At 69.8% G+C, this 900890-nt stretch carries 854 protein-coding genes, 19 tRNA genes and 6 pseudogenes (2 of these 879 running past the window's edge); 432 read left to right on the forward strand and 447 right to left on the reverse strand.

Going from position 1 to position 900890, the window contains the following annotated elements; all coding sequences use genetic code 11:
- From RC1_RS04295 to RC1_RS04320, 6 genes are all read left to right on the forward strand, one after another.
- A protein-coding gene (locus RC1_RS04295) for a vWA domain-containing protein (protein WP_012566125.1) crosses the window boundary here: on the forward strand, positions 1 to 83 show its 3' portion. 1105 nt of this gene lie to the left of the window's left edge; 83 of the gene's 1188 nt are visible here — the last part of the coding sequence; the start codon falls outside the window, past its left edge; the stop codon is at positions 81 to 83.
- Positions 84 to 212: 129 nt separating this feature from the next.
- Positions 213 to 1664 (forward strand): NADP-dependent isocitrate dehydrogenase, encoded by a 1452-nt coding sequence (locus RC1_RS04300; RefSeq protein WP_012566126.1) that lies wholly within the window; start codon positions 213 to 215, stop codon positions 1662 to 1664.
- Positions 1665 to 1918: 254 nt separating this feature from the next.
- The gene (locus RC1_RS04305; RefSeq protein ID WP_012566127.1) at positions 1919 to 2278 is read left to right on the forward strand and encodes a GcrA family cell cycle regulator; all 360 of its coding nucleotides are present in this window, start codon (positions 1919 to 1921) and stop codon (positions 2276 to 2278) included.
- 272 nt (positions 2279 to 2550) lie between these two features.
- Positions 2551 to 4278 (forward strand): PAS domain S-box protein, encoded by a 1728-nt coding sequence (locus RC1_RS19870; RefSeq protein WP_184446267.1) that lies wholly within the window; start codon positions 2551 to 2553, stop codon positions 4276 to 4278.
- A 74-nt stretch (positions 4279 to 4352) separates the two neighbouring features.
- The gene (locus RC1_RS04315) at positions 4353 to 4796 is read left to right on the forward strand and encodes an antitoxin Xre-like helix-turn-helix domain-containing protein (protein WP_012566129.1); all 444 of its coding nucleotides are present in this window, start codon (positions 4353 to 4355) and stop codon (positions 4794 to 4796) included.
- The gene (locus RC1_RS04320; RefSeq protein ID WP_012566130.1) at positions 4796 to 5482 is read left to right on the forward strand and encodes an RES family NAD+ phosphorylase; all 687 of its coding nucleotides are present in this window, start codon (positions 4796 to 4798) and stop codon (positions 5480 to 5482) included. The genes RC1_RS04315 and RC1_RS04320 overlap by 1 nt, the downstream gene beginning before the upstream one ends.
- Before the next feature lie 118 nt (positions 5483 to 5600).
- Here the strand turns inward: RC1_RS04320 and RC1_RS04325 are convergent.
- Positions 5601 to 6820: pseudogene (locus tag RC1_RS04325) on the reverse strand (NADP-dependent isocitrate dehydrogenase).
- 160 nt (positions 6821 to 6980) lie between these two features.
- A complete protein-coding gene (locus RC1_RS04330) occupies positions 6981 to 7565 on the reverse strand; it encodes an LOG family protein (RefSeq protein WP_012566131.1) in 585 nt (194 codons plus the stop codon).
- 252 nt (positions 7566 to 7817) lie between these two features.
- Here RC1_RS04330 and RC1_RS19875 point away from each other — a divergent pair, with 252 nt between their 5' ends.
- Together RC1_RS19875 and RC1_RS04340 are read left to right on the forward strand one after the other, a co-directional pair.
- The gene (locus tag RC1_RS19875) at positions 7818 to 8288 is read left to right on the forward strand and encodes a c-type cytochrome (RefSeq protein WP_012566132.1); all 471 of its coding nucleotides are present in this window, start codon (positions 7818 to 7820) and stop codon (positions 8286 to 8288) included.
- Positions 8289 to 8298: 10 nt separating this feature from the next.
- The gene (locus RC1_RS04340; protein WP_012566133.1) at positions 8299 to 8979 is read left to right on the forward strand and encodes a cytochrome b/b6 domain-containing protein; all 681 of its coding nucleotides are present in this window, start codon (positions 8299 to 8301) and stop codon (positions 8977 to 8979) included.
- A gap of 113 nt (positions 8980 to 9092) precedes the next feature.
- On the opposite strand, the gene RC1_RS04345 is transcribed toward RC1_RS04340, so the two are convergent.
- Positions 9093 to 9569 carry a hypothetical protein gene (locus tag RC1_RS04345; protein WP_012566134.1) on the reverse strand — a complete coding sequence of 159 codons (477 nt, stop codon included), beginning with the start codon at positions 9567 to 9569 and terminating at the stop codon, positions 9093 to 9095.
- Between the two features lie 239 nt (positions 9570 to 9808).
- Between RC1_RS04345 and RC1_RS04350 the strand changes: the two genes are divergently transcribed.
- Positions 9809 to 10072 (forward strand): hypothetical protein, encoded by a 264-nt coding sequence (locus RC1_RS04350; protein ID WP_012566135.1) that lies wholly within the window; start codon positions 9809 to 9811, stop codon positions 10070 to 10072.
- A gap of 47 nt (positions 10073 to 10119) precedes the next feature.
- On the opposite strand, the gene RC1_RS04355 is transcribed toward RC1_RS04350, so the two are convergent.
- Together RC1_RS04355 and RC1_RS04360 are read right to left on the reverse strand one after the other, a co-directional pair.
- Positions 10120 to 10380: a hypothetical protein gene (locus tag RC1_RS04355; protein ID WP_012566136.1), complete on the reverse strand. Its 261-nt coding sequence runs from the start codon at positions 10378 to 10380 to the stop codon at positions 10120 to 10122.
- 249 nt (positions 10381 to 10629) lie between these two features.
- On the reverse strand, positions 10630 to 10824 hold the full coding sequence (locus RC1_RS04360) for a hypothetical protein (RefSeq protein WP_041785126.1): 195 nt from the start codon (positions 10822 to 10824) through the stop codon (positions 10630 to 10632).
- Between the two features lie 298 nt (positions 10825 to 11122).
- Here RC1_RS04360 and RC1_RS04365 point away from each other — a divergent pair, with 298 nt between their 5' ends.
- Both RC1_RS04365 and RC1_RS21365 read left to right on the forward strand, forming a co-directional pair.
- Positions 11123 to 12043, forward strand: coding sequence for a thioesterase family protein (locus RC1_RS04365; RefSeq protein WP_012566138.1), 921 nt, complete (start codon positions 11123 to 11125; stop codon positions 12041 to 12043).
- 50 nt (positions 12044 to 12093) lie between these two features.
- A pseudogene (locus tag RC1_RS21365) lies at positions 12094 to 12186 on the forward strand (IS5/IS1182 family transposase); the annotation flags it as partial.
- Between the two features lie 181 nt (positions 12187 to 12367).
- Here RC1_RS21365 and RC1_RS04370 read toward each other — a convergent pair.
- A complete protein-coding gene (locus RC1_RS04370; protein ID WP_012566139.1) occupies positions 12368 to 16108 on the reverse strand; it encodes a vitamin B12-dependent ribonucleotide reductase in 3741 nt (1246 codons plus the stop codon).
- 396 nt (positions 16109 to 16504) lie between these two features.
- On the opposite strand from RC1_RS04370, the gene RC1_RS04375 reads away from it, so the two are divergent.
- From RC1_RS04375 to RC1_RS22460, 5 genes are all read left to right on the forward strand, one after another.
- Positions 16505 to 17572 (forward strand): lysylphosphatidylglycerol synthase domain-containing protein, encoded by a 1068-nt coding sequence (locus RC1_RS04375; protein WP_012566140.1) that lies wholly within the window; start codon positions 16505 to 16507, stop codon positions 17570 to 17572.
- Positions 17573 to 17711: 139 nt separating this feature from the next.
- Positions 17712 to 18107, forward strand: coding sequence for an NADH:ubiquinone oxidoreductase subunit NDUFA12 (locus RC1_RS04380; RefSeq protein WP_012566141.1), 396 nt, complete (start codon positions 17712 to 17714; stop codon positions 18105 to 18107).
- A gap of 68 nt (positions 18108 to 18175) precedes the next feature.
- Complete coding sequence (mlaD, locus tag RC1_RS04385; protein WP_012566142.1) at positions 18176 to 18697, forward strand: outer membrane lipid asymmetry maintenance protein MlaD; 522 nt, start codon at positions 18176 to 18178, stop codon at positions 18695 to 18697.
- A gap of 1 nt (position 18698) precedes the next feature.
- Positions 18699 to 19472: a class I SAM-dependent methyltransferase gene (locus tag RC1_RS04390; RefSeq protein WP_012566143.1), complete on the forward strand. Its 774-nt coding sequence runs from the start codon at positions 18699 to 18701 to the stop codon at positions 19470 to 19472.
- A gap of 169 nt (positions 19473 to 19641) precedes the next feature.
- Positions 19642 to 20463, forward strand: a complete 822-nt coding sequence (locus RC1_RS22460; RefSeq protein WP_083759248.1) for a DUF2155 domain-containing protein — start codon at positions 19642 to 19644, stop codon at positions 20461 to 20463.
- Here RC1_RS22460 and aat read toward each other — a convergent pair.
- The gene (gene aat / locus RC1_RS04400) at positions 20397 to 21047 is read right to left on the reverse strand and encodes a leucyl/phenylalanyl-tRNA--protein transferase (protein WP_012566144.1); all 651 of its coding nucleotides are present in this window, start codon (positions 21045 to 21047) and stop codon (positions 20397 to 20399) included. The genes RC1_RS22460 and aat overlap by 67 nt on opposite strands.
- Before the next feature lie 315 nt (positions 21048 to 21362).
- Between aat and RC1_RS21945 the strand changes: the two genes are divergently transcribed.
- Positions 21363 to 23339 (forward strand): methyl-accepting chemotaxis protein, encoded by a 1977-nt coding sequence (locus RC1_RS21945; protein ID WP_049766644.1) that lies wholly within the window; start codon positions 21363 to 21365, stop codon positions 23337 to 23339.
- Between the two features lie 84 nt (positions 23340 to 23423).
- Here RC1_RS21945 and accC read toward each other — a convergent pair whose 3' ends face one another.
- The 5 genes from accC to RC1_RS04430 form a co-directional block, all read right to left on the reverse strand.
- Positions 23424 to 24782 (reverse strand): acetyl-CoA carboxylase biotin carboxylase subunit, encoded by a 1359-nt coding sequence (gene accC / locus RC1_RS04410; protein ID WP_012566146.1) that lies wholly within the window; start codon positions 24780 to 24782, stop codon positions 23424 to 23426.
- A 7-nt stretch (positions 24783 to 24789) separates the two neighbouring features.
- The gene (accB, locus tag RC1_RS04415) at positions 24790 to 25248 is read right to left on the reverse strand and encodes an acetyl-CoA carboxylase biotin carboxyl carrier protein (RefSeq protein ID WP_012566147.1); all 459 of its coding nucleotides are present in this window, start codon (positions 25246 to 25248) and stop codon (positions 24790 to 24792) included.
- Positions 25249 to 25279: 31 nt separating this feature from the next.
- The gene (gene aroQ, locus RC1_RS04420) at positions 25280 to 25738 is read right to left on the reverse strand and encodes a type II 3-dehydroquinate dehydratase (protein WP_012566148.1); all 459 of its coding nucleotides are present in this window, start codon (positions 25736 to 25738) and stop codon (positions 25280 to 25282) included.
- Positions 25739 to 25831: 93 nt separating this feature from the next.
- Positions 25832 to 26590, reverse strand: coding sequence for a DsbA family protein (locus RC1_RS04425; RefSeq protein ID WP_012566149.1), 759 nt, complete (start codon positions 26588 to 26590; stop codon positions 25832 to 25834).
- Positions 26591 to 26731: 141 nt separating this feature from the next.
- A complete protein-coding gene (locus tag RC1_RS04430) occupies positions 26732 to 28099 on the reverse strand; it encodes a M48 family metalloprotease (RefSeq protein ID WP_012566150.1) in 1368 nt (455 codons plus the stop codon).
- A 139-nt stretch (positions 28100 to 28238) separates the two neighbouring features.
- On the opposite strand from RC1_RS04430, the gene RC1_RS04435 reads away from it, so the two are divergent.
- On the forward strand, positions 28239 to 29348 hold the full coding sequence (locus RC1_RS04435; protein WP_234703865.1) for a pyridoxal phosphate-dependent aminotransferase: 1110 nt from the start codon (positions 28239 to 28241) through the stop codon (positions 29346 to 29348).
- A 114-nt stretch (positions 29349 to 29462) separates the two neighbouring features.
- On the opposite strand, the gene ubiV is transcribed toward RC1_RS04435, so the two are convergent.
- From ubiV to RC1_RS04455, 4 genes are all read right to left on the reverse strand, one after another.
- On the reverse strand, positions 29463 to 30392 hold the full coding sequence (gene ubiV, locus RC1_RS04440; protein WP_012566152.1) for a ubiquinone anaerobic biosynthesis protein UbiV: 930 nt from the start codon (positions 30390 to 30392) through the stop codon (positions 29463 to 29465).
- Between the two features lie 4 nt (positions 30393 to 30396).
- Positions 30397 to 31458 (reverse strand): ubiquinone anaerobic biosynthesis protein UbiU, encoded by a 1062-nt coding sequence (gene ubiU / locus RC1_RS04445; RefSeq protein WP_012566153.1) that lies wholly within the window; start codon positions 31456 to 31458, stop codon positions 30397 to 30399.
- Entirely contained in the window at positions 31455 to 32081 is a 627-nt protein-coding gene (gene ubiT / locus RC1_RS04450) for a ubiquinone anaerobic biosynthesis accessory factor UbiT (RefSeq protein WP_012566154.1), read from the reverse strand. The genes ubiU and ubiT overlap by 4 nt, the downstream gene beginning before the upstream one ends.
- A 289-nt stretch (positions 32082 to 32370) precedes the next feature.
- Positions 32371 to 33336, reverse strand: a complete 966-nt coding sequence (locus tag RC1_RS04455) for an alpha/beta fold hydrolase (protein WP_012566155.1) — start codon at positions 33334 to 33336, stop codon at positions 32371 to 32373.
- Between the two features lie 153 nt (positions 33337 to 33489).
- Here RC1_RS04455 and mnmA point away from each other — a divergent pair, with 153 nt between their 5' ends.
- Both mnmA and RC1_RS04465 read left to right on the forward strand, forming a co-directional pair.
- Positions 33490 to 34668, forward strand: a complete 1179-nt coding sequence (gene mnmA / locus RC1_RS04460; RefSeq protein ID WP_012566156.1) for a tRNA 2-thiouridine(34) synthase MnmA — start codon at positions 33490 to 33492, stop codon at positions 34666 to 34668.
- Between the two features lie 110 nt (positions 34669 to 34778).
- Positions 34779 to 34853: transfer RNA gene (locus RC1_RS04465), tRNA-Met, on the forward strand.
- 32 nt (positions 34854 to 34885) lie between these two features.
- Here RC1_RS04465 and RC1_RS21685 read toward each other — a convergent pair.
- Positions 34886 to 35092, reverse strand: coding sequence for a hypothetical protein (locus RC1_RS21685; RefSeq protein WP_012566157.1), 207 nt, complete (start codon positions 35090 to 35092; stop codon positions 34886 to 34888).
- 17 nt (positions 35093 to 35109) lie between these two features.
- Between RC1_RS21685 and RC1_RS19885 the strand changes: the two genes are divergently transcribed.
- The 4 genes from RC1_RS19885 to RC1_RS04485 all read left to right on the forward strand — a co-directional run bounded on the left by RC1_RS19885 (position 35110) and on the right by RC1_RS04485 (position 50131).
- Entirely contained in the window at positions 35110 to 35394 is a 285-nt protein-coding gene (locus RC1_RS19885) for a winged helix-turn-helix domain-containing protein (RefSeq protein ID WP_049766645.1), read from the forward strand.
- Positions 35395 to 35696: 302 nt separating this feature from the next.
- Positions 35697 to 37397, forward strand: a complete 1701-nt coding sequence (locus RC1_RS04475) for a ShlB/FhaC/HecB family hemolysin secretion/activation protein (protein WP_012566159.1) — start codon at positions 35697 to 35699, stop codon at positions 37395 to 37397.
- A gap of 7 nt (positions 37398 to 37404) precedes the next feature.
- Positions 37405 to 48381 carry an MBG domain-containing protein gene (locus tag RC1_RS04480; protein ID WP_012566160.1) on the forward strand — a complete coding sequence of 3659 codons (10977 nt, stop codon included), beginning with the start codon at positions 37405 to 37407 and terminating at the stop codon, positions 48379 to 48381.
- Entirely contained in the window at positions 48365 to 50131 is a 1767-nt protein-coding gene (locus RC1_RS04485) for a tetratricopeptide repeat protein (RefSeq protein WP_148213380.1), read from the forward strand. The genes RC1_RS04480 and RC1_RS04485 overlap by 17 nt, the downstream gene beginning before the upstream one ends.
- Here RC1_RS04485 and RC1_RS21370 read toward each other — a convergent pair.
- Positions 50126 to 50212: pseudogene (locus RC1_RS21370) on the reverse strand (IS5/IS1182 family transposase); the annotation flags it as partial. The gene RC1_RS04485 and the pseudogene RC1_RS21370 sit on opposite strands and share 6 nt — an antisense overlap.
- 443 nt (positions 50213 to 50655) lie before the next feature.
- Between RC1_RS21370 and RC1_RS04490 the strand changes: the two are divergent.
- Entirely contained in the window at positions 50656 to 52794 is a 2139-nt protein-coding gene (locus RC1_RS04490; protein WP_012566162.1) for a TonB-dependent siderophore receptor, read from the forward strand.
- Positions 52794 to 53990, forward strand: coding sequence for a PepSY-associated TM helix domain-containing protein (locus RC1_RS04495; protein WP_012566163.1), 1197 nt, complete (start codon positions 52794 to 52796; stop codon positions 53988 to 53990). Before RC1_RS04490 ends, RC1_RS04495 begins: the two co-directional genes overlap by 1 nt.
- Before the next feature lie 31 nt (positions 53991 to 54021).
- On the opposite strand, the gene RC1_RS04500 is transcribed toward RC1_RS04495, so the two are convergent.
- Complete coding sequence (locus RC1_RS04500; RefSeq protein ID WP_012566164.1) at positions 54022 to 54930, reverse strand: alpha/beta fold hydrolase; 909 nt, start codon at positions 54928 to 54930, stop codon at positions 54022 to 54024.
- 118 nt (positions 54931 to 55048) lie between these two features.
- Entirely contained in the window at positions 55049 to 55255 is a 207-nt protein-coding gene (locus tag RC1_RS04505) for a hypothetical protein (RefSeq protein ID WP_012566165.1), read from the reverse strand.
- 143 nt (positions 55256 to 55398) lie between these two features.
- On the opposite strand from RC1_RS04505, the gene RC1_RS21690 reads away from it, so the two are divergent.
- The gene (locus RC1_RS21690; RefSeq protein ID WP_012566166.1) at positions 55399 to 56436 is read left to right on the forward strand and encodes a hypothetical protein; all 1038 of its coding nucleotides are present in this window, start codon (positions 55399 to 55401) and stop codon (positions 56434 to 56436) included.
- On the opposite strand, the gene RC1_RS04515 is transcribed toward RC1_RS21690, so the two are convergent.
- On the reverse strand, positions 56412 to 57821 hold the full coding sequence (locus tag RC1_RS04515; RefSeq protein WP_012566167.1) for a muropeptide MFS transporter: 1410 nt from the start codon (positions 57819 to 57821) through the stop codon (positions 56412 to 56414). The two genes, RC1_RS21690 and RC1_RS04515, sit on opposite strands and share 25 nt — an antisense overlap.
- A 261-nt stretch (positions 57822 to 58082) precedes the next feature.
- Here RC1_RS04515 and RC1_RS04520 point away from each other — a divergent pair, with 261 nt between their 5' ends.
- Positions 58083 to 59492, forward strand: coding sequence for a class II 3-deoxy-7-phosphoheptulonate synthase (locus RC1_RS04520; RefSeq protein ID WP_234703830.1), 1410 nt, complete (start codon positions 58083 to 58085; stop codon positions 59490 to 59492).
- A 92-nt stretch (positions 59493 to 59584) separates the two neighbouring features.
- Complete coding sequence (locus tag RC1_RS04525) at positions 59585 to 60934, forward strand: Xaa-Pro dipeptidase (protein ID WP_012566169.1); 1350 nt, start codon at positions 59585 to 59587, stop codon at positions 60932 to 60934.
- Positions 60935 to 61069: 135 nt separating this feature from the next.
- On the opposite strand, the gene RC1_RS04530 is transcribed toward RC1_RS04525, so the two are convergent.
- Together RC1_RS04530 and RC1_RS04535 are read right to left on the reverse strand one after the other, a co-directional pair.
- On the reverse strand, positions 61070 to 61903 hold the full coding sequence (locus tag RC1_RS04530) for a protein phosphatase CheZ (protein ID WP_012566170.1): 834 nt from the start codon (positions 61901 to 61903) through the stop codon (positions 61070 to 61072).
- Positions 61904 to 61911: 8 nt separating this feature from the next.
- Positions 61912 to 62298, reverse strand: coding sequence for a response regulator (locus RC1_RS04535; RefSeq protein ID WP_012566171.1), 387 nt, complete (start codon positions 62296 to 62298; stop codon positions 61912 to 61914).
- Positions 62299 to 62660: 362 nt separating this feature from the next.
- Between RC1_RS04535 and RC1_RS04540 the strand changes: the two genes are divergently transcribed.
- Complete coding sequence (locus tag RC1_RS04540; RefSeq protein WP_012566173.1) at positions 62661 to 64889, forward strand: putative bifunctional diguanylate cyclase/phosphodiesterase; 2229 nt, start codon at positions 62661 to 62663, stop codon at positions 64887 to 64889.
- Positions 64890 to 64953: 64 nt separating this feature from the next.
- Here the strand turns inward: RC1_RS04540 and RC1_RS04545 are convergent, their stop codons facing one another.
- Positions 64954 to 66633: an NAD+ synthase gene (locus RC1_RS04545; protein WP_012566174.1), complete on the reverse strand. Its 1680-nt coding sequence runs from the start codon at positions 66631 to 66633 to the stop codon at positions 64954 to 64956.
- Between the two features lie 303 nt (positions 66634 to 66936).
- On the opposite strand from RC1_RS04545, the pseudogene RC1_RS22465 reads away from it, so the two are divergent.
- The 5 genes and pseudogenes from RC1_RS22465 to RC1_RS22475 all read left to right on the forward strand — a co-directional run.
- Positions 66937 to 67374, forward strand: a pseudogene (locus tag RC1_RS22465) (NAD(P)/FAD-dependent oxidoreductase); the annotation flags it as partial.
- Entirely contained in the window at positions 67284 to 68453 is a 1170-nt protein-coding gene (locus tag RC1_RS22470) for an FAD-dependent oxidoreductase (protein ID WP_272912055.1), read from the forward strand. The pseudogene RC1_RS22465 and the gene RC1_RS22470, both read left to right, overlap by 91 nt.
- 59 nt (positions 68454 to 68512) lie before the next feature.
- Positions 68513 to 69157, forward strand: a complete 645-nt coding sequence (locus RC1_RS04555) for a hypothetical protein (protein WP_012566175.1) — start codon at positions 68513 to 68515, stop codon at positions 69155 to 69157.
- 150 nt (positions 69158 to 69307) lie between these two features.
- Entirely contained in the window at positions 69308 to 70954 is a 1647-nt protein-coding gene (locus RC1_RS04560; protein ID WP_184446273.1) for a peptide ABC transporter substrate-binding protein, read from the forward strand.
- Between the two features lie 107 nt (positions 70955 to 71061).
- Positions 71062 to 71592: an FKBP-type peptidyl-prolyl cis-trans isomerase gene (locus tag RC1_RS22475; protein WP_012566177.1), complete on the forward strand. Its 531-nt coding sequence runs from the start codon at positions 71062 to 71064 to the stop codon at positions 71590 to 71592.
- Between the two features lie 61 nt (positions 71593 to 71653).
- On the opposite strand, the gene RC1_RS04570 is transcribed toward RC1_RS22475, so the two are convergent.
- Positions 71654 to 72805: a beta/alpha barrel domain-containing protein gene (locus RC1_RS04570; protein WP_012566178.1), complete on the reverse strand. Its 1152-nt coding sequence runs from the start codon at positions 72803 to 72805 to the stop codon at positions 71654 to 71656.
- A gap of 184 nt (positions 72806 to 72989) precedes the next feature.
- Here RC1_RS04570 and RC1_RS04575 point away from each other — a divergent pair, with 184 nt between their 5' ends.
- The gene (locus tag RC1_RS04575; RefSeq protein WP_012566179.1) at positions 72990 to 73490 is read left to right on the forward strand and encodes a ferritin-like domain-containing protein; all 501 of its coding nucleotides are present in this window, start codon (positions 72990 to 72992) and stop codon (positions 73488 to 73490) included.
- A 69-nt stretch (positions 73491 to 73559) separates the two neighbouring features.
- On the opposite strand, the gene RC1_RS04580 is transcribed toward RC1_RS04575, so the two are convergent.
- From RC1_RS04580 to RC1_RS04595, 4 genes are read right to left on the reverse strand one after another with little or no spacing between them, the layout of a single operon-like run.
- Complete coding sequence (locus RC1_RS04580) at positions 73560 to 74165, reverse strand: periplasmic heavy metal sensor (RefSeq protein ID WP_012566180.1); 606 nt, start codon at positions 74163 to 74165, stop codon at positions 73560 to 73562.
- A complete protein-coding gene (locus RC1_RS04585; protein ID WP_012566181.1) occupies positions 74162 to 74626 on the reverse strand; it encodes a hypothetical protein in 465 nt (154 codons plus the stop codon). The genes RC1_RS04580 and RC1_RS04585 overlap by 4 nt, the downstream gene beginning before the upstream one ends.
- Positions 74623 to 75306 (reverse strand): RNA polymerase sigma factor, encoded by a 684-nt coding sequence (locus RC1_RS04590; protein ID WP_012566182.1) that lies wholly within the window; start codon positions 75304 to 75306, stop codon positions 74623 to 74625. Before RC1_RS04590 ends, RC1_RS04585 begins: the two co-directional genes overlap by 4 nt.
- A complete protein-coding gene (locus RC1_RS04595) occupies positions 75303 to 75776 on the reverse strand; it encodes an EF-hand domain-containing protein (protein ID WP_012566183.1) in 474 nt (157 codons plus the stop codon). Before RC1_RS04595 ends, RC1_RS04590 begins: the two co-directional genes overlap by 4 nt.
- Positions 75777 to 75972: 196 nt before the next feature.
- Between RC1_RS04595 and RC1_RS04600 the strand changes: the two genes are divergently transcribed.
- The 11 genes from RC1_RS04600 (at position 75973) to rpsD (ending at position 87779) form a co-directional block, all read left to right on the forward strand.
- Positions 75973 to 76830: a hypothetical protein gene (locus RC1_RS04600; protein ID WP_012566184.1), complete on the forward strand. Its 858-nt coding sequence runs from the start codon at positions 75973 to 75975 to the stop codon at positions 76828 to 76830.
- 85 nt (positions 76831 to 76915) lie between these two features.
- On the forward strand, positions 76916 to 77707 hold the full coding sequence (locus RC1_RS04605; protein WP_012566185.1) for an enoyl-CoA hydratase-related protein: 792 nt from the start codon (positions 76916 to 76918) through the stop codon (positions 77705 to 77707).
- 128 nt (positions 77708 to 77835) lie between these two features.
- Positions 77836 to 78666 carry a class I SAM-dependent methyltransferase gene (locus tag RC1_RS04610; protein ID WP_012566186.1) on the forward strand — a complete coding sequence of 277 codons (831 nt, stop codon included), beginning with the start codon at positions 77836 to 77838 and terminating at the stop codon, positions 78664 to 78666.
- A gap of 115 nt (positions 78667 to 78781) precedes the next feature.
- Positions 78782 to 78979, forward strand: coding sequence for a hypothetical protein (locus tag RC1_RS04615; RefSeq protein WP_012566187.1), 198 nt, complete (start codon positions 78782 to 78784; stop codon positions 78977 to 78979).
- Between the two features lie 157 nt (positions 78980 to 79136).
- Complete coding sequence (locus RC1_RS04620) at positions 79137 to 80318, forward strand: adenylate/guanylate cyclase domain-containing protein (protein WP_012566188.1); 1182 nt, start codon at positions 79137 to 79139, stop codon at positions 80316 to 80318.
- Positions 80319 to 80394: 76 nt separating this feature from the next.
- Positions 80395 to 81750, forward strand: a complete 1356-nt coding sequence (gene gltX / locus RC1_RS04625; protein ID WP_012566189.1) for a glutamate--tRNA ligase — start codon at positions 80395 to 80397, stop codon at positions 81748 to 81750.
- Positions 81751 to 81945: 195 nt separating this feature from the next.
- Positions 81946 to 83316, forward strand: coding sequence for a cysteine--tRNA ligase (gene cysS / locus RC1_RS04630; RefSeq protein WP_012566190.1), 1371 nt, complete (start codon positions 81946 to 81948; stop codon positions 83314 to 83316).
- Between the two features lie 96 nt (positions 83317 to 83412).
- On the forward strand, positions 83413 to 85056 hold the full coding sequence (gene cimA / locus RC1_RS04635; RefSeq protein ID WP_012566191.1) for a citramalate synthase: 1644 nt from the start codon (positions 83413 to 83415) through the stop codon (positions 85054 to 85056).
- Positions 85057 to 85083: 27 nt separating this feature from the next.
- Positions 85084 to 85884, forward strand: a complete 801-nt coding sequence (locus RC1_RS04640) for an RNA methyltransferase (protein ID WP_012566192.1) — start codon at positions 85084 to 85086, stop codon at positions 85882 to 85884.
- An 89-nt stretch (positions 85885 to 85973) separates the two neighbouring features.
- A complete protein-coding gene (locus tag RC1_RS04645; protein WP_012566193.1) occupies positions 85974 to 86915 on the forward strand; it encodes a hypothetical protein in 942 nt (313 codons plus the stop codon).
- Positions 86916 to 87164: 249 nt separating this feature from the next.
- On the forward strand, positions 87165 to 87779 hold the full coding sequence (gene rpsD, locus RC1_RS04650) for a 30S ribosomal protein S4 (RefSeq protein ID WP_012566194.1): 615 nt from the start codon (positions 87165 to 87167) through the stop codon (positions 87777 to 87779).
- A gap of 153 nt (positions 87780 to 87932) precedes the next feature.
- On the opposite strand, the gene RC1_RS04655 is transcribed toward rpsD, so the two are convergent.
- Positions 87933 to 89303 carry an IS1182-like element ISRce2 family transposase gene (locus tag RC1_RS04655; protein ID WP_012566799.1) on the reverse strand — a complete coding sequence of 457 codons (1371 nt, stop codon included), beginning with the start codon at positions 89301 to 89303 and terminating at the stop codon, positions 87933 to 87935.
- Between the two features lie 207 nt (positions 89304 to 89510).
- Between RC1_RS04655 and RC1_RS04660 the strand changes: the two genes are divergently transcribed.
- Positions 89511 to 90392 (forward strand): alpha/beta fold hydrolase, encoded by an 882-nt coding sequence (locus RC1_RS04660; protein WP_012566197.1) that lies wholly within the window; start codon positions 89511 to 89513, stop codon positions 90390 to 90392.
- An 84-nt stretch (positions 90393 to 90476) separates the two neighbouring features.
- Positions 90477 to 91847 (forward strand): IS1182-like element ISRce2 family transposase, encoded by a 1371-nt coding sequence (locus RC1_RS04665; protein ID WP_012566799.1) that lies wholly within the window; start codon positions 90477 to 90479, stop codon positions 91845 to 91847.
- A 175-nt stretch (positions 91848 to 92022) separates the two neighbouring features.
- On the opposite strand, the gene RC1_RS04670 is transcribed toward RC1_RS04665, so the two are convergent.
- The 13 genes from RC1_RS04670 to RC1_RS04730 all read right to left on the reverse strand — a co-directional run bounded on the left by RC1_RS04670 (position 92023) and on the right by RC1_RS04730 (position 107971).
- Positions 92023 to 93537: an AbgT family transporter gene (locus tag RC1_RS04670; RefSeq protein ID WP_012566198.1), complete on the reverse strand. Its 1515-nt coding sequence runs from the start codon at positions 93535 to 93537 to the stop codon at positions 92023 to 92025.
- 203 nt (positions 93538 to 93740) lie between these two features.
- Entirely contained in the window at positions 93741 to 94079 is a 339-nt protein-coding gene (gene grxD, locus RC1_RS04675) for a Grx4 family monothiol glutaredoxin (protein WP_012566199.1), read from the reverse strand.
- 118 nt (positions 94080 to 94197) lie between these two features.
- A complete protein-coding gene (locus tag RC1_RS04680) occupies positions 94198 to 94434 on the reverse strand; it encodes a BolA family protein (RefSeq protein ID WP_012566200.1) in 237 nt (78 codons plus the stop codon).
- Between the two features lie 49 nt (positions 94435 to 94483).
- On the reverse strand, positions 94484 to 96712 hold the full coding sequence (gene purL, locus RC1_RS04685) for a phosphoribosylformylglycinamidine synthase subunit PurL (RefSeq protein WP_012566201.1): 2229 nt from the start codon (positions 96710 to 96712) through the stop codon (positions 94484 to 94486).
- Positions 96709 to 97398, reverse strand: coding sequence for a phosphoribosylformylglycinamidine synthase subunit PurQ (gene purQ / locus RC1_RS04690; protein ID WP_012566202.1), 690 nt, complete (start codon positions 97396 to 97398; stop codon positions 96709 to 96711). The genes purL and purQ overlap by 4 nt, the downstream gene beginning before the upstream one ends.
- A gap of 171 nt (positions 97399 to 97569) precedes the next feature.
- Positions 97570 to 100305, reverse strand: a complete 2736-nt coding sequence (locus RC1_RS04695) for a sensor histidine kinase (RefSeq protein WP_012566203.1) — start codon at positions 100303 to 100305, stop codon at positions 97570 to 97572.
- Complete coding sequence (locus RC1_RS04700; protein ID WP_012566204.1) at positions 100302 to 100568, reverse strand: hypothetical protein; 267 nt, start codon at positions 100566 to 100568, stop codon at positions 100302 to 100304. The genes RC1_RS04695 and RC1_RS04700 overlap by 4 nt, the downstream gene beginning before the upstream one ends.
- On the reverse strand, positions 100568 to 102667 hold the full coding sequence (locus tag RC1_RS04705; RefSeq protein ID WP_012566205.1) for a 3'-5' exonuclease: 2100 nt from the start codon (positions 102665 to 102667) through the stop codon (positions 100568 to 100570). The genes RC1_RS04700 and RC1_RS04705 overlap by 1 nt, the downstream gene beginning before the upstream one ends.
- Positions 102664 to 103089 carry a response regulator transcription factor gene (locus RC1_RS04710; RefSeq protein ID WP_012566206.1) on the reverse strand — a complete coding sequence of 142 codons (426 nt, stop codon included), beginning with the start codon at positions 103087 to 103089 and terminating at the stop codon, positions 102664 to 102666. The genes RC1_RS04705 and RC1_RS04710 overlap by 4 nt, the downstream gene beginning before the upstream one ends.
- Before the next feature lie 135 nt (positions 103090 to 103224).
- On the reverse strand, positions 103225 to 103809 hold the full coding sequence (locus tag RC1_RS04715; protein ID WP_012566207.1) for an exopolysaccharide biosynthesis protein: 585 nt from the start codon (positions 103807 to 103809) through the stop codon (positions 103225 to 103227).
- Between the two features lie 154 nt (positions 103810 to 103963).
- Positions 103964 to 104899 (reverse strand): protein translocase subunit SecF, encoded by a 936-nt coding sequence (secF, locus tag RC1_RS04720; protein ID WP_012566208.1) that lies wholly within the window; start codon positions 104897 to 104899, stop codon positions 103964 to 103966.
- Positions 104900 to 105126: 227 nt separating this feature from the next.
- Entirely contained in the window at positions 105127 to 106344 is a 1218-nt protein-coding gene (hemA, locus tag RC1_RS04725; RefSeq protein WP_012566209.1) for a 5-aminolevulinate synthase, read from the reverse strand.
- Between the two features lie 223 nt (positions 106345 to 106567).
- Positions 106568 to 107971 (reverse strand): aspartate aminotransferase family protein, encoded by a 1404-nt coding sequence (locus RC1_RS04730; RefSeq protein WP_012566210.1) that lies wholly within the window; start codon positions 107969 to 107971, stop codon positions 106568 to 106570.
- 176 nt (positions 107972 to 108147) lie between these two features.
- Between RC1_RS04730 and RC1_RS04735 the strand changes: the two genes are divergently transcribed.
- Positions 108148 to 109305 (forward strand): ISAs1-like element ISRce1 family transposase, encoded by a 1158-nt coding sequence (locus RC1_RS04735; RefSeq protein WP_012566211.1) that lies wholly within the window; start codon positions 108148 to 108150, stop codon positions 109303 to 109305.
- Positions 109306 to 109343: 38 nt separating this feature from the next.
- Here the strand turns inward: RC1_RS04735 and pdxR are convergent, their stop codons facing one another.
- The gene (gene pdxR, locus RC1_RS04740) at positions 109344 to 110804 is read right to left on the reverse strand and encodes a MocR-like pyridoxine biosynthesis transcription factor PdxR (RefSeq protein ID WP_012566212.1); all 1461 of its coding nucleotides are present in this window, start codon (positions 110802 to 110804) and stop codon (positions 109344 to 109346) included.
- A gap of 393 nt (positions 110805 to 111197) precedes the next feature.
- On the opposite strand from pdxR, the gene RC1_RS04745 reads away from it, so the two are divergent.
- The 4 genes from RC1_RS04745 to RC1_RS19910 all read left to right on the forward strand — a co-directional run bounded on the left by RC1_RS04745 (position 111198) and on the right by RC1_RS19910 (position 115049).
- A complete protein-coding gene (locus tag RC1_RS04745) occupies positions 111198 to 111914 on the forward strand; it encodes a response regulator (RefSeq protein ID WP_012566213.1) in 717 nt (238 codons plus the stop codon).
- A gap of 17 nt (positions 111915 to 111931) precedes the next feature.
- Positions 111932 to 113224, forward strand: a complete 1293-nt coding sequence (locus RC1_RS19905; protein WP_234703831.1) for an ATP-binding protein — start codon at positions 111932 to 111934, stop codon at positions 113222 to 113224.
- 120 nt (positions 113225 to 113344) lie between these two features.
- Positions 113345 to 114541 carry a M20 aminoacylase family protein gene (locus RC1_RS04755; protein ID WP_012566215.1) on the forward strand — a complete coding sequence of 399 codons (1197 nt, stop codon included), beginning with the start codon at positions 113345 to 113347 and terminating at the stop codon, positions 114539 to 114541.
- A complete protein-coding gene (locus tag RC1_RS19910) occupies positions 114525 to 115049 on the forward strand; it encodes a protease complex subunit PrcB family protein (RefSeq protein ID WP_184446418.1) in 525 nt (174 codons plus the stop codon). Before RC1_RS04755 ends, RC1_RS19910 begins: the two co-directional genes overlap by 17 nt.
- Before the next feature lie 31 nt (positions 115050 to 115080).
- Here the strand turns inward: RC1_RS19910 and RC1_RS04765 are convergent, their stop codons facing one another.
- On the reverse strand, positions 115081 to 116901 hold the full coding sequence (locus RC1_RS04765; RefSeq protein ID WP_012566217.1) for a DUF885 domain-containing protein: 1821 nt from the start codon (positions 116899 to 116901) through the stop codon (positions 115081 to 115083).
- Between the two features lie 205 nt (positions 116902 to 117106).
- Between RC1_RS04765 and RC1_RS21960 the strand changes: the two genes are divergently transcribed.
- Entirely contained in the window at positions 117107 to 117448 is a 342-nt protein-coding gene (locus tag RC1_RS21960; protein WP_202795562.1) for a hypothetical protein, read from the forward strand.
- A gap of 68 nt (positions 117449 to 117516) precedes the next feature.
- Here RC1_RS21960 and RC1_RS04775 read toward each other — a convergent pair whose 3' ends face one another.
- The 3 genes from RC1_RS04775 to RC1_RS04785 all read right to left on the reverse strand — a co-directional run bounded on the left by RC1_RS04775 (position 117517) and on the right by RC1_RS04785 (position 120239).
- Positions 117517 to 118158 carry a DUF2076 domain-containing protein gene (locus tag RC1_RS04775; protein WP_012566219.1) on the reverse strand — a complete coding sequence of 214 codons (642 nt, stop codon included), beginning with the start codon at positions 118156 to 118158 and terminating at the stop codon, positions 117517 to 117519.
- 352 nt (positions 118159 to 118510) lie between these two features.
- Positions 118511 to 119440 carry an OmpA family protein gene (locus RC1_RS04780; RefSeq protein ID WP_012566221.1) on the reverse strand — a complete coding sequence of 310 codons (930 nt, stop codon included), beginning with the start codon at positions 119438 to 119440 and terminating at the stop codon, positions 118511 to 118513.
- Positions 119430 to 120239 carry a motility protein A gene (locus RC1_RS04785; RefSeq protein ID WP_012566222.1) on the reverse strand — a complete coding sequence of 270 codons (810 nt, stop codon included), beginning with the start codon at positions 120237 to 120239 and terminating at the stop codon, positions 119430 to 119432. Before RC1_RS04785 ends, RC1_RS04780 begins: the two co-directional genes overlap by 11 nt.
- 204 nt (positions 120240 to 120443) lie before the next feature.
- On the opposite strand from RC1_RS04785, the gene RC1_RS04790 reads away from it, so the two are divergent.
- Positions 120444 to 121034 (forward strand): YqaA family protein, encoded by a 591-nt coding sequence (locus tag RC1_RS04790; RefSeq protein ID WP_012566223.1) that lies wholly within the window; start codon positions 120444 to 120446, stop codon positions 121032 to 121034.
- Between the two features lie 77 nt (positions 121035 to 121111).
- Here RC1_RS04790 and tatA (RC1_RS04795) read toward each other — a convergent pair whose 3' ends face one another.
- The 7 genes from tatA (RC1_RS04795) to RC1_RS04825 form a co-directional block, all read right to left on the reverse strand.
- Entirely contained in the window at positions 121112 to 121294 is a 183-nt protein-coding gene (gene tatA, locus RC1_RS04795; protein WP_012566224.1) for a twin-arginine translocase TatA/TatE family subunit, read from the reverse strand.
- 191 nt (positions 121295 to 121485) lie between these two features.
- Entirely contained in the window at positions 121486 to 124029 is a 2544-nt protein-coding gene (secD, locus tag RC1_RS04800; protein ID WP_012566225.1) for a protein translocase subunit SecD, read from the reverse strand.
- 125 nt (positions 124030 to 124154) lie between these two features.
- Positions 124155 to 124577 carry a hypothetical protein gene (locus RC1_RS04805; RefSeq protein ID WP_041785135.1) on the reverse strand — a complete coding sequence of 141 codons (423 nt, stop codon included), beginning with the start codon at positions 124575 to 124577 and terminating at the stop codon, positions 124155 to 124157.
- 234 nt (positions 124578 to 124811) lie between these two features.
- Positions 124812 to 125591 carry a MerR family transcriptional regulator gene (locus tag RC1_RS04810; RefSeq protein ID WP_012566227.1) on the reverse strand — a complete coding sequence of 260 codons (780 nt, stop codon included), beginning with the start codon at positions 125589 to 125591 and terminating at the stop codon, positions 124812 to 124814.
- Between the two features lie 187 nt (positions 125592 to 125778).
- A tRNA-Ser gene (locus tag RC1_RS04815) sits at positions 125779 to 125868 on the reverse strand.
- Positions 125869 to 126045: 177 nt separating this feature from the next.
- Positions 126046 to 127314 carry a diaminopimelate decarboxylase gene (locus RC1_RS04820; RefSeq protein ID WP_012566228.1) on the reverse strand — a complete coding sequence of 423 codons (1269 nt, stop codon included), beginning with the start codon at positions 127312 to 127314 and terminating at the stop codon, positions 126046 to 126048.
- A gap of 11 nt (positions 127315 to 127325) precedes the next feature.
- Complete coding sequence (locus tag RC1_RS04825; protein ID WP_012566229.1) at positions 127326 to 127853, reverse strand: SET domain-containing protein-lysine N-methyltransferase; 528 nt, start codon at positions 127851 to 127853, stop codon at positions 127326 to 127328.
- A 287-nt stretch (positions 127854 to 128140) separates the two neighbouring features.
- Between RC1_RS04825 and RC1_RS04830 the strand changes: the two genes are divergently transcribed.
- Entirely contained in the window at positions 128141 to 129397 is a 1257-nt protein-coding gene (locus tag RC1_RS04830) for an acyl-CoA dehydrogenase (protein ID WP_012566230.1), read from the forward strand.
- A 114-nt stretch (positions 129398 to 129511) separates the two neighbouring features.
- Positions 129512 to 129754, forward strand: a complete 243-nt coding sequence (locus RC1_RS04835) for a hypothetical protein (protein ID WP_012566231.1) — start codon at positions 129512 to 129514, stop codon at positions 129752 to 129754.
- 21 nt (positions 129755 to 129775) lie between these two features.
- Here RC1_RS04835 and RC1_RS04840 read toward each other — a convergent pair whose 3' ends face one another.
- The 4 genes from RC1_RS04840 to erpA form a co-directional block, all read right to left on the reverse strand.
- On the reverse strand, positions 129776 to 130744 hold the full coding sequence (locus RC1_RS04840) for an endonuclease/exonuclease/phosphatase family protein (protein ID WP_012566232.1): 969 nt from the start codon (positions 130742 to 130744) through the stop codon (positions 129776 to 129778).
- A 64-nt stretch (positions 130745 to 130808) separates the two neighbouring features.
- Positions 130809 to 131249 carry a GFA family protein gene (locus RC1_RS04845; RefSeq protein ID WP_012566233.1) on the reverse strand — a complete coding sequence of 147 codons (441 nt, stop codon included), beginning with the start codon at positions 131247 to 131249 and terminating at the stop codon, positions 130809 to 130811.
- 67 nt (positions 131250 to 131316) lie between these two features.
- Positions 131317 to 132090: an exodeoxyribonuclease III gene (locus RC1_RS04850; RefSeq protein WP_012566234.1), complete on the reverse strand. Its 774-nt coding sequence runs from the start codon at positions 132088 to 132090 to the stop codon at positions 131317 to 131319.
- A 72-nt stretch (positions 132091 to 132162) separates the two neighbouring features.
- Positions 132163 to 132549: an iron-sulfur cluster insertion protein ErpA gene (gene erpA / locus RC1_RS04855; protein WP_012566235.1), complete on the reverse strand. Its 387-nt coding sequence runs from the start codon at positions 132547 to 132549 to the stop codon at positions 132163 to 132165.
- A 141-nt stretch (positions 132550 to 132690) separates the two neighbouring features.
- Here erpA and dgt point away from each other — a divergent pair, with 141 nt between their 5' ends.
- The 16 genes from dgt to RC1_RS04935 all read left to right on the forward strand — a co-directional run bounded on the left by dgt (position 132691) and on the right by RC1_RS04935 (position 147516).
- Positions 132691 to 134013: a dGTP triphosphohydrolase gene (gene dgt, locus RC1_RS04860; protein ID WP_012566236.1), complete on the forward strand. Its 1323-nt coding sequence runs from the start codon at positions 132691 to 132693 to the stop codon at positions 134011 to 134013.
- A gap of 133 nt (positions 134014 to 134146) precedes the next feature.
- Complete coding sequence (gene argS, locus RC1_RS04865; RefSeq protein WP_012566237.1) at positions 134147 to 135901, forward strand: arginine--tRNA ligase; 1755 nt, start codon at positions 134147 to 134149, stop codon at positions 135899 to 135901.
- A gap of 12 nt (positions 135902 to 135913) precedes the next feature.
- Entirely contained in the window at positions 135914 to 136834 is a 921-nt protein-coding gene (locus tag RC1_RS04870; protein WP_012566238.1) for an SPOR domain-containing protein, read from the forward strand.
- Positions 136809 to 137858 carry a beta-N-acetylhexosaminidase gene (nagZ, locus tag RC1_RS04875; RefSeq protein ID WP_012566239.1) on the forward strand — a complete coding sequence of 350 codons (1050 nt, stop codon included), beginning with the start codon at positions 136809 to 136811 and terminating at the stop codon, positions 137856 to 137858. Before RC1_RS04870 ends, nagZ begins: the two co-directional genes overlap by 26 nt.
- A gap of 3 nt (positions 137859 to 137861) precedes the next feature.
- A complete protein-coding gene (locus RC1_RS04880; RefSeq protein WP_012566240.1) occupies positions 137862 to 138548 on the forward strand; it encodes a site-2 protease family protein in 687 nt (228 codons plus the stop codon).
- A gap of 7 nt (positions 138549 to 138555) precedes the next feature.
- Positions 138556 to 139347 carry a segregation and condensation protein A gene (locus RC1_RS04885; protein ID WP_012566241.1) on the forward strand — a complete coding sequence of 264 codons (792 nt, stop codon included), beginning with the start codon at positions 138556 to 138558 and terminating at the stop codon, positions 139345 to 139347.
- 56 nt (positions 139348 to 139403) lie between these two features.
- Complete coding sequence (gene scpB, locus RC1_RS04890; RefSeq protein ID WP_012566242.1) at positions 139404 to 140012, forward strand: SMC-Scp complex subunit ScpB; 609 nt, start codon at positions 139404 to 139406, stop codon at positions 140010 to 140012.
- 175 nt (positions 140013 to 140187) lie between these two features.
- On the forward strand, positions 140188 to 140421 hold the full coding sequence (gene tatA / locus RC1_RS04895; RefSeq protein ID WP_012566243.1) for a twin-arginine translocase TatA/TatE family subunit: 234 nt from the start codon (positions 140188 to 140190) through the stop codon (positions 140419 to 140421).
- A 72-nt stretch (positions 140422 to 140493) separates the two neighbouring features.
- On the forward strand, positions 140494 to 141072 hold the full coding sequence (tatB, locus tag RC1_RS04900; protein ID WP_012566244.1) for a Sec-independent protein translocase protein TatB: 579 nt from the start codon (positions 140494 to 140496) through the stop codon (positions 141070 to 141072).
- Positions 141073 to 141077: 5 nt separating this feature from the next.
- Positions 141078 to 141893, forward strand: a complete 816-nt coding sequence (tatC, locus tag RC1_RS04905) for a twin-arginine translocase subunit TatC (RefSeq protein ID WP_012566245.1) — start codon at positions 141078 to 141080, stop codon at positions 141891 to 141893.
- 162 nt (positions 141894 to 142055) lie between these two features.
- Positions 142056 to 143330, forward strand: a complete 1275-nt coding sequence (serS, locus tag RC1_RS04910) for a serine--tRNA ligase (RefSeq protein ID WP_012566246.1) — start codon at positions 142056 to 142058, stop codon at positions 143328 to 143330.
- A complete protein-coding gene (surE, locus tag RC1_RS04915) occupies positions 143323 to 144099 on the forward strand; it encodes a 5'/3'-nucleotidase SurE (RefSeq protein WP_012566247.1) in 777 nt (258 codons plus the stop codon). Before serS ends, surE begins: the two co-directional genes overlap by 8 nt.
- A complete protein-coding gene (locus tag RC1_RS04920; RefSeq protein ID WP_012566248.1) occupies positions 144096 to 144761 on the forward strand; it encodes a protein-L-isoaspartate(D-aspartate) O-methyltransferase in 666 nt (221 codons plus the stop codon). The genes surE and RC1_RS04920 overlap by 4 nt, the downstream gene beginning before the upstream one ends.
- An 11-nt stretch (positions 144762 to 144772) precedes the next feature.
- Positions 144773 to 146074 carry a LysM peptidoglycan-binding domain-containing M23 family metallopeptidase gene (locus RC1_RS04925; RefSeq protein ID WP_083759417.1) on the forward strand — a complete coding sequence of 434 codons (1302 nt, stop codon included), beginning with the start codon at positions 144773 to 144775 and terminating at the stop codon, positions 146072 to 146074.
- A gap of 207 nt (positions 146075 to 146281) precedes the next feature.
- Positions 146282 to 146725: a hypothetical protein gene (locus tag RC1_RS04930; protein WP_012566250.1), complete on the forward strand. Its 444-nt coding sequence runs from the start codon at positions 146282 to 146284 to the stop codon at positions 146723 to 146725.
- On the forward strand, positions 146722 to 147516 hold the full coding sequence (locus RC1_RS04935; RefSeq protein ID WP_012566251.1) for a DUF1828 domain-containing protein: 795 nt from the start codon (positions 146722 to 146724) through the stop codon (positions 147514 to 147516). Before RC1_RS04930 ends, RC1_RS04935 begins: the two co-directional genes overlap by 4 nt.
- Before the next feature lie 75 nt (positions 147517 to 147591).
- On the opposite strand, the gene RC1_RS04940 is transcribed toward RC1_RS04935, so the two are convergent.
- Entirely contained in the window at positions 147592 to 148458 is an 867-nt protein-coding gene (locus tag RC1_RS04940; protein WP_012566252.1) for an ATP-binding protein, read from the reverse strand.
- 189 nt (positions 148459 to 148647) lie between these two features.
- Between RC1_RS04940 and yajC the strand changes: the two genes are divergently transcribed.
- The 3 genes from yajC (at position 148648) to RC1_RS04955 (ending at position 151093) form a co-directional block, all read left to right on the forward strand.
- Positions 148648 to 149025 (forward strand): preprotein translocase subunit YajC, encoded by a 378-nt coding sequence (gene yajC, locus RC1_RS04945; protein ID WP_012566253.1) that lies wholly within the window; start codon positions 148648 to 148650, stop codon positions 149023 to 149025.
- 45 nt (positions 149026 to 149070) lie between these two features.
- Complete coding sequence (gene secD / locus RC1_RS04950) at positions 149071 to 150639, forward strand: protein translocase subunit SecD (protein WP_012566254.1); 1569 nt, start codon at positions 149071 to 149073, stop codon at positions 150637 to 150639.
- Positions 150640 to 150718: 79 nt separating this feature from the next.
- Positions 150719 to 151093 carry an Mth938-like domain-containing protein gene (locus RC1_RS04955; RefSeq protein WP_041786053.1) on the forward strand — a complete coding sequence of 125 codons (375 nt, stop codon included), beginning with the start codon at positions 150719 to 150721 and terminating at the stop codon, positions 151091 to 151093.
- On the opposite strand, the gene hpnE is transcribed toward RC1_RS04955, so the two are convergent.
- The 3 genes from hpnE to RC1_RS04975 form a co-directional block, all read right to left on the reverse strand.
- The gene (gene hpnE / locus RC1_RS04960; protein ID WP_012566255.1) at positions 151036 to 152391 is read right to left on the reverse strand and encodes a hydroxysqualene dehydroxylase HpnE; all 1356 of its coding nucleotides are present in this window, start codon (positions 152389 to 152391) and stop codon (positions 151036 to 151038) included. The two genes, RC1_RS04955 and hpnE, sit on opposite strands and share 58 nt — an antisense overlap.
- Positions 152392 to 152410: 19 nt before the next feature.
- The gene (hpnD, locus tag RC1_RS20685; protein WP_012566256.1) at positions 152411 to 154147 is read right to left on the reverse strand and encodes a presqualene diphosphate synthase HpnD; all 1737 of its coding nucleotides are present in this window, start codon (positions 154145 to 154147) and stop codon (positions 152411 to 152413) included.
- Positions 154148 to 154355: 208 nt separating this feature from the next.
- Positions 154356 to 154982, reverse strand: a complete 627-nt coding sequence (locus RC1_RS04975) for a superoxide dismutase (protein WP_012566257.1) — start codon at positions 154980 to 154982, stop codon at positions 154356 to 154358.
- A 177-nt stretch (positions 154983 to 155159) separates the two neighbouring features.
- Between RC1_RS04975 and RC1_RS04980 the strand changes: the two genes are divergently transcribed.
- On the forward strand, positions 155160 to 156005 hold the full coding sequence (locus RC1_RS04980) for a phytoene/squalene synthase family protein (protein ID WP_012566258.1): 846 nt from the start codon (positions 155160 to 155162) through the stop codon (positions 156003 to 156005).
- A gap of 16 nt (positions 156006 to 156021) precedes the next feature.
- On the opposite strand, the gene trmFO is transcribed toward RC1_RS04980, so the two are convergent.
- Complete coding sequence (gene trmFO, locus RC1_RS04985) at positions 156022 to 157395, reverse strand: methylenetetrahydrofolate--tRNA-(uracil(54)-C(5))-methyltransferase (FADH(2)-oxidizing) TrmFO (protein ID WP_012566259.1); 1374 nt, start codon at positions 157393 to 157395, stop codon at positions 156022 to 156024.
- Positions 157396 to 157514: 119 nt separating this feature from the next.
- Between trmFO and RC1_RS19915 the strand changes: the two genes are divergently transcribed.
- On the forward strand, positions 157515 to 158033 hold the full coding sequence (locus tag RC1_RS19915) for a DUF1499 domain-containing protein (RefSeq protein ID WP_012566260.1): 519 nt from the start codon (positions 157515 to 157517) through the stop codon (positions 158031 to 158033).
- A 43-nt stretch (positions 158034 to 158076) separates the two neighbouring features.
- Here the strand turns inward: RC1_RS19915 and RC1_RS04995 are convergent, their stop codons facing one another.
- The 4 genes from RC1_RS04995 to RC1_RS21380 all read right to left on the reverse strand — a co-directional run bounded on the left by RC1_RS04995 (position 158077) and on the right by RC1_RS21380 (position 162128).
- On the reverse strand, positions 158077 to 159195 hold the full coding sequence (locus RC1_RS04995) for a branched-chain amino acid ABC transporter substrate-binding protein (RefSeq protein WP_012566261.1): 1119 nt from the start codon (positions 159193 to 159195) through the stop codon (positions 158077 to 158079).
- Between the two features lie 112 nt (positions 159196 to 159307).
- Positions 159308 to 160408, reverse strand: coding sequence for a branched-chain amino acid ABC transporter substrate-binding protein (locus tag RC1_RS05000; protein ID WP_012566262.1), 1101 nt, complete (start codon positions 160406 to 160408; stop codon positions 159308 to 159310).
- Between the two features lie 103 nt (positions 160409 to 160511).
- Positions 160512 to 161222: a CDP-alcohol phosphatidyltransferase family protein gene (locus RC1_RS05005; protein ID WP_012566263.1), complete on the reverse strand. Its 711-nt coding sequence runs from the start codon at positions 161220 to 161222 to the stop codon at positions 160512 to 160514.
- A 171-nt stretch (positions 161223 to 161393) separates the two neighbouring features.
- Entirely contained in the window at positions 161394 to 162128 is a 735-nt protein-coding gene (locus RC1_RS21380; RefSeq protein ID WP_148213381.1) for a hypothetical protein, read from the reverse strand.
- Positions 162129 to 162350: 222 nt separating this feature from the next.
- Between RC1_RS21380 and RC1_RS05010 the strand changes: the two genes are divergently transcribed.
- Entirely contained in the window at positions 162351 to 162698 is a 348-nt protein-coding gene (locus RC1_RS05010; protein ID WP_012566264.1) for a hypothetical protein, read from the forward strand.
- A gap of 21 nt (positions 162699 to 162719) precedes the next feature.
- On the opposite strand, the gene uvrA is transcribed toward RC1_RS05010, so the two are convergent.
- Entirely contained in the window at positions 162720 to 165575 is a 2856-nt protein-coding gene (gene uvrA / locus RC1_RS05015) for an excinuclease ABC subunit UvrA (RefSeq protein ID WP_012566265.1), read from the reverse strand.
- Positions 165576 to 166059: 484 nt separating this feature from the next.
- Here uvrA and ssb point away from each other — a divergent pair, with 484 nt between their 5' ends.
- From ssb to RC1_RS21385, 8 genes are all read left to right on the forward strand, one after another.
- Positions 166060 to 166626, forward strand: coding sequence for a single-stranded DNA-binding protein (ssb, locus tag RC1_RS05020; protein ID WP_012566267.1), 567 nt, complete (start codon positions 166060 to 166062; stop codon positions 166624 to 166626).
- Positions 166626 to 167333, forward strand: a complete 708-nt coding sequence (locus RC1_RS05025) for a chromophore lyase CpcT/CpeT (RefSeq protein WP_012566268.1) — start codon at positions 166626 to 166628, stop codon at positions 167331 to 167333. The genes ssb and RC1_RS05025 overlap by 1 nt, the downstream gene beginning before the upstream one ends.
- 412 nt (positions 167334 to 167745) lie before the next feature.
- Entirely contained in the window at positions 167746 to 169098 is a 1353-nt protein-coding gene (locus RC1_RS05030) for an MATE family efflux transporter (protein ID WP_012566270.1), read from the forward strand.
- A 210-nt stretch (positions 169099 to 169308) separates the two neighbouring features.
- Positions 169309 to 172020, forward strand: a complete 2712-nt coding sequence (gyrA, locus tag RC1_RS05035; protein WP_049766795.1) for a DNA gyrase subunit A — start codon at positions 169309 to 169311, stop codon at positions 172018 to 172020.
- A gap of 20 nt (positions 172021 to 172040) precedes the next feature.
- A complete protein-coding gene (gene coaD / locus RC1_RS05040; protein WP_012566272.1) occupies positions 172041 to 172592 on the forward strand; it encodes a pantetheine-phosphate adenylyltransferase in 552 nt (183 codons plus the stop codon).
- Between the two features lie 138 nt (positions 172593 to 172730).
- A tRNA-Lys gene (locus tag RC1_RS05045) sits at positions 172731 to 172806 on the forward strand.
- Positions 172807 to 173184: 378 nt separating this feature from the next.
- Complete coding sequence (locus RC1_RS21695; protein ID WP_012566273.1) at positions 173185 to 173355, forward strand: hypothetical protein; 171 nt, start codon at positions 173185 to 173187, stop codon at positions 173353 to 173355.
- A 144-nt stretch (positions 173356 to 173499) separates the two neighbouring features.
- Positions 173500 to 173853: a PilZ domain-containing protein gene (locus tag RC1_RS21385; protein WP_184446414.1), complete on the forward strand. Its 354-nt coding sequence runs from the start codon at positions 173500 to 173502 to the stop codon at positions 173851 to 173853.
- A 32-nt stretch (positions 173854 to 173885) separates the two neighbouring features.
- Here the strand turns inward: RC1_RS21385 and RC1_RS05055 are convergent, their stop codons facing one another.
- Together RC1_RS05055 and RC1_RS05060 are read right to left on the reverse strand one after the other, a co-directional pair.
- A complete protein-coding gene (locus RC1_RS05055) occupies positions 173886 to 174548 on the reverse strand; it encodes a peptidoglycan-binding protein (protein WP_184446412.1) in 663 nt (220 codons plus the stop codon).
- A gap of 87 nt (positions 174549 to 174635) precedes the next feature.
- The gene (locus RC1_RS05060) at positions 174636 to 175112 is read right to left on the reverse strand and encodes an RT0821/Lpp0805 family surface protein (RefSeq protein ID WP_012566276.1); all 477 of its coding nucleotides are present in this window, start codon (positions 175110 to 175112) and stop codon (positions 174636 to 174638) included.
- Positions 175113 to 175328: 216 nt separating this feature from the next.
- Here RC1_RS05060 and RC1_RS05065 point away from each other — a divergent pair, with 216 nt between their 5' ends.
- Both RC1_RS05065 and RC1_RS05070 read left to right on the forward strand, forming a co-directional pair.
- Entirely contained in the window at positions 175329 to 177113 is a 1785-nt protein-coding gene (locus tag RC1_RS05065) for an ABC transporter ATP-binding protein (protein ID WP_012566277.1), read from the forward strand.
- Positions 177114 to 177133: 20 nt separating this feature from the next.
- Complete coding sequence (locus RC1_RS05070; protein WP_012566278.1) at positions 177134 to 178003, forward strand: alpha/beta hydrolase; 870 nt, start codon at positions 177134 to 177136, stop codon at positions 178001 to 178003.
- On the opposite strand, the gene RC1_RS05075 is transcribed toward RC1_RS05070, so the two are convergent.
- The 10 genes from RC1_RS05075 to RC1_RS05120 all read right to left on the reverse strand — a co-directional run bounded on the left by RC1_RS05075 (position 177987) and on the right by RC1_RS05120 (position 189375).
- Entirely contained in the window at positions 177987 to 179627 is a 1641-nt protein-coding gene (locus RC1_RS05075) for an NTP transferase domain-containing protein (protein WP_012566279.1), read from the reverse strand. The genes RC1_RS05070 and RC1_RS05075 overlap by 17 nt on opposite strands.
- 1 nt (position 179628) lies before the next feature.
- Positions 179629 to 180345 (reverse strand): XdhC family protein, encoded by a 717-nt coding sequence (locus RC1_RS05080; protein ID WP_041785138.1) that lies wholly within the window; start codon positions 180343 to 180345, stop codon positions 179629 to 179631.
- On the reverse strand, positions 180342 to 180674 hold the full coding sequence (locus RC1_RS05085; protein ID WP_041785139.1) for an XdhC family protein: 333 nt from the start codon (positions 180672 to 180674) through the stop codon (positions 180342 to 180344). The genes RC1_RS05080 and RC1_RS05085 overlap by 4 nt, the downstream gene beginning before the upstream one ends.
- Positions 180671 to 181894: a vWA domain-containing protein gene (locus RC1_RS05090; RefSeq protein WP_012566280.1), complete on the reverse strand. Its 1224-nt coding sequence runs from the start codon at positions 181892 to 181894 to the stop codon at positions 180671 to 180673. Before RC1_RS05090 ends, RC1_RS05085 begins: the two co-directional genes overlap by 4 nt.
- Positions 181891 to 182841 (reverse strand): AAA family ATPase, encoded by a 951-nt coding sequence (locus tag RC1_RS05095; protein ID WP_041786060.1) that lies wholly within the window; start codon positions 182839 to 182841, stop codon positions 181891 to 181893. Before RC1_RS05095 ends, RC1_RS05090 begins: the two co-directional genes overlap by 4 nt.
- 11 nt (positions 182842 to 182852) lie before the next feature.
- The gene (locus RC1_RS05100; RefSeq protein WP_012566282.1) at positions 182853 to 183644 is read right to left on the reverse strand and encodes an FAD binding domain-containing protein; all 792 of its coding nucleotides are present in this window, start codon (positions 183642 to 183644) and stop codon (positions 182853 to 182855) included.
- A gap of 11 nt (positions 183645 to 183655) precedes the next feature.
- Positions 183656 to 186064 (reverse strand): xanthine dehydrogenase family protein molybdopterin-binding subunit, encoded by a 2409-nt coding sequence (locus tag RC1_RS05105; RefSeq protein ID WP_012566283.1) that lies wholly within the window; start codon positions 186062 to 186064, stop codon positions 183656 to 183658.
- Between the two features lie 155 nt (positions 186065 to 186219).
- On the reverse strand, positions 186220 to 186714 hold the full coding sequence (locus RC1_RS05110; protein WP_012566284.1) for a (2Fe-2S)-binding protein: 495 nt from the start codon (positions 186712 to 186714) through the stop codon (positions 186220 to 186222).
- 150 nt (positions 186715 to 186864) lie between these two features.
- Positions 186865 to 187764, reverse strand: a complete 900-nt coding sequence (locus tag RC1_RS20690) for an SRPBCC family protein (RefSeq protein ID WP_012566285.1) — start codon at positions 187762 to 187764, stop codon at positions 186865 to 186867.
- Between the two features lie 156 nt (positions 187765 to 187920).
- Positions 187921 to 189375 (reverse strand): sodium:proton antiporter, encoded by a 1455-nt coding sequence (locus RC1_RS05120; RefSeq protein WP_148213383.1) that lies wholly within the window; start codon positions 189373 to 189375, stop codon positions 187921 to 187923.
- A gap of 233 nt (positions 189376 to 189608) precedes the next feature.
- Here RC1_RS05120 and RC1_RS05125 point away from each other — a divergent pair, with 233 nt between their 5' ends.
- Positions 189609 to 190070 carry a DUF192 domain-containing protein gene (locus RC1_RS05125; protein WP_012566287.1) on the forward strand — a complete coding sequence of 154 codons (462 nt, stop codon included), beginning with the start codon at positions 189609 to 189611 and terminating at the stop codon, positions 190068 to 190070.
- A gap of 239 nt (positions 190071 to 190309) precedes the next feature.
- Entirely contained in the window at positions 190310 to 190732 is a 423-nt protein-coding gene (locus tag RC1_RS05130) for a hypothetical protein (protein ID WP_148213384.1), read from the forward strand.
- A gap of 15 nt (positions 190733 to 190747) precedes the next feature.
- Here the strand turns inward: RC1_RS05130 and RC1_RS05135 are convergent, their stop codons facing one another.
- Positions 190748 to 191413: an O-methyltransferase gene (locus RC1_RS05135; RefSeq protein ID WP_012566289.1), complete on the reverse strand. Its 666-nt coding sequence runs from the start codon at positions 191411 to 191413 to the stop codon at positions 190748 to 190750.
- A gap of 159 nt (positions 191414 to 191572) precedes the next feature.
- On the opposite strand from RC1_RS05135, the gene RC1_RS05140 reads away from it, so the two are divergent.
- The 4 genes from RC1_RS05140 to RC1_RS05155 all read left to right on the forward strand — a co-directional run bounded on the left by RC1_RS05140 (position 191573) and on the right by RC1_RS05155 (position 193157).
- The gene (locus RC1_RS05140; protein ID WP_041785141.1) at positions 191573 to 192502 is read left to right on the forward strand and encodes a DMT family transporter; all 930 of its coding nucleotides are present in this window, start codon (positions 191573 to 191575) and stop codon (positions 192500 to 192502) included.
- Positions 192503 to 192605: 103 nt separating this feature from the next.
- Positions 192606 to 192682 (forward strand) — tRNA-Pro (locus tag RC1_RS05145).
- Positions 192683 to 192758: 76 nt separating this feature from the next.
- Positions 192759 to 193064, forward strand: a complete 306-nt coding sequence (locus RC1_RS05150) for an ETC complex I subunit (protein ID WP_012566291.1) — start codon at positions 192759 to 192761, stop codon at positions 193062 to 193064.
- A 16-nt stretch (positions 193065 to 193080) separates the two neighbouring features.
- Positions 193081 to 193157: transfer RNA gene (locus tag RC1_RS05155), tRNA-Arg, on the forward strand.
- A gap of 386 nt (positions 193158 to 193543) precedes the next feature.
- On the opposite strand, the gene RC1_RS21390 is transcribed toward RC1_RS05155, so the two are convergent.
- Positions 193544 to 194119: a helix-turn-helix domain-containing protein gene (locus RC1_RS21390; protein ID WP_148213385.1), complete on the reverse strand. Its 576-nt coding sequence runs from the start codon at positions 194117 to 194119 to the stop codon at positions 193544 to 193546.
- A 167-nt stretch (positions 194120 to 194286) separates the two neighbouring features.
- Here RC1_RS21390 and RC1_RS05165 point away from each other — a divergent pair, with 167 nt between their 5' ends.
- Entirely contained in the window at positions 194287 to 194595 is a 309-nt protein-coding gene (locus tag RC1_RS05165; protein WP_041786063.1) for a helix-turn-helix domain-containing protein, read from the forward strand.
- Between the two features lie 113 nt (positions 194596 to 194708).
- Here the strand turns inward: RC1_RS05165 and RC1_RS05170 are convergent, their stop codons facing one another.
- Positions 194709 to 195008, reverse strand: coding sequence for a hypothetical protein (locus RC1_RS05170; protein ID WP_041785143.1), 300 nt, complete (start codon positions 195006 to 195008; stop codon positions 194709 to 194711).
- Between the two features lie 116 nt (positions 195009 to 195124).
- Between RC1_RS05170 and RC1_RS05175 the strand changes: the two genes are divergently transcribed.
- The 36 genes from RC1_RS05175 (at position 195125) to RC1_RS05350 (ending at position 218308) form a co-directional block, all read left to right on the forward strand.
- Entirely contained in the window at positions 195125 to 195601 is a 477-nt protein-coding gene (locus RC1_RS05175; RefSeq protein ID WP_012566296.1) for a hypothetical protein, read from the forward strand.
- A complete protein-coding gene (locus RC1_RS19920) occupies positions 195598 to 197730 on the forward strand; it encodes a Mu transposase C-terminal domain-containing protein (protein WP_012566297.1) in 2133 nt (710 codons plus the stop codon). Before RC1_RS05175 ends, RC1_RS19920 begins: the two co-directional genes overlap by 4 nt.
- Positions 197731 to 197783: 53 nt before the next feature.
- The gene (locus RC1_RS05185; protein ID WP_012566298.1) at positions 197784 to 198521 is read left to right on the forward strand and encodes an AAA family ATPase; all 738 of its coding nucleotides are present in this window, start codon (positions 197784 to 197786) and stop codon (positions 198519 to 198521) included.
- A 2-nt stretch (positions 198522 to 198523) separates the two neighbouring features.
- The gene (locus RC1_RS05190; RefSeq protein ID WP_012566299.1) at positions 198524 to 199141 is read left to right on the forward strand and encodes a hypothetical protein; all 618 of its coding nucleotides are present in this window, start codon (positions 198524 to 198526) and stop codon (positions 199139 to 199141) included.
- Positions 199138 to 199527 (forward strand): hypothetical protein, encoded by a 390-nt coding sequence (locus tag RC1_RS05195; protein WP_012566300.1) that lies wholly within the window; start codon positions 199138 to 199140, stop codon positions 199525 to 199527. The genes RC1_RS05190 and RC1_RS05195 overlap by 4 nt, the downstream gene beginning before the upstream one ends.
- Positions 199528 to 199529: 2 nt before the next feature.
- Positions 199530 to 199823, forward strand: a complete 294-nt coding sequence (locus RC1_RS05200; RefSeq protein WP_012566301.1) for a hypothetical protein — start codon at positions 199530 to 199532, stop codon at positions 199821 to 199823.
- The gene (locus RC1_RS05205; RefSeq protein WP_012566302.1) at positions 199820 to 200122 is read left to right on the forward strand and encodes a hypothetical protein; all 303 of its coding nucleotides are present in this window, start codon (positions 199820 to 199822) and stop codon (positions 200120 to 200122) included. Before RC1_RS05200 ends, RC1_RS05205 begins: the two co-directional genes overlap by 4 nt.
- Positions 200119 to 200442, forward strand: coding sequence for a helix-turn-helix domain-containing protein (locus tag RC1_RS05210; RefSeq protein ID WP_041785146.1), 324 nt, complete (start codon positions 200119 to 200121; stop codon positions 200440 to 200442). The genes RC1_RS05205 and RC1_RS05210 overlap by 4 nt, the downstream gene beginning before the upstream one ends.
- A complete protein-coding gene (locus RC1_RS05215) occupies positions 200439 to 200648 on the forward strand; it encodes a hypothetical protein (protein ID WP_012566303.1) in 210 nt (69 codons plus the stop codon). The genes RC1_RS05210 and RC1_RS05215 overlap by 4 nt, the downstream gene beginning before the upstream one ends.
- A 93-nt stretch (positions 200649 to 200741) precedes the next feature.
- The gene (locus tag RC1_RS05220) at positions 200742 to 201395 is read left to right on the forward strand and encodes a DUF3164 family protein (RefSeq protein ID WP_012566304.1); all 654 of its coding nucleotides are present in this window, start codon (positions 200742 to 200744) and stop codon (positions 201393 to 201395) included.
- 10 nt (positions 201396 to 201405) lie between these two features.
- Positions 201406 to 201669 carry a TFIIB-type zinc ribbon-containing protein gene (locus tag RC1_RS05225; RefSeq protein ID WP_148213386.1) on the forward strand — a complete coding sequence of 88 codons (264 nt, stop codon included), beginning with the start codon at positions 201406 to 201408 and terminating at the stop codon, positions 201667 to 201669.
- Positions 201662 to 202108: a hypothetical protein gene (locus tag RC1_RS05230; protein ID WP_012566306.1), complete on the forward strand. Its 447-nt coding sequence runs from the start codon at positions 201662 to 201664 to the stop codon at positions 202106 to 202108. The genes RC1_RS05225 and RC1_RS05230 overlap by 8 nt, the downstream gene beginning before the upstream one ends.
- Before the next feature lie 98 nt (positions 202109 to 202206).
- Positions 202207 to 203388: a hypothetical protein gene (locus RC1_RS05235; protein WP_012566307.1), complete on the forward strand. Its 1182-nt coding sequence runs from the start codon at positions 202207 to 202209 to the stop codon at positions 203386 to 203388.
- Positions 203389 to 203437: 49 nt separating this feature from the next.
- Positions 203438 to 203893 (forward strand): gp16 family protein, encoded by a 456-nt coding sequence (locus RC1_RS05240; RefSeq protein ID WP_012566308.1) that lies wholly within the window; start codon positions 203438 to 203440, stop codon positions 203891 to 203893.
- Positions 203890 to 204144 carry a hypothetical protein gene (locus tag RC1_RS05245; RefSeq protein WP_012566309.1) on the forward strand — a complete coding sequence of 85 codons (255 nt, stop codon included), beginning with the start codon at positions 203890 to 203892 and terminating at the stop codon, positions 204142 to 204144. Before RC1_RS05240 ends, RC1_RS05245 begins: the two co-directional genes overlap by 4 nt.
- 5 nt (positions 204145 to 204149) lie before the next feature.
- Positions 204150 to 204527, forward strand: coding sequence for a hypothetical protein (locus tag RC1_RS05250; protein WP_012566310.1), 378 nt, complete (start codon positions 204150 to 204152; stop codon positions 204525 to 204527).
- A 130-nt stretch (positions 204528 to 204657) separates the two neighbouring features.
- Positions 204658 to 205218: a glycoside hydrolase family 108 protein gene (locus RC1_RS05255; protein WP_012566311.1), complete on the forward strand. Its 561-nt coding sequence runs from the start codon at positions 204658 to 204660 to the stop codon at positions 205216 to 205218.
- A gap of 12 nt (positions 205219 to 205230) precedes the next feature.
- Entirely contained in the window at positions 205231 to 205821 is a 591-nt protein-coding gene (locus RC1_RS19925) for a hypothetical protein (protein ID WP_012566312.1), read from the forward strand.
- Positions 205818 to 206015, forward strand: coding sequence for a hypothetical protein (locus RC1_RS05265; RefSeq protein ID WP_012566313.1), 198 nt, complete (start codon positions 205818 to 205820; stop codon positions 206013 to 206015). Before RC1_RS19925 ends, RC1_RS05265 begins: the two co-directional genes overlap by 4 nt.
- Before the next feature lie 4 nt (positions 206016 to 206019).
- Positions 206020 to 206439, forward strand: a complete 420-nt coding sequence (locus tag RC1_RS05270) for a hypothetical protein (RefSeq protein ID WP_012566314.1) — start codon at positions 206020 to 206022, stop codon at positions 206437 to 206439.
- Positions 206436 to 206741, forward strand: a complete 306-nt coding sequence (locus tag RC1_RS05275) for a VpaChn25_0724 family phage protein (protein WP_012566315.1) — start codon at positions 206436 to 206438, stop codon at positions 206739 to 206741. The genes RC1_RS05270 and RC1_RS05275 overlap by 4 nt, the downstream gene beginning before the upstream one ends.
- Positions 206742 to 206754: 13 nt before the next feature.
- Positions 206755 to 207297: a DUF3486 family protein gene (locus tag RC1_RS19930; RefSeq protein ID WP_012566316.1), complete on the forward strand. Its 543-nt coding sequence runs from the start codon at positions 206755 to 206757 to the stop codon at positions 207295 to 207297.
- On the forward strand, positions 207294 to 208847 hold the full coding sequence (locus tag RC1_RS05285; protein WP_012566317.1) for a terminase large subunit domain-containing protein: 1554 nt from the start codon (positions 207294 to 207296) through the stop codon (positions 208845 to 208847). The genes RC1_RS19930 and RC1_RS05285 overlap by 4 nt, the downstream gene beginning before the upstream one ends.
- Positions 208847 to 210310: a DUF935 domain-containing protein gene (locus RC1_RS05290; RefSeq protein WP_012566318.1), complete on the forward strand. Its 1464-nt coding sequence runs from the start codon at positions 208847 to 208849 to the stop codon at positions 210308 to 210310. Before RC1_RS05285 ends, RC1_RS05290 begins: the two co-directional genes overlap by 1 nt.
- The gene (locus tag RC1_RS05295) at positions 210303 to 211526 is read left to right on the forward strand and encodes a phage minor head protein (RefSeq protein ID WP_012566319.1); all 1224 of its coding nucleotides are present in this window, start codon (positions 210303 to 210305) and stop codon (positions 211524 to 211526) included. The genes RC1_RS05290 and RC1_RS05295 overlap by 8 nt, the downstream gene beginning before the upstream one ends.
- A gap of 288 nt (positions 211527 to 211814) precedes the next feature.
- The gene (locus RC1_RS05300) at positions 211815 to 212906 is read left to right on the forward strand and encodes a hypothetical protein (RefSeq protein ID WP_012566320.1); all 1092 of its coding nucleotides are present in this window, start codon (positions 211815 to 211817) and stop codon (positions 212904 to 212906) included.
- Positions 212906 to 213277, forward strand: a complete 372-nt coding sequence (locus RC1_RS05305) for a capsid cement protein (protein WP_012566321.1) — start codon at positions 212906 to 212908, stop codon at positions 213275 to 213277. The genes RC1_RS05300 and RC1_RS05305 overlap by 1 nt, the downstream gene beginning before the upstream one ends.
- Before the next feature lie 12 nt (positions 213278 to 213289).
- On the forward strand, positions 213290 to 214216 hold the full coding sequence (locus tag RC1_RS05310; protein WP_012566322.1) for a hypothetical protein: 927 nt from the start codon (positions 213290 to 213292) through the stop codon (positions 214214 to 214216).
- Positions 214217 to 214227: 11 nt separating this feature from the next.
- Entirely contained in the window at positions 214228 to 214422 is a 195-nt protein-coding gene (locus tag RC1_RS05315) for a hypothetical protein (protein ID WP_012566323.1), read from the forward strand.
- 26 nt (positions 214423 to 214448) lie between these two features.
- The gene (locus tag RC1_RS19935; protein WP_012566324.1) at positions 214449 to 214862 is read left to right on the forward strand and encodes a DUF1320 domain-containing protein; all 414 of its coding nucleotides are present in this window, start codon (positions 214449 to 214451) and stop codon (positions 214860 to 214862) included.
- A complete protein-coding gene (locus tag RC1_RS05325) occupies positions 214862 to 215305 on the forward strand; it encodes a phage virion morphogenesis protein (protein ID WP_012566325.1) in 444 nt (147 codons plus the stop codon). The genes RC1_RS19935 and RC1_RS05325 overlap by 1 nt, the downstream gene beginning before the upstream one ends.
- Positions 215306 to 215308: 3 nt before the next feature.
- Entirely contained in the window at positions 215309 to 215803 is a 495-nt protein-coding gene (locus tag RC1_RS05330) for a Gp37 family protein (RefSeq protein WP_012566326.1), read from the forward strand.
- On the forward strand, positions 215800 to 216021 hold the full coding sequence (locus tag RC1_RS05335) for a hypothetical protein (RefSeq protein ID WP_012566327.1): 222 nt from the start codon (positions 215800 to 215802) through the stop codon (positions 216019 to 216021). The genes RC1_RS05330 and RC1_RS05335 overlap by 4 nt, the downstream gene beginning before the upstream one ends.
- 1 nt (position 216022) lies before the next feature.
- Entirely contained in the window at positions 216023 to 217486 is a 1464-nt protein-coding gene (locus tag RC1_RS05340) for a phage tail sheath subtilisin-like domain-containing protein (RefSeq protein ID WP_012566328.1), read from the forward strand.
- A gap of 12 nt (positions 217487 to 217498) precedes the next feature.
- Entirely contained in the window at positions 217499 to 218020 is a 522-nt protein-coding gene (locus RC1_RS05345; RefSeq protein WP_012566329.1) for a phage major tail tube protein, read from the forward strand.
- Between the two features lie 6 nt (positions 218021 to 218026).
- Positions 218027 to 218308 (forward strand): phage tail assembly protein, encoded by a 282-nt coding sequence (locus tag RC1_RS05350; RefSeq protein WP_012566330.1) that lies wholly within the window; start codon positions 218027 to 218029, stop codon positions 218306 to 218308.
- Between the two features lie 124 nt (positions 218309 to 218432).
- On the opposite strand, the gene RC1_RS05355 is transcribed toward RC1_RS05350, so the two are convergent.
- Positions 218433 to 218672 carry a hypothetical protein gene (locus RC1_RS05355; RefSeq protein ID WP_012566331.1) on the reverse strand — a complete coding sequence of 80 codons (240 nt, stop codon included), beginning with the start codon at positions 218670 to 218672 and terminating at the stop codon, positions 218433 to 218435.
- A gap of 18 nt (positions 218673 to 218690) precedes the next feature.
- Here RC1_RS05355 and RC1_RS19940 point away from each other — a divergent pair, with 18 nt between their 5' ends.
- From RC1_RS19940 to RC1_RS05430, 15 genes are all read left to right on the forward strand, one after another.
- Positions 218691 to 221381 carry a phage tail tape measure protein gene (locus RC1_RS19940; RefSeq protein ID WP_012566332.1) on the forward strand — a complete coding sequence of 897 codons (2691 nt, stop codon included), beginning with the start codon at positions 218691 to 218693 and terminating at the stop codon, positions 221379 to 221381.
- Entirely contained in the window at positions 221381 to 221812 is a 432-nt protein-coding gene (locus RC1_RS05365; protein WP_012566333.1) for a phage tail protein, read from the forward strand. Before RC1_RS19940 ends, RC1_RS05365 begins: the two co-directional genes overlap by 1 nt.
- Positions 221813 to 221820: 8 nt before the next feature.
- Positions 221821 to 222036, forward strand: coding sequence for a tail protein X (locus RC1_RS05370; RefSeq protein ID WP_012566334.1), 216 nt, complete (start codon positions 221821 to 221823; stop codon positions 222034 to 222036).
- A gap of 3 nt (positions 222037 to 222039) precedes the next feature.
- Positions 222040 to 223026, forward strand: a complete 987-nt coding sequence (locus RC1_RS05375; protein WP_012566335.1) for a phage late control D family protein — start codon at positions 222040 to 222042, stop codon at positions 223024 to 223026.
- Entirely contained in the window at positions 223016 to 223444 is a 429-nt protein-coding gene (locus RC1_RS05380) for a phage baseplate assembly protein V (RefSeq protein WP_012566336.1), read from the forward strand. The genes RC1_RS05375 and RC1_RS05380 overlap by 11 nt, the downstream gene beginning before the upstream one ends.
- Before the next feature lie 9 nt (positions 223445 to 223453).
- Positions 223454 to 223744, forward strand: coding sequence for a PAAR domain-containing protein (locus RC1_RS22620; RefSeq protein ID WP_041785148.1), 291 nt, complete (start codon positions 223454 to 223456; stop codon positions 223742 to 223744).
- A gap of 56 nt (positions 223745 to 223800) precedes the next feature.
- Positions 223801 to 224163: a GPW/gp25 family protein gene (locus RC1_RS05390; RefSeq protein ID WP_012566337.1), complete on the forward strand. Its 363-nt coding sequence runs from the start codon at positions 223801 to 223803 to the stop codon at positions 224161 to 224163.
- Positions 224160 to 225266, forward strand: a complete 1107-nt coding sequence (locus RC1_RS05395) for a baseplate assembly protein (RefSeq protein WP_012566338.1) — start codon at positions 224160 to 224162, stop codon at positions 225264 to 225266. The genes RC1_RS05390 and RC1_RS05395 overlap by 4 nt, the downstream gene beginning before the upstream one ends.
- Positions 225259 to 226305 carry a phage tail protein I gene (locus RC1_RS19950; protein ID WP_012566339.1) on the forward strand — a complete coding sequence of 349 codons (1047 nt, stop codon included), beginning with the start codon at positions 225259 to 225261 and terminating at the stop codon, positions 226303 to 226305. The genes RC1_RS05395 and RC1_RS19950 overlap by 8 nt, the downstream gene beginning before the upstream one ends.
- On the forward strand, positions 226298 to 226708 hold the full coding sequence (locus RC1_RS05405; RefSeq protein ID WP_012566340.1) for a hypothetical protein: 411 nt from the start codon (positions 226298 to 226300) through the stop codon (positions 226706 to 226708). Before RC1_RS19950 ends, RC1_RS05405 begins: the two co-directional genes overlap by 8 nt.
- 4 nt (positions 226709 to 226712) lie before the next feature.
- Complete coding sequence (locus RC1_RS05410; RefSeq protein WP_012566341.1) at positions 226713 to 227276, forward strand: hypothetical protein; 564 nt, start codon at positions 226713 to 226715, stop codon at positions 227274 to 227276.
- Positions 227277 to 227289: 13 nt separating this feature from the next.
- Entirely contained in the window at positions 227290 to 229842 is a 2553-nt protein-coding gene (locus RC1_RS05415) for a glycoside hydrolase family 78 protein (protein ID WP_012566342.1), read from the forward strand.
- A 69-nt stretch (positions 229843 to 229911) separates the two neighbouring features.
- Complete coding sequence (locus RC1_RS05420; RefSeq protein ID WP_012566343.1) at positions 229912 to 230196, forward strand: hypothetical protein; 285 nt, start codon at positions 229912 to 229914, stop codon at positions 230194 to 230196.
- A gap of 2 nt (positions 230197 to 230198) precedes the next feature.
- Positions 230199 to 230555, forward strand: a complete 357-nt coding sequence (gene avd / locus RC1_RS05425) for a diversity-generating retroelement protein Avd (RefSeq protein ID WP_202795563.1) — start codon at positions 230199 to 230201, stop codon at positions 230553 to 230555.
- Positions 230556 to 230856: 301 nt separating this feature from the next.
- Positions 230857 to 231894, forward strand: coding sequence for a reverse transcriptase/maturase family protein (locus RC1_RS05430; protein ID WP_202795564.1), 1038 nt, complete (start codon positions 230857 to 230859; stop codon positions 231892 to 231894).
- A gap of 142 nt (positions 231895 to 232036) precedes the next feature.
- Here the strand turns inward: RC1_RS05430 and RC1_RS05435 are convergent, their stop codons facing one another.
- From RC1_RS05435 to RC1_RS20700, 4 genes are read right to left on the reverse strand one after another with little or no spacing between them, the layout of a single operon-like run.
- Positions 232037 to 233800, reverse strand: a complete 1764-nt coding sequence (locus tag RC1_RS05435; protein WP_012566346.1) for an ABC-three component system protein — start codon at positions 233798 to 233800, stop codon at positions 232037 to 232039.
- A complete protein-coding gene (locus RC1_RS05440; protein WP_041785149.1) occupies positions 233797 to 234042 on the reverse strand; it encodes an ABC-three component system middle component 6 in 246 nt (81 codons plus the stop codon). The genes RC1_RS05435 and RC1_RS05440 overlap by 4 nt, the downstream gene beginning before the upstream one ends.
- Positions 234039 to 234953 carry an ABC-three component system protein gene (locus tag RC1_RS05445; protein ID WP_012566347.1) on the reverse strand — a complete coding sequence of 305 codons (915 nt, stop codon included), beginning with the start codon at positions 234951 to 234953 and terminating at the stop codon, positions 234039 to 234041. Before RC1_RS05445 ends, RC1_RS05440 begins: the two co-directional genes overlap by 4 nt.
- Positions 234946 to 235326 (reverse strand): XRE family transcriptional regulator, encoded by a 381-nt coding sequence (locus tag RC1_RS20700; protein WP_012566348.1) that lies wholly within the window; start codon positions 235324 to 235326, stop codon positions 234946 to 234948. The genes RC1_RS05445 and RC1_RS20700 overlap by 8 nt, the downstream gene beginning before the upstream one ends.
- Positions 235327 to 235663: 337 nt before the next feature.
- On the opposite strand from RC1_RS20700, the gene RC1_RS05455 reads away from it, so the two are divergent.
- Positions 235664 to 235927 (forward strand): hypothetical protein, encoded by a 264-nt coding sequence (locus tag RC1_RS05455; protein ID WP_012566349.1) that lies wholly within the window; start codon positions 235664 to 235666, stop codon positions 235925 to 235927.
- A gap of 58 nt (positions 235928 to 235985) precedes the next feature.
- Here RC1_RS05455 and RC1_RS05460 read toward each other — a convergent pair whose 3' ends face one another.
- From RC1_RS05460 to RC1_RS05490, 7 genes are all read right to left on the reverse strand, one after another.
- Entirely contained in the window at positions 235986 to 236360 is a 375-nt protein-coding gene (locus RC1_RS05460) for a hypothetical protein (RefSeq protein WP_012566350.1), read from the reverse strand.
- A 226-nt stretch (positions 236361 to 236586) separates the two neighbouring features.
- Positions 236587 to 236988, reverse strand: coding sequence for a phosphoribosyl-AMP cyclohydrolase (hisI, locus tag RC1_RS05465; RefSeq protein ID WP_012566351.1), 402 nt, complete (start codon positions 236986 to 236988; stop codon positions 236587 to 236589).
- Positions 236985 to 238190, reverse strand: a complete 1206-nt coding sequence (gene metC, locus RC1_RS05470; RefSeq protein ID WP_012566352.1) for a cystathionine beta-lyase — start codon at positions 238188 to 238190, stop codon at positions 236985 to 236987. The genes hisI and metC overlap by 4 nt, the downstream gene beginning before the upstream one ends.
- Complete coding sequence (locus RC1_RS05475) at positions 238187 to 238789, reverse strand: GNAT family N-acetyltransferase (RefSeq protein ID WP_012566353.1); 603 nt, start codon at positions 238787 to 238789, stop codon at positions 238187 to 238189. The genes metC and RC1_RS05475 overlap by 4 nt, the downstream gene beginning before the upstream one ends.
- Positions 238786 to 239652 (reverse strand): 3-mercaptopyruvate sulfurtransferase, encoded by an 867-nt coding sequence (gene sseA / locus RC1_RS05480; protein WP_012566354.1) that lies wholly within the window; start codon positions 239650 to 239652, stop codon positions 238786 to 238788. Before sseA ends, RC1_RS05475 begins: the two co-directional genes overlap by 4 nt.
- A gap of 6 nt (positions 239653 to 239658) precedes the next feature.
- Complete coding sequence (locus tag RC1_RS05485; RefSeq protein WP_012566355.1) at positions 239659 to 240393, reverse strand: alanyl-tRNA editing protein; 735 nt, start codon at positions 240391 to 240393, stop codon at positions 239659 to 239661.
- 97 nt (positions 240394 to 240490) lie between these two features.
- Entirely contained in the window at positions 240491 to 241132 is a 642-nt protein-coding gene (locus tag RC1_RS05490) for an NUDIX domain-containing protein (RefSeq protein ID WP_012566356.1), read from the reverse strand.
- Positions 241133 to 241253: 121 nt separating this feature from the next.
- Between RC1_RS05490 and RC1_RS05495 the strand changes: the two genes are divergently transcribed.
- The 3 genes from RC1_RS05495 to RC1_RS05500 all read left to right on the forward strand — a co-directional run bounded on the left by RC1_RS05495 (position 241254) and on the right by RC1_RS05500 (position 243211).
- Entirely contained in the window at positions 241254 to 242471 is a 1218-nt protein-coding gene (locus RC1_RS05495; protein ID WP_012566357.1) for a bifunctional alpha/beta hydrolase/OsmC family protein, read from the forward strand.
- A 63-nt stretch (positions 242472 to 242534) separates the two neighbouring features.
- Positions 242535 to 242708 (forward strand): hypothetical protein, encoded by a 174-nt coding sequence (locus tag RC1_RS21700; RefSeq protein WP_012566358.1) that lies wholly within the window; start codon positions 242535 to 242537, stop codon positions 242706 to 242708.
- A 278-nt stretch (positions 242709 to 242986) separates the two neighbouring features.
- On the forward strand, positions 242987 to 243211 hold the full coding sequence (locus tag RC1_RS05500) for a hypothetical protein (RefSeq protein ID WP_041785152.1): 225 nt from the start codon (positions 242987 to 242989) through the stop codon (positions 243209 to 243211).
- A gap of 127 nt (positions 243212 to 243338) precedes the next feature.
- Here the strand turns inward: RC1_RS05500 and RC1_RS05505 are convergent.
- Positions 243339 to 243414: transfer RNA gene (locus RC1_RS05505), tRNA-Asn, on the reverse strand.
- Positions 243415 to 243565: 151 nt separating this feature from the next.
- Between RC1_RS05505 and RC1_RS05510 the strand changes: the two genes are divergently transcribed.
- On the forward strand, positions 243566 to 244201 hold the full coding sequence (locus RC1_RS05510) for an NUDIX domain-containing protein (protein ID WP_012566360.1): 636 nt from the start codon (positions 243566 to 243568) through the stop codon (positions 244199 to 244201).
- A 112-nt stretch (positions 244202 to 244313) separates the two neighbouring features.
- On the opposite strand, the gene RC1_RS05515 is transcribed toward RC1_RS05510, so the two are convergent.
- A tRNA-Cys gene (locus RC1_RS05515) sits at positions 244314 to 244387 on the reverse strand.
- A 213-nt stretch (positions 244388 to 244600) separates the two neighbouring features.
- Between RC1_RS05515 and RC1_RS05520 the strand changes: the two genes are divergently transcribed.
- The 14 genes from RC1_RS05520 (at position 244601) to RC1_RS05585 (ending at position 261144) form a co-directional block, all read left to right on the forward strand.
- Positions 244601 to 245266, forward strand: coding sequence for a protein-L-isoaspartate O-methyltransferase family protein (locus RC1_RS05520; RefSeq protein ID WP_012566361.1), 666 nt, complete (start codon positions 244601 to 244603; stop codon positions 245264 to 245266).
- 32 nt (positions 245267 to 245298) lie between these two features.
- A complete protein-coding gene (locus tag RC1_RS05525) occupies positions 245299 to 245631 on the forward strand; it encodes a rhodanese-like domain-containing protein (RefSeq protein WP_012566362.1) in 333 nt (110 codons plus the stop codon).
- A 2-nt stretch (positions 245632 to 245633) separates the two neighbouring features.
- On the forward strand, positions 245634 to 247010 hold the full coding sequence (locus RC1_RS05530; RefSeq protein WP_012566363.1) for a TolC family outer membrane protein: 1377 nt from the start codon (positions 245634 to 245636) through the stop codon (positions 247008 to 247010).
- A gap of 124 nt (positions 247011 to 247134) precedes the next feature.
- A complete protein-coding gene (locus RC1_RS22480; RefSeq protein ID WP_012566364.1) occupies positions 247135 to 247743 on the forward strand; it encodes a DUF2497 domain-containing protein in 609 nt (202 codons plus the stop codon).
- Between the two features lie 115 nt (positions 247744 to 247858).
- Positions 247859 to 250555, forward strand: coding sequence for a valine--tRNA ligase (locus RC1_RS05540; RefSeq protein WP_012566365.1), 2697 nt, complete (start codon positions 247859 to 247861; stop codon positions 250553 to 250555).
- Between the two features lie 170 nt (positions 250556 to 250725).
- Positions 250726 to 252459, forward strand: coding sequence for a dihydroxy-acid dehydratase (gene ilvD, locus RC1_RS05545; RefSeq protein WP_012566366.1), 1734 nt, complete (start codon positions 250726 to 250728; stop codon positions 252457 to 252459).
- A 32-nt stretch (positions 252460 to 252491) separates the two neighbouring features.
- Positions 252492 to 253307 carry a YdcF family protein gene (locus RC1_RS05550; protein WP_012566367.1) on the forward strand — a complete coding sequence of 272 codons (816 nt, stop codon included), beginning with the start codon at positions 252492 to 252494 and terminating at the stop codon, positions 253305 to 253307.
- A 134-nt stretch (positions 253308 to 253441) separates the two neighbouring features.
- A complete protein-coding gene (locus RC1_RS05555) occupies positions 253442 to 254428 on the forward strand; it encodes a lytic murein transglycosylase (RefSeq protein ID WP_012566368.1) in 987 nt (328 codons plus the stop codon).
- A gap of 61 nt (positions 254429 to 254489) precedes the next feature.
- On the forward strand, positions 254490 to 255458 hold the full coding sequence (locus RC1_RS05560) for a septal ring lytic transglycosylase RlpA family protein (RefSeq protein WP_234703832.1): 969 nt from the start codon (positions 254490 to 254492) through the stop codon (positions 255456 to 255458).
- A 92-nt stretch (positions 255459 to 255550) separates the two neighbouring features.
- Entirely contained in the window at positions 255551 to 256762 is a 1212-nt protein-coding gene (locus tag RC1_RS05565; RefSeq protein WP_012566370.1) for a D-alanyl-D-alanine carboxypeptidase family protein, read from the forward strand.
- A 63-nt stretch (positions 256763 to 256825) separates the two neighbouring features.
- Positions 256826 to 257944: a DNA polymerase III subunit delta' gene (locus tag RC1_RS05570; RefSeq protein WP_012566371.1), complete on the forward strand. Its 1119-nt coding sequence runs from the start codon at positions 256826 to 256828 to the stop codon at positions 257942 to 257944.
- Between the two features lie 65 nt (positions 257945 to 258009).
- Positions 258010 to 259572: a methionine--tRNA ligase gene (gene metG / locus RC1_RS05575; protein ID WP_012566372.1), complete on the forward strand. Its 1563-nt coding sequence runs from the start codon at positions 258010 to 258012 to the stop codon at positions 259570 to 259572.
- Positions 259572 to 260366 carry a TatD family hydrolase gene (locus RC1_RS05580; protein WP_012566373.1) on the forward strand — a complete coding sequence of 265 codons (795 nt, stop codon included), beginning with the start codon at positions 259572 to 259574 and terminating at the stop codon, positions 260364 to 260366. Before metG ends, RC1_RS05580 begins: the two co-directional genes overlap by 1 nt.
- Positions 260367 to 260370: 4 nt before the next feature.
- On the forward strand, positions 260371 to 261144 hold the full coding sequence (locus RC1_RS05585; protein WP_012566374.1) for an MBL fold metallo-hydrolase: 774 nt from the start codon (positions 260371 to 260373) through the stop codon (positions 261142 to 261144).
- 27 nt (positions 261145 to 261171) lie between these two features.
- Here the strand turns inward: RC1_RS05585 and RC1_RS05590 are convergent, their stop codons facing one another.
- From RC1_RS05590 to RC1_RS05605, 4 genes are all read right to left on the reverse strand, one after another.
- Complete coding sequence (locus RC1_RS05590; protein ID WP_012566375.1) at positions 261172 to 262683, reverse strand: ATP-binding response regulator; 1512 nt, start codon at positions 262681 to 262683, stop codon at positions 261172 to 261174.
- A gap of 69 nt (positions 262684 to 262752) precedes the next feature.
- Positions 262753 to 264222, reverse strand: a complete 1470-nt coding sequence (locus RC1_RS05595; protein WP_012566376.1) for an ATPase domain-containing protein — start codon at positions 264220 to 264222, stop codon at positions 262753 to 262755.
- A 374-nt stretch (positions 264223 to 264596) separates the two neighbouring features.
- Positions 264597 to 266567, reverse strand: coding sequence for a TonB-dependent copper receptor (locus tag RC1_RS05600; RefSeq protein WP_012566377.1), 1971 nt, complete (start codon positions 266565 to 266567; stop codon positions 264597 to 264599).
- 94 nt (positions 266568 to 266661) lie between these two features.
- Positions 266662 to 267078: a DUF2946 family protein gene (locus RC1_RS05605; protein ID WP_148213389.1), complete on the reverse strand. Its 417-nt coding sequence runs from the start codon at positions 267076 to 267078 to the stop codon at positions 266662 to 266664.
- A 218-nt stretch (positions 267079 to 267296) separates the two neighbouring features.
- Between RC1_RS05605 and RC1_RS05610 the strand changes: the two genes are divergently transcribed.
- The gene (locus RC1_RS05610) at positions 267297 to 267566 is read left to right on the forward strand and encodes a GlsB/YeaQ/YmgE family stress response membrane protein (RefSeq protein WP_012566379.1); all 270 of its coding nucleotides are present in this window, start codon (positions 267297 to 267299) and stop codon (positions 267564 to 267566) included.
- Positions 267567 to 267605: 39 nt separating this feature from the next.
- On the opposite strand, the gene RC1_RS05615 is transcribed toward RC1_RS05610, so the two are convergent.
- Positions 267606 to 268010, reverse strand: a complete 405-nt coding sequence (locus RC1_RS05615; RefSeq protein ID WP_012566380.1) for a hypothetical protein — start codon at positions 268008 to 268010, stop codon at positions 267606 to 267608.
- A gap of 251 nt (positions 268011 to 268261) precedes the next feature.
- On the opposite strand from RC1_RS05615, the gene RC1_RS05620 reads away from it, so the two are divergent.
- Complete coding sequence (locus tag RC1_RS05620; RefSeq protein WP_012566381.1) at positions 268262 to 269227, forward strand: winged helix-turn-helix transcriptional regulator; 966 nt, start codon at positions 268262 to 268264, stop codon at positions 269225 to 269227.
- 33 nt (positions 269228 to 269260) lie between these two features.
- Here RC1_RS05620 and RC1_RS05625 read toward each other — a convergent pair whose 3' ends face one another.
- Positions 269261 to 270907, reverse strand: coding sequence for a methyl-accepting chemotaxis protein (locus RC1_RS05625; protein WP_049766653.1), 1647 nt, complete (start codon positions 270905 to 270907; stop codon positions 269261 to 269263).
- Positions 270908 to 271315: 408 nt separating this feature from the next.
- On the opposite strand from RC1_RS05625, the gene RC1_RS05630 reads away from it, so the two are divergent.
- The 6 genes from RC1_RS05630 to RC1_RS05655 all read left to right on the forward strand — a co-directional run bounded on the left by RC1_RS05630 (position 271316) and on the right by RC1_RS05655 (position 280956).
- Complete coding sequence (locus RC1_RS05630) at positions 271316 to 273070, forward strand: GGDEF domain-containing protein (protein ID WP_234703833.1); 1755 nt, start codon at positions 271316 to 271318, stop codon at positions 273068 to 273070.
- A gap of 108 nt (positions 273071 to 273178) precedes the next feature.
- Complete coding sequence (locus RC1_RS05635; RefSeq protein ID WP_012566384.1) at positions 273179 to 275413, forward strand: S9 family peptidase; 2235 nt, start codon at positions 273179 to 273181, stop codon at positions 275411 to 275413.
- A 136-nt stretch (positions 275414 to 275549) separates the two neighbouring features.
- Complete coding sequence (locus RC1_RS05640; RefSeq protein WP_012565724.1) at positions 275550 to 276671, forward strand: ISAs1 family transposase; 1122 nt, start codon at positions 275550 to 275552, stop codon at positions 276669 to 276671.
- A 73-nt stretch (positions 276672 to 276744) separates the two neighbouring features.
- A complete protein-coding gene (ubiM, locus tag RC1_RS05645) occupies positions 276745 to 277923 on the forward strand; it encodes a 5-demethoxyubiquinol-8 5-hydroxylase UbiM (protein WP_012566385.1) in 1179 nt (392 codons plus the stop codon).
- Between the two features lie 283 nt (positions 277924 to 278206).
- Entirely contained in the window at positions 278207 to 280327 is a 2121-nt protein-coding gene (locus tag RC1_RS05650) for a TonB-dependent receptor plug domain-containing protein (RefSeq protein WP_012566386.1), read from the forward strand.
- A 26-nt stretch (positions 280328 to 280353) separates the two neighbouring features.
- The gene (locus tag RC1_RS05655) at positions 280354 to 280956 is read left to right on the forward strand and encodes a hypothetical protein (RefSeq protein ID WP_012566387.1); all 603 of its coding nucleotides are present in this window, start codon (positions 280354 to 280356) and stop codon (positions 280954 to 280956) included.
- Between the two features lie 273 nt (positions 280957 to 281229).
- Here RC1_RS05655 and RC1_RS05660 read toward each other — a convergent pair whose 3' ends face one another.
- Complete coding sequence (locus tag RC1_RS05660; protein ID WP_012566388.1) at positions 281230 to 282102, reverse strand: LysR family transcriptional regulator; 873 nt, start codon at positions 282100 to 282102, stop codon at positions 281230 to 281232.
- A gap of 105 nt (positions 282103 to 282207) precedes the next feature.
- Between RC1_RS05660 and RC1_RS05665 the strand changes: the two genes are divergently transcribed.
- The 3 genes from RC1_RS05665 (at position 282208) to lexA (ending at position 287418) form a co-directional block, all read left to right on the forward strand.
- On the forward strand, positions 282208 to 283779 hold the full coding sequence (locus RC1_RS05665; protein WP_012566389.1) for a proton-conducting transporter transmembrane domain-containing protein: 1572 nt from the start codon (positions 282208 to 282210) through the stop codon (positions 283777 to 283779).
- Positions 283780 to 283804: 25 nt separating this feature from the next.
- Entirely contained in the window at positions 283805 to 286240 is a 2436-nt protein-coding gene (locus tag RC1_RS05670; RefSeq protein WP_012566390.1) for a YbcC family protein, read from the forward strand.
- 464 nt (positions 286241 to 286704) lie between these two features.
- Positions 286705 to 287418, forward strand: a complete 714-nt coding sequence (lexA, locus tag RC1_RS05675; RefSeq protein ID WP_012566391.1) for a transcriptional repressor LexA — start codon at positions 286705 to 286707, stop codon at positions 287416 to 287418.
- A gap of 19 nt (positions 287419 to 287437) precedes the next feature.
- On the opposite strand, the gene RC1_RS05680 is transcribed toward lexA, so the two are convergent.
- Positions 287438 to 289618 (reverse strand): ComEC/Rec2 family competence protein, encoded by a 2181-nt coding sequence (locus RC1_RS05680; protein ID WP_012566392.1) that lies wholly within the window; start codon positions 289616 to 289618, stop codon positions 287438 to 287440.
- 89 nt (positions 289619 to 289707) lie between these two features.
- Here RC1_RS05680 and gltX (RC1_RS05685) point away from each other — a divergent pair, with 89 nt between their 5' ends.
- Together gltX (RC1_RS05685) and gltA are read left to right on the forward strand one after the other, a co-directional pair.
- Positions 289708 to 291114 carry a glutamate--tRNA ligase gene (gene gltX / locus RC1_RS05685; RefSeq protein ID WP_012566393.1) on the forward strand — a complete coding sequence of 469 codons (1407 nt, stop codon included), beginning with the start codon at positions 289708 to 289710 and terminating at the stop codon, positions 291112 to 291114.
- A gap of 104 nt (positions 291115 to 291218) precedes the next feature.
- Complete coding sequence (gene gltA, locus RC1_RS05690) at positions 291219 to 292547, forward strand: citrate synthase (protein ID WP_012566394.1); 1329 nt, start codon at positions 291219 to 291221, stop codon at positions 292545 to 292547.
- Positions 292548 to 292878: 331 nt separating this feature from the next.
- Here gltA and RC1_RS05695 read toward each other — a convergent pair whose 3' ends face one another.
- From RC1_RS05695 to rpsB, 16 genes are all read right to left on the reverse strand, one after another.
- The gene (locus RC1_RS05695; protein WP_083759254.1) at positions 292879 to 293319 is read right to left on the reverse strand and encodes a glyoxalase superfamily protein; all 441 of its coding nucleotides are present in this window, start codon (positions 293317 to 293319) and stop codon (positions 292879 to 292881) included.
- 295 nt (positions 293320 to 293614) lie between these two features.
- A complete protein-coding gene (gene lpxB / locus RC1_RS05700; protein ID WP_012566396.1) occupies positions 293615 to 294820 on the reverse strand; it encodes a lipid-A-disaccharide synthase in 1206 nt (401 codons plus the stop codon).
- Positions 294817 to 295653: an LpxI family protein gene (locus RC1_RS05705; protein ID WP_012566397.1), complete on the reverse strand. Its 837-nt coding sequence runs from the start codon at positions 295651 to 295653 to the stop codon at positions 294817 to 294819. The genes lpxB and RC1_RS05705 overlap by 4 nt, the downstream gene beginning before the upstream one ends.
- Positions 295654 to 295658: 5 nt before the next feature.
- On the reverse strand, positions 295659 to 296447 hold the full coding sequence (gene lpxA, locus RC1_RS05710; RefSeq protein WP_012566398.1) for an acyl-ACP--UDP-N-acetylglucosamine O-acyltransferase: 789 nt from the start codon (positions 296445 to 296447) through the stop codon (positions 295659 to 295661).
- 7 nt (positions 296448 to 296454) lie between these two features.
- Positions 296455 to 296940, reverse strand: a complete 486-nt coding sequence (gene fabZ / locus RC1_RS05715) for a 3-hydroxyacyl-ACP dehydratase FabZ (RefSeq protein WP_012566399.1) — start codon at positions 296938 to 296940, stop codon at positions 296455 to 296457.
- Positions 296924 to 297967 carry a UDP-3-O-(3-hydroxymyristoyl)glucosamine N-acyltransferase gene (gene lpxD / locus RC1_RS05720; protein ID WP_012566400.1) on the reverse strand — a complete coding sequence of 348 codons (1044 nt, stop codon included), beginning with the start codon at positions 297965 to 297967 and terminating at the stop codon, positions 296924 to 296926. The genes fabZ and lpxD overlap by 17 nt, the downstream gene beginning before the upstream one ends.
- A gap of 5 nt (positions 297968 to 297972) precedes the next feature.
- Positions 297973 to 298587, reverse strand: coding sequence for an OmpH/Skp family outer membrane protein (locus RC1_RS05725; protein WP_012566401.1), 615 nt, complete (start codon positions 298585 to 298587; stop codon positions 297973 to 297975).
- Positions 298588 to 298598: 11 nt separating this feature from the next.
- Positions 298599 to 300929, reverse strand: coding sequence for an outer membrane protein assembly factor BamA (bamA, locus tag RC1_RS05730; protein WP_012566402.1), 2331 nt, complete (start codon positions 300927 to 300929; stop codon positions 298599 to 298601).
- 24 nt (positions 300930 to 300953) lie between these two features.
- A complete protein-coding gene (gene rseP / locus RC1_RS05735; protein ID WP_012566403.1) occupies positions 300954 to 302087 on the reverse strand; it encodes an RIP metalloprotease RseP in 1134 nt (377 codons plus the stop codon).
- A gap of 20 nt (positions 302088 to 302107) precedes the next feature.
- Positions 302108 to 303316, reverse strand: a complete 1209-nt coding sequence (locus RC1_RS05740) for a 1-deoxy-D-xylulose-5-phosphate reductoisomerase (protein WP_012566404.1) — start codon at positions 303314 to 303316, stop codon at positions 302108 to 302110.
- The gene (locus RC1_RS05745; RefSeq protein ID WP_012566405.1) at positions 303307 to 304203 is read right to left on the reverse strand and encodes a phosphatidate cytidylyltransferase; all 897 of its coding nucleotides are present in this window, start codon (positions 304201 to 304203) and stop codon (positions 303307 to 303309) included. The genes RC1_RS05740 and RC1_RS05745 overlap by 10 nt, the downstream gene beginning before the upstream one ends.
- Entirely contained in the window at positions 304142 to 304879 is a 738-nt protein-coding gene (locus tag RC1_RS05750; RefSeq protein WP_012566406.1) for an isoprenyl transferase, read from the reverse strand. Before RC1_RS05750 ends, RC1_RS05745 begins: the two co-directional genes overlap by 62 nt.
- A gap of 23 nt (positions 304880 to 304902) precedes the next feature.
- Positions 304903 to 305460, reverse strand: coding sequence for a ribosome recycling factor (gene frr / locus RC1_RS05755; protein ID WP_012566407.1), 558 nt, complete (start codon positions 305458 to 305460; stop codon positions 304903 to 304905).
- A 1-nt stretch (position 305461) separates the two neighbouring features.
- Positions 305462 to 306184 (reverse strand): UMP kinase, encoded by a 723-nt coding sequence (gene pyrH / locus RC1_RS05760; RefSeq protein WP_012566408.1) that lies wholly within the window; start codon positions 306182 to 306184, stop codon positions 305462 to 305464.
- A gap of 85 nt (positions 306185 to 306269) precedes the next feature.
- The gene (gene tsf / locus RC1_RS05765) at positions 306270 to 307193 is read right to left on the reverse strand and encodes a translation elongation factor Ts (protein WP_012566409.1); all 924 of its coding nucleotides are present in this window, start codon (positions 307191 to 307193) and stop codon (positions 306270 to 306272) included.
- A 97-nt stretch (positions 307194 to 307290) separates the two neighbouring features.
- On the reverse strand, positions 307291 to 308076 hold the full coding sequence (rpsB, locus tag RC1_RS05770; RefSeq protein WP_012566410.1) for a 30S ribosomal protein S2: 786 nt from the start codon (positions 308074 to 308076) through the stop codon (positions 307291 to 307293).
- Positions 308077 to 308332: 256 nt separating this feature from the next.
- Here rpsB and RC1_RS05775 point away from each other — a divergent pair, with 256 nt between their 5' ends.
- Positions 308333 to 308890: a hypothetical protein gene (locus tag RC1_RS05775; protein WP_012566411.1), complete on the forward strand. Its 558-nt coding sequence runs from the start codon at positions 308333 to 308335 to the stop codon at positions 308888 to 308890.
- Positions 308891 to 308917: 27 nt separating this feature from the next.
- Here RC1_RS05775 and dnaE read toward each other — a convergent pair whose 3' ends face one another.
- Positions 308918 to 312415, reverse strand: a complete 3498-nt coding sequence (gene dnaE, locus RC1_RS05780) for a DNA polymerase III subunit alpha (RefSeq protein ID WP_012566412.1) — start codon at positions 312413 to 312415, stop codon at positions 308918 to 308920.
- Between the two features lie 264 nt (positions 312416 to 312679).
- Between dnaE and RC1_RS05785 the strand changes: the two genes are divergently transcribed.
- Positions 312680 to 313561 (forward strand): EamA family transporter, encoded by an 882-nt coding sequence (locus RC1_RS05785; RefSeq protein WP_012566413.1) that lies wholly within the window; start codon positions 312680 to 312682, stop codon positions 313559 to 313561.
- Between the two features lie 123 nt (positions 313562 to 313684).
- On the opposite strand, the gene RC1_RS05790 is transcribed toward RC1_RS05785, so the two are convergent.
- From RC1_RS05790 to RC1_RS05820, 8 genes and pseudogenes are all read right to left on the reverse strand, one after another.
- The gene (locus RC1_RS05790; RefSeq protein WP_083759255.1) at positions 313685 to 314035 is read right to left on the reverse strand and encodes a DNA glycosylase family protein; all 351 of its coding nucleotides are present in this window, start codon (positions 314033 to 314035) and stop codon (positions 313685 to 313687) included.
- A gap of 32 nt (positions 314036 to 314067) precedes the next feature.
- On the reverse strand, positions 314068 to 314565 hold the full coding sequence (locus RC1_RS05795; protein ID WP_041785155.1) for a DNA glycosylase family protein: 498 nt from the start codon (positions 314563 to 314565) through the stop codon (positions 314068 to 314070).
- Positions 314562 to 315302, reverse strand: a complete 741-nt coding sequence (locus RC1_RS05800) for an ABC transporter ATP-binding protein (protein ID WP_012566414.1) — start codon at positions 315300 to 315302, stop codon at positions 314562 to 314564. The genes RC1_RS05795 and RC1_RS05800 overlap by 4 nt, the downstream gene beginning before the upstream one ends.
- A 7-nt stretch (positions 315303 to 315309) precedes the next feature.
- Positions 315310 to 316554, reverse strand: a complete 1245-nt coding sequence (locus tag RC1_RS05805; RefSeq protein ID WP_012566415.1) for a lipoprotein-releasing ABC transporter permease subunit — start codon at positions 316552 to 316554, stop codon at positions 315310 to 315312.
- 123 nt (positions 316555 to 316677) lie between these two features.
- A pseudogene (gene proS / locus RC1_RS05810) lies at positions 316678 to 317984 on the reverse strand (proline--tRNA ligase).
- Positions 317985 to 318130: 146 nt separating this feature from the next.
- Complete coding sequence (locus RC1_RS21705) at positions 318131 to 318298, reverse strand: hypothetical protein (protein ID WP_012566417.1); 168 nt, start codon at positions 318296 to 318298, stop codon at positions 318131 to 318133.
- Between the two features lie 54 nt (positions 318299 to 318352).
- Positions 318353 to 319021: a protein-S-isoprenylcysteine O-methyltransferase gene (locus RC1_RS05815; protein WP_202795565.1), complete on the reverse strand. Its 669-nt coding sequence runs from the start codon at positions 319019 to 319021 to the stop codon at positions 318353 to 318355.
- A 188-nt stretch (positions 319022 to 319209) separates the two neighbouring features.
- Positions 319210 to 319707, reverse strand: coding sequence for a hypothetical protein (locus tag RC1_RS05820; RefSeq protein WP_012566419.1), 498 nt, complete (start codon positions 319705 to 319707; stop codon positions 319210 to 319212).
- Here RC1_RS05820 and RC1_RS05825 point away from each other — a divergent pair.
- Positions 319706 to 321064, forward strand: a complete 1359-nt coding sequence (locus RC1_RS05825) for an NCS2 family permease (protein WP_184446406.1) — start codon at positions 319706 to 319708, stop codon at positions 321062 to 321064. The two genes, RC1_RS05820 and RC1_RS05825, sit on opposite strands and share 2 nt — an antisense overlap.
- A 382-nt stretch (positions 321065 to 321446) precedes the next feature.
- On the opposite strand, the gene RC1_RS05830 is transcribed toward RC1_RS05825, so the two are convergent.
- From RC1_RS05830 to RC1_RS06000, 35 genes are all read right to left on the reverse strand, one after another.
- Entirely contained in the window at positions 321447 to 322019 is a 573-nt protein-coding gene (locus tag RC1_RS05830; protein WP_012566421.1) for a DNA-3-methyladenine glycosylase I, read from the reverse strand.
- A gap of 6 nt (positions 322020 to 322025) precedes the next feature.
- Positions 322026 to 322283 carry a DUF1467 family protein gene (locus RC1_RS05835; RefSeq protein ID WP_012566422.1) on the reverse strand — a complete coding sequence of 86 codons (258 nt, stop codon included), beginning with the start codon at positions 322281 to 322283 and terminating at the stop codon, positions 322026 to 322028.
- Positions 322284 to 322292: 9 nt separating this feature from the next.
- Positions 322293 to 322697, reverse strand: a complete 405-nt coding sequence (gene mce / locus RC1_RS05840) for a methylmalonyl-CoA epimerase (protein WP_012566423.1) — start codon at positions 322695 to 322697, stop codon at positions 322293 to 322295.
- A 28-nt stretch (positions 322698 to 322725) separates the two neighbouring features.
- Complete coding sequence (locus RC1_RS05845; protein ID WP_012566424.1) at positions 322726 to 324408, reverse strand: ribonuclease J; 1683 nt, start codon at positions 324406 to 324408, stop codon at positions 322726 to 322728.
- A 10-nt stretch (positions 324409 to 324418) separates the two neighbouring features.
- Positions 324419 to 325204, reverse strand: a complete 786-nt coding sequence (locus RC1_RS05850; RefSeq protein ID WP_012566425.1) for a type III pantothenate kinase — start codon at positions 325202 to 325204, stop codon at positions 324419 to 324421.
- Between the two features lie 11 nt (positions 325205 to 325215).
- Complete coding sequence (locus RC1_RS05855) at positions 325216 to 325989, reverse strand: biotin--[acetyl-CoA-carboxylase] ligase (protein ID WP_012566426.1); 774 nt, start codon at positions 325987 to 325989, stop codon at positions 325216 to 325218.
- A 10-nt stretch (positions 325990 to 325999) separates the two neighbouring features.
- Positions 326000 to 327445 (reverse strand): NADH-quinone oxidoreductase subunit NuoN, encoded by a 1446-nt coding sequence (gene nuoN / locus RC1_RS05860; protein WP_012566427.1) that lies wholly within the window; start codon positions 327443 to 327445, stop codon positions 326000 to 326002.
- A gap of 3 nt (positions 327446 to 327448) precedes the next feature.
- Positions 327449 to 328999: an NADH-quinone oxidoreductase subunit M gene (locus RC1_RS05865; RefSeq protein WP_012566428.1), complete on the reverse strand. Its 1551-nt coding sequence runs from the start codon at positions 328997 to 328999 to the stop codon at positions 327449 to 327451.
- Between the two features lie 18 nt (positions 329000 to 329017).
- Positions 329018 to 330958 (reverse strand): NADH-quinone oxidoreductase subunit L, encoded by a 1941-nt coding sequence (gene nuoL, locus RC1_RS05870; protein WP_012566429.1) that lies wholly within the window; start codon positions 330956 to 330958, stop codon positions 329018 to 329020.
- A gap of 4 nt (positions 330959 to 330962) precedes the next feature.
- A complete protein-coding gene (gene nuoK, locus RC1_RS05875) occupies positions 330963 to 331271 on the reverse strand; it encodes an NADH-quinone oxidoreductase subunit NuoK (protein ID WP_012566430.1) in 309 nt (102 codons plus the stop codon).
- A gap of 1 nt (position 331272) precedes the next feature.
- On the reverse strand, positions 331273 to 331887 hold the full coding sequence (locus RC1_RS05880) for an NADH-quinone oxidoreductase subunit J (protein WP_012566431.1): 615 nt from the start codon (positions 331885 to 331887) through the stop codon (positions 331273 to 331275).
- A 121-nt stretch (positions 331888 to 332008) separates the two neighbouring features.
- Positions 332009 to 332497: an NADH-quinone oxidoreductase subunit NuoI gene (nuoI, locus tag RC1_RS05885; protein ID WP_012566432.1), complete on the reverse strand. Its 489-nt coding sequence runs from the start codon at positions 332495 to 332497 to the stop codon at positions 332009 to 332011.
- An 86-nt stretch (positions 332498 to 332583) separates the two neighbouring features.
- On the reverse strand, positions 332584 to 333594 hold the full coding sequence (nuoH, locus tag RC1_RS05890; RefSeq protein ID WP_012566433.1) for an NADH-quinone oxidoreductase subunit NuoH: 1011 nt from the start codon (positions 333592 to 333594) through the stop codon (positions 332584 to 332586).
- Positions 333595 to 333601: 7 nt separating this feature from the next.
- Complete coding sequence (gene nuoG / locus RC1_RS05895) at positions 333602 to 335668, reverse strand: NADH-quinone oxidoreductase subunit NuoG (RefSeq protein WP_012566434.1); 2067 nt, start codon at positions 335666 to 335668, stop codon at positions 333602 to 333604.
- Between the two features lie 95 nt (positions 335669 to 335763).
- Positions 335764 to 337065, reverse strand: a complete 1302-nt coding sequence (gene nuoF, locus RC1_RS05900) for an NADH-quinone oxidoreductase subunit NuoF (RefSeq protein ID WP_012566435.1) — start codon at positions 337063 to 337065, stop codon at positions 335764 to 335766.
- 13 nt (positions 337066 to 337078) lie between these two features.
- Positions 337079 to 337711, reverse strand: coding sequence for an NADH-quinone oxidoreductase subunit NuoE (gene nuoE / locus RC1_RS05905; RefSeq protein ID WP_012566436.1), 633 nt, complete (start codon positions 337709 to 337711; stop codon positions 337079 to 337081).
- Complete coding sequence (locus tag RC1_RS05910) at positions 337708 to 338904, reverse strand: NADH-quinone oxidoreductase subunit D (RefSeq protein ID WP_012566437.1); 1197 nt, start codon at positions 338902 to 338904, stop codon at positions 337708 to 337710. The genes nuoE and RC1_RS05910 overlap by 4 nt, the downstream gene beginning before the upstream one ends.
- 7 nt (positions 338905 to 338911) lie before the next feature.
- Entirely contained in the window at positions 338912 to 339622 is a 711-nt protein-coding gene (locus RC1_RS05915) for an NADH-quinone oxidoreductase subunit C (protein ID WP_012566438.1), read from the reverse strand.
- Positions 339623 to 339649: 27 nt separating this feature from the next.
- Positions 339650 to 340234: a NuoB/complex I 20 kDa subunit family protein gene (locus RC1_RS05920; protein ID WP_012566439.1), complete on the reverse strand. Its 585-nt coding sequence runs from the start codon at positions 340232 to 340234 to the stop codon at positions 339650 to 339652.
- Positions 340225 to 340593, reverse strand: a complete 369-nt coding sequence (locus tag RC1_RS05925; protein WP_012566440.1) for an NADH-quinone oxidoreductase subunit A — start codon at positions 340591 to 340593, stop codon at positions 340225 to 340227. The genes RC1_RS05920 and RC1_RS05925 overlap by 10 nt, the downstream gene beginning before the upstream one ends.
- Before the next feature lie 500 nt (positions 340594 to 341093).
- Positions 341094 to 341170: transfer RNA gene (locus tag RC1_RS05930), tRNA-Asp, on the reverse strand.
- A gap of 123 nt (positions 341171 to 341293) precedes the next feature.
- Complete coding sequence (locus RC1_RS05935; RefSeq protein ID WP_012566441.1) at positions 341294 to 341515, reverse strand: hypothetical protein; 222 nt, start codon at positions 341513 to 341515, stop codon at positions 341294 to 341296.
- 173 nt (positions 341516 to 341688) lie between these two features.
- Positions 341689 to 341763: transfer RNA gene (locus tag RC1_RS05940), tRNA-Val, on the reverse strand.
- Between the two features lie 163 nt (positions 341764 to 341926).
- On the reverse strand, positions 341927 to 342199 hold the full coding sequence (locus tag RC1_RS05945; protein ID WP_012566442.1) for an HU family DNA-binding protein: 273 nt from the start codon (positions 342197 to 342199) through the stop codon (positions 341927 to 341929).
- Between the two features lie 142 nt (positions 342200 to 342341).
- On the reverse strand, positions 342342 to 344750 hold the full coding sequence (gene lon / locus RC1_RS05950; RefSeq protein ID WP_012566443.1) for an endopeptidase La: 2409 nt from the start codon (positions 344748 to 344750) through the stop codon (positions 342342 to 342344).
- Between the two features lie 362 nt (positions 344751 to 345112).
- Positions 345113 to 346378 carry an ATP-dependent Clp protease ATP-binding subunit ClpX gene (gene clpX / locus RC1_RS05955; protein ID WP_012566445.1) on the reverse strand — a complete coding sequence of 422 codons (1266 nt, stop codon included), beginning with the start codon at positions 346376 to 346378 and terminating at the stop codon, positions 345113 to 345115.
- A gap of 254 nt (positions 346379 to 346632) precedes the next feature.
- Entirely contained in the window at positions 346633 to 347262 is a 630-nt protein-coding gene (clpP, locus tag RC1_RS05960) for an ATP-dependent Clp endopeptidase proteolytic subunit ClpP (protein WP_012566446.1), read from the reverse strand.
- Between the two features lie 72 nt (positions 347263 to 347334).
- A complete protein-coding gene (gene tig / locus RC1_RS05965) occupies positions 347335 to 348681 on the reverse strand; it encodes a trigger factor (RefSeq protein ID WP_012566447.1) in 1347 nt (448 codons plus the stop codon).
- 98 nt (positions 348682 to 348779) lie between these two features.
- Positions 348780 to 348864: transfer RNA gene (locus tag RC1_RS05970), tRNA-Leu, on the reverse strand.
- 116 nt (positions 348865 to 348980) lie between these two features.
- Positions 348981 to 351350, reverse strand: coding sequence for a transketolase-like TK C-terminal-containing protein (locus RC1_RS05975; RefSeq protein ID WP_419760919.1), 2370 nt, complete (start codon positions 351348 to 351350; stop codon positions 348981 to 348983).
- A gap of 164 nt (positions 351351 to 351514) precedes the next feature.
- Entirely contained in the window at positions 351515 to 351796 is a 282-nt protein-coding gene (locus RC1_RS05980) for a hypothetical protein (RefSeq protein ID WP_012566449.1), read from the reverse strand.
- A gap of 289 nt (positions 351797 to 352085) precedes the next feature.
- Complete coding sequence (locus RC1_RS05985; protein WP_012566450.1) at positions 352086 to 353549, reverse strand: bifunctional ADP-dependent NAD(P)H-hydrate dehydratase/NAD(P)H-hydrate epimerase; 1464 nt, start codon at positions 353547 to 353549, stop codon at positions 352086 to 352088.
- Between the two features lie 33 nt (positions 353550 to 353582).
- Positions 353583 to 353891, reverse strand: a complete 309-nt coding sequence (locus RC1_RS05990) for a P-II family nitrogen regulator (RefSeq protein WP_012566451.1) — start codon at positions 353889 to 353891, stop codon at positions 353583 to 353585.
- A 10-nt stretch (positions 353892 to 353901) separates the two neighbouring features.
- Positions 353902 to 354912 carry a sodium-dependent bicarbonate transport family permease gene (locus RC1_RS05995; protein WP_012566452.1) on the reverse strand — a complete coding sequence of 337 codons (1011 nt, stop codon included), beginning with the start codon at positions 354910 to 354912 and terminating at the stop codon, positions 353902 to 353904.
- Positions 354913 to 354999: 87 nt separating this feature from the next.
- A tRNA-His gene (locus tag RC1_RS06000) sits at positions 355000 to 355075 on the reverse strand.
- A gap of 285 nt (positions 355076 to 355360) precedes the next feature.
- Between RC1_RS06000 and RC1_RS06005 the strand changes: the two genes are divergently transcribed.
- The 3 genes from RC1_RS06005 (at position 355361) to RC1_RS06015 (ending at position 357704) form a co-directional block, all read left to right on the forward strand.
- Positions 355361 to 355699 (forward strand): P-II family nitrogen regulator, encoded by a 339-nt coding sequence (locus tag RC1_RS06005; RefSeq protein WP_012566453.1) that lies wholly within the window; start codon positions 355361 to 355363, stop codon positions 355697 to 355699.
- Between the two features lie 134 nt (positions 355700 to 355833).
- Entirely contained in the window at positions 355834 to 357243 is a 1410-nt protein-coding gene (glnA, locus tag RC1_RS06010; protein ID WP_012566454.1) for a type I glutamate--ammonia ligase, read from the forward strand.
- Between the two features lie 155 nt (positions 357244 to 357398).
- A complete protein-coding gene (locus RC1_RS06015) occupies positions 357399 to 357704 on the forward strand; it encodes a hypothetical protein (protein WP_012566455.1) in 306 nt (101 codons plus the stop codon).
- A 3-nt stretch (positions 357705 to 357707) separates the two neighbouring features.
- Here the strand turns inward: RC1_RS06015 and RC1_RS19955 are convergent, their stop codons facing one another.
- Complete coding sequence (locus RC1_RS19955; protein ID WP_148213392.1) at positions 357708 to 358151, reverse strand: hypothetical protein; 444 nt, start codon at positions 358149 to 358151, stop codon at positions 357708 to 357710.
- Between the two features lie 182 nt (positions 358152 to 358333).
- Here RC1_RS19955 and RC1_RS06025 point away from each other — a divergent pair, with 182 nt between their 5' ends.
- Positions 358334 to 359032 (forward strand): DsbA family oxidoreductase, encoded by a 699-nt coding sequence (locus RC1_RS06025; protein WP_041785161.1) that lies wholly within the window; start codon positions 358334 to 358336, stop codon positions 359030 to 359032.
- Positions 359033 to 359036: 4 nt separating this feature from the next.
- On the opposite strand, the gene mfd is transcribed toward RC1_RS06025, so the two are convergent.
- Positions 359037 to 362666, reverse strand: coding sequence for a transcription-repair coupling factor (mfd, locus tag RC1_RS06030; protein ID WP_012566458.1), 3630 nt, complete (start codon positions 362664 to 362666; stop codon positions 359037 to 359039).
- A gap of 40 nt (positions 362667 to 362706) precedes the next feature.
- Positions 362707 to 363024, reverse strand: a complete 318-nt coding sequence (locus RC1_RS06035; protein WP_012566459.1) for an FAD assembly factor SdhE — start codon at positions 363022 to 363024, stop codon at positions 362707 to 362709.
- A gap of 179 nt (positions 363025 to 363203) precedes the next feature.
- Between RC1_RS06035 and RC1_RS06040 the strand changes: the two genes are divergently transcribed.
- Both RC1_RS06040 and recG read left to right on the forward strand, forming a co-directional pair.
- Positions 363204 to 364325 (forward strand): ISAs1 family transposase, encoded by a 1122-nt coding sequence (locus tag RC1_RS06040; protein ID WP_012565724.1) that lies wholly within the window; start codon positions 363204 to 363206, stop codon positions 364323 to 364325.
- Positions 364326 to 364428: 103 nt separating this feature from the next.
- Positions 364429 to 366510: an ATP-dependent DNA helicase RecG gene (gene recG / locus RC1_RS06045; RefSeq protein WP_012566460.1), complete on the forward strand. Its 2082-nt coding sequence runs from the start codon at positions 364429 to 364431 to the stop codon at positions 366508 to 366510.
- Positions 366511 to 366527: 17 nt separating this feature from the next.
- Here the strand turns inward: recG and RC1_RS06050 are convergent, their stop codons facing one another.
- Entirely contained in the window at positions 366528 to 367283 is a 756-nt protein-coding gene (locus RC1_RS06050) for a DUF502 domain-containing protein (RefSeq protein WP_012566461.1), read from the reverse strand.
- A 200-nt stretch (positions 367284 to 367483) separates the two neighbouring features.
- Here RC1_RS06050 and RC1_RS06055 point away from each other — a divergent pair, with 200 nt between their 5' ends.
- The 3 genes from RC1_RS06055 (at position 367484) to RC1_RS06065 (ending at position 369932) form a co-directional block, all read left to right on the forward strand.
- On the forward strand, positions 367484 to 368569 hold the full coding sequence (locus RC1_RS06055) for a type III polyketide synthase (RefSeq protein WP_012566462.1): 1086 nt from the start codon (positions 367484 to 367486) through the stop codon (positions 368567 to 368569).
- 3 nt (positions 368570 to 368572) lie between these two features.
- Entirely contained in the window at positions 368573 to 369103 is a 531-nt protein-coding gene (locus tag RC1_RS06060; protein ID WP_012566463.1) for an isoprenylcysteine carboxyl methyltransferase family protein, read from the forward strand.
- Positions 369104 to 369233: 130 nt separating this feature from the next.
- Positions 369234 to 369932 carry a Crp/Fnr family transcriptional regulator gene (locus RC1_RS06065; protein WP_012566464.1) on the forward strand — a complete coding sequence of 233 codons (699 nt, stop codon included), beginning with the start codon at positions 369234 to 369236 and terminating at the stop codon, positions 369930 to 369932.
- A gap of 242 nt (positions 369933 to 370174) precedes the next feature.
- Here the strand turns inward: RC1_RS06065 and fliN are convergent, their stop codons facing one another.
- The 10 genes from fliN to ccoN form a co-directional block, all read right to left on the reverse strand.
- On the reverse strand, positions 370175 to 370486 hold the full coding sequence (gene fliN, locus RC1_RS06070) for a flagellar motor switch protein FliN (RefSeq protein ID WP_012566465.1): 312 nt from the start codon (positions 370484 to 370486) through the stop codon (positions 370175 to 370177).
- Between the two features lie 205 nt (positions 370487 to 370691).
- Positions 370692 to 370892, reverse strand: coding sequence for a hypothetical protein (locus RC1_RS06075; protein ID WP_012566466.1), 201 nt, complete (start codon positions 370890 to 370892; stop codon positions 370692 to 370694).
- 41 nt (positions 370893 to 370933) lie between these two features.
- Positions 370934 to 371122 carry a cbb3-type cytochrome oxidase assembly protein CcoS gene (ccoS, locus tag RC1_RS06080; protein ID WP_012566467.1) on the reverse strand — a complete coding sequence of 63 codons (189 nt, stop codon included), beginning with the start codon at positions 371120 to 371122 and terminating at the stop codon, positions 370934 to 370936.
- Positions 371119 to 373578 carry a heavy metal translocating P-type ATPase gene (locus RC1_RS06085; protein WP_012566468.1) on the reverse strand — a complete coding sequence of 820 codons (2460 nt, stop codon included), beginning with the start codon at positions 373576 to 373578 and terminating at the stop codon, positions 371119 to 371121. Before RC1_RS06085 ends, ccoS begins: the two co-directional genes overlap by 4 nt.
- Positions 373575 to 374075 carry a FixH family protein gene (locus tag RC1_RS06090; RefSeq protein ID WP_012566469.1) on the reverse strand — a complete coding sequence of 167 codons (501 nt, stop codon included), beginning with the start codon at positions 374073 to 374075 and terminating at the stop codon, positions 373575 to 373577. Before RC1_RS06090 ends, RC1_RS06085 begins: the two co-directional genes overlap by 4 nt.
- 25 nt (positions 374076 to 374100) lie before the next feature.
- Positions 374101 to 375612: a cytochrome c oxidase accessory protein CcoG gene (gene ccoG, locus RC1_RS06095; RefSeq protein WP_041785164.1), complete on the reverse strand. Its 1512-nt coding sequence runs from the start codon at positions 375610 to 375612 to the stop codon at positions 374101 to 374103.
- Between the two features lie 202 nt (positions 375613 to 375814).
- Positions 375815 to 376684 carry a cytochrome-c oxidase, cbb3-type subunit III gene (ccoP, locus tag RC1_RS06100; protein WP_012566471.1) on the reverse strand — a complete coding sequence of 290 codons (870 nt, stop codon included), beginning with the start codon at positions 376682 to 376684 and terminating at the stop codon, positions 375815 to 375817.
- A 7-nt stretch (positions 376685 to 376691) separates the two neighbouring features.
- The gene (locus tag RC1_RS06105) at positions 376692 to 376865 is read right to left on the reverse strand and encodes a CcoQ/FixQ family Cbb3-type cytochrome c oxidase assembly chaperone (protein ID WP_012566472.1); all 174 of its coding nucleotides are present in this window, start codon (positions 376863 to 376865) and stop codon (positions 376692 to 376694) included.
- A 9-nt stretch (positions 376866 to 376874) separates the two neighbouring features.
- Complete coding sequence (gene ccoO, locus RC1_RS06110) at positions 376875 to 377606, reverse strand: cytochrome-c oxidase, cbb3-type subunit II (protein ID WP_012566473.1); 732 nt, start codon at positions 377604 to 377606, stop codon at positions 376875 to 376877.
- A 13-nt stretch (positions 377607 to 377619) separates the two neighbouring features.
- Entirely contained in the window at positions 377620 to 379104 is a 1485-nt protein-coding gene (ccoN, locus tag RC1_RS06115) for a cytochrome-c oxidase, cbb3-type subunit I (protein ID WP_012566474.1), read from the reverse strand.
- A 236-nt stretch (positions 379105 to 379340) separates the two neighbouring features.
- On the opposite strand from ccoN, the gene RC1_RS06120 reads away from it, so the two are divergent.
- A complete protein-coding gene (locus RC1_RS06120; protein ID WP_012566475.1) occupies positions 379341 to 380123 on the forward strand; it encodes a DUF2189 domain-containing protein in 783 nt (260 codons plus the stop codon).
- Between the two features lie 30 nt (positions 380124 to 380153).
- Here the strand turns inward: RC1_RS06120 and RC1_RS06125 are convergent, their stop codons facing one another.
- Complete coding sequence (locus tag RC1_RS06125; protein ID WP_012566476.1) at positions 380154 to 380963, reverse strand: sulfite exporter TauE/SafE family protein; 810 nt, start codon at positions 380961 to 380963, stop codon at positions 380154 to 380156.
- A gap of 714 nt (positions 380964 to 381677) precedes the next feature.
- On the opposite strand from RC1_RS06125, the gene RC1_RS06130 reads away from it, so the two are divergent.
- The 14 genes from RC1_RS06130 (at position 381678) to RC1_RS06190 (ending at position 394849) form a co-directional block, all read left to right on the forward strand.
- On the forward strand, positions 381678 to 383006 hold the full coding sequence (locus RC1_RS06130; protein WP_012566477.1) for a tyrosine-type recombinase/integrase: 1329 nt from the start codon (positions 381678 to 381680) through the stop codon (positions 383004 to 383006).
- 56 nt (positions 383007 to 383062) lie between these two features.
- Positions 383063 to 383884, forward strand: coding sequence for a hypothetical protein (locus RC1_RS21400; RefSeq protein WP_148213393.1), 822 nt, complete (start codon positions 383063 to 383065; stop codon positions 383882 to 383884).
- 340 nt (positions 383885 to 384224) lie between these two features.
- Positions 384225 to 384455: a hypothetical protein gene (locus RC1_RS06135; RefSeq protein ID WP_012566478.1), complete on the forward strand. Its 231-nt coding sequence runs from the start codon at positions 384225 to 384227 to the stop codon at positions 384453 to 384455.
- Positions 384452 to 385030, forward strand: a complete 579-nt coding sequence (locus RC1_RS06140; RefSeq protein ID WP_012566479.1) for a hypothetical protein — start codon at positions 384452 to 384454, stop codon at positions 385028 to 385030. Before RC1_RS06135 ends, RC1_RS06140 begins: the two co-directional genes overlap by 4 nt.
- Positions 385030 to 386184, forward strand: a complete 1155-nt coding sequence (locus tag RC1_RS06145) for an AAA family ATPase (RefSeq protein WP_083759256.1) — start codon at positions 385030 to 385032, stop codon at positions 386182 to 386184. Before RC1_RS06140 ends, RC1_RS06145 begins: the two co-directional genes overlap by 1 nt.
- Positions 386185 to 386535: 351 nt before the next feature.
- Positions 386536 to 386829: a hypothetical protein gene (locus tag RC1_RS06150; RefSeq protein ID WP_012566480.1), complete on the forward strand. Its 294-nt coding sequence runs from the start codon at positions 386536 to 386538 to the stop codon at positions 386827 to 386829.
- Between the two features lie 371 nt (positions 386830 to 387200).
- Entirely contained in the window at positions 387201 to 387689 is a 489-nt protein-coding gene (locus RC1_RS06155) for a hypothetical protein (RefSeq protein WP_012566481.1), read from the forward strand.
- Entirely contained in the window at positions 387679 to 389598 is a 1920-nt protein-coding gene (locus RC1_RS06160) for a phage terminase large subunit family protein (protein WP_012566482.1), read from the forward strand. The genes RC1_RS06155 and RC1_RS06160 overlap by 11 nt, the downstream gene beginning before the upstream one ends.
- A gap of 61 nt (positions 389599 to 389659) precedes the next feature.
- Positions 389660 to 391144, forward strand: coding sequence for a phage portal protein (locus RC1_RS06165; protein ID WP_012566483.1), 1485 nt, complete (start codon positions 389660 to 389662; stop codon positions 391142 to 391144).
- Positions 391134 to 392936, forward strand: a complete 1803-nt coding sequence (locus RC1_RS06170; protein ID WP_012566484.1) for a prohead protease/major capsid protein fusion protein — start codon at positions 391134 to 391136, stop codon at positions 392934 to 392936. The genes RC1_RS06165 and RC1_RS06170 overlap by 11 nt, the downstream gene beginning before the upstream one ends.
- Positions 392937 to 392938: 2 nt before the next feature.
- Positions 392939 to 393169 carry a phage head-tail joining protein gene (locus RC1_RS06175; RefSeq protein ID WP_012566485.1) on the forward strand — a complete coding sequence of 77 codons (231 nt, stop codon included), beginning with the start codon at positions 392939 to 392941 and terminating at the stop codon, positions 393167 to 393169.
- 3 nt (positions 393170 to 393172) lie between these two features.
- Positions 393173 to 393517 (forward strand): DUF2190 family protein, encoded by a 345-nt coding sequence (locus RC1_RS06180; RefSeq protein WP_012566486.1) that lies wholly within the window; start codon positions 393173 to 393175, stop codon positions 393515 to 393517.
- A 170-nt stretch (positions 393518 to 393687) separates the two neighbouring features.
- Positions 393688 to 393867, forward strand: a complete 180-nt coding sequence (locus RC1_RS06185) for a hypothetical protein (RefSeq protein WP_041785169.1) — start codon at positions 393688 to 393690, stop codon at positions 393865 to 393867.
- A gap of 700 nt (positions 393868 to 394567) precedes the next feature.
- Positions 394568 to 394849, forward strand: a complete 282-nt coding sequence (locus RC1_RS06190; protein WP_012566489.1) for a hypothetical protein — start codon at positions 394568 to 394570, stop codon at positions 394847 to 394849.
- Here RC1_RS06190 and RC1_RS06195 read toward each other — a convergent pair.
- Positions 394839 to 395072, reverse strand: a complete 234-nt coding sequence (locus tag RC1_RS06195) for a hypothetical protein (RefSeq protein ID WP_012566490.1) — start codon at positions 395070 to 395072, stop codon at positions 394839 to 394841. The genes RC1_RS06190 and RC1_RS06195 overlap by 11 nt on opposite strands.
- 26 nt (positions 395073 to 395098) lie before the next feature.
- Positions 395099 to 395302: a helix-turn-helix domain-containing protein gene (locus tag RC1_RS06200; protein ID WP_041786107.1), complete on the reverse strand. Its 204-nt coding sequence runs from the start codon at positions 395300 to 395302 to the stop codon at positions 395099 to 395101.
- A gap of 161 nt (positions 395303 to 395463) precedes the next feature.
- Between RC1_RS06200 and RC1_RS06205 the strand changes: the two genes are divergently transcribed.
- Genes RC1_RS06205 through RC1_RS21710 form a run of 3 tightly spaced genes read left to right on the forward strand, consistent with a single transcriptional unit; the run spans position 395464 to position 396033 of the window.
- Positions 395464 to 395679 (forward strand): hypothetical protein, encoded by a 216-nt coding sequence (locus RC1_RS06205; protein WP_041785172.1) that lies wholly within the window; start codon positions 395464 to 395466, stop codon positions 395677 to 395679.
- A gap of 2 nt (positions 395680 to 395681) precedes the next feature.
- Entirely contained in the window at positions 395682 to 395873 is a 192-nt protein-coding gene (locus RC1_RS06210) for a hypothetical protein (protein WP_012566493.1), read from the forward strand.
- Entirely contained in the window at positions 395866 to 396033 is a 168-nt protein-coding gene (locus RC1_RS21710) for a hypothetical protein (RefSeq protein WP_012566494.1), read from the forward strand. Before RC1_RS06210 ends, RC1_RS21710 begins: the two co-directional genes overlap by 8 nt.
- Positions 396034 to 396603: 570 nt before the next feature.
- Here the strand turns inward: RC1_RS21710 and RC1_RS06215 are convergent.
- The 6 genes from RC1_RS06215 to RC1_RS06240 form a co-directional block, all read right to left on the reverse strand.
- A tRNA-Glu gene (locus RC1_RS06215) sits at positions 396604 to 396679 on the reverse strand.
- Positions 396680 to 396775: 96 nt separating this feature from the next.
- Positions 396776 to 398581 carry a single-stranded-DNA-specific exonuclease RecJ gene (gene recJ, locus RC1_RS06220; RefSeq protein ID WP_012566495.1) on the reverse strand — a complete coding sequence of 602 codons (1806 nt, stop codon included), beginning with the start codon at positions 398579 to 398581 and terminating at the stop codon, positions 396776 to 396778.
- Positions 398582 to 398651: 70 nt separating this feature from the next.
- Positions 398652 to 399626, reverse strand: a complete 975-nt coding sequence (gene glpX, locus RC1_RS06225; RefSeq protein ID WP_041786108.1) for a class II fructose-bisphosphatase — start codon at positions 399624 to 399626, stop codon at positions 398652 to 398654.
- A 118-nt stretch (positions 399627 to 399744) separates the two neighbouring features.
- Positions 399745 to 401037: a homoserine dehydrogenase gene (locus RC1_RS06230; protein WP_012566497.1), complete on the reverse strand. Its 1293-nt coding sequence runs from the start codon at positions 401035 to 401037 to the stop codon at positions 399745 to 399747.
- Between the two features lie 11 nt (positions 401038 to 401048).
- Positions 401049 to 402272, reverse strand: coding sequence for an LL-diaminopimelate aminotransferase (locus RC1_RS06235; protein ID WP_012566498.1), 1224 nt, complete (start codon positions 402270 to 402272; stop codon positions 401049 to 401051).
- A gap of 89 nt (positions 402273 to 402361) precedes the next feature.
- Positions 402362 to 402808: a hypothetical protein gene (locus RC1_RS06240; protein WP_012566499.1), complete on the reverse strand. Its 447-nt coding sequence runs from the start codon at positions 402806 to 402808 to the stop codon at positions 402362 to 402364.
- Between the two features lie 190 nt (positions 402809 to 402998).
- Between RC1_RS06240 and RC1_RS06245 the strand changes: the two genes are divergently transcribed.
- The gene (locus RC1_RS06245; RefSeq protein WP_012566500.1) at positions 402999 to 404792 is read left to right on the forward strand and encodes a PHA/PHB synthase family protein; all 1794 of its coding nucleotides are present in this window, start codon (positions 402999 to 403001) and stop codon (positions 404790 to 404792) included.
- Positions 404793 to 404841: 49 nt separating this feature from the next.
- On the opposite strand, the gene RC1_RS06250 is transcribed toward RC1_RS06245, so the two are convergent.
- From RC1_RS06250 to rplM, 6 genes are all read right to left on the reverse strand, one after another.
- Entirely contained in the window at positions 404842 to 405405 is a 564-nt protein-coding gene (locus RC1_RS06250) for a gamma carbonic anhydrase family protein (protein ID WP_012566501.1), read from the reverse strand.
- Positions 405402 to 405884: a DUF29 domain-containing protein gene (locus RC1_RS06255; protein WP_012566502.1), complete on the reverse strand. Its 483-nt coding sequence runs from the start codon at positions 405882 to 405884 to the stop codon at positions 405402 to 405404. The genes RC1_RS06250 and RC1_RS06255 overlap by 4 nt, the downstream gene beginning before the upstream one ends.
- 41 nt (positions 405885 to 405925) lie before the next feature.
- On the reverse strand, positions 405926 to 406978 hold the full coding sequence (argC, locus tag RC1_RS06260; protein WP_012566503.1) for an N-acetyl-gamma-glutamyl-phosphate reductase: 1053 nt from the start codon (positions 406976 to 406978) through the stop codon (positions 405926 to 405928).
- A 51-nt stretch (positions 406979 to 407029) separates the two neighbouring features.
- A complete protein-coding gene (locus RC1_RS06265) occupies positions 407030 to 407521 on the reverse strand; it encodes a GNAT family N-acetyltransferase (protein WP_012566504.1) in 492 nt (163 codons plus the stop codon).
- Positions 407522 to 407625: 104 nt separating this feature from the next.
- Positions 407626 to 408111, reverse strand: coding sequence for a 30S ribosomal protein S9 (rpsI, locus tag RC1_RS06270; protein ID WP_012566505.1), 486 nt, complete (start codon positions 408109 to 408111; stop codon positions 407626 to 407628).
- 4 nt (positions 408112 to 408115) lie between these two features.
- Positions 408116 to 408580, reverse strand: coding sequence for a 50S ribosomal protein L13 (gene rplM, locus RC1_RS06275; RefSeq protein ID WP_012566506.1), 465 nt, complete (start codon positions 408578 to 408580; stop codon positions 408116 to 408118).
- Between the two features lie 263 nt (positions 408581 to 408843).
- Between rplM and RC1_RS06280 the strand changes: the two genes are divergently transcribed.
- Both RC1_RS06280 and RC1_RS06285 read left to right on the forward strand, forming a co-directional pair.
- Positions 408844 to 409080, forward strand: a complete 237-nt coding sequence (locus tag RC1_RS06280) for a YMGG-like glycine zipper-containing protein (protein WP_148213394.1) — start codon at positions 408844 to 408846, stop codon at positions 409078 to 409080.
- Between the two features lie 111 nt (positions 409081 to 409191).
- Positions 409192 to 409410: a hypothetical protein gene (locus RC1_RS06285; protein ID WP_049766657.1), complete on the forward strand. Its 219-nt coding sequence runs from the start codon at positions 409192 to 409194 to the stop codon at positions 409408 to 409410.
- Positions 409411 to 409429: 19 nt separating this feature from the next.
- Here the strand turns inward: RC1_RS06285 and RC1_RS06290 are convergent, their stop codons facing one another.
- Positions 409430 to 409891 (reverse strand): PaaI family thioesterase, encoded by a 462-nt coding sequence (locus RC1_RS06290; RefSeq protein WP_012566508.1) that lies wholly within the window; start codon positions 409889 to 409891, stop codon positions 409430 to 409432.
- 232 nt (positions 409892 to 410123) lie between these two features.
- On the opposite strand from RC1_RS06290, the gene RC1_RS06295 reads away from it, so the two are divergent.
- The 3 genes from RC1_RS06295 to RC1_RS06305 are packed head-to-tail and all read left to right on the forward strand — an operon-like array spanning position 410124 to position 412769.
- Entirely contained in the window at positions 410124 to 410933 is an 810-nt protein-coding gene (locus RC1_RS06295) for an enoyl-CoA hydratase (protein ID WP_012566509.1), read from the forward strand.
- A 28-nt stretch (positions 410934 to 410961) separates the two neighbouring features.
- Complete coding sequence (locus RC1_RS06300; protein ID WP_012566510.1) at positions 410962 to 411459, forward strand: CoA-binding protein; 498 nt, start codon at positions 410962 to 410964, stop codon at positions 411457 to 411459.
- Entirely contained in the window at positions 411456 to 412769 is a 1314-nt protein-coding gene (locus tag RC1_RS06305; protein WP_012566511.1) for an O-acetylhomoserine aminocarboxypropyltransferase, read from the forward strand. The genes RC1_RS06300 and RC1_RS06305 overlap by 4 nt, the downstream gene beginning before the upstream one ends.
- 51 nt (positions 412770 to 412820) lie before the next feature.
- Here the strand turns inward: RC1_RS06305 and RC1_RS06310 are convergent, their stop codons facing one another.
- Both RC1_RS06310 and cutA read right to left on the reverse strand, forming a co-directional pair.
- Complete coding sequence (locus RC1_RS06310; protein WP_012566512.1) at positions 412821 to 414065, reverse strand: MFS transporter; 1245 nt, start codon at positions 414063 to 414065, stop codon at positions 412821 to 412823.
- Positions 414062 to 414412, reverse strand: coding sequence for a divalent-cation tolerance protein CutA (gene cutA / locus RC1_RS06315; protein ID WP_012566513.1), 351 nt, complete (start codon positions 414410 to 414412; stop codon positions 414062 to 414064). The genes RC1_RS06310 and cutA overlap by 4 nt, the downstream gene beginning before the upstream one ends.
- A gap of 130 nt (positions 414413 to 414542) precedes the next feature.
- On the opposite strand from cutA, the gene RC1_RS06320 reads away from it, so the two are divergent.
- The gene (locus tag RC1_RS06320) at positions 414543 to 414821 is read left to right on the forward strand and encodes a hypothetical protein (protein ID WP_012566514.1); all 279 of its coding nucleotides are present in this window, start codon (positions 414543 to 414545) and stop codon (positions 414819 to 414821) included.
- A gap of 132 nt (positions 414822 to 414953) precedes the next feature.
- Positions 414954 to 415030 (forward strand) — tRNA-Pro (locus tag RC1_RS06325).
- Positions 415031 to 415351: 321 nt separating this feature from the next.
- Here RC1_RS06325 and RC1_RS21405 read toward each other — a convergent pair.
- From RC1_RS21405 to RC1_RS06365, 8 genes are all read right to left on the reverse strand, one after another.
- The gene (locus tag RC1_RS21405) at positions 415352 to 415798 is read right to left on the reverse strand and encodes a PBECR3 domain-containing polyvalent protein (protein ID WP_148213395.1); all 447 of its coding nucleotides are present in this window, start codon (positions 415796 to 415798) and stop codon (positions 415352 to 415354) included.
- A gap of 63 nt (positions 415799 to 415861) precedes the next feature.
- Positions 415862 to 416458 carry a MerR family transcriptional regulator gene (locus RC1_RS06335; RefSeq protein WP_012566516.1) on the reverse strand — a complete coding sequence of 199 codons (597 nt, stop codon included), beginning with the start codon at positions 416456 to 416458 and terminating at the stop codon, positions 415862 to 415864.
- A 7-nt stretch (positions 416459 to 416465) separates the two neighbouring features.
- Complete coding sequence (locus RC1_RS06340; RefSeq protein WP_012566517.1) at positions 416466 to 416786, reverse strand: integration host factor subunit alpha; 321 nt, start codon at positions 416784 to 416786, stop codon at positions 416466 to 416468.
- A gap of 145 nt (positions 416787 to 416931) precedes the next feature.
- Entirely contained in the window at positions 416932 to 417903 is a 972-nt protein-coding gene (locus RC1_RS06345; RefSeq protein ID WP_012566518.1) for a beta-ketoacyl-ACP synthase III, read from the reverse strand.
- Positions 417903 to 418970 carry a phosphate acyltransferase PlsX gene (gene plsX, locus RC1_RS06350; RefSeq protein ID WP_012566519.1) on the reverse strand — a complete coding sequence of 356 codons (1068 nt, stop codon included), beginning with the start codon at positions 418968 to 418970 and terminating at the stop codon, positions 417903 to 417905. The genes RC1_RS06345 and plsX overlap by 1 nt, the downstream gene beginning before the upstream one ends.
- Before the next feature lie 61 nt (positions 418971 to 419031).
- The gene (gene rpmF / locus RC1_RS06355; protein ID WP_012566520.1) at positions 419032 to 419214 is read right to left on the reverse strand and encodes a 50S ribosomal protein L32; all 183 of its coding nucleotides are present in this window, start codon (positions 419212 to 419214) and stop codon (positions 419032 to 419034) included.
- Positions 419215 to 419315: 101 nt separating this feature from the next.
- Positions 419316 to 419891 carry a YceD family protein gene (locus tag RC1_RS06360; RefSeq protein WP_012566521.1) on the reverse strand — a complete coding sequence of 192 codons (576 nt, stop codon included), beginning with the start codon at positions 419889 to 419891 and terminating at the stop codon, positions 419316 to 419318.
- 5 nt (positions 419892 to 419896) lie between these two features.
- Positions 419897 to 420439: a ubiquinol-cytochrome C chaperone family protein gene (locus RC1_RS06365; RefSeq protein WP_012566522.1), complete on the reverse strand. Its 543-nt coding sequence runs from the start codon at positions 420437 to 420439 to the stop codon at positions 419897 to 419899.
- A 187-nt stretch (positions 420440 to 420626) separates the two neighbouring features.
- On the opposite strand from RC1_RS06365, the gene RC1_RS06370 reads away from it, so the two are divergent.
- Positions 420627 to 421094, forward strand: a complete 468-nt coding sequence (locus RC1_RS06370; protein ID WP_012566523.1) for an outer membrane protein assembly factor BamE — start codon at positions 420627 to 420629, stop codon at positions 421092 to 421094.
- Between the two features lie 99 nt (positions 421095 to 421193).
- Here the strand turns inward: RC1_RS06370 and RC1_RS06375 are convergent, their stop codons facing one another.
- The 11 genes from RC1_RS06375 to rpiB all read right to left on the reverse strand — a co-directional run bounded on the left by RC1_RS06375 (position 421194) and on the right by rpiB (position 431559).
- A complete protein-coding gene (locus RC1_RS06375) occupies positions 421194 to 423323 on the reverse strand; it encodes a sodium-translocating pyrophosphatase (RefSeq protein WP_012566524.1) in 2130 nt (709 codons plus the stop codon).
- A gap of 267 nt (positions 423324 to 423590) precedes the next feature.
- The gene (locus RC1_RS06380) at positions 423591 to 424043 is read right to left on the reverse strand and encodes a flagellar basal body-associated FliL family protein (protein WP_041785176.1); all 453 of its coding nucleotides are present in this window, start codon (positions 424041 to 424043) and stop codon (positions 423591 to 423593) included.
- A gap of 176 nt (positions 424044 to 424219) precedes the next feature.
- Positions 424220 to 425254: a thiamine-phosphate kinase gene (gene thiL / locus RC1_RS06385; protein WP_012566526.1), complete on the reverse strand. Its 1035-nt coding sequence runs from the start codon at positions 425252 to 425254 to the stop codon at positions 424220 to 424222.
- A 30-nt stretch (positions 425255 to 425284) separates the two neighbouring features.
- Positions 425285 to 425824: a transcription antitermination factor NusB gene (gene nusB, locus RC1_RS06390; protein ID WP_012566527.1), complete on the reverse strand. Its 540-nt coding sequence runs from the start codon at positions 425822 to 425824 to the stop codon at positions 425285 to 425287.
- A gap of 22 nt (positions 425825 to 425846) precedes the next feature.
- A complete protein-coding gene (locus tag RC1_RS06395) occupies positions 425847 to 426311 on the reverse strand; it encodes a 6,7-dimethyl-8-ribityllumazine synthase (RefSeq protein WP_012566528.1) in 465 nt (154 codons plus the stop codon).
- A gap of 29 nt (positions 426312 to 426340) precedes the next feature.
- Positions 426341 to 427489: a 3,4-dihydroxy-2-butanone-4-phosphate synthase gene (ribB, locus tag RC1_RS06400; RefSeq protein ID WP_012566529.1), complete on the reverse strand. Its 1149-nt coding sequence runs from the start codon at positions 427487 to 427489 to the stop codon at positions 426341 to 426343.
- Complete coding sequence (locus tag RC1_RS06405; protein WP_012566530.1) at positions 427486 to 428076, reverse strand: riboflavin synthase; 591 nt, start codon at positions 428074 to 428076, stop codon at positions 427486 to 427488. The genes ribB and RC1_RS06405 overlap by 4 nt, the downstream gene beginning before the upstream one ends.
- An 81-nt stretch (positions 428077 to 428157) precedes the next feature.
- Positions 428158 to 429297 (reverse strand): bifunctional diaminohydroxyphosphoribosylaminopyrimidine deaminase/5-amino-6-(5-phosphoribosylamino)uracil reductase RibD, encoded by a 1140-nt coding sequence (gene ribD, locus RC1_RS06410; RefSeq protein WP_012566531.1) that lies wholly within the window; start codon positions 429295 to 429297, stop codon positions 428158 to 428160.
- 10 nt (positions 429298 to 429307) lie between these two features.
- Positions 429308 to 429772, reverse strand: a complete 465-nt coding sequence (gene nrdR, locus RC1_RS06415) for a transcriptional regulator NrdR (protein ID WP_012566532.1) — start codon at positions 429770 to 429772, stop codon at positions 429308 to 429310.
- Between the two features lie 28 nt (positions 429773 to 429800).
- Complete coding sequence (gene glyA / locus RC1_RS06420; protein ID WP_012566533.1) at positions 429801 to 431090, reverse strand: serine hydroxymethyltransferase; 1290 nt, start codon at positions 431088 to 431090, stop codon at positions 429801 to 429803.
- A 34-nt stretch (positions 431091 to 431124) separates the two neighbouring features.
- Positions 431125 to 431559 (reverse strand): ribose 5-phosphate isomerase B, encoded by a 435-nt coding sequence (gene rpiB, locus RC1_RS06425; RefSeq protein WP_012566534.1) that lies wholly within the window; start codon positions 431557 to 431559, stop codon positions 431125 to 431127.
- 432 nt (positions 431560 to 431991) lie between these two features.
- Here rpiB and RC1_RS06430 point away from each other — a divergent pair, with 432 nt between their 5' ends.
- Complete coding sequence (locus RC1_RS06430) at positions 431992 to 432435, forward strand: Ros/MucR family transcriptional regulator (protein ID WP_012566535.1); 444 nt, start codon at positions 431992 to 431994, stop codon at positions 432433 to 432435.
- Between the two features lie 221 nt (positions 432436 to 432656).
- On the opposite strand, the gene RC1_RS20705 is transcribed toward RC1_RS06430, so the two are convergent.
- The 5 genes from RC1_RS20705 to RC1_RS06450 all read right to left on the reverse strand — a co-directional run bounded on the left by RC1_RS20705 (position 432657) and on the right by RC1_RS06450 (position 436722).
- The gene (locus RC1_RS20705; RefSeq protein ID WP_012566536.1) at positions 432657 to 432872 is read right to left on the reverse strand and encodes a DUF6898 family protein; all 216 of its coding nucleotides are present in this window, start codon (positions 432870 to 432872) and stop codon (positions 432657 to 432659) included.
- Between the two features lie 19 nt (positions 432873 to 432891).
- Positions 432892 to 433377 carry a MarR family winged helix-turn-helix transcriptional regulator gene (locus RC1_RS06435; protein WP_012566537.1) on the reverse strand — a complete coding sequence of 162 codons (486 nt, stop codon included), beginning with the start codon at positions 433375 to 433377 and terminating at the stop codon, positions 432892 to 432894.
- Positions 433378 to 433444: 67 nt separating this feature from the next.
- Positions 433445 to 434332: a 3-hydroxyisobutyrate dehydrogenase gene (gene mmsB, locus RC1_RS06440; RefSeq protein WP_041786117.1), complete on the reverse strand. Its 888-nt coding sequence runs from the start codon at positions 434330 to 434332 to the stop codon at positions 433445 to 433447.
- A gap of 70 nt (positions 434333 to 434402) precedes the next feature.
- Positions 434403 to 435497 (reverse strand): enoyl-CoA hydratase/isomerase family protein, encoded by a 1095-nt coding sequence (locus RC1_RS06445; protein WP_012566539.1) that lies wholly within the window; start codon positions 435495 to 435497, stop codon positions 434403 to 434405.
- 82 nt (positions 435498 to 435579) lie between these two features.
- Complete coding sequence (locus RC1_RS06450) at positions 435580 to 436722, reverse strand: isobutyryl-CoA dehydrogenase (RefSeq protein ID WP_012566540.1); 1143 nt, start codon at positions 436720 to 436722, stop codon at positions 435580 to 435582.
- Positions 436723 to 437024: 302 nt separating this feature from the next.
- Here RC1_RS06450 and RC1_RS06455 point away from each other — a divergent pair, with 302 nt between their 5' ends.
- The 4 genes from RC1_RS06455 to RC1_RS19960 all read left to right on the forward strand — a co-directional run bounded on the left by RC1_RS06455 (position 437025) and on the right by RC1_RS19960 (position 441179).
- Complete coding sequence (locus RC1_RS06455) at positions 437025 to 437957, forward strand: diacylglycerol/lipid kinase family protein (RefSeq protein ID WP_041785179.1); 933 nt, start codon at positions 437025 to 437027, stop codon at positions 437955 to 437957.
- A 9-nt stretch (positions 437958 to 437966) separates the two neighbouring features.
- Entirely contained in the window at positions 437967 to 438827 is an 861-nt protein-coding gene (locus RC1_RS06460; RefSeq protein ID WP_012566543.1) for a metallophosphoesterase family protein, read from the forward strand.
- A gap of 94 nt (positions 438828 to 438921) precedes the next feature.
- Positions 438922 to 439980: a porphobilinogen synthase gene (gene hemB, locus RC1_RS06465; RefSeq protein ID WP_012566544.1), complete on the forward strand. Its 1059-nt coding sequence runs from the start codon at positions 438922 to 438924 to the stop codon at positions 439978 to 439980.
- A gap of 704 nt (positions 439981 to 440684) precedes the next feature.
- Complete coding sequence (locus RC1_RS19960; RefSeq protein WP_012566545.1) at positions 440685 to 441179, forward strand: DUF6647 family protein; 495 nt, start codon at positions 440685 to 440687, stop codon at positions 441177 to 441179.
- A 7-nt stretch (positions 441180 to 441186) separates the two neighbouring features.
- On the opposite strand, the gene RC1_RS06475 is transcribed toward RC1_RS19960, so the two are convergent.
- The 3 genes from RC1_RS06475 to RC1_RS06485 all read right to left on the reverse strand — a co-directional run bounded on the left by RC1_RS06475 (position 441187) and on the right by RC1_RS06485 (position 444298).
- Complete coding sequence (locus RC1_RS06475; RefSeq protein ID WP_234703835.1) at positions 441187 to 442188, reverse strand: YheT family hydrolase; 1002 nt, start codon at positions 442186 to 442188, stop codon at positions 441187 to 441189.
- Positions 442189 to 442200: 12 nt separating this feature from the next.
- A complete protein-coding gene (locus RC1_RS06480; RefSeq protein WP_012566547.1) occupies positions 442201 to 443046 on the reverse strand; it encodes an alpha/beta fold hydrolase in 846 nt (281 codons plus the stop codon).
- Between the two features lie 64 nt (positions 443047 to 443110).
- Positions 443111 to 444298: a type III PLP-dependent enzyme gene (locus tag RC1_RS06485; protein ID WP_012566548.1), complete on the reverse strand. Its 1188-nt coding sequence runs from the start codon at positions 444296 to 444298 to the stop codon at positions 443111 to 443113.
- 352 nt (positions 444299 to 444650) lie between these two features.
- Here RC1_RS06485 and RC1_RS06490 point away from each other — a divergent pair, with 352 nt between their 5' ends.
- A complete protein-coding gene (locus RC1_RS06490; RefSeq protein WP_012566549.1) occupies positions 444651 to 446150 on the forward strand; it encodes an aldehyde dehydrogenase family protein in 1500 nt (499 codons plus the stop codon).
- Positions 446151 to 446181: 31 nt separating this feature from the next.
- Entirely contained in the window at positions 446182 to 448512 is a 2331-nt protein-coding gene (locus RC1_RS06495; protein ID WP_012566550.1) for a penicillin acylase family protein, read from the forward strand.
- Here RC1_RS06495 and RC1_RS06500 read toward each other — a convergent pair.
- Positions 448509 to 448991 (reverse strand): flavin reductase family protein, encoded by a 483-nt coding sequence (locus RC1_RS06500; protein WP_012566551.1) that lies wholly within the window; start codon positions 448989 to 448991, stop codon positions 448509 to 448511. The genes RC1_RS06495 and RC1_RS06500 overlap by 4 nt on opposite strands.
- A 143-nt stretch (positions 448992 to 449134) precedes the next feature.
- Here RC1_RS06500 and RC1_RS06505 point away from each other — a divergent pair, with 143 nt between their 5' ends.
- The 9 genes from RC1_RS06505 to RC1_RS06545 all read left to right on the forward strand — a co-directional run bounded on the left by RC1_RS06505 (position 449135) and on the right by RC1_RS06545 (position 457404).
- Positions 449135 to 450229, forward strand: a complete 1095-nt coding sequence (locus tag RC1_RS06505) for a flagellar motor protein MotB (protein WP_012566552.1) — start codon at positions 449135 to 449137, stop codon at positions 450227 to 450229.
- A gap of 199 nt (positions 450230 to 450428) precedes the next feature.
- Positions 450429 to 451994 (forward strand): circularly permuted type 2 ATP-grasp protein, encoded by a 1566-nt coding sequence (locus tag RC1_RS06510; protein ID WP_012566553.1) that lies wholly within the window; start codon positions 450429 to 450431, stop codon positions 451992 to 451994.
- Complete coding sequence (locus RC1_RS06515) at positions 451991 to 452956, forward strand: alpha-E domain-containing protein (protein ID WP_012566554.1); 966 nt, start codon at positions 451991 to 451993, stop codon at positions 452954 to 452956. Before RC1_RS06510 ends, RC1_RS06515 begins: the two co-directional genes overlap by 4 nt.
- An 84-nt stretch (positions 452957 to 453040) precedes the next feature.
- Positions 453041 to 453790, forward strand: coding sequence for an arginyltransferase (locus RC1_RS06520; protein ID WP_012566555.1), 750 nt, complete (start codon positions 453041 to 453043; stop codon positions 453788 to 453790).
- A 52-nt stretch (positions 453791 to 453842) separates the two neighbouring features.
- Positions 453843 to 454628, forward strand: coding sequence for a tat (twin-arginine translocation) pathway signalsequence domain-containing protein (locus RC1_RS06525; protein ID WP_012566556.1), 786 nt, complete (start codon positions 453843 to 453845; stop codon positions 454626 to 454628).
- Positions 454629 to 454665: 37 nt separating this feature from the next.
- On the forward strand, positions 454666 to 455790 hold the full coding sequence (locus tag RC1_RS06530; RefSeq protein WP_012566557.1) for a TRAP transporter substrate-binding protein: 1125 nt from the start codon (positions 454666 to 454668) through the stop codon (positions 455788 to 455790).
- Between the two features lie 73 nt (positions 455791 to 455863).
- On the forward strand, positions 455864 to 456214 hold the full coding sequence (locus tag RC1_RS06535) for a c-type cytochrome (protein WP_184446306.1): 351 nt from the start codon (positions 455864 to 455866) through the stop codon (positions 456212 to 456214).
- A gap of 377 nt (positions 456215 to 456591) precedes the next feature.
- Complete coding sequence (locus RC1_RS06540; protein ID WP_234703836.1) at positions 456592 to 456984, forward strand: response regulator; 393 nt, start codon at positions 456592 to 456594, stop codon at positions 456982 to 456984.
- A gap of 132 nt (positions 456985 to 457116) precedes the next feature.
- Entirely contained in the window at positions 457117 to 457404 is a 288-nt protein-coding gene (locus RC1_RS06545; protein WP_012566560.1) for a hypothetical protein, read from the forward strand.
- Between the two features lie 25 nt (positions 457405 to 457429).
- Here the strand turns inward: RC1_RS06545 and RC1_RS06550 are convergent, their stop codons facing one another.
- On the reverse strand, positions 457430 to 457822 hold the full coding sequence (locus RC1_RS06550) for an acyl-CoA thioesterase (protein ID WP_012566561.1): 393 nt from the start codon (positions 457820 to 457822) through the stop codon (positions 457430 to 457432).
- Between the two features lie 103 nt (positions 457823 to 457925).
- Between RC1_RS06550 and parE the strand changes: the two genes are divergently transcribed.
- Positions 457926 to 459917, forward strand: coding sequence for a DNA topoisomerase IV subunit B (parE, locus tag RC1_RS06555; RefSeq protein WP_012566562.1), 1992 nt, complete (start codon positions 457926 to 457928; stop codon positions 459915 to 459917).
- Positions 459918 to 459951: 34 nt separating this feature from the next.
- Positions 459952 to 460503 carry an isochorismatase family protein gene (locus RC1_RS06560; protein ID WP_012566563.1) on the forward strand — a complete coding sequence of 184 codons (552 nt, stop codon included), beginning with the start codon at positions 459952 to 459954 and terminating at the stop codon, positions 460501 to 460503.
- A 220-nt stretch (positions 460504 to 460723) separates the two neighbouring features.
- On the opposite strand, the gene RC1_RS06565 is transcribed toward RC1_RS06560, so the two are convergent.
- Positions 460724 to 461461, reverse strand: coding sequence for an alpha/beta fold hydrolase (locus RC1_RS06565; protein WP_012566565.1), 738 nt, complete (start codon positions 461459 to 461461; stop codon positions 460724 to 460726).
- Between the two features lie 231 nt (positions 461462 to 461692).
- Here RC1_RS06565 and RC1_RS06570 point away from each other — a divergent pair, with 231 nt between their 5' ends.
- From RC1_RS06570 to RC1_RS06595, 6 genes are all read left to right on the forward strand, one after another.
- Positions 461693 to 463279, forward strand: coding sequence for a DEAD/DEAH box helicase (locus RC1_RS06570; RefSeq protein WP_012566567.1), 1587 nt, complete (start codon positions 461693 to 461695; stop codon positions 463277 to 463279).
- Positions 463280 to 463283: 4 nt separating this feature from the next.
- A complete protein-coding gene (locus tag RC1_RS06575; RefSeq protein WP_012566568.1) occupies positions 463284 to 463526 on the forward strand; it encodes an Lrp/AsnC ligand binding domain-containing protein in 243 nt (80 codons plus the stop codon).
- 137 nt (positions 463527 to 463663) lie between these two features.
- Positions 463664 to 465874 carry an LPS-assembly protein LptD gene (locus RC1_RS06580; protein ID WP_234703837.1) on the forward strand — a complete coding sequence of 737 codons (2211 nt, stop codon included), beginning with the start codon at positions 463664 to 463666 and terminating at the stop codon, positions 465872 to 465874.
- 81 nt (positions 465875 to 465955) lie between these two features.
- Positions 465956 to 466501, forward strand: coding sequence for a glutathione peroxidase (locus tag RC1_RS06585; RefSeq protein ID WP_012566570.1), 546 nt, complete (start codon positions 465956 to 465958; stop codon positions 466499 to 466501).
- Between the two features lie 121 nt (positions 466502 to 466622).
- On the forward strand, positions 466623 to 467348 hold the full coding sequence (locus tag RC1_RS06590; RefSeq protein WP_012566571.1) for a hypothetical protein: 726 nt from the start codon (positions 466623 to 466625) through the stop codon (positions 467346 to 467348).
- A gap of 99 nt (positions 467349 to 467447) precedes the next feature.
- Positions 467448 to 468650, forward strand: coding sequence for an iron-containing alcohol dehydrogenase (locus RC1_RS06595; RefSeq protein ID WP_012566572.1), 1203 nt, complete (start codon positions 467448 to 467450; stop codon positions 468648 to 468650).
- A gap of 25 nt (positions 468651 to 468675) precedes the next feature.
- On the opposite strand, the gene RC1_RS06600 is transcribed toward RC1_RS06595, so the two are convergent.
- The 3 genes from RC1_RS06600 to RC1_RS19965 are packed head-to-tail and all read right to left on the reverse strand — an operon-like array spanning position 468676 to position 471850.
- Positions 468676 to 469032 carry a YdbL family probable chaperone protein gene (locus RC1_RS06600; protein ID WP_012566573.1) on the reverse strand — a complete coding sequence of 119 codons (357 nt, stop codon included), beginning with the start codon at positions 469030 to 469032 and terminating at the stop codon, positions 468676 to 468678.
- Positions 469029 to 469250, reverse strand: coding sequence for a YnbE family lipoprotein (locus RC1_RS06605; protein ID WP_012566574.1), 222 nt, complete (start codon positions 469248 to 469250; stop codon positions 469029 to 469031). Before RC1_RS06605 ends, RC1_RS06600 begins: the two co-directional genes overlap by 4 nt.
- Positions 469247 to 471850, reverse strand: coding sequence for an intermembrane phospholipid transport YdbH family protein (locus RC1_RS19965; RefSeq protein WP_012566575.1), 2604 nt, complete (start codon positions 471848 to 471850; stop codon positions 469247 to 469249). Before RC1_RS19965 ends, RC1_RS06605 begins: the two co-directional genes overlap by 4 nt.
- A gap of 189 nt (positions 471851 to 472039) precedes the next feature.
- Between RC1_RS19965 and RC1_RS06615 the strand changes: the two genes are divergently transcribed.
- The 6 genes from RC1_RS06615 (at position 472040) to flgH (ending at position 476757) form a co-directional block, all read left to right on the forward strand.
- On the forward strand, positions 472040 to 472606 hold the full coding sequence (locus tag RC1_RS06615; RefSeq protein ID WP_012566576.1) for a peptidylprolyl isomerase: 567 nt from the start codon (positions 472040 to 472042) through the stop codon (positions 472604 to 472606).
- 88 nt (positions 472607 to 472694) lie between these two features.
- Positions 472695 to 473171, forward strand: coding sequence for a peptidylprolyl isomerase (locus RC1_RS06620; RefSeq protein WP_012566577.1), 477 nt, complete (start codon positions 472695 to 472697; stop codon positions 473169 to 473171).
- 261 nt (positions 473172 to 473432) lie between these two features.
- The gene (gene flgF / locus RC1_RS06625; RefSeq protein ID WP_012566578.1) at positions 473433 to 474155 is read left to right on the forward strand and encodes a flagellar basal-body rod protein FlgF; all 723 of its coding nucleotides are present in this window, start codon (positions 473433 to 473435) and stop codon (positions 474153 to 474155) included.
- A gap of 12 nt (positions 474156 to 474167) precedes the next feature.
- Positions 474168 to 474953: a flagellar basal-body rod protein FlgG gene (gene flgG, locus RC1_RS06630; RefSeq protein ID WP_012566579.1), complete on the forward strand. Its 786-nt coding sequence runs from the start codon at positions 474168 to 474170 to the stop codon at positions 474951 to 474953.
- Between the two features lie 32 nt (positions 474954 to 474985).
- Positions 474986 to 475966: a flagellar basal body P-ring formation chaperone FlgA gene (gene flgA / locus RC1_RS19970; RefSeq protein ID WP_012566580.1), complete on the forward strand. Its 981-nt coding sequence runs from the start codon at positions 474986 to 474988 to the stop codon at positions 475964 to 475966.
- Positions 475967 to 475977: 11 nt separating this feature from the next.
- A complete protein-coding gene (gene flgH, locus RC1_RS06640; RefSeq protein WP_012566581.1) occupies positions 475978 to 476757 on the forward strand; it encodes a flagellar basal body L-ring protein FlgH in 780 nt (259 codons plus the stop codon).
- 365 nt (positions 476758 to 477122) lie between these two features.
- Here the strand turns inward: flgH and dksA are convergent, their stop codons facing one another.
- On the reverse strand, positions 477123 to 477548 hold the full coding sequence (gene dksA / locus RC1_RS06645) for an RNA polymerase-binding protein DksA (RefSeq protein ID WP_012566582.1): 426 nt from the start codon (positions 477546 to 477548) through the stop codon (positions 477123 to 477125).
- Between the two features lie 132 nt (positions 477549 to 477680).
- Positions 477681 to 478097, reverse strand: coding sequence for a flagellar assembly protein FliX (locus RC1_RS06650; protein ID WP_012566583.1), 417 nt, complete (start codon positions 478095 to 478097; stop codon positions 477681 to 477683).
- Positions 478098 to 478374: 277 nt separating this feature from the next.
- On the opposite strand from RC1_RS06650, the gene RC1_RS06655 reads away from it, so the two are divergent.
- From RC1_RS06655 to sciP, 6 genes are all read left to right on the forward strand, one after another.
- Positions 478375 to 479535, forward strand: a complete 1161-nt coding sequence (locus tag RC1_RS06655) for a flagellar basal body P-ring protein FlgI (RefSeq protein WP_049766659.1) — start codon at positions 478375 to 478377, stop codon at positions 479533 to 479535.
- An 8-nt stretch (positions 479536 to 479543) separates the two neighbouring features.
- A complete protein-coding gene (locus RC1_RS06660) occupies positions 479544 to 479888 on the forward strand; it encodes a rod-binding protein (protein ID WP_184446304.1) in 345 nt (114 codons plus the stop codon).
- Positions 479885 to 480403 carry a hypothetical protein gene (locus RC1_RS06665; protein WP_148213398.1) on the forward strand — a complete coding sequence of 173 codons (519 nt, stop codon included), beginning with the start codon at positions 479885 to 479887 and terminating at the stop codon, positions 480401 to 480403. The genes RC1_RS06660 and RC1_RS06665 overlap by 4 nt, the downstream gene beginning before the upstream one ends.
- A 269-nt stretch (positions 480404 to 480672) precedes the next feature.
- Positions 480673 to 482634 carry a flagellar hook-length control protein FliK gene (locus tag RC1_RS06670; protein WP_012566588.1) on the forward strand — a complete coding sequence of 654 codons (1962 nt, stop codon included), beginning with the start codon at positions 480673 to 480675 and terminating at the stop codon, positions 482632 to 482634.
- A 17-nt stretch (positions 482635 to 482651) separates the two neighbouring features.
- A complete protein-coding gene (locus tag RC1_RS19975; protein WP_012566589.1) occupies positions 482652 to 483581 on the forward strand; it encodes a FlgD immunoglobulin-like domain containing protein in 930 nt (309 codons plus the stop codon).
- A 121-nt stretch (positions 483582 to 483702) separates the two neighbouring features.
- Positions 483703 to 484005, forward strand: coding sequence for a CtrA inhibitor SciP (gene sciP / locus RC1_RS22100; RefSeq protein WP_012566590.1), 303 nt, complete (start codon positions 483703 to 483705; stop codon positions 484003 to 484005).
- A gap of 21 nt (positions 484006 to 484026) precedes the next feature.
- Here the strand turns inward: sciP and RC1_RS06685 are convergent, their stop codons facing one another.
- The 6 genes from RC1_RS06685 to RC1_RS19980 all read right to left on the reverse strand — a co-directional run bounded on the left by RC1_RS06685 (position 484027) and on the right by RC1_RS19980 (position 490257).
- A complete protein-coding gene (locus RC1_RS06685; RefSeq protein ID WP_012566591.1) occupies positions 484027 to 485229 on the reverse strand; it encodes a hypothetical protein in 1203 nt (400 codons plus the stop codon).
- Positions 485230 to 485303: 74 nt separating this feature from the next.
- The gene (gene der / locus RC1_RS06690) at positions 485304 to 486740 is read right to left on the reverse strand and encodes a ribosome biogenesis GTPase Der (RefSeq protein WP_012566592.1); all 1437 of its coding nucleotides are present in this window, start codon (positions 486738 to 486740) and stop codon (positions 485304 to 485306) included.
- 11 nt (positions 486741 to 486751) lie between these two features.
- Positions 486752 to 488062: a PQQ-like beta-propeller repeat protein gene (locus RC1_RS06695; RefSeq protein WP_234703839.1), complete on the reverse strand. Its 1311-nt coding sequence runs from the start codon at positions 488060 to 488062 to the stop codon at positions 486752 to 486754.
- A 53-nt stretch (positions 488063 to 488115) separates the two neighbouring features.
- Positions 488116 to 488775, reverse strand: a complete 660-nt coding sequence (locus tag RC1_RS06700; protein ID WP_012566594.1) for a tetratricopeptide repeat protein — start codon at positions 488773 to 488775, stop codon at positions 488116 to 488118.
- A 111-nt stretch (positions 488776 to 488886) separates the two neighbouring features.
- Positions 488887 to 489441 carry a thioredoxin family protein gene (locus RC1_RS06705; RefSeq protein WP_012566595.1) on the reverse strand — a complete coding sequence of 185 codons (555 nt, stop codon included), beginning with the start codon at positions 489439 to 489441 and terminating at the stop codon, positions 488887 to 488889.
- Positions 489442 to 489561: 120 nt separating this feature from the next.
- On the reverse strand, positions 489562 to 490257 hold the full coding sequence (locus RC1_RS19980) for a LuxR C-terminal-related transcriptional regulator (protein WP_012566596.1): 696 nt from the start codon (positions 490255 to 490257) through the stop codon (positions 489562 to 489564).
- Positions 490258 to 490814: 557 nt separating this feature from the next.
- On the opposite strand from RC1_RS19980, the gene RC1_RS06715 reads away from it, so the two are divergent.
- A complete protein-coding gene (locus RC1_RS06715; protein ID WP_012566597.1) occupies positions 490815 to 491477 on the forward strand; it encodes a response regulator transcription factor in 663 nt (220 codons plus the stop codon).
- A gap of 229 nt (positions 491478 to 491706) precedes the next feature.
- Here RC1_RS06715 and RC1_RS06720 read toward each other — a convergent pair whose 3' ends face one another.
- From RC1_RS06720 to RC1_RS06730, 5 genes are all read right to left on the reverse strand, one after another.
- On the reverse strand, positions 491707 to 492393 hold the full coding sequence (locus tag RC1_RS06720) for a LuxR C-terminal-related transcriptional regulator (protein ID WP_012566598.1): 687 nt from the start codon (positions 492391 to 492393) through the stop codon (positions 491707 to 491709).
- Positions 492394 to 492655: 262 nt separating this feature from the next.
- Positions 492656 to 492922: a hypothetical protein gene (locus RC1_RS21410; protein ID WP_148213399.1), complete on the reverse strand. Its 267-nt coding sequence runs from the start codon at positions 492920 to 492922 to the stop codon at positions 492656 to 492658.
- A gap of 303 nt (positions 492923 to 493225) precedes the next feature.
- Positions 493226 to 493372 carry a hypothetical protein gene (locus RC1_RS21715; RefSeq protein ID WP_012566599.1) on the reverse strand — a complete coding sequence of 49 codons (147 nt, stop codon included), beginning with the start codon at positions 493370 to 493372 and terminating at the stop codon, positions 493226 to 493228.
- A gap of 161 nt (positions 493373 to 493533) precedes the next feature.
- Entirely contained in the window at positions 493534 to 495054 is a 1521-nt protein-coding gene (locus RC1_RS06725; RefSeq protein WP_012566600.1) for an ATP-binding protein, read from the reverse strand.
- 50 nt (positions 495055 to 495104) lie between these two features.
- A complete protein-coding gene (locus RC1_RS06730; RefSeq protein ID WP_012566601.1) occupies positions 495105 to 495689 on the reverse strand; it encodes a polysaccharide biosynthesis/export family protein in 585 nt (194 codons plus the stop codon).
- Between the two features lie 218 nt (positions 495690 to 495907).
- Here RC1_RS06730 and RC1_RS06735 point away from each other — a divergent pair, with 218 nt between their 5' ends.
- Positions 495908 to 496108, forward strand: a complete 201-nt coding sequence (locus RC1_RS06735) for a hypothetical protein (protein WP_012566602.1) — start codon at positions 495908 to 495910, stop codon at positions 496106 to 496108.
- A 5-nt stretch (positions 496109 to 496113) separates the two neighbouring features.
- On the opposite strand, the gene otsB is transcribed toward RC1_RS06735, so the two are convergent.
- Positions 496114 to 496932 (reverse strand): trehalose-phosphatase, encoded by an 819-nt coding sequence (gene otsB, locus RC1_RS21720; RefSeq protein ID WP_012566603.1) that lies wholly within the window; start codon positions 496930 to 496932, stop codon positions 496114 to 496116.
- A 634-nt stretch (positions 496933 to 497566) separates the two neighbouring features.
- On the opposite strand from otsB, the gene nagA reads away from it, so the two are divergent.
- Positions 497567 to 498712, forward strand: a complete 1146-nt coding sequence (gene nagA, locus RC1_RS06745) for an N-acetylglucosamine-6-phosphate deacetylase (RefSeq protein ID WP_012566604.1) — start codon at positions 497567 to 497569, stop codon at positions 498710 to 498712.
- 173 nt (positions 498713 to 498885) lie between these two features.
- Positions 498886 to 500367 (forward strand): AAA family ATPase, encoded by a 1482-nt coding sequence (locus tag RC1_RS06750; RefSeq protein WP_012566605.1) that lies wholly within the window; start codon positions 498886 to 498888, stop codon positions 500365 to 500367.
- A 10-nt stretch (positions 500368 to 500377) separates the two neighbouring features.
- Here RC1_RS06750 and RC1_RS06755 read toward each other — a convergent pair whose 3' ends face one another.
- The 6 genes from RC1_RS06755 to hyfB are packed head-to-tail and all read right to left on the reverse strand — an operon-like array spanning position 500378 to position 507673.
- Positions 500378 to 500968, reverse strand: coding sequence for an NADH-quinone oxidoreductase subunit B family protein (locus RC1_RS06755; protein WP_012566606.1), 591 nt, complete (start codon positions 500966 to 500968; stop codon positions 500378 to 500380).
- Positions 500969 to 500978: 10 nt separating this feature from the next.
- Positions 500979 to 502505 (reverse strand): hydrogenase large subunit, encoded by a 1527-nt coding sequence (locus RC1_RS06760; RefSeq protein ID WP_041786138.1) that lies wholly within the window; start codon positions 502503 to 502505, stop codon positions 500979 to 500981.
- 5 nt (positions 502506 to 502510) lie between these two features.
- The gene (locus tag RC1_RS06765; protein ID WP_234703840.1) at positions 502511 to 503983 is read right to left on the reverse strand and encodes a hydrogenase 4 subunit F; all 1473 of its coding nucleotides are present in this window, start codon (positions 503981 to 503983) and stop codon (positions 502511 to 502513) included.
- Positions 503983 to 504651, reverse strand: coding sequence for a hydrogenase-4 component E (locus tag RC1_RS06770; RefSeq protein WP_012566609.1), 669 nt, complete (start codon positions 504649 to 504651; stop codon positions 503983 to 503985). Before RC1_RS06770 ends, RC1_RS06765 begins: the two co-directional genes overlap by 1 nt.
- 8 nt (positions 504652 to 504659) lie before the next feature.
- Complete coding sequence (locus RC1_RS06775; RefSeq protein ID WP_012566610.1) at positions 504660 to 505631, reverse strand: respiratory chain complex I subunit 1 family protein; 972 nt, start codon at positions 505629 to 505631, stop codon at positions 504660 to 504662.
- Positions 505628 to 507673 (reverse strand): hydrogenase 4 subunit B, encoded by a 2046-nt coding sequence (hyfB, locus tag RC1_RS06780; RefSeq protein ID WP_012566611.1) that lies wholly within the window; start codon positions 507671 to 507673, stop codon positions 505628 to 505630. The genes RC1_RS06775 and hyfB overlap by 4 nt, the downstream gene beginning before the upstream one ends.
- 349 nt (positions 507674 to 508022) lie before the next feature.
- On the opposite strand from hyfB, the gene RC1_RS06785 reads away from it, so the two are divergent.
- Positions 508023 to 510413 (forward strand): Tex family protein, encoded by a 2391-nt coding sequence (locus RC1_RS06785; RefSeq protein WP_012566612.1) that lies wholly within the window; start codon positions 508023 to 508025, stop codon positions 510411 to 510413.
- 72 nt (positions 510414 to 510485) lie between these two features.
- Here the strand turns inward: RC1_RS06785 and RC1_RS06790 are convergent, their stop codons facing one another.
- The 3 genes from RC1_RS06790 to RC1_RS06800 all read right to left on the reverse strand — a co-directional run bounded on the left by RC1_RS06790 (position 510486) and on the right by RC1_RS06800 (position 512884).
- Positions 510486 to 511613 (reverse strand): isoaspartyl peptidase/L-asparaginase family protein, encoded by a 1128-nt coding sequence (locus RC1_RS06790; RefSeq protein WP_234703841.1) that lies wholly within the window; start codon positions 511611 to 511613, stop codon positions 510486 to 510488.
- Between the two features lie 129 nt (positions 511614 to 511742).
- Complete coding sequence (locus RC1_RS06795) at positions 511743 to 512255, reverse strand: hypothetical protein (protein WP_012566614.1); 513 nt, start codon at positions 512253 to 512255, stop codon at positions 511743 to 511745.
- Positions 512252 to 512884: a response regulator gene (locus RC1_RS06800; protein ID WP_012566615.1), complete on the reverse strand. Its 633-nt coding sequence runs from the start codon at positions 512882 to 512884 to the stop codon at positions 512252 to 512254. Before RC1_RS06800 ends, RC1_RS06795 begins: the two co-directional genes overlap by 4 nt.
- 291 nt (positions 512885 to 513175) lie before the next feature.
- Between RC1_RS06800 and RC1_RS06805 the strand changes: the two genes are divergently transcribed.
- From RC1_RS06805 to RC1_RS06830, 6 genes are all read left to right on the forward strand, one after another.
- Positions 513176 to 513532 (forward strand): hypothetical protein, encoded by a 357-nt coding sequence (locus tag RC1_RS06805; protein WP_012566616.1) that lies wholly within the window; start codon positions 513176 to 513178, stop codon positions 513530 to 513532.
- Between the two features lie 169 nt (positions 513533 to 513701).
- Positions 513702 to 514025 carry a hypothetical protein gene (locus RC1_RS06810; RefSeq protein ID WP_012566617.1) on the forward strand — a complete coding sequence of 108 codons (324 nt, stop codon included), beginning with the start codon at positions 513702 to 513704 and terminating at the stop codon, positions 514023 to 514025.
- 94 nt (positions 514026 to 514119) lie between these two features.
- Entirely contained in the window at positions 514120 to 514878 is a 759-nt protein-coding gene (locus RC1_RS06815) for a class I SAM-dependent methyltransferase (protein ID WP_083759260.1), read from the forward strand.
- 188 nt (positions 514879 to 515066) lie between these two features.
- Positions 515067 to 515618: a PadR family transcriptional regulator gene (locus tag RC1_RS06820; protein ID WP_012566619.1), complete on the forward strand. Its 552-nt coding sequence runs from the start codon at positions 515067 to 515069 to the stop codon at positions 515616 to 515618.
- A 58-nt stretch (positions 515619 to 515676) separates the two neighbouring features.
- Positions 515677 to 516753, forward strand: a complete 1077-nt coding sequence (locus tag RC1_RS06825; RefSeq protein ID WP_012566620.1) for an efflux RND transporter periplasmic adaptor subunit — start codon at positions 515677 to 515679, stop codon at positions 516751 to 516753.
- Positions 516750 to 519962: an efflux RND transporter permease subunit gene (locus tag RC1_RS06830; protein WP_012566621.1), complete on the forward strand. Its 3213-nt coding sequence runs from the start codon at positions 516750 to 516752 to the stop codon at positions 519960 to 519962. Before RC1_RS06825 ends, RC1_RS06830 begins: the two co-directional genes overlap by 4 nt.
- A 62-nt stretch (positions 519963 to 520024) precedes the next feature.
- Here the strand turns inward: RC1_RS06830 and pssA are convergent, their stop codons facing one another.
- Both pssA and RC1_RS06840 read right to left on the reverse strand, forming a co-directional pair.
- Positions 520025 to 520915 carry a CDP-diacylglycerol--serine O-phosphatidyltransferase gene (gene pssA / locus RC1_RS06835; protein WP_012566622.1) on the reverse strand — a complete coding sequence of 297 codons (891 nt, stop codon included), beginning with the start codon at positions 520913 to 520915 and terminating at the stop codon, positions 520025 to 520027.
- A complete protein-coding gene (locus RC1_RS06840) occupies positions 520915 to 521607 on the reverse strand; it encodes a phosphatidylserine decarboxylase (RefSeq protein ID WP_012566623.1) in 693 nt (230 codons plus the stop codon). The genes pssA and RC1_RS06840 overlap by 1 nt, the downstream gene beginning before the upstream one ends.
- Before the next feature lie 204 nt (positions 521608 to 521811).
- On the opposite strand from RC1_RS06840, the gene RC1_RS06845 reads away from it, so the two are divergent.
- From RC1_RS06845 to RC1_RS06865, 5 genes are all read left to right on the forward strand, one after another.
- Entirely contained in the window at positions 521812 to 522219 is a 408-nt protein-coding gene (locus RC1_RS06845; protein WP_012566624.1) for a response regulator, read from the forward strand.
- 152 nt (positions 522220 to 522371) lie between these two features.
- Positions 522372 to 523118: a DUF6969 family protein gene (locus tag RC1_RS06850; RefSeq protein ID WP_012566625.1), complete on the forward strand. Its 747-nt coding sequence runs from the start codon at positions 522372 to 522374 to the stop codon at positions 523116 to 523118.
- 115 nt (positions 523119 to 523233) lie between these two features.
- A complete protein-coding gene (spbR, locus tag RC1_RS06855) occupies positions 523234 to 524340 on the forward strand; it encodes a SpbR family protein (protein WP_012566626.1) in 1107 nt (368 codons plus the stop codon).
- Between the two features lie 43 nt (positions 524341 to 524383).
- Positions 524384 to 525268: a DUF3618 domain-containing protein gene (locus RC1_RS19985; RefSeq protein WP_012566627.1), complete on the forward strand. Its 885-nt coding sequence runs from the start codon at positions 524384 to 524386 to the stop codon at positions 525266 to 525268.
- The gene (locus RC1_RS06865) at positions 525265 to 526248 is read left to right on the forward strand and encodes a YihY/virulence factor BrkB family protein (protein ID WP_012566628.1); all 984 of its coding nucleotides are present in this window, start codon (positions 525265 to 525267) and stop codon (positions 526246 to 526248) included. Before RC1_RS19985 ends, RC1_RS06865 begins: the two co-directional genes overlap by 4 nt.
- Before the next feature lie 36 nt (positions 526249 to 526284).
- On the opposite strand, the gene hrpB is transcribed toward RC1_RS06865, so the two are convergent.
- From hrpB to RC1_RS06895, 6 genes are all read right to left on the reverse strand, one after another.
- A complete protein-coding gene (gene hrpB, locus RC1_RS06870) occupies positions 526285 to 528792 on the reverse strand; it encodes an ATP-dependent helicase HrpB (protein WP_041786143.1) in 2508 nt (835 codons plus the stop codon).
- 100 nt (positions 528793 to 528892) lie between these two features.
- Positions 528893 to 529927 (reverse strand): TAXI family TRAP transporter solute-binding subunit, encoded by a 1035-nt coding sequence (locus tag RC1_RS06875; protein WP_012566630.1) that lies wholly within the window; start codon positions 529925 to 529927, stop codon positions 528893 to 528895.
- Positions 529928 to 529955: 28 nt separating this feature from the next.
- Positions 529956 to 530630, reverse strand: coding sequence for an ABC-type transport auxiliary lipoprotein family protein (locus tag RC1_RS06880; protein WP_012566631.1), 675 nt, complete (start codon positions 530628 to 530630; stop codon positions 529956 to 529958).
- A complete protein-coding gene (locus tag RC1_RS06885; protein ID WP_012566632.1) occupies positions 530627 to 531589 on the reverse strand; it encodes an MlaD family protein in 963 nt (320 codons plus the stop codon). The genes RC1_RS06880 and RC1_RS06885 overlap by 4 nt, the downstream gene beginning before the upstream one ends.
- Before the next feature lie 4 nt (positions 531590 to 531593).
- On the reverse strand, positions 531594 to 532409 hold the full coding sequence (locus RC1_RS06890; RefSeq protein WP_012566633.1) for an ABC transporter ATP-binding protein: 816 nt from the start codon (positions 532407 to 532409) through the stop codon (positions 531594 to 531596).
- A complete protein-coding gene (locus RC1_RS06895) occupies positions 532369 to 533523 on the reverse strand; it encodes an MlaE family lipid ABC transporter permease subunit (RefSeq protein WP_012566634.1) in 1155 nt (384 codons plus the stop codon). Before RC1_RS06895 ends, RC1_RS06890 begins: the two co-directional genes overlap by 41 nt.
- A 159-nt stretch (positions 533524 to 533682) precedes the next feature.
- Between RC1_RS06895 and RC1_RS06900 the strand changes: the two genes are divergently transcribed.
- Positions 533683 to 534198, forward strand: a complete 516-nt coding sequence (locus RC1_RS06900; protein WP_012566635.1) for an adenine phosphoribosyltransferase — start codon at positions 533683 to 533685, stop codon at positions 534196 to 534198.
- Here RC1_RS06900 and RC1_RS06905 read toward each other — a convergent pair.
- Genes RC1_RS06905 through RC1_RS06915 form a run of 3 tightly spaced genes read right to left on the reverse strand, consistent with a single transcriptional unit; the run spans position 534186 to position 536781 of the window.
- Positions 534186 to 534977, reverse strand: coding sequence for an ABC transporter permease (locus RC1_RS06905; RefSeq protein ID WP_012566636.1), 792 nt, complete (start codon positions 534975 to 534977; stop codon positions 534186 to 534188). The two genes, RC1_RS06900 and RC1_RS06905, sit on opposite strands and share 13 nt — an antisense overlap.
- On the reverse strand, positions 534974 to 535759 hold the full coding sequence (locus tag RC1_RS06910; protein WP_012566637.1) for an ABC transporter ATP-binding protein: 786 nt from the start codon (positions 535757 to 535759) through the stop codon (positions 534974 to 534976). The genes RC1_RS06905 and RC1_RS06910 overlap by 4 nt, the downstream gene beginning before the upstream one ends.
- 2 nt (positions 535760 to 535761) lie before the next feature.
- Positions 535762 to 536781, reverse strand: coding sequence for an ABC transporter substrate-binding protein (locus RC1_RS06915; protein WP_012566638.1), 1020 nt, complete (start codon positions 536779 to 536781; stop codon positions 535762 to 535764).
- 203 nt (positions 536782 to 536984) lie between these two features.
- On the opposite strand from RC1_RS06915, the gene RC1_RS06920 reads away from it, so the two are divergent.
- Positions 536985 to 537344, forward strand: a complete 360-nt coding sequence (locus RC1_RS06920; RefSeq protein ID WP_012566639.1) for a dihydroneopterin aldolase — start codon at positions 536985 to 536987, stop codon at positions 537342 to 537344.
- Positions 537337 to 538113 (forward strand): SDR family oxidoreductase, encoded by a 777-nt coding sequence (locus RC1_RS06925; RefSeq protein WP_012566640.1) that lies wholly within the window; start codon positions 537337 to 537339, stop codon positions 538111 to 538113. Before RC1_RS06920 ends, RC1_RS06925 begins: the two co-directional genes overlap by 8 nt.
- Before the next feature lie 21 nt (positions 538114 to 538134).
- Here the strand turns inward: RC1_RS06925 and RC1_RS06930 are convergent, their stop codons facing one another.
- Positions 538135 to 538941 carry a creatininase family protein gene (locus tag RC1_RS06930; RefSeq protein WP_041785192.1) on the reverse strand — a complete coding sequence of 269 codons (807 nt, stop codon included), beginning with the start codon at positions 538939 to 538941 and terminating at the stop codon, positions 538135 to 538137.
- A gap of 75 nt (positions 538942 to 539016) precedes the next feature.
- On the opposite strand from RC1_RS06930, the gene RC1_RS06935 reads away from it, so the two are divergent.
- The 4 genes from RC1_RS06935 to RC1_RS06950 all read left to right on the forward strand — a co-directional run bounded on the left by RC1_RS06935 (position 539017) and on the right by RC1_RS06950 (position 542875).
- Positions 539017 to 539814, forward strand: coding sequence for a phosphodiesterase (locus RC1_RS06935; protein WP_012566642.1), 798 nt, complete (start codon positions 539017 to 539019; stop codon positions 539812 to 539814).
- Between the two features lie 116 nt (positions 539815 to 539930).
- Positions 539931 to 541424 (forward strand): aldehyde dehydrogenase, encoded by a 1494-nt coding sequence (locus RC1_RS06940; RefSeq protein ID WP_012566643.1) that lies wholly within the window; start codon positions 539931 to 539933, stop codon positions 541422 to 541424.
- A gap of 75 nt (positions 541425 to 541499) precedes the next feature.
- Positions 541500 to 542135 carry an ATP-dependent Clp protease proteolytic subunit gene (locus RC1_RS06945; protein WP_012566644.1) on the forward strand — a complete coding sequence of 212 codons (636 nt, stop codon included), beginning with the start codon at positions 541500 to 541502 and terminating at the stop codon, positions 542133 to 542135.
- Between the two features lie 86 nt (positions 542136 to 542221).
- Positions 542222 to 542875: an MOSC domain-containing protein gene (locus RC1_RS06950; RefSeq protein ID WP_012566645.1), complete on the forward strand. Its 654-nt coding sequence runs from the start codon at positions 542222 to 542224 to the stop codon at positions 542873 to 542875.
- On the opposite strand, the gene RC1_RS06955 is transcribed toward RC1_RS06950, so the two are convergent.
- The 7 genes from RC1_RS06955 to RC1_RS06985 all read right to left on the reverse strand — a co-directional run bounded on the left by RC1_RS06955 (position 542862) and on the right by RC1_RS06985 (position 550742).
- A complete protein-coding gene (locus RC1_RS06955) occupies positions 542862 to 543272 on the reverse strand; it encodes a VOC family protein (RefSeq protein ID WP_012566646.1) in 411 nt (136 codons plus the stop codon). The two genes, RC1_RS06950 and RC1_RS06955, sit on opposite strands and share 14 nt — an antisense overlap.
- 35 nt (positions 543273 to 543307) lie before the next feature.
- Entirely contained in the window at positions 543308 to 544318 is a 1011-nt protein-coding gene (locus tag RC1_RS06960) for an agmatine deiminase family protein (RefSeq protein ID WP_041785195.1), read from the reverse strand.
- Between the two features lie 536 nt (positions 544319 to 544854).
- Complete coding sequence (locus RC1_RS06965) at positions 544855 to 545685, reverse strand: ABC transporter permease subunit (protein ID WP_012566648.1); 831 nt, start codon at positions 545683 to 545685, stop codon at positions 544855 to 544857.
- A gap of 3 nt (positions 545686 to 545688) precedes the next feature.
- Positions 545689 to 546684 carry an ABC transporter permease subunit gene (locus RC1_RS06970; RefSeq protein ID WP_012566649.1) on the reverse strand — a complete coding sequence of 332 codons (996 nt, stop codon included), beginning with the start codon at positions 546682 to 546684 and terminating at the stop codon, positions 545689 to 545691.
- A 10-nt stretch (positions 546685 to 546694) separates the two neighbouring features.
- On the reverse strand, positions 546695 to 547861 hold the full coding sequence (locus RC1_RS06975) for an ABC transporter ATP-binding protein (RefSeq protein WP_012566650.1): 1167 nt from the start codon (positions 547859 to 547861) through the stop codon (positions 546695 to 546697).
- Positions 547862 to 547962: 101 nt separating this feature from the next.
- Entirely contained in the window at positions 547963 to 549060 is a 1098-nt protein-coding gene (locus RC1_RS06980) for a polyamine ABC transporter substrate-binding protein (protein ID WP_012566651.1), read from the reverse strand.
- 299 nt (positions 549061 to 549359) lie between these two features.
- The gene (locus RC1_RS06985; protein WP_012566652.1) at positions 549360 to 550742 is read right to left on the reverse strand and encodes an aspartate aminotransferase family protein; all 1383 of its coding nucleotides are present in this window, start codon (positions 550740 to 550742) and stop codon (positions 549360 to 549362) included.
- 347 nt (positions 550743 to 551089) lie between these two features.
- Between RC1_RS06985 and RC1_RS06990 the strand changes: the two genes are divergently transcribed.
- Positions 551090 to 551890, forward strand: a complete 801-nt coding sequence (locus RC1_RS06990; protein ID WP_012566654.1) for a crotonase/enoyl-CoA hydratase family protein — start codon at positions 551090 to 551092, stop codon at positions 551888 to 551890.
- Positions 551891 to 551942: 52 nt separating this feature from the next.
- Entirely contained in the window at positions 551943 to 553718 is a 1776-nt protein-coding gene (locus tag RC1_RS06995; RefSeq protein WP_012566655.1) for a response regulator, read from the forward strand.
- Positions 553719 to 553747: 29 nt separating this feature from the next.
- Here the strand turns inward: RC1_RS06995 and RC1_RS07000 are convergent, their stop codons facing one another.
- Entirely contained in the window at positions 553748 to 555091 is a 1344-nt protein-coding gene (locus RC1_RS07000) for a glutamine synthetase family protein (protein ID WP_012566656.1), read from the reverse strand.
- 254 nt (positions 555092 to 555345) lie between these two features.
- Here RC1_RS07000 and RC1_RS07005 point away from each other — a divergent pair, with 254 nt between their 5' ends.
- The 3 genes from RC1_RS07005 to RC1_RS07015 all read left to right on the forward strand — a co-directional run bounded on the left by RC1_RS07005 (position 555346) and on the right by RC1_RS07015 (position 558633).
- Positions 555346 to 556716, forward strand: a complete 1371-nt coding sequence (locus tag RC1_RS07005) for a glutamine synthetase family protein (protein ID WP_012566657.1) — start codon at positions 555346 to 555348, stop codon at positions 556714 to 556716.
- Between the two features lie 81 nt (positions 556717 to 556797).
- Complete coding sequence (locus RC1_RS07010; protein WP_012566658.1) at positions 556798 to 557355, forward strand: hypothetical protein; 558 nt, start codon at positions 556798 to 556800, stop codon at positions 557353 to 557355.
- A gap of 3 nt (positions 557356 to 557358) precedes the next feature.
- The gene (locus RC1_RS07015; RefSeq protein ID WP_012566659.1) at positions 557359 to 558633 is read left to right on the forward strand and encodes an NAD(P)/FAD-dependent oxidoreductase; all 1275 of its coding nucleotides are present in this window, start codon (positions 557359 to 557361) and stop codon (positions 558631 to 558633) included.
- 28 nt (positions 558634 to 558661) lie between these two features.
- On the opposite strand, the gene aptA is transcribed toward RC1_RS07015, so the two are convergent.
- Both aptA and RC1_RS07025 read right to left on the reverse strand, forming a co-directional pair.
- Complete coding sequence (gene aptA / locus RC1_RS07020) at positions 558662 to 559987, reverse strand: omega-aminotransferase AptA (RefSeq protein WP_012566660.1); 1326 nt, start codon at positions 559985 to 559987, stop codon at positions 558662 to 558664.
- Between the two features lie 103 nt (positions 559988 to 560090).
- Entirely contained in the window at positions 560091 to 560969 is an 879-nt protein-coding gene (locus tag RC1_RS07025; protein WP_184446298.1) for an esterase-like activity of phytase family protein, read from the reverse strand.
- Between the two features lie 169 nt (positions 560970 to 561138).
- Here RC1_RS07025 and RC1_RS21725 point away from each other — a divergent pair, with 169 nt between their 5' ends.
- The 6 genes from RC1_RS21725 (at position 561139) to RC1_RS07055 (ending at position 567145) form a co-directional block, all read left to right on the forward strand.
- On the forward strand, positions 561139 to 561378 hold the full coding sequence (locus RC1_RS21725; RefSeq protein ID WP_012566662.1) for a hypothetical protein: 240 nt from the start codon (positions 561139 to 561141) through the stop codon (positions 561376 to 561378).
- Between the two features lie 9 nt (positions 561379 to 561387).
- Positions 561388 to 561705: a hypothetical protein gene (locus RC1_RS07035; RefSeq protein WP_012566663.1), complete on the forward strand. Its 318-nt coding sequence runs from the start codon at positions 561388 to 561390 to the stop codon at positions 561703 to 561705.
- Positions 561706 to 561856: 151 nt separating this feature from the next.
- A complete protein-coding gene (locus tag RC1_RS07040) occupies positions 561857 to 562588 on the forward strand; it encodes a sensor histidine kinase (RefSeq protein ID WP_012566664.1) in 732 nt (243 codons plus the stop codon).
- 270 nt (positions 562589 to 562858) lie between these two features.
- A complete protein-coding gene (locus RC1_RS07045) occupies positions 562859 to 564865 on the forward strand; it encodes a polysaccharide biosynthesis protein (RefSeq protein ID WP_012566665.1) in 2007 nt (668 codons plus the stop codon).
- A gap of 144 nt (positions 564866 to 565009) precedes the next feature.
- Positions 565010 to 565546, forward strand: a complete 537-nt coding sequence (locus RC1_RS07050) for a TRAP transporter small permease subunit (RefSeq protein ID WP_012566666.1) — start codon at positions 565010 to 565012, stop codon at positions 565544 to 565546.
- A gap of 12 nt (positions 565547 to 565558) precedes the next feature.
- Positions 565559 to 567145, forward strand: a complete 1587-nt coding sequence (locus RC1_RS07055) for a TRAP transporter large permease (RefSeq protein ID WP_012566667.1) — start codon at positions 565559 to 565561, stop codon at positions 567143 to 567145.
- Between the two features lie 36 nt (positions 567146 to 567181).
- On the opposite strand, the gene RC1_RS07060 is transcribed toward RC1_RS07055, so the two are convergent.
- Entirely contained in the window at positions 567182 to 567409 is a 228-nt protein-coding gene (locus RC1_RS07060; RefSeq protein WP_012566668.1) for a hypothetical protein, read from the reverse strand.
- Between the two features lie 187 nt (positions 567410 to 567596).
- Between RC1_RS07060 and RC1_RS07065 the strand changes: the two genes are divergently transcribed.
- The gene (locus RC1_RS07065; RefSeq protein ID WP_041785199.1) at positions 567597 to 569291 is read left to right on the forward strand and encodes a thiamine pyrophosphate-binding protein; all 1695 of its coding nucleotides are present in this window, start codon (positions 567597 to 567599) and stop codon (positions 569289 to 569291) included.
- A 22-nt stretch (positions 569292 to 569313) separates the two neighbouring features.
- On the opposite strand, the gene RC1_RS07070 is transcribed toward RC1_RS07065, so the two are convergent.
- The 3 genes from RC1_RS07070 to recO form a co-directional block, all read right to left on the reverse strand.
- Positions 569314 to 569946 carry a glutathione S-transferase family protein gene (locus tag RC1_RS07070; RefSeq protein WP_012566671.1) on the reverse strand — a complete coding sequence of 211 codons (633 nt, stop codon included), beginning with the start codon at positions 569944 to 569946 and terminating at the stop codon, positions 569314 to 569316.
- Positions 569947 to 570097: 151 nt separating this feature from the next.
- Positions 570098 to 572371 carry a DNA topoisomerase IV subunit A gene (gene parC / locus RC1_RS07075; RefSeq protein ID WP_012566672.1) on the reverse strand — a complete coding sequence of 758 codons (2274 nt, stop codon included), beginning with the start codon at positions 572369 to 572371 and terminating at the stop codon, positions 570098 to 570100.
- Positions 572368 to 573120, reverse strand: a complete 753-nt coding sequence (recO, locus tag RC1_RS07080; protein ID WP_012566673.1) for a DNA repair protein RecO — start codon at positions 573118 to 573120, stop codon at positions 572368 to 572370. The genes parC and recO overlap by 4 nt, the downstream gene beginning before the upstream one ends.
- A gap of 184 nt (positions 573121 to 573304) precedes the next feature.
- On the opposite strand from recO, the gene RC1_RS07085 reads away from it, so the two are divergent.
- Positions 573305 to 573979, forward strand: a complete 675-nt coding sequence (locus RC1_RS07085) for a PAS domain-containing protein (protein ID WP_012566674.1) — start codon at positions 573305 to 573307, stop codon at positions 573977 to 573979.
- Between the two features lie 297 nt (positions 573980 to 574276).
- Here RC1_RS07085 and RC1_RS21415 read toward each other — a convergent pair whose 3' ends face one another.
- Positions 574277 to 574852 carry a helix-turn-helix domain-containing protein gene (locus tag RC1_RS21415; RefSeq protein ID WP_148213385.1) on the reverse strand — a complete coding sequence of 192 codons (576 nt, stop codon included), beginning with the start codon at positions 574850 to 574852 and terminating at the stop codon, positions 574277 to 574279.
- Positions 574853 to 575019: 167 nt separating this feature from the next.
- Here RC1_RS21415 and RC1_RS20710 point away from each other — a divergent pair, with 167 nt between their 5' ends.
- On the forward strand, positions 575020 to 575415 hold the full coding sequence (locus tag RC1_RS20710) for a helix-turn-helix domain-containing protein (RefSeq protein ID WP_148213403.1): 396 nt from the start codon (positions 575020 to 575022) through the stop codon (positions 575413 to 575415).
- A gap of 221 nt (positions 575416 to 575636) precedes the next feature.
- Here the strand turns inward: RC1_RS20710 and RC1_RS07095 are convergent, their stop codons facing one another.
- Both RC1_RS07095 and RC1_RS07100 read right to left on the reverse strand, forming a co-directional pair.
- Positions 575637 to 576212 (reverse strand): DNA-binding protein, encoded by a 576-nt coding sequence (locus RC1_RS07095; protein WP_012566675.1) that lies wholly within the window; start codon positions 576210 to 576212, stop codon positions 575637 to 575639.
- Positions 576213 to 576289: 77 nt separating this feature from the next.
- Positions 576290 to 576748, reverse strand: coding sequence for a hypothetical protein (locus RC1_RS07100; RefSeq protein WP_041785201.1), 459 nt, complete (start codon positions 576746 to 576748; stop codon positions 576290 to 576292).
- A 684-nt stretch (positions 576749 to 577432) separates the two neighbouring features.
- Here RC1_RS07100 and RC1_RS07105 point away from each other — a divergent pair.
- The 7 genes from RC1_RS07105 (at position 577433) to RC1_RS07130 (ending at position 583239) form a co-directional block, all read left to right on the forward strand.
- On the forward strand, positions 577433 to 577888 hold the full coding sequence (locus tag RC1_RS07105) for a hypothetical protein (RefSeq protein WP_012566677.1): 456 nt from the start codon (positions 577433 to 577435) through the stop codon (positions 577886 to 577888).
- A 34-nt stretch (positions 577889 to 577922) separates the two neighbouring features.
- A complete protein-coding gene (locus RC1_RS07110) occupies positions 577923 to 578459 on the forward strand; it encodes a helix-turn-helix domain-containing protein (RefSeq protein ID WP_148213404.1) in 537 nt (178 codons plus the stop codon).
- Positions 578460 to 578465: 6 nt separating this feature from the next.
- Complete coding sequence (locus RC1_RS19990; protein ID WP_012566679.1) at positions 578466 to 579416, forward strand: hypothetical protein; 951 nt, start codon at positions 578466 to 578468, stop codon at positions 579414 to 579416.
- Positions 579417 to 579434: 18 nt separating this feature from the next.
- Positions 579435 to 580367 (forward strand): major capsid protein, encoded by a 933-nt coding sequence (locus RC1_RS07120; protein ID WP_012566680.1) that lies wholly within the window; start codon positions 579435 to 579437, stop codon positions 580365 to 580367.
- A gap of 65 nt (positions 580368 to 580432) precedes the next feature.
- Positions 580433 to 581068 (forward strand): hypothetical protein, encoded by a 636-nt coding sequence (locus RC1_RS07125; RefSeq protein ID WP_012566681.1) that lies wholly within the window; start codon positions 580433 to 580435, stop codon positions 581066 to 581068.
- Positions 581065 to 581304: a GcrA family cell cycle regulator gene (locus RC1_RS21420; protein ID WP_148213405.1), complete on the forward strand. Its 240-nt coding sequence runs from the start codon at positions 581065 to 581067 to the stop codon at positions 581302 to 581304. The genes RC1_RS07125 and RC1_RS21420 overlap by 4 nt, the downstream gene beginning before the upstream one ends.
- 105 nt (positions 581305 to 581409) lie before the next feature.
- On the forward strand, positions 581410 to 583239 hold the full coding sequence (locus tag RC1_RS07130) for a putative bifunctional diguanylate cyclase/phosphodiesterase (protein ID WP_012566682.1): 1830 nt from the start codon (positions 581410 to 581412) through the stop codon (positions 583237 to 583239).
- 22 nt (positions 583240 to 583261) lie between these two features.
- Here the strand turns inward: RC1_RS07130 and era are convergent, their stop codons facing one another.
- From era to folK, 9 genes are all read right to left on the reverse strand, one after another.
- The gene (gene era, locus RC1_RS07135; RefSeq protein ID WP_012566683.1) at positions 583262 to 584284 is read right to left on the reverse strand and encodes a GTPase Era; all 1023 of its coding nucleotides are present in this window, start codon (positions 584282 to 584284) and stop codon (positions 583262 to 583264) included.
- The gene (gene rnc / locus RC1_RS07140; protein WP_012566684.1) at positions 584281 to 584991 is read right to left on the reverse strand and encodes a ribonuclease III; all 711 of its coding nucleotides are present in this window, start codon (positions 584989 to 584991) and stop codon (positions 584281 to 584283) included. Before rnc ends, era begins: the two co-directional genes overlap by 4 nt.
- Positions 584988 to 585749 (reverse strand): signal peptidase I, encoded by a 762-nt coding sequence (gene lepB / locus RC1_RS07145; protein ID WP_012566685.1) that lies wholly within the window; start codon positions 585747 to 585749, stop codon positions 584988 to 584990. The genes rnc and lepB overlap by 4 nt, the downstream gene beginning before the upstream one ends.
- A gap of 161 nt (positions 585750 to 585910) precedes the next feature.
- The gene (gene acpS, locus RC1_RS07150) at positions 585911 to 586336 is read right to left on the reverse strand and encodes a holo-ACP synthase (protein ID WP_012566686.1); all 426 of its coding nucleotides are present in this window, start codon (positions 586334 to 586336) and stop codon (positions 585911 to 585913) included.
- A complete protein-coding gene (locus RC1_RS07155) occupies positions 586333 to 587082 on the reverse strand; it encodes a pyridoxine 5'-phosphate synthase (protein WP_012566687.1) in 750 nt (249 codons plus the stop codon). Before RC1_RS07155 ends, acpS begins: the two co-directional genes overlap by 4 nt.
- Positions 587079 to 587663, reverse strand: a complete 585-nt coding sequence (locus RC1_RS19995; protein WP_012566688.1) for a DUF2062 domain-containing protein — start codon at positions 587661 to 587663, stop codon at positions 587079 to 587081. Before RC1_RS19995 ends, RC1_RS07155 begins: the two co-directional genes overlap by 4 nt.
- A 35-nt stretch (positions 587664 to 587698) precedes the next feature.
- Complete coding sequence (locus RC1_RS07165; RefSeq protein ID WP_012566689.1) at positions 587699 to 589900, reverse strand: RelA/SpoT family protein; 2202 nt, start codon at positions 589898 to 589900, stop codon at positions 587699 to 587701.
- A gap of 118 nt (positions 589901 to 590018) precedes the next feature.
- On the reverse strand, positions 590019 to 590447 hold the full coding sequence (rpoZ, locus tag RC1_RS07170) for a DNA-directed RNA polymerase subunit omega (protein ID WP_012566690.1): 429 nt from the start codon (positions 590445 to 590447) through the stop codon (positions 590019 to 590021).
- An 85-nt stretch (positions 590448 to 590532) separates the two neighbouring features.
- Positions 590533 to 591072: a 2-amino-4-hydroxy-6-hydroxymethyldihydropteridine diphosphokinase gene (gene folK / locus RC1_RS07175; RefSeq protein WP_012566691.1), complete on the reverse strand. Its 540-nt coding sequence runs from the start codon at positions 591070 to 591072 to the stop codon at positions 590533 to 590535.
- A 151-nt stretch (positions 591073 to 591223) separates the two neighbouring features.
- Between folK and RC1_RS07180 the strand changes: the two genes are divergently transcribed.
- Both RC1_RS07180 and RC1_RS07185 read left to right on the forward strand, forming a co-directional pair.
- Positions 591224 to 591925: a LabA-like NYN domain-containing protein gene (locus RC1_RS07180; protein ID WP_012566692.1), complete on the forward strand. Its 702-nt coding sequence runs from the start codon at positions 591224 to 591226 to the stop codon at positions 591923 to 591925.
- Between the two features lie 5 nt (positions 591926 to 591930).
- Positions 591931 to 592590 (forward strand): uracil-DNA glycosylase, encoded by a 660-nt coding sequence (locus RC1_RS07185; RefSeq protein WP_012566693.1) that lies wholly within the window; start codon positions 591931 to 591933, stop codon positions 592588 to 592590.
- A gap of 15 nt (positions 592591 to 592605) precedes the next feature.
- Here RC1_RS07185 and RC1_RS07190 read toward each other — a convergent pair whose 3' ends face one another.
- From RC1_RS07190 to dapA, 3 genes are all read right to left on the reverse strand, one after another.
- Positions 592606 to 593073, reverse strand: coding sequence for a DUF1036 domain-containing protein (locus RC1_RS07190; RefSeq protein WP_012566694.1), 468 nt, complete (start codon positions 593071 to 593073; stop codon positions 592606 to 592608).
- Between the two features lie 92 nt (positions 593074 to 593165).
- Entirely contained in the window at positions 593166 to 593642 is a 477-nt protein-coding gene (gene smpB / locus RC1_RS07195; protein WP_012566695.1) for an SsrA-binding protein SmpB, read from the reverse strand.
- Between the two features lie 25 nt (positions 593643 to 593667).
- Positions 593668 to 594543, reverse strand: a complete 876-nt coding sequence (dapA, locus tag RC1_RS07200; protein ID WP_012566696.1) for a 4-hydroxy-tetrahydrodipicolinate synthase — start codon at positions 594541 to 594543, stop codon at positions 593668 to 593670.
- A 51-nt stretch (positions 594544 to 594594) separates the two neighbouring features.
- Here dapA and RC1_RS07205 point away from each other — a divergent pair, with 51 nt between their 5' ends.
- Together RC1_RS07205 and RC1_RS07210 are read left to right on the forward strand one after the other, a co-directional pair.
- The gene (locus tag RC1_RS07205; RefSeq protein ID WP_012566697.1) at positions 594595 to 596586 is read left to right on the forward strand and encodes a lytic transglycosylase domain-containing protein; all 1992 of its coding nucleotides are present in this window, start codon (positions 594595 to 594597) and stop codon (positions 596584 to 596586) included.
- A 303-nt stretch (positions 596587 to 596889) separates the two neighbouring features.
- Positions 596890 to 597120, forward strand: coding sequence for a hypothetical protein (locus RC1_RS07210; RefSeq protein WP_012566698.1), 231 nt, complete (start codon positions 596890 to 596892; stop codon positions 597118 to 597120).
- Positions 597121 to 597140: 20 nt separating this feature from the next.
- Here the strand turns inward: RC1_RS07210 and RC1_RS22485 are convergent, their stop codons facing one another.
- The 3 genes from RC1_RS22485 to RC1_RS07225 all read right to left on the reverse strand — a co-directional run bounded on the left by RC1_RS22485 (position 597141) and on the right by RC1_RS07225 (position 599507).
- Positions 597141 to 597641 carry a DUF2934 domain-containing protein gene (locus RC1_RS22485; protein WP_012566699.1) on the reverse strand — a complete coding sequence of 167 codons (501 nt, stop codon included), beginning with the start codon at positions 597639 to 597641 and terminating at the stop codon, positions 597141 to 597143.
- A gap of 115 nt (positions 597642 to 597756) precedes the next feature.
- Positions 597757 to 598557, reverse strand: a complete 801-nt coding sequence (locus RC1_RS07220; protein ID WP_336884704.1) for a DUF6065 family protein — start codon at positions 598555 to 598557, stop codon at positions 597757 to 597759.
- A gap of 32 nt (positions 598558 to 598589) precedes the next feature.
- Positions 598590 to 599507: a DMT family transporter gene (locus RC1_RS07225; RefSeq protein ID WP_012566701.1), complete on the reverse strand. Its 918-nt coding sequence runs from the start codon at positions 599505 to 599507 to the stop codon at positions 598590 to 598592.
- Between the two features lie 348 nt (positions 599508 to 599855).
- Here RC1_RS07225 and RC1_RS07230 point away from each other — a divergent pair, with 348 nt between their 5' ends.
- Positions 599856 to 600554: a helix-turn-helix domain-containing protein gene (locus RC1_RS07230; protein ID WP_012566702.1), complete on the forward strand. Its 699-nt coding sequence runs from the start codon at positions 599856 to 599858 to the stop codon at positions 600552 to 600554.
- A 32-nt stretch (positions 600555 to 600586) separates the two neighbouring features.
- Here the strand turns inward: RC1_RS07230 and RC1_RS07235 are convergent, their stop codons facing one another.
- From RC1_RS07235 to gatC, 5 genes are all read right to left on the reverse strand, one after another.
- The gene (locus RC1_RS07235) at positions 600587 to 601879 is read right to left on the reverse strand and encodes an amino acid permease (protein WP_234703842.1); all 1293 of its coding nucleotides are present in this window, start codon (positions 601877 to 601879) and stop codon (positions 600587 to 600589) included.
- A 57-nt stretch (positions 601880 to 601936) separates the two neighbouring features.
- Entirely contained in the window at positions 601937 to 602791 is an 855-nt protein-coding gene (locus tag RC1_RS07240; RefSeq protein ID WP_012566704.1) for an SAM-dependent methyltransferase, read from the reverse strand.
- Positions 602792 to 603221: 430 nt separating this feature from the next.
- The gene (locus tag RC1_RS07245; protein WP_012566705.1) at positions 603222 to 603401 is read right to left on the reverse strand and encodes a hypothetical protein; all 180 of its coding nucleotides are present in this window, start codon (positions 603399 to 603401) and stop codon (positions 603222 to 603224) included.
- Positions 603402 to 603581: 180 nt separating this feature from the next.
- A complete protein-coding gene (locus RC1_RS07250) occupies positions 603582 to 605147 on the reverse strand; it encodes an amidase family protein (RefSeq protein ID WP_012566706.1) in 1566 nt (521 codons plus the stop codon).
- Complete coding sequence (gene gatC / locus RC1_RS07255; RefSeq protein ID WP_012566707.1) at positions 605147 to 605434, reverse strand: Asp-tRNA(Asn)/Glu-tRNA(Gln) amidotransferase subunit GatC; 288 nt, start codon at positions 605432 to 605434, stop codon at positions 605147 to 605149. The genes RC1_RS07250 and gatC overlap by 1 nt, the downstream gene beginning before the upstream one ends.
- A gap of 81 nt (positions 605435 to 605515) precedes the next feature.
- On the opposite strand from gatC, the gene ruvX reads away from it, so the two are divergent.
- Both ruvX and RC1_RS07265 read left to right on the forward strand, forming a co-directional pair.
- Positions 605516 to 606082: a Holliday junction resolvase RuvX gene (gene ruvX / locus RC1_RS07260; protein ID WP_012566708.1), complete on the forward strand. Its 567-nt coding sequence runs from the start codon at positions 605516 to 605518 to the stop codon at positions 606080 to 606082.
- Complete coding sequence (locus tag RC1_RS07265) at positions 606079 to 606993, forward strand: AEC family transporter (protein WP_012566709.1); 915 nt, start codon at positions 606079 to 606081, stop codon at positions 606991 to 606993. The genes ruvX and RC1_RS07265 overlap by 4 nt, the downstream gene beginning before the upstream one ends.
- Positions 606994 to 607009: 16 nt before the next feature.
- Here the strand turns inward: RC1_RS07265 and RC1_RS07270 are convergent, their stop codons facing one another.
- Positions 607010 to 607336, reverse strand: a complete 327-nt coding sequence (locus tag RC1_RS07270; protein WP_012566710.1) for a hypothetical protein — start codon at positions 607334 to 607336, stop codon at positions 607010 to 607012.
- Positions 607337 to 607516: 180 nt separating this feature from the next.
- Between RC1_RS07270 and RC1_RS07275 the strand changes: the two genes are divergently transcribed.
- Together RC1_RS07275 and RC1_RS07280 are read left to right on the forward strand one after the other, a co-directional pair.
- Entirely contained in the window at positions 607517 to 608758 is a 1242-nt protein-coding gene (locus RC1_RS07275) for a CaiB/BaiF CoA transferase family protein (RefSeq protein ID WP_012566711.1), read from the forward strand.
- Between the two features lie 99 nt (positions 608759 to 608857).
- The gene (locus RC1_RS07280) at positions 608858 to 609766 is read left to right on the forward strand and encodes a dienelactone hydrolase family protein (RefSeq protein ID WP_012566712.1); all 909 of its coding nucleotides are present in this window, start codon (positions 608858 to 608860) and stop codon (positions 609764 to 609766) included.
- Positions 609767 to 609833: 67 nt separating this feature from the next.
- On the opposite strand, the gene RC1_RS07285 is transcribed toward RC1_RS07280, so the two are convergent.
- Positions 609834 to 610397 carry a DUF4142 domain-containing protein gene (locus RC1_RS07285; RefSeq protein ID WP_012566713.1) on the reverse strand — a complete coding sequence of 188 codons (564 nt, stop codon included), beginning with the start codon at positions 610395 to 610397 and terminating at the stop codon, positions 609834 to 609836.
- Positions 610398 to 610608: 211 nt separating this feature from the next.
- Here RC1_RS07285 and RC1_RS07290 point away from each other — a divergent pair, with 211 nt between their 5' ends.
- The 8 genes from RC1_RS07290 to rpmG all read left to right on the forward strand — a co-directional run bounded on the left by RC1_RS07290 (position 610609) and on the right by rpmG (position 622153).
- The gene (locus RC1_RS07290) at positions 610609 to 611565 is read left to right on the forward strand and encodes an aspartate carbamoyltransferase catalytic subunit (RefSeq protein WP_012566714.1); all 957 of its coding nucleotides are present in this window, start codon (positions 610609 to 610611) and stop codon (positions 611563 to 611565) included.
- A gap of 15 nt (positions 611566 to 611580) precedes the next feature.
- The gene (gene pyrC / locus RC1_RS07295) at positions 611581 to 612873 is read left to right on the forward strand and encodes a dihydroorotase (protein ID WP_012566715.1); all 1293 of its coding nucleotides are present in this window, start codon (positions 611581 to 611583) and stop codon (positions 612871 to 612873) included.
- A 36-nt stretch (positions 612874 to 612909) separates the two neighbouring features.
- The gene (gene plsY, locus RC1_RS07300) at positions 612910 to 613545 is read left to right on the forward strand and encodes a glycerol-3-phosphate 1-O-acyltransferase PlsY (protein ID WP_012566716.1); all 636 of its coding nucleotides are present in this window, start codon (positions 612910 to 612912) and stop codon (positions 613543 to 613545) included.
- 82 nt (positions 613546 to 613627) lie between these two features.
- Positions 613628 to 614773 carry a DNA-processing protein DprA gene (gene dprA / locus RC1_RS07305; RefSeq protein ID WP_012566717.1) on the forward strand — a complete coding sequence of 382 codons (1146 nt, stop codon included), beginning with the start codon at positions 613628 to 613630 and terminating at the stop codon, positions 614771 to 614773.
- 41 nt (positions 614774 to 614814) lie between these two features.
- A complete protein-coding gene (gene topA / locus RC1_RS07310) occupies positions 614815 to 617607 on the forward strand; it encodes a type I DNA topoisomerase (protein WP_012566718.1) in 2793 nt (930 codons plus the stop codon).
- A gap of 139 nt (positions 617608 to 617746) precedes the next feature.
- Entirely contained in the window at positions 617747 to 620026 is a 2280-nt protein-coding gene (rnr, locus tag RC1_RS07315) for a ribonuclease R (protein WP_012566719.1), read from the forward strand.
- Positions 620027 to 620175: 149 nt separating this feature from the next.
- Positions 620176 to 621795 carry a S41 family peptidase gene (locus RC1_RS07320; RefSeq protein WP_012566720.1) on the forward strand — a complete coding sequence of 540 codons (1620 nt, stop codon included), beginning with the start codon at positions 620176 to 620178 and terminating at the stop codon, positions 621793 to 621795.
- Positions 621796 to 621985: 190 nt separating this feature from the next.
- A complete protein-coding gene (rpmG, locus tag RC1_RS07325; RefSeq protein WP_012566721.1) occupies positions 621986 to 622153 on the forward strand; it encodes a 50S ribosomal protein L33 in 168 nt (55 codons plus the stop codon).
- 191 nt (positions 622154 to 622344) lie between these two features.
- Here rpmG and RC1_RS07330 read toward each other — a convergent pair whose 3' ends face one another.
- Positions 622345 to 623793 carry a PleD family two-component system response regulator gene (locus RC1_RS07330; RefSeq protein WP_012566722.1) on the reverse strand — a complete coding sequence of 483 codons (1449 nt, stop codon included), beginning with the start codon at positions 623791 to 623793 and terminating at the stop codon, positions 622345 to 622347.
- Positions 623794 to 623831: 38 nt separating this feature from the next.
- Positions 623832 to 624236 (reverse strand): response regulator, encoded by a 405-nt coding sequence (locus RC1_RS07335; protein WP_049766805.1) that lies wholly within the window; start codon positions 624234 to 624236, stop codon positions 623832 to 623834.
- A gap of 245 nt (positions 624237 to 624481) precedes the next feature.
- Here RC1_RS07335 and RC1_RS07340 point away from each other — a divergent pair, with 245 nt between their 5' ends.
- Entirely contained in the window at positions 624482 to 625768 is a 1287-nt protein-coding gene (locus RC1_RS07340) for a DNA polymerase IV (RefSeq protein WP_041785212.1), read from the forward strand.
- A gap of 42 nt (positions 625769 to 625810) precedes the next feature.
- Here RC1_RS07340 and RC1_RS07345 read toward each other — a convergent pair whose 3' ends face one another.
- Complete coding sequence (locus RC1_RS07345; protein ID WP_012566725.1) at positions 625811 to 626674, reverse strand: cell envelope integrity EipB family protein; 864 nt, start codon at positions 626672 to 626674, stop codon at positions 625811 to 625813.
- Between the two features lie 270 nt (positions 626675 to 626944).
- Between RC1_RS07345 and RC1_RS07350 the strand changes: the two genes are divergently transcribed.
- Both RC1_RS07350 and RC1_RS07355 read left to right on the forward strand, forming a co-directional pair.
- Positions 626945 to 627391 (forward strand): MarR family winged helix-turn-helix transcriptional regulator, encoded by a 447-nt coding sequence (locus RC1_RS07350; RefSeq protein ID WP_234703844.1) that lies wholly within the window; start codon positions 626945 to 626947, stop codon positions 627389 to 627391.
- A complete protein-coding gene (locus RC1_RS07355; protein ID WP_012566727.1) occupies positions 627378 to 628145 on the forward strand; it encodes a DNA alkylation repair protein in 768 nt (255 codons plus the stop codon). Before RC1_RS07350 ends, RC1_RS07355 begins: the two co-directional genes overlap by 14 nt.
- Positions 628146 to 628257: 112 nt before the next feature.
- Here the strand turns inward: RC1_RS07355 and RC1_RS07360 are convergent.
- Positions 628258 to 628347 (reverse strand) — tRNA-Ser (locus RC1_RS07360).
- 346 nt (positions 628348 to 628693) lie between these two features.
- Here RC1_RS07360 and RC1_RS07365 point away from each other — a divergent pair.
- The gene (locus RC1_RS07365) at positions 628694 to 629383 is read left to right on the forward strand and encodes a GGDEF domain-containing protein (protein ID WP_148213409.1); all 690 of its coding nucleotides are present in this window, start codon (positions 628694 to 628696) and stop codon (positions 629381 to 629383) included.
- A gap of 120 nt (positions 629384 to 629503) precedes the next feature.
- On the opposite strand, the gene aspS is transcribed toward RC1_RS07365, so the two are convergent.
- Positions 629504 to 631309, reverse strand: a complete 1806-nt coding sequence (gene aspS / locus RC1_RS07370; RefSeq protein ID WP_012566729.1) for an aspartate--tRNA ligase — start codon at positions 631307 to 631309, stop codon at positions 629504 to 629506.
- A 196-nt stretch (positions 631310 to 631505) separates the two neighbouring features.
- Here aspS and rnd point away from each other — a divergent pair, with 196 nt between their 5' ends.
- Both rnd and RC1_RS07380 read left to right on the forward strand, forming a co-directional pair.
- Positions 631506 to 632663 (forward strand): ribonuclease D, encoded by a 1158-nt coding sequence (gene rnd / locus RC1_RS07375; protein WP_012566730.1) that lies wholly within the window; start codon positions 631506 to 631508, stop codon positions 632661 to 632663.
- A gap of 116 nt (positions 632664 to 632779) precedes the next feature.
- Positions 632780 to 633673 carry an exonuclease/endonuclease/phosphatase family protein gene (locus tag RC1_RS07380; RefSeq protein WP_012566731.1) on the forward strand — a complete coding sequence of 298 codons (894 nt, stop codon included), beginning with the start codon at positions 632780 to 632782 and terminating at the stop codon, positions 633671 to 633673.
- Between the two features lie 29 nt (positions 633674 to 633702).
- Here the strand turns inward: RC1_RS07380 and RC1_RS07385 are convergent, their stop codons facing one another.
- Both RC1_RS07385 and RC1_RS07390 read right to left on the reverse strand, forming a co-directional pair.
- Entirely contained in the window at positions 633703 to 635226 is a 1524-nt protein-coding gene (locus tag RC1_RS07385) for a Ppx/GppA family phosphatase (RefSeq protein WP_012566732.1), read from the reverse strand.
- Between the two features lie 16 nt (positions 635227 to 635242).
- Positions 635243 to 637408, reverse strand: a complete 2166-nt coding sequence (locus RC1_RS07390) for an RNA degradosome polyphosphate kinase (protein ID WP_041786166.1) — start codon at positions 637406 to 637408, stop codon at positions 635243 to 635245.
- A 196-nt stretch (positions 637409 to 637604) separates the two neighbouring features.
- Between RC1_RS07390 and RC1_RS07395 the strand changes: the two genes are divergently transcribed.
- Entirely contained in the window at positions 637605 to 638141 is a 537-nt protein-coding gene (locus RC1_RS07395; protein ID WP_012566734.1) for a SixA phosphatase family protein, read from the forward strand.
- A gap of 88 nt (positions 638142 to 638229) precedes the next feature.
- Positions 638230 to 639828 carry a CYTH and CHAD domain-containing protein gene (locus RC1_RS07400; protein ID WP_012566735.1) on the forward strand — a complete coding sequence of 533 codons (1599 nt, stop codon included), beginning with the start codon at positions 638230 to 638232 and terminating at the stop codon, positions 639826 to 639828.
- Between the two features lie 8 nt (positions 639829 to 639836).
- On the opposite strand, the gene RC1_RS07405 is transcribed toward RC1_RS07400, so the two are convergent.
- Genes RC1_RS07405 through RC1_RS20000 form a run of 4 tightly spaced genes read right to left on the reverse strand, consistent with a single transcriptional unit; the run spans position 639837 to position 643755 of the window.
- Entirely contained in the window at positions 639837 to 640580 is a 744-nt protein-coding gene (locus RC1_RS07405; RefSeq protein WP_234703845.1) for an HdaA/DnaA family protein, read from the reverse strand.
- Positions 640577 to 641740, reverse strand: a complete 1164-nt coding sequence (locus tag RC1_RS07410) for an AI-2E family transporter (protein WP_012566737.1) — start codon at positions 641738 to 641740, stop codon at positions 640577 to 640579. The genes RC1_RS07405 and RC1_RS07410 overlap by 4 nt, the downstream gene beginning before the upstream one ends.
- A complete protein-coding gene (locus tag RC1_RS07415; RefSeq protein ID WP_012566738.1) occupies positions 641737 to 642306 on the reverse strand; it encodes a CDP-alcohol phosphatidyltransferase family protein in 570 nt (189 codons plus the stop codon). Before RC1_RS07415 ends, RC1_RS07410 begins: the two co-directional genes overlap by 4 nt.
- Positions 642307 to 642315: 9 nt before the next feature.
- Entirely contained in the window at positions 642316 to 643755 is a 1440-nt protein-coding gene (locus tag RC1_RS20000) for a DUF2066 domain-containing protein (RefSeq protein WP_012566739.1), read from the reverse strand.
- 126 nt (positions 643756 to 643881) lie between these two features.
- Between RC1_RS20000 and purM the strand changes: the two genes are divergently transcribed.
- The 3 genes from purM (at position 643882) to RC1_RS07435 (ending at position 645934) form a co-directional block, all read left to right on the forward strand.
- Complete coding sequence (purM, locus tag RC1_RS07425; RefSeq protein WP_041786170.1) at positions 643882 to 644943, forward strand: phosphoribosylformylglycinamidine cyclo-ligase; 1062 nt, start codon at positions 643882 to 643884, stop codon at positions 644941 to 644943.
- A complete protein-coding gene (gene purN / locus RC1_RS07430; RefSeq protein ID WP_012566741.1) occupies positions 644931 to 645581 on the forward strand; it encodes a phosphoribosylglycinamide formyltransferase in 651 nt (216 codons plus the stop codon). The genes purM and purN overlap by 13 nt, the downstream gene beginning before the upstream one ends.
- Positions 645582 to 645709: 128 nt before the next feature.
- Positions 645710 to 645934: a hypothetical protein gene (locus RC1_RS07435; RefSeq protein WP_012566742.1), complete on the forward strand. Its 225-nt coding sequence runs from the start codon at positions 645710 to 645712 to the stop codon at positions 645932 to 645934.
- 100 nt (positions 645935 to 646034) lie between these two features.
- Here RC1_RS07435 and ndk read toward each other — a convergent pair whose 3' ends face one another.
- On the reverse strand, positions 646035 to 646457 hold the full coding sequence (gene ndk, locus RC1_RS07440) for a nucleoside-diphosphate kinase (protein WP_012566743.1): 423 nt from the start codon (positions 646455 to 646457) through the stop codon (positions 646035 to 646037).
- 135 nt (positions 646458 to 646592) lie between these two features.
- On the opposite strand from ndk, the gene RC1_RS07445 reads away from it, so the two are divergent.
- Both RC1_RS07445 and RC1_RS07450 read left to right on the forward strand, forming a co-directional pair.
- Positions 646593 to 648494, forward strand: a complete 1902-nt coding sequence (locus tag RC1_RS07445; RefSeq protein ID WP_012566744.1) for an ABC-F family ATP-binding cassette domain-containing protein — start codon at positions 646593 to 646595, stop codon at positions 648492 to 648494.
- Between the two features lie 185 nt (positions 648495 to 648679).
- The gene (locus RC1_RS07450; protein ID WP_012566745.1) at positions 648680 to 649276 is read left to right on the forward strand and encodes a class I SAM-dependent methyltransferase; all 597 of its coding nucleotides are present in this window, start codon (positions 648680 to 648682) and stop codon (positions 649274 to 649276) included.
- 114 nt (positions 649277 to 649390) lie between these two features.
- On the opposite strand, the gene RC1_RS07455 is transcribed toward RC1_RS07450, so the two are convergent.
- Together RC1_RS07455 and RC1_RS07460 are read right to left on the reverse strand one after the other, a co-directional pair.
- Positions 649391 to 650152 carry an SDR family NAD(P)-dependent oxidoreductase gene (locus tag RC1_RS07455; RefSeq protein ID WP_012566746.1) on the reverse strand — a complete coding sequence of 254 codons (762 nt, stop codon included), beginning with the start codon at positions 650150 to 650152 and terminating at the stop codon, positions 649391 to 649393.
- A 79-nt stretch (positions 650153 to 650231) separates the two neighbouring features.
- The gene (locus RC1_RS07460; protein ID WP_012566211.1) at positions 650232 to 651389 is read right to left on the reverse strand and encodes an ISAs1-like element ISRce1 family transposase; all 1158 of its coding nucleotides are present in this window, start codon (positions 651387 to 651389) and stop codon (positions 650232 to 650234) included.
- A gap of 273 nt (positions 651390 to 651662) precedes the next feature.
- On the opposite strand from RC1_RS07460, the gene RC1_RS07465 reads away from it, so the two are divergent.
- Complete coding sequence (locus RC1_RS07465) at positions 651663 to 652532, forward strand: YicC/YloC family endoribonuclease (protein ID WP_041786171.1); 870 nt, start codon at positions 651663 to 651665, stop codon at positions 652530 to 652532.
- A 112-nt stretch (positions 652533 to 652644) separates the two neighbouring features.
- Entirely contained in the window at positions 652645 to 653310 is a 666-nt protein-coding gene (gmk, locus tag RC1_RS07470; protein WP_012566748.1) for a guanylate kinase, read from the forward strand.
- Between the two features lie 27 nt (positions 653311 to 653337).
- Here gmk and rsmA read toward each other — a convergent pair whose 3' ends face one another.
- The 5 genes from rsmA to lptF all read right to left on the reverse strand — a co-directional run bounded on the left by rsmA (position 653338) and on the right by lptF (position 658809).
- Positions 653338 to 654168 (reverse strand): 16S rRNA (adenine(1518)-N(6)/adenine(1519)-N(6))-dimethyltransferase RsmA, encoded by an 831-nt coding sequence (rsmA, locus tag RC1_RS07475; RefSeq protein ID WP_012566749.1) that lies wholly within the window; start codon positions 654166 to 654168, stop codon positions 653338 to 653340.
- The gene (pdxA, locus tag RC1_RS07480) at positions 654168 to 655205 is read right to left on the reverse strand and encodes a 4-hydroxythreonine-4-phosphate dehydrogenase PdxA (protein WP_012566750.1); all 1038 of its coding nucleotides are present in this window, start codon (positions 655203 to 655205) and stop codon (positions 654168 to 654170) included. Before pdxA ends, rsmA begins: the two co-directional genes overlap by 1 nt.
- The gene (locus RC1_RS07485) at positions 655202 to 656503 is read right to left on the reverse strand and encodes a peptidylprolyl isomerase (RefSeq protein WP_012566751.1); all 1302 of its coding nucleotides are present in this window, start codon (positions 656501 to 656503) and stop codon (positions 655202 to 655204) included. Before RC1_RS07485 ends, pdxA begins: the two co-directional genes overlap by 4 nt.
- A gap of 87 nt (positions 656504 to 656590) precedes the next feature.
- A complete protein-coding gene (lptG, locus tag RC1_RS07490; protein WP_012566752.1) occupies positions 656591 to 657685 on the reverse strand; it encodes an LPS export ABC transporter permease LptG in 1095 nt (364 codons plus the stop codon).
- Between the two features lie 5 nt (positions 657686 to 657690).
- Entirely contained in the window at positions 657691 to 658809 is a 1119-nt protein-coding gene (lptF, locus tag RC1_RS07495; protein ID WP_012566753.1) for an LPS export ABC transporter permease LptF, read from the reverse strand.
- Between the two features lie 291 nt (positions 658810 to 659100).
- On the opposite strand from lptF, the gene RC1_RS07500 reads away from it, so the two are divergent.
- Both RC1_RS07500 and RC1_RS07505 read left to right on the forward strand, forming a co-directional pair.
- Positions 659101 to 660597, forward strand: coding sequence for a leucyl aminopeptidase (locus tag RC1_RS07500; protein ID WP_012566754.1), 1497 nt, complete (start codon positions 659101 to 659103; stop codon positions 660595 to 660597).
- 109 nt (positions 660598 to 660706) lie between these two features.
- Positions 660707 to 661156, forward strand: coding sequence for a DNA polymerase III subunit chi (locus tag RC1_RS07505; protein ID WP_012566755.1), 450 nt, complete (start codon positions 660707 to 660709; stop codon positions 661154 to 661156).
- A gap of 46 nt (positions 661157 to 661202) precedes the next feature.
- On the opposite strand, the gene mltG is transcribed toward RC1_RS07505, so the two are convergent.
- From mltG to fabD, 5 genes are all read right to left on the reverse strand, one after another.
- The gene (gene mltG / locus RC1_RS07510; protein ID WP_012566756.1) at positions 661203 to 662255 is read right to left on the reverse strand and encodes an endolytic transglycosylase MltG; all 1053 of its coding nucleotides are present in this window, start codon (positions 662253 to 662255) and stop codon (positions 661203 to 661205) included.
- A gap of 11 nt (positions 662256 to 662266) precedes the next feature.
- Positions 662267 to 663532, reverse strand: coding sequence for a beta-ketoacyl-ACP synthase II (fabF, locus tag RC1_RS07515; RefSeq protein WP_012566757.1), 1266 nt, complete (start codon positions 663530 to 663532; stop codon positions 662267 to 662269).
- A gap of 96 nt (positions 663533 to 663628) precedes the next feature.
- The gene (locus RC1_RS07520) at positions 663629 to 663868 is read right to left on the reverse strand and encodes an acyl carrier protein (protein WP_012566758.1); all 240 of its coding nucleotides are present in this window, start codon (positions 663866 to 663868) and stop codon (positions 663629 to 663631) included.
- 173 nt (positions 663869 to 664041) lie between these two features.
- Positions 664042 to 664779, reverse strand: coding sequence for a 3-oxoacyl-[acyl-carrier-protein] reductase (gene fabG / locus RC1_RS07525; protein WP_012566759.1), 738 nt, complete (start codon positions 664777 to 664779; stop codon positions 664042 to 664044).
- Positions 664780 to 664804: 25 nt separating this feature from the next.
- On the reverse strand, positions 664805 to 665740 hold the full coding sequence (gene fabD, locus RC1_RS07530) for an ACP S-malonyltransferase (RefSeq protein ID WP_012566760.1): 936 nt from the start codon (positions 665738 to 665740) through the stop codon (positions 664805 to 664807).
- A gap of 292 nt (positions 665741 to 666032) precedes the next feature.
- On the opposite strand from fabD, the gene rpsF reads away from it, so the two are divergent.
- From rpsF to RC1_RS07575, 8 genes are all read left to right on the forward strand, one after another.
- Positions 666033 to 666524: a 30S ribosomal protein S6 gene (gene rpsF / locus RC1_RS07540; protein ID WP_012566761.1), complete on the forward strand. Its 492-nt coding sequence runs from the start codon at positions 666033 to 666035 to the stop codon at positions 666522 to 666524.
- Complete coding sequence (gene rpsR / locus RC1_RS07545) at positions 666521 to 666790, forward strand: 30S ribosomal protein S18 (protein ID WP_012566762.1); 270 nt, start codon at positions 666521 to 666523, stop codon at positions 666788 to 666790. Before rpsF ends, rpsR begins: the two co-directional genes overlap by 4 nt.
- Before the next feature lie 25 nt (positions 666791 to 666815).
- Positions 666816 to 667379, forward strand: a complete 564-nt coding sequence (rplI, locus tag RC1_RS07550; RefSeq protein WP_012566763.1) for a 50S ribosomal protein L9 — start codon at positions 666816 to 666818, stop codon at positions 667377 to 667379.
- Between the two features lie 252 nt (positions 667380 to 667631).
- Positions 667632 to 668891 carry an SAM-dependent methyltransferase gene (locus RC1_RS07555; protein ID WP_234703846.1) on the forward strand — a complete coding sequence of 420 codons (1260 nt, stop codon included), beginning with the start codon at positions 667632 to 667634 and terminating at the stop codon, positions 668889 to 668891.
- 112 nt (positions 668892 to 669003) lie between these two features.
- Entirely contained in the window at positions 669004 to 670503 is a 1500-nt protein-coding gene (locus tag RC1_RS07560; RefSeq protein ID WP_012566765.1) for a replicative DNA helicase, read from the forward strand.
- A complete protein-coding gene (alr, locus tag RC1_RS07565) occupies positions 670496 to 671650 on the forward strand; it encodes an alanine racemase (protein ID WP_012566766.1) in 1155 nt (384 codons plus the stop codon). The genes RC1_RS07560 and alr overlap by 8 nt, the downstream gene beginning before the upstream one ends.
- Before the next feature lie 131 nt (positions 671651 to 671781).
- Positions 671782 to 672552, forward strand: a complete 771-nt coding sequence (locus RC1_RS07570; RefSeq protein WP_012566767.1) for an MlaE family ABC transporter permease — start codon at positions 671782 to 671784, stop codon at positions 672550 to 672552.
- Positions 672549 to 673355, forward strand: a complete 807-nt coding sequence (locus tag RC1_RS07575; RefSeq protein WP_012566768.1) for an ABC transporter ATP-binding protein — start codon at positions 672549 to 672551, stop codon at positions 673353 to 673355. The genes RC1_RS07570 and RC1_RS07575 overlap by 4 nt, the downstream gene beginning before the upstream one ends.
- 22 nt (positions 673356 to 673377) lie before the next feature.
- On the opposite strand, the gene RC1_RS07580 is transcribed toward RC1_RS07575, so the two are convergent.
- Positions 673378 to 673800 (reverse strand): hypothetical protein, encoded by a 423-nt coding sequence (locus tag RC1_RS07580; protein WP_012566769.1) that lies wholly within the window; start codon positions 673798 to 673800, stop codon positions 673378 to 673380.
- A gap of 236 nt (positions 673801 to 674036) precedes the next feature.
- On the opposite strand from RC1_RS07580, the gene radA reads away from it, so the two are divergent.
- The 5 genes from radA (at position 674037) to RC1_RS07605 (ending at position 680500) form a co-directional block, all read left to right on the forward strand.
- Entirely contained in the window at positions 674037 to 675437 is a 1401-nt protein-coding gene (radA, locus tag RC1_RS07585; protein WP_041785218.1) for a DNA repair protein RadA, read from the forward strand.
- A 4-nt stretch (positions 675438 to 675441) separates the two neighbouring features.
- Positions 675442 to 676137 carry a CvpA family protein gene (locus RC1_RS07590; protein ID WP_012566772.1) on the forward strand — a complete coding sequence of 232 codons (696 nt, stop codon included), beginning with the start codon at positions 675442 to 675444 and terminating at the stop codon, positions 676135 to 676137.
- Between the two features lie 49 nt (positions 676138 to 676186).
- On the forward strand, positions 676187 to 677647 hold the full coding sequence (gene purF, locus RC1_RS07595; protein ID WP_012566773.1) for an amidophosphoribosyltransferase: 1461 nt from the start codon (positions 676187 to 676189) through the stop codon (positions 677645 to 677647).
- Between the two features lie 101 nt (positions 677648 to 677748).
- Positions 677749 to 678471: an SDR family NAD(P)-dependent oxidoreductase gene (locus RC1_RS07600; RefSeq protein ID WP_012566774.1), complete on the forward strand. Its 723-nt coding sequence runs from the start codon at positions 677749 to 677751 to the stop codon at positions 678469 to 678471.
- A 406-nt stretch (positions 678472 to 678877) separates the two neighbouring features.
- Positions 678878 to 680500, forward strand: coding sequence for a GMC family oxidoreductase (locus RC1_RS07605; protein WP_012566776.1), 1623 nt, complete (start codon positions 678878 to 678880; stop codon positions 680498 to 680500).
- A 37-nt stretch (positions 680501 to 680537) separates the two neighbouring features.
- Here RC1_RS07605 and gor read toward each other — a convergent pair whose 3' ends face one another.
- Positions 680538 to 681920, reverse strand: a complete 1383-nt coding sequence (gene gor, locus RC1_RS07610; RefSeq protein WP_012566777.1) for a glutathione-disulfide reductase — start codon at positions 681918 to 681920, stop codon at positions 680538 to 680540.
- 175 nt (positions 681921 to 682095) lie between these two features.
- Here gor and RC1_RS20005 point away from each other — a divergent pair, with 175 nt between their 5' ends.
- Entirely contained in the window at positions 682096 to 682632 is a 537-nt protein-coding gene (locus tag RC1_RS20005; protein ID WP_012566778.1) for a GNAT family N-acetyltransferase, read from the forward strand.
- Positions 682633 to 682641: 9 nt separating this feature from the next.
- Here RC1_RS20005 and RC1_RS07620 read toward each other — a convergent pair whose 3' ends face one another.
- From RC1_RS07620 to glmU, 4 genes are all read right to left on the reverse strand, one after another.
- Positions 682642 to 683205, reverse strand: a complete 564-nt coding sequence (locus RC1_RS07620; protein WP_148213410.1) for a DUF6491 family protein — start codon at positions 683203 to 683205, stop codon at positions 682642 to 682644.
- Positions 683206 to 683317: 112 nt separating this feature from the next.
- A complete protein-coding gene (locus RC1_RS07625; RefSeq protein ID WP_012566780.1) occupies positions 683318 to 683764 on the reverse strand; it encodes a response regulator in 447 nt (148 codons plus the stop codon).
- A 173-nt stretch (positions 683765 to 683937) separates the two neighbouring features.
- Entirely contained in the window at positions 683938 to 685464 is a 1527-nt protein-coding gene (gene gabD, locus RC1_RS07630) for an NADP-dependent succinate-semialdehyde dehydrogenase (protein WP_012566781.1), read from the reverse strand.
- A 172-nt stretch (positions 685465 to 685636) separates the two neighbouring features.
- Positions 685637 to 687016 (reverse strand): bifunctional UDP-N-acetylglucosamine diphosphorylase/glucosamine-1-phosphate N-acetyltransferase GlmU, encoded by a 1380-nt coding sequence (gene glmU, locus RC1_RS07635; protein WP_012566782.1) that lies wholly within the window; start codon positions 687014 to 687016, stop codon positions 685637 to 685639.
- A gap of 184 nt (positions 687017 to 687200) precedes the next feature.
- Here glmU and gph point away from each other — a divergent pair, with 184 nt between their 5' ends.
- Entirely contained in the window at positions 687201 to 687881 is a 681-nt protein-coding gene (gph, locus tag RC1_RS07640) for a phosphoglycolate phosphatase (RefSeq protein ID WP_012566783.1), read from the forward strand.
- 57 nt (positions 687882 to 687938) lie between these two features.
- Here gph and RC1_RS20010 read toward each other — a convergent pair whose 3' ends face one another.
- Positions 687939 to 688814 (reverse strand): DUF3108 domain-containing protein, encoded by an 876-nt coding sequence (locus RC1_RS20010; RefSeq protein WP_012566784.1) that lies wholly within the window; start codon positions 688812 to 688814, stop codon positions 687939 to 687941.
- 168 nt (positions 688815 to 688982) lie between these two features.
- Between RC1_RS20010 and RC1_RS07650 the strand changes: the two genes are divergently transcribed.
- Positions 688983 to 689057: transfer RNA gene (locus RC1_RS07650), tRNA-Val, on the forward strand.
- A 50-nt stretch (positions 689058 to 689107) separates the two neighbouring features.
- Here the strand turns inward: RC1_RS07650 and RC1_RS07655 are convergent.
- Entirely contained in the window at positions 689108 to 690610 is a 1503-nt protein-coding gene (locus tag RC1_RS07655) for a dynamin family protein (protein ID WP_012566785.1), read from the reverse strand.
- Between the two features lie 210 nt (positions 690611 to 690820).
- Here RC1_RS07655 and RC1_RS07660 point away from each other — a divergent pair, with 210 nt between their 5' ends.
- Positions 690821 to 691081 (forward strand): GlsB/YeaQ/YmgE family stress response membrane protein, encoded by a 261-nt coding sequence (locus RC1_RS07660; protein WP_012566786.1) that lies wholly within the window; start codon positions 690821 to 690823, stop codon positions 691079 to 691081.
- A gap of 31 nt (positions 691082 to 691112) precedes the next feature.
- Here the strand turns inward: RC1_RS07660 and RC1_RS07665 are convergent, their stop codons facing one another.
- Both RC1_RS07665 and RC1_RS07670 read right to left on the reverse strand, forming a co-directional pair.
- Positions 691113 to 691643: a thermonuclease family protein gene (locus RC1_RS07665; RefSeq protein ID WP_012566787.1), complete on the reverse strand. Its 531-nt coding sequence runs from the start codon at positions 691641 to 691643 to the stop codon at positions 691113 to 691115.
- Positions 691640 to 692443, reverse strand: coding sequence for an SOS response-associated peptidase (locus RC1_RS07670; RefSeq protein ID WP_012566788.1), 804 nt, complete (start codon positions 692441 to 692443; stop codon positions 691640 to 691642). Before RC1_RS07670 ends, RC1_RS07665 begins: the two co-directional genes overlap by 4 nt.
- A 172-nt stretch (positions 692444 to 692615) precedes the next feature.
- On the opposite strand from RC1_RS07670, the gene cysQ reads away from it, so the two are divergent.
- From cysQ to RC1_RS07690, 4 genes are all read left to right on the forward strand, one after another.
- Positions 692616 to 693437 carry a 3'(2'),5'-bisphosphate nucleotidase CysQ gene (gene cysQ, locus RC1_RS07675; RefSeq protein WP_012566789.1) on the forward strand — a complete coding sequence of 274 codons (822 nt, stop codon included), beginning with the start codon at positions 692616 to 692618 and terminating at the stop codon, positions 693435 to 693437.
- Between the two features lie 150 nt (positions 693438 to 693587).
- Positions 693588 to 693797 (forward strand): hypothetical protein, encoded by a 210-nt coding sequence (locus RC1_RS07680; protein WP_148213411.1) that lies wholly within the window; start codon positions 693588 to 693590, stop codon positions 693795 to 693797.
- Positions 693798 to 693877: 80 nt separating this feature from the next.
- Entirely contained in the window at positions 693878 to 694702 is an 825-nt protein-coding gene (locus tag RC1_RS07685; RefSeq protein WP_012566791.1) for a ferritin-like domain-containing protein, read from the forward strand.
- 132 nt (positions 694703 to 694834) lie between these two features.
- The gene (locus RC1_RS07690; protein WP_012566792.1) at positions 694835 to 696697 is read left to right on the forward strand and encodes a DUF885 domain-containing protein; all 1863 of its coding nucleotides are present in this window, start codon (positions 694835 to 694837) and stop codon (positions 696695 to 696697) included.
- A gap of 121 nt (positions 696698 to 696818) precedes the next feature.
- On the opposite strand, the gene prfB is transcribed toward RC1_RS07690, so the two are convergent.
- The 4 genes from prfB to RC1_RS07710 all read right to left on the reverse strand — a co-directional run bounded on the left by prfB (position 696819) and on the right by RC1_RS07710 (position 702995).
- Positions 696819 to 697941, reverse strand: a protein-coding gene (gene prfB, locus RC1_RS07695) for a peptide chain release factor 2 (protein ID WP_148213412.1) whose coding sequence is annotated in 2 segments (ribosomal slippage) — positions 696819 to 697871 and positions 697873 to 697941 — 1122 coding nt in all. Because the reading frame shifts where the segments join, the coding sequence is not laid out codon by codon here.
- Between the two features lie 165 nt (positions 697942 to 698106).
- Complete coding sequence (locus RC1_RS07700) at positions 698107 to 698760, reverse strand: OmpW/AlkL family protein (RefSeq protein WP_012566794.1); 654 nt, start codon at positions 698758 to 698760, stop codon at positions 698107 to 698109.
- A gap of 218 nt (positions 698761 to 698978) precedes the next feature.
- A complete protein-coding gene (locus tag RC1_RS07705; RefSeq protein WP_012566795.1) occupies positions 698979 to 701525 on the reverse strand; it encodes a penicillin-binding protein 1A in 2547 nt (848 codons plus the stop codon).
- Positions 701526 to 701675: 150 nt separating this feature from the next.
- Positions 701676 to 702995, reverse strand: coding sequence for an N-acetylmuramoyl-L-alanine amidase (locus RC1_RS07710; protein ID WP_049766664.1), 1320 nt, complete (start codon positions 702993 to 702995; stop codon positions 701676 to 701678).
- Between the two features lie 637 nt (positions 702996 to 703632).
- Here RC1_RS07710 and RC1_RS07715 point away from each other — a divergent pair.
- Both RC1_RS07715 and RC1_RS07720 read left to right on the forward strand, forming a co-directional pair.
- Entirely contained in the window at positions 703633 to 706740 is a 3108-nt protein-coding gene (locus RC1_RS07715) for a ribonuclease E/G (RefSeq protein ID WP_012566798.1), read from the forward strand.
- Positions 706741 to 706882: 142 nt separating this feature from the next.
- On the forward strand, positions 706883 to 708253 hold the full coding sequence (locus tag RC1_RS07720) for an IS1182-like element ISRce2 family transposase (protein WP_012566799.1): 1371 nt from the start codon (positions 706883 to 706885) through the stop codon (positions 708251 to 708253).
- Between the two features lie 186 nt (positions 708254 to 708439).
- Here the strand turns inward: RC1_RS07720 and tenA are convergent, their stop codons facing one another.
- The 6 genes from tenA to cysE all read right to left on the reverse strand — a co-directional run bounded on the left by tenA (position 708440) and on the right by cysE (position 712774).
- A complete protein-coding gene (gene tenA, locus RC1_RS07725; RefSeq protein ID WP_012566800.1) occupies positions 708440 to 709150 on the reverse strand; it encodes a thiaminase II in 711 nt (236 codons plus the stop codon).
- Between the two features lie 6 nt (positions 709151 to 709156).
- A complete protein-coding gene (locus RC1_RS07730) occupies positions 709157 to 709477 on the reverse strand; it encodes a ferredoxin family 2Fe-2S iron-sulfur cluster binding protein (protein ID WP_012566801.1) in 321 nt (106 codons plus the stop codon).
- Between the two features lie 123 nt (positions 709478 to 709600).
- Positions 709601 to 710233, reverse strand: coding sequence for a hypothetical protein (locus RC1_RS20015; RefSeq protein ID WP_012566802.1), 633 nt, complete (start codon positions 710231 to 710233; stop codon positions 709601 to 709603).
- 147 nt (positions 710234 to 710380) lie between these two features.
- Complete coding sequence (locus RC1_RS07740) at positions 710381 to 711502, reverse strand: cysteine desulfurase family protein (protein ID WP_012566804.1); 1122 nt, start codon at positions 711500 to 711502, stop codon at positions 710381 to 710383.
- 25 nt (positions 711503 to 711527) lie between these two features.
- Positions 711528 to 711998 carry an Rrf2 family transcriptional regulator gene (locus RC1_RS07745; protein ID WP_012566805.1) on the reverse strand — a complete coding sequence of 157 codons (471 nt, stop codon included), beginning with the start codon at positions 711996 to 711998 and terminating at the stop codon, positions 711528 to 711530.
- A gap of 32 nt (positions 711999 to 712030) precedes the next feature.
- Entirely contained in the window at positions 712031 to 712774 is a 744-nt protein-coding gene (cysE, locus tag RC1_RS07750) for a serine O-acetyltransferase (protein ID WP_012566806.1), read from the reverse strand.
- Between the two features lie 229 nt (positions 712775 to 713003).
- Here cysE and RC1_RS07755 point away from each other — a divergent pair, with 229 nt between their 5' ends.
- A complete protein-coding gene (locus tag RC1_RS07755; RefSeq protein ID WP_012566807.1) occupies positions 713004 to 713666 on the forward strand; it encodes an alpha/beta hydrolase in 663 nt (220 codons plus the stop codon).
- Between the two features lie 33 nt (positions 713667 to 713699).
- Here the strand turns inward: RC1_RS07755 and RC1_RS07760 are convergent, their stop codons facing one another.
- The gene (locus tag RC1_RS07760; protein ID WP_012566808.1) at positions 713700 to 714788 is read right to left on the reverse strand and encodes an anhydro-N-acetylmuramic acid kinase; all 1089 of its coding nucleotides are present in this window, start codon (positions 714786 to 714788) and stop codon (positions 713700 to 713702) included.
- Between the two features lie 103 nt (positions 714789 to 714891).
- On the opposite strand from RC1_RS07760, the gene tyrS reads away from it, so the two are divergent.
- Positions 714892 to 716154 carry a tyrosine--tRNA ligase gene (tyrS, locus tag RC1_RS07765; RefSeq protein WP_012566809.1) on the forward strand — a complete coding sequence of 421 codons (1263 nt, stop codon included), beginning with the start codon at positions 714892 to 714894 and terminating at the stop codon, positions 716152 to 716154.
- Positions 716155 to 716167: 13 nt separating this feature from the next.
- On the opposite strand, the gene RC1_RS07770 is transcribed toward tyrS, so the two are convergent.
- Positions 716168 to 719350, reverse strand: coding sequence for a YhdP family protein (locus tag RC1_RS07770; protein ID WP_012566810.1), 3183 nt, complete (start codon positions 719348 to 719350; stop codon positions 716168 to 716170).
- Positions 719351 to 719455: 105 nt separating this feature from the next.
- On the opposite strand from RC1_RS07770, the gene RC1_RS07775 reads away from it, so the two are divergent.
- Positions 719456 to 722503 carry a bifunctional [glutamine synthetase] adenylyltransferase/[glutamine synthetase]-adenylyl-L-tyrosine phosphorylase gene (locus RC1_RS07775; protein WP_012566811.1) on the forward strand — a complete coding sequence of 1016 codons (3048 nt, stop codon included), beginning with the start codon at positions 719456 to 719458 and terminating at the stop codon, positions 722501 to 722503.
- Positions 722500 to 722979 (forward strand): peroxiredoxin, encoded by a 480-nt coding sequence (locus RC1_RS07780; protein WP_012566812.1) that lies wholly within the window; start codon positions 722500 to 722502, stop codon positions 722977 to 722979. Before RC1_RS07775 ends, RC1_RS07780 begins: the two co-directional genes overlap by 4 nt.
- A gap of 40 nt (positions 722980 to 723019) precedes the next feature.
- Here the strand turns inward: RC1_RS07780 and RC1_RS20020 are convergent, their stop codons facing one another.
- The 3 genes from RC1_RS20020 to parA all read right to left on the reverse strand — a co-directional run bounded on the left by RC1_RS20020 (position 723020) and on the right by parA (position 725424).
- The gene (locus RC1_RS20020) at positions 723020 to 724240 is read right to left on the reverse strand and encodes a hypothetical protein (RefSeq protein ID WP_012566813.1); all 1221 of its coding nucleotides are present in this window, start codon (positions 724238 to 724240) and stop codon (positions 723020 to 723022) included.
- Positions 724241 to 724358: 118 nt separating this feature from the next.
- Complete coding sequence (locus tag RC1_RS07790; RefSeq protein WP_012566814.1) at positions 724359 to 724658, reverse strand: hypothetical protein; 300 nt, start codon at positions 724656 to 724658, stop codon at positions 724359 to 724361.
- Positions 724659 to 724785: 127 nt separating this feature from the next.
- Complete coding sequence (gene parA / locus RC1_RS07795; RefSeq protein ID WP_012566815.1) at positions 724786 to 725424, reverse strand: ParA family partition ATPase; 639 nt, start codon at positions 725422 to 725424, stop codon at positions 724786 to 724788.
- A gap of 208 nt (positions 725425 to 725632) precedes the next feature.
- Between parA and RC1_RS07800 the strand changes: the two genes are divergently transcribed.
- Both RC1_RS07800 and RC1_RS07805 read left to right on the forward strand, forming a co-directional pair.
- On the forward strand, positions 725633 to 726613 hold the full coding sequence (locus RC1_RS07800) for an L-threonylcarbamoyladenylate synthase (protein ID WP_012566816.1): 981 nt from the start codon (positions 725633 to 725635) through the stop codon (positions 726611 to 726613).
- 38 nt (positions 726614 to 726651) lie between these two features.
- The gene (locus RC1_RS07805; protein WP_012566817.1) at positions 726652 to 728073 is read left to right on the forward strand and encodes an FAD-binding oxidoreductase; all 1422 of its coding nucleotides are present in this window, start codon (positions 726652 to 726654) and stop codon (positions 728071 to 728073) included.
- A gap of 18 nt (positions 728074 to 728091) precedes the next feature.
- Here RC1_RS07805 and RC1_RS07810 read toward each other — a convergent pair whose 3' ends face one another.
- Positions 728092 to 729012 (reverse strand): hypothetical protein, encoded by a 921-nt coding sequence (locus RC1_RS07810; protein ID WP_012566818.1) that lies wholly within the window; start codon positions 729010 to 729012, stop codon positions 728092 to 728094.
- Positions 729013 to 729236: 224 nt separating this feature from the next.
- Between RC1_RS07810 and RC1_RS07815 the strand changes: the two genes are divergently transcribed.
- Positions 729237 to 731033 carry an acyl-CoA dehydrogenase gene (locus RC1_RS07815; protein ID WP_012566819.1) on the forward strand — a complete coding sequence of 599 codons (1797 nt, stop codon included), beginning with the start codon at positions 729237 to 729239 and terminating at the stop codon, positions 731031 to 731033.
- A gap of 136 nt (positions 731034 to 731169) precedes the next feature.
- Positions 731170 to 732888, forward strand: a complete 1719-nt coding sequence (locus RC1_RS07820; protein WP_012566820.1) for a YjbH domain-containing protein — start codon at positions 731170 to 731172, stop codon at positions 732886 to 732888.
- A gap of 16 nt (positions 732889 to 732904) precedes the next feature.
- On the opposite strand, the gene RC1_RS07825 is transcribed toward RC1_RS07820, so the two are convergent.
- On the reverse strand, positions 732905 to 733360 hold the full coding sequence (locus RC1_RS07825; protein ID WP_012566821.1) for a PepSY domain-containing protein: 456 nt from the start codon (positions 733358 to 733360) through the stop codon (positions 732905 to 732907).
- 210 nt (positions 733361 to 733570) lie between these two features.
- Here RC1_RS07825 and RC1_RS07830 point away from each other — a divergent pair, with 210 nt between their 5' ends.
- Both RC1_RS07830 and RC1_RS20720 read left to right on the forward strand, forming a co-directional pair.
- A complete protein-coding gene (locus tag RC1_RS07830) occupies positions 733571 to 733777 on the forward strand; it encodes a hypothetical protein (RefSeq protein WP_012566822.1) in 207 nt (68 codons plus the stop codon).
- A 241-nt stretch (positions 733778 to 734018) separates the two neighbouring features.
- Entirely contained in the window at positions 734019 to 734183 is a 165-nt protein-coding gene (locus RC1_RS20720; protein ID WP_012566823.1) for a DUF1328 domain-containing protein, read from the forward strand.
- Positions 734184 to 734325: 142 nt separating this feature from the next.
- On the opposite strand, the gene RC1_RS21100 is transcribed toward RC1_RS20720, so the two are convergent.
- Both RC1_RS21100 and RC1_RS07845 read right to left on the reverse strand, forming a co-directional pair.
- Entirely contained in the window at positions 734326 to 734778 is a 453-nt protein-coding gene (locus RC1_RS21100) for an anti-sigma factor family protein (RefSeq protein WP_148213413.1), read from the reverse strand.
- The gene (locus RC1_RS07845; protein ID WP_012566825.1) at positions 734759 to 735391 is read right to left on the reverse strand and encodes a sigma-70 family RNA polymerase sigma factor; all 633 of its coding nucleotides are present in this window, start codon (positions 735389 to 735391) and stop codon (positions 734759 to 734761) included. Before RC1_RS07845 ends, RC1_RS21100 begins: the two co-directional genes overlap by 20 nt.
- 422 nt (positions 735392 to 735813) lie before the next feature.
- On the opposite strand from RC1_RS07845, the gene RC1_RS07850 reads away from it, so the two are divergent.
- Positions 735814 to 736716 (forward strand): lytic transglycosylase domain-containing protein, encoded by a 903-nt coding sequence (locus tag RC1_RS07850; protein WP_012566826.1) that lies wholly within the window; start codon positions 735814 to 735816, stop codon positions 736714 to 736716.
- 27 nt (positions 736717 to 736743) lie between these two features.
- Here RC1_RS07850 and RC1_RS07855 read toward each other — a convergent pair whose 3' ends face one another.
- The 16 genes from RC1_RS07855 to RC1_RS07930 form a co-directional block, all read right to left on the reverse strand.
- The gene (locus RC1_RS07855) at positions 736744 to 737967 is read right to left on the reverse strand and encodes an ABC transporter permease (RefSeq protein ID WP_012566827.1); all 1224 of its coding nucleotides are present in this window, start codon (positions 737965 to 737967) and stop codon (positions 736744 to 736746) included.
- Positions 737964 to 738722 carry an ABC transporter ATP-binding protein gene (locus RC1_RS07860; RefSeq protein ID WP_012566828.1) on the reverse strand — a complete coding sequence of 253 codons (759 nt, stop codon included), beginning with the start codon at positions 738720 to 738722 and terminating at the stop codon, positions 737964 to 737966. Before RC1_RS07860 ends, RC1_RS07855 begins: the two co-directional genes overlap by 4 nt.
- A 2-nt stretch (positions 738723 to 738724) precedes the next feature.
- Positions 738725 to 739990 carry an efflux RND transporter periplasmic adaptor subunit gene (locus RC1_RS07865; RefSeq protein WP_012566829.1) on the reverse strand — a complete coding sequence of 422 codons (1266 nt, stop codon included), beginning with the start codon at positions 739988 to 739990 and terminating at the stop codon, positions 738725 to 738727.
- Between the two features lie 299 nt (positions 739991 to 740289).
- Positions 740290 to 740365, reverse strand: a tRNA-Phe gene (locus RC1_RS07870).
- Between the two features lie 364 nt (positions 740366 to 740729).
- A complete protein-coding gene (locus tag RC1_RS07875) occupies positions 740730 to 740951 on the reverse strand; it encodes a DNA gyrase inhibitor YacG (RefSeq protein WP_012566830.1) in 222 nt (73 codons plus the stop codon).
- 65 nt (positions 740952 to 741016) lie between these two features.
- The gene (locus RC1_RS07880) at positions 741017 to 742195 is read right to left on the reverse strand and encodes a ribonuclease E/G (RefSeq protein ID WP_012566831.1); all 1179 of its coding nucleotides are present in this window, start codon (positions 742193 to 742195) and stop codon (positions 741017 to 741019) included.
- 10 nt (positions 742196 to 742205) lie between these two features.
- Complete coding sequence (locus tag RC1_RS07885; protein ID WP_012566832.1) at positions 742206 to 742823, reverse strand: Maf family protein; 618 nt, start codon at positions 742821 to 742823, stop codon at positions 742206 to 742208.
- A gap of 15 nt (positions 742824 to 742838) precedes the next feature.
- Positions 742839 to 743057 carry a translation initiation factor IF-1 gene (infA, locus tag RC1_RS07890; protein WP_012566833.1) on the reverse strand — a complete coding sequence of 73 codons (219 nt, stop codon included), beginning with the start codon at positions 743055 to 743057 and terminating at the stop codon, positions 742839 to 742841.
- Between the two features lie 149 nt (positions 743058 to 743206).
- Complete coding sequence (locus tag RC1_RS07895) at positions 743207 to 743659, reverse strand: arsenate reductase ArsC (protein ID WP_012566834.1); 453 nt, start codon at positions 743657 to 743659, stop codon at positions 743207 to 743209.
- Between the two features lie 8 nt (positions 743660 to 743667).
- Entirely contained in the window at positions 743668 to 744150 is a 483-nt protein-coding gene (locus RC1_RS07900) for a UPF0262 family protein (RefSeq protein ID WP_012566835.1), read from the reverse strand.
- Positions 744151 to 744160: 10 nt separating this feature from the next.
- Positions 744161 to 745462 carry a histidinol dehydrogenase gene (gene hisD, locus RC1_RS07905; protein ID WP_012566836.1) on the reverse strand — a complete coding sequence of 434 codons (1302 nt, stop codon included), beginning with the start codon at positions 745460 to 745462 and terminating at the stop codon, positions 744161 to 744163.
- The gene (hisG, locus tag RC1_RS07910; RefSeq protein WP_041786189.1) at positions 745452 to 746111 is read right to left on the reverse strand and encodes an ATP phosphoribosyltransferase; all 660 of its coding nucleotides are present in this window, start codon (positions 746109 to 746111) and stop codon (positions 745452 to 745454) included. Before hisG ends, hisD begins: the two co-directional genes overlap by 11 nt.
- 189 nt (positions 746112 to 746300) lie before the next feature.
- Positions 746301 to 746807, reverse strand: coding sequence for a DUF2948 family protein (locus RC1_RS07915; protein WP_012566838.1), 507 nt, complete (start codon positions 746805 to 746807; stop codon positions 746301 to 746303).
- A 60-nt stretch (positions 746808 to 746867) separates the two neighbouring features.
- Positions 746868 to 748166, reverse strand: coding sequence for a UDP-N-acetylglucosamine 1-carboxyvinyltransferase (gene murA, locus RC1_RS07920; protein ID WP_012566839.1), 1299 nt, complete (start codon positions 748164 to 748166; stop codon positions 746868 to 746870).
- A 122-nt stretch (positions 748167 to 748288) separates the two neighbouring features.
- Positions 748289 to 748843, reverse strand: coding sequence for a dCTP deaminase (dcd, locus tag RC1_RS07925; RefSeq protein ID WP_012566840.1), 555 nt, complete (start codon positions 748841 to 748843; stop codon positions 748289 to 748291).
- Positions 748844 to 748941: 98 nt separating this feature from the next.
- The gene (locus RC1_RS07930) at positions 748942 to 749133 is read right to left on the reverse strand and encodes a hypothetical protein (protein WP_012566841.1); all 192 of its coding nucleotides are present in this window, start codon (positions 749131 to 749133) and stop codon (positions 748942 to 748944) included.
- Positions 749134 to 749365: 232 nt separating this feature from the next.
- Between RC1_RS07930 and RC1_RS07935 the strand changes: the two genes are divergently transcribed.
- A tRNA-Thr gene (locus RC1_RS07935) sits at positions 749366 to 749441 on the forward strand.
- Positions 749442 to 749467: 26 nt separating this feature from the next.
- Here RC1_RS07935 and RC1_RS07940 read toward each other — a convergent pair.
- On the reverse strand, positions 749468 to 750058 hold the full coding sequence (locus tag RC1_RS07940) for a cupin domain-containing protein (RefSeq protein ID WP_012566842.1): 591 nt from the start codon (positions 750056 to 750058) through the stop codon (positions 749468 to 749470).
- A gap of 139 nt (positions 750059 to 750197) precedes the next feature.
- Between RC1_RS07940 and RC1_RS07945 the strand changes: the two genes are divergently transcribed.
- Complete coding sequence (locus RC1_RS07945) at positions 750198 to 751169, forward strand: NAD-dependent epimerase/dehydratase family protein (protein WP_012566843.1); 972 nt, start codon at positions 750198 to 750200, stop codon at positions 751167 to 751169.
- On the opposite strand, the gene RC1_RS07950 is transcribed toward RC1_RS07945, so the two are convergent.
- Positions 751135 to 751476: a hypothetical protein gene (locus RC1_RS07950; RefSeq protein ID WP_012566844.1), complete on the reverse strand. Its 342-nt coding sequence runs from the start codon at positions 751474 to 751476 to the stop codon at positions 751135 to 751137. The two genes, RC1_RS07945 and RC1_RS07950, sit on opposite strands and share 35 nt — an antisense overlap.
- 162 nt (positions 751477 to 751638) lie before the next feature.
- Between RC1_RS07950 and RC1_RS07955 the strand changes: the two genes are divergently transcribed.
- Positions 751639 to 752592: an SPOR domain-containing protein gene (locus RC1_RS07955; protein ID WP_012566845.1), complete on the forward strand. Its 954-nt coding sequence runs from the start codon at positions 751639 to 751641 to the stop codon at positions 752590 to 752592.
- Here RC1_RS07955 and RC1_RS20025 read toward each other — a convergent pair.
- Together RC1_RS20025 and RC1_RS07965 are read right to left on the reverse strand one after the other, a co-directional pair.
- Positions 752552 to 753799: an O-antigen ligase family protein gene (locus tag RC1_RS20025; protein WP_012566846.1), complete on the reverse strand. Its 1248-nt coding sequence runs from the start codon at positions 753797 to 753799 to the stop codon at positions 752552 to 752554. The two genes, RC1_RS07955 and RC1_RS20025, sit on opposite strands and share 41 nt — an antisense overlap.
- On the reverse strand, positions 753796 to 754719 hold the full coding sequence (locus RC1_RS07965; RefSeq protein WP_012566847.1) for a glycosyltransferase family 9 protein: 924 nt from the start codon (positions 754717 to 754719) through the stop codon (positions 753796 to 753798). Before RC1_RS07965 ends, RC1_RS20025 begins: the two co-directional genes overlap by 4 nt.
- A gap of 233 nt (positions 754720 to 754952) precedes the next feature.
- Between RC1_RS07965 and ygfZ the strand changes: the two genes are divergently transcribed.
- From ygfZ to RC1_RS07980, 3 genes are all read left to right on the forward strand, one after another.
- Positions 754953 to 755849, forward strand: a complete 897-nt coding sequence (gene ygfZ, locus RC1_RS07970; RefSeq protein WP_012566848.1) for a CAF17-like 4Fe-4S cluster assembly/insertion protein YgfZ — start codon at positions 754953 to 754955, stop codon at positions 755847 to 755849.
- 85 nt (positions 755850 to 755934) lie between these two features.
- Positions 755935 to 758556, forward strand: a complete 2622-nt coding sequence (locus RC1_RS07975; protein WP_012566849.1) for a coiled-coil domain-containing protein — start codon at positions 755935 to 755937, stop codon at positions 758554 to 758556.
- A 146-nt stretch (positions 758557 to 758702) separates the two neighbouring features.
- Positions 758703 to 759323, forward strand: coding sequence for a PRC-barrel domain-containing protein (locus tag RC1_RS07980; RefSeq protein WP_012566850.1), 621 nt, complete (start codon positions 758703 to 758705; stop codon positions 759321 to 759323).
- A gap of 143 nt (positions 759324 to 759466) precedes the next feature.
- Here the strand turns inward: RC1_RS07980 and ppdK are convergent, their stop codons facing one another.
- From ppdK to RC1_RS08020, 8 genes are all read right to left on the reverse strand, one after another.
- Entirely contained in the window at positions 759467 to 762151 is a 2685-nt protein-coding gene (gene ppdK, locus RC1_RS07985; protein WP_012566851.1) for a pyruvate, phosphate dikinase, read from the reverse strand.
- A gap of 209 nt (positions 762152 to 762360) precedes the next feature.
- On the reverse strand, positions 762361 to 764505 hold the full coding sequence (gene glyS, locus RC1_RS07990; RefSeq protein ID WP_012566852.1) for a glycine--tRNA ligase subunit beta: 2145 nt from the start codon (positions 764503 to 764505) through the stop codon (positions 762361 to 762363).
- 2 nt (positions 764506 to 764507) lie between these two features.
- Positions 764508 to 765407: a glycine--tRNA ligase subunit alpha gene (locus RC1_RS07995; RefSeq protein WP_012566853.1), complete on the reverse strand. Its 900-nt coding sequence runs from the start codon at positions 765405 to 765407 to the stop codon at positions 764508 to 764510.
- 191 nt (positions 765408 to 765598) lie between these two features.
- A complete protein-coding gene (locus RC1_RS08000; protein ID WP_012566854.1) occupies positions 765599 to 765871 on the reverse strand; it encodes a hypothetical protein in 273 nt (90 codons plus the stop codon).
- 157 nt (positions 765872 to 766028) lie between these two features.
- Positions 766029 to 767501 (reverse strand): M20/M25/M40 family metallo-hydrolase, encoded by a 1473-nt coding sequence (locus tag RC1_RS08005; RefSeq protein ID WP_148213415.1) that lies wholly within the window; start codon positions 767499 to 767501, stop codon positions 766029 to 766031.
- A 183-nt stretch (positions 767502 to 767684) separates the two neighbouring features.
- Complete coding sequence (locus RC1_RS08010; RefSeq protein ID WP_012566856.1) at positions 767685 to 768560, reverse strand: S49 family peptidase; 876 nt, start codon at positions 768558 to 768560, stop codon at positions 767685 to 767687.
- Between the two features lie 15 nt (positions 768561 to 768575).
- Positions 768576 to 769340 carry a tRNA1(Val) (adenine(37)-N6)-methyltransferase gene (locus RC1_RS08015; protein WP_012566857.1) on the reverse strand — a complete coding sequence of 255 codons (765 nt, stop codon included), beginning with the start codon at positions 769338 to 769340 and terminating at the stop codon, positions 768576 to 768578.
- Positions 769337 to 769591, reverse strand: coding sequence for a putative signal transducing protein (locus RC1_RS08020; protein ID WP_012566858.1), 255 nt, complete (start codon positions 769589 to 769591; stop codon positions 769337 to 769339). Before RC1_RS08020 ends, RC1_RS08015 begins: the two co-directional genes overlap by 4 nt.
- Positions 769592 to 769917: 326 nt before the next feature.
- Here RC1_RS08020 and RC1_RS08025 point away from each other — a divergent pair, with 326 nt between their 5' ends.
- The 8 genes from RC1_RS08025 (at position 769918) to pncA (ending at position 775870) form a co-directional block, all read left to right on the forward strand.
- Positions 769918 to 770940 carry a polyprenyl synthetase family protein gene (locus tag RC1_RS08025; protein WP_012566860.1) on the forward strand — a complete coding sequence of 341 codons (1023 nt, stop codon included), beginning with the start codon at positions 769918 to 769920 and terminating at the stop codon, positions 770938 to 770940.
- A gap of 149 nt (positions 770941 to 771089) precedes the next feature.
- Positions 771090 to 771166: transfer RNA gene (locus RC1_RS08030), tRNA-Pro, on the forward strand.
- 174 nt (positions 771167 to 771340) lie between these two features.
- Complete coding sequence (locus RC1_RS08035) at positions 771341 to 771721, forward strand: hypothetical protein (protein WP_012566861.1); 381 nt, start codon at positions 771341 to 771343, stop codon at positions 771719 to 771721.
- Positions 771722 to 772103: 382 nt separating this feature from the next.
- On the forward strand, positions 772104 to 772391 hold the full coding sequence (locus tag RC1_RS22105) for a hypothetical protein (RefSeq protein ID WP_012566862.1): 288 nt from the start codon (positions 772104 to 772106) through the stop codon (positions 772389 to 772391).
- A 180-nt stretch (positions 772392 to 772571) separates the two neighbouring features.
- Positions 772572 to 773186 carry a GNAT family N-acetyltransferase gene (locus RC1_RS08045; protein WP_012566863.1) on the forward strand — a complete coding sequence of 205 codons (615 nt, stop codon included), beginning with the start codon at positions 772572 to 772574 and terminating at the stop codon, positions 773184 to 773186.
- Positions 773173 to 774426 carry a glycosyltransferase family protein gene (locus RC1_RS08050; RefSeq protein WP_012566864.1) on the forward strand — a complete coding sequence of 418 codons (1254 nt, stop codon included), beginning with the start codon at positions 773173 to 773175 and terminating at the stop codon, positions 774424 to 774426. Before RC1_RS08045 ends, RC1_RS08050 begins: the two co-directional genes overlap by 14 nt.
- Before the next feature lie 2 nt (positions 774427 to 774428).
- A complete protein-coding gene (locus tag RC1_RS08055) occupies positions 774429 to 775079 on the forward strand; it encodes a phosphoribosyltransferase (RefSeq protein ID WP_012566865.1) in 651 nt (216 codons plus the stop codon).
- Between the two features lie 149 nt (positions 775080 to 775228).
- On the forward strand, positions 775229 to 775870 hold the full coding sequence (pncA, locus tag RC1_RS08060) for a bifunctional nicotinamidase/pyrazinamidase (RefSeq protein WP_012566866.1): 642 nt from the start codon (positions 775229 to 775231) through the stop codon (positions 775868 to 775870).
- Between the two features lie 7 nt (positions 775871 to 775877).
- On the opposite strand, the gene RC1_RS08065 is transcribed toward pncA, so the two are convergent.
- Positions 775878 to 776363, reverse strand: a complete 486-nt coding sequence (locus tag RC1_RS08065) for a nucleoside deaminase (RefSeq protein WP_272912053.1) — start codon at positions 776361 to 776363, stop codon at positions 775878 to 775880.
- The gene (locus tag RC1_RS08070; protein WP_041785222.1) at positions 776360 to 776869 is read right to left on the reverse strand and encodes a hypothetical protein; all 510 of its coding nucleotides are present in this window, start codon (positions 776867 to 776869) and stop codon (positions 776360 to 776362) included. The genes RC1_RS08065 and RC1_RS08070 overlap by 4 nt, the downstream gene beginning before the upstream one ends.
- A 204-nt stretch (positions 776870 to 777073) precedes the next feature.
- On the opposite strand from RC1_RS08070, the gene RC1_RS08075 reads away from it, so the two are divergent.
- From RC1_RS08075 to RC1_RS20730, 4 genes are all read left to right on the forward strand, one after another.
- Complete coding sequence (locus RC1_RS08075) at positions 777074 to 777970, forward strand: ABC transporter ATP-binding protein (protein WP_012566869.1); 897 nt, start codon at positions 777074 to 777076, stop codon at positions 777968 to 777970.
- Between the two features lie 27 nt (positions 777971 to 777997).
- Complete coding sequence (locus RC1_RS08080; protein WP_012566870.1) at positions 777998 to 781633, forward strand: M1 family aminopeptidase; 3636 nt, start codon at positions 777998 to 778000, stop codon at positions 781631 to 781633.
- A gap of 184 nt (positions 781634 to 781817) precedes the next feature.
- Positions 781818 to 783110: a TCR/Tet family MFS transporter gene (locus RC1_RS08085; RefSeq protein WP_012566871.1), complete on the forward strand. Its 1293-nt coding sequence runs from the start codon at positions 781818 to 781820 to the stop codon at positions 783108 to 783110.
- 124 nt (positions 783111 to 783234) lie between these two features.
- A protein-coding gene (locus RC1_RS20730; protein ID WP_085978996.1) for an IS630 family transposase occupies positions 783235 to 784301 on the forward strand; the annotation gives its coding sequence in 2 pieces (ribosomal slippage) (positions 783235 to 783720 and positions 783723 to 784301; 1065 coding nt in all).
- A gap of 136 nt (positions 784302 to 784437) precedes the next feature.
- On the opposite strand, the gene clpA is transcribed toward RC1_RS20730, so the two are convergent.
- From clpA to RC1_RS08110, 3 genes are all read right to left on the reverse strand, one after another.
- Positions 784438 to 786735 (reverse strand): ATP-dependent Clp protease ATP-binding subunit ClpA, encoded by a 2298-nt coding sequence (clpA, locus tag RC1_RS08100; protein ID WP_012566874.1) that lies wholly within the window; start codon positions 786733 to 786735, stop codon positions 784438 to 784440.
- Between the two features lie 6 nt (positions 786736 to 786741).
- The gene (gene clpS / locus RC1_RS08105; protein ID WP_012566875.1) at positions 786742 to 787068 is read right to left on the reverse strand and encodes an ATP-dependent Clp protease adapter ClpS; all 327 of its coding nucleotides are present in this window, start codon (positions 787066 to 787068) and stop codon (positions 786742 to 786744) included.
- 249 nt (positions 787069 to 787317) lie between these two features.
- Positions 787318 to 787833, reverse strand: a complete 516-nt coding sequence (locus RC1_RS08110) for a phasin family protein (protein WP_012566876.1) — start codon at positions 787831 to 787833, stop codon at positions 787318 to 787320.
- A 371-nt stretch (positions 787834 to 788204) separates the two neighbouring features.
- On the opposite strand from RC1_RS08110, the gene RC1_RS08115 reads away from it, so the two are divergent.
- Complete coding sequence (locus RC1_RS08115) at positions 788205 to 788993, forward strand: proteasome-type protease (RefSeq protein WP_012566877.1); 789 nt, start codon at positions 788205 to 788207, stop codon at positions 788991 to 788993.
- Here RC1_RS08115 and RC1_RS20030 read toward each other — a convergent pair.
- Positions 788914 to 789615 (reverse strand): hypothetical protein, encoded by a 702-nt coding sequence (locus tag RC1_RS20030; protein ID WP_148213417.1) that lies wholly within the window; start codon positions 789613 to 789615, stop codon positions 788914 to 788916. The two genes, RC1_RS08115 and RC1_RS20030, sit on opposite strands and share 80 nt — an antisense overlap.
- A 214-nt stretch (positions 789616 to 789829) precedes the next feature.
- Between RC1_RS20030 and RC1_RS08125 the strand changes: the two genes are divergently transcribed.
- Complete coding sequence (locus RC1_RS08125) at positions 789830 to 791143, forward strand: D-alanyl-D-alanine carboxypeptidase (protein ID WP_234703849.1); 1314 nt, start codon at positions 789830 to 789832, stop codon at positions 791141 to 791143.
- 79 nt (positions 791144 to 791222) lie between these two features.
- Positions 791223 to 792146: a CPBP family intramembrane glutamic endopeptidase gene (locus tag RC1_RS08130; RefSeq protein WP_012566879.1), complete on the forward strand. Its 924-nt coding sequence runs from the start codon at positions 791223 to 791225 to the stop codon at positions 792144 to 792146.
- A gap of 86 nt (positions 792147 to 792232) precedes the next feature.
- Here the strand turns inward: RC1_RS08130 and pgmG are convergent, their stop codons facing one another.
- The 5 genes from pgmG to RC1_RS08155 form a co-directional block, all read right to left on the reverse strand.
- On the reverse strand, positions 792233 to 793615 hold the full coding sequence (gene pgmG, locus RC1_RS08135) for a phosphoglucomutase/phosphomannomutase PgmG (protein ID WP_012566880.1): 1383 nt from the start codon (positions 793613 to 793615) through the stop codon (positions 792233 to 792235).
- A gap of 17 nt (positions 793616 to 793632) precedes the next feature.
- Positions 793633 to 794976, reverse strand: coding sequence for a UDP-glucose dehydrogenase family protein (locus RC1_RS08140; protein WP_012566881.1), 1344 nt, complete (start codon positions 794974 to 794976; stop codon positions 793633 to 793635).
- Between the two features lie 71 nt (positions 794977 to 795047).
- Positions 795048 to 795920 (reverse strand): UTP--glucose-1-phosphate uridylyltransferase GalU, encoded by an 873-nt coding sequence (gene galU, locus RC1_RS08145; protein ID WP_012566882.1) that lies wholly within the window; start codon positions 795918 to 795920, stop codon positions 795048 to 795050.
- A gap of 148 nt (positions 795921 to 796068) precedes the next feature.
- The gene (locus RC1_RS22110; protein ID WP_012566883.1) at positions 796069 to 796818 is read right to left on the reverse strand and encodes a DnaJ domain-containing protein; all 750 of its coding nucleotides are present in this window, start codon (positions 796816 to 796818) and stop codon (positions 796069 to 796071) included.
- A 1-nt stretch (position 796819) separates the two neighbouring features.
- On the reverse strand, positions 796820 to 797545 hold the full coding sequence (locus tag RC1_RS08155) for a vWA domain-containing protein (protein WP_012566884.1): 726 nt from the start codon (positions 797543 to 797545) through the stop codon (positions 796820 to 796822).
- A 219-nt stretch (positions 797546 to 797764) separates the two neighbouring features.
- On the opposite strand from RC1_RS08155, the gene RC1_RS08160 reads away from it, so the two are divergent.
- The 3 genes from RC1_RS08160 to RC1_RS08170 all read left to right on the forward strand — a co-directional run bounded on the left by RC1_RS08160 (position 797765) and on the right by RC1_RS08170 (position 801365).
- The gene (locus RC1_RS08160; RefSeq protein ID WP_012566885.1) at positions 797765 to 799450 is read left to right on the forward strand and encodes an alpha-glucosidase; all 1686 of its coding nucleotides are present in this window, start codon (positions 797765 to 797767) and stop codon (positions 799448 to 799450) included.
- 258 nt (positions 799451 to 799708) lie between these two features.
- Positions 799709 to 800353 (forward strand): LuxR C-terminal-related transcriptional regulator, encoded by a 645-nt coding sequence (locus tag RC1_RS08165; RefSeq protein ID WP_012566886.1) that lies wholly within the window; start codon positions 799709 to 799711, stop codon positions 800351 to 800353.
- Positions 800354 to 800414: 61 nt separating this feature from the next.
- Positions 800415 to 801365 (forward strand): SAM-dependent methyltransferase, encoded by a 951-nt coding sequence (locus RC1_RS08170; RefSeq protein ID WP_012566887.1) that lies wholly within the window; start codon positions 800415 to 800417, stop codon positions 801363 to 801365.
- A gap of 40 nt (positions 801366 to 801405) precedes the next feature.
- Here RC1_RS08170 and RC1_RS08175 read toward each other — a convergent pair whose 3' ends face one another.
- Positions 801406 to 802398, reverse strand: coding sequence for a patatin-like phospholipase family protein (locus tag RC1_RS08175; protein WP_012566888.1), 993 nt, complete (start codon positions 802396 to 802398; stop codon positions 801406 to 801408).
- A 98-nt stretch (positions 802399 to 802496) separates the two neighbouring features.
- On the opposite strand from RC1_RS08175, the gene RC1_RS08180 reads away from it, so the two are divergent.
- On the forward strand, positions 802497 to 803390 hold the full coding sequence (locus RC1_RS08180) for a sterol desaturase family protein (RefSeq protein WP_012566889.1): 894 nt from the start codon (positions 802497 to 802499) through the stop codon (positions 803388 to 803390).
- Between the two features lie 46 nt (positions 803391 to 803436).
- Here RC1_RS08180 and RC1_RS08185 read toward each other — a convergent pair whose 3' ends face one another.
- From RC1_RS08185 to arfB, 4 genes are read right to left on the reverse strand one after another with little or no spacing between them, the layout of a single operon-like run.
- Complete coding sequence (locus RC1_RS08185) at positions 803437 to 804651, reverse strand: BaiN/RdsA family NAD(P)/FAD-dependent oxidoreductase (protein ID WP_012566890.1); 1215 nt, start codon at positions 804649 to 804651, stop codon at positions 803437 to 803439.
- Between the two features lie 14 nt (positions 804652 to 804665).
- The gene (locus RC1_RS08190) at positions 804666 to 805022 is read right to left on the reverse strand and encodes a helix-turn-helix domain-containing protein (RefSeq protein ID WP_041785233.1); all 357 of its coding nucleotides are present in this window, start codon (positions 805020 to 805022) and stop codon (positions 804666 to 804668) included.
- Positions 804997 to 805284 (reverse strand): BrnT family toxin, encoded by a 288-nt coding sequence (locus tag RC1_RS08195; protein ID WP_012566892.1) that lies wholly within the window; start codon positions 805282 to 805284, stop codon positions 804997 to 804999. The genes RC1_RS08190 and RC1_RS08195 overlap by 26 nt, the downstream gene beginning before the upstream one ends.
- A gap of 56 nt (positions 805285 to 805340) precedes the next feature.
- Positions 805341 to 805760, reverse strand: a complete 420-nt coding sequence (gene arfB, locus RC1_RS08200; RefSeq protein WP_012566893.1) for an alternative ribosome rescue aminoacyl-tRNA hydrolase ArfB — start codon at positions 805758 to 805760, stop codon at positions 805341 to 805343.
- Between the two features lie 125 nt (positions 805761 to 805885).
- On the opposite strand from arfB, the gene RC1_RS22490 reads away from it, so the two are divergent.
- Positions 805886 to 806020, forward strand: a complete 135-nt coding sequence (locus RC1_RS22490; RefSeq protein ID WP_012566894.1) for a hypothetical protein — start codon at positions 805886 to 805888, stop codon at positions 806018 to 806020.
- Between the two features lie 10 nt (positions 806021 to 806030).
- Here the strand turns inward: RC1_RS22490 and RC1_RS08205 are convergent, their stop codons facing one another.
- On the reverse strand, positions 806031 to 807026 hold the full coding sequence (locus RC1_RS08205) for a GNAT family N-acetyltransferase (protein ID WP_012566895.1): 996 nt from the start codon (positions 807024 to 807026) through the stop codon (positions 806031 to 806033).
- 224 nt (positions 807027 to 807250) lie between these two features.
- Between RC1_RS08205 and RC1_RS08210 the strand changes: the two genes are divergently transcribed.
- From RC1_RS08210 to RC1_RS08260, 11 genes are all read left to right on the forward strand, one after another.
- Positions 807251 to 807715, forward strand: a complete 465-nt coding sequence (locus RC1_RS08210; RefSeq protein WP_012566896.1) for a hypothetical protein — start codon at positions 807251 to 807253, stop codon at positions 807713 to 807715.
- A 93-nt stretch (positions 807716 to 807808) separates the two neighbouring features.
- Positions 807809 to 807970: a YqaE/Pmp3 family membrane protein gene (locus tag RC1_RS20735; RefSeq protein WP_012566897.1), complete on the forward strand. Its 162-nt coding sequence runs from the start codon at positions 807809 to 807811 to the stop codon at positions 807968 to 807970.
- 19 nt (positions 807971 to 807989) lie between these two features.
- Positions 807990 to 808385: a DUF4112 domain-containing protein gene (locus RC1_RS08220; RefSeq protein WP_012566898.1), complete on the forward strand. Its 396-nt coding sequence runs from the start codon at positions 807990 to 807992 to the stop codon at positions 808383 to 808385.
- A 75-nt stretch (positions 808386 to 808460) separates the two neighbouring features.
- A complete protein-coding gene (locus RC1_RS08225) occupies positions 808461 to 809474 on the forward strand; it encodes an MraY family glycosyltransferase (RefSeq protein ID WP_234703850.1) in 1014 nt (337 codons plus the stop codon).
- A 453-nt stretch (positions 809475 to 809927) separates the two neighbouring features.
- The gene (locus RC1_RS08230; protein WP_012566900.1) at positions 809928 to 811175 is read left to right on the forward strand and encodes a type III PLP-dependent enzyme; all 1248 of its coding nucleotides are present in this window, start codon (positions 809928 to 809930) and stop codon (positions 811173 to 811175) included.
- 147 nt (positions 811176 to 811322) lie between these two features.
- On the forward strand, positions 811323 to 812741 hold the full coding sequence (locus tag RC1_RS08235; RefSeq protein WP_012566901.1) for a homospermidine synthase: 1419 nt from the start codon (positions 811323 to 811325) through the stop codon (positions 812739 to 812741).
- A gap of 263 nt (positions 812742 to 813004) precedes the next feature.
- Positions 813005 to 814165: an ATP phosphoribosyltransferase regulatory subunit gene (locus RC1_RS08240; protein ID WP_012566902.1), complete on the forward strand. Its 1161-nt coding sequence runs from the start codon at positions 813005 to 813007 to the stop codon at positions 814163 to 814165.
- A gap of 75 nt (positions 814166 to 814240) precedes the next feature.
- Positions 814241 to 815533 carry an adenylosuccinate synthase gene (locus RC1_RS08245; RefSeq protein WP_012566903.1) on the forward strand — a complete coding sequence of 431 codons (1293 nt, stop codon included), beginning with the start codon at positions 814241 to 814243 and terminating at the stop codon, positions 815531 to 815533.
- A gap of 180 nt (positions 815534 to 815713) precedes the next feature.
- Positions 815714 to 817753: a protein kinase family protein gene (locus tag RC1_RS08250; protein ID WP_012566904.1), complete on the forward strand. Its 2040-nt coding sequence runs from the start codon at positions 815714 to 815716 to the stop codon at positions 817751 to 817753.
- Positions 817750 to 818292: a hypothetical protein gene (locus RC1_RS08255; RefSeq protein WP_012566905.1), complete on the forward strand. Its 543-nt coding sequence runs from the start codon at positions 817750 to 817752 to the stop codon at positions 818290 to 818292. The genes RC1_RS08250 and RC1_RS08255 overlap by 4 nt, the downstream gene beginning before the upstream one ends.
- A 49-nt stretch (positions 818293 to 818341) precedes the next feature.
- Complete coding sequence (locus RC1_RS08260; RefSeq protein WP_012566906.1) at positions 818342 to 819211, forward strand: oxidoreductase; 870 nt, start codon at positions 818342 to 818344, stop codon at positions 819209 to 819211.
- A 48-nt stretch (positions 819212 to 819259) separates the two neighbouring features.
- Here the strand turns inward: RC1_RS08260 and rpoH are convergent, their stop codons facing one another.
- Positions 819260 to 820144 (reverse strand): RNA polymerase sigma factor RpoH, encoded by an 885-nt coding sequence (gene rpoH, locus RC1_RS08265; protein WP_012566907.1) that lies wholly within the window; start codon positions 820142 to 820144, stop codon positions 819260 to 819262.
- A 114-nt stretch (positions 820145 to 820258) separates the two neighbouring features.
- Positions 820259 to 821353: an RluA family pseudouridine synthase gene (locus RC1_RS08270; protein WP_012566908.1), complete on the reverse strand. Its 1095-nt coding sequence runs from the start codon at positions 821351 to 821353 to the stop codon at positions 820259 to 820261.
- A gap of 42 nt (positions 821354 to 821395) precedes the next feature.
- On the opposite strand from RC1_RS08270, the gene RC1_RS08275 reads away from it, so the two are divergent.
- The 3 genes from RC1_RS08275 (at position 821396) to RC1_RS08285 (ending at position 822987) form a co-directional block, all read left to right on the forward strand.
- Positions 821396 to 821746, forward strand: coding sequence for a hypothetical protein (locus tag RC1_RS08275; RefSeq protein WP_148213418.1), 351 nt, complete (start codon positions 821396 to 821398; stop codon positions 821744 to 821746).
- A 55-nt stretch (positions 821747 to 821801) separates the two neighbouring features.
- A complete protein-coding gene (locus tag RC1_RS08280; protein ID WP_012566910.1) occupies positions 821802 to 822863 on the forward strand; it encodes a threonine aldolase family protein in 1062 nt (353 codons plus the stop codon).
- Positions 822864 to 822907: 44 nt separating this feature from the next.
- A tRNA-Glu gene (locus RC1_RS08285) sits at positions 822908 to 822987 on the forward strand.
- A gap of 132 nt (positions 822988 to 823119) precedes the next feature.
- On the opposite strand, the gene RC1_RS08290 is transcribed toward RC1_RS08285, so the two are convergent.
- Both RC1_RS08290 and RC1_RS20740 read right to left on the reverse strand, forming a co-directional pair.
- Complete coding sequence (locus RC1_RS08290) at positions 823120 to 823371, reverse strand: hypothetical protein (protein WP_012566911.1); 252 nt, start codon at positions 823369 to 823371, stop codon at positions 823120 to 823122.
- 15 nt (positions 823372 to 823386) lie between these two features.
- Positions 823387 to 824453 (reverse strand): IS630 family transposase gene (locus tag RC1_RS20740; RefSeq protein ID WP_085978997.1). Its coding sequence is split into 2 segments (ribosomal slippage): positions 823387 to 823965 and positions 823968 to 824453, totalling 1065 coding nucleotides; the frame shifts between segments, so codons are not numbered across the junction.
- 374 nt (positions 824454 to 824827) lie between these two features.
- On the opposite strand from RC1_RS20740, the gene RC1_RS08305 reads away from it, so the two are divergent.
- On the forward strand, positions 824828 to 828148 hold the full coding sequence (locus tag RC1_RS08305; protein WP_041785237.1) for a DEAD/DEAH box helicase: 3321 nt from the start codon (positions 824828 to 824830) through the stop codon (positions 828146 to 828148).
- A gap of 870 nt (positions 828149 to 829018) precedes the next feature.
- Positions 829019 to 829984: a hypothetical protein gene (locus RC1_RS21730; protein ID WP_012566917.1), complete on the forward strand. Its 966-nt coding sequence runs from the start codon at positions 829019 to 829021 to the stop codon at positions 829982 to 829984.
- A gap of 60 nt (positions 829985 to 830044) precedes the next feature.
- On the opposite strand, the gene RC1_RS08315 is transcribed toward RC1_RS21730, so the two are convergent.
- Positions 830045 to 831283, reverse strand: a complete 1239-nt coding sequence (locus RC1_RS08315; protein ID WP_012566918.1) for an acyl-CoA desaturase — start codon at positions 831281 to 831283, stop codon at positions 830045 to 830047.
- Positions 831284 to 831854: 571 nt separating this feature from the next.
- On the opposite strand from RC1_RS08315, the gene RC1_RS08320 reads away from it, so the two are divergent.
- From RC1_RS08320 to RC1_RS08340, 5 genes are all read left to right on the forward strand, one after another.
- Complete coding sequence (locus RC1_RS08320) at positions 831855 to 832187, forward strand: hypothetical protein (RefSeq protein ID WP_012566919.1); 333 nt, start codon at positions 831855 to 831857, stop codon at positions 832185 to 832187.
- A 144-nt stretch (positions 832188 to 832331) separates the two neighbouring features.
- Complete coding sequence (locus tag RC1_RS08325) at positions 832332 to 832625, forward strand: hypothetical protein (RefSeq protein ID WP_012566920.1); 294 nt, start codon at positions 832332 to 832334, stop codon at positions 832623 to 832625.
- A 164-nt stretch (positions 832626 to 832789) separates the two neighbouring features.
- Positions 832790 to 833959: a TRAP transporter substrate-binding protein gene (locus RC1_RS08330; RefSeq protein ID WP_012566921.1), complete on the forward strand. Its 1170-nt coding sequence runs from the start codon at positions 832790 to 832792 to the stop codon at positions 833957 to 833959.
- A gap of 136 nt (positions 833960 to 834095) precedes the next feature.
- Positions 834096 to 834716 carry a TRAP transporter small permease subunit gene (locus RC1_RS08335; protein ID WP_012566922.1) on the forward strand — a complete coding sequence of 207 codons (621 nt, stop codon included), beginning with the start codon at positions 834096 to 834098 and terminating at the stop codon, positions 834714 to 834716.
- Complete coding sequence (locus RC1_RS08340; protein WP_012566923.1) at positions 834713 to 836038, forward strand: TRAP transporter large permease; 1326 nt, start codon at positions 834713 to 834715, stop codon at positions 836036 to 836038. Before RC1_RS08335 ends, RC1_RS08340 begins: the two co-directional genes overlap by 4 nt.
- A 60-nt stretch (positions 836039 to 836098) precedes the next feature.
- On the opposite strand, the gene RC1_RS08345 is transcribed toward RC1_RS08340, so the two are convergent.
- The 4 genes from RC1_RS08345 to RC1_RS08360 form a co-directional block, all read right to left on the reverse strand.
- Positions 836099 to 836941 (reverse strand): DUF2243 domain-containing protein, encoded by an 843-nt coding sequence (locus RC1_RS08345; RefSeq protein WP_012566924.1) that lies wholly within the window; start codon positions 836939 to 836941, stop codon positions 836099 to 836101.
- A gap of 180 nt (positions 836942 to 837121) precedes the next feature.
- The gene (locus RC1_RS08350; protein ID WP_012566925.1) at positions 837122 to 839308 is read right to left on the reverse strand and encodes a 3-hydroxyacyl-CoA dehydrogenase NAD-binding domain-containing protein; all 2187 of its coding nucleotides are present in this window, start codon (positions 839306 to 839308) and stop codon (positions 837122 to 837124) included.
- 21 nt (positions 839309 to 839329) lie between these two features.
- Positions 839330 to 840538 carry an acetyl-CoA C-acetyltransferase gene (locus RC1_RS08355; RefSeq protein WP_012566926.1) on the reverse strand — a complete coding sequence of 403 codons (1209 nt, stop codon included), beginning with the start codon at positions 840536 to 840538 and terminating at the stop codon, positions 839330 to 839332.
- 277 nt (positions 840539 to 840815) lie between these two features.
- A complete protein-coding gene (locus tag RC1_RS08360; RefSeq protein WP_202795569.1) occupies positions 840816 to 841259 on the reverse strand; it encodes a YbaN family protein in 444 nt (147 codons plus the stop codon).
- A 335-nt stretch (positions 841260 to 841594) separates the two neighbouring features.
- On the opposite strand from RC1_RS08360, the gene RC1_RS08365 reads away from it, so the two are divergent.
- The 4 genes from RC1_RS08365 to RC1_RS08380 all read left to right on the forward strand — a co-directional run bounded on the left by RC1_RS08365 (position 841595) and on the right by RC1_RS08380 (position 847645).
- On the forward strand, positions 841595 to 842437 hold the full coding sequence (locus RC1_RS08365; RefSeq protein ID WP_012566928.1) for an SIS domain-containing protein: 843 nt from the start codon (positions 841595 to 841597) through the stop codon (positions 842435 to 842437).
- 16 nt (positions 842438 to 842453) lie between these two features.
- Positions 842454 to 844673 carry a 1,4-alpha-glucan branching protein GlgB gene (gene glgB / locus RC1_RS08370; RefSeq protein ID WP_012566929.1) on the forward strand — a complete coding sequence of 740 codons (2220 nt, stop codon included), beginning with the start codon at positions 842454 to 842456 and terminating at the stop codon, positions 844671 to 844673.
- Between the two features lie 160 nt (positions 844674 to 844833).
- A complete protein-coding gene (gene malQ, locus RC1_RS08375) occupies positions 844834 to 846378 on the forward strand; it encodes a 4-alpha-glucanotransferase (RefSeq protein WP_202795570.1) in 1545 nt (514 codons plus the stop codon).
- 22 nt (positions 846379 to 846400) lie between these two features.
- Positions 846401 to 847645: a DUF4032 domain-containing protein gene (locus tag RC1_RS08380; RefSeq protein WP_012566931.1), complete on the forward strand. Its 1245-nt coding sequence runs from the start codon at positions 846401 to 846403 to the stop codon at positions 847643 to 847645.
- A 38-nt stretch (positions 847646 to 847683) separates the two neighbouring features.
- Here the strand turns inward: RC1_RS08380 and RC1_RS08385 are convergent, their stop codons facing one another.
- The gene (locus tag RC1_RS08385) at positions 847684 to 848112 is read right to left on the reverse strand and encodes a flagellar export protein FliJ (protein ID WP_012566932.1); all 429 of its coding nucleotides are present in this window, start codon (positions 848110 to 848112) and stop codon (positions 847684 to 847686) included.
- 28 nt (positions 848113 to 848140) lie between these two features.
- The gene (fliI, locus tag RC1_RS08390) at positions 848141 to 849484 is read right to left on the reverse strand and encodes a flagellar protein export ATPase FliI (protein WP_012566933.1); all 1344 of its coding nucleotides are present in this window, start codon (positions 849482 to 849484) and stop codon (positions 848141 to 848143) included.
- A 261-nt stretch (positions 849485 to 849745) separates the two neighbouring features.
- Between fliI and ctrA the strand changes: the two genes are divergently transcribed.
- Together ctrA and RC1_RS08400 are read left to right on the forward strand one after the other, a co-directional pair.
- The gene (ctrA, locus tag RC1_RS08395) at positions 849746 to 850450 is read left to right on the forward strand and encodes a response regulator transcription factor CtrA (RefSeq protein ID WP_012566934.1); all 705 of its coding nucleotides are present in this window, start codon (positions 849746 to 849748) and stop codon (positions 850448 to 850450) included.
- 68 nt (positions 850451 to 850518) lie between these two features.
- Positions 850519 to 851646: an NAD(P)/FAD-dependent oxidoreductase gene (locus tag RC1_RS08400; protein WP_012566935.1), complete on the forward strand. Its 1128-nt coding sequence runs from the start codon at positions 850519 to 850521 to the stop codon at positions 851644 to 851646.
- Between the two features lie 19 nt (positions 851647 to 851665).
- On the opposite strand, the gene RC1_RS08405 is transcribed toward RC1_RS08400, so the two are convergent.
- The 6 genes from RC1_RS08405 to RC1_RS08430 all read right to left on the reverse strand — a co-directional run bounded on the left by RC1_RS08405 (position 851666) and on the right by RC1_RS08430 (position 858142).
- On the reverse strand, positions 851666 to 852499 hold the full coding sequence (locus RC1_RS08405) for a protein-glutamate O-methyltransferase (protein WP_012566936.1): 834 nt from the start codon (positions 852497 to 852499) through the stop codon (positions 851666 to 851668).
- A complete protein-coding gene (locus RC1_RS08410) occupies positions 852496 to 853680 on the reverse strand; it encodes a protein-glutamate methylesterase/protein-glutamine glutaminase (RefSeq protein WP_012566937.1) in 1185 nt (394 codons plus the stop codon). The genes RC1_RS08405 and RC1_RS08410 overlap by 4 nt, the downstream gene beginning before the upstream one ends.
- A gap of 22 nt (positions 853681 to 853702) precedes the next feature.
- On the reverse strand, positions 853703 to 854068 hold the full coding sequence (locus RC1_RS08415; protein ID WP_012566938.1) for a response regulator: 366 nt from the start codon (positions 854066 to 854068) through the stop codon (positions 853703 to 853705).
- A gap of 29 nt (positions 854069 to 854097) precedes the next feature.
- The gene (locus RC1_RS08420) at positions 854098 to 854595 is read right to left on the reverse strand and encodes a chemotaxis protein CheW (protein ID WP_012566939.1); all 498 of its coding nucleotides are present in this window, start codon (positions 854593 to 854595) and stop codon (positions 854098 to 854100) included.
- Positions 854592 to 857297, reverse strand: a complete 2706-nt coding sequence (locus RC1_RS08425) for a hybrid sensor histidine kinase/response regulator (RefSeq protein WP_012566940.1) — start codon at positions 857295 to 857297, stop codon at positions 854592 to 854594. The genes RC1_RS08420 and RC1_RS08425 overlap by 4 nt, the downstream gene beginning before the upstream one ends.
- 206 nt (positions 857298 to 857503) lie before the next feature.
- Positions 857504 to 858142 carry a histidine phosphotransferase family protein gene (locus RC1_RS08430; protein ID WP_012566941.1) on the reverse strand — a complete coding sequence of 213 codons (639 nt, stop codon included), beginning with the start codon at positions 858140 to 858142 and terminating at the stop codon, positions 857504 to 857506.
- 140 nt (positions 858143 to 858282) lie between these two features.
- On the opposite strand from RC1_RS08430, the gene RC1_RS08435 reads away from it, so the two are divergent.
- Positions 858283 to 858471 (forward strand): DUF3553 domain-containing protein, encoded by a 189-nt coding sequence (locus tag RC1_RS08435; RefSeq protein ID WP_012566942.1) that lies wholly within the window; start codon positions 858283 to 858285, stop codon positions 858469 to 858471.
- Between the two features lie 36 nt (positions 858472 to 858507).
- Here RC1_RS08435 and RC1_RS08440 read toward each other — a convergent pair whose 3' ends face one another.
- On the reverse strand, positions 858508 to 859710 hold the full coding sequence (locus tag RC1_RS08440; RefSeq protein ID WP_012566943.1) for an AsmA family protein: 1203 nt from the start codon (positions 859708 to 859710) through the stop codon (positions 858508 to 858510).
- A gap of 92 nt (positions 859711 to 859802) precedes the next feature.
- Here RC1_RS08440 and RC1_RS21735 point away from each other — a divergent pair, with 92 nt between their 5' ends.
- Positions 859803 to 860060, forward strand: coding sequence for a hypothetical protein (locus RC1_RS21735; RefSeq protein WP_041785241.1), 258 nt, complete (start codon positions 859803 to 859805; stop codon positions 860058 to 860060).
- Here RC1_RS21735 and RC1_RS22625 read toward each other — a convergent pair.
- Positions 859961 to 860572: pseudogene (locus tag RC1_RS22625) on the reverse strand (AsmA family protein); the annotation flags it as partial. The gene RC1_RS21735 and the pseudogene RC1_RS22625 sit on opposite strands and share 100 nt — an antisense overlap.
- Before the next feature lie 204 nt (positions 860573 to 860776).
- Here RC1_RS22625 and moaA point away from each other — a divergent pair.
- Together moaA and RC1_RS08455 are read left to right on the forward strand one after the other, a co-directional pair.
- Positions 860777 to 861823 carry a GTP 3',8-cyclase MoaA gene (gene moaA, locus RC1_RS08450; RefSeq protein WP_012566944.1) on the forward strand — a complete coding sequence of 349 codons (1047 nt, stop codon included), beginning with the start codon at positions 860777 to 860779 and terminating at the stop codon, positions 861821 to 861823.
- A gap of 43 nt (positions 861824 to 861866) precedes the next feature.
- Positions 861867 to 862688: an NAD kinase gene (locus RC1_RS08455; protein ID WP_012566945.1), complete on the forward strand. Its 822-nt coding sequence runs from the start codon at positions 861867 to 861869 to the stop codon at positions 862686 to 862688.
- Between the two features lie 23 nt (positions 862689 to 862711).
- Here the strand turns inward: RC1_RS08455 and RC1_RS08460 are convergent, their stop codons facing one another.
- Positions 862712 to 863578 (reverse strand): N-formylglutamate amidohydrolase, encoded by an 867-nt coding sequence (locus RC1_RS08460; protein WP_012566946.1) that lies wholly within the window; start codon positions 863576 to 863578, stop codon positions 862712 to 862714.
- 303 nt (positions 863579 to 863881) lie between these two features.
- On the opposite strand from RC1_RS08460, the gene RC1_RS08465 reads away from it, so the two are divergent.
- Complete coding sequence (locus tag RC1_RS08465; protein WP_012566947.1) at positions 863882 to 864835, forward strand: M14 family metallopeptidase; 954 nt, start codon at positions 863882 to 863884, stop codon at positions 864833 to 864835.
- Positions 864832 to 865968 carry an AbrB family transcriptional regulator gene (locus tag RC1_RS08470; RefSeq protein ID WP_012566948.1) on the forward strand — a complete coding sequence of 379 codons (1137 nt, stop codon included), beginning with the start codon at positions 864832 to 864834 and terminating at the stop codon, positions 865966 to 865968. Before RC1_RS08465 ends, RC1_RS08470 begins: the two co-directional genes overlap by 4 nt.
- On the opposite strand, the gene RC1_RS08475 is transcribed toward RC1_RS08470, so the two are convergent.
- Both RC1_RS08475 and RC1_RS08480 read right to left on the reverse strand, forming a co-directional pair.
- A complete protein-coding gene (locus RC1_RS08475) occupies positions 865961 to 867724 on the reverse strand; it encodes a hypothetical protein (RefSeq protein ID WP_012566949.1) in 1764 nt (587 codons plus the stop codon). The genes RC1_RS08470 and RC1_RS08475 overlap by 8 nt on opposite strands.
- A gap of 162 nt (positions 867725 to 867886) precedes the next feature.
- On the reverse strand, positions 867887 to 868399 hold the full coding sequence (locus tag RC1_RS08480; RefSeq protein ID WP_012566950.1) for a CreA family protein: 513 nt from the start codon (positions 868397 to 868399) through the stop codon (positions 867887 to 867889).
- 185 nt (positions 868400 to 868584) lie between these two features.
- Between RC1_RS08480 and RC1_RS08485 the strand changes: the two genes are divergently transcribed.
- From RC1_RS08485 to RC1_RS08495, 3 genes are all read left to right on the forward strand, one after another.
- The gene (locus RC1_RS08485) at positions 868585 to 869697 is read left to right on the forward strand and encodes an AI-2E family transporter (RefSeq protein ID WP_012566951.1); all 1113 of its coding nucleotides are present in this window, start codon (positions 868585 to 868587) and stop codon (positions 869695 to 869697) included.
- An 80-nt stretch (positions 869698 to 869777) separates the two neighbouring features.
- Positions 869778 to 870800, forward strand: coding sequence for an SPFH domain-containing protein (locus RC1_RS08490; protein WP_012566952.1), 1023 nt, complete (start codon positions 869778 to 869780; stop codon positions 870798 to 870800).
- Between the two features lie 12 nt (positions 870801 to 870812).
- Entirely contained in the window at positions 870813 to 871262 is a 450-nt protein-coding gene (locus tag RC1_RS08495) for an NfeD family protein (RefSeq protein ID WP_012566953.1), read from the forward strand.
- A 37-nt stretch (positions 871263 to 871299) separates the two neighbouring features.
- Here the strand turns inward: RC1_RS08495 and RC1_RS08500 are convergent, their stop codons facing one another.
- From RC1_RS08500 to RC1_RS08510, 3 genes are all read right to left on the reverse strand, one after another.
- On the reverse strand, positions 871300 to 871722 hold the full coding sequence (locus RC1_RS08500; protein ID WP_012566954.1) for an HRDC domain-containing protein: 423 nt from the start codon (positions 871720 to 871722) through the stop codon (positions 871300 to 871302).
- Positions 871723 to 871914: 192 nt separating this feature from the next.
- Positions 871915 to 872664 (reverse strand): SapC family protein, encoded by a 750-nt coding sequence (locus RC1_RS08505; protein ID WP_012566955.1) that lies wholly within the window; start codon positions 872662 to 872664, stop codon positions 871915 to 871917.
- Between the two features lie 176 nt (positions 872665 to 872840).
- Positions 872841 to 873209 carry a hypothetical protein gene (locus tag RC1_RS08510; RefSeq protein ID WP_012566956.1) on the reverse strand — a complete coding sequence of 123 codons (369 nt, stop codon included), beginning with the start codon at positions 873207 to 873209 and terminating at the stop codon, positions 872841 to 872843.
- 240 nt (positions 873210 to 873449) lie between these two features.
- Between RC1_RS08510 and RC1_RS08515 the strand changes: the two genes are divergently transcribed.
- On the forward strand, positions 873450 to 875003 hold the full coding sequence (locus RC1_RS08515) for an acetolactate synthase large subunit (RefSeq protein WP_012566957.1): 1554 nt from the start codon (positions 873450 to 873452) through the stop codon (positions 875001 to 875003).
- Between the two features lie 17 nt (positions 875004 to 875020).
- Here RC1_RS08515 and RC1_RS08520 read toward each other — a convergent pair whose 3' ends face one another.
- Both RC1_RS08520 and RC1_RS08525 read right to left on the reverse strand, forming a co-directional pair.
- Positions 875021 to 876103 (reverse strand): Glu/Leu/Phe/Val family dehydrogenase, encoded by a 1083-nt coding sequence (locus RC1_RS08520; protein WP_012566958.1) that lies wholly within the window; start codon positions 876101 to 876103, stop codon positions 875021 to 875023.
- 254 nt (positions 876104 to 876357) lie between these two features.
- Positions 876358 to 877326, reverse strand: a complete 969-nt coding sequence (locus tag RC1_RS08525) for a peptidoglycan-binding domain-containing protein (RefSeq protein ID WP_041785247.1) — start codon at positions 877324 to 877326, stop codon at positions 876358 to 876360.
- A 198-nt stretch (positions 877327 to 877524) separates the two neighbouring features.
- Here RC1_RS08525 and RC1_RS08530 point away from each other — a divergent pair, with 198 nt between their 5' ends.
- Positions 877525 to 879366, forward strand: coding sequence for a response regulator (locus RC1_RS08530; RefSeq protein ID WP_012566961.1), 1842 nt, complete (start codon positions 877525 to 877527; stop codon positions 879364 to 879366).
- A 43-nt stretch (positions 879367 to 879409) separates the two neighbouring features.
- On the opposite strand, the gene RC1_RS08535 is transcribed toward RC1_RS08530, so the two are convergent.
- Both RC1_RS08535 and putA read right to left on the reverse strand, forming a co-directional pair.
- A complete protein-coding gene (locus RC1_RS08535; RefSeq protein ID WP_234703851.1) occupies positions 879410 to 880111 on the reverse strand; it encodes a response regulator transcription factor in 702 nt (233 codons plus the stop codon).
- Positions 880112 to 880289: 178 nt separating this feature from the next.
- Positions 880290 to 883448, reverse strand: coding sequence for a bifunctional proline dehydrogenase/L-glutamate gamma-semialdehyde dehydrogenase PutA (putA, locus tag RC1_RS08540; protein ID WP_148213421.1), 3159 nt, complete (start codon positions 883446 to 883448; stop codon positions 880290 to 880292).
- A 134-nt stretch (positions 883449 to 883582) separates the two neighbouring features.
- Here putA and RC1_RS08545 point away from each other — a divergent pair, with 134 nt between their 5' ends.
- Complete coding sequence (locus RC1_RS08545; RefSeq protein WP_012566964.1) at positions 883583 to 884068, forward strand: Lrp/AsnC ligand binding domain-containing protein; 486 nt, start codon at positions 883583 to 883585, stop codon at positions 884066 to 884068.
- Between the two features lie 158 nt (positions 884069 to 884226).
- Here RC1_RS08545 and RC1_RS08550 read toward each other — a convergent pair whose 3' ends face one another.
- The 15 genes from RC1_RS08550 to ybgF all read right to left on the reverse strand — a co-directional run.
- Positions 884227 to 884487 (reverse strand): YjhX family toxin, encoded by a 261-nt coding sequence (locus RC1_RS08550; RefSeq protein ID WP_012566965.1) that lies wholly within the window; start codon positions 884485 to 884487, stop codon positions 884227 to 884229.
- Between the two features lie 160 nt (positions 884488 to 884647).
- On the reverse strand, positions 884648 to 885916 hold the full coding sequence (locus RC1_RS08555; protein ID WP_012566966.1) for a BaiN/RdsA family NAD(P)/FAD-dependent oxidoreductase: 1269 nt from the start codon (positions 885914 to 885916) through the stop codon (positions 884648 to 884650).
- Between the two features lie 85 nt (positions 885917 to 886001).
- Entirely contained in the window at positions 886002 to 886358 is a 357-nt protein-coding gene (locus RC1_RS22495; RefSeq protein ID WP_012566967.1) for a methyl-accepting chemotaxis protein, read from the reverse strand.
- Positions 886359 to 886481: 123 nt separating this feature from the next.
- A complete protein-coding gene (serA, locus tag RC1_RS08565) occupies positions 886482 to 888059 on the reverse strand; it encodes a phosphoglycerate dehydrogenase (protein ID WP_012566968.1) in 1578 nt (525 codons plus the stop codon).
- A 39-nt stretch (positions 888060 to 888098) separates the two neighbouring features.
- Positions 888099 to 888449 (reverse strand): DMT family protein, encoded by a 351-nt coding sequence (locus RC1_RS08570; protein ID WP_012566969.1) that lies wholly within the window; start codon positions 888447 to 888449, stop codon positions 888099 to 888101.
- Between the two features lie 110 nt (positions 888450 to 888559).
- The gene (locus RC1_RS08575; RefSeq protein ID WP_012566971.1) at positions 888560 to 889720 is read right to left on the reverse strand and encodes a phosphoserine transaminase; all 1161 of its coding nucleotides are present in this window, start codon (positions 889718 to 889720) and stop codon (positions 888560 to 888562) included.
- Positions 889721 to 889914: 194 nt separating this feature from the next.
- Positions 889915 to 891657 (reverse strand): hypothetical protein, encoded by a 1743-nt coding sequence (locus RC1_RS08580; protein WP_012566972.1) that lies wholly within the window; start codon positions 891655 to 891657, stop codon positions 889915 to 889917.
- Positions 891658 to 891832: 175 nt separating this feature from the next.
- Entirely contained in the window at positions 891833 to 892624 is a 792-nt protein-coding gene (locus RC1_RS08585; RefSeq protein ID WP_012566973.1) for a PhzF family phenazine biosynthesis protein, read from the reverse strand.
- 10 nt (positions 892625 to 892634) lie between these two features.
- On the reverse strand, positions 892635 to 893093 hold the full coding sequence (locus RC1_RS08590; RefSeq protein ID WP_012566974.1) for a GNAT family N-acetyltransferase: 459 nt from the start codon (positions 893091 to 893093) through the stop codon (positions 892635 to 892637).
- Positions 893090 to 893890 (reverse strand): bifunctional hydroxymethylpyrimidine kinase/phosphomethylpyrimidine kinase, encoded by an 801-nt coding sequence (gene thiD / locus RC1_RS08595; RefSeq protein WP_012566975.1) that lies wholly within the window; start codon positions 893888 to 893890, stop codon positions 893090 to 893092. The genes RC1_RS08590 and thiD overlap by 4 nt, the downstream gene beginning before the upstream one ends.
- A 104-nt stretch (positions 893891 to 893994) precedes the next feature.
- Positions 893995 to 895416 (reverse strand): phosphoglucosamine mutase, encoded by a 1422-nt coding sequence (gene glmM / locus RC1_RS08600; RefSeq protein WP_012566976.1) that lies wholly within the window; start codon positions 895414 to 895416, stop codon positions 893995 to 893997.
- Positions 895417 to 895494: 78 nt separating this feature from the next.
- On the reverse strand, positions 895495 to 896652 hold the full coding sequence (folP, locus tag RC1_RS08605; protein ID WP_012566977.1) for a dihydropteroate synthase: 1158 nt from the start codon (positions 896650 to 896652) through the stop codon (positions 895495 to 895497).
- Between the two features lie 155 nt (positions 896653 to 896807).
- A complete protein-coding gene (ftsH, locus tag RC1_RS08610) occupies positions 896808 to 898748 on the reverse strand; it encodes an ATP-dependent zinc metalloprotease FtsH (RefSeq protein ID WP_012566978.1) in 1941 nt (646 codons plus the stop codon).
- Between the two features lie 103 nt (positions 898749 to 898851).
- Entirely contained in the window at positions 898852 to 900213 is a 1362-nt protein-coding gene (gene tilS / locus RC1_RS08615) for a tRNA lysidine(34) synthetase TilS (protein WP_012566979.1), read from the reverse strand.
- Positions 900204 to 900890 carry the 3' portion of a tol-pal system protein YbgF gene (ybgF, locus tag RC1_RS08620; protein ID WP_012566980.1) on the reverse strand. 270 nt of this gene lie beyond the right edge of the window, so 687 of the gene's 957 nt are visible here — the last part of the coding sequence; the start codon falls outside the window, past its right edge; its stop codon occupies positions 900204 to 900206. Before ybgF ends, tilS begins: the two co-directional genes overlap by 10 nt.

Raw genomic sequence — 900890 nt, forward strand, 5'->3', positions numbered from 1 at the left:
TGATCCGCCAGCTCATGGACGGCCGCATGTACCCCCTGACGCTGGAGGGGCTGGACCGCGGCATGCGCGAGCTGAACCACTGATCCCGCCGTCCTTCCTGACCGTCCGCGTCCGCGCATCGGGCTAGATTGAAACGGTTCCGGCCCGCGCATAGTCTGCCCGGCGCCCGGATACCCCCGATGGATGGGGAGTGGCAGAAAAGGACGGACAGCATGAGTGACGTGACGAAGGTCACCATCGCGCGCGGCGACGGGATCGGTCCCGAGATCATGGATGCGACCCTGGAGATCCTGGAGGCGGCGGGCGCCGCGCTGGAGTACGAGGAGATCCAGATCGGCGAGAGCGTCTACCGGCGCGGCATCCTGAACGGCATGGAACCGGCGGCCTGGGACAGCCTGCGTCGCACCCGCGTCTTCCTGAAGGCACCGATCACCACGCCGCAGGGCGGCGGCTACAAGTCCCTGAACGTGACGATCCGCGGCGCGCTGGGGCTTTACGCCAACATCCGCCCCTGCGTCAGCTACCACCCGTTCGTCAACACGAAGCACCCGCAGATGGACGTGGTGATCGTGCGCGAGAACGAGGAGGACCTCTATGCCGGCATCGAGTACCGGCAGACCCAGGACGTCACCCAGGCGGTCAAGCTGATCTCCCGGCCGGGGTCGGAGAAGATCATCCGCTACGCCTTCGAGTATGCCCGCGCCAACCACCGGCGCAAGGTGACGGCCTTCGTCAAGGACAACATCATGAAGATCAGCGATGGCCTGTTCCATCGCGTCTTCGACGAGATCGCCGCCGAGTATCCGGAGATCGAGCACGAGACGATGATCATCGACATCGGCGCCGCCCGGCTGGCGGATACGCCCGAGCAGTTCGACGTCATCGTCACCCTGAACCTCTACGGCGACATCATCTCCGACATCGCGGCCCAGATCACGGGCTCGGTCGGGCTCGCCGGCTCGTCCAACATCGGCGACCAGTGCGCCATGTTCGAGGCCATCCACGGCTCGGCGCCGAACATCGCCGGCAAGGGCATCGCCAACCCCTCGGGCCTGATCCTGGCCTCGGTGATGATGCTCGTGCATGTCGGGCAGGCCGAGGCGGCGGAGCGCATCCACAATGCCTGGCTGCGCATGATCGAGGACGGCATCCACACGGTGGACATCTTCAAGCGCGGCATCTCCAAGGCCCGCGTCGGCACCCGCGACTTCGCGGCGAACCTGATCGACCGGCTGGGCGAACGGCCGGTGACGCTGACCCCGGCAAGCTACGAGGTCGGCGCCAAGGCCACCTTCGCCGGCATCCAGCTCAAGACGCGCAACGACGCGAAGAAGCGGCTGGTCGGCTGCGACATCTTCATCGACCACACCGGCGGCGACGGCGGTGCCATGGCCGCCCGCGTGCTGCCGCTGGTGCAGGACGGGCTGAAGCTGTCCGTCATCTCCAACCGCGGCCAGAAGGTCTGGCCGGACGGTGCGCCGGAAACCTTCTGCATCGACCACTGGCGCCTGCGGGTGATGGGGGAGGGCAATGCCGAGGTCAGCCAGAACGCCATCGCTGCGCTGATCGTGCGCATGGCCGATGCAGGATTCGACATTGTGCAGACGGCGCGTCTCTATACCTTCGACGGCGCGCCCGGCTTCTCCCTGGCCCAGGGCCAGTAGACCCGGTCGCCGCGGCGGCCGGCCATCATGCCCCTGCAGGGGGTGTCTGCGGAGTTTCCCACAGAAAAATCGCAGCCGCCCCCTACCCATCCGGAAGCAAATTTGGTACGGTTGGGCACTGCACGGCACAAGATATAGGTTCTTGTGTTGACAGGTTACCTATGGCAGGCAGCCGGACCTGCGGTCGCGGTCATGCCCCGGGGCGGCCGGTCCCGGGTGCCGATGCCGCGCGGGAGCTTGGGGGAGAAACCTTCATGAGTTGGACGGAAGAGCGGATCGGGAAGCTGCGCGAACTCTGGGGGCAGGGGATGAGCGCCAGTGAGATCGCCGAGCTTCTGGGCAACGTCACCCGGAACGCGGTGATCGGCAAGGCCCACCGCCTTGGCCTGTCCGGTCGTCCCTCCCCGATCAAGAAGAAGCCGACCCGCGGTGCCACCATCCTGTCGCTGACCGAGCGCATGTGCAAATGGCCGGTCGGCGACCCCAAGCACCCGGACTTCCATTTCTGCGGCAAGCCCGCCCTGCCGGGCATGCCCTACTGCGCCGAACACGCCGCCCTGGCCTATCAGCCGGCCAAGAAGCGGGAAGAGGAACGGAAGTTCTCCGTCGCCTGACGGGCGGCACCCGGCCGGTCCCGGTCCGACGGGCTGCCTCCGGGTCCTACCTCGCGCTGCCGGCGCGGCGGTGACAGCGCCCGGAACCGTGCGCGCCCGTCCTCCCCCTATGCCGTTCGTCTCAGTTTGGTCCGCCGGCATCCTCGTATAGGACTAGGGGACTTTCTGGGCGCGGACGGCAGGCGGGTTCCTTGTCCTTTGGTAAGAGCAGACGGACGCTTCCGCCGCTTCCGGCGGACAGGCCGGCCTTTCCGGCCGGGATGGACCAGGCCGTGTCCGCGGCGGGCGACGATCCTGTCGCCGCGGCGCAGGTGCGGCTCGCGCAGGCCTGCGGCGGGCTCCAGGCGTGGCAGATCGATCCCGCCACCTGGACGGCCACGGGCCATCCAGGGGTGCTGGATCTGTTCGGCCTGCCCGCTACCGCCAGCGTCCGTGACCTCCTTGAGGCCATCCATCCGCGCGACCGTCCCCGGGTACGACGGTCCTTCACCGAGGCGTGCCGCCCCGGCGGCGTCTGCCTGTGCGATTTCCGGGTGATGTTGCCGGACGGCGGGGTGCGCTGGCTGCGTCATGCGGGAGAGGGGGTGGCCCGGCCCGACGGGTCATTGCGGGTTGTCGGCTTCACGGTGGACATCACCGGCACCCGGACGGCTGCCCGGGATCTGGTGGAGAGCGAGGCGCGCTTCCGCAGCTTCATCGACCATTCCACCAGCCTGATCTTCGCCAAGGACCTCCAGGGTCGCTACATCCTGGCGAACAGCGCCTATCTCGACCTGTTCGGCTTCGCCTCGCTGGAGGCGCTGCTGGGCCTCACGGACCGGGACCGTTACGGCCACGAGGTGGACTGGACCCTGAACGACCGCCGGGTGGCGGCGACGGGCGAACCGCTGGAGGCGGAGGAGGAGGCCGACTTCGCGGACGGTCGCCGAACCTACATCTCGGCCAAGTTCCCTCTGCGCGACGCCGCTGGCCGGATCGTCGCGGTCGGCGGCATCTCCACCGACATCACCGCCCGCAAGGCGGCGGAACAGGCGCTGGCGGAGAGCGAGGCGCGCTTCCGCGTGCTCGCGGACAGCGCCCCGGTCACCATCTGGATGACCGCCCCGGACGGGTCCTGCACCTACATGAGCCGCGGCTGGCGGGAAGCGACGGGGCAGGACGAGCGCGCCGCCGCCGGCTCCGGCTGGCTTGCCGCCCTGCATCCCGACGACGCCCCGGCGGCGCGGCAGGCGCTGGCGGAAGCCATCGCCGGACAGCGGGCCTTCCGCCAGGAATACCGCCTCCGCCACCGCGACGGCCGCTACCGCTGGGCCATGAACGTGGCCGTGCCGCGGCTGTCCGGCGGGGGCGACTTCCTGGGCCTGATCGGCTCGATCATGGACATCACCGAGCGCCGCCAGCTTGAGGAGGCGCGGGCGCTGCTGATGCGCGAGGTGGACCACCGCGCCAAGAACGCGCTCGCCGTGGTGCAGGCCCTGGTCGGGCTGACCTCGGCCGACAGCGTGGCGGCGTTCAAGCAGGCGGTCACGGGGCGCGTCTCCGCCATGGCGCGGGCGCACTCGCTGTTGGCGGCCAACCGCTGGCTGGGCGGCGACCTTGCCGGGCTGGCGGGGGAGGAGCTGGAACCCTATGCGGGCCGCGTCCACATGGCCGGCCCCGCGGTCGATCTGCCGGCCGACTACGTCCAGGCGGTATCGCTGTCATTGCACGAGCTGGCGACCAATGCGGCCAAACACGGTGCCCTGTCCAGTCCGGACGGCCGGGTCGATCTGCGCTGGGAACTGGTGGGCGATGGCCGCGCCCTCCGCCTCGTCTGGGAGGAGAGCGGCGGTCCCCCGGTCGCCGGCGCCCCCCGGCACAGCGGCTTCGGCTCTTCCCTGCTGGTCCGCAGCATCCGCGGCCAGCTCGGCGGCACTCTGCGCCAGGACTGGCGCCCAGAGGGCCTCCTCTGCGAGATCGTCCTGCCGCTCACCCATGACGAGGGTGGGGAGCGGGGGTAGTCCCACCAGATGATGAAGCGAAACTCATCATCTGGTGATATGATGGTGTCCGCGGATGATAACGGAGGGCACGGATGCCGCCGCTTGCGCAGACATCGGGCGACCGCCTGCCGACCTCGCGCCCCCGGCAGCAGACCTTTGCCGATCCCTCGGACCGCGCCCGCCTGACCCCGGCCTCGCTGGCGGCCATGCGGCGTCTGGCGGAGACCTGGACCCTGTCCCGACCGGAGGCGGCCGCCCTCCTCGGGGTTTCGGAAAGCACCTGGGACAGGATCAGGACAGGTGCCTGGACCCAGACCCTCAGTCAGGACCAGCTCTACAGGGTTTCGGCCCTCGTCGGCCTCTACAAGGGCCTGCATCTTCTCTTCGCGGACGCCATGGCCGACCGCTGGCCGCGGCTGCGGAACCGGGGGCCGTTGTTCGACGGACAGACCCCCATCGACGCCATGGTCGAGGGAGGCATCCCGCTGATGCTGGAGGTGCGCCGCCATGTCGATGCCCTGCGCGGCGGGCTCTGATGGCGCTGCCCGTGCGTCGCCTCGCGCTGGAGCGGACGGTACGGCTGGTGACCAGCGCCCGGCTCCGCGATCCGGTGCTGCGGGGCCTCGTGCCCGCGGACATGGTGGACGATCTGGCCGAGATCGAAGGCGCGACCAGCGGTCGGATCATGGCGCAGGCCCGTGGGGCGGACGGTATCGGCAGCGCGGAGTTCGTCGCCGGGCTTCCCCAGGCCCTTTTCATCAACGCTGCCTTCTCCTACTGGCGTCCGCGCGACCTGAACCGCTTCAACGGGCCGGGCCGTGGGGCGTGGTACGCGGCCTTCGCGGTCGAGACCTGCCTGGCCGAGGTCATCTTCCATCTGACGCGCGAGCTGGAGCGGGTCGGGGACTTCCGTGCGGTGGTGGAGTATGCGGAACTGTTCGCCTCCTTCGCCGGGGAGTTCTGCGATCTCCGCGGCGTCGTCCCGGTCCCGGCCTGCCTCGATCCCGACCCCGCCGTGGGATACCCCGCGGGCAATGCCCTGGCGGAGACTCTGCGGACGGAGGGGCGCAACGGCATCGTCTACCCCTCCGTGCGGCATCCGGGCGGCACCTGCCTCGTCGCCCTGTTCCCCCACGCCGTCCAGTCGGTGGCCCCGGGCCGGGTGCTGCGGGTCACCTGGGCCGGCGGGCGGGCGCCCACCTGGGACGCGGTGACGGACTGAGCGGAGAACGCCCGGCGCCTCTCCGGGCGGCGCGGCCATGGAAAACCCCCGGAGGCCGGGCCTCCGGGGGGGCGGGTGATGCTCGACGGGTCGGTGGGGGCAGCGGCGCCCGCCGGGGTCAGTAGCCCATCGCCAGCTTCAGATTGTCGTCCAGCTTCGCCAGGAAGTCCTGGGTGGTCATCCAGGGCTGCTCCGGGCCGATCAGCAGGGCCAGATCCTTGGTCATGAAGCCGGCCTCCACCGTCTCCACGCAGACCCGCTCCAGCGTCTTGGCGAACAGGGTGACCTCCGGCGTCTGGTCGAACTTGCCGCGGTAGGACAGGCCCTGGGTCCAGGCGAAGATGCTGGCGATGGGGTTGGTGCTGGTCGGCTTGCCCTTCTGGTGGTCGCGGAAGTGGCGGGTGACGGTGCCGTGCGCGGCCTCCGCCTCGATGGTGCGGCCGTCCGGCGTCATCAGCACCGAGGTCATCAGGCCCAGGCTGCCGAAGCCCTGCGCCACGAGATCGGACTGCACGTCGCCGTCGTAGTTCTTCGCGGCCCAGAGGAAGTTGCCCGACCATTTCAGCGCCGACGCCACCATGTCGTCGATCAGCCGGTGCTCGTAGGTCAGGCCCTTGGCCTTGAACGCCTCGGCGAACTCGGCGTCGAACACCTCCTGGAACAGGTCCTTGAAGCGCCCGTCATACGCCTTGAGGATCGTGTTCTTGGTCGAGAGATAGACCGGGTAGTTGCGCAGCAGGCCGTAGTTGAAACAGGCGCGTGCAAAGCCACGGATCGACTCGTCCACATTGTACATGCCCATGGCGATGCCGGGGCCGTCGAAGTCGAAGACGGTGTGGCGGATGTTGCTGGTACCGTCGCGGCTGGTGAAGGTGATGGACAGCCGCCCGGCCGCCGGGATGATGAAGTCGGTGGCGCGGTACTGGTCGCCGAAGGCATGCCGGCCGATCACGATCGGCTGGGTCCAGCCCGGCACCAGCCGCGGCACGTTCCTGCAGATGATCGGCTCGCGGAAGACGGTGCCGCCCAGGATGTTGCGGATGGTCCCGTTGGGGGACTTCCACATCTCCTTCAGGTTGAATTCCTTGACCCGCGCCTCGTCCGGCGTGATGGTCGCGCACTTCACGCCCACGCCGTACTGCTTGATCGCCTCGGCCGCCTCGACCGTCACCCGGTCGTCCGTCGCGTCCCGGTTCTCGATGCCGAGATCGTAGTATTTCAGGTCCACGTCGAGATAGGGCAGGATCGCAGGCGGTCCTTGATGAACTGCCAGATGACGCGCGTCATCTCGTCGCCGTCGAGTTCGACGATCGGATTGGCGACCTTGATCTTCGGCATGGTGCGGGCCTCTCCCGGCTTCCGTTATCCAGACGCCGGATCGTTGCCGGCGTTGCGACATAAGAGCCTAACAGGACCCCCGGCGCAACCGAACCCGGCCCCGCCGCACCCTGTCCAAAGGTGCAGTTCCGCGGGGCCGTCCGGGGCGCTCCGCCTCCGCTCAGAGGCGGGCGACGCGCGCCTCCACCGTCGGGACGGGCGCCACCTCCAGGGCCGGCAGCACGTCCTCCACCCGGTCCACGAACGTGTAGAGCCGCTCGATCTCCATCCGGCCGAAGCCGGTCTCGCGGATATGCGTCAGCAGCGCGCGCAGCGGCGCCCAGTAGCCGTCCACGTCCACGATGATGATCGGCTTGTCGTGCAGGCGGAGCTGGCGCCAGGTGATGATCTCGAACGCCTCGTCCAGGGTGCCGAGTCCCCCCGGCAGAATCACGAAGGCATCGGACCGAGAAACCATCATGGCCTTGCGGGTATGCATGCTGTCCACCACATGCAGTTCCGTGAGGCCGGTGTGGTCCACCTCCAGGGCCTGGATATGCTCGGGAATGATCCCCACCACCTCGCCGCCTTCGGCAAGGGCGGCATCGGCCGTGATCCCCATCAGGCCGACGCGTCCGCCGCCGTAGACGAGGCGCAGTCCCGCTGCGCCGATGCGCCGCCCCAGATCGTGTGCCGCCTGCTTGTAGGTGTCCGCGACCTGGCCTGAAGACCCGCAGTAGACGCAGACGGACCGGATGGTGGACATTCGCCTTCCCTTGTCGATGCGGACGCCGATGCCGTCATCGGCGCGGTTGCGTCCATCGGCGGTTCTCCGGCGCGCCCGTCGCTGCAGGCCTGCCCACCCGAACGAACGGGCGGGGTCGGCTTGCGTCGCAGCGGGGGCGCGGGCACTCTTGGGCCGTCCGATGGGCCGGTCCAAGCCCGTTACACCATCGCCGACCCCTTCCACAAGGCGGAACGGCTGGCTTCCCTGACAGGATCGAGAGGAAATGAAGAAATGAAGCGTCCGATCTCCAAGCTTTTCCAGAGTGCTCTGCTGTCCGCCGGGCTGGTCGCCGTGGCGGCCGTCGGCACGGCCATGGCCCAGGACCCCGCGGACGCGGTCAAGCAGCGCCAGTCGCAGATGAAGGAGATCGGCGGGGCGATGAAGTCGATCCAGGCCTTCGTCAAGGACGGCAAGGGCACCGCGGCGGAGGTGAAGACGGCGGCCGAGACGGTCGTCACCACGGGGCCGAAGTTCGAGGGCCTGTGGCCGGAGGGCACCGCCGTCGGCTTCGGCAAGAGCGAGGCCAAGGCCGCGATCTGGACGGAGATGGAGAAGTTCGCCAAGGGCTTCCAGGCGATGGGTCAGCAGGCCGAACTGCTGGTCAAGGTCGCGGACACCGGCGACCGCGCGGCGATCGGCAAGCAGTTCGGGGCTCTCTACGAGACCTGCAAGTCCTGCCACGAAGCCTACCACGAGGACTGAGGGGCCGGTGATGGCGGAAACGGAGAAGGCGTCGCGGATGGTCACCGTCTGGGACGGAGCCACGCGGCTTTTCCACTGGGGGCTGCTCACCTGCCTGATCGGGGCCTGGTGGACGGCTGAGACCGAGGAGTTCGAACAGCATCTGCTGTTCGGCTACGGGGCGCTGGGCCTGATCCTGTTCCGCCTCGCCTGGGGGCTGGTCGGTAGCGAGACGTCGCGGTTCAGCAGCTTCATCCGCAACCCGATGGTGGCGGTGGAGCATGTCCGCAGCCTGCTGCGGCCCGGCCCGGCGGAGGTCCATGTCGGACACAACCCGCTGGGCGCCTGGGCCGTGGTGGCGCTGCTGCTGCTGGTCACGGTGCAGGTCACCACCGGCCTGTTCCTCAGCGGCGGCGACATCTTCGTGGTGGAGGCGCCGCTGAACCATCTGGTCAGCTCCCGCACCGCGGACCTGCTGGAGACCATCCACGAGGTCAACTTCACCCTGTTGCAGATCACGGTGGTCGTGCATGTCTCGGCCATCGTCTTCTATGCCGTGGTGAAGCGGCGCGACCTGATCGAGCCGATGCTCACCGGCTGGGTGGACCTGCCGGGCGACGTGCCGGCCCCGCGCATCGCCTCGCCCTGGCGGGCGCTGCTGGTCGCGGCGGCGGCGGCGGCTCTGGTCTGGGTCCTCGCCGGACTCGCCTGAGGCGGGTGCCGCAAACGCCGACGGGGGACGGCACGCCGTCCCCCGTTTCTTTTTCCGTCGTCCTCAGCGCCGGCCCTGTCGCCGGGCGGAACCGCGTATCAGAAATGCCGGGATCAGAGATACTGGCCGAACACCCGCAGATAGGGGCGTGCCTCCTGCAGGAACTGGACCGCCTCGTACATCAGGTCCGTGAGTGTCATGTGGCCGGGCAGTTCGCGCTGGCCCAGCACCAGGATCTTCTGCTTCTCGTCCACCACGAACCGCGCCTTGCGCAGGTGGCTGGTGGCGCGCAGCAGGGTGAACAGGGTCTGCCGCTTCTCCGGCGCCTCGATGGAATAGGGCAGGTAGCCGATCTCGGCCCAGATCTGGAACAGAGTCCGGTCCGCGTCCGGCGTCACGGAGACATGGAACAGCAGCCCGTCCAGATGGAAATGGTGACGCGAGGCCGGCGGCGGACGCCGGATCTCGACGATGCCGTCCGCGTTGACGCTGAGCGCCCCCGGTCCGAGCGGCAGCCCGCCCCGGGTCACCTCCAGCGCCAGCTTGGCGACCGATTCCAGCGACTGCGTCACGCCCATGGCCACGCCCATGCTCCACTCAGGGGGTCATCCGTACCTAGCCGGAGCGGCCGGCCCGGTCCAGTTCTTTCGCCGTCCGGTCAGGCCGTTCCCGGACCCGGCGGACCGTCCGGAAACGTGCGCTTAACATCAGCCGGCCTGACCCTGCCCGGCCTGACGCCACCCGGCCCATCGTCCTGTCCGCCCGCCCGCCGCGGAATGCCGTCGGGAACGGGCAGGGTCGGGGCCGTCCGATGCCTTTGGACAGAGGCATGATCCCCTATCCCGACCTCACCGATCTGCCGGCATCCCTTGCCAGGGCGGTGGTCCGCATGGTCCGGCTGGTGAACGAGATGCACCGCCGGCATCCGGACCTCGACTGTTTCGCCATTGATGCCGACGATCCGCTCGACCGTCAGGCACTCGCCATCGTGGCGCAGCATGTGGACGGACTCAACCTGTCCTTCCGGTTGTTGCCGGCCCCGCCCGGTCTTCTGGATCAGACCCGCCGCGACCCCGGCGACGGCGGCGGCTGAACCGCCGTGCGCCAGGGGGGGGCGGTCTTGCCTCAGGCCTGCTTGCCTCAGGCCTGCTCCTCCTGCGCCATCTCTTCGGCCAGTTCGCCGGCAAGGTCTGCGAACAGCCAGCCGTCCGCCGTCAGGCCCTGATTCTCGCAGATGCGCACGAAGACCCGGTAGGCATGCAGGATCGCCACGTCCAGCACGGCTTCGTCGCCCTCCTCGCTGTGGCGGTCGCGGATCTCCCGCTCCTCCAGGCTGCCCAGCACATCCATCTCGGCTGCCTGCAACACCGCTTCCATGGCACGTTTATGGAGGTTCGACATCGAGGTCTTCCTTCTTCTACTGATCGCCCGGTCTCGCCCGCGCGCCAGGCTTCCGTCCGGACAGGGACGGAGCGCCGACGCACGGGGGCAGCCCTGATATCAGGCTGCCGCCCTGCCGTGGACTGCCGATTTCCAGAGGCTGCCCTGCCGGCGCGCAGAAAAGACGTGCAGGCACCCGCCGGTCATCGCCGACCGCCGCCCGGATCAGTGTGCCGCAGAATGCGGTCTCTCGGATGGGAAAAGGAAGGGTCAGGCTTCCCTGGGGGGCGGGGACGGGGACAGCATCTCCAGGACCTGCTGCCAGTACTGGATGCGGTCGGCCTTGCGGGTCTTCTCCGCTTCCGCCAGATAGCGCCGGGCGGTGTCCGCCGCGCCCACCCCCCACAGCCGGAGCAGGGCATCGGCCTGACGCTGGACGGGATCGTGGGTGGTCTTCGGGGGCATGGGCATTCTCTGTGCCGGCGGGGCAAGTTGCCGGCGGGGTGCCGGACCGGCCCCGCAAGCAATGACGGTCGTCTACAGATGGTCATTCTCCGGGGGCTCAACAAGCAGAGCGGACCCCGCCCCTGACCTTACCCTTTTGCATTCCTGGGCAATAAAGACGGATTGCTTCGGAGGAGCGTCCCTCCTTTCCGGTGGCAGGGCCGGTCCGCAGGGCGGATGTCCCGGCGGCCGGGACGGCCGGCGCGGCGGCGCGCGGCTACACTGGCACCCGTCCATCCCGATCCGGAGACCAGCCCGCGTGACCGACAGCCCTCCCGAGAACCTTCCTGGCAGGCCCGCCCCCGACGACTCCGCCGCGCCGGAGCGTCCCTGGTTCGGCGACATCCTGGCCGCGCTGGCGCCGGGGCCGTCCGGCTGGCGGGTGCCGGTCCCGCCGAACTGGAGCCAGGGCCGCGCCGGCTTCGGCGGTCTCGTCACGGCCCTCTGCGTCGAGGCGATCCGGCGGGAGACGGGGGAGGCGGCGCCGTTGCGCTCCCTCACCATGGCCTTCATCGGCCCGGCACTGGGGGAGATCGACATCCAGATCCGGCCCCTGCGCCGGGGCCGCACGGCCAGTTTCATCGAGGCGACCGTCGTCACCGGCGGCGGGCAGGAGGTGGCGGCCAGCCTGACCGCCTGTTTCGGGCCGGAGCGCGAGTCCCGCCTGACCCTGGAGTCGCCGCCGCGCGCCCCCATGCCCGACCCCGCCGCCGGCATCCGCCTGCCGCCGCTGCGCGGCATGGGGCCGGTCTTCATCGGGCAGTTCGACGTGCGGGTGGTGCGCGGCGTGCCCTTCGGCGGCGGTGCCGAGGCGGAGATCGAGTGGTGGACCCGGCACCACGACCCCGCGGCGCGGACCAGCGAGGCCGGTCTGATCGCCGCGCTGGACGTGCTGCCGCCGGCCGCCACGGCCCGGCTGCGCGGGCTGATGCCGGTGGCGAGCCTGACCTGGTTCATCGACTTCCCCGGCGGCCTGCCGGCGGCGGGACCGGCCCCGGCCGTGCTGACCGTGGCGGACGGGACCGATCCGGCCGGCGCGGATGCCGGCCCCGGCTGGGTCCTGACCCGCAGCAGCGCCGACCATGGCGGCGGCGGCTTCAGCGGTCAGGCCATGACAAGCTGGTCCGCCGACGGCCGCCTGCTGGCGCTGCACCGGCAGTCGGTGGGGATCTTCGGGTAGGCCGGGGCCGGACCCGTCCGGTCTCCGGCGCGGGGCCGTCGGGCAGGGCAGCCTGGTTCGCCCGCTTCCACCGCATCGCTGTCCACTACGAACGACGCGCCGATATTTTCACGGCCTTCCGTCACATCGCCGCAAGCCTCTGACGTGCACCCCTGAACTGTATCCGGGCTGAGGTAGAGTCCTCCCTGAGGAGGACGGATCATGAGGATGCGTAGTGTTGCGCAGCCTGTGGATAATCCGCTTCCCTCCGGGCAGAAGAAACCCCGGGCGCGGCGGTCAGGCCGCGCCCGGGGGGAAGGCAGGACGCTCCGGCTGGCGCGGGGCTCAGCTACAGCCGGTCGTCGAGCCGCAGGTATCGCACTTGAGGCAGGTGCCGTTGCGCACCAGGGTCATGTTCCCGCACTCGGGGCAGGGATCGCCCTCGTAGCCTTTGGCACGGGCCTCCTTGACCTTCTCCAGCCGGGCGTCGCTGCTGCTTTCCCGGTGGTAGTGGACGGTCGTGGTGGTCGTCGTCGTCGTGCCGCCGCCGGCGAAGGCGGTGGCCGGACGGGCCGTCTCCGTGCCGGTGGCGGCATAGGCGACGGGGGCGGCGACGCTCTCGAACGCCTGCACCGCCTTGCCGGCGGCCCCGCCGGGCAGCACCCGCAGATTGGAGCGGACATAGCCCGTGCTGGCGACGCGCGCCACCACGTCCAGCGTCTCCTTCGTCACCCGGGCGGCGGCCTCCGGCAGCTCGGCCTGCCGCTCGCCGCGGCCCATCGTGTCGGGCAGCAGGTCCTCCGGCGTGGCGTGCGCCAGATCGTTGCGGCCGAGGTAGGAGATCGCCAGTTCGCGGAACACGTAGTCCAGGATGGAGGTCGCCATCTTGATGGCGTCGTTGCCCTGGACCATGCCCGACGGTTCGAAGCGGGTGAAGGTGAACGCCTCCACATACTCCTCCAGCGGCACGCCGTACTGGAGACCCAGCGACACGGCGATGGCGAAGTTGTTCATCATCGACCGGAAGGCGGCGCCCTCCTTGTGCATGTCGATGAAGATCTCGCCCAGCCGGCCGTCCTGGTACTCGCCGGTGCGCAGATAGACCTTGTGCCCGCCGACCATGGCCTTCTGGGTATAGCCCTTGCGCCGGTGCGGCAGCTTCTCCCGCTCGGTCTGGCGGATCACCTTCTCCACCACCCGCTCGACGATGCGCTCGGCGATCAGGGGCGCGCGCGCCGCGGCCGGGGCCTCGACGATGCGCTCGACCAGCGACTCCTCGTCGGCCGTCTCCTCCTCGTCCTCCTCCAGCACCTGTGCGTTCAGCGGCTGGCTCAGCTTCGAGCCGTCGCGGTAGAGCGCGTTCGCCTTCAGGCCCAGGCGCCAGGACAGCAGATAGGCGTCCTTGCACTCCTCCACGCCGGCGTGGTTGGGCATGTTGATGGTCTTGGAGATGGCGCCCGAGATGAAGGGCTGTGCCGCCGCCATCATGCGGATGTGGCTCTGGGCGGAGAGGTAGCGCCTGCCGACCTTGCCGCACGGGCTGGCGCAGTCGAACACCGGCAGGTGCTCGTCCTTCAGGCCCGGCGCGCCCTCCAGTGTCATCGCCCCGCAGCAGTAGACGTTGGCGGCCTCGATCTCGGCCTTGCCGAAGCCCAGGAAGGCCAGCATGTCGAAGCCGAAATCGTCCAGCGCCGCCGGCGGGATGCCCAGCGTCTCGGTGCAGAACGCCTCGCCGAAGGTCCAGCGGTTGAAGGCGAACTTGATGTCGAAGGCGGAGCCCAGCGCCGCCTCCAGCTTCTCCAGTTCGGCGTCGCCGAAGCCCTTGGCCCGCAGCTTGGCATGGTCGATGCCGGGCGCGCCCTGCAGCGTGCCGTGGCCGACCGCGTAGCGCTCGATCCGGGTGATCTCCTCGGGCGTGTAGCCCAGCCGGGACAGGGCCTCCGGCACGGCGCGGTTGATGATCTTGAAGTAGCCGCCGCCGGCCAGCTTCTTGAACTTCACCAGCGCGAAGTCGGGCTCGATGCCGGTGGTGTCGCAGTCCATCACCAGCCCGATGGTGCCGGTCGGGGCCAGCACCGTGGCCTGGGCGTTGCGGAAGCCGTGCGCCTCGCCCAGCGCCAGCGCCTTGTCCCAGGCCGCCTTGGCAGCGTCCATCAGGGCGGCGTCGGGGCAGTCGTCGGCGCGCAGCGCCACCGGCAGCACCGACAGATCCTCATAGCCCGAGCGTGCGCCGTGCGCGGCGCGGCGGTGGTTGCGGATGACCCGCAGCATCGCCTCGCGGTTCTGCGCATAGCCGGGGAAGGGGCCCAGCTCCTGTGCCATCTCGGCGGAGGTGGCATAGGCGATGCCGGTCATGATCGCCGTGATGGCGCCGCAGATGGCGCGCCCCTCGGTCGAGTCGTAGGGGATTCCCGACGCCATCAGCAGGCCGCCGATGTTGGCGAAGCCCAGGCCCAGCGTGCGGTACTCATAGGACAGCCGGGCGATCTCCCGCGAGGGGAACTGCGCCATCAGGACGCTGATCTCCAGCACCACGGTCCACAGACGGCAGGCATGCTCGAAGGCCGGGATGTCGAAGCTCCCGTCCGTCCGGCGGAACTCCATCAGGTTGATGGAGGCCAGATTGCAGGCCGTGTCGTCCAGGAACATGTACTCGGAGCAGGGGTTCGAGGCGTTGATCCGCCCCGAGGCCGGGCAGGTGTGCCACTCGTTGATGGTGGTGTCGAACTGCACCCCCGGATCGGCCGACTGCCACGCGGCATAGGCGATCTTGTCCCACAGCGCGCGGGCCTTCAGCGTCCGCGCCGGCTTGCCGTCGGTGCGGCGGATCAGCGTCCAGTCGGCATCCGTCTCGACCGCCTCCAGGAAGGCGTTCGGGATGCGCACGGAGTTGTTGGAGTTCTGGCCGGAGACGGTCAGGTAGGCTTCCGAATCCCAGTCGGTGTCGAACACCCGGACGTCGAAGTCCGTGTAGCCCTGGCCGGCGAGCTGGACGGCGCGCTGGATGTAGTTCTCCGGCACCAGCGCCTTGCGCGCGGCGATGATGGCGCGCTTCAGCGCCTTGTTCTTCTGCGGGTCCAGGCGATCCGCATCGGGGCCGAAACCCTCGGTGCAGGCGGCCATGACCATGGTCAGGTGCTTGCGCACGGTCTTGGAGCCGGTGACCAGCGCGGCCACCTTCTGCTCCTCCGCGACCTTCCAGTCGATGTAGGCCTCGATGTCCGGGTGGTCGAGGTCCACCGTCACCATCTTGGCGGCGCGGCGGGTGGTGCCGCCCGACTTGATGGCGCCCGCGGCGCGGTCGCCGATCTTCAGGAAGGACATCAGGCCGGACGACTTGCCGCCGCCGGACAGCTTCTCGCCCTCGCCGCGCAGGCGGGAGAAGTTGGTGCCGGTGCCGGAGCCGTACTTGAACAGGCGCGCCTCGCGGACCCACAGGTCCATGATGCCGCCCTCGTTCACCAGATCGTCGTCGACGGACTGGATGAAGCAGGCGTGCGGCTGCGGATGCTCATAGGCGGTCTCGGACTTCACCAGCTCGCCGGTGCGGAAGTCCACGTAGAAGTGGCCCTGGCTGGGGCCGTCGATGCCGTAGGCCCAGTGGATGCCGGTGTTGAACCACTGCGGCGAGTTCGGCGCCGCCATCTGGCGCGCCAGCATGAAGCGCATCTCGTCGTAGAAGACGCGGGCGTCCGCTTCGCCGTCGAAATAGCCGCCCTTCCAGCCCCAGTAGGCCCAGGTGCCGGCCAGCCGGTCGAACACCTGCCGGGCCGAGATCTCGCTGCCCGTGCGCTTCTCGGCCGGCAGGGCGGCCAGCGCCTCCTCGTCCGCCACATGGCGCCAGAGGAAGGAGGGGACGGTGTTCTCCTCCACCGCCTTCAGGGCGGCGGGCACCCCGGCCTTGCGGAAGTACTTCTGGGCCAGGATATCGCAGGCGACCTGGCTCCAGTCGGCCGGCACCTCGATGTCCTTGAGCTGGAAGACGACCGAGCCGTCGGGATTGCGGATCTCGCTGGTCGCGCGGCGGAAGTCGATGCCCTCGTAGGCGTCCTGTCCCTCGGTGGTGAAGCGTCGCTCAAATCGCATGGCGCCCCTTGCCTCTCTCGATCCGCGTTTCAGGAAAGGGGAACGGCCGCGCGCGACCAGCGCCTCCGGCACCGCCTCCCCAAGATGCTGTGTGTAACGGAAACGTAAGCCACGAGTTCTCGTGCGGCAACGAGATTTTGTGGCCTGAAAGGGCCGGGCACACCGCTTATAGGGTTGACAGGGACTCGGCCCGGAAAGGGCGCCGGGGTCCGGGGCCACCCGGTCGGAAGCCGCGGCAATCCTCGGCCCGTGGCGACCGGACCGGCGGCGGGCGGGGTGGTGCCGGAGTCGCGTCTGCGGCGGAACGGACGGGGGACACGCGGGGCTTTTCATCTGCAAGGAAGGATGGCAGGGTGCGGCGGCCAGGGCGGCACGCCCGTTCACCCCCATAGGATTATGGACTCCTCCTTCGACACCGCCCGCGAGGCCGCCCGGTCCGAACCGACGCCGACGGCCGGGGGCTCGGAGACGGCGCGGCCGTCCCTGTCCGCCCGGGCCAGGACATGGTCCGGCATCGCCAGCTTCGTGATCCTCGTCATCCTGGCCGTCGTGGCCGTCCGCCATGTCATGCATGAGGTGGATGTCGCGGATGTCTGGGCCTACCTCGACGCGCTGCCGCTCTGGAAGGTGCTGGAGGCCCTGGCCCTCACCGCGGCCGGCTACATGGTGCTGACCCTCTACGACGTGTCGGCGCTGCGGTACCTGAACCTCCGGGTCCGCTATCCCACGGTGGCGCTGGCCAGCTTCGCCGGCTACGCGATCTCCAACAATGTCGGCTGGGCCGTGATCAGCGGCGGCTCCGTCCGCTACCGGGTCTATTCGGCGGCGGGCCTGTCGGCGGGGACGATCGCCAAGGTCGTCGTCTTCTCCACCACCACCTTCACCCTGGGCGTCAGCTTCACCGGCTCCATCGGCATGCTGGTGGGTCCGCATCCGGTGGCATCGCTGCTCTCCCTGCCGGAATGGCTGGTGCAGGTGCTGGCCGGGGTCACGCTCGCGGGGCTGCTGGCGCTCTGCGTGCTGGCGGAGGTGACGCGCAAGCCGGTCAAGGTCTGGCGCTGGTCGTTCCAGCTTCCGTCCTCGGGGCTGATGCTGGCCCAGATCGCCATCGCCTCGCTGGAGATCCTGATCGCCGGTGCCGCGCTCTGGCTTCTGCTGCCGCAGACCCACGGTGCCAGCTTCATGGAGTTCCTGGGTATCTACTGTGCCGCCCTGGTCGTCGCCATGGTCAGCCACATCCCCGGCGGTCTGGGCGTGTTCGAGACGATCCTGCTGCTCGGCCTGTCGGCCCAGGGTTCGGCGGGCGGCGTGCTCGGCGCGCTGCTGGCCTATCGCTTCATCTACTATGTGCTGCCGCTCGTCGTGGCCGGCATGCTGCTGGCAGCATGGGAACTGAAGACGGCCTCCGGGCCGGCTGCGGCGCTGCGCGCCCTGTTCCGGCGGGTCTTCAACCGGGAACCCTGAGCCCCATCTTTCCGGTCAGGTGGCGGCCGTCCGGGGCGCACCGGAGTGGACGGGGCCGCCCCGGGGTGCCATAGTCCGCCGCGACCGGCCGGCCCCGCACGCCGCCCGACCCTACCCCGTGGATTGGACTGTCCAGGACATGGCCAAGCAGGAAAGCACCTCCCTTGTCACCCGGATGGCGAACGTCGCCATCAACGTCCTGACCTGGCGGCGCGGCCAGCTCGTGGGGACCGACAAGTTCGGCAACCGCTATTTCGAGGAGCGCAAGGCGCGCTCCGGCACCCGGCGGCGCCGCTGGGTCCTTTTCAACGGCGAGCCGGAGGCGACGAAGGTGCCGCCCGAATGGCATGGCTGGCTGCACTACACGATGGATGCGCCGCTGCCGGAGAACAGCCCCTTCCACAAGCCCTGGGTGAAGGAGCATCAGCCCAACCGCACCGGGACGCTGAACGCCTACCGGCCGCCGGGGCACATGCTCCAGGGCGGCCAGCGGGCGCGCGCCACAGGCGATTACGAACCCTGGACGCCGAGCTGACGCGCCAGCGCCCTTTCCCTGTCTTCCAGCCCTCCCCGGCGGGGGCCCGTACCGTCTGAAGAGTCCGCATGCGCAGGAACGTCATCGAAACCGTGCTGGGAGCCGTCGTGCTCGTGGTGGCCGGCTTCTTCCTCTTCTTCGCCTACCAGTCCAGCAACGTCCGGACCGTCAGCGGCTACAGGCTGGAGGCCCGCTTCTCCAGCACCGGCGGCTTGCAGCCGGGCGCGGATGTCCGCATCAGCGGCGTCCGGGTCGGCACCGTCGTCAACCAGTACCTGGACAAGCAGACCTTCCAGGCCGTGCTGGTGCTGGAGGTGGACACCTCCGTCCGGCTGCCGGAGGACACGACGGCCGTCATCGCCAGCGAGAGCCTGCTGGGCGGGCGTTTCCTCGATCTCCAGCCCGGCGGGGCGGAGGATCTGCTGAACCCCGGCGACCGCATCCAGTACACCCAGTCCGCGGTGAACCTGGAGGATCTGCTGGGCCGCTACATCTTCAGCAGCGGCCAGGGGGGCCAGCAGGGGGGCGGGCAGCAGGGCCAGCAGCCGGCGGAACCGCCGTCGGGCGGCCTGCTCGGCGGGGGTAAGTAGCGTGTCCGGCGCCCGTCCGCCGGGCCCGGCCCAGTCCTGGGATGCCGACCGCTACGCGCGGGACTTCGGCATCGTCGCGGCGCTGGGCCGCCCGGTCCTGGACCTGCTCGACCCGTGCCCGGGTGAGCGCATCCTGGACCTCGGCTGCGGTGACGGGGCGCTGACCGCGGAACTGGCCGCCCGCGGCGTGGACGTCGTGGCGGCGGACGCCGATCCCGACATGGTGCGCGCCGCTGCGGCGCGCGGCCTCGCCGCCCGGGCGGTGGACGGGCATGACCTGCCGTTCCGGGCGGAGTTCGACGCCGTCTTCTCCAATGCCGCCCTGCACTGGATGCGCGATCCCGACCGGGTGATCGCCGGCGTCGCCCGCGCTCTCAGGCCCGGTGGCCGCTTCGTGGCCGAGATGGGCGGGGCCGGCAACGTGGAGACGGTGCGGAACGCCCTGGTGGCGGCGCTGGACGCCTGCGGCCTGGACGGGGAGGCGGCCGATCCCTGGTTCTTCCCCACGGCCGAGGATTACGCCGGGCGGCTTGCCCGCGCGGGCTTCGCCGTGCGCTCCATCACCCTGATCCCGCGGCCGACCGAACTGGCGGCGGGCATGCGCGCCTGGCTGGAGACCTTCGCCGGCGCGTTCACCGCGCGGCTGCCGGCGACGGAGCGGGGCGCCTTCCTGGACCACGTCGCGGCATCGCTGGCGCCGGCGCTGCGCCGGCCCGACGGGTCCTGGTGGGCCGACTATGTCCGCCTGCGCTTCCAGGCGGTGAAGGGACCCTGACCGCCGGTCGGCGGTCAGCCTCCATGATTTCACCGGAATCGGGGTCCAGACCGGACGGACGGGCGGCAAGCTGAGGACAAGGACAGTGGCGAGCGTCAGGTTCATGGGCGTCAGGTTTACGACAGGCAGGGTCCGGGGTGGTTTCCCCGCCGGCATCGGGGCCGGAGGCATGATCGCCGCGCTGGTTCTGCTGGGGGCCGTCGCGGCCGCCGGCCCGGCGCGGGCGCAGATTTCCCTGCAGCCCCGGGTCGAGCAGCCGCCCCAGTCCCAGCCCCTGCCTCAGCCGGAGGCGGTGCCGCCGTCCTCGGCGCCGCGCCAGCTCACGCCGCCACCGGCCGCGCCCGATCCGGCGCCGCAGGTGCTCACGCCTGTCCCTCCGGCACCCGCTGCCCCGGATGCCCCGGAGCAGCCCGGTTCCGGGCAGGTCGCCCCGGCACCGGCACCCGGGGCAGTCCCGCCGGCCCTGCCGGACGCGCCCGCTCCGACCACCCCGGCTGAGGTGCCGGCGGAGACGCCTGCCGCTCCTCCGGTCCAGCCTCCGGCTGCGCCCGACGGGACCCCGGCGGGGGAGGGGCCGTCCGATGCCGGTGCCCTGACCCCCGGATCTCTCGGGCTGAACCGGCTGCCGCCGGCCCCAGCCGCGCCGCAGCGCAGCTTCGAGGACATGCCGGTCGCGCTTCTGCGCGGCCTGGACAAGATCACCGGCCGCGCCTCCTCCTTCGAAGCGAAGGTGGGGGAGGTGGCGCGCTTCGGCCAGCTTCTGGTGCATGTCCGTGCCTGCCGCAAGGCGCCGCCGATCGAACCGCCGGAGTCGGCAGCCTTCCTGGAGATCACGGAACTGCGCCCGGACGAAGGGGCGGTGGCGCTGTTCTCGGGCTGGATGTTCGCTTCAAGTCCCGCGCTCTCGGCGCTGGAGCACCCGGTCTACGATGTCTGGGTGATCGACTGCAGGAAGGCGGAGACCAGCACCCCCTCGTCCTCCTCGGACTGAAAGCGCGCCGGCCGGCGCAGCGCCTCGGTCAGCAGGGCCTTGTAGCGGGCGCGCGGGATTTCGACGGAGCCGAACTGCGCCAGATGCTCCGTGACGAACTGGGTGTCCAGCAGGGTGTAGCCGCCGGCCCTGAGCCGGGCGACCAGATGCACCAGCGCCACCTTGCTGGCGTCCGTGGCGCGGGAGAACATGCTCTCTCCGAAGAAGGCGGCGCCCAGCGCCACGCCGTACAGCCCGCCGACCAGCCGGTCGCCCGCCCAGCATTCCACGGAATGGGCGAAGCCAAGCGCGTGCAGGCGGCAGTAGGCGTCCAGGATATCCCCGTTGATCCAGGTCTGCGGCCTGCCGGGACCTGACTCCGCGCAGGCTTCCATGACACCGCGGAAAGCGCTGTCGCAGCGCACCGTGAAGGGCTGCTGCCGTATCGTCCGGCGCAGCCGCCGCGGCACATGGAAGCCATCGAGCGGCATGATCCCCCGCATCGGCGGGTCGAACCACATCAGCTCGTCCGAGGCGGCGCTCTCCGCCATCGGGAAGATCCCGGCGGCGTAGGCGCGCAGCAGCAGGTCCGGGGTCAGCATCATGTCCGTGGCTCTGGCCGGAACAACCGTGCCCGGCGCTCGGGTATGTTATCACATTCACATTTCACGAAAGTTTTGCAAGACCGAGACACGGGTGTCGTCGTCGCGGCTTTACGCTCCGGGCCTTCGTCCGGTGTCGGACGGAATGTGCGGCCCGCCCGCCGGTGCCTGAGCCCGCGGTGGCCGTAGTCCTTTCCATGATCCGGAGTTAGAGAGATGACCGACGCTGCGCTGACGGCATCCGGCGCTTTCACGTTCGGCCCCCTTTCCCGTTCCGATGCGGCTCCACGCCGCGCGATCCTAGCAAAACTTTCCCTCGTGGGTCTGCTTGCCAACGTCCAGATCGGCACGCGCATCGCGCTGCTCGTCATCATCGCCCTGCTCACGGTGCTGCTGACGGCGGGCCTCTTCGTCGTCGGCGACGCCCGGATGCAGAACGCCACCGAGCGGATGGCCGCCTTCAACGCCTTCGCCGAGGCCTCGGCGGGGCTGGAGCGCCAGGCCATGGAACTGCAACTGGTGACCCAGGGCTTTCTCCGCGCCCGCGACGCGGGCCTGGCGGAATCGTTGCGGACCACTCTCGCCCAGGTCCATGCCAGCGTCGAGCGGATGCGGGCGCTGCCCGCCGCGGGCGGCAGCCGCGAGACGCTGGATGCCATCGGCGCCCGTCTCCAGGGCGTCGGTTCGGCGTTCGAGACGGTGCTGGCGACCATGCGCAGCATCGGCTTCACCGACCAGGACGGGCTGCGCGCCCGGATGCTGGCCTCCGTCGCCCAGGCCGACCAGGAACTGCGCAAATGGCCGCCGACGCTGGCGGCGGAGCTGTTCATCTTCCTGGCGGAGATGCGCAATGCGGAGAAGTCGTTCCTGATCTCCGAGGATGAGAGCTTCCTCGGCCTGCATCGCCGCGCCTTCAACCAGTTCGACTTCCAGCTTCCCGTCTCGCAGCTCGACGAGGCGACGAAGAAGGACCTCGGCGCCCAGGTCCGCGCCTACCGCACCGACCTTGTCACGCTCGGGGAGACGGTGGCGCGGCTGAAGACCGAGGCCACCGCCCTGACCGCCGCCCTCGGGGAGCTGCGGCCGCTGTTCGACGCCCTGTTCGCCTTCACCCGCGACGGCACCGCCGCCGCCAAGGCGGCCGAACTGTCGATCCGCGAGCAGACGCGGGCGGCGACGCTGGCCGTCGGCGGCGTGCTGCTGCTGCTGTTCCTGGGCCTGTCGCTGCTGCTGCTGCGCTCCATCACCCGGCCGCTGGCGCAGATCGAGGCGGCCATGCGGACGCTGGCCAAGGGCGAGCGCCTGTCCGTCATCCCCGGTATCGGCCGGCGCGACGAGATCGGCGCCATGGCCCGCGCCATCGATGTCTTCCGCCGCAACGCCGAGGAGGTGGACCGCCTGAAGGCGGAGGACATGCGGCGCGAGCGGGTGCGCAAGCAGGCCTTCGAGACCCGCCTGTCCGATCTGGCAGCTGCCCTGGAGCAGGAGGTGGCCGCCACCGTGGAGGCCGTGCTGGCGGAGGCGGCGGACATCGCCCGGCTGGCCGAGGGCATGGAGGATGCCGCCCGGCGCACCGGCGAACAGTCGCGCGTCGTCGCCGGTGCCGCGCAGGACGCCACCGGCAACGTGCAGACCGTCGCCGCGGCCACGGAGCAGCTTGCCGCCAGCTCGCGTGAGATCGGCCGGCAGGTCGGCGCCGTCGCCGACATGGTGACGAAGGCGGTGCAGCGCGGGGCGGAGACCCAGCGCATCGTCGGCCGGCTGGCCGAGGCCGCCCGCAACATCGGTCAGGCCACCGATCTGATCTCCAGCATCGCCGGGCAGACCAACCTGCTGGCGCTGAACGCCACGATCGAGGCGGCGCGGGCCGGCGAGGCCGGCAAGGGCTTCGCCGTCGTGGCCGGGGAGGTGAAGAGTCTGGCCGGTCAGACCGGCAAGGCGACGGAGGAAATTTCGGGCCAGATCACGGCCGTGCAGTCCGCCACGGCCCAGGTGATCGAGGACATGGACAGCCTGCACGAGGTGATCCGGCGGATCGACGGCATCGCCGGCATCATCAGCGCCTCCGTCGGCGAGCAGGGCAGCGCCACGGAGTCCATCAGCGCCAGCGCCGCCAGTGCGGCGGGCGGCACGATCGAGGTGTCCGACCGCATCCAGGCGGTGGCGGAGGATGCCGGACAGACCGGCCGGCTTGCCCGCGACCTCGCGGCCCGCGCCAGCCAGGTGACGGCCCGGGTGCAGCAGCTCCGCGAGCGCCTCGCGGGCATCCTGGACGGCAGCCGGCAGGCGGTCTGAGGCACAGGGCCTCGCGCGAACGAAGAAGGGCCGCCTTCCGGTCGGGAAGGCGGCCCTCTGTCGTCGGAGCGGCAGCGGCGCGGTTCAGGCGCGGCGCTTGATCCACTCCTCCATCCACTTGATGTCGTAGTTGCCGGCGACGAAGTCCGGCTCGGAGATGATCCGCTGGTGCAGCGGGATGGAGGTGTCCACCCCGTCGATCACGAACTCTCCCAGCGCCCGGCGCAGCCGCATCAGGCATTCCGTGCGGTTGTTCCCGTGGACGATCAGCTTGGCGATCATGCTGTCGTAGTGGGGCGGCACGCGGTAGCCGTCATAGAGCGCGGAGTCCACCCGCACCCCCAGCCCGCCCGGCGCATGGTACTGCCGGATCAGTCCCGGCGAGGGGGTGAAGGTGTCCGGATGCTCGGCATTGATACGGCACTCGATGGAGTGGCCGTTGAAGCGGATGTCCGCCTGGCTGTAGCCCAGCGGCTGCCCGGCGGCCACGCGGATCTGCTCGCGCACCAGATCGACGCCGGTGACCATCTCGGTGATGGTGTGCTCGATCTGGAGGCGGGTGTTCATCTCGATGAAGTAGAACTGCCCGTTCTCGTACAGGAACTCCATCGTGCCGACGCCGCGGTAGCCCAGCGACTGGGCCGTGCGGGCCGCCAGCGCGCCGATCCACTCCCGCTGCTCGACCGTGAGCGCGGGCGAGGGGGCTTCCTCGATCACCTTCTGGTGCCGGCGCTGGACCGAGCAGTCGCGCTCGCCGAAATGCACGACGGTGCCGTAGTTGTCGCCGAGAAGCTGAATCTCGATGTGGCGGGGGTTCGCCAGATACTTCTCGATATAGACCTGATCGTTGCCGAAGGCGGCGCGCGCCTCGCCCCGGGCGAGCTGGTAGGCTTCGCGGAGCTGGTCGCGGTTCCAGGCCACCTTCATGCCCTTGCCGCCACCGCCCGCCGCGGCCTTGATCAGGATCGGATAACCGATCTGCTCGGCCACCGCCGAGGCGTCCTCGAAGTCGCGCACCGGCCCGTCGGAGCCGGGTACGCAGGGCAGGCCCAGGTCGATCACCGTCTTCTTGGCGGTGACCTTGTCGCCCATGATCCGGATATGCTCCGGCGTCGGGCCGATCCAGGTGAAGCCGTGCTCGATCACCATCTCGGCGAACTGGGCGTTCTCGGCCATGAAGCCGATGCCCGGATGGATGGCGTCGGCCCCCGTGATGGTGGCCGCCGACAGGATCGCCGGGATGTTGAGATAGCTGTCCTTGGAAGCCGCCGGCCCGATGCAGACGCTCTCGTCGGCCAGCCGGACATGCATGGCGTCAGCGTCGGCGGTGGAATGGACCGCGACCGTGCGGATGCCCATCTCCTGGCAGGCGCGGTGGATGCGAAGGGCGATCTCGCCGCGGTTGGCGATCAGGACCTTCTCGAAAAGAGCGTCGGAGGACATGTCGTGGTCACTCGATGACCAGGAGGACTTCACCGAACTCGACCGGCTGCGCGTCCTCGACCAGGATCTGGGTGACGGTGCCGGCCTTCGGCGCCTTGATCGGGTTCATCACCTTCATGGCCTCGATGATCAGCACGGTCTGGCCGGCCTTCACCGTATCGCCCTGGCGGACGAAGGGGGCGGCACCCGGTTCCGGCGCCGCGTAGGCGGTGCCGACCATGGGCGACTTCAGCGCCCCCGGATGCGCGGCCGGCGGGGCGGCGGGTGCGGGGGCCGCCGGCGTGGGCGCCGGGGCGGCGGCGGCGACCACCGGGGCCGCCTGGACCACCGTCTGCGTCGCCAGCGACTGCCGCGTCATGCGGATGCGACGGTCGCCCTCGGCATACTCGATCTCCGTAACGCCGGTTTCTTCCAGCAGGTTCGCCAGCTTGCGGACAAACTCGCTGTCCAAGTCGAAGGTGCTCATGTCGTGCAGTCCTGTCCCCCTGCGGTTCCGGTCAGGCTGCGCCGGGCGCGTCGATCAGCCGGGCAACGGCTTCAAGCGCCAGGATGTAGCCATGCGAACCGAAGCCGCAAATGACCCCGCGCGCGACCGTGGACACATGGGAATGGTGTCGGAACGGCTCGCGGCGGAAGATGTTGCTCAAATGCACCTCGACCACGGGAAGATCGACCGCCTGGAGCGCGTCGAGTATGGCGATGGAGGTGTGGCTGTATGCCCCGGCGTTGATCAGGATCGCGTCATGCTCGCCACGCGCCTCCTGGATCCAGGTGACAAGCTCGCCTTCGTGGTTGGACTGGCGGAAGTCGATGTCCAGACCCAGCCGGGCCGCGGTTTCCTGGCAGGAGACTTCGATGTCGTCGAGCGTCTCCGAGCCATAGATATGCGGCTCCCGCGTGCCGAGCAGGTTCAGGTTGGGCCCGTTCAGGACAAGCACGGAAGGCTGGATCGCCACGGAAGTCGCTTTGTTCAGATGTCGCCGGAAGCGGGCCGTTTATAGCACGGTGCGGCCCGAGGGCAATGCTCATCGGGCCGCATCGGCCCTTGGTCAGCCCTGCTTTTCCTTGGCTGCGGCCCGCGCGTTCTTGAACAGCTCCAGGAACGTGTCCTTCTCGATGGCGCCGGGGACCAGCGTGTCGCCGATCACGAAGGCCGGGGTGCCCTGGATGCCCAACTGGCGGGCCAGCGCCAGATTGGCGTCGATCTCCGCCTGCACGGATTCGCTCTCCATGTCCTTGCGGAGCTTCGCCATGTCCAGGCCGGCCTTCTCGGCGATCTGCATCACCGTCTCCTCGTCCAGCCGGCCCTGGTGCTGCATCAGGGCCTCGTGCAGGGGGGCGTAACGGTCCTGGGCGCGGGCGGCCAGCGCCGCCTTGGTGGCGACGACGGAACCGGGCCCCAGGATCGGGAACTCCTTCAGCACCAGCTTGACCTTGCCGTCCTCCTTGAGGGCGGCGTTGCGCTCCGGCTGGCTGTGCTTGCAGTAGCCGCACTGGTAGTCGAAGAACTCGACCAGCACCAGGTCACCCTTGGGATTGCCCAGCACCGGCGAGGCCTTGCTGGCCGTGAGCTGCTCCCGGTTGGACCGGATGGCTTCCACGGTGGCGGCCGCGCTCTCGTCCTGCTGCTTCTTCTCCAGCGCCTGCACGGCCTCCAGGATGATCTCCGGATTGGCCAGCAGGTACTCGCGCACGATCTGCTCCACCGCCTTGCGGTCAAGGGGCTCGGCGGCCGACGCGGGCAGGGCGGCGGTGCCGGCGAGGAAGGCGGCCAACAGGGCGGCGGCAACGGAAGAAGGGCGGACCATCGTCAACTCCTGGGGAAGGGCGCGCCACCTTGCGCGAGCCCGCATCCCCGCGCAAGGGGGGCGGGGAAGGGGACGGGATCGGACGCGATTGCGGCGGCAGCAAGGCGTGCCGCCCGGCGATGGCCCGGACCGGCCGGTCGCTCAGCCGCTGCGCGCAGTCGGGCGGCTGTCCACCATGACCCGGATGTCCTGCGCCCTGATCCATTCCGGAGAGCCGGCGGGCAGGAGCTGTTCCGCCCGGTCGGCATGGAACTTCGCGGCCCGCACGTCGCCCCGGGCCAGCGCCTCCTCGGCCATGGAGTAGGCCAGCAGGGGCTGGTTGTCGGCACGGCTGTAGGCGCTCGCCAGCAGACGCCAGATGAAGGAGGAATAGCGTTCTTTCAGCGCCGCCGCCTGGAGGTTGGCGATGGCTTCGTCCAGCAGCCGGTCGTCCTGCACCTCCAGCAGGGCGTGCGCCAGGGCCGAGCGGAGCAGGCCCGAGTCCGGCAGAAGTTCGACGGCGCGGCGGTAGGACGGCACGGCCTCGGCCGCCCGGCCGTTCTCGAACAGGATCTGGCCCCGCAACTCATGGAAGTAGGGGTTGGCCGGCTCCTGCGCCAGCAGCCCGTCCAGGATCTCCAGCGCCTTGCCGATCTCGCCCTTCTGGTAGAGCCCGATGGCGCGGCCGTAGCGGCCGGCCACGCTGCGGTCGCTCTCGGCATAGCGGCGCAGCGCCAGATCCGGGCGCAGGAAGCCGACCAGCTTGGCCTTCATGCGTGCATGCATCTCCGCGAACTCCGCCGGCAGCGGGGAGTCGGAGTGCTTCGATTCCCGCTCGACGAAGTGCTTGATCACCTCGATACGGTTGCGGGTCAGCGGGTGGGTCCGGACATATTCGACCTGCCGGCTCTCCGGCACCAGTTCCTGGCTCGCCAGCCTCTCCATGAAGGCCAGCAGCCCGCGGGAGGACCAGCCGATCTTCTCCAGGGTGGACATGGCGAATTCGTCGGCCGACCCTTCCTGCGTGCGGGAGAAGGAGAAGAAGGTCCGCCGCGCCAGTTCCTGGCCGCCGGCGATGACGCCGGTGCCCACGTCGCCGCGGCCCGATCCGATGGCCGCGGCAAGACCCAGCAGCATCGCCAGCGAGGCCACGGTGCTGGCATCCTCGATGGCGTCGCGGCTGCGTGCCAGATGGCCGCCGGCGATGTGGCCGGTCTCGTGCGCCAGCACCCCGATGACCTGCGAGGCATCGGTGCTTTCGATCAGAAGGCCGGTGTGGACGAAAATATTCTGTCCGCCCGCGACGAAGGCATTGAGCGAATCATCCTTGATGAGGCCGATCGTCACGGCCTCGGGGATGATGCCTGATGCCTTGAAAAGCGGGGTGGTATAGGCCTTCAGGATGTGCTCGATTTCCGCATCGCGGATGAAGCTGAGCTGGCGTTGCGCCATGGCGGGCTGAACCGCCAGCAGAACCGAGACAACCCAGGCCACGGCCGCGTAGGCGAGCCGCTTCGGATACGGACCCATGATGCTTTCCTCCGGCGTGACGCCGTCCCGCGATGATCAGCACGAAAAATCTGGCGAAGGAAGGGCGGATTTTCGAGGGCAGGTGCTGCACGGACCCGGTTGCTGGGACCCGTCCCGGCGCGGGCGGGTCGCTCCCTTCATGGTGATGGAGGTGCTGCGCGCCGCCAACGAGCGTCAGGCGGCGGGCGGCGACGTGCTGCATCTGGAGATCGGCCAGCCCTCCACCTCCGCTCCGCGCGGGGTGGTGGCGGCGGCGCATGCTGCCCTGGACCGGGAAGCGATCGGCTATACCGACGCCATGGGCCTGCCCGCCCTGCGCGACGGCATCGCCCGCTGGTACCGCGACCGCTACGGCGTTTCCGTCCCGGCCGAGCGCATCGCCGTCACGACGGGGTCGTCCTGCGCCTTCCTCCTGAGCTTCCTTGCCGCCTTCTCTCCCGGTGACCGGGTGGCGCTGGCCGCCCCCGGCTATCCCGCCTACCGCAACATCCTCACCTCGCTGGACCTCGTGCCGGTGGAGATCCCGGCCGGACCGGAAACCCGCTTCCAGCCGACGGTGGAGCATCTCCAGGCGCTGGACCGGCCGGTGCGCGGCCTGATCGTCGCCAGCCCCAGCAATCCCGCCGGCACCATGCTGGCCCCGGCGGAGCTGAAGCGCCTGTCCGACTGGTGTGTGGAGAACGGCGTCCGCCTGATCTCCGACGAGCTGTACCACGGCATCGACTTCGGCAGCGTGCCGCCGGCCACGGCCCTGTCCTTCGGCGACCGGGCCCTGGTGATCAACAGCTTCTCCAAGTATTTCAGCATGACCGGCTGGCGGCTGGGCTGGATGATCGTTCCGCCGGAGTTGCTGCGTGCCGTGGAATGCCTGGCGCAGAGCCTGTTCATCTCGCCGCCGGCGCTGTCCCAGTTCGCCGCCATCGCGGCCTTCGACTGCACCGAGGAGCTGGACGGCCACGTCGCCCGCTACCGGCGCAACCGCGACCGGCTGATCGAGGAACTGCACGGGGCCGGCTGGACCCGGCTGGCGCCGGCCGACGGGTCCTTCTACCTCTACGCCGACGTCTCGCACCTGACCGACGACAGCCAGATCCTCTGCCGCCGCCTGCTGGCAGAGACGGGGGTGGCGATCACGCCGGGCGTGGATTTCGACCGCGAGCGCGGCCACCGCTATGTCCGGCTGAGCTTCGCGGGCAGCGAGGCGGACGTGGTCGAGGCCGGCCGCCGCATCCGCGCCTGGACACCCTGACGGAGCCTGGAACGGCAGGCCCGTCGGGAGCGGGCCGCCGCCGGGTTCCAGAAAAGACAAAGCCGCGGCGACCGGATGGCCGCCGCGGCTTTTTTCTGTCCGCTGGTGCGGGGATCAGGCGCCCAGGTCGGACACCATCTCCGGATGGGTGAAACGGAACCCTTCCACCCCGCTGACATAGCCGTTGGAGAAGGGGGCGAAGGTGACCAGCTTCTCCAGTTCCTTGTAGGCGTCGATGGCCGGCATCCGGCCGTCCATCACGTCGCGGAACAGCGTGGCGACCGCCACCATGTCCACATCGTGCGGCCACAGGCGGAAGTGGCTGACGCCGATCTCCCGGAGCTGGGCCAGCTCCGCGATCAGGTTGCAGACCGTGTAGGAGATCGTCTCCGTGCCGTTGACGGCCAGGAACTTCTGGCCTTCCAGCGTCTCCACGGTCATGCCGTCCGGATCGTCGGCGCAGACATACTGGCAGCCGTCACGGTGCAGATCGCGGCTGCGGGCGTGGTAGCAGCGCGAGGACACGGCCAGCGGCAGCCGGCCGAACACCTGCACCTCCAGCTCCGCCTGCGGGGCGGCCTTGGCCAGCGCCGCGATGGAGGTGGCCGGCAGCTCGCAGGGCAGGGCGACGCGGACGGCCCCCTTGCCCAGCGCATAGTTCAGCGCGCCTTCGTTGTAGATGTTCACGAACGGGCCGACGATGTGCGGCTTGCCTTCCAGCATGCGCATGGTCGAGACGTCGTTCGCCTCGATCATCACCTCGGCCGACGCCGCCGTCTCGCGGAGCTGCTTCAGCTCACGGCTCGCCATGATCAGGGACAGCGTGGACAGCACGACGGTCTTGCCGCCGCGCTGAAGCTTCTCGATCAGCTCCGGGATCGCGGGCTCGAAGAAAGGCGTCCGCTTGGAGCAGATCACCTCACCGATATAGACGACATCCACGGGCGCCTCGTCGGCGATCCGCTTGTAGAAGTCGATCTTCTTCTCTGTCGGCCAGTTGAACAGGATCGGGCCGAGCGTGAGAACGGGCCGGGACACGGTCATTGCCTTACTTCCACTTCCTCTGCAGGGCGCCCGTCGTGGTCCGCGAGCCTTCGGTGTAGGCCGTCAGCACGTCCTCCGGCACCGGCTCGCCGCGCGCCACCGCGTCCACTGCCCGGCGGAACGCCTGGACGACGCTGGTGACGTAGGCGCGGCCGCGCTGGCGTCCCTCGATCTTCAGGGCCGTGACCCCCGCCTTCATCAGTTCGGGGATCATGGCGACGGCGTTGAGCGAGGCCGGGTCCTCGAACACATGGTAGGGCTTGCCGTCCACGACGAACTTGCCCTTGCACAGGGTCGGATAGCCGGCCGGCTCGTCGTCGCGGAAGGCGTTGATGGTGAACTCGCCCAGCCGCATGAAGAGCGTGTCGTTCTCCTGCTTGTAGTGGACGCACTCCGCCGGCGAGCAGACGCCGTTCATGTTCGGCGAGCGGCCGGTGGCGTAGGAGGACAGGCTGCACCGGCCCTCCGCCATGACGCAGAGGCCGCCGAAGGCGAACACCTCGGTCTCGACGCTGATCTCGGAGTTCAGCTTGGCGATCTCCTCGATCGTCAGCACGCGCGGCAGCACCACGCGCTTCACCCCGAACTGCTCCTGGTAGAACGCGATCGAATCCGCGTTGGAGGCGGACGCCTGGACCGACAGGTGCAGGCGCAGGTTCGGATGGTTGCGCGAGGCGTGGTCCAGCAGGCCGATGTCGGCCAGGATCACGGCGTCCACGCCGGCCTTCTCCGCCTCGGCCAGGGCCTTGTGCCAGGGGCCGGGATTGCCGGCCGTGGGGAAGGTGTTGATCGCCACATAGACCTGGCAGCCGCGCTGGTGCGCGTAGGCCACGCCCTGCGCCAGATCGGCCGGGGTGAAGTTCAGGCCCGGGAAGTTGCGCGCGTTCGTCTCGTCGCGGAAGCCGACATAGACGACGTCGGCGCCGGCATCGACGGCGCTGCGCAGGGCAGCGGGGGTGCCGGCCGGGCAGACCAGCTCCAGCGGGGTGAGCGCCTCCTGGCTCCGGGGCGCGGACAGGGTTCCGGCCGGCCCGGGCGCGGGCCGTGCAAGGGTCGGTGCCGTCATTTCGGGCTCCGCAGCGAATCGGGATGAAGGGAATCGGTGCTGGCGGCATACCGGCTGCCGCGGCGGCGGAGCAGCCCGCCGGCCATGTCCAGCAGGCGCAGCGCCGGGCTGCCGAGCGGCCCCAGGGCGGAGCGCACCTCCTCGATCATGTCGAGGCCGGCCCCGTCCAGCGCGTTGCGCAGCACGACCACCGCCCGCGTGTCGCCCTCGACGGAAAGGTCGCGGGAGAAGAACAGGGCGTCGCCGTCCAGCGTGCCGTCCACCAGCCCGATCAGCACCTCCAGCCGGCCGCGGATGCGGGATTTCGGTTTGATCACCGCCCACTTGGCATCCAGGCAGCGGACGCTCAGGTGGTTGTTCTCCAGGCGGACGAGGAACGCCATCGGCAGATCGATCGGGTCGATCACGACCGTGTCGGAACCGAGATCCGCCAGCGCCTCCAGGATGCCCGGATGGCGGTGGGTCAGGTGGTTGATGGCGAGGCCGATCGCCGGCTGCAGCACGGCGGCGGGCAGGACGCGCATCACCGCCGCCGCGGCGGCGATCTGGTCGGCCGTCAGGGTGCTGCTGTGCGCGCTGGCGCCGCCGGCATCCGACCAGACCGCAGGTGAAGTTCCTGTCATGGGGAGTAAAACCACTTACGGACGGACCGGCCGGGGCATCCGGCACGGTGGGTCGAACCCCGAGAAGACAGGCGCCCCGACGAATCGTCAAGGTCCCGCTGCCGGGGCTCTTTGCGGTATTATGCCGCAAAGAAGCAAGTTACGGGAAGGGCACAGTATTCTGTTCGGAGTCGCTCCCGGCGACCGCCTCCGCCGTCATGCCGTTGCTTGCCGGGGCAGGCCGCTTCTGCAAGTCACTCTCGATCTCTGCCGATCCCGAACGCCGTCCGCTGTCGGGACCCGTTCCGCGTCACAGTCCCGTCAGGAATCCGATCAGCGCCGCGTTGACCGCCTCGGGCGCTTCCTGCTGCACCCAGTGGCCGGCGCCGGGCAGGATGTGCCGGCCGCGCAGGTCCAGGCAGGTGTCGTCGAGCTGCTGCACCGCCTTGTCCAGGCCGGGCATCTTCAGCACACCGTCCTCCGCGCCGGCGATGAACAGCGCCGGCACCCGGATGCGGGCCCCGGCCCAGGCGGCCGTCAGCTCCCAGGTGCGGTGCAGGTTGCGGTACCAGTTCAGGCCGCCGCGGAAGCCGGTGCGGGCATAGGTCTCCGCATAGCGCGCCAGATCCTCCTCCTGCAGCCAGCCGGGCAGGGCATCGGGCCGGGCGCAGGCCTCCACGACCGTGCGGCCGGGCGGGATCATCGCCGGCCAGCCCGCCCCCGTGGCCGCGGCGGCACCGCTGGCGCTGTAGAGCAGGCGCAGGAAGGTTTCCCGCGGGTCGGCCTCCAGCTCCCGCTCGGCCTGTCCGGGTTCCTGGAAATACATCATGTAGAAGCGGTCCAGCCCCATCGCCCGCAGCAGCGTGACAAGGCTGACGGAGCCGCGCGGCGAATAGGGCACCGACAGGCCGGCGACGGCGCGGAAGCGGTCCGGGCGGAACAGGCCGCACTGCCAGGCCACGGGCGCCCCCCAGTCGTGTCCGACGATGACAGCCTGCTCCTCGCCCAGCGCCTCCAGCAGGCCGACCATGTCGCCCGTCGTGTGCAGCAGGGTGTAGGCCTCCACCGGCTCCGGTGCGTCGGTGTCGCCGAAGCCCCGCATGTCCGGCGCGACGACACGGAACCCGGCCGCGGCCAGGGCCGGAATCTGGTGGCGCCAGGACCAGGACAGTTCCGGCCAGCCGTGGCAGAGCAGGACCAGCGGTCCTTCGCCCATCTCCAGATAATGCATGCGGATGCCGTTCGCCTGGGCGAAGCGGCTCTTCGGCCCGTCCATGCTCTCCTCCCGTCCCGTTCTGCCGTCATTCCCGCGGCTTGGCCCCAGCATAACGGGACCTGTGGGAGATCGGGGAGGGGCCTTGCGCCGGGCGCGGGGCGGAACACGGCCGCTGTCCGTTGTCCGGGCGGCGGCGTCCCCTATATTGCCGGCATGAATTCGCTCGGTTTCGACAAGGCTCCCCAGGATACCCGCGTGGTCGTCGCCATGTCGGGCGGGGTCGATTCGTCCGTCACGGCGGCCCTGCTCAAGGAACAGGGCTACGACGTGGTCGGCATCACGCTGCAGCTCTACGATCACGGCCTGACCGTGGGCCGGAAGGGGGCCTGCTGCGCCGGGCAGGACATCTACGATGCGCGCCAGGTCGCGGACCGCATCGACATTCCGCACTACGTCCTGGATTACGAGAGCCGCTTCGGCCAGTCGGTGATCGACGATTTCGCGGACAGCTATCTGCGCGGGGAGACGCCGATCCCCTGTGTCCGCTGCAACCAGCGGGTCAAGTTCCGTGACCTGCTGGCGCAGGCGCGCGACCTCGGCGCCGACTGCCTCGCCACCGGACACTATGCCCGCCGGGTCGCGGGACCGACCGGCCCGGCGCTGCACCGCGGCGCCGATCCGGCCCGCGACCAGAGCTATTTCCTGTTCGCCACGACGCCGGCGCAGCTCGACTATCTGCGCTTCCCCATCGGTCACCTGCCCAAGAGCGAGACCCGCGCCCTGGCCGAGCGGCTGGGCCTCGCCGTGGCCGACAAGCCCGACAGCCAGGACATCTGCTTCGTGCCCGCCGGCAACTATGCCCAGGTGGTGGAGAAGCTCCGCCCCGGTGCCGTGGAGCCGGGGGAGATCGTGCATCTCGACGGCCGTGTCCTGGGCCGCCACGACGGTGTCATCCGCTACACCGTCGGTCAGCGCAGGGGCCTGGGAATCGGCGGCCGCCGGACGCCGGAGGGGGAGGAACTGGACCCGCTCTATGTCGTGCGGGTGGAGCCGGAGACGCGCCGTGTCGTCGTCGGCCCGCGCACGGCCCTGGCCCGCGACCGGGTGCTGGTGCGCGAGGTCAACTGGCTGGGCGGGACGGACACGGCGGACGTGCCGGTGACGGTGAAGCTGCGCTCGGCCCAGCCGGCGCTGCCGGCGCGGGTCAGCCTGACCGCGGACGGCGGCGCCGTCGTGACGCTGACGCAGCCGCAGTACGGCGTGGCGCCCGGTCAGGCGGCCGTCTTCTACCAGGGCGACCGGGTGCTGGGCGGCGGCTGGATCGTCCGGGCCGAGGCGTCGCCCGCGCTGGCCGATGCCCCGATCCCGGCGGGCGCCGGGACCGCCCTCTGAGCTTCCGTCCGGGCGCTTTTCGCCGTCCGTTCGGGTCGTGCTTGACAGCCCGGATCGATTTGACTACATCACGGGTCCCGCCGCCGGGGACGATCCGGCAGCGGCACTGAGGCACCGTAGCTCAGTGGTAGAGCAGGGGACTCATAAGCCCTTGGTCGGGTGTTCAAATCACCCCGGTGCTACCATCGATATCGCGCTATGCGGGGTCTGGCCCGGCTCACAGCCGGCCAGCCCCCGCATCTCGGCCAGCAGGCATGGGCGACGATGTCGGCTTTTCCGCGCTTCCCTGACGGTGTGGTCTCGATGACGGTGTGATCTCGATCCGGTCGATCAACGACCGGATCAGCGATGCCGCGCGCGCCTTCTCGACCGACTTGTCCCCGGCCAGCCACGACTCGACCTCCTCCAGCCTCTGGCGGATCATGTCCGCTGCCCCGGCCGATGGGCGGCGACCGCCACTCCCATCGGCTGGAGGCACATGCGGCAGAAATCCTGGCGCTGATCGAGGCAACGCCCGATACCACGCTGGCCGAGATGGCAGCACATCCGGAGCGGGCGCATGGGGTGCGGGCCGCCGTGAGCAGCGTCTGGCGCCTGCTGGACCGCCACGGCATGAGCGTCAAAAAAACCGCGCACGCCGCCGAGCAGCAGCGGCCTGACGTGCGGAAGCGTCGGTGGGCCTGGTTCGAGAGGACGAAGCCCGGATCGACGTCTCCAAGGGCATGATACAACTCAACGTAGCAAGTCCACTGTACCGGCCAGTTTGTCACTGAAGCGCTTCTCAAACAGGCTCTCGGCAACGGTTAATTTCCGAAATAGAAACTACGACACTGCCCGCGTGTGACGGGAGCCTCGCATGATACCTTTCAGAGGTCTTAAATATTGAAAATTAAAGGGTTTATATTCCGTTAATGGTGTTTCCATCTGCGACCTTTTAATTGCGCTACGGAAGAATGAGAGATAAAATCCAAAGATAAAGAAATCGTCCGTTCGCCCTTTGCCGCGTTCATAACCCTCCGGGTGCTGCTTTGCAGATACGAAAGATCGCCCTTGCCGCCGCCGCCATGCTGATGACGGGGGCAAGTCAGGTAGCGTTGGGCCAGGATGCGGGGCAGATTCTGCGGGATGTGGAGCGCAACATCCCCAAGGCGCCGCCACCGACGCCGTCGGTGCCCGGTCTGGCCCCGGCGATGCCCGATGACGATTTCCTGAAAGACGGGCAGACGGTGCGCGTCACCGGTTTCAGGATTCAGTCCAGCCTGATCCCGGAAAAGGAACTGGCCGCGCAACTGACCGATTATGTAGGCCGCGACTGCACCCTGGGCGACCTGAAAGAGGCGGCGGCCCGAATCAGCCGGTATTACGCCAAGCGCGATCTGCTGGCCCGCGCCGTGCTGCCGCGCCAGAGCCTGGAGGGCGGCATCGTCACCATCCAGGTGCTGGAAGCCCGCATGGGCCGGGTGAAGATCGATCCGAGCAGCAATACCCGCCTGGACCCGGCGCGGGCGGAGGCCTTTATCCATGCCCGCAACCCGGCGGGCGACGCGGTGCGCCCCGGCGCCATAGCCGCCGGTGTCACCAATCTGGGGATCATCCCCGGCATGCAGGCAGTCGGCATCCTGGATGCGGGAGAGGAAGAGGGCACCACCGATGTCATCCTGAAAATGCAGGAGCCGCCGCTGGTGACCGGGCTCCTGGTCCTTGACAATAATTCAGCCAGCGAAATCGGCCGCGCGCGTGCCCTGGGCATCGTGACGATGACCGATGCAAGCGGCTTCGGCGAGCAGGCGTCCTTGATCGCCCAGGTCACCAAATCCTCCCGCTATGGGCAGGTCTCTGCCGGTGCGCCGTTCATGGATGGCGCCTTCTGGCTGGAAGGCAGCGGCGCCGCTCTGACCTATGACATCCCCCGCAGCGTCAATACCACGCAGCCGGCGGGCAATGCCCAGACGGCGGGGCTGACGGCGCGCTGGCTGGGCCTGCAGGCCAGCGGCGAGCCGGTGAACCTGTCGGTCGGCGTCGAGCATAAATGGACCAGCGACAAGGTGGGCGGGCTGACCACGGCCAGCAACCGGCTGGCCGCCCTGACCTTTTCTGCCCGCCGGGTGATGCGCGACCAATGGCAGGGCGGCGGCGCCTTCATACTGGATGGCGCTGTCAAAATCGGCAATGTCGACCTGTCCGGCAATGCCAGCAACAAGGCGCTGGACCGCGCCACCGCCGATACCCAGGGCAATTATGCCAAGTTGACCCTCTCGGCAGCGCGCCGGCAGGCCCTGTGGCAGGGCGGCGACCTACAGATCACCCTGTCCGGCCAGCTGGCCAGCAAGAACCTGAACAGTGCCGAACAATTCTCTCTGGGCGGGCTGAACGGCACGCGCGGATACCCGGTCAATGCCGGCAGCGGCGACCAGGGCGCCATGCTGGGTGTGGAACTGGGGCACATGCTGCGCGATGACCTGCGGGGCGCCATCTTCTGGGATGGCGGCCTGATCGAGCAGCACAAGGAACGCTGGACCGGCTGGGAGGGCCTGGGCTCCCCCCACAATACCTATTTCCAGCATAATGTCGGCGCGTCGGTGCAATGGGAGCTGCTTGACAATGTGCAGTTGGAGACGACTTTGGCCAAGCGCGTCGGCCCGGATGCGGGCCGCGGGCTTGATCTTAGAGTAGCGAACGAGCGGCGCTCGGAGTTGCGCGCCTGGATACAACTGGTTCTGGCGGTTTAAGGCAGGAATGACCATGAACAACCCGCCCCGTCGCAGCAAAGCCTCTGCCTTCCGCGCCCACCTGCTGGGCTGCACCGCCGTTCTGTCCGTCGTACAGGCATTGAGCGGTGCCGCCTGGGCCCAGTCCAGCCAGACGCCGGGCACCCTGCCCACCGGCGGCCAGGTGCAATCGGGTGTGGCCAGCATCGCCACCACCGGCACCGCCATGACCGTCAACCAGACGACGGACAAGGCCATCATCTCCTGGAACCAGTTCAATATCGGGTCCGGTGCCAGCGTCACCTTCCAGCAGCCCGGCACCGGGTCGATGACCCTGAACCGCGTGCGCGGTGGCGAAAAGTCGATGATCGATGGTGCCCTGCGCGCCACCGGCACGGTGATCCTGGTCAATCCCAGCGGGGTGGTCTTCGGCGGCGGCAGCACGGTGGATGTGGGCGGGCTGATCGCCTCCACCCTGGACATCGCGGACGAGGATTTCGAGAAGGGCGCCCTGTCCTTCACCCGTGGCGCCTCGGACGGATCGATCGTCAATCTGGGCCGCATCACCGCCCGGGACGGCTCCATCGCCCTTCTGGCCCCGCAGATCACCAATCTGGGCTATATCCGGGCCGAGCTTGGCGCGGTCGTGCTGGCCGCGGGCGAGACGGTGACGCTGCGTCCCGATGGCGGCGTGCCGCTGAAGGTGGATGCCTCGCTGGTCCGGGCCGAGATCGAGGCCGGCGGCATCATCCAGTCGGGCGGCGGCTCGGTCTATCTGTCGGCCCAGGCCTTGAACCGGATCAATGCCGGCGTCATCAAGGCCACCGGCGTGATCGAGGCCGACAGCCTGACCGACAAGGGCGGGACGCTGGTGCTGGATGCCAGCGGGCCGATCACCCTGGAGGGGGCGCTGTTCAGCGCCAAGGGGGCCAAGGGCGGCGGCACGGTGCTGGCGGGCGATGCCCGGACCTCCGCCGTGACCATGGATGCCAGGAGCCGGATCGACGCCTCGGCCACCGACAGCGGCAAGGGGGGCACGGTTATCGTCAACAGCCAGGACACGGCTGTTCATGGCGTGCTGCTGGCCCGCGGCGGCAGGCTGTGGGGCGATGGCGGGTTCGTTGAAACCTCCGGCCATGAACTGGCGTTTGACGGGATCAAGGTGGATGTCGGTGCTGTTGCCGGCAAGGGCGGCAACTGGTTGCTGGACCCCTATGACCTGACGGTGAATGCCGCCTATGCCACGGCCATCCAATCAGCCTTGGCATCGGGCAATGTGACGCTGCAGACCACCGACACGGCCGTGAATGTGACCGGCGTTGCGGCAGGTGGTACGACCAATGCCAGTGGCAATGGCGATATCTTTGTCAATTCCGGCATCACCTGGACCTCCGCCAATTCCCTGACCCTGGACGCCTGGCGCGGTGTCACCGTCAATGCAGGCATTTCGGGAACAAGCCTCTCCATCCTCACCAATAATGGCGGGACGGGGGGGCGGTTTGCCGCCAATGCCGCCGTTGATCTCAGCACCGGGCTGAACATCAACGGTACCAGCTATACGATGGTTACGTCCGGCGCGCAGCTCACCAGCATGGGTGCGTCGGGGACCTATGCCCTGGGTCGCAATGTGACCTTGGGCTACAGCGATCTCGGGATGCCGTTCGCTTTCAACGGCACCCTGGAAGGGCTGGGCCATACGGTCAGCGGTCTGACCACCGATCTGATCGGGGTCAGCAATGCCGGCCTGTTCAGCACCATCGGCAGTACCGGGTCCATCGCCAATCTGGGGATCGTCGGTGCCAGGGTCACGGCCGGCGCATCGGCCAATGGAACGGCGGTCTCCGACATCGGTCTTCTGGCCGGGCAGAGCAGCGGCACCATTTTCAACAGCTATGCCACCGGCACCCTGTCCATCACCTCTGCCACGAGCAATGTCGGCGGGCTGGTGGGCGTGCAGAGCGGCGGGACCATCCTGTCCAGCTGGAGCGGTGTCACCATCGCCGGCGGCAGCGGCCTGACGCAGGTCGGCGGGCTGGCCGGCAGCCTGTCGGACGGTGGCAGCATCGGCAAGAGCCATGCGATCGGCAATGTCACGGTCGGTTCGGCTGGCGAGGCGGTTGGCGGCCTGGTCGGCTGGCTGGGCAGCGGCACCGTTTCCGGCAGCTCTGCCAGCGGCACGGTCCGTGCCGGCGATGGCAGTGTCAAGCTGGGCGGCCTCGTCGGACAGCAGATCGCCAGCGGCACCCTGATTACCCAGAGCTATGCCGACGGCGGGGTGCTGGCCGGGAATTCGGTGTCCCGTGTGGGCGGCCTTGTGGGTGAGGGCGGTGCCATCAGCGCCGCCTATGCGTTGGGCACCGTTTCCGTCGGCAATGGTGCGACCGCGGTTGGCGGGCTGGTTGGCTACAGTGGCGGCGCCATCAGTGGCGCTTACGCCACGGGGACCGTCATTTCCACGTCGGGCACGGCGATCGGGGGTTTCATCGGGGAGAATACGTCCTCAATCGCCGCCAGTTTCTATGATACGGCGACATCCGGCCTGTCGGTGGATGTCGGGACCGTCAATGGCGGCACCGACGCGGCAACCCCGATCGGAGCCAATACCACGCTTTCCGCGACCTATGCCGGCTTCGACTTCACCACGGACTGGTTCATGGTCGATGGCCGCACCCGGCCATTCCTGCGCAGCGAATATTCCACCATCATCACCAATGCCCATCAGCTGCAATTGGTGAGCATGGATGTCACGGCAGACTATCTGCTGGGCGCCAATATCGATCTCGGCCGGGTAACATTGCAGAGCGACATGTGGTCGACCGCTGGCTTCACGCCGATCGGTTTCTCCACTGTCTCGGTCAATAACAGTCCCGCCGTCTTCACCGGCTCCCTGGATGGCCGCGGGTTCACCATCTCCAATCTGACTCTGAATCCCGTCGGCTATAACAATGTCGGCCTGTTCTCCAGCATCGGCAGCACCGGGTCTGTGGCCAATCTGACGCTGAGCAACGGCCGAATGATCACCGGCTTTCCGGGAACGGTCACCAATGGCTGGGGCCTGTTGGCCGGCAAGTCCTCCGGTACTGTCTCCAATGTTACTGCCAGCGGAACGATCAACGCGACGAGAGCCTCAACCGTCGGCGGTCTGATCGGTGGCCTGGTGGGAGGCACCATTCTCAACAGCAGCACCGGGGTCAACATTACGGCCGGCACCCAGGTGACGGCCCTTGGCGGGCTGGCGGGTTTCACGACGGGGACATCCCGTATCAGTGACAGTTTTGCCACCGGCAACATCAGTGTCGGTAACCAAACTCAGCGCGTCGGCGTCCTGGTTGGCGATTCAATAAATCTGTCTCTGGTCAATTCCTATGCCACCGGCAATATCAATGGCAGTGGCAGCGGTGTGCAATATGTCGGCGGTCTGGTCGGCCTCAATAATTCCGGTACGGTCAGTGACAGCTATGCCACCGGCAACATAACGCTGGGCTCGGCCAGCCAGCGCATCGGTGGTCTGGTCGGGTACAGCACGGGCCTGATCAGCAACACCTATGCCACCGGCAATATCAGCCTCGGTGGGACCAACAACCAGTATATCGGCGGTCTGGTCGGCCTGCTGGCGCAACCGACCAGCGGGGCGACATCAGCCCGCGTTGTCGCCAGCCATGCCACCGGCAACCTCACCTTGGGCAATTCCAGTGCTGTCGGCACGGCTGGGATTTATGTCGGCGGTCTGGTCGGGTTGATGCAGAACGCTGTTGTCAGCAGCAGTTATGCCACCGGCAATGTTCTGATGGGCAGAACGTCCACCTATGTTGGTGGACTCGTCGGTTCGATAGAGGCCTTCAATCTCACCATGTCGTCGGTCCTGGGCAGCTATGCCTCCGGGACCATTTCCATCGGGTCGGTCGCCACTGACATTGGCGGTCTGGTCGGGCGCAGCAATGGCGGCCTGATTTCCGGTGCCTATGCCAACGGGACGATCACCGCCTCCTCTGCCGGGACCATCACTGGCAACGGTGTTGGCGGGCTGGTGGGGAACCACACCGTCAGCGGCAGCTTCCCGTCCACCCTTCTCCAGGCATGGTCCAGCGTTGCGATCAACGTGCCGTCAACGGTTTCAGCCGGCGGTGCCATCGGCAGGATGCTGGCTGGTACGGTGAGCAGCGCCTATTGGGATGTCGGTGTCAGCGGCCGGTCGGTGGGGTATGGCACCAGCACGGGTGGTTCCTATAGCGCGGCGGGGATCAGTGGGGCGGGTGCCTATGCCGTGGCCAGCTACGGCAATCTGGATTTCACCAATACCTGGTACATGATCGACGGCTCCACCAGGCCGTTCCTGCAGGCGGAAAACCAGAGCACGATCATCAATGCCCACCAGTTGCAGATGATCGGCTTCAACCCCGGCGGCAATTATGTGCTGGGTGCCAACATCACATTGGCAGGATTGACCGGCCCATCGAGCCTGTGGGCCAGCGGATATGTGCCCCTCGCCCTTTCGGGCACGCTGGATGGCCGGGGCCATACCATCAGTGGCCTGACCCTCAGCAGCACATCGTCGGGCAGCCTGGGCCTGTTCAGCACCATCGGCTCCACCGGTTCGGTTGCCAACCTCACCCTGACGGGCGGGTCCGTTACCGGCGGGGGAGATTTTCTGGGTCTGCTGGCCGGGCTGAACCAGGGCCGTGTCAGTGCGGTGGCGACCAACGGCGGTGTCACGGCCCTGGGCAGCGCCGGCTATGCCGGTGGTATGGTCGGCTTGAACACGGGCACCATTGACAGCTCTTATGCCACCGGCACAGTCAGCGCCGGATCAGCGGCCCAGATGGTTGGCGGGCTGTCGGGCCGTAATGATGGGATTGTCACCAATTCCTATGCCAGCGCCACAGTGCGGGCTGGCAGCGGGGCGCAGGATATCGGCGGGCTGGTCGGTCGTAATGCCGGCACGATTGCCAATGCCTATGCCTTGGGGGCGGTGTCGGTTACCGGCTCCGGCACCAATGTGGCCGGTTTTGCCGGCAACAATCTCGGCACGATTGCCAATGCCTATGCCACCGGCAGCGTGGTGGCCGGGGGCGGCTCCACCAATGTCGGCGGTCTGGCAGGTGCGAGCAGCGGCGTCATCTCCGGCGCCTATTGGGACCGCACCACTACGGGCCAGACGGTGGGGGTGGGGGCCGACAGCGGCAGCACGACGAACGTCACCGGTTTCACCAACGGCGCTGCGTACAGCAGCGCCACCTATGCCAGTTTTGATTTCAGCAGCAACTGGTACCTGCTGGAGGGCCTTACCCGGCCCATCCTACGCGCCGAACACAGCACCACCATCGGCAATGCCCACCAACTGCAACTGGTCACGCTGGATCTTTCCGGGACCTATGTGCTGGGCGGCAACATCGACATGGCGGAGTTGTCCAGCGCGTCGGGCATCTGGAAAACGGCCAGTGGCTTCGTGCCCATCGGTGCCACCTCTGCCTCGGTGAGCAGCGCCTTCACCGGCACGTTCAACGGCCAGGGTTATGCCATCAACAACCTCTCCTCTCGCATCGACACGCTGAGCAATCCTGCCGGCGGCCTGTTCGCGCAGATCGGCAGTGGCGCCGTGGTGCAGAACCTCGGCGTCTACAATGCCACCGTGACCAACATGGGCAGCGGCGGGACCGCCATCGGCGTCCTGGCCGGCATCAATGCCGGCGCCGTCAGCAATGTCTATGCGACGGGTGTGCTGACGGTCGGGGATGGCTGGGAAAATGTCGGCGGCCTGATCGGGGCCAACAGTGGCAGCATCACCAACGCCTATTCCACCGTCGCCGTCACGGTGGGCACCGGTGCCAGCCACGCCATCGGCGGGCTGGCCGGTTATAATGCGGGCTGGATTTCCGCCGTCTATGCCAGTGGTCCGGTCACGGTCGGGGCGGGCGGAACATCCGTTGGCGGGCTGGTGGGGGAGCATACTGGCGGCTCCATCCTTTCCGCCTATTGGGACAGCAACAGCAGCAGCCAGACTGTCGCCCTGGGCAGCGGCACCGCCACCACCACCGATGTCAGCGGCACGGCAGCCTATGCCAGTTCCACCTATACCGGGCTGGATCTGATCGGTCCCTGGTACATGGTCGATGGCTATACGCGGCCGTTCCTGCGGATGGAATATTCCAAGACCATCAGCAATGCCCACCAGTTGCAACTGATCAGTCTGGACCCAAGTGCCCAGTACGATATTGTCGCCAACATAACCATGAACGAGCTGACCCGGACGGGCAGCCTATGGTCCTCCATGGGTTGGGTGCCGATCGGGTTCAACACCGCCGGCAGCAACCTCTCTCCAACCGCTTTCACCGGCATAGTGAACGGCGGCGGTTATGTCGTTTCCGGCATGACCATCAGCAATGGCGCATCCAATAATCTGGGGTTGTTCTCTCTTATCGGCCCCGGTGGACAGGTCAGCAACCTGACCCTCAGCAATGCCCGCGTCACCACCTCGACCGGGGTGTCCCAGGTCGGCCTGTTCGCCGGGCAGAACCAAGGCACCGTCAACAATGTCTTTGTTTCCGGCGCCCTTGATCTGGCCGGGACGGCTGTCAGTTCCGGTGGACTGATCGGCCTGAATACTGGCCGGATCAACAACAGCGCCGCCCATGTAACGGTGCAGGTCAGTGGCAGAGGCCAGTTTATTGGCGGGCTGGTTGGTCAGAATTCCGTAGGGTCCATTTACGGTGGCTATGCCACAGGCTCCATCACCAGCGGTGACGGGTCGTTTCGGATCGGCGGGTTGGTTGGAACGCATGTTGCCGGTGGGCTCATCAACAATGCCTACAGCACCGTTGATCTGTCGATCGGAACCAGTGCCGACTCCATTGGCGGGCTTGTCGGCTTTAACACGAACAGCACCATTTCCGGGTCCTATGCCGCCAACAGCATCAGTGTAGGGGCGGGGTCGAGCGGTGTGAGCGGGCTGGTCGGATCGGGGTCCGGTACCGCCATTATCACCGACAGTTTCTGGGATGTGACCAAATCCGGCCTGACGGTGGGCTCTACCGGCATCTCGACGTCTGGCACTGTCGCCGGGCTTTCCACGGCTGAATGGTTCAGCAACGGCCCGCTGGCGCAGTCGGTGTTCAGCAGCGATGTGTGGGTGCAGGGCTATCCCTATCCGGTGCTGAAGGCGCTGCCCTATATCACCCTCACCGGGTCCGGTACCGGCACCTATGGTCAGACGGCGGCTTCCGTCAGTATCGTCAGTGCCGTAGACCAGAACGGCCACAGCATCACCAGCGGCCTGTCCACAGCGGGGCTGACCTGGGCGCCGGCTGCGGCCAGTGCCTCGGTCGGTACCGCGATCATCGGCGGCAGCGGTGCAAGCTATTCCGGTGGGCTCTATCAGTTCGCCTATAATGGCACGCTGACCATCGCCCCTGCCGCGTTGACCATCTCGGCCAGCGGTGTGACCAAAACCTATGGCAACGCGGTCAACGTCACCGGCTACACCACGTCCGGGCTGGTGACGGGGGACAGCATCGATACCGTCACATTGCTGCCCAGCGGCGGCACCAGTGCCGGGGCTGCCCCGGGGACCTATACGATCAGCGCATCGGGCGCCACGGGAACGGGGCTTTCCAACTATTCCATCACCTATGTGAACGGCGCGCTGGTGGTGGATCCTGCGGCGCTGACCATCACGGCCAGCAATGTCACCAAGACCTATGGCAATGCCGTCAGCGTCACCGGCTATACCAGCAGCGGGCTGGTGAATGGCGACACGCTGACGGGGGTGACGCTGCTGGCCAGCGGCGGCACGGGCACGGCGGCCAATGCCGGAAGCTATACGATCAGCGCATCCGGGGCCACGGGCACGGGCCTGTCGAACTACTCCATCACCTACGCCAACGGCACCCTGGTGGTGGACCCGGCGAGCCTGACCATCACGGCCAGCGGGGCCACCAAGACTTACGGCAATTCGATCAATCTGACGGGTTTCACCAGCAACGGCCTGATCAATGGCGACAGTATCAGCGCCGTGTCGCTGACCAGCACGGGGGCTGGCACCACCGCCACCGTCGGCAGCTATACGATCAGCGGGTCGGGCGCTACAGGCACGGGCCTGTCGAACTATTCCATCACCTACGCCAACGGGACCCTGGTGGTGGACCCGGCGAGCCTGACCATCACGGCCAGCGGGACCACCAAGACCTATGGCACCAGCGCCGGCCTGACCGGCTTCACCAGTTCCGGTCTGGTCAATGGCGATACGGTCACGGCCGTAAGCCTGACCAGCGGCGGGGCAGACACGGCGGCCACCGTCGGCAGCTACGACATCGTCGGCAGCAATGCCACGGGCTCGGGCCTGTCGAACTATTCCATCACCTACGCCAACGGGACCCTGGTGGTGGACCCGGCGGCCCTGACCATCACGCCCAGCGGGACCACCAAGACCTATGGCACCAGCGCCGGCCTGACCGGCTTCACCAGTTCCGGTCTGGTCAATGGCGATACGGTCACGGCCGTAACCCTGACCAGCGGCGGGGCAGACACGGCGGCCACCGTCGGCAGCTATACGATCAGCGCATCCGGGGCCACGGGCACGGGCCTGTCGAACTACTCCATCACCTACGCCAGCGGCACCCTGGTGGTGGCCCCGGCGAGCCTGACGGTGACGGCCAGCGGCGCCACCAAGACTTACGGCAATTCGATCAATCTGACGGGTTTCACCAGCAACGGCCTGATCAATGGTGACAGTATCAGCGCCGTGTCGCTGACCAGCACGGGGGCTGGCACGGCCGCCAATGCCGGCAGCTATACGATCAGCGGGTCGGGCGCTACAGGCACGGGCCTGTCGAACTATTCCATCACCTACGCCAACGGGACCCTGGTGGTAAACCCGGCGGCCCTGACCATCACGCCCAGCGGGGCCACCAAGACCTATGGCACCAGCGCCGGCCTGACCGGCTTCACCAGTTCCGGTCTGATCAATGGCGATACGGTTACGGCCGTAACCCTGACCAGCGGCGGGGCAGACACGGCGGCCAACGTCGGCAGCTACAGCATCGTCGGCAGCAATGCCACGGGCTCGGGCCTGTCGAACTATTCCATCACCTACGCCAACGGGACCCTGGTGGTAAACCCGGCGGCCCTGACCATCACGCCCAGCGGGGCCACCAAGACCTATGGCACCAGCGCCGGCCTGACCGGCTTCACCAGTTCCGGTCTGGTCAATGGCGATACGGTCACGGCCGTAACCCTGACCAGCGGCGGGGCAGACACGGCGGCCACCGTCGGCAGCTATGACATCGTCGGCAGCAATGCCACGGGCACAGGCCTGTCGAACTACTCCGTCACCTACGCCAGCGGCACCCTGGTGGTAAACCCGGCGGCCTTGATCATCACCGCCAGCGATGCCGTCAAGAGCTATGGCAGTACCATCAGTCTGACAGGCTACAGCGCCAATGGCCTGGTCAATGGCGACAGCATCAGCGCCGTGATCCTTGCCAGTGATGGCAGTCCCGCCAATGCCAGCATCGGCCATTATGCCATCCAGGCCACCGGCGCCACCGGCATCGGGCTTTCCAACTATTCCATCACCTATGCCGCCGGCACCCTGACGGTGGGCAAGGCCATCCTGACCGTGAAGGCCACGGATGTGGCCAAGATCTATGGCAGCATCGGCAGCCTGTCGGGCTTCACCATTTCCGGCCTGCTGGACGGCGACAATGTCAGCACCGTGACCCTGTCCAGCGATGGTCTGGCGGGGACGGCCGCCGTCGGCAGCTATGCCATCAATGCCAGCAATGTCTCCGGTTCGGGGCTGGACAACTATGCCATCGCCTATGTCGGCGGTACGCTGACGGTGACGCCGGCGCCCCTGACCATCACCGGCGGCAGCGGGACCAAGACCTATGGTAGTGCCGCCACCCTGACGGGGTTCAGCGTGGCCGGTCTGGTGAACGGGGACAGTGTCGGCGCCGTCACCCTGTCCAGCCTGGGCGCCGACGCCCAGGCGGCCGTCGGTTCCTATGGCGTCAGCGCCAGTGGTGCCACGGGCACGGGCCTGTCGAACTATGCCATCACCTATGTCGACGGTACGCTGGGCGTGAACCCGGCGGCGCTGACCATCACGGCCGGCAACGCGGCCAAGACCTATGGCACCGACATAGGGCTGACCGGCTTCAGCGCAGCCGGGCTGGTGAACGGGGACAGTATCGGCGGCGTGGCACTTTCCAGCGCTGGCACCGGTACGGCGGCGACGGTCGGCAGCTATGCTGTCACCGCGTCGGGTGCGACGGGCACGGGCCTGTCGAACTATGCCATCACCTATGTCGACGGTACGCTGGTGGTGAACCCGGCGGCGCTGACCATCAGCGCCGGCAATGCCAGCAAGGTGGCCGGTTCCGACCTGTCGCTGACCGCCTTCAGCGCCGCCGGGTTGGTGAATGGCGATGCCGTGTCGTCGGTAACGCTGTCCAGCCCCGGCACGCCGGCCAGCGCCGTGGCGGGCACCTATGCGATTGTCGCCAGCAATGCCGCCGGCACCGGCCTGGGCAACTACACCATCCGTTACCAGGACGGCCAGCTGACGGTCACGCCGGCCGCTTCCCCCCTGACCACCGGCGTGGTGCAGCGCATCGTGGTGGCCGCTGTGGTGACGCCCGCCGTGACGATTGCGGCAACCAGCACCCCCGCCACTGTGTCAACTGCGTCAACTGCGGGCACCCCCGCTGCCACCTCGTCCGCCAGCAGCAGCACCGCGTCGTCTACCACCGGCTCCTCCTCGTCTTCTTCCAGCGGAACCGCGACGGAAAACGGGGGGGGCAATGGAGGTGGGGCATCGGCAACAACCGCTGAAACCGGCACGGCATCCGGCACGACCGGGGGGGGAAGCGCGAATGGCGAGGCCCTGCCCATCCTTGTCGGTGGCGGTGACGGTGGCGAGGATATCTATAGCCAGATCCAGATGACGTCGAATCCCATCAAAGGCAAAGATAGCGATGGCAAAGAAAGCGATGAGCGCCAGCAATAACACCGACCTGTCCATCCCCATCGTGGAACGGAGCGGGGCGGTGTTGATGGAGATCGCTCGCCGCGTGCCCGCCTTTGCCCAGGGGCTGCACCTGCAATCGACCGGGCAGTTGGATCAGGCGCGCAGTGTCTTCCTGCAACTGGCCGAACGGCCGGAACTGACGGCGCCCGCCCTGCACCAGTTGGGCGTGATCGCCGCATTCCAGGGCGATAATGGTCGCGCCGCCGGCCTGTTCGAACATGCCATGAAGCTGGAGCCTGCCGAGCCGCTTTATTATTGCTCGCTGGGCACCGTGTTCGAACGGATGGGCGATCTGCCGCGCGCCGTGGCCACCATGGTCAATCTGGCGGTGATGCTACAGACCCAGGGCAAGCATGATGATGCCATCCCGCTCTATCGCCGCATCCTGCAGCTCTCGCCGCTGAATTACTCGGCCTGGGTCAACATGGGCACCGGCATGGCCTGGACCAACCGCTCGCGCGAAGCGGTGGTGCCGCTGATGATCGGTGTCATCCTGTTCGGCCGCTTCCTGCCCGAGGCGCGGGAACTGGGGGAACGGCTGCTGGCCGATATCGGCGACCGGCTGCCGGAACTGACCGCCGCCTTGGCCGTGCTGCCCGACGGCTTGCCGGAGGGGCGGCTGGAACGGCTGGAGGAGGTGTTGCAGACGCTGGACAAGGCGCTGCGCACGGCCGGTTTCATTGATGCCACTGCCGCCTCGCTGACCGTGGCCTTGAAACTGGCGCCCGGCAATGCGCTGGCCCGCTGGAACCATGCGCTGTCCTGTCTGGCGCGGGGCGACTATGCCCAGGGCTGGGCCGATTACGAATGGCGCTGGGTCTGGGACCAGTTCCCCGAACCGCGCCGTATGCTGGGCGCCCCGCAATGGCGGGGGGAGGAACTGACCGGCAAGCGCATCTATGTCTGGGGGGAACAGGGCTTCGGCGATATCCTGCAATTCACACCCCTGGCGCAGATCCTGGCCGACCGCTACGGCCCGGATGATGTGGTGCTGGAAGTCTCGGCCCCGCTGGTGCGGATGCTTTCTGCCGTACTGGACCGGCCGGGTCTGCGGGTGATTTCGCGTCCCGACCATCCGCACCGGTTCGGGGTGGAGGAGAGCTTTGATTACCATATCCCCCTGTTGAGCCTGCCGCATTTCCTGTCCCTGCGCGTGCCCGACCTGCCGCTGCTGCCCGGCTGGCTGCAACTGCCGGCGGAAGAGATTGCGCGCGGCGATACGCTGCTGCCGCCGGCCCAGCCCGGCAAACGACGCATCGGCGTGGTCTGGGCCGGCCGGCCGCAGCATTCCGAGGATGCCCGCCGGTCGCTGCCGCTGGCCCTGCTGGGCTCGGTAATGGATGCCATTCCCGATGCGCAGTGGATTTCGCTACAGGTGGGCGACCGGGCGGGGGATGCGCTGGCCTTCCGCGGCCGGCTGCATGACATGAGTGGGCAGTTGCAGGATTTTCTCGACACCGCCGCCGTGATTGCCAACCTGGATCATGTGGTGGCGGTGGATACCGGTGTGGCCCATCTGGCCGGTTCCATGGGCAAGCCGGTGTCGCTGCTGCTGGCCCATTCGGTGGACTGGCGGTGGGAGATCGGCACCACAGGATCACCCTGGTACCCCAACCACCGCATCCATCGCCAGTCGGCGCTGGGGGACTGGGCCAGCGTGATCAACAGCCTGCGGGCCGAACATGCTGCCCTGACTGTGCAGGCGGTCTCCTCGGGTCCGTACTCATAACCAGTAGCTGTCGATGGCGGCGATCTGGACCGCAGCGAGGAAGTTGACGGCCAGCCGGTCGTATCGGGTGGCGATGGTCCGTGACGTGGACTTAGCGCCGGCTGACGCCCAGGCGGCTCTCTGCCACCGCCATGACACCATCTCAGCCGGCACCCCTCCGCGGAGAAGGCGCAGCTGGTCGCCCTGGTCGAGATCCCGGGATCTGTTGCGGCAGCGCTACCCGACTCCGGCGCGGGAAGCCGGCCCACGGCGTTGAGGGCGGGCCCGTTCAGCACACGACCGGCACCGTTGCGCTGCATCGGCTGTTGCACCCCGGTGCTACCAATTCCCGAAGGCCCGCCGCGCACGCCGTGGCGGGCCTTTGTCGTTTCCGGCCCTGATCCGACAGCGCATCCCACCGTTGCCCTCACCGGGAGCGCCCTCCTGGGTTCCTGCACTGGTATGCAATTGATATTGACTCGCAATATTGTCTGCCGTTAGACCGCTGCGGAAGAGCAAACATAAAAGAGAGTGGGAACAGAGACATGCGTTCAGCCTTGCGGATGGCCGGCGCCGCCCTGGTGCCGGCCCTGATGCTCCTGACCCCGGCCCAGGCGCAAGAGGCCGCCGATGCCGGCCCGGTGGAAGAGATCATCATCACCGGGCGCGCCCAGCGGCTCTACCGGGTGGAGGAGACCAGCATCGGCAAGATGCCGGCCAATGTGCTGGACATTCCCCAGGCGGTGCAGGTCATCAACCAGGAGCTGATCAGCGATCTTGGCGCGCGCAACGTCATCGACCTTTACCGCAACATCTCCGGTGTCAGCTATTTCACCTATGGCGGCGTCACCTTCCGGGGCTTCCGGCAGGAGCAGAACTACTATGACGGTATGCGCGGTGACCCGTTCATCGGCTTCGCGGTGCCGCAGCTCTTCAACATCGAACGGGTGGAAGTGCTGAAGGGACCGGCCGGCATGCTCTACGGCCCGGCGGCGCCCGGCGGCACCATAAACTACGTCACCAAGGGGCCGACGGAGGACTTCCAGGGCGATGTCCGCCTGACCTTGGGCAATTTCGACCGTATCGGCGGATCGGCCCAGCTCTCCGGGCCGGCGGATGCGGAGGGTCGCTTCACCTACCGCGTCGGCGCCTTCTACGAGAAGATGGACAGTTTCCGCACCGGCGCCGGCAGCGACACCAAGGTGGGCGACGCCAGCCTGGGCATCAAGGTGACGGACGATGTGAAGCTGACCCTCCAGGCCATCCGGTTCGATCAGGCGCTGCCGGCCAACCGCCTGCGCGGTATCCCGGCCAGCGACGACGGCGTCTATCTGGGATCGATCCGGTGGAACCATAACGAACCGACGGATTTCTCCAAGCTGACCTCCAACGTGTTGCAGGCCAAGCTGGATGCCCGCCTCACCGATCGCATCCGCCTGGATGCCGGCATCCGCTGGTTCAAGTCCAAGGAGCAGCAGAACTACCATGAACCGCGCGGCACCTATGACAGCGACGGCGATGGCGTGCTGGACATGGTGCGGCGGGAATTCCGAGACCAGCGCCGGGAAGGCGATGCGCTGGCCCTGGCCGCCAATCTGATCGGCGATGCCGAGACGGGCAGCATCCGCCACAGGATTCTGTTCGGTGCCGACTGGTATCGGGAGGATTCGCTGCTGCTGAGCCGCATCGCCCCGACCCGGGCCTCCAGGGGACCCGTTCCCGATGCCAGCCTGACCAACCGCGTCTACGGCCTGACTTCGGCAGCCGATTACGCCAGCTACTTCGCCACCCGCCCCTATACCCGCACCGACACCCGCGCGGAGCGCGAGGGCGTCTATCTCCAGGACCAGATCAGCCTGACCGAGCAGTGGGACGTGGTGGCCGGCCTGCGCTATGACCACTTCACGGATACGAACCGGGTCAACGACACCGATTATGCCGACGGGGATTATTCCTGGCGGGCCGGGCTGATCTACAAGCCCGTGGAGGATGTCTCGGTCTATGCGAGCTGGTCCACCAGCTTCGAACCGCAGTCGGTGGCCAACCAGGACGGGAGCGCCGGCGGGCCGTTCGACCCGGTCACCGGCGAGCAGGTGGAAGCGGGCGTGAAGACGGCCCTGCTGGGCGGTCGCATCCAGGCCAACGCCGCCGTCTACCGCATCGTGCGGGAGAACATGCTCCAGACCGACACGACCAGACCCCCGGTCAATGGCGTCAACCCGCTCGCCCCCATCGGGGAGGTGACGTCCAAGGGCTTCGAACTGGACCTGTCCACCGACATCACCCCCGACTGGGTGTTCACCGCCAACTACGGCTACAACGACACCAGGATCACCGGCAGCGTGCCGGGTCAGAGCCTGACCAACGCGGTCGGCGACCGCTTCGCCAACGCGCCGCGCAACAAGGTCGGTTTCTGGACCCGCTATCAGGTGCAGGAGATCAACACCGCCTTCGCGTTCGGCGGTGAATACGTTTCCCGTCGGCTCAGCCTGTCGGGCCAGACGGTGAAGCCCTATACGATCTTCGATGCCTCCATCATCACCGATCTGGGGTTTGCCGAGGCCATGTTCCGGGTGAAGAACATCTTCGACAAGGAATATGCTGCCTCGGGCTTCACCGTGCATAACGGCCACTTCCCCGGTGAGCCGCGCACCTGGTTCATCGAGCTGCGCAAGCAGTTCTGATGGCAGCCAAGGGCCGATCCTTCTGGTGGTCCGTCCATGCCTGGGCGGGGTTGAAGCTCAGCCTGTTCATGGGCTTCATCCTGGCCACCGGCACGCTGGCCGTGTTCGCGCATGAGCTGGACTGGCTGGTGACGCCGTCGATGCGGGTGATGCCGCACGATGCGGCACCGGCAAGCTGGGGCCAGCTGGCCGACGGCGCCCTCCGGGCCGTGCCGGGCGCCCGGTTGGCCAGTCTCTACGCCCCGATCCATCCCGGCTTCGCCGCCGAAGCCTGGATGGACGCGGGCGGGCCGCGCATGGTGCGGGTGCATCTGGACCCCGGTACGGGGGCGGTCACCGGCACCGCCCCCTGGTACAACATCCACCGCTTCCTGCGGGAGACGCACCGGCACCTGATGCTGCCGGTGAAGATCGGCGTCCCCATCGTCTGCACCCTGGCCCTGCTGCTGGTCGCATCGCTGGTCAGCGGCATCGTCACCTACAAGAAATGGTGGCGCGGTTTCTTCAGGCGTCCGCGCGGTGGGGACGGGCGGCGGCTGGCCGGCGACCTGCACCGGCTGGCGGGGCTGTGGAGCCTGTGGTTCACCGCCCTGATCGCCGTGACCGGCCTCTGGTATCTGGTGGAATCGCTGGGCGGCGACGCGCCGGACCAGCCGCATCCCCCGGTGCTGGCCACCCCGTCTCCTGCCATCGACGGGGCGGCCCTTGACCGGCTGGTGGCGGCGGGGCTGGCAGCCTTTCCGGGGCTGGAGATCCGCGAAATCCGCTTTCCCACGCCCAAGGGCGACCGGGGGCTGGTGCTGATGGGGCAGGCCGATGCCTGGCTGGTGCGCGACCGCGCCAACGCTGTCTGGCTGGACCCGGCCGGCGGCACGGTGCGGCTGGTGACGAAGGGGGAGGACCTGTCCCTTCACCAGCGCATCTCCGAAATGGCTGACCCGCTCCATTTCGGCACGCTGGGCGGCTTCGCCACCAAGATCATCTGGTTCGTCGCCGGACTGGCCCTGACCGCGCTGTCGGTCACCGGCGTGATGATCTACAGCCTGCGCCTGCATGGTGCCCGCGGGAACCCGGCCCCGAGCGCCAAGGGCTGGGTCCGGGCCTGGCGCGGCATGGGCGTGTGGGCCTATCCGGCCCTGGGTCTGGTGCTGCTGTCCCTGGTCCTGACGCCGGGGGCGATCCTGGCGGCGGGATGACGGGCATCGGCATCCGTCGCCGGGGCCCGCGTCAGGGCGGCGGGCCCCGCCGCTCGGCGGCGATCCCCGCCAGGAAGGCGCGGTAGGCGGCGACCACCGCGGCCGGCGCTTCCACCTGCGGGTAGTGCCCGATGCGGGACAGTTCGGTGATGGGGGCGTCGGCGCGCACCAGCTCGCGGTAGCGGGCCACCATGTGGGCGCCGGACACCGGGTCGGCCGAGCCGTTGATGAGCTGCACCGGGCAGCAGGCCTCACGCAGCGCGTCCAGCCAACGCTCCCGGTGGGCGCGGCGCTCGGCCATGTAGCCGATCAGCTTGTGGAAGACGATGCGGCCGCCGTCGTGGCTGATCAGCGACCAGAAGGCGTCGATCTCCGCCGCCGACGGTTTCGTCTCCGGCCCGAACACGGCGGAGAAGCTGCGGGCGAAGGAGTCCCGGCCCAGCACGGCGGAGAGCAGCGGCCCCAGCGGGCCGGCCAGCAGCTTCTGGACCGTCCGCGCCCGGTGCGACTCCGGGAACAGTCCCCCGTTCAGGAAGCAGACGGACAGCCATTGGCGCTCCGCCGCCGGGCGGGCGTTCTGCCGGGCCAGCATCTCCTGAGCCACCGTGTCTCCGTAGTCGTGCGCCAGCACATGGAAGCGGCGCAGGCCCAGGCGGCGGACCAGATCCTCGCAGATGTCCGCCTGCTCCATCATGGAATAGGCGTGCCGGCGCGGCTTGGCGGACCAGCCGAAGCCCAGCAGGTCCGGTGCCACCAGCCGGTGGTCGCACGACAGGTCGGGCCAGATGCCCGTCCAGTCCCAGCTTGAGGTGGGAAAGCCGTGGATCAGCAGGATCGCCGGGCGGTCCGTGTCCTCCGGCGCACTGTCCACATGGAAGATGCGGTGGCCGGCGCAGTCGGCCATGCTCCCGGCGGCGCGCCAGGCGGCGACGTCCAGCATTCCGTGTCTCCTCCCCAGGGGCGCTCTCGCGCGGCGCCTCTGCGGGGTGGGAGGCTACTCTGCGGGGGCGGTCTGACCAAGCGCCCCGGCCGCGGAGCACCGTAGGGCGGTCGAGCCGCTACCGCCGCAGTTCCTGCTTCAGCCAGGCGCGGAACCGGCCCAGCCGGGTGCCGTCGTGGCCGGGCCAGCCGGCGCGCCGGGCGCTCTCCTCCGCTTCCGATTCGGTGCGGGCATAGCAGACGATGCAGGTCCGGCTGCCGTCCGGTGCCAGCCAGCGGAACTCGAAGGGGCGGACATCGGGGGGCGGGGGGGCGGTGCTGTCCATGGGATCGGGTCCGGGGCGGTGCTGGTCCGGAGGAGGGCCGGAGCGGAAAGGCGGGGCGGGCCGCGGTTTCCGTCCCTTCGGCCTTTTTCACAGCCTACCCTGCCTTCTACAGTGTCGCCGGTCCACCGACAGGGATACCCCTCATGCTCGGCCTGCTGCTCTCGCCCTTCCGCTGGGCGTTCAAGATCGTCACCTTCGTGATCGTCGCCGGGGTGCTCATGCTTCTGCTGCTGCCCGTGGCCTTCGATGTCGAGGCGGCGGCAGCCGGCTTCATCGCCCGGTTGAACCAGGTCGAGCTGAAGGACCTTCAGGTCTCGGCCACGCCGGTCTCGGCGGCGGGGTTGCCGCCCAACGTGCGGTTCCGCGACATCCGGATCGCCCGCCAGGCTCGTACTGCCCGGCCGTCCTTGGAGGCGGAGGAGGCGGTGCTGCGGGTGGATACGGCGGCCAGCCTTGCCGCCGGGCATATGGTCCTGGTGGCGGAAATCCGCGATCCCGTGATCCACGCCGACCGGCCCTTCAGTCTGGCGCAGCTCTCCGCCGCCCTGACGGGGGCGCTCGGCGTCGCCACCGGGGTGACGCTGGTCGGCGGGCAGGTCGTCGGGGGCGGCGTCGAGGTGGTGGATCTCGGCAACACCACGGTGCAGGTCCCCCCGGCGACACCGCCGGGGGCCGGCGGCGGCCAGACGGGCGGGAGCGGCTCGACCCCCGGGGCGGCGGTGCCGGTCATCGGTACGATCATCGGCTCCGTCGTCGGCCCCGTGATCGGTGGCGGGCCGGGGGCTCCGGGAGCGGTGGCGCCGGGCGGTCCGGGTCCGGGCGGTCCGGGTCCGGGGGGCGTTGTCCCGGGCGGTGGCACCGGCGGCTCCGGTGGTTCCGGCGGTGGCAGCACTGGGGGCGGGTCTCCGGGCGGTCCTGGCGGCTCCGGCGGCGGTGGCACTGGGGGCGGCGGTGGCTGGCCCGGCGGGGGCTCCCCGGGTGGCACCGGAGGCGGCAGCGGTGGCGGCGGGTCTCCGGGCGGGACGGGTGGTTCCGGTGGGGGGAACGGTGGTGGCGGCTGGCCCGGTGGCGGCTTGCCGGGGGGCGGTTCCGGTGGCGGGAGCGGACCCGGCCCGCAACCTCCCGCCACGCCGGTGCCCGGACAGCCGGGCCTGTGCTACTGCCCCTGCACCCTGCCTTGAGCCGCCTCCCGGGAGGTCTCTGACCCGGGCAGGCGGCGGCGCGTGCTCCGTTCCAGCAGGATGCAGAGCAGCAGGGCGGGGATGCCGATGGCGGCCGTTCCGGCGAAGAACAGGGCATAGGCCGTCAGCGTGTCGTGGCCGGTCTTCAGCAGCTCCACCGCCCCGCCGGAGAAGCCCTTCAGGAACTTGCCGAGCAGCGCGTAGAAGGAACTCAGCAGCGCGTACTGCGTCGCCGTGTAGCCGACGCTGGTCAGGCTGGACATGTAGGCGACCAGGGCCGTGCCGGCGAACCCGGTCGCCAGATTGTCCACCGCCATGGCAATGGCGAAGGCGGTCGGGTCCGGTCCCGTCAGCGCCAGCAGCGAGAAGGCGAGGTTCGACCCCGGTCCGACCACGGCGCCGATCAGCAGGGTGCGCCCGAAGCCCAGTTTCACCGCGCTGATGCCGCCCACGGCGACCCCGACGACCGACGCCCAGAGCCCGATCGTGGCCCGCACCGACCCGACCACCTCCTTGGTCAGGCCCAGATCGACATAGAACGGGTTCGCCATCGGCCCCATGACGAAATCGGCCAGCCGGTACAGGCTGATCGCGGCCAGCATCAGCAGCGCCAGCTCGCCATGGGTCCGGAAGAAGGCGACGAACGGGCCGACCACCGCGTCGATGAGGCCGCGCGGACTCCACAGCGGCGGCGTGGTGGTCGCCGTCGCCACTCCGGCCCGGGCCGGCTCCGTTGCTGCCAGCGTGGCGCCGATACCGACGGCCATCGCCAGTCCCATCGCCAGATAGGAACCGGGCCAGCCGATCTGCCCGGCCAGGATCAGGATCAGCGCATCCGTCAGCAGGAGCGCCCCGCGGTAGCCGAGCTGGTAGGCCGCCGTCAGCAGCCCCAGCTCCTCCTTGTCGTCGGCGGTTTCGATCCTCCAGGCGTCCACCACCACGTCCTGCGTGGCCGAGGCGAAGGCCGCCAGCAGGGCGAACCCCGCCAGCGCCGCCAGCCCGCCGCCGGGGCCGGTGGCGGCGATGCCGGCCAGACCGACGGCGACTAGGATCTGTGCCGTCAGCATCCAGCCGCGGCGCCGGCCCAGCAGCCGGCCCAGAAGGGGCGCGTCCAGTCTGTCGATCAGCGGTGCCCAGAGGAACTTGAAGGAGTAGGCGAGGCCGACCCAGGACAGGAAGCCGATGGCCGTCAGTTCGACCCCGCCCTCGCGCAGCCAGAAACCCAGCGTGTTGCCGGTCAGCATGAAGGGCAGACCGGAGGAGAAGCCCAGCAGCAGCATCACCGCCACCCGCGGCCGGCGGAGCGCGCGCAGCACGTCGCGCCAACCCGTCGCGGGCGGCCGGGGGGCGGCCGTTCCGGCCGGGGCGGGGGAGAGCGAAGCCATGGGGTACAGGGGTCTCTGGGGCTGTGCGGTACGCGGCAGGGGGGAACCGGCCGGGCCTGCGGGGCTGCCCTTGCGGGTTCTGCTGCGGCGGGCGGCGGAGTATAATGACCCCCGCCGGCAGAGGGTGAGCAAATTGCGTACCTTTGTTGCGTGCGGCACCATGGGCGGGACTGGAAACGTCCGGTGCATGCGCGTAGAAAGGCGGGCGCGATGACAGGACTGGCAGCGTCGTCCGGCGCGCGGTCCGGGAAGAGGTGTGAGATGGCGACGGAGACTGCGATGGGCACGGGTGGACGCTGGACGCCGGAGAGCTGGCGCGCGAAGCCGGCCATGCAGATGCCCACCTATCCCGATCCGGCGAAGCTTCAGGCCGCCGCGGCGCGGCTCGCCGGGTATCCGCCGCTGGTCTTCGCCGGCGAGGCGCGCAGCCTCAAGGAATGCCTGGGCCGTGCCACGCAGGGGCAGGCCTTCCTGCTCCAGGGCGGCGACTGTGCCGAGAGCTTCTCGGAGTTCCACCCGAACAACATCCGCGACACCTTCCGGGTGCTGTTGCAGATGGCGATCGTTCTGACCTTCGGCGGCGCCACGCCGGTGGTGAAGGTCGGCCGCATGGCCGGGCAGTTCGCCAAGCCCCGCTCCGCCGACATGGAGGTGGTGGACGGGGTGGAGCTGCCGGCCTACCGCGGCGACATCATCAACGGCTTCGACTTCACGCCCGAGGCGCGGGTCCCCGATCCCGACCGCATGGTGCAGGCCTACAACCAGTCGGCCGCGACCCTGAACCTGCTGCGGGCCTTCGCCCAGGGCGGCTATGCCGATCTGCACAAGGTCCACCAGTGGACCCTGGGGTTCGTGGAGAAGAGCCCGCAGGGCGAGCGTTACCGCGATCTGGCCGGCCGGCTGGACGAGGCGCTGGCCTTCATGGCCGCCTGCGGCATCACCGGCGCCACCACGCCGCAGATCCGCGAGACGGAGTTCTTCACCAGCCATGAGGCGCTGCTGCTGCCTTATGAGCAGGCGCTGACCCGGATCGACAGCACGACGGGCGACTGGTACGCCGTCTCGGCCCACATGCTCTGGGTCGGCGACCGCACCCGCCAGCCGGACGGCGCGCACATCGAATATCTGCGCGGCATCCGCAACCCGCTGGGGCTGAAGTGCGGCCCGTCGCTGGACCCGGACGAACTGATCCGGCTGATCGACCTGCTGAACCCGGCGGATGAGCCCGGCCGCCTGACCCTGATCTGCCGCATGGGGCACGACAAGGTGGAGGACAAGCTGCCCGCCCTGGTCCGCAAGGTGAAGCGGGAAGGGCGCACGGTGGTCTGGTCCTGCGATCCCATGCACGGCAATACGATCAAGTCCTCCACCGGCTTCAAGACGCGCCCCTTCGACCGCGTGCTGGCCGAGGTGCGGGGCTTCTTCGAGGTCTGCCGCACCGAGGACGTGCATCCCGGCGGCGTGCATTTCGAGATGACGGGCCAGGACGTCACCGAATGCACCGGCGGCGCCCAGGCGATCACGGAGCATTCGCTGGCCCTGCGCTATCACACGGCCTGCGACCCGCGCCTGAACGCCAGCCAGTCCCTGGAACTGGCCTTCCTGGTGGCGGAAGAACTGAAGCGGACGCGCCGGGGACTGAAACTGTCGCAGCAGGCCGCGGCCGAATAAGAAAACGAATAAGAGCGCACATCCAATAGCTTGACCTGTACCCCTCCGGATCGGAAGCTCGCTCCCGGGTCCCATCTGCGAGCGAGTCTTCCATGCCTTCCGCTTGTCCGCCCGGCAGTCCCGCCGGCCTGCTTCCGTCTGTCCTGCGCGGTCTGACCGCTGCCCTCCTTCTGACCGGGGGCGTCCTTGCCGGGGCTGCCCTGTCCGGCGCCGCGCCGGCAACGGCGGAGACCGTCTACATCACCGCCGACCGCCTGCTGGACGTGCGCTCCGGCAGCATGGTCGCCCGCCCGGCCGTGCTGGTGGAGGACGGCCGCGTCGCCAGGGTCGGCACGGTTTCGGATCTGCCGGCACCGCAGGGGGCGACACGGATCGACCTGCCGGGGCTGACCCTGCTGCCCGGCCTGATCGACATGCATGTCCACCTGACCAGCCGGCACGACCTGCACGGCTACCGGCGGCTGACCCGCAACGCGACGGATCTGGCGATCGATGGTGTCGTGAACGCCCGGACGACGCTGGAAGCGGGCTTCACGACCGTCCGCAATCTCGGTGCCGGCAGCTTCGCCGACGTGGCCGTGAAGCGGGCGGTGGAGGAGGGGCGGGTGCCCGGCCCGCGCCTGATCGTCTCCGGTCCGCCGCTCTCCGCCCTTGGCGGACATGGCGACGCCAACCTGCTGCCCTACGATCTCCAGCGCGAGGCCGAGGGCGTCGCCACCGGCCCCTGGGCCCTGGCGGAAAAGGTCCGCTACAACAGGAAGTTCGGGGCGGACGTCATCAAGATCATGGCGACCGGCGGCGTGCTGTCGAAGGGCACGGAGGTGGGCGCCCAGCAGCTCACCGAGGAGGAGATGGCCGCCATCGTCAAGGAAGCCCACATGCTGGGCATGAAGGTCGCCGCCCATGCCCACGGCAATGCCGGGATCAAGGCGGCGATCCGCGCCGGCGTGGACACGGTGGAGCACGCCAGCTTCCTGGACGCCGAGGCCATCGCGCTGGCGAAGAAGAACGGCACCGTGCTCTCGATGGATGTCTACAACACCGAGTTCATCCTGGGCGAAGGCGAGAAGGCCGGCATCCTTCCTGAGTCCCTGGCGAAGGAGCGGACGGTCGGGCAGACGCAGCGGACCAGCTTCGGCGAAGCGGTCAAGGCCGGCGTGAAGCTGACCTTCGGCAGCGATGCGGGGGTCTACCCGCACGGCTGGAACGGCAAGCAGTTCTCCCGCATGGTGAAGTTCGGCATGACGCCGCTGCAGGCGATCCAGGCGGCGACCGTCGTCGCGGCCGACGCCCTGGGCATGGCGGAGGAGGTGGGCAGCATCGCCCCCGGCCGCTATGCGGACATGGTGGCGGTCGCCGCCGATCCGCTGGCCGACATCTCGACCCTGGAGGCGATCCCGGTCGTCATCAAGGGCGGTGCGGTGGTCAAGGACGCGCGCTGAGGGGCGCTCCCTGCGTTCCTCCCGCAGCCCCCGGTCCGCCGGGGGCCTGCGGGCAGGCAGGGGCTTGGCAGGCCGGGGCTTGGCAGGCCGGGGCTTGAAAGTCCGGTCAGGACAGGTCGGGCCAGGAAAAGGCGATCAGGGGAACAGGTCGTCCACGGCCGACTGTGACAGCGGCCCGACGGTGGGCTTGCCCTCATCCGCGGGCGTCTGGGTATCCGACTTCCCGGCGTCCGGTGCCGCCGGGGCGGCAGGAGCCGCCGCTGCCGCCGCCTGCTGTCCGGAAAGCAGGGCATCGACCACGTCCTGGTTGATGCCGCCGTGCAGGGCCGGACCGTTCAGCAGATGTGCGTCGGGGCGCTTGTCGGCCGGCTCGTCCGCGGCCGGGGCATCCGACCCGTCCAGCCCGCCCCAGATCTCGATCATCGCGTTCACCCGGCGCTCGATGTAGCGCATGGTGTTGACCACCTTGGTCATGCGCTGGCCGGTGATGTCCTGGAAGGAGCAGGCGGTCATGATGCCCATGACCTCGTTGTCGAGCTGCCCGGCCAGTTCCCCGTCGGGGTCGCGCAGCCTGTCCGCAACCGCCTGGATGCGTTCCGCCCCGTTCAGGATCTCCGTCGTCGCGTGCTCGGTCGCCTGGAGGATGGCGTCAAGCTCCTCCGTCGCCAGCATGATGCGGTTCGCGGACGGATCGTCCGGCCGCAGGGCGGCGATCTCCCGCCGGGTCTGCGCGATGTGGGAGGAGAGTTCCTGAAGCTCGCGGCGCAGAATGCGGATATGCGACTGCGGATCGGCCTCAGGCGCCGTGCGCTGACCGAGCAGTCGGCGCACATCCTCTACGGCGACGACGCGGCTGCGCCGGTCCCGCATGCGCAGGAAGGCACGGCCGCGCGGGCTGGAGAGGAGATCGTCCTCGAAGCGGTCGTAGTCCGCGGCGTCCAGATCGAGGGGGCGGTCGTCGGCTGCCATCGGGTCGCTCAGCCGATCGCGCCGATGACGCTCTCGATCTTCTTCTTCAGAGTATCGGCGTTGAAGGGCTTGACGATGTAATTGTTCACACCGGCTTCCTTCGCCGCGATCACGTTCTCCGTCTTCGATTCGGCCGTGACCATGATGAAGGGCATGCTCTTCAGCCGGATGTCCGCGCGGACCTCCTTGAGGAGCTGGAGGCCGGTCATCGGCTCCATGTTCCAGTCGGAAATCACCAGCCCGAAGGTGCCGCCGCGCAGCTTCGCCAGCGCTTCCGCACCGTCGGCGGCTTCCTCGATGCGAGTGAAGCCGATCTGCGTCAGCAGGTTCCTGATGATGCGCCGCATCGTCGCGTAATCATCGACGACCAGCACCTGCAGGTTGGTGTTGGACACGCGCAGACCCCCAATACCAGACGTGTTGCCGTACGGTTCGACCGCCACCCGGTCGCCCCATCCACCGTACCGGCGGAGGGTTAAGGTCTGGTTCCCAAGAATCCAACCCTCCCTCCCGATCGGAGATGAGGCGGCACTTTGGTGCCCGCTCTCTTCCTTGTCAAGACAGGGTACTAATACGTTCGTCCAAAGGTCATCGCCCTCCCTTCGTGCAGGCGCATCCGGGGGGATGAGAGAGACACGACGCGAGCGGTTGCGGGCGGCTGTCCGTTTGTTTATCCCGGAAGATTAGAGGTAGATTGAGCAACCGTCGGCGATGAGAGGCCCCTTTGGCCATAGCGCCCCCAGGTCTGAGCGCAGGGATGCGCAGCAGCAGCCGCGCGCTCGGGCATCTGGCCCGGAGCGGGCCGTTCCTGAAGCGTGATCTCCCGGGCTGTCTGCGGGCGGTCACGGAGACGGCCGCCGCCGTCCTCGCTGTCGGGCGCGTGTCCGTCTGGTTCTTCAGTGATGACGCCCGCTCGCTGCGGGCCGGTGACATCTTCGAGACGGCGAGCGGGCGTCACGCCGCCGGCCCCCTCCTCGCCATCGGCTGCAACGAGGGCTACCGCGCGGCATTGGAAACCGAACGGCCGCTGCGGGTCGATGATGTCGGCCGCAGCGCCGTCATGGCGGATCTCCGCGACTCCCTCCTGATCCCGGAAGGGAACAGCGCGCGGCTGGACGCGCCGGTCATCCACCAGGGAAGCCTTGTCGGAGTCGTCTGCTGCGAGCATGCCGGGGGACCGCGCTCCTGGACGGACGAGGAAGCTGCCTTCGCGGCCTCGCTCGCGGACTTCGTCGCCCTTGCCCTGGCCGCAGACGAGGCACGCCGGGCGGAGGAACGGGCGCGCGAAGCCGACCGGCGCTGGCGCGACCTGTTCGAGAACGCGGTCGAGGGCGTCTTCCGGATGGACCTCGCCGGCCGTCTGCGGGCGGTGAATCCGGCGCTTGTGGACATCCTGGGCTACGGCACGGCCGATGCGCTGATGGCCGCGGTGCCGGACGGTCGTGCGCTTGTCGCCGTGCCGGCCGACCGGGCCGAACTGCGCTCCCGCCTGCGCGGGGCGGGTATCGTCCGCGGCTTCGAGACCATGGTGCAGCGCGCCGACGGCGACCTGATCTGGGTATCCCTCAACCTGCGCCGTCACCTCGGTGCCGGAGGCGAGACGTCGGGCTATGAAGGCACGCTGGAGGACATCAGCCACCGCCGCCGCATGGAGCAGGAGGCGGCCCACGTCGCCCTGCATGACGGGCTGACCGGGCTGCCGAACCGGACGCTGCTGGTGGACCGGCTGGCCCAGGCGCTGCGGCGCCGGCGGGCCGGGCAGTCGCCCGGATTCGGCGTCTTCCTCATCGACTGCGACAACTTCCGCATGGTGAACAACACGCTGGGCCATGCGCTGGGCGACCGCATGCTGGCGGAGATCGCGCGCCGGCTGTCCCGACTGCTGGGGGCGGGCGACACGCTGGCCCGGCTGGGCAGCGACGATTTCGCCGTGCTCTGCGAACAGTCCTGGACTCCGGACCTCGCCCTGCGCCGGGCCGAGGAGATGCGCCTCGCCGTCATGGCGCCGATGGAGGTGCCCGGCCACCACGACCTGTTCCCCTCCGTCAGCGTCGCCGTGGTGCTCGACCATGGCGAGCGCGAGACGCCGGACGAGGTGCTGCGCGACCTCGGCATCGCGGTGCATTATGCCAAGGCCCGCGGCCGCGCCCGCTGCATCAGCTTCGAACCGGCGATGCGGACGGCCCCCTTGCAGGCGCTGCGCCTTCAGACGGAGCTGCGCCGGGCGCTGGAGCGGGACGAGATCGGGCTGGCGCTGCAACCCGTCGTGGACCTGCCCGGTCGCCGCCTGATCGGGTTCGAGGCGCTGGCGCGCTGGGCCCATCCCGGCCGGGGCAGTGTTTCCCCGACCGAGTTCATCCCCATCGCGGAGGAGAGCGGGCTGATCGTGGCCCTGGGGGAGACGGTGCTGCGCAAGGCCTGCGCCCTCCTGCGGTCCTGGCAGCCGCGTCTGAACGGGACCCCGCTGACGGTCAGTGTCAACGTGTCTCCGGTCCAGCTCGCCCGCCCGGATCTGTTCGAACTGGTGGACGGGGTGATCGCGGCCACCGGCGTCGATGTCCGCCGGCTGAAGCTGGAGGTGACGGAGACGGCGCTGGCGCAGGATCTGGACATCGTCTCCAGCCGGCTGGACGGGCTGCGTCAGCGGGGCTTCCGTATCCTGATCGACGATTTCGGGACCGGCTACTCCTCGCTCTCCCGCCTGCACCGGCTGCCCTTCGACGGGCTGAAGGTTGACCAGAGCTTCGTCCGGCCCATGCTGCACGACGAGGACTGCCGCAACATCGTCCGCACCGTGGTCGCCCTCGGCCATGCGTTGGGCGTGGACATCGTGGCCGAGGGGGTGGAGGACCCGGAGACCGGGCGCGAACTGGCCCGGATGGGCTGCACCAGTGCCCAGGGTTACCATTTCGGCCGGCCGCTGTCGCCCGCGGACGCCGACCGTCTGGTCGGGCGCCTGTCCGGCGGGCCGCTGTTCCTGCCGTAGGAGCGGGGCCGCAGAACCAGCGAGGTGCGTCCGGATCAGGTTCCCGGGCGCAGGCCCCTCCCGGTCAGGAATTCCCGCCGTCTTCGACCAGGCTGACGAAACCGCTGGTGATCGGATAGCGGCGGTCCTTGCCGAAGCTGCGGCTGGTGACCTTCACGCCCGGGGGGGCCTGCCGGCGCTTGTATTCGGCCCGGTCCAGCATGCGCCAGACGCGGCTCACCGTTTCCCGGTCGTGGCCGCGGGCCACGATCGCGGCCAGCCCGAGGTCCTTCTCCACCAGACACTCCAGGATGTCGTCCAGTATCTCGTAGGGCGGCAGCGTGTCCTGGTCCGTCTGGTCCGGCTTCAGTTCGGCCGTGGGGGCCTTGGTGATGATCCGCTCCGGGATGACGCGGCCGGCGGGGCCGTGCGCCTGCCGAGGCAGGGTCCGGTTGCGCCAGTGCGACAGGCGGTAGACGGTCGTCTTGTAGACATCCTTCAGGACGGAATAGCCGCCGCACATGTCGCCGTAGAGCGTGGCGTAGCCCACCGACATCTCCGACTTGTTGCCGGTGGACAGCACCATTCCGCCGAACTTGTTGGACAGCGCCATCAGGGTGACGCCGCGGGCGCGGGATTGCAGGTTCTCCTCGGTGATGTCCGGCTCGCGGTCGGCGAAGGCCGGTTCCAGCATGTGCTCGAACGCCTTCATGGCCGGTTCGATGGAGATCGTGTCGATCCGGCAGCCCAGCAGCTCGGCGCACTCGGCGGCATCCTCCAGGCTCTCGCGGGAGGTGTAGGGGGACGGCATCATCACGCAATGGACCCGGTCGGCTCCCAGTGCGTCCACCGCAACGGCCGCGGACAGGGCGCTGTCGATGCCGCCGGACAGGCCCAGGATGACGCCGGGGAAGCGGTTCTTCCGCACATAGTCGCGCAGCCCCAGCACCATCGCCCGGTAGATCGCCTCCAGCCCTTCGGCGGGCGCCGTCATCTCGGTGGAGGTGCAGGTCCAGCCGCCGTCGCCGCGGGTCCAGTGGGTGATGGCGACGTGCTCCTCGAAGGAGGGAAGCTGGGCCGCCAGCCCCCGGTCGGCGTTCAGGACGAAGGAACCGCCGTCGAAGACCAGCTCGTCCTGGCCGCCGACCTGGTTGACATAGGCCAGCGGCAGCCCCGTCTCCGTCACCCGGGCGACGGCCAGGGACAGGCGGCGGTCCGCCTTGTCCGTCTCGAACGGGCTGCCGTTGGGCACGATCAGGATCTCGGCCCCCGTCTCGGCCAGCGTCTCGGCCACGTCCGGGGTCCACATGTCCTCGCAGATGACGATGCCCAGCCGCACGCCGCGGAAGCTGACCGGGCCGGGCAGCGGGCCGGGATCGAACACCCGCTTCTCGTCGAACGGGCCGTAGTTGGGCAGATCGTGCTTGAAGCGGACCGCCGCCACCCGGCCGCCGTCCAGCAGCAGGGCGGCATTGTGGGTGCGGCCGGCCTCGCGCCAGGGGGCGCCCAGCAGCAGGCCGGGGCCGCCGTCGCCGGTGTCGGCCGCCAGTTCCTCCACGGCCTGCTGCACCGTGTCCAGGAAGAAGGGCTTCAGCACCAGATCCTCCGGCGGGTAGCCGGAGACGACCAGTTCGGAGAGCACCACCAGATCGGCGCCGCGGGCCGCGGCCTCCGCCCGCGCCGTCCTGATCCTGTCGAGGTTCGCGCGCAGGGCCCCCACCGTCGGGTTGATCTGGGCGAGGGCGATGGTCAGGCTGTCGGTCATGGGGAGCGCCGGGATGCGGAAGGATGCAGCACCCTAGCAACCCGCCCGCGGCACCTCAATCACCGCACCATGCACTCTCCGCCCGGGTCCTTTCCCTCCCACGCCCGATGCCGGCCGGCCGCAACGTCCGGAGGACCGGGCTGTTGCCGGAAGACCGATCCCGACGGTGCAGACGGTGCAGGAGGCTTGGCGATGCGTGGCAGTGGCATGACGAAATCGCTCTGGATGGACACGGCGCCCTTTCCGGAGACGGACACGGCGCTGCCCCACCCGGGGCAGCCGTCCCACGAGTCCGACCTGGACATGCCGTCGGCCCTGGCCTTCGCGCCCTATACCCTGATCAACCGCGATCCGCCGGCCGACGTGGTGGTCATCGGCGCGGGCATCGCCGGGATGACCACGGCCTGTCTGCTGGCCCGCGAGGGACGGCAGGTCCTGGTGGTGGACAAGGGACCCGTCGGCGGCGGGGAGACCAGCCGGACCACGGCCCATCTCTCCAACGCCATCGACGACCGCTACAGCTTCCTGGAGCAGCAGGTCGGGGAGTCCGGCGCCCGGCTGGCGGCGGAGAGCCATACCGCCGCCATCGAGATGATCGGCCGGATCGCGGAGCAGGAGGGCATCGACTGCGACTTCCGCCGTGTGGACGGCTGGCTGTTCCTGTCGCCGGAGCACCGGCGCGACCATCTGGAGGAGGAGCTTGCCGCGGCGCATCGCGCCGGACTCGCCGATGTCGAGCTGGTCGAGGATTTCTCCCTGGGCGACTACCGCGGCCCGGCGCTGCGCTTTCCCCGTCAGGCCCAGTTCGACCCCATGAAGTATGTCCGGGGGCTGGCACCGCCCTGCGGGCGCACGGGGGCCATATCGTCACCGGCCACCGCATCGTCGAGGTCGAGGGCGGGGAGGTGGCGACCATCCATGCCGACGACGGCCGCGTCCTGCGGGCGCAGGCCTGCGTCGTCGCCACGAACACGCCCTTCCTGGACCGCGTCGCCATCCATACCAAGCAGGCGCCCTACCGCAGCTATGTCGTCGGGCTGGCCGTGCCGCGCGATGCGATCGTCCCGGCGCTGTGGTGGGACACCCGCGAGGACTACCATTATGTCCGTCTCCAGGCCGGGACCGGCGGGGACGGCCGCGACGTGCTGATCGTCGGGGGCGAGGATCACAAGACCGGCGAGGCGCATGACACGGGGCAGCGCTTCACCCGGCTGGAGCACTGGGCTCGCCGCCACTTCCCGATGGCGGGAGAGGTGGTCTACCGCTGGTCCGGCCAGGTGATGGAGCCGTTCGACGGGCTGGGCTTCATCGGGCGCAATCCGGCGGACACGGCGAACATCCTGATCGCCACGGGCGACAGCGGCATGGGCATGACCCACGGCACCATCGCCGGGATGCTGCTGACCGACATGCTCCAGGGGCGGGACAATGCCTGGGCCGGTCTCTACGACCCCGACCGCAAGCCGAAGCGGAACCTGCGGGAATACGTGAAGGAGAACCTGGACGTCGCCCGCGAGTTCGCCCGCGGGCACCTGAGTCCCGCCGAGCTGTCGAGCGAGGCGGCCATCGCGCCGGGCCAGGGAGCCGTGCTGCGGGAGGGCGTCGCCAAGGTCGCCGTCTACCGGGCCGAGGACGGCACCGTCACCCGTGTCTCGGCGATCTGCCCCCATCTGGGCTGCACGGTGCGCTGGAACGATCTGGAACGGAGCTGGGACTGTCCCTGCCATGGCAGCCGCTTCACCCCCGAGGGAGGCGTGATCGGGGGACCGGCCGTGCGGCCGCTCGCCCCGATGGGGGAGGAGCGCCAGGCGGACTTGTAGGGCGGGTATCCGAAGGCTACCGTCGGATAACCGCCCCGCAGCCTGCCGCCGGTCCCGCCATGATCCGCCGATCCCTTCTCTCCGCTGCCCGCAGCCTTGCCGCGGGCTTGCTCTGTCTGACGGCTGCCGGTGCCGCCCTCGCCGACAGCCTGCCGCCGCCGACGGCGGAGTACAGCGCCCGCCAGCGGATGACGGCCGCGGGCGACATGATCGAGGCCCGGCTCTTTCACTCCAAGGGGAGCGAACGGCGCGAGTTCGTCATCGACGGGGTGCGCAGCATCCTGATCCGGACACCGGAGCGCATCCTCCAGATCCAGCCGGAGCTGGGGATGGCCCTGGAGATGCAGCCGGGCGAGGGGCCGGAGGCCGGTCCCGATCCGGGCAACCTCAGCACCCTGGATGCCGAGGCCGAGGGACAGGAGACGGTCGCGGGCCTCGGGACGACGCGCTACCGGGTCAGGCGCGGCGAGGCGTCGGGTGGTTTCGAGGGACGGGTCTGGTCCACCCCGGACGGCATCTATGTCCGGGTCGACGGCACGGTCGAGGAGGAGGGACGGTCGGTGCCGGTGACGATGGAACTGGCGGATGTCGAGCGGGGGCCGCAGGATCCGACCTTGTTCCAGGTGCCTGCCGGGATGCGGACCATGACGTTGGGACCGCTCCAGGGACGGGTGCCGGAGGCGTTCCGGACGGACCGGAAATAGAGTTGCCCAGCCTTCGCCGCAGGAAGCGCGCGACGGCTCTTTATTTCGCCGGGACTTTTCAGCGATCATGCACGGATGATCTCTCGACCGTTCCTCGCTGCGGTTGCCGTCATCCTGGTGGCACTCCTTCCATCGTCAGCCCGCCCCCTGATGGCGACTGTCCCGACACCGGATGGAGAGGGGGGCGCTCCCGCCTCCCGGACGCTGACCATCGGTGTCAACGACTTCCCCGGGAACTTCAATCCGCTGATCGAGAGCCAGGGCATCCGCGACTACGTGGTCTGGATGGCGCAGCGGCCCCTGACTGCCTTCACGCCGGACTGGGAACTGACCTGCGTTCTCTGCACCGAGCTGCCCACCGTCCGCAACGGCCGCATCCAGGAGGAGAGACTGCCCGACGGCGATACCGGCGTCGCCGTCCGCTATACCCTGCTGCCGGATCTCAGGTGGGGGGACGGTACGCCCGTGACCACGCGCGACGTGGTCTTCACCTGGCAGGTCGGACGCCATCCCGACATCGGCAGCAATGCCTATGACGTCTTCGCCCGGGACATCCGGTCGGTCGAGGTGGTGGACGACCGAACCTTCATCGTCCATCGCCGGCACCGGAGCTGTGCCGCGGCGCAGTTGAACGAGATGGTGCTGCTGCCGGCGCACCTGGAGCGCAAGGCGTTCGAGTCGGACCCCGCCACCTACCGGATCAACAGCCGGTACGAAGCCGACGTGACCGACCCCGGCCTCTGGCTCGGCCCCTACCGGCTGGCCGCGGTCGAAACGGGCAAGACGATCCAGCTCGAACGCAATCCTCACTGGAACGGCCGGCAGCCCTATTTCGACCGTATCGTCGTGCGCACCCTGGACAGGTCCGCCGAGCTTGAACGGGCGCTGCTGGCCGGAGAGGTGGACTACGTCTCCGGCGAGCATGGCTTCAGCGTGCATCAGTCGTCGCAGTTCGAACGCCACTACGGCTTCCGCTTCGCCGTCTTCTGGATGCAGGGGCTGGGATACCGGCACCTGGATGTCAACCACGACAACCCGATCCTGGCGGATGTGCGCGTCCGCCGGGCGCTGCTGCTGGGTCTGGACCGGGACACCATGAACGAGCGGCTCTACTACGGCCGCAACGTCATCGCCGACACGGACACAAACCCGCTCGACGGCATCCGCGATCCGGACGTCCGCCGGCACGCCTACGATCCTGCCGGGGCGATGCGGCTGCTGGAAGAGGCGGGCTGGCGTCCCGGTCCGGACGGCATCCGGGTGGATGCCGCCGGGCATCCCCTTGAGGTCGATCTCTGGGCGGGCAAAGGCGACCGCACGGTCGATCTGGAACTCCAGATCATCCAGGAGAACTGGCGCCGCATCGGCGTCCGCATGGTGCCGCGGCAGACGGTGGCCCGCGTCCTCTTCGGGGAGATCCTGCCGCAGCGCCGCTTCTCCGGCCTCGCCCTGTTCAGTTGGATCACCGCGCCGCGGGAGATTCCCCGCAGCGTGCTGCATTCCAGCCAGATACCGTCGGCCGAGAACGGCTGGAGCGGGCTGAACTACGGCGGTTACCGCAACCCCGGGCTGGACCGGGTGCTGGACGATCTGGAACGGGTCTGCGAGCCGGAAGCGAACCGGGCGCTGTGGTCGCGGTTGCAGCACCTTTACGCCGATGACCTGCCCGCACTGCCGATCTTCCACATGGCGAATGCCTACTTCTTCCCCCCGTGGCTGAAGGGCGTCGTTCCCACCGGGCACCAGTTCGCCAGCTCCATGGCCGTGGAGAACTGGTACCGCGAAGACGTGCCCTGAGGGCGTCGACGCACCCGGGGACCGTCACGCCGCGTCCGCGCGCATGGTTGACGGGGACCGCGGGAGGCCGTACCGAGCGGTGACCCAAGCCTGGAGGATTGTCAGCCATGACCTTGCGCCGTTCCGTCGCCCTTCTCGCCTTCGCGGCCCTGCTGGCCGGCCCGGCGGCCGCCCAGCAGTCCGCGTCGCCGTCCGACGACACGCCGATCCGTGCCGAGAAGCCCGACCCCCAGAAGCAGTTCCTGATCGAGAACGCCAAGCGCCCGGGCTGGAAGACGACGCCCAGCGGTCTCCAGTACAAGGCGGTCAAGCCGGTCACGAACCCCGCCGCCCCGTCGCCGCTGGCGACCGATGCGGTGCTCGTGAACTACGAGGGCCGGCTGATCGACGGCACCGTCTTCGACAGCTCCTACGAGCGGGGCGAACCCATCAGCTTCCCCCTGAACCGGGTCATCGCCGGCTGGACCGAGGGCGTGCAGCTCATGAAGGTGGGCGAGACCTACGAGTTCGCCATTCCCGGCCGGCTGGCCTATGGCGCCCGTGGTGTTCCGCAGGCCGGCATCGGTCCGAACGCCACGCTGCTGTTCAAGGTCGAGCTGCTGGAGATCCTGCCGCCCGGCGCCATGCCGCCGCGCTGACGATCCCGCTTCCGCGCCCCGGCCGGCAGAGGGCCGGGGCGCTGGTCCGGACCGGGGAGGGTCAGCGGCGCAGCAGGAACTCGCGCCCGACCTTCACCCGCTTCACCCCGTCATACTCCACGATATCGGCGGTGGCGTAGGTCTCCGACCATGCCTCGGGCAGGTAGGAGCCGGTGCCGATCACGTCGATGGGGGCGGCGGCGTCCGCCATCAGCCGGCACTTGGCCGGACTGAAGCCGGAGGAGGCGACAATCTTCACCCGGTCGAACCCGGCCTCGTCCAGCCGCTCGCGCACCCAGTGGATGGCGGCGGCGGAGACGCCGGGCCCCACGAGATAGCGCAGCTCCGTCTCGTCGCGGTAGCCGCGGATCGCGTGCGGCACGCGGCGGTCCAGCACGGCGTAGGACTGCGGCGGGTCCAGCCCTTCGCAGAAGCGCCCGCCGGGCGTGTCCAGCCGGATGGCGAGCTTCCCGGCCGCGGCCAGATCGGGGAAGCGCCGGCAGACCTCCAGGCTGTCGGACACCTCACGCCCGAAATAGTCCACCAGCACCGTCATCGGCTGGTCGGGAAAGGTCTCCCGGTACATCTCCGCCGCCCGCACCGTGGAGCCGGCATAGCCGATCAGGGCGTGCGGCATGGTGCCGAGGCCGCGGTCGCGGCCGAACCAGTGCGCGGTCGCGTCCGTGGCGTTGCCGACGAAGCCGACGGCGCCGGCCTTGCGCTTCGCCCGCTCCGACCCGACGGAGGCGGCATAGGCCATGATCTCCGCCATCTCCGTTCCGGCACAGTGCCGCGCATCCATCGCCAGGAAGGCGACCCTGGGCAGGCCGGCGCACATGGTCCAGGCGTTGTAGGCCGCCACGCAGGCCGGCCCGAGCTTCATCAGGAACAGGGTCTCCAGCTCCACCAGCCCGGTGAAGGGCCCGGTGATCCAGAGCATGGGCTCGCCCGCACCGACCCACTTGCCCTCCGGGTAGTTGATCTCGACCTCGATGTCGAACCCCCGGGCCGTCGCCATGGCCCGCAGCCAGTCCAGCGCCAGCCGGTGCGCCGCCACCACCGGGCGGCGCATGAACACGGCATAGGTGACGCGCCGGTCGCCGAACCGCTCGACGACCTGCCGGGTGCGCTGGAAATAGGCGTCCGTCCAGCGCGGCACATCCTCGGCGGCCGGGGGCGTGGGGGTGGCGGTCGGTCGGTCGGGGTCGGCCATGGCTGCGGGGTTCCGGACAGTTGATCGCGCGAACATAGCGGGTGACCGCGGGAACATAGCGGCGCTTCCGACGCCGGGCGAGAGCCGATGCAACGGACAGCGCCGCGGCCTGTTCTCCCCGGGGCCGGATGGCGGGCCGTCGCGCCCGCCCCGGTGAACGAGAAGACCGAAGGAGCACGCACCCATGGCCACGAAGACCATGCAGGACCTTCTGCTGGAGGAACTGCGCGACATCTACGATGCCGAGAAGCAGGCCCTGAAGGCCTACAACAAGCTGATCAAGGCCGTCAGCCACGACAAGCTGAAGCAGGCCTTCCAGACGCACAAGGAACAGACGGAAGGCCAGATCGAGCGGCTGAAGCAGGCGTTCGAGCTGCTCGACCAGCGCCCCCGCGGCAAGCACTGCGACGCCATGGAAGGGCTGATCCAGGAGGCGCAGTCGCTTCTGGACGAGGGGCTGCCCTCCGAGCTTCTGGACGTGGCCATCATCGCCGCCGCCCAGAAGATGGAGCACTACGAGATCGCGGCCTACGGCTCCGTCCACGCCTATGCGCAGGGCCTCGGCAACGAGGAGCTGGCCTCCCTGCTGGAGGAGACGCTGAACGAGGAGAAGGAGACGGACAAGCTCCTCAACGACATCGCCGTCAAGGACGTGAACCGGCGGGCGATGCAGCAGGCCGCCTGACGGCGGCGTCTGCCGCGGACGGAAGAAGGATACGGCCCCATCCCCGGGCGGGGGTGGGGCCGTTCGCCGTCAGCGGCCGCCCTCGGGCTCCGGCCCGCCGGGGGCCGGTCTGGCGGGCCCAGGCCCGTCGGGGCCGGGTCTGTCGGGTCCAGGCCGGTCAGGGCCGGGTCTGTCCGGGCCGTGACGCTCGGGTCCTCCCCTGTCGCGGTCGGGCCGCTCCCGGCCGGAGGAGCGGCGCTCCTTCGGCGGCGGGGGCGGGGGCAGGGTGCCGCGGGCCTGTTCCTCGGCCATGGTCCGGACCACCGCCTCCTGCAGCCGCTGCTGCATCGCGGCCGTCGCCTGCCGGACGGAGGTGAAGGCCGCGTCAGCCGCCGCCGGATCGAACGGGCGGGCGGCGAGGGCCGAGCGGACCTCCTCGCGCGCCTTGCGAATCTCCGAGAAGAAATGGCCACGGTCGCCGGCACTCTCCCGCCGCAGCCGTGCCAGGACGTTGCCGGCGGTCTCCTCCGGAATCAGGGTCGCACCCGGCCCCATGAACTGGAGCACCGACGGGCCGTCCCAGCCGGGACGGTCGTCGCGGCCGACCGCGTGGCCGATGGCAATGCCGGCGATCAGCAGATTGATGCAGAGAGAGACCGCCAACAGGATGGAGAGGATCAGGGTCGTGCGGGTCATGGCCAACTGTCCAGGTCAGGAAGATCCGTCGTCAGGACCGCGACAAGCGCCGTATCGGCGGTCTGTTCGGTGTCCGGCGTGACGCCGGGAATGGCGGCATGCCCGCTGTAGCCGAGCATGAAGCCGACGAGACCGCAGGCGACGGCGCTGCCGAGCCCGGCGGTCCATTGTCTCCAGGGGACGGCGAAGGCCGAGTCCAGCCAGGCCGCGAGGCCCCGCGGGGCCACCATGCGCGGGTGCTCCAGCGGCAGCGCCAGGACCGCGCTGCGCAGCGACGGGCTCGCGTCCACCCGGGGCAGGTCCGGCAGGATGTCGGCCAGCAGTGTCGCCGCTTCCAGGTCCCGGCGCGCCGCCTCCGAGCTGTCCAGCAGGGCCAGGGCGGCGTCGCGCTCACGGTCGGGCCAGGTGTCCAGGCAGGGACCCAGCCGGTCGAGCAGGTCCGCGAATCGGCTCGGGGTCATGTCCGCCCTCCTTCAGTTCCATCCGTGCCGGCCTCTCCGCCGCCGGTCAGGCGCTCGCGCAGGGCGCGGCGGGCGCGCACGAGCAGGGCCTCGAACGCCTTCACGCCGATGCCCAGGGATGTCGCGGCCTCGGCGTTGCTGAGGCCGAGATCGTAGGTCAGGGACACCGCCGCCCGCTGGCGCTCCGGCAGGTCCCGGACGGCGCGGGCCAGGGCCTCGGCCGTCTGCCGCCGCTCAATCCGGGTGACGGCATCCTCCGCCGGGTCCGCCGGTTCGCCTGCCGCCTCCAGGTCGTCATGGACCGGACGGCGGCGGGCGTCCAGGCAGAGATTGACGGTGATCCGGTAGAACCAGGTGGAGAAGCGGGCCGCCTCCGGGCGGAAGCGGTCCGCGTTCTGCCACAGGCGCAGGAACGCTTCCTGCGCCACGTCCTCGGCGGCCGCGCGGCTGCCCAGCACACGGACGGCCACGGTCACGGTGCGGTCGAGATGGCGGGCGACCAGTTCCGCATAGGCGGTGCGGTCGCCGGCGGCGACGCGGCCCACCAGGGCCTCGTCGCTCTCCGTTTCCGTCGTGTACTCGGGCGTGCTGCTCACCTGTGCCACCGTCAGGACCGGCTGGCCCCGGTGCCGGCCGGGGTCCCCGGTGGACAGGGTACGCACGGCCGCCGGCGATTTCATCGGTCCTTCCAGCGCTCGCCGCGGTCGCCGCGGCTGGGCCGGTCGTTCTTGTCGATCTTGCCGTCGCCGTTGCGGTCCCAGCGGCCGAAGGCCTCGTCGTTGCGGGCGGCGTATTCCTCCTTGGTGACGATGCCGTCCTTGTTCGTGTCCAGGGCATCGAACAGGCGGCCGGCCATGGCCTCCCGGCGCTCCTCCCGCCGTTCCTCGCGGGCCTTCTCCATCAGATCGGGGAATTCCTCGCGGTTGATGCGGCCCGTCCCCTTCGGATCGAGCGCCTTGAACTGGGCCTCGCGGAACGCCTTGAACTCGTCCCGGTCGATCACGCCGTTCTTGTCGGCGTCGAAGGCCGTCATCGCGGGGCCGCCGAAGAACCCGTCGGGTCCGGGAGCGCCCGGGCCGGGGCCGGGCTGGGCCATCGCCGGCAGGGCGAGCAACGCGGTCAGGGAGGCCGACAGCAGCAGGGTCTTCATCTCAACACCTCGTCAGGGGTTCCGGCGGGGATCCGTCCCGCCGTCATCCCTTGTACGGACGGGGCGGCGGAACCCTGCGCGGGTCCGGAAAGAGGGGCGCGGGGGGATGCGCGATCCTGTCCGGATGTGGTAAATCCGTTTGCGGATTCGTCGTAACGGGCGGTGCCGGAGGGGGCGCCGGAGGGATCGGGGGCGGATGTCGTTCGTCGGGGGCGAGCAGAAGACGCGCGGCGTGATCTATGGCCGGAGCCTGGATCAGCGTCCGTTGCCCCCCGCTGCCGAGGTCCTGCCCAACGGCATCCGGGTGCCGGACATGGACGCCGTCTCCCTGCCGCAGAAGACATGGCGGGACCAGCTCCGCCTGTTCCTCCAGGCCAGCGGCCTGATCACCGTCCCCGGCGTGGTCCGGCTGCGCTGGCAGGCGCACGATGTCATCGACTGGCTCCAGGGATCGCTGCTGGGCAAGGGGCGGGGCCGGCGGGCCAGCATCACCCATCCGCTCCAGCTCATGCCGGCCATCGAGTTCATGATGGGCACGCCCGCGGAACTGGAGGTGGAGCGGCGGATGATGCAGGCCCTGCTGGGGCGGGGGCTGATGGAATACCGCCGGCGGCTGAGCCAGGCGCGCGAGCGGCCGCTGATCTTCGCCCGGGAGGCATCGGCCTGCTTCATGGCGGGATTCAAGGAGCAGCAGCTTGTCGGCCGCATCTCCAGTCCGGCGGAGCATTTCCAGGCGGTGCAGCGGATCTACCGCAGCTACTATTTCTTCCGGGCACACTACATCTTCTCGATCATCGCGCGCGAACCGCCGGAGTCGGGCAGCAAGCTCTTCTCCAAGTTCATGCGGGTGAGCTTCTTCCTCTCCACCATCCAGGACGACGGCACCATCGCCGCCAAACCCTCCTACCGGCTGCTGCCGCCGAAGGAGCATGTGGTCTTCCTCGCCAAGCGGGATGCGGGGCTCCAGGCCAAGCTGCGGGAGGACGAACAGCTCCGGGCGGAGTTGCAGCAGGTGCTGAAGTACTTCCGCCCCCTGCGCCAGGGTCCGCTGTGAGGATTCTGCCCAGCTTTGCGTGGCGGGACCTCTGCCCGGATGCTAGACAGCGCCCCGTTCCCGCCTGCGTTTCCGGACCGGACCGATGACGGATCACCCCGACCCGCTGCTGCTGCACCGTGACGGCGCCATCGCCCGGCTGGTGCTGAACCGCCCCGACAAGCACAACGCCATCACGCTGGAGATGTGGCGGACGCTGCCCCGTCTCGTGGCGGCGGTCGAGGCCGATCCCGACATCAAGGTCGTCATCGTCTGCGGGGCCGGCGGGCGGGCTTTCTCCGCCGGAGCCGACATCTCGGAGTTCGCGGAGGTCTACGCCACCCCGGAAAGCTCGCGCGCCTACAACGAGGCGGTGCGGGCCGGATTCCACGCTGTCGAGCGGCTGTCCCGTCCGGTCCTTGCCAGCATCGGCGGCATCTGCGTCGGCGGCGGCTGCGGTCTGGCGCTGGCCTGCGACCTGCGCTTTGCCGCCGAAGGGTCCCGCTTCGGGATCACGCCGGCGAAGCTGGGGCTGGTCTACGGCTATGCCGACACCCGCCGGCTGGTGGAGACGGTGGGACCGGCCCGGGCCAAGGACATCCTGTTTTCCGGCCGGCTGGTGGAGGCGGAGGAGGCGCTGCGCATCGGGCTGGTGGACCGCGTCGTGCCCGTGGACCGGCTGGAGGCGGAGACGCTGGCCTATGTCGCGGAGCTGTGCGAGCGCTCGCAGTACACGATCCGGGCCAGCAAGCGCATGGTGCAGGACATCATGGACGGCTTCGACACCGAGACGCCGGACTCCCGCGCCCTGTTCGCGGCCGGCTTCGAGGGGCCGGACTTCCGGGAGGGCTACGGCGCCTTCGTCGCCAAGCGCCGTCCCCGCTTCACCTGGGGTTGAGACGGTCGCGCAGTCGCCACCGTTCCGCTTGCGCCGCGGATCGCGGAGCCGCAGACTGTTCCTGCCGGAACGAGGGCGAAAGCGATGGCATCCGGGACCAGGGCGGTGGCAGCGGCGATGGAGACGGCATGAACTCCGACGTGCCCGGGACGGACGGAAGCTGGCTCTACTACGACAGTGACTATCCCGCGCCGGAGGAGATCGGTGACGACCCGGCACTGCGGGCCATGGTCGCGCGCCAGGGCGTCCTGCACGATGCCGCCTTCTACCGGGCGCTGGCCGAACGCAGCCCGGGGCCGGTGCTGGAACTGGGCTGCGGCAGCGGCCGCATCACCCGGTCGCTTGCCGCATACGCGCCCGTGACGGCGGTGGACATCGCCGCCCCCATGCTGGACCGGCTGCGCGCCCGCCTGGAGCGGGAGCCGGAGGCGGTGCGGGCGCGCGTCACGCCCGTCCGGGCCGATGCCGCCACCCTGGATCTGCCGCGCAAGGACCACACCCTGGTGGTCTGGGCCTTCAACGGCCTCAACCTCGTGCCGGATGCGGGGCGGCAACTCTCCGCCCTGGTCGCGGCGGTCCGCCATCTCGCTCCGGGGGGGCGGCTGGCGCTGGACGTCGTCAACCCGCTGGTGATGCCCCTGAACGGGCAGGCGGTGCCCGAAGTCTCCTTCACCCGCACCCGCCGCGACACCGGCAATCCCTACAGCAAGATCGCCCTGGTCGATCCGATGGATGCGGCCCAGGTGCAGCGCATCCATGGCTGGTACGATGAGGTGCTGCCCGACGCCAGCGTGCGCCGGGTCCCCTATGGCTTCGACTGGCGGCTGGTCTTCCGCTTCGAGCTGGGCCTGATGCTCTCGCTGGCCGGCCTGAGGCTGGAGCTGGTCGCGGGCGGCTTCCGGGGCGAGCCGTTCGAGCCGCACAGCCCGAAGATCGTCATGGTGGCGGTCAGAGGTTGAAGAAGCCGGGCGGCTTGCTGCCGCGCCCGGAAGATTCCCCGATCGCGCCCTGGATTCGCCGGCGCCGTCGGCTCAGCTTCGGATCGGGTCGTTTCCGTCTCACCGGAGTTCCGCCTTGAGAATCCGTGCCGCCCTGTCGCTGGCCGCCCTGGTCGTCCTGGCCGCCTGCGCCAGCCCCTGCGACCGCGTCCGCGACGACATGCGCCAGCTCAATGCCGATACCGTCCGCGATCCGGCGATGCTCACGGACGGGCGTTATCTCAAGCGCTTCCAGGACCTGACGGCCGAGGGGATCGAGCACAGTTGCTTCTGACCGGGCGCTCCCGCCGCGTGGCTTCGGCGGCGGTCGCGTCCGGACGGATGGGACCGGCCGCATCGGATGAGCATGGCCGTCCCGAACCGCAGTTGCGTCGCGCCACGGCAGCGTCAACTCTGTTAGCAGGCCCACCGCGCTGTTCCGGACCCTGCCCTTGAGCGAGCCAGCCCCCGCCTCCCGCCTGTCCTCCTTCCGGGACTGGCTGCTGCACGCCGGCACCGATCCCTGCGACCTGGATGCGCTGCTGCCCCGGATCTGCTCGCGGCTGTGCGGGCTGGGGCTGCCGCTGGACCGGGTCTCCCTGAACCTGGAGATGCTGCATCCCGAGATCGGCGGGCATGGCCGCGTCTGGCTCAGCGAGGGAGGGGGGCGGGTCAGCCTGTACCGCGCCCCGCGGGGTCTGGAGATGAGCGAGGACTATCTCGCCAGCCCTGTCCGCATCGTGGATGAGACGGACCGCCCGTTCCGGCAGCATCTGGAGACGGGGGACGCCGGCATGCCGCTGTTGCGGCGCCTGCGCAAGGAGGGCTTCACCGATTATTTCATCGCCCCCTTTCCGTTCCAGGAGAGGGAGCGGACGGCCGCCATGTCCTTCGCCACCACCCGGCCGGGCGGGTTCACCCCGGCCGATCTGGCGGACCTGGAGACGGTTGCGCGGATGCTCTGTCCCCATGTCGAGGCCCGCGTGGTGGCGGAGATCGCCCGCGACCTGATGACGACCTATCTCGGCCGTGGTCCCGGCGAGCGGGTGTTCCGCGGCCAGATCCGGCGGGGCGACTGCACCAGCATCTTTGCCGCCATCTGCTTCTGCGATCTGAGGGGATTCACCGCCTTCACCCAGGAGAACGCCTCCGACCGGGTGATCCAGCGCCTGAACTGCTGGTTCGACCTGGCCGTGGAGGCGGTGGAGGGGCAGGGCGGCGAGGTGCTGAAGTTCATGGGCGACGGGCTTCTGGCCATCTTCCCGGCGGAGGAGCTGAACCCGCGGGAAGCCTGCCATCGGGCGCTGGAGGCGGCGGACCGGCTGTCGCGCGGGGTGGACGGGTTCAACGCCGCTCCGCCCGACGGCATGCCCCCGCTCGATTACGGCCTGTCGCTGCATCTCGGCTATGTCGCCTTCGGCAACATCGGCGGCCCGCGGCGGCTGGATTTCACGGTGGTCGGGCCGGCGGTCAACCTCGCCAGCCGCCTGCTGGACGTGGCGAAGGGGGTGGAGCGCCGGGTCGTCGTCTCCGCCGAGTTCGCCGGCTGTTCCGGCCGCAACGACCTGCACGATCTGGGCAGCCACGCCCTGCGCGGGCTCGACCGGCCGGTCAGCGTGTACGGGCTGCCATGACCGCGGCGGGCCGGCGGAGTTGGCGTCGCCGCCCCTGCGTGCTATCGGTCGCCGCCCCTTCGACCCGAGCCGTCCCATGACCGTCGCCGTCCGCTTCGCCCCCAGCCCGACCGGGCTCCTGCACATCGGCAACCTGCGCGCCGCCCTGACGAACTGGCTGTTCGCGCGCAAGGCCGGGGGCAGCTTCCTCTTCCGCCTGGACGACACCGACGAGGAACGCTCCACGCCCGAATTCGCCGCCGCCATCGAAGAGGATCTGCGCTGGCTCGGCCTGGACTGGGACCGCTTCGCGCGGGAGAGCGACCGCTATGGCCGCTACGATGCGGCGGTCGCGGCCCTGAAGCGGGCGGGCCGGCTCTATCCCTGCTACGAGACGGCGGAGGAACTGGCGCTGAAGCGCGCGGCCCTGCTGTCCCAGGGGCGGCCGCCGATCTACGACCGCGCCGCCCTGAGGCTGGGCGACGCCGACCGCGCCCGGCTGGAGGCGGAGGGCCGCCGGCCGCATTGGCGCTTCCGGCTGGAGCCGGGGGAGATCGTCTGGGACGACCTGATCCAGGGGCACAAGAGCTTCCAGGCAGCCGACCTGTCCGACCCGGTGCTGATCCGGGAGGACGGCCGGCCGCTCTACACCCTGACCTCCGTCGTGGACGATCAGGACTTCGCCATCACCCACATCATCCGCGGCGAGGACCATGTCACCAACACGGCCGTGCAGGTCCAGCTCTTCCAGGCGCTGGCCGAGGCGGAAGGGCAGGGTGGCGTGCCGGTCTTTGCGCACTTCCCCCTGATCGCCGGGGCGGAAGGCGAGGGGCTGTCGAAGCGGCTGGGCTCCTTCAGCCTGCGCTCGCTGCGGGAGCAGGGGGTGGAGCCGCTGGCGCTCTGCTCCTACATGGCGAAGCTCGGCACCTCCGACGCCATCGAGGCGCGGCTCTCGCTGGCCGAGCTGGCGGCGGAATTCGACCTCGCCAGGATGGGCCGCGGCACGCCCCGCTTCGATCCGGAGGAGCTGGCCCGGCTGAACGCGCAGGTGCTGCACGCCCAGCCCTTCGCGGCGGTGCAGGAGCGGCTGCGGGCGCTGGGCCTGGACGGTGCCGACGACGCCTTCTGGCTGGCCGTGCGGCCGAACCTGACCCGGCTTGCCGATGCCCTGGACTGGTGGCAGGTGGCGCACGCGCCGCTGACCCCGGTGATCGGGGATACGGCCTTCGCCGCCGCCGCGGCGGAGCTGCTGCCGTCGGAACCGTGGGGACCGGAGACCTGGGGCGCCTGGACCGCCGCCGTCAAGGAGCGCACGGGGGCGAAGGGCAAGGCGCTGTTCCTGCCGCTGCGGCTGGCGCTGACCGCGCGCGAGCATGGACCGGAGCTGAAAACGCTGTTACCACTCATCGGCCGGGAGCGGGCGCTGAAGCGCCTGTCCGGCCGGACCGCCTGAGGGCGGTTCCTCCCGTTTTCCATCGGCAGCCGACCACGATGACCGTCTTCACGCCAGCAGATCCGGCCGCGACCCGTGCGGCCCGTTCCGGGGAGGGCCGGGGGGCCGGCCCCTGTCGCTGTCCGCACGGCTGAGCCTTTTCCCCTTCACCAGGCCCGCCTCACTCCAGGCCCGCGACGTCCGGAATTCCCTGCCATGGCGCTGACGCTCTACAACACGCTGACCCGGTCCGAGGAAGCGTTCACCCCGATCGACCCGTCGAACGTCCGCCTCTATGTCTGCGGTCCGACGGTCTACGACTATGCCCATGTCGGCAACGCCCGCACCTTCAGCGCCTTCGACCTGCTGGCCCGGCTGCTGAAGCACCTCTATCCGCGCGTCACCTACGCGCGGAACATCACCGACGTGGACGACAAGATCATCGACCGCTCGCAGCGGTCGGGCGAGCCGATCGACGGCGTCACCGCCCGGACCACGGCCCAGTTCCATGCCGACATGGACGCGCTGGGCCTGCTGCGCCCGGACATCGAGCCGCGGGCGACGACGCACATCCCGCAGATGATCGCCATGATCGGGCGGCTGGTGGAGCAGGGCTTCGCCTATGCGGCGGAAGGGCATGTGCTGTTCCATGTGCCGGCCATGCCCGACTACGGTCGGCTGTCCCGCCGCAGCCAGGACGAGCTGATCGCCGGCGCGCGGGTGGAGGTGGCGCCCTACAAGCGCAGCCCGGCGGATTTCGTGCTGTGGAAGCCGGCGAAGCCGGGCGAGCCCGGCTGGGACAGCCCCTGGGGCACCGGCCGGCCGGGCTGGCACATCGAATGCAGTGCGATGACGGCCGCGCATCTGGGCGCGGTGTTCGACATCCACGGCGGCGGGCTGGACCTGATCTTCCCGCACCATGAGAACGAGATCGCGCAGAGCCGCTGCGCCCACGGCACGGCCGTGATGGCGAATGTCTGGATGCATTCCGGCTTCCTGACCATCGCCGGCGACAAGATGTCGAAGTCGCTGGGCAACTTCTACACGGTGCGCGAGCTGTTGGACGAGTTTCCCGGTGAGGCGATCCGGCTGGCGCTGCTGTCCGCCCACTACCGTCAGCCGTTGGACTTCACCAAGGAGAAGATCGCCCAGGCGAAGCAGGCCCTGGACCGCTGGTACGGCGTGCTGCGCGGGCTGGAGGAGGTGCGGGCCGCCGAGGTGCCGTTCGACGTGCTGGCGGCGCTGGAGGACGATCTGAACACCCCCCTGGCGATCAGCCACCTGCACGAGCTGGCCACCGCCTTCCACAAGGCGGACGCGGCGGCGCGGCCTGGACTGGCGGGGCGGCTGAAGGCCGCGGCGGGGCTCCTCGGCTTCCTGCGTCAGGACCCCGACGCTTGGTTCCGCGGCACGCCCAAGGGAACCGATGGCCTGGACGAGGCGGCGATCGAGGCGGCCATCCAGGCCCGCAAGGAAGCCCGCAAGGCGAAGGACTTCGCCGAGGCCGACCGCATCCGGGCCGCGCTGCTGGAGCAGGGCATCGTGCTGGAGGACGGTCCCCAGGGCACGAGCTGGAAGCGGGCCTGACCTTCCGCGTCTCCCGGGACCGGGCGGCAGAAGCCCGTTGATCCCGGGAGACGCTTCCGGCATTCTCGCAATTCCGTTGCGCCTGGATTGCCGGTAATGAACGAAACGAACCGCGTCTATCTCTATGACACGACACTGCGCGACGGCGCGCAGACGTCCGGGGTGGATTTCGGCGTCGCGGACAAGATCGCCATCGCGCGCGAGCTGGATGCGCTGGGCATCGACTATGTGGAGGGCGGCTGGCCCGGCGCGAATCCGACGGACGACGCCTTCTTCGCCGCTCCGCCGGCGCTGGCCCGCGCCACCTTCACCGCCTTCGGCATGACCCGCCGGCCGGGCCGCAGCGCCGCCAACGACGGCGGGCTGGCGGCGCTGCTGAACAGCGGGGCGCCGGCCGTCTGCATCGTCGGCAAGAGCTGGGACTTCCATGTGGACGTGGCGCTCGGCATCTCGCGGACGGAGAACCTGGAGCTGATCCGCGACAGCGTCGCCGCCATCGTCGCCCGCGGGCGGGAGGCGCTGTTCGATGCCGAGCACTTCTTCGACGGCTACAGGCGCAATCCGGAGTTCGCGCTCTCCTGCGTCCAGGCCGCGCATGAGGCCGGGGCACGCTGGATCGTGCTGTGCGACACCAACGGCGGCACCCTGCCGCACGAGATCGAGCGCATCGTGGCGGAGGTGGCGCGCAGCATCCCCGGCGGACGGCTGGGCATCCATTGCCACAACGACACGGAGAACGCCGTCGCCAACAGTCTGGCGGCGGTGCGCGCCGGCGCGCGCATGATCCAGGGCACGCTGAACGGGCTGGGGGAACGCTGCGGCAACGCCAACCTCGTCTCCTTGCTGCCGACGCTGATGCTGAAGCTGGGCTATGAGACCGGCGTGGCGCGGGCGGACCTGAAGCGGCTGGTCCATGTCAGCCGCATGCTGGACGAGCGCATGAACCGCGCCCCCAACCGCCACGCGCCCTATGTCGGCGAATCCGCCTTCGCCCACAAGGGCGGGCTGCATGTCTCGGCCGTGGAGAAGGACCCGGCCTGCTACGAGCACATCGACCCCGACCTCGTGGGCAACCGCCGGCACATCCTCGTCTCCGATCAGGCGGGGCGGTCGAACGTGCTGGCCCGGCTGCGCGAGGTCGGGCTGGAGGTCGATCCCGGCGATGGCCGCATCGGCCAGCTTGTCGAGGCGGTGAAGCGGCGGGAGTACGAGGGCTATGCCTATGACGGGGCGGAGGCCAGCTTCGAGCTGCTGGCCCGGCGCGCGCTGGGGCAGGTGCCGGACTTTTTCCGGCTGGTCAGTTTCCGGGTACTGGACGAACGGCGCTGGAACGCGCGGAACGAGCTGGTGACGCTGTCCGAGGCGACGGTGAAGGTGGAGGTGCCGCCCTTCGCCCAGGTCGGAACCGCGCCCGGCCAGCCGGTCATGACGGTGGCCGAGGGCAACGGCCCGGTGAACGCGCTGGACCAGGCCCTGCGCAAGGCGCTGCGCGACGTCTACCCGCAGCTCGAAGGCATGCGGCTGGTGGACTACAAGGTCCGCATCCTGACCCCGAACGACGGCACCAAGGCCGTGACCCGCGTCATGATCGAGACGCAGGACCGAAGCGGCGACCGCTGGTCCACGGTCGGCGTCTCCGCCAACATCATCGACGCCTCCTTCAATGCCCTGTTCGACAGCATCACCTATTGCCTTTACCGCTCGGGCGCGGGTAGGGAGGCGCACGCCCCCGCGGCGTGAGGCTCCCACCACCGTCCCCGGAACAGAATGAGCAGCGGCACCAACCGTCCGGAACTGGCCAAATCCCAGGCCGCCCTGAATGCCCAGGGCGGCCCCGTCGTGATCCTGGTCGAGCCCCAGATGGGGGAGAACATCGGCGCCTGCGCCCGCGCCATGCTGAACTGCGGCCTGACGGAGCTGCGCCTTGTCAATCCGCGCGACGGCTGGCCGAACGAGAAGGCGGTCGCCGCCTCGGCCGGCGCGACGGAGGTGCTGGACCGCGCCCGGGTCTTCACCGGCACGCGCGAGGCCATCGCCGACCTGCACAAGGTCTATGCGACCGCGGCGCGGGTACGCGACATGGTGAAGGACATCGTCACCCCGCGCCGGGCGGCGCGCGACCTGCACGCCCATGTCGCCGCCGGGCGCCGGGTCGGCATCCTGTTCGGGCCGGAGCGCACGGGCCTCGTCAACGACGACATCGTGCTGTCGGACACGATGATTTCCGTCCCGCTGAACCCCGGCTTCTCCTCCCTCAACCTCGCCCAGGCCGTGCTGCTGGTGGCCTACGAATGGTGGATGGAGGCCGCGCAGGCGGAAGAGTTCTACACCCACACCGGCCAGAGCCCCCCGGCGACGAAGGAAGAACTGCACAACCTGTTCGACCATCTGGAGGGGGAACTGGACCAGACCGGCTTCTACACCCATCCGGACAAGAAGCCGTCCATGGTGCGCAACGTGCGCAACACGTTGCAGCGCGCGCACATGACCGAGCAGGAAGTCCGCACCTTCCACGGCATCATCGCCGCCCTGGTCGGGCGCAAGAAGCAGCGCGCGCGGACCGAGTAGATCCGCCGCAAGGAGTGCCCCGGAGTTGCCAAGGGGCGGTTCCGGTGTCACCCTGAAGGCCGGATCAGAACCGGGCGCGGGGCAAAGCCATGCGTGTGGACGCCAGAACGGCACTTCCGACCAGTACATCCCGCCCGACCGGCCCGGCCCTTGCCGGAAGCGGTAACGGGGCGGGAAGCGGAAAACAGGCCGATGCCGCGGCAGCGAGCGGAACCGCGGCCAAGGAGGACGGAGCCCGGACGGCGCTGGAGACGCTGAAGCGCATCCGCGAGGACATTCCCCGCGCGCTCAGCCAGACCAGCAGCGTCGTCAAAGAGGCGAAAGCCCGCCGGCGGAGCGTGCTGCAGTCCGAGTTGCAGCGCCTGATCGCCCAGGCGCGGTCCATGGCCTCCTTCCTGGAGCCGAAGGCCGCCGCCGCGGCGGCCGCACGCCTCGCCAAACAGATCGCTGCCGTGGCGAAGCAACTCGCCGGTCTTGCCGATACCGGCGGCGGTGCCCTGTCGTCCGCGGCCGTTGTCGCTGCCATGCCGCAGGGAACCGCTGCCGCTGCCGGGGCTGGCTCTGACGGAGAGGCGGAGACGGGCGAGGGGGGCGACGCCGAAGCCGAGGCGAAGGCCGCCGAGGCACAGGCGGCACAGGCCGAGGCCGCGGCGGCCGATGCCGAGCGTACGGCCGGTGAGGCTGCGGGCGAGGCGGATACTGCCGGCCGTGACGCCTCCACCACGGCGGACGATGCTGCGCGCGACGCTGCCGCGGAGACACCAGGCGCCCCCTCCGGCTCGACGGACCGCAACGGGACCGACGAACGGCGCGACGATGACGGTGTCCGCGACACGCTGAAGGAAGCGGTGAAGGCCCTGCGCCTGCTTCAGGCGGTGGTGCGCCGCGCGACAGTCGCGCATGGGACCGGCACCCCGCGGGAAGAGGAAGACTTCGCCCGCATGGAGGCGGAGATCGCGCGGCAGGTGCGGACGGTGGACACCCTGGCCGCCTCCCTGCCGGTCACGACGGGAGTGGACATCCGCGTCTGAGACGGCTCCGTTCGGGAGCCTGCCTCGCGTCGGAACGCAGCCCGCCGGATTTGACAGGTTCACCGGAATCCCCTATATCCGCGACCCTATTCCCGGGAAGGCGGGTGCCGAGCGGTTCGGCGCCCCGTCACCGGCTTTGCCCGTTCCGGTCCGCCTTGGCGGCCGGCAGGGGGAAAGACGGAGGAACTACCGGGACAACAAGGTGCACAGGCACCGCCTGATCAGGGCGCACGCGCCCGCGGAGTGAAGATGAGCAAGCGTCAAGAAGCCAAGTACAAGATTGACCGCCGCCTCGGTGTGAACCTCTGGGGTCGCGCCAAGTCCCCGGTGAACAAGCGCGAGTACGGTCCGGGTCAGCACGGCCAGCGCCGCAAGAAGCCGTCCGACTACGGCATGCAGCTCATGGCGAAGCAGAAGCTGAAGGGCTACTACGGCAACATCGGCGAGAAGCAGTTCCGCCGGCTGTACCAGGAGGCCGTGCGCCGCAAGGGCGACAGCGGCGAGAACCTGATCCAGCTCCTGGAGCGCCGCCTGGACGCCGTCGTCTACCGCATGAAGTTCGCGGCCACCCCGTTCGCTTCGCGCCAGCTCATCAACCACGGCCACATCCTGGTGAACGGCCGCCGCGTGAACATCCCGTCCTACACGGTGAAGGACGGTGACAGCATCGAGGTGCGCTCCAAGGCGAAGCAGTTCGCCTTCGTCATGGAGGCTGCCGCTTCCGGCGAGCGCGACATCCCCGACTACCTGTCGGTGGACTCGCAGGCGCTGAAGGGCACCTATGTCCGCGCCCCGGGGCTGGCCGACGTGCCGTACCCGGTCCAGATGGAACCGAACCTGGTCATCGAGTTCTACTCGCGCTGATCCCGGCGCGACGGATTTCGACGTGGAAGGCCACCCCTCGGGGTGGCCTCAGACCGATGACAAACCCCGTCGTTTTCGGCGGGGTTTTCATTTTTGGGGATTGCGGCTGTCGAAACTGGTTGGGTGGATCGGGCAGACAGGGAGGTTTCTGTCTCAGGCTGGCCGGAGGGCTGCCTTCGGGGCGATTGCGAGGGCGATTTTCTTGATGTTCTGGGCGGCGGCGGCGAGCAGGCACTGCCAGGTGACGCCGAGGAGGCCGCGGAAGCGTGCGTAGCGGTGCCCGAAGAGCTGTTTGGCGTCGGCAAAGGAGCGTTCGACCGTCTCTTTTCGTCGCTTGTAGATGGCCTTGCCCCAGGGGGTCTTGCGGTGGGCGTCGGTGCGCTCGCGGATGTCGGCCCAGAGGTGGCGGGTGATGGTGCGGACGGCCTTGGGGTTGCGGGTGCACGACGCGAGCAGCGGGCAGGCGAAGCAGAGGGCCGGATCGCTCCTGTAGTGGCGGTAGCCGTTGCGGTCGGTGGTGGCGTAGGCGAGGGCCTGTCCGCCGGGGCATGACCAGGTGTCGGTCCCGGGCTCGTAGGTGAAGGCGCTCTTGGGCATCATCCCCGGGGCCGGGGGTGTCGGTCGGTTGTAGCCGGTGACGCCGAGGATGGCGCGGTCCTCCAGCCCCTTTGCGATCCCGGCCGTGGCATAGCCGGCGTCCAGCCCGACGGCCTTGACGTCGAGCGCGAAGCGGGCGCGCTGGCGGTCGAGCCGGCCGAGATAGACGATGCTGTCGTGCACGTTGGCGGGGGTGGCGAAGCTGTCGGTGATGATGCCATGGCGCCCATCCACGGTGCGGTGATCAAGGTAGAAGAAGCCGGTGGGCTTGCCATCGCGCACCATGTAGCCGCTCTCCGGATCGGTGCGGCTGATCTTGGTCTCCTTCTCGGGCGGCTGCCGGTCCTTGGGCTTGAGGGGCTTCTTGCCGTGGGTGGCGCGGTCCGCCTCCACCGCCCGGTCCAGATCGTCCCAGTAATCCGCCCGCGACTTGGCGACCACCGCCTTGTCGTAGCGGTTCTTGTTGGCGTTGGCCTTGAGGTGGGTGCTGTCGGTGTAGAGCACGGTGCCGTCCACCAGCCCGTGGCCGATCGCCTGCTCCACCACATGGTCGAAGATGTCCTGCGCCACGGAGGTGTCCCGGTAACGCCGGCGCCGGTTCTGGCTCAGCGTCGAGGCGTCGAACACCGGATCGGTCAGGCGCAGACCCAGAAACCAGCGATACGCCACGTTCACCTGGATCTCGCGCACCAGCTGGCGTTCGGAGCGGATGCCGAACAGGTAGCCGATGAACAGCGCCTTGAACATGACAACCGGATCAAGGGCCGGACGGCCGTTGTCCGGACAGTAAAGCCCGGACACGCGATCATGGATGAAGGAGAAGTCGATCACCGCGTCGATCTTGCGAAGCAGGTGATCGGGCGGAACCAGACCGTCGAGCGTCACCATCTCGATTTCAGTCTGCTGCGCCGTCGGTTTCCTCAGCATGACCAATCGAATCACAAAGGCCCGGCTCACGCCAGGCCTTTGTCAGCAGTCTGAGGCCACCCCTCGGGGTGGCCTTTTGCGTTGGGGGCGGCCAGCACGGCGTTGCCGGCACCGGAGCGCGGGCAGGTCGGGACAGGGGGCTGGCCTGCGCTGGCCGTCCGGGCGACCATGGGCCATGTCCGACATTCCCGTGGAAAGGCCCGCGCGATGATCCGTCCGTTTCTCGTCCTGCTCCTGCTGCTCTTCTCGTCGGCCCTGGCACCGCCGGCCGGGGCCGCCTTCAAGAGCGACCGCATCAGCGTCAGCGTCCGCGGCAGCGGTCCCGACGTGGTGCTGATCCCGGGCCTCAGCTCCTCCCCCGAGGTCTGGGAGGGGACGGTCGAGGCCATCCCCGGCTACCGCTATCATCTGATCCAGGTCGCCGGCTTCGCCGGTGCGCCGGTGGGAGCGAACGCCGAGGGACCCGTGGTCGCCCCGGTGGCGGAGGAGATCGCCCGCTACATCACCGAGAGCGGACTGGACCGCCCGGCCCTGATCGGGCATTCGCTCGGCGGGCTCTGGGCCATGATGGTGGCGGCACGCCATCCGGAGACGGCGTCGCGGGTCATGGTCGTGGACATGCTGCCCTATCTCGGCGCGCTCTATGCGCCGCCGGGCACCCCGCCGGAGGGCGTTCAGGCCATCGCCGCCCAGATCCGCGAGGGGCTGCTGAAATCCAGCGATGCCGACCGGAAGGCCAGGATCGAGGCTACCATCGCCACCATGGTGCGGGAGGAGGGGATGCGTGCCCGGCCCGTTGCCCATTCGCTGGCGAGCGACCGGGCCGTCTCGGCCCAGGCCATGTACGAGCTGATCGTTACCGACCTGCGGCCGGAGCTGCCGGCCATCCAGGGGCCGCTGACGGTGCTCTGGGTACGGGCGCCGAACTCGCCGCTGACGGAGGAGCAACTGGCCGGCGCCTACCGGGCGCTCTACGCCACGGCACCGGCGGTGACGCTGACGCGCATCCCCGATGCCTACCACTTCATCATGTTCGACCAGCCCGGGACCTTCCAGCGTGAAGTCCGGGCCTTTCTCAAGGGCGAGTAGGAAGGGGGGACGGGGCCGGGTGACCGGCCCCCAGACTGCTGACAAAGGCCTGGCGTGAGCCGGGCCTTTGTGATTCGATTGGTCATGCTGAGGAAACCGACGGCGCAGCAGACTGAAATCGAGATGGTGACGCTCGACGGTCTGGTTCCGCCCGATCACCTGCTTCGCAAGATCGACGCGGTGATCGACTTCTCCTTCATCCATGATCGCGTGTCCGGGCTTTACTGTCCGGACAACGGCCGTCCGGCCCTTGATCCGGTTGTCATGTTCAAGGCGCTGTTCATCGGCTACCTGTTCGGCATCCGCTCCGAACGCCAGCTGGTGCGCGAGATCCAGGTGAACGTGGCGTATCGCTGGTTTCTGGGTCTGCGCCTGACCGATCCGGTGTTCGACGCCTCGACGCTGAGCCAGAACCGGCGCCGGCGTTACCGGGACACCTCCGTGGCGCAGGACATCTTCGACCATGTGGTGGAGCAGGCGATCGGCCACGGGCTGGTGGACGGCACCGTGCTCTACACCGACAGCACCCACCTCAAGGCCAACGCCAACAAGAACCGCTACGACAAGGCGGTGGTCGCCAAGTCGCGGGCGGATTACTGGGACGATCTGGACCGGGCGGTGGAGGCGGACCGCGCCACCCACGGCAAGAAGCCCCTCAAGCCCAAGGACCGGCAGCCGCCCGAGAAGGAGACCAAGATCAGCCGCACCGATCCGGAGAGCGGCTACATGGTGCGCGATGGCAAGCCCACCGGCTTCTTCTACCTTGATCACCGCACCGTGGATGGGCGCCATGGCATCATCACCGACAGCTTCGCCACCCCCGCCAACGTGCACGACAGCATCGTCTATCTCGGCCGGCTCGACCGCCAGCGCGCCCGCTTCGCGCTCGACGTCAAGGCCGTCGGGCTGGACGCCGGCTATGCCACGGCCGGGATCGCAAAGGGGCTGGAGGACCGCGCCATCCTCGGCGTCACCGGCTACAACCGACCGACACCCCCGGCCCCGGGGATGATGCCCAAGAGCGCCTTCACCTACGAGCCCGGGACCGACACCTGGTCATGCCCCGGCGGACAGGCCCTCGCCTACGCCACCACCGACCGCAACGGCTACCGCCACTACAGGAGCGATCCGGCCCTCTGCTTCGCCTGCCCGCTGCTCGCGTCGTGCACCCGCAACCCCAAGGCCGTCCGCACCATCACCCGCCACCTCTGGGCCGACATCCGCGAGCGCACCGACGCCCACCGCAAGACCCCCTGGGGCAAGGCCATCTACAAGCGACGAAAAGAGACGGTCGAACGCTCCTTTGCCGACGCCAAACAGCTCTTCGGGCACCGCTACGCACGCTTCCGCGGCCTCCTCGGCGTCACCTGGCAGTGCCTGCTCGCCGCCGCCGCCCAGAACATCAAGAAAATCGCCCTCGCAATCGCCCCGAAGGCAGCCCTCCGGCCAGCCTGAGACAGAAACCTCCCTGTCTGCCCGATCCACCCAACCAGTTTCGACAGCCGCAATCCCCAAAAATGAAAACCCCGCCGAAAACGACGGGGTTTGTCATCGGTCTGGGGGCCGGGTGACCGGCCCCGTCCGCTGCCGACACGGGCGCTCCCGATAAGGCGGTGCCTCAGGGTGGCGCTCAACCCGCCTTGTAGTGGATGCCCGTCCCGTCGGGGCCGAGCGGCAGGTCCAGGAGATACCAGCCGATGGTCAGCGCCGTGGAGCCGATGCCGAAGGCCAGCGAATAGGGCAGCATCAAGGAGATCAGGCTGCCGATGCCGAATCCCTTCATGTGGCGGCTGGCGAACACCACCACCAGCGGGAAGTAGGCCATCAGCGGGGTGATGACGTTGGTGAAGGCATCGCCCATGCGGTAGACGGCCTGACTGAACTCCGGCGACAGGCCCAGCAGCATGAAGATCGGCACGAAGGTCGGCGCCAGCAGCGCCCACTTGGCCGAAGCACTGCCGATCAGCAGGTTGATCAGGCCGGCCAGCAGGATGAAGCCGACGATCAGGGGCGAGCCGGTGATGTGCATCGCCTCAAGCCAGGCCGCCCCGTGGACCGCCAGCCAGGGGCCGAAGTTGGACCAGGAGAACAGGGTGGTGAACTGGCTCATCGCCAGGACCAGGATGATGTAATAGCCCAGATCCGCCATGCTGGCCGTGGTCATCCGCACCACGTCCTTGTCCGAGCGCACGGCGCCGACCGTGATGCCGTAGACGATGCCGCAGATCAGGAAGGTCAGCGACAGGATGGCGACCATCCCCTTCAGGAAGGGACGCAGCGAGCCCTCGGCGTCGCGCAGGATCGCCCCTTCCGGCACCGTCATCAGAACCAGTCCGATGCTGATGCCCAGGAAGGCCAGCCCGGCGTTGCGCAGGCCCCGGCGCTTCTCCTCCGTCAGGGCATGCTCGTCGGCATCGTCGCTGACGCCGCCCTGCCAGGGCCCCAGCCGCGGCTCGATGATCCGCTCGGAGACGAAGGCGCCGATGAGGGTGAACAGCGGCACCAGCGCCGCCATGATGAAGTAGTTGGAGGTGATCATCACCTCGTAGCCCGGCGCGATAAGCCGGGCCGCCTCCTGCGTCAGGCCGGCGAGCTGCGCGTCCAGCGGTGTCGGGAACAGGTTGGCGGAGAAACCGGCGGAGACACCGGCAAAGGCCGCCGTCAGGCCTGCGATCGGGTGTCGGCCGGCATTGGCGAAGACGACGGCCGCCAGCGGGATCAGCACCACGTAGCCGGCATCGACCGCCAGACTGGACATGACGCCGGCGAAGACGATGGCGACGGTCAGCAGGCGCTGCGGCATCTTCCGCACGAAGCCCGCAAGGGCCGCGCCGATCAGGCCGACCTTCTCGGCGAAGCCGACGCCGACCATGGCCAGCAGGACCGTGCCCAGGGGGGCGAAGCCGGTGAAGGTGTGCGGCATCTCCGCCAGCCAGCGGGAGATGATGGCCGGTTGCAGCAGGTTGACGATGGCGATGGGCTCGCGGGTGGTCGGATGCGGCACCGAGGCGCCGGCCAGACCGGCGGCCACCGAGGCCACCACGAGGATCAGCATCATCCAGAGGAACAGGGTGACGGCGTCCGGCAAACGGTTACCGGCGCGTTCGATGACATCAAGGAAACGGTCGGTGAAAGTCTTCGGCATGGAGCCTCCCGGCTAAGTCAGCCGAGGACGATGCCGACTCCGGAGGGCTTCGGCAACCGCCGTTACAACCGTCCGGGTTCCGTCCGCGGGGTGGTCGTGCAGACGCGCGGACGGGCGTTCCATGGGCACAGGCCGGCCCCTGAAACGCACGAAGGCCGCGCCCGGAGGCACGGCCTTCGTCACAGAGACCTTGCAGTGCAGGGTCAGACGTTCTCGGGAACCTCGACGCCCTTCTCCTTGAAGAAGGGAACCAGTTCACCCGATTCGAACATGTCGCGGACGATGTCGCAGCCACCGACGAACTCGCCCTTCACGTAGAGCTGCGGGATCGTCGGCCAGTTGGTGAACTCCTTGATGCCCTGGCGCAGGGCCGGGTCCACCAGCACGTCGATGCCCTTGAACTTGACGCCGATATGGCTCAGCACCTGAACGACGGCGGCGGAGAACCCGCACTGCGGGAAGACCGGCGTGCCCTTCATGTACAGGACGACATCGTTGTCGGTGATGTCCCGGCGGATACGCTCGTGAACGGTCTGGTCCATCTGTCTGGTTTCCTTCGTGTCCGTCGGTGTCCGGCCCTCTTCCGCCCGACCCGACCTGCGATCGTTCTGGTCCGTCCTGTTCCCGGGGGCGCAACCGATGCGGCGCCGCCCGGAACCGTCACGCCTTGGGCACGACGGTGGTCAGGGCAAGGGCGTGCAGCTCGTTCCCCATCTGGCCGCGCAAGGCGGCGTAGACCATCTGATGCTGCTGCACCCGGGTCTTGCCCGCGAAAGCGGGTGATTCGACGTAGGCGGCGTAATGGTCGCCGTCGCCGCGCAGATCGTCGATGCGGACCACCGCATCGGGGATTCCGTCGCGGATCAGCCGCTCGATCTCTCCCGCATCCATGGCCATGTTTCGTCCCGCCCTCTTGTTCTTGGTCGATTATTGCGGCCTGACCGGGTCACGCCTTGGCGTCGCCTGCCATGTAGGCCGGCAGCCAGCTCTCGTTGGCCCGCTTCAGGTCCGCGACCGATATGATCATGCCGGCGTCACCTGTCAACGCATCGCCGCCCGTGGTGCCCAGGGCGGCGACGGGCACGCCGGCCGCAGCAGCCCGTTCCCTGACCAGAGAGGCCTGCTGCGGTGCCACGGTCAGGATGTAGCGCGCCTGATCCTCGCCGAACAGGAAGCCGGCATCCAGTTCCTCAAGCCCGATCACATGGCAGCCGATGCCCGATGCCATCGCCATCTCCGCCAGGGCGATCAACAGCCCGCCATCGGAGATGTCGTGGCAGGCCGTGACCAGCCCGTCCGCGATCAGGGTGCGGACGAAATCGCCGTTGCGCCGCTCCACCTCCAGATCGACCGGCGGCGGCGGACCGTCCTCGCGGCCCAGCACCTCGCGCAGATAGAGGCTGCGGCCCAGATGGCCGGCGCCATCGCCCACCAGCAGGATGCTCTGCCCCGCAGCCTGGAAGGCCAGCGGCACTGCCGTTTCCACATCCTTCAGCAGGCCGACGCCGCCGACCGTGGGGGTCGGCAGGATAGCCTCGCCGTTGGTCTCGTTGTAGAGGCTGACATTGCCCGACACGACGGGGAAGTCCAGCAGGCGGCAGGCCTCGGCCATCCCCTCCACGCAGTCCGCGAACTGGCCCATGATCCGCGGCTTCTCGGGATTGCCGAAGTTCATGTTGTCGGTGATGGCCAGCGGCTGCGCCCCCGTGGCGGTCAGGTTGCGCCACGCCTCGGCCACCGCCTGCTTGCCGCCCTCGAAGGGATCGGCGTGGCAGTAGCGCGGCGTCACGTCGGAGGTGATCGCCAGCCCCTTGGCCGTGCCGTGGACGCGCACGACGGCCGCATCGGCCTGACCCGACATGAACTTCGTGTCGGCCATGACCTGGCTGTCGTACTGCTCCCAGATCCAGCGCTTGGAGGCGAGGTCGGGGCAGGCGACGAGCGTCAGCAGTGCGTCCTTCACCGCGGCACCACGGACCAGCGCCTCCGGCGGCAGAGCCAGCGGGGCCGGCTTCGGCGTCGGCTCGGTCGGGCGGGTATAGAGCGGCGCCTCGTCGAACAGCGGGGCCAGTTCAAGGTCGCACCACGTCCGGCCGTGCATGCGGATGACGAAGCGTCCGGTATCGGTCAGGCGGCCGATGACGGCGAAGTCCAGGTCCCACTTCTCGAAGATCCGGCGCGCCTCATCCTCGCGGCCGGGCTTCAGGACCATGAGCATGCGCTCCTGCGATTCGGAGAGCATGATCTCATAGGGGGTCATGCCCGTCTCGCGCTGGGGCACGTCGTCCAGGTCCAGCACGATGCCCAGGCCGCCCTTGCCGGCCATCTCCACCGACGAGCTGGTGAGGCCGGCGGCCCCCATGTCCTGGATGGAGACGATGGCGTCCGTCGCCATCAGCTCCAGGCACGCCTCGATCAGCAGCTTTTCCGTGAAGGGATCGCCGACCTGCACGGTCGGGCGCTTCTCCTCGGTATCCTCGCTGAACTCCGCCGACGACATGGTGGCGCCGTGGATGCCGTCGCGGCCCGTCTTGGAGCCGACATAGACCACCGGGTTCCCCACGCCCGCCGCCTTCGAATAGAAGATGCGGTCGACGGGGGCGATGCCCACGGTCATGGCGTTGACGAGGCAGTTGCCGTTGTACGCCTTGTCGAAATTGGTCTCGCCACCCACCGTCGGCACGCCGACGCAGTTACCGTAGTGGCCGATGCCGGCCACGACTCCGGCTACCAGCGAGCGGGTCTTCGCATGCCCCGGCTCCCCGAAACGCAGCGCGTTCAGGTTGGCGACGGGGCGCGCACCCATCGTGAAGACGTCGCGCAGGATGCCGCCGACGCCGGTCGCCGCCCCCTGGAACGGCTCGATGTAGGACGGGTGGTTGTGGCTCTCCATCTTGAAGATGGCGGTCAGCCCGTCGCCGATGTCGATGACGCCCGCATTCTCGCCCGGGCCGCAGATCACCCAGGGCGCCTTGGTGGGGAACTTGCGCAGCCAGACGCGCGATGACTTGTAAGAGCAGTGCTCCGACCACATCACCGAATAGATGCCCAGCTCGGTGAAGGTCGGGGTGCGGCCGAGGATGTCCAGCAGGCGCCTGTACTCGTCCGGCTTGAAGCCGTGTTCCAGGGCGAGGGCTTCGGTGACCTCGGGTTCCTTGGGAAGCGACACGGTCACGACAGGCTCTCCACCAGGCTATCGAACAGGGCGCGGCCATCGGTATTGCCGTGCAGCGGCTCGAAGGCGCGCTCCGGGTGCGGCATCATGCCGAGCACCGTGCGGGTTTCGTTGTAGATGCCGGCGATGTTGCGGGCGGCGCCGTTGGGGTTGCCCTCCGCATCGGTGGAACCGGCGACCCCGACATAGCGGAAGGCCACCAGCCCCTCTCCCTCCAGCCGGTCCAGCGTCGGGGCATCGGCGACATAGTTGCCTTCGCCATGGCCGATGGGAATCCGGATCGTCTGGCCCTCGGTGTAGCGTCCCGTGAAGGCGCTGTCCGTCCGCTCGACCCGCAGGGCGACGGTCTTGCAGACATACTTCAGGGTCCGGTTCCGGATCAGCGCACCGGGCAGCAGCCCGGCTTCGGTCAGGATCTGGAAGCCGTTGCAGACGCCGATGACGCGGACGCCCCTGGCCGCCCGCTCACGCACCACCCGCATGATGGGGGAGTGTGCCGCCATCGCCCCGCAGCGCAGATAGTCGCCGTAGGAGAAGCCGCCAGGGATGCCGATGACATCCACTTCCGGCAGTTCCGTGTCCTTGTGGAAGACGATGTGCGGCTTGCGACCGGAGGCCTTCTCGAACGCCACGGCGATGTCGCGGTCGCAGTTCGATCCGGGGAAGACGATGACGGCGGATTTCATGCCGCGGCACCACACTTTCTGAAGGGAAGCGCAGCCCGGAACGTCCGGCACACGCCGGTCCGGATTTGGCCGCGAAGCTAATGCCTGCACGGTGCGAATGCAAGGAACCCTGTCCGGTCCGCCCGCGCGTCAACGCGATGGCTGGCCCGCGCACCGACCGGCCGGGACAGGTCACGCACCGTCCGCCAGGACGGGGGCGGCGGCCTGCCGGACGGCGGCGGGAATGCGGAAGCGGAAGGTGGCGCCGGCGCCGGGCGTGCTCTCCACCCAGATGCGGCCGCCCATGCCGTCCACCAGTCGGCGGCAGATGGCAAGACCCAGCCCGGTGCCCTGGGGTTTGCCGGTCTTGGCCGAGCCGACCTGCCGGAACTTCTCGAAGACGGCCTCGTGATACTCGGGGGCGATGCCGGGGCCGTTGTCGTCCACCGCCACCTCCAGCGCGTGCGGCGCCGGTCGCAGCGAGAGACGCACACGGCCGCCCTCGGCCGGGGCGAACTTCACGGCATTCGACAAGAGGTTCACCATCACCTGGATCAGGCGGTCGCTGTCGCCGAGTGCGGGGGGCAGGTTGCCCTCCGGCAGATCAAGCTCCAGCGCCACACCCTTGTCGCGGAAGAGCTGGCGGGTCGAGTCCGCCGCCTCGCGCGCCAGCGCGGCGATGTCCAGCGAGGCGATGTGCCAGTCGATCTCCCCGGCCTCGATCTTCGCCATGTCCAGCACCTGGTTGATCAGGCGGGTCAGGCGCTCGCTCTCCTTGATGATGGTGGCGAGGAACTTCTGGCGCTGCTCCTCCGGCAGCTCGGGCGTGTCGTAGAGGATTTCCGACAGGGCGCGGACGGAGGTGAGCGGCGTGCGCAGCTCGTGCGTCACGGTGGAAAGGAAGTCGTCCTTCATCCGGTCCAGCTCCATCAGCCGGACATTGGCGGCGGACAGGGCCTCCGTCGCGCGTTCCAGCTCGGCGGACTTCTGCTCCAGCCGGCGGCTGTACTCGATGACATGGCTGGTCTCGTCCAGCATGCGCAGCAGTTCGGGCTGCCCGACTTCCGCCCGGCCGACGGCGGATGCCAGCGCCACGCGGGCGCTGGCCGCCCCGATGGCGCCGGCCAGCAGCCGCTCCGCCCGCCGGATCAGGTCGGCGTCGGCCAGCGCGCCGGCGGACAGGGGCTGCTGCCGCCCGGCTGCCATCTCCTGGAACGCCTGTTCGGACCGTTCCGGGCCGAGGAAGCGGGCCAGCAGGGTCTGGAGTTCCCCCACCGTCGCCTGTCCGCGCCAGATGCCGGCGGGCTCCTCCTGCTGGAAGACCTCGACGAAGGCCGTCGCCTGCGCCCGTTCGCCCCGGTCGGGCCGGTCCAGGACGGAGACGCCGACATAGAGCCCGATGTTCGCCACCATGCTCCAGAACAGGCTGTGCGCCAGCGGCACCATCCCCTGCAGTCCGAACAGTTCATACGGGTTCAGCCAGTCCAGCCCGAACGGCGCCTCCAGGAACTCGACCGGCAGCCAGCCGGAGCGGGCGAAGGAGGGCAGCAGCAGGGTGTAGAGCCAGACCAGCGTGCCGCCGCCCAGACCCGCCAGCGCACCGCGGCGCGTGCCCCCGGCCCAGAACAGGCCGCCGATCAGCGCCGGGGCGAACTGGGCGACGGCGGCGAAGGAGATCAGGCCGATGGAGACCAGCGCATAGGCGCTGCCGGCCGCCCGGAAGTAGAGATAGCCCAGCAGCAGCAGCACGACGATGGCGACACGCCGGACCGCCAGCATCAGCCGGCCCAGATCCTGTACGCGGGACAGCGACTGCTGCCGCCAGCGCAGCAGCAGCGGCAGCACCAGATCGTTGGAAACCATGGTGGCCAGTGCCACCGTCTCCACGATGATCATGCCGGTGGCGGCGGACAGGCCGCCGATGAAGGCCGCCATCGCCAGCACCTCCCACCCCGCGGCCAGCGGCAGGGAGAGCACCATCATGTCCGGGTCCATGCCGATCCGCGGCAGGGTCAGCAGCCCCGCCAGCGCGATCGGCACGACGAACAGGTTGATCAGCAGCAGATAGAGCGGGAAGACCCAGAGCGCGCGGGTGAGGTGCCGCTCGTCGGTGTTCTCCACCACCATGACCTGGAACTGCCGCGGCAGGCAGATGGCCGCGGCCATGGACAGCAGCATCGCCGCGATCCAGTTGCCGCCGCCGAAGGCCGGTTCGATCGTGAACAGCCGCGCCGTCTCCGGATCGGACAGGGCGCGCTCCACCATGTCGGCCGGCCCCTCGAAGACGCCCCAGACGACGGCGATACCCACGGCCACGAAGGCCAGCAGCTTCACCAGGCTTTCAAAGGCGACGGCGGTGACAAGGCCCGGATGGTGCTCCGAGGCGTCGATGGAGCGGGTCCCGAACATGATGGCGAAGGCCGCCATGATCAGCGCGACCCAGAGGCCGGTATCCGCCAGGACCGAGGGGGCCGCCTGCGCCGGCCCGCCGGTCAGGACCTGGAAGCTGACGGAGATGGCCTTGAGCTGGAGCGCGATGTAGGGGGTGATCCCCACCACCGCCACCAGCGCCACCAGCCCGCCGAGGAGCTGGCTGCGGCCGTAGCGGGCGGCGATGAAGTCGGCGATGGAGGTGGAGCGCTGCCGGTGCGCGATGCGCAGGATCTTGGTCAGAAGCACCAGTCCCAGCGTCATCACCAGGGTCGGGCCGAGATAGATCGGCAGGAAGCCGACCCCGTCCGTCGCCGTCCGTCCGACACTGCCGTAGAAGGTCCAGCTCGTGCAGAACACGGCCAGCGACAGGGCATAGACATAGGGGCCTGAGATCGGTCCCCCCGCCGCGGCCCGCCGGTCCGCGCCATAGGCGATGGCGAACAGCAACAGGATGTAGACAAGGCCGACGGCGATGACGACGGGGGCGGGGATCATCCGCGCCCCCCGGCGCCGTCGTCGGGCCGGCTGTCAGAGCCGGTGCCGGCGCTGTCGCGGTCCACCGTCAAGGCGACCAGCAGGATCAGCAGAGCCCAGGCCCCGAAGATCCAGAGCAGCAGGACGGACAGCCCGAAGACCGTCGTCGGTCTGTCGAAAGCGGTCAGCAGCGGCGGGTTGAAGGCCAGCAGGCCGAAGCCGAACAGCGCCGCCATCCGGGCCAGACGGGGCTTCTCCTCCCGCGGCGGACGCTCCCCGGCCATCAGAAGGCCCGCTCCCGGGCGACCAGCTCGACCGCCATGTTGGAGCGGCGGATCGCATCGTCCAGGGTGCGGATGCCCTGGGTCTCCAGCATGTCCATGAGGCGGAGGAAGATGGCGGCCGTCATCAGGCTGTCGCCCATGGCCGAGTGCCGGTCCACCAGTCCGATGCCCAGGCGGGCGGCCAGCCCGTCCAGGGAGTGCTCGCCGTGGTCGCCCTGGATCTGGCGGGACAGGATCATGGTGTCCAGCACCGGCCCGTCGAAACGGACGCCGGCAGCGCGCTGTTTCAGGCGCAGGAACTTGAGGTCGAAGGCGGCGTTGTGCGCGACCAGCACGGCGTCACCGACGAAGGCGCGGAACGGCGGCAGCACCGCCTCCGCCCGCGGCGCCTCCGCCACCATGGCATCGGTGATGCCGTGGATGGCGGCCGACGCCGCCGGGATCGCGCGGCCGGGGTTGATCAGGGTCTGGAAGGTCTCGCCGGTCAGGATGCGGCCGTTGACGATGCGGACCCCGGCGAGCGCGACCATCTCGTCCCCCTGGCTGGGGTTCAGGCCGGTCGTCTCCGTGTCGAACACGACGTAGGACAGGCTGCGCAGCGGCTGCCGGGCGAAGGAGCCTTCGGGCAGCGGCTGGTGCAGCAGGTCGAAGTCGAAGAACTCCGGCCGCGGCGCCGGGCCGTCGTTGCGACGTCCATGCGCCTCCTGCGGGCGGGGCAGGGGCAGCCGCAGCTTGGCGCAGCCCTCCTTGTGCCGGACGCACCAGAGGTCGCTGCGGTGCAGCTCCAGGATGTCGCCGACCGTCAGGCCGGCCAGCGCCTCCGGCAACGGATCGGCACGCCACTGGTTCAGCCGGGCGGCTCCCAGCGGCTCGCCGGTCCAGGTCAGGTCGGCGAAGACGAAGCGCCGCTCCGGATCGGCCTCCACCGACAGGTCCAACTGGCGCCGGCCCGTCGCCTCCGCCACCCGCCCGGCCAGATGGGAGAGCAGCAGGACAAGGCTGTAGCTGTCGCCATGCAACCAGTCCGGCAGGCCAGTGAGGGTCAGCTCCGGCCCGTCGTTCCCCGGGCCGCGCTCCGCCACCAGGGCGAACAGGTTGCCCGAATGGATGTCCTCCATGGGCCAGGACGCGGTGATGCCGGCGCGGTATTCGTGGGTGATCCGTTCCAGGGTCCGGTTCAGGGCCTGGGAGGATTCCGCGATGATCCGGTCGAACGGCGCCCGCTCCTCGGCGGCAAGGTCGGGATGGTCCGCCAACGCGCCCACGGCGGCGCCGAGATTGGCCAGCGGCTGGCGCACATCCTCCGTCGCCGAGCGCAGCAGGGCGTCGCGGCGGGCGAGGGAGGCCAGTTCCAGCGTGGCATCCCCGACGGTGACGACATAGCCCGTCACCTCGTCGTCCACGCCCAGGATTGCCGCCATCCGGCAATGCAGCAGGCGGCCGTCCGCCGTCGCGGCGACGAAGCCGGCCGTGCTGCCGTCGGCATGGTCGCGGTGGCGGCCGTCGCGGATACGGCGGACCAGCCGTTCCAGCGTGTGCTGGACCGGCTGCCGGCTGACGAGGTGCAGCAGCGACCGCCCGAGCCCGAGGTCGGCGGTCGCCGGCAGCATGGCCCGCACCGCCTCGTTGTAGAGCAGGATCTGGTGGCGGAGATTGCAGACCAGCACCCCTTCGTGCAGGTCGCGCAGCAGGGCGGCCAGCCGGTCCGACAGGTCCGCCGCCCGTCGGGTCGCCTCGGCCACGGCCCGCTCCCGGTCGGCCCGCACGGCTGCCAGCCGGCCGGAGAGGTCGGCGATGGCGGAGGCCAGCGGCGACAGCGCCGCGAATCCCGTTTCCGTCAGGGAGACCTCACCGCTTGCCTGCGCCAGCATCCGGACCTCTGCCTCCAGCCGGCGGGCCGGGGTGAGGAACTGGCGCTGCATCACAAGCCAGAGCAGACCCAGGAACAGGGCGGTGCCTAAGGCCGCCGCGACGCCGATGGCTGCCGCGGGCGCGTCCGTTCCTTCGTCGAGAAGCAGCAGGGGCAGGGTGAAGGCGAAGACGACGGCCGCCGCCGCGATGCCGAAGAACAGCGCGCCGGGGCCGGGGCCGCGCTTCATGCGGCCGAGCCCGTGGTGTCGGCGGCATCCAGGTGCCGCCGCACGGTTTCCACCAGTTCGCGGGTGGAGAAGGGCTTGGTCACATAGTCGCTGGCGCCCAGGGCCAGTCCCTTCTGACGCTCCACCTCGCGGCTCCGGGCCGTGAGCATGATCACCGGGATGGCGGACCAGGCGGGGTTCGAGCGGATCTCCTGGCAGACGTCATAGCCGTCGCGCTCCGGCATCATCGCGTCCAGCAGGACGAGGTCCGGCGTCTCCTCCGTCATGGCAGGAAGCACCGCCCCCCCGGTCGTGACGACGCGGACACGGAAGCCGGCCTTCTTCAGGATGAATTCGAGCGACAGCACGATGCTGGGTTCGTCGTCCGCCACCAGGATGCTGCGGACGGACGGAGCATGGCTGTCGGGCGCACGGGTCGTCATGTCTGGGCCTGTTCCTCCAGCCGCCGTCCTCTGCCGGGAATGCCGGCCCGGGTTGTTCCCGGGTGGGAAGTCGGCCTGTCACTGCCACTCTAGGCTGGGCTTCCCGTGCCGATCAATACTTCAGCGGGGGAAAGCCTAACCGAGCAGCCGCTCCAGCACCTCGGCCAGGATCAGAAGGGCGACCAGCAGGCCGGCGAAGGAAATCGCCATGGACAGGACGGCACAGACATAGCCGACCAGAAGTGCGGCTCCGTCCTGCTCCATCAGTGCCACGGCGATGACCGCGATGGCGATGGCGGGGAACAGGTTTCCCAGCGGGATCGGCAGGATCAGGATGAAGGCCAGCAGGAACACCACGAACCCGGCCGCCCGCTCCGCCCAGCCGGTGACAAGGGCGGGCAGGCGGGGGCGGGACAGGCGTTCCAGACGCCGGAGCCAGGGATCGGCGCGGCGGACGACGCCCAGCAGGTCGGCCCGGGAGAAGGAGCGGTCCCGCAGCGACCGGGGCAGCCAGGGCCTGTCACCCCCGATCAGAAGCTGTAACGCGAACAGCAGAATCGGCAGACCCGTGATGGTGCTGACCCCGGGCGGACCCGGAATGCAGTTGGGCAGCGAGCAGAGCAGGATAAGCACGCCGAAGGCGCGGTCGCCCAGGCAGTCGATAAGCTCCCCGATGCTGACACGGTCCGGGCCGCCCGACGACAGAAGCGCCGTGAGCATGTCGGAGGTGCGTTGCTGCGGTTCGATGGTATCCCCGATGCGGCCCCTGGCCGCCGACTGCCGCGATAAGGGTCGAAGATAGCGGAAGCCGGTCAGACTCCAAGGGCCGCCGCAGCCCCCTATCCGGAAGTCGCGCCCGTGGAAGGACGGCGGGTCAGGCTGCGCCGGCAGTCTGGCCCTGTTTCACCGATTCGCCGCCGCGCCGGATCGCCGGCAGGTAGAGCAGGATCGAAGCAGCGACGTAGATCGAGGAGAAGGTGCCCACCAGGATGCCCCAGAACAGGGCCAGGGTGAAGTTGTGCAGGGCGCTGCCGCCGAACAGCAGCAGCGGGAGGATCGCCAGAAGTGTCGTGCCGCTGGTCAGGATCGTGCGGCCCAGCGTCTGGTTCACCGACATGTTGATGATCGTCTTCAGGTCGGCGGACTTGTGCTTGCGCATCTGCTCGCGCATCCGGTCGAAGACGACGACGGTGTCGTTGATCGAATAGCCGGCCAGGGTCAGCAGAGCTGCCACCGCGGTGAGATCGAACTCCAGTTGCAGAACGATGAACAGGCCGAGCGTCACGAACACGTCGTGGAAGGTGGCGATCAGGGCTGACACGCCGAACTGCCATTCGAAGCGGAACGCGACATAGGCAGCGATCGCCATGATCGCCAGCACCGTGGCGATCGCTCCCTGGCGCATCAGCTCCCCACCGACGCGCGGGCCGACCAGTTCGACCCGGCGGTATTCGTAAGAGTCGCCCAGCGCGGTCCTGACTTTCTGCACCGCTTCGTTCTGGGCGGCATCGCCGCCCTCCTGCTGCTGCACGCGGATCAGAACGTCGTTCGGACCGCCGAACTGCTGAAGCTGCACCTCGCCCAGACCCAGGCTGCCGAGCTGCTGGCGCAGGGCGGCGGAATCAATGGTCTGCTGCGCCCGCGCCTCGATCAGGATGCCGCCGCGGAAGTCGATGCCCAGGTTCAGCCCCGTCGAGAACAGGCCGCCGATGGTGATGAGCACCAGGATCAGGGAGATGCCGAACCCGAAGAAACGCCATTTCACGAAATCGATGGCGGTATTGTCGGGAACCAAACGAAGCGGCTTCATGGTCTGCTGACGATCCTGGTCGCGGGAACGGGAGCGGTCGCGGCGCACTATAGCGACGCGCCACTTCCGGCGCGACGCCTTTCGCATGTCGGACCAGCGGGCGCAAGGGGGATGCGGCGGTGGGTCCAGCCGTCGCCCTTTCACGAGGCAGAACCGCACAGCGCAAACGGTCAGGGCCGCCCCGGACGGGACGGCCCTGACCTGCGAACCGGAGCGGTGCCGACGGATCAGGCGGCCCGGCGGATCTCCAGGCGGCTCCAGACGTCCAGCAGCGCGTCCACGAAGTGGTCCATCTTGGCGTCGTCGTGGAACGGCGTCGGCGTGATGCGCAGCCGCTCCGTCCCGCGGGGGACGGTCGGGTAGTTGATCGGCTGCACATAGATGCTGTGGAGCCGCAGCAGGTCGTCGCTGGCCTGCTTGCACAGGCGCGCATCGCCGACCAGCACCGGAACGATGTGGCTGACCGACGGCAGCACCGGCAGCCCGGCCTGGGAGAGCCGGCGCTTCAGGGTCGCCGCGCGCTCCTGGTGCCTCTCGCGCAGCTCGTTGTGCTCCTTCAGGAAGCGCACGCTGGCGGCGGCACCGGCGGCGAGCACCGGGGCGAGCGAGGTGGTGAAGATGAAGCTGGAGGCGAAGCTGCGGACACAGTCCACCAGGGCACTGGAGCCCGTGATGTAGCCGCCCATGACGCCGATCGCCTTGCCCAGCGTGCCTTCGATGACCGTCAGGCGATGCATCACGCCGTCACGCTCGGCCACGCCGGCACCACGCTGGCCGTACATGCCCACCGCGTGGACCTCGTCCAGGTAGGTCATGGCGCCGTGCTTTTCGGCCACATCGCAGATCTCGGCGATCGGGGCGATGTCGCCGTCCATGGAGTACACGGACTCGAACGCCACCAGCTTCGGCCGCTCTTTCGGGTAACGGGCCAGGAGCTGGTCGAGGTGCTCGGGGTCGTTGTGCCGGAAGATGTGCTTCTCGGCGCCGCTGTGCCGGATGCCCTCGATCATCGAGGCATGGTTCAGGGCGTCGGAGAAGATCACGCAGTCCGGCAGCAGGCGCGGCAGGGTGCTCAGCGTCGCCTCGTTGCTGATATAGCCCGAGGTGAAGAGCAGCGCGCTCTCCTTGCCGTGCAGGTCGGCGAGTTCCTGCTCCAGCAGCACATGGTAGTGGTTCGTGCCGGAGATATTGCGGGTGCCGCCGGCACCGGCGCCGCACTTGTGCAGCGCGTCGATCATGGACCCGATCACCACCGGGTGCTGGCCCATGCCGAGATAGTCGTTGGAGCACCAGACGGTCACGTCACGCGGAGTCGCCTCGGGCTCGGGGAAGAACGAGGCGACCGGGAATTCGCCGACACGTCGCTCAAGATCGGCGAAGACGCGGTAGCGCCCCTCCCGCTTGAGGCCGTCGATCTGGCTCTTGAAGAAGCTCTCGTAATCCATGGGCCTTGCGTCCTAATGGCCATCGATTTCCACTCCGGCCAGAGCTGCCCGTTCACGCCTGATCAGCGGCGGGCATTCCATTCGCCGGAGGTCGCGCGGCCTCGCGTCGCGCTCGATCAACATGATCCCTCGGGAAACCAGGGAGCGTTGATGTCGGTCAATTCTTTGGTCCGTCGGCGGGGCCTGCGCAAGTCCGCAATGCCCCGCCGAGCGCGGCGGTTGGTCACGCCGGACGGAAGCGGTGCTCGTGCTCCAGCCATGCGGTGGTGTCGTCGAGCGCCCGGCCGAAGCGGGCGACCAGCTCGTCCACCTCCTCCGGCGTGATGATCAGCGGCGGGGAGAAGCCCAGCGTGTCCCCGATCGGGCGCAGGATGGCGCCATGGCCCTGGGCGAACCCGGCCAGCCGCGCAGCGACGCCCAGCTTCGGGTCAAAGGGCTGCCGCGTCGCCTTGTCCGCCACCAGCTCGACACCGGCGATCAGGCCGACGCCGCGCACCTCGCCCACCAGCGGGTGGGAGCGGTAGCGGGCCAGCCCCTCCTGCAAGCGCGCGCCGACGGCGCGGGTATGGGCGACAATGTCCCGTTCCTCGTAGATCTTCAGCGTCTCCAGGGCGACGGCGCAGCTCACCGGATGGCCGGAATAGGTGTAGCCGTGGCCGAACACGCCGATCTTCTCGGACTCCGCGACGCAGGCCCGGTAGATCGGCTCGCTGACCAGCACGGCCGACAGCGGCATGTAGGCCGAGGTGAGCGCCTTCGCCATGGTCATGATGTCGGGCTTGAGGCCGAAGGTCTCGCTGCCGAACATGGCCCCGGTCCGGCCGAAGCCGCAGATCACCTCGTCCGCGATCAGCAGCACGTCGTGCTTCCGCAGGACGGCCTGGATCTTCTCGAAATAGGTGCGCGGCGGCACGATGACGCCGCCGGCCCCCATCACCGGCTCGGCGATGAAGGCCGCCACCGTCTCCGGCCCCTCGCGCTGGATCAGCGCCTCCAGGCTGGCGGCGAGGCGGCTGGCGAACGCCTCCTCGTCCTCTCCCTCCTCGTGGAAGCGGTACCAGTGCGGGCAGTCGGTGTGCAGGATGCGGTCGATCGGCAGGTCGAAGTCGCGGTGGTTGTTCGGCAGCCCGGTCAGGCTGGCCGAGGCGACGGTGACCCCGTGATAGGCCTTGATTCGGCCGATGATCTTCTTCTTCTGCGGCCGGCCCAGGGCGTTGTTGTAGTACCAGACCAGCTTGACGGCGGTGTCGTTCGCCTCTGACCCGGAGCAGGCGAAGAAGGCCTTGCTCATCGGCACCGGAGCCAGGGCGACCAGCTTCTCCGCCAGCTCGATCCCGGGTTCGTGCGACTTGTGGGCGAAGGCATGGTAGAAGGGCAGGGTGCGGAGCTGACGCACCGCCGCCTCCACCAGCCGGGGCTCGTCGAAGCCCAGCGAGGTGCACCAGAGGCCGGCCACGCCCTCGATATACTCCCGCCCGGCATCGTCCACGACGGTGACGCCGCGGCCCCCGGTGATGACCATGGGGCCGACCGACTCGTGCGCCTTCAGGTTCGTGTAGGGATGCAGCAGGGAGGCGATATCCCGGCTGGCGATGGAATTGCCGAGATGGGGGGCAGTGGAGGGCATGATGGGTTCCGTCCCGTTCAGTCGAGAGAACGGGCGGAATGGTGCGACGCCGGGTGCGCTTTGTCACGCCTCCGGAAGGGACGGCCAGGGCACTGAACTCATGTGACAGCGGGTGACAGATTGCGGAACTGCTGATTCTGTGGGCCGGTGTTATCGGACGGCACGGGATCGGCGTCATGGACGAGGACGATTGGGGTTCGAAGTCGCGGCTTCGGGTGCTTTTGGAGCATTTCAGCCGGATAGAGGACCCGCGGGATGAGCGGCGGATCCTGCATCCGCTGCCGGAGATCCTGCTTTTGGTGGTGTGCGGCACGATGGCGGACTGCGACGACTACGAGAACATCGCGGCCTGGGGTGCGGCGCACCTGCCGTTCCTGCGTCGGCATCTGCCCTACGCGCACGGCGTTCCCGGCGAGCGGTGGCTGACGATCCTGATGAACCGGATCGATCCGGCGCTGTTCTCGGCCGCCTTCACCGCGTGGGTACGTGCGACCTTTCCGGGGCGGGCCGACTTCGTCGCCATCGACGGCAAGACCTCGCGGCGTAGCCACGACCGCCGCGCCGGGACCGCGCCGATCCACCTCGTATCCGCCTTCGCGACGACCTCCCGCCTGGTGCTCGCCCAGGAGGCGGTCCCCGACAAGGCCAACGAGCTTGCGGCGATTCCGGTGCTGCTCGACCGGCTCGGCGAGAACGGCGGGTTGGCCGGCGCCCTCGTCTCCATCGACGCCATCGCCACCAACCCGACCATCGCCGCCGCGATCCGGGGCCAGGGCGCCGACTACCTCCTCGCCGTCAAGGCCAACCAGCCCACGCTGCGCGCGGAGCTCGAGGTGGCGTTCGCCGTCGGCGACGGCGCCGACCACCACCACGACCTCGACAAGGGGCACGGCCGGGTCGAAGAACGCCACGTGAGCGTGATCCGTGAGGTCGACTGGCTCTCCGGCACGCGCCGGTTTCCTGGGGAGATGCGCCTGCCCGACGTCGCCGCCATCGTCCGCGTCCACACCACAGCCCACATCGGCGACCGGACGCGGACCGACACCCGCTACTTCATCTCCTCCGCCCCGCTCACCGCCGAACGCGCCGCCGACGCCGTCCGCGGGCACTGGGGCATCGAGAACAGGCTGCACTGGGTGCTCGACGTCCTCTTCAAGGACGATCTCTCGCGCTTGCGAACCGGCCACGGTGCCAAAAACATGGCCGTCGTCCGCCACTTCGCCCTCAACCTCATCCGCGCAGCCAACGACCGAAAGTCGCTCAAGACGCGCCGAAAAATGGCAGGATGGTCGGACGACTACCTCGCCTCTCTCCTCAACCCCGCCATCCCTTAACTTGGATTCGAAGCCCTGAAGGGACGGCGGAGCTGCGGTCATCCCGCGACCGCCCGTCGTCCGGCCGAGGCGGGCAGGATCTGGCCGAGGCGGGCAACGGCGCGCTCGATCCGCTCCGGCGGCTGTGCCGCGAAGCCGAGCACCAGGCCGCCGCGTTCGGCCGGACCGGCGTAGAAGTCGGAGAGCGCCGCCAGTTCGATCCCCGCAGCGGCGGCGCGGGCCTGGAGCGCCCGGTCGCCCGCGCCCGGCCGGCCGTCCAGCCTGCCGAGCAGATGCAGGCCGGCCGGGGCCGGCGCCACCTCGATGCCGCCGGCCCAGTGCCGCCGGGCGGCGTCCAGCAGGGCCTGCTGGCGCTCCTCGGCGGCGCAGCGGGCCCGCCGCAGATGGGCGGCCAGCCGCCCCTCGGCGATGAAGTCGTGCAGCGCCATCTGCTCGGCCACCGGCACGGACAGGTCCAGCAGCGCCCGCAGCCGTGCCGCCTCCGCCGCCAGGGCGCCGGGCACGACCAGCCAGGCGACGCGCAGGGCCGGGGCGACCATGCGCTCCAGCGTGCCGAGGTGCAGCACCCGCCCGGCCTCGTCCAGCCCGGCCAGGGACAGCAGCGGCCGGCCCTCATAGCGGTAGCCGCCGTCGCTGTCGTCCTCCAGCAGCCACGCCCCGGACCGCTGCGTCCAGGCCAGCAGCGCCAGCCGGCGCCGCAGCGGCATGGTGCCGCCCAGCGGGAACTGCCAAGCCGGGGAGACGACGGCCAGCCGCGGCTCCGCCAGCAGCCGGCGGCCGCGCTCAGGATCCAGGCCGTCGGCATCCACCGGGACGGCGACCGGGCGGAGGCCGCGCCCCTCCATCACCGCCCGCAGCCTGGGGCAGCCCGGCTCCTCCAGCCAGACCGGATCGCCGGGGCGCAGCAGCAGGGCCGCGGCCAGGGTCGCGGCCGCGGTGCGGCCGGGAAGCACGAGGATCTGGTCGGCCTCGCAGCGGATGCCGCGCGAGGCCTGGAGATGCGCCGCCAGGACGCGGCGCAGCGGCAGCCAGCCGCCGGCCCCGTCGCGCTCCTGCATGGCGGCGCCGGAGGCGCGCCAGCGCTTCGCCAGCAGCTTCTGCCAGCCGTCGGCATCGAACAGGTCCCCCGGCGGCAGGCCGGGGCGGAAGGGCTGCACCGTCTCGGCCGCGGCGGCGCGCGACGCGGCGGCCCGTCCGGCCGTATCGGCCAGCCGCAGGGCGGGCGTCATCATCTCGTCGGGCAGGACGCGGGCGACATAGGTGCCGGACCCGACCCGCGCCTCCAGATAGCCCTCGGCGGCCAGCCGGTCGATGGCGGCCACCACCGTGTTGCGGGAGACGTCCAGGTCCCGGGCCAGGGTCCGCGTCGAGGGCAGGCGCTCGCCGGGCCGCAGGGCGCCCCCGACGATCGCTTCGCGCAGCCGCTCGAACAGGCGGTGCTGGAGGGGGCCTTGGCCGTCGTCGAACAGGGCGAGAAGGGGACCTTGCGAGACCTTCATGCGGGTGCGGCTCCGGGTCTTGGCGCCGGCGGGCGGGCTTCCGGAACGGAGGCCCGGGGCGGGAACCCGTCGGGGCGGGTCGATACCGGCGGGCGGCCATGCGGGAGGGGCCGCCCGCCGGATCGGGGTGAGGGGCGGCCGGCTGACCGGGGTTGGCCGCCCCCCGTCTCCGCCGGACGGGGCAGTCCGGCGGAAGCTCTGGCACGGCGGCCGCTCCCGGGTGGGGAAGGGAGGGCGGTCACCGTGACAGGGAAAGCTAAGCACCCGGGCTTTGCTGGTGTTTGTCGGGCGGTGGCGGGATTTGAAACAGTTCGTTTCCCGGACGGCCCGGCGTTACGCTGTGGTAACAACTCGTCTGTCGGCACCCCTTCGGCGCGGCGGTACTATCGGGCCATGACGGAATCCCTGCATCTTCTCATCGTGGATGACGACCGCGAGATCCGCGATCTCCTGACCCGGTATCTGGCCCGGCACGGTTACCGTGTCACCGCGGCCAAGGACGGGCAGGAGATGCGCCGGTATCTCGCGGACCGGAACATCGACCTGGTCGTGCTGGACCTGATGCTGCCGGGCGAGGACGGACTGTCGCTCTGCCGCGCCATCCGCGCCGACGGCGGTCCGCCGGTGGTCATGCTCTCCGCCATGGGGGAGGATGCGGACCGCATCCTGGGGCTGGAGATCGGCGCCGACGACTACCTGCCCAAGCCCTTCAACCCGCGCGAACTGGTGGCCCGCATCAAGGCGGTGCTGCGCCGGGTGCAGACGCCCGGCGCAACGCCCGTCAACGGCGCCGGGGCGCTGGCCTTCTGCGGCTACGTGCTGGATCAGGCGCAGCGCCGGCTGACCGACCCGCAGGGGGCGGAGGTGACGCTGACCGCCGGCGAATACGAGCTGCTGGTGGCACTGGCGACGCGGCCGCGCCGGGTGCTCTCCCGCGATGACCTGCTGGAGATCACCCGCGGGCGCTCGGCCGGACCGTTCGACCGCTCCATCGACGTGCAGATCAGCCGGCTGCGGCGGAAGATCGAGCCCGATCCCGCCGACCCGGCCATCATCAAGACCGTCCGTTCCGGCGGCTACATCTTCTCGCCCGAGGTGACCCAGCAATGAGAGCGCTGACGGATCGGATGTCCTATTCGATCTTCGCCGTGCTGGTCGGCGGCATCCTGCTGTCGCAGGCCATCGCGCTCGGCCTCTACCGCACGGACAGGGCCGAGGCCGTGGCCGACGCGGAAGGGGGGCAGCTCGCCAACTGCCTGGACGGCATGGTCGGCGCCATCGAGGAGCAGCCGCCCGAGGTGCGCTCGATGATCCTGCGCAACCTCAAGGAACGGCAGGTGACGATCCGCACCAACGCCGGTCACGAGGTGGTGCTGGACGTCTACGAGCGCAGCAGCCTGCCCAAGCGGGACATTTCCCCGGCCATCTCCGTGCCGCCGTTCGGGCTGGTCACGACCCCGCCGCCGGAGCCGAAGACGATCCAGGTCAGCCGCCAGATGAAGGACGGCACCTGGATGAAGTTCTACGCCCCGGTGACGGCGACGGACGCCCTGCGCGAACCGGGCTTCCTGGCGTCGCTGGCCGGCAGCGCCGCCGTCGCCATCCTGCTCTCGGCCTGGGTTCTGGGCTTCACGACGCGGCCGTTGCGCCGCTTCGCCGCCGCCGCCGACCGGCTGGGCGTGGACATGAATGCGCCGTCGCTGGACGAGGCCGGCCCGCGCGAGGTGCGGCTCGCCGCCAGCGCCTTCAACAAGATGCAGCGACGGCTCAAGGCCTTCGTGGAGGACCGTACGCGCATGCTGGCGGCGATCAGCCACGATCTGCGCACGCCGCTGACCCGCATGCGCCTGCGCGCCGAGTTCATCGACGACGACACGGTGCGCGAGAAGATGCTGGAGGACCTCCAGGAGATGGAGGCCATGATCGGCGCCACGCTGGCCTTCGCCCGCGAAGAGGCGAGCCAGGAGGCGATCGAGCCGCTGGATCTCGGTTCACTGGTGGCCAAGCTGGCCGAGTCCGCCCGTGAGGCCGGGCACCCCGTCGGCCTGCTCCCGCCCGCCCGCCCGGTGCGGATCATGGGCCGGCGCACCGCGCTGAAACGCGCCCTGGGCAACCTGATGGACAACGCCGTGAAGTACGGCGGTGCCGCGGAGGTCGCCCTGACCTGCACGGGGGAGAGCGTCGTCGTCACCATCGACGATCACGGTCCGGGCATTCCGGAGGCGGAGATGGAGAACGTGTTCCGTCCGTTCTACCGGCTGGAGGCGTCGCGCTCCCGCGATACCGGCGGGACCGGGCTGGGCCTGTCCGTCGCCAACGACGTGGTCCGCGCCCATGGCGGGGAGATCCGGCTGTCGAACCGGCCGGAAGGGGGGCTGCGGGTCGCCGTCGTGCTGCCGCTGGAGACGGCGGGGCGTTGAGACAGGCCGGCCGTGACAGGCCGGATTCCCTCCGGTTTTCGCCTGCTGGCGGGTAGTGTGGCGGCGTACCATCTGATAGGGTGCGCGCTTCTGTCCGCGAGGCCCCAGGAACCGATCCCGATGCCGATCCTGAACCGCATTGCCGAGTTCCATGACGAGATGACCGCGTGGCGCCGGGACTTCCACGCCCATCCGGAAATCGCCTTCGAGGAACACCGGACCTCGGCCACCGTCGCCGCGAAGCTGGAGGAATGGGGGATCGAGGTCCACCGCGGCATCGCGGGTACCGGCGTCGTCGGCGTCCTGCATGGTGCCGGCGGACCCACCGGGCGCTCGATCGGGCTGCGCGCCGACATGGATGCCCTGCCGATGGAGGAGGGCAACGGCTTCGCCCACCGCTCCACCGTGCCGGGCAAGATGCATGGCTGCGGTCACGACGGCCACACCACCATGCTGCTGGGGGCCGCAAAGTATCTGGCCGAGACGCGGCGGTTCGACGGCACCGTGCATTTCATCTTCCAGCCGGCGGAGGAAGGGGCCGGCGGCGGCAAGCGCATGGTGGAGGAGGGGCTGTTCCGGCGCTTCCCGTGCGACATGGTCTTCGGCCTGCACAACTGGCCGGAGCTGGAACCGGGACGCATGGCGGTCCGCAGCGGCCCGGTGATGGCCGGCGCCGACAAGTTCGAGATCACGGTCACGGGGCACGGCGGCCACGCCGCCCTGCCGCACCATACCGTGGACCCCGTCGTGGTCGCGGCCCAGATGGTGCTGGCGATCCAGACCCTGGTCAGCCGCAATGTCAGCCCCACGGAAGCCGGTGTCGTCTCCGTCACCCAGATCCAGGCGGGCAGCGCCTTCAACGTCATCCCGGGCGAGGTGGTGCTGCGCGGCACCGTCCGCGCCCTGACCAACGAGGTCCGCACCCTGCTGGAGTCCGGCCTGCGCCGGATCGTGGACACGCTGCCGGCCGCCTTCGGCGCCGAGGCGTCGCTGAACTACATCGCCGGCTATCCGCCCACCATCAACGCCGCCGATCCCAGCGAGCTGTCCGCCGCGGTGGCGGCGACGCTGCTGGGGACCGAGCGGGTGCTGCGCGATGTCGGACCCAGCATGGGGGCGGAGGATTTCGCCTTCATGCTGAACGAACGGCCGGGCAGCTATGCCTGGATCGGCCAGGGCGGCTCGGCGCTCGGCTGCATGCTTCACAATGCGCGCTATGACTTCAACGACGAGATCCTGCCCATCGGTGCCAGCTACTGGGCGCTCCTGGTGGAGACGGCCCTGCCGCGGGAAGATGCGCGTGCCGCTGCGGAATGAGGGCCGGCGGGCGCCGCTGCCGGCGCTCTGCCTGCTGCTGACCGGAAGCCTGACCGGGTGCGCCTCGGCCACCAACTGGCTGGCCGGCGAGCCTCCCCCGGCGGTGATGGCGGAGATGCGGGACATCGCCTCTCCCGGTCTGGTCGGCCGCGGCTCCTGGACGGGAGCCGTCAGCAACGCCCAGAGCGCCGGCTTCCTGGTCGCCCGGACGGAGGCCGAGTGGCGGGCGCTCTGGGATCTGGTCGGCCAGCCGGCCCCGGCGAAGCTGCCGGACCGGCTGATGGCATTGGCGGTCTTCCTCGGCACGCGGACGACCACGGGCTACGGGGTGGAGATCGTCGATGTCCGGCTGGAGCGCCGGCCGGGGCAGCGCGACCGCCTGCTGGTGCGCTACCGCGAGACGGAGCCGCCGCCCGGCGGCGCCCGGGCGCAGATGCTGACCTCGCCCTACACCATCGTCATGGTCGATCGCAGCGAGGCCGCGGCCCGCTATTCCCGCGTGCCGTGAGGGGCGGCGGCCCGCGCCGCCGCCCGACGGTTCACGCCTTGGTCGCGGCGATCCAGTCGTCCACGATCTCTTCCAGGATCGCCAGCGGCACCGCCCCGTTCCGCAGCACCGTGTCGTGGAAGGCGCGGATGTCGAAGCGCCCGCCCAGCGCGGTCCGGGCCTTCTCCCGCAGGTCCAGGATCTTCAGCATTCCGATCATGTAGGCGCAGGCCTGGCCGGGAATGGCGATGTAGCGGTCCACCTCGCGCGCGGCCGTCTCCCGCGCGAAGGAGGAGTTGGCGACGAAGTAGTCGGTCGCCTGCTCCCGCGTCCAGCGCCGGGCATGGATGCCGGTGTCCACGACCAGCCGGATCGCCCGCCACAGCTCGAAGGAGAGGCGGCCGAAATCGGCGTAGGGGTCCTTGTAGAAGCCCAGTTCCTTCGGCAGCCGCTCGCTGTAGAGGCCCCAGCCCTCGACATAGGCGGTGGGGGAGGCGAAGCGGCGGAAGGCCGGCAGATCGGTCAGCTCCTGCGCGATGGAGATCTGGAGGTGGTGACCCGGGATCGCCTCGTGGAAGGCCAGCACTTCGAGCTGGTAGAGGGGCATCTCCTTCATGTTGGAGAAGTTGACGTAGTAGATGCCGGGGCGCGAACCGTCCGGCGTTCCCGGCCCGTACTGGGCGATGGCACGGCTGCCTTCCAGGTACGGGTCGAAGCGCTGCACGCTCACGCGGGCCTTCGGCTTGATCCCGAACTGTCCGTCCAGCGCCGCCTCCACCTCGGTCAGCACCCGCCGCGCCTCCGCGAGATAGGCGTCGTGCCCCTCCGGCGTGCCGGGCAGGTAGAAGCGCGGGTCGTCGCGCAGGAACCGGAAGAAGTCCTGGAGGCTGCCGGTGAAGCCGGTCTGCGCCATGATGGCGTGCATGTCGCGGTGGATGCGCGCCACCTCGCGCAGGCCGGTCTCGTGCACCTCGTCCGGGGACAGGTCCAGCGTGGTGTGCCGCTTCAGGCAGGCGCGGTAGTAGGCGTCGCCCTCCGGCAGTTTCCAGACGCCGTCATTCTCGTCCGCCCGGCCGTGCAGGGCCTCCACATAGTCGGCCAGCCGGCGGTAGGCCGGGCCGAAGGACTCCGCCAGCGCCGTCCTGGCCGCCGCCAGGAGGGTGTCCTTCTCCGCCGGGGGCAGGTCCAGGGCGGCGATGTCCTTGCGGATGTCCGCCAGCAGCGACGAGTCCGTGGCGCTGCCGTCGAAGGGCGCGCCCTCCAGCGTTCCCAGGATGGCGCCCAGCGACTTCAGGACGGAGAATTTCGGCGGGATGGCGCCCAGGGCCGCCCGTGTCTCCGCCATGGCGATGGTCTGGTCCACGGCCGCGGGCAGGGCGCGCACCCGCGCCATCCAGGCGTCCACGTCGGCCCGGTTCCGGATCGGCTGGATGTCCGTCAGCATGGCCGGGAAGGACAGGTGGCGGCCGTAGAAATGCTCCAGCGGATAGTCGTGCAGCCGCCAGCGGTGGTCCTCCAGCGCCTGCCGGGCGGCATGGTCGTAGAGCCGCACGTTCAGCCGGTCGGCCGGGGACAGGTCCGCGGACCCGGCCAGCGCCCGGAGCTGCTCCAGCCGGGTCCGGACCAGGGCCGCGGATTCGTCGGCCACGGCGTCGGAGACGTCATCCCAGCGGTCGTTGCCCGCGCCGGGCCAGCGCAGATAGGTCTGGCTCTCCGGGCTGCGGGCCATCTGCTCGGCCCAGGTCTCCTCGAAGAAGGCGGCGAGCCGGGGATCGTCCGCCGCGCGCGCTCGCCCGGGCAGGCCGGTGGCGGCGGTCAGTGCGACGGCGGCGGTGCCGCGCAGGAAGCTGCGGCGGGTGAGGTCGAGAGGCATGCCCGTTGGTCCCTGGTCCGGTCGCCGGTCACGCTGCCGGCCTGCCGCCGAGGCTAGACGGGCGGAGCGCCGCCGGGCAAGGGCAGGGACGCCACAGGACCCCGGCCATGAGATGCCGGTGGTCCGGCGCCTTCCTGGTCGGAACCATCCGGAGGACCAGGCGTTCGCCGGAGGAGCCCCGACGCGGGTCCCCCGGAAGGAGAGCATGATGAGCGAGATGCCGTCCCTGATCGAACCGCTGTTCGGCGGTGCGCCGAACCTGTCGTTCGGCGAGCGGGCCCTGTACGTCGTCGGTGGCCTGGGACTGGCCGCTGCGGCGACGAAGCCCCGGCCGAACCCGCTGCTGAACGTGCTGGCGCTCGCCGGCGGCGCCTACCTGACCCTGGGCGGCTATTACGGCCGCTGCCCGGTGCGCAGCGCCCTGTCCGGCGATCCGGATGGCCGTCCCTCCCTGGGGCACCAGCGCGGCACAGACCGCGACAGCGGCGACGGCGGGGCGCGATCGTACCGGGAGTACGGCCGCTCCCCGGCCATGGCGGAGGACTGACGGGCCGGAACCCGGCGGCCGGGAACGATCCCGACCGTCGGGTGCCCGTCTCCTGCGGGAGCGGCCGGTCAGATATCGTCGAAGCCGCTGTCGTCGAAGCCGCCGTCATCCCAGCCCGCCTCGTCGGCGGCCGGTTCCTCGGGCGGGGTGTCCTCCGCCGGCGGGAGAACCTCGTTCACGGCCTCCTGCGCCATGGCCTCGCCGCCGGAGAAGGCGCTCGCCAGCGCGTTGCCCAGCAGCATGCCGCCGGCGACGCCCATGGCCGTCTGCAAGGCCCCCGCCATGAAGCCGCCGCCCGGGCGGCCCATCGCGGTGGCGCCCATGGCATTGGGGTTGGCATAGGCGGCGACGCGCGGATCGCCGTAGGAAGGCGTGGCGGGCTGGCCCCAGGGCGAGCCGGCCTGACGCTGCGGCACGGGTGCCGGCGGCGGCTTCGGCCCGCCCCCGAACAGGCCGCCGAAGATGCCGCCCGTGCTGGCGGGGCGCTCGCGGAGCTGGCGCTCCAGTTCCTCCGTGCGGGTCTGCGCCGTCGCCAGCGCCTGTTCCAGCATCACGATGGCCTGTGCCATCAGGTACGGGGCGGCCGGCTGGCGCGCGATCTGGTCGCGGATATGCGCCTCGGCTTCGGCGTCGCGGGGACCGGACTGCGCCTCGGCCTGGCGCAGCTTGGTGAACAGCTCGTCGATGATCTGGCGTTCGGTATGGTCCATGGATGTCTCCAGAGAAGGCCCGCAGAACGTCTGTCCGGGGCACACGGCGCAGGCCGGTGCCGGACGGGCGGCGGACGAAGATCAGGTCAGGGGAAGGGGCGTCCGGAGGCGGTGCCGCGAACGGCGCCGGGGCTCAGGGTCTGCGGGTGCCGGGCGGAAACGCCATCAAGTCCCTCCAGGTGCAGTCGCGCCCGTCGGCGCAAGGCAGGTGAAGGGATCCGACATCACGACCACGTCTAAGTCGCCAGAGGGGCCCGGATCCTGACAGACGGCCTAGATGGGAAGGCTCCCCGATGCCGTCAAGAAGCGATGGCGAAGAAGCCCTCGGCCCTCTGTGGGGATGTCCGCCCGATCAGGGGGTGGTGGTGTCCCCGGAAGCCGGCGCGCCGTCGATGACGATCTCCACCCGGCGGTTCATCGCCCAGCGGGCCGGGTCGGTGGTGAGCGGCCGGCTGTCGGCAAGGCCGGTGGCGCGCAGGCGCTGCGCCGGCACGCCCGCCGCGACAAGGTGGCGGACCACGGCGGCGGCGCGGGCGGCGGACAGTTCCCAGTTCGACGGGAAGCGGGTGGTGGCGATGGCGACGGGGTCGGTGTGCCCCTCCACCGTGATCGTCCCCGGCATCCGCGCCAGCATGGGCACCAGCCGGTCCAGCACCGCCGTGCCCGCCGTCTCCAGTGCGGCGGAGCCGGAGCGGAACAGCACGCGGTCGCGCAGTTCGATGGCGATCCGCCGGTCCTCCACCGTGAAGCCGACATCCGGCGGCAGCCCGGCCGCCTCCAGCGCCTGGAGCCACGCCCGGGCCGCGGGCGACAGGGGCGGCGGGGGCGGCCCGTCCGGCGTCGCCGGTGCCGCGCTCGTCTCCTCGCCCGCCGTTCCCGTCTCGGGGAAGCCGGCCATCGGCACCGTGGGCGCGGGGCCGGGCAGGCTGGGGGCCAGGGTGACCGGGGCCGGGGCGAGCGCCGCCGGGGCCGTCTGGTCGGCCAGCACGGTGCGGGCCGGCGGCGGCACGGGCTCTGCCGCCTGGGCCGCCGTCTGGGCTTCGCCCCCGGCCGTCTCCGGTCCCGGTTCGGGCGGGGCGAGGCGGCCCTGCATGCCCAGGATGGCGATCATGCCCAGGAACACGGTCATCAGCAGGGTGACCATGTCCATGTAGCTGATCACCCACTCCTCCGACTCCTCCTGCGCCGCCGGAGCCGCCGGCGGCGGGGTGGTGCGCAGGCCGCGGCCGCGGCGGTTCTCCCGCCGCGACCCGCGCCGGGGCTCGTCGGTCTCAGACGGCACGATGGACCCCGTCGCCGTCGCGGAGATAGGTGCGCAGCAGGTCCTCGATCACCAGGGGCGAGCGGCCCAGCCGGGTCAGCACCACGCCGTCCATCAGCACGTTCATCATCGCCACCCGCCGGGCGGAGCGCTGTTCCAGCTTGATGGCGATGGGCTTGAACACGAGGTTCGCCAGGATCAGCCCGTAGAGCGTGGCCAGCATGGCGACGGCCATGCTGTTGCCGATCAGGCCGATGTCGCCGGACCCGAGCTGCTTGAGCATGCCGACCATGCCGGCCAGCGTGCCCAAGAGGCCGAAGGCCGGCGCGAAGGAGGCCAGGACACGGAAGACGCGCGACTGCGCCGCGTCCAGTTCCGACTGTTTCTGGATGCGCCAGGTCAGGACATGCATCAGATCGTCCAGGTCGGTGTCGTCCACGACGAGCTGGAGGCCCAGGCGCAGGAACGGGTTGCGCACCGTGCGCACGCGCTCCTCCGCCAGCTTCACCCGCTTCTCGTGCAGCATCCGGGCGACGTCCAGCAGCTCCGCCACGTCGGCGTCGATGGAGACATGTTCCCGCACGACCGAGGCCAGGGCGCCCAGCGCGTGCCAGATCTCGTCGCCGCGGAAGGCCAGCAGCGCCACGCAGGCGACGCCGCCGACCACGATGACCAGCCCCTCCTCATTGTAGAAGAAGACGGCGCTGCCGCCGGTGCCGACCACGAACCAGAGCAGCGCCGCCGTCGCCAGCACGCCCAGCACCGTCGTCGCCAGGAATCCGCCCGTCCGTCCGCCCTTCTTCGCTGCCGCCTGGGGCACGCCGTCCTCCGCAGAAACCCCGCCCTACCCATTTCGGACGTAAGGCAACCGTCCGCCCTGCGCCGGGAATTCCCAATGATCTGGGTCAAGGGCGGCCCGGTCCGCCGGAACCGCGCGCGGCGGACGCCCCTGCGGCGCGCGATTTACCATTGTGTGGCGTGCGCCGGACAGGCAGGGTTGCGCCGCAATGCGACCTCTGGGGGCATGTTGTCCGTGATCCGCCCGCTCTATGACTGGACGATGCGTCTGGCCGCCCATCCTCATGCCCTCTGGGCCCTGGCTGCGGTCAGCTTCGCCGAAAGCTCCTTCTTCCCGATCCCGCCCGACGTGATGCTGATTCCGCTGGTACTCGCCTGCCGGGAGCGGGCGTTCCTGCTCGCCGGGGTCTGCACTCTGGCGTCCGTCGTCGGCGGCTACTTCGGCTACGCCATCGGCTATTTCCTGTTCGACGGGGTCGGCCGCCACGTCTTCGACGCCTACGGCCTGATGCCAGCCTACGAGGGCCTCAAGGGCTATTTCGACCAGTACGGCGCCTGGGTCATCATGATCAAGGGCATGACGCCGATCCCCTACAAGCTGCTGACCATCGCCAGCGGCGCCCTGCACTTCGACCTGCTGGAGTTCACCACCGCGTCCATAATCTCCCGCAGCGTCCGGTTCTTCCTGGTCGCGGCATTGCTGTGGAAGTTCGGCGAACCGATCCGGGCCTTCGTCGAGACGCGGCTGACCCTGGTCACGACCCTGTTCGTCATCCTGCTGGTGGGCGGCTTCCTGGCCGTGGCCCTGATCCGCTGACGACACCCCCGGCGGCATCCCCTGCGCGGCGCGACCGGCGGCGCGGCGATGCCCGCGCCGGTCGCGCCGGGGCGCTGTCACGCCTGGGGCGGGGTCTGGGACGGCCCCGGCAGGGTCTCGTCGTCCTTGGAGAGCTCGCGCTTGAAGGCCTTCATGCCCTTCGCAAGGTCACCCATGGCGCGCGGCAGCTTCCCGGCGCCGAAGACGACCAGGACGACGCCCAGCACCACCACCCAGTGCAGCCAACTGAAACCGCCCATCTCTCAACCTCCATGCATGGAGCGCGGAGCATACACCCGCGTGAAGTCGCGGGAAATCTCCGGCTCTCCTGTCTCTCCTAATGGTCATCCCCGGACCGGCCGCCGTCCCGGGCCGGCCTCCCGGATGAAGGACGCCCGCGGGAGCAGGGCGCTCCCGCGGGCGGTTCTTCGGTCAGGGCAAGGCGCGGGGCTCAGCCCGCCGACTTCGCCCCGTCCGCGACCTGGGTGCCGCCCGCATCCTCGGCCGGACCCCGGCGCAGCCGCTTCTCGCCGAGATACAGCAGGATCGGCGCCGCGATGAAGATGGACGACGAGGTCGCCAGCACCACGCCGAACAGCAGCACCCAGGCAAACTCCCGCAGCCCCTCGCCGGCGAACAGGGCCAGCGGAAGCGTGGCGAGGAAGATGGCGATGCTGGTCGAGATGGTGCGCCCCATCGTCTCGTTGATGCTGCGGTCGATCAGCTCGCGCAGCGGCATCTTGCGGTAGAGCCGCAGGTTCTCGCGCACACGGTCATAGACGACGACCTTGTCGTTGATCGAGTAACCCATGATCGTCAGGATCGCCGCGATGGCCGTCAGGTTGAACTGGATTCCGGTCAGCGCGAAGAAGCCGATGGTCTTGGTCACGTCCAGCATCATCGTCACGACGGCGCCGACGCCGAACTGCCATTCGAAGCGGAAGGTGATGTAGGCCAGCATGGCGATGGCCGCGAGGCCGAGCGCGATCATGCCGTTCTGGAAGAGCTCGGCGCTGACGGAGGCGCCGACCGCCTCGACGCGCCGGATCTCCAGGCCGGGGTAGATCTCGACCAGTTTCGCCTGCAGCGTCTTCACGACCTGCTGCTGCGCCTCCTCGGCGCCCTCCTGGCGCTCCAACCGGATCAGCGTGTCGCGCGGGGAGCCGAACTCCTGGATCGCGACCGACCCGGTGGCGATGCCGGACACGGCGTCGCGGAGCCGGTCGATGTCGGTCGCCTCGGGGGTGCGCACCTCGATGACGATGCCGCCCGCGAAGTCAATGCCGTAGTTGAGGCCGGGCTTCACGAACAGCGCGATCGACGCGGCGCTCAGCAGGACCGACATGGCGATGCCGATGTGGCGGCCGCGCATGAAGGAGATGTTGAGGTTGTCGGGGGCCGGACGCAGCCAGGTCCCGACTTTCAGGATCTTGGGCTTCACGCGCCGGAACCAGCGCGCCGTGATCATCCGCGCCACCACGGTGGCGGTGAACATGGAGGTGATGATGCCGAGGCTGATCGTGACGGCGAAGCCCTTCACCGTCCCGGTGCCCACGGCATAGAGGATGATCATCTTGATCAGGGTGGTCAGATTGCTGTCGGTGATGGTGGCGTAGGCCTTCGAGAAGCCGGCCTCCAGCGCCGCCAGCGGCGTCCGACCGCGCCGCGCCTCCTCGCGGACGCGCTCGTTGATCAGGATGTTCGCGTCCACCGACATGCCGAGCGTCAGCAGCAGGCCGGCGATGCCGGGCAGCGTGAGCGTCGCCTCCAGCAGCGACAGCGCGGCGATCGTGAGGAACAGGTTGAAGATGAGGGCGACGTTCGCATAGAAGCCCAGCCGCCCGTAGGCCATGGCCATGTAGCTCACGACCAGGACGAAGCCCACGAGGCAGGCGATCAGGCCGGCCCGGATGCTCTCGGCGCCCAGCTCGGGCCCGATGGAGCGTTCCTCGACCACGGTCAGCGGGGCCGGGAGCGCGCCGGCGCGCAGCAGCACGGCCAGCTCGGTCGCGGACTGGGCGGTGAAGCTGCCGCTGATCTGGCCCCGGCCGCCCAGGATCGGCTCGTTGATGCGCGGGGCGCTGATCACCCGGCCGTCCAGCACGATGGCGAAGAGACGTCCGACATTGTCCTTGGTGATGTCCCCGAAGCGGCGGGCGCCGATGGAGTCGAACCGGAAGTTGACGACCCACTGGCCGGTACGGGAATCGGCGCTCGGCTGGGCGTCCACCAGGGTGGCGCCGTCCACCTCGACGCGCTTGCGCACCAGCACGCGGCCGCCGCCGGCGCCACGGTCGGCGTTCGGCAGCCATTCGGTGCCCGGCGGCGGAGGCGATCCGGGGTTGAGGGTCGCGTCATCGACCACGAGATGGAAGGTCATCTTCGCGGTCTGGCCCAGCAGCCGCTTGATCCGGCCGGGGTCGCTGACGCCGGGGAGCTGGACCAGGATGCGGCCGCTGCCCTGGCGGGCGACGATCGGTTCGTTGACGCCCGTCTCGTCGATGCGGCGGCGCACGATCTCCAGGGACTGCTGGACCACGCGGTCCATCTTCGCCTGGAAGCCGCCTTCCGTCAGGGTCAGGCGGACGGCGCGCGGCGCCTCCGCGGCGTCGAACTCGCCGGGCTGGCCCGGACCGATCGGACCCCACAGCGGCCGCAACGCCGCGACGGCGGGGGACACCTGGGCGTCGTCGGCGAAGCTGACGGTCACCGTGTCGGCATCGGCGGTGACGCCCGTCGGGCGGATGCCGGCGTCGCGCAGCAGGGCGCGGGCCTGGTCTCCGGCGCTGGACAGGGTCTCCTTCCGCACAGTGTCGGCATCCACCTGCAGCAGCAGGTAGGAACCGCCCTGGAGGTCGAGGCCGAGATTGATGTGGCGGTAGGGCAGCCAGGCCGGGAGTGTGCCGGCCGGCAGCAGGCTCGGGAGCGAGAAGATCACGCCGAGCAGGCAGATGGCGGTCACGACCGCCGTCCGCAGGGGGGAGAAGTTGAGCATGGGTCCGTTACGCTGGCTGCCCCCGGAAGCGCTGCCTGCCGGTTCGGACGGGAGGCGGCGCAGCGCGGAGGGCGTGGAAGCGGGAGGGCCGGACCGGGGACCGGACCTCCGATGGAAAATCCGTCTCAGGCCCCGCGCGGCGGGCTGCGGGCCCGCACGCTGTCGGGCAGCGCCGGCCGGGGCTCATGGCCTTCCGGCCCGGCGCTCTCGGCCGGCCCGGAAGGACGCTCGAGCACGAGGGTGGCCGGCACGAGGAAAGGGGGTGCTGGAGGTGCCGCGGTCGCGGACTGCTTGCGCTCGACCCGCGGCCCGACGGTCGGGCTTCCCTTGTCGGGGGCGATGACGCCGGCATCGTCGCCGACCGAGCCGCCGGACGCCTTGCCGTGCGGCGCCGGCGACAGCGGTCCGGGCCCCATGGCCGGCAGTCCCAGGACGAAGCCCAGGAGCAGGGCCGCGCACCACGCACGCAGGTGTGCGAGTGCCGTCCCGGCGTCACCGGCGCTTCCGCTGGCATTGATGGCGCGTGTCACCGGACCGGAACCCGTCATGTCGACATGGGGCAGTAGTACGGTGCTCGGGCTCCGCAGACAAGTGCGCGCGCGGGGACAGGGCCTGCCGACAGTCATGCAGGCGCGCGGCACCCCGCGACCGGCCGGGGCGGTCGAGGGCGCGGGGGCTGGTCTCCCGTCCTCCGGCACGCTCCGGCGGACGGGAGCGGCGGACGGGGACGGGGGGCGCGGCGGAGCACCCGGCTGGTGCCCCGCCGCGTCCGTCGGCCGGGGCTACCGCCCGGCCGCCTCCAGCCGTTCCGTGGCGGCGCGGATGAACGCGACCTCCTCGCGCCAGGGCAGCGTCCGGGAGAGGGCGGGGTCGGCCAGCGCCTCGTCCAGGACGGCCCGCATCCGGTCGAGCTTGTCCTTGTCGCCGCCGACGAAGCGGGCGGCCCGGTCCCGCCAGCGGCGCGCCAGGTCCATGGCCTCCGCTGTGGCCGGGTCCCGGCCGAGCATGGACCGGGCCTCCATCAGCAGCGCCTCCCGTTCCGCGGCATCCGTGGTCCCGACGGACGCCGCGGGCGCGGCGCCGGCCAGCGTCTCCCGCTCCTCCGCGGTGAAGTGCCGGGCGAAGAGGAGTGCGAGGCCCTCCCGCCAGTCCGGTGTTGCAGTGGTCATGACGATCTCCCTTGTCAGTGTCACGAGATCGTCCATCGAGAGGGGGCGCCCGGCGGCCAGCCGCTCCCTGGCCCGGGCGACCAGCGCAAGCGCGGACTCCAGGGCGCCGAGGCGCTGCCGGAGGTCCTTCTCCTGCGCCTCCAGGATCGGGCCCAGGTCGTCGCCCAGCCCGGCGAGGCAGCGGCCGATCCGGGCCAGGGGAAGGCCGAGCGACCTGAGCGCCAGAACCTGGTGCAGCCGCCGCATCTGGTCGGGACCGTAGGTGCGGTACCCGGCCCCGGTGCGGACAGGCGTCACCAGCCCGTGGCGCTCGTAGACCCGCAGCGCCTTGGCGGTCACGCCCAGCAGGGCTGCGGTCTCGGCCGCGGTGCGGTACTGCGGGTCCAGCGTCAACTGCCCCTCCCGTCGATGGACCCGCCGATCACGCAGGCCGGCCCCAGGGGCCGGGTCAAGCGCGAACGAGGATCAGAATCCACCTATGTCCGCCAACAGCGGCGCCAATCCGCCGAAAAGTGTGAGGCAAACTGTGGGGGTGCTGGAGCGGATTTTGCTGTGAAATCAACATTCCAGCGCGAAAAACTGGCGGATGGGGTGGGATTCGAACCCACGGTGGGCTTGCACCCACGGCGGTTTTCAAGACCGCTGCCTTAAACCGCTCGGCCACCCATCCGGCTGGGCCAACTGGTAACCGCAGCGCGGCGGCTTCGCAAGGGTGTTTGCGCGCCGGGGGGTTCCCCGTGGCTTTCACCCGCGTCCTCTCCGGCGGTCTCTCCGTGCCTTGATCCGGGGCCGTCGGTCGCGGGGGCCGGGGAGGGGCCGCCGCGCCTAAGGGGTGCCCAGGGGGCGGTCAGAGCAGCAGGTGCTCGCTCGCCTGTGCCCGCATGCAGTGGTTCGAGCCCATGGCCGCGGCGTAGCCGCCGGCGTTCAGGAAGGCGATCACGTCGCCCTCCTCCACCGCCGGGAAGGGCAAGGCCTCGGCCCAGAGGTCCAGCGCCTCGTTGATGTTGCCGGCGATGCTGACGGGGGCCAGCGCATCCGCCGCCCAGGCGCGGGCCGGGTCCTGGTGCAGCCGGGCCGGCACCGGCTCGCAGGGCAGGCGGTAGAACACGGGCTCCACCGCCAGATTGAAGCCGCCATCCACGCCGACGAAGGTGGTGGCGCGCTTGCGCTCCACCGTGTTGGCCTGGAGCAGCAGCACGCCCGCATCCTTGACGACATAGTCGCCGGGCTCGACCCAGACCTCGATGCCGCGGCCGGCGAAGCTGTCGCGGATCACCGCGGCCCAGGCCTCCAGGTCCAGCGGCCGGTCGCCGGCCGCATGCGGCACGCCCAGGCCGCCGCCCAGATTGACGAGGCGCGCCTGCGGCACCCGGTCCAGGAACCAGAGGCATTCGCGCACCACCTCCGCCCAGGCGGGAAGCTGGGCGTTCAGATAGCCCCAGCCGACATGGAAATGGATGCCCCGGACCGTGAGCCCGTGGGATGCGGCCAGCGCCAGCGCCTCCTCGAAACGGTCGCGGTAGATGCCGAACTTGGAGGTGCGCTCGCCGCTGTAGCGGAGAAGCTGGTTCTCCCCGTACCCCACCCCCAGGGCCGGGTTGACCCGGATGCCGATCTCCCGCCCCGGGCTGACGGCGGCCAGCCGCCGGAGGGTGGAGAGGCTGTCGGCGTTGACCCAGGTCTCCGGATGCCGCGCCAGCACGGCGAGGTCGGCCTCCGAGACGGAGGTCGCGGTGTAGGACACCTCCTCCGGCCGGAAGCCGCACTGCACGGCGAAGCGCAGTTCGTTGGGGGAGCAGGCGTCGATGCCGCAGAGGCCGGACGCCTTCATCCAGGTCAGCAGCGGGCCGTGGCGGTTCGCCTTCATGGCATAGCGGATGGCGTGCGGCAGTCCGGTGGACTCCAGCGCCGCCTTCAGCCGCCGCAGATTCTCCAGCACCCGAGGGCCGGAATAGACATAGGCCGGCGTGCCGGCCTGCCGCGCCAGTTCGGCGAGGTTCCGGCCGGCGAGGTGCAGGTCGCGGCCGACATAGCGCAGGTCCGGCCGCTCCCACCAGAGCGCGGGCGCGCAAGGAAGAGCCGCGGCGGACGTCGCCGCGAGGGCATCCGGGGTCATGGCGGCTATCCTCACTCGGCCATGGCGGGGGCCTGCATCGGCTCGCGCCGGCCGGTGATCCAGCGCCGGCAGTTGGGCGCGCCGCACAGGCAGGGGAACTGCTTGAACAGCACGTCCTCGGTACTGGCGTAGTCCATGGTCAGCGGCTCACCGGGGTCGATGTCCTTGATCGCCCACAGCTCGAACCGCTGCATGTCCAGAAAGCAGTTCGGGTCGCAGGAATGCAGCAGATAGCCGGTGAAGTAGGGGTCGTAGAGATGGCTGTCCGGGCTGATCTGCAGGGTGTGCTGGCGCACCGCGTGAACGACGGTGCCGCTGATCCGGCAGATGCGGTGGCCGCGGGCGAAGGCCCGGCGGGCATAGACGCCGAGGCCCTTGCCGTCGTCCCGGCGGGAGACGGCGAATTCCTCTTCCGTGGGGTAGCCGTCGCCCAGGGCGAAGGCGGCCGGATAGAGGGAGCGGGGCTGTTGGGGGTCGAGGGTGATGACGGGGACGGGCGGAACGGACTGCGGCGCGCGGCGCGTTCGTGGGACGGTCATCGGCGGAGCGGGACTCCAGGGTTACCCCGCGAGGGGAGCCCATAATCGTTATCAGTCCCGTATCCGTCCGCAAGCAACACTTTGTGGGAAGTCGGGCCGCAGCCATGCGGTTTCCGGTGCCTGCCTTAACCCCCTCTCAAGGTCGGGTTAACCGATGGGCGGTGCGTCGCCAGGAGCCGGTGGCATGCGGGTCCGGGCCGACGCTATCCTGACCGCGGCCCGCCCGGCGGCGGGCCCAGGATTTGCCGCGGAAATGCGGCCAATGACGGTACCGGAGGAACGCTTCCATGGATTTCGAGTACTCGGACAAGACCAAGGCCCTTCAGGAAAGGCTCTCCCGCTTCATGGCGGAGCACCTCTACCCGAACGAGGCGACGCTGTTCGCCCAGGTCGGGCAGAGCGGCGACCGTTGGCAGCCCGTGCCGATGCTGGAGGAGCTGAAGGCGAAGGCCAAGGCCGAGGGGCTGTGGAACCTGTTCCTGCCGGAAAGCGAGCTGGGGGCGGGGCTGACGAACCTGGAATACGCCCCGCTCTGCGAGATCATGGGGCGGTCGCACTGGGCGCCGGAGGTCTTCAACTGCTCCGCCCCCGATACCGGCAACATGGAGGTGCTGGTCCGCTATGGCACCCCGGAGCAGAAGAAGCGCTGGCTGGAGCCGTTGCTGGACGGCTCGATCCGCTCCGGCTTCGCCATGACGGAGCCGGAGGTCGCATCCTCCGACGCGACGAACATCCGGACCGAAATCCGCCGCGACGGCGACGACTATGTCATCAACGGACGCAAGTGGTGGACCAGCGGGGCCGGCGATCCGCGCTGCAAGGTGCTGATCGTCATGGGCAAGTCCGATCCGGACAGCCCCGACCGGCACCGCCAGCAGTCCATGATCCTGGTGCCGATGGACACGCCCGGGATCGACGTGCGCCGCATGCTGCCCGTGTTCGGCTATGACGATGCCCCGCACGGCCACGCCGAGATCGTCTTCCGCGACGTCCGTGTGCCCGCGTCGAACATGCTGCTGGGCGAGGGGCGCGGCTTCGAGATCGCGCAGGGCCGCCTGGGGCCGGGCCGCATCCACCACTGCATGCGCCTGATCGGGCTGGCCGAGCGGGCGCTGGAGCGGATGTGCCGCCGCACCCTGAACCGCAACGCCTTCGGCAAGGCGCTGGCGGCGCAGACCGTCTGGCAGGAGCGCATCGCCGAATCGCGGCTGCTGATCGACCAGGCCCGGCTGCTGACGCTGAAGGCCGCCTACATGATGGACACGGTCGGCAACAAGGTTGCCAGGGCCGAGATCGCCATGATCAAGGTCGTGGCGCCCAACATGGCCTGCAAGGTGATCGACTGGGCCATCCAGTCCTTCGGCGGTGCCGGTGTGACGGAGGATCACGGCCTCGCCTACGCCTATGCCGGGGCGCGCACCCTGCGGCTGGCGGACGGCCCCGACGAGGTCCACCGCAACCAGATCGCCAAGCTGGAACTGTCCAAGTACAGCACCCAGGAAGGCAGCCATACCGGCGGCGACGCCGCGGTCAAGGTCGCCTGACGGGGGCACCGGAACGGGGCACCACGGGACGGGTATCCCCCTGTGACCGGGCGCACTGACCGGGCCAACGGGGCCGCGTAGGGTCTGCCGCATCATCAACCTGCGGCACTTCCCATGCGCGGCCCCCTTGCACGTCTTCTCACCTTCGCGGCCCTGCTGGCCCTGGCCGCCTGCGCCGGGACTCCGGCCGGTACGGCCGACCGAACGACGGCGGAGCATCCGGGCTTCGGCTCCTGCGCCCGGACCGTCCAGGCAGCCTGGCCGGGCGACGAGAACCGGGAGAAACGGGCGCATGAACTGGCAACCTGCCTGGAGCGCGGCACGGCCCTCCAGGTCGCGGTCGCGGATCGGCCCTGATCCCGGCGGACAATCCCCGCCTCACGCCTCGCTGACGGTCACCGACACGGGGAAATGGTCGGCATAGCCGTCCGGATCGTAGCTCTTCGGCTCCGACGGGCGGCCGAACTTCCGGCCGCCGCCCTTGGCGGTGCGCAGGGCCGGCAAGGCCTCGATCGCCAGCGTCTCTTCCCGCACGGTCAGCGGCGCCCCCCGGCGCAGCAGCCCGCGGGAGACCAGGATCTGGTCCAGCACGTTCGGCTCCCCGTCATAGACATAGCTGCCGGCCGAACCCAGGAAGCGCCACATCGGGTTGTAGAAGGACTGGCTCTGCGGATGCGTCGCCTTGCTGCGCGCCCGGGTCGCCAGCGCATAGTCCTGGAGCGAGCGGTTGAACGGCTCGTCGTTGAAGTCGCCCATGGCCAGGATGGCGGTGTCGCGCCCCTTTTCCTCCAGGATGCGCTGGTGGAAATAGCTCAGGCTCTCCCCGGCCATGATGCGGTAGGGCTCGCTCTCATACGCGCCGCCGCTGCGCGAGGGCCAGTGGTTCACCAGCACCACGATCGTGTTGCCGCCGGCCACCGTGGTCAGCGTCGCCTGGAGGATGTCGCGCGTGGCCGAGCGGCGGACGATGAAGCGGGAGAAGATCTCGTCCCGGTTCACCGTGAACAGGGCCCGGTCATAGAGCAGGGCCACGTCGATGCCGCGCCCGTCCTGCCCCTCCGCATGGACGACCCCGTAGTCGCGGCCGGGGCCGAGTGCTGCCGCCAGCCGGCCCAGCACATGGGCGTTCTCCACCTCTGCCACGCCCAGCACGTCCGGGCCGCGGCCGCCGCCCAGCATCGGGATGACGGCGGCGAGCTGCGCCAGCTTGCGCGACAGCACCGCTTCGTCCCAGCCCACCAGTTCCCGGGCGATGCGGGAGCGGATGCGCTCCTCCCGCCGGGGCGAATCGGCCACGTCGAACAGGTTCTCCACGTTCCAGAAGGCGAAGACATAGTCCCTGGACATGGAAAATCTCCAGCCGGTCACGTCCTGCACCAGTTTAGCGCGAAACCCGGGCCGACGCCACGGATCAGGGATCGGTCCGGTAGGGGGACCAGTCCGGCCCGTCGTCGGCGTGGCGGGGCAGGCTGTCGGCCGTCTCGAACCAGGGCAGGCGGCTGGAGGTCCAGATGTGGTAGGCGGGGACCAGGGCCGTGGGGTCGTCCAGGCTGCCCAGGGAGACATCCAGTTCCGGCTCGCCTTCCGTGTAGGCGAAGAAGAGCTGCGTCCCGCAGGCGGGGCAGAACTGGCGCAGCGCCTTCGGGGAGGAGGCATGGGCCGCCGGTACGCCCCGCGTCAGCCAGACGGAAGCGGCGGGGAAGGTGGCCCAGGCCATCACCGGCGCACCGGAGGAGCGGCGGCAGGTGCGGCAGTGGCAGTAGGCGACGCCGGTCGGCGCCATCGCGCCCGATATGCGGTAGCGCACGGCACCGCAGAGACAGCCCCCTTCAAGATCGCCCGTGTCCGCCATGCTCTCTGCCCCGTCCTGCGACTGCCGTGTCGTCCCCTGGCACGCCCCCTGAAAACCCGGCTCCGGATCAGTCGGCCAGGTCGAGCAGGACCGGCGTGTGGTCGGACGCCTTCTCCTGCCCGCGCGGGCTGCGGTCGATGGTACAGCCGGCCAGCCGGTCGGCCGCCTGCGGCGACAACAGGAAATGGTCGATCCGCAGGCCCAGGTCGCGCGGCCAGGCGCCCGCCTGGTAGTCCCAGAAGGTGTAGGCATGGCGGGCGGCGGGATGCAGCGCGCGGAACGCCTCCGTCAGGCCCAGATTCAGGATCTCGCGGAACTTCTCCCGAGTCTCCCGGCGGAACAGGGCGTCCCCGCTCCAGCCCTCCGGATCGTAGACGTCCTCCGGCGCGGGGATGACGTTGTAGTCCCCGCCCAGGACGAAGGGGACTTCCCGCGCCAGAAGCTCCCCCACATGCGCCTTGAGCCGCTCCATCCAGCGCAGCTTGTAAGGGTACTTCTCCGAGCCCACCGGGTTGCCGTTCGGCAGGTAGAGGCTGGCGATGCGCAGACCGCCGATCGTGCCCTCGACATAGCGGGCCTGAACGTCCTCGGGCTCACCGGGCAGGCGCTCGATCAGATCCTCGACCGGCAGCCGGGAGAGGATCGCCACGCCGTTGTAGCTCTTCTGCCCGACGGCGTGGACACGGTAGCCGAGCGGCTCGAACTCCAGCGCCGGGAAGGAGGCCGTCTCGCACTTGATCTCCTGCAACAGCACCACGTCGGGGGCCGCGGCGTTCAGCCAGGACAGCACGTTGGGCAGGCGGGCCTTGACGGAATTGACGTTCCAGGTGGCGATCTTCACGGCGCTTCCTTGAGGGCGCGGGGACCGGGACGGCACTGCGGCCGGCACGGGCAGAGGAAGGGGCTGAGGGGGTCAGAGCGAGAAGGAGGAGCCGCAGCCGCAGGAGGAGGAGGCGTTCGGGTTGTTGATCCGGAAGGCCGAGCCCATCAGATCCTCGACATAATCGACCTCCGCTCCGGCCAGCAGATCGAGCGAGACCTCATCCACCACGAGGCGGGAACCGTCCCGCTCGTAGACATGGTCGTCGTCGTTCGTGCTGTCGTCGAAGGAGAAGCCATACTGGAAGCCCGAACAGCCGCCGCCCGATACCGACAGGCGCAGCATCAGGGCGGGGTTGCCCTCCTGCTGCGCCAGATGCGCGATCCGCCGGGCCGCACTGGCCGTCAGCAGAACGCGCCGCCCGGACGGGGCGGCGGGCGGGGTGGGGGATGCGGGTCCGTGGGTCGCCAGGGTTGCCATGAGCCGGTTCCGTCTCGTCGCTACTGGACAAACTGTCGCTGACTATGTAAGCGCCGAATTGCGTTCCGTCAAAGCGCGGCCGGCGGATCTGGTCCGTACCCCGGTCGCGGATGAGAACCCGGCACTCCCGAGGAGGCAGCCATGATGCGCTGGAAGAGCCTGCTGTCGCGCAAGCGGCTCGCCAAGCCTGTCCGCGATCCGGAGCTGCCCTATCGCAGTGCCTTCGAGATCGACATCGACCGCATCACCTTTTCCACCAGCTTCCGCCGGCTGTCGGACAAGCAGCAGGTCCACGGCATCGGCGGTTCCGATTATGTCCGCTCCCGCCTGACCCACTCCATGGAGGCGGCCCGGGTGGGACGCTCGCTGGGCACCTGGGCGGGGCGGGAGATCGTGGAGCGCTACGGCGGGGAGGAGGTCGGGGCGACCCCCTTCGACATCGGCCATGTCGTGGCTGCGGCGGCACTGGCCCACGATCTGGGCACGCCCTGCTTCGCCCATACCGGCGAGGACATCGTCTCCGACTGGTTCCGGGGCAGTGCCGTGGGCCGCGAGATCCTGTCCGGCCTGCCGGAGCAGCAGCGCAACGAGCTGCGCCATTTCGAGGGCAACGCCCAGGGCTTCCGGGTGCTGACCCGGCTCCAGGGCTGGCGGGCCACGGGCGGGTTGCAGCTCACGGCCGCCACGCTGGCGGCCTACAGCAAGTATCCCTGGAGCGCGCCCGGTGATGACGGCCGTCCGCGGCCGCACCCGCGCAAGTACGGCTTCTTCGGCAGCGAGCGTGCGCTGTTCCGGGAGATGGCGGAGGAGGTCGGGCTGATCCCGACCGGCGACGATACCTGGTGCCGCCACCCGCTCGCCTATCTGGTGGAGGCGGCGGACGATGCCTGCTACCGCGTCGTCGATATCGAGGACGCGGTGAAGATGCGGATGCTGAGCTTCGCCGACGCCGAATCCCTGCTGGCGCCGCTGGTCGTGGTGGACCGGCAGGAATATGACGAGATCGACGACGAGGACCGCCGGCTGATCTACCTGCGCGCCCGCGCCATCGACCGGCTTGTCCATGACGCCGCGGAGATGTTCCTGGAGCGCCTGCCGGAACTGATGCAGGGCAGGCCGTGCCCGGCGCTCCTGCACATGACGGAGCGGGCGACCGCACTCCAGGCCATCGAGCAGATCAGCTACACCCGCATCTACCGCGGCCAGCAGCGCTGCGAGACGGACATCGTCGCCGCCCGCACCATCACCACGCTGCTGGACGCCTTCGGCGAGGCCCTGCTGGCGCGGGAGGATGCCGGCCCCGGGGCGGACCTGCCACGGCGTTTCGCGTCGCTGCTGGAGACGATGCCGACGATCCGGCAGATGCCCTATGACCGCCCGTCCTGGGTGCGGGGGCTGGTGGACTACATCGCCGGCATGACGGACCGCTTCGCCCTGCGTCAGGCGCAACTCATTGCCGGGTGAGGCCGGGCCGGACGGGGCGGTCACCGCAAGGCCCCTGTGCGCGTGCGAAGGGATGCGCTAGGGTGCGCAGCCTGAAGGGTGGGTGGCGGCACGCCGGCGCCTACGGAACCCAGTTCTGCGTCCGATCGGAAAAATGAACGTATTCAAAGATTTCGAGGCCAAGATCAAGGCCGCGCTTGAAGAGCTGATGGCGGACGGGTCGCTGCCGCAGGGTCTGGACCTTTCCCGCGTGACGGTCGAGCCGCCGCGCGATCCGAGCCATGGCGATGTCTCCACCAATGCCGCCATGGTGCTGGCGAAGCCGGCCGGCAAGCCGCCGCGGTCCATCGCGGAGGCGCTGGTGGCGCGGCTGCGCAGCGTGGCCGACGTGACGGCGGCGGAGGTCGCGGGGCCGGGCTTCGTCAATCTGCGCATGGCGCCGGACTACTGGTGCCGCCGGCTGAGCGACGTGCTGGTGGCCGGCGTCACCTACGGCGCCAGCACGATGGGCAACGGCAGCCGGGTCAATGTCGAATACGTCTCCGCCAACCCGACCGGGCCGCTGCATGCCGCCCATGCCCGCGGCGCCGTCGTCGGCGACGCGCTGGCGGCTCTGCTGGAGAAGGCGGGCTTCGAGGTCACGCGCGAGTACTACATCAACGACGCCGGCGCCCAGGTCGAGGTGCTGGGACGCTCCACCTACCTGCGTTACCGCGAGGCGGTGACGGGGGAGGAGGCGAGCATCCCCGCGGGCCTCTATCCGGGCGAGTATCTGAAGGAAGTCGGGCAGGCCATCGCCCGGCGCGACGGCGACCGCTGGCTCACGGCGCCGGAGGCCGAGTGGCTGCCGGTGATGCGCGACTTCGCCGTCGGGATGATCATGGGCTGGATCAAGGAGGACCTCGCCTCCATGAACATCCACCATGATGTCTTCACCTCCGAGCGGGCGCTGGTGCAGAGCGGGGCGGTGGACGCCGCGCTCCAGACCCTGCGCGATCAGGACCTGATCTATGTCGGCGTGCTGGAGCCGCCCAAGGGCAAGAAGCCGGACGACTGGGAACCGCGGCCGCAGACCCTGTTCAAGGCCACGCAGTTCGGCGACGACGTGGACCGGCCGTTGCAGAAGTCGGACGGGAGCTGGACCTACTTCGCCAACGACATCGCCTACCACTACGACAAGGCGCGCCGCGGCAGCCCCACCCTGATCGACGTCTGGGGGGCGGACCATGGCGGCTATGTCAAGCGGATGGAGGCGGCGGTGAAGGCCGTCACCGGCGGCGCTGGCGTACTGGACGTGAAGATCTGCCAGCTCGTCCACCTGCTGGAGAACGGCCAGCCGGTGAAGATGTCCAAGCGCGCCGGCACCTTCGTCACCCTGCGCGACGTGATGGAGGCGGTCGGCCGCGACGTGGTCCGCTTCATCATGCTGACCCGGCGCAACGACCAGACGCTGGAGTTCGACTACGCCAAGGTCACGGAGCAGTCGAAGGACAACCCGGTCTTCTATGTGCAGTACGCCCATGCCCGCTGCCGCTCCGTCCTGCGGCACGCGGAGGAGGCGCATCCGGACTGGGACATCACCGGCCCGGCGCTTGCCGGGGTGGATCTTGCGCGGCTGTCCGCGCCGGAGGAGATCGAGCTGATCCGCCAGATGCTGTCCTGGCCGCGCCAGATCGAGGCCGCGGCGGAGGCGCACGAACCCCACCGCGTCGCGTTCTACCTGTACGACCTCGCCTCCGCCTTCCACGCCCTCTGGAACAAGGGCAAGGACGACGCCACCCTGCGCTTCCTGATCGAGTCCGACCCCGAGCTGACCAAGGCGCGGCTGGCGCTGGTGAAGGCGGTGTCCATCGTGATCGCCTCCGGCCTCCAGGTGATGGGGGTCGTGCCGGTCGAGGAAATGCGCTGAGGACCCCGAGCCATGTCCATGCATGACGACGACCAGTATCCGCGGGACCAGTATCCGCGCGACGACTACCGGGCGGACCAGGGCTACTACCGGCGCGACAGCGCCGACGGCTACGGTTACGGCTACGAGGCCGAAACGCCCCCGCGGCGCCGGCTGACCAGCATCCTGGTCGTCGCGCTCGGCGTCGGCGCCTTCGGCGGCATCATCTGGTACGCCTACAGCCAGGGCATGCGGGCCGGCAGCGAGAGCGTCGCTCCCGTCCTGCGTGCCGACGCAGGGCCGACGAAGGTGCGCCCCGAACAGCCCGGCGGCATGCAGGTCCCGCATCAGGACAAGCTCGTCTACGACCGGCTGAACCCTTCGGCCGCACCCGAACCGGGCGTCGAGCGGCTGCTGCCGCCGCCGGAGGCCCCGCTGGACCGGCCGCGTCCGCCCGAGCCGCAACCCGACCCCGCCGCTCTGGCGGAGGGCGACCCCGGGCTTGCCGAGCCGCCGGCCTCGGCCGCCCTGACGGAGGAACCGGAGGAGGTGCCGGCGCAGGAACCCGCTCCCGCGCCGCTGCCGCCCCCTGCGGCAGCCCGCCAGCCGGTCGCCCCGCCGCCTGTCGCCACGGCCCCCGCAGCTCCCCCGCCCAAGGCAACGCCGGCTCCGGCGACCGTGGCACCTGCCGCACCGCCCGCTCCGGTCACGGGCGGCGTGCGTGTGCAGATCGCCGCCGTGGACAGCGAGGCCAAGGCGCAGTCGGAATGGAGCCGCCTGCAGAAGCGCTATGCGGCCCAGCTCGGCGGGCTGGGCGTGCGCTATGTGCGGGCCGATCTCGGCGCCAAGGGCACCTTCTACCGCATCCAGGCCGGTCCCGTTGAGGACAGCCGGGCCCGCGAGATCTGCACCCAGCTCAAGGCCCAGAATGTCGGCTGCATCATCGTCAAGTGAGCCCCCGCGTCGGCCGCTGGCGGTCGCCTTCGGCTGCGCCGGCCCCGACCTGACGGCGCAGGAGCGGGCCTTCTTCCGTGAGGCCGATCCCTTCGGGTTCATCCTGTTCCGACGCAATGCGGAGACGCCGGAGCAGGTCCGCCGCCTGACCGGCGACCTGCGCGATGCCGTGGGCCGCGACGCCCCCGTCCTGATCGACCAGGAGGGCGGGCGTGTGGCCCGGCTGCGCCCGCCGCACTGGCCGGAGTTCCCCGCAGCCCGCCGCATCGGCGATCTGGCGGAGCGCGACCCGGAGGCGGGCGCACGCGCGGCCTGGCTGGACGGCCGCCTGCTGGCGCACATGCTGGCCGATGTCGGCATCGACGTGGACTGCGCACCCGTGGCCGACCTGCCTGTGCCGGGGTCGCATGACGTGATCGGCGACCGTGCCTTCGGTGCCGATCCGGGGCTGGTCGCCCGGCTGGCGCGGGCGCAGGCGGAGGGGCTGCTGGCCGGCGGCGTCCTGCCGGTGGTGAAGCACCTGCCGGGCCACGGACGGGCCAGTGCCGACAGCCACAGGGAACTGCCGGTGGTGACGGCGGAGCGGGCGGTGCTGGAGGCGACGGATTTCGCCCCCTTCCGGGCGCTTTCCGATCTGCCCTGCGGGATGGCGGCCCATGTCGTCTACACCGCCGTCGATCCGGCCATGCCGGCCAGCACCTCGGCCGCGGTGATCAGGACCGTCATCCGGGGCTGGATCGGCTTCCAGGGGCTGCTGTTCAGCGACGACCTGTCCATGCAGGCGCTCAGCGGTGGCCCGGGCGAGCGGGCCCGGGCCGTGCTCGCCGGCGGCTGCGATGTCGCCTTGCACTGCAACGGCGTTCTTGCGGAGATGCTCGAAATCGCGGCCGCGGCTCCCCATCTGAGTGAGGCCGGTGCCGTGCGCTGGGGCCGCGCGGCGGCCCTGCGCGATGCGGTCGAACCGGCCGATGCCGGTGCCCTGCGCCGGGAGTTCGACGCCCTGCTGGCCGCGCGGATCGCCTGAGACATGCCCGATTTCGGTTCCGTCCTTTTCCAGATCTCCATCATCGCCCTGCCGGTCGTCATCGCCATCACCTTCCACGAGGCGGCGCACGGCTGGGTTGCCAGGCGGCTGGGCGACGACACCGCCTATCTCCAGGGGCGGGTGACCTTCAATCCGCTGAAGCATATTGATCCGGTCGGCACGGTGCTGCTGCCGGGACTGATGTTCCTGACCACCGGATTCCTGTTCGGCTGGGCAAAGCCGGTCCCGGTCGATTTCCGGAACCTGCGCGACCCGAGGCGCGACATGGTCTGGGTCGCCCTGGCCGGACCGGGGGTGAACATCGCGCTCGCGCTCGTCTCTGCGCTGCTGCTGCATGTCGTGCCGCTGCTGCCGCCCTTCGTCGGGGAGTGGCTTGGCAACAACCTCCAGGTCTCCATCCTGATCAACGTGATCCTGGCGGTCTTCAACATGCTGCCGCTGCCGCCGCTGGACGGTGGCCGGGTCGCCGTGGGGCTGCTGCCGGACGTGCTGGCGTTTCCGCTGGCGCGGCTGGAGCGCTACGGCATCCTGATCCTGCTGCTGGCGCTGATCCTGGTGCCCTTCGCCTCGCGCGAGTTCGGGTATCCGGTCGATCCGCTGCGCTGGATCATCGGTCCGCCGGTGGACTACATTATCGAGCTGATCGCCCGGGTGACCGGGCTCTCCTGAGGTCCCGATGGCCCGCGCCCCCGCGCCCGAGACGTTCGAAACCGCGGAACGCCCGCCGGTCGATCCGGCCGAGCAGTTCCTGCTGGACATCGACGGGTTCGAGGGGCCGATCGACCTTCTGCTGACGCTGGCGCGCGACCAGAAGGTCGATCTCACCCGCGTCTCCATCCTGCAACTGGCCGAACAGTATCTGGCCTTCGTGGCGGAGGCCCGGCGCCTGCGGCTGGAACTGGCGGCGGACTATCTGGTGATGGCGGCCTGGCTGGCCTACCTGAAGTCGCGCCTGCTGCTGCCCGAGCCGGAGGAGGAGGAACCGAGCGGCGAGGAACTGGCGGCCGCCCTGGCCTTCCAGCTTCAGCGGCTGGAGGCGATGCAGGGTGCTGCCGCCCGGCTGCTGGCGCGGCCGCAGCTCGGCCGCGACCGCTTCGCCCGCGGCGCGCCCGAGGCCATGCCCGTGCTGGAGAAGCGGGTCGTGGACGTGACGCTGTATGATCTTCTGAAGGCCTATGGCGAGCACAGGCAGCGGCAGAGCCGCAGCGACCCTCTGCAGATCCGCCCGACCGAGCTGTACTCCATCGAGGAGGCGCTGGAGCGGATGACGGAAATGCTCGGCCGCCTGCCGGACTGGACGCGCCTCGGCAGCTTCCTGCCGGCCGGCTGGCGCGGCAACCCGCTGAAGGCGCGCTCGGCGCTTGCCAGCACCTTCGTCGCCACGCTGGAACTGGCGAAGGCCGGGCAGGTGGAGTTGCGCCAGGACCGTCCCTTCGACCCGATCTATCTCCGTCGGCTGCCGGGCTGACCTGCGCCGCAGGTCCCCGGCGCCTTCGTTACCGGCAGCATACAGGCAGCATCCCCATGATCGTGCCCGATGACCATGTCCAGCGCCTGCGCCTTCTGGAGGCGGTCCTGTTCGCCTCTGCCGAGCCGGTGGAGGAAGCCGCCTTGCAGTACCGCCTGGGCGACGGGGTGGATGTGCGCGCCCTGTTGCAGGAACTGGCGGCGCTCTATGAGAACCGCGGCGTGACCCTGGTGGCCAGTGGTGGCCGCTGGGCCTTCCGCACGGCACCGGACCTGGCCGTCTTCCTGCGCACGGAGACGGAGGTGACGGCGAAGCTGTCCCGCGCCGCCATCGAGACTCTGGCCATCATCGCCTATCACCAGCCCGTCACCCGGGCGGAGATCGAGAGCATCCGCGGCGTCGCCACCAGCAAGGGCACGCTGGACATCCTGATGGAGGCGGGCTGGATCAGGCCCGGCCGCCGGCGGGAGACGCCGGGGCGGCCCGTGACCTGGGTGACCACGCCCCATTTCCTGGATCATTTCGGCCTGGAGTCCCTGCGCGACCTTCCGGGGGTGGAGGATCTGCGTGCGGCCGGGCTGCTGGATGCGCGGCCGGCCATCGCCTCCCTGCCGGGCGGGCCGGACCTGCTGACCGAGCGGGAGGAGGAACCGGCGGAGGGGTGAGCCTGCCCGGCTGCTTCCCTCTGCGGGCGCGGGCCAAGCCATTGTTCCACCGGTGATCGTGCCCACCTGTCCGGGGGCAGGAAAGGGCCGGGTGCCGTCGTTGCGGCGCCCGGGCCTTTCTGCCATTATCCCGGCCCGTCGGCCGGGGGCCCCCCGGCGCCAAGGAGTTATGGCAATGTCCATCGGTATTTGGCAGATCGTCCTCATCCTTCTGATCGTGTTGATCATCTTCGGCGCCGGCAAGCTGCCCAAGGTGATGGGGGACGTCGCCAAGGGTGTCCGGAACTTCAAGTCCGGCCTCAAGGATGACAGCGACGATCAGGGGGCCGACGAGCCCAAGGTCCTCCGCTCGGAGACGCCGGTCGGGACCGACGCCACCGTGAAGAAGGACGAGGCGGTCAAGGGCTGACGCCCTGTTCCGCCGTACACTGCTCCCGACGCGACTGTCGCCGCGCTTCCGCATCAGCCGGACGTTTGATCCATGTTCGATATCGGCTGGCCCGAACTGGCGGTCATCCTGATCGTCGCCCTGATCGTGATCGGGCCGAAAGATCTGCCGCGCGCCATGCACACCGTCGGCAAGTGGGTACGCAAGGCCCGGATGCTGGCGCGTGAGTTCCAGTCCAACATGGACGAAATGGTGCGGCAGGCGGAGCTTGAGGACCTGAAGAAGGAGGTCGAGCGCGCCCGGCAGCTCAACCTCAGGGACCAGCTTGAAAAGCACATCGACCCCAAGGGAACGCTCAAGGAGTCGCTGAGCTTCGATCCCGTCCCGCTGGACGGCGACGAGGCGGAGGAGGACGAGGGCGGACGCCCGGCACCGACACCGCTGACCCGGACGGTCCCGACGGACACCCAGGCACCGCAGCCGGCACCGGCCGGTGCCGTCCCGGCCTCCGCGGTCCCGGTCTCTACGGCCCCGGTGCCGCCCGCCCCGGTATCACCCCTTGCCGCTCCCCAGTCCGCCATACCTTCAGCGGCACCCCCGGCAGCGCCGCGGGACGTGCCTGTGGCCGCAGTCCCGGCTGCGGACCAGCCGGCAGCCGAGAAGCAGGGGTAGGCACCATGGCCGGACCGGACCGTCCTGATGAGATCGACGAGATGGATGCGGGCAAGATGCCGCTGCTCGACCATCTGCTCGAGCTGCGCAACCGCCTCATGTACAGCGCCGCGGCGCTGCTGATCGCCTTCATCGGCTGCTACTTCGTGGCGCCGCAGATCTATCAGGCGCTGATGTGGCCGCTGGTCCAGGCCTACGGCCCGGAAGCGGCGAACCGGCGGATGATCTTCACCGCCCCGCAGGAAGCCTTCTTCACCTACATGAAGGTGGCATTCTGGGCCGGCGCCCTGATCGCGTTTCCGATCATCGCCAACCAGATCTGGAAGTTCGTGGCTCCCGGCCTCTACCGGCATGAGAGGAAGGCGTTCCTGCCGTTCATCGTGGCCACTCCGGTGCTCTTCGTGATCGGCGGCTGCATGGTCTATTTCTTCATCATGCCGCTTGCGCTTACCTTCTTCGTCAGTTTCGAGACGGTGGGGGGAGAGGGAACCCTTCCCATCGTCGCAGAGACCCGGGTGGCGGAGTATCTGTCGCTGGTGATGACGCTGATCTTCGCCTTCGGCATCGCCTTCCAGCTTCCGGTGTTGCTGACGCTGCTGGCGCGGGCCGGAATCGTCACGGCCGACGGGCTTGCCTCGAAGCGGCGCTATGCGATCGTCGCCATCTTCATCGTCGCCGCCGTGCTGACTCCGCCGGATGTCATCAGCCAGATCGGGCTCGCCGTGCCGTTGCTGGCGCTCTACGAGGTGTCCGTCTTCCTGGCGCGGCGGATGGAACGCAAGCGGGACGAGACCGAAGCGGCCGAGGCGGCGGGCGACTGAAGCGCCTGACGGACGTGTCGGTCGCCCCTTGAAGGGTTTCGGCAGGGTTTACGGCGGGACGGCGGAGCCTGCGGTTTCCGCGGTCCCGGCCGCCCGGGGTCACTGGACCGGGCGGCAGGCGCGCCGTATAAGTCCACACCCCGTTCACCGTACCCGACGATCATGCACGACCTCCGCGCCATCCGCGACAACCCCGAGGCTTTCGATACCGGGCTGGCCCGTCGCGGGCTTCCGCCGGCTTCCGCCGCGATTCTCGACCTCGACCAGCGCCGCCGTGCCGCGCAGACCTCCTTCCAGGAGTGCCAGGCCCGGCGCAACGAGGCGTCCCGGCTGATCGGCGCCTACAAGAAGGACGGCAAGGACGCGCAGCCCCTGCTGGACGAGGTGGCGGCGCTGAAGGAGCGCATCCCCGCTCTGGAGGAGGAGGACAGGCGCCTGGGCGCCGAGCTGGACGCCCTGCTGGCCGCCCTGCCGAACCTGCCCGCCGCCGACGTGCCCGAGGGCAAGGACGAACACGACAACGTGGAGATCCGCCGCGTCGGCACCCCGCGCGACATCCCTGGCGCGAAGCAGCACTTCGAGCTGGGTGAGGCGCTGGGCCTGATGGATTTCGAGGGGGCCGCCCGCATGTCCGGCGCCCGCTTCACCGTTCTGAAAGGGCAGCTCGCCCGGCTTGAGCGGGCTCTCGGCGACTTCATGCTGGACCTGCACACCCGGGAGTTCGGCTACACCGAGGTGTCGCCGCCGCTGCTGGTGCGCGACGAGGCCGTGTTCGGCACCGGACAGTTGCCGAAGTTCGCCGACGACCTGTTCCGCACGACGACCGGCCACTGGCTGATCCCGACGGCGGAGGTCACCCTGACCAACCTTGCCAACGACAGCATCATCGACGCCGAGGCGCTGCCCTGGCGCCTGACGGCGCGCACGCCGTGCTTCCGGTCGGAGGCCGGCAGCGCTGGCAAGGACACCCGCGGCATGATCCGGCAGCACCAGTTCATGAAGGTGGAACTGGTCAGCATCACCCTGCCGGAGCAGTCGGAGGCCGAGCACGAGCGGATGACGAAGGCGGCGGAGACGGTTCTGGAGCGGCTGGGGCTGCCGTTCCGCACGGTCGTCCTCTGCACCGGCGACATGGGCTTCAGCGCGCGCAAGACCTACGACATCGAGGTCTGGTTGCCCGGCCAGGGCGCCTACCGCGAGATTTCGAGCTGCTCCAACTGCGGCGACTTCCAGGCCCGGCGCATGAAGGCCCGGTCCAGGCCGAAGGGCGAGAAGGGGACCCAGGTGGTGCATACGCTGAACGGCTCGGGCGTGGCCGTCGGCCGTGCCCTCATCGCCGTGATGGAGAACTACCAGCAGCCGGACGGGTCCATCCTCGTGCCCGAGGCCCTGCGGCCCTACATGGGCGGGCAGGAACGGATCACGGCCCATGGCTGAGGTGGATCTGCGCGGCGCCCGCATCCTCGTCACCAACGACGACGGCATCAACGCCCCCGGGCTACAGGTGCTGGAGCGGATCGCGCGGGGGCTCAGCGACGATGTCTGGGTGGTGGCGCCGGAACTGGAACAGTCCGGTGCCAGTCACTCCCTGACCATGCACCGGCCGCTGCGGCTGCGGCAGGTGGCGGAGCGGCGCCACAGCGTGGACGGCACGCCCACCGACTGCGTGCTGCTGGCGCTCAACCACCTGCTGGCCGACAAGCGGCCGGCGCTGGTCCTGTCCGGCGTCAACCACGGTCAGAACCTGGGCGAGGACGTCACCTATTCCGGCACCATCGCTGCGGCGATGGAGGCGACCCTGCTGGGGGTGCGGGCCATTGCCATGAGCCAGCGGATCGAGCCGGGTGAGCCCCCCTTCTGGGAGACGGCCGAGCGTTTCGGGCCGGAAGTGGTGCGCAAGGCCCTGGCGCTGGACTGGCCGCGGCATGTGCTGGTCAACGTCAACTTCCCGCACCGCCCGCCGGAACAGGTGACCGGCATCCAGGTCGTCCGCCACGGCAACCGCAAGATCGGCGACGAACTGGATGAGCGGACCGACCCGCGTGGCCGGCGCTACTTCTGGGTCGGTGCGGTGCGCAGCGAGGCGGAGGTGCCAGAGGATACCGACATCCATGTGGTGACCCATGGCGGCGTGGCGGTCACCCCGCTCTACCTCGATCTGACGCACTATGCCTGCCTGGAGGCACTGAAGGGGGCCTTCGCGTGAGCACGGCCGCCCGCAAGATCCGGCTGCTGATGCTGTTGCGCCGCAACGGTGTCAGCGATACCGGCGTTCTGCGGGCGATCGAGATGATCCCGCGTGAGGTGTTCGTGCCCCCGACCTTCCACGATCAGGCCTATGAGGATACCGCCCTGCCCATCGGCCATGGCCAGACCATCAGCCAGCCCCTGGTCGTGGGACTGATGACCCAGGTGCTGGACCTGCACGACCGCCTGCGGGTGCTGGAGATCGGCACGGGCAGCGGCTATCAGGCGGCGGTCCTGTCCCGGATCGTCCGCCGGGTCTATACGATCGAGCGCCACCGTCCCCTGCTGATGGAGGCCGAGCGGCGGTTCAACACCCTGCGCCTGCACAACATCACCGCCCGTCTGGGCGACGGGATGCGCGGCTGGCCCGAAGCGGCGCCGTTCGAGCGCATCCTGGTGACCGCCGGCGGCGGTGCCGAGCCGCCGGCGGACCTGGTGAAGCAACTGGCCGTCGGCGGGGTCATGGTGATCCCGCTGGGGCCGGACCGCCGGGAGCAGCGGGTCGTCCGTCTGCGCCGGACGGAGAGCGGGCTGGCGCGCGAGGATCTGTGGCCCGTCCGCTTCGTTCCGCTGCTGCCGGACGTGGCTCCCGAAGCGCCCCGCGCCGAGCGGGCTTCCTGACGGGGATGGCGATGCACCGCCTGACCGCCGCCCTGGTCGGCCTTCTCTTCCTTGCCGGTTGCGCCGATCCCGGAGCGCGGCCCCTGCCGGTCCGGCAGGCGCCGACGGGCACCATCTTCGTCTCCAAGGGGGAGACGGTCTACGACGTGGCCCGGCGCTACGGTGTGCCGCTGCGCGACCTGATCGAAGCCAACCGCCTGGAGCCGCCCTATACCCTGCGCGCCGGGCAGCCGCTGGTTCTGCCGGTGCCGCAGGAATACGTGGTCCGCAAGGGCGATACGATCTACGCCATCTCCCGCCAGTACCAGATCGACATGGGCGAGCTGGTCAGGCTCAACGGCATCAGTGCGCCCTACACCATCCGCGTGGGGCAGACGCTCCGTCTGCCCGGCCGACGGCCGGGACAGGGGACGACCGTCGCACAGGCGCCGGCCGCCGCCATGCCCGTGCGCAAGCCGGAGGGGCCACCCCCCACCGTCGTGCCGCCACCGTCCCGGTCGAGCCGGACCATCGAGACGGCGGAACTCCCGCCGCTGGAGGGGGCCGCGCCGGCGGCAACGGCCAGCCGCCCAGTCCCAGGCCCGGCTCCGGCGACGACATCGGCCCGGCGGGGTGTGGATGTCCAGGAACTGCCGGCGCTGGGCGATCCCGCGCCGGATTCCCCCGCAGGCAGCCCGCCGGCCCCGGCCGGGTCCGCTCCGTCAGCGGTTGGCCCGTCCACCGTCGGCCCGTCCACCGTCGGCCCGTCCACGGTTGCCCGCGATCCCGCGCCCCAGCCGCCGGCCGCATCCCCGCCGCGGCCGCAGCCGGCCCCCGCCACGTCTGCCGCAGGCGGAATCGCGGCCGCTCCGTCCGTTCCGCCGCCAGCCGCCGCACCGGCCAGACCGTCGCCCGGAAAGGCCGGCCGCTTTGCCTGGCCAGTGTCGGGACCCGTCGTGTCGGAGTTCGGGCCGAAGGAGGGCGGCCTGCACAATGACGGCATCAACATCGGTGCGCCCCGGGGGACCCCGGTCCTGGCCGCCGAGTCCGGCGTCGTGGCCTATGCCGGCAATGAGCTGCGCGGCTTCGGCAACCTGCTCCTGATCCGGCATGAGGGCGGGCTTGTCACCGCCTACGCGCATCTTGATACGCTCCAGGTGGAGCGGGGGCAGACCGTGCGGCGGGGACAGCAGATCGGCACCGTCGGGCAGACGGGAAACGTGCGCAGTCCCCAGCTCCATTTCGAGGTCCGGCGGGGCAGCCGGGTGCTCGATCCCCGCGACCATCTCGACGGCTCCGCCCCGGCGGCGCGGCAGACCAGCGAACTGCGATAGAATGGTTTCCGTCCAGTCGGCCTCACACCCTGCTGTGGTGAAGAAGTTCGCGCATCCGGCTGGAAAGAACGCGCTCGATGAGGGGGCCTCTGGCGTGCCAGAGGTGGTCGAGGGTGCGTGGCGGCTTCGCGCAGCAGGGCCTTCCCGTCGTTTGGCGAAGCAGATAACGTCGTATCCGTCCATGCGGGCGGAGACAGCAAGCACACGATGGACCGTAACGAGTTCGAGCGTCTGCGCGACCTGCCCGGAAAGCGCATCGTCGGTGACATCCGCCTGACCCAGCGCAGCGACATTTCCGCCGCATGGGAGGCGAAGGATATCGCCATCGACAACGACGACGGGGTGGACGTGCGCTTGACGGTGCAGATCGTTTCGGAAACCGGTGCGAAAACGCTGAACGTCAAGGTCACAGGCATCGGACCGATCTGTCGGCTTGAGGTGGACAGCCGCCCGCACAAACCCGCCGGGCGCAGCCACAAGCACGCGCTGCACACCCCTGATTGCCCGCGCGAGAACCTGAAGCGCAGTGTCATCGACCGTGGCGACCTGAACGGGCAATCGCTGAAAGCGGTGTTTGACGCCTTCTGCCGGATGGCCCACATAGTTCATGACGGTAAGTTGATCGTGCCTCCCGAAGCGGCCGGGGCATGAAGATCATGATGGGGATGAACGAAGCGATAGCGATCCTGAGCCATACGCCCCTGATCGAAACGGTTGATACCGTTCCGAAGGGACATTTGCGCATCGCCACGGCCTTCCGCTATCCGGATGGATCGACGGTCGATCTGTTCGTCGTCAACCGCCGCGACCTGCTCTCCGAGATTGGTCCGCTGACCTTGACCGATTTCGGCAACACCTTTCTGTGGCTGGATCAACTCGACATCCGCCCGTTGAAATCGGTGCGGCGTAAGCGGTTGACCGAAGACGTGCTGAACACCTACGGCGTCACCCACGACAAGGGCGCCTTGTCCTGCATGGTGAACGCCGACGATCTGCTTGCCGGCATCATCCGCTTGGGACAGGCGTGTATCCGCGTCGCCGATCTGACCTTCACCCAGCGCATCGCCGCACAGGGCAGCTTCACGGAAGAGGTGGAAAGCCTGATCGACGACACCGGCCTGGACTATGAACCGAACGCCAAGCTGCCGGGGCGAGGCAACGTGATCGTCCCCGTTGATTTCCTGATTCGCGCGCCGCGCCTTGACATGGCAGTGTTCACCTTGCCCGCCGAAAGCAGCTACCCCAGCGCCGCGAAAACCAGAGCCAATGAGGTGTTCGCCCGCTGTTACGACCTGCGTGACTGGCAGGGGCAGCGCATCGCAGCACTGGATGACCGGCGCGCGCTGTATCGGGAAGACGACATCGGACGTATCCGGGACGTGGCGACGGTTATTCCGATTTCGGAAGCAGGGGCGTTGCGGCAACTGCTGTCGGCGGCGTAAACGCTGATGAAAAGCCGTCCCGTGGAAATCCCTCACGATTCCCGTCCCACGGAAACGCCCTGGCCCTGGTAAGGGTCAGGCGAGCCGGTGGCCCAGTCGGCCTGCGAGATCCTGGAAGAACTGCCAGGCCACGCGGCCGGACCGCGCACCGCGCGTCACCGACCATTCAACCGCCTGGGCGCGCAGGGCCTCCGGCGCAATGTCCAGGCCGTAGGCGGCGGCATAGCCCTCCACCATGGCGAAGAAGGTCTCCTGGTCGCAGTTGTGGAAGCCGAGCCAGAGGCCGAAACGGTCCGACAGGCTGACCTTTTCCTCCACCGCCTCGGCCGGGTTGATGGCGGTCGAGCGTTCGTTCTCGATCATGTCGCGCGGCATCAGGTGGCGGCGGTTGGACGTGGCGTAGAACAGGACGTTGGCCGGGCGGCCTTCGATGCCGCCCTCCAGGACCGCCTTCAGCGACTTGTAATGGGCATCCTCCGCCGCGAAGGAGAGGTCGTCGCAGAACACGAGAAAGCGGCGCGGGGCGGCCCGCAGCAGCGTGAGCAGCCGGGGCAGGGAAGGGATGTCCTCCCGGTGGATCTCCACCAGCGCCAGGGCGCCAGGATGCTCCGCCGCCACGGCTCCATGGACGGACTTCACCAGCGAACTCTTGCCCATGCCGCGGGCGCCCCAGAGCAGGGCGTTGTTCGCCGGCAGTCCTGCGGCGAAGCGGCGCGTGTTGTCCAGCAGGGTGTCCCGCTGCCGCTCCACCCCCTTCAGCAGGCCGATCTCCACCCGGTTGACCTGGGTGACCGGCACCAGCCGGCCCCCTTCCGCCTGCCAGACATAAGCGTCGTCCCCCGTGGCATCGGTGGCGGGCGGCGGGGGCGGGGTCAGGCGGTCCAGGGCGTCCGCGATGCGGGTCAGGACCGGCAGAAGGGCTGAAATCTCGCTCTGGGTCATTTGCGGGGACCGTCGTCCGTCACCATTTGAGGCCACGACCCGACCGTAACCACAGGCCGGTGCGGCCGCAAGCGGGGTGCCTTCCCCCGCGGTCTGCGCCGATCGGACCGGGCCGGTTTCCATTGCAAGCGCGGCCGGGGCGGGTATAGTCGCGCCGTCCGCGCGAATGACATCCCCAAGGAGAGTTCCATGTTCATTTCCACGGCCTTCGCCCAGGGTGCGGGCGCACCCGCGGAGCCGAATGCACTGGTGTCGCTGCTGCCGCTGATCCTGATCTTCGTCGTCTTCTACTTCCTGCTGATCCGTCCGCAGCAGAAGAAGATGAAGGAGCACAAGGCCATGCTGGAGGCGCTGCGCCGGGGCGACCGGGTCGTCACGGGTGGCGGCATCGTCGGCACCGTCGTGAAGGTCGGGCCGGACGACGAACTCACCGTCGAGATCGCCGAGGGCGTGCGCGTGCGCGTGATCCGCGGGACCGTCTCCGCCGTGCTGGCGAAGACCGAGCCGGCGAAGGCGAAGGCCGATTCCAAGGCAGACGACGCGGCCGACGCCGCGGCCAAGAAGTAATTCCGCTCCTCCGCCTGAGCCGTTTTCCTGGGGTCGGCACGCACCATGATCTATTTTGCCAAGTGGAAGGTCGTCCTCGTCGTGGGCGTCTGCCTGCTGTCGCTGCTGTACGCGGCGCCGAACGTGCTGGGGCGCGCCAAGGTCGATTCCTGGGCGTCCAGCCTTCCAGGGTGGCTCCCGACGAAGACCGTCAACCTCGGACTTGACCTCCAGGGCGGGTCCCACCTGCTTCTGGAGGTCAAGGTCGACGTGGTCGTTCAGGAGCGGCTGAACGCCTTGCAGGACGGGGCGCGCGCTGCGCTGCGTGATGCCAGGATCGGCTATACCGACCTGGGCGTCGTCGGCAACGGCATCGCCTTCACGCTGCGCGACCCGGCGGACCTGGAGACTGCCCGCTCCGCCGTGCGCAACGTGGAGAGCGATCTTTCCATCCGGACCGATGAGGGCAACCGGATCGTCGCATCCCTGACGGATTCCACGGTCCAGGGGTTGCGCCGGGCGGCGGTGGAGCAGTCCATCGAGATCGTCCGTCGCCGTATCGACGAGACCGGCACGCGCGAGCCGACCATCCAGCGGCAGGGCGAGGACCGCATCCTTGTCCAGCTTCCGGGTGTGGACGACCCCGAGCGTGTCAAGCGCCTGCTGGGCCAGACGGCGAAGCTCACCTTCCGGCTGGTGGATGACGACATTTCTCCGGCCGATGCCCAGGCCGGCCGCATCCCGCCCGGTTCCGAACTGCTGCCCAGCCGCGACGGCGGTGTCGAGGTCGTGCGCAAGCGCGTCATGGTGGACGGTTCGACCCTGGTCGACTCGCAGCCCAGCTTCCAGGATGGCCAGCCCGTCGTCAGCTTCCGTTTCGACAGCCTGGGGGCCCGCCGTTTCGGCGAGGCGACCAGCGCCAATGTGGAGAAGCGGTTCGCCATCGTTCTGGACAACCAGGTTATCTCCGCCCCCCGCATCCAGGAGCCGATCCTGGGTGGCAGCGGCATCATCCGTGGCAGCTTCACCGTGGAGACGGCCAACGACCTGTCCCTGCTGCTGCGCGCCGGTGCCCTCCCGGCACCGCTGACGGTGCTGGAGGAGCGGACGGTCGGTCCGGGCCTGGGCGCCGATTCCATCGAAGCCGGGCGGATCGCCAGCATCGCCGGTCTGGTGATGGTCGTCGCCTTCATGGCGCTCTGCTACGGCCTGTTCGGCCTGTTCGCCAATCTGGCGCTGGTCTTCAACATCGCCCTGATCTTCGCGGCGCTGTCCATCCTTCAGGCGACGCTGACTCTCCCCGGAATCGCCGGCATCGTGCTGACCATCGGCATGGCGGTGGACGCCAACGTGCTGATCTTCGAGCGCATCCGTGAGGAGCTGCGGTTCGGGCGCACGCCCATCGCCGCCATCGACGCGGGCTACAACCGCGCCCTGACGACCATCATCGACAGCAATCTGACGACGCTCATCGCAGCACTGTTGTTGTTCATGTTCGGATCGGGGCCGGTGAAGGGATTCGCCGTGACACTGTCCATCGGCATTCTCGCCTCCATGTTCACGGCGATCATGGTGACGCGCCTGATGGTGGTGGTGTGGCTGCGGCGGACCCGGCCGAAGACCGTCCCCATCTGACCGCTCCCGGCGGAGGGGGACCCGGCTGGTCGGGTTCCCCCGTCCCTGGGAGGAAATGCGTCCCGGGGAGGAGATGCGCATGGACATCACGCCGCTGATCCCTGCCGACCGGCAGGTGATCGACACGTACGGGCCGGGCCGCTTCCGGATCAGCAACACGCTCTATGAGACGGCGGTCATCGTCTTTCCGGACCGGACCGTCCTCTGGGATATCGGCACCTTCGAGGGACTGGACGCGGCGAGCGTCCAGGCCGTGCGCACGGCGGAGCCGCCGGTCGAACTGCTGCTGCTGGGCTGCGGGCCGCGGATGCGGTTGCTGCCCTCCGCCGTGAAGCAGGATCTGCGCCGGGCCGGCATCGTCGTGGAGGCGATGGACACCCCGGCCGCCTGCCGGACCTACAACGTCCTGCTGGCCGAAGGCCGCCGCGTCGCGGCCGCGCTGCTGCCGATCTGATCCCGGAGCAGGATTGCCGCCGCCCGGTGGCCAGAGAGCACGGCCCCCTCGATGGTGGCCGGCAGGCCGGTATCGGTCCAGTCCCCCGCCAGCAGCAGGTTGTCCAGAGCCGTGCGCGGCCCTGGCCGGTCGGCCGCGATGCCCGGCGTGGCGGCGAAGGTCGCCCGCTTCTCCTTCACGATCCGATGGGCCGGCGGACAGGCGTCCGGCAGGCACAGGGCGCGGGCCACGTCGGACCAGAGCCGGACGGCAAGGGTGTCGCTGTCCTCCCCGATCAGGCGGTCGGCGGCGCTGACCGTGACCGAGAGGACGTCGCCACGCTGGAACAGCCACTCCGCCGTGCCGCCGATGAGCCCGAGCAGCGGCAATCCGCCGGGCAGGGCGACCGGCGCGGGCAACCGGAAGTGGGCGTTGAGGATGGCGCGATGTTCCGCGGGGACGCGCAGGCCGGGCAGCAGGTCCGCCGCCTGCCAGGCGGGAACCGCCAGCACGACCCGGTCTTCCGGCGCCAGGGCGACCGTCTGCCCGCCCTCGAACCGCAGGGCCGCCACGGCGCCGTTCCCGACCTCCAGGGTGCGCAGCCGGGCATGGAAACGCAGCTCCGCCCCCGTTCCGGCCAGGAAGGCGAGGGCGGGATCGACCAGCGCCTCCGACAGGCCCTCGCAGGCGATGTGCGGCCGGCACGCCGCTTCGCCCTTCAGCAGCGTCTGCGACAGCACGCTCCAGAGCAGCCGGGCCGAGGCGGCCTCCGGTTCGGTGTTGAGGATGGAGACGGCCAAGGGGCGCCAGAGCCGCCGGCCCAGGGTCGTATCGAGCGGCAGCATCGCCGCCACGGTGGCATCGGCGCCGGCCAGGGACAGACGCAGGGGCGCCAGATGCGGCAGGGCCGCGGCCCCGGCGACGCGGCGCGCCGGGTCCAGCAGCCAGAGCGGCAGCGGTCCCGCGCCGGGGCGCACGGTCCAGGTGCTGCCGTCGGCCAGATCGTGGAACGGGATCGCGGCCGGGGCGACGGGGCGGAGCCCGTCCCGCCCGCCGGTCCGGTCGAGATAGCGGAAGGTCTCCGGATTGGCGCCCAGGATCAGGTGGTTGCCGTTGTCGATCCGGCAGCCCAGACGGGCATCCCCGTAGCTGCGGCAGCGCCCGCCGGCCTGCGTCGCCGCTTCGTAGAGGGTGACCGGCCTGCCGGTCGCTGCGAGGGTCGTCGCACAGGCAAGCCCGGCCAGCCCGGCGCCGACGACATGGATGCGGGCATCGGCGCCGGCACCATGCCGGGCAGGGGATCGGGGGAAGGAAGACACGCGCGGGCCGTTCGTGCTCTCAGGTCCGGGGCGGATGCCCGATGGCACAGCGCAGTGCCGTCATGACCTTTTCCCGCCTGGTCAGGACGGGGCGGTCGGCCAGCTCGGACCAGCCGCGTGCCGTCATGCGGTCGAGCAGGCGGCGATAGAGCAGCATCATCGCCACCGCGGGCCAGAGCATCCGGCAGTCCTGGCGGGGCAGCGCCTCCTGTGCCTCCACGAAGCGGGCATCCGCCCGGGCCGCCACACTCTCGCAGACGCGGGCGACGGCGGGATCGGCCAGCACCGCGGCGGGCTCCACCTCCGTGCCGTCGCTCAGCAGACCGGCCTGGGCCAGCGCCTCCCGCGGCAGGTAGAGGCGGCCCAGGGCCGCATCCTCGGTCAGGTCGCGCAGGATGTTGGTGAGTTGCAGCGCCTCCCCGAGCGCGATGGCGAAGCGGTCATGCCGGTCGTCGGGGGAGCCGAAGACCCGTACCGCCAGCATGCCGACCGCACCTGCGACCCGGCGACAGTAGAGGGTCAGATCCTCCTGCGACGGCGCCCGGATCGGGCCTTCGAGATCCATCGCCATGCCGTCCACGATGGCGTCGAACTCGGCCCGGGGCAGCGCGTAGTGCCGGACCGCCTCGGCCAGATCGCGCAGCAGCGGATCGGCGATGCCGCCCTCATCGCCATACACCGCGTCCAGCCGGCGGCGCCAGTCGGACAGGGCGGCCCGCTTGGCTTCCAGCGGCCCCGGCTCGTCCGCGATGTCGTCAACCTGCCGGCAGAAGGCGTAGACGGCGAACATGGCGCGGCGCTTGGCGGCCGGCAGGAAACGCAGGGGCCAGTAGAAGGTGCTGGTGCGAGAACCCGCCGCGCCGCCAGTCCGCCGGCGTGCCTTCGGCCGGGCAGCGATGCCGTCGCCGACCCCGCGCAGGACGGCGCCCAGCTTGACCATGCCCTTCAGCTCGATCCGTTCGGCCAGGGGATCGCGGCGGCGCAGCTCGCGCGCCAGGGACCGGGCCAGCCGGATGATGACGGCGGTCTCCAGCCGCAGGCCGCGGTCGGCGATCTGGCGGGGCAGGGTGTCCGCCCGCAGCAGCAGGGCGTCCACCTCGTCCAGGCAGCGGTCGATGACCGCGCGGACGGCCGGGGTCGCCGCCGTCTCCACCAGTTGCTCCGGGTCGCCGCCGGCCTCACGGAACCACGTCGTGGGCAGGTAGCACCGTCCCAGATCGACCCAGTCGGTCCGGCAGTCCTGGAGGTGGTTGATGATCTGGAGCGCGCTGCACAGCGCATCCGCGGCCGGTGCGGCCGCCATCGGTTCTCCGTGCAGTTCCAGCAGATACCGGCCGACGGGATTGGCGGAATAGCGGCAGTAGAGCAGCAGGTCCGCCCACTGCTTGCAGCGGCCGCAATGGGCATCGCGCCGGAAGGCCTGGAGCATCTGCCGGGCGTGCAGGCCGGAGACGCCGGTGGCGGCCAGACTGGCCTTGAGCTGAAGGGCCGGGGCCAGCCAGGTCTGGGCGCCGATGCCGCTGACCAGCGCGCGCTCCAGCGCGTCGAGCTGGGCGATCTTCATCTCGGGATCGAGGTTCGGATCGTCGGCGATGTCGTCCGCCAAGCGGACGAAGGCATAGAACGCCATGACGTGCGGCCGCAGGTGCTTGGGCACCAGCCGCGAGGCGACCGGGAAATTCTCTTCCCCCGCGCTCTTCCGGGGAGCGGGCTCCGACTGTTCCGGAACCAGGGGGGCGGTACGGAAATCGGCCATCACGGCCCTCGGCAACGGGCTTGGTCGCCTACTCTGCCAGAACCCGGCGGCGCAATGAAGACGGGATAGCGCCTAGGACGCTCGGCCGACATTCTGCCCCAGGGTAAGCCGGATGACCGGCTCCTGCCGGCGCCCCGGGGAACCGTCTCCCCAGGGCGCGCACGGCCGGGTCAGGGATGCCCCATCGGGGGCATCAGGGGCGGGGGCGTCAGAGGACGCCGCCGTTCCGGATGGCGGACAGGCGCTCGTTGACGGCGGTCCAGTTCACCGTGTTCCACCACGCGGCCAGATAGTCGGCGCGGCGGTTCTGGTACTTCAGGTAATAGGCGTGCTCCCACACGTCGTTGCCCATCAGCACCGGCTTGCCGTCCATCAGCGGCGTGTCCTGGTTCGGACGCGCGACGATCTCCAGCTTGCCGGCGGGATCGACGGTGACGAAGACCCAGCCCGAGCCGAACTGCTTGGTGCCGGCCTCGTTGAACTTCTTCTTGAAGTCCTCGAAGGCGCCGAAGTCGCGGGCGATGGCTTCCCCGACCGCGCCGGTCGGCTCACCGCCGCCGTTCGGCCCCATGATGGTCCAGAACATGCTGTGGTTGGCGTGGCCGCCGCCATTGTTGCGCACGGCGGTGCGGATGCCCTCCGGCAGTTCGCCCAGCCGCTTCAGCAGGTCGGTCAGCGACAGGCCATGCAGCTGGCTGTGCTCGGCCAGGGCGTTGTTCAGGTTCGTGACGTAGGCCTGATGATGCTTGCCATGGTGCAGGCCCATGGTCTGCGCATCGATGTGCGGCTCCAGCGCCGTCACGTCATAGGTAAGGTCCGGGAGGGTGAAGGCCATGTTTCGGCTCCTGTGGTTGTCTCGTTAACTCCCAGGCGCAAGGCGCCGCGCGAGAGATACGTCCGGTGCCGGAGGGGGTCAAGGCAGGCAGGTCCGCTTTTCCAGCCGCCGGGACTTCCGGCCGGCTCCCGCTTTGCCATATAAGCGCGACGCCCCTTCGCAACCACCCGGCCCCTCATGGCCCCCTCCGATCTATCCTACTGCGCCGATCAGGTACGCCGGTTCGATAACGACCGCTTCCTGACGGCCCTGTTCGCGCCCGCCGACCGCCGCGAGGACCTGTTCGCGCTCTACGCCTGCAATCTTGAGGTCGCCAAGACGCGCGAGGTGGTGAGCGAGGCGACGCTGGGCCTGATCCGGCTGCAGTGGTGGCGGGATGCGCTGGAGGGGATCGGCCGGGGCGAGGTGCGGCGGCACGAGGTGGTGGAGGCACTGGCCGGCACCATCGGACGCCATGGCCTGGACTCTGCCCGTCTCGACCGGCTGATCGAGGCGCGCGAGGCCGATCTGGAGGAGGGGCCGCCGGCCAGCCTCGTTGCCCTCACCGCCTATGCCGAGGCCACCGCGGCGCCGCTGGCCCAGCTCGCGCTGGAGGTTCTGGGGGTGCGCCAGGACGCGGCGATGGAGGCGGCGCGCCATGCCGCCACGGCCTGGGCGCTCACCGGCGTGCTGCGCGCGGTCCCGTTCCATGCTTCGCATCAGCGCCTGCTGCTGCCGGCCGACCTGATGGCGTGCCATGGCGTGCCGGAGACGGCACTGTTCGCCGGGACGCCGCCGGCGGGACTCGCGGCTGTCGTCCAGGTGGTCGCGGAGGAGGCGTCTCGGCGTCAGGCGCAGGCCCGGGCGCTGCGCCGGCAGGTGCCGGCCGCGGCCCTGCCGGCCCTGCTGACGGGGCCGCTCTGCGACCTTTATCTCACCGCTCTGGCAAAGGCGGGATTCGACCCCTTCGCACCGCGGATGCAGATGCCCCACCCGCTGCGTCAGCTCCGTCTGGGCTGGGCCGCGCTGACCGGGCGCTGGTAAGACGCCCGGCGGTCGCTCAGGCCGCGGCGGCCGGGCCGCGGCCCAGCCAGGCGTCCAGATCGGCCAGGGCCCGGCCGGTATAGGCGCGCTTGCGGTCCTTGCCGTGCAGTTCCTTGCCGTTGGGCTGGCGGGCGTCCAGCGGCGGGAACAGGCCGAAATTGACGTTCATCGGCTGGAAGGTCTCCGCCTCAGCCCCGCCGGTGATGTGGTTCAGGAGCGCCCCCAGGGCCGTGGTCGCCGGCGGGATGATGGGATCGCGTCCCAGCCGCTCGGCCGCGGCGAACCGGCCTGCCAGGAGACCCACGGCCGCGCTCTCGACATAGCCCTCGCAGCCGGTGATCTGGCCGGCGAAGCGCAGCCGGGGCATCGCCTTCAGGCGCAGCACCGGGTCCAGCAGTCGCGGGCTGTTCAGGAAGGTGTTGCGGTGCATGCCGCCCAGCCGGGCGAACTCGGCGTTCTCCAGACCGGGGATCATCCGGAAGACCCTGGTCTGCTCCGCGTATTTCAGCTTGGTCTGGAAGCCGACCAGATTGTAGAGCGTGCCCAGCGCGTTGTCCTGGCGGAGCTGGACCACGGCGTAGGGGCGGCGGGCGGTGTGCGGGTCGGTCAGGCCGACCGGCTTCATCGGGCCGTAGCGCAGCGTGTCTACCCCGCGCTCCGCCATGACCTCGATGGGCAGGCAGCCCTCGAAGTAGGGCGTATCCTTCTCCCAGTCCTTGAACTCGGTCTTCGGCGCGTCCAGCAGGGCCTGGATGAAGGCCAGGTACTGCTCCTTGTCCATGGCGCAGTTGATGTAGTCCTTGCCCGTCCCGCCGGGGCCTTCCTTGTCGTAGCGGGACTGGAACCACGCCTTGGTCAGGTCGATGCTCTCGAAATAGACGATCGGCGCGATGGCGTCGAAGAAGGAGAGCTGCGCCTCCCCGGTCAGGTCCAGGATGGCGCGCGCGAGATCGGGCGAGGTCAGAGGCCCCGTCGCCACCACCACGCTGTCCCAGTCGGCCGGCGGCAGGCCGGTCAGCTCGCCCCGCTCGATCCGGATCAGCGGGTGCGCCTCCAGGGCGGCCGTCACGGCGTCCGCGAATCCGTCGCGGTCCACCGCCAGGGCACCGCCCGCCGGGACCTTGTGCGCGTCGCCGGTGGTGAGGATGAGCGAGCCGCAGCGCCGCATCTCCTCGTGCAGAAGGCCGACGGCGTTGTACTCGGCATCGTCCGAGCGGAAGGAGTTGGAGCAGACCAGCTCGGCGCAGCGGTCGGTCTGGTGCGCGTCCGTGCGGCGGACGGGGCGCATCTCGTGCAGCACGACCGGAATACCGGCCTGCGCGATCTGCCAGGCGGCCTCGCTGCCGGCGAGGCCGGCACCGACGATATGGATGGGGGCTGTGTCAGTCATGCGGACAGGTGTGGCGAGCCGCCCGCACGCCGTCAAGCCTGACGGAAACGGGAAAGGGGCTGACGGCGCGGCCGGGCCGTCTGTAAGGTGGCGCCACAATAATAAGAGGGAGGACAGAGGTGATCGCGTTCCTTGGAAAACTGCTTGTCTGGGCCATCGGCATCGTCGCCGTCCTGTTCGTCGGCTGGCAGGTCTTCATCACCGCCCGGATCGGCGCCATCGAGGAGGAGCATGGCGGCCTGATCGACTTCCAGACCCTGGAACTGGGCTGGAAGCCCAACCAGTTCCTCGTCGCGCCGCCGGGGGCGACGCCGCTCGCGCAGCCCCATGCGGCCGCCCCCGTCTTTCCGGTCCCGGCCGCAAGCCTGCGCGATGCCGTCATCGCCCTGGTGGAACAGGAGCCGCGGACCCGCATCGTCCGACGCTCCGATGACGGCATGCGCCTGACCGCGGTCCAGCAGTCCCGCGCCATGCGCTTCCCGGATTTCGTGAGCATCGAGATCCGCCCGGCGGAGGGCGGCGGCAGCACGCTGCTGGTCTACAGCCGTGCCGTGTTCGGTGTCCGCGACTTCGGGGTCAATCAGGCGCGGGTGGAGGGCTGGCTGACCCGGCTGCCGGACAGGATCGCCGCGCCGTAGAAGGCGGGGCGGGGCCCTCCCGACCGCCGCCCCGCATCCGTCCTCAGTCGGCGGCAAGCGGGGCGTAGCCGGCGCTGCCCCAGCGGTACATGACATAATCCGTGCTGGTGCGGTCGCCCTTGGCGTCGAAGGCGAGCGGCCCCACGACCGTGGCATAGTCCCCCTGGCGCAGCGTTGCCGCGACCCGGGCGCCGTCGGTGCTGCCGGCCTTCTCCGCCGCCTTGGCCCAGACCTGCACGGCGGCATAGGCGTAGAGCGTGTAGGCACCCGGCTCGCCGCCGTTGGCGCGCAGGCGGGCGATCAGGTCCTGCGCCTCCGGCTTCGCGCGGGCATCGGCGCTGAAGGTCATGGTCATGCCCTCGGCGGCCGGCCCGGCGATGGCCTGGAACTCGTCCGTGGCGAGCGTGTCACCGGAGACGAACAGGGCGGTGACTCCCGCCTCCCGCGCCTGCCGGATCAGCAGGGCGGCTTCGGTGTAGAGGCCGCCGAAATAGACGGCATCCACATTGGCGGCCTTGATCCGGGTGACCAGTGCCGTGAAGTCGCGTTCACCCAGCGTCAGGGAGGTGTAGAGCACGTCGTTCAGGCCCTTGGCTGCCATCGCGGCGCGGGTGGCGTCGGCCAGTCCCTTGCCGTAGGTGGTCTGGTCGTGGACCACGGCCACGCGCCGGCCGGCGAAATGGCGCGCCAGCCAGCCGCCGGCGACATCGCCCTGCTGGTCGTCGCGGCCGCAGGTGCGGAAGACCAGGGTGCGGTCGCCCTCCGTCACTTCGGGGCTGGTGGCGGTCGGGGTGATGGTGACGATCCCCTCGTCCTCATAGACCTGCGAGGCCGGAATCGTGGTGCCGGACTGGAGGTGGCCGACGACCAGGGCCACGCCCTCCGTCGCCAGCCGGTTGGCCACGGCCACCGCCTGCGCCGGCACGCCGCCGTCGTCCGCCGGGATCAGGCGCAGGGGCTCACCCAGGACGCCGCCGGCCGCGTTGATGTCGGCCACGGCCTGCTCGGCACCGCGGCGGAGCTGCTCGCCGACGGCGGCGAGCTGGCCGGTCAACGGGGCCGCGAGGCCGACAGCCGTTTCCGCCGCGGCCGGACCCGCCATCAGGATGGCGGTGGCCAGAACCGCCGGGACCGCCATGGCGGACAGAAAGGGGATGCGCACGGGAACTCTCCCGACCGGGTTGTTCTTCGCTCGTTGTGGATCGGACTGCAGGAGCCTCCGCGCGCCGCCCGGCGGGACCGGGCGGCGGCAGGCGGAAAGGCGGAGCGCCGGATCACTTGATCGGCGTGTAGGCGCCGTCGGACCAGCGGTAGATGATGTAGTCGGTGGAGCGGCGATCGCCCTTCTCGTCATAGGAGAGGGGGCCGATCACGGTCTGGTACTCGCCCTCGCGCAGCGCCTCGGCCACCTTCTCCGCATCCGCGCTCTTCGCCTTCTCGGCCGCGGCAGCCCAGGCCTGGACGGCGGCATAGCTGTAGAGCGTGTAGGCCTCGGGCTCGTAGCCCTGGTCGCGGAAGCGCTTCACCACGTCGGCCGCGATCGGCTCGTCGCGGTAGTCGGCACCGAAGGTCACCAGGGCGCCCTCGCCGGTCGGGCCGGTGATGTTCCAGAACTCCTGGTTCACGGTGCCGTCGCCCGACATGAAGACGGCCTTCATGCCGGCATCGGCCATCTGCCGCACGATCAGGCCGCCCTCGGTGTGCAGGCCGCCGAAATAGACGACGTTCACGCCGGCATCCCGCATGCGGGTGATCAGGGCGGACATGTCGCGCTCGCCCACCGTGACCGCCTGGTACATGACCTCCTGGAGGCCGCCCTTGTTCATCGCCGCCTTGGTCGCGTCGGCCAGTCCCTTGCCGTAGGTGGTCTGGTCGTGGATCACCGCGATGCGGTCGTTCCTGTGGTTCTTGATCAGGTAGCTGGCGGCGACGTCGCCCTGCTGGTCGTCGCGTCCGCAGGTGCGGAACACCGTCTCCAGCCCCTGCTCGGTGAGCTGCGGGTTGGTCGAGGCGGGCGTGATCAGGAGGATGCCCTCGTCCGCATAGACCTTGGCGGCGGGGATCGTCACGGCGGAATTGAAGTGCCCGACGACAAGGGCGGCACCGGCCGTCGCCATCTTGTTGGCCACGGCGACGCCCTGGCTGGGATTGGAGGCGTCGTCCTCGGCGACGAAGCGCAGCGTCTCGCCCAGCACGCCGCCCTTCGCGTTCAGGTCCTTGACCGCCATTTCGGTGCCGCGCCGCATCTGCTCGCCGAACACGGCGTTGGGGCCGGTGATCGGGGCGCCCAGCCCGACCACGATGTCGGCGCGCGCCGGCGCCGCGGCGAGGGTCGCCACCGCCGCCAGGGCGAGTAGGGACGTCTTCAACTGCATTGTGTCGCTCCCCCAGAACGAAGCCTGTTGCGCAGTTCTCTGCGCGATGTGCCCGGACCCTAGCACAGCCCTCCCGACGGAAGAATGGCGTGTGTGCGGGCCTTCAGCGCCAGGGGCCGGAGAGCGTGCGCCACAGGCTGAGCCCGACGATCCAGGCGCTGGCGGCCAGGAAGAGGACCAGGGGAAACAGGGGCCGCGCCGGGTAGGCGAGCACCAGCCAGACCGCCGCCGCGCCCCAGCCCGCCGTCAGCGCCACCGTCACGGGCCGGAAGCGGCGGACCCGGAACGGGTGCAGGAAGCGCACCGGCAGGAAGGTCAGGATACCGCAGGCCAGCACCACCGCCGCGTTCGTCCAGGGGCCGCCGTCGAGCAGGAAGAGGTACAGCACCACCACGTTCCAGACGGCCGGGAAGCCCAGGAAATGGTTGTCCGGCTCCTTCATGTCGAGCTTGGCGAAGAGATGCAGCGAGGTCAGCAGCACCCAGGCACAGCCCACCAGATCGAGGGACTGCGGCAGCATGTCGAAGCGCCAGAGGAAGGCGACCGGAACGAAGACATAGGTCAGATAATCGACGATCAGGTCCAGCGCCGCCCCGTCGAACAGCGGCACGCGCGTCCTGACCTCGAAGCGGCGGGCCAGGGGACCGTCGATCCCGTCCACCAGAAGGGCGAGGGCAAGCCAGAGGAACACCGCCGGCGCGTCGCCGTCGATCACCGCCAGCAGGGCCAGGAAGGCCCAGACGGCGCCGGTCGCGGTGAGCAGATGAATGGCCCAGGCGGACCAGGGGAACGGGCGGGCGGACGGTTCTGACATCCGCCCACTATAGGGCGTCGCCGCCGCGGCAGCCAAGCCGCGCTACCTGCCGCGGCTGGCCGCCGGCCGCGGCGGGCGCGACGCATGGGATCTGCCGGCAGCCACAGGTCCGATCAGGAACGGTACCCTTCCCAGCTCACGCGCTTCCGGCACAGGTTCAGCAGCACAGGTTCAAGAGTGCGCGGACGTCAACAACCTGGACCGGACATGGCGAATTTCAGTGAACGGTCCGGTTATTTCCGCTCGTCCATCACGAATGGATATCGAAACCAGATCGGAACCAAGACGGAACAGGCGAGGACCGGGAGGCCGGAAGAAGTGGAGGCTTTCTCCTGATTTCTGATCGTCCTTCACATATCCGTTCTTTTCTACGGATCGGAAAATTTCCCGGATGTCATCGCTGCCGATTTTTCCGACAACGAAAAGAACCGGCAAGCGCAAAAGCAATAATATCCAGATGGCAAAAAGACACCCAAGGGCTGCGTCCCAACCCCTTCCGCCACCCCTTATCAATTCTATGAGGAAATAGCAGGTGACTGGCGGAAATAACAAAATCAAAAGCTGTTCAATGTCTCTGACGGGAAAAAGAAACCGGATGGGAGAGGTGGCAAGGCGAACAGGGCTGACTTGCATGGCTTCGCTCTCCTTGGCGCCAGAAAGCTGGTGAACACCGGCCGGAGCCCTCTTTTCGGCAGCGCGGACGGCGCAGAGACAAACGATATCGGCAAGCCATTGCAAGTCAATGAAATGGTTGTGCCCCGAAGGGAAAAGCCCGCAAAGCGGGTTCTGTACCCGCGCCTCGGCGGAAGGATTGAAGTGCGGGGAGCCGACCCCGATCGCTTGAACGCAGCCGCCGGCGATCGGCCGAACGAAACCGCGCGGGACCCGAACGAGGGGGGATGCCACCTTGCGGGCCCCCGTGATCAAGTCGCCGTGACCAAGTCGCCGTGACCAAGCCGCCGCGCACGCCCCGGGAGGGTGCCGAACACAGGTGCGCGATGGTGTCACCCTATGCGAACTGCCCGTCCGGAACCAGCGCCGGTTCCGCGGGGCTGGCCGGTGGAACCGGCCATGGCGCCCGGCGCCGTCCGGCCTCATCTCCGGGCGGCGACAGGCAGGGAGGAAGGGATGCAGCCGACGGGGGGAACCACCGTCCTGTCCCGGGGACAGTGGCTGAAGCTGGTCCGCGTGCTGGGGATGCTGGGCTCCGACCATGCCGGGGAACGGGCCGCGGCGGCGCTGGCGGCGCATCGACTGGTCAGGGGATGGGGAACGGACTGGGCGGCCCTGCTGGCGCCGCGCCGCATGAGCGAGGCAGAGCGCCGCCGGCCGCGCGGGCCGTTCCACGACGCCTTCCACGACCCCGCCGCGGCGGCGCAGTCGCGGCTGCGCCAGATGGCGGCGGAGGTGGCCCGGCTGGAGGCGGAGGTGAAGCGGCTGAAGCGTCTGCTCGACGCCCGTCACCAGCGCGGCTGAACGGTGCGGGTCCGGGCGGTGTCAGGAGGCGCGTCTGCGCGGCTTCCGGGCGCTCTCCAGATAGGGTCGGAGATAGCGTCCGGTGTAGCTGCGCTCGACACCGACGACATCCTCCGGCGTACCGGCGGCCACGATCTGGCCGCCGCCGGCACCGCCCTCCGGCCCCAGGTCGATGATCCAGTCGGCGGTCTTGATGACCTCCAGATTGTGCTCGATCACCAGCACCGTGTTGCCCTGTTCGACAAGGGCATGAAGGACTTCCAGGAGTTTCCTCACATCCTCGAAATGCAGGCCCGTGGTCGGTTCGTCCAGGATGTAGAGGGTGCGGCCGGTGGCCCGGCGCGACAGTTCCTTGGCCAGCTTGACGCGCTGTGCCTCGCCGCCGGACAGGGTGGTGGCCGGCTGCCCGATCTTGATGTAGCCGAGCCCGACCCGGGCGAGCGTGTCCAGCTTGTCCCGGATCGAGGGCACGGCCCGGAAGAACTCGGCCCCTTCCTCCACCGTCATCTCAAGGACCTGCGCGATGCTCTTGTCCTTGTAGGTGATCTCCAGGGTTTCGCGGTTGTAGCGGTGGCCGTGGCAGACGTCGCAGGTGACGTAGACGTCCGGCAGGAAGTGCATTTCGATCTTGATGACGCCGTCGCCCTGGCAGGCCTCGCAGCGGCCCCCCTTGACGTTGAAGCTGAACCGGCCGGGTCCGTAGCCGCGCGCCTTGGCCTCCGGCAGGCCGGCGAACCAGTCGCGGATCGGGGTGAAGCAGCCCGTGTAAGTGGCTGGATTCGACCGCGGCGTCCGGCCGATCGGGGACTGGTCGATGTCGATCACCTTGTCCAGATGCTCGATCCCGCGCAGGGCGGCGAACTCGCCGGGATGCTCCCGCGCGCCCATCAGCTTCTTCGCCAGCGCCTTGTACAGCGTCTCGATCACCAGGGTGGACTTGCCGCCGCCCGAGACGCCGGTGACGCAGGTGAAGGTGCCCAGCGGAATGCGCGCGGTCACGTCGCGCAGGTTGTTCGAGCGGCAGCCGGCCAGTTCCAGCACCTGGTCACGGTGGCCGCTCCGGCGCAGGGCTGGCACGGGGATCGAGCGTTGGCCCGTAAGATACTGTCCTGTAACGGAATTCTGGTTGGACTTGACCTCTTCCGGCGTGCCCTGTGCGACCACCGTGCCGCCATGCACGCCGGCACCCGGCCCCATGTCGACCAGATAGTCGGCCTGGCGGATGGCATCCTCGTCATGCTCCACGACCAGCACGGTGTTGCCCAGGTCGCGCAGGCGCTTCAGCGTCTCCAGCAGGCGGTCGTTGTCGCGCTGGTGCAGGCCGATGGAGGGCTCGTCCAGCACGTAGAGCACGCCCGTCAGGCCGGACCCGATCTGCGAGGCCAGCCGGATGCGCTGGCTCTCGCCGCCCGACAGGGTTCCCGAGGCGCGGTCGAGCGCGAGATAGTCCAGCCCGACATTATTAAGGAAACCAAGGCGCTCGTTGATTTCCTTCAGAATCCGGTGCGCGATCTCGCGCTGCTTCGCCGTCAGGTGCGCGTCCAGTTCCCCGAACCAGTCGCCGGCCTCCCGGATCGACTTTGCCGACACCTGGGAGATGTTCAGGCCACGGATGCGGACGGCCAGCGCCTCCGGCTTGAGGCGGGCGCCGCCGCAGGATTCGCAGGGCTGCGAGGACTGGTACTTGCCCAGCTCCTCCTTCACCCAGGCGCTCTCCGTCTCCTTCCAGCGGCGTTCCAGGTTGGTGACCACGCCCTCGAACGGCTTGTTCGTCTCATAGGCGCGCAGGCCGTCGTCATAGCGCATGGTGATCGCCTTGCCGTCCGATCCGAACAGGATCGTCCGCCGGACCGCCTCGGGCAGGTCCTTCCAGGGCGTCTCCAGGCTGACCTTGTGGTGCCGGGCGATGCTTTCCAGCGTCTGGAGATAGTACTGGGAGGAACTGCCGGCCCAGGGGGCGATGGCGCCCTCCCGCAGGCTCAGCCGGTCGTCCGGGACGACCAGCCCCGGATCGAAGTAGAGCCGCGCGCCCAGCCCGTCGCAGGCCGGGCAGGCACCGTAGGGATTGTTGAAGGAGAACAGGCGCGGCTCGATCTCCTCGATGGTGAAGCCGCTTTCCGGGCAGGCGAACTTGGCGGAGAAGGTGGTGCGCTCGGCGGTATCCGCGTTCTCCGCGAACAGCAGCCCGTCGGACAGCTCCAGCGCCGTCTCGATACTGTCGGCCAGCCGGTTGCCCAGCCCCTCGCGCACGACGATGCGGTCCACCACCACTTCGATGTCGTGCTTCAGCTTCTTGTCCAGCGCCGGCGCGTCCTCGATCTCCATCAGCTCGCCGTTGAGCTTGATGCGCTGGAAGCCGCGCTTGCGCAGCTCCGCCAGCTCCTTCTTGAACTCGCCCTTCTTGCCGCGGGCGATGGGGGCCAGCAGGTAGAGGCGGGTGCCTTCCGGCATCGCCAGGATGCGGTCCACCATCTGGCTGACCGTCTGGCTCTCGATCGGCAGGCCGGTGACCGGCGAATAGGGCACGCCGACACGGGCATAGAGCAGCCGCATGTAGTCGTAGATCTCCGTCACCGTGCCGACGGTGGAGCGGGGATTGCGGCTGGTCGTCTTCTGCTCGATGGAGATGGCCGGGGACAGCCCCTCGATGCTGTCCACGTCCGGCTTCTGCATCAGCTCCAGGAACTGGCGCGCGTAGGCCGACAGGCTCTCCACATAGCGGCGCTGCCCCTCGGCATAGATGGTGTCGAACGCCAGGGACGACTTGCCGGACCCGGACAGCCCGGTGATCACCACCAGACTGTCGCGCGGCAGATCCACGTCGACGTTCTTGAGGTTGTGCTCGCGCGCACCGCGGACGCTGATCGTCTTGTTCATGCTGTGTTCTGTATAGCAGGCCCGGCCGCAGGGGAAGGGGCAAGCACGGCGTCAGCAATATGGATCGGAACGGTGGACGGAAAAACCCGGATGCGATGCCGGACGGGCATACCGCCCCGGCCCCTGGCGGAAGGCTCGGACGCTCCGGCGGGCGGTAACGGGGCGGGACTCGGGCGGTTGTCCCGGACTGTCCGGCGCAGGGCTCATGCTCCCTTCCGAAAGTTCCTGAAATGTTCCATATATCGACGCGACGGGAACCCGCGCGGTCTCCTGTGTCGCGGGTTTCCCGGCGACCACGACGGGACACGGATGGCGCCGTGGCGGTGGCTTCCCTGGACCCGACAGGCCGTGTAGGGTGGCCGTCCTTCTGCGCCCGGACGGTTACCGGAACGCAGCCGACGGTCAGGACCCGCCACAGGGAGCCCGGCCGGTTGGCGCTCAGGACGTTTGGCGAAAGAACGAAACGACAGCGAAAGAACGACCCATGGCAGGCAGCGTCAACAAGGTCATCCTGATCGGCAATCTGGGCAAGGACCCGGAAATCCGGAACATGCAGAACGGCGGCAAGGTCTGCAATCTGCGCATCGCCACCTCCGAGAACTGGAAGGACCGCAACACCGGGGAGCGCCAGGAGCGCACCCAGTGGCATTCCGTCGTCATCTTCAACGAGAATCTGGCCCAGATCGCCGAGCGCTATCTGCGCAAGGGCTCCAAGGTCTATATCGAGGGCCAGCTCGAAACCCGGAAATGGACCGACCAGTCCGGGCAGGAGAAGTACACGACCGAGGTCGTGCTGCGGCAGTTCCGGGGGGAGCTGACCCTGCTGGATGGCCGTGAGGGCAGTGGCGGTGGCAGCGGCGGGGGCGATTACGGCGGCGGCGGGGACTATGACCGTGGTGGCGACTACGGCGGCAGCTATGGCGGCGGGGGCGGCTATGGCGCATCGCCCCAGCGCGGCCCCCGTGGTGGCGCGGGCGGTGGTCAGGCGGGCGGACAGGGCGGCGGCCGTCCGCCGGTCAACAACGATCTCGACGACGAGATTCCGTTCTGATGCTGCTCTCCCGCGTTTCCGGCCGACCTCGCCCGATCATCGCCGCCCTGATCCTGCTCGGGGTCCTGATCGGGCCGTTGGTGCCGGCCGGAGCAGCGCGGGCGGATGAAAGCCAGACCCTGGCAGCACTGCTCACGGGCAGCTTCAGCACGGCACAGCAGGCGGCGGCCGACCCGCGGGTTCCGCCCCTGCGCCGTCAGGTCACGCCGATCTGGCCGCGCCGGCATGACGGGCCCTGGCTCTATGTGGAAGAGGCGCCGGAGGACGACCGCGACCGGCCGATCCGCCAGGCCATCATGCAGATCCGCTTCGCGCCGGAGCGGGGCGGGGTGGAACTGCGCAGCTATCGCCTGCCCGATCCCGCCGCTGCGGTCGGGGCCTGGCGCGATCCGGCGCGCCTGAAGGCGCTGATGCCCGAGCAGCTCGACCGGATCGCGGGTTGCGAGGTGGTGCTGTACCGCCGCGGTGAATGGACCTTCTCCGGCAATACCGTCGGGACGGACTGTGCCGATCCCGACGGCAGGGCCGCCTACCGCCTCATCCAGATGTCCGTGCAGTCCGCCTTCACCCGCATCTGGGAGCGCGGCTTCACCGGCGCTGGCGAGGCTGTCCAGGAGACGGCCGCGGGCGGCTTGCGCTTCGACAAGGTCGCTCCGGATACTCTGGAGACAGGGGCCGGCGACACGGCCGGACCGTCCGGCCGCTGAGCATCCGGTCAGGTCCGGGCCTTCGGGGCGCCGGGCGGGTCCGGCGCCGGGGCGGGGGCCGGCCTCTCCGGACCGGGATTGTCCGTACCCGGCGGCACCGGCGACGGATCGGTCGGTCCGGGGGCGGGGGTGTCTCCCGGCGGCGGGATCTCCGTCTGTCCCGGCGTCGGCGCGCCGGGCGGGCTTGGTGCGATGGCCATTGTCGCTGTCTCCCTTCCGTGATCGGTCCTGCGCTCTGCAGGGCAGCCGGGAGAACCGGCCGGACCTGTGCGGGTTCCCTGCCTGTCGGTCGGTAGTCCGTCCGCGAGGCGGGGTTGCGTCGCACCGGGGTTGACGGCCCGCGGTGAATTGTTGTTGATCCGTCATTGTTCCGATATCGGATGATTTTCCTGTCTGCAGCCCCCGGATCCCCATGTCCACCGCCCTGACCGAGACGCCCCCCCTTGCGGCGCAGATCCGCCGCCATGCCGCCGACCTGATCCGGCTCGCCATTCCGGTGATGGTGGCCCGCGCCGGCATGATGACCATGGTGGTGGTCGATACGCTGGTTGTCGGCCAGTACGGCTCGGAGGATCTTGCCTGGCTGGGGCTCGCCAGCGCGGCGCAGAGCACCATGTTCGCCGTGCTGGTGGGGCTGTTGCTCGGCACCGTGGTGATGACAGCCCAGGCGGTCGGTGCCGGCGACCGCGTCGCCACGGGGCGGATCTGGCGGCAGTCCCTGTCCTATGCGCTGCTGGTCGGCCTTGTCTGCACGGCCCTGAGTTTCCTGGGCGAGCCGTTCTTCCTTCTGACCGGCCAGTCGCAGGAGCTGGCGGCCGGGGGCGGGCGGCTGATGGAGGTCTATGGCTACGGCATGGTCGGCGGCGCCCTGTTCACCACGACGACCTTCTTCCTGGAGGGACTGAAGCGGCCGCTCCCCGGCATGGTCGCCATCCTTGTGGCCAATCTTGTCAATCTGGGGCTGGACTGGGCCCTGGTCTTCGGTCTGTTCGGCCTGCCGGAACTGGGGGCGGAGGGGTCGGCCTGGGCGACCACGCTGATCCGCTGGGGCATGGCAGCCGGTCTGATCGCCTATGTCTGGTGGATGCCGGACCAGGAGGCGCACGGGGTGCGGCAGCCCGGCGGCGGCTGGCGGGCCGGGGCGGAACAGCGTCGTCTGGGCTATGCCGCCGGGGCCAGCAACGGGCTGGAGGCATCGGCCTTCGCCACGCTGACCCTGTTCGCGGGCTGGATGGGACCGCTGGCGCTGGCCGCTTATACGGTGGGGCTGAACCTGATCGCGCTGCCCTTCATGAGCGCGCTGGGACTGGCCGCGGCCACCGCGGTGCGGGTCGGCAATGCGCACGGGGCCAAGGACCGGCGGGAGACGGCCCTGGCCGGCTGGACCGGGCTGGGCGTCACCACCGTGCTGCTGGGGGTGGCGGCACTGGCCTTCGCCCTGTTCCCGGCGGAGATCGCCCGCGGATTCGCGGCCGATCCGGCGCTGATCGCGATCACGGTTTCCGTCGTCAGCTTCAGCGCCTGGATTCTCATCGCCGACGGCGGCCAGGTGGTGATGGCACAGGCCCTGCGGGGCCGCGGCGATACCTGGATGCCGACGGTGCTGCATTTCTTCAGCTACTTCGCCGTGATGGTGCCGCTGTGCTGGTTCCTCGGCATCCGGGCGGAGCGGGGTGTGCTGGGCCTGTTCGAGGGCATCTTCGTCGCCAGCGTCATCTCCGTCGGTGTGCTGTCGGCCCGCTTCGCCTGGCTGTCCCGGCGCTGACGTCCCAGGAGCGGGGGCAGTTGCCGGCAGGACGCGGCGGGGCCGGGCACGTTGTTCGTGCCCGGGAATGATGATAAAAGGTCGCAAACCTCGGAGACCCCGCCGAAATGCGGCCTCCGGCATTGTTTTCCGCTGACGTCAGAGCTGTATTCGGTGACTTCCACGATCCCGACTCCGTCCGACATCTCGCCGATCACCATCGAAGAGGAGATGCGGCGGTCGTACCTCGATTACGCCATGAGCGTGATCGTGAGCCGTGCCCTGCCGGACGTCCGCGACGGGCTGAAGCCGGTCCATCGCCGCATCCTCTACGCCATGAAGGACGGCGGCTACGACAGCACCAAGCCCTACAAGAAGTCGGCCCGCATCGTCGGCGACGTGATGGGTAAGTACCACCCGCACGGCGACGGTGCGATCTACGACGCCATGGTCCGCATGGCGCAGGATTTCTCCATGCGCCTGCCGCTGATCGACGGGCAGGGCAACTACGGCTCCATGGACGGCGACCCGCCGGCGGCGATGCGCTACACCGAGGCGCGTCTGGCCAAGGCGGCGGAATTCCTGCTGGACGACATCGACAAGGAAACGGTCGATTTCCAGCCCAACTACGACGAATCGTCGTTGGAACCCACGGTTCTGCCGGCCAAGTTCCCGAACCTGCTGGTCAACGGCGCCGGCGGCATCGCCGTCGGCATGGCGACGAACATCCCGACCCATAATCTGGGCGAGGTGATCGACGCCTGCTGCGCCTATATCGACAATCCCGAGATCACGATCGACGAGCTGATCGACATCGTCCCCGGCCCGGATTTCCCCACCGGGGCGCTGATCCTGGGCCGGTCGGGCATCCGTTCCGCCTATCACACGGGCCGCGGCTCCATCGTGATGCGGGCGAAGACGGACATCGAGGAGATCCGCAAGGACCGCTGGGCCATCGTCGTCACCGAGATCCCCTATCAGGTCAACAAGGCGAAGCTCCAGGAGCGCATCGCGGAGGTCGTCCACGAGAAGCTGGTCGAGGGCATCTCCGACGTCCGCGACGAGTCCGACCGCGACGGTGTGCGCGTGGTGATCGAGCTGAAGCGTGACGCCGTGGCCGACGTGGTGCTGAACCAGCTCTTCCGCTTCACCCCGCTGCAGACCAGCTTCGGCGTGAACATGCTGGCGCTGAACGGCGGCCGGCCGGAACTGCTGGACCTGAAGTCCATCATCGCGGCCTTCGTCCGGTTCCGCGAACAGGTCATCACCCGCCGCACCGAGTTCGAGCTGGGCAAGGCGCGCGAACGGGCCCACACTCTGGTCGGCCTTGCCGTCGCCGTCGCCAACATCGACGAGATGATCGCCCTGATCCGCAACGCGCCCGATCCGGGCACGGCGCGCGAGCAGATGATGGCGCGCGAGTGGCCGGCCCTGGACGTGGCGCCCCTGATCCAGTTGATCGACGAGCCGGGCCGCGGCCTGTCGGAAGCCGGCACTTACCGGCTGTCGGAGGGGCAGGCCAAGGCCATCCTGGACCTGCGCCTGCACCGCCTGACCGGGCTGGAGCGCGACAAGATCAGCGAGGAGCTGAACCAGGTCGTGGACCAGATCCGCCACCTGCTGGCGATCCTGGCCGACCGTGGCCTGCTGTTGGACATTCTGCGCGGCGAGCTGGTGGACATGAAGGCGCGGTTCGGCAATCCGCGCCGCACCACCATCGAGGAACTGGAGTTCGAGGCCGACGTCGAGGACCTGATCCAGCGCGAGGACATGGTCGTCATCGTCACCCAGGGCGGCTACATCAAGCGCGTCCCGGTCTCCACCTACCGGGCCCAGGCGCGCGGCGGCAAGGGGCGCTCCGGTATGAGCCTGAAGGCGGAGGACACGGTTTCCGACCTGTTCGTCGCCAACACGCACACGCCCATGCTGTTCTTCACGAACCGCGGCATGGTCTACACCCTCAAGGTCTGGCGCCTGCCGCAGGGCACGCCTCAGACCCGCGGCAAGGCGCTGGTGAACCTGCTGCCGCTGGAGGAAGGGGACTTCATCACCACCGTCATGCCGATGCCGGAGGATCAGGCGAGCTGGGGCGACCTGCACGTCCTGTTCGCCACCAGCCGCGGCGGCGTGCGGCGCAACCGGCTGTCGGACTTCGCCAACATCCGCTCCAACGGCCTGATCGCCATGAAGCTTGAGGAGGAGGGCGAGCGCCTGATCGCCGCACGGCCGTGCAGCGAGGCGGACGACGTTCTTCTGTCCACGCGCCTCGGCCGCTGCATCCGCTTCCCCGTGGGCGAGATCCGCGTCTTCAGCGGTCGCACCTCGACGGGTGTGCGCGGCATCAAGCTGGTGGAGGACGGGGACGAGGTCATCGGCATGTCCATCCTTCGCCACACCGACTATTCCGCCGAGCAGCGGGCCGCCTACCTGAAGCAGGCGCGCCAGCTCCGTCAGGCGATGGGCGAGCCGACCGACGCCGACGAGGCGCCGGACGTGGAGGCGGAGCCGGTCGAGACCTCCCTCGTTCTGCCTCAGGAGCTGTTCATCGAGATGCAGGCGGCGGAGGAGATCATCCTCACCGTCTCCGAACAGGGGTTCGGCAAGCGCACCTCCGCCTACGAGTACCGGCTGACCGGCCGCGGCGGGCAGGGGATCTGGAACATGGACATGGGCGAACGCAACAAGGCGATCGCGGCCGTGTTCCCCATCTCCGAAACGGATCAGGTGATGATGATCAGCGACAACGGCCAGGTCATCCGCATGCCGGTCCACGACATCCGCCTCACCGGCCGCAAGAGCAAGGGCGTCACCCTGTTCCGGCTGGGGCCTGACGAGCGTGTGGTGTCTGTCGCCCGGCTGGCCGAGGAGGCCGCCGGCGACGGGCAGGGGATCGAGGGCAACGGAAACGGTGCGGCTGACGCGCCGGGTCCGGACGGGGCTTGAGCCGAGAGGAGAGGGCGCGGATGTCGGTACGCAAGCGCATCGGGGTCTATCCCGGCACCTTCGACCCGATCACGAACGGGCATTTCGACATCATCCAGCGTGCGACCCTGGTCGTGGACCACCTGATCGTCGGGGTGGCGCGCAATGCGGGCAAGGGGCCTCTCTTCTCCACCGACGAGCGGGTGGAGATGGTCCGCGACGAACTGCCGCACATCTCGACCCATGGAGCGACGGTCGAGGTGCGGGCCTTCGATTCGCTGCTGATGCACTTCGCCGTGGAGATGGGGGCGCAGGTCATCATCCGCGGCCTGCGCGCCGTCTCCGACTTCGAGTACGAATTCCAGATGGCGGGGATGAACCACCGGCTCAATCCGCAGGTTGAGACCCTGTTCCTGATGGCGTCGGATCGGCACCAGTTCATCTCTTCCCGCTTCGTGAAGGAGATCGGGCGTCTGGGCGGCGACATCCGGCCGTTCGTCAGCCCGCGGGTGGCGAAAAGGCTGCTCTCCCGCTTCGCGCAGGAGATGCCTCTTCCGGCGGATACGACGTTGCCGCTTCAGGCTGCCCCCTGACCCCGGCGAAGGACGATCCGGAAGAACCTGTTCCGGGGCCGCCCTGACCGTCGGGATGCTTGACGGACGGGACGTCGTCGGCCATCTCCCGCGGTGTTGACCGGACGCCATGTCCTGCCTATGGTGCGCCGCGGCAGCGATCCCGTAGCTCAGCCGGTAGAGCATCTGACTTTTAATCAGAGGGTCCTGGGTTCGAGTCCCAGCGGGATCACCAACTTTTCAAGGGGTCGACAGTTGTCCCCCAGCCCTCTGCGGAACAGGTTTTCGCGGAATAAAGTCCGAAAATAAGGATCTGGTCCTCCGGGCGTGCCCCCGAAGAGGCGATATGCCTCTCGGGATCCGTATTCGCTCTGTCCGCGCGACTCTGTTCCTGTATCCGTGCCAAGGAATTGCATACCTGTCGAAGTGAAAAGAGCGGCAGTCATATCCTTTCGTGTTGCGAATACGTCCGAATGTCATGAGGTGGCAGAGACGAACCACATTGTCCCTTGCGTGGTGGTCTGACTATCCCAAGGACTGGCTACTCCTTTTGCACACTTAGAGGAAGGGCACCTCGAAATTTAGACTGGGGTCATCAAGCCATGAGGGTGGAATGATCCAGCGTGCCGCAGTCCGGGATCCGTTCGATGCCGAAGACCTCCTGATCGAGGCTTTCCGGCTGACCGAAGTCTATTCCCTGGCCACGGACGAGGAACGGGCCGAACTGGAAGCTTTCCTCCTTGAACTGGCGGACCAGGCCCAGCCTGTGCTGCTCCGCGCCTGATCCGGAGGGCGCGTTCAGCGATACCCCTCTCCCCGGAAACCGATCTCTGCTACGCTTCCGCGCACTGTGATCGACGACCCGTCCCGGCAATCGGACGGGCGGGGTCACGGGCCAGTACACGGGCCAGTAACGGTGTCAGCGATCGTGTCCCCCAGCCCCGATGAATCCTGTCCCGGATGTCCCGACCGGCGCGAATTCGAGCGGCGCTCTGTTGGCGCCGCTGTCCGTCTCTGGCTCGATGATGTGCCGACCGTCTGCCGGATCGAGGATGTCTCTCCCGGCGGCGCCTTCCTGAGCCCGCGGCTGGATGCCGCCGATGGTGCCGTCGCTGTCCTGGAAATCCCCGAACTCCTCATCCGCGCCGAGGTGCGGATCGTCCGCAGCACGCCGGCGGGATCGGGGGTCGAGTTCCTGAAGGACGGCATCGGCGCCATCGTGGCCGGCTGGGTCCAGGGCCGGTCGTCCGCAACGGACCTCCCGTCCCCGGGCGGGGCGTGAGCGGCCCGGACCGGGCCGCCCCCCCACGCGCGTCAGCCCGCCTCCGCCGAGCGCAGTGCCCGGAGCAGATCCGCCGTCACCTCGCCATCGACCGACTGGTCGCGGTCCTTCTGGAAGCCCTCGATGGCTGACCGGGTGCTGGGTCCGTAGAGCCCGTCGGGTTTCCCGGCGGAATAGCCCAGCCGGTTCAGCTCCTGCTGGATGTTGCGCACCAGGTCCCGCCGTCCCATGGAGGCGATGTCGTCCACCGCAGCCGTCTGCGCGGGGGCGCTCCCGTCCGATGAAGCGGCGGCCGGGCTGGCCATCGCCACCTCGTCCTGTCCGCTGCCGCCCTCCGCGGAGGCTGTGAGGATTTCGTTCTGGCGGCGCAGCGAGGTGACGATGTCCCGCTGGCTCAGGCTGTCGCCGATCCGCGCCTTGGCGAAAAGTGCCTCGGTAACCCCCTGGTTCGCGGCCAGGGTCAGCCAGGTGTGGGCGAGGGACGGGTCGCGCAGAACGCCCTGTCCTTCGGCGTACATGGTGCCAAGGTAATACTGCGCCTGGGCATCGCCTTGCCGCGCCGCGGGTTCCAGCTCGGTCAGGGCCTGATCGTACTCGCCCGCCTGATAGGCGGCGATCCCCTCATCGACCCCCGCCATCGCCGGGGTTGCCGTCCAGACCAGGACGGCGATGCCGCAGGCCAGAAGCGCTCGCATACGGATGTCATTCACCATCGGACAGATCTCCACTCGCGGACCGTGCCCCCGGCCCTGTCGCCCCCTCACGCACTCCGGCGTGTTCCGTCAGCCCACCAGTCGCCAGGTTCCATCGTCCTGGCGGCAGGCGGTGCCCCGGGCCGTCTCGGCCCGGCCGTCCACATGGACGGTATGAGTATACTCCCGGCACAGGTTGCCAGCGTCGTCCGTGTAGCTGCGCGTCGGCGCGATCGTTCCGCGGTTGCCTGTGTCCGGATTGTTCCAGGTGATCTGCTCGTTGCGGGTCACGGCCTCCTCCTCCGCGGCGATGGCACGTTCCTTGTCCTTGTCGCCGAGGTTCCGGGCCAGCTCACGCCCGGCCAACGCGCCCAGAACGGCACCGACGGCCGTCGCCACCGTCCGCCCGCCACCGCCGCCGATCTGGGACCCCAGCAAGGCACCGCCGGCCGCACCGCCCAGGGTGCCCACCGTCTCCCGGTCGATCCCGCCCCCTGTGCCCTGCTGGCATCCGGTCATGAGCAGGGCGGCGGTTACGAAGGCAGCGGCTGTCCGTCGTGCAGGCATGGCACCGTCTCCCGTTCGGGGTCCCTCTGCCCCCCTAAAACCCGGTTATCCCCGACAGGTTCCATTCCTCCCCGACCGGAGGGGGCAGTGACCTGCGGCAGCGGCTGGGCGGGGGTGCGGGGCTTCCGCAGTGAAGCGCCCGTCCATCTGTGCTATTCAGACCCACGCCACCGGCGACGGTGGCCCTTCGTGCCGTTCAGTCTGCCGGTAACCGACTTGTCTTCATCCGCAAGCCAATCCTCCCGCCACACGGCGACATGGCCGCTCGTCAAGCGCCTTGCCGGCAGCTATCTGCTGCCGCACCGGGCCAGCCTTGCGCTCGCGCTCTTCATGATGACGCTCGATGCCGCCGCCACCGGCGCGCTGGCCAAGCTCATGGAGCCGATGATCGACGACATCTTCACCCAGCAGCGGGCCTCCGCCCTGTGGCCGGTGGCGGGTGCCGTCTTCGCGGCCTTCGTCGTGCGCGGGATTGCGGGATATCTGCATGCGGTGCTGCTGAACCGTGTCGGCCAGCGGATCGTCGCCAATGTGCAGTCGGCGCTCTTCGGCCATCTCATGCAGGCCGATCTTGCCTATTTCCATGCGAACCCGTCGGGGAACCTGATCTCCCGTCTGGTCAACGATGTCAGCCTGATGCGGAACGCGGTCGCGGAGTGTCTGACCGGCATCGGCAAGAGCACCCTGTCGCTGCTGATCCTTGTGGGCGTCATGTTCCATCAGGACTGGGGGCTTTCGATCATCGCCTTCACGGCTTTTCCGCTGGCGGCCTTCGCGCTGGCGCGGATCGGCCGCCGGCTGCGCCGGGTCTCCGCGCGGACCCAGCATGAACTGGGCGTCTTCGCCACCTTCCTGGGCCAGACCTTCCAAGGGGTGCGCCATGTCAAGGCCTACGGCATGGAGGGGCATGAGGTGCGCCGGGTCGACGGCATGGTGGAGAAGCTGTTCAGCCTGACGAACAAGGGATTCCGCACCTCCGCCATGCTGACCCCGATCAACGAGGTGGTCAGCGGCATCGCCATCGTCACCGTCATCGTCTATGGCGGCATGCAGGTCATCAGCGGCGCCAATTCCGCGGGCTCTCTGCTCAGCTTCATCACCGCCTTCATGCTGGCCTTCGACCCCATGAAGAAGCTCAGCAAGCTGAACGCGCAGCTCCAGGTCGGTCTGGCCGCGGCCGAGCGGGTGTTCGAGGTGCTGGACACGCAGCCCGAGATCGTGGAGCGGCCCGATGCGGCCGTGCTGCCGCGCGCCGTCCACGACGTGCGGTTCCAGGATGTCCATTTCCGCTACGATGGCGGGCGCGAGGCGTTGGACGGGCTGGACCTGGAGGTGCCCGCCGGCCGCATGGTTGCCCTGGTCGGCGCTTCGGGGGCCGGCAAATCGACGGTACTGAACCTGATCCCCCGCTTCTACGATGTCATCGGCGGCAGGGTAATGGTCGGCGGGCATGATGTGCGCGACCTGACGCTCGCCTCCCTGCGGGCCAACATCGCCATCGTCAGCCAGGAGACGGCGCTGTTCGATGAAACGGTCCGCGCCAACATCGCCTATGGCCGCGCCGATGCCAGCGAGGCGGAGATCGTGCAGGCCGCCCGCGATGCCGCGGCGCACGACTTCATCATGGAACTGCCCGACGGCTACGACACGATGGTGGGCGAACAGGGGGTGAAGCTCTCCGGCGGTCAGCGCCAGCGCATCGCCATCGCCCGCGCCATGCTGAAGAACGCCCCCGTCCTGCTGCTGGACGAGGCCACCTCGGCGCTGGACAGCGAGTCCGAGCGCGCGATCCAGGAGGCGCTTAAGCGGTTGCAGAAGGGGCGCACGACCCTGGTGATCGCCCACCGTCTCTCCACCATCATCGATGCCGACCGCATCTACGTGCTGGAGAACGGCAAGGTGGTGGAATGGGGCACCCATGCCGAACTGATCCGCCATGGCGGCCCCTACAGCCGCTACCACGCGCTCCAGGCCGGGTTCGAGCGGGCGGCTGCGGGATGACGGGAAGGGGGACCCGGACGATGCTCTGGCTGTTTGTGCTGATCGTCCTGGTCGCCGGCGGCGGTCTCGCCACCCTCTACGCCAACCAGCGCAAGCTCCAGTACTTCCCCTCGACCGCGGTCGTCGTCCCGGCGGACTGGGGCCTGCCGGACTTCAGCGTCGTCACCGTGACGACGGCCGACGGGGTGGGCATCGACGGCTGGTACGCCCCGGCCGCGGCCGGTCGGCCCACGGTCGTGCTGTTCCATGGCAATGCCGGGCACCTGGGGCTGCGGGCGGACAAGGCCCGGGTCCTGCGCGACGCCGGGTTCGGTGTTCTGCTGGCCGGCTACCGCGGCTATGGCGGCAATCCCGGACAGCCGGACGAGCCTGGCCTGATGGCGGATGCCCGCGCCCAGCTCGATTTCCTGGTGGAGCAGGGGGTGTCCGGGCAGCGGGTGGTGCTCTACGGGGAATCGCTGGGCACCGGCGTGGCCGTGCGGATGGCGACGGAGCGCCGGGTCGGCGGGCTGGTGCTGGAGGCGCCCTACACCTCCATGACCGACGTGGCCGCGGCGCATTACCCGTTCCTTCCCGTGCGTCTCCTGCTGCGCGACCGCTATGACAGCCTGTCCCGCATCGACCGGATCGCGGCCCCCCTGCTGGTCGTGGTGGCGCAGCGGGACGCGGTGGTGCCTGCCGCCCTGTCCGACACCCTGTTCCGGGCGGCGCCGGAGCCGAAATACATCGTCCGGCTGCCCGGTGCCGGGCACAACGACATGATGGAGCACGGGCTGGCGGAGGTGGTGGTGGATTTCGTCGCCACCCTCGCCAGACCGGCCGGGCGGGCCGAGCCCGTGGTGATCGAGCAGGAGCGGACGCGGGGAACGGCGATCATTCCCCGCCCATGATGGCCCCACCCGTGATGGCCCCGCCCGTAAGCGCCGCCAGCGCCTCCGGCGTGTCCACGTCCACCAGCACGCCGTCATCCGGCATCTCCACCTCGCAGACCAGGTCGGCATGGCGGTCCAGCAGGGCTTTCGCCCCGGTGTCGCCGGTCAGGTCCAGCATCTCGGCGACGAAGCGGCGGTCCCACAGCACCGGGTTGCCCCGCCGGCCGCGGCAGGTGGGGACGCAGACGGCCCGGCCCTCGGCGGGAGCATAGGCGGCGATCAGCCGGTCGATGGCCGCCGGTCCCACCCGCGGCATGTCGCCCAGAAGCACCAGCACGCCGTCCGCATCCTCCGGCAGGGCGCGCAGGCCGGCCTTCAGGGATGCGCTCAGGCCCGCGGCATGCTCCGCCGCCTCCACGGTCCGGACAGCCCGGCCGGCAAGGGCCTCGCGGACGGCATCCTGCTGGTGGCCGACGACGACGGTGACGGACCGGACCTGGGAGGCCAGCGCCGCGTCCACGGCGCGCGTCACCAGGGGGACGCCGCCGACATCGGCCAGCAGCTTGTTCCGGCCCATCCGGCGCGACAGGCCGGCCGCCAGCACCAGCGCCGCGATCCGGGGCGCCCGGGGCGGAGTGGTCGCCTGGGCACGCGGCAGCGGGCGGGTCGGGATCTCCGAGAGAAGCCCGCCGACGCCCAGGCGCATGATGTCCGGGCCTGTCACCTCCAGACCGGCGGCCAGCCGGTGCAGAACCCAGTCGAAGCCGTTCAGCCTGGGGGAGCGGGCGCAGCCGGGCAGGCCCAGCACCGGCACGCCCCCCATCCGGCCCAGCAGCAGGAGGTTGCCCGGGTCCACCGGCATGCCGAAATGCAGCACCTCGCCGCCCGCCGCCCCGATCCCGGCCGGCACCACGTCGCGGCGGTCCGTGATGGCGGAGGCGCCGGCAACCAGCAGCAGGGTGCAGCCGGCATCGTGCAGGTCCGTCAGCGCCGCGGCCACGGCGGCGGCCTCGTGCGGCACCCGCCGTTCGGCAGCCAGGATGGCGCCGACACCGGCCAGCCGGTCGCGCGTGGCGGCCTGGGTCTTCTCCAGCACGGTCGGCTTCAGCCCCGGCAGCAGGGTCTGCACAAGACCGGCCCGCAGCCCCTGCCAGGGGGCGACGTGCAGCAGGGGGGCGGGGGCCGCCAGACCCTCCGCCGCTGCGATCGCCGTTTCCGGTGCCGCAAAGGGGATCACCTTCACCGTCGCCACCATCTGCCCCGCCTCCACCGGCGTGTGGGCGGGCAGGGTGGCGAGGGTGAGGGATTCGTGCAGCAGATTCAGGCGGTCCACCTGCTCCCTGTCCACGACCGCAAGACCGGCCACCGCGGCGAACAGGTTGACCCGGCCGGTGAAGGCGGCGCTGACCGTCAGGCCCGGACCGGCCACCGCACGGGCGAGACGCGCCGCCGCCTCGTCCTCCGCCACGTCGCCCGGCTCCGGCAGGGCCGCGACCACCGTATCCAGCCCGGCCGCGGCCAGGGTGGCGACGTCTTCCCCCGACAGAACGCGGCCCTTGCGGAAGGTCACGTCCCGCAGTTTCAGGGAATGGGCCAGAACGGCCCCTGCGGCGTCGGCCAGCGGCAGGGGGCCGAAGCGCATCTCAGGCCCCGTCCGCCCGGGCCTTCGGGCCGCCGCGCAGGGCGAGCGTAACCTGGGCCAGGATGGCGACGGCGATTTCCGCCGGGGTCAGGGCACCGATGTCCAGCCCCACCGGCCCGTGGATGCGGGCGAGCCTGTCCTCCGCGACTCCCGCCTCCCGCAGCCGCGCCAGCCGGCCCGCATGCGTCTTCCGGCTGCCCAGGGCGCCGATGTAGAAGGCCGGGGATTCCAGCGCGGCGATCAGGGCGGGATCGTCCAGCTTGGGGTCGTGCGTCAGGGTCACGACGGCCGTGCGCCGGTCCGGTGCGAGCGTCCGCAGCGCATCGTCCGGCCAGTCCCCGTTCAGGCTCACGCTGGGGAAGCGGGCATCCGTGGCGAAGGCGCGGCGCGGATCGACCACCACCACCTCGTACCCCGCCAGCGCCGCCATGGGGGCCAGCGCCTGGGCGATGTGGACGGCCCCGACCAGGATCAGGCGCAGTGGCGGGTTCACGGCCTGGATGAAGTAGCGGCCTTCGTAGAACTCGATGATGCCGCTGCGGTCCTCCCGCAGGGCCTGCCGCACCATCTCCAGCAGCTCGTCCTCAAGCCCGGCGTCGCCCTCCACATGCTCCGGATGCACGAGCGTCTGCATTCCGGTGCCGAGGTCCGTCACCAGGGCGGTGGGCAGCTTCGCCGCCGTCGCGCGGCGCAGCGCGTCGAAGATGCGGCGCTTCACGTCACCGGCTCCACATAGACCTGGACCTGCCCACCGCAGGCAAGGCCGACCTCCCAGGCCCTCTCGTTGGTGACGCCGAACTGGAGCAGGCGGGGTTCGCCGTCCCGGAGCGTCGCCATGGCCTCATGGACGACGGCCCCTTCGATGCAGCCGCCGGAGACGGACCCGGCCATGGCGCCGGTGTCGTCCACGGCCATCTGGCTGCCGACCGGGCGGGGAGAGGACCCCCAGGTGGCGATCACGGTGGCAAGTGCCACGCGACGGCCGCTCTCCAGCCAGTCCGCGGCCTGCGCCAGAACCTGGGTGGTGTCGGCGGAGAGTGTGCTCATGCGGCCTCCGTTCGTGCTGTATCCCCGAGCCAGCGCTCCATCCCGGGTGCCCGCCGCGGCCCCGCGGGGGCGAGCACGGCGGCGAGTTGCGACAGGCTGCGCAGATTATGCACCGGACGGAAGTCATCGACATGGGGCAGCATCGCGCGGACACCCGACGCTTTAGGCGCGAACCCCTCCCAGCGCAGCAGCGGGTTCAGCCAGATCAGGCGGCGGCAGCTCCGGTGCAGCCGCTCCATCTCGGCCGAAAGTCCCTCGGCCGCGTCGCGGTCCAGACCGTCGGTGATCAGCAGCACCAGCGCCCCCTGGCCCAGGACGCGGCGCGACCAGACGCGGTTGAACTCGTGCAGGCACTGGCCGATCCGGGTGCCGCCTGACCAGTCCTGCACGGTCCTGCCGACCTTCTCCAGCGCCAGGTCCACGTCGCGGGTACGCAGATGGCGGGTGATGTTGCTGAGCCGCGTTCCGAACAGGAAGCAGTGCACGCGGTCGCGGTCGTTGGTGACGGCGTGCAGGAAGTGCAGCAGCATCCGGCTGTACTGACCCATCGACCCGGAGATGTCGCAGAGCACCACCAGCGGCGGGTGCCGGGTCCGCGGCCGGCGGCGGGCGATCTCCACCAGCGCCCCGCCGGTGCGCAGGCTCCGGCGCAGGGTCGCGCGCAGGTCGGCCCGCCGGCCGGCCCGCGCCGGTTCGGAGCGCCGCGTGCGCACTTCCGGGAGCGACAGCCGCATCCGGGCGATGGCCTGTTTCGCGGCGGCGACCTCCGCCGCGGTCATCTTCTCGAAGTCCAGGGTCTGCAACCGTTCCTCGGCGGAGAAGGTGAGGGTAGCGTCGATCGTCACCTCTTCCGCGGCGTCCCGCGGGCTCTCCCCCGCATCGGGGCGGCCGAAGGCGTCGGCCACCCGGCGGGAGAGGTCCGGTCCCTGGGGCTGGAGTTCGGCACGCACGGTCGGCAGCAGCAGGTCCAGCATCCGCTCCAGAATCTGCGGGTTGCGCCAGAACAGATGGAACGCCTGGTCGAACAGTTCCCGCTGGTCGCGGCGGGTGACGAAGACGGCGTGCAGGGTCCAGTAGAAGTCCCGGCGGTCGCCCAGCCCCACCGCCTCCACCGCCTCCACGGCCCGCAGAACCTGCCCGGGGCCGACCGGCAGCCCGGCGGCGCGCAGGGCCCGGCCGAAATGCACCAGATTGTCCAGCAGGCGGGAGGGAGCGGTCATGCGCCCTCCTGGCCCAGCCGCGCCGTCGCCAGTTCCGTCCGCACCTGGGTCAGGATGCGGGCGGCCTCGGACCCCTGGATGCGGGCGATGTCGTCCTGGTACTTCAACAGCGTGCCCAGCGTGTCGTTGATCGTCTCCGGGGACAGTTCCAGCTTGTCGAGCTGTACCAGCGCCTGCGCCCAGTCCAGCGTCTCCGCCACGCCGGGCAGCTTGAACAGGTCCTGCCGTCGCAGGGCCTGGACGAAACCCACCACCTCCGCCGCCAGCCGTTCGGGCGCGCCGGGCGCCTTGCGCCGGAGGATCTCCAGCTCCCGCGCCGCGCCCGGATAGTCCACCCAGGCGTAGAAGCAGCGCCGCTTCAGCGCGTCGTGGATCTCCCGCGTCCGGTTGGAGGTGAGGATCACGAGCGGCGGCTCCTCCGCCCGGATGGTGCCCAGTTCGGGCACCGTCACCTGCCAGTCGGACAGCACTTCCAGCAGGAACGCCTCGAACGGCTCGTCCGCCCGGTCCAGTTCGTCGATCAGCAGCACGGGCGGCCCCTCCGGGCGTGGCTCCAGCGCCTGGAGGACGGGCCGTTCGATCAGGAAGTCGCGGGCGAAGATGTCCTTCTCCAGCGCCGCCCGGTCGCGGTCGCCGGCCGCTTCCGCCAGCCGGATGGCGATCATCTGGCGCGGATAGTTCCATTCGTAGACGGCAGACGCGATGTCCAGCCCCTCGTAGCATTGCAGACGGAGCAGCCGGCGCCCCAGCGTGCCGGCCAGGACCTTGGCGACCTCCGTCTTGCCGACGCCCGCTTCGCCCTCCAGGAACAGCGGGCGATTCAGCTTGAGCGCCAGGAACAGGGCCGTCGCCAGGGCGCGGTCGGCGACATAGTCCCCGGCCTGCAGCAAGGCCAGGGTCTCCTCGACCGAGCCGGGAAGCGCGCGGGACAGAAGTGCGCGGGGCATGGTGCCGCTGGTCACGCGCCCGCCACCGCGCGCTGTGCCATGACCCGGACCAGATGCGCCCGGTACTCCGCGCTGGCGTGCAGGTCGCTGTTGAGGTCCGAGGCATCGACCGTCAGCCCGTCCAGCGCGGCGGGGGAGAAGTCGGCCGCCAGGGCGCGCTCGGCTTCCGTCCAGCGGAAGACGCAGGCGCCGGCCCCCGTCACGGCCACGCGCACCCCGTCCCCGCTCACGGCCACGAAGACGCCGACGACGGCGTAGCGGCTGGCCGGGTTGCGGAACTTCGTGTACTTCGCCCGCTCCGGCCGGGGGAAATGCACGGCCACGACGATCTCCCCCGGTTCCAGGGCTGTCTCGAACAGGCCGGTGAAGAAGTCGCGCGCCGCGATTTCCCGTCGGTCGGTGCGGACCGTGGCGCCCAGCGCCAGAAGGGCGGCGGGGTAGTCGGCGGCCGGGTCGCTGTTGGCGATGGAGCCGCCGAGCGTGCCGCGGTTGCGCACCTGCGGGTCACCGATCAGACCGGCCAGTTCGGCCAGCGCCGGGATCGTGGCCGTGACGGTCGGATCGAACTGGACCTCGTGATGGGTGGTGCCGGCGCCGATGCTGACACCGTCGCCTTCGGGACAGATCCCCCTGATCTCGGGGATACGGCCGAGGTCGATCAGATCCGTGGGCTGGGCCAGCCGCTGCTTCAGGGTGGGCAACAGCGTCTGCCCCCCGGCCAGCAGCTTCGCGTCCTCCCGGCCCTGGAGCAGGGCGGCCGCAGCGGCAAGGGACAGGGGCCTGTGGTACTCGAAGCTGTACATGGCGGGCTCCCTCACTCGGCCGCGGCGGGGACGGAACGGGCGGATCGGATGGCGCGCCAGACCCGTTCGGGTGTGGCCGGCATGTCGAGATGGCGGATGCCCAGGTCCGAGAGGGCATCGACCACGGCGTTCATCACGCAGGCGGCCCCGCCGATCGTGCCGGCCTCGCCACAGCCCTTCACGCCCAGCGGGTTGTGCGTGCAGGGGGCGTGCTCGTTCGTCTTCACCGTCATGAACGGCACGTCGTCCGCCCGCGGCATGCAGTAGTCCATGAAGGAGCCGGTCAGGAGCTGGCCGCTCTCCGGATCGTAGACGCAGTTCTCATAGAGCGCCTGGCCGATGCCCTGGACGACGCCGCCATGCACCTGCCCCTCGACCACCATCGGGTTGATGATGCGGCCGAAATCGTCCACCGCGATGAAGGAGACAACGCGGGTCACGCCGGTGTCGGCATCGATCTCCACCTCGCAGATCTGGGTGCCGTTGGGAAAGGTGAAGTTCTTCGGGTCGTAGAAGGCCTGCTCGTCCAAGCCGGGTTCCAGTTCATCCAGCGGGAACTTGTGCGGGACATAGGCAGACAGGGCGACGTCGGCGATGCCGATGGAGCGGTCGGTGCCGGCCACGGTGAAGCGGCCGTCCTTGAACTCGATGTCGCCTTCCGCCGCCTCCATCATGTGGGCGGCGATCCTGCGGGCCTTGGCCACCACCTTGTCCATCGCCTTGGCGATGGCCGAGCCGCCGACCGCCAGCGAGCGGGAGCCGTAGGTGCCCATGCCCATGGGCACCTTGGAGGTGTCGCCGTGGACGATCTCGACAGTCTCGATGGGCACACCCAGCCGGTCGGCGACGATCTGGGCGAAGGTCGTCTCATGGCTCTGGCCGTGGCTGTGCGATCCGGTGAAGACCGTGACGGACCCGGTCGGGTGGAAGCGGACCTCGGCACTCTCGTAAAGACCGGCACGCGCGCCCAGGGCGCCGGCCACGTTCGACGGGGCGATGCCGCACGCCTCGATGTAGGCGCAGATGCCCAGGCCGCGCAGCTTGCCCTGCCGGGCGGAGGCGGCCTTGCGGGCGGGGAAGCCGGCATGGTCGGCCAGCGCCAGCGCATCGTCCAGGTTCTTCACGAAGTCGCCGCTGTCATAGGTCAGGGCGACCGGCGTGGCATAGGGCATCGCCTCTTTCGGGATCAGGTTGCGCCGGCGCAACTCCACCCTGTCGATGCCCGTCTCCCGCGCCGCCATGTCCACCAGCCGCTCCAGCAGGTAGCACGCCTCCGGCCGACCGGCGCCGCGGTAGGCATCCACGGGTACGGTGTGGGTGAAGACGGCCTTCACCTCCGCATAGATGGCGGGCGTCCTGTACTGGCCGGCCAGCAGCGTGGCGTAGAGATAGGTCGGGATGGAGGTGGAGAAGGTGCTGAGATAGGCGCCCATGTTCGCCGTGGTCCGGACCCGCAGGCCCAGGAAATGCCCGTCCGCATCCAGGGCCAGTTGCGCGCGGGTGACATGGTCGCGGCCGTGGGCGTCGGACATGAACGCCTCGCTGCGCTCCGCCACCCACTTGACCGGCCGCCCGAGCCGGCGCGCCGCCCAGGTGACGATCGCCTCCTCGGCGTAATGGTAGATCTTGGAGCCGAAACCGCCACCGACGTCGGGCGCCACCACGCGCAGCTTGTGCTCGGGGATGCCCAGCACGAAGGCGCCCATCAGCAGGCGGATGACGTGCGGATTCTGGCTGGTGGTCCAGAGCGTCGTCTCGTCCGTCGCCCGGTCATACTCGCCGATATAGGCGCGCGGCTCCATGGCGTTGGGGACAAGGCGGTTGTTCACCAGATCCAGCGTGGTGACATGGGCCGCCTGGGCGAAGGCGGCTTCCGTCGCCTCGCGGTCCCCGATGTGCCAGTCGTAGCAGATGTTGCCCGGTGCCTGCGGATGCACCTGCGGAGCCTCGGGCGCGTCGGCCTCGGCCGTGGCGACGACGGAGGGCAGCGGCTCGTAGTCCACCAGGATCAGTTCGGCCGCATCCTTGGCCTGGTTGCGCGTCTGCGCGATGACCACCGCTACCTGGTCGCCGACATGGCGGGCGACATCCGGCACCAGCGGCGGGTGCGGCGGCTCCGCCATCGGTGTGCCGTCCTTGTTGTGGATCAGCCAGCCGCAGGGCAGGGAGCCGACCTTGTCCGCCGCCATGTCGGCCCCGGTGAAGATCGCGACCACGCCGGGCGCCTGCAGCGCGTCGGCCGTGTCGATCGACCGGATGCGGGCGTGCGCGTGCGGACTGCGCAGGATATAGGCGTGGAGCTGGCCGGGGCGGTTGATGTCGTCGGTGTAGGTGCCGCGGCCGGTCAGGAAGCGCTGGTCCTCGCGGCGGCGCACGGCGGCGCCGATGCCGGTCGGAGCGGTATCGAGGGGTGCGGTCATGCGTGTCCTCCCTGGGGGACGAAGGCCCGGAGCCTCTGTCGGGCGCCTGGGCCGGAAATCCGCTCTGTCGTCGTGTGTGCTGGCCGTCGTTTGTGCTGGTCGTCGTGTGTGCCGGTCGCGTCTGCAACCGGCTGCGGCGCCGAGGGGAGGGCGACCTACTCGGCCGCCGCCGCCGCGCCGCCGCGCATCTCTTCCGCGCAGGCCAGCACGGACCGGACGATGTTGTGGTAGCCGGTGCAGCGGCAGATGTTCCCCTCCAGCCAGCCGCGGACCTCGGTCTCGCTGGGGGATGGGGTGCGGTGCAACAGCTCGACCGCGCTCATCACCATGCCGGGGGTGCAGAAGCCGCACTGCAGCCCGTGGTTCTCGCGGAAGGCGGCCTGCATCGGGTGCAGGGCGCCGTCGGGGGCTGCCAGTCCTTCGATGGTGGTGACGCTGGTCCCGTCGGCACTGGCTGCCAGCAGGGTGCAGCTCTTCACCGAGCGGCCATCCACATGGACGACGCAGGCCCCGCACTGGCTGGTGTCGCAGCCGACATGGGTGCCGGTAAGACCCAGCTCATCACGCAGGAACTGGACAAGCAGGGTCCGCGGCTCGACCTCGCGTGAGACGGGCCGGCCGTTGACGGTCAGGGAAACGGTGATCGGCATGCGCCCTCCCGGTTCGTGGCGTTCTCACCTTCACGGACCGGTGCCGGCTTGTCCCCGCCGGATGATTCGGGCCGGAGAATCCAGGGCAGTCAGGGATTCAAGGTGAGCGTATCCCGGGGGGCGCTTGCCGGTCAAGGCAGCCGGTTCTGCTCAGACGAGCATGACCAGCACCAGAAGCACAAGCAGAAGCAGCGGCACCCAGACCGCCGGGCGCAACCCGAAGGGCGCATCCGGAGAGGCCTGCGGCGTCGGGGCGGGCTCGCGCGGTGCGGCATCGACCGCGGGTGCCGGGCTCTCCGCAACCGTCGCGGGCTCAGCTGCCACGGGCTCAGTTGCCACAGGGTCCGCTGCCGGTTCGGGGGCCGGGCCGGGTTCCTCCGTCTCGTCGTCAAGCCGGTGGTGCGGTTCGGCCAGCTCGTTCAGGACGGGCGCGGTCTCCTCGTCCACCTGGGCGACGCTGTCCGGGCGCGTCACCAGCGGCACCGAGGCCAGACCGGGGACTCCGGAGGAAGGGACTTCCGGCGCGGCTTCGACCTCTTCGGCCGTTTCGACCAGCAGTTCGGTCGCAGCTTCGTCGGCGGTTTCGGGTTGGGTCAGGGATTTCACGGGCACCCCCAGGATTTCGTGGAACTTATTGAAGAAGTCGTCCGCCATCTTGCGGGCCGTGCCCCGGATCAGGCGGGAGCCCAACTGCGCGAGCTTGCCGCCGACCTGTGCCTCGGCCGTATAGGTCAGGATGGTGATGCTGTCGCTTTCCGGTGTCAGCGCGACCCTGGCGATGCCCTTGCCGAAGCCGGCCGCACCGCCCTGACCCTCACCGGAAAGAGAATAGCCGTTCGGCGGGTCAAGGTCGGTCAGGGTGACCTTGCCGGCGAAACGGGCGCTGACGGGACCGATCTTGACCTTGGCCTTGAGGGCGAACCCGGTGTCGGAAGTCTGCTCAAGAGCTTCGCACCCCGGAATGCACTGGCGCAGCACCTCGGGATCGTTCAGCGCCAACCAGACATGCTCGCGCGGTGCGTCGATGCGGTATTCGCCGTTGATATCCATGGTGCGGCTCCCTCTGGCAAGCCGATCGGATATCCGGGACGGTAAACCCGTTACGGAGCCCCGGCAAGCGGGGCCCGGGCCGCGGTCCTGCGGGGACGCACCGGGTCGGAACCTTCCCGGACGTCCACCGCGGCCGTGCGGTTGTGCCTGCGTCGATCAGGCAGGGTGGAAGAACAGGAATGTCAGCACAATGAACAACGGTCCCAGGCAGACAAGGGACCATGCCATGTAACCGAAGAAGCTGGGCATCCGGATGCCCTGTTCCTCGCAGATCGACTTAACCATGAAGTTGGGCGCATTACCGATATAGGTATTCGCCCCCATGAAGACCGCGCCGGCGGAGATCGCGGCCAGCGTTGTTGCCAACGGTCCCATCAGAATCTCCGGATCGCCTCCGGCCAGATTGAAGAAGACCAGATAGGTCGGCGCGTTATCAAGGAAGCTCGAGAGGGCTCCCGTCAGCCAGAAGTAGGCGGCGGGGATCGGGTTGCCATCGGGGCCTGTGACGAAGTGCGCCAGACCTGCGAGCGCGCCGTCGGTCCCGGACCGCAGAATGGCGAGGGCCGGAATCATGGTGAGGAAGATGGCGAGGAAGAGAATCGCCACTTCCTGGATGGGAGTCCAGGTGAAGGCGTTCTCGACACGGATGCTCCTGCGCGTGGACTTGAGCGACATCGCCGCGATGGCGATCAGCGCCACATCGCGGACCAGGCTGTCGAGGGGGAAGCTAAGGTGCCAGATGTGCAGCGACCATTCGGGTTCCCACGGGCCGGTCGTCAGGACGACTCCGACGACACCGGCAAGGTAGAGGATGTTGTGTCCGCCCTGGATGCGGATCTGGCGGGATTCCTCCTCGGGCATGGGCAGGCCCTCGCGCCGCCAGGCGATGCTGTCGATCAGATAGAACACCGCCAGCAGGACCACCGACATCAGCATCATGGGGCCGAACATGTGCTCGACCGTCCAGCCGAAGTCCACGCCTTGCAGATAGCCGATGAAGAGCGGCGGGTCGCCCAGTGGGGTCAGCGAACCGCCGATGTTGGATACCAGGAAGATGAAGAAGACGAAGACATGGACCTTCGTCTTGCGTTCCTGGTTTGCCCGCAGCAGCGGCCGGATCAGCAGCATCGAGGCGCCGGTCGTGCCGACGAGGCTTGCGATCACCGTCCCGAAGGCCAGCAGCGACAGGTTGGTGTTCGGTGTTCCGATCAGGTTCCCTGAAACCAGGATGCCGCCAGACACGACGAACAGGGTGAAGATCAGGATCAGGAAGGGCAGGTAGTCGAGCAGCAGCGTATGCAGCAGTTCGTATCCCGCGATGTCGATGCCTTCGACGGCGGCGAAAGGGATGGCGAATGCCAGCGCCCAGAAGACGGCGACCTTGCCGAAATTATGATGCCACAGCCTGGGCAGAAGCAGAGGCATCAGAGCGATGGAAAGCAGGATGCCGACGAAGGGGATGCCCCAGAAAAGGCTGAGATCGGCCCCGTCGAGATGGGCTGTAGCCGCCTCCAGGGGTGCTGTCTGCACCGCTCCTTCGGCGGCCTGGGCCGGTAAGACGGAAACAAGAGGAAGGGCGAAGGCCAGGGTGAGCGTTTTCAGCAGGCGCAATGCAGTAGTACTCCGATCCGTGGGAGGACGGGCCGTCATTGTCGGCCAACGCTTCCAAGACCGGAGATTTCCCCAGCCGGCCTCCGGAGTATACCCATTCTCCGCCGGGAAAGGCTTGTCAAGCTGCTATGCGGCGCTGTTCCGCACATCCGTCCGCTTGCCAACGGCACAGCCGTCCGGTTCGCTCCGGGCTGCCCGTTTACTCCGGTCTCCTGCTGGAGTATCTGCAAGGGATGCAGACCTTTCTCCGCCGCCTTCTCCCGTTCCTGCTGGTTTTCGGTATCGCGCTGCCGGCGGCGGCGCGGCTGGACCGTTCCAGCGTTCTTGTCGAAACCGCCTCCGGCGGCAGCCACCGCTTCGAGGTGGAACTGGCGCTGACTCCTCAGGATCAGGCGCGCGGCCTGATGTACCGGGATCACCTTGATCCCGCGTCCGGCATGCTCTTCCTCTACGACCGGCCGCAGCCGGCCTCGTTCTGGATGCGCAATACGCTGATTCCGCTGGATATCATCTTCATCGCGGCGGACGGGCGGATCGTGAACATCGCGGCCGAGGCCCGGCCGCTGGACGAGACGCCGCTGCCATCGGACGGCCCCATCCTGGGCGTTCTGGAGATCGGCGGCGGGCTGGCGGCCAAGCTGGGAATCAGACCCGGTGACCGCGTTGTCCACAGTGCCTTCGAGAAGGGAAAGTAATTCCGGAATCCGCGGCAGATTTCTTCCGGGACATTCCCGGACATCATCAGAATTTCTGCGGGACAGACGGATCTGTCGCGGGCGATCCCGTCCTAAAGGGGTAGCGACGTCTTCCGTAAATCCGATGGACCGGAAGGCGTGACAACCTTTAAACTGTGCCCATGGTCTGGGTTCCCAACCATGTGCCGCCGCTTCAGCAACCGGCCGCCCCTGTCCGGCCGGATGTGAGGGTTGCGCCCGTGGCGGCCATCAGCGACCGCCACGACCGCCGCTCGGGCAGCGATGCGAACCGTCGCCGGCGTGCCCTTTTCGACTTCCTGATGAAGGAGGTCCACGAGATCCGGGAACTGGAGCCTGACCAGAAGGCTCTGGTGCGGGACAATCTGCGTGGATTCGTGCAGCGCCAGTCGCTGCGCTCCCCGGACCAGCCGGTTCCGCCGCCGCCCTCGCCGGAAGAGGCGGCGGACACCGCCGCCGCCGCCATGGCTCCCGCGCCGAGCCCGGAACTGCCGGCGGACGAGCGGGAGAACCGCCGCCGCCTGCGGGAGGAGGTGCGGCGCCTGCTGATGCTGCACAGCGACCGTGCCACCAAGATCGCCGCCTACATCCATGGCCTGATGGTGGCGACGCGCGAGGTGCATGTGGTCGATCTGGACGTCTGATCCGGGGGGCCGGCGTCAGCGTCGCCGCGCCAGGGTCAGGCCGTCGCCGATCGGCACCTGGCAGAGCGAGACCCTTTCGTCCCGCCCCAGCTTGGCGTTCAGCGCCCGGATCGCCTCCGTCCGGGGCGTCGTGTCCGCCGGGTCGGCGACCCGGCCGCTCCAGAGCGTGTTGTCCAGCGCCACGAGCCCGCCCGGCCGGACGAGGCGCAGCGCCTGTTCGTAGTAGGTATCGTAGTTGGGCTTGTCGGCGTCGATGAAGACCATGTCGAACGTCTCCCCCAGCCCCTCGGCCAGCAGCGCGTCGAGCGTGTCCAGCGCCGGCCCCAGCCGCAGCTCGATCCGGTCGGCGATGCCGGCTTCGGCCCAGTAGCGCCGCGCAACCGCGGTCCACTCCTCCGACACGTCGCAGCAGATCAGGCGCCCCTGCGGCGGCAGCGCCAGCGCGCAGGCGAGGGCGGAATAGCCGGTGAAGGTGCCTACCTCCAGCAGACGCACGGCGCCGGTCAGTTCCACCAGCAGCGCCAGGAACTGCCCCTGTTCGGGGGCGATCTGCATCGACGCCTGGCTGCCGAGCGCTGCGGTTTCCTCGCGCAGGCGGGCCAGGACCGCCGGTTCCCGCACCGAGGTGGCGCGGTAATAGGCATAGAGCCGGTCGTCCATCCCGATGGTTCGCGGCGACATCGGACCCTCCCGCGCCGGTGGTGCAGATCACCCATTCATAGGACGCGGCACCTGACCTGTCACCGGCGCAACAATCGGATGCTATCACCGTCCGGGCGGGACCGGGGTCCCGCCGCCGGTGCCATCTCCGCCCGGACGCCCGTCTTCCGGTCCGCCGCCATGTCCTCCAATCCGGTCCTCTACGCCGCCGCCGTGCTGATCTGGGGCTCCACCTGGTATGCCATCGAGTTCCAGCTCGGCGTCGTGGACCCCGCCGTCTCGGTGACGTACCGCTTCGCCCTGGCCGGTTCGCTGATGCTGGGCTGGCTGGCGGTGACGCGGCAGCGCCTGCTGCCGCCGCGCGCCGGCTGGCCCGCCATCCTGGTCACCGGGGTCTTCACCTTCTCGCTGAACTACCTGCTGATCTACAAGGCGACCGGGCTTCTCCCGTCGGGTCTGGTGGCGGTCGCCGGATCGACCCTCAGCCTGATGAACGTGCTGAATTCGCGGATATTCCTCGGCCAGCCGATGCGCCCGGCGGTGCTGCTCGGCGGCCTGATGGGTGTGGGGGGCGTGCTGCTGCTGTTCTCTCCGGAGATCGAGCGACACGGCTGGGTCGGTGGCACGCTGCTGGGCCTGGGGCTGGTCTTCCTGGGGAACTACTGCGCTTCGCTCGGCAACATGGCCGTGTCCAAGGCCCGCCGGGCGCAGGTGCCGCTGGTGGCGGCCACCGCCTGGGGCATGCTGGGCGGCGCCGCCCTGACGGCGCTGACCGCGGTCGTCCGTGGTGTGCCGTTCGATTTCGACCCGTCGCTGCCCTATGTGCTGTCGCTGCTGTACCTCGCCCTGTTCGGGTCGGTCGCCGCGTTCCTCAGCTATTTCACGCTGCTGGGGCGGATCGGGGCGGACCGGGCCGGCTATACGGCGGTGATGACGCCGATCCTGGCCCTGGTCATCTCCACCCTGTTCGAAGACTACCAGTGGAACCTGTCCGCGGCCCTGGGCCTGATGCTGGCGGTGGGGGGCAACATTCTGGTGATGGCGCCGGGGAGCCTGCGGCTGAAGCCCCCGATGGCGGCCGGTAAGGCGGCGGCCGGTGAGGCCGGCTGACCTGCCCCACGCCCGTCCGGACGGACAGTCCGGCCTTGATCATCCGAACGGTCGGGGCCGGTGGCCTTGCCCCGGCCGGGAGCGTGGTGTATCTCCACCATGACGGAGCGTAGCGCAGTCTGGTAGCGCGGCTGGTTTGGGTCCAGCAGGCCGGAGGTTCGAATCCTCTCGCTCCGACCAGCTTCCCGCGCCGGCCCGCTGGCGCACTTCCGGGGTCCACGGGGCCCCTCCCGAGGATGAGAGGCGGCTTGCGGTCATGAAGGTCCGGATCTACCAGCCCAGCAAGACGACGATGCAGTCGGGGCGTGCCAAGACCAGCGGCTGGCTCCTGGAATACGAGATCGAGACACCGCGCCGCGCCGAGCCGCTGATGGGCTGGATTTCCTCGGGCGACACGCTGAACCAGGTCCGCCTGCGCTTCGACAGCAAGGAGGCGGCCATCGCCTTCGCGGAGAAGAAGGGGTGGGCCTGCGACGTGGCCGAGAGCCATACGCGCCGCGTCACGCCCAAGAGCTACGCGGACAATTTCCGGTCGGACCGGCCCCGCATCGGCCGGTTCTGACAGCTCCGGACCCAGGGCGCCCTTAGCTCAGTCGGATAGAGCAACCGCCTTCTAAGCGGTAGGTCACAGGTTCGAATCCTGTAGGGCGCGCCATTTCAGGAAAGAACTCTGCCCCCCTCTGATTGAGTTCGGCTTGACCATTCGGTTCTATTAATCGGATTGCCGCAATAAGGCAGCTGTGACACGACAGATGGTCTTGGAGAGGACCGGGATATTCCGAGAATTACCGGGACGTATCGAGACACCGCAGAAACCCTGGGGTTCGGGGCGCCTTCGGTGGGGACCTGCTCCAAAACCATGTGACGCACCGAAAACGGCCTTTGCGACAGATGGTCGTGGAGGCGCCCCAGGGTCGACGCGGAGGGCGAAAGAGGCCCCGTCGAAGCGGGTGACGGTACCGCGGCGCCCGGCTACCACCAAAGATATTGCCCACCGCTCACGGTGTCGATAGGTTCCAGCCTGCCGCGCTCTGACGATCCTCAGGCCCGGCGTTTACTCTCGGCGCCGACCGGGGCTTCGCGGAGGTCGCGGCGCAGCTGGGCGAGCATGCCCTTCACGGCGACCTTGCGGTCGTTCGGGTCGTCGTAGGCGCCGACCAGGTCGGCGTGCATGCGGGCCGCCTGGCGCCCCAGGTCGCGCGGCGGAAGCCCTACGTTTTCCTCACGATAGACGGCGATGATGCCGTCGACGAGCAGGCCCATCAGGTCCTCGTCGACGGCCACCGCTCGCCCTTCAACCGCCAGCGGAGGCTCAGCCTCTACCGGCGGTGCCGACGCATGCCTGCGCTCCATCGGGACATCACCGCCGGCGAGCCATTCGAGCGAGACGCCGGCGGCTTCAGCCATGCGAGCCATTGCGAAGAATTGCGGTTTCGCCTTCCCGTCGCGCCATTTTCCAATCTGCTCGTCGGTGACGCCGACAATCGTCGAGGTCGCGCGCAGGCCGCCGATCCGTTCAATGGCCGTTGAGAGACGGCTTCCGACTTCCGGGCTGTAACCCGGAACGGCGGCGCTCTTCCCCCTATTCTCTTCCGACTTATCATAAGTGTCTGACATACCACCATTTTCCGCGATACCGACGAAGGACGGCACATCTCGCAAGTCGGAACCGATTTTTCCCGTTGACGCAGCCGTTTAACGTCGGCATTGTCAGAACAGATGTTTTGAATTGACACCGACAAAAACCGGCCCTGCCAGGCCGGCGCGAGATGGAGACGAACCCGATGGCGAAGCGACGTCCGAAGGGCTGGCACAAGGAGGACATCAAGGCGGCGATCCGCAAGCGCGGCACCACCGTGACCGACCTTGCCCTGTCCAACGGCCTGGGCTCCAGCACCTGCCGGGTCGCCCTGAACACCCCGTGCTTCACGGGTGAACAGGTGATCGCCGAGTTCCTCGGCGTTCCGGCGCAAGTGCTGTGGCCCGACCGCTACGAGCCGGACGGCACGCCCCGCCATCCGCGGGTCCGTAACCGTCTGAAGGGTATCCGCAATCAAAACGAATGTGAACGTCAAGAAGCGAGGGCGGCATGAACATCTGCCCTGTCCTTGTCGAACGGCGCCTCCTCGATCTTGTGGCGGACAACGAGCGCAAGGCGCGGGAGCGCATCACAGCGCTCCCGCCCTTCACCGTCGAGCAGATGCGGCTAGTTCTTCGATCCGCCGCCGATGCTGAACGAGTGGCGGAGGATTAGGGTCATGCGCGCAATCTGCTTCGCCGTTTCCGAGCCTTCGCCTTCCGACCGTCGCTCCAGTTCCGCCGCACCGCTCTCCATGCGCGAGACGATGGTCTCAATGGCCGCGTCCGGGAGCGATCCTGCGCGGACCAGTTCCTGCAAGGTATGCACGAGGGCGAAGTGCATGGCCTGGATCGCACCTTCCACTGCCGGTGCTGCATACGCCTGCACCTTCATCTGCAACGCCTTCTCGAATTCGTTCTCGCTCATGGTCAATCCCCTTACTCAAGGTTGTTTGGCGACACCGAGTGTAGGGGATGCGGGCGCGGCCGTCATGGGTTTGCCCATGGCGGCCCGCCCAACCCAAGACCGGGAGCAAGCCTGACATGCGTATCCGGGGGGATGATCGGACGCTCGACCTGCTGAACTGGGAGCCGCCGAAGGTGGTGCACCGCTTCGAGGTCGATCATGTGCGCGCCGCGACCCTGCGGGCGCAGATCTCCAAGGCGGTCGCCGTGGCCCTGAAGGACTGCGGCAAGAACCGCGACGAGGTCGCCCAGGAGATGACCGACTACCTGGGCGAGACCACCGGCAAGAACATGCTGGACGCCTATGCGTCGGAGGCCCGCGAGGACCACGTCATCAACGTGGTGCGCTTCATGGGGCTGGTGCACGCCACCGGCGACATCCGCCTGCTGCAGCTGCTGGCCGAGCCGTTCGGCCTGGCGGTGGTCGAGAAGAAGTACCTGCCCGCCATCGATGAGGCCATGGACGTCGACCGCCGCGAAGCGCTGGCGGCCGAGCTGGACCGCCTGGACCAGCGCATCGCCGTGCGCCGCAAGCACCGCCGGGGGACACCATGAAGGACTGGTTCACGGCGGCCGAGCTGGCCGACCTGCAGCTGCCGGCCATCGCCTCCACCGAGCGCGGCATCCGCGGGCAGGCCACCCGCGGCGGGTGGGAGAGCCGCCAGCGCGCGGCTCGCGGCGGCGGTCGGGAGTATCCCCTTTCGGCGCTGCCCGAGGAGGCCCGCCTGGAGCTCGCCCGCCGGGCGGCGGCCGAGGCCGGCGACTATGAGAAGCCGACCCCGCCGAAGCGCAAGAGCGTCGGCCCGGCGCCGCAGAACGTCAACGTCGCCACGATGCCCGAGAAGCACCTGGCGGAGATGGAGGCCAAGGCGGCCGTGGTGCGCGCCTTCCACGCCTACCGCGACACCTGCGGCCTGGGGCAGGAGAAGGCCCGGCTGGAGTTCTGCGCGCTCTACAGCGAGCGTGTCATCCCGGTGGCGCCGTGGGTCCGCGACCAGGTGCCGCAGGTCAGCAAGAACGCCCTGCGCAAGTGGGAGAAGGCGATGGCCGAGCACGGCCTGGCCGGGCTGGCGCCGCGCTACGGCAACCGCGCCGGCACCGGCATCCTGGACACCGACCAGGAGATGCAGACCTTCGTCCTCGGCCTGCTGGCCGATGCGCCGCACGTGTCATCGGCGCTGGTTTACAAGGGCTTGAAGGCCCGTTTCAGCGACCGTGAGCTGCCGTCCCTGCGGTCGGTGCAGCGCTTCATGGAGCGCTGGAAGGAGCGCAACAAGCAGCTGTTCGAGAAGGTCATGAACCCGGACGCCTGGCGCTCGAAGTACAAGGCCGCCTCGGGCTCGCGGTCGGAGGGCATCATCCGCCTCAACCAGGTGTGGGAGATGGACAGCACACCGGCCGACCTGCTGCTGGCGGACAACCAGCGCCACGCCCTGATCGGCATCATCGACGTGTACTCCCGCCGCCTGCGCCTGCTGGTGTCGCGGACGTCGTCGGCCGCCGCGATCGCCAGCGCCTTCCGCGCCTCCATCATGGCGTGGGGCGTGCCGGAGAGCGTGCGCATCGACAACGGCGCCGACTACATCAGCCGGCACATGCGCCGGGCCTATGACGCCCTGGGCGTCGAGACCGACATCTGCCCGCCGTTCACGCCCGAGAGCAAGCCGCACATCGAGCGCGCCTTCCGCACCTTCAGCCACGACCTGCTGGAGCTGCAGGCCGGCTTCATCGGTCACAACGTTGCCGAGCGCAAGGCGATCGAGGCCCGCAAGTCCTTCGCCCAGCGGCTGATGACGCGGGGCGAGACGGTCGAGATGCGCATGACGCCGGAAGAGCTGCAGAAGTTCTGCGACCAGTGGTGCCAGGACATCTACCAGCACGACCAGCACGGCGGCCTGAACAACAAGACGCCGTTCCAGATGGCGGCGGCCTGGACGGCGCCGATCAAGCGCATCGAGAACGAGCGCGCGCTGGACGTGCTGTTGTCCCCGACAGCCGGCGACGGCTGGCGCGTGGTCACCAAGAAGGGCATCCGCATCGACGGCGCCAGCTTCGACCACCAGTTCCTCGGCGGCATGGAAGGCCAGCGAGTGCAGGTCCTCTTCGACGAGGCGGACTACGGCTTCGTCTATGTCTTCGATGAGGCTGGCGAGTTCGTCTGCAAGGCCATGTGCCCGGAGCGGGTCGGCGTCAGCCGCATCGACGTCGCCGTCGCCCGCAAGGCGCGCCAGAACCAGGTCATCGCCGAGGGCATGAAGCAGCTGCGCAAGGCCAAGAAGGACGCCCGCACCGAGGACGTGGTGGGCGACATCCTGATGGCCCGCGCCGAGGAGGCCGGCAAGCTGGTCACCTTCCCGACCCGCAGCGAGGCGCACACCACGCCGGCCCTGGACCAGGCGGCCCGTGCCGGCCGCGTCCTGCCGGAGCCGCCGCCGGCCCGCACCACCGCCGACCGCGAGCGCCACCTGGCGCTGGTCGAGGAGCTGCGCACGGCGCCGCCGCCGCGTGACGAACGCGCGGAGAAGCGCGCTCGCGTGGAGCGCGCCCTGGAGATCGAACAAAGGCTTGAAGCTGGCGAGGCCGTCGATGCCGACGATCGCCGGTGGTTCGAGGGGTACCGCGATCATCCCGAGTTCCAGACGCAGAAGGAGATGATCGCGGAGTTCGGGCGGATGGTCATCTGACCGCGCCCATGCCGGCCCACTGCCATGGGCTCAACACAGAGGGGTAATACAACATGCCATTGGACCACGAAGTCAACAGCGGAACCATCGCGCCGCTGCGCAACGTGACCCTGTTCAACGAGGTGGTGAAGCGGGTGGTGAACCGCCCGCGCCACCTGCCGGGAATGGCCACCTTCCACGGCTTCTCCGGCTACGGCAAGACGTTTTCGGCAACCTACGCCGCCAACAAGTTCCGGGCCTACTACGTCGAGGTCGGCGAGAGCTGGACCAAGGCCAAGTTCTGCAAGTCGCTGATGATCGAGCTCGGCCTGCAGCCCAAGGGCACCGTCGCCGACATGGTCGACGCCATCATCAATCAGCTGGTGGTGACCGACCGGCCGGTGATCATTGACGAGTTCGACCACGTGGTGCGCCGCCGGTACCACGAGACCATCCGCGAGATCCACGACAAGTCCGGCGCGCCGATGGTGCTGATCGGCGAGGAGATGCTGCCGCAGCAGCTGGCGGCCTCGGAGCGGTTCCACAACCGCATGCTCGACTGGGTGCCGGCGGTGCCGGCCGACGTCACCGACGCCATCGCCCTGGCCGAGCTCTACGCGCCGGAGATCGCCATCGCCGACGACCTGATCGACCACATCGCCCGCCAGGCCGGCGGCCGCGTCCGCCGCATCTGCGTGAACCTGGAGAAGGTGCGGGAGACGGCCCGCTCGGAAGGGTGGGGTTCTGTCGACCTGAAGGCCTGGGGCGACCGCCCGCTGTTCTCCGGCCAGCCGCCGGCGCGTCGGGGGTGAGCATGGGTCGGCATTCGAGCGATACCATGGTCAAGCTGACCATCCGGGTCCCGCGCGGCAACCAGGGCTTCTGGGAGATCATCCGCGAGCTGCGCACCTTCACGATCACGGACATCGACGGCCGGTGCAACACGCACCGCCAGACCATCCGCGACTTCGTCAAGCGCCTGGAGAAAGGCGGGTACGTCCGCGCCGTCGGCAACGTCGAGCACGACGCCATCCAGTACGAGTTGGTGAAGGATCAGCCCGAGGCGCCGCGCCTGCGCCGCGACGGCACCGACGCCCAGGACATGGGGCGCGGTCAGGACCAGATGTGGCGGGCGATCAAGATGCTGGGCGAGTTCACCGCCCGCGACATCGCCATCCACGCCTCGACCGACCAGGTCAAGGTGCGGCTCAACTCGGCGCAGAGCTACCTGAAGCACCTGCACCGCGCCGGCTACCTGATGGTCAGCCGCCCCGCCAAGCCCGGCCATAAGCCGGGCACCGGGGAGATGGCTGCCTACCGCCTGATCCCGAACATGAACACGGGGCCGATGGCGCCGCAGGTCCAGCGCACCGAATGGGTCTTCGACCCGAACCGGCGCCAGGTCATGGGACCCGAGGGGGGAGAGCGATGAACGCCAAGACCGCAACCTTCATGGAGAAGGCCGCCGAGGCATGGGGCGATGCCATGCCGGAGTGGGTAGTTACCCTGGCGACGGCCTGCGACGCGCAGGGCCAGCGCCGGGTGGCCGACATCATCGAGCGCTCTCCGGCGCTGGTGTCCAACGTCATCCGCGGGCGCTACGGCGCCAACGGCTACGCCGGTGACCTGACGGCGGTGGAGCAGGTGGTGCGGGGCGCCCTGATGAACGCGACCCTTAACTGCCCTGTCCTGGGGGAGATCGGCCTCAACCGCTGCCAGGACGAGCGGACGCGCCCCTTCACGGCGACGTCGAGTATGCGGGCACGGCTCTATCGGGCCTGCCGCCAGTGCCCCCACAACCAGAACGCGGGAGGGTGATCATGGTGACCAACCGACTGCGCGCCCTGGCGCAGCAGATCCGCATCCAATCGCAGCAGCACCCGGTGGCGCAGGCCGTCCTAGCCGACCGCCTGGCCGCGGCGGCCGAGGAGGCCCCGGCCCCTGTCGCCGACCGGCTGCGCGAGACCGCCGCCGGCGTCCTCGCCCTGTCGAAGGCGAGGCCGTGGGACCCGATGACACAGGCCGAGCGTGAGCAGCTCGCCGACTTCCTCGACCTGGCCGCCGGCAGTGCCGAGCGGGTGGCGGTTCGCCAGGCCGCCGGAGGTGCGGCATGAGCAAGACCGTGAAGCCCGTCACCGAGTTCAAGATCGGCGATGCCAGCGCCCGCACCATCGCCGTGGTGGGTGCGCCCACTGCCCTGGTGCTGATCGCCCTGGTCGGCGACGACACCTACCACGTGGTCGACCAGCTGCTCGACGGGACGCTGCGTCACCGCCTCGGGCCGATCAGCTCGCAGACCGCGCTCGATGCCGTGCAGCGCGTGATCGCCGGGCGGGAGCGGTCGATCACCGGCGACAGCCTGGCCGCCGTCGCCGGCCTGGTGGGCATCGCCGCCCAGGGAGGTGCGCTGTGAGCCAGCCCATCGCCATCATCGCCGCCCGGACGGCGGAGGCCTTCGGGGTGCCGCTGTCCGAGATGGTCAGTGAGCGGCGGACCCGCGACGTCGTCGTCGCCCGCCACGTGGCCATGACCCTGGCGCGCAAGCTGACCCCGGCCAGCTACCCGCGCATCGCCAGGGCCTTCAAGCGCGGCGACCACTCCACGGCCATGCATGCCGAACGGGCGACCGCGGTGCGCATGGAGCGGGACCCGGAGCTCGCGCGCAAGGTCGACGAGCTGTTCGACCGCCTGAGCTACGAGCTCAACGCCGTCCACGGGAGGCCGCAGTCATGAGCCGTCTGCAGTTCGCCCACATCCCCGGCATGGGGCCGGCCGGCAAGACCTGCCGCGTGTGCCGCCACTGGAACACCGACAGCCACAAGGAGCGCGTCTGCGCCAAGGCCGCCGAGCTCTCGGGCAAGCGGCTGGAGGACCTGACGCCGGTCTCCGGCGGCACGTGCGCCTGCAAGTACTGGGAGGAGCGCAGTGAGACACCCTGAGTACCTCGTTGCCTGCCGGACGGTGACCGCCCCGCGGCCCGTTCGGGGCTACTTCAAACGCCTGTTCAACCGCCTGTTCAAGAGGGTTCAAGCATGACCGAGAGCAACCTGATCACCCTGCCCACCCCAGCCGTCGACGCGCCGGCCGGCTTCGTCATGGACGCCAAGGGCCGCCTGGTGCCCGAGACCAGCATCAAGGCTCACGAGCAGCTGGAGGACCAGATGGTCCGCAAGGTGCTGAGCTACGCCGTCGAGCTGGCCAACCAGATCCGCCGCTTCAAGGGCCACGTCTTCGCCGACGCCAACAGCTACATGAGCCTCGCCGAGGAGGAATACGGCGTCTCCAAGCGCGGCGCCAAGGGCAAGGGCAACGTCACCTTCACCACCTACGACGGCCTCATGAAGTTTCAGATCGCCGTCGCCGACCGCCTGACCTTCGGGCCGGAGCTGCAGATCGCCCGCCAGCTGTTCGAGGAGTGCATCGTCGACTGGGCAGAGGGCGCCCGGCCGGAGTTGCGCGTGCTGGTCGACGGCGCCTTCCAGACCGACAAGGAGGGCAACGTCAGCCGCGACGCCATCTTCCGTCTGCTGCGCATCGACTTCGACGATGCCCGGTGGAAGCGCGGCCAGGACGCCATCCGCGACAGCATCCGCATCATCGGCTCCAAGAGCTACGCCCGCTTCTACGTTCGCGAGAACCAGGAGGCGCAGTGGCGCTCGGTGCCGATCGACCTGGCCGCCGCGTGAGGGGGTCGCCGTGAGCATCGAATGCAGGTCGGACGTCATCTGCCCTGTGTGCGGTCATCCCGATTGGGACACCTTCGAGGCCGAGGCCGGCGAGCATGTCTGCGCCGGCTGCGGCAACCCGTTCTGGCTGACCATCGAGACCGAGCATCTGTTCGTGACCGAGACGATCGAGGACCACCTGGTCGCCATCGGCAGGAAGCAACCGCAGCCCCTGGAGCTGACGCCCTTGGAAGAGGCGATCGCCAGGGCCGAGAGAGGGTTCGCCAATGTTTGAGATCATCCCACCGAAGACCGGGCTCAAGTCCCGGCCCGTCGGCGCCGGCGAAGTGGCCATCAGCGTCCGGCGCGGACCCGCCCACCGGGGTCATGTCCTGACCTTCTCCATGGGCCAGGACCTGGCCATCGCGCTCGACTGGCGCGACGGCACCAAGGTCGTTGTCGCCTGGGGCCGCGACAAGGCGCTCGGCAAGGTCAAGATCGGCCCGGCCGTCGGTGACGGCCCGAACTGGGAGGTGCGCGGCAACAAGGCGCGCGACGTCTTCAAGGTCTACACGGGCGCCCTGCCGGAGACCTTCTCCGGCGAGCTCTACAGCGGCAAGCGCGTGGTGCACGAGGTCATCAAGACGGCCGCCACCGAGCCGGCGCCGTACCTGGTGGTGACCTTGCCCAAGGGCTTCCACGAGGACCTGGTCAGGGCGATGGCCCATGCCTGAGCGCGAGACCGAGGACGGCTTCAATCCGTGGGGCAACGGCCCGGTGCCTGTGATGCCGCGCCAGCCCGAACCGAACGACACCGAGGGGGAATGACATCATGAAGACCATCGACATCAACGTGAGCGGCCCGGTCGGCTGCGGCAAGTCCGCCATCCTGGCCATGATCGAGCGCGAGCTGCGCCGCCAGGGCTTCGCCTTCCGCTACGCCAATCCGGCCGAGGATGTGCCCGAGAAGAACCTGGCCGACGTGGTCGGCGAGCTGGCTGGCCTCGACCGCGGCGCCGTCGCCTTCGTCCTGCGCAGCGACGGCGGGGCGGCGGTGGACGGCTCGACCGCACCGCTCGGCGTCGGCTACACGCCCGGCAAGGGGTGGCGTCGCCTCGGCCTCGGCGACGGGCGCGACATCGGCGCCAACCGCCTGTTCTCCGGCATCGAGCCGCGGACGGTCGATGGTCAGGAGGTGGTGGCCATCCCCGCCTTCCACTACCGCGTCGAGAGCGACGACGCCGGCTTCCGGCTGTGGCTGTCGGCCCAGCCGCGCGACGGCTACACCCGACACCCGGCCTTCATGCTGGACGGCGCGCCCATGGACGAGATCCTGGTCGGCGCCTACGAGGCATCCGGCGGCGACGTCGCCGCATCGCAGCGCGGCGAGAAGCCGATGGTCAACGTCTCTCTGCCCGAGATGCGGAACGCCTGCGCCGCCCGTGGCGAGGGCTGGGGCCTGTGGTCCATCTACGAGCTCGCCGCCATCCAGATGCTGGCCCTGGTCGAGGTCGGCCACCCGGACCTGCAGGACGCCATCGGCCGGGGCAACGTGTCGGGCTCCGGCGCCGTTCCCGGCGGCTCCACCAGCGCCGCCTGGCGCGGGCTGCATGAGCTGTGGGGCAACGTCTTCCACTGGGTCGACGGCCTGCGCGTGTCCGCCGCCGGCGACATCGAGGCCTGGGACCTGGCCGGCCGCCGCGAGTGGGTCAACACCGAGATCCGCTCGCAGCTGGTCGAGGAGGGCGGGTGGCCGACCGCGTTCCACGCCGAGCCGGAGATCGACGCGCTCCTGCTGCCGTGCGCCGTCACCGGCGACCGCGACCAGGCGATGGTCCGCGACTATCACTTCGGTGCCTGGGAGGACGTCGAGAGCTACCCAATCCACGGCGGCAGCTGGGGCAGCGGGTCGTACGCGGGCCTCTTCAGCCTGACCCTGAACAACGCCCCGGCGAACTCGTGCACGAACATCGGTGGCCGCCTCGCGAAGCGTGTCCGGTCCTCGGCCAACTGAGTTCTGCCGGCGGCGCCGGCAGGCGCCGCCCTACCATGGGAGGGTGATCATGAGTGCAGCCAAGAAGAACCCGACCCGGCTGGCCCTGATCAAGAAGGTTCACGTCGCCGCCCGCCAGCTGGCGCTGACCGACGACTGCTACCGCTCCGTCCTGGCGCGGGCCACCGGCGGCAAGGCCTCGACCAAGGCCATGAGCATCATCGAGCTGGAGGCGGTGGTCCGCGAGTTCCGCCGCCTCGGCTGGAAGGACCAGCCGGCGCGCAAGGCCGGCACCCGGCCCCAGGCCGACACCGAGCAGGCCCGCAAGGCGCGGGCGCTGTGGCTGGCTCTGGCCAACATGGGCGTCCTGCGCGATGCCTCGGAGGCGGCGCTGGCCCTGTGGGTGAAGCGCCAGACCGGCGTCGACGCGCTCCAGTGGCTCGGGCCGGAAGAGCTCAACCAGGTGATCGAGGCGCTCAAGTCCTGGGTCGCCCGCGAACGCGCCAAGAGGGAGGCAGGCCGATGAGCAAGTTCCGCCGCAAGCACCAGCGCCGCGGCCGGTACGCCGCCAGCCAGGAGGCGGCGCCGCTGCTGGCCCACATGCCGACGGCGCAGGGTATGCACGACGCTCTGGTCGGTGGCGGCTTCGTCCTGGCCAAGAGCGTCCGCCCCTACCTGCGGACGGACGGCCTCATGTCCATCCGCTTCGTGTGGCGTCTGCGCCACCAGGGCGGCACCACCTCCGTCACCTACACCGAAGTCCTGCGGGTGGGATGATGTCCATGACGCCGATCGTGTCGATGCAGCTGGCCGAGATCGCGGAGGTCGTGGGCGTGCCCGCAGCCCTGCGGCTGGCCGATGCGTTCGGCGGTCAGGAGGGGTGCAACGTGCCGAAGACCCCGCGGCGGGATCACCCGTGGGTCGAGCCGCTGGGGTGGGAGCCCTTCGCGGCGCTGTGCGAGGCCTACGGCGGATGCCGCATCACCATCCCGCGCAACGCCTTCGCCAAGACCATCAAGTCGAAGATGGCGGAGCTGAAGCGGCAGGGCTACTCCCATCGTGCCATCGCCCGTCGCCTCAAGTGCACCGAGCGGTATGTCCGCATGGTCATGAACGGCGGCCAGGACGATCGCCAGGCCTGCCTCTTCGCGGACGATTGACGCCGGGCCGGCGAGATAGAATACTCCTCCGCAGTTCCGTCGGAGGTGGTGCCCGGAAGATCTTCCGGGCATTACTACAGGACAGTCGCAGCGATCATCCCCTCAGGTACTCAAGCCTGAGGGGTTTTTCGTGTCCGACAGCCTATTCCAGCACGCGCTCGACGTCGTGCTCGCCCACGAGGGCGGCTTCGTCAACGACCCCGTCGATCCGGGCGGCGCCACCAACTGGGGCATCTCGCTGCGCTGGCTGGCCAGCGCGGGCGAGCTCGACCTCGACGGCGACGGGTCGCCCGACGGTGACCTCGACCTGGACGGCGACATCGACGTCGACGACATCCGCGCCATGACCCGCGAGGACGCGGCCTTCTTCTACCGCGCCCACTGGTGGGACCGTCACGACTACGGCGCCCTCCACCTGACGGTCGCCACCAAGGTCTTCGACCTGGCCGTCAACATGGGGTCGCCGCAGGCGCACAAGCTCCTGCAGCGGGCCTGCCGCGCCTGCGGCAAGGAGATCGCCGACGACGGCATCATCGGCCCCGTCACCCGCGCCACCGTCGCCGGCATCCCGCCCGAGATGCTGATCCCGCCGCTCCGTGAAGCCGCCGCCGGCTTCTACCGCCAGCTCATCGCCGTGCGTCCCCAGCTCGCCAAGTACGAGCGCGGGTGGCTCAAGCGCGCCTACTACTGAGGAGGACCCAACGTGTCCGAGATCGACAGCAAGCCCTGGTATCTGTCCCGCACCATCATCGGCGTGCTGGTCACGCTGATCGCCCAGCTGCTGAGCCGGTGGGGCTACGAGCTGACGCCCGCCCTGCGCGGCGACCTGGTTGACGTCATCCTCGACCTGGTGTCGGTCGGCGGCGCCGGCCTGGCTATCTTCGGCCGGGTGAAGGCGTCCAAGCCCATCGCCAAGCCGAGCGTGGGGGCGGCCAAGATGCTTCTTGCCGCCATGCTTCTGGGTGGCCTGGCCGTCGGCGGGCCGGTCGCCTGCGCGTCATACACCGTGACACAGGCCGAGCAGGCGACGCCGGCGCAGACCGTCTATGCCATCCAGGCCGACTACAACGCCGCTCTCGCGACGGCGGCATCCTACATCGAGAGCTCGAGCGCCGACCCCGACGTGGTCGATGTAATCCGCACGCTCGATGCCGCCGCCTACGACGCCCTTCAGGAGGCGCAGGGCGCGGCCCGCTCCGGCGGCAGCGCCGCCACGGCGGCGGCCGTCTCCGCCGCCCGGTCTGCCGTCGCAGCACTTGCCGAGTATCTGGTCAGCAAGGAGATCATCCGATGAACGTGGCGCAGCTCATCCTGCTCGGCATCCAGATCGCCGAGGCCATCGCCGCTGGCGTGCCGGAGGCCATCGAAGCCAAGAAAGCCATCGACCGCATGCTGGCCGAGAACCGCGACCCGACCGACGAGGAGTGGTCGGCGCTCAACGCCGCGACGGCCGCGCTGCACCGCCGCGTCCAGGGCGAGGAGCGGTGACCACATGGCTGACTTTCTGGGTACCTGGGGGTGGCTCGCCGCCATCGTCACCAACCTGTTCATCGCCTGGGTGGGGTGGTCGCTGCGTCACCAGTTCGTGACCCGTGACGATCACGCGCAGGCCCTGCAGGCGATGACCAAGCATCACGAGGATCAGGTGGCGAGCGTGGCCGAGCGTGCCCAGAAGGCGGCCGAGGCGGCCGATCATGCCGCCCGCCGCGCCGACCAGGTGGCGGCGGAGTTGGCGACCATGCCGTCACGCGACGAGGTGCACAAGCTGCACCTCTCGGTCACCGAGCTGTCCGGCCGCATCGAGCGCTTTGGCGAGCGGCTGGACGGGTCCCGCGAGAGCATGTCGCGCTTCCAGCGCGTGCTCGACCGCGTCGAAGACTTCCTGCTGAAGAACGGGGGGCGCCCGGCATGAGCTACAAGGACTTCGTGGCGGAGGACCGCCGCCTGGTCATCCTGAAGCTGCTGGAGGAAGACCCCGGCGGCAGCCACAACCATGCGGTCCTGCAGGAGGCCCTGCGCCGCTGGGGGCACACCGTCAGCCGCGACGTCGTGAAGTCCGACCTGGCGTGGCTGGCCGAGCAGGCTCTTGTCTCCGTGCAGCTGGTGGGCGACGGCGATCCCTACCACGTGGCCACCATCACCGACCGCGGCTGTGACGTCGCTACCGGCGCCGCCACCGTGCCGGGCGTCAAGCACCCGCGCCGGCGCGCCTGAGGAGAGCCTCCGCATGGGTCGGAAGTCCACCATCGCCCGCCTGCCGGCCGAGGTCCGCGAGCTGATCGGGGCGCTGCGCAAGCAGGGCCGCACGCTCGACGAGATCATGGAGAAGCTCCAGGAGCTCGACGTCCAGGTCTCGCGTGCCGCCCTCGGCCGCCACACCAAGCAGATCGACGCCATCGCCGACCACATGCGCAAGTCGCGCGACATGGCGCGCGCCCTGACTGAGCGCTTCGGCGACGAGGGCATCGGCGACCTGGCGCGCTACAACCTCCAGGTCGCCCACGGCCTGCTGATGCGGCTGATGATCTCGGAGGAGGGCGAGCCCATCCAGCTGGATGCCAAGGAAGCCATGTTCCTCACCTCGGCCATCAAGAACGTGACGGCCGCCGCCAAGGCCGATGCCGACCGCGAGACCAAGGTCCGCGCCCAGATCGCCGCCCAGGCGGCCGAGGTGGCAGAGGAGACGGTCGCCGAGCTGAAGAAGGTGGGGATGTCGGCCGAGGGCGCCGAGGCCATCCGCGCCCGCATCCTGGGGGTCGCCGGGGCATGAGCGACCAGGCCGCGCCTTTCGTCCTACTCCCCTACCAGCAGCGCTGGATCGCCGACCGCTCGCCGGTCAAGGCGGCCGAGAAGAGCCGCCGCGTCGGCCTCACCTGGGCCGAGGCCGCCGACGACGTGCTCATCGCCGGCCTGGCGGCCGACGACGGTGGGGATGATGTCTGGTACATCGGCTACAACCAGGACATGGCGCGCGAGTTCATCGAGACCTGCGCCGACTGGGCGCGGCATTTCGCGACCGCCGCCGAGGCCATGGAAGAGGTGCTGGTCGATGACGAGGACAAGGATATCCTCGCCTTCCGCATCCGCTTCGCGTCGGGCCACAAGATCACCGCCCTGTCGTCACGGCCCTCCAACCTGCGCGGCAAGCAGGGTGTGGTGGTCATCGACGAGGCGGCCTTTCATCCCGACTTGAAGGAGCTGTTGAAGGCGGCTTTCGCGCTGCTCATCTGGGGCGGCCGGGTACGCATCATCTCGACCCACGACGGGGTGGAAAACGCCTTCAACGAGCTGTGCGAGGACATCCGCGCCGGCCGCAACAAGTACAGCCTGCACCGCATCACCTTCGACGAGGCGCTCTCCGAAGGTCTCTACCGGCGCATCTGCCTGGTGCGCGGCGTTGAGTGGTCGCCGGAGATCGAGGCCGAGTGGCGCCAGGAGATCATCGACTTCTACGGAGACGGCGCCGACGAGGAGCTCTTCTGCATCCCGAAGGCCTCGGGCGGCCGGTACATCCCGCGCGCCCTGATCGAGGCGCGGATGGACGAGGTGGTTCCCGTCCTGCGGTGGGTCCAGGCCGACGACTTCGTCGACCAGCCCGACCACATCCGCGAGGCCGACTGCCGCGAGTGGCTCGACCTCACGGTGCGGCCGCACCTGCTGCGGCTGTCCGGCACCGAGCGCACCTTCTTCGGCGAGGACTTCGGCCGGTCGGGCGACCTCACGGTCATCTGGCCGCTGGTGCTGGAGCAGAACCTGGTGCGCCGCACGCCCTTCATCATCGAGATGCGCAACATTCCGTTCCGCCAGCAGGAGCAGGTGCTCTTCTACCTGGTCGACCGCCTGCCCCGGTTCTCGGGCGGCAAGCTCGATGCACGCGGCAACGGCCAGTATCTGGCGGAGGTGGCGCGCCAGCGCTACGGGTCGCAGCTGATCGAGCAGGTGATGCTGTCGGAGGGCTGGTACCGCGACAACATGCCGCGCCTGAAGGCGGCCTTCGAGGACGGCACCATCACGCTGCCGAAGGATGCCGACGTGCTCGACGACTTCCGGGCGATCGAGGTGGTTCGGGGCGTGGCGCGCGTGCCCGACAGCGCCAGGACCAAGGGGCGCAACGGGCAGCGGCACGGCGACGCCGCCATCGCCGCCGCCCTGGCCTACGCGGCCTCCGAGGATGACGCCGGCCCGATCGACGCGACGGTCGCCGGCGACGTCCGCCACGGCTACCGGGGCTTCGCCGAGGATGGCGGCGAGGCTGGACAACCGACCGACCGCGGCTTCGGCACGCTGGGCGGGCTCAACGACTTTGAAGGGTTCATGTGATGGCGGAGCGTCCGATCTACGAAGAGATCGCCACCAGCGGCGACGGCGAGGACATCACGGCCGGCTACGTCGACGAGCTGCGCCGCCCGCGCGACGAGATCCTGCGCACCAGGGGCGGCGGGTCGCTGGCCATCTACGAGCGCCTCAAGCGCGACGACCAGGTGCAGAGCTGCTTCCAGCAGCGCGTCAACGCCGTGGTGTCCCGCGAGTGGTTCGTCGAGCCGGGCGGACCGAAGCGCCTGGACAAGAAGGCGGCCGAGTTCGTCGAGCAGCAGCTGCGGCGCATCCGCTTCGACAACGTCACCAAGAAGATGCTGAACGGGGTGTTCTACGGCTACGGCGTCGCCGAGTGCATGTGGGCGGCCGAGGGAGCCCAGATCGTGCTCGACGATGTCCGCGTCCGCCGGGCCGGCCGGTTCCGCTTCGGCAAGGACGGCACGCTGCGCCTCCTGGCCAAGGGGCATCCCGAGGGCCTGGTCATGCCTGACCGCAAGTTCTGGACCTACTCCGCCGGCGCCGACGACGACGATGATCCCTACGGCCGCGGCCTGGCCTACTGGCTCTACTGGCCCGTCTGGTTCAAGCGCAACGGCCTGAAGTTCTGGGCGATCTTCATGGAGAAGTTCGCCGCCCCGACCGCCAAGGGCACGGTGCCGAAGGGCGCCACCCAGGAGGAGCGGGAGAAGCTGCTCGCCGCCCTGCGCGCCATCACCATGGACAGCGCCCTGGTGGTGCCCGAGGGGACGCAGGCCGAGCTGCTGCAGGCGGCCAAGTCCTCGGCCGGCGACTATGCCACCTTCTACCGGCTCATGGACGCCGCCATCGCCAAGGTCGTCCTGTCGCAGACCATGACCACCGACAACGGCTCCAGCCGCGCCCAGGCCGAAGTGCACGAGGACGTCAAGCTGGAGGTCGTGAAGGCCGACGCCGACCTCATCTGCGAGAGCTTCGCCGACCAGGTGGTGCGCTGGCTGGTCGACTGGAACTTCCCCGGCGCCGCCTATCCGGCGGTGTGGCGCGACGTCACCGAGCCCGAGGACCTGAAGGCCCGCGCCGACCGCGACAAGGTGATCTACGACATGGGCTACACGCCGACGCAGGAGTACGTCGACGAGACCTATGGCGAGGGCTTTCTCCTGCGCCAGGTATCGCCGCCGGCGCCGCCGGCCGGGCAGCTACCCGCGCCCACCCCTGCCGCGCCCGCCGCCTTCGCCGAGGGCGACGATGAGCGCGACGCCGTCGACGACCTGGTCGACCAGCTCGACGAGGTGGCGGCGCCGGCCATGGGCGCCTGGATCGACGAGGTCGCCCGCGTGCTCGATACCTCGACCTCGATCCCGCAGGCCATCGAGCGCCTGGAGGCCCTGTACCCGGACCTGTCCCTCGACGCCCTGGCGGCGGCGATCGGCGACGCCATGACGGTCGCCGACCTCTCCGGCCGCGCCGAGGCAGTCGATGCCTGACGTCCTGCCGCAGGGCCTCCCGTTCGAGGAGGCGGCCGACTACTTCCGCCAGAAGGTCGACCTCCCGACGGAGGCCTGGACCGACCTGCGCGAGGACATGCACGCGCGCGCCTTCGTGGTGGCCGGCGCAAAGAAGGCCGCCCTCCTGGCCGACTTCCGCCAGGCCCTGCAGGCGGCCCTCGACGACGGCGAGACGCTGGCCGACTTCCGCAAGCGCTTCGATGACATCGTCGCCCGCCACGGCTGGAGCTACAAGGGCGGCCGCGGCTGGCGGACGCGGGTCATCTACGACACCAACCTGAGGATGGCCCAATCGGCCGGGCGCTGGCAGCAGATCATGCGTCGCGCCGCGGCGGCCGAGGCGCAGGGTCAGGTCGTCTACATCCGCTACCTGGCCATCCTCGATGGCCGCACCCGCCCCGCCCACAAGGGCTGGAACGACGTGGTGCTGCCGTCCGACCATCCCTTCTGGCGCACCCACTACCCGCCGAACGGCTGGCGGTGCCGCTGCTCCGTGCAGATCCTCACCGAGCGCCAGTTGGCGCGCTACGGCATCAAGGTCACCGAGCAGCCGCCGCCGGTCGAGATGCAGCCGCGCACCGTCAACACGCCGTCGGGCCCCGTCTCATGGCCGACGCCGGCCGGTATCGACACCGGCTTCGGCTACAATGTCGGCCGCGCCGCCTGGGGCTCGCGCATGGATGCCCAGGCCATGGCCGGATGGAAGGAGGGCGGCAAGGACGCCTTCGAGCCCCTGACGCCGCCAGGCGCGCCGCCGGCGAAGAGTCTGGCACCGGCGCCGGCGCCGGCCGCTCCGCTGCCCTCCACCCTGCCGGCCGACCGTCTGGCCACCGTCCAGGGTGTGCTGGGTGGAGCAGAGAAGATCGTCAAGGCGCCCGACGGAGCGCGCGTGTCCTTGACGGCGCAGGCCCTTGCGGACACTCTCCCGGACGAGCGGCTGCGCGTCCTGCCTCTGGTCGAGGATGTTGTCGCCGATCCGGGCGAGACCTGGTTCAGCTTCGAGCGCCACAAGGAGGCCGGCAAGGTCCGCTTGCGCCGGCGCCAGGTGAAGGCCTTCGAGCTGCCGGACGGCACCACGGTCGAGGTCGGTGTGCAGCTGGTCGACGGCCGTCTGGAGTGGGTCCTGCTGGGCGACGACGAGATCGCCGCCGCCCGCTCCGGCATCCTCCTGCAGGGGGTAAGCCGAGCGAAGTAGGAAAACGCCCTCAGGAGCTTCAGGATGAGCGTGACGCCTTCCGGGGTAGCTCGACACCACGAAAGATGCTCGCGCGCATCTAGACCCGTTTAAGCCCCCTTTAACGTCGATCCTGCGCGCGTGTTATTGGCGGGTGTCCAGATCGCCCGCTTGACCAGGTCCCCGCCGCCGCGCATGCTGGCGGCGTCGCGACCCCGCGCCCCTTGCCCGGAATAGTTTCCGGGCAGTACCCCTTCCGATGCAGACCGAGAATGCCCCACGACCTTCAATGACGTGGGGCTGCTTCCCGTGCCTAACATCGAGATCTTCCGCGCCGGCCGCCACACGGCCATGAGCGGCGAGACCCTGAGCTTCAGCGACGCCGACCTCGACGGCACCGTGTCGTCCTACGACCCGGCGGTGCACGAGGCCCCGGTGGTCATCGGCCATCCCAAGCACGACGCCCCGGCCTACGGCTGGGTCAAGGGTCTGCGCCGCGACGGCGACAGCTTGCTCGCCGGCGTCGACCAGCTGGAGCCCGGCTTCGCGGAGATGGTCCGCGACGGCCGCTTCAAGAAGGTCTCCGCCAGCTTCTACAAGCCCGACAGTCCCTCGAACCCCAAGCCGGGCAGCTACTACCTGCGGCACGTCGGCTTCCTGGGGGCGCAGCCGCCGGCCGTGAAGGGCCTGGCGCCGATCGAGCTGTCGGACGACCCCGAGCAGGCGGTGACCATCGAGTTCGGCGAGATCAGCGGCTACACGGTCGGCGACCTGTTCCGCGCCATGCGCGACTGGATGCTGACCAAGTTCGGCCAGGAGGACGCCGACCAGGCGCTTCCGGCCGGTCTCGTGACGTCCCTGCAGGAGCAGGCGGCGCAACCCGAGGGGGCGCCGTCCCCCGCCTTTAGCGAACCCACGGACGACAAGGAGACGAAGCCCGTGACGGACAAGCCGAAACAGCCGGCCGTCGACGCCGACGAGCTGGCCCGCCGGGAGGCGGACCTGCGCAGCCGCGAGGCTGCCTTCGCCGAGCGCGAGCGCGAGCAGCGCCGCGCCGAGAACGCGAGCTTCCTTGAAGGGCTCGTGAAGGAGGGCCGCCCGCTGCCCTGCGCCCAGGACACCCTGCTCGCCTTCATGGACCACCTCGGCGGCGCGACCGTCGACTTCGGCGAGAGCGAGCAGCGCGACCCGCTGACGGTCTTCAAGGACGAGGTGCTGGCCAAGCTGCCCAAGCGGGTGGACTTCGGCGAGAAGGCTCCGGCCGACGGCGCCGATGACGCGGTCGACACCGCCGAAGAGATCACCCGCCGCGCCCTGGTCTACCAGGAGGAGCAGCGCAAGTCCGGCATCCAGGTCAGCGTGACCGAGGCCGTCCGCCACGTGACGAAGGAGAAGTCGTGATGAGCAACCCCGGCCTGATCAAGGCTTTCAAGGCCGGCGCGGCCATCGCTGCCCGGCGTGTCGTGAAGTTCGAGGCCGACGGCGACGTCGTCCAGGCCGCCGCCGCCACTGATGCCGTGATCGGCGTCTCCGACCTCGGCGCCGCCGCGGCCGGCGATACCGTCGACGTGATCCTCTCCGACACCGCCGCGGTCGAGTACGGCGGGCCGGTGACCTTCGGTGCGCCGCTGACCGCCGACGCCGACGGCAAGGCCGTCGTCGCCAGCCCGGCGGCCGGCGCCAACAACTGGATCATCGGCCAGGCCATGGTCGACGGCGTCGCCGGCGACATCGGCCTGGTGCACATCGCCAAGTCCCAGATGCAGGGCTAAGGAGAGCGCCCCATGAAGCACCCGTTTCCCACTGATCCGGCGCTGACCGCGATCGCCATGGCCTACACCAACGGGGCCATGATCGCCGACCTGGTCCTGCCGCGCGTCCCCGTCGGCAAGCGCGAGTTCAAGTACTACGAGCACGACATGGCTGAGGGCTTCACCGTCCCGGACACCCGTGTCGGCCGCAAGTCGCGCCCCGGCCAGGTCGAGTTCACCGCCGTCGAGAAGACGTCGTCCTGCGACGACTACGGCCTCGACGACGCGGTGCCCCAGGACGACATCGACAATGCCCCGACCAACTACGACCCGCGGGGCCGCGCCGTCGAGGGCATCACCAACCTGATCCTGCTCGATCGCGAGGTCCGCACCGCCGACGTCGTCTTCGACGCCGCCACCTACCCGGTCGGCCACAAGGAGACCCTGGCGGGCACCGAGCAGTTCTCCGACTTCACCAGCTCGACGCCGATCAAGGTGATCAGCGAGGCGCTGGACGGCCCGATCATGCGGCCGAACGTCATGGTCATCGGCCAGCCCGCCTGGACCATCCTGCGCCAGCACCCCGACATCGTGAAGGCGACCAAGGGCAACAGCGGCGACAAGGGCATGGCGGCGCGCCAGGCCGTCGCCGAACTGTTCGAGCTCGAGGAGCTGATCGTCGGCCAGGGCTGGGTCAACACCGCCCGCCCCGGCCAGGTCACCAACTACCAGCGCGTCTGGGGCAAGCACATCGCCCTGCTGCACCGCGACCGCAACGCCGACACCCGCCAGGGCGCCACCTTCGGCCTGACCGCCCAGTTCGGCGGCCGTGTCGCCGGCTCCTGGCAGGATCGCAACATCGGCCTTCGGGGCGGTGAGTATGTTCGCGCCGGCGAGAGCGTGAAGGAGCTGATCACCGCTCCGCACCTCGGCTACTTCCTCGAAAACGCCGTCGGCTAAGGAGGCGCGTCATGCCGAAGTACGAAGTCGTGAGCGCCGTCCGTGCGGCCGGCAAGCTGCACCGCGAGGGCGAGATCGTCGAGCTGGACGAGGTGGTCGCCGACGGCCTGGTCGATCTCGGGCGCCTGGCGCCCGCGAAGGCCGCGGCCAAGCCGGCCGGCAAGGCCGGCGCCAAGAGCGACGAGGGTGAGCCCGACAAGGGCTGACCCGCTGACACCAGGAGCCGATCGACATGGCCTACGCCACCATCCAGGAGTTCAAGGACCGCATCGACGACCAGGTCGTCCTGCAGCTGACCACGCGGGACGGCCAGGCGGCCGACGATGCCGCCATCCAGCAGGCCCTGGATGATGCCGCCGCCGTGATCGACGGCTACCTGGAGCGCATCTCGACTGCCGACCGCCCGTCGGCCGCGGTCCTGCGCCCCTACGCGGTGGACATCGCCGTCTACCGCCTGGCGCGCAACCGGCCGGGCCAGGAGTTCGAGAGCATCCAGGCCGCCTACGAGGCCGCCGTGAAGTTCCTGTCGCGCGTCGCCGAGGGCCGGTTCCCTGGTGCCGGCGCCAGCGAGAGCCCGACCGGGGGCGCCGCCGTCCACTACGCGCCGCCGCGCACCTTCAGCTCCGACGCCATGGGTGACTTCTGATGCCGGTGCAGTTGAGCGTCACCTTCAACGACGGCGGTGCCGTCGCCGCCCTGGAAGGCCTGCAGGGGCGCATCGGCAACCTGCGGCCGGCCATGGACGAGGTCGGCCAGGCCCTGCAGACGTCGACACACCAGCGGTTCCTGGATGCCGAGGACCCCGACGGCCGACCGTGGCCGGAGTTGTCGGCGGTGACCAAGGCGAAGCGGGGCTCGGACGCCAAGCCGCTGCGCGACCGCGGCAACCTCTTCGACAGCATCAACTGGCGTGCCGGCGCTCATGAGGTGGCCGTCGGGTCCATCCGCAAGTACGCCCGCATCCAGCAGCTCGGCGGCCAGGCCGGCCGGGGTCGCAAGGTCACCATCCCGCCGCGGCCCTACCTCGGCGTCAACGAAGACGACCGCCAGGAAATCGCCGACATCCTGCGCGTCCACCTGGGGGATTGATCCATGTTCGTCGACGACATGGTCTCCGCGATCGTCGCCCGCCTGGCAGCCGTGCTGCCCAGCCTGAAGGCCGAGGCCTTCCCCGACGATCCGGCCAACTACCGGCTCTACCACCCGACCGGGGCGGCGCTGGTGATCTACGGCGGCAGCCGCTACGGCGAGCCCGACAGCCTGGGCGCCATCGTCCAGAAGCGCCTGGCGGAGTTCGACGTCACCCTGCTGCTGCGCAACCTGCGCGGCCCGACCGGCGCCAACACCCACGTCGACGCCATCCGCCTCGCCCTGACCGGCTTCAAGGTGGCCGGCGGCGGCTCGAAGCTGCGGCCCGTCCGCGACCGCTTCGTCGCCCACGACAGCGGCGTGTGGCGGTTCGAGATCACCTTCGTCGCCGCGATCCCGGCGATCGAACAGCTGGAGGAGGACCTTGTGCCGCTGCTCAAGCGCCTGACCTTCACCGGCGATGACGGCACCACCGAGGTCCCCAAGGAGGCCCCATGAGCACCAAGAGCCTGAAGCGCTACCGATACGACGGCCCGATGTCGGGCGTCACCCTGCGGGACGGCAAGGCCTCCCGCGAGGTCATGCTCATCCCCGGAAAGGAGACCGAGCTCCCGGCCGACAACCCGCACGTCAAGGCCCTGGCGGCGCGCGGCCACCTGACCGAGGTCGCGGCGCCCGCCGCCAAGACCAAGGCCGGCAAGCAGGAGGAGAAGTAACATGCCCGCCGCCTTCCTTCACGGCTCCGAGACCATCGAGATCAGCCGCGGCGCCCGCCCGGTCAAGCAGGTGAAGAGCGCCGTCATCGGCCTGGTCGGCACGGCGCCGATCCACCTGCTCGACGCGGCCAACCGCAAGCTCAACGAGCCCTTCCTGGTGCTCTCCGATACCGATGCCGGCAAGTACTGCGGCCCGCAGGTCGCGGGCTTCACCATCCCGCAGGCGCTGGATGCGGTCTTCGACCAGGGCCGCGGCACGGTCATCGTCATCAACGTCTTCGACCCGGCGGTGCACAAGGCTTCCGTCGCGGCCGAGGCGCTGACCTTCGCCGACAACGACAAGGCCATCCTGGCCAACGGCGCCGACAGCATCATCAGCGCCACGGTCAAGTCTGGCGACGGCGCCACGACCTACGTGGAGGGGACGGACTACACCATCGAGCGGGCGACCGGCGTCATCACCCGCCTGGAGGCCGGCTCGATCGCGGCCGGCGGCAGCGTCCAGGTGGACTACGACCACGCCGACGTGAGCCTGGTCACCCCGACCGAGATCATCGGCAGCGTCGATGTCGCCGGCAACCGCCTCGGCATGCAGGGCTTCCTCAACTGCTACAACCGCTTCGGCTTCTTCCCGAAGGTCCTGATCGCGCCGGCCTACTGCACCCAGGTCTCGGTGGCTGCCGAGCTGGAGGTGCTGGCGGCGCAGGACAAGTGCCGCGCGGTAGCCCTGGTGGACGCGCCCATCGGCACCACCCGCGACCAGGCGCTGACCGGACGCGGGCCGGATGGCGCGATCAACTTCAACTTCAGCTCCGACCGCGTGGTCCTGTGCTATCCGCACCTGAAGGTCTACGACACGACGACCGGCGCCGAGCGGCTGGAGCCGTTCTCGCAGCGCCTGGCCGGCGTGATCGCCGCGACCGACGACGCCAACGGCTACTGGTTCAGCCCGTCCAACAAGGTCATCAAGGGCATCACCGGCTCCGAGCTCGACCTGTCGGCGATGATCAACGACCCGACATCGGACGTGAACGTCCTCAACGAGGCCGGCATCGTCACCCTGTTCAACTCCTTCGGCACCGGCCTGCGCACCTGGGGCAACCGCTCCTCGGCCTTCCCGGCGTCGACGGCGCAGACCAACTTCATCCAGACGCGCCGCACGGCCGACATGATCCACGAGAGCCTGGAGTACGCGATGCTCCAGTTCATCGACCAGCCGATCAACGACGCCCTGATCGACGCCATCAGCGAGACCGCCAACGGCTTCATCCGCGTGCTGATCGGTCGCGGCGCCCTGATCCAGGGGTCGCGGGTCGAGTGGCTGAAGGAGCGCAACCCCGACGTCGAGCTCGCCGCCGGGCACCTGACCTTTAGCATCACCATGCTGCCGCCGCCGCCGGCCGAGCGCATCACGTTCGAGAGCTTCATCGACATCAGCCTGCTGTCCAACCTGCAGGCCGGCTAAGGGAGAGGCCGCATGCCCATCCAGGTCAACAAGATCTTCAACGCCAACATCTACCTCGACGGCACGAACAACCTGATCGGCCGCGCCGCCGAGGTCACGCTGCCCGAGATCAGCGTCGCCACCTCCGAGCACTCCGGCCTCGGCATGGTCGGCACGCTGGAGCTGCCGGCCGGCCTGCAGGCCATGACGCTGCAGATCAAGTGGTCCGGCTTCTATGCCGATCACATGAAGGCCGGCGCCAACCCGTTCAAGGCGCACAAGTTCCAGGTGCGTGGCTCGGTCGAGACCTACGGCGCCGAAGGGCGCGTGGCCGAGGCCCCGGTGGTCTGGCACATCACGGCGAGCTGGAAGAAGGCCGCGCTCGGCGGCGTCAAGCCGAAAGAGGCGGCCGAGTTCGAGGACGAGCTCGCGGCCACCTACGTCAAGGTCGTCCACGACGGCAAGGAGCTGCTCGAAGTCGACGTGCTCCAGAACATCTGGCGCGCCGCCGGCGAGGACGTCCTCGCCAACTACCGCAAGAACATCGGAGGCTGATAGGCCATGAGCGAGAAGAAGACCCGCGAGATCACCCTGCCGAGCGGCGCCGTCGCGTCCATCCGCGAGGGCAAGGGCCGCGACCTGCTGGCTGCCACCCGCGCCGCCGGCGGCCCCAACGACCCCATGAAGATCGCCTTCGGCCTGATCGCCGCCCTGGTGACCATCGACGGCCGCGGCCTGGTGATCGAGGACGTCGAGGACATGGATCTCGCCGACGTCTTCAAGCTGCAGGGCGAAGTCATGGGAAACGGCGTGTCCTTACCCGCCAGCACTTTGCCCAGCTGAAGGCCGAGGGGGTCATCAGCCACGGCGAGCTGATGGAGATGTCGTGGGAAGAGGTGCTGGCGGAGGTGGACGACTACGCCGACTACGTGCGGCGCAAGAATGAGGCGATGAGGCGGGAGGGGGCTTAGTCCTTCTTCGCCTTCTCGGCCTCGATCCGGGCCACCTCCTCCCGGAACATGCGGGGCGTGTCGCGCAGGGTGCGCAGGATGCCGAGCGGCCAGCCCGCCACCTCCTTCGCCACGCCCCAGGCAAGCAGGAGGAGCTCCCGCACCGTCACGCTGACGGCCGCCAGGATGGTCAGCACGGCCGCGATGCCGGCGCCGATGCCGAAGGCGATGAAGAAGGGGGCGAGAAAGCCGATCATCGGTAGAGGATAGGGCCTGTGGACAATCTCTTCAACATGGCGGTGATCATCTCGGCGATCGACCGCGCGTCCGGCCCCATCCGCCGCGTCGGCCAGTCCCTGGGCGATCTCACCGAGCGAGCCCAGCGGATGGCGGAGTTCGGCCAGCAGATGACGGTGGCCGGGGCGCTGACCCAGGGCGCCGCCAACCAGATGACCGGCGCGCTCGGCAAGGTCATCAACCCGGCCATCCAGTTCGAGAGCACGATGGCCGACGTGAAGCGGGTCGTGAACTTCGACACGCCCGAGGCCTTCGCCCAGATGGGCGACGACATCCTGGCCATGTCGACCCGCATCCCCATGGCCGCCTCGGGCCTCGGCGACATCGTGGCCGCCGCCGGTCAGGCCGGCATCGCCCGCCACGAGCTGCTGCAGTTCGCCGAGGATGCCGCCAAGATGGGTGTCGCCTTCGACATGAGCGGCGCCGAAGCCGGCGCGGCGATGACCGGCCTGCGCACCATCTTCGCGCTGACGCAGGACCAGGTCGTCAGCCTGGGTGACGGCATCAACCACCTGGCCAACAACATGGACGCGACCGCGTCCGGCCTGCTCAACATCATGAACCGCGCCGGCTCGACGGCCAAGCTGATCGGCCTGACGGGCGAGCAGACGGCGGCCCTGGGCGCTGCCTTCCTGGCCCTGAAGACGCCACCCGAGGTCGCGGCGACTGGCATGAACGCACTGTTCAACAAGCTGGCCACGGCCGACAAGCAGGGCAAGAGGTTCCAGGAGGCGCTGAGCGGCATCGGCATGAGCGCAGAGCAGTTGAAGGGCGCGCTGGCCGAGGACGCCCAGGGCGCGCTGCTCGACTTCCTCGGCGCCGTCCAGCAGTCGGACGACGTCATGGGCACCCTGACCGACCTGTTCGGCGCAGAGTATGCCGACGACATGGCCAAGCTGGTCGGTTCCCTCGACACCTACCGCGGCGCTGTCGGCCTGGTGGCGCAGGAGACCGCCTACGCCGGCTCGATGCAGGCCGAGTATCAGGCGCGCTCGGAGACCACCGAGAACGCCCTGCAGCTCATGAACAACGTCATGAACCGGCTGGGCGTGACGCTCGGCAACCTGGTGCTGCCCACCCTCAACGAGGGCCTGCTGGTGCTGCAGGATCTCGGCAACGCCATGACGGACTTCGCCAAGGCCAACCCCACCCTGTTCAAGGTGGCGCTCGGGTTCTTCGGCATCCTGGCCGTGGCCCTGGCCATCGTGGCGCCGATCCTGTCGGTGGTCGGTGGCCTGGTCATGATGGGGTCCTACGGCCTGATGGGCGTGGCCAAGCTCGGCGCCGGCCTGAAGTGGCTGCGCGGGCAGTTCCTGCGCGTCCTGCCAGCCGTGCGCGCGCTCGCCGCCAACATCTGGCGCCTGGCCGTCCAGGGCGCCGCCCGCTTCTCCGTCGGCATCGCCCGCATGGCAGCCTCACTGGTGACCGGCCTGGTGCCGGCCCTGGGGTCGGCCGTCGCCGGCGCCTGGGCGTTCACGGCCGCCCTGCTCGCCAACCCCATCACCTGGGTCGTGCTGGCGCTGGCGGCCGCGGCGGCCGTCGTCTACGCCTACTGGGAGCCCATCAAGGCCTTCTTCCAGGGGCTTTGGCAGGGCATTGAAGCCGCCTTCAAGCCGGTGCTGGCGAGCCTTGAGGGGGCCTTCGCGCCGGTCGGCGCGGCCTTCGCTGCCGCCTTTGCACCCTTCGCGCCGCTGCTCGACGTGGTCAGCGCCGCCTTCGACCGCGTGGTCGGGTGGGTGCGCGGGTTCCTGGAGCCCCTGGGGTTCGCCCAGTCGGAGCTCGACGGCGTGCGCTCGGCCGGAGCGTCGGTCGGTGAGGTCATCGGCGGTGTCCTGGCGACCAGCCTGCAGGTCGCCCTGCTGCCCCTGCGCCTGGTCATCGGCGCGGTGACCGAGCTCTTCAACGCCCTGGCCGCGGTCGGCGGCTGGCTGATGGGCCAGTGGCAGGAGGTCGTCGCGGCCTTCGACCAGGGCCTCATCCAGGGGCTCGTGACCGTCTTCGGCAAGGTCAATCCGGTGGGCTGGCTGGCCTCCGGCTTCTCCGGCCTGACCGACTACCTGCTCGGCATCGACCTGTCGTCGGCCGGCGCCAACATCGTCAACACCATCTGGGAGGGCATGAAGTCGGTGGCCTCCAAGCCGGCCGAGGCGATCAAGGAAATCGTCGGCCAGGTGCGCGAGTATCTGCCGTTCTCGCCGGCCAAGGTGGGGCCGCTCTCGGACCTCGACCGCATCAAGCTGGTGGAGACCGTGGCCGACAGCGTCCGGCCCGAGCCGCTGGTCAACGCCATGCGCACCACGGCCGCCGCCGGCATGGCCGCGCTCACCATGGCCGGGGCGCCGGCTGCCGCCACCGAGCTGCCGCCGGCGGTGCAGGAGGTCCAGCGGGTGGCCGGCCAGGTGGCCGGGCTCGGCCCCGTCGCGCAGGCGTCCTTCGCCCCGGTGGTGGCGGCGCCGCAGGTGGCCGACGTTCCGGCGCCGGCCGCGGCGGGCGGCCCGGTCAACATCTCGTTCGCCATCACGGTCGAGGGCAACGCCACGGCCGAGACGGTCGAGGCCCTGGAAGAGCGGCTGCAGCGCTGGGTGCGCGAGAACGGCCCCCTCCTGGCGCGCGCCGTCGGCCGCGAGCAGACGCGGGCAGGGCGCATGGACTTCGGGGAGGGTGGCTGATGTTTCTCATGCTGGGGGCTGTGCGCCTCGATGTCCTGACCGTGCGCGGTCTGCAGATCAGCGACGGCTGGACCTACGCCGAGCATGCCGTGGTCGAGGGCCGGCCGAAGCTCCAGTTCACCGGCGCCAAGCTGCGGGACGCCAGCATCGACTTCCGCCTGCGCCGCGACTGGGGCGATCCCGAGGTGCTGCTCGATCAGCTGCGCACCCTGGCGGAGGCCGGCGAGGCGCAACTGCTGCAGCGGGGCGACGGGCGGCTGATCGGCCTGTTCGTGATCACCGGCCTGACCGACAGCCCCAAGTGGTCGATCTCCAACGGCCGGCCGGTCGAGGTCGAGGCGTCGATGACCCTCAAGGAGTACGTGCCCGAGGACGGGCAGCGGCCGGCGCCGGTGGCGGTGGTCGGCTCGGCCATGGCCAGGCGCGGGTGAGGTGACGCATGGACTACCTGGAGCACATCACTCAGGAGGGCGAGCGCTGGGACGCCATCAGCTGGCGCTACTACGGCGACCCGCACCGCTACGAGGAGATCATCAAGGCGAACCCCGAGGTGCCGATCGCCCGCGTCCTGCCGTCAGGCCTGGTGCTGCGCATCCCCCTGATCGAGGTCGACCAGCTGGTGCCGGCCGACGACCTGCCGCCGTGGAAGAGGTAGCCGATGGCCACTCTGGTCAAGCAGCCAGCCTGGCGCCTTGTCTATGCCGGCAAGGACATCACCGGCGACATCATGGAGCAGGTCGTCTCGGTGGCCTACACCGACCACGTCCACGGCAAGTCCGACGAGATGGAGGTCACGATCGAGGACCGCACCGGCCGCTGGCGCGGTGGATGGTATCCGGCGAAGGGTGACGAGGCCGAGTTGTGGATCGGCTACGCCCGCGGCCTGATGATGCCCTGCGGCAAGTTCCGCGTCGACGAGGTCGAGTTCTCCGGCCCGCCCGACATCATCGTCCTGCGCTGCCTCGCCGCCTCGATCACTCAGGACTTGCGGACCAAGAAGAGCCGGGCCTTCGAGGCGCAGACCCTCAAGGCGATCGCCGAGACGGTCGCCGGCGAGCACGGCCTGGCGCTGGTGGGCGAGGTCGTCGACATCGCCTTCGACCGCATCAGCCAGGACGACGAGACGGACCTCGCCTTCCTCAAGCGCCTGGCCGAGGACTACGGCCACTCCTTCACGGTGCGCGGCGAGAACCTGGTCTTCGCCAAGGTCGAGGAGCTGCGCGGCGGCAAGGTCGTCGCGGCCCTGGCCAGGGGCGACCTGCAGGACTACAGCCTGCGCGACAAGGCGCGGGACGTCTACCGGGCCTGCGAGGTCAGCTACCAGGACCCGCAGACCAAGGAGTTGATCACCCATACCGTCGAGGCCGAGGGTGTGGAGTCTGGTGACACCCTGAAGCGCAAGGTGCGCGTCGAGAACGCGAGTCAGGCCGAAGCCAAGGCGAAGGCGCTGCTCGACAAGGAGAACCGCCTCCAGCTCGCCGGCAGCCTGACGGTGTCGGGCATGCCCCACCTGGTGGCCGGCGTCAACCTCGCGCTCACCGACCTCGGCCGGCTGTCCGGCGTCTATCACATCACCCGCTCGACCCACTCCGTCGAGCGCGGCCGCGGCTACACCACCGACGTGGAGATCGAGCGTGTATCGTAGGGGCATCGTCACCCAGACCGACCCGGCGACCTGCCGGGTCAAGGTCCGCTTCCCCGACCGGGACAACGTCGAGAGCTGGTGGCTCGAGGTCGGGCAGCCCAAGACCCACCACGACCAGGTCTACTGGATGCCGGACGTCGGCGAGCACGTGGCCTGCCTGATGGACGAGCACGGCGAGGCCGGCGTGGTGCTGTGCGCCATCTACTCCAGCGCCGACCGCCCGCCGGTGGCCAGCCAGGACAAGCTGCACATCGTGACCAAGGACGGGGCCGTCATCGAGCACGACCGCGCCGAGCACCGCCTGCTGATCGACCTGACCGCCAGCGCCGGCACGATCCACCTGAAGACCGGCGGGTCCGAGATCATCATGACGCCAGACGGCATTATCCTGCTCGGCACCCGCATCGACATCAACTAAGGTCCGCCCATGCCCGCCGTCACCCGCCTCGGAGACATCTGCACCGGCCACGGCTGCTGGCCGCCGCGCCCCTCGGCCTCGGCTAGCCCCGACGTCTTCGTCAACGGCATCGCCGTGCACCGCCAGGGAGACGCCTGGGCGGCCCATACCTGCCCCTCGATCCCGGAAACGCACGCGAGTGTCTTGGCGGCGGGGTCTTCTTCGGTGTACGTTAACGGTCGCCAGATCGGGCGCATCGGCGACCCCGTCGCCTGCGGGTCCTCCGTCGCCACTGGCTCCCCCAACGTCTTCGCCGGGTAGCTCCCCGGAAGTACTTCCGGGCATTTGCGGGACAGGGCCTCCCATACCCTTCCCGCATGATCCCACGTCACCAGGACATAAGGGCTGTCTACTGGCAGCCGCGCCTCGGCGCAGGAGGTCAGGTCGTCGAGGACCTGGCCGACATCGCCCAGTGCATCGCCATCATCCTGCTGACGCCCAAGGGCAGCGACCCGCACCGCCCCGAGTTCGCCTCCGACTGCTGGAAGTACATCGACTGGCCGGTCGACCAGGCCGTGCCCCACCTGGTGCGCGAGGCCGTCCTGGCCATCGAGCGGTGGGAGCCGCGGGTCATCCTGGTCGGGGTGGAGCCCGTCATCGAGAACGCCCGGATCACCCTGCGCGTGACCTGGCGCCTGGCGGCTGACGCGGCGCCGCAGGTGACGGAGGTGGCGCTGTGACCGGCCTTCCCGAGCCCGACTTCATCGCCCGCGACCCCGTCGCCGTCACGTCCGAGCTGATCGCCATCTACGAGGCGATGACCGGCCGCACCCTGCAGCCGGCGCAGGTCGAGCGGCTCATCATCGACCTCATTGCCTATTCCGAGACGCTCGTACGCATCGGCATCCAGGAGGCCGCCAAGCAGAACCTGGTCGCCTACTCGCGCGGTGCGAACCTCGACCACCACGGCGCGCTGCTCGGCGTCTCACGCCTGCCGGCCAAGGCCGCGGCAACCACACTGGAGTTCACCCTGTCGGCCGCGCAGGCCGGTGACGTGGCCATCCCCAAGGGGACGCGCGTGAAGGCCAAAGACGGCGCCGTCGTCTTCGCGACCAGCGAGCGCCTGGTCATCCCGGCGGGCACCCTGGCGGGCAGCGTCCCGGCCGCCGCCGGCGAGCTCGGCGAGACCGGCAACGGCTACCTTCCGGGCGAGGTCGCCACGCTCATGGACCCCATCGCCGGCGTCGCCGCCGCCGCCAACACCGCGACCACCTACGGCGGTGCGCCTGTCGAGGACGACGAGCGCCTGCGCCAGCGCGTCCAGGAGGCGCCGGAGCGCTTCTCGGTGGCCGGCCCCGGCGGGGCTTACCGCTGGCACGCCATGACCTCGCACCAGTCCCTGGTCGATGCCGCCGTGGTCAGCCCGACCCCCGGCGTCGTCCAGGTCTACCCGCTGGGCAAGGACGGCATCCCGGCGCCGGAGATCCTCGACGTCGTGCTCGCGGCCTTGAACGACGACAAGGTCCGGCCGCTGACCGACTTGGTCCAGGTCCTGCCGCCGACCGAGGTCGCCTACACCATCGACGCCACCCTCACGCTGCTGCGCGGCGCCGACCAGGTGAGCGTCGAGGCGGCGGCCCGCAAGGCTGCCGAGGCCTACGCCGCCGGCCGTCGCGGCGGCCTGGGACGTGACCTCATCCACAGCCAGATCATCGCCGCCCTGTCCGTTCCCGGCGTCTACAAGGTGCAGGTCAACGCCCCGGCCGAGCGGGTGGTCGACGGCTACGAGTGGGCCAACTGCACCTCGATCGCCCTGAGCTTCGGAGGCGCGGTCGATGGCTGATGAGCGCCTCCTGCCCGCCGGCATCCGTGACGAGCGTTCCCTGGCCCTGCTGTCGCTCCTGGACCGGCTCGACGGCCTCGACCTGACCCGGCTCCTGATCTACGGCATCGACGGCGTCGAGGCCTCGGCGCTGCCGCATCTCGGCTGGCAGTTCCACGTCATGGGCGCCGAGGGCTGGGAGCTGGCAGTCTCCGAGGGGCAGCGGCGCGCGCTCATCAAGCGGGCGCTGGAGCTGCACCGCTACAAGGGCACCCGGTGGGCGGTGCGCCAGGCGCTCGATGCGCTCGGCGTGTCGGCCGAAATCGTCGAGTGGTTCGAGCCTGAGGCCGCCGACCTGGCGCCCTACGAGTTCGGCCTTCTGGCCCGCATCCGCCAGCCCGTCCGCCGCGACGAACTGCTCGGCGCCGAGACATCGGACGCTGTCCGCCGCGCCGTCGCCGAGTACAAGAACGCCCGCTCGCATCTGGCCTGGATCGCCTTCGCCATCGACCTGGAGATCCCGCTCGGCCCCATCGAGCCGGTGTTGACGCGCCTGTCGGTCGACCACAGCCGCCTGAGCGTGGACTGGTTCCCGGTCTTCGACATCACGGCGGCCGACGCCGCGGCGCTCGACCCCGACCCGTTCGTCCAGCACCGCGAGGTGATCGACGTCACCCCGGCGCCGGTGCTGATGGGGCGGCCCCACCACCTCGACCGCGCCCTGCCCGAGGCCTTCGCCGATACCGGCCTGCAGATGGACCTGGCGCTGCCCTACGCCGAGGGCGCGTGGACGTCGGGCATCGAGCTCGTGCAGCGGACCGGCGTCACCGCCGCCGCCCTGCCGGCGCTGCCGGCGACGCTCGCGGCCTCGACCGTGGTGGCGCCGGCCACCGGCCTCGACTTGGCGCCGGTGGCCGTCTCGGCCGCCGTGTCGTCTGCCGCAACATCCCTTGCCCCGCGCGCCGTCCCTGCCGAGGGCCTCGACCTGATGGCCAGCTTCGACGCCGTGGCCGCTGATTTCGTACCGCTCGACATGCCTATGGAGGCCGTCCATGTCTGATCCTGTCTGGAAGCAGGCCAAGGTGCTGCAGGGGCTCTACCGCCGCATGGCGGCGTCCCTGGTCAACGCCGGCCCGTGCGTCCGCATCACCACCTTCCGCCTCGGCCACGGCTGGCTCAATGAAGGGGGCGCCGTGCCGGTCCCCGAGCAGCCGCCTTTCACCGCCACCGCCATCCCTGGCGAGTTCTTCTCCGGGGCCGTCGAAGGCACCGCCGAGGACGAAAGCGCGCTCATCAAGTGCGTCGTTCCGGCCGGGGCTGTCGATGCGCCGACCCGCGCCACGGTGATCGGTCTCTACGACCAGGCGGGCACCCTGGTCGCGGCGGTGTCCTTCCTGCCGGAGTGGATCACCCCGGACAAGCGGTACGAGCACTACCTGCACCTGAACTTCCCGACGGAGTGAAGCCATGCCCCTGACCGTGGACATCAAGTGGCGTGAGCAGTACGCCTCAAGCGCCCTCAACCGCAAGCTCGCGGGGGTTCTCGACCCTGGCATCTACTGGGGCTTCGCCGTCGCGCCCGGCGGCGGCCTCAATGTCCGCGTCTTCGAGGGCGCGGACCCGGATTACCCCGTCTCCGTCGCCGTGGTGGAGCGCGACGGCTACAGCATGACGGTGCGCCTGGACACCGACGAGACCGTGCCCATCCTGGCGCCCGGCACCTGGCATATCGTCCTGGAGGGCAGCTACATCGTCGGCCAGGACACCTCGGCCGCACTGAAGGCCGTGCCGTCGCCTGCCCCCCACCATGTGGTGCTGGCCAAGGTGGTGGTGCCCGAGGGTGCCGCCGCCATCACCACCGGGATGATCTCCGCCGTGGGCCGCTCTGAAGCGCACCCGGCCCTTCATGTGGCGCGCATGGTGACCATGGTCACCAGTCTCACCGAGAGCCTGATCGACGCCCGTGCCCGACTGACCAACCTCGAACGCTGGGCGCAAGCGGCCGGCTTCGACCCCGCCACCATGTACTGAGGAGGCCCGCTAGATGGGAACCCTGACCACTGAACTGCTGAACCAGGCCACCGCGCTCAACTCCCTGCGCGCCCGCGTCGATCTGCTGCTGGCCGCCTATGGCGAGGGCTCGCTTGACCCCGCCGAAATCCAGCGCCAAATCCAGGATGCCACCCAGGACGCCATCGACGCGGTGCTGGCGCAGCTTGATGGCCTGGATGTCTCCGAGCTGTCGCTGCGCGTTGAGTTGCAGCGCAAGCTGATCGGCCTGCAGAACGCCTACGGGCCGGAGAAGTACTTCTTCGAGTTCTTCAACCCCCTGTTTGCCGTGGCCGACACTCTGTCCGTGGCGGGCGTCTCCACCGTGGCCGGGGACGACAGCGTGGACATCTCCTCGACCTCCAAGCTGGAGGTGGGTCGCGAATATGTGATCGACAGCGTCGGCCAGTCGATCGTCATCACCGTCGCTGAAATCCTGAGTGCAACCCGCTTCAAGGCGTCTTCCAATATCCCGGCCACCGTGTCCGCTGGCACCTTGCGGCGCACCAACTGGGTGATCGGCAATGGCCAGGCGACGGCTGCCGCCGGGCAGGTCTACTATTCCAAGCGCCTGGACCTCGGGCCGGGTGATGTGGACAAGGCGGTGATCGTCCGCCGCACCGACAATGCCGCGACCATCCGCCTCTACTTCAAGGATGTCAGCCACACGACCTGGACCGAGGCTCACTGGGCCTGGAAGCGGGATGCCGACACCGGCCTGACCGATCTTGGCCTGGTGGCGGACGGCAGCGCCGACACCGGCATGATCGATGTCGAGTACCGCCTGCCGGCGCGCGGCGCCTTTGACCTGAAGATGGTGGTCGAGGGTGGCAACGTCACCGTGAAGCACGTCGTCGGCGTCGATCAGGAAACCCTGCTCGGCGGCATCCACCACGGCCCGGCGCAGCCGGTGAACTCGTCCCCGGCCAATGCCGCGACGGGCATCAACGAGACCCCGACCCTGGCCGTGGCGGGCTATTCTTCGATGGTGGGCAGCGCCATGGCGGCCACCCAGTGGCAGGTGTCCATCAGTGCCTCCGTCTGGACCGCCCCGGTCTACGACAGCGGCGAGGTGGGTCCGGGCCTGTCCCACCAGGTGCCGCCTGCTGTCCTGCAGGAGGGGCAGACCTATCACTGGCGGGCTCGCCAGAAGGACGCCAAGGGCGGCTGGTCCGAGTGGTCGGCGCCGACCTCCTTCGCCACGGCGGCCAGCTTCGAGTACGTGATCACCCCCACCATCACGAGCCCGAGCAACGGCGCCATCGACATCCCCGAGCGCCCGACGCTTCACAGCGCCGCCTTCGCGGTGCATGGCGGGTCGGATACCCATGCCGCCAGCCAGTGGCAAATCCGCACCAATGCCGGGACCTACGCGAGCCCGGCCTGGGATAGCGGGGCCGATACGGTCAACAAGACCAACGTGCAGGTGCCCGCCGGCATCCTGCTGGATGGCCAGCGGACCTACCATGCCCGCGTTCGCCACCAGGGCGCCGCCCTCGGCTGGTCCGAGTGGTCGCCCGAGGTGTCCTTCACCACCAAGGACATGTTCGCCAACATCATCGGCATCGCCCTGGTCACCTCGGGTGGCGGTGGCGGCACCTGGGCGCGGGTGGATGAGAACGGCAACAACAAGGCCGCCGACGCCAGCTTCTTCAACAACCACCCTGTCTACGGCGGCATCACCGATGTCACCGTGGATGGCCAGGCCATGGTGCGGGTGCCGAAGTTCTACTACAAGGTCGGCACCGCCCCGACGGGCAGCGACCGCGCTGGCCGGAAGTGCTGGTGGGTGTCGGACCAGCCCGTGACCGGGTTCCAGATCCATCCGGCCTTCCGCGATGCTGGGGCGGACATTCCCTACATCTATGTCGGCAAGTACGAAGCCACCAACGACGGCGGCACCAAGGCCGGGTCTGTCGCGAGTGTCGCGCCGCTGGTCAGTATCGACTTCAACGTCATGAAGACCCGCTGCGCGGCGCGCAACACCGGCGGCGTCTCGGGCTTCCGCCTGTGGTCGATCTACGAGGTGGCCGCGCTCCAGACCCTGGCTCTGATCGAGATGGGCGGGGCCGACAGCCAGGCATTGATCGGGGCGGGCAACACCAACTCCTCCGCCGCCGTCAACACCGGCACCACCAACGCCACCTGGCGCGGGGTGCGGGAACTGTGGGGCAACGTCTGGCACATGGTGGACGGCCTCAAGACCGACACCTCCAACCGCCTGCAGGTGTGGGACCGCAACGGCAACAAGACCTGGGTCAACACCAACATCACCATCGCCCCCTCGGGCTGGATGGTGTCGGCGCTGGAGAGCACGGGCACCGGCTTCGACTTCCGCGACCTGTTCGTCGCGGCGACCGTGGACGGCACCCAGGGCAACGGCACCTTCGGCGACTACCATTGGAGCGCCGCGTCGGGGACCGAGTACGTCTGCTACCACGGCGGCGACTGGAGCAGCGGGTCGTACGCGGGCCTCTTCCCGCTGAACCTGAACAGCGCCCCGTCGTACTCGCACTCGAGCCTCGGTGGCCGCCTCGCGAAGACGTAACCTGGACCCTGCCCACTGTGTTCTGACGGGTCGCGCGAGAGCGCGACCCCTACCTGGGAGAGAGAAGACATGCAGATCGGTGAACTGATTTCGTGGGGTGAGGTGCCGTCTCTGGGGCTTCCCGCGTTCGAGGACATCCTGCCCGAGAGCGGTTTCCGCCGCGAGGTGAAGATCTACAAGGTGCCGACCGAGCTGAGCGAGACCCGCTACTTCGTCTCGGTCAAGGAGGGCGCCCAGCCGGAGGAGGTGCCGCCGAGCCTGATCCGCGAGACGGACCTGCTCGTGCACTTCACCCTCGACGCCTCCGGCCAGGCCCAGCTGATCTACGGGCATCCGGCTGTTCGCGCCGCCTGACCGTGGCGCAGCACCTAGAAGGCCTGAGGATACTGGCCAAGCTGGAGGAGCTCGACGCCTACTCCCACCAGGTGGCGCTCCAGTTCCCCAAGTACGAGCGCCACGTCCTCTCGGCCGAGATCCGGTCGACCTTGAACCGCGTGCTCCATCTGACGGTGCAGGCGGCCAAGCGGTACCACAAGAAGACCACGCTCCAGGACCTCGACATCGAGGTCGAGTTCCTGCGGGCGCTGGTCAGGAAGGCAAGAAGATTGGGGTACATCACCCCGAACCGTTACGAGGTCTGGTCCCGCCATATTGATGAAATCGGCCGCATGGTCGGTGGCTGGATCAGGTCCGTATCGGGCGACAGCCGGTAACGGCGGCAACTGGAGCAACGGGTCGAACGCGGGCCTCTTCAACCTGAACCTGAACAACGCCCCGTCGAACTCGAACACGAACATCGGTGGCCGCCTCGCGAACGAACAAGGCCAGAAGTCGGTGTCCGACAGGGCACCTTCCAGTGCTGTTACTTCGGGGCTGTTGTCCGCTCCCCGATGGGGAGGAAGATCAACAGGCCGGCGCGGCTAGTAGGGCTCAGGCCCGAATGTGGCGCCGGCCTCCACTTTGAGCAGAGGAGAATGTGCAGTGCCCAAGTCGGCGGGTGGCTTATGGGACAGCGTGACGGCCTTCGAGAACCTCTACGGCGCCTACCTGGCGGCCCGCAAGGGCAAGAGGTACAGCGACGAGGTCCTGGAGTTCGGCTTCGGCCTGGAGGAGAAGCTCTTCGACCTTCAGGGCCAAATGGTCAACGGCGTGTGGCGGCCGGGCCGGCCGCGGGAGTTCATGGTGCGCGATCCGAAGCCTCGGCTGATCAGCGCGCCGCCCTTCGCCGACCGGGTGGTGCACCATGCCGTGGTCCGCGTCATCGAGCCCGTCCTTGAACGTCGCTTCATCTTCGACAGCTACGCCTGCCGCAAGGGTCGGGGCGTCCACACGGCCGTCGACCGCCTCCAGCGGCACCTGCGTGAGGCCAGCTGCGAGGGCGGCAAGGTGTGGGTCCTGAAGGCCGACATCAGCAAGTACTTCGCCAGCATCAACCACGGCCGCCTGATGGCCATCCTGGGCCGGTCGATCTCCGACAAGAAGGTGCTGTGGCTGTGCCGGACGAACCTCAAGGGCTACGGCTTCGACGAGGGTGTCGGCATCCCGGTCGGGGCACTGACCAGCCAGCTCTTCGCCAACATCTACCTCGACCAGCTGGACCACTGGATCAAGGACGAGCTCGGCATCAAGCGCTACGTCCGCTACATGGACGACTTCGTGATCGTGGGGCACTCCAAGGCCGACCTGTGGGCGCTCTACGACGCCATCGCCGACTTCCTCGCCACCAAGCTCGCCCTGCGCCTGAACCGCAAGACGACGGTCCTGCCGGCGTCTGGCGGCATCGACTTCTGCGGCTACCGGACCTGGACCACGCACCTCCTGCCGCGCAAGCGCAACGTCAAGAAAGCCCGCGCCACCTTCCGTGAGCTGGCGGCCCTCTACCGGCGCGGCGAGGTCTCCTACGACCAGATCAGACCCTTCGTGGCCAGCTTCCTCGGCTACATGAAGCACTGCAGCTCCAGGCGCACCGTGGAGGCCATTCTGGAGGACTTCGTCCTCACCCCGCCGCCGGTGCGAGCGCCCCTCCCAGAGGGGTTCCAGGTGGCGGCATAAAGGGGTGTTTAAGGGGTGGCTCGGAGGTGCTTCAAGGATGCGAAAATCGGCTCCGAGCCGCTCCACGACCATGTGTCGCGCGCTCCAGAACCATTTGGCGCGCTACAGCAGCCTATTAAGTAATAAAGCTCGCATCAATGGTTTAATCGAAGCGGAGGCCGAACAGGCCACCGGTATCCGTCGCGTCGGTCAGCTTGGTGTCGATGACATGGGCTTGTACGTCAAAGCCGTGCTGGAAACCATCCCGAGGCAGTGCGTCCGAGTTCATCGTCACGATATACTGAAAGCCAGCTGCCTCGGCCCGCTCGGCACCGAGTTGCAATGCCTTAGCGACTTGACGTTCATCCACGCCATCGAACAGATGGCTGTCATGAATAAGAAAGCCGGGGCTGCGCCCGTTCTTCAGGCTGATTTCGGTCAACATGAGATCAAAGCAGAAGATCTGCATGTTGGTGATGCCCTTGCTTCGCTGGCCGTCGATATGGACCTCGAACTGGGGACCATTTCCGGTTTCGGAAATCGTCAGGCTGCCGGCCTTCTCATAAAGGGATTCTGAGAGCGCCTCGAAGGAAAGGATAGCTTCGCGGATGATGTCGGCCCGCTCGTGGATATCATCTCGCAGCGCTTTGGTCAGGTTGGCGCGCTCGATGTCGAGTTCGGCCTTGGTGCTCTCGATCCGCTCGGCGGTGTCAAGACGCTGGCGGAGGCCCTCGGCTTCGGCTTCGGCGCGGCCGGCTTCTTCGCGCAGCGTGGTATAGTGTTCCAGCGCGCCGCCCGAGCGCAGCACGCCCATGATCTGCCGCCGGCGCCGGTCACGTTCGGCAGTGCGCTGATAGCGTTCGGCGACACGGGCCTCGGCCGAGGCGATCTCGGCGGTCAGATGCGCGCGCCGGTTCTCGATGATGCTTCGGTGGAAACGCTCGACCTCATCGAAGCGCCGCCGCACCATGTCGGGCAGGACGACACCGGCCTCGGCATAGAGCTTTGTGACATTGCCGAGATCGGGCGCATCCTCCTCGGAGAGCGAGGCACGAAGCTGTTGCAGAAGATCGCCATCGATAACGTTCTCGACGTTCATGCCGTCGATCTCGCGCGTGATCTCGTTCGCCTCGCGCTCCAGGGCCTTGTATTCCGGCACCACCTCGAAGGTTTCAAGCTGCTGACGCAGCCGCGCGGCGCGAGCCTCGGCGATAGCCAGCTTTGTCCTGAGATCGGCCGCCTTGCCAAAGAACCGGCCAAGATCGCCGCTTCGGGCGGCCTTGCGCAGTTCCTGCGCGACCTTCTCCTGCGCGCGCAGCTCTTGAAAGCGGCCGGGGATGCTCCAGTCGAGGCCGAGCAGGTAGCAAATCGAGACCTGCTGATTCCATGCCTGCTGCATTCCCGAATGCTGCATCGGCTGCTGGAAGCCGCCGCTGTTCTGACGGCGGACGAAATAGGAAAAGAGCGAGCGGAACGACGGCTGGAAACCCTCGGCTTCGTCCCCGGCCGAAATCGGCAAGCCGAACCAGAGCTGGCCGAGGTTGGCCTTCCAGTTCTCATTCGACAGCTCGAACAGCCCGGCGCGGCTGTCGAACTGTGGCGGGATCGGCCAGCTCTCGACCGGGCCGTTGACCACGATCCGGCCCGGCTTGGCACCGCTGCGCGCCGCCGAGATCGCGTTTTCCGCGATATCGACGTCGACGTCGAACGTCCAGGCCGTCAGCGCGCCGGAACGGAATATGCTGTCCTTGCGGGCGTCGGCGCCGAACAGGAAATGGACCAGTTCGATGAAGCTGGTCTTGCCGGCGCCATTTCTCGATTGGCGATCGTTCGCACCTGCGCTCTTGTCGGCCAGTAAAATGTTCAGGCCGGGCTTGAAGGTCAGGGTCTTGAAAGAAGCGAGGTCGCTACCGAAGCGGCGGATCATGGCTGAACCCTCCGCACTAGGCCACGGTCGAAATCGACCGCGCCGATTGTGAAGAGCAGATCGAGCGACAGGATGAACCATTGATAGTCGATTGGAGCGTTGGGGGCGTGGAGCGAACGGCGCCCGCGCATCTCGTCCCACAGCCGCGACATGGTCATCGGCTGCTTGAGGATGTCGAGAACCTCGGCACCGACGCCGATGAGCGCGCGATCAGGACGGACATGCTTCGTCGGGAGGATCATGACGCCTCCACAGCAATGATGATCGGGTCTTCGAAGATGTCGCAGCTATCGAAAAAATAGGCGAGTACCGCCAGCGCCGCACCTTGCCGTTTCGGCTCGCCGTTGAAGCCAGCGTAATCCTGAAGATGCTTGAAGATCGTATCGGCCGGAAGGTCGAAAGCCTTTAACTCGGCATAGCGCAGCCGAAACGCCTCGGCGATGCGCTCGCCTAAATCGGGACGCGGGCTTTTGCGAAAAAAGGTGTCTACGAGCGCAGACTTCCGACGGCCGATACGCAGGAAGAGGCCAGATTCCTCCGACAGGGCGTTCTTTTCGAGCTTTTCCGGTGACGGTGGCGTCAAAGGTGGATCAATCGGGCTGGGTTCCTGCCGCTGGAGCGCCTCGATAATCGGCACCAGATCGGACATGACGAGACGGTCCACGATCGCGATTGACGCAGCGGGACCGAAGAGCGCTTGAAGCGCCGACAGATCGAGCTTCATCGCGAGATCGAGCAGTTCCGGCTCGGACCAAGTCTCGATCTGAAGGGGCGCATGGGCTTGGCGAAGCCCGTCCAGATGCTGAACCGCGTTCGGCGGAAGGCCGCGTCCGTCATTATGAACGAACACCCACTCCTGCATGTTACCGGCCCAATGCGCGCGGGCGCCGTGGAAGTCCGCATCGACCTTGGCGATGAGGTCAGCTTCCTTCATGGCGTCCGGTGCGTAGCACTGGAACACAGAGCCCGAGCTGATCCGGCGGCCGTCGCATTTCAGATCGCCAAAGGGACCATAGGGGCGAACTTCCTCGAAATCTGGGCCGAATGCGTGGCCCGCCAGAAGCACGAACCAGTCCTGAAAGGCTGCGCCTTTCTTCGTATGAAACGCCAGAAGGAAGCGTTCGACGTAGATGGATCGCTGCAACTCATCCATGACGCCGCCTTGGCGATGGCTCGCCACTCTTCTTCCGGGCTGACACTGCGCCGACCGGAGCAAGATCGCCGAGATGATGAATCCGCAGCGCCGGCCGCTTAGGGAGCTTGACGGTCAACTCCAGCTCGCCACCGACGGCTTCCACATAGCTGCGCAGCGTCGAGATGTGCATATCGGTCTGCTTCTCGATCTTCGAGACCGATGGTTGGGTGATATTGAGGGCGGAGGCGATGTCCGCTTGCGCCTTGCCCGCGATCTGACGCAGTTCGCGCAGACCTTCGACGTGCTGCTTCAATACGTCATGGCGCGCTTCGATTGCGACCCGCTCGTCATGAGGAAGGGCGGAGATGCTGTTGTCGAGCCTACGGCCCATCCTGCGGTCCTTCCTTGCTAAGAGTTGATGGCAGCCGACCATTGCCCAAAGACCATGACCTACATGACCTACATGATGTGATTCCGTTGCAAGCGCACCCGGTACATAGCCTTGGAGCTATGTTGGGGGCAACGGCAAAGTGCAACTGGCATTGCCCTTGTCGCAACGCTGACTTCACGGACTACGTTCGAACTTCGCCAAAAGGAGGGCCGTAGCGTAGACCGAGTTTTCATCATCGCCCGGTGCGGTGCGCCAACCCGGCCGATTCCGGAACCACGGGGCGGTGGCCGCGTTGGCAGCAGGGGCCGCGCCGCCGGTGCCGCGGAAGAGGTAGCAGATGCGCTTCGTCGTCAATGTGCTGGTCGCCTGCCTCGTGGTCGGCCTGCTGCTGACCTGGCTGGGAATCGATCCCGTGGCGTTGCTGAACGGCGCCTGGGCGGCGGTCCAGGATGCGCCGCGCGCCATTGCCGATGCCGCCGGCTGGGCGGTGCCCTACATCCTGACCGGCGCCATCGTGGTGGTGCCGGTTGCCGCGGTCGCCCTGGTGCTGCGCCTGATCCGGCAGCGCCGGCGTCCCGGAGGCGGCGATCCCTATGTCTGATCCCTGTCCCTGATCCGCAGCACAGGAAGCGGTTCCGCCGATCCTGGGCGTGTGGCGGTCAGCGCCCGGACTCCGAGGCGAGGCTTCCGATCGGGCCCATGGCGACCAGACGGGCGGGGCGGTTGAAGTTCATGGTGATCATCAGGGTGGCATGCCCCTTGATGACGTAGAGCACCTTCTCCGCATCCACGGGCAGGGGAATGTTCTTCGCCATGCAATGGGTGATGAGCGCGGCCTGCACCTCCTCCTCGGCAAGGGTCAGGACCTGCTTGCCGCCGTCGAGGTCGAGGTAGGTCTTCACCCCGTCCTCCATGGCGAAGCGGATGCCCGTGATCTCCCCCTCGGGGAGCGGGTCCTTCAGGCGCCGGCGCCGGTCGATCACCGAAGCGACCACCTCGCGGTCGTTGAAGACGATGCAGCGCAGCTCCTTCATGGGACCATTCCCTGTTGAGATCGCGCCGATCCTAGCTTCTGCCTGAGCGCACGACCAGAGGTGTGCGGGCCTGCGCGCAAAAGAAAGAGCCGGCGTTTCCAACGGGAAGCGCCGGCCTGAGTGGATAGGGAGGGTTAAGAGACACCCCTTTCTAGGAAGGGGCTTTGCTTCCAACATTGATATGGATCAAGGGTACCTAATATTCCGCCCCGCTGCCGGAGCGGCGTCAGCCCTTGCCGTACAGCTCTTCCGCCGGCACCTCGACATCGGCGATGACGGCCAGCGTGCCGTCCCGCACGGCGCGGTAGAAGCAGTTCCGCCGTCCGGTGTGGCAGGCGACGCCCACCTGATCCACCAGCAGCAGCAGGGCATCGCCGTCGCAGTCGAGGCGAAGCTCCTTCAGGTGCTGGATCTGGCCCGAGGTGTCCCCCTTGCGCCAGAGCGCCCGGCGGGAGCGGGACCAGTAGACGACACGGCCGCCGGCCAGCGTCTCCTTGATCGACTCGCGGTTCATCCAGGCCAGCATCAGCACCTCGCCCGTATCGTGCTGCTGGGCGATGGCCGGGACCAGGCCGTCCGCGTCGAAGCGCAGTTCGGCGAAAAGAGCCTCCAGCACGGCGGTCGTCATCGGCGGGTCCTGCGCAGACGGTCGAAGGCACGGTCGAGATCGCGGATCAGGTCCTCGGCGTCTTCCAGACCGGCATGCAGGCGGATCAGCGTGCCCCGGCCGCGCCAGGGAACGGCGGTCCTGATCCTGTCGGGGAAGGCGGGCAGGATCAGGCTCTCGAATCCACCCCAGCTGTAACCCATGCCGAACAGGGACAGGCCGTCCAGCATGGCGGCCAGGGCATCCTGCGGAATGCGATCCAGCTCCACCGCGAACAGGCCGCAGGCGCCGGTGAAGTCGCGTTGCCAGAGGGCATGGCCGGGATCGTCGGGCAGGGCCGGATGCAGGACGCGGCGGACCTCCGGCTGCCCGGCCATCCAGCGGGCCAGCCGTATCCCCGTCTCCTGGTGCCGCGCGAGACGGACAGGCAGGGTCCGCAGGCCGCGCAGCGCCAGGAACAGGTCGTCCGCCCCGGCCGCGGCACCCAGCATCACGGCCGACTGCTTGACCGCCATCCGGCAGGCCTCCTCCCGGGCGACGATGACGCCCAGGGTGGCATCCGAATGGCCGCAGACATACTTCGTCGCCGCCTGGATCGAGACGTCCACGCCCAGGGCCAGCGGCTTGAAGAAGACGCCGGCCGCCCAGGTGTTGTCGATCAGGGTCAGGCAGCCGCGCGCCCGCGCTGCGGCGACGATGGCCGGCACGTCCTGCATCTCGAAGGTGAGGGAACCCGGCGACTCCAGCATGATCAGCCGGGTGTTCTCCCGGATCAGGCCGGCGATGCCGGCCCCGATGCCGGGATCGTAGAACTCTGTCTCCACGCCCAGCCGGGCCAGCATCTGGTCGCAGAAGTGGCGGGTCGGACCGTAGACGCTGTCCGTCACGAGGATGTGATCGCCTGCCCGCACGAAGGCGCTCAGCGCGACGGTGATGGCCTGGAGGCCGGAGCCGACGGCGACGGCGCCGCAACCGCCTTCCAGTTCGGCCATCGCCTCCTCGAAGGCGTGGCTGGACGGTGTGCCCATGCGGCCGTAGCGGACGGAACGGTATTCCGGGTCAGGGGCCAGGAAGGCCGCAAGGGTCGGGTGAAGGATGGTGGAGGCCCGGTAGGGCGGGATGTTCACGGCACCGGCATGGCTGCCAGGGGCGCGGCCGGCGTGGGCGAGGCGGGTCGAAAGATCCAGGTCGCGGGATGGAGTGCTGTCGGTATCGGCGTTCATCGTACGGGGGGTTCTGCCAAAGGGATCTGAGGGGCGGCATCGAGGGGCATCACGCCCTCCAGCCTGGGGTCGTCTTCCAGCCGTTCTTCCTGCCGGAGGGGAACGAAACCGGCGCGTTGGTACATCAGCAGCGCCTTGGGATGGTCGAAGGTGCAGGTGTTCACGGCCATCCGGGTGACGCCGGCGCCGCTCCAGCCCGCCTCGACCGCCCAGTCCAGCAGCCAGGGACCCAGTCCATGACCGATGAACTCCGGGATCAGGCCGAGATAGGCGATCTCGACCTGTCCCGGCCTGCGGCGGTCCAGTTCCACATAGCCGGCGGGCACGCCGGCGACATAGGGCACGAAGACCTCGACCTTCTCATCGTGGATGATGGCGCGCAGGGCGTCGTCGGACAGGCGGCGGCGGGTGTGCCAGAGCCAGGGCTCGCCCACCGTGGCGTAGAGGTAGCGGTAGAAGGAGACGGTGCAGCCCTCGGCCCGCAGCAGCGCCATGCGCTCGAAGGGGGGCGGTCGGTGCCGCGGCCGCGGCGCCTCCACCATCTCCAGGAAGGTCACGATCGTGCGCAGCTTGCCGGCCGGGACCGCGTCTTCCGTCATCTCGTACCTCCAGCGGGGCCGGTCTCCACCGGCAGATCGGGGCGGGCGCCCCATTCGCACCAGGAACCGTCATAGACCGGGACATCGGTGCGGCCGAGGCGATGGAGCGCCAGAGCCAGCACGCAGGCGGTGATACCGCTGCCGCAGGAGGCGACGACCGGCCGTTCCAGGTCCAGTCCCGCCGCACGGAAACGCGCCGCCAGGGCCTCGGCCGGGAGCATCGTCTTCGTGTCGGCGTCCATCAGGTCGGAGACGGGCACGTTGCGCGCGCCCGGCATGTGGCCGCTGCGCAGGCCGGGGCGCGGTTCGGGTACGCTGCCGTCGAAGCGGCCGGCCGGGCGGGCATCGACGATCTGCGCCGCGCCGGTCTCCAGTCCCGCCAGCATGTCGCCCACGTCGCGGACCAGGGACGGGTCGTGCCGCGCCCGGAAGGGCCGGGGGGCAGGCATCGGGGGCGGCGAGCCCTCCAGCGGCCGGCCCTCGGCCTGCCAGCGCGGCAGGCCGCCATCCAGCACGAAGACCTTCGCGTGGCCGAAGACCCGGAAGGTCCACCAGACCCGCGGCGCGCTGAGAATGCCGTTGCTGTCATAGACGACGATCGTGTCCGCGCTGCCGATCCCCAGCATGGACACGGCCTGAGCGAACGCCTCCGCGGCGGGAAGCATGTGCGGCAGGTCCGTGTCGGGGGCCGCGATGCCGTCGATGTCGAAGAACACGGCACCGGGGATGCGGACCGCCGCATGTTCCGCCCGCGGATCGCGCGCGACACCGGGCATGTGCCAGGACGCATCCACGACGCGCACGGACGGATCGGCCAGATGCTCGGCCAGCCACTGCGTACTGACCAGCGGATCGGAAACCATCGACTCTCACTCCTTCAAGGCGACGACGATGCGCCGGTTCTGTCTGCCCTTGTTCTCGATCTTCACGACACTGACGGGGCCGATCTCGCCGGTGCGGGCGACATGGGTGCCGCCGCAGGGCTGGAGGTCCACCGGCGCCTCGTCCGTGCCGATCAGCAGCAGCCGCAGCAGACCCCCGCCCCGCGGCGGCTGCACCGAGAGGGTCCGGACCAGATCGGGCCGGCGGTCCAGCTCCGCATCATCGACGATACGCTCGGTCACCGGATGGTCGGCTGCGATGAGGGCGTTCAGCGCACCTTCGATCTCCGCCTTGTCCAGGCTGCCCGACGGCACGTCGAAGTCCAGCCGGCTGCGATCCGCCCCGACCTGCCCGCCGGTGACGGAGCCCGGGACGACCGCGCAGAGGAGATGCAGCGTCGTGTGCATCCGCATGTGCCGGTGGCGGCGCTCCCAGTCGATCTCCAGGGTCACCGGAGTGCCGGGCGCGGGCAGGGGGGCGGCCGCGTCCTCGGGAATGTGCAGCACGTCGTCGCCCGACAGCGGTGCAGCCTCTCCGGCCTTGCGCGTGTCGGCGATCCGCAGTGTCCCGCCCTCCCAGGTCAGCGTGCCGCTGTCGCCCGGCTGCCCGCCGCCGGCCGGATAGAAGAGGGTCCGGTCGAGCCGGACACCCTCCGGCCCGGACGACAGGACCGTGGCCTCGGCAGTCCGGGCACAGGGTGACTCGCGGAACAGCAGGGTCATGGCACTTCCCCGGAAATAAAAGGAAAATTCTCAAGGCCCGGATGCTAACGGCGCATCCGTTGGCGATCAAGGAACGTGCCGGGACTCGAGGTGCGGCTCAGTCCGCCCAGCGTCGGCGCAGGGACAGGCGGTGCCGGGCCAGCCAGTGGAGCGCCACCAGGGTGACACCGTTGCGGATTTCGTTGCGGTCGGCGCGGGTGATGGCGTCGTCCGCCGGCAGGACCAGGACACGGATGTCCTCGTTCTCCTCCGCCAACCCGTGCAGCCCACCCGCCCCGGCACTGTCCACCCGGCCGCAGTAGAGGGTGATGACCTCGCTGCACCCGCCGGGGCTGGGCAGGAACTCCCCGATCAGGACCAGATCGCTGACGGTGCAGCCGGCCTCCTCCACGGATTCTCGGCGCACCACCTGCTCCGGCGTCTCCCCGGGATCGACGATCCCGGCCACCGCCTCCACCAGCCACGGCTCCTGGTCCGCAGCCAGGGCGCCGACACGGAACTGCTCCACCAGCACCACGGCGTCGCGGAGGGGATCGTAGAGCAGGATGGCGGCGGCATGGCCGCGGTCGAACAGCTCCCGGCTCATCTCGCCGCTCCAGCCGCCGGCGAACAGGCGGTGGCGCAGCCGGAAGACGTCCACGCGGAAATAGCCGCGATAGGCCTGGCGACGCTCCAGCACCTGGACGTCGTCCCGGCCGAACGGCGCCTCGGCGGGCGGGGAGGAAGGCTGGTCGGTCATGGCGGTCCGGCGGATGACGGGATCGGCTGCGACGACCGGGGCTGCCGGCCGTTCAGTCAGGGTAGACCCGGGGAACGGCACAAGGCCAGCCCGGGTCTCCGGCGACCGAAGGGGAGACGGCATGTCCCTGACCAGCACGCGGCAGTTCGATTTCATGGGAGGCTCGGGGCACCGGCTGTCCGGCCGGCTCGACCTGCCGGCGGGGGAGACGCGGGCGGCGGCGCTGTTCGCCCACTGCTTCACCTGCTCCAAGGACCACCACGCCTCCATCCGCATCAGCCGCGCCCTGGCCGAGCGGGGATTCGCGGTGCTGCGGTTCGACTTCACCGGCCTGGGCAACAGCGCCGGCGATTTCGCCAACACAGACTTCAGCAGCAATGTCGGTGACCTGGTCGCCGCCGCCCGGGCGCTGGCCGACGCGGTCGCCCCGCCTCGCCTGCTGCTCGGTCACAGCCTGGGCGGGGCCGCGGTGATCCGGGCCGCCTCTGAGCTGCCGGAGGTCGGGGCGGTCGTCACGGTGAATGCGCCCTTCGGCCCGGCGCATCTCCGCCGGCTCGTCGCCGGACGGGAGGCGGAGATCGCGGCGGAGGGGCGGGCGCGGATCGAGATCGGCGGGCGGAGCTTCCCCATCACGGCGGACTTCCTGGAGGACATCGGCGACCAGCCCATGGCTGCCACGCTGGCGACGTTGGGGCGGCCGTTGCTGGTCTTCCACGATCCGGACGACCCGGTCGTCCCGGTGGAGAATGCCGACCGGATCCTGGCCGCGGCCCGCCAGCCGAAGAGCTTCATCGCCCTGGACGGGGCGGGCCATCTGGTGGCGGACCGCGAGGACGCGGCCCATGTCGCGGAGATCGCAGCCGCCTGGGCCACGCGGGCGTTGCGACTGGCTCCGGCCGATACCGCGGCATCGCCGCGCAACGAGGTCGGCCGGGCGTCCGTCCGGGAAGCGGGGGATTCGCGGCTGGGCGTGCTGGTGACCGCCGGGGGACGGGTGTTCCGGGCCGACGAACCGCCCCCCGTCGGCGGTGGCAGCGGTCCCGATCCCTACCAGCTCCTGCTGGCGGCGCTGGGCGCCTGCACGGCGATGACGCTGCGCCTCTATGCGGAGCGCAAGGACTGGCCGCTGGCGGGAATCGCGGTCGATCTGGCGCATGGCAAGACCGACGGGGGCGACGGCCGCCGCATCGACCGGTTCGAGCGCCGGCTGATCCTCGACGGTCCGCTCGACGCCGCGCAGAAGCAGCGGCTGCTGGAGATCGCCGAACGCTGCCCCGTCCACCGGACCCTGGAGTCGGCGCCGGTCATCCGCACCGTGCTGGGCGGGACCGACGGGTGAGGGCGGGAACCGGGGGCCGGCTGCCGGGTTGCTGGCGGGACGGGGCGATGAAGGAGCCGGACCATGGCGATTCGCACACAGGAAGAGTACGAGCGCGCGGTGCAGGAGTTCCAGGGGCTGCGCGATGCACCGGCCGACAGCCAGGACGGACGCCGGCGGGCGGAGCTGGATGCCGAGATCAAGGCCTTCTACATGCAGAACGGCGACGAGATGCGACGGGGCAGGCCGACCCGGTGATTCTCCCTGCCCAGGCCGTCAGCAACGGCGCTGGCGCTGGGCGTGGCGATACCATCGATTCGCTGCGGCTGATTCTGCATCCGGCGGCCGGGTGCCGCCCCTGTGCGGGATCGGCCAGCCTCTGCTCCCCTTCCGGCGATCCCGATAGCACTGCCGGCATCGATGTCGCAGATGCCTGCGTCGCCCCTGCGGCGCTGCGTGATATAGCTCCCGGTTAGAAGATCATCTTCGACTACGGCCGTGAGCCGTGGTTCGAGGTTCAGGACCAGGAGGTCGGGGTGCGCCGAGGGGACAACTGCTATTCCTGCCGATTCTGGCTGGGGGGTGGCGTGCGGGAACGGGGGCCGAAGGGACTCTGCCGCCGCTTTCCCCCGGTGGTGACCGACCGTGCCCCGGCCGGCACCTTTCCGACCACGATGTCCACGGACTGGTGCGGGGAATGGCAGCGCCACATTCCGGCCGCAGCGGGGCAGGACACCAGCACCCTCTACGACGAGCTGTGATTACGGGGAAGGGAATGCCGGTTCCCGCCGACATCGGCGATGACGACGCATCGCGGACCGTAAACGGAGCATCGCGGACCGTAAACGGAGAACGGGCCGGGTGTTTCCACCCGACCCGCTTCCTGATTGGCTCCCAGGGAGGGACTCGAACCCCCGACCCGGTGGTTAACAGCCACCTGCTCTACCGGCTGAGCTACCTGGGATCAGTGCCGCTGTCCGGTGCGCCGTGAGGCGTCCCGTCGTGCGGTGGGCGGCTATATAGCAAAGGGTTTTTGACGATGCAAACCCCTAATCGATGGTTTTTTTCGGAATCGTGAACGTGCCGGTTTTCCTGACCACAGACGCTTGCAGATCATGACGGAACAGCGACGGACCGGCGCCAGTGCCGGCGCCAAGGCAGGGGGCGACAATCCCTGGACCACGCTGGACAGCCGGACCCGCTATGAGAATCCCTGGATCCGTGTCGTCCACGACCGGGTTCTGACGCCGGCCGGAAGCCCCGGAATCTACGGCGTGGTGCAGTTCCTGAACCGGGCGGTCGGGGTCGTTCCCGTCGATGCGGACGGCGCGACCTGGCTGGTCGGTCAGTTCCGCTATCCGCTGGGGCGCTACAGTTGGGAGATCCCCGAGGGGGGTGCGCCGGAGGGGCAGCCCCCCACGGTGGCGGCGCTGCGCGAGCTGGCGGAGGAGACGGGACTCGTGGCAGAGAATCTCCTGGAAATCGGGCGCATCGACCTGTCCAACAGCGTCACCGACGAAGTCGGGTTCGCCTATGCCGCCTGGGGACTGCGTGCCGGCGATCCGATGCCGGAAGAGACCGAACGCCTGGAGGTCCGCCGTCTGCCCCTGGGCGAGGCGCTGGCGATGGTTCTGGACGGACGGATCACCGATTCCTTGAGCCAGATCGCCCTGATGAGGCTGCGCCTCCTGGCGGATGCCGGAACCTTGCCGCCCGGTCTGGCGGCGGCGGTCGCCAAGGGATTGGCCTGACCCCGTCGGCTGCCAGGGCAGGAAGCAAGGAGATCGGGGAGGCCCTGTCAGGGGCAGCGCCGCAGGGCAACGGTCTTCAGCGACCAGTTCCTTAGCGACTGATGGGGCTCTCTGGAGGCACGGCCGGGAATCGAACCCGGGTTCACGGATTTGCAGTCCGTTGCATCACCACTCTGCCACCGCGCCGGTGAGAGCCGGCCGGGTCATGCCCGGCTGAGGCGTGGACATATAGGATGGCGTGCCGCGCGCGGTCAAGCATCCGTGCTATATCCGTCCGCTAGGGCGTCAACATGTGCCGCGCCAGATTGTGTTCGGTGGCCTGCGCGGATATATAGCCTGCTGAGAAGCGCGAGTGCTCCCGCCTCCGTCCGCCCTCCCGAAGACCCTGATAGACCCCCGATGGCTGCAACGACGGACTACTCCGATGCCCGCGTCAACATGGTCGAAGGGCAGATCCGTCCCAACAAGGTGACGGACCTCCGGCTGGTCGACGCCTTCCTGGATGTTCCGCGCGAACTCTTCGTGCCCCGCACGCTGCGCGGCATCGCCTATGTGGACGAGGGTATTCCGCTGGGCGACGGACGCTATCTCATGGAACCGATGGTGCTGGCCCGTCTTCTCCAGGAAGCCGGCATCGGCGCCCATGACATCGTTCTCGATGTCGGCTGCGGCACCGGCTACGCAGCGGCCGTGATCGGCCGGCTGGCCGCGACGGTCGTCGCCGTGGAGGGCGACGCTGCCCTGGCAGCCACCGCCGCTCGGGCCCTGCGCGAGGCCGGAGCGGACAACGTGCTGCTGATGCAGGGGCCGCCGGAGCAGGGCTGGCCGGCGCAGCAGCCCTACGATGTCATCCTGATCGACGGGGCCGTGGCCGAGGTGCCGGAGGCGCTTCTCGATCAGCTTGCCGAGGGTGGGCGTCTCGTCACCGTGGTGGCGGCGTCGGAGCGCCTTGGCGAGGCCCGTATCTACCAGAAGATTGCCGGCATCGTTTCCAGCCGGCCCCTGTTCGATGCCACCGTGCATCCGTTGCCCGGCTTCGGGACGAAGCCGGCATTCCAGTTCTGAAACCAGCCAGTTCTGAACCCAGGAGGTGGCCGATGGCCGGACCCGGACGCGCCGAGATCGAGGTCGAAGCCCTCGATGCGATGCTGAAGGGCGGTCAGCCGGTCGCCATCCTGGATGTGCGTGAACCCTGGGAAGTGGACCTTTGCTCCATCGACGGGAGCATTACCATTCCGTTGGGGCAGCTTCCGCGGCATGCGGCCGGGCTGCCGACGGACAGGCCGCTGGTGGGTGTCTGCCATCACGGCTTCCGCAGTGCCCAGGCAGTATCCTGGCTCCGCTTCCAAGGGTTCGACCGGGCCGTCAATCTTGCCGGAGGAATCGACGCTTGGGCCCGGCGGATCGACCCGACCATGAAGGTGTATTGAAGATGGACGCCAAGAGTCTGAGAAACCGTCTCCGCCGCGCCCTGTGCGGCACTCTGCCGGCACTGGCGCTGGCCGCCGGCCTTGGCGCAACGCCTGCCGCGGCACAGTCGCTCCAGGAGGCCCTGGCGCAGGCCTACCAGTCCAACCCGACCCTGGACGCCGAGCGGGCCGCTCTCCGCGCCACGGACGAGCAGGTTCCCTATGCCCGGTCGGGGTTTCTGCCCAACGTGACCGCCACCGGCGAAGCCGGCCGCGTGCGCAACGAGCAGGGGCCGGATGTGGTGGCGATCTCGCCGCGCTCCGTCGATGTGACGGTGACCCAGCCGCTCTACCGCGGCGGTCGCACGGTCGCCGCGGTCAACCGCGCCGAAAACCTGGTCCAGGCGCAGCGCGCTTCCCTGGTCGCCACCGAGCAGTCGGTGCTGCTGGACGCCGCGACGGCCTACCTGGACGTCGTGCGCGATCAGGCGGTCCTCGACCTGACCGTCAACAACGAGCAGGTGCTCCGCCGCCAGCTGGAGGCTGCACAGGACCGCTTCCGCGTCGGCGAGATCACCCGCACCGACGTCAGCCAGTCCGAATCGCGTCTGGCGCGCTCCACCTCGGACCGCATCCAGGCCGAGGGGCTGCTGAACGCCAGCCGGGCGCAGTTCGCCCGCCTGATCGGTGCCCCTCCGGCCAAGCTGGTGCAGCCCGTCGTGACGATCGCACTGCCGAAGACCCTCGAAGAGACGGTCGCGCTCGGCGAGCAGAACAACCCCAACGTCATTGCCTCCCGCTTCAACCAGCAGGCATCGCAGGACAACATCGATCTGGTCCGCGGCGAGCTGCTGCCCTCCGTCAGCGTCGCCGGCACGCTGTCGAAGAACTGGGACCAGTCCCAGCTCGTCGATGAGAGCGAGCAGGCCTCCATCGTCGCCCGCGTGACGGTGCCCATCTATGAAGGTGGCGCCACGACCGCCCGCGTGCGCGAGGCGAAGCAGATCGCCAGCCAGCGCCGCATCCAGATCGAGGAGACGTCGCGCGCCGCCCGCGAGACGGCGATCCGCGCCTGGGAGGCCCTGGTCACGGCCCGCGCCTCCATCCTGTCCCGGAAGGAACAGGTCCGCGCAGCCGACATCGCGCTGGAAGGCGTCCGCCAGGAAGCGACCGTCGGCTCCCGCACCGTGCTGGACGTGCTGGACGCCGAGCAGGAACTCCTGAACGCCCGGGTCGAGCTGGTCCGCTCCCAGCGTGACGAGCTGGTCGCCGTCTTCCAGGTCCTGGCGGCCACCGGCCAGCTCACCGCGGGCCGCCTCGGCCTGCCGGTCGCCACCTACGACTTCCAGGCGCACTACGACAAGGTCCGTGGCAAGCTCTGGGGTACGTCCATCGACTGAGCAGCATGTCGTCCGGCGGTCCCTTGTCACGACGGGGACCGCCCGGACGGCGATAAGTCCGTGGAGTTTTCGAAAGTTCTGCCCTAGTCTGCCGCCTGCGGATCAGGCAGTCGGGTTCTCTGAAATGGCCGATAACAAGACCCAACAAGAACCGTCGATGGAGGAGATCCTCGCCTCGATCCGGCGGATCATTTCCGAGGACAGTGACGCGCCGCCTGCGGCCACCGCCGCAGAACCCGAGCCTCCTCCGCCGCCGCCACCACCGGCGCCTCTTCCTCCACCACCGCCGCCGCCTCCACCGCCGCCGATGCCGGAACCGCCTCCGCCGGTGATGCTGGACGAGCCGGCCGAGGATGACGTTCTTGAACTGACCCAGATGGTGCCGGAGGAACCTGCCCCGGCACCTCTTCCCGATCCGTTCGAGATGGATGAGCCGGAACCGCCTCCGCCCCCCCGGCGGCGTCCGCCGCCCGACGACGATGACGACACCCTGATGTCGGATCTGACGGCTGCCGCAGCCAGCCGCGCCTTCTCCGGCCTTGCCGGATTCCGCCGCGGCCCGAGCCTGACCGGCGAGGGACCCGTGGGACGGGGTGACCTCACGCTTGAGCAGATCGTCTACGATCTTGTCCGGCCGCTGATCCGCGAATGGATGGACGACAACCTGCCCCAGCTCGTCGAGCGGCTGGTGAAGCGGGAGATCGAAAAGGTCGTACGGCGCGGCCTGGACTGACGCGCCCCCCATTCGCATGAGCAGATCGCGGGGCGGCGCCTTGATGGTGCCGCCCCGTCTCGTTATCACCCCATTTCCTTGACAGCCATTCCCCTGGAAGACCAAAGGCCCGGCCATGCTGGAGAAGACTTTTACCCCCGCCGAGGTTGAAGCGAAGCACTACCGGCGTTGGGAAGACGCCGGTGCCTTCGCTGCCGACGTCGAGTCCAACCAGCGGCCCTACACGATCATGATGCCGCCGCCCAACGTGACGGGCAGCCTGCACATGGGGCACGCGCTGACCTTCACCCTTCAGGACGTGCTGGTCCGCTTCCACCGGATGCGCGGCCAGGATGCCCTGTGGCAGCCCGGCCAGGACCATGCCGGCATCGCCACCCAGATGGTGGTCGAGCGCAATCTGGCGAAGGAGGGCGTGAGCCGCCTCGACCTCGGCCGCGAGAAGTTCGTGGAGAAGGTCTGGGAATGGAAGGCCGAGTCCGGCGGCACGATCACCCACCAGCTCCGCCATCTCGGCGCCAGTGCCGACTGGGCACGCGAGCGGTTCACCCTGGACGAGGGGCTGAACCGCGCCGTGCGCAAGGTGTTCGTGGACCTCTACCGGCAGGGCCTGATCTACCGCGACAAGCGGCTGGTCAACTGGGACCCGAAGCTGCACACCGCCATCTCCGACCTGGAGGTGGAGCCCAAGCCCGTGAAGGGCAACCTCTGGCACTTCCGCTATCCGATCGACGGGGAGGAGGGCCGCTTCATCACTGTCGCCACCACCCGGCCGGAGACGATGCTGGCGGACACGGCCGTGGCCGTGCATCCGGAGGACGGGCGCTACAAGGACCTGATCGGCCGGATGGTGCGGTTGCCGCTGGTGGGACGCCTCATCCCCATCGTGGCGGACGAGTATGCCGATCCGGAGACGGGCAGCGGCGCCGTCAAGATCACCCCGGCGCACGACTTCAACGACTTCGAGGTGGGGCGCCGGCACGGGCTGCCCCTGATCAACCTGCTGGACCGCGACGCGAAGCTGCTGCACCGCTTCGAAGGCTTCCGGCCGCGGGCTGGCGGCGGCATGGACCCGTTCTTCGAGGAGATGCCGGAGGCGTACCGCGGCCTCGACCGCTTCGAGGCGCGTAAGCGCATCGTCGCCGATCTGGAAGCGCTGGGTCTGCTGGAGAAGATCGAGCCGCACGCCCATACCGTGCCGCACGGCGATCGCTCCGACGTGGTGATCGAGCCCTGGCTGACCGACCAGTGGTACTGCGATGCCAAGACCCTGGCGAAGCCGGCCATCGAGGCGGTGGAGCAGGGCCGCACCGTCTTCGTCCCGCGCCAGTGGGAGAACACCTATTTCGAGTGGATGCGCAACATCCAGCCCTGGTGCATCTCGCGCCAGCTCTGGTGGGGCCACCAGATCCCCGCCTGGTACGGGCCGGAGGGCAGCATCTTCGTCGCCGAGACGGAGGAGGATGCCCGCGCCCAGGCCGTGGCCCGGTTCGGGGAGGGGGTGGAGATCACCCGCGACGCCGACGTGCTGGACACCTGGTTCAGCTCGGCGCTGTGGCCGTTCAGCACCCTCGGCTGGCCCGAGAAGACGCCGGAGCTGGACCGCTACTATCCCGGCGACGTGCTGGTGACGGGCTTCGACATCATCTTCTTCTGGGTCGCCCGGATGATGATGATGGGCCTGCACTTCATGGGCGATGTGCCCTTCCGCACCGTCTACATCCATGCCCTGGTGCGGGATGAGAAGGGGCAGAAGATGTCCAAGTCCAAGGGCAACATCATCGACCCGCTGACCGTGGTGGACAAGTACGGGGCCGACGCGCTGCGCTTCACCCTGGCCGCCATGGCGGCCCAGGGCCGCGACATCAAGCTGGCCGTCAGCCGGGTGGAGGGCTACCGCAACTTCGCCACCAAGCTCTGGAACGCTGCCCGCTACGCCCAGATGAACGAGGTGGCACCGGCGCCGGGCTTCGATCCGGCCGCGGTCACGCTGACGGTGAACAAGTGGGTGATCGGGGCGGCGCAGCAGGCAGCGGCCCGCGTCACCGATGCGCTGGAGGGCTACAAGTTCAACGAGGCGGCCGGGGCCATCTACCAGTTCGCCTGGAACACCTTCTGCGACTGGTATCTGGAGTTCACCAAGCCGATCCTGAACGGCGAGGACGAGGCCGCGAAGGCCGAGACCCGCGCCACCACGGCCTGGGTGCTGGATCACATCCTGCACCTGCTGCACCCGATCATGCCCTTCCTGACGGAGGAGCTGAACGAGAAGCTGGGCGGCAAGGACGAACTGCTGATCTCCGCCGCCTGGCCGGAGCCGCAGCCCGGTCTGGTCCATGCCGAGGCCGGGGCGGAGATGGAGTGGGTGGTCCGCCTGATCTCCACCGTCCGCACGGTGCGGGCGGAGATGAACGTGCCGCCCTCGGCCCAGATCCCGCTGCTGCTGAAGGATGCCGGCCCGCGGGCGCGCGAGCTGTCGGACCGGCACCGCGAGCTGATCCTGCGGCTGGCCCGCGTCTCCGGTATCGAGTTCGTCGCTGCGGATCTGCCGAAGGGCGCGGCGCAGGCGGTGATCGACGACGCCACCCTGGTGCTGCCGCTGGCCGACTTCATCGACGTGGAGAAGGAGAAGGCCCGGCTCCAGAAGGAGATCGGCAAGCTGGAGCAGGAGATCGGCAAGATCGACGCCAAGCTGTCGAACCCGCAGTTCGTGGAGAAGGCGGCCGAGGAGGTCATCGACGAGCAGCGCGAGCGCCGCGCCACCGCCGAGGAAGCGGCGACGAAGCTGCGCGAGGCCTTGCAGCGTCTGGGCTGAGCCGTCCTGGCGGGGACCGGAGCGCCTCCCGGTCCCCGCATGGCTCCCCCGCGTGCGGGACGATGGGGCGCGGCATCCGGGGCTAGGCAGGGCGGTGACGGCTGAGTATTCTCAGCTTCGTTTCCGAACCGCGCCTTGTGGCGCAACGATATTGCGCGAGGATGCCTGAAATGCCCACCGGCCCCGAGAAGACCTGGGACAAGTCCAAGCTGCCGAGCCGGCATGTGTCCGTCGGTCCGGAGCGTGCGCCGCACCGGTCCTACTACTATGCCATGGGCATGACGGAGCAGGAGATCGCCCGGCCCTTCGTCGGCGTGGCGACCTGCTGGAACGAGGCGGCGCCCTGCAACATCGCGTTGAACCGTCAGGCCCAGGCGGTGAAGACCGGGGTGAAGGCGGAGCAGGGCACCCCGCGCGAGTTCACCACCATCACCGTCACCGACGGCATCGCCATGGGCCACCAGGGCATGAAGGCGTCGCTGGTCAGCCGCGAGGTGATCGCCGATTCGGTCGAGCTGACCATGCGCGGCCACTGCTACGACGCGCTGGTCGGGCTTGCCGGCTGCGACAAGAGCCTGCCGGGCATGATGATGGCGATGGTCCGGCTGAACGTGCCCAGCGTCTTCATGTATGGCGGTTCCATCCTGCCGGGGAAGTTCCGCGGCAAGGACGTCACCGTACAGGACGTGTTCGAGGCGGTGGGTGCCTTCAGCGCCGGCCGGATGGACGAGAAGGACCTGCACGAGCTGGAATGCTGCGCCTGTCCGGGGTCGGGCGCCTGCGGCGGCCAGTACACGGCCAACACCATGGCCTGCGTCTCCGAGGCCATCGGGCTGGCCCTGCCGGGTTCGGCCGGTGCGCCGGCGCCGTATGAGAGCCGCGATGCCTATGCCGAGGCGTCGGGCCGGGCCGTGATGAAGCTGGTGGAGATGAACCTCCGCCCGCGCGACATCGTCACCCGCAAGGCGCTGGAGAACGCGGCCGTCGTCGTCGCGGCCAGCGGCGGCTCCACCAACGCCGCCCTGCACCTGCCGGCCATCGCGCACGAGGCCGGCATCGAGTTCGACCTGCACGATGTGGCCGCCGTGTTCCGGCGCACGCCCTACATCGCCGACCTGAAGCCGGGCGGCCGCTTCGTCGCCAAGGACCTGTTCGAGGTCGGCGGCGTGCCGGTGCTGATGAAGGCGCTGCTGGACGGCGGCTTCCTGCACGGCGACTGCATCACGGTGACCGGCCGGACCATTGCCGAGAATCTGGCCGACGTGGTCTTCCCCACGGACCAGGAAGTGATCCGGCCGACCAGCGCGCCGCTGTCACCCACGGGCGGCGTGGTCGGACTGCGCGGCAACCTCGCCCCGCAGGGCGCCATCGTGAAGGTCGCGGGCATGAAGAACCTGCGCTTCTCCGGTCCGGCCCGCTGCTTCGACCGCGAGGAGGATGCCTTCGCCGCGGTCGAGCGGCGCGAGTACAAGGAGGGGGAGGTCATCGTCATCCGCTATGAGGGGCCCCGCGGCGGCCCCGGCATGCGGGAGATGCTCGCCACCACCGCCGCCCTCTACGGCCAGGGCATGGGCGACAAGGTCGCCCTGATCACCGACGGTCGGTTCTCCGGCGCCACCCGCGGCTTCTGCATCGGCCATGTCGGGCCGGAGGCGGCCGTGGGCGGACCGATCGGGCTGCTGCGCGACGGCGACGTCATCACCATCGACGCGACCACGGGCGAGCTGTCGGTGGCCCTCTCCGACGCTGAGCTGGCCGAGCGGCGCAAGGGCTGGCAGCCGCGCCGGCACGACTTTCAGTCCGGCGCGATCTGGAAGTATGCGCAGACGGTGGGCGACGCGGAGAAGGGGGCGGTGACGCATCCGGGCGGCAAGGCGGAGACGCACTGCTTCGCCGACATCTGACCGGGACCGACGGTCGGAACCGGGGGCGGCCTTTGAGCTTCATCCTGTCCAAGCTGTTCTGGACCCTGGCCGCCCCGGGGAACGCGCTGCTGCTGATCCTGCTGGCCGGCATGGGGTTCCTGCTGGCCGGCTGGCAGCGGACGGGCCTCTGGCTGGCGGGTGGCGCCACGGTGGCGTTGGCCGCCGTGGCCACCCTGCCGGTCGGCGCCTGGATGCTCTGGTCGCTTGAAAGCCGCTTTCCGAGTCCCGCCACGCTCCCCGGGCGGGTGGACGGCATCATCGTGCTGGGCGGGGCGGTCCGCCCGATCCTGACGGCGGACCGCGGTCAGCCGGCGCTGAACGAGCATGCCGAGCGGTTGACGGAAATTCCCGCGCTGGCGCGGCGTTATCCCGATGCCCGCATCGTCTTCACAGGGGGTTCGGGGCTGGTCTTCGAGCAGGATCTGAAGGAGGCCCCCGTCGCCCGGGCTGCCTGGGAGCGGATGGGCTTCGACACGGCCCGCGTCCTGTTCGAGCAGGAAAGCCGGAATACCTGGGAAAACGCGCTTTTGAGCCGCGATCTTGCGCATCCGGTTGAGGGTGAGGCCTGGCTCCTGGTCACCTCGGCGATGCACATGCCCCGATCGGTCGGCATCTTCCGCAGAATTGGCTGGAACGTCGTCCCGTATCCTGTTGATTTCCATGTGCCGGACCGTTCTCTGTACCGGATCGGGTTCGACCTGACGGATGGGTTGAGGAGTCTCTCCTATGCCCTTCATGAATATATCGGTCTTGTCGTATATCGCGGGCTGGACCGCACCGATGCGCTGCTGCCGGGTCCTGCCGGCACTCCGGCCGATGGCGGATGAGGCGGGGCGCGTGACATCCGCAGGGGCGGCGGCAGCCGTCGTCGTCGCGGGATTGAGGTGGTCGCTCCCCTGTGGCAGAAACCGGCGGCGCGGCGAAGGCCGGACCTGACGATCCTCTGGGAGTCGGAACAAGCATGCTGATCTGGTTGCGCACGACGGCCCTGGCAGCCGCCCTGGCTGTGGCGCCGGTCATGCAGGCAGCCCCCGCCCAGGCCGCAACGGATTTCGCGGCCTGGCTGGAGGCGCTGAGACAGGACGCCGGAGCACAGGGCATTTCCGAGGCCACGCTGCGCGAGGCACTGACCGGGGTGCAGCCGATCCCGCGGGTGCTGGAACTCGACCGCCGCCAGCCGGAAGGCACCATCACCTTCGCGCGCTACATCGAACGTGTGGTCACGGCCCAGCGGGTCAGGCGCGGCCGGGGTCTCTACCGCCAGCACCGGGCGGTGCTGGAGGAGGTCGGACGGAAATACGGCGTGCAGCCGCGCTTCATCGTGGCCCTGTGGGGCATCGAGACCAGCTTCGGTTCCAACCAGGGCGGCTTCAAGGTCATCGATGCCCTGGCGACGCTCGCCTACGACGGACGGCGCAGTGCCTATTTCCGCAAGGAACTGATCAACGCCCTTCGCATCCTGGACGAAGATCATATCGGGGCCGACCGGATGCTGGGCTCCTGGGCCGGGGCCATGGGGCAGAGCCAGTTCATGCCGTCCAGCTTCCTGCGCTATGCCGTGGATTTCGACCGGGACGGCAAGCGCGACATCTGGGGCACCCTGCCGGACGTCTTCGCGTCGGCGGCGAACTACCTGTCCACCGTCGGCTGGAACCCCGACAGGACCTGGGGGCGGGAAGTCAGAATTCCAAAGCATTTCAAGGAATCCCATGCCGGCCTTCAGACCCGGAAGACGCTCCGGGACTGGCAGGCCATGGGCGTCCGGCAGGTTGATGGCGGTCCGCTGCCGGTCGTCGCCCTGGAGGCGTCGCTGGTGCTGCCCGACGGCCCGAAGGGACGCGCCTTCCTTGTCTATGACAACTACCGGACCATCATGGACTGGAACCGTTCGACCTACTTCGCTACCGCGGTCGGCCTGCTCTCCGACCGTATTGGCGGGGCGGACTGACTTGATGTAGGGTCCGTCCCACAATCCATAGAGGCAGGTTGTGATGCTCCGGACAGATGTTGTGCGGTCGACCCTGGTGGGGATGCGGCTGCCGGCCCGGTCGATGATGGCGCTGGCGGGTATCCTGCTGTTGTCGGCCTGCGCGACCCGGGCGCCGGCCCCGCCACCGGCCCAGAGCGGCCCCGCCGCCGTTCCGGGCGGCACCTACAAGGTGGGTGACCCGTACCAGATCAACGGAGTCTGGTATTATCCGGCGGTTGATTACACCTACAATCAGACCGGCGTCGCCTCCTGGTACGGCCCAGGATTCCACACCCGGGCGACCGCCAACGGCGAGAACTACAACGAGAACGAACTGACCGCCGCGCACCAGACCCTGCCGATGCCCAGTCTGGTGCGCGTGACGAACCTGGAGAACGGCCGCTCCATCGTCGTCCGCATCAACGATCGTGGCCCCTTCGTTCCGGGCCGCATCATCGACATGTCCCGCCGCGGCGCGCAGCTCCTGGGTTTCGAGCAGCAGGGCACGGCGAAGGTGCGGGTGCAGATCCTGGCCGATGAGAGCCGCGCCATCGCGGCGGCGGCCCAGTCGGGCCGCGTGCAGGTCGCCAGCGATGGCGGTCCCGTGCCCAAGGCGTCGCCCCGTCCCTCTGTCCAGGTGGAGGGGGAAGCCCTGCCGCCGCAGCAGGAGCGCCCGGCGGGCCGTCCGGCGCCGGTGCCGACCGGCGTTCCCGGCCGCACGGCGGAGGATGGCCGCTTCCTGCCGGCGCCGGTGGTCGAGCAGCGGCCGGTCTCCGGACCGCAGCGCCTCTGGGTCCAGGCCGGTGCCTTCACCATCTATGACAACGCGAACCGGCTGCGGGCGAAGCTGTCCCGCATCGGGCCGACCTTGATCTCTACCGCCATGGTCGGGAATACGGAGTTCTTCCGGGTCCGTGTCGGTCCGCTGCCGACCGTGGAGCGCGCCGACGCGGTGCTTGCCCAGGTTATCGCGGATGGCAGCAATGCGGCCCGCGTCATCGTGGAGTAGGGCAGGACGGCGCCACATTTCCGTCCCACCCTCCGATCTAGGGTGTCCCGCCGCATCGCGGCGGACCGTTTTCCGCTTTCCGGGCTGAAGAGATGGATTTCTCCCCTTCGACTCCCACCGATCAGGCCTTTTCCGGTCAGGCTCGCCATTTCCTCGGCAGCGCGGTCGATGCCGCGCGCCGTCTGGCCGCCATCGCGGTCCTGACCCTGGTCGGCACGATCCTGCCGGCCCAGGCTGCGACCATCGACACGATCGCCCGGGAGGCGATCCTGATCGACACCAGCACCGGCACGGTCCTGTTCGAGAAGAACGCCGACGAGCGGACGCCGACCTCGTCGATGAGCAAGGTCATGACCATGTACATGGTCTTCGACCGCATCCGCTCCGGCCGCCTGTCGCTGGACGACACCCTGCCCGTCAGCGAGAACGCCTGGCGGATGCAGGGCTCCAAGATGTGGGTCGAGCTGGGCAACAGTATCCGGGTCGAAGATCTGATCCGAGGCGTCATCATCCAGTCGGGCAACGACGCCTGCATCGTTCTCGCCGAAGGCCTCTCCGGCAGCGAACCCGCCTTCGCCGCCGACATGACCCGGAAGGCCCATGAGATGGGCATGACGGCCAGCAACTTCATGAACGCCTCGGGCTGGCCCGATCCCGACCATTATTCGACGGCGCGCGATCTTGCGACCCTGGCGCAGCGCCTGATCAAGGATTTCCCCGAGTTCCTGCACTACTACTCGGAAAAGGAATTCACCTATCACGGTATCAAGCAGGGCAACCGCAACCCGCTGCTCTACCGCAACATGGGCGTGGACGGGCTGAAGACCGGCCATACGGAGAGTGCCGGTTACGGCCTGATCGCCACGGGCGAGCGCGACGGCCGCCGTCTGGTGCTGGTGGTCAACGGTCTTCCCAACATGCAGGCCCGCGCCGACGAATCCGCCCGCCTGCTTGAATGGGGCTGGCGCGAGTTCACCAGCGTCGCCCTGTTCAAGGCCGGTGAGATGATCGACACCCTGCCCGTCTGGCTCGGGGCGGCGGAGACGGTGCCGGCCGTCCTGGACCAGGAACTGAAGATCACCCTGACCCGTGCGCAGCAGCGCAATCTCAAGGTCACGCTTCTGAGCGACGGGCCGGTCGCGGCTCCGGTGCCGAAGGGCACGCGCATCGGCACTCTGCGCATCGAGGCACCCGATTTCACGACCCAGGAAATCCCTGTTCTTGCCGGCGCGGATGTCGAACGCATGGGCTTCTTCGGCCGGCTGCTGGCGGCCGCCCGTCAGGTCGTCGGCGGCGGTTCCTGAGGCTGACGTCATGGCAGGCAGCAGCCCCGGCGCTCCCCCCGATCCGCCCTGCGGAGACCTGCCGTGAGCCGTCCGGAGGATGGCGGGGACGATCCCTTCGCGCCCCGCCGTAATCCCCATCTGGTGGGACATGAGCAGGCGGAACGGCTGCTGCTGGAAAGCTGGACCTCCGGCCGCATGCATCATGCCTGGCTGATCGGTGGTCCCCCCGGCATCGGCAAGGCCACGCTGGCCTTCCGCATGGCCCGGTTCGTGCTGAAGCAGGGGACGGGCGGAAACGACGCCGCCCTGTTCGGCGCACCGCCGCCGCCGGTGACCCTCGCCGTGGACACGGAGCATCCGGTCGCCCGACGGATCGCCGCCGGCGGTCATGCCGACCTGCTGACCGTGCAGCGGACCTGGGACGAGAAGCGCAAGCGGTTCAAGCGCGACCTGCCGGTGGACGAGGTCCGCCGCATCGCCCCCTTCCTGCGCCTGACGTCGGCGGAAGGGGGCTGGCGCGTCGTCGTCGTGGACGGGGCCGACCAGATGAACCTCAGCGGCCAGAACGCGCTGCTGAAGATCCTGGAGGAACCGCCGGCCCGGTCGCTGATCCTGATGGCGGCGGACAATGTCGGCAGCCTGCTGCCGACCATCCGTTCACGCTCACGCAAGCTGATGCTGGAGCCGCTGCCCGAGGCGACGGTCGTCGGCCTGCTGGGCCGCTATGCGCCGGAGCTGGACCGGGAGGCGCAGACGGCCCTTGCCCGTCTGGCCGAGGGCAGCATCGGCCGCGCGCTCGACCTGCACCATGCGGGCGGTCTGGATCTCTACCGCCAGATGCTGGGCCTGCTGGAGACGCTGCCCCGGCTGGATGTGCTGGCCGCCTACGGCTTCATCGACAAGGTGCTGCGCGGCAATGACGACGCTGCCTGGAGCGCGGTGACGGACCTGCTGGTCTGGTGGCTGGGGCGGCTGGCCCGCACGACGGCGCGGGGCCAGCTTCCGGGCGAGGTGGTGGCGGGCGAGGGGCCGCTGATCGCCCGTCTGGTGGAGCCCGCCCGTCGGGACGGCGGTCTTGATCGCTGGGTGGAGGTGTGGGAGAACACGACCCGCCTGTTCGCCCGGGCGGATTCCGCCAACCTGGACCGCCGGCAGGTCCTGCTCAACGCGCTGCTGTCGATCGAGACGGCCGCGGCCTGAGCCGCCCGCCGCACAGGGGATCGGCCGCCGGCCCGGGCTCCCGTTCCGTCCGCCGGAGAAAAGCCATGACCGGGCGCACGCCCTATTATCTCACGACGCCGATCTACTACGTGAACGACGCGCCCCACATCGGGCACGCCTACACGACGGTGGCGTGCGATGTGATGGCCCGCTTCAAGCGGCTGGACGGGTTCGACGTCAAGTTCCTGACCGGCACGGACGAGCACGGCCAGAAGGTGCAGAAGTCCGCCGAACTGGCCGGCATCACGCCGAAGCAGATGGCCGACCGCAATTCGGAGAATTTCCGTGAGCTGGCCCGGCTGCTGAACGTCAGCAACGACGACTTCATCCGCACCACCGAGCCGCGCCATGTCACGGCGGTCCAGGCCCTCTGGCAGCGCCTGCAGGAGAGCGGCGACGTCTACCTGGGCAGCTATTCCGGCTGGTACTCGGTCCGCGACGAGGCCTATTTCGGTGAGGACGAACTGGTCGAGCGCGACGGCAGGCGCTTCGCCCCGACCGGCGCCCCGGTCGAATGGGTGGAGGAGCCGAGCTACTTCTTCCGCCTGTCGGCCTGGCAGGAGCGGCTGCTGGAGCTTTACGAGTCCCGCCCCGACTTCATCCTGCCCGCCGGCAAGCGCAGCGAGGTGGTGAGCTTCGTCCGCGGCGGCCTGCGCGACCTCTCGATCAGCCGGACGACCTTCGACTGGGGCATCCCCGTTCCGGGCGACGAGAAGCATGTGATGTATGTCTGGCTGGACGCCCTGACCAACTACATCACGGCCATCGGCTATCCGGAGACGGGTGAGGGCACGCTCTACGGCCGCTTCTGGCCGGCCGATCTGCACATGGTCGGCAAGGACATCCTGCGCTTCCATGCCGTCTACTGGCCGGCCTTCCTGATGGCCGCCGGGCTGGAACCGCCGCGGCGCGTCTTCGCCCATGGCTGGTGGACGGTGGAAGGCGAGAAGATGTCCAAGTCGCTGGGCAACGTCGTGAAGCCGGAAGAGCTGATCGGCACCTACGGCCTGGACCAGACCCGCTATTTCCTGATGCGGGAGATTCCGTTCGGCAACGACGGCGACTTCTCCCGCCGGGCCATGGTGCAGCGGATCAACGGCGAGCTGGCCAACGACTACGGCAATCTGGTGCAGCGCGTGCTGTCCATGGTGCAGCGCTACTGCGAAGGCCGCCTGCCGGAGCCCGCAGCGTTCGGAGAGCCCGACAACCGCCTGCTGGATGCCGCCAAGGGGCTGCTGCCCGCCGTCCGGGCAGAGCTGGACCAGCAGGCGTTCCACAAGGCGCTGGACACCATCTGGCAGGTGGTGGGCGATGCCAACCGCTATGTCGATGAGCAGGCGCCCTGGTCGCTGCGCAAGACGGACACGGTGCGGCTGGGTACGGTGCTCTACACGCTGGCGGAGACGATCCGGCGGGTGGCGCTGCTGACGCAGCCCTTCATGCCCGAAACCTCCGCCCGCATCCTGGACCAGCTCGTCGTGGCGGCCGACGCCCGCAGCTTCGCGGATTTCGACACCGTCCTTGCGGCCGGCGTCCAGCTTCCGCCGCCGCAGCCGGCGTTCCCGCGCTATGTGGAGCCGGACGCGGCCGGGAAGGGAGCCGTCTGATGCTGGTGGACAGTCACTGTCACCTGGACTTTCCCGACTTCCAGGAGGAGCGGGACCAGGTGGTGCAGCGGGCGCGGGAGGCGGGCGTCGGGCTGATGCTGACGATCTGCACCCATGCCAGCCGGTTCGAGCAGGTCTGGGCCGTGGCCCAGGCCTACCCGACTGTCTACTGCACCCTGGGCATCCATCCGCACCATGCCCTGGACGAGGCCACCCACAGCGACGTGGCCCATCTGGTCGCGCTGGCCGGCCGGCCCAAGGTGGCCGGGATCGGCGAGACGGGGTTGGACTACTACTACGACCAGAGCCCGCGCGACGTGCAGCAGGAGAGCTTCCGGCGGCATATCCGCGTCTGTCTGGAGACGGGCCTGCCGCTGATCGTCCATACCCGGGATGCAGAAGAGGACACGATCCGAATCCTGCGGGAAGAGGGGGCGGGGAAGGGGCTGAAGGGCCTGCTGCACTGCTTCAGTTCGTCCCGCCGGCTGGCGGAAGAGGCACTGGAGTTCGGCTTCCACATCTCCTTCAGCGGCATCGTCACCTTCAAGAAGTCGGAGGATCTGCGCGAGATCGCGCGGATGGTGCCGCTGGACCGGATGCTGGTGGAAACCGACGCGCCGTACCTGGCGCCGGTGCCGCTGCGCGGCAAGCGCAACGAGCCGGCCTTCACCGTCCATACCGCCCGCCTGCTGGCGGAGGTGAAGGGCGTGTCCTACGACGCGCTGGCGACCGCCACGACGGCCAACTTCCTGAACCTGTTCGACCGCGTGCCGGCCGACGCCCTGGCGGGATGACGCCATGCAGGTGACCATCCTCGGCTGCGGGGGCTCCTCGGGCGTGCCGCTGATCGGCAATGTCTGGGGCCGGTGCGACCCGTCGAACCCGAAGAACCGCCGCCGCCGGCCGTCCATCCTGGTGGAGAGCGGCGCCACGCGGGTGCTGGTCGATACCACGCCGGACCTGCGGGAACAGTTGATCGATGCCGGCGTGCAGTACCTGGACGGCGTGCTGTTCACGCATGCCCATGCCGACCACTGCCACGGTATCGACGACCTGCGGGCCATGAACTGGCTGATGCGCCGGACCATCGATGTCTGGGGCGACGCGGACACGCTGGCGCAACTGCATGCGCGCTTCGCCTACTGCTTCCAGCCGCATCCGGAATCGGAGTTCTACGCGCGTCCGGCGCTTCGCTCGCACCGGGCGGACGGACCGTTCCGCATCGGCTCGCTGGAGATCGAGCCCTTCGTTCAGGATCACGGCCTGTCGTCCAGCCTGGGCTTCCGCTTCGGCCGCTTCGCCTATTCGACGGACGTGGTGCGGCTGGACGAGGCGGCCTTCCGGGTGCTGGAAGGGGTGGAGACCTGGATCGTGGACTGCGTGCGCATCGAGCCGCCGCATCCGGTCCATGCGCATCTGGCGGTCACGCTGTCCTGGATCGAACGGCTGAAGCCCAAGCGCGCGATCCTGACCCACATGAACCACATGATGGATTACGAGACCCTGCGCGCGATCCTGCCGCCGGGCGTCGAGCCCGGCTACGACGGCATGGTGATCGAGGTCGGACCGTAGGAATACGGGGCTGGTCCTTCCGAGGACCTACTCCCAGCGGTTCGCCAGCGCGCGCCGCAGATCGGCGGGAGACACGGGCTTGTGCAGTAGCCGCAGGTCGCGGCTGCGGGCATCGCGCAGGATATCCGGCGCGGTGTCTCCCGTCAGCAGCAGGGCGGGGATCGGATGGCCGGCCGCGCGGCGCACCCCGTCGATCGCCGCGAACCCGGTTTCGCCCCTACGCAGCCGGTAATCGGCGATAATCAGGTCGGGCAGGGTGGTGCTTCCGCGCAGCTTCTCCACCGCTTCGAGGCCGGAGCTGGCGGATAGGGTGCGCGCGCCCCAGCGTTCCAGCATGGCGACCAGCCCCATCAGGACAAGGGCATCGTCGTCGATTACCAGCACAAGGCGCCACGGCTGCGGTGCGTCCGGTTCCGGTAGGGGCGGTGCGGCCATGGCCGGCGCCGCGGCGAGCGGCACGGCGACGGCAAAGGTCGAGCCGCGTCCCAGTTCGGAGCGGACACTGACCGGGTGGGCCAGCAGCTCGGAGATGCGGCGGACGATGGCGAGGCCGAGCCCGAGCCCCTGTTCCCGGTCGCGCGCGCTGTTGTCGACCTGGACATACTCTTCGAAGATTTCGCGCTGCTTCTCAGCAGGGATGCCGATGCCCGTGTCGGTGACCTGGATCAGCAGGTGCCCGCCCCGGCGCCGACAGCCGACGAGCACGCGGCCCCGCCGGGTATAGCGCAGAGCGTTCTCAACATAGTTGCGCAGGATGCGCGCCAGCAGCGCAGCGTCCGAGTGCACCACCGCCGAGCACGACACCACCCGGAGGTCCAGTTTCTGCTGTAGGGCCCGGTCCCTGTAGCTGGCGGCGATGTCGTTCAGGAGATCGCTGACGCGGATGTCCCGTCTGCTGACCGCGACGATGCCCGCGTCGAGCTTCGAAACGTCGAGCATCGCGTCCAGGAGCACCTTCATCGCCGCCAGTGCCCGCCCGAGATTATCGACCGTCTCCCGCTCCGGCGGGCCGAGGGAGCCGGCGGCTAGTTTGCCGGTAAGCAGAAACAGGCTTTGCAGCGGCTGCCGCAGGTCGTGGCTGGCCGCCGCTAAGACGTGGGACTTGGAGCGGTTCGCCTGTTCGGCCGCCGCCTGGGCGGCGGCGGCGGCGGCGGTCGCGGCGCTCAGGGCTTCCAGGCGGGTACGCGCGTCGTATTGTCGTCGCCGGCTCCGCAGGGCCGTCTGCACGACGGCGATCAGAGTGGTCGGGTGGAAGGGACGCTCCAGGAAGGTAACGTTGCGGAGCAGGTCCATCAGGTCGAGCGCCTGCCGGCTCCGCTCCGGCCCGCCGCCCTGGCGGGTCAGCAGGATGATGGGGAAATCCGACCACGAGGGCTGCGCCTCCAGCCAAGCGGACAGCGACCGGATATCGCCACCCTTGAACACCTCCTCTGTGATCACGGCGGCACCGGCGCCACAGGCCAGTTCCAACAGCAGATCCGACAGGTCCCGGCAGGATTGTCCCAGAATCCCCGCGTCCGCGAGGATGGACTCGGCCACGTGCGCGTCCCGGCCGGCTGGCGCCAGGATCAACACCCTTTCATCCTGGGGCGCGGAGGGCATCAGCTCTCATCCGGCATCAGGCGCACTTCCGGGTCCGGTGTAGGAGGGCTCGCCCGACAGGATGTCCTGGAAGCCAGGGATCGGCTCGCCGATGCGGAAGCCGGAAGGCGTGATCCGGTACTCGCGGATGGTGTCCTCGTGCGGACCGGCGCGCTTCTTGACCACCGACAAGGCGCGACAAACACGCCCGTCGCGCTCGAAATACCGCATCAGGATCACGGTATCCGCAAGATAGGTGAGGTCCACTGACGACGCGGTTTCGGCCAGCAGGCCATGCTGGGCGACGGTCAGGAAGGTCGAGGCGCCCCGACGGTTGAGGAACGTCACGAGTTCATGCATGTGCAACAGCAGGAAGGTTTGCTCGGGCATGGCCGCCTGATAGCCGTTAAGGCTGTCCACAACCACTGTCCGGACGTTCCGGTCTTCCACGGCTTGGCGGACCTTGTGGGCGAACTCGCCGGGCGAAAGTTCCGCCGCGTCCACCGCCTCCAGCAGCAGGAAACCGTCCCGTTGCAGCCTGTCCAGGTCAATGCCCAAGCCCTGGGCGCGGGTGACCAGCAGGCCGGCTTCCTCGTCAAACACGAACATGGCACTGCGTTCACCGCGGGCGGCCGCGGCCCTGATGAACTGCAAGGCCAGCAGGGACTTGCCCGTGCCGGACGGGCCCAGCAACAGGGTGCTCGTGCCCTGCTCGATGCCGCCGCCCAGCAGCGCGTCGAGAGCCGCCTCACCGCTGCCCTGACGGTCGCGGGCGAACGCGTGGTGGTGCTCCGCCGCGATCAGGCGCGGGAACACCCGGACACCGCCGCCGACGATGGTGAAGTCATGGAAGCCGCCGCGGAAAGCCCGTCCCCGGTATTTGACGACCCTCAGGCGCCGCCGCTCCGCCCCGTACAGCGGCGTGACCCCCTCCAGGCGGATCACCCCATGGGCGACGCTGTGGACGGTCTTGTCCTGGACCTCGGCGGTCAGGTCGTCGAGCAGCAGGACGGTGCTGCCAGAAACCGTGAAATGATGCTTCAAGGCCAGGATCTGCCGGCGATAGCGAAGGGAACTCTGCGCCAGAAGTCGGATCTCCGACAGGCTGTCGAGGACGATGCGGGCAGGCCGGATACGGGCGATGGCCTCAAGGATCAACCGGGTTGTTTCGACCAGTTCCAGATCGGCAGCGTAGACCAGGCTCTGATGCGCAGCGTCCTCCAGGGCCTCGGGCGGGATCAGTTCGAAGATCGTGATCGCTTCCGGAAGGGTCCAGCCGTGCGACGCGGCGCAGTCGCGGAGTTCCTCTTCGGTCTCTGAAAGCGTGATGTAGAGGCACCTCTCGCCCCGGGCCGCCCCTTCCAACAGGAATTGCAGCGCGACAGTCGTCTTGCCCGTCCCAGGATGCCCCTCCAGCAGATAGAGGCGCTGGCGGACAAGGCCGCCGGCCAGAACGTCGTCCAGGCCGCGGATACCGAACCGGGCAATTTCTCCCATTGAAACAACCGATCTTCTGTTTCGTTGGAAGGGGCACCACATTGTAGCCTGCACCCTGTGCAGAACTCTACCAAACCCTGGGGGCTGCGCCAACGTAGCGTCGGAATCGATCGCCTCTGAATCGCGGGCGCCCTCGCGTTAAGAAGGTCTCGCCAGTACGGCCTGATTACTCGAAAGGGCTTCCACCGGACGCGTATCGTCGCAAAGACCGACCTGACTGTCCTGCGGGTGCCAGAGCCGGGTCAGAAATCATTGAGACAGGGTTGGTCCTGACTTGATTTTCCATAAGATAGATTATCAGGCTAACATCTGCAGATGCGGAGACGGCCTGCCGGGCCGTCTCCGGTGGGAACCTGTCCGCTGAAGCGGATCGGTCAGAAGGTGAAGCTGCCCTTCAGCCAGAAGCTCCGGCCGGGTTCGTTGACCCGGGTGGTCTGGACATAGCCGTCTCCGGCCAGGCTCGGCGTGCCGGCCCGGCTCAGGAATTCGGCGTAGGTCCGGTCGAACAGGTTGTCGATGCCGGCGGTCAGGGTCACCCCGTCGGTCGGCCGCCAGCCGGCGGACACGGAGACGACGGCAAAGCCCCCGGAGGGTCCGACATCAATCCCGGCGATGTTGCCCCAGCCGATGTCCACCCGGTCCTGCGATGCGACCAGCCGGGTCAGCAGACTGCCCAGGAAGGTCCCGTCGTCATAGTCCAGGGCCAGCGTCGCCTCCAGCGGCGGCATCTGGGCCAGGGCCGTGTCCTCCGTGCGGTTCTCCCCGCGCACATAGGCCAGCGTCGCTGCGGCGCGCCAGTCCCCGGTGATGGCGTAGCCCAGTTCCGCCTCCCCTCCCCAGGTCCGGGCGTCGATGTTCTTGCCGGTGCTGGCGGACAGCAGGATGTAGTCGTCGATCCGGTTGGCGAACAGCGAGACGGAACCCTCCCAGCGGCCGGCGCGGTAGAGGGCGCCGGTGTCGATCTGCGTCGTCTTCTCCGGGGCCAGCGAGAACAGCCGGGTCCGCTCCCAGTAGTCGGGCGCCCGCTCGGTATGGCCGAGACCGGCATAGAGCGTCCAGGCCGCCCCGGCCGCCTGCTCGACCCGGGCGAAGCCGGTGTGCAGCCAGTCGGTGTCCGCGGCCGCAGCGGCGCGTCCGCGCTGCTCCGCCCGGGTCCGGTTGAGGCGGTAGCCCGCCGCCAGCCGGCGGTCGGCGTCGATCTGGTAGCCGGCCTCCACGAAGCCGCCCCAGGTCTCGAAGACCAGATCGGCCAGCCGCGGCTTGTCGCGGTAATCGACGCCCGCGGCGTACTCGGCGGCACTCAGGCTGCGGACGGTGTGCCGGTCATGGTTGCCGTCCACACCCACCGAGACGGTCAGCCCCTCCGCCGGTTTCAGGTCCACCGCGGCGCGCCCGCCATAGCCCTCCCGGTCCGGATTGCTGAGCGCGGCCATCATGCCGCCCGTCCAGCGGCGCAGGCTGAACCTGTCCATGACATGGTCGATGTAGTCGTAGAAGGCGCTGGCCTCGACCCTGTCCACCAGGGGCGTCAGGCCGTCGCGGACGAAACGCAGGCGATGGGAGGTGCGGTCGAACTCGGCACCGTCCATCATCCGGTCGGCATAGGCGGCTTCGGCCCGGCTGATCTCGCTGGAGGCCTCCAGCAGGGTGTCGGCGTCCGGCGTCCAGCCGGCGACCAGCGTGCCGCTGTAGCGGTTGTAGCGGGAATGGACGTCGTTGCCCTCCCCGTCCTCGTAATCGTCGCTGTGGGCGCGGGTTCCGATGGCCCGGAGATAGCCCTCCGGCGCCCCGGCGGTGACGTCCAGCATCTGGTCGTTGCGCCCGAAGCTGCCCCCCAGCAGGCTGGCGTCGCCCCGCACGCCGGGTTCCGTGAAACGGTCCGTCGTGCGCTCGATCAGGACGGCGGCGCCGGACAGACCGCCGCCGTAGCGCACGGACTGCGGCCCCTTCAGCACCGTGATGCTGTCGAAGGACTCGGGAAAGACATAGGCGGTGGGCGGGTCCATCCGCATGTTGCAGCCGCCCAGCAGCGGCGCCCCGTCGATCAGCAGGCCCAGGCGCGAGCCGGACTGGCCGCGGAAGACCGGATCGCCCCCGGTGCCGCCCTTACGGATCATGGAGAAGCCGGGGATGGACTTCAGATAGCCGGCGCCGTCGTTCGGGGGAACCGGCAGGCGGGGCTGCTTCGGGTCGGTCTCCACCCGCAGCGGGCTGGAGGTTCCGGGCGCGGTGACGACCACCGGGCGCAGCACCAGGGTCGTCGCCTCTCCGGCCAGGGCGGGGGGAGCGGATGAGCACAGCAGAAGGCACGCGGCGACGCGCGCCGACAGGATATGGCGGGACATGATCGGGTCCGTTGTACGGGGGCATGACCCCGGGACCGCGCCGGACCGTGAAGGCCGGGCGGGACTCGGGGAATGACAAGACCTCGGGGGTCGGTCAGCCCGCCGGCGGCGCCCGCGCCTGCCAGGCAAAGGCCAGCGTGCCACGGGGGGCAAGGCCGGGCCGTTCGTAGCCGCCCTGGATTTCCGGAAGCGACGGCAATCCGGGCGGCAGCGCCACGGGCGGAACGGACAGCCCGGCGGCCAGAAGGCCCAGCGGGCAGTGGCGCTTGACGGTGCCGCCGCCCTCCGATGCGTCGATGTCCAGCGGCAGGCCCGTGCGGGCATCGACCGCCACGAGGGCCGGCCCGTCCACGGTGCAGATGGGCGTCAGGATGCCGACGCTCATGGCGGGGGCGTAGTACGCCCACACGACCATGTTCAGCAGCAGGGCCAGGGCGGCCAAGAAGGCGCTGCCCAGCGCCAGCCGGTGCAACGCTCCTGACGGTCCCTGTCTGCGTCCGTTTCCTCCCATGGGCGGGAATCTAGAAAGGAGACAGAACGGGAGCAACCGGCATCCGCCGGCCCGGACCGGTCCTATCCCGAAGGAGAGCCCGAGGTTCCGAACGGGCCACGGGAAACCTCCGCGGCCGCCGCAGGTTTTCCCTTCGCGGTTCGGATCGCGGGGCCTCGCGGTGGGGACCCGGCCACGCTCAAGAGCGCCCGGTCTTCGCCGGGGCGGGAGTAAGCACCATGTCCATCATCGTCTGGATCATCCTGGGCCTGATCGCCGGCTGGATCGCCAGCAAGATCATGCACGGCAGCGGCTCCGGCTTCGTGGTGAACCTCGTGCTGGGGATCGTCGGGGCGTTCGTCGGCGGCATCGTGTTCCGGATGATCGGGGGCGCCGGCGTCACCGGCCTGAACATCTGGAGCATCCTGGTCGCCGTCGTGGGCGCGGTCCTCGTGCTCTGGATCTACAACGCGGTCGCGGGCCGCCGTCGGGCGGCGCCACGCCTCTGACCCGGCCGCGCCCCCGGGCCGTGGTGGCGCGGGGAGCCGTCAGCGCAGGGCGTTGGCGATCAGGTAGGCGGCGTAGTCGGCCGTTTTCAGCTTGATGTCCGCCCGCTCGTCCTCCCCCGCCAGCGCCCGGGCGACGACAATGTGGTTGGTGACGTGCGTGGGCGAGACCTTGAAGACGCCCTGCGTCCCCTTCAGCCGGGGATAGTAGGTCGGATCGACCATCTTGTCCTTGCGGGAGAGGCGTTCGATCGCCGCCTCCTCCGTCAGGTCGCTGGCATCCTGCTTCCTGACGATGGTCCAGTCCGTCTCTCCCGCCCAGCCGCGGGCGGCGACCTCTGCCGGATCCTCGTCCGTGACGCCGACCTTGAAGACATGCTTGCTGAGGCCGACATCCGACGCCCAGTCGCTGAGTTTCGCGCTGCGGGCCACGTAGATCACGCCCATGGCGGCTCCCTTCCCCTCTCTTGAACGGTCTTCCGCAGATACCGCCGGCCGCGGCCGCCCGCAAGGGCGCGGACCCCGGGGCGTTGCCGCAGGAGGGAGGTGGATGCCGGTTCCGCGGGGCCGGCATGGGCAAAAAGCCGTTGGCAGCAGACGGGCGTATGAATAATAACCTCAAAGACCGTGTGATTTACGCCGGTGCCGCCAAGGCTTCCGGCACCGGAACAAGGGGTTGTGCGGGCGGTGGTCCGGATATGAACGACAAGAAGTATGTGCGGGCCTGCTCCATCACCCGTGCGCTGGACGTCATCGGCGACCACGCGGCCCTGCTGATCCTTGAGTGCGCCTTTCTGGGTGTCCGCAAGTTCGACGCCTTCCAGCGCCGGACCGGCCTGCTCCGGCCGCTGCTCAGCAACCGTCTGAAGCAGCTCGTCGAAAGCGGGCTGCTGACGAAGGTGGCCTATTGCGAGCGGCCGCTGCGCTACGAATACCGGCTGACGGAGAAGGGCCGCGGGCTCTATCCCGCCGCGCTCATGATGGTGCGCTGGGAGCGTCGCTGGGCGCCGCTGCCGCGCCGGACCGAGCTGCGCCTGGTCCATGCCCTCTGTGGCTGCGAAGCCGATCCGGTTCCCGTCTGCACCGCCTGCGGCGGGGAGATCGACGCCCGCGAGGTCGAATGGCGGGAGGGGCCGGGCGTTGGGCTGGTGCTGCCGCACTACGACCGTCGACGCCGCCAGACCCGGATGCCGGAAGGCGACGCGGCCCTGCTACTGGACACCGTGCTGCGCGTCGTCGGCGACCGCTGGTCGTCGCTGATCCTGCGGTCGGGCTTCATGGGCCTGACGCGGTATGACGAGATCCGCGAAGAGACGCAGATCGCCACGAACATCCTGGCCGACCGGCTGCGTTGGCTCTGCGCCCATGGCTTCCTGGTGAAACGGACCTACCAGGAAAGCCCCAGCCGGCACGAATACCGGCTGACGGAGAAGGCGCGCGACCTCTATCCGGTTCTCACGATGCTGTTGCAGTGGGGCGATCGCTGGTACGCCTCCCCCGAGGGGCCGCCGATCCTGCTGACGCACCGCCGCTGCGGTGCGCCGCTGGAGCCGGCGGTCGTCTGCTCCGTCTGCAAGGAGCCGCTGCACATCGACCAGGTGCGGTTCGAGATGCTGAACGAGGCCGGTTCCCTCCCGGGGATGGCGCAGGCCGCCGCCTTCTGACGGGACTGCGGCCGGGCCGGTCCTCGCGGCCGGTCAGGCGACGCGGGAGCGCAGTTCGGCGACGAACCCCTCGATCTCCTGTTCCAGCGTGCCGGCGTGGCGGACCAGCAGGTCCGCCGCCTGCTCCACCCGCTCCGCCCCGTCCAGGGTGCGGCCGGCGCGGCTGGCGACCTCCGACATGCGGTCCTGGACCTCGCCGGTACCCCGGGCCGCCTGCTCGGTGTTCAGGCTGACCTCGCGGATGGCGGCCGTCTGCTGTTCCACCGCCGTTGCGATGGCCGTGGAATTGCCCTGGACGGCGCCCATGATCCGGCCGATCCGCCCGATGGCGGCGACGGCTGCCGCGACCTCGTCCTGCAACGCTTTGATCTGGGCCGCGATCTCGCCGGTGGCCCGACCCGACTGGGTGGCGAGGTTCTTCACCTCGCCGGCGACGACGGCGAAGCCCTTGCCCGCCTCCCCTGCCCGCGCCGCCTCGATCGTGGCATTCAGCGCCAGCAGGTTCGTCTGGGCCGCGATGGCGCCGATCAGGGTGACGACTTCCCCGATCTTCTCGGCGGAGGCGGACAGGGCGTTGATGGCGCCGACCGTCCGCTCCGCCTCCGAGGCGGCCTCGTTGACGACCGTGCGGGAGCTGGCGATCTGGCGGCCGATCTCGTCTGCCGATGCGCTCAGCTCGGTCGCGGCGGCGGCCACCGTCTGCACATTGCTGCCCGTCCGGGCCGATACGGTCGCCGCGGCCGCGCTCTCCTCGCTGGTGCCGCGCGCTTCCTGCTCCATGCCGGCGGCCGTCTGGTGCAGCACGCCGATGGCCTCGACCATGGCGCCCATCACCCGCTTGACCCGCGTCTCGACCTGGGAGGACAGATCCGTCAGCTCCTGCCGGCGCTCGGCATCGGCCCGCGCCCGCTCCGCCAGCCGCTCCTGCCGCAGCCGTTCCGTCTCGATCAGGTTCCGGCGGAAGATCGCGGCGGTGCGGGCGATGTCCCCGACCTCGTCGCGCCGGTCCTGGTACGGGATATCGGTGGTCGTATCGTTCCGGGCCAGGGCGTCCAGCGCCTGCTTCAGCCGCAGCAGCGGCCGGGTCAGGCTGCGTGCGACCAGGGTGGACAGGACCAGCATGACCGCGAGGCTGACCAGGGTCGCCTGGATCACCGAGACCTTCACCGCGCTCAGGAGCTGGAAGAAGTCGCTCTGCTTCTCCCCCACGAACAGGATCCCGACGACCGTGCCGTCGGCGCCGCGGATCGGATCGTAGGCGACGAAATAGGGCTCGCCCAGGATGTCGGCGGTGCCGTGGTAGCGCTCCCCCCGGACCAGGACCGCCTCGTACACGGGCCCTTTCGCCAGGGACGTGCCGACCGCCCGGCTGCCGTCGGCCTTCTTGACGTTCGTGGTGACCCGCAGGTCACCCTGGAAGATCGTGGCGACGCCCCCGACCAGGGACTGGACCTCGTCCACGACATCATGGTTCCCGTTCAGACGGACGCCCCCGGCATAGAGGGCTCCGTCGTGGACGCTGAATGCGTCGCCGGCATCCCGGAGGGTTTCCCAGGCCACCCTGAGCTTCATCTCCTGGTCCCTGACGGCCCGCTGTCTCTGGTTCTCCGTCATCACGTTCAACGCGGTCACGGTGAGCACGATGGCCAGCAGCGTCATCGACGTGACGACCAGCAGCACGATCCGTCCCGTGATCCTGACCGCCGGCAGCCTGCCAGGCCCTGTGGCGCCCGATGCGGAGGTTGTTGACTTCATAAGTATGTTTCTTCCTGCGATACGCATGCCTGCTTCCTGGAGGAAGACGATAAGCGGATGATCATCCAAAGGATGAATCAAAAAAGCATTAACCTTGTCGAGAGGAAGGGTATCCGGCTCCACCCGTTCCGACCGGCGCCGTTCCGGGCCGGCCGCTCTACCGCTTCCCGTCGGCCCTGCCCCGCGTCCGGGTCGTGACAGCCGTCGCGGGCGCCGGATCGCTTCCGCACAACTTTCATCGGAGGTCGTAACGAAGACCTTCACGAACCGGTCATGCTTTGGTGTTAATGTGGAAAACCGCTCTACCGTGATGGTTAATCAGCGATGCCGGCCATGCCCCTTCCGAGCGTCTCCGGTTCCCCCGGGTTGAACTGGGACCAGGCGGTGGAGGGCATCTGGCACGGCTTCCAGCCCATCGTTCACATGCGCACCGGGCGCTGCCATGGCTATGAGGCCCTGGCGCGGGGCTGGGACGCGCTGGGCTTCGAGAGCCCCCAGGACTTCTTCAACGCCGCCGATGCCGACGGCGCCCTGACCGGGGTGGAGTCACGGCTGATGGACAAGGCCGCCGCCACCTTCAAGCGGCTGGTCGGCACCGCGGCGGCGAAGCTCTTCCTGAACGTCGATCCGCGGCTGGAGGGGGCCGTGCCGCTGGTCACGGCGATCGGGCAGCGCTACGGCGTCCCCATCGTGCATGAGATTTCCGAACTGGACACAACGGCCGTGGGGGAGCGGCTGGAGGCGGCGGTCGAGCAGTACCGGCGGCGCGACATCGGCATCGCGCTCGATGATTTCGGGGTCGGCTTCGGCGGCATGAAGCTGCTGTACGAGGCGCAGCCCGCCTATGTGAAGATCGACCGCTTCTTCATCGCCGGGATCGACCGCGACCTGCGCAAGCGCGCCATCGTGCGGGCGCTGGTCAGCTACGCCCAGACCCAGGGCGTGAAGACCATTGCGGAAGGGGTGGAGACGGCGGCCGAATTCTATGTCTGCCGCGATGCCGGGTGCGACTTCGCCCAGGGCTTCCTGCTCGGCCGGCCGCAGACCTATTCGGACACCCTGCCCTTCCTGAACGACGTGGTGCTCCAGCTCAACCAGCAGGACCGGCGCGCGCCCGCCATGGCGCGCCAGCGCCTGTCGGAGCTGCTGGAGCGCATCCCGCCGATCAACATCAACGCACCCCGTTCCCTGCTGCTGGAGCTGTTCGCCCACCCCTCCACCCCCTCGACCCTGCCGGTGGTGGGCAAGAGCGGGGCGCCGCGCGGCCTGATCCGCGAGCGCGATCTGAAGCCCTTCATCTATTCCCGTTACGGCACGGACCTGCTGCGTAACAAGGTGGCCGGCAGCCGTCTGGACGAGTTCGTCGTGCCCTGCGCCGTCTGCGACATCGGCACGCCCATCGACCGCGTGATCGAAGCCTTCTCCGAGGACAGCGACGCCGACGGCGTCATCATCGTGGAAGGGGGCGAATATGCGGGCTTCCTCTCCAGCCGGTCGCTCCTGAAGCTGGTGAACGAGCGCCGACTGGCGGCGGCGGCGGACCAGAACCCCCTCACCCGCCTGCCGGGCAACAACGCCATCAGCGAGGTGATCGAAGGGGCGATCGCCGACCTGACCCGGCCGCACTGCCTTGCCTACATCGACTTCGACAACTTCAAGCCGTTCAACGACCATTTCGGATTCCGCCAGGGCGACCGGGCGATCCTGATGTTCAGCGACCGGCTGAAGGTGCTGGCCTCCCGGCACGGCGGTTTCGCCGGCCATATCGGCGGCGACGATTTCGTCCTGGTCCTGACGGGCGCGGAGGAAGCCGCCGCACTGGCGGATGTGGAGACCCTGCTGTCGATGTTCCGCCTGGATGCGGAGAGCCTCTATCCCATGGACCTGCGCCACCAGGGCTGGTTCGAGGGCAAGGACCGCGACGGCCACATGCGCCGCTTTCCCTTGCTGACCGCCAGCGCCGTCGTTCTGTTCCTGCCGCCCGGCCGGAACGAGGGCATGAGCGTGGACCATGTCGTCCGTCTGGTGGCCGGCCACAAGTCCGCCGCCAAGGCGCACCCGTCCCGGATCGTCTGCGCCCGGGTCTGATCCGGCCGTCCCGATCCGCCTGGACGGCGGCGACGCGATTGCCGCTTGACCCTGCGCCCGGGTCTGCGACCCTCGCTCCCCGGAATTGCCGGAGAAACGGGGTAGCGCATGCGGCGGAGCAACGGTGTCATCGCGGTCGGGGTCCTGGGGGCGGCGCTGCTGGCCGCGGCAGCGCCGTCGGCGCGGGCGGAGACGCTGACGGTGGAACGGCTGGTGGCCAGCCCCTCCCTCTCCGGTCCGCAGCCGGGGGCGGTGCATTTCTCGCCGGACGGGCGCTGGGTCACCTATCTGAAGCCCAGCGCTGCCGACGCCTCCCGCCGTGACCTCTGGGGATACGAGCTGGCGACCGGCCGGCAGACCCTGCTGGTCGATGCCGGAGAGTTCGCTGCCGCCACGGAATCGGAGGAGGAACGCGCCCGACGCGAGCGCCAGCGCATCCGCGAGACGGGCGTCACCGAGTATGTCTGGGACGCGGCCGGCAAGGCAGTCGTGCTGCCGTCGTCGGGCGACATCTACCTGAAGGAGCTGGCGGGACCGATCCGCCGCCTGACCCGGACACCGGAGGCGGAGACGGACCCGAAGGTCTCCCCCGACGGGCGCCGCATCGCCTATGTCCGGGGCGGGAACCTCTACGTCCTCGACCTCGCGGGCGGGGCGGAGACGGCGCTGACCACGGACGGCGCCGACGGCATCCTGAACGGCATGGCCGAGTTCGTCGCCCAGGAGGAGATGGACCGCGACACCGGCTACTGGTGGTCGCCCGACGGCAGCCGCATCGCCTACGCCAGGGTGGACGAGCGCGCCGTGCCCCTGGTCAACCGCTACGACTACGGGGCCGACGGGGTGAAGGTGGTGCCGCAGCGCTATCCCTTCGCCGGCGGCCCGAACGCGGTCGTCCGCCTCTTCGTGCAGGCGGTGGCGGGCGGGCCGCCGGTGGCGGTCGATCTCGGCCCCTCCGAGGACATCTATCTGGCGCGGGTGGACTGGCGGCCCGACGGCGGGCTGGCCGTACAGCGGCTGAGCCGGGACCACAAGCGCCTGGACCTGCTGTTCGCGGACCCGGCGACGGGCGTCTCCAGGGTGGTCCTGTCCGAGACCGGGAAGACCTGGGTGGACGTCCATTCCGACCTGCGGTTCCTGCCGGACGGGCGCTTCGTCTGGTCCTCGGCCGCGGACGGTTTCCGCCACCTCTTCCTGCACGGGGCCGACGGCCGGCGGCTGAACGCCATCACCCGCGGCGACTGGGATGCCGACGCGGTGGTCGGCCTGGACACGGAAGCCGGGAGGGTCCTCTTCACCGGCTTCGCCGACGGTCCGCTGGAGCGGCATGTCTATGCCGCCGCACTGGACGGGTCGGACGCGGCGAAGCCGCGCCGGCTCAGCGGGCTTGCCGGCTGGCACGCGGCGGAACTGGCGAAGACCGGCGGGATCTGGCTGGACACGGCCTCGGCTCCCGACCAGCCGCCGCAGCTTTCCCTGCGCGACCGTCAGGGCCGGCTGATCGGCTGGCTGGAGGAGAACCGGATCGCCGAGGGGCATCCCTACCGGCCCTATGCCGATGCCCACATCGCCCCGGACTTCGGGACCCTGACGGCGGCCGACGGTTCGCTTCTCTCCTGGATGATGCTGAAGCCCCCGGCGGCGACGGCACAGAAGCCGGCGCCGGCGATCGTCGTCACCTATGGCGGGCCGGGCGTGCCCCAGCTCGCGGCCCGGCGCTGGAGCGGCACGGCCCTGCTGATGCAGGTCATGGCCCAGCAGGGCTATGTGGTCTTCGTCCTGGACAACCGCGGCACCGCCAACCGCGGCAAGGCGTTCGAGGACCAGATCTACAAGGCGTTCGGCACGGTGGAGCCGGCCGACCAGGCGGCCGGCGCCGCCTACCTCAAGTCGCTGCCCTTCGTGCGCGGCGACCGCATCGGCATCTACGGCCACAGCTATGGCGGCTACAACACGCTGATGGCCCTGTTGCAGAAGCCGGAGATGTTCGCCGCCGGCGTCGCCGGCGCGCCCGTCACCGACTGGACGCTCTACGACACCTTCTACACCGAGCGCTTCATGGGCCTGCCCTCGGAGGACGGCGGTGCCGCCTACGCCCGCGCCAGCGTGCTGGAACAGGCGGACAAGCTGGCGCGGCCGCTCCTCTTGCTGCACGGGATGGCCGACGACAACGTCTTCCTGGACAACACCGTGCGGTTGGCCGCCCGGCTCCAGAAGGCGCGGAAGCCGTTCGAGATGATGCTCTATCCCGGCGAGCGCCACGGCTTCTTCGACCGCGACATGCGGGCCCATTCGTACAGGACGATGCTCGACTTCTTCGACCGGCACCTGAAGGGTGGCTGAGATCGGACCGGGTGGCGGCGGTCCTGTTCCGCCGCCACCGTGGCACTGCCCCACGGGAATCGCATTAGGGAAAGTTTTGTAGCGCGGTGTTGGGAAATGGATTCTGTATGTCGGCCCTGATTTATGGGAGGGGTCGATGGCTGGAATTTTTCGGATTTCGTTTCAAGGTCTTCCCGATCCGCGGACAGGGAATGCGCGGCGTCACGCTCTTCTGGATGTTCTGACGATTGCGTTGACGGCGTCGATCTGCGGGGCGGAAAGCTGCGTGGACTTTGCGACCTTCGCGCGGGACCGGCGGGCCTTGTTCGAGGAGTTCCTCGAGCTTCCCGGCGGGCTGCCCAGCCACGACACGTTTTCACGGGTATTCCGGCTTCTGGACCCGGTGGCGTTTTCCCGCTGTTTCCAGCAGTTCCTTGATCATCTGGGGGAGGATGGGGCCGGGGTCCTGGCCATTGACGGCAAGACGCTACGGCGCTCCTTCGACCGGGCGGCGGGGCGTTCGGCTCTACATGTGGTGAGCGCGTTTGCGTCCGGCGCGCGGATGATCGTGGGGCAGCGGGCGGTGGCCGCGGGCGAGAACGAGATCGTGGCGGCGCGGGCGTTGCTGGAACTGTTCGATCTCAAGGGTGTGCTGGTAACCGGTGACGCTCTGCACGCGCAGGAGCGGACGGCGCAGACCATCCTGGAGCGGGGCGGCGACTGGCTTTTTCCGCTGAAAGACAACCGCCCTGCGCTACGGGCCGAGGTTGAGCGCTACTTCGCGGACCCGGCAACGGTTCTGGCCGTGCCCCATGTCACCACCGATGCCGACCACGGTCGTATCGAGGTGCGCCGCCACTGGGTAAGCCACGACGTGGCCTGGCTCGCCTCCGACCGACGTTTCCCCGACGAGGCCGTACTGCCGGGCCTGAAGATCCTGGGCCTGGTCGAACGCACGGTCACGAGCCCCGACGGCCGCACTACCGCCACCCGAACCCTCTATCTCTCCTCCGCCGCGCTGGAGCCCAAGACGCTCGCCCGCGCCGTCCGCGCCCACTGGAGCATCGAGGCCGCCGTCCATTGGGTGCTCGACACCTCCTTCGACGAAGACCGCGCCCGTAACCGCAAGGACCATGGCCCGGAAAACCTCGCCACACTCCGAAAACTCGCACTCAACGTCGTCCGCTCCGCCAACAACCAGGATTCCATCCGCCTCCGCAGAAAACGCGCCGGATGGTCCGACGACTATGCCCGAACCATCCTCGGGCAAATGCGATAGCCGTGGGCACTGCCCCCGGACGGATTGACCCAGGTCATTGCGGGTCGGGGGGCGGATCAGCACGGATCGCACCATGAACCACTGTGATATCGCCGTGATCGGCGCCGGGCCCGCGGGGCTCGCCTTCGCCCGCGGGTTGGCCGGCAGCGGCCTTTCCGTCACCCTGGTCGAGCGCAGCCCCGAGGCGGCGCTCGCCGAGCCCGCCTTCGACGGGCGCGAGATCGCGCTGACCCATCGGTCCGTGCGGACCTTGCAGGCGCTGGGTGCCTGGGAGCGCATTCCGGCGGCAGAGACCGCACCGCTGCGCGAAGCGCTGGTGCTGGACGGAAACGCCCCGGTCGTCCTGACCTTCGCGCCGGAGACGCGCGGCGCGCCGCTGGGCACCCTTGTCCCGAACCACCTGATCCGGCGCGCCCTCTGGGAGAGCGTGCAGGCGGCCGGCTGTGCGCAGGTGCTGGCGGGTGTGGCGGTCTCCACGGTCACCGCCGGGGAGGACGGGGCAGGCCTGACTCTGGCGGACGGGCGGACCGTCACCGCGCGGCTGGTGGTCGCCGCCGACACCCGCTTCTCCGAGGCCCGGCGCCAGCTCGGCATCGCGGCCACGATGCAGGATTTCGGCCGCTCCATGCTGGTGGCGCGCGTGGCGCACGAGAAGCCCCATGGCGGCATCGCCACCGAGTGGTTCGGGCACGGCCAGACCGTCGCCATGCTGCCGCTGAACGGCGATGTCTCCTCCCTCGTTCTCACCCTGCCCGCCGCCCGGATCGAGGCGCTGATGAAGGCGGACGAGGCTGCCTTCAACGCCGAGGTCACCCGGCGGACGGAGCATCGCTGGGGGGCGCTGCGGCTGGTCGGCTCGCGGCACGCCTACCCGCTCGTCGCCACCTATGCCGACCGCTTCGTGGCCCCGCGCTTCGCCCTGGTGGGCGACGCGGCGGTGGGAATGCACCCGGTCACGGCGCATGGCTTCAATTTCGGCCTGTCCGGCGCGCAGCGCCTGGGGACGGAGATCCGGGCCGCCCTGGCGCGCGGGCGGGATGCGGCCGATCCCGGCGCATTGCGCCGCTACGAGGCGGCGCACCGGGCGGCGACCTGGCCGCTCTTCACCGCCACCAACGCCATCGCCTCCCTCTATACCGACGACAGCGTGCCGGCCCGCCTGCTGCGCGGGGCGGTGATGCGGCTGGGCTCGGCCCTGGCCCCGGCACGGCGGCTGGTGACGGCACAGCTCATGCAGGCCACGACGCCCTGAGACAGCCGCCACCGGGGCGCCCGGATCCAGACCGGGCGCCCCGGCACATCCGCGGCCCATGTTCTTCCGGCACATCCTCTGAACCCGTCTGCCCCGGTCCTTGACGCGGGCCGGGACGGCGGGTCGGCTTCCTGGGACCAACGGTCGCGGGCGGGAAGAATTGCGAATTCGCAATGCAAATGCGAATCGGTATTACTTACAACGCGCTCCGGCCGTTCTCCCTGCCATGCGCCGGCGGTGAGAGCTGCGGCCAGCCGTGCCCCCGACCCGAGGAACAGGACCCATGCGCCGTCCCCCCGCCCGTTCGATCGGCCTTTCGCCGGTCCCGCTCTCCCTCGTCCTGACCCTCGGCGGCACCTGGCCGTCCCTTGCCCTCGCCGCGGAGACGGCGATCGACCTCCCGCCGGTCTATGTGACCACGGCGACCCGCACCGAACATGACATCACCACCGCCCCGGCCCCGGTCCAGTTGATCGACAGCACGGACATCCAGGCCGCCGGCGCCACCACCCTGCGCAACATCCTGGACCTGACCCCGGGCGTCCATGTCAGCCCCACCGGCACCACCTTGCAGATTCGCGGCCTCGGCGGATCGGACACGCTCTATCTGATCGACGGCCGCCGCGTCGAAGGCGAGTTCAGCAACTCCTTCGAGCTGGAGCGCATCGCCGCCTCGATGATCGACCGCATCGAGATCGTGCGCGGTCCCGCCAGCATGCTCTATGGCGCCGACGCCCTCGGGGGCGTGGTCAACATCATCACCAAGCAGCCGACGGCGGGGCTGGAGGGCAGCGTCGACCTTCAGTACGGCGCGAACAACCACGGCGACGGTGAGCGCAGCCTGCTCTCGGCGGACCTGCGCGGCGGCAGCGAGGCGCTCCTCTTCAGCCTCTACGCCAACCGGGTGAGCCGCGATCCCTATGCGGAGCGCGAGACGGCGCGGGTGACCGTGCCGCAGTCCGGAACCCAGATCGCGCCGTCCGCCCATCCCAATGCCCGGATCAGGAACGGGCTGAAGGACAGCTACGACGTGGATGTCGAATACCGCGACAAGGCCGACGTGGACACGGTCGGCGGTGCGGTCGAACTGCTTCCGACCCCGGAGCTGAAGCTCAGGCTCGACCTCAACGCCATGCAGGAGGACCGCGAGAGCACCTACATCAGCAGCCGCTACGCGACGGCCGTGCTGGCGTCGGGCCGCCCGATCCAGGCCGCGAACATCCCGGCCCGCCAGTATGACGACAATGAGCGGCTGGACACGGCCCTGGGGCTGGACTGGTCCCCCTTCAGGACGCTCGACCTGCGCTACCGGCTCCAGTACAGCCGCTATGAGAAGGACCGGGTGGCCTACGCCCTCCCCTATGCCGATCTCGGCTATGCGACCCGGGAGGCCTCGGCCAGCGCCGTCAACCGCTCGACGATGGAACAGTGGGTCAACGAGCTGACCGGCGTCTGGCGCCCGGCCGAGGGCCACTCCCTGGTCGGCGGCCTGGAGCACCGCGAGAACGACGTGGACTCGACCGCCTACGACGCCGACGGCCGCCGTTTCGATTCCGCCTTCCTTCAGCACGAATGGCAGATCCTGCCGGATCTGAGCGCCGTTTACGGTGTGCGCTATGACGACGATTCGGTCGGCGGCTCGAACGTGTCCGTCCAGGCCGGCGGGGTCTGGACCCTGTCGCCCCTCCTGCGGCTGCGGGCGAATTTCGCCCAGGGCTACAAGGCGCCGGACGGCCGCGACCTCTACGTCAACCAGGTGAATCCCCAGGGTGTCCCCATGCTGGGCGCCGAAGTCATTGATCCCGGCCAGGGCAAGACCAGCGCGCACACCGTGGATCCCGAAACCAGCGATACCATCGAACTGGGCCTCGCCGGCGGGACCAGGGTCTGGGACTACGGCCTCACGGTCTTCCACACCGACGTCACCGACCGTATCGAGATGGTGCGCGAGGGCAGCGGGCTGCTGACCTACAACACCTTCCGCAACATCGGCAAAGTCCGCATCCGGGGCATCGAGGCGGAGGGCTCGGTCGGTCTGACGACGGAGCTGCGCGCCCGTGCCTCCGTGACCCTGCTCGATGCGGAGAACCGCAGCGGCGGGGACGCCCTTCTCACCACCCCGGAGACCCTGGCGACGGCCTCGCTCGACTATGCGCCCGGCCCGGGCTGGCTGCTGCGGGCCATCGTCCGCCACACCGGGGAGCAGGACTATTCCGGGCGGGCGGGCGTGGAAAAGGCCGACGACTACACCCTGGTGCATCTGAAGGCGAGCTATGCGCCCCCGGCCCTGGAGGGGATCGAGGTCTACGGCGGCATCGACAACCTGTTCGACGGGAAGGTCGATCCCGGCCTGGGGTCTGACCCCGGACCTTACGCCTATCTCGGCGTGCGCTATCACTTCTGACCCGCCAGCCGCACCGGAACCGATCCATGTCCGACATGTCCCGCCCGGGCTTCCTGCTGCCGCTCGCCCGGCACGGAAGCCTCCTCGCCCCGGCCCTGGTGCTGCTCGGAATGCTGGTCCTGCCGGCCGGGGCCCGGGGACAGGGAGATACGCGCACGGCGGTGGTGCTGCCGCCCGACGACCGCGAGCATCTGCTGGAGGAGATGCGCGGCTTCCTCGTCTACACGACGGCAACGCTGGAGGCTGCGCTCGACAGCGACATGGCGCGGGTGCAGCAGCTCGAGCAACAGATGCGCCCGCCGCTGGCGCGGGCCCGGCAGCTCGCCTCCGACGATCCCCTGCCGACACCGGCCATGGCGGGCCGGGGAGCGGCGGTGGGCGGCGGTCCGGGGGGCGGCCCGGGCGGGGGGCAGCCCACCCGTTTCGAGCGCATGCGGCGCAACCTGCCGCAGACATTCCGTCTGCTGATGCTGCAGATGCGGGAGGATATCGCCGAGATCGGCCGTGACGCCGTATCCCGCAACGACCCGGCGCACACGCTGCGCCAGCTCCACAAGGTGCAGACCGTCTGCATCGCCTGCCACGAGGCCTACCGCCTGGAAGCGGGTATTCCCGACGCCCAGCGGTGAACCGGCTCCAGCGGATGCCGGTGCATTCTTCTCGCTCCGGGCGGAAGGATCTCCGGGAGCCGCCGGCGCGGACCCGATCCTGTTCTTGGTGTTCCCTCCCTCTTGTGTGCGGTCGGGGGGTATCCGCTGGACTGGTTCTCCCCCGGCGGACGGGAAAGAACGCGTTGAGCGGTCCTTGATCTGCCCCACAGAGACCGGGCATGGCCCTTCACGGGAAAGAAAGGGCCTTGGGTTGTTCGGGGTGCGTTGGTCGCAGCCGCCTCCGGATGTCGGTCAGGCGCGCAGCAGCAGCAGCCGGACCAGAGGATTGGGGAAGCGTCGCGCCATGGTGACCGCGTGGAAGGTCTCCACGATGTCCGGCACCTGGACGGCTTCGACCAGCACGCCCGCCGCAATCTCGTCCTTGACCACGATGGGCGGAAGAACGGCCAGCCCGATGTCCTCGCGGGCGAGAAGACGCATCATCGCCATGTCCTCGACTTCCGCGACGACCTGCGGCCGGATACCGAGACGATCCGCCAACGCATCGAAGCCCGTGCGGACGCTGCTGTCCGACGTCGGCAGGATGATGGGGTGTCTGCGCAGGTGTTCCATGAGGCCCCCGCCATGCCCCACGCGATCCGGCGTCCCCACCAGACTGACCGGACGCTCCGCAAGACGATGGGTGACGAGAGGGGTCAGTGCGTCTCCGGGCGGGGCCTGATTGAGCAAGACCACGTCAAGCTTGAGCGCCTCCAGCGCCCGCAACAGTTCGCCCGCGCTGCCCGATCGAAGAATGAGGTCGATGTCCGTCCGGCCAAGGACCGGACGGAGGAATTCCAACTGGAAGTTCCGTGACAGGGTGGCGAGCGAACCAATACGCAGGGCCTGCCGGGCGGCGCCTGTCTGCCGCAGGGTGGCCAGCATTTCGTCGCCGGTGGCGAAGATCGCGTCGGCATGGTCGAGCACGATCTGTCCAGCCTCCGTCAGATGCAGCTGCCGCCCCCGGCGTTCGAACAGCGCATGACCGAGGCGTTCCTCGAGTTTGCGGATCTGCACCGACAGGGCTGACTGCGTGAGATTCAGCCGTTCTGCGGTGCGGGTGAGGTTGCCCTCATGCGCAACCGCCCAGAAGTAGCGCAGATGGTTGTAGTTGAGCGATGTCATGACGTTCGATTTTAGCGAACGATTCGCCGCTAACAATGAATTTTTATCCGGCTCCGTCGATCGATATTCGAGGCATCCCGACCGCCATCGCTCAAGGGGATTGCCTTGTCGCTGTATCTGCTCCCGCTCTCCGCACCGTTCCTGCTGCTCGTCGCCGCCGTCGTGGGATTTCTGCGGAACGGCCGACGCCCTGCCCCGGCCCCGGTCTTCGCGGAGGCCGCAGCGCTCGGCGCGCTGCTGACCGCGGTGGCATCGCTTGCGCTTCTGGTCCTGCGCGGGGCCGGCGACAGCGGGGTGATCGGATGGGGGGACCTCGGCCTCTCTGCGCGGCTCGACGCGGTGAGCGTCACGATGCTCCTTGTCGTAGCGTTCGTCGGCTGGATCGTCGTGCGGTACTCCCGCACCTATCTCGACGGGGAGGACCGACAGGGCTGCTTCACCGGCTGGCTGTGCGCTGCGCTCGCGTCCGTCTTTCTGTTCGTCCTGGCCGGAAACCTCGTCCAACTGGTCGGGGCCTGGATCGCAACCAGTTTCGCGTTGCACCACCTGCTCCTGTTCTACCCGGAGCGCTGTGCGGCGCTCCGGGCCGCGCGCAAGAAGCGGCTCTTCTCGATGATCGGCGCCAATGCCTTGGCTGTTGCAGCCCTCCTCCTCTGGGCGAGCTTCGGCACGGCGGATATCGCCATGATCAATGCGCTGGCCCGGACCGGCGACGCGTCCTGGCCTGCGATCACGGCCGCCGCCCTGCTCGCGCTTGCCGCAGTCCTGAAATCGGCGCAGTTCCCGACCCATGGCTGGCTTACCGAAGTGATGGAAGCCCCGACGCCGGTCTCGGCGCTGCTTCACGCCGGGGTGATCAATGGCGGCGGCTTCCTGCTGATCCGTTTCGCCGACGTGATGCTGGCTGCCCCCGGCGTGCTCGCCCTGCTGGCGATGCTGGGCGGCTTCACAGCCCTGTTCGGCGCGCTCGTCATGCTGACCCAGCCGGCGGTCAAGACCTCGCTCGCCTGGTCAACGGTCGCGCAGATGGGCTTCATGATATTACAGTGCGGCCTTGCACTGTTCCCGCTGGCTCTGCTCCACATCGCCGCGCACTCGCTGTACAAGGCGCATGCGTTTCTGGCCTCCGGCGGGGCAGTGGAACAGGTGGCGGCCATTCGCCGCCCCGGCCCCGTCGCCGTCCCCGACGGATCCGCCGTAGGTCGGGCCTTTCTGGCCGCACTTGCGATCTATGCCGGGATCGGGGCGGCATTCGGCTTCGCCTTCGGATTTGAGCACAAGTCTCCCCAGGCGCTCGCGCTCGGCACCATCCTGATCTTCGGTGTCGCCTATCTGCTGGCCCAGGGGCTTGCCGATGCCGCGCCGCGTGCACTGACCCGCAGGACCGCGATCTACGCCAGCGCCACCGCCGCCGGATACTTCGCGCTCCAGACGGCAGCCGAATGGCTGACGGCAGGGATCCTGCCGGCGACGCCGGCACCTGGCCGTCTGGAATGGGTCCTGATGACCATCGCAGTGCTGAGCTTCGGACTGGTGGCCGTGGCGCAGGCCCTGTTCCCGCTCTGGGCATCGCACCCCGCCGCAGCGGGACTGCGCGTCCACCTCTCCAATGGCCTGTACGCCAACGCCATGATCGACCGCATGCTCGGCGGCTGGTCGCTCCGCAAGGCGTCGTGAAACGATGACAGCAAGGATACCGCAGATGCTGATGACTGCGACCGGATCGCCGTTCCTGACCGCTGAGACGATCATCGTGGCCGCCGACCGTGCGGCGCGCGCCATCCCCCCTCTCTGGCCGCTCGCATCGAGCGTCGCGGTCAATCCCTTCATTGGCCAGGCCGGCGATACGCTGCCGACTGCGGCAGCACGCCTGCGGCGCGCCGCCGGGATCGCGCTGACGATGCCCCGGTCCTGGTATGCCGAGCGACTGCGTTCGGGCGAGATCGCCGAGGGCGACCTGCAGGCCGCCTTCGATGCAGCGCCCGCAGAGCTACGGCCGAAGACGCTGGCCGCCCTGAAGCAGGCCGCCCACGCCCAAGGGACGAGACCGCCTGCCCTCCCGACGGTCGCTGAACTGGCACGCGATCTCGACTCGATCGACTGGCCGGGCATCGTCAATGACCGCATCGGTCACTGGGCGTCCGGGTATTTTGATCAAGGTCAGGCACTCTGGGCCACCGCGCAGGCGCAGCGCGCCTACGCGGCGTGGCGGACTGTCGCCACGCACGACCTGACGCCGGAGATCGCGGGGCTTGCCGGGTTCGCACAGAACGTGGCGGATGCGCCGGCAGACGCCGAGGCGGCGCTCGTCAGATGCGTCACCCGACTCGGGCTCTCCGGTGCTGCGCTGGAAAGCTATTTCCACCGGTTGCTGATGACTCTCGGCGGCTGGGGGCAGATCGCCCGCTATCGGCTCTGGCAAGCGGAACTGACCGGAAACACCGATGCGTCCGTGGTCGACCTGCTTGCCATCCGCTTGACCTGGGAAGCGGCCCTGCTGCGCCAATACGGGGCCGCGCTCGAACCACAGTGGCAGGCTGCCATCGCTGCCTACGCCCGGCCGGTTGCCGCGACCCTGGAGGATGGCGTTGACGCCATTCTCCAGGAGGCTGCCGAACGCGCAGCGCAGCGGCGCCTCCACTCCCTTCTTTCGGAAACACCTTCTGCTCTGGCCGCTCCGGGGCGTCCCGCCCTTCAGATGGCTTTCTGTATCGACGTGCGCTCGGAGGTCTTCCGCCGGGCGCTCGAAAGCCTTGATCCCGGAATCCGGACCCTGGGATTTGCGGGGTTCTTCGGCCTGGGAATCGGCCACCGCCGCTTCGGCTCGGATGTTGTCGAGGCTCGCCTCCCGGTGCTGCTGAGGCCGGGCGTGTTCACCTGCTCGGGAGAAGCGACGCCGGCGATTGACAAGGCCGATCTGACCGCGCGGATCACGGCACGCGCGAAGCGGGCCTGGGGCCGCTTCAAGCTGGCAGCCATTTCCTCGTTCGCCTTCGTCGAGGCTGCGGGGCCGATCTATGTCGGCAGACTCCTGCGCGACGGGCTGGCCCTGCCCCGGCCTTCCGCGCCGAACGATCCTGCCCCGCGCCCGGCCGACGATCTCGGCTTCGACACGAGACTGGGGATGGCCGCGAACGTGCTCAGGGCGATGTCGCTCACCGAGGGATTCGCACGGCTTGTCCTGCTCGCCGGGCACGGCGCCAGTGTGGTCAACAATCCGCATGCCAGTGCGCTGCACTGCGGCGCGTGCGGTGGGTATTCGGGCGAGGTGAACGCCCGGCTGCTCGCAGCGCTGCTGAACGACCGGGACGTGCGCGCCGGCCTGGCCTCTCAGGGCATCAGAATACCGGACGATACGGTGTTCCTCGGCGCCTTGCACGACACGACCACGGACGAGGTCACGGTCTATGCTGCCGACCACCCGTCCGTGGCCCATGCCGGGGATCTGGAGCGGGCACGGCGCTGGCTGACATCGGCCGGTGTGCTGGCCCGGGGGGAACGGGCGCTGCGCCTGCCGCGTGCCGCGCGCAGCCAGGACATCCCGCATCGCGCCCGTGATTGGGCCGAGCTTCGCCCCGAGTGGGCGCTCGCCGGCTGCCAGGCCTTTGTCGCGGCGCCGCGGGAGCGGACTGCCGGACGCGACCTGGAGGGACGGGCCTTTCTCCACGACTATGACTGGCGTCGTGACAAGGGCTTCGGTGTGCTGGAACTGATTCTGACGGCGCCGGTCGTGGTCGCCAGCTGGATCAGCCTTCAGTATTACGGGTCCGTTGTCGCGCCCGATGTCTTCGGCGCGGGCAACAAGCTGCTCCACAACGTCACCGGCGGGATCGGCGTGGTCGAGGGCAACGGCGGTCTGCTGCGGTCGGGACTGCCGTGGCAATCCGTTCATGACGGCGAACAGCTGGCACATGAGCCGCTGCGGCTTTCCGTGCTGATCGAAGCGCCCCGGGAGGCGATCGCCGGCATCCTGGAACGGCACCCCGGGGTCCGCACGCTGTTCGACAATCGCTGGCTGCACCTGTTCGCCCTGGACGATGAGGGTCACATGGCCTGGCGCTATACCGGCGATCTGCGTTGGGAGAACTGCAGCCGCGATGCGGCCTCTGGAAGAATACCGCTTCGAGAACTTGCGTGAGAAATCGTCAGCCCATCTTCCCCGCGTTCCGCCACGCCTGTCGAACGGGTGGCTGAGTCGGCACAGCGATAATGGTTCCCTGCCGGCTGTTGCGCCAGGGAACCTGAGCGAAACGGCTCAAACAGCAGGCAGGGGACAAGTTCGTCCAGCCGCCCCTGCAGGGCGCCAGCCTCGATCCGCCGGACGACCGGTGCCGACCGCATCGTCCACGGTGAGAGCGGCCAGGGCCGTCACCAGCCGCCGTTTCGCTGCCAGGACACGGGTATCGAGCCATGCCGCCGCCTGCTGCGCCGCAAACGAGCCGGAGGGTCCGACGACTCGCCAGAGCGATCCTCGGTCAAATGCGATAGCCGTGGCCGCGGCGGCAGGGATGCTTGACGCTCGACTGGAACCAAACTAGAACATGCGCTTGACGTTCCGGTAATGTTCCTACATGTTGTGGGCGGACAAGAACAGGGGGCGATATGCTGACGCGGAAGCAACAGGAACTGCTCCTCTTCATCCATGAGCGACTGAAGGACGGTGGCGTGTCCCCCTCCTTCGACGAGATGAAGGATGCGCTGGGCCTGAAGTCCAAGTCCGGCATCCATCGTCTGATCACGGGACTGGAGGAACGGGGCTTCATCCGCCGCCTGCCCCACCGCGCCCGCGCGCTGGAGGTGCTGCGCCTGCCCGAACAGCCCGCACCGCTGCGGGTCGCCCCGCGGACGGAGGAGCCGGTGCGGTTCCGCCCCAATGTCATCCGCGGCGATTTCCGTGGCGCCCTGCCCGGCCGGGAAGCCCGCGGCGATGCGGAGGCCGTCAGCCTGCCGCTCTACGGTCGCATCGCCGCCGGCCTGCCGATCGAGGCGCTGCGCGACACCACCGCCAGCATCGACGTGCCGACGGGGCTGATCGCCTCGGGCGAGCACTACGCCCTGGAGGTGGCCGGCGACTCCATGGTGGATGCCGGCATCCTGGACGGGGACACGGTCATCATCCAGCGCTGCGAGACGGCGGAGAACGGCACCGTCATCGTCGCCCTGGTGGACGACAACGAGGTGACGCTGAAGCGCCTGCGCCGCAAGGGCAACTCCATCGCGCTGGAGCCTGCGAACCCCGCCTATGAGACGCGGGTCTTCGGCGCCGACCGGGTGCGCATCCAGGGCCGTCTGGTCGGCCTGATCCGCCGCTACTGATCCCGCCCCCGGACCGTCTCTAGCTCCACGGCCGTGCCAGGGGGTGCGGCCGTCCCGTCCGGATCACGATACGCCCGTCCGCCCCGATGAAGACCGCGTGCGCCCCCCGCTCCCGCAGGGCACCGCTGTCGATCACCCGGGGCCCGTCGCAGCCCAGGGCGCGCAGCCGGGTGATGACCAGATCCGCGCCGGTACAGGCGGGGTCAAGTCCCTCCGGCTTCATGACGATGGCCGCCGTCACCCCGTTCAGGCGGTAGCGGCAGACCAACGGGTCGCAGGTCAGCCGCCCGTCCGCCGTGCCCGCCTTCGGCCAGCGTGGCGGTGCGTCCGTGCCGCCGTCGCGGCGCCACCAGACCTCCGCCTCGAAGCGGGCGGCCCGGCCGGTGGAGACGAGCAGCGATCCGTCGGCCGCCCGAACGCCCACCAGCTTGCCGCTGGAGGTGACCCGGAGGTCGGGCGGCGCTGCCGTTGCGGCCAGCGCGACCCCGAGCCCCATGGGCAGGAGCCCGAGCAGGCGCCAGGAGCGCCGCCACAGCGCCAGCCACAATCCGCCGATGCCGAACAGCAGCAGGGCTGCCGGCGGTGCGGCTGGAACATGCAGGACCGCCCCCGGCAGTCCGGCCACCGCGTGCGCCGTCCAGAGGATGGCCTGCACGCCCAGCCCCATGGCATCCACCGCCCAGCCCTCCAGCCCGAAGGGCATCAGGCCATAGACCACGAGCCCCCAGGGCATGACCCAGAAGGAGGTGACGGGCACCGCCAGCAGGTTGGCCAGCAGCCCGTAATTGGCTCCCTGCTGGAAATGGTAGAGCCCGAAGGGCGTCGTCGCCGTGCCCGCGACCAGGGAGGTCAGCGCCAGTCCCCCGACATAGAGCAGGCCGCGCCGGACCGGACCTGCCTGCGCATGCCAGTCGCGCAGCGTCGGCCCGGCGGCCTCATAGGCAGAGACCAGCGCGATCACGGCCCCGAACGACATCTGGAAGCTGGGACCGAGCAGCGCCTCCGGCTGCCAGAGGAGCACCACCGTGGCCGCGAAGGCCACCACCCGCAGCGAGAAGGGAGAGCGGTCGGCGAGCACGGCCAGCAGCATCAGCCCCGTCATCAAAGCCGAGCGCACCGTCGGCACCGGGGCGCCGACCAGCACCGTGTAGCCCAGCGCGCCCGCCAGCGCCGCCACGGCCGCCCATTTCTTGATCGGTCGGCGCAGCGCCAGTGGCTCGACCAGGGCCAGCAGCGCCCGCAGGGTGAAGAAGACCAGCCCGGCCACCAGCCCGATATGCAGACCGGAGATGGAGAGCAGGTGCTGGAGCCCCGACACCCGCATCGCCTCCAGATCGGACTCGGGGATGGCCGTCGGCTCGCCGTTCAGCAGCGCCGTCGCCACGGCACCCGTGGCACCGTCCAGGCGCGCCTCGACCCGCTCCGCAATGCCCTGCCGCAGCCGCTCCAGCCACGCCTGCGCGGCCGCCCATCCTTCGGGTGGCGGGGCCGGCATAGGCTCCGCTGCGGACAGGGCGAAGCCGACCGCGCCCAGGCGCAGGAAATAGGCATGCCGCCGGAAATCATAGGCTCCCGGCTCCGGCATGTCGGGCGGCGGACGCAGCACGGCCAGCAGGCCGATGCGCGTCCCCGCCGGCGGAGCCACGTCCCCCTTCTTCAGCCGGACGCGGACCCGCGCCGGAGTCTCCGCCGCCGACAGCCGCCCGACCGTCACGTCGGCGAGCGTGACCCGTAACCCCTCCTCCAGCCGGTCGATACCGACGACGCGCCCTTCCACGCGCATCGCCCGCATCTCATAGGCCAGCACCGGGGCGCCGACGCTCCAGGTCCTGAGCTGCGCCGCAGCGAAGCCCGCCACGAGGATCAGGAGCACGGTGGGCAGCAGGACTGCGCCGCTGCCGGGCCAGCGCCGGCGCGACAGCACAAGCAGAACCGCCAGCGGAAGCAGGAGGGCCGCGCCGAGCCAGAGCGGTGGCTCCGTCAGCAGGGCGAAATAGAGCAGAATGCCCGCCGACAGCCCGACCGGGAGCCAGAGCACCCAGCGGTCGCGCTCCTCCAGGAACGGCGCCCGGACGGCGGCGAGCAGGACGCGGACCCGGCCGGGCGGCGCTGCCGGCGGGTCGTACCCGTCCGTTTCCCGTCCGTCCGTGCCGGGGGCAGCCCCGTCCAGCGCATCCGCTGCATCGGTCCAGCCGGTCACGCACAGACCCCGTCGGGATGCATCTTCGTTTCCGCTGTGCTACACCACCGCCCAGCATCCTAGCACCATTCCGGAAAATTGCGTCCGTCATGACCATCGTCACGCGCTTCGCGCCCTCTCCGACCGGCTTTCTCCATATCGGCGGTGCCCGCACGGCCCTGTTCAACTGGCTGTACGCCCGCGGTCACGGCGGCAAGTTCCTGCTGCGGATCGAGGACACCGACCGCGCCCGCTCCACCCAGGCAGCCGTCGATGCCATCCTGGACGGCCTGGACTGGCTGGGCCTGGAATGGGACGGCGACCCGATCAGCCAGTTCGAGCGCAAGGACCGTCATGCCGAGGTCGCGCACGAGATGCTGCGCCGGGGCATGGCCTACCGCTGCTACGCCTCGCCGGAGGAGCTGGAGGCGATGAAGGAGGAGCAGCGGCGCCAGGGGCTGCCGATGCGCTACGACGGGCGCTGGCGCGACCGCGATCCGTCGGAGGCACCGGCGGGCGTGAACCCGGTGATCCGGCTCAAGGCCCCGCAGGAGGGCGAGACGGTGGTGCGCGACCATGTCCAGGGCGAGGTGCGGGTGCAGAACGCGCAGCTCGACGACATGATCCTGCTGCGTTCCGACGGCACGCCCACCTACCTGCTGGCCGTCGTGGTGGACGATTACGACATGGGGGTCACCCATGTGGTCCGTGGCGACGACCACCTGACCAACACCTTCCGTCAGCTCCAGATCTACGCCGCCATGGGCTGGACGCCGCCGGAATACGCGCATGTCCCGCTCATCCACGGGCCGGACGGGGCGAAGCTGTCGAAGCGGCACGGTGCCCTGGGCGTCGATGCCTACCGCGACATGGGCTACCTGCCGGAGACCATGCGCAACTACCTGCTCCGGCTCGGCTGGAGCCATGGCGACGACGAGATCATCTCGACCGACCAGGCGAAGGCCTGGTTCAATCTCGATGACATCGGCCGGTCCCCCTCGCGGCTGGACTTCGCCAAGCTGGACAATCTGAACGGCCACTACATCCGGCAGAGCGACGATGCGCGGCTGGTGAGCCTGGTCGTCCCGATGGTGGAGAAGCGGCTGGGCCGTCCGCTCACCGGGTCCGAACACGCCCGCCTGCTGGCCGCCATGCCGGGCTTCAAACCGCGGGTGAAAACTCTGGTGGAGCTGGCCGACGGCTGCCTTTTCCTGTTCGCCCTGCGCCCCTTGGCGATGGACGACAAGGCTGCTGCGCTGTTGACTCCCGAAGCGAAGGCCCAGCTCGGCGAGCTGCACGCGCTCTTCTCCGGTCTGGGCGACTGGACCGGCGGCGCGCTGGAGCAGGCGGTGCGGGACTTCGCGGAGCGTACCGGATTGAAACTCGGCAAGGTGGCCCAGCCCCTGCGCGCGGCGCTGACCGGCTCGACCGTCTCGCCCCCGATCTTCGAGGTGGCGGAAGTCCTCGGCCGGACGGAAACACTCGAACGTATAGATGACGCCCGGAAGGCCGGGTGACATGGTGTCGTCGCGTTGCCATCCATGCTGCGGAGCACTAAACTCGGGTTGTTTAGCCAGATCAACGGGGCCCGGCCCCACACGAAGATCAAGGACAAGCCGCAATGAGCCAGGCGACTAGGGCGGGAGAGGACACCAAGTCGGATACGGTCACGCTGACCGACAACAGGACCGGCAGATCATTCACATTGCCGATCCACCATGGCACGACCGGCCCCGCCGTAATCGACATCCGAAAGCTCTATGCCGAGACCGGGTGTTTCACTTACGACCCGGGTTTCACTTCGACAGGAAGCTGCGAGTCGAAGATCACCTATATCGATGGCGACAACGGGGTTTTGCTGCACCGCGGCTATCCGATCGAGGAACTGGCCGAACACAGTGATTACATGGAGGTCTGCTACCTCCTTCTGCACGGCGAGCTGCCGAACCACGAACAGAGGCAGAAGTTCGACGTCACCATCACCCGGCACACGATGGTGCATGAGCAGCTTTCGAACTTCTTCCGCGGTTTCCGCCGCGATGCACACCCGATGGCCATCATGTGCGGTGTCGTCGGTGCCCTCTCGGCCTTCTATCACGACTCCCTCGACATCGAGGACCCGCAGCAGCGGATGATCGCGTCGCACCGGCTGATCGCCAAGATGCCGACCATCGCCGCCATGGCGTACAAGTATTCCATCGGCCAGCCCTTCATCTATCCGCGGAACGATCTGGACTACGCCGAGAACTTCCTGCACATGAACTTCGCGGTTCCGTGCGAACCGTACAAGGTCGATCCCGTCATCGCCAAGGCGATGGACCGTATCTTCATCCTGCACGCCGACCACGAGCAGAACGCCTCCACCTCCACGGTGCGGCTGGCCGGTTCCTCCGGCGCCAACCCCTTCGCCTGCATCGCCGCCGGTATCGCCTCCCTCTGGGGCCCGGCCCATGGCGGGGCCAACGAGGCCGTGCTGGAGATGCTGCAGGAGATCGGCCACAAGGACCGCATCCCCGAGTTCGTCCGCCGGGCGAAGGACAAGAGCGACAGCTTCCGCCTGATGGGCTTCGGCCACCGCGTCTACAAGAACTACGACCCGCGCGCGAAGGTGATGCAGCGTACCTGCAATGAGGTGTTGCAGACCCTCGGCATCAAGGACGATCCGCTGCTGGAGATCGCCGTCGAGCTGGAGCGGATCGCCTTGCAGGACGAGTACTTCGTCGAGAAGAAGCTCTATCCGAACGTGGATTTCTATTCGGGCATCATCCTGAAGGCCATCGGCTTCCCGACCAGCATGTTCACCGTGCTGTTCGCGCTGGCGCGCACCGTCGGCTGGATCAGCCAGTGGAAAGAGATGATCGAGGACCCGGTCCAGAAGATCGGCCGCCCGCGCCAGCTCTACACCGGCGCCACGATGCGGCATTACGTGCCGCTGGACGAGCGTGGTTGAGCGGGCGAATTCCCCCCATGGCCCGGGCGGTCCCCCACGGACCGCCCGTCCGCCGTCTGCGTCCATCCTCTCCCGGCATGAGGTCCGCAGCCGGCGGGTTCTCGCGGCGAACGACAACCCCGTCCCCCTGGCGCGCCGTGTGCGGCGGGCCCTGATCGTGGCCGCCCTCCTGTCCGCCCTGTCCTGGGCGGTCTACGCGCTGAGTTAGGGTCGGGGTAAAGGTTCCGGGGAGCCTTGCGTGTCTACCCCTGCTTGCCTGTCGGCCGGATGGTCTCCGGCTGTCAGGCAAGCCGCAGTGGCCCGATGCGCAAAAAGATCCTCAGGCGTCTGGTCACGCGGGAGTCTGGTCCGAACGCCGCCACCTGCCGTCGGCACCATAGACCCAGCGTATCCCGTTCTCATCCAGCCATGGCCCGAACGGCTCATCCGTGGCGCCGGAGCCGAAGCGGAGCACATTCCCGTCCAGATCCTGGACGTGCAGTTCCCGCGCCCCCCAGGGATAATTGCTTGGCCCCTGCCGGATGACGGCTCCCTTGGGAGCGATCTCATCGCGCAGGGCATCAACGTCATTGACGCCAACATACAGCCACGCTTCCCCACGGCCCTGGTCACCGTGAGCCAGCATGATGTTGGCCTCCCCTCTGGACAGTTCTGAGAAGCCGCTGTCTCCCCAGTTCTGTCGGAAGCCAAGGACATCGGTGTAGTAGACCACCGCGCGGTTCATGTCGGAAACGCGGAGGATCGGCGTGCTTTTTCCGAAAGTCACGTGCATGGCGAGGGCTCCCGACGGATGACCGGCCAGCCTCATCTGGACGCTACACTATCACGAACCCTTGCCCTTACCAAGAAAATCCAGATGTTGAGACAGAAGGCGCAGGTCTCGGTATTTCACATCAGGGGATACATCCCTTGATACTCTGACCGCCCTGAATGGCTGCCCCACTTTTCCTTGGCCGGAAGCGATCCAGAACCGGATCGTGTTCCAGAAAGATGAAGCCGACTCAGGAATTTCTGGTTTTTTCTTGTGTTTCAAGCTGGTGGCCGGACGGAAGGCCGCGCCCCTCCGCTCAGCTGCGGGACCGTCCTGGTGTCTGTCCTTGCCGGTCCGCGATCACGCGCTTCGTGATGACGTTCAGCACCGCCTCGGCCGCGCGCCGGCTGGGCGGAACGTCCCCCTGCCCCAGCCAGCGGGCCACCTCCGTCACACCGTCGATCTGTTCCTGGCGGGCCGACGGCTCGTTCAGCAGCCGGTCCACGGCCAGCGCCAGCCGGTCAGGCGTACAGTCCTGCTGCAACAGTTCCGGCACCAGCGGCCGGTCCAGCATGATGTTGACCAGGTTGACGTAGCGGACCCGGATGAAGCGCCGGTAGAGCGCGTGGCTCACGGGGTGGATGCGGTAGGCGATGACGGCGGGCACCCGGGCCAGGGCCAGTTCCAGAGCCACCGTGCCCGATGCGGCCAGGGCCGCCGTGCTGGCCGCGAAGGCATCGTACTTGTCGGCGTCGCCCAGAAGCGTGATCGCCGGCACCGGCCAGGACTGCACCGCCTCGGCCACGGTCTCCGCGACTCCGGGCACCGTGGGTACGACGACCTGGAGGTCCGGATAGCGCGACGCCAGGATCTCCAGGGTCGCCCCGAAGTCCGGCAGCAGCTTCGTCACCTCGCTGCGCCGGCTGCCCGGCAGCACCGTCAGCACGGTGGCGTCCGGCGCGATGCCGTGGCGGCGGCGGAACCGTTCTCCGTCGCCGGCATCCGCGCCGGACTCCACCACCGGATGCCCGACGAAGGTGCAGGGCAGCCCGACCGCCTCGAAATAGGGCGGCTCGAAGGGCAGCAGCGCCAGCAGATGGTCCAGGAATTTCGCCACTTTGCGCGCCCGCCCGGGCCGCCAGGCCCAGACGGTGGGGGCGACGTAGTGGATCAGCGGCATCCGCGCCCCGGCGCGGCGCAGCCGCTGCTCCACGCGGAAGCAGAAATCGGGCGCGTCGATGGACACCACGGCGTCCGGCGTCCGTTCCAGCACCGCCTTCGTCGTCTGGTCCAGGCGCTTCAGCAGCGTGGGCAGGCGCGGCAGCAGCTCCGCCAGCCCGAACAGCGCCAGATCCTCCATCGGGAACAGGCTCTGAAGTCCCTGCTCCGCCATCCGCGGTCCGCCGACACCAGCGAACTCGACATGGCCCTCCATGGCCTCGCGCAGCGCGGCCATCAGGCGCCCGCCCAGCACGTCGCCGGACGGCTCGCCCGCGATGAGGAAGATCAACAGCGGCTTCACGGGTGCTCCTCTGCGCCGGCGGGGGTGCCGACGACGAACAGCCCGGCCGCATCGGCCGCGCGGGCGACCTGATCGCGTCCCAGAAGGATCGCGCTCCCGGCCTCCGCGGCGATGCCGGCGAAGCCGGCGCGGGCCGCCCGCGCCACGGTCTCCGTCCCGATCGTCGGCAGATCGAGGCGCCTATCCTGCTGGGGTTTGCGGACCTTGACCAGAACCGGCCCGCGCCCCTCCCGCTTCAAGTCGCCGCAGCGGTCGATCAGGGCGTCCGTCCCCTCGATCGCCTCCACCCCCAGCACGATGCCCTGCTGCACCACCACCGCCTGACCGACATCCAGGCGGCCGAGGGCCCGGGCCACGGCAACGCCGCGCCCGATATCATCCCGGCATTCTGCCGGGGCATCCAGACCGCCGACCGGCCCCTCCGGCATCAGCAGGTCCGCCATCAGATCCGGCACGCCGACGACGCGGAACCCCTCGGCCTCCAGCACACAGGCGACGGCGCGCAGCAGCCCGTCGTCGCCGAGCGCGAGGGCACCCACGCGGGCCAGGATCTGTGCCGCCTTCCAGTCGGGACGGAGTTCGCCGAGCGACGGCCGGCGGACCCGGCCCGCCAGGGCGATGTCGCCCACGCCCGCCGTGCGCAGATGGTCGAGGATGGCGCCGACAGCCCCCATGCGGAACCAGGCGGTCGGCAGGCCTGACGGCAGGCGGTCGGGTTCCGCCTGCCCCTCCAGCGCCACCAGCACCACGTCCCGCCCGGCGCTGTGGCAGGTCTCCGCAAGGCGGCCCGGCAGGTCGCCGCCGCCTGCGAGGATGGCCAGCCGGGGCGCCATGCCGGTCAGCGCGGCAGCGTCAGCGCGCGATGGGTCCGCTCGTCCAGGAAGCCCAGCATCTCGGAGACGAGACGGCTGTCCGGGAAGGAGCCGGCGACCTGCTCCCGCCGCTCCGCGAGGGTGCGCTCGCCGCTGAACAGTTGCCGGAAGGCGGTGCGCAGGGCGGCCACCTCTTCCTTCGGGAAGCCCCGGCGCTCCAGGCCCACGAGATTCAGCCCGGCCAGATGGCCGCGCTCGCCTTTGACAAGGCCGAAGGGGATCACGTCCGCCTCCACGCCGGTCATGCCGCCGATCATGGCATGCGCGCCGATGCGGACGAACTGGTGGACGGCCGACAGGCCTCCCAGAACGACGAAGTCGCCGACGACGACATGGCCGCCCAGGGTGGCATTGTTGGCGAAGATCACGCCGTCGCCGACCCGGCAGTCGTGCCCGACATGGACGCCGACCATGAACAGGCCGCCGTCCCCGACCGAGGTCAGCATACCGCCGCCCTCCGTCCCCGGGTTCATGGTGACATGCTCGCGGATGCGGTTGTTCCGGCCGATCACCAGTTCCGACGGTTCGCCCCTGTACTTCAGGTCCTGGGGCGGATGGCCCAGCGACGCGAAGGGGAAGACGACCGTCCCCTCGCCGATCCGGGTCCGCCCCTCGACCACGACATGGGAGTGCAGCGTCACCCGGTCGCCCAGTTCGACGGCCGGTCCGACGACACAGAAGGGGCCGATGGACACGTCCTCGCCCAGACGGGCGGCCGGGTCCACGAGGGCGGTCGGATGGATGGAAGTCGCCATGGGGTGATCAGTTGTCCATCACGATCATCGCGGCATAGACCGCCTCGGCGCAGAGGGTGCCGTCGACCCAGGCCTCGCCGCGGAAACGCCAGACATTGCGGCGGTTCTGCTGCTTCTGCACCTTGATCTCGATACGGTCGCCCGGAACGATCGGGCGCCGGAAACGGGCCTCGTCGATCGTCATGAAATAGACCAGACGGCCCTCGGCGGATTCGCCGAGCGAGTGCATCACCAGCACGGCCGAGGTCTGCGCCATGGCCTCCACGATCATCACGCCCGGCATCACCGGACGGGCCGGGAAATGGCCGGTGAAGAACGGCTCGTTGATCGTGACGTTCTTGATGCCCGTGCAGCTTTCGCCCGTGACGATGTCCACGACCTTGTCGATCAGGAGCATGGGATAGCGGTGCGGAATCATCTGCATGATCCGCAGGATATCCAGCTCCGTCACGGTCTGCTGCGGTGGTGTCTTGTTCTCAGCCGTTGCGTCCATTGTCCTCGTCACCCCTTCCGCGGACCAGCCGCCCCAGCACTGCCACCTGCCGCAGCCATTGGCGCATGGGAACGGCGGGCGATCCACCAACCTGCTCACCGGGCGCCACGTCGCGCATCACCCCGCTCTGGGCGGCGATCCGGGCGCCGGCGCCGATCTTCAGATGGCCCGTGATGCCCGCCTGGGCCGCCAGGATCACATGGTGGTCGAGCTTCGTGCTGCCCGAGATACCGGCCTGGGCGACGACAACGCAGCCCGGGCCGAGGTGGACGTTGTGCCCGATCTGGACCAGATTATCAATCATGCACCCCCGGCCGATGACGGTGTCCGGACCGGCGCCGCGGTCGATCGTGACGTTGGCGCCGATCTCCACGTCATCCTCCACGAGGACGCGGCCAAGCTGCGGCACGCGGACATGGCCGGCCACATCCATGGCGAAACCGAAGCCGTCCTGGCCGATGCGGACGCCGGGATAGATCACCACCCGGCTGCCGATCTCGCAGTGGCTGAGGGAGGCGCAGGCCCCGACGGTGGTGCCGTCGCCGATCCGCACATTGCGGCCGATCACCGCATTCGGGCCGATCCGGCAGCCGTTGCCGATCTCCGCCCCCGCTTCGATCACGGCACCGGGGGCGACCTCGGTCCCCTCGCCCACCCGGGCGGTCGGGTGCAGATGCGCGCCCGGAGAGACGCCGCCCTCAGCCGCCGGGGCCGGATAGAAGGCCTGGGCGCAGAGCGCGTAGGCCCGGTAGGGTTTCCGGCTCAGCAGCAGGGCCGTGCCCGCTGGCGCCCGGCCGGCCAGGTCGGGATGCACGATGCAGGCGCCGGCGCCGGTCCGCGCGAAGGCATCGGCGTATTTCCGGTTGTCCAGAAAGCTGAGCTGCTCCGGCCCCGCCGATTCCAGCGGGGCGACATCGTGCAGCAGCAACGCCGGGTCGGCGCCCGGCGCGATCTCGGCACCGGACAGGCTGGCGAGCTGGGCGAGGCTGAACGGCCCCGCCCGACGGAAGAAACGTGGATCGGCCATGATCCCTACTTCGGCAGGACGACCGTGACCTGCGGCAACCGCGCATTCAGTCGCTGCAGGACCACATCGGTCAGGTCAAGGGACGGATCGCCCCGATAAAGCACCGCTTCCCGATGCAGCACAAGGACGATGCCACGCTCCTTGGCGACATCCCGGACCACCTGGCCCAGCATGTCCAGGAGCTTCTCCTTCGCGTCGTTCAGCGCGGTGTCCAGGATGCGGGCGCGTTCCTGCGCGTGCTGACGGGACTCCGCCACCTCCTGCTCGAACTGCTTGCGGGCGCGGTCGAACTCCTCGGCGCTCTGGGTCTGACGCTGCTTCGCCAGGTCCTGTTCCAGACTGCGCAGGCGGGTGATCTGGGCGTTCATCTCCGCCTGGAAATCCTGCTGCAACGCGGTGAGCTGCTGCTGGATGCTGCGCCAGGCGCTGGACGCGGAGAGCAGGCCCTGCGCGTCCACGATGGCGATGGTCGGCTGCAGCTGCCCTTCAGCCGCCGGGCCGACCGGATGCGCTGCCGGTGGCGGCGTGACCGGCGCCTGCTCCTGTGCGCCCGCGGCGCCGGACAGGCCGACGCCGATCCAGAGCGCCGCGGCAAGGACGATCAGGCCGCGACCGTGCATCGGCCTTCCCCTCAGTTGAAGCGGGTGCCGAAGCTGAAGCGGAACTGCTCCGTCCGGTCGTAGTCCTGCTTGGCCAGCGGCATGGCCAGATCGATACGGATCGGACCGAAGGGCGACTTCCAGGAGAGACCCACGCCGATCGAGGCGCGGAGGGCATCCTCGTCACGGAAGACGTCACTCTTCGTCGGGTCGGTGGGATCGACATAAGGCTTCAGGCCGGAATCGCCCAGGGTGCCGGCGTCGGCGAAGGCATGGGCCAGCACCCCCATCTCGTCCGACCCGAGCGGAACCGTCATCTCCAGGCTGGTGCGGGCGAACCGCTTGCCACCCAGGGCATCGTCGTTGCCATTGGTCAGGTCGCGCGGGCCGACGCCGCCCGGCTCGAAACCGCGCAGCGTGTCGCCGCCCAGGAAGAAGCGGTCGTTGATCCGGATGTCCTTGCCCAGTTCCAGGATGTAGCCGACCTCGCCGGTGAGCGAGAGCACCCAGTCGGAATAGACGTTCCAGTAGTTGGCAGCGGACAGGCGGTTGCGCAGGTAGCGGACGCTGCCCCCCAGGCCGGCGAACTCGTTGGACAGCGAGATGAAGTAGCCGTCGGTCGGGCGCAGACGGCTGTTCCGGGCGTCATAGAACAGGAGCTGCTCGATCGACGAGGTCGTCGTCGTACCGGCCTGATCCCGGATGAAGCGGGAGGCGTAGATCGAGACGTTCTCGATGGAGTTCTGCGACAGGGTGTACTGGAAGCGCTGGCGCAGGCGGTCCGACAGCGGATAGCCGGCGCGCAGCACGATGCCCGTGCTCTCCAGGTCATAGGTGATGGTGTCGCGGTCGTCGCGGACGACGCGGAACAGGTCCACGCCGACCGCCAGATCGCGCTCCATGAAGTAGGGCTCGGTGAAACTGACGTCGAATTCCTGGCTCCGGGTCGACAGCATCGTCGAGAAGCGCAGATCCTGGCCGCGACCCAGCAGGTTGCGCTCGCGGATGGAGAAGTCCACCAGCGCCCCGTCGGTCGTGGAGTAGCCGGCGCCGAGCTGGATCTCGCCGGTCGGCTGTTCCGACACCTCGACGGTGATGACCGACTGGTCAGGCGTGCTGCCCTCCTTCGGCTCGACCTTCACCTCTTCAAAGAAGCCCAGGTCCTTGATGCGCTGTTCGGACCGGCGGACGCGGGTGATGCTGAACGGGTCGCCCTCGGCCAGCAGCATCTCGCGCCGGATCACGCGGTCCAGCGTCCGGACATTGCCGTTGATGTCGATACGCTCGACGAAGACACGCGGGCTCTGGTTGATCTCGAAGAGGAGGTCGATCGTGCCCTCCTCCTCGTTGCGTTGCAGCAGCGGATCGACCTCGACGAAGGCGTACTGGAGATCGCCCAGCGCGTCGCTCAGCAGGTTGATGCTGCTCTCCACGCGGTCGGCATCGTACCAGTCGCCGCTCTGGGCAAGGATGAACGGGCGCAGCAGCTCGCCGTCCAGGTCCTTGATGTCGCTCTGGATCTTGATCTCGCCGAACTTGTACCGCTTGCCTTCGTCCACGGTCATCGTGATGAAGAAGTCTTCGCGGTCGGGCGTCAGCTCGGCCACCATCGACAGCACGCGGAAGTCGGCATAACCGTTGCGCAGGTAATGCCGGCGGATCTGCTCGCGGTCGTAGTTCAGGCGATCGGGATCATAGGTATCGTTGCTGCTCAGGAACCGCCACCAGCGCGATTCCTTGGTCAGCATGATGTCGCGCAGGTCGCTGTCGTCGAAGATGTTGTTGTTGATGAAGTTGATCCGCTGCACGCCGGTCAGCGGGCCTTCATCGATCTCGAAGATCAGATCGACACGGTTCTGTTCAAGCTGGACGATCTTGGGTTCGACACGCGCGGCGAAGCGACCGCTGCGGCGATAGATTTCCAGGATGCGCTGCACGTCGTTCTGCACGCGGGTCCGGGTATAGACCACGCGGGGACGGAGCTGCACCTCGGCCACCAGGTCGTCGGTCTTCACCCGACGGTTCCCTTCGAAGGCGACCCGGTTGATGATGGGGTTCTCGACCACATTGACGACCAGGGTCCCGCCCTCACGCCGCAGCGTGACATCGGCGAACAGGCCGGTGGCAAAGAGGGATTTCAGCGATTCGTCAATGCGCTCGGCATTGAACGGATCGCCGGTCTGCACGGTCAGGTAGGACCGGACAGTCGCCGCCTCGATGCGCTGCGTCCCCTCGATCCGGATTTCCCGGACGGTGCCGCCGCTGAAGGCTTCCTGGGCGAAAGCCCCTGCCGTGAGCGCAAGGACGGAAGTTGCGGTGGTGCTGCCGATCAGCAGGCACGCGGCCGCGACCCTCGAAACCAAACCCAAGTGTTCCCCCGGTATCGGCTAGGAAAGAACGTCCACGAAGAACTGGACCACGCGTAGGTGGACGAGATCGTTCCACGTGGCGAACACCATCAGCGTTAGTACCAAAGCCAAGCCGATCCGGAAACCATATTCCTGGGCGCGTTCCCCCAGGGGGCGGCCCCGGACGGCTTCAATGCCATAGAACAACAGGTGGCCACCGTCCAGCATCGGAATCGGGAACAGGTTGATCAGTCCAAGGTTGATGGACAGGATCGCCACGAACCAGACCAGGGCCACGAAGCCGGTCTGGGCCACCTCTCCCGACATCTGGGCGATGCGCAGCGGCCCGCCCAGCTCATCCGTGCCGCGGGTGCCGCTGATCATCTGACCGACGGCCTTCAGGGTGCCGAGGGTCAGCGACAGCGTCTCCTTCCCCGCGTACCAGACGGCGGACAGCGGGTCGCGCTTCTTGAACTCGTCCGCACCGCGCAGCACGCCGATACGGCCGATCGTGTGGGTGTTGCCGAAGCGGTCCTCGACCTCCACGGTGCGCGGCGTCACCGTGACCGGCACCTCCAGGCCGTCGCGCTGCACGACCAGGGCCAGAGGCCGGCCCGGATACTGCACGACAAGCTGGGTGATGTCCTCGAACCGCTCGATCGTCTGGCCGTCGATGCTCAGCACCCGGTCGCCCGGCAGGAGCCCCGCCTCGGCGGCCGCGCCATCGGGGCTGACCTCTTCGATCACGGGGGCCGTGAAGGGCTGGCCGTAGACGGTGAAGAGGAGAGCGAGCGCCACGATGGCGAAGGCGAAGTTGGCAGCCGGCCCGGCGGCCACGATCGCTGCGCGGCTTCCCAGGCTCTGATGATAGAAGGACCGGGCCCTCTCCTCCGGCGGCAGGTCGTCCAGCCGGAAATCCGGGCGGCTCGCCGCGTCGGCATCGCCGAACATCTTGACGTATCCGCCCAGGGGGACGGCGCTGAACTTCCAGCGCGTGCCGGCCCGGTCGTTGAAACCGAACAGCTCCGGTCCGAAGCCGATCGAGAAGACCTCCACCCGGACCCCGTTGCGGCGCGCCACCCAGTAGTGGCCCAGCTCGTGGACGAAGACCAGCACGGTCAGGACGACCAGGAAGACGACCCCGTAATTCCAGACGTATCCGACCGCATCCATCGATCGTTCTCCTGCCTCAGCTACCGGCTGCCCCGCCCCGCCGCGACCATCTCGGACGCGAAGCGGCGGGCATCGGCATCGGCTGTGCGCACATCATCCAGGTCATTGAGCTCAGAATGTGGCAGCGATGCGAGCGTCGCCTCGACGACCCGCTCGATGTCCAGGAAGCCGATCCGTTCCTCCAGGAAGGCCTGGACCGCCACCTCGTTCGCGGCGTTCAGCAGGGTCGGCGCGGCACCGCCGCACTGGAGCGCGTGCCGGGCCAGCCGCAGCGCCGGGAAGCGCAGCGGATCCGGCGCCTCGAACTCCAGCCGGGAAGATTTGATCAGGTCCAGCCGGGCGCCGGGCGTGGCGATACGGTCCGGCCAGCCCAGCGCCACGGCGATGGGGGTGCGCATGTCGGGCGTGCCGAGCTGTGCCAGCACGGAGCCGTCCACATATTCGACCATGCTGTGGACGACCGACTGCGGATGCACCAGCACGTCGATCTGCCCGTCCGGCATGCCGAACAGGTGGCAGGCCTCGATGATCTCCAGGCCCTTGTTCATCATGCTGGCGCTGTCGACGGAGATCTTGGCCCCCATCGTCCAGTTCGGATGGGCGCACGCCTCCTTCGGCGTGGCAGCCGCCATGCGCTCGCGCGTCCAGGTGCGGAACGGGCCGCCCGACGCGGTGAGGATCAGCCGGCTGACCGCCGGTCGGCGCTCCGGGTCGAAGACCTGGAAGATGGCGCTGTGCTCGCTGTCCACCGGCAGCAGCGTGGCGCCGTGCCGGCGCACCTCCGCCATCAGCAGTTCACCCGCACAGACGAGGCATTCCTTGTTGGCGAAGGCGACGATGGCGCCGCGGCGGGCGGCTGCCAGGGTCGGCTCCAGCCCGGCGGCACCGACGATGGCGGCCATCACCCAGTCTGCCGGGCGCTGCGCCGCCTCGACCACGGCCGCAGGACCGGCCGCCGCGGCGATGCCGGTACCGGCAAGCGCGTCCTTCAGGTCGGCGTAGTGGGCCTCATCGGCGACGACGGCGACCTCGGGCCGCAGGCGTCGGGCCTGTCCGGCCAGGGCGGCGACGTTGCGGCGGGCCACCAGAGCCACCGTGCGGTAGCGCTCCGGATAGGCCTCGATCAGTTCGACCGTGTTGCTGCCGACCGATCCGGTCGAGCCCAGCACCGTCACGCTGCGGATTCCATCGCCCCCGGTCGAATGCCGCGGGGTCACGCTCACCACCATTGCAGAGACTCCCCGGCCAGCCCGTGGACCAGCGCGAAGACCGGCGCGGCCACGATCAACCCGTCGATACGGTCGAGCAGACCGCCATGACCGGGGATGAGGTGACCGCTGTCCTTCACGTGGCTGCGCCGCTTCATGAATGATTCGAACAGGTCGCCCGCCTGACCCGCGACGGCCAGACAGGCGGCGATGAGGGCCGCGACGAGCGGCCGGCCGGCATCGGCGAGGAAGGCGACTCCGGCCCCCACCAGGGCCGCGGCCAGCATGCCGCCGATGAGACCGGCCCAGGTCTTCTTCGGACTGATCCGGGGGGCCAGTTTCGGCCCGCCGATGCTCCGACCGGCCGCATAGGCGCCGATATCGGTCGCCCAGATGGCCAGCAGCAGGAAGAAGAAGAGACTGCGCCCGTCCTCGCCGGTGGCGTTACGCAGCCACATCAGGGCGACGCAGGCCAGCGCGATATAGGGGACGGTGAGCGCGACAAGGGCGCGCGGCCCCACCCCGGCCAGCCTGCAGGCGCCGTAGAGCGCCACCGTGGCGGCGGCGGCGACCGGCAGGGCGATGACCGTTCCCCAGGCGAGGTCGGCCGCCATCACGGCGCCCACGGCCACGAGCGACAGCAGCAAGGGCAGAGGCAGGGGCGTGGCGGCTCCGGGAACGACCAGCCGCACCCATTCCCGCACCGACAGCGCAGCCGCGACCACCACCAGCGCGTCGAACACCGGGCCGCCGAACCAGACGGCGGCCAGCACGGGCGGGGCGAGGATGATCGCGGAAAGGAAACGGGTCTTCAGATCGCTCGACCGCGCGCCCGCCGGCGCCGGCTCAGCGGCTGCCGACCGATGCCCCGAACCGGCGATCCCGCCGGTGGTACTCTTGGATGGCATCTTCGAGATCGCGTTTGGTGAAGTCTGGCCACAGGGTATCGACGAACACCAACTCCGCATAGGCCAATTGCCACAACAGGAAGTTGCTGATCCGCTTCTCCCCGCTCGTGCGGATGCACAGATCGGGATCGGGTATGCCGGCCGTCGAGAGATAGTTGGCGAACCGACCCTCATCGATGTCCGACGGCTCAAGGTGACCCGCCTTCACCTGCTCGGCGATCTGGCGGGTTGTGCTGGCGATCTCCTGGCGTCCGCCGTAGCTGAGGGCGATCACCAGGGTCAACGTCTCGTTCGAGGCCGTCAGGGATTCGGCATTGTCGATCAGCGAGATGATGTCCTTGGACAGGCGCGAGCGGTCCCCGATCACCCGGAGCCGCACGCCGTTCTTGTGCAGGGACGCGATCTCGCCGCGCAGATAGAACCGCAGGAGCTGCATGAGGTCGGAGACCTCGTCCCGCGGCCGGTTCCAGTTCTCCGAGGAGAAACTGTAGAGCGTCAGGTAGCGGATGCCCAGTTCCCGGGCCGCCTCCAGGGCACGCCGCACCGCCTCGACGCCTTTTCGGTGGCCGGCGGTGCGGGGCAGTCCGCGTGCGGTTGCCCAGCGCCCGTTGCCATCCATGATGATGGCGACGTGGACCGGTGGGGCGCCTTGCGGCAGGGGGGAGGAAACGGCCATGGCAGCGGCGCCCGGACCCTCGCTCAAACCTGCATGATTTCCTTTTCCTTGGTCGCCAGCGCCTCATCGATCTTCTTGATGTGGGCGTCGGTCAGGGCCTGGACCTTGTCGGCCCAGGTCTTCTGCTCGTCCTCGGAAATATCCCCGTCCTTCAGGAGCTTCTTCAGCATGTCCATACCATCGCGGCGCACGTTGCGGACGGCCACCCGGGCCTGTTCCGCATACTTCGCTGCGACTTTGGCCAATTCCTGGCGACGTTCCTGGTTCAGTTCCGGAATCGGCACGCGGAGGGTCTGCCCGTCGGACTGCGGGTTCAGGCCCAGGCCGGCTTCACGGATCGCCTTCTCCACGGCCTTCACCAGCGAGCGGTCCCAGACCTGCACCGTGATGAGGCGCGGCTCCGGAACGCCGACCGTGGCGACCTGGTTCAGCGGGCTGGAACTGCCGTAGGCGTCCACATACACCGGATCGAGCAGCGTGGTGGAGGCGCGGCCCGTGCGGAGGCCGCCGAATTCCTTACGCAGCGTTTCGACAGCGCCATCCATGCGGCGCTCGAAGCTCTTGATGTCGGGTTCGGCCACCTTATTCCTCTTCGGTTATTATGGTGAACTTGCCCCGCCCGGCCATCACCTCGGCAAAGGCGCCGTCGGTGTGGATCGAGAAGACCAGGATGGGAATCCTGTTCTCCCGAGCCAGGGAGATGGCGGAGGCGTCCATCACCTGCAAGTCCTGGGACAGAACCTGCAGGTAGCTTAGCCTATCATACCGCGTCGCGTCCTGATGCTTCTTGGGGTCGGCCGAATAGACGCCGTCGACCTTGGTCCCCTTGAGCAGGGCATCGCAGCCCATTTCCGAGGCGCGCAGCGCCGCGGCGGTATCGGTCGTGAAGAAGGGGTTGCCGGTGCCTGCGGCAAAAATCACCACCCGCCCTTTTTCCATATGGCGGACGGCACGGCGGCGGATGTAGGGCTCGCAGACACTGGCCATGGGAATCGCGGACTGCACCCGCGTCTGCACCCCCACCTTCTCCAGCGCATTCTGGACGGCGAGCGAGTTCATCACCGTCGCAAGCATGCCCATGTAGTCGGCGGTGGCGCGCTCCATGCCGGTGGCGGCTGCCGATATCCCGCGGAAGATGTTTCCACCGCCGATCACCAGGCAGACCTCAACGCCCATCGCGATGACGGCGCGGACCTCGTCGGCGACGCGATCAACGACCTGCGGATCGAGACCGTAGTCCCGGTCGCCCATCAGGGCCTCACCCGAGATCTTCAGCAGAACACGTCGGTAGCGGCCGTCGCTCACGGGCAGGTCCTTTCCCCGGTATCGGTAGAAAGGGCCGGAAACTCCCGGGGGAGCCTCCGGCCCACAACAACAGGTTTCCGGGCGGTCAGCCGGCCATCGAGGCGACTTCGGCGGCGAAGTCGCTCGTGGCCTTCTCGATGCCCTCGCCCAGCGCGAAGCGGACGAAGCCGGTCAGCTTCACCGGGGCGCCGACGGTCTTGCCGGCGTTCTCGACGACCTTGCGGATCTTGGTCTCACCGTCCACGACGAAGACCTGCTCCAGCAGGACCACTTCCTCGTAGTACTTGCGGACGCGACCCTCGACCATCTTCTGGACGATCTCCTCCGGCTTGCCGCTGGCGCGGGCCTGATCGGCCAGAACGTCGCGCTCACGGTTCAGCTTGGACGGATCGACGTCGGCGATGTCCAGCGCCTCCGGACGGGCGGCGGCGATGTGCATGGCGATCTGCTTGCCCAGCTCCTGGAGCTTCGCCTGATCGCCAGCCGATTCCAGAGCGACGAGCACGCCGATCTTGCCGAGATTCGGCACCAGCGAGGAGTGCATGTAGGTGGAGACGATACCCTGCGTCACCGACAGCCTGGCGGCACGGCGGATCGTCATGTTCTCGCCGATCGTGGCGACGAGGTGCGTCAGCTCCTCGGCGACGGTGCGGCCGGTGCCCGGGAAGGGCTGGGACTGCAGCTTCTCGACATCGTCGCCGGTGGTCAGCGCCAGCTCCGTCACCTTGGCGACGAAGTTCTGGAAGGTCTCGTTGCGGGCGACGAAGTCGGTCTCGGCATTGACCTCGACGCAGGCGCCGGCGGTCGGGGCGGCGACGACACCGACCAGGCCCTCGGCGGCGACGCGACCGGACTTCTTCGCGGCGGCGGCCAGACCCTTCTTGCGCAGCCAGTCGACCGCGGCTTCCATGTCACCGCTGGTTTCGGTCAGCGCCTTCTTGCAGTCCATCATCCCGGCGCCGGTCTTCTCGCGCAGCTCCTTCACGAGCGCAGCACTGATTTCCGCCATCTTCGCCTCTCTTCCGAAATCTCGGTGAACCTTGAACAAACAGCAGGGCGGCCGGCCCGTCCCCCGGAGGGAACGGACCGGCCGCCCCGGCATGGACTCACGCCTGGGCCGGCGCCTGCTCGGCACCCTCGGCCGGCAGCACCTCTTCCGGCGCCTCCTCGGCGGCGCCGAGGTCGATGCCGGCCGCGCTCATCTCTGCCTGCAGGCCGTCCAGCACGGCGCCGGCGATCAGCTCGCAGTAGGTGTCGATGGCACGCAGGGCGTCATCATTGCCCGGGACCGGGAAGGTGACGCCGTCCGGATCGCTGTTGCTGTCGACCACGGCCACGACCGGGATGCCGAGCTTGTTGGCCTCCTGGATGGCCAGCGACTCCTTGTTGGTGTCGATGATGAACAGCAGGTCGGGCAGACCGCCCATGTCACGGATGCCGCCGAGCGCGCGCTCCAGCTTCTCGCGCTCGCGCGTCATGTTCAGCAGCTCCTTCTTGGTGCGGCCGGACTGTTCGCCGACGGCGAGCTGCTCGTCCATCTCCTTCAGACGGCGGATCGACTGGGAGATGGTCTTCCAGTTGGTCAGCATGCCGCCGAGCCAGCGGTGGTTGACGTAGTACTGACCGCAGCGCTTGGCGGACTCGGCGACCTTCTCCTGAGCGGCGCGCTTGGTGCCGACGAACAGGACACGGCCACCGCCGGCCACCACGTCGCGGACCGCCTGCATGGCGCGGTACATCATCGGGACCGACTGCTCCAGGTCGATGATGTGGACGCCGTTGCGGACGCCGAACAGGTACGGCGCCATCTTCGGGTTCCAGCGCCGGGTGTGGTGACCGAAGTGAACGCCGGCTTCCAGGAGCTGGCGCATCGTGAAGGTGGGAATGGCCATGAGAAATCTTCCTTTTCCGGTTGATCCTCCGCGGGCGACGTCCGGAGACAGTGTCCGGACACCGGATCGGGGCGACGCCATGCAAGCGCACGCACCGCAAGCCCGCGTGTGGGATTGACGACGGGCGGTTAAATACCGCCGGGACCCGGCCAATGCAACCCCGCCGAGGGCCGGCTGACGCATGGCTCCCGCCGGGACTTGGCAGTCCGTGCCCGTGCGCCTATGGTCCGCCCGCATTCCCCTCTGACTGAGCACCATGTCCATCCCCTCGCACAGCTTCTTCATCGACAGCGCGGACCTCGCCATGGCCCCGTCCCTTCCCGCCGGCGCGGTGTCCGTGACCGCCGCCGACCTGCCGGAGGCCGCGCGGCCGCTGCTCGATCATGAGCGGGGCATGACCGCGACGCTGGAGGCCGCCTGGGACGAGAGGATGGCGCTGGAGGTGCTGGACGCGCACGAAGTCGGGGAATGCCTTGCGCGCACCGTGCTTCTCTATGGCGCCGACAGCGGCCGGCCGGTGGAGCTGGGCCGGATCGTCATCCACCTGCCCTCCCTGCCGGAGAGCATCCATGAGCCGGTGCGGGGTGGCATCCTGCCCTTCGGTACACTGCTGGCCCAGGCGGGAGTCGCCTTCCGCAGCCGGCCGGACGGCTTCTTCCGGATTCCGGCCTCCGCCCCCGACCTTGCAGCGCTGCCCGCGCTTGCGGGGTGCGCGGGTGAGCTGTTCGGGCGCACCGGGCGGGTGACCCGCCTGGACGGCACCCTGCTGGCCGAGGTGACGGAGATTCTGACCGCCCTTCCCGCCCGGGACTGACCGTCGCAGCGGCCGTCGCTGCCGCGCCTACAGGTCCTGCACGTCCACCACACCGGGAATCGACTTGATCGCGGCGCGGCTGCTGGCGTCGATCATGAGGGCCTGCGGCAGCAGGATCTCGACCTCCGTCATCGGGTCCACCTCGACCGCCACCTGGATGCGCCCGCGCCCGGGCCGCAGACGCTTCAGCACGGACTGAAGCGTGGACAGCGGCGTCTCGTCCTTCACCACGATGCGCATGCCCGCAGCCGTGCGCGCGACCTCCTCCTCCAACGGCAGCACCTGGCTGCCGGTCAGGCGCAGTTCCTCGCCGTTCTGCTGCACGTCCACCAGCATGAGCACGGCCCTGCCGGCCTCCAGCAGTTCGCGCGCCGGTGCCAGCGCCTCCGAGAACAGGGTCACCTCAAAGACGCCGGAGCTGTCGGACATGGAGATGAAGGCGAATCGGTTGCCGCTCTTGGCCGTCCGTTCCTGGCGCGCGACGACGATGCCCGCCATCTTGAAGCGGGTGGAGCCGCCGCGGGCGACCCGTGCCGCCAGATCGGCGAAGCGGACCACGCCCAGCCGCTCCAGCGCCTTGCCGTAGCCATCCAGAGGGTGGGCGGAGAGGTAGAATCCGATCGCCTCGAACTCGTGGCGCAGCTTCTCCAGCGGGTCCCAGTCGGCGATACGGGGCAGGTCCGGCGTCTTCAGCGCCGCCGAGGCGCCGAACAGGCTGGCCATGCCGCTTTCGCGCTGCTGCGCCTCGGACTGGGCGAAGCGCATGATCGTGTCCAGCCCGGCGAAAAGCTGGTGCCGGTGCGCGTTCAGCGCGTCGAAGGCGCCGGCGCAGACCAGCTTCTCCATCATCCGCTTGTTGATGGCGCCGGTGTCCACGCGGCGGGCGAAGTCGAAGATATCCCTGAAGGGACCGTTGGCCCGGCGTTCCGCCACGACGGCCTCCATGGCCGGCAGGCCGACCCCCTTGATCGCGGCCAGGGCATAGCGCACAGCCCGGTCACCGTTCGGCATGACCTCCACCGTGAACCGCTCGCCGGAGCGGTTGATGTCGGGCGGCAGCAGCCGGACCCGCAGCCGGTCCAGCTCCTGCTTGAACTGGTTCAGCTTGTCCGTGTTGCCCAGATCGTAGGTCATGGTGGCGGCCATGAACTCGACCGGGAAGTTGGCCTTCAGGTAGGCCGTCTGGTAGGCGACGAGCGCATAGGCGGCGGCGTGCGACTTGTTGAAGCCGTAGCCGGCGAACTTGTTCACCTGGTCGAAGATCAGGCCCGAATGTTCCTCATCGACGCCCATCTTCTCCTTGGCGCCGGCGATGAACTTCGCGCGCTCCTTCTCCATCTCCTCCTTGATCTTCTTGCCCATGGCGCGGCGCAGGAGGTCGGCGCCGCCGAGGCTGTAGCCGGCCAGAACCTGGGCGATCTGCATCACCTGCTCCTGGTAGACCATGATCCCGAAGGTCTCCTTCAGGATCGGCTCCAGCGAGGGGTGCATGTAGTCCGGGGCCTCTTCCCCGAACTTCACCTTGATGTACTTGGGGATGTTGTCCATCGGGCCGGGCCGGTAGAGCGACACCAGCGCGATGATGTCCTCGATCCGGTTCGGCTTCATGCGGCGGAGCACGTCGCGCATGCCCGAACTTTCAAGCTGGAACACGCCCGAGCTTTCCGCCCGTCCCAGCAGCCCGTAGGACTTCTCGTCCAGCATGGGCAGGTCCAGCAGGTCCAGGTCCACGTCGCGGTGCCGGACATGGTCCACGGCTGTCTTCAGCACGCTGAGCGTCTTCAGGCCCAGGAAGTCGAACTTCACCAGCCCCGCCAGCTCGACATACTTCATGTTGAACTGGGTGACCGGCATGTCGGAACGCGGATCGCGGTAGAGCGGCACCAGCTCGTCCAGCGGGCGGTCGCCGATCACGACACCTGCCGCATGGGTGGAGGCGTGGCGGTAGAGCCCCTCCAGCTTCAGCGCGATGTCCAGCAGGCGGCCGACCGTCTCGTCCGACTTCCGCATGTCCTGCAACAGCGGCTCGCCGTCGATGGCCTGTTGCAGGCCGACCGGGTTGGCCGGGTTGTTCGGGATCAGCTTGCAGATCCTGTCCACCTGCCCGTAGGGCATCTGGAGCGTGCGGCCGACGTCGCGCACCACGGCGCGGGCCTGCAGCTTACCGAAGGTGATGATCTGCGCGACCTTGTCGTAGCCGTACTTGCGCTGGACGTAGCGGATCACCTCGTCGCGGCGGTCCTGGCAGAAATCCACGTCGAAGTCCGGCATGGACACGCGCTCGGGATTGAGGAAGCGCTCGAACAGCAGGCCGTAGCGGATCGGGTCCAGGTCGGTGATGGAGAGCGACCACGCCACCAGCGAGCCGGCGCCCGAGCCGCGTCCCGGCCCGACCGGGATGCCCTGCCCCTTGGCCCACTTGATGAAGTCCGACACGATCAGGAAGTAGCCGGGAAATTTCATCTTGACGATGGTGTTCAGCTCGAAATCCAGGCGCTCGCGGTACTGCGCCTCGATTTCGGTCCGCGTCTCCGGCGTCTGGTCCGGCGTGAAGACGTACTTTTCCAGCCGCCAGGTCAGGCCCTCATGCGCCTGCCGGCGCAACTCGTCGGCCTCCAGCTCCTCCTGCGCCTCCTTGCTGTCGCCGGGCACGAAGGCGGGCAGAATCGGGTTCACCTTCTTCGGCATGTAGGCGCAGCGCCGCGCGATGACGACCGTATTGTCCACCGCCTCCGGCAGGTCGGCGAACAGCTCGCGCATCTCCGCGGCCGACTTGAAGCAGTGGTGCGGCGTGACCCGCCGCCGCTCCTCCTGCATGATGTAGGCGCCTTCAGCAATGCAGAGCAGAACGTCGTGCGCCTGGTGCATCCCCGGATCGGCGAAGTAGACGTCGTTGGTGGCGACCAGGGGCAGGTCATGGGCGTAGGCCAGATCGATCAGATCCGGCTCGATGCGGTCCTCCGCCTGTCCCATCGGCCCTTCCGGGTGGCGCATCAGCTCGACATAGAGGCGGCCGGGAAACAGCGCCGCCAACCGCAGCAGAAGTTCCTCCGCATGCGGCTTCTGCCCCTCCGCCAGAAGCCGTCCGACCCCGCCACCGGGGCCGCCGGTCAGGCAGATCAGTCCCTCGCTGTGGCCCTCCAGGTCATCCACCGACACCTGGGGCAGCAGGCCCGGCTCCGTCTCCAGATACGCCTTGGAGACGAGCTTCATCAGGTTGCGGTAGCCCTGCTGGCTCTGCACCAGGAGCACAAGCTGGTCCGCGGCCGGACCCGTCGTGCGGCCCAGGCCCCGCTTCTGCGGCCCCCAGCTCCTGATCCACATCTGGCAGCCGATGATCGGCTGGATGCCGGCATCGGCCGCGGCCATGGCGAATTCCAGGCAGCCGAACAGGTTGCCGGTATCCGTCACGGCGACGGCCGGCATGCCCTGCTTCTGGCAGAGCTTGACCAGTTCCTTGACCTTGATCGCCCCTTCGGACAGCGAGTACGCCGAATGGACGCGGAGATGGATGAAGTCGCTCACGGTCGGTCGGGCCCGGTGCAGCGGGAAGCATGACAGCGGGGCAGGCTACCCGATCCGGCGCGCTCTGGCACGGTGGAACCGCCGGCCTCGCCCTACACGCGCCTTCGCAGATGCGGGAGAGAGAATACTTTTAAGGTCGATGGTGCAAAATGTCGCAGACGGAGAAAAACGGGAATATCTTCATAAAATGACGGGTCTAACGATCCACACAGCCATGCCATGCCCGCGTATTGCGAACGGGAAGAAAGCCCCTACTTTTACCGCATGAAACCGATCCATATTTCCCTCGCGATCCTGTGCGCCGCCATCTGGGGCTTTGTCTTCGTGGTGATCGACTGGGGGTTGAGCGAAATCCCGCCGTTGCTGTTCACGGCACTGCGGTTCGCTGTGTGCGCCGCCTTCCTGCCGTTCATCGGCTTCAAGCCGCCCGTGGCCTGGCGCTATATCATCGGCGTCGGGATCTCGCTGGGGATGCTGCAGTTCGGCCTGTACATGGGGATGGCCTACGGGATGCCGGCGGGGCTTGCGAGCCTCGTCAATCAGACCCAGGCCTTCTTCACGGTCATGCTGGCGGCGCTGTGGCTCGGGGACCGGCCGTCGGTGCGGCAGCTCGCCGGCATCGCCGTGGCCTTCCTGGGCATCGCCGTCATCGCGGCCGACCTGCCCGCGGGCGGGACGCAGCTCGGCCTGATGCTCTGCGTGGTCGGCGCCATGTTCTGGGCGGTCAGCAACGTGCTGATGAAGGTCTCGAAGCCGCCGCAGGTCTTCGTGATGATGATCTGGATGAGCCTGATTCCGCCCATCCCGCTCTGCATCGCGTCCTACTACTTCGAGGGGCCGCAGGGCTTCAGCGGTCTGCTGACCATGAGCCCGACCGCCTGGTTCGCGGTGTTCTACAGCAGCGTCATTGCGACGATCCTGGGCTTCGGCCTGTGGGGCTACCTGCTCAAGCAGTACACGGCCAGCATCGTCGCCCCGTTCTCGATGCTGGTCCCCGTCTTCGGGATCGGGTTCGCCGTGACCCTGCTGGGTGAGGAGCTGTCGCCGGTCAAGCTGGGCGCCTGCGGCATCATCCTGGCCGGGCTGGCCCTGACCCTGCTGCCGTCGCGGCGCCCGCCCGTGGTCGCCGCAGCCCACGCCCGCTGATCCTCCCCTCAACCCTCTTCCACAGCCTCCCGGCGGGCCGTCCGACCCCTTGGTCGTGCCCGCCGGGTCTCATCTGAACGACACCATGCCCGACGACACCATTCCCGGCGGCGTCCGGGAAGCTCAGCCCAGGCTGGCCCAGAGATGGGCCGTCGCCAGACTGCGCCAGGGGGCATAGGGCTGCATCAGCCTCCGCTGCGCTTCGGGCGTCGGACGGTCCTCCAGGCCGTGGAAGCGTTGCAGCGCCGCGGCCAGACCGGCATCCCCCGCCGGCACGCAGTCGGGGAAGCCGCAGGCCCGCAGCAGGATGTACTGGCGCGACCAGGGGCCGAGCCCGCGCAGGGCGGCCAGCCGTGCCTCCGCCTCCTCCGGCCCGAGAGCGGGCAACGCCTCGAAATCGATGTGCCCGTCCGCTGCTGCCCGGGCGGCGCCGACCAGATACTCCGCCTTGGCGCGGGAGAAACTGGCGTGCAGTCAGATCCGCCACATCCAGCCGCGCCACCGCTTCAGGTCCCTGGATGCGCGACCATCCCCGACGGATGCGACATCCCGGCCAGATCGATCATCCGGCGCCGCAGCACGGCGGCGAAGCGGAGATTGACCTGCTGTCCGATGACGGCCCAGCACAGCCCCTCGAAGACGCTGCCGCTGAGCGGCAGACGCAGACCCGCACGATCACCGATCAGGCGCGCGACCTCCGGCTCGTCCGCCGCCCGGGCCTCCAGCCCGCCGACGTCTGTCGCCAGCCCGAGCGCCCGGCGGGCGATGCCGGTGGCGGTCTCCAGATCGTCCCCGTCCAGGGCAGGATCGCAGTCCAGCCCTACGCCGTCAGCGCCGATCTCCATGCGGAGCCGGACCGGGCGGCCGGCGACGAGCACGACCTTGGTCAGGACGTGTCCCTCCACCCGCTCCGACAGCCCCTCGGGGTCCCGGCCGTGGTACAGCAGCACCCAGTCCGGGCGGTAGCCGGCCGGGACGGTCAGCAGGATGCGGCTGGCGCTCAAACCTCCACCAGCAGGCCGTCGCGCATCTCCAGCACGCGGTCCATGCGGCGGGCCAGGTCAAGATTGTGGGTCGCCACCAGCGCGCCCACGCCCTGGCCATGGACCAGATCCGCCAGCATGGCGAAGACGCTTTCGGCCGTGTGGTGGTCCAGGTTCCCGGTGGGCTCGTCGGCGATCAGCACCTGCGGCCGGTTCGCCAGCGCGCGGGCGATGGCGACGCGCTGCTGCTCGCCGCCGGAAAGCTGCGCCGGGCGATGCCCGGCCCGCTTCTCCAGGCCGACGAGGGCCAGCAGTTCCCGCGCCCGCACCCGGGCGTCGGACCGGGCCGTGCCGGCGATCATCTGCGGCAGGACGATGTTCTCCTCCGCGCTGAACTCCGGCAGCAGGTGGTGGAACTGGTAGACGAACCCGATGGTGCGCCGCCGCAGCGCGGTCCGCGCGGCATCGTTCAGCCGGGTCGCGTCGCTGCCGCCGACGCGGATGGAGCCGCCGTCGGCATGTTCCAGCAGGCCCGCGATGTGCAGCAGGGTGGACTTGCCCGCCCCGCTGGGACCGACCAGCGCCACCAGTTCGCCGGGTCGCACGGTGCAGGAGGCGCCGCGCAGCACCTCCAGCACATCGCCGGCCTGGGTGAAGCTGCGGCGGATGTCGGTCAGGACCAGGGCACCGTCCGCCGGAGCGTCCACTGCGGCATCGGCGGCACGCGCCGTCCGGCTCCGCTCGACCGTGGCGGTCATCGTCGGCTCACTCATAGCGCAGGGCCTCCACCGGATCGAGGCGGGCCGCCCGCCAGGAGGGATAGATCGTCGCCAGGAAGGACAGGCCGATACCCATGCCCACCACCTGGGCCACCTCCCGCCAGTCGATCTTCGCCGGCAGGTGGGAGAGGAAGTAGATCTCCGCGTTGAACAGGTCCGTTCCCGTCAGGGACTGGATCGACTGCCGGATGGCCTCGATGTTGTCGCAGAACAGGATGCCGAGGGTGAAGCCGGCCACCGTTCCGATCACGCCGATGGAGGCGCCGGACAGGAAGAAGATGCGCATGACCATGCCGCGGGTCGCGCCCATGGTGCGCAGGATGGCGATGTCCCGGCCCTTGTCCTTCACCAGCATGATCATGCTGGAGATGATGTTGAACGCGGCCACCATGATGATGAGTGACAGGATCAGGAACATCACGTTGCGCTCGACCTGAAGCGCGGTGAAGAAGCTGGAATTGGTCTGCTGCCAGTCCAGCACGCGGCCCTGTCCGGCCACCGCACCGCCCAGGCTGGCGCGCAGCAGGCCGATGTCGTTGGGATCGGCGACAAAGACCTCCAGCGCCGTGATCTGGCCCGGCATCCGGTAGAAGGCCTGCGCCGTCTCCAGCGGCATGTAGACGATGTTGGAATCGTATTCCGACATGCCCACTTCGAAGATCGCGGCAATCGGGAAGCGGCCCGTGCGCGGAACGGTGCCGAAGGCCGTGGTGGCCCCGCGCGGGCTGATGAGCGTCAGCTCGTCCCCCACCCGCAGCCCGAACCGCTGTGCCAGACGGATGCCGATGGCGATACCGCCCTCGCCGAAACCGTTCCCGTCGCCCAGCACGACACTGTCACCGACCACGGGCCGGGTGCGGAAATCCTCCGGCCGGATGCCGCGGACCTGCACGCCGGTGGCGACGCCCTGGATGCTGACCAGGGCCTGCCCCTCGACATAGGGCATCACGGCGACGACACCGGGCGCCGCCTTGACCCGCTCGGCCAGCGGTCCGTAATCCTCCAGCGGCCCCATCGTCGCATAGACGTAGGCGTGGCCGTTGACGCCGAGGATGCGGCCCAGCAGCTCGGCCCGGAAGCCGTTCATCACGGACATCACGATGATGAGGGTCGCCACGCCCAGGGCGATGCCCAGGAGCGAGAAGCCCGCGATGACGGAGATGAACCCCTCCTGCCGGCGGGCCCGGAGGTAGCGCATCGCCACCATGCGTTCGAAGGCTGAGAAGATCATGGGGACTTTCCGCGCGGACGGTACGGACCCGACGGGGTATCCCCCGGCATGGCGGCGCATTTATGGCAGGAACCGGGCGGTCCGGTCCGCAGGAATGCCCCGGGACCGGACCAACGGCCTCGATCAGGCCATGACCCTGGCGAGCGCATCCTCGACGGACAGTTCGAACTTCTCGCCCGTGGCGCGGCGCTTCAGTTCGACGACACCGGCCTTCAGGCCGCGCGGCCCGACGGTGAGCTGCCAGGGCACGCCGATCAGGTCCATGTCGGCGAACTTGGCGCCCGGCCGCTCGTTGCGGTCGTCGTACAGCACCTCGACCTTCGCCCCGCTCAGGCGGGCGTAGAGATCCTCGCAGACGCGGGAGCACTCGGCGTCGTCCACCTTCAGGTTGACGATGGCCAGCTTGAAGGGCGCCACCGGCTCCGGCCAGATGATGCCCTGCTCGTCGTGGCTCGCCTCGATGATGGCGGCGACGACGCGGCTGACGCCGATGCCGTAGCTGCCCATCTCCACCGTCACCGGCTGCCCGTCGGGACCCGCGACGATCGCCTCCATCGGCTGCGAGTACTTCTTGCCGAAATAGAAGATGTGCCCGACCTCGATGCCGCGCGCCGTCACCAGATCGGCGGGCGCCTTGGCGGCGTCGTGCATCTCCTCCGTCGCGGCGTAGATGGAGGTGTAGCGGTCGAAGAATTCCTTGAGGTCGCTGTCCGGCGCCGGCGCCTCGGCCAGCACGTCAAGCTCCAGCCAGCGGCGGTCGCAGAACACCTGGCTCTCCCCCGTCTCCGCCAGGATGATGAACTCGTGGCTGAGGTCGCCGCCGATGGGACCCGTGTCCGCCCGCATCGGGATGGCCTTGATGCCCATGCGCGCGAAGGTGCGGAGATAGGCCAGGAACATCCTGCGGTAGGACAGCTTCGCGCCCTCGACATCCAGGTCGAAGGAGTAGTTGTCCTTCATCAGGAACTCACGGCCGCGCATCAGGCCGAAGCGGGGCCGGATCTCGTCCCGGAACTTCCACTGGATATGGTAGAGGTTCTTGGGCAGGTCCTTGTAGCTTTTCACGAACGTCTTGAAGATGTCGGTGATCATCTCCTCGTTCGTGGGGCCGTACAGCATCTCCCGGTCGTGCCGGTCGGTGATGCGCAGCATCTCCTTGCCATACGCCTCATAGCGGCCGGACTGCTTCCAGAGATCGGCCGACTGGATCGTCGGCATCAGCATCTCCTGCGCGCCGGCACGGTCCTGCTCCTCGCGCACGATCTGCGCGACCTTCTGGAGCACGCGCCAGCCCAGCGGCAGCCACGCATAGATGCCGGCGGAGGTCTGCCGGATCATCCCCGGCGCGCAGCATCAGCCGGTGGCTGACCACCTGCGCCTCGGCGGGGGGTTTCCTTGAGCGTGGGCAGGAAGAACTGGGACATCCGCATGGACAGGCACTCGCAGGCTTGGCGTTGGAAGCGGCCCGGACTTTAGGATGTGCCCGCATGGGAGGCAATGGGAGAGGTCCCCGTCCGGTGACCTCTCCCGGCAACGCTGATACGGCGGCAGATCAGAGGCGACGCCGGCCGGCGGGTCACTCCCCGCCCAGTGCGCCGCCGCCACGACGGGAGCCGCCGACGCGGGCAAGCGTCCGTCGCACGTCATCATCATGGACCCCGTCGCGCCGCATCAGGGCGCGCACGATCGGGTCGGAAAGCATCTCCTCCACCGTCAGTTCACGGTCGACCAGCGGATCACCCATGGACTCCTCCTGAGTGTCGGGCGTTCGCCCCGCAGGGAACATCCCGCAGCGGGATCAGGATGGCCAGATGCGCCCGGTGCGGGCGGCATAGGCCTCGTACTCGGCCCCGAAGCGGGTCCGCATCATCGCCTCTTCCTGCGGGACGCGCAGCAGCCACAATGCCGCGAACGCGGGAACGACAAGGGCGCCGGCGATCCAGTTCTGGAGAAGCAGCGGCTGCGCCAGCACCGAAATCCAGAGCGCGGCATACATCGGGTGCCGGATGCGGGCATAGACGCCACGGACCACCAGCTCATGCCCTTCCCGCACCTCCAGCCCCGGGCTCCAGTTCCGGCCCAGGTCGGCATGGCTGCGCCAGAACAGCCAGAGGAACGGCACCTGGAGCACCGCGCCCAGCACCGCCGCCCACGCCGGCAGCGTGTAGTCGGCGAAGCGGAAGGCGCCGAAGGAGAGATAGAGCAGCGGCAGCACCATCATGGTCACGAACATGGCCGCCAGCACGAACAGCTCGGACGTGCCCCGCCGTGCCTCCACGATCCGGTTGCCGCTGACCCGCATCGAGGCCGGCACCCGGATCACCCACATGGCAAGGAATGCCGCGAGCCAGAGCGACGCGGCCCAGCCGTTCTCCGGCCAGCGGACGACGGCGACGACGAGCAGCACGATGCTGAGACCGAAGGTCACCAGCGACGGCGCACTTTTCATCATCGAGGGCCGTGGCATCGAGGCATCCGGCGGGGCCGCAGGCCCCGGAACGGCGGATTGCGGCATGGTCATGGTCGCCAGCTCCTATAGGATCGGTTCGCTGCCGGGACCATCGCGCGATTGCGAATGATTCGCAAGATAAACATTCATGGCGGGTGACGCCCTGCCGCACCCCGCCAGGGACGGTCTGCCGGGCCGGCCCGATGCTAGCGGTCCCGCCGGGAACAGACCGCGACCAGATCCGCCTCCGCATCGGAGGAAAGCGGCTGGCCGTTGAACAGCACCCGGTTCCCTTCCACCGTCACGGTCCCGAGATAGGCCTCCCCCGCATAGAGCGCATCGGCGGGGATGCCGAAGCGCTGCGCCAGCGGCAGGGTGATGCCGATCTCGATCCGGTCGGGCAGCGCGATCCGTGGCGACCCCGGCAGGTCGGCCGGCGCCACGGGCCTGCCGTTGACATCCACGCCCGGCCTGTACTCCACGTCGGCATCCGGCACATGGCGCTGCAACCAGCGGCAGGCCGCGCGGTCCACGATGATGGTCGGCTGCCCGGTGCCCGGCCGCGCCTGGGGCTGTGGTGCCGTCTTCGGCGGGGCGATCCAGGCCGGTGCCTGGGCCGGCCGCTGCGCTTCGGTTCCCTGGGCCCCGGCGGTCGCCGGCAGCAGCAGCGCCAGCAACCCGGTGGCGGCGGCCACCGTTCCCATGGATACTGTCGTCCCCTTCTTCCTGAGCCGCACGGCCGACCTTCCTTTCGAGCGGGACCCGATCTTGCTGGAATCCTACTTCAAGCTGAGCACGCACGGCACCTCCGTCCGGACGGAGGTGCTGGCCGGTTTCACGATTTTTTTAACGATGGCCTACATCGTCTTCGTGAATCCACAGATCCTGGCGACCACCGGCATGGATGCCGGCGCGGTGTTCGTGGCGACCTGCGTCGCCGCCGCGGTCGGCACGCTGGTGATGGGGCTCTACGCCAACTACCCCATCGCGCTCGCCCCCGGCATGGGGCTGAACGCCTACTTCGCCTACGCCGTGGTCGGCGGCATGGGCTATTCCTGGCAGGTGGCGCTGGGGGCCGTCTTCCTGTCCGGTGTGGCCTTCATCGTGCTGAGCCTGTTGCCGGTGCGCGAGGCCATCATCAACGCCATCCCCCGCAGCCTGAAGCTCGCCATCTCGGCCGGGATCGGCCTGTTCCTGGCGCTGATCGCGCTCCAGAACGCGGGCATCGTGGCGGATCATCCGGCGACGCTGGTGACGCTGGGCGACCTGACCCGGCCGGAGGCGGTGCTCGCCTCCCTGGGCTTCCTGCTGCTGGTCGCGCTGGCGGCCCGGCGCGTCACCGGGGCGGTGATCCTGGCCATCCTGGCCGTGACCCTGGCGGGCGTGCTGCTGGGCGTGACGCCGTTCGACGGCCGCATCGTCTCCCTGCCCCCGGACCCGTCCCCGACCTTCCTCCAGATGGACGTGACCGGGGCGCTGCATGTCGGGCTGGTCGCCATCGTCTTCGCCTTCCTGTTCGTGGACCTGTTCGACACGGCCGGCACCCTGGTCGGCGTCGCCCATCGGGCCGGGCTGCTGACGCCCGACGGCCGGCTGCCGCGGCTGGGACGGGCGCTGCTGGCGGACAGCACGGCGACGGTGGCCGGCGCCATGCTGGGGACCAGCACGGTGACCAGCTACATCGAGAGTGCCGCCGGCGTGAATGTCGGCGGGCGGACCGGGCTTGCGGCCTTCGTGGTGGCGCTGCTGTTCCTGGCCTGCCTGTTCCTGGCGCCGCTGGCGGCCGCCATCCCGGCCTATGCGACCGCCCCCGCCCTGCTCTATGTCGCCTGCCTGATGACGCATGGACTTGCGGAGGTGGACTGGGACGATGTGACCGAATACGCGCCGGCCGTGGTGACGGCGGTGGCGATGCCGCTGACCTTCTCCATCGCCCACGGCATCGGTTTCGGCTTCATCGCCTATGTCGGGATCAAGCTGCTGTCGGGGCGGCTGGCTGCCCTGAATCCGGCCATCGTGATCCTGGCCGGGCTGTTCGTCGTGAAATTCGCTACCGCCTGAACTGCCGCAGATCAGGGGCTCGCGGGGTGCAGGCAAGGCGCCGACGGAGCGCCTGCCTGCAAAGGGGCAGAGCGATTGAAAAATCAGCAAAAAGAAGATGACGCGGGAAAGCGGATTTGCTTATACTCGCTTCACAAAAAAGAAAGACCGCGCTGACAGGACAGCGCGGCCTGAGTTTAGGGAGGAATCGCCACCAGGCGTCTGTCAAGAGGGAACAAACCCTCTCAACACCACCGAGTTTGATACCCAGTATCCTGCAAGGCAAGCCGATTTTACGGCTCGCCTTCTTTTTTGTGCTTTTTTCAGGCGCCTTGCCTAATTTAAGTTCATATGATCGCTCGATGTTCAGCGATCCGCCCAATCAGCAGGCACCCCTGCCCGATCAGAAACCCGCGTAGCCGTCGAAGCCCGCCGCCCGGGCCTCCCTCCAGGGCAGCGCGAGTCCGGCCAGCCGTGCCTGCACGGGGCACTCCGGCCGGTGCGCCCCCGGCAGATAGCCGATGCTCATCAGGAATTCGCCGACGATCTCGCCGCCGGTGAAGCGGAAGGTGCGCTTGAACAGCGCCACCCAGTCGCCCTTGCTGCGCGGATGATGGGCAGCCAGCCAGCCGGCGAAGCCGCCATGGCTCGCCCGCATGCCCTGGATCACCTGCGCATTGTGGATCGCGGCCGCGATCTTCAGCCGGTTGCGGATGATGCCGGGATCGGCCAGCAGCCGGTCGATGTCGGCCGGTCCATAGGCGGCCACGCGGTCCACGTCGAACCCGTCATAGGCGGCGCGGAACGCCGCCCGCTTCTTCAGGATGGTCAGCCAGGAAAGGCCGGCCTGGTTGATCTCCAGCACCAGCCGCTCGAACAGCGCCGCCTCGTCGTCCAGCGGAACGCCGTACTCGCTCTCGTGATAGGGGCCATGCCAGGGGTGGCCGGGGGCGATGTCGCAGTAGCTGAGCGTCATGCGCTCTCACGACCCTTCAGGCGGCCGCATCAGCGCCTGCCAGTCCAGCACCCCGGCGGCGAACAGCCCCCACACCGCACCGACGATCACGGCCGAGATGACGCTGGTCCAGAGGAACTTGCGGGCCAGCATGGGCCGCGCCGGTGCGCTGGCGGCCGTACCCGGCTCCGGGTCGTCGTGGGGCTTCACGCCGAAGGGCAGCACGGCGAACAGCACGATCCACCAGGCCGTGAAATAGATGGCAGCAAGGGTGAGCCAGCCCATGCCCGGGCCTCAGGCCTGTTCCAGCTCGACCAGGGTGCCGAACAGGTCCTTGGGATGCAGGAACAGCACCGGCCTGTCGTGCGCGCCGATCTTCGGCTCGCCGTCGCCCAGGACCCGCATCCCCTGCGCCTTCAGCCGGTCGCGCGCGGCGAGGATGTCCTCCACCTCGTAGCAGATGTGGTGGATGCCGCCCGAGGGGTTCTTCTCCAGGAACTTTGCGATCGGGCTGTCGGCCCCCAGCGGGTGCAGCAGCTCGATCTTCGTGTTGGGCAGTTCGACGAAGACGGTGGTGACGCCGTGGGCGGGCAGGTCCACCGGCGCGCTCACCCGTGCCCCGAGGGTGTCCCGGTAGGTGCCGCTGGCGGCGGCGAGGTCGGGGACCACGATGGCGACGTGATTGAGGCGGCCGATCATTCTGTCTGTACTCCGGATCAGGGTCCGCTCAGAGGCGGACGACATGTACTTCCGTCAGGGGCTTGCGCCCCTGGCTGGCGTTGAAGCTGCGCCGGATGGCAAGGCGCACGGCTTCGCGCACCGCCTCGTCGTCCCGCCGCGACGGCATGGGCATAGTCTCGACGGTCCGGCGGAGCAAGTCCACCAGATCGGCGACCGCCGCTTCCGTCTCTTCCGGGTCCAGCAGCCCCATGACGGAGACCCGGGGATCGGTGGCGAGGTCGCCCTTGGCCGTCAGCAGCACCGTGGCGACGGCGGCACCGTTGTTCATCATGCGGTGGCGCGAGCGCATGGCGCCGCCATGGACCGGAACGATCCGCCGCCCGTCCAGGCAGAGCCGCCCGGACGGCACATGGCCCACGATCTCCGCCGGGCCGGGTCCGATGCGGATGACGGCGCCGTCCTCGGGGATCACCGTCTCGCCCACCTGGCACTGCTGCGCGAGCTGGGCGTTCGCCGTCAGGTGCCGGCGCTCGCCATGGACGGGGATCACGGCCCGCGGCCTGACCCACTGGTAGAGGCTGGTCAGCTCGTCCCGCGCCGGATGGCCCGAGACATGGACGAAGGCGTCGTCCGCCGTCACCACCTCGATGCCGCGGCGGATCAGGGCGTTCTGGACCTTGGCGATGTCCTTCTCGTTGCCCGGAATCTCGCGGGCGGAGAAGACGACGACATCGCCCGGCACGAGGTCGATCTCCGGATGGTCGCCCCCCGCGATGCGGGACAGCGCCGCCCGGGGCTCGCCCTGGCTGCCCGTGCAGATCAGCACGCACTTGTCGCGCGGCAGGAAGCCCGCATCATGCTCGGTGACGAAGGGCGGCAGGTCGGTCAGGTAGCCGTTCGCCCGCGCCGCCGCGTCGATCCGCCAGAGCGACCGCCCGACCAGAGCGACATGGCGGTCGTTGGCCTGCGCGGCGACGGCGATGGAGTGCAGCCGGGCCACGTTGGTGGCGAAGCAGCCGACCGCGATGCGCCCGGTGTAGCGCCCGAACAGGGTGATGAGGCTGTCGCGCACGGCCGCCTCCGCCCCCGCGACGCCGGGCACGAGCGCGTTGGTGCTGTCGCAGACGAGGGCGGTCACCCCTTCCCGCCCCAGCCGCTTCAGCGCCGCCTCGTCGGCGGTGGTGCCGATCACCGGATCGGGGTCCAGCTTCCAGTCGCCGCTGTGCAGCACGGTGCCCGCCGGGGTGCGGATGACCAGGGCGTTCGGCTCCGGGATGGAGTGGGTGACGGTCACCAGCTCCAGGTCGAAGGGGCCGACCTGGAAGCGGCCGGACAGCGGCACCTCGATGATCTGCACGTCGCCGGAGAGGCCGCGCTCCTGGAGCTTCACCCGCAGCACGGAAGCCGCGAAGGGGGTGCAGTAGACCGGACAGCGCAGTTCCGGCCAGAGATAGGGCACGGCGCCGAGATGGTCCTCATGCGCGTGGGTGATGACGAGGCCGGCCAGATCCTCCCTGCGCTCCGCGATGAAGGCCGGGTCCGGCAGCAGGATCTCCACGCCGGGCGTCGTCTCGTCGCCGAAGCTGATCCCGAGATCGACCATCAGCCACCGGCCGGCGTGGCCGTAGAGATTGAGGTTCATCCCGATCTCGCCGGACCCGCCCAGCGGCACGAAGTACAGGGCCCCGGGATCGAAATCGGCGTCGCCGAGGGCAATCGCATTATCCATGGTCAATGACTTACCGGGCTGCGTTGCGTTGGTGGATGAGCCGCAGCCCCCGGAGGGTCAGGTCTGCGTCGATGGCGTCCACGAGGCTGCTGCCTTCCGCGAACAGCCGCACGAGGCCGCCGGTGCCGATGACGGTGACGGGCGGGTCGCCCGTGGGCGACAGTTCGGCCTTGATCCGCGTGAGGATGCCTTCGATCATCCCCGTATATCCCCAGAACATGCCGGACTGCATGGCGGCCACCGTGCCCTTCCCGATCACCCGGTCGGGCCGCAGGATGTCCACCTTGGGCAACTGTGCCGCCACCCGGTGCAGCGCGTCCAGGGACAGCACCGGCCCCGGGGCGATGACACCGCCGGCGAAATCTCCGTTCGCGTCCACCACGTCGAAGGTGGTGCCGGTGCCGATATCGATGACGACCAGCGGCGGCGGATAGGTAGCGACAGCGGCCACGGCGTTGACCAGACGGTCGGCCCCGGCCTCCTTCGGGTTGTCGATCCGCACCTCCAGCCCCAGCCGCACCCCGGGATCGCCCACCCGCATCGGGGTGCAGCCGAAATGCTCCTCGCACAGCGTCGTCAGGGGGCCGGTCTGCGCCGGCACGACGCTGGACAGGATGGCGGCGTGGATGTCCTTCGGCGTCAGCCCCTTCATCGCCATCAGGGCCACCAGCCAGACGGCATGTTCGTCGGCCGTGCGGCGGCCGTCGGTGGAGACGCGCCACTGCCCCCGCTTCACATCGCCTTCGAAGACGGCGAAGACGACGTTGGTGTTGCCGGCGTCGATGGCGAGCAGCATGTCCTTACCCTTCAGCCGAAGAAGACGTCGCCGGCCGTGACCCGGCGGCGCCCTTCGGTCGTCTCGACGATCAGGCCGCCATCGTCGTCCAGATCCACGAAGCGGCCGGCGAAGCTCTCCCCCGCCAGCCGGACCGTCAAGGGTCCGCCCAGCCCGTGCGCGGCGTTCAGCCAGGCCGCCCGCACGGGCGCAAAGCCCTGCGCCCGCCAGCGGTTGTACCAGGACTGGAAGTGCCCGGCATAGCGTGCCAGCACGTCCGCGGGATCGGGCGACACCGCCCCGCGGGACAGCAGCGAGCAGGACGGATAGCCCGGTGCGTCCGGATGGTGCAGGACGTTGATGCCGACGCCCACGACCAGCCAGTCCACCCGGCCGTCCGCGGCCGGTTCGGATTCCAGCAGGATGCCGGCGATCTTCGCCCCGTCCACCAGCACGTCGTTGGGCCACTTCAGCCGGGCAAGGCCGGGGACCAGATCCGAGACGGTCTGGCCCACGGCAAGCGCCGCGACGAAGGACACCTGCGCCGCCACGACCGGCGGAACGCCGGGCCGGAGCACGAGGCTGGTGTAGAGATTGCCCTCCGGCGAACTCCAGCCGCGCCCGCGGCGCCCGCGGCCGGCCTCCTGCCGCCGGGCCCGGACCAGGGTCCCCTCCGGAGCCCCGGCCTGGGCCAGGGCCTTCGCCTCGTCGTTCGTGCTGCCGCAGACCTCCAGCTGGACCAGCCGGTACCAGGGCGGGAGGTCGGGCGACCGGACCATCACCCCGGTTTCCGCCGTATCGGACATGGGGCGCCGATCACCTCAGAAACAGCGTGGACGCGGCCGCGGCGGCCCCGTTCAGGATGCCCTCGGAGAACACGTAGAAGACCGGGAAGACGAACAGGGCGGTGCCGCCGATCACCAGCGCCGAGGCGCGGGCCGGACGCTCGATCGTCTCCATCAGGTCGTCGAACCACATCACCTTCACGATCCGCAGATAGTAGAAGAGGCTGATGACACTGGTCAGCACGCCGATCACGGCCAGCACGTAGAGCTGCGCCTCGATCGCCGCCATGAAGACATAGAGCTTGCCGAAGAAGCCGGCCATCGGCGGCACGCCGCCCAGGCTGAACATGAAGAACGCCATGGCCAGCGCCATCATGGGATGGCTCCTGGACAGGCCCGACAGATCGTCGATGTTCTCCACCATGCGGCCGTTCACGCGCATGGACAGGATGACCGCGAAGGTGCCGACATTCATGGCGAGATAGATCGCCAGATAGATCAGCACGCCGCGCACCCCCTCCTCCGTGCCGGCGGCAAGGCCGACCAGCGCGTAGCCGATATGGCCGATGGAGCTGTAGGCCATCATGCGCTTGATGTTGCGCTGCTGGATCGCCGCCAGGGAGCCGAGCAGCATGCTGGCGACGGCGGAGAACCAGACCACCTGCTGCCACTGGGCCAGCAGTTCCCCGAACGGATCGACCAGCACCCGGACGAACAGGGCGAGTGCCGCCACCTTGGGGGCCACGGCGAAGAAGGCGGTGACGGAGGTCGGCGCGCCCTCATAGACGTCGGGGGTCCACATGTGGAACGGCACGGCGGAGATCTTGAAGGCCAGACCCGCGGCGACGAAGACCAGACCGACGACCACGCCGGTCGCGGCCGGCACGTCGGAGGAGAACATCACCGCCAGACGCTCGAAGTTCGTCGTGCCCGAGAAGCCGTAGATCAGGCTGGCGCCGTAGAGCAGGATGCAGGAGGAGAGCGAGCCCAGGAGGAAGTACTTGAGCCCCGCCTCCGACGACTTGGCATAGTCGCGCCGGAAGGCGGCGATCACGTAGAGCGACAGGGACTGAAGCTCCAGCCCGACATAGAGCGAGATGAGGTCGTTCGCCGATACCATCAGCATCATGCCGACGGTGGCGAGCAGCATCAGGACCGGATACTCGAAGCGGTCCATCTGCTCCCGCTCCAGGTAGTTGACCGAGAGCACCACAGTCAGGGCCGTGGCCGTCAGGATCAGCACCTTGGCGAAGACGGCGAAGTCGTCGGCGATGAACATGCCGGCGAAAGTCACCGCCCGGTCGCCCGACGCGGCCAGCACCAGCACGCCGGCGACCAGGGCCGCGCCCACGGCCAGCCACGAGACCAGCCGCGTGCTGTCCGCGCCGCGGAAGACGCCCAGCATGAGGAGCGCCATGGCCGCGCAGGCCAGGAACATCTCCGGCAGGGCCGGCAGGAAATCTGGAATGGCGACCATGGCTCAGTTTCCGCTCGTCGGGGTGCGGTCGGCGACCTGGGTGCCGGGTTCGTCGTCGATCAGGCCGGCGGCCTTCAGCGACGCCTGATGGTCGAGCAGCACCTTCTCGACCGTCGGCGCGTAGACGTCTTTGAAGCTGGCGGGGAAGACGCCCATGATCAGCACGATGGCGACCAGGGGCGCGAAATAGGCGGTATCGGTCCAGCGCAGATCCCGCATCGCCTTCACGCCGTCCTTGTCCAGCTTGCCGAAGAAGAGCCGCCGGTACAGCAGCAGCATGTAGGCGGCCCCCAGCACGAGGCCGGTGGCGGCGAACATCGCCACCCAGGTGTTGACCTGGAAGGCGCCGAGCATGGTCAGGAACTCGCCCACGAAGCCGCTGGTGCCGGGCAGGCCCACGGAGGCCAGCATGAACACCATGAAGACGAAGGCGTAGCGCGGCAGGTTCTGCGCCATGCCGCCATACTTCACGATCTCGCGGGTGTGGAGCTGGGCGTAGGCGAAGCCAATGCACAGGAACAGCGCGGCCGACACGATGGTGTGGCTCAGCATCTGGAAGATGGCGCCGTCCAGCCCCTGCTGGGTCATGGTGAAGATGCCCATGGTCACGTAGCCCATGTGCGCCACGGAGCTGTAGGCGATCATCTTCTTCATGTCGGTCTGCGCCAGCGCCACCAGCGAGGTGTAGATGATCGCCACCACCGACAGCACGAACACGAAGTCCGTGAAGAAGAAGGTCGCCTCCGGCAGCATCTGCACGTTCACCCGGATCAGACCGTAGCCGCCCATCTTCAGCATGACGCCGGCCAGCATCACCGACCCGGCGGTCGGCGCTTCGACGTGGGCGAAGGGCAGCCAGGTGTGCAGCGGCCAGATCGGCGTCTTCACGGCGAAGGCGATGAAGAAGCCGACCCAGAGCCAGAGCTGCAAGGTGGAGGCGAACGGATGGTCCACCATCACCCGCATGTCCATCGTTCCGGCGACCAGGTACATGGCCAGGATGGCCAGCAGCATCAGCACCGAGCCGATGAAGGTGTAGAGGAAGAACTTGTAGGCGGCGTAGATCCGCCCCGGCCCGCCCCAGACGCCGATGATCAGGAACATCGGCAGCAGCACGCCCTCGAAGAACAGGTAGAAGAGGACGAAGTCCAGCGCCGTGAACATGCCGACCATCATGGTCTCAAGCACCAGCAGCGCGATCATGAACTCCTTGACCCGCTTGTCGATGGTGGTCCAGGAGGCGAGCACGCAGATCGGCGTCAGGAAGGTGGAGGCGAGCACGAACCAGATGGAGATGCCGTCCACGCCCTTGATGTAGGCGATGTTGAAGGAGGGTATCCAGCGATACTCCTCCATCATCTGGAAGCCCGGGTTGGACGGGTCGAAGTTGGCCAGGATGAAGAGCGAGATCACGAAGGTGATCAGCGACGTCCAGAGCGCCACCGCCTTCGCGTTCCGGTCCACCAGCTCCTGCTCGCCGCGGATCATCAGGATGGACAATGCACCGACGAGCGGAAGGAACGTCGTGATCGTCAGGATCGGCCAGTCAGCCATTGAGAACGCCCCCTCGCCTCAGCGCACCAGGAAGAACCAACCGACCAGCACGACAAGGCCGATCACCATCACAAAGGCATAGTGGAACACGTAGCCCGTCTGCAGCCGGCTGGCGCCGGCCGCGAGCTGCCGGGTCACGGCGGCCAGCCCGTCCGGGCCGAGACCGTCGATCACCGCCTCGTCGCCACCCTTCCAGAGGCCGCGGCCCAGAGACTGCGCCGGCTTCACGAAGACGGCGTCGTACAGCTCGTCGAAGTAGTACTTGCGGAAGACGATCCCGTGCAGCAGCCGCACGGCCGCCACCGTCTTCGCCGGCAGGTCCGGCCTGACGATGTAGAACAGGTAGGCGAGCGCGATGCCCAGCACCCCCATGCCCAGCGGTGCCAGCGGCACCCATCCCGGCACATGGTGGGCCGCGTCGATGATCGTCTCGCCGTGGACGTCCGGCAGCATCAGGATGCTGCCCCCCCAGAAGTGGGCCATGTCGTGCCCGACGAACCAGGGATAGGCCACGAAACCGGCGGCGACGGCGCCGACCGCAAGCACGTAGAGCGGCACCAGCATGACCTGCGGGCTCTCATGGACGTGGGCCATCACCTTCTCGTTCGCCCGCGGCTGGCCGTGGAAGGTCAGGAACAGCAGGCGCCAGGAGTAGAAGGCCGTCATCAGCGCGGCCGCCAGCCCCAGCCAGAAGGCCAGGGTGCCGTACCAGCTATGGTCGGCATAGGCGACCTCCAGGATCATGTCCTTGGAGTAGTAGCCGGCGAACGGGATGATGCCCGCCAGCGCCAGATTGCCGATCCACATCAGGCCGTAGGTGACCGGGATCAGGCGCCAGATGCCGCCCATGTTCCGCATGTCCTGCTCGCCCGACATGGCATGGATCACCGAGCCGGCCCCCAGGAACAGCAGCGCCTTGAAGAAGGCGTGCGTCATCAGGTGGAAGATTGCCGCCGGATAGGCGCCGACGCCGATGGCGAAGAACATGTAGCCGAGCTGGCTCATGGTCGAATAGGCGATGACCCGCTTGATGTCGAACTGGGTCAGGCCGATGGTCGCCGCGATGAAGGCGGTCAGCCCGCCCACCACGGTGACGAAGGCCAGCGCGCCCGGCGCGTATTCGAACAGCGGGCTCATCCGTGCCAGCATGAAGACGCCGGCGGTCACCATGGTGGCGGCGTGGATCAGCGCGGAGACGGGCGTCGGCCCCTCCATCGCGTCCGGCAGCCAGGTGTGCAGGCCGAGCTGGGCCGACTTGCCCATGGCGCCGATGAACAGCAGCACGCAGACCGCGGTCAGGGCGTGGACCTCGAAGCCCAGGAAGTTGAAGGTCGCGTTCGCCTGCTGCGGCGCCGCCGTGAAGATCGCGTCGAACTCCACGCTGCCGAAGAGGAAGAACACCGCCATGATGCCCAGGGCGAAGCCGAAATCGCCCACACGGTTGACCAGGAACGCCTTCATCGAGGCGTCGTTGGCGCTCTTCTTCTCGTACCAGAAGTTGATCAGCAGGTAGGAGGCGAGGCCCACGCCCTCCCAGCCGAAGAACATCTGCACCAGATTGTCCGCCGTCACCAGCATGAGCATCATGAAGGTGAACAGGCTGAGGTAGGACATGAACCGCGCCTTGGACGGGTCATGGCTCATGTACCCGACCGAATAGACATGGACCATGGCGGACACGACGTTGACCACCACCAGCATGACGGCGGTCAGCGCGTCGATGCGCAGGGCCCAGTCCACCTCGAAGCTGCCACTGTCGATCCAGGTGAACAGGGTGATGGTCCGCGTCGCCTCCGGCCCGCTGAACCCCACCTCCACGAACAGGATGCAGGACAGGACGGCGGCGATCAGCATCAGGGTGCAGGTGACGATCTGCGCCCCCCTGTCCCCGATGAAGCGGCCGAAGAACCCGGCGACGAAGGCGCCGAGCAGCGGCAGGAATACGGCTGCGATCTCCATGCCCTCAGCCCTTCATCATGTTGATGTCCTCAACCGCGATGGTGCCGCGGTTTCGGAAGTAGACCACCAGGATGGCAAGGCCGATGGCTGCCTCGGCGGCGGCCACGGTCAGGATGAACAGCGTGAAGACCTGGCCCGTCAGATCGTTCAGGAACACGGAGAAGGCAACGAGGTTGATGTTGACGGCGAGGAGCATCAGCTCGATCGCCATCAGCAGGACAATCACGTTGCGGCGGTTCATCAGGATCCCGAAGGCCCCCAGGCCGAACAGGATCGCGCCCACGGTCAGGTAGTGGGTAAGGCCGATCTCCATGTCAGACGCCCCCTCGCGTCGGAACCTTGCGGACGGACAGCACCTCCTCGGGCCGGCGCCGGATCTGCTGCGCGATCACCTGACGGCGCAGCCCCCCGCGCGACCGCAGGGTCAGCACGATGGCGCCGATCATGGCGACCAGCAGGATCAGGCCGGACACCTGGAAGGCGAAGACGTAGTGGGTGTAGAGGACCTGCCCCAGCGCCTCGGTATTGTTCACCGCCGTGTCGGCGGGCGTGGGCGCGGCGAGCGAGGCCGCCGCATCCGGTGCCACCGCCCAGCTGACGGTGACGAGCGCCAGCTCGGCCATCAGGATCGTGCCGATCAGCGCGCCCAGCGGCACATACTGCCGGTAGGTCCGCCGGATCTCCTGGAAGCTGATGTCCAGCATCATCACGACGAACAGGAACAGGACCGCCACGGCGCCGACATAGACGATGATCAGGATCATCGCGATGAACTCGGCGCCGATCAGCAGGAACAGCACCGCGGCGTTGAAGAAGGCGACGATCAGGTACAGCACCGAGTGGACCGGGTTCCGCGCGGAAACCACCATCACGCCGGCGGCGAGCAGGATCGCGGCGAAGACATAGAATGCGGCTGCTGAAAGGACCATGGGTCAGGCCGCCTCCGGTGCGGGATCAGGCAGGGGCAGGGTCACGGAGGGTACTCCGGATCGGGAAGGGTCCGGCGCCCGGCATGACCCGAGGCGCCAGCGGTGCATCGGCAGGACTTTTCTAACGATACGGGGCATCCGCCGCAATGTTGGCGGCGATCAGGGCCTCCCAGCGGTCGCCGTTCGCCAGCAGCTTCTCCTTGTTGTAGAAAAGCTCCTCGCGCGTTTCCGCGGCGAACTCCAGGTTCGGCCCCTCGACGATGGCGTCCACCGGGCAGGCCTCCTGGCAGAGACCGCAGTAGATGCACTTCGTCATGTCGATGTCGTAGCGGGTGGTGCGCCGCGAGCCGTCCTCGCGCGGTTCCGCCTCGATGGTGATGGCGAGCGCCGGGCAGACCGCCTCGCAGAGCTTGCAGGCGATGCAGCGCTCCTCCCCGTTGGGATAACGGCGCAGCGCATGCTCCCCGCGGAAGCGCGGGCTCATGGGCGAGCGCTCGTAGGGGTAATTGATGGTCGCCCGCGGCCTGAACATGTAACTGAATGTCAGGGACAGGCCACGCACCAGTTCCGCCAGGAACAGGCCGCGTGCCGCACGGTCAAGCTTGACCATCTCCTCTCCTCCTTCAGCCGCGTGCCGGCCGCCTCGCATCGTCTCGCGGCGGTCGGCCGCCGGTCTCGTTCATTCGGTCGGGGGGCTCACTTCGGCAGCCAGTCGAAGGTGACCAGCACGCCGGCGGTGAGGATGACCCAGACCAGGGAAAACGGCAGAAACACCTTCCAGCCCAGACGCATGAGCTGGTCATAGCGGTAGCGCGGCACGGTGGCACGCACCCAGACGAACAGGAACAGGCAGAAGCAGATCTTCAGGATGAACCAGATCGGCCCCGGCACCCAGTTCAGCGGCGCCACGTCCAGCGGCGGCAGCCAGCCGCCCAGGAAAAGGACGCTGGTCATGGCGCTCATCAGGATCATGTTGGCGTATTCGCCCAGGAAGAAGAGGCCGAACGCCATGCCCGAATATTCGGTGTGGAAGCCGCCCACCAGCTCGGACTCGCCTTCCGGCAGGTCGAACGGGGCGCGGTTCGTCTCCGCCAGGGCGGAGATGAAGAAGATCACGAACATCGGCAGCAGCGGGATGGCGAACCACACCGTCTTCTGCGCCTCGACCACGTCCGAGAGGTTCAGCGAGCCGACGCAGAGCAGCACGGTGATGATGACGAGACCGATCGAGACCTCGTAGCTGACCATCTGCGCCGCCGAGCGCAGCCCGCCCAGGAAGGCGTATTTCGAGTTCGACGCCCAGCCGGCCATGATGATGCCGTAGACGCCCTGGGAACTGATGGCCAGCAGATAGAGGATGCCGACATTGATGTCGGAGATCACCAGCCCCTCGCCGAACGGGATCACCGCCCAGGCTGCCAGCGCCAGCATCATGGTCAGCATCGGCGCCGCCAGGAAGATGATGCGGTTGGCCCCGGCCGGAATGATCGTCTCCTTGCCGATCATCTTCAGCGCGTCGGCGAAGCTCTGCAGGATCCCCCAGGGGCCGACCATGTTCGGTCCCTGGCGCAACTGCATCAGGCCCAGCACCTTGCGCTCGGCATAGACCAGGAAGGCCACGGAGACGAGGATCGGCACCATCAGCGCCAGAATCTGCGCCACGATGATGGCGCCGGGCACGCCGTAGTCGGTCCAGATATCCGCCATGGTACGGTCACTCCGCCGCGGCGGTCACCGCCGCCGGCTTGATGAAGGTCTCGCTGCACCTGGCCATGGTGGCCGAGGCCCGGCTGATCGGGTCCGTCAGATAGTAGTCCGTCACCGGAGAGACGAAGGCATCGCGGGAGACGGCACCGGCGCTGCCGAAGGGCCCCCACGCCGCCGGGACCAGCCGGTCGATCTCCGCGAAGACCGGGTTCGCCTGCGCCATGCGCTGGCGGAGCTGGGACAGGCTGTCATAGGGCAGCACATGGCCCAGCTCGGCGGAGAGCGCGCGCAGGATCTTCCAGTCCTCCCGCGCCTCGCCCAGCGGGAACATGGCCAGCCGGGTCTGCTGCACCCTGCCCTCGGTATTCACATAGGTCGCGTTCTTCTCGGTATAGGCGGCCCCCGGCAGGATCACGTCGGCCCGGTGGGCGCCGCGGTCGCCATGGTGGCCCTGGTAGATGACGAAGGCCTTGCCCAGCCGCTCGGCCGGGATCTCGTCCGCCCCCAGCAGGTAGACCACCTCGATCGCCCCGGAGGCACAGCCCTCCAGGATGCCGGCAAGGTCACGCCCGCCCGCGCCCGGCAGGAAACCGGCATCGAGCGCCCCGACCCGGCCCGCGGCCGTGTGCAGGACGTTGAAGCCGTTCCAGCCCTCCCGCACCAGGCCGCAGGCATCGGCGAGCCGGTGCAGGGCGGCCTGCACGGCCAGCCCGTCGGCGCGGGCGAAAGCCCCCATGCCCACGATCACCATGGGCCGCTCCGCCGTCCGCAGCAGGTCGGCGAAGGGATGCCGCCCCTCCGCCAGCGCGGCCAGCGTGTCGCCACCGGCGCCGAGATGCTCGACCGGGTAGGTCAGGTCCACCTTGGGGCCGATGGCGGCGACCTTCTTCAGCCCGCCCTGGAGATAGCGCTTGCGGATGCGGGCATTGACGATCGGCGCCTCCCAGCGGGGATTGGTGCCGATCAGCAGGATCACGTCCGCCTGTTCGATCCCGGCGATGCCGCTGTTGAAGATGTAGCCCGCGCGCCGGCCGGCGTCGAAGCGGGCGCCGTCCTGGCGGCAGTCGCGGTGCGGCGAGCCCAGCCGGTCCGTCAGGTCCTTCAGCGCCAGCACCGATTCAACGTCCGCCAGATCGCCCGCGACGGCGGCGATGCAGTCGCCCGCCACCCCCTCCAGCCGCGTCCGGATGGCGGCGAATGCCTCCAGCCAGGAGGCGGGGCGCAGCTTGCCCTCTCCGTCCCGGACATAGGGACGGTCCAGCCGCTGCCGCTTCAGCCCGTCATGGGCGTAGCGGGTCTTGTCGGCGATCCACTCCTCGTTCACGTCCTCGTGCAGACGCGGCAGCACCCGCATCACCTCCGGCCCGCGGGTATCGACCCGGATGTTGGAGCCGACGGCGTCCATCACGTCGATCGTCTCGGTCCGGCGCAGCTCCCACGGGCGCGCCGTGAAGGCATAGGGCTTCGAGGTCAGGGCACCGACCGGGCAGACATCGACGAGATTGCCGGACATTTCCGAGGCGATGCCCTGCTCCAGATAGCCCGTGATCTCCGTGTGCTCGCCCCGGTTCACGGCCCCCAGCGCGGAGACGCCCGCGATCTCGTCCATGAAACGGATGCAGCGGGTGCAGTGGATGCACCGGGTCATGAAGGTCTTGATCAGCGGCCCGAGATTCTTGTCCTTCACGGCGCGCTTGGCTTCGGTGTAGCGGCCACGGTCGAAGCCGTAGGCCACGGCCTGATCCTGCAGATCGCACTCGCCGCCCTGGTCGCAGATCGGGCAGTCCAGCGGGTGGTTGATCAGCAGGAACTCCATCACGCCCTTGCGGGCCTTGTGGACCAGCTCGCTGTCCGTCTTCACCACCATGCCGTCGGCGCACGGCATGGCGCAGCTTGCCACCGGCTTCGGCGAGCGCTCGATCTCCACAAGGCACATGCGGCAGTTGGCCGGGACGGACAGCCGTTCGTGGTAGCAGAAGCGCGGGACTTCCTTCCCGATCTGCTCGCACGCCTGCAGCACCGAGGTGCCCGGTGCCACTTCGACTTCGATGCCGTCGATGGTCAGTTTCGGCATGGCGACACTTCCTTCCCCCCGTCCGCTGCCGGGACGGCAAACCAGTCTCGTTGCGCGCCCGGAGCGGCGGCCCGGCCGCCCCTGCGCCCTTCGTCCTACTCCGCCGCGGCGCGGGTGCCGCGTTCGGCCCGCGTGCGGTACTCCAGGATGCGGCGCTCCATCTCCGGCCGGAAATTCCGGATCAGGCCCTGGATCGGCCAGGCCGCCGCATCGCCCAGGGCGCAGATCGTATGGCCTTCGATCTCCTTGGAGACGTCGAGCAGCATGTCGATCTCCTCGATCCGGGCCTGACCCTTCACCATCCGTTCCATCACCCGCCACATCCAGCCGGTGCCTTCGCGGCAGGGCGTGCACTGGCCGCAGCTCTCATGCATGTAGAACTTGCTGAGCCGGGCGATCGCCTTCACCACGTCGGTGGACCTGTCCATTACGATGACAGCCGCGGTGCCGAGGCCCGAGCGGACCTCGCGCAGGCTGTCGAAATCCATCAGGACCGTATCGCAGGTCTCCCGCGGGAGCATCGGCACCGACGAGCCGCCGGGGATGATGGCGAGCAGGTTGTCCCAGCCGCCGCGCACGCCGCCGGCGTGCTTCTCCACCAGCTCCCGCAGGGGGATGCCCATCTCCTCTTCCACGTTGCAGGGCCGGTTGACGTGGCCGGAGATGCAGAAGACCTTGGTGCCGCTGTTCTTCGGCCTTCCCAGCCCGGCGAACCAAGTGGCGCCGCGGCGCAGGATGGTCGGGACCACGGCGATGGTCTCGACATTGTTCACCGTCGTCGGCCGGGCATAGAGGCCGGCCATGGCGGGGAACGGCGGCTTGTTGCGCGGCTGGCCCTTCTTCCCTTCCAGGGATTCGATCAGCGCCGTCTCCTCGCCGCAGATGTAGGCCCCGGCCCCGCGGTGGAGATAGATGTCGAAATCGTAGCCGCTGCCACAGGCGTTCCGGCCGATCAGGCCGGCGGCATAGGCCTCGTCGATCGCCTGCTGGACGTGGCTGCCCTCGTCGTAGAACTCGCCGCGGATGTAGATGTAGCAGGCCGTGGCGCCGATGGCGAAACCGGCGATCAGGCAGCCTTCGACCAGCTTGTGCGGATCGTGGCGCAGGATGTCCCGGTCCTTGCAGGTACCCGGCTCGCCCTCGTCGGCGTTCACGACCAGATAGACCGGACCGCCGTCGCTCTTCTTCGGCATGAAGGACCACTTCATGCCGGTGGAGAAGCCGGCACCGCCGCGGCCGCGCAGGCCGGACTCCTTGACCAGCTCGATGATCCTGTCGCGGCCGAGGGCAAGGATGTCCTGGGTGTTGTCCCAGTCGCCCCGGCGGCGGGCGGCCTCCAGGCGGAAGTCCTCGAAGCCGTAGAGGTTCGTGAAGATGCGGTCTTCGTCGCGCAGCATGGCCCGGTCTCCCTCAGTCCTGCCCGGCCGGCTTGACGCCGTTGCGCCGCGCCATCTCGGTCAGGGTGGTCGGCCCGCCCGACGGGCAGGAGGCGATACGGCCGTTCTGGGGACCCGGCTTCGGCGTCTCGTCGCGGGCCAGCGCGTCCAGGATCGCCTCCATCGCTTCGGGCGTCAGGTCCTCGAAGTAGCTGTCCCCGATCTGCACCATCGGCGCGTTCACGCAGGCGCCCAGACACTCGGCCTCGACCACGGTGAACTGCCCGTCCGCCGTCGTCTCCCCGGCCTTGATGCCCAGCTTCTTCTCGCAGGTGTGCAGAATATCGTCGGAGCCGCGCAGCCAGCAGGGCGTCGTCGTGCAGACCTGCACGAAGTGCTTCCCGACCGGCTTGAGGTTGTACATCGTGTAGAAGCTGGCGACCTCCATGGCGCGGATGCGCGGCATCTCCAGCATGTCCGCCACGTACTCGATGGCCGGGCGCGACAGCCAGTTGCCGTTCTGGCGCTGCGCCAGATCGAGCAGCGGCATCACCGCGCTCTGCTGCCGGCCGGGCGGGTACTTGGCGATGATGCGCCTGGCCAGCTCAAGATTCTCCTGGGTGAAGGAGAAGCTGCCGGCCTCCTGGCCCCCGTCCGTCGCACTCATCGGTCGATCTCTCCGAACACGATGTCCATGGAACCGATGATCGCCACCGTATCGGCGAGCATGTGGCCCTTGGACATGAAATCCATCGCCTGCAGGTGGGAGAACCCCGTCGGCCTGATCTTGCAGCGGTAGGGCCGGTTCGTGCCGTCCGACACGAGATACACCCCGAACTCGCCCTTGGGCGATTCCACCGCCGTATAGGTCTCCCCCGCCGGGACGTGATAGCCCTCGGTATAGAGCTTGAAGTGATGGATCAGCGATTCCATGGACCGCTTCATCTCGCCCCGCGGCGGCGGTGCTATCTTGCGGTCGTTGACCTTCACCGGACCCGGCGTCTTCGCCAGCTTCTCCAGCGCCTGCCGGATGAGGCGGTTGGACTGCCGCATCTCCTCCATGCGGACGAGATAGCGGGCGTAGCAGTCGCCGGTGCTGCCCACCGGGATGTCGAAATCGAACTCGTCATAGCGGTCATAGGGCTGCGCCTTGCGCAGGTCCCAGGGCACGCCGGAGCCGCGGATCATCGGGCCGCTGAACCCCCAGGCCAGCGCGTCGGCGCGGCTGACGACACCGATATCGACCGTCCGCTGCTTGAAGATGCGGTTCTCGGTCAGCAGGTTGTTCAGGTCGGCTACGAACTTCGGGAACCGCTCGGTATATTCCCAGATGTCGTCGGCGAGACCGGCCGGCATGTCCAGATTGACGCCGCCGGGACGGAAATAGTTGGCGTGCATCCGGGCACCGGAGACCCGCTCGTAGAACGCCATCAGCTTCTCACGCTCCTCGAAGCCCCAGAGGGACGGCGTGATGGCGCCGACATCAAGGCCGAAGGTCGTGATGTTGAGAAGATGGTTGAGGATGCGGGTGATCTCGGAGAAGAGCACGCGGATGTACTGGCCGCGCACCGGCACCGTGATGCCCAGCAGCTTCTCCGTCGCCAGCGCGAAGGCGTGCTCCTGGCTCATCGGCGAGACGTAGTCCAGGCGGTCGAAATAGGGCAGCGCCTGGATGTAGGTCTTGTACTCGATCAGCTTTTCGGTGCCGCGATGGAGCAGGCCGACATGCGGGTCGGCCCGTTGCACCACCTCACCGTCCATCTCAAGAACCAGCCGCAACACACCGTGGGCCGCCGGATGCTGCGGCCCGAAATTCATCGTGAACGGCTTGATCTGGGTTTCAGCGACGTTGTTGCCCATGTCCGCCTCAGCTCTTCACCGACCCGGCGGCCGGGTTGTTCGTGGCGACATCCCGCGCGGACGGGGTGCCGGCGATCGGACGCTGCACCGGGTTGACGGCCCCCAGCGGGATTGCCGCCTTCTCGTCGCCCGGAAGCTGGACCTCCGTCATGCCCTCCCAGGGCGACAGGAAGTCGAAGCTGCGGAAGTCCTGCGTCAGCTTCACCGGCTCGTAGACGACGCGGCGCTGATCCGGGTCGTAGCGCAGCTCGACATAGCCGGTCAGCGGGAAGTCCTTGCGCAGCGGGTGCCCCTCGAACCCGTAGTCGGTGAGGATGCGGCGCAGATCGGGATGGTCGGAGAAGAAGATGCCGTAGAGGTCCCAGGCCTCCCGCTCGAACCAGTTCGCCACCGGGAAGACCCCCGTGACGGAGGGCACAGGCGTATCCTCATCCGTGGTCACGACGACGCGGACGCGCTGGTTGTGCTTCAGGCTGAGCAGGCAGTAGACGACCTCGAACCGCTCCGACCGCTGCGGATAATCGACCCCGCACAGCTCCATCAACTGCTGGAACAGGCAGGTCGAATCATCGCGCAGGAACTGGAGCACGCGCACGATGGACCGGCGCTCGACCCGGACCACCAGTTCGCCGACCCGGTTCACCTCCGCGGACAGGGCGTCCTTGCCGAGGGCCGAGGTGATGTAATCACCAAGCTCCTGGAGGGCTTGATCGCTCATGACGGGACTTTCCTCCACGGGGAAGCATCAGGTCCGGATCAGCCTGTTGCCGTTCTTGATCTTCTTCTGGAGTTGCAGGACGCCGTAGACGAGCGCCTCCGCCGTCGGCGGGCAGCCGGGCACGTAGATGTCCACCGGCACGATCCGGTCCACCCCGCGCACCACCGAGTAGCTGTAATGGTAGTAGCCGCCGCCATTGGCGCACGAGCCCATGGAGATGACCCAGCGCGGCTCCGCCATCTGGTCGTAGACCTTGCGCAGGGCCGGGGCCATCTTGTTGCAGACGGTGCCGGCGACGATCATCACATCGGACTGGCGCGGGCTGGGTCGCGGGATCACGCCGAAGCGGTCCAGGTCGTACCGGGCCATGTAGGCGTGGATCATCTCCACGGCGCAGCAGGCCAGACCGAAGGTCATCGGCCAGAGCGAGCCGGTCCGGGCCCAGTCCATCAGGGCATCGAAGCGGGCGACCAGGTATCCCTTGTCCTGCATCTCCTGCTGGACGGCCTGGAGATAGGCGTCCTGCACGGGACCCGGCGGGATCGGTGCGCTGGAGGGGACCTGGCTGGATGGCCCCTGCACCGATGGCGGCGGGGTTGCGATCACTCCCATTCCAGGGCTCCTTTCTTCCATTCGTAGGCGAAGCCGATCAGGAGAATCCCGATGAAGACCATCATCGACCAGAAACCGAACATGCCGATGTCACCAAGAGCGACCGCCCAGGGAAAGAGAAAGGCGACCTCCAGATCGAAGATGATGAACAGGATCGAGACCAGATAGAAACGCACGTCGAACTTGCTGCGCGCATCCGCGAACGGCTCGAACCCGCACTCATACGGGGACAGCTTCTCGCTGTCGGGATTCTGCCGGCCGACAAGGTAGGCCGCCGCCATCATCGAAATGGCGACACCGGCGGCGATGCAGATGAAGATGAGGATCGGCAGGTACTCGACGATCAGCGGATTCAACATGCTAGCCCCGTTGTAACGCCTGCACGTGTAACGCCTGGACGAGTCCGGCGCCCGCCGGAGCGGGTCGCCCGCGGAGGCAGCCGGACAGGTGACGCCTGCGCGGCTGTGACGCCTGCATGATGTCGCCTGATACGGTCGCCGGCCGTGGCCTTCCACCAAGCGGCCGTGGCGCCCCGGAGGGGCAGCCGGCCCGGCTTGGCGGCCGACGCTCGGAAGGCCCCTGACGGAGCCCGCCCGAATATAGGCATCACCCTGTCGCAGGCAAAGGAAATTACGCCCATCCTTCCGAACAGCGAAAACCCTACTCCGAACCAGAGAATATGAGCAATTTCCGGCGTCTGCCGGGCTTTTCCCCCGCTTCGGTCGCAGGATGCCAAGCCTACCTAGCGGATCAATATGACCCAATGGACGGGGCGCCGACGGAGGCCACAGACGCGACATGACGTCGCCTGTCCAGGAGGTGGACATGACGGTCGGAGACTGTCGGTCTGGGAGGGGAATGGCGCGAGTGACGGGACTTGAACCCGCGGCCTCCGGCGTGACAGGCCGGCGCTCTAACCAACTGAGCTACACCCGCGCGATCCTTCGCGGGCATGCCGCGAGGTCCGCGGTGTGTAACCGAGGGACCCGCTCCTGTCAAACGGGAAAAACGGACAGGACCGCCCCCTGCCCCCGGCATGTCCACACGCCTGCACGACGGTCAGGCTGCGCAAGCGCGGTGCCGCAACGCCCCCAGCCGCTCCAGCGCCCCCTCCAGCCCGGGCGGGAGGCCGCGTTTCTCAACCGCCTCCGGCCCGCCGAAGCGGGTCAGCGACAGTTCCAGCGCGTACGCCAGCAGATCGGCGATTTCGCACTCGTTCTGGTCCAGAGCCAGATCCAGGGCGTGGAGTATCCGGTCACCCAGGCGGCGGTCGTGATCCATGGTTGGCTTCCCGTCGGATGGCACCGGACCCTGTCGGCCCGGCAGCACGCCCATCATAGAGCCCGCCGGCCGTGGTCACAGCCGCCTTTCGCCGCAGGGTCCGGCGCGCGGCGCGCGATCACGGAGCGCTGGATCGCAGAAGTATGCAGGGGACCGGAACTGTGCCGGAGAGGTGGTGGGCGGTGAGGGATTTGAACCCCCGGCCTGCGGTGTGTAAAACCGATGCTCTACCCCTGAGCTAACCGCCCGCCGACGGGGAGAGCCGTGAGCCATCCCCATCAAACAAAAGACGGGTACGCCGTCCGGCGCCCCGCCTGCAAGTGCCTTCTGTTCGCTCGCATTCCTCAGGGGGTGATCCCGGGAAAGGGGACCCGGCCGTCGGCCGGCCGGGTCCAGCAGCGTCCCGGACGCTCAGTTCAGGGCGTCCTTGAGGCCCTTTCCGGCCTTGAACTTCGGCTGCTTGCTCGCCGGGATGGAGATCTTCTCGCCGGTCCGGGGGTTGCGCCCCTCCGACGCCGCGCGCTCGGCCACGCCGAACGTACCGAACCCCACCAGCCGCACCTCGTCGCCCTTCGTCAGAGCGCTGGTGATCCCATCGAATACCGCGTCGACGGCCTTGTTGGCGTCGGCCTTGGACAGGCCCGCCGCTTCGGCGACCGCGGCAACGAGATCGTTCTTGTTCACAGAAGGCCCCCCTTCGTCAGCAAGAGATAAAACGACAGAAGTGCGCCCTCACAATGCCGGCGCGCGTCTGAACCAAGTCCCGCCGCCCCGCAATCCGAAGGGGTGCGGCGGGACCACAATTCACACGATTTCGCGCCTCACTTCAATGCCGAATCACCTCTTCCCGGCCGTCCTCGGCCGGTTTGGCGGGGGCTGCGGCGACATCGTCCGGCTCCGACCATTCGATCGCAACCGGCGCTTGCGTCAATGCATTGGCGAGAACCTCATCCACCGTGGAGACGGGTATGATGCTCATGCCCTTCTTGACGTTGTCCGGAATGTCCGCGAGGTCCTTCTCGTTCTCCTTCGGGATCAGGACGGTCTTGATTCCACCGCGCAGCGCGGCGAGCAGCTTCTCCTTCAGCCCGCCGATGGGGAGCACCCGGCCGCGCAGGGTGATCTCGCCCGTCATCGCCACGTCCTTGCGGACGGGAATGCCGGAGAGCACCGAGACGATCGAGGTGATCATGGCGACGCCGGCAGACGGGCCGTCCTTGGGCGTCGCCCCCTCGGGCACATGGACATGGATGTCCTTGCGCTCGAACAGGGTCGGCTTGATGCCGTACTGGACGGCGCGCGACTTCACGAAGCTCTCGGCCGCTTGGACAGACTCCTTCATCACGTCGCCGAGCTTGCCGGTGGTCGTGACCTTGCCCTTGCCGCGCAGCATGACGGATTCGATGGAGAGCAGCTCGCCGCCCACCTCCGTCCAGGCGAGGCCGGTGACGACGCCGACCAGATCCTCCAGCTCCGCCTCGCCGAAGCGGTAGCGCCGGACGCCCGCATACTTCTCAAGGTTCTTCCGGGTGACCTGGACCTTGGCGGTCCCCTTCATCAGGATTTCCTTGATCGCCTTGCGGGCCAGGTTGGCGATCTCCCGCTCCAGGTTCCGGACGCCGGCCTCGCGGGTGTAGTAGCGGATGAGGTCGCGCAGAGCGTCGTCGGAGATGCTGAACTCGCCCGGCTTCAGGCCGTGCGTGGACACCTGCTTGTCCATCAGGTGCCGCTTGCAGATCTCGACCTTCTCATCCTCCGTGTAGCCGGCGATGCGGATGATCTCCATGCGGTCCAGCAGCGGCTGCGGCATGCGCAGCGTGTTGGCCGTGCAGACGAACATCACGTCCGAAAGGTCGTAATCGACCTCCAGATAATGGTCGTTGAAGGTGCTGTTCTGCTCCGGGTCCAGCACCTCCAGCAGCGCCGACGACGGATCGCCGCGCCAGTCGGCACCGAGCTTGTCGATCTCGTCCAGCAGGAACAGCGGGTTCGAGGACTTGGCCTTCTTCATGCCCTGGACGACCTTGCCGGGCATGGAACCGATATAGGTGCGCCGATGCCCCCTCACCTCGGCCTCGTCGCGGACGCCGCCGAGCGACATGCGGACGAAGTTGCGGCCGGTCGCCTTGGCGATGGACTTGCCCAGCGAGGTCTTGCCGACGCCGGGCGGGCCGACGAGGCAGAGGATGGGGCCGCGCACCTTGTCCATGCGCTGCTGCACGGCGAGGTATTCGAGGATGCGCTCCTTGACCTTCTCAAGGCCGAAATGGTCCGTGTCGAGGATCTTCTCGGCCAGCCGGATGTCCTTCTTGATCTTGGTGCGCTTCTTCCACGGCAGCGACAGGATCCAGTCGAGGTAATTGCGCACCACCGTGGCCTCGGCCGACATCGGGCTCATGGTGCGGAGCTTCTTGACCTCGGCCAGCGCCTTCTCCCGCGCCTCCTTGGACAGGCGGGTCTTGTTGATCTTCTCCTCGATCTCCGCGACCTCGTCCTTGCCGTCCTCGGACTCGCCAAGCTCCTTCTGGATGGCCTTGAGCTGCTCGTTCAGATAGTACTCGCGCTGCGTCTTCTCCATCTGCCGCTTGACGCGGTTGCGGATGCGCTTCTCCACCTGGAGCACGCCGATCTCGCCTTCCATGAAGGCATAGACCCGCTCCAGCCGCTCCGAGACGGTGGCCGTCTCCAGGAGCTGCTGCTTCTCCGGAATCTTGAGCTGGAGGTGCGAGGCAATGGTGTCCGCGAGCTTGCCGGCCTCGTCGATCTGGTTGATCGAGACCAGCACCTCGGGCGGGATCTTCTTGTTGAGCTTGATGTACTGCTCGAACTGGGAGACGACGGCGCGGGACAGCGCCTCAAGCTCCTGCGGCTCGCCCTGGTTCTCGTCGATCACCTCGGCATAGGCCTGGAAGAACTCCTCGTTCTCCTCGAACTTCACGACGCTGGCGCGGCGGCCGCCTTCGACCAGCACCTTCACGGTGCCGTCGGGCAGCTTCAGGAGTTGCAGCACGGTGCCGACCGTGCCGACGCTGAAGATGTCGGCCGGGGTCGGATCGTCCTGCGAGGCGTTCTTCTGCGTCACGAGGAGGATCTGCTTGTCGTCCTTCATGACGTCCTCAAGGGCGCGGACCGACTTCTCGCGGCCCACGAACAGGGGAACGATCATGTGCGGAAAGACGACGATGTCTCTCAGCGGAAGCACCGGGTAGAGAGCACCACGGGGGATATCCAGCATAATGCAGAGCCTTCCCATCAGTCTTTGCCGTCAGCCCCCGTTGGGCCCGGTCCGCCGGGGCGCCCAATCCAGGCACGCCCCTTGCGGCGACGGCTTTGCTGGTAACGTGGCACACGCCCCACCCCCCTTCAAGGGCTTGAACCCGAAGGTGTAGGGTTGCACAGGGCTTGTCACGGTCGAGCGCCCGGCCGGAACGGGGGGGGCTCCACCCGGTTTCCCCGTCCGGGTCCAGGCGGACTCTCCCACCCCGCCCGGACGGGGAAGGCCGGAACGCGAACGGCCGGCACCCCTGGACAGGGTGCCGGCCGTTGCCGGATCAGTCGGAACCGCGATACAGCCGGGGTGCGGCGGACGCCAGGGCCTCAGGCGCCGGGAGCGACCTCGCTGCGGCGGTCGGAGTAGATGTAGAGCGGCTTGGCGCGGCCCTCCACCACCTCCTTGTTGATGACGATCTCCTCAACGCCCTGAAGGCCCGGAAGATCGAACATCGGCTCCAGCAGGATCGATTCCATGATGGAGCGCAGGCCGCGGGCGCCGGTCTTGCGCTGGATCGCCTTGACCGCGATGGAGCGCAGGGCCTCCTCATGGATGCCGAGCTTCACGTCCTCCATCTCGAAAAGGCGCTGGTACTGCTTGACGAGCGCGTTCTTCGGCTTGGTCAGAATCTCGATCAGCGCGTTCTCGTCCAGGTCGTGCAGCGTGGCGACCACGGGCAGACGGCCGACGAACTCGGGGATCAGGCCGAACTTCAGCAGATCCTCGGGCTCCACCTCGCGCAGGATGTCCCCCGTGCGCCGCTCGTCCGGGGCGCGGACATCGGCACCGAAGCCGATCGACGTGCCCTTGCCGCGGGCGGCGATGATCCGCTCCAGCCCGGCGAAGGCGCCGCCGCAGATGAACAGGATGTTGGTGGTATCGACCTGCAGGAATTCCTGCTGCGGGTGCTTGCGCCCGCCCTGCGGCGGCACCGAGGCGACGGTGCCCTCCATGATCTTCAGCAGGGCCTGCTGCACGCCCTCGCCGGAGACGTCGCGGGTTATGGACGGGTTGTCCGACTTGCGGCTGATCTTGTCGACCTCGTCGATGTAGACGATGCCGCGCTGCGCCCGTTCGACATTGTAGTCGGCGGCCTGGAGCAGCTTGAGGATGATGTTCTCCACATCCTCGCCGACATAACCCGCCTCGGTCAGCGTCGTCGCGTCCGCCATGGTGAAGGGGACATCGATGATCCGCGCCAGCGTCTGGGCCAGGAGCGTCTTGCCCGAGCCGGTCGGGCCGATCAGAAGAATGTTGGACTTCGCCAGTTCGACGTCGTTGTGTTTGGCGCCGTGGGCGAGGCGTTTGTAGTGGTTGTGGACCGCGACGGAGAGGACCCGCTTGGCATGCTCCTGGCCGATCACGTAGTCGTCCAGGACCGCACAGATGTCCCGCGGTGACGGGACCCCGTCGCGGGACTTCACCAGCGTGGTCTTGTTCTCCTCGCGGATGATGTCCATGCACAGCTCGACGCATTCATCGCAGATGAACACGGTGGGGCCGGCAATGAGCTTGCGTACCTCATGCTGGCTCTTTCCGCAGAAGGAGCAGTAGAGGGTATTCTTGGAGTCGCCGCCGGTCGACTTGGTCATATCAGCTCCGTACAGCACCGGAAGGCGATGAGGCTGCGCCGGCCCGGCTTGGCCGTCGGCCCGCGCGCCCGGACACCCCGGTGTCCATGTCTAGGGGCCCTTCTACCCCGGAACCGCGTGCCGCGCACGAGGTTCCCGGCCCCGGGAAACCGGCGAGGCAGACCGGACGCGCCGCCCTGCCCCGCTATTGAACAACACGCAAAGCGCGGCAATCAATACCTTGTTGGGGGTCCGCCTACGGACGACACCCCATGTCACGCCGCCTGACTGTTCGGAGCGCTGTTCGGACGGTTGGAGAAGACCTCGTCGATCAGCCCGAAAGCCTTCGCCTCCTCCGGGCTCATGAACTTGTCGCGCTCCACCGCCTTCTCGATCACGTCCAGATTCTGGCCGGTATGCCGCTGGAAGATCTCGTTCAGCCGCTGGCGCATGCGCAGGATCTCCTGCGCCTGGATCTCGATGTCCGCCGCCTGCCCCTGGGCACCGCCCGAAGGCTGGTGGATCATGATCCGGCTGTTCGGCAGCGAGTAGCGCCGACCGGCACCACCGCCCGCCAGCAGCAGGGCGCCCATGCTGGCCGCCTGTCCGACGCAGATCGTAGCCACCGGGCAGCGGATGTACTGCATGGTGTCGTAGATCGCCAGCCCGGAGGTGACGTAGCCGCCCGGAGAATTGATGTAGAAGGAGATCTCCTTGTTCGGATTCTCCGCCTCCAGGAACAGGAACTGGGCGCAGACGAGGCTGGCCACCGCGTCGTTGACGCCGCCCACCAGGAAGATGATGCGCTCCTTCAGGAGGCGCGAATAGATGTCGTAGGCCCGCTCGCCACGGTTGGTCTGTTCGACCACCATCGGCACCAGGGCGTTCATCTGCGGCTCGATCATGACCTTCGCTCTGCTCCTCGTCCGCGGCGGGCGGCCCCCGACCGGGGGCCGCATCTGCCCGACCGCCGCAGCTTACGCTGCCGCGGTCGGCCCCTCGTCCTCCTCCGGATCCCGCATCAGGTCCTCGACCGACACGGTCCGCTCCGTCAGCTTAACCTGTCCGAGGATGAAGTCGACGACCTTGTCCTCGAAGATCGGGGCGCGGAGCCCCTCGACGGCCTGCGGGTTGTTCCGGAAGAAGTCGAACACCTGCCGCTCCTGCCCGGGGTAACGCTGCGCCTCGGCGACCACCGCCTGGCCCAGTTCGTCCCGCGTGACAGTGATATTGTTCCGCCGACCGACTTCGGAAAGGAGCAGACCCAGACGGACGCGGCGCTCGGCGATGGCACGGTACTCCGCCTTCAGCCCCTCCTCGTCCTTCTCCTTGTCCTCGGGGTCGGCCTCGCCGTCCTTCAGCTCCTGCTGCAGGCGGCGCCAGATCTGGTCGAACTCGATGTCCACCATGCCGGTCGGCACGGGGAAGTCGTGCGTCTCGGCCAGCCGGTCGAGGAGCTGGCGCTTCGCGCGCATCCGCGACATGGAGGCGTAGTCGGCCTGCATGCGCTCGCGGATGGCATCGCGCATGCCGGCGAGGTCGTCGAAGCCGAAGGACTTGGCGAAGTCCTCGTCGATCTCCGCGGCCTTCGGCACGCGGATGTCCTTCACGTCCACCTCGAACACGGCTTCCTTACCGGACAGCTCGGCGGCGTGGTAATTCTCCGGGAAGGTGACGGTGACCGTGCGGTGCTCGCCCTTGGCGGCGCCGACGAGCTGGTCCTCGAAGCCCGGGATGAAGGAGCCGGAGCCCAGCTCCAGCTCGTGGTCCTCGCCCTTCATGCCGGGGCGCTTCTCACCGTCCACGGAGCCGTCGAAGTCGATCACGACGATGTCGCCCGACTGAGCCGGACGCTCTGCTTCCAGCGGAGCGCTGGTCTTGCGGTTGGCCGCGATGCGCTTCAGGCCGTCGTCCACCATGGCGTCGGCGACCTCGACGACCGGCTTCTCCACGGCAATGGCCGCCATGTCGGCCGGCTCGAAGTCCGGCAGCAGCTCGACGGCCATGCTGAATTCCAGGTCGGAGCCGGCCTCGAACTTCGTCACCTCGACCTTCGGCTGGAGCGCCGGGCGGAGCTTGTGCTCCTCGACCGCCTTGGCCGAGCCGTCGTTGACAGCCTGCTCCAGCACCTCGCCCATCACCGACTGGCCGTAGCGCTGCTTCAGCAGGGCCATCGGCACCTTGCCCGGGCGGAAGCCGGGGATCTTGATGGTCTTGCCGATTTCCGACAGCCGGTTCGCCACGCGGGTTTCGATCTCGTCCGCGGGAACGGTGACCTTGAATTCACGGCGAAGGCCGTCGGCGCTGGTCTCGGTGATCTGCATGGGACGGAATGCCTGTCTTCTTTCTGGCTCGCCTCAGCCGCCGAGCGCGGCCGGTGGCTCCCCGCGCGTCGGGGCGCGGTGGGTTGCGGTCTCATCTCTGGTGCGGGCGGAGGGACTTGAACCCACACGTCTTTCGACACTGGAACCTAAATCCAGCGCGTCTACCAGTTCCGCCACGCCCGCGCCGATACGGAAGGGGCGCGCGGAAACGCCCGTCCCCTTTCGGGCCGGATGGGTCTATAGCACCCGGTCCGGCCCGTAAACAGGAATTTCTCGGCGCAAGCCGCGGCCCGCGGCGACTAATCCTTCCGGTCCAGCAGCACCTGGGCCGCAGCATCCAGGATGGCATCCGCATCCAGCCCGTGTACCCGGTAGAGGTCCGGAATGTCGGCGGACTGGCCGAATCCCTCCACCCCCAGCGCCGCCACCCGGTGGCCGCGGACGGCCCCCAGCCAGGACAGTGCCGCCGGATGTCCGTCCAGCACGGTGACCAGCCCGGCCCGCCGCGGCAGCCGGGAGAGCAGCCGGTCGGCCGGGCTCTGCGCATCTGCCTCCCCCGCCTGGCGGGCGGCCCGGGCGGCGGTCCAGCCCTGGTGCAGCCGGTCGGCCGAGGTGACGGCCAGCAGGCCGGCGCCGGGCACGTCCTCCCGGATCTGCTCGAACGCCGCCAGCGCCTCCGGCATGACGACGCCGGAGCAGACGATGGCCAGGTCCGCGTCCGGCGCCGGCTCGCGCAGCCAGTAGCCGCCCTCGATCACCGCGTCGCGCAGGGGCGCGTCCAGGGTCCGCACCGGCTGGTCGAGCTGGCGGGTGGAGAGACGGAGATAGACCGAGCCGCCGTCGGGCTGCTGCATCCAGCGGAAGCCCCAGGCCAGGATGGCGGCCAGTTCGTCCACATAGGCCGGCTCGAAGCTGGCGAGCTTCGGCAGGCCCATGCCGATCAGGGGCGTGGCGATGGACTGGTGCGCCCCGCCCTCCGGCGCCAGGGAGATGCCGCTGGGCGTCGCCACCACCATGAAGCGGGCATCCTGGTAGAGCGCATAGTTGAAGGCATCCAGTCCGCGCTTCACGAACGGGTCGTAGAGCGTGCCGATCGGCAGCAGCCGCGTCCCGAACAGGTCGTGGCTGAGACCGAGCGCGCCGAGCATGAGGAAGAGGTTGTGCTCGGCGATGCCCAGCTCGATGTGCTGGCCGTCCGGGCTGCCCTGCCAGCGCTGGGCGGAGACGACCTTCTGCTCCTTGAAGATGTCCTCCCGCAGGGTGCGGTCGAACAGGCCGCGCCGGTTGACCCAGGCGCCCAGGTTGGTGGAGACGGTGACATCGGGCGAGGTGGTGACGATGCGCGCCGCCAGATCGCCCGAGTCCTTGGCGATCTCCCCCAGGATGCGGCCGAATCCCTCCTGCGTGGATTGCCGCGCCCCCTGCGGTACGGCGAAACCGTCGGGGACCGGCACCGCAGGCGCCGAGAGGCGGCGCTCCCCGCCGGAGACGAAGGGCACCTCCCGCAGGAACTCCTCCAGCTCCGCCGCGGGAACGTCGAGGCCGGCGAAGCGGTCCCACTCCTGCCCGTCCGGCACGGCGCAGCGCGCCTTGAAGGCGGCGACCTGATCCGGGTTCATCAGGCCGGAATGGTTGTCCTTGTGCCCCGCGAAGGGCAGGCCGCGGCCCTTCACCGTGTAGGCGATGAAGCAGGCCGGCCGCTCCCCCTCCACCCCGTGGAACGCCTCCAGCAGGGTCGGCAGGTCGTGGCCCGCCAGATTGGTCATGAGATCGGCCAGGGCATCGTCGTCATGCGCGTCCAGCAGCGCGCGGATGCCCGCGACCTCCCCCAGGTCACGCTTCAGCACCTCGCGCCACGCGGCCCCGCCCTTGAAGGTCAGGGCCGAATAGAGCTGGTTCGGGCAGTTGTCGATCCAGTCGCGCAGGGCATCACCACCCGGCCGCTCGAACGCGGCCTGGAGCTTCTTGCCGTACTTCAGGATCACGACGTTCCAGCCGAGCGAGCGGAACATGCCCTCGATCGGAACCCAGAGCTTGTCGGAGACGATGCTGTCCAGGCTCTGGCGGTTGTAGTCGATGATCCACCAGGTGTTCCGCAGGTCGTGCTTCCAGCCCTCCAGCATCGCCTCGAAGACGTTGCCCTCATCCAGCTCGGCATCGCCGACGATGGCGATCATGCGGCCTTCCGGCTGGCGGCTGAGTCCCTTCAGGCGGACATAGTCCTGCACCAGGGAGGCGAAGGCGGTGCCGGCGACACCCAGGCCGACCGAGCCGGTGGAGAAGTCCACGTCCGCCGTGTCCTTGGTGCGCGAGGGATAGCTCTGCGCCCCGCCGAGGGCGCGGAACGCTTCCAGCTTCTCCCGCTGCTGCCGGCCCAGCAGGTACTGGATGGCGTGGAAGACGGGGCTCGCGTGCGGCTTCACCGCCACCCGGTCCTGCGGCCGCAGCACGTCGAAATAGAGCGCGGTCAGGATGGTGGCGACCGAGGCCGAGGACGCCTGATGCCCGCCGACCTTCAGCCCGTCGCGGCTGGGGCGGAGATGGTTCGCGTTGTGGATCATCCAGGTGCTGAGCCACAGCACCTTCTTCTCCAGCGCGCGCAGCATCCGCAGGCGGCGGTCGGCGCCGGCCACGCTGCCGGCAGGGGTGAACATCGTCGTGTCAGGCATGAGGCGTCTTTCGGGCCAGGCGTCTCCGGACCCCGCGCCGGCGGGCGACCGCCGCACGGGTCCCGACTATATAGAGCGCCGGCCCTTCCTGCGGAACAGCGGTGACGGGGTGCGCATCATCCCTGAAGAGCGCGGGCGCCGGCGACACACCGGAACGGCCGGGCTCACGGGCTGGCGTCGAACTGGGCGAGGAAGCTGGAGAGGGCCATGGTGCGGATCTCATGCGCGCAGGCGTCGCCACGGCCCAGGGTCCAGACCACCACCCGCACATGCGGCCGCCCCATCGGATCGTCGGTCACCGCGACCACCTGCGCCATCTCGGATACGTCATCCCCCAGCACCCGCCGGAACAGCCGGCCTGTCAGGGCTGCCGGATCGCCCCCGGCGGTGTCCGGTGCCCTGTCCTCATCCGCATCTTCATCCGGCAGGTCGATCCCGGCCAGCATGTCGCCCCCTTCCCGCCCGTCATGCGGGTGGTCCGTGCCGCGATCCTCCCACGCCGGCGGACCCGGCGCGGGCCGCTCAGCGGTCCCGGCACGGTCACCCCCTGCCAAGAGGGTTAACCATGTCATGATCAAACCCTAGTCCAGAGTGTGGATTCGGGCAACGGGGTGCGCCAGCCCCGGACGGGCTGGCCGCGGGGAAGTCATCCACAGGATGCGCAACACTGCGCAACGGCTTCCTGCCCGTTGTTGCGTGGCCGGACGGGGCGAGGACCGGATGCCGCGGGGCCACTCAGGCGTCGGCCTTCAGCCGGCGCAGCACCGCAGGCAGCGCCTCCGGCAGATCCTCGGCGATCAGGCCGGGGCCGACGGCGCGGCCGGCTTCCCCGTGCAGCCAGGCCCCGGCACAGGCGGCGTCGAACCCGTCCATGCCCTGCGCCAGCAGCCCCACGATCAGCCCGGCCAGCACGTCGCCGCTGCCGGCCGTCGCCAGATCGGGCGGCGCGTTGGTGGTGACGGCGGCGCGGCCGTCCGGATGCGCCACCACCGTGTCCGCCCCCTTCAGCAGCACGACGGCGCCACAGGCGCGCGCGGCGGCACGGGCGCGATCCAGCCGGCTGCCCGGCAGGGGGCCGAACAGGCGGACGAATTCGCCGTCGTGCGGGGTCAGCACCCAGCGGTCGTGCAGCCGCAGGGCCAAGGGCTCCAGTCCGCCGGCGAAACTGGTGAAGACGTCCGCGTCCAGCACGCCGCTGCGGTCGCGGGCCAGCGCCGCCAGCACGCGGGTCGCCAGCGCCTCGCCCGGACCGGCCCCGGGACCGAGCAGGACGGCGTTACGCCGCGGATCGTCCAGCAGCGCCTCGAACGCCGCCCCGTCGGGGGCGGGCAGCACGATGGCCGACGGCAGGGAAAGGGCGTAGAGCGTCACCGTCTCCGGCGGGGCGGCGATGGTGACCAGCCCGGCCCCGGCCCGCAGCGCGGCCCGCGCCGCCAGCCGGGCGGCCCCGGTCATGACGGCGCCGCCCAGCACCAGGGCATGGCCGCGGCTGTACTTGTGCCCCTCCGGCCGCGGCCAGGGATAGCGTGCGCCCCAGAGCCGGGGGCCGTTCTCCCAGGTGCGCGGGGCGATCGCCTCCACCACGCCGTCGGGAATGCCGATGTCCGCCAGCACCACCTCGCCGCAGAGGAGCCGGCCGGGCAGCAGCACATGCGCCGGCTTGCGGCGGTGGAAGGTGACGGTCAGGTCCGCCCGCGGCGCACAGCCCAGCACGGCACCATCGTCGCCGCGGACCCCGCTGGGCACGTCCACCGCCAGCAGCGGCAGGGCGCGGCGCCCGATCTCCCCCACAATGTCGGCTGCGGGACCGTCCAGCGGGCGCGAGAGGCCGGCGCCGAACAGGGCGTCGATCACCAGCCCCGCCCCGTCGAGCACGCCGGTCTCCAGCCGCTCCACCGGAGCCGTCCAGCCCGACGCCGCCCATGCCGCGTCCCCCCGGAGCGCCGCGACCTCCCCCAGCAGGGCCAGCCGGACAGGCCAGCCCCGCTCCGCCAGGAGGTGGGCCGCCACGAATCCGTCACCGCCATTGTTCCCGGGACCGCAGAGAACGGCGACCGGACAGGGCGACCAGCGGGCCAGCGCAGCCGCGGCCACCGCCGCGCCCGCCCGCTCCATCAGGACGGGTCCGGGCACCCCGGCGGCCATCGCCGCCCGGTCGGCCCGGCCCATCTCCGCCACGGTCAGCAGTTCGTCCGCCATGGCAGCGCTCCTGACCTGTCCCGGACCGGACGTTCAGAAGTGGTCGGCGCGGACCACTTCCACATCCGAAAGATAGACGATGCCGGTGTAGTTCTCCAGCAGAGCGTGTATCTCTGCCAGCAGGGTGCGGGCGAGGTCCTCATGCGCGATCACCAGGATCATGACGGTGCGGTAGGTGTCGAACACCTCCCCGCCGCCCATCATCCCCCGGTGGCCCTGGCCGGACACGTCGGGGATCAGGGTATAGCCGGTCGCCCCCAGCTCGCGGATGCGACCCAGGATGGTGGGCGCCCGCGCCCGCTCGACGACGATCTCCACCCGCTTGCGCCGATGCGTTTCCATGCTGGCCTCCTCAGACGAAGCCCAGAGCGCGGGCCGCCGCGAAGTAGAGCGGAATGCCCACGACCACGTTGAAGGGGAAGGTTATCACGAGCGACAGCGTGACATAGACGGCCGGATTCGCCTGCGGCAGGGCCAGCCGCATGGCCGCCGGCACCGCGATGTAGGAGGCACTGGCCGTCAGCACCGCCAGCAGCGTGGCCCCGCCCAGCGACAGGCCCAGCAGCCAGGCCGTCCCCAGCCCCGCCGCCGCCCCCAGGAGCGGCATGTAGAGGCCGAAGGCCAGCAGCGGCGCCGACAGGGCCTTGACGCTGCGGAGCTGGCGCGCGGCCACCAGTCCCATGTCCAGCAGGAACAGGCAGAGCACGCCGTTGAAGATGTCCGCCACGAAAGGCTTCACCATGAGCATGCCGCGCTCGCCGGTGGCCCAGCCGATCAGGAATCCGCCGACCAGCACCACGACGCTGGCGTTCAGCAGGATCTCGCGCAGCAGCTCCTGCGACAGGAAAGCGTCCTTGCGGGCGGCCCCGGGCACCGTTCCGCCCTGGCGTGCCAGGGCACGGCGGGCGAGGAACAGGCCGCTGACGATGGCCGGTGTCTCCATCAACGCCATCATGGCCACGAGGTAGCCTTCGTAGCCGATTCCCTGTCCGGTGACGAACTGGCTGCCGGTGACGAAGGTGACGATGCTGATGGACCCGTAATGCGCCGCCACGGCGCCGGCATCCACCGGGCCGATGCGGGTCAGGGCGCGCAGCAGCGCGTAGGCCAGGAAGGGCAGCGCTGCGCTGAGCAGCAGGGCCGCGAGCATGGCGGCGACGACGCCCCCGCCCGCCCCGTTGGCGGCCAGGGCTGCGCCGCCTTTGAAGCCGATGGCGAACATCAGATAGATCGCCAGGGCACGCCCCACGGCCTCGGGAATGTCGAGGTCAGAGCGCGCCACCGCCGCAGCGAAACCCAGCGCGAAGCTGAGCACCATCGGCGAGATCAGATTGGTCAGTCCAAGCTGGATGAGGTCCGACATGCCAGTCCCCGGCGCAGCCTTCCCCTCCGGCGCACGGGCCCGTCCGGGGAAACCGCGGTCGTTGGAGGTTGAGGGGAAGAAGGGGGATGGGGCGATGGATGGGACTCGAACCCACGACCACTCGGACCACAACCGAGGGCTCTACCAACTGAGCTACCATCGCCGTCGGAGGCCGCTCTATGCCCCAGTCGCCCCCCCGGCGTCAAGGCCCCGGTTACGAAAAATCGCAGAGACCGCGACCAGGGCAGGATACCAGGGGGCACTGCCGTCATGGCGCCCAATTGCCCATTTTATGGGCATGCGCCTGCTTCATTTCGCGGCAGCCGAGGAAGGTTCCCGATGCCGATATGCCGTTGGGCCTGACAAGTCCGGGTGGCATGATGCATGCTAACGGATCGGACGTGCCGCATCCGCGGGGTGCCGGCCGCAAACGGAGCTTCAGGACCCGATGAAGAAGATCGAAGCCATCATAAAGCCCTTCAAGCTCGATGAGGTTAAGGAAGCCCTGCACGAGGTCGGGATCAAGGGCATCACCGTGACCGAAGCGAAGGGATTCGGCCGCCAGAAGGGCCACACGGAGCTTTATCGCGGCGCCGAATACGTCGTCGATTTCCTGCCCAAGGTGAAGATCGAGATCGTGATGGACGACGTGCTGGTGGACCGCGCCATCGAGGCGATCCAGCAGGCGGCGCACACCGGGCGCATCGGGGACGGCAAGATCTTCGTCACCCCCGTCGAGGAGGTCATCCGCATCCGCACCGGCGAACGCGGCTCCGACGCCATCTGAACCGATTCGGCGCGGCGGAGGCCTGGGCCGCCCGCGCCACGCTCCGACGGCCGGCCGCGTCGCAGTGACGCCGGACTCCGCCGGGGGAAAGCAAGCCACCGGCCAACCAACCGCAAACGAACGGAATTGAGGCTATGTCCGATCTCAGCAAAGTCTTCGACCTGATCAAGGAGCACGACGTCAAGTACGTCGACTTCCGCTTCACCGATCCGCGCGGCAAGCTGCAACACACCGCCCAGCACGTGAGCACGGTCGACGAGGACATGTTCGCCGACGGTGTGATGTTCGACGGCTCCTCGATCGCCGGCTGGAAGGCGATCAACGAGTCGGACATGACCCTGATGCCGGATGTCTCCACGGCCGTCATGGACCCGTTCTCGGCCCAGCCGCTGCTGACGGTCTTCTGCGACGTCTACGAGCCCTCAACCGGCCTGCCCTACAAGCGCGACCCGCGCTCCATCGCCAAGGCCGCCGAGCGCTACATGGCCTCGACCGGCATCGGCGATACGGCCTATTTCGGCCCGGAGGCCGAGTTCTTCGTGTTCGACGACGTCAAGTTCGACGTCTCGATGAACCGGGTGATGTACGAGTTCGACAGCGAGGAAGGCCCCTACACCTCGGGCAAGGCCTATGAGGGCGGCAACCTCGCCCACCGCCCGGCGGTGAAGGGCGGCTACTTCCCGGTGCCGCCGGTCGATGCCGGCCAGGACCTGCGCGCCGAGATGCTGAGCGTGCTCGCCGACATGGGCGTCGAGGTCGAGAAGCACCACCACGAGGTCGCGGCCTCGCAGCACGAGCTGGGCGTCAAGTTCGGCACGCTCGTGAAGATGGCCGACGGCATGCAGCTCTACAAGTACGTCGTCCACAACGTGGCGCACGCCTACGGCAAGACGGCGACCTTCATGCCGAAGCCGGTCTTCGGCGACAACGGTTCGGGCATGCACTGCCACCAGTCGATCTGGAAGGACGGCAAGCCGATGTTCGCCGGGTCGGGCTATGCCGACCTGTCCGACACCGCGCTCTACTACATCGGCGGCATCATCAAGCACGCCCGCGCCCTGAACGCCTTCACCAACCCGACGACCAACAGCTACAAGCGTCTGGTCCCGGGCTACGAGGCGCCGGTGCTGCTGGCCTACTCCTCGCGCAACCGCTCGGCCTCCTGCCGCATCCCCTACGTGACCAGCCCGAAGGGCAAGCGCGTCGAGGTCCGCTTCCCGGATCCGGCGGCCAACCCGTACCTGGCCTTCGCCGCCATGCTGATGGCCGGCCTGGACGGCATCCAGAACAAGATCCATCCGGGCGACGCGATGGACAAGAACCTCTACGACCTGCCGCCGGAGGAGCTGAAGGAGGTTCCGACCGTCTGCCGCGGCCTGCGCGAGGCGCTGGACAGCCTGGATGCCGACCGCGAGTTCCTGAAGAAGGGCGACGTCTTCACGGACGACTTCATCAACGGCTACATCGACCTGAAGATGGAGGAGACCCTGGCGTTCGAGACCTCGCCGCACCCGATCGAGTACAAGATGTACTACTCGGTGTGATGCCAAGGGCCGGGAGAACCCCCTTTCCCCGGCCTGTTGAGGGCCGCCCGGCGACGGGCGGCCCTTTTTCATGCGCCGGACGAAGGGCCGCGGCTGCGGACGCCGCCCCGCGGCTGTCGCTTGCATCGCCACGGGGCCGGCCCGACAATCGGGGCATGATGCCGATCAAGCTTTCCCCTGCCCGCTCTGCCCCTGCCCGCTCTGCCCCCGCCCGCGCCGCCCCTGCCGTGGCCGTCGTCGTCGCGGTCGCCCTGGCCGGAGCCGCCCGTCCCGCCCAGGCGCAGCAGGCCGAGGCCAAGGACGCGGCGCGCAACGCCAACTGTCCGCCGGGCAAGGTAGAGACGCTGCGGCAGGTCACCGGCCGCGCCGACGAGACGGTCTACAAGATCGCCTGTACCGGCATGAAGGACCGCTTCGTCCTGGTGCAGTGCCGCGGCCGCTCCTGCACCGTCATGCGCTGAGGATCAGCGCCGGTCGCGGAAGGCGGCCGCCAGCGCCTTCAGGGATTCGGCCTGCCGGGGATCGTCGTCCTGACCGGGGGTGTCCGCCGCGGCGGCCGGACGGCGCAGCACGTCCCGCATGCTCTGCGGTGCCGGGGCCGGCTGGCCGCCGCCCATGCGCGAAATGATGGCGTCCAGCATCTGCGGGGTGAGCGCGCGGCCGCCCTTGCCCGGGGCCGGAGCACGGCTGCCGGTGGCCGAGGGGCGCGGCGCCGGGACGGACCCGACGCGGGCCACCCGCTCGATGGCGCTGCCGGCGATGGCCTTCAGGAAGGGGCGGCAGAGACCCCGGAGCAACTGGTCGTCCTCCAGCGCCCAGGACATCAGCACGCGCTGGGCCTGGGCACGGTTGCCCTGCGCCGCCGTCAGCGCCTCACGGATCTTCAGCGTCACGTAGGTTTCGGACATCGTCCCGCCCTCCGGCCCTGCCGCCATCCTCTGCGTCCGCCGCCAAGGGTAGCGGAAACACGGAACCCGCGGAACGGAAAAGGTACTCCGGCTTCCCGCCGGGCTTCCTGCTGCCGGAGCGGCATCGGCGGGGATCTCGTCAGGCGACGGCACATCGGATAGGCTGGTCGGCGGGAGTGTCCATGCTGATCGAAATCTTCTCCGACCTGATCTGCCCCTGGTGCTATCTCGGCTGGCACCGCCTGGACCTGGCGCTGGCCCAGCGGCCGGGCCTGCGGGCCGAGACGCGCTGGCTGCCCTTCCAGCTCAATCCCGACATGCCGGCCGGCGGCATGGACCGCTTCTTCTACCTCGCCCACCGCTTCGGCAGCCTGGAGCGGGCGCGGCAGCTCTTCGCGGCGGTCGAACAGGCGGCGGCGCAGGACGGGCTGCCGCTGCATCTCGGCCGCATCCGCCGCACCCCCTCCACCCTGGAGGCGCATGCCCTGGTGCTGCTGGCCGAACGCTACGGCCGGGCGGTGCAGGTGGCGAAGGCCCTGTTCCGCGCCTACTTCGTGGACGGCATGGACATCGGCAACCGCGGCGTCCTGATCGCCGTCGCCGGGGCCTGCGGCATGGACCGCACGACCGTGGCGCGCCACCTGGAAGCGGGCGAGGACACGGCGGCCGTGTCTGCCAGCGACGCCCGGGCCCGGTCACTGGGCATCCAGGCGGTCCCCTGCTTCGTCTTCAACCGACAGTACGGGCTGGCCGGCGCGCAGGAACCGGCGGCCCTGCTGCCGCTGCTGGACCTTGCCGCCGTGGATGCCGGCCCGGCCGCCTCCAGCCCCGCGACCGGCGGAATGGCGACGGATGGCAGGACCCTGGGGCTGACGGGCTGAGGCGTCAGCGCCCCCGCGGCCGCCAGGGAGCCGTGTTCCTGCCCATCACGATGGCCTTGCGCGCCGGCGCCTTCGGCGCGGGCGGCGGCGGGGGTGGAGGCGGCGGCGGGGCCAGCGGCTCCGTCAGGGCCTCCCCCGCCGCCATCTGGGCGAGGCTGAGCATGAGCTGGCGGACGCCGGCCATGCGGCTTTCCGGGCTGTCCCAGGGGCGCAGCAGAACCAGCTTGTGATCGGGCCGCAGCTTCGCCGTGCCGGCCTGCTTCTGCATGAAATCCACCAGCCGCGCCGGATTGCGGAAGCTGTTGTTGCGGAAACCGACGACGGCGCCCTTGGGACCGGCGTCGAGGTTCGCCACGCCGGCCTCCTTGCAGAGCCGCTTGATCTCGACCAGCCGCAGGAGATTGTCCACCTCCTCCGGGAGCGGGCCGAAGCGGTCGATCAGTTCGGCCGCGAAGGCGTCGATCTCCTGCCGGTCGGTCAGGTCGGAGACGCGGCGGTAGAGCGTCAGCCGGACATTCAGGTCCGGCACATAGCTCTCCGGGATCAGCACCGGCATGCCCAGATTGATCTGCGGCGACCAGGAATCCTCCGCCGCCTGCTCGGCCCCGCGGCCGCTGCGGGCGTCGGCCACCGCCTCCTCCAGCATCTGCTGGTAGAGTTCGACGCCGACCTCGCGGATATGGCCGGACTGCTCCTCGCCCAGCAGGTTGCCGGCGCCGCGGATGTCCATGTCGTGGCTGGCGAGCTGGAAGCCGGCACCGAGGCTGTCCAGCGTCTCGATCACATGCAGGCGCTGCTGCGCCGTGGCCGACAGCACGGTCCGCGGCTGGTAGGTCAGGTAGGCGTAACCGCGCACCTTGGCCCGGCCGACGCGCCCGCGCACCTGGTAGAGCTGGGCGAGGCCGAACAGGTCGGCGCGGTGGACCACCAGCGTATTGGCCGAAGGGATGTCGAGGCCGCTCTCGATGATGTTGGTGGCCAGCAGCACGTCGTACTTGTGCTCGTCGAAGGCGGTCATCACCTCCTCAAGCTGGCTGGCCGGCATCTGGCCGTGGGCCACCACCACCTTGACCTCCGGAACCAGCTCCTCAAGCTGGAGGCGGACCCGCTCCAGATCCTCGATGCGGGGGCAGACATAGAAGCTCTGGCCGCCACGGTAGTGCTCGCGCAGGATCGCCTCGCGGATCACCACCGGGTCGTAGGGCAGCACGAAGGTCCGCACCGCGAGCCGGTCCACCGGCGGCGTGGCGATCAGCGACAGCTCGCGCACCCCGGACAGGGCGAGCTGGAGCGTGCGCGGGATCGGCGTCGCCGTCAGGGTCAGGACATGGATGTCCGCCCGCAGCTCCTTCAGCCGCTCCTTCTGCTTCACGCCGAAATGCTGCTCCTCGTCCACGATGACCATGCCCAGGCGCTTGAAGTCCACGCTCTTCGACAGCAGCGCATGGGTGCCGACGACGATGTCCACCGTGCCGTCGGCCAGCCCGGCCTTGGTCTGCGCCGTCTCCTTCGCCGTGGCGAGGCGGGAGAGCTGGCCCAGCCGCACCGGCAGCCCGGCGAAACGCTGCTCGAAGGTGCGGTAATGCTGGCGTGCCAGCAGGGTGGTCGGCACCACCACCGCCACCTGCATGCCGTTCATCACCGCCAGGAAGGCGGCGCGCAGGGCCACCTCCGTCTTGCCGAAGCCGACATCGCCGCAGACCAGCCGGTCCATCGGCCGGCCGGACGAGAGATCGCCCAGCACGTCCTCGATGGCGTGGAGCTGGTCGTCCGTCTCGGCATAGGGGAAGCGGGCGCAGAACTCGTCCCAGGCGCCGTCCGGCACGGCGACCGGCGGGGCCGTGCGCAGGGCCCGCTCGGCCGCGATGCGCAGGAGGGCGGCCGCCATGTCCTTCAGCCGCTTCTTGACCCGGGCCTTGCGCGACTGCCAGCCCGCACCGCCCAGCCGGTCGAGCTGGCCGGCCGAGTCCTCGGAGCCGTAGCGGGACAGGACCTCGATGTTCTCCACCGGGACGTAGAGCTTGTCCCCGCCCTCGTAGACCAGGCGCAGGCAGTCGTGCGGCGCACCGCCCACGTCCAGCGTCTCCAGCCCGTCATAGCGGCCGATGCCGTGGTCGATGTGGACGACGAGGTCGCCGGGGTTGAGGCCGGACGCCTCGGCGATGAAGTTCGCGGCGCGGCGCTTCTTGCGACCGCCGGCACGGACCAGCCGGTCGCCCAGGATGTCCTGTTCGGTGATGACGGCAAGACCGGGGGCGGTGAAGCCGTGATCCAGCGCCAGCACCACCAGCGCCGTGGTAGTGCGGGGCAGCCCCTCCACCTCCGCCCAGCTTTCGACCGCCTTCACCCGCTCGATGCCGTGCTCCTTCAGCACGGAGCGCAGGCGGTCGCGGGCGCCGGTGGAGTAGCCGGCGACGACGACGCGCCGCCCGTCCGCCAGCAGCGCGCCGACGTGCTCGCGCAGCACGTCGTAGACATTGACGCCGGACTGGACGCGGGCATCGGCGAAGTCGCGGCCCTTGCGGCCGCCGGCGTCCGTCAGGTCGGGATTGCTCCCGGCCTCCGCCGCGGCGAAGGGGGTGAGCTGCGCCACCGGCCGCACGGCGAGGTGGAGGTCCCAGCCTTCCGCATCGAGCACCGTCATGCCCGGCGGCACCGGCCGGTAGACCGGGTTGCCGGATTTCTTCTCCGCCTCCTGCAAGGTGCGGCGCGCCTCGAAGAAGTCGCGCACCTGTTCCAGCCGCTGGTCGCGCGCCTCCTCCACATGAGGGTCGAGGGTGACGGGCGCGTCCGGCATGTAGTCGAACAGCGTCTCCAGTCCACTGTGGAACAGCGGCAGCCAGTGCTCCATGCCGGCGTACTTGCGCCCGGCGCTGACCGCCTCATACAGCGGGTCGTCACCCGTCACCGCCCCGAACAGCTCGCGGTAGCCGGTGCGGAAGCGGGAGATCGACATCTCGTCCAGGAACACCTCCGACATCGGCTTCAGCACGAAGCCGTCGCGCTTCTCGGTGGTGAGCTGGGTCATGGGGTCGAAGGCACGGACGCCGTCGAGATCGTCGCCGAACAGGTCCAGCCGCAGCGGCTCCGCCGTGCCCGGCGGGAACAGATCGACGATGCCGCCGCGGACGGCGAACTCGCCCGGTTCGCGCACCGTCTGCGCCTTCGTGTAGCCGTTGTTGGCCAGGAAACGCTGGAGTTCGGGCAGGTTGATGCGGTCGCCCACCCTGGCCCGGAAGCTGGCGTTGCGGAAGGCCAGCCGCGGCGGGACCTTGTGCAGCGCCGCGTTCACCGTGGTGACGAGCAGCAGCGCCCGGTCCTTCGCCGCCGGTTCCAGGAGCCGGGTCAGGGCGTCGATGCGGCGGGCCACGATGTCGCCGTTCGGCGACACCCGGTCGTAGGGCAGACAGTCCCAGGCCGGGAAGAGGATCACCTCGATGCCCGGATCGAAGAAGGACACCGCCTCCGCCAGCCGGGCGGCGCGGGCATCGTCCGTCGCCACATGCAGCAGGCCCGCCGCACCGGCGGCCCGCGCCAGCCCCGCCAGAAGGCGCGCGTCGTGCCCCTCCGGCGCCCCGGCGATGAGGACGCGGCGGGGCGTTCCGGGCTTCAGATCGGGCAGGAGGACAGTCATCGCGGCACGGAACCCATGAGCGGAACGGAAGGGGAACCTATCAGACTTCCGGCCGGAAGCGGAAGGCGCGGATGCGGGCGACCAGGGCCCCGACGGGACCGGCCGGCGGCTCCGCGGCGCCGGAAATCCAGTCGTAGACCTCAAGGTCGGGCAGGTCCAGCAGGCGCTCGAAGGCGTCCAGTTCGGCAGCCGCCATGCCGTCGAGGTGGCGCTCGGCGAAGGCGCCGAACAGGATGTCCAGCTCCTTCGTGCCGCGGTGGCCGCTGCGGAACTTCAGCCGCTTGACGCGGGCCTCCCGGGTCGGGCCATCCGGGGGCAGGCCGTCCGGGGAACTGGGGGGCGTGTCGGCGCGGGTCATGGGTCCGGGTCCGTCGCTTCGGGGTCGGCCGGGAATATAGCCTCTGGCGCCGCTCATGCCAGCACCGCGAACCCGCGGCCGGCCCCCGGCCCGGCACGGGAATCGCATTAGGGAAAGTTTTGTAGCGCGGTGTTGGGAAATGGATTCTGTATGTCGGCCCTGATTTATGGGAGGGGTCGATGGCTGGAATTTTTCGGATTTCGTTTCAAGGTCTTCCCGATCCGCGGACAGGGAATGCGCGGCGTCACGCTCTTCTGGATGTTCTGACGATTGCGTTGACGGCGTCGATCTGCGGGGCGGAAAGCTGCGTGGACTTTGCGACCTTCGCGCGGGACCGGCGGGCCTTGTTCGAGGAGTTCCTCGAGCTTCCCGGCGGGCTGCCCAGCCACGACACGTTTTCACGGGTATTCCGGCTTCTGGACCCGGTGGCGTTTTCCCGCTGTTTCCAGCAGTTCCTTGATCATCTGGGGGAGGATGGGGCCGGGGTCCTGGCCATTGACGGCAAGACGCTACGGCGCTCCTTCGACCGGGCGGCGGGGCGTTCGGCTCTACATGTGGTGAGCGCGTTTGCGTCCGGCGCGCGGATGATCGTGGGGCAGCGGGCGGTGGCCGCGGGCGAGAACGAGATCGTGGCGGCGCGGGCGTTGCTGGAACTGTTCGATCTCAAGGGTGTGCTGGTAACCGGTGACGCTCTGCACGCGCAGGAGCGGACGGCGCAGACCATCCTGGAGCGGGGCGGCGACTGGCTTTTTCCGCTGAAAGACAACCGCCCTGCGCTACGGGCCGAGGTTGAGCGCTACTTCGCGGACCCGGCAACGGTTCTGGCCGTGCCCCATGTCACCACCGATGCCGACCACGGTCGTATCGAGGTGCGCCGCCACTGGGTAAGCCACGACGTGGCCTGGCTCGCCTCCGACCGACGTTTCCCCGACGAGGCCGTACTGCCGGGCCTGAAGATCCTGGGCCTGGTCGAACGCACGGTCACGAGCCCCGACGGCCGCACTACCGCCACCCGAACCCTCTATCTCTCCTCCGCCGCGCTGGAGCCCAAGACGCTCGCCCGCGCCGTCCGCGCCCACTGGAGCATCGAGGCCGCCGTCCATTGGGTGCTCGACACCTCCTTCGACGAAGACCGCGCCCGTAACCGCAAGGACCATGGCCCGGAAAACCTCGCCACACTCCGAAAACTCGCACTCAACGTCGTCCGCTCCGCCAACAACCAGGATTCCATCCGCCTCCGCAGAAAACGCGCCGGATGGTCCGACGACTATGCCCGAACCATCCTCGGGCAAATGCGATAGCCGTGCCCGGCCCGGCCGCGCGGCTTCCCGAGCGGCGGCCGATGTGGCACATAGCCCGTGATCCGCCCGACGGCTGCCCCCACCCCCTGCCCGCTGGACCCCCGTGCGCCCCGCCGTCCTCTATCCGCTGTTCGCCCCGATCACGAGCCTGCCCGGCCTGGGGCCGCGGCTGGGCAAGCTGGCCGAGCGCCTGGCGGGACCCCATGTGGTGGACCTGCTCTGGCACAAGCCGGCGGGCATCCTGGACCGTATGGCGGTGGAGAGCATCGAGGCGGCACCCGAGGGCCGGCACGTCACCCTGACCGTGCGGGTGGACGGGCACGCCCCGCCGCTGGCGGCCAACCGCCCCTACCGGGTCCGCTGCACGGACCATACGGGGCTGATGGATCTGGTCTTCTTCCACATCAAGGGGGACTGGCTGACGAAGCGCCTGCCGGTCGGACAGAAGGTCGTCGTCTCCGGCAAGGCGGAGCGGTTCAACGGGCAGCTCCAGATCGTCCACCCCGACTATTTCGGGCCGGCGGAGGATGCGCCGCCGCCGACCGCGGTGGAGCCCGTCTATCCCCTGACCGGCGGGCTGAACCCCAAGCCCCTGCGCACGGCCATCCAGGCCGCGCTGCAACGGGCGCCGGCCCTGCCGGAATGGCAGGACCCGGCCTGGCTGAAGCGGCAGGGCTGGCCGGACTGGCTGACCGCCCTGCGCACGCTGCACCACCCGGAGGGGGAGCACGACATCGCCCCGGACGGGCCGGCGCGCGCCCGGCTGGCCTATGACGAGCTGCTGGCGAACCAGCTTGCCCTCGCCCTGGTCCGCTGGCACCAGCGCCGGCTGGCCGGGCGGCCGGTGGCGGGCGACGGGCATCTGCGGGACAAGGTGCTGGCCACCCTGCCCTATGCGCTGACCGGGGCGCAGCGGCTGGCGCTGGAGGAGATCCAGGCCGACATGGCGGCGGACAGCCGGATGCTGCGGCTGCTCCAGGGCGATGTCGGCAGCGGCAAGACCATCGTGGCGCTGCTGGCGATGCTGAACGCGGTGGAGGCCGGCTGCCAGGCGGCGCTGATGGCACCGACGGAGATCCTGGCCCGCCAGCACGCGGAGAGCCTGGCCCCGCTCTGTGCCACGGCGGGCGTGGAGCTGGCCGTGCTGACCGGCCGCGACAAGGGCAAGGCGCGGCAGGCCGTGCTGGACCGGCTGGCCGACGGGCGCATCCACATCCTGGTCGGCACCCACGCCGTCTTCCAGGAAGACGTGGCGTTCCACGATCTGGCGCTGGCCGTGATCGACGAACAGCACAAGTTCGGCGTCCACCAGCGCCTGCAACTGGCGGCCAAGGGCCGCGGCGTGGACACGCTGGTGATGACGGCGACGCCGATCCCGCGCACCCTGACGCTGACGGCCTATGGCGACATGGAGGTCTCCCGCCTGACGGAGAAGCCGCCCGGCCGCCGGCCGGTGAAGACGGTGGTGCTGCCCGCCGAGCGGCTGGAGGAGGTGATCGCCTCCCTGCCCCGCGCCATCGCCGGCGGCCAGCGCATCTACTGGGTCTGCCCGCTGGTGGAGGAGTCCGAACAGGTCGATGTGGCCGCCGCCACGCTGCGCCACGCCGACCTGCGTGAGCGCTTCGGGGAGCGGGTCGGGCTGGTCCACGGCCGGATGAAGGGAGCGGAGAAGGACGCCGCCATGGCGGCCTTCGCGGAAGGACGCCTTGACGTGCTGGTCGCCACCACGGTGATCGAGGTCGGGGTCAACGTGCCCGAGGCCACCATCATGGTGATCGAGCATGCGGAACGCTTCGGCCTCGCCCAGCTCCACCAGCTCCGCGGCCGGGTCGGGCGCGGCGCCGCCGCCAGCTCCTGCCTGCTGCTGTACTATCCGCCGCTGGGGGAGACGGCACGGGAGCGGCTTTCCGTGATGAAGGAGAGCGAGGACGGCTTCCTGATCGCGGAGAAGGACCTCCAGCTCCGCGGCGCCGGCGAGGTGCTGGGCACGCGGCAGTCCGGCCTGCCGGAGTTCCGGCTGGCCGATCTGGCCGCGCACGGGGACCTGCTGACCGCCGCCCGCGACGATGCCCGGCTGATCCTGGAGCGCGACCCGGAGCTTCAGTCTCCGCGCGGAGAGGCGCTGCGCACCCTGCTCTACCTGTTCGAGCGCGATGCGGCGGTGAAGTATCTGCGCTCAGGATAGGGGACGGCAGAGGCGCCCTATTCGGCCGCCTGATCGCCCGCGGGCGCCGCGGGCGGGATCAGCTTGCGCCGCTGCTGCTCGGCCGGGCGCGGATCGGGCGGCGTGACGATGCCGCCGGAGACGACCATCTTGATCCCGTCCTCGACCCCCATGTTCAGCCGGACCAGATCGCCGCGCGGCACGAACAGCAGGAATCCCGAGGTGGGGTTGGGCGTCGTCGGCAGGAAGACGTTCACCACCTCGTCCGCCGTGAGGTTCTGGATCTCCCCCTCCGTCGTGCCGGTGATGAAGCCGATGGCCCAGATGCCGCGGCGGGGATACTCGACCAGCACGACCTCGCGGAAGGCATTGGACTGGTTCGCCAGCACCGTCTCGAAGATCTGCTTCACGGCCGAATAGACGCCGCGGATCACCGGCATGCGGGCAACGATCGATTCGCCCAGGCGCACCACCATCCGCCCGATGAAGCCCGCCGCGAACATGCCCACCAGCACCAGGAACAGCACCACCACCAGCAGCCCGATGCCGGGCACGCTGAAGGGCATGTAGGTTTCCGGGTTGTAGCGGGCGGGGATCACCCCGGTGACCATCCCGTCGATGGCGTCGATGAACAGCCAGGCGAGATAGAAGGTGATGGAGATGGGCGCCGTCACCAGGATGCCGGCGAACAGATAGGCGCGCAGGCGGGCGGCGAGGCTCATGCCGAAACGGCCGCGCTGCGGCGCTTCCGGCTGGGTCTCAGGCGTCGGCGAGGCTGCCACGGGGTCGTCCACGGATGCTCCTTTCCTGTTTCGGGTCCGTCCCGGACCCAGGCCCTTCCTAATGTAGGGCTTTTTCCGCGAAAAACGCATGACTGCCGTTCCGGCGGGACACCCGTCCGCAGGCGCACCGACGGATTACCCCGTACCGACCGCGGCACCGGCCGCACCCGGCACGGGTTGTCCCGGTGACACCCCGCACGCGACCGGACGCCATGCAGCCACACGCGAAGATCCTGGCGGTCGCAACCGCCACCCCGCCCCACCGCTTTCCCCAGGAACTGACCCGCGATACCGCGCGGGAGGTGTTCGCCGGCCGACTGCGGGATTTCGACCGGCTCTCCCCCGTTTTCACGAACGCGGGAATCGAGGCCCGCCATTCCTGCGTTCCGATCGACTGGTACAAAAAGCCGCGGGGCTGGACGGACCGCAACGCCGTGTATCTGGAAAGCGCCGTAGCCGTCCTGGAGACGGCGACGCGGACGGCGCTGGAGCGCGCCGGGCTGGACACGGGGGCGGTGGACGCCATCGTCGCCGTCTCCTCCACCGGGATCGCCACGCCCAGCCTGGACGCGCTGCTGATGCAGCGCCTGGGCCTGCGCCCGGACGTACAGCGGCTGCCCGTGTTCGGGCTGGGCTGCGCCGGCGGCGTGCTGGGGCTGGCGCGGGCGGCCAACTGGGCCGCCAGCATGCCGGACCGCACCGTGCTGTTCCTGGTGGTGGAGCTGTGCGGGCTGTCCTTCCGGCATGGCGACCTGAGCAAGGCGAACGTCGTGGCCACGGCCCTGTTCGGCGACGGCGCCGCTGCCGTACTGCTGCGTGCCGATCCGCCGGAAGCGGGCGGGCGCCCGACACGGGGCCGGAGTTCCGGCGACCTGGGCCGGGTCGTCGGCTGGGCGGAACATACCTGGCCGGACACGCTGGACATCATGGGCTGGCGGGTCGAGGACGATGGCCTGGGCGTCATCTTCTCACAGAGCATCCCCCGGCTGGTGCGGGAAAGGTTCGGCCCGGTGGTCGATTCCTTCCTGGACCGGCAGGGCCTGTCGCGCCGCCGGCTGGCCGGCAGCCTCTGCCATCCCGGCGGCGCCAAGGTGCTGGAGGCGCTGGAAGAGGTGCTGGCGCCGGCCACCGGCGGGCTGGACGATGCCCGCAGCGTGCTGCGCGATTACGGCAACATGTCGGCCGCCACCGTCCTGTTCGTGCTGGAGCGGCGGATCGCCGGCGGGGCCCGCGGGCCGCACCTGATGACGGCCCTGGGGCCGGGATTCACAGCGGCGCTGGCCCTGCTGGAGCTTTAAGGGATGACGGTGGGGCTGCCGCATCTGGTGTTCCTGCTGGTCGCCGTGCAGCGGCTGGCGGAACTGGCGCTGGCCCGGCGGAACACGCGCCGCCTCCTGGCGCGGGGCGCCGTCGAGACCGGAGCCGGGCACTATCCCCTGTTCGTGCTGCTGCACGGCGGCTGGCTGGCGGCCCTGTTCCTGACGGTACCGGCGGACGCGCCGGTGTCCTGGCCGCTGCTGGCGCTGTTCGTGCTGCTCCAGGCGGGCCGTGTCTGGGTGGTGGCGAGCCTGGGGCCGTACTGGACGACGCGGATCATCACCCTGCCCGGCGCGCCGCTGATCCGGCGGGGGCCGTTCCGCCATGTACGGCACCCGAACTACCTGGTGGTGACGGGAGAGATCGCGGTGCTGCCCCTGGCCTTCGGCGCCTGGGAGATCGCGCTCGTCTTCTCCTTCCTGAACGCCGCGCTGCTGTTCCACCGCATCCGGCAGGAAGAGCGGGCGCTGGCGCCGCGGCGCACGGTCGGAACCGGAAGCGGCCGGGCGACCTGAGCCCGAAGGCCGCAGCCGCACGGAGTCAGGGCCGCAGGGAGGCAGGCCCGCAGGGGGCCGATCCGGGAAATTTGCCCGCCTGCGCGCGGCATTGTACCTTGGCCGCCCCACCACCCGATGGCACCCACCCGTGACCGACTTCCAACCCGCCGGTCTGGACCGGATTGAGCTGCTGAAATCCCTGACGCCCGAGGAGCGGGTCGCCCTGTCGCGCCAGTGCAGCTGGCGGCACTTCCACGCCCAGGAGCAGATCGTCGACCGCTCGTCGGAGAGCCGCGATGTCTGCTTCATCGTGGAGGGCCGGGTGCGGGTGGTGAACTACTCCCTCTCCGGCCGCGAGATCACCTTCGACGACATCGAGGCCGGCGGCTATCTGGGGGAGCTGTCCGCCATCGACGGAGAGCCGCGCTCGGCCAGCATCGTGGCGCTGACGGAGACGCAGGTCGCCTTCATGTCGCCGCGGCTGTTCCTGGAGACGGCAACGCAACACCCGGCGGTGGCGCTGCTGGTGATGCGACGGCTGGCCCGGATCGTCCGTTCGGCGACCGGCCGGATCATGGATCTGAGCACCCTGGGCGCCAACAACCGGGTGCATGCGGAACTGCTGCGGCTGGCGAAGCCGGATCTGCGGCCGGACAACACGGCGGAGATCACCCCCGTCCCGATCCACAACGACATCGCCAGCCGGGTCAGCACGACGCGGGAAACGGTGGCGCGGGTGTTCAGCGACCTGGCCCGCGACGGAATCCTGGAACGTCGGGGCAACCATCTGGTCATCCTCGACTTCCGGAAGCTTGAGAACATGGTCGAAGGCGTGCGGGGGGATTAGGGCGCATACCTGCCGGTCTAACCCCGGCGGCGGTGTGATGCCCCGGACACATCTTTGACCTTTCAAACCCGGGCCGGGAGGTTTATATAGAGGACAGCTTGACCGTGACAGTTTCGCCACGGTCAAGCCTTCAACCTCCTTATGAGGCTCCCTTCATCTTCGCCGGCTGTCCGCAGCCGGCGATCTTTTTTTGACAGGAGCTTTTTTGACAGGGACCCTTTCCCGGGGAGCGTCCGCCTGTCCTATCCGCTTACACGCGCGAATTCGCGGAAAGTGACGGCGATCTTGTCTTCGACGATCGTCACCTCGCCACGGCCGACCATGCGGCCGGAGACGATGATGTCCGACAGGTCGTCGATCTTGCGGTCGAGTTCAACGATAGCGCCGCGCCCCAGCTTCAGCAGGTCGCGCACACGGATGGTCGAGGTGCCGAGGACGACGCTGACCTCCACCTCCGTGTCATAGATGGCGGAAATCTCCGGCAGCTCGGAGTCCGCCTTCTTCGGCTCCGCCTGACCGCCGAACATGGCATCGATGTCGTCCTGGTCCGCCATGATCCGTGGAGTCCCTCTGCTGTTCCGGACCGCTGCGCCAGGACCCGACATGGTCCCGGCCCGCCGGGGATAGGCTGCATCCTACCATGCAAGAGGGGCATTCAGAGGGGGAAATGATGGGGCGGAACGGGCGGACCGGGAGCGCTGCGGCCGGCGCTCCCGGTCGGGTTCTGCCCCCATCGGCACAGACCGGGCTGGCGCCGGCTCACTCGGCCGGAGCGGCCTCCGTCTCCGGCTCGGAACCCGAGCGCTCGTAACGGAGGATCAGCCACAGGTTCAGCAGAACGCCGATCCCGAAGCAGACCACGCCGGCGAGGAAGAGTTCGTTGTCGGTGGCCCCGGCGGAGAGGAAGAGGCCGAAGAGAGCGACCAGGGCCCCCGTGAGGCCGAGCATGGGAGAACGCATTTAAAACTCCGAAAGCAGGAACAAGGTGTCAGGAGGGGACGTCAGGCCACGCGGGATCCGACGGAACTGTCGGATTTCCGCGGCAACGGCTTGTCATCGTCGAAAAGTATCCGCGTCGCCGCACCGTCGAGGTCGTCGAACTGGCCGGACCGCACCGACCAGAAGAACGCCGCAAGGCCCAGAAGCCCCAGGAACAGGGCCACTGGAATCAGCAGCAACAGGCTGTTCATGATCCACCTCCTGCACGAGCCCCCGTCCGACGGCCGGACAGACGCATCGCATTACCGATGACGATCAGCGAGGACGAAGACATCGCCACCGCCGCCACCAGGGGCGTGGCATGTCCTAGCATCGCGATAGGGACGGCACACATGTTATATATCAGTGTGAAACCGAGATTTTGCCGCACCAGCCGGTCAGCCATGCGGGCAACGGCCAGCAGATCGGCCACCGGCGCCAGCCGGTCGCCCTGGAAGACAGCATCCGCCGCGGTCTGCGCGATGTCCACCGCCGAAGCCGGAGACGCGGAAACGTCGGCCGCAGCGAGCGCTGCCGCGTCGTTCAGCCCGTCCCCCACCATCAGCACGCGGCGGCCCGCAGCGCGCAGTTCGGCCAGCCGGGCGCACTTGCCCGCCGGGTCCACCCCGCCCCGCCAGTCGTCCAGCCCTGTCTCGGCCGCCAGCGCGGCCACCGCTTCCGGCCGGTCGCCGGAAAGCAGCTCGACCCGGTAGCCGGCGCGGCGCAGATCGCTCACCACCGTGGCCGCGTCGCTGCGGGCCCGGTCGGCGAAGGCGAAGCGGACGGGCGCCCGGCCCGGCTCCGCCAGCCACAGCTCGGCATCCGCAACCGCGCCTGACGGTCCCGGGGCTGCCGCAGCGGGCGCCCCCACGAAGGCGCGGCTGCCCAGGCGCACGGTGCCGTCCGCGGTGTCCAGCTCCAGGCCGCGGCCCGGCAGTTCCCGCACGCCGATGGCGACGGGTCCGGGCCCGGCGGCCCGGGCCAGGGCGCGGGACAGCGGGTGCCGGCTGTTCCGGGCCAGCGTGGCCGCCCGGTCCAGAACTGCCGCGTCGCGGCCGGCATCGGGCAGCAGCTCCGGCCGGCCCAGCGTCAGGGTGCCGGTCTTGTCGAACACCACGGTATCGACCGTCGCCAGCCGCTCCAGCGCCGTGGCGGACTTCAGCAGCGTCCCCTGGCGCAGCAGCCGGTCGCTCGCCACCACCTGCACGGCCGGAACCGCGAGCGCGAGCGCGCAGGGACAGGTGATGATGAGCACGGCCACCGCGATGAGCAGGGCCGGCTGCCAGTCCAGGCCCACCCCCAGGGTCCAGGCCAGGAAGGTGCCGAGAGCCAGGGTGTGGACGACGGGCGTGTAGTGGCGCGCCACCCGGTCGGCCAGGGCGACGAAGCGGGCACGGCCCTGCTCCGCCGCCTCCATCAGGCGCACGATCTCCGCCAGCAGCGTTCCCTCGCCGCTGGCCGTCACCGTCACCCGGAGGGGGGCGGAGAGGTTCAGCATGCCCGCGAACAGGCGTGTTCCCGGCTCGACCGGCAGCGGCCGGGTCTCCCCGGTGACGACGCTGGTGTCCACCTCGGAACGCCCCTCCGCCACGGCACCGTCCACGCCCACCCGCTCCCCCGCCGCCACCAGGACAGTGGCACCGGCAGGCACGGCGGAGGGAGCCGACAGCGCGATGCTGCCGTCCGGTTGGAGCACGGTGACCGGCGCACGGGCCAGAGCCAGCAGATGTTCCGCCGCCGACCGGGCGCGGCCACGGGCCCGGCTGTCCAGATAGCGCCCGATCAGCAGGAAGAAGAGCAGCATCACGGCGCCGTCGAAATAGGCGTGCTGCCCCTGGTTCATCGTCTCCCACAGGCTGATGCCGCTGGCCAGCGTCACGCCCAGGGAGATCGGCACGTCCATGTTGCTGCGCCCGGCCCGCAGCGCGGCGATCGCCGAGCGGAAGAAGGGCCGCCCGGCATAGAGCACCGTCGGCAGCGCGATCAGCGCCGACAGCCAGTGCATCAGGGTGCGCGTGGCATCGCCCATGCTACCGGCATGCCCCGACCAGACGGAGACGGACAGCAGCATGATGTTCATGGCGGCGAAGCCGGCCACGGCCATGCAGCGCAGCAGTTCGCGCTCGTGCCGGGCCTGAGGGTCGTTCTCCGCCGCGGTGTCGAACGGGGCGAGGCGGTAGCCGAGCCGGCGCACCGTCGCCACCAGCCCTTCCGCCCGCTCACGCGGGCCGGACCAGCGCAGGGTCAGACGGCGCGTGGTCAGATTGACCCGTACCTCCTCCACCTGCGGCTGCTTCGCCAGGGCCGTTTCGATCAGCCAGACACAGGCCCCGCAGGTCAGCCCGTCCACCCGCATCCGCAGGCAGTGCGACCCGTCCGGCCGGTCCTCCACCTGCGACAGCAAGTCGAGCTTCACCTCCTCGGTGGCCTGAAGCGGTTCCGCCGGTGCCGTCTCCCGCCGCCGGTAGTAGGCATCGAGCCCCAGTTCGTGGATCAGGGCATGGGCGCCCTCGCACCCGGCACAGCAGAAACGGTCGCCCGGACGCGGCACCGGCAGCCCGCAATGCAGGCAGCCCCCCGCGCCCGGGGCCTGTCCGGCCTCACCGGGCCGGCGGGCGGACAGCCCGTCGCCCGGAGCCGTGTCGAGGTCGAACAGGGCGAGGCTCATCGGGCGAACAACCGCTCGGACAGGACGTAGGCGTCACCACCGTTGTGCAGCGTCGCCTTGAGATCCCACTGCCCCGGCCGGGGCAGCACGGCATGGGCGACGAAGCGGCCGTCGCCCACATAGTCGAAGGCCAGGGGGACATCGGGGATCACTTCCACCGGGCGCACCAGCCGGGCTGCCGCGACGCGCAGAGCGGAGAGCGGGGCACCATCGCGCCCCGTCACCGTGAGCACGATGCGGCCGTCCAGCGGCCCGCCGATCGGCTCGAACCCGGCCTTCACCGTCCAGCCCAGCGCGTCCTGCCGCGACTGGGCCTCCAGCACCTCGTTGTAATGAATGCCGCGCTCATAGGGCTTGGGCACGACAAGCCCGGTCCATGATTTCAACGCGACCACGATCAGGATCGCGTTGACCACGACCACGATCAGCATGCCGCCGACGAACACCCAGGGAATCCAGGCGCTCTTGCGGGGAGACTCGGTCGGAACGGTCGTCACGGTCGATATCCTTCCCTGGCAGCGGTCAGTGCAGTGCGGCGGGCCGCGGCCCGACGAACACGGCATCATAACGGTCGCCGGTGCCGCCCACCGGGTCGCGCAGGATGAACTGGATGGAGGTGGAGTCGGAAGTCAGGGCACCGCGTGGCGCGGTAACGAAGACACGGAACGGCACCACCGTGTCCGGCTGTGCATGCAGCACCACCGGGCCGCCGCGATCACTTTCACCGACATCCTGCACCACCAGACGCGCGCCGTCGATACCCACGACGCTCAGTTCGTAATCCACGTCGGCCCGCCGCTTGTTCAGGATCTTCAGCGTGTAACCGTTGCGGATGTCGCCGTCCGACAGGGTGACGAACAGCGGCGCGCGGTCGCGCAGCACGTTCACCTCTACCGTCGTGCGGGTGGCGAGCGCTGCGGCCATCACGGCGCAGACCAGCAGCAGCAGCCCGGCATAGATCAGCGTGCGCGGCCGCACCGGGCGGAACTTCGTGGGCAGCCCCTTGGACCGGGCCTCCTGATTGTTCTCCGTATCGAAGGTGACAAGGTTCAGCGGCCGTCCGACCTTCGTCATGATATCGTTGCAGGCGTCGATGCAGAGGCCGCAGCCGATGCATTCGAGCTGCAGACCGTCACGGATGTCGATGCCCGTCGGACAGGCGGCGATGCACTGGCCGCAGTCGATGCAGTCGCCCAGCCCCTCCGGCGCCGGTCCGGCCTTGGAGCCGCCGCGCGGTTCGCCCCGCCACTTCTCGTAGGTCACGACCATGCTGTCACGGTCGAGCATGGCCGCCTGGAAACGGGGCCAGGGGCACATGTAGGTGCAGACCTGCTCCCGCGCCCAGCCGGCCAGCAGATAGGTGGTCGCCGTGAACAGGCCGACGAAGAAATACTGCTTGGCGGTCGCCGCGCCGGTGAAGAAGTCAACCACGAAGGTCGGCGCATTGTTGAAGTAGAGAACCCAGGCGCCGCCGGTAGCCAGCGAGATCAGCAGCCAGGCGGTATGCGTCGCCGTCTTGAGGCCGACCTTCCTGACCGACAGGGGTGACTGGTCCAGCCGCATGCGGGCGCCGCGGTCCCCCTCGATCACGCGCTCCACCCACATGAACAGATCGGTCCAGACCGTCTGCGGGCAGGTATAGCCGCACCAGACCCGGCCATAGAGGGAGGTGACGAGGAACAGACCGAAGGCACCGAGCACCAGCAGGCCTGTGATGTAGTAGACCTCCTGCGGCCAGATCTCGATCCAGAGGAAGTAGGCACGCCCCGCCGACATGTCGATCAGCACGGCCTGATCCGGCGCCCCCGGCCCACGGTCCCAGCGAATCCAGGGCACCAGATAGTAGAGGCTGAGGCAGAAGACAAGCACCGCGGTCTTGACGCGACGGTACGGTCCGGTCACGGCCTTGGGATAGACCTTGACCCGGTCGGCATAGAGGGACTGGTCGGCGGACGCGGCTTCGGTCGTCGGCTTCTGCTTGCGAGACCGGACCGCAACGGCCGGCTTCTCCATCAGATCTGTTTCGCCATCCATCGTGGCACCTTCGAATCGGGCGTCGCGGAGGGCCCGCAGGCTACCGGCTTGCCCAGAGGAAAAATTGGCCCGTGACGCTTTGTCCCGCCATGCGCTAGATCAAGAATGTCGCAGGCCCGCGGGGAACGCTTGAAAAACCAAGCGCCCGTCCGGGTGGTCCCGGACAGGCGCTCGGCTCACCCTGACACGATCGGGAGGAAGCCTACTGGCCGCCACCCAGGGCGTGGACATAGGCTGCGAGGATCTTGACCGTCGCCGGGTCAAGACGCTCGCTCCAGGCCGGCATGCTGCCGCGGCGGGCGTAGGTGATCGTCTCCACCACCGTGGCCTTGTCGCCGCCGTAGAGCCAGATGCCGTCGTTCAGACGGGGTGCCCCCATGTCGGGGATCCCCTCGCCCTTCTCACCGTGGCAGACGGAGCAGTTGTCGGCATAGAGCTGCGTGCCGCGCTCCGCCGCCGCCGGGTCGGTCGCCGCACCGCTGAGCGAGAGAACGTGCTCGGCGACATCGTCGATCTGCTGCGCGTCAAGAATCTGGTCGACGCCGAAGCGCGGCATGTCGGAGACGCGGCTCTCCGGGTTGGTGTTGCGGATACCGAACATGACGGTCTGGAGGATCTGGTCCGGCTTGCCGCCCCAGATCCAGTCATCGTCGGCCAGGGTCGGGAAACCGACCGTGCCCGCCCCGCCCGCCCCGTGGCAGGCGGCGCAGTTGTCCGCGAAGGCGACGCGGCCCGCCGCCTGCACGTAGTTCATCAGGTCGGGGCTGTTCCGGATCTCGTCGATCGGGGTCGCCTCGATCTTCGCCACGACCGGCTGCAGGCGGGATTTCTCCTCCGCCAGCCGGGCGGCCAGTTCCTCACGCTGGGTCCAGCCCAGGACGCCGCCGGTGTGACCGGACAGGGACGGCCAGGAGGGATACAGGACCGAATAGACCACCGCGAAGAGGATGCAGACATAGAAGGTGTACAGCCACCACTTCGGCAGCGGGGTGTTCAGCTCCTTGATGCCGTCCCACTCGTGGCCGGTGGTCATCCGGCCGGTTGCACTGTCTTTCTCGATCTTTGTGGGCATGACACCTTCACCCCTTGCTACGGGCCGCTGGCGGCGGGTCGTCGTCGCGCAGCGGAATGGTGGCCTGTTGCTCCAGCCCTTCGCGGCGGGTCGGCCAGTAGACCCAGACGACGACACCGACGAAGAGGACGAAGAACCAGACGATCCAGAGCTGCTTCAGGAGAACGAGGAAATCTTCCATCCCCGCCTCCTACTGCCGCAGGTCTTCAGGCGAGACCGTCGAGAAATCTACCAGGGTACCGAGCATCTGGAGGTAGGCGACAAGCGCGTCCATCTCGCTGATGACTTCGGGATTCCCGTCGAAATCCCCGACGACCGCCTTCGGATAGCGGTTCAGCAGCTCGGCCGTGTCCGCATCCGGATCGACACCCGCCTGCAGACGCACATCCTGCACCGCAGTCTGAATCTGCTCGTCCGTGTAGGGGACGCCGACAGCCCGGTTGGCCTTCAGGTGATCCGCCATGTCCTCGTACCGGAGCGGCTTGGTGTTGAGGAAGGCGTAGGGAGGCATGATCGATTCCGGCACGACCGAGCGGGGGTCGGTCAGGTGCGCCACATGCCAGGCGTTGGAGTACTTGCCGCCGACGCGGGCAAGGTCCGGGCCGGTGCGCTTGGAGCCCCACTGGAAGGGGTGGTCGTACATGCTCTCCGCGGCGAGGCTGTAGTGGCCGTAGCGCTCCACCTCGTCCCGGAAGGTGCGGATCTGCTGGCTGTGGCAGGTGTAGCACCCTTCACGGACATAGATGTTGCGGCCGGCCAGCTCCAGCGGGGTGTAGGGGCGCATGCCCTCCACCCGCTCGATGGTGGACTCCACGGTGAAAAGGGGAACGATCTGGACCAGACCGCCGATGGACACCGTGATCAGTGTCAGCACCGCGAGCAGGATGACGTTCGTTTCAATCGGTTCGTGGCTGAATTTCATGATGGCGCCCTCCTCACTCGGCCGGGGCGGCGTGCGGAGCGAGCCGCGTCTGGCCGACGGGTTCGCCGCTCTTCATGGTGCGGTACAGGTTGTAGACCATGATCAGCGCGCCGGTCAGGAAGCAGAGACCGCCGATGCCGCGGATCACGTAGTACGGATGCATGGCCTGCACCGTCTCCACGAAGGAGTACTGCAGGAAGCCGTACTCGTCGTAGGCGCGCCACATAAGGCCCTGCATGATGCCGGACACCCACATGGCGGTGATGTAGAGGACGATGCCGATGGTGGCGATCCAGTAGTGCCACTCGACCAGGCGCAGCGACCAGACGTCCTTCTTCTTCCACAGCGCCGGCACCAGATAGTAGAGCGCGCCGAAGACGATGAAGGCGACCCAGCCCAGCGCACCGGAATGCACATGGCCGACGGTCCAGTCGGTGTAGTGGCTGAGCGCGTTGACCGCCTTCACCGACATCACCGGCCCCTCGAAGGTGCTCATGCCGTAGAAGGCGACGGAGGTCACGGAGAAGCGCAGACCCGGATCGGTGCGCAGCTTGTCCCAGGCACCCGAGAGGGTCATGATGCCGTTGATCATGCCGCCCCAGGACGGCATCCACAGCATCACCGAGAACACCATGCCCAGCGTCTGCGTCCAGTCGGGCAGCGCCGTATAGTGCAGGTGGTGCGGACCGGCCCAGATGTAGAGGAAGATCAGGGCCCAGAAGTGCACGATCGACAGGCGGTAGGAATAGACCGGCCGCCCGGCGCGCTTGGGCACGAAGTAGTACATCATGCCCAGGAAGCCGGCGGTCAGGAAGAAGCCCACCGCGTTGTGGCCATACCACCACTGGATCATGGCGTCCTGCACGCCCGCATAGGCGGAGTAGCTCTTCACGCCCACGAGACTGACCGGCACCGCCATGTTGTTGACGATGTGCAGCATGGCGATCGTGATGATGAAGGCCAGCAGGAACCAGTTGGCAACATAGATGTGCGGTTCCCGACGCTTGGCGATGGTGCCGACGAAGATCACCAGATAGACGACCCAGACGACGGTCAGCCAGAGATCGGCGTACCACTCGGGCTCGGCGTATTCCTTGCTCTGGGTGATCCCCATCAGATAGCCGGTCGCGGCCATCACGATGAAGATCTGGTAGCCGATGAAGACGAACCAGGCGAGCTGGGAGCCACCGAACAAGGGGGCGCGGCAGGTCCTCTGCACGATGTAGAGGGACGAGCCGATCAGCGCGTTACCGCCGAAGGCGAAGACCGCGGCCGAGGTGTGCAGCGGTCGCACACGGCCGAACGTGGTCCATTCCAGGCCCAGATTGAGGCTCGGGAACGCGAGCTGGAAGGCGATGAAGACACCGGCCGCGAAGGCGGCGATGCCCCAGAACATGGTTGCGATGACGAAGGCGCGGATGACGTCTTCGTTGTACGCCTCCTGCACGACGGGTCCAGCCGTCGCGCGGGACGCCTCGCCGGTGAGCGCAATGCCCATAAGTACCCCCGGTCTTCTCAGGACAGTCGAAGCCAGTCGATCCTGGCCGTGTGGTCTGCCAAACGTAACTTAGTAAAATTCTACGTCGGGCAGTTCTGACGCATTGATTTGAATCAACGGAGCACCTTTCGCTGTGCTACAGTGTCGCAGTTCAGGGATCGACGCGGCCGGTTTTGACGAATGTCAATGCGCCGGGAACAAGGCGGCCGGGTGCGTCGGAAACAGGGAGACGCTCGATGACCGACCTCAACGCCACCCTTCTGTCCACCTTATCCTCCCCCGCCGTCAGGCGGATCGCACCGGACCGACCCTGGCTCTGGCTGGAACTCGGATTCCGCGACATGTCCGCGGCCTGGAGCGTCAGCCTGGGCTATGGCGCCGTCGTCGCCGGCGTGAGCTGGCTGCTCGCGCTGGGCCTGACCGGCTCCGGCCTGTTCCACCTTCTCTTGCCGATGTGCGCCGGCTTCATGCTTGTCGCCCCCCTGGCCGCCGTCGGACTCTATGAGTCGAGTCGGCGCCTTGGCCGGGGCGAACCGGTCTCATTGGGAGCGATCGTGCACGCCATGCGTGCCAAAGCCATTCCCCTTGCCTATATGGGGGTGGTGCTCCTGCTGTTCATGCTGTTCTGGATCCGGATCGCCACGCTTCTCTATGCTCTGTTCTTCAGCGACCTGAATCCGAACTTCGATAATCTTGTCGGCATCGTGTTCAACTCGTCGGTCAGCCTGCCCTTCCTGATCACCGGGACCGTTCTCGGCGGGGTGCTGGCGAGCATCGTGTTCGCCATCTCCGCCATCTCGATCCCGATGCTGATGGACCGGGATGTCTCCGTGACCACCGCCATCGTGGCCAGCGTCACGGCCGTTCAGGCCAACCCGAAGCCGATGGCGCTGTGGGCGTTCCTGATCGCCTTCTCCGCCGCCGTCGGCATGATGACCCTGTTCCTGGGCCTTATCGTCGCCCTCCCCCTGATCGGGCACGCCACCTGGCACGCCTACCGGGATCTGGTCGCCGACTGAGCGGCCGACCGGCCGGCGTGGCGGCGCGGCTCATGCCGACACCGCGTGCCACGCCATCAGACCCAGAACCCCGGCGTTGAACAGCATCAGCGCCGGGGCCAAGGCCCGCATCACCCCTCCCCATCGGAAGCCGGCCGCCGAACCGAGCACGCCCACCGCCACCAGGGCGGGGACCGTGCCGGCCGCGAAGGCCGCCATGACCAGGAAACCACCGGCGGCACTGCCGACCCCGACAGCCGAGGCGAGCGCCGCATAGAGGAAGCCGCAGGGCAGGAAGCCCAGCACCAGTCCCAGGAGATAGCCGTTGAAACCGCCCGGGCGGGCGAACAGCGGACGCAGCGGGCGCGACAGCCAGAGGCCGATATCCTGCGCCCAGCCCCCGCCGCTGCGTCCCGTCAGGCGCAGGAGCGCCGGCATCCAGGCGGACAGGCCCTTCAGGCCCTGCCCGAGGAACAGCAACGCTGCCAGAAGCATGAAGGCAGCCAGCAGCCAACGGTACTCGGTCGCCCGCACCACCAGCCCGGACAGCCCGCCGACCAGCCCGCCCAATGCGGCGTAGGTGGTCAGACGGCCTGCATGGTAGGGCAGCAGCAACCCGCCCCGCAGCCGGGCCAGCAGCGGCGACGCGGCCTCGACCGGCCCGCGCCCCGCGATCCCGCCGGCGACCTGGGCCATGACGAAGGGTCCGCACATCGTCGTGCAGTGGCCGAACCCGCCGGCGAGGCCGGTCAGGAACATGGCCGCCATCACGGGGTACAGGGTATTGCCCGTGGTGACGATGGTGTGGGCGTGGTCGTGCATGGTGATCCAGGCGGCGACTAAGGAAATTTCGGGCATCATATCGGTGCCCCCCCGTCTGCCAAGCCATGATCCGGATCAAGTGTAACGATCTATACCTCGGGATAGTCACCGGACACCCGCGACTCGGCCAGGACGGCGCCGGGTCGCTGGAATCACCGCAGGGTGGACGCCAACCCGCTGATCCGACAACGCTTCCAGGGGGACTCAGGGCGGACGGCAGAGACGCCGGAACAGCGTTCATGCGGGCGGGAGGACGGCCGCACCAGGCTCCGTCCGCCGCCCACCGGCCCGCCTGGACGGCGGCCGGGATCGTCCGGGCAGCCGTCCGCATGCCGCTCGGCACCGACGCGATGTAACGCGATTACCGACCGCGATCAGGCCGCGCCGACATGCGGGCAACAGCCTTGGCCGGCACAGGGGAAAACCGCCCGCGCAGGCGACGGACAGGTAGCAGGGATGCTGGACCGGACAGCCGGTGCTGCACACCGCCAGGCACAGAAGCGGGCGGAGGCAGGATCAGGGCTGGAAGAACCTCGCGGGCCGATGGCCGGAACCCTGGGAAGGGTGGCGTCCCCAACGGGATTCGAACCCGTGTTACCAACGTGAAAGTTTTGCATGTCCGGGTTTTCTAGACTATCATGGACGCCCATGGACAACAGCAACACATTGATTTCCTTAGATGTCGTCCGGAGCCGTCCATAGGTGTCCAAACGCGATATTGGGGAAATATTGGGGAAGAGTTGGGGGAGCCCGATGGCCCGGACAGTCGCGGACACGAACCTGAGCACCAAGGCGAAGCGCGCCAAGCTGGCGCCTCGGCCGAAACCCTACTGGCGGGAAATCGACCGCGGGCGGCATGTCGGGTACTACCGGGGTTCCGCCAGCGGTAGCTGGATCGCCCGCCGCTTCCTCGGAGGCGGGAAGTACCAGGAACGGCGGCTGGGGATGGCCGACGACATCCGGGACGCGGACGGGATCGAGGTACTGTCCTTCGAGCAGGCGCAGGCGGCGGCACGCATATGGTTCGAGGACTGCGCCCGGGCCGATCTGGAGGCGGAGCGGCGGCGGGAGGCGGAAGCGGCGGGCGAACCCGTCCACCAGGGCGGTCCCTGGACGGTGCGCGACGCCGTGGCCTCCTATCTTGCCACGCTTCAGAACGCCCGGACCCGGAAGGAGTTCGACACGGAGGCGAAGGCACATATCCTCCCGGCGCTGGGGGGTATCGACCTGTCCAAGCTGACCAGCGGCCGGATCACGAAATGGCTTGAGGGGATCGCCAACAGCCCGCCCCGGCTGCGGACGAAGACGAAAGCGGCGGAGCGGCGGACGGCGGACGTGGACATGTCGGACCCGGACGTGATCCGCCGTCGCCGCCACACTGCGAACCACCAACTGAAGATCCTGAAGGCGGCCCTGAACCACGCTTATCGGGGCAAGCGGGTGGAGACCGATTCTGCATGGGCAACCGTGCGGCCCTTCAAAGGGGTCTCGGAAGCACGGGTGCGATGGCTGGCGCAGGACGAAGCCGTGCGGCTGGTGAACGCCTCGGCGCCGGACCTTCGTGCCATGGTGCGCGGCGCGCTGCTGACTGGTTGTCGGTATGAAGAACTGGCGCGGCTGCGGGTGCAGGAGATCGACCTGTTGAACGGCTCCGTCTATGTCCGGCTGTCCAAGAGCGGGAAACCGCGGCATGTCGTGCTGACGGAGGAAGGGGTTGCGTTCTTCCGGGACCACACGGCCGGGCGGACGGCGGACGATCTGGTGTTCACCAGGGCGAACGGGGAGCCGTGGGGGAAGTCCCACCAGCACCGACCGATCAAGGACGCCTGCGCCGCGGCGAAGATCAAGCCGGCTATTTCATTCCACATCCTGCGGCACACTCACGCTTCCTGGCTGGCGCAGCGGGGCGTCTCCATGCAGGTGATCGCCGCGCAACTCGGGCACTCTGACACGCGAATCACTGAACGGCACTACGCCCACCTGTCGCCGTCTCACCATGCCGCCGCGGTGCGCGCAGCCCTGCCCAATCTCGGGCTGGCGCCGGCATCCAACGTCGCCGCGCTAAGAACGGGTCGCGGATGACAAGCGCCGCGGCTGGGGATCGGCTGTAATGTCGTGAAGGTGGAGCGGAGGACGGCATGAACAGTACGCACGACAAAGAATATATTGGCGACATTCTGAAAATGCTGGGCGATCCGCCAACCGATGACAGCCAGTTTCTGATTGAGTGTGCCATAGAGAGTCTGTCCGATACGTCGGATTTTCGCGTTGGATATATCGCAGAGCAGATTTCCCGTCTGGAAAATGCGGCAGCCGAATTGGCAAAATTGTTCTACGAGTGCGCACAATTACTTTCATCGCTGCCAAGTAACCCGAAATTCGACCCCGAGATATCTGATCTTGAGCTTCTTACCTTCGATGCCGAGCCCCACATCGTTCGCCTTTTCGCCCTATCCGGGGCGGCCGGGCGGGTCCGCGGCGCGTTCGTGAACTCCTTCGGGAGCGGTGACCCGGACAGGCCCGACCCCGGCGGGCGACATGGGATCAAGGCGCGCGCGTGGGGCGCACCACGGCAGCGGTTCGTTGAAGATCTGGCGCGCGTCTGGACCGACAACGGAAAAGAGATTTCGGGCCATTCAGAGGGCGCATTCGCAGTATTCGTGCGAACGGTTTATGGATTGGCGACGGGGGATTTTGATCCGGCAGGCATTGAGCACGACATAAAGCGAATCGCTCCCGTCGTTCGAGACGAAAGTCATGTCAGAAAACTTGTAAGCGAGCGGTATATACATCTCACGTTGCAGGCTTCCCAGCTTGAGTCTGAAGGTTGCCGCAGCGAAGCAGAATTTCTTCTCTCTCGCGTGGACCGCTTGCAGCGATGGTTCAACGATCCGAACTTCCCGGCCCGCCGGCCGTCGCCGGCCGCTCTTCCTGGAAGGGCAGATACTAGGCTCGATTGAGGCCGGGTAGTTGCCCTGACATTCAGGGCGGCCCCTTGCACCGTGGTCCCACGTCCACAGAGAGACATGGAGAACCACGGTGACAACCTCTCCGTCCGATGCTCGCGACCGTTTCGGCTGGCCTGTTAACGACTGGGCCGCCGCGGTCGGGATTTCTCGCGCTTCCGCATACAATCTGATGACCGAAGGGAAAATCCAGTCGGTCAAGTATCTCTCGAAGCGCCTCATCATCACCCATCCCCGCGAGTTCCTCGCCTCACTGGCGCGCGGCGAGGCCGCGTGATGGCCGGCCCGCGGCCTGTGCCGGGAGCGCCGGGCGGTGGACCGCCGGAGGCGCGCTATGACCGGTGACGTGATCCCTCTCCACCCGCGGCCCGCCCCGGCCCGCCGGGTTCCCGCCCCGCCGCCCGACGCTGCGCGGCGGGCGCTGGCCGCGATCATCGCCGAGGCCGCAACGGCGGCGATGGAGGCCGGCGCCCGCGGGGAGAAGCTGGCCGCGGCGGACTTCGCCGCGCTGGCCGTGGTCGCCCGGAACGGCCTGCTGACCCTGAACGACGGGGGGGCGCTATGACCGACGATCTGCGCCACCTGTTCCACGCCCTGGCCGTCAGTACGCCCTTCTCCACGGGCGAGCGGCTGGCCGCCGCCGGGGTTCGGCGCCCGAAAGCGTTCAGCTTTCCGGCGCTCTACGCCGCCGCCGACGGGCACGTTGGGCCTGAAGGACTCTTCACCCCGGCCGGCGGCCCCGGCCCCTGGATCTTGGTGCCGGCGGGCCTGCGCGGGCTGGGCGAGTACGCCGATTGGGAGCAGATCGACGATCTGGTCGCCTTCAGGCTGGAGGCGCCGGGCCGGTGGCACCCCGTCCGCCGCGACGCCCATCTGCTGGGCGAAGACGCGCTGGAGGCGGCCCGGTTCGACGGCCGGCCGCTCCATCTGCATAGCTCCCCGTTGGGGTGGCTGGCGGCGGGCGGCACGGGCGTCTGCATCGTGGACTGGTCGCTGAACCCCACCGCCGTGTTCTGTGGCGTCCCGCGCCTGACCTGCGACGCGCCGGCGCTGGAGACGCGGCTACGGCAGCGGGTCCGCGAAACGTGGCCTGCCCCCCGGATCGAGACGGCCGCGCCGTCGCGGCGCAAGGTGGCGTAATGCGGACCGCGTGGAACGAGGCGCCCGGCGGCACCACTGCCAACCCGCGCGGATACCTTGAACCCTTGCCCACCACCCCGGCATCCGCATGGGCGGGCAAGCCTATCCCGCCGCGCGAGTTCATCGCCGAGCCGTGGGTGCCCGTTGACGAAGTTACGATCCTGATGGGCAAGCCCGGCAAGGGTAAGACCACCATCGCGGAACAGCTCCTGGTCGCGGTCGCCGCCGGGCGCTCCTGGCTGGGCTCCCCGACGGTGCGGGCGCCCGTGCTGGCGGTGCTGTGCGAGGACCATCCCGAGGAAACTCAGCGCCGTCTGGCGGCGATTGCCGAGGCCGAGGGGCTGTCTCTGGCCGACCTGGATGACCTGCACCTCCTGCATCCGTTCGACGATGGAGAGGACGACACGACCTTGATGACCTTCGACCGCAATGCGGACGCGGGAGCTTCGACCCTGTTCTATGCCCGCGTCCTTCAGCGCGCGCGGCAGGTCGGAGCCCGGTTGATCGTGCTGGATTCTCTGGCCGACGTGTTCGGCGGCGACGAGAATAAGAAGCGCGACGCTATCCAGTTCATGCTGCTGCTGCGCCGCATGGCGTGCGCAATCCACGGTGCCGTGATCGTGATCGGCCACCCCAGCCGGGGCGCCCTGTCCGTCGGCTCCTACGAATCGGGTTCCGTCGCATGGTCGGGCAAGTCCCGCTCGTTCCTGGCGTTCCGCGACCCCGATCCCAGCGGCGACGGAGAACCGGACCTGGATGCCCGCGTGCTGGAGATCGTGAAAGGCAACCACGCGCCACCGGGAACGATGCTGTCGGTCCGCTGGCAGGCGGGCGTCTTCGTGCCGGATCGGCCCGGCGGAGGCGACTTCGTGGACCGGCTGGACCGGGACGCGGCGGCACGGGCGGCAGAAGAGGTTGTTCTCTCCGCGCTGGACAAGCTGACCATGCAGGGGCGGGTGGCCAGCGCCAACAAGGGGACGGCGAACTACCTCCCCAAGCTGATCCGGGACGCTCGCCTTTCCGGTGGGTTCAGTGATCGGGCGCTCTCCACCGCCATGAACGACCTGTTCAACGCCGGAAAGATCAAGATCGGCGTCGCGGGCCGCTACGCGAACCGGACGCCGCGGCAGGGGATCGTGCGGGCCGACAGGTAGCCCGCACCACCCCGGCCGGGCTGCACAACGCCCTGCATAAGCCCCTGCACAACGGGCGCACAATCGCACAATCGCTGCACAATCCTGCACAATCGACCACCGCTAAGTCATTGATTCTGCTGCACGCACAACTGCTGCACAATTGCACAATGCGCAGATGTTAAGTCATTGATTTCCCTGCACAATGGCTGCACGCTCTCGCCCCCTATATTACTACGTAATATAATCCGCCCCCGCTTGGGCGGCGGGGCCGGATACTGAATCTGTTCCTTTGCCGTTCGTGATCCTCCCCTTTCGCGTTCCCTATCCGCCTGATAGCCTCCCCCTGACGCTGAAGCCGGAGTCCGCCCCATGACCCCCGACGAGATCGCCGCCGCGCTGGCCGCCCGCACCGCCCCCGCCAACGCCACGCCGGAGCAACGGGCAGCGCTCCACCGTGAAGCCCTGCGCGCCGTCCGCGCTGCCGGCAGCCGCGCCGTGCCGGCCTGGGCGCTGGTCAGGGACCTGCCCGACGCGGAGCTGGTGGCTGCCTTCGCCGCGCAGGCCGAGGCGCTGAAGCCGCCGCCGCCCACCGAGGCGCAGAAGGAGGCGCTGCGCAATTGGGCGCGCCGGCGGAAGAGCTATTCCCCCTACCTCAAGAGGTGATGCCCCCGCCCGCGCTTCGCCCGGCGGCCCGTGGATGCATTCTCGGGTGTGGGGCCGCTACCACCCCGGCCGCCGGCGCTTCACCCCCACCACGGGCCGCCGCAGCGCCCGCAATCGGGCATGGCGTCGCACGGGTCGCGCGGTGATGGTGACGCCGCCGCCCCGGCGGGCATCAACCCCCGCCGCCGGGCGCAGGGGCCGCCGGCTGCCCCGCCCCGCGGCCTCGGGCCTACCACTTCGGGCGGGTCCTTCCGGGGAGGGTGGCGTGGGGGTGGTTCGGACCCCATGACCGCCCTAGACATGATCCCGCACAGGGGGTTCCGCTTCCTATCCGATTGCGATATAAATCCTAGATCGGATGGGATCGCGCCATGGCCACGCAACAGGAAGTCGGCAAGCATCTGGATTTAACGGACAGGTCCATCCGGGAGCTGCTGGACAAGGGCGTGCTCCCGAACGCCCGCCGCGGGGCGCTGGACCTGGACGCCTGCCGGCTCGCCTACATTCGGCACCTGCGCGAAGTCGCCGCCGGCCGCGCCCTGGGACCGGGCGGTGACGATCTGACCGCCGAAAGGGCGCGGCTGGCCCGCGAACAGGCAGACCATTATGCCTTGCGGAACGCGGCCCTGCGACTGGATTTGCTCCCCCGCGCCGACATCACCCGCGCCGTGACCGCGGCCTTTCAGATCGTGCGCGACCGCTTCACCGCCCTGCCGGCGCGGCTGTCCGGCCCGCTGGCCCGACTGACCGATCCGGCCGAGGTGCGCCGCCGGCTGGACGACGCCGTGCAGGCCGTGCTGGTGGAGCTGGCCGAGGAACGGGTGATCGCCACCGCCGAGGACAGGGCCGATGCCGCTTGATCTGCCCGTGTCCCCGCTGGTGGCCGAGGCCGCGTCCGGGTGGTTCGCGGCCCTGCGCCCGCCGCCGCGGCTGTCACTGGCCGAGTGGGCGGAGCAGCACGCCCGGCTCTACGATGGATCGGTGTTCCGGCCCTACCCGTACCAGCGGGACATTCTGGACGCGATGACCGATCCGGCGGTTCACCAGGTCACGGTGATGAAATCGGCCCGCGTCGGGTACACGCAGATGCTGTCCGCAGCGCTGGGCTACTTCATCGCGCAGCGCCCGTCCAAGATCATGGTTGTGCAGCCCACAACCGAGGATGGCGAGGACTATTCCAAGGACACAGTCGACCCGCTGCGGGACTGGCCGGTGCTGGCCGGGCTGCTGTCGGAGGCGGGGGCAAAGCAGAAGGGCGACACGATCAAGCGCAAGGCGTTCCCCGGCGGCTCGTTGAGGATCGCGGGCGCGAACAGCCCCCGCGCCTTCCGCAGGATCGATCTGGACGTGCTGCTGTTCGACGAAGTAGACGGCTATCCGCCCGCCGCCGGGCGGGAAGGCGACCAGATCGCGCTGGGCCTGAAGAGGCTGACACAATCCCTCCGCCCGCTGGCCGTGCTGGGCTCCACGCCGCTGCTGGACGGGGAGTCGAAGATCGCCGCCGCCTTCGCCGCCGGCACGATGGAGCGCTACCATGTGCCGTGCCCCCATTGCGGGGAGTTTCAGGCGCTCCGCTGGGGGGACGGGACCGGCGCCGGGATGCGCTGGTCGGACGGCGATCCCGAAACAGCGCACTATGTCTGTGCCAACGGCTGCCCCATCGACGAGAGTCACAAGCTGGACATGTTGGAGCGCGGCCGGTGGGTGGCCGAGGCGCCGTTCCGGGGGCACCGCTCCTTTCACATCTGGAGCGCCTACTGCCCGTTGCCGGGGGCGGCGTGGCCCAAGCTGGTGGCCGAGTTCCTGGCCGCCCGCAAGGATCGGGAGCGCCTTCAGGTCTTCACGAACACGGTGCTGGGCGAAACCTGGGTTGACCGGGGCGAAGCGCCGGACTGGCAGCGGCTCTATGACCGCCGGGAGGTGTGGGAGCCGGGCACGGTCCCGGCCGGCGGGCTGTTCCTGACGGCGGGTGCCGACGTGCAGCGGGATCGCATCGAGGTGTCGGTGTGGGCCTGGGGCCGCGGCCGGGAAAGTTGGCTCGTGGACCATCGCGTGCTGATGGGGGACCCGTTCGACGCCGCCGTGTGGCGCAACCTGTCCGCCCTGCTGGCGGAGACCTTCCCGCACGCGGCCGGTCCATCCCTGCCGATCACCATGGTGGCAATCGACGCGGGCGACGGCGTGACGATGGAGGCGGTCAAGGTGTGGGTCCGCACCGCCGGCCCCCGCGTCATGGCCGTGAAGGGTTCCTCGCAGGCGCTGGCGCCGATCCTCGGCCAGCCGTCCGCCAGCGACGTGAACCACCGCGGCAAGAAGATCGCCAACGGCGTCAAGCTGTGGCCCGTGGGGAGCGCCGCCGCGAAGTCGGAGTTCTACGGGTGCCTGCGCCTGCCCCGGCCGGGTGACGGGGAGCCGTGTCCTGCGGGTTATGTCCACATTCCCATGCACATAGGCGAGGAAACCTGCAAGCAGTTGGTGGCGGAACACCGCGTCACCCGCGGCGGCAAGGGCCGCGCCCGCGTCACGGCCTGGGAAAAGCTGCGCGACAGGAACGAAGCGCTGGACTGCCGAGTCTATGCCCGCGCCGCCGCCGCCCGCCAAGGGCTGGACCGGCTGGACGATGACGCTTGGTCGGAGCTGGAGAGGACCCTGGGTGTCTGCACCGCGCCGGCCCCGTCTCCCGCACCGTCCCCGCCGGGAGGCCCACCGCCACCGCCCGCCGCCCCGTTTGGCCCGATCCGCTCGCGGTACATTCACGGGCGGAACTGATCCGTTGACGGAAGGATGATAGTCGTAGAACATAGGCGCACTGACCTATGGCCGGGCGCCCATGCTCACCCTGTTTCGACGATACTTCGGTGGAACACAGCGCCGCGCGCTTGAGGCGGGCGGTGCGGGCCTGCGCTGGCCGGCGGGGGCGCGGGTCTCCAACCTGAATACCGACATCCTCGGTGCCGGACGGACGATCCGGGAGAGGGCCGCCTACGCCGCGCGGAACAACGCGACCGCCGCGGCGGCCGTGTCGGCCCTGGTCGCGAACATCGTCGGGCCGGGCATCGTGCCGTCGCCGCAGCACCCGGACCCGGCGGAGCGCGCGCGGCTGGCCGAGATGTTCGCGCGCTGGACGGATCGGGCCGACTTCGACGCCGGCACCGACTTCTACGGGTTGCAGGCGCTGGCCGTGCGGCAGTGGATCGAGACGGGCGAGAGCTTCGCCCACCTCCTGCTGGACGACGATGCCGGGGCGGACGTGCCCCTGCGCCTGCGCCTGCTGCATCCATCCCAGGTCCCGACCGACTGGCCCATGGCGCTGGTCAACAACAGGGTGCGGGGCGGGATCGAGCATGACGAGATGGGCCGCCGGCTGGCCTATCTGGCGTTGCCCTTCCGGCCCGAAGATCCCTTCACGGCCATGGCGAAGGCCGGGTGGTCGCCGGTGCGGCTCCCGGCCGAGGACGTGGTTCACCTGTTCGAGGCCTTGGAGCCGGGACAGGTTCGCGGGCTGTCCTGGTTCGCCCCGGTCCTGTTGGCGCTGTCGGAGTTGGACCAGCTTCAGGATGCGGCGCTGGTCCGGGCGAAGCTCGCCAACCTGATCTGTGCGGCCCTTGTGGACCCCAACGGCGACGCGGGCGGACTGCCCGGCACGGTGTCGAACGGCGTGCTGACCGCTGGGCTTGAGCCCGGGACCATCGTCCCGCTGCGCCCCGGAACCTCGTTGGAGTTCTTCGACCCGCGCGAGTCGCAGCACTACGGCCCGTTCGTGAAGGAGCACCTCCGCGCCATCGCCGCCGGCCTCGGCCTGCCCTACGAGGTGCTCACCGGCGACCTGTCGAGTGTGAACTATTCCAGCATCCGCGCCGGGCTGGTCGAGTTCAGGAAGCGCCTGGAACACTGGCAGCACAACGTCGTGGTCTTCAAGTTCTGCCGCCCCGTGTGGGACCGCTTCATCCGCGCCGCCGTCCTGTCCGGGCGGATCGACGCCCGCGCCTATGCCGGCGACCCGGCCGCCTACCATGATGTCGAGTGGCTGCCGCCGCGGCAGGAATGGGTTGATCCCGCCAAGGACCTTGCGGCCGAGGTCGGCGCCATCGGGGCCGGCCTGATGAGCAAGACGCAGGCGCTGGCCCGGCGCGGCGTGGACATCGCGCGAGTCCGGGCCGAGATCGCCGCCGAGCGTGCGGCCGATGCCGCCGCCGGCCTGATCTTCACAACGTCCACGCCCACCACGGCGCCCGCCGCCCCCAACGCGCCCACCGCCGCGCCCGCTGCCACCGCCGCGCCGGCGCAGGACCCGGAGTCTGAAGATGAGCCTTGATATTCTCACCCGCGCCGCCGGGCGCCCGTCCACCCTCGACCGTGCCGCCCGCACCGTGGAAGCCGTGGCGCTCTCCGGCCCGGCCCCGGCTGTCCGCCCCGGCCCCGCCCCGGACGGCAGCGCCGGACCCTGGGTGGAAGAGTTGGACGCGGCCGGCGCGGACCTGTCGGCCCTGATCGGCGGCCCGGTCCTGAAGGATCATCACAACGTCACCGATGCCGCCGTAGGCACGGTGGCCGGGGCGCGGCGGGAGGGAAGCACGATCATCGCCGGCCTGCGCTTCGACCCGTCGGAGGAAGCGGAGGCGGTGCTCGCCAAGATCGAGGCCGGTTCGATCCGGGGCGTGTCCCTCGGCTACGTGGTGACCACATGGCGCCCGGCCGGCACGCGGAACGGACGGCCGGTCTTCGTCGCCGCCGCCTGGAAACCCGTCGAGATTTCGTTGACCCCGCTCCCGGTGGATTCGGGAGCCCTGATCAGGAGTACATCCGCCATGACCGCCACCACCGAGAGCACCACCGATCCGGTGGTGAGCACCCGGACCGAGACGAACCGGACCATCCGCAGCATCGCCACCGCCGCCGGCCTGCCCGCCGGCTGGGCCGACGAGCTGATCGACCGCGACGCCGACGCCGACGAGGCCCGCCGGCTGGCCTTCGAGGCGATGGCGAAGCGCGCCCGGCCGGTGGACAATCGCGCGCCGGCCGGCAGCGTGACCGTGGGCACGTCCTACGAAGATCCCACGGTGATCCGCCGCGCCATGGCCGATGCCCTGGCCCACCGGCTCGCGCCCGCCCACGTCAAGCTGGAGGGTCAGGCCGTCCAGTATCGCGGCCACGGCCCGATGGCGCTGCTGGGCCAGCTTCTGGCGGCCCGCGGCGAGCGGGTGAACCCCTGGGACCGGGATGCGCTCCTGACCCGCGCCATCGGTGCCCATGGCACCTCCGACTTCCCCGCCCTGCTGGCCGACGCCGCGAACAAGGCGCTGGAGGCGCAGTACGAGGCCGCGGCCCCGACCTATCGCATGATTGCCGCGCCGCGGTCGTTCAACGACTTCAAGCCGCACAAGTTTCTCCGGGTGGGCGACTTCCCGACGTTCAGGAACTTGGCGGAAGGCGCCGAGGTCCAGTACGGCTCCATCTCCGAGAACCGCGAGACGGTGACGCCCGGCGAGTTCGCGACGGGCATCGCCATCGGGCGCCGGGCGCTGGTCAACGACGACCTGGGTGCGCTGGCCGACTTCTCGTCGCTGATCGCGATCCGCGCCGCGCAGTTCGAGAACGCCACCGTCTACGGGCTGCTGGCCGGCGACGGGCCGGTCCTGAGCGACGGCAAGGCGCTGTTCCACGCGGACCATGGCAACAAGGCCGCCAGCGGCTCCGCCATCGCGGACGGGATCGACGCCGCCGTGCAGGCCCTGCGCGCCATGACCGGGCTGGACGGCGCCAAGCTGAATCTGCGGCCGCGCTACCTGGTTGTCGGTCCCGCGCGGGAGGCCGCGGCCCGGCGCATCCTGGCGCAGATCAATCCGACCAAGGCGGGCGACGTGAACCCCTGGGCCGCGCAGTTCGAGCTTGTGGTGGATGCCGAGATCACGGGGAACCGCTGGTTCCTGGTGGCGGAACCGGCGCAGGCCCCGACGCTGGTCTACGGCTACGTCAACGGCGCCGCCGGGCCGCAGATTCTCACCGAAACCGACTTCGACACGCAGGCCGTGAAGGTCCGTGCCGGGCTGGACTTCGCCGCCGGGGTGATCGACTTCCGCGGCGTCTACAGCAACGCCGGAGCCTGACCGTGGCGACGCTGGACGAGCTGATGGGGTGGCGGGACGCGCTTCAGCGCGCCCGCTACTCCGGCGTCCGCTCCGTCGAGTTCAATACCGGGGGCGGTGGCGGCCGGAGCGTCACCTACCGGAGCGACGCCGAGCTGCGCGCGGCGCTGGCCGAAGTGGAACGCCAGATCGCCGCGGCGACCGGTGCCGGCCCCGTCACCATGATCCGAACCACATCCTGCAAGGGAACCTGACCCATGAAGACGTTCGTTCAATCCGGCGATCTGGTCGAGGTGACTGCTCCGGCCGGCGGTGTCGCCAGCGGTGCCGGCGTGCTGGTGGGCGCCCTGTTCGGTGTCGCTGCCGAGACCGCCCCCGCCGGTGCAGCCGTCGTGCTCGCGACGCGGGGCGTGTTCGATCTGCCCAAGGCCACCGCTGCCGTCTTCACGGCCGGCGGCCCCGTCTCCTGGGATGCGGTCAACGCCCGCTGCGCCGCGCCGGGCACGGGCCTCTATCCCGTCGGCGTCGCGGTCACCCCCGCCGGCAACGGCGCCGGCACGGTGCGGGTGCGGCTCGACGGCGTGGCGACGGCGGCGGCGTAGAGAGAGATTGCCCCCGGCTGCGGCCGGATGCTGGACCAGGACCAGGGGGCCGGGTGCCCCCGACGAAGCGGCGGGGCCGTCGCAGGAGGGGGAGGCGGGTGCGTGTCCACGGCTTCGGTCGCGGCCGGGTCCGCTTCCCCCGACGGCCGTTCAGGCACCGCCCGCCGCGCATGTGGCCCTGGGATCGCGGCTCCCACGACTACCTGTCCGCGGCGCTGATGCTGGCCCGCTGTGCCGCGGATGGCGACCCCGACCGTTTCGGGCGGTCGCTGGCGGTGGCGGACTACCCGCCCACCCTGGTGCCCCGGCCCGACGGCTTCGGGCGCGTCCCGGTTTCCCTCACCGGATGAGGCGGACGGCGCGGCGCTGACCCCGGAAATCTGGAGGCCGGGCCGCGACCCGTGGCTGGGCCGCACCGTCGTGGTGAACCCGCTCCTGGTCGCACGCCCGCGCTGGATCGCCGCGGCCATGCCGATGACCGCCGGGTTGCCCGACGACATCGCTGGGCGGATCGGGATCTTCAGGGCTGTCGTGGCGGTGGTCAGATGGGGTGGTGGGTAACCGTGATCGAGATGGTCACGGATGGTGGGGGTTGCTCGGGGCGTAGCTCCGCCTTCCGAGGGCGAAGCTACGTTCGTCACGGACGGAGCCGGGCAGACGAGACGTAGCCGTGAGATGCGACCTTGCTACAGGCGGCCGGGGTCACGCTGTCGGCCTTTATCGCTGCTCTCTGTGACGCTGGATCACCGCACCCTCTCACGGCAAGGCGGGGTCCATCCGGGGCGGGTTGTTCCGGAGCCCGGTCCTGATCCGCCGCAAGCCAACCACCAGGATGACCGACCGACGGACCTTGAGCGTCTGCCCGGCTCCGACAGAGGAAACCCTGCTCCTGCTGCGGATGTTTGCCGACCCGTTCTGCCGGGCCTATTGGGCTATGTCGCATATCGATATACTGCACCACGGCCGATGGTCAAGATGGTGTGAGAACGAGACAAGAACCCTACAAGATGCCGGGGGTGAAGACCTGAAAGCAGCAACCCCGCCGGGCGTGTGATCGCCACGGCCCGCCTGTGGGAGATCGCGGAGAACCTGCACCGCGCCGAACTGACGGTGCAGGAGCGGGCAGAGCATATCGCGGAGTGGGTCAGGCTGACGGCTGATAAGGGGGCGCAAGTTGCGCCCCCTGGCGGCAGGCAACCTCACGACAAGGGCATCAAGGCGGCCGTCCGCGAACTCGGCATTGATCGCACCGAAGCACAGCGCGCCGTCAAGATCGCCGCCATCTCCGACGAAGCGAAGCAGGCCGCACGGGACGCGGCCGTCACTTCCTGAACATCTCGGGCCGATCCAGGCCGAACCGCTGCTTCCCGTCCTTCGGAGCACGCCACGGATCGCCGTATTCCCGCCGGCCGGGCGCCGCGTCTCCATCCTGGGTGACCCGCAGCACGATCCGCGCCCGGCGCCGGGCGGCCCGGTTCTCCGCCGCCTTGAACGGCTTGTCGCTGGGGGCGGTCGTGCTCCCGCAGAACGGATTGCGGCGCCGTGATCTGGACATCGGGTTCCCCGTCTCCTGCGCGGCGCCTATGGCTTCTTCAGCCGCACGCCCGGCCCGCCGCCGTTCTCGGGGATGAGCTCGACGCCGGCCGATTCCAGGGCGGTGCGGATCGCGGCGATGGTGGACGGCTTCAACTCGTCCCCGCGTTCGAACCTCGAAATCGTCTGAGTGGACACCTTAGCCGCGACCGCCAAGTCTCGGACGCCGAGGTTCAGGGCAACGCGCGCCATGCGGCACTGGACAGGAAGCACGGTCACAACCCTGTTGTGATTTCTCTTGACGGGGAAATGTTAACAGTGTTGTGATTGCCGGGCAAGAGAAACGACCGGACAGGGTGCTGCAACACCCGGCCCGGCCTCACCACAACCCGAGCTGATAGGAGCTGCGGACCATGGCTGGTTCTCAGAATGCCACGACTTTGCCCGGCGCCACGACGAATCACGTTTCCGACAGCCACGAGGGGATCCTTGTGCTCCATGGGATCGCGTGCACGCTGACGGCGCTCGCCATCGCCACGGAGACAGGATACTCGGTGAATTACCACTCCCTGTACAACCTCGGCACTCAGATCGACGCGGTTATTGCATCTCTGACGGCGGAGGGCTGACCATGGCGAGCAGACCGAAGTTCCCCTTGGATGAAGAGCTGAACGAACTGGCCAACCGCGCCGTCAAGGAGCTTCCCAAGAGCATGCTGCGGGCGTTGCTCCTTTACATCGAAATCCTTGCCGCTCCTGACGGAGCGGCCGCGGCCGTCATCGCGGAGAAGGCTGTCGCGAAGGTGAGGGGCCGCCATGGCTGACGAGACGCCCCCGAACCCGCCCCGCCGGCCGATGTCGCCCGAAGAGGCAGAAGCAGTCGTCCAATCCGTCGCCACTGAACTGGTCAGGATCATCGCCCGGCAGGTCGCCCGCGAGCACCATGAAGCCGCGGTCAAGGCAAGGATGCGGGGCGGGGAATGACGACACGCCGGGCGATCCGCACCCCCGCGGACTGACCCGCCCATCCCTTAAGCCCCGCCCGGTCCGCCGCGGCGGGGCTTTCTACGTCTGCATGACCGCCGGGCGGAGCGGGGGGCGGGCTCGCTGCCGGATCAAACATGGGCCGCCAGTCCTGCCAGTCCTGCCCAAGATAGCGCCCGGTGGTCTCCATGCCGTTCCGGCCCGTCCAGTGGCCTCGGGATATGGTGAAGCGCGCTCCCTGCGCCTCCCCCTGATTCGCGCATCCTGGGCCGCACAGCGCGGGTGTCAGGCCATCGCCCTACGCCCGACGGATCGCCCCGCCCCTTCCTGATTGCTCCGATGCCTGCCCGTCTCGCGGCTGCCCGGCACGGGCGCTTCCTGCGCCCGCCGCCTCCACCGCCACCCGTTCGGCAGGGCATCGAGTGTGGAAGGGAACATGCGGGGTGCGGACATCTGAACGCACATGCGGAACGACCCTCCGTCCACATGCGTCTACCGCAATCCAGCCATGTATATTGGGGAAAAGTTGGGGAAGCCGGAGCTTGGAAACCGCTAACCCCTTGAAAACCTTGGCGTCCCCAACGGGATTCGAACCCGTGTTACCAACGTGAAAGGCTGGTGTCCTAGGCCTCTAGACGATGGGGACGCTGTGAGGCGGGGCAGACTGTTAGCGGCCGGCCGGGGAGAAATCAAGCCTATTCGTCGTACCCCGGCGCAGGGCCGGAATTCGCCCGCGCGCGGGTCAGGCGGAAGCGCCCGCGGGGGCCGCGTCGTCAATGAAGAGCTGCACGCCCTCCTGCCCGTTCCAGCGGTCCGCCCGCAGGGTTCCGGCCAGATGCAGGGGCATCCCGCCCGAGCGCAGCAGCGCCTCCCCCAACGCCCCGTCGAGCGCGCGGAAGGCGATTCCCTTCAGCCTCGCCCCGTCCGGCCCGGTGAGGATGCAGCGCACATGATTCGCCCCGACCACATCGGCGCGGACGATGCGGGCGTCGGTAACGGCGAAGCGCGGCTCCGGATTGCCGGTGCCGTAGGGGGCCAGCCGCTCCAGATGCTGCAACAGGTCGGTGCCGGCGCCGCGCACGGCGATGGCACCGTCCAGGCTGAGCGTCGGCACCAGCGGCCCGGCCTCCGCAAGCTGGGCGCCGATACGCTCGCGCAGGAAGGCCCGCAGATCGTCCAACCGCGCCGCCTCCACCGTGAAGCCGGCCGCCATGGCGTGGCCGCCGCCGGCCAGCAGCAGCCCCGCCTGCCGCGCCGCGATCACCGCGGCGCCGAGGTCCACGCCGCGCACCGACCGGCCCGACGCCTTGCCGAGTCCCCCTTCCAGCGCCACCACGCAGGCCGGACGGTTGAACCGTTCCTTGAGACGGGAGGCGACGATGCCGATGACGCCGGGATGCCAGCCCTCCCCCGCCGCCAGCACCAGCTCGGGCGAGTCGCCAGCGACCCCCTCGACCAGCGCCAGCGCCTCCTCCAGCACGACCGCCTCCAGCTCACGCCGCTCGGCATTCAGGTCGTGGAGCTGGCGGGCCAGCTCAAGCGCCTCCGCCGGATCGTCGGTGGAGAGGATGCGGCTGCCCAGGTCCGACCGCCCCACCCGGCCGCCGGCATTCACCCGCGGCCCGACGATGAAGCCGGCGTGATAGGTGTCAAAGCGGTCGGTGACGCCGGCCACGTCGGCCAGGGCGCGGATGCCGGGATTAGCGCGGCGGCCGGCGACCTTCAGCCCCTGGGCCACGAACACGCGGTTCAGCCCGGTCAGGGGCACCACGTCGCAGACGGTGCCCAGCGCCACCAGGTCCAGCCAGTCGAGCAGCGCCGGCTCCGCCCGGCCGCTGTAGAAGCCGTCGCGGCGCAGGGCGCGGTTCACCGCCACGACCAGCAGGAAGGTGACGCCGACGGCGGCCAGCGTGCCCAGCGGGCCTCCCGGCGGCTCGTCCAGCCGGTTCGGGTTGACCAGCGCCACCGTCCGCGGCAGCCGCGGTTCGGCCTTGTGATGGTCCACCACGACGACATCGAGCCCGGCCTCGGCCGCGCCGTCCAGCACGTCGAAGGCGGTGGTGCCGCAGTCCACGGTGACGACCAGCCGCACGCCCTGGTCGCGCAGGCGCAGCAGGGCCGGCAGGTTGGGGCCGTAGCCCTCGGCGATGCGGTCGGGGATGTGGATGCGCGGCTCCACCCCCAGGGCGCGGAGGAAGCGCGCCAGCAGGGCCGAGGAGGTAGCGCCGTCCACGTCGTAGTCACCGAACACGGCGATGCCCTCGCCCGTGCGGACGGCATGGGCGATGCGGCCGGCGGCGGCGTCCATGTCGCGCAGGACGCTGGGATCGGGAAGCTGCGTGCGCAGCGAGGGGGCGAGGAAATCGTCCACGGCGTCCAGGGTGACGCCACGGGCAGCGAGCAGGCGGCCGACGATCTCCGGCAGGCCGCGGCTCTGGGCGAAGGTCAGGGCCAGCCGCTCATCCACCGGCCGGGCGCGCCAGCGCCGACCCGTGACGGAGCTGTGGACACCCAGGAAGGCGGACTCGGGAACGCTGGCTGTCGGCATGGACCGGCCCCCGCCGCCCCGGACAGGCCGGGACGGCGGCTTTCTTCAGACGCGGACGGGAACAGAAGGCTCAGGACTTCGGTTCGGGGATCATGCTCGTCTTGGTGCGGAAATTATGGTGCGCCTCGACATAGCGCACGGTCCCGCTCTTCGACCGCATGACCACGGAATGCGTGACCGCCCCGCCCGGGAACCGGCGCACGCCGCGCAGCATGGCGCCGGTGGTGACGCCGGTGGCGGCGAACATCACGTCGCCCGAAGCGAGGTCGTGCAGGGCGTACTTGCGGCTGAGGTCGGTGATGCCCCAGCGGCGGGCGCGCTCGCGCTCGTCTTCATTGCGGAACAGCAGCCGGCCCTGGAACTGACCGCCGATGCAGCGCAGGGCCGCGGCCGCCAGCACGCCCTCCGGCGCGCCACCGGAACCCATGTAGATGTCAATGCCGGACTGCGGCTGGCTGGTGGCGATGACGCCGGAGACGTCGCCGTCGCCGATCAGCATGATGCGCGCCCCGGCCTCGCGCGCCCGCGCGATCAGCTCGGCATGACGCGGCCGGTCCAGGATGCAGACGACCAGCTCGGACACGTCCGCGCCCTTGGCCTTGGCCAGATTGCGCAGGTTGGTCTCGACCTTCTCGTCCAGGTCCACCACGCCCTCGGGCAGGCCACCGCCGACGGCGATCTTGTCCATGTAGACGTCGGGGGCGTTCAGGAAGCCGCCGGCCTCCGCCATGGCGATGACGGCCAGCGCGTTCGGGCCGCCCTTGGCGCAGATGGTCGTGCCTTCCAGCGGGTCCAGGGCGATGTCGATCTTCGGCCCCGTGCCGGTGCCGACCTTCTCGCCGATGTAGAGCATCGGCGCCTCGTCGCGCTCACCCTCGCCGATCACGACGCAGCCGTCGATGGACAGGCTGTTCAGGGCCTGGCGCATGGCATCGACGGCGGCCTGGTCGGCCGCCTTCTCGTCACCGCGCCCCATCAGCAGCGAGGCGGACAGCGCCGCCGCCTCGGTCACGCGCACGACCTCGAGCGCGAGGTTGCGGTCCATGACCAGCGAGATGTCGCCGCGAACGCTCACCGGGACGGCGTCAACGCCGCTCTTTCTCGTGTCCATAATGTCCCCCTTGGGAGTCAGGTATTCATCGGTCACGCCAGGGTCGGCGTGGTCAGAAATCCTCGATACGGATCAGCCGCGGCGGCTCCAGCACCGTGTCCAGCGCGCCGATCTGGGCCAGCGCCCGCTGCATGGCGGCCTCGTCCGTCTCATGCGTCGTCAGCACCACGGGCACCGCCTCGCCGGGCGCGCGGCCGCGTTGCAGGAACGCCTCCATGGAGACGTTGTGATCGCGCAGCAGCGCCGCCACGTCGGCGATGACGCCGGGCCGGTCCACCACCATCAGCCGCAGATAGTAGCGGCCGCGCCGGCTGTCGATCGGAGACGCCGGCAGCGGTACCAGCCGTTCCGCCGGAACGCCGAAGGTCGGGGTGCGGCGCCCCTGGGCGATGTCCAGCAGGTCCGCCACCACGGCCGAAGCGGTGGGGCCGGCGCCGGCACCGCGGCCGACCAGCACGACCTTGTCCACGAAGTCGCCGTCCGCCACCACCGCGTTGAAGACGCCGTCCGTGGCACCGATGGGCGAGCCGACGGGCACCATGCAGGGATGCACCCGCTGTTCGATCCCCCGCTCCGTCCGCCGGCCGATGGCGAGCAGGCGGATGCGGTAGCCCAGCTCGTCCGCGTACTGGATGTCGAGCGAGGAGATGTGCCGGATGCCCTCGACATGCACGGCATCGAAATCGACCTGGCAGCCGAAGGCGACGGCGGTGAGGATGGCGAGCTTGTGTGCCGCATCCACGCCGTCGATGTCGAAGCCCGGATCGGCCTCGGCGTAGCCAAGCCGCTGCGCATCCGCCAGCACGTCCGCGAAGTCGCGGCCGGTGGTGCGCATCTCCGTCAGGATGTAGTTGCAGGTGCCGTTCAGGATGCCGTGGACCTCACGCACCCGGTTGGCCGCCAGCCCCTCGCGCAGGCCCTTGATGACCGGAATGCCGCCGGCCACCGCCGCCTCGTAGGCGAGCGTCAGGCCGCGGGATTCGGCGGCGAGCGCCAGGGCCGTGCCATGCCGGGCCAGCAGCGCCTTGTTCGCCGTGACGACATGCCGCCCGTTGGCCAGCGCCGTCTCCACCAGGGCCTTGGCGACCCCGTCGGAACCGCCGATCAGTTCGCAGACGACATCGACCTCGGGATCGTGGGCCAGCGCCGCGGCATCGTCGTACCAGCGCAGCCCCGACAGATCGGCACCGCGGTCCTTGCCGCGGGAGCGGGCGCTGACGGCGGTGACGACCACCGGCCGGCCGCAGCGCGTCTCCAGCAGGTCGGCATTGCGCCGGAGGATCTGAAGGACGCCGCCGCCGACCGTGCCCAGGCCCGCAATACCGATCTTCAAGGGTTTCGCCATGCCATCCGTCCTCACGAGGTCCTGTCCGCTTTCACCGGGCCGTTCTGCCGGCGCGCCCGCTCAAGGAACAGGCGGATGTTGCGGCAGGCCTGCCGGATGCGCTGGGTGTTCTCGACCAGCCCGAAGCGCACATGCCCGTCGCCGTATTCACCGAAGCCGATGCCCGGGGACACGGCCACCTGCGCTTCCTGGAGCAGCAGCTTGGCGAATTCCAGCGAGCCCAGCTCACGGAACGGCTCGGGGATCTCGGCCCAGACGAACATGCTGGCGTTCGGCGACGGGACCTTCCAGCCCGCCTGGGCCAGCCCCTCGATCAGCACGTCGCGGCGCTGGCGGTACATCTCGCGGATTTCGGCCACACAGTCCTGCGGCCCGTTCAGCGCCGCGGTGGCCGCGACCTGGATCGGGGTGAAGGCGCCGTAATCCACGTATGATTTGAACTTGGCCAGGGCGCCGATCAGCTTCTTCGAGCCCACGCCGAAACCGACACGCCAGCCCGGCATGTTGTAGGTCTTGGACAGGCTGTTGAATTCGACCGTGATCGGCCGCGCCTCCGGGATCTGGAGAACCGACGGCGGCGGATTGCCGTTGAAATAGATCTCCGCATAGGCGATGTCGGACAGGATGTAGATGCCGTGCTTGAGGCACAGGTCCACGATCGGGCGGTAGAAGTCCAGCGTGACGGTCTGGCCCGTGGGGTTGGCCGGGAAGCTGACGATCAGGGCCGTCGGCTTCGGCACGCTGTGCCGGATCGCCCGTTCCAGGGCGGGAACGAAACCGTCCAGCCCGTCGCCCACCGGGATGTGGCGCAGGGCGGCGCCGGCCAGCATGAAGCCGAAGGGATGGATCGGGTAGCTGGGGTTCGGCACCAGGATGACGTCGCCCGGGCTGGTGATGGCCTGGGCGAGATTGGCCAAGCCCTCCTTCGACCCGATGGTGACGATCGCCTCCGTCTCCGGGTCGATGTCCACGTCGAAGCGGCGCTTGTAGTAGGCGCTGATCGCCTTGCGCAGGCCGGGGATGCCGCGGCTCTGGCTGTAGCGATGGGTCTTGGGGTTCTGCACCGCCTCCACCAGCTTCGCCACGATGTGCGGCGGCGTCGGCTGGTCGGGGTTGCCCATCCCCAGATCGATGATGTCCTCACCGGCGGCCCGGGCCCGTGCCTTCATGGCGTTCACTTCGGCGAACACGTAGGGCGGCAATCGCTTGATGCGGTGGAACTCGGCGTCGCTCATGGGATCGAGGCTGTCGCGGGTGGGAAGGACGCATATGTACCCCTGCGCCCCCGCCGAAGCGACAGGATTCTGGGCGCGGTCGGGCGGGGCTAGCGGTCGATGGGCTGCGGCACGGGCGGCGGCCCCTCGGGAACGGGCGGCGTCGCGGCAGTCCCCGCGCTGGACGCAGCCCCGCCCCCCACCGGACGCGCCCGGAGATCCGCCGCGGTGGCATCCCCGGAGTCGCGGTCAGCCTGCAGCCGGTCGAGCAGCGCCTGACGGTCGCCGGGGGTGGAGAACTCGGTCGGACGCGCCGGCACGCTGGCAAGGTTGGGGTAGCCCGTCACGGTCGGATCGGCACGCCGGACCGGGCGCTGGCCCGTGAGCACGGCCTGCGGATCGCTGCCCGCGGCAGCGGCATCCCGCGCGGGCGCTGGCCCGTCGGCGAAGACGATGCGGGGCAGGCGCACGTCGGCACAGCCGCCGAGCAACGCCAGCAGGGGAAGGGCCGCGAGAGCCCGGAAGCGGTTGAGCATGAAGGGGCCGGTGTAACGCATGGCCGGATCGTGTATTAAATCCCCCGGGGCCGCAAGGCACCCGGTTCAGCCCGTCCGCCGCCGGGCAGGTATTCCGGAACCGAGGCCGGAGCACCGGAATGCCTGGATACCGGCGCGGAAATGCCGAAGCGGGACCATTGGGGCGTGCGTTCGTTTTCCGAGGGGCAACCGTCAGCCGAGGGATCGAGACATGGCCGAAAGCCAAGGCCCGGAGTTGAAAATTCCCGACCCGGTCGAGATGTCCCGCGCCATGGCGCGGATCGCCGAGCACAGCCAGCGCATCGTCACCGAGTTTCTTTCCCGTCACGCCGAGATCTCCGGCTCTGCCGACCCGCTCAACCTGGGCGGCGCCTTCCTGGAGATGACCAGCCGCATGATGGCCGACCCGGCCAAGCTGATGCAGGCGCAGGTCTCGCTCTGGCAGGACTACATGACGCTCTGGCAGCGCACGACCCAGCGTTTCCTGGGCGGCGAGGCGGAGCCGGTGATCCAGCCGGCCAAGGAGGATCGCCGCTTCAAGGACAGCGCCTGGAACGAGAACACGCTGTTCGACTTCATCAAGCAGTCCTATCTGCTGACCGCCCGCTTCATGCAGGCGACCGTCCACGGCGTGGAGGGACTGGACGACAGGACCGCCCGGAAGCTGGACTTCTACACGCGCCAGTACGTGGACGCGATGGCGCCCAGCAACTTCGTCATGACGAACCCCGAAGTGCTGCGCACCACCCTGGAGACCGGCGGCGAGAATCTGGTCAAGGGGCTGGAGAACCTGCTCGCCGACCTGGAGCGCGGCAAGGGTCAGCTCGCCATCTCCATGACCGACTATTCGAAGTTCGAGGTCGGCCGGAACATCGCCGTGACGCCGGGCAAGGTCGTCTTCCAGAACGACCTGATGCAGCTCATCCAGTACGCGCCGACGACGGAACAGGTCCACCGGCGGCCGCTGCTGATCATCCCGCCCTGGATCAACAAGTTCTACATCCTGGACCTGCGGCCGCAGAACAGCTTCGTGAAGTGGCTGACCGACCAGGGGCACACGGTCTTCATCGTCTCCTGGGTCAATCCGGGCGAGCATCTCTCCGACAAGACCTTCGAGGACTACATGGTCGAGGGGCCGCTGGCGGCGCTCGACGCCATGGAGGCCGCGACCGGGGAGCGTGAGGCCAATGTCATCGGCTACTGCCTGGGCGGGACGCTGCTGGCGAGCACGCTGTCCTACATGACCGCGCAGGGCGACGACCGGATCAAGAGCGCCATGTACCTCGTCACCCTGACGGACTTCTCCGAGCCGGGGGAACTGTCCGTCTTCATCGACGAGGAACAGCTCGCCGCCCTGGAGGAGCGGATGCGCAGCCAGGGCTTCCTGGACGGCTCCGCCATGGCGACGACCTTCAACATGCTGCGGGCGAACGACCTGATCTGGTCGTTCGTGGTGAACAACTACCTGCTGGGCAAGGACCCCTTCCCCTTCGACCTGCTGTACTGGAACAGCGACAGCACGCGGATGCCCGCCGCGATGCACAGCTTCTACCTGCGCAACATGTACCAGCGGAACCTGCTGGTGCAGCCGGGCGGGATCACGCTGAAGGGCGTGCCCATCGACCTGCGGCGGATCACGGTGCCGACCTTCATGCTCTCCACCCGCGAGGACCACATCGCCCCCTGGAAGAGCACCTATGCCGCAACGCAGCTCTATGGCGGGCCGGTGAAGTTCGTGCTGGCCGCCTCGGGCCACATCGCCGGCGTCGTCAACCCGCCCTCGGCGGAGAAGTACAGCCATTACCTGAACACGAAGCTCCCCGCCTCCCCCGACAGCTGGTTCGAGGGGGCGAAGCAGGTGCCGGGGAGCTGGTGGCCGGAATACGGCAAGTGGGTCGCCCGGTACGGGGGCGGCAAGGTGCCGGCGCGGGTGCCCGGCGACGGCAGGCTGCCGGCACTGGAGGACGCGCCGGGCAGCTATGTGCGGGTCAAGAGCCTGGAGTAGCAGCGACCGGGCCGGCCGGGAAACCGGCCGGTCGTGACATGGGCGGCGGTCAGTCGGCCGCCGCCTGCCCCGGTGGGATGCCGTCCAGGGCCCCGCCGACCTCTCCCCTGTACTGCCGGGCGAGCGCGAGATAGTGCGGGATGGTGTGGCGGTGGACCATCAGGTCCTTCTCCGCGATCGGGCGCAGGAACTTCGCCGGGCTGCCGCCCCAGACCTCGCCCGTCTTCACTGTTTTGCCGGGGGTGACCAGGGCGCCGGCGGCCACCATGGCGCCGCCTGCCACCGTCACCTGATCCATGACGCAGGCCTTCATGCCGATGAAGGCCCCGCTCTCGATGGTGCAGCCGTGCAGCAGCGCGAGATGCCCCACCGTCACGTCGTCGCCGATGATGGTGCTGGTCAGCCCGCCGGTGCAGTGGATCACCGTGCCGTCCTGGATGTTCGTGCGCCGACCGATGCGGATCGGGTTGACGTCGCCGCGGATGGTGACACCGAACCAGATGTTGGCGTCCTCCGCGATCTCCACGTCGCCGATGATCGTCGCGTTCGCCAGGAAGGCGGACGGATGGATGCGGGGCAGGATGCCCTTGAAGGGCAGGATCGTCGGGGTCATGCGTCGGTCTGTCCCTGTCGGTACACGGGAAGGAAGCCGTCGTCGAGGATCTCGTCGAGCGTATAGGGGCAGTCGGCCGGCAGCGCGACCGTCGCCTCGCCCTGGGCGGCCAGCCCCTCCTCCGCCAGCAGGACCGCCTGCCGCCACGCCCGGTCGAGGCGGACACGGTGGATCAGGCTCGGGCTGTCCTCAAGCTCGTCGCGGGCGTGGCCGCGATGCACCCGCACGCTGGCCCGCCAGAGGCGGCGGGGGGCGCTGGCGGGCGAATAGTCCAGCTTCAGAAGATGCTCGATGATCCGGGCCAGAGCGCTCTCCAGCGCGCGGAGGCGGCCCCGTCCCATGTCCTCGATCTCCTCGGCAAGGTGCTCGAAGTCGATGCCGGGGGCGGGCCGCCCCGCGCCCGCGGCGCGCAGACGGGCGGCCTGATCCTGGGTCCAGGCGTAGAAGTCCGTCCCGTAGAGCGACAGATATCTGTCCATGGCAGCCTCCTGGCCGGGAGAAGCCTACCAGACCTCCCCCGTCACGGGAACAGGGGCACCACCTCCAGGCCCGTCCGCTCGTCCAGACCGTAGAGCAGGTTCATGTTCTGGATCGCCTGACCCGAGGCGCCCTTCACCAGATTGTCGATGGCCGAGAGCACGATGGCGCGGCCCGGCAGCCGGTCGGCGAAGGCGTTCATCAGGCACAGATTGCTGCCGCGGACATGGCGGGTCTGTGGCGCCACACCCTCCGGCAGCACCTTGGCGAAGGGCTCTCCCGCATACTGCTCCGCCAGGGCGGCGCGCAGGTCGGCCGCGGTGACGCCGGGCTTCATCCGCACATAGATGCTGGTGAGGATGCCGCGGGTCATCGGCATCAGGTGCGGAGTGAAATTGACCATCACCGTGCGGCCGGCGGCGAGGCTCAGCCCCTGCTCGATCTCCGGCGCGTGGCGGTGGGAGGCGATGCCGTAGGCGTGGATGCCCTCCGCCACCTCACCGAACAGGTTCGCCTGCTTGGCGTCGCGCCCGGCGCCGGAGACACCGGACTTGGCGTCGATGATGATGTCGTCGGTCTCCACCAGATCACGCAGCAGCAGCGGGATGAGGGGAAGCTGCGCCGCCGTCGGGTAGCAGCCGGGATTGGCCACCAGCCGGGCACCCCGGACGCCCTGGCGGTTGATCTCGCACAGGCCGTAGACGGCCTCCCGCTGAAGCTCCGGCGCCCGATGGGCATGGCCGTACCACTGCGCATAGGTCTCCACGTCCGCGAGCCGGAAGTCGGCGGACAGGTCCACCACCTTCAGCGTCGCGGGCAGGCCGGCGATCACCTCCTGCGTCGTGCCGTGCGGCAGGGCGCAGAAGACGAGGTCGATGCCGGACCAGTCCACCTCGTCGATCCGGCAGAGGCGCGGCAGATCCTCGTGCATCAGGTGCGGGAACACCTCCGCCACCGGCTTGCCGGCCTGCCGCTCGCCCGTCAGCACGCGGATCGACGTGCGCGGATGGCGGACCAGCAGGCGCATCAGCTCGGCGCCGGTATAGCCGGACGCGCCCAGGACGGCGACACGGATCGGGGTGATGTCGGGTGTCATGCGGCAACCTCTGGAAACGGACGCGCGGGCGGCCCTTCCGCCAACGGCGCGTCAGAGAATGAGTTTCATGCCCTCGTGCGACGCCTCGAAACCGAGGCGGCGGTAGAAGCGGTGCGCGTCGGTGCGGCTCTTGTGGCTGGTGAGCTGGACCAGGCCGCAGCCATGGGCGCGGGCGAGGTCGATGGCGGCACCGATCAGCAGCGCCCCCAGCCCCCGGCCGCGCAGCCGGGCCGCGACCTGGACAGACTCAACGGTGCAGCGCCGCTGCCCCTTGCGGACGAGCGACCGGCCGTAGACGAGATGGGCGGTGCCCACCACCTCCCCGTCCAGGTCGAGGACGAGCAGCTCGCTGTTCGGGTCCAGCGCCATCTCATCGAACGCCTCGACATAGGGATCGAGGTCAGAGGAATCCTCCCGGGTCCGGCCCAGCACATCGTCGGCAAGCAGCGCCACGATGGCCGGGACATCCGCCCGGCGGGCGATCCGCACCAGCACCTTCTCACACACCGACGCGCCAGCGCCAGGGCTCTCCGTCTCCGACATGACTGCCTCCCGCCTGGGCCGCCCGGGGGCGGCAAAGAAAAAGGGGCGGCCCGCACGGGGCCGCCCCTGGTCGCATACCGGAAAAGCTCCGGAGCGTCCCGTGCTCAGCGCTTGGAGAACTGGAAGCTGCGGCGCGCCTTGGCGCGGCCGTACTTCTTGCGCTCCACGACGCGCGGGTCGCGGGTCAGCAGGCCGGCGGCCTTCAGCGCAGGGCGCAGGGCCGGCTCGTAGTAGGTCAGCGCCTTCGAGATGCCATGACGCAGCGCGCCGGCCTGGCCGGACAGGCCGCCACCGGACACGGTGCACATCACGTCGTACTGATCGACGCGGGCAACGATCGAGAAGGGCTGGTTGATCATCATGCGCAGCACGGGCCGGGCGAAGTAGACCCCCAGATCGCGGCCGTTGACGATGATCTTCCCGCTGCCGGGCTTGATCCACACGCGGGCGACGGCGTCCTTGCGCTTGCCGGTGGCGTAGGCGCGGCCTTCCTTGTCCAGCTTGGGCTCCTGCGGCTCGGCCGACAGGCCTGCCGGCTCGGCACCGGGACCCTGCTTCAGATCGGCGAGGCTGGTGATGGTCTGGGCCATGGGATTACGCGCTCCGCTTATTCTTCGGGTTCATGGCGGCGACGTCCAGCACCTCGGGCTGCTGGGCCTCGTGGGGATGGGCGGTGCCGGCATAGACGCGCAGATTACCCATCTGGCGGCGGCCCAGCGGACCGCGCGGGACCATCCGCTCGACGGCCTTGATGATCACCCGCTCCGGGAACCGGCCGTCCAGGATCTGGCCCTTGGACCGACCCTTGATGCCGCCGGGATAGCCGGTGTGCCAGTAGAAGATGTCATCCTGCCGCTTGTTGCCGGTCAGCTTGACCTTCTCGGCATTGATGACGATCACGTTGTCGCCGCAGTCCATGTGCGGCGTGTAGGTCGGCTTGTGCTTGCCGCGCAGACGCATGGCGATCTGGCTGGCGAGCCGCCCGAGCACGAGGCCGTCGGCATCGATCAGAATCCACTTCTTCTCGATCTCGGACGGCTTGAGGGAGAGAGTCTTCATCGGAGCACTCACAAGACAAAGGTCCAGGCCCGGCACCTGGACCGGCACCGGAACGGAGGGCTGTGTATGATGATACCGTTACGTCGTCAAGCCGCAAAAACGGCTGCCTGACAGATATCTACAAAACGGTATTCTGATACCATTTCCGCAAACCCATTGATATGAAAGACTTTTCTGAGACTGGAACCAACGCGCGGACGCACCGTTGCCGCTCCATCGTGGAATGACAACGATGGAGCGATCGGATGTGGGGTAAAGGCGCGATGGCAATGGCCGCGGTGCTGCTGCTGGCAGGCTGCGGCAGCACGACGGAAGAGTCCGCCGCCAGCGGTGCCCTGGGCGGGGCTGCCGCGGGCGCGGTGGTGGGCGGGCCTGTGGGGGCCGTCGTCGGAGCGGCGGCCGGAGGCGGGGCCGGGACGGCCGTGGAAAAGGAACAGGACAAGGAAGCCACGCGCCGCGCGGACAGGGAAACGGCTCCGGCAACACCCCCGGCCCGGTAGCAGCCGCGACCGGCCCGACACCATCGGAACGGGAACAGCCGACCGTCTGCACCGTTGACACCCCGTCCGCAACCCCGTCCGCAACCCCGTCGAACCCCGTCGGAGGTTCCCATGGAAAAGGTTCTCGGAATCGGCCTGTGCGCAGCGACCCTGGCGCTGACAGGCTGCGGGAGCACGATGGAAGAGCGCGCAGCCACCGGCGCGCTGGGAGGTGCCGCCGTCGGCGCCGCAACGACCGGCAGTCTGGGCGGTACGGCTGCGGGGGCCGTTCTCGGCGGTGGCGCCGGTGCTGTCTACCATGAGACGCGCAAGGGCGAGCGGGGCCGCTGACGCCCCGCCTTCCCCTCTCCTATTCCTCCCCGTCCAGCACCGGCCGGCGGCCGGGGATGGCGTAGGCGCCTGTGGCATGCGCGACGGGATCGGCCTCCCCGTCCGAGTGCAGAAGAATCTCGCCATAGGCCAGCTTCTTGCCCAGGCGCAGGACCCGCGCTTCAGCGATCAGGTCCTTCAGCGCCGGCTTGCGCAGGAAGTTGATGGTCATGTGGCTGGTCACCGCCAGCGGCACCGGGCCGATCATGCTGAGCACGGCGCCGTAGAGCGCCAGATCGGCCATGGCGAACATGGTCGGCCCCGACAGCGTGCCGCCCGGCCGCACCATGTGCAGGTCCGGCGAGACCCGGACCCGGCAGCTTCCATGGTCCATGGCGTCGATCCGCATGCCCGATTTCGCCACCTGCGGCATGCTCTCGGCCAGCATGGCCTCGAACCCTTCCTTCGTCAGGGCGGGCAGCGTCCTCACCTCGTCCGGCATGTATCCTCCCGTTCTTCGTTGCGGCGCGGCCGGCGCCGGTCTGTTCCTTATAGACGAGGGAGCCGGGCAGGCTGAACCGGGGGCTTTTCACTTGTCCATTTTGTGATTTTCGTGATTACACATTCGCTATCCGCAAATTCCGCTTGCCAGCGGCCCCTCCCTGGTCTTTGCTGCCATGGCTGATAGGATGCGGGCTCCGGCCGACCGCGGCCGCGCATTCCAGGAGCCTGTCATGTCCGCCCCCGGCACCGCCGTCTCTCCCTCCCCCGACACGCTGGTCCTGCTCGACATCGACGCGGGCATCGCCACGCTGACGCTGAACCGGCCGCAGGCGCGCAACGCCCTGTCGCGGGAGATGATGCTGACGCTCCAGGCCCGGCTGGACGCCGTCGCCGCCGACCCGGAAGTGAAGGTCGTCGTGCTGGCCGCGGCCGGCCCCGTCTTCTGCGCCGGACACGACCTGAAGGAACTGCGTGCCGCCAGGGGGCACGACCACCACCTCGCCACCTTCCGGCAGTGCGCCCGGCTGATGACGACGATCGTCAAGCTGCGCCAGCCGGTGATCGCCAAGGTCCATGCCATGGCGACGGCGGCCGGCTGCCAGCTCGTGGCGAGCTGCGATCTGGCCGTGGCGGCGGAAACGGCCAGCTTCGCCACCCCGGGCGTGAACATCGGCCTGTTCTGCTCCACCCCCGGCGTGGCCGTGAGCCGGGCCGTACCGGCGAAACTGGCGATGGAGATGCTGCTGACCGGCGATGCCATCGACGCCGCGACCGCGGCAGCGGCGGGCCTGGTGAACCGCGTCGTCCCGGCGGCGGAACTGGACGCGGCCGTGGCCGGACTCGCCGCCCGGATCGCTGCCAGGTCGCCGCGTGTCCTGACCCTGGGCAAGGAGACCTTCTACCGCCAGCGGGAGATGGACCTGGAGGACGCCTACGCCTACACGGCGGAGGTGATGGCGCTGAACATGGGCCTGCACGATGCCGGAGAGGGCATCGACGCCTTCCTGGGCAAGCGCCCGCCGAGCTGGCAGGGACGCTAGGCAGGGGCGCCAGGAGGAAGGAGACGCCATGGACCACGACCGCTATCCGGACAGCCATCTCCGCGCCATCCTGGAGCGGGTCCGAACCATCGCCCTGGTCGGCGCCAGCGCCGACCCGTCCCGCCCCAGCCATGGGGTGATGGCCTATCTGGCAGGCAAGGGCTACCGGGTCATTCCGGTCAATCCCGGTCTCGCCGGCCAGCAGCTTCTGGGCGAGACGGTCCGGGCCGGCCTCGGCGACATCGAGGGGCCCGTGGACATGGTGGACATCTTCCGCAATTCCGAGGCCGCCGGCCCCATCGCGGTGGAGGCGGCGGAGCGCGGCATCCCCGTGGTCTGGATGCAGCTCGGCGTCCGCAACGACGCCGCGGCGGCGCGGGCCGAGGCGCTGGGGACCACGGTGATCATGAACCGCTGCCCGAAGATCGACCACGAGCGGCTGTTCGGGGCCGCCGGACACGGGCACGCAGGCCAGCCGCACGAAGGCCGGCCGCAGGCAGGACAGAGCAAGGGAGAGCAGCCATGAGCGACAGCCGCAGTTCCGGTTTCGAGACGAGAGCCATTCACGCCGGGGCCGCGCCGGACCCGACGACGGGTGCGCGCGCCACGCCGATCTACCAGACCACCAGCTACGTCTTCGATGACGTGGAGGATGCCGCCGCCCTGTTCAATCTGGAGAAGGTCGGCTTCATCTATTCCCGCCTGACGAACCCCACCGTGTCGGTGCTGGAGGCGCGGTTGGCGGACCTGGAGGGCGGCGCGGGCGCCACCTGCACCAGTTCCGGCCATGCGGCCCAGCTTCTGGCGCTGTTCCCGCTGCTCACCCCCGGCGACGAGATCGTCGCCTCCCGCCAGCTCTACGGCGGCACGCTGAACCAGTTCGCCAACAGCTTCCCGCGCGCCTTCGGCTGGAAGACCGTCTTCGTGGACAGCGACGATCCGGAGAACTTCCGCCGCGCCCTGACCCCGAAGACCAAGGCCATCTTCATCGAGAGCCTGGCCAATCCCGGCGGCGTGGTGCTGGACATAGAGGCGATCGCCAGGATCGCCGACGGGGCGGGCATCCCGCTGATCGTCGACAACACCCTGGCCACCCCCTATCTGTGCCGGCCGCTGGACCATGGCGCCACCCTGGTCGTGCATTCCACGACGAAGTTCCTGGGCGGGCACGGCAACTCCGTCGGCGGCGTGGTGATCGACAGCGGCCGCTTCGACTGGTCGAAGGACGGCCGGTTTCCCGCCCTGTCGGAGCCGGAGCCGGGCTATCACGGGATGCGCTTCCACGCGACCTTCGGTGCCCTGGCCTTCACCATCCACGGCCATGCCATCGGGCTGCGCGACCTGGGCCCGTCGCAGGCGCCGCTGAACGCCTTCCTGACCCTGACCGGCATCGAGACGCTGGCCCTGCGCATGGAACGCCACAGCGCCAATGCGCTGGCGGTCGCGCAGCACCTGAAGCAGCACCCGGCCGTGGCCTGGGTGAACTATGCCGGACTGCCGGACAGCCGCTACCACGCGCTGGCGCGGAAGTACCTGCCCCGCGGCGCCGGCTCGGTCTTCACCTTCGGGCTCAAGGGCGGCTACGAGGCCGGCGTGAAACTGGTGGAGAGCGTGAAACTGTTCAGCCATCTGGCGAACATCGGCGACACCCGCTCGCTCATCATCCACCCGGCTTCGACCACGCACAGCCAGCTCTCGCCGGAGGGGCTGGCCGCGGCCGGTGCCGGGCCGGACGTGGTGCGCCTGTCGGTCGGCATCGAGAGCGTCGAGGACATCATCGCCGACCTGGACCAGGCCCTGGCGACGGCCACCGGCACGGCGCGGGCGGCGGAATAGCGGCAAGCCGGGCCGCGGGCGGGGGGACTGTGCCGCCCGCGGCGTCCGGCGTCAGTCCGCCCCGCCCGCAGCAGGAGCGGCGGCGGCAACCGCCGGCCCCTCCTCCTCCTCTCCTGCCCGCGGCAGCAGCAGGGCGGCCAGCCATGCGGCCAGCGCGAGGACGGCCAGCGTAGCGTACAGCAGCGAAAAGTCCTGTGTCCGGCCGTAGGTGTAGGCCACCATCTGCACCGCCAGAGGCGCGGCCCCCAGGCTGAGCACGAACTTCGCCCCGTAGGCGAGGCCGCGGTGCCGCTCCGGTGTGTAGCGGGCCAGCAGCAGATTCTCCGCCGGGATCTGCAGACCGCTGGTGAAGACCATCGCGGTGGCCAGAAGCAGCACGAGGGGACCGCCCACGCCCCCGGCCAGCGCCAGGAACGGCACCTGCACCAGCAGGCAGAGGACATAGACCCGCTTCACCGGGAAACGGTCGGCCAGCCAGCCGCCGATGAACTGGGCGCTGCTGGTCAGCAGATAGACCAGGGTCACCAGCCCGCCGATGCCGAGCGTGGAGCCGCCGACCAGATCGCCCATCCCCGCCTCGAACCATTTCGGCAGGGCCGTCTGCGTGCCGTTGAAGATCAGTCCGGCGCACAGCATCGTCACCGACAGCACGAAGAAGGCCCGCACCACGTCCCCGCGCGACGCCCGCGGCTGCGGACGGACATCGCCGCGGCGGTCGAAGACCAGGCCCGCCGCGATCATCCCGGCCAGCACGAGCCCCAGCAGGATGGAGACCGCCCCCGGCACCAGGAAGGCCGCGTGCCAGTCCCGGACCTGCGCCAGCCCGCCGGCGATCAGGGCCGCACTGGCGATTCCCAGGCTGCCGAAGATGCCCATGACGCCCATGGCACGGCCGCGGTTGGTGGCGTTCTTCACCACCCAGGACATGCCGACCGGATGATAGATGGAGGCGCCGGTGCCGAGCACGGCCAAGGCCGCCATGAGCTGCACCGGGGTCTGCGCCAGCCCCGCCAGGACCGAGCCGGCCCCGGTCAGGATGAACATCACCACCATCATCCGCGCATCGGACCAGCGGTCGCCCAGCCAGCCGGCGAGCGGTGCTCCCAGACCGATCATCAGCGATCCCAGGGTCCAGAGCCGGATCAGCTCGTCGTAGCCCGTGCCCCAGGCATGCTCCAGCTCCAGCACGACGGTCAGGTAGAGAGCGGCCAGGATGTGCATCGCCATGTGGCCGATGCAGGAGAAGGCAATGGAGAGACGGGCGGAGCGCGCCTCCGCGACGGACAGGGCGGTCACGGCGTCGCCTCCCCTTCGGGCGCGCTCTCGCGCACCAGCCAGTCGAGATAGGGGGCGTCGCCCCGGCCGAGCGGGAGCTCCACGATGCACGGTGTGGCGTAGCTGTGCAGGGTGCGGACACGGGCGGCGAGCGCCTCGAAGCGATCGGCGCGGGTCTTGGCGATCAGCACCACCTCCGCCGCCGTCTCGACAGCACCCTGCCAGCGATAGACCGCGCGCATCCCGGACAGGATGTTGACGCAGGCGGCAAGCCGCTCCTCCACCAGGGTGCGGCCGAGTCGGTCCGCCTCCTCCGGCGAGCCGGCGGTCATGTAGACGAAGACCACGGCGCCGTCGTGCGACTCCATGCGCTTACGCTCCGATTCCGGTGATTTTCAGGCCCGGGAGACTAGCGTAGCATCGTTTCCACGTCATTCGGGCTTGCGGCAGGGCGGACCCGCGCCGAGGACCGGGGAGCGGCGAAGGGACGGCCGGGAGATGGACGGGCAACGGGCAGCCGGACAGAAGGTGGACAGGCCGACCCCGCAGCAGCTCCGCTGGCTCCGCGGCGGACTTTCCCAGCCCGGCGGCAAGCTCTCCCTCTTCGATGCGGACGGCCGCCGGATCGGTGCCGCCACCGTGCGGGCCTGTATCGAGGCGGGCTGGGCAATCCCCTGGTTCGCCAACCCGATCAAGCCCGACTGGCTGGTCTGCAGACTGACGGATGCCGGCCGAGCGCTTGCCCTGGCGTCTCCGGAAAGCGACCGGACGCTTTGAATTCCCAGGGATTTCCACGCTGATGACGGTTGCGTGCAGAAAATGCCGTCGCAGGCGTTGCATCGCCCGGACGAGGTGGCTATAGTCCGCGCCCGGGCTTGAGGGGAACCCCTCGCAGCCCGCTGGAGAGGTCGGAGCGTAGCGCAGCCTGGTAGCGCATCAGACTGGGGGTCTGGGGGTCGCTGGTTCGAATCCAGTCGCTCCGACCATTCTCTCCAAAGCAGCGGTAACGACGGCGATCCGAAGACTGACGGTAATATCAGTTTTCGTTGACAGCCGCATACTCCCCCTTCGCTCTCCTCAGGATCATTCCTGGTGAAGAAGCAGCCTCCGAGCGGGGGGCTGTGACAGCCCGGCTCGTAGCCTTCTGTGTCTTGCCACGGAAAGCGGCACGCCTTATATCAGGAAGGTCCGCTGAGGTGGGAACGGCCGCCCCACGCCCCCGTAGCGGGGAGAGTAGCCGCAAGGTGAAAGAGATTCCGGAGTGGCACCCGGACTCGGACATAGAAGGCGCCCCGTTGGGGCGCTTCCTATTTGAGCGCCAGGCGGACATGCCCCTTGGCACGTTTCCGGTCGATCTCTTCCTGCGAGACGACATAGAAAGACCTAACCCGGTAACGCCCCGCGGCATCGGTCTCCACACTGACCGCCACCAGGACACCGGAACCTCCGCCGCCCGGAATACGTCGGATCAGTTCGATGTTATCACGGTGCTTCGGGGCCTGGCCGATGAAAGTCGGATCCCTGACAGCATCGCGGAGATGGGGGAGACAAAGCGGATAATCGCCGGGGTGTTTTTCAGCGGCATGGCGATGCGCCAGTCCTGACATATGGACGGGCGCGGAGTCCAGGTCGGTCCCCAGGGTACGGTTCACGATCCCGGACGGCAGTTTTCCCAGATCAAGCGGGTCAAAGCCCATTTGCGCGTCGCTGCCCCGAACCGACGTTTCAGCCTTCCCGACACGCACCGCTGCCACAAGCAATCGTGCGCCTGAATGCGGAAGAACTAATGACCGCACCGAGCCTGCCGCGCATCGGCGCTAGGCCCGGTCCAGCATCCGGCGCAGGTCGATCAGCTCGGCAAGAATGGCTTCGAGCGCGCGGCGCTTCTCCGCGGAGAGGCCGGGAGCGGCAGGCGACGGCGGGTCGTCAGGATCGGCAGAGGCGGGTCCGGCAGTGGCGGGACCGGCAGTGGCGGGACCGGCAGTGGCGGGATCGGCGGAGATGTCGAGGACCGCGTCGGGTCCCTCCTCCTCGGCAGGATCGGGCTCAGCTACCTCCATCGCCTCATCGAACAGGCAGGTAGAGCCGGCGGCGTCCGCCGCATCGGGCGTCTTGCCGGGGGGTGGAACGACGCCGCGGCTTTCCTTGAGCAGCCGCTGCACGCCCTTGATCGTGTAGCCTTCCTTGTAGAGAAGCGACTGGATGCGGCGCAGCAGCTCCACATCGTCGGGCCGGTAGTAACGCCGGCCGCCGCCGCGTTTCAGCGGCCTGATCTGGGGAAACTTCGTCTCCCAGAAGCGCAGTACATGCTGCGGAACGTCAAGGTCCGCAGAAACTTCACTGATGGTACGGAACGCGCTGGCGGACTTGGCCGGCGCCCGGGAACGGGTCTCGGCTGCTGCCCCGTCCGCCATGGGACGCTCAGGCTCCAGCACCGTCCGAGCCATTCACGAGGCCCTCATTGATCCTGTTCTTCAGCACATGGCTGGCGCGGAAGACCAGAACACGGCGGGGCAGGATCGGCACTTCCTCCCCGGTCTTGGGATTGCGGCCGATGCGCTGGCCCTTGGCCCGCACCGAGAAACTGCCGAAGGAGGAGATCTTCACCATGTCGCCCCGGGCCAGGGCGTCGGATATCTCGTCCAGGACGCTTTCGACCAGATCGGCGGATTCATTCCGCGACAGGCCCACCTCCTGATAGACCGCTTCGCTCAACTGCGCGCGCGTTACGGTATTCGCCATGGCGCATATCCCCCCCAGACGCCCCTGTGGCAAAAACCGTACTTTGACGGCATAAATCCGTCAATTCCAAAGAGTTGGCGCGTAATGTTGAGATGTTCGCGTGACCGCGCAGCAGTCAGGGCGCGTCAGGACAGGCTGCCCGCCGTCACCAGCGGACCAGCGCGGCCCCCCAGGTGAAGCCGCCGCCCATGGCCTCCAGCAGCACGATGTCGCCGCGCTGGACGCGGCCGTCATGCACCGCCTCGCACAGCGCGAGCGGGATCGAGGCGGCCGAGGTGTTGCCGTGATGGTCCACGGTCAGCACCACCCGCGACCCGTCGAGCTTCAGCTTGCGCGCCGTGCTCTCGATGATGCGCCGGTTGGCCTGGTGCGGCACCAGCCAGGAGATGTCGGCCGGCGACAGGCCGTTGGCGGCCAGCGCTTCTTCCACCACATGGGCGAGGTTGACGACGGCGTGCTTGAAGACCTCCTGCCCCTTCATGCGCAGGTGGCCCACCGTCTGCGTCGTGGACGGACCGCCATCGACATAGAGCAGGTCGTGGTGGCGCCCGTCGGAATGCAGGTGGGTGGAGAGGATGCCGCGGTCGGCCGTACCCTCGCCCTCTTCCGCGCGCAGCACGACGGCGCCGGCGCCGTCGCCGAACAGCACGCAGGTCGTGCGGTCGGTCCAGTCCAGGATGCGGGAGAAGGTCTCCGCCCCGATCACCAGCGCCGTGCGCGCCTGACCGGCCTTGATGAAATTGTCCGCGATGGCGAGGGCGTAGACGAAGCCCGAGCACACCGCCTGCACGTCGAACGCGGCGCCGCGGGTAATGCCCAGCCGGGCCTGCACCTTCGTCGCCGTGGCCGGAAAGGTCTGATCGGGCGTAGCGGTCGCCAGCACGATCAGATCCACCTCTTCCGCCGCCACGCCGGCATGGGCCAGGGCGGCCCGCGCCGCGGCCTCGGCCAGATCGGAGGTGTTCTCCCCGTCCGCCGCGATGTGGCGCGATTTGATGCCGGTGCGTTCGACGATCCACTCGTCGGACGTCTCGACGATCCGCGTCAGATCCTCATTGGTGAGAACGCGCGCCGGCAGGTAGGCGCCACATCCCAGGATAACGGATCGCAAGGGCATCAGACGGCAGCCGCCTCGGTGGATTCGGGGGAAAGTGCAGCGGCTTCCAGCGCAGCCTGCAGGCGGGCCAGCTCGTCCCGGATCTTCTCGTTGAAGCCGTGGACGACCAGATCGCTGGCGACGCCGATGGCATTGGCGAAGCCGACGGCATCGGTGCCGCCATGGCTCTTCACGCAGACGCCGCGCAATCCAAGGAACATGGCGCCGTTATAGCGCCGCGGGTCGGTCCGCAGCCGCAGTTTCTGGAAGGCGCCATGGGCCAGCAGGTAGCCGAGCTTCGCCAGCAGCGACGACTTGAAGGTCCGCTTCAGGAACTCGGCATACAGCTTGGCCGTGCCTTCCGCCGTCTTCAGGGCGATGTTGCCGCTGAATCCGTCGGTCACGATCACGTCCACGGTGCCGGCGGCGATGTCGTTGCCTTCGACGAACCCCCGGAAGTTCTTCGCCAGAGCCGAGGCGCGCAGGGCGCTCGCGGCCTGCCGGATCGACCCGTGCCCCTTCTGCTCCTCCGACCCGACGTTCAGCAGACCGACCGTCGGCTCCAGCAGGCCCAGGACGGTGCGCGAGAACACCGTGCCCATGACCGCGAACTGGACGAGGTTGTCCGCATCGCATTCGAGGTTGGCGCCGAGGTCGAGCATCACGCTCTCCCCCCGCAGCGTGGGGAAGAACGAGGCGATCGCCGGCCGGTCGATGCCCGGCAGCGTCTTCAGCACGAACTTCGCCATCGCCATCAGGGCGCCGGTGTTCCCGGCGGAGACGACGCAGGCAGCATCCCCCGCCGCCACGGCATCGATGGCGAGCCGCATGGACGAGTTGCGGCCGGTGCGCAGCGCCACGGAGGGCTTGGCGTCACCGGCGACCGCATCGGGGGTGTGCCGGACAGTGGAGACCGCCGCCAGCGCGGGGTACTTGTCGAGCAGCGGACGGATCCGCTCCTCGTCCCCCACGAACAGGTAGTCGACGTTCGGGCACCGCTCCCGGGCGATGTCCGCTCCGGCAACGACCATGTCCGGGGCATGATCCCCGCCCATGGCGTCGAGGGCGATACAGAAGCGCTCGCTCACGGATCAGGCGGGTCCTTTGCCGCTGGCTGACAAACCGGTCAAGGGGTCTCCCCCGTCGAGGTCAGGCCGAAGCGTTCTGCACGACCTCACGGCCGTCGTAGTGGCCGCAGGAACCGCAGACATGGTGGGGGCGCTTCAGCTCACCGCAGTTCGGGCACTCGCCGTAGGCCGAGCCCTTCAGCGCGTGGTGCGACCGCCGCATGTCACGCCGCGACTTGGAGGTCTTCTTCTTAGGAACAGCCATGATCGTCAACTCGCAATTTATAAGGCGGCCACGGTGGGCCGCCTGGGTCGGAGCGCTTGGATACTGGAATTGCTCCCAGGGGGCAAGCGAGAATCCTGACTTTAGGTGGGCCGCTTCAGCCTTGCAAGCTCAGCGAAGGGATTGGGCCGGGCCGCCTCGGCCTCGGCCTCGGCCTCTTCCTCCGGCTCCACGATGTCCTCGAAGCTGGCGCCTTCCTTGCGGGGATAGGGATCGAGCGCCAGCGACAGGTGCTGCGCGGCCAGTTCCCCGATATCGATGATGCCGCGGGGCATCGCCTCGGGCACGTCGGCGTCCTCCGTCGCGGCGAAGGAGACCTCGAACGCCTCCTCCTCCGTCTCCTTGGGCAGAAGATGGTCCGGCGCGAAGAGCGCGGAGAAGCTGTCCGCGACATGGGCGGCCACCGGCTCCAGCGTAACGACGCAGGTCTGCGTCACGTCCGCTTCCAGCTCTCCCGTGACACGGATCATCTCCCCCCGCACCCGGCGCAGGCGCACCGTCGCCTTCAGGAAGGCGATGTCCTGGAGGTCGAAGCGGCGGGCCAGGGCCGCGCGTTCCCCGGGCCTCGCCTCGATCTTCTCGACCATGCCGCCGGGCGACACGGTATCGGCGATCACGGGCCGGGAGAATTCCGGCGCCGTCCTTGCAGTCTCTGTCATTTCGATCACTCCGCTCGCGGCGCCGGCCCGAACGCGACCTCGCCCGCCAGCAGACGGTCCGCCGGGAAGGTGTCCAGGAAGGCGGCCTCGCGCCTCACATAGTCGGCGACCCGGTGGACGGCCGCCCGCTCCGGCAGGGTGGAACCGAACAGGTTCCGGTCCAGCGCATCCTCCAGCGCCCCGGGTGCTGCATCCGGCGCCAGCCCCGAGTCGTAGGCGGCGACGCGCCCGTAATAGTGGGACGCCAGTTCCTTCACCTTGCGCCCGACGCTGAGATCGTAGACTCCGATTTCCCGCAGCCCGGAATCCAGCTCCGCGAACATGAAGTCGAACAGTGCCTGGTTGAAGGCGGCCGCCCTCTCCCCCTCCTTCGCCAGCCGGCGCATGACCAGCCAGGCGTGCAGCGCCACCATCTCGAAGCGCCCCTCGAAGGTGTCGGGCACGCCGCAGTCCCGGAAAAAGCCGGGCTGGCGCGCCTGGGTCACGATGCGGCCATAAAGCAGCGCCACGGTGCGCTTGGGGTTCGGACGGAACAGGCGTGTCAGCACGGGAAGCGTGTCCAGAAGAGGCACGGGGCCTGCCGACGACGGGGGCGTCGTTGACAGGCCGCGGCGGCGGATGCGAATGTCACCCGCCAAATGGGGCAAGGAGCCGGGGCAGTCAAGCAGACCTTGGAGTCCCCGCCCCCGATGCGACGCCGCGTGCGGCCCTCCGGAAACAGCGACGCCTCAGACGATGCACAAGCGATCCACCCTCCTGCTTCTGACCGCCGGCCTTGCGCTGGCCGGCTGCTCGCCGATCGTCGCCACCCGCGGGAATCTGACCGACACCCAGCGCCTGTCGGAGATCCAGCCCGGTTCGACCTCGCGCGACCAAGTGCAGTACCTGCTCGGCTATCCGACGGCGACCGGCACGGTCGATCCGAACGTCTGGTACTATATCGGCCGCCGCACGGAGCAGACCGCCTTCTTCCAGCCTGACGTGGTGGAGCAGCGGATCGTCCGCATCCGCTTCGACGGCAACGGCACCGTCGCCGCCCTGGACGAGATCGACGGCAACGCCGCCCGCGCCATCGATCCGTCCGAGGCAACGACGCCCACGGTCGGGCATGACATGAGCTTCCTCGAACAGCTCGTCGGCAACCTGAACCGGCCGACGCGGAAGAAGAAGGACGACGACAAGAAGAAGGGCGGCCGGCGATAGAGTCCGGCCGAGGCCGGATCCCGACGGACCGGCCGATACGAAAAGAAAGCCCCGGAACCTTGCGGTTCCGGGGCTTCTTCATTCCGAACGTCGGAAGCGTCAGCCGCTGTGGGCGAGGATCGCCAGCAGCAGCAGGGCCACGATGTTGGTGATCTTGATCATCGGGTTGACGGCGGGGCCCGCCGTGTCCTTGTAGGGGTCACCGACGGTATCGCCGGTCACCGCCGCCTTGTGGGCGTCGGACCCCTTGCCGCCGTGATGGCCTTCCTCGATGTACTTCTTGGCGTTGTCCCAGGCGCCGCCGCCCGAGGTCATCGAGATGGCGACGAACAGGCCGGTGACGATCACGCCCAGCAGCATGGCGCCGACGGCCGAGAAGGCGGCGCCCTTACCGGCGATGAGGAAGATCACGAAGAACAGCACCACCGGCGCCAGCACCGGCAGCAGCGAGGGGATGATCATCTCCTTGATCGCCGCACGGGTCAGCATGTCCACGGCACGGCCGTAGTCGGGCTTGCTGGTGCCGGCCATGATGCCGCTGTTCTCGCGGAACTGGCGACGCACCTCCTCCACCACGGAGCCGGCGGCGCGGCCGACGGCGGTCATGCCCATGGCACCGAACAGGTACGGCAGCAGGCCGCCGATGATCAGGCCGACGACGACGAAGGGGTTGTCGAGCCCGAAGTTGAGCTGGCCCTCAAGCCCGGCGAAGTACGGGTACTGCGCCGGGTTGGCGATGAAGTACTTGAGGTCCTCGTTGTAGGCGGCGAACAGCACCAGGGCGCCGAGACCGGCCGAGCCGATGGCGTAGCCCTTGGTCACGGCCTTCGTGGTGTTGCCCACCGCGTCCAGCGCGTCGGTGGTGACACGGACATCCTTCGGCAGATCCGCCATCTCGGCGATGCCGCCGCCGTTGTCCGTCACCGGCCCGTAGGCGTCCAGCGCCACGACCATGCCGGCCACCGCCAGCATGCTGGTCACCGCGATGGCGATGCCGAACAGGCCCGCCAGCAGGTAGGTGCCGATGATGGCGGCGCAGATCACCAGCGCCGGCAGGGCCGTCGCCTCCATGGACACCGCCAGACCCTGGATCACGTTGGTGCCATGGCCGGTGGTGGAGGACTGCGCGACGGACTTCACCGGGCGGTAGTCGGTGCCGGTGTAGTACTCCGTGATCCAGACGATCAGACCCGTCACGGCCAGACCGATCACGGCGCAGAGATACAGGCTCATGCCGGTGAAGCTCTTGCCGGCGACGCTCAGGGTCGTGGCGAAGCCCTCCGGCAGCACCCAGGCGGTCACCGCGGCGATGGCGCCGAGCGAGAGCACGCCGCAGGCGATGAAGCCCTTGTAGAGGGCGCCCATGATGTTGTTGCTGGCACCCAGCTTCACGAAGTAGGTGCCGATGATGGAGGTGATGATGCAGACGCCGCCGATCGCCAGCGGATAGACCATCATCTCCGGCAGGAACGCCTGACCCGCGAAGAAGATCGAGGCCAGCACCATGGTGGCCACGACCGTCACCGCATAGGTCTCGAACAGGTCGGCCGCCATGCCGGCGCAGTCACCCACGTTGTCGCCCACATTGTCGGCGATCACGGCCGGGTTGCGGGGATCGTCCTCGGGAATGCCCGCCTCGACCTTGCCCACCAGATCGGCGCCCACGTCGGCGCCCTTGGTGAAGATGCCGCCGCCCAGACGCGCGAAGATGGAGATCAGCGAGGCGCCGAAGCCGAGCGCGACCAGCGCGTCGATCAGGGCGCGATCGACGAACTCCATCGAAATCAGGGCGAAGTAGTAGCCCGCGACCGCCAGCAGCGCGAGACCGGCCACCAGCATGCCGGTGACCGCACCCGCGCGGAAGGCGATGGACAGGCCGCTCGCCAGCCCCTGGCGGGAAGCCTCCGCCGTCCGCACGTTGGCCCGGACCGAGACGTTCATGCCGATATAGCCGGCCGCGGCCGACAGGATCGCGCCGATCAGGAAGCCGATGCCGACATGCAGGCCGAGAAGCAGCCACACGACCACGAAGATGACGCCGCCGACGATGGCGATGGTCGAATACTGGCGGTTCAGGTAGGCGCTGGCGCCGATCTGGATCGCCTGGGCGATTTCCTGCATGCGCGCGTTGCCCGGGCTCGCCGCCAGCACCGACCGCGACGTGATCACGCCGTAGGCGATGGCGAGCAGGCCGCAGGCCAGCACGAAGAGTAGCACGGTTGTTGTCATGACGTTCCCTTAGCCCGTTGGCGGCACCGGCGGGTCGGCCTCGTTCGAGGACCCGGTCGGGCTTGGCTCGGCCGGCGCCAGAAGAGTGCCGGGAAAATGCCACGGTGGCATTTTCTTGGCAATCACATGGCAGGGCGTCAGATCGGCCGAAAGGCCGCAGGATTGCTGGGGTTTTGGCGTGTCCGGAGCCTATCCGGAAGGCGTGCGTCATTCCGCCGTCGCAGCACCGGCCGGACGGTTTCCGGGGGGCGGAACCGGGTCACTCCGTCAATAGGCGGGGCGCTGGCTGACCGTCTGGATCAGCACATCCTTGACCACGTCCGCCCCCAGCTCCTTGACGGCGGCCTCCATCAGTTTGGAGCGGACGCCGGCCACGTCGATGATCTGGCCGTCAAGGACCTGCGCCTTGCCGATGTTGCCGTAGAGGGCCGTGAGGAAGGCGGCGTTCAGGCGCGGGGAGATCTGCTTGACCTGCTCCTTCGTCGCCTCGTCCGGCACCTCGATGGCGACCGTCAGCATGACCGTCTGCTCCACCCTCTTGTCCCCGATCACGGGCAGGATCAGCGGCCCGATGGTGACGAAGGCCGGCGGCCCCACCGGCTTCGGCTTCTCCTCGGCGGCGTGGGCGCCGTCCTTGTGCTGACCGAACATGATGTAACCGCCGACACCGCCGCCGATCAGCATCAGGAGCGCGAGCGCGAACAAGACGATCTTTTTCATGGGCGGTCCCGGCGCCGGGATGGCGCGTCCGGAAGGAGTATAGCCCCGGCAGGCGGGCAAGGCGATGGGGGCCCGCCGCGGACGCTGCGGCAATCACCCGGATAAGGCCACAGCAGTCCTTTCGATTTCCTCAAGCACCATCCCCGCCGGAGGCCCCGCCGCGGCGGGAGCGGTCGTCAGAAATGCTGCCAGCCGGCGCGGTCGAGCGGCAGGGGCGCGCCTGAGGCGTCCAGCACCGTGACGGCCGGCGCCCCGGCGAGAACACGGCCGATCCCGGTCACAGGCACGCCACAGGCCCGGCCGGCGGCGAGCACCGCCGCCTCCCGCGCCGCCGGGGCGGTGAAGGCCAGTTCATAGTCGTCGCCGCCGGTCAGCACCGTCGCCAGCAGGTCCGGCGCCGCCGCAAGGAGAGTCCGCGCCGCCGCGGACAGGGGCAGCCTGTCCGCCCGGATCTCGATCGCCACGCCGGAGACGGCCGCGATATGGCCGAGGTCCGCGACCAGCCCGTCGGACACGTCCAGCCCGGCGCTGGCAAGATCGCGCAGAGCCGGGGCGAAGGCCAGACGCGGCTCAGGCCGCCGCAGCCGGGCGACCAGCGGCGCCCAGTCCGCCGCCTGCGGCAGTGCCGCCGGCTCCCGTCCGAGCACGCGCAGCAGGGCCAGGGCTGCATCGCCCACCGTTCCGGTCACGAAGACCAGATCGCCGGGACGCGCCCCCGCCCGCCGCACCATCCGCCCGGCCGGGACCAGCCCCAGGGCGCTGACCGTCAGCGTCACCGGACCGGAGGTCGAGACGGAGTCACCGCCCAGCAGGTGGATGCCGTAGCGCTGCTGATCCCCGCCCAGCCCGGCGCAGAAGCGGGCCAGCCAGTCTTCCGCGCAGTCCCGCGGCAGTGCCGTGACCAGGCTGTAGGCCAGCGGTACAGCACCCTTGGCGGCAAGATCGGAGAGGTTGACCCGCAGCAGCTTGGCGGCGATGTCCTCCGGCGGGTCATCGGGGAGGAAATGCACGCCGGCGACCATGGCATCTGTGGTGACGACCAGTTCCATGCCCGCCGGCACGGCAACGGTGCCGGCATCGTCGGTCAGTCCGAAGGCCCCGGGGTAGCCCTGGGCGAGCGGCTTCAGATAGCGGTCGATGCGGCCGAACTCACCCGCAGCCGCGGGGGCGGCGGAACCGGGCGCGGCCGGGGTCGCGCCCTGCCCGGTCACGGGACGGCCCCGGTCACGGGCGATCCCCCCTCACCGGCGCGTCTCGCGCGTCGCCATCTCCTCGGGACGGAGCTGGCGGGCGATACGGTCGAGCACGCCGTTGACCATTCCCGGCTCGCGGCCGGCGAAGAAGGCGTGACCGACGTCGATGTAGTCGTTGATGACGATGTGCGGCGCCACGCCGGTGTTGCCCAGCAGCTCCCAGGCGCCGGCGCGCAGGATGGCGCGCAGGATCGGCTCCATCCGGTCCAGCCCCCACTGCCGGTCCAGCACCCCGGTGACGAGTTGGTCCACATCGGCCTGCCGGGCCATGACCCCGCGCACGATGTCCGCGAAGAGCTGCGGGTCGGCGGAGACGTAGCGGTCGCCGTCGATCTCCTGGCCGAGACGGTGGCGCACGAACTCGCCGATCGCCGTCTCGCTGGGCGTGCCGCCCAGTTCGATCTGATAGAGCGCCTGCACGGCGGCGAGCCGGGCGGCGCTGCGCCGTGCCTTGGCCGACCCGGTCGGCTTGGGCGGAACCGGCTCGGCGGCCGGGGACGGCGGGGAAACTGTCTTCTTAGGGGGCATCTCGGTCCGGCCTTGCGGCGGGTCAGCGGGCGTAGAGCCGGAACTGGCGCTTCAGCTCGATCATATCAAGGCAGGCGCGCGCAGCACCCCCGCCCTTGTTCTTGTGGGCGACGGAGGCGCGGGCCCAGGCCTGCTCCTCATTCTCCACGGTCAGGATGCCGTACCCGATCGCAAGGGTGTGACGCAAGGCCAGGTCCTGCAGACCCCGCGCGCTCTCCACGCAGACGTAGTCGTAATGCGTGGTCTCGCCGCGGATGACGCAGCCCAGGGCGACATAGCCGTCAAAGCGGCGGCGGCCGGAATAGAAGTCCATCGAGCGGACGGCGAACTGGATCGCCGCGGGGATCTCGAAGGCGCCGGGCACGCTGAACCGCTCATAGGTGGCGCCGGCCTTGTCCAGCTCGGCGATGGCGCCCCGGACCATTTCGTCGGCGAGGTCCTCGTAGAACCGGGCCTCGACGATCATGATGTGCGGCGCGTCGGCCATGGCGGTCGTCTCCTCGGATGGGCCGGCCGTCAGGCCGGGCGGGTGGGTATGCCGCGCTGGCCGACGATGGTCAAGCCGTAGCCCTCCAGCCCCACCACCGTCTTCTTGGTGTTGGTGAGCAGTTCCATCTCGCGCACGCCGAGATCGTTCAGTATCTGGGCGCCGACACCATAGTCGCGCAGTTCCCCGGCGGGGTGCTGGGCATCGGCGTCCATGGCGCGCAACCGCTCGGGCAGGCTGAAGGGCTGTGCTTCGCGCAGGACGACGATGACGCCGCGCCCCTCCGCGGCGACCGCCTCCATCGCCGCCGGCAGCTCTCCGCCGGGCCCGCGGCGGGCGTCACCCAGCAGGTCGTGGATCACGTCCAGCGCATGCATGCGGACCAGCACGGGGCCGCCGCCGGCGATGCTGCCCTTGACCAGAGCGATATGCTCCGCCCCGCTGATGCGGTTGCGGTACACGATCATCTCGAAATGGCCGCCGTGATGGCTGGTGATCGAGGTGCGGTAGACACGCTCGATCAACGTCTCGGTGCGGCGGCGGTAGGCGATCAGGTCGGCGATGGTGCCGATCTTCAGCCCGTGGCGCTGGGCGAAACCGACCAGATCGGGCAGCCGCGCCATGGTGCCGTCGTCGTTCATGATCTCGCAGATCACGCCAGACGGCAGCAGCCCGGCCATGCGGGCGAAGTCCACCGACGCCTCGGTATGGCCGGCGCGGACGAGAACGCCGCCCTCGCGCGCCAGCAACGGGAAGACATGCCCCGGCGTCACGATGTCCGACGGCGTGCTGGCCGGGTCGATGGCGACCTGGATGGTGCGCGCCCGGTCGGCCGCGGAGATACCCGTGGTGACGCCCGTGCGCGCCTCGATGGAGACGGTGAAGGCGGTCTGGTGCCGGGTGCCGTTCTGCTGCGCCATCAGGGGCAGGTTCAGCCGCCCGATCTGCTCACCGTCCATGGCGAGGCAGACCAGCCCGCGTCCGTGCTTGGCCATGAAGTTGATGACATCCGGCGTCGCCATCTGGGCCGGGATCACCAGATCGCCCTCGTTCTCCCGGTCCTCGTCATCGACCAGGATGAACATGCGGCCGGCGCGGGCCTCCTCGATCAGCTCTTCCGTGCTGGAGAGCACCGTCCGGTCCTCGGGCGGCAGGCGGACATCGTCCATCGCGGTCATCCCAGGCTCTCCGCCAGCCGCGCCACGTACCGGGCCAGCATGTCAACCTCCATGTTCACGCGGCCGCCGGGCCGGAGCGTCCCGAAGGTCGTGTGGGCACGGGTGTGCGGAATGATGTTCACCCCGAACACGGGGCCGTCCACTTCATTGACCGTGAGCGAGACGCCGTCAAGCGCCACCGATCCCTTCGGCGCGATGAAACGGGCCAGCGCGTCCGGCACCCGGAAGCGCCAGCGCGTGCTGTCGCCTTCCGGCACGACCGAGAGCACCTCCGCCACGCCGTCGACATGGCCGGAGACGATATGGCCGCCCAGCTCGTCGCCCAGGCGCAGGGCCCGTTCCAGGTTGACCGGCGTGCCCACCTGCCAGTCCCCCAGGGTTGTCTTCGACAGGGTCTCCCCCGAGGCGTCCACGCGGAAGGCGCCGGGCAGCAGTTCGACCACGGTCAGGCAGCAGCCGTTGCAGGCGATGCTGGCGCCCAGATCAATGGCCGCCGTGTCATAGCGGGTTCCGATGGTGAAACGGGTGTCGCCCCGCCGCTCGATGGCGGCGACATGGCCGACGTCTGTGATGATGCCTGTGAACATGCAGCTAACCTAGGATGTCCCCCGCCCCCTGGCGAGCGTTTTGGATGCGCGGTCACCGCCGCGCGGTCGGAGCCGGCCTTCTCAGCCGCGGCGGCGATAGCTCTCCAGCAGGTCCTCACCGGCGGGCCGGACGGCGATGCGCTCGTAGCGGGGCGCGTCGGCCAGCCGGTCCGCGCCGAAGCCGACGGCGGCCGGCAGCGCGTCGCCGCCCAGCAGCAGGCCGGCACGGAACCATTCCAGCCGGTCGGCCAGACCGTCGCGCAGCAGCGACGCCGCCAGGCGCGCCCCGCCTTCCGCCAGCACACGGGTGATACCGCGGGCGGCCAGGGTGCGCAGGGCCTGCGGCAGGGGAATCTCCCCCCCCGGACCGGGTTCGACCGGGATCAGGTCCACGCCGCAGTCGGCGAAGGCCGCCATCCGCGCGGGCTCCGCCGCGTCCGGCCGCGTGATGAGCCAGACCGGCGTGCGGTCGGCCGTCCGCACCAGCCTGCTGGTGAGCGGCAGCCGCAGCCGGCTGTCCAGCACGATGCGGACGGGCGAGCGATCCGCCATCCCCGGCAGCCGGCAGGTCAGCTCCGGATCGTCCGCCAGCGCCGTGCCGATGCCGACCAGGATGGCGTCGTGGCTGGCGCGCAGCCCGTGCCCCCAGGCCCGCGCCACCGGGCCGGTGATCCAGCGGCTCTCCCCCGTGCGGGTGGCGATGCGGCCGTCCAGCGAAGTGGCGAGCTTCAGCGTCACCAGCGGCCGGCCCTCGCGGATGCGCAGGAAGAAACCGGCGTTAAGCTCCTGCGCCTCGGCCTCCAGCAGCCCGGACGCGACCTCCAGACCGGCCGCCCGCAGCCGCGCCAGCCCGCCGCCGGACACGCGGGGGTCCGGATCCTCGCAGGCGACGACGACGCGGGCGACGCCCGCCGCCATCAGCGCCTCGGTGCAGGGCGGTGTCCTGCCGTGATGGTTGCAGGGTTCCAGACTGACATAGGCGGTGGCGCCGCGGGCCTGCTCCCCGGCCTGGCGCAGGGCTTCCGTCTCACCGTGCGGTCGGCCGCCGGCCCCGGTGACGCCACGGCCGACGACGCGGCCCTCGCGGACCAGCACGCAGCCGACGGAGGGGTTCGGCCAGACACGGCCCAGGCCCCGGGCCGCAAGGGTAAGGGCGGCCCGCATGTGGGCGCGGTCCTGGTCGGAGAACCGGCCCGCAGCCACGGAGGGCGAAGCGGTCATGGACTGTCGCTCACCCCGCCGGCGCGTCGGTGCGCAGCGTCTCCACGAACTGGTTGAAGTCGGTGACTTCCCTGAAGTCCTTGTAGACCGAGGCGTACCGGACATAGGCGACCTTGTCCAAGGTGCCCAGGTGGACCATCACCATCTCGCCGATCTGGCTGGACGGAATCTCCGTCTCCCCGGAGGATTCGAGCTGACGCACGATGGAGTTGACGACCCGGTCGATGCGGTCGGCATCGACCGGGCGTTTGCGCAGGGCGATCCGCATGGAGCGCAGCAGCTTCTCGCGGTCGAAGGGCTCCCGCGACCCGCCGCTCTTGACCACGGTCAGTTCGCGGAGCTGCACCCGTTCGAAAGTGGTGAAGCGGGCCCCGCAGGCCGGGCAGAAGCGCCGCCGCCGGATGGCGGAATTGTCCTCTGTCGGCCGCGAGTCCTTCACCTGGGTATCGTCGTTCCCACAGAACGGGCAGCGCATGCAGTCCCCCTCCCCCGCAGTTCTCTTCTTACAGCGCCGGGTAGATCGGGAAGCGGTGGCACAGCGCGCGCACCTGCTCCCGCACCCGCGTCTCCGTCGCGGTGTTGTCGCCGTTGGAGCGGGCGAGCCCGTCCAGCACCTCCACGATCAGGTCGCCGACCTGCGCGAACTCGGCCGTGCCGAAGCCGCGGGTCGTGGCCGCCGGGCTGCCCAGGCGGACGCCGGAGGTGACCAGAGGCTTCTCCGGGTCGAACGGCACGCCGTTCTTGTTGCAGGTCATGCCGGCATGCTCCAGCGTCGCCTCGGCCGCCTTGCCGGTCAGCCGCTTCGGGCGCAGGTCCACCAGCACGATGTGGCTGTCGGTGCCGCCGGAGACGATGTCCAGGCCGCCGGCGACCAGCCGGTCCGCCAGCACCCGGGCATTGTCCACGACCGCCTGGGCATAGGCCTTGAACTCCGGCCGCAGCGCCTCGCCGAAGGCGACCGCCTTGGCGGCGATGACATGCATCAGCGGGCCGCCCTGGAGGCCGGGGAAGACGGCGGAGTTGAACTTCTTGCCCAGTTCCGGATCGTTCGAGAGGATCATGCCGCCGCGCGGGCCGCGCAGCGTCTTGTGCGTGGTGGTGGTCACCACATGCGCGTGCGGCAGCGGGCTGGGATAGACGCCCGCGGCGACAAGGCCGGCATAGTGCGCCATGTCCACCATGAGATAGGCGCCGATCTCGTCCGCGATGCGGCGGAAGCGGGCGAAGTCGATCTGGCGGGGATAGGCAGAGCCGCCGGCGATGATCAGCTTCGGCCTGTGCTCGCGGGCCTTGGCCTCGACCTCCTCATAGTCGATCAGATGGTCGTCGCGGCGCACGCCGTAGCTGACGACCTTGAACCACTTGCCCGACTGGTTGGCCGGGGCGCCGTGCGTGAGATGGCCGCCGGCCGCGAGATCCATGCCCATGAAGGTGTCGCCGGGCTGGAGCAGCGCCATGAACACGGCCTGGTTCGCCTGCGCGCCGGAATGCGGCTGCACGTTCGCGTAGGCGCAGCCGAACAGCGCCTTGGCGCGCTCGATCGCCAGCGTCTCGGCGATGTCCACGTACTCGCAGCCGCCGTAGTAGCGCCGGCCGGCATAGCCCTCGGCATACTTGTTGGTCAGCACCGAGCCCTGCGCTTCCAGCACCGCCTGCGAGACGATGTTCTCGGAGGCGATCAGCTCGATCTGATCCTGCTGCCGGGTCAGCTCGCTGCGGATGGCCTGGAACAGGTCCGGATCGCTGTCCGCGAGCCGGTCGGTGAAGAAGCGGGAACCCGTCTGCATGTCCATGTGTGGCTATCCTCAGTGCTCTCGATCCGGACCGTCAGCCGAGCTTGGCGACGCGGCGGGCATGGCGACCCCCCTCGTAGGGCGTCGCCAGGAAGGTGGCGGCGCAGTCGCGCGCGACCTCGATCCCGGTCGTCCGGGCCCCCAGGACCAGGACATTGGCGTCGTTGTGCTGTCTCGACAGACGGGCCGTCGTGATATCGTGGCAGAGTGCGGCGCGCACATGCCGGTGACGATTGGCAGCGATGCTGATGCCGATGCCCGTACCGCAGATCAGGATGCCCCGCTGCGCCCGCCCGTCCTTCAGGGCGGCGGCGATGACGTCGGCGAAATCCGGATAATCCACGGACTCACGACCGTCGGTGCCGAGATCGAGCACCGCACGCCCCTCCCCCTCCAGCATCTCCTTCAGCGAGGCCTTCAGGTCGTAGCCGGCGTGATCGGAAGCGATGGCGATGGTTTCGGCGGTCATCGGCGTCAGAATCCCAAACCTAGGGGGTCATAACCGATGCGGACCCTATCAGATGACGGACGGCCGCACCAGTTCCAGCCGGGGATGCCTCCGCAGGTCCGGATTGCCGGACGCGCGGGCCTTGGCAAAGCGAATCGCGCCCAAGGTCTGCTGAAATCCGTTCCATCTTGTCGCACTTCGCGGGTGGTATGGGGCTAAGTCGCGGAGCTTCGCCGCGCTATATCGAACCGAAAGACACTACTACAGAGGTCTAGTCCATTCAGTTTCCGGCCGCATGTCACCAGCGTTCATATGGCCAGATCACGGCGGTAACTTGTGGTTCAAAACCGCTCAAAATAACCTGGAACAGATCGGCTACCTTTTTCATTGACACCCAAGGGAGCCTATGCCAAGCGGTAATTCCACATTCAAGGAACGGTCAGGACACTAGCAATGACGGATCAGCAGGCGAATGACATTCCCGTTAGCGATCTCCTGCGCATGACGGCGGAGATTGTCTCCGCCTACGTGGGCAAGAATACGCTGCCGACCCAGCAGATCCCGGAAGTCATCAATACGGTCTACAGCTCCCTGAACGGGTTGCAGGGCGCCGGCCGGGAGACGCAGGCCGAGCCGCCGCGCCCCGCCGTGCCGATCAAGAAGTCGGTCACGCCCGAATACATCGTCTGCCTGGAAGACGGCAAGAAGCTGAAGATGCTGAAGCGGCATCTCCGCTCCACCTACAACATGACGCCGGACGAATACCGCGTGAAGTGGGGCCTGCCGCCCGACTATCCGATGGTCGCGCCCAACTATGCGGCGCAGCGCTCCGATTTTGCGAAGAAGATCGGTCTGGGCCGTTCTTCAACCCGGCAGGCGCGCCGCCGCGCGTCCTGATCCGGTGCCGGCCGGATCGCCCGATCCGGCGGGAAGTCATCGCACAGACTGGAAAGGCCGCCCCCCCGGGGCGGCCTTTTTCTCTTGCACCGATTCTGCCCGGTCGGATGCCCGGCGGCGTGGAAGGTGCGGCAGCACTCCTGCCAGTTGTCCCAGGAACAGGGAGTGCGCGGAACAGCCGATGGAGAAGGGATGGGGACGAAATCTCCGGGTGGGACGGGTCAGCGGGTGCGTGGAGATGATGCCGGGCCGCCCTGCTGCCCGCGGGCCAGGACAAAACGGAGCTTGTTCACCGCCGCCCGGCTGAGGGTTTCCTGTCCTGCTGTCGCAGGACCCTGGATCACTACCTCGGTGTTCGTGACCGGATCGATCGCCGAGACACGGACGATCGATCCGACCCGCTGGAACTCGATCAGATAGCCCCCGGAAACAGCCATGGCGGAAGGCTCCGACCGCTCATGCGGCCGATGTCATCGTGAAGTTGCTGTAGTCGAGTGAGGCGGACCAGAAGCGCTCCAGCTTGCGCATGATCTCGTTTGCCCGGGCCAGCTCTTCCGAGGAGAGCCCGCCCTTGTCCAGGGATTCGATCTGGCGCTCGAACAGGGCGCTGACCTTGTCCCGGAGCCCCAGCCCCTTCTCCGACAACCGGACGCGGACGGAGCGCCGGTCGTGCGGCGACCGCTCCTGCACCAGATAGCCGTTCTCGTACATCTTCTTGACGTTGTAGGAGACGTTCGAGCCAAGATAGTAGCCGCGGGCGGTCAGTTCGCCCACGGTCATCTCGTCGTCCCCGATGTTGTAGAGGATCAGGGCCTGGACGTTGTTGATGTCCTGGATGCCGAGCCGATCCAGCTCCACCTTGAGGACTTCCAGGAAGTGCCGGTGGAGACGTTCGATCAAGAGGATGCTGTCGTAATAGGGCTGCCGCAAGGCAATCTCCATCCTTCCCGTTCGGGCTGGTCGGACCGGATACGGTCTCGCGCATGAAAGTGCAACAGAGAGTAACCGATCAAAGCCCTTTAAGCATCTTGATAATGCCAGAAAAATCCAGATCACCGCGGCCTGATGCAGAAAAAAGTTGGTAAAGGGCCGCCGCCTGGGCCCCCAGCGGCGTGGATGCGCCAACGGCGGCGGCGGCCTGCTGCGCCAGCTTCAGGTCCTTGAGCATCATGTCGGCAGTAAATCCCGCCTGATAGTCTCGGTTCGCGGGCGACGTCGGCACCGGACCGGGCACCGGACAGTAGCTGGTCAGCGACCAGCACTGACCCGAAGATTTAGAACTGATATCGAAGAGTTTCTGGCGCTCCAGCCCGAGCTTGTCCGCGAGCGCGAACGCCTCGCCCACGGCGATCATGGAGATGCCAAGGATCATGTTGTTGCAGATCTTGGCCGCCTGCCCGGTGCCAGGGCCGCCGGCATGGACGATGGTCTTGCCCATGACCTCCAGAATCGGCCGCGCCCGGTCGAAGGCGGTGCCCGAGCCGCCGACCATGAAGGTCAGGGTGCCGGCTGTGGCCCCTCCGGTCCCGCCGGAGACGGGGGCGTCCACCATGTCATGGCCGGCCTGCCCGGCGGCGTCGGCGACGGCGCGGGCCGTCTCCACGTCGATGGTGGAACTGTCGATCAGCAGGGTTCCCGGGCGGACCCGGGCGATCACCCCGGCCTCGCCCAGATAGACGCCGCGGACATGCGGCCCGGCCGGCAGCATCGTCACCACCGCATCGGCGGTCGCCACGGCATCCGCCGAAGAAGCCGCGCGGGCGATCCCCGCTTTGCCGGCTGCGTCCAGATTGGCCTCGGACACGTCGAAGCCTGTCACGGCATGCCCGGCCTTTACCAGATTTGCCGCCATCGGCAGGCCCATGTTGCCGAGCCCGATGAACGCCACGCTCGCCATCGCCATCCTCCCTCTGTCGCCGTTCCGCGCCTGGCCCCGGTCCGGGCAAGCACCCCCGGACGGTCCCGCGTCAGTCGGTGAACACCAGTTCCCGCGTGCCGACCGGAGCGAAGTGGCGGTTCACCATCTCCTCCGTCACCTCGGCCAGGGTGGCCGGCTGCCAGCGCGGGGTGCGGTCCTTGTCCACCAGCACGGCGCGGATGCCCTCGTAGAAATCGTGCCCGGCCATGAAGGCCTGGGTCATGCGGTATTCAAGCTGCATGCAGGCGTCGAAATCGAGCCCTTCGCCGACTCGCATCTGCTTCAGCGTGACCTTCAGACTGGTCGGCGACAGCCCGGCCATGGTGCGGGCGGTCTCCTGGGACCAGCCGGTGCCGTACTGTTCCAGCGCGGCCATGATCTCCTCGACCGAAGAGAAGGCGAAGCTGTGGTCGATCTCGTGCCGGAAGGGCTCGATCAGCGCCTCCCCCGCCGGCTCGCTGGCATGCCGGTCGAGAACCGCCGACACCGCCTCCGGCGCCGCCCCCCCGCGCCCGAGAGCGGCCGCGAGATCGTCCACCAGCGTGTCGAGCCGGTCGCCGGGAACATGGTGGGTGGCAATGCCGGTGTGCAGCAGGTCCACCGCCTTCAGCCGGGCGCCGGTCAGCGCCAGATAGGTGCCGATGCGGCCGGGCAGCCGGGGCAGGAAGTAAGTGCCGCCGACATCCGGAAACAGGCCGATGCCCGTCTCCGGCATGGCGAACAGGGTCTTCTCCGTCACCACCCGGTGCGAGCCATGGACCGAGAGACCGACGCCGCCGCCCATGGTGATGCCGTCGAGCAGCGCCACGAAGGGCTTGGGAAAACGCTTGATCCGGTGGTTGAGGATGTACTCCTCGCGGAAGAAGTCGCGCGTCAGCGCACCGTCGCTCTCCCCCTTCTTCCAGGCCAGACCGTCGTCATGGACGGCGCGGACATCGCCGCCGGCGCAGAAGGCACGGTCACCGGCGCCGCGGATCAGCACCGCCGTCACCGCCGGATCCCGCGCCCAGGCCTGGAGCTGCGGGTCGAGGACCCGGATCATCCCCAGCGTCAAGGCGTTCAGCGCCTTCGGCCGGTTCAGCGTGACAAGGCCGAGCGGCCCCCTGGTTTCACACAGCACATCCTGGGTCAATGCCGTCCCCATCCCCTGTTCCACCCGCACCGATGCTCCATACCGGAGCCCCGCGGCCGGGCCACCCCCTCGGGAAATCGCCAATGCCCCGCGCTCATGCCCCGGCCAGAAGCCGGCGCGCCACGATCATCCGCATGACCTGGTTGGTGCCTTCCAGGATCTGGTGGACACGCAGGTCGCGGACGAACCGTTCCACGGGGTACTCCTTGATATAACCGTAGCCGCCGTGCAGTTGCAGCGCGTCGTTACAGACCTTGAAGCCGATGTCGGTGGCGAAGCGCTTCGCCATGGCGCAGAAGGTCGTGGCCTCCGGGTCGCCGCGGTCCAGCGCGTCGGCGGCGCGATGCACCATCAGGCGCGCCGCGTCCAGCTCCGTCGCCATGTCGGCCAGCATGAACTGCAACGCCTGGAACTCGGCGATCGGCCTGCCGAACTGCTGGCGGGCGGTCATGTGGTCGCGCGCCAATTCAAGGCAGGTGCGCGCGCCCCCCAGCGAACAGGCGGCGATGTTGATGCGGCCGCCGTCCAGCCCCTTCATGGCGAAGCGGAAGCCCTCCCCCTCCTCGCCCAGCCGGTTCTCCACCGGCACGCGGCAGTCCTCGAAGATCACCTGCGCGGTGGGCTGGCTGTTCCAGCCCATCTTGCGCTCCTTCTTGCCGAAGGAGAGGCCGGGCGTCCCCTTCTCCACCACCAGCGCGGAGATGCCCTTCGGCCCCGGCCCGCCGGTGCGGCACATCACGATGTAGAGGTCGGTCGCACCGGCGCCGGAGATGAAGGCCTTGGTGCCGTTCAGCACGTAGTGGTCGCCCACCCGCTCGGCCCGGGTCCGCAGGGAGGCGGCGTCGGAGCCGCTGCCCGGCTCCGTCAGGCAGTAGCTGCCCAGCCGGTCCATGGCGAACATCGACGGCAGCCAGCGCGCCCGCTGCGCGGGAGAGCCGAAGCTGTCGATCATCCACGACACCATGTTGTGGATGGTCAGATAGGCGGCGGTGGAGGGACAGGCGGCCGACAGTTCCTCGAACAGGATCGCCGCGTCCAGCCGCGTGAGGCCGGTACCGCCATGTTCCTCCCGGCAGTAGAGGCCGGCGAAGCCCAGCGCGGCCGCCTTGCGCAGCACGTCCACGGGGAAGATGCCCTGCTCGTCCCACGCCGCGGCGTTCGGGGCGAGATGCTCGCGCGCGAAGCCGCGGGCGAGTTCCTGGAAAGCCGTCTGGTCGGGGGAGAGGCGGAAGTCCATGGTCCTGCCGGTCTGCGGGATCGGGACCGCGATGATAGTTTGCCCCCTTCCCCTGTCAATCAAACCCCGTCGGGCAAACCCCGTCAGGCAAACCCCGTCGGGCAAACCCCGCCGGGCAAACCCCGCCGGGGAACCCCAGGGGGCCGGTCCCGTAAGGCGTGCCGGCTCGCCCCACGGAACCCGTGCCGCTGCCGGCCGTTCTCTCACCAGGCCGCCCGACGGAGGAGCGGCCGGCTGCATCCGGACGAATCCATGCGGACACCCGCCCCCCGATCCACCCCGCCCGGACAGGGCCAGACACCATGAAACTCTGCGTGATCCTCAACAGCAGTGCCGGGTCGCTGCTTGACATGCCCGTCACCGACGCCATCGCCGAGGTGGAGCATGGCTTCCGGGATGCGGGGCACGACGTGGTCTGCGTCGCCTCCCCCGGCACCGACGTGCCCGACGCGATCCGCCGCGCCCTGGACCGGCCCGGCGTGGACACCATCGTCGTCGGCGGCGGCGACGGCACCATCGTGACGGCGGCGCACCTGTTGCAGGGCACCGGCTGCACGCTGGGCGTGCTGCCGCTGGGCACGATGAACCTGCTGGCCCGCGACCTGGGCCTGCCGCTGGACCTGCCGGGCGCGGTGCAGGCCCTGGCGCATGGCCGGCCGGAGCGGATCGACATGGCCGAGGTGAACGGCCATCCCTTCCTGAACAACTCCGTGATCGGCTGGTATCCCCGCATGGTGGCCGAACGCGAGCACCAGCGCGGTGCCCACCATATCCGCAAATGGCCGGCGATGGCGCTCGCCGCCGTCAAGACCCTGGTGGACAACAGGCGCCTGTCGGTCGAGGTGGATCTGGGCCACGGGCCGCAGCGCATCCAGACGCCGATCCTGGCCGTCGCCAACAATGTCTATGACGGCGGCTTCGGCCCGATCCTGCGCCGGTCCACCCTGACGGCGGGCAAGCTGGGCGTCTACATCGCGCACTACCGCAGCCGCTTCGGCCTGCTGGCCCTGGCGACAGGGTTCGCCGTCGGGCGCTGGCAGGAGCTGCCGGGAATCGACACGCACGAGGTCCACAGCGTGACCGTCCACACCCGGCGCCGTCGGCGGATCAAGGTCGCCAATGACGGGGAGGTGCTGGAGCTGGAGACCCCGCTGCGCTACCGCATCCTGCCGGAAGCCCTGACCGTCCTGCGCCCGGCGTCGGAGGAACCGGCCAGCCTCCGCCAGACGGCCTGAGCCGGCGGCATGCGCCGGATCGCCCACATCTCGGACCTGCATTTCGGCCGCATCGACCCGGCGGTCGTCGCGGCGCTCCGGGACGATCTGGCGGCGCAGGCGCCGGATCTGATCGTCGTCAGCGGCGACCTGACCCAGCGGGCGCGGCCGTCGCAGTTCCGCGCGGCCCGCGCCTTCCTGGCCGATCTGCCCGCACCGCACATGGTGGTGCCGGGCAACCACGACCTGCCGGCCTTCAACCTGCTGGCCCGGCTGGTCGATCCGCTGCGCAACTACCGCCGCTACATCGCCGAGGATCTGGACCCCTTTCTGAACCTGGGCAACCTCGCGGTGCTGGGACTGAACACCAGCCGGTCGCTGATCCTGGACTTCGCCGAGGGTCGGGTGAACCAGCGCCAGATGGACCGCATCCTGGGGTGCCTGCGGGAGCTGGGACCGGAGGTCTTCAAGGTCGTCTTCACCCACCACCCGTTCCTGCCGCCGCCCGACCATCCCGGCCGCCGGCTGGTCGGCCGCGCGACCCGCGCCCTGCGCGCGCTGGAGGCGGCGGGCGTGGACCTGCTGCTGGCCGGCCATCTGCACCGCGCCTACAGCGGCGACGTGATGAGCCACCATGCCCATGTCGAACGCTCGATCCTGGTGGCGCAGGCGTCCACCGCGACCTCCACCCGCCTGCGCAACGAACCCAATGCCTGGAACCTGATCGAGATCGCGCCGCCGTCGCTGGTCCTGCGGCTCCGGACCTGGGAGGGCGAGCGCTTCATGCCGGGGCTGGTGACGGCCTGGGAGAAGCACGGACCCCGCTGGGAGAAGCGCGGCGAGGATACCGGGCTGGCCGAACTGGACCGCCGTCTGGCCGCACGACGGTGACGGGATGTCGCGCCGCGGCGCCTACGGGCTTTGCCGGCGCGGCGGATGGGCATAGGATCGCGCCGGTTTCTCTCCCCCCTACAGGCGTCGAGCCATGCCTCACGATCCCGCCCATCACGACGATCACCACTCCCACCCGCACGAGCCAGCACCGCCCCCCGTCGGCGCCTATCCGCGCATCCGGATGCGCCGCAACCGCGCCGACGCCTGGACCCGGCGCATGGTTTCGGAGAACCGGCTGACGGCGGATGACCTGATCTGGCCGGTCTTCATCCTGCCCGGCGAGAACCGGCGCGAACCGGTGCCCTCCATGCCCGGCGTGGAGCGGCTGTCCATCGACCTGCTGGTGCCCGCGGTGGCCGAGGCGGCCGAGCTGGGCATCCCCTGCGTCGCCCTGTTCCCGGCCAACCCGCCCGAGGTCAAGGACCCGATGGGCCGGGAATCGGCCAACCCCGACAATCTGATGTGCCGGGCGATGCGCGCCCTGAAGCGGCAGGTGCCGGACATCGGCCTGTTCGGCGACGTGGCGCTGGACCCCTATACCAGCCACGGTCATGACGGCATCCTGCGCGACGGCCGGATCGTCAACGACGAGACGGTCGAGGTCCTGGTCCGCCAGGCTCTGGTCCAGGCCGATGCCGGCTGTGACATCGTCGGCCCCAGCGACATGATGGACGGCCGTATCGGCGCCATCCGCGAGGCACTGGACGCGCACGGCCACCAGGGCGTGCGCATCTGCGCCTATTCGGCCAAGTACGCCTCGGCCTTCTACGGTCCGTTCCGCGACGCCGTGAACACCGGCGCGCTGCTGACCGGCGACAAGAAGACCTATCAGATGGACCCGGCCAATTCCGACGAAGCCCTGCGGGAGGTCCAGCTCGACCTCCAGGAGGGAGCGGACATGGTCATGGTGAAGCCGGGCCTGCCCTACCTCGACATCATCCGGCGCGTGAAGGACACCTTCCGCGTCCCGACGCTGGCCTACAATGTCAGCGGCGAGTACGCGATGCTGAAGGCCGCCGCCGCCAACGGCTGGCTGAACTACGACAAGGCGATGCTGGAGATGCTGCTGGCCTTCAAGCGGTCCGGCGCCGACGCGGTGCTGACCTACGCCGCCATCGAGGCCGCGAAGCTGCTGCGCCAGCAGGGATGACCCCAGGCATCCGGTGACAGAGACCAGGGCCCCGCGACACCGGCGGGGCCCTTCTCGTATCCGGAACAGCCCCCCGGACACCACCTTCCGGACAGGCGGCCACCCACCCGTTCGTATGCAGCGCGCCGCCGCCAGCGGGAATCGCCCGCCTTTCCGGCCCCTGACTCCCCCCTGATCCGCGGCCGTCCCGGCGACGGGGCGGCGCGCGCACAGAGACGACGGCCGCGGCGGACGGTCTCCTGCCCCCGGGCAGGCAGATCGTCGCCCACCCCACGGCGTCCCCCCGCAGTTCCTCCGAGCATCCCTCCTCGACTGTCCGCGGCCGGATACCTGGACAGCGGCAACGGTGACCTGCCCGCCGCCGGCCCGCCATACCAACGCGCGACACGAGAACCGATTCGCCCCGCCAGAATTTAATGATTACACACGCCATTACAGCGATCATAAACAAACAATACCAGAACAGAATTCAAATTTAACACCGCATTAGTAAATGCGGATTTTTTAAATCAATAGAATAGGGGCGCCAGACACACGACCTCCGTATACATTTCACAACGCCAGCAAATCTCTACATTAATCCCGGACATAGCGAGCTTCCATTATTGGGAAATCTCGCAGAACGCGACCCAGAATCGGAATCGGAGACGGCCGTCGTTCCTCGGAACGACCGGGACGGAGCCGCGTTGCCGGAAGGAGAGATGATGAGTGCAGGACGTGGCCTCGCGGCCATCCTGGGGGCGGTGCTTTGCCTGATCGCAGCCGCCCCCGCCAAGGCCGGCGTGCCGGAGGGCAGCCGGATCGCCACACCGCTGGCGGAAGGGCTGCTGACCTGGGTCGAAAAGCGTCTGGGGGCCGCCGACGTGCCGCTTCCGATCATCGTCGCCAGCCGGACGGCGCTGGAGGAGACGAACAGGATCGTGCAGCACGCCCGCCAGGGGGAGCGGATCAAGGCGCTCTATTTCCCGGGTCTGATCGTGCTGGACAACGAGACCTGGAGCGAGGCCGACGTGGTGGAGGTCAGCTACCTGCTGCACGAACTGGTCCACCATGTCCAGGCCCGCCAGGGCTACGTCCCGGCCTGCCCCGCGGCCTATGAGCGGGACACCTACAATCTTCAGAACGAATGGCTGAAGGAACAGGGGCGCCCCCCGCTCTACACCGCCGACTGGATCGCGGAGAAGTCGCGCTGCGACTGACCAGGTCTCAGCCGGCGTGCCGGCCGAAGAACGCCGTCAGGCAGCGGTCGTGCCAGACACCGCCGGGGGCATGGAACCCGACATGCCCGCCCCCGGCCGGCAGCAGCGGGTGCAGGGACGGGTTCCGCTCCCACGCGACGGCGCGGTAGCAGTCCCCCGGTATCCAGGGATCGTCCAGGGCGTGGATGACCAGGGTCGGCACCCGGATCGTCTCCAGGAAACCGGCGGCGGAATTGACCCGGTAGTACTCCTCCGCCCCGCTCCAGCCGTTCCAGGGCGCGACGAACAGGTCGTCGAAGTCCCAGACCGACCGGCTGCGCCGGATGGCGTCGATCCAGCGCGGCTCCAGCCCCGGACCGGGGGCCAGCGACTCCTCCTTCATCCGGGCCAGCAGCCAGCGATGGTAGAGGCGGTTGCGCGGCTCCAGGAAGGCGAGGCTGCTGCGGCGCAGATCGATGGGGGCGGAGATGCTGGCGGCGGCCCGCACCGGCACCGGCAGATCGCCCTCCCCCAGCAGCTTCAGCAGCGCGTTGCCGCCCAGGGAATAGCCGGCCATCACGACGCCGTCCGCGGTCAGGGCCGGCGGAAGCTGCGCCAGCACCTCGCGGATGTCCCGGGTCCGGCCGGCATGATAGCGCAGGCGGCAGAGATCACGGCTGGGACCGGCCCCGCGCAGGTTCAGGCGCAGCACCGGCCAGCCTGCGGCCAGCAGCGCCACCGCGGTCGCCTGCATGTAGCTGCCCGTCTCGCACCCCGTCAGCCCGTGGATCAGCACGGCCAGGGGACGCCCTGCCACCGGCCGGCCTGGACGGTTCAGCAGCCCCAGCAGCACGTCGCCGCTGCCGTCCGCCATGGGAAAGCGCAGCCGCTCCCCCGCCGCCAGCCGGAAACGGGGCCGGCTCAGGGTGTTGCGCACCGTCTGGAGATGGGGACCCCGCCAGGGCCAGCGCTCCCGGAAGGGCGGCAGGTTGATCGCCCCTTCCAGCATTTCCGGTATCGTCTCAGACATCGCGGCCGCCCGTCAGTCCGCCGCCAGGAAGTCGCGCACGAGGCGGATCTGCGCCGGGTCCATCAGGGCCGGCGCATGGCCGGCGCCCGGAATCTCCGCCAGCCGGGTCGGTGGCCCCTCCACCAGCATGCGCTGTGCCGTCTCCGACAGCAGCAGATCGGACTCGGCCCCGCGGATCACCAGCACCGGGCAGCGGATCGCCTTCCACACGGGCCACAGGTCCACGTCCGCGACCGGCTGCCCCTGGAAGGCGCGGGCGATGCCGGTGTCGTAGGCCAGGGTCAGCCGACCGTCCGGCAGTGTCTGCGCCCCGTGTTCGGCCAGATGCCGCCACTGCGCGTCGGAAAGCGCGCCGAAGCCGGCATAGGTGGCGCGCAGCCACGCCTCCACCGCCGCAAGGTCGGGGAAGGTCTGCGCACTGCCGACATAGGCCGCGATCCGCTCCAGCGCCGCCTTCGGCACGAAGGGGCCGACATCGTTCACCACCAGCCGGCGGATCGGACTGTTCGGCTGGGCCGCCAGCAGCATGCCGATCAGCCCGCCCATGGAGGTGCCGACCCAGTCCACCTGTTCCACGTCCAGCCGCGCGATCAGGGTCGCCATGTCGGACAGGTACTGCGGATAGCCGTAGAGGTCGGGGTTGCCGAGCCGGTCGCTGCGGCCCCGCCCCACCACGTCCGGGCAGACGACCCGGGCCGGCAGCGCCGCGGCGAGGTCGTGCGCCAGCGGGTCGAAGTCGCGGCCGTTGCGCGTCAGCCCGTGGACGCAGACGACGGTGCGGGGACCCGCGCCCCATTCGGTGTAGGCCACGCTGTGAAAGCCGGTGGCGGACAGGCCGAGGAAGGAACGCTGCTGCATCGGGGGATCGCCGCTGTCGGAGCCTCTGCGTCGATTACCACGGGCGCGGCCGGACCGGAACCGCTCATGCAGCCGCGCGCTGGTGATGATCGGGCACCCGCATCGCCGCGGTGGGCAGGAAGGCGGAATCGTCCACCCGGACGGCGCGGCCGGGGAAGAAGCCGTTGAACCAGGTGCGGGTGGCGGTCGTGTAGGCGCCACACTGGCCGATCTCGATCCAGTCGCCCTCCCGGATGTCCGCCGGCAGCATGTAGGGGCCGGGCATCTGGTCGTAGCAGTCGCAGGTGGGACCGAACAGGCCGAAGGGCACCAGCTCGTCGGAGAAGGCGTGGCCGGGCCGGACCGCCCGCATCGGCATGTGGATGCCCGGGAACTTCAGGTCGCAGAGGCTGCCGTAGAGCCCGTCGTTGAGATAGAGGTGGCGGTCGCGCCGAAGTTCGACCCGCACCACCAGCGAGGCGCCGGTCGCCACCAGCCCACGGCCGGGCTCGCACCAGACGGCGCAGCCCTCCGGCCGCCGCAGCGTCTCCAGCCCGGTGCGGATCGCGGCCATGTAATCCTCCAGCGGCGGCGGTTCATGCCCGACATAGGCGGTGGGAAAGCCGCCGCCGACGTCGATCACCGCCAGCTCGGCACCGGCAAGGTCCTGACAGGCCGCGGCCAGCCGCAGCGCCGCCGTATAGCTGCCGGGGTTCAGGCACTGCGAGCCGACATGGAAGCAGAGTCCGACCTTCAGCCCCCGCCCGGCCGCCGTCCGCAGCAGGTCCGCCCCCTGCTCCACCGTGCAGCCGAACTTGCCGCCCAGATCGTAGACGGCCGCGCCGCGCGCCGTGGCAAGACGGACGACGACGGTCACGTCGCGGGCACCGCCGGTCTCCGCCGTCACCTTCTCCAGCTCGTCCCGGTGATCGACGACAAAGGTCCGCACCCCCATCCGCTCGTAGGCGTCGCGCACGGCACCGCGCTGTTTGACCGGATGCATGAAGTAGCAGCCGCCGGCGGCGAAGTGGCCCTTCACCAGCTCGATCTCCTGCAAGGACGCCGTGTCGAAGTGGCGGATGCCGCCGGCCCAGAGCGCATCCAGCACCAGCGGCTCGGGATTGCATTTCACGGCGTAGAGGACATGCCCCGGAAAGGCCGAGACGAACTGCCGCGCGCGGGCCGTCAGCTCGTCGGGACGGTAGCAGTAGACGGGCTCTTCCGGTTCCAGGGCCGCGACCATGGCGTCGGCATCGGCGAATCTCGGCAGCATGGCGGAACTCCCGCGTCTGGTGGGCCCTGCCCGGGCTTCGTCGCGGCATCCGGAGGATGCACGCCCACCATGATGACGCTGCCACCGCGCGGTCGGAAAGCGGGGTCCGCAAAAAGAAACGCGGCCGCACCCCGCGGCCTCGCCACCCGCAGGATCGAAAGCGAATCGTTCCGTCAGCGAAAAATTCTGACCGGCGACGGAAACATGTCCGCCCCCTCCGCCGACTCGGGACCTTCGGCGGGGTTTGCCGCCCCGGGGGGCTCTGCTACAACGGCGCGGGTCCCGGAGGCTGCCCAGGGCGCACCGACGGGTCAGCAGTGAACCAGAAAAACGACCGAGGAAAGGACGCCCCATGTCGCATCCCCTGCTACAGCCGGTTCTCGATCCCCATGCGCTGGCCCGCTCGCTGTCGGGCCGGCACCTGATCGGGGGCGAGCTGGTGCCGGCGGCCTCCGGCCGGACCTTCAACGTGGTGAACCCGGCGAAGGGGGAGGTCGTGGGACAGGCCGCGTTCGGGGAGGCGGCGGACGTGGAGGCGGCGGTGGCCGCGGCCGTGAAGGCGCAGGCCGACTGGAAACAGCGCCCGGCGCGCGAGCGCGGAAAGCTGGTCGCCGAGTGCGGCCGGCTGCTGACCGCGCATGTGGAGGAGCTGGCGCGGCTGATCACGCTGGAGACCGGCAAGGCCCTGCGGACGGAGAGCCGGGTCGAAGCCGGCGTGCTGTCCGACAGCTTCGTCTTCTACGGCGGGCTGGCGCCGGAGCTGAAGGGCGAGACGGTCCCCTTCAATCCGAAGATGCTCACCCTCACCCAGCGCGAGCCGATCGGCGTCGTCGGCGCCATCATCCCGTGGAACGTGCCGCTGCTGCTGATGGCGCTGAAGATCGCCCCGGCGCTGGTGGCGGGCAACGCGGTCGTCGTGAAGTCCGCCGAGGAGGCGCCCTTCACGGTGCTGCGGGTCTGCCAGATCCTGAACCAGGTGCTGCCGCCGGGCCTGTTCAACATGCTCTCCGGCTACGGCCCCGAATGCGGCGCGCCGCTGGTGGCGCATCCGAAGGTCGGCAAGGTGACCTTCACCGGCTCGGTCGAAACGGGGCGCATCGTCTACCGCACGGCGGCGGAGAAGCTGATCCCGGTGACGCTGGAGCTGGGCGGCAAGTCGCCCATGATCGTCATGGCCGACGCCGACCTGGACAAGGCGGTGGACGGCGCCGTCATCGGCATGCGCTTCACCCGCCAGGGTCAGAGCTGCACAGCGGCCAGCCGCATCTTCGTCCACGACAGCATCCACGACGCCTTCGTCGCAAAGCTGAAGGCGAAGGTGGATGCCATGGTCATGGGCGATCCGCTGGACGAGCGCACCGACATCGGCGCCATCGTCTCCCCCGGCCAGTTCGAGAAGGTGACGGACTATATCCGCATCGGCCAGGAGACGCCCGGCGCCACGGCGCACACCTGTTCCCGCCGGCCGGACGATCCGGCGCTGGCCAAGGGCCTGTTCGTGGAGCCGGTGATCTTCACCGGCCTCACCAACGACAGCCGGCTGGCGCGGGAGGAGATCTTCGGGCCGGTCACCTGCGTGATCCGCTTCAGCGACTATGAGGACGTCATCCGGCAGGCGAACGATACCGAATACGGTCTCGCCGCCACGATCTGGACCCGCGACCTGAAGACGGCGCTGGACGCCACCCAGCGGCTGGAGGCCGGTCTGGTCCAGGTCAACCAGAACCTCGTCGTGCAGCCGAACATCTCCTACGGCGGGGTGAAGACCTCCGGCCTGGGCAAGGAGGCCAGTCTGGAGGCGATGCTGGAGCACTTCACCCACAAGAAGACGATCATTCTGAACATGGCATGACGGACCCGGCGGCGACGGACGGAGGGGCGGCATGGGACTGCTGAGGCGCGCCGGCCGGTTCCTCCTGGTCCTGCCGCTGATCGTGCTGTCCGTCGCGGGCGGTGCGCTCGCCCTGCTGTTTGGCGCCCTCTCCCTCTGGCAGCCCGGCCGCGACGGTGAGGTCGCGCTGCCCGGCCTGTCCGCGCCGGTGGAGGTGGTCCACGACGCCCATGGCGTGCCGCACCTGTTCGCCGCGACGGAGACGGACGCCTACCGCGTGCTGGGCTGGCTGCATGCCCGCGACCGGCTGGCACAGATGGAGGCGCAGCGCCGCATCGGTGCCGGACGGACGGCGGAGATCGTGGGCAGCCCCGCCCTGCCGCTCGACCGCTTCATGCGGACCCTTGGTCTCTACTCCCAGGCGGAACGGGCCTACGAGACGCTGCCGCCGCCGGTGCGGGCCGCCGTCGATGCCTATACCGAAGGGGTGAACGCCTGGCTGGAGCGGCCGACGGGGCCGCTGCCCGTGGAGTTCTGGCTTCTCTGGCACCGACCGGAGCCCTGGCGCCCGGCGGACACGCTGGTCTACGGCAAGCTGATGTCGCTGCTGGGCGGGTCCTGGCGCAACGACCTGCGCCGGGCGGCCCTGCTGGAGAAGCTGGGACCGGAGCGGCTGGCCGACCTGTTCCCCGACGATCCGCCGGACGCGCCGGCGACGCTGGCGGCAGCCGACGGCGTGGACTGGGTCCGCCTCGCCGCGGCCCTTTCCGGCCTGCTCCCGGAGGAGGGGGCGGCGAGCAACTGGTGGGCGCTGGCCGGATCGCGCACGGCCAGCGGCCGGCCGATCCTGGTCAACGATCCGCACCTGAACATCCAGGTGCCCAGCCAGTGGTATCTGGCCCGCATCGTCACCCCCGACCTGACCCTGGCCGGCGCGTTCGCGCCGGGCGTGCCGTTCCTCATCATGGGCCACAACCGGCATGTCGCCTGGGGCTTCACCACGCCTTACAGCGATACCGAGGACCTGTTCGTGCTGCCGGCGGACACGCCGGGCGTCGCCGTACGGACGGAGACGATCGGCGTCCGCTTCGGCCGCACGGTGCAGCACCGGGTGCGCGTGGCGGCGCAGGGGCCGGTACTGTCCGACATCACCGACGCCGCAGCGGAAGCCGCCGGACCGGGCCGGATGGTGGCGCTGGCCTCAGCGGCCCTGCGCGAGGCCGACCCCAACGTCGCCGCCACCTGGGCGCTGAACCACGCCCGCAGCGTGGCCGAGGCGCGGGAGGCGCTGAAGGACTACGCAGCACCACACCAGAACGTCGTCCTGGCCGATACGGAGGGGCATATCGGCTTCGTCTCCGCCGGGCTGATCCCCGTGCGGGAGGGCTTCGACGGACGCCTTCCCGTCGCAGCGGAGGCGGGCCGCTGGACCGGATTCGTGCCGTTCGAGGCGCTGCCGCAGGCGGTTGACCCGCCGGACGGACTGCTGGTCAACGCCAACAACCGCGTCGTGCCCGCCGGCCGGCCCGATCCGCTGGGCGGCGACGCGGCCGAGCCCTGGCGGGCCGCGCGCATCCTGGACCTGCTGGAGGGGCGCCGGGTGCACGACATTGCCGGACAGGAAGCCATCCTGGCCGACATCCTGTCAAAGCCGGCGCAGGCGCTGCTGCCCTACCTGACGGCGCTGCCGCCGGAGATGCCGCTGGAGGCGGACGCGCTGGCCCAGTTGCGCACCTGGGACGGGCGGATGCGGGCCGACCGGCCGGAGCCGCTGATCTTCGAGTGGTGGCTGAAGGAGGTGCATGCCGCGCTGCTGCGCGACGAGCTGGGCGACCTCTATGCTGGCGGGCTGGATGCCCGGCTGGTGCTGCACCTGCTGCGCGACCGGCCGGACTGGTGCGACGACACCGGCACGCCCGTGCGGGAGGACTGCGCCGCCATCGTCCGCCGCGCCCTGCGCAGCACCCTGGAGACGCTCAAGGAGCGTCACGGCCCGCATCTGGTCGCCTGGAACTGGGGCTGGGAACACCGGGTGGAGACGGGGCACGCGCTCCTGGCCCGTGTGCCGGTGCTGTCCTGGTGGTTCTCACGGATGCATGCGACGGACGGCGGATTCTATACCGTCAACCGGGCCGGCGGCAGCGGGACGGGGGAGCGCCGCCCCTTCCAGCATGTCCATGGGGCCGTCTTCCGCGGCCTCTACGATCTGGCCGACCTCGACCGTTCCCGCTTCGCGGTGCTGGGCGGCCCCTCCGGCGATCCGCTGTCGCCCTGGTTCGACACGCTGACACCCGTCTGGGCCGCGGGCCGGCATGTCACGCTGGCAGGCGACGCCGCAGCCCTGGCACCGGCCGCCCGGGGCCGCGAACTGTTCCGGCCCTAACCGCCCAGCCGGTCGTAGCGGCCACGGAAATAGAGCAGCGGCCGCCCCTCACCCCGGTGCGCCAGCTTCACGACGCGACCCACCATGATGACATGGTCGCCGCCGTCGTGGCGGGCATGCGTCACGCATTCCATCGCCGCCAGCCCGCCGGCCAGGACCGGGCTGCCGGTCTGCCAGGTCTCGAAATCGGCGGCACTCCAGCGATCCGGCATCGGCAGGCGGGCGAAACCGTCGGACAGGTGCTTCTCGTGCTCCGCCAGCATGGTGAGCGCGAAGCTGTCCGAGCGTTCGAAGGCGCCCAGGCTCTCGGCCGTGCGGTTGAGGCAGAACAGGACCAGCGGCGGGTCGAGCGAGACGGAGGTGAAGGAATTGACCGTGACGCCGATCAGCGTGCCGTCGCTGTCCCGCGTGGTGGCGACGCAGACCCCCGTGGCGAAACAGCCCAGGGCATCGCGGAAGGCACGCGCATCGAAGCTCATCGACGGACTCCCGGTAAGGGCTGCCGTGGGGAACTAGCCGACCGGCCGGGCATGCGCAAGGGCATCGGCGGACGGATTAACCTCTTTTGCACCGGGAGGCCGGATTGTAGACTTCCGGTCGAGGCAGAAAAGCGGGGCCTTCGGTGGCAGGCGGCGGCGGGCAGAATCTGGCCCCGATCATCATCAAGAAGATCAAGAAGGGCGGCGAAGGGCACCATGGCGGTGCCTGGAAGGTGGCCTATGCCGACTTCGTGACCGCGATGATGGCGTTCTTCCTGCTGCTCTGGCTGCTGAACGTCACCACGTCGGAGCAGAAGCAGGGCATCGCCGACTATTTCAGCCCGGCCAGCCCGTCCAAGCAGGAGAGCGGCGCCGGTGGCGTCCTGGGCGGCCAGACCATCACCGTGCCGGGCGCCAAGATCAACCAGAGTTCCCCACCCCAGCTTACCGTGCCGGTGCCGAGCATGCCGGCCTCGGCCAATTCGGAAGAGCAGGTCGAGGATTTCGACTCCAGCACCAAGGGGCGCCCCGACGGCACCCAGGACAAGGTCGGCCAGGGCGAGGCGGGCGACAGCGGCGGCCCTGGCGACAGCCGGCTGGACGCGCTGGAGAAGGCCGGCGAGATCCGGCAGGCCGACAAGAACCGCGACGGCAAGATCGACGAGAAGGAGCTGAAGGAGGCGCTGGCGAAACTGGAGCAGGAGCAGTTCCAGCGAACGGCGCAGGAGCTGCGGCAGGCGATCCAGCAGGTCCCGGAACTGCGCGAGCTGTCACAGAATCTGGTGATCGACAACACGCCCGAGGGACTGCGCATCCAGCTCGTGGACCAGGAGGGCTATTCCATGTTCCCGTCGGGCAGCGCCAACATGCTGCCGCAGACGGCCCAGCTCATGGCCCTGGTGGCGCAGGCGGTGGGCAAGCTGCCCAACCACCTGTCGGTCAGCGGCCATACCGACAGCACCCCCTTCGCCGCCGGCAGCAGCCGGAGCAACTGGGACCTGTCCACCGAGCGCGCCAACGCCAGCGTGCGCGCCCTGCTGGCCGCCGGTGTGCCGGAGAACCGCATCGATCAGGTTACCGGCCGGGCCGACCGCGACCACCTGTTCCCGGACGATCCGCGCTCCCCGCGCAACCGCCGGGTCAGCATCGTTCTGCTGCGGGAACAGGAACTGGCCGGCGGCGCGGCTCCCGCCGGTGCGGCACCGGCACAACCCGCGGGTCCCACGCCGCGGCGCTGATCCCCCGCCGCGCCGCTGACCGGTGGTGGCGCAGCACCGCCCGGATTCCCCGATCGGAAGGCACTGGCAAGCGCCAATATATCTGTTAGAGTTTTTGCGTCTGCGAACGGCCCCGGCGGCGAAACGCTCAAGCCCGGGCCCCGGACAGGGATTTCAGACGGGGTGGGACGTGAGCGGTTCTGGGGATGGCGTCGCACGGATGCTCGCATCCTATGACGCGAATGGTTTCTATGACGAGCTGTTCGGCGGACCGGGAAATCCGGCGCTCCACACCGACCCGATCCGCAGCCGGCTGGGCGATCTGGACTTCTCCGACCTGAAGCGGCGCGCCCGCGATGCGGAGCGTGAGCTGTACAACCTCGGCATCACCTTCCTGGTCTACAGCGAAGCCCGGGCGGTCGATCGCATCCTGCCCTTCGACGTCATACCCCGGATCATATCGGCCGCGGAATGGGCGCGGTTGGAGGCCGGTGTGCAGCAGCGCGTGAAAGCGCTGAACCTGTTCCTGCACGACATCTATCACGATCAGAAGATCCTGAAGGACGGCATCGTCCCGGCCGATCTGGTCCTGGGCAACCACAATTTCCGACCGCAGATGATCGGGCTGGACGTGCCGTTCGGCACCTACATCCACATCATGGGCGTGGATCTGGTGCGCGACGACGCGGGCACCTTCCGGGTGCTGGAGGACAACGGCCGGGTCCCGTCGGGCGTGTCCTACGTCGTCGAGAACCGGCACATGATGATGCGGGCCTTCCCCGATCTGATGTCCGACATCGGCATCCGTCCGGTGGACAATTACGGCGTCAAGCTGCTGGAGGCGATGTGCGAGATCGCCCCGGCCGATGCCACCGACCCGCACGTCGCCCTGCTCTCCCCCGGCCCGTACAACTCCGCCTATTTCGAACACATCTTCCTGGCGCGGGAGATGGGCGTGCCACTGGTGGAGGGGCGCGATCTGGTGGTCCAGAACGACCGGGTCTACATGCGGACCACCAACGGGCTGGAGCGGGTGGACGCGCTCTACCGCCGGGTCGGAGACGACTTCCTGGACCCGCTTGCCTTCAACCCCGACAGTTGCCTGGGCGTGCCCGGCATCTTCGAGGCCTACCGCAAGGGCAACGTGGCGCTGGCGAACGCCATCGGCACCGGCGTGGCCGACGACAAGGCCGTCTATGCCTATGTGCCGCGGATGATCCGCTACTATCTGGGGGAAGAGGCGATCATCCCCAATGTGGAGACGCACATCTGCCGCGAGCCCGAGGCGCTGAAATACACGCTCGACAACCTGGACCGGCTGGTGGTGAAGCCGGTCGGCGAGGCCGGCGGCTACGGCATCACCATCGGCCCCATGGCGAGCAAGGCGGAGCTTGAGGACTGCCGGGCCAAGCTGCTGGCCGACCCCGCCAACTACATCAGCCAGCCGATGGTGGCCCTGTCCGTCTGCCCCACCCTGGTGGACGGCGGGATCGAGCCGCGGCATGTGGATCTGCGCCCCTTCGCCATCACCGCCCGCGACACCTGGGTGCTGCCGGGCGGTCTGTCGCGCGTGGCGCTGAAGAAGGGCACCCTGATCGTGAATTCCAGCCAGGGCGGCGGCTCCAAGGACACCTGGGTGCTGGAGAGCGACGGTCCGGCGGTGGCCGCCCTGGACGACGGCCCGGCGACGGTCCCGACGCCGGTGCGGGCCCAGAACCAGACCCAGGGACCCGGGACGGGGCAGGCCATGGCGCAGCCCCAGGTGACGGGGGAGACCGCCGCATGACCAGCCTGCTGGCCCGCTACGCGGAATGCATCTTCTGGATGGCCCGCTACATGGAGCGGGCGGAGAACCTCGCCCGCATCCTGGACGTGCACGAAACCTTCGCGCGCGACAGTCACGGCGCCAAGTCCTGGCTTCCGATCGTGCAGTTGAACGCCGACCAGGACCGCTTCTTCGCCCGGCACAGCTCGGCCGGGGCGGACAACGTGATCCATTTCTATGTGCTGGACCAGGAGAACCCCACCTCCATCATCTCGGCGGTGCGGATGGCGCGGGAGAATGCGCGGCAGCTCCGCCCGCTCATCAGCACGGAGATGTGGACCCAGATCAACGTCTTCTACAACACCCTGCTGGAGCTTCCCCCGACGGAACTGACGCGCCCCAACCTGCCCCGTCTCTGCCGGATGATGAAGGAGGCGTGCCAGACCCATACGGGGATCACCGAGGGCACCTTCTTCCGCGACCAGGGCTGGTACTTCTACCAGCTTGGCAAGTACCTGGAACGAGCCGACCAGACCACCCGCCTGCTGGACATGAAGTACCACTCCCTGCTGCCACGGACGGCGGACATCGGCTCCCCCATCGACATCAGCCAGTGGAGCGCGCTGCTGCGTTCCGCCTCCGCCTACCATGCCTTCCGCCGCGTCTATCCGCGTGGAATGACCCCCGCCGCCGTAGCCGGATTTCTGCTGTTCAACGACGCTTTTCCGCGGTCTGTGGTTGTCTGCACCAACCAGATCGACCAGTTATTGTCACGGCTGACGTCGAAATACCGGCTCCGGCGTGGTAATCTCGCCATGGAACGTGTGGACGAGATCCAGGCCGCCCTGGAGACGCACACGATCGAACGGGTCATCGCGCACGGGCTGCATGAATACCTGGACTGGCTGCAACTTCGCCTTTCCGATGTCTCTCTGGAGATCGGGCGGGCTTTCTTCGGGATGGAGCAGCCGGCAGCCGCCTGACCCGCATTCCCCCTGCCGTCGCCGCGGCAGCATCCGCACAGGCGTCCTCCGCCCGCTGTCAGGCATCGGAACGGCGCCCGGCCCATGAGTGTCATCCAGCCCCCCATCCGTCCGTTGCAGCAGTTCTACCGGTCGGGGCCGATGCCCTGCCCCTATCTGCCCGGGCGGGTAGAGCGCAAGCTGTTCACCCGCCTGTCCGGACTTCAGGCAGCCGACATCAACTCCACCCTGTCCCGCGCCGGATTCCGGCGCAGCCATGACATCGTCTACCGCCCCGTCTGCCCCGGCTGCACGGCCTGCGTGCCGGTGCGCATCCCCGTGGCTGCGTTCGAACCGGACCGGACCATGCGGCGGACCCTGCGGCGCAATGCCGACCTGACGGTCACGGCCGTGCCCGCCCGCGCCACACTGGAACATTACCGGGTCTTCGCGCTCTATCAGACCTCGCGGCACGGCGACAGCGACATGAGCCGCATGCGCTTCCCCGAGTTTTCGGCCATGATCGACGAGGGCCGGGTGGACACCTGCCTGTTCGAGGTGCGGGACCGCACCGGCAGGCTGCGCGGCGTCGCCCTGGCCGACCGGCTGGAGGACGGGTACTCCGCCGTCTACAGCTTCTTCGATCCGGCGGAGCCCCGGCGCAGCCTGGGCACCTTCCTGATCCTGCAACTGGTCGCGGAAGCGCGGGCCGAGCGCATGCCTTACGTCTATCTGGGCTACTGGATCGGAAGCAGCCGCAAGATGGCCTACAAGGCCCGCTTCCGCCCCCTGGAAGTGCTGGGCCGTGACGGCTGGGGCGCCATCGATCTGCCCGCACCGGACGAACCGGCCTGACCGGCGGGACCCTGCCCCTCCCGGCAGCGTTTCTCCAGACGGGAGGATGCAGATGGATCGACGGTTGTTTCTGGTATCGGCGACGCTCCTGGGCGCCGCTGCGGCTCTCGTCGGACCCGTGCGGGCGCTGATCCACCCCGCGGTGCCTGCCGGCACCCGCCGCGTCATCGTCGGCGCGCCGGGGGCGGATGAAGGGGCTCTGGGCCTGCTCGGCGGCCTGCCCTTCGGACCGGAACCCGAGGCGGTGCAGGCCTGGCTGCGGACGGCCGAGGGCCGGGACCTGTGGCGGGACGCCTTCGGGGCGGCGGGGCTGGAGGCCCGGCCCGTGGCGCTGGAGCCCGCTCCCGGCCCTACAATGCCGCCAGGATGGCCGGACCTGCCCGCCCTTTCCGGCTGCCGCGTCACCGCCCCCTGGCCGCTGCGGACGCTGTGGCAACGCCTGGGGGCCGCCCCGGCCGGACCGGAGGCGGCGGCGGACATCGTCGATCCTGGTCCGGCCCCCGGCCCCTGGCGGGGGTTCGGGCCGCGCTGCCGCATCGTGGCGGAGGTCCGCCCGCTGGGGTCCGGCCCGGCCCTGGTGTCGAGCGGATCGCCGCCGCCCGTCACGGACGGGAGGGGCGCCACCTCCCAGCCTCTGCCGGCAGAGGTTCTGGTCGCCGCCGGCGGCGCCTGGAGCGCCCTGCGCGCGGATCTGCTGAACCATCCCGACCCGCTGCACCGGCGGCTGGCGGCAGCGCTGCTGACCCTGCCCCGACCGACGGAGGACCTGTCCGCGCTCTGGCCCTGGGAGACGGCAGCCACGCGCGCGTCGGTTGCCCGGCCCTCCCAGGCCCTCTAGTCTGGGGCGTCGCATCCGTCCAGCCACCGAGGCCCCTGTGAAGCGCCGCGCCTTCCTGACCGGCAGTGCCGCCGCCGCGGCAACCCCGGCCGTCCTTGCCTCCCTGGCTGCCGGGGGCGTTGCCGCACCCGCCATCGCCAGTGGACGGATGGAATGGCGCATGGTGACGAGCTGGCCCAAGGGACTGCCCGGCGTCGGCACCGGCGCGGAGCGGCTGGCACGGCGGATCGGCGAGATGACGGACGGGCGGCTGACGGTGAAGGTCTTCGCCGCGGGCGAACTTGTGCCCGCGCTTCAGTGCTTCGACGCGGTGGCGAACGGCACGGCGGAAATGGCCCACGACGCGGCCTACTACCACCTGTCCAAGTCCGAAGGCTGCGCGTTCTTCACCGCCTTCCCCTACGGTCTGACGGCGAATGAACTGGATGCCTGGGTCCACCATGGCGGAGCACAGGCCCTCTGGGACGAACTGTATGCGCCGTTCGGGCTGAAGCCCTTTCTGGCGGGCAATACCGGCACCCAGATGTTCGGCTGGTTCCGCAAGGAGATCCGCTCGGTGGCGGACCTGCGCGGACTGAAGATCCGCACCCCCGGCAACAACGGCCGGGTTCTGGCCCGGCTGGGCGCTACCGTCGTCAATGTGCCGGGCGGCGAAATCTACGGCAACCTGCAGTCCGGCGCCCTGGACGCCGCGGAGTGGGTCGGCCCCTTCAACGATCTCGCGCTCGGCTTCTACCAGGTGGCGCCCTATTACTATTCACCCGGCTACCAGGAACCCGGAGCCGGGTTGCAGCTCATCGTGTCCAAGGCGAAGTACGATGCCCTGCCGGCCGACCTGCGCGCCGTCATCGCCCAGGCAGCCCAGGCCGAGAACAACGACATGCTGGCGGAATACACGGCCCGCAGCGGTGCCGCACTGGCGACGCTGGTCCGGCAGCACGGGGTGAAGCTGCGGCGGCTCCCGGAGGACGTGCTGACAGCCCTGGGGGGCGCCGCCAACGAGGTGCTGAACGAGATCCATGCGGCGGGCGACCCGGTGACCCGCCGTATCATCGAAAGCTATATCCGGTTCCGCGCCGAGGTCGTCCCCTGGAGCCGGGTGGGTGAGTTCACGCTGGAGCAGGCCCGCCTGCTGGACATCCCGCACACCCTGCGGGGCTGAACCGGGGAACCAGGACCGCACGCGGGCGTTCGGGGTCCGCAGGCACGCCCGTCCCATGCCGGAGGTGAAGCTCATGACGCGCGCACGTCCGTTCCCGCTGGCCGTTCCGTTCCTGACATCCCTGCTGCTGGTCGCCCCCCTTCTGCCGGCCGCGCCGGCGGATGCCGCCGACCGACCCGCCGATGCCCGGATCGGGGGCGAACTGGCCCAGTCCCGGTGCACGGCCTGCCATGTGGTGGCAGCCACCGGCGGCGGGACCGACCAGGCGCCGGCTCTGCCGGCGGTCGCTGTCGCCCGAAGCGACGGTGAGCTGGCAGCGTTCCTGGCCCGGCCGCACGGCGCCATGCCGCCGATCAGCCTGACCCGGCAGGAGATCGCCGATCTGGTCGCTTATCTGGGGACGCTGCGCCCGCCGCCCCCCTGAACGGGGGAACGGGAGCGGCCCGGTCCGCGCCCTTTTGACGCGCCCGTCCTGACGGATACCGTCGTGCGCACGAGGACGGATATCCGCAGCAGAAGGTGACTGCCACAGGAACGGCGGGCAGAAGGCCGCGGAAACTGTGAGGGCCGGAAGACCATTCGCATTCTAACGAAAGCGATACCCGACCGGCCGGGTTGCCGCCGGCGTCTGCATACGATAGGCACCGCCATATCTGCCGGACAGGCCGAAGTCATTCCGATCGTGACCAGCGGCGGGAATGATCTATACTGAATACTCCTTGCAGGATGTGACGCGAGAGTGCCGCCGCGACGATGAACCGATCCAGAGAACTACCCAGCCATTTACCGTCTGCCCGGATCATGATTGTCGAAGACGATGCCCTCGTCGCGCTCGGCATCCGCATGACGTTGCAGGACCTGGGCTATGATGTCGTCGGAATTGCGGCGTCGGAGCCGGAAGCTGTCGATCTGGCGGCGGCAGCCCGACCATCGTTGGCTCTGATGGATATCCGTCTGCGCGGCGTGGTGGACGGGATCGATACGGCTCGTCGCCTGCGAAGCGAGTACAATATCCGCTCGATCTATCTGTCGGCGTATACGGACGAAAACACCATGACCCGTGTCGCCCAGACCTATCCGGTGGGCTTCGTGCAGAAGCCCTATTCCGCGCCGCAGCTCAAGGCCGCGCTGGAACTGGCGCTGCGACGGCTGGGCAGCGCCGGCAGTACGCCGGCGGAACCGTCGGCCGGCTGAACCCCCGTCCGGCAATCCCAGTTTTGTCACGCGCGCCGCGCCCGGCTTCGGGGAATGGCCGGCGGTCCTTCGTGTTCATCCGGGTGACGGGGGCGGCAACGGCCCTCGCTTCCGACAGAAGGAGAACCCGAGATGCGCGCCAGACTCTGGCTGGTTCCGACCGTGCTGCTGCTGGGCCTTGCGGCCTGCGGCGATGATACCGCAGGCGGCGGCAACACCACGGGAACGTCCCCGGCCCCCGCCACCTCGACCCCGCCGGAACCTTCGGGCACGACCGGCAGCCCGACCATGCCGGGCACGACGGCCCCCGGGCCGGCGCCCCCCGGAACGACGACGCCGGGTACCACGACCGGCACGAACGATACGAGCCCGGGCACCGGCAGCACCGGCTCGACCAGCGGACAGCCGGGCGGCGGCTGAGCGCCGCCCGGCCTCACGCCATCCGTCACGCAGGCGGGACCGGCCTGGGCCGCCGGTCCTCGCCGATGGCGACATAGGTGAACACACCTTCCGTCACCTTGTAGGCCTGGCTGGCGGCGCCCCGTCGGACCCAGACGTCGATCTTCACGCGGATCGAGGTCGTGCCCACCCGTTCCACCGCGCAGTAGCAGTTCACCTCGTCCCCCAGGCTCACCGGCCGGTGGAATTTCATCGCTTCGATCCCGATCGTGGCGACACGCCCCTGGGCGCGCCGGGCCGCGATGACGCCTCCGGCCACGTCCATCTGAGACAGCACCCAGCCGCCGAACACGTCCCCGTTGCCGTTCAGGTCGCGCGGCATCGCAAAGGTGCGGAGCGCCGGGGCGTCGCGGTCGAAATCCGGCATCGTCTCATCCATGGTCGGGTAGACTCCTCTCGACAACATTACAAAATCTGGTAGCGCCCCTGCATGGGGACCGCTTCACCTTGAAAGCGCTCGGCGCGGGTCCCTATAATGGGCCATGACCGACCTTTTCCAGAACACCGCCCGCAAGCAGGACACCTATTCCGCCCAGGACATCGAGGTCCTGGAGGGACTGGAGCCAGTCCGCCGGCGGCCCGGCATGTATATCGGCGGGACCGACGAGCGGGCGCTGCATCATCTCGCGGCCGAGGTGCTGGACAACGCCATGGACGAGGCGGTGGCGGGCCATGCCACCCGCATCGACATGGAACTGACGGCGGACGGCACCGTCACGGTACGGGACAACGGCCGCGGTATCCCCGTGGACGAACACCCGCGCTACCCCGGCAAGTCGGCGCTGGAGGTGATCCTCACCACCCTTCACTCCGGCGGCAAGTTCTCGGGCAAGGTCTACGCCACCTCCGGCGGCCTGCACGGCGTCGGCTCGGCGGTGGTGAACGCGCTGTCCGACAGGCTGCGGGTGGAGGTGGCGCGCGACCGCCAGCTCTGGACCCAGGAATACTGCCGCGGCGTGCCGCTGGGGCCGTTGACCAATGTCGGCCCCGTTCACAACCGCCGCGGCACGGTGGTGAGCTTCCACCCCGACCCGCTGATCTTCGGCGATGGCGCCGTCTTCAAGCCGGAGCGGCTGTACCGGATGTGCCGCTCCAAGGCCTATCTCTACCGTGGCGTGGAGATCCGCTGGAGCTGCGATCCCGCCCTGCTGCCGGCCGACGGCTCCGTCCCGGCGGCGGAGACCCAGCACTTCCCCAACGGCCTGCTGGACTACCTGACCGGCACGCTGCGCCAGCGCGCGACGGTGACGCCGCAGGCCTTCGCCGGGCAGGCGGAGTTCCCGAACGAGGCCGGCCGGGTCGAATGGGCCATCGCCTGGCCCGAGGACGACGAGGGCTTCAGCCACACCTACTGCAACACCATCCCGACGCCGCTGGGCGGCACGCACGAGCAGGGTCTGCGTGCGGCGCTGACCCGCGCACTGAAGGGCTATGGCGAGCTGGTGGGCAACAAGCGGGCCGCCGGCGTGACGGCGGACGACGTGATGGACGGCGCCATGGTGCTGCTGTCCGTCTTCGTGCGCGACCCGCAGTTCCAGGGCCAGACGAAGGAGCGGCTGGTCAGTCCCGAGGCCCAGCGCCTGACCGATGCCACCATCAAGGACCATTTCGACCACTGGCTCTCCGCCGCCCCGGACGCCGCCAAGGCCCTGCTGGAACGGCTGATCGAGAAGGCGGAGGAGCGGGCCCGCAAGCGCGCCCAGAAGGAGATGGCGCGCAAGTCGCCGACGCGGCGCCTGCGCCTGCCCGGCAAGCTGGCCGACTGCTCCCGCCAGAGTGCGGAGAACACGGAGATCTTCATCGTCGAGGGCGACAGCGCCGGCGGCTCCGCCAAGCAGGCGCGCAACCGCGAGATCCAGGCCATCCTGCCCCTGCGTGGCAAGATCCTGAACGTCGCCTCGGCCAGCGTGGACAAGCTGCGCGGCAACCAGGAGCTGGCCGATCTGGCGCAGGCGCTGGGCTGCGGCACCGGCAAGGAGTTCTCGCTCGACAAGCTGCGCTACGAGCGGGTCATCATCATGACCGACGCGGACGTGGACGGCGCCCATATCGCGTCGCTGCTGATGACCTTCTTCTACCGGGAGATGCCCGGTCTGATCCAGGCGGGACACCTGTATCTGGCCCTGCCGCCGCTCTACCGCCTGTCCGGCGGCAACACCGTGCGCTACGCCCGCGACGACGCGCACAAGGACGAGCTGATGAAGACCGTCTTCCGCACCGTCCGCGGCAAGGTGGAGATCAGCCGGTTCAAGGGCCTGGGCGAGATGCCGCCGTCCCAGCTCAAGGAGACGACGATGGACCCGGCGAAGCGGACCCTGCTCCGTGTCGTCGTGCCCGACCTGCGCGACCCCGAGCAGAAGGTGGATGCGGAGGAGACCCGCTCCCTGGTCGAGAGCCTGATGGGCCGGAAGCCGGAGCTGCGCTTCAAGTTCATCACCGAGAACGCCCGGTTCGCCCAGGACCTGGACGTCTGACCCCGCCCCTGCCCTGCGCCCGGAGAGAAGCCCCGTGCTGATCGACGCCGCCGCCTCCCGCCTTGCCGTCATCGACGTGCAGTCGCGCCTGCTGGCCGCCGTGTCCCGTGGCGACCGGGTGGCTGCCCGTTGCGCCATTCTGGCAAAGGGAGCGGCCCTGCTGGGCGTGCCGGTCTGCGCCACGGAACAGAATCCCGCCGGCATCGGGCGGACCGTGCCGGAGCTGGCCGCCCTGATCGGCACCGTCTTCCCGAAGACGACCTTCAGCGCCGGCGGCGATCCGGCCTTCGCCACCTGGGCCGAGGCCGGCGGGACCGTGGTGCTGTGCGGGACGGAGGCGCATGTCTGTGTGTTGCAGACGGCGCTGGATCTGCGCCGGCGCGGCCGGCCCGTGGCCGTGGTGGCGGACGCCGTCGGGTCCCGCGATCCCGCCGACCGCGAGGCGGCGCTGAACCGCCTGCGTGTCCACGGCGTGGACATCGTCACGACGGAGATGGTGCTGTTCGAGTGGCTGGGACGCTACGACCGGCCCGAATTCCGCGCCGTGCTGCCGCTGATCAAGGCCCTGGGGCCGGACGTGGCCTGACGCCTAGGGCGCGGGCGATTCCCGGTCAGTGGTGGTGCCCACCGTGGGAGGCGGGCTGACTGTTGCCGCCCAGCGCCTGGATGCAGAGCGCGACCACGCCGGTGAACACCAGGAACACGCCGATGCCGAGGAACCCCATGGGACCGCTCCGCCTGGAAGAACTGTGCCGACCATAACGGTCGGCGGCGGAGCCGGCAAGGAACCTGTCCCCCTTCCCCCGTCAGAGCTGGGTCAGCCAGAGGCGCATCAGCGCCGTCGTCGCCTCCGGCTGTTCCATCGGTGCCAGATGCCCGCAGCGTTCCACGACCGCAAGGCGCCCGCCGGGAATACCGTCCGCCATCTCCTGCGCCTTCTCCGGGCCGGTCAGCGAATCCTCGCGGCCGACGATGACCAGGGTGGGACAGTGGATGCCCGGCAGATCAGGCCGCGAATCCGGCCGGGTCAGGATGGCCGTCTGCTGGCGGCAGAAGGCGTCGCGGCCGGTGCGCTCGGCCATCGCCATGATGGCTTCCGTCACCTCCGTATCGGCCAGCCGGTCGGGATGCACCAGCATGGGCAGCAGCCGCGGCGTCACTCCTTTGAAGCGGCCGGTCTGTGCCAGCTTGATGAGGGCCTGACGGCGTTCCTTCTGCTCGTCCGTATCCGGCCGGGCGGTGGTGTCCACGAGGCACAGCTTCGCCACCCGCCCGGGCGCCTGGCGCAGCACCTCGAAGGCGACATAACCGCCCATGGACAGGCCGGCCAGGGCGAAGCGCTCCGGTGCCGTCGCCAGCACCCCGCGGGCCAGCTCCGTCACCGACTCGGCCCCCGTCAGGTCAGCGACCCGGATATCCGGAGCGACGTCGGCAAGGTGGCGCGTCTGGTGTGCCCAGAGAGTGGCATCGCAGAGCAGTCCGGGCAGCAGGACCAGCGGCAGCGCCCCGGTTTCCGGGGGCCGGCCGGTTTCTCCCTTCATCATCCGGTTGAAATCCTTGCTTGTCAGGGCATTCGTTGCTATCGATGCGCCCGACCCTAGCGGAAGCTCCGCAAGGCGCCAAGTCGGGCATGGCAGTCACGCATGGTCTTCCGGATGTTTTCGGTTGATCGGCGCGACGCTTGGTCCATCTATGCGTCTGTACTGCGATGCGGGCGTAGAATTCATCCGCGCCCCACCGGGCACCGCTCCAACGACTGGTCGCGAACAGGTTTTATGCAGTTCTCCGAACTTGGGCTCGGGCCCGAAGTCCTGCAAGCCATCTCCGAGGTGGGCTACACCACGCCGACACCGATTCAGGAGAAGGCCATCCCCTGGGTGCTCCAGGGACGCGACGTTCTGGGCTGCGCCCAGACCGGGACGGGCAAGACGGCCTCGTTCACCCTTCCGATGATCGAAATCCTGGCCCAGGGCCGCGCCCGGGCACGGATGCCCCGGTCGCTGATCCTGGAGCCGACGCGGGAGCTGGCGGCCCAGGTGGCCGACAATTTCGAGATCTACGGCAAGTACCACAAGCTGAACATGGCCCTGCTGATCGGCGGGGAGAGCTTCGGCGATCAGGTCAAGAAGCTCGAACGCGGGGTGGACGTTCTGATCGCCACCCCGGGCCGCATGATCGACCTGTTCGAGCGCGGCAACATCCTCCTGTCCGACATCAAGATCCTGGTGATCGACGAGGCGGACCGGATGCTCGACATGGGCTTCATCCCGGACATCGAGCGGATCGTCGGGCTGCTGCCCAAGCTGCGCCAGACCCTGTTCTTCTCGGCCACGATGCCGCCGGAGATCCGGCGCCTGGCCGACCAGTTCCTGATGAACCCGCGGGAGATCACGGTCGCCCCGCCCGCCTCCCCCGCCGCCACGGTGACCCAGGCCCTGGCGGTGGCCTATGACGAGGACAAGCGCAAGGTCCTGCGGCACCTGCTGCAGACGGAGGACGTGAAGAACGCCTTCATCTTCTGCAACCGCAAGAAGGATGTCGGCATCCTGCACCAGTCCCTCTCCAGGCACGGTTTCAACGCCGGTGCCCTGCACGGCGACATGGTGCAGTCGAAGCGGACGGAGACGCTGGAGGCGTTCAAGCAGGGCAGCATCGACCTGCTGGTCTGTTCCGACGTCGCGGCCCGCGGCATCGACATCAAGGGCGTCAGCCACGTCTTCAACTTCGATGTCCCGTTCAACGCGGAGGACTATGTCCACCGCATCGGCCGCACCGGCCGCGCCGGCCTTACCGGGCGTGCCTTCACCATCGCCGCCCCCGAAGACGGTCGTCTGGTCCAGGCGATCGAGAAGCTGATCGGCCGGGAAATCCCCCGTGTCCTGATCGACGGGCTTGAAACCCCGGAGCTGGAGTTCGAGGAGAGCGGTCGCGGCCGCCGTCGTCCCCGGCGTAAGGACGAAGGTCGGAAGGAAGAAGGCCGCAAGTCCGAACCCCGCTCCGCCCGCCCGCCCCGCTCCCGCGCGGCCGACCGGACAGAGGCCGGCGATTCTGCCGCAGCCACCCCCGTACCCGAGGAGCGGGCCGCACGCCCCGAACGCTCGGAACGGTCTGTGCGCGCCCGTCCGGAGAGGACCGACCGTCCGGTCCAGGACCGCCCCGAGCGCCCGGTCCGTGAGGACCGTCCCCGCGAGGATCGGCGGAGCCGCTTCGCCGACCGTGGTGAGGACCGCCGCCGCCGCCGGGACGAGGACGATGACCGCACGCCGGTGATCGGCTTCGGCGACGACGTTCCGGCCTTCATCCTGCGCGCGGCGCGTCCTGTGCGTCCCGCCGCCCTGCCCGACAGCGATGCCGAAGGGTGACCCCATGCAGACGATCTTCGTCCTCGTGAAGTGCGACCTCGGTCAGGCCTACGAGGTCGCCGACCGCGCGGTGCAGGAGATCGAGCAGGTATCGGAAGTCCACTCCGTCTCAGGCCAGTACGACCTGATGATGAAGTGCTACCTGGACGACGGAGCCGACATCGGTCACTTCGTCACCGGCCACTTGCAGACCCTCGCCGGGGTCAAGGAAACCTTCACCATCATCGCCTTCAAAGCCTTCACCTGAGGCGGAACCGGGGGACGCGCGCCGCGCATCCCCCGGTGCGGTCCCGCTGCGGCTCCGCCTGCGGTTGACTCGGGCCGTCCGCTTGGGAAAGGTGGAGCCTGATCTTGCCCTCTCCCGCAGACCCGGAGCCTGACGGAGTGACGTCACCTCGGCGCATTCTCGGTGCGGCCGCCCTTCTCGGGCTGCTGGCAGACCCTGCCATGGCGCAGACGGCCCAGGACGGGCAGCCGGTGCTGTTGAGCGCGGACAGCCTGGACTACAACGAAGACCTCGGCATCGTCACGGCCCGGGGCCATGTCGAACTGGCCCAGGGCAGCCGCATCCTGCTGGCTGATACGGTCAGCTACAGCGAAAAGACCAACGTCGTCACCGCCACCGGCAATGTCTCTCTGCTGGAGCCGTCGGGAGAAGTCGTGTTCGCCGACTATGTCGAGCTGACCGACGACATGCGCCAGGGCTTCGTGGACAAGGTCCGGCTGCTGATGACGGACAATTCCCGCCTTGCCGGCGCCCAGGGCGAGCGGGTTGACGGCCGCTATACCCGCATCGAGCGGGGCGTCTATTCGCCGTGCGAGCTGTGCAAGGAGGACCCGACGCAGCCCCCGATCTGGCAGATCCGGGCCGCGCGGGTGACCCACGACCAGGAAAGCCGCGACGTCTATTACCGCGACGCGGTGCTGGAGATCGCCGGCATCCCGGTCGCCTATACGCCGTTCTTCGCGCATCCCGATCCGACCGTGGAACGCCGCTCCGGCTTTCTGGCACCGGGGGGCGGATTCGGCTCCGACCTCGGCACCTTCGCGCGCCTCTACTACTTCTTCGACATCACCCCGAGCCAGGACTTCACGCTGGAGATGACGCCCAGCACGGAGGACGGGCTTCTGCTGGGCGGCGAATACCGGCAGCGCTTCACCAACGGCAGCCTCCGCCTGTCCGGCAGCGCCACCTATGCCGACCTGACCGAAGGGTTCGGGGAGGAGCAGCGCAGCGAGAAGAAGTTCCGCGGCCATCTGTTCGGCAGCGGGCGCTTCAACATCGACAACGAATGGCGCTGGGGGTTCGACGTCCAGCGCGTGACCGACAGCAGCCACCTGCGCCGCTACGACTATTCGGACGAAGACCTGCTGACCAGCCGCGGCTTCCTGGAGTGGTTCCGGGCCCGTGACTACTTCTCGGTGAACGCCTACTCCTTCCAGGATCTGCGTCCCGGCAACGAGGAGGAGGAGCCGCTGGTGATGCCGCTGGCGACCTACGGCGCGCTGGGCGAGCCGGGGGCGTTCCTCGGCGGCACATGGTCCCTGGACGGCAACCTGCTCGCCCTCTGGCGCAACGACGGCACGGACACCCGGCGCGCCTCCAGCGAGGTGGGCTGGCGCCGGGACTTCGTGGCGCCGATCGGCCTCGTCACCAGCGTGACGGGCAGCCTGCGCGGCGATGCCTACTGGATCGGAGATCTGCGGACGACGGGTGCCAACTCGGCCGATGCCGGATCGGACAGCACCGAGCTGCGGCTGTTCCCGCAGGGGCAGGTGACGATGAGCCTGCCTCTGGTCCGACAGGCTGGAACGGTGCAGCAGCTGATCGAACCGATCCTCGCCTTCACCGCCGCTCCCAAACTGGACAGTGACGACGTTCCCAACGAGGACAGCCAGGACATCGAGTTCGACCACACGAACCTGTTCCTGACCTCGCGCTTCCCCGGCGTGGACAGGCTGGAGGGCGGCCAGCGCGTCACCTACGGTCTGCGCGCCGGTTTCTACGGTTTCGGCGGGGGCAGCAGCACCCTGTTCCTGGGCCAGTCCTACCGGCTTCAGCGCGACAACGACTTCCCCGCCGGCTCCGGCCTGGAGGGACGGCAGTCGGACATCGTCGGCCGCATCGAGGTGACGCCGAGTCCCTGGCTCGATTTCTCCTACGGTTTCCGCCTCGATTCCGAGACCCTGGACCAGCGCCGGCACGATGTGTTCGGCGTCGTCGGTCCGCCGGAATTCCGGGTCAGCGGCAGCTACATCTACCTGGACAGGCTGACGCTGGAGGACGGCACGGCGACCCGGAACCGGGAAGAACTGACGCTGGGCGTGAACTCCGCCTTCTCCGAGAACTGGTCGGTGGGGGTCAGCCACCGCCGCGATCTGGCAACGGGCGGTGGAGCGGTCAGCAGCGGCATGATGCTGACCTATCAGGACGAGTGCATGACCTTCCAGCTGATCGGTGAGCGCGACTTCACCCGCCGGTCGGGCCTGGACACGGGGGACAAGGTCTATTTCCGGCTGGTGTTCAAGAATCTGGGCGAGTTCCTGAGCCCGGCGCTGTCGGGGGATGTGTTCGGCCAGGGTCAGGGAAGCTGACCCGGCCGGACGCGGTCCCCGGCTGGACGCGATCCGGCATCAGCCTACCTTGCTGCGCATCCTGTCCTCCGGAGTGACCCGATGCGCCGTCTCGCCCTGATGCTCTCCCTCCTGGTCGCCACTCTTTCGGCCGGCCCCGCAGCGGCAGCCGCCACCACGGGCGCGCACGCCTTCTCCTTCGTCTCCATCGACGGCCGGCCACTGCCGCTCTCGGACTTCGCCGGCCGCGCCGTGCTGGTGGTCAACACCGCGTCGCAGTGCGGTTTCACCCCGCAGTACGAGGGGTTGGAAGCCCTCTGGCAGCAGTACCGTGACCGTGGACTGGTGGTGCTGGGGGTACCGTCCAACGATTTCGGCGGCCAGGAGCCCGGCAGCGCCGCGGAGATCAAGACCTTCTGCGAAACGACGTTCGGGATCGACTTCCCGATGACGGAGAAGGTCGCCGTGAAGGGGGATACCGCCCATCCCTTCTACCGCTGGGCAGCAGCAGCCAAGGGCGCGCCGCGCTGGAATTTCCACAAGTACCTGATCGCCCCGGACGGGACCCTGCTGGCCGGTTTCGCGTCCGATGTCCGCCCCGAATCCGCCGACCTGCGCGCGGCGATCGAGGACGCGCTGCCACGCTGATCCCTCCCTCGCCGACAGGGGCACCTCGATACCTTGAGTTTGCCGTCCGGGCTGGTTACCGTCAGGGCCGATCCGACCACCCCGGTCGGAAAAGCCCATCGGGACCGGACCGTTCGCCACCATGCAGTACGGCCTTTACAGCTACGACCGGCGCTACCGGCGCCGCTTCTGGACACGGCTGCTCAAGGTGGTGCTGTGGCTGGCCGCGCTGCTGGTGCTGGCGACCTTCTCCTATCAGCTCGGCGTCGAGCAGCTCAAAAGCCGCCAGGTCTCGCTCCGGGAGGAGATCAGGGAGCTGAGGGACGCGAAGGAGGCGGCTGAGCGGCGCTCCGCCCAGCTCCAGCAGATCGCGCAGACGGCGGAGATCCGGGCGAACGAGCTTGAGGTCCGCTACCAGCGCGACGTTCCGACCGGCGATCTGGCGAAGCTGAGCGATCTGGTGGCGAAGAAGCTGGCGGAGGGCGTGGATATCGGCCGGCTGGCCTTCGTCATCGACCAGACCGGCAATCCACGGTCGTGCAGTCCGCCCGAGCGCCGTCGATTCGTGCTGCCGACGCCGATCTACAAGGGAGCGAACACCTCCGTCGCCTTCTCCAACGGCGCCGTCACCGTCACCGGCGAAGGCGTGTCGGCCCGCAGCGATTCCGGCCAGCCGGAGAGCTGGTTCGACCCGACGAAACCCGTGAAGCTACGCTTCGTGGAGATCGGGGGCCATACGACGGAGACGACGGGCCTGCTCCCTCTCCAGCATTCCGTGGTTGCCGGGGACAAGGAGTACCGCTTCACCATCACACCGGGCGCCCGTTCCTTCGTCGAGGTCAGTGGCGACGTCTGCCCGTTCCCCTGAGGAAGCCCGAGTCGAATCCGCGCAGAAAGGGAAACCGCGCCGGCGGGGGGATCGTGTGATGCTCGGGGCCGTTTCGCAGAGGCAGCCAGGAGCCAAGCGATGGAACCCGACGTCAATGCCCTGCGGGCGGACTGGTCCGAGCCGACGCGGATACGGTTCGGTGCCGGCCGTGTCTCGGAACTGCCGGCGGTCTGCCGGGCGCTGGGCATCACCCGGCCGCTGGTGGTGACCGATCCGGGACTGGCCGATCTCGCCATCCTGCGCAGGGCGGTGCAGAGCTGCGAGACCAGCGGGCTGCTGCCCGGTCTGTTCTCCCATCTGCGGCCGAACCCGACCCTGGACCATGCCCAGGCGGCGGCCCAGGCCTTCCGTGACGGGGGCCATGACGGCATCATCGGTTTCGGCGGCGGCACCGCGCTGGAGGTGGCCAAGGTCGCCGCCCTGATCTGCGGGGAGACCGCCCCGCCCCAGGCCTTCGCCGCCGCCCCGGGCGAGACCCCGCGCGTCCCCGGCTTCGGACTCCTGCCGCCCATCGTCGCCGTGCCGACCACAGGGGGCAGCGGGGCGGAGGCGCGCGCTTATGCCCTGATCACCGATCCGGACGGCAACCGGCGACGGCGGCGCGTCCTGCTGCATCCGGGCATGCTGCCTGCCTGCGTCATTGCCGATCCTGTGCTGACCACCGGACTGGCGCCGGCACTGACCGCCGCAACCGGCATGAACGCCCTGGCCCACAATCTGGAAGCCTACTGCGCCCTGGGATTCGACCCGGCCGCGGACGGCATGGCGGCGGAAGGCGTGCGGCTGCTGCGCCGGCATCTGGCCGACGCCGTGCGCGACGGCAACAACCTGCTGGCCCGGGGAATGGTGCTGGCCGCCGCCTCGCTGGGCGGCGCGGCGACCCGCAAGGGGCTGGGAGCCGTGCAGGCCCTGACATCGCCCCTCATCGCCGTGACGGAGGCGCACCAGGGGCTGGTGATGGCGGTCATCACGCCCTACGTGCTGGTCCATAACCGCCCGGCGGTGGAGGAGCGGATCACCCGGCTGGCGGCCTGCCTGGGGCTGGACCGGCCGGGCTTCGACAGCTTCCTCACCTGCCTGCTGACCCTGCGCGAGGAGCTGGGCATCCCGCACACCCTGCGCGATCTGGGGGTGACGGAGGAGCGGGTCGCCGACCTGGTGGAGGAGGCCGCGAACGATCCCTTCGCCCGCGGCAATCCGGTACCGTTGACGGCGGAAGCGGCGCGCTCCCTCTACGCCCGTGCCCTGGACGGCGACCTGGACGGCGCCGACCGACGCTGAGCGGCCGGCCCGTTCCACCCGCGCATCACTTCCGGGTCCAGCGCCCGGCTGCGTTCATCACGTACTGGCCCGAGGGCGTGGCGCCGACCAGCCGGTCTCCGGCGACGGCCTGGACCTGGGCCAGCGACTGGCCGGTGCTCTGGGCGACCTGGGCGTACTGCTTGCGCCGTTCGGCATTGACCCGGTCCACCATGCTGCGGACATCGGCCGGCACCTCGTCCTTGACGAAGCCGACCAGACCGTCGGGCTTCTCCCCGACCAGACCGGCCTGCTTGGCGGCGACAAGGCTCTCCTGCGCCATGACGGGCACTCCGGCGAGAAGCGGACCCGCCAGCACCAGGACGGCAAGCAGGCGGGCGGCGATGCAGAGAATGGTCTTCATTTCTTCGTGCCCTCCCCGGGCAGACCGAACAGGTCGGGGTTCTCGCGGAACACCTGATCGAGTTCACGGTCGATCCTGACCCGGACCTCCTGCTCGACCCGGATGTTCAGGTTGATCTCGATGGGTTTGTCGGGCGCCTGCACCTTCACCGTGGGGGTGCAGGCGCCGGCCAGGAGGAGCAACACGGTGGCCGCTCGCAAGGGTCTGTCGGTCGTCATTGTGCCTTTCCGTACTGCTCGATGCGGGCCTTCACGGCGTCCGGGATGCGGTAGGCCCCCAGGCCGCTGCGCAGGATCGTGTCGAGCGCACCGCTGAGATTAAGGTTCAAGGCCACGGGATAGCCACCATAGAACTCCGGGTTGGCGCCCCGGATGTTCAGCGTCACCCGCATCTCGCCGCCGACGGTGCCGTCGATGCCGATGCCGAGCTGCTGGTAATGGAAGTCCTCCAGCACCTGCATGACCAGGGCCGTGTTCTCGTTCTTCGAGGCGTCCAGGAAGTCGGGCGGCACGGCGGGATCGTAACGCAGGGTGCCCGGCGCCTCCGCCTCCAGCCGGCCGCCCTCGAAGCGGATGCGGCGGCCCGCGACGATGACGGGGATGCGGCCGTTCAGGATGCCGGAACCGGCCAACCCCTCCACCCCCGCCGTGCCCAGGACCTCGCCCAGGCGCAGGCCCCTGGCCTCCAGGGCCAGCTCATGGCGCGGGTCGGACAGGGAGACCGTCACGGGGGCGGCGCTGACCGTGCCGCCGGCCCAGGCGAAGGACGCCTGCGCCAGGGTCAGCGTCTTCCCACCGCTCACCCCGAAGCGGATCAGCCCGTCGGTCAGGGGCAGGCCCACATCCAGGAGCGCCGCGGACAGGAGCTGTTCGCCCGGCGTCGCCAGCGGGCGCAGGCTGCTGGCGGTCAGCACGCCGTTCAGCCCCTGCGCCCTGAAAGCCGGTCCGGCCAGCGTGAGATCGTCCAGCAGGAGTTCCGCGGAGCCTTTCGAGGCCTTCGGCCCCCAGCCGATTCCGGCGCGCAGGCCGATACGGCCGCGCGCCTCCTCCACCGTGCCCGACAGGAGCGGGAACAGCTCGGCGGGCGTGCGGCCGCCCTCGCGGAAGCGCAGGGGGTGCAGCACGAGCTTCGCCGAGCCCGTCCCCGACGCCACGTCGTGCGCCCCCGTGGCGTCGATCACCAGGAAGCCCTCGGCCCCCTGCCCCTCTGCCGTGAAGTCCAGCCGCCCCAGGGGATCGCCGCCGGCCGTGGCGGTGACCGACAGGGGCGCCACCCAGCCGGTCCCGGGGCCGGCCCGCAGGCTGGAGGCCGCAGCCTCGACGCGGAGCGGTGGCGTTCCCTCTCCGGGGCGGTAGTCGGCGGTCAGTGTCACCCCCGCGGCGACACCGCCGTAGGGCGGCAGCTCGATCCGTCCGCCGGACAGGGCGAGCGTCGCCCCGGCAAGGCCGCCATCGCGCAGCCGCAGGTCCAGCCGGTCGATGCCGCCACCGAGCACGGCCTGTCCGATCTCCGCCCCCAGCCCGCCGGTCAGGGAGACGGCCACACCCTCCCCGCCCTGCTCAAAGCGCAGGCGCAGCGGCTCCGACGCCGGGTCCGCTCCCGGCCGCAGGGCGAGAAACCAGGGTCCGTCCCCGCGCAGCGTCTCGGGCAGCAGGGCGGCGAGGCCGGGCGCCGGGGCCAGTTCCGCCGTCGCATCGGTCGCCGCCTCGAACAGCAGCGCCCCGCCGTCACGGCGCAATCGGCCGGCCGCCTCCACCGTCGCGGCATCGGTCACGCCGGGCCAGCCCAGCCGGTCGCCGCGCAGCGCCAGGTCCACGGGCGGCACGCTGCCGTCCAGGGGACCCGCGGCGCGCAGGCTCAGCAGCGCGCGGCCCCGCACCGGCAGGTCGAGGCCGGCCAGGGCCAGTGCCGCCGGCAGATCGGGTAGCGTGAGGTCCGCCAGGGCGCTGAAGGCCGGGGCGCCGTCCGGCCCCGGCGCAGCGTTGCCCGTGACCTGGACGGCCGTACCGCCCGGCGCCCGCAGCACGGCAGCCAGCTCCTGCCGGGGACCGGCGCCGCGCCAGTCGAGATCGAGGGAGAGGCGTTCGGGCAGCCGCACCTCCGCCCCCCGCACCTGAACCCGGGCCTGTCCCTCCGGCAGCCCGCCGGGCCGCCAGGACAGTTCGGCCGAGCCGCTCATGCTGCCCGCGGCGTCCCCAGGCGCCGGCTGGATGTCCAGTTCCCCCGCCAGCGCCCCGTCGGGCGCGAGCCGGGCGGAGAGCGTGCCGATACCGGCGGCGCCGGCCACGTCCAGCCCCAGCAGGGCATCGACCACGTAGCCGCCGGGGTCCGGCTGGTCGAGTGTGGCGCTGAGGGAAAGCACCGTCTCCCCGGCCGGGGTGGCGACGGTCAGGCTGCCGCGTTCGATCACGATGCGGTCCACCGGCAGGGCGGGAAGGCCGCCGGACGAGCCCTCGTCAGACGCCACCTCCACGGTGCGCCCCTCCAGCCGGACGCCGCCGGCGTCCGCGGCCAGCCGCAGCCGCGCACCGGCCAGGGTGACCCGGTCGATCCGGCCAGCCAGCAGCCCGGCAGGCGAGTACTCCACGCTCACACGGTCCACCCCCTGGTCGCCGGAGAGTCGCACGGCCGCCGCCGCCCCCGTCAGGCCCAGACGGTCGAGCGCCACCTCCGCCTGCTCCCAGCCGGCCGCGCGCAGGGCGGCCTGGACCTGCGATTCGGCCAGACCGGGAAGGGTCACGGCCAACAGGCTGAGCGCCGCCGTGCCCGCCAGGAGAGCGGCAAGGGTGGCACGCCGTCCTTTGCGGCGTTCTTTCACGGGGCGGGGTCCGGGAACCGACATGGCGGAAGGGGGTTGCGGAAACGATCGGTCCCATGATGCCGCGTCCGCCATGACGATGCCACGACGGCGGGATGACGCCCCTGTGGCGCCCCTGCGGCGTCGGGGTGGCGACACCGACGCCGCGACGGTAGTGTCGCCCGTTCCACGACCGACCGGGAGATGCCGATGCCCCGCCTGATCGCCATGGTCCTTCTGCTTGCCGGCCTCGTGCTGTCGGCGCCGGCCCTGGCCCGCGACCTGGAGAACACGCTCTATCTGGACCTGCCGGCCGGGCGGGTGGTGATCGAGATGCGGCCCGATCTGGCTCCCCGGCATGTCGCCCGGATCAAGGAGCTGGCCCGCCAGGGCTTCTACGACGGTATCCCCTTCCATCGGGTGATCGACGGCTTCATGGCCCAGACCGGCGACCCGACCGGCACCGGCGCGGGGGGCAGCGGGCGGACGCTGCCGCTGGAATCCTCGGAAGAGAAGCATGAGCGCGGAATCGTCTCGATGGCCCGCGGCAGCTCCCCGAACAGCGCCGACAGTCAGTTCTTCATCATGTACGGCCGTCGCCCCGGGCTGGACCGGCTCTACACCGTCTGGGGGCGCGTGGTGGAGGGGATGGAGCATGTGGACGCCCTGAAGAAGGGCGACACGGCTGCCGACGGCATGGTCGAGGCCCCGGACCGCATCGTCCGCCTGCGTGTCGCCGCGGACGTGGAGGCCGGACGGCCGGACGCGGTGCGCTGACCGGTTGCAATCCCGGCCATGCCGGGTAAGGTCCCAGCGGGGCGCAAACCGCCGCCGCACGAGACAGAGACCGAAAAGGAGACGCCCTATGGACCTTGAGAATACCCTCTACATGGATCTGCCCGGCGGGCGCGTGGTGATCGAGATGCGGCCCGACCTGGCGCCCAAGCATGTGGCCCAGATCAAGGAGCTGGCGCGCAAGGGCTTCTACGACGGCACGCCGTTCCACCGGGTGATCGACGGCTTCATGGCCCAGGGCGGCGACCCGACGGGCACCGGCACCGGCGGATCGGGCAAGAACATCCCCGCCGAGTTCTCCCGTGAGAAGCATGTCCGCGGCACCGCCTCCATGGCCCGCGCCGCGAACCCGAACAGCGCCGACAGCCAGTTCTTCATCTGCTTCGCCCCCGCCCCCTTCCTGGACGGCCAGTACACCATCTGGGGCCAGGTGACCGAGGGAATGGAGCATGTGGACGCCATCAAGAAGGGCGACTCCAACCGCAACGGCTCGGTGAAGGAGCCGGACCGGATCGTGAAGATGCAGGTCGCGGCCGACGCCGCCTGACCCGTCCAGCGCAGCACCGCCGGCAGCCGCCGCGTCCCACCCCGGGGCGCGGCGGTTTTCGTTTCCGGGGTGCGGCACAATTTGCCGGGACCGCCCTGCAAGCCCTGCCGACGGGACCGGACTGCCCGGCCCCCGCCCGCTCAGAAAGACCGTAACTATCTGATTTTCCATACGTCCCAGACTTGGCACGCCACCTGCTTATAGGGATGGCGAGGAAGCAGGCCGCTGCGGCGAGGCACCGGCCGAGAGTTCGAGGCGACGATGGAAAACGTGCTCTATATCGCGCTCTCCCGACAGGAGGCGATGCGTCGGCAGATGGACGTGGTGGCGAACAACATCGCCAACATGAACACCTCCGGCTTCAAGTCGCAGCGCCCGCTGTTCCTGGAGTATCTGGAGCGCCCGGACCGCCGGCAGGAGCGGATGTCCTTCGTCCAGGACTACGGCCTGATGCGGAATCTCCAGGCCGGCCCCGTCACCGTCACGGACAATCCGCTGGACGTGGCGCTGCGCGGCGACGGTTACTTCGCCGTCGAGACGCTGGCCGGTCCCCGCTACACCCGCGCCGGCGGCTTCCAGCTCAACACCGACCGCGAACTGGTGGACCGCAACGGCCTGCCGGTCCTGTCCGACGCCGGCGCCCGCATCGTCATCCCCGACGGCGCCAACCAGATCAGGATCAAGGGCGACGGCAGCATCGAGACCGAGCAGGGCCCGCTTGCCCGCCTCAAGGTCGTCAGCTTCGACGACGAGCAGAAGATGCAGGAACTGGGCGGCGGCCTCTACTCCACCGAGCAGGAGGAACGCCCGGTCGAGAAGCCCGAGGTCACGCAGGGCGCCCTCGAAGGCTCCAACGTGCAGCCCATCGTCGAGACCACCCAGATGATCGACGTGCTGCGGGCCTACCAGAACACCCAGCGGATGATCGACAGCGAACACGAGCGCCTGCGGACCGCGATCCGCCAGCTCGGCCGCGTGCAGTAAGGAGAGACGACCATGCGCAGCTTGAGCATCGGCGCCACGGGCATGCTGGCCCAGCAGCTCAATGTCGAAGTCATTTCGAACAACATCGCGAACATGACGACGACGGGCTTCAAGCGCCAGCGGGCCGAGTTCCAGGATCTGCTGTACCAGAACATGCGGCGCGTCGGCTCGACCTCCTCGGACGCCGGCACCGTCGTTCCCTCGGGCGTCCAGATCGGCGCCGGCGTGAAGACCGCCGCTGTCTACCGGATCAACGAGCAGGGCAACATCTCCGTCACCGGCAACGCGCTGGACCTGGCGATCAACGGCCAGGGCTACTTCCAGGTCGAACTGCCGGACGGCCAGACCGCCTACACCCGGGCCGGCTCGTTCCAGCTCAACGCCGAGGGCACCATCGTCACCGCCGACGGCTACCAGCTCCAGCCCGGCCTCGTGGTCCCGGAGAATGCGGTGGACATCACCGTGAACCCGAACGGCGAGGTGCTGGTGAAGCTGGACGGCCAGACCCAGCCTGCGAACATCGGCCAGATCCAGCTCGCCACCTTCCCGAACCCGGCGGGCCTGGAGGCGATCGGCGACAACCTGCTGCTGGAGAGCCCGGCGTCGGGCAACATCATCGCCGGCAATCCGGGCGCCCCCGGCTTCGGCCGCGTGATCCAGCAGGCGCTGGAGACGTCGAACGTCAACATCGTCTCCGAGATCACGAACCTGATCACCGCCCAGCGCGCCTACGAGATGAACAGCCGCGTCATCAGCACCTCCGACCAGATGATGCAGTCCATCTCGCAGATGCGCTGACGCCCAGGCCCCGCCGATACCGGACGACCGCCATGACCCGCCGCTCCTTCATCGCCCTCCTGCTCGCCGGCACGCTGCTCACCAGTGCGCTCGCCGGCACCGCCGACGCGGCCGAGCCGCGGCGCGAGGCCACCGTCTCCGGCGACCAGGTCCGCCTGGGCGATCTGTTCGACGGACTGCCCGCCGATCAGGCCGAACGGGTCATCGCCACGGCCCCGGCGCCGGGCCAGCGGTCCTGGTTCGACAGCCCCACCCTGGCCAGCCTCGCCGCCGCCCACGGCATCGACTGGAAGCCCGCCGGCGGCGCCGACCGCACGGTCGTGGTGCGGGCCAGCATCGAGGTCCCGCGGGAGGAGATCGTCGCGTCCCTGAAGCAGGCAGTTCTGGACGCCGGCGCTCCGGCCGGGCTGGAGCTGACCCTGGAGAACCGTTCCTTCACCCTGTTCCTGCCGGAAGGGGTGGAACCGACCGTGGCCTTCCGCAATGTCCGCTATGACGAGGTCCGCAACCGGGTGACGGCCGATCTGGTCGCCCCGGCCGAGGGGCCGGAGCTGGTGCGTCAGACCATCGGCGCCCGCGCCCAGGACATGGTCGAGGTTCCGATCCTGAACCGCCGCCTGGGCTCGGGCGAGGTGATCGGGGATCAGGACATCGCCTGGATCAAGGTCCCGCGGGAGCGGGTCAGCGCCGATGTGGTGACCGATCTGGAGAACCTGGTCGGCCTCGCCGCCCGGCGGACCCTGGCGGCCAACCAGCCGGTCCGCGGCCGCGACGTGCGCACCCCCGTGGTCGTCGCCCGCGGCGCCCTGGTCACCCTGCTGCTGCAGACGCCCGCCATGACCCTGACCGCCCAGGGCAAGGCCCTGGCCGACGGCGGCCTGGGCGAGAGCGTCCGCATCGTGAACACCACCAGCAACCGGGTCGTGGACGCCACCGTCGCCGGCCCCGATCTGGTCACCGTCCTGCCCCCGGCGGTCACCGCCGCCCGCCGCATCCATTCCGCCTCGAACTGAGGGAGAGCACCATGATCCGCCCTGTCACCACCGTCGGTACCCGCCGCTCCGGCAAGGTCCTGGTGCTCGCCGCCGCCGTGTCGCTGCTGTCCGCGTGCAGCTCCATGGACCGGCTGGCCAGCGTCGGGCAGACGCCGCCGCTGACCCCGATCCAGAACCCGGCCACCGCCCCCGGCTACCAGCCCGTCAGCCTGCCGATGCCGGCCCCGGCCCAGGGCGAGCGCGAGGCCAATTCGCTCTGGCGGGCCGGGGCGCGGGCCTTCTTCCGCGACCAGCGGGCCAACCGGGTGGGCGATATCCTGACCATCACCATCCAGATCAACGACAAGGCCCAGATCCAGAACCAGTCGCAGCGCACCCGCAACGGCAAGGAGAACATGGGGATCCCCGGCCTGTTCGGGCTGCAGCGCAACATCGCCCGCGTGCTGCCGACGCCGGACAACGACACGCTGGAGAGTCTGGTGAAGACGACCGCCGACAGCAGCTCGGTCGGCACCGGCAGCATCGGCCGCAGCGAACAGATCAACATGCAGGTGGCGGCGCTGATCACCCAGGTGCTGCCCAACGGCAATCTGGTCGTGCAGGGCAAGCAGGAGGTCCGGGTCAACTACGAGGTCCGGGAGCTTACCATCAACGGCATCATCCGGCCGGAGGACATCACCTCGCAGAACACCATCAGCTACGAGAAGATCGCCGAAGCCCGCATCTCCTACGGCGGCCGGGGCCACATCAGCGACGTGCAGCAGCCGCGCTGGGGCCAGCAGGTCTTCGACATCGTCGCCCCCTTCTGACCCGACGTCCCCGCACCCCCTGACAGGAGGATCAGACCAGCCCGTCATCACGGACCTGCCCCGGACCTGGAGACCGCCCTCGCTCGCCCCGAGGCTCCGGGTCCGACGGGAGCGCCCCCGACCGGACGGTCTCGCCCCGTCCGCCCGCTGTTTCCCCGGTCCCGCTTCCTTCCCGCCTCACGTTTCCTCAACCGACCGGGGCTTTCCCCTCCTCGCCGGCGTCCCTCGCCCGGACGCCACCCGAAGTCCCCCGAGCCTCGACCTCCTCCCGTCTCCGCCCTGGCGGAAGTTGTCCCGAACGGAAACGGGGCCGGCGAAAGCCGGCCCCGTTCCAGTTCAGGCATCGGACCCGCGGGCGAGGACGATCAGTCGTCGCGGTGGGTTCGTTCCATGCGCTCATGCCGCTCCTGGGCTTCGAGGCTCATGGTTGCGATCGGACGGGCCTCAAGACGGCGGACGCCGATCGGGTCCCCCGTCTCCTCGCAGTAGCCGTACTCGTCGTTCTCGATCCGCTCCAGCGCCGCGTCGATCTTGGAGATCAGCTTGCGCTCACGGTCGCGGGTGCGCAGTTCCAGCGCCCGGTCCGTCTCGGCCGAGGCGCGGTCAGCGATGTCCGGCTCCTGCAACCCACCGTCCTGGAGGCTCTGCAGGGTTTCCGTCGATTCCTTGAGGAGTTCCGCCCGCCAACGGAGGAGTTTCTGGCGGAAATACTCCCTCATCACCGGGTTCATGAACGGCTCGTCCTCGGACGGCCTGTAGTCCGGGGGTAACAGAGGAGACGACGACGACATTCTCACGGTCCGATCCTTCGCCGGTCGAAACGCGCGCGAGTATAGGGACAGGCCCTTCCTCCCGCAATATCGACCACGAGCCGAGCGCGCTGCAGTAACCCCTTGTAATTAAAGGAAATGGCGCAGAAGCGCTCAACCGCCTGTGGAGAGCTTGGCAATCTCGACCTGCGCGCGCAGGTCGATTTCGTCCAGAACCTGCTGGAGGCGGGGATCGTCCACCTGCGCACGCTGCTCCTGCACGGCCTGAATCAACTGCAACAGCCGCTCGCGCGGGTAGGTCCCGGACAGGAGGCCAAGGCGCAGTTCGTCGAGCTTGTCGAGGATCGTCTCCGCCCGCTGCTTCGCCTTCCGCCGGCCGGTGGTGGCATCCTCCACCTCCTGCAGGGCGAACAGGGGATTGACGGCCGCAGCCGTCTGGGCGCCGCCGACGGGGGCAGCCGATCCCTCACCCTCCTGCAACTCGCGCAGGAAGTCGGACCCGCCGCTGCCGGTGCGTCGTGCCTTGCCGACCTGACCGGGTCGGAGAGAACCGGGCCCCTCGATCTTCATGGTCGTTGCGACTACGTCTTTCGGGATGCTGCGGGTTCAGCCCCCGCGATACCAGGAGCAACCACCAGATATTGGTAACACCCGCGTCGTCGCCGCGCCTAGGGCAAATTTTACCCCCGCCGGTCCCGGCAGGGCTTTCCGCCCCGGGACGACCGGCAGCGCAGAAAGCCTGGAAATCCCAGGCGGCGCAGGGACAGAGACACTGGCACAGCTTTCGCATGGAAGGCCCTGAACCCGATGGCCGCCCCCGATGCGGTCCGCCTGGAGTCGAACCGAGATGACCCGCGACCCGATCCGTTCCCTGCTCCGAACCACGCTGCGCCGCGGCGGCAGTCTGGCGCTGGCGGTGCTGCTCGCCCTCTCCCTGGTCCTGCCCGCGGCTCCCGCCCGGGCACAGTCGCGGATCAAGGACGTGGCCGACGTGGAGGGCGTGCGCGACAACATGCTGGTCGGCTACGGCCTCGTCGTCGGCCTGAACGGCACGGGTGACAGCATCAACAACTCGCCCTTCACCGAACAGAGCCTGATCGGCATGCTGGAGCGGCTGGGCGTCAACATCCGGGGAGAGACGGTGCGGACCCGCAACGTCGCCGCCGTGATGGTGACCGCGACGCTGCCGCCCTTCTCCGCCCAGGGCACCCGGATCGACGTCAATGTCGGCACGCTCGGCGATGCCAAGAATCTCCAGGGCGGCACCTTGCTGGTGACACCGCTGCTGGGCGCCGACGGCGAGGTCTATGCCGTGGCCCAGGGCGCCGTCGCCGTCTCGGGCTTCAGCGCCCAGGGGGCTGCCGCCAGCGTCACCCGCGGCGTACCCACGGCCGGCAGGATCGCCGGCGGCGCCATCGTGGAACGGGAGATCGCGTTCGACCTGACCGACCTGCCCTATGTCCGCCTGTCGTTGCGCAATCCGGATTTCACCACGGCGAAGCGCATCTCCGAATCGATCAACGCCTCGTTCGGATCGCCCGTCGCCCATGCCACCGACCCCGCCTCGGTGCTGGTGGACGTGCCGCCCCAACGCAAGGCGGACATCGTGGGCTTCATCCGCGACATGGAGCAGCTCCGCGTCACGCCCGACCAGCCGGCCCGTGTCGTCATCGACGAGGCGTCCGGTGTCATCGTGATGGGCGAGAACGTCCGCATCAGCACCGTCGCCATCGCCCAGGGCAACCTGACCATCCGGATCACGGAGACTCCGCAGGTCTCCCAGCCCGGCCCGCTGAGCCAGGGCGGACAGACCGCCGTGGTGCCGCGCACCGACATCCAGGTGGACGAGCAGTCGGACCGCAAGCTGGCCGTGCTCCGCACCGGGGTGTCCTTGCAGGAACTGGTGCAGAGCCTGAACGCGCTGGGCGTCGGCCCGCGCGACATGATCTCCATCCTCCAGTCCATCAAGGCGGCCGGCGCGCTCCAGGCCGAAATCGAGGTGATGTGATGGACGGCATGAGCCTTTCCCCGCCGGGCCTGGACCAGAGCACCCTCACCCGCAGCGCGCCGAGGCTGAACCTCGGGCGCACCGCCACCCCGGCGCAGATCGACAGATCCGCGCAGGAGTTCGAGGGCGTCTTCATCAGCCAGATGCTGTCGCACATGTGGTCCAGCGTGGAGGTCGATCCCGTCTTCGGCGGCGGCCCCGCGGAGGAGACCTTCCGCGGCCTGATGATCGAGGAGCAGGGCAAGGCCATTGCCAAGGCCGGTGGCCTGGGCATCGCCGACCATGTGCGCCGCCAGCTCCTGCTGATCCAGGAGATGCAGCTTCAGGAGTCCGGACAGGAGCTGCCGCAATGAGCACTGCCCCCGCAGCCCCCGAGCCCCCGGCGACCGGCGTACAGACCGCGCCGTCACCGACGCCACCACCCGTTCCAGCACCGTCGCGTGCGCACGCCCTGATGGACGCCATGGCGCGGCTTTCGGAAACGCTGCGCCAGGAGACGGCGATGATCCGGGAGCGGCGGACAGACGGCCTGGACCGGCTGGTGGACAGCAAGCTGCTGCTGGTCCGGGCCTTCGACGAGGCCGGCCGGGCGCTGCGGGTGGACCGCGCCGCCCTTGCCGCCCTCGACGAATCCGGGCGCCAGCGGCTGCGCGAGCTGGCCGATGAATTCCGCGCAGCGGCGGAGGCCAACGCCTCCTCTCTCCGGGCGGCTGCCCAGGCCAGCCAGTCCGTGGTCGACACCCTGGTGGCGACCCTGAACCGCGAGCAGGCCGCCGATCAAGGCTATACCCTGCGCGGCGGCATGGCCTTGCCTGCCGGCTTCGGCCATAAGGGCGCTCGGCCCGCCACCCTGAACCAGCAGCTCTGATTCCCCGGTTCCGGGGCGTTACGGGGAGCGCGGGTCCTGCCGGCCCGCCTCCGGACCGTCGCGCGCCCGCGCCACCCGGACCATGTTCCGGCCGCCGGTCAGCGCCTTCCGGAGACGGCCCGGCAGAAACTGCCGACGCATCGGCAGGAGTTTCCCGAGCGCCCGGCCCTCCCTCCCGCTTCCCCGGAAAACCACGACCTCCCTGGCGCGGAAAGAGTTGGCAAGGCCTTTGCATATAACCGGGCGAACCAGACCAGGACGCCACCGCCATGGACATCCTTTCCGCCGCCCCCCAGAAGACCGCCGCGACCGCTCCGGCCCTGGCCCTCGCGCTGACCGGCGCTGCGCCCCAACAGACGGGTGGACAGCAGGCGGGAACGCAGCAGACGGTGGACCTGTTCCAGCAGATCCTCGGCGGCATGCTCGGGTTCACAGGCGGCGAGGCAGCGACGGACGGCACGACCGTCCAGCGCCCCCGGCCGTCACCCGGCACGATGCCCGCGGTCGCGGGCATCCCCCCGGCGGCCGAAGCCCCCCCACCTCTGCTTCCGGGAGAAGCGGACGCCGGTTCGACCGGGGCGGTCCTGCCTGCCCTCACCGTCTTTACGACGCTGACGGCGGGTGCCCTCGCGGCGGAGACACCGGCCGGTGATGCCGGGGAGGTGGCTGAGAGCGGAGCGGTCGATCCGGCGAGCCTCACGGAGCCCTCCGGCACGGTGACCGTGCCGTTGCAGGTTCCCGCGCCGGGCCTGTCGATCACCGCCCCCCAGGGGAGCCTGCCGCCTGGCGTGACGTTGCCGGTCGATACTCCGGCCGTGGCCGGTGCCGCTGATCAGGTGGCCCCTGTCCCCGGACTTGCCGGGGAGCCGTCGCCCGTGACCGCAGCCGCACAGGACCCGAATTCCCAGGGCTCCAGACGGCTGTTCGCGCCGTCCCTGCCCGCTGCCGACGCGCCCCGGACGGTTGCTCCACAGGGGATGGCAGGGCTGCAGGGCAGCACAGCCGAGACGACACAGAACCCGCTTCCGGCCGTCGGCGCCATCAGCGGACAGGCTGGAAACGCCGAAGATTCTGAAGGCAGCGAGGAAGCCGGGCCGGCACATCCCCCGGTATCGACGGGCGACGGGACGCAGACGACCGCCGGGGCGGTGCAGACAGAGGTGGCCCAGCTCGCCGCCGCGACCGGGGCTGCCAGGACACAGAATCAGACGGTGGACGCCGGAATCGATGCCGCCGCGGCTCCTGACGCCCTGGGTGACGGTGCAGGCAGGGCGGACGAAGCCGCCAGTGCGGCGGCCGCTGACGCAGCGCCGAAGCCCGGCTCCGGTGCAGCCCCGGCGTCCGGTGGCAAGCCGCCACGGGCAACCGTTCCGCCAGGGACCACCGGCAAGGGACCGGACACCGCCGCTGCCGCCTCCGGTGCCGACAGCGACCGCGCGGTTCCCGACAGCGCCCTCGGCTCGGAAGAAACGCGGGAGCGCAGCGCCCGCCGCACACCCGCGAAGCCTGCCGCCCAGGAGGCGGAGCCGATTGCCGCCGCTCCGGCCGCACCCCAGGCGCCCCGTCCGGCACAGCCCCTCGGAACCGCCGCCGCGGCGTCAGGCACCCTGGTGGAGCGGGCGGTCACGGCCAGCGGTGGCAAGGGCGAAAGCGGGTTGGACAGTTCCCTCGGCCGCTCCTCCGGGAGCGAAAGGGACATCGCCACGGAGACAGCGGCCCGGACGCTGTCCGGCGACGCCACGCGCGCCGACGGCACCGACTTCGCCTCCCATCTCGCCGCGACCCGTGGCAGCCGCACCGCGCCGCAGAGCCTGCCGGCCTTGCACCAGGTCGCCGTGACGATCCAGCGCGGCGTGCAGGAGGGACGCAACCAGCTTACCGTCCAACTCCGACCCGAGGAGCTGGGCCGGATCGACGTGCGGCTGGAGTTCGAGAGCGGCGGCCGCATCCGCGCCGCCGTGACCGCCGACAACCCCTATACCCTGGACCTGCTCCAGCGCGATTCCCGCGGCCTGGAGAAGGCTCTCCAGGATGCCGGGTTGCGCGCCGACTCCGGCAGCCTGAGCTTCAGCCTGCGCGACGAGGGCCGGCAGGCCCAGCAGCAGCAGTCCGACAGGGGCAATGGCCGGGCCGTAGCCTTCGCGGTCGAGGGCGAAACCGCCTCCGACACGCCCCCGTCCCCCCCGCCCGTGCGCGTCCTCGCGCCCGGCCGCGTCGATGTCCGTATCTGAGCGATTGAGGCCGCACCATGTCCGTCTCCGGCGTCAGCAGCAGCAGCAATAACAACAACAACACCCTCACCGGAACCACGGGCGGCAGCAGCCCGATGGCGACCCTGTCGCAGAACTACGAGACCTTCCTCCAGCTTCTGACGGCCCAGCTCAAGAACCAGGATCCCCTGCAACCGCAGGAGACCTCGGAGTTCACGAACCAGCTCGTGCAGTTCTCCCAGGTCGAACAGCAGATCTCGACGAACTCGAAGCTCGACAACCTGACCGGCGTCGTGCAGCAGGGGCAGGCGACCGTGGCGTTGCAGTACATCGGCAAGACGGTCGAGCTTGAACCCAGCGGTATCCCCCTGCTGCCCGGCGGCACCACCGTGTCCTACGACATCGACGGCGAGGTCCGCTCGGCCACGCTGGTGATCTCCGACAAGGACGGCAACATCGTGAACACCCAGTCGGTGCAGGTCCGGCCGGGCCGCAACACCGCCTTCTGGGACGGCAACGACGCCACCGGGAAGGCCATGACCCCGGGCTTCTACACGGCCAGCATCCAGTTCAGCGGCGGCAACGATTCACAGGTCGTCCTGACCAACCGTTACGTGCCCTACAGCGGCGAGGCCGTGTCGGTCATCTACGATACCGGCAAGACCGTCACCAACGCCAAGATGGTGGTGCGTAACATGGAGGGCGAGACGATCTACGAGCAGGCGGTCTCCGGCGCGTCCGGTGCGCAGCGGGTGACCTGGGACGGCAAGGACAAGAAGGGCAAGGCCGTGGCCAGCGGCTATTACGACATCAACGTGGAATCAACCGAGGCCGGTCCAGGAACGATCCGGACCAGCGTGATGAACCGCATCTCCGGTGTGGACATGTCATCCGGCGAGACCAACGTCCTGATCGGCAGTCTGCCCGTTCCCATGTCCAACGTGCGCGCCATCTACGACGCATCGTAAGAACCGGAAAGCCTGCTGAAACCGGCCGGAACCCGGCGCCTGGGCCCCGGTTCATGGAATGTTAAGGCCGCGTTCCTATCGTAAGGGTTACCCCCTGCGATGAAACGGGAGCGCGTAGGAGATGACGTCCGAAGCGGCGGGCGCTGTGGTGGAATACCGGATCGGGGCCCCGACGGCACCCGACACCGGAGACTCCGATGGCGACGGCCTGCCCCCACCCGATACCAAGCGGTGGGTGATGCGGCGCAAGGCTCAGATCGTGGACGGTGTGCGCAACGGCCAGATCTCGCTGGAGGAGGCCTGCCGGCGCTACAGCCTGACGGTCGAGGAATTCCTCTCCTGGCAGCGCCTGATCGAACGTCACGGCATGCGCGGTCTGCGCACCACCCGGTTGCAGGAATACCGCCGCAGCGAGCGCCCCTGACCCGGCGGCCGTCCTCCTGACCTACGGCTTAAGGTTCTCGGCGATGCCGTGCAGACCGGCGGCACGCAGAAGGCCCTGACGGTAGCGGACCTCCCGCGCGGCGATGGCCTTCTCCGCCGCCTCGCCCCCCAGGATCGTACCGTCGTCCCGTTGCAGCCGGCGCACCACCATCGCCAGCAGGCCCGGCTCATCCGCCGCGTTGAGCTTGTCCAGCGGCCGGTCGGCCGCCATCTCCTTGAGCAGCCGCGCCAGCAGCACCTCCCGCGTCTCCGGCAGCGTGCCGGCATCAAGCAGGGCGGCGATCCGGCCCAGCCGCGGGTCGCGGGTCCGCGCCGCGCCGTCGGGGCGAGCGTTCAGAAGATCGGCGAGATCGGCCAGGAAATGCCCGAGACTGGGCAGCGCCCCGAACAGGTCCTGCACCACCTCCCCGAACGAGAGCAGGTCGGCCACCAACCCGTCGATCAGGTGGAGCGATTCCGGATCGGCGGCGGACCCGGCGAGATCCAGCACCACCTCCAGCCGGCCGGCCAGGGAACGCTGGTCGGCCAGCCAGGCGCTGACCTGGGCGCGGAGCACATAGTCGAACCGGGCCGGATCGACGAGACCCCGGAGCCGCACGGCGAAGGCATCCAGGTCGTGGCCGTGAAAGGCCGGCAGCCGCTTGCGCTCCAGCGTGAAGTCCCGGGCCCGGGACACCGCCTCGTCCACCAGCCGATTGAGCACGTTGACCCGCTCGCGGGTCGCCTCGCCCGTCGTCTTCGCCTGGGCGGTGCCGACGCGGTGGATGGCCGCCATCAGGAGAGCGCTGGACTCCTGGAGACGGCGGACATGGCTCCAGGCATGCAGCAGTTCCGTCGGCGTCACCTGCTGCCGGGTCAGATATTCCATCAGGGTAAGGGCGATCAGCCGGCGGCTGTCGGGGCCGAAGAAATCGTCGATCGAGGCACAGACCGCCACCTCCCCCCGGGGCGAGCGGACAGCCGGCGGGCGCTCCGCCGCCGGCGGGGCCGTCTCCTCGAAGACCACGCGCTGGGTGGTGAAACCGTTGAGCATGCTGCGCGACTGCACCACCTTCGCAGCCGTCCACCGGGTATCGCCCAGCATCTCGCGGGCGCGTGCCACGGCCGCTCCCTCGGTCGGGCAGACACGGTCGAGCAGCCAGCGCCCGTCGCGCTGGCCCAGCACCTCGAAACTCAGGATGCGGTTCCTGACCCAGTCCAGCACCGGCACCTCCCGACACCCACGGCAGTATCACGCCTTCCAGGCATCAGGAGAAGGACGGAAGCCTTACCGGCCGGTTAATCCTCCGCGTAGGGGTTGGTCGATCCCTTGCGCAGCAGCAGCCGGATGGTGACTCCGGGCATCTCGAACGCCTCGCGCAGGCCGTTCACCAGATACCGCAGATAGTGTTCGGGCAGGTCCACCGGCTTGTTCACGAACACGGCGAAAGTGGGGGGGCGTGCCTTCACCTGGGTCATGTAGCGGATCTTGATGCGGCGCCCCTCCACCAGCGGCGGCGGATGCGTCTCGACCATGCCGCGGACCCAGCGGTTGAGCTGGGCCGTGGGGATGCGCTTGTTCCACAGGGCATAGGCCTTCTGCGTCACGTCCAGCAGCTCGTCCAGCCGCTGGCCGCGCAGGGCCGAGATGGTGACCGTGGGGATGCCGCGCACCTGCGGCAGGGAGGTCTCCAGCCGGTCGCGGAGCTGCTTGAGAGCCGCGCCCTTGTTCTCGACCGAATCCCACTTGTTGATGGCGATGACGAGGGCGCGTCCCTCCTCCACCACCATCCGCGCGATGGTCAGGTCCTGCTTGTCCAGGATGGCATGCGCATCCAGCACCAGCACGACGACATGCGCCATGCGGATCACGCGCAGCGTGTCGGCGACGGCCAGCTTCTCCAGCTTGCCATCGACGCGGGCACGGCGGCGCAGGCCGGCCGTATCCACCAGCCGGACGGGCTGGCCGCGCCAGTTCCACTCCACGGCGATGGCGTCGCGGGTCATGCCGGCCTCCGGGCCGGTCAGCACCCGTTCCTCCCCGACAAGAGCGTTCAGCAGCGTGGATTTGCCCACATTCGGACGGCCGACGATGGCAAGCTGGAGCGCCTTGGGCTCCTCCGGCGCCGGTTCCTCGGCCGCGCCGTCAGCGCCGGCCTCGGCCGGGTCAGGCAGCGCCTCGTCCCAGGCTTCCCAGATCTCCTCGTCCGGCTGTTCGTCCTCCGGCTTCGGCTCGTAGGGCAGCAGCGCCTCCACGAGGTCGGCCAGCCCCTCGCCATGCTCGGCGGAGAGCGGCACGGGCTCGCCCAGGCCAAGCTCGAACGCCTCCAGCAGGCCCGGCCGGCCCGCCGCGCCCTCCGCCTTGTTGGCGACCAGGATCACGGGGGTGCGCCCCTTGCGCAGCCAGCCGGCGAAGTGGTGGTCCAGCGGGGTGACGCCGGCGCGGGCGTCGATCAGGAACAGGGCGACGTCGGCGCGTTCGATGGCGCGCTCGGTCTGGCGACGCATGCGCGCCTCCAGACTGTCATCAAAGACCTCCTCCAGCCCCGCGGTATCGACCACGGTCAGCTCGATACCGGCCAAGCGCGCTTCGCCGGCGCGCCAGTCACGGGTGACACCGGGAGTATCATCAACCAACGCCAGACGCTTGCCCACCAGCCTGTTGAACAGGGTGGACTTGCCCACGTTGGGCCGACCGACGATCGCAACCGTCAGTCGGCGCTTGGCCTCGACCATGCGGGCCTCCGTCAGCGGTAGGCGATCAGGTCGCCGTCGTCCGTCAACACGAACAGCGTGTTGTTGGCCACGACCGGCGGCACCAGGACCGCGTCGGGCAGGTCCGTCCTGCGGATGACCTCCCCGGTGTCGGGCTGAACCTCGACCAGTTCGCCCAGATTGTTCGCCAGGATCAGGCGTCCGCCGGCGAGGATCGGACCGGTCCACTGGATCGGGTCTTCCCGGTCCTCGGGGTCCTCGTACTGCTCAAGCTGGGAGATCCAGCGGACCCGGCCACCGTCACGGGTCAGCGCGATGAGCTGAGCCTCGTTGCTGATGACGAAGATCCAGTCGCCGGCCAGCCAGGGGGTGTTGATGCCGCCGATGTCCTGCTCCCAGACGCGCTGACCGCTGCGCTGGTCGATGGCGACCATCCGGCCGCTGTGGCTGATGGCGAAGACCAGACCGCGGTCGGCCACGGGCAGCCCGCGGATATCGGACAGCCCGGCCAGATTCTCCCCGCGCCGCGTGGTGGCGAGCACGTCCTGCCAGGTCAGGCGGCCGTTCTCGACACGCAGGGCGAACAACTCGCCCGAGGAATAGGGCACATAGACCTGGTCACCATCCACCGCGGCGCTGGAACCGCCCAGCAGGGCCGCCGTCTCCAGGATGCCGGTATGGACCCACTGGAGCACCCGGTTCTCGGCATTCAGCACGACGAACTGGTTATCGATGGTGACGACGAAGACGCGCCCGTCCACGACCGTGGGCGCCGACCGGATCGGCCCGGCGATGCGCTGGCGCCAGACCACCTTGCCGTCGGCCGCCTCGACACAGACCACCTCGCCGAAACCGGTGGTAACATAGAGCCGCCCGCCGTGGAAGCTCACGCCGCCGCCCAGCGCGTCGCCCGTCTGGTCCTCGCGCAGCATGTTGACGGTCCAGATCGTCCGGCCCGTCGCCTCGTCGATGGAATGCAGGTCGAAATCGGTGTCCAGAACATAGACGCGCCCCTGGGCCACGACAGGTCCGCTGAGCAGACGGTTGTCGGACTCCGATCCGGCGACGCTGGTCCGCCACGCCTCTTTCAGCGTTGCGGGCAGGGCGACGTTCCCCATGACGTGGGTGGGGGTGCCCCCCGGCTGGGCCCAGTCGGTGTTGACCACCGCTTCCGGCAGGGTCACGGCCTGCTGCGCGACCGACGGGTCAGGCTCCAGTGTCTGCTGGAGCTGGAGCACCGAGATCCGGTTGCCGGGCAGGCTCGGACCGTCGTCCTCGCTGCTGAACCAGTCAGAGATGCCGCAGCCGGACAGCAGAAGCGTGCCCAGGAGCGCGGCCGACACTCTGGCGGCCAGGGGGTAGCCGCGACGGGGCGCGGCAGCGGGAGAGGACAGGGTCATTTCGGCGGCGCGTAGAAGTCGGCGAGTTCGGTGGCCCGGGCACGGACCCCGGCGGGGGTCTGCGGGTCGTCGGCAAGCTGGCTGAACAGCTCGCGGGCCCGGGCGGTGTCGCCATCGCGGGCCGAGAGCAGTCCGGCGAGTTCCCGCGCCGACCAGTTCCAAGGATTGTCGGACCCCATCAGCGGCGTCAACCGCGACAGCAACTGCTTCGGGTCACCGCTGTCCACCTGATGCAGCACGGCCAGCAACTGGGCGAGATCGCGGAAGACCGGATCGGCCTCGGTCCCGGCAAGCTGGTCGTAGAGCGCGACGGCACCCTCCCGGTCGCCCTGGCGGGCCCGGAGACCGGCTTCGTAGAATCGCGCCAGCGCGGCGTGGGCGCCGTCCGTCCTGGCCGCGGCCCCGGCCAGCAGATCGGCGGCATTCGTCGCCGGCGCGGACGCCCCGGCCGGAAGCGCCTGAGCCAGGGCGCGGCCGAGTTCGGCCGTCTGCTCCTGGTTGCGGGCGCTCTGCCAGCGCTGCCAGGCGACATAGCCGGCCGTCGCCGCCACCGTGAGCACGGCAGCCGTGATGAGAACCGGACCGAAGCGGCGCCAGAGGTTCGCGGCACGCTCTCGGCGGAGGTCCTCGTCAACTTCGCGGAAGATATCAGCCATTCGATATACCCGGCTGGACGCCGGACTCCTTCGGTCGTGCCGGGCGATAGCAGACGCTGCGCCCCCCGGTCAAGCGATCGCGCCCCGGCCGGGGCACGAGTCGGGGTGTGCTCACGCCTCCTCCCGCCACTTGATCGAGCAACCCATGCTGGGAATCTGGTGCTCCGGACCACGCCCCGTGCGGGCGACCTGGATCATGGCGTTCAGCAGTTCCGGCTCTGCATCCGCCACGGCCTGCTTGCGTGAGGCGTCCAGCCGCCCGCGGTACTGGAGTTCCAGCGCGGCGTTGAACCCGAAGAAGTCGGGCGTGCAGACGGCATCATAGGCGCGGGCGACCTCCTGGGTCGCGTCGATCACGTAGGGGAAGGTGAAGTCGTGCGCCCGGGCGAACCGCTTCATGTTCTCGAAACTGTCGTCGGGATAGCGTTCGGTGTCGTTGGACATGACGGCGATGGCGCCGATGCCGTGCGGCTTCAGCGCCGTGACGTCGCGCACCAGGCGGTCGATGACGGCCTGCACGTAAGGGCAGTGATTGCAGATGAACATGACCAGCAGCCCGTTCGGCCCTGCCACGTCCTTCAGGGAGTAGTCGCGCCCGTCGATTCCCGGCAGCCGGAAATCCACGGCCTTCCAGCCGAAGTTGCAGATCGGAGTCTCTGCGGCCATCCCGTCCTCCCCGTCTCGTCCGTTCCGTCAAGCCGTGCTCTATACAGCAATGTCAGCAAGGCTGAAATGCGGCGGCGCGGTTTTCCGGATCCGGAGCAGGAGAACCCGGACCGCCCGGCATCAGGATACCGGCCGGTCTCCTGGGTCGGGCAGTTCCATGCGCTCCGCCGCGACCATGGCCTGGGTGCGGTTGCGGACACCCAGCGCCTTGAAGACAGCCGTGATATGGATCTTCACGGTACCGATGCTGATCCCCAGGGCGTCCGCGATGTCGTTGTTGCTCCAGCGGTCACGGATCATCGCCAGCACGACACGCTGGCGCGGGGTCAGGTGTTCGGCGGCATCCTCGCGGAAGAAGCCGGCGGGAACCGGCCCGGCCGAGGTCATCAAGCGCTCGCGGCCGGCACGCAGGCCGAGCAGGGGCGGAATGTAGATACCGCCATTGCGCACCGTCTCCAGGGCCTGAGCCAGCATGTCCACGGCATCCCCCCGCCAGAGATAGCCCGAGGCGCCCTCCTTGAGCACACTGCGCAGGCGTTCGGGTTCTTCCCCGCCGACGACGAGAATCGAGAGCGCCGAGAACTGGCGGCGCAGAGTGGCGATCTCCCCCGGCGCGAAACCCGGCAGGGCCTCGGCAACGATGGCGATGTCGGGCGTCTGCGCAGCACAGAGCGGATGCAGGTCGGTCCAGGCGGCCGCCTCGGCAAACGTGAACGCGCCGCCACGTTCGCCGGCAGCGCGTTTCAGACGGAGTCTGATGGTGGGATCAGGGTCGGCAATCAGCAGGTGCATGGCGGAAAGGTAACTGGCGCTCACGGGAGACCAAGCGTTCAGGGGATGCAGATGAGGTTCTTATAACCCGCGCGGGATTTTCATACAAGTTTATGCATGCATATATCTGCTGACTGCCATGCCGGGGATTCCCAGAGGTTTCCGGCAGATCACGGCTGTTCCGCACACCCGGGCGCGCAACGCAGCGGTAGTTCCCTACCCCGACCGAACAGTCGTGGAGCATCGTTGCCGCAGGACATCCGCTCGTCAATCGCTGTTGCCGACCGACGGATTATCCCCAGATATGACACGATCACCGTTTGCTTGGCTTGAGCGATCCCTGTCCGGCGCTATCGTCAGCGTCGGAACAACGGGAGCGCAGTATCTTTTAGAAAGATCAACTTTGAAACCATATCGTTTCGAGCAGATTGCTATTCAGAAGTATTAAGCTAGTGGGTGATTTCTACCGAGCTAATGACAAAACGCTCCAGCGAAATGTTCACGGCAAGCGCGCATACTTTCAGAAGAGCGATGACATGGATGCCCAGAACGATCGGTCAGCGGACCCCGCCAGCAAGGCACGACGAGGAAAGGTCAGCACCATGCAGGTGTGTCTTGTGCCGGGGAACGAGGTCGTGGCGAGCCAGCTCCTGGCGTCCCTGGACAAGGAGAGCCGGCATCGCGTCACGGTCTGCCGCGATATCGCGGAGCTGAGTCAGGCGACAGCTACGCCGGATGTGATCCTGATCGATGTGCAGCAGTTCGCCGCACTCCGGGAGAACGAGCCGATGGTCTATCTGCGGCTGTCCCGCCGCAGCCGGATCATCGTCATCCTGAGCAGCCGGGAACTGCTGGACGCGGCCCACATCCTGGCCTTCGCGGACGCCTGGGTGTTCGAGGACATCAATCTGAACCGCGTGAACGAGCTGATCGACCTGGGTGTCGAGGGGCACTGCATCCTGCCCAGACAGTTCCTGTCGCGCATGGGTGTGGACGAGATCCGACTGACGCTGCTGCCCCGGCTGACCGAGGTGGAATTCCGCTGCCTCCAGCTTCTCGGCCAAGGCCTGAACAACCGTACCATCGCGGAAGGTCTGAACCTTTCGGAGGCCGTCATCAAGTCGATGGTGCGCAGCGTTCTGGCGAAGCTCCATTTCCGCAACAGGACGGAAGCCGGCGTGTTCGCCGCCCGGCAGCAGCATGCGCTGCATTCCGCGCGGCAGTCCGACATCCGCACCGGCACCGACGAAGCCCGCTCGGCCTGAGCGGGCAGGACAGGCGCGTCGCCGGAGGCGGACGGAAAACGGGAAGAGAACAGGAAACGGCGCAGGCCCTGGGGCACTGCGCCGTCATCCGGATTCCCGGACGCTTCCCGGGGAGAGATTCGTTGCCCGACGGGCCCCGCTGCACGGCGCCCCCCTTCAGCGTCGTCTCCTCCGGCGACTCCGGAGCCTCCGCCCGCCCGGAAAGGACAGGCAGAGGCGCCCGGGCGGATCAGCCGACCGCGGCGGCAGGGGCAGCAGCGCCGGTGAACTCTCCGCCGATACCGTTGTTGAGCGCCCAGATCGCGGCCTGTGTCCGGTTCGAGGCGTTGATCTTGCGCAGCAGGCTCTTGAGGTGGACCTTCACGGTCGCCTCGGTGATGTTCAGATGGTTGGCGATCATCTTGTTGCTGTCGCCGTTGAGCAGGCAGCGCAGGATCTGGATCTCCCGCTGTGACAGCCCCTTGCGCGAGACCGGCATCTCCAGCCCGTTGCCGTTCACCCGGCCGCTGATGAGCAGGGCTGCGAGGTGCGTGGGAAACACCTTCTCTCCCATCATCACCAGACGCAGGGACTGGGTCAGGGCATCCGAGGACAGATCCTTCATCAGATAGCCGTCGGCCCCGGCTTCCAGCGCATTGGAAAGGCGCCGGGTGCAGAGATCCGTGGTCAGGACGACCATGCGGGAATTCGGCAGCGCCTGGCGCAGGCGGCGCATCGCCTCTGCCTCCTCCTCACCACCATTGACGAGATCGAGCAGGATGAGGTCGGGCTTCAGGCCTTGATCGGCAACCGTGACCCCCTCACGCACATTGCTCGCCTCGGCGACGATCTTGAAGGGAGATTCGTCGAGAAGCCGCTTCAGCCCCTCGCGGAAAAGCTTGTTCGCATCAATGAGGAAGGCAGTCACGTTTTCCATGTTTCGCTCCCGCGCTAGTTTGGATATGGCGTTTATCGACCAGCGCCCCCTCGGGCGCCCCGTCAGGGCGTACCCCCTGCCCCTCTGTTCTTGTCGCGCTTCCGATCCCCTCTTTCGGGCGGAAGTTACGCCGGTATCGACTGGTTTGATATCTCTCGAAGGCCTTAAATCCCGAAGGCTTTAGACCTATGACATCCTTCGGCTCAGGATATCTTATGTATTCATTCAATACCCCGACCGATTTATCATGAACCGGACGAGATCATAATTCCCGTTTTATTAGATCAAGCGCATACGTCGCCAGAAAAAACGCATCAGGCGTGCCACAGCCCGCCTTGATGCCGCCGGAATGGCCCTGACGCATCATGCTATCGACGGTGGGTCGGCGCACGGATCTGCGCAGAAAATGCAGGGGGAAAGGGAAAAGAAACAATAAATGGTGGATGCGATTAAGCATCGCCTCCACATAAGGTACGTCCGGACGGTCTATATAGTGCGGACCGCCATGCCTATTCCATTCTGCCGGCATTCGCCTCCGCCATCCGCTTGGCGCCCGCGTCAGAGCCGCAGGGCATATGGCGGGACGGGATATCCGGTCGGCGGCTGCCATCCAGGGCAGCAGGTCGGCAATGCCAGGGTGATTATGCCCGTCATCACGACAAGGACAGAGCATTCCAGTCAGGAATACTCCATGGCGCCATGGACAGGGACATCATCCGTCCGCACCGATGGGCAGAGCCGTATGCCAGGGAGCCGCTCCAGCGGAAGGGGAAAGGGGCCGGCGGGACGGAACGCACGCCCTGGAGCGGGCCTGCCGTTACTGCCCCTGCCGTCACTTCACCAGGGAGATCACCCCGACCACGAGCAGGGCGATGGCGGCCCAGGGCAGCAGGGCAGCAGCGATCCAAACCGCAAGCCGATGATGGCGCGGGAGCAGTTCCAGTTCGGGAGCCGGATGGCCGGACTCCGCCTCCGGCATCCTGTCATCCGGTGCGCACCGTTCGATGTCAACCTTGACCACAGACACAGGCCAGCTCCCGAAGCGAGGCGATCAGTATGCCGCAACGCTAGCCGAACCACCCTTGCCGACAGGTTAAGCCTGACCTTTCGATCGCGCACGACCGGGGAGGACGCCGGAAATCAGACCAGCCCCCGCTGCTGCGCCTGAGCCAGCAGGATGAACTGGCGCATCATCTGGTTCCGGAAGCGCAGCCGGTGCCCGCCGGGAACGATGACCTGCTGGAGCACACCGCCCTCGCCCACCGCCAGTTCGTTCAGCACCGACAGCACGCTGGCTTCCGGCAGCCTGCGCCCGTTCCCGCCCGGACGCAGCGGGACGGCGGGAACGTCCGCCGCGCGGAAGCTGCCGAACTCGTCAAACGGCGCCTGGGCCGCCAGGTACAGGACATCCGCGACGGTTCCGTTCTCCTCCGGGCCGATGACCCGGTGATAGGCTTCGACCAGACCTCGCTCCGCCTCGGCAGCGCAGCGGCGCAGCGCATCCGCCAGATCCTCCCGCTCGACGTTGCGCGCGCCCCGGGCCACGGCACCGCGGGCGGCATGCAGGCTGAGAAGCTGGGCGTAGTAGGGCAGCCCCTTGGAGAAGGCGACGATCTTCTGCCGGACCTCGGGCGCGAAGGTCAGGCCCGCAGCCTCCGCCCCCACCAGGATGATGCGTTCGATCTCCCGGTCGGTCATGGGCGGCAGGTGGACCGCCACCAGCGAACGCTGAATGGACGGGTGCTTGCCCAGAAGCTGGTCCACGGTCTCGGCCACCCCGATGACGAAGAGGGTCACCGGACTGCCGTTGTCCGTCAGGTTCTTGATCAGCTCCGCCAGCTTGTTCTTCACGTCCTCGCTGAGAACGCGGTCATACTCGTCCAGGACGAACATGACATGTGTGCCGGCGATCTCGTCCAGCACGTCGGCAAGCTGGGTGACGCTGAACGCACCGGGCGGCAGGCGGGCATCGAAGCCGCCGCTGCTGCGGCCGGCGGCGAAGGGGCTGGTCGCGGCACCGCGCTGGAAGTTCGCCGGGACCCGCCGCAGCAGGCTGCGGAACATGTCCTCGAAGCACAGCTCCGCCGAGCAGGTCATCTTGACGGTGAGATAGCCCGCCTGTCCCGCGATGCGCTCCACCGCATTCGCCAGCGAGGTCTTGCCGCGGCCGCGGTCGCCATGCAGGACGACATGCGCCCGCTCCTCCTCGATGGCGGCGATGATCCGGCGCAGTGTGTTCAGCCGGCCGACGAACAGGCCGTTGACCTCCTGTTTCGGCCGGGTCGGGGTGAAGGCCTCGCGCAGGGCCTGGCTGACCTCCGGCGGGATGCCGGAGACGGCCTGCGCCGACGCGGCCATGCGGATGCCGTTGGCGACCGGCAGAGAGAAGCGCGGCAGCTCCTCATCCGGTGGCGGAGCCGCCGTCAGGGCACCGCCGCGCACCTCGCGCAGGGGCGGCGGACCCGGACGGAGCGGCCGGTCGGAACCCGGTCCGGGGCTGAGCGGCTCGAACGGCACCTCGACGGCTGCCGGTCCCGGCCGCCGGGAACGCAGGTCGATCCCGCCGGCATTGCCCGTCAGGCCATCGCCCGTGAAAGTGTCGCCGTGCCGGCGCTTGCGGAAGAAGTCGCGCATGGTCGTGTTCGCCGCGTTGTCGTCCATGGCCGGACAAACACCGGCCCGCTCTTGACGGATCGTGTCTTTTACGGGGCTCAGAAGAACCTTTCGGGCACGCGGATGACGTCATCCGGGAGCACAGGAGTATTGGGTGCCGCCCGCCGTTCCTGCTTCTCGCCGTCGATGGTGCGGGTGATCAGGACATAGTCCTCGCGCGCCCGGTAGGTGTAGCCGCCGGCCAGCGCCACCGCCGTGACGGCGGACATGCCGCTGGCATAGGGATACTGGCCGGGCTTGTTGACCTCCCCGATGATGTAGAAGGGGCGGAAGTTCAGCACCTCGACGCTGACCTTCGGGTCGCGCACATAGCCTTCGGCAAGGCGCTCTGCGATGCGCTTCTCAACCTGCCGGGAGGTCAGCCCCTTGGCCGCCACGCCGCCGATCAGCGGCAGCGCGATCTGGCCCGATCCATCCACGGAGAACTCACCGGAAAGCTGCTCCTGCCCGAACACGATCACGCGCACGGCATCACCCGGCCCCAGACGGTATTCGCCTGCGTCGGCCAGGGCGACGGTCGGCTCCAGCGGCGGCGCCGTGGCCGACTGGCAGGCGGAAAGGGCGGCAGCCGCCAGCACGGCGACCATCAGGATGCCGCTCCGGAGGACAGTTCGGATCGTCATGTACGCCTCGCGCAGATCTTCGATGGGTGCCCACAGCCTGGACCCGAGGCTTCCGATTCCGAAAAAACGGAGAAGCGGCAGCCATGCGGGTTCCTGTCGTAAGCCGACGGACTGAGGAACGCGGGCTCCACCCGCCCGTTCCCGCGCGCCGTTCCGGCGTTGGGGGAACCCCGGAAGTCCCCGCCGGTTGCCGTCCGATCTAGTCCAAGGAGAATCCCATGCCCGACCGGCCATCCCGCAACGGCCGGACGACACCCGCCGGTGATCGTCCGACGGTGCCGACGCATCCCTCGCCCCGGCATCCGGGTGATGATGCCATGCCCCCCTATTCGCCCGGCGGCGTGCCCGAGCCGGAGACGGACGAGAAGACCAATCCGGAGCACGCGGCCCCGGCCTATCCGCCGCGCCGGGCGCCCTGACGCCCCTACCCGCCGAGCCGCGCGGAGAGGGCGTCCAGCAGATGTCCCACGGCAGGAATGTCCGGCAGCATGGCAGCCGCAGCGGTGGGGTGGCCGTGGTCGCCCACCAGGATGCCCATGCCCCGGTCGCGCAGGGCGGCGAAGGCGTCCTCGTCCGTCAGGTCGTCGCCGACATAGACGGGAAAGGAGGCGCCCAGGCCCTCCGTTCCGATCAGGTGCAGGACGGCACGGCCCTTGTCCCAGGGCAGGTCCGGGCGCAGTTCGACCAGCTCCTTGCCGCCGGTCCGGCGGAGCTGCGGCTCGGTGGCGGCGACGCTGCGCACGGCGTCCGCGACCTCTGGCTTGCGGGCTTCCTCCACCAGCCGGGTATGTACCGCGACGGCGTAGCGCTTGCGCTCCACCAGGGCGCCCGGGATGCCGGCCAGGGCCTGCTCCAGCGCGCTGCCGGCACGTTCCAGGGCCGGCCGGTAGTCTTCTCCCCTGCGGTGCCGGCCGGAAGGAGCGTCGATGTCGAATCCATGGCTGCCGGCGTAGATCAGGCCCTCGACGCCCACCCTGGTCCGCACGTCATCAAGGTCGCGCCCGCTGACGATGGCGACCGGGACCAGCCGTGCCAGCCGACGCAGGCGCCCGCGCATCGCCTCTCCCAGTTCGGCGAGGTCGGGGCGCTGCACGATCTCCGTCAGGGTTCCGTCGAAGTCCAGGAACAGGGCGGGATCAGATCCGGCCAGGCGGTCTGCCAGGGCGGCGATGCCGGCATCGTCCAGCGGTCCGGCGGAAACCGCCGTCTGCGGGGCGGATCGCGGAAACGTGGATTGCTGCATGGAACACCTCGATCTCGTGCACGGGAGGTCCAGCACCGGCATGCGCCGGGTGCCCGGAGGCCCGGGGGGCTGTGTGCCCGGGGGGCTGTGTCCCCAGGGTGTCGCCCTCACCGCCAAGGCGGCCACCGCTGATGCAGCCGCGCAACACCTGGACCGGAATGCCGCCGAAACGACAGCGGCCCCGGGAAAGGGGCCGCTTCCGCTCTTGCCAACCGTCCCGGCCGGCGCGATATTGTGCATCGCAGCATTCGTGCTGCATTGCCCTTTGTTGGGCGTTTCCTCCCTAGACTCAGGCCGCTCTGTGAGCGGCCCTTTTTTTGCCAGAACGTCGCAGCGACGACAACCCCCCATCCGGGTGGGTTGCGCAACAAAAGTCCTAGGCCATCCTGTGGACAAGTCTGTGGACGTTTCGTGCGTATCCGGCCCTGTGCACCTTCCGAGACCGGATCCGGTCCCCTGCCGGCATGGCAGCATGCCTCCGGGAAGGGCAGTACCTGCCGGACCGGAAGGTCCGGCGGCGCGACTCGGACCAGCGTGCCGACGCTGTGGATAGTTCCGGCTGCCGCTTGCATCCGTGCGCCCGCGGGGCTTTGATCGCCTCCCCCCAGACTGCCGCCCGGACGGGAGACGGCGCATGTACGCCCTTGTCAACGCCACCCTGGAAAGCCCCGATGGTCCCCTGGCCGGTCATGCCCTCGTGGTGGAGGGCGAGCGCATCGCCGCCCTGCTGCCGGAGCGGGAGCTGCCGGGATCGCTGCGCCGGATCGACCTGGGCGGCGGCACCCTGGCGCCGGGCTTCATCGACCTTCAGGTGAACGGTGGCGGCGGCGTACTGCTGAACGACGACCCGTCGCCGGAAGCCTTCGCCCGCGTGGCCGCGGCGCACCGACGGTCCGGCACCACCGCCCTGCTGCCCACCCTCATCAGCGACCGTCCGCCCGTTCGCGCGGCGGCGGTCGCAGCGCTGGACGCGGCGCGGGCGATGGGGCATCCCTCGATCCTGGGCCTTCACCTGGAAGGGCCTCACCTGTTCCCCGGCCGGCGTGGCGTGCATCCGGCCGAGGTGCTGGTGCCGCCGACGGAAGCGGACTTCGCCCTGGTGGAGCGCGCCGCACGGTCGGGCCGGGTGCTCGTGACCGTAGCGCCGGAGATCGTGGGACCGGACGGCATCCGGCGGTTCCGGGCGGCAGGCGCCATCGTCGCTCTCGGCCACAGCGACTCTTCCCATGCCGATGCCTGCGCCGCCTTCGAGGCGGGAGCCAGCGGGGTGACGCACCTTTACAACGCCATGAGCCAGCTCGGCAGCCGGGAACCCGGGCTGGTCGGCGCTGCCCTGGACCATGATGACGTCTGGTGCGGCCTGATCGCGGACGGGCACCATGTCCACTGGGCATCGGTCCGGCTGGCCTGGCGGGTCAAGCGGCACCGGCTGGTGCTGGTGACCGACGCCATGCCCCCGGTGGGGGCGGAGGCCCCCGGCGACTATCTCCTGGGCGGGGAGCGCATCCGGGTCGAGGGGGGCCGTTGCGTCACGGCGGAAGGCCGGCTCGCCGGCTCCGCGCTCGACATGGCGTCGGCGGTGCGCAACATGGTCCGCCATGTCGGTGTGCCGCTGTCCGAGGCCCTGGCCCTGGCCGCCGCGGCCCCCGCGGACGCCCTCGGCCTGGGACACCGGATCGGCCGTCTCCGCCCCGGTCTCAGGGCCGATCTCGTCCATCTGGACGGTACGCTCGAAGTCCGCCGGACCTGGGTCGCCGGAAGGGCCGATCCACCCCTCTGATACCGCCCCCGGCGGCAGGATCCCCCCCTTCCGGGACTGCCGCCCGTCCGAAGGCGCAGACAGCGGTGTGGCGGCAATCCGGTATCGTCCATGGGTGCAGCGCAACCTTTCCCCCTCGGGGACCGTTGCCGCCTCTATGACCACGGATGTCCGCGAAAGGACCGGCCGCGACCATGAGAAGCGGATCACTGGCTGCCGCCGAGCCCGATGAGACCGGACCGGAGCTTGATGCCGACGCCATCTTCAACGGCCTGCTGCTCGCCCTGATCGGCCGCCGCCGCCTGCTGACCCTGGTCGGAGAGACCCCCGGCGACCGGATCGCCCTGCTGGCACGGCTGGCCCGTCATGTCGAGACGGACGGGTCCCTGGTGCTGACGGTCGGCGCCGGCCCCGGCGTCACGGTCGAGGATCTGATCGAGGTCGCCGGCCGTGCCGTGCTGGACGGCCGCCCCCCGGGCGAGGGACAGTTCGACGCGCTGGTCGATCTGCTGGAGACGCGGCTGGATCAGGCCGGCACCGGCATCCTGATGGTGGAGGAGGCCGAGCGGCTTCCCCCCGACACGCTCCGGGATCTGGTCGAACTGTCAGGGTCGATGAGCACGGAGGGCAACTTCCTTCAGATCCTGCTGTCCGGCAGCCCAGAGCTGGAGGGACGGCTGCATCAGGCGGACCTGATGCCGGTTCTGCGGGCGGTCGGTACGCTCTACCGCATGCCCCCGTCCCGTCCGGACCGCAGCGGTACGGGCATGCCGCCCACCACCCTGCGCCCGTCGCGCCGGCCGGCAATGGAGCCGCCGCCCCGGTCAGCAGGCTCCAGGGGCTGGTTCCTGCTCGCCCTGCTGGCCGCGGCCAGTGCCGCCGGAACCTGGTGGCTGGGCGGCGCGGACAGGAGCCTGTGGACCGCCCCTGATCGCACGGCCCCGCCATCCATCCAGACGGCAGAGGCCCCGCCCTCCCCGGAAATGCCGGTGAGCGGGCCGCGCCGCGACGGAACGGGCGACGACGCCCGCACCGCCGGAACGGCCCCGGTGCCCCCGATGGACGCGCCGGAACCGGCCGGGGAGCCCCCGCCCGCGGAGTCGCGCCCGGTCACGGATGCCGAAACGGCAGCCCCTCTGCAGCCCCCCTCACCCGAGCCACCGGCCATCGACCTTCCCGTCCGGACGCCGACAGCACCGCCTGCGCCAGCAGCGGAGACTCAGGAAGAGGCCGCTCGATCCGAGACCTCCCTTGTCGGCCCCCTGCTGGAGCGGGCGCAGGAGCAGATCGCGGCCCGCCACCTCACCACACCGCGGGGCGACAACGCCCTGGACACGCTGCGCGCGATCATGGAGGTAGCCCCCGGACATCCCGCCGTCGCGGAGATGCGGCAGCGGATCATCGCCACCTACCGGCAATGGGCGCGCCTGTCGGAACAGCGCGGCGACTGGGATCTGGCCCGCATCTATTACCAGCGCGCCCTGCGGGTGGACCCGGCGAACCGGACGGTGACACAGCTTCTGGACTCGCTCGGCGCCCGCCGGGCCGGCGGTCGCCCCGTCGCGGCGGCGGCAGCAGGGGCGGCGGACGCGCCGGCTGCGTCTCCCCCCGTCCGTCCCGCCACGGCCGAAAGCCGTCCGGACCCGGACGATCCGCCGCCACCCCGGCTGCGCTGAGCCGGAACCGTCAGTCCAGGGTCGGTTCCCGCCGCTCCCGCGGAGCACCGGCAGGCGTGCCGGAAGCGGCCGGGCGGGACGGCGGGCGGGCTTCCGCCTCGATCAGGGCGACCAGCGCCGCCAGGATGTCCACCGGCCGCGGCGGGCAGCCGGGGATCATGAGATCGACCGGCACCACCTTCTCCACCCCGCCGACCACGGCGTAGCTGTCGGCGAACGGTCCGCCGTCGATGGCGCACTGGCCCAGCGCCACCACCCATTTCGGGTCGGGCGTGGCCTCCCAGGTCTTCAGGAGCGCCTCGCGCATGTTCGTCGTGACCGGGCCGGTGACCAGCAGCACGTCGGCATGCCGGGGCGAGGCGACGAAGCTGAACCCGAAGCGCTCCAGGTCGTAGACCGGGTTGTTCAGCGCGTGGATCTCCATCTCGCAGGCATTGCAGGAGCCGGCATCGACCTGCCGGATGGCAAGGCTGCGCCCCAGCCGGCGGCGCGACGCCGTGTCCAGCCGGCGGGCGAGCGCCTCGACGGTGGCGTCGGCGGGGGCCGGCCCGGCGATGGTGCGGGGCCCCTTCAGCAGGATGCGCGCGATCACGCCGAACATGACCGGCCTCTCATAGATCGTGGCCCGAATAGGAGCAGTTGAACGACTTGTTGCAGATCGGGAAGTCCGCGACGATGTTGCCCTCGATCGCGGCCTCCAGCAGCGGCCACTGGAACCAGGACGGATCGCGCAGATGCGCCCGCTCGATCCGCCCGCCCGCCCCCAGGCGCAGCCAGCACAGCACGTCGCCGCGGAAGCTCTCCACCAGCGCCATGCCCTCCGCCGGCTGCTCCGGCGCCGGCAGCAGGGCGCGGGCCGGGCCGGGCTCCAGCCGCTTCAGGATCTGGCGGATCAGGCGGATGCTCTGTTCCACCTCCGCGAAGCGGATCAGGATGCGGGCGTTGACGTCGCCGTGCGGCAGCGTCGGCACGTCGAACTCCAGGTCCGGATAGGGCGCGTAGCCGGGGCTGCGGCGGGCATCGGCGGCGCGGGAAGAGGCACGGCCGACAGGCCCGCCGGCACCGAAGCGGTGCGCCAGCGCGGGCGACACGATCCCCGTCCCGACCGTCCGGTCCAGCAACGAGGAGGTGCCGTCGTAGAGCGCCGCGAGTTGCCGCACCACGCGCGGCACCGCGTCCAGCATGTCGTAGAGTGCGGCCCGGCCCTCCTCCTTCAGGTCCACGGCGATGCCGCCGGGCACGATCCGGTCCATCATGAAGCGGTGGCCGAAGCAGGTGTCCGCCGTCCGCATCACGCGCTCGCGCAGGGTCGATCCTTCCGCCAGCATCAGCGCGAAGGCGGCGTCGTTGCAGATGGCGCCGATGTCGTTCAGGTGGTTCGCCAGCCGCTCCAGCTCCGCCATCAGGGCGCGCAGCAGCCGGGCCCGCGGCGGCACCTCCAGCCCCAGCGCCGCCTCCACCGCCAGCGCGAAGGCCAGGGCATACGCAACCGTGCTGTCGCCGGAGATGCGGCCGGCCAGCCGGGCCGCCTCCTCCGGCAGCCGGCCGCGCATCAGCCGTTCCGTCCCCTTGTGGACATAGCCCAGCCGCTCCTCCAGCCGCACCACCGTCTCTCCCTGGCAGGAGAAGCGGAAATGCCCGGGTTCGATGATGCCGGCATGCACCGGCCCGACGGGGATCTGGTGCAGGCCGGGACCTTCGGCCGGCAGGAAGTCGTAGGTGCGCACCGCCGGCGCCGGACCGGCGGGCGCCGTCCCCAGCGGCTGGCGCTGGCGCCAGCGGTCATGGTCCAGCCAGGGGCGGGTGTCGTCCAACCCCTCCGGGACCAGCCCGGTCAGGTCCCGGACCGCCCGCTCCAGCCGCTTCGCCGACGGCCGGACGGCGGAGAGCGAGGGGAACCGCCCTTCCGGACAGGCCAGGGAGAGGACGGCGATGTCGCCCTCCGCCTCGTCGCGCAGGGCGGCGTGGACGCAGGCGGCCTCCGCCCAGAGGCCCAGAAGGCTCCAGCCGCCATAGGGCAGCCGGTCGATCAGGGCGGTCCAGCCCTCCCGGTCCGTCTCGAACCGGGGCCAGGGCCGGTGCCGCTCCACACGGCGCCCGATGCCGTCCAGGAACCCGAGGAGCCCGTTGTCGCCCATGGCCATCACCCCAGCAGCGTCGCAACGGTCTGGAACCACGCCACCAGCGGCGCCGGCAGCCAGAGCCCGGCGACCAGCACCAGCGCCAGATGCAGGTAGAGCGGCACGAGGGCAGCGCCGGCCCGCCCCGGCGGCGCCGTCGGCTCCCCGAAGCAGAGTTCGTGCAGGCGCAGCATCAGGGCGCCGAACCCGAGCAGCAGACCCACCACGAAGACGGCCGCCAGCCACGGCGCCCGGGCGAAGCTGGTGGTGGCGATCAGGAACTCGCTCATGAACACGCCGAAGGGCGGCAGCCCGGCGATCGCCACCACGCCCAGCAGCAGACCCCATCCCAGCGCCGGATGGCTGGCGGTCAGGCCCCGGATGTCGGCCAGCTTCTGCGTCCCCGTCGCCTGGGTGACATGGCCCACGGCGAAGAAGATCGCCGACTTGGTCAGGCTGTGCAGGGTCATGTGCAGCAGCCCGGCGAAGTTGGCGATCGGGCCGCCCATGCCGAAGGCGAAGGTGATGATGCCCATGTGCTCGATCGAGCTGTAGGCGAAGAAACGCTTGATGTCGCGCCGCCGGTACAGCATCAGCGCCGCCAGCAGCAGCGTGCCCAGCCCCATCACGATCATGAGCTGTCCGGGCGCCAGCGCCTCCCCGTTCGCGGCCAGCAGCATCTTGAAGCGCAGCACGGCGTAGAGCGCCACGTTCAGCAGCAGCCCCGACAGCACGGCGGAGATCGGCGTCGGCCCTTCCGCATGCGCATCGGGCAGCCAGGCGTGCAGCGGCACCAGCCCCACCTTGGTGCCGTAACCGATCAGCAGGAAGACGAAGGCGAGGTCCAGCAGGTCCGGGTCGATCCGCGCCGCCGCCGGCAGCAGGGCCGACCAGGACATGGCAGCGTCGCCCTCCCCCAGCACCGGCTGCGCCGCCATGAACAGCAGGATGGTGCCGAACAGGGCCAGCGCGATCCCGACGCCGCAGAGGATGAAGTACTTCCAGGCCGCCTCGATGGCGGCATGGGTGCGGTAGAGGCTGACCATCAGCACCGTCGTCAGCGTCGCCCCCTCCACCGCCACCCAGAGAACGCCCAGATTGTTCGCCAGCAGCGCCAGCAGCATGGTGAACATGAACGCCTGATACATGGCGTGGTAGAAGCGCAGGTGCAGCGGCGACAGGCGCCCGTCCTCCAGCTCGTGCCGGATGTAGCCGGCACTGAACAGGCTCGTGGTGAAGCCGACGAAGGCCGTCAGCAGCACCAGATAGACATTGAAATCGTCCACCAGCAGCAGCGGCGTCGTCTCCGGCCGGTGAAGGACGAGCGCCACGGCAGCCGCCAGCGTCAGGCCCGATCCGGCGACGTTGATCCGCGCCGCGGCCCTGTAGCCGGGCACGGCCAGCAGGACGGCCGCGAACAGGACCGGCAGGGCCAGCACCAGAGGGGCCAGGATTTCGGCCCCCGGCATTCCGGGGATCAGGGTCGGGACCTGCATCACTCCCTCCGCCCCTCGCCCCGGAAGCTCTCCAGGTAATGGATATCCAGACTGTCGAACCGCTCGCGGATCTGGAAGAAGAAGATGCCAAAGATGATGAAGGCGACCATCACGGCAAAGGCGACCAGCATCTCCACCACCAGCGGCATCCCCCTGACGCCGATCGCGGCCAGGATCAGGCCGTTCTCAAGGCTCATGAAGCCGATCACCTGACCGATGGCGTTGCGCCGGGTGATCATCATCAGCAGGCCCAGCAGCACGACCGACAGCGCCAGCGCCAGCCCCTCGCGCGTCAGCGCGGAGGCTTCGGCCGTCAACGGCAGGACGAGAAGGAGCGCCAGCGTCACGAGGGAGACGCCGATCGCCATGGTCGGCCCCACGCCCATGGCCTGCTGCACCGTGCGGTGGATGCCCAGCCGCTCGATGATGCGCAGCAGCGCCAGCGGGATGATCAGGGCCTTGAACAGCAGGGCGATCACGGCGGTGACGTAGAGGTGCGGGTTGTCCTGGAAGAAGCCCTGCCACGCCGCGGCCGCGGCCAGGAAGACGGACTGGGTGGCGAAGGCGCTGATGAGCGCCGTCAGCCGGCGCTGGTAGAGCAGCGCGAAGCTCATCAGCAGGACCGAAGCCCCGAGCAGATGCGCCATGTCGTAGCCGATCTCACCCATCGGACCCTCTACAGCGCCGTGGACACGAACAGGAAGATCGCCGCCAGCAGTCCCAGCAGCAGCGCCCCGCCCAGAAACTCGCCGACGCGGAAGACCCGCATCTTCGCCACCGTCGTCTCGAACAGGGCCAGCGCCACGGCCGCCGCCAGCAGCTTGCCCAGGAAGGAGCCCAGGCCGATGGCCCAGGCGGTCGGACCGTCGCCCGGCTGGGCGATGCCCCAGGGCACGAAGACGCAGAGGATCAGCGCCATGAACAGCAGCAGGCGCAGCATCCCCGCCGCCTCCATCAGCGCCAGATGGCGGCCGGAATATTCCAGCACCATGGCCTCATGGACCATGGTCAGCTCCAGATGCGTGGCGGGATTGTCCACCGGGATGCGCCCGGCCTCCGCGATGGCGACCATGATCAGGCTGATCAGCCCCAGCGCCAGGGAGACGCGCAGCCCCACCCCCTGCCCCAGCGTGCCGTCTACGATGGCGGCCAGCGAGGTGGTCTGGAGCAGGATCGCCAGGGTGAAGATCACGGCCAGCATGGCGGGTTCCGCCAGGGCGGAGATCATCGCCTCCCGCGAGGCGCCGAGACCGCCGAAGGCGGTGCCGATGTCCATGGCGGCCAGCCCGGTGAAGAAGCGCGCCGTCGTCAGCAGCGCCACCAGCGCGATCAGGTCCGCCACCGGCGCCAGCGCCAGCGCCGTCGTGAAGGTCGGCACCAGTCCGGCTGCCAGCCAGAGCATGGTGAAGACGATGTAGGGCGTGGCGCGGAACAGCCAGGAGGCGTTCTCCGCCACCACGGCCTCCTTCCGGGTCAGGCGCAGCAGGGCGCGATAGGGTTGCAGCACAGGCGGCCCCCGCCGCCCCTGCAACCGAGCCTTGATCCCCCGCACCACGCCGGTCAAGAGCGGCGCGAGCGCCAGAACCACCAGCATCTGCACGCACTGGAACAGAACGGCGAGTGCAGCCTCCGAGACCTGCCCGCTCATTTCACCACCGCCACGACGGTCAGCAGGAAGACCAGCGCCCCGAACATCAGGGTCAGGTAATGCCGGATGGTCAGGAACTGCATCCCGTTGACCTTGTCCGCCAGCCAGCCGACGGCACGGCAGAGCGGGTCGATCAGCCAGGTCCAGGCCGGGTCGGAGCTGCGGATCTCCAGCCGGGCCGGCCGCATCTCCCCCGGCTCGGGCATGTCCACCCGCTCGCGCGCGGCGAAGACGCCGGCGGCGAAGACCCGGCGCAGCGGCTGGGAGAAGCTGTCGCCGCTGTACTGGGCCACGGGACCGACGTCGGGATGGCCGCAGCCCCAAGGCTCGCCCCGGCGCACCGCGGCGTCGGAAGTGCGGACGATCAGCAGCCGCAGCAGCACCGTGAGCGCCGCGGTCAGGCCCAGGACGAACAGGCCACTGTAGGAATTGCCGCCGAAGCCGTCGCCCGGGGCGGCGGGGGCCAGCCACATCCAGGCCAGCGTCCCGGCACGGCTGTCCATCGGGGTGCCGACCATACCGGCGGCGGCATCACCGAACAGGGCCAGGACGCTGCCCGGCAGCACCCCCACCAGCAGGCAGAGGGCGGCCGGCAGCAGCATCGCCAGCAGCATGGCGGGACCGACCTCCCGCGCCTGGGCCGCGGCGGGCGACCGCGGGCGGCCCAGGAAGACGATGCCGTAGAAGCGCAGGAAGCAGGCGGCGGTGAGCGCCGCAGCCAGGGCCAGGGCGACGCCGACGACCATGGTCGCCACCTTCATCTCCCACAGCCCGAGCTGCGGTCCGCTGAGCACCGCCTGGAACAGCAGCCATTCCGAGGCGAAGCCGTTCAGCGGCGGCAGGGCGGAAATGGCGGCAGCCCCGACCAGCACCAGGGGCGCCGTCCGCGGCAGCCGGTGGATCAGACCGCCCAGCCGGTTCAGCCCGCCCTGCCCCGTCGCCGTCAGCACGGCGCCGGCACCGTAGAACAGCAGCGTCTTGTAGAGGCTGTGGTTCAGCGCGTGCAGCAGGGCCGCGGAGAAGGCGATGGCCGCCACGCCCTGCTGCCCGTCCGCCTTGAACACCAGGGCGAGCCCCAGCCCGACGGAGATGACGCCGATGTTCTCCACCGTGGAATAGGCCAGCAGGCGCTTCATCTCGTCCTGCATCAGGGCGTAGAGGATGCCCAGCACCGCCGTCGCCGACCCCAGCGCCAGCAGCACCCCGCCCCACCACCAGTCCGGCGTGCCCGCCAGATCGAACAGCACCCGCACCAGGGCATAGAGCGCGACCTTGGTCATCACCCCGCTCATCAGGGCGGAGACGTGACTCGGCGCCGCCGGATGCGCCAGCGGCAGCCAGACATGCAGCGGTGCCAGCCCCGCCTTGGACCCCGCCCCGAGCACCACCAGCATCACCGCCAGCCCGGCGGCGAGGGGGTCATGGGGAGCGGCGCGGATGTCGTCGAAGCCGTAGCCACCGGCGCTGCCGGCCAGCACGCCGAAGCAGAGCAGCAGCACCATGGTGCCGAAGCTCGCCATGATCAGATAGATGCGTCCCGCCTCGCGGTTGCCGGCCTCGCGGTGGTTCGCCAGCACCAGCAGCCAGGAGGTCAGCGACATGAACTCCCAGCCGACCAGGAACAGGAAGGCGTCGCTGGCCAGAAGCACCAGGTTCATCCCCGCCAGAAACAGCGGGAAGGCCGGCAGCACGCGGCCCGGTTCCAGCCCGTGGCCGCTGCCGGCCTGGGCACGGCCATAGCCCCAGCCGAACAGGCTGGCCGTGACGCCGGCAAGGTTCACCATCAGCAGGAAGACGGCCGAGAGCGCATCCAGCACCAGTTCGGAGCGCAGCCAGGGCAGGCCCACGGGCACCGGCATCCGCCAGACGCCGCCCTGTCCCAGCAGATGCACCAGCGCGGCCAGCACCAGCACAGCGCAGCAGGCCGCGGTGCCGCCATAGACGATCAGCGCCGTGCGGGGCGAGCGGGGACGGACGGCGCCGATGCCCCCCAGCGTCAGCAGGAGGAGCAGGGATGGGAGAACGAACTGCAAGGCGGGCACCCTCGACGAGGATGCCCCTAGTTTAGGGATCGCCCCCCGGTCCTGCGCAAGCCCGAACTGCACGACGCTCCGTCCCGGCAGAAAGCGGCGGGCCCAGGGTCGGAAAAAGAAAGCCCCGGAACCAGGAGGTGCCGGGGCCAGGAGTTTCAACTAGGGAGGAAACGCAACCACAGTTGCCAGACCTTGATAGCCTGATCCCGTTAAGCGCCCGTTAATGGCGATGATGGGGCGACCTTAACAATCCTTGATACTACTTAATCGTTGAACCCCAGGGCGGCGCATCGCCTCTGGCAGACGAGGCCGGCTTGCGCTATGCAGCCCCCCGGTTCCTATTTCCGGCTAATGATCCATGCTCAGCATCGCCCAGCGCATCGCCCAGGAGCTTGCCGTCCGCCCGCAGCAGGTGGAAGCGGCGGTCGCCCTTCTGGACGAAGGCTCCACGGTTCCCTTCGTCGCCCGCTACCGCAAGGAGGCCACGGGCGGCCTGGACGACACCCAGCTCCGTACCCTTGAGGAGCGGCTGCGCTACCTGCGCGAACTGGAGGAGCGCCGCACCGCGATCCTCCAGTCGATCACCGAGCAGGGCAAACTGACCCCGGAACTGGAGAAGGAGATCACCGAGGCGGACACCAAGACCCGACTCGAAGACCTCTACCTCCCCTACCGGCCGAAGCGGCGGACCAAGGCCATGATCGCCCGCGAGGCGGGGCTGGAGCCGCTGGCCGACCTGCTGCTGGGCGACCCGTCGCGCCAGCCGGAGGCCGAAGCCGCCGCCTTCGTGGATGCCGAGAAGGGCGTCGCCGACGTGAAGGCCGCGCTGGACGGCGCCCGCGCCATCCTGGTGGAACGCATGGGCGAGAATGCCGAACTGGTCGGCAGCCTGCGCACCTACTGCTACGAGCACGGCCGCGTCGTCTCCAGGGTGGTGGAGGAGAAGCGCGAGGAAGGCGCCAAGTTCAGCGACTATTTCGACTTCGGCGAGGCGCTGAAGCAGGTCCCCTCGCACCGCGCGCTCGCGCTGTTCCGCGGCCGCGCCGCCGGCGTGCTGGACCTGAAGATGGAGGTCGGCGAGGAGCCGCCGCCGGGCACGCCGCATGTCTGCGAGACGATGATCGCCGCCCGCTACGCCATCGCCGACCGCGGCCGCGCGGCCGACCGCTGGCTGCTGGACACCTGCCGCTGGGCCTGGCGCACCAAGATCGCCCTGCACCTGGAGCTGGACCTGATGGGCGTCATCCGCGACCGCGCGGAGGACGAGGCGATCAGCGTCTTCGGCCTGAACCTGAAGGACCTGCTGCTGGCCCCGCCGGCCGGCCAGCGCGCCACGCTGGGCCTTGACCCCGGCATCCGCACCGGCGTCAAGGTCGCCGTGGTGGACGCCACCGGGAAGCTGGTGGAGACGACGACCATCTACCCGCACGAGCCGCGCCGCGACTGGGACGGCTCCATCGCCGTGCTGGCCGCGCTCTGCCTGCGCCACGGGGTCGAGCTGATCGCCATCGGCAACGGCACGGCCAGCCGTGAGACGGACAGGCTGGCCGCCGACATGATGAAGCGGCACCCTGACCTGAAGGTCACCAAGGTGATGGTGTCGGAGGCCGGCGCCTCGGTCTACTCCGCCTCGGAGACGGCGGCGCTGGAGTTCCCCGGCCTGGATGTCAGCCTGCGCGGCGCCGTCTCCATCGCCCGCCGGCTCCAGGACCCGCTGGCCGAGCTGGTGAAGATCGACCCGAAGTCGATCGGCGTCGGCCAGTACCAGCACGATGTCAGCCCGGCCAAGCTGGCCCGCACCCTGGACGCCGTGGTCGAGGACTGCGTGAACGGCGTCGGCGTCGATCTCAACACCGCCTCGGTGCCGCTGCTGGCCCGCGTCTCCGGCCTGTCGGAGAGCGTGGCGAAGAACGTCGTGGAGTTCCGCAACAGCAACGGCGCCTTCCGCCTGCGCCGGCAGCTTCTGGAGGTCTCGCGCCTCGGCCCCAAGGCGTTCGAGCAGGCGGCCGGCTTCCTGCGCATCCGCGACGGCGACAACCCGCTGGACGGCAGTGCGGTCCACCCGGAAGCCTATCCGGTGGTGGAGCGCATCCTGGCCCGTACCGGCCGCGACCTGAAGCAGATCATCGGCGACGTCGCCTTCCTGCGCTCGCTGGATCCGGCCGACTTCACGGACGAGCGGTTCGGCGTCCCCACCGTCACGGACATCCTGCGCGAGCTGGAGAAGCCGGGCCGTGACCCGCGGCCGGAGTTCAAGACGGCCGCCTTCAAGGACGGCGTGGAAGACCTGAAGGACCTTCAGCCCGGCATGGTGCTGGAAGGCGTGGTGACCAACGTCACCAACTTCGGCGCCTTCGTCGATGTCGGCGTCCACCAGGACGGGCTGGTCCACATCTCCCAGCTCTCCCACACCTTCGTGAAGGACCCGCGCGCCGTGGTGAAGGCGGGCGACATCGTGAAGGTGAAGGTGCTTGAGGTGGACCTGAAGCGCCGCCGCGTCGCCCTCACCATGAAGCTGGACGAGCAGCCCGCCCCGCGCCGGGCCGAGCCGCAGGCGCCGCGGGCCGAACGGCAGCCGGGCGCCTCCCGCCGGCCGGACGCGCCGCGCTCCGCGGACAACCGGCCCCGCCCCGCCGCGGCGCGGGAGGAGCGTCCCGCCAAGGCAGCCAAGGCGCCGGCGGCGCAGCCGCAGGTGGGCGCTCTGGGGGCCGCACTGGCCGAGGCGATGGCGCGCGCGAAGAAGGGCTGAGTCTTCCCGGCCCCGGAGGGAAACCCGGTCGGACAGGTCCGACCGGGTCCGTCCAGCGCAGCCCCTCTCCGCTCAGAGTTCGCCGCGGAAGATGGCGACGACGGGGGCACCGCCCGCAACCTGCCGCGCGCGGTACATGCCCGAGGTGTTGAAACTCCAGGCGACCTGCCCGTCGGGCGTCACGGCGATGACGCCGCCGTCGCCGCCCAGTTCCGTCAGGCTGTGGCCGATCACCTCGTCCGCCGCGGCCTGGAGCCCCATGCCGCGCAGTTCCACCAGGTCGCAGATCGAGCGGGCGACGCCCAGCCGGATGAAGTATTCCCCCGTTCCGGTGGCGGAGACGGCGCAGGAGCGGTCGGAGGCATAGGTGCCCGCACCGATCACCGGCACGTCGCCGACCCGGCCCCAGATCTTGGCGGTGGTGCCGCCGGTGGACGTGGCCGCCGCCACATGGCCCTGCCTGTCCAGGGCGACGGCGCCGACGGTGCCGAACTTGCGGTCCTCCGGCCGGTAGGTCGCGGCGGCATCGGCGGTCGGTTCCGGCGGCGCATCCGCCGGCCGCGGCGGCAGGGGCAGACTGCGCTGGCGCAGGGTACGCAGCAGCGACTGCCAGCGCCATTCGGTGAAGAACCAGGAGGGGGGCGCCTGCTCCACCCCGGCCTCGCGGCCGAACTGCTCCGCCCCGGCGCCGATCAGCATGACGTGCGGCGACCGATCCATCACGGCACGGGCCAGGCTGACCGGATGCCGTACCCCGGTGACGCCGGCCACCGCCCCCGCCTTCAGCGTCGCCCCGTCCATCACGGCGGCGTCCAGTTCGATCCGCCCGTCCGCCGTGAACACGGCGCCGCGGCCGGCATTGAACTGGGGGTCGTCCTCCAGCCCGCGGATGACGGCCTCCACCGCGTCCAGCGCGGACCCGCCCGCCTCCAGCACGGCGCTGCCCCGCTCCAGCGCGGCCGAAAGCGCCGCACGGTAGGACGCCTCGGTCTCCGGCCCCATCCGCTCGCGGTCCATGGTGCCGGCCCCGCCATGCACGGCCAGGGTCCAGGCCGGCCGCTCCGCCCGGGCGGCGGGAGCCTGCCGTCCGGACGGCGTGGCGGCGCAGGCGGACAGCGACAGCGCCATGGCGAGCAGGACGCAGAAGCGGCGGGCTCCCCGCCGTGTCGCATCGGCAGAGGGCAGAAGATCGGGGGTCATGGCAGTCTCCGCAGGGGCCTGACAGCAGCCGGCGGCGATCCGGACCCTCCGGGTCGGGGATGGATCGCCGGCACCTGTCCAGCTTGGATCACGCCCCCCGGCGTGCCTCAAGCCCTTTCGGACGGAGGGTCAGCCTTTCCGCGCGACCAGCTTGGCGCGGGCGATGGCCAGCGACTGCGACAGGGCCCGTCCCAGCTCCCCGCCGTCGCCGCGGATGTCGTCGCGCACGATGGCGTGCATCGCGTCGATGTGCAGGGCGATCACCGTGAGCTGGGCCTGCGAGGGATTCTCCAGTTCGACCAGGAAGCTGTTGAGGTTGTGCGCGAACTCCGACAGCAGGTCGTAGCCGAAGGTCTTGCCCAGGGCCAGGATGCCCTCGGAGATCTTGAAGACGCGGCGCAGATGGGCGGGCCGGTTCTCCGCGTCCGCCATCGCCGTGTTGAAGGCGTCATGCAGATCCGTCAGGTCGATGCGGGTCTGCGCCTTGTGGGCATCGGCCATCCGGGAGACATGGATGTGGGCGCGTTCCAGCGAAGCCGGGTCGATCCGGCCGGGCTTGCCGTCGGCCGATCCCCCGACCTTCTCCCGCAGCCTGTTCGGCCGCCGGATGATCTCGACATGCGGCTTCTTGTCGGTGCTCATGCCTCGGTCTCCTGCTGCGGGGCATCGCCCGGTTCTTCCTCCGCCCGGCGCTCCACCACGACGTGCTCCCCCTCGTCCACGAGCCGGATGCCCTCTTCCGTCATGACGCGCCGGTCCGCCCCGTCGAAGGGCAGGGTCTGCCGCCGCCGGTCGGGGCCGAAATAGCCCGGTGCCCGGACGAAGGGCCGCGGCCGGTCGATGACCGCCAGCAGACGCGAGGCGACGTTCAGAACCGACATCGGCTTGGCGAGATACTCCGTCACCCCGACATCGCGCGCCGCGGTGACAGAGCGGTAATCGGCCTCGCCGCTCATCATGATGAAGGGCAGGAACTTCACCTTGTCGCTTTCGTGGGTCCTGATCCAGCGCAGCAGTTCCAGCCCGTCGCCCGGTGCCATCAGGTGGTCGGCGAAGATGACGTCCACCTCCTTCACGTCGAGCTGCATCTGGGCCGACACCTCAAGGACGGCCATCGCCTCCTCCCCGTTGTCGGCCTGGATCACCTTGCCCACCCCGAGCGCCTTCAGGATGGTGACGAGAATGGAGCGGACGAAGCGGTTGTCGTCGGCAACCAGGATCGAAAGGTCGTCGAACCTGTAGTACTTGCCACTGGTCCGCTTCGAGGTCATGGGCGTCGTCGGAGGTACGCGGGATCGGAGGGCGATACTAGCCCGACCGGAGTGGCGCGACCACCGGAGGTTTGGGCGCACCCGCCCCGCCGCGGTCATGCATCCGCCGGCCGTGCCGTACTGAAGGCTCCCCCCCTGCCCGGACCTCAGTCAAGGATGGCCAGGGGGGACCTCGACCGAAAGACCACGGCCGGGATCGGCATCCGAGGAGCGTCCGGTTCTTAACGGTTTGCTTACCGCCCGCCGGTTACATTTGCTCATCTGCCGGACTGGCGCTGACGGAATCGGACAATGGCCACGAAGTCTGCTCCCCCGAACGACAACGCCTACGACGACACGCTGGAGCGCACCGCCGTCGTCATGTATGCCCTGCTGGAGCAGTTGCATGACGTTCTGGCCGACTCCGGCAAGCCCGACGATGTCAACCTGGGCATGCTGATGGGTCTGACGATGTTCCTTGACGACCGCATCGGGCCCTTCCGGGCCGAGCGGCTCATGGCCTCCTCCCCGTCCATCATCCTGAAGACGGATGCCCATGTCGTGCGGGAGCAGCTCGATCAGTTCCTGCCGGTGCTGAACGCCTTCGGCGAGCACCTGGCGAAGCTGGAGCCGACCGCCCGCACCCGCGACCTGGAACCTGCCCGCTGAGCCTGCATCCCCCCTGAACGGTGCTCCCGCTCGCGTCCGGGAACGGTCCGCACCGCGGTGGACTGCATAAAATTGCCGCGGACGGTCTTCCGATCTGCCCCTTCCCCTCCCACCTCTGCTCCAGGCGGTGCCCGTCGGCGCCGCATCAGAGTGCCCCGCGGGAGGGCTCATGGACTGGGTGGCGGTTGTCGCTGTCGCAACACTGGTCGGCGGACTGGGCTTCGGGGCCCTGCTCGCCGTCTTCTGCCTGGGCATGAGCGCAACGCTGCGCCGGAGCCTGGAAGAGGTCTCCTCGCGCCAGATCCAGTCCATCCGGCAGCTTTCCGAGGCGCAGGTGCAGCAGCAGCGCCAGCTTCAGGAGGCGCGGCTTCAAATTCAGGCGCTTGCCCAAGCCAATCAGCGCCTTGTCGAACAGATGCGAGCGCTCGACGACCGCGTGGGCGATGTCGGCGGGCCGCCGATACCGTCCGGACGCGACCGCACCCTGCACTGACCCCATGACAACCTGCTCTGCCCACCCCGACAGGCAGACCGAACGTGTCCGCTGGGACCGGAGTGCGGATGCGTGGGACCGCTGGGCCGACCGGATGGCCGAACCTGCCGACCGCATGAACCAGCCGCTGCTGCGGGCTGTCGGGCTCGCGCCGGGGCATCGCCTGCTCGACCTCGCCTCCGGAACGGGGGAGCCGGCGCTGTCGGCAGCAGCCCTCGTCGGCACTGACGGGCTGGTGGTCGCCACCGATCTGGTCGCGTCCATGCTGGAGGGCACCCGCCGGCGGGCGGCGCAGCGCGGCACGGGCGCCATGCACTTTTCCCTGGCGGACATGGAGCATCTGCCCTTCGCCGCCGGAAGCTTCGACCGTGTGACCTGCCGTTTCGGGCTGATGTTCGTTCCCGACGCCGTGCGGGCTGCCGCGGAAGTGGCGCGGGTGCTGCGGCCCGGCGGCGTCGCCGGATTCATCGTCTGGGGACCGGCAGAGGAGAACACCCTGTTCCGGGAGCTGGCCACCGCCGTGGATACCGTGCTGGGGCCGGACCTGGAGGCGGGCATGCCGGTCCTGTTCCGCTTCGCGGCCGAAGGCAGCCTCGCGGCCACCCTCTCGAAGGGCGGGCTGGAGGTGACGGACGAGCAGCCGCTGCGGCTGGACCACAGCGTGCCCGCCGGCCGCCCCTTCTGGGCACCGACCCTGGACATGGGTTTCGCTCCCCGGTTGGCGGGAGAGCCGCCGGAGCGGCTGGCAGCCGTCGCACAGGCAGCGGAGCGGCGTTTCCGCGATCTTGCCGGTCCCGACGGCATGGTCCCGGTGCGCCTGCACGCCCGCCTCTGCATCGGCCGCAAGGCCTGACGACGCAGCGAACCGTCCCTTGCAGCGAAGCTGTCCAGCCCGATCGGGGCGGGAGTGGCCCTTGCAGACCCTGCCCCGTCCCGTCATATGCCATGCCAATAGGCAGCTTGTGCCATGTCGATAGGCAACTTGACCATATCAGTATGCTTTGTATGGTCAGGTCAAATCCCGACGCTGGTCGTGCAGAAATGATCGATGTTAAGACACTTTGTCTGGGCGTGCTGAGTCGCGGCGACGCCTCCGGCTACGAAATCCGGAAGGAGTTCGAGGAAGGACCTTTCAGCAATTTCAGTGATGCTGGCTTTGGTTCAATCTACCCGGCATTACGAAAACTGCTCGAAGATGGATTGATTTCCATCGCACAGCACGGAACCGACGCAAGGCCTGACAAGAAGGTCTACCGGATCACCGCGGCCGGCCGCCAGGTGCTGTGCCAGGCGGTGCTGCGGCATCCGGCCCCGGACCGGCTCCGGTCGGACTTCATGTTCATGATCCTGTTCAGCCATCTGATGCCGTCGCGGCATCTGGAACGGATTCTGACCGACCGCATCGAAGATTATGAGCGTCTCATCGAGGACATGGAGCGGCGCGAAAGTTGCGATGCAGCACACAGCCCTCCTGGCGAGAAGTTCGTACATGGCCTAGGTTTGGCGATGCATCGCGCTGCGGCAGCCTACCTGGAGGAGCACCGGCACCAGTTGCTGGAGGGCATCCGTCTCCAGACGAAGGTGGCAGAATGAACGCGCGACAACCTGATTGAGAGGACGGCGGAATCCACCCGCCGCGGGGCGGGAGGGAATGAAGCGGTCCTATGTCGTTGCTCTGACGATCACGCTTGTCGCCGTGGTCTGGATGGCCTCCGGCCAGTTCGGTGGAGGAGCCGCGCAGGATGCGCTGCCCGCCACGGCGACGCAGCAGGCGCGCGAGCTTGTCTCTGTCCGCGTCGCCGCGCTGGAGGCGGAGCCGATGACCAGCGAGGTCGTGGTCAACGGCCGCAGCCAGGCCTATCGCAGCGTCGCCATCAAGGCAGAGGTCCGCGGCCGGGTGGACGCCATTCTGGCCGAGCGCGGCGCCGCCGTCACGGCCGGAGCGCCCCTGGTGCGGATCGCGGTGGATGCACGCCGGGCCGATCTGGAGGAGGCCCGGGCCAGAGTTGCCCTGCGCAAGACCGAATGGGACGCCGCCCGCCGGCTGGCCGACCAGGGATTCAGTTCCGAAATCCGCCGGGCCGAGACGAAGGCCGCCTACGAAGCGGCCCTCGCCGCCGTCAAGGCGGCGGAACTCGCCCTTGAGAAGACGGAGATCACGGCCCCGTTCGAGGGGATCGTGGACAAGCGTCCGGTGGAACTGGGCGACTTCGTCGATGTCGGTGACCCGATCGCCACCATCGTGGACCTGGACCCGATCAAGTTCGTCGCCTTTGTCGGCGAGCGTCATGTCCGCGACCTGTCCCTGGGGGGCATCGCCCATGCCCGTACCCTGTCCGGCGACGAGGTGGAGGGGCGCATCACCTTCATCGCTGCCGCGGCCGACCCCGACGCCCGCACCTTCCGCGTGGAGGTGGAGGCGCCGAATGCCGGTCGCACCATCGTGGACGGGTTGACCAGCGCGCTGCGCCTGCCGGTGGCCCAGCAGATGGCGCACCGGCTGAGCCCGGCCGTGCTGACGCTGGACGATGCGGGCACCATCGGCGTGAAGACCGTCGATGCCGACGACATCGTGCGCTTCGTTCCCGTCAGGATCCTGTCCAGCGATCCGGCAGGCATCTGGGTGGACGGCCTTCCCCGGACGGCGACGGCGGTGACCGTCGGGCAGGAGTTCGTCGTGGCCGGCCAGAAGGTGAAGCCCGTCAGCCAGCCGGGAGGTGTCTCGTGAGCGCCCTGATCGGCTGGGCCATCGGCCGCTCCCGCATGGTCATCGCGCTGTTCGTGCTGCTGCTGGTCGGCGGCGTCGGCGCCTATGCGACGATGCCGAAGGAAGCCGCGCCGGACATCAACATTCCGATCATCTACGTCTCCGTCACCTACGAGGGCATCTCCCCCGAGGACGCCGAACGCCTGCTGGTCCGCCCGATCGAGCAGGAGGTGCGCACCATCGAGGGCGTCAAGGAGATGACCGCCACCGCCTACCAGGGCGGGGCGAACGTGGTGCTGGAGTTCGAAGCGGGGTTCGACGCCGACACGGCCCTGGACGATGTGCGCCAGAAGGTCGATCTGGCCCGGCCGGAACTGCCCGACGGGGTGGACGAGCCACGGGTCAGCGAGGTCAACTTCTCGCTTTTCCCGGTCATCGTCGTCACCCTGTCGGGCGACGTGCCGGAACGCACCCTGCTGCGGCTCGCCCGCGATCTGGAGGACCGGATCGAGGGGTTGAGCGAAGTGCTCTCCGTCGATGTCAGCGGCGACCGCGAGGAACTGGTCGAGGTCGTCATCGACCCGATGCTGCTGGAGAGCTACGGGCTGAACCCCAACGATGTCATCACCCTGTTCAGCCGCTCCAACCGGCTGGTCGCGGCGGGCAACCTGGACACCGGTGCCGGCCGTTTCGCGGTGAAGGTGCCCGGGCTGTTCGAGACGGTGGACGACGTCCTGGACATGCCGATCAAGGTCAGCGGCGACAGCGCCGTGCGCTTCCGCGACGTGGCGGAGGTGCGCCGCACCTTCCGCGACCCGACCAGCTTCGCCCGCGTGGATGGCGAGCGCGCCATCGCGCTGGAGGTGGTGAAGCGCACCGGCGAGAACGTGATCGACACGATCGAGAAGGTCCGCGCCACCGTTGCCGAGGCGCAGCGGACCTGGCCCGCCGCGGTGGCGGTCAGCTTCTCCCAGGACCAGTCGAACGAGATCCGGATGATGCTGTCCGATCTCACCAACAATCTCATCAGCGCCATCCTGCTGGTGATGATCGTCTGCATCGCCGCCCTGGGCGTGCAGGCCGGGCTGCTGGTGGGCGTGGCCATTCCGGGCTCGTTCCTGACCGGGCTGCTGGTGCTGATGGTGATGGGCCTGTCCATCAACAACATCGTGCTGTTCAGCCTGATCATGGTCGTCGGCATGCTGGTCGACGGCGCCATCATCACCAACGAGTACGCCGACCGGAAGATGACGGAGGGGCTGAGCCCCCGCGAGGCCTACAGCCTCGCCGCGCAGCGCATGGCCTGGCCGATCATCACCTCCACCGCCACAACCCTGGCCGCCTTCGCCCCGCTGCTGTTCTGGCCGGGCATGGTCGGCGAATTCATGAAGTTCCTGCCGATCACGCTGATCGCCACACTCTCCGCCTCGATCCTGATGGCGCTGATCTTCATCCCGACGCTGGGATCGGTGTTCGGCCATGCCGGGCAGACGGACCCGGCCCTGATGAAGGCGCTGGCGGCGAGCGAATCGGGGGACCTGTGCACCCTGCGCGGTTTCACGGGCTTCTATGTCCGCCTGCTGGACCGGGCGCTCGACCATCCCGGCAAGGTGGTCGGCGCCGGCTTCGCCGGGCTGGTCGCCGTCTGGGTCTACTACGCCACCCACGGCAACGGCGTGGAGTTCTTTCCCGAATCCGAGCCGCAGGTGGCGACCGTCATGGTCCACGCCCGTGGCAACATGTCGGTCTATGAGAAGGACCAGCTTGTCCGCGAGGTGGAGGAGCGGGTCCTGGAGTTCAGCGGCGAGTTCAAGAGCGTCTACACCCGCACCATCGGGCAGAGCACCGGCGGCGGGGGCGGCATCATGGGCGATCAGGCCGAGGACGTGATCGGCCGTGTCGATATCCAGTTCCTGGACTGGGACGAGCGCCGCCCGGCCGACCTCATCCTGGCCGACATCCAGGCACGGACGGCGGACCTGCCCGGCATCCTCGTGGAGACGCGCAAGCAGGAGGACGGCCCCCCCGTCGGCAAGCCGATCCAGGTTGAACTGTCCTCGGTCTATTCCGACAGGCTTCCGGCCGCGGTGGAGCATCTGCGCCGGGGGCTGGAGGCGGTCGGCGGCTTCGTCGGCATCGAGGACAGCCGTCCCCTGCCCGGCATCGACTGGCAGATCGCGGTGGACCGCGGTCAGGCCGCGAAGTTCGGCCTGGACGTCTCGGCCGTGGGCGACGCCGTCCGCCTCGTCACCAACGGCCTGATCCTGGAGACCTACCGGCCCGACGATAGCGAGGACGAGATCGACATCGTCGCCCGCTATCCGCTGGACTACCGCTCGCTCGACCAGCTCGACCTGATCCGGCTGCCGACGGCGCAGGGGCTGGTGCCGATCAGCAATTTCGTCACCCGCGAACCGCACCCGACGGTCGGCGTCATCAACCGCACCGACGGCAAGCGGGTGATGGAGGTGAAGGCGGATGTCCCCCCCGGCGTGCTCGCCTCCGACAAGCTGCTGGAGTTGCAGGCCTGGCTGCAGGCCAACCCGCCGGACCCGACGGTCACCCTGACCTTCAAGGGCGAGGACGAGGAACAGCGGGAGAGCAGTGCCTTCCTCACCCAGGCCTTCGCCGTGGCCCTGTTCCTGATCGCGGTCATCCTGATCGCGCAGTTCAACAGCTTCTACAGCACCGCCCTGATCCTCTCCGCCGTCATCATGTCCACGGTCGGGGTGCTGATCGGGCTGCTGCTGACCGGCCAGCCGTTCGGCATCGTCATGACCGGTATCGGCGTGATCTCGCTCGCCGGCATCGTGGTGAACAACAACATCGTCCTGATCGACACCTACGACCGTCTGCACAGGACGACACCCAGCGCCCGCGAGGCGCTGCTGCGCACGGGCGCCCAGCGCCTGCGGCCGGTCTTCCTGACCACGGTGACGACGGTGCTGGGCCTGATGCCGATGGTCTTCCAGGTCAACCTGGACTTCGTCAGCCGGGAGATTTCCGTCGGCGCCCCCTCAACCCAGTGGTGGGGCGGGTTCTCCACCGCCATCGCCTTCGGGCTGAGCTTCGCCACGGTGCTGACGCTGATCGTGACGCCCTGCGCCCTGATGCTGCGGGAGAACATGATCGCCGCGCTGCGGCGGCTCTGGCCGTTCGGTCGCCGGCGGCGCCCGGACGACGGCCGCCCCGGTGACCGCCGCCCGCCGCTGGCCAAGGCGGCGGAGTAAGCGATACGGCAAAAGACGGCGGGGGGGCTCGTGGCCCCCCAGCCGGTCGGACGCGCGGGCGGTCAGGACCGCGCCGCGCCGTCCTCTGCTGCTGCTTCTGTCGCTACGGGCGATCCGGCCGGGGCCGCGCCGGAACCGGCATCCGCCGGCGTGGCCGAGAGCCGTTCCGCCTCGTCCCTCAGGCGCTCATAGTGCTTCACGCTGAGGGGCAGGCTGCCGAGATAGGCGATGCCGATGACCGTCAGCGTCGCCCAGGGCGCACTGACCAGCCCCGCGGAGATCGCGGCCACGCCGATCAGCACGAAGACGACATAGCGCGGCGGGATGCGCAGGCCCTTGAGCGAGAAGGTCGGCAAAGCGCTGACCATCAGGGCCGCGATCGCCACGACCCACGGCACCACCAGCCAGGAATGGTCGAAGATGCCGGTGCCCAGTTCCAGCGTGGCGATCAGCGGGAGGATGGCAAGCCCCGCCCCCGCGGGAGCCGGCACGCCGGTGAAGTAGTTGTAGGCCCAGGCCGGCTTCTCCACGGCCATCCCCAGCGCCGTGTTGAACCGGGCCAGCCGCAGCGCCGCGCAGATACCCAGCAGGACCGCGGCGATCCAGCCGAAGGTCCCGGCGTCCTTGAGGACCCAGACATAGAGGATCATGGCCGGAGCGACGCCGAAGCTGACCACGTCCGAGAGGCTGTCCAGCTCCTCGCCGAACTTGCTCTGCGCGTTCAGCAGGCGGGCGATCCGGCCGTCCAGCGCGTCGAAGACGGCGGCGACGACGATGGCGATCACCGCCGGCTCGAACCGGCCTTCCAGGCCGAAGCGCATCGCCGTCATGCCCGAGGCCAGGGCCAGGAGCGTCAGGACGTTCGGCAGCAGCTTGTTGACCGTGAGGCCGCGCAGGCGCGGCGGCCGGACCCGGCGGCCCCGCCGCCCGAACACCCGGGGCGGGCGGACCATCAGCGGATCTCCCCCTGCCGCGCCGGCTCGACGCCGTAGAGGTCGGCCAGGATCGTCTCACCCGCCACCATGCGCTGGCCGACGCAGACCAGCGGCGGCGTGCCCTTGGGCAGGTAGACGTCGCAGCGGCTGCCGAAGCGGATCAGCCCGTAGCGCTCACCCGAGCGGACGGTCTGGCCCGGCTCGATGTGGCAGATGATGCGGCGGGCCACCAGACCCGCGATCTGCACCACCGCGACCTCGCGCTCATCCGGCAGGACGACGCGGACGGAGTTGCGCTCGTTCAGCTCGCTCGCCTTGTCCAGCGACGCGTTCAGGAAGGCGCCCGGATGGTACTCCACGGCCCGCACCACGCCGTCCACCGGCATGCGGTTCACATGCACGTCGAAGACGTTCAGGAACACGCTGACGCGGGGCAGCGGCTCGGGGCCCATGCCGAGTTCCGGCGGCGGGGCGGCCTCGGTGATCATGGAGACGACGCCGTCGGCGGGGCTCACCACCAGTCCGTGACCGACCGGGGTCACCCGGTCCGGGTCGCGGAAGAAGTAGGCGCACCAGCCGGTCAGGCCGAGGCCGATCCAGCCCAGGGCCGGGGACAGGGAGAAGAGAAGCGCCGCGACGACTGCGAAGGCGGCGATGAAGGGCCAGCCGGCGCGGTGGATCGGGACGATGACGGTCTTGAGCGCGGACATGCGGTTGGAACACCCGGGTTGAGGAAAATCACATTCTAAAGACATGGACGGCGGAAATTAAGCCCTTCCGCCGTCATGCAGGGATGACGTGGCGCCGCTGGATCCTACCTCCATCGACATATTTCGAATTCGCACACAAGTTGGGATTAACCGTTCCTTGCCTCCTGCGGCATGATGCGAATCCCCAAGCGAGGCAGTCCGGTAATGCACGTCCAGGTCAAGATCCGCGCGGCGTCGCGCGCCCTCCGCCTTCTGGTGGCCGAAGACGAAGCCGTCATCGCCCTGGGCCTGAAGCAGTTCCTGCTCAGCGCCGGCCATGACGTCTGTGGCATCGTCGCCACCGCTGACGATGCCGTCGCAGCGGCCGGACGCCTGCACCCCGATCTGGTGCTGATGGACATCATGCTGCGCAACGGCGATGGCGTGGACGCCGCCTGCTCCATCTGGGAAGCCTACCGGATCCGCAGCCTGTTCATGAGCGCGCTCGATATGGCGACCCAGCGTGACCGGGCGGCCGCCGCCTATCCCCTGGGATTCCTCACCAAACCCTACCGCTGCGAGGACCTGCTGTCCCGGCTGGAACAGGCGGCCTGCGCCGGGATCGGCGCCTGACCCGCGGGGGGTGCCGCCCCCCTCTGACCGATCGGTGCCCGAAGGGTGCTTCCCATGGGCTTTGCCCACAACTACAGTGGGGATGGCGGCGTTTTGCCGCGGCCGTCCCGCGTGGCTGCCACGGGGGCGGTGACCTCTCCGCGAAGGGTGTCATGGGCGATCTGGACCTGCTGACCCAGGACGAGCTGGAGGCCCTGACCGAGGCCGCGCGGGAGGTCGCGCTCTGCGCCCGTGTCCTGGCGAAGACGGGCGACAATGTCATCTCCGAGGTGCTGCGGGGGGCCGGTCCGTTCTACGAGTGGCGCCATTACCCGCCCAGCGACGTCTATGACAGCGAGTACCACGCCCAGTTCTATTATCACGCCCATCCCCCGGAGGAGCGCGTGGAGGGCGAGCACGGCCATTTCCACACCTTCCTGCGTCCGCTGGGCATGCCCGAGGGGATCAGGCCCGTCGCCCTGCCGGACCTGGAGCCGGACGAGGACGGCAACGACGCCCTGGCCCATCTGGTCGGCATCTCGATGGACAGGTCGGGCCGGCCGATCCGCCTGTTCACGACGAACCGCTGGGTGACGGGGGAGACCTGGTACAGGGCGGAGGACGTGATCCGCATGCTCGACGGCTTCGTCGTGGACCACGCCCGTCCGAGCTGGCCGCTGAACCGCTGGATCACGGCGCTGGTGCGCTTCTACCGACCGCGGATCACCACGCTGCTGATGCAGCGCGACGCGGCGGTCGCCCGCTGGCAGACAGATCACCCCGACAGCTATGTCTACGATGACCGCGGGCTGGAGGTTCCGTCGGAGACGGCGGTCGATCTCGATTCGGACATGGCCGCGGTAGAGGCGGCAATGCGCAGGATGCGGCGCGGCCTGCGTCAGGCGGGCGGCAGGCGCTGAGAGTCTGCTGCAAATTGCCTTCGCAAACCGGCCCGTCCTGCTTTAAAACTGTCAGACGGTCCGACTCCCCAACGGGCAGGGCTTCCCCATGTCACGGCAGGACGACAGCGCCCCCATGTCCGATACCCTGAGCCAACAGGACGTCCTGCGGCTGTTGCAGGATCCGTCCCCGCAGACCCGGGCGGACATGGCCGGGAAGGTCGCGGGCCAGTTCTCCGGCAAGCACCTCTCGGCCTCCGAACGTGTGCTGGCAGAGGACATCGTCCGCATCATGGCCAAGGATGTGGCCGTGCGGGTCCGTGCCGCCCTGTCGGACAGCCTCAAGACCAGCACTTCGATCCCGCGCGACGTGGCCCTGACCCTCGCCCGCGACGTGGAGGAGGTGGCGCTGCCCTTCATCGAGGTGTCGGCGCTGCTGAGCGAAACCGACCTGATGGAGATCGTCCACACCGGGTCGGAACAGAAGCAGACCGCCGTCGCCAAGCGTCCCGACGTGACCGAGAAGGTCGCCGACGCCCTGGTTGACAAGGGCGCGGAACAGGCGGTCGCGGCGCTGATGGCGAACGAGGAGGCGGCGGTGACGCCGACCGCCATGGATCGCGCGCTCGACCGCTTCCCCGGCAGCGAGACCGTACAGGGTCCGCTGATCAACCGCAGCAAACTCCCGGTGACCGTGGCCGAGCGGCTGGTCACCATGGTTTCCGAGCAGCTCCGCCAGCAGCTCGTCTCCCGCCATGACCTGCCGGCCGATTTCGCCGCCGACATCATCCTGCAGAGCCGTGAGCGCGCGACCTACGCTCTGGTCGGTGAGGCCGGTGAGGATGAGCTTGAGCGGCTGGTGGACCAGCTCGCCCGTGGCGGCCGGCTGACCCCGTCTCTGCTGCTGCGCGCCCTCTGCGTGGGCGACCTGCCGTTCTTCGAGGTCGCCATGGGCCGGCTGGCTGGAGTTCCGGCCGCCAATGCCCGGCTGCTGATCCACGATGCCGGTCGCCTGGGTCTCCGTTCGCTGTGCGAGAAGGCGTCGCTGCCGGGCCACCTCTATCCGGCCGTCCGCGTCGCCGTGGACGTGGCGCGGGAGACCGAGTTCGACGGCGGTGACCAGGATCTGGAACGGCACCGCCGCCGCATGCTGGAGCGCATCCTCACCCAGTTCGAGGAGATGGCCAGCGAGGATCTGAACTACCTGCTGCGCAAGCTGTCCGACCTCAACGTCGCCGCCTGACGGGATCAGGCGGTGCGGCGCACGGAACCTGCGGAAGTGCCCGATGTTCACCTTCGGCCAAGCCGAAGGGGGACAGCCGACGATGGCCGGTGCCGACCATACCCGGGACACGATGCGCGGCGCTGCCGCGCAGGACGACAGGAACAGCCGCGCGCATGCCAGCCGCGATCCGGCTGACATAGAACGCGAGATCGACGCCATCCGTGGCCGGATGGAGGAGACCCTGCGGGCACTGGAGGGCCGGCTCACACCAGACAGGCTCGTCGACTCCGCGGCCAACGCCTTCCGGAGCGCCGGTCAGGTCGGCCCGACTCTGGACGATGTCGTCGATGCCGTCCGGCGCAACCCGCTTCCGCTGCTGCTGATCGGCGCCGGTGTCGCCTGGATCGCCTATGACCTGCTGCGGCGCGACGGTTCCCGCTCGGCTGCGATGCCGCAGCATTCCCCTCCGCAGGAACACGCGGCGGCGGCTCTCGTCGCCGATCTGGTCGGGGTCGCCCGTCAGGCGACGCGGACCCTGCGCCGCGCCGGGATGCATCTGCCGGAAGGACCGACGCGCCTGCTCCTGCGCGAAGCGGCGGAGGAGCGGGGCCTCACGGCCGCGCTGTTGCAGTCCGAACTGCACCGGCTGGTCGGCTGGACCGTCCATGGCACCGCGCCCGGCGGCCTGGAACTGGCCGGATGGCGGCAGGTCGAAGCGCTGCTGGCCGACGGGGCCGAGGCGGACCTGACCGCCGCCATCGCCACGGCCGAGGCGGAGACGGAGGAATGCTTCCGCGCGGCGCTGGCGCATGACCTGCCGGGTGAGCTGCACCTGATCGTCGCCGCCCGTCTGATGGAGGTTCGGCGCACCCGGGAACGGCTGGCACAGCGCCTGGCGCGCGGTGCCACGGGCTCCGAAGACGGGGCGGCGGAGAGGGCCGCATGACCGGGGGCGCGCGGCACACCGATCGGGAGGCGGACCATGCGGCGGATCAGCAGGGCCGCCATGCCGACAGTCCCAGCCAGATCCCGGCCCGCGGCTGGTGGTCGATCCTGAAGCGCACGCTGGCGGAATCGTCCCGTGACAATGTCTGGGTCGTGGCCGCCGGTGTCGCCTTCCTGACCCTGCTGGCGATCTTCCCGGCGCTGACGGCGACCTTTTCCCTCTACGGGCTGGTCGCCGACCCGCAGCAGGTCGAAGAACAGGTCGCTGCCCTGGCCTCCGTCCTGCCGGCGCAGGGCCGGGAGGTTCTGGTGGGGCAGCTCCATGCACTGGCAGGGCAGAGCGGAGAAGCCCTGGGCTTCGGTCTCGTCATCGGCCTGGGAATTGCGCTCTGGTCGGCTTCCGGTGGCGTCAAGGCGCTCATGAGCGCGCTCAACATCGTCTACGAGGAGGAGGAGAAGCGCAGCTTCCTGCACTTCACCGGGACGGCGCTGGCCCTGACGCTGGGCTTCATCCTGCTGCTGATCTTCCTGATCGCCGTCGTCATCGCCACCCCGGTGGTGCTGGGCTTCCTCGGTCTCGGCGGGACGGCGGATGTCCTCGTGCGACTGCTGCGCTGGCCGCTGCTGGCCTGCGGGATCGCCGGCGCTCTGGCGGTGCTGTACCGCTACGGTCCCAGCCGGGCCCGGGCGCGGTGGCGCTGGGTGAGCTGGGGGTCGGCCGCGGCGACCCTGCTCTGGATCGTCGGGTCCATCGCCTTCTCCCTCTACATCACCCATTTCGCGGATTACAACGCCACCTACGGATCGCTGGGGGCCGGCATCATCCTGCTGCTCTGGCTCTATCTGGGCGCCTATGCGGTGCTGCTGGGGGCGGAGCTGGATGCGGAGATGGAGCACCAGACGGCGCGCGACACCACGACCGGGCCGGAACGGCCCATGGGCAGCCGCGACGCCCGCATGGCCGACACCGTGGCGAAGTGACGGTCGGGGGCATCCCGGTGCCGTGGAGGGTTCCGGTCAGGAGGCCGGCGGCCGGCGCTTCGCCCGCGCCGTCGGTTCCGCCTGCAAGGGATCGTCCGGCCAGTAGTGCCGGGGGTAGCGTCCGGCGAGGTCCTTCTTTACCTCCCGGTACGCGTTGGCCCAGAAGGAGGCGAGGTCGCGCGTCACCTGCACCGGGCGGTGCGCCGGCGACAGCAGGTGCAGCAGCAGCGGCACCCGTCCGCCGGCGATCCGCGGCGTCTCCGCCTCGCCGAACAGTTCCTGGAGCCGCACAGCCAGCACCGGCTCCGCCGCCGCATAGTCGATCGGGATGCGGGAGCCGGTGGGCACGGTGACATGGGTCGGCGCCAGCCTGTCCAGTTCCTGCTTCGCCTGCCAGTCGAGCATTCCGGTCACGGCGCCGTGCAGGTCGATGCGGTCCAGATGGCCGCGGCGGGTGACCCCGGACAGCCACGGGGCCAGCCAGTCCTCCAGCCCGTCCAGGAGGGCCGCATCTCCCATGTCGGGCCACGGCTCCCCCAGGGTCCGGCGCAGGAAGCCGACCCGCAGGCGCCAGGCCTCCAGCTCCTTCGTCCAGGGCAGGCAGGACAGGCCCATCTCCCGGATGCCCTCCAGCAGGGCGGGCAGCACCCGGTCGGCGGGCGGTGGCACCAGGGGTTCGTCCTTCAGCACCAGCCCGAACAGCCGGCGACGGCGGCGGGCCAGCACGGCCTGCTCGCGGCTGTCCCAGGCGACCACCTCCTCGCGGCGCAGCGCGTCGGCGAAGTCCTCCTCCAGGTCGGCCTGGGTCAGCGGGGCGGCCAGGAAGATGCGGGCGTCGCGCCCCTGGCCATCCAGGTCGGCGACCGCCAGGAAATCGGCCGTCGCCAGCGGGTCCGTCGGGTCCAGGGCGGCACCGCGCCCACCGGACAGCCGGAACTGTCCCGGCGCACCGGGCCGGCGTTGTGCGACCCTGTCCGGGTAGGCCAGGGCCAGCAGGGTGCCGGCCGCATCGCTGCCGGTGTCCCCGGCCGGGCCGTCGATCTGGCGTTCGAGCTGCCGGGCCTGCTCCCGGACCTGGTGCAGGCCGCCCCGGTCCACGCGCGGATCGCCCCGGCGCTCCTCCAGCAGGTCCAGGCGCAGCCGCAGGTCGGCGTCGCGCGCCCCGCCGCGCAGGAGGTCGCGTTCCCCCAGCACGGCGGCGATGCGGCAGGCCAGCCGCTTGTAGCCCCGCCCGGCACCGGCGATGACCATATGGGCGAGGCGCGGGTGCAGCCCCAGCTCCGCCATGCGGCGGCCGTGCGGGGTGATGCGCAGCCCGTCATCCAGGGCGCCGAGCTGGCGCAGCAGGTCGCGGGCCTGGGCGAGAGCGGCCTCCGGCGGCCGGTCCAACCAGGGCAGTTCCGCCGCGTCGGTGATGCCCCACTGCGCCAGTTCCAGGGCCAGCGGGGCCAGATCGGCGCGCAGGATCTCCGCCGGGGTGAAGGGGATCAGGGCGCGGTCGGCCGCCTCGCTCCACAGCCGGTAGCAGACGCCGGGTTCCAGGCGGCCGGCACGGCCGCGCCGCTGGTCGGCCGAGGCGCGGGAGACGCGCACCGTCTCCAGCCGCCCCATGCCGCTGCGCGGGTCGAACCGCCCGATGCGCGACAGGCCGGCATCCACGACGACCCGGATGCCCTCGATGGTCAGGCTGGTCTCGGCGATGGAGGTCGCCAGCACCACCTTGCGCCGGCCGGCCGGGGCGGGCCGGATGGCGGCGTCCTGGGCATCCAGCGAGAGGTCGCCGTAGAGCGGCGTCAGCAGGATGCCGTCGCGCAGGGGCGGATCGGACAGCAGCCTCTCGACCCGCCGGATCTCGCCGCCGCCGGGCAGGAAGACCAGCACGCTGCCGCTCTCTTCCGCCAGCGCGCGCCGGACCGCGCGGGCCGCGGCCTCCTCCGTCCGGTCGCCGGCGGCGGGCTCGATCCAGCGGGTCTCCACCGCATAGGCGCGGCCCTCGCTGGTCAGCACCGGCGCACCGCCCAGCAGTTCCGCCACCGGACCGCCGTCCAGGGTGGCGGACATCACCAGCAGGCGCAGGTCCGGCCGCAGCAGGGCCTGGGACTGCAGGCAGAAGGCCAGCGACAGGTCGGCATCCAGGCTGCGCTCGTGGAACTCGTCGAACAGGACGGCGGCGACGCCCTCCAGTGTCGGGTCGGCCTGGAGCCGACGCAGGAACAGCCCCTCCGTCACCACCTCGACGCGGGTGCGGGCGGAGATGCGCGAGTCCAGGCGGACCCGGTATCCGACCGTCTCCCCCACGGCCTCGCCCAGCATCTCCGCCATCCGGCGGGCGGCGGTGCGGGCGGCCAGCCGGCGCGGCTCCAGCATCACGATGCGACCGTCCGCCGCCCAGGGCCGGTCCAGCAGGGCCAGCGGCACCCGCGTCGTCTTGCCCGCGCCCGGCGGCGCCTGGAGCACGGCGGCAGCCGTGCGGTCCAGGGTCGCGGTCAGGTCCGGCAGGATGCCGTCGATGGGAAGCGGGGAGAAGGAAGGCTGGGAAGTCATGGCTCCGCCCGGCAGCATGCGGCGCCCCTCATAGCGCATCGGGGCGGGGCCATGGAACCGCCGGGCGTATCCCAGGGGGCCCCGGGAGACTTCCTGGGTGTCAGGGGGAGACCTGGCCGGCCTCCGTCAGGGCGCGCTCCGCCCCGGGGTGGCGCGGCGCCACCGCCACGGGTCCGGCCAGGATGTCGCGGCCGACTGATCGCAGCGCCGGATGCAGGCCCCCCAGATCCTCCGCCCGGTCCAGAATGCTCCGGGTCAGGTCGTGGATGGCCCCTTCGTCCACCGCGGCCGTGGTCACCAGCATCGCCACCACCCCGACGGAGGGCACATCCTCGTCGGCCCCGGGATAGAGCCCGCCCGGGATCGCCGCCTTCACGAGATCCGGACGCTCCGCCACAAGCGCATCCACAGGCGTCCCCTCGATGGGCACGAGAACGCCGCTGCACCCCGTGACCGCCTGCATCACGGCACCGTTGGGATGGCCCGCGGCGAAGACCACAGCCTCCGCCTTGCCATCGCAGAGAAGCTCACCCTGCCGGTCGGGCGACAGGTCGGACAGGCCGGCGAGATCGGCATCGGTCCAGCCGAAGCGGCGGGCCACCGTCTCGAACAGGGTGCGGATGGCCGATCCGGCCGGGCCGGCATTGACCGTCCGTCCTTTCAGGTCGGCAAAACCGGCGATGCCCGAATCCGGCGCAGCCAGAATCGCCAGCGTCTCGGCATGCAGCGTCAGCACGGTCCGCAGGTCGGCAAAGGGACCGGCGGCAGCGAACCGTCCCTCCCCCGAGAAGGCCTGCCGCACCCAGTCGGACTGGGCGATGGCAAGGTCGATCTCGCCCGCCCGCAGGGCGTTCAGGTTGAAGACCGATCCCTCCGTCGCCTCCACGAGGCAGCGCACCCGGCCGTCGCGGTTGGCGAGACTGCACAGCGCAGCCCCGACCGGCAGGTAGAGGCCGGTGACGGCTCCCGTGCCCAGCACCAGATCCCGTTGGGCTGGCTTGGCCGCCGGCGGCGCCATGGCCGGCTGGGGGGCGGTGGTCTGTGCTGCCGTGTGCCGGGCAGCGGCGAGCGACGGGGCCAGGAGGGCGGGAACCGCAAGCGCGGCGCCGAACAGCGAGCGTCGGGGGATCGTCACGGGAGAAACCGGTCGTTGCGGAGGGATATCAGCGGTCAAAGGCGGCCGGGATCGGATCGGCCTCGACGTTCGCATGGCCCTGGCGGATCGTCCATTCGACCATCCGGCGCATGACAGCTTCCAGCGCATCGTCCATCGCCTCGATCATGTCCGAGAAGGCAGAGCCCTTGGCGGGCACCTGGGCCTCGAAGGACTCGCTGGCGACGATGATGCGGCGCGGCATCCGCACCAGTTTCGCCGTCATCCGCACACGGCCGACGGGGCGGCTCTCCCCCGGGGTGCCGCCGTTGTACTCGGCCTGGAAGTCGCGCAGATCCGTCTTCAGGATGAAGTCGGCGCGCAGGCCGGTCGCCTCGCGGCCGACGGCGACGATCCGGTTGCTGTTCTCGAAGGATTCGATCAGCAGGAGCTGCGCCATCGACGGCGCCCGATCGACCCAGTTGGCGCCGGCGAAGTAGGTGAGACGGCTCTGCGTCTCGCCGAGGGCGATGCGGGCCGTGTCGATGCCGGTGTTCGCCAGGGGCGTCTCCACCAGGAGCTGCCAGTCCACCCGCGGCAGGCCGGCCGTGAACTCCCGCGCCGGGGACAGCACGTAGAGCCGCGGCGGCGGCGGCGTCAGCACGTCCGCCACGCTGCAGCCCCCCAGCAACGGCAGGGTCGCGGTCAGTCCCAGCAGCCGCCGACGGTTGGGATCGAACGTCATTTCACCTCCACGCCGGTCCGGCCGGTGCCGAAGATCAGTTGCGACGGGTCGCGTTCCAGCCGGCCCGTCACCCGGGACAGGTTCGCCGCCAGATCCTGGAGCTGGATCGTCAGGGCGCCGAACTCATAGAGCGTCTCGTTCGTGAAGTCGCGGATCGGTTCGCGGTTCTCATGCACCATGGCCCGCACCTCCTCCGCCGTCGTCGCCAGCGACGACGTCAGACGGGTCAGGTCGCGGGAGGTCTTGGCCAGTTCGGCCGCGACGGTCTGCACGTCGGCACCGACCCCGGCGACCACCTTGTTGGCGTTGCCCAGGAGCTGCGTCGCCTGACGGCTGACGGCCTTCACCTCCGTGCGCAGCTCACCGACGAGCTGGTCGGCATTCCGCATGGTCGTGTTGGCGCCGTCGCTCGCCGCCGCGAGATTGCCCAGGATGGCGGCGAACGCCTTCTGGTTCTCGTCGTTCAGCAGGGTCGAGACCTTCTCCGAGATGGCGATGAGGTTCCCCAGGAGCTGCGGTGCCTGCGCCAGCACTTCCGCGATGGTGCTGGGGCGCGACGGGATCACCGGGATGCCGCCCTCCTCCGCCGCCAGCAGTGGCGCGTCACGGGAACCGCCGGCGATCTCCACATAGACGCCGCCGGTGACGCCGACCGGCTCCAGCGACGCGAGGGCGTCGGTCTTGATCGGGGTGTCCTCCGGCACCTCCACCGTCACCTGCACCCGCTCCACGTTGTCGGGATCGAGGCGGATGTCGGAGACGGTGCCCACGGCCACGCCGCGGTAACGGACCGGACTGCCTTCGACCAGCCCCGTCACCGTGCCGGTGAAGTAGATGCGGTACGGCGTCGTCGCCCCTTCGAGCTGGACCTTCGCCAGCCAGACGACGAAGACGAACAGCCCCGCGACGAGCGCGAGCACGAAGGCACCGACGATGGTGTAGCTGGCCCTATTCTCCATCCGCTCACTCCTTCGCCGCACGCGCAGCGCGGCCCCGCGGACCATGGAAATAGTCGCGGATCCAGGGATGCTCTTCCTGCACCAGGGTTTCGGTGGTGCCGACAATGAGGCGCTTGTCGATCAGGACGGCGATACGGTCGCAGATCGCATAGAGGCTGTCGAGGTCGTGGGTCACCATGAAGACGGTCAGCCCCAGGCTGCGCTTCAGGTTGCCGATCAGCTCGTCGAAGGCGGCGGCACCGATCGGGTCCAGCCCCGCGGTGGGCTCGTCCAGGAACAGGATCTCCGGGTCGAGCGCCAGGGCGCGCGCCAGACCGGCGCGCTTGCGCATGCCGCCGGAGAGCTGTGAGGGGTATTTGGCGCCGGCATCGGGCGGCAGCCCGACCATGGACACCTTCACCCGCGCGATCTGTTCCATCATGCCCGGCGGAAGGGCGGCATGTTCCTTCAGCGGGACCATGATGTTCTCCAGCACCGTCAGGGAGCTGAAGAGGGCCCCGTCCTGGAACAGGACGCCCCAGCGGGACTGCATCCGGCGCACCGCCTCCGCGTCCAGGCCGGTGGTGTCCTTCCCGAACACCTCGATGCGGCCGCCGCTCGGGCGGATCAGCCCGATGATCTCCCGCAGCAGCACGGACTTCCCCGTGCCGGAGCCGCCGACCAGCCCCAGCACCTCGCCCCGGTAGACATCCAGATCCACCCCGTCATGCACCACCTGGGCGCCGAACTGCGTGCGCAGGCCGCGCACGCGGATCACCGCCTCGCGGCGGCCGCCGGGCTCAGATGCCGAGGTAGGAGAAGAGGATGGAGAAGAGAGCATCGAGGACGATCACGAGGAAGATGGAGACGACGACCGAGCGGGTGGTGAGCTGGCCCACGCTCTGGGCGCTGCCGGTCACGCGCAGCCCTTCGTAGCAGCCGACCAGGGCGATGACGATGGCGAACACCGGCGCCTTGACCAGCCCGACGAACAGCGTGGTTTCGTTGACCGCGAGCTGGAGCTGCTTGAGGAACTGGCCGAAGGTGATGTCGAGATAGCTGTAGGCCATCACGGCGCCGCCGAACAGCGCCACCACGTTGGCGTAGAACCCCAGCAGCGGCAGTGCGACCATCAGCGCCAGCAGCCGCGGCAGCACCAGCAGCTCCACCGGGTCCAGGCCCAGCGTGCGCATGGCGTCCACCTCCTGGTTCACCTTCATGGTGCCGATCTGCGCCGTGAAGGCGGAGCCGGAGCGGCCGGCGACGATGATCGACGTCATCAGGATGCCGATCTCGCGCAGGACGCCGATGCCCAGCAGGTTGACGACGAAGATCTCCGCCCCGAACAGGCGGAGCTGGTCGGCACCCTGGTAGGCCAGGACGATGCCGATCAGAAAGGACAGCAGGCCCACGATGGGCAGCGCGTTCAGGCCGACCTGCTCCAGATGGAAGACGAAGGGGGTCATCCGGAACCGGCGCGGCTGGCGCACCAGCCGCAGGGCCGTGACGGTGACCATGCCCAGGAAGCCCAGCAGCTTCGCGGCATCCTGCCCCGCCTCCACGGTCGCCCGGCCGACCCGCTCCAGCAGGTCGTGCATCGGCTCGTAACGGGGGAGCGCGGGACTGTCCGCCCGGGAAGCGCGGCGCACCTCCCGCAGCAGGGCGCAGAGATCGGGCCGGGCACCGACGATGGCAACGGTATGGCCTTCGGCGCGCAGCCGCTCCGCCAGCCGGTCGATCAGCAGCGCGCCGGCCGTGTCCAGCGCGACCAGGCCGCTCAGGTCGATGCAGACGGACGACGCGGGCCGGTCCGGCCCCGCCGTGCGCAGCCGCTGGTCCAGGCGCGGCACGGCCGACAGATCCCAGCGACCGCCGGCCGCCAGGACCCACTGGTCCTCCTCCCAGGCCGTACTGATCCAGCCGGGGTCCTTCGTCGCTTCAGCTCCTGCCCGCATGCCTCACTCCGCGCCGGGGTGCGCCCTTCCGAGGCGGCCTGCCCACTTGACAGGAACCGCCCGGGCCGGTCAACACCGGCCGGTCAACGGGTTCCGGGCGGCCGGACCCGACGGGTAGGCCGGAACAGCCGGCAGCCCCGGTCCGCGAAAGGGTCAGCCATGGACATCCGTTCCCACATCCGCACCGTGCCGGACTTCCCCAAGCCCGGTATCCTCTTCTACGATATTTCGACCCTGCTCGCCCATGCCGAAGCCTGGAAGGCGACGGTGGAGAAGCTGGCCGAGGCGGTCGCCCCGCACAAGCCGGACCTGCTGGTCGGCATCGAGTCGCGTGGCTTCCTGGTCGCGGCGCCGCTGTCGCTGGCCCTGGGCTGCGGCTTCGCCATGGTGCGCAAGAAGGGCAAGCTGCCCGGCCAGACGATCCGCTACACCTACGATCTGGAATACGGCACCGACACGGTCGAGATTCAGGCCGACGCCATCGCCCCCGGCCAGCGCGTGGTCGTGCTGGACGATCTGCTGGCGACCGGCGGGACGATGGCGGCGGCGATCCATCTGCTGCGCAGCGTCGGCGCCGACGTGACGGCCGCGGCCTTCATCATGGAGCTGGCCTTCCTGAACGGCCGGGACCGGCTGGACGTGCCGGCCGAGGTCCTGATCAGCTACGAGTCCTGAGCGGGCCCAAGCTCGCTCTCGTGCCAGCGCCGGAGCAGCCGGCGCTGGAGCCACGACAGCGCCGCGAAGATCGCTATCCCCAGCAGCGACAGCAGCAGCAGCGCGGCGAACAGTCGCGGGATGGCGAGCCGGTTGCCCGACTCGACGATCCTCCAGGCAAGCCCCGAGGCTGTACCGGAGCCGGCCACGAACTCGGCCACCACGGCCCCGATCAGGGCCAGCCCGCCCGACACCTTCATGCCCGCCAGGATATAGGGCAGCGCCGAGGGGATCTGGAGCCGCCACAGCGTCTGCCAGCGGCTGGCGCCATGGAGGCGGAACAGGTCACGCAGGTTCGGGTCCACCGACGACAGCCCCAGCGTGGCGTTCGACAGGATCGGGAAGAAGGCCACGATCCAGGCCAGGATCAGCAGGGCGAGGTCGATCCGCTCATAGCCGACCCAGATCACCACCAGGGGAGCGATGGCGACGACCGGCGTCACCTGGAGGATGACGGCATAGGGGTAGAGCGCGGCCGCCAGCAGCCGCGACCGGCTGAACAGCACGGCCAGCGCCACGCCGCTGACGACGGCCAGCACGAAGGCCTGGACCGTGATCAGGACGGTCACCCGGAGCGACGGCAGGAGGATGCCGGCATCGGCCACCAGGGACTGGAGGATCAGGGACGGCGGCGGCAGCACGAAGACCGGCACCGCCGCCACGCGCACCGCCCCTTCCCAGACGGCGAGCACGACCAGTCCCAGCAGGGCCGGCAGCAGGCGGCGCAGGGGTCCGGTCACGGCATCCCTCCCCCGCCGGCGCTGTCACCCATGGCCGCCGCCAGCAGGGCCGACGCCTCCCGGCACAGGACGCCGAATCCGGCCTCCGTCCGGAGATACGGCCGGCGCGGCCGGGGAAGATCCACCGCCATCTCCGCCACGATGCGACCGGGACGGGGCGACATCACGGCGATCCGGGTGGAGAGGTAGACCCCTTCGAAGACGCTGTGCGTCACGAACAGCGCGGTGACGCCGGTCTCCTGCCACAGCGCCAGCAGCTCGTCGTTCAGGCGGAAGCGCGTGATCTCGTCCAGCGCCGCGAAGGGCTCGTCCAGCAGCAGCACGCGCGGCCGGGTCACCAGCGCCCGCGCCAGGGCCGCGCGCATCCGCATGCCGCCCGACAGCTCCCGCGGGAAGGCCGCGGCGACGTCCACCAGCCCGACACGGGCGAGCTGCTCCGCCGCGCGCTCCCGCGCTTCCGCCTTCGCCACGCCGGCGAGATCCAGCGGCAGACGCACATTGTCGGCGACCGTCGCCCAGGGCATCAGCGTCGGCTCCTGGAAGACGAAGCCGATGTCGCCGGGGCCCGGCGGCGCAGACCAGTGGACGCCCCCCGCGGTGGGGGGCAGCAGACCGGCGATCAGGCGCAGCAGGGTGCTCTTGCCGCAGCCGGACGAGCCGAGCAGGCTGACGAACTCCCCGCGCGCGACGGTGAGACCGACATCGGCCAGGGCCTCCGTTCCGGCCGTGCCTCCGGGGGCATAGCGCAGACCCAGCCCCTCGCTCCGGAGCAGCGGTTCCACGCTCAGGGCCGTCCCTCCCGGCCGTGTCCCTTGTTCACGAAGCGCAGGTCCACGCCCTGCCGCCAGTCCAGGTCCGCGGGATAGAGGCCCAGTTGCTTCATCTCCGCCGTGAAGGCTTCCCACCGGGCCGCCGTCATGGCGCCGACACCGAGGGTCGCCGCGTCGCCGCTGTCCACGATGCCGTAGTCCAGCATGCGGGCGCGGGCATAGGCGGTGGTGGCGTCGTCCATCTCCGGATTGTCCTTCTTGATCAGGGCGTTGGCCGGTGCCGGGTCACCGTAGAGGTAACTGTACCAGCCCTCGATGCTGGCATCGACGAAGGCCTGCACCACCTCCGGCTTCCGCTCCAGAAGCTCGCGGCGGACCATGATCATGGCCGAGTAGCTGAGGAACCCGTTGTCCGCCAGCAGGAAGACCCGGGGCGTCACCCCTGCCTTGGTGGCGGTGAACGGTTCGCTGGTCAGGTAGCCCTGCTGGATCGCCGTCGGATCGACCAGGAAGGGGGCGATGTTGAAGGTGTATTTGCGGATCTGGCGGTCCTCGAACCCGTAGCGGGACTTCAGCCAGCGCCAGATCGTGTTGACCGAGGGATCGCCGATATGGATCGGCTTGCCCTTCATGTCCGCGAGCGCCCGCACGTCGTCGCGCGGATGCGTCATCAGGATCGTCGGGTCCTTCTGGAACAGGGCCGCCACGGCAACCACCGGCGCCCCCGCCTGGACCATGTTCAGCGGGAAGAAGCCCGAGGAGCCCATGGCCGCGTCGATCGCCCCGGCGGCCAGCAGCCGCTGCGAATCCATGCCCGGCCCGCCGGGGCGGAGCTTCACCTCCAGCCCGTGGCGGGCATAGATCCCGGTGGCAAGCGCCTGGTAGAAGCCGCCATGTTCGGCCTGCGCCACCCAGTCGGTCATGAAGGTCAGCGTCTCCGCCGCCCGGGCCGGCCCGGAGAGCGCGAACAGCGCAAGGATGCAGGCAAGGAACCGCCCCGGTCGGAACGGCCGCAGACCCGGCCCGAAACGCATGCCATCCTCCCCGCCTGTCATCCGGGCAGCCTGTCATCCGGCCAGCCCCGCCACCTGATCCGCTGGCCCGCCTGGACCCCGGCCGGAAGGATAGGGCGCCGACCGCCGTTGCCAAGCGGCTGGAGGATATCCGCCCGCCGCGACCGCCGCTATGCTGCCGCGCGACCCCTTGTCCCGATCCCGGCCGCCATAGGTTTCCGTCCATGTCGCACCTGCGCATCCTCGTCAACGGCGTCGCCAGCCACCTGCGCCTCGCCCCGGCGGAAACCGCCGTCCCCGTCCTGGTCAGCGTCTGGCTGGAGGCGGCGATTCCCGGTCCGTTCGCCGGCGATACGGCCGACATCGACCGCACCGTGGACTACAGCCGGATCGTCCGCTTCATCCTGGAGCGGCTGGACGGGCAAGGTCCGTTCCCGAGCCCGGAGGCGGCGGCACGGGCGGTCGCCCGGTTCGTTTTCGCCGAGGACGAGCGCATCCGCAGCGTGCGCGTCGCCCTGTCCGGGCGGGAGGGGGGCGGCCCCGCCGCGACCGTCGAACTGAGCCTGGAGCGCGACCATGCCTGATCCCCTGTCCCCCGCGCCGCAGCCCCTGGTCCTGGTCACCGGCGGGGCGAAGCGGCTGGGCCGCGCCATCGTGGAAGCCTGCGCCGCGGAGAGCTGGAGCGTGGTGATCCACCACCGCGCCTCCGCTGCCGAGGCCGAGGCGCTGGCCACCACCCTGCGGGACCGGGGCGTGGACGCCGCCACCGTAGCCGGCGACCTTGCGGACCCGGACGCCGCGTCCGCACTTGTGGAGTCGGCGGCGGCAGCGGCCGGGCGGCCGGTGACGGCTGTCGTCAACAGCGCCTCCGTCTTCGAGTGGGACGGGATCGGCACGCTGACCGCCGAGAGCTTCCTGCACCACATGCTGCCGAACGCACTGGCGCCCTGCCTGCTGATCCAGGGCCTGCTGCGGCAGTTGCCCCGGGGCGTGCAGGGCGCCGTGGTCAACCTGCTGGACCAGAAGCTGGCCGCCCCCTACGGCGACCATTTCTCCTACACCCTGAGCAAGTACGCCCTGATGGGAGCGACGGAGACGCTGGCCCGGTCGGAAGCGCCGCGGCTGCGGGTCAACGCCGTGGCGCCGGGCTACACCCTGCCCGCACCGGGGCAGAGCCGGGCGGAATTCGAGCGCCTGCACGGCCGCACGCCGCTGGGGCACGGTCCCGCCCCGGCGGAGATCGCGGCGGCGGCAATCTTCCTGCTGCGCACGCCCTCCGTCACCGGGCAGACCGTCTATGTCGATGCCGGGATGCGCTTCCAGCAGCGCACCCGCGACATCGGATTCGACTGAGGGGGTTCCACCGAAGCCGGATCAGCCGCCCGGCTCCGCACCGTCCCAGGGCAGCGGCAGGCGGTGGACCTCCCCGACCAGGGTCGCCAGCGCCGTCGCCGCGTGCTCCAGCAGGGCCTGCCCGGCCTCCGCCGTCGCCAGCCGGGCGTCACCGACGGCACCCGCGGGGTTCAGGTCGCCGGTCATCCAGCCCGTGCCGATACGGCCATGGCTGCGCAGGAAGCGGTTCCCCGCCGCCACGGCGCGGGCCGCGCTGGGAAAGTCGGCGATGCGGTCGCGCCGCACGAGGTCGGGGCGGAGATGCAGCATCAGACTCGTCTCCACCGCCCCGCCATGGATGCCGAACTCCAGCTCCTCCGGCGGGAACAGGCCGGGCGGGTAGCCGAACCGTGTCCAGGAGGCGGGCACAACCAGCAGGCCCCGTCGCACCCGCAGGTCCACCGCCATCAGGTCCAGCAGCGGCGGGTTGCCGCCATGGCTGTTGAACAGCACCAGCCGGCGCACCCCGGCGGCGTGCGCGCCCTCCGCCAGTTCCGTCCAGGCGGCCCGCGCCGTCTCCGCCCGCAGGGTCAGCGTGCCGGGGAAGCCGCCATGCTCCGGAGAGTGGCCGACCCCCTGCGCCGGCAGGGCCAGCGCCGGCAGCTCCGGCGGCAGCAGGGCGAGCGCCCGCTCCAGGATGCCGCGGTTGATGACGGCATCGGTGGCGAGCGGCAGGTGCGGCCCGTGCTGCTCCGTCGCCGCCACGGGCAGGATGGCGACCGTACCGGGCGGCAGGGCGCGGATATCCTCCGTCGTCAGTTCGTCCCAGAAGCGGGTGCGCAGGACCATCACTCTCCCCATCCTTCTCCACAGGCCCCATCTCTCTGCACAGGACGAGGATAGTGGCAGAGGGAGGCCGCGGCCATGCTGATCGCCCAGTTGACGGACCTGCACGTCACCGCCCGCGGCGCCCGGGCGTTCGGAGAGGTGGACACGAACGACGCCCTGGCCCGCGCCGTGGCCCATGTCGCCGCCCTGCCCCGCCGGCCGGATCTGGTCGTGGTGACCGGGGACGTCGTCAACGGGCCGCAGCCGGGCGAGTATGCGATGGCGGCGGAGCTGCTGGCCGGGCTGGGCCTGCCGCTGCTGGTCATCCCCGGCAACCACGACGACCGCGAGGAGCTGCGCACGGCCCTGCGTCCGCTGGACCCGGGGCTGCCCGACGGGCCGTACCTGCACCGCATGATGGATACCGGGCCGCTGCGCATCCTGGCGCTGGATACCGTCGTGCCCGGCCGGCCGGAAGGTGCTCTGGACGCGCCGCGGCTGGCCTGGATTGCCGACCGGCTGGCCGAGGCCCCCCATGAACGGCCGCTGCTGGTGCTGATGCACCACCCGCCCTTCGTGAGCGGTATCGGCCACATGGACCGCATGAACTGCGCCGGTGCGGACGCGCTGGCCGGCCTGCTGCGCGGCCGCACCGTCGCCGGCCTGCTCTGCGGCCATGTCCATCGGCCGATCGCCGCCCACTGGCGCGGCATTCCCTGCTTCTGCGGCCCCGCTACGGCGCATCTGGTCGCCCTGGACCTGGAGCCGGAGTCTCCGGCCCGCTGGACGCGGGAGCCGCCGGCGGTCGCCCTGCACCTGTGGGACGACGCGCACGGCCTGCGCACCCATCTGAGCTTCATCGGTGATTTCCCGCCGGCGCGCTTCCCCTGGTAGGGGCGCCCCCGGGCTGCTCCACGGTAGGGGGTTGCCGCCGGCGACAGGCCGTCGCACTCTCGCCGCAGGACGCGACACCCGTGAACGGGACGCCACGGAACCCCAGGGAGGACACGTTGGACGCCGCCACCCCCATCGACTGGCAGGACCGCGCCGCACGGCTGAGCTTCCGTACCCAGATCTTCATCGACGGCCGCTTCGTGCCCGCGGCCTCGGGCAAGACCTTCGAGTGCCTGTCCCCGCGCGACGGGCGCGTGCTGACCCGGGTCGCGGCCGGCGACACGGAGGACGTGGACCGCGCCGTCGCCAGCGCGCGCAAGGCGTTCGAGAGCGGCATCTGGCGCGACCGCCACCCGCGCGAGCGCAAGAAGGTGCTGCTGAAGCTGGCCGAACTGATCCTGGAGAACGCCGACGAGCTGGCGCTCCTGGAGACCCTGGACATGGGCAAGCCGATCCGGGACAGCCGCAGCATCGACGTGCCGCTGTCCGCGCGCTGCGCCGCCTATTACGGGGAGGCGATCGACAAGCTGTACGACCAGGTCGGCCCCAGCGGCCCGGACTCCATGTCGCTGATCCTGCGCGAGCCGCTGGGCGTGATCGCGGCGGTGGTGCCGTGGAACTTCCCCCTGATGATGGCGGTGTGGAAGCTGGCGCCGGCGCTGGCGACCGGCAATTCGGTCGTGCTCAAGCCGGCCGAGCAGTCGCCGCTGAGCGCGCTGCGGCTGGCCGAACTGGCGATCGAGGCCGAGCTGCCGCCGAGCGTGCTGAACGTCGTGCCGGGCTTCGGAGAGACGGCCGGGCGAGCGCTGGGCCTGCACATGGACGTGGACATGGTGACCTTCACCGGCTCCACCGAGGTGAGGAAGTACTTCCTCACCTACGCCGGCCAGTCGAACATGAAGCGGGTCAGCCTGGAGTGCGGCGGCAAGACCCCGCACATCGTCATGGCCGACGCCGCCGACCTGGATCTGGCCGCGCAGAACGCCGCCGGCGGCATCTTCTTCAACCAGGGCGAGGTCTGCAACGCCGGCTCCCGCCTGCTGGTGCAGGAGAGCATCAAGGACGCTTTCCTGGAGAAGGTCGTCGCTTACGCCCGCGACTGGGTGCCGGGCGACCCGCTGGACTGGAACAGCCGCACCGGCGCCATGGTGGACCAGCGCCAGCACGGCCGCGTGCTGGGCTACATCGAGAAGGGCAAGGCCGAAGGTGCCGTGCTGAGGACGGGCGGCGGAGCGGCGCGGACGGAGACGGGCGGCTTCTACATCGAGCCCACCGTGTTCGACGGCGTCTCCAGCGCCATGACCATCGCGCGGGAGGAGATCTTCGGACCCGTGCTCTCCACCCTCACCTTCAAGGACGCCGACGAGGCCATCCGCATCGCCAACGACACGATCTACGGGCTGGCCGCAGCGGTGTGGACGAAGGACCTCTCCACCGCCATGCGCGCGGCCAAGGCGATCCGGGCGGGCAGCGTCTGGATCAACTGCTTCGACGCCGGCGACATCACCACCCCCTTCGGCGGCTTCAAGCAGTCCGGCTTCGGCCGCGACAAGAGCCTGCATGCGCTGGAGAAGTACACTGACCTGAAGAGCGTCTGGATCGAGCTGTGAGGGACTGCGGGTTGAACCCGACCCCGATTCCCGCTAGGTCACTGCATGGAACACCGTAACGCCAGGGAGCGAACCGTGCTCGTCAACCCGTTCCGCCTCGACGACGAAGACCAGCCTGAAAAGCCGGAGAACGACAAGGACAAGAAGGCCGAAACCCTGCCCGGTCCGTTCCAGGCGATCCAGCAGGCCCTGTTCAAGAGCCGCACCGTCCTGATCTTCGGCGAGATCAACCAGAAGGTGGCCCAGGATACGGTCGCCCAGCTCCTGGCCTACGCCTCCATCAGCGACGATCCCATCAACATCGTCATCAACTCCCCCGGCGGGCATGTGGAGAGCGGCGACAGCATCCACGACACCATCCGCTTCATCAAACCGCGGGTGAAGATCCTGGGCACCGGCTGGGTCGCCTCGGCCGGCGCACACATCTTCCTGGGTGCCCACCGGGAGAACCGCTACTGCCTGCCCAACACGCGCTTCCTGATCCACCAGCCGATGGGCGGCGCCGGCGGCCGCGCCAGCGACATCGCCATCGAGGCGCAGGAGATCATCAAGATGCGCCGTCGGATCAACAGCATCATCGCGCGGGAGACCGGCCAGCCGCTGGAGCGGGTGGAGCAGGACACCGACCGGAACTACTGGATGAGCGCGGAGGAGGCCAAGGAGTACGGTCTCGTCACGCACATCGTCGCCACCCAGGCGGAGTTCGACTGAGCGTGACCGGGGGGCCGGACGCGCCTCCGGCCCCCGGCCGCCCCGACTGCCCTTTCGGCGTGCAGCAGGCGCCGACGCCGGGTCCCATGCTGATCCTCGGCGTCAATGTCGGCCCCGTCGTGCCGCGGCTGTCCGCCCGCGGCCGGCCCTCCCGGACCGGCATCGCCAAGGTCCCCGTCGCCGGCCCCGTCGCCGTTCACCGGCACGGGCTGGAGGGGGACGCGAGCGCCTATCGCCCGCGCGACCTGGGCGACACCGCGGTCCATGCCTTCTGCCTGGAAAGCTACGCCCGCTTCGCCGCCCTGCGCGGCGCCCCCCTGCCCGTCCCCTGCTTCGGGGAGAACCTGACCATCGAGGGCTACGGCGAGGACGAGGCCCGCATCGGCGACGTGCTGCGCGCCGGCACGGCCCTGCTGCGGGTGACCCAGCCGGTGGTGCGCTGCCGCTGGCCTGCGGTGCTGTCGGGCGAGCCGCGCCTGACCCGCTGGGCCACGCGGGAGGGCCTGACCGGCTGGTTCCTGGAGGTGCTGGAGCCCGGCCATGTCGCCGCCGGCGACCGGCTGGACCTGCTGGACCGCGGCCCCGCGGGCTGGACCGTCCGCCGCCTGAACCGGCTGATCACGGCGAAACCGCCCGACGCCACGGATGCCGCGGCGGCACTGGCCCTGCCCGGACTGGCGGAGCGCTGGAAGGCGGCGCTTCGCCGAGCCGCGGCAGCGGACCCGCTCAGGCCGGTTTGATGACCACGCTGTCGGCGGAGCGGATGGACGGCCCGTGGTACACCGCCTCGATGTTGTTGCCGTCGGGATCGAGCACGAAGGCCGCGTAATAGCCGGGATGGTAGGAGCGCTCGCCGGGGCCACCGTTGTCCCGACCGCCGGCGGCGATGGCTGCGGCATGGAAGCGCTCCACCGTCTCCCGGTCGCCGGCCTGGAAGGCCAGATGCAGGCCCTGCGTCAGCGGCCCGTCGGCCGTGCCGGAGACATAGAGTTCGTCCAGGCCGATATAACCCTCGCCCTCAAGCGTCACCGGCAGGCCCAGCGCCTCCGCCACGGCCCGGTAGAAGCGCCGCGAGGCTTCGAGGTCGCCCGCCTTGATGTGCACATGGTCGATCAGCCGACCCGTATGGAACTCCATGTCCTGCTTCCTTCGCTGTCCGGTCCGGCCGGCCGTCAGGCCGGCTGCTGCTGGGTGATGCAATGGATGCCGCCGCCGCCGCGGACGATGTCCAGCGCCGGGACCTGGACCACATCCCGGTCCGGGAACAACCGGCGGAACAGGCGGAATGCCTCCACGTCCTCCGGGTCCTCGAAGGCCGGCATCACCACCCCGCCGTTGGCCAGATAGAAGTTGATGTAGGAAAGGGTGAGGCGGATGCCGCTCTGCTCCTTGCGCGCGGGCGTGCGGATCGTCACCACCTCAAGCGTGCGGCCGGCGGCGTCCTTTGACGCCTTCAGGCGCTCGATGTTCTCCCGGAAGACGGGGTAGTTCGGATCGGCCGTGTCGTCCGTCGTCAGCGCCAGCACGACGCCGGGGCGGACGAAGCAGGCGATCTCGTCGATATGGCCGTCGGTCTCGTCCTGCTCATACCCCCGCTCCAGCCAGAGAATCTCCCGCACGCCCAGGAAGTCGCGCAGGTGCCCCTCGATCTCGGCCTTCGACAGACCGGGATTGCGGTTGGGGTTCAGCAGGCACTCCTGCGTCGTCAGCAGGGTGCCTTCCCCGTCCACATGGAAAGAGCCGCCCTCCATGACCAGCGGCGCCACGAAGCGGGGCAGGCCCAGCCGGTCCAGGATGCGGGCCGCGACCTCGGTGTCGGGCTGGAAGTCCTCGTAATTGCGGCCCCAGGCGTTGAAGCCCCAATGGACGCCGGCCTGCTGCCCGGCATCGTTCACCAGGAAGGTGGGGCCGTTGTCGCGCAGCCAGCTGTCGGAGAGGGTCAGGGGCATCACCTCCACCCCCTTGCCGCAGGACAGGCTCACCTCCGCCACCTCGCTCTCGGGGCAGAGCATGGTCACGGGCTCGAACTGCGCGATCGCCTTGGCCACCTCGGCATAGGCCAGGCGGGCGGCGGCAAGGCCGTTGGGGAAGGTCTCCGCCCGCACGGGCCAGGCCATCCAGCAGCGGGAGTGCGGCGACCATTCGGCCGGCATGCGGAAGCCCAGCGAAGCAGGAACGGGCATGGTCATGTCCTTGGCTAGAAAGGGGGCGCTGACGCCCACCGCATAACATAAAGGCACGATGCCCGGAAAACGGAACGCCCCGGCGAAGGTAATCGCCGGGGCGCTCTGGTGACAACCTGCCGGCCCGCGGAAATGGCAACCGGCTAATGGTCGTTATGGTGACTGCGAAACGAATCTGACCCGTGTCGCCTTAATCCCGGCGCTGGGCCTTCACAGCAGGCGTGTCCGCATACGGCAGCAAATTGCCAAGACGGAAGAGGGGAAGCATCAGGAAGTACCTCATGGCACCGCTCCATGGCAGTTGACGATGCCAGTAATATAATTGCCCGGCGGATTTTATGCCAGCCGGCGGCGCCCGGCCCCGTCATGCGCAAGGCGCATGACGACAGCCGAAAATGTCGCATAACACGGCGGATTGGCTTGCATCTGCTGTTCGAGCCATGCGCTGACGCGATAGCTGGGGCCTGCGGCGGATCGTCTCCCGACGCTCCGCCGCAGGCCGGAGGGCAGCCAATGTGACAGTTCTAGGAAAAAGATCAGCCCTGCTGCGCCATCTGCTCGTCGCGCCGCCGGGTCCGCTCGGCCCGGGCGTTCATCACGCCGGCGATGACGATGCCCACCGCCACGACCGCCACCACGATGGTCGCCAGCGCGTTGATCTGCGGGCTGACGCCCAGGCGCACGCTGGAGAACACCACCATCGGCAGGGTTGTCGAGCCGGGGCCGGAGACGAAGCTGGCGATCACCAGATCGTCCAGCGACAGGGTGAAGGCCAGCAGCCAGCCCGCCACGACCGAGGGCGCGATGATCGGCAGGGTGATGACGAAGAACACCTTGGCCGGACGCGCACCCAGATCCATCGCCGCCTCCTCCAGACTGGCGTCCAGGCTGACCAGACGCGACTGGATGACCACGGCCACGAAGGACATGGTGAAGGTGATGTGGGCGATGACGATGGTCGTCGTGCCACGCCCCGCGGGCCAGCCGATCAACTGCTCCAGGCTGACGAACAGCAGCAGCAGCGACAGGCCCATGATGACCTCCGGCATCACCAGGGGAGCCGAGATCATCCCGCCGAACAGGGCGCGGCCGCGGAACGGCCCGAAGCGGGCCATCAGCAGCCCCGCCATGGTGCCCAGCACCACCGCCCCGCAGGCGGTGATGAAGGCGATCCGCAGCGACAGCCACGCCGCCTCCAGAAGCTGCGCGTTCTGCATCAGCTCCCCGTACCAGCGGAAGGAGAAACCGCTCCAGACCGTGACCAGACGGTTGTCGTTGAAGGAATAGGCGATCAGCAGCAGGATCGGCCCGTAGAGGAAGATCAGGCCGACCGCCAGCGCCCCGCGCAGAAACCAGGATTTCGGCATGGCTCAGGCCCCCTCCTGCTCCTGCTGGCGCCCCTGGATGCTCTGGAACCACATGATCGGCACCACGAGGAAGACCAGCAGCGCGATCGCCACGGCAGAGGCGACCGGCCAGTCACGGCTGTTGAAGAATTCGTCCCACAGAACCTTGCCGATCATCAGCGTATCGGGCCCGCCCAGCAGAGCGGGGATCACGAACTCGCCCGTCGCCGGGATGAAGACCAGCAGCGAGCCCGCCAGGATGCCCGGTATCGACAACGGCAGGGTGATGGTGAGGAACGCCTTCCAGGGCGGGCAGCCCAGGTCGGCCGCCGCCTCCAGCAGGGTGTTGTCCAGCTTCTCCAGCGTCGCGTAGAGCGGCAGGATCATGAAGGGCAGGTAGGAATAGACGATGCCGATATAGGCCGCGGTCGGCGTGTAGAGGATCTGCAGGGGCTGGTCGATCACGCCCAGCGCCATCAGCACGGCGTTGAGGTTCGCCGTCACCAGCCCGTCGTCGCGCAGCAGCATGATCCAGGCATAGACCCGGATCAGGAAGCTGGTCCAGAACGGCAGGATCACCATCATCAGCAGGGGCGTGCGCCAGCGCGGCTCGGACTTCGCCAGGGCATAGGCCACGGGATAGCCGATCAGCAGGCAGAACAGCGTAGAGACGAAGGCGATCCAGAGCGAGTTCAGGTAGGAGATGACATAGAGATCGTCGGAGACCAGGAACCGGAAATTGTCCCAGATCAGGGTGATCGTCGTCCGCCCCTCCTCCCCCACCGTCTCGAACATGGGCGTGTAGGGCGGGATGCCGACCGTCGTCTGCGACAGGGCGATCTTGAAGACGATCAGGAACGGGACGAGGAAGAACAGCAGCAGCCAGAAGAAGGGGACGGCAGTGACCACCCCCTTCCCCGTGATGCCGACGCGCCGCAGCAGGTCGCCCACATGCACACGCCGCGGCGGCGACACCGCCGCTCCGCCGGTAGCGCCGGTATATCCGGCCATGTCCGCCATCGCCGCCCCCCTATTCGGTCAGGACGCTGCCGGCGAAGGGCCGCCAGCTCAGATACACGCGGTCGCCCCAGGTGATGGGCATCTCCGTGCGCCGGGTCAGGTTCGGAGCCGTCACCCGCACGCGCACGCCGGTGTCCAGTTCCACGTCGTAGATGGAGACATCGCCCAGATAGGCGATCTCGCGCACCACGCCGGTGGTCTGGTTCCGGCCCGGCATCATGTCGGGCGGCGGCTCCTTGGCGATGGCCACCTTCTCCGGCCGGATCGCCACCCAGCAGGCCGTCCCGGCGCCGATGGAGGCGGGGTGATTGATGTAGAGATCGCAGCCCGACTGCTCGGAGCGGACAAGGCAGTGGTCCGGCTCGTTCTCCACCACCCGGCCCTCGAACATGTTCACCGACCCGATGAAGCCGGCGACGAAGCGGGTGTGCGGATATTCGTAGATTTCGGTCGGCGTGCCGACCTGGGCGATGTAGCCCCGGTTCATCACGGCGATGCGGGTGGACATGGTCATCGCCTCCTCCTGGTCGTGGGTGACGACCACGAAGGTGATGCCGACCTTCTCCTGGATGTTCACCAGCTCGAACTGGGTCTGCTCGCGCAGCTTCTTGTCGAGCGCGCCCAGCGGTTCGTCCAGCAGCAGCAGCTTGGGACGCTTCACCAGGGCGCGGGCCAGGGCGACGCGCTGACGCTGGCCGCCGGAAAGCTGGTGCGGCTTGCGCTTGGCGAACGGCCCGAGCTGAACGAGGTTCAACGCCTCCTCCACGCGCTCGCGGATCTCCGCCTTCGGCAGGCGGTCCTGATGCAGACCGAAGGCGATGTTGCCCTCCACCGTCATGTGGGGGAACAGGGCGTAGGACTGGAACATCATGTTCACGGGGCGCTCATAGGGCGGCACCCCGGTCATGTCCACGCCGTCGATGAAGATCTTGCCCTCGGTCGGCGTCTCGAAGCCGGCGAGCATGCGCAGCAGCGTCGTCTTGCCCGACCCCGATCCCCCCAGCAGCGAGAAGAACTCGCCGCGGTAGATCGACAGGGAGACATCGTCCACGGCGACGAAATCGCCGAACTTCTTGGTCACCTTCTCGACGCGGACATAGGGCTTGGCCTTGGGATCGCGCCAAGGTTCCTGCTGCAACTGAGTCTGCGTCCGGCTCTGCGCCTGCACTATCGCCATCGGGTGTGCCCTTCCCGCTGCCCGACCGGGGTTACGCCAAACGGAAACGCCCCGGCAGAGCTTTGCCAGGGCGCTCCCTCAACCTGTCTGCCGCTGAACCGTCAGCGGCCGGTCTTGATCCGTGTCCAGGTCCGGGTGCGCTCGCGGTCCGCCCGCGCCCCCACCTGCTTTGCCGTGAACATCTTCGCCATCAGGTCCGCCGGCGGGAACACCTTGGGGTTCTTCGCCACGGATTCGTCCATCAACGGCCATGAAGCCGGAACGGCGTTGGCATAGGCGACGAAATCGCTGATGCCGGCCATGACCTTCGGCTGCAAAGCGAAGTTGATCCAGGTGTGCGCCGCCTCAAGGTTGGGGGCGTTCGCCGGAATCGCCATCATGTCGAACCAGACCTGCGCGCCTTCCTTGGGGATCACGTAGTCGATCTCGACGCCGGCCTTGGCTTCCTCGGCACGGGCCGCGGACTGGAAGATGTCGCCGGAGTAGCCGAACGCGACACAGGCATCACCCGATGCCAACGGGTCGATGACCGACGGCACGAACGCCTTGATGTGCGGGCGGATGGCCAGCATCGTCTCCTCGACCTTCTTGAGGTCGGCGGACTTGTCCGAGTTCGGGTCGAGGCCGAGATAGTGGAACACGGTCGGCAGCACGTCGGTGGCGCTGTCCAGCACGACGATTCCGCACTTCGCCAGCTTCGCCGCGTTCTCCGGCTTGAAGATCATGTCCCAGCTGTCGGTGCTGACGTCGGGCGCCACTTCCTTGATCTTCTTGGTGTCGAAGCCGATCCCGATGGTGCCCCACTGGTAGATGACGCCGTACTCGTTGCCGGGGTCGGTGCGCTGGACCAGCGCCATCAGCGCAGGGTCCAGGTTCTTGAGATTGGGGATCTTGGACTTGTCCAGCTTCTGGACCGCGCCGGCCTGGATCAGCTTGGACAGGGTGGGCTCGGCCGTGGGCACGATCACGTCGTAGCCGGAATTGCCCGTCAGCAGCTTGGCTTCCAGCGTCTCCAGATCGGTGAAGACGTCGTACTTCGGCGCGATGCCGGTTTCCTTCTGGAAGTCCTCCAGCGTCGTCTCGCCGATGTAGTCGGCCCAGTTGTAGATGTTGACCGTCTTGTTCTGGGCCACGGCCGTCCCGGCCAGGAGCAGCGCCGCGGCGGCGCCCATGGTGCCAAGAATCCTGTTCAGCTTCATCGAAGACCCCCTGTGGGATGGGAGAAGGCCGACGCTACGCGGTCTTTGTGGCGCGCCGATGTCCGGGTCCGGTCCGGAGTGTATCGCATTGCACCCATTGACCTCTCCGATGTCAACGAAAGACGGGGCTACGGGGTCGGGTGGAACGGGACGGTGCCCCACCCCGCCTTCCTCCGCCCGGAACCGGGTGCCTCGGCAGGACCCGAGGGGGGCCGTGGACGACGGCCGGAGCCGGAAAACAGGCCCGGACCGCCCGTCTGTTCCGAATCACCCGGCGGAACCGGCCCCCGCCCCCGCCTTCAGAGCGCGCCGAGGTCGCGGGCAGTCTGGTCCAGCGAGAGCCGGGCGCGCGCCACCATCTCGTCCGCCTCCGCATGGCTGAGCGTCAGCGGCGGCGCGAACACCAGACTGTCGCGGATGCCGCGCATGATGACGTTGTTGCGGAAGCAGTGGTCGCGCGCCATCAGCCCGACCTTGCCGTCGCCGGGCCAACGCTCGCGGGTGCGCCGGTCCTTGACGATCTCGATGGCGCCGATCAGCCCCTCGCTGCGGATTTCCCCGACCAGAGGGTGCCCCTCCAGCGCCTCCTCGAAGCGGCGGCGCAGATAGGGGCCGATGTCGGTCCGCACCCGCTCGACGAGGGTCTCCCGTTCGATCAGGTCGATGTTCGCCAGCGCCACGGCACAGGGCACCGGATGACCCGAATAGGTGAAGCCGTGGTAGAACTCCCCGCCCTCCTCGATCAGCGTCTCCGCCACGCGGTCACCGACCATGACGGCGGAGAGCGGCAGATAGCCCGAGGTGATGCCCTTCGCCAGGGTCATGAAGTCGGGCTCGATGCCGTAGCGCTGGCTGCCGAACCAGTGGCCCAGCCGACCGAAGCCGCAGATCACCTCGTCGGCGATCAACAGGATGTCATGCTCGCGGCAGATGCGGTTGATCTCCGGCCAGTAGCTGTCGGGCGGGATGATGACGCCGCCCGCCCCCTGGATCGGCTCGCCAATGAAGGCGGCCACGTTCTCCGGCCCCAGTTCCAGGATCTTCTCCTCCACCGCCCGCGCCGCCAGCCGGCCGAACGCCTCCGGATCCAGCCCGCGGGCGAGGTCGAAGGCATAGGGCGGCATGACGTGGTGGAAGCCCGGCAGCGGCAGGTCGCCCTGGCCGTGCATCACTCCGATCCCGCCCAGCGAGGTCGAAGCCATGGTGGTGCCGTGATAGCCATGCGTGCGGCTGATGAAGGCCTTCTTGCCGGGGCGGCCCTTCAGGTTCCAGTAGTGCCGGACCATGCGGACGATGGTGTCGTTCGCCTCCGACCCCGAATTGGCGAAGAAGGCGCGGGAGAGGCCCGGCGGCGCCAGCTCAGCCAGCTTGCCGGCGAGCCGCGCCACCGGCTCCGTCGTCGTCTTGAAGAAGCCGTGATAGAAGCTGAGGTCCAGGAGCTGGCGGTGTGCAGCTTCGGCCAGTTCGGCGCGGCCGTAGCCGACATTGACGCACCAGAGCCCGGCCATGCCGTCGAGGATGCGCTGGCCGTCGGCATCGGTGAGCCACACCCCCTCGCCCCGGACGATCAGGCGCGCGCCGCCCTCGGCGGCCAGCGCCTTGGTGTCGGTGAAGGGATGCAGGTGGTGGCGGCCGTCGAGGGCCTTCAGGGCATCGGGCCCGAGCGGGCTGTGGGTGTCCATGGCAGTCGTCCATCGCTGGGAAAGGCGGAAGGCGGCATCGCGGGGGTGCTGGCGGCCGGGCGCGCCGGCGGGTTGAACCCGATCCGGGCGCAGAGCCGCAGCAGCTCTTCCTTGCGGGTGCGGGCCAGATAGCGCACCGGACCTCCCCCTCTTCCGCTTGCCGGCCTGGGGCCGACGGACGTCATCCCCGTTCTACGTCAGGAGCGCGGAGGCTTCCACCCCCGCGCGCTCCCCCGGCGTTCCGGGGCGACCGCAGGGCGGCCGGTCCCGGGCAAAGGCGGCCGCTCCGGTTCTCCAACGCCCGCGACGGTCCTATGCTCCGGACGGAGCAGAGACGGGGATCTGTCATGGACGAGTCGGTCAGGGTGGAACGGTGCGGGCCGGTGATGACGGTCATCCTCGACCGCCCCGCCGTGCGGAACGCCGTGGACGGCGCCACGGCCCAGGCGCTGGCGGCGGCCTTCCTGGCGTTCGAGAGGGACGAGGCGGCTGCCGTCGCCGTCCTCTGGGGCGCGGGAGGCAGCTTCTGCGCCGGGGCCGACCTGAAGGCGTTCGCGGCCGGAGGCAGCAACCCGCTGGTCGCCCCGCGCGCCGGCGAGGGCAACGATCCGCTGCGCACCGACGCTCCCATGGGGCCGACCCGCATGCGCCTGTCCAAGCCGGTCATCGCCGCGGTGGAGGGACACGCCGTCGCCGGGGGGCTGGAACTGGCCTGCTGGTGCGACCTGCGGGTGGCGGCCGAGGATGCGGTGTTCGGCGTGTTCTGCCGGCGCTGGGGCGTGCCGCTGATCGACGGCGGCACGGTCCGCCTGCCCCGTCTGATCGGGCACGGACGGGCCATGGACATGATCCTCACCGGCCGGCCGGTGGCAGCATCCGAAGCGCTGGCAATGGGGCTGGCCGACCGCGTCGTGCCCGCGGGCGCCGCGCGGGCCGAGGCGGAAGCCCTGGCCCGGCACATCGCCTCCTTCCCGCAGGCCTGCCTCCGGTCGGACCGGATGAGCGCCTGCGAACAGTGGGATCTGCCCCATGACCGGGCCATCGCCAACGAGTTCGCCCACGGCTTCGCCACGCTCGGGACGGGCGAGGCCGCCCACGGGGCGGCCCGCTTCGCCGCCGGCTCCGGAAGGGGTGGATGCCTGGAATGACTTCAACGAACCGGGCGAGTATAACGACGCTACGCAAGACGCCCGAGCAATCATGTCCCCTGCGCCGATCGTCACCGCCTCGGTCCAGCTCGACCAGCTCCGGCTCTATGCCGAGACGCACAGGTCCGACGCCTATCTGGAAAGCGTGATCGTCGGTCTGGTCGCGGTCGCCATGGCGAGCTGGGTGCCGTGGGAGCGGCCGGCCCTGTGGACCGCCCTCTACGTGCCGATGCTGGCCGTGACGCAGCTCCGGCTGCGGAGCTTCCTGTCCAGCCGCTGCCGGACCGAGGCGATCACCACGAGCTTCCGCGAGATCGCCGCCCTGCGCGCGGTCCTGACGCTGCTGTGGGCGTCGATCCCCTTCTGGAGCTGGGTTCCGGGCGACCTGCTGAACAATGGCATCATCATGCTGCTGCTGGCGGGATCCATGGGCGCCACCTCGGCCATGAGCACGGCGGACGGGCGGCTCTACCTGATCGACACGCTGCCGGTGGCAGCGGCGTTCGTGGCGGCACCGCTGCTGGACCCGAACGGGTTCGGGCTGACACTTCCGGCCCTCTGTGTCGCTTTTGTCTCGTACCTGTTCTTTCCGGCCATAGCGACATACCGGAACATGACGAAGCTGATCCGGCTCCGGCATGAGAAGGACGCGCTGATCGCCGAGCTGGCGGCCGCCCGCGACGCCGCCCAGGCGGCAAATGCGGCAAAGACGGAGTTCCTGGCCAACATGAGCCACGAGCTGCGCACGCCGTTGAACGGCATGCTGGGCGTGGTGCAGCTCATGCGCGCACGGACCCTGCCGCAGCGCGACCTGCATCTGGTCGACGTGCTGCACGATGCCGGCCGCGGCCTGCTGGCGATCGTCAACGATCTGCTGGACCTGTCCAACATCGAGGGGGGACGGTTCCGCATCCGGCGCCGCCCCTTCTGCCCCCGTGTCCTGGCGGAGACGGTGGCCGACATGCTGCTGCCCAGCGGGACGGCGAAGGGCGTCAGCATCACCTGCGATGTGGCCCCCGATCTGCCGCAACGGCTTGTCGGCGATGAGGCCCGGTTGCGCCAGGTCCTGCTCAACCTCATGGGCAACGCGCTCAAGTTCACCGACCGGGGGCATGTCGCGCTCACGATAGGGTTCGAACCGGGTCCTGACCCCGGCCAGGGGACACTGCTGCTGCGTGTGGAGGACAGTGGCATCGGCATCACCCCGGAACGGCTGGCCCAGATCGAGGGCGGCACGGTGCGGCCGGATCCGCGGCGCGGCGGTGCCGGCCTGGGGCTTGCCATCACCCGGGGCGTCCTGTCCGCCATGGAGGGACACCTGGAGATCGACAGCACGCCCGGCCGCGGCACCTGCATCCGCGTCCAGGTGCCGGCGACGGTGGCGCACGGGACGGCGCCCGTCCCGCCACCTCCGTCGCCGGGTTCCGCATGTGCACTGCGGGTCCTGATCGTCGAAGACGTGGAGGTGAACAGGCTGATCCTGGAGCAGATGCTGGAACGACTGGGGCACCGCACCCTCTGCACCGACAGCGGTGAGGCGGCGCTGGAGATCGTCCGGCGCGAGCCGGTGGACCTGATCCTGATGGACATCCGGCTCCAGGGTATGGACGGAGCCGAGACGACGCGGCGGCTGCGTGCCCTTCCCGACAACCGTCTGGCCTCCCTGCCCGTCGTGGCTGTCACCGCCAACGTCTTCCCGGAGGACGAGGCGGCCTACCGGCAGGCCGGCATGTCCGCCGTCATCGCCAAGCCGATCCAGTTCGACCGCCTGCGCGACCTGATGGACGTCATGGCCGCGCGGCGGCTGGAGACGGCGGATCGGCCCTGACCCGCCCCGGCCGCCGCCCGGCCCTGTCGTCAGACGTTCAGCAGCAGGTTCTCGCGCTCCCAGGAGCTGATGACCCGCTGATACGCCTCGTACTCCGCCTGCTTGACGTAGCTGACGGCGGCCACGAAGCGGTCGCCCAGCGTCTCCTTCAGCGGCTTGCAGGCGTTGAACTTCGCCAGCGCGTCGGTCTGGTGCCGCGGCAGGGTGAAGGCCAGCCGGTGGGCCGAGCCCTTGACCGGATCGGTCGGCTCCAGCGCCTGGACCATGCCGATGTAGCCGCAGGCGAGGCTGGCGGCGATGGCGAGGTAGGGGTTGGCGTCGGCGCCGGCGACACGGTTCTCCACCCGACGGGCTTCCGGCGGGCTGACCGGGACGCGGAAGCCGGTGGTGCGGTTGTCCCGCCCCCAGTGGACGTTGATCGGCGCGTCGGAGCCCTGGACCAGACGCCGGTAGCTGTTCACGTTCGGCGCCAGCATCGGCATGGCATAGGGCAGGTACTTCTGAAGCCCGGCGATGTGGCTCATGAACAGATCGGTGTCGCCACCGTCCGCCGCCCCGAACAGGTTCTGCCCCGTGACCTTGTCCACCACCGACTGGTGGACATGCATGGCGCTGCCCGGCTCGTTCTGCATCGGCTTCGCCATGAAGGTGGCGTAGACGTTGTGCCGGATCGCCGCCTCGCGCACGGTGCGCTTGAACAGCAGCACCTGGTCGGCGAGGTCGAGCGGGTCGCCATGGTTGAAGTTGATCTCGATCTGCGCCGCCCCGGCCTCGTGGGACATGGTATCGACGTCGATCTCCTGCTTCTCGCAGAAATCGTAGACGTCCTCGAAGATCGGGTCGAACTCGTTGACGGCGTCGATGCCATAGGCCTGACGGCCGCTCTCCTGCCGGCCGGAACGGCCGATCGGAGGCACCAGCGGGTAGTCGGGGTCCTTGTTGATGGCGACCAGGAAGAACTCCAGTTCCGGCGCCACGATCGGCTTCCAGCCGCGGGCATCGTAAAGATCCAGCACCCGCTTGAGCACGTAGCGGGGGGAGATGTCGACCGGCGACCCGTCGGCATAGAGGCAGTCGCACACCACCTGGGCCGTCGGTTCCTGATACCAGGGCACCATGCGGATGGTGCTGGCATCGGGGATCATGTAGACGTCGAAATTCTCCGGGCTGGTGACGTCCTCGTCATCGGGGTACTCGCCCGTGACGGTCTGGATGAAGATGCTCTCCGGCAGCCGCAGGCCCCGGTCGCGCAGGATGCGCAGGAATTTCTCGGCCGGCAGGATCTTGCCACGGGCGATGCCGGACATGTCGGGGACCAGGCACTCCACCTCGGTGATCTGCCGGGACCGGATGAATTCTTCCAATGGATTCATGAAACCGCCGCAGGATGCCGCTGCGTCCCGCAGCCCTCCGCGCTGTTGCGTCCACCCCAGTATAGGCAAAGTCCCCGGGGGTGCGGCAAGGGGCCGCCGCAGCCGCGCCACGAAGGTCCGACTCGGCCGCACCCACGGCGGTTCCGCCGGGAACGGATTTCCGCTCCGGCCGTCCTTGACTCGCGGGGGCGGCGGGGCCGAGCATGCGCGCCCGCAGCATGCTGCGCCCTTCCCCATCGTGCCCGACGGCCCCCATGTCCAGCTACCGCATTGCCAGCGAAATCCAGGAATTCCGCAGCCGATACCCCGACGTTCAGGCGGTGGACGTGCTGCTTCCGGACCTCTGCGGCGTGTTCCGGGGCAAACGGGTGCCGATCGACGAGCTGGGCAAGGTCTGGACCGACGGCGTCGCCATTCCCGGCTGCACCTTCGCCGTGGACATCACGGGCGAAACGATCGAGGAAACGGGCATGAGCCAGGCGCTGGGCGTGCCCGACCGCATCTGCCTGCCGGTCGCCGGCACGCTGGCCCCGGTGCCCTGGGCGGCACGGCCGCTGGGACAGGTGCTGACCTCCATGCGCGGACCGCAGGGCGAACCGTTCCCCTATGCCCCCCGCTCGCTGGTCGAGACGCTGGTGGGCACGCTTGCCGCGCGGGGACTGACGCCCGTCATCGCGGTCGAGCTGGAGTTCTACCTGATCGCCGGCGGCCGTGGCGCCTTCGAGCCGCCGCGCCCGCCCGTCTCGCCCAAGAACGGGCTGCCGCAGGACCGCACCCAGGTCTACGGGCTGGCCGAGCTTGAGGATTTCGAGGCGGTGCTGGACGACATCACCGCCGCCTGCCGCGATCAGGCGATCCCCGCCGGCACCGCCATCGCGGAATACGGCCCCGGCCAGTATGAGATCACCCTGTCGCACCGGCCCGACGCGCTGCGCGCGGCGGATGACGCCGTGCTGTTCAAGCGGGCGGTGAAGGGCGTGGCCCAGCGCCACGGCTTCGACGCCACCTTCATGGCGAAGCCCTACCGCGACCAGGCGTCCAGCGGCATGCATGTCCATATGAGCGTGCTGGACCGCGACGGCCGCAACATCTTCGCCGCCGAGGACCCGGCCGGCAGCGAGCAGCTCCGCTGGGCGATCGGCGGGCTGGCGCAGACCCTGCCGGCGGCCATGGCGCTGGCCGCCCCCGGCGCCAATTCCTGGCGGCGGCTGCAACCGGGCAGCTACGCGCCGACCGTCGCCGCCTGGGGCGTGAACAACCGCACCGCCGCCCTGCGCATCCCGGCCGGTCCGCCGCCGTCGCGCCGGGTCGAGTACCGCATCGCCGGGGCCGACGCGAACCCCTATCTGGTGGTCGCGGGCCTGCTGGCCGGCCTCCTGCACGGGCTGGACGGTCGCATCGACCCCGGCCCCCCGGCGGAGGGCAACGCCTATGGCGCCGATGCCCCGCGGCTGCCGACCGGCTGGGACGCGGCCCTGGACCTGCTGGACGGGTCCGCTGTCCTGCGCCGCGGGCTGGGCGACGCCTTCGTTGACACCTATGTGATCACCAAGCGGGCGGAGCAGCGCAAGTTCGCGGCCGAGGTGACGCCCCTGGAATACGGCTGGTATCTCCGCAACGCCTGATCCCTGTCTCCCCCTTCGGACGCGGAAATGCGGCCGTCGGGACGGTTGCCCGGCGCCACCGCTCTGGGGCATGGTGCGGGCATGTTGGACTTCTTCAGCGATCCCGCCACCGTCTATGTCGTGCTGGGTCTGGCCGCCGTCTATCTGGTGGCCCGGCTGGTCATCGGCGTCCGTTTCCGCTTCGGGCGCGGCAAGCGCGCCAGGCTGCCGGATGCCGATGCCACGGCACTGCTGGCGGACACCCGCGCCCTGGCCCTGTCGCTCGAAGCGGCGGCCGTCTCGGCCCGCACCCTGGGCGACGAGGCCGCGACGCAGCCCGACGCCCCGCTCGACCTCGCGCGGCTGGATTTCGACATGCCGGTCCGCTACCGCGGCGACGTCCGGCGGCTGGAGAAACTGCCAGCACCGTTCGGTCCGCTGGCGGCGCTGGCGGCGCGCAAGGCGCAGACCCTGCGTCACCGCCTGCACGATCCCAACTGGGAGCCGGCGCAGCGCCGCGACGGGCTGGACGGGCCGGCGATCAGCGGGAAACTGGCCCATGATTTCGAGGTCGCGGCCGCCCAGGCGCGGCGGGTCGAACGTCTGCTGCGGGAGGCCGTACCGTCGCCGACCCGGCGGCTGAAGGTGGTGAAGCACTAGCCCATGCCGAAATCCTATCCGCGCTCCTGGTACGCCGACACGGCCGACATCCCGACCCGCCGTCCGCCCCTGACCGGCGATGTCCGTTGCGACGTCTGCATCGTCGGCGCCGGGTACACCGGGCTGGTCACGGCCATCGAGCTGGCGCAGCGCGGCTACGACGTGGTCGTTCTGGAGGCGGAGCGGATCGGCTGGGGGGCTTCGGGGCGCAACGGCGGCCAGATCGTCACCGGCTTCAACAAGAGCATCGGCACCATCGCCGGCTGGGTCGGGCGGGAGGACGCGGTCCGCCTCTGGCATCTGAGCGAGGAGGCGAAGACCATCCTGGCCGATCTCGTGGACCGGTTCGGGATCGAGTGCGACCTGCACTGGGGCTATCTGCTGGCGGCGCTGAAGAAGCGGCAGATGGACGAGCTTGAGGCATGGCGGGAGGAGCTGGCCGGGCTCGGCTACGACCGCACCCGCCTGCTGGACCAGGAGCAGACCCGGGCCGAGATCGCCACCAACGCCTATGTCGGCAGCGTGCTGGACGAGGGCAGCGGCCACCTGCATCCGCTGCGCTATGTGCTGGGACTGGCGCGCGCGGCGGAGAGTCTGGGCGTGCGCATCTTCGAGGGCAGCCGCGTCCTGCACCTGGAGACCGGCGCCGTGCCGCGGGCGGAGACGAAGACCGGCCGCGTGCTGCCGCGCTTCCTGGTGCTGGCGGGCAACGCCTATCTCGGCCGGCTGGTGCCGGAAATCGCCGGACGGATCATGCCGGTGGCGACCTACATCATCGGCACCGAGCCGCTGGGCGAGGAGCGCGCCCGCGCGCTGATCCCGTCCGGCCACGCCGTCGCGGACACCAACTTCGTGCTGAACTACTACCGGCGCTCCCCCGACCACCGCTTCCTGTTCGGCGGCGGCGTCAGCTATTCGGGGCTGGACCGGCCCGACCTGAAGCAGGCGCTGCGGCGGACGATGCTGCGCTTCTTCCCGCAGCTTGAGGATGCGCGCATCGACTACTGCTGGGGCGGGCATGTGGCGATCACCATGGACCGCACGCCCCATGTCGGACGCATCGGCCCGGCGACCTATTACGCCCAGGGCTTCAGCGGCCATGGCGTGGCGATGACGGCGATCTGCGGCCGTCTGATGGCCGAGGCGATCGCCGGACAGGCGGAGCGGTTCGACGTCTTCGCCCGTATCCCGCACGCCCCCTTCCCCGGCGGCGGCAGTCTGCGCAAGCCGGCCCTGGTGCTGGCCATGATGTGGTACCGGATGCGGGACCTGCTGTAGGCCCCGCCCTCCGGCCCCGTCCCGGCGGTCAGGTCACCAGTTCCAGCACGTCGCGCAGCGTATCGACGATCCGCCCGATCTCCGCCTCCGAAACGATCAGCGGCGGCGACAGCGCGATGATGTCGCCGGTCACCCGGATCAGCACGCCCGCCTCGTAGCAGCGCACGAACGCCTCATAGGCCCGCGCGCCGGGCGCGTTCGGGCGCGGTTCCAACTCGATGCCGGCGACGAGGCCGAGGTTGCGCACGTCGATGACATGGCGGCGTCCGCGCAGGGCATGCACCGCCTCCTCCAGCACGGGCTCCAGATCCGCCGCCCGCTGGAACAGCCCCTCCTCCCGGTAGAGCGCCAGCGTCGCCTCCGCCGCGGCGCAGGCCAGCGGGTGGGCGGAATAGGTGTAGCCGTGGAACAGCTCGATCTGCCCCGGCGGCCCCTGCATGAAGGCGTCATGCACGGCCCCGCTGACCAGCACGGCGCCCATCGGCACGGCCCCGTTGGTCAGCCCCTTCGCCACCGTCATGAGGTCGGGGACGACGCCCAGGCGATCGGCGGCGAAGGGGGCGCCCAGCCGCCCGAATCCGGTGATGACCTCGTCGAAGATCAGCAGGATGCCGTGCCGGTCGCAGGTCGCGCGCAACCGCTCCAGATATCCCCGCGGCGGCACCAGCACGCCGGTCGAGCCGGCCATCGGTTCCACGATGACGGCCGCGATGGTGCTGGGGTCGTGCAGCGTCACGATCCGATCCAGCGCGTCGGCCAGATCCGCCCCCCACTCCGGCTGGCCGCGGGAGAAGCCCTGTCGGGTACGGTCGTAGGTGTGCGGCAGGTGGTCCACCCCGGCCAGCAGCGGCCCGAAGGTCCGGCGGTTGGTGGCGATGCCGCCGACCGAGATGCCGCCGAAGCCGACGCCGTGATAGCCGCGCTCGCGCCCGATCAGGCGGGTGCGCTGCCCCTCGCCGCGGACCCGGTGGTAGGCGAGCGCGATCTTCAGGGCCGTATCCACCGATTCGGACCCCGAGCCGGTGAAGAAGACATGGTCGAGCCCGACCGGCGCCAGGGCCGCCAGCGCCGATGCGGCCCGGAAGGCGCCCGGATGGCCCATCTGGAAACTGGGAGCATAGTCCAGTTCCCCCGCCGCGCGGCGGATGGCCTCCACGATCGGCGCACGGTTATGCCCGGCATTGACGCACCAGAGCCCGGCGGTGCCGTCCAGCACCTGCCGCCCGTCATGGCTGCTGTAATACATGCCGTCGGCCGAGACGAGGAGGCGGGGTGCCGCCTTGAACTGCCGGTTGGCGGTGAAGGGCATCCAGTAGGCGCCCAGATCGTTCGGTGCCGGCACGCTGCCGTCCATGATGCGCTCCCCCGCGCGTTCGCCAAGCTGGGGAAAGGCTAGCATGCCCGCCGGCCGGGGCGGCAAGCGCGGCCCCATCCCCGGCGGACAGATGCGGCATGCGTCAGCGGCGGTCCTCCTCCAGGTCGAAGACCAGCAGCAGCGTGCGCTGCGAGGCGCTGAAATTGTCGTCGGAGATCAGGTAGACACGGGTCGGGCCGCCGGGCGGCCGCCGCACGTCGATGCCTTCGTAATTGTCCACCGTCAGCGGCCGTTCCAGCCGGGCGACCGTCTCCCCCGCCACCTCGCCGCCGGCGAGCAGCCGCTCCCGCGGGACCCGGGCGATCCGCGCGCCGACACCGGCGGGCCAGCTGTAGCGCCGTTCCAGCACCAGCAGGTCACCGTCCGGCAGTACCGCCGCCCCGACCGGCCGGTAGGGCGGCTGCGCCAGATAGGTGAAGGACTGCCAGCCGCCCTCACCGCCCAGCCAGCCGGGGTGCCGCTCCTCCTCCGCCTCACCCTCCGCGATCAGGACCAGGGTGCCGTCGGCCAGGGCCGCCATCGCCTCGATCCCGCTGTTCCCGCCCAGCCCGGACAGCCCGTCGGGGCCGGTCATGGCCGTCGGCGTGCCCGCCGCGAGAACCTCCGGATAGCGCATCAGCCGGTGCTCGCGCTCGAAGGAGACGACCCAGCCGCCGCCGGGCAGATGCGCCATCTCCTCGGAGTCGGAGCGCCGGCCCGTCAGGGCGGTGCCGTCGCTGTCGCGCAACGGCGTGACGACGAGACCGCTAGTGCCGGTCAGGCGCCCCTCTGCGTCATGTATCAGGCTGCCGGTGACGATGCGGCCACGGTCGGAGAGCGCGGTGAAGCCGGTCCCCTCCGGCGTCACCCGGATGCTGGAGAGACCGCCGAAGGCCGGGTCGTCATGGTGCAGTTCAAGCCCGCCGCGGAAGCGCAGGGGCCCCACCCGGTCGGCATGACCGGCTTCCTCCGACAAAGGCACGGGCCGGATCGACCCGTCCGCGGCCAGACCCGCCCCGCATCCGGCCAGGACCGCCGCGATGACAAAGAACGCCGGGACATGGAAGTACCGATCTCCATGCTTCCGCAGGCGGACGCCGAAGGGGTATCCTGCGGCCGCCCGGCTCAGGGCGGAACGCAGGGACTGCACCATGGCTGAGAACGACGGACGCCTGCGCGAGATCGCGGCGAGACTCGAACGTATCGAGACCAGATTGAACCGCATGGACGGAACCGCTCCTGCCCCGGAACCTGATCCCGGCCCGTCGGCCTCGCTGGACAATCTGATCGGGGCCGGCACGCGGGTGCTCGACTGGGCCATGGCGAATCCCATCCTCGGTGCGCTGGCCGGCATCGCCCTGCTGGTGCTTCTGTCCCACATCCTCGGCTGAGGCGGGGCGATGGCGGCGTTCTACGATTTCGAGACGACCCTCACCTTGAAGTCCCATGGCGAGATGGACAAGGCCGAGGATTGGATACGCGGCAACATCAAGGGCCTGTGGGCCGTCGAGTTCCTGGGGCTGGAGGAACGGGTGGACAGTGCCACCCGCGCCCGCAGCCAGGTTCTTCATGTCCGTTTCAAGTTCGGCCGACGGGAGGATTTCGACCGTTTCCGCCATGAGTATGTTCAGGGCAGACCTCCGGCTGCCGCGGCCCGCAAGACCGCAGTCCAGTCACCCCAGAAGCGAAAGGGTCTTCTGGGATGGCTGCTCAAGTGAAACGCCCGCTGGGCGGAGCCCGTGATTTTTCCCGGCTATCGCCCGCGGGCTAGGTCATAAGACTTATTTTCGGGCAGAGCCGGGCGGGCTTACAACATCCCCGGTCGGATGCGCCGGGCATCCGTGTTTCGTGGGGTTTGCTCAGGTGGGGATGACCGCTGATCCGGGTGGTCCCGCGGACAGGCGGGCCGGTAGCCACAGCGGTGACCGGATCGCGGACAGCCCGGCAGGAACGCCACAGACGGACTGGGCCGGGCGATGCCGCCTGCTCGAATCCGCCCTCGCGGACAAGGAAGCGACGCTGCGGGAGATGCAGCATCGCGCCAAGAACAGCCTCCAGCTCGTCATCAGCCTGCTCCGCCTGCAACACCACCGGATCAGCGACCCGACCGCCCGCGCGGCCTACGACCAGACGATGCACCGGGTGGAGGTGCTGGCCATCCTCTACCGGCAGGTCCATGAGACGCGGTCGGAGACGCAGGTGGACCTGCCCCGCTATCTGCGGGAGGTCTGCGAAACCGCTGTCCTGAATGCTGCCGATACCCTGCGGCCGGCGCAGGTGCAGGTGCAGGTGGACGCCCAGGCCCTGACCACCTCCCTCTATTCGGCCATGCCCCTGGGTCTGATCGTGAACGAACTGGTCAGCCAGGGCCTGACCCATGCCTATCCCACGGACGGCTGGCTGAAGGTCAGCCTGGAGTCGCTGACCGACGGCACCGCCCGGCTGACCGTTTCGGACAACGGCCGCGCCCTGCCCACGGGCTTCGACACCGAGGCGGACGCCGCTGCCATGCTGGTGGAAGCGCTGGCTACCCAGCTCGGTGCCGACCTGGACATCCGGCACGGAACGGGCACAACCGTCAGTCTGACCCTGAAGCTCTGACCCTCCCCGGCGGCGGTCTGCCCGCGGATGCCACAGGCCCGCGCGGAACCCAGGGCTCGCCGGCACCGTTGCGGCCTCGGAACACTGCCCGGATGGCGCTGCTTTCCACAGCCTTTCGGGGAAAGTTCGCGCCTCTCTCGCGTCTGCACAATTCCATGGCGCAGGCCAGTGAACCGGTGTATGTCAGTCGGTGAGGGGCAAGCAAAGCGATAAGAAGCGGCGTCGATGGGCCTGGGAAGGCGATCGGCGACGACTGCGAAGGGCAGCCTGATGAACAAGCTGACGGCGTTCGCGCGTATCCCCCTGACGGACCGCCGAACCCTGGCCTACGCCCACGACATCCTGATGGCGGCCGGGTCTTTCGTTCTGTCCCTCTATCTCCGTGTGGGCAGCGACTTCATGGCATTCCTGCCGGAGTTGTGGCCGGGTCTTCTGATCTTTACCTTCATCGCGGCGGTCAGCTACCGCGTCTTCGGGATGAATTCCGGCGTCTGGCGCTATGCCAGCCTGCGCGATCTGCTCGCCATCATGCGGGCGGTGACGGCCACGATTCTGATCTTCCTGATGCTCCTGTTCCTGGTCACGCGCCTGGAGCTGCTGCCGCGGTCCATGCCGGTGATCAACTGGTTCGTGCTGGTGGTGATGCTGGGCGGGCCGCGGCTGGTCTACCGCATCCTCAAGGACCGGCGGATCGCCAGCATCCTGGAGATGAACGCCCGCGACCGCATTCCCGTGCTGCTGGTCGGTGCCGGAGACGAGGCGGAGCTGTTCATCCGCGCCATGCAGAACGACCGCGAGGCCGCCTACCGCGTCGTCGGCATCCTGGACGACAAGGGCGGCCGGATCGGCCGCGAAATCCATGGCGTCAAGGTGCTGGGGCGGCTCGGCGACCTGCCGCAGGTGATCGCCGACCTGACCGAGGGGGGGGACCGGCCGCGGCGGCTGATCCTGACCCGTCCGCAACAGCGCCTGACCGGCGTGGATCTGGGCGAGATCGTCGAGCGCTGCGAGGCGCTGAATCTGATGCTGGCCCGCCTGCCGGACCTGACGGAATTCAAGGACGCGAAGAGCGATCCCGGTCTGACCGTCCGTCCCATCCAGATCGAGGATCTGCTGGGCCGCCCGCAGGTGGCCCTGGACAAGGGCGCCATGGGCGACCTGATCACCGGCCGCGTCGTGCTGGTCACCGGAGCCGGCGGCACGATCGGCTCGGAGCTGACGCGCCAGATCGCCGGCCTGCGGCCGAAGCGTCTGGTCATGGTCGATCACGGGGAATTCAATCTCTACTCCATCGACCTGGAGATGCGGGAATCCTTCCCCGACCTCTGCGTCCGCGCCGTGCTGGCCGACGTGCGCGACCGCGCGCGCATTACCCAGATCTTCCGGGAAGAGGCGCCGGAACTGGTTTTCCACGCCGCCGCCCTGAAGCACGTCCCGATGGTGGAGCTGAACCCGGTCGAAGGCGTGCTGACCAACGTGATGGGCACGCGCAACGTGGCCGATGCGGCCACGGCCTTCGGCTGCCTCGCCATGGTGTTGATCTCCACCGACAAGGCGGTCAGCCCCACCAACGTGATGGGGGCCACGAAGCGGGTCGCGGAAAGCTACTGCCAGGCGCTGGATCTCCAGGGCAACGGGGGACAGGGCAACGGCGGGCGGTCGCATTCAACCCGCTTCATGACGGTGCGCTTCGGCAACGTGCTGGGCTCGACCGGCTCGGTGGTGCCCCTGTTCACCCGCCAGCTCCGCGCCGGCGGACCGCTGACGGTGACGCATCCCGACGTCTGCCGCTTCTTCATGACCGTGCGGGAGGCCGTGGAACTGGTGCTCCAGGCGTCTGCCTTCGGTATCCGCCACCGCGAAAGCCGCGGCCGAATCTTCGTGCTCGACATGGGGCAGCCGGTGCGGATCGTGGATCTGGCACGGCAGATGATCCGGCTGGCGGGACTGCGCCCGGACAAGGACATCCGCATCGTCTTCACCGGCCTGCGTCCCGGCGAGAAGCTGTACGAAGAGATGTTTGACGCCGCCGAGCCCCCGGTCCGCACCGATGCGGAGGGTGTGCTGGTCGCCTCGCCGCGGGCGGTGGATTTCGGAATCCTCAACCGTTCGCTGGACGAGTTGGACGCCGCCGCCCACGGCTGCGACGTGCCGCGGCTGCTGGCCCTGTTGCAGCATATCGTCCCCGGCTTCGTCCGCCAGACGCATCCCGCTCTTCTTCCCCAGGCGGAAGCAGCAGATGGTGCCGGCCGGGTGATCCCCCGGCAGCTTCACTGACGGACATTCCGGCAGGAATCCTTCGACACCCCCCGCCCGCACTGCCCTGCGGGCGGGGAGGGCTTGCCGGTTGCGTCGGGGGGCGCCGTCGGGGTTGAATTGACCGGGAGAGAGGACGGCGCTCCGGGATCTCGGGGGGTGGGGATGGACAGGCTGCGCGGCTTCGTCGCCGCGGTGGATGCCCTGAACAGGATGCTGGGTGAGGCGCTGTCCTGGCTGACCCTGGGCACCGTGCTGGTCTGCTTCGCCGTGGTGGTGCTGCGCTACGGGTTCGGCATCGGCTTCGTCTGGATGCAGGAGCTTTATGTCTGGCAGCATGCGCTGGTCTTCATGCTGGGGGCCGGCTACACGCTGCTGCACAACGGCCATGTCCGGGTGGACGTCTTCTACGGCCGCGCCGGTGGACGACGCCGGGCCTGGATCGACATCACCGGCACCCTGGTCTTCCTGCTGCCCTGGCTGGCCGTCCTGGCCTGGGAGAGCGCCCCCTTCATCGGCCAGAGCTGGACCATCCGCGAGGCCTCCCAGCAGACGGGCGGCCTGCCGGGCTACTTCCTGCTGAAGTCCGCCGTCTGGGCGTTCTGCCTGCTGCTGGGCCTTCAGGGGGTGGCGCTGATCGCCCGCCGTGCCCTCTACCTTGCCGGCGATGCGCGCTACACGCCGCACGCCGGCACGGACTGAGCCGGGGCGACGATGCAGCCCGCCCTGCTCGGCGAACTGCTCGCCCTCCTGATGTTCCTCTGCACGCTGGTTGCGGTGCTGGCGGGTTATCCGGTGGCCTTCACCCTGGCCGGGACCGCGCTGCTGTTCGCCTGGGCGGGCCACGGCCTGGGCGTGTTCGATCCGGCCCTGCTGACGGGGCTGGCGTCACGCTATTTCGGCACCATGGTGAACGAAGTACTCGTGGCGGTTCCGCTGTTCGTCTTCATGGGCGTGATGCTGGAGCGCTCGCGGCTGGCGGAGACGCTGCTCACCACCATGGGCGAGCTGTTCGGAAGTCTGCGCGGGGGCCTCGGCATCTCCGTCGTGCTGGTCGGGGCGCTGCTGGCCGCCTCCACCGGCATCGTCGGGGCGACGGTGGTCACCATGGGGCTGCTGAGCCTGCCGGCGATGGCACGGGCGGGCTACGATCCGAAGCTGTCGGCCGGGATCATCTGCGCCTCGGGCACGCTGGGGCAGATCATCCCGCCCTCCACCGTGCTGATCTTCATGGGCGACATGTTGCAGGGCGCGAACCAGACGGCGCAGCTTGCGCTGGGGAATTTCGCGCCCGAGCCCGTCTCCGTCGGGCAGCTCTTCGCCGGCGCGCTGCTGCCGGGACTGCTGCTGGCGGGGCTCTATGTCGGCTGGGTGGTCGTGCAGGCGGTAGTGAACCCGGCGGCCTGCCCGGCCCTGCCCCTGGATGCCGCCGACCGCCGCCGGTTGCCGCGGAAGGTGCTGCTGGCGCTGGCGCCGCCGCTGCTGCTGATCCTGGCGGTGCTGGGCTCCATCCTGGCCGGCATCGCCTCCCCCACCGAATCGGCCAGTGTCGGTGCCGTCGGCGCCATGGCGCTGGCTGCCGCGAACCGGCGGCTGGACCTGGAGGTGCTGCGACAGGTGATGCGCTCCACCCTCACCATCAGCTCGATGGTGTTCGTCATCCTGATGGGCGCGTCGGTCTTCAGCCTCGTCTTCCGCGGGCTGGGCGGGGAGCGGATCGTGGAGGACGTGCTGTCCGCCATGCCGGGCGGCAAGTGGGGCGCCCTGCTGCTGGTGATGGCGCTGATGTTCGTGCTCGGGTTCTTCCTCGACACGTTCGAGATCATCTTCATCGTCGTACCGATCACGGCCCCCGTCCTGATCCGGCTGGGCGTCGATCCGCTCTGGCTGGGCGTGATGATGGGGGTCAACCTGCAGACCAGCTTCCTGACCCCGCCCTTCGGTTTCGCCCTGTTCTATCTGCGCGGCGTGGCGGGACGGCTGGTGAGCACCCTGGACATCTATCGCGGGGTGCTGCCCTTCGTGGGCATCCAGGTGCTGTGCGTCGGCCTGCTGATGGCCGTGCCGTCCCTGGGCACCTGGCTGCCGGAGCGCCTGTTCGCCGCCGGCCCCGTCGCGCTTCAGCCGGACGGCGAGGAGCTTCGCCGTCCGACGCCGGCAGGTCCGGTGGAACCGCGCAGCCAGGAATTCGAGAACCTGTTCGGACCCGATGGGCGGGCATCTTCCCGGCAGCCCCCCGGGCAACCCTGGGGGCCGGAGTTCGAGGACCTGTTCAGCACCGGACGGCCGCCCGGCCCCTGAGAAAGCCGTGCGGCAGAGCCGGTCGGCGGGTCCGGGTCAGCGGTCGTCCCAGTCGGGTTCGTCGGCGCGCAGCAGCTCGACCAGCCGGGCCACGCGGCCCGAGGGCATGCGCTGGAGGTCCTGGCCCAGCATGTCGTCGGCAGCCAGCCAGGTCCGCGCCTCCATCAGTTCCTGCTCGGAAGCGCCCGTACCGATGATGTTGGCGACACGCAGGTCGTCCATGCGACCGCAGATCTCGTAGACCTGATCGCGGGTGAGTGCCATGGCGGGGAACCCTTCAAGCCAGCGACAGCGCTTGGCAGATAACCCCGCCCTCCCCTGTTTGCAAGAGCCATAGGACGCGCCAGGGCGGCCCCTGGGACCTTACGTCCGGGGCTGTCGCCCCGCGTTGACAGGCGCGCGGACCGCCGCGTCTACTGCCCGCCGGTCCAACCATCCGGTCGAACCCGCCATGGCCCAGCCCCCCGTCCCCTCTCCGCCGCCCCGCAGCGGTGGACGCCTCCTGGTCGATGCGCTGGTCGGCCACGGCGCCGACATGGCCTTCTGCGTGGCCGGAGAAAGCTATCTGGAGGTGCTGGACGCCGCCGTGGACCGCCCGGAACTGCGTCTGATCACCTGCCGGCAGGAGGGCGGTGCCGCCTTCATGGCGGAAGCCTACGGCAAGCTGACGGGCCGGCCGGGCATCTGCATGGTCACCCGTGGTCCCGGGGCCTGCAACGCCGCGATCGGCGTGCATGCGTCGATGCAGGACAGCACGCCGCTGATCCTGCTGGTCGGACAGGTGGCCCGCGACCAGGCCGACCGCGAGGCGTTCCAGGAGATCGACTACCGCCGCATGTTCGGGCCGGTGGCGAAATGGGCGGCGCAGATCGACCGCGCCGACCGCATCCCCGAATATCTGGCGCGGGCCTTCCGCACCGCCACCTCCGGCCGGCCCGGCCCCGTGGTGCTGGCCCTGCCGGAGGACATGCTGCGGGAGAGCGCCGCCGTCGCCGACCTGCCGCCGGCCCTGCCCGTGCAGCCGCATCCCGATCCGGCGGCGCTGGAGCGGATGACGGCGCTGCTGGCACAGGCGCGACAGCCGCTGATGCTGGTGGGCGGCAGCGGCTGGGACGATCCGGCCTGCGCCCGCCTGCGCGCCTTCGCGGAAGCGTGGGACCTGCCCGTCGCCTGCTCCTTCCGGCGGCAGGACGTGATGGCGAACGACAGTTCCTGCTATGTCGGCGATCTGGGCACCGGCCCGAACCCGGCGCTGGTGGAGCGGCTGCGGCGGGCGGACCTGCTGCTGGCCGTGGGCACCCGGCTGGGTGAGATCCCGACCCAGGGCTACACGCTGCCGGCACCGCCGCGGGCCGCGGCCACCCTGATCCATGTCCACCCCGATCCGGAGGAACTGGGCCGGGTCTACCAGCCGGACCTTGCCGTCCTTGCCGGAACGGCGGCCTTCGCCGCCGCCGCCGCTGCGCTGCCCGCCCCCGCGGTGCGGCCCTGGAGCGGCTGGCGGGAAGCGGCGCGGGCCGAGTTCCTGGCCTGGCAGGAGCCGCCCGCCTATGGCGGCGACCTGGACCTCGGCCGGGTCTTCGGCTGGCTGCGCGAGCGGCTGCCGGCCGATGCCGTGGTGACGAACGATGCCGGCAACTTCTCCGGCTGGGGGCACCGCTTCCTGCGCTACGGAAGGCCCGGCCGGCAGCTCGGCCCGACCTGCGGTGCCATGGGCTACGGCGTGCCTGCTGCCGTGGCGGCGTCGCTGCTGCGGCCGGAACGGCCGGCCGTCTGCCTGGTCGGGGACGGCGGCTTCACGATGACGGGGCAGGAACTGGCGACGGCACTGCACCATGGCGCGACGCCCCTGATCCTGGTGTTCAACAACGGCATGTACGGCACCATCCGCATGCACCAGGAGACCCGCTTCCCCGGGCGGGTCAGCGCCACCGACCTGACCAACCCCGACTTCGCCGCGCTGGCGCGGGCCTATGGCGCCTTCGGAGCCGCCGTGTCGCGGACAGAGGAGTTCGCCCCCGCCTTCGAGGCGGCACTGGCGAGCGGCCGGGCCGCGGTGATCGAGCTGCGCATGGACCCCGACCGCATCAGCACCCGCACCACCCTGTCCCGGATCCGGGAGACGGCGCTGACGGCGCGCGGCTGACGCCTGCCGGACTCGCCGGGCCTCAGACGGTCTCAGCCCGTGGGGCGGGAACGGCCATGCCGCGCTGCACGGCGGGCCGGGCGGCGACGGCCGCGTGCCAGCGGGCCAGGGCCGGCCGCCCCGCCAGCAGCTCACCGGCCGGAAGGGCCGCGTCGATGAAGGGGAACACCGCGATGTCGGCCACCGTGTACCCGTCCCCGGCGAGATACGGAACCCGGGCCAGCCGCGCCTCCAGCACGTCGCAGCAGCGGGCGATCTCCTCCCGGTAGACGCCGATGGCGTAGGGCAGCTTCTCCGCCGCCAGCACGGCGAAGCGGAAATGCCCCACCATGGCCGGCGTCAGGTCCGTCATCCCGAGGAACAGCCAGCTCAGCGCCTCCGCCCGGCCGGCCGGATCGGGCGGCAGCAGGGTCCCCGTCATCTCCGCCAGATGCAGCAGGATGGCCCCGGAGCCGAACACCCGCACCTCGCGGCCGCCGATCGCGTCCGTGATCGCCGGCACCCGGCCGAGCGGGCTGACCCGCAGCAGTGCCGGGTCGGTGACGCGGTCGCCGTCGAAATCCAGGGGATGCACCCGGTAGGGCAGCCCCGTCTCCTCCAGCATGATGGAGGCGCGATGCCCGTGGGGCGTGCCGAAGCTGTAGAGCGTGATCATCCGCCGCCTCTCCCGCCTGGAAGCCCCGGGCGCCAGCGGCCCGGGCTCGCCGCTGATGTCGCACCGAACGCCACGGCGGCGCAACCGCTCATTGGCGGTCGCACAGCCGCAGCGCCGCTCCGGACCCGCGTCAGGGGGGGCCGGCGGCGGATCAGTCGGTGAAGCGGTTGTCCTTCGGGAAACCGTTCGGCGGCAGCTTGCCCTGGGTGCCGCGGTAAGCGATCCAGCCCTGGAGGTCGGGCAGCGTGACCGTGCGGGTCTTCTCCCCGCTGCCCCCCATGCGCCAGGACAGCCCCTCCGCCAGCGCGAAGACCTTGAGGTCGGAGAGGCTGGCGTCCTTGTACTTCTGGAGCTGGACGCCCTTGCCGCGGGTCATCACCGGCAGTTCCTCCAGCTTGAAGACCAGGAGCTTGCGGTTGTTGCCGATCACGGCGACCGCATCGCCCTCCGCCGGCACGGCCAGGACGGCGGCGGCACCGTCGGCCGGGGTCAGCACCTGCTTGCCCGCGCGGGTCTGGGCGACGACGTCGTCCGCCTCGACCTGGAAGCCGCGGCCGTCGGCGGAGGCCACGACCAGACGCTGCCCCGGCTGGTGCCGCAGCAGGGCCACGATCTCCGCCTCGCCCAGATCCACCATCAGCCGCACCGGCTCACCGAAGCCGCGGCCGCCGGGCAGCCGGTCCACGCCCAGGGTGTAGAACTTGCCGCTGCCGGCGAAGAGCAGCAGCCGGTCCGTCGTCTCCGCATGCAGGACGAAACGCTCCCGGTCGCCGTCCTTGTACTTGGTGCCGGCCACCTCCTGCGCGCTCTGATGGCCGCGGACGGTGCGGATCCAGCCCTTCTCGGAGAGGAAGACGGTGACCGGCTCGCGCTCGATCATCGCCTCCGCGGGCACGGCGAGATCCTTCGGCGGCTCGCCGATCAGGGTGCGGCGCTCGCCCAGGGCGGTCGTGCGGCCGAACTTCCGGTCCATCTCCGCCACCTCCTTGGAGATGGCCTTCCAGCGCTTGTGCCCGTCCTCCAGAAGCCCGACCAGAACGCCGCGCTCCTTGGTCAGGGCGTCGTTCTCCTTGCGGATCTCGAACTCCTCCAGCTTCCGCAGGGAGCGCAGGCGCATGTTCAGGATCGCCTCGGCCTGCACGTCCGTGAGGCTGAAGCGGGCCATCAGCTCCCGCTTCGGCTCGTCCTCCTCCCGGATGATGCGGATGACCTCGTCGATGTTCAGGTAGGCGATCAGATAACCGCCCAGCACCTCCAGCCGGTGGTCGATCTCGCCCAGACGGTGGCGGCTGCGCCGGAGCAGCACCTCCTGCCGGTGTTCCAGGAAGGCGCGCAGCACCTCGTAGAGGGTCATCACCCGCGGCACCAGCCCGCCTTCGCGGGCGTCCAGCACGTTCATGTTCATGCTGAAGCGGGTTTCCAGGTCCGTGTTGCGGAACATCTGTTCCATCATCACGTCCGGATCGACGTTGCGGCTCTTGGGTACCAGTACCAGCCGGATATCCTCGGCCGATTCGTCGCGCACATCCTCCAGCAGCGGCAGCTTCTTCTCCGCCAGCAGCTCGGCGATCTTCTCCACCAGGCGCGACTTCTGCACCTGGTAGGGGATCTGCGTGACAATGATCTGCCAGGTGCCCTGGGCCAGCGGCTCCTTCTGCCAGCGGGCACGGGTGCGGAAGGCACCGCGGCCGGTGCGGTACGCTTCCAGGATGTTCTCCCGGCTCTCCACCAGCACGCCGCCGGTGGGGAAGTCCGGCCCCGGTATCCAGCTCACCAGTTCCTCGACCGTCACCGGGCGGCGCTTGTCCGGAGCGGGCAGCAGCTCGCGCTCGATGATCAGGTTCAGGGCACCGCAGATCTCCCCCACATTGTGCGGCGGGATGTTCGTCGCCATGCCGACGGCGATGCCGGCCGACCCGTTCGCCAGCAGGTTCGGGAAGGCTGCCGGAAGTACCATCGGCTCCTCCCCCTCCCCGTCATAGGTCGGGCGGAAGTCGGTGGCGTCCTCGTCGATGCCGGCCAGCATGGCCTTGGCGACCTCGGTCAACCGCGCCTCGGTGTAGCGCATGGCCGCGGCGTTATCGCCGTCGATGTTGCCGAAATTGCCCTGGCCCTCGACCAGCGGATACCGGGCCGCGAATTCCTGCGCCAGCCGCACCAGCGCGTCGTACACGGACTGGTCGCCGTGGGGATGGAACTTGCCGATCACGTCACCGACGACACGGGCCGACTTCTTGGGCGGCGTCGTCGGCTCCAGCCGGAGCTGGCTCATGGCGTAGAGCAGCCGGCGATGCACGGGCTTCAGCCCGTCGCGCACGTCCGGCAGGGAACGAGACACGATGGTTGAGAGGGCATAGGACAGGTAGCGCTCGCCCAGGGCCTCGGCGAGCCGCTTGTCCAGAATCTCGATGGCGGCGTCGGTCATGGTGCCGGAGTGATACCAGATGTTGTATGCGCTTTGCGATAGCGATCCACGAATCGCGTCCGGGCGGCCGGCACTTCGGCATGGCGCAGGGCGAACAGGTGGCGGTCGAGGAAGTGGCCGGTAAGCGCCAGCCCTTGCACCACCTCCTCAGCGCCCCCCGCACTCCGCCCCACCAGGAACGGCGGCAGCGCCAGCAGCCGGTCACGGTACGGCTCCCCGGCGGAAAGGGAGACGGCGCGGCCCGTGCGCGGGCTGACATAGGCGAGCTGGTCGTTGTCCGTGATGCCGGTCGCGGCACAGCTCCCGAAGTCCAGACCGAAGCCGGCTTCTTCCAGCAGCCCGATCTCCCAGCGCACGTAGATCTCGGCCCAGACTTCCGTCTGCAAGGCGTCGAAAAGCGCCAGCGTGGCGTCGAACAGGGCCGGGTGCGGTTCCCGTTCCGGCAGCGCGGCATCGACCAGGGCGCAGGCCGAGGAGAGCGCGGCCAGCCGCAGCGGATCTTCCAGAAGGCCGGCCGCCGTCGCCCGCTCAAGCTCCAGCGCGAGGGTCCCGAGCTGTTCGACCAGCCGGGCGGCCCAGCGGGCGGCGACACGGTTGCCCGGTTCCAGCACCGGCCGCATCCGGCCGGACTGACCACCATGGACAAGGCCGGCATGGCGCCCGTGGCCGCGGGTCAGCAGCACCGCCAGCGCGGCGGTCTCGCCGTGCGGGCGGGCGGACAGGACGATGGCGTCGTCGGTCCATTCCATGCCGCGGTTCTAGCAGAGGCGGCCCCCGCTGTCGCGCCGGACCAGCGGCAAAAGGTCAGGTCGGTGGCCGGACCCTTGTGACGCGGTGATTACGATAAATTTAGAAGGCTGTGGCAAAGTTGGGCTAGCATCCATGGATGGCACAGCCGCGGGACGCTTCCCGCGGATGCCGAGAGCGTTTCGAATGATCGCATACCACACGACCTTGACGGCCCGCACCGCCGGGCAGATCCGGCTCAGCGAAGAACGCTATGCCCTGGCGGCCGCCGCCGGTAACGACGGCCTCTATGACTGGGATCTGCGGACCGACCGGATCTACTACTCCCCCGGCTGGAAGGCGCTGCTCGGACTCGCCGAGGAAGACGTGGGAAACAGCCCCTCGGAATGGCTGGATCGGGTCCATTGCGAGGATGTGATCTGGCTGCACGCGACGCTGGACGCTCAGGCCAGTGCAGGCGGCAAGCCCTTCCAGATCGAATACCGCGTCCGCCATGCCAACGGTGGCTGGCGCTGGATGCTCTGCCGCGGCATCGCCGTGCTGGATGCGGAGGGCGAGCCGCAGCGCATCGTCGGCTCGCAGATCGACATCACCGACCGCAAGGTCGCCGAGGAGGGACTGCGCCTCAGCGAGGAACGCTACGCCCTGGCGGCTGCGGGCTCGAACGACGGGCTCTGGGACTGGCGGGTGCCGGAGGGAGAGGTCTACTACTCCGCCCGCTGGGCCAGGATGCTGGGCCTGGGCGAGCGGGAGATGACCGGGACCATCGAGGACTGGTACGCCCGGGTGCATCCGGACTGCCTTCCCGCCCTGCGTGCGGCGATGGACCTGCACCTGTCCGGCGGCAGCCGCCAGCTGTGACACGACAGATGGTCTTGGAGAGGACCGGGATATTCCGAGAATTACCGGGACGTATCGAGACACCGCAGAAACCCTGGGGTTCGGGGCGCCTTCGGTGGGGACCTGCTCCAAAACCATGTGACGCACCGAAAACGGCCTTTGCGACAGATGGTCGTGGAGGCGCCCCAGGGTCGACGCGGAGGGCGAAAGAGGCCCCGTCGAAGCGGGTGACGGTACCGCGGCGCCCGGCTACCACCAAAGATATTGCCCACCGCTCACGGTGTCGATAGGTTCCAGCCTGCCGCGATCTGACGATCCTCAGGCCCGGCGTTTACTCTCGGCGCCGACCGGGGCTTCGCGGAGGTCGCGGCGCAGCTGGGCGAGCATGCCCTTCACGGCGACCTTGCGGTCGTTCGGGTCGTCGTAGGCGCCGACCAGGTCGGCGTGCATGCGGGCCGCCTGGCGCCCCAGGTCGCGCGGCGGAAGCCCTACGTTTTCCTCACGATAGACGGCGATGATGCCGTCGACGAGCAGGCCCATCAGGTCCTCGTCGACGGCCACCGCTCGCCCTTCAACCGCCAGCGGAGGCTCAGCCTCTACCGGCGGTGCCGACGCATGCCTGCGCTCCATCGGGACATCACCGCCGGCGAGCCATTCGAGCGAGACGCCGGCGGCTTCAGCCATGCGAGCCATTGCGAAGAATTGCGGTTTCGCCTTCCCGTCGCGCCATTTTCCAATCTGCTCGTCGGTGACGCCGACAATCGTCGAGGTCGCGCGCAGGCCGCCGATCCGTTCAATGGCCGTTGAGAGACGGCTTCCGACTTCCGGGCTGTAACCCGGAACGGCGGCGCTCTTCCCCCTATTCTCTTCCGACTTATCATAAGTGTCTGACATACCACCATTTTCCGCGATACCGACGAAGGACGGCACATCTCGCAAGTCGGAACCGATTTTTCCCGTTGACGCAGCCGTTTAACGTCGGCATTGTCAGAACAGATGTTTTGAATTGACACCGACAAAAACCGGCCCTGCCAGGCCGGCGCGAGATGGAGACGAACCCGATGGCGAAGCGACGTCCGAAGGGCTGGCACAAGGAGGACATCAAGGCGGCGATCCGCAAGCGCGGCACCACCGTGACCGACCTTGCCCTGTCCAACGGCCTGGGCTCCAGCACCTGCCGGGTCGCCCAAAACGCTCGCGACAGATGGTGGTGGAGCGGATACGCCGTCCGGTCGGAGGCCGAACCCAAAGATTTCTGCGGCCGTCGCAGTAATGGCGAGGAGCGGAGTTCTCTACTCGAAGTCGGAAAGAAGTGCCGCCGGGTTCGGAGTTTCGTCCGGCTTCTCCGAAATTTTAATCCTGTCAGTGTGTTGAAGACCGTTCCTCAAGCATACGTAGCGGGCCGGACAGCCTGGAATTCGGCCGGCTCCGGAGGCAGTGCCGACAACTGGACTTAGGCATACCGCTAACGCGATCTTTCGGGGACTGGCTTGACCAAGAAGAAGTGGGCAGGGCAGGACCTGATGGATAAGAAAAAGGGCCGCCCCTTTCGGAGCGGCCTAATCAACCAAGGAAACGGCCAGAAACTCTTAAACCGAGGCTCAACAACGGCTTCGGCGGGTTGATCGCCATGGGCGCGCTACCGCCGACGGTGGCGCTTTCCAAGTAATGCGCAAGGTCATGCGGGGAGCCTGATGCCCATCCGCGCAAGCGCCTCTTCCACCTGATGGGCGGTGGGGGCATCCAGGCTTGGCGGCAGGGTGGCTTCCAGGCGTGCGACGGCGGACGCGACGGAGGCGACGGCGCCGCTCTTGACCAGGCGCAGGAGGGGCAGCGTCCACGGCGGCGCCGTCGTGGTGTCGTCGGCAAGCACCGGCCGGGGCGCCGCCGGCAGGCGCAACTCGATGCGCTCCGGCTCCGGCTCCGGGATCGCCTCGACGATGAGGGCGATGAGCTGGTCGAAGGCGCGCGGCGGCAGCGACGTGACGTGGTACTCGAACCGGATGCCGCCGCGCCCATGGACCTCGCGGACGCGCCACGCCTCGGCGCGGGCAAGCCGAGTGATGCCGGCCTTGGTCGCCGGCAGGCCGGGCAGGCGCACGCCCGCCAGTTCCGCAGCCGAGAACCACTCACGCACGCGCCCCTTATCGCGGAGCACCTGGACAATGACGGCTTCCAGGAAGTGGGCACGGCGGCGCAGGTACGCCAGTTCCTCGGCACCGACGGATACGGTGAACTCGAAACGATCGGTCATTGCAGAACCCCCTCACCACAACGGGCGGACCTTGGCGGCCCGCCCGAGTTGGAATGTCAAGATTGGCCGGCGGCCGGTCACTCCCCGGTGCCGATACGCCGGCCCGCGTCGTCCTTGTCGTCCGACACCTTGAGCTTGGGGTAGGTGTCGCCTTCGCCGTCATCGTCCCCGGTAGCGGCGGCGCGGGCCTCCCGCAGGGCGTTTTCCCGGCCTTCGGCGAAGGCACGCACGTAGTCCCTGGCGTACCTGCCAACGTCCTCTTCAAGCATGTGGATCATGACACCACCGTTGGTGAGGCTGTTCTCCACCGCCCGTAGAAGCACCGCGAGGCCGCTCCGTTCGCGGCTCGACATGGCCTCTTCCGCCTCCGTCAGGGCGTAGCGAACGAAGGCCACGACGCATGCGGCGTCGTCCATCGCGTCCATGTAGCGGGCGCTGCGCCGACCACCAGTGACGCTCTCGGGGTCGATGAAGGCGAGAGAGGGGTATTCGCGGGCCTCGGGGGCGGTGCTATGTTGATTGGTAGCCTGAGACATGGGGCTTCTCCATCGTCTTGGGTCAGGCCCGGTGGTGTGCGTCACCACACCATCGGGCCGCCGGTTATAACCGTACAAAACAGCTTGTAACACGCACTGGACTTCGCGGCAAATGTTTTGTACGGTCCTATCCGGACAGAAGGAGATAGAATGTGGCACGGCCAACCGACGATCCCAAGACAGCGCGCTTGGAGATCAGGGCGACCCCGGCCCTACTGGCGGCGGTGGATGAATGGCGGCAGGGGTGCGAGGTTGTACCTCCCCGCGCTGAGGCAGTCCGATACTTGATCGAACTCGGACTTGCGGCAGCGACACGGCGTCGCCAAGAGGCCGACGGCGACGAACCCTGAAGACGCGGCCCCGCCCCAAGCGGGGCCGTTGCCGTTTGTCCAACCGGAACGATCCTTCCGGTTTTGCCGCTGGCGGAGCGGCGCGAGCGAAAACCGCCTCAGAAGCCCGTGGACACGCCTTAGCGCCTCGGCCGCCTCCATCTTACCGAACTACCCCCTAAGGGGCGCCCTACCCCCTTTAAGACCCGTTTAACGGCGACGCCATGAGGCATCCGCCGGGGCGGGTGCGTGGCGTGCTTCGGCGGATGGTTGGCCCGGAAGTAGTTCAGGGCAGAGGATTGACCGGAAGTCCTTCAGTCTTGACGGAGTGAAGCAAAAAGCCGGGGCGCGGTCAATGTGTGGCGAGAATGTCAACAAGCGAAGGGGCGGGCTTGACTTCGAGCTTCGCCGCAACTTCTACGGCGAGACGACGCGCCTGCTGTTGGATGCGCTTGGCGACAAGGCGGAAGCCTTCATGGTCGCCTTCGGCGGTGGCGAGGGCCGGTTGATACCTGCCGCCCCGCACCCCGACCATCCCTTCGTGTCCGTCATCGGCCTTGAGAAGATGCGAGCGCTGGTGGACGCGCTGGGCGGAGAGCGGGTTTACATCCCCACGGTCAAGCGGGCGGCGAGCCGCAAGTTCCTGATCGCGCAAGCGATCATGCGTAACGAGGTGTCGCGGTCCGAAATGGCGCGGTGCTGCGGCGTGACGGCGCGGTATGTGCGGATGGTGGCGCGGGAGATGGAGGCGGCAGGTGTCGCCGTGCCGCCTCCCATGACGAAACCGCCCCACCGGGATGAACCCGAGTGAGGCGGCCAGTCCTGCAGGGAAGTGGAGTCTACCCGTGACACCAACGAACATAGACGCGGTGGTCAGTGCCGCCAGCCTGACAGATGACAGTCCGGTGGTGCCGCTGCTGAATCACCTGGAGCCGGATGCCCTGTTCCTCGGGGTCGCGCGCGACTTCTGCCGCCGGTCGCCGACGATGGCCGACAGGATCATGCCGCCCCTGGTGGTGGCGCTGGCGAAGGCCGGCGGATACGACGCGGCGCTCACGCTGGTGTGGAAGCGCGGCGGGCAGTCGCCGCGCCTGCCGTCGCCGTACCGGATCGCGGGGTCTTGGCTGGCGGAGATCGTCGGCAAGGCGACGGCTATCCGCATGTACCACACGCTCGAAGCCCGCCAGACGGCGGAAGGGCGCGTCCACATTCCGACCCGCGCCGCCGTGCGCAAGTGCGTGCGCCTAGCGTGCCTGGAGCACCTGGCGGCGGCGGGCCTGTCGAAAGCCCGCATCGCCTCGGTTCTCGGCATGTCCGAGCGCACCGTCTGGCGGCACATCTCCGACCGCCGCAAGGCGGACCTCTCTCGCAAGCAAGGATGATCCCGGATGCCCGATGAACTGGACATCGAACTCTTCCGCCCCGGCACCTTCACGGCGGCCGGCGGGCGGAACCTCGACTTCTCCGCCGATACCCTGGCGCAGATCGCGGCGGGCTACGACCCGGCCGCCTATGACGCGCCCGTGGTGGTGGGGCACCCGGCCGGCGACGCGCCGGCCTACGGATGGGTGAAGGGGCTCCGGATCGAAGGCGGCCGCCTGAAGGCGACGCTGCACAAGATCGACCCGGCCTTCGCGGAGCTGGTCAAGGACGGGAAGTACCGCAAGGTGTCGGCGTCGTTCTACATGCCGGACCACCCGAACAACCCCAAGCCGGGCGCCCTGTCGCTTCGGCACGTCGGCTTCCTCGGGGCGCAGCCGCCGGCCGTGAAGGGCCTGAAGCCGGTGGAGTTCGCCGAAGGCGACCGGGTGGATCGGGTGGCGGTGGTGGAGGCGGACGGCTTCGCCGACTTCGCCGAAGGCGGCGCCACCATGGCGGAGCTGCTGGCGCAAGTCCGCGCCCTCAGCAACCAGGTCAACGAACTGCGGGCCAGGAACGCCGACTTCGCGGAGACGGAGCGCGCCGCCAAGAGCCGCGAGAACCGGGCCTTCGTGGCGACCCTGGTCAAGGAAGGCCGGTTCTGGCCCGGCTTCGCCGACGGCATGGCCGCCTTCCTCGACAGCCTGGACGGGCCGGGCCACGTGATCGAGTTCGCCGAACACGGCGAGACCGTCACCCGCTCCGGCGGCGAGTTCATGCGCGACTTCCTCCGGCGCCAGCCCGTCACCATCCACTTCGGCGAGCTGGCGGCGCCGGATGCCGCCGCCGTCGGCGAACACGCCACCGAAGACGAACTTGCCGAGCGCATCGCCGGCTTCGTGGAGAGCGAGCGGGCGGCCGGCCGCACCGTCTCCTACTCCGACGCTCTGCGCGCCGTCACCCTTTCCCGCAATGCCTGATCCCTAGGACGCACGCCCATGAAGCATCCCTTCCCCGCGAGCCCCGACCTGACCTCGGTGGTCATGGCCTATCGCAACCCGCGCATGATCGCCGACGAGGCGCTTCCCCGCTACCCGGTGGAGAAGATGAACTACCGCTACAGCGAGTACGACCTGGCGGAGGGCTTCACCGTCCCCGACACGCTGGTCGGCCGCAAGAGCGCGCCGACGCAGGTGGAGTTCAAGGCCGTCGGCCGCGACCGCAGCACCAAGGACCACGCCCTCGACGACGTGGTGCCGGTGGTGGACGTGGAGAACGACCCCAACGGCCGCAACCGGGTGGCCCGCACGTCGGAGCGCCTGGCGGACCTGATCGCGCTCGACCGCGAGATCCGCACGGCCAACCTGATCTTTGATGCGGCGCAGTACCCGGCGGGCCACAAGGAGACGCTGGCGGGCACCAGCGTGTTCGGCGACCCCAACAGCGACCCCATCGGCATCGTCACCGACGCCATGGACGCCCTGATGATGCGTCCGAACGTCATGGTGTTCGGCCGCTCGACCTTCACCCGCTTCGCCCGTCACCCGCAGGTGGTCAAGGCCGTCAACGGAACCTCCGGCGACAGCGGTTTCGCCCGGCGCCAGCAGGTGGCGGAGCTGTTCGAGGTGGAGAAGGTGCTCGTGGGCGAGGCCTTCGTGAACATGAACCGGCCGGGGCAGACGGCAAACCTTCAGCGGGCCTGGGGGCCGCACCTGGCGCTGTACTACCTGGCGCCGCTGGGCGGGCCGGACGAGAACCCGTCGTTCGGCTTCACGGCGCAGTACGGCAAGCGCATCGCCGGCGACAAGGAAGACCCGAACATCGGCATGCGGGGCGGCTATCGCGTGCGCGTCGGCGAAAGCGTCGATGAGGTGATCGCCGCGCCCATGCTGGGCTACTTCCTGGAGAACGCCGGCGCCGATCCGGCCTGATGAACCGGCGGCCGGCGGCCCATGGGGGCAGGCCGGCCGCGAAAGACCGAAAGGGGCGCGACCCGATGCAGTACCTGACGAACGAAGCGGCCCGCGCGGCCCTGGCGGAGCGGCTGGCGGCCATTAAGGCCAAGGTAGAGCGGCGGGAGAGTGTCGCACGGCTGGAACAGCGGCTCGACCGCCGCATCCAGGAGCTGGCAGAGGAGAGGAAGGCGGCGCTGCTGGCCTGTGCCGCGCTTCAGGAAGGCGCGGAGACGGTGGAGGCGTGGCGGGAGCGCACCAAGGCGGCCGGTGAGCACGAAAGCCAGGCGACGGTTCTGCGGGCGACCCTGGAAGGTCTTCGCGTCGAACTGGCGGCGGCCCGTCGCGAGAAGGCCGGCCTGGTGGCGGAGCTGAACGACGACTGGCGCGACTTCTGGCGCCGCTACGGCGATGCCCTGGTGAAGGAGTACCGCGAGGCGGCCGAAAACCTGGTCTTGCGCTACCTGCATCCGCTCCGAGCCATCGGCGCGAAGGGTCACGGCATGTCGCGCCTGTGCGCCGGGGCCGTGGAGGGCATCGGGTGGTGGGAAGAGGGCAACGTCCGCCGCACCGTCTGGCCTGCCCACGACACCCGCGACGCCGCTGGCAACAGGATCGAGGCGGCGGACCTCTACGGCCGCCTCACGGCCGATCTTCTGGCCTCCGGGGAGGACGCATGACGCTTCCGACCTTCCAGTGCGTCGGCGGCGTCTGGCGCTGGCACCTGGGAGACCAGGAACCCGAGGGGTGCCGCTACGTCATCGGCGAACCGTGGCGGCCGGGCTGGCGGTTCTGCCAACAGCCGATACACGGCGAAGGCAGCTACTGCGAAGAGCACGCGAAGGCCTGCCTCACGCCGCTGAAGCGGAAGAAGGCGGCCGGCGGTACACGGAACCGAAGAAAGGAACGAGAATGAACGTGGGGGACCTCCTGAAGGCCCTGAAGGGCCTGCCCGCTGACGTGCCTGTGGTGTTCGATACCGGGCTCTACGGCCCGATCATCGACACCCGGACAGTGGGGTGTGGACGTGCGTCGCCTGTACGAGGGCGGCGCCCATGCGGGCGGCGGCCAGTTTGTGGCGAGAGTGCGGATCGGCGACCGTCGGGTGGTGATGGGGCTGGAAGGCGCCCCGCGCACGACCCCGGCAATCCGAGCACGCTTCAAGAGCGACGGGGAGGTGGTCCGGTTCCTGACCGAGCACGCGGACGGCCGCACCATTGATTGGTTGACGGCGGAGGCGAAAAGGCGCTTTGGTGATGCCCGCGCCCCCTCACGGTCGGCTATAGGACGCTTCGTCGTCCGCCTTCGCCGTCAGCACCACTTGCCGCGCAAGTACCGGGCCGCGCTCCACGACCATGTGTCGCGCGCTCCAGAACCATTTGGCGCGCTACACCAGCTTGAGCACGAATTCCGCATGCTGCATGCCTCCGGCGCGGAATGCTGGATGCTGGTGCGCGGCGCCGCGATACGGGACGGCAACGGCACAGCCCTACGCATGGCCGGGTCGATGTCGGACATCACGGCCCGTAAGCATGCCGAGGCGCAGCTTCTCTTCGACGCCTTCCACGACGGTCTGACCGGGCTGTCCAACCGTCACCTGCTGCTGGACCGCATCGGGCAGGCGATCGACCGCCGCCGGCATCCGACGGACGGACAGTTCGCCCTGATCCTGTTCGACCTGGACCAGTTCAAGGCCATCAACGACAGCCTCGGCACCGCCCTGGGGGACGAGGTGCTGCGCATCGTGGCCAGGCGGCTGGGCGAGGCCCGGCGCAGCGGCGACACCGTGGCCCGCACCTCGGTGGACGAGTTCGGCGTGCTGATGGACGGAGTCGCCGACGTCAAGGCCGCCATGAGTGGCGCCGAGCGGCTGGCCGCCGCGGTCTGCCGGCCCATCACCCTGCCCGACGGGCGGGAGATCGTGCTGACCTGCTCGGCCGGGCTCGCCATGTCCAACACGGGCTATGCCGCGGCAACGGACATGCTGCGCGACGCCAGCCTCGCCATGTTCCGCGCCAAGGCCGCCGGCCGCAGCCGGATCGAGGTGTTCGACGACGCCCTGCGCGAGCGTGCCCTCTCGCGGCTGCGCACGGAGTCCGACCTCCGGGTGGCGCTGGACAGCGACCAGCTCTTCCTGGTCTATCAGCCGATCATCCGCATGCAGAACGGCAGCATCGCCGGTTTCGAGGCGCTGGTGCGCTGGTCCCACCCGGAGCGGGGCACCATCCTGCCCGGCGAATTCATCGCGCTGGCGGAGGAGACGGGGCTGATCCTGCGCCTGGGCCGCTGGGCCCTGAAGGAAGCGGCACTCCAGATCAAGGACTGGCGCCGGCGCACGGGCCGCGACCTGTTCGTCAGCGTCAACGTCTCCGGCCGCCAGCTCATGGACGACGACATGGCCGCCGCCGTCGCGCAGGTGCTGGGGGAGACGGGCGTGGAACCCCGCGCCCTGAAGCTGGAGATCACCGAAAGCCTGCTGCTGGACGATACCGCCCGCTGCGTGCAGATGCTGCACGACATCCGGAAGCTGGGCGTCCGCCTCTGCCTGGACGATTTCGGCACCGGCTTCTCGAACCTCAGCTACCTGCACTCCTACCCGGTGGACACGCTGAAGATCGACCGCAGCTTCGTGCGGGCGGCCACGGCCGGCGACCGCCGGGCCGAGATCGCCCGCATCATCACCATGCTGGCCGCCGCCCTGGATCTGGAGGTGGTGGCGGAAGGCGTGGAGCGGGATGCGGAGGCCGCGTTCCTGCGCGACCTCCATTGCCAGTACGCCCAGGGCTACTTCTTCGCCCGGCCGATGCCGCCGGAGGAGGCCGAGCGCCACCTGCTGGTCCAGGCGGCCTGACGGGCCGCCCGGACCGGGGGGATCAGGCGTTGTAGTCCAGACCCCAGTCCCGGTAGCGCTCGGGATCGTCCACCCAGTTCTCCCGCACCTTGACGAACAGGAACAGGTGGACCCGCCGGTCCATCATGGTCTCCAGCTCCTGCCGGGCGGCGGTGCTGATGTGCTTGATGCGGCTGCCGCCCTTGCCCAGCACGATGGCCTTCTGTCCGTCGCGCTGGACATAGATGACCTGGGAGATCTTGACGCTGCCGTCGTCGAACTCCTCCCAGGACTCCGTCTCCACCGTGGCGGCGTAAGGCAGTTCCTGGTGCAGTTGCAGGAACAGCTTCTCCCGCGTCACCTCCGCCGCCAGCAGCCGCTCCGGCATGTCGGAAAGCTGGTCGGCGGGATAGAGCCACGGCCCTTCCGGCACCTCGGCCGCGAGGAAGGCCGACAGGTCGGCCAGCCCGTCGCCCGTGAGCGCCGAGATCATGAAGGTGCGGGTGAAGATGCCGTGGGAGTCCAGTTCGGCGGCCAGCTTCAGCAGCTTCTCGCGCTTGATCAGATCGACCTTGTTCAGGGCCAGGATGGCGGTGCGCCCCGCCTCCTTCAGCCGCTCGATGATGCCGAGCGTGTCCTCGTCCAGCCTGTCGTTGGAGGCGTCGTACAGCATCACGATCAGGTCGGCGTCCGTCGCCCCCTGCCAGGCCGCCGCCACCATGGCCCGGTCCAGCCGGCGCTTCGGCTTGAAGATACCGGGCGTATCGACGAACAGGAGCTGGCTGTCCCCGGTGATGCCGATGCCGAGCACGCGCGAGCGCGTCGTCTGCACCTTGGGGCTGACGATGGAGACCTTGGCGCCTACGAGCGCGTTCAGCAGGGTGGACTTGCCGGCGTTCGGCGCCCCGACCAGGGCGATGAAGCCGCAGCGCGGATGCTCCGGCTCGGGCGTGCCGTCCTCCCCGTCATCGTCCGTATCGTCCTCGAACGCCTCCTCCCCCTCCTCGGGGAAGTCGTCGTCGGGGAGATCGTCCTCGGGCCGGGAATCGTCGTTGAAGGTCGTCATCCTTTTACGGTCCTGATCTGGCGCAGCAGGGCTTCCGCCGCCGCCTTTTCCGCAGCGCGCTTGGACGGTCCGGTGGCGGTGGCGGGCTCGGCCCCCTCCACCCGCACCCGCACCCGGAAGACCGGGGCGTGGTCCGGCCCCTCGCGCGAGAGTGTCTCATAAGCAGGCAGCGGTCGCCCGCGGCCCAGGGCCCATTCCTGCAACGCCGTCTTGGGGTCCTGCGGCGGCGACAGGTCGGCCTCGATCAACGGCGTCCAGCGCGTGCGGATGAGCGTCCGCGCCGGCTCCAGACCGCCGTCCTGGAAGATCGCGCCGATCACCGCCTCGCAGGCGTCGGCCAGGATGGCCGGCTTGGCCTGCCCGCCGGAATCCCGCTCGCTGGGGGCGAGCCTCAGGAACGGGCCGAGCCCGATCGTCTCCGCCACGACGGTCAGCGCCTCCGCCCGCACCAGCGCCGTGTGGCGTCGGGCGAGCGCCCCCTCCGCTTCGGCCGGAAACCGCTCCAGCAGCCACTCCGCGATCACCAGCCCGAGCACACGGTCGCCCAGGAACTCCAGCCGTTCGTAACCGCGGCCGGCGTTGCGTTCGACGCCGCCGAGGCTGGGATGTGTCAGCGCCTGCACCAGAAGGTCACGGTGGCGGAAATGGTATCCCAGCCCCGTCTCAAGCTCGGACAGCGGCGGGCCGCCGCAATCATGCGTGGTCATTCAATCCCGTCGAACAGGCGGTCGAAACGGATGGCCCAGGGCCATTCCCAGAACTCCCAGAAGCTGGTGCCCTCTTCCAGGGAGAAGAAGATGAACTCGGCCCGGCCGACCAGATTCTCCACCGGGATGAAGCCGACCTGGTTCAGCACCCGGCTGTCGGTGGAGTTGTCCCGGTTGTCGCCCATGGCGAAGACATTGCCCGGCGGCACGACATAGACGGGCGTGTCGTCCAGCCCCCCGGCATCCCCGAGCTGCTCGATGATCAGGTGCTGGCGGCCGTTGGGCAGGGTTTCGATGTACTGCGGCACGGCGATGGCGGTTCCCATCACCTCCCCCACTACCCGGTCCTGGATCCGTTCCCGCTTCACCGGCTCGCCATTGATGTGCAGAACGCCGCCGATCACCTGGATGCGGTCACCGGGCAGGCCGATGATGCGCTTGATGTAGTCGGTCTTGCCGTCGCGCGGCAGCTTGAACACCGCCACGTCTCCCCGCTCCGGCAGGCCGCCCAGGAGGCGCCCGTCGAACAGCGGCTGGCCGAAGGCCACCGTATGGCGGCTGTAGCCGTAGCTGAACTTGGAGACGAACACATAGTCGCCGACCAGCAGCGTGGGGATCATCGAGCCGGAGGGGATGTTGAACGGTTCGTAGGCGAACGTCCGGATCATCAGGGCCAGAAGGATACCCCCGGCGATCCAGCGCAGCTCATCGAGCAGCTTCAGGAAGCCGGAACGCTCGGAAACGCTTTGAACGCCCATACAGTGGGACCTCGGAACAGGATGACCCGGCACAAGGCGGGATCGGGTTGCGGCCCCGCCCCGGTCGGCGCAGGTCCAGATTCGGCTTCCCTATATGCTACCTGCCGTAAGGTCGGGCAATCGCCTTTTCCGCCGCCGGGGGCCGCGTCAGGGCACGGCGGTCAGGGCTGCGGAGCGGGCACGGCGGAGATCAGGACGATGGCCTGGGCGATCGGCAGCTCGTCCGTCAGGGTCAGGTGAATCTCCGCAACCATGCCGGGCGGGGTGATCTGCCGCAGGCGCTCCAGCGCCCCGCCGGTCAGTGCCAGGGTGGGGCGCCCGCCCGGCAGGTTCACCACCCCCATGTCACGCCAGTAGACGCCCTTGTTCAGACCCGTCCCCAGCGCCTTGGCGCAGGCCTCCTTGGCGGCGAAACGCTTGGCATAGGTGGCGGCCCGCGGGCTGTGCGGCCCGGCAGCGGAGCGTCGCTCCGCCCGGCGCCGCTCGGCCTCGGTGAAGACGCGGTCCAGGAAGCGATCACCGAACCGCTCGATGGTCCGCTCGATGCGGCGGACATCCACAAGGTCGTTGCCGATGCCCAGGATCATGCCGCGGCCCCGGCCGCACGGCCGGCATCCATCAGCTCCCGCATCCGGCGGATCGAGGCCTCGAAGCCGACGAACACGGCCTCGCCCACCAGATAGTGGCCGATGTTCAGCTCCACCACCGTGGGGATGGCAGCGACCGGGCCGACATTGTCGTAGGTCAGGCCGTGTCCGGCATGGCACTCCAGACCGATGGCCTCGGCATGGGCCGCGGCAGCGCGGAGCCGGTCCAGTTCCGCCGCCCGGGCCGCGCCGTCCTCCGCATCGCCGTAGGCGCCGGTGTGCAGTTCCACGACCGGGGCGCCGATATCCCGCGCGGCGTCGAGCTGGGCCGGGTCGGGGGCGACGAACAGGGAGACGCGCACACCGGCCGCCCCCAGTTCCTGGGCGAAGCGGCGCAGGTGCCCGCGCTGGCCGACCACGTCCAGCCCGCCCTCGGTCGTGCGCTCCTGACGGCGCTCGGGCACGATGCAGCAGGCGTGCGGACGGTGGCGCAGGGCGATGGCGAGCATCTCCTCCGTCGCCGCCATCTCCAGATTCAGGGGCAGGCCGATGCTGCCCATCAGCCGCTCGATGTCGCTGTCGGTGATATGCCGCCGATCCTCGCGCAGATGCGCGGTGATCCCGTCGGCCCCGGCGGCGGCGGCCAGCGCCGCAGCCCGGAGCGGGTCCGGATGCGGGCCGCCGCGGGCGTTCCGGATCGTCGCCACATGGTCGATGTTGACGCCCAGCCTGAGATACCTGCTCACGTCCCACCCTCCGACTCGTTGCCGCCGGTCCCGTCGCCGGGGACGGGATCGGCGGCCGGCGGCACGCGCCGCCTGGACAGCCGCCGCTGCTGGTACATCGCCACCAGGGGCTTGGCAACGGCATAGGCCAGCCCCCAGACGAAGACCCCCATGAGGAAACCGCCGATCGACATGGGCAGCAGCACCTGGACCGGATTGGCGATGAGGAAGTCCATCGTCAACTGCTCGGCCGTGTCGTGCCCGGGCGTGCGCCCCAGCAGGTCGCAGCCGATGCGGTAACTGACGTACCAGATGGCCGGGAAGGTCCAGGGATTGCCCAGGGCCGTGCCGATGGCCGCCGCCAGCATGCTGCCCCGGACCACCCAGGCGAGGCCGAAGCCCAGCAGGAAATGCAGGCCCACGAAGGGCGTCATGGAGACAGCCGCCCCGCTGGCGAAGCCTGCGGCGATGCGGTGCGGCGGGCCCGGCAGGCGGCCGACGCGGTGCCCCAGATACAGCAGGGCACGCCGCCAGCCCATCCGCGGCCAGAGGAAATCCCGCACCCGCTGGCGCAGGGTGAACTTGTGTCGGCGCTTGAACATTCCGGCGGTTCCTCCCGCCCCGACTAACGCGCCGGTCAGCGGCTTCTTGCACGCTCGACGGAATTGATGACCGGCATGGCCCGCAGCGCTGCCATGATGTTGGTCAGATGCTTGACATCATGCACGTCGATGTCGATCAGCATCTCGAAGAAATCCGGTGACCGGCTGGTGAACTTCAGGTTCGTGATGTTGCCGCCGTTCTTGCCGATGACGGTGGTGAGCGTGCCCAGCGCCCCGGGCTCGTTGGCGACGACGACGGAGATGCGGCCGACCGCATCCTCCATCCCCTCGGCCTCCGGGTCCCAGGCCACGTCGATCCAGCGCTCGGGACTCTCGTGGAAGCTCTCCAGCGTCTCGCAGTCGATCGTGTGGATCGTGACGCCCTTTCCGGTGGTGACGATGCCGACGATGCGGTCGCCCGGCAGCGGGTGGCAGCAACGGGCGTAGTGGACCGCCATCCCCGGGATCAGGCCGCGGATCGGCAGCGGCGCGCTGCTGCTCCGCTTGGGCTTCGCCTTGGCCTGCGGAACGATCTTGTCCTCCGGCGCGACCTGCTGCTGGGTGCGGTGGCCGGGGAAGATCGTGTTGAAGACGTCGCGCGCCCCGGTCTGGGCGGCGCCGATGGCGGCCAGCAGGTCCTCCGACGTCGGCTGCTGGAAGATCTTGATGACCCCGTCCAGCGCCTTGTCGGAATATTCGTAGCCTTCCTGCTTGAAGATGCGTTCCAGCAGGCCGCGGCCCAGCTTGATGTGCTCTCCCCGCTGCTGGGTCCGGATGAAGCGGCGGATGCGGGCCCGCGCCTTGCCGGTGACGACGAAGTTCTCCCAGTCCGTGGACGGCGTGGAGTTCTTCGAGGTCAGGATCTCCACCTGGTCGCCGTTCTGGAGCGGCGTCCGCAGGGGCAGCATGCGCCCGTTGACCTTGGCGCCGACGCAGGTATCGCCCACCACCGAATGGACGGCATAGGCGAAGTCCACCGCCGTGGCACCGCGCGGCAGGGCGATCAGATCGCCCTTGGGCGTGAAGCAGAAGACCTGGTCCTGGAACAGTTCCAGCTTGGTGTGCTCAAGGAACTCCTCCGGCCGGACGGCATGCTCCAGGATGTCCAGCAGTTCGCGCAGCCAGCGGTACTGCCGTCCCTCGGTCGTGCGCGGCCGGCCCTCCTTGTAGGCCCAGTGCGCGGCGACGCCGACATCCGCCACCTCGTGCATCTCGTCGGTGCGGATCTGCACCTCGATGCGGTGCTTCTCCGGCCCGATGACGGTGGTGTGGATGGAGCGGTAGCCGTTCGGCTTCGGGGTGGAGATGTAGTCCTTGAACCGGCCGGGAACGACCGGGTACTTGGCATGGATGACGCCCAGCGCCTGATAGCAGTGCTCGACCGTGTCCACGACGATGCGGAAGGCCATGACGTCGGAGAGCTGCTCGAACGCCACGTTCTTGCGCTGCATCTTGCGCCAGATGGAATAGGGCGCCTTGCGTCGGCCGGAAACGGTGGCGGTTTGCAGGCCGGCGCTGTGGACCGTTTCCTCAAGCTCCTTGATGATGCGATCAACGCCGCCCGCCCCGTCCTCCTCCAGCCGTTCCAGCCGGCCGCGGATGGAGGCGAAGGCTTCCGGGTTCAGTTCCTGGAAGGCCAGCTCCTCCAGCTCGTCCTTCCAGCGCTGGATGCCGATACGCTCGGCCAGCGGTGCATAGATCTCGATGGTCTCGCGGGCGATGCGGCGGCGCTTGTCCGGATTCTTGATGTAGTGGAGCGTCTGCATGTTGTGCAGACGGTCCGCCAGCTTGACCAGCAGGACCCGGATGTCCTCCGACATCGCCAGCACCAGCTTGCGGAAGTTCTCCGCCTGCTTCTGCTGGTCGGACTGCGGCGTGCCGGTGTGTTGCAGCTCGATGCGGGACAGCTTGGTGACGCCATCCACCAGCCGCGCCACGTCCGGGCCGAAGGCGCGCTGGATCTCCTGCAACGAGGTGAGCGTGTCTTCGACCGTATCGTGCAGCAGCGCCGTGATGATGGAGGCGGTGTCGAGCTTCAGCTCGGTCAGCAGGTAGGCGACCCAGATCGGGTGGGTGAAATAGGGGTCGCCGCTGGCACGGGTCTGGGACCCGTGCGCCTTGATCGTGAAGACGTAGGCCTTGTTGAGGGCGTCCTCGTCCGCGTCGGGATCGTAGGACTTGACGCGCTCGACAAGTTCGTACTGGCGGATGATGGGCTGGGCGGATGGCCGGTTCATCGGGGCGGGTCGTCAGGTCCGTTCGCTGAGGACGGGCCGCCCGATGCGGCCCGCCGGTCCCGAAGCGGGGCTCAGCCCGCCATCCCTTCGCCCGTTCGGCACGATGCTGCCCGCCCGATCAGATCTTGTCCTCGTCAGCCAGGTCCGCCAGCGGGACGTCCATCTCGGAGAAGTCCGGCTCGGCCCCGGCAGCGGCCCCCTCGCCCTCGTCATCCAGCAGTTCGGACGCGTCGCCGCCTTCGTCGCCGCCGGCCTCCGGAACCGACCAGGCGTTCTCGCCGGCCATCAGCTCGACGATCTCCTCCTCGGGCTCGTCCTGCTCGGGAACGCGCTGGTGCCCCTTGATCAGGGAGTTGCGCAGCGTCTCCAGGGTCACGGTCTCGTCGGCGATCTCCCGCAGGGCGACGACCGGGTTCTTGTCGTTGTCGCGGTCGACGGACAGGGGCGAGCCGGCCGCGATGTCGCGCGCCCGCTGGGCCGCCATCATCACGAGTTCGAACCGGTTCGGAACCTTCTCGACGCAATCTTCGACCGTTACGCGGGCCATGCCTGGAACTCTCCCAAAACCATGTAAGCCTCCCTATATACGGCCCATGCTCCCGGGAGGCAAGGCAGCCTGCGCGGGCCAGCCATCATACATCCGCGATCCTGCCATCCACGATCCTGCCATCCACGATCCTGGCATCCGGGATACTGCGGGCGTCCTGGCCGGGGGGCAGGTCGGCGATCAGCTCATCCACCCGCCGCCCGGACACCGGATGCACCCAGCCGGGCGCCAGTTCTGCCAGGGGCAGCAGGACGAAGGCCCGGAGATGCATACGAGGGTGTGGTAACATGGGCGCATCGTCGCGGCGCTGCCCGTCATGATCCAGCAGGTCGAGGTCGAGCACCCGGGCCTCGTTCACCACCTGGCGCACACGGCCGAACTCCGCTTCCACCGCATGCAGGACCGACAGGATGCCGTCGGGGCCGAGCGGGCTCTCCACCTGCGCCACGGCGTTGACGAACCAGGGCTGGTCCGACACCGGCACAGGCGCCGTCTCATACCAGCGGGACCGCGCGACGACCCTCAGCCCGCGGCGTTCCAGGGCGGCGAGCGCGGCCGTGCAGACGGCGAGCGGGCCACCGATGCCGGGCACGGCGAGGTTCGATCCCAGACCGATCAGGATCATGCCCCGCACTCCCGCAAGGCCATGCGCAGCCTTGCCCCCCCGACCGGACCTGTCATATTGCTGGGGCGGAAATTTCTCGTCTCCGACCTCCAATGGCGAGAATTCCGCGCCATAATCATCGTATTGCCCCCGGCCATTGAGGCTTTGAAGCATGGATCGAAAGATATTCTATCAGGAAGAGCGGCTGGCGATGTTCATCGACGGCGCCAACCTTTACGCCGCAGCCCGGTCTCTGGGCTTCGACATTGACTACAAGAGGTTGCTTGAGCTGTTCGCCGGGCGCGGCCGGCTGGTGCGCGCCTTCTACTACACGGCCCTGGTCGAAGACCAGGAGTATTCACCGATCCGCCCCCTGGTCGACTGGCTCGACTACAACGGCTACACGATGGTGACGAAGCCGACCAAGGAGTACACGGACGCGTCGGGGCGGCGCAAGATCAAGGGAAACATGGACATCGAGCTGGCCATCGACGTGATGGAGATGGCCGAGCATGTGGACCATATCCTGCTGTTCTCCGGCGATGGCGACTTCCGCCGGCTGGTGGAGGCGGTCCAGCGCAAGGGCGTGCGCGTGACGGTGATCAGCACGGTCCGCTCCACCCCGCCGATGGTGGCGGACGAGCTGCGCCGGCAGGCCGACAATTTCCTGGAGCTGCAGGATCTCTCGCCGAACATCATGCGCACCCACTCGCCCCGGTTCCAGAACCAGGGCGGGCCGCAGCAGGGCGGCGATCCCGGACTCCGCGACATGGGCGGCAGGGACATGAGTGGCAGGGACTTCGGCGGGCGCGACATGGGGGGACGCGATATCGGCCCGCGCGACCTGGACGAGGACGAAGAGCCGCTGGACTGACCGGCATGGTTCCGACACCGACCGGCGTCCGGCTGCAACCGGACGCCGACTGTCCGCTCTGCCCGCGCCTTGCCGCGTTCAGGCAGGACAACCGCGCCCGCTTCCCTGACCATGCCAACGCGCCGGTGCCGTCCTTCGGGCCGGCCTCGGCTCGGCTGCTGATCGTCGGGCTGGCGCCCGGCCTGCACGGGGCGAACCGGACCGGCCGGCCCTTCACCGGGGACTATGCCGGCGACCTGCTGTACGAGACCCTGGCCCTGTTCGGATTCGCCCGCGGCCGCTACGACCGCCGTCCGGACGACGGTCTGGAACTGGTGGACTGCCGGATCGTCAACAGCGCGCGCTGTGTGCCGCCGGAGAACAAGCCGACTCCGGCGGAGGTCGCCACCTGCCGCCGTTTCCTGATCGACGAGCTTGAACACCTGCCGGACCTGCGCGCCGTGGTGGCCCTGGGGACCGTCGCCCATGCCAGCACCGTGACCGCGCTGGGCGGGCGGGCGTCCCGCTTTCCCTTCGCCCATGGCGCCCGGCACGAGGTGAGGCCGGGGGTGGCGCTGTTCGACAGCTATCACTGCTCCCGCTACAACACCAACACGGGCCGCCTGACGCCGGAGATGTTCCACACCGTCTTCAAGGCCGTGCGCGACCTGCTCGACGCGGCCTGACGGAGCCGGCCGGAATCAGTCCGTCAGGTTGTGGGTCATGGAGCTGGCGCCGTCGGTGGACAGCAGGAAGAAGCCGGCGGTGCGGTGGCCCCGTGCCTCGCAGTCGGTGTCACCCCCGATCTCGAAGTCCTTGCCGTCAACGCAGAACGGAAAATCGCCGCCCCAGCCGGTGCCCGGCTCCTCCGGCTCGGCGCGGAGATAGTATTCGAGCAGCTTGAGGTCGGTATCGAGCAGGGCACGGCATTCGCCGGGGGCGATGTGCCACCAGCCGCGGGAGCGCCAGCCGTCCCCCTCCTCCACGCCCAGCGCCACCTTGACCGGCTCCGACACCCGGTTGCAGACCGTCAGGCGCGCATCCGCCACCGACACCCAGACCAGGGACGCCATGGCAGCGACCGCCGCCGTCAGGCCGGCTGTCTTCCTGCCCGCGGTCTTGTTGCCCGTGGTTTTCTTGCCCGTGGTTTTCTTGATCGCGTTCCGCATGATCCATCCCCGCGGAATACCTCCTTCGAGGATAGACAAAGGCCGGGAGGCAGGAAAGCTCCGCACCGTCGCGGAGCCGCCCTGCGCAAACGTCAACCCTTCGCCCGCATCAGGCGGGCCTTGTCCCGCTGCCAGTCGCGCGCCTTCTCGGTCTCGCGCTTGTCGCCCTTCTTCTTGCCCTTGGCGATCCCGAGTTCCACCTTCGCCAGCCCGCGGTCGTTGAAATAGATCGACAGCGGAACCAGCGTCATGCCCTCGCGCTGGATGGAGGCGAACAGGCGTCCGAGCTGGCGGCTACGCACCAGCAGCTTGCGGGGCCGCCGCACCTCATGCTGGAAGAACTGTCCCGCGAGCTGGTACTCGGGGATGTAGGCGTTGAACAGGAACAGTTCGCCGTTCTGCTCGCCGGCATAGGATTCGTTGATGCTGGCACGACCACTGCGGAGGCTCTTCACCTCCGTTCCGGCCAGCACGATTCCCGCCTCCAGCGTGTCCTCGATGAAGTAGTCGAACCGTGCCCGTCGGTTCTGCGCGGCGATCCTGCCGGGCGCGGAATCTGCACGAGCCATGGACTTGGAGCCTTTTCTTAAGGTATCAGGTCAACAATCCGGTCTTCACCAGGGCCGCCCGCACGACATCGCGGGTGGCCTGGGTCGGGGGCACCATGGGCAGCCGCATGTCCTCGGCACACTTGCCGAGAAGGCTGGCCGCATACTTCACCGGACCAGGGCTGGTTTCGACGAAGAGGGCATGATGCAGCGGCATCAGCAGGTCGCGGACCCGCGCCATTTCAGCAAGGTCACCCCGCGCCCAGGCATCCTGCATCCGGGCGCAGAGGCCCGGGGCGACGTTCGCCGTGACGGAGATGCAGCCGACGCCGCCCTGCGCCAGGAAGGCGGTGGCGGTGGCATCCTCGCCGGAAAGCTGGCAGAAATCGGGTCCGATCTCGATGCGGGTCCGCAGCGGCCGCACCAGATCGCCGGTGGCATCCTTGACGCCGACGATGTTCGGCAGCTTCGCCAGCCGCGCCATGGTCGCCACACTCATGTCCACGACGCTGCGGCCGGGAATGTTGTAGATGACGATGGGCAGATCGACGGCATCGTGGATGGCCTTGTAATGCGCGTACAGACCTTCCTGCGTGGGCTTGTTGTAGTAGGGCGTGACGACCAGAGCCGCCGTCGCGCCGGCCTCCTTGGCAAAGCGCGTGAGGCTGATCGCCTCTTCCGTGGAGTTGGAGCCGGTGCCGGCGATGACCGGCACGCGCCCGCGCGAAACCTCGACGCAGAGCTGGATGACCCGGCGATGTTCCTCGTGCGACAGCGTGGTGGACTCGCCGGTGGTGCCCACGGGAACCAGTCCATGGGTACCTTCCGCGATCTGCCATTCGACGAAATCCTGGAAGGCGCGCTCGTCGATACCGCCGTTCCTGAACGGCGTGATCAGAGCGACGATCGACCCCCTGAACATCCTGATCTCCCTGGACCCTCGGAATTGAAGCGCGGCACCTTACAAGCCCCCATGGGGCGAAACAAGCGCGGCCTGCGGGCCGCCCTCGCGGCCCTGACGCTCGCGGCCGCCCTCTCCTGGCCTGCCTTCTCGCCCGCCCGGGCCGAGCTGACCTCGGCCGACGTGCAGACCTACCGGCAGGCCTTCAAGGCAGCGGAACAGGGCCGTTTCGCGGAGGCGCGGCAGATCGCCGACCGGGCGCGAGAAGACCTTCCTGCCAAGGTCATCCGCTGGCTGGACCTGACCCGGCCGACGACGGACGCCGATTTCCGCACCCTGGCCGACTTCCTGGAGAAGAACCCGGACTGGCCGAACCAGGCTGCGCTGAAACGCAACGCCGAAGGCCGGATGCAGGGGCTCTCCGACAAGGAGGTGCTGTCCTGGTTCCGCAAGAACCCGCCGCTGACGACCGCCGGCTTCCTGCGTCATGTCGATGCGCTGCTGGCCACGGGCGACAGCGCCACCGCCACCCGTCTGGTCCGCGAGCGGTATGTGCAGGGCACCTTCGGAGCGGTGGAGGAACGCGATTACCGCAGGCGCTTCACCAGCATCCTGCGGCCCCAGGACCACTGGGCCCGGCTGGACCGGCTGCTCTGGGACGAGGACGAGGCCGGCGCCCAGCGGGTGATGCCGCTGGTGGACAAGGGGCGGCAGAACCTGGCGCTGGCCCGGCTCGCGCTCGCCGGCATGTCCGGCGGCGTCGACGGCGCGATCCGGCGGATTCCCAGCAATCTGGTGGACGATCCCGGCCTTGCCTATGAGCGTCTGCGCTGGCGGCGGCGCAAGGACATGGATGCGGGTGCGCTGGAAGCCCTGGCAAAGCCCCCGAAGGACCTGGGCCGGCCGGAGGCGTGGTGGACCGAGCGCCACATCATGGCCCGCCGCCTGATCGAGAAAGGACAGTACCAGCGCGCCTATCAGCTTGCCGTGGCGCACGGCACGACGGAGGGGCTGCCCTTCGCCCAGGCCGAGTTCCTGTCGGGCTGGCTGGCGCTGCGCTTCCTGAAGAAGCCGGATGTGGCGCTCCGGCATTTCGAAACCCTGTACCGGGGCGTCGGCACGCCGATCAGCAAGTCGCGCGGCGCCTACTGGGCCGGGCGCGCCGCACAGACCCTGGGCGATAAGGAGCGGGCGAAGACCTGGTTCCAGATCGCCGCGGCGCACGGCACCACCTTCTACGGCCTGCTGGCCGCGGACGAGCTGGGAATGCCGCCTGCCGCCGCCATTCCCAGGGCGCCGGAGATCACCGCGGAGCAGCGCGGCGCGTTCGAGAAGCGGGAACTGGTGCGCGTCGCCCGCATGATGGCCCGGATCCAGGGAAGCGATGGCTCCCTGACCGAGCTGTTCCTGCGCCGGATGGCCATCGTGGCCAAGAGCGACGCCGACTACAGCCTGACCGCCCGGCTGGCGGAGGATCTGGGGCGGCCCGATCTGGCGGTCACCACGGCACGCCAGGGGCTCCAGGACGGCTGGGCGGTGGTGGACGGGGGCTATCCGCTGCTCGACCGGAAGCTGGCGGCCCGGCCCGAACCGGCCCTGGTCCATGCCATCGTGCGCCAGGAGAGCACCTTCGACTCCGATGCCGTCAGCCCGGCCGGCGCCCGCGGCCTGATGCAGATGATGCCGGCCACGGCGCAGCATCTGGCGAAGCAGCTCGGCGTGAAGCACACGCACGAAAAGCTCACGGCGGACCCGGACTACAATGTCCGCCTGGGCAGCACCTACATGCTGGGGCTGCTGGAACGCTTCGGCGGCTCCTACGTGCTGGCCATCGCCGCCTACAATGCCGGGCAGGGACGCGTGGCCGGCTGGCTGCGGGATATCGGCGACCCGCGCAGCGGAAGCATGGACGTGGTGGACTGGATCGAGACGATCCCGATCTATGAGACCCGCAACTATGTGCAAAGGGTCATGGAGAACCTGCATGTCTACCGCACGCGACTGGGCGCGCCGCCCCTGTCCATGACGGACGACCTGAAACGGGGCAGCGCAGGAGCCGGATGACGGCCGGTCCCGGCTTCCATTGGCGCCTGTAATCCGGACGGATTAATCCGTCCGGCCTAGCTCTTTCGAAATTTCCATGAACGGCATCGACAATATTGAATCTTTCTACATTTCAGGTCTTCCATAGGAATGACCCAGAACGACTTAATTCAGATGCACACAACACACGCATCACCCCCTTTACCACTCCTTAACTGGCGATACGCGTAGATGGAGCGTGTTCCGAAGGCGGGATTATCTCCTGACCTGTCCAACCGCACCGACACATTCCTCCGGCAACCCTTCATCCAAGGAACGTCTTCCATGCGCGGTATCGCGATCGAGTCCGAGGTTCGCCACTCCTGCCGTGTCCATGCCCGCCTTCTGGATGCCTTCATCGAGATGACGCGGGAGGAGCTGGACCGGCACAGCCCCGGCTTCGTCGAAGAGAGCCTGCGGGAACTGCTGGAGACACTGCGGACCGAGCGTAAGCTCTACGGGTCGCTCGGGGCGATCATGCCGGTGGCCCACCACCCCATCGAGAACGCCGCCTGAGAGAAAGGCCGGCTGGCCGGTCAGGCCTCGGACTTGCGGCTGCGCGATGTGCGGCGGGTGCCGGTGGCGGCGCCCGCCATTTCGCTCTCAGGCGACGGAGAGCCGCCGTCCGATACCGGCCCGTCGTTCCCCTCGGCCGGCCGCATGGAACCGGCAGCCTCGCCGCTTCCGCCCCGGGACCGACCCGCACGCCGGGAGGCCGGAGCAGTTCCCCTCTCCGCAGCGCCCGGCTCCGGGGCATGAACCCCGGGCATCGTCGCCGGATCGGCCGACCGGCTTCCCCTGCCGCGACGGCGCGGGGTTTCTGCCGGGGACGGGGCTGCGTCCGTCGTGGCCGCTTCGCGGTCCTCACCCGGTTCCGGCACGGGCTCCAGGACGGATCCGGGCGTGGAGAATTCCGCCAGGGCCAGAAGCTCCTCGCGGGCCCGCGACCAGTGTTCCTCCTGCCGCCCGTCGGGCCGACCTTCGCGTTCCCAGATCTCGTAAGCCCGCTGGCTGATACGCTTCTCCAGATCGTCCATCGCCCTCTCCTTGCGGAATGACTGACTAACGGACCCACCGGCAGCGGGTTCCCGGGTCCGGTGCCACGAAACCCAAGGAATCCCTCACCTTGCCACCGCCCGGGGTCCCCGGTGCCTACGGGCTGTTCGCCGGTGTCCCCGGGAACGGCCGCAGCACCAGCTTCGTCCGATGATCCGGGATGCCGGGCGCTCCATCAGGGCGGCGCCCCCGGAAATAGGTCTTCTGCCACGCTTCCGCCTGGGCGCGCGAGCCTTCGACGGGCAGGTCCTGAAGGAAGCTGGTGCGTCCCTCGACCCAGGCACGGTGCAACCCGGCGACCTCGGGATCGCTCTCCAGCACGCGCATCTCCGGCTCCGTCGCCTCCACCAGGTCACGGTTCAGGGGGAAGAAGAAGCAGATCGGCTCCCCCTTCTCGAAGCGCACGGTCCAGTTCGGCCGGGTGAACTTCCAGTTCATGGTGAAGCTGTAGGGGGACCAGTCCGTCTCGATCACGCCCGACAGGGCCTGGATCGCATCTTTCGGCCGGTTCACCGGCCCTCCCACCCAGAGATTGATCCCGGGTTCGGTGCGCAACAGGCAATGGATGTGGAAGGTCAGCACCCCGACACCGAAATGGCTCAACGGCAAGGTGTCGGCCGGCGCGTCGGACTCGATCCGGATCGCGTCCTTGCGGTCGCCTCCCGACCAGACCGCGCTGAAGCCGGCTGGAGCGAGAACCTCCCAGCCATGGGTGTTGGCGATGTTCAGCGGCAGGCAGCGATAGGCGAACCTATCCACGGTTGCATCCATCCAGTCCCGGGCCAGAGGGGCTGGCCGGATATCCGGGACGAAACCCGAGGTCGGGTAGCAGATCAGTTTCACGGGATCGGCTCCACAGGCCCCCTCACGGGCGTCGGGACCCGTGCGAGCTGACACGCAATCACCATAGCGCAGAACGGAACCGCGCGTCAGCGGCTGCCCTGTCGCGCCAGCACGATCCCGGCCAGGATGACGATACCGCCCGCCACCTGCAGACCGCCGATCGCTTCGCCCAGCAGCACCGCCGCGAAGATCGCCGCCAGAAGGGGTTGCAACAGCAGCGAGACGGAGGTGAAGGCCACCGGCAGGTGCGCCATGGAATAGGCGATCAGGCTCTGCCCCCCGGCATGGCTGATCACGGCAAGGCCGAGCAGCACCAGCCAGCCGGTCGCCGTATGGGGCACCAGTACCGGCTCCGTGGCGAGCGCCAGCAGCAGCAGCGACAGGGCGCCGGCAACGGCACTCCAGACCATGATGGTGGCGGTGGAGAAGCGCATGCGCAGCCTCTCGACCGTGATCAGATAGCCGGCAAGGAACATGGCCGTCACCATGCCCAGTCCGTCGCCGACGACATGGTCGGGACCGATCTGCACACTCGCCCCGATCAGCAGGCCGGCGCCGGCCAGCGCACCCGTGAGGCCGAGCAGAAAGCGTGGACTGAACCGGCGGCGGAAGAACAGCCAGCCGACAAGCGTCACGAAGACCGGCGCCGAATTGGCAAACAACGTGGCATTCGCCACCGTCGTGTGCGTCAACGACCAGTGCCAGAAGGCGAGATCGCCGGCGAAGAACAAGCCTGCCGCGAACAGACCCGCCCAGTCGCGCAGGTTCCGTGGGCTTCCGGCTCCGCCGTTCCGCTTGATCTCGGCCACGCGCCACAACCCCAGAAGAGGAAGCGCCAGCGTCACACGCCAGAAGGCACTTGCGATGGGACCGATTTCGCTCAGTCTGAAGAAGATGGGGGAAAGAGCGATGGCCGCCGTGCCCAGAGCCAGCAACATGAGAGCACGGCGCTCCGCCCGGGCGAGCGGAGTCCCGCCGACATGCCCTTCAGCGACGCGCATCATGGTTCGTTCCGACACGATTGACCCTACCCTTGCGGCGTAACAGCAGTGCGTATTTCCGGCAACGGACCTTCATGCCGTCATCTTTCCCTGAGCAAGGGGATCTGATGGTGAATTTCGCTTCATAAGGTTACTCTTGGCAATTGTCTGGCATCCTGTCCAATGCCGTATTACACTGCACACACCTCAGTATGCGAATTCGGTCTGGAAGCCTTGCATTTCGTTGATGCAACCCCTTGCTTCAGCGGTTGTCTCCGGAAACCGTTATGCATACTCTAATAAAGAATGGTCCGCGGCGGCGCCGTGCCGCGCGTGGCACACCGCGCCAGTGATGGGCTTTGGAGAAGGTCTATGCCCAGAAGAACCAAGAATGCCGCCGTCGCCGCCCTGGAAAGCGTGATCGAAAGCCATGTCGCCAGTCGTATCCGGCTGCGTCGTGGCCTGCTGGGAATGAGCCAGTCCGATCTGGCCCGAACTCTAGGGATCACCTTCCAGCAGGTCCAGAAGTACGAGCGGGGCTCGAACAGAGTTTCCGTGGGCAAGCTCTACAGACTTGCCGAAATTCTTGATGTTCCCTTGACCTTCTTCTTCGACGGCCTGGACCTGCCGGACCTGAAGAAACCGCCGCAGACGACGACCGGCTTCGCGGAACAGCAGTCGCCCATTCTCTCCCGTCGGGAGCTGGATCTGCTCCGGGCCTGGAAGAACTCGCCGCCGGAAGTCTCCGACGCGGTGGCGTCGCTTCTGCGGGCCATCGCTCCCTATGTGGACGAGGACGCCGCGGACGCCGAGCGACCGGCCGACGATGATCTGCCCGCCCCTCTCGCCTCCGACGACGGGGATGAGGGAGAGGACGGGGACATGGGGGATGACGATGGGGATGAGGTCGGGAACGCCTCCCCCGCCCCGTCGCCCCGCCCGCGCGGTCGCAAGCCGGCCGTGGCGGTGACGGAGGACGCCGACAAGGGCGGCCGCCGCCGTCGGCGCAACGCCGTCTGGGACCCCTCGGACATCGAGAAAGCCAGCCGGGGGGCATCCCGCCGCCGCTGACGCGGTGGTCTTTTCCAGGGTACGGCCGGCGGTCAGGCCGGCGGCCGTACCGTCCGTGCGCCTTTCCCAGACGGCAGTCGCCGTGCCCAGACCAGGGCCGGCACGCCCGCCGCCAGCGCCAGGACACCGAACAGCGCCCCGATGCCGGTGTGGGCCAGGCTGGCGTGCAGCATGAACAGGCAGGCCAGACAGAAGGCGATCGGCGTCAGCGGGTAGAGCGGAACGCGGAACGCGGCCGGCAGCCGCATCGCCCGGAAGCGGAACAGGGCGAGCCCCGTCATCAGCAGGAACAGCCAGAACGCTGGCGCCGTGAACTCCACCATGGCGGCAAAACTGTCCCGTGCCGGCGTGCCCAGAACGATCAGCAGCAGCGCCACCATGCCCTGCACGAGCAGCGCCCCTCCCGGCGTGTCGCGCCCGCCGTCCCAGCGCCCCAGGAAGCCGAAGCGCGGATAGTCGCGCCCCAGGGCGTAGGAGGCGCGCGCGCCGGTGAAGATCGTGGCATTGACGGTGCTCAGGGTCGCCAGCGCGACCAGCAGGCCGACCACCTGCCCCGCCTGTCCTCCCAGCGTCTCCCCGGCAAGGTCGATGGCGACGGTGGATGCCCCCGCCAGCCGGTCGAGCCCGAGCACGGACACATAGGCGAGGTTGATCGTCAGATAGAGCGCCGCCACGGCGCCGATCCCGATGACCAGCACCCGCACCATGCCCCGGCGCACGTCGCGCAGCTCGCCTGCCAGATAGGCGGCCTCGTTCCAGCCGCCATAGGTCAGCAGCACGAAGATCATCGCCATGCCGGCCACCGTGGCACCACCGCCGGATGCGGCCGGGTCCGGTGGCGTCCCGCCGTACAGCAGGGCCGAGACCGCGAGCACCGCCGTCCCCAGCACCAGCGCGCCGGTCAGAACGGCCTGCGTCCGCGCCCCGGTCACGGCGCCGCGCAGGTTGACGACCGTCAGCAGGGTGACCGAAGCGGCCGCGTAGACCGAGGCGCCGAACGGCCCCAGCGGGGCCAGTTCCTGGGCATAGTCCCCGAAGACGAAGGCGACCGCCGCGATGGCGCCGGTCTGGATCACGGCCAGCCGACCCCAGGCGAACAGGAAGCCCACCGTGCCGCCCCAGGCCCGGGTCAGGATGCTGTATTCGCCGCCGGCATCGCTCTGCGTCGTCGCCAGCTCCGCGTAGCAGAGGGCACCGATTAAGGAGACCAGCGCCCCCGCCCCCCAGAGCAGAAGGAAGTCGGTGGCGCTGCCCGAACTGGCGGCCACCAGCGCCGGGGCCTTGAAGATGCCGACGCCGACGACGGTGCCGACGAGCAGAGCCACGCCGTCGGTCACCGAGAGCCGGCGCGCGGGCGCCGGCCCCTCCCCTGTCGCCACGCCTCAGCCGCCTGTCCGCTCGGCGGTCCAGGTGCCACCGCCCTCCACCGTCCCGCTCATGCGGTCGCCCTCGACCGTGCCGGTATAGGTGCGGGCCTCGCCGTCCCCCATCGCCAGGGTGAATCGGATGTCCTTGCCCTCCAGGCGGCCGCCGGTGAGCCGGGCCATGCCGGTGTCGGCCCGCACGGCCCCGTCGAACCGCTGATAGGTCTGGTCCAGCGTCAGGCGTGCGCCGCCGCCCTCGGAACGCAGGTCCCAGGTGCCGCTGACCTTGGCCGGCACCACCCAGCGGTAGAGGCGCTTGCCTTCCACCGTCCGCGTCTCGTCCGGCGTCCAGTCTCCCATGTCGAAGGCATGGGAGACGACCCGGGTGCCGGGCGCAAGCGTGTCGAGCACGACCGGCCGCAGCCGCAGATTGACCTGCGGCAGCAGATACATGGTCAGAACCGTGGCATCGGAGATGTCGGTCTTGAACAGGTCCTGGCGGACGAACTTCACCTTGTCGGTGACGCCGGCCCGCTCGGCGTTGGCGTTGCCCTCGGCGATGCGCTCGGGGTTCAGATCCACGCCCATGCCGGGCGTGCCGAATTTCCGGGCCGCGGTGACGACGATCCGGCCGTCGCCGGAGCCGAGGTCGATCAGATAGTCGCCGGAGCCGACCTGCGCCATTTCAAGCATGGCATCCACCACCGGCTGCGGCGTCGGCACGTAGGGGACGTCGTACTGGCCGGCGGCAGGCCGCAGCGGCAGCACGACCACGGAAGCGGCGACGGCTCCCGCCACGAAGGCAGCGGACAGGGGCCGACCGAGGGTCGGGCGGAGGGCCGGCAAGGCGGCCCGGCGGGACTGGATCGGCATCTGGCTCCCTCTTCGGCGCCGTTCCCGCGATGAGCGGCGGCGCCGCGCCGTCACGCCGCCCCGTCCGGCGGGCGATCCCCGCGGACCTCGGGAGGAAACAGGTGGAACCGCAGAGCGGCACGGCACCGCCCGCGACCGGAAGGGGAGCGTGCGGGCGTCAGAGGGAGTAAGCAGGTCGGTGGCTGCGTTTCCTTCGCCGGAAGGCTGAGGCCGTGACGGCGGCCATGACATAACGTCCGTATGCGAGATGCAATGGCTCCAGACTGACGATCAGGGAAACTGTCATAGCAGTTCCGAACACGCAGAAATAAAGACCTGGACTCCAAGAAAGAACTTCACCCCGTCCTGCGGTCAGAAAAAGAGACGGATCATGTATCCGCACAGCAATGCACCGATCCGACGAAATACAGTCCGCCAACGCCTTTTATATTCAAACGGCCAAATCCCCCATGAAAAACCGGGGAAACGAATCCTTCAGGAATACGGAATATTTCAGGACGGGCACGCGCCCGATCAGCATGACAAAGCTGGAAATGCTGTGCTTGCCGCGATCGCTGTGCTTGCCGCAATCATCGATGTGTGCGCCCATCCCCGCCCCCAGGAAAGCCACACGCATTTCCTGGAAGCCAAACCAAGGCGCCTCGGCAACAAAGCCTGAGACTGCCCAAGGGCAGCCGAACACAACCGAACAGGCTCGGACGATCTCTTACAGGGACGACCGTTCCAGATCGGGGCTGCGGTTCCGAAACCGGCTGGCTCTCGGTTCCCCGACGCCAGCCGGTTCTGCCGCTCAGGCGTGGACCGGCGGCAGCGGTTGCGGGCCGGCCGCCTGTTCCAGCACGGCGGCCGTGCGGATCAGGGTCGCCTCGTCGAACGGCCTGCCGACGAGTTGCAGCCCCAGCGGCAGACCATTGGCCGCCAGCCCGGCCGGAACAGACAGGCCCGGCAGACCCGCGAGGTTCGCCGGGACCGTGAAGACGTCGTTCAGGTACATGGCGATGGGATCGTCCATCTTCTCGCCGATGCCGAAGGCGGTGTTGGGCGCGGTCGGCGTCAGGATGACGTCACACTGCTCCCACGCCTTGGTGAAGTCCTCGGCGATGCGGGCGCGGACCTTCTGGGCCTTCAGGTAATAGGCATCATAGTAGCCGGCCGAGAGCACGTAGGTGCCGATCAGGATGCGGCGGCGCACCTCGCGGCCGAAACCCTCGCCGCGGGTGTTCTCGTACATCTCCTTCAGGTCCTTGCCCTCGACGCGCAGGCCGAAGCGCACGCCGTCGTAGCGGGCGAGGTTGGAGGAGGCTTCCGCCGGGGCGACGATGTAGTAGGCCGGCAGGGCGTACTTCGTGTGCGGCAGGCTGATCTCCACCGGCACGGCGCCGGCGGCCTTCAGCCACTCCACCCCCTGCTGCCAGAGCCGGTCGATCTCGGCCGGCATGCCGTCCACCCGGTACTCGCGCGGGATGCCGACGCGCAGGCCGCGGATGTCGCCGGTGATCGCCTTCTCGTAGTCCGGCACCGGCACGTCGGCCGAGGTGCTGTCCTTCGGATCGAAGCCGGCCATGGAGCGCAGCATGATCGCCGCGTCCCGCACGGTGCGGGTCATCGGGCCGGCCTGGTCGAGCGAGGAGGCGAAGGCGACGATGCCCCAGCGGGAGCAGCGGCCGTAGGTCGGCTTCAGGCCGACGATGCCGACGAAGCTGGCCGGCTGGCGGATGGACCCGCCGGTGTCCGTGCCCGTGGCGGCCATGGCGACGCGCGCCGCGACCGCCGCGGCCGAGCCGCCCGAGGAGCCGCCGGGGACGAGCCTGCGCTCCCACTCCCACTCGGTCACCGGCTGCGGCTGGCGGAACGCCTCCGCCACCTCCGACAGCACGCCCGACCCGGCCGGAGCGGCATCGCGCTGGACGCGCCGGCCCTTCGACCAGGGGCTGATGACCGGGCCGTAGTAGCTGGTGATGTTGGCCGAGCCCATGGCGAACTCGTCCAGGTTCACCTTGCCCAGCATGACCGCGCCGTCGCGCCAGAGATTGGCCGTGACGGACGATTCATAGGGCGGCTTGAAGCCGTCCAGGATGTGGCTGGCCGCCGTGGTCAGCACGCCCTCGGTGCAGAACAGGTCCTTCACCGCGATGGGCAGGCCGTCCATCGGCAGGGCCGTACCGGCGGCATAGCGCTCGTCCGCGGCCTTGGCCTGGCGTAGGGCGATGTCCGCCGTCTCGGTGATGAAGATGTTCAGGCCACGGGTCGCCTCGACCGCGCGCAGATGCGCCTCGGTCAGCTCGGTGGCGGTGAACTCCCCGGCGCGGAGGCCCGCCAGGGCCTCGGCCATCGTCAGATGGTTCAGCGACATCATCACTCGACAACCTTCGGAACGGCGAAGAAATGCTCGGCACCCTCGGGCGCGTTGGCGACCACCTTCTCCGGGTAGCCCCCGTCGGTCACCACGTCCTGGCGGCGGCGCAGCGTCTGGGCCACGTTGCTGGTGATCGGTTGCACCCCGTCCGTGTCCACCTCGCCGAGCTGTTCGACCCAGCCCAGGATACCGTTCAGCTCCTGGGCCAGATGCTCCTGCTCTTCCTCCGGGACACGGATGCGGGCGAGATGCGCGATCTTCGCCACGGTAGCCTTGTCGAGCGACATGCTGCTAAGTCTCATGCATGGATAGAGGGGCCGCGCCCCCGAAGGAGCCGGCGAACGCCGCGCGGAAGGTAGCATCCGACAATGGCAATCCGCAACCTCATGGAACTGAAGGCCAGCCTGCCCCGGAACGGGCGTCTGATGGGGCTGGACCTGGGCGAGAAGACGATCGGGCTGGCCGTCTCCGACCCCGGGCTGAGCGTCGCCTCCCCGGTCGGCACGATCCGCCGCACCAAGTTCACCCAGGACGCGCAGGAACTGGCCCGCGCCATGCGCGACCGCGACGTGCGCGCCCTGGTCGTCGGCCTGCCGGTGAACATGGACGGGACGGAGGGGCCGCGCTGCCAGTCGGTGCGGGAGTTCTCCCGGCTGCTGCTGCAACGGCCGCAGCTCTTCGGCTTCGAGCCGGAGATCGCTTTCTGGGACGAACGCCTGTCCACCAGCGCGGTCGAGCGCATGATGATCGGCTGGGACATGACCCGGAAGCGCCGGGACGAGGTCGTGGACAAGATGGCCGCCGCCTACATCCTCCAGGGCGCGCTGGACCGGCTGCGCCAGGGCGACGCGGCCCCTGGCGGCAGCGACGACGAGCGGGACGAGGACGGGGACACAGACGGTGAAGACGGCGGGGGCGACGGCGGGGGCGAATGATCACCGTCGTCACGGCACTGGCGCCCGTCTTCCTGCTGATCGTCCTGGGGGCCTGGCTGCGCCGGAGCGGTCTGGTGCAGGACGGGTTCTGGCGCCCGGCGGAGCAGCTGACCTACCACCTGTTCTTCCCGGCCCTGCTGATCGACAGCACGGCCCGCGCCAGCTTCGGCGGGGTGGACATCCTGGGGGCCGGCATCGCGCTCGCCGGCGGGGTGCTCGCCATCGCCCTGCTGACCGTGCTGGCCCGGCCGCTGCTGGCGAAGGACGGCCCGGCCTTCACCTCCGTCTTCCAGGGGACGGTGCGGGTCAACAGCTTCATCGCCCTGGCGGTCGGCGCGGCCCTCTACGGCACGGAGGGCACGGCGCTCATGGCGCTGGGCGTGCTCTGGGTGGTGCCGCTGGTGAACGTGCTGAGCGTGCTGGCACTGGCGCGCTGGACCGGGGCGGCCACCGGCGGCTGGCCGGCGACGCTGCGGCTGCTCGCCACCAACCCGCTGATCCTGGCCGTGCTGATCGGCGGCACGCTGAACGCCGTCGGGGTTCCCGAGATCCCCGTCGTCTCCCCGCTGCTGAAGGTGCTCGCCGCGGCGGCGCTGCCGCTGGGGCTGATGGCGGTGGGCGCCGGGCTGGACCTGCCGGCCGTGCGCCGGGCTGGCAGCAAGGTGCTGGCGGCCTCCGTCGGGCGGCTGCTGGTGCTGCCGGCGATCACCCTCGGGCTGGCGGGGCTGGCCGGCGTGACGGGACGGCCGCTGGTCGTCATCGTGCTCTACAACGCCATCCCGACGGCGGCGTCGGCCTATGTGCTGGCCCGCCAGATGGGCGGCGACCACCGGCTGATGGCCGGGATCATCACGGCGCAGACCCTGGCCGCGACGCTGACCCTGCCGCTCTGGCTGGCGCTGCTGACCTGACCGGGACCCGGCGGTCTCAGCCCCGCGTCCGCCGGATGACGGTCGGCTTCGGCGCTGCCGTCTCCGGCTTGCGGTAGGCCTTCGCCGCCTCCTCCGGCTTCTGGAGCGCGTCCATCAGCCGGCGGGCGAACTGGCCGTTGTCGGCGCGGCCCTGGAGGAACAGCATCACCGCCTGCCGCGCCGCCTGCTTGTCATAGGGCTCGTCGGCGGAGGGGCCGGATGCCGGTCGGGCCGCCTCCAGCACCCGGGCGGCGCCCGCGGCCCTTTCCAGGACGGCCGGGTCGATCCGGCGGCGGAGGTCCCGCATCTGGCGCAGCAGGTCGGCCTTGGGATCGGGCGGCATCGCGGGCATCCGGACGGTTGGCCCCTGAGAATGCGCCGGAACCGCCCGACCGGCAAGAGTCGTCCCGGGCATCTGACGCTCCGGCGCCGGTCATAGGAATATTGTCGGAGGGACCGGCCGGTCCGCCCCCCCCTAGACTGCCGGTTCGACCTTCCGCCCCCTGATCCGGGTCCGCGCGCCATGCCCAAGCACACCCCCGCCCCGCCCGTCACCGGCCCGCTTGCGGGCGTGCGCGTCCTGGACATGAGCCGGGTGCTGGCCGGGCCGAGCTGCACCCAGATCCTGGGCGACCTCGGTGCCGACGTGGTGAAGGTGGAAAAGCCGGGCCAGGGCGACGACACCCGCCGCTGGGGCCCGCCCTATCTGGAGGATGCGGACGGCGCCCCGACGGGAGAGAGCAGCTATTATCTGTCCGCCAACCGCAACAAGCGGTCCCTGACGCTGGACTTCACGAAGCCCGAGGGACAGGCCCTCGCCCGTCGCCTCGTCGGGCATGCCGACGTGCTGGTGGAGAACTACCGGACCGGCACCCTGGCCCGCTACGGGCTGGGCTATGACGATCTGCACATCGCCTATCCACGGCTGGTCTACTGCTCGATCACCGGATTCGGCCAGACCGGCCCCTATGCCACGCGGGCCGGCTACGACTTCATGGTGCAGGGCATGGGGGGCATCATGTCCCTGACCGGGGAGCCCGGCGGCCAGCCGATGAAGACCGGCGTCGCCATCGCCGACCTGATGGCGGGGACCTATGCCGCCATCGGCATCCTGGCGGCGCTGCGCCACCGCGACCTGTCGGGCCGCGGCCAGCACCTGGACATGGCGCTGCTGGACACCCAGGTGGCCTGGCTGTCCAACGCGGGGCAGTACTTCCTGACCAGCGGCACGCCCGTGCCGCGGACCGGCAACGGCCATCCCACCATCGTGCCCTACCAGACCTTCGAGGCGGCGGACGGCTGGATCATCCTGGCGGTGGGCAACGACGAGCAGTTCCGCCGTTTCTGCACCTTCGCCGGCCGCCCGGAACTGGCCGACGATCCGCGCTTCGCCACCAACCCGGCGCGGGTCGGCAACCGCGAGGCGACGGTGGCGGAGGTCGCCGCCCTGATCCGCCGGCAGCCGGCGGCGCACTGGCTGGAGGGGCTGGAGCGGCTGGGCGTTCCCTGCGGCCCGATCAACGACATCCCCGCCGTCTTCGCCGACCCGCAGGTACAGGCCCGCGGCATGCGGGTCAGCCTGGAGCATGACGCGGCGGGCCGGCCGGTCGATCTGATCGGCAGCCCGGTCCGGCTGTCGGAGACGCCCGTCAACTACCGCTACGCCCCGCCGACCCTGGGCCAGCATACGGAGGCGGTGCTGTCCGACTGGCTGCACATGCAGCCCGACGAGGTGGCCCGATTGCGGCAGACGGGCGTGATCTGAGCGGAGGTGCCCCTGCCGGGAGGGGGCCTGGGCGGCGGACCACGGCGGACCATATCGACCGGGACACCGGCCGAGCCGCAATCAACCAGGAAGCGCCCCATGCACGACCGCCCGAGCGACGCTCTCCCTTCGCCCTCCGTCTCTCTTGCCCCCGATGCGCGCGGTCTTGTCCCCCCGCCGGCCATGAGCCGCCGCGCCTTCGCCGTGACGGGACTTGCGGCGGGCTTCGCGCTCTCCGTGCGGCCGGTGGCCGCGGCCACGATTACCACCCCGGCGGACGGACTGACCGCGGGGGAGGTCCGCATCCCCGTGACGGACGGCGAACTGCCGGCCTACCGCGCAGCCCCGCGGGGCGACGGCCCCTTCCCGGTGGTGCTGGTGGTGCAGGAGATCTTCGGCGTCCACGAACATATCCGCGACGTCTGCCGCCGCTTCGCCCGCGAAGGCTGGCTGGCCGTGGCCCCCGAACTCTACGCCCGCCAGGGCGACCCGGCGGCGGTGCCGGACATCCAGACCCTGGTGCGCGACCTGGTCTCGAAGGTGCCGGACGCGCAGGTGCTGGGCGATCTGGACGCCACCCTGCGCTGGGCCGGGGCCAACGGCGGCGACGCCGACCGGGCGGCGGTGACGGGCTTCTGCTGGGGCGGGCGGATCACCTGGCTCTATGCCGCGCACCAGCCCCGGCTGAAGGCGGGAGTGGCGTGGTACGGCCGCCTTGCCTCGCCGCCGACCGGATTGCAGCCGATGGTGCCGGTGCAGCTTGCTGCCGAACTGAAGGCGCCCGTGCTGGGCCTCTATGGCGGGGCCGACCAGGGCATCCCGGTCGCGGATGTGGACGCGATGCGCAAGGCCCTGGCCGCGGCGGGGAAGACGGAGTCGGAGATCGTTCTCTACCCCGACGGGCCGCACGGGTTCTTCGCCGACTACCGCGCCAGCTACCGGCCGGAGATCGCGGCCGATGCCTGGGCGCGCTGTCTGGCCTTTCTGCGGGCGCACGGGGCGGGCTGACCCGCCCCGCAGGTCACGGCACGGACCGCAAAGAACTCCACGGTCCGCCGGACCACCACCCGGGGGATCAGCGGGTGGCCGCCGTCGGCTGCATCTGCTGCTGGACGAGCTGCGCCTCCTGGAGGTGTGCCTCCAGGTTCGGCACCTGCTGCCCGGCGAACCGGGCCACGGGTCCCTGCCCCTGGGCCTGGGTCCGGTAGAGCTGGATCGCCTTCTGGTGCGCCTGCACCTGCATCTGGATGTAGGTCCGGTCGAACGACTGTTCGGGGGTCTCCTTCAGCGTGGCCAGCATCTGCTGCTGCTGCGCGTCGGGGTCGTCGGGGATATCCACGTCGTGCGCTTCGGCCAGCTCCTGGAGCTTCTCCAGGTTGGAGTCGTGCTCTTCGTCCATCCGCTCGGCGAACTGCTTGACCGGCGTGGCCTTCGCCTTGTCCTCCGCCACCTCGGCCATGGCGATCTCGGCCAGATCGCTCTGCACCGCCTGCCGGAGGAAGAGAACGTCCTGCTCCGAGACCCTGCCCTGGCCGGTGGTCGCATCGCCCTGAGTCGTCCGGGCGCTGCCGCTGCTCTGGGCCAGCGCCGTACCGGCGAACAGGCTCGCCGCGAGCGCGACGGGAATCATCATCCTCATGGCTTTCCTCCTTTTTCGGGCAGCCGGACGGGTGCCCTCGGGCGCCACAACAGACGACGCGACGCGATATCGGCGTGGCCGCCGGGTTTTCACACCCCTTTTCCAGCGACATCCGCGCCCGCGGCAGGGGCCTGATCCTCGACCGCTGCGGGACGGCCCCGCAGCGGCAGCCCTTGCGCGGGGGGAGGCCGGAAGCCATAGTCCCGGACCCATGGACACCCAGGACATGACCGCCTTTCCCCACCGGCACCTTCTCGGCATCGAGGGGCTGACGGCGACCGACGTCGAACTGATCCTCGATCTGGCCGACGGCTACGTGGAACAGAACCGCAGCCCCGGCCGGAAGAGCGCCATTCTGAGCGGGCTCACGGTCGTCAACCTGTTCTTCGAGAACTCCACCCGCACCCGCACCAGCTTCGAACTGGCGGCCAAGCGGCTGGGCGGCGACTGCATCAACATGTCGAGCGACGGCTCTTCCGTGAAGAAGGGCGAGTCGCTGATCGACACGGCGATGACGCTGAACGCCATGCACCTGGACGTGCTGGTCGTGCGGCACCAGGAGTCGGGCGCGCCGCTGCTGCTCTCCAGCAAGGTCAACTGCGCGGTCATCAACGCCGGCGACGGCGCGCACGAGCATCCGACCCAGGCGCTGCTGGACGCGCTGACCATCCGCCGCCACAAGGGCACGCTGCGCGGGCTGACGGTCGCCATCTGCGGCGACATCCTGCACAGCCGGGTGGCGCGCTCGAACATCCACCTGCTGAACATCATGGGCGCGCGGGTGCGCGTCGTCGCGCCGCCGACGCTGCTGCCCGGTGCGGTGGACCGGCTGGGGGTGGAGGTCCACCACAGCATGGCGACCGGGCTGAAGGACGCCGACATCGTGATGATGCTGCGGCTCCAGCTCGAACGCATGCAGGGCCAGTACCTGCCCAGCCAGCGCGAGTATTTCCGCTTCTACGGCCTGGACTACGACAAGCTGGCGGTCGCCAGGCCGGACGCGCTCATCATGCATCCCGGCCCGATGAACCGCGGCGTGGAGATCGACAGCCTGGTGGCCGACGACATCCACCGCAGCGTGATCCTTGAACAGGTCGAACTGGGCGTGGCCGTCCGCATGGCCTGCCTGGACCTTCTGACCCGCGGCCACCGCGGCACCGGCGCGTAGGACGGCGACAGACCCATGACCACCCGCACCGCCTACATCAACGCCCGCCTGCTGGATCCTGCGACCGGACTGGACGCGCCCGGCGCCCTGCTGGTCGAGGGGGAGCGCATCGCCGACCTGGGCCCGCACCTGTTCGCCGACGGCGTGCCGGAAGGGGTCGCCGTCGTGGACTGCGGCGGCCACTGCCTCGCCCCCGGCCTCGTGGACCTGCGCGCCCATGTCGGCGAGCCGGGCTTCGAGCACGACGAGACGATCGCCACCGCCGGCCGCGCCGCGGCGGCGGGCGGCATCACGGCGCTGGCCGCGCTGCCCAACACCGACCCGGTGATCGACGACGTGGCCGGGCTGGAGTTCATCGCCCGTCGCGCCCGCGAGGAGCGGCTGGTCAAGATCTTCGCCTACGCCGCCGTGACGCGGGAGACGGCGGGCAGCCAGATCACCGAGTTCGGCCTGCTGGCGGAGGCCGGCGCCGTCGGCTTCACCGACGGCCTGCATGCCGTGGCCGACGCCCTGGTGATGCGCCGTGCCCTGAGCTACGCGAGCGCCCACGGCCAGACCATCTTCCAGCACCCGGAGGAGCCGCGGCTGGCCTCGGGCAGCATGAATTCGGGCGAGGTGGCGACCCGGCTGGGTCTGGGCGGCATTCCCGCCGCTGCCGAGATCATCATGCTGGAGCGCGACCTGCGGCTGGTCGAACTGACCGGCGGCCGCTACCACGCCGCGCACATCTCCACCGCCGAGGGGGTGGAGGTGATCCGCCGGGCCAAGGCCAAGGGCCTTGCCGTCACCTGCGACACCGCCCCGCCCTACTTCGCCCTGACCGAGGTGGACATCGGCGACTACCGCACCTTCTTCAAGCTGTCCCCGCCCCTGCGGGGGGAGATGGACCGGCGCGCCATCGTCGCCGGTCTGGCCGACGGCACGATCGACGCCATCGCCAGCGACCATCTCCCGCACGACCAGGACAGCAAGCGCGTCCCCTTCGCGCAGGCGGCCTTCGGTGCCGTCGGGTCGGAGACGCTGCTGCCGCTGACCCTGGAACTGGCGCACAAGGGGGCGCTGCCGCTGCTGCGCGCGCTGGCCGCCGTCACCTGCATCCCGGCCGGCATCCTGGGCCTGTCGGAGCTGGGCCGGCTGCGCCCGGGCGGCCCCGCCGATCTGGTGCTGTTCGACGCCGGCCGCCCCTGGGTGGTGGAAGCGGAGAAGCTGCGCAGCAAGAGCAAGAACACCTGTTTCGACCGACGCCCCGTGCAGGGTCTGGTGCTGCGCACCGTGGTGGACGGGCGTACCGTCCACGCCTGTGCCTGATCCCCGCCCGCCGGCAACGAGAAGACCGACCGAGCCATGCCCGACCCGATGATCTGGACCCTGTCCGGCCCCTGGCTGGCCGCCGCCTTCGCCGGCGGCTACCTGCTGGGCTCCATCCCCTTCGGCCTTGTCCTGACCCGGCTGGCCGGGCTGGGCGACATCCGCAGCATCGGCAGCGGCAACATCGGCGCCACCAACGTGCTGCGCACGGGGAACAAGGCGCTGGCCCTGGCGACCCTGCTGCTGGACAGCGGCAAGGGCGCGGCCGCCACGCTGCTGGCCCTCTGGCTGGCCGGACCGGAGGCGGCGGTGCTGGCGGCCGGCGGGTCCATGCTGGGCCACACCTTCCCCGTCTGGCTGGGCTTCAAGGGCGGCAAGGGGGTCGCCACGGCGCTGGGCGTGCTGCTGGCGATCTCCTGGCCGGTGGGGGTGTTCGCCTGCCTGATGTGGCTGCTGACGGCCTTGGTCTTCCGCATCTCCAGCCTGTCCGCGCTGGTGGCCCTGGCCGCCGCCCCTTTCTTCGGCTGGTGGTGGACGGCGGATGTCCGCATCGGCGCGCTGGGGGCCTTCATCGCCGTGCTGGTCTGGGTCCGGCACAAGGACAACATCCGCCGCCTGCTGAAGGGCGAGGAACCGCGGATCGGCGCGAAGAAGAAGGCACCCGCCGCCTGAACTCCGTCCGCAGGGTAGTGGAAGCCATAGACACGGCATCGCGGCGGTTGACGAAACCGCGTGGCTGGCGGACCCTGCCGCCATGCCGATCCAGTCCCCGACCGCCCGCCGCCCCCTGACCGCCGCCGAACGGCTGGACTGGCTGCGGCTGACGCGGGCGGAGAATGTCGGCCCCATCACCTTCCACCGGCTGGTCGAGCGGTTCGGCACCGCCACGGCGGCACTGGCCGCCCTGCCCGATCTCGCCCGCCGCGGCGGCCGGGCCAAGCCCCTGCGCGTGCCGTCGAAGGTGGAGGTCGAGCGCGAACTGACGGGGCTGGAGAAACTGGGCGGCCGCTTCGTCGCCACCTGCGAACCCGATTATCCCGAAGCGCTGGCGGCACTGGACGACGCGCCGCCGCTGCTGGCGCTGCTGGGCCATCCCGTCCTGCTGACGCGGCCGGCGGTGGCCGTGGTGGGCGCGCGCAACGCCTCCATCGCCGGGCGCCGGATGGCAGAGCGGCTGGCCCGCGACCTGTCGGGTGCGGGATTCCTGGTCGTCTCCGGCATGGCGCGGGGGATCGACACGGCGGCGCATGTCGGGGCGCTGGACGGGGGCACGGCGGCCGTCGTCGCCGGCGGCGTCGATGTCGTCTACCCACCGGAGAACGAGGGGCTGCACCGCGATCTTGCGGAGCGCGGCCTGCTGCTGGCCGAATCCCCGCTGGGCACGGAGCCGCAGGCCCGCCACTTCCCCCGCCGCAACCGCCTGATCTCCGGCCTGTCCCTGGGTGTCGTCGTCGTGGAGGCGGCGCTGAAGTCCGGTTCCCTGATCACGGCGCGGCTGGCGCTGGAGCAGGGGCGCGAGGTCTTCGCCGTTCCGGGCTCGCCCGTCGATCCGCGGGCGCAGGGCTGCAACCGCCTGATCAAGGAGGGGGCGGGTCTGGTGGAGTCCGCCGAGGATGTGGTGGAGGCGCTGCGCCGCATCGCCTCCCGCCCGTTCGGGGAGGGGCGGCGCGACCTGTTCGACACCCCGCCCCCCGCCCCGTCCCCTGCCCCACCCGACGACCGGGAGCTGGAACGGGCGCGCGCCCTGGTGCTGGAGGCGCTTTCGCCCACCCCTGTTCTCGTTGACGAAGTGGTCCGGGGCTGCCAATTGTCTGCCGGGGTGGTGCTGACGGTCCTGCTGGAACTGGAACTGGCCGGGCGGGTCCAGCGGCATCCCGGCGGCCAGATCAGCCTGATCTGAAAGGCATCGCCGGTACTGGGCTTCTGAAAGGCGGACTTACCTTGCCTGGACACAACGTCGTCATTGTCGAGTCTCCGGCCAAGGCAAAGACAATCAACAAGTATCTCGGCCAGGATTTCACCGTGCTGGCGAGCTACGGGCATGTGCGCGACCTGCCGCCGCGCGACGGCTCCGTCCGGCCCGATGAGGACTTCGAGATGGACTGGGAGCTGGGCGACCGCTCCAAGCGCCATATCGACGAGATCGCCCGGGCCGTGCGCGGCGCCGACCGCGTCTATCTGGCAACCGACCCCGACCGCGAGGGGGAGGCGATCGCCTGGCACATGAAGGAGGTGCTGGGCGAGCGGCGGCTGCTCGGCAAGGTGGACGTCAAGCGCATCACCTTCAACGAGATCACGAAGTCCGCCGTGCAGACGGCGCTGGCGCAGCCCCGCGACGTGAACCGGGAACTGGTGGACGCCTATCTGGCGCGCCGGGCGCTCGACTATCTGGTCGGCTTCACCCTGTCGCCCGTGCTCTGGCGCAAGCTGCCCGGGTCCAAGTCCGCCGGCCGCGTGCAGTCGGTGGCGCTGCGGCTGGTCTGCGAGCGCGAGGCGGAGATCGAGGTCTTCCGCCCGCAGGAATACTGGACCATCGAGGCGGATTTCCGCACCCAGGAGGGGCAGACCTTCACCGCCCGGCTGAGCCAGCTCGACGGCAAGCGGCTGGAGAAGTTCACCCTGGGCACCCAGGGCGATGCGGATGCCGCCGTCGCCCGCATCCGCCCGATGACCTTCCGGGTCGGCCGGATCGAGCGCAAGGAGGTCCGCCGCAACCCCTTCCCGCCCTTCACGACCTCGACCCTGCAGCAGGAGGCCAGCCGCAAGCTGGGCTTCGGTGCGACCAAGACGATGCGCACGGCGCAGCGGCTCTACGAGGGCGTGGACATCGGCGGTGAGACGGTCGGTCTCATCACCTACATGCGGACGGACGGCGTGGCGCTGAGCCAGGAGGCGATCGACGCCGCCCGCCGCCTGATCGACGAGAGCTGGGGCCGCAGCTATGTGCCCGAGAAGCCGCGCATCTACAAGGCCGCGGCGAAGAACGCCCAGGAGGCGCACGAGGCGATCCGCCCGACCGATCTTTTCCGCCGGCCCGAGCACGTCGCCCGCTACCTGGAGAAGGACGAGCTGGCGCTCTACGAGCTGATCTGGAAGCGCACCCTCGCCTCCCAGATGGCCAGCGCCGTGCTGGACCAGGTGACGGTGGACATCATCAGCAAGGGGGCGGAGGCCGTCTTCCGCGCCACCGGCAGCGTCATCCGCTTCGACGGCTTCCTCAAGGTCTACCAGGAGGACAAGGACGACGCCGACGAGGACGAGGACCACCGCCGCCTGCCGCCCATGCGCGACGGCGACGATCTGGCCCGCGGCGAGATCCGGCCGAACCAGCACTTCACCCAGCCCCCGCCCCGCTATTCCGAGGCCAGCCTCGTGAAGAAGCTGGAGGAGCTGGGCATCGGCCGCCCCTCCACCTACGCCTCGATCCTCCAGGTCCTGCAGGACCGCGAATATGTCCGGCTGGAGAAGCGCCGCTTCATTCCGGAGGACCGCGGCCGGCTGGTCACGGCCTTCCTGGAGAGCTTCTTCCCGCGCTATGTCGAATACACCTTCACCGCCGATCTGGAAGGCAAGCTGGACGACATCTCCGGCGGCCGGATCGACTGGAAGCAGGTGCTGCGCGAGTTCTGGCGTCAGTTCTCGGCCGCCGTCGAGGACACGCGCGACCTGACGATCACGCAGGTGCTGACGGCGCTGGACGAGCTGCTGGGGCCGCACTTCTTCCCCCGCCGGCTGGGTCCCGACGGGCAGGAGGTGGATGCGCGCGTCTGCCCGACCTGCGGCACCGGCCGGCTGTCGCTGAAGCTGGGCAAGAGCGGCGGCTTCATCGGCTGTTCCAACTACCCGGAGTGCCGCTACACCCGCCCCTTGTCCGTCGCCGGTGAGGGCGGCGAGGCGGAGTCGGGCGACCGCATGCTGGGCAACGATCCGGAGACCAGCCTGCCGGTCTGGGTCAAGACCGGGCGGTTCGGTGCCTATGTCCAGCTCGGCAACGGCGACGGCAAGGAAGAGAAGCCCAAGCGCGCGTCGCTGCCCCGCGGCATGCTGCCGGCCACGATGGACCTGGACACGGCGCTGCGCCTGCTGGCCTTGCCGCGCTCGCTGGGCACGCATCCGGAGTCCGGGCTGGAGATCGTGGCCGGCATCGGCCGCTACGGGCCGTACCTGAAGCACGGCGCCAGCTACAAGAACCTGACGGCAGAGGACGACGTGCTGACCATCGGCCTGAACCGGGCCGTGGTGGTGCTGGGCGATGCGCCGGCCAAGAAGGCCGTGGCCGGCCGCGAACTGGGGGCGCACCCGAAGGACGGCAAGCCGGTCAAGGTCGGCTCCGGCCGGTTCGGCCCCTATGTGCAGCACAACAAGCTGTTCGCCAGCATCCCGAAGTCGATGAGCGCGGACACGGTCACCCTGGCCGAGGCGCTGGAGCTTCTGGCCGCCAAGGCGGCCAAGGACGGCGCCAAGAAGGGACCGGCCAAAGCCGAGGGCGGCGAAGAGGCTGCCGCCACGCCGGCGAAGAAGACCACCGCGAAGAAGGCGCCTGCGAAGAAGGCCCCCGCGAAGAAGACAGGCGCCGCCAAGGCGGAGAGCGCGGGAACGGACGCCGAGGCGGAGACGGCGGAGAAGCCGGCCCGCAGGACGGCCGCGAAGACCACGAAGGCTCCGGCGAAGGCGTCCGCTGCCAAGGCTTCCGGGACCAAGGCGGCCACGCGCAAGGCGGCGGCGGGCGACTGATCCCGCCGCCTCCGACGGCACGTCTCCTGCCATGCCGCTGTTACGGCAGGGGCATCCGGCCTGACCGCAGCGCCGGCACGCCACCCCGCGGACCAGACGCCCACGGACGAGACCCCACGGACGAAACACGGACGAGACGGTGGAACCCACGCGCCGCAAGAAGGAAGCCCCCTTCCCCAGCAAGGACCAGGTCCTGGAGTTCATCCGGGAAAGTCCGACCCCCGTGGGCAAGCGAGAGATCGCGCGGGCCTTCCACATCACGGGCGATGCGCGCGTCCTGCTGAAGCACCTGCTGAAGGAGCTTGAGCAGGAGGGTGCCGTGGAGAAGGGGGCGGGCCGCCGCATGGCACCGCCGGCCGCCCTGCCCGAGGTCGCCGTGCTGGTGGTGACCGGCATCGACACGGACGGGGAGGCGCTGGCCCGCCCCGTGAACTGGACGGACGAGGAGAACCCGCCGCCGGAGATCTTCATGCGGCCGGAGCGGCGCGGCCACCCGGCGCTGGCGCCCGGCGACCGTGTGCTGGCCCGGCTGAGCCGGATCTCCGACCGGCGCTACGAGGCCCGCACCATCCGGCGGCTGGACGCCGGCTCGACCGCCCGGATCGTCGGTATCTATGAGACCGGGCGCGAGGGGGGACGGCTGCGCCCGGCCGACCGCCGGACCCGGACGGAATTCGTGATCCTGCCGCAGAACTCCGAAGGGGCGCGGCCGGGAGAACTGGTCGTGGCGGAGGTGCTGCCCTCGTCCCGCATGGGGCTGAAGCAGGCGCGCGTGATCGAGCGGCTGGGCGGCCTGGACGATCCGCGCGCCGTCAGCCTGATCGCCATCCACCAGAACGGCATCCCGACCGCCTTCCCCCAGGCGGCCCTGGACGAAGCCGCCGCCGCCGCGGAGCCGGCGCTGGAGGGGCGGACCGACCTGCGCGACATCCCGCTGGTCACGATCGACGGGGCGGATGCCCGCGACTTCGACGACGCCGTCCATGCCGAACCGGACACGGACCCGGCCAATCCCGGCGGCTGGCACCTGCTGGTCGCCATCGCCGACGTCTGCTTCTACGTGACGCCGGGATCGGCGCTCGACCGCACGGCCTTCGAGCGGGGCAATTCCTGCTACTTCCCCGACCGGGTCGTGCCGATGCTGCCCGAAGCCCTGTCGAACGAGCTGTGCTCGTTGAAGCCGGGGGTGAACCGCGGCTGCCTCGCCGTGCATCTCTGGATCGACCGCGACGGCACCCTGAAGCGCCACCGCTTCGTGCGCGGGCTGATGCGCTCGGCCGCGCGGCTGACCTACGAGCAGGTGCAGGCGGCCCGCGACGGACGCCCGGACGAGACGACCGGCCCCCTGCTGGAGCGGGTGATCGCCCCGCTCTACGGCGCCTACGAGGCGCTGGCGGCGGCCCGGCGGCGGCGCGGCACGCTGGAGCTGGACCTGCCCGAGCGCAAGGTCGCGCTGGACGAGGCCGGAGAGATCGTCCGCATCGACGTGCGCGAGCGCCTGGACAGCCACCGGCTGATCGAGGAGTTCATGATCTGCGCCAACGTGGCCGCCGCGGAGGCGCTGGAGGCGCGGCATGCGCCCTGCCTCTACCGCGTGCATGCCGAACCGGCGCGGGACAAGCTGGAGCCGCTGCGGGAGTTCCTGGACAGCCTGGGCTACAACCTCGCCCGCGGGCAGGTGCTCGCCCCGGCCGCCTTCACCCGCATCCTGGAGAAGGCGGCCGGCACCCCGGACAGCGAACTGATCAGCAGCGTGATCCTGCGCAGTCAGGCGCAGGCCGTGTACCAGCCCGACAACATCGGGCATTTCGGGCTGGCGCTGGTGAAGTACGCCCATTTCACGAGCCCGATCCGGCGCTATGCCGACCTGATCGTCCACCGCTCGCTGGTGCGCGCCTTCGGGCTGGGGACCGGCGGGCTGACGGAGGACGAAGCGGACAGGCTGGACCGCATCGGGGACCACATCTCCATGACCGAGCGCCGCGCCGCCGAGGCCGAGCGCGACGCCATGGACCGCTATGTCGCGCGCTACCTGGCCGACCGCGTCGGCGCCACCTTCACCGGCAAGATCGGCGGCGTCACCCGCTTCGGCCTGTTCGTGACGCTGACGGAGACGGGAGCCGACGGCATCGTGCCGATCAGCACCCTTCCCGACGATTTCTACGACCATGTGGAAGCCGAGCACGCCCTGGTCGGGCGTCGCTGGGGCCGGCGCTATCGGCTGGGCACCCAGGTCAAGGTCGTGCTGCGCGAGGCCGATCCGGTGGCGGGCAGTCTGGTCTTCCAGTTGCTGGACCCGGAGGACGCCGCCCTTGCCGACAGCCCGGCAGGGCCCCCGCGTTCCCGCCCCCGCGGCCGCGGGCAGGTCGCCCCGCCCTCCACGCTCGACCGTCCGCGCCCGCCCAGGCGCGGGCGCTGATCCTTCCGACCGGCGAGATGGGCAATCGAGGACTGGACCGAACCCCGATTCATGGTAGAGAGTCAGGGAATGGCTGCGACATCGGATCATCCCCGCCGGGCAGAAGCCCTGCGCATCCACCTCTCTCCGGCAACGGCGGGGGCCTAGGGATGCTGCGGAGGCTGGCCCCGGTCGTCCTGGCCTTCAGCCTTGTCGGCGGGTGCGCCGCCGGTCATTCCCGGGACTATGCCCCGGTGCGCGAGCGGGTCGTCGGCGAGCACGTCTTCGCCATGGGCTATGCGCGTATCTCGGAAATCTATCTGGACCCCGTCGATCTGCGCCGGCTGACCCTGGACGGTCTGTCGGGGCTGACCAAGCTGGACCCGGCCGTCTCGCTGGCCGTGACCGGGACCACCCTTGAGGTCCGCACGGACGGGCGCATGGTCGGCGCGTTCGACCTGCCGGTGCGGGGGGACGATCCCGCCGCCTGGGCGACGCTGACGGCGCGGGCCGCGGAACGGCTGCGCGCCAGTTCCCCCGTGCTTGCCGCCACCGACACGGATGCCGTCTATCAGGCCATCTTCGACGGCATCATCGCCGACCTCGATTCCTATTCCCGCTATACGGGCGGCCAGCGTGCCGTGGACGAGCGGTCGCAGCGGGAAGGCTATGGCGGCATCGGAGTCGCCGTGCGGCACGACGAGACCCGCCACGAGATCACCGAAGTGCTGATCGGCGGACCGGCGGAGTCGGCCGGGCTGCGCGCCGGCGACCTGATCCTGGCGATCGACGGCACGCCGACGGCACGTCTCACGACGGAAGAGGTCGGGGAACGGCTGCGCGGGCCGGCAGGGTCGCTCGTGACGCTCACCGTCGGCCGCTCCCCGAAGGAGGGGCGCCGGCTTTCCGTCCGGCGCGACCGGGTGATCCCCAGCACCGTCGTCGCCCATGCCGAGGACGGTGTGGGATATCTCCAGGTGGACCGCTTCAACGCTGCGACCGCTCCCAACCTGCGCGCGGCCGTGCGGCGGTTGCGGGCCGAGCTGGGGCAGCGGGCCCGCGGCTTCGTGCTGGACCTGCGGGGCAATCCCGGCGGGCTGCTGGATCAGGCCGTGGCGGTGGCGGACATCTTCATCCCCGGCGGCCGCATCATCAGCACCCGCGGCCGTCATCCGGACAGCATGCAGGTCTTCGATGCCCGGCCGGACGACGAAGCCGGCGGGCTTCCGCTGGTCGTGCTGATCGACGGCCGCTCCGCCTCCGCGGCGGAGATCGTGGCGGCGGCCCTCCAGGACAGCGGCCGCGCCGCCCTTGTCGGCTCCTCCTCCTTCGGCAAGGGCAGCGTCCAGACGGTCACGCGGCTGCCGAACGACGGTGAGCTGTTCCTTACCTGGTCGCGCATCTACGCCCCCAGCGGCTACACGCTGCACCGGCAGGGCGTGCAGCCGACCGTCTGCACCAGCCTGCCGGCCCTGGACGTCAACGCCGCCCTGCGCACGGTCCGCCTGGGCGGGATGCTGCCGGCCGCCACGCTGCTGTCCTGGCGCATCCGGGCGCCGGAGGATGAGATCGCCCTGGCCCAGCTCCGCGAGACCTGCCCCTGGAAGGAGCACGCCCCGGACCTCGACCTTCAGGTGGCCAAGGCCCTGCTGGGCGATCCGCCGCTCTACCGCGAGGCGCTGCTACGGGCACCGACCGCCGTTGCCGAGCGGCAGGACGCTGCCACGGCCGGAGTCGGACTGGCCACAAGCGCCACGCGCGAGGGACAGGGCAGCGAACGCCGCCCCTGAAGGGATGCAAGGGCCGGAAACGCAGCCAAGCCGGTCCACGCCCGGCAGGGCTGCGGGGCCGGACAGCGTTCCGCCCTTGACAGGGGCCGGCGAATGTCTAGATTGCCGCGCTACGCCGCAGGTTCGCGGCTCCGAATGTTATCGGCCGCCTGGAGCGGCCTTGGTTTGGCCGCTCGTTGGGATTTGTATCATGGCGAAGCAGAACACCGTGCTGATCAAGCTGGTCAGCTCCGCTGACACCGGGTTCTTCTATGTGAAGAAGAAGAATCCGCGTAAGACGACCGAGAAGCTGGAATTCAAGAAGTACGACCCGGTTGCCCGGAAGCATGTCGTCTTCAAGGAAGCCAAGATGAAGTGACCGCGCCTTCGGGACGCGCGTCATGCGGAAGGCCGCCCCCACACGGGCGGCCTTTTCTGTTTTCCGGATCGCCTGCGGACAAGGCAATGGCCTGTCCGCCAGAGATGTCCCTGGCAGGGTGACGGTTGGTGTAAGCGCAGGCCGGCCTGCCACCGGCAGAGTGCTCGCCCGCCCCCCGGAGAGACCAGGCCTCAGCGCAGTCCGGAGGCGCCGCTGAAGGCTTCCGGTGCAGGTTCGGACTGGTCGCGGGTGTCGGCCACGACGCGGTTCCGCCCGGACCGCTTGACCCGGTAGAGCGCGGTATCGGCGCGGCGGAGCAGGCTGTCTCCGGATTCCCCGCGCCCGTCCCCGTCGGTTCCGTCCGCCACGGCGACGCCGATGCTGATGGTGACGGTGATTTCCCCGGTGCCGGCAGTGGCAGTGACCTTGAAGGGTTCATCGGCGATGCGGCGGCGCAGCCGTTCCGCCACCGTCATGGCGGACGACAGATCGGTGTCGGGCATGACGACGACGAACTCCTCGCCCCCCAGGCGCGTGACCAGATCGAAATTGCGGAGGTTCCGGCTGGTGCGGACCGCCACCTCGCGCAGCACTTCGTCACCTGCGGAATGCCCCCAGGTGTCGTTGACGATCTTGAAATGGTCGATGTCGAACAGCAGGGCCGCGACGGGCTTCTGGTTGCCGCCACCGCGGTCCAGCAGGCGCGGCAGGTGGGCCGACAGGTAACGCCGGTTGAACAGGCCCGTCAGGCTGTCCGTCAGCGCCAGGGACAGGCTCTGCTCATAGTTGGAGCGCAGCCGGTCCTGGTAGCGCTTGCGCCGCACCTGCGTCCGGGTGCGGGCCATCAGCTCGTTCCGGTCGATCGGCTTGATCACATAATCGTTGGCGCCCAGCTCCAGCCCCTTGGCGACACGGTCCATGTCCGTCTCGTCGGCCAGCAGCAGGATCGGCACCTGCCGCGTGCGCTCGTGGCTGCGGAGCTGGGAACACAGGCGGAGACCGTCTTCCCGCATCAGGGTCAGGCTGATGATGACCAGCTCGAAATCCTGGCTCAGCGCCAGCTCCAGCGCGGCGGCGCAATTCTCCGCCTCCACCACGCCGTCGCGGTCCCGGGCCAACGTCTCCCGGATCTTGTCCATGTCGATGGAGCTGTCCTCCACCACCAGGATGCGGGAATTCTCCGCCGACTGCGTCTGAACGCTGTCCGTCGCCACCAGCATGCCGAGCTGGCCCGAGGTGCTCTCCCGCAGGCGCCACTCGTCCATCATCATCTTCAGGCGGACGAGCGAGCGGACCCGGGCGAACAGGGCCACGTCGTTCACGGGCTTGGTCAGGAAGTCGTCGGCCCCCGCCTCCAGCCCGCGCACGCGGTCGGCCACGTCGGACAGGGCGGTGACCATGACGACGGGGATGTGCATGACCGAGGGGTCGGAGCGGATGCGCTCGCAGACTTCGAATCCGTCCATGCCGGGCATCATCACGTCCAGCAGGACGATGTCGGGGGACTGGGACCGGATCTTGTCCAACGCCTCGGGTCCGCCATAGGCGGTGATGACGTCGAAGTACTCACGCGTCAGTTTCGCCGCGAGCAGCTTCACGTTGGGCACGACGTCATCAACGACCAGAACTCGTGCGGACATGGCGCCTTCTTATCCGACGGGCGGAGGGAACAACGCCCTCAGCCCAGGAACCGCTGGACCGTCTGAATGAATCTGGCGACCGAGATGGGCTTGGCGATGTAGTCCTCGCAGCCCCCTTCCCGGATCTTCTCCTCATCCCCCTTCATGGCGAAAGCGGTGACGGCCACGACGGGAATCCCGCGCAGATCGTCATCCTCCTTCAGCCACTTGGTCACCTCCAGACCCGAGACTTCGGGAAGCTGGATATCCATCAGGATCAGGTCGGGACGGTGCTGCCGTGCAAGGCGCAACGCCTCCATCCCGTCCTTGGTCTGCAACGTGGCATAGCCATGGGCTTCGAGCAGATCATGAAAGAGCTTCATGTTCAGCTCGTTGTCCTCAACCACCAGGACGAGCTTGCCATCAGGCCCGCCCTTCCCTTGCGGTCGGGGGGTGGAGGGCATGTGCAGTTCGATCGTTTCAGAACCCATTCCGGCGCTCCCGCACCCCCAGACAGATGGCCTGCCGGGCCCTTCGCAAACTCGGCGGCGGCTTCGGGTCTGGGCATTCCGGCCGTCAGCCTGCGTTACCCTAGCGCCCGAATTATTAACCTGCCGTTACCCCTAAGGCGTGACCTGAGCACACCTATAACGGTCGGGTTAGGAGTACAGTGACGTCGCCACCCGAAGCAAGAGGAAGGACGGACAGCGTGACCGGAATTGCCCACGCCGCGGGCCTATGTCGCGACTGCGGGGCCACGCCCCCGGCGGGGACCGTGCGCTGTCCGGACTGCGGCTCGATCCGCCTGCTTCGACACCCTGAGTTGCACACCCTGAGCATCGCCCACATCGACTGTGACGCCTTCTATGCCACGGTGGAGAAGCGCGACCGCCCGGAACTGGCGGACAGGCCGGTCATCGTCGGCGGCGGCCAGCGCGGGGTGGTGTCTGCCTGCTGCTACGTCGCCCGGATGTATGGCGTCCGCTCTGCCATGCCGATGTTCAAGGCGCTGGCGGCCTGTCCGGATGCGGCCGTCATCAAGCCGGACATGCGAAAGTATGCCGCGGTCGGGCGGCAGGTGCGCGCCCTGCTGGAATCGGTCACTCCCCTGGTGGAGCCGCTGTCCATCGACGAGGCGTTCCTCGATCTGACCGGGACGGAGCGGCTGCACGGCGGAAGCCCGGCACAGACGCTGGCTCGGCTGGTCCGGCTCATCGAGCAGGAGGTCGGCATCACCGCCTCGATCGGACTGAGCTACAACAAGTTCCTGGCGAAGATCGCGTCCGATCTGGACAAGCCGCGCGGCTTCGCCGTGATCGGCCGGGCCGAGGCGCTGGATTTCCTGGAGCCGAAACCCGTCGGGATGATCTGGGGCGTCGGCCGGGCGCTCCAGGCGAAGCTGGAGGCGGACGGGCTGCGCACCATCGGCCAGCTCCGCCAGACGGACGAGGCGTTCCTGGTGAAGCGTTACGGCGTGATCGGCCAGCGCCTCCACCGTTTCGCACGGGGGGAGGATGCGCGGGTCGTCACGCCGCACGCGCCGGCCAAGAGCATCTCGACCGAAACCACCTTCGAGCGCGATTTCGGCGACCGCGACACGCTGGAACATGCGCTGTGGCCGCTGTGCGAGACGGTGGCCGCGCGTCTGAAGGCGGAGGGGCTGGCCGGAACCACCGTCACGCTGAAGCTGAAGACCGATACCTTCCGCCTGCGCACCCGGGCCCGCACCCTCACCTCCCCCACCCAGATGGCGGACCGCCTCTTCCGCGTGGGACGGGAACTCCTGGCGGCCGAGCTGGACGGGAGCCTGTTCCGGCTGATCGGGATCGGCTGTTCGGGCCTGGCCGAAGGCGCGCTCGCCGATCCGCCGGACCTGCTGGACCCCGGCCTCACCCGCCGGGCGAAGGTGGAGAAGGCCATGGATCTGGTGCGGGCGAAGCTGGGCCGCAATGCCATCGGGAAGGGACGCGGCCTGAGCGGCCCCGGCCGGCGCTGACGTCCCCAGGCGTCAGCGGCAGGCCCTCGGCAATGCCCCCGGTCAGCAGGGAGGCTTCGGCGCCGCCTCCAGGGACTCCAGCACGGCCCGCACCTTGAAATCGCCGTAGTCGATCAGCATGGACTCGACGACGCCGTTGTCCAGGATCGTCAGCTTCGTCTCATACTCCGGCAGCATCTCCTGCGTGTCGGTGGGAAAGAAGGCCATGAAGACAGGCCAGCCGCGTTCGCGGACCAGATCCCGGCTCCGGGTCTTCAGGTCGCCCACCTTGGCCGGCTTCGCGATCAGGGCGCTGACACCGGATGCGCCGTCCGCCTCCGACCCGTCGAAGATGGGAGCGGACAGGAAGTTGTCGCCCTTCCGGGCCAGATCCAGCATGCGGATCGTGTGCGCCGTCGGGAACAGTGTGCCCGGTCTCAGGGCCAGCTCCTTCCGGTCCGGTCGCTCGAAACGGGCGACGCCCCCGTCCGCGCCGTTCAGCGTGGCATCGCCGCGGAGTTCCTCCTCAAGTTCACCGTTGGTCAGCTTGCGGACATTGAAACGGTAGGCGGAGCCGTCCTTCGCCTCCCAGGTCACATAGCTGGTGGAGAGTTCCACCTGTTCGCCTTCGACATAGGTGAAGCGGACCTGGAACCGCTGCTCGACAGTCCAGCCGTCACAGGCATCCTTCCAGGCATAGCTCATCGCACCGTCAACGCCGGTGACGGTGGCGCTTGAGCGGCTGGAGGCGAGGCTCAGCTTGTAGGTCGCCAGATGGGGAACGACCTGGGAGGCGGCAGCCCCGCCCGGAAAAGGGATCAGGACACCAACGGAAAGGGCGGCCGCCGTCAGCAGACGGAGGCAGGCCGGGCGCAGTAGCGACGTCGTGTTCACGCGGACCTGGAAAGCTGCGTTCGGATTCCGCAATTGTCTCCTCCCGACAAGGTGACGCAAGGGCTTTAACGCGCCGGCCGGATGATCGTCAGACACTGTCACCGGCAGGAACGCTTCCGGCATCTGACGCACGATACCATGTCAGCCCTGCGGCATGGGGAAAGCCCCCTACAGACCTCACGGATCAAGAGTTGTCAGTTCATAAGGCGCCATATAACATGGCGCCTTATGATACCTCTCGATCGGAAATACACCGCCCTTCTGTCTGGTCCTGGCACCGGCCCGGAAGCCGCCGTCGAGGGCATGCGCACCTGCTTCGAGGTGCTTTCGCTCGCGGCGGCCATTGATCGGGAGTGCGCCGTGCGCCTGGGCGCCCATGATCTGTCAGAGGGCAGGTTCGTCCTTCTGTTCCTGCTCCAGGCGGCCGAAGGCGGTCTGTCGCCGCATGAACTGGCCGAACAGGCCGGCGTCACGCGCGGCACCGTCACCGGGCTGCTCGATGGACTGGAGCGATCGGGATTTGTCCGGCGGGAGGAGAACGACATCGACCGTCGCAAGCGGACGGTGCGTCTCACCCGCGACGGCGCCGCGCTGGTGCAACGCCTCGCGGAGGAGCATGGCCGCTGGATCGGTTCGCTCTTTGCGGATCTGTCGGCGGCGGAGCGTGACGCGCTCCGCCATCTGCTCGGAAGGGTCTTCGCCCGCACAGAGACTGGTATGCAGACGGAGACGGCGGATGGTGGCGGATGATGGCGGATGCCGCCGCACGGCGATCAATGCCGGGCTGATCGAGACCCGCACTCTTGCCGAGGTCCTGGCGGTCGATTTCGCCACGCTGCTCCGCCATGTCGTGCCGGCGGATGTCCTGTCAGGCGACGATGGAATCCTGCGGCTCGCAACGCTCGGCATCTCCGCCCGGATGGCCGCGGTGGGGCAGCTCCTGCTGGAACGGCTCGGGTCACGGATGATCGCAACGCTCGGCAATCACCGGAGCGACACGGTCCGCGGCTGGGCGTGCTTCATGGTCGGCGCTCGGGACATGGCTTTGTCCGACCGGCTGGAGGCGATCCGCCCCTTTGCCGACGATGCTCATTTCGGAGTTCGGGAATGGGCATGGCTCGCGGTCCGACCCGCCATCAACACCCGGACCGACGAGGCGATGAGGCTCCTCAGCGCCTGGACGGCCGACCCGTCGGAGCGCATCCGTCGTTTCGCGTGCGAAGCGACCCGGCCCCGCGGTGTCTGGTGTGCCCACATCGCGTCCCTGAAGTCCGACCCGTCGCCCGGCCGTCAACTGCTCGACCCACTGCGTGCCGATCCCGCCGTCTACGTTCAGGACTCCGTTGGAAACTGGCTGAACGACGCCGCGAAATCGCGGCCGGACTGGGTGCGCAGCCTCGTCGCGGAATGGTGCGCCGATGACCCGCCGCCGGCGACCCGACGGATCGTCCGGCGCGCCCTGCGCTCTGTCGACAAACCGCCCGGGAAGAAGGTCAGGACATGAGGCAGCAGCGCCTCGCCTCCTGCGATCCGGAACCCGCGTCGCCGTCCCTTGACGCCGGCGCGCGCACGGCATCGGGCAGCTGACCTGAGAGGGTTCTGTTCGGTGAGAGGAGTGGCGGAGAGGGTGGGATTCGAACCCACGGTACCCTTGCGGGTACTTCGGTTTTCGAGACCGACGCGTTCGACCACTCCGCCACCTCTCCGCATCGCCGCCGTTTCTGCGCCGGGGTGGTCTTGGCCCCGGCCGGCTGCGAAGTGGCGCGCACCCTAACCAAAACGTCCGGCACATGCAAGCGGGAACAGAAAAAGAACATACCCCCTTGTCGTGCCCCCGCCCCCAGCGAAAACCATCCCGGCGAAGGAGAGGCTGCCGACCGGCTGAGCGCCCGGCAGCAGTTGCAGGGCCAGTCCGCGCGGGGCCGGCAGAAACTGCCGGCCGGCACCGGAACCGGTTTCCCCGAAATCAAGCAGATCGCAGGTATGTCAAGGGGTTAACCCGCTGGCACGGCCGTTGCTCAAGTCCAGGCGTCCCTGTCCCGGAGCGCCGCCATGCCGCTGGAATTCCCCCTCTCCCGCATCGCCCTGTCGGAACCGACCCTGCACCCGTCGCGTCGGGAACTGCCGTCCTTGGGGCTGGACCTGTCCGGGGAGACCGCCGCAGGGCAGTCGATGCTGCTGCGCGCCGCCCTGGCGCGGCTGGAAGAGGCCGAGCAGCGGCTGGCCGAGCAGCAGGAGCGCATCGGCTACCTGGAGACCCTGAGCCTGACGGACGAGCTGACCGGGCTGGCGAACCGCCGGGGCTTCCAGGAAGCGTTCCGGCGCGAGCTGTCCGCCGTCGCCCGCGGCGGGCGCGGCGGCGTGCTGGTGCTGGTGGACCTGGACGGCTTCAAGGCGATCAACGACACGCACGGCCATCAGGCCGGCGACACCTATCTGCGCCATGTCGGCCGGGCCTTGCGCGAGAATGTGCGCGCCCAGGATCTGGTGGCACGGCTGGGCGGGGACGAGTTCGCGGTGCTGCTGACCCGCATCGGGCCCGAGGCCGGGGCGGCCCGTGCCGCGGCCCTGGCCGACCGGGTCAACGGCCGGTCCTGCCCCTGGCAGAACCAGCGCCTGCCCCTGCGCGCCAGCTTCGGCAGCCAGCCCTACGGACAGGGTGACAGCGAGGAGGCGCTGATGCGCCGGGCCGACCAGGCCATGTACGCCAGCAAGGCCGAGCGCCGGCGCGTCCGCCCGTAACCCCCGCCCCATCATCCGCCGATCATCAGGGGCCCCGGCCAGCACGGGCGGCAACCCTGCCCCGGAACGGAAACGGGCCCCGGCGATCCGCCGGGGCCCGTCGCGTCCATGGTCCTGACCTCAGCCCGCGATCTTGGGCTTCGGCAGGTCGAGCTTGAGGTGCAGTTCCTTCAGCCGCTCCGGCGCCACGCCGTTCGGCGCCTGCATCAGCAGGTCCTCGGCGCGCTGGTTCAGCGGGAACAGGATGACCTCGCGGATGTTCGGCTCGTCCGCCAGCAGCATCACCATCCGGTCGATGCCCGGAGCGGAGCCGCCGTGCGGCGGGGCGCCCAGCTTGAAGGCCGAGAGCATGCCGCCGAACTTGGCCTCCAGATCCTCGGCAGCATAGCCGGCGATCTCGAACGCCTTGTACATGATCTCCGGCCTGTGGTTCCGGATGGCGCCCGAGGACAGCTCCACGCCGTTGCAGACGATGTCGTACTGGAACGCCTTGATCGTCAGCGGGTCCTGCGTCTCCAGCGCCTCCAGCCCGCCCTGCGGCATGCTGAAGGGGTTGTGGCTGAAGTCGATCTTCTTCCGCTCCTCGTCGTACTCGTACATCGGGAAATCGACGATCCAGCAGAACTCGAAGCGGTCCTTGGCGATCAGGTCGAGCTGGGTGGCGATCTCCGTGCGGGCCTGACCGGCCAGCTTGGCGGCGGGACCGGGCTGGTCGCAGACGAAGAAGACCGCGTCACCGTCCACCGCGCCGGTCGCCTGCCGCAGCGCGGCCTGCGCCGCCTCAGGCACGAACTTGGCGATGGGGCCCTTGCCGGCCCCGCCCTCGAAGACGATGTAGCCGAGGCCGGGGGCGCCCAGGCCGCGGGCCCAGTCGTTCAGCTTGTCATAGAAGCTGCGCGGCCGGTCGGCGACGCCCGGCACGCGGATGGTGCGGACCACCCCGCCCTTCTCGATCACGCCCTTGAACGCCTTGAACTCCACGTCCGGCCGGCGGAACACGTCCGTGACGTCCACGATCACCAGCGGGTTGCGCAGGTCCGGCTTGTCCGAGCCGTACTTCAGCATCGCCTCGTCGAAGGGGATGCGGACGAACGGATAGGGGCTGACCGACTTCTTCACGCCGGTGAAGCCGCTGAATTCCTCGAAGATGCCGTGGATCACCGGCTCGATCGCGGCGAACACGTCGTCCTGGGTGACGAAGCTCATCTCGAAGTCGAGCTGGTAGAACTCGCCCGGGCTGCGGTCGGCGCGGCTGTCCTCGTCGCGGAAGCAGGGCGCGATCTGGAAGTAGCGGTCGAAGCCGCTGACCATCAGGAGCTGCTTGAACTGCTGCGGCGCCTGCGGCAGGGCATAGAACTTGCCCGGATGGTTGCGCGCCGGGACCAGGAAGTCGCGCGCGCCCTCCGGCGAGGAAGCCGTCAGGATCGGCGTCTGGAACTCGGTGAAGCCCTGCTCGATCATGCGGCGGCGGACCGACGCGATGACGTTCGAGCGCAGCACCATGTTCCGCTGCATCTTCTCCCGGCGCAGGTCCAGGAAGCGGTAGCGCAGGCGCAGTTCCTCGCCGGCATCCTGCTCGGAATTGACCTGCAACGGCACCTGATCGGCGGCGGACTGGACCTCCAGCTCCTTCACCTGCACCTCGATCCGGCCGGTGGGCAGCTTGTCGTTCACGGTTTCCGTCGTGCGCGCCACGACCTTGCCCGTCACCGTGATGACGGATTCGACCCGCAGCCCTTCCACCGTCCCGAAATTCGGGTTGGAGGTGTCGATCACACACTGCGTCAGGCCGTAATGGTCGCGCAGATCGATGAACAGCAGGTTCCCGTGGTCGCGCTTGCGGTGAATCCAGCCGGACAGGCGGACGGTCTCGCCGGCATTCTGCTCGCGGAGCTGGCCACAGGTATGGGTGCGGTAGGCATGCATGGGGATCGGCCGTGACAATGCAGGTGGGCCCGGCGGCGCGAACGCCGCAGGCAGCGGCGGGCAACAGCGCACGGATTGCCCCGGATTGTCAAGGCAAGGGTGGGGCCGAAATGGGCCCCGGCGCCCCCGGAATATGGGCCGGAACCGGCAGCCAGCCGCTTTCCCTGCTACGCAGGGTCGTGTAAGAGGGGAAGCCATGATGCTGATAACCACGACCGCCGATCTCGCCGCCTTCGTCACCCGCCTGAAGGGCGCCGAGTACGTCACCGTCGATACGGAGTTCATGCGGGAGAAGACCTACTGGCCGCAGCTCTGTCTCGTCCAGGTGGCCGGCCCCGACGAAGCCGCCGCGATCGACCCCCTGGCGGAAGGGATGGACCTGACGCCCCTGTTCGAGCTGCTGCACGATCCGGGCGTGCTCAAGGTCTTCCATGCCGCGCGGCAGGACGTGGAGATCTTCGTGCATCTGACCGGCGCGGTCCCGGCGCCGCTGTTCGACACGCAGATCGCCGCCATGGTCTGCGGCTTCGGGGATTCCGTCGGATACGAGACGCTGATCACGAAACTGACCAGCGCCCGGATCGACAAATCCAGCCGCTTCACCGACTGGTCGCAGCGCCCGCTGACGGAGCGGCAGCTCAGCTACGCCCTGTCGGACGTGACGCACCTGCGCCCCGCCTATGAGAAGCTGCGCCGCCGCCTCGCCAAGACCGGACGCGAGCACTGGCTGGACGAAGAGAATGTGATCCTGGCCGATCCCGCCACCTACCGGGTGGACCCGGAGGAGGCCTGGCGGCGCCTCAAGGTGCGGACGGAGAAGCCCCGCTTCCTGGCCGTGCTGAAGGAGGTCGCCGCCTGGCGCGAGCGGGAGGCGCAGCGCAAGGACATCCCGCGCAACCGCGTCCTGCGCGACGAGGCGATCGTGGAGATCGCGGCACATGCGCCGACCACGGTCGAGGATCTGGCGCGCACCCGTGGCCTGGGCGCCAGTCTGGCGCAGGGCCGCTACGGCACGGAAGTGCTGGCCGCCATCCAGACGGCGCTGGCCCTGCCGCCCGATCAGTTGCCCCGGCCCGATCCGCGCAACGACATGCCGCCCGGCATCGCGCCGACGGTGGAACTGCTGCGGGTCCTGCTGAAGATGGTCTGCGATGCCAACGATGTCGCCAGCAAGCTGGTCGCCAATGTCTCCGACCTGGAGGCCATTGCCGCCGACGACGAGGCCGACGTGCCGGCGCTGAAGGGCTGGCGCCGCGAACTGTTCGGCGAACCGGCCCTGAAGCTCAAGCACGGCCGGTTGGCGCTGGCCATCGAGAAGCGCAAGGTGAAGCTGGTGGACATCCCCGCCGTGTGATGCCCGCCGCGTGATGCCCGCCGCATGATACCCGACGGCGGCGCGTTCACAGACGCGCCGCCGTCCCGTCATCTGTCCGGAGCCTGTACGGCGGACGGCAAGCGACGGGAGGGATCATGCCCTGGCTTTTCCATCAGAACATGCGCCGCTTCGGCGGCGGGGCGGCGGCGCGCAATCAGGCGTACCAGACGGCGTTCCAGAACCTGGTCACGGCCGCCGGGAGCGCACCCAGCGTCGCCGGCTTCACGGAGATCGTGAACAACATCGCCGCCCAGCAGGTCATGTCCGGGATCACCGCGAATCAGATGGGCATGGGCTTCTACCTCAACGTCGCCATCGGTCAGACGGCGCTGGCGAACGGCCCCGAATACATCGGTGTCGCGGTCCAGAACGCGGCGACGATCACCGGGATCGGCCGCATCACCATTCATGCCGACGGGCTTGATGTCGGGCTGATCCACGATCCCTTCACGATGCAGGTCGCCAACGAGACGCAGCAGCAGCGGACGATGCGGCTGCAGACCTGGTCCAACAACCTGCCCGGCGGCACCACCCCGGACACCCGCGGCCTTGCCTATGTCGTCATCGCCAACGGCAACTCCGCCGCGGCGGTGGGCTTCATGCACAACATGTACACGTTCGAGGAAGCCCGCGCCCTGACCGCCGGCAAGCTGCCGGGCATGGCCCGGTTCATGCGCCAGGCGATGGTCACGGCCGTGCCGAACGCGGCCAGCTACCTGACCGTGATCGGCGGGGACTTCAACGTCGCGCCGATCGAGGTGCGCGGCACCGCGCGCCAGGGCCGGATCTTCGCCTACGACACTCCCTGCCTGAACCCGCCGCCCGGCGCCATGGCCGGTGGCACGACCTGGTTCGGCAACCTGTACGACTACTGGTATCTGGATCTCCAGCCGACGGGCGGCGGCGGCGATCCGGTACCGGGAACCTATCCGGACACCATGGACAACGACCTGATGTCGGACCATTGCGGCATCACGCTGCAGTTCTGACACCGAGCGTTTCTGCGCGCGGCCGTCCCCTACCCCGCCAGTTTCGGCCCCGGCTGCACCGCGATCTCGCCCCGCCGGTTCAGGGACTTCGCCAGGGCATCGACGCGCCGCTGCACGGCCTCGCCGGTCAGCATCGCCGCATCCTCCGGCAGGACCAGGGTCAGCGTCTCCTCGCCCAGCCGAAGCGCGGTCCGTTGCAGCAGCGTGGCGGCCCCGCCGGTCAGGGTGTGGGCCAACCGCAGCGCCAGCCCCAGGATCAGGGCGCGGGCCTGGATGCCGGGGCCGGTCATGGTCCTCGCCGTCTCCACCTCCCGCGCCTCCAGCGTGCCGGCATAGCGGACGAAGGAGGTCAGGGCGAGGAAGCAGCGCTCGGTATGGTCGATGCCCGCGACGGGCATGCGCAGGATGCGCAGGAAGGCGTGCTCCGCCCGGTAGTCCGGGTGTTCCGCCCAGCCCAGATCCGACAGCAGGCAGGCCGCATGCCGGAGGCGTGCCGCCGCTTCGTCCTCTCCGGCGAACAGCGGAGCCGTCCAGCCGGTCAGGATTTCCGCCTCACCGAAGCGGCCCAGCCGCTCCGCCACCTCCCGGCAGGAGACCAGCAGCGGGTCCAGGCGCCGCTGCTCCGGCGGCAGCAGGTCGAACAGGTGCCCCTCGCGCAGCCCGTAGGCGGAGAAGACGACGCGGGCCGGCTGTACCGTCTTCAGCACCCGCTCCAGCACAAGTGCCGCCATCGGCAGGGTGTCCAGGCGGCGACGGGAGACACCGGGCAGCTTCTCCAGCGCCGAACGGTTCTGCCGGGCGATGCCGGCCGCGAAGTCGGCCATGTCCGGGGCGGCCACGGCATAATGATGGATGATGTGGAGCGGGTATTTCACCTGCTCCATGTGCATCTTGGCGATGGCGCGCCAGCTTCCCCCCACCGGGTAGAAGCTGCGGCCCTTGGCGGTGCCGATCCAGTCCAGCTTCCCGAGGTGCTGGTCCACCAGTTTCGTGACCGTGGCGGGCTTGCCGTCCGTCGCCTCCATCAGGCGCAGCGGCCCCAGCGGCAGCGTCACCTGCGGGCCGATATCGCCCTTGTCCAGCCCGACCAGTTCCAGGCTGCCGCCGCCCAGGTCCCCGGCCAGACCGTCCGCCCCGGGCGTGCCCGACAGCACCCCCATGGCGGCCAGCCGCGCCTCCTCCTCCCCCGGCAGGACGGTCAGGCGCAGGCCGGTCCGTTTCTGCACCTCGGCGACGAAGTCGGGACCGTCCGTCGCGTCGCGCACGGCGGCGGTCGCCAGCGCATCCACCCGGCCAACGGACATGCCCTCGATCAGCCGCCGGAAACGGCAGAGATTGTCGAGGGCGAGCGGTACGCCCTCGGGGTTCAGCCGGCCGCTCTTCTCGACCGACTTGCCCAGACCGCAGAGGACCTTCTCGTTGAAGAGCGCGGTCGGGGACCGGGACAGCCCGTCATAGACCACGACACGGATGGAGTTCGACCCGATGTCGATGACGCCGATCCGTTCCGTCGGGGAGGACTGGCCGGGCTGCCGGTTGAACTGGAGTGCCATGCGCGGGGGCGACCCTTTACGGGAGGGACTTCTTCAGCTCCAGCTTCGGTGGCAGCCGCGCTTCCGTCAGCGCACTGCCCCGGCCGGACAGGCTGGGGTTGGTCATGAAGTAGGTGTGCGCGCTGAAGGCGCCCGGCGTGGCGTCGTTGCGCTGATAGGTGCCGTCGGGCCAGAGCCGCCAGCTCTGCGCCTCGTCCTTCAGGTTCGCCACCATGATCTGGTCCAGCACCTGCTGATGGACCGTGGGATTCTCGATCGGCACCAGAACCTCGATGCGGCGGTCGAGGTTCCGCGGCATCCAGTCGGCGGAAGAGATGAAGACCTTGGCATCGGGATGCGGCAGGCCGTGGCCGTTGCCGAAGGCGACGATGCGGGCATGCTCCAGGAAGCGTCCGATGATCGACTTCACCCGGATGTTCTCGGACAGGCCCTTGATCCCCGGCCGCAGGCAGCAGATGCCGCGGATGATCATGTCCACCTGCACCCCGTTCCGGGATGCCTCGTAGAGCTTGTCGATCACCTGCCCGTCCACCAGGGAGTTCAGCTTGACCCAGATGTGGGCCGGCCGGCCGGCATGGGCGTGGGCGATCTCCGCGTCGATGAGCTGGACCAACCGCTGCCGCAGGGTCAGCGGCGCCACGGCCAGCTTCTCCAGCACCCGGGGCGTCGCGTAGCCGGTCATGTAGTTGAACATGTTGGCGGCGTCGTGGCCCAGCGCCGGATCGCAGGTGAAGAAGGACAGGTCCGTGTAGACCTTCGCCGTGATCGGGTGGTAGTTGCCGGTCCCGAAATGCACGTAGGTGCGCAGGCCGCGGGTCTCCCGGCGCACGACCAGGGAGACCTTGGCGTGCGTCTTCAGGTCCACGAAGCCGTAGACGACCTGCACGCCCGCCCGCTCCATGTCGCGGGCCCAGCGGATGTTCGCCTCCTCGTCGAAGCGGGCCTTCAGCTCCACCATGGCGGTGACGCTCTTGCCGGCTTCCGCCGCCTCGATCAGGGCGGCGACGATGGGCGAGTTCTTGGAGGTGCGATAGAGCGTCTGCTTGATCGCCAGCACGTTGGGGTCCTGGGCCGCCTGACGCAGGAACTGCACCACCACGTCGAAGCTCTCGAACGGGTGGTGGACGATGATGTCCTTGTGCCGGATGGCGGCGAAGCAGTCGCCCCCGAAGTCGCGGATCCGCTCGGGGAAGCGGGCATTGTAGGGCGGGAACAGCAGGTCGGGCCGCTCGTCCACGATGAGCTGCTTCGTGTCCGTCAGCCCCAGCAGACCGTCCAGCAGGAACACGTCGTCGTTGGAGACATGAAGCTGGCCGCGCAGGAACTCCAGCAGCTCCTTGCCCATGCCGGAATTGACGGCCAGCCGGATGACGACGCCGCGCTTGCGCCGCTTCAGCGCGCTCTCGAAGGTGCGGACCAGATCCTCCGACTCTTCCTCGATCTCGATGTCGCTGTCCCGCAGGATGCGGAAGACCCCGTGCCCCTTCAGCACGAAGGGCGGGAACAGGCGCGAGATGAAGGTGAGGATGATCTGCTCCAGCAGGACGAAGCGCAGCTCCGACCCTGGCAGGCGGATGAACCGTTCGAGCTGCTGGGGCATCATCACCAGCGCGTCGAGATTCTGGTTCTTGATCGGATCGAAGAGCTGGAGCGCCAGCGAGAAGCCGGTGTTCGGCACGAACGGGAACGGGTGCGCCGGGTCCACCGCGATGGGGGTGAGCACCGGAAAGATGTCGTCGTGGAACTTGTTCTCCAGCCAGTCATGCTCGGCCGGGGTCAGGTCCTCGGGATCGACGACGTTGATCCCGGACCCGCGCAGCTCCCGCCGCAGCAGCAGCCAGCAGGCCTGCTGGTCGCGCATCAGGTCGTTGACCCGCGCGTTGATCGCCGCAAGCTGCTGCGCCGGCGTCAGGTTGTCGTCCGACGGCGTGGCGACGCCCGCCGCCACCTGCGCCTTCAGGCCGGCGACGCGGACCATGTAGAACTCGTCCAGGTTGCTGGCCGAGATGGACAGGAAGCGCAGCCGCTCCAGCAGCGGGTGATTCGGATTGTACGCCTCTTCCAGGACCCGCTGATTGAAGGCCAGCCAGGAAAGCTCCCGGTTGATGAACCGCTCCGGCGAGGACAGGTCCGGCGCGGACAGCTCCGTCCGGTCGCCTTCGGGTTCGGCCAGAATGGTCATGGTGGTCTCCGGGACAGGGTGCGTCATGGGCGCTTCGGAAGAGGCCTTGGGACTGTAGGCCGGTTCCGTTACGGTTTTCGGGCGCATCTCCTGGAGCGCCGTCCCGGTCTCCGGTCCGTGCAGGTCGTCCCGCACGGCCGGGTCCTCCGACGGCCGCCGCCGTGGAACCCGTCCCGTCGAAGTCCGCCTGGTCGCCATGAAAAGCCTCTATCTGCTCCGCCACGCCAAATCGGCCTGGGACGATGCAACCCTTGAGGACCACGACCGTCCTCTCGCCCCCCGCGGTCGCCGTGCCTGCGCGACCATGGCCAAATATCTGGGGGAACGCAAGGGCGGGCCGCCCCGGCTGGACCTCGTGCTCTGCTCCACCGCGCGGCGGGCGCGGGAGACGCTGGAGGGGGTGCTGCCGGCCTGGCCGGTGGCGCCGGAGACCGTCCACGAGGCGGGCCTCTACCTCTGCGGCACCGACGCCCTGCTGGACCGTCTGCGTGCCCTGCCGGAGACGGTGGGCGCGGTCATGCTGGTCGGGCACAACCCCGATTTCCAGGAACTGGCGCTGACCCTTGCCGGCACGGGCGATCCGGCGGCCCTGGCCGCAGTGCGGGAGAAGCTGCCCACCGGCGGCTTCATCGCTCTGGAACTGCCGGACGGTCCCTGGTCCGGCCTGTCGCCCCGCGGTGGCCGGCTGGTCGAGTTCACCCCGCCCCGCAGCCTCACCGGCCCCCTCGAATGATCCTGGCCGGGCGGCCCTGCCGATTTGGACTTAACGCGCTGCCGGCGCTAGGCTATCTGAGCGCGGGTTCCCCAGCGAAACGGATACCGTGACAGGCCAGCCGACGCCTTCCCAGCCCCGCCCCCAGCCGACACCGTCCGCGGCGTCGCCGGCACCGACGCGCGAGATCGAGCTGAAGCTCTGCGCCCCTGCCGCGGACCTGCTGCGCCTGCCGGATCTGCCGGAGGTGACCGCGATCGCCACGGGGCCGGCGCGGCGCACGCGCCAGCGCACCACCTATTTCGACACTCCCGACCTCCAGCTCGCCCGCGGCGGCATCGCCCTGCGGGTCCGGCGGGTCGGCAGCAGCCGGGTGCAGGCCGTGAAGACCACGGGCAGCGCCCCCGGCGGACCGGGCAAGACCGGCGACGGCGGCGCCGTGGCGGTCCGGCGCGAATGGGAATGGCCGATCCCGACGGACACGCCCGATCTGCGACTCCTTTCGGAGCTGGAGCTGGACGCCGCCCTGCCCGACGGGGCGCTGGACAACCTCGCCCCGGTCTTCGTCACCGATGTTCAGCGCACCGTCGTGCTGCTGCGTCCCGGCCCGCGGGTCGAGGTGGAGATGGCGATCGACATCGGGCAGGTCACCGCCTCGCCGGCCGGCGCCGCCCAGCGCCACCAGCCGATCAGCGAGGTCGAGCTGGAACTGAAGGCCGGACGGATGTCCGATCTGCTGACGCTGGCGGCGGTGCTGCACCGGCGCGTGCCGCTGCATCTCTCCACCCGCAGCAAGGCGGACGAGGGTTTCGGGCTGCTGACCGGCCGGCGGCCGCGGGCGAAGCCGGCCGGCCCCATCGGGCTCTCGCCGGCGACCACGGTGGCGGAGGCGTTCCGTCATATCGGCCGCAACGCGCTGGGCCAGCTTCTGGACAACGCCCCCGCCTTCCAGGCCGATGGCGACCCCGAGGCGCTGCGGGAGATGGCGGCGGCGACACGGCGGCTGGAGTCGGCCTTCGTCCTGTTCAGGAACGTGGTCGTGCATCCGCGCGGGGACGGGCTGCGCCACGAGTTGCGGGGGCTGGCCGAGCCACTGGCGCTGGCGCGGGCCTGGGACCGGGTCGCGGCCAGCGTCTCCGGCCATGGTGGCGGGGCGGCGACCGGGGCGCTGGCCGCGGCCGTCGCCACGGCCCGCCGCACGGCACGGCTGCAGGCGCTGGAGACGCTGAACGGGCCGGCCTGGACCGGCTGGGCCCTGGGCTTCGCCGGCTGGCTGGAGGACGGCGCCTGGGCCGACGGGGAGGCCTTCGCCGGCACGATGCGGGAGATCGCCCCGACCCTGCTGGCGAAGCGGCTGGCGAAGCTGGAGAAGAGTGCGCGGAAGCTGCCCGACGGGCCGACGGCGAAGCTCTGGCGCCGGTTGCAGCGTCTGCGCTACGGCATCGACTTCTTCCGCTCCCTGTTCCCGGCCGACCGGGTGCGGCCCGTGCTGGCCGCCGTGGACTCGCTGCGCGGCCCGTGCAAGACGCTGATGGACGGGCACGAGGCGGAAACGCTGCTGGCGGACATGCGCGACCGGCTGCCCAGGGAGGCGCGGGCCGAACTGCGCTCCCTGCTGGAAGCGATCGCCGCGCACCGGGCGGAAGCGCGCGCCGCCCTGCCCGCCGCCTGGGCCGATCTGCACGCGACGCCGGTGTTCTGGGACTGACGCCCCGGTCAGGGCTGTCCGGCCGCCGGCTCCGCCTCCTCCGCGTCCTGCTCCAGTACGGCCTTGCAGAACGGCACGGTGATCGGCTTCTTCGCCTCCAGCGCGGCCCGGTCCAGCGCCTCCACCACCCGGCGGGCATTGGCGAAGGAGCGCTCGGTCCGGGTCATCAGCCAGCGGATGACATCCTCGCCCACGCGGATCTGGCGGTCGGCGAACAGCTTCACCAGCACCGCCATCAGCAGCGCATCATCCGGCGCCGCCATGCCCACGGCGGGCGCAGCCAGCAGGCGGGAGCGCAGATCGGGCAGCCGCAGCACCCAGTTGACGGGTGCGTTGTCGGCCAGCAGCAGCAGCGAGCCGCCGATCTCCTTCGCCGCGTTGTAGAGGTGGAACAGGACCCGCTCCCGCGCCGGGTCGCCCGCCACCTCGTGGGCGCGGTCCAGCACGACGGTCCGCATGGGCCGCAGCAGGTCCGGAACCGAGTCGAGGTGCAGGTCGTCGGGCTCCACCAGCACGGCCCGGCTGCGGGCGCGCCAGATCTGGGCCAGATGGCTCTTGCCGCTGCCCGGCGGCCCGAACAGCACCAGGGCCGGCGCCGGCCAGTCGGGCCAGGCATCCAGCCAGGCCACCGCGTCCGCATTGCCGGGCGCGACCAGGAAGTCGGCCTCGCCCATGGCGGAGCGGTGCCCGAGATCGAGGGACAGCTGCTTGTTCTCGGCGACCATCAGGACCGGCCTCAACGACGTGCTCAAGGGGCCGGCGGCGCATCCGCCGGGGCGTGGCCGCCCGCCCCTTCCGCCGCCGGATGCGCCAGCACCGGCTCGGGCGGGAAGACGGGCGGGCCGGACGGCTCCGGATCAACCCCCATGTAGTAGGTACTGGAGAGATACTGCCTGAGGCCGAAGCGCACCAGCACTCCGATCACGGCCGCCACCGGCACGGCCAGCAGCACGCCCACGAAGCCGAACAGACTGCCGCCCGCCAGCAGCGCGAACATGACCCAGACCGGGTGTAGCCCGACCCGCTCGCCCACCAGCTTCGGCGTCAGGAAATAGCCCTCGATGGTCTGGCCGACGACGAAGATGCCGGCCACGAGCGCGATCCGCCAGAGGTCGTCGTACTGGAAGACCGCGATACCGACGCTGAGACCGAAACCGACCAGCGAACCGACATAGGGGATGAAGGAGAGCAGCCCCGCGATCAGCCCGACGATGAGCCCGAAATTCAGCCCCGTGAGGGACAGGGCCGCGGCGTAGAGCAGCCCGAGCGCGATGCAGACGGTCGCCTGACCCCGCACGAAGCCGGCCAGCGTCCGGTCCACCTCGCGCACTTGGCCGCGGATCGTCGGTGCATGCGGACGCGGCAGCCAGCCGTCCACCGTCCGGACCAGCCGGTCCCAGTCGCGCAGCAGATAGAAGGCCACGACCGGCGTGATCAGCAGCACCGAGAGCACGTCCACCAGGGCGACGCCCTGCACCAGCAGGCCGCGCAGCAGGGCCGCCGTCCAGCTCACCACCGTGCCGGCATACTCGCCCACCGCCTGCCGCAGCCGCTCCACATCCTCTGGCGACAGGCGGGCGACGATCGCCTCCAGGTCCGGCAGGAACTCCTCCTTGACCCAGGCGATCCAGCCTGGCGCGCTCTCGGCGATCTGCACGATCTGCGCCTGCATCAGGGGGAAGAGCAGCACCGCAGCCACCGTGGCGCCCAGCATGAAGGCCAGCAGCACCAGGGTCGCCGCCAGCCAGCGGGGCAGGCCCGTGCGTTCCATCCGGTCGGCCAGAGGGTCGAGCAGATAGGCCACCGCCATGCCGGCCACGAAGGGCAGCAGCATCTCGTGCAGCAGCCAGATCAGCGTGATGAAGACGCCGAGCCCGACCATCCAGAAACGCAGCGGCCGCCTGTCGTTCATGTCGGACCCGCCTCCCGTTCCTCCTCCCGCGTGCGCAGGATCAGCAGACCGCGCAGGAAATAGCCGAGCAGCGACCAGCCGGTGGTGATCGCCACCAGCCAGACCAGAGGCTCGATCCAGGATTCCGGCGCCAGGGCCGGGCCGTAGACAGCCAGCACCAGCGCCGCCAGCGCGATCTGGGCGAAGGTGTTGACCTTGCTGATCCACAGGGGCTGCATCGCCAGCCGCTCCTTCATCAGGGTCAGGACCGAGACCCCGCCCACGATGATGATATCCCGCAGGACGATCAGGACCACAAGCCAGAGCGGGACCAGCGCCTCGTACCCCAGCACCAGGAACACCGCGACCAGCATCGCCTTGTCGGCGATGGGGTCGAGGTAGCCGCCGAGCTTCGTGCGGGCGCGGAAGGTGCGGGCGATGAAGCCGTCCATGGCATCGGAGACGCCAGCGGCGACGAACAGCCAGAACGCCTCGTGGAAACGCTCCTCCGCGATCAGCCAGACCAGGAGCGGCACCGCCAGGATGCGCGCGACGGTGATGATGTTCGGCAGGCTTACGATGAACATGCGGACCGATCAGGGCGACGGGGCGACCGCTCCGGGAACGGTCGGCTGGGGGGAACGGGCCGGGTCCGCTGCAGGGGTCGCCGCGGCGAGCGGAGAGCCCCGCCAGACCAGCCGCCAGACAGGCGCAGGTGCGGCCCCTGCCGGCATCGCCGCCCCGGGTTCCGCCACCGGAGGCCCGCCGTAGGACGACGGAGCATCGAAGGGGCCGGTCGCCGGCTCCTCGGTCAGCAGCAGGTCCTGCTGCGCCAGGGCCGTGCGCAGCCGGGCCGTGTCGCCGAGACAGGTCAGTTCAAGCTCCGCCCGGTCGCGGGCCAGCGAGACGATGCGGACATGCGTGATCGTCGGCACCCCGCCCAGCCGACGCCGGGTCTCGGCCCAGTCCTGCAACCCGGACAGCGGCACCGTCACGGCGAGCCGGTTCTCGTGCCCCGTCTCCACCAGATTGGCCTGGACCCAGGCCTGCTCCAGACGCTCCACGACCTGACGGACGGCCTCGGGCATCGCCTCGGCGATGCCGGGCGGCGGTGCGGCGGCGGGGGACTCCGCGGACGCGGAAGCGGCCGGCGCGTCGGGATGGTGGACCGGGGCCGGGGGCAGATCCAGGACGCTGATCTCAGGCGCGCCGTCGAAATGATGGAGGGTGACGATCACCCGCAGATCGTGCGCGCCGGCCGGTGGAGCGCCCGCCGTGGTGGATGCCGGCGGCAGGGCCGGAACCGGGGCCGGACGTGCCCCGGGATCGGCCGGCGGCAGCCCGGCCGGTGGCGGCATCTCCAGAATCCCCTTCAGCCCGGCCTGGACCACGGCGACGGAGCCGGCGCCGTAGCGGTCGGCGATCCGGCGCAGGGCCGTAACGTCGCCGGCCAGGGCCTCGCTCACCCCGATGTCGGTCACGTCCTGAAGCTCGCCATAGGGAATGACGATGGGCAGCAGTCCGTCGGGCAGCGGCAGATCGGCCCAGGCGCGGCGCCATGCCGTCTCCTGCTGCCAGAGGATCGGATCGCCCAGCGTGTGGTCCACCGCCAGCACCAGCAGCGGCTTCGCCTGCACCTCGGCATAGGGGATGCCGGCACCGATCATCAGGGTGCGGACGGCGGAGGGGCGGAAGCGGACCGTGTAGGTCCCGACATAGCGCACGGCGGAGGTCCGCTCCTCCTGCACCTCGAAGGCTTCGACCAGCGCTTCGATCTCCGCCGGCCCGAGCGTCGGCAGCCGGTTCGCGTCCCGCGGCAGGGTCAGGCGCTCGTACAGCGTCCGGAACGCCTTGCGCTGCGCCTCCGGGATCGCCTCGTCGCGGGCGGCCGCGGCGTTGCCGGCGGTGATGTCCACGACCACGTCGCGCACCGTGAAGACATCGTGCGGCGCCTGCGCCCGGGCGGGGGTCCAGAGGCACAGCAGCGCCAGGACGACGAGGGCGGGACGCAGGGCGGAAATGCAGCGGACCAGCATTGCAATGGGTTCCGATCTTGCTATGTTCGGCGCCGGTTGAAACGCCCGGACGGCCGCATCGGCGCCGCAGGCTACCCCAGACCCCGAGTTGAGCGCCACACCGTCCGGCGCCAAAGCGAGGACGCCATTACCAGCTACTCCTACAAGGATGCCGGTGTCGATATCGACGCAGGCAACGCCCTCGTCGAGGCGATCAAGCCGCTGGCGAAGTCCACGGCCCGTCCCGGCTCCGACGCCGGTCTGGGCGGCTTCGGGGCGCTGTTCGATCTGAAGGCCGCCGGGTACTCCGATCCGCTGCTCGTCGCCACCACCGACGGCGTCGGCACCAAGCTGAAGGTCGCCATCGAGGCCGACCGCCACGATACCGTGGGCATCGACCTTGTCGCCATGTGCGTCAATGACCTGGTGGTGCAGGGGGCCGAGCCGCTGCTGTTCCTGGACTACTTCGCCACGGGACGGCTGGAGGTCGCGGCCGGCCGCGCCATCGTCCAGGGCATCGCGGAGGGCTGCCGGCAGGCGGGCTGCGCGCTGGTGGGCGGAGAGACGGCCGAGATGCCGGGCATGTACGCCCGGGGCGACTACGATCTGGCCGGCTTCGCCGTCGGTGCGGTGGAGCGCAGCCGGGTCCTGACCGGCGATGCCGTGGCCGAGGGCGACGTGGTCCTGGGCCTCGCCTCCTCCGGCGTGCATTCCAACGGCTATTCCCTGGTGCGCAAGCTGGTCGGCGTCGCCGGCCTCTCCTATGCCGATCCCTGCCCGTGGGACGCCGGCTGCACCCTGGGCGAAGCGCTGCTGACCCCGACCCGCATCTATGTGAAGCCGCTGCTGGCGGCGGTGCGGGCCGGCGCAGTCCATGCCATGGCCCACATCACCGGCGGCGGCCTGATCGAGAACATTCCGCGCGTCCTGCCCGCCGGGCTGGGCGTGGCGCTGGACGCCGGCGCCTGGACCCTGCCGCCGGTGTTCGGCTGGCTGATGCGGACCGGCGGCATCGACGCGCACGAGATGGCGCGCACCTTCAACTGCGGCATCGGCATGGTGGCCCTCTGCCCGGCCGACCGGGCGGATGAGGCGGCCCGGCTCCTGACCGCGGGCGGCGAGACGGTGACCCGTATCGGCCGCGTCGTCCGCGTGGACGAGGGCGCCGAGCGGGTGGCGATCGCGGGACTGGACGGATGGCGCGCCTGAAGCTTGGCGTGCTGATCTCGGGCCGCGGCAGCAATCTCCAGGCCCTGATCGACGCCTGCGCCGAGCCGGGTTTCCCGGCGTCGGTCGCGCTGGTGCTCTCGAACAGGGCGGACGCCGCCGGCCTGGAGCGCGCCGATGCGGCCGGCATCGCCACCGCCGTCGTCAGCCACCGCGACCATGCCGGCAAGCAGGCCTTCGAGGAGGCCATGAGCACGGCGCTGGAGGCGGCGGGAGTCGACCTCGTCTGCCTTGCCGGCTTCATGCGCCTGCTGTCGCCCTGGTTCGTGGAGCGCTGGCGCGACCGACTGATCAACATCCACCCGTCGCTGCTGCCTGCCTTCCCCGGGCTGGACACGCACCGCCGCGCCCTGGAAGCGGGTGTCCGCTTCCACGGCTGCACCGTGCATCTGGTCCGCCAGGACATGGATGCCGGCCCCATCCTCGTACAGGCGGCCGTCCCCGTGCGCCCCGACGACACGGAGGAGAGCCTCGCCGCCCGCGTGCTGGAGCAGGAGCACCGCTGCTATCCGCTGGCGGTACGGCTGCTGGCGGAAAGGCGCGCCCGCATCGTGGGCGAGCGGGTGCTGCTGGATGCGGACGCGACCGCACCGGAACCGCTGCTGAACCCGGCCCCCTGAGGCGCCCCCCCTGATGACCCCTGCCCCGGCCTCCACCGAAAGGAAGGGGCGGGGCGGCCTTGCCAACGGGTACGACAGCCCGTAAATCGTTTTCCGTTGGAACAGTTCGGAAAACGGGAGGGTTTGACATGGCCGCCAACTCCGGGCCCGCTGCCGTCAGCGAGGATCTGGTCCGCGAGCATGCCGCGGGCTGGACGCGGTTCACCCGTCTGCTGACGATCGCCGTCGTCTGCGTCGCCGTCGTGATGCTGATGTTCGTGCTTCAGTTCGCAACCGGCTGGGGCTTCGCCGTCTTTGTGATGCTGGCGGGCTTCGCCACCGTCGGCATTCTGGTCGCCCGCGGCAGGCTCTGAGCGCGGGGGCACGCGCCGGGTCTTCCGGCGGACAGGCCGGGCATGAAAAAAGGGCCGCCGGATCGCTCCGACGGCCCTGATCCGTTGTCGCCGGGCTGGATCAGCCGACGATCTCGGTCCCGCTGAAGAAGTAGGCGATCTCGGTCGCCGCATTCTCCAGGCTGTCCGAGCCGTGCACGCTGTTGGCTTCGATGCTCTCGGCGAAATCCTTGCGGATCGTGCCCGGAGCGGCGTTGGCCGGGTTGGTGGCGCCCATGATCTCGCGGTTACGGGCGACGGCGTTCTCGCCCTCCAGGACCTGCACGACCACGGGGCCGGAGATCATGAAGGAGACCAGTTCGCCGTAGAACGGGCGCTCGGCATGGACGATGTAGAACTGCTCGGCCTGCTCGCGGGTCAGGCGGATGCGCTTCTGGGCGACGATGCGCAGACCGGCCTCCTCGAAGCGGGCATTGATCTTGCCGGTGAGGTTGCGGCGGGTCGCATCGGGCTTGACGATCGAGAGCGTCCGTTCGACGGCCATGTTTGTTCTCCTGGGCCTTCCAAAAATCCGCGGCGTTATATCCGCCCGATGTCCCCACGGCAACGCCCTTGTGGCGCGCGGACGGCCACGCAGCCCGCACCTTCTGCAAGCCGGCCCTGCGTGGTATGAGGCGGCATGCTGCATATCAACGACCTGACATACCGCATCGCCGGCCGTGTCCTGCTGGACAGGGCGACGGTCGCCATCCCGGACGGGCACAAGGTGGCGCTGGTCGGCCGCAACGGCACCGGCAAGTCCACCCTGCTGAAGCTGATCGCCGGCGAGCTGGCGCCCGACGCGGGCGAGATCACGCTGCCTGTCGGCACCCGCATGGGCTGGGTGCGGCAGGAGGCACCGGCCGGCGCCGCCAGCCTGCTGGAAACGGTGCTGGCCGCCGACGAGGAGCGCACGGCCCTGCTGCGCGAGGCGGAGCAGACCGGCGATCCCGTGCGCATCGCGGAGATCCACACGCGCCTTGCCGACATCGGCGCCCACGCGGCGGAGGCGCGGGCCGCCCGCATCCTCTCCGGCCTGGGCTTCGATGCCGAGGCGCAGCGGCGACCGTGCAGCGACTTCTCCGGCGGCTGGCGGATGCGCGTGGCGCTGGCCGGGGTGCTGTTCACGGAACCCGACCTGCTGCTGCTGGACGAGCCGACCAACCACCTGGACCTGGAGGCGACCCTCTGGCTGGAGGACTTCCTGAAGTCCTATCCGCACACGGTGCTGATCGTCAGCCACGACCGCAACCTGCTGAACCGGGTGCCGACAACCATCGTGCATCTGGACCAGCTCAGGCTGACCGCCTATGGCGGCAACTACGACGCCTTCGTGCGCACCCGCGCCATGAAGCTGGACCTGATGCGGGCGCAGGCGGCGAAGCAGGAGGTGCAGCGCCAGAACCTCCAGGCCTTCGTGGACCGCTTCCGCTTCAAGGCGTCGAAGGCGCGGCAGGCGCAGAGCAAGCTGAAGGCCATCGAGCGCCTGGGGCCGCGCATCCAGGTGATCGACGACACCCCGGTGCGTTTCGACTTCCCCTCCCCCGAGGAGCTGGCGCCGCCCCTGATGACGCTCGACGGGGCGGAGGTCGGCTATGACGGCCGCCCGGTGCTGCGCCGGCTGGACCTGCGAATCGACCAGGACGACCGCATCGCGCTGCTGGGCGCCAATGGCAACGGCAAGTCCACCCTGGTCAAGCTGCTGGCCGGGCGGCTGAAGCCCCTGACGGGCGAGGTCCGCCGCTCCTCCAAGGTGCGGATCGGCTACTTCGCGCAGCATCAGGCGGACGAACTGACCCTGGAGTGGACGGCGCTGCGCCAGATGCAGTCCTCCATGCCCGGCATCGCAGAGGAGAAGGTGCGCGCCCATCTGGGCCGCTTCGGCTTCAACCAGGCCAAGGCGGAGACGCGGATCGGCGACCTGTCCGGTGGCGAGAAGGCGAAGCTGCTGCTCGCCATCATGACCAAGGACGCGCCGCACATCCTGATGCTGGACGAGCCGACGAACCACCTGGACATCGACAGCCGCGAGGCCCTGGTGGAAGCACTGAACGACTATCAGGGCGCCGTCATCCTCATCAGCCATGATCCGCACCTGATCGAACTGACGGCCGACCGGCTCTGGCTCGTTGCGGCGGGCACAGTGCAGCCCTACGAAGGGGACATGGACGACTACCGCCGGCTGCTGCTGGACCAGCGCCGGGCGGAGGCGCGTGAAACCCGCGTGGACAGCGGTGCAGCCCTGCGCGGCCGCGATGCCCGCAAGGAAGAACGCCGCGCCGCGGCCGAGCTGCGGGCCCAGCTCGCCCCCCTGCGCCGCAAGGTGGACGAGGTGGAGAAGCGTCTGGCCCGGTTGACGGAGCGCCGCAACAAACTGGAAATGCAGCTTGCGGATCCCAAACTGTACGAGGGTCCGGCCGACAAGGTATCGAAGCTCCAGATCGAACTCGGCACGGTCGTCAAGGAAGTGGACTCAGCGGAACTGGAATGGCTGGATCTGTCCGAACAACTGGAACAGGCGCAGGCTGCCGGTTCCGCATAGGGCGGGTCGGCGTTTCCCCTCGCACGGATGCCGCCGGTCCCCGCTTCGCCTCGGGGAACCATCGGTGTTGTTCCGGGTTTGCGAGACCGTGCATGCGACGGTCAAACGATTGCATTGCAGCGGACACCGTGCCATCTCTCCTCACCGTCTTCACCCAATAACCCATCGGAAGGGCATCTCCCCAAATGCCGCTCGATCGTGCTGAGGCCGCCACGGCCGGCAAGGCGCCGCATCCCGCTTGGCTGTTCTTCAAGCGCTGGATGGCCAACCCGCTCACCATGGCGTCCATCACCCCGTCCTCCCCGGCCCTGGGGCGCCTGATCGCCAGGAACGTGCGTCGGGAACCCGACGAGGTGGTGGTGGAGTATGGCGGCGGAACCGGCCCCATCACGCGCTGCCTGCTGGAAGCCGGGATCCCGGCGTCGCGGCTGTTCACGGCGGAGATCGACCCGAACCTCGCCAACTACCTGCGTCGGCAGTTCCCCGACGTGACGATCCTGGAAGGCGATGTCCGCAACATCCGCCAGATGCTGCCGGAGCAGCACATCGGCAAGGTCGGCACCGTCGTCGTCGGCATCCCGATGATCCTGATCCCGCTGTCGGCGCAGCAGGTGATCGTGGACGAGATCTTCAAGATCATGCCGGAAGGCCGTTACTTCCTGGCCTACACCTACTCGACCGGCTCGCCGCTGAAGCACAAGGAACTGGGCATGAAGGCCCGGCGCGTCGGCTTCACCCTGGCGAACATCCCCCCGGCCCACGTCTGGGCCTATTCGCGCTGAGCCTGTTCCCGCTGACGGGCGGTCCCGTTCCCCGTGGCAGAAGGCGCCGGCTCCGGCGCCTTCTGCGTTTCGGGATCTTCCCGCACCTCATCAGCGCCCCGGCCCCGCAGCAGGTCAGCCCTTGCGGGGCGCCCGCGCCAGCAGCGCGTCGGTCAGCCCCGGCGGCAGCAGCGACAGGAACCACACCGCCGCCCAGGTCGGCCAGGGAAAGGCGATCCGCGCCCGGTTGCGCTCCAGCCCGCGGCGGATCAGCCGGGCCGCCCGCCCCGTCTCCATCAGGAACGGCATGGGGAAGCGGTTCACCGCCGTCATCCGGCTGACGACGAAACCGGGGCAGACGACGCTGACCTCCACCCCCGCCGCCGCGAGCGCACCGCGCAGCGACTCGCCGTAGAGCCGCACCGCCGCCTTCGAGGCACAGTAGGCCGGGGCACCGGGAAAGCCGCGGAAGCCGGCCAGCGAACTCATGAGCGCGATCTGCCCCCGCCGCCGCGCGACGAAGCGCGGGATCAGCGGTTGCACCGTGTTCAGCACGCCGTCCAGGTTGACCGCGAAGATGGCGCGGGCCTGGTCGTCGCTCTCCCCGCCGCTGCCGGTGCCGGCGGAGATGCCGGCATTGGCGATGGCGAGATCGACCGGCCGTTCCCCGTCCTGCGCCAGCAGCCAGTCCGCCAGCCCCTGCCGGTCGGTCACGTCGATCACGGCGGCGGCCACGTCCGCACCGCGGGTCCGGCAGGCCTCCGCCACCGCCTCCAGCCGGGTCCTGTCCCGCCCGGTCAGCAGCAGACGCCGCCCCGGTGCCGCGTAGTCCAGCGCCAGCGCCTCCCCGATGCCGCTGGACGCGCCGGTGATCAGGATGCATCCCGGGTCACGCATGGAACCTCCCGCTCCGTCCGATGATCGCCGCCATAAGCCCCATGCGCGGCTGCCAGCGCCCCAGGGCTTCGAATCCAAGTTAAGGGATGGCGGGGTTGAGGAGAGAGGCGAGGTAGTCGTCCGACCATCCGGCCATTTTTCGGCGCGTCTTGAGCGACTTTCGGTCGTTGGCTGCGCGGATGAGGTTGAGGGCGAAGTGGCGGACGACGGCCATGTTTTTGGCACCGTGGCCGGTTCGCAAGCGCGAGAGATCGTCCTTGAAGAGGACGTCGAGCACCCAGTGCAGCCTGTTCTCGATGCCCCAGTGCCCGCGGACGGCGTCGGCGGCGCGTTCGGCGGTGAGCGGGGCGGAGGAGATGAAGTAGCGGGTGTCGGTCCGCGTCCGGTCGCCGATGTGGGCTGTGGTGTGGACGCGGACGATGGCGGCGACGTCGGGCAGGCGCATCTCCCCAGGAAACCGGCGCGTGCCGGAGAGCCAGTCGACCTCACGGATCACGCTCACGTGGCGTTCTTCGACCCGGCCGTGCCCCTTGTCGAGGTCGTGGTGGTGGTCGGCGCCGTCGCCGACGGCGAACGCCACCTCGAGCTCCGCGCGCAGCGTGGGCTGGTTGGCCTTGACGGCGAGGAGGTAGTCGGCGCCCTGGCCCCGGATCGCGGCGGCGATGGTCGGGTTGGTGGCGATGGCGTCGATGGAGACGAGGGCGCCGGCCAACCCGCCGTTCTCGCCGAGCCGGTCGAGCAGCACCGGAATCGCCGCAAGCTCGTTGGCCTTGTCGGGGACCGCCTCCTGGGCGAGCACCAGGCGGGAGGTCGTCGCGAAGGCGGATACGAGGTGGATCGGCGCGGTCCCGGCGCGGCGGTCGTGGCTACGCCGCGAGGTCTTGCCGTCGATGGCGACGAAGTCGGCCCGCCCCGGAAAGGTCGCACGTACCCACGCGGTGAAGGCGGCCGAGAACAGCGCCGGATCGATCCGGTTCATCAGGATCGTCAGCCACCGCTCGCCGGGAACGCCGTGCGCGTAGGGCAGATGCCGACGCAGGAACGGCAGGTGCGCCGCACCCCAGGCCGCGATGTTCTCGTAGTCGTCGCAGTCCGCCATCGTGCCGCACACCACCAAAAGCAGGATCTCCGGCAGCGGATGCAGGATCCGCCGCTCATCCCGCGGGTCCTCTATCCGGCTGAAATGCTCCAAAAGCACCCGAAGCCGCGACTTCGAACCCCAATCGTCCTCGTCCATGACGCCGATCCCGTGCCGTCCGATAACACCGGCCCACAGAATCAGCAGTTCCGCAATCTGTCACCCGCTGTCACATGAGTTCAGTGCCCTGGCCAGCGCCCGCCGCGGCTTGTTGGCTGCCGACCCGCGGGCTATAACCGCGCCAACCGATGCGCCCGGCGCGTTCCCCGAAAGCAGTATCCCGAGAGACCGTTGCCAGCCAACAGCCCCGCTCCCGCCGCCGCCACGAAGGCTCCCGTGCCGCAGGCTCCCGCCCCGCAGGCGATCGTCAGCATGACCGGCTTCGCCCGGGCCGACGGCGCGCTGGCCGGCACGCACTGGACGGTCGAGGTGAAGAGCGTCAACGGCCGGGCCCTGGATGTCCGCTGCCGCCTGCCGGGCGGCTTCGACGCGCTGGAGGCACCGGCACGGGCGGAGATCACGCGGCAGCTCAAGCGCGGCAACGTCTCGCTGACCCTCAGTGTCGTGCGCGCCCAGGCGGGGGCGCCGATGCGCCTGAACCGGGAGCTTCTGGCCCAGGTCGTCCAGCTTGCCCGCGAGATCGAGGGGGCCGGTGCTGCACCGCCACGGATCGACGCCCTGCTGGCGGTGCGCGGCATCCTGGAGCCGGTCGAGGAGCAGGAGACGGAGGAAGGGCGCGCCGCCCTGGAGGAGGCCGTGGCCGCCAGCATCGCCCAGGCCGTCGCCCGTCTGGCCACGGCCCGCGCCGATGAGGGCCGGCATCTGGCTGGCGTACTGGCAGGGCAGATCGACACCATCGAGACCCTGACCCGTGCCGCCTCGCAGGTCGCCTCGCTGCAACCCGAGGCGCTGCGCTCACGGCTGCGCCAGCAGCTCCAGGCCTTGCTGGAGGCGCTGCCGGCACTGCCGGAGGAACGGCTGGCGCAGGAAGCGGCCCTGCTGATCGCCAAGGCCGACGTGCGCGAGGAACTGGACCGGTTGCGCGCCCATGTCGCCCAGGCGCGCGCGCTGATGAAGGAAGGCGGGGCCGTCGGACGCCGGCTGGACTTCCTCTGTCAGGAGTTCAACCGCGAGGCCAACACCCTCTGTTCCAAGTCCGCCGACGTGGAGCTGACCCGGATCGGGCTGGAACTCAAGGCGACGATCGAGCAGTTCCGCGAACAGGTCCAGAACATCGAATAGGCTGCCGCCGGCGACGGCGCGTGCCCAGGACACCGCACCCCGAGTCCCCGGTCCCCCGGGATTTCCGCTTCCGAGTCCCTGTTCCCAAGACACCGCTTCCGAGACGCCGCCCATGTCCAGCACCGCCCTGACGTCCGACTCGACCGCCGACCGCATCCGGCGTCGCGGCCTGATGCTCGTGCTCTCCTCCCCCTCCGGGGCGGGAAAGACCACCATCTCCCGCCGGCTGCTGGAGCAGAATCCCGATGTCGCCATGTCGGTGTCGGTCACCACGCGGCAGAAGCGGCCGGGCGAGGTGCATGGCCGGGACTACTTCTTCATCGACCCGGCCGAATTCAACCTGATGGTCAACCGCGGGCAGCTTCTGGAATACGCCAAGGTTTTCGACAACTACTACGGCACCCCCCGGGAGGCGGTGGAGCAGTCGCTCCGAGGTGGGCACGACGTGCTGTTCGACATCGACTGGCAGGGCACCCAGCAGCTGCGCGAGACGGCGCGCACGGACCTCGTAAGCGTCTTCATCCTGCCGCCCTCGGCGCACGAGCTGGAGCGGCGGCTCACCACCCGGGCCCAGGACAGCGCCGAGGAGATCGCCCGCCGCATGGCGAAGGCGAACGACGAGATGAGCCACTGGTCGGAATACGACTACGTCATCGTCAACCACGACATCGACGACTCGGTCATCGCCATCCAGGGCATCCTCGACACCGAGCGCCTGAAGCGCGAGCGTCAGGTCGGGCTCAGCGAGTTCGTGCGCGGGCTCCAGGCCGGGTTCTGATCCCGGGAGGGCTGCCCCCTCGCCCCCTCAGCGGCGCAGCGCCTTCGCCAGCGTGACGAAGCCGGCCACGTCCACCTCCTCCGCCCGGGAGGTCGGGGCGATGCCCACCGACTCCAGCAGCGGCTCCGGCTCCCGCACGACGGATTTCAGGCTGGCCCGCAGCATCTTGCGGCGCTGCCCGAAGGCGGCGGCGACCAGGGCCTCCATGGTGCGGAAATCGGGATCGTCCGCCGGCCGCGCGCGCGGGGTCAGGTGCGCGATGGCACTGTCCACCCGCGGCGGCGGCGTGAAGGCCCGCGCCGGCACGTCGAACAGGATGCGGCAGTCGGCCAGCCACTGGCACATCACGGCCAGCCGGCCATAGGCTTCCGTCCGCGGCCGGGCGACGATGCGCTCCGCCACCTCCTTCTGAAACATCAGCGTCAGCGAGCGGTATTCCGCGATCCGCTTCAGCCAGCCGATCAGGAGCGGCGTGCCGACATTGTAGGGCAGATTGGAGATCACGGCCCGCGGCGCCGGCACCAGATCGACCGGATCGACCGTCAGCGCGTCCGCCTCCACCAGCCGCAGCCGGCCGTCCGCCGCGGCCATCACATCGGCCAGGGCCGCGGCGAAGCGGCTGTCCCGCTCCACCGCCACCACTTCGCGGGCGGCACTCTCGACCAGGGCGCGGGTCAGCCCGCCGGGGCCGGGACCGACCTCGACGACAGCGACGCCCGAGAGGTCGCCCGCCTCCCGCACGATGCGGCGGGTCAGGTTCAGATCCAGCAGGAAGTGCTGGCCCAGCGCCTTGCGGGCACCAAGCCCGTGCTCCGCGATCACGTCGCGCAGCGGCGGCAGATGCGACAGGTCCGCCATCACGGCATCTCCCCGTCCTGCCGGGCGGTGCGGCGGGCGGCGATACGCTCTGCCGTGTGCAGCGCCGCGATCAGGCTGGAGGCGCTGGCGGTGCCCGTGCCGGCGATGCCGAGCGCGGTGCCGTGGTCGGGCGAGGTGCGGACGAAGGGCAGCCCGAGCGTGATGTTCACGCCCGTCTCGAAATCCAGGGTCTTCAAGGGAATCAGGGCCTGATCGTGGTACATGCAGACGACCGCGTCATAGCGGCTGCGGGCGGCGGGATGGAACAGGGTGTCGGCCGGGGACGGCCCCTCGACGTGGATGCCGGCGGTCCGCAGCGCGGCGACGGCCGGGGCGATGACCTCGATCTCCTCCCGGCCCAGGCTGCCGGACTCGCCGGCATGCGGGTTCAGGGCGGCGACCGCGAGCCGGGGCCGCGCCACACCGAAGTCTGCCGTGAGCCCGGCCGCCGTGGCCGTCGCCACGCGGACGATGCCCGCGGTGGAAAGCGCCGCCGGCACGTCCTTCAGCGGGATGTGGATGGTCGCCAGCACGACGCGCAGGCCCCCGCCCTCCAGCAGCATCACCGGCTCATCGGCCTGCCCGGCGAGGTGGGCGAGGTATTCGGTGTGGCCGGGCCAGCGGAAACCCGTGGCGTAGAGCGCGCTCTTCTGGATCGGATTGGTGACGACGCCCGCCGCCCGCCCCTCCCGGCAGAGGGCCACGGCACGGTCGATGCTCTCCAGCACCGCCGGCCCGTTCGCCGGGTCCGGCTGGCCGTAGCGGACCGGAACCCGCAGCGCCACGGGCAGCACCGGCAGCGCCGAGCCGAACAGAGCGGGCGCTTCAGCCGGGTCAGCGACCGTGACCAGCGGCACGTCCCAGCCCAGGCTGCCGGCCAGCGCCGCGAGGCGCGCCGGATCGTCGAGCAGGACGAACGGCGGCACGGCCCGGTCGGTGCGGACCCGCCAGGCGGCGAGCGCGATCTCCCCGCCGATCCCGGCCGGCTCCCCCATGGTCAGGGCGAGCGGCCGGCCTGACGGTCGGTCTCCGCTCACAGGCGGTATTCGATGGTCGCGTCGCGGCGCAGATCGCGCAGGTAGCGCCGCTGCAGCATCTCGATCCGCTCGCCGGCGATGGCGTCGCGCACCTGGTCGGCGGGCGGGATGCTGCCCTCCGGAACCATCCGGTCGCAGACCATGAGGATCATGATGCCGCGGTCGGTAAGGAAGGGCTGCGTCGGGGTACCGACACCCAGGGCGCCGACGATACTGGAAATCTCAGCCGGCAGGTCGCCGAGCCGGGTCAGGGGCGCCTGTCCCTGCTGGGCGCCGGGGATGCGCTGCGCCGCAGCCGACAGGGCGTCGCAGCTCGCCGCTTCCTGCGCGATCTGGCGGGCGGCCTCCAGGCCGGCCTCCGGGTTGGCCGGGTCCGCCGGCAGGACAAGCTGGCCGACCGCCACCTGGATATCCGCCGGGTTGCCGGCGGCCACGGCGCGCTGATCGCGGAGCCAGAGGATGTGGTAGCCGTTCACGCCGCGGATCGGGCGGGAGAACTGGCCGGGCTGGAGCTGCTGCACCGCCGTGTCCAGCGCCTGTTCGAGCTGGCCCTGCTGGAGCCAGCCCAGGTCGCCGCCGGTGAAGGCGCCGGCCGACTGGCTGAACTGGCGGGCGACGGCCCCGAAATTGGCGCCGCCGGCGATCTGCTCGACCAGCCGGTCGGCCAGACGGCTGACCTCGGCCTCGTTGGCGTCGTCGTCCACGGCGAGGAAGATTTCCGACACCAGATATTCGGGCTTGCCGGCGTTGGCCTTGATGCGTTCGAGCTGGGCCTGGACCTCGTCGTCGCTGACGCTGACGGTGGGGCGGATGCGCCGCTGCACCAGACGGCTCCAGGCGACGCTGGCCAGCAACTGCTGGCGCAGCGAGGCGACAGGGACGCCCGACGCATCAAGAAGGCGCTGGAACTCCCCCAGCGACAGGCGGTTCTGCTGCGCCAGATTCTCCAGCGCGCGGTCGATGTCCTGTTCGGTGACGCGGATCTCCAGCCGCCGCGCCTCCTGGATCTGAAGCACCTCGTCGATCAGCAGACGCAGCACCTGCGGCAGCAGGCGCTGCCGCGTCTCCGGCGTGTCGGGCAGGCCGGAGGAGGAGAGCGCCATCTGCAGGCGGTTCATCAGGTCCGACATCGAGATGACCTCCTCGTTCACGAGGGCGGCCGCTCGTTCCACCGGCCCCTGCCCCTGCGCCGCGGCCGGCCGGCCCGCGAGGAGCACGCCGGCGCACAGCAGGACGCCGCAGAGGGCAGCGGCGGTCGGGAGATGCCGGACAAGGGACTGCCGGAGGGTGCGGATCATGGCGTATCGGCTCAGCGCTGGTGTCGTGGGGGACTTATAGACGGTTGCGCCCGCGCGGCAAAGCGCGCCGGGTCGGGCCGGACGGGATCATCCGTCCTCCAGATGCAACAGTGCCGCCGCCCCCAGCATGACGCTCACCCCGGCCGGGGCCCAGGCCGCCAGCAGCACCGGAATGGTGCCGGACATGCCGAGGGCCAGCACGATGTCCTGCATCACGAACAGGAGCAGGGCCGCGGCAATGCCCAGCGCGATCAGCGTCAGCGCGCCGCCGCGCCGGACCTGGCGCATGGCGAAGGCCGCGGCCAGCAGGATCATGGCGCAGAGCAGCACCGGCTGCGCCAGCAGCGAATGCCAGTGCAGGCGGTGCCGGACGGAGGACAGGCCCGTCGCCTCAAGCGTGGCGATGAAGCCCGGCAGTTCCCAGAAGGACAGGGTGTCGGGCGAGGCGAAGGCTTCCTGGATCTTCTGTTCCGTCAGCTCGGTCGGCAGGCGGTAGGCGGGCAGGAACTCCCCCACCCGGCCGGGCCGGTTGAACCAGGCGTCGCGCAACTCCCAGAAGCCATCGCGCAGGGTGGCCGAGGCAGCGTCGAAACGGCCGGACACCTGTCCGTCGCTTTCGTTCAGCAACACCATCACCTGCCGCAGTTCCAGCGTGCCGGGCACGATCGCATCGGCATGGATCAGGTAGGCCTGGGGCTCCCCGACCTGACGCAGCCAGATCCCGGATTCCGCCACGTCCAGCGAGGATTTCATGCCGCGCAGATAGCGGTTCTCCAACTGCTCGTAGCGGCCCAGCATGGCCGAGAAGATCGGGTTCAGCACCCCGACCAGGGTCATGCCGATCAGGAACGTGGCCGTCAGCACGGGCGCCATGAACTGCCAGACGGAGATGCCGGAGGCACGCACCACCACCAGCTCCTGCGTCCGGGTCAGACGCCAGAAGGTGTACATGCCGCCGAACAGCACGACGAAGGGCACGATTTCCTGCCCGATCTCCGGCAGCTTCAGCAGGCCCATGGTCAGCACGATCTGGAAGGCCGCATCCGGCTTGTTCGCGGCACGGCGCAGCAGCTCGACCGTGTCCAGCAGGTAGACGATCGCCAGCATGCCGCCCAGGATCGCCAGGAACCAGAGCACGAACTGACGGCCGATGTAGAGGGAAAGGGTCGCGGACAGACGCATCCGGGTCACTCCGCCGGAACGGTGCGGGTCAGGGCCCGGCGGACCGCCCGCCAGCGGACCATGTACCAGAGGGCAGCCGCGGCGGGCAGAAGCACCGCCCCGTAGAGCAACGGCGTCAGGGCCGGATTCTTGCCCACGAGGTTGGAGATGCCGAGCACGGCACTCTGCAGCACCAGCGCCCCGACCGCCGCCAGGGCGATGCGGCGCCCCTGACCGCGGCGGGAGAACTCGCCCGGCAGCAGTGCCGCCAGCCCGACCGCCGTGAAGGCCAGCGGCAGCAGCGGCGTGGCCAGCCGTGAATGCAGCTCGGCCCGCAGGCGGCCGAAGAACTGGCGGTCCAGCGGATCGTCGGTCAGGTTGACGAGGTCGCGCAGGCTGCGTTCCCGCGGCTCGATCCAGCGGGGGCCCAGCTCCTTGCGCAGGGCCTGGAGGTCTACGGTGTAGCGGGCGAACTCCAGCCATTCCGTCCGGCCGTCGTCCTGGTGGAACTTGATCTGGGTGCCGTTGAAGACGACAACGTGGGGCACGTCGTCCACCTCGACCAGACGCCCCCGCTCCGCCACCACGGTGGTGGCGACGCCCGGGCTGCGCAGATCGTGGATCAGCAGGCCCGACAGCGCCCCCTCGCGGCCGCGCTCGCGGACATAGACGGTCAGGCCGGTGCCGACATCGTTGAAGGTGCCTTCCCGGAGCAGCACGGCCGAGACATCGCTGCGCACGGCCTGCCGCAGCCGCACCAGCTCGCGCTGGGCCGCAGGGCCGGCGAACAGGGTCAGGGTGTAGCAGAGCAGCGCGACGACGGCCGCCAGGATCAGGGCCGGCCGGGCCAACGCCATGGGGCTGAGCCCGGCGGCGCGCATCACCACAAGCTCGCTGTCCATGATCAGCCGGTTGTAGGTGAACAGCACCGCGGCCAGCAGCCCGACCGGCAGGATCAGCGACAGGAAGGTGGGGAAGGTCAGCAGCGCCAGCCGGAAGAAGATTCCCAGCGAAGCGCCCCCTTCCACCACCATCTCCACCAGCCGCAGCGACTGGGTCAGCCAGATGGCGGCCGACAGGCCCGCCGTGACGAACACGGTGGCGACAGCCAGATTGCGCAGGAGGTATCGGTCGATCTGATTCATGGCTCCTGCGGGGACCGGCTTCGCGCCGGCCGGCGGAGGGTTCCGGTGGACGGCATCCGGGGCGATGACGGCCGCTCTATCCGACGATTGGGACGGCATCGTGGCGCGCCGGCGTGCTGCCGCCGCGCCTGCTGCCGCTGCCCGTTCCGGCGTGCCGCTTCCCCGGGCCCTCTTGCTTGACACCGCTCGGAGGGTGTTCTTTATCGACTCCCACGGCATGAGACAACAGCGGGGCAAGCAGGTCCCCCATCCGGCCCGGCGCCCCCTCCCCGATCCGTTTCGAGAGGCACGATGAAGATCTCCTTTTCCCAGCTCGCCCTGCCCAAGTCCGGGGCGATCGCACTGACCGTCGCACAGGACGCCGGGCTCGGACGCTTCGGCGCGGAACTGGACGAGCGGACCGGGGGCCTCATCACCCGTGCCATGCAGGCCGGGCGCTTCACCGGCAAGGCGGAGGAGACGCTGACGCTGCTGGCGCCCACCGGCGTGGAAGCCGGGCGCATCCTGCTGGTCGGTATCGGGAACCCGGCCGAGGCCACGCTGCTGACGGCGGCGAACGCCGGCGGCGCCGCGCTGGGCGCCCTGCTGACCTCCGGCGAGACGGAGGTGGCGATCGCCGTGGACTCGCATGACGGCCTGTCCGTCGGGGCCGGCGAGATGGCTGCCGAAGCGGCGTTCGGCGCCGTGCTGCGCGGCTACCGCTTCGACAGGTACCGCACCAAGGAGCCGAAGGAGAAGAAGCCGTCGGTCCGCAAGGTGGCGGTGCTGAGCGACGAGCCGACCGTGGCCAAGAAGGCCTGGGCGCGGCTGGAGAAGATCGCGGACGGGGTCTGCCTGACCCGCGACGTCGTCTCCGAGCCCGGCAACGTCATCTATCCGGAGACGCTCGCCGAGCGCTGCCAGTCGCTGAAGGACCTCGGCGTCGAGGTCGAGGTGCTGGACGAGAAGAAGATGAAGAAGCTGGGCATGGGCGCCCTGCTCGGAGTCGGCCAGGGCAGCGCCCGGCCGCCCCGGCTGGTGGTCATGCGCTGGAACGGTGCCGCCGACGCCAAGGAGGCGCCGGTCGCCTTCGTCGGCAAGGGCATCACCTTCGACACCGGTGGCATCTCCATCAAGCCGGCGGGCGGCATGGAGGAGATGAAGTGGGACATGGCCGGTGCGGGCGCCGTGATCGGCCTGATGGCGGCGGTGGCTGGCCGCAAGGCCCGCGCCAACGTGGTCGGCGTCGTGGCGCTGGCGGAGAACATGCCCGACGGCAATGCGCAGCGCCCGGGGGACATCGTCACCTCCCTGTCCGGCCAGACCATCGAGGTGCTGAACACCGATGCCGAGGGCCGGCTGGTCCTGGCCGATGCCCTCTGGTACACGCAGGAGCAGTTCAAGCCGAAGGCCATGATCGATCTGGCGACCCTGACCGGCGCCATCATCGTCAGCCTGGGCCACGAACATGCCGGCCTGTTCAGCAACAATGACGAGCTGGCCGACAAGCTGGCCGGTGCCGGCCGCAAGGCGGGCGAGCTGCTCTGGCGCATGCCGCTGGCCGCGGCCTACGACAAGGACATCGACAGCGACGCCGCGGACATGAAGAACATCGGCTCGCCGGGCAAGGCCGGGTCGATCACCGCGGCCCAGTTCCTCCAGCGTTTCGTGAACGGCACGCCCTGGGCGCACCTGGACATCGCCGGCACGGCTTGGTCGAAGGCCGACAAGGCCGTCTGCGCCAAGGGGGCGACGGGCTTCGGCGTGCGCCTGCTGGACCGCTTCGTGGCCGAGAACTACGAGGTCTGATCCGGCGGCCGACGCTGCCGCGACGGGTATCCCGCGCATGGAGGGGCCGGAGCGATCCGGCCCCTTTTCCATGTCCGACTGCCCTGTGCCCGTCTGCTATGATCGTGCCATGACGGATGTCCGCTTCTACCACCTGACGCGCAAGACCCTGGAACAGAGCCTGCCGGAGCTTCTGGAGAAGACCCTGGAGCGCGGCTGGCGCGCCGTCGTGCTGGCCGCGAGCGAGGAGCGGGCGGAGGCGCTGGCGCAGCATCTCTGGACCTGGAAGCCCGACAGCTTCCTGCCGCACGGGACCGCCCGGGACGGCCATCCCGCGCGTCAGCCGGTGTTCCTCAGCGCGACGGACGAACGGCCGAACGACGCCAATGTCCTGTTCCTGGTGGACGGGGCGGAAACCGCCCGCGCCCCGGAGTATGAGCGGGTCTGCGACCTGTTCGACGGCAACGATCCCGACGCCCTGGCCGCGGCACGGCAGCGCTGGCGCACCGCCAAGGCCGCCGGGCACGCGCTCCAGTACTGGCAGCAGGGGGACCGCGGCGGCTGGGAACAGAAGGCCTGAGGCCGGACGGACAGGCGGGGCGGCGATGCAGCCGGCGCCCCGCCCCTCACTTCTGCGGTGCCGTCTCGGTCGGGCCGTCGCCCTGGTCGCCCCGCTCCTGCCGGAGACGGCGCCAGGCGGCGACGTTGCGGTTGTGCTGCTCCAGCGTCTCCGCGAAGGCATGGCCGCCGCTGCCGTCCGCGACGAAGTAGACGAACCCGTGCTTCTCCGGGTTCAGGGCCGCCGCCAGCGACTCCCGCCCCGGATTGGCGATGGGACCGGGCGGCAGTCCGTCGATCACATAGGTGTTGTAGGCCGAGTCGTGCTGCCAGTCGGCCCGGGTCAGCAGCCGGTCCAGCGCCCCCTTCCCCCCCGTCAGGCCATAGATCACCGTCGGGTCGGACTGCAACCGCATGCCGGCGCGCAGGCGGTTGACGAAGACGCCGGCGACCTTCGCCCGCTCCGCCGCCACGCCCGTCTCCTTCTCCACGATGGAGGCGAGGATCACCGCCTGCTGCGGCGTCTCCAGCGGCAGGTCCGGCGCCCGCGCCACCCAGAGGTCGGCCAGCGTGCGCTCCATGGCGGACTGCATCCGGCGCAGCAGGTCGCCGCGGTCGTCACCCCAGGAGAAGTGGTAGGTCTCCGGCAGCAGGCTCCCCTCCGCCGGAACGTCCGCGACCTCGCCGGCCAGCGCCGGCTCGGCGCGCAGCAGGTCCACGATCTGGTCGGAGGTCAGCCCCTCCGGCACGGTCAGGCGCCGGACCACCGTCCGGCCGCTCTCCAGCAGGTCCAGCGCCCCCTGGAGGCTGATCCCGGCGGGGAAGGCGTATTCGCCCGCCTTCAGCCGCCGCGCGGACTCGCGGTAGCGGGCGGCGGCCAGCACCTCCCACTCCGTTCGCACGATGCCCGCCGCGGCGAGCTGGCCGGCGATGGCCTGCACCCCGCTGCCGCGGGGGATCACCAGGGTGGTGTCCGCCGCCAGGGGACCGGGTCCCGTGTAGCGGTCCTGCACCCAGGACAGCGCCCCCGCCGCCAGCACCGCCAGCAGCAGAAGCAGCAACGCCGCCGCGGGCAGGACCCGGCGGCGGCGTTTCTCTGAAGGATCGGGCGTCACGCTCAAGCGACCGGCGCTCAATCGACCTGCTTGAAGACCAGCGAGGCGTTGGTGCCGCCGAAACCGAAGGAGTTGGAGAGCGCGGCGCGGACCTTGCGCTGCTTCGCCTGCTTCGGCACCAGATCGGCCCCCTCCGTGCCCTCGGACGGGTTGTCGAGGTTGAGGGTGGGCGGCACGACCTGGTCGCGGATCGCCAGGACGGAGTAGATCGCCTCCACCGCGCCGGCGGCCCCCAGCAGGTGGCCGATGGCGGACTTGGTGGAGGACATGGACGCCCCGGCCAGATCGTTGCCGAACAGGCGGCGGACGGCCCCCAGCTCGATCATGTCACCGACCGGCGTGGAGGTGCCGTGGGCGTTGATGTAGTCGATCCCGTCCACGCCAAGGCCGGCACGCTTCAGCGCCATCCGCATGGAGCGGAAGCCGCCGTTACCGTCCTCCGCCGGGGCGGTGATGTGGTAGGCGTCGCCCGACATGCCGTAGCCGATGACCTCGGCATAGATGGTGGCGCCGCGCTTCTTCGCGTGCTCGTACTCCTCCAGCACCACGACGCCGGACCCTTCGCCCATGACGAAGCCGTCACGGTCGCGGTCATACGGGCGCGAGGCCTGCTCCGGCGTGTCGTTGAAGCCGGTGGAGAGGGCGCGGGCGGCGGCGAAGCCGGCCATGCCCAGGCGGTTGACGGCCGCCTCGGCGCCGCCGGCGACCATGACGTCGGCGTCGTCCAGCGCGATCAGGCGGGCCGCGTCGCCGATGGCGTGCGCACCGGTCGAGCAGGCCGTCACCACCGAGTGGTTCGGGCCCTTGAAGCCGTGGATGATGGAGACGTGGCCCGAGGCCAGATTGATCAGGGCCGAGGGGATGAAGAACGGCGACACGCGCCGCGCCCCCTTCTCGGCCAGCAGCAGGGACGTCTCGTAGATGGCCGGCAGGCCGCCGATACCGGAACCGATCATCACGCCGGTACGCTCGGCCTGCTCCTCGGTCTCGGCCTTCCAGCCGCTGTCCTTGATGGCCTCATCCGCCGCCGCGATGGCGAACTGGATGAAGTCGTCCATCTTCTTCTGTTCCTTGGGCGGAACATAGTCGTCGGGGTTGAAGAGGCCGTCGGCGGTGGCGCCGCGCGGCACCTGGCCCGCGATCTTCGCGGTGAGGTCCGAGACGTCGAAGCGGGTGATTGCCGAGATGCCGGACTGACCGTCCAGCAGCCGCGACCAGTTCTGCTTCACGCCCACGCCGAGGGGCGTGACGAGCCCCATACCGGTTATGACGACACGACGCATGGAGATGCCCACCCCTGGATCAGGATGCTCTTGTACGGGGCGACCCGAAGACCCGTCGAGGCCAGCCGCAGCTGGCCCCGGCGTCGTCCGATCCGGTCAGGCCGCGGTCTTCTGATTGATGAAGTCGATCGCGTCCTTCACGGTCAGGATCTTCTCGGCCGCATCGTCCGGAATCTCGATCCCGAACTCCTCCTCGAAGGCCATGACCAGCTCGACGGTGTCGAGCGAGTCCGCACCCAGATCGTCGATGAAGCTGGCGCTCTCCGTCACCTTGGACTCTTCCACGCCCAGGTGCTCGATGACGATCTTCTTCACGCGCTCGGCGGTATCACTCATGTCTTTCGACCTTTCCAGGATCGTTTGGTGGCTAGGATTAAAGGACGTGGCTTGCGACGGACGGTCAAGGCCAGTCAAGTGCGGCGCCAGTCTTCAAAAAAGTGCCGTCAGATAGCACAGACGGCGGCCCGTTGACCAGCGCCGACGAACGGGCCGAAGCGAGCGGGCTCCGGTCAGATCATGGCCATGCCGCCGTTGATGTGCAACGTCTGCCCGGTGACATAGGCCGCCTCCTCGCTGGCGAGATAGACCACGCCGGCGGCGATCTCCTCCGGCGTGCCCAGCCGCCCGGCGGGGATGCGCGACTGCATCGCCTCCTTCTGGGCGTCCGTCAGCACGTCGGTCATGGCGGTCTGGATCATGCCCGGGGCGACGCAGTTCACCGTGATGTTGCGGCTGGCGACCTCCTGGGCCAGGGCCTTGGTCAGGCCGATCATGCCGGCCTTGGACGCCGCATAGTTCACCTGCCCCGGATTGCCGGTGACGCCGACGACGGAGGTGATGCCGACGATGCGCCCCCAGCGGCGCTTCATCATGCCCTTCACCACCGCGCGGGCGAGGCGGAAACCGGCCGTCAGGTTGACGTCCAGGACCGTCTGCCAGTCCTCGTCCTTCATCCGCAGCACCAGCGTGTCGCGGGTCAGGCCGGCATTGTTGACCAGGATGTCCACCTGCCCCAGCGCCGCCTCGGCATCCTTGGCAAGCTGCTCCACCGCGGCGGCGTCGGCCAGATTGGCCGGGACGATGCGGGTGCGCTCGCCCAGCTCGGCGGCCAGAGCCTCCAGCGAGGCGACCTTGGTGCCGTGCAGGGCGACGGTGGCGCCGCGGGCGTGCAGCGCCCGGGCGATGGCGGCGCCGATGCCGCCCGAGGCGCCGGTGACCAGGGCGGACTTGCCGGTCAGGTCGAACATGGGGGTCTCCTCGCGGTTCGGCGGATCAGGCGTTCAGAAAGGTCTCGACGTCGGCCGGGGTGCCGACGGAGGTGGCGGCGATCTCCTTGTCGATGCGCTTGACGAGCCCGGCCAGCACCTTGCCCGCGCCCAGCTCGACCGCCTCGGTCACGCCCTGCTGCTTCATGTAGGCGACGCTCTCGCGCCAGCGGACCATGCCGGTGACCTGCTGCACCAGCAGCCCGCGGATCGCCTCCGGATCGGTCACCGCGGCGGCGGTCACGTTGGCGACCAGCGGCACGCGCGGCGCCTTCAGGGTCACACCGGCCAGCGCCTCGGCCATGGCGTCCGCTGCCGGCTGCATCAGCGGGCAGTGGAAGGGGGCGGACACCGGCAGCAGCACGGCGCGCTTGAAGCCGCGCTCGGCCGCCAGTCGGATGGCGCGCTCCACGGCACCCTTGTGGCCGCTGACGACCACCTGTCCGGGAGCATTGTCGTTGGCGGTGGTGCAGACCTCGCCCTCTGCCGCCGCGGCCGCGATCTCCTGTGCCGCCTCCAGATCGGCTCCCAGGATGGCGGCCATGGCGCCGACACCGACCGGCACCGCCTTCTGCATGGACCGGCCGCGCAGCTTCAGAAGGCGCGCGGTATCGGCGAGGCTCAGCGTTCCGGCGGCACACAGGGCGGAGTATTCGCCGAGCGAATGGCCGGCCACGAAGGCGGCGGAGCGGGCCAGATCGACCCCGCCGGCCTCCAGCACCCGCAGCACCGCGACCGACACGGCCATCAGCGCCGGCTGGGCGTTCTCGGTCAGGGTGAGCTGGTCCTCCGGCCCCTCGAACATCAGGGCGGAGAGCTTCTGGCCCAGGGCCTCGTCCACCTCCTGGAAGGTGTCGCGGGCAATCTCGAAGGCGCCGGCAAGCTCGCGGCCCATGCCGACGGCCTGGCTGCCCTGTCCGGGGAAGACGAACGCGCGGGTCATCTGGCTTCCGTTCCTCTGGGCTTTCGGGATCGGGCCCATGGCAGTTGCAGACGGGGCCGGTGCGCTGGCACCGGCCCTCGGAAAGTCGCGCCCTTGATAGCGTCTCGGACCGCCAAGTCAAGCCGCGTCGGCCGACACTGTCTCTTGTGCCCTGCGGCGATTTGTGTATAGTCGCCGGCTTCCGTAACCCCGCCGACGCCCGCCAAGCGCCGGCTAGGTCCGTGCGGCCGCAGGTTCCCCCGGTAACGGTCCGGAGCCGGGCGGCGGACCGTGAACAGCCAAGGGGAGTCACATGGCACTCTACGAGACGATCCTGATCGCGCGTCAGGACATCACCGCCTCGCAGGTGGAGGGTCTGACCGAGACCTTCACCGGCATTCTCAAGGAGAATGGCGGCGAGGTGAAGAAGGTGGAGCAGTGGGGTCTCAAGACCCTCACCTACCGGATCAAGAAGAACCGCAAGGCCCACTACGTCTATATCGGCCACGAGGCGCCGGCTGCCGCCGTCGCCGAGATGGAGCGCAACATGTCCATCAACGAGGACGTGCTGCGGTTCATGACCGTGAAGGTCGAGAAGATCGAAGAAGGCCAGACGGCCATGCTCACCAACAAGGGCGAGCGCAGCGAGCGCGGCCCCCGTGGTGGCTTCGGCGACCGTGGTCCGCGCCGCGACTTCGGCGACCGCGGCCCGCGCCGCGACTTCGGTGACCGCGGTCCGCGCCGTGACGGCGACGGTCCCCGCGCCGAGGGTGGCCGCAACGAAGGTGAAGGAGACCGCGCATGAACGCCGAACGTACCCCCGGCGCCGGCCCCCGTGGTGGTGGCGGTCGCCGCCCCTTCTTCCGCCGTCGGAAGACCTGCCCCTTCTCCGGCCCCAACGCGCCGGCGATCGACTACAAGGACGTGAAGCTGCTGTCGCGCTTCATCTCCGAGCGGGGCAAGATCGTCCCGTCCCGCATCACCGCCGTGTCGGCCAAGAAGCAGCGTGAACTCGCGCGCGCCATCAAGCGCGCCCGTTTCCTCGCTCTCCTGCCGTACGTGGTGAAGTGAGCGGCTCTGGCAAAGGAGAACTGACATGGACGTGATCCTGCTGGAGCGGGTCGAGAAGCTGGGCCAGATGGGCCAGGTCGTGAAGGTGAAGCCCGGCTTCGCCCGCAACTTCCTGCTGCCGCAGAAGAAGGCCCTGCGCGCCACCAAGGAGAATCTCGCCTACTTCGAGACCCAGAAGGCCCGCCTTGAGGCGCGCAATCTGGAGCTGCGCAAGGAGGCCGAGCAGGTCGCCGGCTCGATGGGGAACGTCTCCGTCGTCATCACCCGGCAGTCGGGCGAAACGGGCCAGCTCTATGGCTCCGTCTCCTCGCGCGACATCGCCGACGCGCTGGCCGAGAAGCAGATCCAGGTCGAACGTCGTCAGGTCGCCATCGACCAGCCGATCAAGACCCTGGGCCTGTTCCCGGTCCGCATCGTTCTGCACCCGGAAGTCTTCGTGACGATCACCGTCAACGTCGCCCGGTCGGCCGACGAGGCCGAGCTGCAGGCGCAGCGCGGCGGCATGGTGACCGGCCTCCGCGAGGAGGACGAGGAGGAAGAGGTGGAGGAGACGGCCACGGAGGAAGGCGGCGAGGAAACCGCCGCCTGATCCAGGCCCGACCTCGGTCGGTTCGACCCCTGTCGATCTGACCTCTGTCGAAAAGACGGCGCGTCCCCCGGGGCGCGCCGTTTTCGTTCGGGTTACCCCTTCCGCGCCGGCTCCGGCACGTGACGGCCGTTGATCCCCGCCGGACGGCTCCCTACCTGGAAACGCGGATGCGTGGCGAGCCTGCGTCCGCCGCTGACCGTCGCCTGCCGCGCGTCCGCCGAAAGTCCGATGGACCGATGCCGGAGGTCGCCCGTGCTGCTCGCCCGCATGTTCGACGCCCTGATCGTCACCGGCCGCCTGACGCTGATCGACGCCGACGGCCGCCGCTGGGAGTTCGGTGACGGCGACACGCCGCCGGCATCCCCAGACGCCCCTCCCCCCGAGAGCCATCCTGTCGTCCGCCTGCACGACCGCGCGCTGCACTGGAAGCTGGCGCTGAATCCGGGCCTGTATGCCGGCGAAGCCTACATGGATGGCGCGCTGACCCTGGACCGGGGCGGCATCCACGATCTGATCGCGCTCGTCCTGCGCAATGCCGGCGGCGGCGGCTACGGCCGCTGGGACGCGCTGCGCGACCGTGTCCGCCCCCTGCTGCGGTGGCTGCGCCAGATCAACCCGGCCGCCCGCTCCCGGCGCAACGTGGCCCACCACTATGACCTGTCGGAACAGCTCTACGCCCTCTTCCTCGACCCCGATCTCCAGTACTCCTGCGCCTACTTCACCGAGCCCGGCCTGAGCCTGGAGGAAGCGCAGGCAGCGAAGAAGCGGCACATCGCCGCCAAGCTGCTGCTGCGCCCCGGCCAGCGCGTGCTGGACATCGGCTGTGGCTGGGGCGGGCTGGCGCTCCATCTCGCCCGCGCGGCCGACGTGGAGGTGACGGGCGTGACCCTCTCGCAGGAACAGCTTGCCATCGCCCGCCGCCGGGCGGAGGAGGCGGGTCTGTCCGACCGGGTGCGCTTCGAGCTGGCGGACTACCGCCGGCTCAAGGGGCGCTTCGATCGCATCGTTTCGGTCGGCATGTTCGAGCATGTCGGGCTGCCGCACTACGACACCTTCTTCGCCACGGCCCGGGACCTGCTGAGCGAGGACGGGGTCATGCTGCTGCATGCCATCGGCCGGCTGGAGGGGCCGGGCAGCACCAGCCCCTGGCTGCGCCGCTACATCTTCCCCGGCGGCTACTCCCCCGCCCTGTCGGAGGTGCTGCCGGCGATCGAACGCTCCGGTCTCTACCTCACCGACATGGAGATCCTGCGCCTGCACTATGCCGAGACGCTGCGCCACTGGCGGGAGCGGTTCCTGGCGAACCGGGACAAGGCGGCGCGGCTCTACGACGAGCGGTTCTGCCGGATGTGGGAGTTCTACCTGGCCGGCTGCGAAGGGGCTTTCCGTTACCAGGGCCACATGGTCTGGCAGGCGCAGCTCGCCCGCCGCCTGGACGCGGTGCCGCTGACGCGCGACTATGTCCAGCAAACGGAGACCGCGACGATCCCTGCCAAGGGCCTTGCCGCCTGAGGCGGTTGCGGCGCTTATCCACAATATTGTCCACCTGCTGTGCACGGTTTGCACGGGCGGTTTCCTGCGGACGGGTTAGTCTCCCCGGCCCGCCCGCTGTTACACTGGCACCATGGAAACCAGACTGCTCGATCCGCCCGCCGACGCCGGCGACCGGCACCTGTCCTACCGCGTTCCGCCCCACAACGAGGAGGCGGAACAGGCACTGCTGGGCGCCATCCTGGTCAACAACAAGGCCTACGAGAAGGTCGGGGAGTTCCTCCGCCCCGAACACTTCTTCTTTCCCGAGAACCAGAAGATCTTCCGGGCCTGCGCGACCCTGGTCGACCGCGGCCAGGTGGCGAACCCGATCACGCTGAAGTCCTATTTCGAGCAGGACGCCGATATCCGGGAGATCGGCGGCACCGAGTATCTGGCGCGCCTCGCCGCGGCCATCGTCACGGTGCCGAACGCCGAGGATTACGGCCGCATCATCCACGAATCCTATCTGCGCCGGCAGCTCATCGAGGTCGGCGAGGAGATGGTGAACACCGCCTACAAGCACGAACTGGACATCTCCGCCGGAGACCAGATCGAGGAGGCGGAGAAGAAGCTGTTCGAGCTGGCGTCCTTCGGCGACGTGCGCGGCGACTTCATCCCGTTCGAGCGCGCCCTGGCCGCCGCGATCAACACGGCGGAGGCCGCGTTCCGCCGCTCCAGCCACGTCACCGGCGTGACCACCGGCCTGCGCGACATCGACATCAAGCTGGGCGGCCTGCATCCGTCGGACCTGCTGATCCTCGCCGGCCGCCCCTCCATGGGCAAGACCGCGCTGGCCACCAACATCGCCTTCAACTCGGCCAAGGCCTGGATGACCAGCGGCGGCAAGGAGGGGGCGCCGGTCGGCTTCTTCTCCCTGGAAATGAGCGCCGAGCAGCTCGCCATGCGTATCCTCGCCGACCAGGCGGAGGTGAGCGGCGACAAGATCCGGCGCGGCGAGATCGCGGCCAGCGACTTCCCGAAGTTCGTCGAGGCGAGCCAGTATCTCAGCCGCGTCCCCTTCTTCGTGGACGACACGCCGGCGCTCAGCATCTCCGCCGTGCGGACGCGCTGCCGCCGGCTGAAGCGGACCCAGGGCCTGGGCCTGATCGTGGTGGACTACCTCCAGCTCCTGCGCGGCAGCGGCTCCGCCCGGTCCGAGCAGAACCGCGTGCAGGAGATCTCCGAGATCACCCGCGGCCTGAAGGCCATCGCCAAGGAACTGGACGTGCCGGTGCTGGCCCTGTCGCAGCTCTCCCGCTCGGTCGAGCAGCGCGAGGACAAGCGGCCCCAGCTTTCGGACCTGCGCGAATCGGGCTCCATCGAGCAGGACGCCGACGTCGTGATGTTCGTCTTCCGCGAACAGTACTACCTGGAGCGCGCCGAGCCGTCCCGCCGTCCGGACGAATCCGACGACAAGTACAACGACCGTTACCAGCGCTGGCAGGAGCGGCTGGGGCAGGTCCACAACACCGCCGAAGTCATCATCGGCAAGCAGCGCCACGGCCCTGTCGGCACCGTGAGGCTGTACTTCGACGGCAACTTCACCCGCTTCGGCGATCTGGATACGCATCACAGCAACTACGATGACTGACCCGGTGATCCCGGCGCTGGACGGTGTTCCGTCCCGCGCCGGCGCCGTCCTGGTGATCGACCTGGGCGCGCTCGCGGCAAACTGGCGGGACCTCGCGGCCCGCGTCGCTCCCGCCGAATGCGGTGCCGTCGTCAAGGCCGACGCCTACGGCCTGGGCGCCGGCCCGGTGGCCCGGCGGCTCCTGGCGGAAGGGGCGCACACCTTCTTCGTGGCGGATACGGAGGCCGGCATGGCGCTGCGCACCGTGCTCCCGGCCATGCAGCCGGAGCCGCGCATCGTCGTGCTGCACGGGGTCCCGCCGGGAGCGGCGCCCGACCTTGCCGCGGCCCGCCTGCTGCCGGCCCTGAACACGTTGGGCGACCTGGAACGCTGGCGGGCGGAAGGGCAGCGGCGCGGCGCCCCCCTGCCCTGCTTCGTGCACATCGACACCGGGATGAACCGGCTGGGCCTGACCGCGGCCGAGCTGGACACCCTGGCCGGCGACGCCGACCGGCTGCTGGCCGGTGTCCGGGTTGAGAGCTGGATGAGCCATCTGGCCTGCGCCGACCATCCGGCCGATCCCATGACGAAGACGCAGCTCGGCCGGTTCCGCGCGGCGCTGGCCCGGCTGCCCGCGGCGCGCGCCAGCCTCGCCAACTCGGCCGGCATCTTCCACGGGCGCGACTACCATTTCGATCTGGTGCGGCCGGGCATCGCCCTGTACGGCCCGAACCCGGCCCCCTGGACGGAGAACCCGATGCGACCCGTCGTGCGGGTCTTCGCCCGTATCCACCAGGTCCGGCCGGTATCGGCGGGCGACACGGTGGGCTACGACGCCACGCACCGGATCGGGCGCCCGGGCCGCATCGCCGCCCTGGGCATGGGCTATGCCGACGGCTATCCCTGGGCGCTGTCCGGCCGGGGGGCGGCGCTGTTCGGCGGCGCCTACCGCGCGCCCCTGGTCGGCCGCGTCTCCATGGACCTGCTGACGGCCGACGTGACGGACGTGCCCGAACAGTTCCTCGCGGAGGGCGGCTGGGCCGAGGTGATCGGCCCGCACCGGCCGGTGGACACGGCGGCGACGGAGGCCGGCACCATCGGCTACGAGGTGCTGACCCGGCTCGGCAGCCGTTACCACCGGGTCCATCTGGACGGTCCGGGCGGCTGACCGGACAGGGAAAGGCAGGCCGGGCCGTCCGAATCGGTGCGGACCGGGCGGAATCCGGCCCCCCGATATTGACACCCGCGGTCACGGCGATTAGCCGTACCCTCGACTTCCCGGCAGACAGGGCACGACGGATGGGTTTCATCGCCGGTATCGGCCGCGCAACGCTGGTCTTCATGGAGGCGACGGGGCGTCTGGCCCTGTTCACCGCCATCGCCCTGTCGCACTGCCTGCGCCCGCCCTTCTATCTGCGGCACATCGGCCGGCAGATGATCGACATCGGCTACTATTCGCTGCCGGTGGTGGGGCTGACGGCGCTGTTCACCGGCATGGTGCTGGCGTTGCAGAGCTACAGCGGCTTCAGCCGCTTCGAGGCGGAGAGCGCCATCGCCACGGTGGTGGTGCTGTCCATCACCCGTGAGCTGGGGCCCGTGCTGGCCGGCCTGATGGTGGCCGGCCGCATCGGCGCCGCCATGGCGGCCGAACTGGGCACCATGCGGGTGACCGAACAGGTGGACGCGCTGACCACCCTGTCCACCAACCCGTTCAAGTATCTGGTGGTGCCCCGCCTGCTGGCCGGCACGCTGATGCTGCCGCTTCTGGTGCTGGTGGCCGACATCATCGGCGTGTTCGGCGGTTTCCTGGTCGGGGTCTACCGCCTGAACTTCAATGCCGGCGGCTACATCACCAGCACCTGGAAGTACCTGGAGGTGATGGACGTCGTGTCGGGCCTCGTGAAGGCGGGCGCCTTCGGCTTCGCCATCTCGCTGATGGGCTGCTACCACGGCTACCATTCGCGGGGTGGCGCGCAGGGAGTGGGTGCGGCGACGACCAACGCCGTCGTCTCCGCCTCCATCCTGATCCTGGTCCTGAACTACCTGCTCACGGGGATCTTCTTCTCATGACGGCGGCTGACCTGCGCGGGCCCGGCAACGGCGCCACCCCGAAGATCTCCCTGCGCGGCGTGAAGAAGCGCTTCGGGCCGAAGGTGGTGCTGGACGGCATCGACCTGGACATCGCCGCCGGCGAGTCCATCGTCATCATCGGCGGCTCGGGCACCGGCAAGTCGGTGCTGCTGAAGTGCATCCTGGGCATCCTCCAGCCCGACGAGGGCACCATCCTGATCGACGGGGAGGACACGACCCACGCCTCCGGCCGCGAGCGCGAGGCGGTGCTGCGCAAGTTCGGCATGCTTTTCCAGGGGTCCGCCCTGTTCGACAGCCTGCCCGTCTGGGAGAACGTCGCCTTCGGGCTGATCCAGGGCCAGCGGATGCCCCGCCGGGCCGCGAAGGAGCGGGCGGTCGCCACCCTGGGCGCCGTCGGGCTGGGACCGGAGGTGGCCGACCTCTACCCGGCAGAGCTGTCCGGCGGCATGCAGAAGCGCGTCGGCCTCGCCCGCGCCATCGCCACCCGGCCGGAGGTCATCTTCTTCGACGAGCCGACGACGGGGCTGGACCCCATCATGGCCGACGTCATCAACGACCTGATCGTGAAGTGCGTGCGCGATCTGGGGGCCACCGCGCTGTCGATCACCCACGACATGGCGAGCGCGCGCAAGATCGCCGACCGCGTCGCCATGCTGTACCAGGGCCGCCTGATCTGGGTCGGCCCGGTGTCGGAGATCGACACTTCCGGCAACCCGTATGTGGACCAGTTCATCCACGGCCGCGCCGACGGCCCGATCCGGATGCAGATCCGGGCACTCTGAGGAAGCCCGCGGGAGTGGAGCGTCAGAGCCGGCCGCTCAGCATCAGGTCGAGCGGCCCCAGCGTCACCGATCCCAGCGCCACCGGCTGATCGAGCCGGCCCTGGACCTGGAACTCCCGGCTGGCCGGGGTGAAGCCCACGGAGACGCCCCCCGGCGGGCCGTCCGCCGTCGCCACCGCCAGCGTCACCGGCTGCTCCGGCGAGGCCGGCACCCGCAGCGCCGCCGTCAGCGTCTGGCCCTTCACGGCGAAGCTCATGCTCATGGAGCCGGTGAGCGAGAAGCGGCGCCCCCCGCCCGCCCCGGTCCCGCCTGCCTCCCCCTGCCCTGCCTGACCGCCGCCGGCTTCCGCCGCGCCGGCCGGGACGAGCGCGCCGCCCGTTCCGGACGGGGAATCCGCGGAACCGGGGGCGGCCGTGACCGCGGCGGGATCGGAATCGTCGGTCATCGGGGGCTCCTGCCGGGACAGCCCTGTCGGGCATATGACCTGTATGCTAGGACCGGCACGGAACCGGGTCAACACGCACCCGCCAGGGATGCAGATCCTTCAGGTCGTGTGGCCTGAAGGTCCGCGTATGTTGCAAACGTGTTATGATGGCCCTCCGAAGCATGGACGGCAGGGGCCATATCAGCGAAACACTCCCTGACCGGACATCGTGATCCGCCCGCAGGAGCCCTGTTGCCTTGGCCCGCGCCTCCACCCGTTTCGTCTGCCAGTCCTGCGGCGCCTCGTTTCCGAAATGGGGCGGGCGCTGTGACGCCTGCGGTGCGTGGAACACCCTGGTCGAAGAGCAGGTGCCCGAGTCGGCGCCGAAGGGGCTGGGGGCCGCCCGGCATTCCGGCCGCCGGATCGAGTTCGTGGCGCTCTCCGGCGTCTCCAGCGATGCGCCGCGCCGGCTGACCCGCAACGCGGAGTTCGACCGGGTCTGCGGCGGCGGGCTGGTCCATGGCTCGGCCCTGCTGGTCGGCGGCGATCCCGGCATCGGCAAGTCCACCCTGCTGCTCCAGATCTGCTGCACGCTGGCGGTGGGGGAGAAGGTCGCCTACATCTCCGGCGAGGAGGCGGTGGACCAGGTGCGCATGCGCGCCGCCCGCCTCGGCCTCGCCGCGGCGCCGGTGGAACTGGCGGCGGCCACCAGCGTGCGCGACATCGTCGCCTCGCTGGACGCGGCGGACGGGCCGCGGGTCGCCGTGATCGATTCGATCCAGACCATGTATGTCGATACGCTCGACAGCGCCCCCGGCACGGTGGCCCAGGTGCGCGCCAGCGCGGCCGAGCTGATCCGCGTCGCCAAGCGTCGCGGCATCACGCTGCTGATCGTCGGCCATGTCACCAAGGACGGCCAGATCGCCGGCCCGCGCGTGCTGGAGCACATGGTGGACACGGTGCTCTACTTCGAAGGGGAGCGCGGCCACCAGTTCCGCATCCTGCGCGCCGTGAAGAACCGCTTCGGCCCGACCGACGAGATCGGCGTCTTCGAGATGGGCGAGGAAGGGCTGGTCGAAGTACCCAATCCGTCCGAGCTGTTCCTTGCCGACCGTCGGGGGGATATAACCGGGACGGCGGTGTTCGCGGGGCTTGAGGGCAGCCGCCCCGTGCTGGTTGAGGTGCAGGCGCTGGTGGCGCCGTCGCCCCTGGGCACGCCGCGCCGCGCCGTCGTCGGCTGGGATACCGCACGGCTGGCGATGGTCCTGGCCGTACTGGAGGCGCGCTGCGGTCTGGCGATCGGCGCCAACGACGTGTACCTCAACGTGGCGGGCGGCCTCCGGGTGACGGAGCCGGCCGCCGATCTGGCCGTCGCGGCGGCGCTCGTCTCCTCCCTGACGGGGGAGCCGGTGCCGGCCGATGCGGTGGTGTTCGGAGAGATCGGCCTGTCGGGGGAGATCCGGGCGGTGAGCCAGACCGACCAGAGGCTGAAGGAAGCGGCGAAACTGGGATTCGGACGGGCGCTGATGCCCACCCCGCGACGGACACGGTCCGGCGGGCGGGGGGACGACGGGCTGAAGCGGATCGAACTGGACCAGCTTGCCGACCTGCTGCCCCTGTTCCAGGCATCGCAGCCCCCCGCACGGCCCAGGAGCTGAAGCGATGGACGGCAGCAGTCTCAATCCCGTGGATCTCGTCGTTCTCGCCGTGGTCCTGCTGTCGGCCCTGCTGGCCTTCGCCCGCGGCTTCGTGCGCGAGGTGCTGTCGATCGCGGCCTGGATCGGGGCAGCGCTGGTCACCCTCTGGGGCTTCAACGCCGCGGCGCCCATCGCCCGCGCCTATGTCGAGCAGCGCTACCTCGCCGACATCGCCACGGGCCTCGCCCTCTTCACTCTGGCGCTGATCGCCTTCTCGATCCTGACGCACTCCCTGTCCGCGCGGGTGCAGGACAGTTCGCTGTCCGCCATCGACCGCTCCCTGGGCTTCGCCTTCGGCGTGGTGCGCGGGGCCGCGGTCGTCTGCCTCGCCTTCCTCTTCACCACCTGGCTCTGGCGGCCGGAAGAAGAACCGGAGTGGCTGCGTTCCGCACACACCCGCCCCATGCTCGCCAGCGGGGCGGAGATGCTGCGCACCCTGCTGCCGGTACGGCCGGGCGATGGAACACCTTTGCCGCCTGCCCCCGGCCGCGACATCGGGGTGCAGCGCGCGCTGGAGCTGGAGCGCCTGTCCAATCCCGTGCCGGCAGCCGGCCCCGCGGCCCCCGAGACCAGCCGCGGTTACAGCCAGCAGGAACGCGGACAGCTCAATCAGCTGTTGGAGAACACAGGCGGCCCGGAGGCTCCCCCGGATGGCCGCTGACCCTATGCCCTGCCCAGCCCACACCGACCCCGCGAAAGGCGCCCGGACGATGCTCACGACCAATCCCTTCGACCCCGACATGCAGGACGGCGACAAGCTGCGCGAAGAGTGCGGCGTCTTCGGCATCCTGGGGCCGCAGGACGCCGCGGCGCTCGCGGCGCTCGGCCTGCACGCGTTGCAGCACCGCGGGCAGGAGGCTGCCGGCATCGTCAGCCTTGAGGGCGAGACCTTCCACCAGCACCGCGCCCTGGGCCAGGTGGGCGACATCTTCGGCAGCGAGCCGGTGATGCGCAGCCTGCGCGGCAACGCCGCCATCGGCCATGTCCGCTATGCGACCACGGGGGAGACGGCGCTGCGCAACGTGCAGCCGCTGTTCGCGGAGTTCGAGTTCGGCGGCTTCGCCGTGGGCCACAACGGCAACCTGACCAACGCGAACATGCTGCGCCGCCAGCTCGTCCGCCGCGGCTGTCTGTTCCAGTCCACCACCGACACCGAGGTCATCATCCACCTGATGGCGACCGCCCGTGGCGGCAACGTCATCGACCGGCTGGTGGAGGCGCTGCGCCAGATCGAGGGCGCCTACTCCCTGGTCTGCCTCGCCAAGGGGCAGGTGATCGGCGTGCGCGACCCGCTGGGCGTCCGCCCGCTGGTGCTGGGCCGGCTGGGCGAGCACCCGGTGCTGGCGAGCGAGTCCGTGGCGCTGGACATCATCGGCGCCGACTATGTCCGGGACATCGAGCCGGGCGAGATGGTCGTGCTCGACGAGGCCGGCGTGCAGAGCTTCCGCCCCTTCCAGAAGGCACCGTCGAAGTTCTGCATCTTCGAGTACATCTACTTCGCCCGCCCCGACAGCCTGGTGGAAGGGCTGTCCGTCTATCAGGTACGCAAGCGGATCGGCGCCGAACTGGCCGCCGAGAGCCATGTGGACGCCGACCTGATCATTCCGGTGCCGGATTCCGGCGTGCCGGCCGCCCTGGGTTATGCGGAGCAGAGCGGCATCCCCTTCGATCTGGGCATCGTGCGCAACCACTATGTCGGCCGCACCTTCATCCAGCCGACGGACAAGATCCGCCGCCTGGGCGTGAAGCTGAAGCACAACGCCAACCGCCACCACATCGCCGGCAAGCGCGTCGTGCTGGTGGACGATTCCATCGTGCGCGGCACGACCTCGGTGAAGATCGTGGAGATGATGCGCGATGCCGGGGCCAAGGAGGTCCACATGCGCATCTCCAGCCCGCCGACCAGCCATTCCTGCTTCTACGGCATCGACACGCCGGAGAAGGAGAAGCTGCTTGCGCACAAACACTCGGTCGAGGAGATGCGGCAATTCATCAATGCCGACAGTCTCGCCTTCATCAGCCTTGACGGCCTATACAAGGCGCTGGGCCATGCCGCGCGGAACGGCGCCAACGCGCAGTACTGCGACGCCTGCTTCACCGGGGACTATCCGATCCCGCTGACGGATTACGAGACCAGCCCGGTGCCGCTGTTCGCGGAACGGCGGGCCTGACCCGCCGGAGGGGCGCCCCGCCCGGGGAGGCCCCTCCTCCGGCCGCCGCAGAGCCGCTACCGCACGGCTTTCCGTACCGAACCGCCAGCCAGGCAGGAACCATGACCGAACAGTCTTCCACCGGCCGCCTTGCCGGTCGCATCGCCCTGATCACCGGCGCCTCGCGCGGCATCGGGGCCGCCGTTGCAGAGCGTTTCGCCGCCGAGGGGGCGCACGTCGTCCTGGTCGCCCGCACCCAGGGCGGCCTGGAGGAGGTGGACGACCGTATCCGCGCGGCCGGTGGCACGGCGACCCTGATCCCGCAGGATCTCGCCGACCTGGAGAAGCTGGATGTCATCGGCCCGGCCCTGTTCGAGAAGTTCGGACGGCTGGACATCTTCGTCGCCAACGCGGCCCAGCTCGGTTACCACGGCCCGCTGGGCCATGCCGCCCCGAAGGACTGGGACAAGACCTTCACGGTCAACGTCACCGCCAACCACCGGCTGATCCGGACCCTGGACCCGCTGCTGCGGGCCTCCGACGCGGGGCGCGCCATCCTGGTCACCGACCGCGTCGGGCATGTCCCCACCGCCTACTGGAACGCCTATGCGGCATCGAAGGCGGCGGTGGAGATGATGGCCCGTCTCTGGGCGGCGGAGACGCTGCGGACCAACCTGCGGGTGAACCTGCTGGATCCCGGCCCCGTCGCCACGGCCCTGCGCGGCAAGGCCTTCCCGGGGGAAGAGCCGGCCTCCCAGCGGCAGCCGGCCGACGTGGCCGCGGCGTTCGTCGATCTGGCGGCCACGGACTGCACGCGCCACGGGGAACTGGTGACCCTCTGCTGATCCAGGACACGGCCGACGGACGGCGGCCGCATATCTGACCTGTCTCGGACTCATGCCTCAGACTCGCCTGTCGGGTCGGAAATGCAAGCAGGCGTGACCGCCGTCACAGATCGGGGGGCGGGGGCATCTTAGGGTGGGGTCGTTGGTTCCTCGCACTTGGGACGGACGGCACTCCCCCCCCTCCCCACTGCCCGCCTGTCCGATCCCATAGGGCCCGCCGTTTCCCCGACGGCGGGCCCACCTCTTTCCAGGGCCCCCATCCTCCCGTTCCCGTCTGTGCGAAAACCGTCCGCCCTGCGGTCAGGCGCGGGAGCGTTCCCCGGCACGCTTTCCAGGCGGTATCTCCGTAAGGCAGCATGTTTCCAAACAGGGGCCGGGACAACCGGCCACCGGACCGGGAGGAAACATGTTCGACTACGTCGTCGTCGGCGGTGGCTCCGCCGGGTGCGTCATGGCGTCCCGGCTGTCGGAAGACAGGGACGTGAAGGTCTGCCTCCTGGAGGCGGGTCCCCCGGACAAGAGCATGGCGATCCATGTGCCTGCGGGCATGGTCGCCATGATGCGCAGCAAGGATCTCAACTGGAACTACTCGACGGAGCCGCAGAAGCATCTCGGCGGCCGCCGGCTCTACTGGCCGCGCGGCAAGACGCTGGGCGGCTCCAGCGCCTGCAACGCGATGATCTACATCCGCGGCCATGCGCGCGACTACGACGAATGGGCCGAGCTGGGCTGCACCGGCTGGGACCATGCCTCGCTGCTGCCGATGTTCCGCCGGGCGGAGAACAACGAGCGCGGCGGCGACGACCGGCACGGCACCGGCGGGCCATTGAACGTGGCCGATCTGCGCTACACCAACCCGCTGGCCGAGATGTTCCTGCGCTCCGCCGAGGGGCTGGGCTTCCGGCGCAACGAGGATTTCAACGGCCCCGAACAGGAGGGGTTCGGCTACTACCAGGTGACCCAGAAGGGCGGCGAGCGGTGCAGCGCGGCCCGCGCTTACCTGCCGCCGGAGGTGCGCGCCCGGCCGAACCTGACCATCGTCACCGGCGCCCATGCCACCCGTCTGGTGGTGGAGAACGGCCGCGTCGTGTCGGTGGAATATGTGCGCGACGGCGTGCCCGGCTGCGCCATGGCCTACACGGAGGTGATCCTCAGTTCCGGGGCGCTGAACACGCCGCATCTGATGCTGCTGTCGGGCATCGGGCCGGGCGACGAGATCCACCGGCACGGGCTCAAGGTGGTGCATGAGCTGCCGGGGGTTGGCCGCAATCTCCAGGACCATCTGGACATCCGCCCGATGTACCGGGACGGCACCCGGCACTCCTTCTCCTGGAAGCTGTCGGCCCTGCCGCGGAATCTGGTGGAGATCGTGCGCTACATGACCAGCCGGCAGGGGATGCTGACGAGCAACTTCGCGGAATCCGGCGGCTTCGTGAAGAGCGACCCGTCGCTGGAGCGGCCGGACCTCCAGTTCCATTTCCTCGCCTGCATCATCGAGGATCACGGCCGCACCTATGTGACCGAGCACGGCTTCTCCCTGCATGTCTGCCAGCTCCGCCCGACCAGCCGCGGACATGTCGGGCTGCGCTCGGCCGACCCGATGGTCGCGCCGCTGCTGGACCCGAACTATCTGGCGACGGAGGAGGACCGCGCCGCGCTGCGCATCGGGCTGAAGCTGGCGCGGGAGATTGCCAACACCGGCCCGCTGGCCACCGCCAACCAGGGGGAGATCGTGCCGGGGCCGGACGTCACCTCGCCGGAGGCGATCGACGAGGCCATCCGACAGCATTCGGAGACGGTCTACCACCCGGTCGGCACCTGCCGCATGGGCACGGACCCGATGGCGGTGGTGGACCCGGAGCTGCGGGTCCACGGGCTGGACGGGCTGCGGGTGGTGGATGCCTCGATCATGCCGCGGCTGGTCGGCGGCAACACCAATGCCCCCACGATCATGATCGCGGAGAAGGCGGCCGATCTGATCCGCGGCCGGCGCAACCTGCGGCCGGGCGACCTCCAGGCCGCCGAATAGGCTCCCCGGGCAGCCGCGGCGGAGAGCCTTCCCCGGTTCAGTCCTTGCGGTCCGGGGCCTCCGGGTCGGGCGCCTTCGTCCGCATGGTGACGAACTCCTCCGCCGCCGTGGGGTGCAGCCCGATGGTGCGGTCGAAGACCTGCTTGGTGGCGCCGGCATTCATGGCGACGGCCACGCCCTGGATCATCTCCGGCGTGTCGGCGCCGACCATGTGGCAGCCGACCACCCGCTGGCTGGCGCGGTCCACCACCAGCTTCATCAGGGTGCGCTGGTCGCGGCCGGTGAGCTGGTGGCGCATCGGCTTGAAGGTGGTGCGGTAGATGTCCACCGCCCCCAGCCGCTGCCGCGCCTCCTCCTCCGTCAGGCCGCAGGTCGCCACCGGCGGGATGCTGAAGACGGCGGTCGGGATGTTGTCGTAGCAGACATCGCGCGGGTTGCCGCCGAACAGCGTGTCGGCCAGGGCGTGGCCCTCGGCGATGGCGACGGGGGTCAGGTTCACCCGGTTCGTCACGTCGCCCAGCGCATAGATGCTCGGCACGCTGGTGCGGTATCCCCCGTCCACGATGACGGCACCGGCCGCGTCCAGGGCGACGCCCGCCTCCTCCAGCCCGATGCCCCGGCTCATCGGCCGGCGGCCGATGGCATAGACCACGGCGTCGCACTCGACGGCGCTGCCGTCGGACAGTTCCGCCAGCAGGCAGTCGCCTGCCTTCTCGACGCGGTCGATCACCGTGTTGAGCCGAAGATCGATGCCGCTCCGGACCAGTTCCTCCGTCAGCACCTCGCGCACGTCGCGGTCGAAGCCGCGCAGGATCTGCTTGCCGCGGTAGATCTGCGTGACCTTCGCCCCCAACCCGTTGAACATGCAGGCGAATTCGGTAGCGATGTAGCCGCCGCCGGCGACCACGACGCGCTCCGGGAAGCGCTCCAGATGGAACACCTCGTTGGAGGTGATGCCGTATTCCCGCGCCCCCGGCTCGCCGGGCAGTTCCGGCCAGCCGCCGGTGGCGACCAGGATGCGCTCGGCCGTCACCCGCTGGCCGGCCACCTCCACCGTGTGCGGGTCCACGATCCGGGCCCGCCCCTCGAACAGGGTCACCCCCGCGCCTTCCAGCAGCCGGCGGTAGATGCCGTTCAGCCGCGTGATCTCCCTGTCCTTCGCGGCGATCAGGCGGGGCCAGTCATGCGTGCGCTCCCCCACCGTCCAGCCGTAGCCGGCCGCGTCCTCCATGTCGTGGGCGTACTGGGCGGCATAGACCAGCAGCTTCTTCGGCACGCAGCCGACATTGACGCAGGTGCCGCCGAGCCGGCCCTCCTCGGCGAGCCCGACCCGGGCGCCGTGCTGGCTGGCGATACGGGCAGCGCGGACGCCGCCGGAACCGCCGCCGATGGTGAACAGGTCGAAATCGTAGGCTGGCACCGCCGTCCTCCCTCTGCTGCCCGGATCGTCGTCCGCCCCTTGTGCCCCACGCACGGCCCCGGCGTCCACCCCCGCGGCCAGTCCGCGCGGGCGGGCCGCCGGGAGCGACTGGAGGCTGGCCCGCCCCGGCGAAAGGGCCTATCACCCAGGGGAGAAGGGAAGGAAGGAAACCGGTATGGCCATCCATATCGCGGGCGATTTCGCCCTCCGCCGCATGCGTCCGGACGATGCGCCGGGGCTGCTGGCCGTGTGCAGCGACCCGATGGTGATGCGCCATGTCGGCGACGGCACCGTGCTCACCCCGGCCCAGGTGGAGAACTGGATCGCCAACAGTGCGGGCAACTATTCCCGCGTCGGCTATGGCAGCTTCATCGTGGCGGACCCGGTGGACGACCGGGTGATCGGCTGGGGCGGCTTCGTGCCGCCGGGCCGCGAGACGCTGCCGGAGATCATCTACGGGCTGGCGCGCAACCGCTGGGGCCGCGGCATCGGCCGCCGGCTGGCCCGGGCGCTGCTGGATTACGGCTTCCGCGAACAGGGCTTCGCCCGGGTGCTGGCGACCGTGGATGCGGGCAACCAGGCGTCCATCCGCATCCTGGAAGGTGCGGGGATGCGGCACGAGGCGACGAGCCTGGAATCCGGGGTGCCGGTCCGGCGCTACCTGCTGGAGCGCGGGGCCTGGCTGGCCCCGCGGCCCCAGGCCAGCGCCTGACCGGACGGCTCAGCCGCCGCCGGGCCGGGCGTCCTTCCCGGCCCCGTCCGTCTGCGCCCCCTGCGTCTGCGCCCCCTGCGTCTGCGCAGCGTCCTTGCCCTTGCGCGACAGGTCCGCGGCGGGCGAGCCTTCGGGCTGCTCCTGCGTGACCTCCCACATCTCCAGCACGGTGCAGCGCTGCCCGTCGATGATCAGCGCGTCGCCGCCATAGCCGCAGAGCTGGCTGCTGCGGGTGACGACGCCGATCGCCGTCTCGTACTTCGGATCGCCGAAGCAGGCGCCGCTGAAGCGGACCAGATAGCGGTCGCGCACACCGCTGCGGATGATGACATGGTCGCGGTCCACGGGCTGCCAGTCATCCACGTTCCGGGCCCAGGTGCAGGCGGTTCTGTCTCCCCTGACCCGGACCCCGGCGACCGTGTGGATTGCCCCGCCGGGCGGCCCGTCACCCGATGGCGTCGCGGCCGGTTGGCCAGGGTCACCCGGCCGGGCCTGGGCAGGCCCGGACAGCAGAAGCGACAGACCGACGGCCAGCACCGACAGGCCGGCGGCCGGGGACAGCAGCATTTTCATGGTGCCCTCACGACATCGTTCGAACACCCCCTCACGAGCCGGATTATAGAACGGGGCACCCCGTCTGGCGAGAACCGCCGACGGTCCGGCCGCAGTCGTCCGCGGCGACGTCTCAGGTGGCGAAGGATGTCGGCAGCATCAGCAGCCGCGGCGCCCGCGGGGGAAACCCGGCCGGTTCGTCCGTGTATCCCGTCCCCAGGCCGAGCCGGTGGCGGAGCATCTCCCGGATGTCCTCCGCGACGAAGGGTTTGCGCACGAGCGGCAGGTCGGCCGTCAGTTCGTCACCGTCCCCGTCCGGCAGCCAGCCGGAGATCAGCACCACATCCAGCTTGAGCTGGCTGCGGATCTGCCGCGCCGCGTCCAGTCCGTCGGTCCCCTTCGCCAGCCTGACATCCAGCAGCACGAGGTCGGGACGGAGATGGTCGGCCAGGGCGACGCCGCGCGGGCCGGTCGATGCCAGCCCGACGACCCGGCAGCCCGTCTGGGCGGCGAGATTGGACAGTTCCAGCGCCGTGAGCGCGTCGTCCTCGACAATCAGGACCGTCGGCTGCTCGGACATGGCAATACCTCCCGAGGGGTGTCAGCGGGGCGCGCGGAGGCGCGACACCCAGGACAACACCTGTCTCCCCGGAAACGGCCCGCCGCGCGACCTGGGCATTGGGTGGAGCACGGAAGGGGTGCTCCCCCGACGGCACGCACCCGTCCGCGCCGGGGCGGCGCGGACGGGCTGCTTCAGGCGCCGATGCCGCCCATCAGCAGGTATTTGATCTCCAGATACTCGTCGAGCCCGTACTTCGAGCCCTCGCGGCCCAGCCCGCTCTCCTTCATGCCGCCGAAGGGGGCCACCTCGGTGGAGATGATGCCTTCGTTGATGCCGATGATCCCGTATTCCAGCGCCTCCGCTACGCGCCAGACGCGGCCCAGGTCGCGGGCATAGAAATAGGCGGCGAGGCCGTATTCGGTGGCGTTGGCGAGGTGGATCGCCTCCGCCTCGTCCTTGAAGCGGAACAGGGGCGCCACCGGCCCGAACGTCTCCTCCCGCGCCACGGCCATGGCCGGCGTCACGTCGGCCAGCACGGTCGGCTCGAAGAAGCTGCCGCCCAGCGCATGGCGCCGGCCGCCGGTGACGATCCGCGCGCCCTTCGACACGGCGTCGCGGATGTGCTCCTCCACCTTCTCCACGGCGGCCATGTCGATCAGCGGGCCCTGCGTCGCCCCGTCCTCCAGGCCGTTCGCCACCTTCAGCCCGCGCACGGCGTCGGCCAGCCTGGCCGCGAAGGCGTCGTAGACGCCGTCCTGCACCAGCAGGCGGTTGGCACAGACGCAGGTCTGGCCGGTGTTGCGGTACTTGGAAGCGATGGCGCCCTGCACCGCCGCGTCCAGGTCGGCATCGTCGAACACGATGAAGGGGGCGTTGCCGCCCAGTTCCAGGCTCAGCTTCTTCACCGTGCCGGCGCACTGGGCCATCAGCGTCTTGCCGATCTCCGTCGAGCCGGTGAAGGACAGCTTGCGCACGGCGGGGTTGGACGTGAACTCGCCGCCGATGGCGCCGGCCGAGCCGGTGACGACGGAGAGAACCCCCGGCGGCACGCCCGCGCGCTCCGCCAGCACGGCCATGGCGAGCGCGCTGAACGGCGTGTAGCTGGCCGGCTTCACCACCATCGGGCAGCCCGCCGCCAGGGCCGGGCCGGCCTTGCGGGTGATCATCGCGGCGGGGAAGTTCCAGGGCGTGATGGCCGCGGTGACGCCAACCGGCTCCTTGACGACGACGATGCGCGATCCCGGCCGGTGGGTCGGGATCACGTCGCCGTAGACGCGCTTCGCCTCTTCCGCGAACCATTCCAGGAAGTTGGCGGCATAGACGATCTCGCCGCGGCTCTCGGCCAGGGGCTTGCCCTGCTCGGCCGTCATGATGCGCGCCAGATCCTCCTGGTGCGCCAGCATCAGTTCGTACCAGCGGCGCAGCACCTGCGCCCGCTCCTTCGCCGTCTTCGTCCGCCAGGCCGGCCAGGCGCGCTCCGCCGCCGCGATGGCGCGGCGCGCCTCCGCCGCCCCCATGGCGGGGACGCTGCCCAGGGTGCTGCCGTCGGCGGGGTTCGTGACGGCGATGGTCTTGCCGGAGTCGGCGCCGATCCACTGCCCGTCCACGAAGCAGTCCTGCCGGAACAGGCCGGGGTCGGAGAGGCCCAGGCGGGCCGGGGTGCCCGCCGTGGCGGTGTCTCTCGTGGCGGTGTCTCTCGTCGCGGTATCGCTCGTCATGGTGTCGGTCGTCGCGGTGGCCATGGCGTTCCTGTCCCGGCGGGTCTTCTGGCGGCCGCCTCCGGCGGCGGCGTCTTCCACCGACCCTAACAGCCCGCGGCGCCGGATGGGAGCGGCTGCCCGGCCCCCGCGCGCCGAATTCCGCCCGGTCCTGGTTCGGGGGCGCGCCCCCTCAGCCCTTGGCCTTCTCCTTCGCCGCCTTCTCCGCCTGCTTGCGGGCGCGGTAGGAGACGGCCCAGGCTTCCTTGACCACCTGCCGGGTGCGGCCGAAGGCCAGGGCGTCGGCCGGCACCTCCGTCGTGATGACGGAGCCGCCGGCGATGAAGGCGCCGTCCCCGATGCGGAGCGGCGCCACCAGCGTGCTGTTGGAGCCGACGAAGACCCCGGCGCCGATGGCGGTACGGTGCTTCAGGAAGCCGTCGTAGTTGCAGGTGATGGTGCCGGCGCCGATGTTGCTCTTCGCGCCGACGTCGGTGTCGCCCAGATAGGCCAGATGGTTGGCCTTGGCACCGGGGCCGACGCGGCTGCCCTTCACCTCGACGAAGTTGCCGATGTGGGCGCCCTCCCCGATCTCGCTGCCGGGCCGCATCCGGGCGAAGGGGCCGACGATGGCGCCTCTGCGGATGGTGACCCCGGTCAGGTGGCAGAAGGGCAGGATTTCCACCCCGTCCTCCACCGTGACGCCGGGACCGAAGACGACGTTCTGCCCCACCGTCACGTCGCGGCCCAGCCGGGTGTCGGCAGCGAACCAGACGGTGGCGGGATCGACCAGCGTCGCCCCGGCCGCCATGGCGGCACGGCGCAGCCGGTCCTGCATGAGTCCCTCCAGCGCCGCCAGTTCCGCGCGGGAATTGACGCCCAGCGCCTCCTCCGTCGCGCCCTCCACCACGGCGCAGGTCCAGCCGAAGGCGCGCGCCACGGCGACCGCGTCGGTCAGGTAATACTCGCCCTTGGCGTTCTCGTTGCCGATGCGCTCCATGATGGCGCGCAGCCGGCCCCCGTCGAGCGCCATCAGCCCGGCGTTGCACAGATCCAGGGCCCGCTCCTCCGGCGTGGCGTCGAGATATTCCACGATGCGGGCGAGGCCGCCGTCGGCGTCCAGCACCAGCCGGCCATAGGCGCCGGGATCGTCCGGGCGCATCCCCAGCACGACGACGGCCGGATCGGTGCCCGCGGCGCCGACCGGGGTCCGCCGCGCCTCCGCCAGCCGCGCCAGCGTCTCCGCCCGGATCAGCGGGGTGTCGCCGTAGAGCACCAGCACGTCGCCGTCGAAGCCCTCCAGCAGCGGCAACGCCGCGGCCAGGGCGTCGGCCGTCCCCTGCTGGCGCTGCTGCACCACGGTCGGGTGCGGCGCCACCGCCGCGGCGACGCTGTCCATGCCGGGACCGACGACGACGACGATGCGCTCGGGTCCCAGGCTGGCGGCGGCGTCCACGACATGGCGCACCATGGGCACCCCGGCCAGGGGATGCAGCACCTTGGGCAGGTCGGATTTCATCCGCGTGCCCTTTCCGGCGGCGAGCACGACGCAGGCGAGACGGCGGTCGGTCATCCTGTTCTCCTCGTTCCCCGATCGGAGTGCGAAGGATGCGGACGTGCCTTCGCCCCCGCGGTCCCCTATCTTGCAGTCGGGCGGGGTCCCGGGAGGCTTGTGCCACAGGCCACCCGGTCCGCCAAATCCAACTTTCGCGCCGGTCCGCTTCCGGACCGGCCCGTTCCGAGAGGGTGTCATCCGGATGAGAGCCCCGACCCGGTTTCCCGCCCTGCTGTTCGATTTCGACGGCACCCTGATCGACAGCGCACCGGAGATCGGCTTCGCGCTGAACGGCCTGCTGGCCGAGCGCGGCCGCCCGCCCGTGACGGAGGCGCAGATCCGCCAGTTCGTCGGCGACGGCGCGGCGAAGCTGGTCGAGCGCGGCTTCGCCGCCGGCGGCGACCCGCTGCCGGAGGAGGAGCTTCCCGTCGCCGTGCGCCGCTACCTCGCCCTCTATGCCGAGGTGCCGGCCGTTCCCGGCTCGATCTATCCCGGCGTGCCGGAGACTCTGGAACGGCTGGTCGCGGCCGGCCACCGCCTGGGCCTCTGCACCAACAAGCCGGAGGGGATCAGCCGCACCCTGCTGCGCGACCTGGGGCTGGGGCCGCGATTCGCTGCCGTGGTCGGCGGCGATACCCTGCCCCGGCGCAAACCGTCGCCCGACCCGCTGCTGCACGCGCTGGAGACGCTGGGCCATGGCGCCGACCGCGCCGTCATGGTGGGCGACAACGGCAACGACGTGAAGGCGGCCCGAGCCGCCGGGATGCCGGTCATCGCCGTCTCCTACGGCTATCCGCGGATGCCGGTGGTGGAGCTGGGGGCGGACCGGGTCATCGACCTGTTTGCGCATCTGCCGGAGGCGCTGGAGAGCCTGGTGGACTGACCCGCGTTCCTTTCGCGCCGCGCGCCACCCGGACCGCCTCGGCCGGGGACCTGCGGGTCAGAGCGGCGGCAGCCCGGCCGTATCCCCGGGTCCCATCCGCTCCAGTCCGGACAGGTGGATCATCACCGTGCCCAGGGGACTCGACGCCTGCAACCGCACCGGCACCGGCGGCCCCTCCGGCACCGGCCGGCCGACCCAGAAGACGGGCGTGGTGTCGCGCGCCCGGCGGGCATCGTCGTCCCGGTCGCGCCGCTGCGCCTGCCGCTCCTTCCAGCGCCCGGCCAGCGGCTTGAACTCGATGGCGCAGGCCACCGCCTCGCCGGCAAAACTGGAGATGTCGTTGGCCGGAAGGGTCTCCCGGCCCCGGTCGGCGAAGATGAGATCGTAGCGCTGGCGCCCGTCATAGACGGGCACTGCCCCGCCGCAGCCCCGCCCCGCCGCCACCGACTCCAGGGCGGCGACGATGGCGGTCATGGGATCGACGGTCGCCGGCCGGAGATGCTCGGGCACGGGTTCACGGTCCTCCTCCGGCGGCGGCTCCACCAGGGCCAGCCGGGGCGTGCCGTCCTCGTATTCCAGGACCGTGTTGCGCGCCTTGCTCCGCCAGACGCTGAGAGCGCGGTATTCCTGAGGCTGCGGCAGCCCCGCCCCGTCCAGGCGGCCGTGCGAGGTGATGTCCGCCCGCCAGTCGGCCACCCGGCCCAGGAAGCCGTCGGTCGCCGCCCGCATGCCGATCCGGTAGCTGTCCCGCACCAGAGCAAGGTGCGCTTCGGCATCCATGACGTGGATGCCGCCGACATGGACCGCGTAGGACAGCCGGTAGCCACCCGCCGGTCCGGCCGCCGCCGGATCCTCCACTGCGGCCGGCAGGGCTGCAGGCGGGACGGCCAGAAGCACGGTCAGGGCGGAAACGGCGGTGCGAAGGGAACGCATGCGGAACCTCCCGGCGGCGATGCAACGAAGATAGGGCCATGGACCGCACCTGCAACGGCGCATCCGGGACGTCCGGCGGGGACCGACAACAACGGCTGCGATCAGTGGCTGCGATAAGTGGTTGACAGCCCCCGTTCACCCGCCCTATATCACCGGCCCACGACGGATGGGCGCGTAGCTCAGCGGGAGAGCATCGCCTTCACACGGCGGGGGTCGTAGGTTCAATCCCTACCGCGCCCACCATCCGTCCCCTCCTCCGGACAATCTGTATCTTCCACACCATGGGCACCCGCTCAGGGTGTTGCCTGCCGTGCCGCCACGTCGGTGCGCTCCGGCGTCTCCACCGCGACACTGCGGGGCGGCGGCTCGCCCTGGCCCGGCGGCAGGGGGCCCCGGCCCGATGCCGGCCCGCTGCCGCCGCGCGGCGCGCTGGGGACGGCATAACGGTCGTTCAGGCGGCGCACCTCGGCGGACACCTCGGCATGGATCTCGCGCAGGCGCCTGTCCGTGGCCGGCCCCCAGCCGACGGGCGTGCTCCGCGGAATCAGGGGCCGCCGCGTCGCCTCCAGGAAGGCCTCGCGCACCGACAGCCCGAAGGCGCCCAGCTTCGCCGGCAGCGACCGGGCGATTCGGGACGCCGCCGCGCGGGCGGTGACCACGCGCACGGCCAGCACCAGCAGCAGCACGGCCGCGATGGCGATGTAGGGCCACGGCTCCTGTGCCAGCAGCCCGATCCCTCCTGCCCCGACGGCCGCGGCGATGACGGCGGCGACGCCGACGACCAGAGCCGCCAGCGTGGCGATGCCGGTGGCCCGGCGCCAGCGCCGCAGGGCGTCGGTGAGGCGCGGCACGGCCTCGTCCCGCACGTCCTTTGCAACCGATTCCAGCCCGCTGGCGACACGGTAGCCGCGGACGGACGGGATCTGCTGGATGCGCAGCCGGATCTCCGCCATGTCGCGGCGACTGATCTCCTGAAGGCGGGGATGCACCTCGGCACTGCCGGCGGCCCGCTCGCTGTAGATCGCGTAGAAGCGGCCCCCCGTGATGCCGACCCCGGCCAGCGCCCGCTGCCAGGCGCCCACCACCTCCTCAAGATTGTCCTCGCGCGCCGTGGCGTCGATCTGGTTCAGCACGAACAGGAACTTGGTGGCGTCCGGCCGGTCCTTCACGCGCGCCACCAGCTTGTCCAGCGTGTCGCGCATCACTCCCGGTTCGGGCTTGCGCGCGTCGAAGACGACCAGCGCGAGGTCCGAGAGGTCGAGGATGTGGTCGATCAGGCGCAGGGTGGAGGCGCGGTATTCGTCGCTGTCGAAGCCCGGGCTGTCCACCAGGATCAGGCCTTTGACCTCTTCCGCCGGCACCGTCTTCAGCGCCAGGAAGCGGTCCACCATCTTGCCTTCGCCGGGCACCACCTTCTCGATCTCCGCCCCCATCTGGTGGAAGGGGAAGCGCGGGTCCACGTCCAGCGCGGTGCCCGGCAGTTCGCGCAGTTCGTTGCCGTGACAGATCACGGTGAACTTGTCGTCCACCGCCTGATTGCCGGTCCGCTGCACCGGCTGGCCGAGGAAGTCGTTGAGGATCGTGGATTTGCCGGCCGAGTAGAGGCCGACGGCCGAGATCACCGGCCACCAGCCGATGCGGTTCGTCAGCGTCTCCTCCGGGCCGATCAGGCGCAGGCGCCGCAGCACGGCATCCATGCGGCTGTAGGTCTCGACCAGGGGCACAAGGTCCGGATTCTCGGCCCTCAGATGATCCCGGAGGCTGTCGATGCGCGCGTCCGCGGCGGTGCGTGCCATCAGTTCGGTTCCCCGTCAGTTCGGTTCCGGTCGTGTCGGTTTCCACCCGCTGCATGAACGCCCGGGGCGCGGGATCGTGCCGTGGCCGGTGCGCGCAAAACGCCGGAAGCCGGTCCGCAGGCCGTCGGGCGCGTGCCGGAACCGGCCGGCCCGTGCGGGTGTTGCTGCCCCGTGACCGCACTGCGCCATGACCCGAAGGGGGAGAACCCGATGGAAATCCTGTGGACCCTGATCATCGGCCTGCTGGCCGGGATCGTCGCCAAGTTCCTGATGCCCGGCCGCGATCCCGGCGGGTTCATCATCACCACGCTGCTGGGCATCGCCGGCGCCTTCGTCGCCACCTATCTGGGGCAGGCGATCGGCTGGTACAGGGCCGGCGAAGGGGCCGGATTCATCGGTGCCGTCGTCGGCGCCGTCATCCTGCTGGCCGTCTACCGCATGGTCGCCGGACGGCGGAGCACGACGGTCTGAGGCGATGACCGCCTGACGCCACACCCGCGTTTCAGCCGCCGTCCGGGGTCTCCGGTTTGGCGCCGATCCGGCGGGACCGCCACTGCCAGGGCGGTTCCACCCGGCCGGCCCACATGCCCCGGCGGCGGCTGATCGCCTGGGCCTCGATCGCGGCATAGTCCTGGGCGATGCGGCGATAGGCCAGGGCCCAGCCGGCATTCACCATCATGCCCGCCAGATCGCGCCCCTCCACCTTGCAGACGCCCAGCTTGGCGGTTCCAACGCTGGGCTTGATCTCACAGCTCACCTCGCGCCCGCCGATCAGACGCTCCAGCGCGAGCGACGACAGCGCGAAACAGTCGTAGCTCTGGCCGCGGACATTCTCGCAGGTCTGGCCGCGGTCGGGCGCGTCGATCCCGAACAGACGGATCTCCGTGCCGTTGACGCTGACGGTATCGCCTTCGACCGCCTTGGCCGTGCCGGCCACCGTCTCGGCCCGCGCCGGCCCGCAGGGCAGCGCGCTCCCTGCAAGCACCGCACCGGCCAGCAGGGCCGGCACCGCCCTTGCCCGTAGCCCCGTCATAGCAGCCGGGGCTCCCGCGGCCCGCCCCCGTCCGGCCCGTCTTCCGCTTCTCTCTCTTCCGACAGGGGGCGGATGCAGGCGGCATCGTCGTTGCGCACGGCATTGACCCGCGGGGACACGGGCACGGTCCCCAGCAGATCGTCCGCCGCCGGCCGCAGCAGGGCCAGCGCCTCTCCGACCGGCGTCGCCGGGTCCAGCCAGCGGCCGCGGTCCGCCTCTGCCAGGATGACGGGCATGCGCCCGTGCAGCGGCCGCAGGGTGGCATTCGCTTCCGTCGTGACGATGGTCGCGGTCAGCAGCGGCGGGTCCAAGGGCAGCTCCCCCTTCGGGCCGTGCCAGCTCTCCCACAGGCCCGCGAAGGCCAGCAGACCGCCGTCGCGGCGGCGGATGTAGTGCGGCTGTTTCCGCCCCGCCGCGCCCGACCATTCGTAGAAACCGTCCGCCGGGATCAGGCAGCGCCGATGTTTCAGCGCCTCGCGGAAGGCCGGCTTCTCCGCCAGCGTGTCGGCACGGGCGTTGATCAGGCGGGCGCCGATGCCGGCATCCTTCGCCCAGAAGGGCACCAGCCCCCAGCGCATGGGAACGAGCCGGGCCGCGGGACGAGGGTCCGCCCCTGGCTTCCCGGTGCCGTTCGCCCCGTCACACCTGTCGCCCTCCTCCGACGGCGGGCGCGCGCGGATGACGGCGATCTCCTGCGTCGGCGCCACGTTCCAGCGCGGCGCGAGGTTGGGGCGTTCGGGCACGCCGAACAGCCGGGCCAGTTCGGCCACGGGTGTGGCCATGACGAAGCGTCCGCACATGGACGCGATCCTACCAGCCCGTCTGCCGCCCGGCCAGCCGCGGCGGCCCCGTCAAGCGGCCCCGTCAAAACGCTGGACATGCCGGCGGCGCTGGTGATGCTCGGGAGTCCGCCCGCCGCCGCCCCTGCGGCCGGCGCCGTTGCAGGCCGTTTCTTGACAGGCTGACCCGATCGTGACGACAGACGTTCCGCCCCCCGCCCGACTTCTCGGTGCCGTCCGCGCCATCGCCGAGAAGGCCGGCCGGGCCATTCTGGAGGTCTACCGGCGGCGCACGGGCACGGAGGCCGGGGGGGGCACCGGGGACGCGGGAGCCTGGGCCACCGCCACCTGGAAGGCCGACGGCAGCCCGGTGACGGCCGCCGACAAGGCGGCGGAGGCGGCGATCCTGCCGGCCCTGCGGCAGCTCACGCCCGGCATTCCCGTGGTCTCGGAAGAAGCCTTCGCCGCCGGCGACATCCCCGCCGTGGCGGACAGCTTCTGGCTCGTCGATCCGCTGGACGGGACGAAGGAGTTCCTGCGCGGCAACGGGGAATTCACGGTCAACATCGCCCTGATACGGGACAGCACGCCCGTGCTGGGCGTCGTGCATGTCCCGGTCGGCGGGGCGACCTACGCGGCGGCCGGGCCGGGCACGGCCGTTCTCGGCCTGCCCGGGCAGCCGGACGCCGCGATCGCCGTCCGCCCGCCCCCGGCGGAGGGGCTGACCGTGCTGCACTCCCGTTCGCATGCCGATCTGGAGGCCCTGGCCCGTTGCCTGGAACGCCATGCGGTGCGGGAGAAGCTGGTGCTGGGCAGTTCGCTGAAGTTCTGCCGCATCGCGGAAGGGGTGGCCGACCTCTACCCCCGGCTGGGCGGCACGATGGAATGGGACACCGCCGCGGGCCATGCCGTGCTGGCGGCCGCCGGCGGCCGGGTGGAGATGCCCGACGGGAAGCCCCTGACCTACGGCAAGGCGGGCTTCGCCAACCCGCACTTCCTGGCCCGCGGCGGCTGACCCGGACATGCGGCGGACACATTTGCAACATTTTGTGACGGAGCGGACATTCATTTACCGCTTTTGATACCGGACTTGGACATACTCTCGAAACCTTGATTTAAGACATTGCGGCTACTGTCCTCACAGGGACGAACAATGGTGGCCGTCATGCAGACCGCTCAGCTCGACAAGGATCTTCCGACGCCGTTCGGCCGGGTGACCACCGTGCTGATCTGGGTCGTTCTGCTCACCCTCGCCTGGTCGCTGCCGGTGCTGGATTACGTCCGCACGGCGCAGGAGCGGCAGAAGGTCGAGTCCGGCTTCTACTATACGCCGAAGATGCCGGCCGAATGGTACGTGCAGCGCAGCGAGCCCTGACCGGGGCCGGTCGCGCCGACCGGCGCTCCCGCAGCGGACGGACCGCTTGACGCGACGGGGGCGGCCCCCATCTCCCCCGGATGACGGATGATCTTCCCGGAACCCTGTCCGATGCCGCGCTGCGGGTGCTGACCATGTCGGCACCGGCGGAGAAGGTGCGGCTGACCCGCCGTTTCGCCGCCGCCTGGCGGGAGGGGCGGATCGGAACGGTCGGGTCGGTGCCGCCGCCCTTGCGCCCGGCCCGGCCGGAGCGTCCGGTCCTGCTGCCGCCGCGGGAGATGCCGCCGCGCCGCAAGGCGCAGAGCGTTGCCGGGCGGGTCGCCCTGCTGCACGCCCTGGCGCACATCGAACTGAACGCCATCGACCTCGCCTGGGACATCGTCGCCCGCTTCCATGCCCTGCCGGACGGCGCCCCCCTGCCCCGCGCCTTCTACGACGACTGGGTGGGCGTGGCCGACGACGAGGCGAAGCACCACGCCCTGCTGTCGGAACGGCTGGCCGCCCTGGGGGCCGCGTATGGCGATCTGCCGGCCCATGACGGGCTGTGGCAGGCGAGCGAGGCGACGGCGGGGGACCTGCCCGCCCGTCTGGCCATCGTGCCGATGGTGCTGGAGGCGCGTGGCCTGGACGTCACCCCGGGCATGGTGGAAAGCCTGCGGCGGGCCGGGGACGACGCCTCCGCCGACGTGCTCCGGATCATCCATGACGAGGAGATCGGCCATGTCGCCGCCGGGCGGCGCTGGTTCGGGGCCTGTGCCGCGGCACTGGCGCGGGAACCGCAGGCCTTCTGGCAGGATCTGGTGCGGCGGCATTTCGGAGCCGGGCTGAAGCGGCCCTTCAACGAGCCGAGCCGCAGCCGCGCCGACTTCCCCGCCGACTGGTACGAGCCGCTGGCCGTGGACTGATCCGCCCCCGCTTCCAGGCGTCTGATACCGAACAGAAACATTACGGGTATTGGGGCATCGGCGCACGTTCGTTACCATCCCTGCGCCGCGCGGTCCGCGGACCCCCGTTCCAACAGAAGACCAAGGTATCAGATGGCCATCCGCTCCTCCGCCCGTGCCCTGCTGGCCGGTGCCGCCCTGACCGTCCTGCTCGCCCTCCCGCCGGGTCTGCCCGCCGTCGCCGGGACGGCTGCAACGCCCGCTGCCGCTGCCGCCACGCAGAAGACCGCCGAGGACGCGAAGCTGGACGCCTTCCTGGAGGACGCCTGGAACCGGGTGCTGGCGCGCAATCCCGACCTGCGGGTGCAGCTCGGCATGAAGGACACGGAGGGGCGCTGGACCCCGGTGTCTGACGCGTTCGGTGAGGAGAACGAGAAGCTCGCCCGGGGCGATCTGGAGCGGCTGCGCAAGGAGATCGACCGTGACGCGCTCTCCAGCCAGGGCAGGCTGAACTACGACCTGTTCACCTATGTCATGGAGGACGGGCTGTCCTATGCGCCCTTCCGCTACGACAGCTACGCCTTCACCCGGCTGGACGGCGGCCACATCTCCATGCCGTCCTTCCTCATCAGCACGCTCCAGGTCCAGGACAAGGCGGACGCCGAGTCCTACATCCGCCGCCTGCGCGGCATCGGGCAGGTCCTGGCCGACATGGAGGCGGCGGCGCGGGTCCGGCTTGAGCGGGGCATCGCCCCGCCGGCCTTCAACTTCCCCTCCATCGTCTCGGCCTCGCGCGCCGTGGCGGCCGGCAAGCCCTTCGACGACGGCCCGAACGAGAGCCCGCTGTGGCTGGACATCCGGGCCAAGGTGGGCGCGCTCTCCCTCGACGAGGCCGAGAAGACGCGCCTGATCGCCGAGGCGGAAAAGGCCCTGCGCGAGGAGGTGGGGCCCGCCTACCGCCGGTTCGCCGACGCGATGGAGGCGATGGGCGCCAAGGTCAAGGAGAACAACGGCGTCTGGGCCCTGCCCAAGGGAGCCGAACTGTACCGCGTCGCCGTGCGCTCCAGCACGACGGTGGACATGGACCCGGCCGCCATCCACGAGCTGGGCCTGAAGGAAGTCGCCCGCATCCAGGACGAGATGCGCGCGATCATGCGCAAGGTCTCCTTCAAGGGCGATCTGAAGGCCTTCTTCGAGTACCTGAAGACCGACCCGCGGTTCTTCTATCCCGACACCGACGAGGGCCAGAAGGCCTACATGGCGCGCGCCACCGAGGTGATCGGCCGGATGGAGGCACAGCTCGGCCGCTATTTCGGGGTGCTGCCGAAGGCCCGGATGGAGGTGCGCGCGGTCGAGAAGTTCCGCGAGGAATCCTCGCCCGGCGCCTTCTACCAGCAGCCCTCCCTGGACGGCAGCCGGCCCGGCATCTTCTACGCCAACATGGCGGACATGAAGGCGCTGCCGAAGTGGGACCTGGAGACGCTGGCCTATCACGAGGGCATCCCCGGCCACCACATGCAGATCGCCATCGCACAGGAGCTTGAGGGCGTGCCCGCCTTCCGGCGCATCTGGAACACCTCCGCCTATGCCGAGGGCTGGGCGCTCTATGCCGAGCACCTGGGCAAGGAGATGGGCTTCTTCGAGGACCCCTATTCCGATGCCGGTCGCCTGGGGGCGGAGTTGTTCCGCGCCGTGCGCCTGGTCGTCGATACCGGCCTGCACACCAAGAAGTGGACCCGTGAGCAGGCCATCGCCTACATGAACGAGAACACCCCGAACGCGGAGATCGACAATACCCGCGAGGTGGAGCGCTACATGAACTGGCCGGGCCAGGCGCTCAGCTACAAGGTCGGCATGCTGGAGATCCAGCGCCTGCGGGCCAAGGCGGAAGCCACGCTCGGAGACCGTTTCGACATCCGCGGCTTCCATGACACCGTGCTGGCCAACGGCGCCGTGCCGCTGCCGCTGCTCCAGCAGCTCGTGGATTCCTGGGTCGCCAGCCGGGCCAAGGGCTGAACGGCCGGTTCCGCCTGGGGCGCACCCTGGGGCGCACCCTGGGACGGACGTGAAAAAGGCGGCGGTCCCCCGCGGGACCGCCGCCTTTCATCATCCTGGGGCCGCAGGGCCGGTGGGGAGGTCAGCCCTCCTCCCCGTCCGCGTGGCCCTTGATGCGTTGGGCGAGCGCCGCCTGGAGGAAGCGGTCCAGGTCGCCGTCCAGCACGCCGCCGGAGTCGCTGGTCTCCACCCCGGTGCGCAGGTCCTTGACCATCTGGTAGGGCTGCAGGACGTAGGAGCGGATCTGGTGGCCCCAGCCGATCTCCGTCTTCGTCGCCTCCAGGGCCGCGGCCGCCTCCTCGCGCTTGCGCAGCTCCATCTCGTAGATGCGGGCCCGCAGCATGTCCCAGGCCTTGGCCCGGTTCTTGTGCTGGCTGCGCTCCTGCTGGCAGGCGACGACGATGCCGGTCGGCAGGTGGGTCAGGCGCACCGCCGAGTCGGTCTTGTTGACGTGCTGCCCGCCGGCACCGGACGAGCGGTAGGTGTCCACCTTCACGTCCTTCTCGTTGATCTCGACGACGATCCTGTCGTCGATCACGGGCGTGACGGAGACGGAGGCGAAGCTGGTGTGCCGGCGCGCCTGGCTGTCGAACGGGCTGATGCGGACCAGACGGTGGACGCCGGACTCCGTCTTCAGCCAGCCATAGCCGTTGTGGCCCTTGATCTGGATGGTGGCGGACTTGATGCCGGCCTCTTCGCCCGGCGTCTCGTCCAGCTCATCGACCTTGTAGCCGTGCTGCTCGGCCCAGCGGGTGTACATGCGCAGCAGCATGAGCGCCCAGTCCTGGGACTCGGTGCCGCCGGCGCCGGAGTTCACCTCCAGGAAGCAGTCGTTGGCGTCGGCCTCGCCGGAGAGCAGGCTCTCCAGTTCCATCTTGGCCGCCCGCTCCTTCAGCGCGGCGATCGTCTTCTCGGCGTCGGCGACCATCTCGGCATCGCCTTCGGCCTCGGCCAGCTCGATCAGCTCAAGGCTGTCACGCAGGTCGCGCTCCAGTTCCCTGGTGCCGGTCAGCGCGTTTTCGAGCTGGGTCTTCTCCCGCATCAGCTTCTGGGCGCGATCGGGATCGTTCCAGAGGTTCGGGTCTTCGGTCAGCGCGGTCAGTTCGTCGAGGCGGAAAAGGGATTTATCCCAGTCAAAGATGCCTCCTCAGCAGCGCCAAGGACTGGTTCACAGCCTCGGCGACCGCTTGGATCTCGGCCCGCATGGGGGTCTCCTGTCACCAATGGTCCAAATCAGGGGGCCTTAGATAGCGTGCCCTGCCCGGGATTTGAACCCCTGGTGCCTGCCGCGGCGGAAAAAGGCCCCCAAAAGAGAAGAGCGCGGCGCCACCACGGCGCCACGCCCTCCCCCGTCCGCCTGAACCCGGGGATCAGAAGCGGTAGCCGAAGCCCACGCCGATGATCCACGGATCGAGATCGACATCCGCCTTGATGCGGCTGGGCAGGCCGGCATCAATGGAGACATCGGTGCTCAGCCACAGCTTCTTCACGTCCAGGTTCAGCGACCAGCGCTCGTTCAGCGCGAAGTCCACGCCCGCCTGGAGCGCGAAGCCGAAGCTGTTGTCATAGTCGATGTCGCGCGCCGCGCCCTCATCGACATTGTAGAAGATGGTGTAGTTGACACCCAGGCCGATATAGGGGCTGACCTGCCCCTTGGGGTTGAAATGGTACTGCGCCGTCAGGGTCGGCGGCAGCAGCCAGACATCGCCCAGATCCACCTTGGCGCCCAGCGGCGTACCCGTGGCGTTCACATTGTGCGGGGTCGTGCCGAGGATCAGCTCGATGCCGACATTGTCGTTGAGGAAATAGGTGAAATCGAGTTCGGGGACGAAATGGTTGCCGACGTTCGCCTCGCCGGGAATGCCAGTACCGGCGAGGGACAGCGAGCTGGACTCGTCCGGCACGACGTAGATCCCACGGACCCGGACCAGCAGGTCACCGGCCTCCTTGGCCGAAGCGGCGGGCACGCCGGCGAGCAACGCGACGGCCGCGCAGGACGCCGCGGTAATGGCCAATCCTCTCATACTCAGCTCTCCTCTGCCGGGGGGCCGCCGGACACCGCAGTGCGACCCTCTCCCTTGGTTATCTTTTACAAGGAAAGCGTTAGGCCGCCCCCCCTGGGGCGGCCCTGACCTGGATCAATTCCAAGATATACCCAAGCGTATAGGTCGGTCACCGCTGCAACCCCGCGGAAGCCCGGACGGAACGGGCAGAAAGGCCGCGCAGCAGGACGCGGCAGGCGTCAGTAGACGCCGCCGGTCCCGGTGCCGACATTGGCGGGGGTCTGCGGCGGGCGCTGCGCGTCGGGCTTGCCGATCTGGCTGGCCGGCAGGAACCCCGCCCCCTGGTCGCCGCCGTCCAGCACGGTCTGGTCGCCCGTCGGCTCGGTGCCGGGGACGAATGCCTCCCAGATCGCCTTGCGGTTGCCGGTAGCGGCCGGCCGGCCGGTCTCCGGATCGACGCGGACCAGCCGCAGACCGGGCGGCACCCGGAAGGGCGTGGCCGGCGCATTCTTCAGGGCAACCTGCATGAAGTCGCGGAAGATCGGCACCGCGACGGAGGACCCCGTCTCCCGGTCGCCGAGCGACCGCGGCTGGTCGTACCCGACGAAGACGCCGACGGCGAGGTCGGGGGAGAAGCCGACGAACCAGGCGTCCATGCTGTCGTTGGTGGTGCCGGTCTTGCCCGCCAGCGGCTTGCCCAGTTCGCGCAGGCGGGCGGCAGTGCCCCGCTGCACCACCCCCTCCAGCATGGAGACGACCTGATAGACCGTCCGCGGATCGGCAACCTGCTCCCGCGTGTCGGGCACGACGGGAACCGGCATGGTGACCGGGGCGGCTGCGTCCGTGTCCGCGGTCGGCGCCGCCGCCCGGGCTGCCTGGAGGCGCTGCGCGGCGAAGGCGTCGCCGGTGGGCTCCGCAGCCATCCAGGGCAGACCGGAGCAGCCGGCGCAGGGCCGGTCGTCGTGGCGGAACACGGTGCGGCCGGTATGGTCCTGCACCCGGTCGATGATGCTGGGGGTGATCTTCCGGCCGCCGTTGACCAGCATGGCGTAGGCCGCCGTCAACCGCATCACCGTCGTTTCCCCTGCCCCCAGCGCCATGGAGAGCTGCGGCGGCAGGTTGTCGGTGATGCCGAAGCGGCGGGCCACGTCCACGACAGCATCCATGCCGATATACTGGGCCAGCCGCACCGTCATGACGTTGCGCGACTTCTCGATGCCGATGCGCAGCGGCGTCGGACCGTAGAAGCGGTCGGTGTAGTTGGAGGGGCGCCATTTGCCCAGCCCCGGCCCCTGGTCCAGGGAGAAGGGCGCATCCAGGACCAGCGTGCTGGGCGTGAAGCCGTGATCCAGCGCCGCCAGATAGACGAAGGGCTTGAAGGCCGATCCCGGCTGCCGCTGCGCCTGGGTGGCGCGGTTGAACACGCTGATGTCGGAGCTGAAGCCGCCGACCATGGCGAGCACGCGGCCGGTGTGCGGGTCGATCGCCACCAGCGCCCCCTGCACCTCGGGGATCTGGCGCAGGGCATAAGCGTCCTTCTTCTCCGACAGGCGCTCGACCATCACCACGTCGCCGGGGGCCAGGACGTCCTTGGCGGACTTCACGGCGGGACCGACGATCTCCCCCTTCTCGGCCCTGCGGGCCCAGCGCAGTTCGTCCAGCGGGATGCTGCCATGGCTGCCGTCGGCGAAGCCGAGGCGCGCCTCCGCGTCCACCACCTCCAGCACCGCGGCCAGCGGCCAGTCCTCGGCACCGGCCGGCGGCCTGACCGCGGCCAGCCGGTCGCGCCAGCCCTCGAACCCGTCCAGCCGGGCGACCGGACCGCGCCAGCCGCTGCGGCGGTCCAGCGACTTCAGGCCGTCGCGCAGGGCCTTGCGGGCGGCGCCCTGCAACTCGGGCTCCAGCGTCGTGCGCACGGACAGGCCACCTTTGTAGAGCGTCTCCTCCCCGTACATCCGGGCCAGTTCGCGGCGGACCTCCTCGACGAAGTAGTCCGCCTTCACGAACTCCGCATCGCGTCCGGTGCGGAAGGTCAGCGGCTCCGCCACGGCGGCCTGCGCCTCCTCCGGCGTGATGTAGCCGTCCTCCTGCATGCGCCCGATGACATAGTTGCGCCGGGCGATGGCATCGTCGCGGAAGCGTTCGCGGAAGTAGCGGTCCGGCGCCTTCGGCAGCGAGGCGAGGAAGGCAGCCTCGGCGATGGTCAGCTCGTCCAGCGGCTTGTCGAAATAGTTCAGCGCCGCGGCGGCGACGCCATAGGCGCGGTTACCCAGAAAGATCTCGTTCAGGTACAGCTCAAGGATACGGTCCTTGGACATCGCCTGCTCGATCCGGTAGGCGAGCAGCCATTCCTTGATCTTGCGCTGGTAGCTCAGCTCGTTCGACAGCAGGAAGTGCCGCGTCACCTGCTGCGTGATGGTGGAGGCGCCGATCGGGCGGCGGTCCTCGGCCAGCATGCGCACGTTCGTCACCATGGCGCGGGCCACGGCGACCCAGTCCACCCCCTGGTGCTTGAAGAAGTTCTGGTCCTCGGCGGAGACGAAGGCACGCACCACGCGCTTCGGGATCGCCTCGATCGGCACGAAGACCCGCTTCTCGCTGGCGAATTCGGCCAGCAGCCGGCCGTCGCCGGCATGCACGCGGGTGGCGACCGCCGGCCGGTAGTCGGCAAGCTGGGAATAGTCCGGCAGGTCGCGTCCAAAATAGAGGACGCCCCAGGCGATCAGGCCGGCCGCCGTGACCGCGGCCAGAACGAGGCCGGTGAAGAGAAGTCCCAGAAAGCGCATCGCGTACCACCGCGGAAAGGGGCCTGTACGGGAAAGCCCGTCAGGAACCGGATCGAAGGATGCCGGCGACCGCCCTGCCCCCCACGGGGGCGGGTCACGGTCGGATCAGCGTAGCAGGATGGGGGGAAATGTGTCGTCCTTAAGACCGGCTCAAGACCGTGCCCGTCCGAAATAGCCATCCACCGCCTGAACGAGCCCGGCGGCAAGACGCTTGCGATGGCTGGCGCTGGTCAGCAGCTTTGCGTCCTTCGCATGCGACAGGTAACCCATCTCGATCAGCACGGACGGTACGTCCGGCGCGGTCAGCACCGCGAACCCGGCAGAGCGCAACGGCGACGGCAGCAGCGCCACCTCCCGGCCGAGCCGGTCCACCACGAGACCGGCCAGCCGCAGCGACTGGTTACGGGAGTCGCGTTGCGCAAGGTCGATCAGGATGGCCGCGACCTCCGCCGTCTCGGCCGAGAGATCCAGGCCGACGATGGCGTCGGCGCGGTTCTCGCGCTGGGCCAGCATCTCCGCCTCGCGGTCGGTCGCCTTGTCGGACAGGGTATAGACGGACAGGCCGCGGACACCGGGGCGGCTGATCGAGTCCGCGTGCAGGGAGATGAAGAGGTCCGCCCCCAGCGAGCGCGCCCGGGCCACCCGGTCGCGCAGCTTGATGAAGACGTCCCGGTCGCGGGTCAGGGCCACCCGGTAGCGCCCCGTGGCCTGGAGCTGGCGGCGCATCTCCAGCGCTACGGCCAGGGTGATCTCCTTCTCGTGGACGCCGGTGACGGCGGTCGCCCCGGGGTCCTGGCCGCCATGACCGGGGTCGAGCACGATCAGGGGAAGCTGCGGCAGGGGCGGCTTGCTGCGCGGTACCGGAAAGCTCCGCAGGGCGGCGGGCTGCGACGGAGCCGGCGGTGCTGTGGCCGGTGCGGCGGGCGGCGGGGCCGGCGCCCGCAGCGCCACCGGCTGCACCCCGGGCGCCAAGGGGGACGGCGCCGCGGCCGAGGGCATGGCGGCAGCCTGTGCTGCCAGGAAGCCCAGCGGGTCCATCGGCGCGATGTCCAGCACGAAGCGGGGCGGCCTTCCGTCCAGCGGGCGCAGCATGTCGGCCCAGAGAACCTTCGCCGGCCCCGACGTCTCCAGCTCAAGCCGGACGCGCCCGCCCGCCTCGCTGCGGCGGACGCCGCGCACCAGTCCCTTGGGGGCGGGCAGCTCGGGCACCGCCCAGGCGACACCATCGAACTCCACCACCACGCGCCAGGGATCGGCGGCCGTGACGACGCGGAATTCCGCCGCCCGGCTGAGATCGATGACGAAGCGCGTCTTGTCGGGATGCAGGCCCAGGCGGGCGTCGGTGGCCAGGGCTGCCGCCCCGGCGGCGGGCATCGCAGCGGTCTGAGTCCGCTCCGCCGCGGCCACGGGCGCCACCGGGGACACGACCAGAAGCAGCGCCGCCACGACGGCGGCAGCCCATCCGGACAAGCGTCTTCCCCAAGCGGCCACGTCCCGTCCCTTTCCAGGTCACCCCGTCTTACGGATCATCCTGCCGCCGCCATGCCCCGCCCCTGGCGCAGCGACCGGAGCAGACCCGGGTGCAGCCGGCTGCACCCGGTTATAACGTCGGCAAATCAAGGCATTCAAGGCCGATCATCAGAACCCGTCACATGATCCCGGAGGTGTGCCCGCAGGGCATCAGGCGACGACGGACGGCAGCGGGCGGATGCATCGCCCCGGAATGTTGCAGCCGGGCATCTGTCGAATTCTTTCATTGTGGAATGGGGTAGGGACGTTTATCTTCCCAACTGCGACGAACCGTACCCTGCTTCGCCCCTCCCCGGGGCGCCGGCGTCGCCCCCGGATACGCGCGGCTGCCGCACAGACTGCCGCCCCGCGCCCGCGGGCGTGGCGCTTTCAGAGGTGCGGTGCAGTGAAACCTCGGAGCTGGTTACGGTCCTTGTGGCCGTAGCCCGGCGTCGGTCGCCCGGCCCGTCCTGGCTGCTTTAGGAGAGCGCCGTTCGACGGCTTCAGGGTCCGATCCGCGTGCTTCGCATGAAACGATGGTGCGCCCATCCATCCGTCTGTCGCGCGGACCGGGCGGGAGCGCCATGGGGAAGGCGGAATGGCCAAGCGCATGCTTGTGGACGCCACACACCCGGAGGAGACCCGGGTCGTCGTGGTCAGCGGCAACAGGCTGGAGGAACTCGATTTCGAGATCGCCAGCCGGAAGCAACTCAAGGGCAACATCTATCTGGCGAAGGTCATCCGGGTGGAGCCGTCGCTCCAGGCGGCCTTCGTGGAGTATGGCGGGAACCGGCACGGTTTCCTGGCCTTCTCGGAAATCCACCCGGACTACTACCGTATCCCGGTGGCGGACCGTGAAGCCCTCCTGCGCGAACAGGAGCGCGAGTACGAGGCCGGCGACCGTGAGCCCGCCTCGGTCGAACAGGTCGAGGATGCCGCCGCCGGTATCGAGGAGACCTCGGCCGGCGCGGTGCCGGTGGACGAGATCGGCGGCGCCGCCCCCTCCCTGATGGATGAGGGGACCCCGGACGGCAGCAGCGCCGAGGACGGCCCCGAAGGAGAAAGCCCCCTGTCCGCCGGCGATCCGGAGGATGGCAGCGACTTCGCCGGAGAGGGCGCGGAGGATGCGGGGCCGGACGGCCGCGCGACGGAACTGCGCCACTCCAACGGCCGTGAAGGCCGGCGCGAGCGCCGCGCCGCCGCCGCGGCCGACGGCGGCGAGACCGTCGAGGAGGATACGGAGGAGGAACGCCGCCGGCGCCCCCGCCCGCTGAAGTCCTACAAGATCCAGGAGGTGATCAAGCGCCGGCAGATCCTGCTGGTCCAGGTCACCAAGGAGGAGCGCGGCAACAAGGGTGCCGCCCTGACCACCTACCTGTCGCTGCCCGGCCGCTACTGCGTGCTGATGCCGAACACGCCGCGCGGCGGCGGCATCTCGCGCAAGATCACCAACCCCGCCGACCGCAAGCGCATGAAGGAGCTGCTGGAGGGCCTGGACGTGCCGCAGGGCATGTCGGTCATCCTGCGCACCGCCGGCATCGAACGCTCCAAGCCGGAGATCAAGCGCGACCTGGAATACCTGATGCGCCTGTGGGACAGCATCCGGGAGCTGACCCTGCAGTCGGTCGCCCCGGCGCTGATCTACGAGGAGGCGAACCTCATCAAGCGTTCCATCCGCGACCTCTACGCCTCGGACATCGACGAGGTGATCGTGGAGGGCGAGCAGGGCTACCGCACCGCCAAGGATTTCATGCGGATGCTGATGCCCAGCCACGCCAAGAAGGTGCAGCCCTACAAGGACGACATCCCCCTGTTCCACCGCTTCCAGGTGGAGGGCGCGATCGAGACCATGTTCGACCCGGTCGTGCAGTTGCGCTCGGGCGGCTACATCGTCATCAACCAGACCGAGGCGCTGGTCGCCATCGACGTCAACTCGGGCCGCTCCACCAAGGAGCGCAACATCGAGGAGACGGCGCTGCGCACCAATCTGGAGGCGGCGGAGGAGATCGCCCGCCAGCTCCGCCTGCGCGACCTGGCCGGCCTGATCGTCATCGACTTCATCGACATGGAGGAGGCGCGCAACAACGCCTCCGTCGAGAAGCGGCTGAAGGAGGCGATGAAGGCGGACCGCGCCCGCATCCAGCTCGGCCGCATCTCGCCCTTCGGCCTGCTGGAGCTGTCGCGCCAGCGCCTGCGCCCGTCGTTGCAGGAGATCAACTTCGAGCGCTGCCCGCACTGCGCCGGCACCGGCCTCGTCCGCTCGGTGGAGAGCGCCGCCCTGGCCGTGCTGCGCGCCATCGAGGAGGAGGGCATCCGCCGCCGCTCCGCCGAGATCACGGTGACCGCGGCGGCCTCGCTGGTCCTCTACATCCTGAACCAGAAGCGCGAGAGCCTGACCGCCATCGAACGGCGCTACGGCCTGCGCGTCTATCTGGCCGCCGACGACAGCCTGACCCCGCCGGCCCACCGGCTGGAGCGGCTGCGCGCCCGCCAGCCCGGCGACGACCTGCCGGTGGCGCAGACGACGGTCAGTGCCGAGAAGGTCTATGCCGAGACCGACCGGGCGCTGGAGGTCGAGGAGGCCGAAGAAGCCGAGGAACTGGAGGAGGAGACGGAGGAGAGCGCCGCGACCGCCCCGCAGACCGCCGAGGAGCGGTCGCAGGGTGACCGCGACAGCCGCCGCCGCCGCCGCCGGCGCCGTCGTCGTCCGGGCGAGGCCCGCTTCGGTGACGCCGAGGCAACCACCCTGCCCGCCGATGCGGAAACGGCCGAACGGACCGAGGACGCCGGTGCGGAGGGCGACGAGGACGAGGACGCCGACGACGACGCGGGCGAGGAAGCCGGGGCCGAGGGCTCCGTCTCCGCAACCGGCGACGACGCCCAGTCCCTGCGCAAGAAGCGCCGCCGCGGCAAGCGGGGCGGCCGCCGCCGGGCGCGTCAGCGGATCGACGGTCTGCCGGAGATCCCGGGCGAGACCCTGGCCGAAGGCGAGGAAGCCGAGGGCGACGACACCGAGGATGGCGGGGCCGAGGATGGCGGGGCCGGAGAAGCCGCCGAACCGTCCGGGGCGCTGGCCGTCGCCGGAGAGGGTCCGGCCCTGACCGGGACCGAGACGACTGTCAGCGAACCCGTCGAGCCGTCACCGGACGCCGGAGTCCCGGGCGAAGCGGTGACGACCGGAACCGTCGTCGCAGCCGCCGAACCGGCGACCGCCGGCACGGAACCGACGGCGAAGCCCAAGCGCAGCCGCGCCCCGCGCAAGAAGGCCGCGGAAACGCCGGCAGCGGCGGCCGAGGCAACTCCCGTGGCGGAAGCGGCTCCGGCCGAAGCCGCCGAAGCGGAGGAGAAGCCGAAGGCCAAGCGTACCCGCGCCCCGCGCAAGAAGACCGCGGAAACGCCGGCGGCGGCGGCCGAGGCAACTCCCGTGGCGGAAGCGGCTCCGGCCGAAGCTGCTGCAGCGGAGGAGAAGCCGAAGGCCAAGCGTACCCGCGCCCCGCGCAAGAAGACCGCCGCCGCGGAAACGCCGGCAGCGGACACGGTGACGGAAGCGGTCACGGCAGTGGACACGGACATGGCCACGGCGGTGACGCCGGCCGTGGAGACCCCGGCGGAAACGTCGGCGGCTCCCGCCCCGGTCGAAGCCGCGCCGCAGGCCGTGGTCAACCCGCCGATCGAAGCGCCGAAGAAGGGCTGGTGGCGCCGCTGAGGCGCCACCCCACCTTTGCGGACAGCCGTCCGGAAAAGGGCAGTGCGGAAACGGGCAGTACGGAAACGGGGAGGCTCACGCCTCCCCGTCAGACTGCTGACAAAGGCCTGGCGTGAGCCGGGCCTTTGTGATTCGATTGGTCATGCTGAGGAAACCGACGGCGCAGCAGACTGAAATCGAGATGGTGACGCTCGACGGTCTGGTTCCGCCCGATCACCTGCTTCGCAAGATCGACGCGGTGATCGACTTCTCCTTCATCCATGATCGCGTGTCCGGGCTTTACTGTCCGGACAACGGCCGTCCGGCCCTTGATCCGGTTGTCATGTTCAAGGCGCTGTTCATCGGCTACCTGTTCGGCATCCGCTCCGAACGCCAGCTGGTGCGCGAGATCCAGGTGAACGTGGCGTATCGCTGGTTTCTGGGTCTGCGCCTGACCGATCCGGTGTTCGACGCCTCGACGCTGAGCCAGAACCGGCGCCGGCGTTACCGGGACACCTCCGTGGCGCAGGACATCTTCGACCATGTGGTGGAGCAGGCGATCGGCCACGGGCTGGTGGACGGCACCGTGCTCTACACCGACAGCACCCACCTCAAGGCCAACGCCAACAAGAACCGCTACGACAAGGCGGTGGTCGCCAAGTCGCGGGCGGATTACTGGGACGATCTGGACCGGGCGGTGGAGGCGGACCGCGCCACCCACGGCAAGAAGCCCCTCAAGCCCAAGGACCGGCAGCCGCCCGAGAAGGAGACCAAGATCAGCCGCACCGATCCGGAGAGCGGCTACATGGTGCGCGATGGCAAGCCCACCGGCTTCTTCTACCTTGATCACCGCACCGTGGATGGGCGCCATGGCATCATCACCGACAGCTTCGCCACCCCCGCCAACGTGCACGACAGCATCGTCTATCTCGGCCGGCTCGACCGCCAGCGCGCCCGCTTCGCGCTCGACGTCAAGGCCGTCGGGCTGGACGCCGGCTATGCCACGGCCGGGATCGCAAAGGGGCTGGAGGACCGCGCCATCCTCGGCGTCACCGGCTACAACCGACCGACACCCCCGGCCCCGGGGATGATGCCCAAGAGCGCCTTCACCTACGAGCCCGGGACCGACACCTGGTCATGCCCCGGCGGACAGGCCCTCGCCTACGCCACCACCGACCGCAACGGCTACCGCCACTACAGGAGCGATCCGGCCCTCTGCTTCGCCTGCCCGCTGCTCGCGTCGTGCACCCGCAACCCCAAGGCCGTCCGCACCATCACCCGCCACCTCTGGGCCGACATCCGCGAGCGCACCGACGCCCACCGCAAGACCCCCTGGGGCAAGGCCATCTACAAGCGACGAAAAGAGACGGTCGAACGCTCCTTTGCCGACGCCAAACAGCTCTTCGGGCACCGCTACGCACGCTTCCGCGGCCTCCTCGGCGTCACCTGGCAGTGCCTGCTCGCCGCCGCCGCCCAGAACATCAAGAAAATCGCCCTCGCAATCGCCCCGAAGGCAGCCCTCCGGCCAGCCTGAGACAGAAACCTCCCTGTCTGCCCGATCCACCCAACCAGTTTCGACAGCCGCAATCCCCAAAAATGAAAACCCCGCCGAAAACGACGGGGTTTGTCATCGGTCTGACGGGGAGGCTCACGCCTCCCCGTTTCTGCATTCGGGCACGGGTTCTGAAAGGGCTGCGTCGGCGGCGACGGTCCGGAAGAATCAGTCGCGGAGCGACCAGCCCATCTCCCAGAAGCCGGCTTCCAGCCGGCAGGCGGCATCGAAGCCGCGGGCGAGCGACGCGAAGCGTGCCTCCGCCCCCCGCTCGGCCCCGAGCCGGTCGAGCAGCGCGACAGAAGCCGCGGCCACCGCGCGGTATTCCGGATCGGCATACATGCGGATCCAGTCCGCATAGGGATTGCCGTCCAGCACGGTCGCCGGATCGGCCATCAGGACGGCGGCGATCTCGGCATAGCCGATGATGCAGGGGGAAAGGGCGACGTGCAGGTCCAGCAGGTCGCCGCTCATGCCCCGCTCCAGCACGAAGCGGGTGTAGGCCAGCGTCGCCGTCGCCTCGGGCGTCGCGGCCATCGCCGCCTCGTCAAGGCCCCAGCCCGCGCAATAGCGGACGTGCAGCCCCATCTCCAGGTCCAGGATGGCAGCCATGGAGCGCGACGCGGCCCGCATGTCCTCCAGCCGGTCGGCCTTGTAGGCGGCCAGGGCATAGGCCCGGGCGAAGTGGATCAGGAACAGGTAGTCCTGCACCAGATAATGGCGGAAGCTGGCTTCCGGCAGGGAGCCGTCCCCCAGCCCGCGCACGAAGGGATGGCGGACATAGAGATCCCAGGACGGCCGGCAGGCCGCGCGCAGGCGGTCGAACAGACCGCCCGGCGTGGCGAGATCGGGCAGGGGCGCGGGCGTTGCGTCCGCCATGCCGGATCAGCCCTGGCTGCCGCCGGGCAGGCGCACGACCAGCCCGTCCAGTTCCTCGGTGATGCGGATCTGGCAGCCCAGGCGCGAGGTCTTGGTCAGGCCGAAGGCGAGGTCCAGCATGTCCTCCTCGTCCTCGCTGGCATCGGGCAGCAGATCGTACCACTGCGGATCGACGATCACATGACAGGTCGAGCAGGCGAGCGAACCCTCGCAGGCGCCTTCGAGGTCGATGTCGTGGCGGCGGGCAACTTCCAGGATCGACAGACCAAGCGGGGCTTCGACCTCGCGGCGGGTACCATCGGTTTCGACGAAGACCATCTTCGGCATCGCGCCAAGACTCCCATGACTTGAACGGGCAAGACTTACAATAGGCGGCGGCGCCGGCCGCGAGCCGCCGATGTTGTTACGTAGGCGCGGGCGTCAAGTCCAGTCCTGCGTGCTGCGGCTCTGTCAGCCGCCCTCCGGCGGCGGGGTCAGATCGCGGCGCCGGCGGCGGGCCGCCTCGGCCGCAGCCTGCAGGCGGCGCAGCCGGCCCAGTTGCACGGCGGCCTCCTCCCCCTCCTCCCGGCGGAAGGCGGCGGACAGGGCCCGCAGCACCGCCTCCCGCTCCCGCCCGATCTCGGCGGCGGTGCGGTCCAGCGCGGCGGCATCGCCGGCCGCGGCCACGGCCTGCGCCCAGGGATCGGACAGCGGCTCCGCCGCGACGGGGACGCCGGCCAGCTTCAGCAGCAGGGCTGCCCGCCGCATCGGGTCGCGCAGTTCGGCCAGGGCGTCGTCCAGCGCATCGCGGTGGGCCTGCGCCATCGCCTTCTCCCGCGGGCCGCGGCCCTCGAAGCGGGCGGGATCGAGCACGCGGTGGAAGCCGGCATGCTGGCGCTCCAGTTCCGCCGGCTCCAGGTCGAAGCGCCGCGGCAGGGTCAGCCGGGCAAAGGCGTCCAGAGCCGCGGGCGGCTGGATCGTGCCGCACTGGTGGCAGAACAGGGCGCGGGGCGACACCGCCCGGCCACACAGCCAGCAGGAACCGAGATCACCGTCGATGGGAGCGGCGCGGCGGGGACCGCTGCCGGGGGGCGCCTGGGTCATGGATGATGCCGGTCCGAAGGGCGCCGGCGGCCTCCGCCGGCGGATCGTGCGGGTGATACAGGAGCGGGGGACGGCAACGCAACGACGCGAATCGGCGATGGACCGCCCCTCCTCGTCCGCCCGTCCGACCCGGGCGGCACCCGGACGTCAGGCGGTCTGCGCCAGGATCGGCTGACGCTGCCGGGCGAGAAGAAGCCACGCCTCCGCAAAGCGGTCCAGGTCCGCCTCCGTCGTCAGCCAGCCGGCGCTGACCCGGATGGCACCGGCGGCCAGATCGTCCGCCACGCCCATGGCACGCAGCACATGGGAGGCATGGACCTTGCCGCTGGAGCAGGCGGCCCCCGAACTGACGGCGACGCCGGCCAGATCGAGCGCCATGAGCTGCGTCTCTGCCGGGACGCCGGGCAGCGCGAGGCAGAGCGTGTTGCCAAGGCGGGGAACCCCGCTCCCGAAGCTCCGCGCCTGCGGCACCGAAGCCAGCAGCCGCGCCTCCAGCGCATCGCGCCGGCGCGCCAGGGTATCGTAGAAGCCGAGGTCCTGCCCCGCCGCCTGGGCCGCGGCACCGAAGCCGGCGATGCCGGCCACGTTCTCCGTGCCCGCCCGACGCCGGCGCTCCTGCCCGCCGCCGCGCAGCAGCGGCTCCAGCGGCACGCCGTCGGCCACGACCAGGGCGCCGACGCCCTGCGGCCCGCCGAGCTTGTGCGCCGAGAGCGTCAGCAGATGCGCGCCCAGCGTCCGCAGATCGAGCGGCAGGCGCCCCGCCGCCTGGGCGGCGTCCACATGCAGGAACCCGCCGCGGGCGCGGACCAGGGCGGCGATCTCCCTCACCGGCTGGATCACGCCGGTTTCGTTGTTCGCGGCCTGGACGGAGACGAGAACCGGGCCGGGCGCGGCCTCCAGCAGGGCCGCCAGCGCCGCGGGATCGACACGGCCGTCCGCGTCCACCGGGATGCGACCGGCATCGGGGGCGGCATCGAGGACGGAGACATGCTCCACCGCCGAGACAAGACGGCAGGCGGCAGGCGTGCGCAGGGCCAGGGCATTGGCCTCCGTTCCGCCGCCGGTGAAGACGACCTGTTCCGGCGAGGCACCGACCAGGGCGGCGACGTGCAGTCGCCCCTCCTCCACCCGGCGGCGGGCCCGCCGGCCGAAGCCGTGGACGGAGGACGGATTGCCCGCCTCCTCCAGCGCAGCGAGCATGGCCGCGCGCGCCTCCGGCCGCAGCGGGGCCGTCGCGTTCCAGTCGAGATAGACCCCGGCCGCCATCATCCGCCCGCGGTTTCCGGCACCCGTCCTACTCCGCCGCGACCGGCGCCGGCCGGGCGTCCTGAATCAGCATCTGGCCCGTGCTCAGGATGCGCCGCTCGACCACGTCGGCCAGCGACACGGAGCTGAGATAGAGGTGGATCTGGTTGCCCAGTTCCTCCCACAGGTCATGAGTCAGGCAGCGGGTCTTATTGGCCCGGCAGCCGGCCGGCGAATGGGCGGCGCAGCGGGTGGCGCGGATCGGCTCGTCCACCGCCAGGATGATGTCGGAGATGCGCATCGCCTCCGCCGGACTGGCCAGCAGATAGCCACCGCCGGGCCCGCGCACGCTCTTGACCAGCCCGCCCTTGCGCAGCTTGGCGAAAAGCTGCTCCAGGTAGGAGAGCGAGATTTCCTGCCGGTCGGCGATCTCCGCCAGGGCCACGGGATGGCCCTTGCTGCTCTTGGCGAGATCGACCATCGCCATGACCGCGTAGCGGCCCTTCGTACTCAGTCTCATCTTGTCCCTCCGTAACCGTGACGGGTCCGCCGTCAGGCCGGGCCCGTGCTTTCGCGGTAAGTCCGGCGGTCTTCGCCGCCGTTGGCAGGAACGGGGTCGGCGGCGGGATCGTCCTCCGCCAGCCGGTCCCGTTCCAGTTCCTCCACCCGCTGGCGCAGGCCATGGACCTGGTCCAGCAATCCGTTGAGCGCCCGGGCGACCGGGTCGGGAATGTCACCGCAGGGGGTGCCGTAGGCCAGGAAGTCCTGCGCCACGGCCTTCGCCCGCGGCATCACCTGGCGCGCCGGAATGCCGACGACCGTCACCCCCGCCGGAACATCGGCGACGACCACGGCGTTGGAACCGATGCGCGCACCGGCGCCGACGGTGATGTTGCCCAGGACCTTGGCGCCCGCGCCGATGATCACCCCGTCCTGGATCGTGGGATGGCGCTTGCCCTTCTCCAGCGACGTGCCACCCAGGGTCACGGCATGGTAGAGATGCACATTGTCCCCCACCACCGCCGTCTCACCGATGACCACGCCCATGCCGTGGTCGATGAAGAAATGCCGGCCGATGCGGGCGCCGGGATGGATTTCGATGCCCGTCAGGAAACGTGCCAGATGCGAGATGAACCGCCCGAGAAGACGCCACTCCGCCGTCCAGACCCGATGGGCGATGCGATGCAGGAGGATGGCGTGCAGGCCGGGATAGCACAAAGCGACTTCGAGCCGGGACCGCGCAGCGGGATCACGGGCGATGACGGCATCGATTTCTTCTCGAAGACGCTTGAACACTGATGCTCCCGCTGTGGTATATTCCGCGCCCTGACCGGCTCGCCCCAGCGTGCCGCGGATCTGCGGATAGTACGCCTCCGGGCGCCCATGGGCAGCGATATATGATGACCTACCAGTATGGTCAAGTATTCCCCCGTGAGAATCTCGCCGCCGCCGCCCGTCCGGAGAATGGAATTTCGGCATTCCGCCGTGCGAGCATTGGAAAAGCACTGAACCGGGACCGGTAACAATGCCTGACGTCATCATCAACGGGCCGGCCGGCCGGCTTGAGGGTCGCTATACGCACGGCAAGACGCCGAATGCGCCGATCGCTCTGCTGCTGCATCCGCACCCGCAGCACGGCGGGACGATGAACAACCGCGTCGTCTACACGCTCTTCCATGCCTTCGCCAAACGGGGCTTCTCCGCCCTGCGCTTCAACTTCCGCGGGGTGGGCCGCAGCCAGGGCAGCTACGACCGCGGCGAAGGCGAGCTGTCGGATGCCGCGTCGGCGCTGGACTGGTTGCAGACCTACAACGCCAACGCCAGCGCCTGCTGGATCGGCGGCTTCTCCTTCGGGGCCTGGATCGGCATGCAGCTCCTGATGCGCCGGCCGGAGATCGACGGTTTCATCTCCGTCGCGCCGCCCGCCAACATGTTCGACTTCAGCTTCCTGGCCCCCTGCCCCGCCTCGGGCCTGATCATCCATGGCGAGCGGGACGAGCTGGTGCCGGAAGCCTCGGTGGCACGGCTGGTCACCAAGCTGTCGCATCAGCGCGACATCCGGATCGACTACCGCAAGGTCCCGTCGGCCAACCACTTCTTCGCCAACCAGGCAGACGAGCTGACCCGGCTGGTGGACGACTATCTGGACACGACCCTGGACCGCCGGATGCCGGCGGTCGCGGAGTAAGGCACCGCCGGATGCCGGCGGTCGCGGAACAGGTCAGCCCCGGTCCGGGGCGGGATGGAACCGGCCGCCGGACAGCGGCCGGGGAACCCCCGTCGTTCCCGGCAGGGACAGCGCGAGCCCCAGGCCCGCCCGCACGGCCAGATAGGCGAAGGCCTCCGCCTCCAGCGCGTCGCCGTTCCAGCCCACGGCCTCCACCGGCTCCACCGGCACGCCCAGCCGTGCGGCCAGCATCGCCATGAGGGTGGCGTTGTGCCGCCCGCCCCCCGTTACCAGCCAGCGCGCCGGCGGCGCCGGCAGGTGCGCCAGGGCGGCGTCCACCGCCGCGGCGGTGAAGGCGGTCAGGGTCGCCGCGCCGTCGGCGGGCGACAGCCCCTCCAGCGCCGCGAGGTCCCAGGCGTCGCGGTCCAGCGACTTCGGCGCGGGCCGGGAGAAATAGGGGGTGCCCATCAGCCGCGACAGAACCGCATCGGCCACCTGCCCGGTCGCCGCGACGGCGCCGCCGGCATCCAGCGCACGGCCGGTCCGGGCCAGCATCCAGTCGTCCAGGAGCGCGTTGCCCGGCCCGGTGTCGAAGGCCAGCACCTCCTCCTCCCCCCGCCCCAGCCAGGTGACGTTCGCCACACCGCCCAGATTGAGCACCGCCAGCGGCCGCTCCAGCCCCGCCGCCCGCGCCCGGTGGTAGAGCGGCGCCAGCGGCGCCCCCTGCCCGCCGGCCGCCACGTCCGCACCGCGGAAGTCGTTCACGACGGGGATGCCGGTCAGCGCCGCCAGCCGGGCGCCGTCGCCGATCTGCCAGGTGGTCCCCTGCTCCGGCGCGTGCAGGATCGTCTGGCCGTGGAAGCCGATCAGATCGACCTGCCCGGGCAGCAGTCCCGCCTCGTCCAGCAGGGCCTGGACCGCCGCGGCATGCAGGTCGGTCAGCTCCCGCTCCACCGCTTCCACGTCACCGCGGCCGCCCAGGGTGCCGCGCAGGCGCTCCCGGAAGCCGGGCTCGTAGGGCAGGCTCAGGAACAGGCCGGGGCGCACCCGGTCCTCCCCGTCCGTGGAGAGCAGGGCGGCATCGATGCCGTCGAGGGAGGTGCCGCTCATCAGGCCGATGGCGGTGGCGCTGGGACCGGGCATGGCTGCCTGACGCTGTGAGGGTGCGAGCGATATTGGTCGCCCTTTCCGACCTGTGCTAACACGCGGCGTCAATCCCTTCCATTCAACAAATCCAGGTAAGGCCATGAACACGCCCGTCCCGGCTTCGGTGAAGTCCGACTTCCTCCGGATCATGCTGGAGCGCGGCTATTATCATCAGGCGACGGATCTGGAGGCGCTGGACAAGGCGCTGCTGGCGGGCGGGCTGGTCGGCTACAACGGCTACGACGCCACCGCCGACAGCCTGCATGTCGGCCATCTGCTGCCGACCATGATCCAGCGCTGGCTCCAGAAGACCGGCGGCCGGCCGATCCTGCTGATGGGCGGCGGCACGACCCGGATCGGCGACCCCTCCGGCCGTGACGAGACGCGCCAGCTTCTGACCGACGAGGTCATCGCGGCCAACATCGCCGGCATCCGGACCGTGTTTGACCGGCTGTTCGACTTCGGCCCGTCCGGCGCCAGGCTGGTGAACAATGCCGAGTGGCTGGACCGGCTGGAGTACATCTCCTTCCTGCGCGACATCGGCCGGCACTTCACCATCAACCGCATGCTGACCTTCGACAGCGTGCGGCTGCGGCTGGACCGCGAGCAGCCGCTGACCTTCCTGGAGTTCAACTACATGATCCTCCAGGCCTACGACTTCGTGGAGCTGAGCCGGCGCTACGGCTGCGTCTTGCAGACCGGCGGTTCCGACCAGTGGGGCAACATCGTCAACGGCGTCGATCTGGGCCGCCGCATCGCCAACCGCGACCTGTTCGGCCTGACCTGCCCGCTGCTGACCACGGCCAGCGGCGCCAAGATGGGCAAGACGGCCGCCGGCGCCGTCTGGCTGAACCGCGAGCGGCTGTCCGACTGGGACTTCTGGCAGTACTGGCGCAACACGGAGGATGCGGACGTGGGCCGCTTCCTCAAGCTGTTCACCGAGCTGCCGCTGGACGAGATCGCCCGGCTGGAGGCGCTCCAGGGCGCCGAGATCAACGAGGCGAAGAAGATCCTGGCGACCGAGGTGACGCGGCTGGTGCGCGGCGACGAGGCCGCCGACGCCGCGGCGGAGACGGCGCGGCGCACCTTCGAGCAGGGGGCCCTGGCCGAGGGGCTGCCGACGGTCGAGCTGCCGGCGGACGAGCTGGCGGCCGGGGTCGCGGTCTATGGGCTGCTGGCGAAGGCCGGTCTCGTCGCCTCCAACGGCGAGGCGCGGCGACAGATCAAGCAGGCCGCCGTGCGCGTCAACGACCAGCCGGTGACGGACGAGTTCGCCAAGGTCGGCAGCGGCGACCTGACGGCCGACGGCGTGATCAAGCTGTCGGTCGGCAGGAAGCGCCATGCGCTGGTGAAGCCGGCCTGACCGCGAACGGCCGTCACTTCGGCGGGGTGGCCCCGGACCGGGGCGCCCCGCCGTCGCCTGCCTTCTGCGACTCCTGCTTCGACGGCTCCGTATCCTCCCCCGCCGGCTCGGGCAGGAAGAACAGGTTGCGCAGGAAGCCCGGCGCCAGAACGGCCAGCGGGTTGACCCCGATCTGCGGATCGCCCAGCTGCCCCTTGACCGAATAGGTGGCGGCGAACAGTCCCTGCCCCTCGCCGCCGACCAGCAGGCCGCCGACCAGCGGGATGGCGCCGATCAGCCGGTTGACGGTGGAGAAGGGCACGATCGTGCCCTGCAACGCGGCGACCCCGTCCTTGATGTCGATGTCTCCCTCCAGGGTCAGCCCCACGGCCGAGCCCGAGGTCCGCACCTCGCGGAAGCTGATCCCGCGCCGGTGCCAGCGGAAATCCCCGACCAGCCGGCTGAAGGAGATCGGCTGGCCGCCCAGGAAGTCGGCGAAGCCCCGCGGCGAGGCGGCGGAGAGCAGCCGGGCCAGCACCGGGGCGTCCTTCACCTCGTAGTCGCGCAGGTCGATCCGGCCGGCCACCGTCTCCCGCGCATCGCCCGGCGCGCTGTGCCCGGTCACGCTCAGGGTGCCGCCGCGGATCTGGGAGAGGATGCCCAGCTCCCGCAGGGCGGCGCCGGCATCGTCGCTGTCCATTGCCAGGACCAGCCTGTCCCCTTCCGGCGAATAGCGGACCTTCAACGAGCCGGTGTCGCTGACCCGGGCATCCAGCACGGCGCTGCGCCAGCCCGCCTCCGTCCGGCTGGCGCTGCCCTTCGCGGCGCGCAGGGCCTGCCCCTCGTCACCCATGACGATGCGGTCCAGGTCGAAGGTGATGTCCAGGGGACGGACCGGCTCCGCCCCGTCGTCGCCGGCCGCCCCCTCCTTGTCGTCCTCCCGCAGCGGTCGGGCGTCGAAGCTGCGGCCGCGCAGGTCGATGGCAAGCCCGTCCTTCGGCCGCCCCTCCAGCACCAGCCGGGCATCGGTCTCGCCCAGCCGGAAGGTGTCGAGCGCCAGCCGCGCGATGCCGTAATCCTGGGGCCGCAGGTCCAGCCGGCCGGCGGCGGCCAGCTCCGCCGTCTGCACCGTCAGGCGCGGCAGGTGGACCGGCTTGCCGCCGACGAACTCCACCCGCAGGGCGCCGCGCCCCGGCAGCCCGGCGGGCTTGCGCCAGTGCAGCGGGTCGATGCGCAGGACGGACTCCGTCAGGTCCAGGTCCGCCACGATGGATTCGGCGCCCCGGTCCGTCTTCTCATAGGTCATGTCCACGGCGGCCGGGCCGTTGAGCCATTCCGGAAAGTCGAGCCCGAGGGCGGCGCGGCCGCCATCGTCAGGCGCCGCCTTGATGCGGACGCGGGTGCCGACCGGCGCCGCCTTCGGAAAGAACTCCTGCCATTCGATGGCGGAGGGAACGCCGTTCAGCAGCGCCGTCCCGGCGAGGCGGAGGTCCTTGGGCGTGACGACGATGTCGAACCGCCCCTCGGTCCCGGTGATGTCCGGCACGATCCCGGCGACCTTGACGCCGGCCAGGGTGCCGGAGGTCTGCATGCTCACCTCCTCCCACTCCAGGTCGCCCAGCAGCGGGAAGTCGAAGCGCAGGCGCAGGTCGGCCGTGCCGCCCACGGAGCGGGGATCGAGGTTCACCTTCTGCGCATACCGGAGCGGTTCGTGGTCCAGCACCTCCAGCGCAGAGGACACCGGACCCGAGACGGCCACGTCGATGTCGATGAATTCCGGATCGCCCTCCAGGTTGTAGATCTGGAGGGTCGAGGGGCCGAGCGTCATGTCCTTCAGCCGGCCGGAGCCGAGCCGGATGTCGAAGGCCCTGCCGTCGAACACCGCCGTGCCGGAGACGCCCGTCACCGGCGGCAGCGTCTCCATGTAGCGCACGTCGAAGCCGGAAAAGGCGAACCGGCCCTGCATCCGGGTCGGTTCCAGCGCCGCCGGATCGTCGGCGGGGGCCGTGGCCTCCAGTTCGAACTCCGTGCGGTCGTAGCTGCCACGGGTCAGGTTCTCCACCATCCAGCTCCGCGCCTTCGGCTTCAGCGACGGCGGCCAGTAGCGGGCCAGATCCTCGGCGGTGAGCTTCACCAGTTCCGTCCGCAGCGTCAGGGTCAGCGCCTCGTCGCCGCGGCGGACGCTGCCGGCCGCCGTCAGCTTCGGACGGCCGAGGTCCAGCTCGAAGCGGTCCACGTCAAGCCGCCGGCCACCTTCCAGCAGGCGGCCGAGAAGCTGCACATGGTCGAAGGCGAGCGGGGCCGGAAGCTGGTCGGGCAGGATCAGGCGCCCGGCCCCGCCGGTGAGGGCGAGGCTGACATGCAGCGGCTTGAGATCGGCGGAGAAGGCGGCCGCGGCCGTGCCGGAGAAGCTGACGTCGAGCGCCTGCAAGGGCTCCAGCACCGGGGCGATCTGCGCGAAGTCGGCCGGACGCACGGCGTCGAACCGGCTCTGCATCTCCAGATGGCCGTCGGCGAAGGTATAGGCGATGGCGACCTGGAGGTGGTTCGTGCGCCCCGACAGCTCCAGGTCCAGGCCGGCATCGCCCGTGATCCCGCCCGCGTCGCGCAGCAGCGAGAGGTCCAGCCGCGGGGCGGACCAGGTGAGGTTGCGGCGCTGGTCCTCCACCTGGAGCCGCGCCTCGCTGATGCGCAGCTCGGTGATCGCCCCCAGCGGATCGAGCAGGTCGGGCGGCCGGCGCAGACTCGCCAGCAGTTCGGCCGCGATCGCCTCCCCCGCCCCCTCCTCGGCCGCCGGGTCCTCGTTCCGGATGTCCAGGGAGAAGCTTCCGTCCTCGGCCCGCAGCACCTTCAGCCAGGGCCGCACCAGCTCGAACCGGGTCAGGGCGGCACGGCCGCGGAGTGCCGCCGGCAGGGAGAACTGGAGCTTCAGCTCCGGCAGGCTGGCAACGGCGCTGCCCGAACGGCCGTAGGCGACGACATCGACGGCCTTCACCTCCAGCGGCGCGCCGAAGCCGGCCCAGCTCAGCACGGTGCTGCCGATCTCGGTACGGACGGGCGCGTTCTCGTTCAACGCCTGTTCGAGATACGGCGTCAGGGCCGCGACCTCCAGCGGCCCCTGGGTCAGGCGCCAGCCCACCAGCCCGACCCCCAGCATCAGGACCAGCAGCAGTCCGGCCGCGATCTCCAGGACGACGAGCGAAAAGTGGCGGATCATCCGGTGGAACCCGTCAGTCCGGAGGGAGGGGCGGACTTGACCTCTGCGGCGGCAGGGGCGCACCCTCCCGCGGCCCCATCGCTGGCATAGCCCGGTCCGCCGCCCATGTTCAATGCCGATTCCTTCCCCAGGCCCGCCGATCCGCAGCTTGCCGCCGTCGGCCTCGAACGCTGGTTCGAGGCGGCGGAGTCCGCCGGAGCCGAGGCGGTGGCCTTTGCACGCGGGCTGGCGGAGACGCCTGACGGGGCCGCGCTGCTGGCCGCCGTGCTGGGCAACAGCCCCTATCTGGGCCAGGCGCTGGTGCGGGAGCAGGCGTTCCTGAAGGAGCTTCTGGAGAGCGGCTGCGATGCCGCGTTCGCCGGTCTGCTGCGCGACCTGTGGGACGGCTACGCGGACGGGACGGACACCGACCGGCTGATGCGCGGGCTGCGCATCGCCAAGCGCCGGGCCGCCCTGCTGATCGGCATCGCGGACATCGCCGGGCTGTGGCCGCTGGAGCGGGTGACCGGCGCCCTGAGCGAGCTTGCGGAGACCTCCCTGCACCTCGCCTGCCGGCTGCTGCTGCGGCAGGCGGCGGCGTCGGGCCGGATGACCCTGCCCCACCCGGACGACCCGGAGCGCGGGTCCGGCCTGATCGTGCTGGCCATGGGCAAGTTCGGGGCGAAGGAGCTGAACTACTCCAGCGACATCGACCTGATCGTCCTCTACGACGACGGGGTGACGCCCGTGCCCGAAGAGGAGATGACCCGCACCTTCGTCCGGCTGGCGCGCGAACTGGTGCGGATCATGGAGGAGCGCACGGCGGACGGCTACGTCTTCCGCACCGACCTGCGGCTGCGCCCCGACCCCGGCGCGACACCGCTGGCGGTCAGCGTTTCCGCGGCGGAGAGCTATTACGGCAGCCTGGGCCAGAACTGGGAGCGGGCGGCGATGATCAAGGCGCGGCCCGTGGCGGGCGACGCCGAGGCCGCCGAAGGCTTCATGCAGATCATCCGGCATTTCGTCTGGCGCCGCAGCCTGGACTTCGCCGCCATCCAGGACATCCACTCGATCAAGCGCCAGATCGGCAGCCACAAGGGCCACCGCCAGAAGACGGTCAACGGCCACAACATCAAGATCGGCCGCGGCGGCATCCGCGAGATCGAGTTCTTCGCCCAGACCCAGCAGCTCATCTTCGGCGGGCGCGACCCGTCGCTGCGGGTGCCGGCCACGGTGGCCGCCCTGCACGCGCTGGTCGCCGCCGGCCGCGCCGGGCCGCGGGTCGCGGAGGAACTGGAGGAGGCCTACCGCTTCCTGCGCCGGGTCGAGCACCGGGTGCAGATGCTGGAGGACCAGCAGACACACGAACTGCCGAAGAGCGACGAGGGCGTGGCCCGGCTGGCGGTCTTCCTGGGCTACGACGATCCGCAGCGGTTCCGCACCGACCTGCTGGAGACGCTGGGCCGGGTGGAGGACCACTATGCCCGGCTGTTCGAGGAGGCGCCGCCGCTCTCCGGCCCCGGCAATCTGGTCTTCACCGGCACCGAGGACGATCCCGAAACGATCCAGACCCTGCGGAACCTGGGCTACCAGAACCCGTCCGCCGTGGCGGCGCAGGTGCGGGCCTGGCACCATGGACGCTACCGCGCCACCCGCAGCACCCGGGCGCGCGAGCTGCTGACCGAGTTGATCCCGACCCTGCTGGCGGCGTTCGGCACCACGCCCCATCCCGATCAGGCGTTCCTGAGCTTCGACGAGTTCCTGGCGAAGCTGCCGGCGGGGGTGCAGCTCTTCACCCTGTTCTACGCCAACCCGCGCCTGCTGGAGCTGACGGCGGAGATCATGGGCACCGCCCCGCGACTGGCGGAGCAGCTCGCCCGCCGGCCGGTGGTGCTGGACGCCGTGCTGACGCCCGGCTTCTTCGATCCCCTGCCCGGCCGGGAGGAGCTTGAGGCGTCAGCCACGGCGACGCTGGCGGAGGCGCGCGACTTCGAGGACGTGCTGACCCTGACCCGCTGCTGGACGAACGACCAGCGCTTCCGCGCCGGCGTCCACATCCTGCGCAACATCAGCGATGCCGACCGCTGCGGCCCGTTCCTGACCGCCGTGGCGGAGATCGGGCTGGCCCGCATCCAGGCCGCGGTGGAGGAGGATTTCGCCCGCCGCTACGGCCGCTTCCCCGGGGCGGGATTCTGTCTGGTCGCCATGGGCCGGCTGGGGTCGGGAACCCTGTCGCTGCGCTCGGACCTGGACATCATCACGGTCTACGACGTCCCGCCCGCCGGCGACGACGGCCCGCCCCTGTCGGACGGACCGAAGCCGCTCACGCCCACCGACTACTTCATCAAGCTGACGCAGCGGCTGGTCAGCGCCATCACCGCACCGACGGGCGAGGGCCAGCTCTACGACGTGGACATGCGGCTGCGGCCCAGCGGCAATTCCGGGCCGCTGGCGGTGAGCTTCGAGGCCTTCGGCCGCTACCAGCGCGAAAGCGCCTGGACCTGGGAGCACATGGCCCTGACCCGCGCCCGCGTGCTGACCGGCCCGGCGGAGCTGCGCGACCGGCTGGAGGGCACCGTCCGCGCGGTGCTGACGGCGCCGCGCGACCCCGACCGGCTGCTGGCCGACGTGGCGGGCATGCGCGCCCGCATCGACCAGCAGCACCATACGGACGACATCTGGGATGTGAAGTATGTCCGCGGCGGGATGATCGACATCCAGTTCATCGCCCAGTACCTGGCCCTGCGCCATGCCGCGGAGCGTCCCGAGGTACCGCACCCGAACACGACGGAACTGCTCGGCCGGCTGGCCGACAGCGGACACCTGGACCGGCCGACGGCGGACGCGCTGATCCGCACCATGCGGCTGTGGCGCCGGGTGCAGGGCTTCCTGCGGCTGACGACGGAGGGCCGGTTCCGCGCGGCGGAGGCACCGGCGGGCCTGCGCGCGGCGCTGGCGCGGGCGATCCTGAACGACCGGGGCGGCGATCCGACGGCGGCCGGGTCGGAGAGTGCGGAATCCACCGGGCAGGCGGCCGTTGACTTCGCGGCGGTCGAAACCAACCTCAGACGCGCCGCCGCGGAGGTCTACGGACACTTCCGGCGCATCGTCGAAGATCCCGCCGCCGCCCTCACCCCGGCGGCCGCCCGCAACGAGGAGACAAGCCCGCCATGACCGTGGCCGAGAAGACTGTCGATGTCGGTTCCCCCGCCCCCGACTTCACCCTGCCGACGGACGGGGGCGGCTCGGTGACGCTCTCGCAGCTCCGCGGCCGGACCGTCGTCGTCTACTTCTACCCGAAGGACGACACGTCGGGCTGCACCAAGGAGGCCTGCGGCTTCGGGGAGGCGATGCCCGACTTCGGCAAGGTGGACGCCGTCATCATCGGCATCTCCAAGGATTCCGTCGCCAGCCATGACAGGTTCAAGGCCAAGTACAGCCTGCCCTTCATCCTGGCGTCCGACGAGGGCTCGGACGTGACCGAGCGCTACGGCGCCTGGGTCCAGAAGAGCATGTACGGCCGCACCTACATGGGCATCGACCGCTCCACCTTCCTGATCGACAAGGAAGGCGTGGTCCGCGCCGTCTGGCGCAAGGTCAAGGTGCCCGGCCATGTCGAGGCCGTGCTGGCCGCGGCCAAGGGGCTCTGACCCGGCCCTTTCAGGAAGAAGCCTGTCAGGAGGACCCCTGTCAGGAAGCGGCGTCTGCCGGGGGCGGGGTGTCGTGTGGCCGTGCCTCCGGGGGCCGGTCCGCCCGGCGCTGCCCCAGCGCCACGACACCGGCCGCCGGAGTGGCGGGGGTATCCTCCACCACACCACCCGGAGCCTTGCCCGGAGCACTGTCCGGAGTAATGCCCGGAGCACCGCCCGGGGGGGCGCCGAGCAGATCGTCCAGCGACAGGTCCTTGTCCACCGGCACCCCGCCGGCCTGGGCCTGCCGCAGCAGGGCGATGGCGTCCAGCAGCGTCTTGCGCCCGAAGAGTTGCAGGATGTCGATGGCGAGCGCCACCTTGCGGGCGGTCCCCCCGGTCCCGAGCCGTGCCACGAGGCTTGATGCCGCCGCCCCCAGACGCCCCGTCTCCGACGACGGCGGCCGGCGCAGGCCGACCAGGGTCACGGCGATATCCAGCAGCTCCGCCACATCCTCGTCCGGCATCTGCGCGATGGTGTTGACGATCCGCATCTCCCCCTTCGAGGGGCGGGCGAGGTCCGGCTTCAGCGCCTCCACCATCCGGCGCAGCACGTCCTCTCCCAGCAGGCGGAGCAGCAGCAGACCCAGATTGTAGGTCTTGATCTCCTCCTCCACCTGCTCCTGGGCAAGGGTGGCGATGTCCTTGGCGATCCCTGTCTGTTCCTCCAGGCTGACATTCTGCATGAGCTGGAAGGCATGCAGCGGCAGCAGCGAGCGCGCATGTTCGAAGCGCACGTCGCGCATGATCTCCATCACCAGGGTGGAGCGGGACGTCGCCAGCAGCCGGTCGCAGGCACGGTCGGCCGCGGACAGCACCGCCTGGAGCAGGGCCGCCGGGCCGACCGCCACATCCGTCTCCCCCAGCCGGACGGTGAACAGCGCGCTGCGGAAGAAGGCCATGCTGCCCAGCGCCGCCACCAGCACCTGGGACAGCGCCTGCGGCAGGGCACCGTCCGCGAACAGGTCGTTCAGCCGGATCAGGCCGAAGGCCGCCGCCGCGGCGGTGCCGTTGACGACGATGTAGAGCCATCCCGGCTTCGTGCGCAGCGGGGCCAGCGGGTTGTCGCGGTAACGGGAGATCAGTTCGGTCAGGCCGACGAAGCTGCCCAGCCCGGCGGAGACGAGATAGAGTGCGGCCGTCGTCCCCTGCGGGTGCAGAACCGACAGGGCCAGCGCACCGGCATAGAGGACGCCGACCTGGATCAGCGTGGTCGCGGTCATCGGGCGGTCCCCCGCGCCGGGCGCGGAAGCTGCCGACCCTGCACTGCTCTGCCCGTCGGCCGGCATGCCTCCCTCCCCGGCAGGGCCGGAGCCGCGGACATGGCGGCGGCAGAGCCGGTCAGTCCTCGAAGGCCTCGGCGTAACCCTTGGATGTCAGCCCGACCAGATATTGCCCGTTGGACTGGCGCAGGTCGATGGCTTTCTTCGCGCGGAGGTCGTTGACGGTCTTCACCACGACCTCGGGATCCAGGTCCACCCGCCCGGGCAGGTCCACCACCGGCACGAACCCGTCCGTCAGCGCGCCCAGCACCCTGCGCGTCACCGGGTCCTTGCCGGGAGCCGGGGCGCTTTTCTGCATCGCGTCGATCACGAGGGAAAGCCCGCTGAGCGGGCTGCCGGAACCGGGACTGTTCGCCATGCACCATCTCCATCCGCTCTGAGCGGGGATGATACCCCAAGCCGGGAGCGGGCTCCACCGGCATCGGTGGGACACGGCCCGCCTTGCGCCCTCAGGTGGTGATCGCCCGGACCGGGGCCAAGAGGGCTCAGCCGGCGCGGCGCAGGATCTCCGCCGCCAAATCCTCGATCTCCTCCACGCCCTTGGCGCGGCGGTCCGTCTCCATCAGGGTCAGCCCCTCCAGGATGGCGCCGGCGAAGCCGATGCGGTTGCCGATCGCGGCGTCGGCCACCGGCACGCCCAGCTCCTGCGCCCGCGCCGCCACCGCATCGACCAGCTTCCCGCGCGACGGCACCCGGTTCAGCACCAGCAGGGCCGGCCGCTTCTCCGCCCGCGCGACCTCCAGCGTCGGCCGCGTGGCCCAGAGATCCATGGGGCTGGGCTGCACCGGCACGACCACCAGCCCGGCGGCGCGGATGGCGATGCGCGCCTCCGTCTCCGCGTGCGGCGGGCTGTCGATCACGACCATGTCGTGCTCGCGCGCCAGCCGCTCCACCTCCTTCTGCACCCGCCAGCCGGAGACCTGCACATGCGTCAGGGCGGGACCGCTTCCGTTCAGGGCGGCGGCGCGGAGCCGCGCCCATTCGCTGAGGCTGCCCTGCGGGTCGATGTCCACCGTCGCCACCCGCCGGCCGGCAAGGCTCCAGGCGACGGCGAGGTGGATCGCCAGCGTCGTCTTTCCGGCGCCGCCCTTCTGCTGTGCGATGGTGACGACCCGCCCCGCCATGCCCCTCTCCCGCGCTCCGCGCGCCCAGCCTGCCGCGCCCTGCCTGCCGCTGGGGGGCGAGTGTGCGCCGGCCCGGCTGCAACGGCAAGTGTGCGGCGCACAAGAGCCCGCACACCGACCCGATGGCCCGCACCCGTTGGACAGTCCCCGCCCCGGGCGCTAGAACACCGGGGCCGGCCTTCCTGCCCGCTTCCCCGAGGACCAGCCCGTGAGCACCCCCCGCCCGCCCGAGATGTTGCAGCCCACCGCGGCGGCCCAGGCCCGGGCCGCGCAGGCGCTGGCCGAGGGCGGGCTGGTCGCCTTCCCGACGGAGACGGTTTATGGACTGGGGGCGGATGCCGGCAACGACCGCGCCGTCGCCTCCATCTTCGAGGCGAAGGGCCGGCCGCACTTCAATCCGCTGATCGTGCATGTCCCCGACGACGGCGCCGCCGGACGGCTGGTGACGGTGGACGAGCGGGCGCGCCACGCCATGGAGATGTGGTGGCCCGGCCCCCTGACCCTGGTGCTGCCGCGCCGGCCGGATGCGCCCCTGTCGCTGCTGGTCAGCGCCGGGCTGGACACGGTGGCGGTGCGCTGCCCCGGCCATCCGGTGGCGCGCGCCCTGCTGGCCGCGGCCGGGCGGCCGGTGGCGGCGCCGAGCGCCAACCGTTCCGGCCATGTCAGCCCGACGACGCCGCTGCATGTGGCGGAGGAGTTCCCCGACGGCGCCGGCGGAAAGCTGCGCCTGATCCTCGCCGGCGGCCGCTGCCCCATCGGGCTGGAATCCACGGTGCTGGACCTGACGGGGGAGCGGCCGCTGCTGCTGCGCCCCGGCTCGGTGACGCGGGAGGAACTGGAGGCCGTGCTGGGTCCGGTGGACCGGGCCACGGCGGCGGACGGGGTGAAGGCGCCCGGCATGCTGACCAGCCACTACGCCCCCGCCCTGCCCGTCCGCCTGGAGGCGGCGGCGCCGGAGCCGGACGAGGCGTTCCTCGCCTTCGGTCCCGACCAGTTCATCCGCGGCGGGCGGGAGCGGCTGAACCTCTCCCCCACCGGCGACCTGCACGAGGCCGCCGCCAACCTGTTCGCCATGCTGCGGGCGCTGGACAAGCCCGGCGCCCGCGGCATCGCCGTGATGCCGGTCCCGGAGACGGGGCTGGGTGCCGCGATCAACGACCGGCTGCGCCGGGCCGCCGCCCCGCGCTGAGCGTTCCTTCCCGTCCCGCGACCGCAGGGCCCGCCGCCATGACCGACACCGCCTCCGCCCTCGCCCGACTGACTGACCGGCTGGGGCCGGCGGCCGTGCTGACCGGGGCGGAGGCGATGGCGCCCTATGCCTTCGACTGGCGCGGCATCGAGGAGAGCCATCCGCTCGCCGTGCTGCGCCCGGCCGCGACGGAGCAGGTGGCGACCTGCGTCGCGCTCTGCGCCGACGCCGGTCTGGCCGTGATTCCGCAGGGCGGCAACACGGGGCTGGTGGGGGGCACCGTCGCCCGCCGCGAGCGGCCGGCCGTGCTGCTGAATCTGGGCCGCATGGACCGCATCCGCGACGTGGACGCGCTGGACTTCACCCTGGTGGCGGAGGCCGGCTGCACACTGGCAGCGGTGCAGACGGCGGCGGAAGCGGCGGACCGGCTGTTCCCCCTGAGCCTGGGCTCGGAGGGAACCTGCACCCTGGGCGGGGTGCTGTCCACCAATGCCGGCGGCATCCTGACCGTCCGCTACGGCAACGCCCGCGACCTGGTGCTGGGGCTGGAGGTAGTGCTGCCCGACGGCCGCGTCTGGAACGGCCTGCGCCGGCTGCGCAAGGACAACACCGGCTACGACCTGAAGCACCTGTTCCTGGGAGCGGAGGGGACGCTGGGCATCGTCACGGCGGCGAGCGTGAAGCTGTTCCCCCGTCCGCGGCAGGTGGAGACGGCCTTCGCCGCCGTGCCGGACCCGGACGCCGCCATCGACCTGCTGGCGCGGCTGCGCGCCGCCGCGGGCGAGGCGGTGACGGCGTTCGAGCTGATGCCGCGCTTCGCCATCGACGGCGCCGCCGCCTTTCTGGACCGGCGCTTCGACCCGCTGGCCGCCCCGGCACCCTGGTACGTGCTGCTGGAACTGGGCGGCGGCATGCCCGGCCGCGCCCTGCGCGAAGCCGCGGAGGAGGCGCTGGCCGAGGCCGCGGTGGCCGGCACGGTGCTGGACGCGACCTTCGCCGAGACGGGGGAGCGGCGGCGCCAGCTCTGGGCCATCCGCGAGGGGCTGCCGGAGATCGGCCGGAAGCTGGGTGGCGTCGTCCACCACGACGTCTCCGTCCCGGTCAGCCGCATTCCCGCCCTGATCGCCCGCGGCACGGCGGCGCTGGAGGCCCTGATCCCCGGCGTCCGCCCCTACCCGTTCGGCCATGCCGGAGACGGCAACATCCATTTCAACGTGGGCCGTCCGGAGACGATGCCCGGCAAGGATTTCCTGGCCCGTGCCACCGAGGTGACGGCGCTGGTCCACGGCATCGTGCGGGAGCTGGGCGGATCGTTCAGCGCCGAGCACGGCATCGGCGGCCGCAAGGCGGCGGAGCTGGCCGCCACCAAGGACCCGGTGGAACTGGACCTGATGCGCCGGATCAAGCGGACGCTGGACCCGGACGACCTGCTGAACCCGGGCAAGGTGCTGCCACCCTGACCGGGACCGGCAGCGCCGTCAGGCCGGCACGGCGCCGGCCAGCACGTTGGGCGTCCGCCGGTTCTCCTCGTCCTCGTTTCCGTCACCGTTGCGGCCGGCACCGCCTCGCGTGCCCTTCTCTCCGTCCGTCGTCGGCGGCAGCAGGGCGCTGAGCTGCATCACCGTGAAGGTCGAGATCGGTTCCCGGGCCGAGCCGGTGGAGCGGGAGGACAGCCAGGGCTGGGAGGTCGTGTCCTCCGCCAGGCGGGTGCCGAACACGCTGTCGGAGGCCACCTGCGTGCCGCCGCCGAAGCGCCGGTCGAAACGGTCGTAGATCTGCTGCAGCGAGCGCGCCTGACCGTTCTCGTCGTAGAAGACGCTGCGGTTCGCCCGCGCCGCCTCCGGCAGCAGCTTCGCCGCCGGCTGGGACGGGTCCTTCTCCATCGCGGACAGGAATTTGCCGGCACCGCCGGCCCCCAGGAAATGGGCGAGATAGAGGTCGGTGTTGTCCACCGGCCGGTCGAGGTCCGCCTCCAGCGAGCGGCGGTTGTCGTTCGCCAGTTCGCCCGCCAGCAGGGCGGAGACCTTCGGGTCCTTGCGCAGATCCAGGATCTCCTGCTTCAGCGCGGGATCGGCGACGTAGGGATCGCCCGAGGCGTCGCGCCGGACGGCGCTGGCATAGCGGCCCAGCCCGTGCTTGGCGCCGTGCTGCTCCACCATGTCGAGCCAGGTCCTGTCGACGAACTGGTAGAGGCCGGTGGCGCTGCTGGTCCTGGCCTTCACGTCGGTCCGGTAGCCGCTCTCCACGGCAGCTTTTTCCATGAGGTAGGAAAAATCGACCCCTGTCCGGGCGCTGGCCTGCTGCACGGCCGCCAGGACCCGGACCGACGCGCCGGACTGCGCCGGGCGGCTGCCGGACTGGAGTTCCCCAGGGCGGGCGATGGAAAGGGTGCTGGTCACGGTCTGCCTCTCTGGCATCGGTCTGCCGAAAGGGGAAGCAACCGGCGTGCCAACCGCCATCGGCCCCGCTGCCCGCGCCCCCTTGCCCGGCGGCGGGCTTCCGGCCATGTTAGCCGGCGACAGGGCGGGCCGGTCCCGCCCGACGAGAATGTGCCGTGTACCGGCCGGTCACCGCCGGGCCCCTTGCAGTCGGCCCGGCCATCCTTGGGAGGACGCCTGCAACCATGATCCCGTACAACGCACCGATCCAGGACATCCGCTTCACCCTGAACCATGTGGTGGACCTGCCCGCCGTTGCCGCCCTGCCGGGCTACGAGGCGGCCTCGCCCGACCTGGTGGACGCGGTGCTGGAGGAGGCCGGGAAGCTGGCCCGCGACGTGCTGGCGCCGATCAACTGGCAGGGCGACCAGGAAGGGGCCGTGCTGGACAACGGCGTCGTCCGCACCCCGACCGGGTTCAAGGAGGCGTACAGGGCCTATGCCGAGGGCGGCTGGAACAGCGTGCCCTTCGATCCGGAGCATGGCGGCCAGGGCCTGCCCTGGACGCTGGCCATGCCGATCCAGGAGATGTGGAACGCCGCCAACATGAGCTTCGCCCTCTGCCCCATGCTGAACCAGGGGGCGGTGGAGCTGCTGACCGAACACGGCAGCGAGGAGCAGAAACGGCTCTATCTGGAGAAGATGATCTCCGGCGAGTGGACCGGCACCATGAACCTGACCGAGCCGCAGGCCGGGTCGGACGTGGGCGCCGTGCGCAGCCGGGCCGTGCCGGCCGGTGACGGGACCTACCGCATCACCGGGCAGAAGATCTTCATCACCTACGGCGAGCACGATTTCACGTCGAACATCATCCACATGGTGCTGGCGCGCACGCCGGACGCGCCGCCGGGCGTGAAGGGCATCAGCCTGTTCATCGTGCCGAAGTTCCTGGTGAACCCCGACGGATCGCCGGGCGCGCGCAACGACCTGCGCTGCGCCGGGCTGGAGCACAAGCTGGGCATCCACGCCTCCCCCACCGCGGTGATGGCGTTCGGTGACAACGGCGGCGCCACGGGCTTCCTGATCGGGGAGGAGAACCGCGGCATCGAGTACATGTTCACGATGATGAACAACGCCCGCCTGGGCGTGGGCGTGCAGGGCGTCGGCATCGCCGAGCGCGCCTACCAGCAGGCCCGCGACTACGCGAAAACGCGCGTGCAGTCGCGCGCGCTGACCGGCCGCGATCCGGGCCCGGTCGCCATCATCAACCACCCCGACGTGCGCCGCATGCTGCTGACCGCCAAGTCGCAGATCGAGGCGGCACGGGCGCTCTCCTACCTCACCGCGTCGGCCTTCGACCGGGCCAAGCGCCACCCCGACGCCGAGGAACGGCGCCGGGCCAAGGCGCTGAACGACCTGCTGACCCCGATCACCAAGGCGTGGTGCACCGACCTGGGCGTGGAATCCGCCTCGCTGGGCGTGCAGGTCCATGGCGGCATGGGCTTCATCGAAGAGACGGGCGCCGCGCAGCACCTGCGCGATGCCCGCATCGCCCCGATCTACGAGGGCACGAACGGCATCCAGGCGAACGATCTGGTCTTCCGCAAGGTGGCGCGCGACGGCGGCGAGACCGCCCTGCGCCTGCTGGCGGAGATCAGGGACACGGCCGCCGCCGCCAAGGACCGGCCGGGCGACGACATGGCGGTGATCGGCGGCAATCTGGCGGACGCCGCGGCCGCGCTGGAGCAGGCGACCTCCTGGGTGGTGGAGACGGCGAAGAGCGATCCCGCCGCGGTGGCCGCGGGGGCCGTGCCCTATCTGAGGATGTCCGGCATCGTCATCGGCGGCTGGCTGTCGGCCAAGGCGGCGATCGCGGCGCAGGCCCTGATGGCGGCGCCGGGCGAGGACCGGCGTTTCCTGGACGGCAAGCTGATCACCACCCGTTTCTATGCCGACCAGATCCTGCCGCAGGTCCACGGCCTGCTGAAGCCGATCGTCGAGGGCCACCGGGCCGTCATGGCGCTGGACGCCGAGCAGTTCTGAGACCGGAACACCGGGTCCCGCCGATGCGCGGGACCCGGAGCCCCGCCGCGACACGGAGCCCTGCACCGGACCGCGCCGGGGTTGCGTTTACCAATGCTTGAGGCATCATCGGCGGCCCCGCCTGGGGTCAACGCCTGTGACCGGACGCACGTCCGCCCTCCTTCTCCTCTTCTGCCTGCTGCTGCCCGGACCCGTCCGGGCCTCACCGCCCCCGCCCGAGCCGACGGGACGGCCGGACGCCGTGCTGCCGACGGACGCCAGCGGCTGGCTGGCGCTTGAGACGGGGCGCGAGGGGGCGACCGTGAGCGCGGGGATACGCCCCCTGCCCGGGCTGCTTCTCGGTCTGCGGCAGTCGCCCGACGGGGAGGCCGGAACCGACATCACCTGGCAAGTCCTGCCGGCCGGACACACGACGCCCTCGCTCCTGGCCGGGGTCCGCGGGCTGGGTGGCGACGACACGGACCGCGCCGGTTTCCTGGCGACGGGACACGGGATCGGTCCGCTGGACCTGACCCTCGGCGCCGCCTGGACGGACAGCGCCGTCCGGCCCTACGGCACCCTGCGCTGGGCTCCGGCGACGGGCGACCTCGCCCTGTCGGCCGAGGCGGGGCGGGTCGGTCGGCTGCGGCGGCCCCGCCTCGCGGCGCAGTGGCAGGCGCTGCCCTGGCTGACGCTGGGCGCCGGCATGGAAGCCGGAAGCGGCCCGTTCCTGACCCTGCGCCTCACGGCCACGGATGCGACCCTGCCCCGCCCGCCGGCCCGGGCGGCACGCCTCGCGGTCACGGCCCCTGGCCGGGCCGTGATGGATGTCCCGGAGGAGGCGGAGACGGCCGCGGTGGCGGGCCATGCGGCACGGATCGCGGGCGCCGATGCGACCGGCCGGGTGCGCGTGGACCTGACCGCCGGCGGCCTGCCCGGTGCCCGGCTGGATCTGCCGGCCGCCGACCTGGAGCGGGCGCTCCAGGGCCGCGGCAGCGTGGACGAGATCGCCCGGCGGGCGCGGCTGGGCGCGGCGGAAGGACCGCCGCCCCGCCCGCCGCTCCTGCGCCCCCGCCTGGACCTGCTGCTGGAGCAGGGACCGTTGCCGACGGATCAGGGCTGGGGCCGGCGCCTGAGCGCTGACATGGGTGCGCTGCTGCGCCCGCTGCCGGGACTGCGGCTGGAGGGGAGCGCACGCCTGACCCTGACGGCATCGCACGGCGACATGCCGGAGGACGGCAACGCCCCGGACCGGGGCCGTGCCGATGCGGCGGCCTTCGCCGCGCGGCGTCTGTCACCGTCACGGCTGATGGCGTCCTGGGCGCTCGCTCCCGCCCCCGGCTGGTCCGTGCTGGCGGAAGCGGGCCTGCTGGAGGAGATGTATGGCGGGGCCGGTGGCGAGGTGATGCTGCGCCCGCCGCTGGCCCGCTGGCGGCTGGGCGCGGAGCTGCACCAGGTCTGGAAGCGCGAGCCGGAGGCCCTGCGCTTCCTGCCCCGGGGCGGTGTCACCACCGGCTTCGTCACCACTGGCTACGACCTGCCGGGCACCAATGCGGAGGTTGCCCTCCGGGCCGGCCGGTATCTGGACGGCGGCTGGGGGGCTGCGCTGGCACTGGAGCGGCGGCTCGGCAGCGGGGCAAGCCTGTCCGGAGAGGTCGGACTTGCCGGCGGCGTCACCGTCGCGCTGGGCCTGACGCTGCCGCTGGGTGCCGTGGCCGAGCCCGTCGAAGGGCGGGCGGCCCTGAGCCTGCACCCGCTGGCCCGCAGGGCGGGGCAGCGGCTGGACCGCCGCGGCGGGCTGGCCGCCCTGACCGATCCGGCCGGCGCAGGCCGGCTGACGCGCGGCTGGCGGCACCTGCTGGACGGGGTGTCCTGAGAGCCGGACCCGGCCGTCAGCGGCGGGCGACGATGGTCCCGCTGGCCGGGTCCAGCACCACGGTCACCTCCTGCCCGTCGCCGTCCACCGCCTCGGCGACGTAGCTCTCCCCCTCCCGGCGGAACGCGCGCACGTCGGAGAAGCCGAGCTGGCTGAAGCGGTTCAGCAACGTGGTCTGCATCACGGAGAGGCGGCGCTGGGCCGGTCCAAGGCGAGCGTCGTCCACCTCGTCGATCTCGACCAGCACCTCCGTGCCGCCAGTGGCGGGAGCCTCCGCCGCGTCCATCCCGCTCCCGGCCCCGCTCCCAGCGGCGGGATCGCCCGGGTCAGGCGCCCTGCCCTGCTGCCCCGGCTGCTGGACCGAAGGTTCCTGGGCCGGCCAGCCCCCCGGACCGCCGGAAGCACCCGTATCCTGCTCCTGCGCCAGCGCCGGCGCGCTTCCCAGCAGCAGGGCCGCCGCCAGTGCGGTCATGGTGCTCGTCCTCATGGATCGTCCCTCGTCCGTTACGGCTGATGCCGGCACAAACACGGGGGGCGGGCGCCGCGTTCCCGCACCTCTCCCCACCCTCTCCCCTTGCGGACGAAGGACATAGGACCATTTGGGGAGACGTATCACCCTGACCCGCACGCTAGGGTCCGGGGTACAGCGGACCGGGGGTGGGGACGGCCGCAGGAGACGAGCATGAGCGAGACGACGACCCTTGAACTCCGGGAACTGGCCAGCAGGATCGCCACGTCCTACACGAAGGCGAATCCGACCCCCGTCCAGGCTCTGCCGGAGGTTATCCAGCTTGCCTATCAGGGACTGCTGAGCTGCACACGCCCACCCGCCCCGCCGCCGCAGGCCCCGGCCCGCAAGCGGCGTGGCCGGCGTAGCCGCGACACCTGATCCCCCGCGACCTGGCCCGGGTGCCTGAGCCGGTTCTGCCGCACTCCATCCGGTTGCCTGGCCCCCTCCTTTCCGGCCCGCAAGCCCCGCTCCTGTGCCCGGGGCTTGCGGCCGCACCCGACCGGACGGTCCCGTGCCGCCCGGAAAGGGGAACTTTTGTCCTCGCGCCCTCGTTATCCGCTCGAACAAGGCCCGACACCCCGAAGGGATCGGCGGGCCTGCGCGAGATTCGGAGGACGCGATGCTCTATTGGGCCCTGATCTTCTTTGTCGTCGCCCTGGTTGCGGGCGTACTCGGATTCGGCGGTATTTCCTCGGCATCGGCCGGAATCGCCCAGATTCTGTTCTTCATCTTCCTGGTGATCTTCGTCGTGTCCCTGATCATGGGACTGGTCAGGCGCCGCTGACGACGCTGCCGTCCCGGCAGGCCCGTGGGCGGAACAGCCTTCCAGGCGAGGTAGCCTCCACTGCAAGGGCGGCTCCGGTCCGGAGCCGCCCTCTCTTTGTCCGGTCGCCGCGTCTTGTCCGGTCACCGCCGCCCGGGGACCGTCAGTTCCCGAACACGGCCATGCCGGTACCGAGCCGGTGCAGCACCAGCATGCCCAGAAGCGCCGTCCCGACCGACGCCGCCAGGGCCGCCGACCACAGGCCGATCCGGCGGGTCGCACCGGCATGGACCGGGGCGGCGGGCGCCAGTGGGGTCCGGTGGCGGGCATCGCGCACCCGGACAAGGAGCATTTCCGGAATCGGTTCGTCCAGCACGGGATCGTAGAGCGCGTGCAGCCCGTCGATCTGGGCGCGGTAGGCCACCGCCCGGGTCGCCATGTCCGGCAGCGAGGCCAGCCGGAGACCCAGCCGTGCCGCCGCCGACGGGGACAGCGCGCCATCAATCCAGGCGTTGAGGTCATCCTGGAGGCTGTCGGCACCGCCGGCGCCCCCCGCCACGATCTTCAGCCCGGGACCACGGCAGTCTTCCGGCGCGTCAGGCCGTCTCGCGTTCATGCACCGGCTCGTAGGCGGCGTCCGCACCGCCATCCATCAGGATGCGCAGAGCCCGCCGGCCCCGCGAGAGGCGTGACTTCACCGTCCCGATGGAGACCTGGAGGATGTCCGCCGCCTCGGCGTAGCTGATGCCTTCCAGCCCGATCAGCAGCACCACCTCGCGCTGTTCGGTCGGCAGCCGGTCCAGCGCCCGCCGCAGGTCGCGCAGTTCCAGCCGCACGACCTGGGAGCCATGGCTGCCGCCGAGACCCGCCTGGACCTCGCTGTCGATGTCCACGAAGGTCTGCTGCCGGCGGATGCCGTTGATGTGCAGGTTGCGCAGGATGGTGAACAGCCAGGCGCGGAGGTTCGTGCCCGGCTGCCAGAGATGCAGGCGGCTCAAGGCCCGCTCCAGGCATTCCTGCACCAGATCGTCCGCCAGCGCCGCGTCGCGCACCATGGCGCGGGCGAAGCGGCGCAGGCGCGGGATTTCCTGTTCTATCTGGGCGATGACCTCGGCATCGGAGCTGCTGCTGCGAGGCGGGACCGCATCCGTCCGTGCGACGGCCGCTGCCGCCGCCGTGCCTTCGGCCGGGTGAGTCCGGTCCGTCCGGACCGGCAGGTCACCTTCCATCACGGTTCTCCCTGGCCATCACGGTTCTCCCTGGATCGCTCGTGGGTCGCTCTGTCTGTCCCCGGGACATACGGGGCACTGGAAGTATGGACAGCGCTGACAATGATTGCGCGGTCTAAAAAGGTCCGCACCCCGTCAAATCGGGGGGGCTTGAATAGCCAGATGTTCCCGGAAGCGTCTCCGGTCAATATTCGTAAAAAGTGTTATGGCATCGGGCCTAGTTCCGGGTATCGGCCGGACTGCCATCCCTGCTATGACCTCCGGGCCCCCGGAACCTTCGGTCTACCGACACATTCGATCCATACCCCCTGGATTTAACGGGGCTTCGGATAGACTCTTCGGTTATGGCGTCTGGCCCACTTGGTCATGTGGGGGCCGCATGCTAAGCCGACCCCGGGGCTGACCAGAAGAGAACGGGGACCATGCGACGCTTGCGCCGTTATTTGTCTCTCGCCGCGATTACTTTTGTCACAGCGTCTCCGGCCGCCGCGGGGGGATCGCCCGACGCGCAGTACGGGCTGGCGAAACGCTACGAGCGGGCCGACGGGGTGGAGAAGGACACCGCCGCCGCCCTGGACCTCTATTGCGCGGCAGCGCGGCAGGGGCATGCCGACGCCGCCTTCGCCGTGGGCTGGATGTACCTGACCGGGACCGAGGTCGCGGCCGACCGCGCCGTCGCCGCCGCGTGGTTCCGCAAGGCTGCGGCCGCCGGCCATGCCAGTGCCCGGCGGATGGCGGACCGCATGGGCGATGTGCGCCGCGCCCCGGCCGTCTGCCACGGCGCGGAGCTGGCACGGGCGGAGCATCGGGCACCGGCGCACCTGGTCCGTCTGATCGACCGCATGGCGCCGCGCTACGGGCTGGACCCGGCGCTGGTGTTCGCTGTCGTCGCCATCGAATCCGGCTTCCGCACGGATGCCGTCTCGCCGCGCGACGCCATGGGGTTGATGCAGCTCACCCGCGATACCGCCGACCGCTTCGGCGTCGGCGACCCCATGGACCCGGCGGAGAACCTGAAGGGCGGCATGCGCTACCTGCGCTGGCTGCTTGGGCATTTTGACGGCGACGTGACGCTGGCCCTGGCCGCCTACAACGCCGGCGAAGGGGCCGTGCTGCGCCACAAGGGTATCCCGCCCTACAAGGAGACCCGGGCCTATGTCGAGAAGATCCGGCGCTACTACCGGGAGGACCGCCACCCGGTGGCACCGCTGGACGGCCCGGCGGGAGGCACCCCGCACCGACAGCGGCCGGCCGGCATCCTGGTGGTGGATTCCGGTGCCCCGGCCGTGACGACGGACCGGCAGGTCGCACAGAAGGCCGACTGACGCGCCAGGACCGCCCGCCCGGCCCGCCTACTCGAAGCGCAGCGCCTCGATCGGGTCCATGCGGGCGGCGCGGCGGGCCGGCCAGAAGCCGAAGAAGATGCCGATGCCGGCGGAGATGCCGACGCTGAGCAGGATGACGTCCGGCTGGATCAGGACGGGGAAGTGGATCAGCCTGGCGATGGCGATGGACAGGCCGATGCCGAGCGCGATGCCGATGGCCCCGCCGATCAGGCAGAGCGTCACCGCCTCCACCAGGAACTGCAGCAGGATGTCCCGCGGCCGTGCCCCGACGGCGAGGCGCAGCCCGATCTCCCGCGTCCGCTCCGTCACCGACACCAGCATGATGTTCATGATGCCGATGCCGCCCACCAGCAGCGAGATGGAGGCGACGGCCGCCACCAGCAGGCTCATGGTCCGCGCCGTCTCCGCGAAGGTGGTGAGGAACTCCGTCATGTTCCGCACCTCGAAGGACTCGCGCGAATCGGCCGGCACGCGCATGCGCTGGCGCAGCAGCGCCGTGATCTCCGCCCGCGCCGGCTCCAGCCGCTCGGCCGTGTCGGTCTTCACCATGATGAGGTCCACCCGGCGCGGCTGCGAGCGGCTGTTGCCCAGGACCTTGCGGGCGGTGGAGAGCGGGATCATCACGATGCGGTCCTGGTCCTGGCCGAAGGTGGTCTGGCCCTTGGACCGGAGTGTGCCGATGACGGTGACGGGCATGCGGTTGACCCGGATCGACTGCCCCACCGGATCGGAATCGCCGAACAGCTCCGTCGCCACCGTCCGGCCGATCAGGGCCACCTGCCCGGCGGTGCGCACCTCCGACGGGGAGAAGCTGCGGCCCGCCTCGATCTCCCACTCGCGGACCGCCAGATAGTCGATCGTCACCCCCTCCAGGCGGCCGTAGGAGTTGAAGCGGCCGGCGATGTACTGGCCGCTGCCGGTGCGCGAGGGGGCGACATACATCACGCCCGGCACCTCCCGCGCGATGGCCTCGGCATCGTCCTCCGACAGGCTCTCGGAGCCCTGCATCATGACGCCGCCCGCGCGCCGCGCGCCGGGCGTCACCATCAGCAGGTTGGCACCGATGGAGGAGACCTGCTGCTGCACCTGCTCGCTGGCGCCGGAGCCGACCGCCACCATGGTGATGACGGCGGACACGCCGATCACGATGCCCAGCACGGTCAGGAGGCTGCGCAGGGTGTTGGCCCGGATGGCGGACAGAGCGATGACGATCCCGTCGCGCAGCCTCATGGCGCGGCCTCCTCTTCCTCGGCGGGCGGCAGGGCGGCGAGTTCCGCCGCGAGATCGCGCGGCCGCTCGTTGCGGCGGTCGGAGACGATGCGGCCGTCGCGGAAAGTCAGCACCCGCCCGGCCGCCGCCGCCACCTCCGGATCGTGCGTCACCACCATCAGGGTGATGCCCTGGCGGTTCAGGCGCTGGAACAGCTCCAGCACCTCCATGCCGGTGCGGCTGTCGAGCGCCCCGGTCGGCTCGTCCGCCAGCAGGATGGCGGGATCGTTCACCAGCGCGCGGGCGATGGCGACACGCTGCTGCTGGCCGCCGGAAAGCTGCGAGGGCTGGTGGTCCATGCGGCTGGCCAGCCCGACCAGTTCCAGGCAGCGCCGGGCGCGGTCGGAACGGTCGGCCACCGGCAGCGGCGCGTACATCAGCGGCATCATCACGTTGGCCAGGGCCGAGGTGCGGCGCAGCAGGTTGAACTGCTGGAAGACGAAGCCGATGCGGCGCGAGCGGATCTCCGACAGCCGGTCGGCGGAAAGGTGGGAGACATCCTCCCCGTCGATCTCGATGCTGCCGGCGCTGGGGGTGTCCAGGCAGCCGACCATGTTCATCAGGGTGGACTTGCCGGACCCCGACGGCCCCATGACGGCGACGAACTCACCCCGCTCCAGTTCCAGCGTCACGTCGCGCAGGGCATGCACGACACCGCCGCCGAGCGCGTAGTCCTTGGCCAGACCGCAGCAGCGGATGATCGGGCGCGCCGGCATGCTCAGAACCTCAGCCCGGCGGGACGCTGGTCGGCCCCCTGCCGGTCGGCCCGGACGATCAGCCGGTCGCCGGGCTTCAGCGGCCCGTCCAGCACCTCCGCCCAGTCGGCGTTGCCGAGACCCAGCCGGACCCGGACCGGCTGCGGCTGACCGTTCTCGCCCAGGGTCCAGACCGTGGCCACCTGGGGATCGGTCTCGGCCAGCCGTCCCATGGCCCCGCCGGTGGCACCACCGGCGGGTGCGCCGGAAGGGCGGGCCGCCACCCCGTCCTCCGCCCTCGGGCGGAAGCGCAGCGCCTGGGCCGGGACCCGCACCGCCCGCTCCTTCTCCCCGACGACGATGTCCAGCTTGGCCGTCAGCCCCGGCAGCAGACGTTCGTCCGGATTAGGGGCGGAGACGAGGACGGTGTAGGTGATGACGTTCTGGACTTCCTTCGGCGATTTCTGGATCTGCGTCACCCGGCCCTGGAAAGTGCGGCCGGGAAAGGCATCGACGCTGAAGCGCGCCGTCTGGCCGACGGCGACGCGGCCGATGTCCGCCTCATCCACCCGCGCCTGCACCTCCATCTCCGTCAGGTTCGTCACCAGCTCGAACAGGGTCGGCGCCTGGAGGCTGGCGGCGACGGTCTGGCCCGGCTCCACCTCGCGCTTGATGACGACGCCGGTGATCGGCGCCCGGATGCAGGTGCGTTCCAGGTCGATCTCCGCCTGGTTCAGGGTCGCCTCCTGCTGCAACACCGCGGCCCGCGCATTCACGAGCTGGGCGCGGGCGAGGTCCAGGCCGACATCTGCCGTGTCGAGCCGCGTCCGGGCGATGTCGTAGTCCCGTTCCGAGAGATTGCCGCCCTTGCGCAGCGCCTCGCGCCGGCGGAAGTCGCGGCGGGCATCCTCCAGTTCCACCTCGGCGCGGCGCACCTGCGCCTCGGCCTCCGTGACCCGGGCCCGGGCCACGGCCAGCAGCGCCTGGTTCTGGCGCACCCGCGCCTCATAGGTCTTGGGGTCGAGCCGGGCCAGCACGTCGCCCTCCCGGACGACGCTGTTGAAGTCCACCAGCACCTCGCTGATCTGGCCGGAGAGCTGGGAGCCGACGATGACGCTGGCCGCCGGCTGCACCGTGCCGGAGGTGGACACGGCCGAGACGATCGGCCCTTCCGCCACCTCGGCGAAGCTGTAGACGGTGCCCGGCGCGGCGCCGGGCGTGAAGGCGAACCACAGGGCGACCGCCCCGGCCAGGCCGGCGGCGACAAGGACGAGTCTGGACCGCTGCACGCGACATCCCCCGGCATAGGACGATCGGCACCCCGCCGGGGCCGCTCCGGCCCGAAGGTGTAGCAGGGACTGATGCCGAAATCACGTCAGCCCGACCGGGATGACATGCTGGAAGATGGTACGCGGGAAATCCGGACACCCTGCGCGGCGATGCCGCAGGGCGGGACAACCGGACCGACGATGCCATGCGGACGCTGGCAGCCAGACCTGAATCCGGAAAGACCATCACACAGGCCCTGCGGGGAGAGCAGGCCGAGGACAGAAAAAATCAACGCGGTATAGGAGGGAAATTCTGTTCGTGGTGCCCAGGGGCGGAATCGAACCACCGACACGGGGATTTTCAGTCCCCTGCTCTACCAGCTGAGCTACCTGGGCCCACCACGAACGGAGGGTGGCAGCGGCCTGTCCGGACGTACCGGAGCGTTGCCGTGCCGCGCCGTTTCCGGCGCCTCGGCGGCTGCGCTTGTGGGCGCCGTCGGCCGAGGCCGCTGCATATAGACAAGTTCCCGGAGGCTGTCCAGCGGTTTCGAACACACCGCCCGCACGTTTTTTCCACGCCCCCTTCGACCCGGGCGGAAGCGGGCCGGACAGCCCCCCGGCCTCTCCCGCACCGCCACGCCGGTCCGGGCCATCCCGAGCGCCGGCACCCCGGGGGAGAGCTTAAACGATGCCGGACAACGGCACCGGATTCGGGCCCCGCGGCGGGAAGGCCGGACCTGAGTCCGGGCGGAAGGAGGGGTCAGGAAGATGGCGGCGGCGCATCCGTGTCGGGGAAGGCGTCCTCGTCCCGGTCCACCACGGGAACGCGGTAGACCCCGCCCAGCCAGCGGGACAGGTCCACGTCGGCGCAGCGGCGGGAGCAGAAGGGTTTGAGCGCCGGGTCGGCGGGGCGGCCGCAGACGGGGCAGGCGGCACGCCGACGCTGGCGGGCGTCGGTCAGGTTCACGGGATCGTCGGGCATCGGTCGGGACGTATCGTCTTCCGGGGCGGAACAGCGGACGTGAAGGAGATGCTGGAAAGGCGGGGTCAGTCCAGCCCGTCCAGCAGATCGGCCACGGGAGGGCCGCGGCGGGACCGGGTCATCTCCATCAGGCCCAGCTTGGACAGACCATAGACATGGGTGCCCGCCGGGTCCTCGGAAACCGCCTGCGTCAGCGTCAGCAGAAGGTGTTCGCGGTCGGCGGCGGCGGCCATGTTGACGAAGTCCACCACGACGATGCCGCCGACATTGCGCAGCCGGAGCTGGCGCGCGATCTCCCGCGCCGCCTCCAGGTTCGTGGACAGGGGGTTGCCGCGCTCCCCGCCGTTGACGTCGATGACGGTCAGCGCCTCCGTCCGCTCGATCACGAGCGAGCCGCCCTGCGCCAGCGGCACCCGCCGCTCCGCCAGGGCCGCGATGGCGCCGGCGAGGTCGCCCTCTTCGAACAGGGAGAGACGGGCGACATGCGGCCGCACCAGCGGCTCCAGGTCAGGGGCGCGGTCGCGGCACCAGCGGCGGACCTCCGCCAGCGCCTCCGCCCCCTCCACCCGGATGGCGTCGAAACCGGCGCCGCCGAACTCCAGCAGCGCCCGCACAGGCGCCGTGGGCGCGGGCAGCAGCAGCGCCGGCGCCCCCGCCCCGTCGGCGGCCCGCGCCGCCTGCCGCCAGTCGGCCCAGAGCGACTCCGCCTCCAGCGCCAGCAGCCCGGGGTCGGCGCTGGCGGCGTCGGCGCGGACGATCCAGCCGCCCTCCGCCGGCAGCAGGTCGCGCAGGGTGGCCTGCACCCGCGCCCGCTCCGGCCCGCGACCCAGACGGCGCGACAGATGGAGACCCGAACCCAGCGGGGCATGGACGAGGAAGCGGCCGGGCAGCGTCACGTCCATGGTGAGGACCGCCCCCTTGTCGCCATGGGCATCGGCCTTCACCTGCACCAGCACGGCCTGCCCGGTGCGCAGGAGCTGGCCGATGCGCGCCTCGCGCCGGTCCCGGCCCGAGGGCAGCGGCCGCACGTCGGCCGCGTTCAGAAGGCCCGGCAGACGGTCGCCGATCTCCACGAAGGCGGCATCCAGGCCGGCGACGACACGGACCACCCGGCCCAGGCGCAGCGAGCCCAGCCAGGCCGGCCGGTCGAGACGGTCGAGGTGAAGGTCGGACAGCTCGCCGTCCCGCAGCAGGGCGGCACGGGAGAGCGGTCCGGAACGGTCGATGTGGAGGGCACGGCTCATGGCCGGCCGATCATGCCCCGGCGGCGGGCAGGGGCGCCAGCGGATCGAGTCCCGCGGAACGCAGCAGGCCCGCGACCTCGAACAGCGGCAGGCCGACGATGTTGGGATGCGAACCGACGATGCCGCGCACGAACAGCGCGGCCAGCCCCTGTACGGCATAGCCGCCGGCCTTGCCGTGCCATTCGCGGCTGCGCAGATAGGCGTCGATCTCGGAGTCGGAGAGGCGCTTGAACAGCACCGCGGTCTGGACGACGCGGGTCAGGCGGCGGCCGTCGGGGGTGATGACGCAGACGCCGCCGAAGACGCGGTGGCGGCGGCCGGAGAGCAGCCCGAGGCAGCGGCGGGCTTCGGCCTCGTCTTCCGTCTTGGGCAGGATGCGCCGGCCGACGGCGACGACGGTGTCGGCCGCCAGCACGATGGCCCCCGGATGCCGGGCGGCCACGACCGCTGCCTTGCCGCAGGCCAGACGCAGGGCATGCGGGGCCGGCAGCTCGTCCTTCAGCGGAGTCTCGTCGATATCGGCGGGATCGACCGCCGCTGGCACGATTCCGATCTGCGCCAGCAGATCGCGCCGGCGCGGCGAACTGGACGCGAGCACCAGCACGGGGCCGGCGCCGGGAGACGCCATGGTCACGGATACCGCTTACTTGAAGCGGAAGGTGATGCGGCCCTTGGTCAGGTCGTAGGGCGTCATCTCGACGTTGACCCGGTCGCCCGCCAGGACACGGATGCGGTTCTTGCGCATCTTGCCGGAGGTGTGGGCCAGCACTTCATGATTGTTGTCGAGCTTCACGCGGAACATCGCGTTGGGCAACAGCTCGGTGACCGTGCCGGAAAACTCGATCAGGTCCTCTTTGGCCATAACTTCCTTTCGGAGGCTGTGATTTGCGGGCACATAGGTGATTGGCGCCGGGCCGCCGGTCAAGTGTTTTCCCGGAACGCAGCCCTGGCTTGTCCATATGGGGCACGCGGCGAACCGCCACGCCCCTTACAGCGAAGCCGCTGCGGGACTCACCCGCCGCCGGGCGGCGGCGGGAACCGCTCCCCGATCCGGCGGATCAGGCCGTCGCGGACGCTGCGGTAGGCGGCGAGTCGCACGTCCCGCGAGCCCTCCACGACGGAGGGATCGAAGGTATGCCAGAATTCGACCTCGCAGGCCATGGTCCGGGTCATCTCCACCGCCCGGTGCTGCGCCTCCGGCGAGAGCGAGACGACAAGGTCGAAGGAAGTGTCCTCCAACTGGTCGAAGCTCTTGGAGCGGTGGCGGGCGAGGTCGATGCCGATCTCCGCCATCACCGCCACCGCGAAGGGGTCGAGGTCGCCCTCGCGCACGCCCACCGAGTCCACATAGAGGCGCGTCCCCTGCAACCGCTTCAGGATCGCCTCCGCCATGGGGGAGCGGATCGAGTTGTGGGTGCAGGCGAACAGGACGCTGGTGATGCTCGGCGGGAGGATCTCGGCCATGCGCCGCCCTATCCGCGGATGTGCAGGACGCAGATGAGCGTGAACAGGCGGCGGGCGGTCTGCATGTCCAGCTCGATGCGGCCGGCCAGCCGCTCGCGCAGCAGTTCCGATCCCTCGTTGTGGACACCGCGCCGGCCCATGTCGATCGCCTCGATCTGCGAGGGCGACGCGGTGCGGATGGCCTTGTAGTAGCTGTCGCAGATCAGGAAGTAGTCGCGGACGATGGTGCGGAACGGGGTCAGCGGCAGGGTGACCTTGCTCAGCTCGACATCGTCGTCCCCGCGCACGTCGAAGATGAGGCGGTTGTCCTCGATGGCGAGATAGAGCCGGAACGGCCCCTGTTCGGGCTGCTCCACGAGCTGGAAGCGGTTCTCCTCCAGCAGGTCGAACAGGGCCACGGCCCGCTCGTGCTCCACCTCCGGGCTGCGGCGCACGACGTTCTTCTCCACCAGCTCGACATGGATGATGCGCTGGCTGGACGGCTGGCTCACGGTCCCTCCCCTACTCCGCGGCGCGGCCGAGACGGATCGCCACCGACAGGGCGTGCGCCTCCAGCCCCTCGGCCCGCGCCAGCGTCACCGCGGCCGGGCCGATGGCGGCCAAACTGCAGGCGTCGCAGCCGACCAGCGTCGTCCGCTTCATGAAGTCCAGCACGTTCAGCCCGCTGGAGAAACGCGCGCTGCGCGCGGTCGGCAGCACATGGTTCGGCCCGGCCACATAATCGCCGATGGCCTCGGGCGTGTGGCGGCCCAGGAAGATGGCGCCCGCGTTGCGGACACGCGCGGCCAGCGCGTCGGGATCGGCCACGGCCAGTTCCAGATGCTCCGGCGCCAGCCGGTCCACCAGGGCCGGCGCCTCCGCCAGATCGCGCAGCACGACGATGGCGCCGTGCGCCTGCCAGCTTGCCGCCGCGATGCGGGCCCGCGGCAGGGTTGCCAGATGCGCCTCCACCGCCGCCGCGACGGCATCCGCGAAGGCCGCGTCGTCGGTCAGCAGGATGGCCTGGGAGCTTTCGTCGTGCTCCGCCTGCGAGAGCAGGTCGGCGGCGATCCAGGCGGGATCGTTCGCACCATCGGCGACCACCAGGATCTCCGACGGGCCGGCGATCATGTCGATGCCGACGGTGCCGAAGACCTGCCGCTTGGCGGCGGCGACATAGGCGTTGCCGGGGCCGACGATCTTGTCCACCGGGGCGATGGTGTCCGTGCCGTAGGCGAGCGCCGCCACGGCCTGGGCCCCGCCGATCCGGTAGATCTCCGTCACCCCCGCCGCCCGCGCGGCGGCCAGCACCAGCGGGTTCAGCACGCCGTCGGGAGTCGGCACCACCATGGCGATGCGCGGCACGCCCGCGACGCGCGCCGGCATGGCGTTCATCAGGACGGAACTGGGATAGGCCGCCGTGCCGCCGGGAACGTAGATGCCGACGGCGCCCACCGGCGTCCAGCGCGCGCCCAGGCGCACACCCTGCGCATCGGTGAAGGACAGCGCCTCCGGCTGCTGGCGGCGGTGGAACGCCTCGATCCGCGCCGCGGCCTCGTGCAGGGCGGCCAGGGTGCCGGCATCGCAGCGGGCGACGGCGGCGTCGATCTCCGCCGCGGTGATGCGCAGCGTCTCCGGCGTCAGGTCCTGCCGGTCCCAGCGCCGCGTGTACCCGATCACCGCCGTGTCGCCATGCGCCCGCACGTCGGCCAGGACCGTGGCGACGGCGGCGTTCACATCCTCCTGCACCTCGCGCTTGGCGGCGAGCAGGGTGGCGAAACCGGCCTCGAAGCCGGGATCGCGGGTGGAGAGCCTAAGCGGCATGGGCGGCCTCGCGGAAACGGTCGATCCAGCCCTGGATTTCCCCGTGCCGGGTCTTGTAGGCGGCGCGGTTGACGATCAGGCGCGAGGTGATGTCGGCGATGTGCTCGATCTCGACAAGACCGTTGGCCTTCAGGGTGGAGCCGGTGGAGACCAGATCGACGATGCGCTGGGACAGGCCCAGGCTGGGCGCCAGCTCCATCGCCCCGTTCAGCTTGATGCACTCGGCCTGAACGCCGCGGGCGGCGAAATGGCGCCGGGTGATCTCCGGATACTTGGTCGCCACCCGGACATGCGACCAGCGCGAGGGGTCGTCCCCGGTCACCATCTCCACCGGCTCCGCCACGGCGATGCGGCAGCGGCCGATGCCCAGGTCGAGCGGCGCGTAGAGTTCGGGATAGTCGAACTCCATCAGCACGTCGTTGCCGCAGACCCCGAGCTGGGCCGCGCCGAAGGCGACGAAGGTCGCCACGTCGAAGGAGCGGACGCGGATGATCTCGACGTTCGGCAGGCTGGTCGGGAAGCGCAGCGCCCGGCTCTTCGGATTGTCGAAATCGGGGTCCGGCACGATCCCGACCCGCTCCAGGAGGGGCCGCACCTCGTCCAGGATGCGGCCTTTGGGCAGGGCCAGGACGAGCCGGTCGTCGGTCACGGGATCGGGGGAAACGGCAGGGAACGTCACGGCGGCAGCAGCTCCGGCGGAAAACGGAGAAGCCTTTACTTGGCACGGGCCGGCAGCGGCGTCCAGTCGCAGCGGGGAAAGCCAGGGGTGCGCGGCGGCGCGGACGGGGTGACCCGGACGGGATTACGGGAAGAAAGGCGGCGGAGGAACGGCCGCAGCCTACTCCGCCGCCCGGCCCTCGGCCTCGACATGGCGGGGACGGGCGCTGGTCGGCCAGGGCCGGCCGACATCCTCCAGCCGGCAGTCCAGGGTCGGCGCCTCCAGGCGGATGCAGGCCCCGCCGGAGAAATGCAGCAGCACCGCCCCCTCCGTCCGCTCGATGGCGAGCAGCGACAGCATGGCGGTGCGGTCGCTGCGGTCGAGATTGCGGCAGGAGACCTTCGCCACCCCGTCGAAACGGACGGCGCAGTTGGTCCGCTCGTAGGGGCAGTCCTCGTCGGGCGTGGGGCCGACGGCGGTTCGCCGGAGGGCCTTGCCTGCGGGGGCACCGTCTGCGGGGGCAGCGTCCGCCGTCTCCCAGCGGAAGCGGTTGGCGATCAGGACGAAGCGGCGCTCACCGGGCAGGAACGCCGTGTCGCCGATCGGAACGATCGCGTCCTGCAGGAAGGCGGAGACGACCTTCAGGTCCTCCTCGTCGCATGCACGCAGTTTCAGCCCACCAGACATCGTACCCGTCCCTTCAGGCGACCGTTCATCCACGGGGCCACGGCCCCCGCACGGCCTGATTTAGTCAGTCTCCCGCACCCGTTCCATATCCGCGCCGCAGGCGACCAGCTTTTCCTCGATGCGCTCATAGCCGCGGTCGAGGTGGTAGATGCGGTTCACCACCGTCTCCCCCGCCGCGGCGAGGCCGGCGATCACCAGCGAGACGGAGGCGCGCAGGTCCGTCGCCATCACCGGCGCCCCGGTCAGCCGCGGCACCCCGCGCACCAGGGCCGACGCGCCATGCACGGTGATGTTGGCTCCCATGCGCGCCAGCTCGGGCACATGCATGAAGCGGTTCTCGAAGATCGACTCGGTGATCATGGCGGCGCCGGTGCAGGTGCACATGAGCGCCATCATCTGGGCCTGCAGGTCGGTCGGGAAGCCGGGGAACGGCTCCGTCATCACGTCCACCCCGAGCAGCACGCCGTTGCGGCGGCGGACCCGCAGGCCGGCCTCCGTCTCCTCGAAATCGATCTCGGCCCCTGACAGGATCTTGGCCACCGACTTGATGTGCTCCAGCCGGGCGCCCACCAGTTCGACCTCTCCGCCGGTGATGGCGGCGGCCATGGCGAAAGTGCCGGTCTCGATGCGGTCGGGGATGATGGTGTGGTGGGCGCCGGACAGCCGGTCGCGGCCGCGGATGCGGATGCGGTCGGTGCCCGCCCCCTCGATCTCCGCCCCCATGGCGATCAGGCAGTGGGCGAGGTCGGTGATCTCCGGCTCGCGGGCGGCGTTCACCAGCAGCGTTTCGCCCTTCGCCAGAGCCGCGGCCATCATCAGGTTCTCCGTCGCGCCGACGGAGACCTGGGGGAAGACGATCTCCGCCCCGCGCAGGCCGCCCGCGGGCGCGCTGGCGATGACGTAGCCGCCGTCGATCTCGATGCTCGCCCCCATGGCCTGGAGGCCCTTGATGTGCAGGTCCACCGGGCGCGGCCCGATGGCGCAGCCGCCGGGCAGGCTGACCTTCGCCTGACCGCAGCGCGCGAGCAGCGGCCCCAGCACCAGCACCGAGGCGCGCATCTTGCGCACCAGGTCGTAAGGCGCCGTCGTGCTGGCGATGGTGGCGGCCGTCAGTTCGACCACGCGGCCCTGACTGCCCCCGCCGCCCTGGGCGTGGCCGTTCAGCCGGATGTCCACGCCGTGCTGGGCCAGCAGGTTGGCCATCGTCGTGATGTCCGCCAGATGCGGCAGGTTGGCGAGGGTGAGGGTGCCGTCGGTCAGCAGGCAGGCGGCCATGAGCGGCAGGGCCGCGTTCTTGGCGCCGCTGATGGGGATGCTGCCCTTGAGCGGGCGGCCACCGCGAATCCGGAGCTTGTCCATGGCTGTGCGTCGCTGCGGGAATGGCTGGAGGGGAACGGGGCGGGCGGGGTCGGGAGGGCTTCCCTGGACCCGGAGTGTGGCCGCAGCATGGTCAAGAAGCCCCTGCCGCGACCGGGTCCGGATCAGAGGCGCGGCAATGTCACACCGCGCTGGCGCATGTACTTGCCGGCGCGGTCGGCATAGGAGACCTCGCAGGTTCCCTCCCCCTTGAGGAAGAGGAACTGGCACAGCCCCTCGTTGGCATACACCTTGGCGGGCAGCGGCGTGGTGTTGGAGATTTCCAGGGTGACGTGCCCCTCCCACTCCGGCTCCAGCGGCGTGACGTTCACGATCAGGCCGCAGCGGGCATAGGTGGACTTGCCCAGGCAGATCACCAGCACGTCGCGCGGGATGCGGAAATACTCCACCGTCCGCGCCAGGGCGAAACTGTTGGCCGGGATGATGCAGACATCGGTCTTGCGGTCCACGAAACTGGTCGCGTCGAACTGCTTGGGATCGACGATCGCGTTGTCCACGTTCGTGAAGATCTTGAACTCGTCGGCCACCCGGGCGTCGTAGCCGTAGGAGGAGAGGCCGTAGGAGATCACGCCCTCGCGCTTCTGCGCCTCGGTGAACGGCTCGATCATGCCCTTGGTCGTGGCCATCTCGCGGATCCAGGTGTCGGGCATGATCGGCATGGGGGCGGGGTCTCCGGAGTCGCGGATGCGGGAATGAGCGGCCTTGTAGCCCAGCGCCGGGGGGCGCTCAAGCGACAGGGGCGCGCGGCCGGCCTGTCTCAGGAGCCGCCGCGGGCGCGCTCCTGCTCCTTGCGGCGGCGCAGATTGTCCCGCAACGCGCGGGCCAGACGCTCGGCCCGGTCGTCCTTCGGGCCGGCATCCCTTGTCCCGGCGTCCTTGCCCGCGGGCGGGGCTGCCTGACCGTCAGGGGAAGCAGGGGACAGGGTGTGCGGCTGCGGGTCGTCGGTCACGGCGGCGGCTCCCGGGCGGGCGGAAAGGGGATGTCGCCGGGATTCAGGCGACAGCATGCTCCCGGCGTCAAGCGATGCCGTCAGCCCGCGGCGGTATCGGGCGGCGGGACCGCGGTTTTCCGGGCCTCCCGAAAAAAATCCCGACCCGGTGTTCGGAACGCTTGCATCCCCCGCCGCCCTGTGGCACATACCGCCGCCACACGGGGCGCCCCACCGGGGAACGCCGCCAGATGCTGCCGTAGCTCAGTCGGTAGAGCGCGTCCTTGGTAAGGACGAGGTCGTTGGTTCGATTCCAATCGGCAGCACCATTCTCCCCCTTCTCTTCTGAAATCCGTCAGATCGCACCGGACTCCGGGTGCCACAGGTGCGTCAGCGGTCCGTCGCGCCCGTAGAGCGGGTCCGTCGCCGGCACCGGCACGCGGCCGATGCGGGGCGCTGCCCGTGCCGCCTCCGCCTCTCCCGTCCCCTTCATGTCGGGTTCCTGCCCCGGCGGATAGCCGCCCACGGCCAGAAAGTCGGGGCTGCTGTCGAGATTCCTGTGCGCCACGCCGGCCGGAATCAGCACGGCGTCGCCGGCCGCGAGAGCGACCTCGATCCCCTCTTCCCCGCCGAAGCGGACCCGCGCCCGGCCGGCGGCGATTCCCAGCACCTCGTGCGCCGTGGTGTGGAAATGGTGCCAGCCGTAGATGCCGTCGCGCCAGAGTCCGCCCCAGCCGTTGCCGGCGAACAGCGATTCGAAGGTGGCGGCCCGGTCCCCCTCCCCCACCGCGCCACGGTAGACCAGCAGCGGCAGGTGCGGGTTGTTCGGCGCCCCGGCACGGGGCGCCAGCACATGCCGCTCGACCGCGGCCGCAGGGTCGGGAACCGGATGAGCGGGAACCGGATGAGCGGGGCTGCCGCGGCGGGCGGTTCCGTTCTCTGCCATGCTGTCCTCCTGGACTGTGACGGCCGGAATGCGGTTGGCCGGAATGCGGTTGGCGCTCCCCCGCTGCAACGCTAGACAGGGCCGGACGGTCCATCGCGCGCCACAGGCCCGGCGCGTCGAGCTTTGCAGGGGTTACGGCATGCGGGTCCTGGTCACCGGAGCGGGCGGTTTCGTCGGGCGCGCGCTGCTGCCGGCACTGGAGGCGCGCGGGCATGCCGTGGTCGCCGCCGTGCGGCGGCCGCTGGGCCTGCCGGATGTCGCGGAGGTCGTGGTCGGCGACATCGCCACGGTGGCGGACTGGCGGCCCTGGCTGGAGGGAATCGACGCGGTGGCGCATCTGGCCGCCTGGGTCCACCGGCCCGGCCTGCGCGGGGCCGGGGCGGACCGCGCCGCCCATGCCGTGAACGCGGAGGCGACCGGGCGGCTGGCGGCGGCCGCGGCGGCGGCGGGCGTGCGCCGATTCGTCTTCCTGAGCAGCGTGAAGGCCCTGGGCGATGCGAGCCCCGGCCGGCCGCTGACGGACGCCGACCCGCCCGCCCCCACAGACGCCTACGGCCGTTCCAAGCTGGAGGGGGAGCGGCGGCTGGCAGCGGCCGCGGCGGGGACCGGGATGGCGGCGGTCAGCCTGCGCCCGCCGCTGGTCCACGGCCCCGGCGTGACGGCGAACTTCCGGACCCTGCTGCGGGCAGTGGAGCGGGGCCTGCCGCTGCCGCTGGCGGCGGTGCGCAACCGCCGCTCCCTGATCCATGTCGGCACGCTGGCCGACGCCGTGGTGCGGGCGCTGGAGCGGCCGGAAACGGAGCCGGGTCCGTATCTGGTGGCGGACACGCCCGCCCTGTCCACGGCCGACCTGGTCCGCGCGCTGGCGACCGGGATGGGACGGGAGGCGCGGCTGTGGCCCTTGCCGCCGGCCCTGCTGGCCGCGGCGGCGGGGCTGCCGCGCGTCGGGGGCGCCGTGGCGCGGCTGACCGGCGATCTGGAGATCGACGGATCGCGCTTCCGCCGGGTCTACGACTGGCAGCCGCCGCTGCCGCAGGACGAGGCCCTGCGGCGCACGGCGGCGTGGTACGCCGGCGTCAGTGGTCGGAGCCGTGCAGGATCTGGTTCCTGAGCCCTGTGTCGTAGTCGCGCCCGGCCGGGGTCAGCACGAAGCCGTAGGGATAGTCGGAGCGGATCAGGCCCTTGCGCTCCAGCGCCGCCCAGGGGGCGGGGTTGGTCAGGCCGGTGGCGTCGGCCGAGGAGACGACCCAGGGGCCGAGGTGGAAATGGTTGCCGTGGGCATGCGGCAGCTCGTCCACCCGGATGCCGCCGTCCTCCGTCGGGCGGCCGAGCCCGTCCAGCCCGGCGAGCGCCTGGAACAGGGTCAGGGTCTTGAGTTGCAGGGCGTTGAGGTTCAGCGGGTTCTTCCTGGCGGCCATCGGGCACGGGCTCCGGCATCGTCGGACGGGGGTCTGTCCAGCCGCGGGTTGAAGCGCGCGGCGGCGCCGGCGTCAACCCCCGGTGTTTCCCGGCGGCGCTTCCCGCTTGCGCTTCCGGTCAGGCTTGTCATCTTTCCGGGGAGCCTCCCCGACCGGATTCCCATGCCCCGCCGTTCCCGCCCCGCCCTGCTTCCGGCCCTGCTCCTGACCGCCGCCCTGGCGGGCACGGTGCTGCTGCCTGTCCTGGCGCCGGCCGCGCGCGCCGACATGGCGGCGGGCCGGACCGCCTTCCGGGCCGGCGACATGGCGGCGGCCCTGGCGGAATTCCGCAAGGAGGCCGAGGCCGGCGATGCCGAGGCGCAGTACCTGGTGGGGCAGATGACGGCGCTGGGCCAGGGCACCGCGCGCGACGTGCCGGGCGGGCTGGTCTGGCTGGAGCGGGCGGCGGCGGCCGGGAATGTGGAGGCGATGACGGCAGCCGGCTCGCTCTACGCCTCCGGCGACGGGGTGAAGGCCGACTTCGGCCGCGCCTTCGCCCTGCTCCGCCCCGCCGCCGAGGCAGGCGATGCCGAGGCGCAGAACAATCTGGGCGTGCTCTATTATTTCGGGCTGGGCACGGAGCCGGATCCGGTGCAGGCCCTGGTCTGGACGACGAAGGCGGAGCGGCAGGGCATGCTCCAGGCGATCCGCCTGCGCACCGAGATCGAGCGCGACCTGAGCGTGGCGCAGAAGGCCGAGGCAGCGCGCCTGCTGGGGCCGCCACCGGAAACGGCCGCCGCGCAGCCCGCTACGCCGAAGAAGGCGCCGCCCGCGCCCGTCCCGGCGGCTCCGCCGCCAGCGTCCGCCCCCGCGGCTCCGCCCGTGGCGGACGGCTGGTCGGTGCAGCTCGGCGCCCTGCCCGACGAGGCGGAGGCCCGGCGGGAATGGGCGGCGATCCGGCAGCGCCACCCGGATCTGATCCCGGCGGGCGAAGCGCGCTTCGTGCCCGTCGATCTGGGGGCGCGCGGAGTCTACACCCGCATCCTGGCCGGCAGCTTCCCGACCGCGGCAGCGGCAGCGGCGGCCTGCGCCCGGTTCAAGGACGCGGGCCGCGACTGTCTGGTGCGCCGGCGCTGACCCCGCCAGCGCTCCCGGCACCGCCTGCGGCCACCAGCACCAGCAGGAACACCGTCAGCAGCAGGGAACAGATCCACCAGGTCTGCCAGGCGCCATAGGCGAAGTTGGCGATGACGAGGGCAGAGGCGAAGGCGGCCAGCGCGTAAGGCTGCGCCGCCCCCAGCCGGCGGGTGCGGTCGAGCAGGACCAGCAGGAACCAGAGCAGCAGCGCCGACCCCACCACCCCCAGCTCCAGCAGCGACTGCAGGAACAGATTGTGCGGATGCAGCGGCAGGCCATCCATCCCCTCGGCCGGGAAGGAGCGCGACGCGTCCAGCCCCCAGCCGAACAGCGGATTCTCCGCCACCCGGTCGGCGGCGTACTGCCAGATCCTGACCCGGTGGCGGAAGCTCCAGGGCAGCTCCTCCATCTCCGCCACCCCGACGCGGTGGAGCCCGTGCGCGATCGGCACGCCGAAGGCGAAGCCGGCCACCAGCACCGTGCCGATCACCGCCCGCGCCGCCCCCGGCGACCACAGCGCCAGGGCCAGCACGACCAGCCCGGCCGCCACCCCCGCCACCGCGGACGCGCTGGGCGTCGCCAGCGTCAGCAGGAAGTAGCCGGCGGGCAGCAGCCAGGCGGTCCGGACGAAACCCCGCCGATGCAGCAGCAGCGCCGCCGGCCAGACCAGCATGGCCAGGATCACCGCCGGCCGGTTCAGCGCCCGGATGCGCCCGAGATGCGTGGCGTCGCCCAGCTTGCCCAGGGAATAGAGGGGCTGATCGGCCAGCACCTCCACCGCGTAGACCGCAAGCCCGACGGCGATGCCGATCAGCAGCCAGCGTTCGATCCGCTGCCGCCGCTCCGGGTCGAGCCCGGCGGTGAGGGCGATCAGCAGGATGCCGGGCACGAACTCGTAGGCGAAGGTGATCGTCTGGGCGAGGCCGTCGATCGGCACCGGAGTCCAGGCGATGCTGAGCCCGCCCGCCAGCCAGAACAGCAGCAGCGGCAGCAGCAGGCCGCGGTCCAGCGGCGGCAGCCGGCGCAGACGCCAGAGCACCGTGCCGCCGGCCAGCACCGCCCCGGCGATGAAGAGCGGCGCCATGCCCAGGGGCAGCAAGGGGGCGAACAGGGCCGTCCCCAGCGCGACCATGCCCGCCAGGATACCCGGAACGGGACGGACGAAGGGATCGGAAGCGGACGCCCCGCGCAGGTCGCGGGGGCTCATGGCCGGCCTCCGGTGCGGGCGAGCAGGGCGAGCGCCGCCGCCTCGACCACGGCCAGGTCCAGCCCCTGCATCCGCTCCTCCGGCCGTGGCGCATCGGGCGCCAGCACATGGGCCGCGTGCGGCCCCCAGGGGCCGTAGATGTCGGCCGGGGTCGGGCCGAACAGCCCGAGCGTCGGGGTGCCGGCCGCGGCGGCGAGATGCATCAGCCCGGAATCGTTGCCGATGTAGAGCCGGGCGCGGGCGAGGCAGGCCCCGGCGAGCAGCGGGTCGGTGCGGCCGACGAGGTCCACGGCGCGCTCCGGTCCCAGCCGGTCCAGCACCGGGCGGCAGCGCGCCTCCTCCCCGGGGCCGGCGAGGACGAGGGTACGGGCGCCGGGAAGCGGCCCCGACGGTCCGGTGAGTCGGTCCGCGAGCTCGGCGAAGCGGTCGGCGGGCCATTCCTTGCCCGGCCAGTTGGCGGCCGGGCCGACCGCCAGGAACGGGCCGGGGCCGCCGAGCCGGGCCGCGGCCCCTGTCCGGGCCGCGTCGTCGAGCCAGAGCCGCGGTGACGGCGGCGGGGTCAGCCCGGACAGCCGGCCCAGATCCTCGACCTTGTGCAGTCCCTGCCCCGACATGCGGTAGACCACCCGCCGGTCGGCCCGGAGCAGCCGGGAGACGGCGGAGTCGCGCAGATCGACCACCAGCCCCCAGCGGCGGCCGACGGTGCGGCGCCACAGCGCGACCCAGTGTCCGGCCCAGCGCCGCTTCGGCAGGGCGATCAGATCGGTCAGCCGGGGCACGGCACGGAACAGCGGCGCCGGGATCGGACCACAGGCGATGGTGAAGCGGGCTTCCGGGCGGGTGTCCACCAGATGGCCGAGCAGGCCCGTGGTGAGCACCGCATCGCCCAGGCGGTTGGAAGTGATGAAGAGGATGTCCACGCGGATCGTCGTCCTGTCGGAACGCCCGGCCGAGAGGCCCGGCAACGGCTGCCCGTCCCATCCCGCCCAGAGGACGGCAGCCGGCGACCTTATAGCCCCCGCTGCGGCGGATTGCCAAGGCGGCCCGCCCGGCTGCCGCCTGCCCCGCCCTGCGGCCATGCCTCGGCGCAGGCTTGTCCGGTCGGCGCCGCCTGCCTACGTCATCCCGTCGAGAGCCTGACCGGGAGAGAGCGATGACGACCGAGCTGCCCCTTGCCGTTCCCCTGCCGCAGCGGGGTGTGCTGGCCGTCGGCGGGCCGGACCGCGTGAGCTTCCTGCAAGGGCTGGTCTCCAACGACGTGGCCCGGGTAACGGAGGGGCGCGCCGTCTGGGCCGCGCTGCTGACGGCGCAGGGCAAGTACCTGCACGATTTCTGCATCGCCGCCCTGGGCGACGCGCTGCTGCTGGACTGCGAGGCGGCGCGGCGCGACGACCTGCTGCGCCGGCTGCGCCCCTACCGGCTGCGGGCGCAGGTGACGCTGGAGGACCGCACGGACACCCTGGCGGTGTCCGCCCTGGTCGGCACCGCCGCCCCGGCCGCGCTGGAGCTTCCGGCCGAGCCCGGCGCCGCCCGGACGGTCGCCGGCGGCACCGCCTTCGTCGATCCCCGCCATGCCGCCCTGGGGCTGCGCCTGATCCTGCCGCGGGAGGGCGGCGCGACCGCCCTGGCCGGTTTCCGCCAGGGCGGCGAGGCCGACTGGGACTCGGCGCGGCTGGCGCTGGGCATCCCCGACGGCAGCCGAGACCTGGTGCCGGAGAAGTCCATCCTGCTGGAGAACGGCTTCGACGAGCTGCAAGGCGTGGCCTGGGACAAGGGCTGCTGGATGGGCCAGGAGCTGACCGCCCGCACCCGCTACCGCGGCCTGATCCGCAAGCGCCTGCTGCCGGTCGAGGTCTGCGGCCCGCTGCCCGAACCGGGCACGCCCGTCTTCCTGGGCGAGCGCGAGGCCGGGGAGATGCGCAGCGGGCACGGCGGCCAGGGCCTGGCCCTGCTGCGCCTGGAGGAGGTGGAGCGGGCCGCGGCGGAGGGGCTGTCCTTCCGCGCCGGCGAGGCGACGCTGTCGCCGCGCCGCCCGTCCTGGATGGGCTGACGCGGCGGACGCTGCGGATGGGTGTATTTGGCAACCTGTTTGGGTAACCTTACCCCGGACGGAACCGGGGTGAAGGAAGGGCGGCATGCCGCTGATCCGGGCAGGATGGACGGTGCGCGGGCTGAGCGCGGCGCTGGCGCTGGCCGCCGTGCTGGGCGGCGGCGGGATTCTGGCGGCAGGCGCCTTCAATCTGGCCCGGTTCGGGCAGGTGTCGGCCAGCCTTGCGGCACTGCCCGCCGATACCGCGGCCAAGGAGGCCAGCCTGGAGTCGTTCCGCGAGCGGCTGGGGCAGAGCGGCTTCCTCCAGAGCCTGTGGCTCTACCAGAGCAGCCGCGCCGCGGAACCCCGCGCCGCCATGGACGCGGCCCTGGACTCGGCCGAGCGCGACCTGCGCGCCTTCGAGTCCCGCCGTCTGGATGCCTCCGAAACCGCGCTGGCCCGCGATCTGCGCAAGCTGCTGGAGGGCTACCGGCAGGCCCTGGCCGCCGGCCCCGAGGCGCTGGCCGGCCCCGCCGGCACGCTGCTGGCCCTGCGCCATGCCGAACTGGCCGACCGCATCGCCGCCTTCCACGGTGAGCGCGAGGCCGAGGCCGCGGCCCGGCTGACCCCGCTGGCGATGCAGGGCTTCTGGCTGGGGTTGGCGGCGGCCGCGGTGGCGGTGCTGCTGGCGCTCGCGCTGCTGCTGCTGCTGCGGGTGCGGGTGCTGGCGCCGCTGGCGGAACTGCGCCGGTCGGTGGAGGCTCTGTCCCGCGGCGACTGGCGCGGTGGCCTGTGGGGCACGGAGCGGACGGACGAGTTCGGCGCGCTGGCCCGGAGCCTGGAGGGGTTCCGCCGGCAGGTGGCGGACCTGCCCGACATCTCCGTCCTGACGGAGGAGGGCCGGGTCCGGCTGAAGTTCGACGGCGGGGCCGGTGATCTGTTCCAGGCCGTGCAGGACCGCCTGCGCGACGCCGGCACGGCCCTGGCCGCCAGCGGCACGGAGGCCGAACAGACCCTGGCCCGGATGAAGGACGAGCTGGAGGTGGCGCTGGCCCAGGTGCAGAGCCTGTGCGCCGCCGTCGCCCGCAGCGCCGGCGACAGCAACCGCGAGATCAGACAGTCGGGCGACCTGCTGGCCCAGGCCGCCGCCCAGGTCCGCGCCTTCGACGCCCGCGGTCCCGGCGGCGGGCTGGACGGGCTGGTGGACAATCTCCGCCGCAACGCCGAGCGGCTGGCCGAGACCCTGGCCGATACCGGGCAGGAGGTCGGGCACACCCTGCGCGACCTGACCGGCAGCGCCGCGGACATCCGCGACAGCTCCGAGCAGGCCCGCACCGCCACCCGCACCCTGTCCGAGACCATCGCCGACGTGCAGACGAAGATGCTGGCGGCCGTCAAGGTCATGCGGGCGGCGGGAGAGCTTCTCACCGGCACGGCCGGCACCGCCGGCGCGGATGTCGGCCGCATCGTGGCCGCCGTGGGCGACGCCGAGCACGCCCTGGCCGCCGCCCTGGCGGAGGCGACCAGCCGGCTGGACGGGGCCATGGGTGCGGCCACCCGGCGGCTGGACGGCGTCATGGAGGACGCGGCCCAGCGCCTGGATCTGGCCCTGGACGGCGCGACGGGCCGGCTGGACGGGGCGCTGGACGCCGCCACCCGGCGCATGGACGACGCCACCGGACAGATCGCCCGCACCGCCGGCCTCCTGGAGGAGCGCGGCCGCAGCAACGGCGACCGCATGGACGCGGCCATCGAGGAGCTGAACACGGCCGCGCGGACGGTGGAGCAGTCGGCCCGGGTGCAGGAGGACCGGCTGGCCCCGGTGGTGGACCGGATCGGCCGGATCGAGGATGCGCTGGGCGCCACCGCGGCCGAACTGGCGTCGCGCACCGGGCTGCTGTCCAAGGCGGTGGCGGAGATCCACGGGCTGGCGGACGGGCTGGCCGGGGAAATGGAGCGCCGCCGCGCCGAGCCGGTGCAGGCCCAGCTCGCCGAGCAGGTGCTGGACCGGCTGCACGAGACGACGGCGCTCCTGACCCAGCGGGCGGAGGCGGCCGGCGGTACGGCGGAGCGGCTGAGCCGGATGCTGGCCGACGGGCTGGACACGGTGACCCTGCGCCTGCGCGACGCCGCGGCCGAGCTGCACCAGCAGAGCCGCGCCGTGGCGACGGAAGCCGCCGCCGCGACCACCGCCCTGGAGACGAGCCTGACGGCGGCGCTGGCCCGACAGGAAGCCACGACGGAGAGCCTGCGCGGCGTCGCCGACGGGCTGGCCCCGCTGGCCGGACTGCCCGGACGGAGCGACGCCGCCACCGCCGCCCTGGCGGCCCTGGCCGGGGACCTGGGCACCCGGCTGGCCGGGCTGGAGCGGGTGGCTGCCGCCCTGGGCGAGACGACGGCGACCCTGCAGGCGCTGGCCGAGCGCAGCGACACGGCCGGGGCGGAGCGCGCCGCGGCCGAGCGCGCCGCCGCCGAAGCGGCCGAGGCGGCCGCGGCCGACGCGGCGGAGAAGGCCGCCGCCGCGGAAGCCGCCGCCGCCGCGGCCACCGCGACCCAGGCGGCAACCCGCGAACTGGGCCTGCGGCTGGCGGAGATCGCCGATCAGCTCCGCGCCACGGCGACCGGGATGCAGGGGACGAGCGGCCTGGCGGGGACGGCCGGCCTGCCGGGAGCGGGCGCTGCCGCGGCCCCCCGTGCAGCCCTTCTGCCGGAACCGGCGGCGGACTGATGCGGGACGGGACGGGCGACGGATGCCGCCCTGTCCCTTTTTTGTCCCGACCGGGCCGGGAATAGGCGGTGGGGGAGCGTGTTCGTCGGGGTGCAGGTGCGCGAAACGGCGCACTGAAAGAGACCATCCAGACGGAGGAAGACCACATGCGTAAGGAACTGATCGGCGCCGCTTCGGCCGCCGCGCTGCTGGTTTGTGGCACCGCCTGGGCGCAGGGCACCGCGACCCAGTCCGACCGGACCACCACCCAGAGCACGACCCAGGGGTCCACCGCGCCGGGCGCCATGGGTCAGGGCACGACCTCGACCTCGCCGGGCATGACCTCTCCCTCGACGCAGGGCACCACGGCCCAGGGCACCACGTCCGGCAGCACCATGGGCAGCGCCGGCTCCACGGCGGGCAGCGCGACCGCCGACCGCACCTCGGCCGAGAAGCTGATGGGCAAGACCGTCGTGGACGCCTCCGGCGAGGAGCTGGGCGAGGTGAAGGACGTCGTCATGGACGCCAACACCGGCGAGGCCCGGCAGATCGTCATCTCCAGCGGCGGCTTCCTGGGCATCGGCGCCAAGGACATCGCCGTGCCGTTCCAGCAGGCCCAGATCCAGCAGGGCAGCGAGGAGCTCACCGTCAGCGGCCTGACCCGCAACCAGGTCGAGCAGCTGCCGGAGTTCGAGTATGACGATAACACCGTCTCCCTGAGCCGCGACCGCGGCCAGAGCGAGACGAACACCACCACGACCACCACCCGCTCGGGCAGCGGTCAGTAACGCCCCCCCGCGGTTCCGACCGCGGACATGGAAGGCCCCCGGGCAGCCGCCCGGGGGCCTTTTCCGTGCCCGCCCTGCGCCCCCAGGCAGACATGGAAAAGGGGGCCGGCGGGCCCCCTTTTCCCGAGCCGTCCCCGCGGGGATCAGGCCTCGCTGGCCGCCTTCTCCCCCAGGATCGCGGCCTGGGCGGCGGCAAGGCGGGCGATGGGCACGCGGTAGGGCGAACAGGACACGTAGTCGAGCCCGACCTTCTCACAGAAGTAGATGGACGACGGGTCGCCGCCATGCTCGCCGCAGATGCCGAGCTTGATGCCGGGGCGGGCACCACGGCCCCGCTCGGCGGCGATCTGCACCAGTTCGCCAACGCCGTCGGTGTCCAGGGTCACGAACGGGTCCTGCTCGAAGATGCCGGTGCGCTGGTAGTCGGGCAGGAAGGAGGCCGCGTCGTCGCGGCTGATGCCGAAGGTGGTCTGGGTCAGGTCGTTGGTGCCGAAGCTGAAGAATTCGGCCGTGCGCGCGATCTCCGCCGCGCGCAGGGCGGCGCGGGGCAGCTCGATCATGGTGCCGACCAGATAGTCCAGCGGCCGGTTGCTGCGCTGCGACACCTCCGTCGCCACGCGGTCGATCACGGCCTTGAGGATGTCCAGCTCCTTCCGGGTGCCGACCAGCGGGATCATGATCTCGGGCGTCACGGTCTCGCCCGTCTCCTGGAAGACCACCACCGCCGCCTCGAAGATGGCGCGGGCCTGCATCTCGTAGATCTCCGGATAGGAGATGCCGAGACGGCAGCCGCGATGGCCCAGCATCGGGTTCGCCTCATGGAGCTGGTGCGCACGCTGCTGCACCTTCTGGAGGTCGGTGCCGGTCGAAGCCGCCACCTCCTCCATCTCCGCTTCCGACGCCGGCAGGAATTCGTGCAGCGGCGGGTCGAGCAGACGGATGGTGACCGGCAGGCCGGTCATGATCTTGAACAGCTCCACGAAATCCTGGCGCTGCATCGGCTCGATCCGGGCGAGTGCGGCGCGGCGGCCGGCCTCGGTGTCCGCCAGGATCATGCCGCGCACGGCGACGATGCGGTCCGCGTCGAAGAACATGTGCTCGGTGCGGGAGAGGCCGATGCCCTCCGCCCCGAACTTGCGCGCCGTGCGGGCGTCCAGCGGCGTCTCCGCGTTGGTGCGCACCTTCATCCGGCGGAAGCGGTCGGCCCAGCCCATGAGCAGGGCGAAGTCGCCGGACAGCTCGGGCTGGATGGTCGGCACCTCGCCCAGCATCACCTCGCCCGTGGAGCCGTCGATGGTGAGGATGTCGCCCGCCTTCACCTCAACCCCGCGCACCAGCATGGTGCCGCGCTTGTAGTCGATGCGCAGCTCCCCCGCCCCGGCGACGCAGGCGCGGCCCATGCCGCGCGCCACCACGGCGGCGTGGCTGGTCATGCCGCCGCGGGTGGTGAGGATGCCGCGGGCGGCGTGCATGCCGTGGATGTCCTCCGGCGAGGTCTCCACCCGGCAGAGGATGACGCTCTCCCCCAGTTCGGAGAGGCGCTCCGCCTCCTCCGCCGTGAAGACGACCTTGCCCGAGGCGGCCCCCGGCGAGGCCGGCAGGCCCTTGGCGATGATCTGCTTCTTCGCCTTGGGGTCGAGCGTGGGGTGCAGGAGCTGGTCGAGCGACTTCGGCTCGATCCGCAGCACCGCCGTGCGCTCGTCGATCAGCCCCTCGCGCGCCATGTCCACGGCGATCTTCAGCGCCGCCGCGGCGGTGCGCTTGCCGGTGCGGGTCTGCAGCATGTAGAGCTTCGACTGCTGCACCGTGAACTCGATGTCCTGCATGTCGCGGTAGTGCCGCTCCAGCTTCAGGCGCACCGCGTCGAGCTGGCGGAAGACCTCCGGCATGCTCTCCTCCATGGAGGGGAGCGTGGAACCGTTGGCTTCCTTTCCGGCGATGGTCAGGTGCTGCGGCGTGCGGATGCCGGCCACCACGTCCTCGCCCTGGGCGTTGATCAGGTACTCGCCGTAGAACCTGTTCTCGCCCGTCGAGGGATTGCGGGTGAAGGCCACGCCCGTGGCGCAGTCGTCGCCCATGTTGCCGAACACCATGGCCTGGACGTTGACGGCCGTGCCCCAGTCGGCGGGAATGTCGTGCAGCTTGCGGTAGGTGATGGCGCGCTGGTTCATCCAGCTTCCGAAGACGGCGCCGATGGCACCCCAGAGCTGCTCCACCGGGTCCTGCGGGAAGGGCCGGCCCAGGGTGCGGTCCACCACCGCCTTGTAGCCGGCGATGACGGCCTGCCAGTCCTCTGCCTTCAGCTCGGTGTCGAAGGTGTAGTCGCGCTCGCGCTTCACCTCCTCCAGCACCTCCTCGAAATGGTGGTGCTCCACGCCCAGAACGACGTTGCCGTACATCTGGATGAAGCGGCGGTAGCTGTCATAGGCGAAGCGGGCGTCGCCGGAACGGTCGGCAAGCCCCTGCACCGTGGCATCCGTCAGGCCCAGGTTCAGCACCGTGTCCATCATGCCCGGCATGGAGGCGCGGGCGCCGGAGCGGACGGAGACCAGCAGCGGGTTCCGGGCATCGCCGAAGCGCATGCCGACGACCGCCTCCACCGCCGCCAGGGCCGCGTCCACCTGGGCGCGCAGGTCGGCCGGGTAGCTGCGGCCGTTGGCGTAGAACCAGGTGCAGACCTCGGTCGTGATGGTGAAGCCCGGCGGGACCGGCAGGCCGAGATTGCTCATCTCCGCCAGGTTGGCGCCCTTGCCGCCGAGCAGGTTCTTCATCTCCGCCCGGCCCTCGGCCCTGCCTTCGCCGAAGCTGTACACCCACTTGCTGCTCATGGTCCGTACCGATCCTGGTTCAGTGGTGGGGAAAGTTATCCACAGGATACGCAACACTGCGCAACAGATCGACCGCTTGTGTTGCGTCGGCCGCTGTCGCGCGCATACTCCGACCGGCGGGGGGAACGGACGGAGCCCGCGCGGGGTTCCGCCCCCGCCCCGGACCGGCCGCCGCCCACGCCGGCACCCTCGTCAACCCGTGCCCATCCTCAGCCCTCGATCCGGGAGAAGTCCGCGACGCCGTTCAGGGTATCGCGGATGCGGGCGAGCAGGCGCAGGCGGTTGGCGCGCAGGACGGCGTCCGGCGCGTTCACCGTGACCTTGTCGAAGAAGGCGTCCACCGGCCCGCGCAGGGCGGACAGCAGGCGCATGGCGCCCGTGAAGTCCTCCGCCGCCAGCAGCGGCGCCAGATCGGCGGCGGTGGCGTCCAGCGCCGCGGCCAGCGCGCGCTCCTCCGCCTGCTCCAGCCGGCCGGCGTCGATGCCGCCGCCGCTGTAGCTGACCCCGTCCTTCTTTTCTTCGATGCGCAGGATGTTGGCGGCGCGGCGGTAGGCGACCAGCAGGTTCGCCCCGTCCTCCGACGCCACGAAGCCGGCCAGCGCGTCCACCCGCTTCAGCAGCAGCACCAGATCGTCCTGCCCGCCCAGCCCGAACACCGCGTCGATCAGATCGTGCCGGACGCCCTTCTCCTTCAGCGCCACCTTGAGGCGGTCGGCGAAGAAGGAGAGGAGGTCGCCGCCGACGGTCTCCCCGGCCGCCGCGGGAACGGCGACGGCGGCCCTGCCGAACAGGGGCAGCAGGCTGGCGCGCAGCCCGTTCTCCACGATCAGCCGGATCACCCCCAGGGCGGCGCGGCGCAGCGCGAAGGGGTCGCGGCTGCCGGTCGGCTTCTCGTCGATGGCGAAGAAGGCGACCAGGGTGTCGATCTTGTCGGCCAGCGCCACGGCCACGGCCACCGGATCGGCGGGCACCCGGTCGGAGGGGCCGAGCGGCCGGTAATGGTCGGCGATGGCGTCGGCCACGTCCGCCGGCAGATCCTGGGCGCGGGCGACATGGCCGCCGAGGATGCCCTGCACCTCCGGGAACTCGCCCACCACGCCGGTCACGAGGTCGGCCTTGCACAGCCGCGCGGCGATGCGGACCCGCTCCAGCGCGCCGGTGTCGAGGCCGAGGGTGCGGGCGATCTCCACCGCCAGGGCCTCGATCCGCTCCGCCCGCTCCAGCATGGTGCCGAGCTTCTCGTGGAACTTGATGTCGGCCAGCGCCTGCCGCCGCGTCTCCAGCGGGGTGGCGAGGTCCTGGTCCCAGAAGAACTTGGCGTCGGAGAGACGCGCGCGCAGCACCCGCTCATTGCCCGCGACGACGGCGGCACCGCCGTCCACGGTCGGCCGGTTCGCCACGACGACGAAGCGCGGGGCAAGCTTTCCCTGGGTCGTTTCGAGAGCGAAATAACGCTGGTGGGTGCGCATGGAGGTGGTCAGCACCTCCGCCGGCACGTCCATGAACTGTTCGTCGATGCCGCCGACCAGGACGACCGGCCATTCGACCAGACCCGCCACCTCTTCCAGCAGGCCCGGATCGTCCTTCAGCACCAGCCCCTCGGCCTCCGCCGCGGCGCGGGCGCCGGCCAGGATGAGCTGCTTGCGCTCCTCCCGGTCCAGGATGACATGGGCGCCGCGCAGCTTCGCCTTGTAGTCCTCGAACGAGGTGACGGTCAGCGTGTCCGGCGACAGGAAGCGGTGCCCCTTCGTTTCGTTGCCGTAACGGATGACCCTCGCCGTCGCCTCCCCCGCAAGGCAGGCGTTGCCCTCCGAGGTCTCCGGCGGCGGTTCCGCCGTGCCGATGGTGAGCCCGCCCGGCACCACCTGCCCGTCGAACAGCGCGAGGATGCCGTGCAGGGGGCGCACCCAGCGGAACTGGTTGGTTCCCCAGCGCATGGATTTCGGCCAGGGCAAGTCCCGGATGGCGCCGTCGATCAGGGCCGGCAGCGCGTCGATGGTGGCCCCGCCCGGCTTCTCGATCACCGCGAAGTAGAACACGCCCTTGCCGGTGTCGCGTTGTTCCGCCTGCGAAATGTCCGTCAGGCCGGCGGCGCGGAGGAAGCCCTGAAGGGCCTGCTCGGGGCTGCCGACACGGGGACCCTTGCGTTCCTCCCGCACATCGGCCTGCCGGGCGGGGATGCCCTCCACCACCAGCGCGATGCGGCGCGGCGTGGTGTGGACCTCGGCCCGCTGGAACTGGATGCCGGCGGCGGCCAGCCGGTCGGTGACAAGGCGCCTGAAGTCCTCCCCGGCACGCACCTGCATGCGGGCGGGGATTTCCTCCATGAAGAGTTCGATCAGCAGCTCGGCCATGGTCAGGCGGCCTTCGTCCGGGACGTGCGGTAGGCGTCCGCGAGCCATGCCTCGCAGCAGCGGCGGGCCATCTCGCGGACACGCAGGATGTAGCTCTGGCGCTCGACGACGGAGATGACGCCGCGCGCGTCCAGCAGGTTGAAGCGGTGGCTGGCCTTGATGCACTGGTCATAGGCCGGCAGCGCCAGCCCCTTCTCCAGCAGCGCCCGGCACTCCGTCTCCGCATCCTGGAAGTGGCGGAACAGCATCTCCGTGTCGGCGTATTCGAAGTTATGGGCGCTGTATTCGATCTCCGCCCGCTTGAACACGTCGCCGTACTTCACGCCGTGGTCGTTGAAGGCGAGGTCGTAGACGTTCTCCACGCCCTGGAGGTACATGCACAGCCGCTCCAGCCCGTAGGTCAGCTCGGCCGCCACGGGATCGCACTCGATGCCGCCGACCTGCTGGAAGTAGGTGAACTGCGTCACCTCCATGCCGTCGCACCAGACCTCCCAGCCGAGGCCCCAGGCGCCCAGCGTCGGGCTTTCCCAGTCATCCTCGACGAAGCGGATGTCGTGCAGGTCCGGGTCGATGCCGATGGTGCGCAGGGACTCCAGGTAGAGATCCTGGATGTCCGCCGGCGACGGCTTCATCATCACCTGGAACTGGTAGTAGTGCTGCAGGCGGTTCGGGTTCTCGCCGTAGCGGCCGTCCTTCGGCCGGCGCGAGGGCTGCACATAGGCCGCGTTCCAGGGATCGGGACCCAGCGCGCGCAGGGTGGTGGCCGGATGGAAGGTCCCCGCCCCCACTTCCATGTCGTAGGGCTGGAGGATCAGGCAGCCCTGGCGGGACCAGAACTGCTGAAGAGTGAGGATGAGCCCCTGGAAACTGAGGGGTTTCCTGCCGTCGCCGGTGGCCGCCATGCCTGGTGCTTTAAGTTTTCGTTGCGGTGCGGCGCACCTTAGTGGCCGCAACCGACGGAATCAAGGCAGGGCCAGGAAAGGCCGGGGCGCGCTCCTGGCATGCACGCCCTGGACGGGCGATGGACGGCATGCACGCCCGGAACGGGCGATGGACGGCTTGCGCGCCCGGAACGGGCGATGGCGGACCCGCGTCAGCCGCGGCGCGGGCAACCGGGCCGGCCGCAGGCGCCCGTGCCTTCCGCCACATAGACACCGCAGACGGGGCATTCCACCACGTCCTCCGTCACCGGACCGGGCGGGGACGCACGGCCGCGGCCCCGCCGGGACGGGCGCTCCGGCCGGTCGCGTCCCTGCTCGCGCAGCAGCCCGTCGCGCCGGCGCTGGAGCGCCGTCACCAGCCTGAAGCCGTACCAGACGGCGGCGACCAGGGCCGCGAGGGTGAGGAGCTTGGCGAAGGAGAGCATGGGCGGAGACCGGAAGGACCGAACGGGCGGAGGGGACGGCGGCGGGCCAGACTTGGGGATGACGCGCCGCGGCGCAAGGCGGAAAGTCGGGGCCGCCGGCCCCTGTACGCCCCCCTGTGCGCCCCCTGCCGTTCCCGGTGCCCCCTTCCCCGGCCGCTTATTCCGGCTGCAGCGGCGTCGGCCGGAAGCTGCCGCGACCTTCCGCCGCCAGCCAGCCGAAGGTGGCGAAGGCGGCCGTGCTCTGTGCCAGCTTCTTCGGGTCCACCTTGTCCAGCGTGTCGTCGGGCGTGTGGTGGACGTCGAAATAGTCCGAACCGTCCTGGGCGAGGCTGACCACCGGCACGCCCAGCCGGCGCAACGGCCCCATGTCCGGCCCGCCCGAGGCGTTGTTCGGGCCGGGCAGCACGCCGATCGGCGCCAGCGCCGCCTGGATCGCCTCCCCCGCGGCCTTGGCTTCCGGGGAGAAGAAGGTGGCGAAGCGGTAGACCGGGCCGGCGCCGAAATCGGCCTCCGTGCCGACGACATGGTTCGCCAGCTCGGCCTTGTGCGCCTCGGCATAGGCCTTGGCGCCGACCAGCCCGACCTCCTCCGCCGCGAACAGGACGATGCGCAGGGTGCGGCGCGGCTTCTGCGGCAGCTCCCCGATCAGCTTGGCCGCCCCCATGACGATGCCGACGCCGGCCCCGTCGTCGATGGCGCCGGTGCCGAGATCCCAACTGTCCAGATGCGCGCCGAGCAGGACGATCTCCTCCGGCGCCTCGCGGCCCGGGATCTCCCCGATCACGTTGTGGCTGGTCACCTGCCCCGGCAGGGTCGGCGTCAGCTCCAGCCGGATGCGGACCGGCCCCAGCTTCAGCAGCCGTTCGAGCTGGTCGGCGTCGGGGTTGGAGACGGCCGCCGCCGGCAGCGGCGGCAGCCCGCCCTCGATGCTGACCATGCCGGTATGGGCCAGCCGGTGCGACTCCGTGCCGATCGAGCGGATGATGAGGCCGACCGCCCCCTTCTTCGCGGCTTCCGCCGGCCCGCGCGAGCGCGCCACGACGGCGGCGCCATAGCCCGCCCCGTCCTGGGTACGGACGGTGCGGCCGGAGATGAAGGCGATCTTGCCCTCCAGGCTGCCCGGCAGGGCTGCGCGCAGATCGGCGAAACTGTCGAACTGCACGATCTCCGCCGTGATGCCGCCCGGCGGGGTCGCCGCGCTGTAGCCCAGGGCGGTGACGACCAGCGGCTGCGGCGCGGGCGCCAGCACCTCCGCCTTCTCCCCGCCGCGCAGCCAGCCGACCACCGGCACCTCCTCGGTGCGGACGTTCTTCAGGCCGATGTCCTTCATGGCCTGCACCGCCCAGGCCACGGCCGCACGGTCGCCCGGCGTGCCGGGCAGGCGGGGACCGACCCGGGTGGTCAGCGATTCGACGAGCGCATAGGAGGTCGGATCGGTCAGCGCCTTCTGCTGAAGCTGACGGGCGATGGCGATGGCCGACTCCGGAATGCTGGCGGGTTCGACCGCCGCCGGGGCCTGGGGCGCCGGGGCGGGGGGCGCCGGCTGCTGGGCGAGCGCACCGCCCGCCATCGCTCCCCCGAGAAAGACGGTCCCCAGGACCGCCGCCAAGACCTGCCGCGCTGTCGCCATTGCCCTGTTCCTTGTTCCCTGTTCATTGCCCCGCAGCGCCTGTGCCCTGCGCCGCGCCACAGGGTCCTGTGCCCTGTGAGGGCCGGAGGCTAGCGCGCTTCCGCCGCGACGGGAAGCGCGCCGCGTGCGCCGCGGCAGGGCTTCACCGCGGTGCGGCAGGAACCGGCGGAGCGAAGAAGGGCGTCAGAGGCCGTAGCGCTGCCAGAGCGCCCGCTCCTCCGCGGCGGAGAGCAGGCCGGCCGCGATGCCGGCGCCGAGATCGGCCGACGCCGGCAGGCCGGAGAGGCGGGACTCGCCGCCGCCCAGGCGCTGAAAAAGGGACCGGCGCTGGCCGACCATGCGGAGCTTCACCTCGGTGCCGTAGCGCTCGCGCAGGACGGTGCGGGCATCGCCCAGCCGGTCCACCAGCCCGAGCGTGAGGCCGCGCGTGCCGGTCCAGAACTCGCCGGTGAAGAGATCCGCCTCCGGCACCGTCAGCTTCGGGCCGCGGCGGCGGCGCACCCAGTCCTTGAAGGACTCATGGACCTCCTCCTGGAGGGACTTCAGGCGCTCCACATCCTCGGCCCGCTCCGGCTGGAAGGGATCGAGCATGTTCTTGTTGGTGCCCGAGGTGTGGACCCGGCGCTCGATCCCCAGCCGGCGCAGTGCCTCGGGGAAGCCGAAGCCGCGGGAGACAACTCCGATGGAGCCGACGACGGAGCTGGGATCGGCCACGATCTCGTCCGCCGCACAGGCCAGCCAGTAGCCGCCGGACGCCGCCACATCCTCCACGAAGGCGATGACGGGGAGCTTCTTCTCCTCCGCCAGCGCCCGGATGCGGCCGCCGATCAGGGCCGACTGCACCGGCGAGCCGCCGGGCGAATTGATGATGAGGGCGACGGCCACCTGGTCCTTGGGGGCGAAGGCCCGCTCCAGCAGGGGGGCGGTGGCGGCGATGGTCAGTCCCGGCCGGAATCCGCCCACGCCCCCGATGATGCCGGAGAGGCGGACGACGGAAACGATGGGGGGCGGGGTCTGGCCGAGCAGGCGGCGGAGGCGGCGGATCAGCATGGTCGCCATATGGGAAGGCGGACCCTACAGCTCCAGGGGGGCGGCGTGCAGCAGCACGGCGTCGGCCGCCGGGGTGAAGCGTCCCTCCTCCCCGTGCAGGACAAGCCCGGCGGCCAGCCGCAGCGGGCCGCGGCCGTCGCGCACGGCCTGGACGAGCACCCGCTTCGCCGGCTGCCCGGCGCGCGGCCAGAGCGGAAAGACGACGATGCCGCCGAAACGGCCGTGCAGGGCGGCCAGGATGGCGTCCAGCCGGTCGGCCCGGTGGACGAGCGTCAGGATGCCGCGCCCCTTGAGGTGGCGCAGGGCCGCCCGCACCCAGTCGGCCAGGGTCGCCTCCCCCTCCCCGTGGCTGGCGGCCTTGCCGGGCGCGGGCGAGGGCGTGTGGCGTCCCTCCTCGTAGAAGGGCGGGTTCATCAGCACCCGGTCGAATCCGTTCAGCGGCAGCCCCGGTGGCGGCGCCCGCAGGTCGCCCTCCAGCACGCTGATCCTGTCCTGCCAGCCGTTCAGGGCGACGCCCTGCCGCAGGGCGGCGGCGGCGGCCGGCTGCCGCTCCAGCGCCGTCAGGCGGCAGCCGGGCGCGCGCGCCGCAAGGCAGAGGGTGGCGGCGCCGGCCCCCGCACCCAGCTCCAGCACCGCCTCGCCGGCCCGCGCGGGGACCGCGGCGGCCAGCAGCACCGGGTCGATGGCGGCGCGGTAGCCGCGCTGCGGTTGCAGCAGCCGCACCCGGCCGCCCAGCAGCGCCTCCTCCGCCCAGCCGTCCAGCGGGACGGCCCTGTCACCGTCCGTCATCGTCCCGCCCCTGGTCCCGCCCCTGGTCCCGCCCCTGGTCCCACCGCCTGGATCCCGGCAGCGCGCAGCAAGTCCCGCGCCGCGGCGATGTCCGCCTCCGCCACCATGATCCGGCGCGGAATGGCGCCGATCGAGCCTTCCATGCCGGCGGTGAAGTCGTCGAGCAGGAGGGCCTCGATCCCGGCATCGGCCAGGAGGGCGCGGACGAAGGAGATCTCCACCATGTCGTTGCTTGCCAGAAGCGCCTTCATGCCACCCCGTTGCAGGCCGTGCGGGGGCCGCGCCGGCTGTGATGTGCGTCACTGCGATCGAGCCCGTCCCTGCGGCGAAGGATGGGCGGATGGTTGCCGTGGAATTGCGGAGACCGGCGCGAAAGGTTATGCGACGCTTCGACCGGCGGCCCTTGACCCCTCGGGACCGGAGATTATGCTCGCGGACACGGTCCGGACCGTCAACGGACGCCGTGCGGATACCCTGCAGACACCCTGCGGACACCGCCCGGTCCCCCGCTGCGTAGCCCGTCGAAGCGTTCAACGCCAGTAGAACAACACCAGTAGAACAACAGGAGTATCCGGCAGTGGCCGTCGTCGCCAATCTCGACCCCAAGCGCAGCAACGCAGGCTCGGATGCCCTGGAGGCGCTGATCGCGCTGGTGGCCGACGATCTGAACGCCGTCAACGAGCAGATCCTCTCGCGGATGCACTCCTCTGTCGAGCTGATCCCGCAGCTCGGCGGCTACATCGTGGCCGGCGGCGGCAAGCGCCTGCGCCCGGTGCTGACGCTGGCCGCGGCCCAGCTCTGCGGCTACCAGGGCACGCGCCAGACGGCCCTGGCCGCCTGCGTCGAGTTCCTGCACACGGCGACGCTGCTGCACGACGACGTGGTGGACGAAAGCGACCTGCGCCGCGGCCAGGCCAGCGCCAACGCCGTGTTCGGCAACAAGGCCAGCGTGCTGGTCGGCGACTTCCTGTTCGCCCGCGCCTTCCAGATCATGGTGGAGGACGGCTCGCTGGACGTGCTGCGCATCCTCTGCACGGCTTCGGCCGTGATCGCCGAGGGCGAGGTGCTCCAGCTCACCACGACGAACGACACCGACACCACCGAGGAAGCCTATCTGGAGGTGATCAAGGCGAAGACGGCGGAGCTGTTCGCCGCCGCCTGCGAACTCGGCGGAATCGTCGCAGACCGGCCGGCGGTGGAGCAGGCCGCGCTGCGCAGCTACGGCATGAACCTGGGGATCGCCTTCCAGCTCGTGGACGACGTGCTGGACTATTCCGCGGTGCAGGCGCGCCTGGGCAAGACCATCGGCGACGATTTCCGCGAGGGCAAGATCAACCTGCCCGTCGTCCTGGCCTTCCGCCGCGGCGACGAGGAGGAGCGGCAGTTCTGGCGCCGCACCATGGAGGATCTGGACCAGCGCGACGGCGACCTGGAGCACGCCATCGCGCTGATGACCCGGCACAACGCCCTGCATGATTCGGTCGAGCGCGCCCGCCACTACGGCGCGGTCGCCCGCGATGCGCTGGAGATGTTCCCGAACAGCCGGATCAAGCACGCCCTGCTGGACGTGATCGACTTCGTCGTGAGCCGGGATTTCTGACGGGAAAGGCAGGGGCACGGCCCCCCGGCGCGGAAACCGCTCCGGGGGTGCAACAGAACCCTTGCAGTGGCGGCTTACCTTCGTTATATACGCCGCCACCCCGGCGATGCCGGGGCCGACACCTCTCCGGCGCTGCCGGGGAGATCGACCGGAGAGTAGCTCAGCCTGGTAGAGCACTGCTTTCGGGAGGCAGGGGCCGGAGGTTCGAATCCTCTCTCTCCGACCAGTTGAAAAGCCCGGCGGGAAACCGCCGGGCTTTTCGCATTCCGGCCCTTATCAATCTGCCCCTAACATCCTGTCCGTACCCTCCGGCCGCCGCGTGACGGCCGACACGGAAGCGCCGCACGGCCGTTGTATGCTGCGCCGGAGGAACAGTCCGACGCCGCCACGGAGGGCCGTCATGTCCCGTATCCGTTTCGCCCCCATCGCTGCCGCCCTGCTGATGACTGCCGGCCCCGCCGCAGCACAGCCGCCGGAGCCCGTCATGCCGTCCGCCAGCCCGGAGACCTGCGTCGAGGTGGACGAGGTGAACGGCTGGTCGGTCACGGGCGACCGCGTCATCGAGTTGCGGGTCGGCGCCAACCGGCTCTACCGCGTGGAGCTGGGCGCCTCGGCCGAGGTGGCCGCCCTGGGCTCCCGCGCCAGGATCAAGCTGGTAGGCAACAGCCTGGGCGATCTCTGCCGCACCAGCGGCGCCGTGGTCGCCGACGGGCGGCGCCTGACCGTGGTGTCGATCACCCGGGTGGACGCCGACGACGGCAGGCAGGCCGCCCCCCGCTGAGTCGCCCGGCCGCGCCTCGCGGCCGCTGCCCCCGCCCTGCCCCCGGCATCCCGCCGGGGCCCTGACCGGAGACATCTGCCCGTGCCCGCCTTCGCGCCCTTCCGGATCACCGTCTGCGGCCTTGAGGAACTGGACTCCCACTGCGAGCGGGGCGTCAGCCATGTCCTCTCCATCCTGGACCCGGACCTGCCGCCGCCCCCCGCCTTCGGCCGATTCGGCGAGCACGCCCGGCTGGACCTGCGCTTCGACGATGTGATCGAGGAGATGCCGGGCAAGCAGGCGCCGCAGCCCGGGCATGTGGCCGCCATCCTGGATTTCGGCCGCGGGCTGGCGGCGGAGGCCGCCGCCGGAACCCAGAGGCCGCACCTGCTGGTCCACTGCCATGCCGGGGTCTCCCGCTTCCACCGCGTCGATGAGCCTGATCCTGGCCCAGGCCCGGCCCGACCGGCCCCCGGGCCGAGGCGCTGGCGGAGGTGGTGCGGATCAGGCCGCAGACCTGCCGAACCTGCGCCTGCTGGAGATGGGCGACGCTCTGCTGGGCCTGGACGGCCGGCTGGTCGCCGCCGCGATGGAGCGCTACCGCGACTACGGCCGTGACAACCCCGAGCATGTCCGCTTCATGCGGCTGGCCGGCCGCGGGCGCGAGGTGGCGCACCTGGAGACGCGCTGACGGGACCAGCGCCCCGTATCTTCCCCGTACCGCCCGCCTGCGCCGGCGAAATCGCGCCACTCAGGCGGGAACCCGGCCCCGTGGAGGCCGTTGACCCGGCGCGTGCCCGCACGCGGACGCCGCCCGAGATGCCGGGACGACCGTCGGCGGGCACCGTCCGAAGGGGAGGATCGACCGCGCATGGCAGCGCAGGACCCGTCAGGCCCGCGGCCGGGAGCCGCCATCCCGGGACCCGCCCCCGGCTGCCGCTTCCGGCTGGACCTGGAACTGGCCATCCGGCGGACCGGCGAGGCCGACCTGGATCGGCTGGAATGGTTCGGGCTCTACAGCGACCACCGGGAGATCATCCGCGCCGCGTTCGAGCGGCAGCGGCTGGGTGAGGTCGCCATGCTGGTCGCGGACCTGGACGGTTTCCCGGTCGGACAGGTCTGGATCGACTTCCGCCGCAGCGGGGAGGCGGACTCCGCCTCGCTCTGGGCCGTGCGCGTGCTGCCCCCCCTGCAAGGCCAGGGGATCGGCGCCCGCCTGATGCGGGCGGCCGAACGGCTGGCCGCCGCCCGCGGACGGGAGATGCTGACCCTGACGGTCGAGCGCAGCAACCCCGATGCCCGCCGCTTCTACGAGCGCCTGGGCTACCGGACCAGCGGCGCGGCGCAGGACTGCTACAGCTACCGCACCCCGCGGGGCGAGCTGCGCCAGATTCCGCTGGACCAGTGGGTGATGACGAAGCGGCTGGCCCCGGAGCACGCCGAATCCCCCTGCGAGGCGGCGACGCGCGGGGGTGGCCGTGCATGATCTGGTGCCGCCCGCGGCGGTGACGGCAGCCGGAACGGCGGCGACCAGAGCGGAGGCCGGCGACGATGCAGCGGCGGACCTGCTGCGCGAGGGGATGCGGCTGGTCGGCAGCGGCCGGCTGCCGGAGGCGATGCTGCTGGCCCGCCGGATGTCGGGAGCGGCCCCCGCCGACTGGCGCGGCTGGCTGCTGCGCGGGCTGGCCGAGCTGCGCGCCCGCACCGTGCCCGCGACGGCCCGCAGCTTCGCGCGCGCCCTGGCCCTGGGCATGGACCCGCTGGAAGCGGTGGAGGCGCGCTGGAAGACCCACATGCTGCTGGGCGACCATGCCCGTGCCTGGGCCCTGTCCGATGCCGTGCTGGCCGGCCGCGCCCCGGAAGAGTTCAACCGGCCCTGGACGCCCTATCACACCCGCTGCGTCTGGAACGGCAGCCCGCTGGAGAACCGGCGGGTGCTGGTGCGCTGCTATCACGGGCTGGGCGACAGCGTGCAGTTCATCCGCTACGCCGCCGTGCTGAAGGCGCGCGGCTGCACCGTCCTGGTCGAGGCGCAGCCGGAGCTGCTGCCGCTGCTGGCCCGGCACCCGGCGATCGACAGGGCGGTGCCGCTGGGCGAGGGCGACGGTCTGGACCGGGATGCCGAGGTGGAGAGCATGGAGCTGTTCCATGCCTGCCGCTGCGGTCCCGATGCGGCGGCGCCCGTGCCCTATCTGGACCCCGGCGACGCATGCCCCGCCCCCCTGCCCCCGGCCGACGGACGGATGCGGGTGGGGCTGGTCTGGCGGGCGGGAGACTGGGACCCGCGGCGGTCCCTGACCGCGGCGGAGCTGGCCCCCGTGCTGGCCGTGCCCGGCGTCCGCTTCGTCAGCCTGCAACGGGGGGCGGAGGAGGACCGGCCGCCGACGACGCTGGCGAGCGATGCGTCCGACGCAGGAATCGACACCCTGGCCGCCACGCTGCGGTGCCTGGACCTGCTGCTGACGGTGGATACCATGGCGGCGCACCTGGCCGGCGCCCTGGGCGTGCCGGCCTGGGTGCTGCTGCATGCGGAAGCCGACTGGCGCTGGGGCTGGCAGGGCACGCGCACGCCCTGGTATCCGGGCCTGCGCCTGTTCCGCCAGCGCCGCCCCGGCCTGTGGGACGGCCCGGTGGCGGATGTGGTGCGGCGGCTGACGGCCACGGCGCGACGGACCGGCGGCCGCTGGACGGGGACAGGCCGGGAGGGCCTGGCCGGGAGGAGCTGACGATGTTCCTGAACCGGGACGAGGCCGGGCGGCGGCTGGCAGAGAGACTGCGGGCAGAGCCCCCGGCCGATCCGGTGGTGCTGGCCCTGCCGCGCGGCGGGCTGCCGGTGGCGGCCCCGGTGGCAGCGGCGCTGGGGGCGCCGCTGGACTTCATGAACGTGCGCAAGATCGGCGCCCCCCAGGACCCCGAACTGGGGCTGGGGGCCGTGGTCGGCGGCGGCGGCGAGCGGCCGGTGACCGTGCTGGACGAGCGGCTGATCCGGCTGCTGCGGGTGGCGCCGGACCATCTGGCCGCCGAGGAGCAGCGGCAACTGGCCGAGATCGAGCGCCGTGCCGCGCACTACCGCGAGGGCCGGCCCGCCATCCCCATCGCCGGCAGGACCGTCATCGTGGTGGATGACGGCATCGCCACCGGCGGCACCCTGCGCGCCGCCCTGCGCGCCCTGCGCCGGCACCGGCCGGCCCGGCTGATCGTGGCCGTGCCGGTGGCCCCGCCCGACGTGCTGGCCGGGCTGGCCGACGCCGCGGACGGGATCGTCTGCCTGGAGAGCCCGGCCGACTTCGGCGCCGTGGGCGCGCATTACGTGGACTTCGACCAGGTTTCCGACGCGGAAGCCATGGCCATCCTGCGCCACGCCGCCCGCCGGACCTGACACGCGGGACCTGACACGCCGGGCAGGCAGGGCCGGGACCGACCCGCGGTCGCCGGCAGCGGAAGCATCACCGGGATTGACGCCGGGACCGCAGGGCGCGACGGTGCGCGGCCCGGGGGCATCCCCCGCGAGAGGGCGAGGAAGAGAGCATGACCGACCGCTTCGTTCCGGCCGAGACCGACATGCTGGTGCTGGTGGACATCCAGCGCGACTTCTGCCCCGGCGGCGCCCTGGCCGTGCCGGACGGCGATGCCGTGGTGCCGGTGGCGAACCGGCTGGCCCGGCGCTTCGCCCATGTGATCCTGACCCAGGACTGGCACGCGCCCGGCCACCGCTCCTTCGCCAGCGCCCATCCCGGCCGGGTGCCGTTCGAGGCGGTGGCGATGCCCTACGGCACCCAGGTGCTGTGGCCTGACCACTGCGTGCAGGGGACGGAAGGGGCGGAGTTCCACCCCGGCCTGGACGTGCCGATGGCGCAGGCGGTGATCCGCAAGGGCTTCCGCCCGGAGATCGACAGCTATTCCGCCTTCTCCGAGAACGACGGCCGGACGCCGACCGGGCTGGCCGGCCTGTTGCGCGAGCGCGGCGTGCGGCGCTGCGTCTTCGCCGGGCTGGCGCTGGATTTCTGCGTCGCCTTCTCGGCCGAGGACGCGGTGCGCTGCGGCTTCGAGGCGCTGGTCGTGGAGGACGGCTGCCGCGCCATCGACACCGGCGGCTCGCTGGCGTCCGCGCGGGCGCGGCTGGCGACGGCCGGCGTTCGCCTGATCCGCAGCGACGGGATCGGAGACTGAGGAGCGGTCAGTAGGGCACGCGGTCAGGCTTCTCCGCCCACGCCCGGAAGACCGTCTGCGCCTCTGCCAGCGGATGGTGATGGCAGGGCAGCCGGCGCTGGGCCGGGGGCAGCGGGATCTGGTCGTAGATCAGGGCGTCATCGAAGCCGATGGCCGCCGCCTCGTCCCGGGTGTTGGCATAGACCAGCCGGTCCAGCCGGGCCCAGTGGATGGCCGCGAGGCACATGGGACAGGGCTCGCAACTGGAATAGACGGTGGCGCCGCGCAGGTCGAACCGGCCCAGCCGGGCGCACGCCTCCCGGATGGCGACGATCTCGGCATGCGCGGTCGGGTCGTTGCTGGAGGTGACGCGGTTCCAGCCTTCCCCCACCACGGTGCCGTCCAGCACGATCACGGCCCCGAACGGGCCGCCCGCCCCGGCGTCCATGCCGTGGCGGGCCAGTTCCGCCGCCCGGCGGAGAAAAAGGGCGTCCTGCGCCTGCATGGGGCTCATCCGAATTTCAACAGCGACGGTGCCTTGTGGATGATCTCTTCCAGGATCATCTCCGCCGTGTCCAGGTCCTGGGTCAGGGCCGCGTCAAGCTTGTCGGCATAGTCCGGCCGGGACAGCTTCTCGTGCGCCTCGTGCAGGCTGCGCAGCTCGGCGATGAAGATGTCCCGCGCCCCCACCGGCAGCATGGTCTTGGCCGACAGCACGAAGAAGAAGCGCATGGAGGCGCGGACCAGAAGGCCCAGCATCAGCATGTCCAGCCGGGCGTACTCCTCCCGCAGTTCCTGGAGACGGGGCGAGGAGAGGTGCTTCAGCCGCCCTTCGATCAGGATGCAGAGCGCCTTGAACTCCCCCACCTTGTTACGGAAGTCGTTGTAGGCGAGGAAACTGTCCTTCGCCGCCTCCTCCTCCGCGTTCTTCGCCAGCCGCACGGCCTCGCGGGCCTGCCCCTCCAGGGCGGCGAGGAGATCCTTCACTTCCTTGTCGGTGTAGGTGCGCTGCTGGGCCACGGCCGATCCATCCTGCCGCCGCGGCCTCCGGAGGCGGGCCATGCCGGCGGCCCCCTGTATAGCCCCGGCTCGGCCGGCGATAAAGCGGTCCTGCTCGCTGCCATCCGGCCGGACCTTGCCGCTGGTCGCAGATCGCGTATAGGCTCCGGCACAATACAACCCAGGCCCGCAGGACACCGGGCCGGACCACGACAGGGAACCCGGATGCTGACGATCACCGGCCTTTGCCACACCTACCCGAACGGTGTGCGCGCCCTCGACGGAATCAACCTGGAGGTGCCGCGCGGCATGTTCGGCCTGCTGGGGCCGAACGGGGCGGGCAAGTCCACGCTGATGCGGACCATCGCCACCCTGCAGACGCCGACCGCCGGCAGCATCCGCTTCGACGGGATGGACGTGCTGGCCGAGCCGATGCGGCTGCGCCAGACGCTGGGCTACCTGCCGCAGGAGTTCGGCGTCTATCCCCGCGTCTCCGCCGAGGACATGCTGGACCATCTGGCGATGCTGAAGGGCATCGTGAACAAGGGCGAGCGCAGGGAGCTGGTGGCCGCCCTGTTGCAGCAGACGAACCTGTACGACGTGCGGAAGAAGGCGCTGACCGGCTTCTCCGGCGGCATGCGCCAGCGCTTCGGCATCGCCCAGGCGCTGATCGGCAACCCCGCCCTGATCATCGTGGACGAGCCGACGGCCGGGCTGGACCCGGAGGAGCGGAACCGCTTCCACAACCTGCTGGCGGAGATCGGCGAGCACGTCGTGGTCATCCTGTCCACCCACATCGTGGAGGACGTGTCCGACCTCTGCCCGCGCATGGCGATCATCGTCGGCGGCCGCATCGTCGCCGAGGGCGAACCGCATGCCCTGGTGGAGGCCTTGCACGGGCGCGTCTGGCGCAAGGTCGTGGCGCGCCAGGAGGTGGAGGCCTACCGCAGCGGCTTCCGCGTCATCGCCACCCGGCTGGTGGCCGGCCGCACCGTGCTGCATGTCCTGGCCGACACGCATCCGGGCGAGGGCTTCGAGCCGGTGCCGGGCGACCTGGAGGACGTCTACTTCGCCACGCTGGCCGAAACCCGGGCCGCGGGCCCGGCCCGCGCCGCGGCCTGATCCGCAGCCGACACCGGGGGTCCATCCATGTTCGGCCGCATCGCCGCCTTCGAGCTGCGCTACCAGCTCCGCCAGCCCGCCTTCTGGGTCAGCTTCCTGAGCTTCTTCCTGCTGACCTTCCTGTCGATGGTGATCGACAACGTGCAGATCGGATCGGGCGGGGGCACGCATGCCAACTCGCCCTTCGCCGTGGTCCAGACCATGCTGATCATGAGCCTGATCGGCATGTTCATTCCCGTCTCGATCATCCCCGGCACGGTCCTGCGCGACCCGGAGTCGGGGATGGCGGGCATCGTCTATTCCTATCCGCTCCGGCCCCTGCCCTTCCTGATGGGGCGCTTCACCGGCGCCTACATCGCCGTGATCCTGGGCTTCCTGGGAGCGCCCCTGGGCACCGCCCTGGGCAGCTTCATGTGGTGGCTGGACCCGGAGACGCTGGGGCCGTTCCGCCCCGGCGACTATCTCTATGCCCTGGGCGTGATGGTGATGCCCAACCTGCTGGTGACCAGCGGGCTGTTCTTCGCCGTGGCCGCCGCGACGCGCAGCCAGTTCGCCGTCTACAGCAGCCTGATCGCGCTGCTGGTGCTCTGGGTCACCTCCCGCCAGCTCATCGACGGGCCGGAGACGCAGACGCTGGAGGCCATGCTGGACCCGTTCGGCATCGTCGCCAGCGGCCAGGTGATGCGCTACTGGACGGTGTTCGAGCGCAACGGGATGCTGGTGCCGTTCGACGGGCTCCTGCTCTGGAACCGGGTGCTCTGGCTGGGCATCGCCGTCGTGCTGGTCGGCCTCGCGCTGGCGCTGTTCCGCTTCAGGACGCAGCCGCGCAGCGAAGGCCGGCGGCGCCGGCTGGCAGAGAAGGCGGAAGCGGCCCCGGTCGCTCCCGCCCGTCGTCCGCCGGCGGCAGCCCGCCGTGCCGCTCCCGGTGCCGCGGCGTGGCGCCAGCTTGCCGCCCGCACCCGGCTGGAGGCCGTGGGCGTGATGAAGAGCCCCGGCTTCCTGGTGATCCTGGCCCTGGGCATCTTCAACACGACCGGCGCCCTGATCGGGATGGACCAGCTCTACGGCACCGAGGTCTATCCGGTGACGCGGGTGGTGACGAACCTGATCATGGGGGCGTTCAGCATCGTGCCCCTGATCGTGCTGGTCTACTACTCGGCCGAACTGGTCTGGCGTGACCGGCAGCAGAAGACGCATGAGATCGTCACCGCCTGCCCGGTGCCGGGCTGGGTCTTCGTGCTGTCCAAGCTGACGGCGATGACCGTGGTGGTGGCCGCGCTGTTCACGGTGGCGACGCTGGTCGGCATCGTCAGCCAGCTCCTGCGCGGCTTCACCGCCATCGAGCTGGACCTGTATCTCGGGCAGCTTTTCTTCTTCTTCGGCGTGCCGCTGATGTTCATCGGCGTGCTGTCGATCCTGGTGCAGGCCCTGTCGCCGAACAAGTTCGTCGGCATGCTGCTGGTGGTCGGCTTCTTCCTGCTGACCATCGTCGCCGCCCAGATGGGGCTGTCGGACAACCTGCTGATCTATGGCAGCACGCCGTCGGTGCCGCTGTCGGACATGAACGGCTGGGGCCACTTCGCCAAGGCCGCGCTGTGGTTCATGCTGTACTGGGGCTTCGCCGCGGGGCTGCTGATGGTGCTGGCCCACCGGCTCTGGCCGGGGGCCGTGCCGGCGCCGCTGGGGCAGCGGCTGAGGGGGCTGGGCCGCGGCTGGACGCCCGCCTCCGCCACGCTGGCGGCGGCCTGCCTGACCGGCTTCGTCGGGACCGGCGGCTGGATCGCCTACAACACGCACGTCCTGAACGAGGTCGTCTCCAACGACGCGCAGCTCGACCGGCAGGCGGTGTTCGAGCGGACCTACCGCCAGTACGAGGACGTGCCGCAGCCGATCATCACCGACGTGAAGGTCGATATCGACCTCTATCCTGAGATCCGCCGCTACGAGGCGCGCGGCCGCTACGTGCTGGAGAACCGCACCGGCCAGCCGCTGGGCGAGGTCCATGTCCTCTACAGCCCCGATGTGGACGTGGTGGACCAGGCCATCCCCGGCGCCCGGACGACGCACGAGGACCGCGACTTCAACTACTTCATCTTCGCGCTGGACACGCCGCTGGAGCCCGGCGGGACCCTGGACCTTTCCTTCACCACGCGGCAGGAGAATCCGGGCTTCAAGAACGACGGGGACGTGACCAGCATCCTCTACAACGGGTCGTTCCTGAACAACATGGAGGTGGCGCCCTTCATCGGCTTCTCCCGCGACATGCTGCTGAAGGACCGCAACGAGCGGCGCAAGCGCGGGCTGGAGCCGCTGGACCGCATGGCGAAGCTGGAGGACGAGGAGGCGCGGCGGCACAACTATCTGCGCCGGGACAGCCACTGGGTCGGTTTCGAGACCACCGTCTCCACCAGCCCGGACCAGATCGCCATCGCCCCCGGCTACCTGCAACGGGAGTGGATGGAGAACGGCCGGCGCTACTTCCATTACAGGATGGATGCGCCGATCCTGAACTTCTATTCCTGGCTGTCGGCGCGCTACACGGTGGCGACGGACAAATGGAAGGACGTGGACCTGTCCGTCTACTACCATGCGCCGCACGCCTACAACGTGCCGCGCATGCTGGATGCGATGAAGAAGTCGCTGGACTACTTCACGGCCGCCTTCTCGCCCTACCAGCACCGGCAGCTCCGCATCCTGGAGTTCCCGGCCTACCAGAGCTTCGCCCAGTCCTTCCCCAACACGGTGCCCTATTCCGAGTCCATCGGCTTCATCGCCGACAACCGCGATCCGGAGGACATCGACTATGTCTTCTATGTCACGGCGCATGAGGTGGCGCATCAGTGGTGGGCGCACCAGGTGATGGGCGGCGACGTGCAGGGATCGACCCTGCTGTCGGAGACGCTGGCCCAGTATTCCGCCCTGATGGTCATGGAGAAGGAATACGGACCGGACAAGATCCGCCGCTTCCTGAAGTACGAGCTTGACCGCTACCTGCGCGGTCGCGGGGGCGAGGAGCGCGAGGAACTGCCGATCTACCGGGTGGAGAACCAGCAGTACATCCATTACCGCAAGGGGTCGCTGGTGATGTACGCGCTGAAGGACCAGATCGGGGAGGACATGGTGAACCGCGCCCTGGCCCGGCTGGTGAAGGAGACCGGCTACAGGTCCGATCCCTACCCGACCAGCCTGGACCTGCTGCGCATCCTGCGCGAGGAGGCGGGGCCGGAGCACCAGCAGCTCATCACCGACCTGTTCGAGCGGATCGTGCTCTACGACCTGAAGGTGGCCTCGCACACGGTGGAGCGGACCCCAGACGGCAAGTTCAAGGTCCGGCTGACGCTGGCCGCCGGCAAGGCGGAGGCCGATGGCGAGGGCCGAGAGACGCCGCTGCCGCTGGACGACCGCATCGACATCGGTGTGTTCGCCAAGGACCCGGCGGACCCCGGCTTCTCCGCAGCCGACGTGATCTATCTCCAGAAGCACCGGATCGACAGTGCCGATCCCGTGATCGAGCTGGTGGTGGACCGCGAGCCGGCGGCGGTGGGCGTCGATCCGTACAACAAGCTGATCGACCGCAACTCCGACGACAACCTGGCCCGCCATGCGCCGGCCGCCACCCTGCCTGCGGGCGGCGGTGGCGGCGCCCAGCCGGTGAGCCGGTGAGCCGCTGGCCGGTGAGCCGCTGACCGGGGGCGCGGATGAGTCGTTGAGGGGACCCGCTGCGGCGGGGGATGCGGGGGGCCTCCGGGTCGCGTAGAGTGCGGCCCGGAACCCGACCCGCCATCCCCTGCCGGCCTCCCCCTCTCCCAGCAGCATCGGGGGGCCGGGGCCTGGAGACGACCCCGCCTTGTCCGCCCACCGCGCCGCCGCCCCCTTCATCCTTGTCACCCTGCTGCTCGACGTGCTGGCCTTCGGCCTGGCCATCCCGGTGATGCCGGAGCTGGTGCGCCGGCTGGTCGGCGGCGATCTGGACGTGGCGGCGACCTGGACCGGCATCCTGCTGGCCGGCTTTTCGCTCATGCAGTTCCTGTTCGCGCCGGTGCTGGGGGCGCTGAGCGACCGTTTCGGGCGGCGGCCGGTGCTGCTGGCCTCCGCCATCGGGACGGCGGTGGACCATCTGATCGTCGCCTTCTCCCCCACCATCTGGTGGCTGCTGGCCGGACGCCTGTTGAGCGGGGTGACGGCAGCCAGCTTCACCACCTGCAACGCCTACATCGCCGACGTGACCCCGCCGGAGAAGCGGGCCAAGGCGTTCGGCATGCTGGGAGCGGCCTTCGGCATCGGCTTCGTGCTGGGGCCGCTGGCCGGCGGTCTGCTGGGCTCGATCGACCCACGCCTGCCCTTCCTGGCGGCGGCGGGCCTTTCTTTCCTGAGCTTCCTCTACGGCCTGTTCGTCCTGCCGGAGTCGCTGCGGGCGGAGCACCGCCGCGCCTTCTCCTGGCGGCGCGCCAACCCGGCCGGGTCGCTGAAGGCCCTGGCCCGGCATCCGGTGGTGAAGGGACTGGCCGCAGCGAACGTCTGCAACTTCCTGGCCTTCGGGGCGCTGCACTCGGTCTGGGTGCTCTCCACCACGGCCCGCTTCGGCTGGGGCAGCTTCGAGAACGGCCTGTCGCTGACGACCGTCGGGCTGGCGACCGCCTTCGTGCAGGGGGCGCTGGTCGGGCCGCTGGTGGCGAAGCTGGGCGACAAGCGCGCGCTCATTGCCGGGGCGATGACCAACGCCGCGGCCTATGCCGTCTACGCCCTGGCGCCCGCGGGCTGGGTGTTCCTGTCGGGGATCGCGCTGGGCGCGCTGGGCGGCATCGCCGGACCGGCGCTGCAGGGCATCATCAGCCGCATCGTCGGCGCCGACGAACAGGGCTCCATCCAGGGCGCCATGGCCAGCCTGAACAGCCTGACCATGATCGTGGCACCGATGATCGGCAGCACCCTGCTGGCGGTCTTCTCCGCCCCCGGGGCGCCGCTGCACCTGCCCGGCATGCCGTTCCTGTTCGGCGCCGCCATGCTGGTGAGCGCGGCGGGCATCGCCGCCCTCACCCTGCGCCGCGGCGGCGGGCTGCCGGCGGACGACCGGGACGGCGGGAGCGGCCCCCTGCCCGTGCCCGACGCGGTGCCCGCCACGGCAACCGCGCGGGAGTGAGGGGGAAGCACCGGACGTCGGGTATCGGGCGTGAAACCGGCGAGCGGAGCCGCTGACTCACTGAGAGGGATTCCCAAGGCCGGCAATCCGTGATTCGATTCCCCATCGCGATGGGGAGGAGCGAATGCCAGCGGCGTTGCCGATCCGGGAAGACCTGAGCGCCAGCGAATTGCGTGCCCTGGCGCGTCGGGAGAGCAAAGGGCGGGTGGCGGCGCGGATGTTCGCCATCGCCCATGCGCTCGATGGGGTGAGCCGGGCGGAAGCGGCGCGGCTGGCCGGCATGGACCGCCAGGCCCTGCGCGACGCGGTTGTGCGCTACAACGCGGAAGGCGTAGCCGGGCTCTACGACCGCCCGCTGCCCGGCCGGCCGGAGTGGCTGAGCGAAGGCGAGCAGGCGACGCTCAAGGCCATCATCCTCGCCGGCCCCGATCCCAAGCGGCATGGCTGCGTGGAATGGACCCTGCCGATCCTGTGCGAGGTGATCGCCGAACGCTTCGCCAAGACGCTGCATCCGGCCAGCCTCTCGCGCATCGTGCGCCGGCTCAACCTGTCGAAGCAGAAGACGCGGCCCCGCCACCCGCAGTCCGACGCCAAGGCCCAGGCCGCCTTCCAAAAAAGGGGCTGCGCGAAGCGCTGAAGGCCGCAGGTACCGCGCATCCGGAGCGTCGCCTTCAACTCTGGTTCCAGGACGAAGCCCGCATCGGCCAGAAGGGCCGCACCGCACACCGCTGGTGGGAGCGCGGGCAGCGCCCACTCGGGTTGTGCGACAAGCGTTTCACCTCGGCCTGGCTCTACGCCGCCGTCTGCCCGGCCAGCGGCGCCGACTTCGCGCTGGTGATGCCGACCGTCTCCACTGCCGTCATGAGCCTGTTCCTGGACGGCTTCTCCCGGAGCCTGGAACCGGACATCCAGGCGGTGCTCGTGCTCGATCAGGCCGGCTGGCACGGCTCACGGGCGCTGGTCGTCCCGGACAACATCACGCTGGTCCCGCTCCCGCCCTACAGCCCCGAACTCAACCCGGTCGAGCGCGTCTGGCTGTACCTGCGCGAGCGCTTTCTGTCCCACCAGATCCTGGACGACTACGACGCCGTCGTCCAAGCCTGCTGCGACGCCTGGAACGCCCTCACCGCCACACCAGAACGTCTACGCTCCCTCACCAGCTATCCGTGGCTCCCATGTGTCAATGCTTAGGCGCGGCGGTATGAAACCGTCAGCCCCGCCTTATGCCAAGGGGGGGCCGGGCCTGCCGGGATTCCGGTTGATCGAACAGAACAGGCCCCGGGATCGCTCCCGGGGCCTGTCGTGAAGGCGGTCCTGGTGACGCGCGTCACTCGACCATTTCGGGGACCTTCTCCTCCTCCCGGCCGGGCTTGGGCTCGATGTAGGTGAAGTCGAGCTTGTCGTCCTTCACCACCACCTTCACCCCACCGCCCTTGGCGAGGCGGCCGAACAGCAGTTCCTCGGCCAGCGGCTTCTTGACGTGCTCCTGGATGGTGCGGGCCAGCGGGCGGGCGCCCATCACCGGGTCGTAGCCCTTGCGGGCCAGCCAGTCGCGCGCCTCGTCCGACAGCTCGATGGTGACACCGCGGTCGCTGAGCTGGGCCTCCAGCTCCATCACGAACTTGTCCACGACGCGGGCGACCGTCTCCTGGGTCAGGCCGGCGAAGGCGACGATGGCGTCAAGCCGGTTGCGGAATTCCGGCGTGAACATCTTCTTGATCGCTTCCTCGTCCTCCCCGACCCGGACCTCGCGGCCGAAGCCGATGGCGGCCTTGGCCATGTCGGCGGCGCCGGCATTGGTGGTCATGATCAGGATGACGTTGCGGAAATCGACCGTCTTGCCGTTATGGTCGGTCAGCTTGCCGTGGTCCATGACCTGCAACAGGATGTTGTACAGGTCCGGATGGGCCTTCTCGATCTCGTCCAGCAGCAGGACGCAGTGCGGGTGCTGGTCCACGGCGTCCGTCAGCAGGCCGCCCTGGTCGAAGCCGACATAGCCCGGCGGGGCGCCGATCAGACGGCTGACCGTGTGCCGCTCCATGTATTCCGACATGTCGAAGCGGGTCAGCTCGATGCCCAGGGTGCGGGCGAGCTGCTTCGCCACCTCGGTCTTGCCGACGCCGGTCGGGCCGGAGAAGAGATAGTTGCCGATCGGCTTCTCCGCATCGCGCAGGCCGGCACGGGCCAGCTTGATGGCGGAGACGAGGGTGTCGATCGCCTGGTCCTGGCCGAAGACCATGGTCTTCAGGTCGCGCTCCAGGTTCTGCAACACCTCCTTGTCGTCGCGGCTGACCGACTTGGGCGGGATGCGCGCGATCTTGGCGACCACGGCCTCCACATCCTTCTGGGTGATGGTCTTCTTCCGCCTGGACTCCGGCACCAGGGCCTGGGCGGCGCCGACCTCGTCGATCACGTCGATCGCCTTGTCGGGCAGCTTGCGGTCCCCGATGTACTTGGCCGACAGCTCCACCGCCGAGCGGATGGCGTCGCGCGTGTAGCGGACGCGGTGGTACTTCTCGTAGTAGGGCTTGATCCCTTCCAGGATCTTCACCGCGTCGTCGATCGACGGCTCGTTGACATCGATCTTCTGGAAGCGGCGGACCAGCGCCCGGTCCTTCTCGAAGTAGTTGCGGTATTCCTTGTAGGTGGTCGAGCCGATGCAGCGCAGCGCGCCGCTGGCCAGGGCCGGCTTCAGCAGGTTCGAGGCGTCCATCGCCCCGCCGGAGGTGGCGCCGGCGCCGATCACCGTATGGATCTCGTCGATGAAGAGGATCGAGCCTTCCAGCGCCTCCAGCTCAGAGATGACGCTCTTCAGCCGCTCCTCGAAGTCGCCGCGGTAGCGGGTGCCGGCCAGCAGCGCGCCCATGTCGAGCGCGAAGATGGTGGCATTCTTCAGGATCTCCGGCACCTCGCCATGGACGATGCGGCGGGCCAGACCCTCGGCGATGGCGGTCTTGCCCACGCCGGGATCGCCGACATAGAGCGGATTGTTCTTGGAGCGGCGGCAGAGGATCTGGATGGTCCGCTCCACCTCCTGCTCCCGGCCGATCAGCGGGTCGATCTTGCCGCTGGCCGCCTTCTTGTTGAGGTTGACGCAGTACGCTTCGAGGGCCTCGGTGCCTTTCTTCACGACCTTCTCCGCCTGGGCGTCATCGTCCGCCCCCGAGGCGCGCTTCGTTTCGGAGCGGCCGGGAGCCTTGGCGATGCCGTGAGAGATGTAATTCACCGCGTCGAACCGGGTCATCTCCTGCTCCTGCAGGAAATAGACCGCGTGGCTCTCGCGCTCGGAGAACAAGGCAACCAGCACATTGGCTCCCGTCACCTCTTCACGGCCGGAACTCTGGACGTGGATCGCCGCCCGTTGCAGGACGCGCTGGAAGCCTGCGGTCGGTTTGGCGTCATCCGGACGGTTGGTGATCAGGTTGGAGAGTTCGTTGTCGAGATATTCGACAAGGTCGGCGCGGATCTTCTGCATGTCCACGCCGCAGGCGCGCAGGACGGCGACCGCGTCCTGATCTTCTGTCAGGGCAAGGAGGAGATGTTCGAGGGTGGCGTACTCGTGGCGGCGCTCATTGGCGAAGGCCAGGGCTCGGTGGAGCGTCTGCTCGAGGTTACGCGACAGCATTCCGGGCTAATCCTTCTCCAGGGTGCATTGCAGAGGGTGCTGATGCTGGCGGGCGAAATCCATCACCTGCGTGACCTTCGTTTCCGCCACCTCGTAGGTGAAGACACCGCAGACCCCCACGCCACGGCGGTGGACGTGCAGCATGATCCGCGTGGCCTCCTCCCGGTTCTTGTTGAAAAAACGCTCCAGAACGTGAACGACGAACTCCATCGGGGTGTAGTCGTCGTTCAACATCAGAACCTTGTACATCGAGGGCTTCTTGGTCTTGGGCTTGGCCTTGACGACCACACCCGTCGAAGGTCCCTCGTCCCCGTGCTTGTCACTGTCGGCCATGGCTTTCTGGGGTCGCGGTCACGAACGGTCTTCCTACGTCCAATCATATGAAATCCGAGGCGCCGGTTGGAAGGGGCGACTTGCGCCGCAGACCGGACAACCCTTGCAATATCCTTACGGACAGCCCCGGGCCGTCCGTCCGGACACCCGCCCCGGACCCGGAAACAGAAAACCCGGCGGTTGATTGCCGCCGGGTTTCCCTGGAGGCGGCACGGCGCACCGTCCCGCAGATGTCACGCCGTCCGGCGGTCAGGCGGCGAGCTTGGGCTTCGCCATCTGCTCCACCGCGGCGTTGACGCGGGCGGAGAGCGGCTCCAGCGCCTCGTTCGTCACCTTCACCGACATCTCGGAGACCTTCGTCGCCTCGGCGATCAGGCTGTCGAAGCTGGCGCGGGCGAATTCGGTCTGGAGATCGACCAGCTCGCGCAGGGTCTTCACCCCCAGCATGGCCTTGGCGGCGGAGACGTTCTGCTCCACCTGGGTCTGGGTGAAGGCGAGCATGGCCTTGGACAGGTTCTCGAAGCCGCGGGCCATGATGGTGCCGGACCGCATCAGCGCGTCGATGTTGTCCTTCTGGAAGCCGGCGGCGTCGTCATAGACCTGGAACGCCTGACGGGTGGCCTTCTCGACCTGCCCCTTGGTGTAGGTCAGGGCCTCTTCGACCTTCCGGGTCGCGGCGTCCTGCATGCCCTGCGCGGTTGCTTCAGTGGTGCCGGTGGTCTGCTCCACAGCCGCGTCGGCGGCCTTCCTCGTGCGCGTCGTCATCGCTGATCTCCTCCGGACGCCGGTCCCGTCGCGGGCCCCGGGGTCCCCTGGTTGCGTCCTGCCGGCCGCGGCGGTTCCGCCGGCCGGCAGCGTGCCGACTGCGCGTCGGACCCCAGGCCGGAGGCGCCGGCCCGGACAGCGCCGGGCGGAACCAGGGCGGGCCGGACCGTGGCGGACACGGGACCGGGCGGGATCATGTTGCAGTGCAGCACAACCCTTATATCGGCGATCCGCAGGCATGGTCAACCAGGTTTTTGTGCAATGCAATATACCCTTATGGGGAGAGTGGCTGCTTGAGCCCCGGACGGAGGCGTGACAGCCGGACGGAGGCGTGACAGGATGTCCGCCGTGCGGAACGACCGGCCCCAGCCATGACCTACTGCCTCGGCATCAAGATCCGCGACGGGCTGATCGGCCTGTCCGACGGGCGCATCACCAGCGGCACGCAGGTCTCGGCCGCCCGCAAGATCGTCATGATGGGTGACGGCATGGCGGGCGACAGGATGGTGGGCGACAGGATGGTGGGCGACGGCGACCATCGCTTCTTCGTCATGACCTCGGGCCTGCGCAGCGTGCGCGACAAGACCCTGGCCTATCTCCGCCGCGACATGGCCCGGCCGGGCGCGCGCCCGCTGACGACGATGCTGGAGGCGGTGGGCGCCTTCACCACCTGCCTGCGCGCCGTGGCGAAGGAGGACAAGGCCAGCCTGGAGGAGTCCAAGCTGGCCTTCAACCTGCACGCCATCATCGGCGGCCGGCTGCGCGACGATGCCGAGCCGACCATGTACCTGGTCTATCCCGAGGGGAACTGGATCGAGGTGGACGAGCGCACCCCCTATCTCAGCATCGGCGCCACCACCTACGGCAAGCCGATCCTGGACCGGGCGCTGCGCACCGACACGCCGATGGCGACGGCACTGAAGATCGCCTACCTGTCCTTCGACAGCAGCCGCTTCAGCTCGGCCGACGTGGGCTATCCGGTCGATCTGGTCACCCTGCACGCCCGCGACCGGCGCTGGCGCGAGGCGCAGTTCGACTATGATGACCTGATCGAACAGCGGCACTGGTGGAACCGGCACATCACCGATCTGGCCAACGCCCTGCCGGACACGCCCTGGGTGGACCGGCTGCTGCCGGAAACGGGGACCGGCCCGTCCTGACGGCGGCCCGGGCCGGACCGCCGGAGCGGAGGACGGCCCCCGGACGGAAGCCCACACCGGGACGGAAGCCCGCACCGGGACGGAAGCCCACCTCGTCCGCCTGCCCCGGCCCGGTGGTGTAGGCCGCCAGGAAGTAGAACCCCCCGTGGCAGCCGGTGGCGAACCAGCGCAGCCTGCTGGCGCTGAGGTCGAGGTGGGACGCCTCGCCGCGGAAGGCCCCGCCGAGGGCGAGGCGCAGCACCACCGCCTGGAACTGCTCCGCCGTCAGGTCCAGCCGGTGGACATCGCCCCCGGCCGCGGTGAAGGGATCGCCCGGCCCGATGGCGGCGACGCTGGGCACGGCCAGCTCCCGCGCCTCGAAGACGCCGCCCGCCTCCGGCAGCCCGGCCAGATCGAAGACCCGCACCGGCTCGCCCGGACGGGCAGCGTTGAAGACCATGCGGTAACGGTCCGTCGTGCCGGCGCGGCAGTCCTGCCGCAGATCCTCGCCATGCAGGTAGCCGCCCCAGGTCAGCCCGGCAGGCGGCCGGGCCGGGGACGGCGGAGCGGCTGCGGTACCGCACCCCGCCAGCGATGCGGCCAGCAGGACCGCCAGAACCGCGGACGTCTGGGACTGTCGCATGGGGACAACATGGGAACGCCGGCCGCAGACGGCGAGGTGCTTGTCACAGGCCGGCAGCGGCCCGGGATGGTACATGCGGATGTCACAGTGGAGGGCGGAAATGTGACCGAAGTCGAAACCCGCTCTCAACGAATCTCTGGTAGACACTGATTTGCTTCGCATTTACCCTGACCGACAAAGGTTGGGGGCGGCTTCGGCGAGGGGGCATTCCATCGTGACGACGACGAGCGAGAACCGACCGTTGGCGGCAACGGTCCGATTGGGGCGGCTGTTCCTGCTGCTTCCCCTTCTGGCGCTCCTGCTCGCGGCCCCCGGCACGGCCCTGGCCAAGTACGCCTCCATCGTCATCGACGCCGAAACCGGCGAGATTCTGCATGCGGCCAGCGCCGACACGCGGAACTTTCCCGCCTCGATGACGAAGATGATGACTCTCTACATGACCTTCGACGCGCTCGACGCGCGCAAGCTGACGCTGGACCAGCGGCTGAAGGTGTCGTCCCGTGCCGCCGGCATGGCGCCGTCGAAGCTGGGGCTGAAGCCGGGCGAGACCATCCGCACCGAGGACTGCATCCTGTCCCTGGTCACCAAGTCGGCCAACGACTGCGCCGTCGTGCTGGCCGAGGCGATCGGCGGGACGGAGACCGAATTCGCCCGCATGATGACGGACCGGGCGCGGGCGCTGGGCATGCGCCGCACCACCTTCCGCAACGCCTCGGGCCTGCCCAATGCCGGCCAGCTCTCCACCGCGCGGGACATGGCACGGCTGGCGCAGGCGCTGATCCAGGACCATGCGAAGTACTATCCGTACTTCAGCACCCGCCAGTTCACCTACAAGGGCGTCACCCACGGCAACCATAACCGGCTGATGGCGCGCTACCGCGGGATGGACGGGCTGAAGACCGGCTTCATCCGCGCCTCGGGCTTCAATCTCGCGGCCTCGGCCGTGCGCGACGGGCGCCGCCTGATCGGCGTCGTCTTCGGCGGCGAGACGGCCGTCTGGCGTGACAACCACATGGCCGACCTGCTGGACAAGGCCTTCGAGGGCCGCGCGACGCCGATGCTGGTCGCCTCGGCCGAGCGGGTGCAGGCCCCCGGAAAGGCGTCGCGCCGGACCCCGGCCAGCCCCACGCCCGGCCGCAAGCCGGACGAGAGCGGCTCGGTCGTCACCGCCATGGCGAACGCGGCAGAAGCCGTGGCCCGCAGTGCCGGCGACCTGCAACTGGTCAGCTCCGCCATCGCCGCACCGGCCGCTCCGGCAGCGAAGAAGGCACCCGGCGGCTGGGGCATCCAGGTCGGTGCCTTCAATGACCGCAGTGCCAGCCAGCGTGCCGTCGCCAATGCCACGCAGCGCGCCCCAGCCCTGCTGGACCGCGCCATCCCGCACGTCATGGAGGTCAGTACCGGCAAGGGCAGCCTGTACCGTGCCCGGTTGATGGGGCTGGACGAAAAGACCGCCCGCCGGGCCTGCGCCCAGCTTGCCAAGGCCGGCCAGGGCTGCCTGACCGTGCCGCCGCAGCAGGGCCTGTGACCCCCGGCGGCACCCCCGCTCCCGTTCCGCCGGCCCGATGAACCCGCCACGACCCGCTGGGGAGGCCAGCCCCGGTTCCGTGCTGCCGCCGGCCGGTCCGGGCACGCCCGGCTATGCCGACATGGCGGTCGCCGCCGGCGACCGCTTCTGGCGCTATCCGGTGGGCCTGCTGCTGGCCGTGCTCTGGCTGCTGGCGGCGACGGCGGTGATGCTGCTTCTGCTCGATCCTGCCCTGCACCGGCTGGCAGAGAGCATGACGCCCGGCACCGCGGCCACCCTGGTGGGCGATCTCACCGGCGTGCTGCCGCTGCTGCTGAGCCTGGGCACGCTGGTGCCCTTCCTGGCCGTCGTGCTGCCCTGGCTGCACCGGCGCCCCTTCCGGGACCTGATCGCGCCCGGCGCCCGGCGCGGCCTCGACTGGGGCATGGCGGGCCGTTCCGCCCTGCTCTGGGTCGGGCTGGCGGTTGCCGAATCCCTGGTCCGGATGCCACTGGAAACGGCGCTGGGGACGCAGGATGCGCTGGGACTGACGGGGGTGGAGCCGCTGCGGCTGGCGCTCTATGCGGCCGTGCTGCTGCCCGTGATCCTCCTGCAGGTGTCGGCGGAGGAACTGCTGTTCCGCGGCTACCTGTTCCAGGGCACCCGGCTGCTGCTGCGCCCCCTCTGGGCGGCGCTGCCACCGGCCCTGCTGTTCGCCCTGGGGCATCTGGGGGCGGATGCCCAGCACGGCCTGCTGGCCTATCCGCTGTTCGTCGTGCTGGGGCTGTTCCTGGCGGCGGTGACGGTGGTGGCCGACCGGATCGAGGCCGCGGTCGGCATCCATTTCGCCCAGAACACGATGGCGATCCTGCTGGTCGGCAGCATCGCCCCGGACAAGCCGGCGCTGGCGCAGACGGCGGACCTGACGATCGGCTGGCCCGATCTCGTGTCGCTGGCCGTCGTCATGGCCGCCTATCTCTTCATCGGCTTCCGGCTGGGCTGGGTGCGCAAGCGGCGGGCATAACGCCCACCGCCCTCCCGACAGGCGAACGGGGCGCCCCTTGCGGCGGCGCCCCGTTCCAGAACTTCACCCTGCCGGAGGCGGAGGGGTCAGAACCCCTCCGGCGCGGCGATGCCGCTGAGCTTGAGCTGCTCCCGGATCGACGCCTTCAGCCGCTCCAGCCCCTCGGCGCTGTACGCCTCGGCGCGGGCGACCAGCACGTCCTGGGTGTTGGAGGCGCGCAGCAGCCACCAGCCGTCCGGCGTCGTCACGCGCACGCCGTCGATGTCGTTGACCTGGGCACCGGAGGCGCGCACCCGCTCCTGGATCTCGCGGACGGAGGCGAACTTGCGCTCCTCGTCCACCTGGAAGCGGACCTCCGGCGTGTTCAGCACGGCCGGCAGCCGGTCGCGCAGGGCCGAGAGCGGGCCCGTGCGGCTGACCAGCCCGATCAGGCGGACGGCGCAGTAGAGCGCGTCGTCGAAGCCGTAGTACTTGTCGGCGAAGAAGATGTGGCCGGACATCTCGCCCGCCAGCGGGCTGCCCGTCTCCGCCATCTTGGCCTTCAGCAGCGAGTGGCCGGTCTTCCACATCAGCGGATGGCCGCCCAGGCGCGCGATCTCGTCGAACAGGGTCTGGCTGGCCTTGACGTCGGCGATGATGGTGGCGCCGGGATGCGTCTTCAGCACGTCGGCGGCGTAGATGGCGATGAGCTGGTCGCCCCAGACGATGCGGCCCTTCTCGTCGATGGCGCCGATGCGGTCGCCGTCGCCGTCGAAGGCGATGCCGATCGCCGCCTTTTCGGCGTGCAGGCGCTCGGTGATGTCTTCCAGATTCTCCGGCACCGTCGGGTCCGGATGGTGGTTCGGGAAGGTGCCGTCGATGTCGTCGAAGAGGGTGACGTGCTCGCCCGGCAGCTTCTTAACCAGCCGGCGCAGGATGTCGCCGGTGGCGCCGTTGCCGGCGTCCCAGACGACCTTCAGCGGCGTCGTGCCGTCATAGTCCTGGAGCAGCCGGTCCACATAGACATCGCGGATGTCCACCGTCTCGGCACTGCCCTCGCCGGTCACGAAGTCCCCGGCGGCGGCGATCCGGCCGATCTCCAGGATCGTCTCGCCGAAGACCGGGGCCTTGCCCAGCATCATCTTGAAGCCGTTGTAGTCCGGCGGGTTGTGCGAGCCGGTGATCATGATGCCGGCGTCGGCCGGCAGATGCCGGGTGGCGAAGTAGAGCATCGGCGTCGGGCCGAGGCCGATGCGGACGACGTGCAGGCCGGTGGAGGTCAGCCCCTCGACCAGGGCCGCTTCCAGCCCCGGTGAGGAGAGCCGCCCGTCATAGCCGACGGCGACGCGCTTGCCGCCGCTGCGGGCGACCATGCTGCCGAAGGCGCGGCCGATGGCGCGGGCGTCGTCGGGCCCGAGGGTTTTGCCGATGATCCCGCGGATGTCGTATTCGCGCAGGACGGTGGGATGGAACTGATAGGCAAGACTCATGTCGGCACCTGTTCAGATCACGCCTGCTCGCGGGCGGGCTTCTTGAGAAGGGAGGGACGGCCGATGGAATGGTAGTCGAAGCCGGCCATTTCCATGTCCTCGGCCGTGTAGACGTTGCGCAGATCGACCATCACCGGGGCCTTCATCACCTCGCGCACGCGGCGCAGGTCGAGCGCACGGAACTCGTTCCATTCGGTGATGATGACGGCGCAGTCCGCCCCGTCCAGGGCGGCGTAGGCGTCGGGGCACCAGGTCACGTCGGGCAGCATCCGTGCCGCCTCGTGCATGCCGGCGGGGTCGAAGGCGTGGACCGCGGCCCCGGCGGCCTGCAACGCCGGAATGATGTCCAGCGAGGGCGCGTCGCGCATGTCGTCGGTGTTGGGCTTGAAGGTCACGCCCAGCACGCCGATCCGCCGCCCCTCGACGGAACCGCCGCAGGCGGCGACGACGCGGTCCGCCATGGCCTTCTTGCGCCGGTCGTTGACGTCCACCACCGTCTCGACGATGCGCAGGGGCGACCCGGCGTCGGCGGCGGTGCGGACCAGGGCCAGCGTGTCCTTGGGGAAGCAGGAGCCGCCGTAGCCCGGGCCTGGGTGCAGGAACTTCTTCCCGATGCGGCCGTCCAGCCCGATGCCCTTGGCGACGTCGTGGACATCCGCGCCGACGCGCTCGCAGAGGTCGGCGATCTCGTTGATGAAGGTGATCTTGGTGGCGAGGAAGGTGTTCGCCGCGTACTTGATCAGCTCCGCCGTCTCCAGGCTGGTCATGACGATCGGCGTCTCGATCAGGTAGAGCGGCCGGTAGAGCCCCCGCATCACCGCCCGCGCCCGGTCGCTGTCGGTGCCGATCACCACCCGGTCGGGGCGCAGGAAGTCGCCGATGGCGGAGCCTTCGCGCAGGAACTCGGGATTGGAGCAGACATCGAAGTCCGCCTCCGGCCGGGTGCGGCGGACGATCCGCGCCACCTCCCGCCCGGTGCCGACGGGCACGGTCGATTTCGTGACGATGACGGTATAGCTGTCCGGGTCCAGGGCGCGGGCGATCTCTTCCGCCGCGGCATAGACGTAGGACAGGTCGGCATGGCCGTCACCGCGGCGCGAGGGGGTGCCGACGGCGATGAACACGGCGTCCGCGCCGCGCACGCCCTCGGCCAGATCGGTGGTGAAGGAGAGCCGGCCGGCCTTGGCGTTCTTCGCCACCAGATCGTCGAGCCCGGGCTCGTAGATCGGGATTTCGCCGCGCTTCAGCCGCTCGATCTTGGACTGGTCCTTGTCGACGCAGACGGTATCGACGCCGAACTCCGAGAAACACGCGCCGGAGACAAGGCCGACATAGCCTGTCCCGATCATGGCAATGCGCATGGGGACTCCTTATCGCCTGAACCCGGACCGGACACCCCTGCCCCGGTCCGGGGCCGGGGCGACGGGATCCGTCACAGCATCTCCTTGAGGGCGGCGCGGACCTTCGCGGCCATGTCCGGCCGTTCCAGCGCATAGGCCACGTTGGCCAGCACGAAGCCCAGCTTGTCGCCGCAGTCGAAGCGCCGGCCCTCGAAACGGAAGCCGTGGAAGGGCTGGCGGCCGATCAGCCGGGCCATCGCGTCGGTGAGCTGGATCTCCCCGCCCGCCCCCTTCTCGAAGCGCGACAGGTGGTCGAAGATCTCCGGCTGGAGGATGTAGCGGCCCTGGATCGAGAGGTTGGACGGCGCCACCGACGGGTCCGGCTTCTCCACCAGCCCCTTCACCTTGATGGTGCGGCCGGAGGCATCGCCGTCCACGTCCAGGATGCCGTACTTGTTCGTCTGCTCGCGCGGGACCTCGAAGACGGACAGCAGGTTCCCGCCGACCTCGCGGTAGGCGTCCATCATCTGCACGAGGCAGGGACGCTCGCCCAGCACCTGCTCGTCGGGCAGCAGCACGGCGAACGGCTCGTTGCCGATGAACTCCCGCGCACACCAGACGGCGTGGCCCAGCCCCAGAGGCTGCGCCTGACGCACATAGGACAGGTTGCCGGATTCGATCTGGATGTCCTCGACGATCTTCAGCAGGTCGGTCTTGCCGCGGCTGCGCAGCGTCTCGTTCAGCTCGAAGTTGAGGTCGAAATGGTCTTCCAGCGGGCTCTTGCCGCGGCTGGTGACGAAGCAGAACATCTCGATCCCGGCTGCCTTCGCCTCATCCACCGCATGCTGGATCAGAGGCTTGTCCGCGAGCGGCAGCATCTCCTTGGGAATGGCCTTGGTCGCGGGAAGGAAGCGGGTCCCGAGGCCCGCGACCGGGAAGACGGCCTTGCGCACAGGTCTGGACATCACGATCCCTGGTATTTCCGTGGCGGAAACATGAAGTTGGGGAACTCGCAGAGCGGGGCACGGGCGGACCGTCCGGCCGCCCTTCTTGTGCCACAGCCCTAAACGCACTGGCAACTGAGCCGGATCGCGGGCGGACCGGAACGGAAGTCTAGGAACCGGCCCGCGCCCTGCCCAGGAGGATGTCCTTCGCCTGGTTGATCCTGGCGGCAATGTAGGTGGAGCCCCCCTGATCGGGGTGGTTCTTCAGCATGAGGCGACGGTGCGCCTCCTTCACGGCGGCCTCGTCCGCCCCTGGCTCCAGGCCCAGGACCTGCCACGCCTCGTCCCGCGTCATGCCGCCGGACCCGCCGCGGGCAGCGCCTGCGCCACCCTGCCCTGCGCCCCCCTGGCCCGCCCCGGCCGACTCCGCCCCCTCCCCGCGCCAGTCTGGATGGGCGCGGTCCAGATAGGCTTCCAGCAGCGGCACGGACTGGGGATCGTGGGCGCGCAGCTCCTCCAGCAGGTCCGCCAGCTCGGCCTGCGACATCTGCGACAGGACGCGCCCGGCCGCGGCACCCGCCCGGACCTCCCCGTCCATCTGACCGCTGTCATGGTCGAGCCACATGCGCAGGCCGGCGGTCTCGATCGTGCTGGACTGGCCCGGCGTCGGCCCCAGCGCCGCCTTCGCCCGCGCCAGCAGCCCCCGCCAGCGCAGGAAGAAGGGCAGGAGCAGCGGCAGGGCGTAGAGCACCTGGACGAAGCGGCCGCTGACCAGCAGCAGCATGACCACCCCGACGCCGACCGCGACGGCCGTCCAGCGCAGCACTGCGGCGAGCCGGTGCGGATCGGCCGTGGCGAGGCCGCGGACCAGGAGATAGAGGCCGAGGAGAAGGCCGGTGCCGAGAAGAAGATACGCCATCTCAATCCTTGCCGAGCTGGTGCGTCAGCCGCAGCACGGTCTCCGAGCGGCCGCGGCTCCAGTCGCGGAGTGCCGGGCGGCCGCCCGCGGCGAACACCGCCACCGCCTGGAGCAGGTCCTTGAGCTGCTGCGCGCTGCCCGCATCGAACGGGCACCAGGCGCCGCCCGAAAGCCGGGCGATCTGCTGGAAGACGGTGCGGGCGGCGGCGTCCCCGCCCTCCTGGAACATGAAGACCGGCACCCCGAGCAGTCCCAGCTCCCCCGCCTGATGGCAGAGCCTGTCGGGGTCCTCCTCGCAGGCATCGCCGACGAAGACCAGGGCCGCCACCTTCTCCGCCCGGGTCTGCCGGAGGGCATGGGCCAGGACCTTGCCGATCTGGGTCTGGCCGCCCTGGCAGGTGACGGCGGTCATCCGCCGCAGCATCTCCGGCGCCCCGGTCAGCCAGGGGCCGGCCTTGCACTCCCCGAAACCGCGGTAGAAGACGAGCTGCACCGCCAGCCCGCCCAGCCCGGCGGCGGCCCCGAACATCTCCGCCTGGATTTGCATGGCGCGGTCCCAGGTCGGCTGCCGGCTGGCGGTGGCGTCCAGGGCGAAGACCAGCCGGCCCCGCCGGCCCGGCGCCGGGCGCGGCGAGAGCGTCGCCACCTTGCGCAGGAAGGCGTCCACCTGTCGGCGGGTCTCTGTCCCGGCATCCTCCGTCCCGGTCGGCAGCGTGCGGTCCGCCATGGGTCCCCCGTGCTGGTTCCTCGTTCCCTGACAGATGGTGCCACGGATGCCGGGGGTCCAGAAGGCCGGCCTGCGCGGCGGCAGGAGAAGGCGCGGGCGCGCCGGTGCGGGCAGCGGATGCGCGGGCCGCGGCACTCTGCTAGGACAGTCGGCGTTACGCACCCTGCGGGCGGCGGACGGCCGGCCCGGGCAACAGACCCTGGAAAGCGGAGCGGACCGATGGACGGCAGCGGCAAGGCGGCAACCGGGCGGACGGAAACCGGGCGGCCGGGAAGCGCGCAGGCGGAGTGGTGGCGCGGGGCGGTGCTGTACCAGATCTATCCGCGCAGCTTCCTGGACACCAACGGCGACGGCATCGGCGACCTGGAGGGAATCACCCGCCGGCTGGACCATGTCGCCTCGCTGGGCGTGGACGGCATCTGGATCTGCCCCTTCTTCACGTCGCCCATGGACGATTTCGGCTACGACGTGGCCGACTACCGGGCGGTCGATCCGATGTTCGGCACGCTGGAGGATTTCGACCGCCTGCTGGCCGCCGCGCACGACCGGGGGCTGAAGGTCGTCATCGACATGGTGCTGAGCCACAGCTCCGACCGCCACGCCTGGTTCGCGGAGAGCCGGCGGGACCGGACCAGTCCGAAGGCCGACTGGTATGTCTGGGCCGACCCGAAGCCGGACGGCACGCCGCCGAACAACTGGCTGTCCGTCTTCGGCGGGTCGGCCTGGACCTGGGACCCGCGCCGGGCCCAGTACTACCTGCACAATTTCCTGACCAGCCAGCCCGACCTGAACCTGCACAATCCGGAGGTGGTGGAGGCGGTGATGGGCGAATGCCGCTTCTGGCTGGAGCGCGGCGTGGACGGCTTCCGCCTGGACGTGGCGAACTTCTACACCCACGACCGGCTGCTGCGGGACAACCCGCCCCGCACGGCCCGCGCCACCGACGGCGTGCCGGAGCGCAACCCCTATGGCATGCAGGCCCACCTCTACGACAAGACCCAGCCGGAGACGCTGGAGGTGCTGCGCCGGCTGCGCCGCCTGATGGACGAATTTCCCGGCACCTTCACCGTGGCCGAGGTATCGGACGACGACAGCGTCGGCACCTGCGCCCGCTATGTCGCGGGCGCGGACAGGCTGCACACGGCCTATGGCTTCTCGCTGCTGAGCTGCCCGTTCGACGCCGGCAGCCTGCGCGGCCATCTGGAGGCGTTCGAGAGGCAGCCGGGCGGCGGCTGGCCGGCCTGGGCCTTCGGCAACCACGACGTCATGCGCCCGGTGACCCGCTGGGGCGGGCCGGAGCGCGACGCCGCCTTCGCCCGCCAGCTCGTGGCGCTGCTGGGCTGCCTGCGCGGCACGGTCTTCCTGTTCCAGGGGGAGGAGCTGGGGCTGCCGGAGGCGGATGTGCCCTACGACCGGCTCCAGGACCCCTATGGCCGCACCTTCTGGCCGGAGTTCAAGGGCCGCGACGGCTGCCGGACCCCGATGCCCTGGACGACACAGGCGCCGTCGGCCGGCTTCACGGCCCCGGACGTGGAGCCCTGGCTGCCGGTCCCGCCCGCGCACCTGCCGCTGTCCGTCGCCGCCCAGGAGGGCGATCCGGACAGCGTGCTGGCCTTCACCCGCGCATTCCTGCGCTGGCGCAAGGGGCAGCGGGCCCTGACGGGTGGCACGATCCGCTTCCTGGACACGCCGGAGCCGATCCTGGCCTTCGTGCGGGAGATGGCGGGCGCGCCCCCCCTGCTCTGCCTGTTCAACCTGGGCCGCGACCCCGCCGTGTGGGAGCCGGCCGGCGACGCCGCCCTTGTGATCGTCGCACAGGCCGGAGCCCCCGGCGCGGTCGCCGGCGATGCCCGCCATCTGGCCCTGCCCGGTCATGGCTTTTCGATCGCGGTATTGGAGGGTTAGCCTAGCCCGGACGGCTAGGGGCGTCGCTACGAAATGGTTGCCCGCACCGTGCCCGTTTCGGTCTAGAACGAGAAGCGGAGGGTCGGAAGGACAGCGCCGAAGCCTGATGACAGGTGGGGTGAACTTTTGTACTAGTAGGCCGTTGTCGCCATCGGGAACTCGCGTCCACCGCCGACGACGGATCGGCGGATTCAATCAGGGATGCAGTCCCGGACTGCCCTCGGCGCGCGGCCGGAAGCACGCTCAGCAGGATTTGACATGAACATTCTGATTGGCGACGACCATCTTCTATTCCGCGAGGGCCTGTGCCGCCTGCTGACCCAGCTCGATGCAGATGCGAATTTCTTCGAGGCGGGCACGTTCGACGAGGTGATGGAGCTGTGCCAGGGCGATCAGGACTTCGACCTGATCCTGATGGATCTCCAGATGCCGTCCTGGCCGGGCTTCCCGGGCATCCAGCAGATCTGCGAGATCCAGGCCGGCACCCCGGTGGTCATCGTCTCCGCCTCGGAAAGCCAGTCGGACGTGCGCGCGGCGCTGGATGCCGGCGCTTCGGGCTACATCCCGAAATCCTCCAGCGTGAAGATCATGCTGAGCGCGCTCAACCTGGTCTTCTCCGGCGGCATCTACGTGCCCCCGGCGGCGATCCAGGGCGAGGGACAGTCCAGCGGGTCCGCCGCGCAGGGCGGTGGCCATGCCTCCGGCCCGGGGATGCCGGCCCTGACGCAGCGCCAGCGCGACGTGCTGCGCTGCCTGCGCGAGGGCAAGTCGAACAAGCAGATCGCCTATGAGCTGGGCCTGTCGGAGGGGACGGTGAAGATCCACGTCACCGCCGTGATGCGGTCGCTGGGCGTGCGCAACCGCACCCAGGCGGTCATCGCCTCGGCCGACATGCAGCCCTGATCCTTCGCCCGCATCCCCTCCCCGCTCTCCGCCCATTCTCCGACCCGCCCGCGCGTGCCCCGTGACCCATCCGGACCCGTCTGCTGCCGTCCCGGTCGGTGAACCGACCGGGCTTACCGCCTATCTCGCGGCCGAGGACCACCTCGACCCGCTGCTGGAGGAACTGGGGCCCGTGCAGTCCGTCCATGGCCGGCTGGTGCTGGCCGAAGGACCGCCGCGCCCCGCCGCCTGGGCGCAGAACATCTGGTATGACCCGGTCCGCATCCCGATCGCCTCGATCAAGCAGGGGGCGAAGGCGCTGCGCGCGATCCAGCGCAACTGGGCCCCCTATGCCGCGGCGCACCACCGGCGCACGCAGCTCATCCAGGAGAACCTGCCGCACGTCTCGGCCCGGCCGCTGGCCTTCCCCGACCCGGCGCCGACGGCGCCGCTGGGCTCCTGGACCCTGCTGGACGAGACGACGATCCTGGCAGCCGCCCGCTGCTCCAGCCCGTTCCGCAACGGCGAGGTGGTGTTCGAGGAGAACCGGACGGCCCCGCCCAACCGTGCCTATCTGAAGCTGTGGGAAGCCTTCACCCTGGCCGGCCGGCATCCGGGTCCGGGCAGCGTCTGCCTGGATCTGGGGGCGAGCCCCGGCGGCTGGACCTGGGTGCTGCACTCCCTGGGCGCGCGGGTGCTGGCGGTGGACAAGGCGCCGCTGGACCCGGCCATCGCCGGACTGCCCGGCGTCGAGGTCCGGCAGGAGAGCGCCTTCGGCCTGAAGCCGGCGGAGGTGGGGCCGGTGGACTGGCTGTGCAGCGACGTGATCTGCTACCCCACGCGCCTGCTGCGGCTGGTGGAGGGCTGGCGGGAGACGGGGCTGGTGCGCAACTTCGTCTGCACCCTGAAGTTCCAGGGCGAAACGGACCACGCCACGGCCCGCAGCTTCGCCGCGATCCCGGGATCGCGGCTGCTGCACCTGTCGCACAACAAGCACGAACTGACCTGGATGCTGCTGGACCCGGCCGGCTGAGAGGCGGGCCGGGGCGCAGCGACGGGCGGGTGTCGGGGCGTCAGCCCCGCCGCACGGCGAAGTCGATGGCCGGCCGCATCGCCACCGCCGCGGCATGGCCGATGGCGATCAGTTCCTCCGCCCGGTCGAAGTCCAGGATGCCGATATGGCCCAGCCGCGGCTGGATCAGCACGTCCGGCGGCTCGCCCGCGAGCCGGGAGCGCGTGATTCGGTCCTGCATGATGTCGATGGAGCCGGCCAGGATCTCCAGCACGTTCGGCATCGGCTGCTTCTCCCCCAGGACCTGCTGGGCGAGGCTGCGGGTCCGCTCCCCCACCGTGGCGGTGACGCGGCCCAGCATCTGGGCGAACGGCCCCTCCCCCAGCCGCGGCATGCCGGTACTGACCAGCGGCGGGGCCGTGTCGGGCGGCACCGCCTCGGCCGTTGCGGCGCCGGGGATGGCAGCGGCGGCCGTGGCCGCCGCCAGCCGCGGCAGGGTGGAGAGGTCGCCGTTCAGGTTCACGGCGATCACCACATCGGCCCCCATGGCGCGGCAGACGGAGACGGGCACCGGGTTGACCAGCGCCCCGTCCACCAGCCACTGTCCGTCATGCTCCACCGCCGGGAACAGGCCGGGCATGGCGGCCGACGCGCGCACCACGTCCAGCAGGTGACCCTCGCGCAGCCAGATCTCGCGGCCGGTGGCGATGTCCGTCGCCACGGTGGCGAAGGGGATCGGCAGCGTCTCGATGGCGATGTCGGTCTTCTCGTTGCGGAAGCGTTCGAACGCCTTCTCCACGGCCACCAGGCCGCCGCGGGAGAAGGTGATGTCGATCAGCTTCAGCAGCTCGATCATCCCCATGCCCTCGGCCCATTGCTGCAGGTCGTCGAGCTGGTCGGTCAGCCAGGCCCCCCCGACCAGCGCGCCGACGGAGGTGCCGCAGATCAGGTCGGGCCGCAGCCCCTGCTCCTCCAGCGCACGCAGAATGCCGATATGGGCCCACCCTCGGGCAGCCCCGCTGCCGAGGGCGAGACCGATGCGCAGCTTGTTCATGATCGACGCCTATTCTCCGGACGGTCAGCCCCCCGGCGCTTGCGCGAAGGTGGGGGCACGGGCGATAACCTAACGCGATTTAAGCGAAGGGATGTTCCATGCGCCATCTTCTCGCTGCGCTGCTGTGGCCGGTGCTGCTGACAGCCTGCATCGTCGGCTACGGCATCGGCTGGGCCGCGGGCCGGCCCGTCCTGGCCTTCAACCTGACCTATTTCGGGCTGGCCGCGGTGCTGCTGGTGCTGGAGCGGCTGATGCCCTTCGAGCGCGGCTGGGCCCGGTCGGACGGGCAGATCTTCAACGACATCGGCCACACCGCCCTGAACAAGGGGATCGGTCAGGCCATCGCCGCGTCGGCCGCGCTGGCCGGGGTGGCGGAGGCCGGGCCGGTCGAGGCCGGCGGCTTCTGGCCGGGCGGCTGGCCGCTGGCGGCGCAGGTGGCGCTGGGCCTGCTGGTGGCGGAGTTCGGGCTCTACTGGGCGCACCGGCTGGCGCATGAGTGGCCGGCGGCGTGGCGCTGGCATGCCGTCCACCACAGCGTTACCCGGCTCTGGGTCGTCAACACCGGGCGCTTCCACTTCCTGGACTCCCTCTGGAAGACCTCCTTCGCCCTGGTGCTGGCGCTGGCCGTGGGCGCGCCGAAGGACGTGATCCTCTGGGTGCTGGCGATCACCACCTATGTCGGCTTCATGACCCACTGCAATGTGGACATGCGCTGCGGCCCGCTGAACTGGGTGTTCAGCACGCCGGAGCTGCACCGCTGGCACCACAGCCGCGACCCGGCGGAGGGCAACCGGAACTATGGCGAGAACCTGATCCTCTGGGACGTGGTGTTCGGCACCCGCTACCTGCCCGACCGCCGGCCGCCGGCCGGGATCGGTTGCGACGACCCGGTGCCGGCGGGGTTCCTGGGCCAGCTCGCCTATCCGTTCCGGGCGTGGGCAGGCCGGACAGGGGCGGGCCGGACGGAAGCCGCGCGCGACGGGGCGGACTGACCGCCCCCCTTTACGCCGCCACGCCTACGCCCCGCCCCCGCCCCGCCTACGCCGCCATGCCGCAGGCGTGGCCGCTGCTCCAGGCCCACTGGAAATTGTAGCCGCCCAGCCAGCCGGTGACGTCCACCGCCTCCCCGATGGCGAAGAGGCCGGGAACCGCCTTCGCCTCCAGGGTGCGGGAGGAGAGCGCCGCCGTGTCGATCCCGCCCACCGTCACCTCCGCCGTGCGGTAGCCCTCCGTCCCCGCCGGCCGCACCGTCCAGGCATGCAGGAAGCCGGCCAGGGCCGCCAGCTCGCGGTCGGGCATCTGCGCCATCGGGCGCCCCGTGACGCCCTGGGCGGGCAGCTCCGCCTCCAGCAGCCGTTCGGCGAAGCGGCGGGGCAGCAGCTCCGCCAGCACGGTCTTCAGCTCGGCCCGGGGGCGGCCGCGCTTCAGATCCTTCAGATGGGCCAGCAGGTCGCGGTCCGGCGACAGGTCGATCACCACCGGATCGCCCTCCCGCCAGTAGCTGGAGACCTGGAGGATGGAGGGACCGGAGAGGCCGCGGTGGGTCAGCAGCAGCGCCTCGCGGAAGCGCGCACCGTTGCAGGAGACGGCGCCGTCCAGCGCGATGCCGGACAGATCCTGCGTCCGGGCCAGATCGTCGGGTGCGAAGGTGAAGGGCACCAGCCCCGGCCGCGGCGCCACCAGCGGCAGTCCGAACTGGCGGGCGACGCGGTGGGCGAAGTCGGTCGCCCCCATCTTCGGGATGGAGAGGCCGCCGGTGGCGAGCACCAGGCTGTCCGCCGTGAAGCGCCCCTGCCCCGTCTCCACCAGAAAGCCGCGGCTGCTTGCGCCGTCGCTGCCGTCCGGCCGGGACACCGCATCCACCCGGCAGCCCAGCCGGATCGTCACGTCCGCGTCCGCCGCCTCGGCCAGCAGCATGGTCACGATATCCGCGGCCGAGCGGTCGCAGAAGAGCTGGCCCAGCTTCTTCTCGTGCCAGGGGATGCCGTGCCGTTCCACCAGCGCCAGGAAGTCGTGCGGCGTGTGCCGCTTCAGCGCCGAGATGGCGAAGTGCGGGTTGGCGGAGAGGAAGCGGCGCGGCTCCGCCTCCAGGTTCGTGAAGTTGCAGCGCCCGCCGCCGGAGATGAGGATCTTCTTCCCCGCCGCGTCGGCATGGTCGAGCACCAGCACCCGCCGGCCACGGCGGCCGGCGAAGATGGCGGCATAGAGCCCGGCGGCGCCGGCCCCGATGATGAGGACGTCGGAATGGGTCACGGGAGAAGAAGGCCCTATTCGGCCGCGGAGGCGAGGAGCCGGCGGAGGGTTTCGGGATCGCGCTCGATGGCGAGCAGGAGGGCGCGGGCCGGCGCATCGGGGCGGCTGCGGTGCTGCTCCCAGTCGCGCAGGGTGGTGATCGGCAGTCGGAAAGCCTGGGCGAATTCCGCCTGCGTCATGCCGAGGCGCTGGCGGATCACCTTGACCCGCGAGACACGACGCATCTCCGCCAGTTGCCCGGCGGTCAAGGGCCGGGCGTCCGGATCGGAGCGGGCCGCCGCCACCACCTCCTCCTCGGAGAGGGTGGAAAGCCGGTCCCAATCGGTCCGCCCCGCGGGGGGACGGTCACCAGGAGTCCGGGTCGCCGGCACGGTATCGCTCCTTCTCATCGCGGGTCGCCCGGCGGGCCGACAGGATGCGGCAGGTCTCTTCCTCGTTCACCGTGGTGACAACGAAAAGGATGCCGCCTGCCGCAGCCCCGATCGTCTGGACCCGCTCCTCGCCATAGGCGAAGCGATCGTCGATCCGCTCCAGGCGGTCAGGGTCTTCCAGGGCCGGGATCGCATCCCCGAAGCAGACACCGTGCTTTCGCCGGTTCGCTTCAGCCTTCTGCCGATCCCAGACGTACTGCATCGCCCGATACTACCGGATACCGGTACTTCCTGCAAGGAGGGTTGGCCCGGCGCCCGTCAGTCGGGATCGACCCGGCCGCGCAGCTTCTTGACCTGGCCGCGGACGGACTTCTTCTGCATCCGCTCCCTCTGGCTGGAGCGGGTGGGACGGGTCGGGCGGCGGATGGGCTGGCGCTCGGTCGCCTTGGCGATCAGTTCCACCAGCCGGGCGCGGGCATCCTCGCGGTTGCGCTCCTGGCTGCGGTACTTCTGCGCCGTGATGATGAGCACGCCCTCGTCCGTCATGCGCCGGCCCGCGAGCGTGCGCAGCTTCGCCTTCACCCAGTCCGGCAGCGAGGGCGAGGCGGCCACGTCGAAGCGGAGCTGCACCGCCGTCTCCACCTTGTTGACGTTCTGGCCGCCGGGACCGCCGGCGCGCAGGAAGCTCTCCTGCAGCTCGGCCTCGTCAAGGGCGATGAAGGGGGTGATCTGGAGCATCGGGGCGCTTCCCTGGGCGACGCGGCACCGGCGCCCGGCCGGGCGTTGGCGCGTTACCTATACAGGGCCGGGACCGCGGCCGCCAAGCCGCGGTCCCGGCACGCCGCGGGACAGGGAGAACCGACATGACGGAGAACGGACAGGGCCGGAACCGCCGGCCGCGGGAGGACAGGCTGGACCGCGGGGTGAAGATCTTCTACCTGGCGACACTGGCGCTGATGCTCTACGGCGCCGTGTCGGCCCTGCTGCGGCTGGCCTGAGGGCGGACCGTCACTGCCCGCCATACTCCGTCACTGCGGCCTTGACCGCCGTCGCCACATCCCCGAAGCCGTAGAGATCGGGCTCCCCCGGACAGGGGCTGGCGTTGGAGAAGACCGGTTCACCGAAGATTTCGGAAAGTTCCTGCGCCCCCTCAGCCGCGGTCTGATAGTCGGTGAGGCCGGTGCAGGACGCCGCATAGTCGATCCGGCCCTTGAACTCCGGCGTGGTTGAGGTCTGGACGAGATCGACGCAGCGGGCCTTGCGGTCGATCGTCGTATAGGTCGGGGGCGCGGTGCCGACCCCCTTGGTCACGGCGATCAGGCGCGTGTAGATGTTGGCCTGCACGTCCTCCATCATCTCCTGCGAACAGCTCAGAGTCAGGCCGTTGTAGAAGCTGATCGCCGCCTTGTGCGCGAGGATGCTCAAGGTGAAGTTCGGCGTCTCGCTGTTCGGATCGACGTTCTTCCCGATCGCATCGTTGATCATCGCCAGCCCGTAGCCCTGGCCCTGGTAGGCCGGGACGGTACAGAGGAAATCCAGTTCCACCGTGCTGCCGCTGCGGGAATAGGCGTAGTAGCCGACCGTGTTCCCGTTGTCGGCGCACTGGTAGCGCCTGGGCTGCGTCTGCGTCCGGACCGCGGCGGCCTGCTGCGCGCCCTTGTAGGTATATTTGAGCGGATTGTTCTTGTAGAGGAAATTATCCTCCCCATAGAGCCAGTTATCCGTGGGGTTCGTCCAGTCACCCGAACAGTTCGACTGGATGCTGGCGTCGATGGCCGTGCTGAACACCTTATACGTCTTACCGTTCTTGTCCTTCAGCACCCCCTGGTTCTGGAAATTGAAGTCGCCATCGACGGACTGCTGCACGGCCGTGCAGGTCAGCGCCGCCCGCACCGGGTCCGGCAGAAGCAGGCAGGCACCGGCCAGCAGCGCGGCCGGAAGACTGCGGATGCCAGGGCCACGCGCGGTACGCGGCGCGGGCATGGGGGTGGGTGAGGACGGCATGGGGACCTCCTGTCGCAAGGATTCCGGGCTGGGAACGTCCGGGCGCACGGCCGCGGCGGCGCCAGGGGAGCCCCGGCGCGCAAAGTGAGTACAAGTATTCGATTAGGCAATTATAGTAATGAGAGCGCTCTCATTGCAAGTATTTTTCTCCGGCGGATAAACCTGTAGGCGGTATCCGCCGGCGTGCCGTTGCCCAGGCCCGGACCGCGCGCCATCTGAGGGGAATGAAGCCCGCCCCTTCCCTCATCGCCGTCCTGGCGGCCCTGATGGCCCTGACCGCTGCCCTGCCGGCCGCGGCGCAGAACCCGCTGCTGGACCCGCCGGGCACCAGCACCGGCCGGCGGCCGGCGGCGCCGTCCGTTCTGGAGCAGGAGCGGGCACGGAGCTACCGCAACCAGGTCGGCCCGGACCTGCGCGAGCGGGAGCGGCTGGATGCGCTGGGCCGGCTGGACCCGATCGAGCGGCGGGAGACGGACGAACTGCGCCGCAGCCTGTACCGCCAGGACCAGGCGGTGCGGCCACCGCCGCCCCTGGCCCCCACGGACAGGCAACTGGACTCCACCCTGCGGCCGGAGCCGCTGCCCGGCACCGGCTATCCGCCGCCGCGGCTGGGCCGGGGCGGGGCGACGCTGGAGCGCTCACTGAGCCGGACACCGCCGCGCAAACCGTCTCCGCCGCCGGAACGGTGACGGCCGGAGAACGGCGGGCACCCGGAACGAACGGCTGCCGGAAGGGTTAAAGGCATCAGGCCGCGTCACCGGAAACAAAGACAGAGGGGAGACATGGACGTCCTGCGCATCGTGCTTGCCATCCTGCTGCCACCGCTGGGGGTCTTCCTCCAGGTCGGCATCGGGCTGCATGTCTGGATCAACATCCTGCTCACGATCCTGGGCTATATTCCCGGCATCATCCATGCGATCTGGGTGATCGTCTCCGTCCGCTGACCGGCCTGCCCGAACCGCCATGGCCCACCACCGTCCGCACCGCGTCGATCCTGCGGCCATCGCACACCTGCGCGACCTGTCCCACCTGCTCGATTCGCGCTGGACCATCCCGGGCACGGGCATCCGCTTCGGCCTGGACGGCGTCGCCAGCATCGTGCCCGTCGTGGGCGATTCGCTGACGGGCGTCGTCTCCGCCTACATCGTCTGGCAGGCGCGGCGGATGGGCGTACCGGGATCGACCCTGGCGCGCATGGTCTGGAATGTCGGGGTGGACTGGGCCGTGGGCTCCATCCCGGTGGTCGGCACGGTGTTCGACGTGGCCTTCAAGGCCAACCGGAAGAACATGGCGCTGCTGAACCGCCATCTGGACACGTTCGAGGATCTGGCGGCCGAGCGGCAGCGGATCGGACCGTAGCCGGCCGGGCGGCGGAACCCGCTGGCGCGCGGCCGGTCGCTGCGCTACATCGGCGGCATGCAGACGTCCGCCTGGTTGTACCCTGCCGCTCTCCTGCTGCCCTGGCTCGCGGCCCGCTTCCTGACCGGGCGGGTCACGGCGGAGCTGCGCCGACGGCAGGTGCTGGACCGGCCCAACCACCGCTCCAGCCACACCCTGCCGACGCCGCGGGGCGGCGGCTGGGGCGTGCTGCCCGTGATCTGGACCGCCTGGGTCCTGCTGGGCTGGCAGGCCGGGGCGCTGGCCGGAACCGGGCCGGTGCTGGCCGCGAGCGCGCTGCTGGCCCTGGTCTCCTGGGCCGACGACATGCGCCCGGTGCCGCCCCTGCCCCGGCTGGCGGCGCAGGCCCTGGCCGTGACCGCGGGGTTGCTGGCGCTGCCCGGCGACGCGCTGCTGTTCCAGGGCCTGCTGCCGCTGCCGGCGGACCGGCTTCTGGCGGCGCTGGGCTGGCTCTGGTTCGTCAACCTCTACAACTTCATGGACGGGATCGACGGCATCACCGGCAGCCAGACGCTGTTCCTGGGCGCGGGCGTGGCGCTGCTGCTGCTGCTGGCCGGGCAGCCGGGACCGGAGGCCGCCTACGGGCTGGCCCTGGCCGGGGCCGCGGCCGGGTTCCTGGCCTGGAACTGGCGGCCGGCGCGGGTCTTCCTGGGCGATGTGGGCAGCGTGCCGCTGGGCTATCTGACCGGCTGGCTGCTGCTGACGGCGGCGGCCGAGGGGCTGTGGCTGCCGGCCGCGATCCTGCCGCTCTACTATCTGGCCGATGCGACGGTGACCCTGCTGCGCCGGCTGCTGCGCGGCGAGCGCGTCTGGCAGCCGCACCGGGAGCATTTCTACCAGCGCGCCGTGGACCGGCTGTGCCGGCACGACCGGGTGGTCCTGGCGATCCTGGCGGCGGACGCCGTGCTGCTGGCCGTGGCGGCCGCGACCTTGAGCCGCCCCTGGGCAGCGCTGGCGGCCCCGGTGGCCGTGCTGGCCCTGCTGGCCTGGATGGCGCGCGGTCCCCTGCATGCCCGTGTCGCGGAGAATTCACGCGGCCTGCCGCGATAAGCCCTTGCGTCCCGGGGCGGATTGCATAATTTAACGTCACGACGCACCCGCACGTGCCCCTGGCCCGAGCGGGGCCTGCTCCCGGGAGGTTCCCCTCCCCACCGGCGCGCCCCGCTCCCTCGTGGTTATGCAACGACGTTAGGCGTCCTTTTTGGCAGACCCGGTCAACCGTGGGCCGGTTCCCGAGAGGGAGGCAGTAATGATCGCTTTGCAGGCCCGAGCCATGAGTATCTGATCCCGCCGGGTCATCGAATCTCGTCTGTTGACGCCTTGCGGCCCCCGCGTTCGCGCTCCCGGCCCGGCAATCACGACGCGAGACCGGCTCCCCCACTCTGATCGCCGCTTCCGGAAGGCCCCTGCCCTCCGGACTCCAGCTTTCACCGTATCCCGACCGTGCCCGTGGGGCCGGACGGGACAGGGCCTCGCCCCGGCGCGAGGATCGAGGGTCGCTCCATGGGTCAGATCCGCTACCGTTCCGCCGTCTCCCCCGTCCGCCGCAGCTTCGCCCGCCCGGTCGAGCTGCCGGACGTGGACGCCACCGTCGCCGCGCTGCGCCCGGCGGAGCCGCTGCACTGCCTGCGCCCCGCCGTGCTGAAGGCGACGGCCCGGCGCTTCGTCGCCGCCTTCACCGAGGCGGTCGGCGGCGATGTGCTGTACGCCGTGAAGTGCAACCCGGACCCGGCCGTGCTGCGCGCGCTCTGGAAGGGCGGCGTGCGCCATTTCGACTGCGCCTCCCCGGCGGAGGTGCGGGTCGTGCGCAGCATGTTCCCCGAGGCGGTCATCCACTACATGCACCCGGTCAAGAACCGGGCCGCCATCCGGGTGGCCTACCGGGAGCTGGGCGTGCGCGACTTCGCGCTGGACAGCGTGGAGGAGCTGGCGAAGCTGCGCGAGGAGACGGGCGATGCCCGCGACCTGGGGCTGATCGTCCGGCTGGCGCTGCCCAAGGGCAACGCCACCTATGACCTGTCCGGCAAGTTCGGCGCGGCCCCCGATGCGGCGGCCGGCCTGCTGCGCCGCGCCCGCGCCCTCTCCCCGCGCATCGGCGTCTGCTTCCATGTCGGCTCGCAGTGCCTGACGCCGGACTCCTACGGCGACGCCCTGCGGCTGGCCGGCGGGGTGATCCGCGCCAGCGGTGTTCCGGTGGACGTGGTGGATGTGGGCGGCGGCTTCCCCGTCAGCTATCCCGACATGACCCCGCCGCCGCTGGACGCCTACATGGAGGCCATCCGCGCCGGCATCGCCGGCCTGGGCCTGCCGGCCGGCACCCGGGTCTGGTGCGAGCCCGGCCGCGCCCTGGTGGCCGCCGGGTCCAGCGTCGTCGTCCAGGTGGAGAAGCGCCGCGGCGACGAGCTGTTCGTCAATGACGGCGTCTACGGCAGCCTGTCCGACGCCGGCGTCCCCGCCTTCCGCTTCCCCTGCCGGCTGGTCCGGCCGGCGGGGACGGACACCGCCCCCCTGATGCCGTTCAGCTTCTGGGGGCCGACCTGCGACAGCGCCGACCGCATGAAGGGTCCCTTCCTGCTGCCGGCGGACGTGCGCGAGGGCGACTGGATCGAGATCGGCCAGCTCGGCGCCTATGGCGCCACCCTGCGCACGGAGTTCAACGGCTTCGACCAGGCCCGCCTTGTCGAGGTCGCGGACGGTCCGCTGCTGGAAACCCCGGGACACGGGGTCCCGGCACGGTTGCCAGCGAAGTAACCTTACGTCACTGTGAAGTCTGGCGGACCGCGCCGTCGAAAGACGTCGCGGCCGTCTTTCTGTTGTCAAACGTCAGTAGTTTCCCTTCACCCAACGAGCTTCTGGAGGCACCGAGCCTTCGAGCGTTCCAGCCCGGAGCAGTCGATTATGGAAGAGTACGCAAAGCACTGCGCGCTAGACGGCCGACTTGTCATGGTCGGTTTCGGCAGCATCGGTCAGGGCGTCCTGCCCCTGATCCTGCGCCACATCGAGATCGCACCCGAGCGCATCACGATCGTGACCGCCGATGAGCGGGGGCGTGCGGAGGCTGAGCATTACGGCATCCGCTTCATCAAGGAACCGCTGACCCGGGAGAACCATCGCGCCGTGCTGGACCCGCTGCTGGGCCGCGGCGACTTCCTGCTGAACCTGTCGGTGGACGTCTCCTCCGTCGCGCTGGTCGAGCTGGCGGCGGAGAAGGGGGCGATGTACCTGGACACCTGCATCGAGCCCTGGCCCGGCGGCTACACGGATACCAGCGTGTCGCCCTCGCTGCGCTCCAACTACGCGCTGCGCGAGAGCGCCCTGGCCGTGCGCCAGCGCCATCCCGACGCGCCGACCGCCGTCATCACCCATGGCGCCAATCCGGGTCTGGTCTCCCATTTCGTGAAGCAGGCGCTGCTGAACATCGCCGAGGATACCGGCCGCGACATCACCCCGCCGACGACGCGGGAAGGCTGGGCCGCGCTGGCGAAGGACCTGGCCGTCAAGGTCATCCACATCGCCGAGCGCGATACCCAGATCTCGTCCGTGCCGAAGCGGCGCGGCGAGTTCGTCAACACCTGGTCGATCGACGGCTTCGTCTCCGAGGGCTCGCAGCCGGCGGAGCTGGGCTGGGGCAGCCATGAGAAGACCTTCCCGGCCGACGGCTCCCGCCACGACTTCGGCAGCGGTGCCGCCATCTTCCTGAACCGGCCGGGCGTGACGCAGCGGGTGCGGACCTGGACCCCGATGGAGGGGCCGTTCCACGGCTTCCTCATTACCCACAGCGAGGCCATCTCCATCCCCGACTACCTGACGGTGCGCGAGGGCGGCGAGGTCGTCTACCGGCCGACGGTCCACTACGCCTATCATCCCTGCGACGACGCGGTGAAGTCGATCCACGAGTTCGCCGGCAAGAACTACGTCCAGCAGGAGACCCAGCGCCTGATCATGGACGAGATCATCGACGGCGTGGACGAGCTGGGCGTGCTGCTGGCAGGCCACGAGAAGGGGGCCTACTGGTACGGCTCGCAGCTCTCCATCGAGGAGGCGCGGCAGCTCGTCCCCTTCAACAGCGCCACCTCGCTCCAGGTCTGCGTGGCGGTGCTGTCCGGCATGGTCTGGGCCATCGAGAATCCCGGCCGCGGCGTGGTGGAGCCCGACGAGATGGACTACCGCCGCTGCCTGGACATCTGCATGCCCTATCTGGGCCCGGTGGTCGGCGCCTACACCGACTGGACCCCGCTGGAGGGCCGCAACAAGCTGTTCCCGGAGGACGTGGACAGCAGCGACCCCTGGCAGTTCAAGAACATCCGCGTGATCTGACGGGGCCTCCCGTCACCTCGCCGCAGGGATGCGCAGGGCCGGGGCGGGGGGCGACTCCCGCCCCTCTCCCTGTCTGCCGTCCCGGGCCCCGGTCGCCCCACGGACGGACCGACCGGGGCATCCCTGCCCTGCTGCCCCGCCGCCACCCTTTCCATTGCATGGCCGGCGGGGAGGGTTTACGAAACGGCACTCGGTGCGTGGTGCTGGGACCGTCTCCCGCGCCCGTTCCGTCCGCGCCGCAGACCGACCGCGCCGAGCCGACGATGACCGACGATCCCATCTCCCCTTCCATGGCCCTGCTGCCGGCGGGCCTGCGTGACCTGCTGCCGCCGGATGCCGAGCACGAGGCCCGCGTCGTCGGCCGGCTGATGAAGGAATTCACCCGCCACGGCTACGAGCGGGTGAAGCCGCCGCTGATCGAGTTCGAGGAGGGGCTGCTGTCCGGCCCCGGCCGCGCCCTGGCGAAGCAGACCTTCCGGCTGATGGACCCGATCAGCCAGCAGATGATGGGCGTGCGCTCGGACATGACGTTGCAGGTGGCGCGCATCGCCGCGACCCGCATGCCGAAATCGCCGCGACCCCTGCGCCTGTCCTATGCCGGGCAGGTGCTGCGGGTGAAGGGCACCCAGCTCCGCCCCGAACGGCAGTTCGGACAGGTCGGCGTCGAGCTGATCGGCGGCATGCAGGTGGAGGCCGACGCCGAGGTGGTGCTGCTGGCCGCCTCCGCCCTGGCGGCCGTGGGCGCCGACGGCGTCACCATCGACCTGACGGTGCCGACCCTGGTGCCCACCGTCTGCCGCGCCCTGAATCTGTCGGAGGCCGAGACGCGCTGCGTGCGCGACGCCCTGGACCGGCGCGACACGGCGGCCGTGGCCGCCATCGGCGGGCCGGCGGGGGACCTGCTGGTGCGGATCATGGCAGCCGGCGGCCCGGCGGCCGCGGCCGTGGCCGCCCTCTCCGCCGTGGACCTGCCCACCGTGGCCGAGCCCGACCGCTGGCGCCTGACCGAGGTGGTCAAGCTGCTGACGGCGGCGGCGCCGCACCTGAACCTGACCATCGACCCGGTTGAGCAGCGCGGCTTCGAGTACCAGACGGGGCTGAGCTTCACCATCTTCGCCCGCGGCGTCACCGGCGAGCTGGGCCGCGGCGGCCGCTACCGCAGCGGCGGCGACGGGGAGCCGGCCACCGGCTTCACGCTCTACACGGACACGGTGCTGCGCGCCATTCCCGGCCCGCCGCCGCCGCGCCGCATCCTGCTGCCGCACGGCACGCCCTATGCCGAAGGGGCACGGCTGCGCGACGAGGGCTGGCAGACGGTGGCGGTGCTGGAGCCCGGCGCCGACCTGTCCGCCGAGGCGCGCCGGCAGGGCTGCGGCCATCTCTGGGCCGGCGGCCGGATTCAGGAAATCCAGGACCGCCCGTAGGCGGTTCCCCATGGTTCAATCCGTCGGACCCGCGGCACCGCCCGGTCCGACCAAGAGCGGTCGAGGAGTTTCAGCATGGCCAACGTGGCGGTCGTCGGGTCCCAGTGGGGCGATGAGGGCAAGGGCAAGATCGTCGACTGGCTGTCCTCGCGGGCCGATGTCGTGGTCCGCTTCCAGGGCGGCCACAATGCCGGCCACACGCTGGTGATCGGCGATGTCGAGTACAAGCTGTCTCTGCTGCCCTCGGGCGTGGTGCGTCCGGGCAAGCTGTCGGTGATCGGCAACGGCGTCGTCGTCGATCCCTGGGCTCTGCTGCGGGAGATCGACACGATCCGCGCCAAGGGCGTGACGGTGACGCCGGAGACCCTGCTGGTGGCGGAGAACTGCGCCCTGATCCTGCCCCTGCACGGGGCGGTGGACCGGGCGCGGGAGGAGGCGCGCGGCGCCTCGAAGATCGGCACCACCGGCCGCGGCATCGGCCCGGCCTACGAGGACAAGGTGGCCCGCCGCGCCATCCGCCTGTGCGATCTGGCCGACGACCGGGTGCTGGAGGACAAGGTTGACCATCTGCTGTTCCACCACAACGCGCTGCTGCGCGGGCTGGGGGCGGCAGAGATCGACAAGGCCGAGCTGATGGCCCAGATCGCGGAGGTGGCGCCGCGCATCCTGCCCTACGCCGCGGTCGTCTGGCAGCGCCTGGACGAGGCGAAGCGGGCGCGCAAGCGCATCCTGTTCGAGGGCGCCCAGGGCGCCATGCTGGACGTGGACCACGGCACCTATCCGTTCGTCACCAGCTCCAACACCGTGGCCGGCAACGCCGCCGCCGGCAGCGGCATGGGGCCGGGGGTGGTCGGCTATGTGCTGGGCATCACCAAGGCCTACACCACCCGCGTCGGCTCCGGCCCGTTCCCGACCGAGCTGACGGACGCCACCGGCGAGCAGCTCGGCCTGCGCGGCCGCGAGTTCGGCACCGTCACCGGGCGCAAGCGCCGCTGCGGCTGGTTCGACGCCGTCATGGTGCGTCAGGCGATCAAGACCGGCGGCATCACCGGCATCGCGCTCACCAAGCTGGACGTGCTGGACGGCTTCTCCGAGCTGAAGGTCTGCACCGGCTACCGCTATCAGGGGGAGATCATCCACCACCTGCCGGCCGGACAGACCGCACAGGCGGCCGTGGAGCCGGTCTACGAGACCTTCCAGGGCTGGAGCGAGAGCACCCGCGGCGCGCGGTCCTGGGCCGACCTGCCGGCGACGGCGGTGAAGTATGTCCGCCGCATCGAGGAGCTGGTGGAGGCGCCGGTCACCCTGCTGTCCACCAGCCCGGAGCGCGACGACACGATCCTGATGCGCGATCCGTTCGAGGACTGACGCGCTCACGGGCGGCGCACGCGGGCGGCGCACGCGGGCCGGGTCGGCGAAGAACGGGGCGCGGTATTAAAGAAGGGTTAGAATTCTGCGGCGGGTGCGGTTGAGAAACCGTAAAGTGTCTGTGATAATTACCGAAATACTCTATTAGACAGACCCGCCGCCCCAACCACCGGCCGGACGATGGCGACCGCCGCACAGAAAGCCGTTCCCGATCTCGCCTACGAGCCCGTCGATCTCGGCGGGCGCTGCGAGATCCTGCCCGGGTCGCGGCTGCCCGACCTCGACTCCCCGGCCGGACCGTCCTTCGTCGCGCGCAGCAAGCGCGAACGCAGGACGGAGCTGTTCGCCACCATCGTCGAGACGCCGGTGCCGGCGCGGATCGAGATGCTGGCCACCCTGCGCGGCCTGGAGCATCCCCACATCCTGCGGGTGGTGGACTGGGGCACGGTGACCTGGCCGCTGGAGTCGCGCCGCCGCTTCGCCATCGTGTTCGAGCGGCCGGCCGGGCGCCGGCTGATGGACACCCTGTCGGACGTGCGCGACCCGATGGGCGAGGACGTGATCGTGCGGCAGATCATGCCGGCGATGCTGTCCTGCCTGAAGGATCTGGGCAGCCGCGGCATGACCTGCGGTGCCCTCCGGCCGACCAACCTGTTCTTCCGCGATCCCGCGGCCGGCGGAATCCTGCTGGGCGACTGCGTCAGCGTGCCGCCCGGCTATGCCCAGCCGCTGCTGTTCGAGCCGGCGGAACGGGCCATGGCCCAGCCCGCGGGACGCGGCCCCGGCACCATCGGGGATGATCTCTACGCCCTGGGCGTCACGCTGCTGATCCTGGCGGTCGGTCGCAACCCGGTCCGCGCGCTGGATGATGAATCGCTGCTCCAGTCGAAGATCGACCGCGGCACCTACATCACGCTGGCCAGCGGCGTCCGCCTGCCGCAGACGCTGATCGAGCCCCTGCGCGGCCTGACCATCGACGATCCGCGCCAGCGCTGGACGGTGCAGGACCTGGACCTCTGGCTCCAGGGCCGGCGGCTGACGCCGAAGCAGGCCAGCACGATCAAGCGCGCCGGCCGCCCGTTCGAACTGAACGGGCAGGAGATCTACCATTGCCGGCCGCTGGCCCGTGCCCTGGCGGCACAGCCGGCGGTGGCGGCCCAGATCATCGAGCGCGGCGATCTGGACAAGTGGCTGCGGCGCAGCCTGTCCGACGACGCGCGGGCCGAGGCGGTGCAGGCAGCCATCGAATCCGCCGGAGCCGGCAGCCGTCCGGCCAGCCTGGAGGACCGGGTCGTGGCCCGGACCTGCATCGCGCTCGATCCCGCCGCCCCCATCCGGTACAAGGGCCGCATCGTCATGCCCGACGGCATCGGCACGGCGCTCGCGGAGGCCGTCGCCACCGGCGGCGGCGGGCAGCAGGCCATCGCCGAGATCCTGCTGGCGCAGCTTCCCATGTTCTGGGTCAGCAGCCAGGTGGATTTCCGGCCCGAGCATGTGCCGATGGTGCAGTCCTTCGACTACATGCGGACCCTGCTGGAACAGACCGGCCCCGGCTTCGGGCTGGAGCGCGTGCTCTACGAGATGAACCCGGCGCTGCACTGCCTGAGCCCGCAGATCGCCGACCAGCACGCGCTGACGCTGTCCGACCTGCTGCTGGCGCTGGACACGGCGGCGGCCAGCCCGGTGCACGGCCGCGACCCGATGGACCGGCACGTCGCCGCCTTCATCGCCACCCACCACAAGCGCCTGAACGACCGGCTGCTGAACCCGCTGGCGGCGGTGGGGGACAACACCCGGCGGCTGATCGCCACCCTGAGCATCCTGGCCGACGTGCAGTCCCGCTACGGACCGGCCAGCCTGCCGAACCTGTGCCAGTGGCTGGTGTCGCTGCTGGACCCGGCGCTGAAGCGGTTCAAGAACCGCCGGACCCGGGACCGGATCAAGCAGGAGGCGCAGCGGCTGGCCCGCGACGGCTCGCTGGAGGCCTTGCTGAAGCTGCTGGACGATCCGCAGACCCTGAAGGCCGACGAGCGCGGCTTCATGCAGGCGATGCAGAAGCATGAGAGCCTGACCCGCCAGATCGACAAGCTCAAGCGCGGCATCGACAACCGCGGCGTCATCGCCGAAGGTACCGGCCGACAGATCGCCGCCGTGGCCTCCAGCGTCATCGCCATGGCGATGCTGATCGTGATCGTCCTGCTGATGGCGGGGACCCCATGAGGCGCGACACCGACCGGTACGGCGGCGAACGGCGCGGCGGCGGCGGGCTGCTGCTGCTGCTGGCCCTGATCCTGCCCTTCGGGCTGGTCGTCATGCCGACGACGATCCTGATGCTGGCCGCCCTGGTCCCCACCCTGGTCGCCTATGTCGTGGACCGCGATCCGGAGAAGTCGGCGCCGCTGACCGTGGGGGCGATGAATCTCTGCGGCGTCATGCCCTTCGCCATCCGGCTCTGGCAGGACGGGCACACGATCGAGCTGACCATGCGGATGCTGGCCGACCCCTATACCTGGCTGGTCATGTATGGCGGGGCGGCGATCGGCTGGCTGCTCTATTTCGGCATCCCGCCGCTGGTCGCCGGTGCCGTCGTCATGCGCGACGGAACCCGCATCCGCGAGATGGAGGAACAGCGGCGCCTGCTGGTCGAGGAGTGGGGTCCCGAGGTCGCCGGCCGCACGCCGGAGACCGAGCCCGCCGACCTGCCGGCCGAGGCAGAGCGCGTCCGCGGCCTGCTGCCCGCCCCGGCCCGGGGCACCTGAACCGGCGGACGCCCGACCGCGACCGCCACGCCCGCGACGGAGGAGAACGATGGCGCACGCTGATCGGGTCTGGTTCATCACGGGGGCGTCGTCGGGCTTCGGCCACGCCCTGGCGCAGGCGGTGCTGGCCCGTGGGGAGCGCGCGGTGCTGACGGCGCGCCGGGCCGGGCTGCTGGAGCCGCTGGCCTCGGCGCACGAGGGCCGCGCCCTGGCGCTGCCGCTGGACATCACGGACGCGATCGCCCGGGAACGGGCCGTGGAGGCCACGCTGATCCGCTTCGGCCGGATCGACGTGCTGGCCAACATCGCGGGCCGCGGCTCGCTGGGCGCCGTCGAGGAGTTCTCCCCCGACCAGTTGCGCGGGCAGATGGAGCTGAACTTCTTCGCCGCGGCCGAACTGACCCGGGCCGTGCTCCCCGTCCTGCGGGCGCAGCGGTCGGGCCACATCCTGAACCTGACCAGCATCGGCGGGCTGGTCTCCATGGGCGGCTTCGGCGTCTACTGCGCCTCCAAGTTCGCCCTGGAAGCCTGGAGCGAGGCGCTGCGCGACGAGGTCGCCCCCTTGGGCATCCGCGTCACCATCGTCGAGCCGGGCGCCTTCCGCACCGACTTCGCGGGCGATGCCAACCTGCGGCCGGCCCACCGCATCGACGCCTACCGGCCGGTGATCGGCCCCGTCGAGACGTTCCTCTACGGTCAGGCAGGCCGGCAGGCAGGCGACCCGGCCCGCGCCGCCGAGGTGATGATCGCAGCGGTGGACAGCGACGTCCCGCCGCTGCGCCTGATGCTGGGAAGCGATGCCTACGAGCTGTGGGAGCGTACCGTTGCGGCCCGCACCGCGGACCTGGCGGCCTGGCGGGAACGCGGCGAGGCAACCGCGTTCCCGGATGCCGGAACGGTCCGGATCGGCCCGGGCTGACCGGCCCGGTACGGGCTGACTGCCAGCGGGCCGGGAACGGCGGCCGGATCAGACCAGCCGCTGTTCCTCCGCGGCGCTGCGGATGGCCTTCTGCAACTTCTCGAAGGCCCGCACCTCGATCTGGCGGACGCGCTCGCGGCTGATGCCGTACTGCTGCGACAGGTCCTCCAGCGTGGTCGGGTTGTCGCGCAGGCGGCGCTCCACCAGGATGTGGCGCTCGCGGTCGTTCAGGGTCTTCATCGCCTCGGCCAGCAGGGCCTTGCGCTTGCCCAGCTCCTCCCGCTCGCCCAGGCGGATTTCCTGGCTCTCGGACTCGTCCACCAGCCAGTCCTGCCACTCCCCCTCGCCGTCCACGCGCAGGGGCGCGTTCAGGCTGTGGTCGGGGCTGGCGAGACGCCGGTTCATGTTGACGACGTCGCTCTCCGGCACGTCCAGCGTCTCGGCGATCTTGCGCACCGTCTCCGGGTGCAGGTCGCCTTCGTCGATCGCCTGCATCTGGCCCTTCAGCTTGCGCAGATTGAAGAACAGCTTCTTCTGCGCGGCCGTCGTGCCCATCTTCACCAGCGACCAGGAATGCAGGATGTATTCCTGGATCGCGGCCCGGATCCACCACATGGCATAGGTGGCAAGACGGAAGCCGCGGTCCGGATCGAACCGCTTGACCGCCTGCATCATGCCGACATTGCCCTCGGAGATCAGTTCGGAGAGCGGCAGGCCATACCCCCGGTAGCCCATGGCGATCTTGGCCACGAGGCGGAGATGGCTGGTGACGAGCCGGTGCGCGGCATCGGTGTCCCCGTGCTCGCGCCAGCTCTTGGCCAGCATGTACTCCTCCTCCGCCTCAAGCATGGGGAACTTGCGGATCTCCTGGAGATAGCGCGCAAGGTTGCTCTCGGAGTTGATGACAGGAACGGCGGGCAAGGTGCTGCTCATGGCTTCACCCCCTCGGGGCCTCCCTCAGCCTGGATTGCCCGCGGAACGGCGTTCCGGTCCGCGGGGACTGGGCGGGCATGTCAGAATAACCGACTTCTCCACTCAGCAATAGCATCATAGCGTTTCAAGACCTTGAATCAGTCCCGCGAGGTCTTCCGGCAGGGCTGCCGTGAAACCCAGCTTCAGATCGGAAGCCGGGTGCCGGAATTCCAGGGCCGCCGCGTGCAGCGCCTGACGGGGAAAGCCCGCCAGCGCGCGCAGCACCGGCTCCGGTGCGGTTCCCTTGCGCGGCGGCCGCAGCCGCCCGTAGAGCGGGTCGCCCACCAGCGGGTGGCCGACATGGGCCATGTGGACCCGGATCTGATGCGTGCGCCCCGTCAGCAGCTTGCATTCCACGAGGCTGGCGAGCAGCCCGAAGGAGCGCACCACCCGGTAGCGGGTGACCGCCGGCTTGCCGCCGCGCGACAGCACCGCCATCCGCTTGCGGTCGCCGGGATGGCGTCCGATGTTGCCCTCGATCACGCCCTCGCGCGCCGCGGGCACGCCCCAGACGACGGCCAGGTAGGTGCGCGACAGGCTGCGGTCGGCGAACTGCGCCGTCAGCCCCTGGTGCGCCCGGTCCGTCTTGGCCGCGACCAGCAGCCCGCTGGTGCCCTTGTCCAGCCGGTGGACGATGCCGGGCCGGCGCACGCCGCCGATGCCCGACAGCCGGTCGCCGCAATGGGCCAGCAGCGCGTTGACCAGCGTGCCGTCCGGGTTCCCGGCGGCGGGATGCACCACCATCTCGGCCGCCTTGTCGATCACCAGCAGATCCTCGTCCTCATGGACGATGGCGAGCGGGATCGCCTGGGGCAGCGGCACCGCCGGCTCCGCCGCGGGCACCAGCACCTCGACGATCTGGCCGGGTTTGACCCGCCGGGAGGCGTCGTCTATGGTCTCGCCGCCTGAGGAGACGCAGCCCTGGTCGATCAGCGACCGCAGCCGCGAGCGCGACAGGCCGGCCCCGCCCAGGGCGTCCGACAGCACCTTGTCCAGCCGGTCCCCCGCCCGTCCGGCGGCGACCTCGACCTGGTGGCGGACCGCCTCCGACGGACGCTCGCCGGAAAGGTCGTCGCCCGTGGCTCCGTCCTCCAGGTCGTCCTCGCCGGCAAGGTCGTCCGGCAGGGCGTCGTCCGGATCGACCCAGTCCTGCCCGGCCGCCTGGATCATCGCCGCCGGGCCCGCTTCGGAGGCATCGGCGCCGTGCAGGCCATGAAAACTCTTCTCGCCGTCATGGGCGTCCTGATCGTCCTGGGCTTCGCGTTCGTGGGATTCGAAATCTACCAACGCGCCACGGACCCCGATCATCCGCGCGCCTTCGGCCGGGCCGCCCCGACGGCGGCCGGCACTCCCGCGGCGGTCGTGGACGCGGGCACCGGCACCCTGCTGCCCGCCGGCAGCAGGATCGGCCAGATGCTCGTTCTCAACAACCGCGTGCTCTACCATGTGACGCTTCCGGACGGCAGTGAACAGATCCAGCTCCTCGACCCTGCCAACGGTCGGGTGCGCATCGCTGTGACGGCACCGCCCAGCATGGCGGCTGGCCCGGCCGCGACGCCGTGACGCCCGTCACAGGATTTCCTTATACACCGACCACCGTTCCGCCGGGGCCTCTCCGATGAACTTCATGAGCGATAATGTCAGCGGTGCGGCGCCGGAGATTCTGGCGGCGCTGGGCGAGGCCTCCGCCGCCGGGCCGATGCCCTCCTACGGGGCCGATCCCGTGACGGCGCGGCTGCACGACCGGATGACCGCCCTGTTCGGCACGCCGGTGACCGTGTTCCCCGTCGCCACCGGGACGGCGGCGAACGCGCTGGCCCTGTCCGCCCTGACGCCGCCCTACGGTGCGGTCTACTGCCATGCCGAGGCGCACATCAACGTGGACGAATGCGGCGCGCCGGAGATGTTCACCGACGGCGCCAAGCTGATCCCGCTGCCCGGCGCGCAGGGCAAGCTGACCCCGCAGGGGCTGGCCGACGCGCTGGCGCGGGCGCCTGTCGGATTCGTCCACGCGGTCCAGCCGGCGGCCCTGTCGCTCACCCAGGCGACGGAAGCGGGCACCGTCTACACCCCCGACGAGGTCGCCGCCCTGTGTGCCGTGGCGAAGCGGCACGGGCTGAAGGTCCACATGGACGGCGCCCGCTTCGCCAACGCCGTGGCCTCCCTGGGCTGCGACCCGGCCGAGGTGACCTGGCGCGCCGGGGTGGACGTGCTGTCCTTCGGCGCCACGAAGAACGGCGCCCTGGCGGCGGAGGCGGTGGTGTTCTTCGACCGCGCGCTGGCGGAGAGCTTCGGCTACCGGCGCAAGCGGGCCGGGCATCTGTTCTCCAAGATGCGGTTCCTGTCGGCGCAGCTCGACGCCTGTCTGGCGGACGGGCTGTGGCTGCGGCTGGCCGGGCATGCCAACGCCATGGCGCAGATGCTGGGCGCCGGGCTCGCCGCCCTGCCGGGGGCCGCGCTGCGCGCGCCGGTGGAGGCGAACGAGGTGTTCGTGGAACTGCCCGAGACGGTGACGGAGGGGCTGCTGGAGCGCGGTTTCCAGTTCTACCGCTGGGACGGGGCCGTGGTGCGGCTGGTGACGGCCTGGAACACCCGCGCCGAGGACGTGGCCGCCCTGGTCGCCGCCGCCCGGGAGCTGGCCTCCGGCACCCCCGCCGGCGGGAGCGAAAAAAAGGCTTGATCGCCCCGGAGGGTTCCCCTATAAGCCCCCTCCACGACGGCCTCGTCCCCTTCGTCTAGAGGCCTAGGACACCGCCCTCTCACGGGCGGTAACAGGGGGTTCGAATCCCCCTAGGGGGACGCCAATCTTTACGCGGCTGACACCCGCTGGCACCGCCCGGTGCCCCGTCGGCTTTCATCAGTTTCTACGCTCTTCACCCTGATTGCCGCGCCCACAGGATCGTGGCGCAGGTCCGGCCGCTGCCCGGCCGGCTGGCTCAGGCGGCCTTGGCCCGGCGCTCTGCCATCGTGAACCTGACGCGCCCATGCCGCTCGTCGTCGCGTTCGTTCAGGCCCTCCAGCACCCGGCCGGCAAAGTCGGGCTGTAGACGCCGAACGGCCACGAAGAGCCGCAGGGCATGATCCACCGTGGGCGTGATGGCCTCAAGTGGCGCACCGTCGAAGCGGGCGATCTGCGAACGGGACAGGCCGACGACCTGCCCCAGACTCTCCTGGGACAGATCCGGCAAGTCATACCGCCGCGCCTAAGCATTGACACATGGGAGCCACGGATAGCTGGTGAGGGAGCGTAGACGTTCTGGTGTGGCGGTGAGGGCGTTCCAGGCGTCGCAGCAGGCTTGGACGACGGCGTCGTAGTCGTCCAGGATCTGGTGGGACAGAAAGCGCTCGCGCAGGTACAGCCAGACGCGCTCAACTGGGTTGAGTTCGGGGCTGTAGGGCGGGAGCGGGACCAGCGTGATGTTGTCCGGGACGACCAGCGCCCGCGCTCCGTGCCAGCCGGCCTGATCGAGCACGAGCACCGCCTGGACGTCCGGTTCCAGGCTCCGGGAGAAGCCGTCCAGGAACAGGCTCATGGCGGTGGTGGAGACGGTCGGCATCACCAGCGCGAAGTCGGCGCCGCTGGCCGGGCAGACGGCGGCGTAGAGCCAGGCCGAGGTGAAGCGCTTGTCGCACAGCCCAAGCGGACGCTGCCCGCGCTCCCACCAGCGATGCGCGGTGCGGCCCTTCTGGCCGATGCGGGCCTCATCCTGGAACCAGAGCTGGAGGCGGCGCTCCGGATGCGCGGCACCTGCGGCCTTCAGGGCTTCGCGCAGCCCCTTTTTTGGAAGGCGGCCTGGGCCTTGGCGTCGGACTGCGGATGGCGGGGCCGCGTCTTCTGCTTCGACAGGTTGAGCCGGCGCACGATGCGCGACAGGCTGGCCGGATGCAGCGTCTTGGCGAAGCGTTCGGCGATCACCTCGCACAGGATCGGCAGGGTCCATTCCACGCAGCCATGCCGCTTGGGATCGGGGCCAGCGAGGATGATGGCCTTGAGCGTCGCCTGCTCGCCTTCGCTCAGCCACTCCGGCCGGCCGGGCAGCGGGCGGTCGTAGAGCCCGGCTACGCCTTCCGCGTTGTAGCGCACAACCGCGTCGCGCAGGGCCTGGCGGTCCATGCCGGCCAGCCGCGCCGCTTCCGCCCGGCTCACCCCATCGAGCGCATGGGCGATGGCGAACATCCGCGCCGCCACCCGCCCTTTGCTCTCCCGCCGCGCCAGGGCACGCAATTCGCTGGCGCTCAGGTCTTCCCGGATCGGCAACGCCGCTGGCATTCGCTCCTCCCCATCGCGATGGGGAATCGAATCACGGATTGCCAGCCTTGGGAATCCCTCTCAGTGTGTCAGCGGCTCCGCTCGCCGGTATCACGCAGAAAGCGCACTTCCTGCCCGCGGATCGGCGCGGTACTCGGTGGTGCCGTGCAGTCCGCCGTGCATGAGACCTTCGCGCTTGCCTGACCGCCCACCGTCAATCGGCTTACGTGAGTTGGCGTTGCGCTGGCGGCGTCCAGAGTTGTATTCCCGAAAACCATAGTGCAGTCTGCCAGACGCGGTGAATAACCCGAACACGCAGCGATGTCCTGCATCGCCAAGCGTCCACGCCGTAAGCGGTTCACCGACTGTCATAGGGTCATCCTGGGTTCAGTTCTATGCCGTCCACGCCCGATCCGGTTGCTCTGCTGAATGCCTGGCTGGCACTGGAGGCGTTGCAGCCACAGACATTCCCGGAGCAGGATGCCCTGATCAGCGACGAGCCGCCGCGCCGGAAGCGTGGGGAACCCCGCAGGGTGCCACCTCGGCTGCTGCTGCCGTTTGATGTCAGATCCGGCCAGATGCCCTGGACCAGCCCTGCGGGTGACCGGGTGGGGTTGAAGCTCTCCGACGAAGAGACTATCCGCTGGTACTTGCCAGTCGCCTTTGCCAAGGTCAAACCGGCCGTCGAACTGCTGGTCAGGAATGTCGAGCCGGATGGCCCGGAGCGGGAGCAGGCGTCTGGGGTCGCCGTGCTGGCGTTGGCATCCTTCGATGAACGGGGTTTCCCATCGTCCAAGGTGCTGCTGTCCAGTTTCGGCTGGGCCTGCGGAGAGGTTCTGGCTGACCGGATATCCGGCTTGCACCGGTATGAGGACGTCCAGGACGACCTGTGCCGGGAGATCGGTGACGCGCTGATCGAACGCGACGAGGACGGCTGCCAGATTCCGACGACCAGGCGCGGATTCATCCTCGGCATGAGCGCGCTGGAGCGGTGCCTGAACCTGCCGAAGGAAGTGCTCGAGCGACCGCGGGTCGCCATCCGCGTCATCGGGGACGGCGAGAAGGAACCGGCCGACATCATCAACAGTTTCTTCCTCCGCGATCTGCACCGCATCCGCACCGTCGTTCAGGCCGGTGGAGGCGGGCCGATGCTGAAAACCTATCTCGGGAGCCGGCCGCCGTCGCACCGCCGCGACGTGCTGGCCGACAAGGCGCTGCTGGAGGATCTGCTGGCACCGCGACGGCTGCCCCTGGCCCGCTGGCCGGCTCCGAAGCCCGCCAAGCTGGTGACGTTGCAGCAGGCGGCGGTGAACGCCGCCATGCGCGATCTGGCGGATGGCGGGATACTCTCCATCAACGGGCCGCCCGGCACAGGCAAGACGACGCTGCTGCGCGACGTAGTCGCTGCCGTGATCCTCGACCGGGCCGACGCGCTGCTCGGGTTCGAAGACCCGGCATCCGCCTTTTCGTCTGCGGACCTCGTCGCCGAAGGTGGCCGCCGGCAGACGCTCTACAGCCTGGACGCCCGGCTGCGGGGGCGCGGCATTGTAGTCGCCTCCTCGAATAACGCCGCCGTGCGGAACGTCAGCGCCGAACTGCCTCTCGCCGGAACGGTGGATTCGGATTTCGCCGTGCGCCATTTTCCCGGCACCGCCGATACTGTTCACGGCAAGGCGGAGAGTTGCTGGGGGCTCATCGCCGCGGTGCTCGGCAACATGACCAACCGCACAGAATTCGTCGAGGACGCCTGGTGGCATCCGGATTGGGGGTTGGAGAAGTACCTTGCCGCCGTGACCGGACGGGTGAAGCGCGACCGTGCGGGCGATCCGCCCCCGACAATCGTCGAGGTCGAGACGCCGCCACGGAGCAAGGCGGCGGCCATGGAACGCTGGCGCCAGGCTTGCCTTGACTACCGGGAGAAGCGGGCATCGGCCGCGAGCATGCAGGCGTTGCGCGAGCAGATCCGCACGGCGCTGTGGACGGCGGCCTCGGTCCAGCAGGCCATGGACGATGCCCATGCGGCGCACCGTGCCGCGGCCGAGGATGCGGACAAGGCACGGGAAACCCGCCGCGCTGCGGAACTGGCGCTGGCGCGGCTCGACGCCGCGGTCGCCGATGCACGCCGTCTGCTCGACGGCAATACCGCGCTTCAACCGGTTCCTGTTTTCCGCTGGCTGGGCCTGGATGCCCGCTGGCGGCAACGGCAGGAGGAGGCGATGAACCTCCTGCGGCGCATGCTGGCCGACCAGGAAGCTGCCCGAACCGAACTGTCTGCCGCTGGGATCCGGATGGAGACGGCGGACGCACGGGCAAGAACGGCCGAGGCCGCACTGACAGCCAGCCAGGAGCGATGGGCCCAGTTGCGTGACCTGGAGGACCGGTGTCCTGAGATCTGCGCCGGCACCCAGCTAGGGCCGTCATTCTGGAGCGGCTCCCACAAAGCCATTCACACTGCCAGCGCCTGGGCGGACCCTGATTTCACCGCAGCGCGGGATGAGATGTTTGCCGCCGCGATGCGGCTGCACCGCGCGTTCATCGACGCCGCCGCCGGGCCGATGAAGTCGAACCTCGGGCTGATGATGGATCACCTCAAGGGCAAGCGCATTCCGTCCGGCGCCGATGCCCATCTTGGCGATCTGTGGGACAGCTTTTTCCTGATGGTCCCGCTCGTATCGACGACCTTCGCCTCGTTCGACCGGCTGATGGACGGGATGGGCGAGGGAGCGATTGGCTGGCTCATCGTCGATGAAGCCGGTCAGGCGACACCGCAGGCGGCGGCTGGCGCCGTGTGGCGGTCGCAACGAGCGCTCATCATCGGTGATCCGCTTCAGATCGAACCGGTGTCGAAGGTTCCCACGGGTCTCGTCCGGGCAATCTGCACCAGCTACGGGGTACACCCCGACCTCTGGGCGGCGCCGCGTGCATCGGCGCAGACCCTCGCCGACGCGGTCAGTCCGCTCATGGCCCGTATGGGCGCGGGCACCGATGCCCGGGAGATCGGCCTTCCGCTTCTCGTGCATCGTCGCTGCCAGGACCCGATGTTCTCGATCTCGAACGAGATCGCCTATGGCGGATTGATGGTGCATGCGGCAGGAGATCCGGCATCCCCCATCGCCGACGCCCTGTCGCCGTGGCTTGCCGGCAGCGCCTGGATCGACGTCCGCTCCAACGCCGAGAAATGGAGCAAGACGGAAGGCGAAGCGGTCGTCGATCTCCTGCGGAAGCTGAGCCTCCGGGGCATCCGGAAGCCCAGCCTGTATATCATCTCACCCTTCCGGGTCGTGGCGGACAAGCTCAGGAGTTCTGTACTCAAGAGCGGCGTCCTCGATGAACTGGGCATTGAGGGAAAGAAGCCGAAGGAGGATTGGGGGAGGACGCACATCGGAACCGTCCATACCTTCCAGGGCAAGGAGGCGGAGGCCGTGCTGCTGGTCCTGGGGGCCTCGGCGGATACCAGTCGCGGATCGCGGAACTGGGCGGGCGGGACGCCGAATATCCTGAATGTCGCCGCCACGCGGGCGAAAAAGGTGATGTACATCGTCGGCTCTCACGCAGCCTGGGTCAACACCGGGGTGTTCGCCGTCGCGGCCACAGCACTCCCCGTCGTGTCTTGGCCGTTCGATCTGCGTGAAACTCCCGATGAAGGCAATGAACTGCCCTTCGAATTGGAAGACAGTGCCGACGAGGAGGAAGCCGCCTTGTCATTGGCGGAGTGATGTGTTTGCCCGGTCTCTGACACAGAGGTTTGCCGGCGGGGGGAACGCGGCATGGTGGCCGCAACCTGCTGTCGGGAGGTGGACATCACCCTTGCAGGGTCAGGACGCAGGATGCCGTGCGCCTTCTAGCGCTCCTTCTCCGGATGGCCGATGACGATCACCTTGGCTGAATCCGCCGCGCGCTGATGAATCAATCGCTTGGCATGCATCAGCATGCAGGTTGGCCCGGTTGATCTGCCGTAGGACGGGAGGGGAACCAGAAACAACTTAGCGTTGTTGCTGTATTTTCGGCCAGCTTCAAACGGTACGGGAAACGGCGTTACACAGAACGATGGTGTCGATTCACCTCGGCCCTGGCCGGTGAGCATCCGGGACCTGTAGCAGGAACATCCCTTTCCGCCCGGCCTATCTCCTGTCGTTCAGGCTCGGAAGCCGGGTAGAGATACTGAGCCGACGCGGTTCACCCCCCTCTCCCGATCCCAACCCCGGAGCCTCCATGCCCCTCTCCTTTCTCTCCCGCCGCCGGCTGCTGCTGGCGGCCCTGGCCGGCGGGCCGCTGCTGCTGGCGGGGGGTGCCGCGCGAGGCGGCGGGCCGGCGGACGGGCCGGGGACGGACGAGGCCGCGGCCGTGGCGGGGTTGCATGCGGCGCTGGCGGCGCGGGTGGATGCGGTGCCGGGACAGGGGGCCGTGTTCCTGGCGAGCTACGAACCCGATCCGGCCACCGGGCCGCTGGAGCCGGCGCTGCGCGGCGCGGCCTTCACCTATGACAACGCGCTGGCAGCCATGGCGCTGCTGGCGCGCGGGGACCGGGCACGGGCGCGGCGGCTGGGGGGCGGCCCTGGCCGCGGCGGCCGCAGGCGACCGGCACTATGCCGACGGGCCGGGTGCGCAACGCCTACCGCGCCGGCCCTGCGGCCACCCCGCCCCTGCCGCCGGGCTGGTGGGACGCGGGCAGCGGCATCTGGGCCGAGGACGCGACCATGGTCGGCACCGCCACCGGCAATGTCTGCTGGGCGGCGCTGGCCCTGCTGGCGCTGCACGACGACGCCAGGCATGCCGGGGATGCCGGGAGCGGCGCCGGAGCCGGAGCGCCCGTCGGAGAAGACTGGCTTGGGGCGGCGCGGCGGCTGCTGGGCTGGGTCGCGGCCACAGTGCGCAATCCCGCCGCGGCGGGCGGCTTCGCCGGCGGGTTCCACGGCCACGAGCCGGCGCCGGTGCGGCTGGGCTGGGTCTCCACCGAGCACAACATCGACGCCTTCGCCGCCTTCTCCTGGCTGGCGCGGGCCACGGGCGAGAGCCGGTGGGAGGCGGAGGCGGCGGAAGCCGGCCGCTTAGTCGCCGCCATGTGGGACGCGCAGGCGGCCCGCTTCCTGACCGGCACGCTGCCCGACGGGGTGACGCCCTCGCGCGCCGGCAGCTATCTGGACGCCCAGCTCTGGCCGCTGCTGGCCTTCCCGGACGGACCGGCGCGCTGGGGCCGGGTGCTGGAGACGGTCGCCGCCACCCACGCGGCGGAGGGCGGGCTGGACTTCAACGGCGACCGCGACGGTCTCTGGGTCGAGGGCACGGCGCAGGGGGCGCTGGCCTGGCGCCGGGCGGCCCTGGACGGCCGGGTCGAGGCACGGCGGCTGCTGGCGGTCGCCCTGGCCGAGCGGGCGCCCGGCGGCCTGCTCCAGGCCACGCGGGCGCCGTCCATCAGCACGGGCCTTGCGCTGGGGCCGGACTCCACCGAGCCCGACTTCCGCTACTACCGCCGCCCGCACCTGGGCGCCACCGCCTGGGCCGTGCTGGCGGCGGAGGGCTGGAACCCCTTCACCGGGCGCCGGCTGGACTGACGGCGGCGAAGCCGGCCGGCCCGAGACAGACCGTCAGGGCCGTCAGGGCCAGCGGGGCCGTCAGGGCCGGCGGGTCTGCACCGGCACCCGGTCGGGCTCCAGCTCCGCGAAGACGGAATCGAACAGCATCTCGCGGGCACGGTCCACGATGTCGTCCAGGCTGGGGGTGCGGGCGAACATCTTCTGCGCCCGCTGCCGGATCTCCTCCCGGCCGGGCAGGTGCGGCAGGTGCAGGTCGGGCATCTGCAACCCGGCCAGCGCCTCCCCCGCCGCGCGGCGGGCCTGGGCGAGGCGGTCCTCCATCCCGCTGCGGCCGGGCGCGGCGGCCATCGCCTCGCGCAGGCGGGCGGCGATGCGGCCGGTGTCGAAGCTGGCGGCGAGCTGGGCCGCCGCCTTCTCGATCACCTTGCGGCCCAGCCGCTGCTCGTTCCGCACCACGGACTTCGGCGGCTGGTGCAGGTCCCAGACGATGCCGGCCCAGGAGAGAACCTTGAGGATGTAGTAGGTCGGGTCGTACTCCCACCAGCGGAAGCCCTGCCGCGCCGCCGACTGGTAGGCGTGGTGGTTGTTGTGCCAGCCCTCCCCCATCGTCAGGATCGCCAGGAACCAGTTGTTCCGGCTGTCGTCGCCGGTGACGTAGCGGCGGCGGCCGTGGACATGGGCCAGACTGTTGATGCAGAAGGTCGCGTGGTAGAGCAGCACGGTGCTCCAGAAGAAGCCGACCACCAGCCCGGACCAGCCGCCCAGCAGGAAGCAGAGCACCGCCAGCGCCACGGCCGGCGCGTTGGCCCAGCGGTTCAGCCAGACCAGTTCCGGATAGCGGGCGAGGTCGGCCACGACGGACAGGTCCGTATCCTCATGCCGGGGCGTGAAGATCCAGCCGACATGCGCCCGCCAGAACCCGACCTGCCGGGGCGAATGCACGTCGAATTCGGTATCCGACCAGCGGTGGTGATGGCGGTGCTTCGCCGCCCACCAGAGCACGCCCTTCTGGGTCGTGGACTGCGCCAGCAGGGCCAGCACGAACTGGAACCAGCGGCTGGTCTTGAAGGCCCGGTGCGAGAAGTAGCGGTGATAGCCGGCGCCGATGGCGAAGATCCGGACGATGTAGAGCACGGCGCAGATCGCCAGCGCCTGCCACGTCACGCCGGTCCAGATCGCCGCGATACAGGCGATGTGGACCAGGACGAAGGGGATCGTGGAGGGATAGACGATGTCGTCCGGCCCGTATCCGGAGGAGGACGGGTCGGGGCGGCCGGGGTCGGAACGGGGGATGCCGGCAGGGGTGGGAACGGTCACGGGCGCGGGCTCCTGCAGAAAGGGGTCCGGGCGTGCCGGCGGGGCACGCGGAAGGGGTGACGCGAGGGGAACCGGCCGCACGGCGGAACAGCATCCGGCACGCAGGCAACTCCCATGGGACGGGGAGACCACAGCAACGTCAACACCGGGTATGCGGGGCTATCCTTTCGCCCGGCCCCAGGGCCGGGGGCCTTTCGCCCGGCCCCAGGCCGGAGCCCTTTCGCCCGGCCCCAGGCCGGAGCCCTTTCGCCCGGCCCCAGGCCGGAGGCCTTTCGCCCGGCCCCAGGCCGGGGGGCCTTTCGCCCGGCCCTCCATGTCGCCGGCAGCGCCCCCCGGACAGGTGAAACCGCCGCAAGGGCCGGACAAGGGGTCGCGGGGGGCCGAGGTAGTGATATTTCGCACAGCCCGGTAGTGGGACTTCTGCCCATCCTCCCGCCGTCGCTGCTGGAACGGAACGGGTCCCCGCCCGTTGTCGCGTTCCACCATCGACGCATGATGCCGGTCCCCAGGGCACTCGCCCGGGCGGGCCACACGCCACCGATGGCCAGAGGCCACTCAAGGAGAGTCACCGATGACGTGCTCCGACACCGCCGATCCGGCGCGCCGACATTTCGTCGGCGCTGCCGTCCCCCCGACAGAGGAGTCCGGGCCGGCGGTCTATTTCTTCGCGCTGGACAGCACCGGCCGCACCGCCTGGCCCTTCCGCTTCGTGCCGCTGCCGGGCGGGGACCGGCTGGCGCAGCGCTGGCGCTTCGGGCGCTGGATCGACAGCAGCGAGGCCGCGGCCTTCGCCGACGGCACCGACGACCTCTGGATCGAGGCGACGGAGGAGGAGGTGCTGGCCTGGATCGGCCGGCAGTACCGCACCTGCGGCCTGACCAACCGGGAACGGGCGACCGGCTGACCCGGACCCGCCGGGAGCGCCGCCGTCTGACGAAGGCCCCGGGAGCACGGCCGGCCCGCCGGTGAACCCGGACCGGGCCGGCGGCGTTTCACCCTCCGGACCGGCCCGCCCATGACGGGGCCGGCGTGGAACGGAGGAACGGCGATGGATGATACCGGCGGCACCGGCCCGGCCTCGCCCGGAGCCCCCCCGGGGGAAGACAGCCGGGCCCGCGATCTGGGTGAACGGGCGGGCGAGGAGGCGCAGGGTCTGCTGCCCGTCATCGGCGATGCGCTGGACGGGTTCTGGGACGGGGTGCGCCTCGTCCCGCCCGAGACCGGACCCGACGGCGGAACAGAGGCCTACCGCATCGCCTACGAAGTCGGCTCCTTCATCCCCGAGGCGCTGGCCGCGCTCTGGGACTTCCTGGTCGGCTTCTTCTCTGCCCTGTCCGGTTGAGCGGAGGCGCCGCGGGTCCGGTAGCTTCTGGAAAATTGGAAAGCACTGAAAAGCAAGTTACGATCCTTCCGGCGTCGTGAACCGGCCGCAAGGGCCGGACGCTTTCCGGGGGCTGCCTGGACGTCCCCCGGGATGCTGGAACAACGAACGGGAGGACGCATCGCATGTCTGAGGAACAGCCGAACAAGGGCACGGCAGGCATCACGGCGGGCAGCAGGGCGGGCACCAAGACCGGCCGCAGCAGCCGGCGCCGCTTCCTGGGCGCCGCGGCGGGGGCCGTGGCGGGCACGGCCGTCGGCGCCGTCGCCATGCCCAACGTCTCGCGGGCACAGAGCACCACCCTGCGCTTCCAGAGCACCTGGCCGGCGCGGGACATCTTCCACGAATTCGCGCAGGACTACGCCGCCAAGGTCAACGCCCTGTCCGGCGGCCGGTTGAAGCTGGACCTGCTGCCGGCCGGCGCCGTGGTGGGGGCCCTGCAGTTGCAGGACGCCATCATCGCCGGGGCGCTGGACGGCGGCCACAGCGTCACCGCCTACTGGTACGGCAAACACCCCGCCTTCTCCCTGTTCGGGACGCCGCCGGCCTGGGGCTGGCGGGCCAACCAGATGCTGGGCTGGGTGAAGTACGGCGGCGGTCAGGAGCTGTACACCGAGCTGCTCCAGGACGTGCTGAAGCTCGATCTCGTCGGCTTCCTCTACGGCCCGATGCCGACCCAGCCGCTGGGCTGGTTCAAGAAGGAGATCACCTCCATCGAGGACATGAAGGGCCTGAAGTACCGCACGGTGGGGCTGGCGGCCGACCTCTACAAGGAGCTGGGCGTGGCCGTCACCATCATGGGCGGCGGCGACATCGTGCCGGCCATGGACCGCGGCCTGCTGGACGGGGCGGAGTTCAACAACCCCTCCTCCGACCGGGCGCTGGGCTTCCCCGACGTGTCCAAGGTCTACATGCTGGGCAGCTATCATCAGGCGGCGGAGAGCTTCGAGGTCATCTTCAACCGGACCAAGTTCCAGGCCCTGCCGAAGGAGCTTCAGACGGTGCTCCAGGCCGCGTCCGAAGCCGCTTCGGCCGACATGTCCTGGAAGGCGATGGACCGCTATTCCCGCGACCTGGAGGCCATGAAGGCGGCCGGCGTGAAGGTCTACAAGACCCCGGAGAGCGTGCTGAAGGCGCAGCTCGCCGCCTGGGACAAGGTGATCGAGGAGAAGTCCAAGGACGCCTTCTTCAAGAAGGTGCTGGACAGCCAGCGCGATTTCGCCAGGCGCGTCGTGGCGTTCGAACAGGAGTACGAGGTCCGTCAGGATCTCGCCTTCCAGCACTTCTTCGGCTGAGGCCGCAGCGGGTCCGGGGCAGTGCCGGGGCGGTGCCGGCCGTCGGCGCCGCCCTCCCCCGGCCCCCGCACCGTTCTTCCCTTTCCCGAGTTTCCCGGACACCTTCCGACAAGCCGGCCACAGGCGCGGGGACCCGATGGGACGTCTTCTCTTCACGATCGACCGGATCAGCACCCTGGTCGGCAAGGCCTTCTCCTGGTGCGTGCTGGGCCTGACGCTGGTCGTCAGCTACGAGGTGCTGATGCGCTATGTGCTGGGCGCCCCGACAAGCTGGGCCTACGACACCAGCTACATGCTGTACGGCGCCCTGTTCGTGATGTGCGGGGCCTATCTGCTGTCCCGCAACGGCCATGTGCGGGGGGACTTCCTCTACCGGATGTGGCCGCCGCGGGTGCAGGCGGGCGTCGATCTGGCGCTCTATCTGCTGTTCTTCTTCCCGGCGGCCGTGACCCTGATCTATTCGGGCTGGAACTTCTTCGAACTGTCCTGGCGGATGAACGAGCACAGCTCCTTCACCCCGGACGGGCCGCCGATCTATCCCTTCAAGGGGCTGATCCCGGCGGCGGGCGTGCTGCTGCTGCTGCAAGGGCTGGTGGAGGCGGCGCGCTGCATCGTCTGCCTGCGCACGGGCTCCTGGCCGCCGCGGCTGCACGACGTGGTGGAGCTGGAGGAGGAGATGCTGCGCCGCCACGCCATCGCCGACGACAGCGACCGGCTGGCGCATGAACACACCGAAACCTCGGGAGGCCTGCGATGAGCGACCCTGCCGTCGGCATCCTGATGCTGGTGGTGTTCATCTTCACCATCCTGCTGGGCTTCCCGATCGCCTTCACCCTGATCGCGCTCTCGGTGATGTTCGGCTTCTACGCCGTGGGCGACGCCATTTTCCCGCTGCTGGTGCAGCGGGCCTACAACGTGATGGCGAACGACGTGCTGATCTCCGTGCCCCTGTTCCTGTTCATGGGGTACATGATCGAACGGTCGAACATCCTGGACAGACTGTTCTACTCGATCCAGATCGCGCTCCGCCGCATCCCCGGCTCGCTGGCCGTGGCGACGCTGGCGACCTGCGCGCTGTTCGCCACGGCGACCGGCATCGTCGGCGCCGTCGTCACCCTGATGGGCGTGCTGGCCCTGCCCGCGATGCTGAAGGCGGGTTACGAGAAGCGGCTGGCGACGGGCGTGATCGCCGCCGGCGGCTGCCTGGGCATCCTGATCCCGCCGTCGATCATGCTGATCCTCTACGGCGCCATGGCGGCGGAATCGGTGGTGCGCCTGTACGCGGCGGCGCTGATCCCCGGCCTGATGCTGGCGGGGCTCTACATCGTCTACGTGATCGGCATGGCGATGCTGAAGCCGGAGCGGGCGCCGCCCCTGCCGCCGGAGGAGGGGCGGCTGCCGGTGGGCCGGGTCGTCTGGATGCTGCTGACCAGCTTCGTGCCGCTGACGGTGCTGATCCTGGCGGTGCTGGGGGCCATCCTGTTCGGGCTGGCCACCCCGCACGAGGCGGCGGGCATCGGCGCGCTGGGCGCCATCGTGCTGGCCGTCGCCTACCGCGCCTTCACCTGGACCAAGCTGAAGGAGGCCGTGTTCCTGACCGGCCGGGCGACGGCCATGGTCTGCTGGCTGTTCGTCGGCAGCTACATCTTCGCCTCGGTCTTCTCGCTCCTGGGCGGGCACCATGTGGTGGAAGGCTGGTTCACGGCGCTGGACCTGGAACCCTGGCAGTTCCTGGTGCTGACCCAGCTCCTGATCTTCCTGCTGGGCTGGCCGCTGGAATGGACGGAGATCATCGTGATCTTCGTGCCGATCTTTCTGCCGTTGCTGGACAATTACGGCATCGACCCGGTCTTCTTCGGGGTTCTGGTGGCGCTGAACATCCAGACCAGCTTTCTGACCCCGCCGATGGCCATGTCCGCGTTCTACCTGAAGGGGGTCGCCCCGGCGGGGATCGAGCTGTCGCACATCTTCCGCGGCATGCTGCCCTTCATGACGATCGTGCTGCTGAGCCTGTTCATCCTGTACCAGTTCCCCGCCCTGGCCCTCTGGCTGCCGGGCGAGTTGTACGGCGTCCGCTGAGCCGGCTCACGCCGGTTGGTTCAGACCCCCGGCTTACGCCGGTTGGCTCTGACCCCCGGCTCACGCCGGGCGGGCGAAGCTGAAGCACCCGGCCGGCAGCCCGATCCCGGCGACGATCCAGCCGCCGCGGGCATAGACCCGGTGGACCCGCGACGGGTCGGGCAGGTCCAGCATCCAGACCTGCCCGTCCGCGCTGCTCCAGACCACCCGCGCATCGAGATCGGCCGCGACCAGGAAACCGTCGCGCGGCGACAGTCCGGACGGGAACAGCACCGTGACGAAGCCCGTGCCGTCGTCCGGCGCACGGGCGGCGACGGGACCGCCGACCAGCACCGCTGCCGCCAGCAGCAGCGGGAAGACGGTGCCGCGGCGCAGGCGGCCGGAACCGGGGCCACTGGAACCGCCGCCCCGTCCCGCCCCACGCCCCAGCAGCAGCCCCAGAACCACGGGGCCGAGGCCGAAGACGACGAACCAGAGCAGGTCCCAGGCCAGCGGGCTGGCCGTATCCATGCGGATGCGGTGGAAGCCCAGCGTCCAGTGGAACAGCACGGCATCCGTCAGATGCCAGACACCGAAGCCGACCAGGGCGGCACCGGCCAGCACCCGGTCGGCACCGGGCCGGGAGAAGCGGGCGCGCTGGCGCCAGAGCAGCCACAGCCCCACCCCGGCGATGACGTACATGGCGGCATGGAACAGCCCGTCCGCCAGCACCTGCACGCGCAGATCGGCGAAGGCAGCCCCCTCCAGCGCGCTCAGCAGATGGTGCCATTGCAGGATCTGGTGCAGCAGGATGCCGTCGAAGAATCCGCCCAGGGCGAAGCCCAGCAGCCCGCCGGCCCGGATCAGGCCGGGGGAGCCGCGGCCGAGGGGGTCGGCGACGGCGGCATCGGCGATGGCGGTCATGGGCGTCTCCCTCGGGGATGTCTCCGGTGCGGGGCGTCTCCGTTCCGACAGCCCCCGGACGATCCGGCACCGGAACGAACAGGCCCTTCCCGCGGGCGTTCCCCAGGGCGGCGCCCGCCAAAGGAAAAGGGCCGGCCCCGCGGGGGGACCGGCCCTTGCCCCCTGGACGGTGGCGGCGCCCTACTCCGCCGCGACCCGGGCGGCGGACCCGCTGCCGTAGAAGCTGCGGCCTTCGGCGGCCATGTCGCGCAGCAGGGTCGGCGGGCTGAACCGCTCGCCGTACTTCTGGGCCAGCGCGTCGCACTCGGCCACGAAGCGGGCGACGCCGATCGTGTCGATCATGGAGAGCGGCCCGCCCGTGTAGGGCGCATAGCCCAGCCCGAGAATGGCACCGACATCGCCGTCCGCCGGGTCGGTCAGCACGCCTTCCTCCAGGCAGCGCACGGCGTCCAGGGCCTGGGCGTAGAGCAGGCGCTTCCTGACCTCATCCACGTCCGGCTGGTCGGCCTCCGGCCGCTGCGGCCAGACCTCGCCCAGCCCGGCCCAGAGCCGCTTCTTCCCGCCCTCGGGGTAATCGTAGAAGCCCTTCCGGCCCTTGCGGCCGATGCGGCCCAGCTTCTCGACCATGATGTCGCTGACGCCCTCGCCCGACGCCGGGCGGTACTGCTCACCCAGATCCTTCTTCCACTGGTTCCGGATCTTCCAGGAGAGATCGAGCGCGACCTCGTCGGCCAGCGCCAGCGGGCCGACCGGCATGCCGGCCTGCTTGCCGGCATTCTCGATCAGGGCCGGGACGACTCCCTCCTGCAACAGGGTCTGGCCCTCGTTGATGTAGGTGCCGCAGAAGCGCGAGGTGAAGAAGCCGCGGGCATCGTTGACGACGATCGGGGTCTTGCGGATCGCCTGCACGAAGTCCAGGGCGCGGGCCAGCGTCGCGTCGTCCGTGGCCTTGCCGCGGATGATCTCCACCAGCGGCATCCGGTCCACGGGGGAGAAGAAATGGATGCCGATGAACTGCGCCGGGCGGGAGGAGTTCTCCGCCAGCCCGGTGATCGGCAGGGTGGAGGTGTTGGAGCCGAAGGTGGCCGTGGCCGGCATCACCGCCTCGGCACGTTTCGTCACGTCGGCCTTGATGGCGCGGTCCTCGAACACCGCCTCGATGACGATGTCCACGTCGGCAAGACCGTCATAGGAGGTGGTGGGCCGGATGCGCGCCAGGATGGCGTCCGCGGCCTCCTGCGTGAGCCGGCCCTTGGCGACCTGATCCGCCAGCAGCTTGGCAGAATAGCCCTTACCCTTCTCCGCCGCCTCCTGGCTCTGGTCGATCAGTTCCACCTCGATCCCGGCCATGGCCGCGACATGGGCGATGCCCGCCCCCATCATGCCGGCGCCGAGCATGCCCATCCGGCGGAACGTCGTCCGCGGCACGCCGGCCGGGCGCCGGTCCAGCTTGTCCGCCTTGCCCTTGTTGATGAACAGGGTGCGGATCATGTTGCGCGCGACCGGGTTGCGGAACAGCGTGGCGAAGTACTTCACCTCAACCCGCAGCGCCGTGTCGATCGGAAGCTGGGTGCCCTCGTAGACGCAGGACATGATGGCGGCCGGGGCCGGGTAGTTGCCCTGGGTCTTCTCCCGCAGCATGGAATTGCCGGCCATGAAGACCGGAATCACCTTCGGGTCCATGCCGCCGGCGCCGCCCGGCACCCGGTAGCCCTTGGCGTCCCAGGGCTGAACGGCGTTCGGGCTCTTCGTCAGCCATTCCTTCGCCGCGGTCAGGAGCTGGTCGGCCGGCACGACGGCATGGATCAGGCCCGTGGACAGCGCCTTCTTCGGCGCGAGCTGGCGCCCCTCCAGCAGCAGCGGCAGCGCCGCCGCGATGCCGATCAGGCGCGGCACGCGCTGGGTGCCGCCCGCCCCCGGCAGCAGGCCGACCTGCACCTCCGGCAGGCCGAGCTTGGCCGAGGGATCGTCCGCCGCGACGCGGTAGTGGCAGGCCAGCGCGATCTCGAACCCGCCGCCCAGGGCGGTGCCGTTGAGGGCGCAGGCGAAGGGCTTGCCGCTCGTCTCCATCCGCCGCAGGGCGGCGGAGAAGCTGAAGAACTGCCGGAAGAGCTGGTCCACCGGCAGGCTCGCCGCCTGCTCGAAGCGGGCTTCGAGCTGCATCAGGTCGGCCCCGGCCAGGAAGGCCTTCTTGCCGGACGTGACGATGACCCCCTTCACCGCGGCATCGGCCACGGCGCGGTCCACGGCAGCGGCGAATTCGTCCGCGAAGGAGGCGTCGATCACGTTCATCGACCGGCCGGGCTGGTCGATGGTCAGGGTGCAGATGCCGTCGGCATCGACGGCGTAGGCGATGGCGTTCGTCATTGTTGCTTCCTCCCCGGACCGTCAGACGCGCTCGACGATGGTGGCCGTACCCATGCCGGCCCCGACGCAGAGGGTGGCGAGGCCCGTCTCCAGGTCCCGGCGTTCCATCTCGTCCAGCAGGATGCCCAGGATCATGGCGCCGGTGGCGCCCAGCGGGTGGCCCATGGCGATGGCGCCGCCGTTGACGTTGATGCTGTCATGGTCGATGTCGAGCGCCTGCATGAAGCGCAGCACGACCGAGGCGAACGCCTCGTTCAGCTCCCACAGGTCGATGTCGTCCTTCGTCATGCCGGCCCGCTTCAGCGCCTTCTCGGCGGAGAAACTGGGGCCGGTCAGCATGATCGTCGGCTCCGAGCCGATCGAGGCGAAGCTGCGGATGCGGGCGCGCGGCTTGAGCCCCAGGCGCTCCCCGATCTCCTTGCTGCCGATCAGCACACCGGCCGAGCCGTCCACGATGCCCGAGCTGTTGCCGGCATGGTGGATGTGGTTGATCCGCTCCACCTGCGGATACTTCTGGATGGCCACGGCGTCGTAGCCGTAATTCGCCCCGATCTCCGTGAAGGACGGGTTGAGGGCGGCCAGCGTCTGCATCGTGGTGTCGGGCCGAACCGTCTCGTCCTTCTCCAGCACGGGCATGCCGAGGACATCCTTCACCGGCAGCACGGAGCGGTCGAAGCGGCCTTCCGCCCAGGCGCGGGCGGCGCGCTTCTGGCTCTCCACCGCATAGGCGTCCACGTCGTCGCGGCTGAAGCCGTACCTGGTGGCGATCAGGTCGGCGGAGATGCCCTGCGGCACGAAGTAGGTGCGGATGGCGACAGCCGGATCGGTCGGCCAGGCGCCGCCGTCGGAGCCCATGGGCACGCGGCTCATGCTCTCCACCCCGCCGCCGATGGTCATGTCGGACTGGCCGGACATGACCTTGGACGCGGCCATGTTCACCGCCTCCAGGCCCGAGGCGCAGAAGCGGTTGATCTGGACCCCGGCCACCGTCTCGTCGAAGTCGGCATTGATGGCGGCGACGCGGGCGATGTTGCTGCCCTGCTCGCCCACCGGCATCACGCAGCCCAGGATGACGTCGTCCACCACGGCGGTGTCCAGCCCGTTGCGGTCGCGCAGTCCCGCCAGCACCTGGGTGGCGAGCTGGATCGGCGTGATCTCGTGCAGCGACCCGTCCTTCTTGCCCTTGCCGCGGGGCGTGCGGACATGGTCGTAGATATAGGCGTCGGGCATGGCCGTTCCTTCCCTGGATGCTGCAGTGAGCGTTCGTTCTTGGCCGCGCAGACGCTGCGGCGGTTCGGCGCGGAATTGTGAACGGTCGTGCGGGAACTGCAAGCGCCAGGGCGGCGACGTCCGGGCTGTGGGCGGGCGCAGCGCGCCCCCGTCCGCACAGTGGTCGGGCATGCCCGCGGTCGCGGCGGCAACCCGTGGCGCGGCGCGGGCAAAGGCCGTCACCGCCGCGGGGCTGGCGCAGCCCGGCGGTCGCCGCCGCCCTTCAGGGGGCGCGGGGTCAGGGAAGCGCCGGCTTCTTCTTCGGCGCCGGGCGGGTCAGGATGTAGGTGCCGGTGCCGACCAGGATGGTGCCGACGATGGCGGGTAGCAGCATTCCGTTCGAGCGCCAGAGCACGATCAGCCACGCCCCGAACATCAGGGTGATGGACATGATCTTGGCCCGGGTGGGGATCGCCCCCTCCTCATGCCAGGCCCGCAGCAGCGGCCCGAACCGGCTGTGGTTCAGCAGCTTGGCGGCGGCTTCCGGGTTGGAGCGCATGAAGGCCCAGACCGCGAGCAGCAGGAACGGCGTCGTCGGCAGCACCGGCAGCACCACGCCCACCGCCCCGATGGCGACGAAGGTATAGCCGAGCCCGACATAGACCAGATGCCAGCGACGCCTGATCCGGCGGGTTTCGGCATCCGGCCGGCTGTTCTCCGCTTCCATTCGCACTCGATCCATGCCGCTGGAGGCCCTGTCCGCAGGCCTCCCCGTGCGGTGAAGCCTGACGGGTTTGCGACCGGATCGCAAGAGGGGTCTTTGCGGCGCAGCATCGGAGGGGACGCTCCGCCAGCGGCGCCCCCGCAGCGTCGGTAGCGGTATTACCGGCGCCGTCAGTCCCGGGCCGACGCTTGCGACCTTTTGCCGGTCAGCGTGACCAAGGCGGCCGGTCAATATCGGAAAGAGACCAGGGCGTCCCGGCGCCCGCGCCTGTAGTTTTCCTACACGCCCCGTCCGCCATGGCGGACGCCCCTGGACACGACCGCCCCGGCAGGGGCCGACAGGGGACTGGAACCATGCTTGACCGGATCCGCAGCATGCGGCCGGGGCTGCGACGCTCCGAACAGAAGATCGCCGACATCGTTCTGCGCCAGCCGCATGCGGTGGTGAACGCCTCGGTGGCGGAGCTGGCGCACGATGCCGATGTCAGCCAGCCCACGGTCGTCCGCTTCTGCCGCTCCATCGGCTGTTCGGGCTATCAGGACTTCAAGCTGCGGCTGGCGCAGGACCTCGCGGCCGGCCCCGCCCGGCCGGAGGACGCGGTGCGGCCCGACGACCCGGTGGCGGAGATCGCGGCCAAGCTGCTGAACCGCTCCATCGGTGCGCTGACACGGCTGCGCAACCAGCTCAATCCCGACGCGCTGGAGGCGGCGGTACAGGTGCTGACGGAGACCCGGCGGCTGGACTGCTACGGTTTCGGCGCCTCGGGCGTCGTCGCGCTGGATGCGCAGAACAAGTTCTTCCGCCTGGGCCTGCCGGTCGTCGCCCACACCGACTCCCATGTCCAGGCGATGGCGGCGGCGCTGCTGGGACCGCAGGGGGTGGCACTGGCGGTCTCCCGTTCCGGGCGGACGCGCGAGCTGCTGCGCAGCGTCGATCTGGCGCTGGCGGGGGGCGCCCGGGTCATCGCCATCACCGCCGGCGGCTCCCCGCTGGCCGGACGGGCGACGGTGCCGCTGCTGGTCGATGCGCCGGAAGACAGCAGCCCCTATACCCCGATGACCTCGCGCATCGCCCACCTCGCCGTCGTCGATATCCTTCAGGTAGCGACAGCCCTTCGGCGCGGTGTACATACGGGCGATCCCCTGCGGCGCCCCGCCGCCGCCCTCCGCGACGATCGCCAGCTTGTCAGCGCTTGAGCCCCAGGACGGACCCATGGCCCCCAGAACCGACGTGATCGCGCATGACGTGATCGCGGCCGTCACCGCCGGCACCCATGCCGACCCCTTCGCCGTGCTCGGGCTGCACCCCCACCCCGGCGGCAAGGGCGGGCTGGTGCTGCGGGTCTTCCGCCCCGATGCCGACGCCGTGACGGTGCTGACGCCCGACGGCGAGGAGCTGGGCGTGATGCCCCGGCGGCACGAGAGCGGTTTCTTCGAGATGCGCTTCGCCCGTCAGGAGCGCTTCGCCTATCGTCTGCGCATCGACCGCGGCGGCACCTGCCGGGAGATCGACGACCCCTACCGCTTCCCGCCGATCCTGGGCGAGATGGACCAGTACCTGCTGGCCGAGGGCCGGCACTGGCGGGCCTGGGAGGCGCTGGGCGCCCACCCCACGACGGTCGAGGGCGTGGCCGGCGTGCGCTTCGCCGTCTGGGCGCCGAACGCGGAGCGGGTCTCCGTCGTGGGCGACTTCAACGACTGGGACGGGCGCATCAACCCGATGCGGCTGCGCCTGGGCGCCGGCATCTGGGAGATCTTCATTCCCGGCCTGGAAGAAGGCGCCGTCTACAAGTACGAGATCATCGGCCCCGGCGGCGAGCTGCTGCCGCTGAAGGCGGACCCGTTCGGCTTCCAGGGGGAGATGCGGCCGAACACGGCGTCCGTCGTGGCCCGCATCGACCGCCATACCTGGCACGACCAGGAATGGATGGCGACCCGCGCCGCCCGCCACGACCGCTCGGCGCCGGTCAGCATCTACGAGGTGCATCTGGGCTCCTGGATGCGCTGGGAGGACGGCGGCTTCCTGAGCTATGGCGAGCTGGCACGCCGGCTGGTGCCCTATGTGCGGGACATGGGCTTCACCCATATCGAGGTGATGCCGGTCCACGAGCACCCGTTCGACGGCTCCTGGGGCTACCAGCCGCTGGGCCTCTATGCGCCGACCAGCCGGTTCGGCACGCCCAGCGACTTCCAGTCCTTCGTGGATGCCTGCCACCAGGAAGGGCTCGGCCTGCTGATCGACTGGGTGCCGGGGCACTTCCCCAACGACGCCCACGGTCTCTACCGGTTCGACGGGACGCACCTGTTCGAGCATTCCGACCCGCGCCAGGGCTACCATCCGGACTGGAACACGGCGATCTACAATTTCGGCCGGACGGAGGTGGCCAACTTCCTGACCGCCAACGCGCTCTACTGGCTGAAGGCCTACCATGTGGACGGGCTGCGGGTGGATGCCGTCGCCTCCATGCTGTACCTGGACTACAGCCGGCAGGCCGGGCAGTGGGTGCCGAACCGCTTCGGCGGGCGGGAGAACCTGGAGGCGATCGACTTCCTGCGCCGCATGAACGAGCTGGTCTACGGCAGCGACGAGGGCCAGGGCGGCAGCGCCGTCACCGTGGCGGAGGAGTCCACCGCCTGGCCCGGCGTCTCGCGGCCGACCTATGTCGGCGGGCTGGGCTTCGGCTACAAATGGAACATGGGGTGGATGCACGACACCCTGCGCTACATGAAGCGCGACCCCATCCACCGCCGTTTCCACCACGACGACCTGACCTTCGGGCTGCTCTACGCGTTTTCGGAGAACTTCATCCTGCCGCTGAGCCATGACGAGGTGGTCCACGGCAAGGGCAGCCTGCTGGCGCGCATGCCCGGCGACACCTGGCAGCAGTTCGCCAACCTGCGTGCCTACTACGGCTTCATGTGGACGCATCCGGGCAAGAAGCTGCTGTTCATGGGCGGCGAGTTCGCCCAGGGCCGGGAGTGGAACCACGATGCCGGGCTGGACTGGCATCTGCTGGACGTCCACTGGCACCGCGGCGTGCGCGATCTGGTGCGCGACCTGAACTGGCTCTACCGCGAGACGCCGGCCCTGCACGAACTGGACTGCGAATCCGACGGCTTCCGCTGGATCCGGGGCCAGTCGGCGGACGATTCCCTGCTGGCCTACGCCCGCTTCGGCCGGCAGCCGGGCAGCGCCGCGGCGGTGGTGTGCAACTTCACCCCGGTGCCACGGCCGCGCTACCGCATCGGCCTGCCGGCGGGCGGGGTCTGGCGCGAGGCGCTGAACACCGATTCCGCCCTCTATGGCGGGACCAACATCGGCAACGGGGGCCGGATCGAGGCGGAGAGCGTTCCCTGGGACGGCCAGCCCTTCAGCGCCGAGGTGGAGGTGCCGCCCTTGGCCACGGTGATCTTCGTGAAGCCCCCCGCCTGACGGCCAGGGGGGCGGCCGGTGCAACAGGGGCGACGCGACACGGCGGGCGTAACAAGGCGGGCGTAACAAAGGGGTTTGACCGGGAATCCCCGGCCCCTACTATCAGGGATCGGCCCGCCGCCGCCGGCGGCTTCCCCTCCCCTGCCAGAGACAGCCAGCCTTGACGATGACCGACGCGCGCGCCAGCGGCCTGCTGCTGCATCCCACCTCGCTTCCCGGCGGACACGGCATCGGCGATCTGGGGCCGGAGGCGCGGCGCTTCGTGGACTGGCTGGCGGCCGCCGGCCAGACCTTCTGGCAGATCCTCCCGCTGGCCCCGACCAGCGCCGGCAACTCCCCCTATTCCGCCCTCTCCACCTTCGCCGGCAATCCGCTGCTCGTCAGCCTGGAGGATCTGGTCGAGGAGGGGCTGGCCCCGCCGTCCGTGCTGGAAGACCTGCCCGGCAATGGCGAGCATGTCGATTACGGCGCCGTGATCGAGCGCAAGCTGGCCGCCCTGGATACGGTCTGCGCCGCCTTTCTGAAGCGGCCGTCGGACGACGAGCTGTGGGTTGACTACGACCTGTTCCGCGCCCGGCACGAGGCCGACTGGCTGGACGAGTACGCGCTCTACACGGCGCTGAAGGCCCGCCACAAGGGCCGGGCCTGGACCGAGTGGAACGCGCTCTATGTCACCCGCAACCCGATCGGGCTGGGCGAGGCGCGGCACACGCTCGGGTTCGAGGTGCGCAAGGTCAAGGTCCAGCAGTTCCTGTTCTTCCGCCAGTGGCAGCGGCTGCACGACCATGCCCGCGCCCGCGGCATCCGCATCATCGGCGACATGCCGATCTTCGTCGCCGCCGACAGTGCGGACGTCTGGAGCCGGCCGGAACTGTTCGAACTGGACACGGCGGGCTGCCCGACCGTGGTGGCCGGGGTGCCGCCGGACTATTTCAGCGCCACCGGACAGCTCTGGGGCAATCCGCTGTACCGCTGGGACGCCCACCGGGCCGAGAATTTCGGCTGGTGGCAGAAGCGGCTGGCGAAGACCATGGAGCAGGTGGACCTGATCCGCATCGACCATTTCCGCGGCTTCGACGCCTGCTGGCAGGTGAAGGCCGGGGAGGAGACGGCGATCCATGGACAATGGGTGCCCGTTCCCGGCTACGAACTGTTCCAGTCCCTGACGGAGCGGTTCGGAGACATGCCGGTGATCGCGGAGGATCTGGGCATCATCACGCCGGAGGTGGAGCGGCTGCGGGACCATTTCGGCTTCCCCGGCATGCGCGTGCTGCCCTTCGAGTGGGGTGAGGACTTCCATCCCGAAGCCTACGATCCCGACCGCTTCCCCCGGAACCGGGTGTTCTATACGGGGACGCACGACAACGACACGATTCTGGGCTGGTTCCGCTCCATCGGCGGGGAGCATTCCCGCCCCGGCCGTGCCATGCTGGACTACATGGGCAGCGACGGGCGCGAACCGCACTGGGACTTCCTGCGTTTCGCCCTCGGGACGAACGCCCGCATCGCCATGGCCCCCGTGCAGGACGTGCTGGGGCTGGGAACGGAGGCGCGGATGAACCTTCCCGGACAGGCGGACGGCAACTGGACCTGGCGCCTGCGCCCCGGACAGTTGACGGACGGGCTCGCCGAACGCCTGCGCGGGCTGACCGAGGCGAGCGGGCGGCTCGCCGACCCCGAGGCTGCGGGGGTCATGCCGGCCTGAACGGCCGGGGCGGAGGCGGACCGTGCGCATCAAGCTCGCCTCCGCGGACAGCTTCGGCTTCGGTGTCGGCCTGCCCTGGGAGCGGCCGCTGGCGGACTGGCCGGCCGACCGGCTGGTGGAGATGCCGCGCGGCATCAGCCGCAACGTCGTCCGCTTCGTCCGCGGCGCGGGCGGGTCCGTCTTCGCCCTGAAGGAACTGCCCGAGCGGGTGGCGCTGCACGAATACGGACTGTTGCGGCAACTGCACGAGCGCGGCCTGCCGGTGGTGGAGGCGGCGGGCGTCGTCACCGACCGGACGGACCGCGACGGGCAGCCCCTGAAGACGGTGCTGGTCACCCGCTACCTGGACCGCGCCCTTCCCTACCGCGTGCTGTTCGGCAGCGGCGACCCGCTGGCCCGCGGCGACCGGCTGCTGGACGCGCTGGTGGACCTGCTGATCCGGCTGCATCTGGCGGGCTTGCACTGGGGCGACTGCTCGCTGTCCAACACGCTGTTCCGGCGCGATGCCGGCCGGCTGGCCGCCTATCTGGTGGATGCCGAGACTGGGGAGCTGCGGCCGGAGCTGTCCGACGGGATGCGCCGCTACGACGTGGAACTGGCCCGCGACAATGTCGCCGGCGAGCTGATGGATCTGGCCGCGGGTCCCGGCCTGCCCGCGGACCTGGACCCGGTCGCCGTGGCCGAGGAGCTGGAGGCGCGCTACCACCGGCTCTGGCACGAGCTGACCCGGGACGAGGTTTTCGCGCCGGGGGAGCAGCACCGGGTGCAGGGCCGCATCAACGCGCTGAACGCCCTGGGCTTCGACGTCGAGGAACTGGAACTGGTCACGGCCGGCGATGGCGAGGGGCTGCGGCTGGTGATGCGCCCGCGGGTGGTCGAGGCCGGACACCACCGGCGGCGGCTGCACCAGCTTACCGGGCTGGAAGCGGAGGAGAACCAGAGCCGCCAGCTCCTGAACGACATCAGCCGCTACCGGGCGCAACTGGAGTTCCTGGGCGGACGGCCGCTCAGCGACGCGGCGGTGGCGCACCGCTGGCTGCACGAGGTCTATGCGGCCGCCCTGGACGCCGTGCCGGACGACCTGCGCGGCCGGCTGGACGATCCGGAACTGTACTTCCAGATCCTGGAGCACCGCTGGTATCTGTCGGAGGCGGCGGGCCGCGACGTCGGCACGGCGGCGGCGCTGGGCGACTACATCGACACGGTGCTGCGCCACCTGCCCGACCGGCCCCTGGCGGCGGCGACGGAGCCCTGGCCGGAACCCTGACCCCGGCCGGCCGGGCCGTCACAGGAGGTCCGGCTCCGTCAGGACGTGCCGTCCCGGTTGGCCCGCTGGAAGCGGATGGAGGCGATCTCGTCCAGCCGCTGCGTGTCGGCCCGGCGCAGCGCCTCCTGGCGCTGGCGCTGGCGCTCCTCCTGCGCCAGCTCGTAACGTTTCAGCTCCTGGAACGCCTCGGCCACCGACTCCTCGGCCCGCGCCACCTCGGCCCGGGCGCGGGCGATGGCGTCGTCCAGCCGCTCCCGGCGATGGATGACATGGCGGGCGAAGTCGCCGTAGGTCGCCGCCGCCTGCAGGGAGCCGGCGGCCACCTTCTGCTCGTGCGCCAGTTCCTGCTCCAGCCGGGCGCGCTCGCCGCACAGCCGCTCCTCCACGGCCTGGCGTTCGGCCAGCGCCCGGCGGCGCTCGTCCACCTCCAGCTTGTGCAGCCGGATCAGGGTGCTCAGGTCCTTCATTCAGCCCCGTTCCTCCGCCTTCCGCCGCTCAGCCGGCGCTGCCGACGGCCGGCATGCCCAGGATGGCCGCCAGTTCGCTGTAGCCGGTGCCGAGGTCGCTGCGCTCGTCCTTGCCTTGGCGCAGGAAGTTCTCCAGCGCCGGCTGGAAGTGGATCGCCTCGTCCACCATGCTGTCGGAACCGCGGCGGTAGGCGCCCAGGCGGATCATCTCCTCCATGTCGGCATAGGCGGCCATCAGCCGCCGCGCCCTTGTGACCAGGAGGTTCTGCTCCTCCGTGTTGCAGCCGGGCATGGTGCGGCTGACGGAGCGCAGGATGTTGATGGCCGGGTAGCGCCCGCGCTCGCCGATGCGGCGTTCCATGACGATGTGGCCGTCCAGGATGCCGCGCACGGCATCGGCGATGGGCTCCTCCATGTCGCCGCCCTCCACCAGCACGGTGAAGAGGCCGCTGATCGTCCCCTCCCCCGTGCCCGGCCCCGCCCGTTCCAGCAGGCGCGGCAGTTCGGCGAAGACGGTGGGGGGATAGCCCTTGGTCGTCGGCGGTTCGCCCGCGGACAGACCGATCTCGCGCTGGGCCATGGCGAAGCGGGTGACGCTGTCCATCAGGCAGAGCACGTCCTGCCCCTCGTCGCGGAAGAACTCCGCCACCGCCATCGTCATGTAGGCCGCCTGCCGGCGCATCAGCGGCGGTTCGTCGGAGGTGGCGACGACGACGACGGAGCGGGCCAGACCCTCCGGCCCCAGGTCGGCCTCCAGGAACTCCTGCACCTCGCGGCCGCGCTCGCCGATCAGGCCGATGACGCTGACCTGGGCCGCCGTGTACTTCGCCAGCATGGACATCAGCACGGACTTGCCGACGCCGGAACCGGCGAAGATGCCCATGCGCTGGCCTTTGCAGCAGGTCAGGAAGGTGTTGATGGCGCGCACGCCCAGGTCGATCTTGCCGCCCACCCGGCGGCGGGCGTGCGCCGGCGGCGGGCTGGCGCGGATCGGCGTCGGGCGCGGCCCCTGCGGCAGCGGCCCCTTGCCGTCGATCGGCTCCCCCAGCGCGTTCACGACCCGGCCCAGCCAGCCCGTCGTGGGGGTGATGGCCGGCTGGCCCTCCGCCACCTCGGCACGGCAGCCCAGGCCGATGTCGTCCAGCGTGCCGAAGGGCATCAGCAGCGCCTTGCCGGCGCGGAAGCCCACGACCTCGCACGGGACGACACGGCCGCCGCGGGTGATGACCCGGCAGCGCCCGCCGACGGACAGGCGCTTCTCGACCCCGCCGACTTCCACCAGCATGCCCAGGACGGAACTGACCCGCCCGTAGATGCTGTGGTCCGGCAGCGCGTCGATCTCCGCGATCACCTGGTCCGTATCCGGCTGCACGCCCCGTCCTCCTTCCGGCCCCCGGCCTTTCCCCGCCCGGCCACCGCCGCTTTGACGGCGGCCGCCCCTTGGTCGCCGCCGGCGCAGGATGCCATGGCCGGGTTAAAGGGCACAGCGGCTTTCCAGGGCCACAAAAGTTAACGACCTGACCCGTTGCACACATGGCATGAACGGCAATCCTCTGTTAACCTCGTTGGAAAAAGACCCGATGCCGGAAGGCCCAGAAAACGGTCTGCCACCATTCTTCGGAAGGGAGATGCCATGAGAGTCTTGCTGGTGGAAGACGATCCTTCGATGGCGAAGAGCATCGAGCTGATGCTCAACTCGGAAGGCTATATCGTCGACTCTACGGAGTTGGGCGAGGACGGGTTGGAGATCGGCAAGCTCTACGACTACGACATCATCATCCTGGACCTGATGCTGCCGGACATCGACGGCTACGAGGTGCTGCGCCGCCTGCGTTCCGCGCGTGTCACCACGCCCATTCTCATCCTTTCCGGTCTTTCGGAACTGGACCATAAAATCAAAGGGTTGGGCGTCGGGGCCGACGACTACCTGACGAAGCCGTTCGACAAGCGCGAACTGGTCGCGCGCCTCCAGGCCATCGTCCGGCGGAGCAAGGGGCATTCCGACAGCATCATCCGCACCGGCAAGCTGACCGTGAACCTGGATGCCCGCACCGTGGAGGTGGACGGCCAGCCGCTGCACCTGACCGGCAAGGAATACGGCATCCTGGAACTGCTGAGCCTGCGCAAGGGCACGACGCTGACCAAGGAGATGTTCCTCAACCATCTCTATGGCGGCATGGACGAGCCCGAGCTGAAGATCATCGACGTGTTCGTCTGCAAGCTGCGCAAGAAGCTGACCACCGCGACGAAGGGCGAGAACTACATCGAGACGGTGTGGGGCCGCGGCTATGTGCTGCGCGACCCGACGGAGGTGCAGAAGCCCCAGGTGGCGAGCTGACGCCGAGGCGTCCGACCATGACCGGGCGCGGGCCATGACCGGACGCAAGCCATGACCGGGCGCGGGCCATGACCGGGCGGCGCATCGTCCTGGTCGGGGCCGGGCACGCCCATCTGTTCTCCCTGAAGCGGGCCGCCGCCTTCGCAGGCGCCGGCCATGACCTGACCGTCGTGGCGCCGGGACCGTTCTGGTACTCCGGGCTGGCGACGGGCGTGCTGGGCGGCGCCTATCCGCCGGAGCTGGACCAGGTGGACGTGGCGACACTGGTCGCCCGGGGCGGCGGGCGCTTCGTCTGCGACCGCGCGACCGGCATCGACCGGCAGGCCGGTCTGCTGCATCTGGCCGATGGCGCCCCCCTTCCCTTCGACCTGCTGTCCCTCACCCTGGGCAGCGAACCGCCGTCTATCCCCGGTGCTGCGGACACGCCCGGCTGCTTCGCCGTGAAGCCGGTGCCGCAGCTTCTGGCCCTGCGCCGGGAGATCGAGCGGCGGGTCGCCGCCGCGCCGTCAGGGCCGCTGCGGATCGTGCTGGCCGGGGGGGGCGTCACGGCACTGGAGCTGGCGGCCAATGCCGAGGCGCTGGTGCGCCGTCGCGGCGGCCGGGCCGAGGTGACGGTGCTGGCCGCGGGCGAGCGTCTGCTCCGCCAGCTCTCCCCCGCCGCCGCCGAGCGGGTGGAGAGGGGGCTGGCTGCCCGCGGCGTGACCTGCCGTCGGCAGGCGCGGGTCGCGCGGGTTGCCCCCGGGACGGCCGAGCTGGAGAACGGCACCGCCGTACCCTTCGACCTGTTCGTGAACGCCACCGGCCTGAAGCCCGCGCCGCTGCTGCGCGCCTTCGGCGTGCCCTTGGACCGGGAGGGGGCGATGATTGTGGACGGGTATCTGCGCTCGCCCGCGGATCCGCGCCTGTTCGGCGCCGGGGACTGCATCGAGCTGGACGGGCACGACCTGCCGAGGGTCGGCGTCCATGCCATCCGGCAGGCGCCCGTGCTGTTCCACAACCTGCTGGCCGCAGCCGGGGACGCTGCCCTGCGGCCCTACCGGCCGCAGCGGCGCCATCTCTGGATCATGAACCTGGGCGACGGCACGGGGCTGGCCGCCCGCGGGCGGCTGTGGTGGCACGGCCGGTCGGCCTGGTGGCTGAAGGACCGGATCGACCGCCGCTTCCTGGCGGCGTACCAGCGCGCGGCCAGGGACTGACCCGCCGCCGGCTTCTGGATCAGCCGATCTTCGGCGCCGGCGCGGAGGCGAGCTGGTAGAGGCCGCGCTGGCCTTCCATCGGCTTGAACTTGTCGGTGATGCCCAGCACCGTCTCGGCACCGCCGAGATAGAGCACGCCGTCGGGCGGCAGCATCCGGGCCATCGCCTCCAGCACCTTCGTCTTCGTCGGCTGGTCGAAATAGATCAGCACGTTGCGGCAGAAGATGACGTCGAACTGACCCAGCGGGCTGAGGTCGGACAGCAGGTTGTACTCACGGAACTGAACCCGCGAGCGCAGATCGTCGCTGATCTGCCACTTGTCCCCGACCTGCTTGAAGTACTTGACCAGATGGGTGATAGGCAGGCCGCGCTGCACTTCGAACTGGGTGTAGAGTCCGGCCTTGGCCTTGGCCACCATCTCGGCGGAGATGTCGGTGCCGACGATGTCGAACTTCCAGCCGGCCACCTTGTGGCCTTCGTCGTTCAGCGTCATCAGCAGCGAATACGCCTCCTGCCCCGAGGAGCAGGCGGCCGACCAGATCCGGATGGACTTCTTCGCCTGCCGCGACGGCATCTGCAACGGCAGCACGACGGATTTGAACAGGTCGAACGGCTTCTGGTCGCGGAAGAAGGACGACTCGTTGGTCGTCATCGCCTCCGTGATGTCGCGCAGCAGGGCCTCGTCCTTGCGCGTGCGGATCATGGCCGCCAGTTCGTCCAGACCCTTGACGCTCCACTTGCGCGCGATCGGCATCAGCCGGGATTCGAGCAGGTAGGCCTTGTCCTTGGTCAGCACCAGCCCCGACCGCTGCTTCAGCAGCGTGCAGAACATATCGAAATCTTCGACCTTCATGCTGCCCGCCTCGCTGCGATCTTCTGGATGAAGGGACCGATTTCCTTCAGCGGCAGGATGGCGCTGCACAGGCCTGCCGTCGCCACCGCGCCCGGCATGCCCCAGACCACGCTCGTCGCCTCGTCCTGGCCGATGACCACGCCACCGGCCTGAACCACGCTTTCACAGCCCTTCTGGCCGTCATGGCCCATGCCCGTGAGGATCACGGACAGCACCCGGCGGCCCCACTGGCGCACGATGCTGCGCAGCATCGGGTCCACGGCGGGGCGGCAGAAATTCTCCGGCGCATCCTTGGTGAGCTGGACCGTCGGCACGCCGTTGCGGTTCACCACCAGGAAATGGAAGTCGCCGGGTGCGACATAGGCACGGCCGCCGACGATCGGCTCCCCGTCCTTGGCCTCGGCGCACTGGATGCCGCACTGGCGCGTGATGTGGTCGGCCAGGATGGTGGTGAAGGTGGCCGGCATGTGCTGCGTGATCAGGATCGGCTGGGTCGCCCCGCGCAGATGCCCCAGCACCTCGAACAGCGCCTGCGGCCCGCCGGTCGAACTGCCGATGGCGATGACATCAGGCCGGCCATCGGGAGGCAGCGGCCGAACCGTCAGGGGCCCCGTCTCCGGCTTGGCGCGGACGGGCGAGGGCAGCGTGTAGCCGGAGGTCGGCTGTGCCGCGGCACCCGGCGGCCGGGCGGCAGCCGTTCCTTCGCGCCGCGGGCCGGAGCGGCGGGCAGCCGCCCCCAGGGCCTTCACCTTCTCCGTCAGCTCGCGCTTGAAGGTGTCGGCCCCGGTCAGCTCCCGCGTCGAGGAGGGCTTCGGGATGTAGTCCGCCGCCCCCGCGCGCAGGGCGCGCAGGCTGATGTCCGCCCCCTTCGCCGTGAGGGTGGAGGCCATGACGATCTTGACGTTGGGGTCCGCCTGCAACAGGTGCGGCAGCGCCGACAGCCCGTCGAGCACCGGCATCTCGATGTCCAGGACGATGACGTCGATGGGCTGTCGCGAGAGGGTGTTGATCGCCATCTGCCCGTTGGCGACGGACGCGACGACCTTGATCTCGGGGTCGGACTCCAGCGCGCGGGTGATCAGGCCGCGGATGACGGCAGAGTCGTCCACCACCATGACACGGAAGGGATCGGAGCCTCCCGACGGTCCGGAAACCGTGGTTCTTCCGGGGGAATCGTTCATTGCGATCAGTTTCCGGGGGCTCTCAGAGGAGCCCGACCTGCTGGAACTTCGTCTGGATGATATCGCTGTCGAACGGCTTCATGATGTACTCGTTCGCACCGGCGGACAGGGCTTCCTGGATGTGCGCCAGATCGTTCTCGGTGGTGCAGAACACCACCTTCGGCGCCTGACCGCCCGTCATCTTGCGCAGGCGGCGCAGGAACTCGATCCCGGTCATCACCGGCATGTTCCAGTCCAGCAGGACCGCGTCCGGCATGGCCTCGGCACACTTCTCCATCGCCTGCTTGCCATCCTCGGCTTCGGTGCAGGTGAAGCCGAGTTCTTCCAGGATCTTGCGGGCGACCTTGCGGACGACGCGGCTGTCGTCGACGACCAAGCAGGACTTCATGGAGCGGACCCCGATCGCAGCAGCCGATATCAAGCGGCTTCAATACTAGCGAAATTGAGAAGGCGCGACACGTCCAGAACGACGAGCAGCGTCTCCTTCAGGCGGTAGATGCCGGTGGAGATGTCCCGCCAGCGCTGGTCCATCGTGGCCGGATGGCGCTCGAAGTCCGTGCTGGAGAGGCTCAGCACCTCCCCCACATGATCGACCATCAGCGAGTACAGCTCGCCGCGGTGATCGACCACGATGCTCATGCCCGGATGCTCCTTGCCGCGCGGCGGCAGCCCCAGCCGCAGCCGCACGTCCACGGCGGTGACGATGCGGCCGCGCAGGTTCAGCGAGCCGGCCACCTCCGGCGGGGCCAGCGGGATGCGGGTGATCCGCTGCGGTCCGAGAACGTCCTGCACCTGCAACACGGGGATGCCGAAGAGCTGGTCGGCGATGGTCGCCGTCACGAAATCCTCGTGGGTGGCGACGGCCGCCTCCGCGAGCTGGCCTTTCTTGGCGGGAACGGGCAGGCGGGCGCTCATGCTGCACCTTTCGTCTCGGAGATGGTCTGTTGCAGGGTGAAGATCAGCGCATCGCGGTCGAACTTGGCGACATAGTCGTTGAACCCGGCCTGCCGGCCGCGGTCAAGATCGCGCGGGCTGGCGTGGCTGGACAGAGCCACCATCGGCACCTGCGCCCAGCGCCCGCTGGCGCGGACCGCCTGGGCGAAGTCCAGGCCGTTCATGCCGGGCATCTCGATGTCGCTGACGATGACATCGAACTCCTCTCCCGCCTCGCACAGGGCCAGCGCATCGTCCGCACTCTCCACCGACACCACGTCATAGCCGTGGACGGTCAGGGTGGGGGTGATGAGGTTGCGGAAGAACGGGCTGTCATCCACCAGCAGGACGCGGTGCGCCCGCACATCCTCGAAGTTCTCCGACCGGCTGGAGCCGAACCAGTCCTTGAAGGCCTGGGTCAGGTAGAAGCCGGCGTCGATCACGTCGGTCGCCTTGCCGGCGATGATGGCGCTGCCCAGGAAGCCCGGCCGCTCGGTGCCCAGCTCCACGTTCAGGCGGTCTTCGACGATGTCCACGATCTCGTCCACGACGAGGCCCATGGAGCGTTCGCCGTCGGCGAAGACGACCACCGGCTGGCGCTTGTCGCGGACGATCTGCCAGGCCGGGTCGATCGGCACCAGCGGCATCAGCTTGCCGCGGTACTGCACGACCGGCGAGCCGTTGGACAGCTCCACCTGGTTGAGGTCGATGTCCTCCAGGCGGGCGACCAGCGAGAGCGGCACCGCCTTCGGACCGCCGCTGCCGGCGGTGAACAGGAGCATGGCCAGCTTGTCGTCCTCCCGGCGGGACTGCTTGCTGGTGATGTCGGTCGCGGCCGCGCTGTCCTGCACGGCCATCTCCCCCGTGACGGCGGCGATGCCGTTCGGATCGAGGATCATGATGACCGAGCCGTCGCCCAGGATGGTGTTGCCCGAGAACAGCTCGATGTGGCGCAGGATCGGGGCCACCGGCTTCACCACGATCTCTTCGGTGTCGAACACCTTGTCGACGATGATGCCGAAGACGTAGTTGCCGACCTGGGTGACGACGATGAAGGTCTCGCGCTTGTCCTCGTCGTCCGCGCCCAGCTTCAGCAGGCGCTGGAGGCTGACCAGCGGCAGCAGGCGGTTGCGCAGGCGCAGCACCGGGGTGCCGTGGATGCGCTCGATCTTGTGCTCGCTGTCCGTGGCGGCGCGGACCAGCTCGATCACGCTGATCTGCGGGATGGCGAAGCGCTCGGTGGCGCACTCCACGATCAGGGCGGAAACGATGGCGAGGGTCAGCGGGATCTTGATGGTGAAGGTGGTGCCCTTGCCCTCCACCGACTTCATCTCGATGGTGCCGCCGATCCGCTCGATGTTCGTCTTCACCACGTCCATGCCGACGCCGCGGCCGGAGACGCTGGTCACCGCGGCGGCGGTGGAGAAGCCGGGCTTCATGATGAAGGACTGGATCTGCTGGTCCGACATGGCGGCCAGCTCGGCCTCCGTCGCCAGACCGTTCTGGATCGCCTTCGCCTTGATCTTCTCGATCGCCAGGCCGCGCCCGTCGTCGGAGATCTCGATGATGATGTGCCCGCCCTCATGGAAGGCGTTCAGCGTGATCCGGCCGGTTTCGGACTTGCCCTTGGCGGCGCGCTCCGCCGGCAGCTCCAGCCCGTGGTCGCCGGAGTTGCGGACCATGTGGGTCAGCGGGTCCTTGATCAGCTCCAGCACCTGCCGGTCCAGCTCGGTCTCGGCGCCGAGCATCTGAAGCTCGATCTTCTTGTGCAGTTCGTGGGAGAGGTCGCGCACCAGCCGGGGCAGCTTGGCCCAGGCATTGCCGATCGGCTGCATGCGCGTCTTCATCACGCCCTCCTGAAGTTCGGAGGTGACGTGGTTGAGGCGCTGCAGCGGCGCGGCGAACTCGCTCTCCTTCTGGGAGCGCAGGATCTGGAGAAGCTGGTTGCGGGTCAGCACCAGCTCCGAAACCATGGTCATCAGGTTTTCCAGCAGATCCACATGGACGCGGATCGACTGCTGCGCGACGGCGGATTCCTTCGGCTCGCCGCGGGTGTCGTCCACCGCCTCGACCCGGGCGGCGGGCGGTGCGGGCTCGGCAGGCGGCGGCGGCTCGGCAGCAGTGGCCACGGCACGCGCACCGGCCGGCGCCGGAACGGCGGCCGTGGCGGCAGCGAGCACCTCCTTGCTGGCCGGGACCGGGACGAAGCCATGCTCGTCCGGCTGTTCCGCCGGGGCGGCAGGGGTGGCGGCAGGGGCAGCGGCTGGCGCTTCGGCGGCAGGGGCGGCGCCGGCCTTCGGCAGCTCGCGCCCTTCGGCCATGGCGTTGAGGCGGTTGATCAGATCCTCGTCCGAGCCGGCGGGCTCTGCCTCGGTCTGCTCAAGGACGGAAAGAATGCCCTTGATCGTGTCCAGGGACTCGAGGATCAGCGACACCGCGTAGGGCGTTACGCTCAGCTCCCCGTCGCGGAACCGGCCGAGCACGTTCTCCGCGGCGTGGGCCACCGACTCCAGCCGGGGCAGGCCCAGGAAGCCGCAGGTGCCCTTGATCGTGTGAACGAGCCGGAAGATGTTGCTGAGAAGGCCCGGATCGTTGGGATTGCGTTCGAGCCGCACCAGCTCGACGTCGAGAACAGCAAGGTTCTCGTTGGTTTCCGTAAGGAACTCGCTCAGCAGATCGTCCATGTCCAAACCCCATTTCGGGTTATCGGCAGTGCGGCATTCGGATGTGCGGCCCCAGCGTGGGTTGCACATCCCACCAGCCCGGACCCGCACCGACAAGCCCTGACCGATCAACATCTGACAGATTGTTGTTAAATCTGTCTTACCCTTTCGATTGATGCAGCCGGGGCCGCAGTTCCGCAAGAGGGACTATCCGACTGTATGGTGCGTCAGACATCCGCGGGAACAAGTGAAATCCGGATATCGTCCGCATTTTCCGCCATGACCACTATCCTGATGGCGTGCAGGCGTCCGAACCGCAGGGCCGCATACCCCAGGATAGAGCGTGGCGACAGATCTGCGGGGGCGATCTCCCCCGCCAGGGCGGCGCGAGTCTCCTCCCGCAGCCCGGCGTTGCGGCCTGTGCCCTGGAGCGACACCCCTGCCCCCTCGCGGACGACCCGCACCGTGCCGCCGGCGGGCAGCGCTTCGTCCGCCAGCAGGGCGGCGATGAGCAGCAGCTTCAGCAGGCCGCGGGGCGGTCGGGCCGGCAGATCGGCCTGCCAGTCGATGCGGACGCGGCCGCCGCGGAACCAGCCTTCGAGGGTGAGCCGCGCCTGGGCCGGGTCCAGCCCGTCCTGGCCGCCGGCGGCACCGAAGGCGAAGCGGAACAGGCGCAACCGGCGGGCCGCCGCCTCGGCGCTGTCCGCGATCAGGGTCAGCGCCTCCGCCCCCGCGCCGAGGCCCATCTCGTCGATCAGCTCGACACCGTTGTTGATGGCCCCGACCGGGCTCACCAGATCGTGGCAGATGCGGGAGACCAGCAGCTCCACCGCGCGCGGCTCGAAATCCGGTGACTCCGGTGACATGGCCCCCTCCCGCTCTCCCCCGCCCGCTCTCCCTTGCCCGCGCTCCCCTGCGCGTCCCCCGGGCCGGTCCGCCTCCCCTGGCGTACCGGATGGGCGGGGTCTAGGATAGGCCGGGACGGCGGCGACGGAAACCTGATCCGATGGACGACATGCTCGTACCCGGCGCCCATGTGCGCCATCCCGGCCAGCCGGACTGGGGCCTGGGCCAGATCCAGTCGGTCATCGGCACCCGCGTGACGGTGAATTTCGAGCACGCGGGCAAGGTCCTGATCAACACGGCGGCGGTGGGGCTGACGGTGGTCGATCCCGATGCCCCGGGGGACGGCTGACCCCCTCCCCTGCCGCCGGCCCGGCACCCCGGCGGGCTACTGGCCCTGGGGTGGCTTGGCCTGCGGCGCCTGTTCCGGCTTGCGGCCGCCCAGCAGCCCTTCCAACGCACCGCGCACCGCATCCTCCGGCTTCACCCCCTCCTTGGCCCCCTTCAGGGTGCCCTTCAGATCCTTCAGCGCCTCCTTCGCGGCCTTGGGGTCGCGCAGGGTCTCGCGCGCGATGCCGGCGATGTCCGGGGTGAAGGAAAGGGCGGTGAAGCTGCCGCGCACGAGGATCGGTACGGACAGGCCGGACTGGTCGGTCCGCCCCGCCCCCTGCCCTTCGATGCTGGCGACCAGCCGCGGCACGATGCGCAGGTCCACCTGCCGGTCCTGAAGCGCCACCGTACCGCCGCCCTGCACCCGCAAGAGCGGGGCCAGCAGGCGCAGATCGTCGGTCCGCGCAATACCCTGCGCGACGGCGAAGCTGGCGCCCAGCTCCGCGAAGTCCGTCTGCTGCGGCCCTTCGGCGGTGCCGCCGGTGACGGCGCGGACCATGTTGGCGATGTTGATGCCCTTGACGGCACCGTCGCGGAAGACCATCGACGCCCGGCCGTCCAGACTGCCCATGATGTCATGGGGGCTGGCACCCGCAGCCTTCAGCGCCAGCTCCACGTCGCTGGCCCCGGTCAGGCGCTTGAACCCGGCGAAGCGGGTCAGCACCGGTTCGGCCTGCATGCCGGCCACGGTGGCATCCACCTGCCAGCCGGGGGTCGCGGCGCGGCCGTCGATGCGGGCCATACCCTGCACAGTGCCGCCGAACAGGGCCGTCTTCCCCAGCGTGGCGGCAAGGCGGCCGTCGTCCAGCGTCAGGCCGAGCCGGGTCGGCCCCGCCTCCACCCCGGAGACGAGCACGCCGGCGAGCTGCACCGTCAGGTCGGCATCGGCCAGCCGCAGCGCCGAGAGATCGACCGGCTCCCGGCTCCAGCCCGGATCGGGGGCCGTGCCGGCGGCCGGGGGCTGCCCGGTCGGCGGGGTCGCGGGCACGGGCGTCGGTTCCGCCGCCGACGGGGGCGGCAGCAGCCGGTCCAGATCGAGCCGGCCGACGGCGACGGTGCCGCGCACCGCCGGACGGGCGCCGCCCAGGGCCACGGCAATGTCGCCCTTGGCGGCGATGTCGTCGGCCGCGAGGTCGAAGCCGCCCAGGGCGACGCGCTGCGGCGTGGCCTGGAGCGTCCCGGCCAGACGCAGGCTCTGCACCCGGCAGCGCCGGCGGCGCCCCGCCGGCGAGCCAGGCCAGCAGGTCCGGCAGGGAGTCCACCGTCGCCTGCACCGGCCCCTCCAGCCGGAGCGTGCCGCCGTCCGCCGGCCGCGCCAGCGTGCCGCCCAGCGTCACGGCCGTGCCCGCGGCCTCCACCGAGGCCTGGATGTCGGCGCTGCCGCCCGCCACCACGGCGCGGGCGGGCGCGGCGCTGGCGGTCAGCCGCAACGGCCGGCCGTCGAGGCTGAGCGTCGCCTCCAGAGCCAGCGGCTCGTCCAGGGCCGCCAGCGCGATGCTGGCGTCCAGGTCCTGCACCACGCGCTCCGTGCCGGCGCCGCCGTCGCGGTAGATCAGGGTCCCGTCCACGATCTCCACGTCGCCCAACGCCAGCTCCTGCAGCGTGGCGCCGGACCGGGAGGTGCCGGCATCCCCGGCCGCCTGCGGTGCCGGGGCGCCCTGCGGGACGGCGAGATCCCAGTTGGCCCGGCCGCGGGCATCCGTCTCCAGCACGATGCGGGGTTCGACCAGGATGAAGCGGTCCACCTGGACATCCCCGGACAGCAGCGGCCAGAGGCGCAGGCGCAGGTCCAGCCGGCCCAGCCGCAGCAGGTCGTCCCCGCCCTGCAATCCGGCGAAGCGGACATCCTCCGCCGTCACCGCCAGCACGGGCAGGACGGAGACGGAGACCGGGCCCGCCACCGTGAAGTCGCGGCCGGTCCGCTGTTCCACCGCCTGCTCCAGGCGGGCGACCAGCGGCCCCGTCGGGATCAGGAAGGGAAGCGCCACCGCCGCCGCCCCCAGCAGCACGAGCAGCACGACGATGCCGATCAGAAGTCTGCGCATGGTCTTTTCCCCCGCCATTGCCCTGCACCGATACCCATGTCCGGAAAAGCCGGTCACGGTCGGATGGTTCCGGCGGAGTGTAGCCCAGGCCGGCGCGGCCCGGCCATGCCGCGGCCGCTTGGTCTTGAGGTAAGGTGTCGCTATATGTCCGCCTCAGGCCGCTTCGGTGGCCGGCAAGGGCGCCGCGAAGGCGCCGACAACGGGGAAGGGAACGCACGACGGATGGCGAGCGCGGACGGCATGGTTCCGGCGGAGCGTCCGCCGCTGGTCGATCCCTTCGGCCGCGCCATCACCTATGTCCGCGTCTCCGTCACGGACCGTTGCGATTTCCGCTGCGTCTACTGCATGTCGGAGGACATGCACTTCCTGCCCAAGGCGGAGGTGCTGTCGCTGGAGGAACTGGACCGGCTGTGCTCCGCCTTCGTGCGGCTGGGCACCCGGAAGCTGCGCCTGACGGGCGGGGAACCGCTGGTGCGGCGGGACATCCTGGAACTGATCCGCAGCCTGGGCCGGCATCTGCGCACCGGCCGGCTGGACGAACTGACCCTGACCACCAACGGCAGCCAGCTTGCCCGCCATGCGGACGCGCTGGCCGAAGCCGGGGTGCGGCGGGTCAATGTCAGCCTGGACACGCTGGACCCCGCCCGGTTCGAGCGCATCACCCGCTGGGGCCGGCTGTCCCGGGTGATGGAGGGGCTGGCGGCGGCGAAAGCCGCGGGGCTGGCGGTGAAGATCAACTGCGTGGCGCTGAAGGGCGTGAACGAGGACGAGACGGAAACGCTGGTCGCCTGGTGCGCCGGGCAGGGCTTCGACCTCTCCTTCATCGAGGTCATGCCGCTGGGCGACATCGACGGCGCCGGTGGCGGCGAGACGCGGCTGGCCCAGTATCTGCCGCTGTCCCTGCTGCGTGCCCGGCTGGCACGGCGCTGGACCCTGACCGACATCCCCTGGCGCACGGGCGGCCCCGCCCGGTATGTACGGGTGGAGGAGACCGGGCAGCGGATCGGCTTCATCACCCCCCTGACCCACAATTTCTGTGAAAGCTGCAACCGGGTGCGGGTGACCTGCACGGGCCGCCTGTTCATGTGCCTGGGCCAGGAGGACAGCGCGGACCTGCGCACGCCGCTGCGCGCCGCCCCCGACGACGCGGCCCTGACGGAAGCCATCCGCGAGGCCATCGGGCGCAAGCCGAAGGGCCACGACTTCATCATCGACCGCCGACAGAAGGGTCCCGCCGTCGGCCGGCACATGAGCGTCACGGGGGGCTGAGCATGCTGGCCGCGGCCTCCGGCTTGGACTAGAGTGCGCGGCCATGCCCGACCAGACGCCCCCGCTCCAGGACGCTTCGGACGCCGCGCTGTCCCCCCTGCCGCGGGCGCCGGCGCTGGCCTTCGTCGCGGCCGAGACGGACGACGCCCGCAGCGCCCGCGACCGCCTGCACGCCCGTTACCGCGGCGTCCCGCCGGAGGAGGCGGACATCGTGGTGGCCCTGGGCGGCGACGGCTTCCTGCTGGAGACGCTGCACGACACCCTGTCCCTGCGGGTGCCGGTCTACGGCATGAACCGCGGGTCGGTCGGGTTCCTGCTGAACGACTTCGGGGAGGACGGGCTGTCCGACCGGGTCTGCCGGGCCCAGCGGGTGGCGCTGCATCCGCTGCGGATGCGGGCGACGACGGCCGCGGGCGAGCGGTCCGGGCTGGCCTTCAACGAGGTGTCGCTGCTGCGCGAGACGCGGCAGGCGGCGAAGCTGCGGATCAGCGTGGACGGGGTGGTCCGGCTGCCGGAGCTGACCTGCGACGGGGCGCTGGTCAGCACGCCCGCGGGCAGCACCGCCTACAACCTCTCGGCCCACGGGCCGATCCTGCCGCTGGGGGCCGGCATCCTGGCCCTGACGCCGATCAGCGCCTTCCGTCCGCGCCGCTGGCGCGGCGCGCTGCTGCCGCACGACGCCCGCATCACCTTCGAGGTGATGGAGGGCGACAAGCGCCCGGTCAGCGCCGTGGCCGACTTCACGGAGGTGCGCGACGTGCTGCGGGTGGAGGTGTACGAGGACCGCTCCATCGCCTCGACGCTGCTGTTCGATCCGGAGATGAATCTGGAGGAACGCATCCTGAAGGAGCAGTTCCAGCCCTGATGCCGGACGGCGCGGGGGAGGACCTACTCCGCCGCCAGCGACCGCGTCCGCTCGCCGGCATGGTCGCAGATGACCCCGACCAGACGCTCCAGGTCGCGCTTCAGCCGCTCGAACCCGTCATGCCGCTCCAGCGTCTCCTCGTTCATGTAGAGCTGGCGGTCGATCTCAAGCTGAAGGCTGTGCAGGCCGCGCTGCGGGCTGGAATAGCGGCGGACCAGCTCGACCCCCTTGTAGGGATCGTTCAGCCGCACCCGGTAGCCCATGCCGCGCAGGGTGTCGGCCACCATGCGGGTGAAGGCGGGATCGCAGGTGGTGCCGTCGCGGTCGCCCAGCACGAAGTCCACCGGCTCTTCATAACCGTCGGCCCCGCCGCCGAGGGAGGGCATCGAATGGCAGTTGACGTGCCAGACCGCACCGAAGCGGCGGTGCAGCAGGTCCATCGCCTGGGCAAGCTGCTCATGATAGGGGCGCCAGTAGCGCTCGATCCGCTCCAGCACCTGGGCCGGCGACAGCCGCCCGTCATAGAGCGGCATGCCCGGCCGGCAGAGCGTGCGCACCAGCCCCATGCCCAGGGCGCTCTTCTCCGACGGGTTCAGGGGGCCGGGCCAGGAGCCGGAGAGGATGCCGGGGTCGATGTCGTCGAAGGCGCGGTTCACGTCGATGTAACTGCGCGGGAACAGGGCACAGAGCAGGGTCGCCCCCATCTCCGGCACGCCGGCGAACAGCTCGTCCACATAGGTGTCCTCCGCCTGACGCAGCAGGCCGAGGGGACAGACGAACTGGAAATCCACGGGGTAGCTGGTCCCGCTGTGGGGACTGTCGAAGACGACGGGCACCCGTTTGCCGACGGGGTCCTGGCGCACCAGGACATCGTGGATCACCAGACTCATGCTTGCGCTCCCCTGCCCCCCGCGTCCACCCCGGACACGCCGCCGGCCGCCACGCGCCCGCCCCCGGCCAGCGGCCGGGACGCGCCCGGGTCCCGCTCCCCGCCAGCGGACCTGGACATCTGCACGGACTCGGAGCCCGTGAGCGGACATACGGCCGTCACCGACCGTTTATTCAACCATCATAATTCCGTATACAAGGGCCCAATCCGGCCGTCGACAAGAACCATGGCGGACATCGCCCTTCGAACAGGGTTGTCACGGTCGGGCACCCGCGGCCAACGGCGGGACGACAGGGAGGAGAGCGTGGTCAGGGTGATCGACCCGATCGAACTGGTGGCGCCGGACATCGAGCCCTACCGGCACGGCAACACGGGCATCGAGCATGTCGGCAGCATCACGGCGGACGAACCGGGACCGCATGTGCTGGTCAACGCGCTGATGCATGGCAACGAACTGTGCGGGGCGGTGGCGCTGGACTTCCTGGTCCGGCACGGCATCCGCCCCCGCCGCGGCCGGCTGACCCTGTCCTTCTGCAATGTCGCGGCCTATGCCACGTTCGATCCCCGCTCGCCCGCCGCCTCGCGCTACGTGGACGAGGACATGAACCGCGTCTGGTCGCCCGCCGTGCTGGACAGCCCGCGGGACAGCGCCGAGCTGCGGCGGGCCCGCCAGCTCCGCCCGCTGTTCGAGAGTGCGGACTTCCTGCTGGATCTGCATTCCATGCAGAATCCGACGGCACCGCTGATGCTCTGCGGCCGCACCTCCCGGGGCGAGCGACTGGCGCGGGCGGTCGGCTTTCCCGCCTGGATCGTGGCGGACGGGGGCCATGCCTCCGGCCGTCGCCTGATCGACCATGGCCGCTTCGCCGACCCGGACGGCGACGCCATCGCCCTGCTGGCGGAATGCGGCCAGCACTGGCGCAGGGACACCGGCCCGGTGGCGGTGGAGACGACCCTGCGCTTCCTGCTGGCGACCGGCTGCATCGACGCGGCCGACGCCGCCCCCTGGCTGCCCGGCGGGGAGCGGCCCGATCCCTGCCTTGTGGAGGTCACGGACACCGTGACCGTCGGGTCCGACGCCTTCACCTTCAGCGAACCCTATCTGGGCATGGAGATCATTCCGGCGGCCGGCACCGTCATCGCCAGCGACGGCGGCCGGCCGGTCCGCACGCCCTATGACGACTGCATCCTGATCATGCCGTCCCGCCGCCTCTCCCGGGGACAGACGGCCGTCCGGCTGGGGCGGCTGCGTCCGTGACGGCGGCGGAGGAAACGGAGCGGCAGGCGCCGGAGGCTGCCGGGGTGCCGGCGGGCACGGACTGGCGCGGCCTGGCCGCCACGCTGGGGCTGGGGGCAGCGGGCGGCAGCCTGTTCTTCCTGCTGCATGTGCCGCTGGCCTTCATGATCGGCGCCCTGGTGTCCGTCACGGCGGCGGCGATGGCGGGCGTGCGGGTGTCGGTGCCGCGGCGGCTGCGCACCGCGATGGTGGTCGTGCTGGGCATCATGCTGGGCAGCGCCTTCCGCCCGGCCATGCTGGAGCATCTGTCCGAGTGGGCGGTCAGCCTGGGCGGGCTGGTGCTCTATACCGTCGCCGCAGCACTGGCGGGTCTGCTCTATCTGCGCCGGGTCGCCCGGTATGACGGGGTGACCGCCTACTTCACGGCGATGCCCGGCGGCTTCCAGGAGATGGTGCTGATGGGGGCGGCGATGGGCGGCGACGACCGCACCATCGCGCTGGCCCACAGCATGCGGATCATGCTGACCGTGCTGACGGTGCCCTTCGCGTTCCAGCTCCTGCCCGGCTTCGCCCCGGCGGCGCGCGACTGGTCGCTGGGCGGGCTGGGGCCGGGGCTGATCGACCTGCCGCTGCGCGACGTGGCGCTGCTGGCGGCCTGCGCCCTGGGCGCACCGGTCGCCCAGCGGCTGCGCATCCCCGCCGGCATGCTGGTGGGGCCGATGCTGCTGAGTGCCGCCGTCCACCTGAGCGGGCTGACCGTGGGCAAGCCCCCCGGCCTGCTGGTCGCGGCGGCGCAGGTGGTTGTCGGCGCCGGCATCGGCTGCCGCTTCGTGGGCGTGCCGCTGCGCACGATCGTCGCCGTTGCCGCCGCTGCCCTGGGGCTGACGGTGGCACTGCTGGCGGTGACGGTGCTGATGGCGCTGTCTGTCCACCTGCTGACGGGCCTGGATCTCGCGGCACTGATCCTGGCCTACGCCCCCGGCGGGCTGGCGGAGATGAGTCTGGTGGCCCTGTCGCTGCATGTGGACGCGGCCTTCGTGGCGACGCACCACATCGCCCGCATCGTGCTGATCGTCATCTTCGCGCCGCTGGCCTGGCGTCTGTGGCAGGCCCACCGGCGGCGCGGCGCCGGAACGCCCCCCGGCGTCAGGTGAACCGGGCCCGGTTCAGCAGGTCGTAGAAGGTCCGCAGCGCCTGGGCCTTCTCCTCCGCCGAGTTCAACCCCTCAATGAACTTGCCGTCGAAGTTCGGCTGACGCAGGTGCCCGATGATCTGGTCGCGGACGATGCGGCGGGCGCGGGGGCTGGCCAGAACGTCCGCGGCGGCGAACTGTACCAGACGGGTCGCGCGCACCCGCAGGGGGGCGGAGGGATCGTCCAGCTTCTCGATGATGCGGGCCTGGACGATGTAGTCCGCCACCATCCTGTCCAGCCGGTCGGCCAGCGGGTCCTTGTCCGCTTCCCGCAGACGGGAGCCGATCAGGCCGCTGTAGACGGCGGCCAGCGCCTGCATCTTCGGCTTCAGCGGTGTCGCCGTCGGCATCAGGCCCTGGATGCCGCCAGGATGGCCCAGCGTACCCTGAAGCCGGTCGAGCACGGCGGCCTGCTCCGCCTGACCGGCAGGGCTGTCCGCCAGGGCGATCAGGTAGGCCAGACGGTCTGCCCCCGTGGGCAACAGCGACAGCACCCCGTCCATGGAGAGACGCCGCCCCTCCCCGCCGCCCTGTTCGATGAAGCGGAAGAAGCCCAGGGTCAGCGCCTCCGCCACACGCGCACCGCCGAACACGCCGGTCGGTTTCACCAGCCGGGCGGCCAGGGTCTGGAAGGCGTCGCGCTGCCGGTGCGGATCCCCGGTCAGGGGATGTGTGGAGCGCAGGCTGCGGACCAGCGATTCCAGCAGGATGCTGCGGGTTTCCGGCGCCTGGCCCGAGGCCGCCCACCGGCTGAGCACGGCCGTGACGGCCGGCGCCTTCTCCCGCTCCGACGGTTCGTAGCTGCCCTCGACGATGTCCACCAGCCGGTTGAGCGCGGTGGAGAGATCGGGCTGACGGCCCAGCAGATCCTGTACCACCGCCGGGTTGATGATGGCGTCCGCCACCAGGGAATCGAGGACGCGGATGTACTGGGCCGCGTGGTTTCCGGCGGTCCCGGCGATCCCGTCCTCCCCGCCCAGGGAGAGAATCCATTCGACCTTGCCCAGCAGGTTGCGGATGTTCACCAGATCGCGGCAGAGCACGACCTTGGCCAGATAATCCGTCTCTTCCGGATCGCCGTTGGCGTGCCGCTCCACCTCCGCCATGGTGGCGGGCAGGCCGGCTTCCTTCGGATAGGGCAGGTTGCGGCGGGCCACGGCCCGCTCGGCCCGGGTCCGCAGTTCCTCGATCCGGGCGTAGATGTCGTCGCGGCGGTTGCGGACATCCTCCCCCGTGGTCCTGGCCTGGATCGACGCGACCCGGCTGACCGCGTTGGGCAGCAGCGCCTCGAAATTCATCACCCGCTTCATCTCCCCCGCATTGTGCAGGAGTTCCGAGGCGGTGAGGCCCTTCTCCTCCAGGTACTGGCGCAACAGACGGGAGATCGTCTGGCGGCTGTCGGGGCCGAGATACTGCTGCGACGCGGTGCAGACGGGCGCTTCCTCGATCGGGGAGATGGCGATGGGCCTGCGGCTGTGCAGGCGCATCTCGGTGAAGATCACCGTCTCCACCGTTCCCTGTCCGCCGGGGCGGTTGAACTCCCGCACGATGCGGACACCGTCGTGTCTGGGCAGGATGTGGACGGCGAACTCACGCGCTTCCTGCTCGGAACGGCATATCCGTTCCAATACCCAGTGATCGGTCCTGAAGACCTGGACCTCGAAGCTTATGGTCGGTGCGATGCGCCCCGTCCCCCCGACATTCACCGCCTGCCGCATGGCTTTTTGCCCCCGGCGCACCCCGACCGCCGGAGGGCGGCACCTGCAGGGCGCTTCAGAATTGCGGATGATTTTGAAGTAAATGCATCGGATGTCAATGAACGGATTTACGGCGAAGGAAAAGGGCCGGACGGGTCCGCCGAGGACTGGTCCGGCTCGCCGTCAGTCCTTCGGCTTGCCTCGGGACCAGGTGGCATTGGCGGCGAACAGCGGCACCGTGGAAATCGCCATCTTGGCCGAGGCTTCCTTCACCTGCCGGCTGTAGACGACATAGATCAGTGTGTCGTTGGCCTGATCGTAGATGCGGCGCACGGCGATGGACTTGAAGACCAGGCTCTTGCGCTCGGAGAAGACCTCCTCGCCGCTCTTCGAGGTGTCGATCTTCCCGATCACGACGGGACCGGTCTGCCGGCACGAGATGGAGGCGTTGGACGGATCCTCGAACCAGTTGCCCTGGGCCAGACGGTCGATCACCGAGCGGTCGAAATGGGCGATGTGGCAGGTGACACCCTGGATGTCGGGGTCGGCCACGGCCTCCACGGCGATCCCGTTGCCCGTCCAGTCGTTGGAGAATTCCCCGACCTTCTCGGCAGCGGCGGGGCCGGCTGCAAGGCAAAGGGCGCCCAGGGCCGCGGAGGGGGCAAGGCGGCGCAGGAAACGGATCGGCAGGCGCATGGTCGGGTCCCATCGGTTCGGAGCGGATCAGCCGCGGCAAGCCTAACGGTTGGGAGCGGTCCTGCGCAATCGCCCGCCGGCCCCGCCGCACGACGGCGCTGAACCAACCGTCGCGGGCGGTGTTCTACCCTGCATCCCGGCCCGCCCCGGCGGGCCTTCCCCGGAGCACAGGAGCGTTGGGCGGCATGCCTGAACAGACCGCGGTGGACCGCACCTTCGCGGAGGCGCAGGCCGGGCGGACGGCCCCGGCCGACGGCCGCGACCTGCTCCGGGTGCAGACGGTGGCCGTTCTGGTGCTGCTCGCGCTGGCGGTGATGTACACGCTCCACTTCACCCGCGAGGTGCTGCTGCCGGTCTTCCTGGCCTTCCTGCTGAGCCTGCTGCTGCGCGGGCCGGTCAAGGCCCTGCGCCGCCTGCACCTGCCCGAACCGCTGGGCGCGGCGCTGGTGACGCTGGCGCTGCTGGCCGCGGCGGGCGGGCTGGCCTATGTGCTGTCGGAGCCGGCGACCGCCTGGGTCCGCCGGCTGCCTGTCATTCTCTCCGAGGTGCGGGAGAAGTTCGGCGACATCCAGGCCCAGATCGAACAGGCCCGCCTGGCCACCGAACGGCTGCAACAGATGACGGGTGCCGGCGATGCCCCGCCGGAAGTGGTGGTGCGCGGTCCCTCCCTGGCGGCCGAGATCCTGTCGCAGACCCAGATCGTGATGGCACAGGCGGCCGTGACCCTGGCGCTGACCTTCTTCTTCCTGGCGTTCGGCCGGCACACGCTGGAAAGCGTGCTGCGCTCCCTGCCGCATGTCCGCGACCGGCTGCATCTGGTCGATATCGTCAACACGGTGCAGATCAACATCTCCGCCTATCTGATGACGATCACGCTGATCAACTCGGCGCTGGCCTTCGTCACCGCGACGCTGCTCTGGGCGCTGGGGATGCCCAACCCGGTCCTGTTCGGCGGCATCGCCGGCCTGCTGAACTTCATCCCCTACATCGGATCGGCCTGTACGACCATCATCCTGGCGATCGTGGCGCTGCTGAGCTTCGACACCTGGTGGGCCGTGCTGCTGCCGCCCGCCTGCTTCATCATGCTGACCGCCCTGGAGGGCAACTTCGTCACGCCCACCATCGTCGGCCGGCGGCTGACGCTGAATCCGATCTTCGTCTTCGCCACCGTGCTGTTCTGGGGCTGGCTGTGGGGCATGCCGGGGGCGTTGCTGGCCGTACCGATCCTGGCCGTCTTCAAGATCCTGTGCGACGCCACCCCGCCCCTGCGCACCCTGGGCGCCCTGATCGGTGGCTGATCCCTGCACGCGGCATTGCGGAATTCCCCAAAGAGACGCATCTAAGGGAGGATTGCGCAACCGCTGGAATCAGAAAGGCCATGGTGGAGATGGAAGGCGTGAGCCTGTTCGTCGTGGCGATCGTGGTGTTCGCGGTCGCCCTCGTCCTCTTGAGCGTGAAGACCGTGCCGCAGGGCCGCGAATACACGGTCGAGCGCTTCGGCCGCTACACCCGCACCCTGTCACCGGGGCTGAGCTTCATCGTGCCGGTCGTGGACCGGATCGGCTCCAAGCAGAACATGATGGAAACGGTGCTGGACGTCCCCAGCCAGGAGGTCATCACCAAGGACAACGCCATGGTGACGGTGGACGGTGTGGTCTTCTTCCAGGTGCTGGACGCCGCCCGCGCCGCCTACGAGGTCAACAACCTGCAGCTCGCCATCCTGAACCTGACCATGACCAACATCCGCACGGTCATGGGATCCATGGATCTGGACGAACTGCTGTCGCAGCGCGACCGCATCAACGCCCAGCTCCTGCATGTGGTGGACGAGGCGACGCAGCCCTGGGGCGTCAAGGTCACCCGCATCGAGATCCGGGACATCCAGCCGCCGCGCGATCTGGTGGACAGCATGGCCCGCCAGATGAAGGCCGAGCGCGACCGCCGCGCCGTCATCCTGGAGGCCGAGGGCGCGCGTCAGGCCGCCATCCTGCGCGCCGAGGGCGAGAAGCAGGCCGCCATCCTGGAGGCCGAGGGCCGGCGCGAGGCCGCCTTCCGCGATGCCGAGGCGCGTGAGCGCGCAGCCGAAGCGGAAGCCGCTGCCACCCGCATGGTCTCCGAGGCCATCGCCAGCGGCAATGTCCATGCCATCAACTACTTCGTGGCGCAGCGCTACGTCGATACGCTGAAGGAGTTCGCCACCAGCCCGAACCAGAAGATCCTGTTCATGCCGGTGGAGGCGGCGAGCGTCATCGGGTCCATCGGCGGCATCGCCGAGATCGCCCGCGACGCCTTCCCGCCGCGCACCGGCGGCGGAACCGGGGAAGGCCCCGGCGGGAACCGACCGGCCGCCGCACCGCGCAGCCCCTGGGCGACCTCCGGCGCCCCGGCCGGCGAGAGCTGACGGAGCACGGCCATGGAGGGAGTCCGCATCGTCTTCTGGCACTGGTGGGTGGCGGCCGTCCTGCTGGGCCTGCTGGAAATGTTCGTGCCGGGGGCTGCCCTGATCTGGCTGGGGCTGGCTGCCGGCGTCGTCGGGCTGACGCTGCTGGTCCTGCCGGACCTGTCCTGGCAGGTGCAGTTCGGCGCCTTCGCCGTGATCGCCATCGCCGCCGTTGCGGCCTCACGCTTCGTGCCGACACGCCGGCTGGAGGAGACCGACCAGCCGACGCTGAACCGGCGCGCGGAGCAGTATCTCGGCCGCACGCTGCGGCTGGAGACGGCCATCGTGAACGGCCGAGGCCGCGCCTATGTCGGCGACAGCCTGTGGACCGTGGCGGGGGTGGAGGACCTGCCGCAGGATACCGCGGTGCGGGTGGTCGGCGTGGACGGCGCCCTGCTCCGGGTGGAGCGGGCGCCGGGCTGACGGAACAGAGGGGGGGCGAAGGGACGGCCGGGGAGACTCACTCGTCAGCCGTCAGCTCCTCCATGGTCTGACGGACCACCTGGACGATGGCCGCGCCGCGTTCGCGGGTGTCCACGCCCAGCGAGCCGGCGATGACCGACAGTTCGATCTCCGTCGTCGGGGCGTAGCGGCAGATCTCCGTCAGCAGCGCGTTGGAGAGGATCTCTTCGCGCGACAGGCCGGTGGCCCGGGACACATCCGCCCGCCAGGACTTCAGCGCCTCCATGATGGCGCTCTCGATCTGTTCCTGCTCTTCCTTGCGGCGCAGGTCGCGGTACTGGACCAGCAGGCGCCAGGCCCCGTCGGCATAGGCGGTATCGACCCGCACCGCCTCGACGCTGCGAAGGAAGGAGGCGACTCTGGCCTCGTCGTCCTGGGCGGACTCTTCGCGGATGGTGAAAGTGCGGATGTCCAGGCTCATAGCGGGTTCCGTCGCTCCGATGGGCAGGGCCGGGCGATCCGTCTCCCGGCCGCGACAGTATAGGGCCTCGGGATGACGAACGCACGATCTACCCAGTTCAGCCGGGGTATCGCACGGATAGATTAAGGGAGGGCTAAGAAGAACAGGGCGCCCGTGCGGGCGCCCTGTTCAGAAGAGCGGGAGCCGGGCGGATCAGGCCGCCGCGGTGCGGCGGGCCGTGGCCTCGACCAGCTCGTTCCAGTGACCCAGCGACATCAGGTGCGCATAGACCAGCCCGATCCAGTTCCGCTTGCGCCATTCGAGGAAAACCTCGTCGGGCAGCTCGTTGAACTTCTTCTCATCCACGACGCAGAAACCGGAGAGCGAGATGCGCTTGTTCTCCGGCGTCACCATGTCGGCCCGCTGTTCGGTCAGCAGGCCGCGGGACTTCAGCTCCTGGCAGAAGGCCTGGGTCTGGAACGCCGACTGGTTGAAAGTGCCGCAGAAATTCAGCGCATCCTGGCCCGCCGCCGCAGGCTGATCGCCGTCGAACAGGGCGAACTCCCCGTCGGGACCGACCACCCCCTTGTCCTCCTCGATGCAGAGGATCAGGCGCTCGCGGTCCGGCGTCTCCATCAGGATGAAGGGGTAGCGCCGGACATAGGCCGGGATCGGCTTGCCGCGCTTCCAGGTGCCGTCATCCTCCAGGTACAGGTTCTCCTGCGGACGCAGGCCCACCAGCGCCACGACGGACGGCTGTTCCCCGTTGGTGAAGACCAGCGGGTAGTGGCCCTGGAGCACCGGAAATTCCTCCAGCACCACCGGGATCGCATTCGTCCCGGACGCATAAGCGAAGCTGCGGCGCTGCTTCACCTTCCAGTCCTTGTGGCGCTCGATCGCCACGGGTACCGGCGCCTTGTAGAACAGCGGCATCCCTGCCGGCGCGCCCGTCGCTTCGCTCATGACTCGTCCCTCGCCTCATCGCATTCCGGTCCGACCCGTCCGGCCGGACATATCGGCTCCACCTGCACAATCGCGGCTGACGTGTCAACAATGCTCGTCCGACGGGCTTCGCTTTGTCGCCGCCGGCACGGCACGACACGGCACGGCACGGCGGCCCCGGAGGGCGCGACGACCGGTCAGGGGCGGCGCACCGGCCGCTGCAAGGACTTCCGGGGGGGCGGCACGACATCGGGCAGCCAGATCACCAGAGTCGGCTGCCCGGCGATGATCTTCAGCACCTTCTCCCCCCGGGCCGGCAGCCTGACCTTGCGGTCCATGCAGAACTGCACCAGGGCTGCCGCGACCTCCGTCTCCTCGAAGGAGAGGGTGCGCACCTCGCCATAGTCGTCGCGGACCGGCAGCGTGATGCGGACGGGCGGCCCCAGGTCGATGCGGGTGTCCTCCAGGGTGCCGGAGGGAAGCTGGCGGCGCAGGCGTCCGGCGAACTGGACGAGGGCGCTGGTCAACTCGCGGTCCGTGAAGCTGATGGCGCGCATCTCGCGCATGGAGGGCTCCGAGAAGGATTCCGAGGCCGACGGAGGGGGCGGCATCATACCCGTTCCGGAGCCGGTTTCCACACGGGGGATCGGGTCTTGTCGCGCGCCAGTCATGCTTACGTATGCCATCCCGATACCGCCGACGTTCCTGGCTGCCGGACTGGCCGCTGGCGGCGTTGCCCCCTAGGATGCCGGTCGAGCAGCCGCCGGGACGGTGGCCGGAACGGCAACGACAAGGAGGAGATGCGCATGAACGGAGCCGAAGCCCTGGCCCAGGGACTGCGGTCGGCGGGCCTGGACACCGTGTTCGCCAACCCCGGCACCTCGGAGATGCATCTGGTCGGTGCCCTGGCCGCGGTGCCGGGGATGCGCCTCGTGCCCGGCCTGTTCGAGGGGGTGCTGTCCGGGGCGGCGGACGCCCATGCCCGTCTGACCGGCAGGCCCGCGGGTCTGCTGCTGCATCTCGGCCCCGGCCTCGCCAACGCGACGGCCAACCTGCATAACGCCAGCCGCGCCGGCAGCCCCGTCGTCAGCATCGTGGGCGAGCACCGCTCCAGCCTGCTGCCGTTCGACCCGCCCCTGGCGTCGGACATCGAGGCCATCGCACGGCCCTATGCCGGCTGGGTCCGGCGGCTGGAGCGGCCGGAGGAGGCGGCGGAGGCGGCGCGGGCCGCCGTGGCCGCAGCCCTGGGAACCCCGGCCCGGCATGCCGTGCTGATCGTCCCGGCCGATGTCGCCTGGGGCGAGGCGGGACGCCCGGACACGGGCGGCGACGCACCGGCCGCGCGGGTCGATCCGGTGCCGGATGCCCGCATCGAGCTGATGGCCGACATGCTGCGCACCGGCGGCCACGCTTCGGCCCTGCTGCTGGGCGGGGGCCTGCTGGACGGGCGCGGCAGCCTGCTGGCCGGACGGATCGCGGCGGCGACCGGCTGCCGCGTCCTGAGCGAGACCTTCCCCACGGCGCAGCGCCGCGGCGCCGGCCTGCCCTATCTGGAACGGCTGCCCTACTTCCCGGCCGATGTCCTGCAGACCCTGGACGGGGTGCGCTCCCTGGTCCTGGCCGGGGCGCGGGAGCCGGTGGCCTTCTTCGGCTATCCCGGCAGGCCGGACCGGCTGGTGCCCGAAGGCTGTGGCGTGGACCGGCTGTGCGGCCCCGGTGAGGACGGGCACGCTGCCCTGGAGGCCCTGGCCGGGCTGCTGGGGGCAGGCAGCAGCGACCCGGTTCTGCTGCCGGAACAGCGGCCGCTGCGGCCGGAGGGGCGGCTCACGGTGGACGCCGTGGGACAGGCGATCGGCTCCCTGCTGCCGGAGAATGCCATCGTGGTGGACGAGGCGATCACCTCCGGCGCGCCGTGCTACCGCTTCACGGTGCAGGCGCCGACGCACGACTGGCTGTCGTTGACGGGCGGCTCGCTGGGCTTCGGCCTGCCGGCGGCGCTGGGGGCGGCCATGGCCGCACCAGGCCGCAAGGTGCTGGCGCTGGTCGGGGACGGCTCCGCCCTCTACACCAACCAGGCGCTCTGGAGCCTTGCCCGCACCGGGGCCGACGTGGTGGTCGTGGTCTTCGCCAACCGCGCCTACCGCATCCTGCAACTGGAATACGCCAACATGGGGCTGGGCAGTCCGGCGCCGGCGGCGCAGGACCTGATGCGGCTGGATACCCCGGATCTGGACTTCGTCAGCCTGGCGCGGGGCTTCGGCATCCTGGCCGCGCGCGCCGACGAGGCCGGGGAGTTCACCCGCATCCTGGAACGGGCCCTGGCCGAGCCGGGCCCGTTCCTGATCGAGACGGTGGTCTAGCCTCCCCCCGCTCCAGGCTACTCCGCGACGCGGGCGAGCGGCCCGGCGGCCTTGCCGCCCCGGGCCGCGGCCAGCCGCTCCCGGGCCATGCGGTCGGCGACCTCGCTGGTCGGGCGGCCGTCCGCGTCGGCGCGGCGGAACACCTCCGCCAGGGTGGCGGGAATGCGCTCCACCTGACGCAGCACGGCGTCGCGGTCGTAGGCGTGCATCACCTCGGCCGCGACGTTGATGATGCCGCCGGCGTTGATGACATAGTCCGGCGCGTAGAGGATGCCGCGCTGGCGCAGCAGCTCGCCCACCGGGTCGGTGGCGAGCTGGTTGTTGGCCGCACCGGCGACGACGCTGGCCTTCAGCTCGGCCACGCTGCGCTCATGCAGCACGGCCCCCAGGGCACACGGCGCGAAGACGTCCACCTCGGCGGCGTGGATGCGCTCCGGCGGCAGGGTCGTGGCGCCGTAGGCCGCCACGGCACGGGCGACGGCGTCGGCGTGGATGTCGCTGACCACCAGCGTGGCGCCCGCCTCGGCAAGCTGGCGGGCGAGGTTGCCGCCGACATTGCCCAGGCCCTGCACCGCCACGCGCAGCCCCTTCAGGCTGTCGGTGCCGAGCCGGTGCCGCACCGCCGCCTTCAGGCCCAGGAAGACGCCGTAGGCCGTGAAGGGGGACGGGTCGCCGCTGGCCGCACTGCCCTTCGCCAGACCGGCGACATGGCGGGTGGACTGGCCCATGGCCTGCATGTCGGCGACACTGGTGCCGACATCCTCGGCCGTGATGTAGCGGCCGCCGAGCTGCTCCACGACGCGGCCGAAGGCCCGCATCATCGCCTCGGTCTTGTCCTTGCGGCTGTCACCGATGACGACCGCCTTGCCGCCGCCCAGCGGCAGCCCGGCCATGGCGTTCTTGTAGCTCATGCCGCGCGACAGGCGCAGCACGTCGCGCACCGCCTCGGCCTCGCTGGCGTAGGGCCACATGCGGCAGCCGCCGCAGGCCGGGCCGAGGGCGGTGTCATGCACCGCGATGATGGCGCGGAGGCCCGTCTCCGGGTCGCTGCCGAACAGAATCGTCTCGTGATTGTCGAAATCCGGGGCGTCGAAAACCATCCGGGGGATCTCCTGCCAGATCGTCAGCCCCGCGGCGCGCCGGGGCAGCGGCGCCGGGTCCGCCGAAGGCCGCGGGGAACAAGGGTCAAGGGTGCCGCCATGCGGCAGCCCGCCGCATCCATCCTATTTCCGGAGAGAGGACGGGGTCGATTTCGTTTCCGCCCGCCGATCCGCACGAATAGCCCGGTATGGGGCCGCCTCCGGGACCGTTCATGTCCCGGAGGCCAGGAGTGACGGGGCGGCGGGCGGCGGGGTCAGGGCATGCGGGACCGCAGGCCGGTGGAGCCACGCGCCCCACCGGCACCGGGCGGACGCGGCGGGGGATCGAAGCGCGGCTCGCGGCGGCCGTCGGGTGCCCGTGGGGGAGCGCCCAGGGTCGGCTCCCGCCGGGCGGGACCGCCCCCGACGGGCGCGCGCCCCGCCGGAGGGCGGCGCCGGGCAGCGGCCCGGGTGCGGCCGCTGGACCACCAGGAGAAGCCGAGATAGGCGACGATCACCCCGACCAGCCCCATCAGACCGTAGCTGATGTAGCCGGGGTCGATGACGGAGCGCAGGTCGAAGCCGGCCCCCTCCCCCTCCTCGGCACCGACCGTCTCCACGCCGGCGCGCGGGGCCGAGGCCGGAGCGGTCGGATAGTCCGGGGACGCCGCCGTTTCCCGCGACACCGCCGGAGCGGTGGCGGCGGAAGGCGCCGGCCCGCGGGGCGTGACCGGCGACACGGCACCGGGTTCGATGATGCTGCCGGTCTCTCCACCCTCCACGGCAGAGACGCCGGGGGCCGAGGGGGCCGCCGTGGGGCGGACATCCCGCTCCTTGACCATGGGGCTGGAGGAACGGGCCCGGCTGTTGGGGTCGGCGAGGTTGCCGACGGTCGGCTTCTCCGCCGTGGAGCGATCCGCCAGCAGGCGGTCCACCGTGGCCTTGTCGAGCGTCCCGGTGACCTTCAACCCCACGGACTTCTGATAGGCCTTGACGGCCGCCGTGGTGGCCGCATCCAGCCGGCCGTGGGCACGACCCTGGTAGAAGCCCTTCTCGTCCAGGATCTGCTGCGCCCACTGGATGGTGGCACCGTTCGGCGCATCCTCCGCCCGGGGGGCCGGGGGGGCCGCGGTGAGCGCCGCCAGCGCGAGCAGAAGGCCGAGGGCGGGGCCGCGGCTGCGGCGGGCCCAGGCGGGGCTGCGGAACGGACGGGCGGGGCCGGAAGGGCCGGAAACGCTGGTCATGGACGTCGATGCTCCCCCGGACAGGCGCGATCCGGGCACGTCAGGAAGGGTGATGGATGGCCGCCCGGTCAGGGCGGCGCGCACGGGGGCCGTGCGCCGGGGTCCGTGCGCCTGTACCTATACGCTTGGACCGGCGCGGCGGATGGACCAACCATAATCACTGATACTATAAAGTGGCAGCAAAATGCCGCCTGTGCCATGCCATCCCCCACTGCGCCACCCTCCGCTGCACCGCCCCCTCCCTCGGATGCGCTTCCCGCGTGGCGTCTGCTGACCCGGCAGGCTCAGACCGCCCTGGCGGTCGTCGGGCTGGTTTCCCTGCTGACCATCGTCGCAGACCTGACCCTGGCGGGATCGGGCGGGGACGTGACCGCCCTGATCGCGGGACGCCTCGGCCTGGTGGCGGCGTCGCTGGCCGTGCTGCGGCTGACCTTCCTGCCGCCCGCACCGAAACGGCTGGGCATGGCGCTGGCGCTCTGGCAGGCGATGCTGATCCTGCTCCAGTTCGCCACCGTGACCGTATGGCCGCCGGGCCTGCCGGCCGACGTGGCGGCTCTGGTCTTCCTGCTCGCGGTCTACATGCTGCTGCCGAACCCGCTGGCGGTTGCGATCGGGTTGGGAACGGTCCTGACGCTGGGGCATCTCGGCCTTGCCTGGGGTCTGTCGCCGACCGGCTCTCCGCCGGAGCCGGCCGTGCTGCTGGCGGCTGCTGCAGCGAACTTCATCGGCATCCTCTCCATCCAGCGCCAGCAGATGCAGGCCCGCGTTCTCAGCGTGCTGCGGGAGGAGGAGGAGCGGCGGCGCGGCGCCGAGCTGATGCTGGCCGCCGAGCGCGACGGCTGGGAGCGCGCCCGCGCCATCTCCCGTGCCGAGCGCGCCGCCTTCCTCCAGTGCGTGCCGGTTCCGCTGCTGCTGCTGGACGCTGACGGCACACCCACCGTCCACAGCCGCATGGCGGAGGACCTGCTGGACGGGCTCTCGCCGGAGAAGGTCCAGACCTGGTTCAAGGCTCTGCTCACCTGCCCCAGCGGCCAGTGCCGCGAGGCGCATTTCCAGACCGTAGACGGCGCTGCCCGCATCCTGATGGCCTCCAGCCGCCCGGTTTCCATCGAGGGGGCGCCCCTGCTCGTGGTGGTGCTGGCCGACGTGACGAAGCTGCGCCGGCTGGAGACGGAGGCCCTGACCCAGGAAGCGGCCCGCCGGGCGCCCGCCATCGGCGGTGCACCTCCCCGGCAGGGCCGGAGCCTTTCGGTGCTGCTGGTGGAGGATGACGATGTCAGCCGCATCCTGGCGCGCACCCTTCTGGAACAGGACGGCCACCGGGTGACCGAAGCGGTCACCGGCAACGAAGCGGTGACCTGCGCCGCGGCCGGCGGCTTCGACGTGGTGCTGATGGACATCCGGCTGCCGGGCCTGGGGGGACCGGCAGCAGCCCGGGCGATCCGCGCGTTGCCCGACGACGCGCAGCGCGTTCCCATCGTCGCCATGACGGCCAGCATGGCGCCGGCCCAGCTGGCGCGCTACCGCGCGTCCGGCATGGATCTGGTGCTGGCCAAGCCTGTCGATCGTGATTCCCTGCGCGCCCTGCTGGCGGAGATCGTGGCCCCTGCAGCCTGCCCCCTGCCGGGCGGGGCAGCCCCCCCGTCCGGACCGGAGGATGTCAGCGTCCCCGCCGTCAGCGGGTCCGCCGAGGCGCATCTCGACCACAGCGTGCTGGACGGACACCGGGCGGTACTGGGCGAATCGCGCATCGCCGTGGTGATCGACCGCTTCCTGGATGCCGCTCCGGAGACGGTCGGTGCCGCCGTCAGCGCCGGCAGCGACGGCGACATGGCCGCGCTGGCGAAGGCCGCGCACAAGCTGGGCAGCGGGGCCCTGACGGTGGGGCTCAGGCCGCTGGCGGATCTGGCCCGGCGGATCGAGGCACAGGCGGAGAAGGGCGACGAAAGGGAGGCCCGCGCCGGGGCCGAACGTCTGCACACCCTGTTCCGGGCCGGGGCGGACGAGCTGAACGCCTACCGGCGGCGTCTGGCGGAATGAGGCGACGCCGACCGGGGTCGCGGAGAGACCCGCGGAGAGTCCCTCAGACCGGGTCGGTCACGTCCACGCCGAGACGGTAGCCGAGTCCCTTCTCCGTCAGGATCAGCCGGGGCGAGACGCCGGTGTCGCACATCTTGCGGCGCAGCCGGCTGACCAGCACGTCGATGGTGCGGTCGTTGGGGTTGCGGTCGGTGCCGCTGACCGCGTCGATGAGCTGGTCGCGGGTCACCACCCGCCCGCCGGAGCGGACCAGCAGCGCCAGCAGTTCGAACTCGCCGCGGGTGACGCGGATTTCCTGCCCCTCCGGGTCGATCAGACGGCGGCGCGCCAGATCCATGGTCCAGCCGCCGAAGCGGCGCACCGTGCCCTCCGCCCGGCGCATCTTGCTGGGGTGCGTGCGGCGCAGCAGGTTGCGCGCCCGCGCCAGCAGTTCCCGCGGGTTGGGCGGTTTCGTCACATAGTCGTCGCCGCCCGTCTCCAGACCGAAGACACGGTCGTCCTCGTTCGCCCGGTTGGTGACGATGATGATCCCGACGTTGGAAATCTCGCGGATGCTGCGGGCGATGGAGAATCCGTCCTCGTCCGGCAGTTCGATGTCCAGCAGAACCAGGTCGGGCGGCTGACGCAGCAGCGCCTCCCGGGTCTGCCGGCCGTTCTCGGCCTCGGCGATGAGGAATCCCGCCTCATGGAAATAGGCGGCGAGAAGGGCCCGCGTGGCGGGCTCATCCTCGACGATCAGTACCAAGGGCGCATCAGCAATTTCTGGCATGCGCTACCGCCGCCGCCTTCCATCGATCGGACCTATTGCTTCAATGCCTATACGAAAGGGAGGGTGCCTGCCAAGTCACTTCGAAAGGGGTGGGACAGCCATCCGCACTTCCCCGATCGGGGTAGGGGCGGATGGCTCGATCCACTGCCCCGGGTCAGCCGCCCAGGGCGAGAAGCGCCGTATTCCCGCCGAAGGCCGTCGTATTCACGGTCAGGGTCTTCTCTGTTGCAAAACGCAACAGATAGTGCGGCCCGCCGGCCTTGGGACCAGTGCCCGACAGGCCCTGCCCGCCGAAAGGTTGTACCCCGACGACGGCCCCGACCATGTTGCGGTTGATGTAGGTGTTGCCGACCCCCATCGTCCGGAACAGTTCGAAGGCACGGGTCTCCAGCCGGCTGTGGATGCCGAAGGTCAGACCGTACCCGGTGGACTGCAATCCGCGCACGACGCCGTCGATCTCGCCCGAGCGGAACCGGATCATGTGCAGCACCGGCCCGAACACCTCCCGCGGCAGCCGCGCGATGCCGTCGATCTCGTAGAAGCGCGGGCCGAAGAAGGTCCCGGCGGAGAGCGACTCCGGCACCGGAACGGCCTTGATCAGCCTGGCCTCCCGGTCCATGCGCCGGACATGCTCCTCCAGCACCTGCCGGGCGGGATCGTCGATGATCGGGCCGACATCGGTGGCGAGATGGCGCGGATCGCCCAGGGTCAGCATGTCCATGGCGCCGGACAGCATCGCCGCCAGCCGGTCGGCGATCTCCTCCTGCGCGTAGAGGACCCGCAGGGCGGAGCAACGCTGCCCGGCGGAGAGGAAGGCGGACTGGATGCAGTCGTCCACCACCTGTTCCAGGAGCGCCGTGCTGTCCACGATCATGGCGTTCTGCCCGCCCGTCTCCGCGATCAGCGGCACGATGGGGCCGTCGCGGTCGGCGAGCGTGCGGTTGATGGCGCGGGCCGTCTCGGTCGAGCCGGTGAAGGCGACGCCGGCCACCCGCGGGTCGGCCACCAGCCGCGCGCCCACCGTCTCGCCCGTACCCGGCAGCAGGTGCAGCACCGCCCCGGGCACGCCGGCCCGGTGGAAGCGCCGGACCACCTCGGCCGCGATCAGGGGCGTCTGTTCCGCCGGCTTGGCGACGACGCTGTTGCCCGCGGCCAGCGCCGCCGCCATCTGGCCGACGAAGATGGCGAGCGGGAAGTTCCACGGGCTGATGCAGGCGAAGACGCCGCGGCCGGCGAGGTAGAGGTCGTTGCTCTCCCCCGTCGGGCCGGGCAGCCGCAACGGGGTGCCGAACTGCTCGCGGGCACGGGCGGCGTAGTAACGGCAGAAATCCACCGCCTCGCGCAGCTCGGACGTGGCGTCGGGCAGGATCTTGCCGGCCTCGTGAACCAGAAGCCCCAGCAGCGGCGCGTCGTCGGCCTCCAGCGCGTCGGCCATGCGGTTCAGGATGTCCGCCCGGCGCTTGCCGCCCAGGCGGTCCCAGCCCGGCTGCGCCGCGGCGGCCAGCCCCACCGCCTCTTCGACCTGCGCGGCCGTGGCCTCGACCAGCGTGCCGACCGTCCGGCTCCGGTCAACGGGACTGGACACCGGCCGCCCCTGCCCGGAGAGCTGCCGCCCGCCCACGATGGGCGCGGCGGTCCAGCCGCCACCGGCCATCGCCTTGTCGATCCGATGCAGCAGCGGCTCCACCGTCTCCGGCGCCGAGAGATCGTAGCCGCGGGAGTTGCGCCGCTCGCCGCCGTAGATGTCGGCCGGCACCGGGATCTTGGGATGGCGGGTCGCCGCCTCCTCCGTCATGGCCGCGACGGGATCGGCGACCACCCGCCCGACCGGCACGTCGGGGTCCATGTAGGTGTTGACGAAGCTGCTGCTGGCCCCGTTCTCCAGCAGGCGCCGGATCAGATAGGGCAGCAGGTCCGCATGCGTGCCGACAGGAGCGTAGACGCGCACCCGCGGCATCGCCGTCAGGGTCTCCCGCGCGGCCGTGTAGAGCAGTTCGCCCATGCCGAACAGCCGCTGGAACTCCAGATCGCGGTTCTCCCCCGCGATGTGCAGGATCGCGGCGATGGTGAAGGCGTTGTGCGTGGCGAACTGGGGGAAGATCGCGTCGGAGGCGGCCAGCATCCGGCGGGCGCAGACCAGATAGGACAGGTCGGTCGCCGCCTTGCGCGTGTAGACCGGATAGTCCTCGTGCCCGGCCTGCTGGCTGTGCTTGATCTCCGAATCCCAGTAGGCGCCCTTGACGAGGCGGACCATGAAGCGGCGGCCGGCACGGCGGGCCGTGGCGGCCAGCCAGTCGATCACCCGCGGCGCCCGCTTCTGGTAGGCCTGCACGGCGACCCCCAGGCCGTTCCAGCCGGCCAGATCGGGGTCGGTCGCCAGCGCCTCGACCACGTCCAGCGACAGGTCCAGCCGGTCCGCCTCCTCGGCGTCGATGGTGAAGTTGATGTTCCAGCGCTTCGCCGAGAGCGCCAGCGTCTTCACCCGCGGCACCAGCTCCGTCATCACCCGCGCCCGCTGGGCGAACTCATAGCGCGGATGCAGGGCGGACAGCTTGATCGAGACGCCGGAGGATTCCTGCGGGCCGCGTCCGCCGGCCTGGGCACCCACGGCGTCGATGGCCTGCTGGTAGGCGTCGAAATAGCGCTCCGCCTGTTCGGGATTGCGCGCCCCCTCGCCCAGCATGTCGAAGCTGAAGACGGTGCTGGCCGGCCTGGCCGAGCGGGCGACGGCAAGGGCAGCGTCGATGGTGCCGCCCATGACGAAATGCTCACCCATCATGCGCATGGCCTTCGCCATGGCGGAACGGATCACCGGCTCGCCCGCCCGCTGTGCCACCCGCTTCAGGAAGCCCGGTGCATTGCCGCCGACCTCCGCCGGGTCCAGCTCGACCAGCCGGCCGGACAGCGCCAGGGCCCAGGCCGTGGCGTTCACGAAGGCGCTGTCGCTGTGGCCCAGATGGGTGTCCCACTGCCCCTGGCTCAGCTTCTCGGCGATCAGCCGGTCGGCCGTCTCCGGGTCGGCGACCCGGAGCAGGCACTCGGCGATGCACATCAGCGCGATGCCTTCGTGGTTGGTCAGCCCGAATTCCTGCAACAGCGCATCCAGCGGCCCCAGCTCGCGCCGGCGGCCGCGGGCGCCGTCCACCACCTTCACCGCCAGCTCGTGGATGAGCGCGCGCTCATCCGGCGTCAGGCCGTGCGCACCGGCCAACTGGGCGATGGCCTTGTCCTCGCACAGATGCTTGAGCGCGCGCAGGGCGTCGCGGATGACGGCGGGGTCGCTGGGCGGCGGGACGGCGAGCGGAGAGGGCATGGCGGCGACACCTTGCTGCATGGGCCTGGGGTGGATCGTCCGGCAATCTAGCCGATACATCTGCGGATTTTCCGCCAACTTATACAGATTCGCAGTATGATCCACCAGAGCATGGCGGATCGACGGGAGAATCTATGGCGGGAGATCAGACGGCGCCACGCCTGGACCGGATCGACCTGAACATCCTGCGCATCCTGCAACAGAACGGCCGGATCCCGAATGTGGAACTGGCCCGCCGCGTGAACCTCTCGCCCACGCCCTGCCTGGAGCGGGTGCGCCGGCTGGAGCGGGAGGGCTATATCCAGGGCTACATGGCGCTGCTGGACCCCGACCGGCTGGACCGGGGCCTGCTGGCCTTCGTGGAGGTGCGGCTGGAGCGCACCTCGGGCGATGTCTTCCGTGTCTTCGCCGAAGCTGTATCGAAGCTGGAAGAAATCCTGGAGTGCCACATGGTGGCCGGCGGGTTCGACTATCTGATCAAGGTGCGGGTGGCCGACATGGCCGCCTACCGGGCGTTCCTGGGCGACAAGCTCTCCATCATCCCCGGCGTGGCGCAGACCCACACCTACATGGTGATGGAGGAGGTCAAGGCGACCCACTCCATCCCCGTCCCCCGGTAGCCCCCACCGTCTCCGGCCCCCGGCGGGCTTCGCCGGGGACCGGATCGGGCTCGCGCCCGGCTGGGGCCGGGTCATGATCGCCTGTCCGGCCGGGGCCGGATCACGATCGCCTGTCCGGCTGGGGCCGGATCACGATCAGTTGTCCGGCTGAGGCCGGATCATGATCGGTTGTCCGGCTGAGGCCGGACGGCGGCCAGCCCCTTGCGCGTGATGCGGTAGGGGCCGCCGTTCTCCGACGCGATCAGGCGCTTGGAGCGGAGTTTCCTGAAGGTGGTCATGTCGCAGTCGAGTAGGCGCCACCCCTCGCGGGTGATGCAGTCAACCTCGATGATGCGGCGGTCGTCGTCCTTCTCGATGTCGATACGGCCACCACGGGCGAGCGCATGCAGAGTGCGCTGCTCCGGCTTGGAGATGTTCATTTTTCCGGGATATGTCGTCAGTCAGCGGACAGGCTGAGGCAGCCGAGGAAACCAGCGCCCGCGGAAGCGGACGGCGGCTCGGACTTACGCAGGCTGATCCGTGGCGCCAGGGGCGCGGAACACGGGTCAGCGGACGGTGACAATCCCAGACATAAAGCCCTTACGGACCGGAAAGGATGGGAACAGACATATCCGATTGCGGATGGAAAGACAAGAAGCGCAATGCCCCCTCCCCCGCCGCGACGCCGCTGGCGAAGCATCCCTGCAACAGGTAGCCGCCGGTCGGCGCCTCCCAGTCCAGCATCTCGCCGCAGCAGAAGACGCCCGGCAGCCGGCGCAGCATCAGCCCCTCGTCCAACTCGTCCAGCCGGACGCCGCCGGCGGTGGAGATGGCCCGGTCCAGCCCGCGCAGGCCGGTCAGTTCCACCGGCAGGGCCTTGACCGCGGCGGCCAGCCGGCCGGTACCGGCCAGCGTCCCTTCCGGCGCCAGTTCGCGCAGCAGGGCCGGCACCGGCGGCGCCAGCGACAGGGCCTTGCGCAGCCGGTTGGCGAGGCTGTCCGCCGCCGGCACCCGGGCCAGCCTGTTCTGCACCTGGGCCAGGGTCAGGTCGGGCTTGAGATCCAGGCTGATGACGGCACGGCCGTCGCGCTCGATCGCCTCCCGGACGGGAGCGGACAGGGCGTAGAGCGCGCCGCCCTCCAGGCCCGCGCGGGTGACGACCAGTTCCCCCGGCACGGTCCGGCCGGCGAAGCTGACGGCGATGCGCTTCAGCGGCTGCCCCTCCGCCCGCTCCAGGAAGCCGGGACTCCAGGGCCGCTCGAAGCCGCTGTTGGACGGGCGGAAGGGCGCCAGCCCCACACCGCGCGCCGCGAGCCAGCCGGCCCAGGCGCCGTCCGATCCCAGGCGCGGCCAGCTCGCCCCGCCGAGCGCCAGGATGGTGGCCGCCGGGCGCAAGGCCAGCGGACCGTCCGGCGTCGTGAAGGCCAGGGCACCGTCCGGTGTCCAGCCGGTCCAGCGATGGCGCAGGTGCAGCCGCACCCCCTGCCCGTCCAGCCGGCGCAGCCAGGCGCGCAGCAGCACGCTGGCCTTGAACGTCTCCGGGAAGACCCGGCCGGAACTGCCGACGAAGGTCGGCACGCCCAGGGACGCGCACCAGTCCCGCAGGTCGGCGGGGGAGAAGCGGTCGAGCAGGCGGCGGAACAGGTCGCGGGCCGGGCCGTAGCGGCCCACGAAGCGGTCCAGCGGTTCCGAATGGGTGATGTTCAGGCCGCCGCGGCCGGCCATCAGGAGCTTGCGGCCGGGCGACGGCATGGCGTCATGGACGTCCACCGCCACGCCCGCGGACGACAGGATCTCGGCCGCCATCAGCCCCGCGGGGCCGGCGCCGATGATGACTGCTGACGGAGGTCTTTCTGCACGGTCGGTCATGCCCGGCAAGGGAGCACGCCGGAACGGCCGGGGCAAGACCCCGTCACGGACTGTCGGGTGCGCTGCCAGGCATCAGGGGCCGCCGTCAGGCGGTTGTGATCGCCCGCTCGACGAGCTGGCCCAGATGCTGGGTCCGCTTGGTCAGGCTCTGCAACACGCTGGAAATCTCGGCGGTGGCCGCCGCGGTCTGGCCGGAGAGGTTCTTCACCTCGCCCGCCACGACGGCGAAGCCCTTGCCGGCCTCCCCGGCGCGGGCCGCTTCGATGGTGGCGTTCAGCGCCAGCAGGTTGGTCTGCTTGGCGATGGCGTCGATCTGCTGGGCCACGGTCCCCACCTTCTCGATCTCGGCCCGCAGTCCCTCCAGCTCGCGGCTGATCTCCTGCAGGGCACTGGCGAGGTCGGACGTACTGACGCCGGTGGGCGTTCCTGTGCCGTACTTCATGGGGCGCCCCTGGACGCTGGAGGAAAACCGGACGCCGCACAGGATCGTGCGGCCCCCTCCTTTTACCACGCCGAGGGGGCCGCAATCGTTACAAAACGCTGCAGAAGACTTCGGAAAACCTTATCAGAAGGTGAGTGCCTTGGCCCGCACCACGCTGGGCAGCGCGCGGATGCGCTCGACCAGATCGTCGCCCAGCGGCTGGTCCACGCAGACCAGCGCGATGGCCGTCTCGCCCGCGGCGGTGCGGCCCAGGTGGAAGGTGGCGATGTTCACGCCCGCATCGCCCAGCGCCGTGCCCAGCTTGCCGATGAAGCCCGGCTTGTCCTCGTTGCGGATGAACAGCATGTTGGGCGTGACCTCGGCCTCGATCGGCACGTCCTCGATCTCGACCAGCCGGGGCTTGTCGCCGCCGAACAGGGTGCCGGCGAGGGTGCGCGTCCGTGCCTCGGTGGAGACGATGACGCGGATCAGCGTCTGGTAATCGCCCGCATCCTGCCGCTTGGTCTCCGACACCTTGATCTCCCGCTCCCGCGCGATGACGGGGGCGTTGACCATGTTCACCGACTCCATCAGCGGCGCCAGCAGGCCCTTCAGCACGACGGCGGTCAGCGGCCGGGTGTTCAGCTCCGCCACCTGGCCCTCGAACTCCACCGTGACGGCCTTCAGCCCCGTCTCGGTGATCTGGCCGGCGAAGCTGCCGAGCTGCTCGGCCAGCTTCATGTAGGGGCGCAGCCTGGGCGCATCCTCGGCCGAAACGGACGGCATGTTGAGCGCATTCACCACCGCCCCGCTGACCAGGTAGTCGGCCATCTGCTCGGCGACCTGGAGGGCGACATTCTCCTGCGCCTCGGTCGTGCTCGCGCCCAGATGCGGGGTGCAGATGACGCGCTCCATGCCGAACAGGCCGTTCTGCTTCGCTGGTTCCTCGGCGAAGACGTCCAGGGCGGCGCCGGCGACATGGCCGCTCTCGATCGCCGCCTTCAGATCCTCTTCGACGATCAGGCCGCCGCGGGCGCAGTTGATGATGCGCACGCCCTTCTTCGTCCGGGCGAGGCTGTCGCGGTTCAGGATGGCGCGGGTCTCGTTCGTCAGCGGCGTGTGCAGGGTGATGAAGTCGGCGCGGCGCAGCAGCTCGTCCAGCTCCACCTTCTCCACCCCCAGGTCCTGGGCGCGTTCGGGCGACAGGAAGGGATCGAAGGCGACGACCTTCATCTTCAGGCCCAGGGCGCGGTCGGCGACGATGGAGCCGATGTTGCCGCAGCCGATCACGCCCAGCGTCTTGCCGTACAGCTCGACGCCCATGAAGCGGTTCTTCTCCCACTTGCCGGCGTGGGTGGAGGCGTTCGCCTCCGGAATGTCGCGGGCCAGCGCCATCATCATGGCGATGGCGTGCTCGGCCGTGGTGATGGAGTTGCCGAAGGGCGTGTTCATCACCACCACGCCGCGGGCGGTGGCGGCCGGCACATCCACATTGTCCACGCCGATGCCGGCGCGGCCGACGACGCGCAGGTTGGTGGCGACCGCCAGCACGTCCTTGGTCACCTTGGTCGAGGACCGGATGGCCAGACCGTCATAGCCGCCGATGATGGCCTTCAGCTCGTCCGGCTTCAGGCCGGTCTTCACATCGACCTCGATGCCCCGCTCCTTGAAGATCTCGACCGCGCGGGGGCTCAGGCTGTCGGAGATGAGAACCTTGGGCATGGCACTGCTCCTTGGAAGATGGCTGGCGACCCGCGCGGGTCAGTTCCAGTCGTGGACCGAAAAGAAAACGGCGACGAAGATCAGCACGAACGCCACCCAGTCGTTCCAGCGCAGCGATTCACCCAGATAGAGGGTGGAGAAGCCGGCGAAGACCAGGAGCGTGATCGCCTCCTGGATCATCTTGAGCTGGGGGGCGGTATAGACGGCGTGTCCCATCCGGTTCGCCGGCACCTGGAGGCAGTATTCGAAGAAGGCGATGCCCCAGCTCGCCAGGATGACGAGCGTCAGGGGGGCCGCCTTGAACTTCAGGTGCCCGTACCAGGCCAGCGTCATGAAGACGTTGCTGGCGACCAGCAGGAAGACGGGAACGAGATAGGCAGACAGGGGCATGGGTCGGAGACCGCAGTGACTCGGGACCGAGTCCGGGCGGGCGATGGCGACAGGGCCGGCCGCAGCCGGCCCCCGCCACCTTCCGGTCGGGTTTCCCGACGGGAAAGGGATCAGCCCGCCTTCACCGTGGCGTAGGCCCAGTCGAGCCAGGGCAGCAGCGCCTGGATGTCGGCCGTCTCCACCGTGGCGCCGCCCCAGATGCGCAGCCCCGGCGGGGCGTCGCGGTAGGCGCCGGCGTCAAGCGCGACGCCCTCCTTCTCCAGCAGAGCGGCGACCTTCTTGGCGATCTCCGCCTGCGCCTCGGCCGACTGGCCGGTGGCCCAGGGATCGACGATCTTCAGGCAGATGGAGGTGCAGGAACGGGTTTCCGGCCGCTGCGGCAGGAAGTCCACCCAGTCGGTCCGCGCCACCCAGTCGGTGACCGCCTTCAGGTTCGCCTCCGACCGGCCGATCAGGGCCGGCAGGCCGCCGATGGACTTCGCCCAGGTCAGGCCGTCCAGCGCATCCTCCACCGCGATCATGGAGGGGGTGTTGATCGTCTCGCCCTTGAAGATGCCTTCGACGATCTTCCCGTCCTTGGTCATGCGGAAGATCTTCGGCATCGGCCATGCGGGCTTGTGGCTCTCCAGCCGCTCCACGGCGCGGGGGCTGAGCACGAGCATGCCGTGCGCCGCCTCGCCGCCCAGGACCTTCTGCCAGGACCAGGTGACGACATCGAGCTTGGACCAGGGCAGGTCCATGGCGAAGGTGGCGGAGGTCGCGTCGCAGATGGTCAGGCCCTGCCGGTCGTCCGGGATCCAGTCGCCGTCCGGCACGCGCACGCCGGAGGTGGTGCCGTTCCAGGTGAAGACCACGTCGCGGGCGAAATCGACCTGGGTCAGATCGGGCAGCGCGCCGTAGGGCGCCTTGAACTCCCGCACGTCGGTCAGCCGGAGCTGCTTGACCACGTCGGTGACCCAGTCCTTGCCGAAGCTCTCCCAGGCCAGCATGTCGATGCCGCGGGCGCCGAGCAGGGACCACAGCGCCATCTCGACGGCGCCGGTGTCGGAGGCGGGCACGATGCCCAGCCGGTAACCGGCGGGGATGCCCAGGATTTCCTTGCTGAGGGTGATCACCTGCTCAAGCTTGGCCTTGCCGGGCTTGGAGCGGTGGGAGCGGCCGACGAGGGCACCCTTGAGGGCCTCGATGGTCCAGCCGGGGCGCTTGGCGCAGGGGCCGGACGAGAACTGCGGATTCGCGGGGCGCGAATCCGGCTTCGGCAGAGCCGTCATAGACTATTCCTTACAGAATAGAGCGCCCCGTTGGGGGGGCGTGTCCCGCCGCGGAAAGTAGGGGGCGCCGCAAGGTCGGTCAATCGCCACCAACGCGGGCGGACACATTGCGGCCATGCCGGGCACGCAGGCGAAACTTCCTTGCGGGCAGGAGCCGGTCCCGGGGCCGGCGCGGAAGCGCTTCCGGCGGGCCTTCAGGCGAGCGCGTTGGGGATCAGCGCGGCGGGAACCAGTCCCGACTCGGCCAGCAGGGCGCACAGCTTCTGGAGCGCGTCCTTGCGCTCCTGCGGGCCGGGAAAGCGCTCCAGGTAGCGCAGGATGAACTCCGGCCGGTGCAGGGCCTGGGTCAGCAGCTCCGACGCGATCTGCCGGGCCTTGCCCTCGGCCGGCAGACAGGGACCGAGCCGGACCAGGCCGAGGATGCGGTCGGCATAGGGAACGGAGGAATTGCCGATAACTTCCTTCCGGATCAGGTCGTGCAGCGCCGTGTCGATCAGCTCCAGCAGTTCCCGCCGCGGCCCGGCCGGCAGGCCGATTCCCGCCACTCGGGAGGCGATGGTCGCCAGGGGCATCATCGCCTCGCCCCGGCTGTGCAGCCCGCCCGTCTCCCGGATGATGTCCTCCGGCACCAGCAGCGAGCGCAGGTAGGGCGCGAGCTTGGCCTTCGGCGCCTCCCCCGGCGCCTGCTCCATCAGCCCGAGCACAAGGTCGATGCGGCCCGTGCAGGTGCGCGACTGGCCCAGCAGGTCGGCCATCGCCTCGGGCTGGATCAGCCGGTCCACGCGGGTCGCCAGCGCCTCCAGCACCTCCTCGTCGCGGGCCAGGGTCGGCGCCTTGCGCCGGATGTACCCCAGGATCTCGACACTGGCCGCGATCTCGTCGCGGATGCCGATGCCGGCGCGCAGCGGCTGGCGCGCGTGCAGATGGCGCAGCAGCCCCAGCCGCAGCTCGGCCATGGTGCGTGGCAGCGCCCCCTGGGCCAGCAGCCTGGACAACGCCTGCACGCCCGGCGGCAGCGAGCTGGACGCCGCAAGGGCAAGGTTGCCGACATAGAGATCGACGGCGTTCAGCACCAGCTCGAAGCGCGGCCGCTCGGCCCCCGCCAGTTCGCGCAGGGCCAGGGGCGAAGCGAGGATCTCCGCCGCGAGCGAGTCGACGACCCGCATCTCCACGACCGTCAGGTCGGGGGTCCAGAGGCGGAACAGCCGGTCCAGCTTCTCCACCCACGACTTCGAGTCGGCCAGATGGGCCGCCACGGCACGGTAGAGCGGCGGGTGTGGATCGCCCGGCCGGCCACGGAGCTGCCGGCCGACCTCCGCCAGGGTCGGCGGTCCCAGCCGGAGCGGCGGCCCGGCCTTCGCCTCCTTCTGCAACCGCCCGAGCCCCTCCTCCACGATCGCCAGCAGTTCCTTCACGCGGGCGACGGCCGTCTGCTTGGTGCCGCGCACCTGGGTGCTGGCGAGCCGTTGCAGGGCGCCCTGCACGGTCGTGCCGGCCTGGTCCAGCGTCTTGGCGTGGACCTCGTAGTAGAGGATTTCCAGCGGGGTCAGGCGCCGCTCGTCCAGGTACTTGGCGAGCAGACCGCGGAACACCTGCCGCTGCGGGTCGCCGCCGAGGTCCTCGGGGCTTTCGCACCAGGAGGCGTCACGGCCGGGGTTGGCGCGCAGCAGGGGATCGGTCTCCTGAACGCCCGCGCGCATGCGCTTGACGATGGTGACCGTGGTGGAGAAGTCGTGGTCCACATAGTCGGTGCGGCGGACGACGCGCACCCCCTCAACCTCGTTGCGCTGGACCAGCAGCGCGGCCGCCGGCTCGATCTGGCGCAGGTCGGTGGCATCCTTGACGACCAGCCACTGGTCGCCATGGAAGCTGTGCAGCTCGAAGGAATGGCGAACCCGGCCGACGAGCTGTGCCTTGTTCAACGCCTGGTCCAACACGGTCCGCCACGTTCAGCTAAAGCCGGAGCGTGCCCGCGGTATCGTCCGCAGGCCCGTATCCGGCAGTTGTGATCGGTCGGGCCTATCTTGCTGGATTACGCCCCCAGGGTAAACCTGTTTGTCTGGCGGGACGGCATCCGGAAAAGACCGGGTGCCGGGCGCGGCGTTCCATGGTTCAGATGTGGATCACCCCTTCCAGATAGAGCACGGCACGGCCGCCGATCCGCACCCGGTCGCCCTCCAGAGCGCAGTGCAGCCGGCCGCCGCGGCGGGACACCTGCTCCGCCTCCAGCCGGGTGCGGCCCAGCCGGCCGGCCCAGTAGGGGATCAGGGTGCAGTGGGCGGAGCCGGTGACCGGGTCCTCCGGCACGCCCTTGGCGGGCGCGAAGAAGCGGGAGACGAAGTCGATGCCCGGCGCGTCGCCGGGCGCGGTGACGATGGTCATGCGGTCCAGTCCCGCCAGCCGGTCCATGCGCGGGCTGAGCGCGCGGACCTGCTCCGCCGTCGGATAGACCACCAGGAAGTCCCGGGCGGTCAGGACCGCGGCCGGCGGCGGACCGCCCAGCCCCTCCAGCAGGTCGGCCGGCGGTTCGACCGGCACGGGCGGCCGGGCCGGGAAGTCCAGGGTGAAGACGTCGCCGTCGCGGCTGACGGACAGGTCCCCCGCCCTGCGCGTGCGGAAGGCGAAGCGCTCCCGCCCGGGATCGACGAAGCGGGACAGCACATAGGCGGTGGCCAGGGTGGCATGGCCGCAGAGGTCCACCTCCGTGCCCGGCGTGAACCAGCGGATGGCCCAGACCCCCTCCCCCTCCGGCACGCAGAAGGCCGTTTCGGAGAGGTTGTTCTCGGCCGCGATGGCCTGCATCGTCGCCTCGGGCAGCCAGTCCCGGAGCGGCACCACGGCCGCCGGGTTGCCGGCGAACACCCCGGTGGCGAAGGCATCGACGGTGTAGCTGTTCAGGCGCATGGCCGGTCCCTCACAGGTCGGTGAAGTCGAAGGCGTTGTCCAGCGCCGCCAGCCCGACATGCGGGTAGTAGCTGCGCGCCTTGGGCGCTGCCAGCAGCAGGCAGCGCAGCGGCGGACCGCCCGCGGCAGGGTCCAGCAGGCGGACCGCCTCGTCGCGGGTCCGCCGCATCAGCGCCCGGCCGATGCCCTGCCCCTGCCAGTCCCGGTCCACCGCAAGATCGGACAGGTAGCAGCAGAAGGAGAAATCGGTGACGGAGCGGGCGACGCCGACCAGCAGCCCGTCCGGCGTCCGCGCCGTCACGGTCAGGCCGGCATGGCGCAGCATCGCGGCGATGCGCGCCGGATCGTCCACCGGCCGCCGCTCGGCCAGACCGGAGCGGCGCAGCACGTCCACGAACGCCTCCGGCGCCAGATCCGCCTCCACGGCATAGGCGATGCCGGCATCCCCCTGCGGTCCGGCCATGCTCATGGGAAGGGTCTGACGGTATGGCTGTGGTTCAGCGGCCCGTGGCCATGGCCGTAGCCGGGCGCGGTCTGGATCGCCAGATCGACATAGGCCGAGGCGCGGGCGACCGCCTGGGGCAGCGCCAGCCCCTGCCCCAGCCCGGCGGCGATGGCGGAGGCGAGCGTGCAGCCGGTGCCGTGGGTATGCGGCGTGTCCACCCGCTCGCCGGTGAAGTAGATCTCTCCCTCCGGGATCACCAGCAGGTCCGTCACCTCCGGTCCCGGCAGGTGCCCGCCCTTCATCAGCACGGCCCTGGCCCCCATGGCGAGCAGCCGGCCGCCAGCCTCGCGCTGGCCGTCCAGGTCCCGGATCTCCAGCCCGGTCAGGGCCTCCGCCTCCGGCACGTTGGGCGTCAGCAGGTCCGCCAGCGGCAGCAGGCGGGCGACCAGCGCCGCGGTGGCGCCTTCGTCCAGCAGGCGCTGCCCGCCCTTCGACACCATCACCGGGTCGATCACGATGGGGACGCGGCCCGCCAGGGGCGCGATCTCGTCCGCCACGGCGTCGATGATCTCCGCCGTGGCGAGCATGCCCGTCTTCACCGCGTCGGCGCCGATATCGTCCAGCACCACCCGGATCTGCTGCCGGATGAAGGGAACCGGCACCGCATGCACGCCATGGACGCCGCGGGTGTCCTGCGCGGTGAGCGCGGTGATGGCGGTCATGGCATAGCCGTCCAGGGCCGTGACCGCCTTGATGTCCGCCTGGATGCCGGCGCCGCCGCCCGAATCCGAGCCGGCGACGATGAGGATGCGTCCGTTCATGCCCGATCCGCTGTCAGGATGGCTGGGTCGCCGGGCGGCAGGATCGCGCGCCCGGCCCGTTGCGAAGCCTTACCGCAACGGCGGGCCGGGTCAACGCGGGAACGCTATTCGGCCGGCTGGACCTGGGTGACGGTCGCCGCCTCCCCGGCGGCGCGGGGCACGGTGGCCGCCTCCACGGCGGCGACGATGTCCGCCACGACGGACGCCACCAGCCCTTCGTCCTCCCCCTCCGCCATGACGCGGATCAGGGGTTCGGTGCCCGACTTGCGGATCAGCACCCGGCCGCGGCCGCCCAGCCGCGCTTCCCCTGCCCGGATGGCGGCCTGGACGCCGGCCGCCTCCAGCGGGCGGACGCCGCCTGCGGGATCGAAGCGCACGTTGCGCAGGAGCTGCGGCAGCGGCTGGAAGACCCGCAGCACCTCCGACGCGGGACGGCCCGTCCGCTGGATTTCCGCCAGCACCTGCAACGCCGCCAGCAGCCCGTCGCCCGTGGTGGCGAAGTCGGACAGGACGATGTGGCCGGACTGCTCGCCGCCCACGTTGAACCCGTACTCGCGCATGTGCTCGACGACGTAGCGGTCGCCCACCGGCGTCCGGACCAGGGTCAGGCCGCGGTCGCGCAGGAACAGCTCCAGACCGAGGTTGGACATGACGGTGGCGACGACGCCGCCGCCCTTGAGCCGGCCGTCCTCGGCCCAGCTCCGGCCGATCAGGGCCATGATCTGGTCGCCGTCGATCTGGGTGCCGCTCTCGTCCGCCAGGATCAGCCGGTCGGCGTCGCCGTCCAGGGCAAGGCCCAGATGGGCCTTGTGCTCCAGCACCGCGGCCCGCATGGCGGCCGGCGCCGTGGCGCCGCAGTCGCGGTTGATGTTGAAGCCGTCCGGCCCCACGGCCAGCGGCACCACCTCCGCCCCCAGCTCCCACAGCACCTTGGGCGCCACGCGGTAGGCGGCGCCGTTGGCGCAGTCCACGACGATCTTCAGCCCGTCCAGCCGCAGCCCGCGGGGGAAGCTGGCCTTAACCTGCTCGATATAGCGGCCCGGCGCGTCCTCCAGGCGGGAGGCGCGGCCCAGGTCGCGCGGGCCGGCAAGGTCCGCCGCGGGACCGCCCGCGGCCCCGTCCGCGGCGATGCGCGCCTCGATCGCCGCCTCCATCTCGTCCGACAGCTTGTAGCCGTCCGGGCCGAACAGCTTGATCCCGTTGTCGTGGAAAGGGTTGTGCGAGGCGGAGACCATGACGCCCAGATCGGCCCGGAGCGAGCGTGTCAGCATCGCCACCGCCGGCGTCGGCAACGGCCCGACCAGCACCACATCCATGCCCATGGAGACGAACCCCGCCGTCAGCGCCGGTTCCAGCATGTAGCCCGACAGCCGCGTGTCCTTGGCGATCACCACGACATGACGATGGCTGCCGCGGCGGAACTGCGCCGCCGTGGCCATGGCCACCTTCAGCGCCATCTCCGCCGTCATCGGGTCCGTGTTGGCCGTGCCGCGGATTCCATCCGTGCCGAACAGCCTGCGCGTCATCCCCCTCTCCCCCGTGCCTCTCAGAAACCGGCGCGCCTTATAGCAGATCGGACCCGTCCGGCCATGCCCGGCGCCGGGTCATAGCCCGATGCTCCCCCAGACCGCCCGGGCCTGCCAGGTTTCCGCCACATCGTGGACCCGCAGGATCTGGACCCCCTGGGAAAGGGTCGCCAGACCGGCGGCCAGCGACCCGGGAAGGCGCTGCTTCGGTTCCTCTCCGCGCGACAGGCTGGCGATGAAGCGCTTGCGGCTGAGCCCGACCAGCACCGGGCAGCCCAGCGCGTGGAAGATCCCCACCTGCCGCAGCAGGGCGAGATTGTGCTCCACCGTCTTGCCGAAGCCGATGCCGGGGTCCACGGCAATGCGGTGGCGCGGGATGCCCGCGGCCTCCGCCGCCAGGAGCCGCTCCTCCAGCCCGTCGAAGACGTCCAGCACGACATCGCGGTACTGCGGGTCCTGCTGCATGGTGCCCGGCTCGCCCTGCATGTGCATCAGCACGACAGGGCAGCCCGCCGCCGCGGCGACGGTGAGGCTGTCCGGGTCGCCGGCCAGGGCCGTGATGTCGTTGACGATCCGCGCGCCCGCCGCCAGCGCCGACCGCATCACCGAGGCCCGGCGGGTGTCCACGGAGACGACGGCGCCGGCCTCCGCCAGCGCCCGGATCACGGGGACGACCCGGGCCGCTTCCTCCGCGGGGTCCACCGGCTGCGCGCCCGGCCGGGTCGACTCGCCGCCCACGTCCAGGATGTCCGCTCCCGCTTCCAGCAGGGCCCGGCCGTGCGCGACCGCGGCGGCGGAATCGGCATGATCGCCCCCGTCGGAGAAGCTGTCCGGGGTGACGTTGACGATGCCCTGGATCAGCGGCCTGCCCAGCCCCAGCCCGGCCCAGGCGGGCTCACCCACGGTCAACGGCGGCGTGGTGAGCGCGGCCAGCAGCACGGCGGCACGCCGCGCCGCCGCCGGCTCCAGCCCGGCCATCCAGTCGCGCACGGCGTCGGCCGGAGCGATGGCGCGGACGCTGCCCTCGGGAGTCCTCACCGCCACCTCCAGCAGGGCGAAGGCGAAGCCGCTGCCGGCCAGCCGCAGCGCCTGCCCCGCCGCGACGGCGCGGTCCGCCTCCGCCCCCGACAGGAAGGCCGTGGGACGCAGATAGAGGTCGGCCGGGCGGACCGGCGGGGGAAGCAGGGCAAGGGTCGGCACGGCACCCGGGACGGTCATCGGCACGGTGGAGGTCATGGCGGCTCGCGGCTGCGGAAGGGTCCGGCAAGGTAGCCCGGGACAACGGTTCACCGGAAGCACCATCGCCGGCAGGACAGTACCGGCCGCAATGAAGAAGGGCCCCCGGATCGCTCCGGGAGCCCTTCAGACACTCACCTGCAGCCGGCTCCGGCTCAGACGCCGGGCTGCGGCTCCGGCTCCAGGCCCCCGGTGTCCTTGCCGGTGGTCGGGACGGAGGCGCGGCGCCCGCCGCCCTTGGGCGGCTCGGGCTTGGCCTGGGGCGGGGTCACCGGCGGCTCCGGCCGCACGATGTTCTCGCCGCGGATCAGGGCCCGCACCTCGTCGCCGGACAGGGTCTCGTACTCCAGCAGCGCCTGGGTGACCCGCTCCAGCTCGTCATGGCGCTCGGTCAGGATGCGGCGGGCATGGCCCTCCGCCGTCTCGATGATGCGCCGGACCTCCTCGTCGATGAGCTGGGCCGTCGCCTCGGACATGTTCTGCTGCTGGGTCACGCTGTGGCCCAGGAACACCTCCTGCTCGTTGGCGCTGTAGCGCACGCGGCCCAGCTTGTCGGACATGCCGAACTCGGTGACCATGCGGCGGGCCATGTTGGTGGCCTGCTGGATGTCGTTGCCGGCACCCGTGGTCACGTATTCCGCGCCGAAGATCAGCTCTTCCGCCATCCGCCCGCCGAACATCATGGCGAGGCGGCTCTCCAGTTCGATCTTGGAGTAGGTGTACTTGTCCCGCTCCGGCAGGTTCATGGTCACGCCCAGGGCGCGGCCGCGCGGGATGATGGTCACCTTGTGCAGGGGATCGCTCTCCGGCATGTAGAGGCCGACCAGGGCATGGCCCGCCTCATGGTAGGCCGTGAGCTTCTTCTCCCGCTCGGTCATGACCATGGAGCGGCGCTCCGCGCCCATCATGACCTTGTCCTTGGCGGCCTCGAACTCGGCCATGCCGACGACGCGCTTGCCGGCACGGGCCGCCAGCAGGGCCGCCTCGTTCACCAGATTGGCGAGGTCCGCACCGGAGAAACCCGGGGTGCCGCGGGCGATGATCCGGGCGTCCACGTCCGGCGACAGCGGCACCTTGCGCATGTGGACCTTCAGGATCTTCTCGCGGCCCAGCACGTCGGGGTTCGGCACGACGACCTGACGGTCGAAGCGGCCCGGACGCAGCAGCGCCGGGTCGAGCACGTCCGGCCGGTTGGTGGCGGCGATCAGGATCACGCCCTCATTGGCCTCGAAGCCGTCCATCTCCACCAGGAGCTGGTTGAGGGTCTGCTCGCGCTCGTCGTTGCCGCCGCCCAGGCCGGCACCGCGGTGGCGGCCGACGGCGTCGATCTCGTCGATGAAGATGATGCAGGGGGCGTTCTTCTTGCCCTGCTCGAACATGTCGCGGACGCGGGAGGCGCCGACGCCGACGAACATCTCCACGAAGTCGGAACCGGAGATGGTGAAGAAGGGCACGTTGGCCTCGCCCGCCACGGCGCGCGCGGTGAGCGTCTTGCCGGTGCCCGGCGGACCGACCAGCAGCACGCCCTTCGGGATCTTGCCGCCCAGGCGCTGGAACTTCTGCGGGTCCTTCAGGAACTCGACGACCTCCTCCAGCTCCTGCTTGGCCTCGTCGATGCCGGCGACGTCGTCGAAGGTCACGCGGCCGACCTTCTCCGTCAGCAGGCGGGCGCGGGACTTGCCGAAGCCCATGGCCTTGCCGCCGCCGCCCTGCATCTGGCGCATGAAGAAGATCCAGACGCCGATCAGCAGCAGCATCGGGAACCAGCTCAGCAGGATGCTGAACAGGCTGGGGACGTTGCTGTCGTCCGGCACGGCGGTGATGCGGACGTCGCGGTCCGCCAGACGCTGGACCAGATTGGCGTCGGGCGGCACATAGGTCGAGAACGGCTGGCCGTTGCTGAGATGGCCCGTCACCTGGTTGCCCTTGATGGTGACGTCCGAAACGGAGCCGCGCTCCACCTCATCCAGAAGCTGGCTGAAGGCGATGCTGTTCGGCGCCATGCGGGTGGACGACGTCTGGAACAGATTGAACAGGGCCACCAGCAGGAGGCCGATGATGATCCAGAGCGCCAGGTTCTTGCCGAAGTTGTTCACGTCGTAACCTTTCAAAGACCGCCCCGCGGGCCGACGCACCGCTGGACCGGGTCGGCTGGGCACCGATGCGCGACAGACCCTGCGATGCAGGGGGAGCTTCCCATTAGATAATCCTCGTGTCCGCCCAGACAACAGAGAAGCGTGGGCCCGACGCTGCTTCCGGCGGCTGGAATCGCACCCGGCAGGGTACGGGGTCGGCATCCGTATCGATACCCCACAGATGGGGTACGCAGAGCACCCGCCCGTCCCGGCGCAGCGCCGGCAGGGTGCGGCGGACAAGCGCGGGCAGCCGGGGGGACCCGTCGGACGGCAGCGCCGCCGCCCCCTCGCCCAATGCCCCGACGGTCACGGAACCCGCGCCGTTCCAGGCGATCCGGAAGCGCCCGTCCCAGAGGACGCTGGCACCGGAAACCACCTCAACGGGTGGTGATACGGCCCGCGGCTCGCGCAGGATGCGCCAGCCGGCCCGGCTCGGGACCACGAGACAGCCGTGCAGCGTGGCGCCACGGGAAAGCGCGGTCCCCTCTTTGTCACCGCCGCCACCGGAACCCGCGGCGCCGGACCGGCGGAGCGCGGCCAGCAGCCGGTCCAGCCGCGCGCTCCGGGGCGGCAGGGCGGCCCCGCCCACCACCTGCAGGAGACGCAGCAGCACGCGCCGGGCGACATCCTCCGGCGGATCGCAGAGGGCTGCCGCGGCGACCTCACCCCATCCTTCAGGATAGAGCGCCGCCTGCCCGGCCAGCACCGCGGCGGCGGCATCGTCGAGCGCGGCGCGGGTCCGGCCCGCCGCCAGCGCCCGCTGCCATGGCTCCTCCGTCCCGGCGGCGCCGGCCCGGCGCAGCCGGCCGCGGGCGAAGCGGTCGGACAGGTTGGAGGGATCGTCCAGCCAGGGCTGGCCCAGGGCCTCGCAGGTGGCCGCCAGCCGCACCCGCGGAATGTCCAGCAGCGGCCGCAGCAGCCGCAGCCCGGCCAGCTCGCGCACGGCGGCCATGCCGGCCAGGCCGTCGGGACCGCTGGACCGTGCGGCACGCAGCAGCACCGTCTCTGCCTGATCCTCGCGCTGGTGTCCCAGCAGCAGGTGCAGCGCCCCCTCCGCCCGGCAGCGGGCCTCCAGCAGGGCATAGCGCGCCGCCCGTGCCGCCTGCTGCACCCCGCCGGACGGCTTCTGCCCCTCCCAGCGCAGGACGGCGTGGCGGATGCCGCGGGCCGCCATCCAGGCGCCGACCTGCGCCGCCTCGGCGGCCGATTCCGGCCGCAGGGCATGATCGACGGTGAGGGCGAGGACGCTGCCGCCCCGCGCCCGCGCCCAGGCGTCGGCCAGCAGCACGAGCGCCAGACTGTCGCGGCCGCCGGACACGCCGACAGCCAGCAGCGGCCGGGCCTCGAACGACCCCAGCGCCGCCATGCGGGCGGCGAACTCGGCGGCGGCGACCGGCGCGCCCTGCTGCGGCTCCGTCAGCCGCACCGCAGCCGGTTTCGTTCCTGCTCGGCCCGGCGCTGGATGGTACCCGGCGCATCCTTGAAGTCGGTGCGGAGCTGGTCGAGAGCGAGGCAGGCATCCTCGCGCTGGTTGAGGTTGCCCAGCGCCATGGCCAGCTTCAGCAGGCTGTCGGGGGCCTTGTTGCTCTTCGGGTACTTCTTGTAGCCCTCGGCGAAGGCGCGGGCCGATTCCTTGTACTTGTTGCGGACATAGAGCGTCTCGCCCAGCCAGTACTGCGCATTGGGCGCGAGCTGGTGCGTCGGGTGCTGCGCCAGGAACTGGGTGAAGGCCCGCTCGGCGCCGGCATAGTCGCCCTGCCGGGTCAGGTTGAAGGCGTAGTCGTACTGCTCCTGCGCGCCGCCCGTGGGCAGGTTGCCCGTCGCCGGCTCGGATGCCGACGGGGCTTCGGAGCGGGTCGGAGAGGATGGGGCCGGAGAGGACGGGGCCGGAGAGGACGGGGCCGGGGACGACGGCTCGGCGGCGGACCCCGCCAGCGGCGCCGGACTCGTGGGCGGCAGGCCGCCGCCGGCCCCCTGCTCCAGCCGCGACAGGCGGAAATCAATGTCGGCCGAAAGCTTGGAGAGCTGGTCGCGGAGCTGGCCGATCTGGAACGCCGCCTCTTCATAGCGGCCGTTCAGGGTCAGCATGTCGTTCTCCATCCG

Source organism: Rhodospirillum centenum SW, from assembly GCF_000016185.1.
Lineage (GTDB): Bacteria > Pseudomonadota > Alphaproteobacteria > Azospirillales > Azospirillaceae > Rhodocista > Rhodocista centena.

Excerpts from the sequence above, each read along its gene's own strand:
- RC1_RS04300 (WP_012566126.1), top strand. The coding sequence starts at position 213 with ATGAGTGACGTGACGAAGGTCACCATCGCGCGCGGCGACGGGATCGGT.
- RC1_RS04305 (WP_012566127.1), top strand. The coding sequence starts at position 1,919 with ATGAGTTGGACGGAAGAGCGGATCGGGAAGCTGCGCGAACTCTGGGGG.
- RC1_RS04315 (WP_012566129.1), top strand. The coding sequence starts at position 4,353 with ATGCCGCCGCTTGCGCAGACATCGGGCGACCGCCTGCCGACCTCGCGC.
- RC1_RS04320 (WP_012566130.1), top strand. The coding sequence starts at position 4,796 with ATGGCGCTGCCCGTGCGTCGCCTCGCGCTGGAGCGGACGGTACGGCTG.
- RC1_RS04330 (WP_012566131.1), bottom strand. The coding sequence starts at position 7,565 with ATGTCCACCATCCGGTCCGTCTGCGTCTACTGCGGGTCTTCAGGCCAG.
- RC1_RS19875 (WP_012566132.1), top strand. The coding sequence starts at position 7,818 with ATGAAGCGTCCGATCTCCAAGCTTTTCCAGAGTGCTCTGCTGTCCGCC.
- RC1_RS04340 (WP_012566133.1), top strand. The coding sequence starts at position 8,299 with ATGGCGGAAACGGAGAAGGCGTCGCGGATGGTCACCGTCTGGGACGGA.
- RC1_RS04345 (WP_012566134.1), bottom strand. The coding sequence starts at position 9,569 with ATGGGCGTGGCCATGGGCGTGACGCAGTCGCTGGAATCGGTCGCCAAG.
- RC1_RS04350 (WP_012566135.1), top strand. The coding sequence starts at position 9,809 with ATGATCCCCTATCCCGACCTCACCGATCTGCCGGCATCCCTTGCCAGG.
- RC1_RS04355 (WP_012566136.1), bottom strand. The coding sequence starts at position 10,380 with ATGTCGAACCTCCATAAACGTGCCATGGAAGCGGTGTTGCAGGCAGCC.
- RC1_RS04360 (WP_041785126.1), bottom strand. The coding sequence starts at position 10,824 with ATGCCCCCGAAGACCACCCACGATCCCGTCCAGCGTCAGGCCGATGCC.
- RC1_RS04370 (WP_012566139.1), bottom strand. The coding sequence starts at position 16,108 with ATGCGATTTGAGCGACGCTTCACCACCGAGGGACAGGACGCCTACGAG.
- RC1_RS04375 (WP_012566140.1), top strand. The coding sequence starts at position 16,505 with ATGGACTCCTCCTTCGACACCGCCCGCGAGGCCGCCCGGTCCGAACCG.
- RC1_RS04380 (WP_012566141.1), top strand. The coding sequence starts at position 17,712 with ATGGCCAAGCAGGAAAGCACCTCCCTTGTCACCCGGATGGCGAACGTC.
- mlaD (WP_012566142.1), top strand. The coding sequence starts at position 18,176 with ATGCGCAGGAACGTCATCGAAACCGTGCTGGGAGCCGTCGTGCTCGTG.
- RC1_RS22460 (WP_083759248.1), top strand. The coding sequence starts at position 19,642 with ATGATCGCCGCGCTGGTTCTGCTGGGGGCCGTCGCGGCCGCCGGCCCG.
- aat (WP_012566144.1), bottom strand. The coding sequence starts at position 21,047 with ATGATGCTGACCCCGGACCTGCTGCTGCGCGCCTACGCCGCCGGGATC.
- accC (WP_012566146.1), bottom strand. The coding sequence starts at position 24,782 with ATGTCCTCCGACGCTCTTTTCGAGAAGGTCCTGATCGCCAACCGCGGC.
- accB (WP_012566147.1), bottom strand. The coding sequence starts at position 25,248 with ATGAGCACCTTCGACTTGGACAGCGAGTTTGTCCGCAAGCTGGCGAAC.
- RC1_RS04425 (WP_012566149.1), bottom strand. The coding sequence starts at position 26,590 with ATGGTCCGCCCTTCTTCCGTTGCCGCCGCCCTGTTGGCCGCCTTCCTC.
- RC1_RS04430 (WP_012566150.1), bottom strand. The coding sequence starts at position 28,099 with ATGGGTCCGTATCCGAAGCGGCTCGCCTACGCGGCCGTGGCCTGGGTT.
- RC1_RS04435 (WP_234703865.1), top strand. The coding sequence starts at position 28,239 with ATGGTGATGGAGGTGCTGCGCGCCGCCAACGAGCGTCAGGCGGCGGGC.
- ubiV (WP_012566152.1), bottom strand. The coding sequence starts at position 30,392 with ATGACCGTGTCCCGGCCCGTTCTCACGCTCGGCCCGATCCTGTTCAAC.
- ubiU (WP_012566153.1), bottom strand. The coding sequence starts at position 31,458 with ATGACGGCACCGACCCTTGCACGGCCCGCGCCCGGGCCGGCCGGAACC.
- ubiT (WP_012566154.1), bottom strand. The coding sequence starts at position 32,081 with ATGACAGGAACTTCACCTGCGGTCTGGTCGGATGCCGGCGGCGCCAGC.
- RC1_RS04455 (WP_012566155.1), bottom strand. The coding sequence starts at position 33,336 with ATGGACGGGCCGAAGAGCCGCTTCGCCCAGGCGAACGGCATCCGCATG.
- mnmA (WP_012566156.1), top strand. The coding sequence starts at position 33,490 with ATGAATTCGCTCGGTTTCGACAAGGCTCCCCAGGATACCCGCGTGGTC.
- RC1_RS21685 (WP_012566157.1), bottom strand. The coding sequence starts at position 35,092 with ATGATCCGCCAGAGGCTGGAGGAGGTCGAGTCGTGGCTGGCCGGGGAC.
- RC1_RS19885 (WP_049766645.1), top strand. The coding sequence starts at position 35,110 with ATGGGCGGCGACCGCCACTCCCATCGGCTGGAGGCACATGCGGCAGAA.
- RC1_RS04480 (WP_012566160.1), top strand. The coding sequence starts at position 37,405 with ATGACCATGAACAACCCGCCCCGTCGCAGCAAAGCCTCTGCCTTCCGC.
- RC1_RS04485 (WP_148213380.1), top strand. The coding sequence starts at position 48,365 with ATGAGCGCCAGCAATAACACCGACCTGTCCATCCCCATCGTGGAACGG.
- RC1_RS04490 (WP_012566162.1), top strand. The coding sequence starts at position 50,656 with ATGCGTTCAGCCTTGCGGATGGCCGGCGCCGCCCTGGTGCCGGCCCTG.
- RC1_RS04495 (WP_012566163.1), top strand. The coding sequence starts at position 52,794 with ATGGCAGCCAAGGGCCGATCCTTCTGGTGGTCCGTCCATGCCTGGGCG.
- RC1_RS04500 (WP_012566164.1), bottom strand. The coding sequence starts at position 54,930 with ATGCTGGACGTCGCCGCCTGGCGCGCCGCCGGGAGCATGGCCGACTGC.
- RC1_RS04505 (WP_012566165.1), bottom strand. The coding sequence starts at position 55,255 with ATGGACAGCACCGCCCCCCCGCCCCCCGATGTCCGCCCCTTCGAGTTC.
- RC1_RS21690 (WP_012566166.1), top strand. The coding sequence starts at position 55,399 with ATGCTCGGCCTGCTGCTCTCGCCCTTCCGCTGGGCGTTCAAGATCGTC.
- RC1_RS04515 (WP_012566167.1), bottom strand. The coding sequence starts at position 57,821 with ATGGCTTCGCTCTCCCCCGCCCCGGCCGGAACGGCCGCCCCCCGGCCG.
- RC1_RS04520 (WP_234703830.1), top strand. The coding sequence starts at position 58,083 with ATGGCGACGGAGACTGCGATGGGCACGGGTGGACGCTGGACGCCGGAG.
- RC1_RS04525 (WP_012566169.1), top strand. The coding sequence starts at position 59,585 with ATGCCTTCCGCTTGTCCGCCCGGCAGTCCCGCCGGCCTGCTTCCGTCT.
- RC1_RS04530 (WP_012566170.1), bottom strand. The coding sequence starts at position 61,903 with ATGGCAGCCGACGACCGCCCCCTCGATCTGGACGCCGCGGACTACGAC.
- RC1_RS04540 (WP_012566173.1), top strand. The coding sequence starts at position 62,661 with ATGCGCAGCAGCAGCCGCGCGCTCGGGCATCTGGCCCGGAGCGGGCCG.
- RC1_RS04545 (WP_012566174.1), bottom strand. The coding sequence starts at position 66,633 with ATGACCGACAGCCTGACCATCGCCCTCGCCCAGATCAACCCGACGGTG.
- RC1_RS04555 (WP_012566175.1), top strand. The coding sequence starts at position 68,513 with ATGATCCGCCGATCCCTTCTCTCCGCTGCCCGCAGCCTTGCCGCGGGC.
- RC1_RS04560 (WP_184446273.1), top strand. The coding sequence starts at position 69,308 with ATGGCGACTGTCCCGACACCGGATGGAGAGGGGGGCGCTCCCGCCTCC.
- RC1_RS22475 (WP_012566177.1), top strand. The coding sequence starts at position 71,062 with ATGACCTTGCGCCGTTCCGTCGCCCTTCTCGCCTTCGCGGCCCTGCTG.
- RC1_RS04570 (WP_012566178.1), bottom strand. The coding sequence starts at position 72,805 with ATGGCCGACCCCGACCGACCGACCGCCACCCCCACGCCCCCGGCCGCC.
- RC1_RS04575 (WP_012566179.1), top strand. The coding sequence starts at position 72,990 with ATGGCCACGAAGACCATGCAGGACCTTCTGCTGGAGGAACTGCGCGAC.
- RC1_RS04580 (WP_012566180.1), bottom strand. The coding sequence starts at position 74,165 with ATGACCCGCACGACCCTGATCCTCTCCATCCTGTTGGCGGTCTCTCTC.
- RC1_RS04585 (WP_012566181.1), bottom strand. The coding sequence starts at position 74,626 with ATGACCCCGAGCCGATTCGCGGACCTGCTCGACCGGCTGGGTCCCTGC.
- RC1_RS04590 (WP_012566182.1), bottom strand. The coding sequence starts at position 75,306 with ATGAAATCGCCGGCGGCCGTGCGTACCCTGTCCACCGGGGACCCCGGC.
- RC1_RS04595 (WP_012566183.1), bottom strand. The coding sequence starts at position 75,776 with ATGAAGACCCTGCTGCTGTCGGCCTCCCTGACCGCGTTGCTCGCCCTG.
- RC1_RS04600 (WP_012566184.1), top strand. The coding sequence starts at position 75,973 with ATGTCGTTCGTCGGGGGCGAGCAGAAGACGCGCGGCGTGATCTATGGC.
- RC1_RS04605 (WP_012566185.1), top strand. The coding sequence starts at position 76,916 with ATGACGGATCACCCCGACCCGCTGCTGCTGCACCGTGACGGCGCCATC.
- RC1_RS04610 (WP_012566186.1), top strand. The coding sequence starts at position 77,836 with ATGAACTCCGACGTGCCCGGGACGGACGGAAGCTGGCTCTACTACGAC.
- gltX (WP_012566189.1), top strand. The coding sequence starts at position 80,395 with ATGACCGTCGCCGTCCGCTTCGCCCCCAGCCCGACCGGGCTCCTGCAC.
- cysS (WP_012566190.1), top strand. The coding sequence starts at position 81,946 with ATGGCGCTGACGCTCTACAACACGCTGACCCGGTCCGAGGAAGCGTTC.
- cimA (WP_012566191.1), top strand. The coding sequence starts at position 83,413 with ATGAACGAAACGAACCGCGTCTATCTCTATGACACGACACTGCGCGAC.
- RC1_RS04640 (WP_012566192.1), top strand. The coding sequence starts at position 85,084 with ATGAGCAGCGGCACCAACCGTCCGGAACTGGCCAAATCCCAGGCCGCC.
- RC1_RS04645 (WP_012566193.1), top strand. The coding sequence starts at position 85,974 with ATGCGTGTGGACGCCAGAACGGCACTTCCGACCAGTACATCCCGCCCG.
- rpsD (WP_012566194.1), top strand. The coding sequence starts at position 87,165 with ATGAGCAAGCGTCAAGAAGCCAAGTACAAGATTGACCGCCGCCTCGGT.
- RC1_RS04655 (WP_012566799.1), bottom strand. The coding sequence starts at position 89,303 with ATGCTGAGGAAACCGACGGCGCAGCAGACTGAAATCGAGATGGTGACG.
- RC1_RS04660 (WP_012566197.1), top strand. The coding sequence starts at position 89,511 with ATGATCCGTCCGTTTCTCGTCCTGCTCCTGCTGCTCTTCTCGTCGGCC.
- RC1_RS04665 (WP_012566799.1), top strand. The coding sequence starts at position 90,477 with ATGCTGAGGAAACCGACGGCGCAGCAGACTGAAATCGAGATGGTGACG.
- RC1_RS04670 (WP_012566198.1), bottom strand. The coding sequence starts at position 93,537 with ATGCCGAAGACTTTCACCGACCGTTTCCTTGATGTCATCGAACGCGCC.
- grxD (WP_012566199.1), bottom strand. The coding sequence starts at position 94,079 with ATGGACCAGACCGTTCACGAGCGTATCCGCCGGGACATCACCGACAAC.
- RC1_RS04680 (WP_012566200.1), bottom strand. The coding sequence starts at position 94,434 with ATGGCCATGGATGCGGGAGAGATCGAGCGGCTGATCCGCGACGGAATC.
- purQ (WP_012566202.1), bottom strand. The coding sequence starts at position 97,398 with ATGAAATCCGCCGTCATCGTCTTCCCCGGATCGAACTGCGACCGCGAC.
- RC1_RS04695 (WP_012566203.1), bottom strand. The coding sequence starts at position 100,305 with ATGATCCCCGCCCCCGTCGTCATCGCCGTCGGCCTTGTCTACATCCTG.
- RC1_RS04700 (WP_012566204.1), bottom strand. The coding sequence starts at position 100,568 with ATGGCCGGGGAGCGTCCGCCGCGGGAGGAGAAGCCCCGTCTGGCCCGG.
- RC1_RS04705 (WP_012566205.1), bottom strand. The coding sequence starts at position 102,667 with ATGAAGCGCGGCCCCGGCCCCGGCGCGCTGTTCTTCGGCATCGCGGCG.
- RC1_RS04710 (WP_012566206.1), bottom strand. The coding sequence starts at position 103,089 with ATGACGACCCGTGCGCCCGACAGCCATGCTCCGTCCGTCCGCAGCATC.
- RC1_RS04715 (WP_012566207.1), bottom strand. The coding sequence starts at position 103,809 with ATGCTCACGGCGCTTCTGTCGTCGGGCGGCCCGGACCGTGTCAGCATC.
- secF (WP_012566208.1), bottom strand. The coding sequence starts at position 104,899 with ATGAAGCCGCTTCGTTTGGTTCCCGACAATACCGCCATCGATTTCGTG.
- hemA (WP_012566209.1), bottom strand. The coding sequence starts at position 106,344 with ATGGATTACGAGAGCTTCTTCAAGAGCCAGATCGACGGCCTCAAGCGG.
- RC1_RS04730 (WP_012566210.1), bottom strand. The coding sequence starts at position 107,971 with ATGCCCTCCACTGCCCCCCATCTCGGCAATTCCATCGCCAGCCGGGAT.
- RC1_RS04735 (WP_012566211.1), top strand. The coding sequence starts at position 108,148 with ATGGACGAGGACGATTGGGGTTCGAAGTCGCGGCTTCGGGTGCTTTTG.
- pdxR (WP_012566212.1), bottom strand. The coding sequence starts at position 110,804 with ATGAAGGTCTCGCAAGGTCCCCTTCTCGCCCTGTTCGACGACGGCCAA.
- RC1_RS04745 (WP_012566213.1), top strand. The coding sequence starts at position 111,198 with ATGACGGAATCCCTGCATCTTCTCATCGTGGATGACGACCGCGAGATC.
- RC1_RS19905 (WP_234703831.1), top strand. The coding sequence starts at position 111,932 with ATGTCCTATTCGATCTTCGCCGTGCTGGTCGGCGGCATCCTGCTGTCG.
- RC1_RS04755 (WP_012566215.1), top strand. The coding sequence starts at position 113,345 with ATGCCGATCCTGAACCGCATTGCCGAGTTCCATGACGAGATGACCGCG.
- RC1_RS04765 (WP_012566217.1), bottom strand. The coding sequence starts at position 116,901 with ATGCCTCTCGACCTCACCCGCCGCAGCTTCCTGCGCGGCACCGCCGCC.
- RC1_RS21960 (WP_202795562.1), top strand. The coding sequence starts at position 117,107 with ATGATGAGCGAGATGCCGTCCCTGATCGAACCGCTGTTCGGCGGTGCG.
- RC1_RS04775 (WP_012566219.1), bottom strand. The coding sequence starts at position 118,158 with ATGGACCATACCGAACGCCAGATCATCGACGAGCTGTTCACCAAGCTG.
- RC1_RS04790 (WP_012566223.1), top strand. The coding sequence starts at position 120,444 with ATGTTGTCCGTGATCCGCCCGCTCTATGACTGGACGATGCGTCTGGCC.
- tatA (WP_012566224.1), bottom strand. The coding sequence starts at position 121,294 with ATGGGCGGTTTCAGTTGGCTGCACTGGGTGGTGGTGCTGGGCGTCGTC.
- secD (WP_012566225.1), bottom strand. The coding sequence starts at position 124,029 with ATGCTCAACTTCTCCCCCCTGCGGACGGCGGTCGTGACCGCCATCTGC.
- RC1_RS04805 (WP_041785135.1), bottom strand. The coding sequence starts at position 124,577 with ATGACGGGTTCCGGTCCGGTGACACGCGCCATCAATGCCAGCGGAAGC.
- RC1_RS04820 (WP_012566228.1), bottom strand. The coding sequence starts at position 127,314 with ATGACCCCGGATGCCCTCGCGGCGACGTCCGCCGCGGCTCTTCCTTGC.
- RC1_RS04825 (WP_012566229.1), bottom strand. The coding sequence starts at position 127,853 with ATGACCGTCCCACGAACGCGCCGCGCGCCGCAGTCCGTTCCGCCCGTC.
- RC1_RS04830 (WP_012566230.1), top strand. The coding sequence starts at position 128,141 with ATGGATTTCGAGTACTCGGACAAGACCAAGGCCCTTCAGGAAAGGCTC.
- RC1_RS04835 (WP_012566231.1), top strand. The coding sequence starts at position 129,512 with ATGCGCGGCCCCCTTGCACGTCTTCTCACCTTCGCGGCCCTGCTGGCC.
- RC1_RS04840 (WP_012566232.1), bottom strand. The coding sequence starts at position 130,744 with ATGTCCAGGGACTATGTCTTCGCCTTCTGGAACGTGGAGAACCTGTTC.
- RC1_RS04845 (WP_012566233.1), bottom strand. The coding sequence starts at position 131,249 with ATGGCGGACACGGGCGATCTTGAAGGGGGCTGTCTCTGCGGTGCCGTG.
- erpA (WP_012566235.1), bottom strand. The coding sequence starts at position 132,549 with ATGGCAACCCTGGCGACCCACGGACCCGCATCCCCCACCCCGCCCGCC.
- dgt (WP_012566236.1), top strand. The coding sequence starts at position 132,691 with ATGATGCGCTGGAAGAGCCTGCTGTCGCGCAAGCGGCTCGCCAAGCCT.
- argS (WP_012566237.1), top strand. The coding sequence starts at position 134,147 with ATGAACGTATTCAAAGATTTCGAGGCCAAGATCAAGGCCGCGCTTGAA.
- RC1_RS04870 (WP_012566238.1), top strand. The coding sequence starts at position 135,914 with ATGTCCATGCATGACGACGACCAGTATCCGCGGGACCAGTATCCGCGC.
- nagZ (WP_012566239.1), top strand. The coding sequence starts at position 136,809 with ATGTCGGCTGCATCATCGTCAAGTGAGCCCCCGCGTCGGCCGCTGGCG.
- RC1_RS04880 (WP_012566240.1), top strand. The coding sequence starts at position 137,862 with ATGCCCGATTTCGGTTCCGTCCTTTTCCAGATCTCCATCATCGCCCTG.
- RC1_RS04885 (WP_012566241.1), top strand. The coding sequence starts at position 138,556 with ATGGCCCGCGCCCCCGCGCCCGAGACGTTCGAAACCGCGGAACGCCCG.
- scpB (WP_012566242.1), top strand. The coding sequence starts at position 139,404 with ATGATCGTGCCCGATGACCATGTCCAGCGCCTGCGCCTTCTGGAGGCG.
- tatA (WP_012566243.1), top strand. The coding sequence starts at position 140,188 with ATGTCCATCGGTATTTGGCAGATCGTCCTCATCCTTCTGATCGTGTTG.
- tatB (WP_012566244.1), top strand. The coding sequence starts at position 140,494 with ATGTTCGATATCGGCTGGCCCGAACTGGCGGTCATCCTGATCGTCGCC.
- tatC (WP_012566245.1), top strand. The coding sequence starts at position 141,078 with ATGGCCGGACCGGACCGTCCTGATGAGATCGACGAGATGGATGCGGGC.
- serS (WP_012566246.1), top strand. The coding sequence starts at position 142,056 with ATGCACGACCTCCGCGCCATCCGCGACAACCCCGAGGCTTTCGATACC.
- surE (WP_012566247.1), top strand. The coding sequence starts at position 143,323 with ATGGCTGAGGTGGATCTGCGCGGCGCCCGCATCCTCGTCACCAACGAC.
- RC1_RS04925 (WP_083759417.1), top strand. The coding sequence starts at position 144,773 with ATGCACCGCCTGACCGCCGCCCTGGTCGGCCTTCTCTTCCTTGCCGGT.
- RC1_RS04930 (WP_012566250.1), top strand. The coding sequence starts at position 146,282 with ATGGACCGTAACGAGTTCGAGCGTCTGCGCGACCTGCCCGGAAAGCGC.
- RC1_RS04935 (WP_012566251.1), top strand. The coding sequence starts at position 146,722 with ATGAAGATCATGATGGGGATGAACGAAGCGATAGCGATCCTGAGCCAT.
- RC1_RS04940 (WP_012566252.1), bottom strand. The coding sequence starts at position 148,458 with ATGACCCAGAGCGAGATTTCAGCCCTTCTGCCGGTCCTGACCCGCATC.
- yajC (WP_012566253.1), top strand. The coding sequence starts at position 148,648 with ATGTTCATTTCCACGGCCTTCGCCCAGGGTGCGGGCGCACCCGCGGAG.
- secD (WP_012566254.1), top strand. The coding sequence starts at position 149,071 with ATGATCTATTTTGCCAAGTGGAAGGTCGTCCTCGTCGTGGGCGTCTGC.
- RC1_RS04955 (WP_041786053.1), top strand. The coding sequence starts at position 150,719 with ATGGACATCACGCCGCTGATCCCTGCCGACCGGCAGGTGATCGACACG.
- hpnD (WP_012566256.1), bottom strand. The coding sequence starts at position 154,147 with ATGGCCGATTTCCGTACCGCCCCCCTGGTTCCGGAACAGTCGGAGCCC.
- RC1_RS04975 (WP_012566257.1), bottom strand. The coding sequence starts at position 154,982 with ATGGCCTTCACCCTCCCGGACCTTACCTATGACGTGACGGCGCTGGAG.
- RC1_RS04980 (WP_012566258.1), top strand. The coding sequence starts at position 155,160 with ATGGCCCCCTCCGATCTATCCTACTGCGCCGATCAGGTACGCCGGTTC.
- trmFO (WP_012566259.1), bottom strand. The coding sequence starts at position 157,395 with ATGACTGACACAGCCCCCATCCATATCGTCGGTGCCGGCCTCGCCGGC.
- RC1_RS05000 (WP_012566262.1), bottom strand. The coding sequence starts at position 160,408 with ATGCAGTTGAAGACGTCCCTACTCGCCCTGGCGGCGGTGGCGACCCTC.
- RC1_RS05005 (WP_012566263.1), bottom strand. The coding sequence starts at position 161,222 with ATGTCAGAACCGTCCGCCCGCCCGTTCCCCTGGTCCGCCTGGGCCATT.
- RC1_RS05010 (WP_012566264.1), top strand. The coding sequence starts at position 162,351 with ATGCAGCCGACGGGGGGAACCACCGTCCTGTCCCGGGGACAGTGGCTG.
- uvrA (WP_012566265.1), bottom strand. The coding sequence starts at position 165,575 with ATGAACAAGACGATCAGCGTCCGCGGTGCGCGCGAGCACAACCTCAAG.
- ssb (WP_012566267.1), top strand. The coding sequence starts at position 166,060 with ATGGCAGGCAGCGTCAACAAGGTCATCCTGATCGGCAATCTGGGCAAG.
- RC1_RS05025 (WP_012566268.1), top strand. The coding sequence starts at position 166,626 with ATGCTGCTCTCCCGCGTTTCCGGCCGACCTCGCCCGATCATCGCCGCC.
- RC1_RS05030 (WP_012566270.1), top strand. The coding sequence starts at position 167,746 with ATGTCCACCGCCCTGACCGAGACGCCCCCCCTTGCGGCGCAGATCCGC.
- gyrA (WP_049766795.1), top strand. The coding sequence starts at position 169,309 with ATGCGGCGGTCGTACCTCGATTACGCCATGAGCGTGATCGTGAGCCGT.
- coaD (WP_012566272.1), top strand. The coding sequence starts at position 172,041 with ATGTCGGTACGCAAGCGCATCGGGGTCTATCCCGGCACCTTCGACCCG.
- RC1_RS21695 (WP_012566273.1), top strand. The coding sequence starts at position 173,185 with ATGATCCAGCGTGCCGCAGTCCGGGATCCGTTCGATGCCGAAGACCTC.
- RC1_RS05055 (WP_184446412.1), bottom strand. The coding sequence starts at position 174,548 with ATGCGAGCGCTTCTGGCCTGCGGCATCGCCGTCCTGGTCTGGACGGCA.
- RC1_RS05060 (WP_012566276.1), bottom strand. The coding sequence starts at position 175,112 with ATGCCTGCACGACGGACAGCCGCTGCCTTCGTAACCGCCGCCCTGCTC.
- RC1_RS05070 (WP_012566278.1), top strand. The coding sequence starts at position 177,134 with ATGCTCTGGCTGTTTGTGCTGATCGTCCTGGTCGCCGGCGGCGGTCTC.
- RC1_RS05075 (WP_012566279.1), bottom strand. The coding sequence starts at position 179,627 with ATGCGCTTCGGCCCCCTGCCGCTGGCCGACGCCGCAGGGGCCGTTCTG.
- RC1_RS05085 (WP_041785139.1), bottom strand. The coding sequence starts at position 180,674 with ATGAGCACACTCTCCGCCGACACCACCCAGGTTCTGGCGCAGGCCGCG.
- RC1_RS05090 (WP_012566280.1), bottom strand. The coding sequence starts at position 181,894 with ATGACCGCTCCCTCCCGCCTGCTGGACAATCTGGTGCATTTCGGCCGG.
- RC1_RS05095 (WP_041786060.1), bottom strand. The coding sequence starts at position 182,841 with ATGCCCCGCGCACTTCTGTCCCGCGCGCTTCCCGGCTCGGTCGAGGAG.
- RC1_RS05100 (WP_012566282.1), bottom strand. The coding sequence starts at position 183,644 with ATGTACAGCTTCGAGTACCACAGGCCCCTGTCCCTTGCCGCTGCGGCC.
- RC1_RS05105 (WP_012566283.1), bottom strand. The coding sequence starts at position 186,064 with ATGACCGCACCCCTCGATACCGCTCCGACCGGCATCGGCGCCGCCGTG.
- RC1_RS05110 (WP_012566284.1), bottom strand. The coding sequence starts at position 186,714 with ATGCCGATCACCGTTTCCCTGACCGTCAACGGCCGGCCCGTCTCACGC.
- RC1_RS20690 (WP_012566285.1), bottom strand. The coding sequence starts at position 187,764 with ATGGATATCAACGGCGAATACCGCATCGACGCACCGCGCGAGCATGTC.
- RC1_RS05125 (WP_012566287.1), top strand. The coding sequence starts at position 189,609 with ATGCAGACCTTTCTCCGCCGCCTTCTCCCGTTCCTGCTGGTTTTCGGT.
- RC1_RS05135 (WP_012566289.1), bottom strand. The coding sequence starts at position 191,413 with ATGTCGCCGCGAACCATCGGGATGGACGACCGGCTCTATGCCTATTAC.
- RC1_RS05140 (WP_041785141.1), top strand. The coding sequence starts at position 191,573 with ATGTCCTCCAATCCGGTCCTCTACGCCGCCGCCGTGCTGATCTGGGGC.
- RC1_RS05150 (WP_012566291.1), top strand. The coding sequence starts at position 192,759 with ATGAAGGTCCGGATCTACCAGCCCAGCAAGACGACGATGCAGTCGGGG.
- RC1_RS21390 (WP_148213385.1), bottom strand. The coding sequence starts at position 194,119 with ATGTCAGACACTTATGATAAGTCGGAAGAGAATAGGGGGAAGAGCGCC.
- RC1_RS05165 (WP_041786063.1), top strand. The coding sequence starts at position 194,287 with ATGGCGAAGCGACGTCCGAAGGGCTGGCACAAGGAGGACATCAAGGCG.
- RC1_RS05170 (WP_041785143.1), bottom strand. The coding sequence starts at position 195,008 with ATGAGCGAGAACGAATTCGAGAAGGCGTTGCAGATGAAGGTGCAGGCG.
- RC1_RS05175 (WP_012566296.1), top strand. The coding sequence starts at position 195,125 with ATGCGTATCCGGGGGGATGATCGGACGCTCGACCTGCTGAACTGGGAG.
- RC1_RS19920 (WP_012566297.1), top strand. The coding sequence starts at position 195,598 with ATGAAGGACTGGTTCACGGCGGCCGAGCTGGCCGACCTGCAGCTGCCG.
- RC1_RS05185 (WP_012566298.1), top strand. The coding sequence starts at position 197,784 with ATGCCATTGGACCACGAAGTCAACAGCGGAACCATCGCGCCGCTGCGC.
- RC1_RS05190 (WP_012566299.1), top strand. The coding sequence starts at position 198,524 with ATGGGTCGGCATTCGAGCGATACCATGGTCAAGCTGACCATCCGGGTC.
- RC1_RS05195 (WP_012566300.1), top strand. The coding sequence starts at position 199,138 with ATGAACGCCAAGACCGCAACCTTCATGGAGAAGGCCGCCGAGGCATGG.
- RC1_RS05200 (WP_012566301.1), top strand. The coding sequence starts at position 199,530 with ATGGTGACCAACCGACTGCGCGCCCTGGCGCAGCAGATCCGCATCCAA.
- RC1_RS05205 (WP_012566302.1), top strand. The coding sequence starts at position 199,820 with ATGAGCAAGACCGTGAAGCCCGTCACCGAGTTCAAGATCGGCGATGCC.
- RC1_RS05215 (WP_012566303.1), top strand. The coding sequence starts at position 200,439 with ATGAGCCGTCTGCAGTTCGCCCACATCCCCGGCATGGGGCCGGCCGGC.
- RC1_RS05220 (WP_012566304.1), top strand. The coding sequence starts at position 200,742 with ATGACCGAGAGCAACCTGATCACCCTGCCCACCCCAGCCGTCGACGCG.
- RC1_RS05230 (WP_012566306.1), top strand. The coding sequence starts at position 201,662 with ATGTTTGAGATCATCCCACCGAAGACCGGGCTCAAGTCCCGGCCCGTC.
- RC1_RS05235 (WP_012566307.1), top strand. The coding sequence starts at position 202,207 with ATGAAGACCATCGACATCAACGTGAGCGGCCCGGTCGGCTGCGGCAAG.
- RC1_RS05240 (WP_012566308.1), top strand. The coding sequence starts at position 203,438 with ATGAGTGCAGCCAAGAAGAACCCGACCCGGCTGGCCCTGATCAAGAAG.
- RC1_RS05245 (WP_012566309.1), top strand. The coding sequence starts at position 203,890 with ATGAGCAAGTTCCGCCGCAAGCACCAGCGCCGCGGCCGGTACGCCGCC.
- RC1_RS05250 (WP_012566310.1), top strand. The coding sequence starts at position 204,150 with ATGACGCCGATCGTGTCGATGCAGCTGGCCGAGATCGCGGAGGTCGTG.
- RC1_RS05265 (WP_012566313.1), top strand. The coding sequence starts at position 205,818 with ATGAACGTGGCGCAGCTCATCCTGCTCGGCATCCAGATCGCCGAGGCC.
- RC1_RS05270 (WP_012566314.1), top strand. The coding sequence starts at position 206,020 with ATGGCTGACTTTCTGGGTACCTGGGGGTGGCTCGCCGCCATCGTCACC.
- RC1_RS05275 (WP_012566315.1), top strand. The coding sequence starts at position 206,436 with ATGAGCTACAAGGACTTCGTGGCGGAGGACCGCCGCCTGGTCATCCTG.
- RC1_RS19930 (WP_012566316.1), top strand. The coding sequence starts at position 206,755 with ATGGGTCGGAAGTCCACCATCGCCCGCCTGCCGGCCGAGGTCCGCGAG.
- RC1_RS05285 (WP_012566317.1), top strand. The coding sequence starts at position 207,294 with ATGAGCGACCAGGCCGCGCCTTTCGTCCTACTCCCCTACCAGCAGCGC.
- RC1_RS05290 (WP_012566318.1), top strand. The coding sequence starts at position 208,847 with ATGGCGGAGCGTCCGATCTACGAAGAGATCGCCACCAGCGGCGACGGC.
- RC1_RS05295 (WP_012566319.1), top strand. The coding sequence starts at position 210,303 with ATGCCTGACGTCCTGCCGCAGGGCCTCCCGTTCGAGGAGGCGGCCGAC.
- RC1_RS05305 (WP_012566321.1), top strand. The coding sequence starts at position 212,906 with ATGAGCAACCCCGGCCTGATCAAGGCTTTCAAGGCCGGCGCGGCCATC.
- RC1_RS05310 (WP_012566322.1), top strand. The coding sequence starts at position 213,290 with ATGAAGCACCCGTTTCCCACTGATCCGGCGCTGACCGCGATCGCCATG.
- RC1_RS05315 (WP_012566323.1), top strand. The coding sequence starts at position 214,228 with ATGCCGAAGTACGAAGTCGTGAGCGCCGTCCGTGCGGCCGGCAAGCTG.
- RC1_RS19935 (WP_012566324.1), top strand. The coding sequence starts at position 214,449 with ATGGCCTACGCCACCATCCAGGAGTTCAAGGACCGCATCGACGACCAG.
- RC1_RS05325 (WP_012566325.1), top strand. The coding sequence starts at position 214,862 with ATGCCGGTGCAGTTGAGCGTCACCTTCAACGACGGCGGTGCCGTCGCC.
- RC1_RS05330 (WP_012566326.1), top strand. The coding sequence starts at position 215,309 with ATGTTCGTCGACGACATGGTCTCCGCGATCGTCGCCCGCCTGGCAGCC.
- RC1_RS05335 (WP_012566327.1), top strand. The coding sequence starts at position 215,800 with ATGAGCACCAAGAGCCTGAAGCGCTACCGATACGACGGCCCGATGTCG.
- RC1_RS05340 (WP_012566328.1), top strand. The coding sequence starts at position 216,023 with ATGCCCGCCGCCTTCCTTCACGGCTCCGAGACCATCGAGATCAGCCGC.
- RC1_RS05345 (WP_012566329.1), top strand. The coding sequence starts at position 217,499 with ATGCCCATCCAGGTCAACAAGATCTTCAACGCCAACATCTACCTCGAC.
- RC1_RS05350 (WP_012566330.1), top strand. The coding sequence starts at position 218,027 with ATGAGCGAGAAGAAGACCCGCGAGATCACCCTGCCGAGCGGCGCCGTC.
- RC1_RS05355 (WP_012566331.1), bottom strand. The coding sequence starts at position 218,672 with ATGATCGGCTTTCTCGCCCCCTTCTTCATCGCCTTCGGCATCGGCGCC.
- RC1_RS05365 (WP_012566333.1), top strand. The coding sequence starts at position 221,381 with ATGTTTCTCATGCTGGGGGCTGTGCGCCTCGATGTCCTGACCGTGCGC.
- RC1_RS05370 (WP_012566334.1), top strand. The coding sequence starts at position 221,821 with ATGGACTACCTGGAGCACATCACTCAGGAGGGCGAGCGCTGGGACGCC.
- RC1_RS05375 (WP_012566335.1), top strand. The coding sequence starts at position 222,040 with ATGGCCACTCTGGTCAAGCAGCCAGCCTGGCGCCTTGTCTATGCCGGC.
- RC1_RS22620 (WP_041785148.1), top strand. The coding sequence starts at position 223,454 with ATGCCCGCCGTCACCCGCCTCGGAGACATCTGCACCGGCCACGGCTGC.
- RC1_RS05390 (WP_012566337.1), top strand. The coding sequence starts at position 223,801 with ATGATCCCACGTCACCAGGACATAAGGGCTGTCTACTGGCAGCCGCGC.
- RC1_RS19950 (WP_012566339.1), top strand. The coding sequence starts at position 225,259 with ATGGCTGATGAGCGCCTCCTGCCCGCCGGCATCCGTGACGAGCGTTCC.
- RC1_RS05405 (WP_012566340.1), top strand. The coding sequence starts at position 226,298 with ATGTCTGATCCTGTCTGGAAGCAGGCCAAGGTGCTGCAGGGGCTCTAC.
- RC1_RS05410 (WP_012566341.1), top strand. The coding sequence starts at position 226,713 with ATGCCCCTGACCGTGGACATCAAGTGGCGTGAGCAGTACGCCTCAAGC.
- RC1_RS05415 (WP_012566342.1), top strand. The coding sequence starts at position 227,290 with ATGGGAACCCTGACCACTGAACTGCTGAACCAGGCCACCGCGCTCAAC.
- RC1_RS05420 (WP_012566343.1), top strand. The coding sequence starts at position 229,912 with ATGCAGATCGGTGAACTGATTTCGTGGGGTGAGGTGCCGTCTCTGGGG.
- RC1_RS05435 (WP_012566346.1), bottom strand. The coding sequence starts at position 233,800 with ATGATCCGCCGCTTCGGTAGCGACCTCGCTTCTTTCAAGACCCTGACC.
- RC1_RS05440 (WP_041785149.1), bottom strand. The coding sequence starts at position 234,042 with ATGATCCTCCCGACGAAGCATGTCCGTCCTGATCGCGCGCTCATCGGC.
- RC1_RS05445 (WP_012566347.1), bottom strand. The coding sequence starts at position 234,953 with ATGGATGAGTTGCAGCGATCCATCTACGTCGAACGCTTCCTTCTGGCG.
- RC1_RS20700 (WP_012566348.1), bottom strand. The coding sequence starts at position 235,326 with ATGGGCCGTAGGCTCGACAACAGCATCTCCGCCCTTCCTCATGACGAG.
- RC1_RS05455 (WP_012566349.1), top strand. The coding sequence starts at position 235,664 with ATGCGCTTCGTCGTCAATGTGCTGGTCGCCTGCCTCGTGGTCGGCCTG.
- RC1_RS05460 (WP_012566350.1), bottom strand. The coding sequence starts at position 236,360 with ATGAAGGAGCTGCGCTGCATCGTCTTCAACGACCGCGAGGTGGTCGCT.
- hisI (WP_012566351.1), bottom strand. The coding sequence starts at position 236,988 with ATGACGACCGCCGTGCTGGAGGCTCTTTTCGCCGAACTGCGCTTCGAC.
- metC (WP_012566352.1), bottom strand. The coding sequence starts at position 238,190 with ATGAACGCCGATACCGACAGCACTCCATCCCGCGACCTGGATCTTTCG.
- RC1_RS05475 (WP_012566353.1), bottom strand. The coding sequence starts at position 238,789 with ATGACGGAAGACGCGGTCCCGGCCGGCAAGCTGCGCACGATCGTGACC.
- sseA (WP_012566354.1), bottom strand. The coding sequence starts at position 239,652 with ATGGTTTCCGATCCGCTGGTCAGTACGCAGTGGCTGGCCGAGCATCTG.
- RC1_RS05485 (WP_012566355.1), bottom strand. The coding sequence starts at position 240,393 with ATGACCCTGCTGTTCCGCGAGTCACCCTGTGCCCGGACTGCCGAGGCC.
- RC1_RS05490 (WP_012566356.1), bottom strand. The coding sequence starts at position 241,132 with ATGACCGACCAGCCTTCCTCCCCGCCCGCCGAGGCGCCGTTCGGCCGG.
- RC1_RS05495 (WP_012566357.1), top strand. The coding sequence starts at position 241,254 with ATGTCCCTGACCAGCACGCGGCAGTTCGATTTCATGGGAGGCTCGGGG.
- RC1_RS21700 (WP_012566358.1), top strand. The coding sequence starts at position 242,535 with ATGGCGATTCGCACACAGGAAGAGTACGAGCGCGCGGTGCAGGAGTTC.
- RC1_RS05510 (WP_012566360.1), top strand. The coding sequence starts at position 243,566 with ATGACGGAACAGCGACGGACCGGCGCCAGTGCCGGCGCCAAGGCAGGG.
- RC1_RS05520 (WP_012566361.1), top strand. The coding sequence starts at position 244,601 with ATGGCTGCAACGACGGACTACTCCGATGCCCGCGTCAACATGGTCGAA.
- RC1_RS05525 (WP_012566362.1), top strand. The coding sequence starts at position 245,299 with ATGGCCGGACCCGGACGCGCCGAGATCGAGGTCGAAGCCCTCGATGCG.
- RC1_RS05530 (WP_012566363.1), top strand. The coding sequence starts at position 245,634 with ATGGACGCCAAGAGTCTGAGAAACCGTCTCCGCCGCGCCCTGTGCGGC.
- RC1_RS22480 (WP_012566364.1), top strand. The coding sequence starts at position 247,135 with ATGGCCGATAACAAGACCCAACAAGAACCGTCGATGGAGGAGATCCTC.
- RC1_RS05540 (WP_012566365.1), top strand. The coding sequence starts at position 247,859 with ATGCTGGAGAAGACTTTTACCCCCGCCGAGGTTGAAGCGAAGCACTAC.
- ilvD (WP_012566366.1), top strand. The coding sequence starts at position 250,726 with ATGCCCACCGGCCCCGAGAAGACCTGGGACAAGTCCAAGCTGCCGAGC.
- RC1_RS05555 (WP_012566368.1), top strand. The coding sequence starts at position 253,442 with ATGCTGATCTGGTTGCGCACGACGGCCCTGGCAGCCGCCCTGGCTGTG.
- RC1_RS05565 (WP_012566370.1), top strand. The coding sequence starts at position 255,551 with ATGGATTTCTCCCCTTCGACTCCCACCGATCAGGCCTTTTCCGGTCAG.
- metG (WP_012566372.1), top strand. The coding sequence starts at position 258,010 with ATGACCGGGCGCACGCCCTATTATCTCACGACGCCGATCTACTACGTG.
- RC1_RS05580 (WP_012566373.1), top strand. The coding sequence starts at position 259,572 with ATGCTGGTGGACAGTCACTGTCACCTGGACTTTCCCGACTTCCAGGAG.
- RC1_RS05585 (WP_012566374.1), top strand. The coding sequence starts at position 260,371 with ATGCAGGTGACCATCCTCGGCTGCGGGGGCTCCTCGGGCGTGCCGCTG.
- RC1_RS05595 (WP_012566376.1), bottom strand. The coding sequence starts at position 264,222 with ATGGGAGAAATTGCCCGGTTCGGTATCCGCGGCCTGGACGACGTTCTG.
- RC1_RS05600 (WP_012566377.1), bottom strand. The coding sequence starts at position 266,567 with ATGTCCCGCCATATCCTGTCGGCGCGCGTCGCCGCGTGCCTTCTGCTG.
- RC1_RS05605 (WP_148213389.1), bottom strand. The coding sequence starts at position 267,078 with ATGGGAGGAAACGGACGCAGACAGGGACCGTCAGGAGCGTTGCACCGG.
- RC1_RS05610 (WP_012566379.1), top strand. The coding sequence starts at position 267,297 with ATGTCCATCATCGTCTGGATCATCCTGGGCCTGATCGCCGGCTGGATC.
- RC1_RS05615 (WP_012566380.1), bottom strand. The coding sequence starts at position 268,010 with ATGGGCGTGATCTACGTGGCCCGCAGCGCGAAACTCAGCGACTGGGCG.
- RC1_RS05620 (WP_012566381.1), top strand. The coding sequence starts at position 268,262 with ATGAACGACAAGAAGTATGTGCGGGCCTGCTCCATCACCCGTGCGCTG.
- RC1_RS05630 (WP_234703833.1), top strand. The coding sequence starts at position 271,316 with ATGCCCCTTCCGAGCGTCTCCGGTTCCCCCGGGTTGAACTGGGACCAG.
- RC1_RS05635 (WP_012566384.1), top strand. The coding sequence starts at position 273,179 with ATGCGGCGGAGCAACGGTGTCATCGCGGTCGGGGTCCTGGGGGCGGCG.
- RC1_RS05640 (WP_012565724.1), top strand. The coding sequence starts at position 275,550 with ATGGCTGGAATTTTTCGGATTTCGTTTCAAGGTCTTCCCGATCCGCGG.
- ubiM (WP_012566385.1), top strand. The coding sequence starts at position 276,745 with ATGAACCACTGTGATATCGCCGTGATCGGCGCCGGGCCCGCGGGGCTC.
- RC1_RS05650 (WP_012566386.1), top strand. The coding sequence starts at position 278,207 with ATGCGCCGTCCCCCCGCCCGTTCGATCGGCCTTTCGCCGGTCCCGCTC.
- RC1_RS05655 (WP_012566387.1), top strand. The coding sequence starts at position 280,354 with ATGTCCGACATGTCCCGCCCGGGCTTCCTGCTGCCGCTCGCCCGGCAC.
- RC1_RS05660 (WP_012566388.1), bottom strand. The coding sequence starts at position 282,102 with ATGACATCGCTCAACTACAACCATCTGCGCTACTTCTGGGCGGTTGCG.
- RC1_RS05670 (WP_012566390.1), top strand. The coding sequence starts at position 283,805 with ATGCTGATGACTGCGACCGGATCGCCGTTCCTGACCGCTGAGACGATC.
- lexA (WP_012566391.1), top strand. The coding sequence starts at position 286,705 with ATGCTGACGCGGAAGCAACAGGAACTGCTCCTCTTCATCCATGAGCGA.
- gltX (WP_012566393.1), top strand. The coding sequence starts at position 289,708 with ATGACCATCGTCACGCGCTTCGCGCCCTCTCCGACCGGCTTTCTCCAT.
- gltA (WP_012566394.1), top strand. The coding sequence starts at position 291,219 with ATGAGCCAGGCGACTAGGGCGGGAGAGGACACCAAGTCGGATACGGTC.
- RC1_RS05695 (WP_083759254.1), bottom strand. The coding sequence starts at position 293,319 with ATGCACGTGACTTTCGGAAAAAGCACGCCGATCCTCCGCGTTTCCGAC.
- RC1_RS05705 (WP_012566397.1), bottom strand. The coding sequence starts at position 295,653 with ATGGCGCCCCGGCTGGCCATCCTCGCAGGCGGCGGCGACCTGCCGGGC.
- lpxA (WP_012566398.1), bottom strand. The coding sequence starts at position 296,447 with ATGGCGACTTCCATCCATCCGACCGCCCTCGTGGACCCGGCCGCCCGT.
- fabZ (WP_012566399.1), bottom strand. The coding sequence starts at position 296,940 with ATGGACGCAACGGCTGAGAACAAGACACCACCGCAGCAGACCGTGACG.
- lpxD (WP_012566400.1), bottom strand. The coding sequence starts at position 297,967 with ATGGCCGATCCACGTTTCTTCCGTCGGGCGGGGCCGTTCAGCCTCGCC.
- RC1_RS05725 (WP_012566401.1), bottom strand. The coding sequence starts at position 298,587 with ATGCACGGTCGCGGCCTGATCGTCCTTGCCGCGGCGCTCTGGATCGGC.
- rseP (WP_012566403.1), bottom strand. The coding sequence starts at position 302,087 with ATGGATGCGGTCGGATACGTCTGGAATTACGGGGTCGTCTTCCTGGTC.
- RC1_RS05740 (WP_012566404.1), bottom strand. The coding sequence starts at position 303,316 with ATGGTGGTGAGCGTGACCCCGCGGCATTCGACCGGGGGCGATGGAATC.
- RC1_RS05745 (WP_012566405.1), bottom strand. The coding sequence starts at position 304,203 with ATGCCATCCAAGAGTACCACCGGCGGGATCGCCGGTTCGGGGCATCGG.
- RC1_RS05750 (WP_012566406.1), bottom strand. The coding sequence starts at position 304,879 with ATGGCCGTTTCCTCCCCCCTGCCGCAAGGCGCCCCACCGGTCCACGTC.
- tsf (WP_012566409.1), bottom strand. The coding sequence starts at position 307,193 with ATGGCGGAAATCAGTGCTGCGCTCGTGAAGGAGCTGCGCGAGAAGACC.
- rpsB (WP_012566410.1), bottom strand. The coding sequence starts at position 308,076 with ATGGCCATTCCCACCTTCACGATGCGCCAGCTCCTGGAAGCCGGCGTT.
- RC1_RS05775 (WP_012566411.1), top strand. The coding sequence starts at position 308,333 with ATGTCCATCCCCTCGCACAGCTTCTTCATCGACAGCGCGGACCTCGCC.
- RC1_RS05785 (WP_012566413.1), top strand. The coding sequence starts at position 312,680 with ATGAAACCGATCCATATTTCCCTCGCGATCCTGTGCGCCGCCATCTGG.
- RC1_RS05800 (WP_012566414.1), bottom strand. The coding sequence starts at position 315,302 with ATGACCGCCACGGTCGAGCGGAGCCGGACGGCGCGTGCCGCCGATGCC.
- RC1_RS05805 (WP_012566415.1), bottom strand. The coding sequence starts at position 316,554 with ATGATCTTCTCAGCCTTCGAACGCATGGTGGCGATGCGCTACCTCCGG.
- RC1_RS21705 (WP_012566417.1), bottom strand. The coding sequence starts at position 318,298 with ATGGGTGATCCGCTGGTCGACCGTGAACTGACGGTGGAGGAGATGCTT.
- RC1_RS05815 (WP_202795565.1), bottom strand. The coding sequence starts at position 319,021 with ATGCCACGGCCCTCGATGATGAAAAGTGCGCCGTCGCTGGTGACCTTC.
- RC1_RS05825 (WP_184446406.1), top strand. The coding sequence starts at position 319,706 with ATGGATACTGTCGTCCCCTTCTTCCTGAGCCGCACGGCCGACCTTCCT.
- RC1_RS05820 (WP_012566419.1), bottom strand. The coding sequence starts at position 319,707 with ATGGGAACGGTGGCCGCCGCCACCGGGTTGCTGGCGCTGCTGCTGCCG.
- RC1_RS05830 (WP_012566421.1), bottom strand. The coding sequence starts at position 322,019 with ATGACGCTCAGCTACTGCGACATCGCCCCCGGCCACCCCTGGCATGGC.
- RC1_RS05835 (WP_012566422.1), bottom strand. The coding sequence starts at position 322,283 with ATGGGCTGGCTCACCCTTGCTGCCATCTATTTCACGGCCTGGTGGATC.
- mce (WP_012566423.1), bottom strand. The coding sequence starts at position 322,697 with ATGATCGGCCGCCTCAATCACGTCGCCATCGTGGTCCCCGACCTCGCC.
- RC1_RS05845 (WP_012566424.1), bottom strand. The coding sequence starts at position 324,408 with ATGGATAATGCGATTGCCCTCGGCGACGCCGATTTCGATCCCGGGGCC.
- RC1_RS05850 (WP_012566425.1), bottom strand. The coding sequence starts at position 325,204 with ATGCTGCTCGCCATCGACGCCGGCAACACCAACGTCGTCTTCGCCGTC.
- RC1_RS05855 (WP_012566426.1), bottom strand. The coding sequence starts at position 325,989 with ATGTCCGATACGGCGGAAACCGGGGTGATGGTCCGGTCGCCCGACCTC.
- nuoN (WP_012566427.1), bottom strand. The coding sequence starts at position 327,445 with ATGGTCGCCATTCCAGATTTCCTGCCGGCCCTGCCGGAGATGTTCCTG.
- RC1_RS05865 (WP_012566428.1), bottom strand. The coding sequence starts at position 328,999 with ATGGCTGACTGGCCGATCCTGACGATCACGACGTTCCTTCCGCTCGTC.
- nuoL (WP_012566429.1), bottom strand. The coding sequence starts at position 330,958 with ATGGAGATCGCAGCCGTATTCCTGCCGCTGCTCGGCGCCTTCGTCGCC.
- nuoK (WP_012566430.1), bottom strand. The coding sequence starts at position 331,271 with ATGGAGATCGGCCTTACCCACTACCTGACCGTGGGCGCGATCCTGTTC.
- RC1_RS05880 (WP_012566431.1), bottom strand. The coding sequence starts at position 331,887 with ATGGTCCTTTCAGCAGCCGCATTCTATGTCTTCGCCGCGATCCTGCTC.
- nuoI (WP_012566432.1), bottom strand. The coding sequence starts at position 332,497 with ATGGTCAAGCTTGACCGTGCGGCACGCGGCCTGTTCCTGGCGGAACTG.
- nuoH (WP_012566433.1), bottom strand. The coding sequence starts at position 333,594 with ATGGCGGATATCTGGACCGACTACGGCGTGCCCGGCGCCATCATCGTG.
- nuoG (WP_012566434.1), bottom strand. The coding sequence starts at position 335,668 with ATGCCGAAACTGACCATCGACGGCATCGAAGTCGAAGTGGCACCGGGC.
- nuoF (WP_012566435.1), bottom strand. The coding sequence starts at position 337,065 with ATGCTGCGCGACGAAGACCGCATCTTCACGAACCTCTACGGCTTCGAG.
- nuoE (WP_012566436.1), bottom strand. The coding sequence starts at position 337,711 with ATGAGTGCGACGGACGGGGGCCAGGAGGCCGGCAGCTTCTCCTTCACC.
- RC1_RS05910 (WP_012566437.1), bottom strand. The coding sequence starts at position 338,904 with ATGGGCAACAACGTCGCTGAAACCCAGATCAAGCCGTTCACGATGAAT.
- RC1_RS05915 (WP_012566438.1), bottom strand. The coding sequence starts at position 339,622 with ATGAGCGATCAAGCCCTCCAGGAGCTTGGTGATTACATCACCTCGGCC.
- RC1_RS05920 (WP_012566439.1), bottom strand. The coding sequence starts at position 340,234 with ATGGGAGTGATCGCAACCCCGCCGCCATCGGTGCAGGGGCCATCCAGC.
- RC1_RS05925 (WP_012566440.1), bottom strand. The coding sequence starts at position 340,593 with ATGTTGAATCCGCTGATCGTCGAGTACCTGCCGATCCTCATCTTCATC.
- RC1_RS05935 (WP_012566441.1), bottom strand. The coding sequence starts at position 341,515 with ATGGATCACGACCGCCGCCTGGGTGACCGGATACTCCACGCCCTGGAT.
- lon (WP_012566443.1), bottom strand. The coding sequence starts at position 344,750 with ATGCTGGATATCCCCCGTGGTGCTCTCTACCCGGTGCTTCCGCTGAGA.
- clpX (WP_012566445.1), bottom strand. The coding sequence starts at position 346,378 with ATGACCAAGTCGACCGGCGGCGACTCCAAGAATACCCTCTACTGCTCC.
- clpP (WP_012566446.1), bottom strand. The coding sequence starts at position 347,262 with ATGATCGAGCCGCAGATGAACGCCCTGGTGCCGATGGTGGTCGAACAG.
- tig (WP_012566447.1), bottom strand. The coding sequence starts at position 348,681 with ATGCAGATCACCGAGACCAGCGCCGACGGCCTTCGCCGTGAATTCAAG.
- RC1_RS05975 (WP_419760919.1), bottom strand. The coding sequence starts at position 351,350 with ATGCCTGACACGACGATGTTCACCCCTGCCGGCAGCGTGGCCGGCGCC.
- RC1_RS05980 (WP_012566449.1), bottom strand. The coding sequence starts at position 351,796 with ATGCTGGCCGGGATCGACCTGCCGGATGAAGATGCGGATGAGGACAGG.
- RC1_RS05985 (WP_012566450.1), bottom strand. The coding sequence starts at position 353,549 with ATGGCGGACGAACTGCTGACCGTGGCGGAGATGGGCCGGGCCGACCGG.
- RC1_RS05990 (WP_012566451.1), bottom strand. The coding sequence starts at position 353,891 with ATGGAAACGCATCGGCGCAAGCGGGTGGAGATCGTCGTCGAGCGGGCG.
- RC1_RS05995 (WP_012566452.1), bottom strand. The coding sequence starts at position 354,912 with ATGTCGGACCTCATCCAGCTTGGACTGACCAATCTGATCTCGCCGATG.
- RC1_RS06005 (WP_012566453.1), top strand. The coding sequence starts at position 355,361 with ATGAAGAAGATCGAAGCCATCATAAAGCCCTTCAAGCTCGATGAGGTT.
- glnA (WP_012566454.1), top strand. The coding sequence starts at position 355,834 with ATGTCCGATCTCAGCAAAGTCTTCGACCTGATCAAGGAGCACGACGTC.
- RC1_RS06015 (WP_012566455.1), top strand. The coding sequence starts at position 357,399 with ATGATGCCGATCAAGCTTTCCCCTGCCCGCTCTGCCCCTGCCCGCTCT.
- RC1_RS19955 (WP_148213392.1), bottom strand. The coding sequence starts at position 358,151 with ATGTCCGAAACCTACGTGACGCTGAAGATCCGTGAGGCGCTGACGGCG.
- RC1_RS06025 (WP_041785161.1), top strand. The coding sequence starts at position 358,334 with ATGCTGATCGAAATCTTCTCCGACCTGATCTGCCCCTGGTGCTATCTC.
- mfd (WP_012566458.1), bottom strand. The coding sequence starts at position 362,666 with ATGACTGTCCTCCTGCCCGATCTGAAGCCCGGAACGCCCCGCCGCGTC.
- RC1_RS06035 (WP_012566459.1), bottom strand. The coding sequence starts at position 363,024 with ATGACCCGCGCCGACACGCCCCCCAGTTCCCCGGACGGCCTGCCCCCG.
- RC1_RS06040 (WP_012565724.1), top strand. The coding sequence starts at position 363,204 with ATGGCTGGAATTTTTCGGATTTCGTTTCAAGGTCTTCCCGATCCGCGG.
- RC1_RS06055 (WP_012566462.1), top strand. The coding sequence starts at position 367,484 with ATGCAGCCACACGCGAAGATCCTGGCGGTCGCAACCGCCACCCCGCCC.
- RC1_RS06060 (WP_012566463.1), top strand. The coding sequence starts at position 368,573 with ATGACGGTGGGGCTGCCGCATCTGGTGTTCCTGCTGGTCGCCGTGCAG.
- fliN (WP_012566465.1), bottom strand. The coding sequence starts at position 370,486 with ATGGCGGACCAGGACGACATCGATGCCATGTTCGGCGGTCAGGCGGAG.
- RC1_RS06075 (WP_012566466.1), bottom strand. The coding sequence starts at position 370,892 with ATGCGTTCTCCCATGCTCGGCCTCACGGGGGCCCTGGTCGCTCTCTTC.
- ccoS (WP_012566467.1), bottom strand. The coding sequence starts at position 371,122 with ATGAACAGCCTGTTGCTGCTGATTCCAGTGGCCCTGTTCCTGGGGCTT.
- RC1_RS06085 (WP_012566468.1), bottom strand. The coding sequence starts at position 373,578 with ATGAGCCTCGCCCTGTTCGACCTCGACACGGCTCCGGGCGACGGGCTG.
- ccoG (WP_041785164.1), bottom strand. The coding sequence starts at position 375,612 with ATGGATGGCGAAACAGATCTGATGGAGAAGCCGGCCGTTGCGGTCCGG.
- ccoP (WP_012566471.1), bottom strand. The coding sequence starts at position 376,684 with ATGCCCACAAAGATCGAGAAAGACAGTGCAACCGGCCGGATGACCACC.
- RC1_RS06105 (WP_012566472.1), bottom strand. The coding sequence starts at position 376,865 with ATGGAAGATTTCCTCGTTCTCCTGAAGCAGCTCTGGATCGTCTGGTTC.
- ccoO (WP_012566473.1), bottom strand. The coding sequence starts at position 377,606 with ATGAAATTCAGCCACGAACCGATTGAAACGAACGTCATCCTGCTCGCG.
- ccoN (WP_012566474.1), bottom strand. The coding sequence starts at position 379,104 with ATGGGCATTGCGCTCACCGGCGAGGCGTCCCGCGCGACGGCTGGACCC.
- RC1_RS06120 (WP_012566475.1), top strand. The coding sequence starts at position 379,341 with ATGACCGACCTCAACGCCACCCTTCTGTCCACCTTATCCTCCCCCGCC.
- RC1_RS06125 (WP_012566476.1), bottom strand. The coding sequence starts at position 380,963 with ATGATGCCCGAAATTTCCTTAGTCGCCGCCTGGATCACCATGCACGAC.
- RC1_RS06130 (WP_012566477.1), top strand. The coding sequence starts at position 381,678 with ATGGCCCGGACAGTCGCGGACACGAACCTGAGCACCAAGGCGAAGCGC.
- RC1_RS21400 (WP_148213393.1), top strand. The coding sequence starts at position 383,063 with ATGAACAGTACGCACGACAAAGAATATATTGGCGACATTCTGAAAATG.
- RC1_RS06135 (WP_012566478.1), top strand. The coding sequence starts at position 384,225 with ATGACCGGTGACGTGATCCCTCTCCACCCGCGGCCCGCCCCGGCCCGC.
- RC1_RS06140 (WP_012566479.1), top strand. The coding sequence starts at position 384,452 with ATGACCGACGATCTGCGCCACCTGTTCCACGCCCTGGCCGTCAGTACG.
- RC1_RS06145 (WP_083759256.1), top strand. The coding sequence starts at position 385,030 with ATGCGGACCGCGTGGAACGAGGCGCCCGGCGGCACCACTGCCAACCCG.
- RC1_RS06150 (WP_012566480.1), top strand. The coding sequence starts at position 386,536 with ATGACCCCCGACGAGATCGCCGCCGCGCTGGCCGCCCGCACCGCCCCC.
- RC1_RS06155 (WP_012566481.1), top strand. The coding sequence starts at position 387,201 with ATGGCCACGCAACAGGAAGTCGGCAAGCATCTGGATTTAACGGACAGG.
- RC1_RS06160 (WP_012566482.1), top strand. The coding sequence starts at position 387,679 with ATGCCGCTTGATCTGCCCGTGTCCCCGCTGGTGGCCGAGGCCGCGTCC.
- RC1_RS06165 (WP_012566483.1), top strand. The coding sequence starts at position 389,660 with ATGCTCACCCTGTTTCGACGATACTTCGGTGGAACACAGCGCCGCGCG.
- RC1_RS06170 (WP_012566484.1), top strand. The coding sequence starts at position 391,134 with ATGAGCCTTGATATTCTCACCCGCGCCGCCGGGCGCCCGTCCACCCTC.
- RC1_RS06180 (WP_012566486.1), top strand. The coding sequence starts at position 393,173 with ATGAAGACGTTCGTTCAATCCGGCGATCTGGTCGAGGTGACTGCTCCG.
- RC1_RS06185 (WP_041785169.1), top strand. The coding sequence starts at position 393,688 with ATGTGGCCCTGGGATCGCGGCTCCCACGACTACCTGTCCGCGGCGCTG.
- RC1_RS06195 (WP_012566490.1), bottom strand. The coding sequence starts at position 395,072 with ATGTCCAGATCACGGCGCCGCAATCCGTTCTGCGGGAGCACGACCGCC.
- RC1_RS06200 (WP_041786107.1), bottom strand. The coding sequence starts at position 395,302 with ATGGCGCGCGTTGCCCTGAACCTCGGCGTCCGAGACTTGGCGGTCGCG.
- RC1_RS06205 (WP_041785172.1), top strand. The coding sequence starts at position 395,464 with ATGGCTGGTTCTCAGAATGCCACGACTTTGCCCGGCGCCACGACGAAT.
- RC1_RS06210 (WP_012566493.1), top strand. The coding sequence starts at position 395,682 with ATGGCGAGCAGACCGAAGTTCCCCTTGGATGAAGAGCTGAACGAACTG.
- RC1_RS21710 (WP_012566494.1), top strand. The coding sequence starts at position 395,866 with ATGGCTGACGAGACGCCCCCGAACCCGCCCCGCCGGCCGATGTCGCCC.
- recJ (WP_012566495.1), bottom strand. The coding sequence starts at position 398,581 with ATGCCGACAGCCAGCGTTCCCGAGTCCGCCTTCCTGGGTGTCCACAGC.
- glpX (WP_041786108.1), bottom strand. The coding sequence starts at position 399,626 with ATGGACCGCAACCTCGCGCTCGAGGTCGTGCGCGTGACCGAGGCGGCG.
- RC1_RS06230 (WP_012566497.1), bottom strand. The coding sequence starts at position 401,037 with ATGGCGAAACCCTTGAAGATCGGTATTGCGGGCCTGGGCACGGTCGGC.
- RC1_RS06235 (WP_012566498.1), bottom strand. The coding sequence starts at position 402,272 with ATGAGCGACGCCGAGTTCCACCGCATCAAGCGATTGCCGCCCTACGTG.
- RC1_RS06240 (WP_012566499.1), bottom strand. The coding sequence starts at position 402,808 with ATGCGTTACACCGGCCCCTTCATGCTCAACCGCTTCCGGGCTCTCGCG.
- RC1_RS06245 (WP_012566500.1), top strand. The coding sequence starts at position 402,999 with ATGGCCGAAAGCCAAGGCCCGGAGTTGAAAATTCCCGACCCGGTCGAG.
- RC1_RS06250 (WP_012566501.1), bottom strand. The coding sequence starts at position 405,405 with ATGACCCCGACGATCCTGCCCTTCAAGGGCATCCTGCCCCGCATCCAT.
- RC1_RS06255 (WP_012566502.1), bottom strand. The coding sequence starts at position 405,884 with ATGGACAGATATCTGTCGCTCTACGGGACGGACTTCTACGCCTGGACC.
- argC (WP_012566503.1), bottom strand. The coding sequence starts at position 406,978 with ATGACACCCGACATCACCCCGATCCGTGTCGCCGTCCTGGGCGCGTCC.
- RC1_RS06265 (WP_012566504.1), bottom strand. The coding sequence starts at position 407,521 with ATGTCGGAGACGGAGAGCCCTGGCGCTGGCGCGTCGGTGTGTGAGAAG.
- rpsI (WP_012566505.1), bottom strand. The coding sequence starts at position 408,111 with ATGGCCCAGACCATCACCAGCCTCGCCGATCTGAAGCAGGGTCCCGGT.
- rplM (WP_012566506.1), bottom strand. The coding sequence starts at position 408,580 with ATGAAGACTCTCTCCCTCAAGCCGTCCGAGATCGAGAAGAAGTGGATT.
- RC1_RS06280 (WP_148213394.1), top strand. The coding sequence starts at position 408,844 with ATGGCAATGGCCGCGGTGCTGCTGCTGGCAGGCTGCGGCAGCACGACG.
- RC1_RS06285 (WP_049766657.1), top strand. The coding sequence starts at position 409,192 with ATGGAAAAGGTTCTCGGAATCGGCCTGTGCGCAGCGACCCTGGCGCTG.
- RC1_RS06290 (WP_012566508.1), bottom strand. The coding sequence starts at position 409,891 with ATGCCGGACGAGGTGAGGACGCTGCCCGCCCTGACGAAGGAAGGGTTC.
- RC1_RS06295 (WP_012566509.1), top strand. The coding sequence starts at position 410,124 with ATGTCCGCCCCCGGCACCGCCGTCTCTCCCTCCCCCGACACGCTGGTC.
- RC1_RS06300 (WP_012566510.1), top strand. The coding sequence starts at position 410,962 with ATGGACCACGACCGCTATCCGGACAGCCATCTCCGCGCCATCCTGGAG.
- RC1_RS06305 (WP_012566511.1), top strand. The coding sequence starts at position 411,456 with ATGAGCGACAGCCGCAGTTCCGGTTTCGAGACGAGAGCCATTCACGCC.
- cutA (WP_012566513.1), bottom strand. The coding sequence starts at position 414,412 with ATGGAGTCGCACGACGGCGCCGTGGTCTTCGTCTACATGACCGCCGGC.
- RC1_RS06320 (WP_012566514.1), top strand. The coding sequence starts at position 414,543 with ATGGACGGGCAACGGGCAGCCGGACAGAAGGTGGACAGGCCGACCCCG.
- RC1_RS06335 (WP_012566516.1), bottom strand. The coding sequence starts at position 416,458 with ATGGCGGACGGGGCAGCAGCCGAGACCCGTTCCCGGGCGCCGGCCAAG.
- RC1_RS06340 (WP_012566517.1), bottom strand. The coding sequence starts at position 416,786 with ATGGCGAATACCGTAACGCGCGCGCAGTTGAGCGAAGCGGTCTATCAG.
- RC1_RS06345 (WP_012566518.1), bottom strand. The coding sequence starts at position 417,903 with ATGCCCTTGCGATCCGTTATCCTGGGATGTGGCGCCTACCTGCCGGCG.
- rpmF (WP_012566520.1), bottom strand. The coding sequence starts at position 419,214 with ATGGCTGTTCCTAAGAAGAAGACCTCCAAGTCGCGGCGTGACATGCGG.
- RC1_RS06360 (WP_012566521.1), bottom strand. The coding sequence starts at position 419,891 with ATGACAGAGACTGCAAGGACGGCGCCGGAATTCTCCCGGCCCGTGATC.
- RC1_RS06370 (WP_012566523.1), top strand. The coding sequence starts at position 420,627 with ATGCACAAGCGATCCACCCTCCTGCTTCTGACCGCCGGCCTTGCGCTG.
- RC1_RS06375 (WP_012566524.1), bottom strand. The coding sequence starts at position 423,323 with ATGACAACAACCGTGCTACTCTTCGTGCTGGCCTGCGGCCTGCTCGCC.
- RC1_RS06380 (WP_041785176.1), bottom strand. The coding sequence starts at position 424,043 with ATGAAAAAGATCGTCTTGTTCGCGCTCGCGCTCCTGATGCTGATCGGC.
- nusB (WP_012566527.1), bottom strand. The coding sequence starts at position 425,824 with ATGCCCCCTAAGAAGACAGTTTCCCCGCCGTCCCCGGCCGCCGAGCCG.
- RC1_RS06395 (WP_012566528.1), bottom strand. The coding sequence starts at position 426,311 with ATGGCCGACGCGCCGCACATCATGATCGTCGAGGCCCGGTTCTACGAG.
- ribB (WP_012566529.1), bottom strand. The coding sequence starts at position 427,489 with ATGACCGCGATGGACGATGTCCGCCTGCCGCCCGAGGACCGGACGGTG.
- RC1_RS06405 (WP_012566530.1), bottom strand. The coding sequence starts at position 428,076 with ATGTTCACAGGCATCATCACAGACGTCGGCCATGTCGCCGCCATCGAG.
- ribD (WP_012566531.1), bottom strand. The coding sequence starts at position 429,297 with ATGACCGCTTCGCCCTCCGTGGCTGCGGGCCGGTTCTCCGACCAGGAC.
- nrdR (WP_012566532.1), bottom strand. The coding sequence starts at position 429,772 with ATGCGCTGCCCGTTCTGTGGGAACGACGATACCCAGGTGAAGGACTCG.
- glyA (WP_012566533.1), bottom strand. The coding sequence starts at position 431,090 with ATGGACATGCAGACGGGTTCCCGCTTCTTCACCGACCGGCTCGCGGAC.
- rpiB (WP_012566534.1), bottom strand. The coding sequence starts at position 431,559 with ATGACCGCCGAAACCATCGCCATCGCTTCCGATCACGCCGGCTACGAC.
- RC1_RS06430 (WP_012566535.1), top strand. The coding sequence starts at position 431,992 with ATGACGGATCAGCAGGCGAATGACATTCCCGTTAGCGATCTCCTGCGC.
- RC1_RS20705 (WP_012566536.1), bottom strand. The coding sequence starts at position 432,872 with ATGGCTGTTTCCGGGGGCTATCTGATCGAGTTCCAGCGGGTCGGATCG.
- RC1_RS06435 (WP_012566537.1), bottom strand. The coding sequence starts at position 433,377 with ATGGAGATTGCCTTGCGGCAGCCCTATTACGACAGCATCCTCTTGATC.
- mmsB (WP_041786117.1), bottom strand. The coding sequence starts at position 434,332 with ATGGCGAGCGTGGCGTTCATCGGGCTCGGCAACATGGGCCTGCCGATG.
- RC1_RS06445 (WP_012566539.1), bottom strand. The coding sequence starts at position 435,497 with ATGGGGACGGCATTGACCCAGGATGTGCTGTGTGAAACCAGGGGGCCG.
- RC1_RS06450 (WP_012566540.1), bottom strand. The coding sequence starts at position 436,722 with ATGGACTTCCGCCTCTCCCCCGACCAGACGGCTTTCCAGGAACTCGCC.
- RC1_RS06455 (WP_041785179.1), top strand. The coding sequence starts at position 437,025 with ATGAAACTCTGCGTGATCCTCAACAGCAGTGCCGGGTCGCTGCTTGAC.
- RC1_RS06460 (WP_012566543.1), top strand. The coding sequence starts at position 437,967 with ATGCGCCGGATCGCCCACATCTCGGACCTGCATTTCGGCCGCATCGAC.
- hemB (WP_012566544.1), top strand. The coding sequence starts at position 438,922 with ATGCCTCACGATCCCGCCCATCACGACGATCACCACTCCCACCCGCAC.
- RC1_RS19960 (WP_012566545.1), top strand. The coding sequence starts at position 440,685 with ATGAGTGCAGGACGTGGCCTCGCGGCCATCCTGGGGGCGGTGCTTTGC.
- RC1_RS06475 (WP_234703835.1), bottom strand. The coding sequence starts at position 442,188 with ATGTCTGAGACGATACCGGAAATGCTGGAAGGGGCGATCAACCTGCCG.
- RC1_RS06480 (WP_012566547.1), bottom strand. The coding sequence starts at position 443,046 with ATGCAGCAGCGTTCCTTCCTCGGCCTGTCCGCCACCGGCTTTCACAGC.
- RC1_RS06485 (WP_012566548.1), bottom strand. The coding sequence starts at position 444,298 with ATGCTGCCGAGATTCGCCGATGCCGACGCCATGGTCGCGGCCCTGGAA.
- RC1_RS06490 (WP_012566549.1), top strand. The coding sequence starts at position 444,651 with ATGTCGCATCCCCTGCTACAGCCGGTTCTCGATCCCCATGCGCTGGCC.
- RC1_RS06495 (WP_012566550.1), top strand. The coding sequence starts at position 446,182 with ATGGGACTGCTGAGGCGCGCCGGCCGGTTCCTCCTGGTCCTGCCGCTG.
- RC1_RS06500 (WP_012566551.1), bottom strand. The coding sequence starts at position 448,991 with ATGAGCTTCGATGCGCGTGCCTTCCGCGATGCCCTGGGCTGTTTCGCC.
- RC1_RS06510 (WP_012566553.1), top strand. The coding sequence starts at position 450,429 with ATGCTCGCATCCTATGACGCGAATGGTTTCTATGACGAGCTGTTCGGC.
- RC1_RS06515 (WP_012566554.1), top strand. The coding sequence starts at position 451,991 with ATGACCAGCCTGCTGGCCCGCTACGCGGAATGCATCTTCTGGATGGCC.
- RC1_RS06520 (WP_012566555.1), top strand. The coding sequence starts at position 453,041 with ATGAGTGTCATCCAGCCCCCCATCCGTCCGTTGCAGCAGTTCTACCGG.
- RC1_RS06525 (WP_012566556.1), top strand. The coding sequence starts at position 453,843 with ATGGATCGACGGTTGTTTCTGGTATCGGCGACGCTCCTGGGCGCCGCT.
- RC1_RS06535 (WP_184446306.1), top strand. The coding sequence starts at position 455,864 with ATGACGCGCGCACGTCCGTTCCCGCTGGCCGTTCCGTTCCTGACATCC.
- RC1_RS06540 (WP_234703836.1), top strand. The coding sequence starts at position 456,592 with ATGATTGTCGAAGACGATGCCCTCGTCGCGCTCGGCATCCGCATGACG.
- RC1_RS06545 (WP_012566560.1), top strand. The coding sequence starts at position 457,117 with ATGCGCGCCAGACTCTGGCTGGTTCCGACCGTGCTGCTGCTGGGCCTT.
- RC1_RS06550 (WP_012566561.1), bottom strand. The coding sequence starts at position 457,822 with ATGGATGAGACGATGCCGGATTTCGACCGCGACGCCCCGGCGCTCCGC.
- parE (WP_012566562.1), top strand. The coding sequence starts at position 457,926 with ATGACCGACCTTTTCCAGAACACCGCCCGCAAGCAGGACACCTATTCC.
- RC1_RS06565 (WP_012566565.1), bottom strand. The coding sequence starts at position 461,461 with ATGATGAAGGGAGAAACCGGCCGGCCCCCGGAAACCGGGGCGCTGCCG.
- RC1_RS06570 (WP_012566567.1), top strand. The coding sequence starts at position 461,693 with ATGCAGTTCTCCGAACTTGGGCTCGGGCCCGAAGTCCTGCAAGCCATC.
- RC1_RS06575 (WP_012566568.1), top strand. The coding sequence starts at position 463,284 with ATGCAGACGATCTTCGTCCTCGTGAAGTGCGACCTCGGTCAGGCCTAC.
- RC1_RS06585 (WP_012566570.1), top strand. The coding sequence starts at position 465,956 with ATGCGCCGTCTCGCCCTGATGCTCTCCCTCCTGGTCGCCACTCTTTCG.
- RC1_RS06590 (WP_012566571.1), top strand. The coding sequence starts at position 466,623 with ATGCAGTACGGCCTTTACAGCTACGACCGGCGCTACCGGCGCCGCTTC.
- RC1_RS06595 (WP_012566572.1), top strand. The coding sequence starts at position 467,448 with ATGGAACCCGACGTCAATGCCCTGCGGGCGGACTGGTCCGAGCCGACG.
- RC1_RS06600 (WP_012566573.1), bottom strand. The coding sequence starts at position 469,032 with ATGAAGACCATTCTCTGCATCGCCGCCCGCCTGCTTGCCGTCCTGGTG.
- RC1_RS06605 (WP_012566574.1), bottom strand. The coding sequence starts at position 469,250 with ATGACGACCGACAGACCCTTGCGAGCGGCCACCGTGTTGCTCCTCCTG.
- RC1_RS06615 (WP_012566576.1), top strand. The coding sequence starts at position 472,040 with ATGCCCCGCCTGATCGCCATGGTCCTTCTGCTTGCCGGCCTCGTGCTG.
- RC1_RS06620 (WP_012566577.1), top strand. The coding sequence starts at position 472,695 with ATGGACCTTGAGAATACCCTCTACATGGATCTGCCCGGCGGGCGCGTG.
- flgF (WP_012566578.1), top strand. The coding sequence starts at position 473,433 with ATGGAAAACGTGCTCTATATCGCGCTCTCCCGACAGGAGGCGATGCGT.
- flgG (WP_012566579.1), top strand. The coding sequence starts at position 474,168 with ATGCGCAGCTTGAGCATCGGCGCCACGGGCATGCTGGCCCAGCAGCTC.
- flgA (WP_012566580.1), top strand. The coding sequence starts at position 474,986 with ATGACCCGCCGCTCCTTCATCGCCCTCCTGCTCGCCGGCACGCTGCTC.
- flgH (WP_012566581.1), top strand. The coding sequence starts at position 475,978 with ATGATCCGCCCTGTCACCACCGTCGGTACCCGCCGCTCCGGCAAGGTC.
- dksA (WP_012566582.1), bottom strand. The coding sequence starts at position 477,548 with ATGTCGTCGTCGTCTCCTCTGTTACCCCCGGACTACAGGCCGTCCGAG.
- RC1_RS06650 (WP_012566583.1), bottom strand. The coding sequence starts at position 478,097 with ATGAAGATCGAGGGGCCCGGTTCTCTCCGACCCGGTCAGGTCGGCAAG.
- RC1_RS06655 (WP_049766659.1), top strand. The coding sequence starts at position 478,375 with ATGACCCGCGACCCGATCCGTTCCCTGCTCCGAACCACGCTGCGCCGC.
- RC1_RS06660 (WP_184446304.1), top strand. The coding sequence starts at position 479,544 with ATGAGCCTTTCCCCGCCGGGCCTGGACCAGAGCACCCTCACCCGCAGC.
- RC1_RS06665 (WP_148213398.1), top strand. The coding sequence starts at position 479,885 with ATGAGCACTGCCCCCGCAGCCCCCGAGCCCCCGGCGACCGGCGTACAG.
- RC1_RS06670 (WP_012566588.1), top strand. The coding sequence starts at position 480,673 with ATGGACATCCTTTCCGCCGCCCCCCAGAAGACCGCCGCGACCGCTCCG.
- RC1_RS19975 (WP_012566589.1), top strand. The coding sequence starts at position 482,652 with ATGTCCGTCTCCGGCGTCAGCAGCAGCAGCAATAACAACAACAACACC.
- sciP (WP_012566590.1), top strand. The coding sequence starts at position 483,703 with ATGACGTCCGAAGCGGCGGGCGCTGTGGTGGAATACCGGATCGGGGCC.
- der (WP_012566592.1), bottom strand. The coding sequence starts at position 486,740 with ATGGTCGAGGCCAAGCGCCGACTGACGGTTGCGATCGTCGGTCGGCCC.
- RC1_RS06700 (WP_012566594.1), bottom strand. The coding sequence starts at position 488,775 with ATGGCTGATATCTTCCGCGAAGTTGACGAGGACCTCCGCCGAGAGCGT.
- RC1_RS06705 (WP_012566595.1), bottom strand. The coding sequence starts at position 489,441 with ATGGCCGCAGAGACTCCGATCTGCAACTTCGGCTGGAAGGCCGTGGAT.
- RC1_RS06715 (WP_012566597.1), top strand. The coding sequence starts at position 490,815 with ATGCAGGTGTGTCTTGTGCCGGGGAACGAGGTCGTGGCGAGCCAGCTC.
- RC1_RS06720 (WP_012566598.1), bottom strand. The coding sequence starts at position 492,393 with ATGGAAAACGTGACTGCCTTCCTCATTGATGCGAACAAGCTTTTCCGC.
- RC1_RS21410 (WP_148213399.1), bottom strand. The coding sequence starts at position 492,922 with ATGCCGGCAGAATGGAATAGGCATGGCGGTCCGCACTATATAGACCGT.
- RC1_RS21715 (WP_012566599.1), bottom strand. The coding sequence starts at position 493,372 with ATGCCGGAGGCGGAGTCCGGCCATCCGGCTCCCGAACTGGAACTGCTC.
- RC1_RS06725 (WP_012566600.1), bottom strand. The coding sequence starts at position 495,054 with ATGGACGACAACGCGGCGAACACGACCATGCGCGACTTCTTCCGCAAG.
- RC1_RS06730 (WP_012566601.1), bottom strand. The coding sequence starts at position 495,689 with ATGACGATCCGAACTGTCCTCCGGAGCGGCATCCTGATGGTCGCCGTG.
- RC1_RS06735 (WP_012566602.1), top strand. The coding sequence starts at position 495,908 with ATGCCCGACCGGCCATCCCGCAACGGCCGGACGACACCCGCCGGTGAT.
- otsB (WP_012566603.1), bottom strand. The coding sequence starts at position 496,932 with ATGCAGCAATCCACGTTTCCGCGATCCGCCCCGCAGACGGCGGTTTCC.
- nagA (WP_012566604.1), top strand. The coding sequence starts at position 497,567 with ATGTACGCCCTTGTCAACGCCACCCTGGAAAGCCCCGATGGTCCCCTG.
- RC1_RS06750 (WP_012566605.1), top strand. The coding sequence starts at position 498,886 with ATGAGAAGCGGATCACTGGCTGCCGCCGAGCCCGATGAGACCGGACCG.
- RC1_RS06755 (WP_012566606.1), bottom strand. The coding sequence starts at position 500,968 with ATGTTCGGCGTGATCGCGCGCATCCTGCTGAAGGGGCCCCGCACCATC.
- RC1_RS06760 (WP_041786138.1), bottom strand. The coding sequence starts at position 502,505 with ATGGGCGACAACGGGCTCCTCGGGTTCCTGGACGGCATCGGGCGCCGT.
- RC1_RS06765 (WP_234703840.1), bottom strand. The coding sequence starts at position 503,983 with ATGCAGGTCCCGACCCTGATCCCCGGAATGCCGGGGGCCGAAATCCTG.
- RC1_RS06770 (WP_012566609.1), bottom strand. The coding sequence starts at position 504,651 with ATGGGTGAGATCGGCTACGACATGGCGCATCTGCTCGGGGCTTCGGTC.
- RC1_RS06775 (WP_012566610.1), bottom strand. The coding sequence starts at position 505,631 with ATGAGCGGGCAGGTCTCGGAGGCTGCACTCGCCGTTCTGTTCCAGTGC.
- RC1_RS06785 (WP_012566612.1), top strand. The coding sequence starts at position 508,023 with ATGCTCAGCATCGCCCAGCGCATCGCCCAGGAGCTTGCCGTCCGCCCG.
- RC1_RS06790 (WP_234703841.1), bottom strand. The coding sequence starts at position 511,613 with ATGACCCCCGATCTTCTGCCCTCTGCCGATGCGACACGGCGGGGAGCC.
- RC1_RS06795 (WP_012566614.1), bottom strand. The coding sequence starts at position 512,255 with ATGAGCACCGACAAGAAGCCGCATGTCGAGATCATCCGGCGGCCGAAC.
- RC1_RS06800 (WP_012566615.1), bottom strand. The coding sequence starts at position 512,884 with ATGACCTCGAAGCGGACCAGTGGCAAGTACTACAGGTTCGACGACCTT.
- RC1_RS06805 (WP_012566616.1), top strand. The coding sequence starts at position 513,176 with ATGGCCACGAAGTCTGCTCCCCCGAACGACAACGCCTACGACGACACG.
- RC1_RS06810 (WP_012566617.1), top strand. The coding sequence starts at position 513,702 with ATGGACTGGGTGGCGGTTGTCGCTGTCGCAACACTGGTCGGCGGACTG.
- RC1_RS06815 (WP_083759260.1), top strand. The coding sequence starts at position 514,120 with ATGGCCGAACCTGCCGACCGCATGAACCAGCCGCTGCTGCGGGCTGTC.
- RC1_RS06820 (WP_012566619.1), top strand. The coding sequence starts at position 515,067 with ATGATCGATGTTAAGACACTTTGTCTGGGCGTGCTGAGTCGCGGCGAC.
- RC1_RS06825 (WP_012566620.1), top strand. The coding sequence starts at position 515,677 with ATGAAGCGGTCCTATGTCGTTGCTCTGACGATCACGCTTGTCGCCGTG.
- pssA (WP_012566622.1), bottom strand. The coding sequence starts at position 520,915 with ATGGTCCGCCCGCCCCGGGTGTTCGGGCGGCGGGGCCGCCGGGTCCGG.
- RC1_RS06840 (WP_012566623.1), bottom strand. The coding sequence starts at position 521,607 with ATGTCCGCGCTCAAGACCGTCATCGTCCCGATCCACCGCGCCGGCTGG.
- RC1_RS06845 (WP_012566624.1), top strand. The coding sequence starts at position 521,812 with ATGCACGTCCAGGTCAAGATCCGCGCGGCGTCGCGCGCCCTCCGCCTT.
- RC1_RS06850 (WP_012566625.1), top strand. The coding sequence starts at position 522,372 with ATGGGCGATCTGGACCTGCTGACCCAGGACGAGCTGGAGGCCCTGACC.
- spbR (WP_012566626.1), top strand. The coding sequence starts at position 523,234 with ATGTCCGATACCCTGAGCCAACAGGACGTCCTGCGGCTGTTGCAGGAT.
- RC1_RS19985 (WP_012566627.1), top strand. The coding sequence starts at position 524,384 with ATGTTCACCTTCGGCCAAGCCGAAGGGGGACAGCCGACGATGGCCGGT.
- RC1_RS06865 (WP_012566628.1), top strand. The coding sequence starts at position 525,265 with ATGACCGGGGGCGCGCGGCACACCGATCGGGAGGCGGACCATGCGGCG.
- hrpB (WP_041786143.1), bottom strand. The coding sequence starts at position 528,792 with ATGACTTCCCAGCCTTCCTTCTCCCCGCTTCCCATCGACGGCATCCTG.
- RC1_RS06880 (WP_012566631.1), bottom strand. The coding sequence starts at position 530,630 with ATGACGTTCGATCCCAACCGTCGGCGGCTGCTGGGACTGACCGCGACC.
- RC1_RS06885 (WP_012566632.1), bottom strand. The coding sequence starts at position 531,589 with ATGGAGAATAGGGCCAGCTACACCATCGTCGGTGCCTTCGTGCTCGCG.
- RC1_RS06890 (WP_012566633.1), bottom strand. The coding sequence starts at position 532,409 with ATGCTCTCTTCTCCATCCTCTTCTCCTACCTCGGCATCTGAGCCCGGC.
- RC1_RS06895 (WP_012566634.1), bottom strand. The coding sequence starts at position 533,523 with ATGCGGGCAGGAGCTGAAGCGACGAAGGACCCCGGCTGGATCAGTACG.
- RC1_RS06900 (WP_012566635.1), top strand. The coding sequence starts at position 533,683 with ATGGACATCCGTTCCCACATCCGCACCGTGCCGGACTTCCCCAAGCCC.
- RC1_RS06915 (WP_012566638.1), bottom strand. The coding sequence starts at position 536,781 with ATGCGTTTCGGGCCGGGTCTGCGGCCGTTCCGACCGGGGCGGTTCCTT.
- RC1_RS06920 (WP_012566639.1), top strand. The coding sequence starts at position 536,985 with ATGTCGCACCTGCGCATCCTCGTCAACGGCGTCGCCAGCCACCTGCGC.
- RC1_RS06925 (WP_012566640.1), top strand. The coding sequence starts at position 537,337 with ATGCCTGATCCCCTGTCCCCCGCGCCGCAGCCCCTGGTCCTGGTCACC.
- RC1_RS06930 (WP_041785192.1), bottom strand. The coding sequence starts at position 538,941 with ATGGTCCTGCGCACCCGCTTCTGGGACGAACTGACGACGGAGGATATC.
- RC1_RS06935 (WP_012566642.1), top strand. The coding sequence starts at position 539,017 with ATGCTGATCGCCCAGTTGACGGACCTGCACGTCACCGCCCGCGGCGCC.
- RC1_RS06950 (WP_012566645.1), top strand. The coding sequence starts at position 542,222 with ATGCTGATCCTCGGCGTCAATGTCGGCCCCGTCGTGCCGCGGCTGTCC.
- RC1_RS06955 (WP_012566646.1), bottom strand. The coding sequence starts at position 543,272 with ATGGAGTTCCATACGGGTCGGCTGATCGACCATGTGCACATCAAGGCG.
- RC1_RS06960 (WP_041785195.1), bottom strand. The coding sequence starts at position 544,318 with ATGCCCGTTCCTGCTTCGCTGGGCTTCCGCATGCCGGCCGAATGGTCG.
- RC1_RS06965 (WP_012566648.1), bottom strand. The coding sequence starts at position 545,685 with ATGCCGAAATCCTGGTTTCTGCGCGGGGCGCTGGCGGTCGGCCTGATC.
- RC1_RS06970 (WP_012566649.1), bottom strand. The coding sequence starts at position 546,684 with ATGGCGGACATGGCCGGATATACCGGCGCTACCGGCGGAGCGGCGGTG.
- RC1_RS06975 (WP_012566650.1), bottom strand. The coding sequence starts at position 547,861 with ATGGCGATAGTGCAGGCGCAGAGCCGGACGCAGACTCAGTTGCAGCAG.
- RC1_RS06980 (WP_012566651.1), bottom strand. The coding sequence starts at position 549,060 with ATGAAGCTGAACAGGATTCTTGGCACCATGGGCGCCGCCGCGGCGCTG.
- RC1_RS06985 (WP_012566652.1), bottom strand. The coding sequence starts at position 550,742 with ATGGACACCCACAGCCCGCTCGGGCCCGATGCCCTGAAGGCCCTCGAC.
- RC1_RS06990 (WP_012566654.1), top strand. The coding sequence starts at position 551,090 with ATGGACGAGTCGGTCAGGGTGGAACGGTGCGGGCCGGTGATGACGGTC.
- RC1_RS06995 (WP_012566655.1), top strand. The coding sequence starts at position 551,943 with ATGTCCCCTGCGCCGATCGTCACCGCCTCGGTCCAGCTCGACCAGCTC.
- RC1_RS07000 (WP_012566656.1), bottom strand. The coding sequence starts at position 555,091 with ATGAATCCATTGGAAGAATTCATCCGGTCCCGGCAGATCACCGAGGTG.
- RC1_RS07005 (WP_012566657.1), top strand. The coding sequence starts at position 555,346 with ATGTCCAGCTACCGCATTGCCAGCGAAATCCAGGAATTCCGCAGCCGA.
- RC1_RS07010 (WP_012566658.1), top strand. The coding sequence starts at position 556,798 with ATGTTGGACTTCTTCAGCGATCCCGCCACCGTCTATGTCGTGCTGGGT.
- RC1_RS07015 (WP_012566659.1), top strand. The coding sequence starts at position 557,359 with ATGCCGAAATCCTATCCGCGCTCCTGGTACGCCGACACGGCCGACATC.
- aptA (WP_012566660.1), bottom strand. The coding sequence starts at position 559,987 with ATGGACGGCAGCGTGCCGGCACCGAACGATCTGGGCGCCTACTGGATG.
- RC1_RS21725 (WP_012566662.1), top strand. The coding sequence starts at position 561,139 with ATGGCTGAGAACGACGGACGCCTGCGCGAGATCGCGGCGAGACTCGAA.
- RC1_RS07035 (WP_012566663.1), top strand. The coding sequence starts at position 561,388 with ATGGCGGCGTTCTACGATTTCGAGACGACCCTCACCTTGAAGTCCCAT.
- RC1_RS07040 (WP_012566664.1), top strand. The coding sequence starts at position 561,857 with ATGACCGCTGATCCGGGTGGTCCCGCGGACAGGCGGGCCGGTAGCCAC.
- RC1_RS07045 (WP_012566665.1), top strand. The coding sequence starts at position 562,859 with ATGAACAAGCTGACGGCGTTCGCGCGTATCCCCCTGACGGACCGCCGA.
- RC1_RS07050 (WP_012566666.1), top strand. The coding sequence starts at position 565,010 with ATGGACAGGCTGCGCGGCTTCGTCGCCGCGGTGGATGCCCTGAACAGG.
- RC1_RS07055 (WP_012566667.1), top strand. The coding sequence starts at position 565,559 with ATGCAGCCCGCCCTGCTCGGCGAACTGCTCGCCCTCCTGATGTTCCTC.
- RC1_RS07060 (WP_012566668.1), bottom strand. The coding sequence starts at position 567,409 with ATGGCACTCACCCGCGATCAGGTCTACGAGATCTGCGGTCGCATGGAC.
- RC1_RS07065 (WP_041785199.1), top strand. The coding sequence starts at position 567,597 with ATGGCCCAGCCCCCCGTCCCCTCTCCGCCGCCCCGCAGCGGTGGACGC.
- RC1_RS07070 (WP_012566671.1), bottom strand. The coding sequence starts at position 569,946 with ATGATCACGCTCTACAGCTTCGGCACGCCCCACGGGCATCGCGCCTCC.
- parC (WP_012566672.1), bottom strand. The coding sequence starts at position 572,371 with ATGACCGACGCCGCCATCGAGATTCTGGACAAGCGGCTCGCCGAGGCC.
- recO (WP_012566673.1), bottom strand. The coding sequence starts at position 573,120 with ATGGAATGGACCGACGACGCCATCGTCCTGTCCGCCCGCCCGCACGGC.
- RC1_RS07085 (WP_012566674.1), top strand. The coding sequence starts at position 573,305 with ATGATCGCATACCACACGACCTTGACGGCCCGCACCGCCGGGCAGATC.
- RC1_RS21415 (WP_148213385.1), bottom strand. The coding sequence starts at position 574,852 with ATGTCAGACACTTATGATAAGTCGGAAGAGAATAGGGGGAAGAGCGCC.
- RC1_RS20710 (WP_148213403.1), top strand. The coding sequence starts at position 575,020 with ATGGCGAAGCGACGTCCGAAGGGCTGGCACAAGGAGGACATCAAGGCG.
- RC1_RS07095 (WP_012566675.1), bottom strand. The coding sequence starts at position 576,212 with ATGACCGATCGTTTCGAGTTCACCGTATCCGTCGGTGCCGAGGAACTG.
- RC1_RS07100 (WP_041785201.1), bottom strand. The coding sequence starts at position 576,748 with ATGTCTCAGGCTACCAATCAACATAGCACCGCCCCCGAGGCCCGCGAA.
- RC1_RS07105 (WP_012566677.1), top strand. The coding sequence starts at position 577,433 with ATGTGTGGCGAGAATGTCAACAAGCGAAGGGGCGGGCTTGACTTCGAG.
- RC1_RS19990 (WP_012566679.1), top strand. The coding sequence starts at position 578,466 with ATGCCCGATGAACTGGACATCGAACTCTTCCGCCCCGGCACCTTCACG.
- RC1_RS07120 (WP_012566680.1), top strand. The coding sequence starts at position 579,435 with ATGAAGCATCCCTTCCCCGCGAGCCCCGACCTGACCTCGGTGGTCATG.
- RC1_RS07125 (WP_012566681.1), top strand. The coding sequence starts at position 580,433 with ATGCAGTACCTGACGAACGAAGCGGCCCGCGCGGCCCTGGCGGAGCGG.
- RC1_RS21420 (WP_148213405.1), top strand. The coding sequence starts at position 581,065 with ATGACGCTTCCGACCTTCCAGTGCGTCGGCGGCGTCTGGCGCTGGCAC.
- era (WP_012566683.1), bottom strand. The coding sequence starts at position 584,284 with ATGACGACCTTCAACGACGATTCCCGGCCCGAGGACGATCTCCCCGAC.
- rnc (WP_012566684.1), bottom strand. The coding sequence starts at position 584,991 with ATGACCACGCATGATTGCGGCGGCCCGCCGCTGTCCGAGCTTGAGACG.
- lepB (WP_012566685.1), bottom strand. The coding sequence starts at position 585,749 with ATGGGCGTTCAAAGCGTTTCCGAGCGTTCCGGCTTCCTGAAGCTGCTC.
- acpS (WP_012566686.1), bottom strand. The coding sequence starts at position 586,336 with ATGATCCTGGGCATCGGCAACGACCTTGTGGATGTCCGCCGCATCGAG.
- RC1_RS19995 (WP_012566688.1), bottom strand. The coding sequence starts at position 587,663 with ATGTTCAAGCGCCGACACAAGTTCACCCTGCGCCAGCGGGTGCGGGAT.
- RC1_RS07165 (WP_012566689.1), bottom strand. The coding sequence starts at position 589,900 with ATGAACCGGCCATCCGCCCAGCCCATCATCCGCCAGTACGAACTTGTC.
- rpoZ (WP_012566690.1), bottom strand. The coding sequence starts at position 590,447 with ATGGCCCGCGTAACGGTCGAAGATTGCGTCGAGAAGGTTCCGAACCGG.
- folK (WP_012566691.1), bottom strand. The coding sequence starts at position 591,072 with ATGATCCTGATCGGTCTGGGATCGAACCTCGCCGTGCCCGGCATCGGT.
- RC1_RS07180 (WP_012566692.1), top strand. The coding sequence starts at position 591,224 with ATGGATCGAAAGATATTCTATCAGGAAGAGCGGCTGGCGATGTTCATC.
- RC1_RS07185 (WP_012566693.1), top strand. The coding sequence starts at position 591,931 with ATGGTTCCGACACCGACCGGCGTCCGGCTGCAACCGGACGCCGACTGT.
- RC1_RS07190 (WP_012566694.1), bottom strand. The coding sequence starts at position 593,073 with ATGCGGAACGCGATCAAGAAAACCACGGGCAAGAAAACCACGGGCAAC.
- smpB (WP_012566695.1), bottom strand. The coding sequence starts at position 593,642 with ATGGCTCGTGCAGATTCCGCGCCCGGCAGGATCGCCGCGCAGAACCGA.
- dapA (WP_012566696.1), bottom strand. The coding sequence starts at position 594,543 with ATGTTCAGGGGGTCGATCGTCGCTCTGATCACGCCGTTCAGGAACGGC.
- RC1_RS07205 (WP_012566697.1), top strand. The coding sequence starts at position 594,595 with ATGGGGCGAAACAAGCGCGGCCTGCGGGCCGCCCTCGCGGCCCTGACG.
- RC1_RS07210 (WP_012566698.1), top strand. The coding sequence starts at position 596,890 with ATGCGCGGTATCGCGATCGAGTCCGAGGTTCGCCACTCCTGCCGTGTC.
- RC1_RS22485 (WP_012566699.1), bottom strand. The coding sequence starts at position 597,641 with ATGGACGATCTGGAGAAGCGTATCAGCCAGCGGGCTTACGAGATCTGG.
- RC1_RS07225 (WP_012566701.1), bottom strand. The coding sequence starts at position 599,507 with ATGATGCGCGTCGCTGAAGGGCATGTCGGCGGGACTCCGCTCGCCCGG.
- RC1_RS07230 (WP_012566702.1), top strand. The coding sequence starts at position 599,856 with ATGCCCAGAAGAACCAAGAATGCCGCCGTCGCCGCCCTGGAAAGCGTG.
- RC1_RS07240 (WP_012566704.1), bottom strand. The coding sequence starts at position 602,791 with ATGCCGATCCAGTCCCGCCGGGCCGCCTTGCCGGCCCTCCGCCCGACC.
- RC1_RS07250 (WP_012566706.1), bottom strand. The coding sequence starts at position 605,147 with ATGATGTCGCTGAACCATCTGACGATGGCCGAGGCCCTGGCGGGCCTC.
- gatC (WP_012566707.1), bottom strand. The coding sequence starts at position 605,434 with ATGTCGCTCGACAAGGCTACCGTGGCGAAGATCGCGCATCTCGCCCGC.
- ruvX (WP_012566708.1), top strand. The coding sequence starts at position 605,516 with ATGGCAATCCGCAACCTCATGGAACTGAAGGCCAGCCTGCCCCGGAAC.
- RC1_RS07265 (WP_012566709.1), top strand. The coding sequence starts at position 606,079 with ATGATCACCGTCGTCACGGCACTGGCGCCCGTCTTCCTGCTGATCGTC.
- RC1_RS07270 (WP_012566710.1), bottom strand. The coding sequence starts at position 607,336 with ATGCCGCCCGATCCCAAGGCCGACCTGCTGCGCCAGATGCGGGACCTC.
- RC1_RS07275 (WP_012566711.1), top strand. The coding sequence starts at position 607,517 with ATGCCCAAGCACACCCCCGCCCCGCCCGTCACCGGCCCGCTTGCGGGC.
- RC1_RS07280 (WP_012566712.1), top strand. The coding sequence starts at position 608,858 with ATGCACGACCGCCCGAGCGACGCTCTCCCTTCGCCCTCCGTCTCTCTT.
- RC1_RS07285 (WP_012566713.1), bottom strand. The coding sequence starts at position 610,397 with ATGAGGATGATGATTCCCGTCGCGCTCGCGGCGAGCCTGTTCGCCGGT.
- RC1_RS07290 (WP_012566714.1), top strand. The coding sequence starts at position 610,609 with ATGGACACCCAGGACATGACCGCCTTTCCCCACCGGCACCTTCTCGGC.
- pyrC (WP_012566715.1), top strand. The coding sequence starts at position 611,581 with ATGACCACCCGCACCGCCTACATCAACGCCCGCCTGCTGGATCCTGCG.
- plsY (WP_012566716.1), top strand. The coding sequence starts at position 612,910 with ATGCCCGACCCGATGATCTGGACCCTGTCCGGCCCCTGGCTGGCCGCC.
- dprA (WP_012566717.1), top strand. The coding sequence starts at position 613,628 with ATGCCGATCCAGTCCCCGACCGCCCGCCGCCCCCTGACCGCCGCCGAA.
- RC1_RS07320 (WP_012566720.1), top strand. The coding sequence starts at position 620,176 with ATGCTGCGGAGGCTGGCCCCGGTCGTCCTGGCCTTCAGCCTTGTCGGC.
- rpmG (WP_012566721.1), top strand. The coding sequence starts at position 621,986 with ATGGCGAAGCAGAACACCGTGCTGATCAAGCTGGTCAGCTCCGCTGAC.
- RC1_RS07330 (WP_012566722.1), bottom strand. The coding sequence starts at position 623,793 with ATGTCCGCACGAGTTCTGGTCGTTGATGACGTCGTGCCCAACGTGAAG.
- RC1_RS07335 (WP_049766805.1), bottom strand. The coding sequence starts at position 624,236 with ATGCCCTCCACCCCCCGACCGCAAGGGAAGGGCGGGCCTGATGGCAAG.
- RC1_RS07350 (WP_234703844.1), top strand. The coding sequence starts at position 626,945 with ATGCGCACCTGCTTCGAGGTGCTTTCGCTCGCGGCGGCCATTGATCGG.
- RC1_RS07355 (WP_012566727.1), top strand. The coding sequence starts at position 627,378 with ATGGTGGCGGATGATGGCGGATGCCGCCGCACGGCGATCAATGCCGGG.
- RC1_RS07365 (WP_148213409.1), top strand. The coding sequence starts at position 628,694 with ATGCCGCTGGAATTCCCCCTCTCCCGCATCGCCCTGTCGGAACCGACC.
- aspS (WP_012566729.1), bottom strand. The coding sequence starts at position 631,309 with ATGCATGCCTACCGCACCCATACCTGTGGCCAGCTCCGCGAGCAGAAT.
- rnd (WP_012566730.1), top strand. The coding sequence starts at position 631,506 with ATGATGCTGATAACCACGACCGCCGATCTCGCCGCCTTCGTCACCCGC.
- RC1_RS07380 (WP_012566731.1), top strand. The coding sequence starts at position 632,780 with ATGCCCTGGCTTTTCCATCAGAACATGCGCCGCTTCGGCGGCGGGGCG.
- RC1_RS07385 (WP_012566732.1), bottom strand. The coding sequence starts at position 635,226 with ATGGCACTCCAGTTCAACCGGCAGCCCGGCCAGTCCTCCCCGACGGAA.
- RC1_RS07390 (WP_041786166.1), bottom strand. The coding sequence starts at position 637,408 with ATGACCATTCTGGCCGAACCCGAAGGCGACCGGACGGAGCTGTCCGCG.
- RC1_RS07395 (WP_012566734.1), top strand. The coding sequence starts at position 637,605 with ATGAAAAGCCTCTATCTGCTCCGCCACGCCAAATCGGCCTGGGACGAT.
- RC1_RS07410 (WP_012566737.1), bottom strand. The coding sequence starts at position 641,740 with ATGAACGACAGGCGGCCGCTGCGTTTCTGGATGGTCGGGCTCGGCGTC.
- RC1_RS07415 (WP_012566738.1), bottom strand. The coding sequence starts at position 642,306 with ATGTTCATCGTAAGCCTGCCGAACATCATCACCGTCGCGCGCATCCTG.
- RC1_RS20000 (WP_012566739.1), bottom strand. The coding sequence starts at position 643,755 with ATGCTGGTCCGCTGCATTTCCGCCCTGCGTCCCGCCCTCGTCGTCCTG.
- purN (WP_012566741.1), top strand. The coding sequence starts at position 644,931 with ATGGCGCGCCTGAAGCTTGGCGTGCTGATCTCGGGCCGCGGCAGCAAT.
- RC1_RS07435 (WP_012566742.1), top strand. The coding sequence starts at position 645,710 with ATGGCCGCCAACTCCGGGCCCGCTGCCGTCAGCGAGGATCTGGTCCGC.
- ndk (WP_012566743.1), bottom strand. The coding sequence starts at position 646,457 with ATGGCCGTCGAACGGACGCTCTCGATCGTCAAGCCCGATGCGACCCGC.
- RC1_RS07445 (WP_012566744.1), top strand. The coding sequence starts at position 646,593 with ATGCTGCATATCAACGACCTGACATACCGCATCGCCGGCCGTGTCCTG.
- RC1_RS07450 (WP_012566745.1), top strand. The coding sequence starts at position 648,680 with ATGCCGCTCGATCGTGCTGAGGCCGCCACGGCCGGCAAGGCGCCGCAT.
- RC1_RS07455 (WP_012566746.1), bottom strand. The coding sequence starts at position 650,152 with ATGCGTGACCCGGGATGCATCCTGATCACCGGCGCGTCCAGCGGCATC.
- RC1_RS07460 (WP_012566211.1), bottom strand. The coding sequence starts at position 651,389 with ATGGACGAGGACGATTGGGGTTCGAAGTCGCGGCTTCGGGTGCTTTTG.
- RC1_RS07465 (WP_041786171.1), top strand. The coding sequence starts at position 651,663 with ATGACCGGCTTCGCCCGGGCCGACGGCGCGCTGGCCGGCACGCACTGG.
- gmk (WP_012566748.1), top strand. The coding sequence starts at position 652,645 with ATGTCCAGCACCGCCCTGACGTCCGACTCGACCGCCGACCGCATCCGG.
- rsmA (WP_012566749.1), bottom strand. The coding sequence starts at position 654,168 with ATGGCGGACCTGTCGCATCTGCCGCCGCTGCGCGACGTGATCGCGGAG.
- RC1_RS07485 (WP_012566751.1), bottom strand. The coding sequence starts at position 656,503 with ATGATCCGCACCCTCCGGCAGTCCCTTGTCCGGCATCTCCCGACCGCC.
- lptG (WP_012566752.1), bottom strand. The coding sequence starts at position 657,685 with ATGCGTCTGTCCGCGACCCTTTCCCTCTACATCGGCCGTCAGTTCGTG.
- lptF (WP_012566753.1), bottom strand. The coding sequence starts at position 658,809 with ATGAATCAGATCGACCGATACCTCCTGCGCAATCTGGCTGTCGCCACC.
- RC1_RS07500 (WP_012566754.1), top strand. The coding sequence starts at position 659,101 with ATGAAGATCTCCTTTTCCCAGCTCGCCCTGCCCAAGTCCGGGGCGATC.
- RC1_RS07505 (WP_012566755.1), top strand. The coding sequence starts at position 660,707 with ATGACGGATGTCCGCTTCTACCACCTGACGCGCAAGACCCTGGAACAG.
- fabF (WP_012566757.1), bottom strand. The coding sequence starts at position 663,532 with ATGCGTCGTGTCGTCATAACCGGTATGGGGCTCGTCACGCCCCTCGGC.
- RC1_RS07520 (WP_012566758.1), bottom strand. The coding sequence starts at position 663,868 with ATGAGTGATACCGCCGAGCGCGTGAAGAAGATCGTCATCGAGCACCTG.
- fabG (WP_012566759.1), bottom strand. The coding sequence starts at position 664,779 with ATGTTCGACCTGACCGGCAAGTCCGCCCTGGTCACCGGCGCCTCGGGC.
- fabD (WP_012566760.1), bottom strand. The coding sequence starts at position 665,740 with ATGACCCGCGCGTTCGTCTTCCCCGGACAGGGCAGCCAGGCCGTCGGC.
- rpsF (WP_012566761.1), top strand. The coding sequence starts at position 666,033 with ATGGCACTCTACGAGACGATCCTGATCGCGCGTCAGGACATCACCGCC.
- rpsR (WP_012566762.1), top strand. The coding sequence starts at position 666,521 with ATGAACGCCGAACGTACCCCCGGCGCCGGCCCCCGTGGTGGTGGCGGT.
- rplI (WP_012566763.1), top strand. The coding sequence starts at position 666,816 with ATGGACGTGATCCTGCTGGAGCGGGTCGAGAAGCTGGGCCAGATGGGC.
- RC1_RS07560 (WP_012566765.1), top strand. The coding sequence starts at position 669,004 with ATGGAAACCAGACTGCTCGATCCGCCCGCCGACGCCGGCGACCGGCAC.
- alr (WP_012566766.1), top strand. The coding sequence starts at position 670,496 with ATGACTGACCCGGTGATCCCGGCGCTGGACGGTGTTCCGTCCCGCGCC.
- RC1_RS07570 (WP_012566767.1), top strand. The coding sequence starts at position 671,782 with ATGGGTTTCATCGCCGGTATCGGCCGCGCAACGCTGGTCTTCATGGAG.
- RC1_RS07575 (WP_012566768.1), top strand. The coding sequence starts at position 672,549 with ATGACGGCGGCTGACCTGCGCGGGCCCGGCAACGGCGCCACCCCGAAG.
- RC1_RS07580 (WP_012566769.1), bottom strand. The coding sequence starts at position 673,800 with ATGACCGACGATTCCGATCCCGCCGCGGTCACGGCCGCCCCCGGTTCC.
- RC1_RS07590 (WP_012566772.1), top strand. The coding sequence starts at position 675,442 with ATGGACGGCAGCAGTCTCAATCCCGTGGATCTCGTCGTTCTCGCCGTG.
- purF (WP_012566773.1), top strand. The coding sequence starts at position 676,187 with ATGCTCACGACCAATCCCTTCGACCCCGACATGCAGGACGGCGACAAG.
- RC1_RS07600 (WP_012566774.1), top strand. The coding sequence starts at position 677,749 with ATGACCGAACAGTCTTCCACCGGCCGCCTTGCCGGTCGCATCGCCCTG.
- RC1_RS07605 (WP_012566776.1), top strand. The coding sequence starts at position 678,878 with ATGTTCGACTACGTCGTCGTCGGCGGTGGCTCCGCCGGGTGCGTCATG.
- RC1_RS20005 (WP_012566778.1), top strand. The coding sequence starts at position 682,096 with ATGGCCATCCATATCGCGGGCGATTTCGCCCTCCGCCGCATGCGTCCG.
- RC1_RS07620 (WP_148213410.1), bottom strand. The coding sequence starts at position 683,205 with ATGAAAATGCTGCTGTCCCCGGCCGCCGGCCTGTCGGTGCTGGCCGTC.
- RC1_RS07625 (WP_012566780.1), bottom strand. The coding sequence starts at position 683,764 with ATGTCCGAGCAGCCGACGGTCCTGATTGTCGAGGACGACGCGCTCACG.
- gabD (WP_012566781.1), bottom strand. The coding sequence starts at position 685,464 with ATGACGAGCGATACCGCGACGAGAGACACCGCCACGAGAGACACCGCC.
- glmU (WP_012566782.1), bottom strand. The coding sequence starts at position 687,016 with ATGACCGACCGCCGTCTCGCCTGCGTCGTGCTCGCCGCCGGAAAGGGC.
- gph (WP_012566783.1), top strand. The coding sequence starts at position 687,201 with ATGAGAGCCCCGACCCGGTTTCCCGCCCTGCTGTTCGATTTCGACGGC.
- RC1_RS20010 (WP_012566784.1), bottom strand. The coding sequence starts at position 688,814 with ATGCGTTCCCTTCGCACCGCCGTTTCCGCCCTGACCGTGCTTCTGGCC.
- RC1_RS07655 (WP_012566785.1), bottom strand. The coding sequence starts at position 690,610 with ATGGCACGCACCGCCGCGGACGCGCGCATCGACAGCCTCCGGGATCAT.
- RC1_RS07660 (WP_012566786.1), top strand. The coding sequence starts at position 690,821 with ATGGAAATCCTGTGGACCCTGATCATCGGCCTGCTGGCCGGGATCGTC.
- RC1_RS07665 (WP_012566787.1), bottom strand. The coding sequence starts at position 691,643 with ATGACGGGGCTACGGGCAAGGGCGGTGCCGGCCCTGCTGGCCGGTGCG.
- RC1_RS07670 (WP_012566788.1), bottom strand. The coding sequence starts at position 692,443 with ATGTGCGGACGCTTCGTCATGGCCACACCCGTGGCCGAACTGGCCCGG.
- RC1_RS07680 (WP_148213411.1), top strand. The coding sequence starts at position 693,588 with ATGCAGACCGCTCAGCTCGACAAGGATCTTCCGACGCCGTTCGGCCGG.
- RC1_RS07685 (WP_012566791.1), top strand. The coding sequence starts at position 693,878 with ATGACGGATGATCTTCCCGGAACCCTGTCCGATGCCGCGCTGCGGGTG.
- RC1_RS07690 (WP_012566792.1), top strand. The coding sequence starts at position 694,835 with ATGGCCATCCGCTCCTCCGCCCGTGCCCTGCTGGCCGGTGCCGCCCTG.
- RC1_RS07700 (WP_012566794.1), bottom strand. The coding sequence starts at position 698,760 with ATGAGAGGATTGGCCATTACCGCGGCGTCCTGCGCGGCCGTCGCGTTG.
- RC1_RS07705 (WP_012566795.1), bottom strand. The coding sequence starts at position 701,525 with ATGCGCTTTCTGGGACTTCTCTTCACCGGCCTCGTTCTGGCCGCGGTC.
- RC1_RS07715 (WP_012566798.1), top strand. The coding sequence starts at position 703,633 with ATGGCCAAGCGCATGCTTGTGGACGCCACACACCCGGAGGAGACCCGG.
- RC1_RS07720 (WP_012566799.1), top strand. The coding sequence starts at position 706,883 with ATGCTGAGGAAACCGACGGCGCAGCAGACTGAAATCGAGATGGTGACG.
- tenA (WP_012566800.1), bottom strand. The coding sequence starts at position 709,150 with ATGGCGGACGCAACGCCCGCGCCCCTGCCCGATCTCGCCACGCCGGGC.
- RC1_RS07730 (WP_012566801.1), bottom strand. The coding sequence starts at position 709,477 with ATGCCGAAGATGGTCTTCGTCGAAACCGATGGTACCCGCCGCGAGGTC.
- RC1_RS20015 (WP_012566802.1), bottom strand. The coding sequence starts at position 710,233 with ATGACCCAGGCGCCCCCCGGCAGCGGTCCCCGCCGCGCCGCTCCCATC.
- RC1_RS07740 (WP_012566804.1), bottom strand. The coding sequence starts at position 711,502 with ATGATGGCGGCCGGGGTCTATCTCGACTGGAACGCGACGGCCCCGCTG.
- RC1_RS07745 (WP_012566805.1), bottom strand. The coding sequence starts at position 711,998 with ATGAGACTGAGTACGAAGGGCCGCTACGCGGTCATGGCGATGGTCGAT.
- RC1_RS07755 (WP_012566807.1), top strand. The coding sequence starts at position 713,004 with ATGCCTGACGTCATCATCAACGGGCCGGCCGGCCGGCTTGAGGGTCGC.
- RC1_RS07760 (WP_012566808.1), bottom strand. The coding sequence starts at position 714,788 with ATGCCCGGTCCCAGCGCCACCGCCATCGGCCTGATGAGCGGCACCTCC.
- tyrS (WP_012566809.1), top strand. The coding sequence starts at position 714,892 with ATGAACACGCCCGTCCCGGCTTCGGTGAAGTCCGACTTCCTCCGGATC.
- RC1_RS07770 (WP_012566810.1), bottom strand. The coding sequence starts at position 719,350 with ATGATCCGCCACTTTTCGCTCGTCGTCCTGGAGATCGCGGCCGGACTG.
- RC1_RS07775 (WP_012566811.1), top strand. The coding sequence starts at position 719,456 with ATGTTCAATGCCGATTCCTTCCCCAGGCCCGCCGATCCGCAGCTTGCC.
- RC1_RS07780 (WP_012566812.1), top strand. The coding sequence starts at position 722,500 with ATGACCGTGGCCGAGAAGACTGTCGATGTCGGTTCCCCCGCCCCCGAC.
- RC1_RS20020 (WP_012566813.1), bottom strand. The coding sequence starts at position 724,240 with ATGACCGCGACCACGCTGATCCAGGTCGGCGTCCTCTATGCCGGTGCG.
- RC1_RS07790 (WP_012566814.1), bottom strand. The coding sequence starts at position 724,658 with ATGGCGAACAGTCCCGGTTCCGGCAGCCCGCTCAGCGGGCTTTCCCTC.
- parA (WP_012566815.1), bottom strand. The coding sequence starts at position 725,424 with ATGGCGGGGCGGGTCGTCACCATCGCACAGCAGAAGGGCGGCGCCGGA.
- RC1_RS07805 (WP_012566817.1), top strand. The coding sequence starts at position 726,652 with ATGACCGACACCGCCTCCGCCCTCGCCCGACTGACTGACCGGCTGGGG.
- RC1_RS07815 (WP_012566819.1), top strand. The coding sequence starts at position 729,237 with ATGATCCCGTACAACGCACCGATCCAGGACATCCGCTTCACCCTGAAC.
- RC1_RS07825 (WP_012566821.1), bottom strand. The coding sequence starts at position 733,360 with ATGACCGCACTGGCGGCGGCCCTGCTGCTGGGAAGCGCGCCGGCGCTG.
- RC1_RS07830 (WP_012566822.1), top strand. The coding sequence starts at position 733,571 with ATGAGCGAGACGACGACCCTTGAACTCCGGGAACTGGCCAGCAGGATC.
- RC1_RS20720 (WP_012566823.1), top strand. The coding sequence starts at position 734,019 with ATGCTCTATTGGGCCCTGATCTTCTTTGTCGTCGCCCTGGTTGCGGGC.
- RC1_RS21100 (WP_148213413.1), bottom strand. The coding sequence starts at position 734,778 with ATGAACGCGAGACGGCCTGACGCGCCGGAAGACTGCCGTGGTCCCGGG.
- RC1_RS07845 (WP_012566825.1), bottom strand. The coding sequence starts at position 735,391 with ATGGAAGGTGACCTGCCGGTCCGGACGGACCGGACTCACCCGGCCGAA.
- RC1_RS07850 (WP_012566826.1), top strand. The coding sequence starts at position 735,814 with ATGCGACGCTTGCGCCGTTATTTGTCTCTCGCCGCGATTACTTTTGTC.
- RC1_RS07855 (WP_012566827.1), bottom strand. The coding sequence starts at position 737,967 with ATGAGGCTGCGCGACGGGATCGTCATCGCTCTGTCCGCCATCCGGGCC.
- RC1_RS07860 (WP_012566828.1), bottom strand. The coding sequence starts at position 738,722 with ATGCCGGCGCGCCCGATCATCCGCTGCTGCGGTCTGGCCAAGGACTAC.
- RC1_RS07875 (WP_012566830.1), bottom strand. The coding sequence starts at position 740,951 with ATGCCCGACGATCCCGTGAACCTGACCGACGCCCGCCAGCGTCGGCGT.
- RC1_RS07880 (WP_012566831.1), bottom strand. The coding sequence starts at position 742,195 with ATGAGCCGTGCCCTCCACATCGACCGTTCCGGACCGCTCTCCCGTGCC.
- RC1_RS07885 (WP_012566832.1), bottom strand. The coding sequence starts at position 742,823 with ATGGCGTCTCCCGGCGCCGGCCCCGTGCTGGTGCTCGCGTCCAGTTCG.
- infA (WP_012566833.1), bottom strand. The coding sequence starts at position 743,057 with ATGGCCAAAGAGGACCTGATCGAGTTTTCCGGCACGGTCACCGAGCTG.
- RC1_RS07895 (WP_012566834.1), bottom strand. The coding sequence starts at position 743,659 with ATGGCCGAGATCCTCCCGCCGAGCATCACCAGCGTCCTGTTCGCCTGC.
- hisD (WP_012566836.1), bottom strand. The coding sequence starts at position 745,462 with ATGCCGCTTAGGCTCTCCACCCGCGATCCCGGCTTCGAGGCCGGTTTC.
- RC1_RS07915 (WP_012566838.1), bottom strand. The coding sequence starts at position 746,807 with ATGTCTGGTGGGCTGAAACTGCGTGCATGCGACGAGGAGGACCTGAAG.
- murA (WP_012566839.1), bottom strand. The coding sequence starts at position 748,166 with ATGGACAAGCTCCGGATTCGCGGTGGCCGCCCGCTCAAGGGCAGCATC.
- dcd (WP_012566840.1), bottom strand. The coding sequence starts at position 748,843 with ATGCCGATCATGCCCGACACCTGGATCCGCGAGATGGCCACGACCAAG.
- RC1_RS07940 (WP_012566842.1), bottom strand. The coding sequence starts at position 750,058 with ATGGCAGAGAACGGAACCGCCCGCCGCGGCAGCCCCGCTCATCCGGTT.
- RC1_RS07945 (WP_012566843.1), top strand. The coding sequence starts at position 750,198 with ATGCGGGTCCTGGTCACCGGAGCGGGCGGTTTCGTCGGGCGCGCGCTG.
- RC1_RS07950 (WP_012566844.1), bottom strand. The coding sequence starts at position 751,476 with ATGGCCGCCAGGAAGAACCCGCTGAACCTCAACGCCCTGCAACTCAAG.
- RC1_RS07955 (WP_012566845.1), top strand. The coding sequence starts at position 751,639 with ATGCCCCGCCGTTCCCGCCCCGCCCTGCTTCCGGCCCTGCTCCTGACC.
- RC1_RS20025 (WP_012566846.1), bottom strand. The coding sequence starts at position 753,799 with ATGAGCCCCCGCGACCTGCGCGGGGCGTCCGCTTCCGATCCCTTCGTC.
- ygfZ (WP_012566848.1), top strand. The coding sequence starts at position 754,953 with ATGACGACCGAGCTGCCCCTTGCCGTTCCCCTGCCGCAGCGGGGTGTG.
- RC1_RS07975 (WP_012566849.1), top strand. The coding sequence starts at position 755,935 with ATGCCGCTGATCCGGGCAGGATGGACGGTGCGCGGGCTGAGCGCGGCG.
- RC1_RS07980 (WP_012566850.1), top strand. The coding sequence starts at position 758,703 with ATGCGTAAGGAACTGATCGGCGCCGCTTCGGCCGCCGCGCTGCTGGTT.
- ppdK (WP_012566851.1), bottom strand. The coding sequence starts at position 762,151 with ATGAGCAGCAAGTGGGTGTACAGCTTCGGCGAAGGCAGGGCCGAGGGC.
- glyS (WP_012566852.1), bottom strand. The coding sequence starts at position 764,505 with ATGGCCGAGCTGCTGATCGAACTCTTCATGGAGGAAATCCCCGCCCGC.
- RC1_RS07995 (WP_012566853.1), bottom strand. The coding sequence starts at position 765,407 with ATGGCGGCCACCGGCGACGGCAGGAAACCCCTCAGTTTCCAGGGGCTC.
- RC1_RS08000 (WP_012566854.1), bottom strand. The coding sequence starts at position 765,871 with ATGCTCTCCTTCGCCAAGCTCCTCACCCTCGCGGCCCTGGTCGCCGCC.
- RC1_RS08005 (WP_148213415.1), bottom strand. The coding sequence starts at position 767,501 with ATGGCGACAGCGCGGCAGGTCTTGGCGGCGGTCCTGGGGACCGTCTTT.
- RC1_RS08010 (WP_012566856.1), bottom strand. The coding sequence starts at position 768,560 with ATGGCGACCATGCTGATCCGCCGCCTCCGCCGCCTGCTCGGCCAGACC.
- RC1_RS08015 (WP_012566857.1), bottom strand. The coding sequence starts at position 769,340 with ATGACGGACGGTGACAGGGCCGTCCCGCTGGACGGCTGGGCGGAGGAG.
- RC1_RS08020 (WP_012566858.1), bottom strand. The coding sequence starts at position 769,591 with ATGAAGGCGCTTCTGGCAAGCAACGACATGGTGGAGATCTCCTTCGTC.
- RC1_RS08035 (WP_012566861.1), top strand. The coding sequence starts at position 771,341 with ATGTCCCGTATCCGTTTCGCCCCCATCGCTGCCGCCCTGCTGATGACT.
- RC1_RS22105 (WP_012566862.1), top strand. The coding sequence starts at position 772,104 with ATGCCGGGGTCTCCCGCTTCCACCGCGTCGATGAGCCTGATCCTGGCC.
- RC1_RS08045 (WP_012566863.1), top strand. The coding sequence starts at position 772,572 with ATGGCAGCGCAGGACCCGTCAGGCCCGCGGCCGGGAGCCGCCATCCCG.
- RC1_RS08055 (WP_012566865.1), top strand. The coding sequence starts at position 774,429 with ATGTTCCTGAACCGGGACGAGGCCGGGCGGCGGCTGGCAGAGAGACTG.
- pncA (WP_012566866.1), top strand. The coding sequence starts at position 775,229 with ATGACCGACCGCTTCGTTCCGGCCGAGACCGACATGCTGGTGCTGGTG.
- RC1_RS08065 (WP_272912053.1), bottom strand. The coding sequence starts at position 776,363 with ATGAGCCCCATGCAGGCGCAGGACGCCCTTTTTCTCCGCCGGGCGGCG.
- RC1_RS08075 (WP_012566869.1), top strand. The coding sequence starts at position 777,074 with ATGCTGACGATCACCGGCCTTTGCCACACCTACCCGAACGGTGTGCGC.
- RC1_RS08080 (WP_012566870.1), top strand. The coding sequence starts at position 777,998 with ATGTTCGGCCGCATCGCCGCCTTCGAGCTGCGCTACCAGCTCCGCCAG.
- clpA (WP_012566874.1), bottom strand. The coding sequence starts at position 786,735 with ATGCTGTCGCGTAACCTCGAGCAGACGCTCCACCGAGCCCTGGCCTTC.
- clpS (WP_012566875.1), bottom strand. The coding sequence starts at position 787,068 with ATGGCCGACAGTGACAAGCACGGGGACGAGGGACCTTCGACGGGTGTG.
- RC1_RS08110 (WP_012566876.1), bottom strand. The coding sequence starts at position 787,833 with ATGACGACGCGCACGAGGAAGGCCGCCGACGCGGCTGTGGAGCAGACC.
- RC1_RS08115 (WP_012566877.1), top strand. The coding sequence starts at position 788,205 with ATGACCTACTGCCTCGGCATCAAGATCCGCGACGGGCTGATCGGCCTG.
- RC1_RS20030 (WP_148213417.1), bottom strand. The coding sequence starts at position 789,615 with ATGCGACAGTCCCAGACGTCCGCGGTTCTGGCGGTCCTGCTGGCCGCA.
- pgmG (WP_012566880.1), bottom strand. The coding sequence starts at position 793,615 with ATGAGTCTTGCCTATCAGTTCCATCCCACCGTCCTGCGCGAATACGAC.
- RC1_RS08140 (WP_012566881.1), bottom strand. The coding sequence starts at position 794,976 with ATGCGCATTGCCATGATCGGGACAGGCTATGTCGGCCTTGTCTCCGGC.
- galU (WP_012566882.1), bottom strand. The coding sequence starts at position 795,920 with ATGTCCAGACCTGTGCGCAAGGCCGTCTTCCCGGTCGCGGGCCTCGGG.
- RC1_RS22110 (WP_012566883.1), bottom strand. The coding sequence starts at position 796,818 with ATGGCGTATCTTCTTCTCGGCACCGGCCTTCTCCTCGGCCTCTATCTC.
- RC1_RS08155 (WP_012566884.1), bottom strand. The coding sequence starts at position 797,545 with ATGGCGGACCGCACGCTGCCGACCGGGACGGAGGATGCCGGGACAGAG.
- RC1_RS08160 (WP_012566885.1), top strand. The coding sequence starts at position 797,765 with ATGGACGGCAGCGGCAAGGCGGCAACCGGGCGGACGGAAACCGGGCGG.
- RC1_RS08165 (WP_012566886.1), top strand. The coding sequence starts at position 799,709 with ATGAACATTCTGATTGGCGACGACCATCTTCTATTCCGCGAGGGCCTG.
- RC1_RS08175 (WP_012566888.1), bottom strand. The coding sequence starts at position 802,398 with ATGAACAAGCTGCGCATCGGTCTCGCCCTCGGCAGCGGGGCTGCCCGA.
- RC1_RS08180 (WP_012566889.1), top strand. The coding sequence starts at position 802,497 with ATGCGCCATCTTCTCGCTGCGCTGCTGTGGCCGGTGCTGCTGACAGCC.
- RC1_RS08195 (WP_012566892.1), bottom strand. The coding sequence starts at position 805,284 with ATGCAGTACGTCTGGGATCGGCAGAAGGCTGAAGCGAACCGGCGAAAG.
- arfB (WP_012566893.1), bottom strand. The coding sequence starts at position 805,760 with ATGCTCCAGATCACCCCCTTCATCGCCCTTGACGAGGCCGAGCTGCAG.
- RC1_RS22490 (WP_012566894.1), top strand. The coding sequence starts at position 805,886 with ATGACGGAGAACGGACAGGGCCGGAACCGCCGGCCGCGGGAGGACAGG.
- RC1_RS08205 (WP_012566895.1), bottom strand. The coding sequence starts at position 807,026 with ATGCCGTCCTCACCCACCCCCATGCCCGCGCCGCGTACCGCGCGTGGC.
- RC1_RS08210 (WP_012566896.1), top strand. The coding sequence starts at position 807,251 with ATGAAGCCCGCCCCTTCCCTCATCGCCGTCCTGGCGGCCCTGATGGCC.
- RC1_RS20735 (WP_012566897.1), top strand. The coding sequence starts at position 807,809 with ATGGACGTCCTGCGCATCGTGCTTGCCATCCTGCTGCCACCGCTGGGG.
- RC1_RS08220 (WP_012566898.1), top strand. The coding sequence starts at position 807,990 with ATGGCCCACCACCGTCCGCACCGCGTCGATCCTGCGGCCATCGCACAC.
- RC1_RS08230 (WP_012566900.1), top strand. The coding sequence starts at position 809,928 with ATGGGTCAGATCCGCTACCGTTCCGCCGTCTCCCCCGTCCGCCGCAGC.
- RC1_RS08235 (WP_012566901.1), top strand. The coding sequence starts at position 811,323 with ATGGAAGAGTACGCAAAGCACTGCGCGCTAGACGGCCGACTTGTCATG.
- RC1_RS08240 (WP_012566902.1), top strand. The coding sequence starts at position 813,005 with ATGACCGACGATCCCATCTCCCCTTCCATGGCCCTGCTGCCGGCGGGC.
- RC1_RS08245 (WP_012566903.1), top strand. The coding sequence starts at position 814,241 with ATGGCCAACGTGGCGGTCGTCGGGTCCCAGTGGGGCGATGAGGGCAAG.
- RC1_RS08250 (WP_012566904.1), top strand. The coding sequence starts at position 815,714 with ATGGCGACCGCCGCACAGAAAGCCGTTCCCGATCTCGCCTACGAGCCC.
- RC1_RS08255 (WP_012566905.1), top strand. The coding sequence starts at position 817,750 with ATGAGGCGCGACACCGACCGGTACGGCGGCGAACGGCGCGGCGGCGGC.
- RC1_RS08260 (WP_012566906.1), top strand. The coding sequence starts at position 818,342 with ATGGCGCACGCTGATCGGGTCTGGTTCATCACGGGGGCGTCGTCGGGC.
- rpoH (WP_012566907.1), bottom strand. The coding sequence starts at position 820,144 with ATGAGCAGCACCTTGCCCGCCGTTCCTGTCATCAACTCCGAGAGCAAC.
- RC1_RS08270 (WP_012566908.1), bottom strand. The coding sequence starts at position 821,353 with ATGATCCAGGCGGCCGGGCAGGACTGGGTCGATCCGGACGACGCCCTG.
- RC1_RS08275 (WP_148213418.1), top strand. The coding sequence starts at position 821,396 with ATGAAAACTCTTCTCGCCGTCATGGGCGTCCTGATCGTCCTGGGCTTC.
- RC1_RS08280 (WP_012566910.1), top strand. The coding sequence starts at position 821,802 with ATGAACTTCATGAGCGATAATGTCAGCGGTGCGGCGCCGGAGATTCTG.
- RC1_RS08305 (WP_041785237.1), top strand. The coding sequence starts at position 824,828 with ATGCCGTCCACGCCCGATCCGGTTGCTCTGCTGAATGCCTGGCTGGCA.
- RC1_RS21730 (WP_012566917.1), top strand. The coding sequence starts at position 829,019 with ATGCCGACGGGCCGGGTGCGCAACGCCTACCGCGCCGGCCCTGCGGCC.
- RC1_RS08320 (WP_012566919.1), top strand. The coding sequence starts at position 831,855 with ATGACGTGCTCCGACACCGCCGATCCGGCGCGCCGACATTTCGTCGGC.
- RC1_RS08325 (WP_012566920.1), top strand. The coding sequence starts at position 832,332 with ATGGATGATACCGGCGGCACCGGCCCGGCCTCGCCCGGAGCCCCCCCG.
- RC1_RS08330 (WP_012566921.1), top strand. The coding sequence starts at position 832,790 with ATGTCTGAGGAACAGCCGAACAAGGGCACGGCAGGCATCACGGCGGGC.
- RC1_RS08335 (WP_012566922.1), top strand. The coding sequence starts at position 834,096 with ATGGGACGTCTTCTCTTCACGATCGACCGGATCAGCACCCTGGTCGGC.
- RC1_RS08340 (WP_012566923.1), top strand. The coding sequence starts at position 834,713 with ATGAGCGACCCTGCCGTCGGCATCCTGATGCTGGTGGTGTTCATCTTC.
- RC1_RS08345 (WP_012566924.1), bottom strand. The coding sequence starts at position 836,941 with ATGACCGCCATCGCCGATGCCGCCGTCGCCGACCCCCTCGGCCGCGGC.
- RC1_RS08350 (WP_012566925.1), bottom strand. The coding sequence starts at position 839,308 with ATGACGAACGCCATCGCCTACGCCGTCGATGCCGACGGCATCTGCACC.
- RC1_RS08355 (WP_012566926.1), bottom strand. The coding sequence starts at position 840,538 with ATGCCCGACGCCTATATCTACGACCATGTCCGCACGCCCCGCGGCAAG.
- RC1_RS08360 (WP_202795569.1), bottom strand. The coding sequence starts at position 841,259 with ATGGATCGAGTGCGAATGGAAGCGGAGAACAGCCGGCCGGATGCCGAA.
- RC1_RS08365 (WP_012566928.1), top strand. The coding sequence starts at position 841,595 with ATGCTTGACCGGATCCGCAGCATGCGGCCGGGGCTGCGACGCTCCGAA.
- glgB (WP_012566929.1), top strand. The coding sequence starts at position 842,454 with ATGGCCCCCAGAACCGACGTGATCGCGCATGACGTGATCGCGGCCGTC.
- RC1_RS08385 (WP_012566932.1), bottom strand. The coding sequence starts at position 848,112 with ATGAAGGACCTGAGCACCCTGATCCGGCTGCACAAGCTGGAGGTGGAC.
- ctrA (WP_012566934.1), top strand. The coding sequence starts at position 849,746 with ATGAGAGTCTTGCTGGTGGAAGACGATCCTTCGATGGCGAAGAGCATC.
- RC1_RS08400 (WP_012566935.1), top strand. The coding sequence starts at position 850,519 with ATGACCGGGCGGCGCATCGTCCTGGTCGGGGCCGGGCACGCCCATCTG.
- RC1_RS08405 (WP_012566936.1), bottom strand. The coding sequence starts at position 852,499 with ATGAAGGTCGAAGATTTCGATATGTTCTGCACGCTGCTGAAGCAGCGG.
- RC1_RS08410 (WP_012566937.1), bottom strand. The coding sequence starts at position 853,680 with ATGAACGATTCCCCCGGAAGAACCACGGTTTCCGGACCGTCGGGAGGC.
- RC1_RS08415 (WP_012566938.1), bottom strand. The coding sequence starts at position 854,068 with ATGAAGTCCTGCTTGGTCGTCGACGACAGCCGCGTCGTCCGCAAGGTC.
- RC1_RS08420 (WP_012566939.1), bottom strand. The coding sequence starts at position 854,595 with ATGAGCGCCCGCCTGCCCGTTCCCGCCAAGAAAGGCCAGCTCGCGGAG.
- RC1_RS08425 (WP_012566940.1), bottom strand. The coding sequence starts at position 857,297 with ATGGACGATCTGCTGAGCGAGTTCCTTACGGAAACCAACGAGAACCTT.
- RC1_RS08430 (WP_012566941.1), bottom strand. The coding sequence starts at position 858,142 with ATGTCACCGGAGTCACCGGATTTCGAGCCGCGCGCGGTGGAGCTGCTG.
- RC1_RS08435 (WP_012566942.1), top strand. The coding sequence starts at position 858,283 with ATGGACGACATGCTCGTACCCGGCGCCCATGTGCGCCATCCCGGCCAG.
- moaA (WP_012566944.1), top strand. The coding sequence starts at position 860,777 with ATGGCGAGCGCGGACGGCATGGTTCCGGCGGAGCGTCCGCCGCTGGTC.
- RC1_RS08455 (WP_012566945.1), top strand. The coding sequence starts at position 861,867 with ATGCCCGACCAGACGCCCCCGCTCCAGGACGCTTCGGACGCCGCGCTG.
- RC1_RS08460 (WP_012566946.1), bottom strand. The coding sequence starts at position 863,578 with ATGAGTCTGGTGATCCACGATGTCCTGGTGCGCCAGGACCCCGTCGGC.
- RC1_RS08475 (WP_012566949.1), bottom strand. The coding sequence starts at position 867,724 with ATGCGGCAGGCGGTGAATGTCGGGGGGACGGGGCGCATCGCACCGACC.
- RC1_RS08480 (WP_012566950.1), bottom strand. The coding sequence starts at position 868,399 with ATGCGCCTGCCGATCCGTTTCCTGCGCCGCCTTGCCCCCTCCGCGGCC.
- RC1_RS08485 (WP_012566951.1), top strand. The coding sequence starts at position 868,585 with ATGCCTGAACAGACCGCGGTGGACCGCACCTTCGCGGAGGCGCAGGCC.
- RC1_RS08490 (WP_012566952.1), top strand. The coding sequence starts at position 869,778 with ATGGTGGAGATGGAAGGCGTGAGCCTGTTCGTCGTGGCGATCGTGGTG.
- RC1_RS08495 (WP_012566953.1), top strand. The coding sequence starts at position 870,813 with ATGGAGGGAGTCCGCATCGTCTTCTGGCACTGGTGGGTGGCGGCCGTC.
- RC1_RS08500 (WP_012566954.1), bottom strand. The coding sequence starts at position 871,722 with ATGAGCCTGGACATCCGCACTTTCACCATCCGCGAAGAGTCCGCCCAG.
- RC1_RS08505 (WP_012566955.1), bottom strand. The coding sequence starts at position 872,664 with ATGAGCGAAGCGACGGGCGCGCCGGCAGGGATGCCGCTGTTCTACAAG.
- RC1_RS08510 (WP_012566956.1), bottom strand. The coding sequence starts at position 873,209 with ATGCGCGAGATGCGCGCCATCAGCTTCACGGACCGCGAGTTGACCAGC.
- RC1_RS08515 (WP_012566957.1), top strand. The coding sequence starts at position 873,450 with ATGAACGGAGCCGAAGCCCTGGCCCAGGGACTGCGGTCGGCGGGCCTG.
- RC1_RS08520 (WP_012566958.1), bottom strand. The coding sequence starts at position 876,103 with ATGGTTTTCGACGCCCCGGATTTCGACAATCACGAGACGATTCTGTTC.
- RC1_RS08525 (WP_041785247.1), bottom strand. The coding sequence starts at position 877,326 with ATGACCAGCGTTTCCGGCCCTTCCGGCCCCGCCCGTCCGTTCCGCAGC.
- RC1_RS08530 (WP_012566961.1), top strand. The coding sequence starts at position 877,525 with ATGCCATCCCCCACTGCGCCACCCTCCGCTGCACCGCCCCCTCCCTCG.
- putA (WP_148213421.1), bottom strand. The coding sequence starts at position 883,448 with ATGCCCTCTCCGCTCGCCGTCCCGCCGCCCAGCGACCCCGCCGTCATC.
- RC1_RS08545 (WP_012566964.1), top strand. The coding sequence starts at position 883,583 with ATGGCGGGAGATCAGACGGCGCCACGCCTGGACCGGATCGACCTGAAC.
- RC1_RS08550 (WP_012566965.1), bottom strand. The coding sequence starts at position 884,487 with ATGAACATCTCCAAGCCGGAGCAGCGCACTCTGCATGCGCTCGCCCGT.
- RC1_RS08555 (WP_012566966.1), bottom strand. The coding sequence starts at position 885,916 with ATGACCGACCGTGCAGAAAGACCTCCGTCAGCAGTCATCATCGGCGCC.
- RC1_RS22495 (WP_012566967.1), bottom strand. The coding sequence starts at position 886,358 with ATGAAGTACGGCACAGGAACGCCCACCGGCGTCAGTACGTCCGACCTC.
- serA (WP_012566968.1), bottom strand. The coding sequence starts at position 888,059 with ATGCCCAAGGTTCTCATCTCCGACAGCCTGAGCCCCCGCGCGGTCGAG.
- RC1_RS08570 (WP_012566969.1), bottom strand. The coding sequence starts at position 888,449 with ATGCCCCTGTCTGCCTATCTCGTTCCCGTCTTCCTGCTGGTCGCCAGC.
- RC1_RS08575 (WP_012566971.1), bottom strand. The coding sequence starts at position 889,720 with ATGACGGCTCTGCCGAAGCCGGATTCGCGCCCCGCGAATCCGCAGTTC.
- RC1_RS08585 (WP_012566973.1), bottom strand. The coding sequence starts at position 892,624 with ATGCGCCTGAACAGCTACACCGTCGATGCCTTCGCCACCGGGGTGTTC.
- RC1_RS08590 (WP_012566974.1), bottom strand. The coding sequence starts at position 893,093 with ATGAGCATGGCCGGACCGCAGGGGGATGCCGGCATCGCCTATGCCGTG.
- thiD (WP_012566975.1), bottom strand. The coding sequence starts at position 893,890 with ATGAACGGACGCATCCTCATCGTCGCCGGCTCGGATTCGGGCGGCGGC.
- glmM (WP_012566976.1), bottom strand. The coding sequence starts at position 895,416 with ATGACGCGCAGGCTGTTCGGCACGGATGGAATCCGCGGCACGGCCAAC.
- folP (WP_012566977.1), bottom strand. The coding sequence starts at position 896,652 with ATGACCTCCACCGTGCCGATGACCGTCCCGGGTGCCGTGCCGACCCTT.